Origin of the sequence: Bradyrhizobium sp. RDI18 (assembly GCF_043203335.1) — a bacterium.
Classification (GTDB): Bacteria; Pseudomonadota; Alphaproteobacteria; order Rhizobiales; family Xanthobacteraceae; genus Bradyrhizobium; species Bradyrhizobium retamae.
On sequence record NZ_JBICRN010000008.1, the window covers coordinates 846767 to 1747906 of the forward strand.

General features: G+C 62.3%; 804 protein-coding genes, 10 tRNA genes, 117 pseudogenes and 2 riboswitches (2 of these 933 only partly in view). Of the genes and pseudogenes, 363 read left to right on the plus strand and 568 right to left on the minus strand.

Annotated elements, in window-relative coordinates; translation table 11 throughout:
• A protein-coding gene (locus ACFXS9_RS12840) for a DMT family transporter (RefSeq protein ID WP_392689347.1) crosses the window boundary here: on the plus strand, positions 1-789 show its 3' portion. 72 nt of this gene lie to the left of the window's left edge; only the last 789 of its 861 coding nucleotides appear in the window; the start codon falls outside the window, past its left edge; its stop codon occupies positions 787-789.
• 126 nt (positions 790-915) lie between these two features.
• On the opposite strand, the gene ACFXS9_RS12845 is transcribed toward ACFXS9_RS12840, so the two are convergent.
• Complete coding sequence (locus ACFXS9_RS12845; protein ID WP_392689349.1) at positions 916-2544, minus strand: GMC family oxidoreductase; 1629 nt, start codon at positions 2542-2544, stop codon at positions 916-918.
• Between the two features lie 253 nt (positions 2545-2797).
• Here ACFXS9_RS12845 and ACFXS9_RS12850 point away from each other — a divergent pair, with 253 nt between their 5' ends.
• The 7 genes from ACFXS9_RS12850 to ACFXS9_RS12880 all read left to right on the plus strand — a co-directional run bounded on the left by ACFXS9_RS12850 (position 2798) and on the right by ACFXS9_RS12880 (position 10141).
• On the plus strand, positions 2798-4279 hold the full coding sequence (locus ACFXS9_RS12850; RefSeq protein WP_392689351.1) for an aldehyde dehydrogenase: 1482 nt from the start codon (positions 2798-2800) through the stop codon (positions 4277-4279).
• A gap of 128 nt (positions 4280-4407) precedes the next feature.
• Complete coding sequence (locus ACFXS9_RS12855; protein ID WP_392689353.1) at positions 4408-5112, plus strand: haloacid dehalogenase type II; 705 nt, start codon at positions 4408-4410, stop codon at positions 5110-5112.
• Positions 5099-6328: a CaiB/BaiF CoA transferase family protein gene (locus ACFXS9_RS12860; protein WP_392689355.1), complete on the plus strand. Its 1230-nt coding sequence runs from the start codon at positions 5099-5101 to the stop codon at positions 6326-6328. The genes ACFXS9_RS12855 and ACFXS9_RS12860 overlap by 14 nt, the downstream gene beginning before the upstream one ends.
• A gap of 15 nt (positions 6329-6343) precedes the next feature.
• Positions 6344-6760, plus strand: coding sequence for a PaaI family thioesterase (locus ACFXS9_RS12865; protein ID WP_392689356.1), 417 nt, complete (start codon positions 6344-6346; stop codon positions 6758-6760).
• 60 nt (positions 6761-6820) lie between these two features.
• Positions 6821-7909 (plus strand): zinc-binding dehydrogenase, encoded by a 1089-nt coding sequence (locus ACFXS9_RS12870; protein ID WP_392689358.1) that lies wholly within the window; start codon positions 6821-6823, stop codon positions 7907-7909.
• 199 nt (positions 7910-8108) lie between these two features.
• Positions 8109-8906, plus strand: coding sequence for a LamB/YcsF family protein (locus ACFXS9_RS12875; protein ID WP_392689360.1), 798 nt, complete (start codon positions 8109-8111; stop codon positions 8904-8906).
• The gene (locus ACFXS9_RS12880) at positions 8903-10141 is read left to right on the plus strand and encodes a diaminopropionate ammonia-lyase (RefSeq protein WP_392689362.1); all 1239 of its coding nucleotides are present in this window, start codon (positions 8903-8905) and stop codon (positions 10139-10141) included. The genes ACFXS9_RS12875 and ACFXS9_RS12880 overlap by 4 nt, the downstream gene beginning before the upstream one ends.
• Here ACFXS9_RS12880 and ACFXS9_RS12885 read toward each other — a convergent pair.
• The gene (locus ACFXS9_RS12885) at positions 10125-10847 is read right to left on the minus strand and encodes an alpha/beta fold hydrolase (RefSeq protein ID WP_392689364.1); all 723 of its coding nucleotides are present in this window, start codon (positions 10845-10847) and stop codon (positions 10125-10127) included. The genes ACFXS9_RS12880 and ACFXS9_RS12885 overlap by 17 nt on opposite strands.
• A 126-nt stretch (positions 10848-10973) precedes the next feature.
• Between ACFXS9_RS12885 and ACFXS9_RS12890 the strand changes: the two genes are divergently transcribed.
• Together ACFXS9_RS12890 and ACFXS9_RS12895 are read left to right on the plus strand one after the other, a co-directional pair.
• On the plus strand, positions 10974-11186 hold the full coding sequence (locus tag ACFXS9_RS12890) for a hypothetical protein (protein WP_392689366.1): 213 nt from the start codon (positions 10974-10976) through the stop codon (positions 11184-11186).
• Between the two features lie 150 nt (positions 11187-11336).
• Positions 11337-12314, plus strand: a complete 978-nt coding sequence (locus ACFXS9_RS12895) for a Bug family tripartite tricarboxylate transporter substrate binding protein (protein WP_392689368.1) — start codon at positions 11337-11339, stop codon at positions 12312-12314.
• 116 nt (positions 12315-12430) lie between these two features.
• Here the strand turns inward: ACFXS9_RS12895 and ACFXS9_RS12900 are convergent, their stop codons facing one another.
• Complete coding sequence (locus tag ACFXS9_RS12900) at positions 12431-13066, minus strand: 2-hydroxychromene-2-carboxylate isomerase (protein ID WP_392689370.1); 636 nt, start codon at positions 13064-13066, stop codon at positions 12431-12433.
• Positions 13067-13083: 17 nt separating this feature from the next.
• Complete coding sequence (locus ACFXS9_RS12905) at positions 13084-13803, minus strand: glutathione S-transferase family protein (protein WP_392689372.1); 720 nt, start codon at positions 13801-13803, stop codon at positions 13084-13086.
• A gap of 231 nt (positions 13804-14034) precedes the next feature.
• Here ACFXS9_RS12905 and ACFXS9_RS12910 point away from each other — a divergent pair, with 231 nt between their 5' ends.
• Positions 14035-15261: a CaiB/BaiF CoA transferase family protein gene (locus tag ACFXS9_RS12910; RefSeq protein ID WP_392689374.1), complete on the plus strand. Its 1227-nt coding sequence runs from the start codon at positions 14035-14037 to the stop codon at positions 15259-15261.
• Here the strand turns inward: ACFXS9_RS12910 and ACFXS9_RS12915 are convergent.
• Positions 15258-16220 (minus strand): LysR substrate-binding domain-containing protein, encoded by a 963-nt coding sequence (locus tag ACFXS9_RS12915; protein WP_392689376.1) that lies wholly within the window; start codon positions 16218-16220, stop codon positions 15258-15260. The genes ACFXS9_RS12910 and ACFXS9_RS12915 overlap by 4 nt on opposite strands.
• A 118-nt stretch (positions 16221-16338) precedes the next feature.
• Between ACFXS9_RS12915 and ACFXS9_RS12920 the strand changes: the two genes are divergently transcribed.
• The 5 genes from ACFXS9_RS12920 to ACFXS9_RS12940 all read left to right on the plus strand — a co-directional run bounded on the left by ACFXS9_RS12920 (position 16339) and on the right by ACFXS9_RS12940 (position 21456).
• Positions 16339-17613 carry a CaiB/BaiF CoA transferase family protein gene (locus ACFXS9_RS12920; protein WP_392689378.1) on the plus strand — a complete coding sequence of 425 codons (1275 nt, stop codon included), beginning with the start codon at positions 16339-16341 and terminating at the stop codon, positions 17611-17613.
• Positions 17614-17786: 173 nt separating this feature from the next.
• Complete coding sequence (locus tag ACFXS9_RS12925) at positions 17787-18740, plus strand: tripartite tricarboxylate transporter substrate-binding protein (RefSeq protein WP_392699758.1); 954 nt, start codon at positions 17787-17789, stop codon at positions 18738-18740.
• Positions 18741-18857: 117 nt separating this feature from the next.
• A complete protein-coding gene (locus ACFXS9_RS12930) occupies positions 18858-19727 on the plus strand; it encodes a thiamine pyrophosphate-binding protein (protein ID WP_392689380.1) in 870 nt (289 codons plus the stop codon).
• A 230-nt stretch (positions 19728-19957) separates the two neighbouring features.
• Positions 19958-20497, plus strand: a complete 540-nt coding sequence (locus ACFXS9_RS12935; protein ID WP_392689382.1) for a thiamine pyrophosphate-dependent enzyme — start codon at positions 19958-19960, stop codon at positions 20495-20497.
• Positions 20498-20532: 35 nt separating this feature from the next.
• Positions 20533-21456: a glutathione S-transferase family protein gene (locus tag ACFXS9_RS12940; protein ID WP_392689384.1), complete on the plus strand. Its 924-nt coding sequence runs from the start codon at positions 20533-20535 to the stop codon at positions 21454-21456.
• 146 nt (positions 21457-21602) lie between these two features.
• Here ACFXS9_RS12940 and ACFXS9_RS12945 read toward each other — a convergent pair whose 3' ends face one another.
• Positions 21603-22532 carry a 3'-5' exonuclease gene (locus ACFXS9_RS12945; protein ID WP_392689386.1) on the minus strand — a complete coding sequence of 310 codons (930 nt, stop codon included), beginning with the start codon at positions 22530-22532 and terminating at the stop codon, positions 21603-21605.
• Between the two features lie 223 nt (positions 22533-22755).
• On the opposite strand from ACFXS9_RS12945, the gene ACFXS9_RS12950 reads away from it, so the two are divergent.
• The 3 genes from ACFXS9_RS12950 (at position 22756) to ACFXS9_RS12960 (ending at position 24532) form a co-directional block, all read left to right on the plus strand.
• Positions 22756-23688 carry a Ku protein gene (locus ACFXS9_RS12950; protein WP_392689388.1) on the plus strand — a complete coding sequence of 311 codons (933 nt, stop codon included), beginning with the start codon at positions 22756-22758 and terminating at the stop codon, positions 23686-23688.
• A 15-nt stretch (positions 23689-23703) separates the two neighbouring features.
• The gene (locus ACFXS9_RS12955; RefSeq protein ID WP_392689390.1) at positions 23704-23907 is read left to right on the plus strand and encodes a hypothetical protein; all 204 of its coding nucleotides are present in this window, start codon (positions 23704-23706) and stop codon (positions 23905-23907) included.
• Between the two features lie 238 nt (positions 23908-24145).
• Positions 24146-24532, plus strand: a complete 387-nt coding sequence (locus ACFXS9_RS12960) for a hypothetical protein (RefSeq protein WP_392689392.1) — start codon at positions 24146-24148, stop codon at positions 24530-24532.
• Positions 24533-24596: 64 nt separating this feature from the next.
• Here the strand turns inward: ACFXS9_RS12960 and ACFXS9_RS12965 are convergent.
• The 4 genes and pseudogenes from ACFXS9_RS12965 to ACFXS9_RS12980 form a co-directional block, all read right to left on the minus strand.
• Positions 24597-24829: pseudogene (locus ACFXS9_RS12965) on the minus strand (hypothetical protein).
• A 127-nt stretch (positions 24830-24956) separates the two neighbouring features.
• Positions 24957-25685, minus strand: a complete 729-nt coding sequence (locus ACFXS9_RS12970; RefSeq protein ID WP_392689394.1) for an SOS response-associated peptidase — start codon at positions 25683-25685, stop codon at positions 24957-24959.
• Positions 25686-25688: 3 nt separating this feature from the next.
• A pseudogene (locus ACFXS9_RS12975) lies at positions 25689-26137 on the minus strand (hypothetical protein).
• Between the two features lie 31 nt (positions 26138-26168).
• A pseudogene (locus ACFXS9_RS12980) lies at positions 26169-26557 on the minus strand (hypothetical protein).
• Between the two features lie 258 nt (positions 26558-26815).
• Here ACFXS9_RS12980 and ACFXS9_RS12985 point away from each other — a divergent pair.
• Positions 26816-27283: a metallophosphoesterase family protein gene (locus ACFXS9_RS12985; protein ID WP_392689396.1), complete on the plus strand. Its 468-nt coding sequence runs from the start codon at positions 26816-26818 to the stop codon at positions 27281-27283.
• A 73-nt stretch (positions 27284-27356) separates the two neighbouring features.
• Here the strand turns inward: ACFXS9_RS12985 and dinB are convergent, their stop codons facing one another.
• From dinB to ACFXS9_RS13000, 3 genes are all read right to left on the minus strand, one after another.
• Entirely contained in the window at positions 27357-28466 is a 1110-nt protein-coding gene (dinB, locus tag ACFXS9_RS12990) for a DNA polymerase IV (RefSeq protein WP_392689398.1), read from the minus strand.
• Between the two features lie 80 nt (positions 28467-28546).
• Positions 28547-30706 (minus strand): exonuclease domain-containing protein, encoded by a 2160-nt coding sequence (locus tag ACFXS9_RS12995; protein ID WP_392689400.1) that lies wholly within the window; start codon positions 30704-30706, stop codon positions 28547-28549.
• A gap of 329 nt (positions 30707-31035) precedes the next feature.
• A complete protein-coding gene (locus ACFXS9_RS13000) occupies positions 31036-31461 on the minus strand; it encodes a DUF1810 domain-containing protein (RefSeq protein WP_392689403.1) in 426 nt (141 codons plus the stop codon).
• 97 nt (positions 31462-31558) lie between these two features.
• Between ACFXS9_RS13000 and ACFXS9_RS13005 the strand changes: the two genes are divergently transcribed.
• Positions 31559-31747 (plus strand): hypothetical protein, encoded by a 189-nt coding sequence (locus tag ACFXS9_RS13005; protein ID WP_392689405.1) that lies wholly within the window; start codon positions 31559-31561, stop codon positions 31745-31747.
• 14 nt (positions 31748-31761) lie between these two features.
• Here ACFXS9_RS13005 and ACFXS9_RS13010 read toward each other — a convergent pair.
• The 7 genes and pseudogenes from ACFXS9_RS13010 to ACFXS9_RS13040 form a co-directional block, all read right to left on the minus strand.
• Positions 31762-31866, minus strand: a pseudogene (locus ACFXS9_RS13010) (DNA polymerase IV); the annotation flags it as partial.
• A gap of 62 nt (positions 31867-31928) precedes the next feature.
• Positions 31929-33473, minus strand: a pseudogene (locus tag ACFXS9_RS13015) (DNA-3-methyladenine glycosylase); the annotation flags it as partial.
• Between the two features lie 245 nt (positions 33474-33718).
• The gene (locus ACFXS9_RS13020; protein ID WP_392689407.1) at positions 33719-34777 is read right to left on the minus strand and encodes a CBASS cGAMP-activated phospholipase; all 1059 of its coding nucleotides are present in this window, start codon (positions 34775-34777) and stop codon (positions 33719-33721) included.
• Complete coding sequence (locus ACFXS9_RS13025; RefSeq protein WP_392689409.1) at positions 34774-35274, minus strand: Mov34/MPN/PAD-1 family protein; 501 nt, start codon at positions 35272-35274, stop codon at positions 34774-34776. The genes ACFXS9_RS13020 and ACFXS9_RS13025 overlap by 4 nt, the downstream gene beginning before the upstream one ends.
• Positions 35271-37055 carry a ThiF family adenylyltransferase gene (locus ACFXS9_RS13030; RefSeq protein ID WP_392689411.1) on the minus strand — a complete coding sequence of 595 codons (1785 nt, stop codon included), beginning with the start codon at positions 37053-37055 and terminating at the stop codon, positions 35271-35273. The genes ACFXS9_RS13025 and ACFXS9_RS13030 overlap by 4 nt, the downstream gene beginning before the upstream one ends.
• Positions 37048-38265 carry a nucleotidyltransferase gene (locus tag ACFXS9_RS13035; protein WP_392689413.1) on the minus strand — a complete coding sequence of 406 codons (1218 nt, stop codon included), beginning with the start codon at positions 38263-38265 and terminating at the stop codon, positions 37048-37050. The genes ACFXS9_RS13030 and ACFXS9_RS13035 overlap by 8 nt, the downstream gene beginning before the upstream one ends.
• A gap of 15 nt (positions 38266-38280) precedes the next feature.
• On the minus strand, positions 38281-39504 hold the full coding sequence (locus ACFXS9_RS13040; protein ID WP_392689415.1) for an SAVED domain-containing protein: 1224 nt from the start codon (positions 39502-39504) through the stop codon (positions 38281-38283).
• Between the two features lie 971 nt (positions 39505-40475).
• Here ACFXS9_RS13040 and ACFXS9_RS13045 point away from each other — a divergent pair.
• Positions 40476-41372 carry a tyrosine-type recombinase/integrase gene (locus ACFXS9_RS13045; RefSeq protein ID WP_392689417.1) on the plus strand — a complete coding sequence of 299 codons (897 nt, stop codon included), beginning with the start codon at positions 40476-40478 and terminating at the stop codon, positions 41370-41372.
• A 101-nt stretch (positions 41373-41473) separates the two neighbouring features.
• Here the strand turns inward: ACFXS9_RS13045 and ACFXS9_RS13050 are convergent, their stop codons facing one another.
• Complete coding sequence (locus tag ACFXS9_RS13050) at positions 41474-41758, minus strand: DNA-processing protein DprA (protein WP_392689419.1); 285 nt, start codon at positions 41756-41758, stop codon at positions 41474-41476.
• A 418-nt stretch (positions 41759-42176) separates the two neighbouring features.
• Between ACFXS9_RS13050 and ACFXS9_RS13055 the strand changes: the two genes are divergently transcribed.
• Genes ACFXS9_RS13055 through ACFXS9_RS13065 form a run of 3 tightly spaced genes read left to right on the plus strand, consistent with a single transcriptional unit; the run spans position 42177 to position 46794 of the window.
• On the plus strand, positions 42177-43196 hold the full coding sequence (locus ACFXS9_RS13055; protein WP_392689421.1) for a TRAP transporter substrate-binding protein: 1020 nt from the start codon (positions 42177-42179) through the stop codon (positions 43194-43196).
• 19 nt (positions 43197-43215) lie between these two features.
• Positions 43216-45114 (plus strand): TRAP transporter large permease subunit, encoded by a 1899-nt coding sequence (locus ACFXS9_RS13060; protein WP_392689423.1) that lies wholly within the window; start codon positions 43216-43218, stop codon positions 45112-45114.
• Between the two features lie 30 nt (positions 45115-45144).
• On the plus strand, positions 45145-46794 hold the full coding sequence (locus tag ACFXS9_RS13065; RefSeq protein WP_392689425.1) for an acyl-CoA synthetase: 1650 nt from the start codon (positions 45145-45147) through the stop codon (positions 46792-46794).
• Between the two features lie 3 nt (positions 46795-46797).
• Here the strand turns inward: ACFXS9_RS13065 and ACFXS9_RS13070 are convergent, their stop codons facing one another.
• The 7 genes and pseudogenes from ACFXS9_RS13070 to ACFXS9_RS13100 form a co-directional block, all read right to left on the minus strand.
• On the minus strand, positions 46798-47430 hold the full coding sequence (locus ACFXS9_RS13070; protein ID WP_392689427.1) for an antibiotic biosynthesis monooxygenase family protein: 633 nt from the start codon (positions 47428-47430) through the stop codon (positions 46798-46800).
• A gap of 43 nt (positions 47431-47473) precedes the next feature.
• Positions 47474-48280: an MBL fold metallo-hydrolase gene (locus tag ACFXS9_RS13075; RefSeq protein ID WP_392689429.1), complete on the minus strand. Its 807-nt coding sequence runs from the start codon at positions 48278-48280 to the stop codon at positions 47474-47476.
• Positions 48277-49068: a TatD family hydrolase gene (locus ACFXS9_RS13080; protein WP_392689431.1), complete on the minus strand. Its 792-nt coding sequence runs from the start codon at positions 49066-49068 to the stop codon at positions 48277-48279. Before ACFXS9_RS13080 ends, ACFXS9_RS13075 begins: the two co-directional genes overlap by 4 nt.
• A 14-nt stretch (positions 49069-49082) precedes the next feature.
• A complete protein-coding gene (gene metG, locus ACFXS9_RS13085) occupies positions 49083-51014 on the minus strand; it encodes a methionine--tRNA ligase (protein WP_392689433.1) in 1932 nt (643 codons plus the stop codon).
• 51 nt (positions 51015-51065) lie between these two features.
• Positions 51066-52107, minus strand: a pseudogene (locus tag ACFXS9_RS13090) (DNA polymerase III subunit delta').
• Positions 52104-52790 (minus strand): dTMP kinase, encoded by a 687-nt coding sequence (tmk, locus tag ACFXS9_RS13095; protein WP_392689435.1) that lies wholly within the window; start codon positions 52788-52790, stop codon positions 52104-52106. The pseudogene ACFXS9_RS13090 and the gene tmk overlap by 4 nt, the downstream one beginning before the upstream one ends.
• Positions 52791-52792: 2 nt before the next feature.
• Positions 52793-53987 (minus strand): annotated as a pseudogene (locus tag ACFXS9_RS13100) (D-alanyl-D-alanine carboxypeptidase family protein).
• 231 nt (positions 53988-54218) lie between these two features.
• Here ACFXS9_RS13100 and ACFXS9_RS13105 point away from each other — a divergent pair.
• Positions 54219-55167, plus strand: a pseudogene (locus ACFXS9_RS13105) (alpha/beta fold hydrolase).
• Positions 55168-55256: 89 nt separating this feature from the next.
• Here the strand turns inward: ACFXS9_RS13105 and ACFXS9_RS13110 are convergent.
• Positions 55257-56180, minus strand: a complete 924-nt coding sequence (locus ACFXS9_RS13110; RefSeq protein ID WP_392689437.1) for a septal ring lytic transglycosylase RlpA family protein — start codon at positions 56178-56180, stop codon at positions 55257-55259.
• A 1023-nt stretch (positions 56181-57203) separates the two neighbouring features.
• On the opposite strand from ACFXS9_RS13110, the gene ACFXS9_RS13115 reads away from it, so the two are divergent.
• Positions 57204-57293 (plus strand) — tRNA-Ser (locus ACFXS9_RS13115).
• 125 nt (positions 57294-57418) lie between these two features.
• Here the strand turns inward: ACFXS9_RS13115 and ACFXS9_RS13120 are convergent.
• The 6 genes from ACFXS9_RS13120 to ACFXS9_RS13145 form a co-directional block, all read right to left on the minus strand.
• Entirely contained in the window at positions 57419-60112 is a 2694-nt protein-coding gene (locus ACFXS9_RS13120; protein ID WP_392689439.1) for a bifunctional acetate--CoA ligase family protein/GNAT family N-acetyltransferase, read from the minus strand.
• Between the two features lie 98 nt (positions 60113-60210).
• Positions 60211-60579 (minus strand): hypothetical protein, encoded by a 369-nt coding sequence (locus ACFXS9_RS13125; protein ID WP_392689441.1) that lies wholly within the window; start codon positions 60577-60579, stop codon positions 60211-60213.
• Positions 60580-60791: 212 nt separating this feature from the next.
• Positions 60792-61688, minus strand: coding sequence for a CHAD domain-containing protein (locus tag ACFXS9_RS13130; protein ID WP_392689443.1), 897 nt, complete (start codon positions 61686-61688; stop codon positions 60792-60794).
• 2 nt (positions 61689-61690) lie between these two features.
• Positions 61691-63262, minus strand: a complete 1572-nt coding sequence (locus ACFXS9_RS13135; protein ID WP_392689445.1) for an AAA family ATPase — start codon at positions 63260-63262, stop codon at positions 61691-61693.
• Positions 63259-64245 carry a zinc-dependent alcohol dehydrogenase family protein gene (locus ACFXS9_RS13140; RefSeq protein WP_392689447.1) on the minus strand — a complete coding sequence of 329 codons (987 nt, stop codon included), beginning with the start codon at positions 64243-64245 and terminating at the stop codon, positions 63259-63261. Before ACFXS9_RS13140 ends, ACFXS9_RS13135 begins: the two co-directional genes overlap by 4 nt.
• Positions 64246-64561: 316 nt before the next feature.
• Positions 64562-65824 carry an aminotransferase class III-fold pyridoxal phosphate-dependent enzyme gene (locus tag ACFXS9_RS13145; RefSeq protein WP_392689449.1) on the minus strand — a complete coding sequence of 421 codons (1263 nt, stop codon included), beginning with the start codon at positions 65822-65824 and terminating at the stop codon, positions 64562-64564.
• Between the two features lie 246 nt (positions 65825-66070).
• Here ACFXS9_RS13145 and ACFXS9_RS13150 point away from each other — a divergent pair.
• Together ACFXS9_RS13150 and ACFXS9_RS13155 are read left to right on the plus strand one after the other, a co-directional pair.
• A pseudogene (locus tag ACFXS9_RS13150) lies at positions 66071-66707 on the plus strand (DsbA family protein).
• Between the two features lie 85 nt (positions 66708-66792).
• Complete coding sequence (locus tag ACFXS9_RS13155; protein WP_392689451.1) at positions 66793-67761, plus strand: Bug family tripartite tricarboxylate transporter substrate binding protein; 969 nt, start codon at positions 66793-66795, stop codon at positions 67759-67761.
• A 5-nt stretch (positions 67762-67766) separates the two neighbouring features.
• On the opposite strand, the gene ACFXS9_RS13160 is transcribed toward ACFXS9_RS13155, so the two are convergent.
• Positions 67767-68057 (minus strand): PilZ domain-containing protein, encoded by a 291-nt coding sequence (locus tag ACFXS9_RS13160; protein WP_392689453.1) that lies wholly within the window; start codon positions 68055-68057, stop codon positions 67767-67769.
• Between the two features lie 305 nt (positions 68058-68362).
• On the opposite strand from ACFXS9_RS13160, the gene ACFXS9_RS13165 reads away from it, so the two are divergent.
• Both ACFXS9_RS13165 and ACFXS9_RS13170 read left to right on the plus strand, forming a co-directional pair.
• The gene (locus ACFXS9_RS13165; RefSeq protein ID WP_392689455.1) at positions 68363-69559 is read left to right on the plus strand and encodes an acyl-CoA dehydrogenase family protein; all 1197 of its coding nucleotides are present in this window, start codon (positions 68363-68365) and stop codon (positions 69557-69559) included.
• Positions 69560-69750: 191 nt separating this feature from the next.
• On the plus strand, positions 69751-69972 hold the full coding sequence (locus ACFXS9_RS13170; RefSeq protein WP_392689457.1) for a VOC family protein: 222 nt from the start codon (positions 69751-69753) through the stop codon (positions 69970-69972).
• A 239-nt stretch (positions 69973-70211) separates the two neighbouring features.
• Here ACFXS9_RS13170 and ACFXS9_RS13175 read toward each other — a convergent pair whose 3' ends face one another.
• Complete coding sequence (locus ACFXS9_RS13175; protein ID WP_392689459.1) at positions 70212-70997, minus strand: Spy/CpxP family protein refolding chaperone; 786 nt, start codon at positions 70995-70997, stop codon at positions 70212-70214.
• Between the two features lie 457 nt (positions 70998-71454).
• Here ACFXS9_RS13175 and ACFXS9_RS13180 point away from each other — a divergent pair, with 457 nt between their 5' ends.
• The 9 genes from ACFXS9_RS13180 (at position 71455) to ACFXS9_RS13220 (ending at position 80573) form a co-directional block, all read left to right on the plus strand.
• On the plus strand, positions 71455-72795 hold the full coding sequence (locus ACFXS9_RS13180; RefSeq protein WP_392689461.1) for an ABC transporter substrate-binding protein: 1341 nt from the start codon (positions 71455-71457) through the stop codon (positions 72793-72795).
• Between the two features lie 113 nt (positions 72796-72908).
• Positions 72909-73844, plus strand: a complete 936-nt coding sequence (locus ACFXS9_RS13185) for a carbohydrate ABC transporter permease (RefSeq protein ID WP_392689463.1) — start codon at positions 72909-72911, stop codon at positions 73842-73844.
• On the plus strand, positions 73844-74755 hold the full coding sequence (locus ACFXS9_RS13190) for a carbohydrate ABC transporter permease (RefSeq protein WP_392689465.1): 912 nt from the start codon (positions 73844-73846) through the stop codon (positions 74753-74755). Before ACFXS9_RS13185 ends, ACFXS9_RS13190 begins: the two co-directional genes overlap by 1 nt.
• Before the next feature lie 4 nt (positions 74756-74759).
• On the plus strand, positions 74760-75860 hold the full coding sequence (locus ACFXS9_RS13195) for a sn-glycerol-3-phosphate ABC transporter ATP-binding protein UgpC (RefSeq protein ID WP_334362712.1): 1101 nt from the start codon (positions 74760-74762) through the stop codon (positions 75858-75860).
• 30 nt (positions 75861-75890) lie between these two features.
• The gene (locus tag ACFXS9_RS13200) at positions 75891-76880 is read left to right on the plus strand and encodes a hydroxyacid dehydrogenase (RefSeq protein ID WP_392689468.1); all 990 of its coding nucleotides are present in this window, start codon (positions 75891-75893) and stop codon (positions 76878-76880) included.
• Between the two features lie 71 nt (positions 76881-76951).
• Positions 76952-78376 (plus strand): amidase, encoded by a 1425-nt coding sequence (locus ACFXS9_RS13205; RefSeq protein WP_392689470.1) that lies wholly within the window; start codon positions 76952-76954, stop codon positions 78374-78376.
• Positions 78377-78492: 116 nt separating this feature from the next.
• The gene (locus tag ACFXS9_RS13210) at positions 78493-78918 is read left to right on the plus strand and encodes a hypothetical protein (protein ID WP_392689472.1); all 426 of its coding nucleotides are present in this window, start codon (positions 78493-78495) and stop codon (positions 78916-78918) included.
• Positions 78919-79227: 309 nt separating this feature from the next.
• On the plus strand, positions 79228-80079 hold the full coding sequence (locus tag ACFXS9_RS13215) for a DUF2147 domain-containing protein (protein ID WP_392689474.1): 852 nt from the start codon (positions 79228-79230) through the stop codon (positions 80077-80079).
• Positions 80080-80219: 140 nt separating this feature from the next.
• Complete coding sequence (locus tag ACFXS9_RS13220) at positions 80220-80573, plus strand: hypothetical protein (protein WP_392689476.1); 354 nt, start codon at positions 80220-80222, stop codon at positions 80571-80573.
• A gap of 12 nt (positions 80574-80585) precedes the next feature.
• Here ACFXS9_RS13220 and ACFXS9_RS13225 read toward each other — a convergent pair whose 3' ends face one another.
• Positions 80586-80990, minus strand: coding sequence for a cupin domain-containing protein (locus ACFXS9_RS13225; protein ID WP_057845510.1), 405 nt, complete (start codon positions 80988-80990; stop codon positions 80586-80588).
• Positions 80991-81013: 23 nt separating this feature from the next.
• Positions 81014-81712: a ribonuclease activity regulator RraA gene (locus ACFXS9_RS13230; protein ID WP_392689478.1), complete on the minus strand. Its 699-nt coding sequence runs from the start codon at positions 81710-81712 to the stop codon at positions 81014-81016.
• 226 nt (positions 81713-81938) lie between these two features.
• On the opposite strand from ACFXS9_RS13230, the gene pxpB reads away from it, so the two are divergent.
• The 3 genes from pxpB to ACFXS9_RS13245 are packed head-to-tail and all read left to right on the plus strand — an operon-like array spanning position 81939 to position 84527.
• A complete protein-coding gene (pxpB, locus tag ACFXS9_RS13235) occupies positions 81939-82670 on the plus strand; it encodes a 5-oxoprolinase subunit PxpB (protein ID WP_392689480.1) in 732 nt (243 codons plus the stop codon).
• Entirely contained in the window at positions 82667-83722 is a 1056-nt protein-coding gene (locus tag ACFXS9_RS13240) for a biotin-dependent carboxyltransferase family protein (RefSeq protein WP_392689482.1), read from the plus strand. Before pxpB ends, ACFXS9_RS13240 begins: the two co-directional genes overlap by 4 nt.
• Before the next feature lie 34 nt (positions 83723-83756).
• Positions 83757-84527, plus strand: coding sequence for a LamB/YcsF family protein (locus ACFXS9_RS13245; RefSeq protein ID WP_392689484.1), 771 nt, complete (start codon positions 83757-83759; stop codon positions 84525-84527).
• 2 nt (positions 84528-84529) lie between these two features.
• Here the strand turns inward: ACFXS9_RS13245 and ACFXS9_RS13250 are convergent, their stop codons facing one another.
• The 5 genes and pseudogenes from ACFXS9_RS13250 to ACFXS9_RS13270 all read right to left on the minus strand — a co-directional run bounded on the left by ACFXS9_RS13250 (position 84530) and on the right by ACFXS9_RS13270 (position 90361).
• On the minus strand, positions 84530-84682 hold the full coding sequence (locus ACFXS9_RS13250) for a hypothetical protein (protein WP_392689486.1): 153 nt from the start codon (positions 84680-84682) through the stop codon (positions 84530-84532).
• A gap of 180 nt (positions 84683-84862) precedes the next feature.
• Positions 84863-86458 carry a sulfite reductase subunit alpha gene (locus tag ACFXS9_RS13255; protein ID WP_392689488.1) on the minus strand — a complete coding sequence of 532 codons (1596 nt, stop codon included), beginning with the start codon at positions 86456-86458 and terminating at the stop codon, positions 84863-84865.
• Positions 86455-88255 (minus strand): annotated as a pseudogene (locus tag ACFXS9_RS13260) (NirA family protein). The gene ACFXS9_RS13255 and the pseudogene ACFXS9_RS13260 overlap by 4 nt, the downstream one beginning before the upstream one ends.
• A 352-nt stretch (positions 88256-88607) precedes the next feature.
• Positions 88608-89774, minus strand: a complete 1167-nt coding sequence (locus ACFXS9_RS13265; protein ID WP_392689490.1) for a CmpA/NrtA family ABC transporter substrate-binding protein — start codon at positions 89772-89774, stop codon at positions 88608-88610.
• Positions 89771-90361, minus strand: coding sequence for an ANTAR domain-containing response regulator (locus ACFXS9_RS13270; RefSeq protein WP_028346026.1), 591 nt, complete (start codon positions 90359-90361; stop codon positions 89771-89773). Before ACFXS9_RS13270 ends, ACFXS9_RS13265 begins: the two co-directional genes overlap by 4 nt.
• A 112-nt stretch (positions 90362-90473) precedes the next feature.
• Between ACFXS9_RS13270 and rimO the strand changes: the two genes are divergently transcribed.
• On the plus strand, positions 90474-91799 hold the full coding sequence (rimO, locus tag ACFXS9_RS13275; RefSeq protein WP_392689493.1) for a 30S ribosomal protein S12 methylthiotransferase RimO: 1326 nt from the start codon (positions 90474-90476) through the stop codon (positions 91797-91799).
• Between the two features lie 244 nt (positions 91800-92043).
• Positions 92044-93240, plus strand: coding sequence for an acetylornithine transaminase (locus ACFXS9_RS13280; RefSeq protein WP_392689495.1), 1197 nt, complete (start codon positions 92044-92046; stop codon positions 93238-93240).
• Between the two features lie 136 nt (positions 93241-93376).
• On the opposite strand, the gene ACFXS9_RS13285 is transcribed toward ACFXS9_RS13280, so the two are convergent.
• The 3 genes from ACFXS9_RS13285 to pcsA all read right to left on the minus strand — a co-directional run bounded on the left by ACFXS9_RS13285 (position 93377) and on the right by pcsA (position 95896).
• The gene (locus ACFXS9_RS13285; RefSeq protein WP_392689497.1) at positions 93377-94351 is read right to left on the minus strand and encodes a quinone oxidoreductase family protein; all 975 of its coding nucleotides are present in this window, start codon (positions 94349-94351) and stop codon (positions 93377-93379) included.
• A 73-nt stretch (positions 94352-94424) separates the two neighbouring features.
• Complete coding sequence (locus ACFXS9_RS13290) at positions 94425-95165, minus strand: TerC family protein (protein ID WP_392689499.1); 741 nt, start codon at positions 95163-95165, stop codon at positions 94425-94427.
• Positions 95162-95896: a phosphatidylcholine synthase gene (gene pcsA, locus ACFXS9_RS13295; protein WP_392689501.1), complete on the minus strand. Its 735-nt coding sequence runs from the start codon at positions 95894-95896 to the stop codon at positions 95162-95164. Before pcsA ends, ACFXS9_RS13290 begins: the two co-directional genes overlap by 4 nt.
• A gap of 135 nt (positions 95897-96031) precedes the next feature.
• Between pcsA and ACFXS9_RS13300 the strand changes: the two genes are divergently transcribed.
• Positions 96032-97222 (plus strand): UbiH/UbiF family hydroxylase, encoded by a 1191-nt coding sequence (locus tag ACFXS9_RS13300; protein ID WP_392689503.1) that lies wholly within the window; start codon positions 96032-96034, stop codon positions 97220-97222.
• A gap of 87 nt (positions 97223-97309) precedes the next feature.
• Here the strand turns inward: ACFXS9_RS13300 and ACFXS9_RS13305 are convergent, their stop codons facing one another.
• Complete coding sequence (locus ACFXS9_RS13305; protein WP_392689505.1) at positions 97310-98263, minus strand: AEC family transporter; 954 nt, start codon at positions 98261-98263, stop codon at positions 97310-97312.
• A gap of 124 nt (positions 98264-98387) precedes the next feature.
• Here ACFXS9_RS13305 and hspQ point away from each other — a divergent pair, with 124 nt between their 5' ends.
• A complete protein-coding gene (hspQ, locus tag ACFXS9_RS13310) occupies positions 98388-98720 on the plus strand; it encodes a heat shock protein HspQ (protein WP_057845496.1) in 333 nt (110 codons plus the stop codon).
• A 69-nt stretch (positions 98721-98789) separates the two neighbouring features.
• On the opposite strand, the gene ACFXS9_RS13315 is transcribed toward hspQ, so the two are convergent.
• Positions 98790-99605, minus strand: coding sequence for an invasion associated locus B family protein (locus tag ACFXS9_RS13315; protein ID WP_392689507.1), 816 nt, complete (start codon positions 99603-99605; stop codon positions 98790-98792).
• A gap of 261 nt (positions 99606-99866) precedes the next feature.
• Between ACFXS9_RS13315 and ACFXS9_RS13320 the strand changes: the two are divergent.
• The 3 genes and pseudogenes from ACFXS9_RS13320 (at position 99867) to ACFXS9_RS13330 (ending at position 104596) form a co-directional block, all read left to right on the plus strand.
• Positions 99867-101691, plus strand: a pseudogene (locus tag ACFXS9_RS13320) (extracellular solute-binding protein).
• A 45-nt stretch (positions 101692-101736) separates the two neighbouring features.
• On the plus strand, positions 101737-103242 hold the full coding sequence (locus ACFXS9_RS13325; protein ID WP_392689509.1) for an AMP-binding protein: 1506 nt from the start codon (positions 101737-101739) through the stop codon (positions 103240-103242).
• Between the two features lie 94 nt (positions 103243-103336).
• On the plus strand, positions 103337-104596 hold the full coding sequence (locus ACFXS9_RS13330; RefSeq protein ID WP_392689511.1) for a GGDEF domain-containing protein: 1260 nt from the start codon (positions 103337-103339) through the stop codon (positions 104594-104596).
• Between the two features lie 46 nt (positions 104597-104642).
• On the opposite strand, the gene mfd is transcribed toward ACFXS9_RS13330, so the two are convergent.
• Both mfd and ACFXS9_RS13340 read right to left on the minus strand, forming a co-directional pair.
• Entirely contained in the window at positions 104643-108158 is a 3516-nt protein-coding gene (gene mfd / locus ACFXS9_RS13335; RefSeq protein WP_392689513.1) for a transcription-repair coupling factor, read from the minus strand.
• Positions 108155-108445, minus strand: a complete 291-nt coding sequence (locus ACFXS9_RS13340; protein ID WP_392689515.1) for a succinate dehydrogenase assembly factor 2 — start codon at positions 108443-108445, stop codon at positions 108155-108157. Before ACFXS9_RS13340 ends, mfd begins: the two co-directional genes overlap by 4 nt.
• Before the next feature lie 277 nt (positions 108446-108722).
• Here ACFXS9_RS13340 and recG point away from each other — a divergent pair, with 277 nt between their 5' ends.
• Entirely contained in the window at positions 108723-110831 is a 2109-nt protein-coding gene (gene recG, locus ACFXS9_RS13345; protein WP_392689517.1) for an ATP-dependent DNA helicase RecG, read from the plus strand.
• Here the strand turns inward: recG and ACFXS9_RS13350 are convergent.
• The 3 genes from ACFXS9_RS13350 to glmS all read right to left on the minus strand — a co-directional run bounded on the left by ACFXS9_RS13350 (position 110783) and on the right by glmS (position 114480).
• Complete coding sequence (locus ACFXS9_RS13350; RefSeq protein WP_392689519.1) at positions 110783-111763, minus strand: dihydrodipicolinate synthase family protein; 981 nt, start codon at positions 111761-111763, stop codon at positions 110783-110785. The two genes, recG and ACFXS9_RS13350, sit on opposite strands and share 49 nt — an antisense overlap.
• A 15-nt stretch (positions 111764-111778) precedes the next feature.
• Positions 111779-112564: a DUF502 domain-containing protein gene (locus ACFXS9_RS13355; protein WP_392689521.1), complete on the minus strand. Its 786-nt coding sequence runs from the start codon at positions 112562-112564 to the stop codon at positions 111779-111781.
• Between the two features lie 89 nt (positions 112565-112653).
• Positions 112654-114480 (minus strand): glutamine--fructose-6-phosphate transaminase (isomerizing), encoded by a 1827-nt coding sequence (gene glmS / locus ACFXS9_RS13360; protein WP_392689523.1) that lies wholly within the window; start codon positions 114478-114480, stop codon positions 112654-112656.
• Between the two features lie 901 nt (positions 114481-115381).
• On the opposite strand from glmS, the gene ACFXS9_RS13365 reads away from it, so the two are divergent.
• From ACFXS9_RS13365 to ACFXS9_RS13380, 4 genes and pseudogenes are all read left to right on the plus strand, one after another.
• The gene (locus ACFXS9_RS13365; RefSeq protein ID WP_392689525.1) at positions 115382-115591 is read left to right on the plus strand and encodes a hypothetical protein; all 210 of its coding nucleotides are present in this window, start codon (positions 115382-115384) and stop codon (positions 115589-115591) included.
• 778 nt (positions 115592-116369) lie between these two features.
• The gene (locus ACFXS9_RS13370; RefSeq protein ID WP_392689527.1) at positions 116370-116540 is read left to right on the plus strand and encodes a hypothetical protein; all 171 of its coding nucleotides are present in this window, start codon (positions 116370-116372) and stop codon (positions 116538-116540) included.
• Positions 116530-117387 (plus strand): annotated as a pseudogene (locus ACFXS9_RS13375) (recombinase family protein); the annotation flags it as partial. The gene ACFXS9_RS13370 and the pseudogene ACFXS9_RS13375, both read left to right, overlap by 11 nt.
• Positions 117388-117602: 215 nt before the next feature.
• The gene (locus ACFXS9_RS13380) at positions 117603-118604 is read left to right on the plus strand and encodes a hypothetical protein (RefSeq protein ID WP_392700330.1); all 1002 of its coding nucleotides are present in this window, start codon (positions 117603-117605) and stop codon (positions 118602-118604) included.
• Here the strand turns inward: ACFXS9_RS13380 and ACFXS9_RS13385 are convergent.
• On the minus strand, positions 118574-119404 hold the full coding sequence (locus ACFXS9_RS13385) for an IS3 family transposase (protein ID WP_392689529.1): 831 nt from the start codon (positions 119402-119404) through the stop codon (positions 118574-118576). The genes ACFXS9_RS13380 and ACFXS9_RS13385 overlap by 31 nt on opposite strands.
• On the minus strand, positions 119298-119801 hold the full coding sequence (locus ACFXS9_RS13390) for a transposase (protein ID WP_392689531.1): 504 nt from the start codon (positions 119799-119801) through the stop codon (positions 119298-119300). Before ACFXS9_RS13390 ends, ACFXS9_RS13385 begins: the two co-directional genes overlap by 107 nt.
• 293 nt (positions 119802-120094) lie before the next feature.
• Here ACFXS9_RS13390 and ACFXS9_RS13395 point away from each other — a divergent pair, with 293 nt between their 5' ends.
• Positions 120095-120286 carry a hypothetical protein gene (locus ACFXS9_RS13395; protein ID WP_392689533.1) on the plus strand — a complete coding sequence of 64 codons (192 nt, stop codon included), beginning with the start codon at positions 120095-120097 and terminating at the stop codon, positions 120284-120286.
• 132 nt (positions 120287-120418) lie between these two features.
• On the opposite strand, the gene ACFXS9_RS13400 is transcribed toward ACFXS9_RS13395, so the two are convergent.
• From ACFXS9_RS13400 to glmU, 3 genes are all read right to left on the minus strand, one after another.
• Positions 120419-120691: a hypothetical protein gene (locus ACFXS9_RS13400; protein ID WP_392689535.1), complete on the minus strand. Its 273-nt coding sequence runs from the start codon at positions 120689-120691 to the stop codon at positions 120419-120421.
• Positions 120692-121707: 1016 nt separating this feature from the next.
• Positions 121708-121857, minus strand: a complete 150-nt coding sequence (locus ACFXS9_RS13405) for a hypothetical protein (RefSeq protein ID WP_197427475.1) — start codon at positions 121855-121857, stop codon at positions 121708-121710.
• Between the two features lie 505 nt (positions 121858-122362).
• The gene (gene glmU, locus ACFXS9_RS13410; protein ID WP_392689537.1) at positions 122363-123721 is read right to left on the minus strand and encodes a bifunctional UDP-N-acetylglucosamine diphosphorylase/glucosamine-1-phosphate N-acetyltransferase GlmU; all 1359 of its coding nucleotides are present in this window, start codon (positions 123719-123721) and stop codon (positions 122363-122365) included.
• A gap of 164 nt (positions 123722-123885) precedes the next feature.
• Here glmU and ACFXS9_RS13415 point away from each other — a divergent pair, with 164 nt between their 5' ends.
• Positions 123886-125217 carry a hypothetical protein gene (locus ACFXS9_RS13415; protein WP_392689539.1) on the plus strand — a complete coding sequence of 444 codons (1332 nt, stop codon included), beginning with the start codon at positions 123886-123888 and terminating at the stop codon, positions 125215-125217.
• A 97-nt stretch (positions 125218-125314) separates the two neighbouring features.
• Positions 125315-125695 (plus strand): hypothetical protein, encoded by a 381-nt coding sequence (locus tag ACFXS9_RS13420; RefSeq protein WP_057846199.1) that lies wholly within the window; start codon positions 125315-125317, stop codon positions 125693-125695.
• On the opposite strand, the gene ACFXS9_RS13425 is transcribed toward ACFXS9_RS13420, so the two are convergent.
• Complete coding sequence (locus tag ACFXS9_RS13425; protein WP_392689541.1) at positions 125655-127280, minus strand: beta-(1-6) glucans synthase; 1626 nt, start codon at positions 127278-127280, stop codon at positions 125655-125657. The genes ACFXS9_RS13420 and ACFXS9_RS13425 overlap by 41 nt on opposite strands.
• A 249-nt stretch (positions 127281-127529) precedes the next feature.
• On the opposite strand from ACFXS9_RS13425, the gene ACFXS9_RS13430 reads away from it, so the two are divergent.
• The 6 genes from ACFXS9_RS13430 to ACFXS9_RS13455 all read left to right on the plus strand — a co-directional run bounded on the left by ACFXS9_RS13430 (position 127530) and on the right by ACFXS9_RS13455 (position 133927).
• Entirely contained in the window at positions 127530-128099 is a 570-nt protein-coding gene (locus ACFXS9_RS13430) for a beta-1-3, beta-1-6-glucan biosynthesis protein (RefSeq protein WP_392689543.1), read from the plus strand.
• Between the two features lie 215 nt (positions 128100-128314).
• Complete coding sequence (locus tag ACFXS9_RS13435) at positions 128315-130993, plus strand: glycosyltransferase (RefSeq protein WP_392689545.1); 2679 nt, start codon at positions 128315-128317, stop codon at positions 130991-130993.
• A gap of 147 nt (positions 130994-131140) precedes the next feature.
• Positions 131141-131216 (plus strand) — tRNA-Lys (locus tag ACFXS9_RS13440).
• A gap of 242 nt (positions 131217-131458) precedes the next feature.
• Positions 131459-131935, plus strand: a complete 477-nt coding sequence (locus ACFXS9_RS13445; RefSeq protein WP_392689547.1) for a hypothetical protein — start codon at positions 131459-131461, stop codon at positions 131933-131935.
• 815 nt (positions 131936-132750) lie between these two features.
• Positions 132751-133104, plus strand: coding sequence for a hypothetical protein (locus ACFXS9_RS13450; RefSeq protein ID WP_392689549.1), 354 nt, complete (start codon positions 132751-132753; stop codon positions 133102-133104).
• Between the two features lie 232 nt (positions 133105-133336).
• Positions 133337-133927 carry a hypothetical protein gene (locus ACFXS9_RS13455; RefSeq protein ID WP_392689551.1) on the plus strand — a complete coding sequence of 197 codons (591 nt, stop codon included), beginning with the start codon at positions 133337-133339 and terminating at the stop codon, positions 133925-133927.
• A gap of 41 nt (positions 133928-133968) precedes the next feature.
• Here ACFXS9_RS13455 and ACFXS9_RS13460 read toward each other — a convergent pair whose 3' ends face one another.
• Together ACFXS9_RS13460 and ACFXS9_RS13465 are read right to left on the minus strand one after the other, a co-directional pair.
• Positions 133969-134130, minus strand: a complete 162-nt coding sequence (locus tag ACFXS9_RS13460; RefSeq protein ID WP_392689553.1) for a hypothetical protein — start codon at positions 134128-134130, stop codon at positions 133969-133971.
• Between the two features lie 65 nt (positions 134131-134195).
• Positions 134196-134483: a hypothetical protein gene (locus ACFXS9_RS13465; RefSeq protein ID WP_392689555.1), complete on the minus strand. Its 288-nt coding sequence runs from the start codon at positions 134481-134483 to the stop codon at positions 134196-134198.
• Between the two features lie 156 nt (positions 134484-134639).
• Between ACFXS9_RS13465 and ACFXS9_RS13470 the strand changes: the two genes are divergently transcribed.
• Together ACFXS9_RS13470 and ACFXS9_RS13475 are read left to right on the plus strand one after the other, a co-directional pair.
• Positions 134640-135272 carry a hypothetical protein gene (locus ACFXS9_RS13470; RefSeq protein WP_392689557.1) on the plus strand — a complete coding sequence of 211 codons (633 nt, stop codon included), beginning with the start codon at positions 134640-134642 and terminating at the stop codon, positions 135270-135272.
• A 108-nt stretch (positions 135273-135380) separates the two neighbouring features.
• On the plus strand, positions 135381-135671 hold the full coding sequence (locus ACFXS9_RS13475; protein WP_392689559.1) for a hypothetical protein: 291 nt from the start codon (positions 135381-135383) through the stop codon (positions 135669-135671).
• A gap of 397 nt (positions 135672-136068) precedes the next feature.
• Here ACFXS9_RS13475 and ACFXS9_RS13480 read toward each other — a convergent pair whose 3' ends face one another.
• Together ACFXS9_RS13480 and ACFXS9_RS13485 are read right to left on the minus strand one after the other, a co-directional pair.
• Positions 136069-136851, minus strand: a complete 783-nt coding sequence (locus ACFXS9_RS13480) for a hypothetical protein (RefSeq protein ID WP_392689561.1) — start codon at positions 136849-136851, stop codon at positions 136069-136071.
• Positions 136852-136881: 30 nt separating this feature from the next.
• Positions 136882-137211 carry a hypothetical protein gene (locus ACFXS9_RS13485; protein WP_392689563.1) on the minus strand — a complete coding sequence of 110 codons (330 nt, stop codon included), beginning with the start codon at positions 137209-137211 and terminating at the stop codon, positions 136882-136884.
• A 465-nt stretch (positions 137212-137676) separates the two neighbouring features.
• On the opposite strand from ACFXS9_RS13485, the gene ACFXS9_RS13490 reads away from it, so the two are divergent.
• Entirely contained in the window at positions 137677-138657 is a 981-nt protein-coding gene (locus tag ACFXS9_RS13490) for a hypothetical protein (RefSeq protein ID WP_392699760.1), read from the plus strand.
• 18 nt (positions 138658-138675) lie between these two features.
• On the opposite strand, the pseudogene ACFXS9_RS13495 reads toward ACFXS9_RS13490, so the two are convergent.
• Positions 138676-139218: pseudogene (locus ACFXS9_RS13495) on the minus strand (sce7726 family protein); the annotation flags it as partial.
• 418 nt (positions 139219-139636) lie between these two features.
• Positions 139637-139807 carry a hypothetical protein gene (locus ACFXS9_RS13500; protein ID WP_392689564.1) on the minus strand — a complete coding sequence of 57 codons (171 nt, stop codon included), beginning with the start codon at positions 139805-139807 and terminating at the stop codon, positions 139637-139639.
• Between the two features lie 88 nt (positions 139808-139895).
• On the opposite strand from ACFXS9_RS13500, the gene ACFXS9_RS13505 reads away from it, so the two are divergent.
• From ACFXS9_RS13505 to ACFXS9_RS13515, 3 genes and pseudogenes are all read left to right on the plus strand, one after another.
• Positions 139896-140933, plus strand: coding sequence for a hypothetical protein (locus ACFXS9_RS13505; RefSeq protein ID WP_392689566.1), 1038 nt, complete (start codon positions 139896-139898; stop codon positions 140931-140933).
• 76 nt (positions 140934-141009) lie between these two features.
• Positions 141010-141462 (plus strand): deaminase, encoded by a 453-nt coding sequence (locus tag ACFXS9_RS13510; protein ID WP_392689568.1) that lies wholly within the window; start codon positions 141010-141012, stop codon positions 141460-141462.
• 53 nt (positions 141463-141515) lie between these two features.
• Positions 141516-141674 (plus strand): annotated as a pseudogene (locus ACFXS9_RS13515) (SOS response-associated peptidase); the annotation flags it as partial.
• Between the two features lie 223 nt (positions 141675-141897).
• On the opposite strand, the gene ACFXS9_RS13520 reads toward ACFXS9_RS13515, so the two are convergent.
• From ACFXS9_RS13520 to napE, 6 genes are read right to left on the minus strand one after another with little or no spacing between them, the layout of a single operon-like run.
• Positions 141898-142593 (minus strand): cytochrome c3 family protein, encoded by a 696-nt coding sequence (locus tag ACFXS9_RS13520; RefSeq protein WP_392689570.1) that lies wholly within the window; start codon positions 142591-142593, stop codon positions 141898-141900.
• A 9-nt stretch (positions 142594-142602) separates the two neighbouring features.
• Positions 142603-143100, minus strand: a complete 498-nt coding sequence (locus tag ACFXS9_RS13525; RefSeq protein ID WP_392689571.1) for a nitrate reductase cytochrome c-type subunit — start codon at positions 143098-143100, stop codon at positions 142603-142605.
• On the minus strand, positions 143073-145568 hold the full coding sequence (gene napA, locus ACFXS9_RS13530; RefSeq protein WP_392689572.1) for a periplasmic nitrate reductase subunit alpha: 2496 nt from the start codon (positions 145566-145568) through the stop codon (positions 143073-143075). Before napA ends, ACFXS9_RS13525 begins: the two co-directional genes overlap by 28 nt.
• Positions 145569-145571: 3 nt before the next feature.
• Positions 145572-145823 carry a chaperone NapD gene (locus tag ACFXS9_RS13535; protein WP_392689573.1) on the minus strand — a complete coding sequence of 84 codons (252 nt, stop codon included), beginning with the start codon at positions 145821-145823 and terminating at the stop codon, positions 145572-145574.
• Positions 145820-146101, minus strand: coding sequence for a 4Fe-4S dicluster domain-containing protein (locus ACFXS9_RS13540; protein ID WP_392689575.1), 282 nt, complete (start codon positions 146099-146101; stop codon positions 145820-145822). Before ACFXS9_RS13540 ends, ACFXS9_RS13535 begins: the two co-directional genes overlap by 4 nt.
• A gap of 7 nt (positions 146102-146108) precedes the next feature.
• Positions 146109-146297: a periplasmic nitrate reductase, NapE protein gene (gene napE, locus ACFXS9_RS13545; protein ID WP_392689577.1), complete on the minus strand. Its 189-nt coding sequence runs from the start codon at positions 146295-146297 to the stop codon at positions 146109-146111.
• Positions 146298-146969: 672 nt separating this feature from the next.
• On the opposite strand from napE, the gene ACFXS9_RS13550 reads away from it, so the two are divergent.
• Positions 146970-147656, plus strand: a complete 687-nt coding sequence (locus tag ACFXS9_RS13550; protein WP_392689579.1) for a Crp/Fnr family transcriptional regulator — start codon at positions 146970-146972, stop codon at positions 147654-147656.
• A gap of 307 nt (positions 147657-147963) precedes the next feature.
• Here ACFXS9_RS13550 and ACFXS9_RS13555 read toward each other — a convergent pair whose 3' ends face one another.
• On the minus strand, positions 147964-148665 hold the full coding sequence (locus ACFXS9_RS13555; RefSeq protein WP_392689581.1) for a Crp/Fnr family transcriptional regulator: 702 nt from the start codon (positions 148663-148665) through the stop codon (positions 147964-147966).
• 372 nt (positions 148666-149037) lie between these two features.
• On the opposite strand from ACFXS9_RS13555, the pseudogene ACFXS9_RS13560 reads away from it, so the two are divergent.
• The 7 genes and pseudogenes from ACFXS9_RS13560 to ccoG (ACFXS9_RS13590) form a co-directional block, all read left to right on the plus strand.
• Positions 149038-149106: pseudogene (locus tag ACFXS9_RS13560) on the plus strand (pseudoazurin); the annotation flags it as partial.
• Positions 149107-149468: 362 nt separating this feature from the next.
• Complete coding sequence (locus tag ACFXS9_RS13565; protein WP_392689583.1) at positions 149469-149666, plus strand: hypothetical protein; 198 nt, start codon at positions 149469-149471, stop codon at positions 149664-149666.
• Positions 149667-149813: 147 nt separating this feature from the next.
• Entirely contained in the window at positions 149814-150992 is a 1179-nt protein-coding gene (locus ACFXS9_RS13570) for an NnrS family protein (protein ID WP_392689585.1), read from the plus strand.
• A 37-nt stretch (positions 150993-151029) separates the two neighbouring features.
• Positions 151030-152337: a hypothetical protein gene (locus ACFXS9_RS13575; RefSeq protein WP_392689587.1), complete on the plus strand. Its 1308-nt coding sequence runs from the start codon at positions 151030-151032 to the stop codon at positions 152335-152337.
• 21 nt (positions 152338-152358) lie between these two features.
• The gene (locus tag ACFXS9_RS13580; protein ID WP_392689589.1) at positions 152359-152862 is read left to right on the plus strand and encodes a DUF2249 domain-containing protein; all 504 of its coding nucleotides are present in this window, start codon (positions 152359-152361) and stop codon (positions 152860-152862) included.
• A complete protein-coding gene (locus ACFXS9_RS13585) occupies positions 152859-153167 on the plus strand; it encodes a metal-sulfur cluster assembly factor (protein ID WP_392689591.1) in 309 nt (102 codons plus the stop codon). Before ACFXS9_RS13580 ends, ACFXS9_RS13585 begins: the two co-directional genes overlap by 4 nt.
• Positions 153168-153192: 25 nt before the next feature.
• The gene (gene ccoG, locus ACFXS9_RS13590) at positions 153193-154620 is read left to right on the plus strand and encodes a cytochrome c oxidase accessory protein CcoG (RefSeq protein ID WP_392689593.1); all 1428 of its coding nucleotides are present in this window, start codon (positions 153193-153195) and stop codon (positions 154618-154620) included.
• 1122 nt (positions 154621-155742) lie between these two features.
• Here the strand turns inward: ccoG (ACFXS9_RS13590) and ACFXS9_RS13595 are convergent.
• Together ACFXS9_RS13595 and ACFXS9_RS13600 are read right to left on the minus strand one after the other, a co-directional pair.
• A complete protein-coding gene (locus tag ACFXS9_RS13595) occupies positions 155743-156960 on the minus strand; it encodes a transporter substrate-binding domain-containing protein (protein ID WP_392689595.1) in 1218 nt (405 codons plus the stop codon).
• A gap of 344 nt (positions 156961-157304) precedes the next feature.
• Entirely contained in the window at positions 157305-158087 is a 783-nt protein-coding gene (locus ACFXS9_RS13600; RefSeq protein ID WP_392689597.1) for a DUF2189 domain-containing protein, read from the minus strand.
• Positions 158088-158116: 29 nt separating this feature from the next.
• Between ACFXS9_RS13600 and ACFXS9_RS13605 the strand changes: the two genes are divergently transcribed.
• The 5 genes and pseudogenes from ACFXS9_RS13605 to ACFXS9_RS13625 all read left to right on the plus strand — a co-directional run bounded on the left by ACFXS9_RS13605 (position 158117) and on the right by ACFXS9_RS13625 (position 162212).
• Positions 158117-158362 carry a hypothetical protein gene (locus ACFXS9_RS13605; RefSeq protein WP_392689599.1) on the plus strand — a complete coding sequence of 82 codons (246 nt, stop codon included), beginning with the start codon at positions 158117-158119 and terminating at the stop codon, positions 158360-158362.
• A 195-nt stretch (positions 158363-158557) separates the two neighbouring features.
• Positions 158558-159140: pseudogene (locus ACFXS9_RS13610) on the plus strand (adenylate kinase).
• A 34-nt stretch (positions 159141-159174) separates the two neighbouring features.
• Positions 159175-159438 (plus strand): hypothetical protein, encoded by a 264-nt coding sequence (locus tag ACFXS9_RS13615; RefSeq protein WP_392689601.1) that lies wholly within the window; start codon positions 159175-159177, stop codon positions 159436-159438.
• A gap of 635 nt (positions 159439-160073) precedes the next feature.
• Positions 160074-161427: pseudogene (hemN, locus tag ACFXS9_RS13620) on the plus strand (oxygen-independent coproporphyrinogen III oxidase).
• A gap of 68 nt (positions 161428-161495) precedes the next feature.
• On the plus strand, positions 161496-162212 hold the full coding sequence (locus tag ACFXS9_RS13625) for a DUF6544 family protein (RefSeq protein ID WP_392689603.1): 717 nt from the start codon (positions 161496-161498) through the stop codon (positions 162210-162212).
• 70 nt (positions 162213-162282) lie between these two features.
• Here the strand turns inward: ACFXS9_RS13625 and ACFXS9_RS13630 are convergent, their stop codons facing one another.
• From ACFXS9_RS13630 to ACFXS9_RS13645, 4 genes are all read right to left on the minus strand, one after another.
• Positions 162283-162495 (minus strand): hypothetical protein, encoded by a 213-nt coding sequence (locus ACFXS9_RS13630; protein ID WP_392689605.1) that lies wholly within the window; start codon positions 162493-162495, stop codon positions 162283-162285.
• Positions 162496-162805: 310 nt separating this feature from the next.
• A complete protein-coding gene (gene adh / locus ACFXS9_RS13635; protein ID WP_392689607.1) occupies positions 162806-164326 on the minus strand; it encodes an aldehyde dehydrogenase in 1521 nt (506 codons plus the stop codon).
• A gap of 207 nt (positions 164327-164533) precedes the next feature.
• Complete coding sequence (locus ACFXS9_RS13640; protein WP_392699762.1) at positions 164534-165499, minus strand: GAF domain-containing protein; 966 nt, start codon at positions 165497-165499, stop codon at positions 164534-164536.
• A 681-nt stretch (positions 165500-166180) separates the two neighbouring features.
• Entirely contained in the window at positions 166181-167047 is an 867-nt protein-coding gene (locus tag ACFXS9_RS13645; protein WP_392689609.1) for a ferritin family protein, read from the minus strand.
• Positions 167048-167294: 247 nt separating this feature from the next.
• Between ACFXS9_RS13645 and ACFXS9_RS13650 the strand changes: the two are divergent.
• The 8 genes and pseudogenes from ACFXS9_RS13650 to ACFXS9_RS13685 form a co-directional block, all read left to right on the plus strand.
• Positions 167295-169595 (plus strand): annotated as a pseudogene (locus ACFXS9_RS13650) (4Fe-4S binding protein); the annotation flags it as partial.
• Positions 169596-169658: 63 nt separating this feature from the next.
• A pseudogene (gene nosZ, locus ACFXS9_RS13655) lies at positions 169659-171609 on the plus strand (TAT-dependent nitrous-oxide reductase).
• Between the two features lie 14 nt (positions 171610-171623).
• Complete coding sequence (locus ACFXS9_RS13660) at positions 171624-172985, plus strand: nitrous oxide reductase family maturation protein NosD (protein ID WP_392689611.1); 1362 nt, start codon at positions 171624-171626, stop codon at positions 172983-172985.
• Positions 172982-173882 (plus strand): annotated as a pseudogene (locus tag ACFXS9_RS13665) (ABC transporter ATP-binding protein). The gene ACFXS9_RS13660 and the pseudogene ACFXS9_RS13665 overlap by 4 nt, the downstream one beginning before the upstream one ends.
• Positions 173879-174707: pseudogene (locus tag ACFXS9_RS13670) on the plus strand (ABC transporter permease subunit). The pseudogenes ACFXS9_RS13665 and ACFXS9_RS13670 overlap by 4 nt, the downstream one beginning before the upstream one ends.
• Entirely contained in the window at positions 174704-175252 is a 549-nt protein-coding gene (locus ACFXS9_RS13675; protein ID WP_392689613.1) for a nitrous oxide reductase accessory protein NosL, read from the plus strand. The pseudogene ACFXS9_RS13670 and the gene ACFXS9_RS13675 overlap by 4 nt, the downstream one beginning before the upstream one ends.
• An 11-nt stretch (positions 175253-175263) precedes the next feature.
• Positions 175264-176262, plus strand: a complete 999-nt coding sequence (locus ACFXS9_RS13680; protein ID WP_392689615.1) for an FAD:protein FMN transferase — start codon at positions 175264-175266, stop codon at positions 176260-176262.
• Between the two features lie 88 nt (positions 176263-176350).
• Positions 176351-176733: pseudogene (locus tag ACFXS9_RS13685) on the plus strand (c-type cytochrome).
• A gap of 163 nt (positions 176734-176896) precedes the next feature.
• On the opposite strand, the gene ACFXS9_RS13690 reads toward ACFXS9_RS13685, so the two are convergent.
• From ACFXS9_RS13690 to ACFXS9_RS13750, 13 genes and pseudogenes are all read right to left on the minus strand, one after another.
• Positions 176897-177193, minus strand: a complete 297-nt coding sequence (locus tag ACFXS9_RS13690) for a DUF2249 domain-containing protein (RefSeq protein ID WP_392689617.1) — start codon at positions 177191-177193, stop codon at positions 176897-176899.
• A 64-nt stretch (positions 177194-177257) separates the two neighbouring features.
• Positions 177258-178094 (minus strand): copper chaperone PCu(A)C, encoded by an 837-nt coding sequence (locus ACFXS9_RS13695; protein ID WP_392689618.1) that lies wholly within the window; start codon positions 178092-178094, stop codon positions 177258-177260.
• A gap of 83 nt (positions 178095-178177) precedes the next feature.
• A complete protein-coding gene (locus tag ACFXS9_RS13700) occupies positions 178178-178396 on the minus strand; it encodes a hypothetical protein (protein WP_392689620.1) in 219 nt (72 codons plus the stop codon).
• Between the two features lie 200 nt (positions 178397-178596).
• Positions 178597-178761 (minus strand): cbb3-type cytochrome oxidase assembly protein CcoS, encoded by a 165-nt coding sequence (gene ccoS, locus ACFXS9_RS13705; RefSeq protein WP_392689622.1) that lies wholly within the window; start codon positions 178759-178761, stop codon positions 178597-178599.
• Positions 178761-180953 (minus strand): heavy metal translocating P-type ATPase, encoded by a 2193-nt coding sequence (locus tag ACFXS9_RS13710; RefSeq protein WP_392699764.1) that lies wholly within the window; start codon positions 180951-180953, stop codon positions 178761-178763. The genes ccoS (ACFXS9_RS13705) and ACFXS9_RS13710 overlap by 1 nt, the downstream gene beginning before the upstream one ends.
• 66 nt (positions 180954-181019) lie before the next feature.
• Positions 181020-181517 carry a FixH family protein gene (locus ACFXS9_RS13715; protein WP_392689624.1) on the minus strand — a complete coding sequence of 166 codons (498 nt, stop codon included), beginning with the start codon at positions 181515-181517 and terminating at the stop codon, positions 181020-181022.
• 20 nt (positions 181518-181537) lie between these two features.
• Positions 181538-183001: a cytochrome c oxidase accessory protein CcoG gene (ccoG, locus tag ACFXS9_RS13720; RefSeq protein WP_392689626.1), complete on the minus strand. Its 1464-nt coding sequence runs from the start codon at positions 182999-183001 to the stop codon at positions 181538-181540.
• A 98-nt stretch (positions 183002-183099) separates the two neighbouring features.
• Positions 183100-183971 (minus strand): annotated as a pseudogene (ccoP, locus tag ACFXS9_RS13725) (cytochrome-c oxidase, cbb3-type subunit III).
• 7 nt (positions 183972-183978) lie between these two features.
• On the minus strand, positions 183979-184143 hold the full coding sequence (locus ACFXS9_RS13730; RefSeq protein ID WP_392689628.1) for a cbb3-type cytochrome c oxidase subunit 3: 165 nt from the start codon (positions 184141-184143) through the stop codon (positions 183979-183981).
• Between the two features lie 12 nt (positions 184144-184155).
• Positions 184156-184890: a cytochrome-c oxidase, cbb3-type subunit II gene (ccoO, locus tag ACFXS9_RS13735; protein ID WP_392689630.1), complete on the minus strand. Its 735-nt coding sequence runs from the start codon at positions 184888-184890 to the stop codon at positions 184156-184158.
• A gap of 11 nt (positions 184891-184901) precedes the next feature.
• Complete coding sequence (gene ccoN / locus ACFXS9_RS13740) at positions 184902-186524, minus strand: cytochrome-c oxidase, cbb3-type subunit I (RefSeq protein ID WP_392699766.1); 1623 nt, start codon at positions 186522-186524, stop codon at positions 184902-184904.
• A 453-nt stretch (positions 186525-186977) separates the two neighbouring features.
• Positions 186978-187118, minus strand: a complete 141-nt coding sequence (locus ACFXS9_RS13745; protein WP_392689632.1) for a hypothetical protein — start codon at positions 187116-187118, stop codon at positions 186978-186980.
• Between the two features lie 92 nt (positions 187119-187210).
• Positions 187211-187930 carry a Crp/Fnr family transcriptional regulator gene (locus tag ACFXS9_RS13750; RefSeq protein WP_392689633.1) on the minus strand — a complete coding sequence of 240 codons (720 nt, stop codon included), beginning with the start codon at positions 187928-187930 and terminating at the stop codon, positions 187211-187213.
• A 197-nt stretch (positions 187931-188127) separates the two neighbouring features.
• Here ACFXS9_RS13750 and ACFXS9_RS13755 point away from each other — a divergent pair, with 197 nt between their 5' ends.
• Positions 188128-188445 (plus strand): c-type cytochrome, encoded by a 318-nt coding sequence (locus tag ACFXS9_RS13755; protein WP_392689635.1) that lies wholly within the window; start codon positions 188128-188130, stop codon positions 188443-188445.
• 68 nt (positions 188446-188513) lie between these two features.
• Here ACFXS9_RS13755 and ACFXS9_RS13760 read toward each other — a convergent pair.
• From ACFXS9_RS13760 to ACFXS9_RS13770, 3 genes and pseudogenes are all read right to left on the minus strand, one after another.
• Positions 188514-188763: pseudogene (locus ACFXS9_RS13760) on the minus strand (hypothetical protein); the annotation flags it as partial.
• A 31-nt stretch (positions 188764-188794) separates the two neighbouring features.
• The gene (locus ACFXS9_RS13765) at positions 188795-189214 is read right to left on the minus strand and encodes an HPP family protein (protein WP_392689637.1); all 420 of its coding nucleotides are present in this window, start codon (positions 189212-189214) and stop codon (positions 188795-188797) included.
• Between the two features lie 27 nt (positions 189215-189241).
• Positions 189242-190069, minus strand: a complete 828-nt coding sequence (locus ACFXS9_RS13770; protein ID WP_392699768.1) for a universal stress protein — start codon at positions 190067-190069, stop codon at positions 189242-189244.
• Between the two features lie 276 nt (positions 190070-190345).
• On the opposite strand from ACFXS9_RS13770, the gene fixL reads away from it, so the two are divergent.
• From fixL to ACFXS9_RS13810, 8 genes and pseudogenes are all read left to right on the plus strand, one after another.
• Positions 190346-191881: a sensor protein FixL gene (fixL, locus tag ACFXS9_RS13775; RefSeq protein WP_392689639.1), complete on the plus strand. Its 1536-nt coding sequence runs from the start codon at positions 190346-190348 to the stop codon at positions 191879-191881.
• On the plus strand, positions 191865-192482 hold the full coding sequence (gene fixJ, locus ACFXS9_RS13780; protein ID WP_392699770.1) for a response regulator FixJ: 618 nt from the start codon (positions 191865-191867) through the stop codon (positions 192480-192482). The genes fixL and fixJ overlap by 17 nt, the downstream gene beginning before the upstream one ends.
• 43 nt (positions 192483-192525) lie before the next feature.
• Positions 192526-192963, plus strand: coding sequence for a response regulator transcription factor (locus ACFXS9_RS13785; RefSeq protein ID WP_392689641.1), 438 nt, complete (start codon positions 192526-192528; stop codon positions 192961-192963).
• 121 nt (positions 192964-193084) lie between these two features.
• Positions 193085-193789 carry a helix-turn-helix domain-containing protein gene (locus ACFXS9_RS13790; protein WP_392689643.1) on the plus strand — a complete coding sequence of 235 codons (705 nt, stop codon included), beginning with the start codon at positions 193085-193087 and terminating at the stop codon, positions 193787-193789.
• Between the two features lie 35 nt (positions 193790-193824).
• Complete coding sequence (locus ACFXS9_RS13795) at positions 193825-194085, plus strand: hypothetical protein (protein ID WP_392689645.1); 261 nt, start codon at positions 193825-193827, stop codon at positions 194083-194085.
• A 124-nt stretch (positions 194086-194209) separates the two neighbouring features.
• A complete protein-coding gene (locus ACFXS9_RS13800; RefSeq protein WP_392689646.1) occupies positions 194210-194758 on the plus strand; it encodes a LysE family translocator in 549 nt (182 codons plus the stop codon).
• Between the two features lie 240 nt (positions 194759-194998).
• Positions 194999-195247: pseudogene (locus tag ACFXS9_RS13805) on the plus strand (helix-turn-helix domain-containing protein); the annotation flags it as partial.
• A gap of 41 nt (positions 195248-195288) precedes the next feature.
• Entirely contained in the window at positions 195289-195888 is a 600-nt protein-coding gene (locus ACFXS9_RS13810; protein WP_392689648.1) for a hypothetical protein, read from the plus strand.
• A 1006-nt stretch (positions 195889-196894) separates the two neighbouring features.
• Positions 196895-196999, minus strand: a riboswitch (SAM-I-IV-variant riboswitch).
• A 911-nt stretch (positions 197000-197910) separates the two neighbouring features.
• On the opposite strand, the gene ACFXS9_RS13815 is transcribed toward ACFXS9_RS13810, so the two are convergent.
• Both ACFXS9_RS13815 and ACFXS9_RS13820 read right to left on the minus strand, forming a co-directional pair.
• Positions 197911-199371: a hypothetical protein gene (locus ACFXS9_RS13815; protein WP_392689650.1), complete on the minus strand. Its 1461-nt coding sequence runs from the start codon at positions 199369-199371 to the stop codon at positions 197911-197913.
• 138 nt (positions 199372-199509) lie between these two features.
• The gene (locus tag ACFXS9_RS13820) at positions 199510-199881 is read right to left on the minus strand and encodes a hypothetical protein (RefSeq protein ID WP_392689652.1); all 372 of its coding nucleotides are present in this window, start codon (positions 199879-199881) and stop codon (positions 199510-199512) included.
• A 115-nt stretch (positions 199882-199996) separates the two neighbouring features.
• Between ACFXS9_RS13820 and ACFXS9_RS13825 the strand changes: the two genes are divergently transcribed.
• The gene (locus ACFXS9_RS13825; RefSeq protein ID WP_392689654.1) at positions 199997-200734 is read left to right on the plus strand and encodes a hypothetical protein; all 738 of its coding nucleotides are present in this window, start codon (positions 199997-199999) and stop codon (positions 200732-200734) included.
• A gap of 227 nt (positions 200735-200961) precedes the next feature.
• Positions 200962-201012, plus strand: a pseudogene (locus ACFXS9_RS13830) (hypothetical protein); the annotation flags it as partial.
• 4 nt (positions 201013-201016) lie between these two features.
• On the opposite strand, the gene ACFXS9_RS13835 reads toward ACFXS9_RS13830, so the two are convergent.
• Positions 201017-202381: a tyrosine-type recombinase/integrase gene (locus tag ACFXS9_RS13835; protein WP_392689656.1), complete on the minus strand. Its 1365-nt coding sequence runs from the start codon at positions 202379-202381 to the stop codon at positions 201017-201019.
• Positions 202382-202694: 313 nt separating this feature from the next.
• Here ACFXS9_RS13835 and ACFXS9_RS13840 point away from each other — a divergent pair, with 313 nt between their 5' ends.
• Positions 202695-202949: a hypothetical protein gene (locus tag ACFXS9_RS13840; protein ID WP_392689658.1), complete on the plus strand. Its 255-nt coding sequence runs from the start codon at positions 202695-202697 to the stop codon at positions 202947-202949.
• 56 nt (positions 202950-203005) lie between these two features.
• The gene (locus ACFXS9_RS13845) at positions 203006-203320 is read left to right on the plus strand and encodes a hypothetical protein (RefSeq protein WP_392689660.1); all 315 of its coding nucleotides are present in this window, start codon (positions 203006-203008) and stop codon (positions 203318-203320) included.
• Positions 203321-203474: 154 nt separating this feature from the next.
• Here ACFXS9_RS13845 and ACFXS9_RS13850 read toward each other — a convergent pair whose 3' ends face one another.
• Positions 203475-203663, minus strand: a complete 189-nt coding sequence (locus tag ACFXS9_RS13850) for a hypothetical protein (protein ID WP_392689662.1) — start codon at positions 203661-203663, stop codon at positions 203475-203477.
• 580 nt (positions 203664-204243) lie between these two features.
• Positions 204244-205266: a hypothetical protein gene (locus ACFXS9_RS13855; RefSeq protein ID WP_392689664.1), complete on the minus strand. Its 1023-nt coding sequence runs from the start codon at positions 205264-205266 to the stop codon at positions 204244-204246.
• A 319-nt stretch (positions 205267-205585) separates the two neighbouring features.
• On the opposite strand from ACFXS9_RS13855, the gene ACFXS9_RS13860 reads away from it, so the two are divergent.
• From ACFXS9_RS13860 to ACFXS9_RS13870, 3 genes are all read left to right on the plus strand, one after another.
• Complete coding sequence (locus ACFXS9_RS13860; protein ID WP_392689666.1) at positions 205586-205840, plus strand: hypothetical protein; 255 nt, start codon at positions 205586-205588, stop codon at positions 205838-205840.
• 1764 nt (positions 205841-207604) lie between these two features.
• Entirely contained in the window at positions 207605-207856 is a 252-nt protein-coding gene (locus ACFXS9_RS13865) for a hypothetical protein (RefSeq protein WP_392689668.1), read from the plus strand.
• Between the two features lie 137 nt (positions 207857-207993).
• Positions 207994-208188 carry a hypothetical protein gene (locus ACFXS9_RS13870; protein ID WP_392689669.1) on the plus strand — a complete coding sequence of 65 codons (195 nt, stop codon included), beginning with the start codon at positions 207994-207996 and terminating at the stop codon, positions 208186-208188.
• Here ACFXS9_RS13870 and ACFXS9_RS13875 read toward each other — a convergent pair whose 3' ends face one another.
• Complete coding sequence (locus ACFXS9_RS13875; RefSeq protein ID WP_392689670.1) at positions 208189-208356, minus strand: hypothetical protein; 168 nt, start codon at positions 208354-208356, stop codon at positions 208189-208191.
• Positions 208357-208818: 462 nt separating this feature from the next.
• Here ACFXS9_RS13875 and ACFXS9_RS13880 point away from each other — a divergent pair, with 462 nt between their 5' ends.
• Positions 208819-209052 carry a hypothetical protein gene (locus tag ACFXS9_RS13880; protein WP_275185195.1) on the plus strand — a complete coding sequence of 78 codons (234 nt, stop codon included), beginning with the start codon at positions 208819-208821 and terminating at the stop codon, positions 209050-209052.
• Positions 209053-210374: 1322 nt separating this feature from the next.
• Here ACFXS9_RS13880 and ACFXS9_RS13885 read toward each other — a convergent pair.
• Positions 210375-210590, minus strand: coding sequence for a hypothetical protein (locus ACFXS9_RS13885; RefSeq protein WP_392689671.1), 216 nt, complete (start codon positions 210588-210590; stop codon positions 210375-210377).
• Between the two features lie 244 nt (positions 210591-210834).
• Between ACFXS9_RS13885 and ACFXS9_RS13890 the strand changes: the two genes are divergently transcribed.
• The 3 genes from ACFXS9_RS13890 (at position 210835) to ACFXS9_RS13900 (ending at position 212911) form a co-directional block, all read left to right on the plus strand.
• Entirely contained in the window at positions 210835-211056 is a 222-nt protein-coding gene (locus ACFXS9_RS13890) for a hypothetical protein (protein ID WP_392689673.1), read from the plus strand.
• Positions 211057-211800: 744 nt separating this feature from the next.
• Positions 211801-212043, plus strand: coding sequence for a PilZ domain-containing protein (locus tag ACFXS9_RS13895; RefSeq protein WP_057845334.1), 243 nt, complete (start codon positions 211801-211803; stop codon positions 212041-212043).
• Positions 212044-212623: 580 nt separating this feature from the next.
• A complete protein-coding gene (locus ACFXS9_RS13900) occupies positions 212624-212911 on the plus strand; it encodes a hypothetical protein (protein WP_392689675.1) in 288 nt (95 codons plus the stop codon).
• A gap of 721 nt (positions 212912-213632) precedes the next feature.
• Here the strand turns inward: ACFXS9_RS13900 and ACFXS9_RS13905 are convergent.
• The 3 genes from ACFXS9_RS13905 to ACFXS9_RS13915 form a co-directional block, all read right to left on the minus strand.
• A complete protein-coding gene (locus ACFXS9_RS13905; protein ID WP_392689677.1) occupies positions 213633-214082 on the minus strand; it encodes a response regulator in 450 nt (149 codons plus the stop codon).
• Between the two features lie 29 nt (positions 214083-214111).
• Positions 214112-215965: a PAS domain S-box protein gene (locus ACFXS9_RS13910; RefSeq protein ID WP_392689679.1), complete on the minus strand. Its 1854-nt coding sequence runs from the start codon at positions 215963-215965 to the stop codon at positions 214112-214114.
• 201 nt (positions 215966-216166) lie between these two features.
• Positions 216167-216559 carry a hypothetical protein gene (locus tag ACFXS9_RS13915; protein ID WP_392689681.1) on the minus strand — a complete coding sequence of 131 codons (393 nt, stop codon included), beginning with the start codon at positions 216557-216559 and terminating at the stop codon, positions 216167-216169.
• 167 nt (positions 216560-216726) lie between these two features.
• Between ACFXS9_RS13915 and ACFXS9_RS13920 the strand changes: the two genes are divergently transcribed.
• From ACFXS9_RS13920 to ACFXS9_RS13935, 4 genes are all read left to right on the plus strand, one after another.
• Positions 216727-216975 carry a hypothetical protein gene (locus ACFXS9_RS13920; RefSeq protein WP_392689683.1) on the plus strand — a complete coding sequence of 83 codons (249 nt, stop codon included), beginning with the start codon at positions 216727-216729 and terminating at the stop codon, positions 216973-216975.
• Between the two features lie 141 nt (positions 216976-217116).
• Positions 217117-217716: a formyltransferase family protein gene (locus ACFXS9_RS13925; RefSeq protein WP_392689684.1), complete on the plus strand. Its 600-nt coding sequence runs from the start codon at positions 217117-217119 to the stop codon at positions 217714-217716.
• A gap of 202 nt (positions 217717-217918) precedes the next feature.
• On the plus strand, positions 217919-218272 hold the full coding sequence (locus ACFXS9_RS13930) for a hypothetical protein (RefSeq protein ID WP_392689686.1): 354 nt from the start codon (positions 217919-217921) through the stop codon (positions 218270-218272).
• Between the two features lie 76 nt (positions 218273-218348).
• Positions 218349-218798: a hypothetical protein gene (locus ACFXS9_RS13935; RefSeq protein WP_392699772.1), complete on the plus strand. Its 450-nt coding sequence runs from the start codon at positions 218349-218351 to the stop codon at positions 218796-218798.
• Between the two features lie 70 nt (positions 218799-218868).
• On the opposite strand, the gene ACFXS9_RS13940 is transcribed toward ACFXS9_RS13935, so the two are convergent.
• Positions 218869-219072, minus strand: coding sequence for a hypothetical protein (locus ACFXS9_RS13940; protein WP_065747310.1), 204 nt, complete (start codon positions 219070-219072; stop codon positions 218869-218871).
• Between the two features lie 77 nt (positions 219073-219149).
• Positions 219150-219548 (minus strand): RidA family protein, encoded by a 399-nt coding sequence (locus ACFXS9_RS13945; protein WP_392689689.1) that lies wholly within the window; start codon positions 219546-219548, stop codon positions 219150-219152.
• A 159-nt stretch (positions 219549-219707) separates the two neighbouring features.
• On the opposite strand from ACFXS9_RS13945, the gene ACFXS9_RS13950 reads away from it, so the two are divergent.
• Together ACFXS9_RS13950 and ACFXS9_RS13955 are read left to right on the plus strand one after the other, a co-directional pair.
• The gene (locus ACFXS9_RS13950) at positions 219708-220586 is read left to right on the plus strand and encodes a DMT family transporter (RefSeq protein ID WP_392689691.1); all 879 of its coding nucleotides are present in this window, start codon (positions 219708-219710) and stop codon (positions 220584-220586) included.
• 174 nt (positions 220587-220760) lie between these two features.
• Positions 220761-222188, plus strand: coding sequence for a caspase family protein (locus ACFXS9_RS13955; RefSeq protein ID WP_392689693.1), 1428 nt, complete (start codon positions 220761-220763; stop codon positions 222186-222188).
• Positions 222189-222278: 90 nt separating this feature from the next.
• Here the strand turns inward: ACFXS9_RS13955 and ACFXS9_RS13960 are convergent, their stop codons facing one another.
• Positions 222279-222518 carry a BrnA antitoxin family protein gene (locus ACFXS9_RS13960; protein ID WP_392689695.1) on the minus strand — a complete coding sequence of 80 codons (240 nt, stop codon included), beginning with the start codon at positions 222516-222518 and terminating at the stop codon, positions 222279-222281.
• Positions 222519-222520: 2 nt separating this feature from the next.
• Positions 222521-223498 carry a cysteine synthase A gene (gene cysK / locus ACFXS9_RS13965; RefSeq protein ID WP_334362792.1) on the minus strand — a complete coding sequence of 326 codons (978 nt, stop codon included), beginning with the start codon at positions 223496-223498 and terminating at the stop codon, positions 222521-222523.
• Between the two features lie 233 nt (positions 223499-223731).
• On the opposite strand from cysK, the gene ACFXS9_RS13970 reads away from it, so the two are divergent.
• Positions 223732-223947 (plus strand): hypothetical protein, encoded by a 216-nt coding sequence (locus ACFXS9_RS13970; protein WP_247508911.1) that lies wholly within the window; start codon positions 223732-223734, stop codon positions 223945-223947.
• A gap of 6 nt (positions 223948-223953) precedes the next feature.
• Here ACFXS9_RS13970 and tgt read toward each other — a convergent pair whose 3' ends face one another.
• Positions 223954-225087, minus strand: a complete 1134-nt coding sequence (gene tgt, locus ACFXS9_RS13975; RefSeq protein ID WP_392689698.1) for a tRNA guanosine(34) transglycosylase Tgt — start codon at positions 225085-225087, stop codon at positions 223954-223956.
• 261 nt (positions 225088-225348) lie between these two features.
• Between tgt and ACFXS9_RS13980 the strand changes: the two genes are divergently transcribed.
• The 4 genes and pseudogenes from ACFXS9_RS13980 to ACFXS9_RS13995 all read left to right on the plus strand — a co-directional run bounded on the left by ACFXS9_RS13980 (position 225349) and on the right by ACFXS9_RS13995 (position 229518).
• Complete coding sequence (locus ACFXS9_RS13980; RefSeq protein WP_392689700.1) at positions 225349-226473, plus strand: patatin-like phospholipase family protein; 1125 nt, start codon at positions 225349-225351, stop codon at positions 226471-226473.
• Between the two features lie 137 nt (positions 226474-226610).
• Positions 226611-227362, plus strand: a pseudogene (locus ACFXS9_RS13985) (TetR/AcrR family transcriptional regulator).
• A 319-nt stretch (positions 227363-227681) separates the two neighbouring features.
• Entirely contained in the window at positions 227682-228242 is a 561-nt protein-coding gene (locus ACFXS9_RS13990) for a PepSY domain-containing protein (RefSeq protein ID WP_392689702.1), read from the plus strand.
• A gap of 250 nt (positions 228243-228492) precedes the next feature.
• Positions 228493-229518, plus strand: coding sequence for an aspartate-semialdehyde dehydrogenase (locus ACFXS9_RS13995; protein WP_392689704.1), 1026 nt, complete (start codon positions 228493-228495; stop codon positions 229516-229518).
• A gap of 257 nt (positions 229519-229775) precedes the next feature.
• Here the strand turns inward: ACFXS9_RS13995 and ACFXS9_RS14000 are convergent, their stop codons facing one another.
• A complete protein-coding gene (locus ACFXS9_RS14000; protein WP_392689706.1) occupies positions 229776-231374 on the minus strand; it encodes an adenylate/guanylate cyclase domain-containing protein in 1599 nt (532 codons plus the stop codon).
• A gap of 496 nt (positions 231375-231870) precedes the next feature.
• On the opposite strand from ACFXS9_RS14000, the gene ACFXS9_RS14005 reads away from it, so the two are divergent.
• Positions 231871-232296 (plus strand): SgcJ/EcaC family oxidoreductase, encoded by a 426-nt coding sequence (locus tag ACFXS9_RS14005; RefSeq protein WP_392699773.1) that lies wholly within the window; start codon positions 231871-231873, stop codon positions 232294-232296.
• Positions 232297-232403: 107 nt separating this feature from the next.
• Here the strand turns inward: ACFXS9_RS14005 and ACFXS9_RS14010 are convergent, their stop codons facing one another.
• The 6 genes from ACFXS9_RS14010 to coaD all read right to left on the minus strand — a co-directional run bounded on the left by ACFXS9_RS14010 (position 232404) and on the right by coaD (position 237182).
• Complete coding sequence (locus tag ACFXS9_RS14010) at positions 232404-233714, minus strand: PQQ-dependent sugar dehydrogenase (protein WP_392689708.1); 1311 nt, start codon at positions 233712-233714, stop codon at positions 232404-232406.
• Between the two features lie 293 nt (positions 233715-234007).
• Complete coding sequence (gene queA, locus ACFXS9_RS14015) at positions 234008-235084, minus strand: tRNA preQ1(34) S-adenosylmethionine ribosyltransferase-isomerase QueA (protein ID WP_392689710.1); 1077 nt, start codon at positions 235082-235084, stop codon at positions 234008-234010.
• Positions 235085-235213: 129 nt separating this feature from the next.
• On the minus strand, positions 235214-235678 hold the full coding sequence (locus ACFXS9_RS14020; RefSeq protein WP_334375257.1) for a peptidylprolyl isomerase: 465 nt from the start codon (positions 235676-235678) through the stop codon (positions 235214-235216).
• On the minus strand, positions 235654-236094 hold the full coding sequence (locus ACFXS9_RS14025) for a hypothetical protein (protein ID WP_392689712.1): 441 nt from the start codon (positions 236092-236094) through the stop codon (positions 235654-235656). Before ACFXS9_RS14025 ends, ACFXS9_RS14020 begins: the two co-directional genes overlap by 25 nt.
• Positions 236095-236098: 4 nt before the next feature.
• A complete protein-coding gene (locus ACFXS9_RS14030) occupies positions 236099-236641 on the minus strand; it encodes a peptidylprolyl isomerase (protein WP_392689714.1) in 543 nt (180 codons plus the stop codon).
• Between the two features lie 43 nt (positions 236642-236684).
• Positions 236685-237182 (minus strand): pantetheine-phosphate adenylyltransferase, encoded by a 498-nt coding sequence (coaD, locus tag ACFXS9_RS14035; protein WP_392689716.1) that lies wholly within the window; start codon positions 237180-237182, stop codon positions 236685-236687.
• Positions 237183-237453: 271 nt separating this feature from the next.
• On the opposite strand from coaD, the gene ACFXS9_RS14040 reads away from it, so the two are divergent.
• Positions 237454-237711, plus strand: coding sequence for a hypothetical protein (locus tag ACFXS9_RS14040; RefSeq protein ID WP_392689719.1), 258 nt, complete (start codon positions 237454-237456; stop codon positions 237709-237711).
• 208 nt (positions 237712-237919) lie between these two features.
• Entirely contained in the window at positions 237920-239257 is a 1338-nt protein-coding gene (pcaB, locus tag ACFXS9_RS14045; protein WP_392699775.1) for a 3-carboxy-cis,cis-muconate cycloisomerase, read from the plus strand.
• A gap of 576 nt (positions 239258-239833) precedes the next feature.
• Here pcaB and ACFXS9_RS14050 read toward each other — a convergent pair.
• Both ACFXS9_RS14050 and ACFXS9_RS14055 read right to left on the minus strand, forming a co-directional pair.
• The gene (locus ACFXS9_RS14050) at positions 239834-240550 is read right to left on the minus strand and encodes a DUF2182 domain-containing protein (RefSeq protein WP_392689721.1); all 717 of its coding nucleotides are present in this window, start codon (positions 240548-240550) and stop codon (positions 239834-239836) included.
• Between the two features lie 37 nt (positions 240551-240587).
• Positions 240588-241289 (minus strand): DUF1326 domain-containing protein, encoded by a 702-nt coding sequence (locus ACFXS9_RS14055; protein WP_392689723.1) that lies wholly within the window; start codon positions 241287-241289, stop codon positions 240588-240590.
• A 749-nt stretch (positions 241290-242038) separates the two neighbouring features.
• Here ACFXS9_RS14055 and ACFXS9_RS14060 point away from each other — a divergent pair.
• The gene (locus ACFXS9_RS14060) at positions 242039-242527 is read left to right on the plus strand and encodes a septal ring lytic transglycosylase RlpA family protein (RefSeq protein WP_392699777.1); all 489 of its coding nucleotides are present in this window, start codon (positions 242039-242041) and stop codon (positions 242525-242527) included.
• 214 nt (positions 242528-242741) lie between these two features.
• Here the strand turns inward: ACFXS9_RS14060 and ACFXS9_RS14065 are convergent, their stop codons facing one another.
• The 4 genes and pseudogenes from ACFXS9_RS14065 to ACFXS9_RS14080 all read right to left on the minus strand — a co-directional run bounded on the left by ACFXS9_RS14065 (position 242742) and on the right by ACFXS9_RS14080 (position 247585).
• Entirely contained in the window at positions 242742-243251 is a 510-nt protein-coding gene (locus ACFXS9_RS14065) for a hypothetical protein (RefSeq protein ID WP_392689725.1), read from the minus strand.
• Positions 243252-243504: 253 nt separating this feature from the next.
• Positions 243505-246231 (minus strand): DNA gyrase subunit A, encoded by a 2727-nt coding sequence (gene gyrA / locus ACFXS9_RS14070; RefSeq protein WP_392689727.1) that lies wholly within the window; start codon positions 246229-246231, stop codon positions 243505-243507.
• 203 nt (positions 246232-246434) lie between these two features.
• On the minus strand, positions 246435-246833 hold the full coding sequence (locus tag ACFXS9_RS14075) for a DUF2306 domain-containing protein (protein WP_392689729.1): 399 nt from the start codon (positions 246831-246833) through the stop codon (positions 246435-246437).
• Between the two features lie 262 nt (positions 246834-247095).
• Positions 247096-247585: pseudogene (locus ACFXS9_RS14080) on the minus strand (single-stranded DNA-binding protein).
• A 507-nt stretch (positions 247586-248092) separates the two neighbouring features.
• Here ACFXS9_RS14080 and ACFXS9_RS14085 point away from each other — a divergent pair.
• Positions 248093-248868 (plus strand): annotated as a pseudogene (locus tag ACFXS9_RS14085) (outer membrane protein).
• 18 nt (positions 248869-248886) lie between these two features.
• Here ACFXS9_RS14085 and ACFXS9_RS14090 read toward each other — a convergent pair.
• Positions 248887-249081, minus strand: coding sequence for a hypothetical protein (locus ACFXS9_RS14090; protein ID WP_392689731.1), 195 nt, complete (start codon positions 249079-249081; stop codon positions 248887-248889).
• A gap of 89 nt (positions 249082-249170) precedes the next feature.
• Here ACFXS9_RS14090 and ACFXS9_RS14095 point away from each other — a divergent pair, with 89 nt between their 5' ends.
• The gene (locus ACFXS9_RS14095) at positions 249171-249827 is read left to right on the plus strand and encodes an outer membrane protein (RefSeq protein WP_392689733.1); all 657 of its coding nucleotides are present in this window, start codon (positions 249171-249173) and stop codon (positions 249825-249827) included.
• A gap of 265 nt (positions 249828-250092) precedes the next feature.
• Positions 250093-253070, plus strand: a pseudogene (uvrA, locus tag ACFXS9_RS14100) (excinuclease ABC subunit UvrA).
• Positions 253071-253174: 104 nt separating this feature from the next.
• On the opposite strand, the gene ACFXS9_RS14105 reads toward uvrA, so the two are convergent.
• Entirely contained in the window at positions 253175-253501 is a 327-nt protein-coding gene (locus ACFXS9_RS14105) for a PRC-barrel domain-containing protein (protein WP_392689735.1), read from the minus strand.
• A gap of 210 nt (positions 253502-253711) precedes the next feature.
• A pseudogene (locus ACFXS9_RS14110) lies at positions 253712-254194 on the minus strand (AAA family ATPase); the annotation flags it as partial.
• A 151-nt stretch (positions 254195-254345) separates the two neighbouring features.
• Here ACFXS9_RS14110 and ACFXS9_RS14115 point away from each other — a divergent pair.
• Together ACFXS9_RS14115 and ACFXS9_RS14120 are read left to right on the plus strand one after the other, a co-directional pair.
• Positions 254346-254684 carry a hypothetical protein gene (locus ACFXS9_RS14115; RefSeq protein ID WP_392689737.1) on the plus strand — a complete coding sequence of 113 codons (339 nt, stop codon included), beginning with the start codon at positions 254346-254348 and terminating at the stop codon, positions 254682-254684.
• Between the two features lie 885 nt (positions 254685-255569).
• Positions 255570-255776 carry an outer membrane protein gene (locus ACFXS9_RS14120; RefSeq protein ID WP_392699779.1) on the plus strand — a complete coding sequence of 69 codons (207 nt, stop codon included), beginning with the start codon at positions 255570-255572 and terminating at the stop codon, positions 255774-255776.
• A 154-nt stretch (positions 255777-255930) separates the two neighbouring features.
• Here the strand turns inward: ACFXS9_RS14120 and ACFXS9_RS14125 are convergent.
• The 3 genes and pseudogenes from ACFXS9_RS14125 to ACFXS9_RS14135 form a co-directional block, all read right to left on the minus strand.
• Positions 255931-256787, minus strand: a pseudogene (locus ACFXS9_RS14125) (PCC domain-containing protein).
• An 88-nt stretch (positions 256788-256875) separates the two neighbouring features.
• Positions 256876-258476, minus strand: a pseudogene (locus ACFXS9_RS14130) (acyl-CoA synthetase); the annotation flags it as partial.
• A 344-nt stretch (positions 258477-258820) separates the two neighbouring features.
• Positions 258821-259222 carry an SPW repeat protein gene (locus ACFXS9_RS14135; RefSeq protein WP_028345938.1) on the minus strand — a complete coding sequence of 134 codons (402 nt, stop codon included), beginning with the start codon at positions 259220-259222 and terminating at the stop codon, positions 258821-258823.
• A 378-nt stretch (positions 259223-259600) separates the two neighbouring features.
• Here ACFXS9_RS14135 and ACFXS9_RS14140 point away from each other — a divergent pair.
• Positions 259601-259872: pseudogene (locus tag ACFXS9_RS14140) on the plus strand (GNAT family N-acetyltransferase).
• 63 nt (positions 259873-259935) lie between these two features.
• Here ACFXS9_RS14140 and ACFXS9_RS14145 read toward each other — a convergent pair.
• Positions 259936-260727, minus strand: a complete 792-nt coding sequence (locus ACFXS9_RS14145) for a fumarylacetoacetate hydrolase family protein (RefSeq protein WP_392689740.1) — start codon at positions 260725-260727, stop codon at positions 259936-259938.
• Between the two features lie 157 nt (positions 260728-260884).
• Entirely contained in the window at positions 260885-261262 is a 378-nt protein-coding gene (locus ACFXS9_RS14150; protein ID WP_392689742.1) for a DUF3597 domain-containing protein, read from the minus strand.
• A gap of 295 nt (positions 261263-261557) precedes the next feature.
• Here ACFXS9_RS14150 and ACFXS9_RS14155 point away from each other — a divergent pair, with 295 nt between their 5' ends.
• The 5 genes from ACFXS9_RS14155 to ACFXS9_RS14175 all read left to right on the plus strand — a co-directional run bounded on the left by ACFXS9_RS14155 (position 261558) and on the right by ACFXS9_RS14175 (position 266813).
• Positions 261558-262469, plus strand: a complete 912-nt coding sequence (locus ACFXS9_RS14155; RefSeq protein WP_392689744.1) for a DUF2189 domain-containing protein — start codon at positions 261558-261560, stop codon at positions 262467-262469.
• Between the two features lie 210 nt (positions 262470-262679).
• A complete protein-coding gene (locus tag ACFXS9_RS14160) occupies positions 262680-263492 on the plus strand; it encodes a lytic transglycosylase domain-containing protein (protein ID WP_392689746.1) in 813 nt (270 codons plus the stop codon).
• A 494-nt stretch (positions 263493-263986) separates the two neighbouring features.
• Positions 263987-264139 (plus strand): DUF1127 domain-containing protein, encoded by a 153-nt coding sequence (locus ACFXS9_RS14165; RefSeq protein WP_074278622.1) that lies wholly within the window; start codon positions 263987-263989, stop codon positions 264137-264139.
• A gap of 132 nt (positions 264140-264271) precedes the next feature.
• Complete coding sequence (gene trmFO, locus ACFXS9_RS14170; protein ID WP_392689748.1) at positions 264272-265705, plus strand: methylenetetrahydrofolate--tRNA-(uracil(54)-C(5))-methyltransferase (FADH(2)-oxidizing) TrmFO; 1434 nt, start codon at positions 264272-264274, stop codon at positions 265703-265705.
• Between the two features lie 4 nt (positions 265706-265709).
• Positions 265710-266813 carry a serine/threonine protein kinase gene (locus ACFXS9_RS14175; RefSeq protein ID WP_392689750.1) on the plus strand — a complete coding sequence of 368 codons (1104 nt, stop codon included), beginning with the start codon at positions 265710-265712 and terminating at the stop codon, positions 266811-266813.
• Between the two features lie 178 nt (positions 266814-266991).
• Here the strand turns inward: ACFXS9_RS14175 and ACFXS9_RS14180 are convergent, their stop codons facing one another.
• The 5 genes and pseudogenes from ACFXS9_RS14180 to yajC all read right to left on the minus strand — a co-directional run bounded on the left by ACFXS9_RS14180 (position 266992) and on the right by yajC (position 271335).
• Positions 266992-267855 carry a phytoene/squalene synthase family protein gene (locus ACFXS9_RS14180; protein ID WP_392689752.1) on the minus strand — a complete coding sequence of 288 codons (864 nt, stop codon included), beginning with the start codon at positions 267853-267855 and terminating at the stop codon, positions 266992-266994.
• On the minus strand, positions 267852-268247 hold the full coding sequence (locus ACFXS9_RS14185) for an Mth938-like domain-containing protein (RefSeq protein WP_392689753.1): 396 nt from the start codon (positions 268245-268247) through the stop codon (positions 267852-267854). Before ACFXS9_RS14185 ends, ACFXS9_RS14180 begins: the two co-directional genes overlap by 4 nt.
• Positions 268248-268314: 67 nt before the next feature.
• The gene (gene secF, locus ACFXS9_RS14190; RefSeq protein WP_392689755.1) at positions 268315-269316 is read right to left on the minus strand and encodes a protein translocase subunit SecF; all 1002 of its coding nucleotides are present in this window, start codon (positions 269314-269316) and stop codon (positions 268315-268317) included.
• 10 nt (positions 269317-269326) lie between these two features.
• Positions 269327-270924: pseudogene (gene secD / locus ACFXS9_RS14195) on the minus strand (protein translocase subunit SecD).
• Between the two features lie 48 nt (positions 270925-270972).
• Positions 270973-271335 (minus strand): preprotein translocase subunit YajC, encoded by a 363-nt coding sequence (gene yajC / locus ACFXS9_RS14200; protein ID WP_028345926.1) that lies wholly within the window; start codon positions 271333-271335, stop codon positions 270973-270975.
• A 194-nt stretch (positions 271336-271529) separates the two neighbouring features.
• Between yajC and ACFXS9_RS14205 the strand changes: the two genes are divergently transcribed.
• The gene (locus tag ACFXS9_RS14205) at positions 271530-272516 is read left to right on the plus strand and encodes an ATP-binding protein (RefSeq protein WP_392689758.1); all 987 of its coding nucleotides are present in this window, start codon (positions 271530-271532) and stop codon (positions 272514-272516) included.
• Positions 272517-272653: 137 nt separating this feature from the next.
• On the opposite strand, the gene ACFXS9_RS14210 is transcribed toward ACFXS9_RS14205, so the two are convergent.
• Together ACFXS9_RS14210 and ACFXS9_RS14215 are read right to left on the minus strand one after the other, a co-directional pair.
• On the minus strand, positions 272654-274024 hold the full coding sequence (locus tag ACFXS9_RS14210; RefSeq protein WP_392689760.1) for a peptidoglycan DD-metalloendopeptidase family protein: 1371 nt from the start codon (positions 274022-274024) through the stop codon (positions 272654-272656).
• Positions 274025-274133: 109 nt separating this feature from the next.
• Positions 274134-274778 (minus strand): protein-L-isoaspartate(D-aspartate) O-methyltransferase, encoded by a 645-nt coding sequence (locus tag ACFXS9_RS14215; RefSeq protein ID WP_392689762.1) that lies wholly within the window; start codon positions 274776-274778, stop codon positions 274134-274136.
• A 258-nt stretch (positions 274779-275036) separates the two neighbouring features.
• On the opposite strand from ACFXS9_RS14215, the gene ACFXS9_RS14220 reads away from it, so the two are divergent.
• Positions 275037-275414 (plus strand): response regulator, encoded by a 378-nt coding sequence (locus ACFXS9_RS14220; RefSeq protein ID WP_028345922.1) that lies wholly within the window; start codon positions 275037-275039, stop codon positions 275412-275414.
• A gap of 34 nt (positions 275415-275448) precedes the next feature.
• Here the strand turns inward: ACFXS9_RS14220 and surE are convergent, their stop codons facing one another.
• From surE to ACFXS9_RS14290, 14 genes and pseudogenes are all read right to left on the minus strand, one after another.
• On the minus strand, positions 275449-276216 hold the full coding sequence (gene surE / locus ACFXS9_RS14225; RefSeq protein WP_392689764.1) for a 5'/3'-nucleotidase SurE: 768 nt from the start codon (positions 276214-276216) through the stop codon (positions 275449-275451).
• A gap of 96 nt (positions 276217-276312) precedes the next feature.
• Positions 276313-276699: a hypothetical protein gene (locus ACFXS9_RS14230; protein ID WP_392689766.1), complete on the minus strand. Its 387-nt coding sequence runs from the start codon at positions 276697-276699 to the stop codon at positions 276313-276315.
• An 11-nt stretch (positions 276700-276710) separates the two neighbouring features.
• A pseudogene (gene serS, locus ACFXS9_RS14235) lies at positions 276711-278041 on the minus strand (serine--tRNA ligase).
• A 177-nt stretch (positions 278042-278218) separates the two neighbouring features.
• Positions 278219-279040 (minus strand): twin-arginine translocase subunit TatC, encoded by an 822-nt coding sequence (gene tatC, locus ACFXS9_RS14240; RefSeq protein ID WP_392689768.1) that lies wholly within the window; start codon positions 279038-279040, stop codon positions 278219-278221.
• Positions 279037-279552, minus strand: a complete 516-nt coding sequence (tatB, locus tag ACFXS9_RS14245; RefSeq protein WP_392689770.1) for a Sec-independent protein translocase protein TatB — start codon at positions 279550-279552, stop codon at positions 279037-279039. Before tatB ends, tatC begins: the two co-directional genes overlap by 4 nt.
• A 121-nt stretch (positions 279553-279673) precedes the next feature.
• Positions 279674-279913 (minus strand): twin-arginine translocase TatA/TatE family subunit, encoded by a 240-nt coding sequence (locus ACFXS9_RS14250; RefSeq protein WP_028345916.1) that lies wholly within the window; start codon positions 279911-279913, stop codon positions 279674-279676.
• Positions 279914-280081: 168 nt separating this feature from the next.
• Positions 280082-280812, minus strand: a pseudogene (gene scpB / locus ACFXS9_RS14255) (SMC-Scp complex subunit ScpB).
• An 18-nt stretch (positions 280813-280830) separates the two neighbouring features.
• Positions 280831-281657, minus strand: a pseudogene (locus ACFXS9_RS14260) (segregation and condensation protein A).
• Positions 281654-282676 carry a beta-N-acetylhexosaminidase gene (nagZ, locus tag ACFXS9_RS14265; RefSeq protein ID WP_392689772.1) on the minus strand — a complete coding sequence of 341 codons (1023 nt, stop codon included), beginning with the start codon at positions 282674-282676 and terminating at the stop codon, positions 281654-281656. The pseudogene ACFXS9_RS14260 and the gene nagZ overlap by 4 nt, the downstream one beginning before the upstream one ends.
• Before the next feature lie 46 nt (positions 282677-282722).
• On the minus strand, positions 282723-283013 hold the full coding sequence (locus ACFXS9_RS14270; protein ID WP_392689774.1) for an SPOR domain-containing protein: 291 nt from the start codon (positions 283011-283013) through the stop codon (positions 282723-282725).
• Between the two features lie 85 nt (positions 283014-283098).
• Entirely contained in the window at positions 283099-283275 is a 177-nt protein-coding gene (locus tag ACFXS9_RS14275) for a hypothetical protein (protein ID WP_392689776.1), read from the minus strand.
• Positions 283272-284204 (minus strand): hypothetical protein, encoded by a 933-nt coding sequence (locus ACFXS9_RS14280; RefSeq protein ID WP_392689777.1) that lies wholly within the window; start codon positions 284202-284204, stop codon positions 283272-283274. The genes ACFXS9_RS14275 and ACFXS9_RS14280 overlap by 4 nt, the downstream gene beginning before the upstream one ends.
• A gap of 119 nt (positions 284205-284323) precedes the next feature.
• A pseudogene (argS, locus tag ACFXS9_RS14285) lies at positions 284324-286118 on the minus strand (arginine--tRNA ligase).
• 9 nt (positions 286119-286127) lie between these two features.
• On the minus strand, positions 286128-287336 hold the full coding sequence (locus ACFXS9_RS14290; protein ID WP_392689779.1) for a deoxyguanosinetriphosphate triphosphohydrolase: 1209 nt from the start codon (positions 287334-287336) through the stop codon (positions 286128-286130).
• A 104-nt stretch (positions 287337-287440) separates the two neighbouring features.
• On the opposite strand from ACFXS9_RS14290, the gene erpA reads away from it, so the two are divergent.
• Positions 287441-287770, plus strand: a complete 330-nt coding sequence (gene erpA / locus ACFXS9_RS14295; RefSeq protein WP_057843108.1) for an iron-sulfur cluster insertion protein ErpA — start codon at positions 287441-287443, stop codon at positions 287768-287770.
• 172 nt (positions 287771-287942) lie between these two features.
• Here the strand turns inward: erpA and ACFXS9_RS14300 are convergent, their stop codons facing one another.
• Positions 287943-288848, minus strand: a complete 906-nt coding sequence (locus ACFXS9_RS14300) for a LysR substrate-binding domain-containing protein (RefSeq protein ID WP_392689781.1) — start codon at positions 288846-288848, stop codon at positions 287943-287945.
• Positions 288849-289079: 231 nt separating this feature from the next.
• Between ACFXS9_RS14300 and ACFXS9_RS14305 the strand changes: the two genes are divergently transcribed.
• The 4 genes and pseudogenes from ACFXS9_RS14305 to ACFXS9_RS14320 all read left to right on the plus strand — a co-directional run bounded on the left by ACFXS9_RS14305 (position 289080) and on the right by ACFXS9_RS14320 (position 294188).
• The gene (locus tag ACFXS9_RS14305; RefSeq protein ID WP_392689783.1) at positions 289080-290153 is read left to right on the plus strand and encodes a tartrate dehydrogenase; all 1074 of its coding nucleotides are present in this window, start codon (positions 289080-289082) and stop codon (positions 290151-290153) included.
• Between the two features lie 78 nt (positions 290154-290231).
• Complete coding sequence (locus ACFXS9_RS14310) at positions 290232-291200, plus strand: tripartite tricarboxylate transporter substrate binding protein BugD (protein ID WP_392689785.1); 969 nt, start codon at positions 290232-290234, stop codon at positions 291198-291200.
• 359 nt (positions 291201-291559) lie between these two features.
• Complete coding sequence (gene thrS / locus ACFXS9_RS14315) at positions 291560-292771, plus strand: threonine--tRNA ligase (protein WP_392689786.1); 1212 nt, start codon at positions 291560-291562, stop codon at positions 292769-292771.
• Positions 292772-293457: 686 nt separating this feature from the next.
• Positions 293458-294188: pseudogene (locus ACFXS9_RS14320) on the plus strand (Spy/CpxP family protein refolding chaperone).
• A 103-nt stretch (positions 294189-294291) separates the two neighbouring features.
• Here ACFXS9_RS14320 and ACFXS9_RS14325 read toward each other — a convergent pair.
• From ACFXS9_RS14325 to ACFXS9_RS14335, 3 genes and pseudogenes are all read right to left on the minus strand, one after another.
• Positions 294292-295110, minus strand: coding sequence for an amidohydrolase family protein (locus ACFXS9_RS14325; protein ID WP_392689788.1), 819 nt, complete (start codon positions 295108-295110; stop codon positions 294292-294294).
• A 32-nt stretch (positions 295111-295142) separates the two neighbouring features.
• The gene (locus ACFXS9_RS14330; protein WP_392689790.1) at positions 295143-298271 is read right to left on the minus strand and encodes an efflux RND transporter permease subunit; all 3129 of its coding nucleotides are present in this window, start codon (positions 298269-298271) and stop codon (positions 295143-295145) included.
• Positions 298272-298274: 3 nt separating this feature from the next.
• Positions 298275-299404: pseudogene (locus tag ACFXS9_RS14335) on the minus strand (efflux RND transporter periplasmic adaptor subunit).
• Between the two features lie 157 nt (positions 299405-299561).
• On the opposite strand from ACFXS9_RS14335, the gene xth reads away from it, so the two are divergent.
• Entirely contained in the window at positions 299562-300353 is a 792-nt protein-coding gene (gene xth, locus ACFXS9_RS14340) for an exodeoxyribonuclease III (RefSeq protein WP_392689792.1), read from the plus strand.
• Positions 300354-300386: 33 nt separating this feature from the next.
• The gene (locus tag ACFXS9_RS14345; RefSeq protein ID WP_392689794.1) at positions 300387-300848 is read left to right on the plus strand and encodes a GNAT family N-acetyltransferase; all 462 of its coding nucleotides are present in this window, start codon (positions 300387-300389) and stop codon (positions 300846-300848) included.
• Between the two features lie 101 nt (positions 300849-300949).
• Here ACFXS9_RS14345 and ACFXS9_RS14350 read toward each other — a convergent pair whose 3' ends face one another.
• Together ACFXS9_RS14350 and ilvD are read right to left on the minus strand one after the other, a co-directional pair.
• A complete protein-coding gene (locus tag ACFXS9_RS14350; RefSeq protein ID WP_392689796.1) occupies positions 300950-301801 on the minus strand; it encodes a tetratricopeptide repeat protein in 852 nt (283 codons plus the stop codon).
• A pseudogene (gene ilvD / locus ACFXS9_RS14355) lies at positions 301788-303509 on the minus strand (dihydroxy-acid dehydratase). The gene ACFXS9_RS14350 and the pseudogene ilvD overlap by 14 nt, the downstream one beginning before the upstream one ends.
• 86 nt (positions 303510-303595) lie before the next feature.
• Here ilvD and ACFXS9_RS14360 point away from each other — a divergent pair.
• From ACFXS9_RS14360 to ACFXS9_RS14370, 3 genes are all read left to right on the plus strand, one after another.
• Positions 303596-304033, plus strand: coding sequence for a hypothetical protein (locus ACFXS9_RS14360; protein WP_392689798.1), 438 nt, complete (start codon positions 303596-303598; stop codon positions 304031-304033).
• A gap of 333 nt (positions 304034-304366) precedes the next feature.
• A complete protein-coding gene (locus tag ACFXS9_RS14365; RefSeq protein ID WP_392689800.1) occupies positions 304367-305323 on the plus strand; it encodes a calcium-binding protein in 957 nt (318 codons plus the stop codon).
• Between the two features lie 566 nt (positions 305324-305889).
• The gene (locus ACFXS9_RS14370; protein ID WP_392699781.1) at positions 305890-307179 is read left to right on the plus strand and encodes a hemolysin family protein; all 1290 of its coding nucleotides are present in this window, start codon (positions 305890-305892) and stop codon (positions 307177-307179) included.
• A 192-nt stretch (positions 307180-307371) separates the two neighbouring features.
• Here ACFXS9_RS14370 and ACFXS9_RS14375 read toward each other — a convergent pair whose 3' ends face one another.
• The 17 genes and pseudogenes from ACFXS9_RS14375 to eno form a co-directional block, all read right to left on the minus strand.
• Positions 307372-308634 carry a YeeE/YedE family protein gene (locus ACFXS9_RS14375; RefSeq protein ID WP_392689802.1) on the minus strand — a complete coding sequence of 421 codons (1263 nt, stop codon included), beginning with the start codon at positions 308632-308634 and terminating at the stop codon, positions 307372-307374.
• A complete protein-coding gene (locus tag ACFXS9_RS14380; RefSeq protein ID WP_392689804.1) occupies positions 308624-309550 on the minus strand; it encodes a sulfurtransferase in 927 nt (308 codons plus the stop codon). Before ACFXS9_RS14380 ends, ACFXS9_RS14375 begins: the two co-directional genes overlap by 11 nt.
• Before the next feature lie 384 nt (positions 309551-309934).
• On the minus strand, positions 309935-310186 hold the full coding sequence (locus tag ACFXS9_RS14385; RefSeq protein WP_392689806.1) for a hypothetical protein: 252 nt from the start codon (positions 310184-310186) through the stop codon (positions 309935-309937).
• 104 nt (positions 310187-310290) lie between these two features.
• On the minus strand, positions 310291-311601 hold the full coding sequence (locus tag ACFXS9_RS14390) for a hemolysin family protein (RefSeq protein WP_392699783.1): 1311 nt from the start codon (positions 311599-311601) through the stop codon (positions 310291-310293).
• Positions 311602-311955: 354 nt separating this feature from the next.
• A complete protein-coding gene (locus ACFXS9_RS14395; protein ID WP_392689808.1) occupies positions 311956-312120 on the minus strand; it encodes a hypothetical protein in 165 nt (54 codons plus the stop codon).
• A gap of 103 nt (positions 312121-312223) precedes the next feature.
• The gene (locus ACFXS9_RS14400; protein WP_392689810.1) at positions 312224-313192 is read right to left on the minus strand and encodes a tripartite tricarboxylate transporter substrate binding protein BugD; all 969 of its coding nucleotides are present in this window, start codon (positions 313190-313192) and stop codon (positions 312224-312226) included.
• 33 nt (positions 313193-313225) lie between these two features.
• Entirely contained in the window at positions 313226-314467 is a 1242-nt protein-coding gene (locus tag ACFXS9_RS14405) for a threonine synthase (RefSeq protein ID WP_392689812.1), read from the minus strand.
• 125 nt (positions 314468-314592) lie between these two features.
• Positions 314593-316011 carry a dihydrolipoyl dehydrogenase gene (gene lpdA / locus ACFXS9_RS14410; protein ID WP_392689814.1) on the minus strand — a complete coding sequence of 473 codons (1419 nt, stop codon included), beginning with the start codon at positions 316009-316011 and terminating at the stop codon, positions 314593-314595.
• 76 nt (positions 316012-316087) lie between these two features.
• A complete protein-coding gene (locus tag ACFXS9_RS14415) occupies positions 316088-316633 on the minus strand; it encodes a PH domain-containing protein (protein WP_392689815.1) in 546 nt (181 codons plus the stop codon).
• Between the two features lie 68 nt (positions 316634-316701).
• Positions 316702-318043 (minus strand): annotated as a pseudogene (locus tag ACFXS9_RS14420) (pyruvate dehydrogenase complex dihydrolipoamide acetyltransferase).
• A gap of 2 nt (positions 318044-318045) precedes the next feature.
• Complete coding sequence (locus ACFXS9_RS14425) at positions 318046-318351, minus strand: DUF5076 domain-containing protein (RefSeq protein ID WP_028345892.1); 306 nt, start codon at positions 318349-318351, stop codon at positions 318046-318048.
• A 4-nt stretch (positions 318352-318355) separates the two neighbouring features.
• Entirely contained in the window at positions 318356-319756 is a 1401-nt protein-coding gene (locus ACFXS9_RS14430; protein WP_392689817.1) for a pyruvate dehydrogenase complex E1 component subunit beta, read from the minus strand.
• A 103-nt stretch (positions 319757-319859) separates the two neighbouring features.
• Positions 319860-320879: a pyruvate dehydrogenase (acetyl-transferring) E1 component subunit alpha gene (pdhA, locus tag ACFXS9_RS14435; RefSeq protein WP_392699785.1), complete on the minus strand. Its 1020-nt coding sequence runs from the start codon at positions 320877-320879 to the stop codon at positions 319860-319862.
• A 219-nt stretch (positions 320880-321098) separates the two neighbouring features.
• Positions 321099-321416, minus strand: coding sequence for a septum formation initiator family protein (locus tag ACFXS9_RS14440; RefSeq protein WP_057843085.1), 318 nt, complete (start codon positions 321414-321416; stop codon positions 321099-321101).
• An 81-nt stretch (positions 321417-321497) separates the two neighbouring features.
• Positions 321498-322055, minus strand: a complete 558-nt coding sequence (locus ACFXS9_RS14445; RefSeq protein WP_392689819.1) for an NADPH-dependent FMN reductase — start codon at positions 322053-322055, stop codon at positions 321498-321500.
• 150 nt (positions 322056-322205) lie between these two features.
• Positions 322206-323342 (minus strand): zinc-binding dehydrogenase, encoded by a 1137-nt coding sequence (locus ACFXS9_RS14450; RefSeq protein WP_392689821.1) that lies wholly within the window; start codon positions 323340-323342, stop codon positions 322206-322208.
• A 46-nt stretch (positions 323343-323388) separates the two neighbouring features.
• Positions 323389-324672, minus strand: a complete 1284-nt coding sequence (eno, locus tag ACFXS9_RS14455; RefSeq protein WP_392689823.1) for a phosphopyruvate hydratase — start codon at positions 324670-324672, stop codon at positions 323389-323391.
• 176 nt (positions 324673-324848) lie between these two features.
• Between eno and ACFXS9_RS14460 the strand changes: the two genes are divergently transcribed.
• From ACFXS9_RS14460 to ACFXS9_RS14480, 5 genes are all read left to right on the plus strand, one after another.
• Positions 324849-325835 (plus strand): lyase, encoded by a 987-nt coding sequence (locus tag ACFXS9_RS14460; RefSeq protein ID WP_392689825.1) that lies wholly within the window; start codon positions 324849-324851, stop codon positions 325833-325835.
• Complete coding sequence (locus ACFXS9_RS14465) at positions 325832-326206, plus strand: c-type cytochrome (protein WP_392689827.1); 375 nt, start codon at positions 325832-325834, stop codon at positions 326204-326206. The genes ACFXS9_RS14460 and ACFXS9_RS14465 overlap by 4 nt, the downstream gene beginning before the upstream one ends.
• Before the next feature lie 56 nt (positions 326207-326262).
• The gene (gene queF, locus ACFXS9_RS14470; protein WP_392689828.1) at positions 326263-326727 is read left to right on the plus strand and encodes a preQ(1) synthase; all 465 of its coding nucleotides are present in this window, start codon (positions 326263-326265) and stop codon (positions 326725-326727) included.
• A gap of 245 nt (positions 326728-326972) precedes the next feature.
• Entirely contained in the window at positions 326973-327911 is a 939-nt protein-coding gene (locus tag ACFXS9_RS14475) for an adenylate/guanylate cyclase domain-containing protein (RefSeq protein WP_392689830.1), read from the plus strand.
• 62 nt (positions 327912-327973) lie between these two features.
• On the plus strand, positions 327974-328858 hold the full coding sequence (locus tag ACFXS9_RS14480) for a hypothetical protein (RefSeq protein WP_392699787.1): 885 nt from the start codon (positions 327974-327976) through the stop codon (positions 328856-328858).
• Positions 328859-328863: 5 nt separating this feature from the next.
• Here the strand turns inward: ACFXS9_RS14480 and ACFXS9_RS14485 are convergent, their stop codons facing one another.
• The 8 genes from ACFXS9_RS14485 to secG form a co-directional block, all read right to left on the minus strand.
• Entirely contained in the window at positions 328864-329352 is a 489-nt protein-coding gene (locus tag ACFXS9_RS14485) for a YHS domain-containing (seleno)protein (RefSeq protein ID WP_392689832.1), read from the minus strand.
• A 105-nt stretch (positions 329353-329457) separates the two neighbouring features.
• Positions 329458-330408 (minus strand): ABC transporter substrate-binding protein, encoded by a 951-nt coding sequence (locus ACFXS9_RS14490; RefSeq protein ID WP_392699789.1) that lies wholly within the window; start codon positions 330406-330408, stop codon positions 329458-329460.
• 134 nt (positions 330409-330542) lie between these two features.
• Positions 330543-332309 (minus strand): adenylate/guanylate cyclase domain-containing protein, encoded by a 1767-nt coding sequence (locus ACFXS9_RS14495; RefSeq protein WP_392689834.1) that lies wholly within the window; start codon positions 332307-332309, stop codon positions 330543-330545.
• Positions 332310-332548: 239 nt separating this feature from the next.
• Entirely contained in the window at positions 332549-333724 is a 1176-nt protein-coding gene (locus ACFXS9_RS14500; protein ID WP_392699791.1) for an MFS transporter, read from the minus strand.
• Between the two features lie 14 nt (positions 333725-333738).
• Complete coding sequence (gene kdsA, locus ACFXS9_RS14505) at positions 333739-334605, minus strand: 3-deoxy-8-phosphooctulonate synthase (protein ID WP_392689836.1); 867 nt, start codon at positions 334603-334605, stop codon at positions 333739-333741.
• A 78-nt stretch (positions 334606-334683) separates the two neighbouring features.
• Positions 334684-335010, minus strand: coding sequence for an NIPSNAP family protein (locus ACFXS9_RS14510; protein WP_392689838.1), 327 nt, complete (start codon positions 335008-335010; stop codon positions 334684-334686).
• Positions 335011-335192: 182 nt separating this feature from the next.
• A complete protein-coding gene (locus ACFXS9_RS14515; RefSeq protein WP_065747222.1) occupies positions 335193-336824 on the minus strand; it encodes a CTP synthase in 1632 nt (543 codons plus the stop codon).
• A 167-nt stretch (positions 336825-336991) separates the two neighbouring features.
• Positions 336992-337369 carry a preprotein translocase subunit SecG gene (secG, locus tag ACFXS9_RS14520; protein ID WP_334382096.1) on the minus strand — a complete coding sequence of 126 codons (378 nt, stop codon included), beginning with the start codon at positions 337367-337369 and terminating at the stop codon, positions 336992-336994.
• A gap of 227 nt (positions 337370-337596) precedes the next feature.
• On the opposite strand from secG, the gene ACFXS9_RS14525 reads away from it, so the two are divergent.
• Genes ACFXS9_RS14525 through ACFXS9_RS14535 form a run of 3 tightly spaced genes read left to right on the plus strand, consistent with a single transcriptional unit; the run spans position 337597 to position 339092 of the window.
• Positions 337597-338163 carry a helix-turn-helix domain-containing protein gene (locus ACFXS9_RS14525; protein WP_392689841.1) on the plus strand — a complete coding sequence of 189 codons (567 nt, stop codon included), beginning with the start codon at positions 337597-337599 and terminating at the stop codon, positions 338161-338163.
• Between the two features lie 5 nt (positions 338164-338168).
• Entirely contained in the window at positions 338169-338525 is a 357-nt protein-coding gene (locus ACFXS9_RS14530) for a hypothetical protein (RefSeq protein WP_392689843.1), read from the plus strand.
• A 21-nt stretch (positions 338526-338546) separates the two neighbouring features.
• On the plus strand, positions 338547-339092 hold the full coding sequence (locus ACFXS9_RS14535) for a GNAT family N-acetyltransferase (protein WP_392699792.1): 546 nt from the start codon (positions 338547-338549) through the stop codon (positions 339090-339092).
• Between the two features lie 47 nt (positions 339093-339139).
• On the opposite strand, the gene tpiA is transcribed toward ACFXS9_RS14535, so the two are convergent.
• A complete protein-coding gene (tpiA, locus tag ACFXS9_RS14540) occupies positions 339140-339892 on the minus strand; it encodes a triose-phosphate isomerase (RefSeq protein WP_392689845.1) in 753 nt (250 codons plus the stop codon).
• Between the two features lie 250 nt (positions 339893-340142).
• On the opposite strand from tpiA, the gene ACFXS9_RS14545 reads away from it, so the two are divergent.
• The 5 genes and pseudogenes from ACFXS9_RS14545 to ACFXS9_RS14565 all read left to right on the plus strand — a co-directional run bounded on the left by ACFXS9_RS14545 (position 340143) and on the right by ACFXS9_RS14565 (position 347490).
• Positions 340143-342044 (plus strand): SurA N-terminal domain-containing protein, encoded by a 1902-nt coding sequence (locus ACFXS9_RS14545; RefSeq protein ID WP_392689847.1) that lies wholly within the window; start codon positions 340143-340145, stop codon positions 342042-342044.
• Between the two features lie 154 nt (positions 342045-342198).
• A complete protein-coding gene (gene trpD, locus ACFXS9_RS14550; protein WP_392689849.1) occupies positions 342199-343212 on the plus strand; it encodes an anthranilate phosphoribosyltransferase in 1014 nt (337 codons plus the stop codon).
• A gap of 17 nt (positions 343213-343229) precedes the next feature.
• Entirely contained in the window at positions 343230-344051 is an 822-nt protein-coding gene (trpC, locus tag ACFXS9_RS14555; protein WP_392689851.1) for an indole-3-glycerol phosphate synthase TrpC, read from the plus strand.
• Positions 344052-344054: 3 nt separating this feature from the next.
• A complete protein-coding gene (gene moaC / locus ACFXS9_RS14560; RefSeq protein ID WP_392689853.1) occupies positions 344055-344558 on the plus strand; it encodes a cyclic pyranopterin monophosphate synthase MoaC in 504 nt (167 codons plus the stop codon).
• Between the two features lie 198 nt (positions 344559-344756).
• A pseudogene (locus ACFXS9_RS14565) lies at positions 344757-347490 on the plus strand (EAL domain-containing protein).
• Positions 347491-348901: 1411 nt separating this feature from the next.
• On the opposite strand, the gene ACFXS9_RS14570 reads toward ACFXS9_RS14565, so the two are convergent.
• On the minus strand, positions 348902-349993 hold the full coding sequence (locus ACFXS9_RS14570; RefSeq protein WP_392689854.1) for a hypothetical protein: 1092 nt from the start codon (positions 349991-349993) through the stop codon (positions 348902-348904).
• A gap of 112 nt (positions 349994-350105) precedes the next feature.
• On the opposite strand from ACFXS9_RS14570, the gene ACFXS9_RS14575 reads away from it, so the two are divergent.
• The 3 genes and pseudogenes from ACFXS9_RS14575 (at position 350106) to ACFXS9_RS14585 (ending at position 352005) form a co-directional block, all read left to right on the plus strand.
• Complete coding sequence (locus ACFXS9_RS14575; protein ID WP_392689856.1) at positions 350106-350795, plus strand: DUF4336 domain-containing protein; 690 nt, start codon at positions 350106-350108, stop codon at positions 350793-350795.
• Positions 350796-351170: 375 nt separating this feature from the next.
• Positions 351171-351626 (plus strand): annotated as a pseudogene (locus ACFXS9_RS14580) (Bug family tripartite tricarboxylate transporter substrate binding protein); the annotation flags it as partial.
• A gap of 19 nt (positions 351627-351645) precedes the next feature.
• Positions 351646-352005, plus strand: a complete 360-nt coding sequence (locus ACFXS9_RS14585) for a Bug family tripartite tricarboxylate transporter substrate binding protein (protein ID WP_392689858.1) — start codon at positions 351646-351648, stop codon at positions 352003-352005.
• Between the two features lie 25 nt (positions 352006-352030).
• Here the strand turns inward: ACFXS9_RS14585 and ACFXS9_RS14590 are convergent.
• Together ACFXS9_RS14590 and ACFXS9_RS14595 are read right to left on the minus strand one after the other, a co-directional pair.
• Positions 352031-353363: pseudogene (locus ACFXS9_RS14590) on the minus strand (S41 family peptidase).
• 151 nt (positions 353364-353514) lie between these two features.
• Complete coding sequence (locus ACFXS9_RS14595) at positions 353515-353862, minus strand: hypothetical protein (RefSeq protein WP_392689860.1); 348 nt, start codon at positions 353860-353862, stop codon at positions 353515-353517.
• Between the two features lie 141 nt (positions 353863-354003).
• Here ACFXS9_RS14595 and ACFXS9_RS14600 point away from each other — a divergent pair, with 141 nt between their 5' ends.
• From ACFXS9_RS14600 to ACFXS9_RS14615, 4 genes and pseudogenes are all read left to right on the plus strand, one after another.
• On the plus strand, positions 354004-354630 hold the full coding sequence (locus ACFXS9_RS14600; protein WP_392689862.1) for an HAD family hydrolase: 627 nt from the start codon (positions 354004-354006) through the stop codon (positions 354628-354630).
• A gap of 28 nt (positions 354631-354658) precedes the next feature.
• Positions 354659-355869: pseudogene (gene glp / locus ACFXS9_RS14605) on the plus strand (gephyrin-like molybdotransferase Glp).
• 208 nt (positions 355870-356077) lie between these two features.
• Positions 356078-356779 carry a transcriptional repressor LexA gene (lexA, locus tag ACFXS9_RS14610; protein WP_057843135.1) on the plus strand — a complete coding sequence of 234 codons (702 nt, stop codon included), beginning with the start codon at positions 356078-356080 and terminating at the stop codon, positions 356777-356779.
• Positions 356780-357006: 227 nt separating this feature from the next.
• On the plus strand, positions 357007-357429 hold the full coding sequence (locus tag ACFXS9_RS14615) for a hypothetical protein (RefSeq protein WP_392689865.1): 423 nt from the start codon (positions 357007-357009) through the stop codon (positions 357427-357429).
• Positions 357430-357750: 321 nt separating this feature from the next.
• Here ACFXS9_RS14615 and ACFXS9_RS14620 read toward each other — a convergent pair.
• Positions 357751-360047, minus strand: a pseudogene (locus ACFXS9_RS14620) (ComEC/Rec2 family competence protein).
• A 583-nt stretch (positions 360048-360630) separates the two neighbouring features.
• Between ACFXS9_RS14620 and ACFXS9_RS14625 the strand changes: the two are divergent.
• On the plus strand, positions 360631-360813 hold the full coding sequence (locus tag ACFXS9_RS14625) for a hypothetical protein (protein WP_247512866.1): 183 nt from the start codon (positions 360631-360633) through the stop codon (positions 360811-360813).
• A 114-nt stretch (positions 360814-360927) separates the two neighbouring features.
• A pseudogene (gene glnA, locus ACFXS9_RS14630) lies at positions 360928-362357 on the plus strand (type I glutamate--ammonia ligase).
• A 41-nt stretch (positions 362358-362398) separates the two neighbouring features.
• Here glnA (ACFXS9_RS14630) and ACFXS9_RS14635 read toward each other — a convergent pair.
• Together ACFXS9_RS14635 and ACFXS9_RS14640 are read right to left on the minus strand one after the other, a co-directional pair.
• Positions 362399-362803, minus strand: coding sequence for a YybH family protein (locus ACFXS9_RS14635; protein WP_392689867.1), 405 nt, complete (start codon positions 362801-362803; stop codon positions 362399-362401).
• 9 nt (positions 362804-362812) lie between these two features.
• The gene (locus tag ACFXS9_RS14640) at positions 362813-364495 is read right to left on the minus strand and encodes a glutamine--tRNA ligase/YqeY domain fusion protein (RefSeq protein WP_392689869.1); all 1683 of its coding nucleotides are present in this window, start codon (positions 364493-364495) and stop codon (positions 362813-362815) included.
• A gap of 140 nt (positions 364496-364635) precedes the next feature.
• Here ACFXS9_RS14640 and gltX point away from each other — a divergent pair.
• Together gltX and gltA are read left to right on the plus strand one after the other, a co-directional pair.
• Positions 364636-366059, plus strand: a pseudogene (gene gltX / locus ACFXS9_RS14645) (glutamate--tRNA ligase).
• Positions 366060-366219: 160 nt separating this feature from the next.
• Positions 366220-367524, plus strand: a complete 1305-nt coding sequence (gene gltA, locus ACFXS9_RS14650) for a citrate synthase (RefSeq protein WP_028345845.1) — start codon at positions 366220-366222, stop codon at positions 367522-367524.
• 149 nt (positions 367525-367673) lie between these two features.
• Here gltA and lpxB read toward each other — a convergent pair whose 3' ends face one another.
• The 17 genes and pseudogenes from lpxB to ACFXS9_RS14735 all read right to left on the minus strand — a co-directional run bounded on the left by lpxB (position 367674) and on the right by ACFXS9_RS14735 (position 386702).
• Positions 367674-368837: a lipid-A-disaccharide synthase gene (gene lpxB, locus ACFXS9_RS14655; RefSeq protein WP_392699794.1), complete on the minus strand. Its 1164-nt coding sequence runs from the start codon at positions 368835-368837 to the stop codon at positions 367674-367676.
• A gap of 23 nt (positions 368838-368860) precedes the next feature.
• Positions 368861-369718 carry an LpxI family protein gene (locus tag ACFXS9_RS14660; protein ID WP_392689872.1) on the minus strand — a complete coding sequence of 286 codons (858 nt, stop codon included), beginning with the start codon at positions 369716-369718 and terminating at the stop codon, positions 368861-368863.
• 19 nt (positions 369719-369737) lie between these two features.
• The gene (gene lpxA, locus ACFXS9_RS14665) at positions 369738-370541 is read right to left on the minus strand and encodes an acyl-ACP--UDP-N-acetylglucosamine O-acyltransferase (protein WP_392689874.1); all 804 of its coding nucleotides are present in this window, start codon (positions 370539-370541) and stop codon (positions 369738-369740) included.
• A 170-nt stretch (positions 370542-370711) separates the two neighbouring features.
• Positions 370712-371065 carry a hypothetical protein gene (locus ACFXS9_RS14670; protein WP_392689876.1) on the minus strand — a complete coding sequence of 118 codons (354 nt, stop codon included), beginning with the start codon at positions 371063-371065 and terminating at the stop codon, positions 370712-370714.
• A 255-nt stretch (positions 371066-371320) separates the two neighbouring features.
• Positions 371321-371956 (minus strand): histidine phosphatase family protein, encoded by a 636-nt coding sequence (locus tag ACFXS9_RS14675; protein WP_392689878.1) that lies wholly within the window; start codon positions 371954-371956, stop codon positions 371321-371323.
• Between the two features lie 146 nt (positions 371957-372102).
• Positions 372103-372561, minus strand: a complete 459-nt coding sequence (fabZ, locus tag ACFXS9_RS14680) for a 3-hydroxyacyl-ACP dehydratase FabZ (RefSeq protein WP_392689880.1) — start codon at positions 372559-372561, stop codon at positions 372103-372105.
• A pseudogene (gene lpxD, locus ACFXS9_RS14685) lies at positions 372561-373627 on the minus strand (UDP-3-O-(3-hydroxymyristoyl)glucosamine N-acyltransferase). Before lpxD (ACFXS9_RS14685) ends, fabZ begins: the two are co-directional and overlap by 1 nt.
• A gap of 127 nt (positions 373628-373754) precedes the next feature.
• Positions 373755-376320 (minus strand): annotated as a pseudogene (gene bamA, locus ACFXS9_RS14690) (outer membrane protein assembly factor BamA).
• A 171-nt stretch (positions 376321-376491) separates the two neighbouring features.
• Positions 376492-377666: pseudogene (rseP, locus tag ACFXS9_RS14695) on the minus strand (RIP metalloprotease RseP).
• A gap of 43 nt (positions 377667-377709) precedes the next feature.
• Positions 377710-378931 (minus strand): annotated as a pseudogene (gene dxr / locus ACFXS9_RS14700) (1-deoxy-D-xylulose-5-phosphate reductoisomerase).
• Positions 378932-378935: 4 nt separating this feature from the next.
• Positions 378936-379784: a phosphatidate cytidylyltransferase gene (locus tag ACFXS9_RS14705; RefSeq protein WP_392689882.1), complete on the minus strand. Its 849-nt coding sequence runs from the start codon at positions 379782-379784 to the stop codon at positions 378936-378938.
• Positions 379781-380536 carry an isoprenyl transferase gene (locus ACFXS9_RS14710; protein WP_392689884.1) on the minus strand — a complete coding sequence of 252 codons (756 nt, stop codon included), beginning with the start codon at positions 380534-380536 and terminating at the stop codon, positions 379781-379783. The genes ACFXS9_RS14705 and ACFXS9_RS14710 overlap by 4 nt, the downstream gene beginning before the upstream one ends.
• Positions 380537-380578: 42 nt before the next feature.
• Complete coding sequence (frr, locus tag ACFXS9_RS14715; protein WP_057843034.1) at positions 380579-381142, minus strand: ribosome recycling factor; 564 nt, start codon at positions 381140-381142, stop codon at positions 380579-380581.
• A gap of 70 nt (positions 381143-381212) precedes the next feature.
• Positions 381213-381928, minus strand: a pseudogene (gene pyrH, locus ACFXS9_RS14720) (UMP kinase).
• A 70-nt stretch (positions 381929-381998) separates the two neighbouring features.
• Positions 381999-382924: pseudogene (gene tsf / locus ACFXS9_RS14725) on the minus strand (translation elongation factor Ts).
• Positions 382925-383057: 133 nt separating this feature from the next.
• Positions 383058-384056: pseudogene (locus tag ACFXS9_RS14730) on the minus strand (30S ribosomal protein S2).
• A 222-nt stretch (positions 384057-384278) separates the two neighbouring features.
• Positions 384279-386702, minus strand: coding sequence for a caspase family protein (locus ACFXS9_RS14735; protein WP_392689886.1), 2424 nt, complete (start codon positions 386700-386702; stop codon positions 384279-384281).
• A gap of 374 nt (positions 386703-387076) precedes the next feature.
• Here ACFXS9_RS14735 and ACFXS9_RS14740 point away from each other — a divergent pair.
• Both ACFXS9_RS14740 and ACFXS9_RS14745 read left to right on the plus strand, forming a co-directional pair.
• Positions 387077-387142 (plus strand): annotated as a pseudogene (locus ACFXS9_RS14740) (hypothetical protein); the annotation flags it as partial.
• 118 nt (positions 387143-387260) lie between these two features.
• Positions 387261-387335: pseudogene (locus ACFXS9_RS14745) on the plus strand (hypothetical protein); the annotation flags it as partial.
• 176 nt (positions 387336-387511) lie between these two features.
• Here the strand turns inward: ACFXS9_RS14745 and ACFXS9_RS14750 are convergent.
• The 3 genes and pseudogenes from ACFXS9_RS14750 to ACFXS9_RS14760 all read right to left on the minus strand — a co-directional run bounded on the left by ACFXS9_RS14750 (position 387512) and on the right by ACFXS9_RS14760 (position 393089).
• The gene (locus ACFXS9_RS14750; protein ID WP_392689888.1) at positions 387512-387931 is read right to left on the minus strand and encodes a CBS domain-containing protein; all 420 of its coding nucleotides are present in this window, start codon (positions 387929-387931) and stop codon (positions 387512-387514) included.
• A 432-nt stretch (positions 387932-388363) separates the two neighbouring features.
• Positions 388364-391897, minus strand: a pseudogene (gene dnaE, locus ACFXS9_RS14755) (DNA polymerase III subunit alpha).
• A 448-nt stretch (positions 391898-392345) separates the two neighbouring features.
• Positions 392346-393089 carry an outer membrane protein gene (locus ACFXS9_RS14760; RefSeq protein ID WP_392689890.1) on the minus strand — a complete coding sequence of 248 codons (744 nt, stop codon included), beginning with the start codon at positions 393087-393089 and terminating at the stop codon, positions 392346-392348.
• Between the two features lie 300 nt (positions 393090-393389).
• Here ACFXS9_RS14760 and ACFXS9_RS14765 point away from each other — a divergent pair, with 300 nt between their 5' ends.
• The 3 genes from ACFXS9_RS14765 (at position 393390) to ACFXS9_RS14775 (ending at position 394465) form a co-directional block, all read left to right on the plus strand.
• Positions 393390-393683, plus strand: coding sequence for a DUF3551 domain-containing protein (locus ACFXS9_RS14765; protein WP_392689891.1), 294 nt, complete (start codon positions 393390-393392; stop codon positions 393681-393683).
• Between the two features lie 151 nt (positions 393684-393834).
• Positions 393835-394104, plus strand: a complete 270-nt coding sequence (locus ACFXS9_RS14770; RefSeq protein WP_392689893.1) for a DUF3551 domain-containing protein — start codon at positions 393835-393837, stop codon at positions 394102-394104.
• A 106-nt stretch (positions 394105-394210) separates the two neighbouring features.
• Complete coding sequence (locus tag ACFXS9_RS14775; protein WP_392689895.1) at positions 394211-394465, plus strand: DUF3551 domain-containing protein; 255 nt, start codon at positions 394211-394213, stop codon at positions 394463-394465.
• A gap of 6 nt (positions 394466-394471) precedes the next feature.
• On the opposite strand, the gene ACFXS9_RS14780 is transcribed toward ACFXS9_RS14775, so the two are convergent.
• The 8 genes and pseudogenes from ACFXS9_RS14780 to ACFXS9_RS14815 all read right to left on the minus strand — a co-directional run bounded on the left by ACFXS9_RS14780 (position 394472) and on the right by ACFXS9_RS14815 (position 403295).
• A complete protein-coding gene (locus ACFXS9_RS14780) occupies positions 394472-395170 on the minus strand; it encodes an ABC transporter ATP-binding protein (protein ID WP_392689897.1) in 699 nt (232 codons plus the stop codon).
• 7 nt (positions 395171-395177) lie between these two features.
• Positions 395178-396459, minus strand: a pseudogene (locus tag ACFXS9_RS14785) (lipoprotein-releasing ABC transporter permease subunit).
• Positions 396460-396528: 69 nt separating this feature from the next.
• Positions 396529-397848, minus strand: coding sequence for a proline--tRNA ligase (gene proS, locus ACFXS9_RS14790; protein ID WP_392689899.1), 1320 nt, complete (start codon positions 397846-397848; stop codon positions 396529-396531).
• Positions 397849-398076: 228 nt separating this feature from the next.
• A complete protein-coding gene (locus tag ACFXS9_RS14795; protein ID WP_392689901.1) occupies positions 398077-398583 on the minus strand; it encodes a copper chaperone PCu(A)C in 507 nt (168 codons plus the stop codon).
• Positions 398584-398695: 112 nt separating this feature from the next.
• Positions 398696-399202, minus strand: coding sequence for a TlpA family protein disulfide reductase (locus tag ACFXS9_RS14800; protein WP_392689903.1), 507 nt, complete (start codon positions 399200-399202; stop codon positions 398696-398698).
• A complete protein-coding gene (locus ACFXS9_RS14805) occupies positions 399199-400413 on the minus strand; it encodes a sialidase family protein (protein WP_392689905.1) in 1215 nt (404 codons plus the stop codon). Before ACFXS9_RS14805 ends, ACFXS9_RS14800 begins: the two co-directional genes overlap by 4 nt.
• 29 nt (positions 400414-400442) lie before the next feature.
• Entirely contained in the window at positions 400443-402830 is a 2388-nt protein-coding gene (locus tag ACFXS9_RS14810; RefSeq protein WP_392689907.1) for a TonB-dependent receptor family protein, read from the minus strand.
• 93 nt (positions 402831-402923) lie between these two features.
• Positions 402924-403295 carry a DUF2946 domain-containing protein gene (locus ACFXS9_RS14815; RefSeq protein ID WP_392689909.1) on the minus strand — a complete coding sequence of 124 codons (372 nt, stop codon included), beginning with the start codon at positions 403293-403295 and terminating at the stop codon, positions 402924-402926.
• A gap of 479 nt (positions 403296-403774) precedes the next feature.
• Here ACFXS9_RS14815 and ACFXS9_RS14820 point away from each other — a divergent pair, with 479 nt between their 5' ends.
• The 4 genes and pseudogenes from ACFXS9_RS14820 (at position 403775) to ACFXS9_RS14835 (ending at position 407905) form a co-directional block, all read left to right on the plus strand.
• Positions 403775-404176 (plus strand): globin, encoded by a 402-nt coding sequence (locus ACFXS9_RS14820; protein ID WP_392689911.1) that lies wholly within the window; start codon positions 403775-403777, stop codon positions 404174-404176.
• A 153-nt stretch (positions 404177-404329) separates the two neighbouring features.
• Positions 404330-405349, plus strand: coding sequence for a sugar ABC transporter substrate-binding protein (locus ACFXS9_RS14825; RefSeq protein WP_392689913.1), 1020 nt, complete (start codon positions 404330-404332; stop codon positions 405347-405349).
• A 6-nt stretch (positions 405350-405355) separates the two neighbouring features.
• Positions 405356-406857 (plus strand): annotated as a pseudogene (locus ACFXS9_RS14830) (sugar ABC transporter ATP-binding protein).
• 10 nt (positions 406858-406867) lie between these two features.
• Complete coding sequence (locus tag ACFXS9_RS14835; RefSeq protein WP_392689915.1) at positions 406868-407905, plus strand: ABC transporter permease; 1038 nt, start codon at positions 406868-406870, stop codon at positions 407903-407905.
• 117 nt (positions 407906-408022) lie between these two features.
• Here ACFXS9_RS14835 and ACFXS9_RS14840 read toward each other — a convergent pair whose 3' ends face one another.
• The 28 genes and pseudogenes from ACFXS9_RS14840 to ACFXS9_RS14975 form a co-directional block, all read right to left on the minus strand.
• Positions 408023-408643 carry an Isoquinoline 1-oxidoreductase subunit gene (locus ACFXS9_RS14840; RefSeq protein ID WP_392689917.1) on the minus strand — a complete coding sequence of 207 codons (621 nt, stop codon included), beginning with the start codon at positions 408641-408643 and terminating at the stop codon, positions 408023-408025.
• Positions 408640-410637: a molybdopterin cofactor-binding domain-containing protein gene (locus ACFXS9_RS14845; protein ID WP_392689919.1), complete on the minus strand. Its 1998-nt coding sequence runs from the start codon at positions 410635-410637 to the stop codon at positions 408640-408642. Before ACFXS9_RS14845 ends, ACFXS9_RS14840 begins: the two co-directional genes overlap by 4 nt.
• 43 nt (positions 410638-410680) lie before the next feature.
• On the minus strand, positions 410681-410821 hold the full coding sequence (locus ACFXS9_RS14850; protein ID WP_392689920.1) for a hypothetical protein: 141 nt from the start codon (positions 410819-410821) through the stop codon (positions 410681-410683).
• Between the two features lie 3 nt (positions 410822-410824).
• Positions 410825-411286, minus strand: a complete 462-nt coding sequence (locus ACFXS9_RS14855; RefSeq protein ID WP_275186306.1) for a (2Fe-2S)-binding protein — start codon at positions 411284-411286, stop codon at positions 410825-410827.
• A gap of 761 nt (positions 411287-412047) precedes the next feature.
• Positions 412048-412530, minus strand: a complete 483-nt coding sequence (locus ACFXS9_RS14860; RefSeq protein ID WP_392689922.1) for a hypothetical protein — start codon at positions 412528-412530, stop codon at positions 412048-412050.
• 239 nt (positions 412531-412769) lie between these two features.
• Positions 412770-414076: pseudogene (mtnK, locus tag ACFXS9_RS14865) on the minus strand (S-methyl-5-thioribose kinase).
• A gap of 139 nt (positions 414077-414215) precedes the next feature.
• Positions 414216-414824 carry a class I SAM-dependent methyltransferase gene (locus ACFXS9_RS14870; RefSeq protein WP_392689924.1) on the minus strand — a complete coding sequence of 203 codons (609 nt, stop codon included), beginning with the start codon at positions 414822-414824 and terminating at the stop codon, positions 414216-414218.
• Between the two features lie 21 nt (positions 414825-414845).
• Entirely contained in the window at positions 414846-415133 is a 288-nt protein-coding gene (locus ACFXS9_RS14875) for a DUF1467 family protein (protein ID WP_392689926.1), read from the minus strand.
• A 6-nt stretch (positions 415134-415139) separates the two neighbouring features.
• Positions 415140-415544: a methylmalonyl-CoA epimerase gene (gene mce, locus ACFXS9_RS14880; protein ID WP_392689928.1), complete on the minus strand. Its 405-nt coding sequence runs from the start codon at positions 415542-415544 to the stop codon at positions 415140-415142.
• Between the two features lie 67 nt (positions 415545-415611).
• Positions 415612-417282 carry a ribonuclease J gene (locus ACFXS9_RS14885; protein WP_392689930.1) on the minus strand — a complete coding sequence of 557 codons (1671 nt, stop codon included), beginning with the start codon at positions 417280-417282 and terminating at the stop codon, positions 415612-415614.
• On the minus strand, positions 417282-418094 hold the full coding sequence (locus ACFXS9_RS14890; protein WP_392689932.1) for a biotin--[acetyl-CoA-carboxylase] ligase: 813 nt from the start codon (positions 418092-418094) through the stop codon (positions 417282-417284). Before ACFXS9_RS14890 ends, ACFXS9_RS14885 begins: the two co-directional genes overlap by 1 nt.
• Before the next feature lie 60 nt (positions 418095-418154).
• Complete coding sequence (gene nuoN / locus ACFXS9_RS14895; protein WP_392689934.1) at positions 418155-419594, minus strand: NADH-quinone oxidoreductase subunit NuoN; 1440 nt, start codon at positions 419592-419594, stop codon at positions 418155-418157.
• Positions 419595-419604: 10 nt separating this feature from the next.
• The gene (locus ACFXS9_RS14900) at positions 419605-421113 is read right to left on the minus strand and encodes an NADH-quinone oxidoreductase subunit M (protein WP_392689936.1); all 1509 of its coding nucleotides are present in this window, start codon (positions 421111-421113) and stop codon (positions 419605-419607) included.
• Complete coding sequence (nuoL, locus tag ACFXS9_RS14905; RefSeq protein WP_392689938.1) at positions 421113-423185, minus strand: NADH-quinone oxidoreductase subunit L; 2073 nt, start codon at positions 423183-423185, stop codon at positions 421113-421115. The genes ACFXS9_RS14900 and nuoL overlap by 1 nt, the downstream gene beginning before the upstream one ends.
• Before the next feature lie 7 nt (positions 423186-423192).
• Positions 423193-423501 carry an NADH-quinone oxidoreductase subunit NuoK gene (nuoK, locus tag ACFXS9_RS14910; RefSeq protein WP_028345789.1) on the minus strand — a complete coding sequence of 103 codons (309 nt, stop codon included), beginning with the start codon at positions 423499-423501 and terminating at the stop codon, positions 423193-423195.
• Positions 423498-424136, minus strand: a complete 639-nt coding sequence (locus ACFXS9_RS14915) for an NADH-quinone oxidoreductase subunit J (protein WP_392689940.1) — start codon at positions 424134-424136, stop codon at positions 423498-423500. The genes nuoK and ACFXS9_RS14915 overlap by 4 nt, the downstream gene beginning before the upstream one ends.
• Positions 424137-424145: 9 nt before the next feature.
• Positions 424146-424640, minus strand: coding sequence for an NADH-quinone oxidoreductase subunit NuoI (gene nuoI, locus ACFXS9_RS14920; RefSeq protein ID WP_028345787.1), 495 nt, complete (start codon positions 424638-424640; stop codon positions 424146-424148).
• 7 nt (positions 424641-424647) lie between these two features.
• Positions 424648-425718, minus strand: coding sequence for an NADH-quinone oxidoreductase subunit NuoH (gene nuoH / locus ACFXS9_RS14925; protein WP_057844286.1), 1071 nt, complete (start codon positions 425716-425718; stop codon positions 424648-424650).
• Positions 425719-425728: 10 nt separating this feature from the next.
• A pseudogene (gene nuoG / locus ACFXS9_RS14930) lies at positions 425729-427809 on the minus strand (NADH-quinone oxidoreductase subunit NuoG).
• A gap of 7 nt (positions 427810-427816) precedes the next feature.
• Positions 427817-428305 carry a hypothetical protein gene (locus ACFXS9_RS14935; RefSeq protein ID WP_392689943.1) on the minus strand — a complete coding sequence of 163 codons (489 nt, stop codon included), beginning with the start codon at positions 428303-428305 and terminating at the stop codon, positions 427817-427819.
• A 5-nt stretch (positions 428306-428310) separates the two neighbouring features.
• The gene (nuoF, locus tag ACFXS9_RS14940; RefSeq protein ID WP_392689945.1) at positions 428311-429636 is read right to left on the minus strand and encodes an NADH-quinone oxidoreductase subunit NuoF; all 1326 of its coding nucleotides are present in this window, start codon (positions 429634-429636) and stop codon (positions 428311-428313) included.
• Positions 429637-429754: 118 nt separating this feature from the next.
• Positions 429755-430367 (minus strand): annotated as a pseudogene (gene nuoE / locus ACFXS9_RS14945) (NADH-quinone oxidoreductase subunit NuoE).
• Positions 430368-430378: 11 nt separating this feature from the next.
• On the minus strand, positions 430379-431338 hold the full coding sequence (locus ACFXS9_RS14950) for an FkbM family methyltransferase (RefSeq protein WP_392699796.1): 960 nt from the start codon (positions 431336-431338) through the stop codon (positions 430379-430381).
• Positions 431338-432528 carry an NADH-quinone oxidoreductase subunit D gene (locus ACFXS9_RS14955; RefSeq protein WP_392689947.1) on the minus strand — a complete coding sequence of 397 codons (1191 nt, stop codon included), beginning with the start codon at positions 432526-432528 and terminating at the stop codon, positions 431338-431340. The genes ACFXS9_RS14950 and ACFXS9_RS14955 overlap by 1 nt, the downstream gene beginning before the upstream one ends.
• 2 nt (positions 432529-432530) lie before the next feature.
• Positions 432531-433142, minus strand: a complete 612-nt coding sequence (locus ACFXS9_RS14960) for an NADH-quinone oxidoreductase subunit C (protein WP_392689949.1) — start codon at positions 433140-433142, stop codon at positions 432531-432533.
• An 11-nt stretch (positions 433143-433153) separates the two neighbouring features.
• Entirely contained in the window at positions 433154-433744 is a 591-nt protein-coding gene (locus ACFXS9_RS14965; protein WP_392689951.1) for a NuoB/complex I 20 kDa subunit family protein, read from the minus strand.
• Complete coding sequence (locus tag ACFXS9_RS14970; protein WP_028345777.1) at positions 433735-434100, minus strand: NADH-quinone oxidoreductase subunit A; 366 nt, start codon at positions 434098-434100, stop codon at positions 433735-433737. Before ACFXS9_RS14970 ends, ACFXS9_RS14965 begins: the two co-directional genes overlap by 10 nt.
• Before the next feature lie 198 nt (positions 434101-434298).
• On the minus strand, positions 434299-434814 hold the full coding sequence (locus tag ACFXS9_RS14975) for a MarR family winged helix-turn-helix transcriptional regulator (RefSeq protein ID WP_392689953.1): 516 nt from the start codon (positions 434812-434814) through the stop codon (positions 434299-434301).
• Positions 434815-435082: 268 nt separating this feature from the next.
• Between ACFXS9_RS14975 and ACFXS9_RS14980 the strand changes: the two are divergent.
• A pseudogene (locus tag ACFXS9_RS14980) lies at positions 435083-435515 on the plus strand (MFS transporter); the annotation flags it as partial.
• Between the two features lie 251 nt (positions 435516-435766).
• The gene (locus tag ACFXS9_RS14985) at positions 435767-435961 is read left to right on the plus strand and encodes a hypothetical protein (RefSeq protein WP_028345774.1); all 195 of its coding nucleotides are present in this window, start codon (positions 435767-435769) and stop codon (positions 435959-435961) included.
• A 95-nt stretch (positions 435962-436056) separates the two neighbouring features.
• On the opposite strand, the gene ACFXS9_RS14990 is transcribed toward ACFXS9_RS14985, so the two are convergent.
• A tRNA-Asp gene (locus ACFXS9_RS14990) sits at positions 436057-436133 on the minus strand.
• A gap of 321 nt (positions 436134-436454) precedes the next feature.
• Between ACFXS9_RS14990 and ACFXS9_RS14995 the strand changes: the two genes are divergently transcribed.
• Complete coding sequence (locus tag ACFXS9_RS14995) at positions 436455-436754, plus strand: HU family DNA-binding protein (protein ID WP_057844275.1); 300 nt, start codon at positions 436455-436457, stop codon at positions 436752-436754.
• A 106-nt stretch (positions 436755-436860) separates the two neighbouring features.
• Positions 436861-438117, plus strand: a complete 1257-nt coding sequence (pepT, locus tag ACFXS9_RS15000) for a peptidase T (RefSeq protein ID WP_392689956.1) — start codon at positions 436861-436863, stop codon at positions 438115-438117.
• Between the two features lie 117 nt (positions 438118-438234).
• Here pepT and ACFXS9_RS15005 read toward each other — a convergent pair whose 3' ends face one another.
• Complete coding sequence (locus ACFXS9_RS15005) at positions 438235-439095, minus strand: class I SAM-dependent methyltransferase (protein ID WP_392689958.1); 861 nt, start codon at positions 439093-439095, stop codon at positions 438235-438237.
• 864 nt (positions 439096-439959) lie between these two features.
• Here ACFXS9_RS15005 and ACFXS9_RS15010 point away from each other — a divergent pair.
• Positions 439960-440613 carry a hypothetical protein gene (locus tag ACFXS9_RS15010; protein ID WP_392689960.1) on the plus strand — a complete coding sequence of 218 codons (654 nt, stop codon included), beginning with the start codon at positions 439960-439962 and terminating at the stop codon, positions 440611-440613.
• Between the two features lie 135 nt (positions 440614-440748).
• Here the strand turns inward: ACFXS9_RS15010 and ACFXS9_RS15015 are convergent.
• The 11 genes and pseudogenes from ACFXS9_RS15015 to ACFXS9_RS15065 form a co-directional block, all read right to left on the minus strand.
• Positions 440749-440823, minus strand: a tRNA-Val gene (locus ACFXS9_RS15015).
• A 65-nt stretch (positions 440824-440888) separates the two neighbouring features.
• Positions 440889-441290 carry a GFA family protein gene (locus ACFXS9_RS15020; protein ID WP_392689961.1) on the minus strand — a complete coding sequence of 134 codons (402 nt, stop codon included), beginning with the start codon at positions 441288-441290 and terminating at the stop codon, positions 440889-440891.
• Between the two features lie 123 nt (positions 441291-441413).
• Positions 441414-442085 carry a S16 family serine protease gene (locus ACFXS9_RS15025; RefSeq protein ID WP_392689963.1) on the minus strand — a complete coding sequence of 224 codons (672 nt, stop codon included), beginning with the start codon at positions 442083-442085 and terminating at the stop codon, positions 441414-441416.
• The gene (locus ACFXS9_RS15030; protein ID WP_392689965.1) at positions 441992-442282 is read right to left on the minus strand and encodes a hypothetical protein; all 291 of its coding nucleotides are present in this window, start codon (positions 442280-442282) and stop codon (positions 441992-441994) included. Before ACFXS9_RS15030 ends, ACFXS9_RS15025 begins: the two co-directional genes overlap by 94 nt.
• Positions 442194-443261: an AAA family ATPase gene (locus ACFXS9_RS15035; protein WP_392699798.1), complete on the minus strand. Its 1068-nt coding sequence runs from the start codon at positions 443259-443261 to the stop codon at positions 442194-442196. Before ACFXS9_RS15035 ends, ACFXS9_RS15030 begins: the two co-directional genes overlap by 89 nt.
• 15 nt (positions 443262-443276) lie before the next feature.
• A pseudogene (locus ACFXS9_RS15040) lies at positions 443277-443591 on the minus strand (endopeptidase La); the annotation flags it as partial.
• 64 nt (positions 443592-443655) lie between these two features.
• A pseudogene (locus ACFXS9_RS15045) lies at positions 443656-444009 on the minus strand (LON peptidase substrate-binding domain-containing protein); the annotation flags it as partial.
• A gap of 150 nt (positions 444010-444159) precedes the next feature.
• Positions 444160-445491, minus strand: a pseudogene (clpX, locus tag ACFXS9_RS15050) (ATP-dependent Clp protease ATP-binding subunit ClpX).
• A gap of 376 nt (positions 445492-445867) precedes the next feature.
• Positions 445868-446503 (minus strand): ATP-dependent Clp protease proteolytic subunit, encoded by a 636-nt coding sequence (locus ACFXS9_RS15055; protein ID WP_057844270.1) that lies wholly within the window; start codon positions 446501-446503, stop codon positions 445868-445870.
• 274 nt (positions 446504-446777) lie between these two features.
• Positions 446778-448142, minus strand: coding sequence for a trigger factor (gene tig / locus ACFXS9_RS15060; protein ID WP_392689968.1), 1365 nt, complete (start codon positions 448140-448142; stop codon positions 446778-446780).
• Positions 448143-448312: 170 nt separating this feature from the next.
• Positions 448313-448397 (minus strand) — tRNA-Leu (locus ACFXS9_RS15065).
• Positions 448398-448534: 137 nt separating this feature from the next.
• Between ACFXS9_RS15065 and ACFXS9_RS15070 the strand changes: the two genes are divergently transcribed.
• Positions 448535-449866 carry a multicopper oxidase family protein gene (locus tag ACFXS9_RS15070; protein ID WP_392689970.1) on the plus strand — a complete coding sequence of 444 codons (1332 nt, stop codon included), beginning with the start codon at positions 448535-448537 and terminating at the stop codon, positions 449864-449866.
• Positions 449867-449876: 10 nt separating this feature from the next.
• The gene (locus ACFXS9_RS15075) at positions 449877-450962 is read left to right on the plus strand and encodes an enolase C-terminal domain-like protein (protein ID WP_392689972.1); all 1086 of its coding nucleotides are present in this window, start codon (positions 449877-449879) and stop codon (positions 450960-450962) included.
• A gap of 9 nt (positions 450963-450971) precedes the next feature.
• Here ACFXS9_RS15075 and ACFXS9_RS15080 read toward each other — a convergent pair whose 3' ends face one another.
• The 5 genes and pseudogenes from ACFXS9_RS15080 to ACFXS9_RS15100 form a co-directional block, all read right to left on the minus strand.
• Complete coding sequence (locus ACFXS9_RS15080; protein WP_392689974.1) at positions 450972-451382, minus strand: GNAT family N-acetyltransferase; 411 nt, start codon at positions 451380-451382, stop codon at positions 450972-450974.
• A gap of 26 nt (positions 451383-451408) precedes the next feature.
• Positions 451409-451699, minus strand: a complete 291-nt coding sequence (locus ACFXS9_RS15085; protein WP_392689975.1) for an addiction module antidote protein — start codon at positions 451697-451699, stop codon at positions 451409-451411.
• Position 451700: 1 nt separating this feature from the next.
• Entirely contained in the window at positions 451701-451997 is a 297-nt protein-coding gene (locus ACFXS9_RS15090; protein ID WP_392689977.1) for a type II toxin-antitoxin system RelE/ParE family toxin, read from the minus strand.
• Positions 451998-452039: 42 nt separating this feature from the next.
• Positions 452040-453538: pseudogene (locus tag ACFXS9_RS15095) on the minus strand (NAD(P)H-hydrate dehydratase).
• A 115-nt stretch (positions 453539-453653) separates the two neighbouring features.
• Positions 453654-453830, minus strand: a complete 177-nt coding sequence (locus ACFXS9_RS15100; RefSeq protein WP_392689978.1) for a hypothetical protein — start codon at positions 453828-453830, stop codon at positions 453654-453656.
• A gap of 119 nt (positions 453831-453949) precedes the next feature.
• Between ACFXS9_RS15100 and ACFXS9_RS15105 the strand changes: the two genes are divergently transcribed.
• The 4 genes from ACFXS9_RS15105 (at position 453950) to ACFXS9_RS15120 (ending at position 457597) form a co-directional block, all read left to right on the plus strand.
• On the plus strand, positions 453950-454288 hold the full coding sequence (locus tag ACFXS9_RS15105; protein ID WP_027537227.1) for a P-II family nitrogen regulator: 339 nt from the start codon (positions 453950-453952) through the stop codon (positions 454286-454288).
• 137 nt (positions 454289-454425) lie between these two features.
• Positions 454426-455835, plus strand: a complete 1410-nt coding sequence (gene glnA / locus ACFXS9_RS15110) for a type I glutamate--ammonia ligase (RefSeq protein WP_028345760.1) — start codon at positions 454426-454428, stop codon at positions 455833-455835.
• Positions 455836-456083: 248 nt separating this feature from the next.
• On the plus strand, positions 456084-456617 hold the full coding sequence (locus tag ACFXS9_RS15115; RefSeq protein WP_392689981.1) for a DUF992 domain-containing protein: 534 nt from the start codon (positions 456084-456086) through the stop codon (positions 456615-456617).
• Between the two features lie 263 nt (positions 456618-456880).
• The gene (locus tag ACFXS9_RS15120) at positions 456881-457597 is read left to right on the plus strand and encodes a hypothetical protein (RefSeq protein ID WP_392689983.1); all 717 of its coding nucleotides are present in this window, start codon (positions 456881-456883) and stop codon (positions 457595-457597) included.
• Between the two features lie 1063 nt (positions 457598-458660).
• On the opposite strand, the gene ACFXS9_RS15125 is transcribed toward ACFXS9_RS15120, so the two are convergent.
• The 4 genes from ACFXS9_RS15125 to ACFXS9_RS15140 all read right to left on the minus strand — a co-directional run bounded on the left by ACFXS9_RS15125 (position 458661) and on the right by ACFXS9_RS15140 (position 463525).
• Positions 458661-459701: an IS110 family transposase gene (locus ACFXS9_RS15125; protein WP_392689985.1), complete on the minus strand. Its 1041-nt coding sequence runs from the start codon at positions 459699-459701 to the stop codon at positions 458661-458663.
• Between the two features lie 218 nt (positions 459702-459919).
• Entirely contained in the window at positions 459920-461818 is a 1899-nt protein-coding gene (locus ACFXS9_RS15130) for a PAS domain S-box protein (protein ID WP_392689987.1), read from the minus strand.
• A gap of 117 nt (positions 461819-461935) precedes the next feature.
• A complete protein-coding gene (locus ACFXS9_RS15135) occupies positions 461936-462706 on the minus strand; it encodes a gamma-glutamyl-gamma-aminobutyrate hydrolase family protein (RefSeq protein WP_392689989.1) in 771 nt (256 codons plus the stop codon).
• Between the two features lie 123 nt (positions 462707-462829).
• Complete coding sequence (locus ACFXS9_RS15140; RefSeq protein ID WP_392689991.1) at positions 462830-463525, minus strand: hypothetical protein; 696 nt, start codon at positions 463523-463525, stop codon at positions 462830-462832.
• 146 nt (positions 463526-463671) lie between these two features.
• Between ACFXS9_RS15140 and ACFXS9_RS15145 the strand changes: the two genes are divergently transcribed.
• Entirely contained in the window at positions 463672-464808 is a 1137-nt protein-coding gene (locus tag ACFXS9_RS15145) for an AI-2E family transporter (protein ID WP_392689992.1), read from the plus strand.
• A 6-nt stretch (positions 464809-464814) separates the two neighbouring features.
• On the opposite strand, the gene ACFXS9_RS15150 is transcribed toward ACFXS9_RS15145, so the two are convergent.
• Positions 464815-465117 (minus strand): antibiotic biosynthesis monooxygenase family protein, encoded by a 303-nt coding sequence (locus ACFXS9_RS15150; RefSeq protein ID WP_392689994.1) that lies wholly within the window; start codon positions 465115-465117, stop codon positions 464815-464817.
• Positions 465118-465332: 215 nt separating this feature from the next.
• Between ACFXS9_RS15150 and ACFXS9_RS15155 the strand changes: the two genes are divergently transcribed.
• Complete coding sequence (locus ACFXS9_RS15155) at positions 465333-467486, plus strand: carboxypeptidase regulatory-like domain-containing protein (RefSeq protein WP_392689996.1); 2154 nt, start codon at positions 465333-465335, stop codon at positions 467484-467486.
• Positions 467487-467496: 10 nt separating this feature from the next.
• On the opposite strand, the gene ACFXS9_RS15160 is transcribed toward ACFXS9_RS15155, so the two are convergent.
• The 5 genes from ACFXS9_RS15160 to ACFXS9_RS15180 form a co-directional block, all read right to left on the minus strand.
• The gene (locus ACFXS9_RS15160) at positions 467497-467733 is read right to left on the minus strand and encodes a hypothetical protein (RefSeq protein WP_392689998.1); all 237 of its coding nucleotides are present in this window, start codon (positions 467731-467733) and stop codon (positions 467497-467499) included.
• Between the two features lie 117 nt (positions 467734-467850).
• Positions 467851-469068 carry a GGDEF domain-containing protein gene (locus tag ACFXS9_RS15165; protein WP_392690000.1) on the minus strand — a complete coding sequence of 406 codons (1218 nt, stop codon included), beginning with the start codon at positions 469066-469068 and terminating at the stop codon, positions 467851-467853.
• 237 nt (positions 469069-469305) lie between these two features.
• Positions 469306-469782, minus strand: a complete 477-nt coding sequence (gene rpsI, locus ACFXS9_RS15170) for a 30S ribosomal protein S9 (protein WP_057844259.1) — start codon at positions 469780-469782, stop codon at positions 469306-469308.
• A 1-nt stretch (position 469783) separates the two neighbouring features.
• Positions 469784-470248, minus strand: coding sequence for a 50S ribosomal protein L13 (gene rplM / locus ACFXS9_RS15175; protein ID WP_057839142.1), 465 nt, complete (start codon positions 470246-470248; stop codon positions 469784-469786).
• A gap of 154 nt (positions 470249-470402) precedes the next feature.
• On the minus strand, positions 470403-470831 hold the full coding sequence (locus ACFXS9_RS15180) for a PaaI family thioesterase (protein WP_057849436.1): 429 nt from the start codon (positions 470829-470831) through the stop codon (positions 470403-470405).
• Positions 470832-470918: 87 nt separating this feature from the next.
• On the opposite strand from ACFXS9_RS15180, the gene ACFXS9_RS15185 reads away from it, so the two are divergent.
• The 8 genes and pseudogenes from ACFXS9_RS15185 to nadC all read left to right on the plus strand — a co-directional run bounded on the left by ACFXS9_RS15185 (position 470919) and on the right by nadC (position 478992).
• Positions 470919-471743 (plus strand): enoyl-CoA hydratase, encoded by an 825-nt coding sequence (locus ACFXS9_RS15185; protein WP_392690003.1) that lies wholly within the window; start codon positions 470919-470921, stop codon positions 471741-471743.
• Between the two features lie 152 nt (positions 471744-471895).
• Positions 471896-472480: a CoA-binding protein gene (locus ACFXS9_RS15190; RefSeq protein WP_392690005.1), complete on the plus strand. Its 585-nt coding sequence runs from the start codon at positions 471896-471898 to the stop codon at positions 472478-472480.
• A 153-nt stretch (positions 472481-472633) separates the two neighbouring features.
• Positions 472634-473914 (plus strand): O-acetylhomoserine aminocarboxypropyltransferase, encoded by a 1281-nt coding sequence (locus ACFXS9_RS15195; protein ID WP_392690007.1) that lies wholly within the window; start codon positions 472634-472636, stop codon positions 473912-473914.
• A 208-nt stretch (positions 473915-474122) separates the two neighbouring features.
• Positions 474123-474548, plus strand: a complete 426-nt coding sequence (locus ACFXS9_RS15200; RefSeq protein ID WP_392690009.1) for a hypothetical protein — start codon at positions 474123-474125, stop codon at positions 474546-474548.
• A 32-nt stretch (positions 474549-474580) separates the two neighbouring features.
• Positions 474581-475537 carry a hypothetical protein gene (locus ACFXS9_RS15205; protein ID WP_392690011.1) on the plus strand — a complete coding sequence of 319 codons (957 nt, stop codon included), beginning with the start codon at positions 474581-474583 and terminating at the stop codon, positions 475535-475537.
• Positions 475538-475591: 54 nt separating this feature from the next.
• The gene (gene nadA, locus ACFXS9_RS15210) at positions 475592-476578 is read left to right on the plus strand and encodes a quinolinate synthase NadA (RefSeq protein ID WP_392690013.1); all 987 of its coding nucleotides are present in this window, start codon (positions 475592-475594) and stop codon (positions 476576-476578) included.
• Positions 476575-478126, plus strand: a pseudogene (locus tag ACFXS9_RS15215) (L-aspartate oxidase). Before nadA ends, ACFXS9_RS15215 begins: the two are co-directional and overlap by 4 nt.
• The gene (gene nadC / locus ACFXS9_RS15220) at positions 478123-478992 is read left to right on the plus strand and encodes a carboxylating nicotinate-nucleotide diphosphorylase (RefSeq protein ID WP_392690015.1); all 870 of its coding nucleotides are present in this window, start codon (positions 478123-478125) and stop codon (positions 478990-478992) included. The pseudogene ACFXS9_RS15215 and the gene nadC overlap by 4 nt, the downstream one beginning before the upstream one ends.
• Before the next feature lie 10 nt (positions 478993-479002).
• Here the strand turns inward: nadC and ACFXS9_RS15225 are convergent.
• Positions 479003-479815, minus strand: a pseudogene (locus tag ACFXS9_RS15225) (FTR1 family protein); the annotation flags it as partial.
• Between the two features lie 150 nt (positions 479816-479965).
• Positions 479966-481057: a COX15/CtaA family protein gene (locus ACFXS9_RS15230; protein ID WP_392690017.1), complete on the minus strand. Its 1092-nt coding sequence runs from the start codon at positions 481055-481057 to the stop codon at positions 479966-479968.
• Positions 481058-481175: 118 nt separating this feature from the next.
• Here ACFXS9_RS15230 and ACFXS9_RS15235 point away from each other — a divergent pair, with 118 nt between their 5' ends.
• On the plus strand, positions 481176-481388 hold the full coding sequence (locus ACFXS9_RS15235; protein ID WP_057844248.1) for a DUF2842 domain-containing protein: 213 nt from the start codon (positions 481176-481178) through the stop codon (positions 481386-481388).
• An 86-nt stretch (positions 481389-481474) separates the two neighbouring features.
• Here the strand turns inward: ACFXS9_RS15235 and ACFXS9_RS15240 are convergent, their stop codons facing one another.
• Positions 481475-482527: a polysaccharide deacetylase family protein gene (locus ACFXS9_RS15240; RefSeq protein WP_392690019.1), complete on the minus strand. Its 1053-nt coding sequence runs from the start codon at positions 482525-482527 to the stop codon at positions 481475-481477.
• Positions 482528-482657: 130 nt separating this feature from the next.
• Here ACFXS9_RS15240 and ACFXS9_RS15245 point away from each other — a divergent pair, with 130 nt between their 5' ends.
• The gene (locus tag ACFXS9_RS15245) at positions 482658-483848 is read left to right on the plus strand and encodes a GNAT family N-acetyltransferase (protein ID WP_392690021.1); all 1191 of its coding nucleotides are present in this window, start codon (positions 482658-482660) and stop codon (positions 483846-483848) included.
• 106 nt (positions 483849-483954) lie between these two features.
• Here the strand turns inward: ACFXS9_RS15245 and ACFXS9_RS15250 are convergent, their stop codons facing one another.
• A complete protein-coding gene (locus ACFXS9_RS15250) occupies positions 483955-486225 on the minus strand; it encodes a GumC family protein (RefSeq protein ID WP_392690023.1) in 2271 nt (756 codons plus the stop codon).
• Between the two features lie 283 nt (positions 486226-486508).
• On the opposite strand from ACFXS9_RS15250, the pseudogene ACFXS9_RS15255 reads away from it, so the two are divergent.
• From ACFXS9_RS15255 to ACFXS9_RS15265, 3 genes and pseudogenes are all read left to right on the plus strand, one after another.
• Positions 486509-487643, plus strand: a pseudogene (locus tag ACFXS9_RS15255) (glycosyltransferase family 4 protein).
• 116 nt (positions 487644-487759) lie between these two features.
• A complete protein-coding gene (locus ACFXS9_RS15260) occupies positions 487760-489298 on the plus strand; it encodes an undecaprenyl-phosphate glucose phosphotransferase (protein ID WP_392690025.1) in 1539 nt (512 codons plus the stop codon).
• A 57-nt stretch (positions 489299-489355) separates the two neighbouring features.
• Positions 489356-490651 carry an O-antigen ligase family protein gene (locus tag ACFXS9_RS15265; protein ID WP_392690027.1) on the plus strand — a complete coding sequence of 432 codons (1296 nt, stop codon included), beginning with the start codon at positions 489356-489358 and terminating at the stop codon, positions 490649-490651.
• Here the strand turns inward: ACFXS9_RS15265 and ACFXS9_RS15270 are convergent.
• From ACFXS9_RS15270 to ACFXS9_RS15280, 3 genes are all read right to left on the minus strand, one after another.
• Positions 490635-491813, minus strand: a complete 1179-nt coding sequence (locus ACFXS9_RS15270; RefSeq protein WP_392690028.1) for a saccharopine dehydrogenase family protein — start codon at positions 491811-491813, stop codon at positions 490635-490637. The genes ACFXS9_RS15265 and ACFXS9_RS15270 overlap by 17 nt on opposite strands.
• A 163-nt stretch (positions 491814-491976) precedes the next feature.
• Positions 491977-492762, minus strand: coding sequence for a DUF169 domain-containing protein (locus ACFXS9_RS15275; RefSeq protein ID WP_392690029.1), 786 nt, complete (start codon positions 492760-492762; stop codon positions 491977-491979).
• Between the two features lie 72 nt (positions 492763-492834).
• The gene (locus tag ACFXS9_RS15280) at positions 492835-493635 is read right to left on the minus strand and encodes a YdcF family protein (RefSeq protein WP_392690030.1); all 801 of its coding nucleotides are present in this window, start codon (positions 493633-493635) and stop codon (positions 492835-492837) included.
• A 66-nt stretch (positions 493636-493701) separates the two neighbouring features.
• On the opposite strand from ACFXS9_RS15280, the gene ACFXS9_RS15285 reads away from it, so the two are divergent.
• The gene (locus ACFXS9_RS15285) at positions 493702-494643 is read left to right on the plus strand and encodes an acetamidase/formamidase family protein (RefSeq protein ID WP_392690031.1); all 942 of its coding nucleotides are present in this window, start codon (positions 493702-493704) and stop codon (positions 494641-494643) included.
• Here the strand turns inward: ACFXS9_RS15285 and ACFXS9_RS15290 are convergent.
• Positions 494607-495038, minus strand: a complete 432-nt coding sequence (locus ACFXS9_RS15290; RefSeq protein WP_392690033.1) for a GrlR family regulatory protein — start codon at positions 495036-495038, stop codon at positions 494607-494609. The genes ACFXS9_RS15285 and ACFXS9_RS15290 overlap by 37 nt on opposite strands.
• Positions 495039-495298: 260 nt before the next feature.
• Between ACFXS9_RS15290 and ACFXS9_RS15295 the strand changes: the two genes are divergently transcribed.
• Positions 495299-495499, plus strand: a complete 201-nt coding sequence (locus tag ACFXS9_RS15295) for a hypothetical protein (RefSeq protein ID WP_057845825.1) — start codon at positions 495299-495301, stop codon at positions 495497-495499.
• A gap of 43 nt (positions 495500-495542) precedes the next feature.
• Positions 495543-496013 (plus strand): GcrA family cell cycle regulator, encoded by a 471-nt coding sequence (locus ACFXS9_RS15300; RefSeq protein WP_392690036.1) that lies wholly within the window; start codon positions 495543-495545, stop codon positions 496011-496013.
• Positions 496014-496087: 74 nt separating this feature from the next.
• Here ACFXS9_RS15300 and ACFXS9_RS15305 read toward each other — a convergent pair whose 3' ends face one another.
• The 4 genes from ACFXS9_RS15305 to ACFXS9_RS15320 form a co-directional block, all read right to left on the minus strand.
• The gene (locus ACFXS9_RS15305) at positions 496088-497056 is read right to left on the minus strand and encodes an SDR family NAD(P)-dependent oxidoreductase (RefSeq protein WP_392690038.1); all 969 of its coding nucleotides are present in this window, start codon (positions 497054-497056) and stop codon (positions 496088-496090) included.
• Between the two features lie 152 nt (positions 497057-497208).
• A complete protein-coding gene (locus ACFXS9_RS15310) occupies positions 497209-498114 on the minus strand; it encodes a dihydrodipicolinate synthase family protein (protein WP_392690040.1) in 906 nt (301 codons plus the stop codon).
• Between the two features lie 316 nt (positions 498115-498430).
• Positions 498431-499072 carry a hypothetical protein gene (locus ACFXS9_RS15315; protein WP_392690042.1) on the minus strand — a complete coding sequence of 214 codons (642 nt, stop codon included), beginning with the start codon at positions 499070-499072 and terminating at the stop codon, positions 498431-498433.
• Positions 499073-499113: 41 nt separating this feature from the next.
• On the minus strand, positions 499114-499695 hold the full coding sequence (locus ACFXS9_RS15320) for a hypothetical protein (protein ID WP_392690044.1): 582 nt from the start codon (positions 499693-499695) through the stop codon (positions 499114-499116).
• A gap of 289 nt (positions 499696-499984) precedes the next feature.
• On the opposite strand from ACFXS9_RS15320, the gene ACFXS9_RS15325 reads away from it, so the two are divergent.
• Complete coding sequence (locus tag ACFXS9_RS15325; RefSeq protein ID WP_256441605.1) at positions 499985-500113, plus strand: hypothetical protein; 129 nt, start codon at positions 499985-499987, stop codon at positions 500111-500113.
• Between the two features lie 32 nt (positions 500114-500145).
• On the opposite strand, the gene ACFXS9_RS15330 is transcribed toward ACFXS9_RS15325, so the two are convergent.
• The 7 genes and pseudogenes from ACFXS9_RS15330 to ACFXS9_RS15360 form a co-directional block, all read right to left on the minus strand.
• Positions 500146-500223 (minus strand) — tRNA-Pro (locus ACFXS9_RS15330).
• A gap of 90 nt (positions 500224-500313) precedes the next feature.
• Positions 500314-500868, minus strand: coding sequence for a MerR family transcriptional regulator (locus tag ACFXS9_RS15335; RefSeq protein ID WP_392690046.1), 555 nt, complete (start codon positions 500866-500868; stop codon positions 500314-500316).
• 95 nt (positions 500869-500963) lie between these two features.
• A complete protein-coding gene (locus ACFXS9_RS15340) occupies positions 500964-501293 on the minus strand; it encodes an integration host factor subunit alpha (protein ID WP_057845762.1) in 330 nt (109 codons plus the stop codon).
• Between the two features lie 131 nt (positions 501294-501424).
• Entirely contained in the window at positions 501425-502402 is a 978-nt protein-coding gene (locus ACFXS9_RS15345; RefSeq protein ID WP_392690048.1) for a beta-ketoacyl-ACP synthase III, read from the minus strand.
• Positions 502399-503445 carry a phosphate acyltransferase PlsX gene (gene plsX, locus ACFXS9_RS15350; protein ID WP_213286519.1) on the minus strand — a complete coding sequence of 349 codons (1047 nt, stop codon included), beginning with the start codon at positions 503443-503445 and terminating at the stop codon, positions 502399-502401. Before plsX ends, ACFXS9_RS15345 begins: the two co-directional genes overlap by 4 nt.
• Before the next feature lie 300 nt (positions 503446-503745).
• Positions 503746-504330, minus strand: coding sequence for a YceD family protein (locus ACFXS9_RS15355; protein WP_392690050.1), 585 nt, complete (start codon positions 504328-504330; stop codon positions 503746-503748).
• A 25-nt stretch (positions 504331-504355) separates the two neighbouring features.
• Positions 504356-504877, minus strand: a pseudogene (locus tag ACFXS9_RS15360) (ubiquinol-cytochrome C chaperone family protein); the annotation flags it as partial.
• Between the two features lie 116 nt (positions 504878-504993).
• On the opposite strand from ACFXS9_RS15360, the gene ACFXS9_RS15365 reads away from it, so the two are divergent.
• Positions 504994-505470, plus strand: a complete 477-nt coding sequence (locus tag ACFXS9_RS15365; protein ID WP_392690052.1) for an outer membrane protein assembly factor BamE — start codon at positions 504994-504996, stop codon at positions 505468-505470.
• 244 nt (positions 505471-505714) lie between these two features.
• Positions 505715-506689 carry a Bug family tripartite tricarboxylate transporter substrate binding protein gene (locus tag ACFXS9_RS15370; protein WP_392699800.1) on the plus strand — a complete coding sequence of 325 codons (975 nt, stop codon included), beginning with the start codon at positions 505715-505717 and terminating at the stop codon, positions 506687-506689.
• Between the two features lie 100 nt (positions 506690-506789).
• Here ACFXS9_RS15370 and ACFXS9_RS15375 read toward each other — a convergent pair whose 3' ends face one another.
• Positions 506790-507227: a cupin domain-containing protein gene (locus ACFXS9_RS15375; RefSeq protein ID WP_392699802.1), complete on the minus strand. Its 438-nt coding sequence runs from the start codon at positions 507225-507227 to the stop codon at positions 506790-506792.
• Between the two features lie 649 nt (positions 507228-507876).
• On the opposite strand from ACFXS9_RS15375, the gene ACFXS9_RS15380 reads away from it, so the two are divergent.
• Positions 507877-508890: a hypothetical protein gene (locus ACFXS9_RS15380; RefSeq protein WP_392690054.1), complete on the plus strand. Its 1014-nt coding sequence runs from the start codon at positions 507877-507879 to the stop codon at positions 508888-508890.
• A 52-nt stretch (positions 508891-508942) separates the two neighbouring features.
• Here the strand turns inward: ACFXS9_RS15380 and ACFXS9_RS15385 are convergent, their stop codons facing one another.
• The 17 genes and pseudogenes from ACFXS9_RS15385 to ACFXS9_RS15465 form a co-directional block, all read right to left on the minus strand.
• Positions 508943-511063 carry a sodium-translocating pyrophosphatase gene (locus ACFXS9_RS15385; RefSeq protein ID WP_392690056.1) on the minus strand — a complete coding sequence of 707 codons (2121 nt, stop codon included), beginning with the start codon at positions 511061-511063 and terminating at the stop codon, positions 508943-508945.
• A 327-nt stretch (positions 511064-511390) separates the two neighbouring features.
• Positions 511391-511600 carry a cold-shock protein gene (locus ACFXS9_RS15390; RefSeq protein ID WP_028345703.1) on the minus strand — a complete coding sequence of 70 codons (210 nt, stop codon included), beginning with the start codon at positions 511598-511600 and terminating at the stop codon, positions 511391-511393.
• A 206-nt stretch (positions 511601-511806) separates the two neighbouring features.
• Positions 511807-512799, minus strand: a complete 993-nt coding sequence (gene thiL / locus ACFXS9_RS15395; RefSeq protein WP_392690058.1) for a thiamine-phosphate kinase — start codon at positions 512797-512799, stop codon at positions 511807-511809.
• Positions 512792-513283 carry a transcription antitermination factor NusB gene (gene nusB, locus ACFXS9_RS15400; protein ID WP_392690060.1) on the minus strand — a complete coding sequence of 164 codons (492 nt, stop codon included), beginning with the start codon at positions 513281-513283 and terminating at the stop codon, positions 512792-512794. Before nusB ends, thiL begins: the two co-directional genes overlap by 8 nt.
• 2 nt (positions 513284-513285) lie before the next feature.
• A complete protein-coding gene (ribH, locus tag ACFXS9_RS15405) occupies positions 513286-513777 on the minus strand; it encodes a 6,7-dimethyl-8-ribityllumazine synthase (RefSeq protein WP_213255539.1) in 492 nt (163 codons plus the stop codon).
• 86 nt (positions 513778-513863) lie between these two features.
• A complete protein-coding gene (locus ACFXS9_RS15410) occupies positions 513864-514472 on the minus strand; it encodes a riboflavin synthase (RefSeq protein WP_392690062.1) in 609 nt (202 codons plus the stop codon).
• Positions 514472-515623, minus strand: a complete 1152-nt coding sequence (ribD, locus tag ACFXS9_RS15415; protein WP_392690064.1) for a bifunctional diaminohydroxyphosphoribosylaminopyrimidine deaminase/5-amino-6-(5-phosphoribosylamino)uracil reductase RibD — start codon at positions 515621-515623, stop codon at positions 514472-514474. Before ribD ends, ACFXS9_RS15410 begins: the two co-directional genes overlap by 1 nt.
• Entirely contained in the window at positions 515620-516102 is a 483-nt protein-coding gene (gene nrdR / locus ACFXS9_RS15420; RefSeq protein ID WP_028345697.1) for a transcriptional regulator NrdR, read from the minus strand. Before nrdR ends, ribD begins: the two co-directional genes overlap by 4 nt.
• Positions 516103-516113: 11 nt before the next feature.
• Positions 516114-517423: pseudogene (gene glyA / locus ACFXS9_RS15425) on the minus strand (serine hydroxymethyltransferase).
• Positions 517424-517738: 315 nt separating this feature from the next.
• Positions 517739-518374 (minus strand): glutathione S-transferase family protein, encoded by a 636-nt coding sequence (locus tag ACFXS9_RS15430; RefSeq protein WP_392690066.1) that lies wholly within the window; start codon positions 518372-518374, stop codon positions 517739-517741.
• A gap of 1114 nt (positions 518375-519488) precedes the next feature.
• A complete protein-coding gene (locus ACFXS9_RS15435) occupies positions 519489-520079 on the minus strand; it encodes a histidine phosphatase family protein (protein ID WP_392690068.1) in 591 nt (196 codons plus the stop codon).
• 15 nt (positions 520080-520094) lie between these two features.
• On the minus strand, positions 520095-520583 hold the full coding sequence (locus ACFXS9_RS15440; protein ID WP_392690070.1) for a hypothetical protein: 489 nt from the start codon (positions 520581-520583) through the stop codon (positions 520095-520097).
• Positions 520584-520587: 4 nt separating this feature from the next.
• Positions 520588-520944 (minus strand): DUF6152 family protein, encoded by a 357-nt coding sequence (locus ACFXS9_RS15445; protein ID WP_065747060.1) that lies wholly within the window; start codon positions 520942-520944, stop codon positions 520588-520590.
• A 118-nt stretch (positions 520945-521062) separates the two neighbouring features.
• Positions 521063-521284 (minus strand): hypothetical protein, encoded by a 222-nt coding sequence (locus ACFXS9_RS15450; RefSeq protein ID WP_065729053.1) that lies wholly within the window; start codon positions 521282-521284, stop codon positions 521063-521065.
• Between the two features lie 32 nt (positions 521285-521316).
• Positions 521317-521541 (minus strand): hypothetical protein, encoded by a 225-nt coding sequence (locus ACFXS9_RS15455; RefSeq protein ID WP_392690072.1) that lies wholly within the window; start codon positions 521539-521541, stop codon positions 521317-521319.
• A 279-nt stretch (positions 521542-521820) separates the two neighbouring features.
• Positions 521821-522336 (minus strand): transcriptional regulator LdtR, encoded by a 516-nt coding sequence (ldtR, locus tag ACFXS9_RS15460; protein ID WP_028345688.1) that lies wholly within the window; start codon positions 522334-522336, stop codon positions 521821-521823.
• Between the two features lie 468 nt (positions 522337-522804).
• A pseudogene (locus ACFXS9_RS15465) lies at positions 522805-523276 on the minus strand (DUF6163 family protein).
• Between the two features lie 211 nt (positions 523277-523487).
• On the opposite strand from ACFXS9_RS15465, the gene hemB reads away from it, so the two are divergent.
• From hemB to ACFXS9_RS15480, 3 genes and pseudogenes are all read left to right on the plus strand, one after another.
• Positions 523488-524549, plus strand: a complete 1062-nt coding sequence (hemB, locus tag ACFXS9_RS15470; RefSeq protein ID WP_392690075.1) for a porphobilinogen synthase — start codon at positions 523488-523490, stop codon at positions 524547-524549.
• 243 nt (positions 524550-524792) lie between these two features.
• Positions 524793-525362 carry an RDD family protein gene (locus ACFXS9_RS15475; RefSeq protein ID WP_392690077.1) on the plus strand — a complete coding sequence of 190 codons (570 nt, stop codon included), beginning with the start codon at positions 524793-524795 and terminating at the stop codon, positions 525360-525362.
• Positions 525363-525545: 183 nt separating this feature from the next.
• Positions 525546-526323: pseudogene (locus ACFXS9_RS15480) on the plus strand (arginyltransferase).
• A gap of 64 nt (positions 526324-526387) precedes the next feature.
• Here the strand turns inward: ACFXS9_RS15480 and ACFXS9_RS15485 are convergent.
• Positions 526388-527775: pseudogene (locus ACFXS9_RS15485) on the minus strand (Nramp family divalent metal transporter).
• A 258-nt stretch (positions 527776-528033) separates the two neighbouring features.
• Between ACFXS9_RS15485 and ACFXS9_RS15490 the strand changes: the two are divergent.
• The 3 genes and pseudogenes from ACFXS9_RS15490 to ACFXS9_RS15500 all read left to right on the plus strand — a co-directional run bounded on the left by ACFXS9_RS15490 (position 528034) and on the right by ACFXS9_RS15500 (position 532978).
• A complete protein-coding gene (locus ACFXS9_RS15490) occupies positions 528034-530064 on the plus strand; it encodes a peroxidase family protein (RefSeq protein WP_392690079.1) in 2031 nt (676 codons plus the stop codon).
• A 180-nt stretch (positions 530065-530244) separates the two neighbouring features.
• Positions 530245-531488, plus strand: a pseudogene (locus ACFXS9_RS15495) (MFS transporter).
• Positions 531489-531763: 275 nt separating this feature from the next.
• Positions 531764-532978 (plus strand): multidrug effflux MFS transporter, encoded by a 1215-nt coding sequence (locus ACFXS9_RS15500; RefSeq protein WP_392690081.1) that lies wholly within the window; start codon positions 531764-531766, stop codon positions 532976-532978.
• On the opposite strand, the gene ACFXS9_RS15505 is transcribed toward ACFXS9_RS15500, so the two are convergent.
• From ACFXS9_RS15505 to ACFXS9_RS15520, 4 genes are all read right to left on the minus strand, one after another.
• On the minus strand, positions 532975-534234 hold the full coding sequence (locus ACFXS9_RS15505; RefSeq protein WP_392690083.1) for an adenylate/guanylate cyclase domain-containing protein: 1260 nt from the start codon (positions 534232-534234) through the stop codon (positions 532975-532977). The two genes, ACFXS9_RS15500 and ACFXS9_RS15505, sit on opposite strands and share 4 nt — an antisense overlap.
• 174 nt (positions 534235-534408) lie before the next feature.
• On the minus strand, positions 534409-534816 hold the full coding sequence (gene arsC / locus ACFXS9_RS15510) for an arsenate reductase (glutaredoxin) (RefSeq protein WP_392690085.1): 408 nt from the start codon (positions 534814-534816) through the stop codon (positions 534409-534411).
• Positions 534813-535511, minus strand: coding sequence for an aquaporin (locus tag ACFXS9_RS15515; protein WP_392690090.1), 699 nt, complete (start codon positions 535509-535511; stop codon positions 534813-534815). Before ACFXS9_RS15515 ends, arsC begins: the two co-directional genes overlap by 4 nt.
• 61 nt (positions 535512-535572) lie before the next feature.
• On the minus strand, positions 535573-535935 hold the full coding sequence (locus tag ACFXS9_RS15520) for an ArsR/SmtB family transcription factor (protein WP_392690092.1): 363 nt from the start codon (positions 535933-535935) through the stop codon (positions 535573-535575).
• Between the two features lie 125 nt (positions 535936-536060).
• On the opposite strand from ACFXS9_RS15520, the gene ACFXS9_RS15525 reads away from it, so the two are divergent.
• The 3 genes and pseudogenes from ACFXS9_RS15525 (at position 536061) to ACFXS9_RS15535 (ending at position 539110) form a co-directional block, all read left to right on the plus strand.
• Positions 536061-536402 (plus strand): ArsR/SmtB family transcription factor, encoded by a 342-nt coding sequence (locus ACFXS9_RS15525; RefSeq protein ID WP_392690094.1) that lies wholly within the window; start codon positions 536061-536063, stop codon positions 536400-536402.
• 56 nt (positions 536403-536458) lie between these two features.
• Positions 536459-537829: an NAD(P)-binding domain-containing protein gene (locus ACFXS9_RS15530; RefSeq protein WP_392690096.1), complete on the plus strand. Its 1371-nt coding sequence runs from the start codon at positions 536459-536461 to the stop codon at positions 537827-537829.
• A 116-nt stretch (positions 537830-537945) separates the two neighbouring features.
• A pseudogene (locus tag ACFXS9_RS15535) lies at positions 537946-539110 on the plus strand (MFS transporter).
• 2 nt (positions 539111-539112) lie between these two features.
• On the opposite strand, the gene ACFXS9_RS15540 reads toward ACFXS9_RS15535, so the two are convergent.
• A complete protein-coding gene (locus tag ACFXS9_RS15540) occupies positions 539113-539991 on the minus strand; it encodes a DMT family transporter (protein ID WP_392690098.1) in 879 nt (292 codons plus the stop codon).
• 265 nt (positions 539992-540256) lie between these two features.
• Here ACFXS9_RS15540 and ACFXS9_RS15545 point away from each other — a divergent pair, with 265 nt between their 5' ends.
• Complete coding sequence (locus ACFXS9_RS15545; RefSeq protein ID WP_392690100.1) at positions 540257-540988, plus strand: sulfite exporter TauE/SafE family protein; 732 nt, start codon at positions 540257-540259, stop codon at positions 540986-540988.
• A complete protein-coding gene (locus ACFXS9_RS15550) occupies positions 540985-541368 on the plus strand; it encodes a hypothetical protein (protein ID WP_392690102.1) in 384 nt (127 codons plus the stop codon). Before ACFXS9_RS15545 ends, ACFXS9_RS15550 begins: the two co-directional genes overlap by 4 nt.
• An 87-nt stretch (positions 541369-541455) precedes the next feature.
• Here ACFXS9_RS15550 and ACFXS9_RS15555 read toward each other — a convergent pair whose 3' ends face one another.
• The gene (locus ACFXS9_RS15555; RefSeq protein WP_392690104.1) at positions 541456-542685 is read right to left on the minus strand and encodes an MFS transporter; all 1230 of its coding nucleotides are present in this window, start codon (positions 542683-542685) and stop codon (positions 541456-541458) included.
• Positions 542686-542980: 295 nt separating this feature from the next.
• Between ACFXS9_RS15555 and ACFXS9_RS15560 the strand changes: the two are divergent.
• Together ACFXS9_RS15560 and chrA are read left to right on the plus strand one after the other, a co-directional pair.
• A pseudogene (locus ACFXS9_RS15560) lies at positions 542981-543798 on the plus strand (chromate resistance protein ChrB domain-containing protein).
• Between the two features lie 11 nt (positions 543799-543809).
• Positions 543810-545200: pseudogene (gene chrA, locus ACFXS9_RS15565) on the plus strand (chromate efflux transporter).
• Positions 545201-545214: 14 nt separating this feature from the next.
• Here chrA and ACFXS9_RS15570 read toward each other — a convergent pair.
• The 6 genes and pseudogenes from ACFXS9_RS15570 to ACFXS9_RS15595 form a co-directional block, all read right to left on the minus strand.
• Positions 545215-546156, minus strand: a complete 942-nt coding sequence (locus tag ACFXS9_RS15570; RefSeq protein ID WP_392690106.1) for a cation diffusion facilitator family transporter — start codon at positions 546154-546156, stop codon at positions 545215-545217.
• 129 nt (positions 546157-546285) lie between these two features.
• On the minus strand, positions 546286-547242 hold the full coding sequence (locus ACFXS9_RS15575) for a hypothetical protein (protein WP_392690108.1): 957 nt from the start codon (positions 547240-547242) through the stop codon (positions 546286-546288).
• Between the two features lie 123 nt (positions 547243-547365).
• Positions 547366-549622 (minus strand): annotated as a pseudogene (parC, locus tag ACFXS9_RS15580) (DNA topoisomerase IV subunit A).
• 194 nt (positions 549623-549816) lie between these two features.
• Positions 549817-550569, minus strand: coding sequence for a DNA repair protein RecO (recO, locus tag ACFXS9_RS15585; RefSeq protein WP_392690110.1), 753 nt, complete (start codon positions 550567-550569; stop codon positions 549817-549819).
• Positions 550570-550689: 120 nt separating this feature from the next.
• The gene (locus ACFXS9_RS15590; RefSeq protein ID WP_392687302.1) at positions 550690-551133 is read right to left on the minus strand and encodes a group II intron maturase-specific domain-containing protein; all 444 of its coding nucleotides are present in this window, start codon (positions 551131-551133) and stop codon (positions 550690-550692) included.
• Positions 551134-551502: pseudogene (locus ACFXS9_RS15595) on the minus strand (reverse transcriptase domain-containing protein); the annotation flags it as partial.
• Between the two features lie 523 nt (positions 551503-552025).
• Between ACFXS9_RS15595 and ACFXS9_RS15600 the strand changes: the two are divergent.
• From ACFXS9_RS15600 to ACFXS9_RS15635, 8 genes and pseudogenes are all read left to right on the plus strand, one after another.
• Positions 552026-552367, plus strand: a complete 342-nt coding sequence (locus ACFXS9_RS15600) for a recombinase family protein (RefSeq protein ID WP_392690112.1) — start codon at positions 552026-552028, stop codon at positions 552365-552367.
• A gap of 83 nt (positions 552368-552450) precedes the next feature.
• Positions 552451-552801 (plus strand): annotated as a pseudogene (locus tag ACFXS9_RS15605) (recombinase family protein); the annotation flags it as partial.
• 193 nt (positions 552802-552994) lie between these two features.
• Entirely contained in the window at positions 552995-553501 is a 507-nt protein-coding gene (locus ACFXS9_RS15610; protein ID WP_392690114.1) for a zinc ribbon domain-containing protein, read from the plus strand.
• On the plus strand, positions 553407-554252 hold the full coding sequence (locus ACFXS9_RS15615; protein ID WP_392690116.1) for a helix-turn-helix domain-containing protein: 846 nt from the start codon (positions 553407-553409) through the stop codon (positions 554250-554252). Before ACFXS9_RS15610 ends, ACFXS9_RS15615 begins: the two co-directional genes overlap by 95 nt.
• A 239-nt stretch (positions 554253-554491) precedes the next feature.
• On the plus strand, positions 554492-554758 hold the full coding sequence (locus tag ACFXS9_RS15620) for a DUF5372 family protein (RefSeq protein ID WP_392690118.1): 267 nt from the start codon (positions 554492-554494) through the stop codon (positions 554756-554758).
• Positions 554759-554817: 59 nt separating this feature from the next.
• Complete coding sequence (locus ACFXS9_RS15625; protein ID WP_376960332.1) at positions 554818-555156, plus strand: DUF6788 family protein; 339 nt, start codon at positions 554818-554820, stop codon at positions 555154-555156.
• Complete coding sequence (locus tag ACFXS9_RS15630; RefSeq protein ID WP_392690120.1) at positions 555157-556818, plus strand: recombinase family protein; 1662 nt, start codon at positions 555157-555159, stop codon at positions 556816-556818.
• Complete coding sequence (locus ACFXS9_RS15635; RefSeq protein WP_392690122.1) at positions 556803-557150, plus strand: hypothetical protein; 348 nt, start codon at positions 556803-556805, stop codon at positions 557148-557150. Before ACFXS9_RS15630 ends, ACFXS9_RS15635 begins: the two co-directional genes overlap by 16 nt.
• Before the next feature lie 190 nt (positions 557151-557340).
• Here ACFXS9_RS15635 and ACFXS9_RS15640 read toward each other — a convergent pair whose 3' ends face one another.
• The 9 genes and pseudogenes from ACFXS9_RS15640 to rpoZ form a co-directional block, all read right to left on the minus strand.
• Positions 557341-557730: a hypothetical protein gene (locus ACFXS9_RS15640; protein WP_392690124.1), complete on the minus strand. Its 390-nt coding sequence runs from the start codon at positions 557728-557730 to the stop codon at positions 557341-557343.
• A gap of 538 nt (positions 557731-558268) precedes the next feature.
• Complete coding sequence (locus tag ACFXS9_RS15645; protein WP_392690126.1) at positions 558269-558649, minus strand: hypothetical protein; 381 nt, start codon at positions 558647-558649, stop codon at positions 558269-558271.
• A gap of 146 nt (positions 558650-558795) precedes the next feature.
• The gene (gene era / locus ACFXS9_RS15650; RefSeq protein WP_392690128.1) at positions 558796-559722 is read right to left on the minus strand and encodes a GTPase Era; all 927 of its coding nucleotides are present in this window, start codon (positions 559720-559722) and stop codon (positions 558796-558798) included.
• Positions 559712-560524 carry a ribonuclease III gene (gene rnc / locus ACFXS9_RS15655; protein WP_392690130.1) on the minus strand — a complete coding sequence of 271 codons (813 nt, stop codon included), beginning with the start codon at positions 560522-560524 and terminating at the stop codon, positions 559712-559714. The genes era and rnc overlap by 11 nt, the downstream gene beginning before the upstream one ends.
• Complete coding sequence (gene lepB, locus ACFXS9_RS15660) at positions 560521-561279, minus strand: signal peptidase I (protein ID WP_392690132.1); 759 nt, start codon at positions 561277-561279, stop codon at positions 560521-560523. The genes rnc and lepB overlap by 4 nt, the downstream gene beginning before the upstream one ends.
• A gap of 282 nt (positions 561280-561561) precedes the next feature.
• Positions 561562-561982: pseudogene (gene acpS, locus ACFXS9_RS15665) on the minus strand (holo-ACP synthase).
• Positions 561979-562743: a pyridoxine 5'-phosphate synthase gene (locus ACFXS9_RS15670; RefSeq protein WP_392690134.1), complete on the minus strand. Its 765-nt coding sequence runs from the start codon at positions 562741-562743 to the stop codon at positions 561979-561981. Before ACFXS9_RS15670 ends, acpS begins: the two are co-directional and overlap by 4 nt.
• Positions 562744-562900: 157 nt before the next feature.
• A complete protein-coding gene (locus ACFXS9_RS15675; RefSeq protein ID WP_392690136.1) occupies positions 562901-565192 on the minus strand; it encodes a RelA/SpoT family protein in 2292 nt (763 codons plus the stop codon).
• A gap of 304 nt (positions 565193-565496) precedes the next feature.
• On the minus strand, positions 565497-565889 hold the full coding sequence (gene rpoZ, locus ACFXS9_RS15680) for a DNA-directed RNA polymerase subunit omega (protein ID WP_024512695.1): 393 nt from the start codon (positions 565887-565889) through the stop codon (positions 565497-565499).
• Between the two features lie 355 nt (positions 565890-566244).
• On the opposite strand from rpoZ, the gene ACFXS9_RS15685 reads away from it, so the two are divergent.
• On the plus strand, positions 566245-566874 hold the full coding sequence (locus ACFXS9_RS15685; RefSeq protein WP_028345653.1) for an NYN domain-containing protein: 630 nt from the start codon (positions 566245-566247) through the stop codon (positions 566872-566874).
• 145 nt (positions 566875-567019) lie between these two features.
• Complete coding sequence (locus ACFXS9_RS15690; protein WP_392690139.1) at positions 567020-567673, plus strand: uracil-DNA glycosylase; 654 nt, start codon at positions 567020-567022, stop codon at positions 567671-567673.
• A 2-nt stretch (positions 567674-567675) separates the two neighbouring features.
• Here ACFXS9_RS15690 and ACFXS9_RS15695 read toward each other — a convergent pair whose 3' ends face one another.
• The 4 genes from ACFXS9_RS15695 to dapA all read right to left on the minus strand — a co-directional run bounded on the left by ACFXS9_RS15695 (position 567676) and on the right by dapA (position 570190).
• On the minus strand, positions 567676-568251 hold the full coding sequence (locus tag ACFXS9_RS15695) for a peroxiredoxin (protein WP_392690141.1): 576 nt from the start codon (positions 568249-568251) through the stop codon (positions 567676-567678).
• A gap of 117 nt (positions 568252-568368) precedes the next feature.
• Entirely contained in the window at positions 568369-568842 is a 474-nt protein-coding gene (gene smpB / locus ACFXS9_RS15700) for an SsrA-binding protein SmpB (protein ID WP_392690143.1), read from the minus strand.
• A 1-nt stretch (position 568843) separates the two neighbouring features.
• Positions 568844-569257, minus strand: a complete 414-nt coding sequence (gene mscL, locus ACFXS9_RS15705) for a large conductance mechanosensitive channel protein MscL (RefSeq protein ID WP_392690145.1) — start codon at positions 569255-569257, stop codon at positions 568844-568846.
• A gap of 42 nt (positions 569258-569299) precedes the next feature.
• Positions 569300-570190, minus strand: a complete 891-nt coding sequence (dapA, locus tag ACFXS9_RS15710) for a 4-hydroxy-tetrahydrodipicolinate synthase (RefSeq protein ID WP_065747019.1) — start codon at positions 570188-570190, stop codon at positions 569300-569302.
• Between the two features lie 288 nt (positions 570191-570478).
• Here dapA and ACFXS9_RS15715 point away from each other — a divergent pair, with 288 nt between their 5' ends.
• On the plus strand, positions 570479-572707 hold the full coding sequence (locus ACFXS9_RS15715; RefSeq protein ID WP_392690147.1) for a lytic transglycosylase domain-containing protein: 2229 nt from the start codon (positions 570479-570481) through the stop codon (positions 572705-572707).
• Between the two features lie 158 nt (positions 572708-572865).
• On the opposite strand, the pseudogene ACFXS9_RS15720 reads toward ACFXS9_RS15715, so the two are convergent.
• Positions 572866-574456: pseudogene (locus tag ACFXS9_RS15720) on the minus strand (porin).
• 844 nt (positions 574457-575300) lie between these two features.
• On the opposite strand from ACFXS9_RS15720, the gene ACFXS9_RS15725 reads away from it, so the two are divergent.
• Positions 575301-575394, plus strand: a tRNA-Ser gene (locus ACFXS9_RS15725).
• Between the two features lie 152 nt (positions 575395-575546).
• Entirely contained in the window at positions 575547-576506 is a 960-nt protein-coding gene (locus ACFXS9_RS15730; protein ID WP_392690149.1) for a YecA family protein, read from the plus strand.
• Between the two features lie 18 nt (positions 576507-576524).
• On the opposite strand, the gene ACFXS9_RS15735 is transcribed toward ACFXS9_RS15730, so the two are convergent.
• The 6 genes from ACFXS9_RS15735 to gatC form a co-directional block, all read right to left on the minus strand.
• Positions 576525-576791: a hypothetical protein gene (locus ACFXS9_RS15735; RefSeq protein WP_392690151.1), complete on the minus strand. Its 267-nt coding sequence runs from the start codon at positions 576789-576791 to the stop codon at positions 576525-576527.
• A 1569-nt stretch (positions 576792-578360) separates the two neighbouring features.
• Positions 578361-579845: an Asp-tRNA(Asn)/Glu-tRNA(Gln) amidotransferase subunit GatB gene (gene gatB / locus ACFXS9_RS15740; protein ID WP_392690153.1), complete on the minus strand. Its 1485-nt coding sequence runs from the start codon at positions 579843-579845 to the stop codon at positions 578361-578363.
• A complete protein-coding gene (locus tag ACFXS9_RS15745) occupies positions 579842-580135 on the minus strand; it encodes a hypothetical protein (RefSeq protein WP_334363133.1) in 294 nt (97 codons plus the stop codon). The genes gatB and ACFXS9_RS15745 overlap by 4 nt, the downstream gene beginning before the upstream one ends.
• Before the next feature lies 1 nt (position 580136).
• The gene (gene gatA, locus ACFXS9_RS15750) at positions 580137-581612 is read right to left on the minus strand and encodes an Asp-tRNA(Asn)/Glu-tRNA(Gln) amidotransferase subunit GatA (protein WP_392690155.1); all 1476 of its coding nucleotides are present in this window, start codon (positions 581610-581612) and stop codon (positions 580137-580139) included.
• Positions 581609-581824: a hypothetical protein gene (locus ACFXS9_RS15755; protein ID WP_057850177.1), complete on the minus strand. Its 216-nt coding sequence runs from the start codon at positions 581822-581824 to the stop codon at positions 581609-581611. The genes gatA and ACFXS9_RS15755 overlap by 4 nt, the downstream gene beginning before the upstream one ends.
• Before the next feature lie 30 nt (positions 581825-581854).
• Positions 581855-582142 (minus strand): Asp-tRNA(Asn)/Glu-tRNA(Gln) amidotransferase subunit GatC, encoded by a 288-nt coding sequence (gene gatC, locus ACFXS9_RS15760; protein WP_392690157.1) that lies wholly within the window; start codon positions 582140-582142, stop codon positions 581855-581857.
• Positions 582143-582518: 376 nt separating this feature from the next.
• Here gatC and ACFXS9_RS15765 point away from each other — a divergent pair, with 376 nt between their 5' ends.
• Positions 582519-582698: a hypothetical protein gene (locus tag ACFXS9_RS15765; protein ID WP_213252013.1), complete on the plus strand. Its 180-nt coding sequence runs from the start codon at positions 582519-582521 to the stop codon at positions 582696-582698.
• A gap of 14 nt (positions 582699-582712) precedes the next feature.
• Here the strand turns inward: ACFXS9_RS15765 and ACFXS9_RS15770 are convergent.
• Positions 582713-583788, minus strand: a pseudogene (locus ACFXS9_RS15770) (NAD(P)H-dependent flavin oxidoreductase).
• Positions 583789-583827: 39 nt separating this feature from the next.
• Positions 583828-584802, minus strand: coding sequence for an NAD(P)H-dependent flavin oxidoreductase (locus ACFXS9_RS15775; RefSeq protein ID WP_392690159.1), 975 nt, complete (start codon positions 584800-584802; stop codon positions 583828-583830).
• Positions 584803-584905: 103 nt separating this feature from the next.
• Here ACFXS9_RS15775 and ACFXS9_RS15780 point away from each other — a divergent pair, with 103 nt between their 5' ends.
• Positions 584906-585787 (plus strand): LysR substrate-binding domain-containing protein, encoded by an 882-nt coding sequence (locus ACFXS9_RS15780; protein ID WP_392690161.1) that lies wholly within the window; start codon positions 584906-584908, stop codon positions 585785-585787.
• On the opposite strand, the gene ACFXS9_RS15785 is transcribed toward ACFXS9_RS15780, so the two are convergent.
• A complete protein-coding gene (locus tag ACFXS9_RS15785; RefSeq protein WP_392690163.1) occupies positions 585774-585989 on the minus strand; it encodes a hypothetical protein in 216 nt (71 codons plus the stop codon). The two genes, ACFXS9_RS15780 and ACFXS9_RS15785, sit on opposite strands and share 14 nt — an antisense overlap.
• Before the next feature lie 200 nt (positions 585990-586189).
• On the opposite strand from ACFXS9_RS15785, the gene ACFXS9_RS15790 reads away from it, so the two are divergent.
• From ACFXS9_RS15790 to ACFXS9_RS15800, 3 genes are all read left to right on the plus strand, one after another.
• Complete coding sequence (locus tag ACFXS9_RS15790; protein WP_392690165.1) at positions 586190-587125, plus strand: cyclase family protein; 936 nt, start codon at positions 586190-586192, stop codon at positions 587123-587125.
• A 91-nt stretch (positions 587126-587216) separates the two neighbouring features.
• Positions 587217-587699 (plus strand): Holliday junction resolvase RuvX, encoded by a 483-nt coding sequence (gene ruvX / locus ACFXS9_RS15795; RefSeq protein WP_028345629.1) that lies wholly within the window; start codon positions 587217-587219, stop codon positions 587697-587699.
• Positions 587699-588622, plus strand: a complete 924-nt coding sequence (locus ACFXS9_RS15800) for an AEC family transporter (RefSeq protein WP_392690166.1) — start codon at positions 587699-587701, stop codon at positions 588620-588622. Before ruvX ends, ACFXS9_RS15800 begins: the two co-directional genes overlap by 1 nt.
• A 28-nt stretch (positions 588623-588650) precedes the next feature.
• Here the strand turns inward: ACFXS9_RS15800 and ACFXS9_RS15805 are convergent, their stop codons facing one another.
• The 3 genes from ACFXS9_RS15805 to ACFXS9_RS15815 all read right to left on the minus strand — a co-directional run bounded on the left by ACFXS9_RS15805 (position 588651) and on the right by ACFXS9_RS15815 (position 591951).
• Positions 588651-589388 carry a CPBP family intramembrane glutamic endopeptidase gene (locus tag ACFXS9_RS15805; protein WP_392690168.1) on the minus strand — a complete coding sequence of 246 codons (738 nt, stop codon included), beginning with the start codon at positions 589386-589388 and terminating at the stop codon, positions 588651-588653.
• Between the two features lie 150 nt (positions 589389-589538).
• Entirely contained in the window at positions 589539-591182 is a 1644-nt protein-coding gene (locus tag ACFXS9_RS15810) for an acyl-CoA dehydrogenase family protein (RefSeq protein WP_392690170.1), read from the minus strand.
• A 22-nt stretch (positions 591183-591204) separates the two neighbouring features.
• Positions 591205-591951, minus strand: coding sequence for a M15 family metallopeptidase (locus ACFXS9_RS15815; RefSeq protein ID WP_392690172.1), 747 nt, complete (start codon positions 591949-591951; stop codon positions 591205-591207).
• Between the two features lie 241 nt (positions 591952-592192).
• Here ACFXS9_RS15815 and ACFXS9_RS15820 point away from each other — a divergent pair, with 241 nt between their 5' ends.
• The 3 genes from ACFXS9_RS15820 to plsY are packed head-to-tail and all read left to right on the plus strand — an operon-like array spanning position 592193 to position 595079.
• Positions 592193-593146 (plus strand): aspartate carbamoyltransferase catalytic subunit, encoded by a 954-nt coding sequence (locus ACFXS9_RS15820; RefSeq protein WP_392690174.1) that lies wholly within the window; start codon positions 592193-592195, stop codon positions 593144-593146.
• A 4-nt stretch (positions 593147-593150) separates the two neighbouring features.
• Positions 593151-594452 carry a dihydroorotase gene (locus tag ACFXS9_RS15825; RefSeq protein ID WP_392690176.1) on the plus strand — a complete coding sequence of 434 codons (1302 nt, stop codon included), beginning with the start codon at positions 593151-593153 and terminating at the stop codon, positions 594450-594452.
• Between the two features lie 33 nt (positions 594453-594485).
• Positions 594486-595079, plus strand: a complete 594-nt coding sequence (plsY, locus tag ACFXS9_RS15830; protein WP_057845685.1) for a glycerol-3-phosphate 1-O-acyltransferase PlsY — start codon at positions 594486-594488, stop codon at positions 595077-595079.
• A 16-nt stretch (positions 595080-595095) separates the two neighbouring features.
• Here the strand turns inward: plsY and ACFXS9_RS15835 are convergent, their stop codons facing one another.
• Positions 595096-596337 carry an amidase gene (locus tag ACFXS9_RS15835; protein WP_392690178.1) on the minus strand — a complete coding sequence of 414 codons (1242 nt, stop codon included), beginning with the start codon at positions 596335-596337 and terminating at the stop codon, positions 595096-595098.
• Between the two features lie 83 nt (positions 596338-596420).
• On the opposite strand from ACFXS9_RS15835, the gene ACFXS9_RS15840 reads away from it, so the two are divergent.
• Complete coding sequence (locus ACFXS9_RS15840; protein WP_392690180.1) at positions 596421-596630, plus strand: GDCCVxC domain-containing (seleno)protein; 210 nt, start codon at positions 596421-596423, stop codon at positions 596628-596630.
• Between the two features lie 67 nt (positions 596631-596697).
• On the plus strand, positions 596698-597813 hold the full coding sequence (gene dprA / locus ACFXS9_RS15845; RefSeq protein WP_392690182.1) for a DNA-processing protein DprA: 1116 nt from the start codon (positions 596698-596700) through the stop codon (positions 597811-597813).
• On the opposite strand, the gene ACFXS9_RS15850 is transcribed toward dprA, so the two are convergent.
• A complete protein-coding gene (locus ACFXS9_RS15850) occupies positions 597810-598211 on the minus strand; it encodes a winged helix-turn-helix transcriptional regulator (protein WP_392690184.1) in 402 nt (133 codons plus the stop codon). The genes dprA and ACFXS9_RS15850 overlap by 4 nt on opposite strands.
• A gap of 97 nt (positions 598212-598308) precedes the next feature.
• On the opposite strand from ACFXS9_RS15850, the gene ACFXS9_RS15855 reads away from it, so the two are divergent.
• Positions 598309-598917 carry an FMN-dependent NADH-azoreductase gene (locus tag ACFXS9_RS15855; protein ID WP_392690186.1) on the plus strand — a complete coding sequence of 203 codons (609 nt, stop codon included), beginning with the start codon at positions 598309-598311 and terminating at the stop codon, positions 598915-598917.
• A 48-nt stretch (positions 598918-598965) separates the two neighbouring features.
• Here the strand turns inward: ACFXS9_RS15855 and ACFXS9_RS15860 are convergent, their stop codons facing one another.
• A complete protein-coding gene (locus ACFXS9_RS15860) occupies positions 598966-599106 on the minus strand; it encodes a hypothetical protein (RefSeq protein ID WP_176721964.1) in 141 nt (46 codons plus the stop codon).
• 174 nt (positions 599107-599280) lie between these two features.
• Positions 599281-600054: an SDR family oxidoreductase gene (locus tag ACFXS9_RS15865; protein WP_392690187.1), complete on the minus strand. Its 774-nt coding sequence runs from the start codon at positions 600052-600054 to the stop codon at positions 599281-599283.
• Between the two features lie 112 nt (positions 600055-600166).
• Between ACFXS9_RS15865 and ACFXS9_RS15870 the strand changes: the two genes are divergently transcribed.
• Positions 600167-600643 (plus strand): winged helix-turn-helix transcriptional regulator, encoded by a 477-nt coding sequence (locus ACFXS9_RS15870; protein WP_392690189.1) that lies wholly within the window; start codon positions 600167-600169, stop codon positions 600641-600643.
• Between the two features lie 14 nt (positions 600644-600657).
• On the opposite strand, the gene ACFXS9_RS15875 is transcribed toward ACFXS9_RS15870, so the two are convergent.
• Positions 600658-600912, minus strand: coding sequence for a hypothetical protein (locus tag ACFXS9_RS15875; protein WP_392690191.1), 255 nt, complete (start codon positions 600910-600912; stop codon positions 600658-600660).
• A gap of 229 nt (positions 600913-601141) precedes the next feature.
• Between ACFXS9_RS15875 and topA the strand changes: the two are divergent.
• From topA to rpmG, 6 genes and pseudogenes are all read left to right on the plus strand, one after another.
• Positions 601142-603903, plus strand: a pseudogene (gene topA, locus ACFXS9_RS15880) (type I DNA topoisomerase).
• A pseudogene (rnr, locus tag ACFXS9_RS15885) lies at positions 603904-606248 on the plus strand (ribonuclease R).
• Positions 606236-606673, plus strand: coding sequence for a DUF983 domain-containing protein (locus ACFXS9_RS15890; RefSeq protein WP_392690193.1), 438 nt, complete (start codon positions 606236-606238; stop codon positions 606671-606673). Before rnr ends, ACFXS9_RS15890 begins: the two are co-directional and overlap by 13 nt.
• Before the next feature lie 38 nt (positions 606674-606711).
• A complete protein-coding gene (locus tag ACFXS9_RS15895) occupies positions 606712-607494 on the plus strand; it encodes an NUDIX hydrolase (protein WP_392690195.1) in 783 nt (260 codons plus the stop codon).
• Between the two features lie 163 nt (positions 607495-607657).
• The gene (locus ACFXS9_RS15900) at positions 607658-608983 is read left to right on the plus strand and encodes an LLM class flavin-dependent oxidoreductase (protein ID WP_392690197.1); all 1326 of its coding nucleotides are present in this window, start codon (positions 607658-607660) and stop codon (positions 608981-608983) included.
• Positions 608984-609108: 125 nt separating this feature from the next.
• Entirely contained in the window at positions 609109-609276 is a 168-nt protein-coding gene (gene rpmG, locus ACFXS9_RS15905) for a 50S ribosomal protein L33 (protein WP_159011529.1), read from the plus strand.
• A gap of 205 nt (positions 609277-609481) precedes the next feature.
• On the opposite strand, the gene ACFXS9_RS15910 is transcribed toward rpmG, so the two are convergent.
• Positions 609482-610714, minus strand: coding sequence for an MFS transporter (locus tag ACFXS9_RS15910; RefSeq protein WP_392690199.1), 1233 nt, complete (start codon positions 610712-610714; stop codon positions 609482-609484).
• Positions 610715-610847: 133 nt separating this feature from the next.
• On the opposite strand from ACFXS9_RS15910, the pseudogene ACFXS9_RS15915 reads away from it, so the two are divergent.
• Positions 610848-611466, plus strand: a pseudogene (locus ACFXS9_RS15915) (TetR/AcrR family transcriptional regulator).
• Positions 611467-611644: 178 nt separating this feature from the next.
• Entirely contained in the window at positions 611645-612862 is a 1218-nt protein-coding gene (locus ACFXS9_RS15920; RefSeq protein ID WP_392690201.1) for a serine hydrolase domain-containing protein, read from the plus strand.
• Positions 612863-612903: 41 nt separating this feature from the next.
• Here ACFXS9_RS15920 and ACFXS9_RS15925 read toward each other — a convergent pair whose 3' ends face one another.
• Both ACFXS9_RS15925 and ACFXS9_RS15930 read right to left on the minus strand, forming a co-directional pair.
• Positions 612904-614277, minus strand: coding sequence for a PleD family two-component system response regulator (locus tag ACFXS9_RS15925; RefSeq protein WP_334374901.1), 1374 nt, complete (start codon positions 614275-614277; stop codon positions 612904-612906).
• A 12-nt stretch (positions 614278-614289) separates the two neighbouring features.
• Complete coding sequence (locus ACFXS9_RS15930; RefSeq protein ID WP_027538546.1) at positions 614290-614655, minus strand: response regulator; 366 nt, start codon at positions 614653-614655, stop codon at positions 614290-614292.
• A 228-nt stretch (positions 614656-614883) separates the two neighbouring features.
• Between ACFXS9_RS15930 and ACFXS9_RS15935 the strand changes: the two genes are divergently transcribed.
• Both ACFXS9_RS15935 and ACFXS9_RS15940 read left to right on the plus strand, forming a co-directional pair.
• On the plus strand, positions 614884-615183 hold the full coding sequence (locus tag ACFXS9_RS15935; protein ID WP_028345605.1) for a DUF3572 domain-containing protein: 300 nt from the start codon (positions 614884-614886) through the stop codon (positions 615181-615183).
• Positions 615180-616487, plus strand: coding sequence for a DNA polymerase IV (locus tag ACFXS9_RS15940; protein WP_392690205.1), 1308 nt, complete (start codon positions 615180-615182; stop codon positions 616485-616487). Before ACFXS9_RS15935 ends, ACFXS9_RS15940 begins: the two co-directional genes overlap by 4 nt.
• Before the next feature lie 154 nt (positions 616488-616641).
• Here ACFXS9_RS15940 and ACFXS9_RS15945 read toward each other — a convergent pair whose 3' ends face one another.
• Positions 616642-617043 carry a RidA family protein gene (locus ACFXS9_RS15945; protein ID WP_213286426.1) on the minus strand — a complete coding sequence of 134 codons (402 nt, stop codon included), beginning with the start codon at positions 617041-617043 and terminating at the stop codon, positions 616642-616644.
• A 294-nt stretch (positions 617044-617337) separates the two neighbouring features.
• On the opposite strand from ACFXS9_RS15945, the gene ACFXS9_RS15950 reads away from it, so the two are divergent.
• Positions 617338-617685, plus strand: a complete 348-nt coding sequence (locus ACFXS9_RS15950; protein WP_392690207.1) for a hypothetical protein — start codon at positions 617338-617340, stop codon at positions 617683-617685.
• Between the two features lie 134 nt (positions 617686-617819).
• On the opposite strand, the gene ACFXS9_RS15955 is transcribed toward ACFXS9_RS15950, so the two are convergent.
• The 5 genes from ACFXS9_RS15955 to ACFXS9_RS15975 form a co-directional block, all read right to left on the minus strand.
• The gene (locus tag ACFXS9_RS15955; RefSeq protein WP_392690209.1) at positions 617820-618113 is read right to left on the minus strand and encodes a GYD domain-containing protein; all 294 of its coding nucleotides are present in this window, start codon (positions 618111-618113) and stop codon (positions 617820-617822) included.
• A 101-nt stretch (positions 618114-618214) separates the two neighbouring features.
• Positions 618215-619315, minus strand: coding sequence for a dihydrolipoamide acetyltransferase family protein (locus ACFXS9_RS15960; protein WP_392690211.1), 1101 nt, complete (start codon positions 619313-619315; stop codon positions 618215-618217).
• Between the two features lie 19 nt (positions 619316-619334).
• Positions 619335-620315, minus strand: a complete 981-nt coding sequence (locus tag ACFXS9_RS15965) for an alpha-ketoacid dehydrogenase subunit beta (RefSeq protein ID WP_392690213.1) — start codon at positions 620313-620315, stop codon at positions 619335-619337.
• A complete protein-coding gene (pdhA, locus tag ACFXS9_RS15970; protein ID WP_392699804.1) occupies positions 620308-621393 on the minus strand; it encodes a pyruvate dehydrogenase (acetyl-transferring) E1 component subunit alpha in 1086 nt (361 codons plus the stop codon). Before pdhA (ACFXS9_RS15970) ends, ACFXS9_RS15965 begins: the two co-directional genes overlap by 8 nt.
• Before the next feature lie 468 nt (positions 621394-621861).
• Positions 621862-622728 carry a cell envelope integrity EipB family protein gene (locus ACFXS9_RS15975; protein ID WP_392690215.1) on the minus strand — a complete coding sequence of 289 codons (867 nt, stop codon included), beginning with the start codon at positions 622726-622728 and terminating at the stop codon, positions 621862-621864.
• A 254-nt stretch (positions 622729-622982) separates the two neighbouring features.
• Here ACFXS9_RS15975 and ACFXS9_RS15980 point away from each other — a divergent pair, with 254 nt between their 5' ends.
• The 4 genes from ACFXS9_RS15980 (at position 622983) to ACFXS9_RS15995 (ending at position 626040) form a co-directional block, all read left to right on the plus strand.
• Positions 622983-623450: a RidA family protein gene (locus tag ACFXS9_RS15980; RefSeq protein WP_213286420.1), complete on the plus strand. Its 468-nt coding sequence runs from the start codon at positions 622983-622985 to the stop codon at positions 623448-623450.
• 16 nt (positions 623451-623466) lie between these two features.
• The gene (locus ACFXS9_RS15985) at positions 623467-624219 is read left to right on the plus strand and encodes a glycerophosphodiester phosphodiesterase family protein (RefSeq protein WP_392690217.1); all 753 of its coding nucleotides are present in this window, start codon (positions 623467-623469) and stop codon (positions 624217-624219) included.
• 107 nt (positions 624220-624326) lie between these two features.
• Positions 624327-625565 carry a GNAT family N-acetyltransferase gene (locus ACFXS9_RS15990; RefSeq protein ID WP_392690219.1) on the plus strand — a complete coding sequence of 413 codons (1239 nt, stop codon included), beginning with the start codon at positions 624327-624329 and terminating at the stop codon, positions 625563-625565.
• Between the two features lie 52 nt (positions 625566-625617).
• The gene (locus ACFXS9_RS15995; protein WP_392690221.1) at positions 625618-626040 is read left to right on the plus strand and encodes an HIT domain-containing protein; all 423 of its coding nucleotides are present in this window, start codon (positions 625618-625620) and stop codon (positions 626038-626040) included.
• Positions 626041-626146: 106 nt separating this feature from the next.
• Here the strand turns inward: ACFXS9_RS15995 and tsaA are convergent, their stop codons facing one another.
• The 4 genes and pseudogenes from tsaA to ACFXS9_RS16015 all read right to left on the minus strand — a co-directional run bounded on the left by tsaA (position 626147) and on the right by ACFXS9_RS16015 (position 628963).
• Positions 626147-626638, minus strand: a complete 492-nt coding sequence (gene tsaA, locus ACFXS9_RS16000) for a tRNA (N6-threonylcarbamoyladenosine(37)-N6)-methyltransferase TrmO (RefSeq protein ID WP_392690223.1) — start codon at positions 626636-626638, stop codon at positions 626147-626149.
• A gap of 82 nt (positions 626639-626720) precedes the next feature.
• Positions 626721-627065, minus strand: a complete 345-nt coding sequence (locus ACFXS9_RS16005; protein ID WP_392690225.1) for an AzlD domain-containing protein — start codon at positions 627063-627065, stop codon at positions 626721-626723.
• Positions 627062-627805, minus strand: a complete 744-nt coding sequence (locus ACFXS9_RS16010) for an AzlC family ABC transporter permease (RefSeq protein WP_392690227.1) — start codon at positions 627803-627805, stop codon at positions 627062-627064. Before ACFXS9_RS16010 ends, ACFXS9_RS16005 begins: the two co-directional genes overlap by 4 nt.
• 206 nt (positions 627806-628011) lie before the next feature.
• Positions 628012-628963, minus strand: a pseudogene (locus tag ACFXS9_RS16015) (transglycosylase SLT domain-containing protein).
• Positions 628964-629200: 237 nt separating this feature from the next.
• Here ACFXS9_RS16015 and ACFXS9_RS16020 point away from each other — a divergent pair.
• The gene (locus ACFXS9_RS16020; RefSeq protein ID WP_392690229.1) at positions 629201-629557 is read left to right on the plus strand and encodes a PilZ domain-containing protein; all 357 of its coding nucleotides are present in this window, start codon (positions 629201-629203) and stop codon (positions 629555-629557) included.
• A gap of 81 nt (positions 629558-629638) precedes the next feature.
• On the opposite strand, the pseudogene clpA reads toward ACFXS9_RS16020, so the two are convergent.
• From clpA to ACFXS9_RS16035, 3 genes and pseudogenes are all read right to left on the minus strand, one after another.
• Positions 629639-632040, minus strand: a pseudogene (gene clpA, locus ACFXS9_RS16025) (ATP-dependent Clp protease ATP-binding subunit ClpA).
• 265 nt (positions 632041-632305) lie between these two features.
• The gene (clpS, locus tag ACFXS9_RS16030) at positions 632306-632638 is read right to left on the minus strand and encodes an ATP-dependent Clp protease adapter ClpS (protein WP_392690231.1); all 333 of its coding nucleotides are present in this window, start codon (positions 632636-632638) and stop codon (positions 632306-632308) included.
• 597 nt (positions 632639-633235) lie between these two features.
• A complete protein-coding gene (locus ACFXS9_RS16035) occupies positions 633236-633574 on the minus strand; it encodes a phasin family protein (protein WP_213286571.1) in 339 nt (112 codons plus the stop codon).
• A gap of 399 nt (positions 633575-633973) precedes the next feature.
• Here ACFXS9_RS16035 and ACFXS9_RS16040 point away from each other — a divergent pair, with 399 nt between their 5' ends.
• Positions 633974-635815 (plus strand): serine hydrolase, encoded by a 1842-nt coding sequence (locus ACFXS9_RS16040; RefSeq protein ID WP_392690233.1) that lies wholly within the window; start codon positions 633974-633976, stop codon positions 635813-635815.
• Between the two features lie 255 nt (positions 635816-636070).
• Here ACFXS9_RS16040 and ACFXS9_RS16045 read toward each other — a convergent pair.
• The 5 genes and pseudogenes from ACFXS9_RS16045 to ACFXS9_RS16065 form a co-directional block, all read right to left on the minus strand.
• Positions 636071-636796, minus strand: a pseudogene (locus ACFXS9_RS16045) (DnaJ domain-containing protein).
• Positions 636797-636880: 84 nt separating this feature from the next.
• Positions 636881-637645, minus strand: coding sequence for a VWA domain-containing protein (locus ACFXS9_RS16050; RefSeq protein ID WP_392690235.1), 765 nt, complete (start codon positions 637643-637645; stop codon positions 636881-636883).
• Positions 637646-637749: 104 nt separating this feature from the next.
• Positions 637750-638650, minus strand: a pseudogene (locus ACFXS9_RS16055) (alpha/beta fold hydrolase).
• Between the two features lie 317 nt (positions 638651-638967).
• A pseudogene (locus ACFXS9_RS16060) lies at positions 638968-639524 on the minus strand (transcriptional regulator); the annotation flags it as partial.
• 112 nt (positions 639525-639636) lie between these two features.
• On the minus strand, positions 639637-640572 hold the full coding sequence (locus ACFXS9_RS16065; protein ID WP_213286404.1) for a division plane positioning ATPase MipZ: 936 nt from the start codon (positions 640570-640572) through the stop codon (positions 639637-639639).
• A gap of 323 nt (positions 640573-640895) precedes the next feature.
• Here ACFXS9_RS16065 and panC point away from each other — a divergent pair, with 323 nt between their 5' ends.
• Entirely contained in the window at positions 640896-641747 is an 852-nt protein-coding gene (gene panC / locus ACFXS9_RS16070) for a pantoate--beta-alanine ligase (RefSeq protein ID WP_392690237.1), read from the plus strand.
• A 19-nt stretch (positions 641748-641766) separates the two neighbouring features.
• Here the strand turns inward: panC and ACFXS9_RS16075 are convergent.
• The 4 genes and pseudogenes from ACFXS9_RS16075 to ACFXS9_RS16090 all read right to left on the minus strand — a co-directional run bounded on the left by ACFXS9_RS16075 (position 641767) and on the right by ACFXS9_RS16090 (position 644537).
• A pseudogene (locus ACFXS9_RS16075) lies at positions 641767-642206 on the minus strand (DUF1489 family protein).
• Between the two features lie 56 nt (positions 642207-642262).
• Positions 642263-643237: a hypothetical protein gene (locus tag ACFXS9_RS16080; protein WP_392690239.1), complete on the minus strand. Its 975-nt coding sequence runs from the start codon at positions 643235-643237 to the stop codon at positions 642263-642265.
• A gap of 151 nt (positions 643238-643388) precedes the next feature.
• On the minus strand, positions 643389-643592 hold the full coding sequence (locus tag ACFXS9_RS16085) for a hypothetical protein (RefSeq protein WP_108517906.1): 204 nt from the start codon (positions 643590-643592) through the stop codon (positions 643389-643391).
• Between the two features lie 288 nt (positions 643593-643880).
• A complete protein-coding gene (locus ACFXS9_RS16090; RefSeq protein WP_392690241.1) occupies positions 643881-644537 on the minus strand; it encodes a glutathione S-transferase family protein in 657 nt (218 codons plus the stop codon).
• A 102-nt stretch (positions 644538-644639) separates the two neighbouring features.
• Here ACFXS9_RS16090 and ACFXS9_RS16095 point away from each other — a divergent pair, with 102 nt between their 5' ends.
• Positions 644640-645317, plus strand: coding sequence for a DUF599 domain-containing protein (locus ACFXS9_RS16095; RefSeq protein WP_392690243.1), 678 nt, complete (start codon positions 644640-644642; stop codon positions 645315-645317).
• A 247-nt stretch (positions 645318-645564) separates the two neighbouring features.
• Positions 645565-646383: a phytanoyl-CoA dioxygenase family protein gene (locus tag ACFXS9_RS16100; RefSeq protein ID WP_392690245.1), complete on the plus strand. Its 819-nt coding sequence runs from the start codon at positions 645565-645567 to the stop codon at positions 646381-646383.
• A 52-nt stretch (positions 646384-646435) separates the two neighbouring features.
• Here ACFXS9_RS16100 and ACFXS9_RS16105 read toward each other — a convergent pair whose 3' ends face one another.
• The 4 genes and pseudogenes from ACFXS9_RS16105 to mgtE form a co-directional block, all read right to left on the minus strand.
• The gene (locus ACFXS9_RS16105; RefSeq protein WP_392690247.1) at positions 646436-647287 is read right to left on the minus strand and encodes a hypothetical protein; all 852 of its coding nucleotides are present in this window, start codon (positions 647285-647287) and stop codon (positions 646436-646438) included.
• A gap of 60 nt (positions 647288-647347) precedes the next feature.
• On the minus strand, positions 647348-648166 hold the full coding sequence (locus tag ACFXS9_RS16110) for an aldo/keto reductase (RefSeq protein ID WP_392690249.1): 819 nt from the start codon (positions 648164-648166) through the stop codon (positions 647348-647350).
• 112 nt (positions 648167-648278) lie between these two features.
• Positions 648279-648659, minus strand: a complete 381-nt coding sequence (locus tag ACFXS9_RS16115; RefSeq protein ID WP_392699806.1) for a helix-turn-helix domain-containing protein — start codon at positions 648657-648659, stop codon at positions 648279-648281.
• Between the two features lie 141 nt (positions 648660-648800).
• A pseudogene (gene mgtE, locus ACFXS9_RS16120) lies at positions 648801-650235 on the minus strand (magnesium transporter).
• 106 nt (positions 650236-650341) lie between these two features.
• Between mgtE and ACFXS9_RS16125 the strand changes: the two are divergent.
• Entirely contained in the window at positions 650342-651136 is a 795-nt protein-coding gene (locus tag ACFXS9_RS16125; RefSeq protein WP_392699808.1) for a polysaccharide deacetylase family protein, read from the plus strand.
• A 184-nt stretch (positions 651137-651320) separates the two neighbouring features.
• The gene (locus ACFXS9_RS16130; RefSeq protein WP_392690251.1) at positions 651321-652607 is read left to right on the plus strand and encodes a polysaccharide deacetylase family protein; all 1287 of its coding nucleotides are present in this window, start codon (positions 651321-651323) and stop codon (positions 652605-652607) included.
• A 61-nt stretch (positions 652608-652668) separates the two neighbouring features.
• Here the strand turns inward: ACFXS9_RS16130 and ACFXS9_RS16135 are convergent, their stop codons facing one another.
• Together ACFXS9_RS16135 and ACFXS9_RS16140 are read right to left on the minus strand one after the other, a co-directional pair.
• Entirely contained in the window at positions 652669-653043 is a 375-nt protein-coding gene (locus tag ACFXS9_RS16135; RefSeq protein ID WP_392690253.1) for a hypothetical protein, read from the minus strand.
• 468 nt (positions 653044-653511) lie between these two features.
• The gene (locus tag ACFXS9_RS16140; protein ID WP_392690255.1) at positions 653512-653937 is read right to left on the minus strand and encodes a hypothetical protein; all 426 of its coding nucleotides are present in this window, start codon (positions 653935-653937) and stop codon (positions 653512-653514) included.
• Between the two features lie 775 nt (positions 653938-654712).
• On the opposite strand from ACFXS9_RS16140, the gene ACFXS9_RS16145 reads away from it, so the two are divergent.
• From ACFXS9_RS16145 to ACFXS9_RS16165, 5 genes are all read left to right on the plus strand, one after another.
• On the plus strand, positions 654713-655024 hold the full coding sequence (locus ACFXS9_RS16145; protein WP_392690257.1) for a hypothetical protein: 312 nt from the start codon (positions 654713-654715) through the stop codon (positions 655022-655024).
• 356 nt (positions 655025-655380) lie between these two features.
• Positions 655381-655629 (plus strand): hypothetical protein, encoded by a 249-nt coding sequence (locus tag ACFXS9_RS16150; RefSeq protein ID WP_392690259.1) that lies wholly within the window; start codon positions 655381-655383, stop codon positions 655627-655629.
• A 1-nt stretch (position 655630) separates the two neighbouring features.
• Positions 655631-656197: a type II toxin-antitoxin system VapC family toxin gene (locus ACFXS9_RS16155; protein ID WP_392690261.1), complete on the plus strand. Its 567-nt coding sequence runs from the start codon at positions 655631-655633 to the stop codon at positions 656195-656197.
• A gap of 378 nt (positions 656198-656575) precedes the next feature.
• Complete coding sequence (locus ACFXS9_RS16160; RefSeq protein ID WP_392690263.1) at positions 656576-657724, plus strand: Acg family FMN-binding oxidoreductase; 1149 nt, start codon at positions 656576-656578, stop codon at positions 657722-657724.
• 32 nt (positions 657725-657756) lie between these two features.
• Positions 657757-658266, plus strand: coding sequence for a MarR family winged helix-turn-helix transcriptional regulator (locus tag ACFXS9_RS16165; RefSeq protein WP_392690265.1), 510 nt, complete (start codon positions 657757-657759; stop codon positions 658264-658266).
• Between the two features lie 207 nt (positions 658267-658473).
• Here ACFXS9_RS16165 and ACFXS9_RS16170 read toward each other — a convergent pair.
• Together ACFXS9_RS16170 and ACFXS9_RS16175 are read right to left on the minus strand one after the other, a co-directional pair.
• Positions 658474-658558, minus strand: a tRNA-Leu gene (locus ACFXS9_RS16170).
• A gap of 97 nt (positions 658559-658655) precedes the next feature.
• Positions 658656-658898: a FliM/FliN family flagellar motor switch protein gene (locus ACFXS9_RS16175; protein ID WP_392690267.1), complete on the minus strand. Its 243-nt coding sequence runs from the start codon at positions 658896-658898 to the stop codon at positions 658656-658658.
• 62 nt (positions 658899-658960) lie between these two features.
• Here ACFXS9_RS16175 and lipB point away from each other — a divergent pair, with 62 nt between their 5' ends.
• Together lipB and ACFXS9_RS16185 are read left to right on the plus strand one after the other, a co-directional pair.
• Positions 658961-659689, plus strand: a complete 729-nt coding sequence (gene lipB, locus ACFXS9_RS16180; RefSeq protein WP_392690269.1) for a lipoyl(octanoyl) transferase LipB — start codon at positions 658961-658963, stop codon at positions 659687-659689.
• A gap of 103 nt (positions 659690-659792) precedes the next feature.
• Positions 659793-660092, plus strand: a complete 300-nt coding sequence (locus ACFXS9_RS16185) for a hypothetical protein (protein ID WP_392690271.1) — start codon at positions 659793-659795, stop codon at positions 660090-660092.
• 42 nt (positions 660093-660134) lie between these two features.
• Here the strand turns inward: ACFXS9_RS16185 and ACFXS9_RS16190 are convergent, their stop codons facing one another.
• Positions 660135-661007, minus strand: coding sequence for a LysR family transcriptional regulator (locus tag ACFXS9_RS16190; RefSeq protein ID WP_392690273.1), 873 nt, complete (start codon positions 661005-661007; stop codon positions 660135-660137).
• Positions 661008-661101: 94 nt separating this feature from the next.
• Here ACFXS9_RS16190 and ACFXS9_RS16195 point away from each other — a divergent pair, with 94 nt between their 5' ends.
• A complete protein-coding gene (locus tag ACFXS9_RS16195) occupies positions 661102-661521 on the plus strand; it encodes a tautomerase family protein (RefSeq protein ID WP_392690275.1) in 420 nt (139 codons plus the stop codon).
• Positions 661522-661573: 52 nt separating this feature from the next.
• Here the strand turns inward: ACFXS9_RS16195 and ACFXS9_RS16200 are convergent, their stop codons facing one another.
• Positions 661574-662002: a 4-oxalocrotonate tautomerase family protein gene (locus ACFXS9_RS16200; protein WP_392690277.1), complete on the minus strand. Its 429-nt coding sequence runs from the start codon at positions 662000-662002 to the stop codon at positions 661574-661576.
• A 102-nt stretch (positions 662003-662104) separates the two neighbouring features.
• Here ACFXS9_RS16200 and ACFXS9_RS16205 point away from each other — a divergent pair, with 102 nt between their 5' ends.
• Positions 662105-662974 (plus strand): LysR family transcriptional regulator, encoded by an 870-nt coding sequence (locus ACFXS9_RS16205; RefSeq protein WP_392690279.1) that lies wholly within the window; start codon positions 662105-662107, stop codon positions 662972-662974.
• A gap of 82 nt (positions 662975-663056) precedes the next feature.
• On the plus strand, positions 663057-664574 hold the full coding sequence (locus ACFXS9_RS16210; protein ID WP_392690281.1) for an ATP-binding protein: 1518 nt from the start codon (positions 663057-663059) through the stop codon (positions 664572-664574).
• 27 nt (positions 664575-664601) lie between these two features.
• Here ACFXS9_RS16210 and ACFXS9_RS16215 read toward each other — a convergent pair.
• From ACFXS9_RS16215 to ACFXS9_RS16225, 3 genes and pseudogenes are all read right to left on the minus strand, one after another.
• Positions 664602-666037 (minus strand): annotated as a pseudogene (locus ACFXS9_RS16215) (TIGR01777 family oxidoreductase).
• Positions 666034-666699, minus strand: coding sequence for a DUF4166 domain-containing protein (locus tag ACFXS9_RS16220; protein ID WP_392690283.1), 666 nt, complete (start codon positions 666697-666699; stop codon positions 666034-666036). Before ACFXS9_RS16220 ends, ACFXS9_RS16215 begins: the two are co-directional and overlap by 4 nt.
• A gap of 27 nt (positions 666700-666726) precedes the next feature.
• Positions 666727-667284 carry a GbsR/MarR family transcriptional regulator gene (locus ACFXS9_RS16225; protein ID WP_392690285.1) on the minus strand — a complete coding sequence of 186 codons (558 nt, stop codon included), beginning with the start codon at positions 667282-667284 and terminating at the stop codon, positions 666727-666729.
• A 229-nt stretch (positions 667285-667513) separates the two neighbouring features.
• Between ACFXS9_RS16225 and ACFXS9_RS16230 the strand changes: the two genes are divergently transcribed.
• Positions 667514-669661 (plus strand): diguanylate cyclase domain-containing protein, encoded by a 2148-nt coding sequence (locus ACFXS9_RS16230; protein ID WP_392690287.1) that lies wholly within the window; start codon positions 667514-667516, stop codon positions 669659-669661.
• On the opposite strand, the gene ACFXS9_RS16235 is transcribed toward ACFXS9_RS16230, so the two are convergent.
• From ACFXS9_RS16235 to ACFXS9_RS16255, 5 genes are all read right to left on the minus strand, one after another.
• Positions 669549-669986 carry a nuclear transport factor 2 family protein gene (locus ACFXS9_RS16235; RefSeq protein WP_392690289.1) on the minus strand — a complete coding sequence of 146 codons (438 nt, stop codon included), beginning with the start codon at positions 669984-669986 and terminating at the stop codon, positions 669549-669551. The two genes, ACFXS9_RS16230 and ACFXS9_RS16235, sit on opposite strands and share 113 nt — an antisense overlap.
• A gap of 66 nt (positions 669987-670052) precedes the next feature.
• Positions 670053-670352 carry an acylphosphatase gene (locus ACFXS9_RS16240; RefSeq protein ID WP_392690291.1) on the minus strand — a complete coding sequence of 100 codons (300 nt, stop codon included), beginning with the start codon at positions 670350-670352 and terminating at the stop codon, positions 670053-670055.
• The gene (locus ACFXS9_RS16245; protein WP_392690293.1) at positions 670349-671218 is read right to left on the minus strand and encodes an oxaloacetate decarboxylase; all 870 of its coding nucleotides are present in this window, start codon (positions 671216-671218) and stop codon (positions 670349-670351) included. Before ACFXS9_RS16245 ends, ACFXS9_RS16240 begins: the two co-directional genes overlap by 4 nt.
• 138 nt (positions 671219-671356) lie before the next feature.
• Positions 671357-673372 (minus strand): acetyl-CoA carboxylase biotin carboxylase subunit, encoded by a 2016-nt coding sequence (locus tag ACFXS9_RS16250; protein ID WP_392690295.1) that lies wholly within the window; start codon positions 673370-673372, stop codon positions 671357-671359.
• Positions 673373-673509: 137 nt separating this feature from the next.
• Complete coding sequence (locus ACFXS9_RS16255) at positions 673510-673719, minus strand: hypothetical protein (RefSeq protein ID WP_392690297.1); 210 nt, start codon at positions 673717-673719, stop codon at positions 673510-673512.
• 201 nt (positions 673720-673920) lie between these two features.
• On the opposite strand from ACFXS9_RS16255, the gene ACFXS9_RS16260 reads away from it, so the two are divergent.
• Both ACFXS9_RS16260 and ACFXS9_RS16265 read left to right on the plus strand, forming a co-directional pair.
• Positions 673921-674685 carry a thermonuclease family protein gene (locus ACFXS9_RS16260; RefSeq protein WP_392690299.1) on the plus strand — a complete coding sequence of 255 codons (765 nt, stop codon included), beginning with the start codon at positions 673921-673923 and terminating at the stop codon, positions 674683-674685.
• A gap of 56 nt (positions 674686-674741) precedes the next feature.
• On the plus strand, positions 674742-677195 hold the full coding sequence (locus tag ACFXS9_RS16265) for a PAS domain S-box protein (RefSeq protein WP_392690301.1): 2454 nt from the start codon (positions 674742-674744) through the stop codon (positions 677193-677195).
• Between the two features lie 12 nt (positions 677196-677207).
• Here ACFXS9_RS16265 and ACFXS9_RS16270 read toward each other — a convergent pair whose 3' ends face one another.
• The 6 genes and pseudogenes from ACFXS9_RS16270 to ACFXS9_RS16295 form a co-directional block, all read right to left on the minus strand.
• Positions 677208-679868: an EAL domain-containing protein gene (locus ACFXS9_RS16270; RefSeq protein WP_392699810.1), complete on the minus strand. Its 2661-nt coding sequence runs from the start codon at positions 679866-679868 to the stop codon at positions 677208-677210.
• Between the two features lie 153 nt (positions 679869-680021).
• Positions 680022-680534, minus strand: a complete 513-nt coding sequence (locus tag ACFXS9_RS16275) for a hypothetical protein (RefSeq protein WP_392690303.1) — start codon at positions 680532-680534, stop codon at positions 680022-680024.
• A 253-nt stretch (positions 680535-680787) separates the two neighbouring features.
• Positions 680788-681280: pseudogene (locus ACFXS9_RS16280) on the minus strand (ferritin-like domain-containing protein).
• 74 nt (positions 681281-681354) lie between these two features.
• On the minus strand, positions 681355-681807 hold the full coding sequence (locus ACFXS9_RS16285; protein WP_392690304.1) for a PPC domain-containing DNA-binding protein: 453 nt from the start codon (positions 681805-681807) through the stop codon (positions 681355-681357).
• Positions 681808-682300: 493 nt separating this feature from the next.
• Positions 682301-682516 carry a helix-turn-helix domain-containing protein gene (locus ACFXS9_RS16290; RefSeq protein ID WP_392690306.1) on the minus strand — a complete coding sequence of 72 codons (216 nt, stop codon included), beginning with the start codon at positions 682514-682516 and terminating at the stop codon, positions 682301-682303.
• Complete coding sequence (locus ACFXS9_RS16295) at positions 682453-683016, minus strand: Crp/Fnr family transcriptional regulator (protein ID WP_392690308.1); 564 nt, start codon at positions 683014-683016, stop codon at positions 682453-682455. The genes ACFXS9_RS16290 and ACFXS9_RS16295 overlap by 64 nt, the downstream gene beginning before the upstream one ends.
• A 477-nt stretch (positions 683017-683493) precedes the next feature.
• Here ACFXS9_RS16295 and ACFXS9_RS16300 point away from each other — a divergent pair, with 477 nt between their 5' ends.
• Positions 683494-683832 (plus strand): hypothetical protein, encoded by a 339-nt coding sequence (locus ACFXS9_RS16300; protein WP_392690310.1) that lies wholly within the window; start codon positions 683494-683496, stop codon positions 683830-683832.
• Positions 683833-683899: 67 nt separating this feature from the next.
• Here the strand turns inward: ACFXS9_RS16300 and ACFXS9_RS16305 are convergent, their stop codons facing one another.
• Entirely contained in the window at positions 683900-684178 is a 279-nt protein-coding gene (locus ACFXS9_RS16305; protein ID WP_392690312.1) for a hypothetical protein, read from the minus strand.
• Positions 684179-684514: 336 nt separating this feature from the next.
• On the opposite strand from ACFXS9_RS16305, the gene amrS reads away from it, so the two are divergent.
• The 3 genes from amrS (at position 684515) to ACFXS9_RS16320 (ending at position 687008) form a co-directional block, all read left to right on the plus strand.
• Complete coding sequence (gene amrS / locus ACFXS9_RS16310; protein ID WP_392690314.1) at positions 684515-685615, plus strand: AmmeMemoRadiSam system radical SAM enzyme; 1101 nt, start codon at positions 684515-684517, stop codon at positions 685613-685615.
• A 71-nt stretch (positions 685616-685686) separates the two neighbouring features.
• Positions 685687-686043: an Mth938-like domain-containing protein gene (locus tag ACFXS9_RS16315; RefSeq protein ID WP_392690316.1), complete on the plus strand. Its 357-nt coding sequence runs from the start codon at positions 685687-685689 to the stop codon at positions 686041-686043.
• A gap of 5 nt (positions 686044-686048) precedes the next feature.
• On the plus strand, positions 686049-687008 hold the full coding sequence (locus tag ACFXS9_RS16320) for a C13 family peptidase (protein WP_392699812.1): 960 nt from the start codon (positions 686049-686051) through the stop codon (positions 687006-687008).
• A 98-nt stretch (positions 687009-687106) separates the two neighbouring features.
• Here the strand turns inward: ACFXS9_RS16320 and ACFXS9_RS16325 are convergent, their stop codons facing one another.
• Positions 687107-687346 (minus strand): hypothetical protein, encoded by a 240-nt coding sequence (locus ACFXS9_RS16325; protein WP_392690318.1) that lies wholly within the window; start codon positions 687344-687346, stop codon positions 687107-687109.
• A gap of 1095 nt (positions 687347-688441) precedes the next feature.
• Entirely contained in the window at positions 688442-689011 is a 570-nt protein-coding gene (locus ACFXS9_RS16330; protein WP_392690320.1) for a hypothetical protein, read from the minus strand.
• 449 nt (positions 689012-689460) lie between these two features.
• Here ACFXS9_RS16330 and ACFXS9_RS16335 point away from each other — a divergent pair, with 449 nt between their 5' ends.
• The gene (locus tag ACFXS9_RS16335; protein ID WP_213245355.1) at positions 689461-690120 is read left to right on the plus strand and encodes a peroxiredoxin; all 660 of its coding nucleotides are present in this window, start codon (positions 689461-689463) and stop codon (positions 690118-690120) included.
• A 178-nt stretch (positions 690121-690298) separates the two neighbouring features.
• Here the strand turns inward: ACFXS9_RS16335 and ACFXS9_RS16340 are convergent, their stop codons facing one another.
• The 3 genes from ACFXS9_RS16340 to ACFXS9_RS16350 all read right to left on the minus strand — a co-directional run bounded on the left by ACFXS9_RS16340 (position 690299) and on the right by ACFXS9_RS16350 (position 693647).
• Positions 690299-692035, minus strand: a complete 1737-nt coding sequence (locus tag ACFXS9_RS16340) for a methyl-accepting chemotaxis protein (RefSeq protein ID WP_392690322.1) — start codon at positions 692033-692035, stop codon at positions 690299-690301.
• A gap of 132 nt (positions 692036-692167) precedes the next feature.
• Positions 692168-693043, minus strand: a complete 876-nt coding sequence (locus tag ACFXS9_RS16345; protein ID WP_392690324.1) for a DMT family transporter — start codon at positions 693041-693043, stop codon at positions 692168-692170.
• Between the two features lie 157 nt (positions 693044-693200).
• Positions 693201-693647, minus strand: a complete 447-nt coding sequence (locus ACFXS9_RS16350; protein WP_065746042.1) for a hypothetical protein — start codon at positions 693645-693647, stop codon at positions 693201-693203.
• 332 nt (positions 693648-693979) lie between these two features.
• Between ACFXS9_RS16350 and ACFXS9_RS16355 the strand changes: the two genes are divergently transcribed.
• The 3 genes from ACFXS9_RS16355 to ACFXS9_RS16365 all read left to right on the plus strand — a co-directional run bounded on the left by ACFXS9_RS16355 (position 693980) and on the right by ACFXS9_RS16365 (position 695968).
• The gene (locus ACFXS9_RS16355) at positions 693980-694237 is read left to right on the plus strand and encodes a hypothetical protein (protein ID WP_392690326.1); all 258 of its coding nucleotides are present in this window, start codon (positions 693980-693982) and stop codon (positions 694235-694237) included.
• Positions 694238-694285: 48 nt separating this feature from the next.
• Positions 694286-694362, plus strand: a tRNA-Arg gene (locus ACFXS9_RS16360).
• 229 nt (positions 694363-694591) lie between these two features.
• Positions 694592-695968, plus strand: coding sequence for a tyrosine-type recombinase/integrase (locus ACFXS9_RS16365; RefSeq protein WP_392690328.1), 1377 nt, complete (start codon positions 694592-694594; stop codon positions 695966-695968).
• On the opposite strand, the pseudogene ACFXS9_RS16370 reads toward ACFXS9_RS16365, so the two are convergent.
• Positions 695935-696075, minus strand: a pseudogene (locus ACFXS9_RS16370) (DNA-binding protein); the annotation flags it as partial. The gene ACFXS9_RS16365 and the pseudogene ACFXS9_RS16370 sit on opposite strands and share 34 nt — an antisense overlap.
• Positions 696076-696497: 422 nt before the next feature.
• Positions 696498-698615 (minus strand): DUF3363 domain-containing protein, encoded by a 2118-nt coding sequence (locus ACFXS9_RS16375; RefSeq protein ID WP_392690330.1) that lies wholly within the window; start codon positions 698613-698615, stop codon positions 696498-696500.
• A 389-nt stretch (positions 698616-699004) separates the two neighbouring features.
• On the opposite strand from ACFXS9_RS16375, the pseudogene ACFXS9_RS16380 reads away from it, so the two are divergent.
• From ACFXS9_RS16380 to ACFXS9_RS16390, 3 genes and pseudogenes are all read left to right on the plus strand, one after another.
• A pseudogene (locus ACFXS9_RS16380) lies at positions 699005-699058 on the plus strand (hypothetical protein); the annotation flags it as partial.
• Positions 699059-699145: 87 nt separating this feature from the next.
• Positions 699146-699727 carry a transposase gene (locus ACFXS9_RS16385; protein ID WP_392690332.1) on the plus strand — a complete coding sequence of 194 codons (582 nt, stop codon included), beginning with the start codon at positions 699146-699148 and terminating at the stop codon, positions 699725-699727.
• 62 nt (positions 699728-699789) lie between these two features.
• Complete coding sequence (locus ACFXS9_RS16390) at positions 699790-699963, plus strand: hypothetical protein (RefSeq protein ID WP_392690334.1); 174 nt, start codon at positions 699790-699792, stop codon at positions 699961-699963.
• 556 nt (positions 699964-700519) lie between these two features.
• Here ACFXS9_RS16390 and ACFXS9_RS16395 read toward each other — a convergent pair.
• The 3 genes from ACFXS9_RS16395 to ACFXS9_RS16405 form a co-directional block, all read right to left on the minus strand.
• The gene (locus tag ACFXS9_RS16395; RefSeq protein WP_392690336.1) at positions 700520-700678 is read right to left on the minus strand and encodes a hypothetical protein; all 159 of its coding nucleotides are present in this window, start codon (positions 700676-700678) and stop codon (positions 700520-700522) included.
• Between the two features lie 419 nt (positions 700679-701097).
• Complete coding sequence (locus ACFXS9_RS16400; RefSeq protein WP_392690338.1) at positions 701098-701244, minus strand: hypothetical protein; 147 nt, start codon at positions 701242-701244, stop codon at positions 701098-701100.
• A complete protein-coding gene (locus tag ACFXS9_RS16405) occupies positions 701244-701588 on the minus strand; it encodes a hypothetical protein (protein ID WP_392690340.1) in 345 nt (114 codons plus the stop codon). The genes ACFXS9_RS16400 and ACFXS9_RS16405 overlap by 1 nt, the downstream gene beginning before the upstream one ends.
• 182 nt (positions 701589-701770) lie before the next feature.
• Between ACFXS9_RS16405 and ACFXS9_RS16410 the strand changes: the two genes are divergently transcribed.
• The 4 genes from ACFXS9_RS16410 to ACFXS9_RS16425 all read left to right on the plus strand — a co-directional run bounded on the left by ACFXS9_RS16410 (position 701771) and on the right by ACFXS9_RS16425 (position 704612).
• A complete protein-coding gene (locus tag ACFXS9_RS16410; RefSeq protein WP_392690342.1) occupies positions 701771-701974 on the plus strand; it encodes a hypothetical protein in 204 nt (67 codons plus the stop codon).
• A gap of 105 nt (positions 701975-702079) precedes the next feature.
• Positions 702080-702271, plus strand: a complete 192-nt coding sequence (locus ACFXS9_RS16415) for a hypothetical protein (RefSeq protein ID WP_334362505.1) — start codon at positions 702080-702082, stop codon at positions 702269-702271.
• Positions 702272-702317: 46 nt separating this feature from the next.
• Positions 702318-702566, plus strand: coding sequence for a DUF3551 domain-containing protein (locus tag ACFXS9_RS16420; protein WP_334366936.1), 249 nt, complete (start codon positions 702318-702320; stop codon positions 702564-702566).
• 1851 nt (positions 702567-704417) lie between these two features.
• Positions 704418-704612: a hypothetical protein gene (locus ACFXS9_RS16425; RefSeq protein WP_392690344.1), complete on the plus strand. Its 195-nt coding sequence runs from the start codon at positions 704418-704420 to the stop codon at positions 704610-704612.
• A 605-nt stretch (positions 704613-705217) separates the two neighbouring features.
• Here ACFXS9_RS16425 and ACFXS9_RS16430 read toward each other — a convergent pair.
• The 17 genes and pseudogenes from ACFXS9_RS16430 to ACFXS9_RS16510 form a co-directional block, all read right to left on the minus strand.
• A complete protein-coding gene (locus tag ACFXS9_RS16430; RefSeq protein ID WP_392690346.1) occupies positions 705218-705697 on the minus strand; it encodes a hypothetical protein in 480 nt (159 codons plus the stop codon).
• 381 nt (positions 705698-706078) lie between these two features.
• Positions 706079-706246: a hypothetical protein gene (locus ACFXS9_RS16435; RefSeq protein ID WP_392690348.1), complete on the minus strand. Its 168-nt coding sequence runs from the start codon at positions 706244-706246 to the stop codon at positions 706079-706081.
• Positions 706247-706547: 301 nt separating this feature from the next.
• Positions 706548-706721 carry a cbb3-type cytochrome oxidase assembly protein CcoS gene (ccoS, locus tag ACFXS9_RS16440; protein WP_392690350.1) on the minus strand — a complete coding sequence of 58 codons (174 nt, stop codon included), beginning with the start codon at positions 706719-706721 and terminating at the stop codon, positions 706548-706550.
• Complete coding sequence (locus tag ACFXS9_RS16445; protein ID WP_392690352.1) at positions 706718-708985, minus strand: heavy metal translocating P-type ATPase; 2268 nt, start codon at positions 708983-708985, stop codon at positions 706718-706720. The genes ccoS (ACFXS9_RS16440) and ACFXS9_RS16445 overlap by 4 nt, the downstream gene beginning before the upstream one ends.
• A 25-nt stretch (positions 708986-709010) precedes the next feature.
• Complete coding sequence (locus ACFXS9_RS16450) at positions 709011-709802, minus strand: DUF2189 domain-containing protein (RefSeq protein WP_392699814.1); 792 nt, start codon at positions 709800-709802, stop codon at positions 709011-709013.
• A 234-nt stretch (positions 709803-710036) separates the two neighbouring features.
• Positions 710037-710917 (minus strand): annotated as a pseudogene (ccoP, locus tag ACFXS9_RS16455) (cytochrome-c oxidase, cbb3-type subunit III).
• Complete coding sequence (locus tag ACFXS9_RS16460; protein ID WP_392690353.1) at positions 710908-711087, minus strand: cbb3-type cytochrome oxidase subunit 3; 180 nt, start codon at positions 711085-711087, stop codon at positions 710908-710910. Before ACFXS9_RS16460 ends, ccoP (ACFXS9_RS16455) begins: the two are co-directional and overlap by 10 nt.
• Before the next feature lie 2 nt (positions 711088-711089).
• On the minus strand, positions 711090-711821 hold the full coding sequence (gene ccoO / locus ACFXS9_RS16465; RefSeq protein WP_392690355.1) for a cytochrome-c oxidase, cbb3-type subunit II: 732 nt from the start codon (positions 711819-711821) through the stop codon (positions 711090-711092).
• Between the two features lie 6 nt (positions 711822-711827).
• Positions 711828-713486, minus strand: a complete 1659-nt coding sequence (gene ccoN / locus ACFXS9_RS16470) for a cytochrome-c oxidase, cbb3-type subunit I (protein ID WP_392690357.1) — start codon at positions 713484-713486, stop codon at positions 711828-711830.
• 341 nt (positions 713487-713827) lie between these two features.
• Complete coding sequence (locus ACFXS9_RS16475; RefSeq protein WP_392699816.1) at positions 713828-715531, minus strand: SulP family inorganic anion transporter; 1704 nt, start codon at positions 715529-715531, stop codon at positions 713828-713830.
• A 26-nt stretch (positions 715532-715557) separates the two neighbouring features.
• On the minus strand, positions 715558-715989 hold the full coding sequence (locus ACFXS9_RS16480; RefSeq protein ID WP_392690359.1) for a hypothetical protein: 432 nt from the start codon (positions 715987-715989) through the stop codon (positions 715558-715560).
• 22 nt (positions 715990-716011) lie between these two features.
• Positions 716012-716896, minus strand: coding sequence for a DUF2950 domain-containing protein (locus ACFXS9_RS16485; protein WP_392690361.1), 885 nt, complete (start codon positions 716894-716896; stop codon positions 716012-716014).
• A 53-nt stretch (positions 716897-716949) separates the two neighbouring features.
• Positions 716950-718569 carry a DUF3300 domain-containing protein gene (locus ACFXS9_RS16490; RefSeq protein ID WP_392690363.1) on the minus strand — a complete coding sequence of 540 codons (1620 nt, stop codon included), beginning with the start codon at positions 718567-718569 and terminating at the stop codon, positions 716950-716952.
• 123 nt (positions 718570-718692) lie between these two features.
• Entirely contained in the window at positions 718693-720003 is a 1311-nt protein-coding gene (locus ACFXS9_RS16495) for a TAXI family TRAP transporter solute-binding subunit (protein ID WP_392699818.1), read from the minus strand.
• A 40-nt stretch (positions 720004-720043) separates the two neighbouring features.
• Entirely contained in the window at positions 720044-721276 is a 1233-nt protein-coding gene (locus ACFXS9_RS16500; protein WP_392690365.1) for an HlyD family secretion protein, read from the minus strand.
• Positions 721269-721727, minus strand: a complete 459-nt coding sequence (locus ACFXS9_RS16505; protein WP_392690367.1) for a hypothetical protein — start codon at positions 721725-721727, stop codon at positions 721269-721271. The genes ACFXS9_RS16500 and ACFXS9_RS16505 overlap by 8 nt, the downstream gene beginning before the upstream one ends.
• Before the next feature lie 52 nt (positions 721728-721779).
• The gene (locus ACFXS9_RS16510) at positions 721780-722070 is read right to left on the minus strand and encodes a hypothetical protein (RefSeq protein WP_392690369.1); all 291 of its coding nucleotides are present in this window, start codon (positions 722068-722070) and stop codon (positions 721780-721782) included.
• A 15-nt stretch (positions 722071-722085) separates the two neighbouring features.
• Between ACFXS9_RS16510 and ACFXS9_RS16515 the strand changes: the two genes are divergently transcribed.
• Both ACFXS9_RS16515 and ppk2 (ACFXS9_RS16520) read left to right on the plus strand, forming a co-directional pair.
• Positions 722086-722541, plus strand: coding sequence for a hypothetical protein (locus ACFXS9_RS16515; protein WP_392690370.1), 456 nt, complete (start codon positions 722086-722088; stop codon positions 722539-722541).
• A 32-nt stretch (positions 722542-722573) separates the two neighbouring features.
• Positions 722574-723386 (plus strand): polyphosphate kinase 2, encoded by an 813-nt coding sequence (ppk2, locus tag ACFXS9_RS16520; protein ID WP_392690372.1) that lies wholly within the window; start codon positions 722574-722576, stop codon positions 723384-723386.
• A 95-nt stretch (positions 723387-723481) separates the two neighbouring features.
• Here the strand turns inward: ppk2 (ACFXS9_RS16520) and ACFXS9_RS16525 are convergent, their stop codons facing one another.
• Positions 723482-723922 (minus strand): hypothetical protein, encoded by a 441-nt coding sequence (locus ACFXS9_RS16525; protein WP_057855736.1) that lies wholly within the window; start codon positions 723920-723922, stop codon positions 723482-723484.
• Positions 723923-724158: 236 nt separating this feature from the next.
• Here ACFXS9_RS16525 and ACFXS9_RS16530 point away from each other — a divergent pair, with 236 nt between their 5' ends.
• Positions 724159-725046 carry an alpha/beta hydrolase family protein gene (locus ACFXS9_RS16530; protein ID WP_392690374.1) on the plus strand — a complete coding sequence of 296 codons (888 nt, stop codon included), beginning with the start codon at positions 724159-724161 and terminating at the stop codon, positions 725044-725046.
• A gap of 32 nt (positions 725047-725078) precedes the next feature.
• Positions 725079-725708: an invasion associated locus B family protein gene (locus ACFXS9_RS16535; protein ID WP_392690376.1), complete on the plus strand. Its 630-nt coding sequence runs from the start codon at positions 725079-725081 to the stop codon at positions 725706-725708.
• A 27-nt stretch (positions 725709-725735) separates the two neighbouring features.
• Here the strand turns inward: ACFXS9_RS16535 and ACFXS9_RS16540 are convergent, their stop codons facing one another.
• The 3 genes from ACFXS9_RS16540 to ACFXS9_RS16550 all read right to left on the minus strand — a co-directional run bounded on the left by ACFXS9_RS16540 (position 725736) and on the right by ACFXS9_RS16550 (position 728828).
• Entirely contained in the window at positions 725736-726110 is a 375-nt protein-coding gene (locus ACFXS9_RS16540; RefSeq protein ID WP_392690378.1) for a response regulator transcription factor, read from the minus strand.
• Between the two features lie 192 nt (positions 726111-726302).
• Positions 726303-726941, minus strand: a complete 639-nt coding sequence (locus ACFXS9_RS16545) for a response regulator transcription factor (RefSeq protein WP_392690380.1) — start codon at positions 726939-726941, stop codon at positions 726303-726305.
• Positions 726942-726950: 9 nt separating this feature from the next.
• Positions 726951-728828 (minus strand): ABC transporter substrate binding protein, encoded by a 1878-nt coding sequence (locus ACFXS9_RS16550; protein ID WP_392690382.1) that lies wholly within the window; start codon positions 728826-728828, stop codon positions 726951-726953.
• Between the two features lie 279 nt (positions 728829-729107).
• Here ACFXS9_RS16550 and ACFXS9_RS16555 point away from each other — a divergent pair, with 279 nt between their 5' ends.
• The 7 genes and pseudogenes from ACFXS9_RS16555 to ACFXS9_RS16585 all read left to right on the plus strand — a co-directional run bounded on the left by ACFXS9_RS16555 (position 729108) and on the right by ACFXS9_RS16585 (position 734045).
• Positions 729108-729779: a helix-turn-helix domain-containing protein gene (locus ACFXS9_RS16555; protein ID WP_392690384.1), complete on the plus strand. Its 672-nt coding sequence runs from the start codon at positions 729108-729110 to the stop codon at positions 729777-729779.
• Between the two features lie 647 nt (positions 729780-730426).
• Complete coding sequence (locus tag ACFXS9_RS16560; RefSeq protein WP_057855695.1) at positions 730427-731074, plus strand: CoA transferase subunit A; 648 nt, start codon at positions 730427-730429, stop codon at positions 731072-731074.
• Between the two features lie 3 nt (positions 731075-731077).
• The gene (locus ACFXS9_RS16565) at positions 731078-731728 is read left to right on the plus strand and encodes a 3-oxoacid CoA-transferase subunit B (RefSeq protein ID WP_392690386.1); all 651 of its coding nucleotides are present in this window, start codon (positions 731078-731080) and stop codon (positions 731726-731728) included.
• 28 nt (positions 731729-731756) lie between these two features.
• Positions 731757-732214, plus strand: a pseudogene (locus ACFXS9_RS16570) (MaoC family dehydratase).
• Positions 732215-732252: 38 nt separating this feature from the next.
• Positions 732253-732543, plus strand: coding sequence for a hypothetical protein (locus tag ACFXS9_RS16575; RefSeq protein WP_392690388.1), 291 nt, complete (start codon positions 732253-732255; stop codon positions 732541-732543).
• Positions 732544-732796: 253 nt separating this feature from the next.
• On the plus strand, positions 732797-733549 hold the full coding sequence (locus ACFXS9_RS16580; protein ID WP_392690390.1) for an outer membrane protein: 753 nt from the start codon (positions 732797-732799) through the stop codon (positions 733547-733549).
• Positions 733550-733871: 322 nt separating this feature from the next.
• Positions 733872-734045 carry a hypothetical protein gene (locus ACFXS9_RS16585; protein WP_392690392.1) on the plus strand — a complete coding sequence of 58 codons (174 nt, stop codon included), beginning with the start codon at positions 733872-733874 and terminating at the stop codon, positions 734043-734045.
• A 114-nt stretch (positions 734046-734159) separates the two neighbouring features.
• Here the strand turns inward: ACFXS9_RS16585 and ACFXS9_RS16590 are convergent, their stop codons facing one another.
• The 9 genes from ACFXS9_RS16590 to ACFXS9_RS16630 form a co-directional block, all read right to left on the minus strand.
• Positions 734160-734606, minus strand: a complete 447-nt coding sequence (locus ACFXS9_RS16590) for a hypothetical protein (RefSeq protein WP_392690394.1) — start codon at positions 734604-734606, stop codon at positions 734160-734162.
• A gap of 107 nt (positions 734607-734713) precedes the next feature.
• Positions 734714-735502, minus strand: coding sequence for a 3-hydroxybutyrate dehydrogenase (locus tag ACFXS9_RS16595; protein WP_392690396.1), 789 nt, complete (start codon positions 735500-735502; stop codon positions 734714-734716).
• Positions 735503-735805: 303 nt separating this feature from the next.
• Positions 735806-736042, minus strand: coding sequence for a hypothetical protein (locus ACFXS9_RS16600; protein ID WP_392690398.1), 237 nt, complete (start codon positions 736040-736042; stop codon positions 735806-735808).
• Between the two features lie 244 nt (positions 736043-736286).
• The gene (locus tag ACFXS9_RS16605) at positions 736287-736742 is read right to left on the minus strand and encodes a potassium channel family protein (protein ID WP_392690400.1); all 456 of its coding nucleotides are present in this window, start codon (positions 736740-736742) and stop codon (positions 736287-736289) included.
• Positions 736743-736823: 81 nt separating this feature from the next.
• Positions 736824-737615: an enoyl-ACP reductase FabI gene (gene fabI, locus ACFXS9_RS16610; RefSeq protein ID WP_392690402.1), complete on the minus strand. Its 792-nt coding sequence runs from the start codon at positions 737613-737615 to the stop codon at positions 736824-736826.
• Positions 737612-738829, minus strand: coding sequence for an acetate/propionate family kinase (locus tag ACFXS9_RS16615; protein ID WP_392690404.1), 1218 nt, complete (start codon positions 738827-738829; stop codon positions 737612-737614). The genes fabI and ACFXS9_RS16615 overlap by 4 nt, the downstream gene beginning before the upstream one ends.
• Positions 738830-738834: 5 nt before the next feature.
• On the minus strand, positions 738835-739806 hold the full coding sequence (locus ACFXS9_RS16620; RefSeq protein ID WP_392690406.1) for a phosphate acetyltransferase: 972 nt from the start codon (positions 739804-739806) through the stop codon (positions 738835-738837).
• A 29-nt stretch (positions 739807-739835) separates the two neighbouring features.
• Positions 739836-742025, minus strand: coding sequence for a DUF3141 domain-containing protein (locus ACFXS9_RS16625; RefSeq protein WP_392690408.1), 2190 nt, complete (start codon positions 742023-742025; stop codon positions 739836-739838).
• 124 nt (positions 742026-742149) lie between these two features.
• On the minus strand, positions 742150-743229 hold the full coding sequence (locus tag ACFXS9_RS16630) for an AI-2E family transporter (RefSeq protein WP_392690410.1): 1080 nt from the start codon (positions 743227-743229) through the stop codon (positions 742150-742152).
• 227 nt (positions 743230-743456) lie between these two features.
• Between ACFXS9_RS16630 and ACFXS9_RS16635 the strand changes: the two genes are divergently transcribed.
• Positions 743457-743978, plus strand: a complete 522-nt coding sequence (locus ACFXS9_RS16635; RefSeq protein WP_392690412.1) for a GNAT family N-acetyltransferase — start codon at positions 743457-743459, stop codon at positions 743976-743978.
• Positions 743979-744010: 32 nt separating this feature from the next.
• On the opposite strand, the gene ACFXS9_RS16640 is transcribed toward ACFXS9_RS16635, so the two are convergent.
• Positions 744011-744289: a hypothetical protein gene (locus ACFXS9_RS16640; RefSeq protein WP_392690414.1), complete on the minus strand. Its 279-nt coding sequence runs from the start codon at positions 744287-744289 to the stop codon at positions 744011-744013.
• 228 nt (positions 744290-744517) lie between these two features.
• Positions 744518-744793: a hypothetical protein gene (locus ACFXS9_RS16645; protein ID WP_392690416.1), complete on the minus strand. Its 276-nt coding sequence runs from the start codon at positions 744791-744793 to the stop codon at positions 744518-744520.
• 158 nt (positions 744794-744951) lie between these two features.
• On the opposite strand from ACFXS9_RS16645, the gene ACFXS9_RS16650 reads away from it, so the two are divergent.
• Together ACFXS9_RS16650 and ACFXS9_RS16655 are read left to right on the plus strand one after the other, a co-directional pair.
• On the plus strand, positions 744952-745308 hold the full coding sequence (locus ACFXS9_RS16650) for a hypothetical protein (RefSeq protein WP_392690418.1): 357 nt from the start codon (positions 744952-744954) through the stop codon (positions 745306-745308).
• A gap of 554 nt (positions 745309-745862) precedes the next feature.
• A complete protein-coding gene (locus ACFXS9_RS16655) occupies positions 745863-746348 on the plus strand; it encodes a hypothetical protein (protein ID WP_392690420.1) in 486 nt (161 codons plus the stop codon).
• 372 nt (positions 746349-746720) lie between these two features.
• On the opposite strand, the gene cax is transcribed toward ACFXS9_RS16655, so the two are convergent.
• The 7 genes from cax to lpxD (ACFXS9_RS16690) form a co-directional block, all read right to left on the minus strand.
• The gene (gene cax, locus ACFXS9_RS16660) at positions 746721-747869 is read right to left on the minus strand and encodes a calcium/proton exchanger (protein WP_392690422.1); all 1149 of its coding nucleotides are present in this window, start codon (positions 747867-747869) and stop codon (positions 746721-746723) included.
• Positions 747870-748095: 226 nt separating this feature from the next.
• A complete protein-coding gene (locus ACFXS9_RS16665) occupies positions 748096-748494 on the minus strand; it encodes a hypothetical protein (protein ID WP_392690424.1) in 399 nt (132 codons plus the stop codon).
• Between the two features lie 461 nt (positions 748495-748955).
• On the minus strand, positions 748956-750005 hold the full coding sequence (locus ACFXS9_RS16670; protein WP_392690426.1) for a formate/nitrite transporter family protein: 1050 nt from the start codon (positions 750003-750005) through the stop codon (positions 748956-748958).
• Positions 750006-750019: 14 nt separating this feature from the next.
• Positions 750020-750217: a hypothetical protein gene (locus ACFXS9_RS16675; RefSeq protein WP_392690428.1), complete on the minus strand. Its 198-nt coding sequence runs from the start codon at positions 750215-750217 to the stop codon at positions 750020-750022.
• A gap of 163 nt (positions 750218-750380) precedes the next feature.
• Positions 750381-752030 carry a B12-binding domain-containing radical SAM protein gene (locus ACFXS9_RS16680; RefSeq protein WP_392690430.1) on the minus strand — a complete coding sequence of 550 codons (1650 nt, stop codon included), beginning with the start codon at positions 752028-752030 and terminating at the stop codon, positions 750381-750383.
• A gap of 162 nt (positions 752031-752192) precedes the next feature.
• Positions 752193-753431 carry a class I SAM-dependent methyltransferase gene (locus tag ACFXS9_RS16685; RefSeq protein ID WP_392690432.1) on the minus strand — a complete coding sequence of 413 codons (1239 nt, stop codon included), beginning with the start codon at positions 753429-753431 and terminating at the stop codon, positions 752193-752195.
• Positions 753432-753751: 320 nt separating this feature from the next.
• Positions 753752-754762: a UDP-3-O-(3-hydroxymyristoyl)glucosamine N-acyltransferase gene (gene lpxD / locus ACFXS9_RS16690; protein ID WP_392699819.1), complete on the minus strand. Its 1011-nt coding sequence runs from the start codon at positions 754760-754762 to the stop codon at positions 753752-753754.
• Positions 754763-755847: 1085 nt separating this feature from the next.
• Here lpxD (ACFXS9_RS16690) and ACFXS9_RS16695 point away from each other — a divergent pair.
• The gene (locus ACFXS9_RS16695; protein ID WP_392690433.1) at positions 755848-756603 is read left to right on the plus strand and encodes a F0F1 ATP synthase subunit A; all 756 of its coding nucleotides are present in this window, start codon (positions 755848-755850) and stop codon (positions 756601-756603) included.
• A 379-nt stretch (positions 756604-756982) separates the two neighbouring features.
• Here the strand turns inward: ACFXS9_RS16695 and ACFXS9_RS16700 are convergent, their stop codons facing one another.
• Complete coding sequence (locus ACFXS9_RS16700) at positions 756983-757498, minus strand: Spy/CpxP family protein refolding chaperone (protein ID WP_057849538.1); 516 nt, start codon at positions 757496-757498, stop codon at positions 756983-756985.
• Between the two features lie 468 nt (positions 757499-757966).
• Here ACFXS9_RS16700 and ACFXS9_RS16705 point away from each other — a divergent pair, with 468 nt between their 5' ends.
• Entirely contained in the window at positions 757967-758410 is a 444-nt protein-coding gene (locus ACFXS9_RS16705) for a hypothetical protein (protein ID WP_057849547.1), read from the plus strand.
• A gap of 100 nt (positions 758411-758510) precedes the next feature.
• On the opposite strand, the pseudogene ppk2 (ACFXS9_RS16710) reads toward ACFXS9_RS16705, so the two are convergent.
• The 4 genes and pseudogenes from ppk2 (ACFXS9_RS16710) to ACFXS9_RS16725 form a co-directional block, all read right to left on the minus strand.
• Positions 758511-759236: pseudogene (ppk2, locus tag ACFXS9_RS16710) on the minus strand (polyphosphate kinase 2); the annotation flags it as partial.
• 979 nt (positions 759237-760215) lie between these two features.
• The gene (locus tag ACFXS9_RS16715; RefSeq protein ID WP_392690436.1) at positions 760216-760560 is read right to left on the minus strand and encodes a putative addiction module antidote protein; all 345 of its coding nucleotides are present in this window, start codon (positions 760558-760560) and stop codon (positions 760216-760218) included.
• 71 nt (positions 760561-760631) lie between these two features.
• Positions 760632-761390 carry an outer membrane protein gene (locus tag ACFXS9_RS16720; protein WP_392690438.1) on the minus strand — a complete coding sequence of 253 codons (759 nt, stop codon included), beginning with the start codon at positions 761388-761390 and terminating at the stop codon, positions 760632-760634.
• 408 nt (positions 761391-761798) lie between these two features.
• The gene (locus tag ACFXS9_RS16725; protein ID WP_392690439.1) at positions 761799-762305 is read right to left on the minus strand and encodes a hypothetical protein; all 507 of its coding nucleotides are present in this window, start codon (positions 762303-762305) and stop codon (positions 761799-761801) included.
• A gap of 1355 nt (positions 762306-763660) precedes the next feature.
• Between ACFXS9_RS16725 and ACFXS9_RS16730 the strand changes: the two genes are divergently transcribed.
• The gene (locus tag ACFXS9_RS16730) at positions 763661-765226 is read left to right on the plus strand and encodes an MASE4 domain-containing protein (protein ID WP_392690440.1); all 1566 of its coding nucleotides are present in this window, start codon (positions 763661-763663) and stop codon (positions 765224-765226) included.
• 23 nt (positions 765227-765249) lie between these two features.
• Here ACFXS9_RS16730 and ACFXS9_RS16735 read toward each other — a convergent pair whose 3' ends face one another.
• From ACFXS9_RS16735 to ACFXS9_RS16745, 3 genes are all read right to left on the minus strand, one after another.
• Positions 765250-765564, minus strand: a complete 315-nt coding sequence (locus ACFXS9_RS16735) for a response regulator transcription factor (protein WP_392699821.1) — start codon at positions 765562-765564, stop codon at positions 765250-765252.
• A 1156-nt stretch (positions 765565-766720) separates the two neighbouring features.
• Entirely contained in the window at positions 766721-767170 is a 450-nt protein-coding gene (locus ACFXS9_RS16740) for a hypothetical protein (RefSeq protein ID WP_392690441.1), read from the minus strand.
• 159 nt (positions 767171-767329) lie between these two features.
• Positions 767330-767429: riboswitch (SAM-I-IV-variant riboswitch) on the minus strand.
• Between the two features lie 381 nt (positions 767430-767810).
• Positions 767811-768443: a recombinase family protein gene (locus ACFXS9_RS16745; protein WP_392690442.1), complete on the minus strand. Its 633-nt coding sequence runs from the start codon at positions 768441-768443 to the stop codon at positions 767811-767813.
• Positions 768444-768853: 410 nt separating this feature from the next.
• Here ACFXS9_RS16745 and ACFXS9_RS16750 point away from each other — a divergent pair, with 410 nt between their 5' ends.
• Positions 768854-769045, plus strand: a complete 192-nt coding sequence (locus tag ACFXS9_RS16750) for a hypothetical protein (protein ID WP_057855715.1) — start codon at positions 768854-768856, stop codon at positions 769043-769045.
• Positions 769046-769668: 623 nt separating this feature from the next.
• Here the strand turns inward: ACFXS9_RS16750 and ACFXS9_RS16755 are convergent.
• From ACFXS9_RS16755 to ACFXS9_RS16765, 3 genes are all read right to left on the minus strand, one after another.
• A complete protein-coding gene (locus ACFXS9_RS16755) occupies positions 769669-770418 on the minus strand; it encodes an SDR family oxidoreductase (RefSeq protein WP_392690444.1) in 750 nt (249 codons plus the stop codon).
• Positions 770419-770605: 187 nt separating this feature from the next.
• On the minus strand, positions 770606-771091 hold the full coding sequence (locus tag ACFXS9_RS16760; protein ID WP_392690446.1) for an SRPBCC family protein: 486 nt from the start codon (positions 771089-771091) through the stop codon (positions 770606-770608).
• Positions 771088-771405, minus strand: coding sequence for an ArsR/SmtB family transcription factor (locus tag ACFXS9_RS16765; RefSeq protein WP_392690448.1), 318 nt, complete (start codon positions 771403-771405; stop codon positions 771088-771090). Before ACFXS9_RS16765 ends, ACFXS9_RS16760 begins: the two co-directional genes overlap by 4 nt.
• Before the next feature lie 171 nt (positions 771406-771576).
• Here ACFXS9_RS16765 and ACFXS9_RS16770 point away from each other — a divergent pair, with 171 nt between their 5' ends.
• On the plus strand, positions 771577-771816 hold the full coding sequence (locus ACFXS9_RS16770) for a type II toxin-antitoxin system Phd/YefM family antitoxin (RefSeq protein ID WP_392690450.1): 240 nt from the start codon (positions 771577-771579) through the stop codon (positions 771814-771816).
• A 247-nt stretch (positions 771817-772063) separates the two neighbouring features.
• On the plus strand, positions 772064-772807 hold the full coding sequence (locus tag ACFXS9_RS16775) for a sulfite exporter TauE/SafE family protein (protein ID WP_392690452.1): 744 nt from the start codon (positions 772064-772066) through the stop codon (positions 772805-772807).
• A 500-nt stretch (positions 772808-773307) separates the two neighbouring features.
• Here the strand turns inward: ACFXS9_RS16775 and ACFXS9_RS16780 are convergent, their stop codons facing one another.
• From ACFXS9_RS16780 to ACFXS9_RS16790, 3 genes are all read right to left on the minus strand, one after another.
• On the minus strand, positions 773308-773652 hold the full coding sequence (locus tag ACFXS9_RS16780; RefSeq protein WP_028345464.1) for a hypothetical protein: 345 nt from the start codon (positions 773650-773652) through the stop codon (positions 773308-773310).
• Between the two features lie 305 nt (positions 773653-773957).
• Positions 773958-774914 carry an alpha/beta hydrolase gene (locus ACFXS9_RS16785; RefSeq protein WP_392690454.1) on the minus strand — a complete coding sequence of 319 codons (957 nt, stop codon included), beginning with the start codon at positions 774912-774914 and terminating at the stop codon, positions 773958-773960.
• A 539-nt stretch (positions 774915-775453) separates the two neighbouring features.
• On the minus strand, positions 775454-775699 hold the full coding sequence (locus ACFXS9_RS16790) for a hypothetical protein (RefSeq protein WP_392690456.1): 246 nt from the start codon (positions 775697-775699) through the stop codon (positions 775454-775456).
• A gap of 266 nt (positions 775700-775965) precedes the next feature.
• Between ACFXS9_RS16790 and ACFXS9_RS16795 the strand changes: the two genes are divergently transcribed.
• Positions 775966-776346, plus strand: a complete 381-nt coding sequence (locus tag ACFXS9_RS16795) for a hypothetical protein (RefSeq protein WP_392690458.1) — start codon at positions 775966-775968, stop codon at positions 776344-776346.
• A 13-nt stretch (positions 776347-776359) separates the two neighbouring features.
• Here ACFXS9_RS16795 and ACFXS9_RS16800 read toward each other — a convergent pair whose 3' ends face one another.
• On the minus strand, positions 776360-776836 hold the full coding sequence (locus ACFXS9_RS16800; protein ID WP_392690460.1) for a hypothetical protein: 477 nt from the start codon (positions 776834-776836) through the stop codon (positions 776360-776362).
• A gap of 155 nt (positions 776837-776991) precedes the next feature.
• Positions 776992-777582 (minus strand): hypothetical protein, encoded by a 591-nt coding sequence (locus ACFXS9_RS16805; RefSeq protein ID WP_392690462.1) that lies wholly within the window; start codon positions 777580-777582, stop codon positions 776992-776994.
• A 255-nt stretch (positions 777583-777837) separates the two neighbouring features.
• Between ACFXS9_RS16805 and ACFXS9_RS16810 the strand changes: the two genes are divergently transcribed.
• Complete coding sequence (locus ACFXS9_RS16810; protein ID WP_392690464.1) at positions 777838-778221, plus strand: VOC family protein; 384 nt, start codon at positions 777838-777840, stop codon at positions 778219-778221.
• A 149-nt stretch (positions 778222-778370) separates the two neighbouring features.
• Here the strand turns inward: ACFXS9_RS16810 and ACFXS9_RS16815 are convergent, their stop codons facing one another.
• Entirely contained in the window at positions 778371-778820 is a 450-nt protein-coding gene (locus tag ACFXS9_RS16815) for a hypothetical protein (RefSeq protein ID WP_392699823.1), read from the minus strand.
• A 234-nt stretch (positions 778821-779054) separates the two neighbouring features.
• Between ACFXS9_RS16815 and ACFXS9_RS16820 the strand changes: the two genes are divergently transcribed.
• The gene (locus ACFXS9_RS16820; RefSeq protein ID WP_057843675.1) at positions 779055-779405 is read left to right on the plus strand and encodes a GrlR family regulatory protein; all 351 of its coding nucleotides are present in this window, start codon (positions 779055-779057) and stop codon (positions 779403-779405) included.
• A 15-nt stretch (positions 779406-779420) separates the two neighbouring features.
• On the opposite strand, the gene ACFXS9_RS16825 is transcribed toward ACFXS9_RS16820, so the two are convergent.
• Both ACFXS9_RS16825 and ACFXS9_RS16830 read right to left on the minus strand, forming a co-directional pair.
• On the minus strand, positions 779421-782099 hold the full coding sequence (locus ACFXS9_RS16825; RefSeq protein ID WP_392690465.1) for a PAS domain S-box protein: 2679 nt from the start codon (positions 782097-782099) through the stop codon (positions 779421-779423).
• A gap of 122 nt (positions 782100-782221) precedes the next feature.
• Positions 782222-783022, minus strand: coding sequence for a helix-turn-helix domain-containing protein (locus ACFXS9_RS16830; RefSeq protein ID WP_392690467.1), 801 nt, complete (start codon positions 783020-783022; stop codon positions 782222-782224).
• A 44-nt stretch (positions 783023-783066) separates the two neighbouring features.
• On the opposite strand from ACFXS9_RS16830, the gene ACFXS9_RS16835 reads away from it, so the two are divergent.
• Positions 783067-783489, plus strand: a complete 423-nt coding sequence (locus tag ACFXS9_RS16835) for a nuclear transport factor 2 family protein (RefSeq protein ID WP_392690469.1) — start codon at positions 783067-783069, stop codon at positions 783487-783489.
• A gap of 94 nt (positions 783490-783583) precedes the next feature.
• Here ACFXS9_RS16835 and ACFXS9_RS16840 read toward each other — a convergent pair whose 3' ends face one another.
• The 10 genes from ACFXS9_RS16840 to ACFXS9_RS16885 all read right to left on the minus strand — a co-directional run bounded on the left by ACFXS9_RS16840 (position 783584) and on the right by ACFXS9_RS16885 (position 796303).
• Positions 783584-784384, minus strand: coding sequence for an NUDIX hydrolase (locus ACFXS9_RS16840; RefSeq protein WP_392690471.1), 801 nt, complete (start codon positions 784382-784384; stop codon positions 783584-783586).
• Positions 784385-784388: 4 nt separating this feature from the next.
• Positions 784389-785345, minus strand: coding sequence for a dihydrodipicolinate synthase family protein (locus ACFXS9_RS16845; protein WP_392690473.1), 957 nt, complete (start codon positions 785343-785345; stop codon positions 784389-784391).
• Positions 785346-785474: 129 nt separating this feature from the next.
• A complete protein-coding gene (locus ACFXS9_RS16850) occupies positions 785475-786353 on the minus strand; it encodes an SDR family oxidoreductase (protein ID WP_213245393.1) in 879 nt (292 codons plus the stop codon).
• 116 nt (positions 786354-786469) lie between these two features.
• Positions 786470-787330, minus strand: coding sequence for a MaoC/PaaZ C-terminal domain-containing protein (locus tag ACFXS9_RS16855; RefSeq protein WP_392690475.1), 861 nt, complete (start codon positions 787328-787330; stop codon positions 786470-786472).
• Between the two features lie 197 nt (positions 787331-787527).
• Complete coding sequence (locus ACFXS9_RS16860; RefSeq protein WP_392690477.1) at positions 787528-787917, minus strand: Zn-ribbon domain-containing OB-fold protein; 390 nt, start codon at positions 787915-787917, stop codon at positions 787528-787530.
• Positions 787917-789065, minus strand: coding sequence for a thiolase domain-containing protein (locus tag ACFXS9_RS16865; protein ID WP_392690479.1), 1149 nt, complete (start codon positions 789063-789065; stop codon positions 787917-787919). The genes ACFXS9_RS16860 and ACFXS9_RS16865 overlap by 1 nt, the downstream gene beginning before the upstream one ends.
• A gap of 863 nt (positions 789066-789928) precedes the next feature.
• On the minus strand, positions 789929-790255 hold the full coding sequence (locus ACFXS9_RS16870) for a GcrA family cell cycle regulator (RefSeq protein WP_392690481.1): 327 nt from the start codon (positions 790253-790255) through the stop codon (positions 789929-789931).
• 118 nt (positions 790256-790373) lie between these two features.
• A complete protein-coding gene (locus tag ACFXS9_RS16875; protein WP_392690483.1) occupies positions 790374-791357 on the minus strand; it encodes a CorA family divalent cation transporter in 984 nt (327 codons plus the stop codon).
• Between the two features lie 174 nt (positions 791358-791531).
• A complete protein-coding gene (locus tag ACFXS9_RS16880; protein WP_392690485.1) occupies positions 791532-792491 on the minus strand; it encodes a pyridoxal-phosphate dependent enzyme in 960 nt (319 codons plus the stop codon).
• 305 nt (positions 792492-792796) lie between these two features.
• On the minus strand, positions 792797-796303 hold the full coding sequence (locus tag ACFXS9_RS16885) for an indolepyruvate ferredoxin oxidoreductase family protein (RefSeq protein WP_392690487.1): 3507 nt from the start codon (positions 796301-796303) through the stop codon (positions 792797-792799).
• A 279-nt stretch (positions 796304-796582) separates the two neighbouring features.
• Here ACFXS9_RS16885 and ACFXS9_RS16890 point away from each other — a divergent pair, with 279 nt between their 5' ends.
• Together ACFXS9_RS16890 and ACFXS9_RS16895 are read left to right on the plus strand one after the other, a co-directional pair.
• A complete protein-coding gene (locus ACFXS9_RS16890; RefSeq protein ID WP_392690489.1) occupies positions 796583-797803 on the plus strand; it encodes a c-type cytochrome in 1221 nt (406 codons plus the stop codon).
• A 163-nt stretch (positions 797804-797966) separates the two neighbouring features.
• Positions 797967-798377 (plus strand): hypothetical protein, encoded by a 411-nt coding sequence (locus ACFXS9_RS16895; RefSeq protein WP_392690491.1) that lies wholly within the window; start codon positions 797967-797969, stop codon positions 798375-798377.
• 68 nt (positions 798378-798445) lie between these two features.
• On the opposite strand, the gene ACFXS9_RS16900 is transcribed toward ACFXS9_RS16895, so the two are convergent.
• Together ACFXS9_RS16900 and ACFXS9_RS16905 are read right to left on the minus strand one after the other, a co-directional pair.
• The gene (locus tag ACFXS9_RS16900) at positions 798446-799258 is read right to left on the minus strand and encodes an oxaloacetate decarboxylase (RefSeq protein ID WP_392690493.1); all 813 of its coding nucleotides are present in this window, start codon (positions 799256-799258) and stop codon (positions 798446-798448) included.
• A gap of 66 nt (positions 799259-799324) precedes the next feature.
• A pseudogene (locus ACFXS9_RS16905) lies at positions 799325-799634 on the minus strand (NIPSNAP family protein).
• Between the two features lie 163 nt (positions 799635-799797).
• On the opposite strand from ACFXS9_RS16905, the gene ACFXS9_RS16910 reads away from it, so the two are divergent.
• The 3 genes from ACFXS9_RS16910 (at position 799798) to ACFXS9_RS16920 (ending at position 801996) form a co-directional block, all read left to right on the plus strand.
• Positions 799798-800502 carry a metalloregulator ArsR/SmtB family transcription factor gene (locus tag ACFXS9_RS16910; protein ID WP_334363305.1) on the plus strand — a complete coding sequence of 235 codons (705 nt, stop codon included), beginning with the start codon at positions 799798-799800 and terminating at the stop codon, positions 800500-800502.
• A gap of 133 nt (positions 800503-800635) precedes the next feature.
• Positions 800636-801658 carry an alpha/beta fold hydrolase gene (locus ACFXS9_RS16915; RefSeq protein WP_392690495.1) on the plus strand — a complete coding sequence of 341 codons (1023 nt, stop codon included), beginning with the start codon at positions 800636-800638 and terminating at the stop codon, positions 801656-801658.
• A gap of 83 nt (positions 801659-801741) precedes the next feature.
• The gene (locus ACFXS9_RS16920; protein WP_392690497.1) at positions 801742-801996 is read left to right on the plus strand and encodes a GCG_CRPN prefix-to-repeats domain-containing protein; all 255 of its coding nucleotides are present in this window, start codon (positions 801742-801744) and stop codon (positions 801994-801996) included.
• A gap of 65 nt (positions 801997-802061) precedes the next feature.
• On the opposite strand, the gene ACFXS9_RS16925 is transcribed toward ACFXS9_RS16920, so the two are convergent.
• Together ACFXS9_RS16925 and ACFXS9_RS16930 are read right to left on the minus strand one after the other, a co-directional pair.
• The gene (locus ACFXS9_RS16925) at positions 802062-802397 is read right to left on the minus strand and encodes a twin-arginine translocation (Tat) (protein ID WP_392699825.1); all 336 of its coding nucleotides are present in this window, start codon (positions 802395-802397) and stop codon (positions 802062-802064) included.
• 219 nt (positions 802398-802616) lie between these two features.
• On the minus strand, positions 802617-802931 hold the full coding sequence (locus ACFXS9_RS16930; RefSeq protein WP_392690499.1) for a hypothetical protein: 315 nt from the start codon (positions 802929-802931) through the stop codon (positions 802617-802619).
• A gap of 194 nt (positions 802932-803125) precedes the next feature.
• Here ACFXS9_RS16930 and ACFXS9_RS16935 point away from each other — a divergent pair, with 194 nt between their 5' ends.
• Positions 803126-804373 carry a glycerophosphodiester phosphodiesterase family protein gene (locus tag ACFXS9_RS16935; protein WP_392690500.1) on the plus strand — a complete coding sequence of 416 codons (1248 nt, stop codon included), beginning with the start codon at positions 803126-803128 and terminating at the stop codon, positions 804371-804373.
• A 116-nt stretch (positions 804374-804489) separates the two neighbouring features.
• Here the strand turns inward: ACFXS9_RS16935 and ACFXS9_RS16940 are convergent, their stop codons facing one another.
• Positions 804490-805479: a Bug family tripartite tricarboxylate transporter substrate binding protein gene (locus tag ACFXS9_RS16940; RefSeq protein ID WP_392690502.1), complete on the minus strand. Its 990-nt coding sequence runs from the start codon at positions 805477-805479 to the stop codon at positions 804490-804492.
• A gap of 264 nt (positions 805480-805743) precedes the next feature.
• Here ACFXS9_RS16940 and ACFXS9_RS16945 point away from each other — a divergent pair, with 264 nt between their 5' ends.
• Complete coding sequence (locus ACFXS9_RS16945; RefSeq protein WP_392690504.1) at positions 805744-806001, plus strand: hypothetical protein; 258 nt, start codon at positions 805744-805746, stop codon at positions 805999-806001.
• On the plus strand, positions 805940-806572 hold the full coding sequence (locus ACFXS9_RS16950) for a ThuA domain-containing protein (RefSeq protein WP_392699827.1): 633 nt from the start codon (positions 805940-805942) through the stop codon (positions 806570-806572). The genes ACFXS9_RS16945 and ACFXS9_RS16950 overlap by 62 nt, the downstream gene beginning before the upstream one ends.
• A gap of 68 nt (positions 806573-806640) precedes the next feature.
• On the opposite strand, the pseudogene ACFXS9_RS16955 reads toward ACFXS9_RS16950, so the two are convergent.
• From ACFXS9_RS16955 to ACFXS9_RS16995, 9 genes and pseudogenes are all read right to left on the minus strand, one after another.
• Positions 806641-807229: pseudogene (locus ACFXS9_RS16955) on the minus strand (GNAT family N-acetyltransferase).
• A 38-nt stretch (positions 807230-807267) separates the two neighbouring features.
• On the minus strand, positions 807268-807987 hold the full coding sequence (locus ACFXS9_RS16960) for a DUF899 family protein (protein ID WP_392690506.1): 720 nt from the start codon (positions 807985-807987) through the stop codon (positions 807268-807270).
• A gap of 146 nt (positions 807988-808133) precedes the next feature.
• Positions 808134-809354: a sensor histidine kinase gene (locus tag ACFXS9_RS16965; protein WP_392690508.1), complete on the minus strand. Its 1221-nt coding sequence runs from the start codon at positions 809352-809354 to the stop codon at positions 808134-808136.
• Positions 809355-809653: 299 nt separating this feature from the next.
• Positions 809654-810374: pseudogene (locus ACFXS9_RS16970) on the minus strand (response regulator).
• A gap of 958 nt (positions 810375-811332) precedes the next feature.
• Complete coding sequence (locus ACFXS9_RS16975; protein WP_392699829.1) at positions 811333-812880, minus strand: FAD-binding oxidoreductase; 1548 nt, start codon at positions 812878-812880, stop codon at positions 811333-811335.
• A gap of 108 nt (positions 812881-812988) precedes the next feature.
• Positions 812989-813798, minus strand: a pseudogene (locus ACFXS9_RS16980) (protein-L-isoaspartate(D-aspartate) O-methyltransferase); the annotation flags it as partial.
• A 76-nt stretch (positions 813799-813874) separates the two neighbouring features.
• The gene (locus ACFXS9_RS16985; protein ID WP_392690510.1) at positions 813875-814693 is read right to left on the minus strand and encodes a hypothetical protein; all 819 of its coding nucleotides are present in this window, start codon (positions 814691-814693) and stop codon (positions 813875-813877) included.
• A 221-nt stretch (positions 814694-814914) separates the two neighbouring features.
• On the minus strand, positions 814915-816162 hold the full coding sequence (gene ftsZ, locus ACFXS9_RS16990) for a cell division protein FtsZ (protein ID WP_392690511.1): 1248 nt from the start codon (positions 816160-816162) through the stop codon (positions 814915-814917).
• Between the two features lie 48 nt (positions 816163-816210).
• Entirely contained in the window at positions 816211-816591 is a 381-nt protein-coding gene (locus ACFXS9_RS16995) for a hypothetical protein (RefSeq protein ID WP_392690513.1), read from the minus strand.
• Positions 816592-817041: 450 nt separating this feature from the next.
• On the opposite strand from ACFXS9_RS16995, the gene ACFXS9_RS17000 reads away from it, so the two are divergent.
• From ACFXS9_RS17000 to ACFXS9_RS17015, 4 genes are all read left to right on the plus strand, one after another.
• A complete protein-coding gene (locus ACFXS9_RS17000; protein WP_392690515.1) occupies positions 817042-817167 on the plus strand; it encodes a hypothetical protein in 126 nt (41 codons plus the stop codon).
• Positions 817168-817274: 107 nt separating this feature from the next.
• On the plus strand, positions 817275-817625 hold the full coding sequence (locus ACFXS9_RS17005; protein ID WP_392690517.1) for a cupin domain-containing protein: 351 nt from the start codon (positions 817275-817277) through the stop codon (positions 817623-817625).
• Positions 817626-817795: 170 nt separating this feature from the next.
• Complete coding sequence (locus ACFXS9_RS17010; RefSeq protein WP_392690518.1) at positions 817796-818257, plus strand: VOC family protein; 462 nt, start codon at positions 817796-817798, stop codon at positions 818255-818257.
• Between the two features lie 212 nt (positions 818258-818469).
• The gene (locus ACFXS9_RS17015; protein ID WP_392690520.1) at positions 818470-819057 is read left to right on the plus strand and encodes a hypothetical protein; all 588 of its coding nucleotides are present in this window, start codon (positions 818470-818472) and stop codon (positions 819055-819057) included.
• 134 nt (positions 819058-819191) lie between these two features.
• On the opposite strand, the gene ACFXS9_RS17020 is transcribed toward ACFXS9_RS17015, so the two are convergent.
• Positions 819192-820724 (minus strand): acyl-CoA carboxylase subunit beta, encoded by a 1533-nt coding sequence (locus ACFXS9_RS17020; protein ID WP_392690522.1) that lies wholly within the window; start codon positions 820722-820724, stop codon positions 819192-819194.
• A gap of 133 nt (positions 820725-820857) precedes the next feature.
• Between ACFXS9_RS17020 and ACFXS9_RS17025 the strand changes: the two are divergent.
• Positions 820858-821264: pseudogene (locus ACFXS9_RS17025) on the plus strand (DUF4260 domain-containing protein).
• A gap of 22 nt (positions 821265-821286) precedes the next feature.
• On the opposite strand, the gene ACFXS9_RS17030 reads toward ACFXS9_RS17025, so the two are convergent.
• On the minus strand, positions 821287-822660 hold the full coding sequence (locus ACFXS9_RS17030; RefSeq protein WP_392690524.1) for a serine hydrolase: 1374 nt from the start codon (positions 822658-822660) through the stop codon (positions 821287-821289).
• Between the two features lie 155 nt (positions 822661-822815).
• Here ACFXS9_RS17030 and ACFXS9_RS17035 point away from each other — a divergent pair, with 155 nt between their 5' ends.
• Positions 822816-823349 carry a hypothetical protein gene (locus ACFXS9_RS17035; protein WP_392690526.1) on the plus strand — a complete coding sequence of 178 codons (534 nt, stop codon included), beginning with the start codon at positions 822816-822818 and terminating at the stop codon, positions 823347-823349.
• Positions 823350-823356: 7 nt separating this feature from the next.
• On the opposite strand, the gene ACFXS9_RS17040 is transcribed toward ACFXS9_RS17035, so the two are convergent.
• The 6 genes and pseudogenes from ACFXS9_RS17040 to ACFXS9_RS17065 form a co-directional block, all read right to left on the minus strand.
• Complete coding sequence (locus ACFXS9_RS17040; RefSeq protein WP_392690528.1) at positions 823357-824175, minus strand: penicillin-binding transpeptidase domain-containing protein; 819 nt, start codon at positions 824173-824175, stop codon at positions 823357-823359.
• A 132-nt stretch (positions 824176-824307) separates the two neighbouring features.
• Complete coding sequence (locus tag ACFXS9_RS17045) at positions 824308-824574, minus strand: EscU/YscU/HrcU family type III secretion system export apparatus switch protein (protein ID WP_028349018.1); 267 nt, start codon at positions 824572-824574, stop codon at positions 824308-824310.
• Positions 824571-826156 (minus strand): annotated as a pseudogene (locus tag ACFXS9_RS17050) (flagellar hook-length control protein FliK). The gene ACFXS9_RS17045 and the pseudogene ACFXS9_RS17050 overlap by 4 nt, the downstream one beginning before the upstream one ends.
• A gap of 71 nt (positions 826157-826227) precedes the next feature.
• Positions 826228-827000: pseudogene (locus tag ACFXS9_RS17055) on the minus strand (ATP12 family chaperone protein).
• A gap of 212 nt (positions 827001-827212) precedes the next feature.
• Positions 827213-828352, minus strand: a complete 1140-nt coding sequence (locus ACFXS9_RS17060; RefSeq protein WP_392690530.1) for an amidohydrolase family protein — start codon at positions 828350-828352, stop codon at positions 827213-827215.
• A 200-nt stretch (positions 828353-828552) separates the two neighbouring features.
• The gene (locus tag ACFXS9_RS17065) at positions 828553-829746 is read right to left on the minus strand and encodes an RluA family pseudouridine synthase (protein ID WP_392690532.1); all 1194 of its coding nucleotides are present in this window, start codon (positions 829744-829746) and stop codon (positions 828553-828555) included.
• A gap of 132 nt (positions 829747-829878) precedes the next feature.
• On the opposite strand from ACFXS9_RS17065, the gene ACFXS9_RS17070 reads away from it, so the two are divergent.
• The 5 genes from ACFXS9_RS17070 to ACFXS9_RS17090 all read left to right on the plus strand — a co-directional run bounded on the left by ACFXS9_RS17070 (position 829879) and on the right by ACFXS9_RS17090 (position 832773).
• Positions 829879-830814: an alpha/beta hydrolase gene (locus tag ACFXS9_RS17070; RefSeq protein ID WP_392690534.1), complete on the plus strand. Its 936-nt coding sequence runs from the start codon at positions 829879-829881 to the stop codon at positions 830812-830814.
• Positions 830815-830943: 129 nt separating this feature from the next.
• Positions 830944-831405 (plus strand): hypothetical protein, encoded by a 462-nt coding sequence (locus tag ACFXS9_RS17075; protein ID WP_392690536.1) that lies wholly within the window; start codon positions 830944-830946, stop codon positions 831403-831405.
• Complete coding sequence (locus ACFXS9_RS17080; RefSeq protein ID WP_392690538.1) at positions 831402-832082, plus strand: winged helix-turn-helix transcriptional regulator; 681 nt, start codon at positions 831402-831404, stop codon at positions 832080-832082. Before ACFXS9_RS17075 ends, ACFXS9_RS17080 begins: the two co-directional genes overlap by 4 nt.
• A gap of 11 nt (positions 832083-832093) precedes the next feature.
• Positions 832094-832489: a TfoX/Sxy family protein gene (locus ACFXS9_RS17085; RefSeq protein ID WP_392690540.1), complete on the plus strand. Its 396-nt coding sequence runs from the start codon at positions 832094-832096 to the stop codon at positions 832487-832489.
• Complete coding sequence (locus ACFXS9_RS17090; RefSeq protein WP_392690542.1) at positions 832486-832773, plus strand: hypothetical protein; 288 nt, start codon at positions 832486-832488, stop codon at positions 832771-832773. The genes ACFXS9_RS17085 and ACFXS9_RS17090 overlap by 4 nt, the downstream gene beginning before the upstream one ends.
• An 18-nt stretch (positions 832774-832791) precedes the next feature.
• Here the strand turns inward: ACFXS9_RS17090 and ACFXS9_RS17095 are convergent, their stop codons facing one another.
• The 4 genes from ACFXS9_RS17095 to ACFXS9_RS17110 form a co-directional block, all read right to left on the minus strand.
• Entirely contained in the window at positions 832792-833505 is a 714-nt protein-coding gene (locus tag ACFXS9_RS17095; protein WP_392690544.1) for a tetratricopeptide repeat protein, read from the minus strand.
• Complete coding sequence (locus tag ACFXS9_RS17100; RefSeq protein WP_334414743.1) at positions 833502-834839, minus strand: replication-associated recombination protein A; 1338 nt, start codon at positions 834837-834839, stop codon at positions 833502-833504. Before ACFXS9_RS17100 ends, ACFXS9_RS17095 begins: the two co-directional genes overlap by 4 nt.
• Complete coding sequence (locus ACFXS9_RS17105; RefSeq protein ID WP_392690546.1) at positions 834836-836233, minus strand: DegQ family serine endoprotease; 1398 nt, start codon at positions 836231-836233, stop codon at positions 834836-834838. The genes ACFXS9_RS17100 and ACFXS9_RS17105 overlap by 4 nt, the downstream gene beginning before the upstream one ends.
• Positions 836234-836314: 81 nt before the next feature.
• A complete protein-coding gene (locus tag ACFXS9_RS17110; RefSeq protein WP_392690548.1) occupies positions 836315-836692 on the minus strand; it encodes a winged helix-turn-helix transcriptional regulator in 378 nt (125 codons plus the stop codon).
• A gap of 129 nt (positions 836693-836821) precedes the next feature.
• Between ACFXS9_RS17110 and ACFXS9_RS17115 the strand changes: the two genes are divergently transcribed.
• The 6 genes from ACFXS9_RS17115 (at position 836822) to ACFXS9_RS17140 (ending at position 841013) form a co-directional block, all read left to right on the plus strand.
• Positions 836822-837835 (plus strand): zinc-binding alcohol dehydrogenase family protein, encoded by a 1014-nt coding sequence (locus ACFXS9_RS17115; protein ID WP_392690550.1) that lies wholly within the window; start codon positions 836822-836824, stop codon positions 837833-837835.
• Between the two features lie 127 nt (positions 837836-837962).
• The gene (locus ACFXS9_RS17120) at positions 837963-838811 is read left to right on the plus strand and encodes a Bug family tripartite tricarboxylate transporter substrate binding protein (protein ID WP_392690552.1); all 849 of its coding nucleotides are present in this window, start codon (positions 837963-837965) and stop codon (positions 838809-838811) included.
• Complete coding sequence (locus ACFXS9_RS17125; RefSeq protein ID WP_392690554.1) at positions 838808-838939, plus strand: hypothetical protein; 132 nt, start codon at positions 838808-838810, stop codon at positions 838937-838939. The genes ACFXS9_RS17120 and ACFXS9_RS17125 overlap by 4 nt, the downstream gene beginning before the upstream one ends.
• A gap of 7 nt (positions 838940-838946) precedes the next feature.
• The gene (locus ACFXS9_RS17130; RefSeq protein ID WP_392690556.1) at positions 838947-839540 is read left to right on the plus strand and encodes an amidase; all 594 of its coding nucleotides are present in this window, start codon (positions 838947-838949) and stop codon (positions 839538-839540) included.
• Positions 839537-840439, plus strand: a complete 903-nt coding sequence (locus ACFXS9_RS17135; protein ID WP_392690558.1) for an amidase family protein — start codon at positions 839537-839539, stop codon at positions 840437-840439. The genes ACFXS9_RS17130 and ACFXS9_RS17135 overlap by 4 nt, the downstream gene beginning before the upstream one ends.
• Before the next feature lie 193 nt (positions 840440-840632).
• Positions 840633-841013 carry a hypothetical protein gene (locus ACFXS9_RS17140; protein WP_392690560.1) on the plus strand — a complete coding sequence of 127 codons (381 nt, stop codon included), beginning with the start codon at positions 840633-840635 and terminating at the stop codon, positions 841011-841013.
• Positions 841014-841078: 65 nt separating this feature from the next.
• On the opposite strand, the gene ACFXS9_RS17145 is transcribed toward ACFXS9_RS17140, so the two are convergent.
• The 34 genes and pseudogenes from ACFXS9_RS17145 to rpsL all read right to left on the minus strand — a co-directional run bounded on the left by ACFXS9_RS17145 (position 841079) and on the right by rpsL (position 861447).
• Complete coding sequence (locus ACFXS9_RS17145) at positions 841079-841429, minus strand: DUF1236 domain-containing protein (protein ID WP_392690562.1); 351 nt, start codon at positions 841427-841429, stop codon at positions 841079-841081.
• A gap of 96 nt (positions 841430-841525) precedes the next feature.
• Positions 841526-841822, minus strand: coding sequence for a DUF1330 domain-containing protein (locus tag ACFXS9_RS17150; protein ID WP_392699831.1), 297 nt, complete (start codon positions 841820-841822; stop codon positions 841526-841528).
• 28 nt (positions 841823-841850) lie between these two features.
• Positions 841851-842309, minus strand: coding sequence for a transcription elongation factor GreA (gene greA / locus ACFXS9_RS17155; RefSeq protein ID WP_334374600.1), 459 nt, complete (start codon positions 842307-842309; stop codon positions 841851-841853).
• Positions 842310-842436: 127 nt separating this feature from the next.
• Positions 842437-842853: a 50S ribosomal protein L17 gene (gene rplQ / locus ACFXS9_RS17160; RefSeq protein WP_028349036.1), complete on the minus strand. Its 417-nt coding sequence runs from the start codon at positions 842851-842853 to the stop codon at positions 842437-842439.
• A gap of 148 nt (positions 842854-843001) precedes the next feature.
• Positions 843002-844042: a DNA-directed RNA polymerase subunit alpha gene (locus ACFXS9_RS17165; RefSeq protein WP_176722005.1), complete on the minus strand. Its 1041-nt coding sequence runs from the start codon at positions 844040-844042 to the stop codon at positions 843002-843004.
• 110 nt (positions 844043-844152) lie between these two features.
• Positions 844153-844542, minus strand: coding sequence for a 30S ribosomal protein S11 (gene rpsK, locus ACFXS9_RS17170; RefSeq protein WP_006021048.1), 390 nt, complete (start codon positions 844540-844542; stop codon positions 844153-844155).
• Positions 844543-844670: 128 nt separating this feature from the next.
• Positions 844671-845039, minus strand: coding sequence for a 30S ribosomal protein S13 (rpsM, locus tag ACFXS9_RS17175; RefSeq protein WP_028349038.1), 369 nt, complete (start codon positions 845037-845039; stop codon positions 844671-844673).
• Between the two features lie 184 nt (positions 845040-845223).
• Positions 845224-846078, minus strand: coding sequence for an adenylate kinase (locus tag ACFXS9_RS17180; RefSeq protein WP_392690567.1), 855 nt, complete (start codon positions 846076-846078; stop codon positions 845224-845226).
• A gap of 71 nt (positions 846079-846149) precedes the next feature.
• Entirely contained in the window at positions 846150-847481 is a 1332-nt protein-coding gene (gene secY, locus ACFXS9_RS17185; RefSeq protein ID WP_334363355.1) for a preprotein translocase subunit SecY, read from the minus strand.
• Between the two features lie 135 nt (positions 847482-847616).
• On the minus strand, positions 847617-848102 hold the full coding sequence (gene rplO, locus ACFXS9_RS17190) for a 50S ribosomal protein L15 (RefSeq protein WP_057843590.1): 486 nt from the start codon (positions 848100-848102) through the stop codon (positions 847617-847619).
• Between the two features lie 16 nt (positions 848103-848118).
• Positions 848119-848313: a 50S ribosomal protein L30 gene (gene rpmD / locus ACFXS9_RS17195; RefSeq protein ID WP_028349042.1), complete on the minus strand. Its 195-nt coding sequence runs from the start codon at positions 848311-848313 to the stop codon at positions 848119-848121.
• 37 nt (positions 848314-848350) lie between these two features.
• Complete coding sequence (rpsE, locus tag ACFXS9_RS17200; protein ID WP_028349043.1) at positions 848351-848926, minus strand: 30S ribosomal protein S5; 576 nt, start codon at positions 848924-848926, stop codon at positions 848351-848353.
• A 62-nt stretch (positions 848927-848988) separates the two neighbouring features.
• Complete coding sequence (gene rplR / locus ACFXS9_RS17205; RefSeq protein ID WP_065728824.1) at positions 848989-849348, minus strand: 50S ribosomal protein L18; 360 nt, start codon at positions 849346-849348, stop codon at positions 848989-848991.
• A gap of 11 nt (positions 849349-849359) precedes the next feature.
• Complete coding sequence (gene rplF, locus ACFXS9_RS17210) at positions 849360-849893, minus strand: 50S ribosomal protein L6 (RefSeq protein WP_392690571.1); 534 nt, start codon at positions 849891-849893, stop codon at positions 849360-849362.
• A gap of 16 nt (positions 849894-849909) precedes the next feature.
• Positions 849910-850308, minus strand: coding sequence for a 30S ribosomal protein S8 (gene rpsH / locus ACFXS9_RS17215; protein WP_057843587.1), 399 nt, complete (start codon positions 850306-850308; stop codon positions 849910-849912).
• A 14-nt stretch (positions 850309-850322) separates the two neighbouring features.
• On the minus strand, positions 850323-850628 hold the full coding sequence (gene rpsN / locus ACFXS9_RS17220) for a 30S ribosomal protein S14 (protein ID WP_028349047.1): 306 nt from the start codon (positions 850626-850628) through the stop codon (positions 850323-850325).
• A 43-nt stretch (positions 850629-850671) separates the two neighbouring features.
• A complete protein-coding gene (rplE, locus tag ACFXS9_RS17225; RefSeq protein ID WP_392690574.1) occupies positions 850672-851229 on the minus strand; it encodes a 50S ribosomal protein L5 in 558 nt (185 codons plus the stop codon).
• Positions 851222-851536, minus strand: coding sequence for a 50S ribosomal protein L24 (gene rplX / locus ACFXS9_RS17230; RefSeq protein ID WP_392690576.1), 315 nt, complete (start codon positions 851534-851536; stop codon positions 851222-851224). Before rplX ends, rplE begins: the two co-directional genes overlap by 8 nt.
• A complete protein-coding gene (gene rplN / locus ACFXS9_RS17235) occupies positions 851536-851904 on the minus strand; it encodes a 50S ribosomal protein L14 (protein ID WP_011473865.1) in 369 nt (122 codons plus the stop codon). Before rplN ends, rplX begins: the two co-directional genes overlap by 1 nt.
• An 84-nt stretch (positions 851905-851988) precedes the next feature.
• Positions 851989-852237 carry a 30S ribosomal protein S17 gene (rpsQ, locus tag ACFXS9_RS17240; protein ID WP_028349050.1) on the minus strand — a complete coding sequence of 83 codons (249 nt, stop codon included), beginning with the start codon at positions 852235-852237 and terminating at the stop codon, positions 851989-851991.
• 11 nt (positions 852238-852248) lie between these two features.
• Complete coding sequence (rpmC, locus tag ACFXS9_RS17245; RefSeq protein ID WP_028349051.1) at positions 852249-852455, minus strand: 50S ribosomal protein L29; 207 nt, start codon at positions 852453-852455, stop codon at positions 852249-852251.
• 5 nt (positions 852456-852460) lie between these two features.
• Positions 852461-852874 carry a 50S ribosomal protein L16 gene (gene rplP, locus ACFXS9_RS17250; protein WP_057843582.1) on the minus strand — a complete coding sequence of 138 codons (414 nt, stop codon included), beginning with the start codon at positions 852872-852874 and terminating at the stop codon, positions 852461-852463.
• Positions 852875-852904: 30 nt separating this feature from the next.
• Positions 852905-853609, minus strand: coding sequence for a 30S ribosomal protein S3 (gene rpsC / locus ACFXS9_RS17255; protein WP_057843581.1), 705 nt, complete (start codon positions 853607-853609; stop codon positions 852905-852907).
• A 19-nt stretch (positions 853610-853628) separates the two neighbouring features.
• A complete protein-coding gene (rplV, locus tag ACFXS9_RS17260; RefSeq protein ID WP_028349054.1) occupies positions 853629-854015 on the minus strand; it encodes a 50S ribosomal protein L22 in 387 nt (128 codons plus the stop codon).
• A 10-nt stretch (positions 854016-854025) separates the two neighbouring features.
• Positions 854026-854302, minus strand: a pseudogene (gene rpsS, locus ACFXS9_RS17265) (30S ribosomal protein S19).
• 12 nt (positions 854303-854314) lie between these two features.
• The gene (gene rplB, locus ACFXS9_RS17270; RefSeq protein ID WP_028349055.1) at positions 854315-855148 is read right to left on the minus strand and encodes a 50S ribosomal protein L2; all 834 of its coding nucleotides are present in this window, start codon (positions 855146-855148) and stop codon (positions 854315-854317) included.
• 12 nt (positions 855149-855160) lie between these two features.
• Positions 855161-855460: a 50S ribosomal protein L23 gene (locus ACFXS9_RS17275; RefSeq protein ID WP_028349056.1), complete on the minus strand. Its 300-nt coding sequence runs from the start codon at positions 855458-855460 to the stop codon at positions 855161-855163.
• A complete protein-coding gene (gene rplD / locus ACFXS9_RS17280; RefSeq protein ID WP_392690581.1) occupies positions 855457-856077 on the minus strand; it encodes a 50S ribosomal protein L4 in 621 nt (206 codons plus the stop codon). The genes ACFXS9_RS17275 and rplD overlap by 4 nt, the downstream gene beginning before the upstream one ends.
• A 1-nt stretch (position 856078) precedes the next feature.
• Positions 856079-856801, minus strand: coding sequence for a 50S ribosomal protein L3 (gene rplC, locus ACFXS9_RS17285; protein WP_392690583.1), 723 nt, complete (start codon positions 856799-856801; stop codon positions 856079-856081).
• A 52-nt stretch (positions 856802-856853) separates the two neighbouring features.
• Positions 856854-857162 carry a 30S ribosomal protein S10 gene (gene rpsJ, locus ACFXS9_RS17290; RefSeq protein WP_002712302.1) on the minus strand — a complete coding sequence of 103 codons (309 nt, stop codon included), beginning with the start codon at positions 857160-857162 and terminating at the stop codon, positions 856854-856856.
• A 93-nt stretch (positions 857163-857255) separates the two neighbouring features.
• Positions 857256-858446 carry an elongation factor Tu gene (gene tuf, locus ACFXS9_RS17295; RefSeq protein ID WP_161855313.1) on the minus strand — a complete coding sequence of 397 codons (1191 nt, stop codon included), beginning with the start codon at positions 858444-858446 and terminating at the stop codon, positions 857256-857258.
• Positions 858447-858486: 40 nt separating this feature from the next.
• Positions 858487-860559 (minus strand): elongation factor G, encoded by a 2073-nt coding sequence (gene fusA, locus ACFXS9_RS17300; RefSeq protein ID WP_392690594.1) that lies wholly within the window; start codon positions 860557-860559, stop codon positions 858487-858489.
• Positions 860560-860588: 29 nt separating this feature from the next.
• Positions 860589-861060: pseudogene (gene rpsG / locus ACFXS9_RS17305) on the minus strand (30S ribosomal protein S7).
• Positions 861061-861075: 15 nt separating this feature from the next.
• Positions 861076-861447 (minus strand): 30S ribosomal protein S12, encoded by a 372-nt coding sequence (gene rpsL / locus ACFXS9_RS17310; RefSeq protein ID WP_057849132.1) that lies wholly within the window; start codon positions 861445-861447, stop codon positions 861076-861078.
• A gap of 681 nt (positions 861448-862128) precedes the next feature.
• On the opposite strand from rpsL, the pseudogene ACFXS9_RS17315 reads away from it, so the two are divergent.
• A pseudogene (locus ACFXS9_RS17315) lies at positions 862129-862344 on the plus strand (FAD-dependent monooxygenase); the annotation flags it as partial.
• Positions 862345-862385: 41 nt separating this feature from the next.
• On the opposite strand, the gene ACFXS9_RS17320 reads toward ACFXS9_RS17315, so the two are convergent.
• From ACFXS9_RS17320 to rplJ, 7 genes and pseudogenes are all read right to left on the minus strand, one after another.
• Entirely contained in the window at positions 862386-864182 is a 1797-nt protein-coding gene (locus ACFXS9_RS17320) for an ABC transporter ATP-binding protein (RefSeq protein ID WP_392690596.1), read from the minus strand.
• A 391-nt stretch (positions 864183-864573) separates the two neighbouring features.
• The gene (locus ACFXS9_RS17325) at positions 864574-866628 is read right to left on the minus strand and encodes an FAD-dependent oxidoreductase (RefSeq protein WP_392690598.1); all 2055 of its coding nucleotides are present in this window, start codon (positions 866626-866628) and stop codon (positions 864574-864576) included.
• Positions 866629-866877: 249 nt separating this feature from the next.
• Positions 866878-867975 (minus strand): helix-turn-helix transcriptional regulator, encoded by a 1098-nt coding sequence (locus ACFXS9_RS17330; protein ID WP_392690600.1) that lies wholly within the window; start codon positions 867973-867975, stop codon positions 866878-866880.
• A 148-nt stretch (positions 867976-868123) separates the two neighbouring features.
• The gene (rpoC, locus tag ACFXS9_RS17335) at positions 868124-872323 is read right to left on the minus strand and encodes a DNA-directed RNA polymerase subunit beta' (RefSeq protein WP_392690602.1); all 4200 of its coding nucleotides are present in this window, start codon (positions 872321-872323) and stop codon (positions 868124-868126) included.
• 154 nt (positions 872324-872477) lie between these two features.
• Positions 872478-876595: pseudogene (gene rpoB, locus ACFXS9_RS17340) on the minus strand (DNA-directed RNA polymerase subunit beta).
• Positions 876596-877073: 478 nt separating this feature from the next.
• The gene (gene rplL, locus ACFXS9_RS17345) at positions 877074-877451 is read right to left on the minus strand and encodes a 50S ribosomal protein L7/L12 (protein WP_065748157.1); all 378 of its coding nucleotides are present in this window, start codon (positions 877449-877451) and stop codon (positions 877074-877076) included.
• A 50-nt stretch (positions 877452-877501) separates the two neighbouring features.
• On the minus strand, positions 877502-878020 hold the full coding sequence (gene rplJ, locus ACFXS9_RS17350) for a 50S ribosomal protein L10 (RefSeq protein WP_057843567.1): 519 nt from the start codon (positions 878018-878020) through the stop codon (positions 877502-877504).
• Positions 878021-878419: 399 nt separating this feature from the next.
• On the opposite strand from rplJ, the gene ACFXS9_RS17355 reads away from it, so the two are divergent.
• From ACFXS9_RS17355 to ACFXS9_RS17365, 3 genes are read left to right on the plus strand one after another with little or no spacing between them, the layout of a single operon-like run.
• Positions 878420-879025, plus strand: coding sequence for a hypothetical protein (locus ACFXS9_RS17355; RefSeq protein ID WP_392690604.1), 606 nt, complete (start codon positions 878420-878422; stop codon positions 879023-879025).
• A complete protein-coding gene (locus ACFXS9_RS17360; protein ID WP_392690606.1) occupies positions 879018-879563 on the plus strand; it encodes a hypothetical protein in 546 nt (181 codons plus the stop codon). Before ACFXS9_RS17355 ends, ACFXS9_RS17360 begins: the two co-directional genes overlap by 8 nt.
• Positions 879541-880428 (plus strand): sigma-70 family RNA polymerase sigma factor, encoded by an 888-nt coding sequence (locus tag ACFXS9_RS17365; protein ID WP_392690608.1) that lies wholly within the window; start codon positions 879541-879543, stop codon positions 880426-880428. The genes ACFXS9_RS17360 and ACFXS9_RS17365 overlap by 23 nt, the downstream gene beginning before the upstream one ends.
• Before the next feature lie 5 nt (positions 880429-880433).
• Here the strand turns inward: ACFXS9_RS17365 and ACFXS9_RS17370 are convergent, their stop codons facing one another.
• The 5 genes and pseudogenes from ACFXS9_RS17370 to secE form a co-directional block, all read right to left on the minus strand.
• The gene (locus ACFXS9_RS17370; protein WP_392690610.1) at positions 880434-881387 is read right to left on the minus strand and encodes a 2-hydroxyacid dehydrogenase; all 954 of its coding nucleotides are present in this window, start codon (positions 881385-881387) and stop codon (positions 880434-880436) included.
• Between the two features lie 121 nt (positions 881388-881508).
• On the minus strand, positions 881509-882201 hold the full coding sequence (gene rplA, locus ACFXS9_RS17375; RefSeq protein ID WP_057843562.1) for a 50S ribosomal protein L1: 693 nt from the start codon (positions 882199-882201) through the stop codon (positions 881509-881511).
• Between the two features lie 6 nt (positions 882202-882207).
• Positions 882208-882636, minus strand: coding sequence for a 50S ribosomal protein L11 (gene rplK, locus ACFXS9_RS17380; protein WP_028349072.1), 429 nt, complete (start codon positions 882634-882636; stop codon positions 882208-882210).
• Positions 882637-882801: 165 nt separating this feature from the next.
• A pseudogene (gene nusG / locus ACFXS9_RS17385) lies at positions 882802-883333 on the minus strand (transcription termination/antitermination protein NusG).
• A 20-nt stretch (positions 883334-883353) separates the two neighbouring features.
• Entirely contained in the window at positions 883354-883545 is a 192-nt protein-coding gene (secE, locus tag ACFXS9_RS17390; protein ID WP_028349074.1) for a preprotein translocase subunit SecE, read from the minus strand.
• Between the two features lie 370 nt (positions 883546-883915).
• Here secE and ACFXS9_RS17395 point away from each other — a divergent pair, with 370 nt between their 5' ends.
• Positions 883916-884101 carry a hypothetical protein gene (locus ACFXS9_RS17395; RefSeq protein ID WP_213286265.1) on the plus strand — a complete coding sequence of 62 codons (186 nt, stop codon included), beginning with the start codon at positions 883916-883918 and terminating at the stop codon, positions 884099-884101.
• 395 nt (positions 884102-884496) lie between these two features.
• Positions 884497-884670, plus strand: coding sequence for a hypothetical protein (locus ACFXS9_RS17400; protein WP_392690613.1), 174 nt, complete (start codon positions 884497-884499; stop codon positions 884668-884670).
• Between the two features lie 497 nt (positions 884671-885167).
• Here ACFXS9_RS17400 and ACFXS9_RS17405 read toward each other — a convergent pair whose 3' ends face one another.
• The 4 genes from ACFXS9_RS17405 to ACFXS9_RS17420 all read right to left on the minus strand — a co-directional run bounded on the left by ACFXS9_RS17405 (position 885168) and on the right by ACFXS9_RS17420 (position 887513).
• Complete coding sequence (locus ACFXS9_RS17405; RefSeq protein WP_392690615.1) at positions 885168-885386, minus strand: hypothetical protein; 219 nt, start codon at positions 885384-885386, stop codon at positions 885168-885170.
• A gap of 391 nt (positions 885387-885777) precedes the next feature.
• On the minus strand, positions 885778-886377 hold the full coding sequence (locus ACFXS9_RS17410) for a hypothetical protein (RefSeq protein ID WP_392690617.1): 600 nt from the start codon (positions 886375-886377) through the stop codon (positions 885778-885780).
• 367 nt (positions 886378-886744) lie between these two features.
• Positions 886745-886975 carry a hypothetical protein gene (locus tag ACFXS9_RS17415; RefSeq protein ID WP_392690619.1) on the minus strand — a complete coding sequence of 77 codons (231 nt, stop codon included), beginning with the start codon at positions 886973-886975 and terminating at the stop codon, positions 886745-886747.
• 462 nt (positions 886976-887437) lie between these two features.
• Positions 887438-887513 (minus strand) — tRNA-Trp (locus tag ACFXS9_RS17420).
• Between the two features lie 148 nt (positions 887514-887661).
• Here ACFXS9_RS17420 and ACFXS9_RS17425 point away from each other — a divergent pair.
• Entirely contained in the window at positions 887662-888885 is a 1224-nt protein-coding gene (locus tag ACFXS9_RS17425) for a serine hydrolase domain-containing protein (protein WP_392690621.1), read from the plus strand.
• 143 nt (positions 888886-889028) lie between these two features.
• On the opposite strand, the gene ACFXS9_RS17430 is transcribed toward ACFXS9_RS17425, so the two are convergent.
• Entirely contained in the window at positions 889029-889796 is a 768-nt protein-coding gene (locus tag ACFXS9_RS17430) for an SDR family NAD(P)-dependent oxidoreductase (RefSeq protein WP_392690623.1), read from the minus strand.
• 90 nt (positions 889797-889886) lie between these two features.
• On the minus strand, positions 889887-890597 hold the full coding sequence (locus ACFXS9_RS17435; protein ID WP_392690625.1) for a histidine phosphatase family protein: 711 nt from the start codon (positions 890595-890597) through the stop codon (positions 889887-889889).
• A gap of 138 nt (positions 890598-890735) precedes the next feature.
• Here ACFXS9_RS17435 and ACFXS9_RS17440 point away from each other — a divergent pair, with 138 nt between their 5' ends.
• Positions 890736-891521, plus strand: a complete 786-nt coding sequence (locus ACFXS9_RS17440) for an SDR family NAD(P)-dependent oxidoreductase (RefSeq protein ID WP_392690627.1) — start codon at positions 890736-890738, stop codon at positions 891519-891521.
• 17 nt (positions 891522-891538) lie between these two features.
• Here the strand turns inward: ACFXS9_RS17440 and ACFXS9_RS17445 are convergent, their stop codons facing one another.
• The 3 genes from ACFXS9_RS17445 to ACFXS9_RS17455 are packed head-to-tail and all read right to left on the minus strand — an operon-like array spanning position 891539 to position 894804.
• Positions 891539-892450 (minus strand): DMT family transporter, encoded by a 912-nt coding sequence (locus ACFXS9_RS17445; RefSeq protein WP_392690629.1) that lies wholly within the window; start codon positions 892448-892450, stop codon positions 891539-891541.
• Positions 892451-892455: 5 nt separating this feature from the next.
• Positions 892456-893514 (minus strand): phosphotransferase family protein, encoded by a 1059-nt coding sequence (locus tag ACFXS9_RS17450; protein WP_392690631.1) that lies wholly within the window; start codon positions 893512-893514, stop codon positions 892456-892458.
• A 57-nt stretch (positions 893515-893571) separates the two neighbouring features.
• On the minus strand, positions 893572-894804 hold the full coding sequence (locus tag ACFXS9_RS17455; protein ID WP_392690633.1) for an acyl-CoA dehydrogenase family protein: 1233 nt from the start codon (positions 894802-894804) through the stop codon (positions 893572-893574).
• Between the two features lie 203 nt (positions 894805-895007).
• On the opposite strand from ACFXS9_RS17455, the gene ACFXS9_RS17460 reads away from it, so the two are divergent.
• On the plus strand, positions 895008-895700 hold the full coding sequence (locus ACFXS9_RS17460; protein WP_392690635.1) for a TetR/AcrR family transcriptional regulator: 693 nt from the start codon (positions 895008-895010) through the stop codon (positions 895698-895700).
• Positions 895701-896506: 806 nt separating this feature from the next.
• On the opposite strand, the gene ACFXS9_RS17465 is transcribed toward ACFXS9_RS17460, so the two are convergent.
• The 3 genes from ACFXS9_RS17465 to ACFXS9_RS17475 form a co-directional block, all read right to left on the minus strand.
• Positions 896507-896680 carry a transposase gene (locus ACFXS9_RS17465; RefSeq protein WP_392690637.1) on the minus strand — a complete coding sequence of 58 codons (174 nt, stop codon included), beginning with the start codon at positions 896678-896680 and terminating at the stop codon, positions 896507-896509.
• Positions 896667-897497, minus strand: a complete 831-nt coding sequence (locus ACFXS9_RS17470; protein WP_392690639.1) for a hypothetical protein — start codon at positions 897495-897497, stop codon at positions 896667-896669. Before ACFXS9_RS17470 ends, ACFXS9_RS17465 begins: the two co-directional genes overlap by 14 nt.
• Positions 897498-898340: 843 nt before the next feature.
• On the minus strand, positions 898341-899300 hold the full coding sequence (locus tag ACFXS9_RS17475) for a Bug family tripartite tricarboxylate transporter substrate binding protein (RefSeq protein WP_392690641.1): 960 nt from the start codon (positions 899298-899300) through the stop codon (positions 898341-898343).
• Positions 899301-899423: 123 nt separating this feature from the next.
• Between ACFXS9_RS17475 and ACFXS9_RS17480 the strand changes: the two genes are divergently transcribed.
• Positions 899424-900383: a LysR family transcriptional regulator gene (locus tag ACFXS9_RS17480; protein WP_392690643.1), complete on the plus strand. Its 960-nt coding sequence runs from the start codon at positions 899424-899426 to the stop codon at positions 900381-900383.
• 60 nt (positions 900384-900443) lie between these two features.
• The gene (locus tag ACFXS9_RS17485) at positions 900444-900770 is read left to right on the plus strand and encodes an antibiotic biosynthesis monooxygenase family protein (protein ID WP_392690645.1); all 327 of its coding nucleotides are present in this window, start codon (positions 900444-900446) and stop codon (positions 900768-900770) included.
• Positions 900771-900885: 115 nt separating this feature from the next.
• On the opposite strand, the gene ACFXS9_RS17490 is transcribed toward ACFXS9_RS17485, so the two are convergent.
• Positions 900886-901140, minus strand: partial view of an alpha/beta hydrolase family protein gene (locus ACFXS9_RS17490; RefSeq protein ID WP_392690647.1) — the 3' end only. The gene runs 954 nt beyond the window's last position; 255 of the gene's 1209 nt are visible here — the last part of the coding sequence; its start codon lies off the right edge, out of view — the gene reads right to left on this strand; the stop codon is at positions 900886-900888.

A 901140-nucleotide genomic window follows, 5' to 3' on the forward strand; every position in this document is an offset into this window, starting at 1 on the left:
GTGGGCGTTATGGAGTTTCCGCCTCTCTTTTTCCTCGCACTGCGCTTCCTCGCCATCGCGCTGCTCCTTATTCCATTCGTCAAAAGGCCCACACGTCAACAGTTCGGCCCTATCGTAGCTATTTCGGGTTTCCTTGGAGGACTAAACTTCGGGCTCCTCTATGTTGGCCTTGGGCTCGGCTCGGGAAGCATGTCGGCCATCGCGTATCAACTCGCCACGCCCTTCACCGTCCTGTTAGCTTGGCCCCTGCTCGCGGAGAGGCCGTCTCTAACTACGTCCGCCGGCGTAGTGCTTGCATTCGTCGGCGTGGTCGTGTTGGCAGCGGGCCCTGGCCTGTCTGCGAATGCGCTTCCGCTCCTGCTTGTGGTCGGGGCAGCCTTCGCGTTCGCGGTGTCCAACGTCCTGACGAAGCGTTACGGCCCTTTCAGCCCTTTGATGTTGATGGGGTGGTCGTCGCTGCTCACGGTGCCACAGGTCATGCTAATGTCGTTACTGCTTGAATATGGACAAGTGGCGAGCCTTATCACAGCGGATGAACGCGGTTGGCTGGCACTCGCCTATACAATTTTCATCGGAGGAATTGTTGGGTATGGCCTTTGGTTCTGGCTGATCGGCCATTGCTCCATGAACCGTGTCGCACCATTCGGCTTGCTGCTTCCGGTATTCGCCATGATTTCGAGCGTGTTGTTCCTTGGCGATCGTTTGACCCCAAAGTTGATTGTTGGTGGACTGCTCGCGCTCTCCGGCGTCGCCATTACACAAGTGAGACCGAGCGCTCGATCAATATGAACTCGGAAGCCGCGTCATGCGACTTCCAGGTTTGGCCCATCCTTGTTGCGCCTCCGCAAGAGTGGTCGCTATCGGAGCGAAGCAGGCATGTCCGAAACCAATGAGCACGCGCAGACACCTCCATCGTTACGCTCGACCTTCCTTGGCGTCCTGCTTGATCATGTCGGCGGCCTTTTCGGCGATCATTATCACCGGAGCGTTGGTGTTTCCGGATACGATCAGAGGCATAATCGAGGCGTCGATTACCCGCAGCCCTTGGATTCCGTGGACGCGCAGTCTGTCATCAACCACGGCCATTGCATCCGAGCCCATCTTCGCCGTGCCGACGGGGTGATGGATCGTGCCGCCCTTGCGACGGGCGAAATCCAGCAGTTCGTCATCGGCCCGGGCGTTCCCGCCTGGATCGATCTCTTCGGCGATGTAACGGGCGAGAGACGGGGCCTCCGTGATCCGACGGGCGATCTTCATCCCTTCCACCAGGCAGTTGCGATCGGCCTCCTTGCTCAGGAAATTCGGGCGGATCGCCGGCGCCGCGAACGGATCGTTCGATTTGATATGAATTGTCCCGCGGCTTTCCGGTCTGAGGGGAGTGGGCCCGATGGTCAGCCCCGGTTCACGATCCAGGATCCGCTTGACCGGATCTTTGAAGCTGGCGTGCGCGATCGTGTACTGGATGTCAGGAGTTTCCAATTCCGGTCGGGATCTGACGTTGCCGTTCACGATGCCGGCCGACGTGGTCAGGACGCCCCGACGGGTCAAGGCATATCTGAAAATCTCCTTGAGCAGAGGAAGTCCGTGCGACCGCTCGTTCAGGGTCCGGGTCCCGACGACGCGCCACACCATCCGGATGATGTAGTGGTCCTGGAAGTTTTCGCCAACGCCGGGCAGCGCGTGTAGAACGTCGATGCCATGCCCCTGAAGGACGTCCGGTCTGCCGATGCCAGAGAGCTCGAGCAATTGCGGTGACTGGACCGCTCCCGCGCAGAGAATGACCTCGCGTCGCGCTTTGACGACGGCGTATGACGACTCCTTCCGATAGGCCACGCCGCTGGCACGCTTTCCATCGAGCATGATTTTGGTCGTGTGCGCATTAGTCTCGACGCGGACGTTCGGTCGCTTCATGGCCGGCTCGAGAAATGCTCGCTTGGTGGACCACCGGACGCCGTTCTTCTGTGTAAGCTGGAAGTAGGCGAAGCCGTCCTGCTTTCCGCACGTGTAGTCCGGATTGCGCGGGTAGCCGCATTCGCCGGCGGCCGCGATCAACGCATCGGTGATCTCCGCGAACTCGTACTGATCGCGCACATTGAGCGGACCGTTTTTCCCGCGCCAGGCGGCGGGGTCGCCCTCCCAGTTCTCCGACTTGCGGAAGTAAGGCAGCACGTCGTCCCAGGACCAACCTCGATTGCCGAGCTGGGCCCAGCCGTCGTAGTCGCGAGACTCGCCCCGGACGTAGAGCATCGCGTTGAGTGAACTCGTCCCGCCCAGGACTTTGCCGCGCGGGATTGGGAAGGGACGGTGATAGGTGTAGGCCTCGGGCTCGGTTTGGAACCGCCAGTTCACACCCGGCATGTCGATCGTCTTCACGTAGCCGACGGGCACGTGGATCAGGAGGTTTCGATCCGGACCGCCGGCCTCGACCACAAGGACCGAGACGGACAGATCCTCGCTCAGACGCGAGGCGACCGTACAGCCCGCCGAGCCGGCGCCGATCACGATGTAGTCGAATTCTGGGGCGGACTGCCCGGATCGATCCATCTGCCTACCTTTGCGTTCCCTCCGACCGATTGGCGGCCAGACCGCGAGGATGTCCAATTCGTTTCGCCAATTGGATCATTGGCTTGGTCGATAAGGCACCGGTAAGCGTGAGGGCGCCGCACATCATTCCGATGAATAGCGCCATACCAAACTTCAGTTGGCGCAACGGACGCAGACTCCCGCAAAATTCCCGCCCAAACGCCGCGCGTCGCGGGACGACGGCCTTGGGCGAGTTTTTCAGGAGGAAGAGCGAGTGCGACGTATCGAAAACCTCATCGGCGGGAAGAAGATCGCGGCGGCGTCCGGCAAGTGGATGCCGAGCCTGGATCCTTATCGCAACGAGAACTGGTGCGAGATTCCCGATAGCGGCCCGCAGGACGTTGATGCCGCCGTCGCCGCCGCGAAGACGGCTTTCCGTTCTCCCGGCTGGGCAGGGCTTTCGGCGACGGCTCGCGGTGCGCTGCTCCGGAAGGTCGGCGACCTGATCGCGGCGAATGCCGAGCGTCTGGCGGAACTGGAAGTCCGTGACAACGGCAAGCTGATCAACGAGATGCTTGTCCAGCTCAAGACCATTCCCCAGTGGTTCAACTACTACGGCGGCCTGGCCGACAAAGTCGAGGGCGGCGTCCTGCCGATCGACAAGCCCGACCACTTCGTGTTCACGACTTGGGAGCCGCTCGGCGTGGTGGCGGCCATCACCGCTTGGAATTCGCCACTGCTGCTCCTGACGTGGAAGCTCGCACCGGGCCTGGCCGCCGGCAATACGTTCGTCGTCAAACCGTCCGAATATGCGAGCGCATCGACCATTGCCTTCGCGGAACTGTTCGAAGAGGCGGGTTTCCCGGCGGGAGTCGTGAACGTCGTCTGCGGCACGGGACAGCATGTAGGCGCCCCTCTGGTCGCTCATCCCGACGTTGCCAAGATCGCGTTCACCGGTTCGGATGCCGCCGGCAAAGCCATCAACAAGGCGGCCGCGGGCGACTTGAAGCGCGTGACGCTGGAGCTCGGCGGCAAGTCGCCGAACATCGTGTTCGAAGATGCCGACCTGGAGGCGGCCGCAGCGGGCGTTGCGTCGGGTATCTTCGCGGCCGCCGGGCAGACCTGCATCGCCGGCTCGCGGTTGCTGCTGCAGCGTTCCATCTACGACACCTTTCTGGCGAAGGTCAGGGCCATGGCCGAGGGCGTGAAGGTTGGAGATCCGCTAGATCCCGAAACCCAGATGGGACCCCTCGCGAACCTTCCTCACTACGACAAGGTGATGACCTGCATCGCTGACGCCAAGAAGGAGGGAGCCGTCGTCGCCTTCGGCGGCAATGCCATGAAGCACCCGACCGGAGGGTTGTTCGTCGAGCCGACGATCTTCCGCGATGTCGACAACGCCTCTCAGCTCGCGCAGCGCGAGATCTTCGGCCCGGTGCTGGCCGTCATCCCGTTCAATGATGAGGCGGACGCGCTCCGGATCGCCAATAACTCGAAATATGGCCTCGCAGCGGGCGTTTGGACCAAGGACATGGGACGCGCATTCCGGATGTCCAAGGGACTTCAGTCCGGAACCGTCTGGGTGAATACCTACCGCGCCCTCAGCTTCATGGCGCCGTTCGGCGGTGTGAAGGACAGCGGCCTCGGTCGCGAGAGCGGTCAGGAGATGATCAAGAGTTACATGCAGCCGAAGACCGTTTGGCTCAATAACTCCGCCGAACGCCCACAGAATCCTTTCATCATGCGATTGACCTGAGAAGCGGGAATCCTTCGCGACGATATTCACGTTGCGAATGTGCGCAGAAGAACAATCCATTTCGAAAATGGCGCTGGACGCGGTCAAATCCGGATCATCCATTCCGCCAACGAGCAAGGGAAGAAGCAATGACCGACATCCAGAAACTGAAGGACACCGTGAGGGTCTGCATGTTCGACCAGTACGGCACGGTTGTCGACATGCAGGGTGGCCTCGTCAAGATCGCGACGCCGTTCCTGAAGGAGAAGGGCTGGACCGGCAATCCGAACTCCTTCGTCACCTGGTGGCGCCGCACCCACTTCGAGAACTCGATGATCGACGCGCTGCTCCACCGCGAGCACACGCCGTATCGCGAGATCGGCCACCGCGCGGTCTCGCAGGTCATGGACCGGTCGGGCATCAAGTACACGAACGACGAGGTGAAGTACCTGGTCGGCGAGATCGAGAAGCTCGAATGCTTCCCGGAGGTGCCGGCGGCGCTGGCGAAGCTGCAGACCAAATATAAGCTAGTTGTGCTCTCCAACGGCGATCGCGACATGCTCGAGTCGGCCAAGAAGTATCACAAGATCCCCTTCGACAAGGTGATCTCCGTCGCCGAGGCGAACTCCTTCAAGCCGCACGTCGCGACCTACACGAAGGCGGCCGAGATTCTAGGCCTCAAGCTCGATCAGATTCTATTCGTCGCCAACCACGCATTCGACGTCATCGGGGCGAAGTCGGCCGGCATGCGCACGGCGATGATCAACCGGCGTAACCGGCCGTTCGAAGAGACCCCGCACAAGCCCGATATCACGGTTGAGACGATGAAGGATCTGGCGGATGCGATCGTCTAGTACGGAAGCTCTCTCCGGCATCAAGGTCCTGGACCTTTGCCGCGTCGTCTCCGGTCCCTTCGCTACGATGCATCTCGGCGATCTCGGGGCGGACGTCGTGAAGATCGAAGATCCCCGTGTCGGCGACGAGAGTCGCCGCTACGGTCCTCCGTTCGTCAACGGGGAGAGTTCGTACTTCCTGTCGGTCAACCGCAACAAGAGAAGTTGCGCGATCGATCTGAAGTCGCCGGCTGGGCGGGACGCGGTGATTGCGCTCGCAAAGGCCGCCGACGTCGTGATCGACAACTTCAGGCCCGGGACGCTCGACAAGTGGGGCCTGTCCTACGCGGCGTTGAGCGCTGGCAATCCTCAGCTCATCCAGTGCAGCATCTCTGGCTTCGGACGGACCGGTCCGGATGCGAGCCGGCCCGGTTACGACCTGATCCTGCAGGGCGAGTCGGGCGTCATGGACATCACGGGCGATCCGGACGGTCCTCCCATGAAGGTCGGTACGTCCATCGCCGACCTGGTCACCGGCCTCTACGCGTCGCAGGCGGTGCTTGCCGGGCTTATGAAGCGGGAGAGGAGCGGCGTCGGCGGACGCGTCGACGTCTCCATGCTGGATGCCATGGCCTCGCTGCTGACTTTCAATGCCGGCATGTACTTCGCGTCGGGTGAGAGCCCCAAGCGTCGGGGCAACGTACATCCCACTATCAGTCCGTACGAAACCTTCGAAGCGAGCGACGGTTGGTTCAATCTCGGCGTCGCCAACGACAAGTTCTGGTCGCTGTTCTGCGAAGCCATCGCGCGCAAGGACCTGGAAGGCGATACCCGGTTTGATACCGCGCCCAAGCGCGCGGCCAACCGCGCAGTGCTCGCGGAGATTCTGCGTCCCATATTCAAGACCCAGCCGCGCGACCGATGGCTCGAGCTCTTGAGTGACGCCGGCATTCCGTGCGGTGCCATCAGAACGGTCGGGGAGGTGTGCGAAGCGCCACAACTCGTCCAGCGCGACATGGTTCAGACCGTGACGCACAGGGTCGCCGGCGAAGTCAAATTCGTCGCTCGACCGCTGCGCTTCGACGAGCTGCCTCCCGCTCCCTCCACGCCGCCGCCGACTCTCGGCGAGCACACCGTCGAGGTGTTCGAGAACTGGCTCGGGTGGACGAGGAAAGAAGTGTTAGACTTCGCCTCCAAGGGCGCGTTCGGCGAGTCCGCGCTGAAGCAGTCAGCGTAGTAGGGAGCACGACGGATGGAAGAGGCGCAGGTTCGGGAGCTTATCGACGCGGCCATAGGCGATGGCCGCCATGAGTTCGGATCGTTCTTCCTGTCGCGTTTCTTCGGCATGACGGTCTCTTACGAAGACGATGCCTGCATCGTCTCACTCGACGTGAGGCCCTACATGTTCAACCCGCAAGGGTCGCTTCACGGCGGCGTGCTGGCCACCGCTCTCGATATCTCGATGGGACATCTCATCAAGCATCAGTTCGGCGCCGGTGCGACGCTCGAGATGAAGGTTCAGTATTTCGCACCGATCCGCAGCGGGAATGTCGTCTGCCGCGCCAACTTCCTCAAGAAAGGACGCAAGACGTTCTTTTTGCAATCGTCGGCGCAGGATTCATCCGGAGAAGCGATTGCCCACGCTACATCGACGTGGAGGCTCTTGTGATCCAACCCTCGCCCCTTGTAGGACCAAACGAGTCGCAGCGAAACGCCAGTGCGCCAACGAATGGAGCTCGGTAACAAGCGGCCAGCCACGGTAGAGGTTCAAGTGAAAGCGGTCTATTTTCTCGGAGATAGAAAACTCGAGGTGCGAGATGTGCCGGATCCGAATCCAGGACCGGGTGAAGTCATCCTCGAGATTAAGGCTTCCGGGATGTGCGGAAGTGACCTGAAATACTATCGCGCAGCAGACGGAGCGGATTCCATCGGTCTGGGTAAGAAGTCAGACAAACCCATCATCGCCGGCCACGAACCGTGCGGCGTCGTGGCCGCGGTCGGGAAAGGCGTGTGGGGCCCGCTGGCAAAGGTCGGCATGCGCGTCATGAACCATCATTACGCCGGATGCGGCTGCTGCCATCAATGCCGAGGCGGGTGGACGCAGATGTGCGACGAGGGGTCGGTCACGTTTGGCGCCAACGGAGATGGTGCCCACGCGAAGTTCATGAAAGTGCCGGCGGATTCTTTGGTCGGGCTTCCGGACGATCTCTCGTTCAAATCGGGTGCGGCGATCTCCTGCGGCACGGGCACGGCTTGGGGTGGATTGGACCGACTTGGGCTTCGCGGCAGCGAGACGATCGCGATATTCGGCCAAGGCCCGGTCGGCCTGAGCGGAACGCAACTTGCCACAGCCATGGGGGCCCGGGTGATAGCGCTCGACATCGATCCCGGTCGCCTGCAGCGGGCCAAGGAGTTCGGAGCCCACGATCTCGTCGACGCGAAGTCCGACGACGTCGTCGGCGCGATCCGCGAGCTGACGGGTGGACGCGGCGCCGATTGCACTATGGATTGCACTGGCTCGCCCACTGCCCGAACTGCTGCGGTCAAGTCCGCCCGCAAGTGGGGCCGAGTCGTCTTCCTTGGGGAGGGCGGCGACGTGACCATCGATGTCAGTAACGACATGAACCGGAAGCAGCTTTCGGTATTCGGTAGCTGGACCTTCAGCAAGAACGGCCAGGCCGATTGCGCTCGTTTCGTGTCCGAGCGCAAGCTCGATGTCGACGGTCTATTCACTCATTCATGGCCACTCGAAGAGGCCGTGGAAGCCTACCGGCTGTTCGATACGCAGACGGCGGGCAAAGGACTGCTCATTCCTTGAGCGAGTTCGATTCCACCTGCCGGCCTCGCGCACGGTCGTCATTCCGAGGGCGTCACATCGCATGTTCAGGCACGCCCCCGGGCCGTTCACCGCCGCCGTCCTCTCGTTCTTGGACGACGAACAGTTCGAATATTGATCTGGATGTCTGCAAGATGCACAAGTTCGGTCGTCGCACCGTCTTCTAGATGAGGATTGAAGCATGCAGCCTACGATCGATCTGAATTCGGATATGGGTGAAGGCTACGGTGTGTATCGCGCCGGCGACGACGAGGCGCTTCTCGACGTGGTAACCTCAGCCAACGTCGCGTGCGGTTTTCACGCGGGCGATCCCGAAATCATGGCCCGTACCTTCGAGACGGCCAGGGAGCGCGGCGTCAACGTCGGCGCCCATCCGGGCTTTCCGGATCTTTGGGGCTTTGGACGACGGGCGATGCCCTTCTCGCCCGCCGAGATCGAGCGCCTGGTCGCCTACCAGATAGGGGCCGCGCAGGCGCTGTCCGCCTATGCCGGAAACCCGATCACGTACGTCAAGGCGCATGGTGCTCTCGGCAATTTGACGGAGCCGAGGGAGGACATCGCGACCGCGGTCTGTCGCGCGGTGAAGGCGGTTGACCGAAACCTGATCTGCATGTCGTTCAGCGGTGGCACCTTGCTCCGCGTCGCACAAGACATGGGTCTGCAGACGTGCGCCGAGATCTTCGCGGACCGGGGCTACACGGACGAGGGGCGTCTAGTTCCTCGCGGCCAGCCCGGTGCGATGATTCACGACCCGGAAGCCGCTGCGGCGAGAGCCCTTCGCATGGTCCAAAGCGGTGCGGTCGAGTCGATCTCCGGAAAGCAGGTCAAGCTGCCGATTGAGACCATTTGCATTCATGGAGATTCTCCAGAGGCGGTCGCCACGGCCAGGCTGGTTCGGCAGACTCTCGAGGGCGCGGAGATCAGGATAGCGAGCTTCGTGCCGGCGGGCTCGAGACGACAACAACCGGAGAAGATATGACTACCGACTACGCGCATTGCCGCAACGCGAAACGATTGACGCCGTCCGCCGAAGAGAAAGCGGCCGAATGCGCGCGCAATCTTGGCGACTGGTCGGGCGCGGTGGAGGAAATCCGCGGCTGGCCTGAGTACGCGCCTCAGCCGCTGCATACCTTGGACCAGACAGCGTCGGCGTTGGGTATAGGAAAGCTGTTCTACAAGGACGAGAGCCAGCGCTTTGGGCGCGAGCTCGGCAGCTTCAAGGCCTTGGGCGCACCCTATACGGTCGCGTCGCTGCTGCGCGACGAAGTGGCCCGCGTCATCGGTGAGCGCCCGACGACGGCGGAACTGCGGAGCGGAAAGTACCGCCGCATCACCGAGCGCGTCACCGTGTGCGTTGCAACCGACGGCAACCAGGGACGCGGCCTCGCATACGGCGCACGCGAATTCGGCTGCCGCTGCGTCATCTACATCCACGGTCACGTCAGCGCGGGGCGGAAGGAGGCGATCGAGAGGTTTGGCGCCATCGTGATCCGCATCGACGGCGAATACGAAGCGTCGGTCGCTCGCGCCCGTGAAGACGCGCGGATGAATGGTTGGCATTTCGTCAGCAGCACGTCGTGGGACGAGTTCAAATCGCCGCTGCCGCGCTACGTGATGAACGCCTACATGGTCATGGTGGAAGAGGCGCTCGCCCAGATTCCGGACGTCGACAAAATCACGCACGTGTTCGCGCAGGGCGGCGTCGGGAGCATCGCGGCGGCGATCTATCTCGGCTTCCAGCGGCGCTGCAAGACGCTGCCGCGCCTGGTGATGATCGAGCCGGTCGAAGCGGACTGCCTCTATCAGTCCGCGGCGAACGGGACGCCGACGCCTTCGTCCGGGTCGCTGCGGACGATCTGCGCCGGTCTGGCCTGCCGAGAAGTCTCGCCGGCCGCGTGGACCCTCCTGAAATGGCTCTGTAGCGACTTCGTCCGAATTCCGGACACTTGGGTGGTCGACGCGATGAAGGCCTTGGCCGGCGGGGGCGGCGACATTCCTATCGTATGCGGCGAGTCGGCAGCGGGCGGCATGGCGGTCGTCCTGAAGGCTGCAACGGATCCGGAGCTGCGAAAATCACTGGGTCTCGATGCCACTAGCCAGATCGTGCTGTTCGGCCTCGAAGGTGCCACCGATCCGAAGATCTACGAACGGCTCGTCGGTACGGCGCCGGATGCGGTGTTCGACCAGCAGGCGCGGGTCAAGATCCCGGCGTGACCGGGTTGGCCTTAGCTTGCAGGTCTAATTGGTTCAGCCATGACCTGACAACCTTCGCCAATGGGGCCGGCTGTTCCATCGGGATCATGTGACCGGTGTGCGGAATGATCTCCAAAGCGGAATGCGCGATGCCCGCGTGAAGCTCGCGTGCCTCGTCGAGGCTCCGGAGCTTGTCGTCTTCGCCGGCGACTATCAGCGTCGGGCATCGGATCTCGCTCAATCGGTCGGCATCGCCATGTCGATCGAGATTGGACTGGCGTCGAAAGGCCTCGAGCCCCAGCCGGCGGCCCATGGCTTGCAGCCGGCCGATCAGTTCGTCGTCTGTGTTGCGGTCCGGGTGAACGGACGGCCGCAGCGATGGCCGGCTCAAGCCGTTGAACGGATCGGCGGCGAGCTTCGCGGCGGCGGCCCTCCGCTGCGCTTGCGCGGGCGTGTCGGCGCGCGATGAGGTCGCGACGAGCACCAGAGCGCTGACCGCGTCCGGAGCCAGTCTCGCTGCTTCGCGGGCGACGTAGCCGCCAAGCGAAAAGCCAACGAGAATAAAGCGGTCGGGAGCATCTGCGATTAGCCGCTGCGCCATCGATCGGATGCTGTCGTCCCGAGCGAGGTCGGCATGCAGGATTGGGCCGAAATCCCCCATTTCCGGCTCAAAGGGGATCCACATTTCCTTGTCCAGCATGAACCCCGGGACCAGAACGAGCGCCATCGGTTACTCCTCTAGGCCGCCGGACCGTGCTTAGCTGACAGCGCGATGACCGGTCGGAAGTGCGGATTGTCCTCCGTCCGGAGCCACTCGAAGGCGACCATTCCCGGAGGCGATGAAGAGCGAGATATGGGGCAACTATCCGGCCATGGCAAAACCGAACGGGGCGGAGACCTGCTGGATCGCGCCATCCTCGACGAGGGGCGCCGCGTAATCAAGCAGCCGGAGGGCGCTGCTACACGACTGGTGAACAAGTGTCCTGTTCCCCTGCAGCGCAGCGATCCGCTCGGGCCGAGCCGGTCCATTCGCGGGACGGCGGCGGGTAACGGCCGCGCAACTTGATCGCGGGCGGGTCTTCGACGTGCATCATTACGCTGAATAGCTCTATTCTCAGGATCGATTGGACCTCTAATTGCAGGGGTGCACAGTTCTCGCCAACGCGACGATTTCGTCTGAAATCGATTTCGACATAGGTCTAGGCGAGGAAATATCGTGCGATCTTCTTTCAAGGTAACGGCCTGCGCCGTTTCTGCTCTCTTTTGGCTTTCCGCAGTACAGCTCGCAAACGCGGTGGAATGGCCTGCTAAAATCGTCAAGATCATAGTCCCGTATGGGCCTGGCGGCGGTGTCGACAGCTTCGCCAGACCGATCGCATCGACCCTCAGCGACCAGCTTCCGAAAAGAATTATTATCGAGAATCGTGCTGGAGCAGGGGGAACGGTTGGTGTGCTCGCAGCCGCGAAATCTCCAGCGGACGGCACGGTTCTCTTGGCAGGTGGCGTGCATCAGCCGATGTCCGAGGCCGTGTATCCGGGACGAGGTTATCGAATTGAAAAGGACTTCGTGCCCATTGCCATCACGGCTGTCGTTCCGAATGTTCTCGTTGTTCCGGCCGAGTCTCGGTTCAACACGGTTGCCGACATCATCAAGGAAGCGAAGGCTAATCCGGGAAAGCTCAGCTACTGCTCGTCCGGCAACGGTACGTCTCAGCACATCATAGGCGAGATGTTCAAGCGCCGAGCGGGCTTAGACATTCTTCATGTGCCTTACCGAGGGACTGCGCCGGCGCTCACGGATCTCATTGCAGGCGTCTGCGACATGATGTTTGACGGGATGGGCACTTCCGCTCCTCAGATCGAAGGCAAGAAACTCAAGGCCATCGCTCTCATCTCAGACAAACGGTCGGCGCGGTTTCCGAACATCCCTGCTTTCGTCGAGGCCGGAGGGCCGCAGCTCGATGCTTCGATCTGGTACGCAATGTGGGCGCCCGTGAGCACCCCACCTGATCTCGTCTCGAAGATCAGGGGGATCGTGAAGGGATCGTTGACGAGTCCGGCCGTTGCTCGCGCTTGGGATATCCAAGGAGCCGAAATTCCGAACGTGAAGGACGAAGACATAGTGAGCTTTGTCGAGCGGGAAACGGCCGAGTGGACGAAGACCGTGACCGAACTTGGGATCAAGGTCGACTAAGTCGCAAGGCATGCTACCTTCGCAACGTCCAGCTCGGCGGCGCCTGGTCATGCTGACACAACCGAGCGGACAAATTAGAAGGGGAGGATAAGACCTCCCCAGCCTGACGCACGGGGCTATCCGGCCACAGTTGTTGACGACCGCCGTACCCTCGGCGGACTGGGGGAGGTCAGTTCATCGTCAATGAACTCCATGCGATCCTTGCCCCAGAACATCTCTTCGCCCACGAAGAAGGTCGGGACGCCGAACACGCCGCGTTCTAGGCCGCGATCGGTCTCGGCGATGAGCTCGTCTCGGATCTCGTCGCTCTCGACCAGCCTTTCGAACTCCGCCTGATCCACGCCGAGTTCGGCGGCGATCGGCTTCAGTCCGGCGAGCTCGCCGACCGATGCGTCGTCGTGCTCCCAGTAGGCGGCGAAGATCCTCTCCATGTATTCCCATTCCTTGCCGAACCGGCGCATCGCGAGCGCGCCGCGCAGAGCAGGGCTGGTCTTAATCGGGAACTTCTTCGGCATCTGGAACGGAAGGTTGTACTTCTTCGCCCAGCGCATCAGATCGATCTTCCGCGAACGCAGCTTGACCTTGGGCTCTTCCATCAGGACGTAGTTCTGCTTCCGGAAGACGTAGCCGAGATTGAAGGGGTGCGGCACTACGGTCGCGCCGTGCTTCTTCGCGATGGGCTTAATCAGATGCAGGGCGAAATAGCTGTTGGTGCTGCCCAGATCCCAATAGAACTCGATGGTCTTCGCCACGACTTGTCTCCGTTTGGTTATGACGAACTGCCGTCCGAAGGACGGCCAAATTGCTTGTTTCCGAAAAGGTTGTCCCAGGCGGCGCCGGCAGGCGGCTTCCTGTTCTTCTCGAAACGCTCCTTCAAGACGGCCAGGCCGCGCCGCACGGCGGGGCGCTCGCGGACCGCGCTGTACCAGCGCTGGATCGACGGATAGTCGTCGAGGTTCTGACCCTGAAACTTGTGCGACCGTAGCCACGGGTAGGTCGCCATGTCCGCGATGGAATACTCTCCCGCGAGAAACTCGCTCTCGGAAAGGCGGCGTTCCAGCACGCGGTAGAGGCGTTCCGCCTCCGACGTGAAACGGTCGATTGCGTAGGGAATCTTCTCCTTGGAGTATTCCCGGAAATGATGGGCTTGTCCGAGCGCGGGCGCCATGCTCGCCGCCTGGAACGCAAGCCACTGGGTCACCTGATAGCGTGGTCCCATGTCGGAGGGCATGAAGCGAAAGCCAGCCTTCTCCGCTAGGTACATCATGATGGCGGCCGACTCGAAGAGGGCGTACGGCTGACTTTCCGGGCCGTCTGGATCGATGATCGCCGGGATCTTGTTGTTCGGGCTTACCCGCAGGAAGCTCTTGTCGAACTGCTCTCCCTTGCCAATGTGGACGGCTTCGACCTCATAGGGCAGTCCGAGTTCCTCGAGCAGGATCGAGATCTTGTAGCCGTTCGGGGTCGGCCAGAAGTACAGCTTGATCAATCGAACCTCCCGCCATCCGTTATTGGTTGAGACGTTAGGCGGCAGCATTTGTGCCGTCCAAGACTATGAATGACATCATTCAGTCGTGAAACGACTTGTCCCTACAAGTCGTGCGGCGTCTCAATCGAGTTGCTGTCCATATTGGACCAGACCGCGGCCCCAAAATATTCGTAGGCCTCCACAACACACGAACGGGAGCGCCAAGAGATGACGACGAGCGGTACCTTGCCCATGCTGTCCGGCCTCAAGGTGATCGACATCACCCAGTTCGTCGCCGGCCCGACCGCTTCGCGCGTTCTGGCCGAGTTGGGGGCCGACGTCGTTAAGGTCGAATTGGCCCCCTACGGCGACCGGTCACGCGTGCAGGGTGTGAAGGCGAAGGACGCGCCCGAGAACGCGGCGCCCCACAGCACCTATTACTTCCAGCACAATCATTCGAAGCGGGGCATCGCGCTGGACTTCAAGAACGAGCGCGCTAGGGAAATCCTCAAGGGCATGATCGCGAAGGCCGACGTGCTAGTCGAAAATTTCAGCCCGGGCGTGATGGCGCGGGCCGGCATGTCGTACGAAGATCTGAAGAAGCTCAATCCCCGCCTGGTGATGTGTTCGATCTCCTTCGCCGGTCAGACGGGCGACCTCAGCGGCAAGCCCGGCTACGACTACATTGGCCAGGCCTATGCAGGCGTAACCGGCATGATCGGGGAAGCGGACGGCAGCCCCGCGATGGTTACGATGGCCATCGGCGACGTCTCGACCGGCGTGTCGGCCGCCTTGGCGATCGTCACCGCGCTCTTCCACAGGGAGCGCACCGGCGAGGGCCAGCTCGTCGAATCCACCTTGCTGGACACCTATTTCCACATGCACGAAGCGAGCATTCCCCGCGTGTCCAAGCTCGGAAAAGGATACGTCCAGAAGCGGACCGGCTCCCAGCATCCGGACGGCGGTCCGACCGGTATCTTCAAGTGCGGCGACAGTCAGTACATCACCCTGATGTCGCTGTCCCATCAGTGGCCGCAGTTGGTACAGGCCCTGGAGATGCCCGAACTGCTCAACGACGCCCGGTTCGCGAGTGCGAGCGCCAGGCGAAAGAACAACGAGCTGCTCAAGGAAATCCTCGAAGGGTGGCTGGCTTCTGTCGGCTCCCGCGAGGAGTGCCTGAAGCGCCTCGAGCAGCATCGGATCCCGGTGGCTCCAGTGCTCGACCTGAACGACGTCATCGAGCTTGATCATCTGAAGCAGCGCAACACCGTGCGCACGGCGGTGGATCCGATGCTCGGCGAGTTCAAGGTGCCGGGGATGCCGGTCCGCTTTTCGGAATGGGAGGGCCCGTCGCGCCTTTCGGCGGCGCGGCTCGGAGAGCACAACGCCGACGTCCTGCGCGAATACGGGCTGTCTGAAGAAGAGATCTCCGACCTCCACAACAAGAAAGTTTTCGTGCGAGACCGCTCGCTCGCCTAACGGGTTTTTCGCGCCCGCTTCTTCCTTTCCGGCCCGTCGGCCGGCTCCGCAGCTGTCGAAGCTTTGGGCTTGAGCCGCGATGCCTGCTGAAACAGGTGCCGCACTAGAGACGAACGGTCGTCCCATCGCTTGGCGAGCCAGACGGCAGTCTGAGCCTTCGGCTCGCGCAGGGGGACGAACTTCAGGCCGTCCAGCGGAAGCCGCTTGAGGGATTCAGGCAGGATCGAGATGCCCATCCCGGCGGCGACCAGACCCATCATCGTGGGCGTCGCGTTCGCCGCCTGAGCGACGTTAGGCGCGAAGCCGGAGTCCCGGCAAAGATCGACTATCTTCTGGTATAGCCCGCTACCGATCGAACTGGCATAGAGCACCATGGGCTCATCAGCGAGGTCGGCCACGGAGAGGTCATCCTGCCTGGCGGCCAACGGATGGTCCGTCCGCATGACGACCATCAGCTTCTCCCGAGAGATCTCCACGGACTGGATCGACTCCGGCTTCGGCTGTAGCGGCCGGACGAAGCCGAGGTCGAGACGTCCGTCGAGGATCGCGTCGACCTGCTGGTAGGTCGGCATCTCCTCGAGGATCAGATCGACGTCTGGATGCTCGGCGCGGAAGTCGAAGACGAGCTTTTGAAATCCTTCCACGAATGGGGCTGATCCGAAGAATCCGACCTTCAGTTCGCCTACCTGTCCGCGATGAATCCGCTCGGCGCGTATCGCCGCCGCATCGACTCTTTCGAGCACCTCCTGAGCTTCCTTCAGAAAGTTTTCTCCTGCGCTCGTCAGTTCTACGCGCCGGTTCGAACGTTCGAACAGCCGAGCGCCGATCTCCCGCTCCAGCGCGAGGATCTGCTGACTTAGCGGGGGTTGCGAGATGCCGAGCCTGTTTGCGGCTTTGCCGAAATGCAGGTCCTCGGCGACCGCCACGAAATAACGCAAGTGCCGCAATTCGATATTCATATCGACAGAGTATCAGACAAATCGGTCGTGAGACATATCGAACGTGACCTATTGTGTATTGGACGCAGGATACCCCCTCGCGAATGTAGACGGAGGGAGTTTCGACCAAGGGTGATCCGTGATTTCGGAAACAACGCCTTCCATCGCGTCCGCAGACCGAAAGCCGCCGATCCTTCGGGGCGTCCGCGTCCTCGATCTCAGCCGCTTTCTGTCCGGCCCGCAGGCGACACTATTTCTCGCTGGTATGGGCGCCGAAGTAATCAAGATCGACGAGCCGAAAGGAGGAGACCCGACGTTCACGGCACCTCCGTATTTCGGCCCTCGCGGCGTCGCCTTCGAGCGCAGAACATCGGAAGATCTAGGCATCGCGTATCTCAAACGGACGCGCGGCAAGAAATCGATCAGCCTCGATTTGAAGAAGCCAGAGGGGCACGAACTTCTGCTCAAGCTCGTCCGTGAAGCTGACGTGCTCGTCGAGAACTTCAAGGTCGGCGTCACGGCCAGACTGAAGATCGACTACGACAGCCTGCGCGCCGTCAATCCGAGGCTGATCTATTGCTCGATTACCGGCTACGGAGCGACGGGACCCGAGCGGCACCGCAAGGCCTTCGACTTGATGGTCCAGGCGGCGACCGGAATGATGAGCATTACGGGAGACCCAGCCGGACAACCGAGCAAGACGGGTGCGTCGTTGTCCGACGGAATCGCGGGAACGTTCGCGATGGCCGGCATTCTCGGTGCGCTCTACCAGAGACACGAAACCGGCGTGGGCCAATTCATCGACGTCTCGATGGCCGACTGCTTGCTTTCGCTCATCTTCGACGAGCCTTTCGAGTGCTATGGCGATCTCGGATTGGCTCACCGTCAAGGCAATCGGATCGCTAGATTCTCTCCGTTCAATACCTATCGCGCGGCCGATGGTGCGGTAGCGATCGGCGCAGGAACGACGACGGACTGGACGAAGCTTCTGGAGATCATGGGACGACAAGATCTCTTGAAGTCCGCCGAGTTCATGAATCCGGGCTGGCGCATAGAAAATAACGATCAGGTCGATGCCGTCGTCGGTCAATGGGCGGAGTGCATGCCCGTCGACGAGATCATCAGCCGTTTGGACGAAGCGGATATCACTTGCGGACCGATCCGGACGATCGACGATGTCGTCAGTTGGGACCAACTGCGGGCCCGCGACATGCTCCAACCTGTACGCAATCCGCATCTGCCGTCGGCCGCCGGCCCGCTTGCTGCGGGCTTTCCGCTGAAATTCAGTGAAGCCGACGCCGTTCATGATCCTCGCGTTCCGATGCCACGCGAGCACAACACCGAAATCTACGAAGGTCTTCTCCGGCTCTCAAAGCAGGAGGTCGCTGGTCTTAGCAAGACTGGGATTGTCTAACGCACGTTCAAGAACTCTAAGAAAAGCAAACCGCACAGGAAACGCACATCGTGATCTCGATATCGGAGAGCAAGGACTTCGGCTCAAAAGCGGCTCGCAATTCGTTGCAGCGCGCACCTACTGGGTTGTTCGCGCGCCTCAGGTCAATGGCCTGGTGGGGCAGGGCAACGCGAATGCTTATCTGCTCGCTCCTACCATTATCCTTCGCCGTCGGGCATGCTACCGCTCAACCATATCCAAGTCGTCCAATTACGATGATCGTTCCCTATGCTGCCGGTGGACCAACGGATACCGTGGCGCGGGTTGTTGCCGATGCAATGGGACGCGATCTGGGCCAGCGCATGATCGTTGAAAACGTGGCCGGAGCAGGTGGCACCATCGGGTCCTTGAGGGCCGCCAAATCGGAGCCGAACGGATACACGCTCATCCTCAATCACATCGGAATGGCGACAGCGCCGACCCTTTATCCCGGGTCGGTAGATCCGCTTACGTCTTTCGAATACATCGGGCTAGTCGCGGACGTGCCGATGACTATCGTGGCCCGACGGTCATTTCAGCCGAATACTCTGAAGGAATTGATCGACTACACCGCCAAGCAGGGAAGCAAGATCACCTATGCGCATGCGGGAGCCGGAACGGCATCACACATCTGCGGGGTCCTCTTCGCGTCTGAGACTAGGGCGCAACCGGTCACCGTTCCTTATAAGGGTACAGGACCCGCCATGATTGACCTGCTCGGTGAGCAAGTCGATTTCATGTGCGATCAGACGACCAACACGACGAACCAGATAAAATCTGGCGAAATCAAAGCGTATGCCGTCACGACAGCCCAGCGGATACCGGCGCTTGCCGACATCCCTTCTGTAAAGGAGGCGGGTCTTGGAAACTTGGAACTGTCAATTTGGCACGGGATTTACGCCCCAAAGGGAACACCTGTCGAACTGACGCGCAAGCTGACGTCGGCTCTGCAGGTCGCGCTCAAGGACGAAGCCGTCTTGGACCGCTTCAATCAACTCAGTGCGATTGTAGTTTCAAATGAAGAGGCGAGCGCGGCAGGATTAAAGGCAAAGCTCGAGGCCGAAATCGCGAGATGGAAGAAGGTTCTCGCTTCAGAGAGCCCTAAGTAATTGCTCTTGGGCTTGCTCCGTTGCGATGCTCCAAAGCATCGTGCTGGGCGGGGAGTTATTAATGGACGGAACAGGCGGCTTTTGCGAAAAACCCGGGTGATTTGGAGATCGACCGGCATGAAGACTAAGTTGCGCGGCGCGGACGTTGTCGCAGAGTCATTGGAACGATTGGGGTGCAGCAGGATCTTCACGCTGTCCGGCAACCACATCATGTCCATCTTCGATGCTGTCCTCGACACGAAGATCCAGTTGACCCACGTGCGGCACGAAGCAGCCGCGGTGCATATGGCTGACGGGTGGGGCCGGATCACCGGCGACCCAGGCGTGGCGATGGTGACCGGCGGTCCGGGCCACGTAAACGCGTTGGGAGCGTTGTTCGCGGCCCAAGCGGCGGAATCGCCAGTGGTGCTTCTTTCGGGGCACGCGGCGACGTGGGAGCTGGGGCGAGGCGGTTTCCAGGAAATTAGACAGGCGGACATGGCAAAGCCAGTGACCAAAGCGTCATGGACGGCAAAGTCGACCGCTACACTCGGAAAGGACATCGGCGAAGCGCTTCGGTTGGCCCAGGAAGGGCGCCCCGGACCCGTCCATGTCAGTTTACCGTCTGACCTCCTCGACGAAACAGTCAGTCTGGATGAAGTTGTTTGGCCAGATGTCTCTGGCGCGATTGGCGGAAGAGATATCGAAGCGGAGGCCGCGGATAAGATACTCTCTGCGATCGCGTCGTCCGAGCGGCCGATCATCTTTGCACCGCCCGCGCTCTCGAGCGTAGATGGACGTTCGCTTCTCAAGGAATTGGAACTTGCGACCAACGCACCGGCGGTCATCCTTGAAAGCCCGCGCGGGGCTGCCGACGCAACTCTGGGCGCGTTCGCGGATCTCGTTCAGTCGGTCGATCTTTCGTGCTTTTGGGTAAAGCGCTGGACTTCACCACCCGATGGGCCGCAGCGCCGCACTACCGACCGGACGTCCGACTTGTCGTCCTAGATCCAGATGCGGCTATGGTCGGACGCGCAATGAATGAGGTCGGTGCTCGCGTTCTGGTGGGGTGCGTAGCGGACACGAAGGTTGCAGCCCGGACGCTGATCGCGCGTGCTTCCAGTTCGCCCCGGCGAAATCCAGATTGGCTCACACAAGCCCGGTCGGCGTTGGACGACAGACCTGCGGAATGGGCCACCGTCTCCTCGTCTACCGAGGGACGACTTCATCCAGCCGAAATGCTGCGCGTGCTGCGACCCTATATAGATCGCGACAAAGACGCGGTGCTGGTCTCCGACGGCGGCGAGGTTGGACAGTGGGCACAGAGCATTCTTCCATGTACACGTCGAATGGTGAACGGCGTATCGGGTGCGATCGGAAGCTCACTCTCTTTGGCAATTGCCGCTCGGTACGCAGAGCGAAAGGCGCCGATCTTTGCTGTCCTCGGTGATGGCAGTCTCGGTTTCCATCTTTCTGAGTTCGAGACAGCGATTCGATGCCGCTTACCGTTCGTGGCCGTTGTCGGAAACGACGGTTGTTGGAACGCGGAAAGCCAAATTCAGTTGAGATCGTACGGCGCGAACCGCATGCACAACATGGATTTGCTTCCAGCCCGATACGACCTTGTCGTCGAGGCGCTCGGCGGGCACGGTGAACTCGTCGAACGTGCCGGCGATCTCCCCGGCGCGATCGACCGCGCGCTTGCGAGCGGGAAACCGGCTCTCATCAACGTCATGACGGAAAGTATTGCAGCTCCCACGATACGGCTTACAATTTGATCGCTTGACGCGCGGAGCGGCAAAGTAGGGAATTTATGGCCGAGCTGATTTTGCACCACTACGACTTCTCGAACTATTCCGAAAAGGTTCGCGTCGCGCTGGGCTACAAGTCACTGGATTGGTCGAGCGTGATCGTACCGCCTGTGACGCCGAAGCCGGACCTCACGGCGCTGACTGGTGGATATCGTCGCGCGCCTGTTCTACAGATCGGTGCGGACATCTATTGCGATACCCGCCTGATCTTGAGGGAGCTGGAGAGGCGGCATCCACTACCGAGTCTATACTCTCCTGGACAACACGGCTTCGCCAATGCCGTCGCGGCGTGGGCGGAAGGCCCGCTCTTTCGTTCGGTGATGCTGTACGCGTGGGGCACCAACCACGACCTAATGCCGCCGGAACTTTTCGAAGATCGAGCGCGGATGAGGGGCTTGCCCGTGCCTAGCGTGAAGTCTGTCGAGCGTGTGGCCGCGCGCTCCGCTCCGTTGGTCCGGACACAGATGTCCCTCATCGAGGATATGCTGGCAGACGGTCGCCCATGGATATGCGGGCCGAACGTGACAGTGGCTGATCTCGCCATCTTTCACGCGATGTGGTTTCTCACAGACCGAAGCTCACGCCTGGCTCATGAGTTCAACCGCTTCGAGCTGCTCCGACAATGGATGTCGCGTGTGAAGGGTTTCGGCCACGGGCGGCCGCGGTCCATGAGCGCCGGCGAGGCGCTCGAAATAGCGCGTGCTTCATTGCCTTCAGACCCGCGGACTTCGCTGCGGCAGCCAGAGGATCCAAAGCTCGGAAGCCGTGTCGAAGTTCGGGCTGCCGATTATGCGCGGGACGCAATCGTCGGAACCCTTACGTTCGTCGACGACGACGAACTGGCAGTAGGGATCCACAACGACCGGGTAGGGGATGTCGTCGTCCACTTCCCGCGCATCGGCTTCGAGCTGAGAGAGGAACGTTAGGCCGAGTCGTATCTCGCCGTTGTCAGCGATCTTCAGCGTGCCGTCCGGCCGCGCTGTGGGCTCAAGGAATCAACGATCAGTATCGGAAGTGACGCGCGGGCGCGGCAAGGCCCGCTAGGTCGCGGGCTCCGGCGCCGGCCGACCGTTCAGGCCCGGACGGAAAAGCGGGTGAAAGCGGTCAATGTCTGAAGCCGGGGTTCGACGTCTCGAAGATAGATCTCGGTCTTGAGGAACGCGATCTCATCCGCCAGCGCGCTCTCCTCGACGTCGGCGTACCAAGACCGGGGTCGGCCGTCGCTTCCGTCCGACCAACGGTAGCCGCGACGCTTCAAAGCGTCTTTCAGATCGAATGGCGATTGCTCCGCCCACACCCTCATCGTCTTTTTCCGCGCTTGCTCAAGCAGCATGGCGAGCGCCGGCGCACCCGTCGCCGGTAGGTCTAGCGCCAGTATCTCGAGCAGCGCGTGGCAATCGTCGACGGCCCTGTGGGCCTGGTGGAAGAAGCCGGCACCGTGCAGCAGATAGCCGAGGCGCGAGCCCTCGAAGCCGTGCTGGCGCCATTGAACCTCGGTCGCAGAACACCCCCAAGCCTTCCGTTCAAAAATCGGCCAGTACCGTTCCGCGAACTTCCGGTCGAATCCGCTGTTGTGCGCGATGATGATCACCGCATCGTCGACGAACGCGCTGACAGCCGCCTCGTCGATTCTGTGACCGGCCACCAGGTCGTCGGTGATGCCGGTGAGCGCGGTGATCTCGACCGGGATCGGGATCGATGGCTCGTTGAAGGCGGAGAACGTGTCCCTGACGCCGGCGATCCGGCCGTCCGGCAGATAATCGAACTTGACCATCCCCAGCTCGATGATCTCGTCCTTGCTGTGATTGAGACCGGTCGTCTCGGTGTCAAGCAGGATCCCGATCTTGGTTGTCTGCCCGTTGGTCATGGCGAACTCGGTTCGCGGCACCAGGCGCCGCAGGACCCGATAGTCCGCCGACCGTCCCAGCGCCTCCGCCATCGCCGCCAGATCCGCCGCGTCCTGAATAATCTCGTCTCGGTAAGGTTGGGGCGATGCGGTCATGCCGGGTCACAATACCGGCCGGGACCGGCAACGAGGTACTGGGAAAACGAGCGATTCACGGCCTTTTCGAGGAATTTCGTTCGATCCGGTCGTGCTCCGGTCAGACGCCGCTGTGGGGGCGGCGGCCGGGCCAACTTTTTGCGGCCCGGCGCCCGGCGCCTGTCGGAACCGAGGGGCGACGTTCGTCTTGAATCCGCATCAACCGTTTCGGAGTTCCGCGTACATGGCCCCACGCGCCAATTGGAAAGGCTTCCTTCGGCTGTCCCTCGTCACCTGTCCGGTGGCGCTATACCCGGCGACGTCCGAGTCAGAGAAGATCAGCTTCAACCAGATGAACCGAGCGACTGGCCATCGGATCAAGTATCTGAAGGTCGACGCGGACACGGGCGAGGAGGTTGCCAACGAGGACATCGTCAAGGGCTACAAGGTCGACACGGACACTTTCATAGCGGTCACCAAGGAAGAGCTCGAGAACGTCGCCCTGGAATCCACCCGGACGATCGAGATCGATGAGTTCATCGACCGCAGCGAGATCGATCCGCGGTACCTCATCCGCCCCTACTATCTGCGTCCGGACGGCAAGGTGGGCCACGACGCCTTTGCCGTAATCCGCGAGACCATCCGCGAGATGAACAAGGTCGCAATCGGACGCGTCGTGCTGACGAACCGCGAGCACATCATCGCGCTGGAGCCCTTGGACAAGGGCCTGATGGGCACGCTGCTGCGCTATCCGTACGAGGTCCGTGACCCGGCCGAATACTTCGACGAGATCCAGGATGTGAAGGTCACGAAGGACATGCTGGACCTGGCCCGGCACATCGTCGATCAGAAGTCCGGCAACTTCGAGCCCGACAAGTTCGAGGACCAGTACGAAACCGCTCTGGTCGATCTCATCAACCAGAAGCGGGCCGGCAAGCCGATCGTGCCGAAGGAACGCCCCCGCGGCGAGAACGTCGTCGATCTGATGGAAGCGCTGCGCCGCAGTGTCGGCGGCGCGAAGTCCACGGAGGCAGCTTCTGCGCCGAAGAAGCCCGCGAAAAAGGTGAAGAAGGCCTCCGCCGGTCAGAAGGAGATGCTGATGCCGATCGCGGGCAAGAAACAGGCGAAGGAAACGGCGGCGAAGAAGCCCACAGCCAGGCAGCGGAAGTCAGCCTGAGAACAGGAAAGCCGTATGGATATGAAAGAAGCTTCGGCGATGACGGAGGCCTCCGGACTGGTCAGCGAGCAAGGCTCCGATGGGCGACCGATCGAGTCCGCTTCGCAGGACTTCGCGATCCGCTGCGCCGAGCGGCTGCGCAAGGTAACCATTGAGGCGCCGCTGCAGTCGCTATTCGTCGCTTTCCTGCTCGGCATCTGGGTCGCGCGACGGGGCTAGGAGATCCGCGAGCCGGCGCGCGCCATGGCCAGAAAGCTCAAGACCTTTCAGACCTCGCTCGGCTTCTACGATCTCGCGATCGCGGCGCCGTCGATGAAGGCGGCGCTAGAGGCTTGGGGTGCCGGCAGCAACCTTTTCCACCAGGGCGCCGAAGAGACCGACGATCCCGATGTGGTCGCCGCGACCACGTCGAAACCCGGAGTGGTGCTCAAGCGGCCGGCGGGATCGAACGGCCGCTTTGCCGAACACGCTGACCTACCTGATCTGGAGGACGAAGCAAGCGGGCGGAAGAAGACCCGTCGTCCTGAGCCCAAGAGGCACTCCCCCCAAGATCAGCGACAAGGATGCACGCAAGGCCGCTGTCGAGTTCGAGCGCGAGCGGAAGCGGCGGGACGCCGAGCGTCGTAGGGAGGAGGAGGCGAGGGAGAAGGAGCGGGCCAAGCGCGCGAAGCTGGTCGCGAAGGCGCAGACGACGCTGGACGCGGCGCAGCGGGAGCACGACGAACGGTCGGAGGCCCTCCACGCCGAACGGGCCGCGATCGAAAAGCGGATCCAGGCCGAAGACGAGCGGTGGGAGAAAGAAAGGGAAAGGCTGTCGGCCTCGCTGCACCGCGCTCGGGACTAACGCATCCGCGTCTGGCGCCAAGACTCGTCTCGGCGCAAAAGCGATTTGCTGGTGGATGAGCGACCTAGCCTTCGTCCGGCGGACACTCCGGGCAGGTGTCGCCGATCGAATCCAGGACATCGTGAATCTCCTCCATGGCTTTTTCCGCGGAGATGCCGGCCGGCGGGGCATGCCGGGTGAGATCTGCACCCAGCCGTGCTCCTCGCATTCCCGGATGGCGCCGGCCTCGTTCAACACCGAGATGGCCCAGCCGCGCAGCGTGCGGATAGTTGGTCGCTTTTCCTTCGTCATCAGCATCGGGATCACTCCTGCCAAGACGAATCCTTCCGACCGCGGGCGCGTTCCCGGCGGTTAGCACGGGTCAGGGATTCCGAAATGCCGAGGCTCCGGCTAGTCCACATGTTCCATCGAGCTGCGCGGAGTCCTATGTGGCCGGCGCCGGGTCTTCCTTCTCGCCGGTCGCGACGATCTGCAGCGCACCGTCCGGAAGCGGCCGCTGCAGCGCCTTGGCCTCTTCCCAGGGGGCGCGCATCCAGACGTCGTACTCTTCGGCCGTTGTCAGGACCACCGGCATCGCCTTCGGATGGACGCGAGCCACTTCAGCGTTCGGCTCCGTCGTGAGAAACGCGTAGATGTCGGCGGTGATTTCGCCCTCCTTTGCCTTGCGCACCGACGTCCAGTTCGTCCACAGACCGGCGAAGGCGACCAGTGGCCGGTCTTCGTCGGTCGCGAACCAGACCGGCACTTTCTTGCCGTCGATGGTGTCGTATTCGGAGAACGACGTGACCGGCACCAGGCAGCGGTGCTCAGGACCCAACCATCGTTTCCAGTGCGCACTGGAGACATTGCGGATATTGGTGGTTCCGGAATCCGGCTCCACCCGGAGCAGCTCCTTGAAGTCGACGGTCTTGCCTTTGGCCTGCAGCTTTTCCGCCCGCTTCTTCGTCGCGTCCATCAGCGCGCGCTGCGAGCTCGGCATGCCCCATCGCGCCATCGCGATCTCGCGTCCGTCCGCAGCATTGCGGACGATCGGCGCCGGATAGTCGGGAAAGATGTCCGGCATCGACGGGAGGTTGCCGACGCGGCTGTTGAGCGCGCCGAATAAGCGCCGGATCGCGTCGACGTTCTTCGTCATCGAGTAGAGATTGCACACAGGTCAAGTCTCCGGAGCGGCCTGATGAGGTCGGGACGTCAGTTGCAGGAGCGTGGCGGGCGGCCGGCGTCCGGCCTTAGCACATTGCTGCAGCGAAGCCGGTTCGCTAGGTCATGGACGGCAGTCGTCGGCGGATGGCGAAGCGCGGCGAGATCTACCTCTCGCTTCGTCCTGCAGCGCGAGCATTCGATCTGGAGCCAACGGTGGCCCCCGTTCACGGCCTGGTCGACCGTCGGCGAAGGATCGATTGGGCCACCGTCGGCCCACATCTTCTCGTTCCATGACTCGCAGAGCAGCGTGTCGGCTTGGCGAATCAGCGCCTCGCCTTTGGCCCGGGCATCGGCCGCCTGTCCGGCGAGCATCGTCGTCATCGCGCGGGCCTTGCCCAACTCTTTGGCGAGGGCCTTTCGATCTCCTCCGGAGAGGGGCGTGGGGTGGTAGCGAGGAGCCATCCGAGCCTAGCGTGGCGTGCCGCTTGGCGCGCTATTCGAACGACGGCCAGCAACCGTCTTCCTCATGCCGTCCGGTGCGCTGCGTACAGGTGTTTTCTAGTAGTTTTTGACCGACGTCCTTCCAGACGGCGAGGGGGCTGTACAGGCGGACGGCGTCGGCCTTCTGAATCTCAACGATCCTGGCGCAGCGGCTGCAGGAGACCCGCAGCACGTGGCGGCCGATCTCGGACAGCCTGCATTCCTGGACCAGTCTTGCGGCGCGAAGGTCCCTGAAGAGCGCTTGCCAGTATGCGGGGGCAAGTCGTCAGCGGGACCGACGGGGGGCGTCGGCGGGGCGTTTTCGCCGGCGCCAGGCGCGTCGGCCAGCTTCTGGATCTGTTTCATGGTCGGAAAGCGCCAACTAGCGGGTCGATAGGTCATGAATTTGAGTATAGAACATAACAAGAACAAGTCGAGTCTGCCCATCCAAAAATGCGTCTGTGGGGAGGGGAGGAGTTCGGAGCGGCAATCCGAGTGCCGAGTATGGATGAGGCCGCCGCGAAGCCATCGGCGGGGGTCCGGAGAAAGTCGGCTTAGGTGGACTTATGTCCGGGGGATCGGTGGTGCTTCGGGAAAACGCGAATTTCCCAGATCGACTTGCTGTGGCTCAAGCGTGATAGGATACTGGGGGACGCTTCGATGACCTTCACGATCGGCATCATCTCGGATACGCACGGCCTGCTTAGGCCGGAGGCTCTTCGCATGCTGGCTCATGTCGATCACATCATTCACGGCGGCGACATCGGCGATCCCGAGATCATTACCGCGCTGCGGAGAATTGCCCCCGTCACGGCGATCAGAGGGAACGTGGACACGGGCGAGTGGGCTACCGGCTTTCCCGAAACCGAGTTCGTGCAGCTCGCGGGACGTCTGATCTACGTTCTGCATGACCTGCACACCCTGCAGATCGATCCTGCAGCTAAGGGTATCGATGTCATTGTTTCCGGGCACTCCCACGTGCCGAAGATCAACACCGAAAACGGCTTACTCTACGTGAATCCCGGCAGTGCCGGGCGCCAGCGCTTCAATCTGCCGATCACTCTAGCAAGCCTCGAAGTCACGCCGGACGGATTGAACCCGATCATCCACGACCTTGAAGTCGGATAGGCCGGGCGCGGCACAGCCAGGCGTGAAATTCCGTCGTCTCGCGCCGAAGTGCACGCCGCATCCATGTGCTGCGTCAGATGGGCAGATCGAGCTGAGGTACGGCTTCGTCGTTACCCTGCGTTTGCAGCGAGGACATTGACACGCCCAGCAGGCGGACCGACTTCGGGAAAGGCATGTCGGCTTGCAGCAGAGCGACCGCCAAGCTCTCCAAGTCGTCCCGGCTCGACACGACCGTCGGGACTGAGCGGCTCCGCGTGATGATCTCAAAATCGAAGAATTTGATCTTGAGCGTCACGGTCCGACCCCGGTTGCCGGTGCTCTCACAGTGGCGCCAAACCTTGTCGATCAGCGGCCGGAGCTCGGCGGCCATAACGTCGAAAGTCGTGAGGTCGGCCGAGAACGTGTTCTCCGCGCCGATGGACTTGCGAATACGATTGGCGCGGACGGGACGGTCGTCGACCCCGCGCGAAATCCAGTAGTAGAAGGCGCCCGACTTGCCGAGATTGGCGTTCATGAACTCCAGCGTCTGATTGCGAATGTCCATTCCGGTGAAAATGCCGAGGCCGTTCATCTTCGCGCTCGTGGCCGGACCGATGCCGTGGAATTTGCCGACCGGCAACGCTTCGACGAAGCTCGGTCCCATCTCCGGAGAGATGACGTATTGCCCGTTTGGCTTGCGGTGATCGGAGGCCAGCTTAGCCAGGAATTTGTTGTAGCTGATCCCCGCAGAAGCGTTGAGGCCGGTCTCGGCCTTGATCTTGTCGCGGATCCGCAGCGCGACGTCGCGGGCGAGGGGAATGCCTTGCAGGTTCTCGGTCACGTCGAGATAGGCTTCGTCCAGCGACAGCGGCTCGATGATGAGGGTGTGCTCGGCGAAGATCTCGCGGATTTGCCGGCTGATGGCCTTGTAGATTTCGAAACGCGGCTTCACGAAGATCAGGTCTGGACACAGCCGTTTCGCAGTAACCGAAGGCATCGCAGACCGCACGCCGAACTTCCGGGCTTCGTAGCTCGCAGCGGCGACGACGCCGCGCTGCTCAGAGCCGCCGACCGCGACGGGTCTGCCGCGCAGGTCCGGATTGTCCCGCTGCTCGACCGACGCGTAGAAGGCGTCCATGTCGATGTGGATGATCTTGCGCTGCGCCGAGCCGCCGGCGTTTTGCTCTAGATCTGATGGGTTCATGCGGCGATGCTAAAGCAGACCATGTCGCAAGTCTAAGGCTACGGCCCCGATCCGTTATCTCGACCGAGACCAAAAGTCAGCTAGGCAGCCTCCGCACTCGGCGGCACTTCCTCGCCGCGCTTCTGGTTTATCAGGTTCAGCAAATGCGCCGAGGCTCGCGCATCGCATAGAGCACGATGATGATTTTCGAGCTCGATTCCATAGATCTCGCAGAGTGCTTCGAGTCCGTATGACTTATGCCCCGGATACCGTCGGCGCATCCCTGCGCACGTGCAGAGCTTCGGAAACCGGAAGCGTCGCTCCAATCGCTCGAATTCATAGGCAATGAAGCCGTAATCGAAGTTGACGTTATGGGCGACGAAGATGCCGTCGGCCATGAACTGCATGAAGCTGTCGGCCACTTCAGAGAACAGGGGCGCGTTGCGCACCATCTCGTTCGTGATGCCGGTTAGTTGAACGATCTTCGCGGGGATCGAACGCTGCGGGTTGAGCAGACTGTGCCACTCGTCGACGACGCGATGGTTCCGAACCTTTACCGCGCCGATTTCGGTGACGCGGTCGCCGTTCGACCAGGCGCCAGTCGTCTCGATGTCGACCACGACGTAGTCCTGCTCGATGTCGAAACGATAATCCACCCGGCCGATTTCGGCGAGGATCCCGGCAGCGCCGAATTGACGCAAACGGGTCAACTGGTTGCGCCGGATGACGTCGCCTTCCGCCTTGATTTCCATGAAGGAAACCTTGCCGTCACGGACCACCATGAGATCGGGGAAACCATCTCTCATGCCACGAAAATCGTCGCACATCGCGCGAAGGATCCGGGCGATGGCGCCCGGATCGGTTCCATCGAACAGGGCGCGCAGCGCCTCGACCTGCACGTGATCCCAGGCGAAGATCCCGTTGGGGTGGCCCCATCGCGCCGCGACGGTGCGCAGGATGGACGGAAAGCCATTTCCGAGGGCGATGGCTTCCAACTTTTCGTCGATCGTCGAGGCGAAGAGCCGATGGAAGCTGCGGTCCTTCAGACAGTGCGGCACCCAGTCGAAGCCGCTCGGCATCTGCGTGCTTTCGAAGAGTTCATCCCAGAACAGCAGACCGAACAGCGTGTGCCACAGCACGTTCTCCGTGTAGTACACCTTGGCGCCATCGCGGCGCAGCACGCCGCAGACGCCCGCTTCGGGGTTGCCGCGATGGGTATCATCGACCGTGATCACGCGTCCGGAGCGAAGCAATTCGGTGTAGAGCCCGGTGCGGCGTCCTCCGAACTTACGAGTGTAGAAATCGGTGGCGAAGAGATGCTCGCCGTCGCTGGCCGGATCGTCGATCATCCGCTTCAGCAGTTCTTCGGCTCCGACGCGGTCGCCGTCGCTGTAGAGCAAACGCACCAGGCGCTCGTTGCAGTCCGGCGAGGAACCCGTTCGATAAAGCTGCAGGGCGAGGGCGCTCTCGGCGGCCTTCTCGAAATATAGTCCCGTCCGATGCGCCGCCTGGCTGCGGAGATCGGCTGCATATTCGGTTCCGCAGACAGGTCCGTCGAGTACGTCGACGGCAGCCTGCCGGTAGATTGCCTCCGATCCGACCTCGAGGCGATCGAGAACCTGGCTGTAATGGAAGGAGGCAAGCGCCTCTTCGCCGTCGGTGAACCGAGCGCTGAACGACGTCTCGCGGTTGGTACGGAGAATCCCTATGTCGCGCAGCGCGAAATTCTTCAGGTCGACCTCGGTCTTGCCGAAGTAGAGATACAGCAGAAATTCAATAGGCCGCGTTCCGTCGAGCGCGATGAACTTGTGAGCGCCGCAGTGCTGGGCGGCTACGGAGAAGGGGACCTGATTGAGATAATAGTCGACGAACTTGGGCTTCGACCACGACTTGCGGACATCTCCTCGTCCGGCCGCCTGCGCGCCGGTGACCAAGACATCCTTGGGAAGGCAGGCGACAAACGCCGCATAGTCGGCTTCGCCCAGACTGCGAGCGTGACCGGCGGCCATCAAATCGGAGGCCGCGCGCTGGACGTCCGCGATTTCGGGGTAGTTGAACAGCGATCGATTGAAGATCGCACCCCGTCGGTTGACCATCCGGATCAGCAGGCATCGGGCATCCCTGGAAAGTGCCTCGAAGCGCGCGATGAAGGCATGGTGCTCCGCGGTGAGGATCGGCCCGTACGTCCGCTGCACAAACCCAAGCATCTCGACGAAGTGGTCGAGATAATAATAGACGGGCAATACCGGCAGCTCGGCCACGCGCACCTTTCCGCGACGAGATTCGACTCGTTCTACTTTTGTTCGATGGCTACTTGAGAAGTCAATAGGTGGAGGGCGCTTTCTGCGTAGGTATTCGTCATTGGCCTAAGGAACCCGCCGCGTGTTCGTCGACTTGATCGGGGCCGCCGGAATAACCCGGAGCAGAAAGCGAGAGGACGGGCGACGCAAAAGCACAGGTGGATTTCGGCCAACGGTCGGCAACCGCCGCTAAGAATTTCGATCGTGCTAACGTGGTGTATCTGACGTCGATGACTTCCCGCCGAGACCAGTCGACGTAGGAAAGCACGCGAGTTCTGGAGCCAGAGGACTTAGACGCTTCTCAGGATCGACAAGGTCGCCGGGTCCTTGCCGTCCGGGTAGAAGGCCGCGATGGCGTCACTGAAGGTCGCCTCCGTCGAGACTGCGTCGAACAGTGTCATGCTCGATCGAAACTTCATGTCGTCCGGCGATCCGAGAATATCGGTGATCGACTTGTCCCTGGCCGCCACGACGAGCCGGGTGCATTCGACTAGGCGCGGTCCCAGGACGTCGTGTTGCAGATATGCAGCGGCTTCCGCGCGAGAGCCGATAGCGAAGCGCTGCGCCATCGCGCTGAAGCCAAGACCAGCGATTTGCGGGAAGACGAACCACATCCAATGTGACGTCTTACGGCCGCGGCGTAGTTCTTCGACGACCCGCCGGTAGACCAATTCTTGGGCGTCCACGAAGCGCTGGAGGTCGAACGGATCGCTCACGCGTTATCCCTTCCATTTTGGCCGTGACCGGCTTGTCCGACCCGACGGACTCAACGTAACCACGCGAACGGAAATCCACCAAGGACGGCGACAAATAATGCCAGGGCGAAATATCGAACTGCCAAAGACCGGTTACGCGATCGAAATAGACGGTATTCTGAAATCCCAGTTCGCCACGAAGAAAGGCGCCGAGGATGGCACCGTCGAACTGAAGCGCCGCTTTCCGAAGGTTCGCATTCGCATCTACGACGCCATCCAGCAGACGAGGTTCGATCCGCCGGTTTAGTCGGGGAGTTCCAAGTTTATCAGTGGCTGCAGTTCGACTGCCATTGCGTCGAAATCGGTGAGGTCGCTTGACAAGGTGTTTTCGGCGCCGACCGATTTCCGGATCCGGTTCGCGCGGACCTCGGGACCGGCTGGGTCAGGCAGCGGATGCCGCCGCCGCCGCGCAGGACGGCATTGATGCGGAGCATCCTGATCTCGCGTCCCGGAAACAGCGCGGCGAGTTCACATCGGGCATCCTGGTCGCCAGCCGGCGCGCCGAAGCCGGCGGTGATCAGCGAACGGCGGGTGACGAAGAAGTTGAGGTAGGTGGCGGCGAAGCCGGCGGGCTCGCCGGCCAGGGCGCCGGCGTCGGGCGGCGCGAAGCGGCGGAGCGCGGAAATCCTGCCGTCCGCGACCGCGCGCTCGAGGGCGGCGATGTCGCGTTCGCGCCTGCGCCGGCCGCGTCCGCGGGGAGCCGGCTCGACGAGCAGGGTGCCGTCGGGCGCGAAGGCGAGACAGCCGTCCGGATGGCCAGAGGTGATCGGTTCGTCGCGGTCGCCGTCGAGCCAGATCGTCGTGCGCATGCCGAGAGAGGCGAAGTCCGCCGAGAGGCGATCCTCGGAAAGGTGCGGATTGCGGGCGAGCAAGCAGCTGCGGGTCGCGATCGCGACGCCGCGGCCGTCCGGAAGGAAGGCGCCGCCCTCGCTGACGAAGGGGACTCCGACCACGGGCACGCCGAAGTCGAAGGTGCGCGCCAGGCGGTCGCCGGGGCGCGCCGGGCGCGAGCCGTCCCAGCCGTTGAAGTTGAGGTCGATCGCGACGGTCCCGGCGCCGCGGCGTGCGAAGACCGGGGCGATGTCGCGCATCCAGACGTCGTCGACCGGTGCCGGCACGATCTCGATTTCGGCGCCGGCGAAGCGGCCGCGCGCGGCGCCGACCAGGTCCGGCGGCGTCAGCAGCGTCACCGGCTCGTCGTCGGCGATGGTCCTGATCACGGTCTCGAGCTCGCGCTCCACGCGGTCGCGGTCGCTCCCCCATTCGCGGTGGACCGCCCAGGCCATGACGACCCGGGCGTGCGGCTCGAAATCGGCCGGAATGCGGACCGCAGCCTCCGGCATCAGGCGGCGGCCTTCGTCGGCTGCGGCCACGAGGGGATTGCGCCACTTCCAGCGCCAGGGAAGGTGGGCGTCCCTGGTGATGTTGAGGCGCGTCCTGATTTCGATGTCCGTGATCGGCTCGACGGGGCGATAGAGGCGGAACGGCTTGTCGAAGAGCCAGGCTCCGTCGAGCGCCATGGTGATGTCGAGCGCCTCACCCACGTTGCCCGGACCGCTTGCGATCCGCTTCTCGTAGCCTCTGGCGCGGTCGCGGATCAGGCGGTCCGCCTCGGGGTCGACGCTGCGGCGGGTGGCCATGACGTCGAGACCTAAGAGCGGGATCCCGGCGCGGACCAGTAGGGAGCTCGCTCGGCCCCTAGGTCCGCAGACCAGGTCGAGCGCCAGCATCCCGGCGCGGTGGTAGGGGTGGACGTAGGCGTGGCCATGGGAAAGGCGCTGCGTGGGATGGTTATGGCAGGCGCCCTCGTCCTGGTCGTAGGCTTCGAGGTCCGGCAGTCCGATGGCAACGTCGCCACCCCGGTAGTCCATGGCGATCACGGATCCGATCAGAAGCGGCCCCACCTCGTAGGAGGGGGCGGCCAGGAGATCCGGCTCGAGGGGGACGTAAGGCTTTCCGAAAAGCTCGATCATCTGAAATCCTCCAAAAAATCGACGTCGGCGACATGCCGGCACCACGGAGGAAGCCTACGCGAGATTCCGCTTCAAGTAAAATAATCTTTATATTTCAATAAGTTACTATATATCTATATTTGAGGCCTCCCGTTGCGCGCGACCTTTTGCCCCTGTTGTTGCCGCGCCGCTGGCGTAGGCGCTGTCCCGGACCACGCCTTCCAGGCCCACCTTGCAAGCATGTCACGACGTGACGCCAGCGCCGCTCAGGTCGCCGGGAACGACACGGCTTCGTAGGGATGAGCGGGGGATCCCAGGAACGCCGCCGCGAGCGCGTCTCCGTGTTCGGCGACCGCCTTGCGGGCCGCCGGAACAAGCTCGTCCCGGGACCTGCGGAAGTCGTCCAGCATGATGGACTTCGGATTCGAGGGCGGATCGATGCGTCTGACCGATGGCGGACCGAGCAGCAGCCGCGCCTGGTTGGTCGCGGCCAGCGACTGCAGGCGCATGGCAGCGAAAATCAGGTTATACCAGGTCAGCTTCCCGCCGAGGACCGACTGCAAGCGGGAGACGACGTACGGATCGTCGCCACAGCCGAGCGTCAGCACGTCGATCTGATCCCACTCCAGGTCGAAGCAGATCATTGCTTCGATCACCGCCAACATGACTGGATTGTTGGCCCAGACGCCGCCGTCGACGAGCGTGTAGCCGTTGTGCTCGAAAGGCCGGAAGTAGGTCGGCGCCGCGGCCGTCGCCAACGCCACTTTGACCATGGGTTCGAGTCGATCGAACTTGTAGTCGCGATGGTGAGGCGTCTTGAAAACGAAGACCTCGCTGTGCTTGCCCTCGAAGGCTGGAATGCAGAGCCGCACCGTGGAATCGCCTAATAGTTTGCTGCCGAGCGCGGCCGTCAGAAGGGACTCCAACGGTCCGCGTTCGTAGTTGTATAGGACGCAGTTGCGCGCCCCCGTCCACCACCACCGAGCGCGCGCCCAAGGGGCGTCCGACGGCTGCGGGAACACCTCGGGACCACGTATCAGGTAGAGCTCGGCCATCTCGGTCGCGGTCAGGCCAGCTCCTAGACCCAGTGCGAGGATGCCTCCGGTCGACGTGCCTGCAACCAGATCGAAATGGTTGGCGATCGACGCGCCGGCGAGATAGCCCTGCTCGAGCTCGGCAAGAACAGTTGCCGGGAACAGTCCCTTGATGCCGCCGCCGTCTATCGACAGAATCCTGAAGCGTTGTTCCTTTGGCCAAGGTTGTTTGATTCGTCGATCAGGATTGGCCAAAGTCGACCGCGGTTTTCCTCTCACGTTCAAGGTCATGCAATTTCCTCGGTCGCTGACGCCGCGCCGACGGATAATCGAAGGGCATGAACGTTCGAAGCATCGCAGACGGAGACGAACAGACCGTCGGGAGTGGGAGCGCGCCCGACGATTACCATCACGAAGCCGTTCAGCGCATGTTGCGAGCGTCGCACGCAATCGGAGATGTTGCGGCTATCGACGATCGAAGGGGACGGGATATCCTCGGGATGGGTGTGCCAGCATCCGATGAAGTGGAGACCGCGGCGGAACATCCCGTCGATCTCGCGCTGCTCGGCCCGCTCGTCGGGCCAGTAGGAGTAGCGCCCCCGACGGTCGGTTCGACGCGGCCCGGTGATAGCGCAGACGTCGATCGTCGGCAGCGTCAGACGCGAAAACAACAGGCCCCCGGCCTCGCGATGCCAGAAGCGCATCTGCCGATGTCGGTCGAAGTGAGCGAGGACGGCGTCGTCGAACGAGAGCCGCTGTCCCGAATACCCGATGTCGAACGAAGTCACGCCGCGAGAATCCTCGCCTTGCGGCCCCAGCGTCGTTCGATGATCGTGGAGCCGTCGAGCGCATTCGGCGCGACGGCACGCAGTTCATCGCTCCACGTACCGCCGACGGCTTCCACCGCTGCGCGCCTGGCGAGCCAGATCCGATGTGTTCCGGACCGAATTTGTCCGAGAAGAACGTCCAGAGCGGCCTGCGCGACCATGGAGGTGACGAAGCCAAGTTCCACCGGACCATAAGGATCGAATGCCGCTCCGCATGCCGGTTCGTACCTGCGCGGATCCTGCGCCCATCTCGCGGCGACCAGATGCGGCGTGCCGTAGGCGTCGAGACCCGCACGAAGACTATCGCCGGGGGCGGAGATCGCGATCGCGTGGCCGGCAGCCGCGTGCGGCTCGGTCCAGCCGTAGACGATGGGCATGCGACGTCCCTGAACCGCGTGCCACTCGTCGAGGAGGGATTCCGCCGGCCAGTCGCCCGTGACCGAAACTATCAGGTCGACCTCGGCGAGGGGATCGTCGGCGCGCAACAGCAATTCCTGCACTTCAGCGACATGATGGATCACCTCGAGGTGGGGTAGGGCCGCTCGGATCTGGCGCGCAAGCGCCGGTGCCTTCGGATCGTCGATGGATTCCACGCCAAGGGAATGCCTGCCGATGTTGGCGCTTTTCAGCACCTGCTTGTCGACGAGGACGAGCTTTCCTACCCCGGCTCGGGCGAGCGCGTGCGCGACCGGCGCTCCGACCGATCCGCAGCCGAGCACGGCGACGGTGGCGCCTCGCAGCTTGGGGACGCGTGCGTCGCTGTCGCGGCCGTGGATCCAGGCCGCATCGATGCGCTCGACCGAGTGTCGGTCGCACTGCTCGCCGCCGAAAAGGCGGGCTCTTACCACGTGTTCCGGCACGGCCGAAGGGCGGAAGCCGGCGGAAAGAGGGTCGCGTCCCCGGACCACGGCGGGACGGTTCACGACCGCGGTCGCGAGGGCGGGACCGGCTTCGGCGAGAGCGCCGAACAGAACGAAGGTACGGGCAAGCGCCTCGCGCGCGAGTTCGTCGAGCAGATCGGCGCTGCCCCCGCGCTCGGCCAGTGCGTAGACGTCCTTGGCGGACGACGGGTAATCCGGGGGTATCGGCACTCGATCGAGCCAGACGAACGCGCCGGCGCGGGACTTGATTTTCGAGGCGGTCACCTTCGGGGCGGCATTGCGCAGCCAGGCGACGAGATGGTCGTCGCTCTCGGCGACGACGGTCTGGCTCGCGCCCTCCCAAACGCGGACCCGACGCGAAGGCGGACCGGGATCGAGTAGCGACAGCACGGTGCGATCGCCGCCCCGTTCCGCATGATGCCAGTAGGTTAGGAATTCGGTACGGAAGTCGCCGTCCAGTTCGCCGCGGATCGCGGCTCCGACCATTGTGAATGCCTCGCTTAGCAACGAGGCCACGCCATCGTACGGATCGTCCACCGACATCGTGGTCGTACCGGGAAAAAGGCAGAGGACGCCGTCCCTCTCGACGTGAGGCCAAGTCAGAAACGGTGGCCGATCGACGAGCGCGATGCGAGCCGGTGTCGACGGGAAACCAGCGGTCACGATCACGTCGAGGCGGCGGAGCCCGCCGGGAAAATCTGCGGCGAAGCGCCAACCCTTCTCGGCGGCGCGTCCGCGGTAGGCTGCGAGCTCTCTCCGGTCGAGCCTGCGCGGCTGCAGGCCGATCTCCTCCCATCGCGCCTCGACGACGGCGACGGCCGCGTCGAAGCGCTCGACGAGAGGATGGCTCGCCTCAGGCATTTCGGCGATCTCCTTCGATGCGGGGTGGCGCGCGCCGCGCTTCGGCTTCGCTGCGGACGAGGCCGGCCGTCAGCACCGCTGGAGCGCCGAGACGGGCAGCGGACCGCTTGCGCACACGGTCGGCGACGCCCCGGCCGACCGACTTGGCAAGAGTCTCGGTGATGAGCTGCTTGTTCGAGAGCTCGGCGGCGTAGGCGAAGTCGTGCCGGGCCTGTTCGAGCCACTCGAAGAAGGCCGCCGCCCGCTCCGGATGTTTGCGCCATTTGTCCGCGAAATTTTCGCTCGGATCGCTCGGGTTGGCCACCACGTAGTTGCCGTCGAGCGTCTGACCGATGAACCGCTCCATGCCGTTTAGGATGGCGAACAGCGCTTCGGAAATTTTCGCCTCGCCGTTATAGGCGTGAGCCGCGAGCGTGGTAAGGATGATCGAGATCGGCCGTTCGTCGGAGCGCAGGACGAACATGATGTCCCGATGCCGCTTGAGGATCATGACTGCCGATTGCAGCGGAGTACGCACGGCGTAAAACGGGATCGGCTCGGTGCCGGCGCGCACGCCTTTGCGGATGAGCTCCCGTTTGCGCTCCTCGAAGATTACCTCCATGCGGCTGAGGAACCACTTGAGGTATCCGCGCGGATTCGATCGCGGCCAGTCGGCGGACACGATCCGGTACGCGTGATGGTCAATATCGGTGATCGCGATCGCGGTGTCGGCAAACCTGTCATCGAACCCGTGCGCCTTAAGAAGGGCACGCTGCTCGGCGGCGTTCAGCAGCCCCGGAGTCACGTCCATGTGGAATTGAGCGCCGTCCGCGTATTCGAGCCGCCAGCAGCGCCGATGCTCGACGACCGGTTTGTTCATCTTGTGCTCTCGGGCGTAGACGACCATCTCGTCCCCGAGTAATTTCTTGAGGTTCTGCTGCGTCGTCTGCGATTTGTCCAACTTGCGGAATTCGCAGACCGCGTCGACGTCGTAGTCCTCGGCATCGCTGGTCGGCGGGATCACCGTACCGAGACCGAACGATCCCTGGACGTGCACTTGCGGGTCGTACTGGCGGATGCTCGAGGTCGGTCTGTTGAGAAATTCGCCCAAAGATTTGTAGCTGCGTTCGGCCTTTTCGTAGGTGCTTTCCGGAATCGCGAGCGAATCCGCGAGGTCCTCGAGCGTTTCTTCGGCTTCGGGGGTGACGCTGGGGCGCACGTGGACGTTCATGTCGGTCTCCGTGAATCAATGGGCGTGTTCGAGTCGATGGCCGAGGGCGAAGCCGCCCAGCTTCCAATTTTGGTCGTAGATCGCGAGGGAGGGATGTGCCTTCGGCTGCCACGATCGACCCGCTTCGACGGCGATCGACACGGGGACGGCAGGGAAGACGTTCACCGTCGTCCCCTCGCCGTGGGCGAGCTTGATGTCATCGAGCGTCTTGCGGAAGAGCTTGGCGAAGGCAGCGATGTCCTCTGGACGACGCACGATGTCGTTGTGCGCGCCGGCGGCGGAGATCGACCAGATCGACGCGTCAGGACCGAGAACCTTCACCACGCGCTCGTCCACCACGGGGGCGCTGATCTCGAGCTTCAGGGCGACGGGGCCGTTCGTCTGCGCCGGACGCTGCAGGTCGTAGCGGACGGCAGGCGAGGAGGGATCCCACTTCCAGCCCTTGGGATCGCGCAGCAACTGCCGGACGTCGGCGGTGGAGATGTCGGAGATCAGCCGGCCGAGTTCGAACAACAGCGGAATCGGGGCGAGGCCGAAGACGGCGAGACGCTTGATCTCCTGGCGCTCCATGCGGCCGCGGACCTTTTCGTTAAAGACGGTCTGCAGATTCTTCACGTGCGTCGGCCAATAGGCGGGATCGTCGTCGCGGAGCTCGAGGGTGACGAGGTCGAGGTCGATCCAGCCGTCGTCGAGCGGGTAGCGCTCGGGGATCATCGACCATTTTACCGTGCCCTTTTCGACGGGCGACTCGTTCGCGCCGATCTTCGCGGCGTACCGGATGACGTGGCTGCCGAGATCCTCGTCGATGCCGCCGACGATGCGGATGCGGGTCTCATGGCGCGATTTCATCTCGCCGAGGACGTCGACGGAATGCGCGTCGATCATTTCGCGATCGATGACGCGGTGGTGCTCGTCGCAGACGAGCATCAGGTTGTCCGGATCGTGGGCGAGCTTGGGCGAAAGGATCGGATCGCCGCGCGGCCCTTCCGGTGAATCCCCCACGACGTGCGCGATGTAGGATTTGTTGGCGTTGCGGGCACCTGAGATCTGCTCTCCGATCAGCAGCTTGTTGCAGCCTGCGTACTGGCACCGACCTGCGGCTCGGCCCCACACTATGTTCTGGATCTTGGGCGGGATGGCTTTGCGGGTTGGCTTTTTGTTCGTCGCCGGCGCGCCGCGCGGCCCGGTGCGGCTCGGCTCCGGCGGCTGGTTTTCCTCGACCTCTGCAACCTCGCTCATGACGTACATCCCGAGCGATTCACGACTCGTTCGTCGCGCCATTTTCGCGGCGAGCCGAAGCGCGCCGCGATCTGGAGTTGATCGCGGGCGAGGGGGCCATTGCCGGGCTCCCCGCGAAGGCGCTTGCCTATATCGAGAGAATCGAGCTTCCTGCGCCGCGTGGTTGCGACGACCTCGCTTGGTCGCGTCGTAGTGTCTATGCAGACCAGCGCCGTCATCAGACGGGCGAAGTGCGCGGGCGCCTCCGTCCGTCAAGTTGACGGATCGGCGGCAGCGCGCAGCAGCATCGCGCGATGGAATGTTCGAGGTCCCCATGTTCAGCCCCATTTGCGCCCGCGTTTTGACGGCTTGAGCGCCTTATTCCTTTAAGATGGTATTAGCCGGCTGTCTTTTCAATATGTTGATACCGTCCATCTTTTGACTACTAGATATTGACAATACGCGAATCATGCGGGCCGCTTTTGACGTTTCTACGCTGAGTAGTTGTTGCGGCTCTGAGCAATCAGATTTCGATCGAGAGAAAGGCAGTAAGAGCCTGCAGCATCTTTAATTTTCTAGCAGCAGGGCGGAGGCGGACTGCTCAGGAATCGAACCGGTGGTCATCATCGGCCAGGTCGACGCCGAACTAACGTCGGAGTCCCGAAAACGACCTCGAGGATCGCGAAGTCTGGATCTTATGGAAGGCCATTCGAGGTGTTCAGGATCAGCGGCGCGAGCCAGGTACGTTCCAGAGCGGACAGAGTTTGGGCGAGGCCAGCAGACTCGGGCGATCCACCGAGTATACCCCAAGATGGGCGACAGCTGCCTGGCGTCGCTCTCTTAGGTGTCCTGTGCTAACCTATCTGCGTCCTCGAACAGCAACATCGCCACCTGATCATCGCGACCATATTTCTCCAGGCCGTGCTGGAGAAGTAGGCGACCGCGGATAAGGGACGCAATTCCGCTGCAACAAAATGGACCGAAACCAACGATTGGGCGAGCTCTGGCTTGAAGTGCTCGCAGCCGAGCGAGGCGTCGCCGATGGAACCGTGAAGGCCTACGTCGGAGATCTCGACTGCTATTTACGATTTCTAGGGCGACGCGGGCTTTGCATCGTCGACGTGCGCCAGCAGGTCCTCGAAGACTATTTCGGCTATCTCAACGAGCGTGAGTATGCCGACAAGACCATCGAAGGTCGGCGCACCGTCATCCGGGCCTTGCACCGCTTCCTTGTGACTGAGGGCCTCGCCTCCGAAGATCCAACCACCCAGCTTGCCCCTATGCGCCGGCGGCGACGCATTCCCACGGCACTGTCGGTCGAAGAAGTGGGGCGGCTCCTAGACACGGCACATCAGGCGGCGAACTGCGCATCCGGGGGGCTGTATAAGCGGGCGAGTTACGCGCGCAGGGCCGCATTGCTGGAAACGCTCTACGCGTCGGGAATGCGAATCAGCGAGGCCGTCCGCCTTCCTGCCCAGGCGGCACTCACCAAGTTCGCGCATCTGTTAATTAGGGATAGGGACGACAAGGAGCGCATCGTACCGCTGCATAAGACCGCGCTCGAAGCAATCGGCCTTTGGCGGCGGCTGGCCAATGAATACGGTACGAGTTCCGGCACCTGGCTCTTCCACTCAGTTCGCGACGGAAAAAAGCATCTGACATCGCGAGCGGCAGAATTCGAAGTCAAGGAGGCCGCCATCGTCGCGGGCCTGAACAGGCCCGATCTCGTCACACCACGTGTTCTTCGGCACGCGTTCGCCACACACATGCTTGCCAACGGAGCCGACATGCGCGTGGTGCAGACGCTCTTGGGGCATGCCGATCTCGAGACCACCGAGATCTACACCCATGTCCAGACTGTAACGCAGGGATCGGGCTTTAAAATCTGAAGGGGGAATCGCCGGATGAGCGGGAGCAGGGCACGGTTGAGTGCGCGACGAAGCCCCGCGCCGCAGCAGTCAACATTTGATGGGGGCGACACCTTGTAAGCCTAGAAACCGGCGGAAATCGCCATTGGCTTCGCGCCGTCATCCGACCTGATCACCGCATGCAAGCCATGCGGATCGCTCCTGCGGCGACCTCGACAATCGAGGCGGACCGCCAACGTCCCGGAGGTGTCGGAAGCCTCGATGATGACGGTCGCATCGCTGATGGCAGCCATCACCCGATTCCGCACCGGAAAGTTCGAACGAAAAACTCGGTCACGCGCTCTGAAGGGAGAGAGCAGCAATGGTGCGCGTAGATTTGTTGCTGAAGCGCCGCGTGGCAGCTTCATCCGATAAGACGAAAGTAAGCTGGACTCGACCGGGATAGCAAGGCCGCGGAATATACCGGGCGACCTTCATTCGGACTTGTCGGGGAGCGGGCCGGCATCGACCTCACCGAGCAGTCAAGGCGAACGACAGCGGGGTCGCCGATACAAAGTAGACTCAAATAGAGCTCGAATGACTCAGATCGAACCGTAAACGACACGAGGCGTCAGTGCCGGATGCGCGAAATTCGCATAAGGTATATTATGGAATATTAATATCTACAACATGACAGTCCTGATCTGCTGCGTCCCGGCCATACCTATTGCCGACGCTTGCTGACGCTGCAATAAGCGCGCGAGCGCGGCGATCGCTGACGATCCCCGTGGATCGCAGGTCCGTGTCTCGGACCTCAAGAACAATAACTCTCAAGGGAGAACTGGAATGAGCTTTTCACGACGCACGCTTCTCAAGGCATCTGCTGCGTCAGCGGTTTTGGGTGGCATCGGCGCACCGTTAGTGGCGCGAGCCCAGACCGCCGAATTTACCTACAAATACGCCAATAATCTTCCGGACGGCCATCCCATGAACGCCCGCGCCAAGGAAATGGCCGCGGCGATCAAGGCCGAGACCAACGGCCGGTTCGATCTGCAGATTTTCCCGAACAACCAGCTCGGTTCCGATACGGACATGCTGAGCCAGATCAGGTCGGGCGGCGTCGAGTTTTTCACGCTCTCGGGACTCATTTTGGCGACGCTGGTGCCGGCGGCGTCCATCAGCGGCATCGGCTTCGCATTCCCGGATTACGACACGGTCTGGAAGGCCATGGACGGGGGCTTGGGGGCTTATGTCCGCGGCGAGATCACCAAGGCGAACCTCGTGGTGATGGATAAGATCTGGGATAACGGCTTCCGCCAGACCACATCCTCGACCAAGGCCATTAGCGGCCCGGAGGATCTCAAGGGCTTCAAGATCCGGGTGCCGGTGTCGCCGCTCTGGACCTCGATGTTCAAGGCGTTCGATGCAGCGCCCGCCTCGATCAATTTCAGCGAGGTTTATTCGGCGCTACAGACCAAGATCGTCGAGGGCCAGGAAAACCCGTTGGCGATCATCTCGACCGCCAAACTATACGAAGTGCAGAAGTTCTGCTCGCTGACGAATCATATGTGGGACGGCTTCTGGTTCCTGGCGAACCGCCGCGCCTGGGAAAAGCTGCCGGAGGATGTCAGGACGATCGTCGCCAAGAATATCAATGCGGCGGCCATCAAGGAGCGCGAGGACGTCGCCAAGCTGAACGCCGGGCTGCAGCAGGAACTGGCCGGCAAGGGCCTCACGTTCAACCAGCCCAACGTGACGCCGTTCCGCGACAAGCTGCGCTCGGCCGGCTTCTACGCGGAATGGAAAGGTAAATACGGCGACCAGGCCTGGGAGCTGCTCGAGAAATCCGTGGGCAAGCTGTCCTAAGCGCATGTGAGGGGCCGTCGTGGCTCATGCCGAACTGAGTGAAGTGGTTGGCGGTGAGGTGGCTCAGCCCCCTCGCCGCCGTTCGTTGCTGGCGTCGATCGAGCACACCCTGGGAATGCTGGTCGAGCTTCCCGCAGCGCTGCTGGTCGTCGCCGAAATCGTCATCCTGTTTGCCGGCGTGGTGGCGCGCTACGCGCTGCACCGGCCGCTGATCTGGTCTGACGAACTGGCCTCAATCCTGTTCCTGTGGCTCGCCATGCTCGGCGCCGCGGTTGCGTTCCGACGCGCCGAGCATATGCGGATGACGGCGGTCGTCGCCAACGCGAAGCCCGCGATGCGCGCCTATCTCGATCTGGTGGCGACAGCCGCCGCCCTGGCGTTTCTTATCCTGATCGCCTGGCCGGCTTATGAATACGCCTACGAGGAAAGCTACATCACCACGCCTGCATTGCAGATCCTCAATAGTTGGCGTGCCGCGGCGCTGCCGGTCGGCATTGCCCTGATGGCACTGTTTGCTTTCCTGCGTCTGGCCCGTGTCGGCAACATTCGCACGGTGCTGGGCGCGATCCTGTCGGTTGCACTTGTCATCGCGATATTCTGGCTGCTCAGGGGCTCGCTCAAGCCGCTCGGCAACCTCAATCTGATCATCTTCTTTGTCGGCGTGGCCGGCTTCTGCGTGTTTGCCGGCGTACCGATCGCGTTCGGCTTTGGCTTGGCGACCTACGGTTATCTGGCGCTGACCACGGGCACGCCGCTGATGGTGCTGGTCGGGCGCATGGACGAAGGCATGAGCCACCTCATCCTCTTGTCGGTGCCGCTGTTCGTGTTCCTGGGCCTGCTGATCGAAATGACCGGCATGGCGCGCGCCATGGTGGCGTTCCTGGCGAGCTTGCTCGGCCATGTCCGCGGCGGGCTGCATTACGTGCTGGTCGGCGCGATGTATCTGGTGTCGGGCATCTCCGGCTCCAAGGCCGCTGACATGGCCGCCGTGGCGCCGGTGCTGTTTCCCGAGATGAAGGCGCGCGGCGCCAAGCCGGGCGATCTGGTCGCCCTCCTCTCCGCTACGGGCGCGCAGACCGAGACTATTCCGCCGAGCCTCGTGCTGATCACCATCGGCTCGGTCACCGGCGTCTCGATCGCCGCGCTGTTCACCGGCGGCCTGTTGCCGGGCCTGGTGCTGGCAATCACGCTGTCGGCGCTGGTGTGGTGGCGTTACCGGAACGAGGATCTGCGGCACGTCACGCGGGCCAGCGTCACCGAGATCGTCCGCGCGTTTGCCATCGCCCTGCCCGCGATCGCGCTGCCGTTCGTGATCCGCTACGCGGTGGTCGAAGGCATTGCGACCGCAACCGAGGTTTCCACCATCGGCATCGTATATGCCTTTGTCGTCGGCTACCTGATTTACGGCCTCTTGATCTACCGCAATTTCGACTGGCGGCGGATCGTGCCAATGTTGGTCGAGACCGCGTGCCTGTCGGGCGCGATCTTGCTGATCATCGGCTGCGCTACCGGCATGGCCTGGGGCCTCACGCAGTCCGGCTTTTCGCGGACGCTGGCGGCCGCCATGACCGGCCTGCCCGGTGGCTCGGCGACGTTCATCGCCGTCTCGATCGTGGCCTTCGTGATCCTGGGCAGCGTGCTTGAGGGGATTCCTGCGATCGTGCTGTTCGGGCCGTTATTGTTTCCGATCGCCCGTGCGGTCGGCGTCCACGAGGTCCATTACGCGATGATCGTTATTCTCGCGATGGGTATCGGGCTATTCGCGCCGCCCTTCGGAGTGGGCTATTATGCGGCCTGCGCCATCGGACGCGTCGATCCGGCCGAGGGTATCCGGCCGATCTGGGGTTACCTGCTGGCGCTGATGGTCGGCCTGATTATCGTGGCGATCTTCCCGTGGATTTCCATCGGGTTCCTGTAAGGTCAAACCTTTGTAGATGGGACACAGCCAATGAGCGCAGCCCAGAGCCAGTATTCGATCGGATTGGACAAGACGCCGGCGAACTACGTACCGCTGACGCCGCTGAGTTTCCTCGCCCGCAGCGCCGCCGTTTATCCCGATCACGTCAGCACGGTCTATGAAGGCCGCAGCTTTACCTGGGCCGAGACCTATGCGCGCTGCCGACGCTTTGCGTCGTGGCTCGCCGCGCGGGGTATTGGCATCGGCGACACGGTTGCGGCAATGTTGCCCAACGTTCCCGCGATGAACGAAGTGCATTTCGCCGTGCCGATGGCGGGTGCGGTGCTGAATGCGCTGAACATACGGCTCGACGCGCCCTCGATTGCCTTCCAGCTCGACCATGGCGGCGCAAAAATCATCCTGGTCGATCCTGAATTTGCCGGCGTGATTGCGGAAGCGCTGACGCTGATGAATGGGCCAAAGCCCTTCGTCGTCGATGTCGATGATGTGGCGTTTGCAGGCGGCAAGCGGATTGGTGAGATCGAGTACGAGGCGGCGGTCGCGGCGGGCGATCCGGCCTTCATCGCAAGGCTTCCCGGCGATGAATGGGACGCGATTGCGCTCAGCTATACCTCGGGCACAACGGGAAACCCGAAAGGCGTCGTTACTCATCACCGCGGCGCTTATCTCAATGCTGTCAGCAATATTCTGGCCGGCAATCTCGGCCAGCATCCCGTGTATCTCTGGACGCTGCCGATGTTTCATTGCAACGGCTGGTGCTTCCCGTGGACGGTCGCGGCCGCTGCCGGTATCAATGTCTGCCTGCGCAAGGTCGATCCGGCAAAAATCTTCGAGCTGATCGCGAAGCACGGCGTCACCCACATGTGCGGTGCACCGATCGTCTACAACACGCTGATCAACGCGCCCGGTGCGCCCAAGGGTGACAAGGCTCGCCGCGTGGTCGGGTTGATCGCGGGCGCCGCACCTCCGGTTGCCGTGCTCGAGGGTGCCGAGAGCATCGGCATCAAGCTGACGCACGTCTATGGCCTGACCGAAGTCTACGGCCCCGCCTCCGTCTGCGCTGAGCAGCCGGGCTGGGACGAACTGCCAGCCGACCAGCGCGCGCAGCTCAAGCGCCGGCAGGGCGTGCCCTACCCGCTGGAGGAAGCCGTCACCGTGCTCGACCCGCAGACTATGCAGGAAGTGCCGCGCGATGGCGAAACCATCGGCGAGGTCATGTTCCGCGGCAATATCGTGATGAAGGGCTATCTGAAGAACGAGAAGGCGACGCAGGAAGCCTTCGCCGGTGGCTGGTTTCACACCGGCGATCTCGGCGTGCTCGACGAGCATGGCTACGTCATCATCAAGGACCGTTCCAAGGACATCATCATATCAGGCGGCGAGAACATCTCCTCCGTCGAGGTCGAGGACGTCCTCTACAAGCACCCGGCCGTGCTGTTTGCCGCCGTGGTTGCCAAACCCGACCCGAAATGGGGCGAAGTGCCCTGCGCTTTCGTCGAACTGAAGGAAGGCGCCAAGGCGACGGAGGCCGAGATCATCGCCTTCTGCCGCAGCCATATGTCCGGCTTCAAGACCCTGAAGGCCGTGGTGTTCGGCCCGATCCCGAAGACCTCCACCGGCAAGATTCAAAAATTCATGCTGCGCAATCAGGTGGAATCGGCGAAGGCGATATCGGCGTGACCGTTATTGCGAGCGAAGCGTGACGGGCGGATAGTACTGCGGCGCTTCGGTCCGCTCGTACATTCCGTAATCGCGCATGACCTCGAAAACGCGGAAATACTCGGTTGTCGGATCGGCAAACAGCCGGGCGCCGAATTCGATGCCGGCTTGATCGTCTGGTAGATCGATCAAATGCGCGAAGTGCCCGTCACGATAGACGCTCTTGAACGCGTCGCGGCGCCATCCAGTCTCTGCCGGAAGCGTGGCGTTCTTCGATTCAGCCGCCAGCACATAAGTCGGCTTGCGCCTTGCGGGATCGTTGTAGGGCGTGCGCCGCTCGGGCTGCCAGATCGGCTGGCCGGACTTTGCTTCGTGGATCACCTGGGCGACCCGGATGCGATAGTCCGAAAAGACCTTCTCGCGGCCGATCGTCTGGACGTCGTGATGGTGAGCATGGGCTCGCCACGCCGTCAGGGCCCCCTCGTCCTGCCATATCTGATACGACAGCAGCAGGTTCTCTCGCGTCAAACTCCTGAAGCGATCTATGAAGAGACAACCGCCCATCGCTTCCAACTCGGGCTTTAGCGAGGCCGCAAGATCGAGATAATGATCCCGATGCCCGGGCCTTGTCTGGACTTCAAAGAACAGACCAATCATCGACGTCCCTCCGCGTCCGGCGCGCAGACTTGCCGCGGCAGACTCAGCCCGCGCTGTTCAGCGTCAGCCGCAAGCCATCATAGGCCGGGATCACGCCCGGCGGCAGGCTCTGGCGCAATACCTCGTAGTCGAGGTCGGAATGCATGTTGGTGATGACAGCCTGCTTCGGCTTGAAGCGCTCGATCCAGGACAGCGCGTCGTTGACGCTGAAATGGCTGGGATGCCCGGCATAGCGCAGCCCGTCGATGATCCAGAGATCGAGGTTTCGCAACGCAGGCCAGCTCTCTTCGGGAATGTCGTGGAGATCGGGCGTGTAGGCGGCGTTGCCGATGCGGAAGCCGAGCGCGGGAATTCTGCCGTGGTGAACCAGGAAAGCGGAAAGCTTCACCGGCCCGCCCTTCCCTTCGGTCTCATGACTCTCGCCGGCTTCGATCGCGTGGCGCGTCAGGATCGGCGGATAGTCGCTGCCCTCCGGCGAGATGAAGCAATAGGAGAACCGCGCCATGATGTCTTTGGCGGTCGACTGGTTGAAGTAGACGGGAATGCGGCGGCGCTGGTGCAGCACGACCGAACGCAGATCGTCGATGCCATGGGTCTGGTCGGCGTGCTCATGGGTCAAAAACACTGCGTCGATGTGATCGACCTCCGCATCGATCAACTGCTCGCGCAGATCGGGCGAGGTGTCGATCACGATCCGCGTGGTGCCGTGGGCACCCGTCCGCTCGACCAGCAGCGAGCAACGGCGGCGGCGGTTCTTGGGATTGTTGGGATCGCAGGCGCCCCAGCCGAGCGCCGGGCGGGGCACACCGGCGGAAGAACCACAGCCGAGGATCGTCAGCGTCAGCATCATGCCGCAACCTTCGGCGCCGGCACTTTGGAGAACAGGCGGAAGAAGTTTTCGGTCGTCTGCCGCGAAATCTCTTCCAGAGAGACGCCGCGCGTTTCCGCCAGCACTTTGGCGACTTCGACCACGTAAGACGGCTCGTTGCGCTTGCCGCGAAATTTGCCGGGCGCCAGATAGGGCGAGTCGGTTTCGACCATGATCCGGTCGGCCGGGAGTTCGGCGGCGAGCTCGCGCAAGGCTTCCGACTTCTTGAACGTCAAAATGCCCGTGAACGAGATCGACAGGCCCAACGCAATTGCCTTCATCGCCAGCTCGCGTCCGCCGGTGTAGCAATGCAGCACCGCCCGGAACGCTCCCTTTGCCACTTCGTCTTCGAGAATACGGCCGCAATCCTCGTCGGCTTCGCGGGTGTGAATGACCAGCGGCAGGCCCGTGGCGCGCGCGGCCGCGATATGTGCGCGAAAGCCGCGCTCCTGCGCCTCGCGGGAGCCGTGCTCATAAAAATAATCAAGCCCCGCCTCCCCCAACGCCACGATCTTCGGATGCTTCGTCAGCTCGATCAGCTCACTGGCCGGAATGCCGTCTTCTTCATCGGCCTGATGCGGATGAGTGCCGACCGAGCAATAGACGTTGGGGAACCGCTCGGCGATCGCGAGCAGTCCGCCGAGTCGCTTCACCCGGGTCGAAATCGTGACGATACGACCGATCCCGGCGGCCTCGGCGCGCGCAACGATGGCGTCGAGATCCTCGGCAAAATCCGGGAAGTCGAGATGGCAGTGGCTGTCGACGAGCATGGCTTGCAAACGGCTCAATCCACCTTTGGTTCGACGTAGCGCGGAAATACGCCGACCGGCGGCGGCAGCGTCGTTCCCGGCTTAATCCGCGTGGCAAGCGCCGCGAAATCGCGCGCTTGCTTCTCGTTGGGAATGCCGAGGCTATCCAGCAGCTTGGCCGACGCATCCGGCATCACCGGCTGCGTCAGAATCGCGACCTGACGCACCACCTCCGCCGTCACGTACAGCACGGTTTTCTGTCTGTCAGGATCGGTCTTGGCCAGCGCCCAGGGTGCCTCGCCCGCGAAATAGCGGTTGGCCTCTGCCACCACGGCCCACACCGCGTTCAGCCATTGATGGATCTGTTGGGTCGCCATCGCGGTGCGCGAGGTTTCCAGCATGGCGTCGGCCTGCGCCAGGATCGCCTTGTCGTTATCGGTGAACTCACCGGGCTCCGGCAGCACGCCGCCAAGCTGCTTTGCGATCATCGACAGCGAGCGTTGCGCCAGATTGCCGAGATCGTTGGCGAGGTCGGCGTTGATGCGCGCCACGATGGCTTCATGGCTGTAATTGCCGTCCTGTCCGAACGGCACTTCGCGCAGGAAGAAATAGCGCATCTGGTCGACGCCATACTGGTCGGCCAGATTGAAGGGATCGACGACGTTGCCGACCGATTTTGACATCTTCTCGCCCCTGCTGAACAGGAAGCCGTGCGCGTAAACCCGCTTCTGCACGGGAATGCCGGCTGACATCAGGAACGCCGGCCAGTACACCGCGTGGAAGCGAATAATGTCTTTGCCGATGACGTGGACGTCCGCCGGCCAGTAGCGCCAATTCGGATCGTTTTCGTCGGGAAAGCCTACGCCTGTGATGTAGTTGGTCAGCGCATCGACCCAGACATACATCACATGCTCGGGATCGTTCGGCACCTTGACGCCCCAGTCGAACGTCGTGCGCGAAATCGACAGATCCTTCAGACCGCTCTTTACGAAACTGATGACCTCGTTGCGGCGTGAATCCGGGCCGACGAAATCCGGTTGGCTTTCGTAGAGCTGCAGCAAGCGGTCCTGATAGGCGGATAGCTTGAAGAAGTAGCTTTTCTCCTCGACCCACTCGACCGGCGAACCCTGCGGGCCACGGCGCACATTGTCCTCGCCGAGGACGGTTTCCTCCTCGGCGTAATAGGCTTCGTCGCGCACCGAATACCAGCCGGAATAGGTATCGATATAGATATCGCCATTCTGCTGCATCCGGTCCCAGACCACCTGAACCGAGCGGTGATGGTCAGGCTCCGTGGTGCGGATGAAGCGGTCGAACGAGACGTTGAGGCGCTCGTCCATCTCCTTGAACCGGCCGGCATTGCGCGCGGCCAGCTCAGCGACGCCCATTCCCTCGGCTTCAGCGGTTTGCACCATCTTGAGGCCGTGCTCGTCGGTGCCGGTGAGGAAAAAGACGTCCTTGCCGTTGAGCCGCTGAAACCGCGCGAGCGCATCGGTCGCAATCGCCTCATAGGCGTGGCCGATATGCGGAAGGCCGTTCGGATAGGCGATCGCGGTCGTGATGAAGTAGGTGTCGCGTTCGGCGGCCGCTGCCGGCCTGGCGACGGGAGCCGGCTTTGCGCGTGGCGCGGTGGGCTTCGGACTTTCTGCCACGGGCACCGCTTGAACGGCAGGGCTCGCTTCCCGCGGTGTTACCGCACGCTTCTTCGACGGAGTTTTCGTAACGGATTTCTTCGCCGACTTTTTGACAGCTTTCTTGGTCGACTTCTTCGCCGCTTTCTTCGAAGCCTTCCTTGCGGCCTTCTTCGAAGCCTTGCCCGCCTTCTTCACGACGCGCTTGCTCTTCGTCGCACTTTTCCTGGCTGCACGCTTTTTCGCCGCCGCCTTCTTGCTGGCGCTAGCGGGCGGCGATTTGCGAACCTTCTTCGCCTTGCGCTTTTTCGAAGCTTTCCTTGCAGCCGTCGCCACCACGAATTCCTTTATTGCTCATAGATTGTCGGGATTGATATCCGGCGGAGGTTACCGCGTCGCGTCCGCGAGCATCCCGAACACCGAGAAAACCAGCGGTTTTCGCTCCAAATTATACGCTTTCGGTGTCGCGCGCGGCGCGGATGATCTTTTCCCATACCTCCGCCAGCCGTGCAAGGCGGGGCAGATCTGCATTGGCGTCGCCAGCGCGCAGCTTTTCGCCGATCCAGCGATCGATGCCGTCGATGAAAGCAGCCAGCGCCACCCGGTCGCTGGTGCCCAGCGCATCGCCAAGCGCATGCAGCTCGCGCGGATCGACCTGCGGCAGCGTCGCCAGCAGTGCCGCGGTCCGCTGCTGCAGCTTCAGCGCGTCGCCGCCGAGCAGCGTCAGTGCGCGGGACACGCTCCCCTCCGAGGCATCGGCAGCTTCCGATAACGCGGGATCATCGGGTGCGATGTCGGCGGCTCGCGCAGCCGCGCGCACGACGTCGCTAGTCGCGAGCGGCCGCAGCGGCAGCTTGCGGCAGCGGGACAGGATCGTGGGCAGGGCCCGCGCTGGCGAATGGCTGACGAGCAGAAACAGCGATCGGTGCGGCGGCTCCTCGAGAATCTTGAGCAGCGCGTTGGCGGCGTTTGGATTGAGCTCGTCTACGGTGTCGACAATACATATGCGCCAGCCGTCGACCGCCGCGGTCGAGCCAAAAAACGAAATCGTCTCCCGCGTCTCATCCACGGTGATGACTGTCCGCATCACACCGCGATCGTTGAGGCCTCGCTCCAGCACCAACAGGCCACCATGGGCGCCGGCGGTGATCTGACGCGCGACCGGACCGTGAGGGTCGAGGGCCAGCGTTTCGGCGCGCTGCACCGAAGGTAGCAATGGATTGGGATTGGCAAGCACGAAGCGGGCCATGCGGTAGGCCAGCGTCGCCTTGCCGATGCCCTGCGGGCCGCCGATCAGCCAGGCATGCGGAATGCGGCCGCTGCGATAGGCGTTCAGCAAGGCCATCTCCGCCTCGCGGTGACCGAACAGATCGGCCGTTTCGCGAGGATGTGTGACCGCCTTCGCCTGGTCGACCTTCCGCGCGCTCATGCCGTTCCCGCCGGGCTCGGGACCGCAAACACATGGGCGCGCAACGCCGTCCAGACGCGGGCAGCAACCGTGTCGGTATCGGCATTGGCGTCGATCAGCACGCAGCGCTGCGGGTCTTCGGCGGCGATTTGCCTGTAGGCATTGCGCAGGTCCTGATGGAATTTCAGGTCTTCCGACTCGAACCGGTCAGGTACGCCGCTGCCGCGGCGAGCGGCCGCGCGCTGCAAACCAACTTCAACCGGGATGTCCAGAATGATGGTGAGGTCCGGCTTCAAATCACCGATGGTGACGCGCTGCATGGCGTTGAGCACGAGCGGAGAGACCTGCCCCAGGCTGCCCTGGTAGGCGCGGGTGGAATCCGAGAAGCGGTCGCACAGCACCCATGTTCCCTGGCTAAGGGCGGGCTGGATGACGGTGCGAACGTGATCGTCGCGGGCTGCCGCAAACAGCAACGTCTCGGCGTCCGGCCCGAGCAGCTTGCCCATTCCCGACAGCACGAGATGCCGCATGATTTCGGCGCCCGGCGAGCCGCCCGGCTCGCGGGTGACGATGGTACGCAGCTTTGCCGCGGCAAGGCGCTCGGCGAGTTTCTTGATCTGCGTGGACTTGCCCGAGCCCTCGCCGCCTTCAAACGTAATGAACTTCCCGCGTCCGGAAGGCCGCTGCAGCGTTGCCTGGGTCATGCTCAGAGCTTCTCTGCGCTCGCGCGGAACATGCCGATCACGAGCTCGCTGACCCCGTCGATTGCGCGACGCACGGTCGAACCGGTGCCGATCGCTTCAGCGGCATAGACCGGTGCCTCCACGGCGATATTGGCGCCGCGCCAAACCTTGACGACGCCGACCGGCTGGCCGGATTGGATCGGCGCCTGGACCGGGCCCTTGTAAACGATGCGCGCGATCAATTTCTCATTGCCGCTCTTCGGCACCATCACCTTGATCGGCTCGGGGCTGGCAAGCTTCACCGAGCGGCTTTCGCCGCCAAACACCTTGGCGTAGCCGACCTGCTGGTTGGCCGCGAACAGCGTGCGCGTCTCGAAATTGCGAAAACCCCATTCCAGCATCTTCTTGGCCTCCGAGGCACGATCGTCGGGATCATCTAGTCCGTTGATCGCGACAATCAGCCTCGTGTCGTTCTGCACGGCCGAGCCGACCATGCCGTAGCCGCCCTCCTTGGTGTAGCCGGTCTTCAACCCGTCGGCACCATTTAGCGTGTTCAGCAGTGGATTGCGGTTCTGTTGCCGAATCTTGTTCCAGGTGAATTCTCTCTCCGAACAATTTGTACGTGTCGGGATAGGCCAGGATCAGGTGGCGGGCGAGTTTGGCCAGTTCGCGAACCGTCATCTTGTTGGCAGGGTCCGGCAGCCCGCTGGAGTTTCCGAAGGTCGATTTCGTCAGGCCGAGTTCGCGCGCCCGTTTGGTCATGAAGTCGGCGGCAAAAATCCGCTCGTTGCCGGCCATGCCTTCGGCAAGCGCAATGCAGGAATCGTTGCCGCTCTGGATGATCGCGCCCTTCAGCAGGTCGTCCACCGATACCTTGCTGTTGAGAATGGCAAACATGGTCGAGCCGCCGGCCGGCGCGCCGCCCTTGCGCCAGGCGTTCTCGCTGATCCGATATTCGTCTGTCGGTTTGACCTTGCCCTGCTTGATGGCATCGAACACCACCTCGACCGTCATCAGCTTCATCATGCTGGACGGCGCCCGCAGTTCGTCGGCGTTCTTCTCGAACAGCACGCTGCCGCTGGAAGCCTCGACCAGGATCGCGGTCGGCGCATCGCCGTCAAAGCCGCCGTCGTCCTTCTTCGCAGCGCCCTGTACGCTGTTGTTGGCGGCATACACGATGCCGCCCCAGCCGACCGAGAGCGCGAAGACGGCGGCCATCAGGCGGCGCCACGGGATGATGGCCGCCGTGTCGGATTTGCGGAAAACGGAAGTCTCTGCTGCCATCGGCGATGTCCTGAATCCGTGCGTTGTAACAGTTGGAAGTATCGCAAACAACACAGGTTTTTGGACTTGTGGCCGTGTCGATCTGATTGCGGTGCCGAACGAAGAAACGTATCGTTGCGATGCTGCAATTTCCGGACAGGATACGAAAAACAGGGCGGAAACGCGATGCCAACCTCACGCACTATTTCCGTCAACGGGCTCGACTTCTTTGTCTTCGAACAGGGCCAGGGGCCGCTGGTGCTGCTCTGCCATGGCTGGCCCGAGTTATCCTACTCCTGGCGGCACCAGGTCGGAGCCATCGCGGAGGCCGGATTCCATGTCGTAGCCCCCGACATGCGCGGGTTCGGCCGGACCAGCGTGCCGGAGGACGTCGGCGCCTACACCATCTTCCACAATGTCGGCGACATGGTCGCGCTGGTGGCGGCGCTTGGTGAAAAGCAGGCCGTCATTGTCGGCCATGACTGGGTGCGCCGGTCGCCTGGCACGCGGCGATGTTCCGGCCCGATATCTTTACCAAGGTGGCGGGCCTCAGTGTTCCTCCCCTTCCCGCGGACGCGGCCTGCCGCTGGAGACCTTGCGAAACAACGGCATCACCAATTTCTATTGGCAGTATTTTCAGGCGCCGGGCGTGGCAGAGGCCGAATTCGAGCGCGATGTCGCAGCGACCATGCAGATCGTGCTGGCCGGGCGCGGGTTCTCCGATCCGGCGGCCCACCAATTTGTTCAGGAGGGCAAGGGATTTCTCGCCGGCGCCGATCCGCATCGGCCATTACCAAGCTGGCTGACCGAGGCCGACCTAGCCTATTTCACGGCCGTCTATCAAGAGTCCGGCTTTCGCGGCGGACTGAATTGGTATCGCAATATCGACCGCAATTGGGAACTGACCGCACCCTGGCAGGGCGCGCAAATCTACCAGCCGTCGCTGTTCATCGCGGGATCGAACGATGGCGTCATCACCGGGCTGATCGGCGCCAAGCTGGTCAACGAGATGGAGCGGGTGCTGCCGAACTTGCGGCAAAAGCTCATCCTCGACGGGGCCGGTCACTGGATTCAGCAGGAGCGGCCTGATGAGGTCAACACCGCCCTGATCGGCTTCCTGAAGGAGTTGCTATAGGAGTAGCTATTTTTTGACCCGTTTTCTTGACGCGAACCGGGTGCCACCCACGGATCAAGTCCAAGGGCATGCTTCGCCTGAAACACTATCTAGTACAGCCCTCGCCCGCTGAGGACCTCGCTCGGACCACGTGGATCGACCGGCAGGTAAGCCTGGCGCGGTGCTACATAGCTGGCCTCGTTCTCGTAGGACACGGCGCGCGGATTTTCCGTGGCACGGCCACGCGTGCGACTGGAAGCCGACATTTCCGAGGTCGCGTTGATCGATGCGTGGTCCGCTGAGGTATTGCCGAGGCTATAGGGTCGCCCCTCCGGCATTGGCACCTCACCCCGGATTCGGCCGGCGGACGACGGCATCTCGGGAACAAACGGACGGGCCGAAGCGACCCGAACCGTGGCCGGGGACGGCGCGGGTTCGCCGGTCCGCAGCGTCGCCAGGAGCTGGCGGTCGTCGGAACCTTCAAGCGGGGCCCGGCCGACATATTCAACGCGGACCTTGGCGACGCCATTTGCTTTGAAATCAAGCAGTTCCGCCGCCTTGTTCGAGACGTCGATAAGGCGGTTGCCGTGATAAGGGCCACGGTCGTTGACCCGGACGATCAGCGACTTGCCGTTCCGGGTATTGGTGACGCGGGCGTAGCTCGGGATCGGCAGCGTCGGATGGGCGGCCGTCAGCGAGGTCATGTCGAAAACCTCGCCATTGGCGGTCAGCCGGCCGTGGAAATCGTCGCCATACCAGGAAGCCATTCCCTCGGCGCGATAGTTCGGATCCTCTTCCGGCACATAGACCCGGCCTGCGACGGTGTAGGGCTTGCCGATACGGTAAGTTCCCCCGCCCTTCGGTACGGGCTCTCCGAACGCCACCACGCGAGGGCTGGAGGAGACGCCGTATTTGGGATCGATCCGCCTGGCGAATTTGTCCGACGAGGCGCAATTGGCAAGGACAAGGCATGTTGCCAGGGCAACAGTACCACGAGCTGCCAGAACGATCGTTGTTGGCCGTCGAATCCCCATAACCCCAACTACCATTTCCAGCGGCCGACCGCCTATGTCGAAGCGTTGCGGCCTTACCCCACGATGCGGCCCACCTCCGCATCACATGATGAAGATATCGCAACCCGAACACGGCGGAAATGGGGTCTGGTCCCGCGTGGTGAATGAATGGTTGCTTCGCGCTCCTTGAACTATGGGCGCAACGCTTCGATTCACTGTGTATGCGCCCTTCGTCATCGCCTTCCTGTGCCGCTTTCAGACAATCTGTTGCACCAAATCATCACTCACGACCGATATGCGATTCCAGCCCGTGAATCTTTTTGACTGTGCAACGATGCAGTCGTTTTGTGCGTTGCAGGGGCGCAAAGGATTTGTGCGATGATCGAGACAGTAACAGCGTTGATGGGCCTGGTGAGCGCAGGCATTTTCCTTGCCCATGCGTTTGAAGGCTATCGTTCCAGAGCGTGAGTTTTGACGGCCGGCGGCGGTAGCCGCCCGGGCTTCAGCGATAAATGGCTCGGTAGTTCCGATCGGGGATTCGGAAAAGGTCTAATGAGTTCGGACGAGCATCGGATGTGGTAGGTGTCTCATGCGCAACCACGACATCGTCTCCAACGGATTTCTTGCGCTGGCGACTGCCAGCTTCGTGCTGCTGTGCTCCAGCCTGCTGGCCGTTGCGTTCGGTTAAACAGCAGGTAGCCGAACAAATTGCGGCGTCCCGGCCAGAATTAGCAAGCGCCGCTCTAGGCCGACGCCGCCCCTCCCGCGTTTTTGCCCGGAGCATGTGACGTGCTCGATACAGCGTGTGTGAGTTGCGGGAGCGGAGGCATCGACCGCGCCCCGTTCCTCGACGTTGTCTCCACGATGCGGAGCGTGGCTTGCGCCCGCCGGTCGATTTGCGGAGTGCATTGATAATGCCGTCGGACGACTGTCGGTCTTGCCCTACCGCACGACGGCGTCTTCCTGGCTTGGGCTCCCCAAAATCCGATTTCTTCTCTTGTGTTTTCACCTTCGCATCGGCTAAGCGCTTGATCGTAAAGGCAAGGAAGGGTGGCCGAGTGGTTTAAGGCACCGGTCTTGAAAACCGGCGTGCCTGCAAGGGTACCGTGGGTTCGAATCCCACCCCTTCCGCCAATTTTAAGCAAAATCAATCCTTACCTTCAGTTTTGGCATTTGGTTTTGGCAATTTCGTTCGCTGGGCGTTCATCATCTCAGCTTCCTCGGTTCGGACCAGATGGACAACTCCTGAAAGACCACATCTAGAGCGCCAGCCTGACGTTGCAGATATCGTGCTCCTGGGGGTCCGACTTCACCTCGAAGCCGAGGCTGCGGCACATCGCCAGCATCACCGTGTTTTCGGTCAGCACGTCGCCGGAAATCGCCTTCAATCCTTCGGACTTTGCATACTCGATGATCATCTGCATCAGGGTCCAGCCGAGCCCCCTGCCCTTGAGATCGGATCGGAGCAGGATCGCGTATTCGCCGCTCTCATAGATCGAGTCCGAATGGATCCTGACCACCCCGACCAGTTCTTTGGTCGTCTCGTCGAAGGCGACAAAGGCCATCGCCCGGGCGTAGTCGAGCTGGGTCAGGCGGGCGATGAATTCATGGGAAAATTCCTTCATCGGTGCAAAGAACCGGAGCCGCAGATCCTGCATCGTAACGTGTTTCAGCATCTCGTGGATCGCCGGCTCGTCCTCAGGCCGGATCGGACGGACGAACACGCGCCAGCCGTCCTTGACCTCGATGTGACGCTGCCATTGCGAGGGATAAGGCCGCACGGCGAAATTCGCCGGGCCCGAGCCACGAAACTTTCGTTCCACGCGCCCGATTACAACTCGCGCATCGACCGCCAGCGCGCCCGCCTCATCCGCCAACAGCGGATTGATGTCGAGCCCACGGATATCCGGAATGTCGGCGGCCATCTGCGCCAACTTGACAAGAACCATTGCGACTGCGTCCTGCTTCACCGCCGGCACGTCGCGATAGGCGCGCAACAGCCGCGAGACACGGGTACGTTCGATCAGGCTGCGCGCCAGTTGCAGGTCGAGCGGCGGCAGCGCCAGCGCCTTGTCATTGATAATCTCGACTGCCGTTCCGCCACGGCCGAACACGACGACAGTGCCAAACGTCGGATCGTCGGCGAGGCCGAGAATAAGCTCGCGCGCCTTCGCCCGCACCACCATCGCCTGCACCATCACGCCCGATATGCGCGCCTCCGGCCGAAGCGATCTTGCCCGCGCGAGAATTTCGCTGGTCGCCTTGCGCACCGCATCGGCGCTGGTGAGATTGAGCACCACGCCGCCGACATCGGATTTGTGGACGATGTCGCGCGACATGATCTTGAGCACGACGGTCGCCCCCCGCGCAAAGATCGCATTCGCATGCGTAACCGCCTCTTCGGCATCGGCGGCGGCAAAGGTAGGCACGGCCGCGATATCGTAGGCGTCAAGGAGCCGCTTGACCTCGATCGGATCGAGCCATGAACGGCCGTCGGCCAGCGCCGCAGCAACGATCTGCCGCGCTGCATTGATATCGGGGGCGAATTCGCTCGGCATAGCGGGCGGAACCTGCGCCAGCGCCTCCACCACCTCGCGATGGCGGACCAGGTGCATGAAGCCGCGAACGGCGTCGTCTTCGGTCGGATGGTTCGGAATGCCGGCCCCGCTCAAGAGATCGCCGATCGACGGCTCCGCGCCGACCCAGGCCGCGAGAACGGGCTTCGGCGTCATGCGCTGCCCGGCGCGATATTTCTGCACCACGCCGGTCACGGCCATGGCGATTTCGTCGGCGCGCGCAATCGCCGTCTGCACGTTCATGACCAGCACGGCGTCGTTTTCGGGATCGGCCAGTAACGCTTCGAGCGCTGCGGCATAGCGCGCGGGATCGGCATCGCCGACGATATCGACCGGGTTCGATTTCGACCATGTCGGCGGCAAAACAGCGTCCAGCTTCTCGCGGATCGCCGACGAGAGAGCCGCAGGAATACCGCCGAGTTCGACCAGCCGGTCAATCGCCAGCACGCCGATGCCGCCGCCATTGGTCAGAATCGCAAGCCGCTTTCCGGGCGGCGATTTGACCCGCCCGAGCGTCTCGGCGCAGTCGAACAATTCGCGCAGATCCGATACGCGCAGGATACCGGCGCGCTGGAACGCCGCGTCATAGACGGCATCAGTCCCTGCCAGCGCTCCGGTATGGGTTGCAGCGGCCCGCGCGCCTTGCGCCATGCGGCCTGACTTGACTACCACAACCGGCTTTATTCTGGCGGCGGCGCGTGCGGCCGACATGAACTTGCGGGCATCCTTGATCGCCTCGATGTACAGCAGGATGGCGTGGGTCTTTTCATCCAGCGCGAAGTAATCGAGCAGATCGGCGATATCGACATCGAGCTGGTCACCGATTGAAACAATGCCGGAAAAGCCGACGGCCCGCTGTGCCGCCCAATCCACCATGCCGGCAGCAATGGCGCCGGACTGTGAGATGAGCGCCAAATGGCCCGCGGCCGGCATATGTGCGGAAAAGCTCGCATTGAGACTGACGCCCGGCATCATGATGCCAAGGCAATTCGGGCCGATCAGCCGCATGCCGTATTTTTGTGCGGCCCGCTCTGTTGCCTCCGCCAGCGAGCCCGGACCGTGGCCGAGTCCAGCACTGACAATGACGGCACCGGCCGCGCCGCGCTGACCCGCCTCATCTATCAGGCCGGCGATGGTATGGGCGGGCGCCGTGAGGACAACGAGCTCCGGCGCAAAAGACAATTTTGCGATGCTGTCTGCGGCCGCGACGCCGTCGATCTCGTGATAGCGCAGATTGACGAGGCCGAATTCACCCTTGAACTGGGCGCTGCGAATATTGTTGAGAATGGCACGGCCTACCGAGCCGTGGCGGGGGCTAGCCCCAACCAGCGCGACCGAATGCGGCGAAAGCAAATTTTTCAGACGATAGGTGGACATCGTTCTCCAGTACCGGCAGGTCGCAGCCTACTCGGAGCGGCAAGACGGTAACTTACCGCCGTCGGCAGGGGCGATTTCCGGTGCATGCCACTGGCCAATCAGCTCAAGGAGCGCCCACTGATCAAGTTCGACGTGGCCGCGATCATCCGCTCGGCGTGCCTGAACAGCCGTTCGGAGTCGCGGCGGAAGAAGTCGAGCTGATGCTGGCCGCATTCCTGGCACATCGTCCTGACGTCCCGTACCGAATGCGCGCTAGCCATCTTCGCGACGAACTCAGTGTACAAGTGCATCTCGGTCTGCGTTCGCTCCAGCATCTCGTCGCTGAGAAACAACAGTTCCTCGAACATTATCTTCTGCGCACCAAGCATGAACTCCAGCACGCCCTTGTTTAGCTTGGTGGCTTCCGCTTCTGCGTTTGCGGCTGCTGGAAAGGAACCGGAAGCAGCCCGCTCAGACAGCTCTGACATGACAATCTCCGATTTCTGAATTTCCACCGAAAGCGATACTGACCGGCTTCGGACCGAACAGTTAGGTGCATCAAACTGGCGTTATTGCGACCGCAGTTACCGCGACTCGGAGATGAGACAAGGAACTCACGGAGACGAAAGGTCGCATCCCCGCCCGCATGGATCAGTGCGACCAACTGCGCACGACAATGGGAGCACTGCGAACGATGGCGTCAGCGGGCTCGGGCGTGTTTCAGCTCACGATAGGACCCGATGGCGGCGCCGAGCAGCTCGTCCCTTCGATGGCGATAGCCCGGCGGGCGTACCTTACTCCGCTTACCGTTTTCGGCCTGCGGCGATCGGCCGGCAAGTTCGGCGAAACGCTTGAGATCGCGGAGGTCGCCCAGTGCGCGTTGCATTCGCTTTGCCGGCCGATGGAGGTGATGCAATTCGCCGCGGCTGTGCAGCGCGACGGTTTCCGTGAGCGCTTCCAGCATGTAGCGGAAGCGTTTGACCCTGATCCGCAGCCGGTGACGGCGCGATTCACCCAGCGCCTTCAGGTGACGTCCCTTGCGGATCAACCGTTCGTGCCAACGATTGAGTTCGCGGGCGCAATAGACTTGCAGAGCCTCCGCCTCCTTATTCCGCTTGCACCGCGCCAGCCACCCTCCCTGTCTGCTCCAGTCAGCGATTGCCGAGATCAGGCGGCGCGTCCGAACGGTGCGCAGGCAACGAACCAGGCGGCGGTGATCCCGCGTCTGGCACTGATCGACTTGCTTGATGTTGTGTTCCGCCCAACCGCGGTAACGCTTGCGGCGCGCATATTCGACGAGAACGTCGCTGTCGCGTGCGGCGCCGAGCGAACCATTCAACCAGGCGATTTCCTTTTTCAGGCGCAGCCATTCCGCATCGACCACGATCGGTGCGAAGAACGCCACCGCGGCGCGCAACCGTGTAATCGCGACGCGGATCTGGTGCACCGCCTCGGCATCGCCGGCGCATGCGCTGCTGTGCTGGGCCTTGATAGAAGCGATGCAGTCGAGTGCGATCGTCTGGAATGCGGTTGCACAGTCGAGACCCACCGCAGCGGTGTTGTGCAGGTTGGATGTACTGGTTGGGCGACCGCGCATCGTCAAGGCTCGTCCGGCACCAAAGGCAGGACCGCCCGGGCGTTGCGCAGCGACTGTTCCGGCGTCCCAGAGGCATCGATCATATGCCATTGTACCGCGCCGAGCGCGAAAGTCTCCTGCTTCAGGGCGACACTTCGTGTCGCATCGGACGCATCATCCCTGCGCTGCTCGATCCGCGCCAGCCGCGTCGCGAGATCGGTCGTCAGAAAAAGGCCGACGAACCGCGCATTGTGCGTGGCCGCGAGATTCTCGATTTCCTTCCGTTCTGCCTCCTGCAGATAGGCGGCATCGAGCACTACCGAGCAGCCCTGGGCGAGCACACTCAGCGCAGCGCTCGAAAGCGCGCCATATACTCGGCCCGTCGTTTCGGATCGATAGGCGGACTCCGGCAGAGCGGTAGTTTCGCTGATATCGAACAGGCGCTTGCGGATGACATCCGAGCGCACGATGAGCGCGCCGGGTGGAGGCTCGATCAGGCCTGCGAGTCCGCGAGCCAGCACCGATTTTCCCGTCCCCGACAACCCGCCGATTGCCACCAGTGTCGGCGGCTTGGGCGCAATGAGGCGTCCGGCCAGGTCGAAGTAGCGTTTGGCCTCCTGCCACACTGCATCGCTCTCTCCGGCATGTTCGCTCTTCACGAACAGCACGTGCGCGCGGATCGCCGCCCGCATCGACAAGAACAGCGGCAGCAGGCGCAGCCCGTCGAAGTCTTCATCCGCGGCTGCGGTAACGTAGCGATTGAACACTGCGTTTGCCGCTGCCGCCTGATTGAAGTGGATCAGATCCATCAGCGTAAACGCGAGATCGTAGAGAATGTCCGTCGTGGCAATGACGGGATCGAATTCGATGGCATCGAACAGCAGCGGCCGGCCGTCGACCAACGTAATATTCGCAAGATGCAGGTCGCCATGGCAACGGCGAACGAATCCTTGCTTGGCGCGCTGTCTGAGCAGCGGCTGCAATGTCGTTGCAGAGGCGCGGCTGGCGGCATCGAGTTGACCGATCGCAACGGAATCAAGTCCGTGCACGGTTTCAAACTTTGCGGTATTGCGGTCTATAATGGGTAGAACGGAGGCAAGCCAGCTTTCGCCGTCGTGGCGCGCTGCCCTGTCGTGGGATCGCAGAACCGCATCGGCCACGGCCGTCGCAAGCGACGGATCGATCGTCTTCGATGCAGCGATACGGTCGAGCGACTGCTTCTCATCGAATCGTGTCATTTCGACCGCCCATTCGACCACGGTGCCCGAGCCGCCGATTTCGAGGGCGCCATCGGAATTGCGCGTGATGGGAACAACACGCCGATAGAGCTCGGGAGCGTTGCCGGCGTTGACCCTCAGTTCCTCCTCGCAGGCATTCTTGCGCTTCTCCAATGTCGAATAATCGAGGAACGGCAAGCGCACGGCACGCTTGATCTTCAATGCCCGGTCAGCTCCGAGAAAAACCATGGAGGCGTGGGTATCGATCCGCTTGCCGCCCCCGGCCGCACCGAAACTGGAGCCATCGAGGAAATCGAGCACGTGCTGCTGATTGTCAGCGTCGGCTGCGGCAGCATCTGGGGGTGGTCGCATAGTCATGGCTGCAGCACAGCGGCGCCCGTGATCTGCCCGGCGCGCAGCCTCGAGAGGACTTCATTCGCTTCCTGCAACGGAAATACGCTGGTGTGCGTCTTGATGCCAGCTTGCGCCGCGACCTTGAAAAACTCGATCCCGTCGCCGCGCGTCAGGTTGGCAACCGAAAGCAGCCGCCGCTCCTCCCAGAGCATGCGATAAGGGAAGGAGGGAATGTCCGACATGTGAATGCCGGCGCAGACCACGCGCCCGCCTTTGCGCACAGCTTGCAATGCCAGCGGCACCAGGGAGCCGACCGGCGCGTAGATGATAGCTGCGTCGAGCGGCACCGGGGGCTTCTCCTCCGACCCGCCGGCCCAAGCTGCGCCGAGCGATAGTGCAAGGCGCTGTGCCACGACGTCGCCCGCACGCGTGAACGCGTAGACCGATCGCCCCTGCCAGCGAGCCACCTGCGCGATGATGTGGCCGGCTGCACCAAAGCCGAAAATGCCGAGATGTTCTCCATCGCCCGCCATCACCAGCGAGCGCCAGCCGATCAGGCCCGCGCACAGCAAAGGAGCGACAGCGACGTCGTCGTCGGCGTCGCCGAGTGGAAAGCAATAGCGCGCGTCCGCGACGAGATGCGTGGCAAATCCGCCGTCTCGCGTGTAGCCGGTGAAGAGCGGGCGGTCGCAAAGGTTTTCGCGGCCGCTCCGGCAATAGGGACAGTCGCCGCAGGTATGACCGAGCCAGGGAACGCCGACCCTTTCGCCGATCCTTAGAGACGTCACACCGGGACCAAGAGCTCCCACCCGACCGACCACCTCGTGGCCGGGAACGATTGGATAGGCAATATCGGGCAGTTCTCCATCGACGACGTGCAGGTCGGTCCGGCATACGCCGCAGGCGCCAACCCTGACACGCACTTCGCCGGGCCCAGGCACTGGGTCATCCTCGCGCGGCTCAAACCGCAGTGGCGCGCCGGGCGTTTGCAGGACCATGGCGTGCATTTCGTCCGCTATCCTCACGCAAGCCTGTGCGGTCTATCCGCGACGAGCGGGTCATGCCTGACCCATCAATCGAACCCGCCCGAACTTTCCCTAACATGGCTACGTCGGCAGCACAGTGCCAGCCACGGCGTTCTGCCATTTCTTGAGCGCATGGAACAGGAGATCGCCAAATGCGCGCCCACTCATCAAAATGCGCGCCCATTCATAAAGACCCGCTCCGTCATCACGATCGGACCGGAGTCCACCGTCCTCCTAGCGGCCAATACCTCATCATCATGTCAGCGAATCGGTCGCAAAGATTTGCCTGCGAATCCACCTATCGATTGGACCTCGCCTCCAATTCTCGCACGGCCTTGAAGCCGTGCGAAGCCGCCTGCAGCGCCTCGTCGATATCGGATGCGCGATGTGCCGAGGATAGGAACATGTTGTGCTGGGGATGAAAGAACGCGCCGTGGCGGAGAGCGACCGAACAGAACACCCTAGCCTTGCGTACTTCCGGGTCAGCCTCGAACAGCATCAGCGGCATTTGCGGCGGGCCGCTTTGGCGGATCGCGATGCCGTGCTCGTTCGCCAACGATGCCAATCCCTCGCGCAGCCTCATGCCCATCGCACGAATATGCTCGGGCACATCCGTCTCACGCGCGATCCGCAGCGTCGTTCGCGCTGCCGCCATCGCCACCGTGCCGCACCAGAACGACCCGGTAACGAACACCTTGGTGGCGGCTTCGCGGAAGCGGTCGTTGCCGGTAACGGCGGCCAGCGCGTAGCCGTTGGCGATCGCCTTGCTCCAGGCGCACAGGTCCGGACGCACGCCGAACGCTTCCCAGCTCCCGCTGGTATCGAGACGCAGGCCGGCCCGTATTTCGTCGATGATCAAAGCGGCGTCGGTCGCGTTGCATGCCGCACGCGCGGCTGCGGCGAATTCCTTCGTCGGCAGTTCGAGATCACGCCCCATGTCGTGGCGGAAAGCCGTCACCAGAACCGCAGCGAGATCCTTGCCCGCTTCCTCGACCGCCGCTCGCAGGCTCTGCACATCATTGTACTCGAAGTGCACCAGATGCGCGCGATCCTCGGCGGTCACGCCGGCAACGCTCGGCGAGCACCATGGCAGCGCGCCGTGATAGCTGCCGCGCGCGACGAGCACCTTGCGGCGTCCGGTGCCGGCACGGGCGATCGTCACGCAGCACGTGGTCGCATCGCTGCCGTTCTTCTGAAACATCGCCCAATCGGCATGCGGCAGCATGGCGACGAGATCCTCGGCTAGCTCCACCATGACTTCGCCCGGGCCGTTCAAGCAGTCGCCTTTGGCGGCCTGCTCCTCAGCCGCCGCCTGAACTTCGGGATGCCGGTGGCCAAGCAGGATGGGCCCCCAACTGCACATGAAGTCGATGTATTCGCGCCCGTCGACGTCGCGCACGCGGCAGCCCTCCGCGGAGGCAAAGAACTGCGGATAGCCTTCCGGGAGCCGCGCGGCATTCAGGTGGCCCCACATGCCGCCGGGAACGACCCGCTTGGCCCGCGCCCGCAACATGGCATCCGCTGTCTGCGTTTCGCTCAACAGCGCCGTGTGCTGGGTCATGACGTTCTCTTGTTGTAATTAGCTGAGCAGAACGAGGCCCGGCCGCGTGGCGGGGCGGCGCAGGTGTCACGCTTGCATCAAATCATCGGTCATGACAGGCGACAACATCCCTTTGCACGGCGCGGCCGCAAATGGCGACGGTTCCCGGTGCACAATCAATCTGATCGGGTGGCTTTTGGCTCGCTAAGCCAATAAAAGACGCACTTCCGTCGCACAGTCGCTTGCCAAGTTCGGTTCGGAGCCACGTTGAACGACTATCGTCCCATCGCCGTCGTCGCGCTCGTTGTATTCGCGTCGCTCGCCTTCGCGGGCTCCGCGACGGCGCAAAGCGCGATTGCCGCTAACGTCGCCAAACCGGGATCCCTCCCCGAAATCGCCATTGGGTCTGCGAAGGCGCCGGTGACCATCACCGAATATTCCTCGATGAGCTGCCCGCATTGCGCAGCGTTCAGCCAGAATGTACTTCCGATGCTGCGTTCGAAATATATCGACGCCGGCAAGGTACGCTTCGTGTTTCGCGAATTTCCGCTCGACATCAAAGCTGCCGCAGCCTCGATACTGGCGCGCTGCGCCGGCAAGGGCGATTCCTGAAAAATACCTCAGTGCCGTCGAGACCCTGTTCAAACTGCAGGAACGCCTGATGGCGCAGACCAAGGATACGCTGATCTATGTCGGCAAACTGCATGGAATGAGCGAGCAGGAAGTCGAGACCTGCGAGAAAGATCAGGCGCAATTCGACAAGCTTACCGCCGACCAACAATACGCTTATAGCGAGTTGAAGGTTACCTCGACGCCGACTTTCTTCCTCAACGGCGAGCGGCTGCAAGGCTCGATGTCGTTCGAGGAGCTGGAAGAACGGCTCAAGCCGCTGCTGAAGAAGTAACGCGCGCCGGCCGTCGCAATAACCCCTTGTCCGGCGTCGCGGCCTCGCCGATGATGGCCCCAACAAACATATTGGGGAGAGCGCCATGGCCACGGCTTTGCGGGTCTTGTTGGCAACCGCGTGGTTGCTGTCCGGCGTCCTGGCGTCCTCGGCGCAGAACTATCCAAGCAAGCCGGTGCGCGTTGTGGTCGGTTTCCCGGCGGGCGGACCGACAGATGCCATCGCCCGCATCGTGGCGCAGAAGCTCACCGACCATCTCGGCCAGCAGTTCTTTGTCGAGAACATCGGCGGCGCCGGTGGCAACACCGCAGCCGGCCAGGTCGCGCGCGTGATGCCGGACGGCTACACCATCATGGTGGTCAGCACCGGATTCGTCGTCAACCCCAGCCTCTACGCCAAGGTGCCATACGATCCGATCAAGGATTTCGCGCCGGTGACGCTGGTCGCGGTTTCGCCGAATGTCGTCGTGGTCAACCCGCAGGTGCCGGCCAAAACGTTGCCGGAACTGGTGCAACTCGTCAGGGACAATCCCGGCAAATACAGCTTTGCCGGCCCCGGCGTCGGATCGACGCCGCATCTGGGTGGCGAGCTGTTCCGGCTGGCTTTCAAGCTTGACCTCGTCCACGTCCCGTTCACGGGCGCTGCCCCGGCCATTCAGGCGACCATCGGGGGGCACACGCCGATCGCGTTTACCGCGCTGCCGCCTGCCCTTTCGGCGGTGCAGAGCGGACAATTGCGCGCGCTTGGCGTGGCTTCGACCGAACGGGCAGCAGGCCTGCCTGACGTACCGACCTTCGCCGACCAGGGCATCAAGGATCAGGAGGCCGACACACTCACCGGGATCGTCGCCCCCGCAGGGACGCCGAAAGAAATCGTCGATCTGCTTCATCGCGAGATCGCCAGGATTGTCGCACAGCCGGACGTGACGCAACGCCTCACGACGCTCGGCTTCAAGGCGATCGCGAATACGCCAGATCAGTTCGGCGCGCGCATCAAGCTGGAGATGGACAAGTGGGGCAAGGTGGTACGCGATGCGAAGCTGCGGATCGAGTAATGTGCTTAGACCGTCCCGTTCGACGTCGGCCGATCCGTAGCCGCGTCCACCATCCTGATGAAGGTCAAGCCGATACGATTCTTCTGGATCCATGCTACCCGGCATTCGTGCACGATCGATGGATCCTTTGCCATCACCAGGCGAAAGCGCGGCGGGACGAAGGCCGGATTGTCGACATCGATCGCGGCGCCCTCGCGTGAGATGTTGCGGACTACGCAGCGCATCACGGAGCCACCCGACGAAACATAGGCAGGCTCCTCGATCTCCGTTCGCGGAAATTTTCGTCGCTCTTCCATCCCGTCTGTCCCATCCCGGATCAATTCCGGCTAAATCGGAAGGCTAACGCAAAATCCTAAACAAGTCGGACGCGTGCGCCGAAGCGTTTGCCAGAAGGTCGGAACAGCCGTGGCCAACCCACGGGCGAAATCGTTTCACCAGCCGATGCGATCGTCAGGGCGCCCATTGTGCAGAGCGGCACGAAATTGCCAATCGGTTGCGCAGATGTGCTCCGCGTCGCTATGGACTTGCCGATCGCGGCAATCGCGCGATAGCCTTATCCACTGGTACTGGTACGCGAACGCGACGAACCGGCAGGCTGGCCTTGAATACACCGATCGCAAACTCTGCTGATCTTGCGGGCGATCAGGCCGTGATCGCCCGGGCCGAGGCCATACGGTCTGATGTCGCAGCCGCTTCCGACGACATCGAGGCCGCGCGGCGGCTACCGCCCACACTGCTCGACAAGCTGCACGACGCGCAACTGTTCCGTCTGTTGCTGCCCCGCTCGACCAACGGGATCGAAACCGATCCCGTGACTTTCTTCCACGTCATCGAAACCATTGCCAAGGCCGATGCTTCCACCGCCTGGTGTCTCAGCCAGGCTGGCGGTTGCGCGATGTCGGCGGCCTATCTCGACCTGCCGGTGGCGCAGGCGATCTTTGGCGATCCGCGCGCCGTACTAGCGTGGGGACCCGGGCCCAGGGTTCGCGCGGTCGAATGCGACGGCGGCTACCGGGTGACCGGCGTCTGGTCCTTTGCATCCGGCGGCCGGCATGCGACCTGGCTCGGCGCGCACTGCCCGATCTATGCGGCCGACGGTTCGCCCAGATACGACGCCAATGGAGCCCCGCTCGAGCGCACCATGCTGGTACGCTCCGAAGACGTCGAGTGGACCGACATCTGGAACACCGTGGGCCTGCGCGGTACCGCCAGCGACCAGTTCGCGCTCAACGACTTCTTCGTGCGCGCCGACCATTCGATCACGCGTGAGTTCGACCGGGAATGCCGCGAGCGCGGCCCGCTCTACCGCATGAGCAACCACACCTGTTATCAGGTCGGCTTTGCCGGTGTCGCCTGCGGCATCGCCCGCACTGCCCTCGACAACTTCGTTGATACGATGCGCAACAAGGTGCCGCGTGGCGCGAGGATCTCCTTGCGGGATAATGCCGTGGTCCAGTGCAACCTCGCCCAGGCGGAAGTCAATCTTCGCGCCGCGCGAGGCTACGTGCTGCAATCGATGGCCGATACCTGGAAGGATCTCACCGCGGGCGCCACCATCACGGTCGCGCAGCGAATGAACATGCGCATGGCCTCGACCCATGCCATCCACAAGGCGCGCGAGGCGGTCGACTTCGCCTACAACGCCGCCGGCGCCACCGCGATCTTCGAAAACCATCCGCTGGAGCGGCGGTTCCGCGACATCCATACCGTGACCCAGCAATTGCAGGGCCAGCTCAGGCATTTTGAAACCGTCGGCGCCTGGATGATGGGCGTCGATACGGACCTTAGCTTTGTTTAGGGAGAGCGACCATGGGACTTGGCGGACTGCAGCATTACACATCGAGCCCGCCGATCTCGAGCGCACCAAGGATTTCTATTGCGATGTGCTCGGGCTGGAAAACGGCGATCGCCGCCGCTCGATTTCCCCGGCTATTGGCTCTATTCCGGCGGCACGGCCACGGTGCATCTTGATGGGCACGCGCAAGCCGCGTGAGGGCATCGTCGTTCGCGGCACCGAGAAGAAGTATGAAAATACCGGCCGGCTTGGACCATATCGCCTTTGCCGCCACCGATGTCGACGGCATGCGCAAGCGCCTGCAGTCGAAAGGCGTCAAATTTCGCGAGAGCGTCGTGCCGCGCACCGGCGACATCCAGTTCTTTCTCTACGATCCCGACGGCGTCGGCGTGGAGCTGAACTTTCCGAAAACCTGAGGCCTCGCTCCTGCCGTCCGGATGTCCACGTGATGTTGGGGTGCAACACCGTCCCTCAAACAGTGAAGTTCCCGACAACGCCGCAAGTCAGCCATCAGTAAGGCGCGAGTCCGTCAGGGTTTCATCATCATTGCAATGAGATTGGGAGGGGCCGCGCCGCTGCGGCAGAATAGCCGGGTGCCGTGCCTTTCAACCTACCCCAGGGCACACGTACCCGGCTGTTCGTCCGGCAGAGCCGGCTAGTCGAGCCCGCGCTCGTGGCTCAAATTGACCATTTCCTGAATGAAGATCGCCTTTTGCTTATCGTTCAGGGTGGCAAATAGCGGCTCGGCGGCATCGGCCACGTTGCGCTGATCGACGGCGCGATCATTGAGAAATTGAGCCTCGTTGCGCATCTGCTCGATGATGTCGTCGGGAGGATCGCGTTTGGCGCGCGCAACGCGCAGATTGAGCCGGTCGGCGCCGTTATGACCGAGATAGTGCATCGCACTGTTGAACGCGGCCCAATGCTTCTCCTGCTCGGGCGTGAGATTTAGCTCCTTCTTGATCCGCTCGATGTTGGCGTCGCTGTTGGCGACGATCTGTTCGGCCGTCAGTTGCGGCGCGCCGGTCTGGGTGAGGACGGCCGGCTGCTGCGGTTGTTGCTGCTTTGCGGTCTTCGTCGCTTTGGACCCCTTCGAAGGCTTCGCGGTATCACCTTGCTTGGAAGCTTCGCCTTGCTTGGGAGCCTCGCCTTGTTTGGAATCCTTCGCCGCCGGTGCCTGTCCGCCCTTGTTGTTATTGTTGCCCCCGGTCAGGACGCCGGTGACACCGGTGACCACGCCGACGACGCCGCCGATCGCGCCGCCCAGCACGCCACCGACCGGGCCGGCAGCCTTGTTACCTTCGCGCGCCCCTTGTTGTACGCCCTGCACCAGCCCTTGCGCGTTCGCGGTCGCACATGTGCCAAGCACCAGCACGACTATGGCGCCAAGTACAAAACACCAGCGCGACGGTGTCGGCGCAAGCTGCTGAGGACGTGTCATTGTCGGGTCTCCATGGTCCGATCGAGAAACTTGCCACGCGCAATCGCCAAGGCGCGCGAGAATCCTCTTTGCCTAAACTATCGTCTCCGCCCCAAACTCGTCCACCGCTGCGCCGGACGGTTCCCCGGCAGGAAACAGCTTCCGGGCAAAGGCGTTACATGCGCGTTCGATCGACCGCGGCGCAATTGCACACCCGCTCGAGCGTAAAGTGTGCGGCGCAATATTGCCGCGTCAATTATTGACGATGTCGAGGACACGACATCATTGCTCCCGCGGCCCGGAATTTCCACGCAACGTTAGTTCAATGACGGCCGCCGCTGTGTTTTCTCGACAGATGCAAACAATTCTGGTCTGATCCGATTACAAAATCTCCGCTGGCGGCCGCTTCGATGCGACTCCCCACCAGACGGAGAAGAATAATAAGAAGCAAAATCTGGCTCAGCAAAGAGGAAACGCTATGTCTCGCAGGAAGCTTTCTCGCCGACAATTCGTTGCTGCGACAGCGCTATCATCCGCAGCGCTCATCACCGCGCCCTATGTGCGCGGCGCCCACGCCGCCGGTAAGCTATCGATCGGTTTCTGGGACCACTGGGTTCCCGGCGCCAACAAGGCCTCGACAGATATCGTCAACGCCTGGGCGGAGAAGGAGAAGGTCGAGGTTCAGATCGACTACATCCCGAGCCAGGGCAACAAGAACCTGCTCACCATCGCAGCCGAAGCACAGGCGAAATCCGGCCACGATATTCTCGCGATGCCGACCTGGTGGCCGCATGCGCAGGCCGAGCTGCTGGAACCCATGAACGACGTCATGGAAGGCCTCATCAAGCAGAACGGCGAACCCAACGGTACCGTGAAATATCTCGGCCAGTCCAAGGGCAAATGGCTCGCGGTGCCCGCGAGCGTCGGCAGCCAGATCAAGGGGCCCTGTTCCCGCATCGACCTGATGAAGAAGCATGCCGGCATCGACGTGCAGGCATTGTATCCTGCCGGTGCCGCGCCGAAGGCCGACAGCTGGACCCTGGACACCTTCCTCAAGGCCGCCGAGGCCTGCCAGAAAGGCGGCGTTCCGTTCGGCATCGGACTTGGCGAGACCAGCGACAACGTCGATACGGCCGGCGCAATCTTCCAGTCGTTCGGTGCGGCCCTCGTCGATGAGAAGGGTAACGTCACGGTGAAGACCGACGCGGTGCGCCAGGCACTGGAATTCTACAAGAAACTGATCTCCTTCCTGCCGCCGGACGCCGGCGCCTGGGACGACTCCTCCAACAACAAATGGCTGGTCTCCGGCAGGGGCGCCATGGTCATGAACCCGCCAAGCGCCTGGGCGGTCGCCAAGCGCGACGCACCGCAGGTGGCCGAGCAGTGCTGGACCCACGGCTTCCCGGCCGGTCCGAAGGGCCGCTACGCGCCTTACCTCTCCTATTTCTGGGGCACCTGGTCGTTCTCCAAGAACAAGGAAGCGGCCAAGAGCGTGCTCAGGGCGCTTTCGCAAGCGGATGCGATCGAGAAGATGTGTGTGGCGAGCGGCGGCTACGACCTGCCCTGCTACGAAAAGCTCACCACGCTGAAGGTCTGGCAGGAGGAAGGGCCGCCGAAGGGCACGCTCTACCACTACCCGAATCCGCACAACCACCAGACTCTTTCGATCGCCGCCGCGCCCGCCCCGCCGAAGATCGCGCAGCAGATCTACACGCAGGCGACCCTGACCAAGATGTGCCTGCGTTATCACCAGGGCGAAGCGATGGAAAAGGTGCTCGCCTGGGCCGAAGGCGAGTGCGAAGGCTTCATGCGGAGCTGACGGACGGGGACACCCTGGCGGCCTGCGTGATCGCAGGCCGCCATTTCCCTATCCGCCTTCAATCGTAGGCCCGGCAAAAGCCGACAGAAACGTATCAGGGATGAAAGCACACCATGGCTGACGTCGCATTGCAGCCGAACCGGGGCGCCGCACAAGCCGCGCGCAAGCGCTCCAGCCTGCACAAAATGCTCAGGCGCAAATCGACAGTGGCGTTCCTGATGACGCTGCCGCTGATCCTCCTGATCGCGACTCTCGTGATCTATCCGGCATTCTACGCGCTGCACCTGGCGACCTTGAACAAGTCGATGCAGCGCTTCGTCGCGCTCAGCAATTTCGAATTCCTGTTCAGGCGCGAGACGTTCTGGCTCGTCGTCAAGCAGTCCTGCATCTTCGCGATCACGGCCGTCATCTTCAAGGCGCTGCTGGGCTTTATCATTGCGCATTTCGTTCACAACATTCCGGCCAAGGGCCAGCGCAAATGGCGCGGCATGCTGCTGGTGCCGTGGGTGATTCCGCCGGCGATGAGCACGCTCGCTTGGCTGTGGCTGTTCGATCCCTCCTACAGCGCTTTCAACTACACGCTCTCGTTCTTCGGAATCGGGCCGATCCCATGGACCGGCGATGCCATGTGGGCGCGCTTCTCGGTCATTCTCGTCAACATCTGGGTCGGCGCGCCGTTCTTCATGATCATGTATCTGGCGGCGCTGAAATCCGTGCCGGAACAGCTTTACGAGGCCGCTGCCATCGACGGCGCCAATTGGTGGCAACGCATCTGGTACGTCACGCTGCCGATGATGCGAAACATCATCGCGATTACGACGCTGTTCTCGCTGATCGTGACGTTCGCCAATTTTGACATCGTACGCATCCTGACCGCGGGCGGCCCGCTCGATCACACCCATATCTTCGCGACGTGGGCGTTCCGCATCGGAATCGAGGGCAGCGATATACCGCTGGGCGCCAGCGTCTCCCTCTTCATGGTGCCGATCCTGGCGATCGCAGCGATTTTCATCCTGCGCGACATCAACAAACGCGGGAACGAAGCCTGATGACCACGGTAACAATCGACAAGGCCGCGCCGACCCGCAAGGTCAAGTACGGCAGCATGAGCCGCGACCGGGCCTGGGCGCTGCGCTGGTCGTATTTCTTTCTGGTGATCTTCGCGATCTTCTCACTGACGCCGCCGATCTACATGCTCATCACGTCATTGAAGAGCAGCGCGGAGATTTCGGCGGCGACCAATCCGTGGTGGGTGTTCCACCCAACGCTCGAGAACTATGTCGGTCTGCTGACCTCGAACCAGTTTCTGCGCTTCTTCTGGAACTCGGCGATCGTCTCCATCTTCGTCGTCACCATCACCATGCTGATATCGGTGCCGGCGGCTTTCGCCCTGGCGCGAATGCGGTTCTGGGGTTCGGCAACGCTCGCGACGGGCGTGTTCCTGACCTATCTCATTCCCGAGACACTGCTCTTCATTCCGCTTTTCAAGATGTTCGCGGTGATCGGCGACTGGACCGGCATCCAGCTCATCAACAGATGGTACGTGCTGCTGATTCTCTATCCGACGCTCACGGTGCCGTTCTGCACGTGGATCATGATTGGCTACTTCGCGTCGATCCCGAAGGAGCTGGATGAAGCGGCCGTGATCGACGGCGCCTCATGGATCCAGACGCTGACGCGGATATTCATTCCGGTTGCCTTTCCCGGCATCATCGCGGCGACCATCTTTGCCTTCACTGTCTCCTGGGCGCAATTCCTCTATCCGCTGGTGTTCACGACGTCGACCGATCAACTTGTGATGCCGGTTGGGATCATCACCACGCTGATCAAGGGTGACGTGTTCAACTGGGGGCAGATCATGACCGGCGCCCTGCTCGGCGCAGCGCCGCCGCTCATCATCTACGCATTCCTGATGGACTATTACATTGCCGGCCTGACCGCCGGTGCGACAAAGGGTTGATCTCATGGCTGACGTGACGCTGCGTAAGGTTGTGAAGCGCTATGACGAGGTCGAGGCGGTGCGCGGCATCGACCTCGACATTGCGGACCATGAGTTCGTGGTGCTGGTCGGACCATCGGGCTGCGGAAAGTCGACAACGCTGCGGATGATCGCCGGCCTGGAAGATATCTCCGACGGCGACATCATGATCGGCGGCGACATCGTCAACGACGTGCCGCCGAAGGATCGCGATATCGCGATGGTGTTTCAGAACTACGCGCTCTACCCGCACATGACGGTTGCGGAGAACATGTCGTTCGGATTGCGGCTGAAGCGCTACCCGAAGGCCGAGATCAAGAGCCGTATCGACGAGGCCGCGCGCATGCTCGACATCGTCGAGCTGGTCGACCGCAAGCCGAAGCAATTGTCCGGCGGTCAGCGCCAGCGCGTCGCCATGGGCCGCGCCATCGTGCGTAACCCAAAGGTGTTTCTGTTCGACGAGCCGTTGTCCAACCTCGACGCCAAGCTGCGCGTGCAGATGCGGATCGAGATCAAGAAGGTGCACCAGAAGGTTCGCACCACGACGGTCTACGTGACCCACGACCAGGTGGAGGCCATGACGCTGGCCGACCGAGTGGTGGTGATGAACCATGGCCGGATCGAGCAGATCGGCACGCCGAACGAGCTCTATCACAAGCCGGCGACGAAATTCGTCGCCAGCTTCATCGGTTCGCCGGCGATGAATTTCATCCCGTGCCGGTTGGAGGATCTCGCCGGCAAGTTGCACATCCGGTTGACCGACCGGATCGCCTTCCCGCTGCCGCCGGCCCGCGCCGCCCGATATCAGGGCATTCCGCGCACCGACAAATTGCTGCTGGGGCTGCGGCCCGAGCATATCACCGAGGCTCGGCCGCATCTTGCACCCGGCGTGGAGGCCTTCGACACCGTGCTCGACGTCACCGAGCCGATGGGAATGGAAACGCTGATTTATTTTACGCTGGAAGGCTCGCAGGTCTGCGGCCGGGTCAATCCCAATGCCGGCGCGCAGGACGGCGCGCCCCTCCGATTGGCTGTGGACCTCAACAATATGCACCTGCTAAACGAGGTGACCGGCGTCGTCCTTTGACGGCGCAATTGCGTGATCTAAGGGCAGGAAATGACTACCAACAAGAAGAAAATCTTCATTACGGAATCGATGTCGCAGCAGGGAAGAGCGCTGCTTCACGCGCGAGACGACATCGAACTCGTCGAATTTCCCAACATGATTTCGCAGAAGGATTTCGAAGCCAAGCTGAAGGAGCATGCGCCGGTGCACGGTGTCGCCCTTGGCGCCACCCGCTTCGGCGAGCCCGAGTTGGAAGCCTCGAAAGACATGCTGGTGGTGACGCGGATCGGTGTCGGATTCGACGCCGTCGACGTCCCCGCGCTGAGCCGCCGCAAGGTGCCGCTGATGGTGGCGGGCACCGCCAATTCGCCATCGGTTGCCGAACACGCGCTGTTCATGATGCTCACGCTCGCCAAGCGCGCAACGGAAATGCATTCGCTGGTCAGGGACGACAAATGGGCTGATAGGCTCGGGATGCTGCCCTACGACCTGTTCGGCAAGACCGTCCTGATCGTCGGTTTCGGGCGCATCGGCACGCGCACGGCCAAGCGCTGCCTCGCGATGGAAATGAACGTCCTGGTTTTCGACCCCTATAAGCACCCCGCCGACATCAAGGCCGCCGGTTGCGAACCGATCGCCGACCTCAACGCGGCACTGCCGCGCGCCGACTTCGTCAGCATCCATTGCCCCAAGAACCCGGAGACGGTCGGCATGTTCAATGCCGACAGGCTGAACCGAATGCAGCCGTCAGCCTATCTGATCAACACGGCGCGCGGCGGAATCGTCGACGAGGCCGCGCTGCACGACGCGCTGGTGTCCGGCAAGCTTGCCGGCGCGGGCCTCGACGTTTTCGAGCAGGAGCCGCCGCCGGCCGGTCAGCCGTTACTCGCCCTGCCGAACGTCATCATGGCGCCGCATGTCGCCGGCGTCACGGTGGAAGCCGTGGACCGGATGAGCGAGCAGACCGCCCGCAACATTCTGAGCGTATTGGACGGCGATCCCTTGCGCCAGAACGTGATTAATCAGGAAGTGCTCGGCTAAGATCGTCCGCAGTAAATGGCCCCAGGGATGGCCGGTCTATCGGCCGGCCGGCCGGCAAGCGAGGTGTGTGCATGGCCTTCAAGGAATACGGCGATTACGACGCGGTCGGCCTTGCCGAACTGGTTCGGAAGAAGGAGGTCTCGGCCAAGGAATTGCTCGACGAGGCCATCGCTCGCACGGCAAAGGTCGATCCGCAGATCAACGCGGTGGTCGTCAAGCATTACGAGTATGCCGAGCGTCAGATCGAACACGGCCTGCCCGACGGTCCCTTTACCGGCGTGCCATTTCTGCTGAAGGACCTCGACCTCCTGGAAGGCACGCGCACGACCTCAGGCGCCACGGTCCTGAAGGATTTCGTGGCTGACCATACCGGGACGCTGGCGCGGCGTTTCCTCGAAACCGGCGTATCCATCTTCGGCAAGAGCTCCAGTCCCGAATTCGGCTTGATGCCGACGACGGAGTCGCGCCTGTTCGGGCCGACCCGCAATCCCTGGAATCTGGAGCATTCTTCCGGCGGATCGTCCGGCGGCGCCGCGGCGGCGGTTGCCGCTCGCATCCTGCCCGTCGCGCACGCCAGCGATGGCGGCGGCTCGATCCGCATCCCCGCCTCCGCTTCCGGCGTGTTCGGCCTGAAGCCGACCCGGGCGCGCAATCCGCTCGGTCCTGATCGCGGCGAAGGCTGGGCCGGATTTTCCTGCGGCCATGTCGTGAGCATCAGCGTGCGCGATAGCGCGGTGATGATGGACGCGATCCACGGTCCGGAGCCGTCGAGCCCCTATGTCGCGCCGCCGCCGGAGCGGCCGTTTTCGCAGGAAGTCGGCCGCGACCCAGGCAAGCTCCGTATCTCGTTCACCGATAAATCGCCGTATGGCGATGCCATCGATCCGGAAATCGCGGCAGCCGTGCGTGAGATCGCAAGCCTTCTGGCGGGGCTCGGCCATCACGTCGAGGAACGGGCGCCGGCGCTTGCCGCCGATCCAGCCGCGGTCATGACCACCATCGTCGGCGGAAACACCGCACTGACGGTTCGTTTGATCGAGCAGCGGCTCGGGCGAGAGATGACGGATAATGATCTCGAGATATTGACGCTGGCGCATTCGCGCAACGCAACGAGGACCTCGGCGACCGACTATGTGGCGGCCCAGCTCGCCGCCTTCCAGATTTCCCGCTCACTGGCGACCTTCTTCGAGAGCTGCGACGTCTTCCTGTGCCCGACGTTATGCGCGCCGCCGCTGCGCATCGGCGAACTCAACACCATGTCAAACGACCTGTCGCACATTGCTCCGATCCTGCGCCGCTACATGCCCGGCACCTCCATGTTCAACATGTCCGGGCAGCCGGCGATGTCGGTGCCACTGACCTGGAGCAAGGCCGCATTGCCGCTTGGCATGATGTTTTCGGCCAGGTTCGGCGACGAGGCCACTCTGTTCCGGCTAGCCGGCCAGCTCGAACAGGTCCGGCCCTGGAAGAACAAATTACCGCCAGTGCGCGCTTAACTACGCCCCAAAAAGCCACGGATTGACAAAGCCTGGCTTTATTCGGAAGCAAGGAAAGGGCCGTGGGCGGCGACGGATACTGATTCCGCAAACGGGCTCGATCCGGAGGCTGAATCGTGACCCAAAGCGACCCGACCGACAACGCCCTGGCGACCATCGCCAGCATCCTTGACCCGCCGGCAAGCCGTCGCGAACCCGAAAACCCCGCGGCTGCGGAGCGGATGCCCGTGGCCCCTCCGCCCATCCCCACGCCGCCTCCGCCCATCGAGGCTCATGGTTACTGCAAGTTCGGACCCGGTCCGATGATCGCGATCCGTTTCAAATGGACGGTCCGCCTCGACAATGGCGAGTATTATGTCGACGAGACCATCGGAGAGAATTCCACGCCGATCGTCACCGGGCCGATGTCGAGAGAATCCGCGATCCAGATGGTGGACGATCGCGAAAGCGACGCGCGCCGACGCTTCGAGCAATTCAAGAGCGAGATGACCGGGCGTAACACCGCGGCGAATCTGGCCCGCAAGGACAACGGCGAGGCGTAACTTCCGCTATTGTTGACGGCTATCTCGGCGGCCCCAGGAAATCCTTCTTGGCCAGATCGACACCGGCATGGCGCAGGATGAGTATCATCTAATTAATGCCGCTCGGCTCGATTGATTCTCGGTTGGACGAACGTGTTTTCTGAGGAAATTGACCGTCCATTGGGCGCAATTTAGACTGCCGCGGTCGAATTGAACCAAAGCGGCTAGTACACGACTTATAGTTTGAAAGTGATCTGGATCACGTTGAGTGAAGCTGCCGCTGCGTAGTAGCTGCGGGAATCCGGATTCCCTGTTCAGGAGGTCGTTATAATGAAGAAGTGCCTCGCTATCGCCGCGCTCTTGCTGGCTGGCACCGTCACCGCTGCACAGGCGCAGTACACTTTCGAGTATGGTGGCCGCACCATTACGATCGATCCCGATCGCGGCACCGTTTCTATTCCCGGCGTCTACGACAATACCGGCAAGAAGACCAAACGTGCGCGTGGCGAGGAAGGCGATCTTGATCGTCCGACCAGGAAGGCTCCGCCGCAGGCAAAGACTTCCCCGCAGGCCGCACCCGAGACTGCGCCAGCGCCGGCCGCGCCGGCACCAGCGGAGCAAGCGGCTGCCCCTGCGACTGCGCCGGCACCTGCTGCCCCTGCTCCGGCCGCTCCCGCAGCGGCAACGGCAGCGCCGTCGAGCACGACGGCACCCGTTGCACCGGCTGACGCCGTCGCGCCTGCGGCGGCAGCGCCCGCTGCTCCCCCAGTGCAACAGAACGCCGCGCCGGCAGTCCCGCCAGCAGCTCCCGTTGCCGCGCCGGCGCCACCGCCACCGCAACAGAAACAGGCCGCGGCTCCGGCAGCTTCGGAGGCGCCGCCTGCGAACTCACCGCTCGGCGTTTGGCTGACCGAGGAGAAGGAAGGCAAGGTGCGGATCGAACCGTGCGGCCCCAATCTCTGCGGCTACTCCGTCGACAAGAAGTCGAACCAGAACGGCGAGCAGGTCCTAATCAACATGAAGCCCGGCAAGGATAAGTGGAGCGGCCGGATTTTCGATCCGAACACCGGCAGCACCTACGATTCGACGATCGCGCTCAAGGGCACCGACAGTCTGCGCGTTCAGGGCTGCGCCTTCGGCGGCATGTTCTGCGGCGGCCAGACCTGGACCCGCGTCAACTGACTAGCAGGCGCTGCTGCGTATTCGACCGAAACCCCGCCTCTGCGCGGGGCTTCTTCATGGATATTGACGCGTGATGGCAATCACAGTCGTCATGGAACCGCTGTGAGATCGTGATCGGGTCCAAATCAAAGGGGCTCGTCATGGTAAAGTCTCGGAAATCCGTGGTCGCCGTTTCGCTGCTTGCTGCACTGGGCTTTGCGACGCCATCTGCAGCAGCAACATTCGACGGCGACTGGAATGTGCAGATCGCTTCGTCGAACGCCGCCTGCAGCAGCGTCGCCTCGGTCTCGATCGGAATCAACAATGGTCAGATCGCCTCGCACAACGCGGCTATCACGGCCTCCGGCCGCGTAGCGGAGGCCGGCGCCATCCGCGTGACCCTTGCGAGCGGTATGAAGCGCGCGGTCGGCTCCGGCGTTCTCACAGGCACGTCAGGATCGGGCACATGGCGCGCGGCCCTGTGCTCCGGCACCTGGACCGCGCAGCGGATGTGAAGCGGCAGGAACTCAGCCGACCTTCTCGGAATATTCCGCGTCGGTCACGTGCTCCATCCAGGTCACGTAGCTACCGTCGAGCGCTTCCTGCATGGCGATGTGGGTCATCGCGTTGGTCGGCGAAGCGCCATGCCAGTGCTTCTCGCCGGGCGGAATCCAGACGACATCACCGGGACGAATTTCCCTGATCGGCCCGCCTTTGGCCTGCACCCGTCCGACCCCCGAGATGACGTAGAGCGTCTGACCCAGCGGATGCGTATGCCACGCCGTGCGCGCGCCGGGTTCAAAGGAGACGCGCGTCGAGGCCAGCCGTGCCGGCGCCTCGGTCTGGATGATCGGATCCTGCAGCACCGTGCCGGTGAAATATTCGGTCGGCGCCCGGCGCGTCGGCCGGGAGCCCGCGAGATGGATTTCCATGGGGTTGCCTCTGCCTGTTGAAGTTATGTCTTCGTCGCGGCGTAGCGCGCCTTGGTCTCGGCGTTCATCGGATAGAGGCCGGGCAATGCCGCGCCGTTGTTCACCTCGTTGACGATCCAGGCTTCCATTCGTTCCTGCTCCGGCCCTTCGGCCAGCACGTGGTCGAGCAGGGCGTGCGGGATCAGGACGGCGCCGTCCTGGTCGGCGACGACGATGTCGTTCGGGAACACCGCGACTCCGCCGCAGCCGATCGGCTCGCCCCAGCCCACGAAGGTAAGCCCCGCCACGGAAGGCGGCGCGGCGAAGCCGTCGCACCAGACCGGGAGATTGGTGCCGAGCACGCCTTCGACATCGCGCACCACACCATCGGTGATCAACGCCGCAACCCCGCGCTTGACCATGCGGGCACAGAGGATGTCACCGAAGATGCCGGCATCGGAGACGCCCATGGCATCGACCACGGCGATGCAGCCTTTCGGCATGGCTTCAATCGCGGTGCGGGTCGAAATCGGCGAGGACCAGGATTCTGGTGTGGCGAGATCTTCGCGCGCGGGCACGAAGCGCAGCGTGAAGGCCGGACCGACCAACCGCGGCTGCCCCGGCCGCAGCGGCTTGGTGCCGCGCATCCAGACGTTTCGCAGGCCCTTCTTGAGCAGCACGGTGGTGATGGTGGCGGTCGAGACGCCGGACAGGGTTGCGATGGCTTCGGGGGACAGGGACATCTGGAATGCAGGCTCCGGAGGATAGTTGAAAGGTTGCGCATCTTGCGAAGCGCAGACATCGCGTCAAGGGTCGGTGGGAAGAAGCGCGATCATAACATCTTATCGTCGGACTGCAGATTAATTTATTGAACTTACTGGCGGATTTCGCGCGATGCGAATTCCACCCGCGGCCAAAACACGCTAGAGGTTGAGGCTGGCACGAGAGCTGCGAGATAAGTTAGAGGCCATGGCCGCAACGTTACCCCCGCCCCGCCTGTTGCCGAGCGGCGACAGCGCCATCACGGTGGAATTCAGCCGCAACATCGACGATGCCGCCAACCGGCGGGTGCTGGCGCTCGACCGCGCGCTGGCTGCTGAGCCGATCGCAGGCGTCACCGAGACGGTGCCGACCTATCGTTCGCTGCTGGTCCATTACGATCCGGTCCAGATCGATTTCGGCAGGCTTGGTGAAAGGATTCTCGCGCTCGCGCAGCTCCCGGTACCGGCGACGACAAAAACCCGGCGCTGGCGCATTCCGGTCGTTTATGGCGGCGAGCACGGCATCGACCTCGAGGACGTCGCAAAAACCCTCAACACGACGCCTGAGGAGATCGTGGCGCGGCACGTCGCCGGCGACTACCGGGTCGCGATGATCGGCTTTACGCCCGGCTGGTCCTATCTCAGCGGACTTGCGGATTCTCTCCATATGCCGCGGCGGCAAAATCCACGTTTGCTGACGCCGGCCGGCACCATCTCGATCGGCGGGGTGCAGACCGGCGTGCAATGCCTCGCCGGCCCGAGCGGTTGGCACCTTCTGGGACGAACGGCCGTTCGCACCTACCAGCTTCACCGCGACCCGATTTTTTTGCTGGAGCCTGGCGACAACGTCACCTTCACGCCCGTCGATGCCAAGACGTTTGCGGAACAGGATCGCGCCGCCGAAGCCGGCGAATTCATTGCCGAGCAGATCGCCTCATGAGCAAGCTCGTCGTTGCATCGATCGGCCCGGCGAGTTCGGTACAGGACGGCGGACGTCCCGGCGCCCAGCGCTACGGCCTGGTGCCGAGTGGCGCAATGGATCGGCTGGCGCTGGCGGCCGCCAACACGCTGGTTGGCAATGAGCCGTTCACGGCAGCCGTCGAAGTCGGCCCATTCGGGGCGAAATTTACCGCGCGCGCCGGCGCGGTGCGCGTCGCGCTGACGGGAGCCCCGCGCAATGCCGATATCGCCGGCCGCGCCGTGGCATCGGATACATCCGCAACCATCGCCGATGGCGAGACGCTGACGCTTGGCTTTGCCCGCGGCGGCGCGTTCAGCTATCTCGCGATTGAAGGCGGCATTTCCGGCGAGCCGATGTTCGGCAGCCTGGCCGTCAATGCCCGCGCAGGCCTTGGCAGCCCCTATCCTCGCCCACTGCAGGCCGGCGACGAGCTACCGGCGAAGGCCGCAAGCGGCGCGGCGGAACGGCGGATCGAATTGCCGGCGGCAACCGACGCGCCGATCCGCATAGTCTGGGGTCCACAGGACGATGAATTCACCGATGAGACCAAAAAGCTGTTTGTCGACAGCGAGTGGAAGATATCGGCGACCAGCGACCGCATGGGCTACCGGCTTGAAGGCCCCACCCTCAAGCACCTCCACGGCCATAACATCGTCTCCGACGGCACCGTCGACGGCAGCCTGCAGGTGCCTGGTAACGGCCAGCCGATCGTGCTGATGCCGGATCGCGGCACCAGCGGCGGCTATCCCAAAATCGCAACGGTGATTTCGGCCGACCTCGGGCGATTGGCACAGATCCCCGCCGGGCGCGCCTTTCGCTTTCGCGCCGTCAGCATGGCGGAAGCCCAGGCCGAAGCGCGCAAATTTGCGGAACTGTTGCGCACCCTGCCCGAGCGTCTGCGCGCAATCGAGAGCGTTGATCTCAACATCGACGCGCTGCACGATGCCAATGTCGCAGGGCACGCCGTCAGCGCGGTCGATGCAGGAACCTGGCACGCAGTATCTCTGGCCGACGTAGCCGGCCCGGACTGACCACCAATCCACTCACGAGAAGCGGACGGACAACATGACAACCATCGACCTCAATTGCGATCTCGGCGAAGGATTTGGCGCGTGGGAAATGGGCAATGACGCCGCGATGATCGAGCTTGCGACGTCGGTGAACGTCGCCTGCGGCTTTCATGCCGGCGATCCCGACATCATGCGCCGCACCGTCGAACTGGCGAAAGCGCGCGGCGTCTCGGTCGGCGCGCACTCTGGATATCGCGACCTGCACGGCTTCGGTCGGCGGCCGATCCCGGGCCTCAAGTCTTCGGAGATCGAGAACCTCATCGCCTACCAGATCGGCGCGCTGCAGGCGATTGCGACCGCGGCCGGTTACAAGGTTACCCACGTCAAGGCGCATGGCGCGCTCTCCAACGTCGCCTGCGAGGACGACACGACCGCAAAAGCCATCGCCAACGGCATCAAGGCGGTCGATCCCAATCTGATTTTCGTGGTGCTCGCTAATTCCAAGCTGGTGCAGGCGGGAGAAGCCGCCAATTTGCCGATGGTGCACGAGGTGTTTGCCGACCGCGCCTATGAAGACAACGGCTCACTGGTGTCACGCAAGAAGCCCGGCGCCGTGCTGCACGATGCGAAACAAATCGCCGATCGCGTGGTGCGGATGGTGCAGGACGGCGCGGTGGTGTCGGTCACCGGCAAGGTGATCAAGATGCGCACCGACACCGTGTGCATTCATGGCGACACGCCGGGTGCAGTCGACATCGCACGCGGCGTTCGTCAGGCGTTGAAGGATGCGGGGATTACGGTCGCGCCGTTCAAGACGGCGCGTTGATCTCAGAACGGATGGACCGACGGCGTGCCGAACACGATGGCGGCAATGAGCGCGAACGCGCTGTAGAGCGCGGCGGTGTGAAAGCCGGTGCCGGAACGGCGGGACACCGAGCGTGCATAAAGGTGCAGGCGGGCTTCCGCCGATAGTTCGCGCATGGTCGATCTCCAACGCAGCATGGAGTGCATATGGAATATCGATCGCGTCCGGATGCAAGATATCCGCAGAAATAGCGATGGGGGCGCTCCGGCGCGCTCCATTTCGAGGGGAAATTTCCCTTCTTTCCGACCAGAGCGAGAATTTTATTCGGGCCGATTTGAGTGGGGTTGGAGCCCGGATTAGTAAACGTCCTGCTGGAACCGGCCCTTTTTCTTGAGTTCCCCGACGAAGCTGACGGCCTCGTCGGTGGTTCGGGCGCCGAATTGGGCGGCGATGTCGACCAGCGCGCGCTCGACGTCCTTGGCCATCCGCTTGGCATCGCCGCAGATGTAGACATGGGCGCCTTCGGCAAGCCAGGTCCATACCTCGCGGCCAACCTCGCGCATGCGGTCCTGTACGTAAAATTTCTTGTTGCCATCGCGCGACCACGCCAGCGACAACCGCGTCAGGAGACCCGAGGTCTTCATCGCATTGAGTTCGTCGGCATAGAAGAAATCGCAATCGCTGCGCTGATGGCCGAAGAACAGCCAGTTCTTGCCGGGGGCGCCGGTGGCGCGGCGATCGAGCAGGAAGGCGCGGAACGGCGCGATACCCGTCCCAGGGCCGACCATGATGATTGGGGTCTTCGGGTCTTGCGGCAGCGCGAAGCCATGGGCCTTCTGTACGTAGACCTTGACCTCGTCGCCGGGACTGATGCGCTCGGCAAGGAACGTCGAGGCCAGTCCCAAACGACGACGCTTGTTGACCACATAACGCACGCAGTCGACCGTCAGCGACAGCTTTCCGGGCGTCGCATTGTGCGACGACGAGATCGAGTAAAGCCGCGGCTGTAATGGCTCCAGCGCTTCGACAAAGGCCTCGGGATGCGGACGGATGCGGGAGAATTTCTGCAATACCGCCATGACGTCGAGCGTCACCGCGTCGCCATCGGGATCTTCGCCCTGCGCCAGCGCGCGAGCTTTCTCGCGTAGCGCGCCGCCGGTCAGATACGAGATCAACTCGAACAGTGAATCCGGCGCAGGCGACAGTGAGACGTCGTCGCGCAATACTTCACGCAACGTCTTTCCCCTCACCTCCGTTGTATGCGATGCGCCCAGAAGTGCGATGATCTGGTCGACGAGGCCGATGTCGTTGCGCGCAAAGATGCCGAACGAATCACCCACGACATAGTCGAGGCCACATCCGGAGAGATCGAACTCGATATGCCAGGTCTCCTTCTCCGAGCCCTCGCCGTTGAGCAGTCGCCGCGACAGGAATTTTGCGTTTGCGGGATTGTCGCGCGAGCGGCCGGGCTCGCCTGGAGCCGTCGGCGCAACCGCAGCCGCCGCTGCCGCAGGCGCCGATGACGGTGCCTTGTCGATCTCCTCATAAAGCGACTTCAGCATCCGCGCGGTTTCCTTGCCGCCGGGGACGCAGAGGTTGAGCCGCGCTTCGCTCTTGTTCGCGATCACTTCCGAATAGTTGTGGCAGTCATAGCCGCATTGGCCGCAATCCTGCTGCGCCATTGCCGCCATCATCCGCCGCCGCAACGGCCGGCCCTCGGCAAGCTTCATGCGATCGGCGATCGGCATGGTCTGGTCGTGCCACGGCGCTTCGCCGTCATCGCCATCGCCGGCCGCGCCCTGCATGACTTCAGCGCCTTGCTCGGCCGACAACGGCGTCGCATCGGACAGGAGCCCGGCGAAGAACCCGTTCAGCCAGGAGCGCTGCGCTTCGGAGAATGGCGCGTTCGAGGGAATGATCTCGACCTTGGGTGGGGGCGTGATCTGATTCATGAGGACACCTGAGCGTCAGTGACTTGGGCATCGGCCAGCTTGCGCAGCGTCTCGCCGTCATGGCGGCGCGCAAAGGTCAGGAACGTCTCATCGGGTGACGCGCGATGCGTAAGATAGGCCTTCAGCAATTTCTCGACCGTCCTCGGCGCATCCTCGGCCTTGACGTCGCGATAGACCTCCTGCCCGACATCGGCGTCGGGTCCGAAGCCGCCGCCGGTGAAGAGATGATAGCCCTCGACGGGATCGGCATCTTCGCCAACATCCACTTTCGCGGCGATCAGCCCGATATCGCTGATGTAGTGCTGCGCGCAGGAATGATGGCAGCCGGTGACGTGGATGTTGACCGGCGTCTCGATGTTGACGCGTGGCTCACACCAGTCGCCGATTTCGGCGGCATGGCGCTTGGTATCCGCCGCCGCAAACCGGCAGCCGGCATTGCCGGTGCAGGCGATCAGCCCGGCGCGGATTTGCGACGCCTCGACCGCAAGCCCGATCGCCTTGATCGCAGCGACCGCAAGCTCGACGTTCTCGTCGCGCACGCCCGGAATCAGCAGGTTCTGCCACACCGTCAGGCGGATATCGCCGTCGCCAAGATCCTGCGCGATTTTGGCTAGCCCTCGCATCTGCTCGCAGGTGACCTTGCCGAGCGGCAGCGACACGCCGATCCAGTTCAGCCCCTCCTGCTTCTGCCTGTGCACGCCGATATGCGCCGTGCGATCCGAAGCCGGCCGCGGCGCGAGCGCTTCCGACGGCACGCGGGTGAAGGGCTTGCCGAGCCGCTCCTCGACCAGCGCGTGGAATTTTTCGTGCCCCATCCCATCGAGCACATATTTCAGCCGCGCCTTGTTGCGGTTGGTGCGATCGCCGAGTTCGATGAAGATGCGCACGATGGCATCCGCCACCCTGGTGGCATCGGCCGGCTTCACAATGATATCGCTATACTTGGCAAAATCCTTGTGACCCGTGATGCCGCCGATCCCTAAGCGAAACCAGATGCCGGGCTCGGCGCCAAAGCCGTCCTTCACCTCGACCGCGGTGAACGCGATGTCGTTGGTGTCTTCCAGCGCGGCGATCTTGCCGGCGCCGTCGAAGGCGACATTGAACTTGCGCGGCAAGCCATACAGCGAGCGATCGTTGAGGATGTGGTAGTGCCACTCGCGGGCATATTCGCGGGTGTCGATCAGTTCCTGCGGGTCGATCCCCGCCGTCGGCGTGCCCGTGACGTTGCGGATGTTGTCCGCGCCGGTGCCGCGCGAACACAGGCCCAGATCCTGGATGCCCTCGATCAAAGCCACCGCATGCTTGGGCGGAATTTCGCGCACCTGCAAGTTAGCCCGCGTGGTGACGTGGCAGAACGGCCCGCACAGCCGCTCGGCGAGATCGGCAAGGCCCGAAAACTGCCAGTGCTTCAGGATGCCGTTCAGGAATCCTGAGGCGGCACATGTAGGAATCCTGCGCCGGCGCGACGTAGAACAGGCCGTAATAGCGCCAGCGGAAATTATCTGCGGGGTTCGGCGGCGCGTTGTCGAGCGCCTGCTGCTTCAGCCGGGGATAGGCATCGAACGGATGCTCCTCGCGCTTGAACTTCTCCGGATCGGCAAGCTTCTTGCCGGCGGCGATCACCTTGTCCTGCGCCTTGATGTGCGCAGCATCCGGCCCGATCGGTTCGGCATTCGCCTTGCCCGCGCTGCCGCCAATGCCGCGCCCGACCCGGCTGATCTGCAAGCCTGCGGTAAAGCCTTCGAGGTAGCGCTTCTGCTCGTCGGTAAAGTCGACTGTGATCGGTTCGATTTTCATGCGCGACGAAGCTCCTGCGGCCACGGTTGGTGGCGTCAACGAATGGGATGGGCCGCCCAGGAGAATCGGCCAGGCGTGGTGCCGGGCTGTGATTCTGGGTATGCGGTCCGACCAGCTTCGTTGCTGCGGAAATCCATCTTGGACGTAGGTCAGCAGGCATCTGCGACGAGCCGACCGCACTGCACCATACAAGTTGCGTGCCAGATGCAATCGCGACGAATATCTCGAAATTTCAGTCTGTTCCGACGAGGAACTCGAAACTATGAAGCGCGCTTCATAGTTGCTTTCTGAGCATTCTGCCTAGGAACTAGGCGGCCTATACAATTGCCCAATATTTCTTCAATCGACTGGCTTAGGGCTTCCAATGCCCGATCTTGAAAGCCGCCAGATGTCCGGCGATGTCCGCGGGGTCGAATGCGGGGCCGGCAAAGGCGCCGATGGCACCAGGCGCGTCGGGAGCCGCCCCCGGACGTCCCATGGCGGCGTCGTAGAGTTCGGGCCTGAAGACCGCCATGGCGGTCTTCAGCGCATCGGGCCGCATCTGTGTCTGTCCCCAGCGTACCATCTGGGCGTAAAGCCAGGCGGCCTGCGCCGGATCGGGCCGGCCCGCCCCTTCGCGCCCGACCAGCAGATAGCGGCCGCTCTCGCGCCGCTGGCCGTCCGGTGAAATCTTCAGTCGGCCGTCGAGGGTGCGTTGGATCACCTCGGCGCCGACGCCGAGCCGGTCGGGCCGCGCCAGGACATCGGCGGTCTCGGCGCGGTTTCCGGGCTCCTCGATGTATTCGGCGGCATGGGCAGCCGCCCGGATCAGCGCAGCCAGCGCGTTCGGATTCTTTTCCGACCAGCTTTGCCTGACCGCGAGAACCTTTTCGGCCGCGCGCACCAGAATATCAGAGACGAAATGCAGGATGTGGCCGACGCCGAGATCGACCGCGACCGAGTTCCAGGGCGCGCCGACGCAGAACGCATCGACATGGCCATTGGCGAGGCTGTCCACCATGTAGGGCGGCGGCAGCACCACGAGGCGAACATCCTCATCGGGATCGACCCCGCCCGCCGCCATCCAGAACCGGAGCTGGTAGTTATGGGTGGAGAACGGAAACGTCATGCCGAACGTCAGCGGTTCCGCGCCGCTCTTGCGCCTGGCGGCAACGACGCGGGCGAGCGCCAGTGCCGTGGCCATGGGATCGAGCGGGTCGCCGTCGATCTCGCTCATGATCGCGGCGTGCAGCGCCGGCGATACAGTGATCGCGTTGCCATTGAGGCCGAGATTGAATGGCGCAACGATCGGCACCTTGACGTGGCCCAAGCCCAGGCTCGAGGCGATCGCCACCGGTGCCAGCAGATGCGCCGCGTCGAACATGCCGATATTGAGCTTGTCGCGGACGTTGGACCACGACACTTCACGCACCAGCGTGACGTCGAGCCCTTCGGCGGCCGTAAAGCCCTTGTCGACGGCGATGATCAGCGCGGCCGCGTCGACCAGGGGAATGAAGCCGATATGCAGCGGTGTCGTCATTTCAGCAGCTCCGACGCGGTCAGGATCGACTGCGCGATCTCGCCGATTTTCTTCTTCTCGCGCATCGCGGTGGAGCGCATCAGCACATAGGCCTCCTCTTCGGTGAGGCCCTTCACCTTCATCAGGATTCCCTTGGCGCGGTCGATCACCTTGCGCTCCTCGAGCGCCGACTTGGTGCGGTCGAGTTCGTCCTGCAGCTTGGAGAAGGCGTTGAAGCGGGAAATGCAGAGGTCGAGGATCGGCTTGATCCGTTCTTTCTTCAGGCCGTCGACGATGTAGGCGGAAACGCCGGCATCGACGGAGGCCTGGATCGAGGCCGCATCGCTCTGGTCGACGAACATCGCGATCGGCCGCCGAACCGCGCGGCTGACCTGGAACATCTGTTCCAGCACGTCGCGGCTGGGGTTTTCCAGGTCGATCAGGATGACGTCCGGATCGAGCGCATAGATTCGCGCCAGCAGGCTCTGCATTTCACTGATATGCACAACGCCGGTAAAGCCCGCCTCCCGCAACCCCTCTTCCAGGATTGCGGCCCGGATCGGACTTTCGTCGACAATGACGATTTTCGGCGACGACTCAGCGCTCATCGATCAACTCATGCCCCGGCCGGTCATCCATAGCACGTCAGAAGCTGGCGCAAAGCCTTGTAATTATGGGCAATTAGGACTAGCTCGTGCCGATCAATCAGGCAGATGAAATATGCAACAGGCCGCTGCGCCCAAAGTCAGCTTTGTTTCCCTTGGGTGCCCCAAAGCGCTGGTGGATTCCGAGCGCATTATCACCCGTCTGCGCGCCGAAGGCTATGAGCTGGCGCGCAAGCATGACGGCGCCGACATCGTGATCGTCAACACCTGCGGCTTCCTCGACAGCGCCAAGCAGGAATCGCTTGGCGCCATCGGCGAGGCGATGGCGGAGAACGGCAAGGTCATCGTCACCGGCTGCATGGGCGCGGAACCCGAGCAGATCGAGGCCGCCTATCCGGGCGTGCTCTCGATATCGGGCCCACAGCAATATGAAAGCGTGCTGGAGGCCGTGCACCGGGCTCTGCCGCCGGTCCATAACCCGCACCTCGATCTGGTACCGCCGCAGGGCGTCAAGCTGACGCCGCGCCATTACGCTTACTTGAAGATTTCCGAAGGCTGCAACAACCGCTGCAGCTTTTGCATCATCCCAAAACTGCGCGGCGACCTGGTGTCGCGTCCGGCCAATGACGTGCTGCGCGAGGCGGAGCGGCTAGTCAAAGCCGGCGTCAAGGAATTGCTCGTCATCTCGCAGGACACGTCGGCCTATGGCGTCGACGTGAAGTATTCCGAAAGCCCCTGGAAGGACCGCCAGGTCCGCGCCAAATTTTTCGACCTCGCCAAGGAACTCGGCGATCTCGGCGCCTGGGTACGGCTGCAATATGTCTACCCCTACCCGCATGTCGACGAAGTCATCGGCCTGATGACCGAAGGCAAGATCCTGCCCTATCTCGATATTCCCTTTCAGCATGCGAGCCCGGACGTCCTCAAAGCCATGAAGCGTCCCGCCGCGCAGGAAAAGACGCTGGCGCGGATCAAGAAGTGGCGCGAAGACTGTCCTGAACTCACGCTGCGCTCGACCTTCATCGTCGGCTTCCCCGGCGAGACCGATTCCGATTTTGCCTATTTGCTCGACTGGCTGGAAGAAGCCGAGATCGATCGTCTCGGCTGCTTCAAATACGAGCCGGTCGCGGGCGCCGCCTCCAACGCGATCGGCAATGCCGTGCCCGACGAGATCAAGCAGGAGCGCTGGAACGCGCTGATGGCGCGGCAGCAGAAAATCTCCGCGCGCCGCCTCAAGCGCAAGGTCGGCACGAGGCAGCAGATCATCGTGGACGAGGTCGGACCGACGGTCGCAAAGGGCCGTTCAAAGGCGGACGCGCCGCAGATCGACGGCGCGGTCTATCTCTCCAGCCGCCGCCCACTGAAGGTCGGCGAAATCGTCACCGCGAAGATCAAGCGGTCGGATCAGTATGACCTGCACGGCAGCGTCGCGGGGTTCTGAACACCGGACGCGGCTTGACATGGCGCACCGTTCGGCTGTATGGGCCATCGCCATGAAACTGAACCGGACCAACCGCCGCGCCTGCCTGCGTCGTCGCTCTGTCGACGATGATGGGTCGCGCCGTGTCCGACGACAACGCTGATTAGCTAGTTTCAGCCAAGTTTTCGAGAAGGCCGCACCCTAAAAAGTGCGGCCTTCTTGCGTTTCGGCCTGCCCCCTTCCCCAAACCCCTGAGGAGATCGACATGACCCATGCTGCCCATCCGTTCGACGCGCTGATGAACATCACCGCCCGCCCGCAGGCCGTGTTCGTTCGCGGCGAGGGCGCATACCTCTGGGATGACGCCGGCAAGCGCTACCTCGATTTCATGCAGGGTTGGGCCGTCAACTGCCTCGGCCATTCGCCGCCCGTCGTCGCCGAGGCGCTTGCCGCGCAGGCAAAACTGCTGCTGACGCCAAGCCCCGCCTTCTACAACGGCCCCAGCCTGAAGCTCGCGCAAGCACTTCGCGAGAAGAGCTGCTTCGATCAGGTCTTCTTCGCTAATTCGGGCGCGGAGGCCAATGAAGGCGCCATCAAGCTCGCGCGGAAATACGGCACCAAACACAAGAACGGCGCCTTCGAAATCATCACCTTCGAAGGCGGATTTCACGGCCGCACGCTCGCAACCATGTCGGCATCGGGCAAGAAGGCGTTCGAGCCGCTGTTCGAGCCGAAAGTGTCAGGCTTCCGCAAGGCCAAGCTCAACGATCTCGATTCGGTGGAGGCGCTGATATCGGACAATACGGTCGCCGTGATGCTGGAGCCGATCCAGGGCGAAGCCGGTGTCTGGCCTGCAACCGATCAATTCCTGAAGGAATTGCGCGCGCTGACGAAAGAGCATGGCCTGCTGCTCATCGTCGACGAGATCCAGACCGGCATGGGCCGAACCGGAAAACTCTTCCACTACGAGCATGCCGGCATCGAGCCCGACATCATGACGCTCGGCAAGGGCATCGGCGGCGGTGTGCCGCTGGCAGCCCTGCTCGCGACCGAGCATGCTTCCCGCTTCGAGCATGGCGACCAGGGCGGCACGTTCAACGGCAATCCGTTGATGTGCGCTGCGGGGCTTGCGGTGCTTGAGGAGGTTTCGAAGCCGGAATTTCTGAAAGCGGCTGCGGATGCCGGCCTGTTTTTGGAAAGCGAGCTGCAGAAACTGTCCGCGCGTCACGGGCTCGGCGAGGTGCGCGGCCGGGGGCTGTTGCTGGCGCTGGACCTCAAACTGCCGATCGGCGCGTCGATCGTAGCGGAAGCGTTCGCGGACGGCGTCCTCATCAACTCGCCGCAGCCCGATGCGCTCCGCTTCATGCCGGCGCTCAACGTCACGCGCGAGGAGATATCGCTGATGATCGATTGCCTTGATGCGATTTTGGTCAAGGCAGGGGCTGCGCGGCGGGTGGCGTAACCTCAATCGTCATTTGCGAGCCAACCGGTCGACGCAAAGCGCCGCCGGATGACAGGCTCCGCGAAGCAATCCATCTCAGCGCAAGCGGAGGTATGGATTGCTTCGTCGCTTTGCTCCTCGCAATGACGGTGGAGACTTACGGCCTTAAGATCGCCGCCCCCGTCGTCGCCCGGCTCTCGAGCTCGGTATGTGCCTTCGCCGCGTCCTTCAACGCGTAGGCATGGTTGATCGGCACGTGGAGCTTGCCGTTGATGACGGCAGCAAACAGCGTGTCGGCGCCTTCGAGCAGGTCCTTGCGGGTGCTGACATAGTCATTGAGCTTGGGCCGGGTGGCAAAGAGCGAGCCGTGATTGTTGAGCTCGGCAAGCGGGAATGGCGGCACCGGGCCGGAGGCGTTGCCGAAGCTCACGAACAGACCGCGGGGCCGCAGGCACGACAGCGAGCCCGGGAAGGTGGTCTTGCCGACCCCGTCATAGACGACGTCGCAGAGCTCGTTGCGGCTGATCTGCTTGACGCGCGCCACGAAGTCTTCCTCGTTGTAAAGGATGACGTGGTCGCAGCCATTGGAGAGCGCGAGATCGGCCTTCGCCTTGGAGCCCACGGTGCCGATCACATGTGCACCTAACGCCTTCGCCCATTGGCAGGCCAACAGACCGATGCCGCCCGCGGCGGCATGGATCAGCACGCGATGGCCAGGCTCGACCTTGAAGGTCTTGTGCAGGAGGTACCAGACGGTCAACCCCTTGAGCATCAGGACCGCGCCCTGCTCGTAGGTGATGTGGTCGGGCAGCTTGACCAGCTTGTCCGCCGGGATCACGCGCTCGCCGGCATAGCCGCCGAGCGTAAAATAATAGGCGACGCGATCGCCGGGATGAAAATTAGTGACGCCCGGGCCGACGGCTATGACCTCGCCGGCGGCCTCGTTGCCCGCGATGAACGGCAGCCCCGGCGCCTTGTAGAGGCCGGTGCGGAAATAGACGTCAATGAAGTTCAACCCGACGGCATGCTGACGGATGCGAACCTCACCCGGTCCCGGCGCCGGCACCTCCACATCTTCATACACCAGGGCTTCCGGACCCCCTACCTTGTGCACGCGCACAGCCTTGGTCATGACAGTCTCTCCCTCGGTATTTCCTGGAACGCCCAACCTGAAAGGCGAAACGAAAGCCATCGCCGGGCGGATGTCAACTCACCTGTCGGCTTCTGGCGGCCTTCTTGCGATTACGCCTGGCGAGCACATTGAACATTTCGACCGCGGCCGCGAACAACATGGCAAAATAGATGTAGCCGCGCGGGATATGGAATTGGAATCCGTCCGCCACCAGCGCCACGCCGATCAGCACCAGGAATGCCAATGCCAGCATCTTGGTGGTCGGGTGATTGGCCACGAACCGGGCCACCGGACCCGACGAGACGTACATGACGACGCATGCGATCACGACGGCGGCGATCATGATCTCCAGATCCTGCGCCATACCGATCGCGGTGATGATCGAGTCCAGGGAGAACACGATGTCGATGATGATAATTTGCACGATCACCCAGAAGAATGCGCTGGCCCTGGGTTCGGCATCGACCTCACCATCGTTCGCCTCGACCTCGCCATGAATTTCATGCGTCGCCTTCGCGATCAGGAAGGCTCCGCCGGCAATCAGGATGATGTCCCGCCAGGACAGTTCGACATTTCTTATCGTGATGACGGGCTCCGTCAGCCCGATCAGCCACACCAGCAGGGTGAGCAGTACGATGCGGAATACCAACGCCAGCAGCAAGCCGATTTGACGCGCGCGTTTGGCCTGCGCCGGCGGGATGCGCGAGACTAGCACGGAGATGAAAATGACGTTGTCGATGCCGAGCACGATTTCCAGCGCCGTCAATGTCAACAGCGCCGCCCAGGCTTCCGGGCTAGTCAATAATTCCATCATGCCTTGAACGACTTGATTTGCCGGATCACGGCGTCACTTCCTATTACGTAAGCCGCAATGGCGCACAGCGCCGCGACGACTGGAGCGCCCACGTTGAAATCGCAGATGAGCGTATAGATCGCCAGCACGGCTCCAATGGCCATCAGCCACAGGGTCAGCCAGCGTAGCCGCACCACCCGGATCGGATGCAGCACATGAAACGGGGCAAATGTGAGCGCGATCAGGATTGCAATTCCGAGAGTCGAGAGTACCGGCGGCAGGTGCAGCAAGAACAAATAAAACGCCGCCGCGTTCCACAGCGCCGGAAAGCCGCGAAAGTGATTGTCGGACGCCTTCATGCGCCGGTCCGCGAAATAGAGCGCGCCGGAAACCATAATGCCGATCCCGAGCAGCGGCGCCGCCACCGGCAGCAGCAGCCCGCTCGCGGTGATGGCATAGGCTGGAACGAAGACGTAGGTCACGAAATCGACGACGAGATCGAGCACGTCGCCCGACCAGTTCGGCTGCAGCCGCACGACATCCAGCTTTCGCGCCAGCGGCCCGTCGATGGCATCGATGATCAGGGCGACGCCAAGCCAGCCGAACATATTGGCCCAATGTTCGCGGACGGCCTCGAGCATCGCCAGCAGCGCGATGCCCGCGCCCAGTGCCGTGAAAATGTGTACGGCGAACGCGGCGGTCCGCATTCGGCTGGTAGTGGGGGCGGAATCTGGCTCTGTGGTCTGGTCCATCGCTCCGTCAGTGCTATCAGGAATCGGCCCGATTTGCATATCGGCGCTTTGCGGCGTTCCGCCGCGCGATTGGGCGGAAACATTTCGGCCGGTTGATGGCTTGAAAATGCCGGGCCGAGCGTCAATTGTCCCGATATGAATGACGCATCTCAAGTTTATGACGCTGCCGTGATCGGCGGCGGGCCAGCGGGCCTGACCGCAGCCGTCGCGCTGGCCGCTACCGGCGCGAGAACCGCCCTGCTCGCCCGCCGCGCCCCCTATGCCGACAACCGCACCACGGCGTTGTTGGGCGCTTCCACCGAGTTGCTCGAACGTCTCGAGGTCTGGCCGCGCTGCCGCGACAAAGCGGCCGCCTTGCGTATCATGCGGCTCGTCGACGACACCGACCGGCTGATCCGCGCGCCCGAGGTGCGGTTTTCCTCGGACGAGATCGGTCTCGAACAGTTCGGCTACAACATCGACAACCGATCGTTAATGGTTGCCCTTGAAGAGCGCGCCGCCGAACTTTCCAATTTGACTCGATTTGACGATGAGGCCGCCGCGATCGACCCGCAGGACGCGATCGTCGCCATCCGTACCGGCAAGGGCGAGCAGCTTTTCGCGCGGCTCGTGATCGGCGCAGACGGGCGGCAATCACCGTCCCGCGAGGCGGCCGGCATCAAGACCAGCCGTCGCGACCTTCATCAGTCGGCGCTGACCTTCAACATCTCCCATTCTCGACCGCACCACGGCATCTCCACCGAATTTCACACCGCGCAAGGTCCATGCGTATTCGTGCCCCTGCCCGGCAACCGCTGCAGTGTGGTGTGGGTTTCGGAAACCAGAGAAGCGGAGCGGCTGATCTCGCTTGGCGACGAGGAATTGTCGGAAGCCACGGAAAGACAGTCGCACTCCATTCTCGGCCGCGTCCAGGTGGAAGCCGGGTGCAACCTGTTTCCGCTGACGATCGAGCGTCCCGAGCAATTCGCCAGCCATCGCGTCGCGCTGGTCGGTGAATCCGCCCACGTCGTGCCGCCGATCGGCGCCCAAGGCCTCAACATGGGATTGCGCGATGCGGCCGATATCGCCGATATCGCCGGCAATGCGATCTCGCTCGGCGAGGATCCGGGGTCGCCGGCCGTGCTGGCGCGCTATCAATCCGCGCGCCGTGCCGACGTCGCAAGCCGCCTGATCGCGATCGATGTCGCCAACCGTTCATTGCTTAGCGATTTCCTGCCCATGCAATCGCTGCGCGCGGCCGGCATGCACCTGCTCGGCTCGTTCGGACCGCTGCGGCGGCTTGCGATGCGCGAGGGGCTGGCGCCGACCTGGAAGCGCGTAAGCTAGCTCCGGACGCCAGCGTGAGGGCTGCGACTTGGCCCAACTCTACTTTGCATGGGGTTGTTTTCGCGATTTTGTATCTCCGCGCCACACTTACGGAAACACCAGCCGCCCGCTCTGGATGAACCACATCACGCTGGTCAGCGTGACCACGGACGCGAAGGTCCCGATCAGGACGGCCACTGACGCCGGCTCGATCCAGGTACTGTTCTGCCGGGCGATCACGAACACATTCAGCGCCGGCGGCAGCGCGGCCATCAGGACGGCGGTCGCGGCCCAGGGCTGCGCGAACGGACCGAAAAGCAGCATCAGCCCGAACACGATGAGCGGATGGATCAGGAGCTTGATCACGATCACGCCGGGCACTTCCCAGGGCACGCGATCGAACGGGCGCAGCGCCACGGTAACGCCCAGCACGAACAGCGCCGTCGGTGCTGCCGCGTTCTGGAGAAACAGCAAGGTCCTGTCGACGGCGACCGGCACTTGAATGTGCAACGCCGCGACAAGCGCTCCCGCGGCGGCTGACATGATCAGCGGGTTGAGCACGATCTGCCGGGCGGCGATGCCAATGGCGTACAGGAGCGACGGATGCTTGCGATCGCTCAGCGCCATCAACAGCGGCACGATCGTGAACAGGAAAATGCTGTCGCAGCAGAAGATCAACGCGGTCGGCGCCGCCGCCTTGGCTCCGAGCACCGCCAGCGCCAGCCCGGGGCCCATATAGCCGATATTGCCGTAAGCGCCGGCAAGGCCCGCCATCGTCGCCTTGCGCAGCGACAGTTCGCCGATGATGCGGCCTGCCACCATGGCAAGCACGAAGGCGCTCACGGTCGCCAGCGTGGTCGCGATCAGAAACGGCGGGTTGTTCAGTTCGGAGAATGGCGTCTCCGACATGATGCGGAATAGCAAGGCCGGCAGCGAGACGTAGAGCAGAAAGAAGTTCATCCAGGCGAGGCCCGATTCCGGCAGCCCCCTGGTCTTGCCGCAGGCAAAGCCGATGAAGATCAGACCAAAATAGGGAAGCGCGAGGTTGAGGACGTCGACCATCTCGTAAAGCGTCTTTTCGTCAGTGATTCTGGGGAGATGGCGCTGGATATGGCCACCACGCGTAAAGGTTAATTCGTCCTATTGCCCCTAGCATCGGCCACAATCATGGTCTATTCGACGGGACATGATCAAAGCGCGCACCGCCAAGTTTCAGATCGGGCAGATCGTCCGCCACCGGGTGTTTTCATTCCGTGGCGTGATTTTCGATATCGATCCGGAATTCAACAATACCGAGGAATGGTGGTTGTCGATCCCAGAGGAGGTTCGGCCTGCCAAGGATCAGCCGTTCTATCACCTGCTCGCGGAAAACTCGGAGTCCGAATACGTCGCCTACGTCTCCGAGCAAAATCTGCTGCCGGACGATTCCGGTGAGCCGATCCGGCACTCGCAGGTGGCCGAGATCTTTGTGAAGGACAAGTCCGGCGGCTACCGCCCGCGCAACCCGTCGCTCAACTAGCATCCTTCTTCCGGCAACGAAAAAGGCGCCCTGATCGGGCGCCTTTTGTTTTGTCGAATGCCGCGGCTGTTACTTCGCCGCCGGATTTGCAGTGGCGCCCGGCTGGGTGCCCTCCAGCTTCTTGCGCTGCTCCTCAGCACGCTTCTGCAGCTCTTCCTGCAGTTTCTTCTGGTTTTCCTCGAACTGCTTCGGATCGGTCGGCGGACCGTCAAAGGCCTTGGCGAATTCACCGGCGAGCGGCAGCGGCAGCGTCAGCGGCGCGCCGTTGGAATTGATCGCCTGAACAACCAGATTCTGGCCCTTCTTCAAGTTGGCGATCAGTTCGGGGGTTGCTTCGTAGTCCGACATGCAGCCGTTCTGGAAGCAGATCACATAGGGGCCCTGCTGCGGCGGATTGTTATCAACGATGATCCGGGTTCCGTGCACGAGCTGCATGCCAAGCGGCAGGGTCACGCGCAGGAGCTTCTTCGGCTCGCCTTCCGGCTCGATGATGACGGCGGCGATGACGGGTTGGCCCGACTCGATGCGGCCGTCCTTGCCGGTGAAGCAAACCTGCTTGGCGCCCGCTTCCTGACCCTTGAGGCAGAACTTGGTCCAAGGCGCGTAGATTAGCTGGACCTGCTGCTCCTGGGGCGGGGCGGCGCCGGGAGCGCCAGCCGGAGGGGCTTGGGCCGCGGGAGCGCCGGCGGGACCCTTCGGAGCAGCCTTCGGAGGCGCTTTCGGAGCGGCAGGCGCCGGGGCGGCCTTCGGGGCCCCGGGCGCTGGCGTGGGCTGCTGAGCTTGCGCGCCCGACGCGATCAATGTTGCCGACAATGCCGAGGCCGCCAACAGGGCCAAGACCTGCCCACGCGGCCGAATCGACGCGGCGAAGATACGGAAATTCATTGCGGAAAACCCTTTCTGAACCGGAGCGCCCGAAACCGCTACAGGCACCGACACCAAGCCGCGCTGGGGCGGCTGTCTCGTTGGCAATTGAGGCGGTTACGTGACAGGCGTTCCCGCGGTCATCAACTGCCCGCCTTCAATACAGCGGCAGACGAAAAGATCAATGCCGACAAGCATCTTTGGCGTTCCCCGCAGGCCGAGGCCGAAGCCTATGGTAAAGCTTTCTTCGTGCGCATTTTCGGATCAGATACCTGCCCGCCTATGACCCGCTTCGGTCGTATCCGCCTGCGTGTGCTCGCGGGCATTGCCCTGGCGCTGGCTGTGACGCCGCTCGCGCCAGTCCACGAAACCAGAGCGGCCGAAAGCCACGCGCTGGCGATGCACGGCGCGCCTGCCCTTCCCGCCGGTTTCACGCATATGCCCTACGCCAATCCCGAGGCGCCGAAGGGTGGACGGCTGGTCTGGGGCGCCTTGGGAACCTTCGACAGCCTCAACCCCATGATCGTCCGAGGCCTCGCGGTTCAACAGATCAGGGGCTTTGTGGTCGAGTCTCATGGCGCGCGGCAACGATGAGGCTTTCACGCTCTATGGCTTGCTGGCCAAAACCGTCGAGACCGACGACGCACGCAGCTACGTCTCGTTCCATCTCGACCCGAGGGCGCGCTTCGCCGACGGCAAGCCGGTCACGGCAGAGGACGTCCTGTTTTCGTGGGCCCTGCTGCGCGACAAGGGGCGCCCCAATCACCGCCAGTATTATTCCAAAGTCGTAAAGGCCGAAGCACCCGATCCGCTCACCGTGCGGTTCGATTTCGGCGGCGGCAACGACCGTGAGCTCCCGCTGATCCTCGGGCTGATGCCCGTCTTGCCGAAGCATGCGGTCGATCCGGCAATGTTCGAGGAAACCACGATGACCGGACCGGTCGGTTCCGGCCCCTATCGCGTCACCGCCGTTAAGCCCGGCGCCAGCGTCACGCTGACCCGCAATCCCGACTATTGGGGCCGCGACCTGCCGGTGAATCGGGGATTGTGGAACTTCGACGAGATCAGGATCGACTTCTACCGCGAATCCAACGGCCAGTTCGAGGCATTCAAGCGTAGCCTCTATGACTTTCGCGCCGAGCACGAGCCGCTGCGCTGGCATGAAGGTTACGATTTTCCGGCCGCCCGCAACGGCGAAGTGATCCGCGATACCATCAAGACCGGAATGCCGCAGCCCTCGGAATTCCTGGTGTTCAACACGCGGCGTCCGGTGTTTTCAGACATCCGCGTGCGGCAGGCCCTGACGCTGCTGTTCGATTTCGAGTGGATCAACCGCAATTACTTTTTCGGACTCTATGCGCGTGCGGCGGGCTTCTTCGCAGGGTCCGAACTATCCGCCTACGCCCGCCCGGCCGACGAGCGCGAGCGCGAACTCTTGAAGCCGTTCGCCGCACGGATCCGGCCGGATATTCTCGATGGCACGTACCGCCTGCCCGTCACCGACGGATCGGGCCGCGATCGAACAACGTTGCGCAGCGCGCTCAAATTGCTGTCGGAAGCCGGCTACGATCTCGATGGGGCCGTGCTGCGGCAGCGTTCGTCCAGGACGCCGCTCACCTTCGAAATCCTGGTGACGACGCGCGACCAGGAGCGGATTGCGCTTTCCTATCAGCGCGACCTCAAGCGCGCCGGCATCGAGGCCAGCGTCCGCGCGGTCGACCCCGTGCAGTTCGACCAGCGCCGGCTGGGGTACGAGTTCGATATGCTGCAGAACCGCTGGGACCAGTCGCTATCCCCCGGCAACGAGCAGTCCTTCTACTGGGGCAGCCAGGCCGCCGACATTCCCGGCACCCGGAATTACATGGGGGCCAAGGAGCCCGCGATCGATGCCATGATCGCTGCCCTGCTCGAGGCGCGCGAACGTCCGCCTTTCATCTCCGCGGTGCGGGCCCTCGATCGAGTCCTGATGTCGGGCTTCTACGCAATTCCGGTGTTTAACGTGCAGGAGCAATGGATTGCGCGGTGGAATCGGATAGAACAACCTACAGCGACCGCGTTGACGGGCTATCTGCCGGAAACCTGGTGGCAGAAGCCGGAAATGAAGTGAACTCGCCAAGCGATCCAACCTCCGTGACAGAGCCGAAGTAACGCCGTGACCCAGCCCACCGCTTCGCCAACGCTCGATACGTTGTTCAAACGGAACCTGGCACGGCAGCCGGACGCGCTGGCGCTGGTCGATCCCCCCAACAAGCAGCGCATCACCGGCCAGCCGCCGAAGCGTCTTACCTTCGCGCAGGCCGACCGCATGATCTCGTCGCTGGCCGCGCACTTCATCGAATCCGGCTTGCCGTCCAATTCCGTGATCGCGGTTCAATTGCCGAACACCATCGAATTCGCGCTTACCGTGCTCGCCGCCTTCCGCGCCGGCCTCGTCGTCGCGGTGCTGCCGCTGCTCTGGCGGCAGTCGGAATTGACCATGGCGCTCAACCGCACCGCCGCGCGGGCGATCGTGACCTCGGGCAGGGTCGATGGCGTGATCTACTCGGATATCGCCATGAACGCTGCCGCCGAAGCGTTCTCGATCCGCCATGTCTGCGGCTTCGGCGGCGAACTGCCCGAAGGCATGGCCTCGCTCGACAACGCCATCTTCCGGGAATCTCCGACCACGCGCGCCGTGGTCCAGGACGGCCGCAAGGCGGCGCTGATTTCCTTCGATGTCACCTCCGACGGCTTCCGGCCGGTCCCGCGCGCCCATCTCGGCCTGATTGCGGGCGGCCTTGCCATGTCCCTCGAAAGCGACGTGCCGCAGGGCGCAACGATCCTATCGGCCTTCTCGCCGATGTCATTTGCCGGCCTCGCCTCATCGCTGGCGATCTGGCTGCTGTCGGGCGGAACACTGGTGTTGCACCATCCTTTCGACGACGAGGTGCTGGAACAGCAGATCATCGAGCAGGCCTGCGACACGCTGATCGCACCTGCCCAACTGGCGCTGCGGCTGGACGAACTGGACCTCGGCGCGCGGATGTCGAGCCTGCGCAATGTCATCGGCCTATGGCGGACCCCGGAGCAGGTCGGCTCCAGCGCGTGCTGGGTCGCGCAACAGGCGACGCTGACGGATGTCTATCTATTCGGCGAGGCCGGATTGTTCGGCGCGCGCCGGATCGCGGAGGACGGCTCGCCGGCCCCGATCAAGCCGGGCCTCCACGGTGCGCCGCGCGATCTGCCGGGATCGTCGATCGCGGGCGAGATATTGCTGACCCCGCGCGGCACGTTGGGGCTGCGCGGGCCGATGGTGCCGGTCGCGGCCTATGCGCCGCCTCCACCGCCGAGCGATTCCCTGATCGCGGCGCCGCCACGCGATTACGTCGATACGGATTACGCGGCGCGGCTCGACCGCGTGACTGGCGCGGTCAATATCACCGCGCCGCCGTCCGGCGTGATGGCTGTCGGCGGCTACCGATTCCTGGCGCAGGACCTCCAGGAGTGGGCGCGCCGGCTCGGTCAGGGCGCGCTGCTGACCGCGCTGCCGGACCGCCTCAGCGGCCACCGGCTTGCCGGCCGTGCGCTCGACAATGCCCGCGCCCGAGACGCGCTGACAGAACTCGGACTTAACCCGTTGATGGTGGAAGCATTTCGGGATCGGAGCAACGCCGCCTGAGAGGCCGCTGGCGGGCGCCCGTTGACGCCGCATTAAGCGCGGCAAACTAGGATCGTGGCATCCTATTGCCCCGCCTGATCCGAGTTCTCAGCAGATGTCCCAGCAAGGTCCGATCCTCGTCGTATCGACCGCGAAACGGCCTTCCTTTGCCGCTACGCTCGATGTCGCGAGCCTGTTTCCGGTGGTCGAGAGCGGGTGGACGGATGCGGCGCGCGCGGTCGAGCAGGTGCAACCGGCGGCCGTGCTGGCCGAAACCTCCGGCACCAATGCAGCCGGACTGGCGGAGCTGGCCATGCGGGTCGCGGCGCGACAGCCCTATCTGCCGCTGATCGCGATCGACCCGCAGAACCCTGTTCCGGACAACGTCATTCCCTTTTTTCAGAGCCAAGTCTTTCAGAGCCAAGTCCCAAACGCCCAGCAAGGCGGCTCCGACCGGCTGGCCGCCCGCCTGCGTGCCGCGCTGCGCGTGCGGTCATTGCATGCGACCGTGATGCGCCGGCTGGTGCCGGCAACGCCGATGGCGTTGTCGCATATCGATCCGGCGCGCGACGCTACCGTGCTGCTGATCGGCCGCGGTGGTGCCTATCCGGCGCTGTCGGTCTCGCTTGGCGAGCGCACCGGCGTGGTCGGCGCGCTTTCGATCGAGGCGGCAGCGAAGCATCTCAACGTCAGGGACATCGACGGCATCGTGCTCGGCGAAGGATTCAGCCTGCGCGTGGTCGATGCCTTCCTCACCGTGCTGACCGAAGACGCCCGTTTCCGCAATCTTCCCGTCGTCGTGGCGGCGGGCGATCTGGCGCCGGCCTATGATTTGCCAAACCTCGAGATCGTCTCCGGCGACGCCGTCCAGGTGGCAGCGGTTGGGCTGCCGCTGATCCGCCAGCACGCCTTCGAAGCGCATCTGAGCCGCACGCTGAAGGCCATCGACGCCGACGGCCTGATCGACGCGCGGACCGGTCTGCTCACCCCGGAAGCCTTCGAGCGCGACTTTGCCAGCGCCATCTACCAGACCCAGCAACGCGGCGGCGGATTGTCGGTGGCGCGCTTTGCGTTCGATCTCGGACACCCCCGCGCGCAATTCGACGGCGCGCGGATCATCAGCCGCCTGATGCGGCAAATGGATTTCGGCACCGCCCAGGATGACGGCTCGGTTGTCGTGGTGTTTGCCGAGGCCGACCTGAAGTCGGCTCACGCCATCGCGCGGCGGCTGTCGAGTGTGATGCGCCATACCAGCCATGGCCAGCGCGACGCACGGTCGGAGCCAACCGTGACGGTCGCAACGCTGCTGCCGAACGATTCCGCGAAATCGCTGCGGTCACGGCTGCAGGAAGACGCGCAACGGGCAGCGTCGTAGGGGCGGCAAAGGCGCGCTTCGCGCCGTGCGCACCACGCCGAATCTCCTACGCCGCCTTCTTGCTCTCCGCGAGACTGGCGAGCTGCCGCAAGATCTCGGTCGTACCCATCAACCGCTCTTCCGGCGTCTTCCATTGCTGCAGGAACACCACCTTCATATCCGGCCGCACCTTCGCGGCCTGGCCGTGCTGACGGATAAAGGCGACGAGGCGATCCGGCTGGGCAAAGCTGTTGTCGCGGAACGAGATCACGGCGCCCTTCGGACCGGCGTCGACTTTCTCGACATTGGCGCGGCGGCAGTAGGCCTTGATGGCCGCGACCTTTAAGAGATAGCGGACTTCGTCCGGCAGCACGCCGAAACGGTCGCGCATCTCGGCGGCAAAATTGTCGATCTCCTCGTCGGTATCGAGATCGGCGAGCCGACGGTACAACGACAGCCGCACCGAAAGATCGTCGACGTAATCCTCGGGGATTAGCACCGGCATGCCGATTGTGATCTGCGGCGACCAGCGGTCTGCGGCGGGCTCGGCCACGCCGGCCTTGAGGTTGAGGATCGCCTCCTCCAGCATCGATTGATAGAGCTCGAATCCGACTTCCTTGATGTGACCGGATTGTTCTTCGCCGAGCAGATTGCCGGCGCCGCGGATGTCGAGGTCGTGAGATGCGAGCTGAAAGCCCGCGCCCAGCGTTTCCAGCGACTGCAGCACTTTCAGCCGCCGCTCGGCTTGTGCGGTGATCTTCTGCGCCGGCAGCGTGAACAGCGCGTAAGCGCGCAGCTTCGAGCGCCCCACCCGCCCGCGCAACTGATAGAGCTGCGCCAGCCCAAACATGTCGGCGCGGTGCACGATCAGCGTATTGGCGTTCGGAATGTCGAGGCCGGACTCGATGATGGTGGTCGAAAGCAGGATGTCGTATTTGCCGTCGTAGAAGGCCGATATGATGTCCTCGATCACGGTCGGCGGCATCTGGCCATGCGCAACCGCGACCTTCATCTCCGGCACGTTCTTGTCGAGGAAGTCCTTGACGCCGGCCAGGTCCTCGATCCGCGGCACCACGTAGAACGCCTGCCCGCCGCGGTAGCGTTCGCGCAGCAGCGCCTCGCGGATCATCAGGGGATCGTGCGGCGCCACGAAGGTGCGCACCGCGAGGCGATCGACCGGGGGCGAGGCGATAATCGAAAGATCGCGCACGCCGGTCAGCGCAAGCTGCAGCGTCCGCGGGATTGGCGTCGCGCTGAGAGTCAAGACATGCACCTGCGCCCGCAACTGCTTGAGCTTTTCCTTGTGGCTGACGCCAAAGTGCTGCTCCTCGTCGACAATCAAAAGGCCCAGATCGCGGAACTTGATCGACTTGCCGAGCAGCGCATGGGTGCCGACCACGATGTCGACATTGCCTTCGGCAAGCCCCTTCTTGACCTGCGTCAGCTCCTTGGCCGGGATCAGGCGGGAGGCCTGCGCGACGTTGACTGGAAAACCTCTGAAGCGTTCGGCAAAATTCTTGCTGTGCTGGCGGGCAAGCAGCGTGGTCGGCACGACGACGGCGACCTGCTTGCCTTCGAGCGCGACCGCGAACGCCGCGCGCAACGCCACCTCCGTCTTTCCGAAGCCGACGTCGCCGCAGATCAGCCGGTCCATGGGACGGCCGGTTTCAAGGTCTTTCAGCGTGGATGTGATGGCGCCAAGCTGATCCTCGGTCTCCTCATAGGGGAAGCGCGCACAGAATTCGTCATAGACATGCGGCTGCACCGGCATTTTCGGCGCTTCGTGCAGTTGCCGCTCGGCTGCGATCTTGATCAGTTCGCCGGCGATCTCCCGGATCCGGTTCTTCAGCTTGGCCTTGCGCGCCTGCCAACCGCCGCCACCCAGCCGGTCCAATTCGACATTGGCGTGATCGGAGCCGTAGCGCGACAGCAACTCGATATTCTCGACCGGCAGGAACAGCTTTGTTTCGGCGGCATAATGCAGTTCGAGACAGTCATGCGGCGCGCCGCCCACCTCGATCGTCTGCAAGCCGACAAAGCGCCCGATGCCGTGCTCGACATGCACCACGAGATCGCCGGTCGAAAGGCTCGTGACTTCCGAAATGAAATTGTCGAGCTTGCGGCTTGATTTGCGCTGGCGCACCAGGCGGTCGCCGAGGATGTCCTGCTCGCTGATGACGGCGAATTCGTCGATCTCGAAACCGCTCTCCATGCCGACCACCGCCAGCATGGCCTCGTTGCGCGGCGTCGCCTGCACTGTACGCCAGGCGTTGACGGTGGTGATATTGGCGAGCTTGTGGTCCCGCAGCATGCTGCCCATGCGGTCGCGCGAGCCTTCGCTCCACAGCGCGATCACCACCTTCTTGCGCTGCGCCTGCAATGCCAGCACATGCGCCACGACGGCTTCGAACACGTTGACGGAAGTGTCGGCCCGCTCGGGCGTGAAATTGCGGCCCTGCCGCGCGCCGGCGTCGAACAAATCGCCAGTGCCCTCAGGCACGGCAAACGGCGTCAGCCGCGCCACCGCGGCGTCGCTCAGCCGCGTCGTCCATTCCGCTTCCGTCAGATAGAGCCGATCCGGAGGTAACGGCTTGTAGATCGCACCCGATCCGGGATGCTCCAGCGCCTCGCGCCTGGCCTCGTAATAGTCCGCGATCTGCTTGAAGCGTTCGCGTGCGGCGTCCTCGCCTTGCGGTTCGATCGCGATCGGCGCACCGTCGAGATAATCGAACAGCGTATCCATCCGCTCCTGGAACAGCGGCAGCCAGTGCTCCATGCCAGGATGGCGGCGGCCCTCACTGACGGCCTCATAGAGCGGATCGTCGCGCTCGGGCGCGCCGAAGGCTGCGACATAGCCCATGCGAAAGCGGCGGATGGTTTCGGTGACGAGCTGGAATTCCGAGATCGGCACCAGATCGAGCGCGCGCATGTCGAGTAGCGTGCGCTGAGTTTCCGCATCGAAGGTGCGGATCGATTCGAGGGAGTCGCCAAAGAAGTCGAACCGCACCGGCTGGTCGAGCCCGGCCGGAAACAGATCGAGGATGCCGCCGCGCACGGCGTACTCGCCGGGCTCGCGCACGGTCGAGGAGCGATTGTAGCCATTGTGCTCCAGCCAGGCGACGATCGAATCCATCGGTACGACATGGCCGGGCGCGACCGACAGCGCCTGTGCGGCTACCACCTCGCGCGCGGGCACGCGCTGCACGATGGCGTTGACGGTCGTCAGCACGATCAGCGGTTTGTTGCTGCCCTGCAGGCGCGATAGCCGCGCCAGCGTCGTCAGCCGCTGCGCCAGGATGCCGCCATGCGGTGATACCCGGTCATAGGGCTGGCAGTCCCAGGCCGGAAACTGCATCACGGGCAAGTCAGGGGCGAAGAATTCCAGCGCCCGCGCCAGTTGCTGCATCCGCGGACCATCGCGGCAGACCACGGCAAGGCTGACCGCCGGCGGTTTCGGCTTGGCCGCGACCGCGCGCGCGAGGTCGGAGACGACGAGCCCCTCCGCGCCCTCGGCGACATTGGCAAACGTCAGTGCGCGGCCGGGTGCCAGCAGCGCGGCGGGCGATTTGACGGGTGCCTTCATGCGTGGTGATCCACGGCGCGAAACGCCTTGATACGGTCGAACAGCGCGGTCGCATATTCCGGATCGAGTGGCTTGTCGCCGATCAGCGCGGCATAGAGGTCGGGATCAGGCACTTCGATCAGGCGTTCCAGCTCGGTCAACTCGTCATCGCGCATGCCCGATATCTCGGCATCCGCAAAGCGCCCGAGGATGAGGTCCATCTCACGGGTGCCGCGATGCCAGCAGCGAAATAAAAGCCGCTTGCGGCGGTCATCGAGGCCACCGCTCGATCGTGTCGTACCCGTCATTTTCCCTGGTCCCATCCGAACGCCAAAAGCCCGGACGTGCCGGGCCGGCTTGATATAGCGGTCGAGATGACGAATGTCAGCCCCAACAGTTCCGTGAATTACCACTACGGCGTCATTGCCGGGCTTGACCCGGCAATCCATCATCTTTTGAAGAGTGATGGATGCGCGGGTCCCGTCTCCGCCAAGGCTTCGCCGGATCACGAGCGCGCCCGGCCACCGAAGCCTTGGCGAAGGCAGCAAGCCCGCGCATGCCGCGCTATGTGCGACGAGAGACCTGATGCGCCCCACCCTGCTCAATCCCTTGTTTGCGCCGGTCACGAGCCTGCCTGGCGTCGGGCCGAAACAGGACAAGCTGTTGCGCTATCTGCTCGACCGCGATGAGACCCCGCGGCTGGTCGATCTCTTGCTGCACCTGCCGGCCAGCGTGATTGACCGCCGCGCGCGGCCGAAAATCCGCGAGGCGGTACCGGGAACCGTGGTGACATTGGAAGTCACCATCGACCGCCACCGGCCGCCCCCGCCGCGCAATGCCCGCGCGCCCTACCTCGTTTATGCCTCTGACGATACCGGCGACGTGGTGCTGACGTTTTTCCGCGCCAAGCCCGGCTATGTCGAAAAGCTGCTGCCGGTCGGCGAGAAGCGCTACGTTTCCGGCACGCTGCAGATGTATGACGGCATCCCGCAGATCGTGCATCCCGACCGCGTCGTCGACGAAGCCGGATTTGCAAAACTCAGCGGTATCGACCCGGTCTATCCTCTCACTGAAGGTCTCGCGCTGGGTTCGCTGCGCCGGGCGATCGCGCAGGCGCTGCAGAAGTTGCCGGAACTGCCCGAATGGATCAGCCCGGAAGTGATCCGCCGCTGCAACTTTCCGCCGATCCGCCAGGCGCTCACCCGCGTGCATGTGCCGGTCGAACTCACGGACATTTTGCCTGACGGCCCGTTCTGGTCACGGCTCGCCTTCGACGAGCTGCTCGCCGGCCAACTGGCACTGGCGCTGGTTCGCGCGCAATTGCGGCGTCCGGCCGGCGACCGCAACGCCGGCGACGGTCACCTGCGCCACAAGATCATCGATGCGCTGCCCTACGCGCTCACCGGCTCGCAGCGCGCGGCGGTCGCCGCCATCACCGAGGATTTGCTCCAGCCGGTGCGGATGTTGCGGCTGCTGCAGGGCGACGTCGGGTCCGGCAAGACGGTGGTGGCGCTGCTCGCCGCGGCTGCCGTCACCGAGGCCGGCAAGCAGGCCGCGCTGATGGCGCCGACCGAAATCCTCGCGCGCCAGCATATCAAGACGATCGCGCCGCTGGCCGAGCGCGCAGGTCTTCGTGTGGCGATCCTGACCGGCCGCGAAAAGGGCAAGGAGCGGCGTGAAATTCTTTCGCAGCTCGAAGCTGGCGAAATCGACTTTCTGGTCGGCACCCACGCGCTGATCCAGGACGACGTGATCTTCAAGGCGCTGGCGCTGGCGGTGGTCGACGAGCAGCATCGCTTCGGCGTGCGCGAACGGCTCGCGCTCACCAACAAGGGCGAGGCCGTCGACGTGCTGGTCTTGAGCGCAACGCCGATCCCCCGCACGCTGGTACTCACCTATTTCGGCGACATGGACGTCTCCGAGTTGCGGGAAAAACCGGCTGGCCGCCAGCCGATCGACACCCGCGCCGTTCCGGCCAGCCGCCTCGATGAAGTCGTCGATGCCGTCGGCCGCGCGCTGAAATCCGGCAAGCTGGTCTACTGGATCTGTCCGCTGGTCGAGGAATCCGAGGCCGAGGGCACCGAACATCTCACCAACGCCACCGAGCGTTTCGAGCGGCTGCAGAAGCGTTTTGGCGACCGCGTCGGGCTGGTGCATGGGCAGATGAAGGGCCCGGATAAGGATCGTGTGATGGCACAGTTTGCCGCTCACGAGATCGGGCTCCTGGTCGCCACCACTGTGGTCGAGGTCGGCGTCGACGTCCCCGCCGCGACCATCATGGTGATCGAAAACGCCGAACGCTTCGGGCTCGCGCAATTGCACCAACTCCGCGGGCGGATCGGCCGCGGGTCGGAGTCCTCGACCTGCCTGTTGCTCTACAAGGAGCCGCTCGGTGAGATGTCGGCGGCGCGGCTGAAGGTGATCCGGGAAACCACCGACGGCTTCAGGATTGCGGAGGAGGATCTCAAACTGCGCGGCGAAGGCGACGTGCTCGGCATCCGCCAGAGCGGCCTGCCCGGCTATCGCATCGCCCGCTCCGACGTGCACGGCCAGCTCATCACGCAGGCGCGCGACGAAGCGCTGCGCATCATGAAGGACAATCCGAAACTCAAGGGCGAGCGCGGCGAAGCGCTGCGCTGTCTGCTCTATCTGTATGAGCGCGATGAAGCGGTGCCGCTGATCGGCGCGGGATAGTTCGCGACCGTGGCAATGCGAAGCCGGTAGTGCTCGGCGCCCTCGACGATCTTGTCGAGCAGCGCATCCAGAGCCCAGAATTTCTCGCGGATATCGAAGGTAACGGCGCGGCTGTCGGTGCAGGAGAACGTGCCGAGGCGCTGGTGATAGAGCTTGGCAAGCTTCGGGTAGCCCATCGGTTCGGCCATCGCCGACAGCGCGAGGTAGACAGAAAGCTCGTCCGCCAGCGCCGGATGATAAGCATGCTCGGTCATCAGCCACTTGTAGAGATCGGGATGAAAGTTCGTGAATACGCCGGTAAACCCGCGTGAGCCGGCTTTCATTGCCTCAAAGGCAATCGCCGCATTGGCATTGACGATGGAAAGCGGCGTGCCCCTGGTCAGCGTCACGCGGCGCTTCACCGTTGCGAGGTCGCAGGACACGTCCTTGAGGATGACGAAGCGGCCGGTGTTGGCGCAGAACGTCAGTTCGTCGTCGGTGAGCAGACGGCGATAGGGCGCCGGGCATTCGTACAGACCAAGGGGAATTTGCTTCGGCAGCCGATCGAGCAGCCAGGTCAGGTCATCGATGAACTTGCTGCCGCCTTCCTGCTTGGCGTCGAGCCGGTTGGTGACGAGCACCATGCCGTCGACACCGGTCGCGGCAATCGCGGTCAGCTCGGCAAGTTGGTCGTCCAGGCTTTCGCTGATGTGACCGGACGCGATCACCGGAACATGGCCGGCTGCGGCTTTCTTGACGAAAGCGGCGAGCGCAACCCGTTCGTCGAGAGTGAGAAACTGCATTTCGCTGGACTGGCAGACCGCAAACAGCGCGTCCGAACCATTGTCGATGTACCATTCCACCAGCCGGCCGAGGCCGGGATAGTCGATGTGGCCGCTTTCGGTAAACGGCGTGATCATCACGGGAATGATGCCTTCGATCTTCTTCATCATGATGTCGGCGCCGCCCTACTCCACCTTCACCTTTGCGGGAGCCGGCTTCATCCCGGCCGCCGAATTGGCCACGCGCGCCGCGTTCGCCATGCCGGCCAGCGCGCCGTTGCGCTTCTGCGGATCGGAGCCGGGCTGCACCACGCCGGCCGACATGATCAGCGTCGCGGCGTCCTCGGTCGTCATGTCGACTTCGATGATCTTGCTCTTCGGGACGTAGAAAAAGAATCCCGTGGTCGGGTTCGGCGCGCAGGGCAGGAACACCGAGATGTGCTCTTCCTGGCCGGGAAGCTGGCTCGCCACGTTCGCACTCGGCGACTGCGAGATCAAAACGATCGACCACATGCCCGGCGAGGGAAATTCAACCAGGCCGACCTTGCGAAAGCTCGACCCCTTGCCCGAGAACAGCGTCTCGAACACCTGCTTCAGGCCGCGATAGATCGCGCGCACCACGGGCATGCGGCCGAGCAGCCGCTCGCCGAGATCGACCAGCGTCCGCCCGATCAAATTGGCGGTGAGGAAACCGAGCAGCGTCAGCGCGATCACCGCGACGATCAGTCCCGACCCCGGCAAGCCGAACGGCAGATAGGTTTCGGGACGGTAAACCGTCGGCACGAACGGGCGAACCAGATTGTCGACCCAGTTCACGAACCACCAGGTCAAATAGAGCGTGATCGCGACCGGCCCTGCGACAACCAGTCCGGTCAGAAAATAGTTCCGGAAACGGGCCATCAGCCCGGGAGGGTGCGCGTCCGGCAGGGGTTCCTCCGGGGACACGGTCGGGGGCAGTTCTTCGGGCTTCATCGTGGTTCCAGGTCGGAGCAGCCGGCTTAGTCCAGCTAAGCCATCCTAGCAGGTTTTTGAAGACCCAGCGTGACAGTCGATTTACTTGACTATTCGACGGTTACCGATTTGGCGAGATTTCGTGGCTGATCCACGTCGGTGCCCATCACCACGGCGGTGTGATAGGCCAGGAGCTGCACCGGGACGGCATAGACCATCGGGGTGAATGCCGACGCCATGTCGGGCAGCACGATCGTGACCAAGGAATCGACGGTTGCCTCCGCCGCCCCCTTGGCATCGGTCATCAGAATGATGTTGCCGCCGCGGGCCGCGACTTCCTGCATGTTGGAGACCGTCTTCTCGAACACCCGGTCGAACGGCGCGATCACCACCACCGGCATGTTCTCGTCGATCAGCGCGATCGGCCCGTGCTTGAGTTCGCCGGCGGCATAGCCCTCGGCGTGGATGTAGGAAATTTCCTTCAGCTTGAGCGCGCCTTCCAGCGCCATCGGGTAGCTGGTGCCGCGGCCGAGATAGAGCACGTCCTTCGATTTCGAGATATCGCGCGCCAGCTTTTCGATCTGCGGTTCCAACGTCAGCGCCGCCGCCATCAGCCGCGGAATCTCGACGAGGCCGTGGACGAGCTTGGTCTCGTCTTCGTCAGACAATTCGCCGCGCGCCTTGCCGGCCGCAACCGCGAGCGAGGCCAGCACCATCAACTGGCAGGTGAAGGCCTTGGTCGAGGCGACGCCGATCTCGGGACCGGCCAGCGTCTGCAGCACCGTTTCGCTTTCGCGCGCGATCGTCGAGGTTGGCACGTTCACCACCGACAGGGTGTGAACGCCCTCGGCCTTGGCGTAGCGCAGCGCGGCCAGCGTGTCGGCGGTCTCTCCGGATTGCGAAATGAAGATCGCGAGATCGCCCTTGCGCAAGGGCGCCTCGCGGTAGCGGAATTCGGAGGCGATATCGATTTCGACCGGAATGCGCGCCAGCCGTTCGAACCAGTATTTGGCGACATAGCCGGCATAGTTCGCAGTGCCGCAGGCCGTGATCGAAATGCGCTGGATGTCCTTGAAGTCGAACGGCAGCTTGACCGGGAGCATTACGCGCTCGCTCGCCATGTCGACGTAGCGCGCCATCGTGTGCCCGACGACTTCCGGCTGCTCGTGGATTTCCTTGGCCATGAAGTGGCGATAGTTCGCCTTGTCGACCAGCGAGGTCGAGGCGCTGTGCTTGACGGCATCGCGGTGCACGATCGCGTTGTTCTTATCGTAGACGGTCGCACCCTTGCGCGTCAGCACCACCCAGTCGCCGTCTTCGAGATAGCTGATCGTATCGGTGAACGGCCCGAGCGCGATCGCATCCGACCCCAGATACATTTCGCCGTCGCCGTGACCGATCGCCAGCGGCGGGCCGTTGCGGGCGCCGATCATCAGATCGTCGTCGCCGGCGAAGATGAAGCCGAGCGCGAATGCGCCGCGCAGTTCCGACAGCGCCGCCCTCACCGCCTCGACCGGCTTGATGCCCTTCTGCAGCAGGCTATCGACCAGATGCAGAACGATTTCGGTGTCGGTTTCGGTCTTGAAGACCGCGCCCTTCTTCTCCAGCGCTTCGCGCAGCTCGCGAAAGTTCTCGATGATGCCGTTGTGAACGACGGCGACGCGATCGGTGGCGTGCGGGTGCGCATTGTTCTCGGTCGGCTTGCCGTGCGTTGCCCAGCGGGTATGCCCGATTCCGGTGTGCCCCTTCAGCGGTTCCGCATCCAGCCGCTTCTCGAGGTTCTTCAGCTTGCCCTCGGCGCGGCGGCGCTCAAGGTGATCGCCTTCCAGCGTGGCGACGCCTGCGGAATCATAGCCGCGATATTCAAGGCGTTTGAGTGAGTCTACCAGAAGCTCCGCGACCGGAGCTTTCCCAAGAATGCCGACAATGCCGCACATGCGGTTCAATTTCCCCAAATCGACGAATGCGTCGCAACCCGCTAGTCTCTTAACGGCTATGCCGGGCCGACAGATACTCAATAATTGTTGCGTATTGCGACAGTCTTAAGCGGAAAGCTTAACGGCCGCCACCCGCGATTACCCTGTCACATCCGCCTGGCCGACGGAATATGAGTCCGCGATCTCGCGGCATGAGCTGCCCGAGGCTTGGCCTTGGTTCCCCCCGAGAAGGAGGGAGCAGGGAATGCCGGGTGCTTGCTGCACCCGCGGTCTCGTGTGCAATAAGCGCTAAGAGATGCGCACACGAGCATACAGGTACAGCCGAGGCACTCCGGCATTCCCTGCGCAATGGCTTTACGGCTTACTTCGTGCTCTTCCCGGCGACGAATTCCTCTTGTCACCGTCACCAGCGGATTGAGATTTGTCTAAGCCCGGTTGGGCCGACGCGTCTCCGCTGGCTTAACATCAGCCACGGATGCCAGAACCACACGACTTCGCCGTACGCAGCGCCCTCAACCGCCACTCCGATCGGCGAGATGCCGACTGAGGTTCTGGCGAAGGCCTTGAAACGCCGGTCGTCTGCGTAAACGTAAGATCACTCACGGGAGAACCCGCCCTGCGACCACGATCGCGCCCGACGCCGCTGCGTCCACCGCATCCAACCCCGCGTCCGTGACGATCGCGATACGCCCTCTTACCGGGGTGGACGGGCGAAGTGATAGCGGTGATTTGGCCTGCGGCGGAAGCGGTTTATTTCTTCGGATACGACTGGACTGCTAGCATCAGGTTGATCTGGTTCAACAAATCGCGATGAACGCGCAGCGCAAATCAGCTAGCTCCCCCAGCGACAAAGACAGTTAAATGCACTGTCACCGCAATTGCTGCGTTATAGATCGGCCTAATGCTTCGGCAGTTCGTGCTGCGTGGTTGTCTCACTGTCGCCTACCGGACTAGCGTCGAGAGCATTCTTGGCATCGCAAAGCGCTTCTGGGACCTCATGCCTGTCAGGCGAGATCAGAAGCTGTTTCCGCATCTCGGCGAGGCGGGCACGGCAGTATTCGCGGTACAGGAGATCGAATATGGCGGGCATGATCTAACCTCGTTTGTTTGATCTGCACCAATTCCAAGCTATCATTTTTCTTGGGGCCCAAGATGTGAACTAGATCACAGCCTGTCCCTCCTGAGCTTTCTCCGCCCCAGTGATGAACCTTGACAGAAACTCGCGAACCTAGCTGCGGTTCAACACCCACATGACGCCAACCTCAGGCGACGAGACAATTAGCAATCGCGCCGTAGTCTCAAGAGTTAAATGCACTGGACTGCACCCCTGGAATGAGACACGATAATTTCTGTGACAGTGCGGTTGCCATGATGCGTTATCGTGCTTTGTTTTGCGCGAACGCGGTTTCGAACTCAAGCGGTGATTGGTATCCGAGCGCCGAGTGCAGCCGATCTTTGTTGTACAACGAGGTTTGAGAACGCCCACAGGACCGTTCTTCGCGAGGTTCTTTATCGATATCATCCTTGGTTTGGTTGCCGAGTTTGCGTTCATGGGGCCGTCGACAAGGCTGGCGATGTCGCCTTCCGCTGCACGCTGGATGGATCGCAAGCAGATCGTTGGCTGGAGGTTCCAGCATGGATGTTCGACCGGACGGCATGCCCTGAGGCGGAGCTTTTGGCAGCTCGGCCATTTGTCAGCATAACCGCACTTGCAGCGCTTTCTGCGCTTCTCGATCTGGCGTTGATGGATCGAGCGCCATCAGCTGCCCTGCTTTCTAGCGCATCCAGAGCCTCTCACGACCAGAATCGGGGAGCGACTCATGTCACGCGAGACGGCAATGCCAGGGAGCGGATACCGACACAATCGACAACCGCGGTCGCAGCCGCAGATGGATCTGTTCGGGAGCGGCCTGTCGAACGGCGCCCTCGGCGCGCCAGCATGGTCGGAACTGCCGGCGGAAGCGCGGGCGGCGCTGACCAGTCTGATGACGCAGTTGATTCTCGGCCATGCTGCGACGACAGCGACGCCGCGCGCGAAGGAGGTCGGCCATGATCTCTGACAAGATCAGGCCTCATCATCTCGAGCGCAAGGCGATTCTTTACGTGCGTCAGTCCTCGGCGCATCAGGTGTTGCACAATCGCGAGAGCAGCGCGTTGCAATACGCCATGCGGGACCGGCTGACGGCGCTCGGGTGGTCAGAGATCGACGTGATTGATGATGATCTCGGTCGTTCGGCCGCCGGCGGGGTCCAACGCGCCGGCTTCGAGCGGATGGTAGCGGAGGTTTGCCTCGGTAAGGTTGGTGCGGTTTGCGCCCGCGAGGTCTCGCGCTTCGCTCGCAACAGCCGAGATTGGCAGCAACTCATCGAGATGTGCCGCGTGGTCGATACCGTTCTGGTCGATCAGGAGACCATCTATGCGCCAAGGCACGGCAACGATCGCCTGTTGCTCGGGCTCAAGGGCAGCCTCAACGAGTACGAACTGGATCTGTTGCGCCAGCGCTCGCTCTCGGCCCGCTACGAGAAGGCGCGCCGGGGCGAGTTGGTGGTGGCGGCGCCGGTCGGGTTCGTGAAGTCCGGCGACCATTATGAGAAAGATCCGGATCGGCGGGTCCAGGAAGCGATCAAGCTGGTGTTCGACAAGGTCGAGGAACTGGGCAGCGCGCGACAGGCGCTCTGCTGGCTCCACGAGTACAATCTCGATCTGCCGGTAAAGCAGACCAATGGCGACACGGCCTGGCGGCGACCAAGCTACTCCGCCATCCACCGGATCATTGAGAACCCGGTCTACGGCGGCGCCTATGCCTATGGTAAGACGGCTGTCGCGACGGGATACGGTGCCGAGGGCGTGAGCGTGAAGATCCGCCGCAAGGCGCGGAACGAATGGTTGGCGCTGAAGCCCAACACCCACGATGGGTACGTGAGCTGGGAGAGGTTCGAGGCAATCCGCACCATGGTCAGCAACAACGTTCCCACCAGTCGGTATCACGGCGCGCCCAAGCATGGTGACGCGCTGCTGGCCGGTCTGATCCGCTGCAGGCGCTGCGGTCGCAAGCTCACACTCCGGTACTCCGGCATGAAGCGCCATATTCCGCGCTACGCTGCAGCTGCAGCCGCGCCTGGATGGACAATGGCGGCCCTCATTGCATCGGCTTCGGCGGACTGCGCGTTGATGATGCCATCGAGGAAGCACTGCTCGGCGTCGTCGGTCCGGGCGCTATCGCCGCGGCGACCGCTGCCGCCAAGGAAGCCAGGGAACGGCGCGATCAGGTGCGCGATGCTCTCAGTCGCGACCTCGAAGCGGCGCGCTATGCCGTCGACCGGGCCTTCCGGCAATACGATGCCGCTGATCCCGCGAACCGGCTGGTGGCGGGCGAGCTTGAAGCGCGCTGGAACAGGGCGCTCGCCCACGTGGCGGAGGTCGAGGGCAAGATCGCCATGCATGATGCGGCGATGCCCGCCCCCATTGCCGATCCAGCTTCGCTTGGCGTTCTGGCCTCGAACCTCAAAACGGTCTGGGATGCGCCGACGACGGATGCGCGCCTCAAGAAGCGGATTGCGCGCACCGTCATCCATGAGGTCGTGGCCGATATCGACGATGCGGCCTCCGAGATCGTCCTCATCGTCCACTGGGTCGGCGGCGTTCACAGCGAGATACGCCTGCCCAAGCGCCGGCGCGGGCAGCGCAACAGCACCTCCGCCAACATCGTCGAAGCTGTGCGCCAACTGGTGCTGATCGCCAGCGACGATCTGATCGCCGGCCTGCTCAACCGCAACAGCCTCAAGACCGGTAACGGCAATCGCTGGACGCGCGAGCGTGTCACCTCGATGCGCTCGAACTATCGCATCCCGGTGTTCAAGCCCGCCGAGGACGGGATCGAGCCCTGGCTAAACCTCAGCAACGCGGCAAAGCTCCTCAAGATTGCGCCCAAGACGCTCCGGCTCGCCGCCGAAGCCGGCGAAATCGCAGCCATCCATCCGCTATCGGACGGCCCGTGGATTTTTGCTCGCGCCTTGCTGATAACAGCTGCCGCTCAATCTATCGCCGAACGAGCGCGACAGAACCCAAGATACCCCACGGGATCACATCCCAATCAGCAAAGTCTCTTCTCTTCAACAACATAGACAGATGGGTGTTCTGATGCGCGGTTGTAGACCTCTGCGATGAAGCCATTGATGCGACGGCGGGCGTCTCTGATGTCAGCGAAGGCCCTGCCGTTGATCTCCTCCATCTTCAGCGTCTTCATGAAGCTTTCGGCCTTGGCGTTGTCGAAGGGATTGCCCGGCCTGCTCATGCTGATGGTGATGTCGTATTCAGCGAGCCTCTGGCGATAGGCGATGGAGGCGTATTGCACGCCGCGATCGGAGTGATGGATCAGGCTGCCGGATTGCGGCTTTCGGGCTTCGAGGGCTGTGTCCAGCGCGGCGATGGCGAGCGAGGCATCGAGCGTGTTCTCCAAAGCCCAGCCGACGGCTTTGCGCGAGAAGGCGTCGAGAATGACGGCAAGATAGACGAAGGCTCTGGCGAGATGCACATAGGTGATGTCGGCGACCCAGATCTGATCCGGCGCCGACGGCACGAGGCCGCGCACCAGATTGGGCACGATGAGAAAGGCCGAAGGCCTCTCAGCAGGTGGCTTCAGGAACGGTGCCTTGCGCTGGGCCAGGAGATTGTCCTCGCGCATAAGCCGCTGTATTTTCTTGCCATTCACCACCATGCCCTGCCGCCTGAGGGTCGCTGTCACCCGCCGATAGCCATAGAAGCGGTGCTTGAGACAGATTCGCTGGATCATATCGCGCAACTCGCACTCACCGGCTTCATCGTCGCGTCCGGCAAGGTGCCGGTAATAGGTCGCGCGCGGCAGGCCTGCGAGCCTGCACAGGTGCTGCACATCGGCGTGCGACCCGGCGGCCTCGAGCGTCATGGCTTCGATGACTTCGATGATGCGGATGCGGGTTTGCCTTGCGTTGCCGGCCGCTCCATTGCGCGCAAGGCTTTTCGAAAAAATCGATATCCATCTGCTGGCGGCCCACCAGCCGTTCAAGCTCGGCGATGCGCGCGTTCGCCCGGGCGAGTGCAGAGCGCTTGTTTGCCTCCGGCTGCAACGGCTTGAGCTTGCGGGGACCAGGCTTCGGCCCGCGCTTGCGGTTCAGCCCCTCAGGCCCATGGGCCTTCCACGCCTTGATCCAGTCATGCAGGAGCTTGCGCGATATCCCAAGCTCGCGGGCCACAGGCAGAACGCCTTCGCCACCTTCCGCACGCTTGATCGCCTTCAATTTGTACGCCGTCGGATACTGACGGTTCTTTGCGCTTGCTGCCACAGGTCATCCTCAAAATGAGCCTGTCATAGAAATTATCGTGTCTCATTCCAGGGGTGCAGTCCAGCACTGTCACCGTACTTCCCAACTACATCGCCGGCCTGCCGGAGACGAGGCAGAACCAGCCGGAATGGCAAGCGGTCATGGAAGCGCTGATTCTCGTGGCGGAAAATGGCGGGACCGACGATGTTTGCACGGATCGGCGTGATGAAAGCATTGAACCGGGGCCACGTTCGGGAGTTTAACCTATCTCGCAAGGACCCTCACTGGGGACGCCACAAGGTGGCGCGAGATCGATGAAAACGGTCTGGATTTACGTCGATACAAAGAAACAGGTCGGCGACCGTGACCATCTCAAGGTGTTTGCAAACTCGGACCTTGCCGATGAGTGGTTCGTGGTGAACGATCCGGAAGGCGCCGTCTTTGAGTACGAGGTCATAGGCGTTGCAGATGACGAAACCGGGTCGGGACGTCAACGGCATCGCTAGGACAGAGGCCGACCACCACATGAAACGCCTGGCGTGCGGGCAGTGGTTCTATATGCGCGATCTTGGGCAAGTGGTCGAGCACATCCACGATCGGGCCAGCGGGCCAGTTTCAAGAGATAAGGTGCTAGGTCCTCAGCGGTGAAGTTTTCGACCAGCTCGTCCGCTTCTGGGAAAAGCGATTGAAACGTTTCCATTTGAGACGAACTGCAAAAGCAGATCGATGCCGGCTTGATCGAACGAACCGACAACCAAGGCGAATTTCTCTGCACCAGTGCCGGGCCGCAGGCGCGCATAAGAACCGATGGACGCCTTCTTACCGATCGAAGTCTGCACGATCACGCGTCGATCGACGTCCCCGGGATCATCCTCCGCGATCCCGGCAGCAAGAGCTGGGACGTCTCCCAAAACAAACCCCTCCCCTGATCCATCCTCCCGGCCAACGCGCCCTGAAGGCCCTGTGCCGGGCGTCAAACAAAAGAACGATCCCAGCGCTAAGGGGGCAGTGGGCTGGGATCGTTCAGGTCGGAGCTGCCCCGGCGGTGGGCACCCGACTATTCAAAGAATTCTGTCGTCTCAAAAGTTCCGATTCAGGGAAAGCTGAACAGCCGTTAATGGAACCGGAACGAAAGTCCTCATCGCGGAATTGTTAATGTGAGACCGTCGCCCGCCGTCAATGAACGGCGCATGTCGCGGATAGCCAAAGGTCTTCTGACCCGCTGTTCAAGAGCAAGCGCTCGCGCAAGATAGCCAAAGGCGACGGTCTCCGTCTTATCTGCAAGCAGGAAGAAGGCCCTCGATATTACTGTCGGGCGTCGTTGGGTCGTGCGCGCTGGAGAACTGTTATGCGAAAGACTGTTGAGCGAAACACTGTTGAGATTGACTCCCGACACAGTCGCGCGATCGTTCAAAAGATTGGCGAAAGACTACGAGCGTCGATAAAGGAAGATCGAGAGATACCCGCGAACTTCAAAATGCAAATCGATCGACTCCGGGAATTAGAAGACGAAACGAAGCTCAAAGGTTAAGTCACGTCCGTTCTGGTCGGCTCCTCTCTCACCACTCCTCTCTGAGCACGACTACGCACTGTGCGGCGCGGATATCGCGGGCGGCTTCCAGCTCTGGGTCTAGAAAGCAAAATGGCCGCAGATTGCTCAGCGGCCCACCGGATATGAAAATCGCCTGCAATAAAATCCTCTAGCTCCGGTGCGACCTCGCTCTCTGCCGGTATGCAAGGTACGCCGGTCCCGCAACGGTGCGAGGGTTCGGTTCCAACGGGACGTAAAGTGCGCGCCCGTACTCTTCCGGATAGACGATCCTGAAATCCGTATCAGAATAGGCGCATTGCAGCGGCGCGGTATTCAGTTCACCTAGTATTTGCGTAGCGCCCGGCAGTCCGAAATGGCTGCCGGGCTTTTACATGACTACCTGTCAGGCTTCTCCAGGGCCGCTTCCAATTCTGTGACGATGTCGTGCAGGAGCCCAATTGCAAGCGGGTCCGTGACTTCACGCTCCATCACGCGGAAGCGCATCACCCGCTCTTGAAGCTCACGCTGTTCCCTGTCGTCGTCCATGACGCGCTCCGCGTTTAAAGCATGACGCCGAGCGAGACCGATGGTTGCAGGAACTTGAATGAATATTCATCAAGGTTAACGCGTTCCTAGAGCCTTTTCGGTTCTGATTGAATCAGAACGGAGCTCTAGTCTTTTGTTTTGACGCGTTTTCTTCAGCCGACGCCAGCCGGGTTGCAGGTCAAATACCGAACGAGTGCCTCATCTGCCTCAACATCGATGTGGCGGCATCAGTATACCGACCATTGGTGAGATACTGATCTACCTGCGACGCACCAAGCAGCATCAAGGCTGCCATTACAAAGCCTTTGAACATAGTGGGCCTCTCCAAAGGAAGGAGACCGCCAACCGGGCTGGTCGAGTTAGAGTCTTTCGGAATTCGCTGTCGCCGATCGCGACCTATCCGCAATGGCGGAATGCTGGCACCAATTGGTAGCCAAATTGCTAAATCGTGTAGCTAAATCGTGCTGCGATGGCGTTGAAGCGGAGGGCCTAACACGCGCTCCGCTTAACCTTCTTTCGGCTTCTTCGCCCGCAACTTCATCTCGCGGTAGCGCGCTGCTCCGCCCTCGCGGTTGCTCTGCGGGCTGCGTTCCACGGCCATCGCATCGTCGGGCACGTCCTTGGTGATGACCGAGCCCGAGCCGATATAGGCGCCGTTTCCGATTTTCACCGGCGCCACCAGCGAGGAGTTGGTGCCGACAAACGCGCCCTCGCCGATCAGCGTCTTGTGCTTGAAGAAGCCGTCATAGTTGCAGGTGATGGTGCCGGCCCCGAGGTTGGAATTGGCGCCGACATGGGCATCGCCGACATAGGAGAGGTGGTTGACCTTGACGCCGGCCTCCAGCGTCGCGGCCTTGGTCTCGACGAAGTTGCCGATCCGAACGCCATCGCCGAGCGAGGTGCCCGGGCGCAGGCGCGCATAGGGACCGATGGAGGCCTTCTTGCCGATCGAGGTCTGCACGATGTGCGAGAACGAATGGATCACCGCGCCGTCGGCGATGGTGACGCCGGGGCCGATCACGACAAATGGCTCGATGGTCACGTCGTTGCCGAATGTCGTGTCGGCGGCGAGATAGACCGTTTCCGGCGCTATCAGCGTTACGCCGGCATCGAGCGCCGCCTGGCGCAGCCGCGCCTGCATCACCGCTTCGGCCTCCGCAAGCTGCGCCTTGTTGTTGATGCCGCGCACTTCGTCCTCGCTGGTTTCGATCACGACGGCCTCCAATCCGATTTCCCTGACGATGGCGACGGCATCGACCAGATAATACTCACCCTTGCTGTTGGCATTGCCGATCCGGTCGAGGATTTCCAGCGCGCGGGCGCCCTCGAACGCCATCACGCCGGCATTGCACAGCGTGACCTTGCGCTCTTCATCTGTCGCGTCAGCATGTTCGCGGATCGCCATCAGCCGATCGCCCTGAAGCAGCAACCGGCCGTAACCGGTCGGATCGGCGGCGCGGAAGCCGAGCACCGCAAGCGCCGCGCCTTTCTGCAGCGGCGCGCGCAGCCGGGCGAAGGTCTCAGCCGAAATCAGCGGCGTATCGCCGAACGCCACCAGTAGATCGTCGGCGCCGCGCGCGATCGCCTCGCGGGCGGCAAGCACAGCATGCGCGGTGCCGAGACGCTCGGCCTGAACGAAGGTCGCAGCATCCGCGCGAACGCGCTTGACCTCCTCAGCGATCGCCTTGTGGTCCGGCCCGATCACGACCGCGAGCGAAGCGCCCGCGCCGTGCGGGGCCGCATCCAGCACATGCGCCAGCAGCGACTGGCCGGCGACCTGGTGCAGCACCTTCGGCAGCGAGGATCGCATGCGCGTGCCCTCACCGGCCGCAAGCACGACTGTCAGGCTGGATCGAGCGGTCATTCTGGTCCTCAGGCGAACAGGGTTGCGAGGGCCGTCTTTAATTGTTTTCCCCCGGAGATCAAACCGATTCGCCGCCCCGAAAACGTCCGGATTCAAGTGAGCGGCGCTTTTCCTGTTAATGTTTGCCCTGTGATTCGGCAGGCCTTGAGGAGGGCCAGGGGCGTTTGGCCAAGAAATCCGACCATCTCGCAGACTTCGAGGCGGATGACAGCGGCGGTGTGCTGAGCAACCTGTTCGCCGACGAAGATGAACTCGACCGCCGCGCGCTGTGGCGGATCGGGTCCTGGGGCGTCGGCGCCACGGCTGCGGTGATTCTGGCCGTGATGGCCAACCAGTCATCCCTTGGATTGAAGCGCGAACAGGTCGCCGCCGCTGACATCACCAGGCAGGCGCAGCAAATTCAGCTCGTGGCCAGGGAAACTCAGAAGGAAACCCAGAACGAGGCGCGGCGGCTCGCCGCCGCCATCGATACGCTGAACGGCGATCGCGACCGGCTGTATTCCCGCGTCACCAGCCTGGAACAGGGGCTCGAATCGGTCACCGGGGCCATCGCCCGCCAGGGTTCCGCGCAGGCTTCGCCGCCTGTTGCCAATGCGGAACCGCAAGCCGTCCAGAAGCCGGCATCGCCAAGCGTCGCGCCCGTAGCGACCGCCCCGGCCGCAGCGCCGGTCGCTGACAAGCCCGCTGCTACCGCCGAGGCAGGCCCGGCTATGGTTTCGCCTGCGACAAAGGCCGACGCAGCCAAAACAGAGAGCGCCAAGCCGGAAACGGCCAAAGCTGAGACGGCAAAGGCTGAGATGGCAAGGGCTGAGATGGCAAAGGCCGACTCCGGTACGCTGGAGCCCGCCAAGCCGGAGTCCGCGAAACCCTCGCCCGCCACGCCACTAGTGGCCGCGCTGTCGATGATGGCTCCACCCGACCCCGCCGCCGGCAAACTGATCGAACTGGGCAAAGGGCCGAACCCGGTGATCGCAAGCCCGATCCCGGATGTGGTCGCGTCGGCGCCGGCCGATGCGGAGGCGGATGAAGCCGCCGCGCCAAAAGTATCGCTGCAGCGGACCGAGTTCGGGATCGATCTCGGCAGCGCCAATTCAGTGAACGGCCTGCGCGCGTTGTGGCGCGGGCTGCTGAAATCGAGATCGAATGCGCCGCTGACGGCACTGCGCCCGATCATCGTCGTGAAGGAAGGCACCAACGGCCTTGGCATGCAGCTTCGCCTCGTCGCCGGTCCGCTGAACGATGCCGGCGCCGCCGCCAGGATCTGCGCCATTCTTGCCGAAAACAGCCGTCCTTGCGAGACCGCGATCTTCGATGGCCAGCGGCTGTCGTTGAACGATCCGCCGCCCACTGCCGCCAAGCCGGGCCCGCGCCGGCGCGCCATCGCCAAGCAGTCGGCGGCGACAGTCGTTGAGGAGGTGGCGAAGAAGCCGGAGCCGCCGCCGGAGCCAACGCAGACGACATTTTCGTCCATCTTCGGCAGGAAAAATTCACAATAAGCTTTTTGAGTACAGGACGTTACGACAGAATTCTGACTTACGTTCTCACTGTGGGTGAACGCTTGTCCCGGCCGCCAATCCCGACCATATTGCGCCGATGAAAAAATCCCCGTTCCGGCTCACGCCCTATCAAGTCCAATTCCTGCTGGTGGTCGGCTTCGTCTCCGTCGGCTACGCGCTCTATCTGCGCTACCTCACGGTCGAGTTCTCGACTGTCGCGCTCGCCTGCGACGCCGGCCTGCAAACCATGCAGTGCAAGTCGCGGACGCTCGCCACCTACCTGTTCAAGAATTCGGTATTCGGCATCACCGCGCTGATCATTGCGACGCTTCACGTCATGCGGCCGTCGATCGTGCTGCTGACCGGCGGCCTGATCGCGGCGGGATTCGGGATCGTGCTCTACAACATCGCGCTGTCTGGAATTGCGATCGGCCTGCTCATTTTGGGATTTGCACGGCCCGCGCCCGCCACAGCGTGAGCGCCAGCAAGAGATAGATCGCGCACGTCCACATCGACTGCCAGTTCTGATTGCCTTCATTGAAGCCGGTGAAGAGCGCGGCCACGACCAGCAAACCGGCAAAGGCGGATTCAGCAATCGGGCGAACGCCCTCTTTCGGCCGGTTGAGCAGCATCAGCGCCGCGAACGGCACCACCGCCATGGTCAGCGAAGCGAACGGAAAATCGCGGTAGCGCGGATCGAACGTAAAGCCGAGCGCGGTTTCCGCCGCGATCAGCGTGGTGACGACAAGCGCAAGTCCCAGCAACGCCGACAGCACCGACTTGGTCCGGCCCTCGCGCGGCCCAAGCAGTTCGAGGAAGGTCGGCAGCGACCGCCCCGACATCACGGCGTTCGCACACAGCATCGGCGAGGCAATGGCGGCTGCCAGCAGCGCGCCCCATTGCAGCCAGCCGCCTGCCCCGTAGCTCTCGTAAAACATCTTGTCCGCGGCAACCCCGAGCAGCATGCCGGCGGTCGTCGCCGATGTCCCGACCGCGATCCAGGCGGCCAGCCCGGGCTTCCACGGCCGCCGCCGCAGCGTCAGCCAGCCCGCGAGGAAGACGAAGGCGCTCAGCGCCATCCCGCCTCCCATCTGCAGTTTCCAGAACGGATAATTGCTGATCGGCTCTCCAGGCGGATATTTCACCGCCCGCTGCGCGTCATTGATCATGCCCCAATAGCCGCCGACGGTGCCTTCGAGCTGACGCTTCCACGGCTGGTCGTAGGCCTCGATCAGGTTGACCCGAAATTTTTCGCGCTTGGCGAGATCGAGGATTTCGGACACCACGCGCGCCTGGTTGGTGCGCGACGGCAGCGCGCCTTCGCGCATCCTTCCCGCGCTCGGCCAGCCGGTTTCGCCGATCAGGATTTCCTTAGCTGGAAATGCCACCGCCATCCGCTTGCGGATATCGTCGACATGGCCGGCGGCGTGCTTCGCGCGCACCGGCATGTCTTCCCAATACGGCAGGATATGGATCGTGACGAAGTCGACCGCGTCGTAGATTTCGCGGTTGCGCAGCCAGAACTCCCAGACGTCGGCATAAGTGACGGGCACGGTGACCCGCGACTTGACCGAGCGGATGTGGGCCGCGAGATCCGATGTCGTCATCTCGCCGCGCAGCAGCACCTCGTTGCCGACCACGAGCGCCGTAATGACGTCGGGATGTTCCTTGGTCAGTTCGACCGCAACCGAAATCTGGGCAAGATTCTTGATCCGGTTGCTCGAAAGCCAGATCCCCTGGATCACCTTCAGCCCGACCTTGGCGGCCAGCGCCGGAACCTGATCGAGCCCATTCTCGATCGAATAGGTCCGCACGCAGTCGGTTATCTTGGCGAGTTGCGCCAGGTCCTCCGCGATCTGTTCGGGAAGGATCTGCGTGGTCGGTATCAGGGGTGTCTGCGCGCCGCGGAACGGCGCGTAGGAGACGCATTGCAGCTTGGCAGTGGGGTCGATCGGCGCGCGCGGAAGCGTGATCGGCGTGGCGAGCCACCACCAAAGAGCCGCGATCATACCTAGCGATGAAAGGAGAAGCGCCAGCGGCGTGCGAAGAGAAATCGGTTCCATCCTCCGGGCGGGGACCGTCGATTACCCGTTCATCGGCGTCCTGCCAAGATGCACGATCGCCCTATTCTGCCTCCGCCTTGCGGCAGTTTTACCAGCGCCTATGATAAAGTTGTGACTTTGCTGGACAAAATCTGAAATACCCGTCATGTGAATCGCCGGATGTTTCCGCCGCATTGGGGACCTATTTGGGCGGCAACAAGCCAGAACACCACACCAGCCGCTCGCGGCAGGAAATTGATCGGGGAATGTATGCGTCGACGGGTGCTTGATCCAAGAGTTGCGGTTTTGAGGCGCTTCGCCGCTGCCGGCCTGGCCCTCCTGATCGGATCGGGCGGGGCGTTTGCCCAGAGCGGCAGCCCGACCCCGCAGGATCAAGGCAAGGCGCCGGCCAATGCCGCCGACGCCAACAGGGACAACCAGCGCAAGGTCGACGAATTCGTCGAGGCGGCCCAGGCAATCAACGGCCCGGCCGGAAATCCCGAATGCGTCTGGCTCGGCCGTCGGGTGGTTCGGCTGATGTGGCGCGACGACCTGGATACCGCGTTCCGGCACCTCGATCTCTATGACCGGTTTGGCTGCCCCGGCGGGCATGTCCAGGCCACCTTCCGCTGCCTGACCCGCTTTGGCGGACAGATCGATCCCAAGGTGGCGGAAACCCTCGACAGCCGCATCCACGTCTGCTGGATCAATCCGGGCGCCCAGCCACAGGCTGCCGCAGCGGCCAACCCGGCGCCTGCGACCGCCGGCAATGCGACGCCTGCGCCGGCCGCTTCGCCCTCGCCGGCCCCCAGCGCCGCGCCTAGCCCGCAGGCGAAATAGACGTCCGGCATTCAGGATACGTTCAGCGGAACGATCCTATTTACCCGGCGTTTGGATTGGTCACGCCCTTAAGGCGCCGTCCTTAAAAAAGTCATGGCGTCATACCAGTTGTGAAAACGCAGGGCAGGACTATCCTTATGATGCCGCCGTGTCGGTCGAACCTAGGGGACAGGTTCGCTTCCCATAAATTGCAGCCCCGTATGGTTTAGCCCCCGATGCGCGCTGTCGTCGCCGTTCTGCTGTTTGTAACCGCAGCTCACGCCGGGCTGTGGGGCCTCTTCCAGGAAAAGCAACCGGCGCCCGATTTCAGGGGCATTTTGCCGAGCGTCTCCTATGCGCCGTTCGAGGGTTCGGCGCATCCCGACGTCGACAATATTCCGCAGATCGAAAAGATCCGCGCCGACCTGAAGAAGCTCTCGACGATCACGCGCGCGATTCGTCTCTACTCCTCGACCGGTGGCGTCGAACTGGTGCCGCCGATCGCGGCCGAATTCGGCCTGAAGGTCACCGTCGGCGCCTGGATCGACAAGAATTCCGATCGCAACAAGCGCGAGATCGAGGCGGCGATCAACCTCGCCAAGCGCAACAGCAACGTCAACGGAATCGTCGTCGGCAACGAAACCATTTTCCGCGGCGAGCAGAAGATCGACGACCTGGTCGAGATGATCAAGCAGGTCAAGAAATCCGTCAACGTCCCCGTGACGACCGGTGAGATCTGGAACATCTGGCGCGACAATCCGGAACTGGCGTCCTCTGTCGATTTCATCGCCGCGCACGTGCTGCCCTATTGGGAGAACTTCACCGACAAGCAAGCCGTCGATCAGGCGGTGGCGATGTTCCAGCTACTGCGCGATCAGTTTCCCGGCAAACGGATCGTGATTGCCGAGTTCGGCTGGCCGAGCGCCGGATACAATTTGAGGAACGCCGAGCCCGGCCCGTTCGAACAGGCCTCGGTGCTGCGCAATTTCGTCACCCGCGCGGAAGCCATCGGCATCGACTACAACATCGTCGAGGCGATCGATCAGCCCTGGAAATTCTTCGAAGGCGGCGTCGGCCCCTATTGGGGCATCCTCGATGCCAATCGCGAACCGAAGTTCGCGTGGACCGGCCCGATCGTGAACGAGAATTACTGGAAGCTCGCCGCGATCGCGCTGCTGATGGGCATCCTGATGTCGCTGCCGATCCTGCGGCTCGAGCAGCCGACAATCATGCAGGCACTGCTGCTTTCAGCGGCAGCGAACGGCGTCGGCGCCTGGGTTTCCACCGTGTTCGCCTACTGGGCCGGGCATTATTTCGTGTTCGGCTCGGCGTTTGCGCTGACGCTTGGCCTGATCCTGCTGGTTCCGCTGATCCTGATCGCGATGGCGCGCATCGACGAAATCGCGGCGATTGCCTTCGGCCGCGGTCCGCGCCGGCTGATCACCAAGAGCGCGCCGTTAGCGCCCGCCACCATCGGCGAGAACGTCGCCTTCCCGAAGGTCTCGATTCACATCCCCGCCTATTTCGAACCGGTCGAGATGCTGAAGCAGACGCTGGATGCGGTGTCGCGGCTCGATTACCCGAATTTCGAATGCGTCTGCATCATCAACAACACGCCCGATCCGGAATTCTGGCGGCCGATCCAGGACCACTGCCGCGCACTCGGCGAACGCTTCAAGTTCATCAACGCCGAGAAGGTGCAGGGCTTCAAGGCCGGTGCGCTCCGCATCGCCATGGAGCGCACCGCGGCGGATGCCGAGATCATCGGCATCATCGATGCCGACTACGTCGTGCACCCGGACTGGCTGAAGGATCTCGTGCCGGTGTTCGCCGACCCGCGCGTCGGCCTGGTGCAGGCGCCGCAGGAGCATCGCGACGGCGACCGCTCGCTGATGCACTACATCATGAACGGCGAATATGCCGGGTTCTTCGACATCGGCATGGTCCAGCGCAACGAGTTCAACTCCATCATCGTGCACGGCACGATGTGCCTGATCCGCCGCTCCGCGATGGACATGGCCGGTGGCTGGTCCAGCGACACCATCTGCGAGGACACCGATCTCGGCCTGACCATCCAGCAGCAAGGCTGGCTGACGCACTACACCAACGTCCGCTATGGCGAGGGCCTCCTGCCCGACACCTATGAGGCGTTCAAGAAGCAGCGTCACCGCTGGGCCTATGGCGGCTTCCAGATCGTCAAGAAGCACTGGCGGCGCTTCCTGCCCGGCGCGAGCCGGCTGACGCCGGACCAGCGCCGCGAATTTTCGCTCGGCTGGCTGAACTGGCTCGGCGCCGAAAGCCTGGGCGTCGTCGTGGCGATCCTCAACCTGATCTGGGTGCCGATCGTGGCGTTTGCCGACATTGCCATCCCCGACAAGATCCTGACGCTGCCGATCATCGCCTCCTTCGCCGTCTCGCTGATCCATTTCGTCGCGCTCTACCGCTTGCGGGTGAAGATCAAGGCCGGCCAGATGCTGGGCGCCATGATCGCGGCGATGAGCGTGCAGTGGACGGTGTCGCGCGCGGTGGCCCAAGGCCTGATCACCGAGCACCTCGCCTTCGCCCGGACCTCCAAGGGCGGTCTGTCGCGGATGTCGATCGAGTTCCAGGCATTCTGGGAAGCCGTGATCGGCGTGCTGCTCTTGATCGGCGCCGCCGTCCTGGTCGTCACCAACGGCTACAAGGAAGTGCGCGAGATCTATATCTTCGCGGGCGTGCTGGTGCTGCAAAGCCTGCCGTTCCTCGCGGCGGTTGCAATCGCAGTGCTGGAAAACTCCCGTATCAATTCCTTCGCTTTCTGGCGTAACAGCGCGGTGCGGACGGCGGAACTGATCGGGCTGCGCCCGGTCACCCTGCCGACGGTCAACACCCAGTCCCAGCCGGTCGCCTCCGAGATTCGCCGGGAGGTCAACTAACCACCGTGGATCGATTGGCGGCGGCCGGTTGAAGAACCCGAACTAACCTTTGGCTACCTAAAGAGAATTGAGATCAAACGAACCACGAATTTGCCGCGGGGTTGCTATTGACCCGCAGGGGCCCGCCCCCTACACAGCGCGGCGAGTGAGCGCGTAGCTCAGGCGGTAGAGCACGTGACTTTTAATCATGGGGTCGAGGGTTCGAGTCCCTCCGCGCTCACCAAAAGCTCCAAGCAGATCAGCAAGTTGCGGGCGGCGCCAAGCGCAGTCGAGATTGTTGTACGCTTCGTGCAACGCTCGTGCAACAGCATGTAGCACCTGTGTAGCCGCAGACTGCAGTCGTGCGGCGGCCGTCGTGCGCGACCTCTCGCGCGCGCCTCACCGTCCACCACCATCCTGACATGCAACGACCCCGGCGCCGCGCCAACGGCAACCGGGGTCAAACTACGAAAGGTCTCAGAGCAAATGACAGATACTCCCGCCCAAATCGCTTCGCAAGAGCAGCTTGACGACGACGACTATTTCATTGCCTGCCCTGCACAACAGGAAGTGCTGCTCCGCTTCAACCCCGGTGGGGAGCTTGAGATCAGGCAGCAAGACGCCCTCGGTAACGACAGCGCCGTCTACGTCGGTGAGGATAACGTCCGAAGCTTCCTCGGCTGCATCATCAGCCGGTACCGCAAAGAGCATGGCAAGCACGCCGCAGCCGATCTGGCGAGCTATCTCTGCGACGTTGCCGGCGTTCCCTCGACCAGGGACCTGGACTACGGTGAGCCGTTGATCGCAACCGAGCCGCCGCCGGCCGCAAGCCGGTCGAAGAACGCGGAGCGCCAGCGCCGTTACAGGGAACGCAAGCGTAACGCCTCGGCCGATGACCAAAACGGCGAGCGTAACAGCGGCCGTAACGCGGCGCCGCTTCAGCCCGAGCTTCTCAGCAGCTGATCCACACGCGCGGCCGTATGGTCTCGCGCCGGTGCTCAGGTGCTCGGAGGTCCCGCCTGATCCCACCCCGCGACAGACCAGGCCCGGCCGCGACAGTAGCGGCGGTCTTGTCCCGATCTTGCCCCGCCGCCGGCCTCTCGCCGAAGCCGCCATGAACGATCGCAGCGCGCCGGCCGCTCTAAACCGGGCAACACTGCGGGCTCTTGCTCTGTCAACGCAACACAGAAGTGCGCACGGCGGAGATTCCGGCCCCGGCTGCCGATCACGATAGGCGCCGATATACCGAGGCTGCTCGACAGAGCGTCCCCCGCATTGATGGGTTTAGCCCCATCAGGGAGGCCGATTGGCACCCGTAAGGTGCGCCCGGGCAAAGCAGTTGGAAATCGTGGCCCTCAGACCGTGTCCCCGCCCATTTCGGGAGGGGAGGGCTACGGAAAGGAAAGTATTGCCTTCATGAAAGGGCGCGGCGACGCGCGCTTGAAGGTAACGGCACCGACTTGGCGCGTTCGCTGAGGTGGCTGCGGCCACCGAGGGCAAGCGGTTGCGCCGCTCTGTGATCTCGCGGTGCGACAGCTGCGGTGCGGATCATGCGGCCACCGGGAGGCCTTCGCCCCGGAATCGATCATTGCGGCACGGCGCCGCGCACATGCGGCGAAGCGGCGATCAGCGCGGTGTGTCCGGCGCCCGGTAGATCGGCGGCATCCTGCTCATGGTCGGCCCTGGCGCTCCGTACTCTCACGCGGTTGACCGACTCGAGTCTCTGCCACAAGAGCTGCGACCTATGCTCGAATCGTAAGCCGTGGAGGTATGAGACTATGAGGTTTATTCCGAGATTGAGCGCACTGGTGTTCGGCGCGTCTGTTCTCTCTTCTCTCGCCGGGCCTTCGGCGAAAGCAGGTGATCTGTACAAAGGAATCATCAAAGGCGATGCTGTAATCGGATGCGATCGAGAGTCATTTGATCGAAGCATTAACTTCGCCGTTTCTGGAGACAACACCGCATACGCCCGCTTGATGAACAGAGGCTTGGCTACAGGGTCGTGCATCAAGTTTCGCAATGGGCAGACCGTCTTCATCGAAGATCGAACATTTACAGGCGCAAGGTGTATTCGCCCCGAGGGGAGCGCGGAAAAATGTGTGTGGATCGTGAAAGAAGAAATGGAACAGTAGCAGCCGACGGGATAACAGAAAACGGTCCCCCGCCCGCTCCCTAGCCGCACTGGAGAGCGGGCTTTTTCATTTTGGCGCGTTATAGCCACCGAGGCGGCATTTCTGGTGGCCAAGCGGCGGAGCATTTCCCCCGAGGAAGCCCTAAAGCTTCTGCAGGAAGCGGAACCGGACCTTTGAGCGCGCTCCTAGACAAGCTGATGCGCCACAATAGCTTTTCCGTAGTTCCCCCGGATTGATCGAGCGCGCTGGCAGTGCGATTGAGGCGGCAATGATTACACATGTCACGCCCTCACTGGTGCAGCCAGGGTACTACTACCTGAAAAAGGGACATCGCGACTGGCTTCGGCTTGTCCTCTCGCGGCATGGCGACACTTGCCGCTATGCCGACATCACCGGCTACGGTCCGGAGATTTGGACCTCGACATTAAACCGATGGGCGAGCCTGGGCTTCACCGAAGAGGAAGCGCGCCAACGTTTTCCTGAAGAGTGTGCCAAGATCGACAAAGTGATCGGCGCCCCGATCACTGCACCTGACGCGGCGAGCGGAATGATGTTGAACTATGAAGCATCAGGCATATTAGGAAACTTCCCTAATTTGGAGCTACCGGTCGGCGGCATGACCGACAACCAGCGCGCGGAAATTTCCGCTGCGGTCTTCGCACGGTTCCCAGAACTTCAAGTCGTCAAGCTCGAACCGGAGGGGATGGGCCGAGCCATGGCGAATTTCGAATGGAATTTTCAAAAGATCGTCCGCGCGATGGACCTCTACAAGTGCACACCCGCCGAAGCCGTCGCGCACCTCGATCGGCTGCAGGCTTGGTGACACCCCGGTTAGACAACCGGGTCGCCCACCAACCCGGTTGCCTAGAACCCCGGCTCCGCTTCCTGCAGAAGCTTTAGAGCTTCCTCGCCGGTAATCTTGAGACCATCGGCCAGGTTTTGGATCGCGCCCTCCCGAAGCTCCCGATCCCGCTTTACCTCCGGGTCCTCGGCTTCCGCCTCCGGTCTTGCCTGAATCTGATCCACCGCTAGTTTCTCCCGCTGGCGCGAACTGGACCATATCGCACCACGGCAAGAAGCACGCAGCTGCATCAGGGCCTATGCCCGCGACGCTGCTTGTCGGCCATGGCCTTCTTATAGGCCGCATTGAAAATCCGGATCGGATAGTCCGATCGCTTCAAGCCATTGCGCCAGCGCGAGACCTGCTGCTGGCTGATCCGCGTCTCTTCCTCGGCCATGTCGCGGGATAGAGGTGAACGCAGGTCTGCGTTGACCTTGCTGTTAGCCCTTTGCCTCACCCCGACATTGGCATTCCACCAGTCGACAAAGTCGCGCTGCCACTGCACCATGAGGTTAGCGGCTTCCATGCCGGCTTGCATCCGGATTTGACCGGAGTACCGCTCCTTCTCGAGACCATGATATTTCGGCGGCCAGCGCGATCTTGCGCAGTGGCGCTGCTCGACTTGGGAACAGGCTGAGCGGCAATACGCCGAAGCCGTCGCCTTGGTGCGCGGCGATGACATCAAGGCCGTCAAATGAGAACCATCATCGTCCTCGCCCTGATCCTGCTCGCGACCCCGGCGAGCGCTCGGTACGCATTCCAATGCAGCGATACCGCACTGATCGACATCGCGGTCGCCAACCCGATCGATCCCGAAGATCGCATCGTTGACGCCGCCTTTAATAAATGCATCGCGGAGTGGGAGACGGAAGCCAAGGCGGCTTTAGCTCACCCAGAGTTTTCGACCAGCTCTGGCATGCCCAGCACATCGACGCTCAGCGATGTCATGAGCTATGCGCGCGAGCACTACAGGCGCGTGGCCAATGTCAAGGTGATCGAGATGGCGCGCACCACGACCGATGTGAGCGCGCTAAGATACCGCTTTTTTCCCGGAAACCCGGACGAATGCAGCGACGCTGCGCTAGTCGAGTTCGCCGTTGCTAACCCGATGGAGCCCGCCGAGCGGATCGCCGCTCTCACGTTCGAGAAGTGCATCGAGAAATGGCGGGAGGAAGCCGAGGAGATAATCAAAGCGGATTATTCTAGGCCGATGCGCAACATACTTCCCACGGCGGATGCTTGGGTAAGCTTTGAGCGCGACCGCTTTAGGCGCGAGGGCATCGCCAAGGTGATCGAGGCCCGCGCTGGCGCAAGAAGACCGAAATGATCGTCCTGCACTCGCCCGGGTCGCGCGCCCGACCCGGTTGTTAGAAGCCCTAAAGCAGGCTCACTAAACGATAGAACTTATTTTCTTTGATTCAGGAATGGGCCGACCGTGTCGAATAACCCATCATCAAAAAATGTGCTCCCTGGCCCGGATCAGTTGATCGCGCAGGCCCGCCAACGCCGCGCCGAGGCCCTGGCCAACAATCTGCCGCCGCCGCGATCGGCGCAGGCCGTACCTTCAAAGGAGCCGAGCCAGGAACAAGAATCTCTGGATCGCCTTGTTCGGGAGCAGCAGCGCACCAATTTGCTTCTTGCGATACAGCCGCTTCTACTGCGTCCTGTTCGAACGATCATGGGACTGTTCCTGCTCTGGATCATTATCAAGGCTATTCTGGGCTGATTCGCCCGAACTGTGCCGCCGATCTTGCGCGCGCTGCCGAGCGCGAACGATCACACAGCGCCTGAAATCGGGAAAGTTCCCGCTCGCCACGCCAACCAAGTTCCCGCTTCCGCGAGGAATCTGAATATCCGTTAATCGGACCGGGAACAGAACTCCTCATCGTTTGCTTGGTGTGCGAGACCGTCGCCCCGCCGTTTCACGACGGCGCTTGTCGCGGATAGTCAAAGGTCTGCTGGACCTGCTGTTCGCACGCGATAGCCCAAATCGGCGGTCTCGATCTTCGTCCTGGTGCGAGGTGCGGCAACGCGTCTGGTTAATTGGCGCCTTCGCGAGACTGGAGCCATACCGTCATGCGAAACAGCGTTGATATCGACTCCATGCATAGCCGCGCGATCGTTCAGAAAATCGGCGAAAGACTACGGGAGCGGTTGAAGGAAGATCGAGAGTTGCCAACGAACATCGGAAAGCAACTCGACCGGCTCCGCGAACTGGACGATCCGTCACAGCCAACCCCGGGTACCGCCGCGTAGTATCGATGACGCGCTCTCGTGTTACCTACCCGGGCCTTCGCGTTCGGAAAGCGCAGCTTGCATAGCGTGGTGTAACCGCCGCCGCGCTCATAGCGGTGATGCGCTTCGTCGATGACATAAGTGCCGTCGACGTCCTCGCGTGCGCCGCTGATCGTAAGCACCATGCCGGCGCGCGCCTGCGGCTCGCCGTTGATCATCACCCCGCCGACGCCGCCGGTCGCGTTGACGAAGTTTTCCGCGCCGTCGTTGGCCTGCCCGGCGACCTTCGCGTTCGGCGCCGGAAACGGCAGCGAGGTGATCGCGCTGCCCTCGCCGAAGTTCTTCAGCGTCTTGTCCCAAAGCCCCTTTGCGATGTTGTAGTGATCTTGCTCGGAGCCGCCCCAGCTGGTGCGGGCGATGTACGGCCTGACGCGCCACTCGATCAGGTTTTTGCCCCACACCGCTTCGATGCCGCCGGACAGGTCCGGCGCTTCGCGGAAGTACGCGGTCTTGCCGGCAACCTTGAAATAGCCGCCGAGTTCTTCGGCAAGGCGTTCGCCAAAATGCCGCAAACTTTCGCCCGACATCTGCCAATAGTCCCGCGCCACGTTGGCAAATGACGGCCGATCTCGATCGAACAAGCCGGACGCTTCTGTGGCTTCCTGCAGCACCTTCAGCAGCGGAATCTTTTCGCCCTCCTGCTAGCCAGCCGGGCGCACCTTCGCCCAAATCTTCTGCATCGGCGACTTGCCTTCGTCGCGCGGCACGCCCATCGCGTCGATCCACAGCCGCCGGCCGCCGGTGCCGCGCGAGAAGCCGCTTTCCACGATCCAAATCCAGCCATCGAAGGAATAGAAGTAGCTCTCGCTGTGCCAGCCGATCAGCACCGAGACCCGTGAGAACCGGCCGGCGATCGGAATCCGCAAGCGGCCGTCGCGGTCGTCAAGCTCGATATGGCATTGGTCCATTCCAAGCGCGTCGATCGCGGCGACCGAAAGCAAATGCGGATCGAAGCGGCTGGTGACGTCCACACCATTGTCAGGATCGCGCAGCGGACACGCCGGCGGGTCGACTCGCGTTTGTTATGCTAAGGGTCGGTATCGATGTAGCTCATACCGTGCAACGTAATGCTGCGCGCGAAGTTGCGTCAACGTGGCGATGACAAAACCCGTTGGTTTCCGACGCCTTTGCTGAGATCACTGGGAAGCTGCACGACGTTGGACTCGGTGTCACGTGACATCGACTCTTGTTGCGCGACTTCTGCACCCGTTCGCGCGGACCGGCCCTTCGCCCTTTAGGTCTTGCGGCCAACGAAAATTTCGGCCGACGATCCGCCGTCGACATGGTGGCCGGGCGAGCGGTGAAGGTATTTGAACGACAGGTGTGAATAACAAGGATAGACGGGAACACGCATTGCGCAATTTGAGCGGTAGTAACAACTTCGAATCACAATTTCAGAACGATTCGAGGTTCAAATGCCTTTTATTTACCGACCGATGCTTAAGACCAAGTCTGGCGAGGCTGCCGCGCTGCTCCAGCTTCCAACGAATCAAAGAGACCGGATTGCGCCTGTCTTCCATGTTGGCGAACGGCCCCCGGCAACTTTCGTGAGTCGTATGGCCACAGCTTGGTCGGGGCGCAGGTGCTTCCTAGACGGTGCCTTCAACTACAACGTCACCGGCGGTTCAGGCGACTTCGACAGAATGTTTCGAAGCCTCGGTGCGGCTGGCGTCCCAGTCGTCCCCGTGATCGAGGTGGGCGCCGTCGCTGGGTACAATCGGGCGGCTATAGCTCATGTTGGACGGTCCGGAGCTGGCCCGGGACTGATGCTGAAGTGCACGCCAAGCCAGCTTCCGGGAGCCGCTGCCTACGCGCAGCAGCTCAACCAAGCTCCGACCAACATCGACCTTTTGATCGACGCCGGCCACATCGCGGAATTTGATCCCGTATCGTTCGCTGGTTATGTGGGCCACATCTTGCAAGCAAGTGTACCGGGCACGCCGTGGCGGTCAGTGACGCTGGCAAGCTCGTCTGCGCCAAAAGACTTCGGTCAGCTCGGCCCCGGCACAACCGTAGTGCCTCGAAATGATTGGCTCTGTTGGCGCAACCTTCCTCAAGGTGGCGCGCCTATCGATTTCGCCGACTTCGGAATATCTCACCGAGACCTGACCGAACCGCCGGGCATGGCAATGGCAGGCGCGACGGTCAGCGTCAGGTACGCCATCGACGACAACTGGGTCATGATCAAGGGTCGTCGGACCACCGGAGCCTCCGGCTTGCCAATGGGCGATCAGTATCGCGGTCACGCTAGAACTTTAGTCAGACGCGCTGACTTCGGCGGCCTGCCCGGCTGCTGGGCCGATCAGCGCATCACAACAATCGCAAATAACCCAGGGACCAGCGCTGGCGGACGACCGCAGTGGGTTGAGATCAACGCCAATCGACACTTCGCTCTGATCGTGGACAGACTTCCGTGACCAGTTGGTACGTTGCTTCAGTGCTTCGCGAACTTCCAGCCTCACAAGGTCAGCCGGAAGTTCAGAAGCAATTCGTTGACAGAGTTTGTCAGCCGAAGCGCTGCGATAGCCTTTTGCGAGGGAATAACGATCCAGGACAACAATTGCTTCTTGACGCCAAAGTAATCTAGCCACCTGGAAGGGGTCGACGCCTGGATTTGGTGAAGCCTGACGACTTCCGCGAAGGAAGACGTGCTGATCCGGCCCCGAGTCGGCAACCAACATTCCCCACCATAGCGGGATCAGCTTCGCTGATTTATCGGCGTGGCGTTCCGCAACCACCAGCGTGACGCGGTCAAAAACCTGATTGTAGAGAAGTTGCTGAGCAGGCAATCGAGCAAGGGTGTCGCGAGCGCTCTTTATCTCGTAACCACAAAGTTCGCCGTTGATTACCGCAACATCCACGCGAACGCTGCCGGACCAGATGCCCATCTCCTCGACGACGCGTGTTCGATGGTCATTAAGATGCTGTCGAGTGAGTTCCCGGCGAAGGGCTTTTCGCACGTCGAAATCTCTCATCATTCAGCTCTCTAGATGCTGCCCCTAACCGCGTGCGAAGTAGCGCAGTTAGAGCGAGTCTACAACGAGATGGATTAACTAGAGCTTTTCGCCTGCTTTGCCGTGACGGACTGCCGTGCGCTCGGCTGATGATTACAGCAAACCTTGCTGCGGCCCGCAACACTCCCCACCGACCGGCGGGGCCGCTGAAGCCGGAGAGCCGCTGCCTAGTCTCGGTGAACGGCTCCGGAGCGGAGACCCAAGAAGTGAGAATGTCGTCGGGTTCGCCTGGAACGGATTCGGCCGCTGTTCGCCTTCGCCTGGCATTTGGACCAGTTCAAGGTCGACCGGGAGACCAAGTCCAAGCCGATCCGGCCTGGCCTTGTCTACGATTCCTGACGAAGTCACCGAGCGCGGTCTTCGCGCCGATCAGCGTTGTAAATCAGGCTGTTTTCTTGACAGCCCGGTCGCGCTGTTCGCCAGCCGCAACAAAGTTCTGGGTCTTTTTGTCGTCAACCACAAATTGAGCATTAACTCGACTCGCCATCACCCTGATGGCAGATGTAAGTTGTTCCAGTTCCCCTGGGGATCGGTCTTTTACTTCGGCGGCCATTTTGAAATCCTTCGCCTTTGACCAGAATCGTTTCCCGACAGTTTCCGTCCTAGCACGCTAGGCAGCTTTCGTTAAGGGTGTGTAAACCATGACCGCCTCGAAAGACCAACCTTCTTCGTTGGATTATCCAGAGCTTGTAGTAGCCATTGCGGGGCCGATCGGCGTCGATATGGATCAAATAACCCAGAGCATTAAGGCTGCATTTGATACCTTGGGGTACGAAAGCTCCCTCATCAAGCTCACAACAGAAATAGCGCGCTACAAAATCACGGATGAGGACTCATTGGCAGAAATCGCCAAATGGTCCGGCCCTGAAGATACCTATCACGTTTACATGCGCAAGATGAGCGAAGCTAATGCCTTGCGGAAGCAATATGGCAATCCGGACATTCTTTCGCGCATAGCAATTGACGCCATACGTGCTGATCGCAAGACGGGAACCGGCGCCCTGGATAAGGTCAGGGCCAAGCACGTCTACATCATTCGACAATTAAAACGACCTGAGGAGGTAACGTTACTTCGGAAGGTCTATGGCAAGCAGTTCATTCTGGCCTCGGCTTACGCCCCAGAACAGGAGCGGAAAGAGCAGCTTTGCCGTCGCTTAAGAGGTGAGCTTTCCACGGCAACGACCCCCGCCGAGATAGGATTTTACGCCGAACAGCTGATCGAGAGAGACGCTGCGGAAGATCAAGAGGCTTTGGGGCAACAGCTAAGCGAAACTTTTCATCTTGCTGACGTCTTTATTGACGGCTTGAGCAAAGCAAAGATGGACGACAAGCTTGAGCGATTCACTGCCGCGCTGTTCGGACGAAATGACATAGCTCCTTCTAAAGACGAGTACGGCATGTATGCCGCCAAGTCGGCGTCCCTTCGGTCCTCAGATTTGTCACGGCAGGTCGGGGCTGCCTTGTTCACTGACGATGGCGAATTAATCACGCAAGGCTGTAATGAAGTTCCGAAAGCTCACGGTGGAACGTACTGGGACCTGGAACTGCCAGATCATCGCGATATCAAGAAAGGATCTCGATCCAAACGATCGGCACAAGAAAGAGATAGTGCGGGACCTCGTGGAGCGACTAAGAAAGAAGAACTATCTGAGCAAAGAAATACTGGAAATTGGAAATGATGCAGCAATCGTAGATCACCTGATTAGCAAGCAAGAGGAGCCGCTTCCCAACGGGCCGCTTGTTGGCTCCCGCATAATGGATCTCACTGAGTACGGGAGGGTGGTTCATGCGGAAATGCTGGCCGTTTGCGATGCTGCCCGCTTGGGGCGAAGCATCAAGGGAGCGACCCTCTACTGCACTACGTTTCCTTGTCACAACTGTACGAAGCATATCTTGGCAAGCGGGGTTAAACGCGTTGTCTACATGGAGCCTTATCCGAAAAGCCGTGCCAAAGACCTCCATCCCGATGAGATCGAGATAGAAGCCGAGGCACCTGATAAAGTTTCGTTTGTTCCATTTATGGGGATTTCTCCATTCCGCTATCGAGACCTCTTCCAGAAAGGGAAGCGAAAAAAGGCCGACGGCAAAGCGCGTGACTGGTATCTCAAAGATGAGATGCGTCCAATGGTGGACATGGTAGTTCCCTCCTATACAGAAAATGAAACTTGGGCGTTAGCCGACCTCTTGGGCGCTTTTAGAGCCGGATAATTCACCCGCGCTGCCCCCTGACGCTCATGGTGGCCTGTAGAGCGCTGAGCAAAATGTGCCATCTCTATTCGATCACAACGAACCAAGAAGCGATCCGCGCCCTCTTTCGCGTGATCAATCGCTACATTGGCAACCTGCCGCCGATGCCGGCCGTGTTTCCGGACTATCCGGCGCCGGTCGTCCGCAACACCGGCGACGGACGCGAAATGACGATGCGTTAGGGCATGCCGCCCCTCCATAATTGCAGGATGACAATGACGACGTTTTTCGGACGATAGGAGATTTGGGGCGACCACCGCGATCCTCGCCACAAGGTCTTCCATCGGCACGGAAGGCTCGTATGCCCAGCTCTCACGGCTTGATAGGCGACGTCGTGCGTCTAGGTACTGGTCACGCCGGATCATTTCGCGAGCGTCCAAGCCAGATGGCCGACGCTCAGCGAGATTCGGAAGCGGTCGACGCCAGATAGCGACCTAGCGCGCCGCGGGATTCTTCCATGAGGCTGTGCCGATCCCTCTGCTCGGGAGGCGCGCGCCACCCCGGCTCAATGCCGGTCATGTCCGGCAATTCATGGGCGATTCCCTTGTGGCAATCGATGCAGGTTTTTTCGCGGGTAACGAGAAATTTGGCGTGGATTTCGGCCGCGCGTCTGGTCTGCTTGGTGAAATCCATCGCCGCCGACGAATGGCAATTGCGGCACTCCAGTGAATCATTGGCCTTCAGCCTCGCCCACTCATGCTTGGCGAGCTCAAGCCGCATGTCCTGAAACTTCTGCCTGGTATCGATCGTGCCGAAGATATGGCCCCAGACTTCTTTCGAGGCCTGCATCTTGCGAGCGATCTTGTCGGTCCAGTCGTGTGGGACGTGGCAGTCGGGGCAACTCGCGCGGACCCCGGAACGGTTCGTGAAGTGGGGTGTATGCTGCAATTCCTCGAAAACGTTGGCGCGCATTTCGTGACAGGAGGTGCAGAACTTCTCGGTGTTGGTTGCCTCCAGCACGGTGTTGAAACCGCCCCAGAACAGCACGCCGCAGACGAAGCCGCCGAGCGCGAGAAAGCCCAGGCTCAAATGCGCGCTGGGGCGGCTCGCAATCTGCCAGAACCAGACCAGGAGTGACTTGAGCCGCTGCATCGAACGTTCTCACTTCTTCTCGGAGCCGACGAGAAGCATGTCCTTGAACGTGCTTGGGACGAGCGGCTGCGCGTCCGTCTGCTGGACGTGGCAGGCGGTGCAGAAATATCGCCGGGGCGTCACGTCGGCGAGAACCTGGCCGTTGCGGTCCATAAAGTGGGTGACGCTGATCATCGGCGCACCGGAGCCTTCTGTGAACTGTCGCCGGTGACAATCGAGGCAACGATTGGTCTTGAGCGTGAGCTGATAGTTATCGATGGAATGCGGAATGACCGGCGGCTGCTCCGGATAGTTGCGCATCAGCCGCTTGTCATCGATGACCGGCCGCGCCAGCGCGGGCGCCGGCACATCTTCCATCGGCGAAGCAGCGCCGGTCACGCGCGGCACGATCTGGGGTGCGTTCTGGGCGTAGATCGCGCCGCCGACAAACACCAGCATGCCGCCGAGCAGAGCACCCGCCAACGGACCGCGCAATTTCTTCAGGCCGGAATGATCTTGACCGCGCATTTCTTGAAGTCCGTCTGCTTGGAAATGGGATCGGTTGCGTCCAGCGTTACCTTGTTGATCAGTTGGCTGGCATCGAACCATGGAACGAAGACGACGCCGCGCGGCATCCGGTTGCGCCCCTTGGTATCGACCCGGCTTCTGATTTCGCCACGCCGGGAGACCACCCGGACCTCCGCGCCCTCATTGATGCCTCGCGCGCGCGCGTCCTCCGCATGCATATAGACCCTGGCGCCGGGATAGGCCTTGTAGAGCTCCGGCACCCGCATGGTCATGGAGCCCGAGTGCCAATGCTCGAGTACGCGGCCGGTGACCAACCAGACATCGTATTCCTTGTCGGGAGATTCTGCCGGCGGTTCGTAGGGGACGGCAATGATCCTCGCCCTGCCGTCCTTGTTGCCGTAGAAGTCAACGCCCCTGCCCGGCTTGACGTAGGGATCAAGACCTTCCCGATAGCGCCACTTGGTTTCCTTGCCGTCGACGACGGGCCACCGCAAGCCTCGCACCTCGTGAAGAGTGTCGAACGCCGCCAGATCGTGGCCATGGCCGCGACCGAATTCGGCGTATTCCTCGAATAGACCTTTCTGAACGTAGAATCCGAACGCCTTGGCCTCGCGGTTTTCGTACTCGGCGGGAATTTCAGTGGCTGCGAACTTGTCCACCTTGCCGTTCTTGAACAATACGTCGAAGAGCGTCTTGCCGCGGTAGTTGGGATTCTCCGCCAGGATCTGCGCCGGCCACACCTCGTCGGTGGTGAAGCGTTTCGAAAACTCCATCATCTGCCAGAGGTCGGACCGTGCCTCTCCCGGAGCGTTGACAAGTTGCCGCCAAACGTGCGTGCGGCGCTCCGCGTTGCCGTAGGCGCCTTCCTTTTCGACCCACATCGCGGCGGGAAGAACGAGATCGGCGGCCATCGCGGTGACGGTCGGATACGCGTCGGAGACGACGATGAAGTTGTCCGGATTCCGGTAGCCCGGGTAGGTCTCGCGGGAGTTGTTCGGCGCGGCCTGAAGGTTGTTGTTCACCTGAACCCAGTAAAAGTTCAGCTTGCCGTCGCGAAGCATCCGATCCTGTTCGACCGCGTGGTAACCCGGCTTTTCCGGAATGATGCCGTGCGGGATGCGCCAAATTTCCTCGGTGTGCTTGCGGTGCTCCGGGTTGGTAACGACCATGTCGGCGGGCAGACGATGCGCGAAGGTGCCGACCTCGCGCGCCGTGCCACAGGCGGATGGTTGCCCCGTCAGCGAGAATGGCGAATTACCGGGCTCGGAGATCTTCCCGGTCAGCAAGTGCAGATTATACAGGAGCTGATTGGCCCATACGCCGCGAACGTGCTGGTTGAAGCCCATCGTCCAGAGCGACATCACCTTGCGCTTTGGATCGGCATAGAGTTCGGCGAGCTCCTGCAGGAAGCCGCGTTCTACTCCGGTAAGCTCCGATACCTTGTCGAGCGTGTAATCCTTCACAAACGCTGCATACGCGTCAAAATCGATCGGCTGTGTCGCGCCGGCCGTCGCCGCGCCTTTGGCTTTCATCTCCAGCGGATGGTCCGCGCGCAACCCGTAGCCGATATCGACCGTGCCCTTCACGAAGGTGGTGTGCTTCTTGACGAAATCCTGGTTGACCCGCCCGGTCGAGATGATGTGGTTCGCGATATAGTTCAGGATCGCTAGATCCGTGCCCGGCTTGAACACGATTGGGATGTCGGCGAGATCGGAGCTCCGGTGGGTGAAGGTGGAGAGCACCGCGACCTTGACATGCGGATGGCTCAATCGCCGGTCGGTGAGACGCGTCCACAGGATCGGATGCATCTCGGCCATGTTGGAGCCCCACAGCACGAACGCATCCGCCGCTTCGAAATCGTCGTAGCAGCCCATCGGCTCGTCCATGCCGAAGGTGCGCATGAAGGCGACCGCCGCCGATGCCATGCAGTGACGGGCATTCGGATCCAGGTTGTTGGAGCGAAAGCCCGCCCGCATCAGCTTGGTGGCGGCGTAGCCTTCGTAGACCGTCCATTGCCCCGAACCGAACATGCCGAGTGCGGTCGGGCCCTTTTCCTTGAGAGCCGCCTTGGCACGGGCGGCCATCACCTCAAAGGCCTCGTCCCATGTCACCGGCGTCAGTTCGCCGTTCTTGTCGAAGGCGCCCCCTTTCTTGCGCAGGAGCGGCGTCGTCAGGCGGTCGCCGCCATACATGATCTTGGAAAGGAAATAACCTTTGATGCAATTGAGCCCGCGATTGACCTCGGCGAGCGTATCGCCGTGGGTCGCAACGACCTTGCCTTCCTTCACGCCCACCATGACCCCGCAACCGGTGCCGCAGAAGCGGCACGGCGCCTTCGACCATTTGATCTCCAGCGATCCGATTCCGCCTGCCACCGGCTGCGCATTCGCCGGGATCGTCATGCCGGCGGCTGCTGCAGCAACGGCAGCGGCCTGGGCTTTCAATAATTCGCGTCGCGAGAGTGGCATGTTCTAGTCTCCGATCTCGACCTGCTCGAACACCATGTTGGCGGACAGGACGCCCTGCCAGGTTGCTATTTCGGCGAGGCGTGCTCCGAGAAGGCCGCTCTCGGCCGCTTCCATGACGATGACGATCTTCGAAGCATCGACGTGATGAACTTCGATGTCGGGTCGCGTCGCGAGCGTGCGCAAGACCTCCTCCCGGCGATCGGGCAGCACGGACACCACCGCGCTCGAAATGTGGATGGTCGCTTCTTCCGTCATGACGGCGCTCCGCCGCGAGCCGCGCCCAGAATGATGGCGTCGCCCGGACAAGCGCTGACGCATTCGCCGCAGCCGGTGCAGCCGGCCTCATTGACGCTGGCCTGGGGCGGCAGTCCAATTCGGGGGCGGAAACGAATGGCGGCTTCCGGACAGGCATCGCCGCAGGAGCGGCACACGATGCCTGCTTCGGCAAGGCAACCGTCGCCGATTATGGCTACCGGCCTGGAGAGGAGTTGACCGCGAAACAGCTCCCGGCGGGAGGGTCCCTGGGTTTCCATGGCGACCTCATGCCCCCGGAGGGCCGGGTGGACCCAGGATCAACTGGGACATCCAGACCAGAAAACCGTAACCGCCGACCACGCCAACGGCGACCACCGGCCAGATGAAGGCAGCGATGACGGCGAATACAATCAATTCCGCACGTCGGCCGGGCCTACTGTCCGGTTCCGCGTCATTCTTACCTGTGTCGAGCATAAAATGACCTACCGCCCTCGGAACCACAACAATTCTTAAGCCTGCCGCACGTTCCCGCATGTCTGCAGACAGTCGTCGGGCAGAACGCGCGGCGACTCGTCGAGATCGCGCACCGCGCGGATCGGCAGCGTAGCGGGGTCTCAAAACCCTTCATTGATCTGGGTCAAACAAAGAGAGGAAAACACTCAAGTTATTTGATCATTTTGCGTCATTGCTCCCCGGAGCTAAGCCCCGGCGCGTCCGAAATGCGTCGTTGTTGTTTTATGGCGCCCATCCGAATCAAGGAATCGGGGCTGTTTCTTCAGCCGTCAGCGTCTGGCTCGGTGAGCCGCCGATCATCGGCAGGCTCTGGTGGCATGGCCAGGAAACGCTCGGCCAGTGTTTCACAGCCGGAAGATACCGATCTCTGGGCGATTCCGGGATTGTGCAGTGCGATTGTGGACGGCGAAGCACCGGAGCAGTCCTTCAAATCAGAACCTGGGCAAATCAGAACAACCCGCCAATTTTTATCCTCTGTTGTTCGACGGAGTTGCGGCGCTCTTTGTCCCAGGACAACGAAGCGTGCGGACATTTCATGCATCTAGGCATGAGACAATTGGAACGATGTTAGCAATGCATAGAATGAATTCGCCCGCCCTATTGGCCGCCTCGCCGCGCAGCTCTGCCTGAGTGATGTTGGCAGGAGAGTTAGCTATTCTGAAGCGTTCGCTTTTCTTTCGCGGCGTTTACCCATCACGCATCGAAGCCATGGCTGGAGAGGCCGCGCGCTTAACCTTCCCCCGCAAGGCGGAACTTGTTCGGCAGGGCGACGCCTCGACCTACCTGATGTTCATCCTGGACGGTGCCGTCAAACTACGTTCATTAAAGGCCAACGGGGCGCAGACCATGCGCGGCTTTGCAAGTGTTGGCGACGTTGTCGCCTGCGCGTCCGTCTTTCGCAATCGTCCCTATTCGGAGTCCGCGATTGCTATTGAACCGACCGTGGTGTTGCGTTGGTCCACCACCTACGTGCTCGAAACATTCCGCGAAGTGCCCGATTTGATACTCAACGCTTTTGCGGTGGTTGGCGATCATTCCGATGAGCTCGTTCAGCGAATAGAAGATATTGTCCAAGGAAGCGTCGAGCAGCGGTTGTCCCGTATTCTCATCCGATTCTCGAAGCGGGACGGCGGCAACCGCAGCGATGTCTACATGACGCGGCGCGACCTTGCCGATTTCTGCGGCACGACACTCTTCACGGTGAGCCGCATATTGCAGCGTTGGGAACGTGCCGGCATTGTACGCAGCACCCGCGAACGCGTTACCGTCTTGCAAGCCGACCAGATGCAGCGTCTGATCCATCAGCAAAGTGTCGTGTAGGTCGGATCAAAGTTGGCAATGAGGCCACGGCTTGCCGAGCGCCATCACTCTTTAAGAGGCCGAGATTTGCTAACTAATCCCCGCGTCGAGATCATAAGCCGTTGCTGAGCTTGCGCGCCACCTTTTCGATCATCTTGTGAAATGGCCGTTGCTCGTCATCGACAACAAGCATTGGATGAGTTGCCGCAGACATCGCGGCACATATGAAAAAGCCGCGGCGGATTGGTATTTATCTCCGTCAATCTTCACGCATGGAATCCTGACTCGCGCACGCGGCCTGCGCATTCCTGGCAAGCGCCGCTCGCCACTATTCCTTGCCGTGCCCTTCGGCGATCCTGAACAGCTTATGCGGTTCGCGCAGCACGATGCGTTGTCGTCCACCTTCGACCAGGCCCTGCTGCTCCCATGCGCTGAGAATCCTGCTGACCGTATGCAACGTCGTTCCGATCATCTCAGCAACGTCCTGCCGGCTGATCGGAAAGTCGATCTCAACGCCGGTGTCGACCTTCCTTCCCGCCTGCTTGGCAAGGCGGAGCAGCGCATGCGCCACACGCTGCTCGACCTGCTCGCTCGACATCTCCATGACGCGGGCCTGCGTATCCTGCAGGCGACTGCCGACGGTCTGCAGCGCGCTCGCGGCGAGACTCGGAAATTTGACGGTCAGGCGATGCCAGGAAGACGATGGCCAGGCGAGCGCGATGCTGTCGACGGCAGCGACGGCGGTCGCCGGATAGTGCGTTAGGCTCATGGCCTGCGCCACGCCGAACAGCTCGCCGGCGGACACATATCGGACCACGGACTGCTGCCCCTGCGGCGTGGTCTTTTCGACGCGAAGATGCCCATGCAGCAGGAGGAAGAAGCGATCAGCTTGTGCGCCCTGGTCGAAGACCGCTGTCCCCTTCGGGTATCGGATCGAACGCGACTCGCGCAGCAGTTCGTCCTGCTCGCCGGGCGTAAGCCCAGCGAACATTGGCAGTTTCGCGACCAGCGACCGGTCGACTGCAGCCATCGATATCCTCGTTCCAATGCGCCGCGCACCGTATCCGCGGCCGAAGCAGGCCTCAACGGCTCGCTACGTTCTTAAGCCAGGATTCCGCGCGGAGATTGCGCTGGATCAATCTCCTTAGGTCGCGGCGGGATATCTGATGCAAGCGAAGCCCGGAAGACCCCTGGCTCAAGGTTCCAGGAGACGAAAAACATGGCAAAGACTGCGATGTTGTTTGCTGCCGCAGCGCTTTTGATCCCGACCGGGGACGCCCGGGCCGCGGAGGTCGAAGTCAAGCTCTTGAACGAGGGACCGACGGCGCCGCGATGGTCTTCGAGCCCGCTTTCGTGAAGATCGCGCCGGGTGATATCGTGAAGTTCGTGCCCACCGACAAGGATCACGCCCTTCGTCGGCAAGAACGGTGAGGACCTCGCCGTCAAGTTCGAGCAGGAGGGCGTCTACGGCGTGAAGTGCCTTCCTCACTACGGCATATGCATGGTCGTGATGGTCGGTGCCCCGGCCGACGTCAATCAGGCCAAGACGGTCCCGCATGTCGGCAAGATCGCGTCCAGGTGACGGGTTCCTGACGCCAGCTTCTCCAGTGAGTCGGATGAACGAGCACCCTTCGTTTGTCCGGACGTTTTATCCGATGCCGGACTTGCGCCGGCACGGGAATCGCAAGGCCTCGGTGCTGGCCACACGGACGCGGCCGAGTTCGAGATTGCAATCGTCCAGAGCAAGCGCGATCGAAGTCAGCCATCGCGCGGGACAGCACGGCACTTGATGTTCTGCTGCGAGGGACAGGACCGCATTGATTGGCGCGATTAATGGCGCGCCGGGTCTTCGGCCGAGCAGCAGGAGCAGCACGTCGATTTGCTCTCGGGCAAAACCGTGGTTTCGGTTCCATCCTCGATCCGGCGGAGAAGATCGCTGGTGATGGTTTCGAGAAGCTTCCGCTCAATGTTACTTTCGCCCTGGCCCCGTCCGCGCAGTCTCTCGAAAATCCGCATCGCATCCTCCGTTGATGACAGATTCGAGAATGCCGATCGAACACTGCGCGATCTTTGTCGAAGATCAAACGCCCAGGCAAACGATAGTGCAATTTGTGCCTCGACAAAGAGCCGCCAGTTGCGACCGCCTACGATCAGGGCCGCTGAAAGAGGAAGAGAGCCATGGCAACGATGCAGAAATTGAGGGCCTACCGGGGACCGGCGCTGTTCTCGCACGGCTTCCGGCCGTTCTTCCTCTTCGGTGCGATCTACGCCGGCGCGATGGTTCCGCTCTGGCTCGCGGTGTTCGCTGGCGACGTCCGGCTTCCGACCGCGTTTGCGCCGCGGGACTGGCATGTCCATGAAATGCTGTTCGGCTACGTGGGCGCCGTGATCGCAGGCTTTCTTCTGACGGCGGTTCCGAACTGGACAGGCCGTCTTCCCATCCAGGGCGCGCCGCTCGCGACCCTGTTCGCCACTTGGCTCGCAGGAAGATTAGCTGCGACGTTCTCCAGTTTCATCGGATGGCAAATCGCGCTTGCGATCGATGCCGCTTTTCTGCTGCTTCTCGCAGCCGCCGCCGCCCGCGAGATCGTCGCCGGACGCAAGTGGAACAATCTGAAGGTGGTGGGCATCATCTCGCTGCTCGCGGTCGCAAACATTGCATTTCATGTCGAGGCGCATCTCAAGGGCATCGCGGAGTATTCGTCCCGCGCCGGCGTCGCGCTGGTCGTCACGCTGGTCTGCGTCATCGGGGGACGGATCGTTCCGAGTTTCACGCGCAACTGGCTCGCGCGTCGTGGACCGGGTCGGCTGCCGGTTCCCTTCGACCGCTTCGATGCAACCGCAATGGTCGCCGGTGCCGGCGCCATGATCGCATGGACCTTGAACCCTTTGGGTCTTTTCGCTGCGGGCGCCCTCGGCATAGCCGGAGTTCTCCACCTCGTCCGCCTCGCTCGCTGGGCCGGGCATCGGACTGTGTCGGACCGTCTCGTCCTGATCCTCCATGTCGCCTACGCGTTCGTGCCGGTCGGCTTCTTTCTTGCGGCGCTCTCTTCGATTGATATCGTCGCTCCGAGCGCCGGAATCCACGCTTGGACCGGCGGCGCAATCGGTTCGATGACGATAGCGGTAATGACGCGCGCCTCGCTTGGCCATACGGGACAGGCGCTTTCGGCTTCCATCGCGACTCAAGTCGTCTATGCCTCGATCGTCGTCGCCGCGCTGGCGCGGGTATGCGCGGCTCTCGACCCTGTCTATTCGATCCCGCTGCTGATGATCGCAGGCATCGCGTGGGCCGGGGCATTTGTGGGCTTTGCGCTCGCCTATGCTCCGCTCCTGTGCAGCGCACGCAAGTTCTGAGGCCAGGATGATCGGCGCCAGCATATCAAGGTGGACGATGAGCTATTTCGCGACGGCGGTCGCTTGGCTGTTCGTTGCGCTGGTGCTCATGGTCGCTGGCGTCGGCTTTCCTGCGGCCGATCTTGCATCGCCCGACACGCTCGTCCTTGTGCACGTTGTCTGCATCGGCTGGCTGAGCGTGGCTATGTGCGGCGCGCTGCTGCAGTTCGTGCCCGTTCTCGTCGCAAAGCCGTTGTTTTCGGAGAAGTGGGCTTTGCCCGCACTGGCCCTTTTGGGAACCGGTCTCGCCTCGTTGCTTGCGGGTTTTCTTGGCTTGGGAGGCCGTTTGCCGGCTTGGCTCTGGCTTCTTCCAGTCGGGGCGGTTCTGCTGGTCGCGGGATTCGGCCTCATCGTGGTCGATCTCGGGTTGACGGCCTGGCATCGACCGGCGGGGCCCGCGCGCTTCGTCCTGGTCGGGTTGGCCTCGCTTTGTGCCACCGTCGCCTTCGGCGCGGCGTTCGCCTTCGCCCACGCGGGATGGGCAGGATCGGTCGGGGCATCGATGCTCGCTTCCGGTGTCCCGTTGCACGCGATCGCCGGCCTTGGTGGCTGGCTCACGTTGACGGCCATGGGCGTGAGCTACCGCTTGCTGTCCATGTTCATGCTCGCGCCTGATGTCGACGACCGGAAGAGCCGCATGACCTTGGCGGCCGGCTCGCTCGCGATCGCTCTTCCGGTGGTCGGCGGAATCCTTGCGATCGGGCTCTCTTCCGGATTGAACGTCGTGTTGTCGATCGCCGCCATTCTCGGTTTGGCGACCGCCGCTCTGTACGGGCGCGACGTGGTCGGGATATTCCGCGGCCGCAAGCGGCGGCAGCTTGAGCTCAATATGCGGATGGCGACGCTGTCGTTCGCGAGCCTGGCTGCGACGGGGCTCATGGGCACGGCGCTCGTCGCGACCGAGACGTTCACCGCGCATCTCGGCGCTTTCGTGTTCCTCGGCGTCTTCGGTTGGTTGTCGGGTCTGGTCCTCGCCAAGCTGTACAAGATCGTAGCGTTCCTGACCTGGCTCGAGACCTATGGTCCTGTGATGGGACGGACCGCCACTCCCCGCGTTCAGGATCTTGTCGCGGAGGGGCAGGCGTCGAAGTGGTTCTTCACCTACTACGCCGCCGTCTGGTTCGGAACGCTGATGCTGCTGGCCGGCAAATCTTCGGCGTTCCGGGCGGCCGCAGCGGTGATGACCATCGGAATTGTCGGCATCGTCCGGGAAGTGATCCGGACGCGGCGGCTTGCCTACGTCGCGAGCCCGCTGCGCCTCACGGGAGGCGCATGCGCGCCCCATCTGCTGTTCGCGAAAAGCTAACGAATCGAAGAAAGGAAAAACATGACCGAATACATCGATGTCGACGTCCGTCCGATCCTACGTGCAGGCGGGGAGCCGTTCTCGGTCATCATGTCCGCGCTCGAAAGCCTCAAGCCTGCGCAGGGGCTCCGCCTCTACGCCACCTTCAAGCCGATCCCGCTGTTCGCCGTCATGGCCGATAAAGGGTTCGTGCATTCCGAGCAGCCCCTCGATGCCGGCGAGTGGGAAGTTCTGTTTACGCCCGCGGCGACGAAGCAAGCGACGGTTTCTTCCGCCGCCGCCGCGGTCGATGATTGGCCCGAGCCTGCCGTCAAGCTCGACAATCGCGACCTCGATCCTCCCGAGCCGATGGTCCGGATCCTCGCTGCCGCCGAGAAGCTGGGGCCCGGCGAGACCCTTTCCGCACTGCTGCGCCGCGAGCCCGTCTTCCTGTTCCCGCAACTCGAGAAGCGCGGCTTCCGCTGGCTCGGTGGCTTCACGCCCGACGGTTCGACCTACGAATTGACCGTCCGGGCCCCGGCATGACGGACGAACTCGTCGACCTGATCCGGGACGCGCTCCGCGTGGTCATCGATCCGGAGCTCGGTCTCAACATCGTCGACCTCGGATTCGTGTACGGCGTATCGGTCGAGGATGGCGCGGTATGGATCGTCATGACGGCAACGACACCCGGCTGTCCGGCCGCCGGGTTTCTCAGGGAAGGCGTGTCCAACAGCGCCCTTCGGGTGCCGGGCGTGAAGTCGGTCGATGTCACGATGACGTTCGAGCCGCCATGGACGCCCGATCTGATGACGCCGGACGCGAGAGAGGAACTCGGCTTCCAGAATTGAAGCCTCTTACAAATCGGCAGGGAGAATGGCGCTAACCATCGAAATCGACCACGCAAAGTCACGGGCAAAGACGGGCGGCGGAAACCCGTCGCCCGTCGTACCGCAATCCGTCCGGGGACGGATCCGGCGCCTCAAGTGGGCAATTCTGATTTTGACGCTGGCCGTCTACTACGTCGTTCCATTTCTCCGATGGGACCGCGGGCCAAACGCTCCCAACCAAGCCGTCCTTCTGGATTTTGAAAATGGAAGGTTCTACGCCTTCTTCGTCGAGATCTGGCCGCAGGATCTGTATCTCGTCACTGGTCTCCTCGTTCTTGCCTCGGCCATCCTGATCCTGACGAACGCGATCGGTGGAAGACTTTGGTGCGGCTTCGCCTGTCCGCAGACGGTGTGGACAGACCTGTTCCTCCTCGTCGAGCGGCTTATCGAGGGTGATCGCCGCCAGCGCCTCAAGAATATCGGAGCGCGGCTGACGTTGCGGCGGGCGGCGCAGATTGGAGCGAAGCACGCCGCCTGGCTGTTCATCGCTTTCGCTACCGGCGGGACGCTCGTCTTCTACTTCACCGACGCCCCTGCCCTCGTTGACGCGCTCGCCCATGGTGAAGCGTCCGTGACGGCACTGAGCTGGATCGGAGTATTCGCAGGCACCACCTACGGACTGGCGGGCTTCGCGCGCGAGCAGGTCTGCACGTTCATGTGCCCGTGGCCGCGATTGCAGGGCGCGATCTGGGACCCCGAAGCCTTCACGGTCAATTACCGGGATTATCGCGGCGAGGAGCGGAGGTCGGCCAAGAAGGCGGCCGAGCTTCGCGCCAGGGGAGAGTCGTCGGGAGATTGCGTGGACTGCGGGCTCTGCGTATCCGTCTGTCCGATCGGGATTGATATTCGCGAGGGGCCGAACTTTGCCTGCATCAACTGCGGTCTGTGCGTCGACGCCTGCGACGGAGTCATGACGAAGCTGCAGCGGCCACGCGGACTGATCGACTATGAAAGCTGGAACAACATCGAGCGTGGCCGCCGTGGCGAGGCCCGCGTCTCCCGCATCGTGCGGCCGAAGACGATCGCGTTGACGGCGACCTGTCTAGCGCTGGCTGCCGCCCTCGTCGTATCGTTCGCGTTGAGAACCAGTGGTGCGATGTCCGTGCAGCACGACCGCGATCCGCTGTCCGTCCGACTTTCCGACGGTTCCGTCAGAAACGCCTATACCGTCAAGCTGCTGAACAAGTCGATGTCTCCGCAGCGCTATACGCTCGGCGTCGAGGGTCTCGATGCGACGATGACTATTGTCGGAAGCGAGCCCGGTGGGTCAATCACGGTCCCGGCGGACGGATCGGAGACGCTGCGCGTCACCCTGACGATGGTCGATCCCAGAGACACCGACGTCATCTTCGTGGCGAAGGAAGTCGCCGGCGGCGCCGCTCTTTCGGTTCGCGACCGATTCATCGATCGCTGAGAGGCGGTCTCCAAGGCGGTGGCCGCGATCAGCCACGGGTAGCGGAGTTCCAATCCGTAGATTCCCGGAATCCAATGCTCGCGCCAATTGTGCTTAAAAAGGGGCATTTCCGGGCAGGGCATTTCAGCAGCGATTGATATTTTTCAAGTTGGCCGCAGCGCTACGTTGGCTGCGGCCTTTTGATTCAAACGTTTCCGCGCGAGCGATTGGTCGTCACATGCGAGCCCACCAAAGTGAGCGTCTAATCCCGTCGCCAAACTGATGAATTCAGGCGCTGGAGAGTCGCGTTGAATTCCGCACAGGACTGACGACGGCTGCGGCCTGGCTAATCCCTTCAATTTGTTCCAAGACCAAGCCTGTTGTTAACAGAACGCACTTGCACCAACGTTCGTTCTCGGACCATTCGACCGGAACGATTCCGTGCGTTTTGCGTGATGTCTATGGGCTGAACAGATTGCGCGAGGAAGTGCCGTGCAGGTCAGATCCGTCAACTCACCATCCGACACCGTAATGGCCGACGTCTGTCTCGGCTTGACCGTGACCGGCTTGTACACCCTCGTTGGGATGGGATCGTTCTCGCTTTCATGTGAAGCGCCCAAGCGCCAGCCCCCGTGGCCAGTGAAGCGTTGCCGATTGATCACCGTTCCTTCGGAGGGAACGAATGCCGGCAAGCCGCGTAGAACTGCTGGCGACGTGTCGCCCTGAAGCGACCCCGGTTCCATTCATCAATCCGAACTTCTTGCCGGGGTCGCGCTCACCCCGACCTCTTGGTTGATCTCCGCGCGAAGCGCCTTACTTGCGGGCCCCAGTCCCCGCCGACTAGCCGCAACCATCCACGTTGGGGACCGCCTCATTCTTATGCATATGGAACAGAAACATTCGATCCGCCCAAGTGTTGGAAAATCAGGATCCTCAGCGGAATTAACGGATGCGGCCGTCCATCGACATCGACTACATGCATAGCCACGCGATCGTCCAAGAGATCGGTGAGCGACTCCGTTCGATCTTGATAGAGGAACAAGAATTGCCTACGGATATCCGCGCGCAGATTGACCGCCTCCGAACAGGAAGACGCCGCGAGTTAGAGCGCGGACTGCGCCAAAATTGGGTCGCAACGGTCACTTAGGGAGATCGTGCATTTCCGAGCGCTTGGAATAGCGTCTGTCGCCACCAATCGCTTTCGATCTGATCGAGCACGGCGAGATCGAGCATGGGCCGCAACGTGCTGCCTTTCGGCAGCACGATCGCATAACTCTCGCTGCTGAAGCTGGTGTCGATAATACGAACCGAGGCGGAGAAGTCTTTCCGAGCGACCCAGGTCAGGAGCGGCTTATCATGGACGAAGGCATCGATCGTGCCACGGCTCAATGCAGATAGGCCGCTTTGAAGGTCTGGAAACGCTCGAAAGGAAAGCTGCTGACGAGTGAGGTAGTCGGTCGTCGCAGAGTTAGCGACGGCGCCGACGCGCACGGATCGCAGGTCGTTGAAACCGTGAACGGCACCTTCGAGCCCTCGGCGCGTGAGCGTGGAGGTGATGCCTGCGGTGAACACGGCTATGGCGATAACGGAAGCGATCATCCACCCGGTTGCGACGATCCGCCCTGGAAGCGTTGCTGGCGCATTCTGGGCGGCGCCTGCCTGTGTCATGGCAATGGTCGACCACCAAAAGCTGGAGCCGAGCCCCTTGGCTCCCCCGCCGAAATGTTCCGTTTTCCGGCGTTCCAACAGCCAAATAAGGAAGCCGACCACCATCGCAAAACAAAGCAGTACCGTGACAGCCTGGAAAAAGCCGAAGGAAAGAAGCGCCCTTCCGATCGATCGCCAGGCGCTTTCGTTGATCGGCACCGCAATCCCGAGTCCGGTGTTGTAGAAGGGTTGGGTGAAATCGACGCTGCGTGCGCGGCCAGCGGTCACGGTTACCGCTGCGACACCGGCGTCGAGGCTGCCCTTCGCGACATCATCCAGCAGATCCTGCACGTTCTGGGTCTCGACCAGACGAAAGCGCAGCTGCGCTCCCGCAGCGATCTTTCTCCAGAGTTCGATGCTGATACCGCCCCAGCTCCCATCCGGCTGTTTCATCGCGAAGGGCGGGGCCTCCTTGGTCGCTACAACCAATTCTCTGTCAGGGATTGTGCCTTGCGCTTGAACCGCGCTGCAGCCGAATGCAAGCATCACCAGCGACAGAAGACATAGCAAGACCAGTGGACATGACGACATCGAGAGCTCGCCTTGTGAGGCCCGATCTCGCCGCTCCAAACGGCTAACGGATTCGTGGGCGAAATCCCGCCCGTGATATGCGCCGTGGTGCGGGACTGCCGGAGGTTGCCCGAACGAACTCATTGCTGACCTCAATTACGTATCGAGATCGGTCGACCGAAGCATTGCTATTTGGCAGCATTTCGTCTGCTTGGGGGACGTCGACCAGGTCAGCGCGATGCGGAACCGACGCGCCGGAACGAGGCCAAGCATTCGAGAAGCGGTGGCGCAGTGACGATCGGCTCCAACGTTCGCTCAACCCGCCCGCTCATGCAATAGCCGACCCGCGCAGCGGATGCTGGCGGCGCTGAAGCAGATGGGATCGGGTCGTATGGGTAAGCTCGTCATCCCGGGGGCGCGCGAACCCGGAATCTCTTCCCTACAATCTCGGGGGTCTGCGGGCTTCGCCCGGATCTCCGGAATGACGGCTAGGAAAGCGCGTCAGACGCGACGATGCGCCGATACAGGTGCCAGGTCGCGTGGCCGAGCACCGGCAGCGTCACCAGAAGTCCGAGGAAGTACGGCAGCGCGGAGACGATCAGCAAGACGGCAATGACGACGGCCCATCCGATCATCGGGATAGGACTGGTCACCACCGCGCGCACGCTGGTGACCATCGCGGTGACGAAATCGACGTCGCGGTCGAGCAGCAGCGGGAACGACACGACCGTTAGCGAAAACAGGATCAGCGACAGCGCCGCGCCGACGGCGTTGCCGATGGCAAGAAACAGCACGCCCTCGTTGGTCGTGAGCGCCATCGTAATAAATTCCCGGAGATTGGAAAATGAGGCCTTGAGCCCGATCAACAATGCTAACAGGAATCCCACCTGAGACATCCAGATCACGAAGAAAAACACAGTGACCAGGGCCATCCAGCCGATCTCGCCGCGTGACTTCACCGTGGACCAGATGCCGCGCATGGAAATTGGCTGCCCGGCCTCGCGCCGGCGGCTCACTTCGTAAAGGCCGATCGCGACAAACGGCCCGAGCAGCGCAAATCCAGCTGCGAGCGGATAGGCCAGATAGATCATGTCGAATGCTGTCAGGCTGAGCAGGATCACCATGCCGCCCCCGGCATAGAGCGCGCCGAAGGCCAGCCCATAAAGCGGCACGGCCTGAAAATCGCGCAAGCCCTGGCCCAGCGCCTCGGCAATGTCAGCGGATGTGATGCGGCGCACCACCGGATCGATCTTGCCAGACACGGACGTCATCGGCGCCCCCTCCCGATTTGCTTTCTTGAATGATGCAGGTCATCGATGACAGCGTATTGATCTGCGTCAATCTTTTTGGTGTCTCCACTCGCACGAGGTGTGCTCCCTCGCCCGCTCTTGCGATCGTCGATGCGGCCTGGGGCAAATTCGTTGGACGCACAGAAGAAACGATTGGTATCGCAATGCTCTCATTCGATCACTTCTTCGGGCCCGCACCGCGTCGTTCGTCAGGTCACGTCGACGACCTTTTTGATTTCGCTCAATGCGGCGTTTAGCGAGGGCCATAACATTACCAACATCAGAGAGTGCCGACCGCTCGACGGGGGCGGCTCAGGCGTTCGCAGGAGCCCCATCGAATTTCGTTCGGGGCTCCACTAAGCCGGACCAGTTCAGCGCCGGGCCATGATGGTCAATTCGACGGCCTTTTGAACCAAAGAAGGTCAGTAATCACGATCGAAGGAGACAGTACGATGAGGATCGTTCTATTGGGACCGCCTGGATCCGGGGAAAGGAACTCAGGCGATACGATTGGCTCAGCGGTTGGCCATTCCGCAGTTGTCCACCGGCGATATGCTGCGCGCCGCCGTATCGGCAGGAACTCCGATCGGGAAGAAAGCCAAGGCTGTGATGGAACGCGGCGAGCTCGTTCCAGACGAGCTTGTGATTGCCGTAGTCGCTGCGCGTATTTTTCGGCCTGATGCCAGGAAGGGATTCATACTCGACGGATTTCCCCGCACCATCGCCCAGGCCGTTGCGCTCGATGACATTCTGTTGACGAATGGGCTCAATCTCGACTGCGTGGTTGAGTTGAAGGTGGATGAAGAAGTCCTGTTGGGTCGCATTCTCAATCGAGCCAAAGAAGCCACGACTAACGGACTGACTGTAAGAGCGGACGACACGGAAGGCGCATTGAGAATCCGCCTGGATGAATACCACCGGCAGACTGCACCGCTCGCCGACTACTATCAAGCGAAGGGAATTCTCAAGAGCATTGACGGCCTACAACCAGTGAATAACGTGGCGACTTCGCTCTTCGAAGCTCTCGCCGCGTGAATGCGACAAATTCGCGTAGGAACGGGAGGCTCTGATGTCTGTAGACACCTGCGCCGACAATCTACAGTCGGCCGTGCGGCATGCGCTGTTGACGACGCGGGCCACGGCGGTTTGCCCTTTCCATCCGGAGGTGACTATCCGCATCGGTGACGACGCCGCCGAGACCCATGCCTTTTATCGTGCCAGAAACCTCGTCAAGAGCGACGGCACAGGGTGGGATCATACGGTCCTGATGGCAGAGATTGCGCGACAGCTTGCCGATGCCGCTGACCGCGTGTGCCCCCAATGTGTGAGCTAGTCCCATATCTGGGACGCGATTAACGGCGAGCAACCGTCCGCTCCTGAAGCGGCACCTCCGGGACTCTACGTAGGGAATTGCCCTTAAGGCATGGAGCGAAATTGCCGAGTTTGTTTGTTGTATTTACCGATGGGCCATCCACAGGAGATGGCTCACATGCATACCAAATCCTTACTGACGGTAGGTCGCCCGCTTCCCTCAGGCATGCGGTCCAGTAATCTCTGGAGTTTGATCATGGCAATTTGCGGCGACGCTAATGCCATTCCTCCCTGTCCTGCTCCCGGCCATGAATATAAGAAAGCTATGCCATGGCTTCACCGCGAAACCCAATTTGCCTGCGAGTGCTTAGGTGATCTCGTTACGCTCGAGAAGGCAAAGCTGCGGGACGATATTTGGAAGCCTCGATAGGCCTTGACCGCAGTGCTCGACGGCGCGCGATCTCGCGTGGCCTGTCGGTGCGTCGGAGGTGGCAGGAAACGACGGCTAGTCTCTGTTTTCTCGGTGCGGGTAATCGAACGAACTTCATCTCTCGCAGGGGTCGGCCATCCGTCATCGCTCTCGAGGTTGAGATGGCGCAAGGTTCTAACCGCCAGGCGTCGCTATCCTCGGTCCCGGTCCATGCAAAGGATGAGAATATGCGGGCGGAACTTGCGACGTGCTATGGTCAGGAACGCCTGCCGCGTTACACCAGCTATCCCACTGCCCCGCATTTCTCGCCGGCTGTCAACGACAATACATACCGCAACTGGCTTGAATCCCTCAGCCCGCGCCAGTCGGCGTCGCTCTATCTGCACGTCCCATTCTGTCGCTCCATGTGCTGGTACTGTGGCTGCCACACATCCGTCACCCGACGGAACGAGCCGATCGCGGCGTACGCGGCGGCGCTTCGCTGCGAAGCTCAATTGGTGGCAGACGCCGTTCGGCATCGCGCACGCGTGACGCATATTCACTTCGGCGGCGGAACTCCTACGATCATGTCGCCTGAACTTTTCCTGGATTTGATTGGTGCGCTGCGGCACTCCTACTTCGTCGTCCCGGAGGCCGAAATCGCTGTGGAGATTGACCCCCGTACCTTGAGCGAGCCGATGACGCAGGCGTTGGGCTATTGCGGTGTCACTCGGGCCAGTCTCGGCGTTCAGAGCTTCGATCCAAAGGTGCAGCGCGCGATCAATCGCGTTCAAAGCTTCGAACAGACGGCGACCGCTGCGTGCCGGCTCCGCCAGGTGGGCGTTCGCGGCCTCAATTTCGATCTGATCTACGGGCTTCCGCATCAGACGGTCGAGATCGTGTCTGTCGACCGTGGCCCGCTGCGTCGAGTTGCGCCCCGATCGTTTCTCCGTCTTCGGATATGCTCACGTCCCCTCGTTCAAGAAGCATCAGCGCAAAATCGATGAGGCCGTCCTTCCCGACAGCCTGGAGCGCCATTTGCAGTCCGAAGCTATCGCCAATGCGCTCGAATCCGCCGGCTATGTCCGCATCGGATTGGATCACTTCGCCTTGCCGAGTGACGGCATGGTGCTCGCGCAGCGCGAGGGACGGCTGAAAAGGAATTTTCAGGGCTACACCGACGATGGCAGCGACGTCCTCGTCGGCCTCGGCGCCAGCGCGATAGGAAGCCTGCCGCAAGGCTTCGTCCAGAACGCCGTCTCGACGCGCGACTATCTGCAACGCATGGCGGACGGCCGCTTGGCCACGATGAAGGGTTACTCATTCACCGAGGACGACAGGTTTCGCGCCGACATCATCGAGCGGATCATGTGCGATTTCGCCGTCGACCTTCGTCGCGTATCGCGCAGCCACGGCCGAAATCCTGAAGCTGCCGTGGTTGACCGGGATCGGTTCGGGCGACTGCTGGATGACGGTGTGGTCAGCATGGAGAGTGACGTTCTGAAGGTAAACCAGGAGACAAGGTTTCTGGTGCGCAGCGTGGCGTCGACCTTCGACGCACACCTGGCACGTACCCCTGGTGCGCACAGTCGAGCCGTTTGAGGCCCAAGCGTTTTTCACACAAGCCGTCCGCCAGGCGCCTTGACGCACCCGGTTCAGGGGAGCCGAGCGTGAAGACCATCCCTGGAGACGTCTGGGATATGAAGGTAACCATGTCGGATACGATTCTCCCGGCGGAGGTCGCCGCCCTTGCAAGTCGGCTCGGCGCTGACGGCAAGCCCGACAGGGTGCACCTCACCCAATACGGGACGATGACGGAAGGGCCGGGCAAGCCCTGGATGCGGTTCTCGGCCACCGATACAATCGAGCTTGCGACCACCGCGTTCGACTGGCGCGCACGGACGGGTCCACTGTCGTGTCTCACGATCGTCGACCAACTGTCCCAGCGCAGTGCCCGTTCCGAACTTCGGCTATTCGGAATATTTCCGCTGGCCCGGAGTCCGTTCGACGAAGCCGCCCTTCGGAAAGGCCAGGTGATACGGTACCTGGCGGAAATCCCTTGGGCGCCCGACGTGATCGTTCGCAACACGTCACTCCAGTGGACCGTTCGCACGCGTGGAGTCAGCGTGCACCAATCCTCACCGTTTGGCCGCTTCAACGTCGATCTCGACCTCGACGCCGAGGGTCGGATCGGCGGGGTGTCCGCCATGGATCGGCCCCGCCTGGAGGACGGTCGCTTCGTCGAGCGGGCATGGCGCGGCCGTTTTTCGGACTACCGGCTGCATTGCTCCCGATGGATCCCGTTCAAGGGTGAAGTCAGCTGGGCGATCGACGGAGGCTTCACGACGGTCTGGCGCGCCGACTTGGCCGCGTGGCAGCTCACTTGAGCACGGCCTGCGAGTACAAGTCGTGAAATGTTTCCGTCACACAATGACGGCTCAACCTTACCAGATGGGCTCAGTCCGCAGTCGGCAGGTGGCGCATCGTAAATTCGATCTGACCGTCGGGGAGTTGTCGCCAATTCTCGACGATGGATATGAATCCGCCCCGCGGAAGCTGATTGATGATCTCGCGCGCCTTGCTGCGTGCTGCGCTAGTCGGCAATCTGAATGTTTGTGGCAGGCGGATACCGGACATACGTTCAGCCAAGTCGCCAGGGCGTGGGAGCATTCACATCTACTTTGCGACAAACGTCAAATGCAGCGAGCATTGTGCGTGAGACATTCGGTTCGCGAGAGCTACCCGCAGGTGCTCGGCACCTTCTTCGAGGTCGTCTCGATTCTAGTGCATTTGCAACGACCCACATTGCGCGACATCAAATTCGAAAGAAGAGACATTCCGGCGTCCAGATATTTCGCACTCGCCTCCCTCTCCAAGGCTCCGGCGTCGCCTTCCTACATGACGCGCCTCTCGTGGCAGACGAAGGCTGGACGCGGGCGGAAGCTGGCTTCGCTTCCACCCCGCGCCGCCTATATCGGCGTCAGAAGAAGCCGAGCTTCTTCGCGCTATAGCTGACCAGAAGATTCTTGGTCTGCTGGTAGTGGTCGAGCATCATCTTGTGAGTCTCGCGGCCGATGCCCGACTGCTTGTAGCCCCCGAACGCCGCGTGGGCCGGATAGGCGTGGTAGCAGTTGGTCCAGACCCGCCCGGCCTGGATCGCGCGCCCGAACCGGTAGCAGCGATTGGCATCGCGGCTCCAGACGCCCGCGCCAAGGCCGTACAGTGTGTCGTTGGCGATCGCCAGCGCCTCCTCATCGGTCTTGAAGGTCGTCACCGACACCACGGGACCGAAGATCTCTTCCTGGAAGATCCGCATCTTGTTGTTGCCGTGGAAGACGGTCGGCTGGATGTAGAACCCGCCCGCCAGATCGCCGCCAAGGTCGGCACGGGCACCACCCGTCAGCAATTGGGCGCCTTCCCGCTTGCCGATGTCGATATAGGAAAGAATTTTCTCCATTTGCTCGCTCGAGGCCTGAGCACCGATCATGGTCGCGGGACTGCGCGGGTCGCCCTGCTTGATGGCGGCAACACGATCCAACGCGCGCGCCATGAAGCGCTCGTAGATCGATTCATGGACCAGCGCCCGGCTCGGACAGGTGCAGACCTCGCCTTGGTTCAGCGCGAACATGACAAAGCCTTCGATCGCCTTGTCGAAGAAATCGTCGTCTTCGGCGGTGACATCCTGGAAAAAGATGTTCGGCGATTTGCCGCCCAGTTCGAGCGTGACCGGAATCAGGTTCTGGCTGGCGTACTGCATGATCAGCCGCCCCGTCGAGGTCTCGCCGGTAAAGGCGATCTTGGAAATACGCGGGCTCGACGCCAGCGGCTTGCCGGCCTCGAGACCAAAGCCATTGACGATGTTCAGTACGCCGGGCGGCAGAAGATCGCCGACTAGGTCGATCCACACCATGATCGAGGCCGGCGTCTGTTCCGCCGGCTTCAGCACGACGCAATTGCCGGCCGCCAGGGCGGGCGCCATTTTCCAGCACGCCATCAGCAACGGGAAGTTCCAGGGAATGATCTGGCCGACGACGCCGAGCGGTTCGTGGAAGTGATACGCGACGGTGTCCTGATCGATTTCGGCGAGGCTGCCCTCCTGGCCGCGTACGACGCCGGCGAAATAGCGGAAGTGGTCGATCGCCAGCGGCAGGTCGGCGGCTCGAGTCTCGCGGATCGGCTTGCCGTTGTCCCAGGTCTCGGCCACTGCCAACTTTTTCAAGGTTGGCCTCCATTCGATCGGCGATGCGGTTGAGGATGATAGCGCGTTCGACGACGCTGTGGTGCGGCCCCAGGCGTCCTTGGCCGCATGCGCCGCGTCGAGTGCAGCCTCGACGTCTGCCGCGTCGGAGCGCGCGATCTTGCAGACCACCTGGCCGGTCACCGGCGAGGCGTTGTCGAAATATTTGCCTGACCGGGGCGCGGTCCATTTTCCGCCGATGAAATTGTCATAGCGCTCGGCAAAGGGATTGTTCGAGGTCGCGAGGAATTCCGGCTTGTTCATGATTCACTCCCGCTGTTTGCTGTTGCCTTGGTTGCTGAACATCGCGGTGCTTGCCCTGCGATGTCGTGAAAAGCATGTGGGAAGAGGCGAAAAATGTCAGCGGGGTGGCTTCCGATGCCCTCACCAACCTGTCGCAGATTTGCGACACTCAAGGCGCGGGACCACCGCGTTTCATTCCGGAGGACGGTCGTGGGAGTAAACGGCCAGTCAGTGCGGCTTGAGGTCGAAGCGCTTCAGCTTTCGATGCAGGGTGGCGCGGCTGACGCCAAGCGCCTTTGCCGCCGCCGAGACATTGCCTTGCGCGCGCGTGAGCGCCCGCTGTAGTACCGCGCGCTGCGCATCACCGAGTTCCTCCTGGCGCCCTTCCAGACCGCAGAGCAGGTCCGTAGCCGGAACCGGCCGCAGCGCGCGATCGGGCGCGAGGCCCAACGCCAGCCGTGCCGAACGCGTCGCGCCGATGACGAGGTCGTCGCCGTCGATCGCCAGCAATCCGCCGCCATGCACCTCCGTCGACGGCGTCAGCATGATCCGCGCCTTGGCGAAGGCGGCGCGGAACAGTTCTGCCTCGGTTCGCCGCGCCGCTTCACCGGCCGCCAGCGCGATCAAACTGGCGAATGCATCGGTATGGTCGGCGCGGCAGGAGGAAACGTCGAGCACACCGACAAGCGTTGCATGCTCGTCGTAGATCGGAACCGCCGTGCAACTCAGTAGCGTGTTGCGGGTGAAGAAATGCTGATCGCGGGCTATGGTCAGCCCGCGCTGTTCGACCAGACAGGTGCCAATGCCGTTGGTGCCCTCGTGCTCCTCGCTCCATAGCGAGCCGGTCCACAGCCCCCATGACTCGAATGTAGCATCGTCGGCGGGAGCACCGCGACGGTCGATCGGCACGCCGTCGCGACCGGCCAGCAGGACGCAGCAGCCGACGGCGCCTACGGCCTGATAAAGCCGATCCATCGCGGGCTGCGCTGCGCGAATTAGCGGCCCACCTCTTCCGGTCTTCTGCCGCAGCTCTGGTTCCGTTAGCCGAAGCGGCGGCCGGGCGCCCGAAGGATCGAGCCGGTGCAATCGGGAAGAGCGTCGCCAGGAGGCAACCAACGCGGATTTTGCGGCCTGGCCGGAGCCGATCGCGGCTTCGACGCGCGCCGCATGATACTCGCGCGGATGTTCCCTCATCCCTCTCATGTCGTCCTCCGCTACAAAGGTTATGGTCATCCAGCGTAGCGAATTTGATCTAGGTCAAACATTGGACTTTGGGATCCGCATGCAAACATCCGAAAGCTGCTATCGACCGGCGATTGCCGGCACTTATCGGAAGGACGCCGTTGCTTGTCTCGACGGCGCTTCGAAGACGAACCGGCTGACGTTCGCACATTCCGGGCAGTGGTAAACATGCCGCTCGTACCCGTCTTCGCCGTCGGGGCGGTGCGGCTGGACCTGCATCAGACGCATGGTGCGGCCGGCACAGTTCGGGCATTGCCGATGATCGAAATCCAAAGGCATGACGACGCTTTCCTTCCTCCATCAGGTGCCACGGAGTCCATGTTCGAAAAGGAGCCAGCCCGCAATTTAGCGGCGGGACCATTTTCAAGTTTCAGCAGACCTGGAAATGTAACCGAGCCGGTTCAGGTGCAGTGTTGGACCCGACATACCGGTCATTGGTTTCCTCGCCGCGACGCTTCTTGCTTAAGGCTCACGATGGGCAGGAGATGCTCCGCCTTCTTTGTCGTGGCGCAAACTACGAGACGCTTTTCGTGGATGGTGCCAGAGCAGGCGCGGAAAATTTTGCGCCTGACCTGCAACGGCCGCCTCAGGTCGGGCACCGACGCCCCTTCGGTCGGCGTCGGCAGAAGCTGCTCACGTCAACGCCCGCAGCCAGGCCAGGCGGGCGATCGCGCGCTCTGCAAGCTGCTGCAGGGATTCAAGACGGCCGGGCTCTTCCGACCTCTCAGCGCCATCCAGATAGGCATCGGCCAGAGCCTCGGCGACGGCTTGCGCATCGCGTTGTTCAAGGCCGGCAGGAAATTGTCCAAATCCTGCGGCGAGCGCCGACATTTCTACCGTCTCCCGATGGAGCTCGCGCGCTCGATTGACGGATTCACCTTCGACACGACGTTCCAGACCGGCCAGGTGGATTGCCAGACAACGTTCCAGCGCCGCGGCATCCACGATGCCGGCGTTGGCCTGCTGGCCTGCGCGCGTTCTGTCGTGCTCGCTGTGATACGCGCGCCGCCGCTCCTTTCGCAAGATAGCGACATGCCCCAATTCCTCCCGCGCCATTGCTTCGGCGGCCTTCTTGATCTCAGGGTCTTCAGCAAATCCAGCTATGTAGGACCAGAATGCGAAAGCGCGCTCCTCATTGCGCACCGCCATTGAGAGCGCGCGGTAGGGCGTCATCAGCCGAGAGGTCGCAATTTCCGCCGCGGTCTCGCTGTCGAATGTTTCGGGCGCTTCCCAGCGCACCATGGCGGGATCGGGGTCCTTGCCGAGACGGGATTGCGACCAGCGCGCCACACTATCGACGTGCTCGCGCTCTGCGGCCGCGAGCTCGGCGAAAACCGTGGCCAGATCGAGCTTTTCCTGGCGCTGCATTTCAGCGGCAAGGCCGGTGTATCTGTCCGCCGCTTCCTGTTCCATCGCGTTCGCAAGAGCGAATAGCTCGCCGAGGGATTGAAGAGTTCCCGCGGGTTCGGATTTCAGGAGCGACGTTCGCAACAGTGGCATGATCCACCTGCATGGTTCCTGGACGTTGATCCACCTTGTGCGGATAACTTGAGTCCAACCGCGTGGGACTTGTTTGCGCTGGCGCAAACTCAACCGACTTTGTTCGGACTAGACAGGTCACCTGATCGGGAGTCAATTTCGATCGACTAACTGTCTAGTTGGAGCTGTCAGCAGCGACATCCCGACATCTTCAAGACTCGATGGAATAGTCGTCCCTCGGGGCGGGCCATTCCACTTTGAGGTTTCCATGGCCCGGAGTCCTTTCGCCGCTTCCGAACGACGTGCAGCCGGCCTGAATCTGGCTGCCGTTCTCTCGCTATGCGTGTTGCTATGGACGCAGGCGGCGTTGGCCGCCGGTGGTCTCGCTTCGTATCTGCCAAAGGTTGCCCCGGCCGATTTCTTTCCCGGGGCCGATCGCTTCGGTCCGCCACAGGGCGATCCTCCCATCATTCCCGTCTACCGCGGCGACCAGATGCAGGGTTTCGTCTATCTGAATTCGGACTTCGCCAACGCGACCGGCTATTCCGGCAAGCCAATCCAGCTTGTGGTCGGCATCGATCCGAAGGGCGTGCTGACGGGACTGAGACTCGTCGAGCACAAGGAACCGATCGTTCTGGTCGGCATTCCAGAGAAGCGCATTCTGGAAGCTGTCAATAAATTGATCGGCGTCGATATGGATCGCGTCGCACGCGGAACTGTACCCGCCCCGCAAGTCGATATCGTCAGCGGGGCAACGGTGACCGTATTGGTGATGGGCGACAGCGTTGTCCGCTCCGCGACGAAGCTGATCCGGAGCGGTCGGCTCAGCAACCAGGGCAGTGCAGCGGCCAGCGTGGCGCCGCAAGCGTCGAAAACCATCGATCCGGCGAAAAGCGAGATCCGCGACTGGGAGAGTCTCGTCGGTGACGGCTCCGTCCGGAGACTGCTCGTTTCGGTGGCGGACGTAAACAAGGCTTTCGAAAAGACCGGCAATGCGGCTGCGATGGCGCATCCGGAGGAAGGCGATCCGGACGACACCTTCATCGACCTCTACGTCGCCGACGTGGCGGTGCCGACCATCGGCCGCAGTCTGCTCGGGGACGAAGGCTACAACCGTCTGGCCGGTCGGCTGAAACCCGGGCAGCAGGCGCTGGTCGTCGCCGGATCCGGCCGTTACTCTTTCAAGGGAGCCGCCTACGTCCGGGGCGGGATATTCGACCGCATCGAGTTGGTCCAGGAGACCAACAGTGTCCGCTTCCGCGACCGCGATCACACGCGGCTTGGAAGTGTTCTCGCCGAGGGCGCCCCCGATTTTCCGGAAGTCGCGCTGTTCACCGTGCCGCCCGAGTTCACGCTCGATCCGACCGAGCCATGGACGCTGCAACTGCTGGTGCAGCGCGTTGTCGGTGCCCGGGATAAGGCGTGGGTTACGTTCGATCTCGGCTATACGCTTCCGGACTCCTACCTGAAGCGTGAGGCGGCACCGGCGGTGCAGCAAGCGGCGCCAGCGCCGTCAGCGCAAGCTTCCGCCACCACCAAGAGTCCGGCCGCACCGGCCGTTCCGGCGGCGGGCGACAGCGGCATGCCCGCCAGTGGAGAAGACGAGCCGCTGTGGATGAAAATCTGGCGCGGCGACACCGTCAAGATCGGTATTGCGGTCGCCGCACTGGGCGCCCTCACACTGATCTTCTTTTTCCAGAATTTCCTGGTGCGTCGCCCGACCATGTACACTTGGGTCCGTCGAGGCTATCTGCTGTTCATCCTCGTTTGGCTGGGCTGGTACGCGAACGCGCAGCTTTCCGTGGTCAACGTTCTAACCTTCGTCAACTCGTTGCTGACAGGTTTCAGTTGGGAATACTTCCTGTCCGCTCCGCTGATTTTCCTGCTCTGGGCATCGATCGCGGCGGGGCTCTTGTTCTGGGGACGCGGTCCGTTCTGCGGCTGGCTCTGTCCGTTCGGTGCCCTGCAGGAATTGCTCAACAACGTCGCGCAAGCGCTCAAGGTCCCGCAATACCGAGTGCCCTGGGGCCTTCACGAACGGCTGTGGCCGATCAAATACATCATTTTCCTCGGCTTGTTCGGCATGTCGCTCTACTCGACCGCGTTCGCCGAGCAACTCGCCGAGGTCGAGCCGTTCAAGACTTCGATCATCTTGAAATTCGCGCGCGAATGGCCGTTCGTCGTCTACGCCCTGACGCTGCTCGCGGCGGGGTTGTTCGTCGAGCGCTTCTTCTGCCGCTACATGTGCCCGCTCGGCGCGGCGCTGGCAATTCCCGGCCGCATCCGGATGTTCGAGTGGCTGCGGCGCTGGCCGGAATGCGGCTCGCCCTGTCAGCGCTGCGCCAACGAGTGTCCGGTCCAGGCGATCCATCCGGAGGGGCACATCAACGTCAACGAGTGCATCTACTGCATGCACTGCCAGGAGCTCTACTTCGACGATCACCGCTGCCCGCACATGATCCAGGTGCGGTTGAAGCGCGAGAAGCGGATGGCCATGTCGTCGCCTTCGATGCGCCCGGGCGGCAAAGGTCCCAACACGGTCATCACCGCCGGGGGAAACCCATCGGCACGTCACCGGTCGATACCATCACTCCACCTGCAACCTGAAGACCGAAAGCCGAGGAGGCATATCATGAGCGACAACGAGAACGGAAAAGGCGTCAGCCGACGCACCTTGCTTGGAACGACTGCAGCTGCCGCGGGCGTAGGTCTCGCCGGCGGCGTTGCGCTCAACACTGATGGCGTGATCACGACCGCTGACGCGCAAACCAAGACAGCGCCGGCAAAGGCGCCCGCCGCAAGGCCAGCGGTCGTGCAGAAGGCCGAAGTACACCCGGGCGAGCTCGACGAATACTATGTCTTCTTCTCAAGCGGCCAGTCCGGCGAGATGCGCATCATCGGTCTTCCGTCGATGCGCGAGTTGATGCGCGTTCCGGTATTCAACCGCTGCAGCGCCACCGGGTGGGGCCAGACCAACGAAAGCCTGAAGGTTCTAACCGAAGGAATGACGCCGGCGACCCGCGAGTTTGTCAAGAACCGCGGCGGCACCTACATGAACGGCGACCTGCATCACCCGCATATTTCGTTTACGGACGGCACCTACGACGGCCGCTACGCCTTCATGAACGACAAGGCCAACAGCCGCGTGGCGCGGGTGAGGCTTGACGTCATGAAGTGCGACAAGATCATCGAAATACCGAACCAGCATACGGTTCACGGCCTGCGGCTGCAGAAATATCCGCGCACCGGTTATGTGTTCGCCAACGGCGAGGATGGGGGTGCCCTTGCCCAACGACGGCAAGATTCTTGACGACGCCAAACAGTATCGTTCGATCTTCAGCGCGATCGACGGCGATACCATGAAGGTTGCCTGGCAGGTGATCGTCAGCGGCAATCTGGACAATGTCGATGCCGACTACCAGGGCAAGTACGCTTTCGCCACCTGTTACAATTCGGAAGAAGGCGTCACGCTCGCCGAAATGACTGCCAACGAGCAGGACTGGGTCACTATCTTCAACATCAAGCGCATCGAAGAAGCGGTGAAGAAGGGCGACTTCAAGGAAATGAACGGCGTGCCGGTGATCGATGGCCGCAAGGGCTCGCCCTATACACGCTATGTCCCGGTCTCCAATAGCCCGCACGGCATCAACACCGCACCGGACGGCATCCATGTCGTGGCGAATGGAAAGCTCGCGCCGACCTGCACGGTGATCGACGTGCGACTGGTGGATCAGTTGTTCGATGACAAGATCAAGCCGCGCGATGTCGTTGTGGCCGAGCCCGAACTCGGTCTCGGACCGTTGCACACCGCCTATGACGGCAAGGGCAATGCCTACACGACGCTGTTCCTCGACAGCCAGGTCTGCAAGTGGAACATCGATATCGCAAAGCGAGCCTTCAAGGGCGAAAAGGTCGATCCGATCGTTCAGAAGCTCGACGTGCACTATCAGCCCGGCCACAACCATTCGTCGATGGGACAGACCAAGGAGGCGGACGGAAAGTGGCTAATCTCGCTCAACAAGTTCTCCAAGGACCGGTTCCTCAATGTCGGCCCGCTAAAACCTGAGAACGATCAGTTGATCGATATTTCCGGCGACAAGATGAAACTGGTCCATGATGGCCCCAGTTTTGCGGAACCACATGACGCAACGATCGTTCACCGCTCCAAGATCAATCCGATCTCGATCTGGGATCGCGCCGATCCGTTCTTTGCCGACGCGGTCAAGCAGGCCAAGGCCGATGGTATCGATCTCATGGGCGACTCCAAGGTCGTCCGCGACGGCAACAACGTGCGGGTCTACATGACGTCTACCGCGCCGGCATTCGGCCTGGAGCAGTTCCAGGTTAAGCAGGGTGATCAGGTCACCGTCTACGTCACCAATATCGACGCGGTGGAAGATCTGACGCACGGCTTCTGCATCGTGAACTACGGCGTGGCTATGGAAGTCGCGCCGATGGCGACGGCGTCTGTGTCGTTCTCAGCCGATAAGGCCGGCGTCTACTGGTATTATTGCTCCTGGTTCTGTCATGCCATGCACATGGAAATGAAGGGCCGCATGTTCGTCGAACCAAAGTCGGTTTGAGACGGAAACGACAAGTGCATTGCTTCTTGCGCATCATCCCGGCGGCGCTCTTCGCCGCCGGAATCCCGGGCTTCGCGGTTGCGGAGACGCTGAAGGCTGCGCCGGAGCAGCCGCTGCAAGCTATGCTGGACCGGGCGCAGGACGGCGACATCATCGAGCTCGCGCCTGGCGAATACAGGGGCGCAATCAGGATCGAACGGCGCCTGGTGCTGACCGGACGGCCGGGCGCGGTACTCAACGGCGGGGGCGCAGGAAGCGTCGTCAGGGTGACCGCGCCCGACGTCACGATCCGCGACCTGACCATCCAGGGTTCGGGCCACGATCTGCAGGCGATGGATTCGGGCGTGTTTTTGGAAAAGACCGCCCAACGCGCGCTGGTCGAAAACAATCGTTTCGAAGGCAACCTGTTTGGAATCTACGTGCACGGCGCGACCGGTTCGCGCGTGCTTCGCAATCTCATCGAAGGCGTGCGCGGCGGACGCCGCAACGAGGCCGGCAATGGTGTCTCGCTGTGGAATGCACCTGACGTTACCGTGGCTGAGAATACTTTCCGGTACGGGCGCGATGGCATCTTCACGATTACCAGCCGCAAGGACCGCTTCATCGACAACCACTTCGAACAGGTCCGATTTGCGGTGCATTACATGTACACCAACGACAGCGAAGTGAGCGGCAACGTGTCGGTCGGCAATCACGTCGGCTACGCCATCATGTATTCGAACCGGCTCGTCATCCGTAACAACATCTCGGATCGCGACCGCGACTACGGGCTGCTGTTCAACTACGCCAATTATGCGGAAATCGACGGCAATTGGGTGGTCGGCGGCTCGCTCGATAACATTGCAAGCAGCCGAGACGAAGGTCCGGACGAAGAGCGCGGCATGGTTCCGGAGCCAAGGCCCGCGCAGGACGTCCGCAGCGGACCGGGGAAATGCGTCTTCATTTACAACACCAACCACAACAAATTCCGCAATAATTGGTTCGAGCGCTGCGGCATCGGTGTGCATTTCACCGCCGGCTCCGAGGGCAACGAGATCACGGGCAACGCCTTTGTCGGAAACCGCAACCAGGTAAAGTATGTCGGCACGCGCGATCTCGATTGGTCGAAGGGCGGCCGCGGCAATTACTGGAGCGACAACCCGGCGTTCGATCTCAATGGCGACGGCATCGCCGATACCGCCTATCGCCCCAACGATCTGGTCGATCGGGTGTTATGGACCGCGCCGTCGGCAAAGGTTCTGATCAACAGTCCGGCGGTGCAAGTGCTGCGCTGGGCGCAGGCGCAGTTTCCCGCGCTCTATCCCGGGGGCGTCGTCGATACCCGTCCCTTGATCGCGCCGCCGCCGAAACCGTCAGCCAGCCGGAGCCTGCGATGACCGTCACCGTCGCCGTGAACGGCGTGGAGAAGAGCTACGGCGCGATAAAGGCGCTGCGTAACGTCTCGTTCGACCTTGCTCCAGGACGCCTCAGCGCCCTCGTCGGCCACAACGGCGCCGGCAAGACCACGCTGATCAAACTGATGCTTGGCCTCATTCACGCCGACCGTGGCGCGGTCCGCGTCCTGAACGAGGATCCGGCGGCGGGCGAGTTCTCCGCACGCCGCCTGCTCGGCTATCTGCCCGAGAATGTCGCGTTCAATGCCGCCCTCACCGGCCGCGAAACGCTGGCATTCTACGCGCGGTTGAAGCAGATCAAGCCTGCGTCGGCGTGTCCCTTGCTCGACCGCGTCGGCCTGATGGCTGCTGCCGATCGCAAGGTCGGGACCTATTCCAAGGGCATGCGCCAGCGCTTGGGCCTGGCTCAGGCGCTGCTCGGCCGGCCGCGCGTGCTGCTGCTGGACGAGCCGACCACCGGCCTCGACCCGGCGCTCCGCCAGACCTTCTACGAAATCCTGAACGAGCTTCGCGACGACGGCGCCACCGTCCTGATCTCCTCGCATGCGCTCAACGAGCTCGAGGATCGCGCCGAGCATGTCTTGATCATGAACCGCGGCCTTCTGGTCGCACAGGGCACGCTGGCGGACTTGCGCTCGATCTCGCGACTGCCGATCCGGGTCTCGCTCGACCTCGCGCCCGGCGCCAGCGTCCCTTCGGCGTGCATGAACGGGGCGAGCGTCGCGAGCCCACGGCCGCATCATGCTAGTGCCCGACGAGGCAAGCAAGATGGAGTTGTTGCGCGTCGCGGCCGGCCATCCCTCCGTCACCAATATCGAGATTGAGGCACCGACCCTCGACGATCTCTATGCCCATTTTCTTCGGGAGAATGTCGCGTGAGGAACGTCGTCATCATTGCGGCTAAGGAAATCAAGGAAGGGTTGCGCAACCGCTGGGTCGTGGCGACCACGCTGCTGCTGGCGGCGCTTTCACTGTCGCTGACATTCCTGGGAAGCGCACCGACCGGCAATGTCGGAGCCGGCGCGCTCGATGTCGTGGTCGTCAGCCTGTCCAGCCTCACGATCTTTCTGTTGCCGCTGATCGCTCTTCTAATCTCGCACGATGCAGTCGTGGGCGAGATGGAGCGCGGCACCATGATCCTGCTGCTGAGCTATCCCGTGGGCCGTTATCAAGTCATCCTCGGCAAGTTCTGCGGGCATGTGCTGATCCTCGCCTTCGCTACCATAATTGGTTACGGCGCGGCGGCCGCAGCTCTCGCCATCACTGGCGCGTCGGTGCTGGCGGCGAGCTGGTACGCTTTCGCCTCCATGCTCGGCACCTCGATCATGCTCGGGGCCGTATTCGTGGCGATCGGGTATCTGATCAGCAGCCTGGTGCGCGATCGCGGCACGGCGGCAGGCGCTTGCGTGGGAATCTGGCTACTAATGGTGCTCATCTTCGACATGGCGCTACTCAGGAATCCTGGTGGTCGACCAAGGCCAGATCGTCACCGCACCCGTTCTCGAAGGACTTCTATTTCTCAATCCGACCGACCTCTACCGGATGGCCAATCTCACGGGGTTCAACGTCAGCCAATTCTCGGGCATGGCCGGGCTTGCCGGCACCGCGAGCACTGGTGTCGGCGCGCTGATGCTCGGACTGACCGTCTGGATCGTGGCGCCGCTCGGGCTTGCGACCGCATTCTTTGCGCGGAGGGAATTATGACCTTGCGAATCCTCGCCGCCATTATCGCCACCGTCTTGTTGACCGGATGCAATCAGGACGCGGCCAATTCGGTTCCCCCACCGCCGGTCGCGCTCACCAGCGACGCCATGGGCGTGTTCTGCGGCATGAACTTGCTCGAACATCCCGGACCGAAAGGCCAGATCATCACCACGGGCAGGATCGACCCGTTCTGGTTCACCTCCGTACGCGACACCGTGGCATTTACGCTGATGCCCGACCAACCCCGCGACATCAAGGCGATCTACGTGTCGGACATGGCGCGAGCGCCAAGCTGGGAGGACCCGGGAGCGGCGAATTGGATCGACGCACGCGAGGCGTTCTTTGTGATCGAGAGCCGTAAGCGGGGCGGCATGGGGACTGCCGAGGCCGTGCCATTCGGAAATCGGGAGGCCGCCGATGCCTTTGCAGCCACCAACGGCGGAAAAGTCGTTACTTTGGCGCAAATTCCCAGCGCCTACGTGCTGGGTAGCGACGCCCCCGGCGAGCGCACGGAAAACGACAGCGCGAACCTGCGAACGCATTGAGAGGATCGCCGATGTCAAACGCAAATCTCACGCGCCGGCGAATGATAGCAATCGTTGCGGCCGCGGCCGGTTCGGCGCTTCTCGGCGATGGTCGCCCCGCTCGCGCGAGCGTTCCCGTGCGCTGGAACGGATCGGCGCTCGGCGCCCAGGTATCGATCGAGATCTTTCACTCGGACCGATCGGAAGCCGACAGATTGGTGCGGCTTTGTCTACAGAACGTCCGGCGCATCGAACAGCAGTTCAGCCTGTACCGGACCGATTCGGCGATCTGCACGCTCAACCGAACCGGCGTTCTAGCCGCCCCCGACGCCGACATGGTGTCGCTGCTAAAAACCGCGCTGTTCTTTTCCGAACTGACTGACGGGGCGTTCGATCCGACCGTCCAGCCGCTATGGCAGCTCTATGCCGAGCATTTCTCGTCCGATCAGCCCGATCCGGAAGGGCCATCCCAGCAGATGCTCGCCGAAGCGTTGGCGAAGGTGGGTCGCGGTGGCCTGCTTGTGAGCGCAGACCGTATCGCCCTCAGCCGGCGCAACGCCGGAATTACGCTAAATGGCATCGCCCAGGGATACGCGACCGACCGCGTGGTGGACACGCTGCGCGCGGCCGGGCTATCGACGACGCTCGTCAACATGGGCGAGATACGCGCCATCGGGGTGAGGCCCGATGGCGCGCCATGGCGCGTCGGGCTTGCCGATCCGGACGAGCCTAGGGCGGTCACAGAAACTGTCGATCTTGTCGATCGCGCGGTCGCAACCTCGGCCGGGGCCGGTTTCCGCTTCGATTCCGGCGGACGGTTCACGCATCTGTTCGATCCCGCAACGGGATGCAGTCCCGCTTTGTACCGCACGATCAGCGTCATTGCGCCGACAGCCACGGAAGCCGATGCGCTTTCGACGGCGTTCAGCCTCATGCCGGCTTCGCGTATCAGGGAAATTGCTGGCCTTCGGTCCGGCGTGCAGGCTCGGCTGGTCACGGTCGGCGGGGATCCGCTTGTCTATGGAGCCTGACTCGGATCTTTCCAGCGAACAGGAACCGTTAGTCGAGGGTCAAAACGGAGGGTCCGCACGGAATGCGGACCCAGAAGAGGAGAATGGGATGCGAGGATTTGTATTCGTGGCGCTGTTGGCGGTTGTGTGCTCGGGTGAAGTCAGGGCCCAAGACGCTGCCGCCGGCGAAAAGGTTTTCACAGTGTGCAAGGCCTGCCACCAGATCGGCGAGACCGCGAAGAACGGCGTTGGACCCCTTCTTAACGGTATCATAGGCCGCAAAGCGGGCAGCGTGCCCGGCTACTCCTATACGGCCGCCAACAAGGATTCCGGCATCACCTGGGATGAGCCGACCTTCCGCGAGTACATCAAGGATCCTAAAGCCAAGATTCCGGCACGAAAATGATCTATGCCGGATTGAAGGACGAGCAGAGGACCAATGATCTGATCGCGTTCCTCAAACAGTTCGACGCTGACGGAAAGAAGAAGTAGCTCGCGTCAGCTTTCCAACTGGCTTGCAGTCTCGGGAGTGGCCAACCTCCCGCGGCATCGGCCCATTCCCGCACTGAACGAGGGCAACCGGCGGACGTTTGAGCCGCTGGTTTGCGCCGCTGCTTTGAGAGGGTCTGCTCGCGGCACGTCCGGCGTCCCTAAACTAGCCATCGCTTGCGTCGGCTTCGCCAACCGACGCCTCGCCGACGGCGATACGACGCACGCGTAGCCTCCAGACGTCAGGCCCTTCTTCCAGGTAGCTCCAGCGGCACGCCGCACCGTAGCGCAGCTCCATCTGGTGCTGGAGCGGCCGGGGCCGATGGTCGGCGATAAGCTGCAGCGATTGCCCGATGGCGAGCGCCTCGAACAATTTCATGATGATCGAATGCCGGAATCGGGGTTCGATCTGCCGGACGTCAAGCGTCCGCTCGTCTGTGCCGGAATGGGTCGGGGTCGACATCCGTTGTCACTCCAGCGGCTTACGTCGGGTGCCCCGCTTCGCGGCGGTCCGGCCTCGCGTTTGGTCACTCGATCAGGATCGGGGCGGCGATGTCGATCCTTCCGGATCCGACGGTCTGGACGCTGAGCGCAAGCGACCATTTTCCCGCAGCGGTCGCCGACATGCGAACCTTCCAGGTATCGGACGAGATACGATCGGCTGGCGCCGCGACCGGCGCGATTTCCTTGTCGGGACTGGAAAGAGTTACCGTGAGCGCCTGCGCGACCAGAGGTTTTTCGTCGGCATCTTCCAGTTGGATGGTCAGTTCGACTGGACCGGATTTCCCTGGTGAAACCGTGACGTTCGCCATCAACTCGGTCCCGCAGATGTGGGTGAAGAAGCTTTCGGACGCGCGTTCTTGCGTAAGGACCGGGTGTACCGCGGGTCTGGTCGACGCAAGGAGGAGTCGAGGGCCTTTCGCGCCCACGGTTCCGACATCGAAGATCGCATCGACCTTGCCTGCATGCTCGAAAAACAACGAAACGGGCACTTGCTGACCTTCGCTCAAGGGCGAAGTGAGACCGATGAACATGATGTGTGTCCCGCCGGGCTCAAGGGTCATGGTCTCGCCCGGCGCCACCCGCAGTCCGTCGTCGACGGTCCGCATCATCATGATGCCGTCCTGCATGATCGTCTCATGGATTTCCACCTTGCGAGCGGCCTCGCTGAGGGCCGACAGCAGTCTGTCCGACGTGTTGCCGAGGTTGTCGATCGTCAGGTAGCCGCCGGCGACTTGGGCGCCTTTTGGCGTCGCCCGGCTCCAGGCGTGCCGCACGGTCAGGTCGGCCGCTTGAGCTGTCACTGCGCACAACGATGCGAGCATTATCCCGAGGAATGCCGCCTTGATCTTGCTCGTCTCCATGATGGGCGTCCTTCGAAAATGATCCGCGACGGGATCGACTTCGGCAATCTGGCGGTCTGGCGCCTTATCGACGTTGCGGCAGCTCAAATATCGGAGCGGATCCGGGCTGCCTCGGTATTCTTTTCAGCGATCGACGAACCGGTCGCGAACCGAAAGCGCGTCGCCACGGCGAATTCCTTCGCCGCGAAGATGACTTCGGTATCCTTGGGCTCGACCATCGTCAGGGTGACGCCCGGCGTCTCCGATCCGTCCGCCGGGACGACCCTACCCCTCGGCCGTCGAAATTCCGGCGGTTGATCCATGTCAATGCGAACATCGTGAAGCAGATGGATTGTAAACCCACATGATGCCCGACAAAGATGTCTCGCATCGTTATTCGGCGATCTCGCCGTTTTCTCCTAAGACTGCCCCGCCATCGCCGGTTGTACCAACTGAGCGTAGCGGGGCACTTTTATTTTGTTGGCTATGGCGAATGGCTACCTGGAATTCCCTGCGGCGGCATTTACGGAGCGGGCTTGTCGGAAGCAGGCTCGTCATCGGCAATCGCCCGCCAACCTGCCCCGTCGAGGTCGTCGTACTGACCGTTCTTGAGCGACCAGAGAAATCCCATCAGCCCGATGAGACCGAGCGTCAGCGCCAGCGGCACGAGAAATACCAGGACTTCCATCAGCCGAACTCTCTTGCGCCGCGATGCGCGCGCAGCGCATTCAAGATTACCAGCAACGACGAACCCGACATGGCCGCGGCCGCGACCAGCGGCGTTGCCAGCCCTGCAATCGCAAGCGGCACGGCAAAGAGATTGTAGCCCGCAGCCAGCCACAGATTCTGTCGCATCAGCAGCAGTGCCTTGCGGGAAAATCCGATGGCGGCGACGACGGGCGCGAGGCGGTCGCCGAGGAACACCAGATCGGCGGTTGCCTGGCTCAGATGAGTTGCGCTAACCGGCGACATCGAGACGTGCGCCGCGGCCAGCGCCGGCGCGTCGTTCATGCCATCGCCCACCATGAGAACCTTGGCGCCCTGCCGCTTTAGTTCATCGATACGCGCAATCTTATCGGCCGGCGTGACGCCCGCGCGCCAGTCGTGAATTCCAAGCGACTGCGCCGCGTGGCGTACGGCGGGCTCACGATCCCCGGACAATATCTCGACCGCGATGCCGACCTTGAGGAGAGCAGCAATTGCGCCGGCAGCGTCGGGGCGCAGACGCTGACGTACCGCGAACGCATGCCGCGTCTCGCCGTGACGGAAGGCGACGACGGAGGCCTCGGGATCCCGGCACAGGATCTCGTTGGCGATCTGGTCCGCGCCGCAAAACGACGGCCTGCCGAGTCGGACTTCCTGCCCTTTGACGAAACCGCGCACGCCCTGGCCCGCCACCTCTTCGATCGCGGACAACGGCGTCCGGGTCCCGGCCGCCCGCGCCACCGCGGCAGCGACCGGATGATGGCTGGCCAGCGCAAGCCGCCCGGCGAGTTCAAACACCTCTTGCGGAACATCAGCGGCATTCGTGACGTCGAGCTCCGGCAAAGTGAGCGTTCCCGTCTTGTCGAACACGACGCGGTCAACGACGGCCAGCCGCTCGATCGCGTCGCCCGAATTAAGCAGCACGCCGGTCCGGAACATGGCGCCGGATACCACGGTCTGCACCGCCGGTATCGCCAGCCCCAGCGCACACGGACAGGTGATGATGAGAACCGCTATCGCGGTGACGATGGCATCGTGCCAGCCTGCGCCGAACGCCGCCCAGCCCAGCATGGTCAGGAGTGCCGTCGCATGCACGACGGGGGCATAGAGCCGTGACGTCCGGTCGGCGAGTTGCACGTATCGGGAGCGCGCCTGCACGGCGTTGTCGAGCAGCCTGCTGATCTCCGCCAATAGCGTACCTTCGGAAGCCGCCGCCACCCGCACCCGCAGCGCGCCGGAAAGATTGAGCGTTCCTGCATAGATGGCGGTGCCCTGCTCCGCTTTCACCGGCAAGGTTTCGCCGGTGATCAGGCTCTGGTCGATCTTGGACTGTCCCTCGATCACGGAGCCGTCAACGGCAGATCGCTCGCCCGGACGCAGAAGGACGATGTCGCCGGCCCGCACCGCGGCAATGGGCACGACGCTAATTTCGTCGGCACCGACGAACTTCGTCGCCGTTTCCGCTTTCAACGCCGCCAGGTTTCCGGCGACGGCGCGCGTCTTGCGGCGCATGCTCTGGTCGAGGTAACGGCCGGCCAGCAGGAAGGCGAGCAACATCAGCGCCGCGTCGAAATAGGCGTGTTCGGCGTGGTGTATCGTTTCCGCTACCGACATCGCGAGCGCCAGCACGATGCCGATGCTGATTGGCACATCCATATTGGTGCTGCGCGCTGTCAAGGCGCGTAAAGCGGACCTGAAGAACGGCTGCCCCGAATAGGCCACCGCGGGCAGAGCGATCAGCGCCGAGAGCCAGTGGAAGAAATCGCGCTGTTCCGGAATCATGTCGCTGACGTTGCCGGACCACACCGGGATCGACAGCATCATCACGTTCATCGCACCAAAGACGGCGACGCCGAGGCAGCGCAACAGGAAGCTCGCCTGCTCCGTCTCGACCGCTTCGGCGCGAACCGGCTCGAACGGATAGGCCTTATAGCCGAGCTCGGCCAGCCGGTCGATAAACGCGCCGGGTCGAGCGCGCCCCTCCTTCCATTCCAGCGCCACACGGCGGTCGGTGAGGTTGACCCGCGCCAGGGTCACGTCGGGAAGGGCGGAAAGGCCGCGCTCGATCTTCGACATGCAGCCGGCGCAACTGACGCCCTCTACCGCCAGATCGATATGCGACAACCCAGATCCGAGATGCCGGACGTAATGTGAAAAATCTCGCGTCGCCTGCATGATCTGGCCTCTGGGTTTGGGCATGATCTTTTCGGAAAACCGGTTTCCACTTTGCCGGATCATGCTCTAGTTCAACAACACGCGGTTCTTGGACAGAAACAGCCGTTGTCCTGCCGCGACGCCTTCGAGCACCAGATCCCACTGGCCTGGCGCGATCGTCTCCGCGCTTCCGCGATAGATGCCGATGCCCACTTCGGCGAGCGTGACCTGCTGATCGGCGCGGCGATCGGTCGGCCGCTCGAACCGGCCCTGAAAGGTCAGCCCGGACATCGGCCGGCCGAAATTGTCGCGTGCCTCGACCCGCAGCGTCGCCCCGCCCTGCCCGCTGCGCTCGACATGGGCATCGACCTTCCAGTTGCGCGCGCTCTGGTCACGGGCGGTAGCGATCTCATTCGCATAGGCAAGGCTCGCGCTATAGGCGCTGTCGACCTCGGTGCCCGGCAGAGTCTGGATCGCAAGCCGCACCATGACGATGTTGACCCCGATCACGACGCCGAAGAACGCCACCATCGCGAAAAGGACCATGCGCCCGGTAATGGGTCTTGGCGTCTGCGCTCTGCTCATCTGCACACTCCTCAGAGATGTCATGGCGACACGAAATGATCGGTGGCGGTGGTCACTTCGCCGAGCCCGATATCGGTGACACGGAAATGCACCGGAATGGATTTGCCGGGATTGTTTTCCGCACGGGCCGTTACCAGCAGCCGCAGCTCGGTGGTCGCGTCGCGCGCCAGGACGATCATGGGCCGGTCCTGCGTCACGGAATCGGCACCGACGACATGGAGCGTGGCGTTGACCGGGCCATCCATGTCGATCGCGATCACGCGATCGAAGCCGCGCTTGTTCAAGAGGCGGACAGTGTAGGCGTTGCGAATAGAACCGTCGGAGAGCTTCACCGCGACCGGATTGCGGTCATGCAGCACGTTGATGTCGAGCAGCGAGCGCGTCAGCAGCGCATAAAGCATGATGGCGCCGACCGCGGCGATCAACGCGGCATAGGTGATGGTGCGCGGGCGCACGATGCGGTAGATCGGCGGCTTACCTTCCTGGCGCCGGTGAATATTGATATCGTTGTCGTAGCCGATCAGCCTGGTTTCCCGGCCAATCTTGGTCATTACCGTGTCGCAGGCATCGATGCAGAGGCCGCACTGGATGCAGTCGAGTTGCGGTCCGTTGCGGATGTCGATACCGGTCGGGCACACCGCGACGCACTGATAGCAATCGATGCAATCGCCGACCGGCTGGCCTAGAGCGCGCAGCTCGTTCGCCTTTTTCAGCGACGTGCGAGTCTCGCCGCGATCGTACTTATAGGTGACGTTGAGCGCCCATTCGTCGGTGAGCGCGGCCTGAATACGCGGCCACGGGCACATATAGACACAGACCTGCTCGCGCATGAAGCCGGCGAAGACGTAGGTCGTCGCCGTCAGGATGCCGATCCAGACATAGGCAATCATCGGTGCCTGGAACGTGAGGAGCTGCCACACCAGCGTCGGGGCATCGGTGAAATAGAGAACCCATGCGCCGCCGGTCCACCATGCGATCATCAGCCAGATCGAATGCTTCAGTGCGATTTCACCAACGCGCCGGAGTGTGATCGCGCCCTTGGCCGCGTCCTTGCGCATGCGCTCGCGCCGGTCACCCTCGATCATCCGCTCGACAGCGTAGAACAGATCGGTCCAGACCGTCTGCGGGCAGAGATAGCCGCACCAGATGCGGCCGCCGACCGCGTTCATCAGGAAGAGCGTCAACGCCGCAATGATCAACAGACCAGTGAAATAATAGACTTCCTGCGGCCATAGCTCGATTAAGAAGAAATAGAAGCGGCTGTTCGGCAGATCGACCAGCACCGCCTGGTCCGGCGCACCCAAACCGCGATTCCACCGCACGAACGGCAGCAGGTAATAGATCCCGAGGCAGAACGCCATCAGGCCCCATTTGGTGCGACGGAAGGTTCCGGAAACGCTCTGCGGATAGACCTGCTTCCGGGGCGCATAGAGCGGCCCGTCCTCGTCAAGCTGCAGTTCCGTTGGGTTCACAGTCTTGTTCATCGCTCGGTCGATCGCGTGTCAGGAGTTCACTGTAGACCCTGCTCCGAGACCGCGTTTGATCCACCTCAAACAAGACCGTGACTCGCCCCACCCGGCGGCTACTTGCCTCCGCCGAGCGAGTGGACATAAACCGTCAGCGCCTTGATCGTGGAGGGGTCGAGCCGGCCGACCCAGGCGGGCATGACCCGGCGCGGCCGTTGCTGATGGTCTCGACCAGCGACGCCTCGTCCGAACCGTAGAGCCATATCTTGTCGGTGAGATCAGGCGCACCGAGTTCCTGGTTACCCTTGCCCTTGTCGCCATGGCACGACGTGCAGTTATCGGCAAAGATCTTGGCACCGGCGGACGCGTCGTAGCCGGAGCTCGTCGGCAGGCCCGACAGCGACCGAATGTAATTGGCGACGCTCACGATGTCGTCCTTCTTAGGTACTCCGTCCTTGCCGAAGGCCAGCATTGCGCCCTCGTGAGCCTTCGGATGCCCGGAACGGGCGCCGAACTGGATCGTCTGCATGATCTGGTCGAGGCTGCCACCCCACAGCCATTCGTCATCGTTCAGGTTGGGATAACCCTTGGAGCCGGCGCCACCGCTGCCGTGGCATGGCGCGCAATTATCGGCGAATACCGTCTTGCCGCGGGCGCGGGCCAGCGCGAGCAAGGCCGGATCCTTCTCAATCTCCGCCAGCGGCGCGGCGCCGAGCGCCACCATCTTGTCGCCGCGGATCTTCTCCAGATTGGCAAGCTCGGTGGCCACCTCCGCGCGGGTCGAGTAGTTCCATATCCCGGTTGTATGGCTCCACAGCAACGGCCACGCCGGATACACGATCCAGTAGCCGATCGCCCAGAGAATGGTCGCGTAGAAGGTGATCACCCACCAGCGCGGCAGCGGCGTGTTGAGCTCCTTGATACCGTCCCACTCGTGGCCGGTGGTCGACTTGCCGGAAACATGATCGATATCGCTGTGTTCGGTCATGATCGCCTTACTCCTCGCGCAAAGGCATTTTGGCCGCTTCGTCGAAGACGGCCCGGTTACGCGGCCAAAGGGCGTAGGAGACGATAGCGATAAAGATTCCGACGAACACCGGCGTCCAGAACGACGTGACGAAGTCCGACGCGATATTGTGGACAGTGAGAATTGCTTTCATCGTTCTGCCTTCTCAGCGAAGATTTGCTTTTTCGTTGTAGAGTTTGAAGTCGACCAGCGTCCCGAGCATCTGCAGGTACGCGACCAGCGCATCCATTTCCGTCGGCGCCCCCGGCTTGCCGTCGAAGTTGCGCGCAGCCGCCTTCGGATAGCGTTTGGTGAACGCATCCACGCCGGCGTTATCAGGATCGGCCTGCGCCTTGAGGTCGGCGACGGCATTGGCGACCTGGTCGTCCGAATAGGGCACGCCGACACTGCGGTTGGTGCGCAGATGGGCCGCGACGCCCGCCTCATCGACTTCGGTCCGGGACAGGAAGGCATAGCCAGGCATGACGGACTGCGGCACGATCGCCCGCGGATTGGCGAGATGCGTTGCATGCCATTCATCGGAGTATTTGCCGCCGACACGCGCGAGATCGGGACCGGTACGCTTGGATCCCCACTGGAAGGGATGGTCGTACATGCTTTCGGCCGCGAGCGAGTAATGGCCGTAACGCTCGACTTCGTCCCGCAACGGCCGGACCATCTGCGAATGGCAGAGATAGCAGCCCTCGCGGACATAGACGTTGCGCCCGGCAAGCTCGAGCGGCGTGTACGGCCTGACGCCGTCGACCTTCTCGATCGTACTCTTGAGATAGAACAGCGGGGTGATCTCGACGAGACCGCCGATGGCGATCACGACGAGAATTCCCGCGATCAGGACGATCGAGTTCTTTTCGAAGATTTGGTGCCGTGTCCAGAAAGACATTTGAGCGCTCCTCATTCCGCCGGCTGAAGAGCCAGGGACGACTGCACTTCCGCTTCGCCGACGCGGACCGTCATCCAGAGATTGTAGGCCATTATCAATGCCCCGATCAGGAACAGCGCACCGCCCGCGGCGCGGATGATGTAGAAGGGATGCATCGCTTCCACGGATCCGATAAAGGAATATTCGAGGAAACCAAGCGAGGTGTAGGCGCGCCACATCAGGCCCTGCAGGATTCCCGACACCCACATCGCCGAGATGTAGAGCACGATGCCGATGGTCGCGACCCAGAAGTGCCAGTTGACCAGCTTCAGGCTGTAGAGCCCCTTGCGATCCCACAGCCAGGGAATCAGGCAGTACAGCGCGCCGAACGAAACGAATCCGACCCAGCCCAGCGCGCCTGCATGAACATGGCCGATGGTCCAGTCCGTGTAGTGGCTGAGCGAGTTCACGACCTTGATCGACATCAGCGGGCCTTCGAACGTGGCCATGCCGTAGAAGGCGACCGACACGACGAGCATGCGCAGCACGGGATCGGTGCGAAGCTTGTCCCAGGCACCCGATAGCGTCATCAATCCGTTGATCATGCCGCCCCAGGAGGGCATCCACAGCATGATGGAAAACGTCATGCCGAGCGTCTGCGCCCAATCCGGCAGCGCGGTGTAGTGCAGATGATGCGGACCGGCCCAGATGTAGAGAAAGATGATCGCCCAAAAATGGATGATCGACAGCCGGTACGAATAGACGGGCCGCTCCGCGCGCTTGGGAATGAAGTAGTACATGATGGCGAGGAAGCCGGCGGTCAGGAAGAAGCCGACCGCGTTATGCCCGTACCACCACTGGAACATGGCATCCTGGACGCCGCCCCATGCGATGTAGGATTTCGAGCCGAACACCGACACGGGGAGTGCCGGATTGTTGCCTAGATGAAGTACGGCGATGGTGACGATGAAGGCCAGATAGAACCAGTTGGCGACGAAGATGTGTGGCTCTTTGCGCTTGATGATGGTCACCAGGAAAACCAGCAGATAGACCACCCAGACGATGGTCAACCACAGGTCCGCGTACCACTCCGGCTCGGCATATTCCTTAGATTGGGTCACGCCGAGCAGATAGCCGGTGCCTGCGATCAGGATGAAGAAATTGTAGCCGATGACGACGAACCAGGGCGCGAGATCGCCGGCCAGGCGCGTGCGGCATGTCTTCTGTACGACGTACAACGAGGTCGCGATCAGCACGTTGCCGCCGAAGGCAAAGATCACGGCCGACGTATGCAGCGGCCGCAGTCGGCCAAAGCTGGTCCAGGGCAGGTCGAAATTAAGCGCGGGCCAGGCGAGCTGTGCGGCGATCAACAGCCCGACCGCAAATCCGGCGATACCCCAGAATACCGACATGGCCGCCGAGAACTTGATCGGGCCCATGTTGTAATTGGGCCGGCCGTTGACTTCCTGCGGTGGCAGCGATGCCGGGCGCTCGTAATACCGGTTCAATATCGCGAATACCGCCCACAGACTGACGGCGCATGCCAGCGAAGCGTGGAAGGCGAAGGCGGTATCCAGCGCCTTGGCTGCGCCAAACAGGCACAGAAGTGCGGATATTGAAAAGACCAGCACCAGACCGGCCTCGCCGTGAGTCATCGATTTTGCGGTTTGAGATTGGATCATGGGCGGGCTTCTCTTCTGTAAATGCCAGCTTCAATGATCACAGCTTCGCAATCGCCGATTTGATCGAAGTCAAACTTCGGTCGTTGGGGAGCGATCCGAACCGGACCTGGAGCGGGGCGTTCAGCAACAGCAGGGGCCAATCGGCAGGAGGGCCTGAGTTTCCGCGACAGCGCCCTCTTGTTCGGCGAACTCTCGGCTGTTCGTGCCGTTCGACTCAGCCGGACACTTGAACCTGGAAACGATGGCCCGCGCCCAGCGCGCAATCGCGCTGCCGGGAAGTGATTTTCCTGTACTGGTGGACATGGTCGTCAAAGGGAGACCTCGCAGGATCGGCGGCGCGGATGTCAGCAGCGGACTTGGCAGCCGATGTCGTTCACGGCGGTACTTTCATCCTGTAAACGATCCCGCCCGGGGGAACGCCCGATATCAGAACGCCCGTCGTTTGACGGTGGAATGCTGGGCCAATTGTTTCGGACGGGTCTGCATGTCCCCCCAGATCAGAACCGCGCCAAAGACCACGAACATCGCGACGACGCAGACGGCAACAAGCAACGAATCTGTTGGCATTGGGCTGATCTCCTGTGATGTGAGGAAGCATGCCCGTGCGCCTTCATTCGGACTTTGACCTAAGTCAATTTGATCGCGGTTGCGCCGGAATTTCACGCCGCAGCCATGGCTGCCGCACGCGTGGAATCCAGCAGCCGGACGCCGCCGGCGACGATGATGAGCATCTTTTCGCGTTCGAAACGCGTCAGCGTCCGGCTTACGGTTTCGATCGTCAGTCCGAGATAATCCGCAATATCCTGCCGGCTCATGGGCAGCGCGATGGTTTGCCGTTCGTCACCGATATGGGCCAGTCGCTCACGCCAGCCGACGAGGAAGGACGCGACTTTCTCCTCCGCGGTGCGCCGGCCCAACAGCAGCATCTGCTCCTGTGCCAGCATGAGTTCACGGGATGCGAATTCGTTAATCCGGATCAGAAAGTGCGGCCTCTGTCCAATGAAATGGGCAAATGCTTCCCTGGAGAGCCGGCACACCGAAACGGAATCGATCGCATCCGCCGAATAGCAGTAGCGATCGGACGGTGCTGTGCCGAGAAAATCGCCCGGCAACGCAAAGCCGATGACCTGACGTCGCCCGTCCGGCAGCAATTTATACAGGCGCGCCACGCCCGCGGTCAGGCTATGGACGGAACGGGCGGCCTGGCCTGCGGTGAAAAGCGCCTCATTGGGAGTGAGTTGAACATGACGGGCGAACCGCTCGAACTCCGCCAGATCGTTTTGGTCGAGCGCGCCGCAGATGCTCAGCGATCGGACGGCACAGGCCGAGCAGCGGCCAAAATTTGCGCGATTTGGATTCGGAGAGACGGTTCGTATCATTGCCACTGCCCGTTCGAGCGCCGGATTGGCCGCCACATCTCCCGGCCATGGCAGACTGCTCAGGGCTCTCGGAGATATAATTCATTCTAGCGAATCCAGCACCGCCTGATTGACGCAGATCAAATTCGCTGACGATTAAACCTGCATTGTGCGATTTGGGACCGGGAAACCCGCAGTCCCATGGAGTCGATGCTGCAATGATCGGACGCATTCTGGCGCCGCTGGCGCTTACGCTCATCACATTGACACCTGCAGCGGCGACCTCGCCTCAAGAGCAGCGCGGCAAGACCTTTGCGCTGAACAATTGCGCCAAGTGTCATTCGATCGACAACGTTTCGCCAAGCCCGCTCAAGATCGCGCCGCCGTTCCGGACGCTGCACAAGCGTTACCCGATCGAGACTCTTGCAGAGGCGCTGGCTGAAGGTATCTCGACCGGCCATCCCACCATGCCCGCCTTCCAGCTCGATCCGGACCAGATTGGCGACCTGCTGGCTTATCTGAAGAGCCTCGAATAGGCGCAGCTTCCGACGCGCGGCACGAGGTCAACGCGCCGGTTATCTCTTGAGCCGGCGCTGCGCCCAAGCAGGCGAGCGACGACCTCGTGGGAAAACTCCTTCATCGGCGCGAAGAACCGCAGCCGTAGATCCTGCATGTTGACATGCCTCAACATCTCATGGATCAGCGGTTCGTCTTCGGGCTGGATCGGGCGAACGAATACGCGCCAGCCGTTCTTGACCTCGATGTGGTTCGATCAGGCCGCGCGCTAGTTGCAGGTCGAGCGGCGGAAGCGCCAGCGCCTTGTCGTTGATGATCTCGACCGCCGTCCCGCCACGTCAGGTCCGATGCGCTCACAAAAGCTTACGCTTACGCGCGCTCTGTCAGCGTCCGCATGATATCTCCGCGCGAAATGATCCCCACCAGCCGCTGTTCGGCATCCAGCACGGGGACGCTCTTCATCCGGTGATCCACCATCAATTGCAATACACGCGTCAGCTTCGTTGCCGGATCGACATAGATGAATTCCGGCGTCATGACTTCGGCAACCGTCCGGGACAACAATTCGTCATAGGCCGGAACCATGCGGCCAGGGTTGAACGCAAAGCATTTCAGAAAGTCGAAATTGCTGACGACGCCGACAATGTCTTCGCCTTCTCGGACCGGATAGTAGTTGAAATCATCCTCGTCAAACATTTTCTGCAGCTCGCGCATGGTGGTGTCGCGAGCTACTGTTTTCACCGTTCGCGTCATGTGCTGCCCGGCAGTGGCTTCAAGAAATTTATGCACGGAGGCTCCTCGTCATCGAAAACTTTCTCAGCGGGACAAGAACGCGCAACGGCGCGATTCAGTTGCAAGGTGTCGCGTCACGCCACTGAGCATCCACTCGCGGAGGCGCGAGTGCCCGTAGGCACCGGCGATCACCACGCCGGCTCCGACGTTGGCCGCGATCTTGTCGAGCTGTTCGCTGACCCCGGCGGGCTTTTCGGGAACGGTTGTGTGGGCCGCGATCCCGTGGCTGCGCAGCCAGGCTGCCACGTCGGCAACCCGCGACACCGCGTCGGCACGACGGGTATTCTCTTCGGGAATTTCCGCAATCGTGACTTCTTTTGCCGCGGCCAGGATGGGCAGCGCGTCGAACACCGCCCGGCGTGCTTCCCGCACCTCCTTCCACGCGACCAGAACGCTTCTCAAATCGAGCCACTGCACCTCAGGCGGCACGATGATGAGCGGACGGCCGGCCTGCATCAGTAGATCGCTCGGATCCGCAGCCACGCTGGGATCCACCATGGTCTCGGGTCGCGCGCCAACCACGATGATATCGGCGGCCCTCGCCTGCTGCAGCATGTAAGGAACCGGCAGCGCCCGGGCGGAGCGCCACTCCACCGACGCCGCGCGCTTCTCGACCGAAGCGCGAAATTCCGCCCCGAGTTCCGACAACCGCCTCCGGATGGCGCCAGCCTCCTCCTCGAGGAGCTTCTGCGCAAAGTCGCCTTCGGCGAAATACATCGGCGGTCTGAGGTCCGAGGCGGCAACGCCGATAACGCGTGCCCCGAATCGTTCAGCGAGATCTCCCGCCACCCTGAGGCAGGCGTCGTTGGGCCGGTCCAGCGCCAGACCGACCATGACAGTCTTGTAGTTCATCACCTGCTCCACGCCTGTGGGCGAAAATGCCGTATGAGCGTCCTGCCCACGAAGCTGCATCCTAAAGACCCGTTTGCGGATCGAAACTGACCTAGATCAAGGACCTTCAGGTGTTGCTGACGCTGCACCGGCAAAAGCGAGGCGCCCTGACCAGCTCACGACAATTTCTTTCTATTTCAATGAGATAGATGCTAGTAGTGATTTCGTTCCGTTTCCTTTCCACCGGCTCGATTGGATGCGATATCTGGCACGCAAGAAGGCACTCGAAAGCGAAGCATGATTGACGTCGACCGACCGTTTCGGAATCAGGATCCGCTCGATGATAATGTGCGCAGCGGCGCCGAGGGATCGGGCGTCGGCACTTGGGGTCTGGAATTTTCAACCCGGAAATTGGACTGGTCCAGCGCCACACGAAAGCTCTTCGGCGTCGCGCCGGATACCGCTGTGGATTACGAATTTTTCCTTTCCCTGCTGGACCCAAAGGATCGCGACCGCACCGTAAAGGCCGTGCAGCAGTCGATCGATACCGGGTGCAACTTCGACGTTGAATACCGGGTGCACTCGAATGAGGGCCGCTGGGTGCGCGCGCTCGGCGCTATCGTCAATGGTCCCGGAGCCGGTCCTACACGGCTCAGCGGCGTCATGATCGACATCGATCGTGAGAAGCGCCTCGAAGATGCCGTCAGGACCCGCGAAAGACACTTCCGCTCGATCCTCGATACGATCCCGGATGCGATGATCGTGATCGACGAGCACGGCATCATGCAGTTCTTTAGCAGCGCCGCCGAACGCCAATTCGGCTACACCGAATCGGAGGCGATCGGGAAAAATATCAGCGAGCTGATGCCGGAGCCGGATCGCAGCCGCCATGACGGCTACCTCGCCCGCTACCTAAAGACAGGTGAACGACATATCATCGGCATCGGCCGCATCGTCACCGGGATGCGCAAGGACGGCACCACATTTCCGATGCATCTCACCATCGGTGAGATGCGGTCCGGCGGAAATCCCTACTTTACCGGCTTCGTCCGCGATCTTACCGAACATCAGCAGACTCAGGCACGATTGCAGGAACTGCAATCCGAACTCGTTCACGTCTCCCGCCTCAGCGCGATGGGCGAAATGGCTTCCGCGCTCGCTCACGAACTCAATCAACCGCTTTCGGCGATCAGCAACTACATGAAGGGATCGCGCCGCCTGCTGGCTGGCAGCACCGACGCCAACGCTTCCAAGATCGAAGCGGCGCTTGATCGCGCCGCGCAGCAGGCGATCCGCGCCGGCGACATCATCAGACGATTGCGCAACTTCGTCGCGCGCGACGCTTCCGAGAAGCGCGTCGAAAGCGTTTCGAAAATGGTCGAAGAAGCCGGCGCGCTGGGACTTACCGGCGCCCGCGAACAGGGAGTGTTCCTCCGCTTCAACCTGGATCCATCGTGCGACCTAGTGCTTGCCGACCGGGTCCAGATTCAGCAGGTCTTGGTCAACCTGTTCCGCAATGCATTAGAAGCGATGGCCGCTTCGAAGCACCGCGAGCTGATTGCCTCGAACACCAGGATCGCTGATGATATGATTGAAATAGCGGTTTCGGACACTGGATCCGGCTTCGCCGGCGATGCCCTCGCGAACTTGTTTCAGCCATTTTTCACCACGAAGGAAGCCGGCATGGGCGTAGGCCTTTCGATCAGCCGCACCATCATCGAAACCCATGGCGGCCGGATGTGGGCCGAAACAAACAAGTCGGGTGGCGCGACGTTCCGCTTCACGCTGCCGGCTGCGCCTGGCAAGGATCTGGCCGATGTCGCAGAGCGGTAAAGTCTACGTCATCGATGACGATCCGGCGATGCGCGACTCGCTGGATTTCCTGCTGGAATCTGCCGGTTTCTACGTGCGTCTTTTCGACTCCGCCCAGAATTTTCTGAACGAGCTTGCAAAGCTGGAGCCCGGCTGCGTTGTGACGGATGTTCGCATGCCGGGCGTTGATGGCATGGAGCTGCTGCGTCAGTTGAATTCGGGCTCGCGAAAGCTTCCTGTCATCGTCATGACCGGTCATGGCGACGTGCCTCTCGCCGTCGAAGCGATGAAGCTCGGGGCGCTCGACTTCCTCGAAAAGCCGTTCGAGGACGACCGCTTGATCGGTATGATTGAGACCGCCCTCTCGGGAAGCGAAAACGGCTTGAAAGGTGATGCGCTGTCGGCCGATATGGCCGCCCGCGTCGCCTCCCTAACCCAGAGGGAACGCCAGGTGATGCAGGGGCTGGTGACCGGGCAATCGAACAAGACGATCGCCAGGGAATACAATATCAGCCCCCGCACGGTGGAGGTCTACCGGGCGAACGTCATGACCAAGATGCAGGCCGGTAACCTTTCTGAGTTGGTCCGGTTTGCGATCCGGGCGGGGGTTGTCGGAGATTGAGCCAAGTCAATTCCGGGAGGCGTAAACCGGCTATCTTGCTGGGATGATCGACACCCGAAATAGCCCCAACAGTGAAATCTGGACCGGCTCTGCGCCCAGGAAATCGATGATTTACGTCGTTGACGATGATTACGACGTCCGTACATCGCTGCGATTTCTGCTGGAAACGGAGGGATTCGATGTCCGCACATTCCGCAGCGGGACCGCGTTGCTCGGCTCTTCAACCCGGCACCGCGCGGATTGCCTTGTCGTGGACTACAAGATGGCGGAAATCGACGGTTTGGAACTGGCCCACCGGCTAAGGGGCTTGGATGTCGCAACGCCGATCGTTCTGATCACAGGGTATCCGGACGAAAACATTTCGGCCAAGGCCAGTTCGGCCGGGGTACGCCAAGTGCTTTTAAAGCCTAATCTGGAGGGAAATCTGGTCGAATGCGTTCGAAACGCGATCGATGCGCGCCGCTCTGCAAACCAGCCCTGACGTTCGACCCACCGGTCTCCGTAAAACCCCGTAGGGGAATGCCCTTAGGATATCGACCGAAATATCCGGGAATAAAAATCTCCATTAGCACAGAGCCATCCCGCATCGAGGAGATGGCAAAATGCTCACCCAGACGATCACGACCACGGCAGTCCCGGCAGCCAAGGTTTTCCCGGCTCCGCGTACCCCGACTGCCTCGACCACCGACCAGTTCAGCGTGATTGCCAGTTGTGCGGGTGTGATCGCCACCGAATTTTCCTACCGAAAGGACGAGGAAATTTATGGCGAGGGCGAGCCTTCCGAATACGTCTATCAGGTGATCCGCGGTGCAGTTCGCACCTACAAGCTTCTCAACGACGGGCGGCGTCAGATCCGCGCTTTCCATCTGCCTGGCGACGTCTTCGGCCTCGAGCCCGGTTTGGCTCATCGCCTGACGGCCGAAGCAATCACCGATACCACCGTTCGCCTTGTGAAGCGCCGCAGCCTCGAAGCGGCTGCCGGATCGAATGTCCAGGTGGCCCATAATCTCTGGACCATGACCGCATGCGATCTCCGCCACGCCGAAGATCATATGCTGCTTCTCGGCCGCAAGACCGCAACGGAGAAGGTTGCCACCTTCCTGCTGGAAATGGACCGTCGGCTCGCTAAGGCCGGCATGATGGCCCTTCCGATGAGCCGCCGCGACATCGGCGATTATCTCGGTCTGACGCTCGAAACCGTGTCGCGGACACTTTCACAGCTCAACGACCAGGGCATCCTGGTATTCTCGAGTGCCCGTCAAATCGTGCTGCGCAATCGCCAGCGGCTGGCCGACATGGACGCTTGAGCTCCGACGGCTGGCCGGAAAGATGGGAGTGCAAGATGAACAACTATCGCGTCTCTTTCTACAAGGATCTCTTGAACTCGGACGGCCATAGCTTCAAGTGCCTCCAGCGCCAGGTCGACATTCAGTCGGACGGCCCGTCCGAAGCGCTGGTGCTGGCGGAACGGCTGGTCGACAACGAGCGCCTGAACGCAGACTGCGTCGAGGTGATGCACCTGGCCGGCGGCCAGCATGAATTCGAACATCCATCGAGCCATTCGCTCGCGCCCAGCAAGCCTGCTTGGAATCGCGTCGCGTGAAGAACTCACTGCGATATGGATCGAATGCTTGAGCTTGCGGCCGGCGGTTGGACGCCGCTTAATTCACCGCTCCTCGCATTCGTTCTGACATCGTTCTTCATCGAAATGACGCCAGGGCCGAACAATGGCGTATCTGGCCGTGCTCGGTGCCAGCCGTGGCCGCCTTGCCGGATTCTCCGCCGTGCTCGGCGTTACTCTCGGGCTGGCGCTTCTGGGTATCGCGGTCGGCCTCGGCGGCGGATCGCTGGTGCTGAACAATCGCGTCGTCTTTGAAAGCCTTCGCTGGGCGGACGCGCTTTATCTATGCTGGCTCGCGTTTGACAGTTGCAGGGAAGCCAGGCAACCGATCGAGACCGGGCAGCTCGATCAATTTCACCTCGTTCATTTCCGTCGCGGGCTAATTACCAATCTTCTGAACCCGAAGGCAGCGTTGTTCTTCATTGCCGTGCTTCCTGAATTTATCCAGCGCCCGGTGCCTTCGACACGCGAACTGGCCATTCTGGTTTCGATCTATGTCGGGTCGCCACGTTCGTGCATGGGCTTTATCGTGGCGCTGGCAAGCAGGCTGCAGACGTTATTCGCCGCACCACAACGGCGCGAAATGGCGGGCAACATCTTCGCTATCCTACTTATCGCGATCGCGGCCTGGCTTTTCGCGAGCGGCGGCCGTTAAACGAAAGGTTCAATCAGATGGTTAGGACCGGCGCGGCGACCAGAACGCGGAGCGGTCGATAATGGCGGATTGACACCGACGTGGGATCACCTTTTGGCGATCCACATAGCGCCGAACAAGCCGGGCTTTTTGTTCCAGAACAAAGAAAAAGCGGAGAACCCATGCTGAGATGCATGTTGCGCAAAAGGCAACGGCCGCACTGCATCGCGCCGGCCAAGTCCTTCCATATGGGTTGCCGACATGATCAAGGAACGAGACTCTGACAGCGTCTTTCTGGAGGGGCTTGGTCAACGCATCCGCACCGTGCGGAACCTCCACGGCATGTCACGAAAAGTACTGGCTCGGGTCTCGGGCATCTCCGAGCGCTACATCGCGCTACTTGAAAGCGGCAAGGGCAACGTTTCGATCGTGCTGTTGCGCAGAATATCGAACGCGATGGGCACGCAATTGGGGGATATGATTCCGACCGGAGAACCGCATCCGCGATGGCACGATGCCAAAATAGACGCGCTCCCGCGCGTGGGGACGCGTTGATCGTCACTACCGCTCCTTTCTTCCTGACCAAGGACGCCGACGACAATCTCACGAAGCAATGGGACTTCACCGGCATTTGCCGCGAGAAAATGGACGCGCCTACGTTCATCCTGTTTGATCCATCGCAAAGACGCGATACGCCCACACGATCATGCTGGGCCGGTTTCAGCCACGTTACGGAGCGCGCCATGGTAGCCCAGATCAAAGCCAAACCAATCCTGGAAAGCGCGATCAGTCTATTCAGTGATTGGCTCAAGCACCGTCAGGAAATGCGTGAGCTTCGCGACATGAACAGTAACGATTTCGCACGAATTGCGCGGGACCTTTGCGTAAGCCCCGCCGAACTCGATGCCGTTGTCCGCCAGGGACCGCACGCCAGCGATGAATTGCCGCGGCTGCTGAAATCCCTCGATATCGACGAGGCGACCTTGGCGAGCACGCAGCCTGTCCTGCAGCGCGATATGGTGCGCGTCTGCGCGGCATGCCAGCAAAAAGCCCGGTGCAACCATGATCTCGACGCCGGCACGCTGACCCAAAACTATGAGGAATACTGCCCCAATGCGCTGGCGATCGACGAACTGGGAGAGAGGCCGTGATGCCATTCGTCAGTTTGGGCCGGCGATCAACCGGCCAAGACTATTGAGAAGCCAAGAAAGGTGTAGCGACGGCCGTACTGCATGGATCCATCGTCGCACATCCTCGCCAGGCTGCCGCAATGTTCGCTGCGTAGACGAGTTACGTAGGATGCGGTCAATCGGTATCCGACATGCGTCGCTCGACTCGTCGCTGCCAGCGTGATGATCCCGGCGCGTTCCGCAATCCAAACGCAGACATCGCATTCAGCGAGAAGCCCAGCAGCACAAGGCAAATCGAACCCGCACGATCAGCCTCGGTGGCGACCAAACTCCGCATCAAACTAATGACGCGATGTGCCAATAGCTGACATTTTGTCCCATCTCCTACTTCGACACCCTGTGCCGGGTCGGCGTCAGCGTGCTGACGGTGCGGCCTCTGAGATCGAGGACGTCACGCCAGCCTGGCTTTCGAGGACCAAATGGATGTACGAAGGGCTTGGCCAAGCGCGGGCAGAAGTTGAAGCGAAAGATACGTGGGTAGCGTATCGATCCCAAGACCGGCGAGGTGATCTCATCTTGAGCAGCCGGCATCGCGCGAATTGACCCGGAGGGCATCGGGCAAAGCGACCCCATCAGGGACCCAGCCGACTTCCCCCGTTGGCCATTTCGCCCATCGCCAACCGGTGTAAGGGCTGACCAGCCAAGCACCAGGGCGACAGTCTTCAAGCCGATGGCGTGCACCGTGCACGTCGATCATCGCCTTTGATCCGCGCGGTCGGTTCTCGCGCAAGGGTGGAAGCGAAAAAAGCACAGCGGGGATTGGGACGTCATCAACCGACGGCAGACGCTCTTTGGCCGGGCCATGCCGTCCGTCCATCCATTCGACATGGGGACGGGCAAATTCGGGGACCTCTGACCAGGGCACCCCCGCCGAAGTAACATCGCTCGAAGCTTGTCCGACGTCGCTTGGGTCTCTTGTAGACATAAAAATTCCCTCCATCGGGTTATCCGAGAGGGCTGACGATCGCGCGACCCGTTTCGTTGCCGAATGGCCGCATCCCCTTGCGGGAACCACCTTGCCCGGGAAGGCAGGTTGGCGAGAGCGTCAGCCGCCCTCCTCTGGATGCTCCTATCCGTATAGCAGGCTCGAAGGTCTTCATCTAGTGCTGGAGTTGCGAAGCCTCTTTTGAAGCCAGCAGCATATGCAATTCGCGCCAGCCCGGGCGAACCTGGGCAGCGGCGTAGCGGATGCCCGCAACGCCGCCGCCGCTAGAGGATGCGCGCGGCCAGCTTGCCCCGCAGAGCACCACCACTACGTTGGACGCGATCCGGCCATCGCATTCGTCGGCACGTCTGCGAACTCGCTTCTCGCGAATGAAGGTGTGTTTTGGTTACCGGGAGCATCCAACGCTCGTTGGGTCCTTCCCGGGCCGGGCAGACCCCGCGGTGCGCGCCGCTCCCGATATTCAAGTATATTCCGTAAAATGTAGTACATGCTTGCCTCGCATCCCGAGGGATATAAATGCCTGCAAATGCGAGACTTTTGACTCCGTGGGGTGAGATTGAGGTTGCTCCAAACTTGGGCCTTCGATCCTCAATTCAGCACGGACTTCAGAATGTCGGCGAGATGAGCGCCGCCGAGATCGCGGACTGGGCTTATTGGAATCGTCACCCAAGGCGAACACGACTGGGTGCTCGTTGGCGCGCCGGAGCAAGCGCGCGGTCGGCGACACGACGCGCGATAGCGGCACTTCGGAAAGCGGGCGTTGTTGCAATTGCAGGCAAACGCGGTCGTGAGTGCGTCTACTGCAGCTGCGCCTGATTCCAATTCCGCTGCTAAAGCCTGGCGGATCGGCTGAAGATTACACGCGAGGAAGCCCTGACGCTGCTACAGGAAGTAGAGCCGGGCTTCTAGTGGGCATCCAGCCCGATAGCCTCCCTCGCTCGATCAGCCATGTTGCCGCGCGGCAACCTCCTTTCAGTGAGTTGCACGTTGGAAGGCAGCATCCGGTCCAGAACCGGTAGGAGGAGCGCCAATGTTCCTCACCAAGGACGATTTTGTTGTCGGCGGAGCCTTATTTTTGGAGCCCGCTTGTGCCGCTCACGGATCACCTTACCTTTGAACCGAGCGTAGCGATCGATCTGATCGAGATAGTCGCGCCGACTATCGAAAAGAGGATCTTCAAACTCGACGCCCTCGGCTGGTGACGGCCATTCAAAGGCGTCTGGATCTGGCTCGTTGAGGTCCCGAAGCTCATCCTCCATCGCTTTCGAGAGGGCCTCCATGCGCTCGATCAACTGGTCCTCTCTTGCATCGATCAGTTCGCGCAGTTCGTCGAGCCTCTCCTCGACTTCCTCTTCAAGCGCTCGCCGCTCTTCTTCGATCGCCGCAATCTCGTCGGCGTGGCGCCCTCGTACCTCCGCCTCGACGCGTTCTATCTCCTGCCGAATTTCGTTCCGTGTTGCCGCCATTTCGGAGTCGAGATCGGAGTCATAGAACCGCTCTATGTTCTCGACTAGGATGCGCCGGATCACGCCCGGATGAAGTGCTTCGAGCGCGTCTAACTCGGTCGCGCCCTCGCCATAGCGAGCCTCGAACTTTGCCCCGCGCCTCTCGGTTGCCTTGAGTGGCGTCCGGGGAAGCCTGAACTCGACGCACTGCTGGTGCGTCAAGGCGATCGGCTCCAATTGGATATCTAGGTCGTCCTGCTGAATGAGGTATTCGATTTTCCTTGCGACGGCGACAGGCATACTTTGACCGGCCGGGTCGAAATCGGAGAGGTAGAGAATCCGGACTGGCCGCTTACCGCGCCGGGCGCGAACGACCAAGTGCTCGACTGCGGTCAGCGACATCTCACCAGCCCCAGTGATGACATTGCAGTCATACTGCCGTCCGAGCGGGAAAAGAACATCATCCAGCGTCGTCTTCTCAGCCCAGATCTCAAGATGATAGGGTTGGCCTATGTTCGGCGGAGAAAATTCCAAGGAGGGCATGGAGAAGCTGGGACCTTCATAGCTGTATAATCCACCGCGTGAGGTCACCGCGCCGCCGCCGACCCAGATCCGCGTCTCGTAATCGTCCTCTTCGTCCTCGCGCACGATTAAAGCGTCGGGGCTGCGATGGTCGAGGAATGAGAGTGCCGGAAGCATGTCGAGATATCGCGCATCACGCGCCCCGCGTACGAGCGTAGACCAGCATCTATCCGTGTTCTCATAAGGGGTGCCGTCGACCATGATGACCGGCTCGGCCTGGCTGACGAGAGCGTAGTGGATTCTCCTAAGATGCGCGCCAACCTTGAAGCCAAGGCTCTGATAGAGATCGACAAACCACCTCGCAGTCTCAAGTCGCGATGGCCGCGACGCCATCCATGGATCGGCGGTGCCAGCCAAGGCATGGACATCCTCCATAGGCCGATTTACGTCGTGCGCCAGCGCGATAAGGTCGTCGTAACCCGACGGTGTGGTTCTTCTGTTGTCGGGAATGCTAGCGTCACCGGCGTCCATTATCGATCTTCCCTTCAGAATACGTATCTGGTGCCGGGGGATCGGGTGACGCGATGACAGCAGGTGGCACCATTTGGCCTATAGAGTCCAAGTGGACTGCATAAATGGGACTCTATTGGAAAATGACGTCATATGCTGTCATCGTGTCACCCCTTGGCCCACCAACGGCCATTTTTGTCGCGCCTTTGCTGCCAGCCCAGCGACGTCATGACAGCTGCGATGCGACGTTGATCGGCTGTGCCGATCCGGTTGGTCGTAAAGCCGAGTGCGCTCGGCAGTCGACGCCCCGATCTGCGCAAGCTTTTTTACCCGCGGCCGCTCAGAACGTGCCGGATCGCGGCCGAAGCACCTCTTCTCGGCTTCATCGAGCGCGTTGTCGACCAGCTCTTTCAGAAGGACGAGCGACCACTGTTCGGCCGGGTGTCCGGTCTGCTTTTCCAGCTCGTTGACAGAGCAGAACTCAGTAAGCTGGCCGGTCGCGAAGACCTTGCGGTGCAGGCGGTTGCTCATCGCTTTCCTTTCTGAAGCCCAGCGCCTGGTACGACGCGCAGCGCATGTGTCGTTTGACACAATACCGCACTTCTGCCATTGTGTCGAGTGACACAGCGGAGAGCAAGAAGGCCCGATGTCCCGACTTACCCTGCAAGATGTCCTCACCGCGACGGCGACGCCGTTTCCAAAGTTCCAATCGCTGCGCCGTCGCAATCAAATTGGCCTCGCCTTTGGGCGCAGTGTCGCCGCTGCCTCGCTATCTTATGTCGCGGCCGACTGCGTCGGCTTGATGCTTGTCGACGTGCTTGCGCAATCGTATCCGAATGCATTCGCGGCGACATTGACACGGGTCCATTTCGACGGCTGGGGCTACACCCTTGCCGAGGCCGAAGCGCATCCCGACCACGATGCCAGTTTTTGCGTCGTCGACCTTGAGCGCGAGAGCGACGGCCAGAAAGCGCACTTTGTCGCCGGTGCCGCCGACCTTGTGAACCCGCAAGCGCTGGCCGCCGAACTGCTGGAATCGACGCCGGGCGCGCGGGGCTATGTCGCGGTTCGGGTTAACTGCATCAACATCAGCCGCTTGGTCCGCTTCATCCGCAAGACGGCAGCGGCGAATGGCATCGATCTGTCCGCGGCGTTCCTGCCGCCGCCCGACAGCCACGCCTACCGCGATCTGATGCGGCCCTACGTGGAATTGCGCGATCAAGCCATCATTGAGGTCAAGAACCGCAAGAAGCGCGAGGCGGTCGCTGCCAAGATCGGCGAGAAGGCCCGCTCCGCGTTCGAGGCACTCATGCGCGAGGGGCCCTCCCATCTCCGCCAACGAGGCCGAGCTCGGCGTCCGGCGGCGACAGGGAGAGCGTGGTGATCAGGCCGGTGCGGGGCTGGTGAAGTCAAGTAGAGGTTAGTGAAGGTATCGTCATGGTTGATGAACACAACCGGAAAGAATTGACATCTTATATCCGCAAGGTACGGGCCGCCCTCCTCGCGGAGTCGGAAGAGCCGCCGGCCAAGCGCGAGCCTGCCCCGCGCGTGCGCAAGGTGGTGGCGGATGACGAGCGGCTGACGGTCCAGGAGGCGGCGGACTATCTGGGCATGTCCAAGAGCACGCTGGACAAGCTGCGGGTCAAAGGCGGCGGCCCGGTCTTCATCAAGAGAGGCCGGTCGGTTCGCTACCGACGCGCCGCTCTTGATGCTTGGGACGAAGCGAACGAGCGCACTTCAACGGCTGACACTGGCGCGCCGACTCAGCGCCTGGCTGCGCCTGGCCTGATCCCGGAAACTGCACCACGTTTGGAGGTGTCGGTTGCACGAGTTGTTCGACATAGGCCGCGAGCTTTTCGATCGCGTCGGCTTTTTCGTCGCGGTACGCCCACTTATTATAGACGCCGCGCATGCCGGGCTGCACATGGCCCAACAGCCGATCGGCGACCTCAGCCGATACGCCCGCCGGAATCATGAACGTGTTCGCGGTGCGGCGCAGATCGTGCGGCGTGAAGTTGGCGATCGGTCCCCTCCCCTCGCTCTTGCGCAGTTCATTGATCTTCTTGATCAGCCTCGGCTTGAACTTCGAAAAGCCCGACAGCGGCACCTCGCCGCCGGTGGTCGAGAAGAGGTAATCGCCCCGGTTGCCGCGCGCTGGCAAATGCGGCTTCAGCGCTGGTGTCAGTGGGATGACGTGGTCGAGCTTGATCTTGTAGCGCGCGGCCGGGATCGTCCAGTTCTCTTGACCCCGGTCGAATTCGCTCAGGTGCATGTCCGAGACCTCGCTACGGCGGCAGGCGCTCAGAAACAGCGTGCGCCAGAAGTAGCCTTGCACGCCTTCCAGTTTGAAGGTCGCCCGCCAGAAATCGCGAAACTCTTCGACATCCAGCACACGTTCGCGCTTCTTTTCCTTGGCGCCGCGCCTCTTGCTCGGAATCGGGTTGGTGACGAACTTCTCATCGCCATCGCGCCACCATTCCAGTGCCGTCTTGAAGTGCGAGCGTACCCGGTTGGCCATGGTGCCGCCGGTCTTTTTGCCCTTGGTCTGCTCTTTGACGCTGTCCTTGACGGCATCCAGCATGCCGACGACCTGCGTCAGCGTGAGGTCATAGATCACCACACTGCCGATCTTGGGCCGGACGTACCGGTCAAACATGCTCTCGATTTCATCGGCGCTTCGAAGGTTCCCGTGGTCCGGATCGCGCGCGTATTTCTCCAGCCACTGGTCAAGCACATGGTCGACCGTGTTGGTCGAGCGGGCCGCCTCGACCTGCTGCTCGGCCGCCGGGTCGCGGTCCTGCGCCACCAGACCGGCGTACTTCTTGGCCTCCTTCCGGGCTTCCTCGACCGTCACCGAGCCGTGAAGGCCCAGCGCCAGCCAAGGCCGCCTGCCGCCCTTGGAATACTGAAACCCGAAGGTCACCTTGCCGCTGGGCAGGCGGCGCGCGATGAAGCCCTTGATCTCGGTGTCGCTGATGAACTCACCCTTTTCCAGGGCGTCGACCGAGCGCTTCGTAATCCTGTCTTTCAAGCTTGTCCCCCAAATTTGCCGTGCAACGCTCATGCAACACTTGGACGGCAAAATGGCGTTGCACGGTACAACACCATGCAACAACAGGCTATGCAGCTAATGCCTGTAGTTCAAGGCGTTTTTGAAAAAAATGAAGGATTAGAGCACGTTACATTTGACCCCTTGCTAGAACTTTTAATCATGGGGTCGAGGGTTCGAGTCCCTCCGCGCTCACCAATGAAATCAAACAGTTACTGTTCTTCTCGAGTTTATTTTTATCTGGCGGGGGCACACTCGGGGCACAATCGCCAGCGGCTGCACCTGCAGGCCCGCTTTGCTTGTTTTCAAACTGCGTTATCATCAGGACATGACCCTTGCTGACGTCCTCAACGATACAGACACGATAGGCGCCATTGTTCTCGAGTACGTCCAGGCGTGTCGCGGCGACAAGCGCGCCAAGGCGGACTATATCGCCAGCCTGTCACCGGATGACCGCGAAGCCCTCAGGGGCTTCGAGCTCGTAAATCCCGACTGGCGGCTTTTCCGTGATCTGTCCGAATCGGCTCAGCCCGACCGCCTCGCGGCCTAAGCTGTACCGCTAGCCGATTGGACCGGCCTGATCCGTTTTCGATGAGCACTAGGCCAATGTTTTCTAAGGTCTCGCTTGCCGCGTTCGTGCTGATTTTGGTGCTTGCTGGCAACATTGGCAGCAAAGCGGACGACCCACTACCGCAACTGAGGAAAAACTACGAAGATTGCGTCTACCGCGCAGTTCGTTCGCAAGCTGAAAAATTAAGGTCTACGGGCGGCACCTCTGAAACGATCGAGCTGGCATTCGAAGCTTGTCAAAGCGAAGAACGAGAAATCGTAGAGCACCTAAATGCCATCCGCATGGCGCCAGCTACGGTTGATAAGGCCTTACGGGCCTTCAAACTGAGGCTGCAGAAGACGGTTCGATAAGAGAGATCGGGCGAGAGATTGCAAAAGCTCTAGATAATATTGAGCGCCTTAGGGACGACCGCTCTCTGATTGCTAAAGATAGATCGCTGAGCGGGTTCGTATGGAAAAGGGGCCCGCCAGCGTGAACCGGCGGGCCGGGACTGTCAGAGCCAGATCAGGCGCATTCGTTGCCCCCGATCCTGACGACGGTTGCGGGCTTCTTCTCAGGCTCGCCATCCCAAAAGCCGGGCAGCGTGACAAGCCTCCTTACAGCGTCGAGGATCGCAAGCGCGTCGCCTCTGCTCTCGGGGAGTTCCCCGGCAAGCTGGATTGCGTGGCGTCGGTGCCAAGGCTGTTCCTTCATGCCGACACCGCAAGCTTGGGCAGGATCTCAATCAGATTGTTAATCAGGAAGTATTGCCAAGTTCGGTTGCCCTTCAACTCTTCACAGCAGATATCTTCGGGCCAGCGGCCTTGTGTCCGCGATGGATGGCAGCAAGGTTTGCCGGTTCGGAACGTGTGCCCGGCCACATCCCAGCCATCTCCGCCTTGTGGCCCATATTACCGATGGAGTCGGCAATCCATGATGTGCATACCGCGTTGAATCGACCCGCTAGCGGCCCCGGCAATACGCAACGCACCGGGGCCGCCGCACAGAGGCCCCCGGGGGGCTTTGGGGGCATTGCCCGGGGGAACGTTCAAAATAGTCCGCCATCGGACCGTCGTCTGTACGGCCGCCGACAAAGGACAGGCCCGCTAGCCTGAACCGGCGGGGCTTCCAGCGCATCAAGACCCGCTTTGTGCTCGCCCAATCTTTCCGAAGGATGCGCCTTAGCGTCTTGTCCGCGGAGCCCGCCAAGCCGAAACAGCCTCTCACATGACGGAATGGCTGACAGACCCCGCGCAGATCTCGGCTCAGGCCACCAAGGAAGTGCGGAACTACCTCAAAGCGGACGCATTCCCAAGTTTGCCGAGGTCTTTTGATTAGGCCGCACACCCACGTCGTTTCGCAAAATGGTGGGTCGGCGCGTTTGTTGTGGCCGTCGTGAGGGCATCGCTATGGTTGGTCCGAACAGCCAACAGGTGAGCCAGTCGTTTGTCGACAAGCGCGATAACGCCAAGGTCCGAAAGTGCTGGCAGCCGTAGCCCCCGCGCGGTTCGTGCTCAACGCGAACTGGTTCACTCGGTTTAATTGCTGATTTGCTGGTCTCCGTGGCCACGTCCGGTTGCACTGCGGTCTGGGCGGGCTTCACGACGGCGTCGCTGTTTGCCCTGGCAAGCAAGGAGACACCGGACTTCTCTTCCACAGCGGCAGGTTTCTGTTCCGTGGCGCGCCGCGCCTTCGCGAGTTCGGTTGCCAGCGCCTCGGCCCGGTCTTGCTCCTGCTGCAGAGACTGACGCAGGTCCGCCGTCGCGCTGTCCACCGCCTGCTTGAGCCGCTCCACCTCGTTGATCTTATGCTCCGACAGCAGCGTCTCGACGTCCCCTAATAGCATGTCGACGTCCCGCCGCCGGTTCACCAGTTCGGTTTCCAGCGCCTTGGCCCAGTCGTGCTCGTGCTGCAGAGACTGACGCAGGTCCGCCGTCGCGCTATCGACCGCCCGCTTGAACTGCGCCGCCTCGTCGTCCTTCGGCAATGGGATCTGTTGCGCCATGACCGGCGGGCCCAATATCTTCTGCTGACTAGCGTATCGTGCCACATAGGCGATTACTTCAGCGTGGAAATACACGCCGATGAGCGGCGCCGCGACCAGGATTGCGGCAATTGAAAAGAAAGAAAAGAAGCCACGACGGCGCGCTCGAGCTGCCGACGTCGACGCGTCGGAGAGGCCGCTGGGCGGACCGTCCCCTTGCTGAAGATAATTTTTTCGCCGGCATTGGATACCAATGCGACGGCGTTGTCTTGCTCGGCTCGCCGGCTTCTCCGATCCATTGACCGGCCTCAGGCGACCAGTGAGCGTTCCCATCCCTCGGTGCGGTCTCAATCTTTTGGCGCATGAAACCACGCCTATTCTGACGGGTTATCGGGCCATTTCTTCACTTCACCACTAGCTTATTCCTGCCCGTGGCGGGCATCAAGTTACGCTTTTCGTTCAGGTACCGAAGCTCGCTAAGGCCGCGCCGCCCTGTTGGATAACAATTGAGGACCTGCGGGCTTTTCTGATGTACCAACGCCGGCCCTGCCATATGTGGCCTAGTCAGATTATCACGACCGAGAAGGAATAGACTTGTGGGTTCGGTGTTGTGTTGGCGTAACCGGCGTTCCGTGGGCGTAAGAGGTGCAACATGGAACAGCCACTTGAAGCACGTATGCACGGCCTTCTTCAAATCTCGACCGATCTCCACAACCGCGTTGCCGAAATTCAGAAACTCAGGGAGATGGTACGATCAGCGGAGGCCGCAGGGCCCGGCCAAGAGCCGAACCCATCCAGCAATCGTCGCGCCGATGAGCTGTCCGCATTTCGCGAACTGATGCAGGATGCCCCGGCTATTCCATTCCCTCAAGCTCGCGAACATCCCATAGCGAAACCGCCAGGATGATGAGCGATGGCGTCCACGCGAGCATGGCTCCAAATGCTATGGCTTGCAAAGTGGTCATGGATCGTTCCCCAAATTCCAACCCGCGACCATTGGAGTTGACAGCTTAAATCTTGACTTGTCGATGCCGATATCAAGGCATTTATGCGATGCGAACAGTTTTCCACCAGGCACGACTCCCCTGCTGATGGCGTGCGCTGCAGCGGGAACAGATGATTACTCTCGGAGAGATGCGTGGGGTCCGGCTTGTTCGGCGTCGTGGTGTTCTGCAGTGACTTACCATTGCAGCCACTCCACTCGCCTGCCCGCTGCCCGCCGACCGCCGGCCGGATCGGCTCTCGGACCCTGAGCCGCAGTTCGTGTGCAAGGCATGCTCCAAGCGCGGCGGCCGACACGCGGCCGGATTTTCAAGTAGGCCAGGTAATGGGCCTGCGGTAACCCCTAGCGTTAACGCGGTTTAGCGGCAGGTTCCCGCGAATCGTCCAGCGCTGTTGTCCTGGGAAAGGATGGCAATGATTTAGGAACTTCTCATCGCGAATGAGGGTATCTTTCGACCAATGGGAGCAAGGTGCGTGGGAGGGACTGATGAGGGCGATAGTCCAAATTCCAAGCTACTACCTGTATCAATTGGACGTAGATAACGCTGATCTAGTCCGAAAATTTGCGGAGCTCGCTACTCTGCGGGAGCTAGTTCGACAGAAAGAGGCAGCCCTGCACGCGACGCGAGCATCGCGAAAAAAGTCGATACCAACTAAGGCCGGGGATCATCCTTCCCACCCTCGCTATCGGACCGCTGGTTGAGCTGACGCAATCGATCTTCCAGCAGATTCTTCTGAGCGACTAATTTCTCACGAAGGACTGACTGCATCAATTGGTGCAGTTAGAACAGTTCATCGATTGACATTGACTTCCACCGAAGATTCAGCACGCCGCGACCTGTTTGGCCGGCGCCGCCGAAGAACGCGATTTCGTCATGCAGCCCGGATTGCCGTGATCCAAGCGCTGAAGCGAAACGACCCGCCGCCACTGCTAGATCTGGGCAAGCAATTCCACTGGGGCAAGCGCAAGCCGAAGAGAGACCAAAGACCGTTTTTGTCTACGTCAACATAAGCAAGCAGGTCGGCGACGCTGAGCACATCAAGGTGTTCGCCAATGTAGATGCCCCGGAAAAATGGTTTGAGGAGAACGGCCCAGAAGGCGTAGCGTTCGAGTATGAGGTTTTGGAGTGAACCGCATCGGCCGCAGGACGCCTACGCCATGCTCGTGATCCGGGGCTGGCGATCGGCTGGCAGGTGCTCTGGGGCTGAAGGTGCAAGACGCCGCCAACTAAAATACGGCCCCAGCGGGGCTTGGGGGCTGCTGGGGCCGTAAGGGATATGCGTCTACTGTGCAGAGAAACAAACTGGCCTCAGCACATCCCCTTGATAGCAGATGGCAGATTACCTCGAACTTACTCTCTAGAGGTCTACTAGGATCTTCCGAGGTATCCAAAAGGCGTACTCGCCCTGAATAGCGCGGCCATCACGTCCGCCAGCGTGAACCGGCGGGCCGAAAAAATAATTTTCGGAGGAATGCGCTCGATGGGCGTTCACGGTGTCTCGGCGATCTGCACGAGATCAAGCATTGGATCTCGTAGGCAAGTTTCCTGTCTATCTCAGCGTCGAATTAGATGCGGGATTAAATGGCAATTAAATGTTATTTGACTCTGCCGAATTTTCAATGATGGTGTGGCGCAGGTCTCACTTTCTCACGACAAAGGAGACTTCTATGGGCAATTCAGAGAACGAGGCCCAAGCCGATCGGCGGAAATTCCTGGCAGCCTGCGGAAAATTCGCAGCAGTCACCCCGCCAGCGATTACGTTATTGTTGTCGACAACCTTGACCTCAGAGGCGATCGCGACGTCTGGTGCCAGGGGAAACAACGGGGTCGGCAACGGCACTGATCCGCAGCCCCCGGGAAATCCGCCAATCAACGATGGTTCGGGAACAGGCCCAGGAAACCCCGGCAATAAGCCTTAATTGATACATGGAACCTCAGCCGAGGGCGAAGAGCATACTACTGCCCCGAAGGCTGCCGCGACTAACTCGCCAAAGTTCGCGAGGGCTGCCTGATGGGTCCTGTAGGGCATGGGTGTCAAAACGACCGAGGATTAAAAATGGGCCAATTTATTTCATCGGAGCAGCGTCTCTCGCAGATAGACCTCGATCTTTCCCTCCGCATGGCCGAACTTCAAAAGCTCAGAGAAGCGGTGCATATTGCAGAGGCGCTGCAAGCGTCAACTGCGCAAAAGCGTGCCCGACCTTCGCCGAGCGACACCGCTTCGTACACCGAATCTCGATTGGCGGTTTAGTTAGGTCGGCGGCTTCACACGTCGAGTGGGCTTAGCGCTTGCTGCGTCACTCGGCCGCTGGTTGAGCTGACGCAATCGATCCTCCAGCAGCTTCTTCTTGGCGGTCAGTTTTTCACGAAGAACTGACTGCATCAGTTGGTGAAGCTCGAACAGTTCTTCAATCGACATTGACTCCCACTCACTAGGCATGACGCGTCTCCGCGATCACGAAAGCAATTGATTGTTGCTAACGATATCGAAACTTCAGAGATATGGGAGAGAGGCTCAGTCGCAACGCACGGAAGGTATTAAATTAGGATCTACGGTTCGAAAACCTGACCGCGCGCCCTAAGTTGGCAAACGTGAAGAAAACCCGCGCGGGGATCGCGCCGGGCCATCGGAGTATTCCCATTCCAATCAGCCGGACAGCGTAGTGGGTACCCGTCTGGCGCTCCCAAATATGCGGGAAAATCTGGCAATGTCTCTGCCGAATAATCAACAGAGCGGTGAAGATGAGGGCGGACAACGAAACTAGTTCCGCCGCTTGTACGCTCGGGGTGGAAGGCGCCAAATGATCGCCTAGGAACCACTGGGTTGCCCCCCAAGTTTCTACCACGTGTCAACTTATTTGACTTTGCACAGGGGCGTTTGATGAAGGAGCTCTCTGCGCTCGAGTTGGCCATAGCGTCAAGCCTGATGGCCGGCGCCATGCAAGCGGCAATGCTTCAGTCGATGGTCCGCAATAATCTCATTACCGCCGAGGAAGGCCATGAGATCTACGAGCAGGCACTTTTGATGCTTGAGACTAACCAGACCATGACTTCCTCGCCAGACGTGTTCGAGGCCGCTCGCGAACTGATCGAGCAACATCTTCGGAGTCCGTAGGCCAAAAACCTGCCGAGACGCAACGCAATTGGGCGCATCCTGACCAGGACTGCGGCTAACCGACATGCAACTATCAGCGCTCCGCATTCGCCGTGCTCAATGGTGCGTGCGCCCTTCGCGTCTCAGGCATCCGCGCCACTTCATACGATGCCACGCTCCGTTTGCTGGTAGCTATCTAAATTCCTGTTTGGCGACATTACCGCATCCAGCGCGCGCGATGCGACGGATGGGGGAACTACTCAAGCAGTTCGATAGTCGCGGAGATCACATGAAGAAGGGAGGGCCCCTCCCTTCCCTGCCGCAGAAAGAGATCGCGGAGAACGTCGGGATTTCCGAGCATCAGCAGGTGCAAGCCGTTCAATAGCGAACGTTTCGGAAAATTCGAAACCCGTCTGTTCTACGGAGGGCCTTAGCAAATCCGTCTTCCTGCTACGGTGCTTCTAAGCAGTTTACCTCGGCACACATGAAATCATCGGTAACTTATCACCGTTCACGTTTACGGCGCTGGAGGTTCTACGCTCTCCCGGAACACAGCCTCATTAGTTTGCATTATCGTTCTGTTTTCATTGTTTGTGAGGTTGGTCATGCGTCTCCTGAGGCATGCCAGAGGCGACACTCGCCGAAAACCACGCGAGCCGAGCACGCCGCACCGCCGCCCGGCTGCATTACCAACTCCTGTCACCAAGCACCTTCCCCTTCGTCGGACCGCCCTGCTCGGCCTTTAGACGGTCTCGCTCCGCGCAGAAGCCTTCGATCTTCCAACATCCTCGTCAGCAGCAGCTCAGCCGCCGCTGTAGCGATGCCGCGCGTTGAAGCTGGAGGATTTCCTTTCGCTGCCTTCCGAGCTGGACGCGCATGTGCTCGATTTCTGCCGAAGGCGGAGTATTCGGCTCCGGAATGGCAGGCGGCGATGGAGGCGCTAGTCCTCGTTGCGGAGACCTGCGGCCCAACAATGCTGGCCAGGATCGGCGTCATGTGGGCGTTGAACCGTCATGTCGAAGGATCTTTCAATCCCGATCTCAAGATGCATCATTGGGGCAAGCGCAAGCTGAAGAGAGACCAATGACCGGCGCCACAATATCGGAACCGGCCAGTACCAAAGCATGAAGGACCCGGAACTGACCGTCCAAGAGAGCGTTGAGAAAAACTGGCAATCTCTCTCTCGTAGGAGAGGGAGCGAAGCGGCCCCGGCGACAACCCCCGATTGCCCGGCCGGGGCCGTTTCGTTTGTCCACCCCGAACAATGCAGGCACGAAAGAGCCGCCGCTGGGGCTATCCTGGCGGCGGCTCCACACCGCGCTGGCCGAACTATAAGCTCTGGATTACCGATACGCGTCGTCTTTGCCGTTCGGGCTGCCGTCGCCACCCTTATTGCCGTAGCCATTATTGCCAGAGGCGGCGATTGCATCGAAGGTCAGAGAAGTTGACAGCAGTAGCGTTATTGCCGGCGGCGTTACCACGGCAAATCTGCCGGCCGACTTTAGGAAATTACGGCGATCGTCAATCTCTTGTTGTTCGCGATCGTCATTCATAGCCATCCCCTTTTCCTTACTGCTACATCACCGCGCCGCCGGTTTTCGACGCAAATCAATTCCATCGGTTCCATTGTTTCAATGCAGCGCGGTTGCATCGGCGTCACCCTACTTCGGGAACAATAGGCAATAGGCACTTCTCAGCACGACTGCGGTAGTCTTTTTTGAGGCGCTTTGTCAGCTATCGCACAGACTCCAGAGAGCCATTCGATAACATCGACTGTCACCGCTAGGTGGCACGGAGGCTGTGATGAGGGCGACACTCCAAACGGCAAGCGACCGCTTGCATCAATTAAAAAACGATAACATCGATCTCGACCGAAAATTTGCGGAGCTTGCAAATCTGCGGGAGTTGGTTCGGCAAAAAGAGGCAGCTCTTCGGGCGGAGCGAGCGTATAGCGAAAGACCAGCGAATCAATTGCCAACCAAGCGCGCCGATCCTTCCGCCATAGCTATCGGGCGGCTGAGTTGAGCTGACGCAATAGATCTTCTAGCGCTGCCTTTTTGGCGATCAGTTTTTCACGGAGAACTGACTGCATCTGTTGGTGCAGTTCGAACAGTGCTTCGATCGACATTGACTCCCTAGTCAGTCCGCATGACGCGTCCCGGCGATCATGAAAGCATTTGAACTATTGCTCCCTTTAAGAAGCTTCAGAGATCAAAGTATTCCCATTTTCAAACAACCAGACGGCGTAGTAGCACCCGTCTGGCGCTCCCACATAGCGGGAACATCTGGCAATATCTGTAAACAGCGCGGTGAAGATGAGGGGCAATCGGAACTAGTTCCGCCGCTTGTACAGTCGGGTGTCCGTTCGTTACCTGCGCTCTCCACGATCGAGGTGGCCGTGATCTGTAGTGCTTGCAGGAGCCTTTCAGCGACTGACGGCCCTGCGCACGACGTTGCCGGACGACATGCGCAGAGCCGCGCCACGCCAGGGAACTCCCCAGAGGGCGCTCCCCAAAATGGCTTGTTCAGGCTGATTTCGATTCTTGGCAGAATTGGGCACGATGCCGCGGCATTGCACAATCACCTTGGAGAGATGCGCAGATCGGGCGGCTGCGGTGTCGTCGTGTTCTGCGGCGATTATCCACTGTCGCCCATTCGACCGTCTTCGACGCCGATCGCTGACACGATCTGCCTGAAAACGGGCTCCATCTTTGCAACGCTTTAAGAATTGAGTGCTACCAAGGCAGTATTTCAAAGCGGATTATTGCGATGGTGGAAACTCGGATTGCTCCACGTGTTCGCGTGATGAAGCCTGCCAAGATCGACTACGGCGGCGACAAGTATCCTTGCACCGTTCGTGACATATCCAGCACGGGCGCGGCGCTGGACTTTTCCGAGCTGATCCGCATTCCCAATGAGTTCACATTGATCTTACCGGATGACAAGCTAAGGCTCCCTTGTCGCGTTGTGTGGCGCAAGGAGTACAGACTTGGCGTGGTCTTCGACCTGTAGCTCGATGCAGCCGTTCGGGCTCCCGATGTCCGGCTGCTCTACCAGGCCGCCCCGATGGGCATCCGCCTGAAGCAGTTAAGACGCCCTTCGCCTTCGGGCTAACAATTCGAAGCGGACAAGAATAACCGTGCAAGCGGCCAGCGCGGTCAAAGCCATCAAGAGAACCGTCGTGAGCATGGCAAATCTCCAGCCCGATGATTCGCAATTTCTTAAACTCTGAACTATTTCAACCAAATACTTAAGAAGAAGTTAACGCTCGCCTTCTGTTGGGCCGTTGCTCAGCTCGGGGATCCGGGTTGAGCCTCCCCGGGAGCACCTGTTCGATCCATACGAAGGTCAGATCGACTTCAGCCGCGGTCGAAGTCCTTGGGACGATCGCGCCGCTCAAAGCTGCACTCACAAACAGAGAGACCGCCCTTCGGGCGGTCATTTTGTTTCTGGCAAGCTCCTTGCTCTCCACACAGCATTGCCACGTATCACCGTCCACGATGTGCCATTGCGGAGCAAACAAATGAACCAGCCCCAATTCGAGACAGCGGATCTACGACGTCTTGCTCGTGTTCAGGCTAAGGGACAGGCCATGGCAGAGCGCAAGCGGCTCGCAACGGATGACGTGCTTAGGCAGAGGCGTCAACAAACTGAAGCAATGCTGGTCGATATCAAGAACGCCCTCCGCTTACTTGATCAAAGCATTGAGGCCGAACTACAGAAAAGTCCGACGAGAGATCCTCATCACTTTGCATTTCCGATGGCGGCAAGAGCTTTGACCGCGCGCCGCGAAAATCTCAAATCGACGATTACGTTGCTTTTGCTTGAGCTCACCGAGAGCGATCACAAACGTGTCGATGGCGGCTGCACACGTCCGTAATGGCGGGCCTTTTAGAGAGAGGACATCGCGGTCGGTAAGGTTGACTGGTTAGGTTAAACTGCAAGTTCGATTGCCGCCTGCTGCGGCGACGCCTAATGATCAGCCACCGGACAATTCCCCCAAGCGTCCGGGCCCACACCGGCAAGCCGTCAGGCGACCATGCTCCGCCTGGCGGCTTTGTCTTGCTGGCCGAACGTCCTCCTTTTCCATCTAGCTCCGCTGTTCCTCGCCAAACGTCACGATTGCTACCGCTACCTGAAACAAACGGCTGCGTACCTGGTTATTAAGAAAAACACAGGGACGCCACCGTGCAATCTCATCTGGAACCGGTCACACGACGGCGTCCTCCTGCAATCGGTAAGCGGGAGGCCGAACAATGATCGAGCTGTCAGCAGGGATCCTCGCGCTGATTAGCGTGGGGATCTTCGCCGCTCACGCGCTGGATGCCTACCGCACCGACTAGCGCACGAGCGGAGAAACAAAATGTCGCCTGAGGTGCCACGGCGCCTCAGGCGCATTTGTCAGACGTCTGCTGCCGCCTGTAAATCTCCTGTCCGACGGAGGTTCCTTGGCCGCCGCACGGATGAGCCACGAGCGCAGCTTTAGACACTCCTAGCTGCTGAGACTTGAAGACCACCCACGACCCACGGTCGATCCATCTTCTCTGCAATTGCTTGAGCCGAAAAGTTCCATAGCCCTGATTGGACTGCCGACGCATCCGCTACGGCCGGCCCAACTGCGCGACAGCCTCGACGACCACCGATACCAGCGACGCCATGGTGTACGGCTTCGGCAGCCAGCCGAGCGGAGCGTAGGGCTCGGCGCGCCCGCGCGTATGCACATCGTCGTGCGCAGTTGCAAAGATGCAGCGAATGGCGAAGTCCTGATAGAGTTGCCGTGCGGCGTCGATACCGTCGCGGGTGCTGGCCAGGCGAATATCCATCACGGCGAGCGTCGGTTGGGTCTCGCTGGCGAGCGCGACCGCTTCCTCGGCGGTCGTGGCCGGACCGACAACTTCAAAGCCGGCAGCCGTCAGCGCGACTTCGGATTGCATGGCGATCAGGAAATCATCCTCGACGACAAGAACCCGCAGCGGGCCCTGCTTCCCTTCCATGCGCCGGGTCTCTTCAGCAGGTGGCGACGAATTCCGGTCCGGATCGGATGGCACCACAATATGCCCTGCGTTCTGATGGGGCGTCGTCATCGATCACCGGCCCAGCCCTTGGCAGCAGGAAAATCGAGGCACGCCCGCGAAGGGCGTTTCGTGACGCGAAGCGTTCCATGGAGCTGGCGCGCGAGGCCGAGTACGAGCCGGAGCCCGGACGAGGTCTTGCGCACTGCCTCCAGGTCGAACCCCTCGCCGTCGTCCTCGACGCAGAGCGCCAGCCGTCCGTGGTGGCTGGTCAGGCTGACGCGAACGGCCTGCCTCGCATAGTCCCTGATCCCGTGCTTCACGGCGTTTGTCAGCAGCTCGTTCAATATCAATGCCAGCGGCATCGCTATGTCGTTGGAAAGCGCGCCGCGCGCCGCGCCACACTCAATTCGTGCATCCGGCGGCAGCAACTGCCGAATGGTTTGACAAACCGCCGGCAGAAATTCCTCCGCAGCGAAGCCGGTGGCATCGCCTCGTCCGTACAGCACACGCTGCGCCGCCGCCATGGCCGCGATCCGTCCGCTGGCTTCTTTCAGGACTTTGCGCGCCTCCTCGCTGGGTGCGGTCCTTGCCGCGGAGAAAAGCAGCGACTGCAGCATCTGCATGTTGTTCTTGGTGCGATGATTGAGCTCATCGAGCAAAAGCCGTTGCTGGGTTTCCGCTTGCCGTCGCTCGCTGATATCAACCAGCATGTTGATGGCGCCGGTGATCTGGCCGGAAGTGTCCCGCAGCGGCGTCGGGAACGGAATGAACGGCACCCGCGTCCCGTCCGGCCGTTCTGCAACTGCTTCGGCGCCGCGCACGGCGCGTCCTTCCTTCAGCGCGACCGCCATCGGGCACTGGTCGTGCGGAAGCGGCGTGCCGTCGGGGTTGAACAGCTTCCATGTGACACACCATTCGTCGCTGCCGAGCGCCGGCGTCCGCCCCGAGAACTCGACTGCCGCCGGATTGAAATACGTAATTTTCCCTTGCGCGTCGGTCGTGTAGACCGCGGCGGGAATCGCTGCGAGCAATTCCGAAAGACGCTGCTCGCTCTCCCGCAGCTTGCGTTCGGCTTGCTTGCGATCGGTGATGTCGCGGGCGATCTTCGACGCGCCGACGATGGTTCCCGCGCGGTCGCGCACGGGCGAGACGGTCAGTGAGATGTCCACAAGGCTCCCGTCCTTCCGCCTGCGAACCGTTTCGTAATGGTGGATGCGCTCGCCTCGCCGTATGCGCGCGAGAATCCCGGGCTCCTCGTTTTCGCGTCCTGGCGGAAAAAGAATCGTCACGGGCTCGCCGAGGACCTCGCCGGCGGTATAGCCGAACAGCCGCTCGGCGCCTGAATTCCAGGTCCTGATGATGCCGTCGAGATCCTTGCTGATGATCGCGTCGTCGGAGGATTCCACGATCGACGCGAGTTGCTGCGCACGGTCTTCGGCGGTGCACCGCGCCTGTTCGGCTTGCTTGCGGGCGCTGATGTCATGCTGAGCACGCACCGCGTAGAGGAAATTTCCCGACGCATCGCAAACGCTCGAGGACGTGACCTCCGCCCACACGTATGATCCGTCCTTGCGCGCGAGACGCGTTTCGATGGTGTAGCGATCGATTTCGCCCGCGATCTGTCGTCTGAACTGCGCGAGATCCTGCGCGACGTCCTGTGGCGAGGTCTCGTCAAAGATGGAGCGGCCGAGCAAGTCGGCCGCTTCCCGTTCCACCAGATCGCAGGCCTTCTGGTTGACGCGCAACATCCGTCCAGCCTCATCGATCTCGACGATGCCGACGCCGACATGTTCGTAGGTGACAGCCAGCCGGTCTTCGTGTGCCGGCCGCCATTCATCGCGAGGCAGATGAGGCACGTCCAGGAACGCGGACCGGCCAGGCTGGGAGAAAGTCTTGGCCGTCCATCGCTGGATGTTCATTCCCGCCATCCCTGCCGAAGGGCAATTTGCGTTGCGCGATACTCGGTGTCGGCACATGCAGGGACCAGCACGCACGACCGCCGAGCGCTTGACCTTGGACAAATCCGGCAAGAGAAAATTTGTTCCTAGCTGTGGCCGGGCGCTGAAATGTCGGTTTTCCGGCGCGCTTCGTTTCACGCAGGATGGATCGCAATTTGATCGCTAGCACCCACGGCAGATCCCGGTGAACGAACTCACCTCGGGCCGCCCCCGCGGGCGAACCGGCGACTTACGTGGGGCCTTGCGCGCACTGACGATCCGCTGCGAGGCGCTTGGATATGGCGGCGTCACGACGCGTGCGCGCGGCGCCTCGACTGAGCCGTAGGAGACGGCCGGCGGCGGGGGGTTGGGGCGGAGCGGTGGCACGTTCGCGGCATTGCCGATGCCGCTGGGATCGGAGAGCGCCCTCGGGTTGGCCGGTCCGAACGGCACGCCCGATATCGGCGCATTGCCAGCGCCAGCCGAGCCGGCTGGCGGCGTCAGTTGTGCGAATGCCTTTACGGGAACGATCAGGCTGAGCGCCACGAAGAGAACAAGCGCCGAATTGCGGGACATCTAGGTCTCTCCGGGAGGCTCCCACTCAACGAATATGTAGGACGCGCGTTCCCCAGCTTCCAGGCGAGCCCATTTCCATGCTGCCCGCCCTGTTACGGAGCGGAGTAGGCGTCGGCGGGAGAATCAGTCCTAATCAAGGCGCGATCACGTTTTGAGATTCCGGCGGCATGAACCAGCCCGAAGTGCTCGATTCCGATATCCGCGCCCTGCAGCAATGGCTGCGCGCTGCATGGCAGCAGCTCGGCGATCCCGCCCTCACCGCCTTCGCCCGGCGCGAGCTTCGCAACCAGATGAAGCAGTGCAGCGCCGACTTGCGGGCGTGCCTGCAAAGGGTGGCTGATGAACAACAGCCCGAGCCGGTCCGATCACCGGCCTCGCCCTATTCCAGGCCAGAACTGCGGATCCTGTCATGGTGACGGAACAGGATTAGGCCTGCCGCTCCGCCGTGCTCGGCCGACCCGCCCTGTTGATAACCCGCGAGCCGGTTGGCGAGCGTCGAAACAGGCCGGCATCGTGTGCTATCGGCATATCGGCCCGATTAACGACGGACAGAGCACATGCGGATTACCCTGGTCGGTTCCCGCCATTTTGGCGTGACGACATTCAATACCCTACGCCAACATGGGGTCGATATCGTTCGCGTCGTCGTTCACGACGGCGAGGACCGGCTTGCCGCCGCGGCGCGGGTCGCCGGGATTGACGTCGTGGTGCAGGCCGATCCGAAGCGCGTGATCGCCTCCGAAATCGCACCAGCGACCGACCTGATCGTCACTGCACACAGCCATGCCCGCGTCACCAGGGAGGCGCTGGCCACATCCAAACTCGGCGGCATTGGCTATCACCCCTCGCTGCTGCCTCGGCATCGCGGCATCGCCGCAGTCGAATGGACCATCAAGGAAGGCGATCCGATCACTGGCGGTACCATCTACCATCTCGCCGACCGGATGGATGCCGGCGCGATCGCCGTGCAGGAATGGGTGTTCGTCAAAAAAGGAGAAACCGCCCGAGAGCTCTGGGAGCGCGCGCTGGCGCCGCTCGGCCAGAAACTGTTGGCAGACGTCATTTACCACGCCAAAGCCCACGGCAGCCTGCCGGCCACGCCCCAGGATGAGGAATTTGCCACCAAGGCACCAAGCCTGACCGACGCCAAGCATTGATCTCTACCATAGTACCGCCAAATCCCATAATCCGCCGCACTCGTGACGAAACTGCGAATTTTTCCGTTCCTCCGCCGGAACCAGATTCACCTTGATGTGTTTGAGATCGCGGGAACATTCCTCAGTGCTGCGACGCACCCAAGTTTGGACACATTGTGGCCAGATAAGGCGCGCCATCACACACATCGCAAGGAATTGATTCATGCGCGCCAACCGCATCCGCAACCTGCTTTTTGTTTCGTTTCTCGCCTCCGCAGCGACGCTAGCGGCCGGTCCCGCCTCCGCCCAGAACCCGTATGACGGTCTTTGGCAGGTCACGGTTGTCACAAAAACGGGCAGTTGCGATGCGCAGACTACGTCGACCGTGAATGTCACCGGCGGCAAGATTTCGGGCGGTCCGGTTTCCGGCAGCGTCGGTAGCGGGGGACTTGTGCGAGTCTCGATCAATGGTGCATATGCGAACGGTCAACTCAGTGGCAACTCCGGATCGGGGAAATGGAATGGGGCTTCAGCTGGTGTCGCATGTAGCGGTCGATGGGAAGCGTCCCGTCAGTAAGGCAAGCCAGACATTTGAATCTTCTGAATCTTCTGCCAAAGCGCGGCGGCTGACATTCGCAGCCGTCGCTTTTTTTATGACGGCCGTTTTAATGACGGCTTTGGCCACCACCACCCCGAGCCACGCTCAGTCCAGTACGTTCGCCGGCATGGCCGGCACATGGTCCGGTCCCGGCACGGTGACGCTGGATGACGGTTCGAGCGAGCGGATCCGCTGCCGCTCCATCTACAAGGTGATCGGGGCCAGCATGGAAATGGCCCTCACCTGCGCCAGCGACGCCTACAGGTTCAACCTGCAAGCGGCGGTGGTCTCAGCCGGAGGCGAAGTCAGTGGCACCTGGAGCGAAACCAGCCGGAACATCGGCGGAACCATCCAGGGCCGCGGGGCTGGCGGCAGTTTCCAGGTGATCGCCCAGGCGGCCGGATTCGCCGCCAACATCTCGCTGAAGACCACCGGCAACAAGCAGCAGATCGCCCTGAGGGCCGACAGCGTGTTCCGCGCTGCCAATATCTCGCTGTCGAAGTAGACCAATCCCGCCCGCCACCCGTCATCGCCCGCGAAAGCGGGCGATGACGGGTGTGGATCTCGTTCAACCCTTAACTCGTCTTCGGTTTCTCGAGCTTCGCCGCGGTCTCCTTGATCGTTTTGGCGATCAGCAAAGCCTGCTCCTTGTTGAACGCAAAATCCTGCACGCCGCGGTGCGTGGTCAGCGACAGCACCATGATGTCGGGCTGGTGCTCGGGCCAGCCGGTTGCGAAGGCGGTCACGAAGTCTGCAGAGGTCGATCGAGTAGTGGTCATTGGCTCACGGTATCCTTTTGTCTTTGCCGGCGCGCCTGATGAAACGGACAGCGCCGTCCGGTGGTTGTGATGTCCGGTTACGCCTTGGGCACGAAGGCGGTGACTTCGATTTCGACCTTGGCCCTGACATCGACCAACCCGTCGATGTAGAGCAGCGTCGACGGCGGGAAATTGCGCCCGAGTGTTTCCTTCCAGGCCGCACTGATGCCGGGACCTGCGGCCTCGTATTCGCTGCGGCTGGTCAGGTACCAGGTCAGGCGCACGATGTGCTCGGGGCCGGCGCCTGCTTCGCCAAGCAGCTTGACGATACGCTTCAGCGCCGTGCCGACCTGCGCGGCCATGTCGGGAGCATAGTCGCCCTTCTCATCGCCTCCGGTCTGGCCGGCCAACACGATCCATTTGCCTGAAGCGTCGACCTCGACACCATGCGAGAAGCCGCGGGGTTTCGACCATTCGGCCGGTTGCAAGATGCGCATGCGTAAGTCCTCCTTGAGACCGCCGCTCTTAGCACTGAACCGGCAACCGCTCCCACAGCGAAATTGCAAAGGCGTGCATCGCTGCCCCCGCGCATTTGCGCGTTGCAAATTGTGGCGCGCTCGCCGATACCGGCCTGCCCTCAACTGATCTCCCCTCGAATGGACCGCACACAATCCAAAACCCTGGCCGCGCTGTGGATGGCCGGCTGGCTGACCCTGATGCTGATCATCGCGATCGCCGGGCGCGAGGCGGCGCGAGAGATCAACGTGTTCCAGCTCATGGAGATGCGCTCGATCCTCGGCTTTCTGATGCTGTACCCGCTGATCCGTGCCAAGGGCGGATTTGCCATGATGAAGACGGCGCGGCTGCCGCAGCACGTTGCGCGCAACCTCATTCACTACGGCGCGCAGCTCGGCTGGTTCTTTGCGCTCACGCTGATCCCGATCGGTCAGGTGGTGGCGATCGAATTCACCATGCCGATCTGGACCGCGATCCTGGCCGCTACGTTTCTGGGCGAGCGCATGACACCCTGGAAGATCGCTGCGATCGTGCTCGGAATCGTCGGCGTCTTTGTGATCGTTCGCCCCGCTGCCAGCGAGATCAATCCGGGGCAGTTGATCGCGCTGGCGGCCGCGGTCGGGTTCGGCGTTTCGGTAGCGATGGTGAAGTCGCTCACCCGGACCGAGCAGACGCTCTCGATCATGTTCTGGATGCTGGTGATACAGTCGGCGGCCGGTCTCTTCCCCGCGCTCTACGTCTGGACCTGGCCGCCAGCCCATCTCTGGGGCTGGGTGGTTGTGATCGCGTTTTGCGGCACGTTTTCCCACTACTGCATGGCGCGCGCGATGCTGCACGCGGATGCCACTGTGGTGATCCCGATGGATTTTCTGCGGGTTCCGTTGAGCGCCGCTGCGGGCTGGCTGATCTATTCGGAACGGCTGGATGCATTCACCGTGTTCGGCGCGGCGCTGATCCTCACCGGCAATCTGCTGAACCTGAAACCGAATCCTTCGCCGCCTGCGCGCGTGCAAGGTTGAAGTTTATTTCCGGGGCTGTGATCTAGATCACGCTACGGCGCGTGTCGTGACGGTAACGGATGGCTCCGGATTTGGCCGTTCGGCTGCTTTTTTGTGGTGCGAAGCGGGCGATATTTGTAATGTCCAGCCAGCGTTACAGCCAAAGCCTTTGTTGATTCTGCAGGGGGATTTCATATGCGTTACCCAACGCTCATTTTGTCCGTCATATGCACGGTCTTTGCGGCCGGAACCGCTCAAGCCGAAAAGCGCGTCGCTTTCGTCGTCGGCAACGGCACCTACAAGAACGTTGCTCCGCTTCCGAATCCCTCAGTTGACGCAAAGGCGATGGCCGCCGCGCTGCGTAATGTCGGATTCGAGGTGGTCGAGGGGTCCAACCTCACGCGCGACAAGATGACCGAACGTCTGCTCGACTTCGGCAAGAAGGCGCAAGGCGCCGACGTCGCGCTGTTCTTCTATGCCGGCCATGGCATTGCCATCTCCGGCACCAACTATCTGTTGCCGATCGACGCCGACATCAAATCCGAAATGGACGTCAAGCTTGGCGCCGCGATCAATATCGACCTCACCCTCGAGCAGACCATGGGCGATGCCAAGGTCAAGCTCGTGTTCCTCGACGCCTGCCGTGACAACCCGTTCGCAGCCAAGATCAAGTCGAACTCCGCCACCCGCAGCGTCAACGTGCAGACCGGCCTCGCCGAAATGAAGTCCGGCGAAGGCACGCTGATCGCGTTTGCGACCGGCCCGGGCCAGACCGCACTCGACGGCCAGGAAGGCGGCAACAGCCCGTTCACGCGCGCCCTGCTCGCCAACCTCACCCAGCCCGGCGTCGAGATCCAGCAGGCGATGACCAAGGTCCGCGCCCAGGTCAACGAGGAGACCAGCAAGGGTCAGCTCCCCTGGGGTCACACCAACCTGATCGGTGCGGTCTACCTGAACGGCGCGCCCGCGCCCGGCGCCGTGGCGGCTGCAGCGCCGGCGTCGGGTCCAAAGCCGGGCTCCGACGTCGAACTGGAGTTCTGGCGCTCGATCAAGGATTCCAACAAGCCGGAAGAGTTCAACGCCTATCTGACCAGCTATCCCAACGGTCAGTTCCGGTCGCTGGCGCTGTCGCGGATTGCGTCGCTCGAGAGCGGAGCAAAGGATGCAACCCGCAACCTGAGCACGGGAATCGATCCCGCGACCTTCAAGGACGAAGCAAACCAGACCACCGAGGATCAGATCGGCCTCGATAAAGGCCAGCGCCGCGACGTGCAGCGCCGCCTGAACGGGCTCGGTTTCGATACCAAGGTCACCGGCCAGTTCGACGCCCCGACCCGCGCCGTGATCACGCGCTGGCAGGCGGCGCGCGGCTATCCGAAGAGCGGCTACCTCAACAAGCTGCAGCACAAGGCGCTGCTGACGGAGATCGTGGCGGCCGCACCGACTGCGAGTTCCGATGAGGAGCGTCCCGCTCCCAAGCGCCGCGCCCCCAGCACCGTTCAGGCGCAGCCTCAACCGCAGCCGCAGCAGCCCCCGCCGCAGCGCCAGTACAGCAACCCCGGCCCCGATCCAGCCGGTGCCGGACGCTTCATCGGCGGTGTCGTCGGCGGCATGCTGCGCTAATGGCGAGCGACCCATCTGCCAAAAAAGGCCCGGGATCATCCCGGGCCTTTTTCATTCTGCAGGTCGCAAATCAACGAGCCTAAGAGCGTTCTATTTGCCTGCAGCCTTTCGCAGCGCCTCGTTGATGCGATCCTGCCAACCCGGACCACCCTCCTGAAACCATTCCAGCACATCCTGATCGATCCGCAGCGTGACCTGCTCGCGCACGCCGGGAACGACGGCTTGTTTGGCCGGTGCTTGCGCCACCTTCGCGGTGGCGCGCTTGAATGCGGCCTCGGCTTCGGTGCGTGCATCGTTCAGGGTTCTCGGCCGCCGCGGCTGGTCCGCCATCGCTAAATTCCTTCAAACAAGGCCGTCGACAAATATCGTTCGGAGAATGACGGCACGACAGCCAGAATGGTCTTGCCGTCGCTCTCGGGACGCTTGCCGATCGCAAGCGCCGCCGCGATCGCAGCGCCCGAGGAGATGCCGCCGGGAATGCCCTCCATGCGCGCCAGCGCACGCGAGATTTCGATCGCAGTCGGGCCGTTGACCCGGACGATCTCATCGATCACAGAACGATCCAGAATGTCCGGAATGAAGCCGGCGCCGATGCCCTGGATCTTGTGCGGCGTATGCTGGCCGCCGCCCAGCACCGGGCTTTCCTCCGGCTCGACGGCAACGATCCGCAAAGACGGCTTGCGCGGTTTCAGCACCTGTCCGACGCCGGTGATGGTGCCCCCGGTGCCGACGCCGGCAACGAAGAAATCGATGTTGCCGCCGGTGTCGTTCCAGATCTCTTCCGCCGTGGTGCGGCGATGAATTTCGGGGTTGGCGAGGTTCTTGAACTGCTGCGGCATCACGGCGTTGGGCGTGCTGCGCACCAGTTCCTCGGCGGTTGCGATTGAGCCCTTCATGCCCTGCGCGGCAGGCGTCAGGATGATCTCGGCGCCAAGGAACGCCAGCATCTTGCGTCGCTCGATCGACATCGATTCCGGCATCACAAGCTTCAGCCGGTAGCCGCGTGAAGCCGCGACGAACGCCAGCGCGATGCCGGTATTGCCTGAGGTCGGCTCGATCAGCACGGTGTCGGCGTTGATCACGCCGGCCTTTTCCATCGCGATCACCATCGCCGCGCCAATGCGGTCTTTGACGCTCGCGGCAGGATTGAAATATTCCAGCTTGGCCAGGATGGTCGCGCTAACACCATGTGCCTCCGGCAATTTGCGCAAGCGAACGATTGGCGTGTCACCGATCGCATCGACGATGGAGTCGAAGACCCGTCCCCGCCCCGGACGTTGCACTGCACTCGCGGCTGACGATGCATCCATCTCGACACTCCCAAAGCGATCATGTGCGGGGAAAAGGCGCTCTCCTACTTAGGAGGCGGCCACATCGATGCGCAAGCCGGAATTGCCGGAACGAAGAATTCGCTGCATTGCAAAACAAGAACGTCACTAAATATCGCGAAATGAACGCATTTGTGTTGCCACATCGTCAAAGATTTTGGTGTATACTTTCGTAGTGGGCTGAGCCAGAAGGTTCAGATCGCTTGGAGGTCACGATGCCAGCTTTTGCTGAAGTCCGGTCGACCGTGCCGCTTGGACCAGATCCGCGTGGATGTGATCTGCCGACGTGCCCTGTGTGTGCTGACACCATGGTGGCCGCGGAAGCGTCAGCCTACCTCAACGACAACGTGATCAGCTATCTCTGGACCTGTGATACCTGCGGTTACGGTTTCGTGACCAAGCATTCGGTCAAGCGGTTCGCCTGTAATTGACTTAAGCTATCTCGGAGCTATGTCACCGCGCGCCCAACCGGCGCGCGTTTGGTTTTGGAACGTCTCGAACGTTCCGCTAGCGATCGCGTCGCGCATGCCCCGCATCAGATGCTGGTAATAGGCCACGTTGATTTCCGACAGCAGCATCGCGCCAAGCGTCTCTCCTGACCTGACCAGATGATGCAAATAGGCGCGCGAGATGTTGCGCGCCGAAGGCCACTCGCTCTCCTCGTCGAGCGGCCGCGGATCGTCGGCATGGCGGGCGTTACGCAGATTGATCTGGCCGAAGCGGGTGAACGCCATGCCGTGACGACCGTTGCGGGTCGGCAGCACGCAGTCGAACATGTCGATGCCGCGCGCCACCGCCTCCAGCAAATCCTCGGGCGTGCCGACGCCCATCAAGTAGCGCGGACGGTCCACAGGAAGCGCCGGCGCGGTTTCCTCGATCATCGACAGCATCACCGCCTGCGGCTCGCCGACCGCAAGTCCGCCGATCGCGTAGCCATGGAAGCCGATCTCGACCAGCCCGCGCGCATTGATATGGCGCATCTCGGGAATGTCACCGCCCTGCACGATGCCGAACAGCATGTAGCCATCAGGCGCGCTCTCGAACGCGCGCTTGCTGCGCTCGGCCCAGCGTAGCGACAGCCGCATCGCGCGTTCGATGTCGTCGCGCGAGGCCGGCAGCCGCACGCACTCGTCCATCTGCATCGCGATGTCGGCGCCGAGCAGCCGCTGCACCTCGATCGAACGCTCCGGCGACAGCTCGACCTTGGTGCCGTCGATATGTGAGCGAAACGTCACGGCCTTTTCGCTCACCTTGCGCAGGTCCGACAGCGACATCACCTGGAAGCCGCCGGAATCCGTCAGCATCGGCCCGTTCCAGCCGGTGAAGGCCTGCAGGCCGCCGAGATCAGCGATCCGCTCGGCGCCCGGCCGCAGCATCAGATGGTAGGTGTTGCCGAGCACGATATCGGCGCCCGCATCGCGCACGTCGCGCCAATGCATGCCCTTCATCGCCCCCGCCGTGCCGACCGGCATGAAGGCCGGCGTTTGCACCACGCCATGGGGCGTCGTCAGGCGGCCGGTACGGGCTGCGCCATTGGTGGCGAGCAATTCGAAATGATTGGGAAGATTCATGGCGCTGCTTATTGCGTGCCGGGAACGGCCAATCAACCGCCCAGTGTGTGTTCCGAGCAGCCCGTGCCCCACGCCGGACACAATTGAGCGACCCGCCCCTCGTCACTGGCTTGTTAAATAAAACGATACCGTATAGTTTTATAAACAAGGGACGCTGCTGGCGATGAGGCCGGCGGCGGTAATAGCGTGTACGGTGACTGACGGCGAATGCCCTCCCCCTCTTTCCCGACTGAATCACTCCTCTCCGACCGGTGGATCAGGATGGCAGGCTCACGCCTGCTCAGGTCAGCCGTCCTGCTGTGCAGCCTCGCGGCTGCCGCCTGCACGTCCCTGCCGCGGACTTCCTACACCGCCGCGGATGCCTCCAGCTCCCGCGTGCTCGATATCGACGGCCTGCGGCGCTACACCGACGAACCCGTCACAAAATTCCGTTTCGAGAAAGACGACCTCTCCTCAACCAAGACCTATCTCGCGCTCTCCGGCGGCGGCGCCGATGGCGCCTATGGCGTGGGCGTCTTGAACGGCTGGACCGCAGCCGGCACCCGCCCGACCTTCTCGGTCGTCTCTGGCGTAAGCACCGGCGGCCTGATTGCGCCTTTCGCGTTTCTCGGGTCCGAGTACGACGACACGTTGAAGGAGGTCTACACCAGCGGCATAGCAGAGAGCCTGCTCGCTGATCCCAGCATCATTCGCGTGCTGTTCGGATCCGGCCTGTTCGGCAATAAGCGACTGCGCGAGCTGGTGGCCCGCTATGTCGGGCCGGAGGTCCTCGCCGCCGTTGCGCGCGAAAATGCCAAGGGCCGAAAACTGCTCGTGGTGACGACCGATCTCGACACCCAACGCACGGTCGTTTGGGACATGGGGAAAATCGCAGCGGTCGGTTCGCCCGAGGCGCTGCGCCTGTTTCGCGACGTGATGGCGGCCTCCGCCAGCATTCCCCTGGTCTTCCCGCCGATCCTGATCGAAGCCGAGGGCCAGGGCCGGCGCTTTGAGGAGATGCATGTCGACGGCGGCGTGACTGCTCCGGTCCTGACGCTGCCGGACGCCCTGCTCTTCCAGGGACGTCTGCCCGGAAACAGCCGGATGAACATCTACATCCTCGTCAACAAGAAGCTCGAACGAACTTTTGAACTCGTGTCCAACAGCACGATCGATGTCGCCTCACGCAGCCTGTCGTCGATCACCCAGTCCCAGACGCGCTCGGTCATCTTCTCGACCTACGATTTCGCCAAGCGCAATCGGTGGGGCTTCCATCTGTCCTATATTGAGCGCGACTATCCCGCGTCGCCCTCGGAGGGATTCGACACCGCCTATATGCGCGCCCTTTATCGGTACGGCTATGAGAAGGCTTCATCGGGCCGCGCCTGGACCTCGACGCTTCCGTGAGCCGCTTTGCGAGCGGAACGACGTCCTGCCGGGACCGTCGACGATATGGCCAATTCGGCCAGATTCGCGATGACGCCCCTGTTACTGCGCGTTATAGAGCAATGACCGATATCACGACCGCGCAGGAATCGATGGGCATGGGATTGACTGCGACCAAGGCCAGACCGGCAAGACGAGACATCCCGAAGTCGCGCGGCGGCCGGCCGACAAAAAGCGCCGCCATCGAGCGCGATCAGCGGCTGATCGAAGTTGCCACCCGCCTTTTTTGGACCGGGGCTACGACGCAACCTCGCTTGATGCGGTTGCGGAAGCAGCCCGGGTCAGCAAGCCCACCGTCTACTCGCGCTACGGAGACAAGCGCGGGCTGTTTGCAGAGGTGCTGAGGCGCGAGATTGACCGTTGGCTTGCGCCGCTTGCTGAAGCGGCGGAGGTGCAGCTCACGCGTTCCTCGGACATTTCGGTCGAGCAGCGCCTGATAGAAGTCGGGCGCGAGATGCTGATGTTCACCTGCGGGCCCGATGCCGTCGCGTTCAGCCGCATGATGACGGCGCAGGCCATCAACTTTCCCGACATTGCCAAACTTGGCAAGGAAGAGGGCTGGTTGAAGGCCGTTTCCACGACCGCGCGCTTCTTTGATCATTTGGTCGCACAGGGCGCTATGGACGTCGAGGATACCGGCATCGCGGCTGAGGTCTTTCTCGATGTGGTCGTCGGTCACACCCACCGCATGGCGACGTTCGGAACGCCGCTGGAGATGAAGTCCGCCGAAAAACGCATGCGCTCGGCGATCAGGCTGTTCCTGGCCGGTGCGCTTGGGCCATCGAGCCGCGTTCAGTCCGCCCCCAAGGGAACCACTAAGGGAACCACTCGGCGCCGCCCTTCCCGCTGACAATTCCGTGAGAACGGCGTTTCACGTGCGTTACCCCATGGCGGCATCGTTGACCAAAACAAAACGATACGGTATGGTTTTATTATAAGCGAGTGCGGGCGTCCGCTTTCACTGGTCCCAGCGGGGGCTCGCACCGCTTCGATCGCCGCAAGCGGCGGTACCTTTGCGGCGTTCCGCGGCCGGCCCGAATACCTCCAAAGGGTCGGCCGCGCTTTCTTCGAGGCGATCCGGCCAACCGCCGGCCGAGACAGGCTCATCGATGGAGACTGCAACAATGCATGCGCCGAGACCTTGGAGACAGTTGCTTGCAGCCATCCTTGTGGCGTTCATCCTGCCGGCCCCGGTCTATGCCATCGCGTCGTCGACCGGCGAGCCAGCCTCGCTCCGCAACGAGGCCGGCGATGGCGCAGCGTCCGACCAGCAGGCGGTCAGCCGCGAGCTCGAGCTCTTCCGCGGGTCGGCGGTCTCGCTGAGCCAGGCGATGGCGATTGCCGAAGCCCTGCATGCCGGCGCGACGACCGCCGATGTCAGCTTCGACGGCGCGCCGGATTCACCGGTCTACCGCGTCAAGACCCTTCACAACGACCGCATCTGGCATCACGCCATCGACGCGACGACTGGCAAGATCGTCGGCGGCGAAGCCGCCCTGCCCCTGAAGGAGTTCGATGCCGAGGCCCGCACCAACCTCGTTGCACTCAAGACGATCCGGCAGCGCCTGGCAGATGCCGTCCGCGTGGCCGAGCACGCGGCGTCGGGCAAGGCCATCAGCGGCGGCCTGATCCGCGAACGCGGCCGGCTGAATTTCGCAATCGTCGTCATGAGTGGCAACGACCTGAAAGCGGTGATCCTCGAGCCTCCCGGCGCCGCAAGGCGGCGATGACGGGCTCGTCTGCCCCCGTTGCAGCCCGGATGGGGCGAAAAGCCGTTGACGGGAGCCCCAAGCTGCCGCATAAGTCCGCGCCATGACGACTTCGACCAAAGCGACCACGAAAACCAAAGCACCCTCCGGGGCTCGGGAGCCGTGCGCGCGTAGTCGAACGATCGCATTATCCGAACCGAAGCCCCGCCTGAAAAGGACCGGGGCTTTTTTATTGCCTGCAAGCCATGATGCTCAACCAGAGGATAGACCCGTGAGCCACGAACCCGTTGTAGCCATTGCCGGCGTGACCGGCGCGGTCGGCGCCGAATTCATCGCCACCATGGATAGGCGCGCTTTTCCGGTCGGCAAGCTCAAGGCGCTGGCGAGCGCCCGCTCGGCCGGCAAGACCATCGATTTCCGCGGCGAGAAGATCGTCATCGAGGAGCTCACCGAGAAGTCGTTCGAGGGCGTCGACATCGCGCTGTTCTCGGCGGGCAGCGGCATCTCACGCAAGTTCGCGCCTGGTGCCGTGAAGGCCGGCGCGGTCGTGGTCGACAATTCCTCGGCGTTCCGGATGGATCCGAACGTGCCGCTGGTCATCCCGGAGATCAACGCGGGCCGCATCCGCGACCACAAGGGCATCATCGCCAACCCGAACTGTTCGGCGATTACCGCGCTGGTGCCGCTGTGGCCGATCCACCGCCACAACCGCATCAAGCGCATGATCGTCTCGACCTACCAGGCGGCAAGCGGCGCAGGCGCGGCCGCCATGGAAGAGCTCGTGGAGTCGACCCGCGCCTATCTCGACGGCCGGCCGTTCGCGCCCAAGGTGATCCCGCTCCCCTACGCCTTCAACGTCTTCAGCCACAACACGGCAATCGATCCCGAGACCGGTTACAACGATGAAGAGACCAAGGTGATCAAGGAGACCCGCAAGATCTTCGAGGATGACCAGATCGCCATTGGCGTCACCTGCGTGCGCGTGCCGGTGCTGCGCGCCCATTGCGAGGCGATCACCTTTGAATGCGAAAAGCCGATCACCGAGGATGAAGTGCGCGCGATCCTGTCGAAGGCGCCGGGCGTCAGAATCGTCGACGACCGGGCAAAGAACTATTTCCCGATGCCGATCGATGCGTCCGGCCAGGACGACGTTCTCGTCGGTCGCATCCGCAAGGATCTCAGCGACGCCTCCGGCCACTCGATCTCGATGTTCGTGTCGGCCGATCAGCTCCTGAAGGGTGCGGCGCTGAACGCGATCCAGATTGCGGAGCTGTTGCCGGAACGCGCGCTGGCGTGATGTTAGAGATCGCAGGGTGGGCAAAGGCGCGCAAGCGCCGTGCCCACCATTTCGTCACCAGCGGAAGAAGACTTTCAGCACAACAATTGCTGACGCATGCACCGCAGCAAAAAGGGGTCTGTTCGATCACCTCGTCGATGCCCGCTAGCACGGTTCATTCGGGCAACCCCGCTTTCCGAAGACCCTCGATCAACAGCTTCGCGTTTGATTGTCCGCCCCGAGCGATTATCGCCGATATTGTAAAGGCGGGGTCGATCTCAAGCACGCGCCGCCGCCTCGTGCGCCTCAGCGGCACGTCCGAGATGGGCGAAGGCGGACGCGAGGCAGCGGTAAGTTGCTACATAGTGGTTCTGACGAAGGGCTTTCTTCCCTACGACTATCGCCTCGTCAAAGCGACGCAGCTCAATAAGGGCCAGCCCAATGCCAGTAAGCGTCATGTATATCAGCGGGTCTACCGGGCTCATGCGAACGGCACGTTCAAAGCTCCGGATCGCTTCCTCCTGCAGCCCCGCAATTCTATAGACATGGCCTCTGCTGTTCCATGTGATCCATGAATTTGGGTTGAGCGCGACCGCCCGGTCAGCCATTTCGATCTCGCCTTCACCATCGCCGACCATGAACGCCAAGACTACGGCAACCATTGACAAAACGTCTGGATCGTCATCGTCGAGGCTCAATGCCAAACGAGACAGCCGAATTGCTTCCTTGCGTTCGAATTGCGGATCGGCGGCATAGCCCGCAACGACTTTGTTCGTGTGACAGAGAGCTGCCAGAGCCGCGACCAAGCCAAACTGGGGGTCCAGCTCCAAGGCCCGATGAGTCAACCTTATCGCCTCGGCCAAACTCTCGCGGGTCAACGAATAGAACTGGTGCAGAGCTCGAAGAAAGAAATCATAGGCAATGAGGTTCTCCGGTCGTCGCCGCGTCGCCTTTGCAATCTCTGTGTGAAACAGTTTTGGTTGAACGGCTGAGACAACCGCTACGGTGACTTCGTCCTGAAGAGCGAAAACATCAGTCAGGTCGCGCTCGAACCTGTCCACCCAAATGTGTGCGCCTGTCACCGCATCAATCAACTGGCCTGTGATGCGAACTTTCCCCGCTGCTTTGCGGACGGACCCCTCAAGGACATAGCGGACGCCAAGCCTGCGTCCGACCTCTTTCACATCCACGGCTTTGCCTTTGAACGTAAAGCTCGAATTTCGTGCGATTACGAACAACCATTTGAACCGCGAGAGCGCGGTGATGATCTCCTCGACCATGCCGTCCGCAAAATATTGCTGCTCGGGGTCGCCGGACATGTTCTCGAACGGCAGCACGGCGATGGAGGGCTTGTCCGGGAGTGGCGGGGCCACACTTAGCCTATCGACCAGCATGCCGTGCGCTCCCGCGCGCACAGCAAAAGCGCGGACCGGCTTGGAGATGTTCTTGAGCTGCTGCTCGCCCCGATCCTCGAAGTCAACGTCCAGCTTACCCTCGACCTCGCTGTACACCTTTTCGGAAATCAGGATGCCGCCCGGATCGGCGATCCCTTCCAGTCGGACGGCAATGTTGATCCCGTCGCCGTAGAGGTCACCATCTTGCCCAACGATGACGTCACCAAGGTTGAGCCCGACGCGCAACGTCAGGGGACTGCTGCCAGAGGTGAGATGATCCTGTATCTCAATCGCGCATCTCGTGGCGGCTAAGGGGCTCGCGAACTCGGCCAGCGCGCCGTCACCCGTCGTCTTGATAAGTCGCCCTTCATGGCGGGAAAGGCTCGGCTCGATCAATTCCCGCTTCAGCCGTTCGAACTCGGCGTAGGTGGCTTCCTCAGCACGTTCCATAAGCGCGGAGTAACCAACCACGTCGACGGCCAAGATTGCCGCCAATCGTCTCTGAACCCGGTGCTCCGTCACAGTGCCCTCCGAACGACCAGGCAAGACACGTCGCTGGGACAAGAAGAAGCCTAGCACTTTGTTGTGGACCTGTGAGCGGTAATCACGGGAGGCCGTTGCCCAAGCGGCGTCCCGTGGCACGCCGGCAATAAGTATGCATTAACTCGTGAGGTCCAAATTGCGACCCAAAGGGAGCATCGACCTTTTTTGCTCTCTGGTAAGTCAACCGCTCTGACTTATGGTTCGCCGGTCGCGGATGATGTAGTTTCACTCGTGTGAGGTCACGAAACACCGTCAAGCCAGGTTGGGACAGTTCAAGTTCAATTTATGAGCCCAGGTGACATCGATTACCTGACGCCAAACCACGCAAGTCTAATCGCTCGCATTGCAAGAGGCCGTCTCATAGCTGGCCGTATTCGCAAGGGAGTGCGTCATGCGATCATTTACAAGAGCAGCTAGTGCAGCGCTTGCCCTGTGCATGGTGCTGCTATCATTTGGCTCCAGCGCTTTGGTCGAACCGAAAACGGAGGTAGCGGCAGCGGCCTCGGCATGGGGGCAAGCTATTGGCGGAGGCGATCCGGAAAAAGTCTTGACGCTCTATGCGGACGACGCCGTGCTCTGGGGCACGCTGTCGCCGACCGTGCGTTCCGATCGGGCGGCGCTACAAGATTATTTCGTGAACGCCTTCAAGGTTCTGCCCGGCCTGAAGGTCGCCTTCGGCGATCAATTGGTCCGCGTGTACGGGAACGCGGCGATCAACACTGGCTACTACACGTTCTCCTATGTCAGGGATGGCGAGGCGAAGACCTTGCCCGCGCGTTACAGTTTCACTTACGTCAAGAACGGCGAGCGTTGGCTGATCGTCGACCACCATTCCTCGGCCATGCCCTCAACACCGAAATAGCTCACCAGCTTTCAGTTGGTGATATCGGTAGGAACTCCGCTGCAGCCGGGTCGCGGCTCGTCTGGATTGATCCGGAGCCGCGGTCGCAGACCACGAGCCGAGCCGGCTCAGCCACCTCGATCGCCCGTCACGCGCCAGATGACGTTGCCGACATCGTCGGCCACCAGCAGCGAGCGGTCGGGCCCGAGCGTGACGCCGACCGGCCGGCCGTACGAGACCTTCTCATCGGCTGCGAGAAAGCCCGTCAGAATATCCCGCGGCGGGCCGGAGGGGCGGCCGTTCTCGAACGGCACGAAGACGACGGCGTAGCCGCTCAGCGTGCTGCGATTCCAGGAGCCGTGCTGGCCAATCACCATGCCATCCGGAAAGCCGGGAAGCGTGCCTGATGGCATCCAGCAGAGGCCGAGCGAGGCGGTGTGGCCACCGAGCGCATAGTCTGGCGTAATCGCCTTTGCGACCAAGGCTGGGTCCTGCGGCACGCGGTCGTCCACCATCTGTCCCCAGTAGCAATAGGGCCAGCCGTAGAAGCCGCCGTCGCGCACCGACGTCAGATAGTCCGGCGGTGTTTCGTCGCCGAGGCCGTCGCGCTCGTTGACGACGGTCCAGAGCACGCCGGTGTTTGGCTCCCAGGCGAGGCCCACGGGGTTGCGCAGGCCGCTGGCGAAGATACGGCTCGTGCCGTTAGCCAGATCGAGTTCATAGATCGCAGCGCGGCCCTGCTCGACCTCCATCCCGCTCTCGGCGATGTTGCTGAGCGAGCCGATGCCGGCGTAGAGCTTTTTTCCATCCGCGCTCGGCAGCAGGCTCCGCGTCCAATGCCCGCCGGGCTTGAACGTGACGAGTTTTCGTCCGTCGGCCGTGATGCGGTCCGCGCCAGCCACATAGGGAAAGGCAACCACGCCATCGGTGTTGCCGACGTAGAAGGTATCGCCCACCAGCGCCATGCCGAACGGCTGGCTCAATCCCTCCATGAAAATCCCGCGCCCCTCCGCAACGCCGTCGCCGTCGCGATCCCGCAACAAGGTGATACGGTCAGCGCTGACGCCCAGCGCTGCAGCACGCCGCATCGTCGCCTGCATCGCATAGTGGAATACGCTCCTGGGCGGTCCCGCAATCTGGGTCGCCTCGGCAATGAGCACGTCGCCATTGGGCAGCACGCTGATCCAGCGCGGATGGTCCAGGCCGGTCGCAAACGCGTTAACCTTGAGCCCGGGCGCGGCGGTTGGCTTCTGCCCGTCGCTCCACCCTTGCGCCGTCGGCATCTTGAGCGTCGGGATCGCGCCTTGCGGCTTCGCCTCCGGAATCGCCGGCGTGTTACCCCACGCCGGTGCAGGCGCGGATCCCTGCAGACGGCGCCACAGAAGCGCAACAGCGCCGATCAGCGCGACGATGCGCGCAAAGATGCCCGACATGTTCATGAAGTTCTCCACTTGACGGCGCGCACCCTATCCGACGCCAGGAAGTGTTGGAACCTTATCGTCGGCGCGCGAACTCGCTGGCACCTATGCGTTTTCGAGCGAAGGCGGCAGTGAGTACCAGGCAGCGCGCGGTGCCGATGCGTGGCGGGAGACGGTAGTATTACGATCTTGGCGACATCGGCCGAATCGCAGAAACACAATCTTGGCGCTTTATTGTCAGAGCGCTTCCTCCCTGAACTTTTGCCCGCCCAATTGGCGGGCCTCTTTTTCAAGCGAGGACGCCCGGCTTCGCCTCAATCCGGCGCGCGAAACAGCAGGCAGGCATCGCCGTAGGAATAGAACCGGTAGCCGGCCGCGATCGCATGCGCATAGGCGCGCTTCATCGTGTCCAGACCCGAGAACGCCGACACCAGCATGAACAGCGTCGAGCGCGGCAGGTGGAAATTGGTCATGAGGATATCGACCGCGCGAAAGCGATAGCCCGGCGTGATGAAGATCGAGGTCTCGCCATCGAACGGCTGAACGGTGCCGTCTTCGCGCGTGGCGCTCTCCAATAGCCGTAGCGATGTGGTGCCGACAGCTATGATGCGCCCGCCCCGGGCGCGCGCGGCATTCAACGCGGCAGCGGTATCAACGGAGATCGATCCCCATTCGGCATGCATCCTGTGCTCGGAGGTCTCCTCCACCTTCACGGGCAGGAAGGTCCCTGCCCCGACATGCAGCGTTATCCGATGCAATTCGACGCCGTGGCGGCGTAGCGCCGTCTCGAGCTCAGGCGTGAAATGCAGTCCCGCCGTCGGTGCCGCGACCGCCCCCTCATTTGCGGCGAACATGGTCTGATAGTCGGCGGCATCGCGATCGTCGGGCGTGCGTTTGGAGGCGATATAGGGCGGCAGCGGCGGCGTGCCGAGATCGGCGACGGCCTGGTCCAGCGCCGGACCGTGAAACGAAAACGACAGCGTGATCTCGCCCTCTTCGCCCTTGGCCTCGACCTCGGCGTCGAGATGGCCGAGCAGGCAGACCTTGCCTTCATTGCCGAAGCGAACGACGTCGCCGGGCGCGAGCTTCTTCGCCGGCTTGACCAGCGCGCGCCAGCGCGACCCGTCCAGCCGCTTGATCAACGTCGCCTCGATCTTCGGCTCGGTCTCGCGGCCGATGCGCCGGCCCTTGAGTTGGGCGGAAATTACCTTGGTGTCGTTGACGACGAGTTGGTCGCCAGGCTCCAGCCATTGCGGCAACTCGGCGACGGTGCGGTCGCGCAGCACGCCATCGGGCTGCACCACCAGCATCCGCGCAGCATCGCGCGGGCTCGCGGGCCGCAACGCGACGCTGGCGGCGGGGAGTTCGAAGTCGAAGAGATCGGTGCGCATGGCACAGGTACGCCTCACTTGGCGACATTCCGGGGCACGCGAAGCGTGAACCCCAGATGCGCAATTGCGCATCGGGGAATCTCGAGATTCCGGATTGCCGCGCGTTGCGCAGCCTCCGGAATGACGGGGTTACGCCGCGTCCAGCGCCATGTGCGCTTTGACGATCTTATCCGGGTTCTGCACCGGCTCGCCGCGCTTGATCTTGTCGACGTTCTCCATGCCCGACGTGACCTTGCCCCAGACCGTGTACTGGCCGTTGAGGAAGGAGGCGTCATCGAAGCAGATGAAGAACTGGCTGTCGCCGGAATCCGGATTCGCGGCGCGAGCCATCGAAACGGTGCCGCGCACATGCGGTTCCTTGTTGAACTCGGCCTTCAGCTTGTTGCCGGAACCGCCGGTGCCGGTGCCGTGCGGGCAGCCGGTCTGCGCCATGAAGCCCTCGATGACACGATGGAACACGATGCCGTCGTAAAATCCCTCACGCACCAGCTTCTTGATCTGAGCGACGTGGCCAGGTGCGAGGTCGGGACGCATTTCGATGGTGACGGGGCCCTGGGTGGTTTCAAGGATCAAAGTATTTTCTGTATCAGCCATGCTCGTTTCTCTTCCGGTTTGGGTGGACGTTTGCGGGTTCTGAAAGTGACCGCGAAAGGCCGGCCGGCGACCGCACCGCCCAGTCCCTCGGTAAATGGCAACGGCGTACAGCGTTGCAATGTTTCCATGACGGCAGTCCGGTACGCAATCCGGTCATTATCGCTGGGGTTTCCGGATTCATAGGTAATCCTGGGTTGACCGAGAATGGCGCCTTCGCGGTTGAAACTGACGACAACTGTGATGTCCATCGGGTTGGCGCGCGAATAAGGCGGCGGCTGCCAGCAGGAATACAGTTTGGCGAAGACGTCCTTGAGGGTATCAAGCTGCTGCGGCTGAGCCTTCGCATGCGCACCCGATGCGAGCCACACGAGAGCAGCGGCAAACCAGATGAATGGCTTGCTGCGGCCCGCCGTCATGGCCTCACTTGATGTCGGATGCGACTTGCACCTTCACCATCTTGTCGGGGTCGACGACCGGTTCGCCGCGCTTGATCTTGTCGACTACATCCATGCCCGACACCACTTCGCCGATCACGGTGTATTTGCCGTTCAGCGACGCGCCTTCGGCGAACATGATGAAGAATTGCGAATTCGCCGAGTTGGGATCGCTGGTTCGCGCCATGCCGACGATGCCGCGCTTATACGGCACGTTGGAGAACTCGGCCGGCAGGTTCGGATGTTTCGAGCCGCCGGTGCCGTTGAAATTCTTGCCGTCGCCGGTCTGCGCCATGAAGCCTTCGATCACGCGATGGAACGGCACGTTGTTGTAGTAGCCCTCGCGCGCGAGCAGCTTGATGCGTTCGGCATGCTGGGGCGCGATGTCGGTCCGCAGCTTGATCACGATACGGCCCTTGGTGGTGTCGATCACGATCGCATTCGCCTTGTCGAGATTGGCGGGCAGCGGCTGCGCGATCGCGGGGGCCACAACGAACAGCGCGGCGACGAGTGCGAGAATTCGGATCATGAAAGCTCCGGACATGTGAAACAGGACAGCGCGTACGAGCGCGTTAAGCCGCGAACTTGGCCTTCAGCCTCGCGGCAATCTGGGGCGGCACGAAGGCGGAGAAGTCGCCGCCCATGCCGGCGATCTGGCGAACCAGCGTGGCGGTGATCGGGCGGACCGCAGGCGACGCCGGGACGAACACGGTGTGCACCTCTGGCGCCATCACCTCGTTCATGCCGGCAAGCTGCATCTCGTAATCCATATCGGTTCCGTCGCGCAGGCCGCGAATCATGATGGTCGCGCCGACCTGCCGCGCCGCAGCTACGGTGAGATTGTCGTAGGTGGTGCAGTCGAAAGCGCAGCCGGCTTTTTGCGCAATCGGCTCACATACCGCCCGAACCATGTCGAGCCGCTCCTCGGTCGAAAACAGCGGCTTCTTGCCGGAATGGACGCCGATGGCGACAATCAGGCGGTCGCACAGCGTGACGGCGTGCCGCAGCACGTCCAGATGGCCGTTGGTGATGGGATCGAATGAACCGGGATAGAGCGCGATACGGGACATAAGTCCCTCCTACCCCGCCCCGGGCGGCCCGGCAAGCCGGGTCAGGTTCCCTTCAGGTCCGGCTTTTTGCTTCCAGTCGGCCAATGAACCAGTTTCGGGACCCGGCGGCTCGGGCGGGCCGGCAATGTTTCGTCCGCCACCTGCCGACGAAACAAAACTCGGTCCGGATGAAACCATTTTCCGCGCCCGCGAAGACGGCCGGAAACTTGCCCTGGCTACAAGTCCACTCAACGAAACGACGGGCCGCCAAGGCCCATGACAGGGGACCGTCATGATCAAGGCTTTTTCCGCCATCGCTGCTGCCGCGTTCATCGCTGCCGCGATGACCGTATTGCCCGGCTTTGCCCCTCAGGTTGAAGCCAGCGTGCCGCAGGTGCTTGCCAAGGGTGACCGCCTGGATATCCGCAACGTCGGCAAGGATTGCTCGCAGCAGGCCTGGCCGAATTTCGAAGCTTCCTGCCTCCGCGCCGCCGGCTCCAAGGCCGTGGTGAGGGAAGCCCGCCTGGTGACCGCCGACCGCACCCCGTAACGGCGTAGTTTTCGTTCCGCTTAACCTCCAAGGAACGCTCTCATGGCGAGTAGGGATGCCCCCCGCTCGCCATTGCGTTCTGGAGGCTTGGATTGCGCGAAATTCTCCTGCCTGCCTGAGCGCCCGAGCCGCGCTTGACGGATTTGTGCATATCAATCAGATGGCCGGACATATTAGCAAGGGAGGAAACAAGCGCGTGGCCAGCACGATGTTCGACAGCGCCCTCTATCGCGACGTTTTCTCGACGCCGGCCATGCGGGCGGTGTTTTCCGACGAGGCACAGCTCAAGGCCTATGTGCAGGCTGAAGTCGCGCTTGCCATTGCGCAAGGCGAGACCGGCGTGATTCCGCGCGAGGCGGCCGAGGCGATCGCGCGGCAGGCGCCGGCGATCGCGCTCGATATCGAGCAGTTGAAGCGCGACACCGAGAACGTCGGCTATCCCATCGTCGGCCTGGTCCGCCAGCTATCGGAGCGACTCGGCGAAGCTGGCCGCTATCTGCATTGGGGGGCGACCACCCAGGACATCATGGATACGGCGACTGTGCTGCAACTGCGCGAAGCGGTCGCGCTGATCGAAGCGCAGCTCGGCGAGGCCATGGCAACCCTTGCCAATCTCGCCCGCCTCCACCGCGATACGCCGATGGCCGGCCGAACCCATCTGCAGCAGGCGCTGCCGATCACGTTCGGGCACAAGGCAGCGATCTGGCTGTCGGCGTTGCAGCGCTCGGCCGATCGGCTCGAACAGGTCAAGCCTCGTGCCCTTCAGGCGCAGCTCGGCGGCGCCGCGGGAACGCTGGCTTCACTCGGCGATCGCGGACTGGATGTACGTGCCGCATATGCCCGCGTGCTCGGTCTGGTCGAACCCGACATCACCTGGCACGTCGCCCGCGACGGACTGGTCGAGATGGTGCAGACGCTGGCCGTGATCTGCGGCGCGCTCGGCAAGATCGGCTACGACGTCATGATTCTGATGGCGACCGAGATCGGCGAGGTGTTGGAGCCGTTCTCCTCGCATCGCGGCGCATCCTCGACCATGCCGCAGAAGCGCAACCCGATCTCCTCGGAAATTCTCCTGGCGAATGCAAAGGCGTCCCGCGACGCCGCTTCGCTGATGCTGGATGCCATGGTTCAGGATCTCGAGCGCGCCACCGGGCCCTGGCACTGCGAATGGCTGGCATTGCCCCAGGTCTGTTTGCTGACGGCCGGGTCGCTGGCGCAGGCGCAATTCATGCTGTCCGGCCTGATCGTCGATCCCCAGGCGATGAAGCGAAACCTTCATGCCACGCGCGGTCTGATCGTGGCCGAAGCGGTCATGATGGGACTCGCGCCCGCGCTTGGCCGTCAGTTGGCCCATGACGAGGTCTATGCCGCCTGCCACGATGCGTTCGACCGCGGCGACGCGCTGCTCGATGCCCTGCTGCGCCGCCCTGCCATCGCATCCGCTCTGCCGCGCGACCAACTCGCCGCCTTGTGCGAGCCGTCAAACTATCTCGGCACCGCCGGGACGATGGTGGACCGCGTGCTGGCGCGTCAAAGCCAACGATAAGCACGATCACACAAGCATCTGCGAGGGTCGATTCATGGCGACCCCGCTCTCTTGATCGCCGCGCAGTGACTTTTCGGCCTCGCTGGCGCGCTCTGCATGCCTCGGTCCCGCGCGCCCAGGCGAATTATCCGGATCGCCGATCAACGCCATCGTCCCCTTTGCCACCGACGGGCCGACCGATGCGATCGCGCGCATCTATGCCGAATTCCTCTCGCGCGATTTGTGCCGCTGATCCGTCAGGCGGGGCTGACTATCGAGTGATGGCTGCCCGCAGCCCGGATGAAGCGGAGCGAAATTGGAAACGGTATCGGAAGTGTCCCTGCTTGGACAACACGTCCGTTGTGCCCTCAAGAGCGGACGTCGCCAGGCCGCCCCGGCAGGTCCGTTTCGTGCCCACAAGCTGACGCCCGGCGCGTGAACGTGGCGCTCGTCTTCTTGTAAGAAATAGCTCGCAGACCGTCCCCTCAGGATATGAAAACTTACGGTGCAGCGATCTCCGCGATCCCTCCTGTAAGACAGGGGATTGAATGGAGCACCGCAATCCCCTGATGCTCGTCGCCAGCACCTGAGGCGGCTTTAGGGTGCGCCGACGCCAAACAACACGACCGCCGCTAAGCACAGCAATACACCGACCGCCCGGCTGAACCATTCCGCGCCCGGCGCCCATTTCTCTGCGATGACGTAGGCGGCGATCACCGCGATCCAAAGCAGATTCATGACGCCTGCGACGAACAGCAGCGCCATCAACACCCAGCAGCAGCCGACGCAAAAAGCGCCGTGACGTAAGCCCTCGCGCGTCGCGATTGTAGCGCTGGATGGATTGAGCACCGCACCCCATGGCGAACGGCAGCGGACGAGACAGGCGTGCTTCAATGGCGTGAACTGGAAAAGGCCAGCGATGGCCAGCACAGCGGCGCTCAACGGCACGCTCGCGCTCTCCATCATCGGTGAGACTAGGGCCGCCTCGAGCAGTGCCCAGTGCACGAGAGTCGCCGCGACGCTGAATCCGCCCCAGGCCACAAGATATCCCGTGATGAACCCGGCGGTTTGCGCGGAGCCGCCGAAGCGGATGAGGACCAGGATCACCGGCAGGACCGATGGCAGCATCATCGCCGCCATCATCACCGCCCACATCAGCAGCACGAGCCCGAGATCGGTCGCGTCCCAGTCCACCATCTGCGGCATGATCCACATGTCCATACCGACATCCATGTGGCGCATACCCCAATCCATGTAGACAAGGTACGTCCACGCCCCTCCGATAAAGAGCCCGAGCACGGCTCCTACCGGCAAGAGGCGCCAAATCTCCATTGAGAGTAGACGAGGAATCTCAGGCCGAGTTGAAGGCGAAAGGCGCATAGAATCCACTCTTGCCGCTGATCTCCCACTGAAGATCGAAGTCTTTGTACGCGGTATGCGTGGACTTCGCGATCACGTTTGGAAACGCTCTTCCTCGCAAGTTCTCGACACGGATCTCCTTGCCGTCCAGGCCCTCGATCGCAGTGATGTCGGCATCCCCGATTCCAGCAATCGCCATCTTCCACTGCCGTCCTTGGGCCTCGAATGTGATCGGCACGAACTTGACGCCGAGCACCTCAGCGACCGACCCGGCCTGCGCCGCAAACGCACCGCCCGGCTTGAAGGAGAAGATCGCGCTCAGTGCCTCGCGCTGCGCAGGGTTGGCGCGCTCGTCGATGTAGAACGCCCCCCGCCAATTGCCTCTCGCCATGTGACTTGGCGAGAAGTTCATTCTCACCACGTTCAATCCATCGAGCGTCACGTCGCCTTTCCGGCCGGATTCAAGATGGTAGCCGAAAAGGACCGTACACATGCCGGCGGTCGGGGCATTTCCCACGACACAGGGGCACATTGCCTCGCAATTGCAGGCTTCCATGTAGCGGCCTTTGACATTCCATGCGCTCTTCTCCTCCGCCGCTTGCGCAACTCGGACGGGGCGCAGCGCGCCGAGGACGGACGCAGCAGTAACGGAGCCAGCAATGTCGAGCAAACGGCGACGGGAGAATGTTGTCATCGTAACCTCCCCACGTACATCGATAAGAATAGTAAACGCCTCGCTGTTACCGGCGTCAGATGTTAGCTTGGTGATTGAGGCACTAGAGGTAATTATAGGCCTTCGGCCAATCCTTGGGTAGCGCCTTCGACCTAGCGGTTGAGGAGTTCGAACTCGCTTCGCTATCGGAGCAAGCGGCCGACCGGCAAGCCTCCAAGATTTTTTGTAGCTGCCTGAGACCGTTGCACTGCTTATGAGTAAAGGATACGCCCGGTCCGTCAATTTCGTGGCCAAGGTCCGCTTTGGGTCCATTTATCGGCAGCCAGAGAACGGCCTACACCGTCCGCTATTCCCTCGACAGCGGATGATCTTGCATAGGGTCGTCGCGTCCGGAAATGCCAACAGCGGATATCGCGCGCGCATTGAGGCCGGAATCAATGTGCAATTGATGGCCATCAAGGGTGACGCGCCTTGTCGTGATTGATCTAAATCTGCGCTTCCCTTTGTGAGTGCGATGGGGTGCATCGAGACCGCTGTCTCCATGGGATCACGAGCAACAAACTCTCAACTAGGCCATACCGACGAAATGGGCGCGCTTCTTGCTGCACTGCGCCTAACTATCGAACTATATGATAGCGGGAAACATCGGTACTCCTTCACCTTTGCGCCACGAGAATTTCCGCATGTGCAGGAACAGAGCCTCATGAGTTTGCATTGTTCATTTGTTTTTCTATTTGTTTGTGAGGCCGTTCATGCGTCTTCTTTTTGGAATGGTCGCGATCGCGACAGTCCCGGTCTGGTTGGGCGTACATGCAAATTCTGCTGCAGCACAGACCTTCAATGATAGATGGTCCATCGTTCCAAAGGCGCACGCAGAACCGGCTCCTGAGGCACCAGACCAGACTAGGCAAAATCCGCTAGAGCAACCTCCTACTGGAGAACCGACACGTCGTCCGGAAGATCGCTCAGCCCCTCGATCTTCCAACCGGGTGTTCTCCGGCAAAGCCTCTTACTATTCATACTCGAAAGGAAAAACAGCGAGTGGTTCCTCATTCAAGCGGGATTCACTGACCGCTGCCCACCGCAACCTGCCGTTCGGCACAAGCGTTCGTGTAACTGACCTTGCGAGCAGCAAGTCTGTAGTCGTTCGTATCACCGACCGGGGACCCTGGGTTCGCGGCCGCATCCTGGATCTTTTCACTCGGCGCTGCGCGCGGCTTGGGAATTACGGACCGCGGCGTTGCCCAGGTTCGCGCTGAGGTGCTTTAGCTTGTGTTCTGCTAGGGAAAATCTCGGAGCGGCCTTAACGCGCAAAACAGCGAGAGCGGCGAGAATCTCGGAAAGCACTCCCAATACAACTACCGCGGCACGAACCAGCTTATCGTTGCCCGTTCCACAATTGCAGATGGTAAAGCCGGTATGATCTGCAGTTTGTGCCAGTCGCGGCAGAGCCCGGCACGCCGCCAAACCGGTTCAATTCCGTGACTGGGCTACGGGGCCGGCGCCCTCGCGAGGGTTGGAGGCGACTTGAGGTAAAGCAAGGGTGAAGGCATCGACCAGCCGACGTCGCCAGGGTTGCGTTAGCATCGATAGCTTCCCTTCGAGCAGAGCTGCCCTTTCGCGGGCTCCCACGCTTTCCGTGCTGACTTTGAGTAGTTCGGCCAACAGCTTGTTCGTGCGTTCGCATTCTCTCTCAAAGTCGGCCCGATGGCCGCTGGCAATCACCTTCATCTCTGCCAGCTCGGTCTGCAGGGTCTCAATTCGTTGCTTTAGGGCGGTGACCACCTGGTGACCGGCCTGCGTTTGCGGCTGACGAGGTATTGGGGAATGGCTGAATTCGCTGAGATCGACCTGGACAAGCGTCTTGCCGTCGTTGGAGCGGGAGCGCGGCCATCGGTGCCGCTTCACCAGAGCGCGGGCAGCCTCTGGAGAAATCTTGAGCCGTTCGCCCAAATCGGCATACGTCAGCATCTCGACGGGCATGAGATCCGCTCCCGTTGGCCGGACGGTCACCACCCGGACACGGCAAATGTGTAGCAATCTATAGTTAATGCTTGGTTTACCGTAACGGGGAGCCCTGACACGGCGCGCCGGGGCCAGCGTCGGATTACGCACCTCGTCATTCCGCATGCGTGCGCAGCACGCAGGCCCGGAATCCGTCGCGCTGCACGCAAATGGCGGGATGGATTCCGGGCTCATCACATTCGGCGATGCCCCGGAATGGCGGCTGACGGTGCTAACCGCCGTTCCCGTTCACGCCGTTCTCGTCTTCCGAGATATGCTCGACCGACACGACGTGCTCGTCCTCGGCGGTATCGAACACGATGACGCCTTGCGTCGAGCGGCCGGCGATGCGGATGTCCTCGACCGGGCAGCGGATGAGCTGGCCCTTGTCGGTGACCAGCATGATCTGATCGCTATGCTCCACCGGGAACGACGCCACCAGCTTGCCGTTGCGGTTGTTGACGCTCATCGCGACGATACCTTTGCCGCCGCGGCCGGTAGTGCGGTACTCGTAGGACGAGGTGCGCTTGCCGTAGCCGTTGACGGAGACCGTCAGCACCACCTGCTCCTGCGCCGACATTTCGGCGTAGCGCTCCTGCGAGAGCTGGAGCGAACCTGAGGTCTCCTCGCCCTCGGCATCAACAGGCTCTTCCGCCGCGGTTTCTCCGGCCACCGCACGGCGCATCTTCAGGTAGGCCGACCGTTCGTCCGAGGTGGTCTCGACATGGCGCAGGATCGCCAGCGAGATCAACTTATCGCCTCCCGCCAGCGCAATGCCGCGCACGCCCATCGAGGTGCGCCCCGTGAAGACGCGCACGTCGCTGACCGGGAAGCGGATGCACTGCCCGCCGGCCGCCGTCAGCAGCACATCGTCGTGCTCGGTGCAGATCTGCACGTCGACGATCGATTCACCCTCCCCGAGCTTCATGGCGATGATGCCGGAGCGGCGGACATCGACGAAGTCGGACAGCTTGTTGCGGCGGACGGTGCCGCCGGTCGTGGCGAACATCACGTCGAGATTGGCCCAGGAGGATTCATCCTCCGGCAGCGGCATGATGGTGGTGATGCGCTCGCCCTGCTCCAGCGGCAGGATGTTGATCATTGCCTTGCCGCGGGCGTTCGGCGCCGCCATCGGCAGCCGCCAAACTTTTTCCTTGTAGACCTGGCCGCGCGAGGAGAAGAACAGCACCGGCGTATGCGTCGAAGCCACGAACAGCCGGGAGACGAAATCCTCGTCGCGGGTCTGCATGCCGGCGCGGCCCTTGCCGCCGCGGCGCTGGGCGCGATAGGTCGACAGCGGCACGCGCTTGACGTAGCCGGCGTGCGAGACCGTGACCACCATGTCCTCGCGCTGGATCAGGTCCTCGTCCTCGACCTCGCCTTCCTGCTCGACGATGACGGTTTTTCGCGGGGTGGCGAATTTGTCTTTCACCTCGGCCAGTTCGGTCTTGATGATCGCCTGCACGCGGGCACGCGAGCGCAGGATTTCGAGGTAGTCGGCGATTTCGACCGCGAGCTTGTCGAGCTCTTCGGAAATCTCCTCGCGGCCGAGCGCGGTCAGGCGCTGCAGGCGCAGATCGAGAATGGCCTTGGCCTGCTCGAGCGACAGTCGCGCAGTGCCGTCCGGCGCCATCCGGTGACGTGGGTCGTCGATCAGCGTGATCATTGCTTCGACGTCCTTGGCCGGCCAGTCGCGCGACATCAACGTATCCCGCGCCGTGTTCGGATCGGGCGAAGTTCTGATCACGCGAATGATCTCGTCGATATTCGCAACCGCAATCGCAAGACCGACCAGGATATGGGCGCGGTCGCGGGCCTTGCTGAGCAGGAATTTGGTCCGACGGGTGACCACCTGCTCGCGGAACGCGATGAACAGCGTCAGCAGATCCCTTAGGTTCATCGTCTGCGGGCGACCGTTATCCAGCGCCAACATATTGGCCGGGAAGTTCGATTGCAGCGGCGTGAAGCGATAGAGCTGATTCAGAACGACATCGGCCATCGCCTCGCGCTTCAACTCGACGACGACACGGAAGCCGTCGCGGTCGGATTCATCGCGCAGGTCGGCGACACCCTCGATCTTCTTTTCGCGCACCAGTTCGGCGATGCGCTCGACCATGGTGGCCTTGTTTATCTGATAGGGAATTTCAGTGATGATGATCGCTTCGCGATCCTTGCGGATGGTGTCGATCGTCACCTTGCCGCGCATCACGATCGACCCGCGGCCGAGGTGGTAGGCCGAGCGGATGCCTTGGCGTCCGAGGATGATGCCACCTGTCGGAAAATCCGGGCCGGGAATGATGTTGATGAGGTCGTCGATGCCGAGCGCAGGATTGTCGATCAACGCCACGCAGGCGTCGACGACTTCGCCCAGATTGTGCGGCGGGATGTTGGTTGCCATGCCGACGGCGATGCCGCCGGCACCGTTGACCAGCAGGTTCGGGAACCTCGCTGGCAGAACCGACGGCTCCTTCTCGGAATTGTCGTAGTTCGGCTGGAAATCGACAGTGTCCTTGTCGATATCGCCAAGAACTTCCAGTGCCGACCGGGTCAGACGGGCTTCGGTATAGCGATAGGCCGCGGGCGGATCGCCGTCGACCGAGCCGAAATTGCCCTGGCCGTCGATCAGCGGCACGCGCATGGAGAAATCCTGCGCCATCCGGACCATCGCGTCGTAAATCGACTGGTCGCCGTGCGGATGATATTTACCGATCACGTCACCGACGACGCGTGCGGATTTGACGTACTTCCTGTCCGGCGTATGCCCCTGCTCGTACATCGAATACAGAATGCGGCGATGCACGGGCTTCAGCCCGTCGCGCGCGTCCGGCAGCGCCCGCGCCACGATCACGCTCATGGCGTAATCGAGGTAGGAGCGTTTCATCTCGTCGAGAATGGAAACGGGGCGAATGTCGGAGTGCTCCGGCGGCTCGCCGGGCTTGTCGTCTTCGTTATCGGACAAAGGGGAATCCAGTCAGTTCTCAACTAAGAATCATATAGCGCATCGAGGGTCCGATAACCACCCCGAAGCTGTCAGGAGGAAGCTGTTTTTCCGCTCGTTTTTTCATAGACTTACCGGGATCGGAGACAGCTCGCCCGAGCCCTGCCGGAACCGGCATTTCAGGGCCGGAAGGCAGTGTCAAAAACGGTGTTCCCACGGTAGGCCTAACGGCCAAAAACCACCGCATGCATGATCCGTCCCGGCAGGAAGGTGAACAAGCCGGCGACGACGAGCGCTCCAAAGAAGATCGACACCATCGCTTTGCGGTGACCGCCGACATTGTGCCGGCGGGCATGCAGGACCGCGAGCGTCAGCATGATCGGCACAGAGATCGACAGCAGATGGATCGGGCTGAACAGCCCGAACATCCGGATCTCATGGATCCAGAGCGAACTGATCGCGACCGCAGCCATCAGCACGACCCAGATCCAGCCGATGGTCCGGTGCGGTAGGGTTCCCTTCGGTGCTGCGAATTGCACGATGCCAAGCGCAAACGCCGCCAGGGCTGCGAAGGCATGCAACAGGATCGCCCCGGGCGCCTCTAGCAGCGGTGCGAGGCTCATGGTGGGCGCTCCAGATCCGGTTGGCGTGCGAGGCTGGAGCAGTCTAAGTGAAATACCTCATGCGAATATTAATAACATGATGGCTGAGCGAGCCGACCGCACACTCGGATCGCAACGCGCTTGTAGACAGGTTTTCAGCCGAATGCAGCGGATTCCTGCGACGGCACATTAGCTGTAATGGCAGGAGCTGTAATGGCAGGCGTGACCGCCCCTCTCGCAAGCGAATTTCTTGCTAGCCAATGCGCCGGCCGTAGGCGCGGCTCTAGAACGGGATGTCGTCGTCCATATCGCTGTTGCGGCTGCCCGCCGCGACCGCCCGCCGCGGCGCGGAGCTAGCCGGACCGCTCGAGCCGAAATCACCGGAATCATCGGAGCCGAAGCTGCCGCCCCCGCCGCCGCTGCGGCCGTCGAGCATGGTCAGGTTCGAGTTAAATCCCTGCAGCACGACCTCGGTCGAGTATTTGTCGACCCCGCTCTGATCGGTCCATTTGCGCGTCTGCAACTGGCCTTCGATGTAAACCTTGGCGCCCTTCTTCAGATACTGTTCGGCGACCTTGCAGAGCCCCTCGTTGAAGATTACCACGCGGTGCCACTCGGTCTTTTTCCTTGCGCTCGCCGGTGCCTTTGTCGCGCCAGGTCTCCGATGTCGCGATGCTCAGATTGGCGATCGGTCGCCCGTCCTGTGTCCGCCGGATTTCAGGATCCTTGCCGAGATTGCCGACCAGAATCACCTTGTTCACGCTTCCCGCCATCGCCGCTCTCCACTCGATATCGCCGGCAAAAATCACTGGTCCGGCCGCTTCCGTGCTGGCCGTCTTCAATTCTTGACCTATCGCCTGTCCGTTTCCGCGTCCGCTTTCCGGACATCCGGACCCTATACACCGACAGACACCGCTGACTTGGCGATCCCTCGGCAAGTCGCCGGTTATCCACATATAGCATCGCCTACGTGCACGTTCCAGCTTTGTTCCGGATAACGCCCTATGTGCGGGTGCTGGCGGTTTTGCAATCTCTAGGCGAACCCCGGGAACCCACGGGGGAACCGAAAGAGGCGAAATGGAACCCGAAAGTTCCCGCCTCGGTTCCAATTATACCAGATAAATCATAAGCTTCGTTCCATAAACTTGGTCCGCGCCTGTTGCATCCGGGACACGCCATTTCCGGTCGAGTCGCGGTATAGAATTCTCCAGCGGCGCGGGCGCTCGCGTCACAACAACGCTTCAGGCCTAGCGGGAAGCGGACAAAACTGGGGATAGATCATGAAGAAGTATCTGTTAGCTACAGTTGCGCTCATTGCGTTCGCCGCACCTGCGGCGGCGGCCGACCTCGCTGCGCGCCCTTACACCAAGGCGCCGCCTGCTCCGGTCGCTGCCATATACGATTGGACCGGCTTCTACATCGGCGCCAACGGCGGCTGGGGTTCGGGCCGCAAGTGCTGGGATCTCACCGCCGATGCCCTGGGTCCTTTCGTTCCGCCCGTGGCCGAAGGCTGCCACGATGCGACTGGCGGCACGGCCGGTGGTCAACTCGGCTACCGCTGGCAGGCCGGCACCTGGGTGTTCGGCTTGGAAGGGCAAGGCAACTGGGCTGACTTCCAGGGCTCCAACACAAGTTTGGCCTTTCTCGCTCCCGTTGAGAATGAGTCGAGGATCAACGCGTTCGGACTGATCACCGGTCAGGTTGGCTATGCCTGGAACAACGTCCTGCTCTACGTAAAGGGCGGCGCTGCGGTGACCAGCGACAAGTACAGGGGTTCGATGTCGCGACCGGGCTGCTGATCGACAGCGCCAAGGAAACGCGTTGGGGCGGCGTCGTTGGTGCCGGTCTCGAAGTCGGCTTCGCCCCGAACTGGTCGGTTGGCGTCGAGTACAACCACCTGTTCATGGGTGACCGCGACGTCGACTTTGCTGCATCCGGCATCTTTGCTCCTCCGGCCGGCTCGTTCTCGAGGACTAGTAACATCAGCCAGGACGTCGATCTCGTCACGGTCCGCGTCAACTACCGCTGGGGCGGCCCTGTCATCGCGAGGTACTGATCGCAAGCCAGCGCGGGACTACGGAAAGGCCGGCTTCACGCCGGCCTTTTTGTTTGCGGTGATCGCCAAATACTGATCATCGCTTTCAACCAGCATTGAAAAGGCCGGCCTTGCGCCGGCCTTTTTGTTTGGTTGCAGACTGGCGCGACCGGCACCCGGAATGGTTGTACTTCTCATACTTTTGCCGCTGATGTGGTATTTCCGCGACAGCATTCTTCGGGAACTTCGCGCTATATCGCCAAGCAACCTCAAATTGACGGCTGAGGAAAGTTACGTTGGAAAGCCGCGAAAGGAAGAAGAAAGTGAAGAAGATTCTGCTGACCACCACTGGCCTGATCGCGCTTGGGATGGCGCCTGCGATCGCCGCCGATCTCGCTGCACGGCCCTATACCAAGGCGCCCGCCGCAGCGATTGCGATCAACAACTGGACCGGCTTTTACCTCGGCGCGATGGGCGGCTACGCGCAGGAAAACTCTTCGGCCCTAGGCCTGGGCGAGGTCAGCGGCGGCTTCGCCGGCGGTACGCTCGGCTACAACTGGCAGACCGGCAACCTCGTGCTCGGCGTCGAGGCCGATGCCGCCTGGGCAGATGTTGGCTTCACTGTGGGCAATCCGGCGCTTGCCGCGTTCGAGACCCGGATTCGCGACATGGGCACCGTTCGTGGCCGCATCGGCTACGCCTTCGACCAGGTCCTGATCTACGGCACCGGCGGCTATGCCTGGGCCGACAACCGTGTGACGCTGTCGGCGCTCGGCTTGAGCGCCTCGGACAGCAAGATTCACTCCGGCTGGACTCTCGGCGCTGGTATCGAAGTGATGTTCGCACCGAAATGGTCGGTCAAGGCCGAGTACCTCTATCGCAGCTTCGAGAGCCAGACCTACTTCGCGGGCGTCGCTCCTCTTGCGAGCGGAACGCTCGATCTCAACAGCGTTCAGGTCGGCGTGAACTATCACTTCTAAGTCTGTCTGCTGAAGCTACCAGCGCCTCCGTTCCGATAAATCCGGAACGGAGGCGCTTCTGTTTGCGGAGTTCCGAATTCGAGCTGCTGACTGCTGCTGCCAAGCGATGCTGGCGCAAACAATCCGTTGATGATTCGCGCGCGGCACTGGAAATTCCCCGCCGTTCTTCCTATGTTCCGACTTTCAATCAACGGCGCCTGATCCCGGTTCTTGCCCGGCGATGCGCGCCCAACGTGGTGCGTGCCTCGCGCCTGGAAATGCCGATATGGATGAAGTGCTAAGGGCGAAGCGCCAACAGAACGCCGGCTCCGCATCGCGTGCAATCACCATCCGCGGTGCGCGCGAGCACAATCTCAAGAATGTCGATCTCGAGATTCCCCGCGACAAGCTCGTGGTGTTCACCGGCCTCTCCGGCTCCGGCAAATCCTCGCTCGCCTTCGATACCATCTATGCCGAGGGCCAGCGCCGCTACGTCGAGTCGCTCTCCGCTTACGCGCGCCAGTTCCTGGAGATGATGCAGAAGCCGGACGTCGACCAGATCGACGGCTTATCTCCTGCGATCTCGATCGAGCAGAAGACCACGTCGAAGAATCCGCGCTCCACCGTCGGCACCGTCACCGAGATCTACGACTACATGCGCCTCCTATGGGCGCGCGTCGGCGTGCCCTACTCGCCGGCCACCGGATTGCCGATCGAAAGTCAGGTCGTCTCGCAGATGGTCGATCGCGTGCTGGCACTGCCCGAGGGCACCCGCCTCTATCTGCTGGCTCCCGTCGTGCGCGGCCGCAAGGGCGAGTACAAAAAGGAGCTAGCCGAATGGCTCAAGAAGGGCTTTCAGCGCGTCAAGATCGACGGAACGTTCTATGAGCTCTCCGACGCGCCGACGCTCGACAAGAAATTCCCGCACGACATTGATGTCGTCGTCGACCGCATCGTGGTGCGCGCCGACCTCGGCCAGCGCCTCGCGGAAAGCTTTGAGACCGCGCTGAAGCTCGCCGAAGGCCTCGCCGTCATCGAATATGCCGACGCCCCCGCGGGCGCGCCGGCCGAAGACAAGAAGAAAACCGCAAAGATCCACGACAAGAGCGGGCCGGAACGGATTCTGTTCTCGGAGAAATTCGCCTGCCCGGTCTCCGGCTTCACGATTCCCGAAATCGAGCCGCGGTTGTTCTCGTTCAACAATCCCTATGGCGCCTGTCCCGCCTGCGGCGGCCTTGGCATCGAGCAGCATATCGACGAGGACCTCGTCATTCCCGACAAGGATTTGACCTTGCGCAAGGGCGCAATCGCGCCCTGGGCCAAATCGTCCTCGCCCTATTACATCCAGACGCTGACCGCGCTCGGCAAGTTTTACAAGTTCACGCTCGACACCAAGTGGAAGGACCTGCCGAAGAAGACGCAAGGAGCCCTGCTGCACGGCTCCGGTGACGACGAGATAAAGTTCTCCTACGAGGATGGCGTCCGCTCCTACGACACCAAGAAACCGTTCGAGGGCGTCATCACCAACCTCGAGCGCCGCTACCGCGAGACCGAGAGCGAATGGGCGCGCGAGGAGCTGGCAAAGTATTTCTCCGACATCCCCTGCGAGGCCTGCAAGGGCCATCGGCTCAAGCCCGAGGCGCTCTGCGTCAAGATCGGCGGCAAGCATATCGGCGAGATCTCCGAACTGTCGGTGAAGCGCGCCGGCGAATGGTTCGAAAGCGTGCCGAAGGCGCTCAACGACCAGCAGAAGGAGATCGCCGCGCGCGTCTTGAAGGAGATCCGCGAGCGGCTGTCCTTCCTGCTCGACGTCGGCCTCAACTACCTCACGCTCTCCCGCTCCTCCGGCACGCTCTCCGGCGGCGAAAGCCAGCGCATCCGCCTCGCTTCGCAGATCGGCTCCGGGCTGACCGGCGTGCTCTATGTGCTGGACGAGCCCTCGATCGGCCTGCACCAGCGCGACAATGCGCGCCTGCTGGAAACGCTGAAGCGGCTGCGCGACCTCGGCAATACCGTGATCGTGGTCGAGCATGACGAGGACGCGATACGTCTTGCGGACTACGTGCTCGACATCGGCCCCGGCGCCGGCATGCATGGCGGCCACATCGTGGCGCAGGGCGCGCCCGCCGACATCATGCGGAATCCGAAATCGCTGACGGGCAAATACCTCACCGGCGAATTGTCAGTGCCGATCCCCGAGCGCCGGCCGCCGAACCACAGGCGAACCATCAAGGTCGTCAACGCCCGCGGCAACAATTTGAAGAACGTCTCGGCGGAAATTCCGTTGGGGCTATTCACCTGCGTCACCGGCGTTTCCGGCGGCGGCAAGTCCACGCTGCTGATCGACACGCTCTACCGTGCCATCGCGCGCAAACTCAACAACGCCAGCGAGGGCGCCGCCCCCCACGACCGCATCGAGGGGCTGGAGCATATCGACAAGATCATCGATATCGATCAGTCGCCGATCGGCCGCACTCCGCGCTCAATCCTGCGACCTATACCGGCGCCTTCACCCCGATCCGCGAATGGTTTGCCGGCCTGCCCGAAGCCAAGGCGCGCGGCTACGAGCCTGGCCGCTTCTCCTTCAACGTCAAGGGCGGCCGCTGCGAGGCCTGCCAGGGCGACGGCGTCATCAAGATCGAGATGCACTTTTTGCCCGACGTCTACGTCACCTGCGACACCTGCAAAGGTAAACGCTACAACCGCGAGACGTTAGAGGTCCTGTTCAAAGGCAAGTCGATCTCGGACGTGCTCGACATGACGGTGGAAGAAGCCGCCGAATTCTTCAAGGCGGTCCCGCGCGTGCGCGAAACCTTCAAGACGCTGCACCGCGTCGGCCTCGACTACATCCACGTCGGCCAGCAGGCGACGACACTGTCGGGCGGCGAAGCCCAGCGCGTCAAGCTGGCAAAGGAGCTGTCAAAACGCGCTACCGGCCGCACGCTCTACATCCTGGACGAGCCCACGACCGGCCTGCACTTCCACGACGTCGCAAAACTGCTCGAAGTGCTGCACGAGCTGGTCGCGCAAGGCAACACGGTCGTCGTGATCGAGCACAACCTCGAGGTCATCAAGACCGCCGACTGGGTCATCGACCTCGGCCCCGAAGGCGGCGACGGCGGCGGCGAAATCGTCGCCTGGGGCCCGCCGGAGGACATCGTCAAGGCGCCCCGGAGCTATACGGGGAAGTTTCTGGCGCCGGTGCTGAAGAAGGCGGATGGCAAGCCGAGGAAGAGTGCGGGAGCGAGTGAGGCGGCGGAGTAAGCCAGAGGCGGGGCCAACGGGTCGCGCGAATGCGCGCCCGATGATAAACTCCGCGTAATCCGCCGTTTCTTCCTCTCCACGAGCAGGTCACGCCGCCGGCGCCGCTACACCGACCAGTAGTGCGGATGCGGCTGTGAGCGGTCGCCCCAGTCGAAGGCGTCGTCATCGAGTTCGGACGGACCCACTCGCAGGTCTTCCATCGTCACGTCGGTCTGGTAGGCCTGACGCGCGGGATCAAATCGGAGTGCGTCCCACCGGATCGGACAATGATGGTGGCTGCCGAGCAGCCCGCCGGTTTTGATCACGGCGTAGGCAACCGTTCCGCTCACCTTGTCGAGCATTAGCCGCTCGATCGAGCCGAGCTTTGTGCCGTCGCGCCCGTACACGCTCACGCGCTCGACGCGATCACTGGGCACCAGGGTATGAGGCATGGCGTCCTCCCTGTTTTCCCTTGTTCGGCCGATATAATAGCACAAACGAGCCCGGCGTAGGTGATCCATCCTGCGACAAAGTCTGCAGTTACCGTACGATGGGTGGAGCGACTTGTCCGCCGTAGCCAACGGGCGAAGGCGGAAGCGATACCTATCAAAGTCGTCGTACGATGCAACATGGTGGTTTCGCTTGCGCTCTACCCACCCTCCTCACTCCTCGATCGCCGCCTGCACGAATCCGTCCGGATCATCGCAAAATTCGCGCAAGACCTTGTAGTGGTCGGTCTCGCGTACGCTCACCGGCTCCAGCCCATATTTCGTCAGCCGCAGCAGCGTCGCGTTCGGATACGCCATCAGGACAGGCGAATGCGTGGCCATGATGATCTGGCAATGGCCGATCTCGTCCATCCGCCGCATCAGTTTCAAAAACTCGATCTGCCGCGATGGCGAGAGCGCGGATTCCGGTTCGTCGAAGATGAAGATGCCCTGCCGCTGGCAGCGCTCTTCGAAGAAGCGCAGAAAGCCTTCACCGTGGGAGTGGGACAGGAAGTCCGGCGGAGGGCCTCCTCCCATTGGATATTTCTGGGCCATCTCGTCTAAGTATCGGGCAACCGAGAAAAAGCTTTCGGCGCGGAAAAACCAGCCATTGGTGATTTTGGGTAGCCAGCTCGCCCGCAACGCGTTGGACAATTGCGGTTGGCGATGCGCGACGGTTCGAGCCAGATGCGCTTGAGGTACGGCGCCGGCAGGTTGATCGGGCGGTTGCGGCTGTGAGCCATGCTCGGGGTCCCGGGGAAACAAAGTCGATTGTTAGAGTTATACAGCGAATGCCGTACAATCCTAGATGGCACTCCGCCCAATGCAAAGCGCCACCTACACCCTCTTCCGCAACGCCATCCTCCGCGAGCAACAGGTCGTTTGCCGTTATGATGGGCGCCTGCGCGAACTCTGCCCGCATATCATCGGCGCCAACAAAAGTGGCGAAGAGGTCGTGCTGGCCTGGCAGTTCGCCGGCGAAAGCTCGGGCCCGCTGCCGCAATGGCGCTGCCTGAAGCTGGCGAATGTCAGCAATGCCCATATGCGCAAGGGTCGCTGGCACGAGGGCCGCTCGCATCGCACGACGCAGACCTGCGTTAACGAGATCGATCTCGACATCAACGTTCACGTTCGAAAGCGGCGCTGACGCGAGGCCTGCCTGCCCGTATTCACGCTCCAAACCGTGTACCGCCATTGATGGGTATCGCTTCCGCTTATGCTCGTTGAGCTTCGGCGGACCAGTCGCTCCACCTATCTTACGAGGCGCGCGACTCTCTCTCTCGCAGATCGCGAACGCGTTTTACGCCACACGTCGCCGCACTGCTGTCGAAATAGCAACCTGTCCGCGCCAATGAGCGAACGCGCTTCGGTCCAATTTTTGCCGGCATACATGACGTATGGTTAACCTGCGAACGACGTTCTCACATCCGCGCGAACGTCGCTTGCAGACGGCTCTCTGGGGGCGCGTTCGCGCCCGCTTTCCGAAAACGATACGTCACCATGCCGGTGCAATCGGTCCGCTATGGGGCCTGCAGGGGGTTATACGAGTGTTCAACTTCAGGGGACAAAATATGAAACGACTACTTCTAGCTGGTGTGGCTCTTTCGGTCGCGACCGCGGCCTCGGCCGCCGACCTGCGGGCGCGGCCCTACGCCAAGGCGGCTCCCCCGGCGGCGGTGGTTGCGGCGTATAACTGGTCCGGCTTCTATATCGGTGCGATGGGCGGCTATGGCTGGGAGAGCGAGGGCGATGGCGGCGGCGGCTTCGGCGGCGGCACGATCGGCTACAACTGGCAGCTTCCCGGTAGCCAGTTCGTATTCGGTGTCGAAGTCGACGCCGCTGGTGCCAGCATCAAGGACAGCCTCACCGCAGACATCGGCGGGGGTGTCCTGGCCACGGAGGAACTCAAGATCAACTCGTTCGGCAGCGTGACCGGCCGCGCGGGCTTCGCATTGGATGCGGCCCTCATCTACGCCAAGGGCGGTTTTGCGTGGGCCAACAGAAAGGACTCCTTTCCATTCCAGCGCTCGGCGTGTCGCTTTCGGATAGCCAGTCTCACACCGGATACACCATCGGCGGCGGCCTCGAATATTTGTTCACGCCGAACTGGTCGGCCAAGGCCGAATACATGTTCACCAGCCTCGGCAGCGAGACCTACAATCTGGGCGGCGACGTGTTTGACTCCGGTACGGTCGATTTTCACACCATCAAAGTCGGCGTGAACTACCACTTCAGGTGAGCCGAGAACTGCAACTAATACGAACCGTCGTCACCCGCGAAGGCGGGTGACCAAGTCTTCCAGAGGCAGCGGTGTTTGGCCGATAGGCCGCGGCGTACTGGATACCCCGCATTCGCGGGGTATGACACCGCGTTTGTAACGAACAACGGACCGCTCACACCACCTCCAGCACCAACTCCATCGTCATCAGCACCGGATTGTCGCCGCGCATCAGCCGTCCCTCGGCAATGCCGCCGAGATAATCGACAAGCGCGACATCGACCTCCGCATGCGACGTGCCGTCAGCGCCGGGCGCGATCAGGCCGTCCCTGATCGCAAGCTCGGTTGCAAACGGCACCACGGTTCGGCCATCGGTGAAATGCGCGCCGATGGTGGAGCCGACGCCGCCGTGAATCCGCGCGCGCAGGATTCCGTGCTGCCGGCAGAAAGTCTCCAGCGCCGCAGCAAAATCCTGGTTCGGCCGCAGCCGCAGCGCAAAGGCGCGGCTCGTGGTCTCGGCGTCCGTGCTCGCGCACGCCACCGGCCCGAACAATTTGAAATTGGTCTCGGGATCGGGCTCGGCCACAAACATCGCGCCGTCGATGCCGAATGCTTCCACCGCGAACGATTCGGCGACGACGCTTTCCTCGGGAAGAATGTGGCCGCCGTGCAGTTGTCCGTCCGTCTCGGTCCACAGCCCGTGGCAATGGAAGAACGGCGCGCCGTCGCGCTCGCCGAGCGTCATCGCGCCGAGCTTCAGCGGCGTGATGCCGGCGGGCCGAAACGTATCGCTGTAGAACGCGGCATTCGCGCCGGTCTTCGACAGCGCTGGCATTACATAGGCAAACGGCCCGAGTGCCCCTCCCCGCATGCTCAACACGCCGCCGGAAAATCCGGCTTCGGCAAAGCCGCCGCGCGCGGCCTCGAGCAGCGGCAGGCCGGCTCGCAGCGTCAACGAAAACGCCCGTCCCCGCGCCTCCACCCATTGGATGCGCTCGGGCGCGGGCGGCCGGGCTGCGCGATGCTGCGCATCGGCTCAACTGCGTGTTTTCGAGACGCTGTCATTGGACGCGTTTTCCTCCCGCGAACCGGACGCCACTTCGCTCGAAAACGCTTTGGTCTCAAGCAGTCCCCTCGCCTCCAGCTCATCGCGAACCAGCCGCTTCGGAATCTTGCCGTAACCGGATTTCGGCAGCGCCTCCCAGAAGAAGAAGCGCTTCGGCATTTTGTAGCGCGGCACCTTGGGCGCCAGGAATGCGGCAAGCTCCGCTTCGCTCACGGCGCCAGCGCCCTCGCGCGCGACGCAGACGGCGACCCCTACCTCGCCCCAGAACGGGTCGGGCACGCCGAGCACGGCAACCTCGCCGATCGCGGGATGGGTGAGAATCTTCTCCTCGACTTCGCGCGGATAGATGTTGGAGCCACCGGAGATGTACATGTCCGAGGCGCGGCCGGTGATGTAGACGAATCCCCTCCTCGTCCATGTGGCCGAGATCGCCGGTACGAAACCAGCCGTCGCGAAACGCCTTCGCGTTGGCCTCGGGGTTGTCATAATAGCCGGCGAACACGGCGGGGCCGATCACGCAGATCTCGCCGGTCTCAAACGGCTTGAGCTCGCGCCCGTCGTCGCCCTGGATCGACACCTGCATGCCGGTGCGCTCGAAGCCGCAGGTACCGATGCGGGCCTGCGGGCCGTCCTCCGTGTCGTGCAGACTGGCCGGCATCACCGTGATGTTGCCAGTGACCTCGCCGAGGCCGAAATACTGCACGAGCACCTTGCCGAGCTTGTTCAGCGCGGCCTTCTGGTCCTCGCGATACATCGGCGCGCCGGCATAGATCACGAAGCGCAGCGAGGAATGATCATATTTGTCGACTGCCGGATGCTCGACCATCATCTTCAAAATCGTCGGCACGGTAAAGATGTTGCTGACGCGATGAGCCTCAATCAACCGGAACGCTTCGGCGATGTCGAACTTTTCCGACGGCAGCAGGATGGTCGGTACGCCGCGCGCCGCCTGCACGAGCTGGTGCACGCCGGCACCGTGCGACAGCGGCGCGACCACCAGCGAGGCATCCGTCTCCGTCGTGCCCGGCATCAAATCGGCGAGATGATTTGTCACCACAAAGGCCATTTGCCCATGGGTAAGAACCGCGGCCTTGGAGCGCCCGGTCGTGCCGGAGGTGAAGAAGAACCAGCAGGGATCGTCGTAGTCGACCGCTGCATTCTCGACCTTCGCGCCAGCATGCTCGCCGATCACGTCACTGACCGTCTTCTCGCCGAGGGCGCCCTCGCCGATCCTCCAGATGAATTCGAGCGCGGGATTGGCTGCCGCTGTGGCGTGGTCCGGGAAATCGCCATGGCACAAAAGCCTTCGCACCGGAGGCGCTGGCGAGATAGGCGACCTCGTCCGGCATCAGGCGGAAATTGGTCGGCACCCAGACTGCGCCGAGCCGAAAGGCCGCGAACATCGACCAGAACATCTCGTCGCAATTTTTGGAATGGACGAGGATGCGGTCGCCCTTGGCGATACCGCGCGCCGCGAGGCCTGCGGCCAGAGCCGACACGGCACCATCGATCTCGCGCCAGGTCCAGGATTTGTCGCCCCAAATGAAGCCAATGCGGTCGCCATGGCGGCGGGCATTCTGGGTCAGCATATGCGCCAGATTCATCACCCGGCGCGACATCCGCGCGAGACCGCCGCGCGGGGTAGGAATCGTCATCGTTTCAGTCACAGGGAATCAACCATCACGCTTCGGACAACAGACATAGAACATCTCATGACAACGATAGCAGAAAGGCCGGCGTCAGCTCAAATCCGCCGCCGCGGCTTACCGGCCGTGATAGTCCCCGCCAGCGGGGCCGACGCCACCATGATCCAGCCATGCGCTCGCGTCCATAAGCCCGCGCAAATGATTTTCGTCGGCTAATGGAAGATCGAGGACATCAAGGGTGCCGTCGACGGCAGCCCGTGGTCGGTCTGCACCCCGCTTATCGTCTCATTCAAGTATTAGAATTGAATCGAAAGCCCGTCAGCCATGTGTTGAGCCGACGGGCTCTCCAGAATTTACTGCGGATGATTGGCCAGTTCCTGATCGCTCAAGCGCCAGTCCTGCCAGAGCTGAAGTGCGCCCAGCAGGACGACGATTCCACCGAGGGCGACGTGCCAGGCCCGAAGCATGTCGTCACCGGCATAGCCGAATATGAAGGGCGAGGCGGCCAGCCAGAGGCCGAGCGCGATCTCCCCCACCTCTTCCCAGCGCTGCAGTGCGACATATTCGAGTTGGGCCAGACCGAAGACCAGCATGCCGATCACGAACGTATTGAGGATCATCGTGCTGCGTTCGGCGTCCATCACGTCGTGGCTGGAGAACGGAAACCACGGCGATACCACGATCAGCACGCCAAGCAGCATGCCTAACCAATCTTCCCACGTGCGATGCTTGCTGATGAAACCAAAGCCCGACATTGTAGACCTCCCCTTGAAAGAGGCATACGTCGGCGGCCGCGATCACAGCATTTCCGATATCGAACCCAGACCCGGCCGCATCAGCGGCGTATGTCATTCTAAAGACGTAGGAACCTCACCCCCGGTTGCAAGGCCTCGCCCGCAAAGTTCCTGTGCGATTGCGTCCTTATTGCACTGCACCGAGCCGCTACGCGCTCTGGCGCTGGCGCCAGCCGGCTCGTTGAGGTGGTCGGTTGCGACGATATCACCGCGGTGCCCAGCAATGCAGGGGTAAGGCTCAAGACAGCATATCAGCGAGGCAGTTGTCCGTTCGTCGCCGGTTTGCGCCGGCGGGTTCATGTCTCTAAATCAAGCAGTGAATCATCCGGGAATCGCTGCATGGCCGCCGTCCGCGACAACAAGGCTCAAAACCGCTTCGAACTCGATATCGATGGCGCCGTGGCATTTGCGAACTATCGCATCACGCCCGCGGCGGTCATCATCACCCATACAGAAACGCCGCGCGCCCTGCGCGGCCGCGGCATCGCTTCTGAGCTGGTCAGGGGCGCCCTCGAACTGATCCGCGCCGACGGACGCAAGGTCATCGCCGGCTGCGGCTTTGTCGTGGATTATCTGCGCAGAATCCGGAATTTGCCGATCTGACGGGGTGACGTGGCACACCAAACCACCGTCGTCCCTGCGAAACGCAGGGGCGACGGCGATAGGTGGCACTCTCACGTAATCCGGATCGACATATCCGGCAGGCCTTCGAGCTTGCACAGGATAACGTCGCCCTTCACGACGGGACCGACATTTTCCGGCGCGCCCGAATAGATGATGTCACCCGCTTTGAGCTCGAAAGCTTCCGAAAGCTTGGCGATTTGCTCCGCCACGTTCCAGATCATATTCCGCAGATCGGAGTTTTGCTTGACGGCGCCATTCACCGCCAGCGAGATCGCGCCCTTGGTAAAATGGCCGGTCTTCGCGGCTGGATGAATCGGCCCGAGCACCGCGGAGCGATCAAAGCTCTTGCCGATTTCCCATGGCTTCTTCTCGTCGCCCATCGCCCGCTGCAGATCGCGCCGCGTCATGTCGAGGCCTAACGCATAGCCGTAGACATGATCGAGCGCTTGCTCCATGGGGATTTTGGTGCCGCCCGATTTCAGCGCCGCCACCAACTCAACCTCGTAGTGATAGTTCTTGGTGAGCGACGGATACGGATGATCGCCAACCGTTCCGATGGCGACATTCTGGATCGCGTCGGTCGGCTTTTGAAAGAAGAACGGCGGCTCGCGATTGGGATCGGAGCCCATTTCGCGGGCATGCGCGGCATAGTTGCGCCCGATGCAATAGATCCGCCGCACCGGAAAAACATCGGTCTCGCCGACGATGGGTATGGTCGTCGTGCCAACCGGAAAAATCGATTTCGGGCCGGCCTGCGCTGCGGCCTTGCCCCCTTGTGCCGCTGTACCCGCCAGCGCCAGCGCGCCCGTGGCCAGAATGGTCCTGCGATCAACGTAGCTCAATGGCATCCTCCTTGTTTTACGAGTCTTCTTGTCCGCCTGCATCTACAGCGTTTTCTCCACGAAGTAGATACCGTTTCGCGTTTGCAGCGTTGCAATCGCACCAAAAAAGAAGGCCCGCGACGCCGCGGACCTTCGCATGTCAGGATCAAGCGAAGCGTCAGTGCTTGATATCAGGCGGCAGCTTGCCACCATTGGCGGCCAGCTTGGCCATGACCTGCTTGTGTAGCCAGATGTTCATGCTGGCGGAATCGTTGCTGTCTCCGGTGTAGCCGAGTTCTTTCGCAAGATCCTTGCGCGCGGCGAAGCTGGAATCGATGTCGAGCGCCTTCATCAGATCGACGATCGAGGTGCGCCACTCCAGCTTCTCGCCCTTGGCCTTCACTGCCTGGTCGAGGATCGGCGCGACGTCGACAGTCGCCGCAGGTGCAGCGGCCGCACCGGACGATCCGCCTTCCGCAGCCGCACCGCCGCCAGCCGGCGCGGCGTCTGCCTTGGTGCCGAATATCGCGCTCATGATTTTTCCGAAAATGCTCATCGTTCGCTCCCAATGAGTTGAGGATGGGGTGAGTCTTTGGAGGCACTGTTTTGACCGGCAGCACCACGCCGGGATCGCCTGCAAGTCTAACCACCCAGGCGGAGCTTGCCAACGAAACATTCACCTAAGCGTGAGTGCGTTTGTTGTTGGTTGAGAGTACCCTATCTCGACAGTTCGCGACACGGCCAGTTCCACCCTCTGTCTTCGCGTCTGGCCTGATCGTGATCGTTTTATGAAACGGCGCGTGTGCGTCTTTCGATTGGCGCGCAATGCGACCGCGAGGGAGACAGCGACCATGGCCACTTATCACGGCAATGTCACATCGATGGCGCAGCGCGCACCGGATGCCGCTGCCGCACCAGTCATCCGAACCATCAGTTTCGCCGAACTGGGCCGCGCGTTGCGGCGCGGCTGGGAAGATTTCAAGGCGGTGCCGAGCCACGCCATCCTCCTGTGTGTGATCTATCCCGTTCTCGGACTGGTGCTGGCACGCGTCGCTCTCGGCTATTCTGTCATACCGCTGTTGTTTCCGCTGGCCGCAGGCTTCGCCCTGATCGGCCCATTCGCGGCGCTTGGCCTCTACGAGATGAGCCGCCGTCGCGAACGCGGCGAACCGGCAACTGCCTGGGATGCGCTCGAGGTGCTGCGTTCGCCGTCGTTCGGCGCGATGCTCGGGTTCGGCGTGCTGCTGCTGGCACTTTTTGTGACCTGGGTGGCGACCGCGCAGGCGATCTACATCGCTGCGTTCGGCTATGCGGGAGTGACCGGCTTTTCCGATTTCGCGACGCGTGTGCTGACGACGCCACAAGGCTGGTGGCTAATCGTGGTTGGCTGCGGCGTCGGCTTCCTGTTTGCCCTCGTCGCGCTCTGCATCAGCGTGGTCTCGTTCCCGCTGATGCTGGACCGTCATGCCGGCGCTGGCGATGCGATGGTGACCTCGCTGCGCGCGGTCGCACACAACCCGGTGCCGATGGCTGCCTGGGGCTTGATCGTGGCGGTGCTGCTGGTCGCGGGAACGTTGCCGTTCTTCCTCGGCCTTGCCGTCGTCATCCCGCTGCTCGGGCACGCTACCTGGCATCTCTATCGGGAGACGATCGAGCCGGAACTCAACCCGCAGCCGCTTCCGCCCCGCCCGCACCGCGAACGCAAGCCTGCTGCCGATTTCCCGGCCAATCTGTTCCCCTGGCGGCGCAGGGATGACGATTAGGCCTGCACGGAACCTGATCGATCAAACCGCCGGTCGAATCCGACCCGGCGGTTTGATTGTTCACCTCTCGCTAACGATGAATTGAGCACGTTCAACGGAATAGCATTGCGCGCACCTACATAAGCCTTGTTTTGGCCGACCTTGCTTCGAACATTCGGCGTGGCTTCGACACAACGCCGAAGACGCATCGATCGTGGAGCGAACGGCACGATGATCTCTCGCCTTTCCCTGCGCGCCCTGACCTTGGGCGCGCTCCTACTAACCTCTACGGCCGCGCTCGCGGCGCCCTGCGGCACGGGCCCGTTCGAAACATGGCTGGAGGACTTCAAGAAGGAAGCGGCCTCCAAGGGAATATCGGCGTCCGCCATCCAGGCCGGCCTGACCGGCGTCACGTTCGATAAGAGTGTGCTGGCCCGCGACCAATCGCAAAAGGTCTTCAGCCAGAGTTTTGAGGAATTCTCCGGCCGCATGGTCCCGCCCCGGCTGACGCGTGGGTCCAACATGCTCAAGCAATACGGCTCGGTGCTCGGACGCATCGAACAGGCGTACGGCGTGCCCGGAGAAATATTGGTGGCGATCTGGGGCCTGGAAACCGATTTCGGCGTCAACATCGGAAAATACCCGACGCTGCGCGCGCTGGCGACGCTGGCTTATGATTGCCGCCGCGCTGACATGTTCAAGGCCGAGTTGATGGACGCACTACGCATCGTCGAGCGCGGTGATATCGCGCCGCAGGAAATGCGCGGCGCCTGGGCCGGCGAAATCGGCCAGACCCAGTTCATGCCGTCGTCCTACATCAAGTTCGCGGTCGACTTCGACGGCAACGGCCGCCGTGACCTCCTGCGCAGCCCGCCCGACGTGCTGGCCTCAACCGCCAACTTCCTCGCCAACCACGGTTGGCAGCGCGGCAAGGACTGGGAGCCCGGCGGCGCCAATTTCGCTGCGATCAAGGAGTGGAACAAGAGCGAGGTCTATGCAAAGACCATCGGCTATTTCGCGACACAGCTTTCGCGGGCGCCTTAACACGAACTCAGAGGGCTGGCCGTAGTGACCAGGCCTTGCAGGCCGGCCCATTCACCAAGGCTGCCACTGCGGCAGCCGCGTTGCGACTGCCCACCGTAATAATGAATTAATATTCAATTCATCAAGTAAACGGCATGCGATTCGCGCATAAGAAGATTCCAAAAGCGTCGGCATTTGCGGCACGTTTTGTCGCCCCTTGATAGCCTTCGAGCTGGTTCCGGCCTCCTTGGTCGCCAATTAAGGGTTACCTGACGATTACGAGAAACCCGCAAATCTACGGCATTACTTTACATGTTTGGCGCACGCCATCACGTGCTTCCGCCGGCCAATCCGCCACTATGTCGACTCGTTAAGCGGCCGTTACCGTCGTTATGCATTCCAGGATTAGCTGCATCGCAACATAAGAAGTTCTGCACTGCAAAAAACCGAGCTATATTCATTTCAACGATGAAGCCGTCCTCCAAAGGCTGAATCGTAACTGCAAGGAGACTACCATGTTGCTCTCGCTCATCCGCATGATCCAGGCGTTTCGGGATTATCAGCGCAATGTCAGCGAACTGTCCCAGCTTAGCGATCGGGAACTGGCCGATATCGGCCTTGATCGTTCGGACATTCCGCGCGTTGCCGCCGGAAACTACAACGGCTGATCATTGCTCAGCCGCCTGGATGAACGGATAACGCCCGCCCCGCTGCGGGCGTTGTCGTTTGCACGGGCCAGGCTTCGCTTGAAGCGCGCTTCGTAGGTGCGCCAGGCGCGAAAACGCGCTAACCCTGCGCGCATGATTTCCAACACTCTCAAAACCGACACCGTCCATGTGATCGGCGGCGGCCTTGCCGGCTCGGAAGCGGCCTGGCAGATCGCCAATGCAGGCGTTCGCGTCGTCCTGCACGAGATGCGCCCCTTGCGGATGACCGAGGCCCATCGCACCGAGGGCCTGGCCGAACTCGTCTGCTCCAACTCGTTCCGCTCGGACGACGCCGCCAACAACGCCGTCGGCCTGCTGCACGCCGAAATGCGCCGGCTGGGCTCGCTGATCATGCGCTCCGCCGACGCCAATCAGGTGCCGGCGGGCGGGGCGTTGGCGGTCGACCGCGACGGGTTTTCCGCCGCCGTCACCCGGGCCTTGCACGACCATCCCCTGATCGAGATCGACCGCTCGGAAATCGCCGGCCTGCCACCGGCCGAATGGGGCAACGTGATCGTCGCGACCGGCCCCCTCACCTCGGCGCCGCTGGCGGACGCCATTCGCGAACTGACCGATGAGAACGCGCTGGCGTTCTTCGATGCGATCGCGCCGATCGTGCACAAGGATTCCATCGATATGTCGGTGGCGTGGTTTCAGTCGCGCTACGACAAGGTCGGGCCCGGCGGCACCGGCGCCGATTACATCAACTGCCCGATGACAAAGGAGCAGTATGACGCCTTCGTCGCGGCGCTGCTGGCCGGCGACAAGGTGGATTTCAAGGACTGGGAAACTAACACGCCCTATTTCGATGGCTGCCTGCCGGTCGAGGTGATGGCCGAGCGCGGCCACGAGACGCTGCGGCACGGACCGATGAAGCCCGTCGGGCTGACCAATCCGCACAACCCCATGGTCAAGCCTTACGCCATCGTGCAACTGCGGCAGGACAACAAGCTCGGCACGCTCTACAACATCGTCGGCTTCCAGACCAAGCTTAACTACGGCGCGCAGCAGCGCGTGTTCCGTACCATTCCAGGGCTCGAGAACGCCGAATTCGCCCGGCTCGGCGGCCTGCACCGCAACACCTTCCTGAACTCGCCAAAGCTGCTGGATGGACAATTGCGGCTGCGCGCGCAGCCACGGCTGCGCTTTGCCGGCCAGATGACCGGCTGCGAGGGCTATGTGGAATCCGCGAGCATCGGCCTGATCGCAGGCCTCTATGCCGCGGCAAATGCGCGAGGACAGTCGCTCGAACCGCCGCCTGCGACGACGGCGCTGGGCTCGCTGCTCGGCCATATCACCGGCGGCCACATCGAAACGATCGAGGCCGGAACGCGCTCATTCCAGCCGATGAACATCAATTTCGGCCTGTTTCCGCCGCTTGCCAGCGTGCCGACCAAGAAGGCCGATGGCAGCAGGCTCCGCGGCAATGAGAAGACGGTCGCCAAGAAGCAGGCGCTCAGCGCACGCGCCTTGTCCGATCTCGATCGCTGGATCGCCGATCGTCTGCGCGTAGCGGCGGCGGCGTAATCCCATGGGCTTGCCGAAAGACGACGCCGCCACCCTGTCGGCGCGATGGATCGAAGGCGTGCTACTCAAGCGTGACGTGTTCTCGACCGTCGAACGCGGCCGGTTTCGCGAGGATAGCGGCGAGGTCGATGCCGTGCTGCGCCGGCTCGATCAGGTGCCGCTGTGGTCCTATCCGCTCGCCCAACGTCTGTTCGTACGCGAGCGCCGCGCCCTGGCGCTGGCGCGCGATCTCGACGTCGGCCCGAGACTGCTATGGGCCGGTCGGCAGGCACTGGTGCGCGGCTTCATCGACGGCGTTGCGCTACATCTGGCAAAGCCCCATGACGACATCGCCTATTTCCGTTCCGCCAAATCAGCTCTTCGCAAGCTGCACCGCGCCGGCATCTGCCATAACGATCTCGCCAAGGAGCAGAATTGGCTGGTGGGCCGCGACGGCCGCGCCTATGTGACCGATTTTCAACTGGCGGCCTGCTTCAAGACAAGAAGCCGCCTGTTCCGGATCGCGGCTTACGAAGATCTGCGGCATATGCTGAAGCACAAGCGCAGCTACGCGCCGGCGGCGCTGACGCCGATGGAGCGCAAGATTTTAGCGCGCAAATCCCTTGTCGCCAGTATCTGGCTCAAGACCGGCAAGAAGGTCTATCAGGCCATCACCCGCGGCCTGTTCAACTTCACCGATCGCGAAGGCGGCGGCCGCCGGCTGGTCAACGACGCGCCGGTGCTGAGCGCCCTGATCAGGAAAAATCCCGAGGTGCGCGATACCGCCATTGTCGCGTTCGCCGACCGCCGGACCGGCGTCGGCCTGTATGCCTTCGTCGAGGCTGACAAGGTCGCGCTGGAAAAGCAGTTGCGCAGCGAGCTTTCGTCGGCCAAAGGCGTCAAACCGCCGGAGCATATCCAGGTGGTACATGCCCTGCCCCGCGATGCCGCCGGCAAGCCGCGCACGGAGATCTTGCAGCTTGTGGCGATGAACCAGCTCGACCTGATCGAGCCGCTGATCACGAGCGATATCGACCGCGCGTTCCTGAAGGACATTCTGGAGAGCCGCAAGAATCTGCGCGACCGGTTCAATTTTGAGAGTAGCGAGTTGAATTCGCGGCCGAATTGATTCCCGCGTGTCCCGGGCGCGATGCAGCGCGCTTCGCGCTGCTTCGCAGAACCGGGACCCACCTGGCGGTGACGGATAGACCCCGGATCAGCAGCGCACCACGTCGCAAGCATAGCGCGTCGAAGACGCGCGTGAACGCGCTGTTGGCGCTGCGCAGCATCCGGGGAACGCCGGAAACCTACCCACCAAACTCCCGCGAGCGCGAGGCGCGCCAGAGCGTCCACAGCGTCCGGAGTCGTGACGTTGGATGCGGCACGAACGGATCGACGTCAGCCCGTGACATCCGCTCCAGATCGCGGCGAACCATCGCCAGCGGCAGGAATACCGGCCGCACTTGCGGCGGCACATGCGTCAGCAACTCGAAGGCCGTACGGAGATGTTTTTGCCCCTCTCCGATCAACTGATCGATCGCGGCACGCGCCTGCGGCGTCTGCTTGCCCGAAAAGACCTGCTCCATCCCGCTGCCATGTTGCTGCAGCAGTTGCAGCGGCACGAACAATTGCCGCCGCGCAGCATCGAGCGGCAGCGCTGCGATCACCTGCGCCATGCCCTGGGCGATACCCGCATGGCGGGAGAGATGGTCGATCGCCACCGACGGCTGTGCCGCAGTCCGCGCAGCCAACGAGAACAGCGCCGACGAGGTGTCGGTGACATAGCCTTCCAGCGCCGCCATCGACGGCATTGGATCATTGTAGAGATCGAATTGGTGCTCCTCGATCAGCCGCGACAGCGGCTCGATCGGCAGGCGGAATTCGCCGATGGTCTGCAGGAGTTCGGCTGCGACCGGGTTGCCTTCGACGCCGCCATGGCCGGCGCCTCCCAGCATGTCGGTCCACCATTGCAGCCGGATTTCGCCCGGCAACGGCTGACTGACCTGCTCGCGCACGCGCAAAATCTCGACGTTGAAGGCATAGATCGACAGCAGCGCGCGGCGCTGGACCTGAGGCAGGAACAGTGTCGAGGCATAGCGGACAAAGTCGTGCGTGCGCACCAGATCGGCGCAGAACGCAGCGGATTCTTTCGACGTTGCCGTGGCGCTCATGGCACCGCGATCAATGCCGCCGCGACACGCCGCCGCTCGCCCAGCATGATGTTGTAGGTGCGAATCGCCGGACCCGTCTGCATCGGGTCCAGCACCACCCTGACCGTCCGCAGCGCCTCGCGAAGGCCGCGCGGGGGCAGCCAGACTTCGGTGCCGGTGCCGACAATCAGCGTATCGATGGAATTGGCCACCTTGAACACGCGGTCCAGCGAATATTGATCGATCTCGGCGGGCTTTGTCACCGGCCAGGCCCAGATGCCGTCCGGCAGGCACAGCAGCGAGCCGCGATGCGACATGTCGGCGAAAGCGAAGCCGCCCTTGCCGTAGGCTTCGATCGGTGCCGGCCTCGGAAGATGCGGAGCGTCCGAGGAAGAGCTTGTTTGACTGGGCATGACCTTTTCCGAAAACCTGTTCCCACCCTCGGGGTCCAGCCCGAGGGCATGCTTTTCGGACTATGCGCTATTTCTTCGCAGGCTTATCCGGCGCCTCGCGGTGCTCGCCAACGCCGAGATAGATCAGGATCGGCGCAGCGATGAAGATCGAGGTGTAGGTGCCAACCAGCAGCGCGCCGAACACCATGACGGCCGTAAAGCTGTGGATCGCGTGACCGCCGAACAACAACAGCGCCAGCAACGCCAGCGTCACCGTGACGTGGGTGATGATCGAGCGCGACAGTGTCGAATTGATGGATTCGTTCAGGAGCTGCGGCATCGGCATTTTCTTGTAGCGCCGCAGCATTTCCCGGATGCGATCGTAGATCACGACCGTATCGTTCAGGGAGTAACCGAGAATCGTCAATAACGCGGCAATACTCGTGAGGTCGAAATCGACCTGCGAGATCGACATGAAGCCGATCGTCAGCACGATATCGTGGACGTTGGCGATCATGGCGCCGAGCGCGAACTGCCATTCGAACCGGAACCAGAGATAGATCAGGATTGAGAAAATCGCGAGCATCATGCCGAGCATGCCGTAAGCCAGCAATTCGCCGGAAACGCGCGGTCCCACCACTTCGACGCGGCGATACTCAACGGAATCGCCGAGCGCGCCGCGGACTTTCTGCACCGCAGCCTGCTGCGCGGCGTCGCCGCCGGGTTGCTCGGCTACCCGAATCAGCACGTCGGCCGGACCGCCGAATTGCTGCAACTGAATGTCGCCTAGGCCAAGATTGCTCAGCGACGCGCGCATCGCGCCGATATCGGCGGAACCGGACTTGGACTGCACTTCAAGCAGCGTGCCGCCCTTGAAGTCGATGCCGAAATTCAGCCCGTGGGTGAAAAACAGCACGATCGCGAGGATCGAAAGAGCCGCGGAGATTGGGAAGCTGATGCGACGAAAGCGCGTGAAATCGAAATGCGTGACGTCAGGGACGATGCGCAGCGGCGGCAACAGATCGAACACGGCGACCACGGTCAGCACGACGATCAGAACGCCCAGTGCAATGAGAATAGATTGAGTCACAGTGGGGTCCCTAGATCGGCACGGTCTTCGGCCGCTTCCAGCGCACCCAGCCAGCGACGATCAGGCTGGTGAGCGTAAACGCTGTGAAGACCGTGGTGATGATACCGATGCCGAGCGTGACGGCGAAGCCGCGAACCGGGCCGGTGCCGATGTAGAACAGCACCGCTGCGGCAATGAAGGTGGTGATATTGGAGTCCAAGATAGTCGCCAGCGCCCGCCTGAAGCCGGCGTCGATCGCCGAAATCGCATTGCGTCCGCCGCGCAGCTCCTCGCGGATGCGCTCATAGATCAGCACGTTGGAATCGACCGCGATGCCGACCGTCAGCACGACGCCGGCGATGCCGGGCAGCGTCAGCGTGGCGTTGAGTAGCGACAGGATGCCGAAGATCATCGCGACGTTGATGGCGACCGCTATGTTGGCGAACACACCGAACAGGCGGTAGGTCAGCAGCATGAATGCGATGACCATGATCGAGCCGACATAGGCGGCGAGCTTGCCCTTCTCGATCGAGTCCTGCCCGAGGCCGGGACCGACGGTGCGCTCCTCGATCACGGTCAGCGGCGCCGGCAGTGCGCCGGCACGCATTAGCAGCGCGAGTTCGTTGGCCGCCTGCACCGTGAAGCTGCCGGAAATCTGCCCCTGGCCGCCGGTGATCGGTTCGCGGATCACGGGTGCAGAAATCACCTTGTTGTCGAGGATGATGGCAAAGGGTTGCCCGACATTTTCCGACGTCGCCTGCGCGAATTTGCGCGAGCCCGAACTGTTGAACTTGAAGTTCACGATCGGCTCGTTGGTGCGCTGGTCGAAGCCCGGCTGCGCGTCTGTCAGGTCGCCGCCTGACACCAGCACCTGCCGCTTGATGACGTAGGGCACCTTGGGCGATTGCTCGCTCATCAGGACTTCCAGATCGGCCGGCACCCGCCCCGACTGGGCCTGATCCGGCGATACCGACGGATCGACCATGCGGAATTCCATCTTGGCGGTCTGGCCAAGGATGCGCTTCAGCTCGGTTGGATCCTGCAATCCCGGCACCTGAACCAGGATACGATCGGTGCCTTGCCGCTGGATCAAGGGTTCGACCGTGCCCAGTTCGTTGATACGGCGCTCGACGATCTGGATCGACTGTTCGATCGTTTGCCGTATGCGCTCGGTGATGGCGGCTTGCGGCACCGCGAGACGGATCAGGCCGCCACCGGCATCCGAGACTTCGAGGCTGCGCTGCCCGCTGGAGCCGAGCAGACCGCCGAGCGGTTGCGAAAGCTCGCGCAATTTGGTGAGGGCAGCCTGCTGGTCGGTCTCCTTGACGCGGACTTCGGCGGCGTCGCCGCGGACGGCAAGGCCGGTATAGCCGATCTTGGCGTCGCGCAGCACGCGGCGGACCTCGTCGCGCACCTGGTCGAGCTTTTCCTTCTTCACGTAATTGGCGTCGACTTCGAGCAGCAGGTACGAGCCGCCCTGCAGATCGAGGCCGAGCACGATGTGGCGCTGCGCCCACACCGGCCAGGTCTTCACCCGCTCCTGCGAAAAAAGTTCGGAACGGCGAACAGGCAGACGATCAGCGCGGTCAGAATGATCGCCAGCGCCTTCCACCGCGAGAAATACAACATCGAGTAGACCCGTCAGGAAAATGCGCCGCGGCAAGCGGCGCGGAAAACTCAGCTCGCGGACGTCTCGTCCTTGGCTTCACTCTTTTCCTTGGCCGGCTCGCCCTTGGCGCGAACGCCCGAAATCATCTGCCGCATCTGCCGCACGCGGACGCCGTCCGAAATCTCGAACTCGATCTGGTCGTCGTCCACCACCTTGGTCACCTTGCCGACCAGGCCGCCCGAGGTGACGACGGTGTCGCCGCGGCGGATGTTTTTGACCAGTTCCTGGTGATCCTTGATCTTCTTCTGCTGCGGTCGCAGAATCAGGAAGTACATGATCACGAAGATCAGTGCGAACGGCAGCAGCGACATCAACATGCTGTTGGCATCGCCACCGGCTGCAGCCTGGGCGTACGCAGGGGTAATCAGCATTCGAACAATCCTCGTGAGACGGAAAAGAACCGGCCATGCCTGGGCACAGCAGCTTGGGCACGTCGCCGGTCCGGGTAAATTTGCGCGGACTATAGCGGCGGCGGGCCCAATTGCAACGTTGGCCGCCCCCTCATTTAGGCCGCTTGCGAGAGCTTCCAAGGCCCGTTAAGGCTGCCCCGTCAGGAACTCGGGAAATGTCGAAAAAAGCCAAGAAAACTGCGGCTCAAACAGCGTCCCGCGCCGCCCCCAAGGCGGCCTCGCGAGGACATGGGAAAACCGCGACAAAAGGTCCGGCAAACAGGCTTAACGGCGCCACCGCCGAGCGGATCGCCATCGCGCTGGAAGCGATCGCCGGCCATCTCTCCGCGGCCTCGCCGGCGACGGGAGGCCCCGAGGCGTTCGGCTCGGCCGATGCCTTTGTCTGGCATCCGGAGGGGCGCCTTTCGCCGGTACCGCGCGTCAGCCGCGTCGACCTCGGCCTGCTCAAGGGCATCGACCGGATGCGCGACATCCTGATCGAAAATACCGAGCGCTTTGCCGACGGCCTGCCCGCCAACAACGCGCTGCTGTGGGGCGCGCGTGGCATGGGCAAGTCGTCGCTGGTGAAGGCAACCCATGCCAGCATCAATATCGACCGCAAGCCGGCCGACCGGCTCAAGCTCATCGAGATTCACCGCGAGGACATCGAGAGCCTGCCCGGCCTGATGGACCTCCTACGCAACTCCGATTTCCGCTTCATCGTGTTTTGCGACGACCTCTCCTTCGACGGCAATGACGCCTCCTACAAATCGCTGAAAGCTGTCCTGGAAGGCGGTATCGAAGGGCGCCCCGACAACGTCATCCTCTACGCGACCTCCAATCGGCGGCATCTCTTGGCGCGCGAGATGATCGAGAACGAGCGCTCGACCGCGATCAACCCGGGCGAAGCCGTCGAGGAGAAGGTGTCGCTATCGGACCGGTTTGGCCTGTGGCTCGGCTTCCACCGATGCAGCCAGGATGAGTACCTCGCCATGGTGCGCGGCTATTGCGGCCATTTCGGCATCAAGATCGCCGACGAAGAGCTGGAGCGCGAGGCGCTGGAATGGTCGACCACCCGCGGCTCCCGCTCGGGACGCGTCGCCTGGCAGTTCACGCAGGAATTGGCGGGAAGGCTCGGCGTGAGGCTGGCCGGGAAGTCATGAAGGACTGCGTTCCCCGGGCGCTGCGCAGCGCGTAGCGGTGCGCTGCAGAACCGAGGTCCAACTTCACGGCGCGCTCTGCGATAGGTCTCGGCTCTGCGGCGCAGCGTCCCGCTGCACCGCGTCCGGGACACGAAGCCTCACGCCCCGTTCAGGAATTGAAGCGGGTCAACCGGTGAAGATCCCTTGCGGATCTCGAAGTGGAGCTGCGGCGAGCCCACCTCGCCCGATTGACCCGATTTGGCAATGATCTGGCCGCGCTTGATCGTATCGCCGCGCTTCACCAGCAGTTCACTCGCATGGGCATATGCGGTGACGTAACCGTTGGAGTGCCGCACCAGAACCAGATTGCCGTAGCCCTTGAGCTCGTTGCCGGAATAGGCGACCACGCCATCTTCCGCGGCTTTCACCGGCGTTCCTTCCGGCACCGCCAGGTTGATGCCGTCATTCGACTTGCCGTTGGTCTTGGCGCCATAGGTCGTGATCACCTTGCCGCGTACCGGCCAGCGGAAGGTCGGCAGCGCGCCGGTGGCTTCGCTGGGCTTGATCGAGGCTTGCTCGACGACCGGCTTCTCTTCGGTGACGTTGGTGGTCGCCTGTGCCAGCCGCGCACTCTGCGGCGGACCGCCGGCGGCAGCCATCTTGGTGGCCGGTGCTGCAACCGCTGCGACCGGCTGGGCGGGAGCTGCGCCAACGGGCTGAGCCACTGGTGCTGCGGCGGCGGATTTCGAACCAGGCACGGTCAGCTTCATGCCCAGGCTGAGCTTGGCGGATTGATCGAGATTGTTGGCCTTGGCGAGTTCGCTGACCGAAACCTGATTGCGCCGGGCGATGCTCATCAGCGTATCGCCGCGATTGACGACATGAACGGTAGGTGCCGCCGCCGCGGCAACCGGCTTGCTGGCTGCAGGCGCGAGGGCCGGCGCGAGCGCTGCCGTCGCCGTCTGGCGCGGAATGATCAATTGCTGGCCGGGCGACAACACGCGCGGACCCTTATAGCCATTGGCCTGCAGGATCGCAGCGGCTGAAACGTTGTAGCGCTTGGCCAGAATGTCGAGCGTGTCGCTGGTGCCGACGATGATCGTAGTGCCGCCCGGCGCGGATGGGCGCGCAGCGGCCACCGAGCGCGGCGGCACCGTGGCGGTGGTCTCGATCGGCGGACGGGACGGCGGCGCATAGGACGAAACCCCGCGCCCTCCTCCCGACACGCCGCCCGAACTCGCGGGATAGGCTTGCGGTGCAACGACGGCGGGCGGCGGCAGGTCCTGGGACTGATACTGCGGGGTCGAGGCCTGCGGCCGGCCATATTGCGGCGGCTCGCGGCGTTCGACAGCGGGAGCGCGCACCGAACCGGTCGCTTCGGGCTGAGAAGCAAAGGGATTGGAGAACGAGCTATCGGAAAAGCGCGTCTGCATATCGGCGCTGCAGCCGGCAAAGCCGACCGACATCAGCGCCAGCACCGCGGCCTGCGGCACCCGACGCGAGCGAAGCAACTCGGCTACACGGGACATGGTTACTCACTCGTACGCAACAAAATACTGTTTTGAGTAAACACGTACCGAGTAAATAACCGCTTAACCCTTGGAATAAGATGTTGGCGGGAACCGCCAATCCGGGATTCTACAGTTCGCGCGCAATTCCGGGCAGGGCCGGGACGAAGCGGACATCGACCAATTCCTTGCGCTCAAAACCGCTATCCGTTCGGGTCACCCTGACCAGCGTCTGGCTGCCATGATGGGGCCCGACCGGCGCGATCAGGATGCCGCCCGGCAGCAGCCGCTCCTGCAGCTTTTCGGGGATCTGCTCCATCGCAGCCGTCACGATGATGCGGTCGAAGTCGCCGGCGCCGGGCGGAATCTGGAAACCGTCGCCCAACATCACTTCGATATTGAAATACCCAAGCGCTTCGAGCCGGTCGCGCGCGGTGTCCGCCAGCGTCCGGTAGCGCTCGATGGTCAGGACATGCGCGCATAGCCGCGACAGCACCGCGGCCTGGTAGCCGGAGCCGGTCCCGATCTCGAGTACCTTGTGGTGCTTCTGCAGTTGTAGCTGCTCGGTCATGTAGGCGACCACGAAGGGCTGGCTGATGGTCTGCCCGCAGGCGATGCCGAGCGCGCTGTCACGATAGGCATGGCCGCGATCGCCAGCCGCCACGAAAGCCTCGCGGGGCACCTCTTCCATGGTCCGCAGCACCGCCTGGTCGCTGATCCCCCGCCGCCGCAGAGTGAGCTGAAACATCATCTTTTCGAGCGGTTCTTGGGACATCGCGGTCTCGTGGCGGGAGTCTGCCGCCAATCCAATGCTTCGGCCTCGCCGAGATGTAATATAGCGTCCGCGCACTTAAGGAACGATTTCCTTAAAGATTGTAGTTCCTCGTCCGGAACTGGGGCCGCGCCCCGACGTTAGGGCCCGGGAAAAATCTTTCGCGAAGCGTCTTTACGCAGCACCTACACGCCCATACCGACATTGCACCCAGGTCCGTTTTTTGCGAACCTCGGTATTCGGAAGGGCAAGGAATCCATCATGGTAGCGACACGGCCGGCGGGCTGTTCAGTTTTCCTCGTTGAAGACGAGGTCATGATCCGCATGATGGTCGCTGACATGCTGGAAGAGTTGGGCCACAGCGTAGCCGCCGAGGCCGGCGAAATCGGTGAAGCGGTCAAGCTGGTGCAATCCACCGAATTCGATCTCGCCATTCTCGACGTCAACGTCAACGGCAAGGTGATCACGCCGGTGGCCGAACTGATCACCGCGCGCAACCGTCCGTTCATCTTTGCGACCGGCTACGGCTCCTCCGGCCTGCCGCAGGAATATCGCGACCGCCCCGCGCTGCAGAAGCCGTTCCAACTGGAAACGCTTGCCCAGGTGATCGCCACTACGTTGAAGAGCGCACCGGTTTAGACGGATGCTGCGCTGCGTCCGGGGCACGAGTCGCCTACCGCAGCGTCGCCGTCAGCTCTTCCGAGAACGCTTCATCGGTACGATCCAGCCGCAGCGGTGTGACCGAGACGTAGCGCGCTGCCAGCGCTGCGAGATCGGTGCCATCGGCCGGTGTATCCATCGCCGCGGCGCGTTCGAACCCGATCCAGTAATACGGATTGCCGCGGCCGTCGTGGCGCTTGTCGATTTTCAGGAAGCCGAGATTGCGCTTGCCCTGCCGCGTCACCCGAACGCCCTTGACCTGATCGGGCGTGCAGGCGGGAAAGTTGACGTTGATCACGGTATTTTTCGGCACCCCGGCATCGATCACCTTACGCAGGATGCCGGGGCCGAATTTCAGCGCGGTATCCCACAGCGGCGCGTGACGCGTCTCGATGGAAAATTCCTGGCTCAGCGCAAACGACGGGATGCCCAGGATCGTGCCCTCGAGCGCGCCCGCGATCGTGCCGGAATAGACGACGTCCTCGGCGACGTTGCGGCCCTTGTTGACGCCGGACAGCACGAGATCGGGCATCTTCTCGCCGAGGATGTGGCGCGAGCCCATGATCACGCAATCCGTCGGCGTGCCCCGCACCGCGAAATGGCGCGGACCGATTTCCCGTAAGCGCAAGGGATCGTTCAGCGACAGTGAATGCGAGACACCGGACTGATCCAGCTCCGGCGCCACGATCCAGACATCGTCGGACAGCGCGCGGGCGATCTCCTCGACGATCTTCAGACCCGGCGCATGAATGCCGTCGTCGTTGGTGCAGAGAATTCGCATCCGTCAAAATGCCTTCAGGTTCAGGTCGAGGTAGGCTTTTGCCTTTGGCTGTCGTCTTATCCGGCTATCGCGGCTGAGGCAAACCGGCCTATTCCCTCATGTTTTCTTCATCCAGACACGCCAGGGGCGGGCAAATCTGGCGCCGCCATCGATTTTCATCTGCAGCTCTGGCGATGCCTGTTGCGCCGATTCGGTGGGCAGAGAGGGCGCGCTCGCGTCCGCCGGTGTGGTCGAAGATGCCGCGACGGGCTCGATCGCCGGAAGCGCTGCAGCTACCGGCGCCCCCGCAACCGCCAGCCCCTTGTCGAAGTCGGCGGCGTTGAGCCACTCCTTGGCATGCATGCGTTCGATCAGATCGTCGTCCCACAGGCGGGCCACTTCGATATCGAAGGCGCCCATCAGCCGCTGGTCGATCAATTGCATCCCGTGGCCGGTGACAGCCCATTGCTTCCCGATCCAAAGGATGTCGCGATGCAATGCCATTTTGCTTTGCGCTATTTGTCCCGCTCGATGATCTTGAGCCCGCCCATATAGGACTGCAGCACCGCGGGCACCGCGATGGAGCCGTTTTCCTGCTGATAGGTTTCCATCACCGCGATCAGCGCGCGGCCGACCGCCGTGCCGGATCCGTTCAGCGTGTGCACGAAACGCGGCTTGCCATCGGGCCCACGCGCACGCGCATCCATGCGCCGCGCCTGGAAATCACCACAGACCGAGCAGCTCGAAATTTCGCGGTAAGCGCCGCCCTCGCCCTGCCCCGGCATCCAGACCTCGATGTCGTAGGTCTTCTGCGCGGAGAATCCCATGTCGCCGGAGCACAGCGTCATCACCCGGTAATGCAGGTCGAGCCGGCGCAGCACTTCCTCGGCGCAGGACAGCATGCGCTCGTGCTCGTCACGGCTGGTCTCCGGCGTCACGATCGAAACCAGTTCGACTTTTGTAAATTGATGCTGCCGGATCATGCCGCGGGTATCGCGCCCGGCGGCGCCCGCTTCGGCGCGGAAGCACGGCGTCAGCGCGGTCAGCCGCATCGGCAGTTCTTTTTCGTCGACGATGGATTCGCGGACGAGATTCGTGAGCGAGACTTCGGCGGTGGGGATGAGACCCAGACGTTCAGTTTTCAATCGCTCGTCCGGCGCTGCTAGCAGCTCCCCTTGATGGCCCAGAACTGGTCGTCCTCAAATTTCGGCAATTGGCCAGTGCCGAACATCACGTCGTTGCGCACCAATAGCGGCGGATTGACCTCGGTGTAACCGTGTTCGTTGGTGTGCAGATCGAGCATGAACTGGCCGATCGCGCGCTCAAGCCGCGCCAGGCCTTTCTTCAACACCACGAAGCGCGCGCCTGAGAGTTTCGCCGCCGCCTCAAAATCCATGTACCCGAGCGCGCCGCCGAGATCGTCATGCGGCTTTGTCGTGAAGGCGTAGTTGCGGATCTTGCCGTAGACATGGCGCTGCACATTGCCGTGCTCGTCTGCGCCTTCGGGCACATCGTCGAGCGGCAGGTTCGGAATCGCGGCAAGTTCTTTCGCCAGTTCCTCGTCCGCCGTCTTCGCCGCAAGCTCGAGCTCCGGCATTGTGGTCTTGAGCTCGGCGACCTCCGCCATCAGCTTGTTGGCGCGCGTGTCATCCTTGGCCTTCTTCGCCTCACCGATTTCCTTCGAAGCCGCGTTGCGCCGCGCCTGCGCCTGCTCGGACGCCAGGATCGCTGCCCGGCGCTTCTCGTCGATCGCCAGCAGCGAAGCCGACAACGGCGCCAGCCCGCGGCGCTTCAGTCCGGCGTCGAAGGCTTGCGGGTTGTCGCGGATCGATTTGATGTCGTGCATGGGTGGTCAATCCTGAATCGTGCCGAAAAAGGCGCGATCCCAGTACCACACTGGTCATCGTCAGCGAAAGCGGGTGATCCAGTATTCCAGAGCAGTGGCCATGAATCGAGAGGCCTCGGTGTACTGGATTCCCCGCTTTCGCGGGGAATGACGGCTCTCGGAGACGAGAATGGCGCCCTACTCGGCCGGATTAGCCTCTGGCGGCGGGCTTGCGGGCGGCGTCCCCGTGGACGCCCGCGCCGCGGCGGCCTTCTTTTCCACCATGCGGACAGCGACGATCGCACCCTCGTAGAGCGCCATCAGCGGGATCGCGAGCGAGGCCTGGCTGATGACGTCGGGCGGCGTCAGAACGGCCGCGATGACGAAGGCGATCACGATGAAATAGCGCCGCTTCTCGCGCAGCATCTGGGAAGTGACGATGCCGATCCGGCCGAGCAGCGTCAGGATGACCGGAAGCTGAAACGCGACGCCGAAGGCGAAGATCAAAGACATCATCAGCGACAGGTACTCGCCGACCTTGGGCAGCAACTGAATCTGCGCGCTCTCGTCGCCGCCCATCTGCTGCATGCCGAGCGAGAACCGCACCAGCATGGGCAGCACCACGAAATAGACCAGGAGCGAGCCGAGCACGAAGAAGAACGGAGTTGCGACCAGGTACGGCAGGAACGCGCCGCGTTCGTGCTTGTAGAGGCCGGGCGCCACGAATTTATAAATCTGCGTCGCCACGATCGGGAACGAGATGAAGGCGGCGCCGAACAGCGCGAGCTTCAATTGCGTGAGGAAATATTCCAGCAGCGCGGTGTAGATGAATTTCGAATTTTCGGCGCCCGCCACCCAGACGAAAGGCCAGACCAGCACGTTGTAGATCTGCTTGGCGAAGAAGAAGCAGAAGATGAACGCAATGCCAAAGCCGAGCAGCGCCTTGATCAGCCGCGAGCGCAGCTCGATCAAATGGTCCATCAACGGCGCCTTGCTGGCCTCGATGTCTTCGATGGTCATGACGCTTTGGCGTCCTTGAGAATGTCGGGCGCCGCCGGCGCGATATTCTGCGGCGCGGCCTGAACTTCACGCGTGATCGCCAGCGGCTCGGCGGCCGCCACATGCGCCTCGGCCTCGACGAAGGTTTCCGGTGTGGGCAGGGCTGGGGTAGTTGGCGTGACAGGCTCGCCGGTCGCGGAGGCAACTTGCGCATCCACCGGCTTGTCGGCAGGCTTGTCGATGTCCCCAATCTGCAGGGCGTCGTTGACGTCTTTTTGCAGCGAGGTCATGACGTTGACCGGCGAAAGGCCCGTAGCCACGTCCTTGACCTCGTCAAAGCTCTTCTTGAGGTCCGCCATTTCGGCCTCGCGCATGGCTTCCTGGAACTGGCCCTGGAATTCGGCGGCCATCTTGCGCGCCTTGCCCAACCATTGCCCGACCATGCGCAGCACACCGGGAAGCTCTTTCGGGCCGATGGCGATCAGCGCGACGACCGCGATGACGACCAGTTCACTCCACCCGATGTCGAACATGAATTCTTCCGCTCACGCGAGACGTCCGCGCCCCAATCCCTTTAGCAAAGATTTGGAGCCGCCCGCGTCTTTTCTCAACCGGCGTCTTTCCCCGGTGCCTGGTTCAAGATGTCTGGTTGGTTCAGACAGCCTTGCTGCCGACATCCGTCCGCGCTGTCGGCGCCGGCGTCGCATTGTGATCGATGGTCTTCACCGGTTCGGCGGGCTTTTCGGGCGCCTTCTCATCGTCCTGCATGCCCTTCTTGAAGGCCTTGATGCCATTTGCGACATCGCCCATCAGGTCAGAAATCTTGCCGCGGCCGAACAACAGCAGGACCACTGCGATCACGACGATCCAGTGCCAAATGCTAAGCGAACCCATCCTGCAACCCTCCAAAAGAGACGGCCGGCTTCCGGCCAAGCTTTGGCGGAAGGTAGGCTCCCAGGGTATCAAAAACAAGGACCCCTGCCGCGGCAAATCGCTGTCGCGGCTACGTATTATGGCTATTATTAACCCCGCCTCAGCCAATAAATCGGCGAGCCATTGGAACTAGCTTTCGCTGCCGCCTTCAGGCTCGGCGGCCGGAGCCAGCAGCAGTTCCAGGTTGTCGCCAGCATCCAGCGGATCCTCGTCCTCGCGCAGGGCCACGTCATCCGACGGCGTCGGAACGCTGAAGCCGGAAGGCAGCCGCGAATCCAGAAGCCCCGTCCCCTTCAGCTCTTCCAGGCCCGGCAGGTCGCTCAGCGCCTCCAGGCTGAACTGCGAAAGGAACGCTTCCGTTGTGCCGAACGTCAGCGGCCGCCCCGGCGTCTTGCGGCGGCCGCGGGGGCGAATCCAGCCGGTTTCGAGCAGCACATCCAGCGTTCCTTTGACGTGATCACGCCGCGGATCTCCTCGATCTCGGCGCGCGTCACGGGCTGGTGATAGGCGATGATCGCGAGTACCTCGATCGCCGCCCGCGACAGCCGCCGCGTCTCCGTGCTTTCGCGCGTCATCAGCCACGACAGGTCGCCCGCGGTGCGGAAGGTCCATTTGTTCGCGACGCGCACCAGATTGACGCCACGCGGCGCATATTCCGCCTGCAATTGCGACAGCGCCGCCTTGACGTCGACGCCGTCGGGCATGCGCTTGGCAAGCGTCGCCTGGTCGATCGGCTCCGCGGACGCAAACAGCAACGCTTCGAGCAGCCGCAATTCCTCGGGCCGCGCGGCCTGATCGGTATGTTGGTCGATGGGATGATCCTCGGCATCTTCCATGCGTTTTTCCGCCAGGCTTGCCATGGCTAGGTCTCCTTCCACTTACTCGACCGTCATATCCGGCGCAGGCATTGCGGCCTGCGGCGGACGCTTACGAAAATACAGCGGCGCGAACGCCTCTTTCTGGTTCAATTCCATCTCGCCTTCGCGCACCAGTTCGAGCGCCGCGGCAAAGCTCGACGCGAACACCGTTGCCCGCTGCGAGGGATCGACCACGTAGCTGAGCAGGTAATCGTCGAGACAGTTCCACTCCTCGGATTCGGCCATGCCGACCAGCCGCTCCAGCGAGGCGCGCGCTTCGGCCAGCGACCACACCGTGCGCTTGGCCAAATGCACCGTCGCCAGCACGCGCTGCTGGCGCTGCGTGGCATAGGCGGTGAGCAGGTCGAACAGCGTCGCCGTGAATTTGGGGTGCTTGATTTCGGCGATCGTGTCCGGATTGCCGCGAGGGAAGATATCGCGCTGGAACTGCGGCCGGTTCATCAACCGGTTGGCGGCTTCGCGGATGGCTTCGAGGCGGCGCAGCCGGTTGGCCAGCGCGGTGGCCATTTCCTCGGCGCTCGGCCCGTCGGGTGTGGCCGGTTCGGGCAGCAATAGCCGCGATTTCAGGAACGCCAGCCAGGCGGCCATCACGAGGTAATCAGCGGCGAGTTCGAGGCGATCTTTCGCGCCGCCTCGATGAAAGTCAGATACTGGTCAGCCAGCGCCAGGATCGAAATCTTGGCCAGATCGACCTTCTGCTGCCGAGCCAGCGTGAGCAGCAGGTCGAGCGGACCCTCATAGCCCTCGACGTCGACGACCAGCGCCGGCTCGCCTTCGGTGATTTCGGCGGGCCGTCCGGTTTCAAACGATAGAATCTCAGCCGTCATGCCGTTCCTACCCGATCCATCAACGCTTCAAGTTCAGCCCGCGCCGCCTGCCGGTCGAACGGCTCAGGCTGCGTTCGCGAGGCCAGCGCCCGTTTGGCCCGACTCAAGGCCTCGCCCGCCAGTTCCGGCGTCTCGCGCGCCACATCGCGCATCTCGTCGAGCTTGCCGTTGCAATGCAGGACGATGTCGCAGCCGGCGTTGAAGATGGCGCGGGTCCGATCCGAGATCGATCCCGCCAACGCATTCATCGACACGTCATCACTCATCAACAAACCCTGGAACCCAATTACGCCGCGAATCACCTCTCCGATGATTGTCGCAGAAGTCGTCGCCGGTTGGACGGGGTCTAACGCGCTAAACACAACATGCGCGGTCATGGCCATCGGAAGGTCCGCCAGCGGCTGAAAGGCGGCGAAATCGGTCCGTTCCAGCTCTTCCCGCGCTGTATCAACGGTTGGGAGCCGGAAATGGCTATCCGCATTTGCCCGGCCGTGGCCGGGAATGTGCTTCAGCACGGGCAGCACGCCGCCCTGTTCCAGCCCCTCTGCGACGGCGCGGGCGATCGCTGCGACCTTGCCCGGCTCGGTTCCATAGGCCCGGTTACCGATCACGGCGTCCGCGCCAGCCACCGGCACGTCCGCCAGAGGCAGGCAGTCGACGGTGATGCCGACGTCGATCAGGTCGACCGCAATCAGGCGCGAGCTCAAGCGCGCGGCTTGCAGGCCCGGCGCCGGGTCGATGTCGTAGAGCGCACCGAAGGTGGCGCCGGGTGGATAGACCGGCCAATGCGGCGGCCCTAGCCGGGCCACCCGCCCGCCTTCCTGGTCGATCAGGACCGGCGCATCCGCCTCGCCTACAAGACTCCGGAATTCGTCAACAAGCGCAGATATTTGATCCGGCGTCTCGACATTGCGTTTGAACAGAATCAAGCCCCATGGCCGTTCGCCACGGATGAATTCGCGCTCCGCGGCGCTCAGCTCCAGTCCCGATACGCCCGTGATGAATGCGCGGCTTGTCATAGGGGCCGATTAGGCCCTCACGGCCCCGGGGTCAAGGAAACCGCCGTTAATTCCTTTGGACGAAGCACTGCCCGCCGGCAGATTTCAGACTGCTGCAGACCTGCGCCGCCTCTTCGGAAGAGCCGAACGGGCCGGCGAACGCGCGGTAATAGACGCCCTTTTCGCCGAGATCGACGCGCTTCACGAGTGACGAGTGCGATCCCAGCACGCTCGGGAACTTGCTCTGCAGTGCCCGGTAGGAGGCCTGCGCGTCGGCTTCGTTCTTCTGCGAGGAGACCTGGACCAGGTAGCCTCCCGCGGTCGGGGCAGCCGGCTGGGTCGGATTGGTTGCCGCCATTCGAGTCGGCGCCGGAGCCGGATCAACCCCACCCTGCGGCGTGAGCGGCATCGGCGTATTGGCGCTGGCGTTCGCCGACGCGGGGTTACGCGCCGGCGGCTGGGCAGGAGCCGGCGGCGAAGCCTGCAGCGCTGCGAGTCGTCGGTGCCGGCCTCGGTGGCGGCGCGCTGGCCCCTGCCGGAATGCCGCCATTGTCGGCGGGGTCGCCCTTGACGGCGAGCGTCCTGATCCTGCGCGGCTCGTTGTTCATCGTACCGTTCACGCCGGTCTGCGGCGGCGGGCCGGACGGCGAAACGCTCGCGACCGGCGGCGGATTGCTATTCGATTCAGCGGCGGAAACACCACGCGCGGCGCGCCAGACCTTGCATTGACATCGACCGGCGTCTCTTCGCGCGACACCAGCTTCTCGCCGCCATCGCCCGGCAGCATGCGATCAGGAGCCTTGGCGGCACCCGCGTCGGACGGTGCCGGCATTACCTTGGTCGGGCTATTGTCGGCCCTGATGATCGGCGGCTCGCCCGAGCGAGGCGAACCGATGTAAGTGCGATAGCCAAAGGCAGCGCCCGTCCCGACCACAGCCAGCGCCAGCACCGCAGCGACCGTCATCAGGCCGCTCGAGCGCTTCTTCGGAGCGGGCTCCTCCTCCTCGTATTCGCCCTGGTACGCATAGGGATCGTCCGGATAGGCCGGATCGCGCTGATAGTCGTGCTCGCCATTTTCAAGCCGTCCATACAGCGCTTCGTCGTAGCGCGACGGGTCCTGCTGCGGCTCGTCGGCATCTTGCTGCGGAGCCTCGTAATAGTCCTGCGATTCCTGCGCGGGCGCCTGATGCTGGGCCGCGTAGCGGTGCAAGGGATGCACCGGCGCCGGCTGGTAGTCCGGCTCGTCGTCGTGAGCCTGATCCTGCGGCAAAGGCGATGGAAGTGGTGGCGGCGGGGTCTCCTGGCGCGTTTCCTGGCGCGCGCGCTGCATCCATGCCGGCGGGGCCGGAGGCGCATCGAGATCTTCCGGTGGATCATACCGCTGTGGACGCATATTCGCCCGCGACTGCAGCGGATGCGGTGCCGGTTTGGCGGCAGCCCCGTACGGGTCGTTCTGCCCGATCAGCCTTGCGAGTTCGGCAAGCGGATCGCTCTCGCCGCGATCCTGGTCGGCGGAGGGAAAATGTCGGTCCTGATATCGATCAGCCATCGTGATGATGCATCCCCTACGGGACAGCGCCCACCCGCCATGTCAAACAAACCATGACGAGCGTGGCCCCTGCCAGATACCCCCACGAACCCCCATTCGTGAAGGGCCTTCGCCCCTGCCTACCGCATCTCGGTCGGAGCGTGGACGCCGAGAACGGCTAAGCCCGATGCCAGAACCGAGACGACGCCCTGGACCATAGCCAGTCGCGCCCTCGTGATTTCTGCATCATTAGTTATAATGAAGCGTAAATAGGGCAAATCCCGCCCTTTCGTCCATAACGCGTGAAATTCACTGGCTAAATCATACAGATAAAAAGCGATTCGGTGCGGTTCATGTGCGACCGCCGCCGCCTCGACCATCCGGGGGATAGAGCGCCAGCCGCTTCAAAAAGGTCGAGCTCGGCCGGATCCGTCAGCCGCTCCACTGGGGAATCCCCCAAATAGGCCGTCCGGGCCGCGTCATCCTCGGGGAGGTCTGGAACGACCTCGCGGGCATTCTTGAAAATTGAGTGGCCGCGGGCGTGCCCGTACTGGACGTAGAAGACCGGATTGTCCTTCGATTGCTCGAGCACCTTGGCGAGGTCGAAATCGAGCACGGCGTCGTTCTTGCGGAACAGCATCATGAACCGCACCGCATCGGACCCGACCTCGTCGACCACTTCACGCAGCGTGACGAAATCGCCGGAGCGCTTCGACATCCGCACCGGCTCGCCGGCACGCAGCAGGCGAACAAGCTGCACCACCTTGACGTCGAGCGCCGCCTTGCCGTCGCTGACGCCCTTCACCGCCGCCTGCATGCGCTTGATGTAGCCGCCGTGGTCGGCGCCGAACACGTCGATCATGTCGAGGAAACCGCGGTCGACCTTGTTCTTGTGATAGGCGATGTCGGAAGCGAAGTAGGTGTAAGAGCCATCCGACTTGATCAGCGGACGATCGACGTCGTCGCCGTAGGCGGTGGCGCGGAACAGCGTCTGGATCCGGTCCTCGTAATCCTCGACCGGCTTGCCCTTCGGCGGCGGCAGGCGGCCCTCGTAGATGTCGCCCTTGGCGCGCAGGAAATCGATGGTCTCGGTAACCTTGTTGTTGCCGGTCTCGACCAACGACCGCTCCGAGAAGAACACCTCGTGCTTGATATTGAGCGCGGCGAGATCGCCCTTGATCATCTCCATCATCATGGCGATCGCCTTGGCGCGCACGATCGGCAGCCAGGCGGCTTCAGCCATCGCCTTCAGCTTGTCTCCGTGCTCGGCAGCGAGCGCCTGCCCGACCGGCACGAGATAGTCGCCGGGGTAAAGCCCTTCGGGATCTCGCCGATGACTTCGCCGAGCGCTTCCAGATAGCGCAGGTAGGCTGAGCGCGCGAGCACGTCGACCTGCGCGCCGGCGTCATTGATGTAATATTCGCGGGTGACGTCATAGCCGGCAAAATCCAGCAGGCCGCACAGCGCGTCGCCGAACACCGCGCCGCGGCAATGGCCGACATGCATCGGCCCGGTCGGGTTGGCGGAGACATACTCGACATTGACCTTTTCACCGCGGCCGATCGCGCTCTTGCCGTAGGACACGCCTTCGCGCAGCACGGTGCGCAATTCGTCGGCCCAGACTTGCGGCTTCAAGGTGAGATTGATGAAGCCAGGCCCGGCGACCTCGACGGCGGCAACCAGATCATCGGCGCGCAATTTTTCCGCGATCTTGTCGGCGAGTTCGCGCGGCTTTGCCTTGGCGTCCTTGGCCAGCACCATCGCGGCGTTGGTCGCCATGTCGCCATGGCTCGCATCGCGCGGCGGTTCGACCACAACGCGGGAGAAATCGATGCCGGCGGGCCATTGGCCCTCGGCTGCGAGCGCGGCGCAGACCGCCTGCACGCGCGCCAGCGCGTCGGCGAACAGATGTTGTGTAGCTGGCTTATCGGACATGGCCGCCGCCTAACGCAAATCCGGGGTCGAGTCAAAAAGCCGCTGGTGCTCCATCAGGGCGTAGCGGTCGGTCATCCCGGCGATGAAATTGCCAATCCGGCGCGCTCGTTCGCCGTCCGTGACGCGCTCGGTACCCTCCACCCATTCGGCCGGCAGGTCCCCCGGCGAACTCTGGTAGCGCTCGAACAGGTCGAACAGGATGCCTTCCGCCTCGCCCATCACCCGCATTACCCGGTGGTGGCGATACATGTGCTGTTTCAGGAACGCCTTGATGGCAGCCTCCTCTTCCGCAACGTCGGGCGGAAACGCGATCAGCGGCTGGTGATGGTGGCGGACATCATCGGCCGATTGCGGTTTCGCTTCTGCCAAGCGCCTGCCCGCCTCCGACATGACCGCCACGATCATGTAGGAAATCAGCTCACGTACCAGTTCCGCGCCGCGCCTGGCGTCGTCGAGGTTGGGATAGTGCCGGTCGATTTCGGCGATGATCGCTTCGGTGAGCGGCATCACCTTGAGGTCGTCGACGGCAAACAGGCCGGCGCGCAGGCCGTCGTCGATGTCGTGGGCATCATAGGCGATGTCGTCGGCAAACGCTGCGGCCTGCGCTTCCAGCGAGGCGTAGCTCCACAGCTCCAGATCGAATTTTTGATTGAAATCGGAGATGCCGATGGGGATGCCGCTGTCGCGGTAAGGCCCGGCCGGGGCCCCGTCCCGCCCGGTCAGCGGGCCGTTGTGCTTGACGATGCCCTCCAGCGACTCCCAGGTCAGGTTCAGCCCGTCGAACTCGGGATAGCGGTGCTCCAGCGAGGTCACGACCCGCAGCGCCTGCGCGTTGTGGTCGAAGCCGCCGTGATCCCTGAGGCATTTGTCGAGCGCCCGCTCGCCGGCATGGCCGAATGGGGGATGGCCGAGGTCATGGGCCAGCGCCAGCGTTTCGGTGAGATCCTCGTCGAGGCCGAGCTGGCGGGCCAGCGCGCGGGCGATCTGCGCCACTTCCAGCGAATGGGTCAGCCGGGTGCGGTAGTGGTCGCCCTCGTGGAACACGAAAACTTGTGTCTTGTGCTTTAGCCGGCGGAACGCGGTGGAATGGATCACCCGGTCGCAATCGCGCCGGAACGGGCTGCGGGTCCGGCTCGGCGGCTCCGCAAACAGCCGGCCGCGGCTCCGGTCAGGGTCGCAGCCATAAAGCGCGCGGGGGGCAGCCATTCCGACCGACACGGTTTTTTAGTCCTTATCCATTTGATTCCGCGAGATTGCGCACTTAACTATGTCTGACGCGCCATACCAAATGAATTGGGTATGACGGGGCCGGAGACCATGCAATGACCACTGCCATCACCGTCAGCGAGCGGGCTGCCCGCCGCATCGGCGAAATCCTTAAGAGCGAGGGCGACGGCGCCATGCTGCGCATTTCCGTCGAAGGCGGCGGCTGCTCCGGCTTCCAGTACAAGTTCGACGTCGACCGCGCCAAGGCCGAGGACGACCTCGTGATCGCGCGCGAGGGCGCGGTGGTGCTGGTCGATCCGGCCTCGGTACCGTTCCTCGCCGGCTCCGAAGTTGACTTCGTCGACGATCTGATCGGCGCGTCGTTCCGCGTGGTCAATCCGAATGCCACGGCGTCGTGCGGCTGCGGGACCAGTTTTTCGGTTTGAGAATTTTGGGGCGAATTCCTTTGCCCAATCCTAGTCGTCATACCCCGCGCATGCGGGGTATCCAGTACGCCGCGGCCTCTCGGCTCAATCGTTGACGTCTCTGGAATACTGGGTCGGTGCGCATGGCGATGGGTTTCGTTTCGCTCTACCAATCCTACAACAAACAAGCGCTCTACGCCTCGCGCGCGTAGCGCGGCAAATCGGCTTTCAGCATTTCCAGCATGTCATCGCGCACGGGATCGCGAGTGCCGCGGGTGAAGGCGGCTGCCAGCGGCAGCTTGTTCATGTCGGAGGCGGCAAGGCGGATGAAGCGGACACCGCGCGTCGCCATGCGCGAGGTCCAGCGCGGGACGATGGCGAGGCCGAGGCCGGTGGAGACCAGGTTGACGATGGTCTGCTTCTCGTCGGCGATCTGGGCGACGCGCGCCTCTAACCCCGCCTCGGCAAACAGTTTCATCGTGAGGTCATGGCTGTGCGGACGCGAGCGGCGTTCGGGCACGATCAACGGCTGGTTCTCGAGATCGGCAATGGTCACGCGCTTGCGCTGTGACAGCGGATGCCGGTCGGCGACCGCAACGACGGCGGTCTCGTGCAGCAGGAAGGCAAACTCCAGCCGCTTGTCGGGCCGCTCCGGCGGGCGCACGAAGGCGAGATCGAGCCGCCCGGACAACAGGCGCGGCAGCAGGCGGACCGTCTTGTCCTCGACCAGTTGCACGCTGACGTCGGGCCGGCGCTGCCGGAAGTCATGAAGCAGTTTTGGCAACAGCCCCGCGGCGGCGCTGTCGATGGCGCCGACGCGAATGATCGCCGCGCGCTTGCGGCCGCCGGTGCGAAACCGCCCTGCAAGCGCATCGGCCTGCGTCAACAGCGCCCGCGCCTCCTTGAGCAGCACGGCGCCATCATCTGTCAGCGCGACGCTTCGCGTCGTGCGCGTCATCAGCCGCGTGCCGAGGTCCTCTTCGAGCAGGCGGATGAAGCGACCGAGCGCCGACGGCAGCATGTCGAGCCGCTGCGCCGCCCGGCCAAAATGCAGTTCTTCGGCGGCAGCCACGAAGCAACGCAAGTGATGAAGGTCCATCGCTCCTCCCCGCCAGGATTATATCAATTTTTTGTATAAACGCGAGGCGGTTGTCCATCAACGGAAGCGGCCCCAGGATACCCTGAGAGCAAGGCCCCGCTGTACCCCGTCATTGCGAGCGCAGCGAAGCAATCCACAGCGCCGCAAGTGGAGAGGTGGATTGCTTCGTCGCTTCGCTCCTCGCAATGACGTGGATAGGACGCGGGCCTGGCCGTTTCCAAGGAGAGTTCGATGCGTGAATATTCAATCGCCGCCATTCCGGCCGACGGGATCGGCCCGGAAGTCATCGCCGCCGGCGTCACCGCGCTCGAAGGCCTCGCGAGGCGGCTTGGCGATGTGAAATTCAACGTCGAAACCTTCGATTGGGGCTCGGCCTATTACCGCAAGCACGGCGCCATGATGCCGGCTGACGGCCTCGCCACGCTGAAAAAATTCGACGCGATCTATTTCGGCGCGGTCGGCGCGCCCGACGTGCCCGATCACATCACGCTGTGGGGCCTGCGCCTGCCGATCTGCCAGGGGTTTGACCAATACGCCAACGTGCGCCCGACCCGGATCCTGCCCGGCATCACCTCGCCGCTTCGCCATGCCGAGGTGGGCGACCTCGACTGGGTGATCGTGCGTGAAAATTCCGAAGGCGAATATGCCGGCTGCGGCGGACGGGTGCATCGCGGCCTGCCGGAGGAAGTCGGCACGGAGGTCGCCGTCTTCACCCGCGTCGGGGTCCAGCGCATCATGCGCTATGCATTCCGCCTGGCGCAGTCGCGGCCGCGCAAGCTGCTCACGGTGGTGACAAAATCGAACGCGCAGCGGCATGGCATGGTGATGTGGGACGAGATCGCCGAGCAGGTCTCGAAAGAATTCCCAGACGTTACCTGGGACAAGATGCTGGTCGATGCGATGACGGTGCGGATGACGCTGAAACCGCAGAGCCTCGACACCATCGTCGCCACCAACCTTCACGCCGATATTCTGTCCGATCTCGCCGGTGCGCTCGCCGGCAGCCTCGGTGTGGCACCGACGGCGAACATCGATCCGGAGCGGCGCTTTCCCTCGATGTTCGAACCGATCCACGGCTCGGCATTCGACATCACCGGCAAGGGCATTGCCAACCCGGTCGCGAGTTTCTGGACGGCATCGCAGATGCTCGATCATCTCGGCGAGGCTGAAGCCTCGGCGCGGCTGATGCGTGCCGTGGAGAAGGTCACGGGCGCCGGCATCACGACGCCCGATGTCGGCGGCACCGCGACGACCAAGGATGTCACCGCGGCCGTTGTGGAGGCGATTCATAGCTCCAATGTGTGAGGCCCGCACGGCGAACCGGTCGTGCGGCAGGAGGCCTGCGTTAAAAGCCAAACAAAACAAATTGTCCGGGAGGCACGTATGAGGAAAACAGCCGTCGTCGCCGCAGCGTTCGCCATGCTCAGTTCGACCGCTTTGGCGCAGAACTATCCCAACAGGCCTATTACGTTGTTGGTCCCGTTCGCCGCCGGCGGCGCCACCGACACGGTCGCGCGGGTGACGGCGCAGTCGATGTCAAAGCTGCTTGGCCAGACGATCGTCATCGAGAACGCGACCGGTGCCGGCGGCACCATTGCGGCCACGCGCGCCTCACGCGCGGACGCGGACGGCTACACGCTCCTGATCCACCATATCGGCATCTCCACCGCCGCCACGCTGTATCGCAAGCTGCCTTACGACACCAAGACGGCATTCGCGCCGATCGGCCTTGTCACCAATGCACCGATGACGATCATCGGCCGGCCCGATCTGCCGCCGAACACCCTCGCCGAGCTCGTTACCTACATCAAGGCCAACGGCGACAAGATGACGTTCGGCAATGCCGGCCTTGGCGCCGCGTCGCACCTATGCGGCATGCTGTTCATGACGGCGGTCGGCAAGCAGGTCCTGACGGTGCCCTACAAGGGCAATGCGCCCGTGATGAACGATCTGATCGCCAAGCAGATCGACCTCTCTTGCGACCAGACCACCAACACCACGAGCCCGATCGCATCGAAGCTGGTCAAGGCCTACGCCATCACGACGAAGACACGGCTCGCATCCATGCCCGATCTGCCGGCCGCCGACGAAGCGGGCCTGAAGGGCTTTGAAGTCGGCGCATGGCACGGCATCTACGCGCCGAAGGGTACGCCCGACGAGATCGTTCAAAAACTGTCCAGGACGCTGCAAGAGGCGTTGCGCGATCCGGATTTGGTGAAACGGTTCAACGACATCAACACGGAACCTGTCCCGCAAAGCGAAGCGACGCCGGAAGCGCTGAAGGCGAAACTGATCAGCGAGGTCGATCGCTGGGCGCCGATCATCAAGGCGGCCGGTCAGTTTGCGGATTGAGCGCTAGCCGCCACGACGTTTGCCGATTTCAAGCGCGTTACTGAGAAGACCGGCATTCTGACCAAGGAGCCGCATCATCCGCCACAGGAGTATTGATGTCCCTGCGCATCATCCATTCCGCGACGCCAAGCGGCTGGCGTTGACGCCTGAGCGTTTTGCCGCCATATACAGAGCATGAATGAGCTTCTGTCAGCCGCATTGACCACCACGGCGACCGCTTACGGCGGATCGCCTGCTGGTTGCGCGCGCTAGAGACAAGCGTACTTCACCCAGGAAAGGCCCCGCCGGCGACGGACGGGGCCTTTTCTGGTTTTTGATGGTCCCCGTCCGCGCTTTTTCCCATCACAAGGGACACAGCCATGGACGATCTCGACCACAGAAATCTCGGCGTGAAGCTCAAGCTCTGGCACCTTCAGGAAGACGCGCCGGGCATGGTGTTCTGGCATCCGCGCGGCTACGCGGTCTACCGGGTGCTGGAGGACTATCTCCGGCGCAAGATGCGCCGAGCCGGCTATGCCGAGGTCCGGACGCCACAGCTTCTGCCAAAGGAGTTCTGGGGCCGCAGCGGCCATTGGGACAAGTTCGGCGAGCACATGTTCCGGGTCGACGACGGCGAGCTGGCGATGGCGCTGAAACCGATGTCGTGCCCGTGCCACGTGCAGATCTTCAACAAGGGGCTGCGCTCGTGGCGGGAGCTTCCGATCCGCTTTGCCGAGTTCGGCGCCTGCCACCGCAACGAGCCTTCCGGTTCGCTTCACGGCATCATGCGGACGCGCGCCTTCGAGCAGGACGACGCGCTTGTGTTCTGCCGCGAGCAGGACGTGGAGAGCGAAGTCGCGTGCTTCATCGCCCTGCTGGACGAGGTCTACCGGGAGCTCGGTTTTCCCGACTACGAGGTAGCGCTGGCGACGCGGCCGGCGGTGCGTGCTGGCGACGATGCGGTCTGGGACTGGTCGGAGGCGAAGCTCGGCGATGCCGCGCGGCAATGCGGCCTCGTGCCTCAGATCAACCCCGGCGAAGGTGCGTTCTACGGACCGAAGCTGGAATTCGCGCTGCGCGACCGGCTGGGACGATCCTGGCAGTGCGGCACCGTGCAGGTCGACGGCGTGCTGCCGCAGCGGCTCGAGGCGTCCTACGTCGCCCCCGACGGCAGCCGCGCGAGGCCCCTGATGATCCACCACGCCATCTTCGGATCTCTCGGCCGCATGATCGCGATCCTGCTCGAGCACCACGGCGGCGTGCTTCCCTTCTGGCTGTCGCCAGACCAGGTCGCGGTCGCGCCGATCTCGAAAGACCAGGCCGGATACGGCGCGGACGTTCTGGCGGCATTCGAGGATGCCGGAATCCGGGCCGTTGCCTATGACGGCGCCGATACCCTTTCGCGGCGCATCGTGGCGGCGCATGAAATGGCGGTGCCGGTGATGGCTATCGTCGGCGAGCGCGAAATGAGGGACGGCCGGGTGAGCCTGCGCGAGCGCGACGGCTCACAGGCCGACGTTCCGCTGGCCGAGGCGGTATCCCGCCTGCAGGCGAGGGCCCGGCCGTGCGCCCCTGTGGTTGAAGCCTTGTAGTCCGCGGACGCAAAGATGCACCAGATGGCTGTGCATGATTGCTTACGAGGAACTTTCGGTCATGTGCGGCGTCATAAGTGGCGCGGCCAAGGCTTGGCACGGGAGGTGCCATGTCGAAGTTCGGCGTTACAGTAATCGCTGTCGTACTGGTGACCGCGCTGTCGAGTGCCGCCGCTGCGAAAAGTCGCGGACATTTTGGTCTCGGCCCACTTGGCAGCCCCCTTGGCAGCGTGAAATCCGCGTTCGCCCGCGTGCTTGCGCCAGGGCTGTTTCATAGCCGCCCCAGGCATCACCGCCGGGTGCACGTCCGTCGGGCCAAAACCGCTCCCGTCGCTTTAAAAAGTGCTCCCGCCGCTTTACAAAGCGTCCCGTCCGCGACGAACCAGCCCTCCGGCGAGGAGGGGTTGGTTGTTGGCAGGCTATTCACTGACCCTGCGGCACGCAGGCAGATCGCCGCGACTGCCGCACTTGCTCACTGGCATGGTGACCGTAGCACTACAGATGGGTGGTGGTCGCATGGCCAGGGCGGATATGGCTGGGTTGGGCCGCTGTTCTGGCCGTTCGCCTACAATGATCTTTATGGTTATGCCATCTTCGGCGATGCCATGGGCTTCTGGGACTACGGCTACCCGGACATCCATGCCGGAATTTTTGGGCCTTACGGCAGTGACGAACTAGCGGCTTATATGGCACCGGTCTCTTCCGGCCAAAGAGAACGAAAGATCCCGCCGCTGCAGCAGCTTTGCGGTGATGCCGGCCACGAGATTACCAGTCTCGCCATTGATCAGATTCAGCGGGCGATTCAGCCGACCGAGGCGCAACGGGCCGCCCTGGACGAACTTGCCGACGCGTCGAACTCGGCCGCCCAGATCATTCAGGCATCTTGCCCAACGCAGCCCGCATCAACGGCGCCGGCCCGACTGGCCCTGATGCAGCAGCGCACTGCGGCACTTCTCACTGCGGTAATATCCCTGCAGCCGCAGTTCGAGGAACTTTATGATCTGCTGAATGACGAGCAGAAAACACGGCTCAACGCACTCGCTGATGATCAGCTCAAGACGGCGTCCGCAAACGGGACCTTGAAGGCGCCGGCCCAGGGCTGCGAAGCGTCCCTGCCAGCCGCGTTGCAATGGCCGGCTGGCGAGATCGAGGCCAGGCTACACCCGACCGATGCCCAACGCGACGCGCTTGAACGGCTGCAGCGTGCCAGCGCCAGAGCTGTCGAGATGCTGAGCTATGAATGTCAGCCGAAAGAAGCGATCACGCCCCCGCTCGCCTCGCCGCGGTGGATGGTCGGCTCGGTACCATGCAACAAGCCATCAATCTGGTGAGCGACGCGCTGGAAGACTTCTATACTACACTGAGTGATGAGCAGAAGTTTCAATTCGAGCTGATCGGATCAAAACGAGCGCCGTGATTGCCATGTATTCCGATCGGCGCGTTGGCTTTTGTGCGCCGCTCTCGGGGGACAAGCGGTTCGAACGCACCTAGGCCGAACATCCCATCTATGAGTACACGAGCTAGTGGCCAGGACCGAACAGCGCCCGCGCATTGCCATGGGCAATCTGCGCAGCGACCTTTGGCGGTAGCTGCGCGAGCCAGGCACGGTACTCCGCGATGATCTCGCCGTAGCTCTCCCAGCGCTGGTTGATCCAGGTGTCGGAGCCGAGCAGGAAGCGGTCGGGGTGGCGCTCGAACAGGGCGCGCCATTCGTCCGTCAGTTTTCCGCCGCCGCCAACGATGCCGCCGCGGTAGGACAACTCGCCCCACAATTTCGGATATTTCGACAGCATCTCGGCGACGCGGTCGGTCGAGAGCCCAAAGCCGGTATGGGCCCAGATGATGCGGGCGCGCGGATTGTGGCGCATCAGGATTTCGACGGCCACGTCATCGGCATGGGCGTGCAGATAGAGGTCGTGCTCGACCGCGAAATCGACGGTCTTCTTCACCCACTCGGTATCGGCCGCCTTGCCCGAGATGTGGAATTCGCCGATGCCGCGGTAATAGCCGCGTTTGAACTCGTCCTGTACGAGGTCGAAGATGAAGGGGTCGCCGAACCAGGTCTGGATGTCGGCGCGCACCCGATAGGGCCGGATGAACGGCACAATCCAAAGGCCCTGCGGCTTGGCATCCATGAGCGCATGCGTGCCGGTGTTCGGACGGCTGGTCGCGAGGATGCCGGTGACGCGGTGTTTTTTGAACAGCGCCAGCACCTCGTCGACGCCAAAATGAGGCTTTGGCTCCCAATTATAATGCAGATGGGCGTCGAAGATTTCGATCGGCTCGTCGGCGTTGGCGCGATCGATCGTGCCCGCCATCCATGCGAGCGCGATCAGCAAGACGATGAATCGCGATGCCCGCCCCAACGTCGTCATTCGGCGGCAACCACGTGCGGCCGCTCGCCCTCGCCCGCTTCCTGCAGTTGCGGTTCGAGCTTGCGCCGCAGGCGGCGGTCGATGCGGTCGAGATAAATGTAGATGACGGGCGTGATGTACAGCGTCAGCAGTTGTGACAGGCAAAGACCGCCGACCACGGCGACGCCGAGCGGCTGGCGCAGTTCGGCGCCGGCGCCGGCGCCGAGCGCGATCGGCAGCGTGCCGAAGATCGCGGCGAACGTCGTCATCATAATCGGACGGAAACGCAAGAGCGCCGCTTCCCGGATCGCGTGCTCGGCGCTTAAGCCCACGCGGCGACGCTCCAGCGCGAAATCGACCATCATGATGGCGTTCTTTTTGACGATGCCAACCAGCATCACGATGCCGATCATCGCAATCACGGACATTTCCATCCCGAACATCATCAGGGTCAGGATCGCGCCGATGCCGGCCGACGGCAGGCCCGAGATGATGGTGATCGGGTGGATAAAGCTCTCGTAGAGAATGCCGAGGATGACGAAGGCGGCGAACACGGCAGCGAGGATCAGGACGCCCTGCCCGCGCAGCGAATCCTGGAACACCTGCGCGGTGCCGGAGAATCCGGTGGCGATCGTCGCCGGAAGATTCGAAGCCTGCTCCAGCTTGGTGATCTCGTCGACCGCGTAACCCAGCGAATAGCCCGGCGCGAGGTTGAAGGAGATCGTCACCGCCGGCTGCTGCGCCTGGTGGTTGATCTGCAGCGGGCCGACGGTCGGAACCAGTTTTGCCACCGCTGACAGCGGGATGGTCTGGTTGTTCTGGGTCTTCATGTAGAGCTTGGACAGGTCGGACGGATCGATCCGGAACTGCGGCTGCACCTCCAGGATGATCTGGTAATCGTTCGACGGCATGTAGATGGTGCCGACCTGGCGCGAGCCATAGGCGTTGTAGAGCTGGTTGCGAACCTGATCGACGGTGACGCCGTAGACCGCGGCCTTCTCGCGGTCGATATCGACCGTCATCTGCGGGTTCTTGATGTAGAGGTCGGTGGTGACGTCGAGCAGGCCGGGCAGCTTCTCGATCTTCTCGCGCATTTCCGGCGCCAGCCGGTACAGCGAATCGGTGTCGCCGCTCTGCATCACGTATTGATACTGGCTCTTGGAAATCCGGCCGCCGATATTGAGGTTCTGGATCGGCTGGAAGAACGCCTGCATGCCCGGAACCTGCCGCGCATTGGCACGCAGCCGCCCGATGATGGTGTTGAGGTTGTCGCGCTCCTTTTTCGGCTTCAGGGCGATAAACAGGCGTCCATAATTCGCCGTCGGATTGGGGCCGCCCGAGCCGACGGTGGAGTTGATGTAGTCGATCGCCGGATCGGATCTCAGCACATCGACCAGCGCCTGCTGCCGCTCCTTCATGGCATCGAACGAGGTGTCGGTGGCGGCTTCGGTCACGCCGATCAGGAAGCCGGTGTCCTCCTGCGGGAAGAAGCCCTTCGGCACGATCATGTAGAGGTAGACGGTGCCGCCAAGCGTCGCCAGCGTCACCATCAGCATCAGGAATTTTCGGGCCAGCACCCAGTCGAGCGTCCATTCATAGGCGCGCAGCCAGGAATCGAACATCCTCTCGAAGATGCGGAGCACGATGTTCGGCCGCTTGGTCGCGTCATGCGCCCGCAGCACGCGCGCGCACAGCATCGGCGTCAACGTCAGCGAGACGAACCCCGATACCAGGATGGCGACCGAGACCGTGACCGCGAACTCGCGGAACACGCGGCCGACGATGCCGCCCATCAGCAGCACCGGAATGAACACGGCGATCAGCGAGAAAGTGATCGAAATGATGGTGAAGCCGATCTCGCGAGCGCCCTTCAGCGCCGCCTCGAACGGCCGCATGCCGTGCTCGATGTGGCGGACGATGTTCTCCAGCATGACGATGGCGTCGTCGACCACGAACCCGACCGAGAGCGTCAGCGCCAAGAGCGTCATGTTGTTGATGGAGTAGTCGAGCGCGTACATCACCGCGCAGGTGCCGAACAGCGAAATCGGCACCGCCAGCGCTGGAATGAAGGTCGCGGACGCCGAGCGCAGGAACAGGAAGATCACCAGGATCACCAGCCCGATCGCGATCAAAAGCGTCTCCTCGACGTCGGCCACCGCCTGGCGGATCGAGATCGAGCGGTCCATCAGTACGTTGATCGAGACCGATGGCGGGATCTGCGCCCGCAGCACCGGCAGTTTGGCCAGGATGGAGTCGACGACCGCCACCGTGTTGGCGTCCGGCTGCTTCTGGATGCCGAGCACGATGGAACGGTCGCCGTTCAGCCAGCTCGCGATCCGCTCGTTCTCGACGCTGTCGTAGATCCGCGCCACCTCGTCGAGCTTGACCGGGGAACCGTTGCGCCAAGCCACCACGATCTGGCGATAGTCCATCGCCTTATCCATCTGGCCCGAGGCCTGCAGCGCCACGTCCTGCTTCGGTCCGTTCAGCGTGCCGACCGGGGTCGAGGAATTGGCGGCCGAAACCGCACTACGGATGTCCTCGAGCGACAGCCCGCGCGCCGCGGCGGCCTCCGGGTCGGCCTGGACGCGGATGGCGAATTTCTGCGCGCCATAGACGCTGACCTGGGCGACGCCGGGTATCTGCGACAGGGTTTGGCCGATCGTGATCTCGCCATACTCGTTGACCGCCGACAGCGGCAGCGTCGACGAGCCAAGCACCACGAACAGCACCGGGAAATCGGCCGGATTCACTTTGCGGAAACTCGGCGGGATGATCATCTCGCGCGGCAACCGGCGCTGCGCGATCGTCAGCGCGGTCTGCACGTCGAGCGCGGCGGCATCGATGTTGCGGTTGAGGTCGAACTGGATGGTGATGGTGCTGGTGCCCTGCGACGAGTTCGACGACATCGACGAGATGCCGGCGATCGTCGAGAGCTGGCGCTCGATGACGCCCGCAACGGAGGACGCCATGGTATCCGCGCTCGCGCCCGGCAGGGTTGCGGTCACGGCGATGGTCGGGAAATCGACCCGCGGCAGCGCCGACACCGGCAACAGGCGAAAGCCGAATATCCCGAACGCGATGATCGACGCCGTGATCAGCGTCGTCATGACCGGCCGGCGGATGCAGAGTTCGGACAGGGTCATCGGCTACGCCCCCGCCTTTTTAACCCGCGGCTCGACCCGCGTTCCGTCAGACAGCAGCAATTGCCCGTCGACCACCACATTCTCGTCGCCGGCGAGTCCCTCGAAATCACGGACGAGCCCTGCGACGTCCGGTCGACCGTGACCGGCTGGACCTTGGCGATCCCGTCCTTGACCACGAAGACGAAATTGCCGCTCTGGCTGCGCTGCACGGCGACCGTCGGCACCACGATTGCGTCTTCGTTGCGGATGACGAGCTTGGTGGCGACCAGCGTGCCCGGCCAGAATGTCTCATTCTCGTTGGCCATAATGCCGCGCACGGTGACCATGCCGGTGGTCGCGTCCACGGTGTTCTCGACCATCGCGACCTTGCCGCTCTCTGAACGCTTATGGCCCGGGATCATCGCAGTGACGGTGGAGATCCCTTTCGCCATCGACTCCCGCAAATCGACCAGCACGCGCTGCGGTACCGCGAATGTCACATAGACCGGCGCCATCTGGTTGATGACCGCAAGCGGGGTGGTATCGGCGGGGCGCACGAAATTGCCGACCTTCACGTTGGCCGCGCTGATCCGGCCCGAGAAAGGCGCGCGGATCATGGTGTAGCTTTTCTGGACCTTCAGGTTGTCCAGCGCAGCCTGGTTGGCCTTGATGGTACCGGTCAGGATATCGGACTGTGTCCTGGCGTTGTCGACGTTGACCTGCGTGGTCGCGCCCTTGGCGACCAGATCGTTGAAGCGGCGGAGGTCACGCTGCGCGCCCTCGAGCTGCGCCTGGTCCCTGGCGAGCACGCCCTCGGCCTGTTCGATCTGGGCGTCGATCTGGCGGCTATCGAGCGTGAACAGCAAGTCGCCCTGGTTGACCTTGGCGCCGTCCTCGAAATGCACCGCGACGATGGTGGTTTCCAGCCGCGATTTCAGCGCCACGCTGGAGATCGGCGTCACCGTCCCATTGGCGTCGACATCGACCGGGACGGATTTACGCTCCGCCTTCGCCATTTCGACCGAAACCGTCCGCGGCCGCTGCGGGGCTTGAGCGCTGCTGCTGCCGCCCATCCATGAGGAGCGGGTAATGAAGCCGGCCGCGGTAGCAATGGCGATGGCGCCGGTAACAAGTATCAAGGTACGCTTTTTCATAATTTTCACGCTCGCCGGTCCCACAACGGACGGGACGGTTTACTCCTGCCCCTTGACGGCGATGTTTGCGCCTTATTCTTAAACGGTTATCACAGCCCGGCTGCACATGGTATGCCACTGCAGCAGAAATTGTGTAGTTACGATCCGGACAGAATTCATGCGTGTTGCAACCTGGAACGTCAATTCGATCCGGCAGCGGCTCGAGCCTCTCTTGGCGTGGCTGAAAGACTGCTCGCCGGACGTCGTCTGTCTGCAGGAAACCAAGTGCGTTGACGATGCGTTCCCGCGGCTGGAGATCGAGTCGCTCGGCTATAACGTCGTCACCCACGGCCAGAAGACCTTCAACGGTGTCGCCCTGCTGTCGAAACTGCCGTTCGACGAGACCAAATCGGGCCTGGCCGGCGACGACGAGGACGCCCATGCCAGATTCCTCGAAGGCGTGGTGACGCTGAAGACCGGCGTCATGCGGATCGCCTGCCTCTATCTGCCCAACGGAAACCCGCCGGACACGGACAAATATCCTTATAAACTCAAATGGATGTCGCGGCTTCTTGAGTACTCGAAAGAGCGGCTTAAGGCGGAAGAACCGCTGGTGCTCGCAGGCGACTTCAACGTCATTCCGGCTGCCGCCGACGTCTACAACCCCGCCGCCTGGGGTAACGACGCGCTGTTCCGCCCGCAAACCCGCGAGGCCTTCCAGTCCCTGCTCGGCCTCGGCCTGACCGATGCGCTGCGCGCGGTAACCGACGAACCGGGCCTCTACACCTTCTGGGACTATCAGGCGGGTGCCTGGCAGAAGAACTGGGGCCTTCGAATCGACCACCTTCTGCTGTCGCCGCAGGCCAGCGACCGCCTGACCGATGTCGGCGTCGACAGCTACGTCCGCGCCTGGGAGAAACCGTCCGACCACGTGCCGGTCTGGGCGGATTTCGATCTGGAGAAGGCTTGAGCGGGACAGGCGCGCCGAAGGTGGAGATTCGGGATGCGCTGCCCGAGGACTACCGCCGCTGCCTGCCATGTTCTCAGGGAATCGATATCCCGCCTGTGCATCGCCGATCACGGCAATGATCCGGTGATGTTGAATGCCTGGCTCGCCAACAAGACACCGGAAATGGTGGCCGCATGGGCGGCTCAGGAAGCAAACTCGCTCCTGCTCGCGGTCGAGGGCGATGCCGTCCTGGCAGTGGGGTCCGTCACCGATGCAGGCGAGATCACGCTAAACTATGTCACCCCCGAGGCGAGGTTTCGCGGCGTCAGCCGCGCCTTGCTGAGGGCGCTGGAAGCCAGAGCGGTGGAGCGAGGCAACAGCCGTTGCACCTTGACCAGCACCGCGACGGCGCATCGCTTCTATCGCTCGGCAGGGTACATCGACGAGGGCGAGCCGACCAAATTCGGCATGGCTGGCGGCTATCGAATGTCGAAGGAGATTGTCGCAGAGTTGTAGGGTGGGCAAAGCACAGCGTGCCCACCATTGTCATCCACGATCTCGGAGAGATGGTGGGCACGGCGCAAACGCGCCTTTGCCCACCCTACAAAAATCGACCGTCAATCCCGCTTGCCCTGCACCCAGTGCTCGAGCATCTGCAAGGCCGTGGCGCGGTCGTCGTCGGAGGCCTTGGCGAACGCGCGGTTGTAGCTTTCGCGGATCCAGGTCTCATCGGGCGCGGCGTTGTCACGCGCCAGCGTCAGCCACATCAATCCGCGGGCGGCCTGCCGCGGCAGCCGGTCGCCGTTGAACAGCATCTGGCCGAGCATGGCCTGCGCCTGATGCTGGCCCTTCTGGGCAGCCAGACCAAGCCAGCGCGCCCCATAGCGGAAATCGTCCCGCGAGGCGTCCGGGGTCTTCAGATAAAGCCGCGCCAGATCGTATTGCGCGTCGGCATTGCCGAAATAGGACGCGGCATAGGAGAACATCTCCCGAGCGCGTTCGGTATCCGCCTTGACCTTGGAATTCGGGATGCCGTTGAGGTAGTAGCGCCCTAGCGCCACGAAGGCGTTAGCCACGATCGCGGCCTGCGGCGCCGACGGGCTATCCTCGGCATGCTGGTTGGCGATACGGCTGAAATATTCAAACGCGCGCAGGTCATCCTGCACCACGCCATCGCCGTCGGCATACATCCGGCCGAGCTTCCACTGCGCGACGGGATGGCCACCCTCGGCGGCGTATTGCAGCGAAGTCAGCGAAGGCGCGTTAACCGCAGTCGCCGTGGCGGTAGCCGCCGCGGTCCCAGCCTTCTTCAGCGCCTGCGCCGTGACGGCTTGCGCTGCCGCGGGCTGGTTCATTACGGGGAGCGCGGCGTCCGGCTTTACCGGTGCGCCATCAAATGCGAATCCGGGAGCAGCCACTGGTGCGGCCCCCAACATCAACGCAAGAATGATACGCCTAGATGTCCGCATAACACTGTTTCTCGTGCGCACCGCCAGGATGGGTCACAGCCCCATCCACCGCCGGCCCAACCTGTTGGGCATATTTCCACAGCGCACCCGACGTATGGTTAGTCTGTCGAGGCAGCCATTTGGTTTTACGTTCGGCGAGTTCGGCGTCGGTCAATTTTACGTTAAGAGTGCCGGCCTCGGCGTCGATCTCGATAATGTCACCATTTTGCAACAGGGCGATCGGACCGCCCACGGCCGCCTCCGGCCCGACATGGCCGATGCAGAAGCCACGGGTGGCGCCAGAGAACCGGCCGTCGGTGATCAGGGCGACCTTGCCGCCCATCCCCTGCCCGGTCAGCGCCGCCGTGGTCGAGAGCATCTCCCGCATGCCGGGACCACCGCGCGGCCCCTCGTAGCGGATCACGATGACCTCGCCTTCCTTGTAGGTTTTCTTCTGGACCGACTCGAAGGCGTCTTCCTCGCGATCGAAGCAACGGGCAGGACCAGCAAATTTCAACTTCGACATGCCCGCGACCTTCACGATCGCGCCCTCCGGCGCGAGATTACCCTTCAACCCGACAACGCCTCCCGTGACGGTGATCGGGTTGTCGGCGGACCGCACCACATCCTGGTGCGGATTCCATTTCACGCTCTTGAGATTTTCGGCGATCGTACGGCCCGTGACGGTAATGCAATCTCCGTGCAGGTGGCCATTGTCGAGCAGCGTCTTCATCAGAAGCGGAATGCCGCCAACCTCGAACATGTCTTTGGCAACATAACGGCCCCCTGGCTTCAAATCCGCGACATAAGGAGTCTTTTGAAGATTTCGGCGACGTCGAATAAGTCAAATTTTATCCCACACTCATGCGCGATCGCCGGCAGGTGCAGCGCAGCATTGGTCGACCCGCCGGAGGCGGCAACCACGGCGGCGGCGTTTTCCAGCGAGCGGCGGGTGACGATGTCGCGCGGGCGGATGTTGGCTGCGATCAACTCAAGAATCTGCTCGCCGGCGGCGGCGCAAACGCGTCGCGAATCTCATACGGCGCCGGCGCGCCGGCCGAATAGGGCAACGCCAGGCCGATCGCCTCTGACACGGTAGCCATGGTGTTGGCGGTGAATTGCGCGCCGCACGCCCCCGCCGAGGGGCAAGCCACCCGCTCGAGTTCGTCGAGATCGGCATCCGACATATCACCGACCGAGTGTCGGCCTACGGCCTCGAACATGTCCTGCACCGTGACCTGCTGGCCACGGAAATTACCCGGCAGAATCGAGCCGCCATAGATGAAGATCGAGGGCACGTTGAGCCGGACCATCGCCATCATCATGCCCGGCAGCGACTTGTCGCAGCCGGCGAGCCCGACGAGGGCGTCATAGGAGTGGCCGCGGACGGTCAATTCGACCGAGTCGGCGATGCATTCCCTGGATGGCAGGGACGAGCGCATGCCGTCATGGCCCATGGCGATGCCATCGGTCACGGTGATGGTGCAGAATTCGCGCGGGTGCCGCCGGCGGCCGCGACGCCCTTCTTGACCGCCTGCGCCTGGCGCATCAGCGAGATATTGCAGGGTGCGGCTTCATTCCAGCAGGACGCGACGCCAACGAAAGGCTGGTGGATCTGCTGGGTGGTCAGCCCCATCGCGTAGAGGTAGGACCGATGAGGGGCACGTTCCGGCCCCTCCGTCACGTGACGGCTCGGCAACCTCTTCTTGATGTCGGTCTTGGCGTCCATCCGCGGAACCTGTTCTCCCAGCCATCTCCCTGTCGGTCTCGGGAGCAATTTCTCGTCGCCTTCGCCTACGCTGTGGCCAATCAGCTATGAAGGAAATGGTTTCATGGAGGGGTGTGGCCAAAAAGCGGCGCGAGCAAGAGGCAGGCGCGCCGGTTAACCAAATGTTCCCCTCCTGTTGCAGCCACGCAACAAACGTGGCCCGGCGGCAACCATTATTCAAGGTCCGCGGGAACCCATCGAAGAACTCGTTCCGGGAGACCAAGCTTTCCACCGATCACAACCTGAGGGCGATCGACGAATGGAAGTCCGACGCGAGAATCGCCCGACGCATCCAGACCGACCATTGGCGAGTGCCGCAACGGCGAATCGGACAGCGCAATCCGAACGACATCCACGGCGCCCTATCTTCGATTGCCGCCATTGCGCACACCGAAAGTTACACCCGTGCCATGCCTGGCGTTCGAAAGGGATCGCGTCATTTTTGTGCGCCGGCACTTTTTGCGCCAGTTTTCGTCACGCAATGATGCGGCCCGCGACATGCGAACCGTCGGCGCTTGTGGTTCATATGCGAGAGAGAACAACGCGGTACGTAGCTTGTCGCAGACGTTTTGATCGCTGGCTGGAATTGAGGCGCGCGCCAAAGGATCGGCGCACGAACGCCTTTCGCGTCACCATATTGCCCCTGCGCAGCGCAAATCCGCCGCGCACACGTCCAGCCACGGGCCCGTTTTGCTGTTTCTTCTTCGGTGCGGGCGAGAGATCCTGCCTCACGTCCTTCCCGCGCGCATCACGCGAGGCTTTCCCAAAGTCCGTGGTCGTTTCTAGTCCGTGAGGCCTCTGAGTAAGAGGTTCGACTAATGGCACGCTTCAATCTGAACAGATTCTTCGACGACGGCCGTCTCGATGATTTTTTAGCCAGGTTTACGGGTGGCACCGCCGACCACGATCATCTGAACGGCACGACGGGCAACAACGTCTTGTACTCCGGTGCCAAGGCGGACTCGGTCGCCGGCATGGCCGGTAACGACACGCTCAACGCCGGCTCCGGCGACGACAAGGTGTGGGGTGGCTCCGGCAACGACAATCTCTCGGGCGGCACCGGCGCCGATCTCCTGGTCGGCGGCTTCGGCGCTGACCGCATGGATGGCGGCTCCGGCAACGACGTGCTGCTCAGCCGGTCGGACGCAGGCGAAATGGTCGCAGCCCAGGACGGCACGACCCAGATCTTCGCGGAGGAGACCGCCGCGTTCACGGCGGTCAACGACACCCTCACCGGCGGCAGGGGCGCCGACACCTTCCGCTTCGAAGGCATGGTGAACGCCAAGGACGAGATCGTCGCCAAGCATGTCAACGACGACGGCACCATCGACTGGGTTGGCGTCACCGGCGAGAACAACGCCACGCATGATCACTGGGTCGACGGCTTCGGCAATGACGTGATCCGCGACTTCAATCGCGCCCAGGGCGACAAGATCGAAATCTCGGCGCACACCGCCGAGGTGCAGTCGATCCAGCACAAGGACAGCAACGGCGACGGCAGGAACGACTATAGCGTGATCACCGTCATCAGCCAGCAAGGCAATGCTGGCGCGCATGACGAGGATCTGCTCGGCACCATCACCGTCTACGGCAACCTGGTGAAGCAGAGCGACATCACCGTTACCCAAACCGTGTATGGCGCCTACGAGAAGGTCGGCGAACTCGGCGGCGCGCACTTCGATATCGAAGACGATGGCGTGCTGGCCGGTGGCGGCACCGACGGCGGCCACCACAACGAAATGACGGCGATGGCCAACATGGCAACCTACGCGTAAGGCGAAGGAGCTCAGGTCTCAAGTACCTGCAAGGGCCGGCCTTCCGGCCCTTGCATCTCCAGCGTCCGGTGTCGATTCAATCGTCACCGGGCGCAAGGCTGCATCGGCATCTCAGCAAGTAGCCGCATGAGTGCAGCGATGAAAGACCCCCAAGGGGGGTCCGCCTTCAGCTTCCGAGCGCATCTGTAATCGCTGACGGTGTCTGACGCGATCCAACGTGCCAAGATCAGCGCTTCAGGTCAGCGCGACTTCCCGGTGGTCGTCCCTGAGAGATCCCCGGCGGGCGGTGGGGTTTGATCTCGAGCCGTCGATCCCGGTATTCCGCTTGGTCCGGGATTACTGGGAACATGCGCGATGTTCTCCCATGCAAGGGCAGCAATCATCAGAATGATTGCTGCAGCGATAACGACAAAAGTTCGGAAGCTGATCAAGCCGCGATCTTGACTGTCCCGCATGCCGGCCTCCGGGAACTGGTTCCATTTGCGTGTCGATGGCAGGACACTACATACGTGCTGCGGCGATCGTGTGGTACCAATGCGGCCGCCCGCGCCACAGAAGGTAAAATAGTGTTATATCTAGACCTCGGGATCGTCACGGTCCTGATTGTTCTCAATGGCCTACTCGCAATGTCGGAGTTGGCGATTGTGTCGTCGCGTCCGGCGCGGCTGGCCGGCCTCGTCGAGAAGCGTGTTAAGGGGGCTCGCCGCGCCCTTGCGCTGGCATCTGATCCCGGGAAATTCCTGTCGACGGTTCAGATCGGCATTACCCTGATTGGCGTGTTGTCCGGCGCTTTCTCAGGCGCGACGTTAGGGCTGCGTCTTGCATCTTGGCTGATCGAGGCCGGCCTGTCGCCCGGCGTCGCAGAGCCGGCCGGAGTCGGCGTTGTCGTGGCTTTCATCACCTATGCGTCACTGATTGTCGGCGAGCTCGTTCCGAAGCAGATTGCGCTTCGTGATCCGGAAGCCGTAGCCGTGAAGGTGGCACCTGCGATGGTGTTGCTTGCCAAGGTGTCGCATCCGCTGGTGTGGCTCCTTGATCGATCCGGCAAGATATTGCTGTGGCTGTTGGGTCATCGAGAGGAAGCGGGCGATAGAGTCAGTGAGGATGAAATTCGATCGCTTGTCGCCGAGGCTGAGAATGCCGGAGTATTAGAGCCGGGCGAAAAGGAATGGATCGCCGGGGTGATGCGGCTCGGCGATCTGGCCGTGGGTGCGGTAATGACCCCACGTCACGAAGTGGACTCTATCAACTTAGCAGATAGTAATGGCCAAATCGTCGCCGGCCTTTTGGACAGCGAGCACTCCCGTCTTGTTGTCTTTGATGGCGATAGCGAAGGTGCCGTAGGCGTCGTGAATGCCAAAAACTTGCTTGACGTCTACTTGACGGATAAGACGCCGAAGTTTCGAGATTTGGTGCGCGAAGCACCAATAATACCAGAAACCCTCGATGCGCGAGATGTAGTTACGATCTTGCGCGATGCGCCGGTGCACGTGGGGCTAGTGCACGACGAATATGGCGTTTTCCAAGGTGTCGTGACGAGTGCCGATATCCTTGAAGCGATTGTCGGCTCTTTTAGTACGAATGACGGGCCCGCCGAGCCTGCCGCCGTAAAGCGCGACGACGGCTCCTATTTGATCTCCGGTTGGATGTCCGCGATCGAAGCCGCACATTTGCTCGGAATTACGCTTCCTATATCGCGGCCTTATCAGACGTTTGCCGGTTTTCTGCTTCAGGAGTTCGGCAAAATCCCAAACGTGGGTGATAGTATCGAAGATGAGGGATGGCGATTTGAGATTGCCGATCTGGACGGCAGGCGCATAGACAAGGTGTTGGCAAGCCGACTTGAAGCCGCATGAATGTCGACCGGCGCAAGATGATTCCGCTGTGCTGGCCGAGGCATCGAGCGTACCGAAACACCGACTGACGCGGAAGCCATCTTTCCAAGCTGAAACGTCAAAACGCGTAAGGCAAACGCAGTCCAGCACTCAAACCACTTCCTGACAATTACTTGCAAGGGCCGGCCGCCGCCGGCCCTTGCACTCCGACTTTCAACCTAGCGCCCCGATGCGGCGCCCCACGAGCAGTGTGGCGGCGATGCCTGTGAACACCGCCACCGCGAAGACCCAGCCTGAGAGCGCTCCGGCCATGATGCCGGAAAGCAACGTGCCGATCGTGCAGCCAAGGCCCGTCATGGCGCCCCAGCCAAGCAGAATGCCGCCGATCATGCCGCGGCTGGCCTGACCGGCGGTCGGCCGCTCCGGTTTGAATTGGCCGGATACGAATGCGGCGGCAAAGGAAGCGACAACGAGCGCTGCGATGAACGCGCCGTTGTTGGAAACGAGACCGTCGCGAATGACGGTGACACAGCCCCGCAGCGTATCAAGTCCCTCAAGCCTGCCGGGCGAGAGACCTGTCACCAAGGCGATCTGACGCGCGCGGCCGCCAATCTCTGCGGTGACGCCCAGCGGCGCGACGCGCAGATACGCCACCATGCCGATGACGCCAACGATCGCTCCGCCGATCCAGGCTGGCCAGCGATGGATCAGTATCTTACGCCAGGGCGTATCGTCTACTGGCTGAGAGCGTTGCTGGCCGCCGCGCGACAGCCAGAGCGCGACGAGAGCGAGCATGATCAGGCTCGCCACCAGCGTGCCGGCATAGCCGACCCAGTGCGGCAGCCACACCATGGGCGCGCCAACGATCTGGGTCAGGTAGAGCGTATTCCAGCTCATGAATCCGAGAATGAAGCCAATCACCGTGCCGATCAGCGCGAAAGGCGCGGTCGGCGATCCCTCGCCGAGGCGATAGAGATGCGCGCTGACACAGGAGCCTGATATCGCCATACCTGCACCGAATGCGAGGCCGGCAACCGGCAGGACGAGGCTCACCGGGCCTATGAAGGCGTCCGGCGGCAGCCGGCCGCTGGACGGATCGGGCAGCCACGCCCCGAACACGATGGCATAGCCGACGATGCCGACCGCGAGCGCCACGAGGATTCCGAACAGGCCGCGCGGATCGCCACTGTCGAACCAGTCGCGAAAATTGCAGAAGAAGCAGAAGCGCGAGCGTTGCAGGACAATGCCGAAGGCTGCGCCCAAGAGAAGCGAGAGCGAAAGACCTGGCTGGCGGTTCAGGTGGAGCACGTAAGCCAGCGCCGCCAGCGCCACCAGAAGCGCAGCCGAGACCAGCAAGCGCACGAGTGAGGGCACAAATGCGAACGACGCCGGGGAGCCCGGCGCCGTTGCGGTCTGCGGCGCATCGATGCGATGCGCGTAAGCCTTGTCCTGCGATGTCAGCGCTTCACTTGCCACCCCAGACGGTCCCTGCCACGTTGACGACGGGCAAGCCAACCGTGTTTCCGTATTCGGTCCACGAGCCGTCATAGTTGCGCACATCATAGCCCAGAATCTGCGAGAGCACGAACCAGGTGTGGCTGGAGCGTTCGCCAATGCGGCAGTAGACGATGATCGGCTTCGAATCATCGATGCCCGCTGCTGCATAAAGCTTCTTCAATTCGTCAGCCGACTTGATCGTGCCATCCTCGTTCACGGCGCGGACCCAGGGAACGTTGATCGCACCCGGGACGTGGCCGGCGCGCACCGCCAGCTCCTGCGAACCCGGAGGAGCGAACACCTTGCCGGAATATTCGTCCGGCGAGCGGATGTCGACGATGGTCGCATTGGTCTTCTTCGACACCGCGTCGTTCACGTCGGACAGCCGCGCGCGCAGCTTGCTGTTGGGCTCGCCGATGGAAACCTGGCTCGGCGCTACCGAGGCCACACGGCTGTCGAAGGGACGCTTGTCAGCCTCCCATTTCTTCCGGCCGCCATCGAGCAGCTTTACGTTATCGAAGCCATAGCTTTTGAAAATCCATGCGCCCCAGGCGGCAAACCAGTTGTTGTTATCGCCGTAGAGGACGACGGTCGTATCCTTGTCGATGCCGAGCTTGCGGACGAGGTCCTGAAATTTCTCCTTCGTGGCGATGTCGCGACGGACCGTGTCAACCAGATCCGTGTGCCAGACAACGTTCTGCGCATTGGGGATATGGCCGCGTTCGAACAGGCCCGGTTCAACGCTCACCTCGACGACACGCACCTTGGGATCGCTAAGGCTCTTCTCCAGCCATTCACCGTTGACGAGTGGGCCTTTCGGCGTTTGTGCAAGCGTCGGGCCTGCAAGGCCGATGACGGTGAGTGTCACCGCAGTGAATAGTGATGCTAGTTTCATGGGAGGCTCCTGATAATGGAGTTAAAGCGTTCCGTGCAAATGGATCGTCAGTATGATCGCGGCCAGACTATCCTGACGGCGAAAAGCGCCACTGCAGCGGAGGCCAGTCAATAGCTGCATTCCGGGCAGACAATGAAATTCCATGCATCTCCAACAGACGGAAAGAATTGAGGCACCACCTGCGTCAAAACGCAAATGACTATCTCGGCTGTGGCAACAAGTCGCGCTGGAGCGGCTGCCCAGCGTTCAGTGACGACAGAACAAGCGGCAAAGGCCATGCAGCCTCACCGGGGGAGCGGCGGATGAAGTTAGACGGCCGCCGGTTACACGCCCCACATACGTAAGCCATCGTGACACATCATGAGCAAGCGCGCAGCGGTCGGGCTATTCCACCTTCACATTGGCTGCCTTGATCATCGGCCACCATTTTGCGATCTCGGCCTTTTGCCAGGCGCCGAGCGCTTCGGGTGCGAGCTTGTCCTTTGGCGGCATTTGCAAGCCGAGATTTTCGAGCTGCTTGCGCACCGCCGGATCGCCCAACGCCTCGACCGTCGCCGCATTCAGCTTTCCGATCACGTCCTTCGGCATGTCCTTGGGCACCCAGAGTGCCGGACCACAGCGTGGGAAGCCCGGCAACCCGCCTCGTCAACGGTCGGAATATCGGCAGCCGATTCCATGCGCTTGTTGTCGGTGATGGCGCAGGCACGGATGTTACCTACAATTGCCTAGTCTAGGGTGGATCAGAATCTCGATGCAAGAATCTTGCTAATCCGCGGACCGTCCATATCAACGATCCGGAATCGCCATCCCTCCCAAGCGAACTGGTCGTCAACGGCGGGTATTCTGCCGAGTAGAGCAATCGCAAATCCTGCAAGCGTGTGAAAGTCGCCTTCCGGCTTGCGACCGATCTTGAGGCGAATCAGAACTTCGTCCGCTGCCACTTTGCCATCTAAGAGGAACGTGCCGTCCTGTTGCTCAACCACCGCAGGGTCCTCACCGACATCTGGCAGATCGCCCGCAATTGCCTCAAGGAGGTCGGTCCGCGTCACGATGCCCTGAAGCGTTCCATATTCGTCGACGATCACGCCGACCCGAGCGGGCTGCGCCTTGAACCTCTCGATAGCGTGAAGCACGGGAGTCGATTCGGGGAGAACCAAAGGCTGCTGAATTGCGGCGAAGGGATCGAGTGGTTCGCCATCGAGAGCCTGATCAAGCAGATCTTGCTTGCGTATGACGCCGACGATCTCATCAAGGCTACCACGGCTCACGATGACGTGCTCGTGGCAGCACTCTCGCACGGCACGCAGGACTTCGTCCCGGCTGTCGTTAGCATCAGTCCAGTCGATATCCGTCCGCGGGGTCATGATGTCGCTCACCTCGCGACTGGTGATGTTGATGATCCGCTCGACGACATTGCGCTGCGCGCGCGCGAGCAAGCCCGCTTCCTCGGTTTCGGCTACCAGGAGCTTTATTTCCTCAGGGGAGTGGATGGTTTCCTGTTCGCTCGCCGGTCTCAACCCGGCCAAGCGGAGAACGCTGTTGCCCAGCCCGTTCAAGCACACGATGGCCGGCTTGAACAGGAATCCGAACAGCACGAGCGGTCGCACGATCAGGAGCGCGGTTATCTCTGTCCGCTGCAGCGCGAGGCTCTTGGGTGCAAGTTCGCCAAGCACGATGTGAAGCATCGTAAGAATGACGAATGCAATCGCGATGGCAATCGCGTGAGCGCCAAACGTCGAGCCTGATCCAAGAGGCCCAACCAATAGTGGCTCGATCAGGTGCGCCAGGGCCGGCTCGCCGATCCAGCCCAGCGCCAGCGAGGAAATCGTGATGCCAAGCTGGCACGCCGCAAGATTGTAGTCGAGCCGGGTAATGGCCCGTTGCAGCGCCCGAGCATTCATGCGGCCGCCGGCGACCAACTGGCCTACCCGGCTTCGGCGTATCGCAACGAGGGAAAATTCGGACGCAACGAAGAAGCCATTAGCAACGACGAGTACGATGATCGAGAGGATTCCAAGTATGTTGACCAAACTGCCATCGTCCGTGGGCATAGTCACCTCCCGTGGGCGTCGACCGTTCCCGTCCGTTCGACGCTGATCCATTCTGTGTGATGTGCCGCCCCCCGCAAGACTCGTGCATGCATTGATGCAACGAGGCAGGTTTTGCTGCTCGTCGATCTCAGGGAATGTGTACTTGGAGGTTTGTCGCTCATGACCGACACCGACTAAATGGCGCGCGACCGCGACTAATGATTCTGGCATTTGGTCAGTCGCGACGAAGGGAGCAACGGGCCGTAGTCCCAGCCGGTAGCCCGTTCGAAATAGAGCATCCGATCAATGGACGGCCTGGCCGCTGCAGTCCGAAGAGATCGGACAAATCAGCGCATTTACCAACCCATCTTCACGCTATTTCTTTCCGGGCGCGACCGGCGCGAGGTCAGAATCGCTAGTCACTTCTTTAACCCCGCCCAATTCGCCGCCGGAAAGAAAGAATACTGCGGCAGCCACCGCGATGATTCCGCCGAGAATGAGTCCGATTGTGCCCTTGGATCGGTTGTCATTGTCAGCCATTGTGCGCTCCGTGTACGTATAGGAACGTTAACGTCCGCGCTATCCGTAGGGTTCCCCGCCCCAGTGCTTGAAGATCCGTCCGCGCGCATCCGGAGGGAGCTAGCTAATCCACCTTCACGTTGGCGGCCTTGATCATCGGCCACCATTTTGCGATCTCGGCCTTTTGCCAGGCGCCGAGTGCATCGGGCGTGAGCTTGTCCTTCGGCGGCATTTGCAGGCCGAGGTTTTCAAGCTGCTTGCGCACCGCCGGATCGTTCAACGCCTCCACCGTCGCCGCATTCAGCTTGGCGATGATGTCCTTCGGCGTATCCTTGGGCACCCAGAGGCCGGACCACAGCGTCATGTGGAAGCCGGGCAGCCCCGCCTCGTCCACGGTCGGGATGTCGGAGGCGGATTCCACGCGCTTGCTGTCGGTGATGGCATAGGCGCGGATGTTGCCGGCACGCACCTGCCCGATCGAATTGGACGTCTGGTCGACGATCATGTCGATCTGGCCGGCGACGAGATCGTTCATCGCGGGGCCGGTGCCGCGATACGGCACATATTGCAGCTTGATGCCGGTAACGTTCTCGAAATAGACCCCGGCGATATGGCTGCCGGAGCCGGCGCCGGCCGTGCCCGCGGTCGCCGGCGTCGGCTGCGCCTTCAGCCACGCCACAAATTCCTTCAGCGAGGTTGCGGGCACCGCCTTCTTGCTGACGATGATCATCGGATTGCTCGGCAGCAGCGCGACCGGTTCGAGGTCGGTTGTGAGGTCGTAGCCGAGCTTGTAGATCGCGCCATTGGCGACGTGGGTACCGAGGTGGCCGAAGCTGATCGTGTAACCGTCAGGCGGCGAACGCACCGCGCGGCCGACGCCGACCGAACCGGCCGCTCCCGTCACGTTCTCGACCAGCACCTGCTCGCCGAGCGTGACCTTCATGCGCTCGGCCAGAATGCGCGCCATCGCATCCGACGGACCGCCGGCGGAGAACGGTACGATGATGGTGACGGGACGCGAGGGAAAGTTTTGCGCTGCCGCAACACCACCGAACGCCAACACTGCAATCGCGGCCAGAACGATCTTTCGCATCTCATGCTCCCATCGCATTCCGCCGCATGACGGTCAGAGCTTGGCGTAGTCGATCGGCTGGTGGCGATCGAGCGTGCGCGTGACCGGCGGCAGCGGATATTTAAGCCCTGTCGCGCAATTGAACAGCATGACGCGATCGTTTTTGGTCACGCGGCCGTCGGCAAGGCTTTGCTGATAGGCAGCATACGTCGCCGCCCCTTCCGGACACAACAGCAGGCCCTCCTCGCGCGCCACTTCGTTGAGCGCAGCAGAAATCTTCTCGTCCGGGACCGCGATCGCAAATCCCTTGCTCTCGCGAACCGCGCGCAGGATCAGAAAATCTCCGACCGCTTGCGGCACGCGGATGCCTGACGCGATGGTATGGGCATCTTCCCAGCGGGGGGCGTGCTCGGTGCCGTTCTCGAAGGCGCGCACCATCGGCGCGCAGCCGGACGCCTGTACCGCGACCATCCGCGGCCGCTTCGCGCCGATGAAGCCGATGGCTTCCAGTTCGGCAAACGCCTTCCACATCCCGATCAGGCCGGTGCCGCCGCCGGTCGGGTAGAAGATCACGTCGGGCATCTCCCAGCCGAGCTGTTCGGCGAGCTCAAGGCCCATCGTCTTCTTGCCTTCGATCCGGTAAGGCTCCTTCAGCGTCGAGGTGTCGAACCAGCCCGCTTTTGCCTTCCCCTCGCCGACGATCTTGCCGCAATCGTCGATCAGGCCGTTGACGCGATAGACGGTGGCGCCCTGCAGCCCGATCTCGCTGACGTTCACCTCCGGCGTGTCGGCGGGGCAGAAGATCGTCGTCTTGATGCCGCAGGACGTCGCGTAGGCCGCGAGCGCCGCGCCCGCATTGCCGTTGGTCGGCATCGCCATGTGCTTGATACCGAGCGCCTTGCCCATCGACACCGCCATGACAAGGCCGCGGGCCTTGAACGAGCCGGTCGGCAAGCGGCCCTCGTCCTTCACGATGATCTCGCCGCCGCCGAGTTTTTTCGCAAGCTTCGGCAGCCGGATCAGCGGCGTCGTCACTTCGCCGAGGCTGACGATGTCCGTGACCTTACGCACCGGCAGCAGCTCGCGATAGCGCCACATGTCAGCCGGACGCTGCGCGAGGGCTTCCTTGGTCAGCGCCTTCTTCACGCCAGCGAGGTCGTAGCGCACCAGTAGCGGCTTGCCGGCCTTGGAGAGGTTGTGGATCTGGTCGGCCTCGTACCGATCGCCTTCCATCGCGCATTCGAGATGGGTCACAAACGTCGGGCGTTCGATGGTCAGATTGTCGTTGTCTTTCACAACTGTTCTTTCTGGTTTGCTTGTCATTGCCGGGGTTAGACCCGGCAATCCATCTTCTTCGCAAGACTCTTGTGAAGCGCGATGGATGCGCGGGTCAAGCCCGCGCATGACGGTTAGGGACTAGGCTAGATATTCAGCACGCGGCCGTAGGCATCCAACACGGCCTCCTTCATCATCTCGGACAGCGTCGGATGCGGGAATACGGTGTGCATCAACTCCTCCTCCGTAGTCTCCAGGTTCATGGCGACCACGTAACCCTGGATCAACTCGGTCACCTCCGCGCCGATCATGTGAGCGCCGAGCAATTGCCCCGTCTTCTTGTCGAAGATCACCTTGACGAGGCCCTGGTCCTCGCCGAGCGCGATTGCCTTGCCGTTGCCGACGAACGGGAAACGGCCGACGCGGATTTCGCGGCCGCCCTCTTTCGCCTTCGCCTCGGTCAGCCCCACGGAAGCAATCTGCGGGTGGCAATAGGTGCAGCCGGGAATGAGGTTCTTGTCCGTGGCGTGCGGATGCAGGCCCTTGATGGCCTCGATACAGACCACGCCTTCGTGCTCGGCCTTGTGGGCGAGCATCGGGGGACCTGCGACGTCGCCAATGGCATAGATGCCGGGGACATTGGTCTTGCCGTAGCCGTCGATCACGACGACGCCGCGGTCTGTCTTGACGCCGAGCTTTTCGAGGCCGAGACCTTCGACATTGCCGACCACGCCGACCGCCGAGATCACCCGCTCGAACTCAACCGTCTGCGGCTTCTTACCGTCGTCGATGGTGGCAACCACGCTGTCGGCCTTCTTCTCGAGCTTCGTGACTTTGGTGTTTGAGAGAATCTTGATGCCCTGCTTCTCGAACCGCTTGCGCGCGAGACCGGCGATCTCGGCGTCCTCGACCGGGAGGATCTGCGGCAGCACCTCGACCACAGTGACGTCGGCACCCATGGTGTGGAAGAACGAGGCGAACTCAATGCCAATCGCGCCCGAGCCAACCACCAGCAGCGATTTCGGCATCCGCTCCGGGACCATCGCCTCGAAATAGGTCCAGACCAGTTTCTTGTCGGGCTCAAGCCCCGGCAGCACGCGCGGCCGGGCGCCGGTCGCGAGAATGATATGCTTGGCCTGATAGGCGCCCTCACCCAGCGCACCCTTCGGCGCCTCGACGGCGGATTTTTTCACTGTGACCTTGCCCGGCGCATCGATCGACGCCTCGCCCCAGATCACCGTCACCTTGTTCTTCTTCATCAGGAAGCCGACGCCGTCATTCAGCCGCTTCGAAACGCCGCGCGAGCGTTGCACCACCGCCTTCGGATCGAACGATATTTTTTCCGCGGAGAGGCCGTAATCCTTGGCGTGCTGCATGTAATGGAAGATTTCGGCTGATCGCAGAAGCGCCTTGGTCGGGATGCAGCCCCAGTTCAGGCAGATGCCGCCGAGATAAGATTTCTCGATGATCGCAGTCTTGAAGCCGAGCTGGGCTGCGCGGATCGCGGTGACGTAGCCACCGGGGCCGGAGCCGATGATGATGACGTCGAAGGATGTGTCGGCCATGTTGGTCGGTCTCTGCCTGGATCGTTAGAATACATCGTTTGGTGGGAGGTCTGGCGCAGGGCGTCTCGGCTTTGTTCTAATCGCTCTTCGCGTCAACCAGCTTCCGGATTGTCTCAAAGGCTTGGTCGGGATCGGAGATATCGCGCACAATGACGCCGCTCGCCGAAACATTACCGAAACCCAGCGCCATGAACGGATCTGAATTTCGTGTCGACCCGGTCGCAAGGGTTGCGAGGTAAATTGACCCAAGATCGTAGCTGCGCTGAAGGATGCCCTTGCGCAAGGTGGTCTCCTTTACGTCGCGAAACTTGATCACCTTCTTGTTGATGGTGAGAAAACCTTCATCGAATTCGAGCCGGTCGGAATAGAAGCGGTATTCAGTCCGACTGTAATTCAGCTTCTTGCCGATATAGGCAACGACCGGAATAGCAAAGAATGCAACCGCGCCTATGGCGTAGGACGCATCCCTCGTATTCGAAAAAATGCCGATCGCCGCGCCCATGCCAGCGAAGAAGACGCCGCACCACACCGTGAAAAAAAGCTGCAACGGAAGCTGGGTCAACAGCGTAATCCAGCCGATGAACACCGGCTTGACCGACAGTTTGACTTCGCCTGGCGACATCGGCTTTCCCTTGGTCCTGAAGTCGGCGGATTTCGCCCGATGCAAAAAGATTGGTGTCTGCAGCTCCCTCACACCATCATCATGACGGGGTTTTCGATCAACTGCTTGAAGGCGCCGATCAGCTCGGCGCCGAGCGCGCCGTCGATCGCCCGGTGATCGCAGGAGAGCGTCACGCTCATCATCTGCGCGATCTCGATCTTGCCGGCGCGCACCACGGGACGCTCCTCGCTGGTGCCGACCGCAAGGATCGTCGCGTGCGGCGGATTGATCACGGCGGTGAAGTGGTTGATGCCGTACATGCCGAGGTTGGATACCGCCGTGGTGCCGCCCTGGTATTCTTCCGGCTTCAGCTTGCGCGCCCGCGCGCGCGCGGCAAAGTCTTTCATTTCGGACGAAATCGTGGAGAGTGTCTTGGTCTCGGCTTTCCGGATGATCGGCGTGATCAGGCCGCCGGGCATCGCCACGGCCACGCCGATGTCGGAATGCTTGTGCTTGAGCATGCCGCCTTCGGTCCAGCTCACGTTGCAGTTCGGAATCTTTTTGCAGAGCGATCGCCATCGCCTTGATGACGAAGTCGTTGACCGAGAGCTTGTAGAGCGGCTTCTTTTCTTTGTCCTTGGGGGCTGCGGCGTTGATCTCCTCACGCGCGACCAGGAGCTTGCCGATGTCGCAGTCCATCGTCAGATAGAAATGGGGCACGGTCTGCACCGAAGCGGTGAGCCGTTGCGCAATGGTACGGCGCATGCCGTCATGCGGCACGATCTCGTAAGTGCCTTCCTCGAACAGCGCCAAAATCTGCTTGTCGGGCATCGACGGCGCGATGCTCGGACCCGCCGCAGGTGCGGCGGCCGGGGCTTTCAGGCCCTTGCCGGATTTCGCATCCTCGACGTCGCGGGCGACGACGCGGCCATGCGGGCCCGAGCCGTTGATGCGCGAAAGATCAATGCCCGCATCCTTGGCCAGACGGCGCGCGAGCGGCGACGAGAAGATGCGGCCTTGGCCGTTGCCCTTGGCAGGCGCCGCCGCCTGAGGGGCAGGCGCGGGAGTGGGAGCAGGTGTCGGTGCCGGAGCAGCCGCGGCAGCAGGCTTCGGCGCTTCTTTGGGCGCCTCCTTGGGCGCTTCGGCAGCCTTCGGCGCGGGCGTGGCGCCTGCCGCCTTCACGTCCTCGCCGTCGCCGGCCAACACTGCGATCACGTCGTTGACGGGGACGTCCTGCGTACCCTCCGGCACCAGAATCTTGGCAATCGTGCCCTCGTCGACCGCCTCGACTTCCATCGTCGCCTTGTCGGTCTCGATCTCGGCGATCACGTCGCCGGACTTGACCTTGTCGCCCTCTTTCTTGAGCCACTTGGCAAGGTTGCCCTTTTCCATCGTGGGCGACAGCGCGGGCATCAAAATGTTGATCGGCATCGTCAGTGACCCTGTTGCGACCGGGGCGTGGTGGAGCCCATGTCGGTCGGCCGGTTGATTTCGGCTTCGAACATCTCGACGATGCGCGCAAGCGCCTCGTCCTCGGTGTAGCCGCTCTCGCGCGCATAGGCGCGGGCGGCGTGGCGGGCGATATCGACCAGCAAGAGGCCCCACATGTCAGGCTCCTCGAAGGCGCGCTGGAACGCGATCGAGAGCCCACCATCCACGACGAAGGCGCGCAGGACTTCAACGGCGTCCTCGCGGCCGATCACGTCGGGCGGCAGCGGTTGTTCGTTAGGACCGGCCATGGGCTTACCGATAAGAAACGGCTTTGGCGGCCGCGACCACTTCGGCCACGGAAGGCAATGCGAGCTTTTCGAGGTTCGCGGCATAAGGCATCGGCACATCCTTGCCGGATACGCGCGCGACCGGCGCATCGAGATAGTCGAAGGCGTGCTCCATGATGCGGGCGGCAATCTCGGCGCCGACGCCGGACTGCTGCCAGCCCTCTTCCACCGTCACCGCGCGGCCGGTCTTCTTTACCGAGTTGATGATCGTCTCGGTGTCCATCGGGCGCAGCGTGCGCAGGTCGATCACCTCGGCCTCGATGCCTTCCTTCGCGAGTTCGTCGGCGGCCTTCAGCGCGTAGGTCATGCCATTCGACCACGAAATCAGCGTTACGTCCTTGCCCGAGCGAACGATACGCGCCTTGCCGATCGGGATCATGTAGTCGTCGAGTTTTGGCACCTCGCCAGTGTGGCCGTACAAGACTTCGTTTTCGAGGAAGATGACGGGGTTGGGATCGCGGATCGCGGCCTTGAGCAGCCCCTTGTAGTCGGCCGCCGAGAACGGCGCGATCACCTTCAGCCCGGGAATTTGCGAGTACCAGGCCGAGTAGTCCTGGCTGTGCTGGGCGGCGACGCGGGCGGCGGCGCCGTTCGGGCCGCGGAATACGATCGAGCAGCCCATCTGGCCGCCCGACATGTACAGCGTCTTGGCCGCGGAGTTAATGATCTGGTCGATCGCCTGCATGGCGAAGTTGAACGTCATGAATTCGACGACCGGCTTCAGCCCCGACATCGCAGCGCCGACGCCGACGCCGGCAAAACCATGCTCGGTAATCGGGGTATCGATCACGCGCCGCGCGCCGAATTCCTGCAAGAGCCCCTGGGTCACCTTGTAGGCGCCCTGATACTCCGCGACCTCTTCGCCCATGATGAACACGTCGGGGTCGCGCCGCATCTCTTCCGCCATCGCATCTCGCAGCGCCTCGCGAATGGTCTGCGTGATCATCTCGGTGCCGGCGGGGACTTCCGGATCGGGCTCGGCGACCGCGGCCGGCGGCGCGGCAGGTGCCTTCTCGGCCTTGGGCTGCGGCGCTTCCGCTTTGGCTTCGGCGGGGGGCGCGGATTCCGCGGCCTTGGCCGCTGGCGCCGGCGCGCTGGCCTTGCCGAGATCGGCGGCGCTCTCGCCGTCGGCCAGAATGGTCGCGATCGGCGTGTTGACGGCGACGTCGGCGGTGCCTTCCGGGATCAATATCTTGCCGAGCGTGCCCTCATCGGTCGCCTCGACTTCCATCGTCGCCTTGTCGGTCTCGATCTCGGCGATGACATCGCCCGACTTGATCGTCTCGCCTTCCTTCTTCAGCCACTTCGCAAGGTTGCCCTTCTCCATGGTGGGCGACAGCGCAGGCATCAGCACTTGAATGGGCATATCGGCTCCCGAAAATCACTCGTCAGTTGGTTCTGCGCTCGTTTGATCTGCAGGTCGCGAGAGCAGCAAACCAGGTCCCACGTTTTACGAACTATGCGTTGAATTACCTGTAGACGTCGGTCCAGAGCTCGGACGGATCGGGCTCAGGGTCGCGCTGGGCGAAATCGGCGGATGCGTTGACGATCTCGCGAACCTCGGCGTCGATCGCCTTCAACTCCTGCTCGCTGACCTTGGCGGCCAGCAGGCGGTTGCGCACCTGCTCGATCGGGTCCTGGTCGGTGCGGATCTTCTCGACCTCTTCGCGCGTCCGGTACTTCGCCGGGTCCGACATCGAGTGGCCGCGGTAGCGGTAGGTTTGCATCTCCAGGATGAACGGCCCCTTGCTGGCGCGGCACCAGGCCACCGCCTCGTCGCCGGCGGCCTTCACGGCGCGGACGTCCATGCCGTCGACCTGCTGGCCCGGAATGTTGAAGGAGGCGCCGCGCTTGGAAAAATCGGTCAGTGCCGAGGAGCGCGTCACCGACGTGCCCATGGCATAGCGGTTGTTCTCGATCACGTAGATCACCGGGAGCTTCCACAGCTCCGCCATATTGAAGCTTTCGTAGACCTGGCCCTGATTGGACGCGCCGTCGCCGAAATAGGCGACGCTGACGAAATCATTGCCGCGATAACGGTTGGCGAAAGCAAGGCCCGTTCCGAGCGAGACCTGGGCGCCGACGATGCCGTGGCCGCCGAAGAAATTCTTTTCCATGCTGAACATGTGCATGGAGCCGCCCTTGCCCTTGGAATAGCCGCCACGGCGGCCGGTGAGCTCGGCCATCACGCCGTTGGCGGACATCCCGCAGGCCAACATGTGGCCGTGGTCCCGGTATCCGGTTATGACCTGATCGCCCTTCTTCAGGGCCATCTGCATCCCAACCACCACGGCCTCCTGGCCGATATAGAGATGGCAGAAGCCGCCGATCGCACCCATGCCGTAGAGCTGGCCGGCCTTTTCTTCGAAGCGGCGGATCAGGAGCATATCCCGCAGCGCGGCCAGTTCCTGCGCCTTGGTGAATTCCGGTGGGGACCCGTCTGCCTTCTCCTGCCCTGATCTCTTTCGCGACGCTTTTCTTGGGTGCAGCCATGGCAATTCCGGGTGAAAGAGAGACGGATCAGCCCTCTCTATCCCAACTCAAACCGCCGTGAAAGGATTGCGTGCGCTGGAGAAAATAATGCTATGCCGCAGTGCAATGTGGGCTGCGACATTTTCGAAATTGATTTCGCGATTTTTTGAAATTTGCGGACTGACACGCCGGCATCGTCTCCCATGACGGCCGTGTTCGTGACATCGGTTGGAAAATCAGTTCGGCTTGACGATCCGGATCAGATCGCGCGGATTGGCGTAGTCGAGCTGGAAGCGCGCGCGCTCATCCAGCATGTCGGGATCGACCCGGTCGGACCGCAGCAGCGATACCCGCTGCTCGCCCTCTGCCCGCTCCCGCTTCAGCCGCGCCAATTCCGAAGTCAGCGCAATGATTTCCTGATCGAGTTCCTGGCGTGCGTTCAAGCCATATTTGCCGGTGTAAGCGTTGACGCCGAAATAGCCGACCATCATCGCCGCCACCGTATAGAGGGCGAGTCCGGTCAGGATGGATTTCAATCGGGTGCGGGAGACCATGCCGCCAAGATGCGACGGCTGGGTTAATGGAATGCTAAGGCGGCGAGCACGAATGTCACCGCCGTCATTGCAATGACGTCCTTACCCGTTCTGCTTCTCGATGAACGCCGCAAACGCGTCGATGTATTGCTGCAGCACCTTCTGCACCGCTTCCTTCACGAGTTCGCCCTTCTCGTTAAAAGCGTCGCCGATGCCGTTGAGGTAGATTTCGGGCTGGCCGAGGATCGGACCGGAAATGCCCGGCAGGATGTTCTGCAAATGCTTGGCGGCGCTGACGCCACCGAGCGCGCCGGGCGAGTTGCTGACGATGCCGGTCGGCTTGCCGAGAAACGCGCTCTTGCCATAGGGGCGCGACCCGACGTCGATCGCGTTCTTCAGGACGCCTGGGATCGAGCGGTTGTATTCGGGCGTCACGAACAGCACGCCGTTCGACCTCTGCAACTTTTCGCGAAACGCCAGCCAGTCAGCCGGCGGCGCCGCTTCCAAATCCTGGTTGAAGAAGGAAATTTCATGCAGCGTGGTCACATCGAGCTTGAGCGAAGCCGGCGCCAGTTTGGCGAGCGCATTGGCGACCTTGAGCGAAAAGCTCTCCTTGCGGAGAGAGCCGACGATCGTGACGATGGTGTAGTAGGTGGCCATTGATTTCCCCGTTACAGCAAAAGCGCCTGCGCTCCCTTACGCCAGATCGGCAGAAAGATGCAAGTGCATTAACTTACTTTTACGACTGCCCCGGCATGCAAAAACAGGCCGCCTGGAAGGCAGCCTGTTCGCGGCGATAGAAGCGCGCGCTCACCCCTTGTTCGGATTGATCAGGAATTTCTCGCCGGTGGAGCGCTTGTTGTAGACGGCGATGTTGGAAAGCTGCAGCGTCTCCTGCAGCGACACTACCTGCGTGTAGTGGCTGGCAAAGGTGGTCTTGAGCTCGGACGCGACACGCTGGCGCAGCCGGCCGATTTCGGCGGGGCCGATCTTCTGCAGGAACGGCGTCAAGAGCCAGCCGCCGACGCCCCAGGTCAGGCCGAATGTACGGCTGAGCTCGGTCGGACGGTTATCGAGGCTGCCGTAGATATAGACCTGCTTGTACACGTTCGAGCCGTAGCGGCTGAATTCCTTGGCGGTCTTGTTGGCCGCGATTTCCATGCAAGTGAGGATTTGGCTCGCCAGCTTGCCGCCGCCGATCGCATCGAACGCAATGGTGGCGCCGGTTTCCACCAGCGCGTTGGTGAGATCGTCCATGAACGTGTCTGCGGTGGAATCGACGACATATTTGGCGCCGATCTTGTGCAGGATGTCGGCCTGCTCCTTGCTGCGCACGATATTGACGAGGCCGATGCCGTCCTTGATGCAGATCTTGTTGAGCATCTGCCCGAGATTGGAGGCGGCCGCGGTGTGCACCAGCGCCTTGTGGTTCTCGCGCCGCATCGTCTCGGTCATCCCGAGCGCGGTCAAGGGATTGACGAACCATGATGCGCCGTCGGCCGGCGTGGTGCCTGACGGCAGCTCCATGACGTCCCTGACCTTGATGGTGCGATACTGCGTGTACATCGCGCCGCCGATCATCGAGACGGCCTTGCCCATCAGCGCTTTCGCGGCGTCCGAAGATCCGGTCCTGATCACCACGCCGGCACCTTCATTGCCGACGGGGAGCGACTGGTCGAGCCGCGCCGCCATCATCCGCATCGCCGATTCCGGCATCTTCGCGGTGATGACAGGCGCGTCCGCGCTGCCGGATTCCTTGGCGGTCGACATGTCGGCCGGACCGATCAAGAGCCCGAGATCGGAGGGATTGATCGGGGTCGCCTCGACACGGACCACGACTTCGTCGTCGGCCGGCTCGGGCGTCGGGACATCGACCAGCGACAGTTCGAGTTCGCCGCTCTTCTTGAGCAGCGAACGCAGTTGAAGCCCGCTCTTGCCGTCGCTCATCGCCATCCTCCCCCTGGTGTCCGTCCTATCTGGTTGCGCCGATGCGTTATGCCAAGGCCTTCAGCGCCGATTTGCCGGCATATTTCGCCTGATTGCCGAGTTGCTGCTCGATACGCAGGAGCTGGTTGTACTTGGCGGTGCGATCGGAGCGCGCCAATGATCCGGTTTTGATCTGGCCGCAATTGGTGGCGACCGCGAGATCGGCGATGGTGGAATCTTCCGTCTCGCCGGAACGGTGCGACATCACGGAAGTGTAGCCGTATTTGTGCGCCAGTTCGACGGCGGCGAGCGTCTCGGTCAGCGTGCCGATCTGGTTGACCTTGATCAGGATCGAATTGGCGCGGCCGTTCTTGATGCCGTCGGCAAGGCGGGTGACGTTGGTGACGAACAGGTCGTCGCCGACGAGCTGGCACTTCTTGCCGATCAGGTCGGTCAGTTCCTTCCAGCCGTCCATGTCATCCTCTGACATGCCGTCCTCGATCGTGACGATCGGATAACGCGAGACGAGATCGGCGAGATATTTTGCCTGCTCGGAACGCGAGCGGGTCTTGTTCTCGCCGCCGTAGACGTAACTGCCGTCCTTGAAGAACTCGGTGGCCGCGCAGTCGAGGCCGAGCATCACGTCGCCGCCTGCCTTGTAGCCGGCCATGCCGATCGCGCTCACCACGAAATCGAGGGCTGCGTCCGCCGACGGCAGGTTCGGCGCAAAGCCGCCCTCGTCACCGACATTGGTGTTGTGGCCGGCCTTCTTCAGTTCGCTGCGCAGCGTGTGGAAGATTTCCGAGCCGCAGCGCAGCGCCTCGGCGAAGCTCGCGGCGCCCACGGGAAGGATCATGAACTCCTGGAAGTCGATCGGGTTGTCGGCATGCACGCCGCCGTTGATGATGTTCATCATCGGCACCGGCAGCGTCCGCGCCGAGGTGCCGCCGACGTAGCGATAGAGCGGCATGTCGAAGGATTCGGCCGCTGCCTTGGCGCAGGCCAGCGAGACGCCGAGAATGGCGTTGGCGCCGAGCCGGCTCTTGTTCGGCGTACCGTCGAGATCGATCATGATCTGGTCGATGTGGACCTGATCCTCGACGGCCTGATCGCTCAGCGCCTCGAAGATTTCGCCGTTGACGGCTTCCACCGCCTTTTGCACGCCCTTGCCGAGATAGCGCTGCTTGTCGCCGTCTCGCAGCTCGACCGCCTCATGGGCGCCGGTGGAGGCGCCGGAGGGAACAGCCGCGCGGCCGATCGAGCCGTCTTCCAGCGCCACATCGACTTCAACGGTGGGATTGCCACGGCTATCGAGAATTTCACGGCCAATGATGTCGACGATGGCGGTCATGTCTGCACTTTCCTAAAGTGGTGGGTGGCGATTTGGGGGGCGTCTTACACGGCGCGCAAGCAAATGTGAACGCTTTGGCTGGGCCTTTTCCGGACGATGGAGCTGGGTCAGGAATAAACTGCCCCAAGGTTGATATCAGCGTCCAAACCTTCACATTGATAGACCGGGGTAACGCAATGAATCGCCGCCAGTTTCTTGGAACCGCCGCTGCCGGATTCCTTGCCGCGCCCACTCTCCTGCGCCACGCGAACGCACAGGAAGGCCCGTTCCGCGTCAAGTATTATCCGGTCGCATCCGGTATGGGCTCGCGTGACACGACTCCGGCCCCCGATGGCTCGATCTGGTTCTGCGGCCAGCGCAACGGCACGCTCGGCCGGCTTGATCCACGCGACGGATCCTACAAGCTAATCGACCTTGGCAAGGGCGCCGCGCCCCATGGTGTCATCATCGGTCCAGATGGCGCGCCCTGGATTACCGAAGGCGGACAGAACGCAATCGCGCGCGTCGACCCCATTGATCACAAGGTGACGCTGTTCCGCCTGCCCGAAAAGGAGGCCTACGCCAACCTCAACACCGGCGTATTCGACAGTGGCGGCATCTACTGGTTCACCGGCCAATCCGGCATTTATGGCCGGCTCGATCCGAAATCGGGCGACATGACCGTGTTCAAATCACCGCGCGGCCGCGGCACCTATGGCATGACCGTCACGCCGAAGGGCGACATCTGGTACGCCTCGCTCGCCGGCAACCACATCGCAAAGATCGATCCGGCGACTGGCAATGCGACTGTGGTCGAGCCACCCACACCCAAGCAGGGCGCGCGGCGCGTATGGTCGGATTCGAAGGGCCGGATCTGGGTCAGCGAATGGAATAGCGGCAATGTATCGGTCCACGATCCTGCCGACGGCTCCTGGAAGGCGTGGAAGCTGCCGGGCAGCAATCCCCGCGCCTATGCGGTCTATGTCGACGACAAGGACAAGGTCTGGCTCACCGATTTCGGCGCCAACGCGATCGTGCGCTTCGATCCGGTGACGGAGAAATTCAACGCATTTCCCAGCGATCAGCCGGGCGCGAATGTGCGCCAGCTCGACGGCCGGCCCGGCGAAACCTGGGGCGGCGAATCCGGCAATGACCGCTTGGTCGTGATACAAACGGTCGCGTGAAGTCATTCGCTGCGCTGCTGCTGTTGCCTTTCCTCCTAACCGCGCCCGCCATCGCGGAAGAAAACGGCGTGCGGGCGTTCGCGCCCTGCCGCGCCTGCCACAGCCTTGATCCCGCGGAGCGCGGCCTGCCCGGCCCAAACCTTGCAGGGCTGATCGGGCGCACGGTAGCTGACGATGCCGAGTTCGATTACTCGCCGGCGCTGCGCAAGGCACGCGACGAAGGATTGCGCTGGGATGCGAAGCGCCTCGAAGCCTTCCTTGCCGATCCCGCCGCGATGTTTCCGGGATTGTGGATGTCGATGCGCGGGATCGAGGACGCCATCGAACGGCAGGCGCTGGTTCGGTTTCTTGGCGACCCAGCCTCGCGCTGACGGTTGACGATGACCCCCGCAGCGTTCATGTCAGCGCTCGCAACAGGACGATCATAATGGCCAAGAAATCATTGCCCACATCATTGCAGCTCGGCCGTGCCGTGGAATGGCCTGATAGCCCTGAAAAGGCGCAGCTCGACCGTGTGCCCAATCCGCAAGCGGGCACCAATTATCTGGTTCGCTTCACCGCACCGGAATTCACCTCTATCTGCCCCGTGACGGGCCAGCCGGATTTCGCGCATCTCGTGATCGACTATGTGCCGGGACAATGGCTGCTGGAATCCAAATCGCTAAAGCTCTACGTCGCGAGCTTTCGCAATCACGGCGCCTTCCACGAGGATTGCACGGTCATGATCGGCAAGCGGATCGCGGCCGAGATCAAGCCGAAATTCTTACGCATCGGCGGCTACTGGTATCCGCGCGGCGGCATCCCGATCGACGTGTTCTGGCAGACGGGCAAGCTACCCAAGGACGTGTGGGTGCCCGATCAGGGCGTCGCGCCCTATCGCGGGCGCGGCTAGGCACGAGCTAGGGTGCGTACCCATAAATCGAGATTGATTGATGTACTTACTCGACGTCCGCTATGCCCATGATAGCGACCAAATTCCGCGTCGCAGCGAAAAACGCTCATCATCCGCGCTCCTTATGCCCTATATTGACCGGATCCTTAGCTATTGGCACGCCTCTGCGGCTATTTGCTGCCGCCGCGCGGGACCGAATAGAGCTAAGGTGACGGACTATTCAAGGTTGGTAGGGAATCTCGACTGTGTCTACGGGCCCTATCGAGCGTCACCTCGCTGCGATCGTCGCCGCCGACGTGGTGGGCTACTCGCGTCTGATGGGCGCGAACGAGAGAGGCACATTGGCGGCGTTGAAAGCACATCGCCTGGCGCTGATCGATCCGCTTATTGCCGCTCATAAGGGACACATTGTTAAGACCACCGGGGATGGCTTATTGCTTTCGTTCCCGTCGATTGTGGAAGCAGTCTCCTGTGCCGTGGCGATGCAGAGTGGAATGGCACGGCGCAACACGAACATTGCTGCCGACGTCCGCATCGAATTTCGCATCGGAGTCAACCTCGGAGACGTTATTGTCGAGAAAGGCGACGTATTCGGCGATGGAGTCAACATCGCGGCAAGGCTGGAGCAGATTGCGCCGCCGGGCGGCATCTGCCTGTCCGAAGATGCGTACCGACAAGTACGGGGTAAACTCGAAATTCCCATCACGGACGCCGGGGAGCAGAAACTCAAGAACATTTCCAACCCTATCAAGGTCTATCGCATCGAGCCTTCAGTGGCTGCAGCGGTCGAACCGGCCGCGCCGCTCGCTCTGTCGAGACGACGATCATCGGTGTGGACATGGGCGGGCGTGGCGATAACGGCCACGATCGCTTTAGCGGCGATCACATGGTTCAGTTTGCCGCGCGCGCCACCCGATGTATCGCAAGGCGCCGCGCCGGCAAAGCCCATCGCCTCCAGCGCGATCCCGGTCATTGCTGTGCTGCCCTTTGCCAATCAAACCGGCGACGAAGGCAAGGACTATTTCGCCGACGGTGTAACCGAGGAAGTCATCAGCGCTCTCGGTCGTTTCAACACGCTGCGGGTGATCGGACGAAATGCCGTGTTGCCCTATAAGAAGCGGCCGGCCACACGTGAAGAGATCGTTTCCGAGCTGGGCGCGAACTATCTGGTTGGGGGAGTGTAAGGCACTCGGGTACACGCGTGCGTATCGCTGCGGAATTGACCGAACCACGAGTTGGCACAGTGATGTGGACCGATCATTTCGACGGCCAGCTTACCGATATTTTCGAGTTTCAGGACACGATCGCCCGTCGGATCGCGGGCACCCTTGCGGCCAATGTTACGCTCATCGAAAGCCGACGGCAGCTCGATCACCCGCGGCCCAATCCGACGGCCTTCGATCTGGTTTTGCGTGCGCGGGCGATCGGCCAAGGAGGTTCGCGAGCCACGAACCGCCAGTTTCGCGAGCTGATCACGAAGGCGATAGAGTTGGACCCAAATTATGCTGCGGCACGGGCCCTGCTGGCAGAAGCGCTCTACTCGATGGCAATTCTGGGCTGGACGGAATTTCCCGATCAGGAACTCGCGCGGGGCGCGGCAGAAGCACGCAAAGCGATCGCGCTGGGACCCAACGAGCCCGACGGATACCGTGCACTCGGACATATACTTCTTGCGCGCACCGAATACGATCAAGCAAAGGACGCGGTGAAGCGGGCAATTGAAATCAACCCGAGCGACGCCAACGCGCTGGCAATATGGGGGTCGGTGCAGTCCTCCTCGGGCGACATCGGCGGAGCGACCGAAGCCCTCCAGCTCGCGCTCAAGCTCGATCCCATGCTCGAACCGAGGTTCGTGTTCGATCTGGCGGTCGCCTATTATCTCGAGCATCGCCACGAGGACGCGCTGCGCATCGCCGAGCGCGGCCTTGCGCGTTACTCCGATTTTCCCATGTTCAATGTCCCGGCTGCTGCAGCCGCTGCCCAACTCGGCCGCAAGGAGCAGGCCGCGCGTTATGTCGAGGCGCTCCGCCGCCGCGTACCGTTTCTCGATTTGGAGAAGTTAGGCTCGCGCTTCAAAGACCCTTCACATTCCGAATATCTGCGGGAAGGAATGAAGGCGGCCGGGTTATAGGCCCGCTATTGCGATTGGCTCGCGCCACGCATGTAATCCGGCAGTGGCGGAGCCGGCAATCCTGAAACCTTCGGCCAGTTCTCGTCGGCTCGGCCTTTCATGCCCGCATCCTTGCTCATCAGACTGGGACCGATCGGTCTTCCGAACAGATAGAGGCGGCCATCGACCACGAGCCACCATTCCGGATTCCCGTATACCTTCTCGCCTTTCGCCACTGAAGCAGCGCACCAGTTGTTGTATTGCGGCAGATAGCGATCGGGATCGGCCTTGAACAGCGCGAGATGTTGGGCGGATGCAAATCGGTAGACCGCCCCGTCCCACTCGTACTGATATTGCGGATCGCCCACCATCGGACGTTCGTCAGTGAAATACGCCACCGGGTCATAGCCTTTAAGGGCAATACGGGGCTCGCCAGCCTGCGCAACTGCGTTCCACCCGAGAAAAATCGCCGCGGCAAGGGCTGCCAGCATCAGAGATTGTCTGAGAAGCTTCATAGCTGCTCCCCTTCCCTGTGCCTAAATTCTAGCACATGGCTGAAACCCAGACTAGCCTTTTTCACGCTCGGCCTCTGACGTGACCTCGCAGCGGGAACAGACCTCTCACTCAATCACCTCATCAGCGCCGCTGACGAATGAAGGCGAGAACTCCCGCCCCAATAACTTCGCCGCCTTCATGTTGATGACGAATTCCACCTTGGTGACGAGTTGTACCGGAAGATCGGAGGGCTTCTCGCCCTTCAGGATCCGCCCAGCATACATGCCCGCGCGTCGATGCGATTGCGCAAAGTCTCCCCCATAGCTCATCAAGCCGCCTGCCATGGGGAAGTCCCGGGACTGAGTAATTGCCGGCACGCGATATTCCATTGCGAGTTCGGCCAGCCGTCTGCTGCGGAATGCAAAATAGGGGTCCGACGTAAAGACCAGGCCGCCCGCTTCCTCGGCCGCGCCAGAGAAAATCGGTTCGAATTCCTTCTCGGTACTTGCATTCACCACCTGCAGAAGGATCCCCAAGGTTTCGGCGGCCGAGCGCAGCTTCTGCAATTGTGAATTGGCGGTTGGGCTCGTAGGATTGGCGACCACCGTCAGTTTTGCCGCGACTGGCAGCACTTCATGCATCAGCTCAAGCCGTTTTGGCGACACGTCGACGCTCAGGCTCGAAACCCCAGTGATATTGCCGCCCGGCCGCGACAGGCTGTCCACGACACCTAACTGAACGGGGTCACCACCCATCTCAAAGACGATTGCATTGTTGTAGGCAGCAGCTTTCACAGCGAGTGCCAACTGCGCGCCGCCGGGCGCGACGACAATGTCGACATTGCGCGCAACGAGGTTGGCAGCCAGGGCAGGCAATCGGGTGTACTGCCCCTGGGCCCACTGATAGTCGATGGCGACATTGCGGCCTTCGACAAAGCCAGCTTCACGAAGTCCTTCATGGAAAGCTTTCAGCCGGCTGGCAAACAGCTCGGGAGATTCCGCGCAGAGATAGCCGATGACCGGCATCGTTGCCTTCTGCGCATGTAGCGGGGTTGTCCAAGCTGCGGCGCCCGCCATCAACGCAAGCAAGTCTCGTCGCCTGACGCATCTGCCGGACGTCATTGCGTTGAACTTGGCGCTCGTCATGCTTTCACCGATTGGCTGTGTTTCGGCCGCCGCCCCCAGCATATCCCGTGAAGTTGACCCAGTCCCTAACGGATTACGCCAGACCCCTGCGGCTTGATGTCGGCCACGGTGTCGAAGGAAATTCCGAATACCGGAATAGCTTCGTCAAATCCCTTGATTTGGCGGTCGCCAAGTCGCTCCAGGGGACGCTTGCCCCTAACGCGTTCGGCGACTTCAGCGTCTATCAGGATTTCCCGGTCTGCCGCCGATGCGCATAGGCGTGCCGCCAGGTTCACCACACTGCCGATGGCGGTGTAATCGAACCGGTCCGCGTATCCGATCCGTCCAACGGTCGCTGCCCCGCTGGCAAGACCGATCCCGAAGCCAACCTGGTAGCCTCGGGATCGCCAGCCGGCGATGAGCCCTTGCACGCTCTTCTGCATCTCAACAGCGAGATCGACAGCCCTTAATGCCGGCTCTTCGACGGGAACGGGAGCATTCACCAGAACCATGAGGCCGTCCCCAGAGAAACTGATGAGTGTCGCCGCAAATTGCGTGATGGCTCTGCCGAGGCACGCATAGTACTCCGACAACACGCTCATGACTTGCTCTGGCGCAAGTGTCGCAGAAAATGCGGTGAAGCCTCGCAAGTCGCAGAATATGACGACAACTTCCGCGTGGCGGCCGTCCAATACACTGTCGTCGCCTGCTCGATCGACGAGGTCGGCGACCTGCGGCGCGAGGAATCGCTTCAGCTTCGCTATGCGTTCCTGATGCTGCTGCGCGAGCTCAAGCTCGGCAGCCATCTTGTTGAAGCTGTTTGCCAGGCGCTGAAACTCGTCTCCGGTCTCGATGGAAATGCGGTGATCGAAAGAGCCGGCCCCGATTTTCTCAGTCCCTTCCTCCAGAACCCTTATCGGTTCGGTCATCCGGTGCGCCAATGCGTAGGCAAGCAGCGCGGCAAATATCGTACCCGCGGCGAGAAACATCGCGGTCCGCCATAAGGCTGCATAGATGGGCGCGTAGGCTTCAGACAGCGGCTGTTCGACTATTACTGTCCAATCGGGGCCCGCAACGGGAGCAGCGACGGCGGCAATCTCACGGCCTTCCGCATCTCGGCTCGTCGCAAAGCCTGCCCCCGCCGGGCCGATTGCGTCGCGTATGATGCGGAACGGCTTGGAGGTCGCTTCTTCCGCCCCACGGAGGACAAGACTGATGTCGGGATGCGCAATGAGCCGACCCGGTCGGTCCAGGACGAAGGCAAAGCCACTCTTTCCCACTTTTATCGCTGAAATCACATCCCAGATCAGCTTGAGATTGACCTCTGCGACAACCGCGCCGACCGATGGGCGATTGCCAACCACCGCAACCGTCAAATGTGGTTCAGAGCCTCGATGGTAGCTTACATCGCTGAACCAGGCTTGTGCCGAGCGGGCGCCAACTACCGCAGGATCAGCGGATCGGTCCGCGCGGCTTTCAATTCGATTGAGCCCGATCCGTGAGACATAGAGGCGTTCCAGGCCCTTGTGATCGATGAGCGCCAGACCGACGATGGCAGGAGCTTGTCGAAGCAAGCGCAACGCCTCGGTCCGCCGGCGTTCGTCTGGCTCGTCGCTCCAGGGAACCTGGACAAGCCAGCCGAGCTGGTTTGTGATGTCGAAGATGAAGTCATGGATTTCGGCGGCGGCCGACGTTGCGTGAACGCCGAGCAACTGATCGAGCCTTTCTCGTTGGTCGCGATAGCCGAACCAGGCTTCGACAACACCGTTCACCACGAGCGGAATCGCGACGGCCATGAACAGCACGAGCAAATACTTCTGGAAAAGGCCACGAAAACGTTCTCGGACAATCATCGCTGGTACCAGTACAAAAGAAAGTCAAAAACTCCATTGCTTCGGCGGTCCACCGGCAATCTTTATCACAGACTCCCGAGCATACAGCCGCTCCGAAAGATATGGCGGCAAGCGACTATTTTCTTACATTTTAAGGTCGAAATCCCGGCCTGCGTCGACATCCGGACCGGTTACGACAAGAAGGCAATGTCACGGCGGTCTGTCTTATCGAGCGCATCATCGGATTGTTTATACCCGGGCTACGTCACCCCCGCATCCGCCGGCCGCGTCTGGCGCAGCAGGTTGGCACAGACAAAGCCTAGCGCGATCATCACCGCCGCCGCCGCGAGCAGGGTCGGGACCTTGCCGGCATGCTGGATCCCGAAGCCATAGGCGACCGGGCCGACGGTCTGCCCCATGAAGAAAAAGAACGCGTGCAACGACAGTGCTGTCGCGCGCGCCTCCGCCGACAATTCGCTGGCAAATACCTGCAGGCTGCCGTGGATCATGTAGAAACCCCAGCCCATGAAGATCAGGCTGAGCGTTTGCAACTTCCATTCCGGACCCATCGCCACTGCCATGAGCTGGACACCGACCAGCGCGCCTCCTCCGATCATCATCCCGTTGACACCGATCTTCGGCAGAAGCCGCGACACTGTCATGGTGTAGAAGAGGCCACCGACCGCAAAGCCCGCGATAACGACGCCCGCGATCGACAGCGAGGTTTGTCCGAGGTCGAACAAGAAAGAGGCAATGAACGGAAACAAGCCGAGCACGCAGCAGCCCTCGATAAAGACGGCCGCGTAGCAGATGCGCGCGTTCGGGTTGGTGAAAATCGTGCGATAGCCCTGTTTGAGGACTGACAGGCTGGTCCGGGGCGGATGTGTCAGCGCCGCGCCGCGGAATCCGATCGCAACCACGATCGAGGCCAGCACGACGATTCCACCAAGCACAGCCAGCACGCCGCGCCAGCCGAGGAAATCGCCGATCAGGCCGGACACCGTAGCGCCCAGAAGATTGCCGGTCATGGCGCCAGCCAGCGTACGCCCGATCGCGACCTGACGCTTCTCGGCACCAACGAGATCGCTGGTCAGCCCCAGCGCGATCGGAAACACGCCGCCCGAACCGATGCCGGCCAGAATTCGGCTCGCAAACAATAGCGGGAACGAGGTCGCCATCGCGCCGAGAATGTTGGCGAAGCCGAGCAATGCCAGGCAGACGATCATCAACCTCGCCTTGCCGAAAATGTCAGCGAATGCGCCGAGCACCGGCTGGATGATGGCAAAGGTGAAGGCGAAGGCGGCGGCGAAACTCGCGGCTGTGGCGATGCTGACCGAAAAATCCTCGGCCACATGCGGCAACACCGGATCGAGCGCGCGGGCAGACAGGGCTGCCGAAAAGGTCGCGAGCGCAATGATATTGAGCGCCGGCGGCATGCCGCTGGCGGCGGTCACGACGGGGCGTTCTTGGCCAGCGCGTCAAAACCCATCAGCGTCTTCACCAAGGCTTCGAACTCGCGTAGCGGAACCATATTGGGTCCATCCGACGGCGCGCGGTCCGGATCAGGATGGGTCTCGATGAACACACCGGCGACGCCGACGGCGACCGCGGCGCGCGCCAGCACCGGAACGAATTCGCGCTGGCCGCCGGATGAGGTGCCCTTCCCGCCCGGTTGCTGCACCGAATGGGTGGCGTCGAAAATGACAGGCGCACCCGTCGTCTGCGCCATGATCGGCAGCGCACGCATGTCGGAGACCAGCGTATTGTAACCGAACGACGCGCCGCGCTCCGTGACCAGCACATTGGGATTGCCGCCGCCGGTGATCTTGGTGACGACGTTGGTCATTTCCCACGGCGCGAGAAACTGCCCCTTCTTGACGTTGACGACCTTCCCGGTCGCGGCCGCCGCAAGCAGCAGATCGGTCTGCCGGCACAGGAAGGCCGGGATCTGCAGCACATCGACTGCCTGTGCTGCCTCGGCGCATTGGGCGGTCTCGTGCACGTCGGTCAGCACGGGCAAATCGAGCGAGGAGCGTATCTCGGCGAAGATCGGCAAGGCCTGCGCCAAGCCAATTCCGCGCGCGGCCGAGCCCGAGGTTCGGTTGGCCTTGTCGAAGGAGGTTTTGTAGACGAGGCCAATGCCGAGGCGGCCTGCAATCTCTTTCAGCGCGCTTGCTACTTCGAGGGCGTGCGCCCGGCTTTCAAGCTGGCACGGCCCGGCAATGATCGAAATCGGCAGGCTATTGCCGAAGTTGACCGAACCGACCGAGACGACCGGGGCTGCATCGAGTTTCGCGTTCAAGGGATTTTCCTTCATAACTGGCGCGGACCATGCCGGTCCGCGCTTTCAGGATCAACCCCGTTTACCCCCTGAATATCAGGGTTGCGCCGCCAGCTATTTTACCGCGGAGAACGCGGTCGGCACCAGCAACTGGCTGACGATGTTGTCGATGATCTGGCCGTCTTCTTCACTCTTGGCGCGGCCGGCGATCCAGTCGGGATCGCTCTGGAATGCGGTCCATTTCTTCTCGCGCTCGGCAAGCGAGTCCCAGGCGATGAAGTAGGTCAGTTCCTGATTGGAGGTGCCGATCAGCGTGGTGTAGAAGCCGGCCTGCTTGATGCCGTGCTTGTCCCACAGCCTCAGCGTCAGCGTATCAAAACGCTTCATGAGCGCCGGCAGGCGGCCGGGCAGACAGCGATAGACGCGCATTTCCATGATCATCGGCTTTGCTCCCAAGGATTGTTGTTCTTAAGGAGCGGTTTGTCGCAACAATTGACGCGCTCGTCAAAGGCGGAGCAGTAGGGTGGTCAAAGCGAAGCGTGCCCACCATCTCACAGCTCATATTTGGATAGAATGGTGGGCACGGCGCTTCGCACCTTTGCCCACCCTACAATTCCGTAGCTCTACACCAGCCGGCTCTGCACCACCGCCGCCTGAATGAACGACGCAAACAGCGGATGCGGCTCAAACGGGCGCGATTTCAGCTCGGGGTGGAATTGCACGCCGATGAACCAGGGATGGTCCTCGTATTCGACAATCTCCGGCAGCACGCCGTCGGGCGAAAGGCCTGAGAAGCGCAGGCCGTGTTGTTCGAGGCGGTCCTTGTAGGCCGTGTTGACCTCGTAGCGGTGGCGGTGGCGTTCGGAAATCTCGGTGGCGCCGCCATAGACGGCCGAGACGCGGCTGCCGCGCTTGAGCGTTGCGGGGTAAGCGCCAAGCCGCATGGTGCCGCCGAGGTCGCCCGACTGCGAGCGCTTTTCCAACTCGTTGCCACGCAGCCATTCCGTCATCAGGCCGACCAGCGGCTCCTTGGTCGGGCCGAACTCGGTGGAGTTGGCTTCCTCGATGCCGACGAGATTGCGGGCGGCTTCGATCACCGCCATCTGCATGCCGAAGCAGATGCCGAAATACGGGACGTCGCGAACACGGGCGAACTGCGCCGCCCGGATCTTGCCCTCGGCACCGCGCTGACCGAAACCGCCGGGCACCAGAATGCCGTTGACATGTTCGAGGAACGGCGCGGGATCTTCATTCTCGAACACCTCGCTCTCGATCCAGTCGAGATTGACCTTCACCTTGTTGGCGATGCCGCCGTGGGAGAGCGCCTCGATCAACGATTTGTAGGCGTCCTTCATGCCTGTATACTTGCCGACAATGGCAATCGTCACGGCGCCTTCCGGGTTACGCACGCGCTCGTTGATGACGTTCCAGCTTTGCAGCGCCGGCGGAATTTTTGGCGTGATGCCGAAGGCGGCCAACACCTCGTCGTCGAGACCTGCGGCGTGATAGGCCTCAGGGACGGCATAGATATTGTCGACGTCCCTCGCCTCGATGACAGCACTTTCGCGCACGTTACAGAACAGGCCGAGCTTGCGCCGCTCTTCCTTCGGGATTTCACGGTCGGTGCGGCAGAGCAGGATATCGGGCTGGATGCCGATCGAGCGCAGCTCCTTCACGGAGTGCTGCGTCGGTTTTGTCTTCAGCTCGCCGGCGCTCGGAATGTAGGGCAGCAACGTCAAATGAATGTAGACGGCGTGATCGCGCGGCAGCTCGTTCTTGAGCTGACGGATCGCCTCGAAGAACGGCAAGCCCTCGATGTCGCCGACGGTGCCGCCGATCTCGACCAGCACGAAGTCGTACTCATCATTGCCGGAGAGAACGAATTCCTTGATCGCGTTGGTGACGTGCGGGACGACCTGAATCGTCGCGCCGAGATAATCGCCGCGGCGTTCCTTGGTGATGATGTCCTGGTAGATGCGCCCGGTGGTGATGTTGTCGGCCTTGGTGGCCGGACGCCCGGTGAAGCGCTCGTAATGGCCGAGATCGAGATCAGTCTCGGCGCCGTCATCGGTTACGAACACTTCGCCGTGCTGATACGGCGACATCGTTCCTGGATCGAGGTTGAGATAGGGGTCGAGTTTGCGGAGACGGACCTTGTACCCGCGAGCCTGCAGCAGGGCACCAAGTGCCGCCGAAGCCAGACCCTTTCCGAGCGAAGAAACCACGCCGCCGGTGATGAATATGTACCGCGCCATGGGATTCTACCTTTAAGGCCACAGCCCTGATTCTCCAAAACGAATCGCATGCACGGGCAAACATTTTGCCGGGCTGTGGGTGATGTGAATTTTAAAGCGATTTCAGAGCATTAATGGGAAGTTCTGATGCCGGACGGTAGAGGGCCGCCCTGCATAGCCACCCTGCTTTATTGCGAACGCGGCGCCTGCGGACCCGACTGGCCCTGCTGCTCATCCACCTTCTTAAGCGTATCGAGCACGCCGCCGGAGGTCGGCGGAGCGACCGGCGTTGCGCCACCCGGCTGCGACTGCGTCGTCGGTGTGCCGAGGATCGACGCGGGCTTGCGATCAACGCCCGCGAGCCAGGCCAGCGTCATGCTGGTCACGAAGAAAAGGCCCGCCAGGACTGCCGTGGTGCGCGTCAGCAGGTTGGCGGTGCCGCGGCTCGACATGAAGCCGGCGCCGCCGCCCATGCCGAGCCCGCCGCCTTCGGATTTCTGCAGCAGCACGGCGCCGATCAGCACGGCGACGATCATGAGGTGAACGACGATAATGACGGTCTGCATCTCAAAACCTTCCGTCACAAGCGAAGAGCGCCGGGCTTCGGCTGCACCAAGAGCTTGCGGGTTTTCCTGAAGTTGCGCGGTGTTACACGATCGGACGGGGCATTGTCACCCCCAACCGCCGCCGTGGAGATAATTGCCGCAGGCGCCACGGCAAGGCTGCCCATGCTTCCCGCCCGATGCTCGCATCCGGGACTTGAGATCACGACAATTTCTCCTATAATGGACAAATGGATACTTTAGTAGACGACCTCAGCGCCCGGCTCGCCCGCCGCCTGCGGCTCGAGCGCGACAGCCGCGGCTGGTCGCTGGCCGACCTCGCCGAACGCTCCGGCGTATCAAAAGCCACCATCAGCAAGATCGAGCGCGCCGAGGTCAGCCCGACCGCGGTGGTGCTGGTTCGGCTCGCCAGCGCCTTCGATCTCACCCTCGCCGGCCTGATGCTGCGCGCCGAAGGCCAAGGCGGGCGTCTTTCGCGCGCCGCCGAGCAGCCGGTGTGGCGCGATCCCGAGACCGGCTATTTACGCCGGCAGGTGTTCAACCGGCCCGATCACCCCATCGAAATCATCAAGGTCGAGATGCCAGCGAAGCAGCGCGTGACGCTGCCCGCGTCGTCCTACGCCCACATCCGCCAGGTCCTCTGGGTGTTGTCGGGCGCGCTCGTGCTCATCGATGGCGGCGAACGCCACGAACTCGGGGCCGGCGACTGCCTTGGATTCGGCCCGCCGGCGGAAGTGACGTTCGCTAACGAGACGATCGCGCCCTGCACCTATGTCGTGGCGCTTGCCCGGAGCTGACGCCGATGCTGGAGACCGCCTGCAAGAACGCCGCGACCCAGCCTGAAAGTACCGACGACCCGATTTCGGTCGGCCACAATGGCGGGCCGCCGCTCGAGGAGGAGCACCGGCCTGAATGGGGCGACGGCGGCATCGGCAATTACTTCTACTGGAAGGCGGCGCACCGCGCGGCCTGGCACAACCCCTCGCCCGGCATTGTCGCGTTCCGCATCCGGAAAGCCGAGCGGCTGGGCCTCACCTACGAAGAATACACGCTCGAGATTCTCGAACGCGGCCGTCACCCCCAGATCGAGGATGTCGAACGGATAGCAGAGATCAAGCGGGCGCGCTCGCGGCGCGCCGCCGTCAATCCTCGAAGCTGAACCTTGCGGAAATTCATCCCGATGTCGGACATCCTGATCAAAGCCTTGAACCCGTCGCCCGAAATTTGCGCGATGCTCGGTGATTTGCTGATCGAAACCGTGGCGAACGGCGGCTCGGTCAGTTTCATGCATCCCCTGTCACAGAAGGCGGCCGAGGCGTTTTGGTCGAACTCGCTTAGCGCTGCAGGCCGCGGCGAGGGGATCATCCTTGGCGCCTTTGACGGGGACAGGCTGATCGGGACGGTCACGCTGTTGCTCGATCTTCCGCCGAACCAGCCGCATCGCGCCGAGATCGCGAAGATGATGACGCGCGTCAGTCACCGCCATCGCGGCGTCGCCACCGCGCTGCTGCGCGAGGCCGAGCGGCTGGCGATCGCGCGCGGGCGCTGGTTGTTGGTGCTCGACACCGCCGAGGACGAAGGAGCGGCCGGACTATATGAACGGATGGGATTCAAGCTAACCGGGGTCATTCCGGACTACGCGTTCAAACCCCATGGCGGGCTGACGGGCACGCTGATCTACTGGAAGCGGTTGCAGGAAGGCGTGCCGCCTGAGACTTTTGAATAGACGCGTTTTCTTGACGCGAACGGGTCCCCACTTCGCTTGAAAACGCTCTAACACGCCTCCGCAATCGCCAGAAAATCCACTGCCTTCAGGCTGGCGCCACCGACCAGTGCGCCGTTCACATCGGCAACCGCCATCAGTTCGGCCGCGTTCGAGGGCTTGACCGATCCGCCATAGAGAATCCGGATCTTGCTGCCTTCCGCCTTAAATCGGCTGACGAGAACATCGCGGATAAAGCGATGAACTTGTTCGACATCTTTTGGTGTCGGCGTCAGACCGGTGCCGATCGCCCAGACCGGCTCATAGGCCACCACCAGATTGCCTGATGTCGCGCCGTCCGGCAACGAACCGGCGAGTTGCCCGCCGCAGACATCCAGCGTCTGGCCGGCATCGCGTTGCTTCTGGGTCTCGCCGATGCAGACGATGGCCACCAGGCCCGCCCGCCAAGCCGCTTCCGCCTTCTGCCGAACCAACGCGTCGGTCTCGCCGTGATCGGCACGCCGCTCCGAATGCCCGACGATGATGGCGCTGGCGCCGGCGTCCGCCAGCATCTCCGCCGAGAGATCGCCGGTATGGGCGCCCGAGGCCTTGGCATGGCAATCCTGGGCTCCGACGGCGAGTTTTGAACCGAGCGCCCTATCGGCAAAGCCGCCGATGAGAGTGACCGGAGGGCAGACCAGCAGGTCGGCCTTGCCGGCCAACGCACCGGCGCCGGCGATCATTGCCTCGAATTCACCTAAGGCGGATTTCAGGCCGTTCATTTTCCAGTTGCCGGCGATCAGCGGCCGGATGGCATCGGTCATGTCGATTGTCCCGCAAATGTCAGCGTTCTAGATGCGCTAGCAGAGCCACGCCGCCAGTTCCAGATACCCGTCGGGCGATCCCGGGCCATTAACCGCTTCAAATAGCCCCCATGGGCGAGGTTGCGAGGGGGCGCGGCCACTTTATGATGCGTTTTCAACTCGGTGACGCCTTGTTGCGGAATTCGGTCCCGGATCGAATTCCCTTGGGCACGACCCGGTTCCCCCTCTCCTTTAAAGACAAGTTGGACCCATGCTTCGAGGAATTCGGAAAGCCTCATCAAACTGGCTCGGCAAGGTTGTCATGGCCGTCGTGATGGGCGTTTTGATTGTCAGTTTCGCGGTTTGGGGCATTGCCGACATCTTCAAGGGATTTGGCCAGTCGTCGCTCGCCACGATTGGCAAGACCGAAATTTCGACGGAGCAATTCCGCCAGATCTACACGGAAAAGCTGCAGCAGCTTGGCCGCAGTTTCGGCCGTCCGCTGACCCCTGAACAGGCCCGCGCCTTCGGGCTCGATCGGCAGGTGCTGCAACAGACCATCGCCGAAGCCGCACTGGATGAGGAAGCTCGGCGCATGGGGCTCGCCCAGTCGCAGGACGAAGCCATGCGGCAGATCTACAGCGACCCGAATTTTGCGGGATTGGGCGGCAAATTCGATCCCGCTCGCTTTCAGGCCACGATCCGGCAGTTCGGCTACACCGAGCAGCGCTATCTCGCCGAACGGCGGCGGGTTGGGCTGCGGCGCCAGATCGCCGGCACCGTATCGGCCGGGGCGGAGCCGCCGAAGGTCCTGATCGAGGCGCTCGCCCGCTTCCAGAACGAGCAGCGCTCGATCGAATACGTCAGGCTCGACGCGGCGCAGGCCGGCACGATCGATCCACCTTCGCCCGAAGCGCTGGCCGCCTATTTCGAGGACCGCAAAACCCAGTTCCGCGCACCCGAGTATCGCAAACTGTCCTTTGTCATGATCAGCCCCGAAGAGATCGGCAAATGGACCGAGGTCTCCGACGAGGATGCGAAGAAGGTCTTCGAGCAGCGCCGCGACCAGCTCGGGACGCCGGAAAAGCGCGAAGTGTCGCAGATGTTTTTTCCGAACGAAGGCGAAGCGCAGGCCGCGCGCAGCCGCATCACATCGGGAACATCGTTCGACGACGTCGCCAAGGAGCGCAACCTCAATCTGGCCGACGTCGATCTCGGCATGATCGCAAAGAACGCGATCATCGATCCGGCGATTGCCGATGCGGCGTTCTCGCTGCAGTCAGGCGAAGTCAGCCAGCCGGTGCAGGGCCGGTTCGGCGTGGCGCTGGTCAAGGTCGGCAAGATCGAGCCGGGCGTGACGCCGACCTATGAAAGCGTCGCAGCGCAGGTGAAGAAGGAAATCGCGACCGAACGCGCGCGCGCCAAGGTCAACGAAATCCAGAACAAGATGGAAGACGAACGCAGCGGCGGCGCCAATGTGGTCGAGGCTTCGCAGAAGCTCGGCCTCACCCCCATCACGATCGAGGCCGTCGACCGCTCCGGCCGCACGCCTGACGGCCAGCCGGTGGCGAATATTCCGCGCGGCCTCGACGTGGTTTCGCAGGCCTTCAACAGCGATATTGGCGTCGACAACGAACCGATCCAGTTTGCCGGCGGCTATGTCTGGTACGACGTGCTCGGCATTACGCCCTCGCGCGAGCGCCCGCTCGACGAGGTGCGCAGCCAGGTCGAGGCAAAATGGCGCGAAGACCAGATTTCGAGCAAGTTGCGCGCGAAGGCAACCGAGATGGTGCAGAAAGTCGAGCAAGGCGGCTCGCTCGCCGCCGAAGCGGCTGCGGCCGGAGTAAAGGTCGAGACTGCGACCGGTTTCCGCCGCGACGCCTCGCTTTCAGGTGTGCCCTCCGCCGCCATCACGGCCGCATTCCGGACGCCCAAGGACGGCGTCACGCAGACGCCGGGCACCGGTGGCAGCGAGTGGATCGTGTTGCGCGTCACCGACGTGACGGTGCCGCCGGTCGACATGGCCTCCGATGAGCTGAAGAAGTTGAAGGAAACGTTGCAGCGCGGCCTGACCGACGAACAGGTCGCGCAATACGTGACCAAGATCGAATCCGAGATCGGCACCTCCATCAACGCGGCCGCCTTCGCACAGGTGACGGGCGCGAACAATTGAGCATAATAACTCACCTCATCCTGAGGAGCGGCCACCTGGCCGCTCCTCGAAGGATGAGAGCCGGCCTCATGGTTCTCCGAGCGATGCGAAGCATCGTCCGAGACGGCGCAAGAGCGCCTCCTCACCATGAGGTCTCGATTTTGAAAGCCAAACGATGGACGACCTCAAATCTATCATCGGAAAAGTCGCCACCGGCGCGACGCTGTCGCGTGACGAGGCAGCCTCCGCTTTCGATGCCATGATGGCCGGCGAGGCCACGCCCTCGCAGATGGGCGGGCTGTTGATGGCGCTCAGGGTTCGCGGCGAGACCGTCGACGAGATCACCGGCGCGGTGGCGGCGATGCGCGGCAAGATGCTGCGGGTCAAGGCGCCTGCGGACGCGGTCGACGTGGTCGGCACCGGCGGCGACGGCTCCGGTTCGGTCAACGTCTCGACCTGCGCGGCCTTCATCGTCGCAGGAGCCGGCGTGCCCGTCGCCAAGCATGGCAACCGCGCGCTGTCGTCGCGTTCGGGGGCTGCCGACGTGCTGGCCTCCCTCGGCGTCAAGATCGACCTCACGCCCGACCAGGTCGGCCGCTGTGTGCAGGAGGCCGGCATCGGCTTCATGTTCGCGCCCGCGCATCACCCCGCGATGAAGAATGTCGGCCCGACCCGCGTCGAGCTCGCCACCCGAACGATCTTCAATCTGCTCGGGCCGCTCTCCAATCCGGCCGGCGTCAAGCGCCAGATGGTCGGCGTGTTCTCCAGGCACTGGGTGCAGCCACTGGCGCAGGTCTTGAAAAATCTCGGCTCTGAATCCGTCTGGGTCGTCCACGGTTCCGACGGGCTCGATGAAATCACACTCACCGGCCCGAGTTTTGTCGCCAGCCTCGACAACGGAAAGATCACCACCTTCGAGGTGACGCCGGAGGACGCGGGCCTCACCTGCTGCAACGTCGACGCGCTCAAGGGCGGCGATGCGGACGCCAACGCGCTGGCGCTGCAAGGCGTGCTCAACGGCAAGCCCAGCCCCTATCGCGACGTCGCGCTGTTGAACGCCGCGGCGGCGCTGATCGTGGCCGGCCGTGCCAAGGACCTGAAGGAAGGGGTCGCGATCGGCGCGAAATCGCTCGACAGCGGTGCGGCGGCGGCACGGCTGAAGCACCTGATCGCGGTCTCACGCGGCTGATTTGAGGGGCGCCAGAAATGTCCGATATCCTGAGCAAGATCGAGACTTACAAGCGCGAAGAGATCGCTGCGGCCAAGCGGGCGCACCCGCTTGCCGAGGTCGAGGCCCGCGCCAAGGCGGCCCAGCCACCACGCGGCTTCGTCCGCGCCATTCGCGAAAAACTCGCCCGTGGCGACTACGCGCTGATCGCCGAGGTGAAGAAGGCCTCGCCGTCCAAGGGGCTGATCCGCGCTGATTTCGATCCGCCGGCGCTGGCCAAGGCTTACGAGGCCGGCGGCGCGGCGTGCCTATCGGTACTGACGGACGCGCCCTCGTTCGAGGGCCATCTCGATTTCATGGTGGCGGCGCGCGCGGCAACCAATCTGCCGGTGCTGCGCAAGGACTTCCTGTTCGACACCTATCAGGTGGTGGAAGCCCGCGCCCATGGCGCGGACTGCATCCTGATCATCATGGCTGCGCTCGACGATGCCGCCGCCAGGGACATCGAGGACGCGGCGATTGCGCTTGGCATCGACGTACTGATCGAAATCCACGACCGCACCGAGCTCGACCGCGCGCTAAAACTTCGTTCGCCGATGATCGGCGTCAACAACCGTAACTTACGGACCTTCGAGACGACGCTTGCGACCAGCGAGGCGCTGGCGCCGCTTATCCCGCGTGACCGCCTGATGGTCGGCGAAAGCGGTATCTTTACGCCTGATGATCTCGCTCGCCTCGAGCGCGTCGGCATGTCGACCTTCCTAGTCGGCGAGAGCCTGATGCGGCAGGCCGATGTGACCGCGGCAACCCGCGCATTGCTGGCGCGTTCCGATACGGCCCGCGCGACCGGGACCGGCTAGCAGATGGCGCGGAAGGCTTCCAAGGGCGGCGCCGCCCTCACCCATATCGATGCCGCCGGCGAAGCGCGGATGGTCGACGTCTCCGCGAAGGCAGCGACCGAGCGCACCGCCATCGCCGAGGGGCGTGTCGTCATGGCCAAGGCGACGCTCGATCTGATCGTCTCCGGCAATGCCAAGAAGGGCGACGTATTGGGCACGGCCCGCATCGCCGGCATCATGGCGGCAAAGCGCACATCGGAATTGATCCCGCTGTGCCATCCGCTGGCGCTGTCCAAGGTGACGCTCGACATCACGCCTGACAAAAAACTTCCGGGCTGCATCGTCCGCGCTACCGTCAAGGTCACCGGCCCGACGGGCGTTGAGATGGAAGCGCTGACGGCGGTGTCGGTCGCGTGCCTGACGATCTACGACATGATCAAGGCGGTCGAGCGCGGCGTTCGCATCGAAGGCATCCATCTCGTCGAGAAGAGGGGCGGCAAGTCCGGCCATTATCGCGCGGAGCGGTGAGCCCGGCGACGGTGGCGTCGCCCTCGTCACGCGCGAGGATCCCCCTGTGGTTGTCACAGCCCACACTCGCCACCGAGCTAACCATTCATTAACCAGGCTTCCTAACGTCAACTCCATCTCGGCGCGGTATCGAATCTATGGCCGGGTTTGGGAGAACGCCGCTTCCGGCAGTTCATGTCCCGGCCGCGATCGCGTTCCATGGTTTCAACCGGCACCAAATCATTGAGGATCGCGTTCGCCCTTCGCGGCGGCCCGATCCGCTGGTTGATCCTGGGCGGCACGCTTTTGATCGCCACCATCGCGATCGGCGCGACCATCATGGCCGGCAATTTCCGCGAGCGCGCGCTGCGCAATAGCGAACGTGAGCTGGAAAACACCGTGCTGCTGCTCGCCCGCCATTTCGACCAGCAGCTCGAAGATTTTCAGGTCGTTCAGAAGGACCTGATCGCGTTCATGCGCTCCAGCGGCATCGCGACCGTCGAAAACTACAAGCGCCGGATGTCCGGCCATGACATCCATCTCATCCTGAAATCCAAGATCGACGCGCTGTCCTATGTCGGCGGCGTCAACGTCTTCGACGCCGACGGCAATTTGATCAACGCATCGGCCGCCTGGCCGCCGCCATCTGTCAACTCGGCGGACCGCGCGTTCTTCAGGACCTTCAAGTCCGATCCCCGGTCGCCGGGAATGCTGCTCGAGCCGGTCCATAGCCGCATCACCGGCGCCTGGACCACGGTGATCGCACGCAGGGTCACCGGGCCAAAGGGAGAATTCCTTGGCGTCATCGGCCGCGGCATCGAACCCGCCAGTTTCGAAAAGTTCTTCGCAACCGTCGCGCTCGGACCGGGCGCCTCGATCGCCATGCATCACAGCGACGGCACGCTGCTGGCGCGCTACCCACATGTGCCGGAGCTGATCGGCAAGAACTTCAGGAACGGTCCGGCCCTCCAGCGGCAGGCGTTCGAGCGGTCCCACGGCACCTCGCGCCTCACCAGCCCGATCGACGGCGAAGACCGGCTGATCGCGTCACGCGCGCTGACAAATTTTCCGCTTCTGATTGTCGCATCGACGACGACATCGGCCGCGTTGGCCGACTGGCGCGAGCAGATCGCAAGCCTGATTACGATCGCCGGCCTTTCCGTGCTGGCGATCGCCGCCCTGCTGTTTCTCGTCGTCCGCAAGCTTTCGCATCAGCACCGCGCGTCGAAGCAGCGGCTGACACTGGAAAAGCAGCGGCTCGATACCGCCGTCAACAACATGACGCAGGGCCTCTTGCTGTTCGATTCGAAGCAGCATCTCGTGATCTGCAACGATCGCTATCGCGAGATGTACGGCCTGTCGGCCGACGTCGTGAAGCCGGGCTGCAGCTTCCGCGAGGTGATTGTCCATCGCAAAGAAACCGGCTCGTTCGTCGGCGACATCGATCACTACGTCGAGATGGTGTTGCGCGACATCGCGCACCGCAACGTCATGGTTATCTCGACGCCGGACGGACGCTCGATCCAGGTCGTCAACGAGCCGGTCGCCGACGGCGGATGGCTGGCGACCCATGAAGACATCACCGAGCGCCGGCGCGCCGAGGAGCGCATCACCCACCTCGCCCATTACGACGCGCTGACCGACCTGCCGAACCGCACCCTGTTCCACGAACGGCTCAAGCGCGAATTGTCCCACGCCGGGCCGGATAAGCAACTGGCGGTGCTCTATATCGACATCGACGAATTCAAGAGCGTCAACGATTCGCTCGGCCACATGATCGGCGACGAACTCCTGAAATCGGTCGCGGCCAGCCTCGCCGCCTGCACGCGGAGATCCGATTTCGTCGCCCGGCTCGGCGGCGACGAATTCGCCATCGTGCAGACCGGGATCGATGATATCGACGACGTGATGAAGCTCGTCAGCCGCATCTTCGAGGCGATCCGCATCCCCTATCAATGCCTCGGCCATCAGGTGACCACCGATGCCAGCATCGGCATTGCGCTCGCGCCGCAAGACGGCTCCGATATCGACCAGATCCTGAAGAACGCGGATCTGGCGATGTACGCCGCCAAGGCCGCCGGCCGCCGCACCTATCGCTTCTTCGAACCGGACATGGAAGCCGAGGTCCGCGCCCGCCGCAGCCTGGAAATGGACCTACGCCAGGCGCTCGTCGACGGTGGCTTCGAGGTCTATTACCAGCCATGTCTGAGCCTGCAGACCAACGCCATAACCGGCTGCGAGGCGCTGGTGCGCTGGCGCCATCCGCAGCGCGGCATGATTTCGCCCGCCGAGTTCGTGCCGCTCGCGGAGGACACCGGCCTGATCAATCAGCTCGGCGAATGGGTGCTGACCACAGCCTGCAAGGAGGCCGCGACCTGGCCCGGCAATGTCAGGCTCGCGGTCAACGTCTCGCCGATTCAATTCAGGAGCGGCACGCTGGCGCCTGAAGGTGATGGCGGCGCTCTCCGCATCGGGCCTCGCGGCGAGCCGGCTGGAGCTCGAGATCACCGAAGCCGTGCTGATCCGAGATGACGAGGCCGCGCTCGCCGTTCTGCACGACCTCCGCGCCATCGGGGTTCGCATCGCGCTCGACGATTTCGGCACCGGCTATTCCTCGTTGAGCTATCTGCAGCGCTTCCCGTTCGACAAGATCAAGATCGACCGCTGCTTCATATCAGACATCGCCGAGCCGGAAGGCTCGTCCTGCATCGTGCAGGCGGTAGTCAACATCGCCGCCGAACGCCACATGACGACGACGGCCGAAGGCGTCGAGACCGAACAGCAGCGGCAATTGCTGCGCGAACTCGGCTGTTCGGAAATGCAGGGCTATTTGTTCAGCGCGCCGAAGCCGGCGGCGGAGATCAGGCCGATGCTGGCAAAATACCAGCCGCGCCCCGAAGCAGCGCGCCCGGTCCACCCGCGCAAGCGCAAGGATGAGGCGCGTTCGGCGTAGACTCGTTTACTTGTCACCGTCATTGCGAGCGAAGCGAAGCAATCCATCTCTCCACCGGTGCGTAAAGGAGAGTTGCTTCGCTTCGCTCCTCGCAATGACGTGGTGAAGACCCGTTAGCGGCGGGAATCTCTTGCGGCCTGTGCTCTCTTATTCGCCTGTGACACCCGCCCAATTGTTGACCGCGGGAGTTTGATGCTCCGTCGGCGACTCGGAATCGCCTTCATGCCTTCATGGGAAGTTGGCTCATTTGTCGGGCGGGAGAATTGCTGTGCTCTACGAAGAGAAAGCGCTCGCCGAGCCGCTTCTCCCAGCTCCCTCCTCGCCTCAAATTTTTGAAGGCGTGCGAGCTCCTTGTTGACCCGCTTCAGGGCAGCCACGAAAACCTGCTTACGATGGAGAGAATGCTCGGCAGTCCCCGAAACGCTTTGGCCCCGCGGCTGGGCGGTACCTTTGCTGATCCGACGCCGCTGGAAGGCGAGCGTACGCTCCCTGTCCCGGAGTTTCCTGAGCGATGATTTCAGGCTTTCAAGTGTCGCGCGATCCGCGTCACCAATTTCGGGATGATGAGAGGTCTGTATGAGCGCTTTCTCATCGTGATTCAGGATGCTCAGCTCGAACTTGCAGGGTGCAGACATATGACACCTCATACATGCAATTTTTTTTGCCTTGCCGTCGCTGCGCCAATCAACTTTGCCAATCATATCCACGGTGCGTTTCCGGGGCTCTCACGATAGCTTGAAGAACTACGGTGACAGTGCTGGACTGCACCCCTGGAATGAGACGCAAATTCTGTGACAGGCTCATTTGGAGAATGACCTGTGGCGGCAAGTAGCCCGCATGAGCGCAGCGATATCCGGGACTAGCCATCCCCGGATGTCGCTTCGCTCATCCGGGCTACGCTTGCTAACGCGGACTATCAGGCGCAGTCCCCTGCGCGCCACTCGTGCCAGCGCCCGAACCCGTCGTTTGGCTGCTCGGATTGGGTTGTCCCGGCGGATGTGCGGAAGCACCGGGCGTTTCCTGTTCGCTGACAAGCCCGGATTGTCCGGAGTCGCGGGTCTTGATTCCTTATCCGCTTCCTCCTGCATCTGTTTGTCGGTTTGCATCTCCTGCTGGCGAGGCGTCGTCGACTGCTGAGCCAGCACCCGCATGGTGAGCGCGGTTCCAAAAGCGACCGTCATCGCGAGAATTGAGGTTCGCATGAGCTATCCTCCTAGTGTTCTCCTCCGCACAACGCGCGAGAGAGGGATCGTTTCCCGGTCGAATTGTGAAGGGAAAGGGCGTAGGAAGACCGCGGTCACTCGCGTCAGCGCAGCAACATGTAGGAACAGCCAAACCCGGATGTCGCGGAGCCTGTCGTCGGGCGCGCATTCGCGCGACCCGTTGGCTCATTCGGGCTACGCTGCGACGTCTAGAGTCGCGCCTTCTGTGCAAGTGGAATCCGAAACGTCCTGAAGCCTTCTATATCGGGAAACCACTCGGCGGCTTGGCGCGACGCCAATGTCAGGACCGCGGCCGGGACTTCGCCGCTGATCAGGCGGTCGATCGCCCCTCGCTGTCCTTCGCTGAACTGGACTTCCGCGGCCCCTGCCGCCATGAAGGCAGCGCTGACACGTCCGCTGGAAGCGGACTGCTTCTCCTCGATCGCGATGTTCTTGTTGTTCAGGTCGGATAGCGAATTGATCTCCGGACGTGCCAGCACAAGCACGACCAGATCCGGATCGTCTGGCGCTACGGATGCCGCTTTGTCGGTATCGCTCACGTCGGCGGGTACTGCTTCCGGATTGTCCGATTTGTTGGCCGCTTCCCGCCCCGTTCCGATCGCCGTGACGAGATCGGCCATTCCCGTCGCCTCCACAAGCTGCTGCTGTATGGTTCGAGAGGCCGGAGCGGGAGCACCGGCGACCGCAACAGGCAACGCAGTCGCCTCCTGCGTGGCAGGCGGCGGCAGGGCGACCTCGGATTTGACCTCCGACTTCACCTCCGACTTGGGAGTCTCCGCAGGCTGCGACGCAGCGACGGCGGCTGCCTTACTGGGCTCGGGGCTATCAGGGATTTCCAATTTGCGCTCCGGCGGCTGGCCAGCCGCGACGGCCTTTTCGCGAACCACTGGCGCCTTGACCGCCGGAATGTTCTTCCCGGCTGCTGCGAGCGCGGGAGCGGCGGCCTTTTTGGCGGTTGGCGGCCTCGTATTGGAGGTCGCCTTGCTGCCGCGCGGCGCGGCGCGGGAAACGGGTGCGCCCTGCCTCGCTACGCGTGCGGGACTGGCGTGTTCTGGTCTTGCGGTTTCGGCCTCAGCCGGCACCGCGATATCAGTCTCGCGAACCGCGCGGTGCCGGGCAGACAATGCCTGATCAGACCAGGCCATGTAGGACTGGCACGCGCGATTGCACGGCAGCCCGTCGATATAAACGAGGCCAGGTGAATCCAGCGGATTGGCTTGCAGGGCTCCACCCGAACAAAGGGACAAGATCAGGGTCAGCAAAATCCGTTGTTTCGACATGACTACTCCATTTGAACGCGCATGGTGTCCGACCCAAGCTACGCTTGGATGGAGATGAGGTTTCAAAAGAAGAGGTCTTGATCCGGACCGCAGCAATTGCGTTAGATCGGCTATGTTGAAGGAATTCGGCCGACAGATCTGGACTGCGGATGGACCCGATGTAGCAGTGGCCGGATTTCATTACCCCACTCGGATGGCTATAATCGGTCTACCAGACGACGGCCTCTTCATCTGGTCGCCGATACATCTCACGGATGGCCTGCGCGCAGAAGTGGATGCTATCGGTCAAGTACGGCACATTGTTGCTCCCAATTCACTTCATCACTTGTTTCTTCAAGAGTGGAAGCGCGCCTACCCCGCCGCCAAAGTCTACGCCCCGCCGGGATTGCGAAGGAAACGAGCGGACATAATATTTGACGCTGACCTGGGAAGTGCGCCCAGCGCGGATTGGATCGAGGAGATCGATCAGGTCCTGATGCACGGCAACCTGATCACTACCGAGGTCGTATTCTTTCACGTCAAGAGCGCGACCGTGCTCTTTACCGACCTGATCCAGCAGATCCCTGCCGACCGGATCCCCGGCTGGCGAGCCATCGTAGCGAAACTGGATCTCATGACAGGACCCGAGCCGTCGGTGCCGCGTAAGTTTCGCATCGCCTTTGCCAACCGCCGCGCTGCGCGGGACTCTCTGCAACGCATTCTCGCTTGGCCCGCCGAAAAGGTGCTGATGGCCCACGGAACACCAATAGAAGGGAATGCCCGGGCATACCTGCGCCGTGCCTTTGGCTGGTTGATCGCGTGATTCGGCACGTAGCCCGGATGGAGCGAAGCGCAATCCGGGGATTCCCCGTCTGTTGGTGGCCGCCCCGGATTTCGCTTCGCTCCATCCGGGCTACAACGCTCGCTGTCACCAAAACAATCCAGCCATGGATTAACCGTCCGGAACGCCATAACATAAGATGTGTTCTTGACTTGGGCGTGTCGCCGTCGCCTGCAAGAGGGTCATCGCATGGATGAATTGTCGCGTCGCAATTTGGTGACGGTCGCCGCGATCACCATGGCATCGACCGTTGCGTTCGCAGGCGCCTCGCTTATGTCGACCGCCCGTGCTGCTGACTTTCCGACGCGCTCCATCACGCTGGTCGTGCCGTACCCAGCCGGCGGCGGCGTCGATGCGATGGCGCGCGTGGTGGCGCAAAAGCTGTCGGACGCTTTCCGCCAGACCGTGACCGTCGACAACCGCGGCGGTGGCGGGGGCACCATCGGCACGCGCGCGGTCGCGCGCGCCGCGCCGGACGGCTACACGCTGCTGCTCGGCCACACCGGGACGCTGTCGATCAACCCAAGCCTCTACACGAGGCTCGGCATGGATCCGCGCAAGGATTTCGCGCCGATCGGCCTCGTCGCCTCGATGCCGGTGGCCCTGCTCGCCCATCCGTCGTTTCCCGCGAAGACGGTCGCCGAATTGATCGCGGTTGCGCGGAAGGCGCCGGGCACGCTCAATATCGGCACGTCGCCCGTCGGCACCGGCGGTTACATGTGCGCCGAACTGTTCAAGGCCGAGGCCGGGATCGATATCGCGGTCATCCCCTACAAGGGCACGGCGCCGGTCATGAACGATCTGCTCGGCGGCCACGTGCCGGTCGTTCGGCGTGCTGCCGCCGGCACTGGGCAATATCGCGGCCGGCCAACTGCGGGCCATCGCCGTCACCAGCAAGACGCGCTTCTCGCTATTGCCCGATGTGCCGACTTTCGACGAGTCGGGACTGCCCGGCTTCGAAGCCGTGTTGCATTACGGGCTGCTTGCGCCGCACGGCACGCCACCTGAGATCATAGACATCCTCAGCGCCGAGTTGCGCAAACTCGGCAACGATTTGGAGGTGCAGAAACGCATTCGTCTCGAAGGCGGCGATCCCCTCAGCTCGACGCCGGCCGAGTATGCCGACGACATCGATCGGGAAGAAAAGAAGTGGAGCAAGCTCGTCCATCAGCTCGGGCTGAAGGTGGAATAGCCGGCCTCTAGGCTGAAAGCGACCGCTAGTTCGGCACCGCCCGCTTCGCCGCCGTCGCCGCGTTCGCATTCACCGTGCCGCCGCGCAGCAGGTTGAACGCGGCGTTGAGCGCCTTGTCGTCCTTTTCGTTCGGCGGGACGTAGGCTTGCGAGCCGGTCTGCTCGGCGCCCTCGGCGGCGAGGTGGCCGCGCATCGAGGCTTCGCCCTTCAGTTCGGCGCGGCCCTTGAGTTCGTCCGGCACATCCTGCAGCACCTCGACGTCAGGCGCGATGCCCTGGGCCTGGATCGAGCGGCCCGAGGGCGTGAAGTAGCGCGCAGTGGTCAGCGCCAGCGCGCCGTTGCCCTGCCCAAGCGGGATGATGGTCTGCACCGAGCCCTTGCCGAAGGTGCGCGTGCCGATCAGCGTGGCGCGCTTGTGGTCGCGCAGCGCGCCGGCCACGATCTCGGACGCCGAAGCCGAGCCGCCGTTGATCAGCACGACCAGCGGCTTGCCCTTGGTGATGTCGCCGCCACGCGCGGTGAAGCGCTGGGTTTCCTCCGAAGTGCGGCCGCGCGTCGAGACCACCTCGCCCCGGTTCATGAAGGTGCTCGACACCGACACCGCCTGGTCGAGCAACCCGCCGGGATTGTTGCGGAGGTCGACGACATAGCCCGCGAGTTTTTCCGGCGGAATTTCCTTCGAGATGCTGGCGATCGCTTTCTTCAAGCCGTCGGTGGTCTGCTCGTTGAAACGGGTGATCCTGATGTAACCGATGTCGCCGGGTCGGTCTTGAAGCGGACCGGCCGCACCCGGATAATCTCGCGCACGATGGCGACGTCGATCGGCGCGGCGGCCCCTTGCGCACGACCTTGAGGCGGATCTTGCTGTTGGCGGGACCCTTCATCCGGCCTACCGCTTGTTCGAGGGTCATGCCCTGGATCACCTCGTCGTCGATCTGGGTGATCACGTCGCCCGACAGCATGCCGGCCTTGGCCGCGGGCGTATCGTCGATCGGCGTGACCACTTTGACGAGGCCTTCTTCCATCGTCACCTCGATGCCGAGCCCGCCGAACTCGCCATGGGTGGTCTCCTGCATGTCGCTCCAGCCCTTCTCATTCATGTATCTTGAATGAGGATCGAGCGCCGAGATCATGCCGTTGATGGCGCCTTCCATCAGCTTGGAATCGTCGGGCTTCTCGACGTAGCTGGTCTTGATCCGCTCGAACACGTTGCCGAACAGATTGAGCTGGGTGTAGGTGTCGGAACGGGCCGCAGCCTTTGCCGCCGCCACCAGATGCGCGCCTTGAGGTCCGATCACGAGGGCGGTCAGACAGGCACCCGTCACCGTGCCGAGAAGAAAGGCAAAATTCCTTCGCATCGTGGAGCGTCCCTCTATCTCTACGGACGCCCCTCATCCCCGTGAATCGGCGCCCCTGTCCCGGCCCCGCCAACTCACAATGGCTTTTTGGTCGGATCAAGGCACGCCGACCCGGAGCAATACGGTCGCTTTCAGAGTGTGAATGAAATCATCACGTTAGACAGGGAGTCGTCATGCCCGGGCTTGCCGGCATCTTTCTACTTTGCCGCGCCTTCGGCGGATTTGGCCTTTGACTTCGCTGCCGGCGCCTTGGCCGCCGCTTTCGGCGGTGCGCTGTCGCCGCGCATCGTCCCCCAAGGATCGAACTCTTCTGCTCGGGGATGTTGCCGAGCGATCTCCGGTAGGCCCGCTCGGCTTCCTTTTCCGCCGCTTTTTCCGAGGGTGTCTTGTCCTTGTCGGTCTCGCCATATGCGGGAGGACGGGCTTGTTGGCCCCAGGCGGGGCCGGCCAACAATGCGATCACGGCGACGGCGCCCAGGATTCTGCCAACGGTTTGCATGCGACTACTCCCTGAAATTGGCCCCAAGAAACTGGCCCGAAGCCTTAGCACAGCCTGCGTACGGGCTTAAGCGCGGATTGGGATGCGACGCAAATCGCCGTGGCCGTTGCCGAGGCCGGTCCGGTTTTGTAAACGACTGCCATGAATTCGCCGCCAGCGCTCCATTCCGTCGATGCCTTGCTGTTCGACCTCGGCCGTGTCGTGCTCGACATCAGTTTCGATCAGGTAATGACGTGCTGGGCAGGGCATGCCGGCTGCGCGCCTGCCGACCTCGCCGGACGCTTTGTGGTGGACGACAGTTTCAAGCACCACGAGACCGGCCGGATCGACGATGCGGCGTTCTTTGCGAGCCTGCGCCAGTCGCTCGGCATCGGCATCACCGACGCGCAGTTCCTGGAAGGCTGGAACGCGATCTTCACCGGCGAGATGCCCGGAATTTCGCCGCTGCTGGCGCGTGCAGCAAAACGCTTGCCGCTCTATGCTTTTTCCAACACCAATCCGGCCCATGTCACGCATTTTTCGCAGGCCTATGCGGATGTGCTCGGCCATTTCCGCCAGATATTCCTGTCCTCCAGCATCGGTTTGCGCAAACCCGACGCCGAAGCCTATGATCATGTGGTAAGAGCGATCGGCGTGCCGGCGTCGCGGATCCTGTTCTTCGACGACTCGGCTGCCAATATCGAAGGTGCCCGGGCGCGCGGCCTTTCTGCCATCCACGTGACATCGACGGATGACGTGGCGAGGGCACTGACCGCACTTGGAATTTAAGCACTTGGAATTTGAGGGAGGTCTGCCCGTGGCGTTGATGCCGGTTGCCGATGCATTGTCTGCCATCCTTGCGGGCGCCGATCCCCTGCCCGAAGAATTGGTGGCGCTCGATGACGCGCATCACCGCATTCTCGCACGCGACGTCGCAGCAAAGCGGACGCAGCCGCCGCAGGCGATGTCGGCGATGGACGGCTATGCGGTGCGCGCGGCTGACGCCGCCGATGTCAGCGCACGGCTGAAGGTGATCGGCGAGGTCGCCGCCGGCCGCCCGTTCGAGCGGAAGGTCGGCAAAGGCGAAGCGGTGCGGATCTTTACCGGCGGCGTGATCCCCGATGGCGCCGACGCTGTCATCATCCAGGAAGACACTGGCGTCGACGGCGATCATATCACCATCACGGAAGCAGCCGTTCCGGGGCGGCATATCCGCGCCGCGGGCGTTGATTTCCGCGAAGGCGACGTCCTCCTCAAACGCGGGCGCCGCCTCACCGACCGCGACCTCTCGCTCGCCGCCGGCATGAACTACCCGGAGCTTGCGGTGCACCGCCGCCCGAAGGTTGCGATGCTGGCGACCGGTGACGAACTGGTGATGCCGGGTGCAACCCCCAGCCCCGGCCAGATCGTCTATTCCAACGGCTACAGCTTGCGGGCGCTGGCGCGGGCCGAGGGGGCAGAAATCATCGACCTCGGGATCGCCGCCGACACCGTTGCCGCGACCACGGAAGGCATCCGCCGTGCCCGCAAGGCCGACGCGGACATCCTGATCACCCTGGGCGGCGCTTCGGTCGGCGACCACGACCTCGTCAAGCGGTCGCTGGAGGCCGAGGGCGTCGCCATGGCGTTCTGGCGGATCGCGATGCGGCCGGGCAAGCCGATGATGCATGGCAGGCTGGAGGCGATGCGGGTGATCGGCTTGCCCGGCAATCCCGTCTCCTCCTATGTCTGCGGCTTCCTGTTTCTGGTGCCGCTGATTCGCGCTCTATCGGGCCGCGATACCATCCATCACCCGCGCGAAAACGCCCTGCTCGGCCGCGATCTCGCCGCCAACGACCAGCGCGAAGACTATCTTCGCGCCAGCCTCGAAGCGCGCGACGACGGCACGCTGGTTGCCGTGCCGGTGAACCATCAGGACTCGTCGCTATCAGGAATCTCGCTGCGGCACGTGCACTTGTGATACGTCCGCCGTTCGCGCCGGCTGCCGCAAAGGGATCGCGTTGCGAGCTGCTCCGGCTGCCGGAATGACGCCGGAACGGCGCTCCAACAGCGCCTTGGTGCCGGAACCGCAATGCGTTCACCTGAAATTAAGTGGTTGCGGAACACATATCGAACATATAGTGTCCGTTCATGATTTGTTTCGACTGCTAGTGTCCTTGATTGAGAGTTTGGGGACTCCACGATCTGGGCTCTGAAGATTCGGAACGAGACGAAGCCAACCGGGGGATTGCTCGCGATGCTTACGCGCAAACAGTATGAACTTCTGCGTTTCATCAATGAACGGCTGAAAGAGGCCGGCGTGCCGCCCTCCTTCGACGAGATGAAGGACGCGCTCGATCTGCGCTCCAAATCTGGAATCCACCGCCTCATCACCGCACTGGAGGAGCGGGGCTTCATCCGCCGCCTGCCCAACCGCGCCCGCGCCATCGAAGTCATCAAGCTGCCCGAGCTCGCAGCCGCCGCCAACAGCCGCCGCGGCTTCACGCCGAGCGTCATCGAGGGTACGCTCGGCAAACGCACGGTGAGCGCGCCGGCCGCCGAGGACGACGGCAATCGGCCGGTCGCCGTGCCTGTCATGGGCCGGATCGCCGCCGGTACGCCGATCGAGGCGCTGCAGACCCGCAGCCACACCATCAGCGTACCGCCTGATATGCTCGGCTCCGGCGAACATTACGCGCTCGAAGTGCGCGGCGATTCCATGGTGGACGCCGGCATTCTCGACGGTGACATGGCGCTGATCCAACGCAACGAGACCGCCGACACCGGCGATATCGTCGTGGCGCTGATCGACGAGGAGGAAGCGACGCTAAAGCGCTTCCGCCGCCGCGGCGCCTCGATCGCGCTCGAGCCCGCCAACACTGCCTATGAAGTCCGCATCCTGCCACCGAACCGGGTCCGGATTCAGGGCAAGCTGATCGGGCTCTACCGCAAATACTGACCCGTTATGCCGTCCGGGCCGTGACGGAAAAGAGCCCCGGCCCGCGGCCGGGGTTTTTTGTTGTGCGTTTGGAACCAACGAGCGTTAGCGCGTTTGTGAATGTGGCGCATTGCGCCAGTCGCAGAATTGCCCAGAAACGAGAGAAGGCTCTGCGCCATGTCCACTCTGATAGAGGCCTGTGCCTCTTCTAGACACAGGTCAGCTATCTCAAACGAGGGAGCCATCCGATGTGTGACTATAGCCTGCATGCTGTGGCTACGCGGCCTGCCGTGGTCGGCGAAACGCTGATCACCACGACGTTCCGCGGTACATCGACCCGCGGCTTTGCGTCGGAACGCGAGCCTGCAGTGGCGGTCTGCATGCTTCCCGGCACCGAACTGGCGTTCGCTGAGGACGTCAAATACGACAACCGGTGGATCTGGACTCGAACCACCGACTGGCGGGTCGGCAAGTTCAATCAAATCGACCCCCATATTTCCGACCGTCACCATGACGCGATCGAATTTCCCGACGGAAGCCATGTGCTGGTGACGCAGCTTTGCGAAGGCCAGCGCGCGACCGTGCTGCAATTGCCGGTGGTCCAGACCGGCGGCGAACGCGCCCCGAAGGTAACGGAAGCGCCTCCGGCCGAATCGATCGTGACCGGATAAACGCCCACGCTCATATGATCCGCCGGTCCAGGCCGGCGGATCATGGGGGTACATTTTTCAGAACGCGGCACCGCAGGGGGCAGTCGGTGGTCAACAAGGTAACGTGGCAAAAGGCCGGGCGCGTCACTGAGCCCGGGCGGTACATGTTCAGGTACGGCTGGCTCACCATCACGGCCGAAGATCTCGCAATCTGGCAGCAATTCCCCGACGCGTCGTTCACGCTGGTCGCTCTGCCGTCGGCGCCCGACGCGCCCGAGGAATTCCATCTCGGCGCGTTCGAAATTCCAGCCAAACCCACGGTCGACGAGCACTGACGCCCGTCTACTCCTCCGCCTGAAGGTCTGCCTCAGCCGGCGTGGCATCGACGCTGCGCGGTGGCACGACGCGCGGCGCAAGCACGGTGGTGTCGGCCGCGCTCTCGTCAGCCGTAGCCGGCGACCATGGGCGGTCGATCCCCTCGGCTTGACTGCCTCGACGACAAATCCCTCGCGGCTACGCCGCAGCGCCATGGCACCCTGGCGCCGCAACCGTTCGGAATCGATAATCGAAGCCGCGCATGATGCGGGCGCCTGCCGCAGCGTCACAATGATTGCCGCGCGCTCGCAATCGTCCGAAAATGCCTCGGGCCTGAGCGCCTGCGCGACCAGGCCGCCGCCGACGGATTGCACCACGCAGCCAAGATCGTCGCATGAGACGCCTGACGTGAGCGAGGCGTCAGCCGCGGTTCGCGCGTCCGCATCCGCCGCCAGCCACTCCTTCAGGAGGAAGACGTCGCGAGACCCCTTGGCCGCGTGCATCAAATGCAGCCGGCCATCCTGGCCGCGCACCCCGACATTGCGTCCGTCGGCGGAAATCAGGATATCGGGCTGCGGCACCCTCGCCGCCCACAGCGCCGCTGACAGTACCAGCGCCGCACCCGACCACCGCAGCGGCGTGCGCAACAGGCCGAGCAGGACAATGCCGAGGCTCGCCGCAATCAGCGGGCCGATGCCGAACGCCGGCACCCGGCCGACCGCGCCGGGTAACGCCGCGACCCATTGCGTCACCGCAATCATCCAGTCGATACCTACGCCCATGATCGCCCAGAACAGCCGATCGAAGCCGAACGGCATCGCGGCGAGGCCGAGCAAACCCGCCGGCATCACCAGCGCGGAGACCACCGGCATCGCCGCGAGGTTGGCCAGCACGCCGTAAGGCGTGACCCGGTGAAAGTGAAAGGCGGCGTAAGGCATGGTCGCAAGCCCCGCTACCAGTGAGGCCAGCAACAGCATGGTGACTTCGCGGCCGCCCCACAGCGCCACGCGCGCCGTTGCGGTATGATCCGCCGTCGCGAACAGGCGCGGCATGCCGATCTGCACCAGCGCCACCAGCCCCAACGTCGCCGCAAACGACATCTGGAAACTCGGATGTACCAGCGCTTCCGGCGCGACCGTGAGCACGATCAGGGCGGCGACCGCGAGCGTGCGAAACGTGATCGCGCGGCGGTCGACAATGACGGCGATCAGCACCACGGCAGTCATGAAGAACGATCTCTGCGTCGCGACCTCGGCGCCCGACAGCAGCAAATAGAACGCAGCGGCAACGAGGGCCGCCGCCGCCGACCACTTCTTGATGGGCTGGCCGACCGTGAGCACGGGAAACAGCGCCAACAGCGCCCGGACCGCGAAAAACACGACGCCGGCGACAACGGCCATGTGGTAGCCGGAGATCGACAGCACATGGCCGAGACCGGAGATGAACATCGCGTCGTTCACCGGTGGCGAGATCGCATCGCGCCGCCCGGTCAACAGAGCGGTCGCAATCGCGCGCTTGTCGCCTTCCAGTGTGGTCCTGATCCGCGCATCGATCGTATCGCGCAGGCCTTGCATCACGGCCGAATAGCGCAGGCGGAGCCCGCCACCCGCGGCTGGCGGCTCGGTGGTCTTGATAGCGCCCATCACGAAACCCGAGGCCCCGATGCCGGCGAAAAACATGTCGCGGCTGAAATCGTAACTGCCCGGCCGCACCGGCGAAAGCGGCGGCAATAGCCGCGCCTTCAATTCAACGAAGCTGCCGACCGGCGGGGCCGTACCCTTCCTTACCGAGAGCCGTACGCGCTCCAGCTTCGTCGTTCCGCGCGCGCTTTCCATGGTGACGACGCGAAGGACAAAACGGTCGGTGCGCTCGCGAATGTCGCGCGTCTCGACAAAACCCGTCAGCGACACCGAAAACATCGGCCGCGCCAGCACGCCATGCGCGATCCGCGCGGTCTTCCAGGTCGCTATCGCGAAGCCCGCGGCGACCGCCGCGATCATCACCGCAGCGGGAAAGAATTTCTGCCGCCGCAACAGCACCGCCACCGCGCACAGCGCGATCGCCACAATGGCAGCCACCGACAGCACCGGCTCATGATCGGCGGCGAAGTAAAACGCAATGCCGGTACCGAATGCGACCGGCACCCAGGGCAGCAACCGGCCGGCACCCGCTTCGGCGCGTGCCCATGTACGCAGGGTCTCGATCAGGGGCGGCCAGAACGCGGGACGCGACGGCAAAATGCCGCCGACCGGCGCCGCAGCGCGCGGCGGCCAGGTGCCGGCATAGCCCCGTTTTCGGCCCGACGTGTCGCCCTGCTCCGCCACCGAGCCCTACACCTTACGATCTCGTGGAGACCGCAAGACTACCGGACGCTGTATTCAGCCCGCTAGCGGAACGGAAGCAGAAACCTGAAGAAATGCACGCCGGCTGGGGTTACAATCGAACGCTATGGATTGAACCGGAATCAGGACAAAGAAGCGACATGAAGCTTGCGGCCAGCCTTTTATCTGCGGTGATCTTGATCACCTCTCACGCCAATGCCGCCACTCCGGAGCAATGTCGCTTCATCGAGGCGAGGGCCGCGCGCGAAGCCTGCTATCAGCGCCAGGAGATCGCACGTGCTGCCCGGCAAAAAGGCGAACGAGGCCCGGCAGGCCGAGCAGCAAAAGCCCTACGAGCCCATGACGGCGGAGGACGCCCAGCTCGCAAAGTCCCTGCGCAGTATTTGCCGGGGTTGCTAGGCGGCCGGCGCCACGTTCCAATCCCGCCAGCTCACCGCCCGGAAACCGCTCTTGCAAGTGCGCCGCAGCAGGATGCACACTGTGCGCGCATGACCAGGTGTCAACGTCTACGGCTCTCAGCTCGACTGGAATTCACAGTTGCGCTCAACAAGAGGAGCATGACCCCATGCGAGAAACCGAAATCCACGACTATGCACGGCAGTTGCTGGAAGCGCATGGCCCCAAGGCCATCGCGGAAGCGGCCCAGAACGCCATCGAACTCGAGGCAAAAGGCGAGGCCGAACTGGCCAGAACCTGGCGGCATATCGAAGACGCGATGAAGCTCATGCGCGGGCCGCACCAAAGCTGAGGCTGCCGGCGCGGCAACGCAGAACGTGGTCCAAGACCCGTCGCAAGCCGCTTCGCCACGGCTGAATCGCGGCACGACCTCCACGATGCGCCTCTCCATGACAGGAGTGAAGCCATGTTTCCGAAGTGTGCGACAGCCGAAGACCTCGTGAAAGCGATCAGCGACGAGAAGGTGCAGATGATCGATCTGCGCTTCACCGACTTGCCTGGGGTATGGCAGCATTTTTCCATCCCGCCGGGTGCGGCGAGTGTCGACGCTCTCAGCGAAGGCATTGGATTCGACGGCTCATCCATCCGCGGCTTCCAGGAAATCCAGGAAAGCGACATGCTGGTCGTGCCGGACCCGACCACGGCCTTCCTCGACCCGTATTCCCCTTCATCGACCCTGGTCCTGATCTGCAACATCCGCGACCCCGTGACCGGTCAACCCTATAGCCGTGACGCCCGTTACATCGCCCAGAAAGCCGAAACCAACCTGAAAGGCACCGGCCACGCCGATACGAGTTACTTCGGCCCAGAGGCGGAGTTCTTCGTGTTCAACGACGTGCGCTACGGACAGGGGATCAACTACGCCTTCCACGAAATCGATTCCAGCGAAGGCAGTTGGAATACGGGCAAGGAGGAAGCGCCAAATCTGGGCCACAAGCCGCGCCCCAAGGAGGGATATTTTCCCGTTCCCCCGACCGACAGCATGCAGGCTCTCCGCACCGACATGGTGCTGACGATGGAACAGCTCGGCATCCAGATCGAAGCCCATCACCATGAAGTCGCGACCGGCGGCCAGAACGAGATCGACATGCGCTTCACTACACTCACCCGCATGGCCGACAATCTGATGATCTATAAATACGTGGTGAAGAACACCGCCCGCGAGCACGGCATGACCGCAACGTTCATGCCGAAGCCGCTGTTCGAGGACAACGCCTCGGGGATGCACGTTCACCAGTCCCTGTGGAAGGGCGAGACCAATCTGTTCTACGACAAGGGCGACTATGCCGAGTTGAGCCAGCTCGGCCGCTACTACATCGGCGGTCTGTTGACCCACGCCTGGGCGCTGTGCGCGCTTTGTGCCCCCACCACGAACTCCTATCGGCGCCTGGTGCCAGGCTATGAAGCTCCGATCAATCTGGTCTATTCCCAGCGCAACCGATCAGCCTGCTGCCGGATTCCGATGTATTCGCCGAACCCGCGGGCAAAGCGGGTCGAGTTTCGCTCGCCGGATCCCTCCTGCAATCCCTATCTGGCCTTTGCCGCGATGCTGATGGCCGGTCTTGACGGCATCACCAGCCGGATCGATCCGGGCAGCCCGATCGACAAGAACCTGTATGACCTGCCGCCTGCCGAGGCAAAGGACGTGAGATCGACACCGGGATCGCTGGATCAGGCGCTTGACGCGCTCGAGCGCGATCACGCCTTCCTGTCCGCGGCGATGTGTTCACGGCCGACGTGGTCGAGACCTGGCTCGACTACAAGCGGAAGAAAGAGGTCGATCCGATCCGGCTGCGCCCACATCCATACGAGTTCCATTTGTATTACGATATCTAGAACGGGATGACGCAGGGACCGCGTCCTGACGCGCAACCGGCCTACGGCTCAATCAGCGGTGTCTTCGACGAGACATGATGGCTGACTATCTTCCATTCGCCGTCTTCGCGAACGATCACCCAGGTAATTTTCACCACCAGCGGCTCGGCACCCATCTCGATGGTAAAGGTCGCGGTGCCCGCGACGTTGATCAGGTCGATAGCCGCTTGCGCCGTCCTGACATCGGTGAATTGAACGGATGGCGACTGCCAGCGCGGCAGCCCTTCGAAATAGGCCTTAACGCCGTCATTGCCGCGATAGAAGTTCGGGTTCGAGCCGAAGAAGAACGCGTTCTTCGAATAAAGCGACGCGAGAGCCTTGGCATCCAGCCCGCTGAAAGCCTTCGTCCATTTTCCCATGATGCCGGCGACGATATCTTCGGTCGCAATCCGTTCGGATGACGCCATCGATTGACCTCACCCCTTCCCGCCGACTTCCTTGGCAAACGTGTCGCGCAGGCCGATGGTGCGGTTGAACACCGGCTTGCCCGGCGCGGAATCCTTGTCGCGCACGAAATAGCCCTGCCGCTCGAACTGCATCACCTCGCCCGAATTGTCTGATGCGACCGACGGCTCGACCCGCGCCTCGGGCAGCACTTCCAGCGATTCCGGATTGAGATCCGCGGCGAAATTCGCGGCACTCGGGTTTGGGTTCGAGAAGAGCTGATTGTAGACGCGGATTTCCGCCGGTACCGAATCCTTGGCCGACAGCCAGTGCATGGTGGCCTTGACCTTGCGGCCGTCAGGGGCGTTGCCGCCCTTGGTCGCGGGATCGTAGGTACAGCGCAGTTCGACCACTTCGCCGGCGTCGTTCTTGATGACGCCGGTGCATTTGATGAAATAGGCATAGCGGAGCCGCACTTCGTTGCCCGGCGAGAGGCGGAAGAACTTTTTCGGCGGGTTCTCCATGAAATCGTCGCGCTCGATATAGAGCTCGCGGCCAAACGAAATTTTTCGCGTACCCAACGACGGATCGTCGGGATGGTTGACGGCCTCGAGCTCTTCCGTTTGCCCTTCCGGATAATTCTCGATCACGACTTTCAGCGGCCGCAGTACGGCCATCCGCCGCTGCGCCGTCTTGTTGAGGTGCTCGCGAATGCAAAATTCCAGCATGCCGACATCGACCACGCTGTTGGCTTTCGCGACCCCGATACGCTTGACGAATTCGCGCACCGCCGCCGGCGGCACGCCGCGGCGCTTCAACCCGGCAATCGTCGGCATGCGCGGATCGTCCCAGCCGGAGACGTGACCATCGCGGACGAGCTGTGTCAGTACGCGCTTCGACAGCAGCGTATAGGTCAGGTTGAGGCGGGCGAATTCATACTGGCGCGGCTTTGACGGCACCGGCAGCTTGTCCAGCAGCCACTCATAGAGCGGGCGGTGGTCCTCGAATTCCAGCGTGCAGATCGAATGCGTGATGCCTTCGATGGCGTCCGACTGGCCGTGGGCATAATCGTAGCTCGGATAGATCGACCATTTGGTGCCGGTGCGCGGATGCTCGGCATGGAGGATGCGGTAGAGCACGGGGTCGCGCAGGTTGATGTTGCCGGCCGCCATGTCGATCTTGGCGCGCAGCACGCGGCTGCCGTTCGGAAACTCGCCGGCCTTCATGCGTCGGAAGAGGTCGAGGTTTTCCTCCACCGTGCGGTCACGAAACGGCGAGTTCTTGCCGGGTTCCGTCAGCGTGCCGCGGTTGATACGGATTTCCTCCTGCGACTGGTCGTCGACATAAGCATGGCCCGCCTTGATCAGGCCCTCCGCCCAGTCATACAGACGATCGAAATAGTCGGAGGCGTAATAGAGGTCGGTTCCCCAGTCGTAGCCGAGCCAATGCACGTCGGCCTGGATGGAATCGATATATTCCTGCTCTTCCTTGGTCGGGTTGGTGTCGTCGAAGCGCAGATGACACTTGCCTCCGAACTCCTGCGCGATGCCGAAATTGAGGGCAATCGACTTGGCATGGCCGATATGCAGATAGCCGTTCGGCTCCGGCGGAAATCGGGTCACGATCCGGCTGTGCTTGTCGGAAGAGAGATCGGCCTGGACGATGTCGCGGATGAAATCGCGCCCCGCCTCTGCCGTTACCGGTTCTGTGGTCATCCTGAGTTCCTGTTAGGGATTGGCGAACCTTCTGCCAAATTCGCCTCTGTGAGCCAAGCCCACTTTGCCACCGGCCCGGGCTTTAGTTATGCATCGTTCCTGCTATACACCACCGCCGTTCACCGCTCACGTGCTTGGTAATGACCGATTCCGTCGTCACACGCTTCGCCCCTTCGCCCACCGGCTTCCTCCATATCGGAGGCGCCCGGACCGCGCTGTTCAACTGGCTCTATGCCAAGAAGCGCGGCGGCAAGATGCTGCTGCGGATTGAGGACACCGACCGTGAGCGCTCCACGGAAGCCGCCATTGCCGCGATCCTGGATGGGCTGAAATGGCTCGAGCTCGATTGGGATGGCGACGTTATCCATCAGTTCAGCCGCGCCGCCCGTCATCGCGAAGTGGCCGAGCAACTGCTCGCCAGCGGCAAGGCGTACCGTTGCTACGCCACCGCGGAGGAGCTGACCGCGATGCGCGAGAAGGCGCGCGCGGAGGGCCGCACCCGCCTCTATGACGGGATGTGGCGGGATCGTGATCCGGGAGAAGCGCCCACCGGCATGAAGCCGACCATTCGCCTGAAGGCCCCGCAGACCGGCGAGACCGTGATCGAGGACCAGGTGCAGGGCCGCGTGGTCTGGCAGAACGAAAACCTCGACGATCTCGTGCTGCTGCGTGGCGACGGCAATCCGACCTACATGCTGGCTGTCGTCGTCGACGACCATGACATGGGTGTGACCCATGTCATCCGCGGCGATGATCATCTGATCAACGCCGCGCGCCGAAACAGATCTACGACGCGCTTGCATGGGACATCCCGAACATGTCGCATATCCCGCTGATCCACGGGCCCGATGGTTCAAAACTGTCGAAGCGCCATGGCGCGCTCGGTGTCGATGCCTACCGCGCCCTGGGATATCTGCCGGCGGCGCTGCGCAACTATCTCGTCCGGCTCGGCTGGAGCCACGGCGACCAGGAAATCTTCTCGACGCAGGAAATGATCGACGCCTTCGATCTTCCGGCCATTGGGCGCTCTGCCGCGCGGTTCGATTTTGCCAAGCTGGAGAATCTCAACGGCCACTACATCCGCCAGGCCGATGACCGCGAACTGGCTAAGCAGTTCGAGAGCGTGCTCGATTACGTTCCCGAAGGCGCCGACCTCAAGGCGAAGCTCAATGACACCACCCGCGCGCAGTTGCTGCGGGCGATGCCGAGCCTGAAGGAGCGCGCCAAGACGCTGATCGAGCTGATCTCGGGCGCCTACTTCATCTTCGCCGACCGCCCGCTCCAGATCGACGCGAAGGCCGCTGCGCTGCTAACGCCGGAGACCAGGGCGCTGATCGGCCAGCTCCTGAGAGCGCTGGAAACCGTCACCGACTGGCGCGCCGAGACGACAGAAGCCGCCATGCGGAATTTCGCAGAGCAGAACAATCTCAAGCTCGGCGCCGTCGCCCAGCCACTCCGGGTGGCGCTGACGGGACGCACGACTTCGCCGGGCATTTTCGATGTTTTGGCGGTACTTGGGCGGGACGAATGCCTGGCCCGTCTTGGCGATCAAGCGGCCGGCTGAGCCCCTACCAATAGGGGGCTGCGGCCATCTTGCAGTGCACAGGGCAATAAGCTACGCCTTTGGCGCCGCTTCTAGACAGTCCGGCCTCCCTTGCTGCTGCCTTACGAATGGCACCAAGGTCGGCCCGGTTTTTCGTAACGATTTCATCGGGGACTTCACGATGGACGCAAAATCCAGCAACAAGACTGCAACGCTCACGGTAGGCAATAAGACCTACGATTTCCCGATCCTCAGCGGCACGGTGGGGCCAGATGTCATCGACATCGCGAAGCTCTACGCCCAGGCCGGGATGTTCACCTACGACCCCGGTTTCACCTCCACCGGTAGCTGCCAGTCGAAGATCACCTATATCGACGGCGATGCCGGCGTGCTGGAATACCGCGGCTACCCCATCGAGCAGCTCGCCGAGAAGGGCGACTTCCTGGAGACCTGCTACCTCCTGCTGTACGGGGAACTTCCGACCGCCGCCCAGAAGCAGGATTTCGACTACCGCGTGATCCATCACACCATGGTTCACGAGCAGATGGCCCGCTTCTTCCAGGGTTTTCGCCGTGACGCCCATCCGATGGCGATCATGGTCGCCGCCGTCGGCGCGCTGGCTGCGTTCTATCACGACTCGACTGACATCAACGATCCGAAGCAGCGCATGATCGCTTCCATGCGCATGATCGCGAAGGTGCCGACGCTGGCCGCGATGGCCTACAAATACACCGTCGGCCAGCCCTTCATGTATCCGAAGAACTCGCTCTCCTTTGCCGAGAACTTCCTGCACATGTGCTTCGCGGTGCCATGCGAGGACTACAAGATCAACCCGGTGCTGGCTGACGCGCTCGACAAGATCTTCATCCTGCACGCCGACCATGAACAGAACGCCTCGACCTCGACGGTGCGCATCGCCGGCTCGTCCGGCGCCAACCCGTTCGCCTGCATCGCCGCCGGCATCGCCTGCCTGTGGGGCCCGGCGCATGGCGGCGCCAACGAAGCGGCGCTGGCGATGCTCGCGGAGATTGGTTCGGTCGACAAGATTCCGGAATTCATCGCGAAGGTGAAGGACAAGAACTCAGAAGTCCGCCTGATGGGCTTCGGTCACCGCGTCTACAAGAATTACGACCCGCGCGCCAAGATCATGCAGAAGATGTGTCACGCCGTGCTGGCCGAGACCGGCCATGGCGACGACCCGATGCTGAAGGTGGCGCTGGAATTGGAAAAGATCGCGCTCAACGATCAGTACTTCATCGACCGCAAGCTCTACCCGAACGTCGACTTCTATTCAGGCATCACGCTGAAGGCGATGGGCTTCCCGACCTCGATGTTCACCGTGCTGTTCGCGGTCGCCCGCACCGTCGGCTGGATCAGCCAGTGGAGCGAGATGATCGAGGACCCGCAGCAGAAGATCGGCCGTCCGCGCCAGCTCTATACCGGCGTCGCCCGCCGCGACTACGTGGCGATGGACAAGCGGAAGTAAGCGACGTCGCTCACGACAATTCGGAAAGCCGGATGCGATCATCGCGTCCGGCTTTTGTTTGACGCGTAGGATGGGTGGAGCGCAGCGATACCCATCGCCAGTGTATGCCGGATCGATGGGTATCGCTTCGCTCCACCCATCCTACAATCCTACCCCCGCCGCGCCTGCCACATCGTCTCCAATACGATATCGGCGGCACGCACGCTGGGCGGCTGGTTGCCGGTCGACATGATGCCGTCGATCTTGCCGAAGGCCTCGAGTTGCTTTCGACGCAGCTCGCTGTCGCCCAACGCCTCGCGCAGCGCGGCTGCGAGTTTCTCCGGCGTGCAATTCTCCTGCAGGAATTCCGGCACGACATTCTCGCCGATCACGAGGTTGGCCAAAATCACCGAGTTCACCTTGATCGCCCGCCGCAGGATCCAGGCTTCCACAGCGCCGGTCCGGTAGGCCGTCACCATCGGCACGCCAGCCAATGCCAGCTCCAACGTCACGGTGCCGGATTTGGCGAGCGCTGCGTGCGCGATCCTGAATGCCGCCCGCTTCTCCTGCTCGCCGATGACGACCTGGGGCTGCACCGGCCAGCCCTTCACCGCGTCTACGACCGCCTCCTGCAGGTGCGGCATGGTCGGCAGCACCAGTTCGAACGGCGTGCCCTGCTCCTGCAGCAGTCCCACCGCCTGGCCGAATACCGCCATGTGGTGACGAATTTCGCTGCGGCGGCTTCCCGGCAGCACCAACAGCACCGGCGGCGATTCCGCCCGCCGCCTGGTCTCGTCGGCATTCGGCCGCAGCGAGGCCAGTTGCTCGGTCAGGGGGTGACCGACATAGGTGCAGGGAGGGCCGTGCAGCCTGCGATAGGCCTCCGGCTCAAACGGCAGCAGCGCCAGCACGTGATCGACGTATTTGCACATCGCCCGCGCCCGGCCGGGTCGCCACGCCCATACCGAGGGCGACACATAATCGACGATCGGAATCTTGGGATCCTTGGCGCGCACACGCCTGGCGACGCGATGGGTAAAGTCGGGGCTGTCGATGATGACGAGAACGTCCGGCGACGCCTCCGTCACCACGATAGCCGTTTCCTTGATCAGCCCGAGGATCTTCGGCAATTCCTTGACGACTGCGGCCAGCCCGATGATCGAGAGTTCTTCAATCGGAAACAGCGACTCCAGGCCTTCGCGCGCCATGGCGCGGCCGCCGACGCCCTCGAACTGTACCGCATCGCCAAGGCGCTGGCGCAGCACCTTCATCAAGCTGGCGCCGAGGCGATCGCCGGATTCCTCCGTCGCGATCAGAAATATCCTCCGCTCCATCCCGGCGGTTGCGCGAGGCGGCGTCACGCGGGCAAGCCCTGGATGAACAGGCCGGCGCTATCGGCGGCCTCGATCATGGCTTGCGAGTCCGCGGCAATCGTATGGCCGGCGATCACGGCAATGCCGGCGAGCCCGGCGCTAGCTGCGCCTTCGATGGTTCTTGCGCCCACGGCCGGCAGGTCGAAGCGCAAATCCTGCCCGCTCTTCGGCGCCTTCACCAGCACGCCGCGGCCGGATTTGGCGCGAATGCGCCCCGCCTCGCGCAGCCTCGCCACTCGCGCCAGAAGCCCATCGGTGCCCTCGATATCCTCGACCGCGACCACATGGCCGTCGATCACGACCACGGCCTGCCCTATGTCGAACGGACCGAGCGCGCCGAGGACCTCCCGCCCCTTGGCAATATCGGCGGCGGCGGCGGCATCCGGCATGGCACGGGCAATTTGCCCCTCTGGCATCAGCACGTCGGGGGCGACATCCCTGATACCGACCATCCGGAAACCGTCCTGCTCGAGGATGCGGCCGATCCCCGACAACAGGTGGTCGTCACCGCCGCGAAACGCCGCCCAGACGCGGCCGATCACGCGGATCGTTCCCCAGTCCAGCCTGATTTCCGACAGCGCAGGCCGCAGCAGCGTACCGATGAAGATCAGGTCGCGGCAGCCCTCGCTGCGGAACAGCTTGGTCGCGCGGCCGAGTTGTCCGACCGAGATCCAGTGATGACGGAAGCGGCCGACACGATCCGGATCGCAGGCGCCGCGCAGCGCGAACAGCACTGGCGCGATCCCGCGCTGGCTAAGCGACTCCGCCACCGCGAACGGCATCGCACCGCCGCCTGCGATGACGCCGACCGGCGATGAAATATCGGAAGCCGCTGAGATCATGGCTGCGGCGATCCTGTCATCAAGGCTTGTTGCCGTCGCCGGTAGGAAGGCAGAGCGGACGAAGTTTACCGTTGCCGATGAAGGCGAGGATTTCGGCGATCGCCGGATCCTCTCCAGCCATCGGCTGCACCGCATTCAGCCGCTCGGCAAAAACACCGGGCCCGTGAAACAGCTTCTGGTAGAACGAGCGCACCTTGGCGAGCCGCTCCCTGGTGAACTTGCGGCGCTTCATGCCGATGATGTTCAGCCCTTCGAGAGTGGCATATTGTCCATTGGCGAGCCCGAACGGAATGATGTCGCCGCGGACGCCGCAGACGCCACCGACCATCACCTGCGGCCCGATCCGCGTGAACTGATGCACGGCCGAGAGCCCGCCGATGTAGACGAAATCGCCGATCTCGCAATGACCGCCCAGCGTCGCAGACGTCGCGAAGATAACATCGCTCCCCACGACGCAATCGTGGCCGACATGGCTGTTGTTCATGAAGTAACCGCGTGCGCCCACCCGCGTGAGGCCGCCGCCCTTCTTCGTTCCGGTATTCATCGTTACGCCTTCGCGGATGGTGCATCCCTCGCCGACCTCGAGCCGGGTCGGTTCACCGCGATAGCTGAGGTCCTGTGGCGGGCCTCCCAATGCAGAAAACGGGTAAATGACACAGCTATCGGCGATGGTCGTATGCCCCGCCACGTTCACATGCGCGATCAACTTGCAGTTCGCGCCGATGACGACGTTCGGCCCGACGATGCAATAGGGACCGATTGTTGTCCCCTCGCCGATCACAGCGCCATCCTCAACCCGCGCGGTTGGATCGATCGTACCCATCAAGCAGCCCAGCCCATCGATTGCGCGCGAATATCTCGCGTTTTCCGGTGGTTAGCGCGGCATTTCAATGCTGTCTAGTGACGTATGATTACGTCATGTGTCGGGCGCGCAACGCCTGCAAGATTCCGTCCGCTGCCGTCCGATTTCCCGAAGGCCGAGACAAGCCGTCGCTATGTCATGCTGCCGGGCAGGAAGCAGCGGATCGAAATCCCGAGCGAGTCTTTCATCGGCCACACCATGGTTCGGCCGGCGCGATTGGGCTCGGTAATCACCGCATCGTCGGGGACATCGATCCATTGGCCCTCGAGCCGCACGCGGTAATGACCGTCCTTGGATTCCCAATCGACATCGGCGACAGCAGAGCCATCAGCGTCGGAGCAACATGGCCCCTTTCCGCTCCTGAGGCTGTCGAACCACGACTTGAGCGGGGATTTGGCGTAGCGACCGTCATCGCGGGCTACGGCATGTCCGCCGAGAACAATAGCTGCGCCTAGCAGTGCAACACCGACCCAGAGAGACTTCATGCGGCCATCCGCCAACAGATTCCCCACGGCATCTATAAAGCTGCTGGGCCGGCTGAAGTTCCTTCAACATGTCACAATTAGGCTGGACCGATCACCCAAAAGTTGATGCACGGCCGAACGGTGTCCCTCTAGAGCGCTGTCCGGTGAAAGCCTGCCCCCGGACTTGATCCGGGCAGACATCGGTTCGCGTCAAGAAAACGCGTCAAAACAAGAATCTAAAGCCCGGTTCTGATTCAATCAGAAGCGAAAAAGGCTCTAGCTGCCGGTCTGAGCAATCCATTCGCCAGGTTGTACGCGCGCGACCAGGACGGCCGGGCCCGAGCCACCGGTCTTGTAGACGAGCGCCTCGCCCTCGCGGATATCGCCAAACTCCTTTCCGAAGGCATCGGCGACGTTGGTCTTGTGTGTCACCACCACATTATTGACGCCGGCTTTCAGAGGCGCATTGACGAGATCGCGGATGGCGCGCCCAATTTTGGCGTTCTTGCCGTCGGGGTTCGCCATCGCCGACGCACTGCCGGCGCCGCTGTCGGTCAGGGCGTCGACGGGAGAGACGTCCTTGCCGCTGAGCAGCTTGCCGGTCTCGACCGCGCGGTTTAGCTGGCTAGTGTAGACCTCGCCGATCGGTATGCCGAGTTTCGCGAGCGCAGCCCCAAGTTCGCGCGCAAGCGTGCGGCCTTTCTCGCTCAGTTGGCGCTGTGCACTCATATCGTCGAATTTGAAGGGGTAGATGTCCTTCTGGCTATCGTCGGTGGCGCCGTGTCGAAACACGATGACGTAGCCGCCACCCTTGAGGGACGCGACAAGACCGTTGAGATCTGCCGCGTAACCTTGCGACGGCATCAGCAGAAAAATGACCAAACACGAAATGATGGACGCAAACTTGTTCAAGGACGCCTCCGTTAAAAAACGTGGACCCAAGCCGGATCTAATCAGCAAATCTCGTCAATCGACCTCGCAAATGGGCTTCCACTACCAAGGATTGTACCAAGGCATCAGGAAGACGTCAGTTGTGTGACGGGCAAATTCAATCCGGCTCAATCCGTCAGCATCGCGCCGACGTCGGCTTCCGCAACCACGGCACCATTTACCTTGGCGTCGCCGTGAAACCACCACATCGCTTTGCGGCGGCCGATCGAGCGCATGTGGTACTCGATGGTGTCGCCGGGCATCACCGGCTTGCGGAATTTGCACTTGTCGATGGTGAGGAAATAAACCGCGCGCGGCTTTTCGGTGCCCTCGACCGACTTGATGCCGATCACGCCGGCGGTCTGCGCCATGGCCTCGATCATCATCACGCCGGGATAGACCGGACGTTCGGGGAAATGGCCGAGAAACGGCGGCTCGTTGAAGGTAACGTTCTTGATGCCGATGCCGCTGTAGTCGGTCCGGATCTTGATCACCCGATCGATCAGCAGCATTGGATAACGGTGCGGGAGCGTCTTGAGGATCTCGTTGATATCCACGAGTTCAAACCTGACCTGTGCCTCCTCCATCACTCGCGCCCTTCGCCTTTCGGATCGACGGCGCCACCCTGCGCCAGCCGCTCCACTGCAATAATCTCCTTGAACCACTGCCTGGTCGGCTTTGCAAAGAAACCGCCCCAGCGGCCGTTGGGCGGAATGTCGTCCTTGACCCCGCTCATCGCCGTCACCTGGGCGCCATCGCCGATCTTGAGGTGGTTGTTGATGCCCACCTTCGCCCCCAGCGCGACGTTGTCACCGATCGTCAGGCTGCCCGCGAGCCCGATCTGGGCCGCGAGCAGGCAGTGCCTGCCGATGGTCACATTGTGGCCGATCTGGACCTGATTGTCGATTTTGGTGCCCTCGCCGATCACCGTATCCCGCAGGCTGCCGCGGTCGATGGTGGTGCCGGCGCCGATCTCGACATCGTTCTGGATCAGGACGCGGCCGGTCTGGGGCACCTTCAGATGGCCCTCGGGGCCGAAGAAAATGAAGCCATAACCGTCCTGGCCGATGCTGCAGGCGGGGTGGATCAGCACGTTGTTGCCGATCAGGGCGAACTGGATCGCGCTGCGCGCACCTACATTGCAGTCGCGGCCGATTTTGACGTCGGCGCCGATCACCGCGCCGGCACCGATTACGGTGCCAGTGCCGATCTCGACCCGCGGGCCGATCACCGCGAGCGGATCGACGATGACGCCATCCTCGAGATGGGCGGACGGGTCGATGATCGCCGATGGCGCGATGCCGTCATTGTCGAACCAGGATTGCGGGCGGAGCGCATCGGCGTGCCACTCGCGCGCCAGCTTCACGAAGGCGCGGAACGGCTGGGCCGCCCGCAGCACCGCCACATGGGCGGGCACCTGGGCCTCGAAACGCGGGCTGACCAGGCAAGCGCCGGCTTTGGTCGCCTTGAGCTGATCGGCGTATTTGAGATTATCGAAGAACGCCAGATGCATCGGACCGGCTTCGTCGAGCGAAGCGAGGCCCTGATCACGTCACCGTCCCGCGCAGGGTCGACCAATATCGCTCCCGTCAACGCGGCCAGCTCGGCCAGCGTTGAGGAAGGAGGTTGCTTGAAGAATATCGGCTGCGCCATTTCACCCGTCGCAGTCCGGCCGCTATTCACACCAGAGAGCCGGCTTCGAAGACGCGAAGCCGAACCCTCCCCTTATTCCTTGGTGTTCTCGTCACGCGGACCTTAGTCCATTTCGCTTCAAGACACCTCAGAACGATGTGCCACCGCCAAACTTGAATTCCTGCACGCGGTCAAACTGGCCCTTCGTAAGCGGAACCGCATAGTCGAAGCGGAGCGGACCGAAGGGCGAGGCCCAGATCAAGCCGACACCCACCGAGGTGCGAACGACGTTGCCGTTGTCGTACTGCAATCCCAAACAAGTTCCAGGATTAGCCACAGTCGTCGCCGTCGCCTGCGTCGGCGGGACGCAGCCGGGCACATTGACCTCGCCCGTTGCCGCCCACGACGTCGGTCCCTTGTAGTCGAACAGTCCGCCGGCGTCGGCATAGACCGAGCCCTTGAGCCCGACTTCCTTCGGCAGGAACCAGAACGGCATCTGCAATTCGAACGACGCGCCCCAGTACTTGGTGCCGCCGAGCGCGTCACGCGTGCCGAACGGGTTCAAATCGCGCGGACCAATACCATTCGGCGCAAAACCGCGCACCAGGTTCGGGCCCATCTGGAAGTGATCCAGCATGCGCAGTTCGCTGCCCCCGAACTGGTTGAGAATACCACCCTGGAGATGGATCAGGCCGACGATATCGGCGACCAGCGGGGTGTAGTACTTCGCGTCGATTGCCGACTTGATGTAGCTCACGTCGCCGCCGACACCGGCGAAGTCCTGTTTCCAGTCGATCAGCAAGCCGTCGGTCGGGTTCTTGTTGTTGTCCAGCGTGTTGTAGTTCAGCGAATAACCGACCGACGAGGTCAACGTCTTGCCGCTTTGCAGCTCCCTGCGGACCGGCAGCGAGGCTTCGCCGTCGAAGTAGCACCACAGGCCCTGGCCGGAGACGTCAGTGGCGGTTTGGCCTCCCTCCGTGATCGATCCGCCCGCGGGAACGCCGTTGAGCTGCGCATATGCCGGCGATGGGTTGAACGCGAGCAACGAGTTCGCCGAGTTGTTGTTACAGTTCGCGAGCGCGTTCGGCAGTGAGATTTCCTGCTGGTAGATCGAGTAGCGCAACTGAAGCGCGAGATCTTCGCGCAGGGTGAAGCCGAGCCGCGGGCTGAAGCCCAGCGTCTTGGTGCCGTACGCGATGTAGCTGTTGGCGAGCTGTTCACGATAGAACAGGTCGAGGCCAAGCGCGACGCGGTAGTCAAACAGATAGGGATCGACGAACGACAGCGAGCCGCCGCGCGCGTACTGGCCGTAGGTCACGGCAGCCTTCGCATACAGGCCGCGGCCGAGGAAGTTGCGCTCGGAGATGCTGACTTCGGCCAGCGCGCCGTCCGTGGTCGAATAGCCGCCCGACACCGAGAAGTCGCCGGTCGATTTCTCTTCGAGATCGACGATCAGGATCACACGATCGGTCGACGAGCCGGGCTCGGTCAGATCTTCACGCTCTTGAAGAAGTCGAGGTTCTTCAGCCGGCGCTCGGCGCGATCGACCAGGGCGCGGTTGTAGGCATCGCCTTCGGACAGGTCGAACTCGCGGCGGATCACGTAGTCGCGGGTACGGGTGTTGCCGCGGACGTTGATGCGCTCGATATAGGTTCGCGGGCCTTCGTCGACGGCGAACACGATCGAAACGGTGTGCTGCTCGAAATTGCGATCGCCGCGCGGACGCACTACCGCAAAGGCGTAGCCGCGCCGCGAAGCCTCGATCTGCATTTCCTCGACGGATTTCTCCAGCGCCTCGGCATTGTAGACCGAGCCGACGCTGACGCGCGAGAAGCCGCGCATCGAGTTGGCATCGAGGGTCGGGATGGAGGTCTGGAAATCGACGGAGGCGACGCGATATTGCTGCCCCTCGTCGATCTTGAAGGTGACGAGGAAGCCCTTCTTGTCGGGGTCATACTCGGTCAGCGCGGCGACCACCTGCACGTCGGCGTAACCGTTCTTGAGGTAGAAGCGACAAATCAGATCGCGGTCGGCCTCGACCCGGTCGGGATCGTAGACGTCGGCACCGCCGAGGAAGCTCAGAAGGTTCGATTCGCGCGTCTTGATGACGTCCTTCAGACGATAGGACGAATACGCGACGTTGCCGATAAACTCGATCGACTTGACGCCGGTTTTGGTGCCTTCGGTGATCGTGAAGATCAGGTCGACGCGGTTGTTCGGCTGCTCGATGATTTCCGGGGTGACGCGCACGTCATAGCGGCCGGAGCGCCGGTAGATTTCGGCGATGCGCTGGGCGTCCGACTGGACCATCGGACGCGAGAAAGTACCGCGCGGCTTGGACTGGATTTCAGCCGAAAGCTGTTCGTCCTTGACCTTCTTGTTACCTTCGAAGGCGATGCGCCCGATCACGGCGTTTTCGACGACCGTCACGACCAGCCGGCCGCCGACCTGGTTGATTCGCACGTCTTGGAACAGGCCGGTCTCGATCAGCGCCTTCAGACCATCGTCGATCTGGGCCTGCCCGAGGCGGCCGCCGGGGCCTGGCTTGAAATAGGAGCGGATGGTCTCGACCTCGACACGCCGGTTCCCCTCAACGACGATCGACGCCGCGGTCTGGGCCGCAGCCGGCACAGACACCAACGCGCCCCCCATCGGCGCGGCCACCATGATCAGAGCGGCCAGCAGACCCCCCGCACTCGCATTCCCAACATCATGCGCAACGCGCCCTCGTCAGTGCACTGCCGGCTCGTACCCCTACGAACCGGCAGAATCCCAAAGTTGCATTGCTTGTAGCCAATTTCGACAGGGGGGCAAACCAGACATCGCGATGCGATTCAATTTCATTCCAAGACGTTGCCAAAGGGCAACGTCATAAAAAGCCGCGTCTACGATCTCCCGAACAGCCCCTTCAGCCAGGGCACCTGATGGAAGTCATTATAGAAGGCGAAGACCATCAGCATCAGGACCAAAACCAGCCCGACTCGGAACCCGTATTCCTGGGATTTTTCCGACAATGGACGCCCGCGGAGCACCTCGGCCGTGTAGAACATAAGGTGACCGCCATCGAGCAAGGGCACCGGGAACAAATTCAATAGCCCGATCGAAATCGACAGCACCGCCGCCAGATGCAGCAGCGGAATGATTCCCAAGGTAGCCACCTGCCCCGAAATCTGCGCGATCAGATCGGCCCGCCGATCTGGTCCGCGCTCGCCCGGCCGGTAAAAATGTTCCCGATATAGGCGAGCGTCTGCTCGATGACGAACCAGGTTTCCTTGATTCCGAGCCAGAATGCGGTCGCCGGATCGACCTTCTCGGTGGTCACCTCGCCCGGCGAGGTCGCACAGGTAATGCCGAGAATTCCGAGCCGCTGGGTATTTCCGAACGGATCCTTCACCTCGCGCAGTTCCGGCGTGCCCTTCAATTCAAGCGTGGAATCACCCCGCTTGACGGTGAACGTCATGGTCTCGCCGGCGCGAACGCTCACGAAGCGCTGCATGTCGGAGAAGCTGCCGATCTTCTTGCCGTCGATGGCGGTGACGACATCGCCGACCTGAAAGCCCGCCCGCTCGGCGGCGCTGCTTGCTTCGATCTTGTCGACGCGTGCCGTCGTGCTCGGCTTGCCGAAGAAAGTGAAGAGACAGGTGAAAATGACGATCGCCAGAATGAAATTCGCGATCGGACCGGCGGCCACGATGGCTGCGCGCGCGCCGACTTTCTTGTGATGGAAGCTGCCTGCGCGCTCTTCCTCGCTCATGCGGGCGAGCGATTCGGCCGATGCGGGCGTCGAGGCCTCCGATTCGTCGCCGAAGAACTTTACGTAGCCGCCGAGCGGGATCGCGGAGATCTTCCAGCGCGTGCCGTGACGGTCGTTGAAGCCGGCAAGTTCCGGCCCGAACCCGAGCGAGAACGTCAACACCTTCACGCCCGCCCAGCGGGCGACCAGGAAGTGGCCGAGTTCATGAAAGAACACGACGATGGTCAGAACGAACAAAAAGGGAATGATGTAGCCGATGAGCCCGTGGCCCAACGTACTGAAACTGCTTAGAAAAAACTCTGACATCAGGTTCCCCTCGACAAGAGCCGATGGCTCCGTCCCCAACCCTCTAGGATGCCTTTAAGGCAATTTGAGGCAATAGGGAGGCGGCTCGATTTCGCGCGTTATGGTCAACCGAGATCGCGTCGTCCGCCGAGCTCAAAGGCGCAAGGTTCCCGGCACAAGATCAATCGTTGATGGTGGCTTCGACGAGGCGCGCGATCGATCGAATTTGATCTTTCCGGCGATGAACGCCGCCACCGCCACCTCGTTGGCGGCGTTGAATACCGTGGTCGCGCCACGTCCTGTACGTAACGCCTCGTAGGCCAGCCGCAAGCCCGGGAACCGCTCGAAGTCCGGCGCCTCGAACGTGAGCTGGCCGATTTTTGCGAGGTCCAGCCTGGCCGACGGGCCAACGATCCGATCGGGCCATCAAGGCAGTGCGCGATCGGGATGCGCATGTCGGGCGCACCGAGCTGCGCAACCACAGAGCGATCGGAGAATTCGACCATGCCGTGGATGATCGACTGCGGATGCACGAGGACGTCGATCTCGTCAGCCGAAAGCGCGAACAGATAGGAGGCTTCGATGACTTCGAGACCCTTGTTCATCATCGAGGCCGAATCAATGGTGATCTTCTGGCCCATGCTCCAGTTCGGATGCTTCAAGGCCTGCTCAAGCGTCGCCTGCTCGATGTCGGCCGGCGCCCAAGTGCGGAACGGGCCACCGGATGCGGTGATGATCACGCGCACCAATTCCTCGCGATTGCCGGAAGAGAGCGCCTGAAACAGCGCGTTGTGTTCGGAATCCGCCGGGAGGATGCAGGCGCCGGCCTTCGCCGCGCGCTGCATGAAGAAATCGCCGGCACACACCAGGCATTCCTTGTTCGCCAATGCGACGGCGGCGCCGCGGTCGACCGCAGCGAGCGCGGGCTTCAGCCCGGCCGCGCCGCTCACCGCCGCCATCACCCAGTCGGCGGGACGCGCCGCGGCCTCGATGATCGCGCTTTCGCCGGCGCCGCATTCGATGTTCGTGCCTGCCAGCGCATCCTTCAGTTCGCCAAGGCGCGCGGGGTCGGCGATCGCCGCAGATCGTACGCCGAATTCCTTCGCCAGCCTGGCCAGCGCTTCGACATTGGAATTCGCGGTCAGCGCCTCGACCTGATAGCGGTCGCGCGCACCGCGCAGCAGATCCATGGTGCTGTCGCCGATGGAACCGGTGGCGCCCAGCACCGTGACGGTGCGCGCATCCGACCAAGCGGCCTTGTTGTTACGCAACGGAACTGCGCTCATCGTTTCACCAAACCATAAGACCGCGACCGACGCCATCGGCGCCGCCCCGCAGAAAGCCGAAAAGTGCCGCCACGACAACGGCTGCGACAAACCCATCCAGACGATCCATTAGTCCGCCATGGCCGGGGATGATGTGACTTGAGTCCTTTACGCCAAAACGGCGCTTCACGGCGGATTCGAAGAGGTCGCCGAGCTGCGAAACGACCGAAAGGGCCGCCGAAAGCACCAGCAGCGGCCCCACTTTGCCGAGACCAAAGGCGGCAAATCCGCCTGCCACGGCCAGACTGGCAGCAAAACCGCCGACGGCGCCGGCCCAGGTCTTTTTCGGGCTGACGCGCGGCCACAGTTTCGGCCCGCCAATACCGCGGCCCGCGAAATAGCCGCCACTATCGGTCACCCACACAATCAGCAGCACGAACATCAGGGCGGCAAAACCCTTCGTGGAATCCAGACGCACCAGCACCGAGGCAATCTCGGCCGCCGCCGCGTACAGAAATCCGGCCGCCGCCCAGTTTCGCCGCTCCGGCGCGATCGACACAACAGCGACAAGGCCGATGCCGAGCACGATCAGGGCGGCATCGAGCCGGCCGATCGCAAAGCAAATCCCGCCGAGCGCAAGCGCGGCCACGCCCGGGGCAATCACACGTGTTGCCCCGGCGAGGCCCACGATCGCGAGCCATTCGACGAACAGGCCGACGGCCGCCAGCGTCACCAGTGCGGCCCACAGCCAGCCGCCCGCATAGGCGATGGCGACCGCAAGCGGGATCAGCACCGCGGCGGCGGCGATACGCATCACGAGGTTGCGTGAGTCGGGCGCGCTTGCTGCCGCCGGCGAGGGCTCGGGGTCGGTCACGATCCGGTTTTCGCAACCAGACCGCCGAAACGGCGTTCCCGTCTGGCATATTCGGCAATGGCGCTTTCGAGCGCGGCCTTGTCGAAATCGGGCCAGTGGATCGGCACGAACACAAGTTCGCTATAGGCCGCCTGCCACATCAGGAAGTTCGACAGCCGCTGTTCGCCGCTGGTGCGGATGATCAGGTCGGGATCGGGAATGTCAGGTGCATCGAGATAGCGGCCGAGCGTATCAGCATCGATCGAGGCGGGATCGCGCTTGCCCTCCGCGACTTCACGCGCCAGCCGTTGGGCAGCGCCGGCAATTTCCTGGCGCGATCCGTAATTGAACGCGACCACGAGATGGAGCTTGGTATTGGCTCTCGTCAGTTCCTCGGCCTCGTTCAAGAGCGTGCAGATATCGGGCTCCAGCCCCTCTCGTTCGCCGATCACGCGCACGCGCACGCCGTCGCGGTGCAGCGTCGCCAGATCGTTGCGGATGAAGCGGCGGAGCAATCCGAAGAGATCGCCGATTTCGGTCGCCGGCCGCGACCAGTTTTCGGAGCTGAACGAAAAGATCGTCAGATAGAGCACGCCGAGTTCATGGGCAGCGCGAACGACGCGGCGCAGCGCCTCGACGCCGCGGCGGTGGCCTTCGGCGCGCGGCAAGCCGCGCGCTGCCGCCCAGCGCCCGTTTCCGTCCATGATGATCGCCACATGCAACGGGACGGAGCGATCCGGTCCTTCCGTGGCGGGGGCGGCGGCGTTCGGCATTATCTGAATTCCAGGGCCAGTCTCAACTCGTGGACGTTGCCATCAAACGGTGAGGATTTCCTTTTCCTTCGCCGCCAGCAACTGATCGATTTCCGCAATCGTTCCGTCGGTCGCCTTCTGCACCTCGTTGGCGAGCCGCTCCTGATCGTCTTCGGAAATCTCGTGATTCTTCTCGAGCTTCTTGACGATATCCAGGCCGTCGCGGCGGACGTGGCGAACGGCAACCTTGGCGGCCTCGGCGTATTTATGCGCGACCTTCACCAGTTCCTTGCGCCGTTCCTCGTTAAGCTCGGGAATCCGCAGGCGCAGCACTTGTCCTTCGGTCGCGGGCGAGAGGCCGAGATTGGAATCGACGATCGCCTTCTCCACGGCCTTCACCATCGACTTGTCCCACACCTGGACGGAAAGCAGCCGCGGCTCGGGCACGCTGACGGTGGCGAGCTGGTTGAGCGGCATGTGCGAGCCGTAGGCCTCGACCTGCACCGGCTCCAGCATGGACGCCGCCGCGCGGCCGGTCCGCAAGCCACCGAGCTCGTGCTTGAGCGCATGTGTGGCGCCTTGCATGCGGCGCTTCAATTCGTTGATGTCAAAACCGGGCGTGGGCATAACGCTCTCCCCTCCTTGGAAACCAGCCGCTGGCGTCTTGAAGCCGCGGTTCGAAACTGCAACCGGCATATCAGCCGGCAACCACCGTGCCGTGGCCGGTCCCGCGCAGGATCGCGCCGATCGAACCCGGCTCGGCGATCGAGAATACGATGATAGGCAGTGACGTCTCGCGGGCAAGCGCGAATGCAGTCGCGTCCATCACCTTGTAGTCGCCGGCGATCGCCTGCGAATGCGTCAGCCGATCAAAACGCTTGGCGGACGGGTCCTTTTTGGGGTCGGCGCTGTAAACGCCGTCGACATTGGTGGCTTTGAGCACCGCCTGCGCCCCGATCTCGGCCGCCCGCAACACCGCCGTGGTATCGGTGGTGAAGAATGGATTGCCGGTTCCACCGCCGAGCAGGACGATTCGTCCATCCGCGAGATATTTGTGCGCTGCACTGCGGGTGAACAGCTCGGAAATCTCGGGCATCACAAAAGCCGACAGGGTCCGCGCCGGCGCTCCTTGCGCTCGATGGCGGCTTCCAGCGCCAGGCAGTTCATCATGGTGGCGAGCATGCCCATGGTGTCGCCGGTCGGGCGCGAAACGCCGCGCGAGGACACTTCCACGCCGCGAACGATGTTGCCGCCGCCGATCACGACCGCCACCTCGACGCCGAGCTTGTGGGCCGCGATCAGGTCGTCGGCGATGCGGTCAACGGTTGGCTGGTCGATACCGAAGAAATGGCTACCTGCGAGATACTCGCCCGAGAGCTTGATCACGACGCGACGATAGACCGGCTCAGCCATTGCTTACGCTTCCCTCTCCCGCGCAGGCGACTTCCGGCGCATTTGCGCCGGAAGACTGTGACCGCAGCGGTTACTTCTTGCCGCTGGCCGCCGCGACTTCGGCTGCGAAATCGGATTCCTGCTTCTCGACTCCTCGCCGAGCATATATCGCACAAAGCCGGCAATCTTCACAGGCGCGCCGATCTTGCCTTCGGCTTCCTTCAGAGCTTGCGCGACCGACTTGCCCTTTTCGTCGTGGATGAACGCCTGCTCCAACAGACAGACTTCCTTGTAATAGGTCTTCAGACCGGACTCGACGATCTTCTCGATCACGTTTTCCGGCTTGCCCTGCTGGCGATACTTGTCGGCCAGCACGTCCTTTTCGCGCTTCACGATCTCGGGGTCGAGGCCGGACGGATCCAGCGCCTGCGGATTGGTCGCGGCCACATGCATCGCAAGCTGACGTCCGAGATGCGCGAGTTCATCGGTCTTGCCGGTGGATTCAAGCGCGATCAGCACGCCCATCTTGCCGGCGCCATCGATCACGGCGCCATGGATGTAGCTCGACACCACGCCCTTGCCGACCTCGAGCGAGGCAGCACGGCGCAGCGTCATGTTCTCGCCGATGGTGGCGATCGCGTCCGAAATCGCGGTTTCGACGGTGACGCTGCCGACCTTCGCCGCCTTGATCTTCTCGACGTCGGCGCCGACGTCGAGCGCGACCTGCGCGATCATCTTGACGAGGCCCTGGAACTGCTCATTGCGGGCGACGAAATCGGTCTCGGAATTGACTTCGACCACGACGCCCTTGGTGCCCGACGTCACCGCACCGATCAGGCCTTCGGCCGCGACCCGGCCGGCCTTCTTGGCGGCCTTCGAGAGGCCCTTCTTGCGCAGCCAATCCTGGGCGCCCTGCATGTCGCCTGCGGTTTCGGTGAGCGCTGCCTTGCAGTCCATCATGCCCGCGCCAGTCGACTCGCGCAGTTCCTTGACCATTGCCGCAGTGATCGTTGCCATCGTCGAATATCCTTCTTGCCTGTGAGCTGCGGGCGCGGCGCGCGCTTTGCGCCATGCCGTCGTCAGCTACAGGGAATGCCGTATCTGGGGAGCAGGACCGGTGGCCGGAAGACCCGGCCACGCGGCGAACCAATTATTCCGCTTCCGCGGTCAGCGTCTTGGCCTGGGCGACCCAGGCATCGGCGCGGCTCGGAAGACCAACCTCTTCACCGATCTTGTGCGCAGTGTCGTGGTCGAGTTCGGCAAGCTGCCAGTAATGGAAGATGCCGAGGTCGTTGAGCTTCTTCTCGATCGTACCCGACACGCCAGTGAGCTTCTTGAGGTTGTCGGCAGTGCCGCGCGGACCGGCCAGTCCCTGGAAGCCGGTCGGCTGGGGCGCTGCCGGAACTTCCTCGCGAACCGGCTGAACGGCGGCGCCGATATCGATTCAGGAATCGCCCTGCGCGCGCGAAATGCCGTCGATGGCGGCGCGGGCAATCAGGTCGCAATACAGCGAAATGGCGCGGCCGGCATCGTCATTCCCCGGCACCACGAAGGTGATGCCCTTGGGGTCCGAGTTGGTATCGACGATCGCGGCAACAGGAATGTTGAGCCGCTGCGCTTCCTGGATCGCGATGTCTTCCTTGTTGGTGTCGATCACGAAGATCATGTCAGGAAGACCGCCCATGTCCTTGATACCGCCGAGCGAGCGGTCGAGCTTGTCGCGCTCGCGCTGCAGCGTCAGCCGCTCCTTCTTGGTGTAGGAGTTGGCCTCGCCCGACGACAGCACCTCATCGAGGTGACGCAGGCGCTTGATCGATCCCGAAATCGTCTTCCAGTTGGTCAGCGTGCCGCCGAGCCAGCGCGAATTGACGAAATACTGCGCCGAGCGCTTGGCCGCCTCGGCAACGCCGTCCTGCGCCTGGCGCTTGGTGCCGACGAACAGGATGCGGCCGCCCTTGGCAACCGTGTCGGAAACCGCCTGCAGCGCGCGATGCAGCATCGGCACGGTCTGGGCGAGATCGATGATGTGGATGTTGTTGCGGGCACCGAAAATGTAATCCGCCATCTTCGGATTCCAGCGGTGCGATTGGTGGCCAAAGTGGACGCCAGCTTCCAAGAGCTGACGCATGGAAAAATCGGGTAGCGCCATAGTCATAGTTCTCCGGTTGGTTCCTCCGGAAACGTGTGAGCAAACGAGCCTGACTGGCCCGGTTGCCACCGGACGGCCTTTGAGAGCCATGTTTCCGTGTGAGATGGCGCGCTATATAGCCGGATTCCAGCCGGAAGCAAGGAAATACGGCCGTTTTTTCGGTCTTCCAGATCAGCGATTTAGGGCCGCTCCGGCCAGACCCGGGATCTGGCCGGCTAACGATCAGCATCGGCCCGGCAGGCACCCCCTGCCCGCGGCCGCCGGAGCCGGCGCCGCACGCGGTGCAGCCATCGGCGGTGGTGCGGCCATACGCGCGGGTGCCGGGGGTGGTGCGGCCATCCTCGGTGGAGGCGGTGGCGGCGCGGCCATCCGCGGCGGCGGCGGTGGGGGTGCGGCCATGCGCGGCGGTGGGGCCGGCGGCGCAGCCATCCTGGGTGGAGGCGACGGCGCGGCCATCCGCGGCGGCGGGGCCGGCGGCGCAGCCATCCTGGGTGGAGGCGACGGCGCGGCCATCCGCGGCGGCGGCGATGGCGGCGCGGCCATCCTGGGCGGGGGCGATGCCGGAGCTACTCGCGCTGCTGGCGGTGATGGGGGCCTTGCCACATTCACGGCAGACGGTGGTGGGCCACGCCGCAGCTCAGGTTGCAATTGAGGTTTTGGCGCAATCGCCGCAGCCGGCCTTGATGGCGCGGCGGCACTGGGTGGCGGCGTTACCGCGGGCTGCCGGCCTGCCGGAGCCGCAGGAGCCGTCGCGCCGATGGCCGGCTGCGCACCGACAGCGCCGGGTGCGGTGGGCGCCGCTGTTCCCGGGCGCAACGCACCCGGCGCTGGCCTTGCGTTCGGATTGACGGCGGCACTTGGGGGCGTGGGTGGCGCGCCCCTGGCGCCCGGAACCGGCAGGGCGTTTGTCCTCGGCACGGGCTGTGTCGACGGCAGCGCGGCTGGTGCGTTCGCCGGCTGCACCGCGCCCGGCCGTCCGGTCTGCCCGGCCGGAGCGCCGGGCAGACCGGTCCTCACGGCAGGATTGATCGTGGCGCTTGGCGGCACCGGCGCTTTGCCCTGCTGGATCAAGGTGGCCCGTTGGGCCACGGCAGGCGGCAGCGTCGGTGTGGCGCCACCAACCTGGGCCGGCGCAACCCTCGCTGCCGGGGAGCCGGGACGTCCCCTGTCGCCAAGTCCCGCCGCAGGCAAAGCGAGCTGCGGCGGCCTGTTGATGACGTTGTTGATCACGGTCCGGTTGTGGATGTTGGCAAAGATGATGTTGTTCGGCGGCGGCGCGACATAGCGCGGCGGCCTCACATAGACCGGTATCGGCACAAAGATCGGCTGCGGCAGGATGAACAGCCCGATCGGCGGCGGTGGCGGCTCCAGCACCACGAAATCATCCGGCGGCGGCGGCAGGTAGTAGACCGGCGCCGGTGGTGGCGGCACGAAGTCGAACTCGGGATCGCTGAAGGCCAGCACCGGACGATCGACATAGATGAACTCTTCCGGCGGCGGCGGCGGCACGTCGTAGTCGATAACGTCAAATGTCGGCGGCGGTTCGAGCGGCGCGGTGAGAATGGCAAGGCGGCGGCGCGCATCGGCAGCATGAGGCCCGCGCGGGTAACGTTGCAGATACGACCAATAGGCGTTCGGGGTGTCGGCGCGGTAGGTGCGGCGCCAGGTGATCGCTTCGCGCCGCGCCGCCACGATCGCCCTCACTCGCTTTGCCATGGGATCGTCGGGATAGGCAGCGAGAAAATCCTCATAGGCCGGCAGCGTGTCGCGCTCCAGCGCCGCGGCATAGGCTTCCTGCACGCCGAGATCGCGGATCGGCTTGTTGCGGATGGCGGCGACCTGATCCGGCGGCGGCGCGGCGGGCGCATCCGGTGCGCGCTCGAAGAACGTAAAGGCCGCATCGACCTTCTGGCTGTCCCAGGGCACTTGCGCGCCCTTGCTGGCTTCGTTGACGCGAAGCCGTAGGCGATTGAAGACCTCCGGCAGCGGCAATCCACCGGTCCGGATCATCTCGGCCAGCGATTGGGCGTAGATGCCGTATGGTCCCTGCTCGGCAGGCGCTACCGTTCCGGGCGCCGCGTTGAACGCGATCAGCATATGCGGATCCGCCTCGACCAGAGCGAGACCGCTTGCGATCTGTCCCTCGACGAACGGCTGCTGCCGCGCCGCGTCCAGCACGACGATTCCGGCCTTCAACGGTAGCGAAGCGAGTTGGCGGATGTAGTCGCCGGTCCGCAACGCCTCGGTCGGAACGTCGGTATCCCGGTTGATCGCGGAATCGACCGGCACGAAATAGTTGTCGCCGGCCAATTGCAGCCCGTAACCGGCCAGATAGACCATCGCGACCGTGTCCGGCCCAGAGCTTTCGGCCTTCTGGATGAAGTCGCGGAAACTCTTGCGCAGCGTGTCGCCATCGAGGTCGCGGGCGCCGATCACGTCGAATCCCGCCGCCTGCAAGGTTTGGGCGATCAGGCCGGCATCGTTGGCCGCGGTTGCCAGCGGCGATTTCGCATAGGCGGCATTGCCGACCACCAGCGCGATGCGCTTTTCCTGCTGTTGCGCAACAGCGGAGCTCAAATGACCGGCCAGACCGGACATCGCGACGAGACACACCGAGAGGATCGAAAAACTTCTTGCTACCCGCATGGGATCCCACCCTGTCTCCGCCCGCGCTGTATGAGACGCGCGTTAAGCTGAACCTTTCTTGAACAAATGCGCTCTCAGCAAGGCATGGTGCAAGTCAAATCGAGCCCTGGATGCCCGCTCCTCCCGGTTCCGGCACGGAGATTCGCATTGTCGCGGCCGCCCGGCGGGCGTATCCTTTCACCCAAATCGTGTTCGCCCGCATCGTGAGGCGACTGCGCGAGTTCCTCCCGGTGTGCGGAATGCCCATGCAATGGAGGAAATCGTCATGACCGTCGCCCCAACCCTGCAAAAAATACCTGGATCAAAGCGTCACCTACGACGTGATCCCTCATGCCCCCACGAAGTCATCGACGCGCACAGCAGAAGCCTGCCACGTGCCGGGCGATGCGCTGGCCAAGGCCGTCGTGCTGCGCCGTGACGGCGGCTACATGATGGCCGTTCTTCCGGCCTCCCATCACCTGCATCTGTCGACCCTGAAAAGTCAGCTCGGCCACAAGGTCGACCTGGCGAGCGAAAAAAGAGATCGCGGAGCTGTTTGTCGACTGCGACATTGGAGCGATCCCGCCGGTTGGCGAGTGCTATGGGCTCGACGTCATCGTCGACGACAGCATCGACCCGCGACGGGATATCTACATGGAGGCCGGCGATCACGCGACGCTGATCCGCATGGACGGCGAGCAATTCGCGCGGCTCAACGCCAAGGCCTGGCGCGGCCACTTCAGCACGCACGATTGAGGCCGCTCGATCATGCCGGCGCCCGCGTCGATTTCGACGCGGGCTGTACTCGTTAGCGCGAGGGCTGCCGCGCGTCAGTGATGGGCGGAAACGCTCTTCACGCATCCGGCCAGCAAATCATTGGGCGCCGAACGGCTGACGTCGCCCAGGCTGATCATGCCGACCATTCGCTTGCTCTTGTTGATCACCGGCAGCCTGCGGACCTGCAGCGTCTCCATGTGATGGACGGCCTTGGCAAGGTCATCGTCCTCGCGGCAGCAATGGATGCCTTCGGTCATCACGTCGCGCGCCTGCGCACGGCTGAGGTCGAACTTGCCGTTCGCAAGCCCTTTGCAGACGATGTCGCGATCGGTGACCATCCCGACGAGGTGGTCGTCCTCTCCGATCGGAATGCAGCCGATGTCATGTTCTCGCATCAGCTTCGCGATTTCGGTGATAGGCGTATCGGGGTTGACCCAGTCGACGCCCTTGTGCATCGCGTCTTTGACTTTCATGGCGGACCTCCGTAACTGCGATTTCAGGTAATACTCCCGTGATGCAGCACAGTTCCCCCTCAATTCGATTATATGACGGTTCGGGTAGGTCGGCATCGAAAAAGGCAATGACAACTTCTTGAATTCGCGAAACGCATCGTTGCGCGGGTTGAAGTGCCCCCGCGCAACGCCGTCGCCCAACTCAGAAGGATGTCAGAAGAAGCCGAGCTTCTTCGGGCTGTAGCTGACCAAGAGGTTTGGTCCAGACGCGGCCCGCCTGGATGGCGTGGCCGCCAAGGAAGCCTGGGGCCGCGCCAGCGTCGCCGAACGCGAGGGCGACCTTGATTATCTCGCGTCAAGCTGCAGGGGCCGCGGCCAGCACCGCGATGATGCTGATACAGATTGGCCAGCACATCGTCTCAGCCAAGCGCTATCCGCGCCGCTCCGGCCCGCCTACAGCGTCTGCACGTCCACCACGCCCGCGACCGCCTTGATCGCACCGGCGATCTGCGGCGAGACCTTGAAGCGGCCCGGCAGCTTCATCTCCACCTCGGTCTGCAGATCGAGCATGATGACGAGCGAAACGTCGCCATCGGCGCCGCCCGATGGCGCTGGCGCGGGCTTCGCCGGCAGGCCCTTGGCCGAACCGTTTTGCGCCGATGCTTCCGGCATGTTGAGCCGTCGCGCAATCGAATCCAGCGGTTTGGTGTCGCGAACGAAAATCCGCAGGCCCTTCTGGGTTTTGGCCGCGGCGTCATCCAGCGGCTCGGCATGCAGCACCCGCGCGCGCACGTCTTCGCCCTGCAGCTCGGCGCCGAGCTGCAGCAATACGGCCGCTCCCGGCTCCAGCACGTCGCGGTATTGCGCCAGGCCTTCGGAAAACAGCACGGCCTCGAAATGTCCGGTCGGGTCGGACAGCCCCATGATGCCCATCTTGTTGCCGGTCTTGGTGCGGCGCTCCATGCGCGACACCACGGTGGCCGCAACCCCTGCCCGCGGTCGCGCCGGTCTTCACGGCACGCGAGAATTCCGCCCAGGACTGCACCCGCAGCCGCTTCAACACGGTGGCGTAGTCGTCGAGCGGATGACCGGACAGGAAGAAGCCGACGGCATCGTATTCGCGGCGGAGTTTTTCGGCCGGCAACCAGGGCTCGATCTGCGGCAGCATGATGGTCGGCGCGTCGGCAGCATTGCCGAACATGTCGTTCTGACCGATCGTTGCCGCCTCGTGGCTGCGCTGACAGGCGGCGAGTATCGCGTCCGCCCCGGCAAAGACACGGGCGCGGTTCGACTCGAGCGTGTCGAATGCGCCGGCCGCGGCGAGGCTTTCGATGATGCGCTTGTTGATCGCGCGCGGATTGACGCGGGCGGCGAAGTCCGCAAGCGACGTGAAGGCGCCCTTCTTGCGCTCCTCCACGATCTGCTCGACCGCCTGCAGGCCGACGCCCTTCAGCGCCGCCAACGCGTAGTAGATGGTTTTCTCGCCGACCTCGAAGGTGGCGCCCGAACGGTTGATGTTCGGTGCCTCGACCTTGATGCCGAGCCGCTGCGCCTCGGCGCGAAATTCCGAGAGCTTGTCGGTGTTGTTGAGTTCGAGCGTCATCGACGCCGCCAGAAACTCCACCGGGTAATGCGCCTTCATGTAGGCGGTGTGGTAGGACACCAGCGCGTAAGCCGCGGCGTGGCTTTTGTTGAAGCCGTAGTCGGCGAATTTGGCGAGCAGTTCGAAGATCGTGTCCGCCTGCCCCTTCGGCACGCCGTTCTTGACGGCGCCGGCGACGAAGATCGCGCGCTGCTTCTCCATCTCGGCGCGGATCTTCTTGCCCATCGCCCGGCGCAAGAGGTCGGCGTCGCCGAGGGAATAGCCGGCCATCACCTGCGCGATCTGCATCACCTGTTCCTGATAGATGATGACGCCGAACGTCTCTTTCAGGATCGGCTCCAGGATCGGATGCAGGTATTCCGGCTCCTCGTCGCCGTGCTTGCGCGCGCAATAGGTCGGGATGTTGGCCATCGGACCCGGGCGATAGAGCGCCACCAGCGCGATGATGTCCTCGAAACGGTCGGGGCGCATGTCGATCAGCGCGCGCCGCATGCCCTGGCTTTCCACCTGGAACACGCCGACCACATCGCCGCGCGCCAGCATCTGGTAACTCGGCGCATCGTCGATCGGCAGCGTCGCCAGGTCGACATGGATGTTGCGCTGTTTGAGCAGTTTTACCGCGACGTCGAGCACAGTCAGCGTCTTCAGGCCGAGGAAGTCGAACTTCACGAGCCCGGCCGGCTCGACCCATTTCATGTTGAACTGGGTCACCGGCATGTCGGATTTGGGATCGCGATAGAGCGGCACCAGTTCGCTTAGAGGCCGGTCGCCGATCACGATGCCGGCGGCGTGGGTCGAGGCGTGGCGCGTCAGTCCTTCGAGGCGCTGGGCGATGTCAAAGGCGCGCGCGACCACCGGGTCCTCGTCGCGAAACGCCTGCAGCTTGGGTTCACCCTCGATCGCCTGCGCCAGCGTCACCGGCGCGGCGGGATTTTGCGGCACCAGTTTAGTGAGCTTGTCGACCTGGCCGTAGGGCATCTGCAGCACGCGGCCGACGTCGCGCAGCACGCCGCGCGCCTGCAACGTTCCGAAGGTGATGATCTGCGCCACCTGATCGCGGCCATAGCGCTGCTGCACGTAGTCGATCACCTCGCCGCGGCGGTCCTGGCAGAAGTCGATGTCGAAGTCCGGCATCGAGACGCGTTCGGGGTTGAGGAAGCGCTCGAACAGTAGCCCAAAGCGAATGGGATCGAGGTCGGTGATGGTGAGCGCGTACGCGACCAGCGAGCCGGCGCCGGAGCCGCGGCCCGGACCGACCGGAATATCGTGGGCCTTGGCCCATTTGATGAAGTCCGAGACGATCAGAAAGTAGCCCGCATAGTTCATGCGGTTGATGACGTCGATCTCGAAGGCGAGACGCTTCTGGTATTCCTCTTCCGTCGCGCCGGGCGACAGGCCATGAACCTGGAGACGCCGTGCGAGCCCCGCCTCGGCCTGACGCTTCAGCCCGCGGCTTCTTCGGTTGCCGCGTCGGAGCCAGATCGGCGCCGACGGTGAAACGCGGCAGGATCGGTTTTCTCGTCTTCGGGCGAAACGAGCAGCGTTCGGCGATCTCGATCGTGGAGGCCAGCGCTTCCGGAATGTCGGCAAACAGCACCGCCATTTCGGCGCGGGTCTTGAAGCGGTGATCGGGGGTGAGCTGCTCGCGGTCGGTCTCGGCGATCAGCTTGCCGCCGGCGATGCACAACAACGCATCATGGGCTTCATAGTCGTCGTTCGACGCGAAATATGGCTCGTTGGTCGCGACCAGCGGCAGGCCCTTGGCGTAAGCGAGATCGATCAGGCCGGCCTCGACGCGACGCTCCTTGTCGATGCCATGGCGCTGCAATTCGACATAGAGGCGATCGCCGAACAGGCCCGCCAGCCGGTCGATACCGCGCGGCTGCAAGCGCTGTGTGATCGGCGTTGAGCGCCAGCGAAATCGGGCCGTCAGGGCCGCCGGTCAGCGCGATCAAATCCTCGGCATCGCCTTCCAGCCATTCGAGCTTGATGTGCGGGGATTGATGGACCGGCGTTTCCAAAAACGCCCGCGAGTTCAGCCGCATCAGGCTGCGGTAACCGCGCTCGCGCGCCGCCAGCAAGACGATTCGCGACGGCGTGGCGGCAAGCGAATTACGGGCGTTGGGATCCTGGTCGCCGAAATCGACGGCTAGCTCGCAACCGACGATCGGCTGGATGCCGTAGCCCGCCATCTTGTCGGAGAATTCCAGCGCTCCGAACATGTTGTCGGTGTCGGTCAGCGCCAGCGCCGGCTGGCGGTCGGCTTTCGCCAGTTCGCCGAGTTTGGCGATCTTGATGGAGCCCTTCAGCAGCGAATAGGCCGAATGAACGTGGAGATGAACGAGATCCGGCACTGGACATGGTCGCTTAACGGGCTCTCGCATCAAGGTGGGGAGCGATCATCGGCCGCTGGGTGCGCGCCGACTCGCTGCCGCAATGGTGATACCTTGGCCGGACGGAGTCCACGCGGAACGCCGCTTGCGCGCCCGCCATCCGGCTTTTCCCCAGCCCACCCCGCAAGCCGAATCAGGTCGGCCCTCCGCCGCGCCTCAAAGCTGCGGAATCACCTGCGCCCACACCGCGATCATCCCGACAAACAGCGTAATCGACGCCAGCGCTGCCGCCTCTTCCACGAACATCCGCAACATGGTCCGAACTCCCACGGTCAAAGAACATATGAGGAACATTGTTCCTTTTTTGTTCTCGGAGTCAAGTCCGTCTCACGGCGCGTCTTGCGACAATTCCGGCTTGGTTAACTGGCCAGCCGCCCACAACAAAAAAGCCCCGGGACAGCGCCCCGGGGCTTCGATGTTGGTCGCAGGTCGCGTGCGATCAGTACCTCGCGACGCCCGGAGCGCCGAACTTGTAGTTCAGGCGGGCGGTGACGAGATCAACGTCCTGACTGATACGGTCGGTGCCGACGAAGCCGCCGCCCGGCGCGGTGAAGGTGTAGGTACGATCCTGCATGAACAGGTGATTGTACTCGACGCCAATCGACCAGTTCGGCGCGAAGGCGTATTCGAGGCCGGCGCCGATCGTGCCGCCCCAGCGGGTGTCGTCGCCGGTGACGCCAATGGTCGCGCCTGCAAGGTTGGAGATGCGGTACTCGTTCGAGGTCACAGCAGCACCGCCCTTGACGTAGAGCAGGACGTTGTTGACGGCATAACCAACCTGACCGGTGAACAGGCCGAACGCATCGACGTTCGTGTGGTTACGAGTAGCGAACACCTGGCTCAAGTTGCTGCCCGAGAAGTCGGCCCAGTTGCCCTGGGCTTCAACGCCGAACACCCAGGTGCCAGCCTGCCAGCGATAGCCGACCTGACCACCGACCGTTCCGCCAGTCGCATCATGGGAGCCCTCGGGGCCGACGAGACCAGAAGGCGGAACCGAATCCCACTCGTTGCGGCTCGAACCCCAGCCGCCGTTCGCACCGATGTAAAAACCGGTCCAATCATACACAGCCGCGACCATCGGGGGCGCCTTGGTATAAGGGCGCGCAGCGAGATCAGCAGCAACAGCCGGCGCAGCCGCGCCGAGCGCGATCAGACTGGCCGTAACAAGCAAAACCTTCTTCATTCTTTATTCCCGTTCCTTTTTGACAGCCCCCAAGGCCGCGGCATGCTCATAGCATCGTCTGCTCGAATTGCTGTAACCTCGCTGCAACAACGCACATCAAACGGCCTCAGTGTGAACGTAAGTTAATGTTGTCTTGCAGGCGTTTTTTGAAACATTGCGCCGGAGCTCGCCGCACAAAATTCACATTTTAGTTTTGCGGCGGTATTACAAGGCGGATTGGCTTGACGGAATTGCAGAGCTGCGGCTTGTGTCGATCAGAATGGAACGCGAAGTGCCGATGCGCCGTGAGGGAGATTCGAAATGCGTAGAACGATTCTGGCCGTGCTGACCGCGATCGGATTGGCAGCTATCGGTGCTGCGCCTGCCGAAGCGGTCGGCACTCGATATCCGTTCTGCCTTCAGGGAGACGAATATCCGGCGCTGAGCTACTGCACGTTCACGAGCTACGAGCAGTGCCAGGCGACTGCATCGGGACGCTTCCTCACCTGCATCGCCAATCCTTTTTATGTTGGCGAGAGCGAACCGCCGCCCTCCAACTATCGCCCGCTGCCCGGCCGCGCGCTGCCGCCCGCTCACGGTTACGGCAGGTACTAAGCAGCGGCCTATCGCCGCCGAGACATTCCGCACACGCGAGCCTCCGGACGCCCGCACCTACAGCGCGTGAACGTGATTTGACGCCGGACTGCGTCGAATGTCTGCTGGCCGTCAGCACTTGCGGACCGATGCAGTTCTCAAGGAGATTCTGATGCGTATTCTGGCTTTGGCAATTTTGGCAGTCGGAGCGGCCTCGGCAGCGGCACCGGCGCAGGCACAGACTTACGATCCGCGCTATCCGGTTTGCCTGCATGTTTATAACAGGGGGATCAACTACTACGAATGTGCCTATACCTCCCTGCCTCAATGCAACATGTCGGCGTCGGGCCGCTCGGCGCAATGCGAGATCAATCCGTATTTCGCACATGCATCTCAAGAACCGTCGGCACGCCGCTATAAGCGCTACCGCAACGGGTACTGAGCGCGTGCTCTTGTAGCGCGCGAACGTGATTTGACGCCGGAGCGCGTCGAATGTCTGCTGGCCGTCTGCACATACGGACCGATCGCACGTCTCAAGGGAGATTCTGATGCGCATACCGGTTTTGGCGATCCTCGCGATTGCAATGATCTCCGCTTCGGCGCCGGCTCGGGCGCAGACCTACGGTTCCGACTATCCGGTCTGCCTGCGTGTCTACGGCCCGGCCACCTACTATGAGTGCCGTTATACGTCGCTGCCGCAATGTAATCTGTCTGCCTCGGGGCGCGCGGCACAATGCGTGCTCAATCCCTACGCATCGAACGCCTATCAGGATCGGCCGGTGCGCAAGCGCGGCGTTTACTGAACGCCGCTACTCCATTTCGACGACCCGGCCGTCGACCAGCGACACCCGCCGGTCCATCCGTCCGGCCAACTCCATGTTGTGGGTGGCGATCAGCATCGCGACCTGCGTCGCCTTCACGAGTTGCATCAGCGCCTTGAAGACGTGATCGGCGGTATGCGGATCGAGATTTCCGGTCGGCTCGTCGGCGAGTAGCGCCCGGGGCGCGTTGGCGACCGCGCGCGCGATGGCGACGCGCTGCTGCTCGCCGCCGGACAGTTCGGCCGGTCGGTGCGAAATGCGATCGCCGAGGCCGAGATAGGCCAAAATCTCCTGCGAGCGCTTGATCGTCTCGGAGCGTTTGAGGCCGCGGATCATCTGCGGCAGCATGACGTTTTCGAGCGCGGTGAATTCCGGCAACAGCCGGTGCGATTGATAGACGAAGCCGATGTCGGAGCGCCGGATCTGGGTACGGTCGATATCTGATAGTTGCGAGGTCGGCGTGCCCGCGACATAGACCTCACCATCGTCAGGGCTTTCGAGCAGGCCCGCGATGTGCAGCAGCGTCGACTTGCCCGACCCCGACGGCGCCACCAGCGCCACCGACTGTCCCGCCCACAGCGCAAGCCTGGCGCCGTTGAGGATGGTCAGCGTCGCCTCGCCCTGTCGGTACTCGCGTTTTATCTCGTGGAGATAGATAACGGGTACATCTTCCGCCTCCTCGGCCATCGCGCCCTCACTCATAACGGAGCGCGTCGACGGGATCGAGGCGCGCGGCGCGCCAGGACGGATAGAGTGTCGCCAGGAACGACAGCGTCAGCGCCATGATCACCACCGCAGTGGTCTCGCCGAAATCGATCTCGGCCGGCAGCCGGGAGAGGAAATAGAGTTCCGGCGAGAACAATTCGGTGTTGGTCATCCAGGACAGGAACTGCCGGATCGATTCGATATTCAGGCAGATCAGCATGCCGACGAAAAAATCCGGTCAGCGTGCCGACCACACCGATCGCAGCGCCCGTGATCAGGAATATCCGCATGATCGAGCCCTGCGAGGCGCCCATGGTGCGCAGGATGGCGATGTCCTGGCCCTTGTCCTTGACCAGCATGATCAGGCCCGAAACGATGTTGAGCGCAGCAACCAGCACGATCATGGTCAGGATCAAAAACATCACGTTGCGTTCGACCTGAAGCGCATTGAAGAAGGTCGAGTTGCGCTGCCGCCAGTCGACCAGGAACACCGGCCGCCCGGCTGCCTCCGTCACGCTTTTGCGGAACGCGTCGATTCGATCGGGATTGGCGGTGAAGACCTCGATCGCAGTCACGTCGTCCTTGCGATTGAAATAGGCCTGCGATTCCGGCAGCGGCATGAACACGAAGCTTGCATCGTATTCCGACATGCCGATCTCGAACACGGCCGCCACCTTGTAGGGTTTTATGCGCGGCGTCGTGCCCATCGGGGTCACCGCGCCCTTGGGCGCAACCAGCGTGATGGTGTCGCCGGCATGCAGCGACAATTGATCGGCGAGCCGGCGTCCGATGATGACGCCCTGCCCCTCATCAAACCCCTCCATCGTGCCTTGCTTGATGTTCTTGGCGATCGAGGTGAGGTTGTTCAGGTCCGCAGAGCGCATGCCGCGTACCAGCACACCGGCAGCATTAAAGGCCGAGGACGCCAGCGCCTGGCCGTCCACGACCGGCGCGGCAAGGCGGATGCCGTCGACCTGGCTGACGCGCTCGGCGACGTCCTTCCAGTCGGTCAGCGGCGATTCCAGCGGCTGCACCAACAGATGACCGTTGAGGCCGAGGATCTTGTCCAGCAGTTCCTTGCGAAAACCGTTCATCACGGCCATCACGATGATCAGCGTGGCGACGCCGAGCATGATGCCGAGGAACGAAAAGCCGGCGATGACGGAAATGAAGCCTTCCTTGCGACGTGCCCGCAGGTAACGCCCAGACAGCAGCCATTCGAAGGGCGCAAAAGGCGGAGTTCGGGCTGTCTCGTTCATGGTCTCATCCATTACTCGATAATCCCATGATTCGGGCCAAATGTGGCCGTATTGGCCAACATATCAGCCGCGGTGGATATCTTATCCCGCGATCTTCGCCACCACTTCCGCCGGACTGAGATTCTCACGCGAGCCGTCGCTGCGCCGCTTGATCTCGAGCTTGCCCTCGGCGAGGCCCTTCGGCCCGACCAGAATCTGCCAGGGGATGCCGATCAGGTCGGCGGCCGCGAATTTCGCGCCGGCGCGCTGGTCGGTATCGTCATAGAGCACGTCGACGCCCTTGGCCTGAAGCTCGCGATAAAGCTTCTCGCAGGCGCCATCGACGGCTGCGTCCCCCTGCTTCAGGTTCAAAATCACAGCCCTGAACGGCGCCACCGCCTCCGGCCATTTGATGCCGGCATCGTCGTGGCATGCCTCGATGATGGCGCCGACCAGCCGCGAGACCCCGACGCCGTAGGAACCGCCATGGATCGGCACGTCGACGCCGTCGGGGCCGGCGACCAGCGCCTTCATCGCATCGGAATATTTGGTGCCGAAGTAGAAAATCTGACCGACCTCGATGCCGCGCGTGTTGACGCGCTTGTCGGCAGGCACCTCGTGCTCGTAACGAGCGGCATCGTGGACGTCCTCGGTTGCGGCATAGACCGACGTCCATTGCTTGATGATCGGAGTGAGATCGCCGTCGTAATCGACGTCGTCGGGCGGGATCGGCAGGTTCAGCACGTCGCTGTTGCAGAACACGCCGGACTCGCCGGTTTCCGCGAGCACGATGAATTCATGGCTGAGATCGCCACCGATCGGCCCGGTCTCGGCGCGCATCGGGATTGCCTTCAATCCCATCCGCGCGAAGGTGCGCAGGTAAGCGACGAACATCCGGTTGTAGGAACGGCGCGCCGCCGCCTCGTCGATATCGAAGGAGTACGCATCCTTCATCAGGAACTCGCGGCCGCGCATCACGCCGAAACGCGGGCGCTGCTCGTCACGGAACTTCCACTGGATGTGATAGAGATTGAGCGGCAGGTTTCTGTAGGATTTGACGTAGGCGCGAAAGATCTCGGTGATCATTTCCTCATTGGTCGGCCCATACAGCAATTCGCGCTTGTGGCGGTCGCTGATGCGCAGCATCTCCGGGCCGTAGGCGTCGTAGCGTCCGCTCTCGCGCCAGAGGTCGGCGAGCTGCAGCGTCGGCATCAACAGTTCCAGGGCGCCGGCGCGGTCCTGTTCCTCGCGGACGATCTGCTCGATCTTCTTCAGCACCCGAAAGCCGAGCGGCAGCCAGGCGTAAATGCCTGCAGCCTCCTGCCGCATCATGCCTGCGCGCAGCATCAGCCGATGCGAGACGATCTCCGCCTCTTTCGGATTCTCTTTCAGGATGGGTAGAAAAAACCGCGACAACCGCATGGGACAACTCGAGGAATCAGTGGGCTACCGGAAGAGGTGCAGTGAAACCGGATCGGCTGCGAAAACACAAGGCCGGAAGCCGCGAAAAAGCCGCTGAAAACGCCGATTTGTAGGTCGTTTTGGCAGGGTTTCGTAGGATGGGTGGAGCGAAGCGATACCCATCGCCTTCGCGGCTGCAGGCATTGATGGGTATCGCTTCGCTCCACCCATCCTACAATTGCTCGCCGCCTATTTCTTCATCCCGGAATGATCGTGCTTCATTTCACCGGCGGATGGCCCCTTCGCACCGACGCCCTGCACGTCGAGCGACAACGTCACCTTTCCCGCCTTCTCGAATTCGAGGGTGACCGGCACCTTGTCGCCCTGCTTGAAGGGCTGCCTGAGATCCATCAGCATCAGATGATAGCCGCCCGGCGCGAGCTTGACGGTCTTGCCCGGCTCGATCGGCAGGCCCTTGTCGAGCGGCCGCATCGTCATGACGCCGTTGTTCATCGCCATCTCGTGAATTTCGACCTTGCCGATGTTATCGCCTGAGCCGCCAACGAGCTTGTCCGGCGCACTGCCCTTGTTTTCGACGGTGAGATAGCCGCCGGCGATTTTTGCGCCGCTCGGCGTAGCGCGGCTCCAGGCTTGCTTGATGACGAGGTCTCCGGCCTTGACTTCCTGAGCATGCGCGGGCGTACCCAGGAGAGCAAACAGGGTGGCGAAGGCGAACAATGGCAAGACAGGTTTCATCGGATGTCTTTCGATTTATGAAGTATGGCCGACACACAATGGACGGCCGATGGCCGCCGTTGCATTAACGTGAGAATGCAACGTTCATGTTCACAATAGCGGGATTGCGTCCTTATTTCTTCGCGGCCTTTTGCTGAACCAACCATTTTTCGAGGTCCGGTATTTCCGCCGAACCCTCGATCGTGGTCACGGTTCCATCCTGCCCGATCAGGAGCGTGCGCGGGATATCCCCCTGCCAGGCGGGATCGATCTCGAACCGGAGGCGTTCGACGAAGCCGTCGTTGAAAATCCAGTTCTCCGCCGATCCCAGCCCGGCCTTCTCCAGCATCGCGCGCGTTGCGCGGTCCAGATTCGGAACAAGGTCGGCGCTGACCATCACGACGTCGATCTCGGAATGGTCCTTCATGAATTGTCCGAGCAGCGGCAATTCGACCTTGCAAGGACCGCAGGTGACGCCCCAGAAATGCACCAGCGTCGGGCGCCCGGCATGCGAACGCAGCACGTCCTGCCAGCTTCCCCGCACGAACGGCTTGAGCGTGAGCTCGGACGGCGTCTCGGCGCTGGGCGCGGCGCCCAGACAGGCAACGAGGAACATGACGGCGAGCAGGAGGCGTTTCATGATCCGTCTCCGATCGGTAGAAAGCGATATCCGTCGGCTTTGGTCATCCACGAAAGGTAGACCTTCTGTCCGTCACTGACCAGCAACGGGTGGTCGGATGTATCCGTCGTCGTAGCGATCGCGACCGGCGTTGACCAGCTCTTGCCCTCATCATGCGAGACAATCGCGTTGACCGCGGTCTTCTCGCCGTCGAACTCCTTCCAGACCATGGTGGTGCCACGCGGGCCGGCAAGAACGTAGGGCCGCGTGGGATTGCGGTCGGAACGGCCGAGCGGAAGCGGATCGGAAAACGTACGTCCCTCGTCTTGCGATCGGGCATAGAACAGCCCCTTGCGCACCTTGCCGCTGGTGTACCAGGTCGCGTGGTAAGTGCCGGCGGGCGAGATCGAAAGACTTGGCCCATGATGCGGGCACGCGGCAATCTGCCAGTCGTCACGGCTGACGCGGCGAACCTCGCCCGGCGTCGCCGGGTCGGCGAACGTCATGATCGCGTGATCGCGCACACCGCCGTCGAAGATGTTCCTGAACACCACCACGGGACGGCCGGCGCCTGCGAACGCCAGGCCGAGCCGGCAACATTCGCAGGTGTTGTCGGCTGCGAGGTGCGTCTCGGAATAGGTCGCGCCGCCGTCCTTCGATGATGCGAAGAACAGCCCTGCCCCCTCATATTTCCTGCCCTCCTCACGCGCAGGCACCCGATTGCGCTTGTCGATCCAGGCCGCAAACACCGAACCGTCAGCATCGAGGCCGAGTGCGACAAAGCGCTGGCTCTCGTTGCTTGGGGTAATCGGCCGCAGCTCGGCAAAGCTCTGGCCGCCATCGGTCGACCTCGTGGTCAGCACCTGGCCATTGAACGCCTTGTCCCGGAAGCGCGAAAACGCCAGCGCAATGCCGCCGTTCTTGTCGATGACGATCTGCGGACGCGCATCCGGACCCCAATCGAGGTTGAGCTTTTCTTTTGTCACCTGAACCGACGTCGAAAAGCTGCGCCCCTGATCCTTCGAACTCGCGACCGATATCTGGCCTCCGGCCATCCAGGCGAGCCACAGCGTTCCATCCGGGGTGAAGGCTGGCATGACCTTCGACGCGCAGCGCAAGGCGGCCTCCTCGCACGCCGCTTCCGAGGCATGCTGATGATGGCTCATTTGCGCTTGCGCTGCACTTTGGCAGAGCGAGAAGGCGAGCATCGCGAGCAGGCTCATTCGCAGCATGGCTTTACTCCTCTTGAAGTGTTGTCCGATCATTTGAACGCCAGCTTCATGCCGGCGATGAACGCGCGCGGGGAGCCGGCGTAGATCGAGCCGGTGGTGCTGAGACCTTGAACGCCGGCCGTGACCGTGTTTCCGATATTATTCGCGGAAGCCACATAGGTCCGGTCGAACACGTTCCTGACTTCGACATACATGCTCAACGACTTGAAATAGTCGGACACGAGATCCGTGTTGTAGTGCACATTGAGATTGACCAGTTCGTAGCCGGGCGCCTTCTGCAGATTGGCATTGTCCATGTAGAACGAGTCCTTCCACTGCACCTCGACAAACGCTCCGAGGCCGGCAAGCGGCCCCCACATCTGCTCATAGCCAAGCCGCGCCGTCAGTTCGTGCGGCGAGATGCCGGGAATCTTATTGCCGGCGCGGTTGAAGCTGAAGACCGTCCCGCCTGCGCCTTGGCTTCTGATGTCTTCCGTATATTCGGTGTAGTACTGATCGAGATAGGTATAGGCCGCAGTGAATCGCCAGCCGGGATAGAACTTCCAGTCGGCGGCTAGCTCCACGCCGCGGTGTTCTGATCTCGGCGCGTTGAATGTGTAACTGACGCCGGCTGTGCGTGTCGCCTGGCTCACCAGTTCGTTGCGGAAGAACTCGTAGAAGCCGGTCGCACTGAACTTGAGCACGCTGTTTGGCGTCCAGTCGAAGCCCAGATCGTAACCAAGATTCTTTTGCGTCTGGAGCTGCGTGTTATTGCCGGGTGTACCGTCCGAAAGCACGAACAGGTTATTGACCTGCGGCGTGCCGTATCCAGTGGCGACACGCGCGCGGAAAAGCCACTCGGGATTCAACTTATAAAGCAGCGCCAGTTCGGGTGCGGTGTTCTGGAATTGCCGGTCGGCGGTCGTCGGCGTGATCGTCGGGTTCGGGACCGGCGATGTCCCATAATTGTAGGCGGTATTGATGCCCTTCAGGTGCGTGGTTTCCCATCCGATGCCGGCGATGGCGGTCAGTTGCGGCGTCAGCTTCAATTCCTCGCGTGCGCGAATGCCGTAGTTGGTGGTGTCGCTCCAGGTATTGCTTTGCAGAAGACCGAGCCTCGCATTGCCTCCCGGCATGACGTGGCGTGAGTCGCTTGACGCCGTCAGCGTGTTGTAGAACGCGCCGAAATAGGTGGTGGACTCCAAACCGAAAATTTCACCACGCTTTGTGATGTCGCTCATGTAGTTGTACGACGGGAAATCGCCAATCGCGCTGGTAGCGCCGGTCGGCTGGCTGATGTTGCGGTCGTCGAACACGAACTGGTTGCGCCAGGTCGTCGTATTGTCGAAATCGTGCTCCCACCGGCCGCCGACGATGGTCCGGCGATCATTGCGACCGAGGCCTGCCTGCAGCGCCGTTTCCCGATCGGTTCCTGCCGCGGTGTTGAAGCCGTTATTGTTCAGCAGGACCGTTGCACACCCACGTGCGACTGCGGCGGCTCCGCCCGTCGCGCAGCCTTGCTGGAACGGATTTTGGTAGAACTGGTCGAGCGTGTACCGGAGCGGAAGGCGAGTATCGAGATTGTTGTTGATGAACTTGACCGTGAAGCGGTCGTCGGGCGTCGCCTGCAGTGTGCCTAAGAAATTCACCGTCTGGGTATTGAACCAGCTATTCTGGATAAACCCGTCGCCGCGCGCGTCGCTGGCGAACAGCGAATACTCGAAATTGCCGACCTGCTTGCCTGCGGCGAGATAGTTATTGAGATAGCCGAAGCTGCCGCCATCGACGCCGTATTCGACCCCATCGATGGTGCGGCCCGGGCGGGTGCGGAAGTTGAGCGCGCCGCCGGTGGCATAGTTGCCAAAGAGCGCTGACGACGGTCCTCGAATGACATCGATCGCGCCATAGGCCTTGGGATCGATCAGGTCGCTGCGGGAAAGCCCGTCCGGCTGCGTGACCGGAAAGCCGTCGTCAAAGATCACGAGGTTGCGGATGGCGAAGCCGTTTCGAGCATTGGAGCCGCGGATCGAAATGCCGATATCGCGCGGCCCGTTGCCCTGCTTCACCGAGATACCCGGGCTCTCGCGCAGCACGTCGGCCACCGAGAACGACGGCCGGTTATCGAACTGGCTGCGATCGATGGTCGTCTCGGTCTGGCCGTTCGGCGCCTGGTAAAGCAGCGCGCGCGCCACGCTCGGGGTAATGCCCGCGGTTAGCGACGCTGAAGGCGCGGGGTTGGCCGAAGGCGGCCTCGCCTGCGTCCGGGCGGACGCGCGAATGGCCGGCTTTCGGGCCGCAGGTCTGCCAGTCGCGGCGCGCGGGGCTTCGACGGTCACCGCCGGCAACGCCGTCTGGGCGGTCGCGTTCGACGGCGTGAGGGATAGCGCACTGCCAAGCACAAGCAGGCTCGCGCTTCCCAAAACACGATGGGGGTACATAAGACATTCCTGACGCCAGCGCTTTGGCTGGCTTGCTCAACTGAACGAACTGGCACGGCCGCGGCCGCACCATTTGACGAAGGTCAAGTGAGGTCAGGAAATGGAGGGAGGCGCGCGCGCCTGCGCGTGGCTGCCGGCGCGAGCGTTTGTCAGCCGGAACGCAAAATCGACCCAGGCCACCCGCTCGGCAATCCGATCGATGTCGATCGCCACTGTCTCCGGCGCGTCGACCGGCGCTCCGGTCTGTAGCACGCTGCAAACCGAACAGCATCCGTCGTGGGCGCGGTGGCCGGTCTGGTCGGCCTGCCCGGCACCGGGGGCGCTATTGCCATGGCAGATGATGGCGCCAGCGAGCGGATCGGAAGCCGCCATGCTCGCCGCCCAGCATGCGCCGATCGGTGCAAAAATCTGCACCACCAGAGCAATCAGGACGATTGGCAGGAAATTCTTCAGCCGCCGGCGCATCGCAAACCCATCCGCTTCAGACCTTAATCACCCCTGGAGTCCGAAGTCGAGATGAGGTTCCCGGAATTATGTTGCAGCTTCATGGAGAGATGCTGGCGAAAAGCGATGCGCTTTGCATCATTTAGAGGGCGCCTTACCCCAATACCAAGCCTCGGGCGTATTGCAGCTAAATCCACAACCGCCAGTAGTAAATTCCCAATCATTTCGCAGAGTGCTGGAATTTTGAACAAACGTTGCCGAAAATGGTGACAAGACGAAAAAGATGGTCTACCAATTCGGGCTCAGGCTGGCCGAGAGGCAAAGCTTGGTGGTCCAAGTCTCGGGAGGAGCCCTGACGCGCACAAGCAGCGTCGCCTCGACAATCAAGAGCAAATCTCACTTTTCGAGGAAATTAAGGGTCGACACAATTTTTGAGCAGGGCTTGGTGCCCTGCTCTTTTTTTTCGAGACGATCTTTTTTCAAGACGATCGCAAACGACAATGACGGCATCGTCAAATCCCATCGAGCGAAGTTTTGAACTGGCCGCCGCGCGCTGCGAAGATCTGACGCCGCTGGTCTATCGACGCCTGTTCGAGACCCATCCCGAAGCGCGGACGATGTTTCGGACTGAGGGCAGCGAGCTCGTCAAGGGCTCGATGCTGGCGATGACAATCGAGGCCATCCTGGATTTTGCCGGCGAACGCGCCGGTCATTTCCGCCTGATCACGTCGGAGGTTTACTCGCACGATTCCTACGGCACGCCGCGCGAATTGTTCGTCGCATTCTTCGGCATCATTGCGCAGACACTGCGCGAGGTCGTCGGGACGGACTGGTCTGACGACATCGATGCGGCGTGGCAAAAATTGCTCGGTGATATCAAAAGTCTCGTTGCAGCGCAGTGAAGCGACGAGCACCAAAGTCTCCCGACGTTCATTGAGACAGACGATCAAGTCAGCCGGTGGCGCAAACGCGCCGAGTGTGAAAGACTGCCTCGATCCGCGGTGCGTGCAATCGACGCCGACGGCGATAACAAATGACAAGCGAGGGAGCAAACGATGTCCGGGACAGACAAATCCGTAACGACCAGGCGCGACCTTCTTCAGGCCGCGGGCGCGGCTGGCGCAGCCACCGCCCTGCTCGGGGGACTGGGTATTAATCCAGCGCTGGCGGCAGCCGCACGTTCAGAGAAACCGTTGAAGGCTGCGTTCTCCAATGCAGGCCTGCAGGCGACCTGGTGCGCCCAGGGCAAGCAGGCGGCGGAATGGTGGGGCAAGCTGTTCAACGTCGAAGTCACCTGGTTCGACGGCCAGCTCGACGCGGTCAAGCAGCGCGCGGCGATCGACAACATGGCGTCGCAAAAATGGGATTTCGTCGCCATCCAGGCGTTCGGCATCGGCACGCTGACCCAGCCCGTGCAAAAGATGATCGATGCCGGCATTCCCGTGATCGACATGGACACGCTGATCGCCCCGCTCGATCAGATCAAGGTTCATTCGTTCCTGGCGCCCGACAATGAATTCATGGGCGCTTCGGTGACCCAGGCGCTGTGCAACGCCATGGGCGGCAAGGGCAAGATCATCATGACGCAGGGCGCGCTCGGCCATACCGGCGCGCAGGGCCGCGCCAAGGGCTTTAACACGGTGGTGAAGCAATTCCCCAATATCGAGGTGCTGGACACCCAGCCCGCGGATTGGGACGTCTCGAAGACGGCGCGGCTGTGGGAGACCTATCTGACAAAGTATCCGCAGATAGATGCTGCCTTCTTCCACAATGACGACATGGCGCTGGCCGCCTACAACATCATGAAGGCGCGCAACCGCACCAACATCCTGATCGGCGGCGTCGACGCCATGCCGCCGGCGATCCAGGCGGTGAGCGAAGGCCGCATGTTCGCGACCGTCCGCAATCCCTCCTGCCGCATCCATGGTGGCGCCATCGTTGCCGGCGTCGCTGCGGTAACCGCGGGCGAGAAGAGCGGACAGGGTATTCCAAAGCACGTCATCACCGACGGCCCGGTCGTAACAAAGGCCAATGCCGCCGGCATGCAATGGATGGAGGACCATTTCCTGATCTGAGTCAGCATGCCCGTGGGACTCAAGCCCATCCTCGAACTGCAGAGATCACGAAGGCCTTCGGCGGCGTCGAAGCCCTTCGTGGTGTCGATTTTGCGCTTTCTCCCGGCGAGATCCACGGTCTCGTTGGCGAGAACGGCGCCGGCAAAAGCACGTTGATGAAGATCATCGCCGGCGTGCATGCCGATTTTTCCGGCCGCTTCATCCTGGACGGCCGGGAGACCCGCTTCCGCTCGGTGCGCGACGCGCATGCGGCCGGCATCGCGATGGTTCACCAGGAGCTCAGCGTCGCGCCCGATCTGTCAGTGGCCGAGAACGTGTTTCTCGGCAACCAGCCGACCAACCGCTTTGGCTTCGTGCAATGGCGGCGCATGGCGCGCGAGGCTGGCGAGCAACTCAAACGTTTCGGCATCGACGTCGATCCGATGTCGCGGCTCGGCGACCTCCCGATCGGCCTGCAGCAACTGATCGAGATCGCCCGTGTGCTGTTCTCGGGGGCCCGCATCATCATTCTCGACGAGCCGACCTCGGCGCTGTCGCCGCCGGAAGTGGAGCGCCTGTTCGCGACCCTGAAGCGGCTGCGGGATGAAGGCACCAGCATCGTCTTCATCTCGCATTTCATCGAAGATATCCTGCGCGTCTCCGACGTCGTAACGGTGTTCCGCAACGGCAGGAAGGTCGCCGAGACCAGGGCCGCCGACACCAACAAGCCCGCGTTGATCGAGGCCATGATCGGCCATGGCCGCGAGGCGCTGGAAGAGACCTACACGCATGACATCATGCTGCCGCCGCCCGCCGAGAAGCCGGTGGTGCTGAACGCGAGCGGGCTGTCGCTCGCCCGCAGCCTGCGCGACGTTTCGTTCGACGTCCGCGCCGGCGAAGTGCTGGGCATCTACGGCTTTATGGGATGCGGGCAGCTCGAACTGGCACGGATCCTGTTCGGCAAGCTCAAACCCGACCAGGGCTCGCTGGCGATCGCCGGCAAACAAAAAGCCTTCCGCAGCACGGCCGGCGCACGCCGCGCCGGCATCGCCTTCGTGCCCGAGAGCCGGCGCGACATGCTGTTCCACCAGGAGCCGGTCTACAAGAACATCTCGATCAGCGTCCTCGACCGCATTTCATCCCTGCTGCTCAAGCCGTCGCGCGAACGCAAGATCGCCGCGCGCCAGGTCGACCAGTTGCGGATCCGGCCCGCCGCGGTCGAACTCGATCTCGGCATGCTCTCGGGCGGCAATCAGCAGAAGGTCGCGCTGGCGAAGTGGTTGAGCTATCCGCCGCGGCTACTCGTGCTGTGCGAACCGACCCGCGGCATGGATGTCGGCGCCAAGGACGACGTCATCCACATCGTCAGGGATTTGCGCGCCAAGGGGCTCGCCGTCATCGTGCTCTCCACCGAGCCGGAGACGGTGCTGTCGCTCGCCGACCGCATCATCGTGCTTAAGCGCGGCGCGGTGGTGCGGGAATTTTCCAACGAACGGATCAGCAAGGACCGCCTGCTCGAAGCGGCGTGAGGAGACCGACATGACTTCAGGTGAAAGCGTGACAGTCCCCGCTTCCGATCGCAAACGCCCGCACCGGCTTGCCGTGATGCTGCGCTCCCAGATGCGCAATATCGCGCCGTTCCTGACGCTGATCTGCCTGTTCGGCTTCTTCGCCGCCGCCAGCCCGTCGTTTGCGACGCTCGACAATCTCGGCAACATTCTGACCCAGATTTCGGTCACCGGCATCATCGCCGTCGGCCTCACCTTCGTGATCCTGTGCGCCGAAATCGACCTCTCGATCGCCGCGATCGCCAACGTCACCGGCATTGCGGTCGCCTATTTCACGCTGCAGGAATCCTACGTCAACATTGCCAACGTGCCGATGCCCGGATGGGCCGCGATCCTCTTGGCGCTGGCGCTTTGCGCCCTGCTCGGCCTCGTCAATGCCTTCGGCCTGACGGTGATCGGCATCCCCTCCTTCATCATGACGCTGGCGATGATGCAGATCGCCGCCGGCATCTCGGCCCTGTTGGTGCGCGGGCAGATCGCCTACAAGGTCCCTCCGCTGGTCACGACCTTGGGATCGACATCGATCGGCGGCATTCCCTGGATCGTGATCGTGGCGGCGTTGATGCTGCTCGGCGGCCATCTGGTGCTGACCTACACCCGCTTCGGCCGCTACGTCTACATGGTCGGCGGAAACCGCGAGGCGGCGGAATATTCCGGGCTCAACGTCAAGCTCATCCTCGGCAGCGTCATGGTGATCTCGGCGGTCTGCGCCGGCATCGGCGGCATGCTCGGCGTCGCCCATTTCGGCAGCGCGCAGCAGAACGAGTTCGACACTTATCTTCTTGATTCGATCGCCGCCGTCGTGGTCGGTGGCACCAGTCTCTTTGGCGGCCGCGGCGGCATAGGCAACACCATCGTCGGCCTGTTCGTGCTCGGGGTGCTCAACAACGGGCTCGACCACGTCAACATCGACAGCTTCCTGAAGATTTTAATCCGCGGCCTGATCCTGCTGGCCGCGCTGGTGATCAACGTCTATGCGCAACGATTGCGGGAGCGGACGGCGGACTAGCACACGCTCGCTAAATCGGTCCTTGGGAGAGTCGCCCTGCAGCGGCCGATGCGAAACGCGTTTGATGCAGCCAAGACCCGCACATTCCTGAGGGCATACGGCGTTAACACCCCGGCCTCATGACGGCGGGCAATGCGCGCCAGTATCAGCCCAGGCCCGCAGCAAGGCGCCGAACGCGGCCTGCGTGCCTGGCGCTGGTTCGCGGCCCGGACCGGGCGACCAGCCCCAGCCCACGAGCGTGTCCTCCGCCATGTGGTGAAGAAGCGCGGCCATGTCCTTGCCGCCGTTGCGGTTCGGATCCTTGATCTGCGCGCAGATCTCGCCAAGCGTGCGCCCCTCCCAAGCCATCGAGGCCGGGGCGAGGTGCCACTGCGGATGGCCGGGCACGCGGGCGGCATCGAAATTCGCGGCGTGGTGGCAGGTATTGCAGGTCATGCCGGGCACGCCGTGCCCGTCGGCCCCGCGCACCACGAGCGGCTGATGCGGCCGCATCGCGTCGCTCTGCAACGGCCGCTCGGTCGCCGGGTGGCAGTTTACGCAACGCGGGTGCTGCAGCACCTTGCCGGCCTCTTCGAACAGCGCGATCGAACGCGCCTGTTGATCGGCGATGTTCTGGAAGCTCGGGACGGGGCGTAAGTCCTTCGCAGTCGGCTGTCGGGTGGTCTGCGCTACCGCGGCCGCGACGAGAACCGTCACGGCGGCCACCCCCGCCGCGAGGAAAGCTTGTGCGCGCATCATGCGACCGCCCTCACCAGTGGCAGGCGGCGCGGCCGCCCGAGGCCGAGCCGTGCCATTGCGTTGGCGACAGAGGGCCCGATCGGCGGCACGCCCGGCTCGCCGACGCCCGTCGGCTTCTCGGACGAGTTGACGACGCGCACCTCGACCTGAGGCATCTCGTGGATGCGCAGCACGCGGTAGGTGTCGAAATTCGCCGGCACTGGCCGGCCCTCGTCGAGAGCCACCTCGCCGTAGAGTGCCGCACCGACACCGAAACCGATGCCCCCTTCCATCTGCGCGCGGATCACGTCCGGATTGACCGGCACGCCGCAATCGACGGCGCACCAGACCTTATGCACGCGCGGGCCGTCGTCGCCGGCCGAGACCTCGGCGATCTGGGCGACGTAGCTGTCGAAGCTCTTCACTACCGCGACGCCGCGGGCGCGGCCATTGACCGGGCCGGGCCCGGACCATTGCGCGAGTTCGGCCACGGCGCGCAGCACGCCAGCCTCGCGCGGCGCCTTGCCCATCATGGCGAGCCGGCCCGCCACCGGATCCTGCTCTGTCGCCTGCAGGAGTTCGTCGACGAAGCATTCGACCGCATATCCGGTGTGCGTATGGCCGACGGAGCGCCACCACAGGACCGGCACGCCAACATCTGTCGTGTGCAGATCGCAGCGGAAATCGGCGATATCGTAGGGAATTTCCTTCGCGCCCTCGACCGACGTGGCGTCGATGCCGCCCTTTGCCATCACGGCCTCGAAGGGCGAGCCCTTCAAGATCGATTGGCTGACGACGGTGTCGGTCCAGGCGACGATCTTGCCATCACGGAGGCCGCCGCGCATGCGGTGCACGATGAGCGGACGGTAATAGCCGCCGCGGATGTCATCCTCGCGCGTCCAGACGAGCTTCACCGGCCGGCCAGGGCCGATCGCCTTCGCCACCTCGGCCAATTCCGCTGCCAGATGACTCGTTTGCTGCGCCCGGCGCCCGAAACTGCCGCCGGCGAGCATCGTTTCCAATTCCACCTGCTCCGGCTTGAGCCCAAGCACCGTGGCGATCGCCTGGTGATCGAGCGTCTGCAACTGGCTGCCGAAGCGGGCATGCGCGCGCTGTCCGTCCCAGCGCAGGAAGCCGTCGAGCGGCTCCATGGGAGCGTGCGCGAGATAGGGGAAAACGTATTCGGCTTCGATGATTCTCTCGGCGCGCGCGAGCGTCGTGATCGCGTCCCCGTGGGCACCGGCAATGCGGCCAGGCCGGCGCGCCACCGCGCGGTATTCCTCGATGAGCTGGTCGCTGCCGCGCTTCTCGGCGGCCGACTCGTCCCAACTGATGCGCAATTGTTCGCGCCCCTTGATCGCCGGCCAGGTGCCGTTGGCGTAGACGGCCACGCCGGTCGGCACCTGCTTGACATCGACCACGCCCTGGACCGCGCGTGCCGCGCTTGCATCGAAGGACGCGACCCGGGCGCCGAACCGCGGCGGGTGCGCCACGACGACGGTGAGCATTCCGGGTTCGCGCACGTCGATCGTGAACTGCGCCGTTCCGTTGGATTTCGCGGCACTGTCAAGCTTCTTGACCGAGCCGTCGTCGCGGCCGATCAACCGGAAGACGGACGGGTCCTTGAGCGGCGGGTCGGCCGGGACCGGCTGGCGTGCGGCTGCCTCGGCGAACTGCCCAAAGCGGCCCTCGCGACCGGTCCCGGTATGGCGTAGCACGCCGCGCTCAACCGTGATCTCGCGCGCCGGCACGCCCCAGCTTTGCGCCGCGGCGGCGATCAGCATGGCGCGCGCAGTCGCGCCCGCCTTGCGCATCTGATCGTACGAATTGGCGATCGCGGTGGAGCCGCCCGTGCCCTGCACGCCGAAGGCCAAATTCTTGTAGAAGTCGGTGTTGGAGGGCGCGTGCTCGGCCCGCACCTTCGACCAGTCGGCGTCGAGCTCCTCGGCGACAAGGGTTGCGAGACCGGTGAAGGGACCCTGGCCGAACTCGATATGCTTGATCAGTACGGTCACCGTATCGTCCGCGCCGATGCGAATGAAGGCGTTGGGCGCGAAATCAGCGCCGCCGGCGGCGCGACGGAAGGCGTGCGCCGCGCCCGATTGCGCGCGCCTTCTCGGGCAGATAAAGGCCGATGACGAGGCCGGCGGCGCCCTTGAGCATCGCGCGGCGTGAAAGCGCAACGTCGTGTGTCGTCATGGCTCAGCCCTCCAGCGCGCGGGCGGCGTCGTGGATCGCGGCGCGGATACGGACGTAGGTGGCGCAGCGGCAGACGTTGCCGTTCATCGCGAGATCGATGTCGCGGTCGCTCGGTTTCTTGACCTGCTTGAGGAGCGCGACGGCGCTCATCACCTGGCCTGACTGGCAGTAGCCGCATTGCGGCACGTCGCGCGCGATCCAGGCTTGCTGTACCGCCTCGGCCTCCCGCCCGGAGACGCCCTCGATGGTGGTCACCTCGCGGGTGCCGAGCGCCGAGATCGGCAGGGTACAGGAGCGCATTGGCTTGCCATCCACGAACACGGTGCAGGCGCCGCATTGTGCGACACCACAGCCGAACTTCGTGCCGGCCAGGCCGAGCGCATCACGCAGGACCCAGAGGAGCGGCGCGTCATTATCGACATCGACGCTCTGCATGGTACCGTTGACTTTGATCGCGAGCGCCATTGCTGCCTCCCGGTTTGCTGAGCACTGATTGATGCAGACGGCGGCCTATGCGCCGCCCCGCGGGCATCGAATAACTACGCTGCCTCCTGACCGGTTCCCGGGCTTCGAACACGATTCGCCGGTGAGCAGCATGTCCGATGTAATCGCAGCTTCGGGAAGCATCGCGTTACGCGATGCCTCGGGCCACGATGACAATCAGGGATGGCTCTGCCTGGACTAGTCCCTATAATCTGCAAGGACTTATAAGGTGGTGCAATAAATGCCGCGAGGCAGCTTCGACGACCTCATCGCCGTCGCCCGGGAACAATGCTTTACAACCCGCCGCACGTCTTCCGGTGACAGCCTCCTGCCCGTGACATTGGGTTGCTGAGCATGTGCGAATGACGATGCCATCAAGAACACTGATACTATTGTGGTGCGGAGAAATTTCACGTCGAACTCGATTCATGGGGTTTCTATCGCTCGCCTGTATTCCGTGGCGCAGGCGCGGCTGGGCGGAGCGATGAGCGCGAATTTCCCGATAGGTGCGGCGCACAACTGGCTTCAACACGCAGGCTGTCAGACCCGACGTTGGTCCGTGCGCTTGTTATAGGCAGCGCCGAGCCATCCGATTAGGCGGTAGAATGCGCATGGAGCTATTAGAGCGGCTGATTAATCGTTTCAACGACATTCAGCCGCCGGCCCCTGTAACGAAGCTAGCTAGGCGCGCTAGCACCATCGTCGGTACCTGGATGGCTCGGGCTTTACTTCCCGGCTTTAGTTTACTTCCCGGCTTTAGCTTCGATCAGGGCTGGAGCTGCGATCTTATCCTTCATTTCCTCGCAGATCTTGCGTACCTCCGCCGTCACCAACGAGCAGCTCTCAATTTGAAGGAAGACGCGTTTGGCTTCCGCGCGGTAGCGTGCTGCGGTTTCCTTCAGTTCTTCGGTCACTGCGAGCGCCTCGCGGCTCATGGCCTCGCACTGCCTGGCCTGCTCGATGAGCTCAACGCCCAGCGCCTCGATGTCCTTCGCGGCGGCTTCATATTCGCGCACGACAGCTTCCGCTGACAACTTGCCGATCTCCGTAGCGCCGTCGCTATGCTCCACATAGTCTGGCATCCCCAAATCCGGAGCGCGTACGGAAGGCGGCGCGTAGTCGGTCGGCTGGGGTTCGCGAACTGACGGCAGTTTGCGAAACTCTTGTTCGATCTCGCGCTCAAGATCGATCGTATCTAAAATCGGCGGTTTTGTTGAACGTGCCATGGCAGCGCTCCCTAAATGAAAAAGAAATCTTTCGAAATGCGGCTTAGACGGTTAGCTCTCCCGTTGAGGGGAGCAACCGAATTGCTTGGGTAAGCTTGTTATTTAACCTTGATGTCCGCGCTGGCGGTTAATTCTGGAACTATCGAAGCTAAGGTCAACCCGACGGCAAGAACCAGATACCGGACTCCCAGTATCTGGTTAAGCGGACATTGCCCCTCCATGCGCCGGCGAGACCGCTCTCACCTGGCGAAATCCGGCTGCCAATCGCGGACCTCCCGGGCTGCCTTGGTCACGGCACCGATGGTCGGGAACGATGCCACGTCCACCATCATGGCGCGTGCCAGCCGCAGGCTGCGTGCCTCTGAAATCGCCCGCCGCTTCGGGTCTTCGATCAGTTCGAAATCGATGTTGTGCGCCAGCCCCAGAATGCGGCGAATGATTTTTGCGGCCGCGAATCCGATCGTGTCCTCAAACAGCAGCGTCATATAGGCCTGCCGCTCGTCCTCCAGCCGTGCGGCGCCGGCCTCGCCTTCGAACAGCGTCCGCGGATAGGCATCGCCTGCGGCTTGCGTTCGCCACAGCTCCAGGAGCTTGCTGGCGAATTCGCTCCAGACGTTCTCGATCGCTTCCAGCACCCACGTCTCGAACCCGCGGCGCTCGCCGGGCGAACGCTCGTGACCGGCGGACGCGAGATAGGCCATCAGCAGATTGGCGATGACGGCGCCGATATCGAAGCCCATTGGTCCGTAGAAGGCGAATTCGGGATCGATCACCTTCGTCTCGCTTTCCGTCACCATGATCGATCCGGTGTGAAGGTCGCCGTGGATCAGGGCTTCCGGCGCGTTCAGGAATTTCAGTTTCAGCCGCGAAATCGCGACGTGGAGGTCGAGGTCTTCGCGAAAAGCCGCCGCGGTCGCATCGAGCCAAGGCCGAGTCCAGCGGTTCTGCTCGGCCACGCGGTAGGGATCGGTGAAGATCAGGTCCTCGGTGATCTTGCAGAGCGCATGGTTGCCGACGAACGCGGCGACTCCTCCTTCTTCTCGGCGGCTGATACCGCGAGGTCGGACGAAAGAAACAGCGTCCGCGCCAGAAACGTCGTGATGTCCTCAACGAACCGCGGATAGGTAGTGCCGGCCACCAGCCCCTTGCGCATAATGATGTGCGGCTCGAGCAGCTCCATGACGACAAGCGCGAGCGCCTCCTTGTGATGCAGCACATCAGGCACGAGACCGGGCGCCAGCCGGGCCTGATGCGTCAGCGCCAGGTATTCGTAGTGCGACCGCGATAGCGGCAGCGGCCAGCTCTCGCCGACAAGCCGCACGTAAGGCAGCGCCTGCTTGACGGCGACGCCGCCTGCCGTCCCCTTGACGATGAAGACGAGATTGAGGTTGCCGTCGCCGACCTCGCCGATGGACCACGAGGCCGGGGCGCCGCCAAGACGGGCCGCGACCTCGGGAATTTCTGCGAGGTAACTCCGCAGATCGGCTTCATGCAGGATTCGATATTCGTCCTGCCGCGGATTAGCCAACGATCGACGTGAACTCATGCCGGTCTCCCCCCATGCCGGCGCGGGAGTTGCGGTTCACTCCCATTTCAGGAATTTGAGCCGGTCTTTCTTTAACGGATCATAGCCACAAGGTGCGGTCGGCGGCCAGCGTCTCTCACCTCCCAGCTTGCCCAGCGTCTCAAATGCTCTGCGCGAGCCAGATGGTATGGCCGCCGCAGTCGGGGTCCTCCACGACATGCGACACCACGCGAAACCCGTTCCGGTCGAGCAATGAACGATATTCGGCCGGATCAAGGCTCGCATGATACAGCGGCTCGTCGCCAAAATTCCCGATCGCCTCGCCATGCGCGGAGCCGCTTGTGAACAACAGTGCCGCGCTCGCCGCGGCGTGCTCCCGAAACACCGGAAACATCCGGCGTTGGTCGTTGTGGCAGAGGTGAAAGAAACTGTCCCACGCAAGGATGCCGGAGAACTGCCGCCGCAAGGCAAGTGTGCGCATATCGGCAACGATCCATTCCTGCTTGGGAAAATGCTTACGGCAGACGTCGATCATCGCCGGGGAGGAATCCACGCCAACGACGGGATGACCAAGCCCGATCAGATACGCGGCCATCGGCTCGGCGGATCCGCACCCGAGATCGAGAATCGGGCCGGCAGGCGACAGCAGCGCCCGGAAACGATCAAGCCAGGGCTTTTCAAACAGGCCGGTGCGCGCGCGGCTCTGGATCCAATCCTGGGCCTTGCGCTGGTACAGGTCGATGATCCCTACGGCTTCTTCCGACGCCATCTCTCCCGCCAGATCGAAGCGTTAGAACGGCAGCCCCATCAGTTTCGACAGCCGCTCGATATTCAGATAGCCCTGGTGATAGGCCCACATCCCGATGCCGAAGATCACGCCCGAAACAATCGTGGTCCACATCAGCTTCCAGCCCATCCGCGCCATGACCGGCGCACCGGGATCGGTGCCAGGAGTAACTTGGCCCGCGCCCTCGCCGTCCTCGTGCTGGCTGCGGACGCCGAACGGCAGCGTCGTGAACAGCACGACCCACCACAGCACGAAGTAGATCGCAAGCGCGGTGGAGATGCTGTAAGCCATCAGTATTCAAGCCTGTTCGATTTCGACGAGCGCGCCGGAGAAATCCTTCGGGTGGAAAAACAGCACCGGCTTGCCGTGCGCGCCGATCTTCGGCTCGCCGTCGCCGAGCACGCGCGCGCCCTCGCTGATCAGTCTATCGCGCGCGGCGATGATGTCGGGCACGTCATAGCAGATGTGGTGAATGCCGCCGTCGGCATTGCGCTCGACGAATTTGGCGATCGGCGAGGCATCGCCAAGCGGCTGGATGAACTCGATCTTGGTGTTGGGCAGGGTCACGAACACGGTGATGACGCCATGCTCCGGCAGCGGCACCGCGCCGGAAATTTCCGCGCCGAACGCGCTGCCATAGATCTTGGCGGCCTTTTCCGCGTCCTTGACTGCGATCGCGACGTGATTGAGCCGGCCCAGCATGATTACTCCACTCCCTGCCTCTAGCGCTCCCGGCGAGGACCAGTGTCCGCCCGAAAGATCTTTTACCTCAAACCGTTAGAACGTGAACGAGGCAAATCGGCTTCTTACCCCAATTCTCGGCAATGACCGCCCGCACCGCGCGCCGCACCGATTCCGCCGTGGCGTCCGCGTCACGGCGCCGCGCCCGCGGCAGGCCTTCAACCGTAGAGACCACCAAATCGAATACGATCTCGTCGATGAGCTCGCCGGCGGTATTCTTCTCGGGGATGCCGACGAGATCAACCTCGGGATCGTCGGCCAACTCGCCCTTGTCGGTCATGGCAATCGCCACGAAGGCGCAACCGGCAAACCCCATCCGGCGCCGTTCGACCACAGCGCGGGATTTGGAGTCCTCCAGGATCGCGCCGTCCTTGTAGAGCCGCCCCGACGGCAATTCGTCGATGATGCCGGGATCACCGGGCCCGAGCTTGACCAGATCGCCATTACGGCAGGTCATTACCTTCGGCACGCCCGCCGCGCGGGCGAGCTTCGCGTGCTCCGACAGATGCAGCGCCTCACCATGGACGGGGATCAGTATCTGCGGGCGCACCCATGAGATCATGTCGCGCAGCTCGTCACGGCGCGGATGGCCGGAGACGTGGACGAGATCGTTCCGGTCGGTGATGACCTCGATGCCCTGAACGATCAACCCGTTGATGATGGAGGCGACCGCCTTCTCGTTGCCGGGAATGGTGCGCGAGGAAAAGATCACGCTGTCGCCTTTGTTCAGCGTCACCTGCGGGTGGTCGTTGTTGGCGATGCGGGCCAGCGCGGCGCGCGGCTCGCCCTGGCTACCGGTGCACAGCGCCAGCACCTTGTCCGGCGGGAAATGGCCGTAATAGTCGGCGCCGCGAAAATTCTGCACGCCATCGAGATAGCCGGTCTCGCGGGCGACCTGCACCACGCGCTCCATGGCGCGGCCGACCACGACCACCTCGCGGTCGGCGGCCTTGGCAGCGTCTGCCACCGCTTTCACCCGCGCGACGTTGGAAGCAAAGGTGGTGACGGCGACCCGGCCCTTGGCCGCGCCGACCAGCTTCTTGATGGTGGCCGCGACCTCGGTTTCCGAGGGCGAGCGTCCGTCCCGCACCGCATTGGTGGAATCGCCGACCAGCGCCAGCACGCCCTCATCGCCAAGCTCGCGCAGGCGGCGCTCGTCGGTCGGCAGACCGATGATCGGGGTCGGATCGATCTTCCAGTCGCCGGTATGGAGGACGGTGCCGACGGAAGTGTGGATCGCCAGCGCATGCGATTCAGGAATCGAATGCGCGACCGGAATGAACTCGACGGTGAACGGCCCAACCTCGATGCGGCCGCCCGACGGCACCACTGTCACTGGGATTTTCGGCGGGTTGCGCTCGGCGGCGCATTTGGCCTCGAACAGCGCAGCGCTGAATTTGGTCGCATAGACCTTGCATTGCAGCTTCGGCCAGAGGTCTATAATGGCGCCGAAATGGTCCTCATGGGCGTGCGTCAGCACCAGGCCCATCAGGTTGTTGCGCTCTTTCTCCAGGAAGCGAATATCGGGCATGATCAGGTCGATGCCCGGCAGATGCTCCTCGTCGCCGAAGGAGACGCCGAGATCGACCGCGAGCCAGGACCGCTGATGGCGGTTGCCGAGCCCGTAGATCGACAGGTTCATGCCGATCTCGCCGACACCGCCAAGCGGCGCAAAGGTCAGTTCATCCGGCCGCGCCATCAGGCTGCCCCCACCGACGCCGCCGCGCCAAAATAGACCTCGCCCGCCGCGACGGCGGCGCGCTTGCCATCGGCGTTGCGAACGATCAGGCAGCCGCTCTCGTCGATGGTGTCGAACGCGCCTTCGACGGTCGCGGTTCCCGTGTTGATCGCGACCCGCTCGCCGAGACCGAAGGCACGCTCCAGCCAGGCTTTCCGAATTTCGGCAAAGCCGCGGCCGTTGTCCCAGATGCCGCGAAACTCAACCCAGGCGTCCGACAGCGCCGTGAAAAGCTCCTCCGCGCCGACATGGACGCCGAGCGCGGCAAGCGAGGTCGCCGGCGTCGGCGTGCCCTCGGGCGCGGCAATGACATTGGTGCCGATGCCGACCACCACGGCGAGACGGCTGCCCGCCACGGCTTCAGCCTCCAGCAGGATCCCGGCGAGCTTCTGCCGCTCCGCCAGCACGTCGTTCGGCCATTTGAGGGCGAACTTCAGTGAGTCCGCGCCGGCCCGGCGCATATTGGCCTCGATGCTGAGTTTCTGCAGCGCGCTTTCCAGCGAAAGCCCGGCGGCAAAGCCAAGCGTCGCCGCCACGGCCGGCGACACATCCATGACTTCCAGAATGCTGCTGGCGAGGTTGCCGCGCGGCGCGCTCCAGGCGCGCTGCCGGCGGCCGCGCCCCGCGGTCTGCTCCGTTGTCACGAACCACATCGGCCCAATTTCGCCGTTACGGGCGCGCGCCATGGCTTCGGCGTTGGTCGAACCGATCTGGTCGAAGGCGGCGAGACGGTAGCCCGCCGATGTGGCTTTGGGACCGAGCGAGAAAGTCATTTCCAGTTTCTGCGCATGATCTTCTCCGAAACCCGGGGCCACCTTTCGGGGATCATGCGTCTAAAACAGCGATTTCGCCGCGGCCGTGGCGACGCTGACCAGCGGCCCCGGATAGACGAAGAAGAAGATGTTGAAGATACCTGCAACCGCCAGCACCGTGCGCAGCTCGATGCGCATCGGTTCGACCTGGCCGGCCGGCTCGTCGAAATACATCAGCTTGATGATGGTGAGATAGTAGAACGCGCCCACCACGCTGGTCAGAACGCCGATGACGGCGAGCGTAAACAGGCCCGCCTTGATCGCGGCCACGAACACGTACCATTTGGCAAAGAAGCCCGCGAGCGGCGGAATGCCGGCCAGCGAGAACAGCAGCATGGCAAAGAAGAACGCCAGCATCGGATTGGTGCGCGACAGGCCTGCGAAATCGCTGATCTGCTCGACCGCCTGCCCGTTGCGCTTCATGGTCAGGATGACGGCGAAGGAGCCCAGCGTCATCGCGACATAGATCGCGATGTAGACCAGCACGCCCTGCGCGCCCTCCACTGTGCCCGAGGCAAGCCCGACCAGCGCAAACCCCATATGGCCGATCGACGAATAGGCCATCAGGCGCTTGATGTTCTTCTGCCCGATCGCGGCGAACGAACCCAGCGCCATCGAGGCAATCGCGACGAACACGAGGATCTGCTGCCATTGCGGCACGATGCCGGGGAAAGCGGTCAGCGTCACGCGGGTGAAAACCGCAAGGGCTGCGACCTTCGGCGCCGATGCAAAGAACGCCGTGACCGGCGTCGGCGCACCCTCATAGACGTCAGGCGTCCACATATGGAACGGCACGGCGGATACCTTGAAGCAGAGCCCGGCCAGCAGGAACACGAGGCCGAACACGATGCCCACGCTGCCGGTCTTCACCGCTGCCGCAATGCCGGCAAAATCGACTGTGCCGGTGAAACCGTAGATCAGCGAAGCGCCATAGAGCAGCATGCCCGAGGACAGTGCGCCGAGCACGAAATACTTCAGCCCGGCTTCGGTCGACTTGGCGTTGTCGCGGTTGGAGGCGGCGACCACATAGAGCGCGAGCGACATCAGCTCGAGCCCGAGATAGAGCATGATCAGGTCGGCGGCCGAGATCAGCACCATCATGCCGAGCGTGGAGAGCAGCACCAGGATCGAATATTCGAAAATGCGCCGGGACGGATCGGACAGAAACTCCGTCGACAGGATCAGCGTCACCGCTGAGCCGATGATCGCAAGGATCTTCAAGAAGCGGGCAAAATCGTCGACGATGAAGCTGCCGCCGAAGGTCGTGAGCTTGCCGGCGGGCAACATCAGCTCCAGCGCGCCGGTGACGACCAGCAGCACGACCGCGAGGCCGGTGACGATTTTCGTTGTCTCCCCGCCGCCGCGGTACGCGCCGAGCATCAACAGCGCCATGGCGCCGACGGCGAGCACCAGCTCCGGCAATACCGGTAGCAACTGATAACCTGCACTCGAAAAGCTCATGGCGAAGGCCTTACTGGATCAGCGCGGCTGCCTTCACGGCAGTCACGGCGGCGTTGTAGTTGTTGACGAGTTGCTGAACCGAGGCCGCCGACATGTCGAGCACCGGCTTCGGATAGACGCCGAACAGGATGGTCAACGCCACCAGCGGGAACAGCGTCAGGCTTTCGCGGGGCGTCAGGTCCTTGATGCTGGCGAGCGACGGCTTGGTCAGCGCGCCGAACACGACCTTGCGATAGAGCCACAGCGCATAGCCCGCCGACAGGATGACGCCGAGGGTGGCAAAGGTCGCGGTCGGGATCGAGACCTTGAAGGTGCCGAGCAGCGTCATGAACTCGCCGACGAAACCGCTCGTGCCGGGCAGCCCGACATTGGCCATGGTGAACACCATGAACACCAGTGCGTAGAGCGGCATCCGGTTGACGAGACCGCCATAGGCCACGATCTCGCGGGTATGCATGCGGTCGTAGACGATGCCGACGCACAGGAACAGCGCGCCGGAGACGATGCCGTGCGACACCATCTGGAACACGCCGCCGGCCACGCCTTGCGTGGTCGCGGCGAAGATGCCCATGGTGACGAAGCCCATATGGGCCACCGACGAATAGGCGATCAGCTTCTTGATGTCTTCCTGCATCAACGCCACCAGCGAGGTGTAGACGATGGCGATCACCGACAGCGAGAAGATCAGCGGCGCAAAATCATGCGACGCCAGGGGGAACATCGGCAGCGAGAAGCGCAGGAAGCCGTAGCCGCCCATCTTCAACAGGATCGCGGCCAGGATCACCGAGCCTGCCGTCGGCGCCTCGACGTGCGCGTCGGGCAACCAGGTGTGCACCGGCCACATCGGCATCTTCACCGCAAACGAGGCAAAGAACGCCAGCCACGCCCAGGTCTGCAAGCTACGCGGCACGGCGGTTTGCATCAGGGTCGGGATGTCGGTGGTGCCGGCATTCCAGTACAGCGCCATGATCGCGAGCAGCATCAGGACCGAGCCGAGCAGCGTGTAGAGGAAGAACTTGAACGACGCGTAGACCCGGCGCGGACCGCCCCAGACGCCGATGATCAGGAACATCGGGATGAGGCCGCCTTCGAAGAACAGATAGAACAGCACGAGGTCGAGCGCCGAAAATGTGCCGACCATCAGCGTTTCCAGGAACAGGAACGCCATCATGTATTCGCGCACGCGATTGGTGACGGACTTCCAACTCGCAATGATGCAGAGCGGCATCAGCGCCGTGGTCAGAATCACGAACGGCAGCGAGATGCCATCGACCCCCATGTGATAGCTGATGCCGCTGGCGAGCCAGTTCGCTTTTTCGACGAACTGGAAGTCCGCACTTGCGGCATCGAAGCGCCAGACCAGAATCAGCGACACCGCGAAGGTGACCAGCGTGGTCCACAGCGCGATCCAGCGCGCGTTCCGCTGCGCGGCTTCGTCGTCGCCACGGCTGAGATAGATCACCAGCGCGCCGAGCACCGGCAGGAAGGTGACGACGGAAAGAATCGGCCAGGTTGTCATTACTGGCCTCCCAAGCCGAACATGAACCAGGTGATCAGCCCCGCGACACCGATCAGCATCACAAAAGCATAGTGATAGAGGTAGCCGGTCTGGATCTTCACTACATTGCGGGTAACGTCGAGCACGCGCGCCGAGACACCATCCGGGCCGAAGCCGTCGATGACGAAACCGTCGCCCTTCTTCCACAGGAAGCGGCCGAGCCACTTCGCCGGGCGAACGAAGATGATTTCATAGAGCTCGTCGAAGTACCATTTGTTGAGCAGGAAATGGTAGAGCATCTGGTGCTGGTTGGCGAGTTCGACCGGCAGATATGGCCGGCGGATGTAGAAGACGTAAGCGATATAAAGGCCAATCCCCATCATGACGGTCGGCAGATAGACGATGGTCTTCGGAATGTGGTGCATCTCGTCGATGATGTTCGGATGCATCTTCAGCGACTCGCGGAAGAATTCCCCCACGCCGTGGCCGGCGAATACCTCGTAGAACGGGAAGCCGGCGAGGATCGAGCCTGCGGCGAGAATCCCGATCGGGACCAGCATCCACATCGGCGATTCATGCGCCGCTTCGTAATGATGCTGGTCGTGCGGCTCGCCGTGGAACGTTTTGAAGATCAAGCGCCACGAATAGAACGAGGTCAGGCCGGCCGCGACCACCGTCATCGCGAAGCCGTAGTACCCGAACGGGTTGTGCGCCACATAAGCCGACTCGATGATCGCGTCCTTGGAGAAATAGCCCGCCGTCAGCGGGAAGCCGGTCAGCGCCAGCGTGCCGATCACCATCACTGCATAGGTGTAGGGGATCTTGCGCCACAGCCCGCCCATGTTGCGGATGTCCTGCTCGTGGTGCATCGCGTAGATCACCGAGCCCGAGCCTAAAAACAACAGCGCCTTGAAGAAGGCGTGGGTGAACAGGTGATACATGCCGACCGAATAGGCTCCGGCTCCCATCGCCACGAACATGTAGCCGAGTTGCGAACAGGTCGAATAGGCGACGATGCGTTTGATGTCGTTCTGGACGAGGCCGACGGTCGCGGCAAAAAACGCGGTGGTGGCGCCGAAGAACATCACCACGGCCTGCGCGTTGGGCGCCAGCTCGAACAGCGGCGACAGCCGCGCCACCATGAATACGCCCGCCGTCACCATGGTCGCGGCGTGGATCAGCGCCGAGACCGGGGTCGGACCTTCCATCGCGTCCGGCAGCCAGGTGTGCAGCAGGAACTGGGCTGACTTGCCCATCGCGCCCATGAACAGCAGCAGGCAGATCAGCGTCAGCGCATCGGCGTGCCAGCCGAAGAAGTCGATGGTCTTGCCCGAGAGCCCCTGCGCGCCGGCAAAGATGGTCTCGAAATCCGCGGTATTCAGCAGCATGAAGACGGCGAAGATGCCGAGCGCAAAGCCGAAATCGCCGACACGGTTGACCACGAAGGCCTTGATCGCCGCCGCATTCGCCGACGGCTTTTGGTACCAGAAGCCGATCAGGAGGTAGCTCGCCAGACCGACGCCCTCCCAGCCGAAGAAGAGCTGAACGAGGTTATCCGCGGTCACCAGCATCAGCATCGCGAAGGTGAACAGCGAGAGATAGGCGAAGAAGCGCGGCCGGTGCGGATCCTCGTCCATGTAGCCGATGGAATAGAGGTGCACGAGCGAGGAGACGGTGTTGACCACCACCAGCATCACGGCGGTCAGCGTGTCGACGCGCAGCGCCCACGACACCTGCAGATCGCCGGAATTGATCCAGGGAAACAGCGCGATCCGCGCGTCATGGTGCATGAAGCCGACATCGACCAGCACCACCCAGGACAGTGCAGCGGATACGAATAGAAGTCCCGTCGTGATCAGTTCGGCCGCCCGCGAGCCCTGAGCCGGCGGCTCGGAGACGTGATGATCGTCGTGACCATGATCGTCATGGGCCTCCGCGGCGTGCGCGTGATCGCCGTGGCCGTGGTCGTGATGGCCGTGGTCGTGATGCTTGACCTCATCGCCGCTCGGATTGCGCGCATGCGCCCCGAAAATCGCGATCAGGCCGGCCAGAATGGCGCCCAGCAGCGGCAGAAAGACGATTGCCTGAACCATAGCTGCTTTAGCCCTTCATCAGATTGACGTCTTCAACCGCGATCGAACCGCGGTTGCGGAAATAGACCACCAGCACCGCGAGACCGATCGCAGCCTCAGCCGCCGCGACCGTCAGCACCAAGAGCGCGAACACCTGGCCGACGATGTCGCCGAGGAAGGTCGAGAACGCCACCAGGTTGATGTTGACGGCGAGCAGGATCAGCTCGATCGACATCAAAATGACGATGATGTTCTTGCGGTTCAGGAAGATGCCGAGGATCCCGATCGTGAACAGGGTGGCGGCGACCGCGAGATAGTGGCCCAGACCGATCGTCATTTCACCCACTCCACCGCGTCCGTATCCTGCAGCCCCTGCCCCGACGCCACCTTGCGGACGGCCATCGCGAGCTCCGGCGTCCGCGCGTTCTGCACGTTGATGTCCTGCCGCTTGACCTTCGCCTTGTGGCGCAGCGTCAGCACGATGGCGCCGATCATCGCGACCAGAAGCACCATGCCGGCGATCTGGAAGTAATGGATGTACTTCGTATAGAGCACCAGTCCGAGCGCCTCGGTGTTGCTGACATTGGCCGGAATCGCCGCCGTGATCGATTTCGCCGTGTCGGGGTTCATGACCCAGCCGCCGGCAACCAGTAGCAGCTCGGCGAGGAAGATGCCGCCGATCACCAGACCGATCGGCAGATATTCGATGAAGCCCTCGCGCAGCTCAGTGAAGTCGACATCGAGCATCATGATCACGAACAGGAACAGCACCGCGACCGCGCCGACATAGACCACGATCAGCATCATGCCGAGGAATTCGGCGCCCATCAGCACAAACAGGCCGGACGCATTGACGAAGGCCAGGATCAGATACAGCACCGAGTGCACGGGATTGCGCGACACAATTACCATCACGGCCGAGGCCACGCAGACGCCGGCGAAGAGATAGAAGAACAGTGCGGGAAGGATCATATCCTCACCTCACCGGTACGGCGCGTCGAGTTCGATGGCTTTCGCAATCTCGCGCTCCCAGCGGTCGCCATTGGCGAGCAGTTTCGCCTTGTCATAGTAGAGTTCCTCGCGGGTCTCGGTCGCGAATTCGAAATTCGGTCCCTCGACGATGGCATCGACCGGACAGGCTTCCTGGCACAGGCCGCAATAGATGCATTTCACCATGTCGATGTCGTAGCGCACGGTGCGGCGGGTGCCGTCGTTGCGGCGCGGCCCGGCCTCGATCGTGATCGCCTGCGCCGGGCAGATCGCCTCGCACAGCTTGCAGGCGATACAGCGCTCTTCGCCGTTCGGATAGCGGCGCAGCGCATGCTCACCGCGGAAGCGCGGCGAGATCGGGTTCTTCTCGAACGGATAGTTGATCGTCGGCTTCGGCTTGAAGAAATAGCGCATGGCGAGAAAGAACGCCGATACGAATTCGCTCAAGAGAAGCGCACGAGCTGTTGCGTTGACGTTGACACTCATGATGGCCTCACTTCGGCGCAATGCCGGCGAATTGCAGCACCCCGGCCACAATCACCACCATCGCCAGCGACAGCGGCAAAAACACCTTCCAGCCGAGCCGCATCAGTTGATCGTAGCGGTAGCGCGGCACGATCGCCTTCGCCATCGCGAACAGGAAGAACATGAAGAACAGTTTCAGCGCGAACCACACCACACCCGGGATCCAGGTGAACGGCGGCAGCGCCACCGGCGGCAGCCAGCCCCCGAGGAACATGATCGTCGCCAGCGCGCACATCGTGGTGATCGCGACATATTCGCCGAGCATGAACAACAGATACGGCGTCGAGCCGTATTCGACCATGAAGCCGGCGACCAGTTCGGACTCGGCTTCCACCAGATCGAACGGCGGACGGTTGGTCTCGGCCAGCGCCGAGACGTAGAACACCACGAACATCGGGAACAGCGGCCACACGTACCAGTTCAGGATGGTGAGCTGCGGCAGCCCGATCAGGCTGGCGAAACCGCGGGCATTCTGCGCTTCCACCACCGCCGAAAGGTTGAGCGAGCCGGCGCACAACAAAACCGTGATGATGACGAAGCCGATCGAGACTTCGTAGGAGACCATCTGCGCCGCGGAGCGAAGCGCCGCCAGGAACGGGTATTTCGAGTTCGACGACCAGCCGGCCATGATGATGCCGTAGATCGACAGCGACGAGATCGCGAAGATGTAGAGCACGCCGACGTTGATATTGGCGATCACCCAGCCGGCATCCATCGGAATGACGGCCCAGGCGGCCAGCGCCAGCACGCAGGACACCAGCGGCGCCAGCAGGAACACACCCTTGTTGGAGCCGGACGGGATGATCGGCTCCTTCAGCACGAACTTCAAGAGGTCCGCGAAGGATTGCAGCAGGCCCCAGGGACCCACCACGTTGGGGCCGCGGCGGATTTGCACCGCCGCCCAGATCTTGCGGTCGGCGAGCAGGATGTAGGCGATCGCGATCAGCAGCACGACGAGCAGCAACAGGCTCTGCGCGACCATGATGATCAGCGGCCAGAGAAAGCCGGTCCAGAACGAGCTTGCGAAGAATTCAGCCATCAGATCACGCTCACTCCGCTGCCGTCAGCATTTTCCCGGACGCCAGCCGGGAACATTCCGCCATTACCGCCGAGGCCCGCGCGATGGGGTTGGTCAAATAGAAATCCTCGACCGAACTCTTGAACGGGGTCTTGTCGACCTTGCCGCCCTTCTTGCCTGCGAGCGCCTTGACGTCACTGGCCTTGCCGGGCTCGATCTGGTCGATCCGCATCAGATGCGGGAAGGCTTTGAACAGCGCCTGGCGCAGCGCCTGCAGCGAGTCATAGGGTAGCTTCTTGCCGAGCACATCCGACAGCGCGCGGATTATCGCCCAGTCCTCGCGCGCCTCTCCGGGCGGAAACGCCGCGCGGCTGGCGATCTGTGCCCTGCCCTCGGTGTTGACGTAGAGGCCGGACTTTTCGGTATAGGCCGCGCCCGGCAGGATGACGTCGGCGCGGTGCGCGCCGCGGTCGCCATGGGTGCCGATATAGACCACGAACGTGCCGTCCGGCACCTTCACTTCATCCGCCCCCAACAGGAACACCACGTCGAGCGTGCCGAATGTCGTCATCTGCGCCAGGTTGAGGCCACCTGCGCCTGCCGCAAAGCCGATATCGAGCGCGCCCGCGCGCGCGAGGCGGTATCCTGCAAAACGGCAAAGCCGTTCCAGCCGTCCTTGAGCGCGCCCGTGCCTGCCGCGACCTTGGCCGCCAGCGAAAGCACCGCCGCCCCGTCATGGCGCGCCAGCGCACCGGCGCCGACCAGCACGATCGGGTTCTTGGCGCCCTTCAGCACCTCGACGAAGGAATGCTTGCCGCTGGCGAGTTCGCCAAGCGTATCCGTGCCCGCGCCGAGATAGTCGTAGTCGTAGGTCAGATCGGCCTTGGCGCCGACGAGAGCGACCTTGAGCTGACCCGTGCGCCAGCGCTTGCGGATCCGCGCGTTGAGGACGGCTGCTTCCTTGCGCGGGTTGGAGCCGATGATCAGGAGCGCGTCGGCCTGCTCGATGCCCACAATAGTCGGATTGAAGATGTAGGTTGCCCGTCCCGCCTTGGGGTCGAAGGCGTCGCCGCCCTGCACCGCCAGATTGCTGCAGCCGTATCGGCCCAACAGATCCTTGAACGCAAACATCTCCTCGACCGCGGCGAGGTCACCGGCGATGGCTCCCATCCGCTTGCCGTCGCTCATCCTGACCTTGGCAGCGACCGCCGCGAAGGCCTCCTGCCACGACGCGGCGCGAAGCTTGCCGTTCTCGCGGACATAGGGGCGGTCGAGCCGCTGCGTACGCAGGCCGTCGACCACGTGACGAGTCTTGTCGGAAATCCATTCCTCGTTCACCGCCTCGTTGATGCGCGGCAGGATCCGCATCACCTCGCGGCCACGGGTATCGACACGGATCGCGGAACCGACGCCATCCATGACGTCCACCGACTGCGTCTTGCCGAGCTCCCACGGACGCGCGGCAAAAGCATACGGCTTCGAGGTCAGCGCGCCCACGGGACAGATATCGACGAGGTTGCCCTGCAGCTCGGAAGTCAGCGCCTGCTCCAGATAGGTCGTGATCTCCATGTCCTCACCGCGCCCGGTCGCGCCCATTTCCGGCGTGCCGCAGACTTCGGCGGAGAAGCGGACACAGCGCGTGCACTGGATGCAGCGGTTCATCGAGGTCTTGACCAGCGCGCCCAGATATTTGTCCTCGACCGCGCGCTTGTTCTCGGCAAAGCGCGAGGTGTCGACGCCATAGCCCATCGCCTGGTCCTGCAGATCGCACTCGCCGCCCTGGTCGCAGATCGGGCAATCCAGCGGGTGATTGATCAGCAAAAACTCCATCACGCCTTCGCGTGCCTTCCTGACCATCGGCGAACGCGTGGAAATTTCCGGCGGCTCGCCCTTGGGCCCGGGCCGGCAATCGCGCACGCCCCAGGCGCAGCTTGCGACCGGCTTCGGGCCGCCCTTGATCTCGACGAGGCACATCCGGCAATTGCCGGCGATCGACAGCCGCTCGTGGTAGCAGAAGCGCGGGATTTCGGCGCCCGCGGCCTCACACGCCTGCAGCAGCGTGTACTCTGCGGGCACATCGATCTCTTTGCCGTCGATGATGAGTTTGGTCATTGCTGTCTCAAGTCTTTCCCAGCTTGCAGTCTGGCGGTGTAACGCTGGCGGTCTTCATCGCCGCCGTGATCCATCGCTGGGTCTCGGCGCCATAGGTAGCGAGATAGGACGGCTGCGCCGCGTTCTTTTCGCACAGGAACGGCAGATGCGGCTTCAGATCGTAATCGCAGGACGCCAGCCACTCGCGCTTTCCCGCGAACGCGCCGATCGCTTCCTCGCAGGCGTAGAGGAAATACGTCACGAAACTCTCGTACTGGACCTGCTCGTCGCCGGCGGCCGCCTTGATCTTCTCGTAGTCCGGCTGCGCGAATTTCGGATTCTTGAACGCCAGATCGGTGTAGCCCAGAAACGCCTGCCGCGCGCTCGTCGCGCGGTTGTTGGTGCGGATTTCGTTGATCTGGAACAGGATCGCAACAAAGCCGAGCAGCGCCACGGCCGCCTGCGCCATCTGCGCCAGCGTCCCATATCTCTGCCACCAGGAGCTCGGTTGCGACATCGGCATCACTCCGCCGCGACCAGGTTCTCGGGATCGCGCACGCCGGCATCGTCGATGTCGGCCTTATGCGAATACTGGTCGATGCGCGCCTCGATCTCGTGCCGAAAATGCGCGATCAGGCCCTGGATCGGCCATGCGGCAGCGTCGCCGAGCGCGCAAATGGTATGGCCTTCGACCTGCTTGGTCACTTCCAGGAGCATGTCGATCTCGCGCTTGTGGGCGCGGCCTTCGGCCATGCGCGTCAAGACGCGCCACATCCAGCCCGTGCCTTCGCGGCATGGCGTGCACTGGCCGCAGCTCTCGTGCTTGTAGAAATAGGAGATGCGCGCGATCGCCCGGATCAGATCGGTCGACTTGTCCATCACGATCACGGCGGCGGTGCCGAGGCCGGAGCGCAGCTTGCTAAGAGAGTCGAAATCCATCGGCGTATCGATGATCTGTTCGGCCGGCACCATGCGCACCGACGAGCCGCCCGGGATCACGGCTTTCAGATTGTCCCAGCCGCCGCGAATGCCGCCGCAATGCCGCTCGATCAGCTCACGGAACGGAATTCCCATCTCCTCTTCGACGTTGCAGGGCCGCTCGACATGACCGGAGACGCAGAACAGCTTTGTGCCGACATTGTTGGGCCGGCCGATGGCCGCGAACCACGCCGCCCCGCGCCTGAGGATGTCGGGCGCAACTGCGATGGACTCGACGTTGTTGACGGTGGTCGGGCAGCCATAGAGACCGACATTGGCCGGGAATGGCGGCTTCAGCCGCGGCTGGCCCTTCTTGCCCTCCAGGCTTTCCAGTAGCGCCGTCTCTTCGCCGCAGATATAGGCGCCGGCGCCATGCGCGACATAGACGTCGAACGGCCAGCCGTTGACGTTGTCCTTGCCGACCAGTTTTGCGTCATAGGCCTGGTCGATCGCGGCCTGCAGGCGCTCCCGCTCGCGGATGAATTCGCCGCGCACATAGATGTAGCAGGCATGCGCGCCCATCGCGTAGCTCGCCAGCAGGCAGCCCTCGACCAGGAGATGCGGATCGTGCCGCATGATCTCGCGGTCCTTGCAGGTGCCGGGCTCGGATTCGTCGGCGTTGACTACGAGATAGCTCGGCCGGCCGTCGGTCGATTCCTTCGGCATGAACGACCATTTCAGGCCGGTCGGAAAGCCCGCTCCGCCGCGCCCCCGCAGGCCGGAGGCCTTCATCTCGTTGATGATCCAGTCGCGGCCCTTGTCGATAATCGCCTTGGTGCCGTCCCATGCGCCGCGGCGGCGCGCACCCTCCAGCCCCCAATCGTGGAGGCCATAAAGGTTCTTGAAGATGCGATCCTTGTCGTCGAGCATGACTTGAAGCTTCCTCAGATCAGCGATTGGACTGCGCGCAGGCGAGCCCCGGCACAGCGTGACTTTTCCATCACGCGGCCCTTCTCCGGCTGGTTTACGGACAATGTAGCGTCACGCCTCATGTGGATTCCTTCAGCGTCGTCGGCCCGCCCACAGGCGCCGAGAACTGACGGTCGATCTGCGGTCCGGGCTTCGGCGGATTGCCCGAGGCAAAGCCGTCCAGCACCTTGCCGAAACTTTCCTTGGTCAGGTCCTCGTAGGTGTCCTTCCAGATCTGCACCATCGGCGCGTTCACGCAGGCGCCCAGGCACTCGACCTCTTCCCAACTGAAATTGCCGTCCTTCGACAGATGGAAGGGCTCGTGATGGATGCGGCTCTGGCACACCTCGATCAGGTCGCCGGCGCCACGCAGCCGGCACGGCGTGGTGCCGCACACCTGCACATGGGCCTTCTTGCCGACCGGCTGCAACTGGAACATGGTGTAGAAGGTCGCCACTTCCAGCACGCGGATGTAGGGCATGTCGAGCAGGTCGGCGACCACGCGGATCGCGGCCTCCGAAACCCATCCGTCATGCTGCTCCTGCGCGCGCCACAGGATCGCGATCACAGCGGAGGCCTGACGACCCGGCGGATACTTTGCGATCTGCGCCCTGGCCCAGGCGAGATTCTTCATCCGTGAACGTGAAGCTCGCGGGCTGCAATTCCTTCGGAGCGAGGCGGCGGACGGACATCGTTCAGTCTCTCATTGCACGCGGCGCGCGGCCTTCGCATTGAGCGCATCGATCCGGGCGAGCCAGAATGCGCTTGCGGTGCCGAACACGTTGTAGCCGACATGGGTTGAAACCTTGATCCGATCCAGAATCGAAAGGTCGGTCACGGTTTCGAGGCGATGGCTGCGCGGATCGTAGACGATCAGCTTCAGCGGGGTCTCTTCGAGGATGTAACGCGATACGGTATGCTTGGGATCGTTGCCGTGCTCCTCGCACAGCAAGACACTGTCGATCTGCATCAACCGCGCGCCACCCTTCATGGCCTCGATCTCGACGCCCTCGACGTCGAGCTTGATCAGGTATTTTCCATCCGAGGCGACCTTGCCGTCATCGAGCAGATTGTCGAGCGCGATGACCGGCACTTCCTCGCCATCCGACTGGTCGCCAGCGATGCTGAAGGCCTCATGCTTGGTGCCTGATATCCGCGCGGTACCGCGCGCAGCACCGATCGCGCACTTCATCGTCTCGAAGCGATTGCCGTTGATGCGAGCGTTGTTGGCCAGCTTCGGAAAATTCTGCCCCGACGGCTCGATCGCGATCGCCTTGTGCGAGCCGAACGGCTTGCTCGACACCAGGACCGACCAGTAGCCGTAATTGGCGCCGCAATCGAGCAGCGTGTAGTCGACATCGGCGGAGTCCTTGAACAGCAGCTCCAGCTCGTCCTCGTAGCTATAGGTGCGGTTGAGCAGCTTGCTCCAGTAGCCGTCGCCATAGGGAAATTCGAAGATGGCGTCGGGATTGAGTTTGATCTGGATGCCGCGCTCGGGCAGCGTGGTGCGCAACAGATTGGCGCAGAGATTGTAGCCGCGGTGCGAAAAATTCGACGCCACCTTCGACCCTAGTGCCAGCGCCACGGCAGCCAAACGCTCCCACGCGTTCGCACCCTCGAGTACGCCCGAGGCCCGGTCAAACTGGATGGGCGCCTGCGCCATCACCGATCGACCTCTCCGAACACGATGTCGAGCGAGCCGAGAATGGCCGAGACGTCGGCGAGCAGATGGCCGCGGCAGATGAAATCCATCGCCTGCAGATGGGCAAAGCCCGGCGCGCGGATCTTGCACTTGTAAGGTTTGTTGGTGCCGTCAGAGACCAGGTAGACGCCGAACTCACCTTTCGGCGCCTCGACCGCGGCATAGACCTCGCCGGCCGGCACATGCACCCCTTCGGTGTAGAGCTTGAAGTGGTGGATCAGCGCTTCCATCGAGCGCTTCATCTCGCCGCGCCGCGGTGGTGCGATCTTGTTGTCCTCGACCACGACAGGCCCCTGCCCGTCCGGCGAGTTCAGCTTCGCGATGCACTGCCTCATGATGCGGACCGACTGGCGCATCTCTTCCATGCGGATCAGGTAGCGATCGTAACAGTCGCCGTTCTTGCCGATCGGAACGTCGAAATCCATCTCGGCATAGCACTCGTAAGGCTGCGCCTTGCGCAGGTCCCAGGCGGCGCCTGAGCCGCGCACCATCACGCCCGAAAAGCCCCACTCCCAGGCCTGCTGCAGCGACACCACGCCGATATCGACGTTGCGCTGCTTGAAGATGCGGTTGCCGGTCAGCAGCGTGTCGAGGTCGGCGACGACCTGCAGGAACGGATCGCACCAGGCATCGATATCGTCGACCAATTTCTGCGGCAGATCCTGGTGCACGCCGCCGACGCGGAAATAGGCCGCATGCATGCGCGAGCCGGAGGCACGCTCGTAAAATTGCATCAGCTTTTCGCGCTCTTCAAAACCCCACAGCGGCGGGGTCAGCGCGCCGACGTCCATCGCCTGCGTGGTGACGTTGAGCAGGTGCGACAGGATACGGCCAATCTCGCAGTAGAGGACGCGGATCAGTTGGCCGCGGCGCGGCACCGTGATGCCGAGCAGCTTTTCCGCCGCGAGGCAGAAGGCGTGCTCCTGGTTCATCGGCGCGACGTAATCGAGCCGGTCGAAATACGGGATCGCCTGCAAGTAGGTCTTGTGCTCGATCAGCTTCTCGGTGCCGCGGTGAAGCAGCCCGATATGCGGATCGACGCGCTCCACGACTTCACCGTCCAGTTCAAGGACAAGACGAAGCACGCCATGGGCCGCGGGATGCTGCGGCCCGAAATTGATCGTGAAATTGCGGAGATTCTGTTCGTTCATGGTCAGGCCTTCGGCTCAGCCTTCTCATCGCCGGGTAGCGGATAGTCCGCGCCTTCCCATGGCGAGAGGAAATCGAATTTGCGGAATTCCTGGTTGAGACGGACCGGCTCATAAAGCACCCGCTTCTCCTGGTCGTCGTAGCGGACCTCGACGAATCCGGTGAGCGGAAAGTCCTTGCGCAGCGGATGGCCGTCGAAGCCGTAGTCCGTCAGCAGTCGCCGCATGTCGGGGTGGCCAGTGAAGATCACGCCGTAGAGGTCGTAGGTCTCGCGCTCGAACCAGTCGGCACCGGGAAACACGTCGATGATCGACGGCACCTGCGTGGTCTCGTCGGCTTCCGCTCGCAGGCGAATGCGCTCGTTCAGCGTCGGCGACAACAAATGATAGACCACGTCGAAGCGCTTCTCGCGGCTGGGATAGTCGACCGCGGTGACGTCGGTGAAGTTGACGAAGCGCAGCGCGGGATCGTCGCGCAGGTACTTGACGACCTCGACGATCTTGCTCGCCTCGACCGTGACGGTGAGCTGGTTGAACGCAACCGCATGGGCAGTGGCCGCGCCCGGAAGCGCGCTAACAATCGTCTGCCCAAGGGTATCGAGCTTGCCGTCGTCCATTACCTAAAACCTTAGCGTTCGATGGTCCCGATGCGCCGGATCTTCTTCTGCAACAGCAATATGCCGTAGAGCAGCGCCTCCGCCGTGGGCGGGCATCCGGGCACGTAGATGTCGATCGGCACGATGCGGTCGCAGCCGCGCACCACCGAGTACGAGTAATGATAGTAGCCGCCGCCATTGGCGCACGACCCCATCGAGATCACGTAGCGCGGCTCGGGCATCTGGTCGTAGACCTTGCGCAGCGCCGGCGCCATCTTGTTGGTCAGCGTACCCGCCACGATCATCACGTCGGATTGGCGCGGCGAGGCGCGCGGCGCAAAGCCGAAGCGCTCGACGTCGTAGCGCGGCATCGACACCTGCATCATCTCGACCGCGCAGCACGCGAGGCCGAACGTCATCCACATCAGCGAGCCCGTGCGCGCCCAGGTGATCAGATCATCCGCGGCGGCAACGAAGAAGCCCTTGTCCGAGAGCTCGTGATTGACCTCGAGGAAGAACGGGTCATTGTGCCCGACCGGCTTGCCGGTCGAGGGATCGAGAATGCCCTTCGGCGCCTGCGCGATATCAGGCGAAGAGCCTAAAGCTGTCGGGCTCAATCCCATTCGAGCGCGCCTTTCTTCCACTCATAAGCAAAGCCGACCGTGAGGACGGCGAGAAACACCATCATGGACCAGAAGCCGGTGGCCCCTAACTTGCCGAACGCAACCGCCCACGGGAACAGGAACGCCACTTCCAGGTCGAAGATGATGAAGAGGATCGCGACCAGGTAGAAGCGAACGTCGAACTTCATGCGGGCGTCGTCGAATGCGTTGAATCCGCATTCATAGGCGGAGAGCTTTTCCGGGTCCGGCTGCTGGAACGCGACCAGGAACGGGGCGATCAGGAGCGCCAGACCGATCAGGCTCGCCACCCCGATAAACACGACAAGTGGCAGGTAATCTTGCAGGATGCCGTTCATCGGCGGTGCCTTTGCTGCGGATTTGACCGCAGATTCGTTGATTGGAATTATTCTTGGCTTAGCGCAGCGCAACAGAGGGCGCAAGACAAGCCGGTTTCACGTCTCCGTCCGTCCTTGATGCGCCGGCAGAACCCGAAAAAGTGTTGCGTTCCTGCCTCGCCCGACCAACGCGGGCCGGGCCGCATGGTGCCCAAATTCTCACTTCAAATCCTTCTCGTCGGCGAGCATTTGGGCGGCCGTGTCGGTCAGGCGATCGATCTGGTCGAACAGCACCGCCAGCTCTTCCTTGCCGAGCTGTTCCAGCAGGCGCCGGTTACGCTCCTGCGCCCCTGCCACAATTGCATCATGGGCGGCCAGCCCCGCCTTGGTCAGGCAAACCAGCGTCTCGCGGTTGTCCCGCGGGTTGACCGCCTTGGCGACCAGCTTGCGCGCGACCAGTTCCGCCAGCGCCCGGCTGATCTGGCCCTTGTCCATGCCGACCGCCTCCGCAAGCCGGATAACGCTCATCGGCGGCCGCCGCCCCAGCGAGGCCACCAGGCCGAACTCCACTGAGGACAATCCCGCCAGCCTCTTGTAGCGCAGGATCGCGCCGCGCTTGAGCAGATTGGCCAGCACCATCAGCCGCGACGACATCATCGCGGTGATCGGCGCCAACTCCGCGACATCGGCGGCCGCAGGCGATGCCGCGGCCTGCTTTTCCGGCTTTCGGCTCATTTGCAACCTCTGCCAACAAAGCGCGCCGGTGCCAAGGACCATCGAGAACGATCATCAGATAAGCCCATCGAATGGGGTCATCGAGTAGTTCTATCGCGGCGGATGCTGAGCGATCAGCTCGAAGCGATCGCCGCCGGCCGCGATCCGATCGGGCATCTCCTTCGATTCAACCGCGCCACCGGTCGAGTTCGAGGCGGGCAATTTCATTCGTGAGGCGTGAAGTGGAAGCCACCGCAAGGCCTCGCTCCGGCGATATTACGTGCTCGCGCTGGTCGCGCTGGTCAGCCGCCGAGATGACCGCTGGAAATTATGGGCGCCCGCGATCACGTCGGGGCTTGCGGGCCCGGTGTTTGCGCTGTGCATGCTGACGCCTGACTTCACCACCATGGTCGCGGCGCTGGCGCTGACCTCATTCCTGGTCGGCTTCCATCTCGGGCCGATCTTTGCGGTGGCGCAGACCGTCGCCAGGTCGAGCATGCGGGCGCTGGCGTCGGCGATCGTGCTGCTGACCGCGACCTGCTTTGGCCAGGGCGTCGGCCCGCTCGCCGTCGGCATGCTCAACGACGCCTTGAAGGTCGATTTCGGCGCGGAGGCCGTGCGGTATTCGCTGCTGTCGGCCGCGATCACGACCACGTTGGGCGCCCTGTTGTTCATCTGGGCGGCCCGGTCGATCTCGCGGCGATATCCAACGGGCGAGCTGATCCGAACTGGTCGCCGTCGGCTCTTCCCTTTGTTTTTATTGCTGTTTCGATCCCGGTGCGGCTCCGGTGTGAGCCGAGCTGGACCCGGCACGCAGCCTGTATGTGACCTACATCACGGATACTCGGGCAAAAAAACGGCCAAAAACCAGCCGAATGAAACCATTTTGCCGAAACCGCGAAACGATCCTGAAACAGACAGGGCGTACGTCTCTTCCCAACACAGGACGCCAAAGGCGTCCGGGAGGCATCACATGAACCACTCCTTTCACTCGGCGGATCGCAGTACCCACCTGAAGATCGTGGTTGTCGCATTGGTGGCCGGTATCGCGGTTGCGGCTTTCGGCATCTCGGCTCGGACCGGTTCTGAGTACAGCCAAACTGCCCAGGTCGTAAAAGCGGGTAAGCCGGTGGTCGTCACCAGCTCGAACACCTCGACGGTCCGTTAAGCGATATAGATATCGTTGGAATAAAAACGGCCGCCCTCGGGCGGCCTTTTTTGTTTGCGGCAGCCTCGGTGATCAACGTCAAGCCATCAAGAAAATGGCGCGAGAGACGGGACTCGAACCCGCGGCCTCCGCCGTGACAGGGCGGCGCTCTAACCAACTGAGCTACTCCCGCGGATGCCGTAATCAGATCCTGATCCGCGCAGAACCGAGGGCATAAAGGCCCGCTCCCGCTTAGTCAAGGACGTTGCGAATCCCCGCGCCAGACGGGCGCTTCTGCGATTGTGATGCAGAAAACGGCCTGTTTTCAGGTAAAACAGCGCCGGCAGCGATTATCCGAATCGTTTAAGGCCTGCTACGTCTGGGTTTCTTGAAATCCTCTCCGCTCCGGCTGTACCGGAACCGGGGTTTCAAGTCACCACGAACGCATTTTCCCAGCGCGGACCGGCATCGACGAACGCGCTCAAAGCCATTCAACCAACGAGGAGGGCCAGACATGGCGAAGAAAGCGGCGGCTCCAGCCACCATCACACTGAAGCATCTGGCAGCAGCTCTCGCCGAGGAACATGACCTGTCGAAAAAGGCCGCCGAGGCGATCCTGACCGACATGGTCGGCAAGATCACAAAACACCTGAAAAAGGGCGAGCGGATCAGGATCGTTGGTCTCGGCATCCTCCAGGTCCGCAAGCGCGCCGCCCGCACCGGGCGCAACCCCGCCACCGGCGAGCCGATCCAGATCAAGGCCAGCAAGAAGGTCGCGTTCCGCGCAGCCAAGGAACTGAAGGAAGCGGTCTGACCAACGCCTTTCCTCTGATGGCAACAGAAGCGCCATTCCGGCGGGGACCCGGAATGGCGCTTTTCTGTTATAGAGCGCTTTCCTTGCTCAACTTTTCCGGATCGTCATGCCGCGTTCGCACCTCGCCTTCACCCACGACGTCACCGAGCGCCTCCTGCGCTATGTCGTGATTGATACCCAGTCCGATCCGGCCTCGCCGACCTGCCCGTCCACCGAGAACCAGAAGAATTTGGGCCGCCTGCTGGCGTCGGAGCTGCAGGCGATGGGGCTCACCGACGCCCATCTCGACGAGCACGGCTATGTCTACGCGACAATCCCGGCCACCACCGAGAAGAAGGTCCCGGTAATCTGCTTCTGCTCGCATATGGACACTTCCCCGGACTGCACCGGCGTCAACGTCAAGCCGCAGATCGTGAAGGACTATCGCGGCGGCGACATCGTGCTGCCGGCTGATCCCACCCAGGTGATCCGCTTTGCCGACCATCCTGCGCTCGCCGGCCAGATCGGCCACGACATCATCACGACCGACGGCACCACGCTGCTCGGCGCCGACAACAAGGCGGGCCTTGCCGAGATCATGGATGCGGCGCGGTTCCTGATTCAAAACCCGCACATCAAGCACGGCACCATCAAGATCCTGTTCACGCCGGATGAAGAGATCGGCCGCGGCGTCGACGAGGTCGACCTGAAAACGCTCGGCGCCGACTTCGCCTATACGATGGACGGCGAAAGCGCCGGGCATATCGAGGACGAAACCTTTTCAGCCGACGGCGCCACCATCACCATCGAAGGCGTCTCGACACATCCCGGTTTTGCCAAGGGCAAGATGGAGCACGCCATCAAGATCGCGGCGGCCATCATCGACCGCCTGCCAAAGGATACCTGCTCGCCCGAGACGACTGAAGGCAAAGAAGGTTTTCTGCACCCGATCGGCATTTCGGGCGCGCTGGAGAAAGCCACCATCGGCTTCATCGTGCGCGATTTCACCGACGAGGGCCTGCAGCAAAAGGAAGCCCTGCTCGAAGGCATCGTCAAAGACGTGATGAAGGATTATCCGCGCTCGACCTACCGGATGGAGGTCAAGCCGCAATACCGCAACATGAAACAGGTGATCGACCGCCACCCCGAGACGGTCGAGTACGCCATCGAGGCGATCAAGCGCGCCGGGCTGACACCGGTGCGAAGCTCGATCCGCGGCGGCACCGATGGCTCGCGCCTGTCCTTCATGGGCCTGCCCTGCCCCAACATTTTTGCCGGCGAACACGCCTTTCATTCACGGCTGGAATGGGTCAGCCGTCAAGATATGGAGAAGGCGGCGGAGACCATCGTGCATCTGGCGATGATCTGGGAAGAGAGGGCGTAGCGAGTCCGCGCACCGCTCTCTTCCGTCAATCCATCCCATCGGCAAATGCGGAGACATGGATTGCTTCGTCGCTTCGCTCCTCGCAATGACGGGGAGAGAGCTTTGCGCGGACGCCAACTAAGACGCCCTTGCGGTCACAATCCAGACCGACGCCGGCAGCAGCACCGCGTCGCCCTTCGCGAACGGCGTGAGCGCTTCGCGAATGGAAGCGGCGACGGCAGCGCGAGCTTCTTCCGGCTGGCCGTCCAGCGCACGGCTGACCGGACCGATCTCCAGCGAACCCTGCACTGCGCCGTCGAGGCCGCGGCCGATCGCTGCATCCAGCATCAGCGGACACGCTTCCATCTCGACGCCGGTAAAGCCGGCCGCGTCCAGGATACGGCGCACACGCGCCTCCGAGGCAAACGCAAACGGCCCGGGGTCTTCCGGCCCAAGCTGCGGCAGCTTTGGCACGTGCTTGTAGGCGGCCGCAAGCGGCGCCATGAAGAACGGATTTTCGCGCGGCTCGCGCCAGCAGGCGAACGCCAACCGGCCCGATGGCTTCAGCGCCCTGCGCATGTTCGAGAAAGACAGCGCCGGATCGGCAAAGAACATCACGCCGAACCGCGAGGCCAGGACATCGAAGCCGGCAGGCTCGAACGGATAGACGGTGGCGTCGGCAAGGATGAAATCGATCGGCAGATCCTTCGGTGCAGCCTGCCGCGCCCGCTCCAGCATCGGGCCGGATACGTCGATGCCGAGCACATGGCCCGATGGCGCGACCTTTTGCGCGAACGCAATCGCGGTGGCACCACTGCCGCAACCGATATCGATGACGCGGTCGCCTGGCTTCAACCTGGCCCGGTCGACGACAAGGTCGGCGACCGGCTTGAGCAGCACGTCCTGCGCCGCCTGCCGCTCCGCCCAGCGCTGTCCGGCCGGACCGTTCCAGTAGGCGACCTGGTCAGCGTTTTGTTCGTGGCTTGCCGGTGTGTCCATTTGCGCGCTCCTTTTTCAGTTTCGAACGTCCGTCGCACCTGTGCCAGGCCGTTGCCGTATCATTGCCGTGATGCCGCATAGTTTGTTCATGTACGCCGAAATTTACAGTCATAACTACACTTTCGTGCATTTCCTTCGGAACGATATCCCGCCTTTCGCGTGATCTATTGCCGCAAGGCAACTGACCGGCACTAGCACCTGGAGGGATCAAGATGAATGGGATGCGCAAATATGCGTTCGGCGCCGCGGCCGCGGCCGCTCTTTTTATCATTCCGATTTCGGCCTTTTCTCAATCCATTGAGATTGGACCGGGAGGCGTCCGAGTAGATCGAGGAGGTGGGCGCTGCGAACAATTGAGGCTTGCCTGCGAAAACAAGGACGCGCTGGGAGAGCGGGGCGAAGGAAATTGCCGCAGATATCGGGAGGCCTGCGGGCGACCAGTTCGCAGGGATGTGTGCGCCGAATTGAGATATGCTTGCCTCAACAAGGATGAGTTGGGTGAACGCGGCGAAGGAAATTGCCGTCGGTATCGCCAGACTTGTAGGGGGCAACTGTAGAGGCCGCTCGCGGGGTGGTCCGGCATCGCTCGGCACCGCCCCGTGCTGCACCTGTTAGCGTTTAGATTGCTGGTAATGGCGTCCTCCATTACGCATCGTGATCGGAAGCTCGGTTCGATGTCGATCAGGTCCGTGGTCGCTCAGCGAGCTTCGATGCTAGCCTGCGCCCTGGAGGCGCTAACGCCGAATTAATCTCATAGGCCTATTATTTCAGGCAGTTCTAGTTGGGTGTCGCGTAAGGGAGCCGTCGCGAGGGACGATCCAGCGACGGCTCCTTTTTCATTTCACTCATTTGAGGTTAGTACACGTGACCACGGCATCGGAAACGCAGAGCCAAACCGAACAACCCGAATCCACCGCACCGAGCAAGCAATCGAGCCGGAAATCGGTCTTGGCGCTAGCGGTGTTCGCTCTTGGAATAAACAGTGCGGCGGCCGTCTATACGCTGCCTCCGGATTTTACCCTGCCGGATATCAGCCGTTTGGCCGAACTGCTTCCACATCAGAAAGCTTCCGATCCGATGGCAGATCCGGCTGTTGCCGCATTGAAGGATATTCAGTCGGCTCAGCAGCAACACGTTGTCGCGCTGCAAGAGAACAATATCCTGTTGCAGCAAAACACAGCTCTTCTTCAGCAGGATTCAATTGCGCTTGCTTCTCTGAGACAAAGCGTCGTGGATGAGCAAGTCAGTGTGAAGAAAATATCCGCTCAGATAGCGGATGAACATGAAGACGTGAAGAAGATATCTGCTCAGCTTTCCAAGCTTATGGCGAAGGTCGACTCGCTGCAAAATGCAATAAAGCCGGAAATAACTTCCTCCATTTCAGCAAGGCACGCTCAAAACCGGCTATCCCGAGTAGTGCGCAAGAAGATGGCTCGGCAGCCTCAATCTGTGGGGCCAGTTTCGGTTGGAGGAGCGCCCCTAATTCTCCCGGCTACCACGACAACCCCACAAGGTTGAATGAGAAGAGCGTAAGGCCGGTCCGCCTTCGCTCTTCAAGCTCGGCGCGACGGCCTTCGCCCCTGCGGAGAGCAAACGTTGCGTCACTGCTGCGAAGGCTGGCATGCCGAGCCGAAGCCCCGCAGGGGCGAAGGCTGGTAGGCGGCGAGATTCGAACTCCCGACCCTCTCGGTGTAAACGAGATGCTCTAACCAGCTGAGCTAGCCGCCCGTAAGCCGCCTGTTTAGCCTCTCGACCCCCTTTGGTGCAAGGTGGGATATCCGCGCTTGGTTGCACTAGTCGCCCGGCCGCCCCGGCAACGCCCCAATCTCGTGGATCCACGGCGCGGCGGAGCGGCACCAGATTTGGCGCACTGGCTTGAGCTGATCGCGCTGGCGGATGCTGCCCCAGCGGATGCCCCAATCGTCCGGCCCGCCGTCTCCGCTGGTGAACAATGGCGAGCCGCAGACTTCGCAAAAATGCTGAAAGCGCGTCCGGCCGTTGTCGCCCTTCTTCGGATAGACCTTCGCCGGCGCGCCGGTTATGCGGACCTGCTCGGCCGAACAGATCACCGTCACCCGGTACGGCGAGCCCGTCAGGTTCTGGCAATCGGTGCAGTGACAGATCGACACTTTTTCAGGGTCGATATCGGCCCGATAGGTCACCCGCCCGCAATGGCATTGCCCGTCGATTTCCATCCCTCATCAACGCCGTCCGCCGGGCCGAGGTTCAAGCCGAGGTCCCATCCGCACAAACAAAAACGGCGCCCGAAGGCGCCGTTTTATCATTTCAGTTCGATGAGCAGTGGTGACTGATCAAGCTCAGTGGGCCGTCAGGCCACCGGCCGCTTCGTCCGAGGCGTCCTGCTTGACCGGCACCTTGGTGTCCTCTTCCCAGACGATCGGCACTGGGGCGCGCACCAGCGCCTTGGCGACGACGTCATCGAGCCGAGCAACCGGGACGATGTCCATACCGCCCTTGATCGCATCGGAAATCTCCGTGAGATCCTTGGCGTTGTCCTCGGGGATCAGCACCGTCTTGATGCCGCCGCGGGCGGCCGCAAGCAGCTTCTCCTTCAGGCCACCGATCGGCAGCACGCGACCACGCAGCGTGATTTCTCCGGTCATCGCGACATCGTGCCGGACCGGAATGCCGGTCATGACCGAGATGATCGCGGTGGCCATCGCGACACCCGCCGACGGTCCGTCCTTCGGGGTTGCGCCCTCCGGCACGTGGACGTGGATGTCGCGCTTGTCGAACAGCGGCGGTTCGACGCCGTAGTTGATCGCCCGCGAGCGGACGTAGGACGCCGCTGCCGAGATCGACTCCTTCATCACGTCGCGCAGATTGCCCGTGACCGTCATCTTGCCCTTGCCGGGCATCATGACGCCTTCGATCGTCAAGAGCTCGCCGCCGACATCGGTCCAGGCCAGACCCGTGACGATACCGACCTGCGGCTCGCTCTCGATCTCGCCGAAGCGGTATTTCGGCACGCCGAGGAAGTCTTCGAAGTCTTCTCGGTGACCTTGACCGACTTCTTCTTGGAGATCATCAGCTCCTTCACCGCCTTGCGGGCGAGTGTGGAGAGCTCACGCTCCAGGTTACGCACGCCCGCTTCGCGGGTGTAGCGGCGGATCATCAACAGCAGAGCATCGTCGTCGATCGACCATTCCCTTGGAATCGAGGCCATGCTTGGAGATGGCGTTCGGGATCAGGTGCTTGCGCGCGATCTCGACCTTCTCGTTCTCGGTGTAGCCGGCGATCCGGATGATCTCCATGCGGTCCATCAGCGGCCCCGGAATATTGAGCGTATTCGCGGTCGTGATGAACATGACGTTCGACAGATCGTAATCGACCTCCAGATAGTGGTCGTTGAAGGTCGAGTTCTGCTCGGGGTCGAGGACCTCGAGCAGCGCCGACGACGGATCGCCGCGGAAATCGGCGCCCATCTTGTCGATCTCGTCCAACAGGAACAGCGGATTCGAGGTCTTGGCCTTGCGCATCGACTGGATGATCTTGCCGGGCATCGAGCCGATATAGGTGCGGCGGTGACCGCGGATTTCGGCCTCGTCACGCACGCCGCCGAGCGAGACGCGCACGAACTCACGGCCGGTCGCCTTCGCGATCGACTTGCCGAGCGAAGTCTTGCCGACGCCGGGAGGCCCGACCAGACACAGGATCGGTCCGGTCAGCTTGTTGGCGCGCGACTGCACGGCGAGATACTCGACGATGCGGTCCTTGACCTTCTCGAGCCCGTAATGGTCGGGTCCAGCACGGCCTGGGCCTGCTCGAGATCCTTCTTGACCTTGGACTTCTTGTTCCACGGAATCGACAACAGCCAGTCGAGATAGTTGCGCACGACGGTAGCTTCCGCGGACATCGGCGACATCTGGCGCAGCTTCTTCAACTCGTGCTGCGCCTTCTCCCGCGCTTCCTTGGAAAGCTTGGTCTTGGCAATCTTCTCTTCCAGATCGGCCAGCTCGTCGCGACCTTCGTCGATCGCCGAGCTCCTTCTGGATCGCCTTCATCTGCTCGTTCAGGTAATACTCGCGCTGGGTCTTCTCCATCTGGCGCTTGACGCGCGAGCGGATGCGCTTCTCGACCTGCAGCACCGAGATTTCGCTTTCCATCAGGCCCAGCACCTTCTCCAGGCGCTGCGTGACGGACAACGTCTCCAGGATGTCCTGGCGATCGGCGATCTTGACGGCGAGATGCTGCGCGACCTGATCGCTGAGCTTGGCGAAGTCCTCGATCTGGCCTGAACCACGCCCACGACTTCGGCGGAGATCTTCTTGTTCAGCTTCACATAGCTTTCGAAGTCGGACACGACCGAGCGCGCCAGAGCCTCGGCTTCGACCGAGTTGGCGTCGGTATCGGCGAGCGCGATCGCGGTCGCCTCGTAATATTCGGTGCGGTCGGAATACTTTTGCACACGCGCGCGCATTGCCCTCGACCAGCACCTTCACGGTGCCGTCGGGAAGTTTCAGGAGCTGCAGCACCGCTGGCGAGCGTACCGACTTCGTAGATGGAATCCGGGCTCGGATCGTCGTCGGACGCGTTCTTCTGCGTCGCGAGCAGGATCAGCGCGTCGTTCTTCATCACCTCTTCGAGCGCGCGGATCGATTTCTCGCGGCCGACGAACAGCGGCACGATCATGTGCGGAAATACGACGATGTCGCGGAGCGGCAGCACCGGATACGAATGGCTTTTCCGCCGAGAACGATGGTTGGCCGGGTTTTTGGAGTCGTCATGGCCTATTCCTTCTGTTTTGCCCCCTTGCACGCAGTCCGCATCGCTTGCGCAACCGCCACAAGGTGCTGGGAGTTCCGGGCCGGTCGGCCGCCCCTTTCGCTGCCGCCGTCTCACCGGATGATCTTTGCGACGAATCTCGAACGTGATTTCCGCCACCATAGGCATTAGGTGGCTATCGGGATATACGGGGGTGTCAAGTCACGGAAAATGACCGCAAATTGCGGATCAGACGCGCGAACAAACGCGCCACAGCGGCCGCCGAAAGGCTCGGCAGCCGCGCTATTGTAGTGCTGAGTTCTGGGCAGCGCGACGGTATCAGGCGCTGGCGCTGCTCTCGACGGCCCGGTCCGAACGGTCCGCATAAATGTAGAGCGGAGGGGCAGTTCGCCCCTCGACAACTTCGCGCGAGATCACAACCTCTTCGACACCTTCGAGGCCCGGCAGATCGAACATCGTCTCGAGCAGGATGCTTTCGAGGATCGAACGCAACCCGCGCGCGCCGGTCTTGCGTTCGATCGCCTTGCGGGCGACCGCGCTCAAGCGCCTCGTCGGCGAAGGTGAGTTCGATGTTCTCCATTTCGAACAGCCGCTGGTATTGTTTCACCAGCGCGTTCTTCGGATCGGTCAGGATCTTCTTCAACGAGGTCTCGTCGAGATCCTCCAGCGTCGCGACCACCGGCAGGCGGCCGACGAATTCGGGGATCAGGCCGTACTTCAGCAAGTCTTCCGGCTCGACATGGCGGAAGATTTCGCCGGTGCGGCGGTCTTCGGGCGCCAGCACCTGGGCGGCGAAACCGATCGAGGTCGAACGACCGCGTGCGGAGATGATCTTCTCAAGGCCTGAGAACGCGCCGCCGCAGATGAACAGGATGTTGGTGGTGTCGACCTGCAGGAACTCCTGCTGCGGGTGCTTGCGGCCGCCCTGTGGAGGCACGGAGGCGACCGTGCCTTCCATGATCTTCAACAGCGCCTGCTGCACGCCCTCACCCGACACGTCGCGGGTGATCGACGGGTTGTCGGACTTGCGGCTGATCTTGTCGATTTCGTCGATATAGACGATGCCGCGCTGCGCGCGCTCGACATTATAGTCGGCGGACTGCAACAGCTTCAGGATGATGTTCTCGACGTCCTCGCCGACGTAGCCGGCTTCGGTCAGCGTCGTCGCATCCGCCATGGTGAACGGCACATCGAGAATCCGCGCAAGCGTCTGCGCGAGCAGCGTCTTGCCCGAACCGGTCGGACCGATCAGCAGAATGTTCGACTTCGCGAGTTCAACGTCGTTGTGCTTGGTCTGGTGATTGAGGCGCTTGTAGTGGTTGTGAACGGCAACCGAGAGCACCTTCTTGGCATGGCTCTGACCGATCACGTAATCGTCGAGCACCTTGCAGATTTCCTTCGGCGTCGGGATGCCGTCGCGCGACTTCACCAGCGAGGACTTGTTCTCCTCACGAATGATGTCCATGCAGAGTTCAACGCATTCGTCGCAGATGAATACGGTGGGACCCGCGATGAGTTTGCGGACTTCGTGCTGGCTCTTTCCACAGAACGAGCAATACAGCGTGTTCTTGAGTCGCTCGTGCCAACCTTGTACTCATTCCTGTCTCCGTCCGCCGTTCGATCCGTTACCCGATCGACCCATTCCGGCACTGTCACCGGACCTGAAGGTAAATAGAGCAAATTCCGTACCAAAAAAGACCCTAACTCAATTACGCACCGTGCGAATCACGGCGTCTCGATTCCCCCGCGATCTTAACCCAATCCACACAGCCAACCATGCTGGCACCCGACTATCAAGAATTCGCTAATCGGGCTCGGAATTGCTACCCGTGACAATACCGTGATTTGTGGCGTTGGCACGGGGAGAAGTTGACGAAATCGACCGAGCGTTGCGGTATTGCCACGTCGCAAAACCGGCACGAAAGCGGAACTTTCGGCCTACGCGGGGGCATAGGCGCGGCTTTCGGCCATATTTGCCGATTCAACCAACCGTTAAGGTCAACGCGGGGTGTCGCGATCCGTATCCTTACGGGACCCTCACCGGCGTCACTTCTTCGGGGCGCTTGTCGATCACCTTGTCGACGATCCCGAAGTCGTGGGCCATATCGGCGGTCAGGAATTTGTCGCGCTCCAGCGCGTCCTCGATCGCCTTGTAGGTCTGGCCGGTGTGCTTCACGTAGATCTCGTTGAGGCGCTTCTTGAGATTCAGGATCTCTTGCGCGTGCAGCATGATGTCGGTGGCCTGGCCCTGGAAGCCGCCGGACGGCTGATGCACCATGATGCGCGAATTGGGCAGCGAGAAGCGCATGTCCTTTTCACCAGCCGCGAGCAACAGCGAACCCATCGAGGCCGCCTGCCCGGTGCACAGCGTCGACACCGGCGGACGGATGAACTGCATGGTGTCGTAAATAGCAAGCCCCGATGTCACCACGCCGCCGGGCGAGTTGATGTACATCGAGATTTCCTTCTTCGGATTCTCCGCCTCGAGGAACAGAAGCTGTGCGACGACGAGCGTCGACATGCCGTCTTCGACCGGACCGGTCAGGAAGATGATGCGCTCCTTCAGAAGCCGCGAGAAAATGTCGTAGGCGCGTTCGCCGCGGTTGGTCTGCTCGACCACCATCGGAACGAGGTTCATGTAGGTTTCAACGGGATCGCGCATGAATCACCCAAGGGTTCGGATAGAGAATAAGCGGGAACGAACATCCATCAGCAAGACAGGCATGACTGCCGCGCGCGGACGAACGTCCCGTGATGCAGGACTTCAGCTCAGCTCACAGATAACAGATATGAGCCAATTTCCTGGCGACAAGGCCGGGCAATTGCGGAGCCGAATGAGAGAAGTTCAAACTGATTCGCAGCCGATCTCATAGCGACGGGTGCCGTCGCCCCGCCGCTATCGCCGTTCATCATTAATGCCGGCCTGACCAAATCGATCAGGCTGCACTCTTCTCGTCGGCCTCGTCGTCCTTGAACAGGTCCTCGCGCGACACCTTCTTTTCGGTCACGTTGGCGAGTTCGAGGATGAAATCGACCACCTTGTCTTCATAAATCGGCGCACGAAGCTGGGCCAGCGCATTGGCATTGTTGCGATAGTAGTCCCAGACCTCCTTCTCGCGGCCGGGCATCGATCGCGCCCGCTCGATCACTGCGCGGCTGACTTCGTCATCGGTCACGGTGATCTTGTTCTTCTCGCCGATCTCCGACAGCACGAGGCCGAGCCGGACGCGGCGGTCGGCGATCTTCTTGTACTCTTCCTTGGCCGCCTCTTCGGTGGTGTTTTCGTCGGCAAAGGTCTTGCCGGAGGATTCCATCTCGGCCTTGATCGAGTTCCACATCAGGTTGAACTCTTCCTCGATCAACGACGGCGGCGCTTCGAATTTGTGGCTGTCGTCGAGCCGGTCGAGCAGCGCCCGCTTGACGCGCTGACGTGTCGCACCGGCAAACTCGGCGACCAGCCGCTCGCGCGCCGCCTCCTTCAGCTTGTCGAGCAGATCGAGTCCGAGCGTTTTTGCAAACTCGTCGTTGATCTCAGTCTCGCCCGGGGCTTCGATCAGGGTTGCCGTGGTCTCGAACTCGGCCGCCTGGCCGGCGAGCTTCTCGCTGGCGTAATTCTTCGGGAACGACACTTTCAGCGTGCGGGTCTCACCGGCCCCGATGCCGACGAGCTGTTCCTCAAAACCCGGAATGAACTGTCCGGTGCCGATCACGACCTGGATGCCCTCGCCGGTGCCGCCGTCGAACGGGGTGCCGTTAATGCTGCCCTTGAAGCTGATGGTGACGCGATCGCCGGTTTCAGCCTTGGCGCCCTCGGCCTTCGCGGCATAGGGACGGTTCTGGTCGGCGATGCGCTTGATCGCCTCGTCGACCTCGGCGTCGGTCACTTCGACCACCGGTTTCTCCACCGAGAAGGTCTTGAAATCGGCGAGTTGGATCGTCGGCACCACCTCGATCGCCACCGTGTAGGTCAGGTCGCTCTTGCCGGCGAGCAGTTCCTCGACCTCTTTCTGCTCAGTCGGCAACGTGATCTTGGGCTCGGTCGCAAGGCGGAAACCGCGGTCGGTGAAGATCTGCGTGTTAGTGTCGCGGATGGTCTGGTCGATGGTCTCGGCCATCACCGAGCGGCCATACACCTTCTTCAGATGGCTCACCGGCACCTTGCCGGGACGGAAGCCGTTGAGCTTCACCTTGTCCTTGAGGTCGACCAGCTTGGCATCGGCCTTGGCATCGAGATCCGATGCGGGAACGCTGACCTTGAACTCGTGTTTCAATCCCTCGGCGAGGGTTTCGGTGACCTGCATGGTGTCAATCTTCTTCCGCTTGCGCCGGGCCAAACGGCCGCGGCAGTGTCTAATCTTGTTCAACGCGCAAGCCTTGCAGCCCTGCGCCGGTGGTTCGGCTGACCTTGGCTCCCCCATAGGGGGAAGCAAGCCCTCCAGTATTCGTCATGCAAACGCTTGGATAGAGCGCTTGGTGCGGGCGGAGGGACTCGAACCCCCACAACTTTCGTCACTGGAACCTAAATCCAGCGCGTCTACCAGTTCCGCCACGCCCGCGTGAAAAGCATCCATACCCGGCCGCGATGCCGCGGGCGGCGGGCTTATAACATGAGCCTACACCTCCGCAGCAAAAAAATGGCCCTTTTTGACAGCCCCGGGGCAAGGCGTCACAGCTAGGACAGGCACATCAGAAAATGGTCCATATCGGTCCGATGGCAAGCCCCAAATCAACGCTAGATCGACGCGAGCTGCTGGCCGGGCTGGGCGCCGCCGCGCTGGCCCCGATATGGCCGGTTTCCGGCGCAGCCCAGGCGCGTCCCCCACTGACGTTACAGGCCAAACCGGAGACCCTCGCACTCCGGCCGGGCGGTACGGCCGCGCCGGTCTGGTCGCTGCAAGGACCCGACCTCACCTTCAAGCGTGGCGAGACGGCCGAGATCGGCTTTGCCAATGAGCTGCCGGTGCCGGTCGTCCTCAACTGGCGCGGTATGGACGGCGTTCCGGCTCACGCCCCCTCACGGCGCGCGCAGCCCTCGCAAGCGGTGGCGAGGCCACCTTGCAGCTTCCCCTGCGCCACGCCGGGACCTTCCTCTGCGAATCCGGGGCTGCTTGGCGATCAACAGGCACAACCAGCGCGGGCACGGCCGTTGATCGTTCGCGAAACCGAGCCGGTCGCTGTCGACCGCGACGAGGTGCTCCTGATCGAGGACTGGCGGGCAAGGCCCGATGGAACAGCGATCGCGCCGGGAATCGATCCGAAGGACACCGCGTCCCTACAAACGATTAACGGCCGGACTTCGCTCGAACTCTCAGGTCGCACCAACGAACGGATCAGGCTCCGCATCATCAGCGGATGCCAACGCTCGGTTGTTGCTATCAAACTGGATGGGCTCGACGTCCGGGTCATGGCCATCGACAGCCAGCCATCGGAGCCGTTCCAGGCCCGCAATGGCGCGCTGGTACTGGCGCCGGGCGGGCGGGTCGATGCCTTCATCGATTTGACCGCTTCGGCAGGCACGACCAACGCGATCCTGCTGCATGATGGCAAGGAAGCCCGCCCGATCGGCAAGCTTGTCGTCTCCAGCGAACCGCCGGTCCGCGCGGCCCCGCTGCCACCCGCCCCGCCGCTGCCCTCCAACGGCCTGCCCGAGCGGCTCGACCTCAAGGGGGCGATCCGGATCGATGTTGTGCTGGGCGGCGGACCTTCCGGCGACTGGATGACGCCAGCCAATTTTGCCGAGAGTGCCCCGCCCGCCTTCCGCGCCAGGAAAGGCCGCACCGTGGTGCTGGCGCTGATCAACCGCGCCGCGGTCGCCACCGTTTTCCACCTCCACGGCCATCATTTCCGGCTGCTGGACCGGCTCGACGATGGCTGGAAGCCGTACTGGCTGGATACGCTGGCGATCGAGCCCGGTCAGACCCAACGCATCGCCTTTGCCGCCGAACATGCCGGCCGCTGGCTGATCGAATCCGTCAACACCGACTGGGCGGCACCACGACTGGTGCGATGGTACGCTGTCGAATGAGGAGCAAGCCATGAGCAAGCCGGTTCCCGCCATCCGCAGCGTCAAGGCGCGACCGCTCGTCGTGCCGCTCGCGCGCCCCGTGAAGAACGCCTTTGGCGTGATCGACGTGGGTCCGTTGGTCCTGATCGATGTCGAGACCGATCGAGGCGTTACCGGCCACTCCTACATTTTTGCCTACAGCGAGCTGACTCTGAAGCCACTGGTGCACCTGATCGAGGAGATCGGGCGCGAGTTGGTTGGCAAGCCGGTGGCGCCCTTCGACTTGATGAAGACGATGGACGCAAAATTCCGCCTGCTCGGCTGGCAGGGCCTGGTCGGCATGGCGGTGTCGGGCCTCGACATGGCCTATTGGGACGCGCTCGGCCAGATAGCGGGCAAGCCGGTGGTTGAACTGCTCGGCGGTTCGCCAAAGCCGATCCGGGCCTATGACAGCTATGGCGTGGTCGATCCGGTGGCGGACGAAAAGGCGCTGCGCCGCTCGCTGGAGCAGGGGTTTCGCGGCATCAAGATCAAGGGCGGTGACGGCGATGCCGCCAATGACGAGCGCGTCGTCAAGGGCGTGCGCGCCCTCATCGGCCCCGACATCGCGCTGATGATCGACTTCAACCAGTCGCTCGATCCCGCGGAAGCCACGCGCCGTATCGGTCGGCTCGCGCCCTACGATTTGCACTGGATCGAAGAACCTGTGCCGCAGGAAAACCTCTCGGGACACGCCAAGGTCCGCGAGACTTCGCCGACGCCGATTCAGGCTGGCGAGAACTGGTGGTTCCCGCGCGGCTTTGCCGAGGCGATCGCGCTAGGCGCCAGCGATTTCATCATGCCCGATCTGATGAAGTGCGGCGGAGTCAGCGGCTGGCTGCAGGTCGCCGCCCAAGCCGAAGCCGCCAACATCCCGATGTCGAGCCATCTGTTCGCCGAAGCCAGCGCCCATATGCTCGCGGTGACGCCGACCGCGCACTGGCTCGAATTTTTGGATTTCGCCAGCGTGATCCTCGCCCATCCCGCCGAGATCGTCGACGGCACGGTCACCGCGCGTGGACCGGGGCTGGGGCTGGAGTGGGACGAGACGGCGGTGGCGAAATACCTCGTCGGATAGCGCGTCGCCTTACGGGCGCGTCCAGAGATAGCGCGCGTCCGGCTCCTTCCCTTCATTGCGTGCACCGTCGGTTTCCTCAACGAGCGCGAAGCCCTGCCCCTCGTAAAAGCGTCGCGCTCCCGGATTTCGCTGAAACGTCCAAAGCTGGAGGCAATCGAACGCGCGCTTTGCGATCTGCAGCAACTCGCTGCCGACGCCGCGTCGTTGTGCTTCCGGCAGCACATACAACTGATCAATCCACCCGCTTCGGAAGGCGATGATGGCTGCCAGCGCACCGCCCTCGAAAGCCCCGTGTACCTGACACCCCGTGAACACGCGATCTCGGTAGAACCATCGGTCTTCATCGGGCGTATGTAGTCCGGCGAGCCACGGAAGGGCGTTATCGAACGCGGCGCGATGCACCCGCGCGGCTTCATCCATGTCATATAGCTGCAGCCGCCGCGTCTTCACTGGATGTGGGGCTTTGCCGTGAGTTCGATTCCAAGCGCCTTCATCACGGCAATCGTCGTCTTCAAGGTCGGATTGCCGTTGGCACTGAACGAGCGATAGAGCTGCTCGCGTGAAAGTCCGGTTTCATTGGCGATCTGTGTCATCCCCTTAGCACGAGCAACAACGCCGAGGGCATGCGCGATATAACCTGCATCTTCCGTCTTGAAGGCTTCCTCCATAAATACGGCAATCGCCTCGTCGGACAGCAGATCCTCAGCCGGATCGTAGGTTGTTAGCTTCTCGCCCATCTCATTCACTCCATGCCTTGGCAAGATGCTTCGCCGTTTTGATGTCCTTCGCCTGCGTGCTCTTGTCGCCCCCGCAAAGCAGCACGATGATCGTGTCTCCCCGTTTCTGAAAATAGACACGGTAGCCGGGACCGTAGTGGATCCGCAGCTCGCTGACGCCTTCGCCAACCGGCTCAGCGTCACCTGCGTGCCCTTGAGCCAGCCGATCCAGTCGAGAAGCGATCACCGCACGAGCCCGATGATCCTTGAGCCGCAGGCGCCACTTTCGAAACGTCTCTGTTTGCTTCAGCTCAAGCACATGTAGTTTATAAACTACGAACTTTCAAAAATCAAGCGACCCTCAATACTCAATCCCGAACTCGTCATAGACCCGGCGGAACACCGCGGGCAGCACTTCCGAAAGGTCTTCCGCGATCAGGCCTGGCCCCGCCTCGCCCGCGGCTTCGCCGTGCATCCAGACGCCGATGCAGGCGGCTTCATAGGCCGGCACGCCTTGCGCCAGCAGTCCCGCGATCATGCCGGCCAACACATCGCCGGCCCCCGCCGTCGCGAGCCAGGGCGGCGCGTTGGAGGCAATGCTGGCACGCCCGTCCGGCGAAACCACCACCGTGTCCGGTCCCTTCAGCAACACCACCGCGCTGGAGCGCTGGGCGGCGTCGCGCACCCGCTCCAGCTTCGACCGGCCGGGGTGCTTGTTGCTGATATCGCTGAACAGGCGCGGAAACTCGCCCTCATGCGGGGTGAGAATGACCTGAGGGTCCTCGCTGGCCTTGATCGCTTCAAACAGCCGCTCCGGCGCTTCGGCAAAACTCGTCAGCGCATCGGCGTCGAGCACGAGGCCGCGTTTCGTCGAGAGCGCGGTGTGAACGAAATCGCGCGTGCGGGCGCCGATGCCGGCGCCCGGCCCGATCACGATGGAATTGAGCCGTCTGTCGCCCACGAGGTCGGCGAATTCGATCACGGTATCGACGGGACGCACCATGACTGCCGTCAGCGCCGCGGCATTCACGGCGAGCGCATCGCGCGGCGAGGCCACCGTGACGAGGCCAGCCCCTGCCCGCAGCGCGCCACGGGCCGCCAGCCGCGCCGCACCCGTCGACGCCAGCTCCCCCGACAGCGCGACGGCGTGGCCGCGGGCATATTTGTGGCCGTCGATAGAAGGCACCGGAAAGGATTTTCGCCAGCTCTGCGGAACGTTCTCGAACGTCTGCGGCCGGATCTCCTCGAGCACATGCACATCGATGCCGATCTCGGCGACGCGGACGCGGCCGCAATGCTTGCGCCCGGGCATCAACAGATGCGCCGGCTTGCGGCGGAAGAAGGTCACGGTTTCGGCGGCGTTGATTGCTGCACCCATCACCGCGCCCGTGGTGCCGTTGATGCCGCTGGGCAGGTCGACGGCCAGCACCGGCGCGCCATTGGCGTTGATCGCCTCGATCATCTCGAGCGGATCGCCCTTGACCGGACGATTGAGACCTGCGCCGAACAGCGCGTCGATGATCAAGGCCGGCTTGCCGATCGCCTGTGGGTTGAACGGCAGCACCGGATATTTCCAGCCGCGCGCGGCGAGCGCGGCATCCCCTGCAGGCTGTCGCGCTCGCACAACAGGATGACGGAAACCTCGCGCCCGCGGGCGGCGAGTTCGGCGGCCGCCACAAAGCCGTCGCCGCCATTGTTGCCGCGGCCGGCGACCACGACGATCGGGCCCTCCTCGACGAGATCCATCGCGACCTCCGCCACGGCCTGGCCGGCGCTCATCATCAACGCGAAGCCGGGCGTTCCGCCGGCGATCGTCAGCCGGTCGGCCCGCTCCATCTCGGTCGTGGTCAAGACTTCCATGCCGAATCCTCGATCCATCCGCCTTTTCTGAAGGCATATCCCCGTCGCGCCCGTGGCTCGCCTCGCCCCGCCCGCACACAAAATGATCGATTTGCCTATTTTGTAAGCTTCGCTATCATGCGAGCCGCCGGCGGACCTCTCTCACTTGCCTGTTAAAAGTCTGATAACGTTCCGAAATCAGCCGCATTAACAACTTGGCATAGACCCTGCTTTTGAGGAAGCCTGTTGAAAAGCCGAGCTCAGGATCGTCGCAGTCAGCGGCAATTATGAGCAGCTCCGGCTTTGCAATCATGAGCAGTTCCGGCTTTGCCGGATGCAAGGATCAAACCAGACGGCGCCCGGTAAGTTCACCAGGCTGCGACATCGAAACTATCTGCACGCTGCAATTTGGAAATGCCCGGGAGGCGCTCAGTGAAGAAGATTGAAGCCATCATCAAGCCATTCAAGCTCGACGAGGTGAAAGAGGCGCTTCAGGAAGTCGGACTGCAGGGTATCACGGTCACCGAGGCCAAGGGGTTCGGCCGGCAGAAGGGACACGCCGAGCTCTATCGCGGTGCGGAATACATCGTGGACTTCCTGCCCAAGGTGAAAATCGAGATCGTGATTTCGGATGAGCTGGTCGAGAAGGCGATCGACGCGATCCGCCGCGCCGCCCAGACCGGGCGCATCGGCGACGGCAAGATCTTCGTCTCCAATATCGAGGAAGCGATCCGGATCAGAACCGGAGAATCCGGGCTGGACGCTATCTGAGCCGGGTGCTATCCGAAAGTTTGCGACTGAAAAACAAGAAAAGGGCTGCTTCCGCGGCCTGATTTCGTTCGCGATGCCTCGATCGTCTGCGAAATGTCGCGCTCCGGAAACCGTCCCGTAAGCCAAAAGGGGTATTCATGAAGACCGCTAAAGACGTCCTGAAATCGATCAAGGACAACGACGTAAAATACGTCGATCTGCGCTTCACCGATCCGCGCGGCAAGTGGCAGCACGTGACCTTCGACGTCAGCATGATCGAAGAGGACACCTTTGCCGAAGGCCAGATGTTCGACGGCTCCTCGATCGCCGGCTGGAAGGCGATCAACGAATCCGACATGTGCCTGATGCCTGATCCGGTGACCGCGACGATCGACCCGTTCTTCGCCGAGACCACCATGGTCATCGTCTGCGATGTGCTGGAGCCGACCACGGGCGAGCCCTACAACCGCGACCCCCGCGGCATCGCCAAAAAAGCCGAGGCGATGGTGAAATCGTCGGGTGTCGGCGACACCGTGTTCTTCGGCCCCGAGGCCGAATTCTTCGTGTTCGACGACGTGCGCTATCAGACCACCCCCTACAACACCGGCTTCAAGCTCGATTCCTCGGAACTGCCGATCAATTCGGACACCGAGTATGAAGGCGGCAATCTCGGCCACCGCATCCGCACCAAGGCCGGCTACTTCCCGGTCCCGCCCCAGGACTCGGTGCAGGACATGCGCTCGGAAATGCTCGGCGCGATGGCCAAGATGGGCGTCAAGGTCGAGAAGCATCACCACGAAGTCGCTTCCGCCCAGCACGAGCTCGGCATGAAGTTCGACACCATGACGCTGATGGCCGACCAGATGCAGATCTACAAGTACTGCATCCACCAGGTCGCCCACATCTACGGCAAGACCGCCACCTTCATGCCGAAGCCGGTCTACGGCGACAACGGTTCGGGCATGCACTGCCACCAGTCGATCTGGAAGGACGGCAAGCCGGTGTTCGCCGGCAACAAATACGCCGACCTCTCGGAGACCTGCCTCCACTACATCGGCGGCATCATCAAGCACGCTAAGGCGATCAACGCCTTCACCAACCCGTCGACCAACTCTTACAAACGCCTGGTCCCGGGCTATGAAGCCCCCGTGCTGCTCGCCTACTCCGCGCGCAACCGCTCGGCCTCCTGCCGTATCCCGTATACGGCGAACCCGAAGGCCAAGCGCGTCGAAGTCCGCTTCCCCGACCCGATGGCCAACCCCTATCTCGGCTTCGCCGCGATGCTGATGGCCGGCCTCGACGGCATCAAGAACAAGATCGATCCGGGTCCGGCGATGGACAAGGACCTCTACGATCTTCCGAAGGAAGAGCTGAAGCAGATCCCGACCGTGTGCGGCTCCTTGCGCGAGGCACTGGAAAACCTCGACAAGGACCGCGCCTTCCTCAAGAACGGCGGCGTGTTCGACGACGACTTCATCGACAGCTTCATCGAGCTGAAGATGACCGAAGTAGAGCGCTTCGAAATGACCCCGCATCCGGTCGAGTTCGAGATGTATTATTCGCAGTGATCTAGCGCGGCGTTCGCGCCGCCAGTATCACCGTCCGACAATGCGAAAGGCGCTCCTCGCGGGGCGCCTTTTGTTTTTGCGAAGGAAAGTCAGGCATTTGGCTGCCTCGTTCGTGTGCTCATACGGCCAACCGCCGCCGCGAATTCTGGCCCGCAAGCGCTCCAAGGCCGTCATACGAGCGGGAACCTCGCAATGTCGCCGCGCGTTGAGGGGGGTCCATCAGAATGCGTCGAAGGAGGACGCCGCCCATGAACAAAGCAACCCTGAATAGAACAACCTTGAATAGTCTCGCGACCACATGCGTTGCCCTGGGGCTCGCCCTTGCCGCGGCTCCGGCCACGGCTCAGGACACCGGGCGGACGAGGGTCGGCACGCTCACCTGCAACATAGCGCCCGGTGTCGGCCTCGTCGTCGGGGGGCAGCGGCAACTGAGCTGTATCTATGCGTCATCGAGAGGCAGGGGGCGCGAGGCTTATGAGGGCACAGTCAGCACGCTTGGCCTCGACATCGGCGCCACCACCGGCGGCCAGTTGGCCTGGACGATTTTTGCGCCGACCACGCTGCGCCGGGCGGCATTGGCGGGAACCTATACGGGTGCGACCGCCGGCGGCACGGTCGGCGCCGGAGCGAGTGCCAACGTCCTGGTTGGAGGCTCGGACCGCACGGTCATGATGCAGCCGCTATCCGTGCAGGGGCAGACAGGCGTGAACATTGCGGCAGGCGTATCCACAATGGAGCTGCGGCCGGCGGCCGCTGCGCCTGCGCGCCGCGCGCCCCAGTGACGACATCATCGCTGGCGAACTAGTCGGCGGCTCGCCGCCTGGATCATTGCCACAAGATGCGAAAGGCGCCCGCATTCGGGCGCCTTTTGTTTTGGTGGCGGCCACTTCCGCTCATGCTCAAAGCAATCCGGGTTCCAGCGATCTTGCGGTTCCCGAATCCCAGTGAAATCAAGACTTCTCCCAAATCGTGGCGGTCATTGTCGCTTTTGGACCTCGCTGGCGGGGTACTCGTGGGCGAGAACAATAAGAGGCGGCATCCCCCAATGGCGACAAAAGACGGTTTCCAGCCGGATCGTTCTCCTATCTTTCTCTCCGAACCTGCCGAAGAAATCGGGCAGCCGGATATCGGGAAGGTTTGGGAAAGAGCGGTTATCTCGTCGCGAATCCTGAAGGCGAGTATTTGGGCCGCAACGGCGACAGCGATCGGTATCGCGTTCCTATCGGTGGCAGATCCAGTCGCGCTCGTTGAGAACGTCACGGCTGCGTGGGTCGAAAAACCGGCGCTTCAGCCTGACGCCGGTCCGTCGGCGCCGGCAATTCAATCGATCGCCGGCACTCAGGATTTGCCGACGACGACAAGCGACGCGCCGGCGCGCGACGAAGTTGCTGCAGCTTCTGAACCTGCCGATCAGAATCAAACCGCGATCGGTCAGCCGCCAGCCGAAGCCTTGTTGAAGGAATTCGAAGCCTGGGCGGCCAAGGAAGATTCACGGGCACAGGTCGTGCCCGTACAGCCCGCGCAAGCTGCCCCGGTGCAGGTTGCGCAAGATGCCCCAGTTCAGGCAAAGCCAACGAAAAAACATCGACGGGCCCGGTCCGAGCGCAATGCGCGAGCAGAGATCCGAACCCAGCGAAATCATCGAGCAAGAGTCCGGGAAGAGCAAAATGCACGGGTCGAGGTACCGGACGCCCGAGCACAGGAGCAGTCAGTGCAAAATGCCCAGACACCGTCGCTCCTGCAAAGCTTGGGTTTGCGTTAATACAGCGTCACCGCAATCGCGCTTCGCCAAGGCCTCCGATGCAGCAAGCGTAGCCCGGGTGAGCGCAGCGACACCCGGGCCACGTCGAAAGGATACCCGCATATCGCGGAGCCTGTCATCGGGCGCGCATTCGCGCGACCCGTTGGCTCTTGCGGGCCTACTTGCTTTACTGATTTGCCTGCCGTGCAAGCGCGATCTTGTGCCGGGGCCGCGACAAATTAACACGACGGGCAAATCACTTCTGATTTTCCGAAATCATGTCAAGCACAGGAATCAAAAATATTCCGCTTCACGCGAGAGGCAAATCAGCCGCATAACTCCGCCCGTCTCACCCATTGAGGGGCGCTCGCGATCGTCACGAACGTGCGGTGAGATGCGGTGGACGCGGAATGCGCAAGACGTAGGCGCAGGAAGCGTACGGCGAAGTCGTGTGGTTCTGGCGCCGCGGTGCTGGCGTTAAGTTCTTGGGAAGAAGCTTCTCAGGGGCGACGGAGGCAAGAAAGCCGTTCTCCGGGAAGAGCACGAAGTAAGCCGTAAAGCCATTGCGCAGGGAAGGCCGGGATGCTCCCGCTGTACCTGTATGCTCGTGTGCGCGTTCTTTATGCGCAACTGCACACGAGACCGCGGGTGCAGCCAGCACCCGGTCTTCTCTGCGCCCTCTCTGAATGAGAGGGCGGGAAGTGAAGAGCAAACCTCGGGCATCACATGCCGCGAGAATGCGAGCGTACGTCCTCACGCTGTTTGACAGTTGAATCAGAATCCATCCTCACGTCGTCCCTGCGCACGCAGGGACCCATATGTGGACGGCCCCCGTGGCACAAGAGCTTTTTGAGTGAGATCGGATCGCTTGCATCCATATGTCCGGCCTGTGAGTGCGGTTGTGTTGACCGCTGGCCAAGATGGGTTGCGCGATGCGAGTTCCAAACAACCTAGCGGCCTGTTGGCGGCCAATGGGTCCCACGGATTGTCTCGCATCGTTGCTCGATCGATCGCTCCATCTGCTCTTGCAGCTTCCGGGTCGGTCGGCGGACGAGCCGCCGGCCGGCCAACCTGTTTGACCTGTTTAAGCGGCGACTGCCGCCGTGGCATTGATCCGCGCCGCGTCGTACGCCTCCCCCGTGACCATCAGCTTCCAGGCGATGCGGGCCACCTTGTTGGCGAGCGCTACGGCCGCAAGCTTCGGCGGCTTGCGCTGGATCAATGCCAGCAGCCAGCGCGAGTGATGGCCGCGGCCACGCCTGGCCTGCTGGATCACCGCGGTCGCCCCGATCACCAGCAGGCGACGAAGGTCCTCATCGCCGGCCCGGGTGATCTTGCCGAGCCTGGTCTTGCCGGCGGTGGAATGGTCCTTGGGCGTGAGGCCGAGCCAGGCCGCAAAGTGACGACCGGAGCGGAACGCGCGCGGATCTGGTGTCTTCATCACCAGCGCCGTCGCCACGATCGGGCCGACCGAAGGGATCTTTGCCAGCCGGCGGCCCATGGCATCGCCACGGTGCCAGGCCATCAGCTTGGCCTCGATCGCCTCCAGCTCGCCCTCGAGCCTGGTGCATTCGCGGCCCAGCACCGTAAACAGCTCGCGCGCCATCGCGGGAAGCGTCTCGTCCTGGGCAATCTGCGCCAACAACGGCTCGATCTTGTCCAACCCCTTGGGCGCAATCAGGCCATACTCCGCCGCATGGCCGCGGATCGTATTGGTCAACTGGGTGCGCCGGGCGATCAATCCATCGCGGATTCCTGTCAGCATTAATGCAGCCTGCTGCTCGGCGCTCTTTACCGGCACAAACCGCATGCTCGGCCGGCTCATCGCCTCACACAGGCCCTCCGCATCCCGCCAGTCATTCTTGTTCCGCGTCACATAGGGCTTCACCAATTGCGGAGCCATCAGCTTCACCTCATGGCCAAGCTTGCGAAGCTCCCGCGCCCAATATTGCGAAGCCCCGCAGGCCTCCATCCCGATCACGGTCGGCGGCAATTTGGCAAAGAACTCCAGCACCTGCTTGCGCGAAAGTTTCTTGCGCAACACCACCTGCTCCGCCGCATCAACTCCATGCAGCACAAAAATATACTTCGACGTATCCATTCCAATGCGGCTAATCTGCTTCACGGACGGCTCCCTTGTCTGAGATTTGCAACAACCTCATTCTGGCACACTGATGCCGTAGGGGGCCGTCCACACCATCAACCACCGATACCGATTGTTAACGGCCTGGCGTCTCCCGTCACGCCTTATCGATGGATCACGCGGTATGGGTCCCTGCGTGCGCAGGGACGACGCGAATGATTAGGCACCGCACGATGCTACGACACCAGCGCGACGCCGACCTAGCTCCGCTTCAGCGGATTCTCCTTCAAAAACTGCTCAAGATCTCCCTGCACCGAATATGGCAGCGGGATCGGGTCGCCCATGTGGTCGATCGCGCGGTCGAGGCAGAGGCGCAGCATGCGCGCCAATTCGGCCTTGCGATACGGCTTGGCGAGCAACAGCACGCCCTCGCCGAGGCGCTCGCTCGAACCAAATGCATCGAAGGTGTGGCCGGACGTATAGAGCACCCGGAGCGGCCGGCGCAGCTTGGCGACCTCTTCTGCAAGCTGCCGGCCGTTCATTGCGCCGGGCATCACTATGTCGGTGAACAGCAGATCGAATGCCACACCGGATTTGACCAGCTCGAGCGCCTGCGCCGCGCTGGCGGCGGCAATGACCGTGTAGCCGAGGCTTTCAAGCCGGCCGACGACATGCGCCCGCACCACGTCGTCATCCTCCACACAGAGGATGGTTTGCGTTCCGCCGCGCAATTCGACGTCCGCCTTCGGCGGTGCGGCAGGCCCGTCCAAGGGCTCGGTATCGGCCTTCTCGGTATCGGCTGTGGGCAGAAGCATGCGGAAACAGGCGCCCTTGCCCTCCTCGCTCTCGACCACGACGCTGCCGCCGGATTGCTTTGCAAATCCGAACACCATGCTCAGTCCAAGTCCCGTGCCCACGCCGAACTGCTTGGTCGAAAAGAACGGCTCGAAAATCCTGTCGCGGATCGCGGGTGGAATGCCGGCGCCGGTATCGATCACCTCGATCACGACATAGGCGCCCACGCCGAGCCCACCCATGTCGGCGTCATGCTCCCCGCGCATGAGATTTCCCGTCCTGAACAGCAGCCTGCCGCCATCGGGCATGGCGTCACGGGCGTTGATCGCGAGATTGACGAGGGCGGAGGAGAGCTGGCTCCCGTCGACAAAAGCCGGCCAGACTTGATCGCTCAATGCCGTTTCGATTTGAATCTGTCGTCCGAGCGTCGGCGCCAGCAGTTGCACCACTTCCTCGACCAGCGCGTTGACGTCGGTCTCGCGCGGGCGCAGCGGCTGTTTGCGGGCAAAGGCCAAGAGGTTGGCCGTGAGCTGGGATGCGCGATCGGCGGCATCGCCGATCATCCGAGCGATCGAGGCGAGCGCCGGATCATGCTTGACGCCGTCGGCGAGGATTTCGATCGTGCCCGTGATCACGGTCAGCACGTTGTTGAAGTCGTGGGCGATGCCGCCGGTCAGTTGTCCGACCAATTCCATCTTCTGCGCCTGGAACAACTGTTCCTCCGCGGCGCGCTTGGCGTTGATGTCCCTGACGAAGGCGTTGATGACGTAACCCTCGCCGCGGTGCAGTGCTGTGAGCGATACTTCGGCGAAGAATTCGCGGCCGTCCTTGTGCAGCAGCGGCGTTTCGTATCGCCCGCCAACGGGGCTGGCTGCCGCCTCGCTCAGGAAGCGATCGACCCATTGCCGATGCACGGCGCGCTGCGATTCCGGAAACACCAGTTCGTCCACGCTCCTGCCGACGGCCTCAGTGCGCGTCCATCCCATCAGGGCCTCGGCTTGTGGACTCCAGCCGAGGATGACGCAGCGCTCATCGGTCTGGACGAAAGCGTCGAGCGAACCCTCGATAATGGCTTGCGCCATGTCGCTGTCGATCAGCGTCTGGTCAGCGCGTCCCTCCTCTGCTCCGTTGCGTCCATCCGCAAGGCCAGCGACATCGGAAAGCCCGTGCCAAAGCCTCGCTGCAGCAAGAATCGTAAACAGGCCGGTGATTGCAGCGCTCGCCAGCGCGGCGCCGATGATGATCGCCAGCGGCCCCAGCGAGGGGGCACGCGTCGCCAGGATATAGGTAACTACGCTCACGACGCAGGACGTCACGAGGACCAGCAAGATCATCGCCGGCGCGAGACGTCCAGGTTGCGTCATGGCGGCTTTACCCGTGCAGAGATGATGGGTGACTTAGCCGACTTCCCGGAGCCGATCCCATCTTTTCGGCCCCGTAGGATTACGGATGAGGTCGCTCCGGGACGCGCGTCTGCCCGGTCAGCTCGCCCGCTCGTGCGCCTTGAGCGCCGCCCCGAACGCCTCGAACAGCTTGCGATTGATCGGGTTGCGCTGCGGGTCATACTCGGCATGCCACTGCACGCCGAGCGCAAAGCTCGGGGCGTCCGCGATCCGGATCGCTTCGATGGTGCCGTCCTCGGCAATGCCTTCGATGACGACGCGCCTCCCCGGTTCAAGGATGCCCTGCCCGTGCAGCGAATTCACCCGGATGGTTTCGCAGCCGAGCAGGCTTGCAAAGGTGCCGCCGGGCGTGAGGTGGACGTCGTGGCGGTCGGCGAACACGACCGTGGGATCGGGATGAATCTCGCCGTTCTCCAGGCGCGGCATGCGGTGGTTGATGCGACCGGGGATCTCGCGGATTTCCGGGTGCAGCGAGCCGCCGAAGGCGACGTTCATTTCCTGCAGGCCGCGACAGATGCCGAAGATCGGCACGCCGCGGGCAACGCAGGCCTCTGTCAGCGCCAGCGCGACGTCGTCGCGGTGGATGTCGTAGGGCTCGTGCCTCTCATGCGGCTCGGTCTTGAAGCGGGTCGGATGGACATTGGCCCGCGCGCCAGTCAGCACGATGCCATCGACGACGTCGAGCAGCGCGCCGATGTCGGTAATCTCGGGCGACCCGGCAAACATCAGCGGCAGTGCCCCCGCCACGTCGGTGACTGCGCGCAAATTGCGCTCTCCGACCATCTGGGTCTGAAAACGATTTTCGACGCGATAGGCGTTCCCGATCACACCGACCACGGGCCGTCTCATCGCCAATTTTCCGCTGTCATCGTCCTGTGCAAGGACCTTCTAGGTTGGGCCGCCATTGCAGGCGATAATGCCCGCGAGCCGGCGGCGGATCAATATCCGGCAGCGGCCTGCGGGCCTGCCCTGCTATTTTCGCGTGAACGCCTCGCGGGCGTCGATGCCGTCGGCCCCAGGCAAACCGGCCGTCCGGAGCGCCGCGGCAGCCGAATTGGCGGCATCACCCAGCCATGGCAGTTTCGCCTGAATTCCACGCGTGACCGGCTCGCCCAGCGCGCCGCCGAAATCGACCGGCCAATATCCGTTCGGCACCACCTCAGCCGATATCCCCTGAAGGCGATAGCCGCTGCCGAGCACCGCCTCGGCGTCGTCGGGTGCTACCCGCCGCGCGGTGCCGGGGGTGGCTGGATCGGTAAAGGTCACGAGCACCGGGATCAGCGCGTCTTTTACCGGCACGACGCCGGTCAACCGGCTCATCTCGTTAAACGAGACCCGCTTGCCGGCCGCCGCCGTATAGGCGCGCAGAGCCACGTAGTTCACGTCGTCGAGGACGAGGTTGTTGTCGACATGCGCAAGCAGCGCGACAAGGTTTTTGCCTTGCCCGAGTTCGACGAAAATGGCGTCGCCGACGGTCCGGGTCTGACCGCGGCGGGTGTAGCTGCGATCGGGATGAACGGCCACCACGCCGGATGCCGATCTGCGCCCCTGCGGCGTCTCGACGTCGACCGACAGACGATACTTGTGGGCGGGACGGTTGATTCTGATCTGGTCGCCGACCACCAGCGCCGCCAACAGCGCAATCGGGCCGAACCATTTGAAATTCATCTCATCCTCGCCGGCGCCATAGCGGATTCGTCTACCGCTTGGCATACCGGACGTGGCAGCGTCAAACCGGCGCGTGCGCTGCCGCTTGATCCCGGCGGCGTTTTTGGCGAAAGACTGCAGACGACATTCTGCGAGAAGGAATCAACGTGACAGGTCCGGCTGACAATCGCCTTCATGCCCGCAACGATCTGGCGTGGGCGATATCGGTCGGCGGCATCAGCGTGGTGCTGTTCGCCGCGCTGCTGGTGTTCACCTGGCACTTTGCCGCGACGCTGTTCCTGATATTTACCGGCATGCTGCTCGGTGTCGCGCTCAACGCCATGACCAACCTGCTTGGACGCGTGGTGCGGCTGCCGCATGCGCTGCGCCTGACGATGGTCTGTCTGGTGGTCGCGGGCATGCTGTCGGGCATCGTCTTCCTCGGCGGCACTACGATCGCCCAGCAGACGACGGCGTTGAGCAACACGCTCAAATCGCAGCTCGTCAACGTCAAAGGCTTCCTGGAGCGGAACGGCATCGACACCAGCTTTTTCGATTTCGGCACCCTGTCGTCGACGTCGGATGATGGCACGCCGGCGCCCGCCGCGACGCCGACGCCGCACACGCTTCCCAGCGCCGGCACGATTGCGGCCAGCGGCGGCGCCATCTTCAGCCAGAGCCTGAAACTGATCCTGGGCACCGCCAGCGCCGTCGGAAACTTCTTCATCGTGCTGTTTTTGGGCATTGCCTTCGCGACCCAACCGAGCGTCTACCGCAATGGCCTGCTGTTCATGGCGCCGGTGAAGCATCGCGTGCGCGCGGTTGCGATCGTCGACCGGATCGGCGAGACGCTGGAGCGCTGGCTGATCGCGCAGATCATCACCATGGTGGCGGTATTCCTGGTAACCTGGATCGGGCTGTCGATCATCGGCATCCAGAGCTCGTTCATCCTGGGCATCCAGGCAGGCCTGCTCGCCTTCATCCCGACCGTCGGTGCCATTCTCGGCGGGCTGATCGTAGTGCTGGCAAGTCTCGCGTCGGGATGGGTCGCGGGCCTCTCCGCCTTCATCCTGTTCCTCGGCGTGCACGCGCTGGAAAGCTACGTGCTGACGCCGATCATTCAGCGGCAGGCGCTGGATATTCCGCCTGCGACGCTGTTTGCGTTCCAGATCCTGCTCGGCGTCGTCTTCGGCATTTGGGGCTTGGCGCTTGCGCTGCCGCTGATGGCGATCGCCAAGGTGATGATCGATCATTTCAAGGCGGAAGCGGCGCCGCCGGCCGCCGCCATCACGACGGCGGCCTGAACGGTGTCAGTCCGCCGTGGTCAGCACCGTCTCGGTATGCTCGACCTCGGGCGGCGAAGCAAAGTACGGCCCGACCAGCGCGCGCCAGGCGGTGAAATCATCCGAGCCGCGAAAGTCCACGGTGTGGTTTTCCAGCGTCTCCCACTTCGCCACCAGCCGATATCGCTGCGGCTTCTCGATCGATTTGTGCAGTTCAAACCCCTTGCCGCCTTTGGCGCGCAGGAACAGCGGACGCGCCTTGGCGACGGCCGCTTCAAAATCCTTCTCGGTGCCCGGCTTGACGTCGATTTGTGCGATTTCGGTGATCATTGGGTTACGCCCTCTCGTGAGAATTGGCGTGTCTAACCCAGCCGCCTCAAAAGCAAAAGGCGGATGCATGGACGTTGTTGCGATGCACGGTAGTCGTTGATGCCGCAAGCGTGAGGAAACCGCGCGCGGGACATGCTCCCGCCGCAACCCTGGTCTGGTGTAGGCTTGCGCCGACAACGAGCGACAACAAGCTCACGGTCCCGAGGAGAAAAACAATGAATCTCGGTCGGATCCTGTTCTCCTTCACCCTGGCTGCGGCGGCAAGTGGATTGAGCTTGATGGCGGCGCCATCGCATGCGCAGCAGCCAGCGGCAGTCGCCATCGACAATGACGATATCGGCGGCGTGGTGCGCGGACCGAACGGGCCGGAGGCCGGCGTCTGGGTCATCGCGGAGACCACCGAACTGCCGACCAAATTCGCCAAGATCGTCGTCACCGACGACCAGGGCCGTTACGTGATCCCGGACCTGCCGCCGAACGTCAACTACGCGATCTGGGTTCGCGGCTATGGCCTTGTGGATTCACCCAGGCTGCGCGCCAAGCCCGGCCAACAGGTCAATCTCACGGCGGTCCCGGCGCCGAACGAGGCAGCCGCCGCTCATTATTACTCGGCGATCTACTGGTACACGATGATGAAGATTCCGCCTGCAAAAGATTTCGGCGGCTCCACCGAGATCCCGAAGGAGATCACCCAGGACATCTGGCGCCAGCGGATGAACAATGTCGACTGCATCGGCTGTCATCAGCTTGGCCAGGAATCCACGCGCACGATCCCGGGCGGGTTCGGCGAATTCAAATCGCACGAGGAAGCCTGGATGCGCCGCGTCGCCTCGGGACAGGCCGGGGAATTGATGGTGAACCGGCTCGCCGGTCAGCTCGGCGGCGTGCCGTTCAAGTATTTCGGCGAATGGACCGAGCGGGTCGCCAAGGGCGAACTGCCGAAAGCCAAACCGCCGCGGCCGGCCGGCATCGAGCGCAACGTCGTCATCTCGTCCTGGGAATGGGCGACCGAGAAGCACTTCGTCCACGATCTGATTTCGTCAGACCGCCGCTACCCGACGGTCAACGCCTACGGCCCGCTGTTCGGCGCGAATGAGTACTCGTCCGACGACATGCCGATTCTTGATCCGAAGACACACAAGGTGACGTTCTCGAAGATTCTGGTCGCTGATCCCAATGCGCCGGAGTCGTTCGGGCCGCCGCTCCATGGCACGGCCGTGCTCAATCCGGTCAGCCCCTCGGCCTATTGGGGTGAAGAGAAGATCTGGAGTCAGCGGGCCAACAATCACAACAGCATGTTCGACAAGAAGGGTCGCCTGTGGCTCGCGGCAGCGGTGCGCGGCATCGAAAATCCGGCTTACTGCCGCAAAGGATCTGACCATCCGTCGGCCAAGGCCTTCCCGCTCGAACGCTCGGGGCGGCAAGTTTCGGTGTTGGATCCCAAGACCCAGAAGTACAGCTTCATCGATACCTGCTTCGGCACCCATCATCCGCAATTCGGCTACGATGCCGACGATACGCTGTGGCTCTCGGGAAGCGGTCCCGTCGCCGGATGGGTGAACACCAAGCTATGGGACGAGACCGGCGATGCCGTCAAAGCGCAGGGCTGGGCGCCATTCGTGCTCGACACCAACGGCAACGGCAAGGTCGACGAATATACCGACCCAGGCAAGCCGGCAGAAGCCGGCAAGGATATGCGGATCGCGGGCTCTGGCCCCTACGCGGTGATGCCGCATCCGACCGACGGCTCGGTCTGGTACACCGTCAACGTGTTCGTCGGTCCACCCGGCTTCATGCGGTTCGATCCCAAGACCAAGCTCTCGGAATTTTACGCGATTCCGAAGGAAGGCATCGGCGTTCGCGGCGGCGACATCGACAAGAACGGCGTGCTCTGGGGCTCGGGCTCGAACGGCAGCCTGATCCGCTTCGATCGCAGCAAGTGCAAGGCGCCGCTGAACGGGCCGGGCGCGACCGGCAACCACTGCCCGGAAGGCTTCGCCTACGTCAAATATCCGGGCCCCGGCTTCGAAGGGTTCGAGAACTCCAGCGCCGAGGCGAGCTATTACACCTGGGTCGATCACCACAACACGGCCGGGCTCGGCGAGAACATCCCGATCTCCACCGCCAACCTCAACGACGGCTTCGTCGCCTTCAAGGACGGGCAGATGGTGATGCTGCGCATCCCCTATCCCCTCGGCTTTTTTGCCAAGGGCCTCGACGGACGCATTGACGACCCAAACGCAGGCTGGAAAGGCCGTGGTCTCTGGAGCTCCAGCGGTGACCGCACACCCTGGTTGATGGAGGGCGGCAAGGGCTCAAAGCCGCGGGCGGTGCATATTCAGGTACGGCCCGACCCATTGGCGAAGTGAGGAGTAGCGGCTAGCCGAATAGCAGCGCCGTGCCGGCGACCATCAGTGCAAAGCCGATGAACAGGATGGCAGGCCAGCGCATTCTGCGCTGAACGTAACGCCCCTGCGCACGGCGCTCGGTGATGAGCGCCATCTCGAATTCTTCCGAGGTCGAGAACATGCAGCCAAACCCGCCGCGGGCGGAGGCTGCGGCCGCTTCGAGCGACATCAGGGCAGCCTGTGAGTTCCGTCTGCGGGGTGAATCCATACGCAGATGATATGGATGGAATGGTAAACGGGAGGTTACCGCGGGACTACCCCATGGAGAGCGATCCAAACCTGTTGGATCAATCTCCCGAGATACCGCCTTGTTTGCGCAGGACGTTCAAGTCGTCGCCGGCACCTGGTGTTGCGCAGCCGCGCGCCCGGCGGTCTTGCGCCGCCAGTTCTCGAGCGACAGCGGCAGCTCCTCCGCCGCCTCGACCCGGTTACGGCCGCCGCGCTTGGCCTGATAGAGCGCGGTATCGGCTGCCGCCAGCAACACTTCGAGTTCCGTCCCCGCCGGCCCGCCGGCGACACCGATGCTGACGGTGGTGTCGACCGGCCCCTCCTCGCAGACGATGTTGGATGCCTCGAACGCCTCGCGCACGCGCTCGGCCACGATCACGCCCTCTTCCAGCGGACACGCCAACAATGCCGCGAACTCCTCGCCGCCGATGCGCCCCGACAGATCGCTGATGCGCAAATTGCTGACCACGACAGTGGAGAACAATTTGAGAATCTCGTCGCCCGCGGGATGGCCGAAGCGGTCGTTGATGCTCTTGAAATGGTCGATGTCGAAAATCATCACCGTCACCGGCCGCCCCGCGGCGGCCTCGCGTTCGATCACGCAGTTGCAGGCTTCCGAAAAGCCGCGGCGGTTCAGCATTCCGCTCAAGGGATCGACCGAGGCCGCGGTCTTGTGCACCGTCACGGCGCGGTCGGACACCAGCATGAAGATCACGAACACGGTGCCGATCGCATACAAGATCAGTTCGACCGAGAATGCCGTCACCCAGATGCTGCTGACAAATGTCTCGTCATGCGGGCGCAGCAGGCTGCCGAGCAGGATCGGCAACGCCAGCACGCAACCATGCATAACGGGTACGGCAATGGTCGGCCAGCGGCTTTGCATGGTCCGCCGTCGCTCACTCCACAATTCGGAAGCCGTCAGTCCCGCATAGATCGCGACGATCACCGCACCGACGATCAGCCGCATGGCGGGATTCAAGGACGGCACCGCCAGCACCACGCCGACCCAGACGACCGCGCCCAGCAAAAGCCCTGTTAGATTGGGCTTGCGGCCATGGAATACGCGCGCGGCATTCCAGACCATGCCGCAGGCCGCGAAGCCGACCGCATGCAGCGCGAGCAATAGCGGCTCGCCGAGTTTGGCGCCGCCAATGGTCCAGATCGCCACCGAGGCCGCACCCAGCAGATAGGCCGTTCCCCACCACTTCAAAGCCGGGATGTTTTCCTGCTTGCCGAACAGCACCAGCATGGCCCCGAGCATACCTGCGACCATCGTGGAAAATAAATATAGCGTGGAAGTATCGAACGACATGGGCTCACCCGAACGCGCGTGATGCTACTTGTTCGGCGCACACTGAAAATGCAATTTCGCGCCATCGCGTCAGGAGACACTAGGAGGGCCGTGTTCCAATTTCGTTTGTGCAGGTAAGCAAGTTTTCACGAAAATCCGTGGTAACCCATCACTAAATGGTAAGCAAAAAGGGCGCCGATCGGCGCCCTTTTGTCGTTCGGTGAATGCAGCAATCCGCTGCAAATTTTAGCGAAGCAATTAGCGCTTCGAGAACTGGAACGACTTGCGCGCTTTGGCCCGGCCGTACTTCTTGCGCTCCACGGTGCGGGAGTCGCGGGTCAGGAAGCCGCCCTTCTTCAGAACGCCGCGCAGATCGGGCTCGAAGTTGGTCAGCGCCTTCGAAATGCCGTGACGCACGGCACCCGCCTGGCCCGACAGACCACCGCCGGCGACCGTGCAGATGACGTCGTACTGGCCGGCACGCGCGGCCGCGACCAGCGGCTGCTGGATCAGCATGCGCAGCACCGGACGGGCGAAGTAAGTCTCGACTTCGCGGGTGTTGACCGTGATCTTGCCGGCGCCCGGCTTGATCCAGACGCGGGCGACCGCATCCTTGCGCTTGCCGGTGGCGTAGGCGCGGCCGTATTTGTCGACCTTCTTGACGTACTTCGGCGCTTCCGGAGCGGCCGTCTTCAACGACGCCAACTGGTCGAGCGACTGCATGGTATCCGACATCTTATGCGGCCCTCATGTTCTTGCGGTTCATCGAAGCGATATCAACCTTCTCGGGCTGCTGGGCTTCATGCGGATGTTCGGCGCCGGGGTAGACGCGCAGATTGCCCATCTGCACGCGTCCGAGCGGACCGCGCGGGATCATGCGCTCGATGGCCTTTTCGACCACGCGCTCGGGGAAACGGCCCTCGAGGATCGACTTCGCGGTGCGCTCCTTGATGCCGCCGATGAAGCCGGTGTGCTTGTAGTAGACCTTGTTGTCGCGCTTGCGACCGGTCAGCACCACATGCGCCGCGTTGATGATGATGACGTTGTCGCCGCAATCGACATGCGGGGTATAGGTGGGCAGATGTTTGCCGCGCAGGCGCATAGCGACGAGGGTGGCGAGACGGCCGACCACCAGACCTTTGGCGTCGATCAAGACCCACTTCTTCGTCACCTCGGCGGGCTTTGCCGAATAGGTTTTCATGTGAGGAAATCCGTGAAAATGGAAATCGGCGCCAGATGCGCCGAACTGGCGGGTTTCTAGAGAACGGCACGTTGTCAGTCAACGCCAATGTTCGCAAATTACATCAACAAAAACAGTCGCTTAAAAATATGGTGCGATATTACCTTTCAAAAGCCTATGTGTTTGGAATGGAATAGGTCGCCGTCACATGGGCGATCGGATCGGGCGACGAGCCTGACAGCAGGTTGACCTCGCCAACCGCCAGCCGCTTGCCGAGTTTCAGCAGGCGCGCGGCGGCCAGCACGTCCTGTCCTGGCAGGCCCTTGCGCAGGAAATTGATGTTGAGATTGGTCGTTACCGCCAATCCCACCGGGCCGATCGCCGAGAGCAGCACTACATACATTGCGAAATCGGCCATCGCCATCAGGGTCGGCCCCGACACGGTGCCGCCTGGACGCAGCATGCGCTCGTCGTAGCGCCGCCGCAGCAGGCAGGTCTCGCCGTCGGCGCTCTCGATCGTGATATCGCCGTCGCTGAAGGCTTGCGGAAATTCCTCGCGGAGGAACTTCTCCAGCTCAGCCACGCTCATTTTCGCTGCCGCCATGCGACCCCTGCCCCTCGATTAAGGCTGCCTGTTACATTACGTTGTCATCAAAGCCAAAATGAAAATCTTGGAGTGGAAACCTCAGAGATGCCCGCCCAAACCGCTCGCGCGCCCACGCCGCAACCTCCGATCCTGCTGCAGGAAAATGTCGGCAGCATCCGGGTGCTCACGCTCAACCGACCGGCGGCGCGCAACAGCCTGTCGGAGGGGCTGATCGCCGAGTTGCACGGCGCGCTGAAGGAAATCCACGACGACAACAGCGTCCGCGCCGTCGTCATCGCAGCCAACGGCCCGGCGTTCTCCGCGGGCCACGACATGAAGGAATTGACTGCACGCCGCAGCGATGCCGATCGCGGCCGCGCCTATTTCGGGCAGATCATGAACGCCTGCAGCGCGATGATGCAGGCTGTCGTGCACCTGCCGAAGCCGGTCGTCGCCGCCGTGCAGGGCATCGCGACCGCCGCTGGCTGCCAATTGGTGGCGAGCTGCGATCTCGCGGTCGCCTCCGAGGCGGCAGGCTTCGCGACCCCCGGCGTCGATATCGGCCTGTTCTGCTCGACCCCCATGGTGGCGCTGTCGCGCAACGTCCCGCGCAAGCAGGCGATGGAGATGCTGCTCACAGGTGAACCGATCTCGGCGACGACGGCGAAGAATATAGGCCTGATCAACCGCGTCGTTGCCGCCGGCACCGAGCGCGATGCGGCGATCGCGCTGGCGCAGAAAGTCGCCCTCAAATCCGCCTATACCGTCAAGCTCGGCAAGGAGGCGTTCTATCGCCAGGCCGAAATGAGCCTCGCCGAGGCCTATCGCTACACGGCCGAAGTGATGACCGAGAACATGATGGCGCGTGACGCCGAGGAAGGCATCGGCGCGTTCATCGAGAAGCGTGAGCCGAAGTGGCAGGATAAGTGACGACGCACAGCGTCGTCATTCCGGGGCGGTGCGCAGCATCGAACTACGGTGCGCAATTGCGCACCTGAGAATCTCGAGGTTCCCCGGTGCGCAATTGCGCACCTGAGGTCTGGTGCTAGCGCACCATCCCGGAACGACGAACTGGAAAACAAATGAACCACGACGCATACGACGACAATTACATCCGCAGCATCCTCAACTCCGTGAAATCGATCGCGATGGTCGGTGCCTCGCCGGTCAATGTGCGGCCGAGCTACTTCGTGTTCAAATACCTGGCGCAGCGTGGCTACGACATGATTCCGGTCAACCCCGGTCATGTCGGCAAAAACCTGCTCGGCAAGCCTTTTGTCGCCTCGCTGTCTGATATCGGTCGTGCCGTCGACATGATCGACATCTTCCGCAGCTCCAGCCACATCATGCCTGTCGTCGACGAGGCCCTGACATTGTCGCCGTTGCCAAAAGTGATCTGGATGCAGCTCGGCGCGCGCGACGACGCGGCTGCCGCAAAAGCCGAAGCCGCTGGCATCAAGGTGGTCATGAACCGCTGCCCGAAGATCGAGTATGGTCGGCTGTCGTCGGAGATTTCATGGATGGGCGTCAATTCGCGCACGCTGAGCTCGAAGCGCGCGCCGATCCCGACGCAGGGCATGCGGCTGTCGCTGAACCGGATGAGCGTCGGCGGCGGCGCAACGGCAGCATCGGATCGCGCCGCAAAGAACAAGAGCGAGCCGACGTGAAGCGATGAGAAACAATTATTCCGAAGACGCGGCCTGACGAAGCAGGCCCGTTTCCAAATCACCGCATGTGAACACCTCGCCTTGACGGCGGACGCGGCTGCGATCAGCATCACCCACGCATTTCAAGCAAGCCAGAGAACAGGACGAAGAAGAATGACCGACCGTCTCCCGGGATTTTCGACCCTTGCCGTGCATGCCGGCGCGCAGCCCGATCCCACCACCGGCGCGCGGGTGACGCCGATCTATCAAACCACGTCCTTCGTATTCAATGATGCCGACCATGCCGCCTCGCTGTTCGGGCTGCAGGCGTTCGGCAACATCTACACCCGCATCGGCAATCCCACGACTGCCGTGCTGGAAGAGCGCATTGCGGCGCTGGAAGGCGGCACCGCAGCGCTTGCTGTTGCCTCGGGACACGCGGCGCAAGTCGTCGTGCTGCAGCAATTGCTGATGCCGGGCGACGAATTCATCGCCGCGCGAAAACTCTATGGCGGCTCGATCAACCAGTTCACGCATGCGTTCAAGAGCTTTGGCTGGAACGTGGCGTGGGCCGACCCCGACGATATCGGCAGTTTCGAGCGCGCGGTGACGCCGCGCACCAAGGCGATCTTCATCGAGTCGATCGCCAACCCCGCCGGCAGCATCACCGACATCGAAGCGATCGCGGAAGTGGCCCGCAAGGCCGGCGTGCCGCTGATCGTCGACAACACGCTGGCAACGCCGTATTTGATCCGCCCGATCGATCACGGCGCCGACATCGTCGTGCACTCGCTGACGAAATTCTTGGGCGGCCATGGCAATTCGCTCGGCGGCATTATCGTCGATGCCGGTACCTTCGACTGGTCGAAGGACAACAAATATCCGATGCTCAACGAGCCGCGGCCGGAATATCACGGCATCAGGATCCAGGAGACGTTCGGCAATTTCGCCTTCGCGATCGCCTGCCGCGTGCTGGGCCTGCGAGATCTCGGCCCGGCGCTGTCGCCGTTCAACGCCTTCATGATCCTGACCGGCATCGAGACGCTGCCGCTGCGCATGCAGAGGCATTGCGAGAACGCCAAAGCGGTCGCGGAATTTCTGGCCGGCCATTCCGCGGTGGCGTCGGTGAACTATGCGGGCCTCGCCAGCGACAGGTACAACAAGCTCGCGCGCAAATACGCGCCGAAGGGCGCCGGTGCCGTATTCACCTTCAGCCTGCGGGGCGGCTACGACGCAGGCGTCAGCCTAGTGTCGAACCTGAAATTGTTCTCGCATCTGGCCAATGTCGGCGACACCCGCTCGCTGGTGATTCACCCGGCCTCGACCACACACAGCCAGCTCGACGACGACGCCAAGGTGAGAAGCGGCGCCGGGCCTGATGTCGTGCGCCTGTCGATCGGCATCGAAGACAAGGAAGATTTGATCGCGGATCTGGAGCAGGCGCTGAGCGCGTGATGGCCCTCCGTCGTCATTGCGAGGAGCGATAGCGACGAAGCAATCCATTCTATCCCCGAGTGAGAAGATGGATTGCTTCGCTGCGCTCGCAATGACGGGGCGGGCAGTCGCCGGTCGTCGACCCCAGCCCGCTATCACAAGTCTCTCATTAACGGTCATTCCGGCATAAAGTGACAGTGATCCGCCCCCGAGTGATTCGGAGCCAACCATGCTGCGCTGGACGATGTCATTGCTGATTGCGACGTTCGTGATCGGAACCGCTGTCGCCGCCGACGGCCCCGCCGCGACCAAGCGCGCCGCGGTTCGAGCCGCCAGCAATTTGCCGCTGGGCCTACCTCGGGCGCATTACAGTTACCGAACCACGGTCGCCCCCGCCGCACCACTGTACGTGCGGCGCGGCCGCCAACTGGTGGTCGTCGCGGAAGACGAGCCCGAAGTGCTGATCAAGCCGGTGGGAGTGATGCCCTACGTGCCGCTGGTCAGGGGCACGCCATTGCTGCCAGGGTCGTCGACGCTTCCAGGATATTACGGAACGAGCCATTCCTACAGCTATGACGGCCCTTATTATGGCGGCTCCTATACACCCTACTGGGCTCGCCTGCCCTATGCCTGCGGCGTGTACGGATATTGCTAACAGCGCATCAGCGACGGAGACGGACAACAGAGGTGGCAGGGGCATCGACAAAAAGCAGGGCAGCCGGTTCTGCCAACGCGGTCACGGCGGATCTGGTCGCCGTCCTCGTCGCCGTCACCGAGGGCGAGCCCAAGATCATGACCATCGCCAACGACGGCGCGCTGCCGAGCGGCCCGTTCGAATTCGCGCACCGTTCGCTGCAGACGGGATTGCGGGCTTGGGTCGAGGCACAGACCGGCCATCCGCTCGGCTATGTCGAGCAGCTCTACACGTTCGCCGATCGTGGGCGCGCCGGAGATGCCAAGTCACCGCATTCGATCTCGATCAGCTATCTGGGCCTGACTCGCGAAGACAAGGTCGGCCAGGGTTTTGAGGCGCACTGGTCCGGCTGGTACGAGTATTTTCCATGGGAGGATCGCCGGGCCGGTCTTCCAGCTTCGCTGGCCAAGACATTGGCGTCGCGGCTGCGGGCGTGGGCGAAATCCGCTGAGACCACCGGCCTGCAGCGCCAACGCTGGCAGCGCGCCGCCATCACGTTTGGCCTCGACGATCGCGAATGGAACGAGGAACTGGTGCTGCAGCGCTATGAGCTGCTCTATGAAGCCGGCTTGATCCCGGAAGCCGTGCGTGACGGCGCTGCCGCCACGACCGTCATCCCGGGTAAGCCAATGACCGGAGATCATCGCCGCATTCTTGCCACCGGGATCGCGCGCCTGCGCGCCAAGATCAAATACCGCCCCGTGGTGTTCGAACTGATGCCGGCGGAATTCACCCTGCTGCAACTGCAACGCAGCGTTGAGGCGCTTGCAGGCCGGCTGGTGCACAAACAGAATTTTCGGCGCCTGATCGAGCAGCAGCAACTCGTTGAGGAAACTGGCGCAATCGCCGCCGACACCGTCGGCCGCCCCGCCAAATTGTTCAGGTTCCGCCACGGCGTGCTGGCCGAACGGGCAATCGCCGGAACCAAACTTCCCTTATCGCGCACTTGACTTCGATTATGCTCAGGATAAGTATAAGCCAACATATACTCACGGAGAGTATAAATGGCCAACCTCAGCTCCTCAGTGCTCGCGCGCACCGCGCCGCTTTACGATCGGGTCAAACGGGTCATCCCGCCGCCTGAATGGGCCGTCTTTGCCGAGGACGTCGACGCGATCCTGGCGCTCAAGCGCGAGCGCAATGCCGTCGTCCTGGCGCATAACTATCAGACACCTGAAATCTTCCACGGTGTCGCCGACATCGTCGGCGACAGCCTGCTGCTGGCGCGCGAAGCCACCAAGGTCAACGCCGACATCATCGTGCTGGCCGGCGTGCACTTCATGGCCGAGACGGCCAAGCTGTTGAATCCGGAAAAGACCGTGCTGATCCCCGACCTCGCAGCCGGCTGTTCGCTGGCGGATTCCATCACCGCGGAGGATGTCCGGCTGATGCGTCAGCGCTATCCCGGCGTTCCCGTCGTCACCTATGTCAACACCTCGGTCGCTGTGAAGGCCGAATCCGACATCTGCTGCACCTCCGGCAACGCTCTCAAGGTCGTGGAGTCGCTGGGCGTGGAGCGGGTGATCATGCTGCCGGATGAGTATCTCGCCCAGAACATCGCCGCGCAGACGGATGTGAAGATCATCGCATGGAAAGGCCATTGCGAGGTGCACGAGTTGTTCACGGCGTCCGACGTCCGGCAACTGCGCGAAAATCACCCCGATGTGACCATCCTGGCGCATCCGGAGTGCCCGCCAGAAGTGGTGGCGGAAGCCGATTTCTCCGGCTCGACGGCCGCGATGTCGGAATACGTCGGCAAGCAGCGGCCGCCTCGCGTCGTGCTGCTGACGGAATGCTCTATGAGCGACAACGTCGCGGTGCTCCATCCTGAAGTGGAGTTCGTCCGGCCCTGCAATCTCTGTCCGCACATGAAGCGGATCACGCTGAAGAACATCCGCCATGCGCTGGAAACCGGCCGGCATGAGGTAACGATCGATCCTGCGATCGCTGCGCCCGCCCGTCGTGCGGTGGAAAGGATGCTGGCGCAATGAGCACGGAGATTTCAGCGCTTAACCACCGTCCCGTCATCATCGGCGGCGGCGCTGCCGGATTGATGACGGCGCTTCAATTGGCGCCCGAGCCGGTCGTGTTGCTGTCGAAGGCACCGCTCGGCGCGGAAGCCTCGAGCCTGTGGGCGCAAGGCGGATTGGCCGCAGCGATGGGCGACGATGACGACCCTGCCCTGCACCTAGCCGACACGATCGCCGCTGGCGCCGGCCTGTGCGACGAAGCCGTCGCTCACCGGATCGTTCAGGCGGCGCCTGCCGCTGTCGAGCATCTCGCACGGCTTGGCGTTGCCTTCGATCGTAGGCCCGATGGCGGCTGGCTGCTTGGCCTCGAAGCCGCCCACGGCCGCAACCGGATCGTGCACGCCACCGGCGACGGCACGGGCCGCGAGATCATGCGCGCGCTGATTGCAGCGGTACGCCGCTGTCCGTCGGTCACGCTGCTGGAGGGCGTCGAGGCGCGCAACCTGATCGTCGACGATAACGCCATCAGGGGCGTGCTCGCGGTGAACGCGCAGGGATCGCTGGTGATCGACACGACCCGGGTCGTGCTGGCGACGGGTGGCATTGGCGGCCTGTTTCTCGACAGTACCAACCCCGCCGGCTGTTACGGCCAAGGCCTTGCCTTGGCGGCACGCGCAGGGCGCGGCTCGCCGATCTCGAATTCATCCAGTTTCACCCGACCGCCTTCGACGGGCCGTCGCGCCCGATGCCGCTGGTGACCGAGGCCGTGCGCGGCGACGGCGCCGTCCTGATCGACGATACCGGGCAGCGCTTCATGGCGGATCAGCCAGGTGCCGAACTCGCGCCCCGCGACATCGTCGCGCGCGCGGTCTGGCGCCGCCGCGCGGAAGGGCATCGCGTTTTCCTCGACGCGCGCAAACATCCGGGAGCGGAATTTGCAAAGCGCTATCCCGTCATCTCCGCCTTCTGCAAAATGGCCGGGATCGATCCCGCGGCCGATCCGATTCCGGTGAGGCCGGCGGTGCACTACCACATGGGCGGAATCGCCGTTGATAGCGAAGGCCGCAGCAGCGTGGACGGCCTCTGGGCCTGCGGCGAGGTCAGCCGAACCGGGCTGCATGGCGCCAACCGGCTCGCCAGCAATTCGCTGATGGAAGCCATCGTCTGTGCGCAATGGGTTGCAGAGAGCGTCACCGGCGCGAGCCACGGCCCGCTGAAAGCGCGCGTGGCCAACGCACCTGCCCCCGCGTCGGATCCTCGGCCATACGGCCGATCCTGTCGCAAGGCCTCGGCGTACTCCGCGACCGGCACGGCATCGAGCGCGCGATCCGCAACCTCCATCCGCTCGCCAACGGCAGAAGTGCGGCAGCCGATCCCGCCCTGGTGGGATTGATGATCGCGGTCGCCGCCTGGCGGCGCGAGGAAAGCCGCGGCGGGCATTTTCGCACCGACTTCCCCGATGTCCTGCCTTCGGCCGTATCTTCATCCACCTCGCTTGCGGACGCCCTCGACGCCATCAGCGACATTGCTGAAACCGGATCTCTGTTTGCCGGGAGTGCCCAGCCGTGACACTAACTCCGCTTCTGCCTGTCGTGTACGAGCCGCTGGTTCGAACCGCCCTGCTCGAAGACTTAGGCCGCGCCGGCGACATCACGGCAGATGCGATCGTTCCGGCGGACAAGCGCGCCTCGCTGGTGCTGCGCGCGCGCCAGCCCGGCGTGGTGGCCGGGCTCGACATCGCTCGCTGTGCATTTCAGCTCGTCAATCCGGCCATCCAACTCGAAGCGGAGCGTCCCGACGGCAGCGTGGTGGCGCCGGGAGACGTGATCGCCGCGATCGAGGGGCCGGCACGCGGACTATTGACCGGCGAACGGACGGCGCTGAATTTTCTCTGCCACCTCAGCGGCGTCGCGACCGCAACGGCCTCACTGGTATCGGCCGCACAAGGCACCAAGGCGCGCATCGTCTGTACCCGCAAGACGACGCCCGGGCTGCGCGCACTGGAGAAATACGCGGTTCGCGCCGGCGGCGGCAGCAATCACCGTTTTGGCCTCGACGACGCCATTCTGATCAAAGACAACCATATCGCACTGGCCGGCGATATCAGGACCGCGATCGGGCGAGCAAAGGCGCATGCCGGTCACCTCGTCAAGGTCGAGGTCGAGGTAGACACTCTGTCGCAACTCGAACAGGCCCTTGCGATCGGCGTGGATGCCGTCCTGCTCGACAACATGACGGTCGAGGACCTGCGGCAGGCGGTGACGATGACCGGCGGTCGGGCGATCACCGAAGCCTCCGGCCGCATTACGGCCGAGACGGCAAAAGCGATCGCCGCGACCGGTGTCGACCTGATTTCGGCTGGCTGGCTGACCCACAGCTCCGCCGCGCTCGACATCGGCCTCGACTATCTCGGACTCAATCGGCAGGCGGCGTAGCTTTGGCGGATCACTCGGCCGCGCGCATTGCCTTGTCCTCGCGCATCAGACGGTTGTTGCGCTGGACCACCGAATAGCTCGCCAGCGCAAACAGGATCACCAGGCCCTGGATCGACAGCGCTTCCATGGAAGGATTCAGGCCGATCGCAGTCAGAAACGCCGAGCCCTTCACCTCCGTGACCGTGATGATCGCCTGTTCCTGGAACTCCTGCACCGCTTCGCCGATGAACTTGATCGCCATCACGAACAGGAACGCCGAGGTGACGATGAACAGCGGCCGCAGCGGAAGCTTTCGCGCAATCAGGTTGATGAAATAGAACAACACGGCGAGGCCCACCGTCGCCACCGCAAGGCCGGCGAACAGGCCCGCGCTCCAGCCGCCCTCGGTCTTCGCCAGCGCATGGATGAACAGCACGGTCTCGGCGCCCTCCCGGAACACCGCGAAGAAAGCCAGTGCGCCGACCGCCCACACCGTGTCCTGCGACAGCGCGCGGTCGACCTTATGCGAGAGATAATCCTGCCAGCCGCGCGGGTCCTGCTTCACCATCAGCCAGCCGCTGACATAGAGCATCAGGGCGGCGGCGACGAGAATGATGACGCCCTCGAGGATATCGCTGTGGTCGCCGGAGTTCAGTACCGCAAACAGCCAGGCGGCGACGAAGCTGGCGCCGACCGCGGCGAGCGCGCCGCCGTACAGTGCCTGAACGCGGTGGGCGGCACCGGCCTTGGTCAGGTAGCCCGCGAGTGCCGCGATAACCAGCATGGCTTCGAGCCCCTCGCGGAGCAGGATGACAGCGGCCTGGATGAAAGCTGACGACATGAAACTGAACCTTTGTTTTGGCTCGTTTTATCGTCCAAACGATTCAAGTAAAGCGGTCGCACGCCACCCAAATGCATCAAGGCCTTTGCATAGCAAGAAACCCCTGCAAATCGGGCACTTCCGACAATGACAGCAGATTAGAATTGCTCAATTTCAGCCGGGCTGCCCGAGCGGCATCGCCAGCTTCTGCCGGTCGCGCTCGGTGCGCCGCGCAACCAGACGCTCTGTCTGCAAAACCGCCAGCGTCAGGACCACGATCGCAACGGCCTGATGCGCCAGCGCGAGATCGATCGGCACCTGATGCAGCAGCGTCAGAATGCCGAGCCCGGCCTGCAGCGTGATCGCCGCCACCAGAGACCAGGCGCCGCCGACCACGGCAACACCGGCCCGTGACCTCACGCTATCGACCGCATGAAGGACCGCCAGCGCCAGCAGTGCGTAGGCGGTCATGCGGTGTTCGAACTGCACAGTGAGCGTGTTGTCGAACAGGTTGCGCCACCACGGCTCCTCGAAGAACAGCCGCGCCGCTGATGGAATGAATGCGCCGTCAATCTCGGGCCAGGTGTTGTACACCCGGCCTGCGCGCAGGCCCGCGACCAGCGCGCCGAAATAGAGCTGTAAGAAGGTCAATCCCAGCAAGGCCACGGCGGTTATCTTCAGTCGTGGCGACGCCGCAGGTTGCGGACGCGCACGCATCCGCCGCAGTGTCCAGATGATCGACGCAAAAATGATCAGAGCGAGCACCAGATGCGTCGCCAGCCGATATTGAGATACCTCGGTCCGCTGGGACAGGCCGGAGGCGACCATCCACCAGCCGACCGCCCCCTGCAGCGCTCCGAGGCCGAAGATCAGCCACAACCGCTTTTTCAATTCAGCGCTGAACGCGCCACGCCACAGAAAGTACAGGAACGGCAGCAGGTAGACCGCGCCAATCACGCGCCCGAGCAGGCGATGGCTCCATTCCCACCAGAAGATGGTCTTGAACTCGGCAAGGCTCATGCCGGCGTTGAGTTCGCGGTATTGCGGGATGGCCTTGTAGCCCTCGAACGCCTGCGCCCATTGCGCCTCGTTGAGCGGCGGCAGCGTGCCGGTAACCGGCTTCCACTCCACGATCGACAATCCGGATTCCGTCAGGCGCGTGGCGCCGCCGACCAGCACCATGACCGCAATCAGCACGGCAACCACGATCAGCCACCACCGGACGGCGCCGGCATGTGGGGCCTGCTGTGTGGAACTAGCGGTCATAAAACCCGTCTTGAAATCCGCCTTGGCTCGCCTCGAAGGCGCGCTTGATTGAATTGGCGCGCCCCTTATAGTCCGCCCCTTCCCGCGCGCAACCCGCCACGAGCCCGATATATCCGTCATGACGATACGCACCCGCAAATTCTTCGGAACCCTCGCTTTGCTGGTGCTGGTCGTGGTGTGGTCGCTGTTGGGCATGACCATCGCCCAGACGCCGTGGCTGGCCAGTTCAGGCCTGCTGCAGGCGATCTTCTATGTCGTGGCAGGGCTTGGATGGGTGCTGCCGGCGATGCCGATCGTGAGCTGGATGTCGCGGCCCGATCGCGCCGCTTAGAGGATTCTTGTTTTGACGCGTTTTCTTCACGCGAACCGGTATCCACCCCGGATCAAGTCCGGGGCAGGCTTTCGCTTGAAAGCGCTCTAAACCCAATTGTCCCGGGTCGGCCTGATCGCGGGAAACATCATCCCTGACAGCAACACCCGCATCGTGCGCAGCGAACCCTGCCGTCCGTCCCAGGCGATCCGCGGCAATTCATGCAGATTCGTGTATCCTTTGGCCTCGACGACGCCTGGAATCGTCGATACCGCGCTGGCGAAACCTGCCTCCTGCGCCATCACGACATGCTCCCTGCGCCAGGATTGCCGGTCGCCGTACGGATAGGCGAAATGGCTGACGGGCTGGCGCAAGGCGGTCTCCGCAACCGCCTTCCCCATCGTCATTTCGCGCTGCGCGTCCGTCCCTTTCAGGTTGGACAGTGCGGAATAGTTCACCGTTGCGCTGCCGATCGTCACCAGCGGATCGGCGGCGAGCTTGGCCAGATCGTCCCAATCCATCGAGGCAGCGCGCGACAGCGCCGCGAGATCGACGGAGTAGCGCGTGCAGAGGTCGTGGATCGCGAACGAAAGATCCGGCGGCGGCTGCGTCCGCATCCAGTTCGCCAGAAATTCGAACGTGTCATGCTTCTCGGACGTGCTGCCCGTTGCGAAATGCCGCTCCTTGCGGTCGATCACCAGGCTGATGCGATCCTCGCGCGCGATCATCTCTTCCAGCGCGAGCCACCAGGCCTCGCCGAGCCCATCCGGAAACGCGGTGGGCAGGTAGACGGTGAAGGGCACGCCGTGCTTCGATAACACCGGATAGGCCTGCGTGATGACATCCTTACAGCCGCCGTCGAACGTCAGGCAGGCAAACCGGTTGGCCCTTGGCAGCGTGACCGCCCGCCGGCACACCTCATCCATCGTGATCAGGTCGAAGTTCCAGCGCTTCAGCGCACGGATCGTCCGGTCGAGAAATTCCGGCGTGATTTCACGCCACCGGTTGGGCTGAAACGGCCGGGGATCGCGCGGACGCACGCGCTCGAACCGCAAAATGACGCCGGCGCCACCACTCTGCCGCTGCTTCAGCCTGAAGTAGCCGCTGAAATAGGCGAGCTCCATCCAGGCCCGCCGCAAAATTCCGAAATCCGACGCCAACGTACCGCCCTCAGCATGCGGTCGCGCTGCCCCCGCCGCGCCCGCATCGTATTACCCTTTGTTGACATTTCCCTGCGAAGGTCGGCCAAAGCCGAAATTGTAAACAAATTCATATAACACGGGCTCTGCGATGACCATGGCTGCCGCGATCGAAGACCGGACGGCGGATGCAGATGGGTGGTCGAAGGCGAGCCGCATCGCCGGCATCGACATCGTTCACGACCTCGCCGCGGCCGAAGGCGTCTGGCGCAACATGGAAGGTGCGCAGACCTTCTTCACGCCGTATCAGCGGTTCGACTTCCTCAGTTCCTGGCAGCGGCAGGTCGGCGCGCGCGAAGGCCTCGTTCCCTTCATCGTGATTGCCTACGACGCGGAACGCCGTCCGCTGGCGCTGCTTCCGCTCGCGCTCAGGCACGCTTATGGCGCGCGCTGCGCCAGTTTCATGGGCGGCAAGCATTCCACCTTCAACATGGCGCTGTTCGATCGCGATTTCGCCGCAAGCGCAACGCAAGCCGATCTCGACGGCCTGATATCGGCGATATCGCAGCGGTCCGAAGCCGACGTCCTCGCGCTGCACCAGCAACCGGTTCGCTGGCGCGATCTACCCAACCCGTTCGCCTTGCTGCCGCATCAACCGTCGGCCAATGATTGCCCGCTATTGGCGATCGAGCCGGGCGCTGCGCCCGCCGCGCTGATCAGCAACTCGTTCCGGCGCCGCCTCAAGGGCAAGGAACGCAAGCTGCAGTCCCTGCCCGGTTATCGTAGTCATATTGCGTCATCAGCGGCCGAGATCACCCGGCTGCTCGACTGGTTCTTCCGCGTCAAGCCGCTGCGGATGGCCGAGCAGAAGCTGCCGAATGTGTTCGCCGATCCCGGCATCGAGGAATTCGTCCGCAGCGCCTGCACCGCGCCGCTCGCCGGCGGCAGGCATGCCATCGATATCCACACGCTGGAATGCGACGAGGAAGTGATCGCGATTTTTGCCGGCGTCGCCGACGGGCATCGGTTCTCGATGATGTTCAACACCTACACGATGTCGGCGAATTCAAAGTACAGCCCGGGCCTGATCCTGATGCGCGACATCATCGACCACTATGCCGCACAGGGTTACCGCGCGCTCGACCTCGGAATCGGATCGGACGACTACAAGCGGCTGTTCTGCAAGAGTGACGAGCTGATCTTCGATAGCTTCATCCCGCTCAGCCAGCGCGGCAAGCTTGCCGCCAGCGTCATGTCGGGCCTCAACCGCACCAAGCGGCTGGTGAAGCACAATCCGGCGCTGCTGGAGATGGCGCAAAAACTGCGCAGCGCGTTTGGCTAGATTATCGGCGTAGGGTGGGCCAAGGCGCATTTGCGCCGTGCCCACCATTTCACGGCGTCCTCTTGAATGGTGGGCACGCTTCGCTTTGCCTACCCTACGAATTCGTTCAAGCCGCCACCACGCGCGGAGCGGCTTCGACGGCGTCCGACGACTCACACGATTTGCTCAGCATCGTCACCTCAAGGAAGCCGACCGCCTTGAGCTGATCGCACATCAGCGCGCGCGCATCCTGCGCCATCGACGCTTCGGGCACCACGACCGCACGCGCCTGCGACGTCAGCAATTCGGCCGGCAGATCCGAGGCGGTGCCGGCATCCAGCAGCACATGATCGTAGACCCGCAGCAACGCGTCGATTGCAAGCGTCAGGCGCGGTGATTGAAGCTGCGCACGGTCGAAGCCGGGGCGTCCGGCGCTGACGAGATGAACGCGCGATAGCCGATCCTTGGTGATGATCTGCGCAAACGAGGCTTCGCCCTGCATCAGTTCGGCAAGCCCCGGTGCTACCGGGTCGACCGACGCCGCCGTCATCGTCGGCGAGGACGCCACGAGATCGACCACCACGACCTTTGCCTGCTGCGCCATCAGCCGCGCCAGCGTGAGTGCGGTCAGCGTGATGCTCTCGCTCGATGCGGTGCCGAGCACGGCCACCTTGCGCGCCGCAGCGGCTACGCTAACCAGCTCATCAGCCAGTTGCTCGATCTCGCTGTCCCCTGCAACAGTATCCATGTGAGGGGCGTCGGCCTGCGGCTCAGTAAAGGTTGGCTCTGAAACGTGATCCCCGTCAGCGAGGTTTACCACAGGAAGCTCGGGCGCGATCGCCGGCGCACGCACCGGTTCCAGTGCAGAACCCAGGACGATTTCGGGTGCGATTTCACGCATAACTTCCGGCGAAGCCGCACCGAGTGCCCGAGGCGCGGTCATGCGTAGCAATTCGCCGGTCGCGATCGCGCCGGAAGTGAGCAGCAGGGTCGCCAGCGTCGCGATCAAGACGATCGGCAGCTTCTTCGGATAGGCCGGGGTGTTGGAGACAGTAGCGCGGGAGATGATGCGACCATCGGCCGGCGCTGCCTCGATATTCTCGCGGGTGTTCGCCTCGCGATACTTGGCGAGATAGGATTCCAAGAGGTCCCGCTGCGCCTTGGCCTCGCGCTCGAGCGCGCGGAGCTGCACATCCTGGCCGTTGGTCGAAGAAGCCTGCTTTTTCAACTGATCGAGGCTCGCCGTCAGGCCTTCGACCCGGCCGCCGGCGATGCGGGCATCGTTCTCCAGCGAGCGGGACACCTTGCCCGCCTCCTCACGCAACTGCCGATCGAGATCGGCAAGCTGGGCCTTCAATTCCTTGATGCGGGGATGACCACCGAGCAGCGTCGAGGATTGCTCGGCGAGCTGCGCGCGCAGCGTCACACGCTGCTCGGAAAGCCGGCGTACCAGTTCGGAGTTGAGCACCTCGGAAGCCTCGATCGGCTTGCCGCTCTGAAGCATCTCCTTGATCAGCCGCGCCTTGGATTCGGCGTCCGACTTCAGCGCGCGGGCGTTGTTCAACTGCGTGTTGATCTCGCCCATCTGCTGGTTGGACAGCGTGGTGTTGTTGGTGCCCACGAACAGGCTCGACTTGGAGCGGAAATCCTCGACCCGCGATTCGGCCTCGGCCACGCGCTTGCGCAAGTGGTCTATCTCACCCGAGAGCCACTGGCTGGCAGACTTCGCTTGCTGTTGCCGCGCGTCCTGCTGCAGCACCAGATAGCCTTCCGCGATCGAGTTGGCGACGCGCGCGGCCAGCTCGGGATCGCGCGACTGGAATTCAATGACAATGACCCGCGACTTGTCGACCGCATAGGCCGTGAAGCGCTCATAATAGGCTTCCAGCACGCGCTCTTCCGGCGTCAACGAAAACGGATCGCGCCCGATGCCGACCAGCGCCAGCAGCGACTTCAGCGGCGACAACCCCTGCAGCACCGGATCGAATTCGGGACGCTCGGCAAGCTTGTTCTTTTTGATGATCTCGCGGGCCAGATCGCGCGATTGCACCAACTGCACCTGGCTAGTGACGGCCTCGGCGTCGAGCGCACTGCGCTCCTCGTTGCGCTCGCCGTTCGGCCGCAGGAAAACGTTCTCGCGCCCGTCGACCAGGATGCGCGCTTCCGACTTGTAGCGCGGCGTGATCATGTTGACCGCGGCCAGCGACAGCACCAGCGCCAGCACTGTCGGAACGATGATCCAACTCCGCCTGCGCATCAACGCCTGACCAAGCGCACGCAGATCGAGATCGCCGGAATCGGATGCGGCGACGGGCTTCGGCGCCGAAGCCACCGGCCGTGCCATCGCCCGCTGCACCACCGGCTTGTCCCTGCCTGCACGCCAGAACGCCAAACGCATCGCACACTCCCGCGGACGCAACTACCGGTCCACTCGATCGGGGCGATTACACTTCATTATGGTTGCTGCTGGGTTAATTTGCCTCGTCTGCGGGCCCGAGCAGCACCTCGCGCGCGTGGTCATTTTTTGTTAACCATCACCCCCCTTAATCGCGGAATACTTTCCAGGATACCTGTAATGCGCGGCGTGCTCGCCCCTATTCCATATCTGATTGCTGCGCTGACGCTTGCGGGCTGCCTGGCCCGGACCGCGCAGGTTCCGGTCGCATCTGAAGGCGGTCTCGATGCCTGTCGTTGACGGTCAGTCGCTTCGGATTCTGCACGCAACGCGCGCGCCGGTCGGCGGCATCTTCCGCCACATCCTCGATCTCGCCAACGGCCAGGTCGATCTCGGCCATCACGTCGGCATCATCGCCGATAGCCTCACCGGCGGCGAACGCGCCGAGCAGGCGCTGGCGGAAATCGCCCCGCGCCTCAAGCTCGGCGTTCACCGCACCGCCATTCGCCGCGAGCCGCTGCCGTCCGATCTTCTGGTGTGGGCCCGGTTCCAGCGTATGATCCGCCAATTGAAGCCGGACGTGCTGCACGGTCACGGCGCCAAGGCCGGCGCCTTCATGCGCCTAAGGACCGCTTCTCGCGACAGGATCAGGGTCTACACCCCACACGGCGGCTCGCTGCACTATCCGCTGTCGACGCTGAAGGGCAACATCTATGCCCGTGTCGAACGCGCGCTGATGAACGATACCGACCTGTTCCTGTTCGAAAGCGCGTTTGCTCGCGACACCTACCAGCGCACCATCGGCACGCCGAAGGGACTGGTGCGATGCGTGTTCAACGGTGTCACCGCCGGTGAATTCGACCCCGTCGTCAAGGCGGAGGACGCCACCGACCTGATCTATGTCGGCGAGTTCCGACACATCAAGGGCGCCGACCTTCTGATCGATGCGGTAGCGCGGCTGCGGGTCGACGGCCGTCCGGTGACGCTCACGCTCGCAGGCGACGGCGAGGAAAGCGAAGGCCTCAAAGCCCAGGTCGCGCGGCTCGGCCTCGGTGAGGCCGTGCGCTTCATCGGTCACGTCAAGGCGCGTTACGGCTTCTCCAAGGGCTCGCTGCTGCTGGTTCCCTCCCGCGGAGACTCAATGCCCTACGTCGTGATCGAGGCGGCTGCTGCCGGCATTCCGATGGTCGCCGCCAATGTCGGCGGCATCCCCGAAATTTTCGGCCCGCATGGCGATGCCTTGTTCGCGCCGAGCAACGCAGCCGCCATGGCCGGTGCTATCGAAGCCGCGCTGAAGGATCCGGCCGCGACGAAGGAGCGAGCCGGATCGCTGCGCGAACAGAATCTCCCAGCATTTTTCGCAGAAGGCGATGGTCGAGGGCGTTGTTGCCGGCTACCGCGAGGCGTTTGCCAATCGTTAACCGAAAATTACCAGCGTAACTGTTTCTTCCGATTTGTCCCGTAAGCCCGTGGGTGTGGGGAATTCCGCACCGGTGGGCACGTTGCTGTGTGCCCGCTCAAGAACGGACGTGGACCAGTGGAATCGATTAACGCACGCTCGATGCTCGATGCCGCGGCGACGGCCAGCGCCGATCGTCCGCCGATCGAACGGCGCCGCCGGCTGTCTCCGGCAGCGCTCGCCGTCACCCATCAGAAAGTTGGTCGCGCCTATTCGCCGATCGTGATCGCAGGCGTGGTTCGCGTGATCGATTTCGCGATGTTGAGCGCGATCGGCACTGCGCTCTATTTTGGTTACGTCGTGCCTCTAAGCGGCTTTTCCTGGGAATTTCTCGCGGCGATTTTCGGCGTGGCGGCAACGGCCGTGATCTGCTTCCAGGCCGCCGATATCTACCAGGTGCAGTTATTCCGTGGCCTGCTTCGCCAGATGACGCGGATGATTTCGTCCTGGGCATTCGTGTTCCTGCTGTTCATCGGCGCATCCTTCATCGTGAAGCTCGGCAGCGAGATTTCGCGGCTGTGGCTTGCGGCGTTTTTCGTGAGCGGCCTCGCGGCGCTGGTCACGGAGCGCGTGTTCCTACGCTCGCTGGTGCGCCGCTGGGCCCGCCAGGGCCGGCTCGATCGCCGCACCATCATCGTGGGCGCCGACCAGAACGGCGAGGAACTCGTCCAAGCGCTCAAGACGCAGGATGATTCCGACATCCATGTGCTCGGCGTGTTCGACGACCGCAACGACGACCGCGCGATGGACACCTGCGCCGGCAGTCCCAAGCTCGGCAAGGTCGACGACATCGTCGAGTTTGCGCGCCGCACCCGTATCGACCTCGTGCTGTTCGCACTGCCGATTTCGGCCGAGACGCGCATTCTCGATATGTTGAAGAAGCTGTGGGTGCTTCCGGTCGATATCCGCCTTTCGGCCCATACCAACAAGCTGCGCTTCCGTCCCCGCTCCTATTCCTATCTGGGCGAGGTGCCTACCCTCGACGTGTTCGAGGCGCCGATCACCGACTGGGATCTCGTGATGAAGTGGCTGTTCGACCACGTCGTCGGCTTCGTGATCCTGCTGCTGGCGCTACCGGTGATGGGGCTGGTCGCGCTCGCGGTGAAGCTCGACAGCCCGGGGCCGATACTGTTCCGCCAGAAGCGTTTCGGCTTCAACAATGAGCGCGTCGACGTCTTCAAGTTTCGCTCGATGTACCACCATCAGGCCGATCCGACCGCCTCCAAGGTCGTGACCAGGAATGACCCGCGCGTCACCCGCGTCGGGCGCTTCATCCGCAAGACCAGCCTCGACGAACTGCCGCAGCTCTTTAATGTCGTGTTCAAGAGCAATTTGTCGCTGGTCGGGCCGCGCCCGCACGCCGTGCAGGGCAAGTTGCAAAGCCGCCTGTTCGACGAAGCCGTCGACGGCTATTTCGCGCGCCACCGCGTCAAGCCAGGGATTACCGGCTGGGCGCAAATCAACGGCTGGCGCGGCGAAGTCGATACCGACGAGAAGATCCAGAAGCGCGTCGAGTTCGATCTGTACTACATCGAGAACTGGTCGGTGCTGTTCGATCTCTACATCCTGCTCAAGACGCCGATCGCGCTGATGACCAAGAGCGAGAACGCGTATTGAAGGATCGCCAGCCGGAAGCAGCGGTTCGATTGTTCTGTTGAGTTGCGTGAGTATGTAATGGCGTATGCGGCGACAGCCGGGGAATCGCTCCCATCGATAACGGCCGCGCCCGGCGTGCTCGCGCTGCAGCGAGCGCTGGTTTGGCTGGTGGGTGCATCCATCGCCATCGTCTTCATCGAGCCGAGCCCCTATGAGCTGGCGACGCTTGCGGCCTCGGTGATCTTCTTCGCAACGGGCGCGCGGATGCGGCTGGTGTTCATGCCGCTACTGTTGCTCTTGTTCCTGCTCAACCTCGGCTACAGCATCAGTGCGGTCGCCGTAATGGATCGGCCCAATGTGCCGAGCTGGATTGCGACTTCCTGGTATATGGCGATCACGGTCATCTTCTTCGCGATGGTGATTTCCGAGGATACCGCGGCGCGGCTCGACATGCTCCGGCGCGGCCTCATCGTCGGCGCGATGATTGCGGCGCTCGCCGGCATCGCGGGTTACTTCAATCTCGTCCCCGGCGGGCGCGACCTGCTGACGCTGTATGACCGCGCCCGCGGCACCTTCAAGGACCCGAACGTGTTTGGCGCGTTCCTGGTCCTGCCGGCGCTGCTCGTGCTGCAAAGCGTGGTCACGGACAAATTCGGCAAGGCGTTCCGCAGCGCGATCGTGTTTGGCATCATATCGTTGGGGATTCTCCTGGCGTTCTCACGCGCTGCGTGGGGCATGCTTATCATCACCTCGGGCTTCGTCCTGGCATTGATGGTGCTGACCAGCCGCTCGCAGTCGCAGCGCTCGCGCATCATCGTGATGGCGCTCGTTACCGTAGTGCTGGCCGCCGCCCTGGTCGCGGTGCTGCTGTCCTTCGATTCGATTGCGCAGCTGTTCAAGGAGCGCGCCAGCCTGGACCAGAGCTACGACGAAGGCCGCTTCGGCCGGTTCGGCCGGCACATCCTCGGCGCAGAAATGGCGTTGGGCCTGCCATTCGGCATCGGTCCGCTACAGTTCACCCGCTACTTCCCGGAAGACACCCACAATTCGTACCTGAACGCGTTCATGTCGGGCGGTTGGCTCTCCGGCGTCTGCTATCCGGCACTGGTCTTCGTCACGGTTCTGACGGGCTTCCGCTATGTCTTCGTGCGCGCGCCCTGGCAGCCGGCCTATCTGGCAATCTTCGCAGCCTTCCTCGGCACGGTCGGCGAGAGCTTCATCATCGATACCGACCACTGGCGGCACTTCTGGATGATGCTGGGAACGATGTGGGGCATGTTCGTCGCCGCCGAACGCTGGAAGGCGGGCAGCGATCCGCGCTCATCGTGCCGACGACCCATGCGACTACAATCCGAGGCTATTGCTCCACCGTGAACGTCAACCCAGCGTGATCAACCAATCGCTTGATCAGCTTGTGCTGCATCGCTGCGCCCGGCGTCCAGATGCCGGCCGGCACATCGGGCGTATCGCGCAGCAGGCAGATCGCGCATTCGGAGATCATCTTCGAGGTCGAACCGTAGCCGGGATCGCGATCGCCTTTCACGACCGCACGGGCCTGACGGCCATCAGGTGCAATTGCAACGAACAGCAGATCGTAAAGACCGTTCTCGCGTTCTTCCTTCGACGGCCCCTCGCCGGGCTTCGGTCCACCGGAGTTCATTTTCTCCGCCGTGTTGGCGGTAGCGATGCGCTTGGCGAGAGCTTCACCCTGCTCGCCCGAGCCTGTCAGCATCATCTCGTCGTAAACGAAATCCTTGCCGTAGGGAAAGCCGAGGAGAAAATTGGAGCGGTGAACGTTGCGGGTGTTGATGTTTGCCATCACGAACGGTGCGGTCCAGGAATCGAGTTCCTGATCGAACACCGGCCGATTTCCGGGTGGCTGCTTCGGTCCCTCGAAGCTGGGCGTCAGCGCGAATGGATTCCTCAACAGCGCCACGAGGCTGGGATCATTCGCAGCCGCCGAGAACAGCGCCCGCATGCTTGCGGCGGTACCGCCGGAAAACGTGCCGCGCATCTCGCGGACCCGGCCTTTGACGCGATTGGCCGGCGCGCCGAACAGCTTTTTGGCTTCCTCCTGCGCACAGAACACGCCGAGTTCGAACGGCAGTGAGTCATATCCGCAAGAGAACACGATTCTTGCGCCGGTCGATTTGGCGGCTGCTTCGTGCGCGTCAATCATCCTGCGCATCCAGATCGGCTCGCCACAGAGATCGAAATAGTCCGTGCCCGATGAGACGCAGGCGGCAAGCAGTTCGGATCCGTAAAGCAAATAAGGTCCGACGGTCGAAATCACCGACTTTGTCTGCCCGACCATGTCTTTCAACGACGCGGGATCGCTGGCATCGGCCACGATCAGCGGCGTATCGGCCGGCGCGCCGATCGCGTCGCGGACCGAAGCAAGCTTGTCTTTGCTGCGGCCCGCCATCGCCCATTTCAGATTGGCGTCGCCCTTGTAATGCGCCGCGAGATATTCGGCGACGAGCTGGCCGGTGAAGCCGGTGGCGCCATAGACGACGATGTCGAATTTCGAAGGCATAGCTGGGATTTCCTACAGAAACGAATTTGGCCCCTTTTGTCATTGCGAGCGAAGCGAAGCAATCCAGAAATCGGGCCATAGCGGAAGGCTGGATTGCTTCCGCCTTCGCTCTTCGAGCTACGGCGGACAAGTCGTCGCCTCGCTCCTCGCAATGACGGCTGGGCTATTTCTTCGGATAGGACACGCCCATCGCGGCGCGGACATCAGCTTGGATCCCATAAGGCGCGATCGGATAGCGCAGGCCGTTCTTGGCGAGCTGCTTCATGCCAACGATGGCCTTGGCAAGATGCTCCGGCCTGAGCGCGATCAGCATCTCCTCATCAGGCACGCCGCCGTAACGCCGTTCCGCAAAGCACGGTAGCGACAGGCTCGGCTCGCCGGTCTTCAGCGCCCTGCCCCAGGAATCGGCGCAGGCGGTCTCGCCGACCACGCCCCATTCGAATTTCCTGTAGCCAGTATATTGCAGGCCGTTGATCAGAATGATCATCTGACCGGGCGTGGCGTAGACCAGACAAATATCCGGCGGATTGAGCCGCCCGCTGGTGAGCGGGCTCACCGCCATCGCCTGGTACCGGCCGAAAGGCACAACGTCGAGCGCTTCCTGACGCTTGCGTGCATCTTCGGCGGTGCCATGCCAGACGCCGACGTAGTTTTCCCCCGCGAGCCACTTCTCGTCCTGCGGCGCAAGCCCGATCACCGCACGGCATTGCGCGCCGACCAGATCGTCGCCGGTGATGCCGACGGTCCAGCCGAGCCGCGAAGCCATGCTGACGATCTGATCGGTGGTATGCACCGCCGAGGGACGCCGGATTTTTGGAATTGCCGTCATCTCCTCGACGCTGGCAAACATCTTGATACCGATCACGGTCGTCTTCAGCCGTAGCAGGCTGTTCAGGTCGGCCACCATGCCGGCCAAATCGAACGCTTCCGGCGGCGTCTGCTGTTGCATGGCGTCAACTCCCAAATCGGCGCGCTTAGCCGGCGCCTGTCCTTCGATTGTAGCCCGGCTTGCTGCCCGCTGCTACTTTGCCGGACCCGGCAACAACTCGTCGATCTTGCCGGTGGCGCGGTAAGCGATCAGGCCCACCCATTCGCGCACTGCCACGTCGGTCCGTCCCAGCCCATCGATCGCGACATTGGTGAAGTCAAATACATCGTCACGTCCGCCGACCCGCCAGTCGACGGGATAAGGTTCGACTGCAAATCCCGCCTTCCGGAACAGGCCGATCGATCGCGGCATATGAAAGGCCGAGGTTACCAACAGCCAACGCTCGCCTTCCTTGGGCGCAAGCAAGGTTTTGGAGAACTCGGCGTTCTCCTGCGTGTTGCGGGAACCCCGTTCCATGATCAGCCGCGACTTGTCGATGCCAAGGCTTTCGAAGATGGCGCCAGCGAAATCGGCTTCCCTGGCGTCGTTCGAAATCAATCTCGCGCTGCCGCCCGAGAAAACAATGCGAGCCTTCGGGTAACGGTGCGCCAGCGCGGCAGCCGCGATCAGGCGGTCGGGCGAGCTGCGCACCACCGGCGTGCCGTGCGCGACGGAAAGATCGGCTTCGATCGATGCGCCGAGCACGATGATGCCATCAGGTGTGCCGCGCGTCCCGTCCCATGGCGGAAAGCGCTGCTCCAGCGGATAGAGCAGCAGGTTCCCGAGCGGCGACAGTCCGCAAATGACGAGCAGCAACACGGCCGCGATCACCAACTTGCGGCCGAGCGATGCAAAGCGGGTGAACATCAGGACGGCGCCGACGAAGCCTACGCCGATCAGCAGATCCGTCGGCAACAGTAGAAAGCCGAGCGTCTTGGAGAGGACAAAAAACAAGGGAAGCCTCTGATAATGTCTGGTACAGCGTCATACGACGCCATTGCAGCAACCAAAAGCCTCCGCATGCCCCATCATCACCTGCATTCCAGCCCCGAAACCTGCCACTGGGGCTTCTTCGAAGCCAAATTGAAGCCCGTCCTGACCATCGCCAGCGGCGACGAAGTCACCATCGATACCGTGACCGGCGGCCCGGACGTGGTGCCTGATCGCAGCAAGTTTCACATACCTCCCGAGCTTGCCGAGATACACGCGCGAAGCGAGCGGATGCTGCCGGGCCATATTCTCACCGGCCCGGTCGCCGTGGGAGGGGCCGAGCCAGGCGACGTGCTGGAGGTCGATATTCTCGACGTCCAGCTCCGGCAGGATTGGGGCTACAATCTGATCCGTCCGCTGGCGGGGACGCTGCCCGACGATTTTCACGAAGCGCGGATCCTGAACATTCCGCTCGACCGCGAGCGGATGGTGGGACGGATGCCGTGGGGGCTCGATCTGCCGCTTAAGCCATTTTTCGGCGTGATGGGCGTGGCGCCGCCGCCCGCCTGGGGCCGCATCACCTCGCTGATCCCGCGCGCGATGGGCGGCAATCTCGACAACAAGGAGTTGGGCGCCGGCGCCAAGCTGTATCTGCCGGTGTTCGTGCCGGGCGCGCTGTTCTCCTGCGGCGACGGCCACGGCGTGCAGGGCGATGGTGAAGTCTGCGTCACCGCGATCGAGACCGCGCTACAGGGCCGCTTCCGTCTGACGCTGCGCAAGGACCTGCAGCTCGCCTATCCCCGCGCGGAAACGCCTGACCATTACATGACAATGGCGATGGACCCCGATCTCGATCAATGCGTAGTACGGGCGCTGCGCGACATGATCGTGCTACTAGGCGAGAAGCGCAATCTGTCGCGCGAGGATGCCTACACGCTCTGCAGCCTCGCCGCCGATTTGCGCGTGACGCAAACGGTGAACGGCTCCAAGGGCATTCACTGCATGATCGCGAAGGCGGTCGTGCACGGCTGATCGGACGACCTGCGCCTCTTCAAAGGAGAGCGCAGCTTCAGCCGCGCGTAGAACAATACGCTGGTCTTTCCGACCAACGCGGTCCCCTGCACTTGCGCGCCATCGGCGGCGTACGACCCGCTGAAGCCGCAAGTGACTTCTCGCCCGCCGAACAGTGGCAGCGCGCCAACCGATTTCGTGTGCTCGTTGGTGATCAGTTCACCGCGCCACTTGCCGCGATCTGCGGTGTAAGAGCCCGTGTAATAGAAATACGAGTCACCGCCGGCGATCTTGCCGTCGCGCAGCACAATCACGCCGTGCGCGCGGCCATGGCCGCCGTCCGTCATCTCGATATGAATGGTGTAGAGACCGTTCGTTACCGTCATTGCGCCCTTGCCGCCGTCCCAGGGCATCATCGGCATTCCCTGCAGCGCGAAGCAATGGGGAAATGGCCCACACGGCTGGATCGTTTCGCCGCGCCTGTAACCGCCGTTAAGACTGCCGCGCGCCGCAAGTCACGAGCGTTTTGGTTAATCCACAAACCCGACTTCGGCTTTTAATATGTTTTTTCAAATGGATAGAGAGCTATCCACAAGGCGTTTGACTCATGTGTGTAAAACTAAATAGAGTCGAAATAGTAACTTTTCAGTACAGCATTTAAAAGTTAGCGTTCCCCATGGCTACAGAAAAAGCCGAAACCGACCGCGTTCCCGTGACCTTGGCGCTCTCGACCATCGCTTATATGGAAAGATTGGTGAGACAGGGCACCCACGGCACAAGTGTTCCCGGCGTTGCGAGGACCCTGATCGAGGAAGGCATTCGGCTCGCCATCAAGGATGGGCTGCTTGCAATCCGCGACAATGGCAAGACGTCCTGACGGGAGCAACGCGGCGGTTTTCACAGAATGTGGAACCGAGAAAATGCTTACGAATGTACCGACCTGGACCACCGATCGCGTCGAACTCCTGAAAAGCCATTTTGAAGCCGGCCTCACCTGCCGCGAGATCGCGGCCAGCATCGGCGTCAGCCGTAACGCCGTGATCGGCAAACTCTCGCGCCTGCAATTGACGCGCGGCCCCGCCCCCGCCGAACCTCGTCCGACCAAAGTTGCCAGGGAGCGTTCGCGGAAATCCATTCCCCGATTGCAATATCAAATACTGCAGGCCGTTTACGAAAACACGCAGCCGCTGCAAGAAGAGCCAATCGCCAGCAACCAGCGCTGCTCGCTGCTCGAACTCAGCAACGAGCGGTGCCGCTGGCCGATCAGCACGCCAGGCGCAGAGGACTTCTGCTTTTGCGGCAATACGCCGGTGGAGGGCATGCCCTATTGCTCGGGCCACACCCGCCTCGCCTACCGCCCGGGTTCGCGTCAGCGCGTCTCGCGCGCGTGAGCGGCGTCAGTTGCCGTGACGACGCGCCCAGAATGCAGAGCTTCGGTTCTGATTCCATCAGAACCGATCGTCCGCTACCCGAGCCGCCAGCCGACCTCTTCCGTAAAGCTCTTGTAGAACTCCGGCGTGTAGGCCTTCTCCGGGGCCTGCCGCACCCGCTCGTCGAGCTTGTGCGCATCGTCGCCGACGAGAATCCGCCAGCGCTCGGCCTTGACGCCGTCGAGGATGATTTTTGCCGCAGCCGCCGCCGTGGTCGGCGCCTCCTCACGGAAGGTGCGGGCGCGGTCGAGTGCAATCTTCTGGATGTCGTCATCCGACATCGGCTCGGTGTCGATGCCCATGCCCTTCAGGCGCTGCCGTGTCGCCAAAATTTCGTTCGGGCTGAGTTCATCGGATTCCGATCCGCTCTGGATCTTGCGCGAATTGGCAACGATCGAGGTGCCGATATGCCCGGGCATCACGACAGAGCATTTGATGTGCGGGGCATTGAGCCGCAGGTCCGTCATCAAGGCTTCGGTAAAGCCTTTCACCGCGAATTTGGCGGCGCTGTAGGCGGTATGCGGCACGCCCGGGCCGACCGACGCCCAGAAGCCGTTGACACTCGATGTGTTGATAATGTGGGCCTCGTCGGCCTTCATCATAAGCGGCAGAAAGGTACGGACACCGAGATAGACACCGCCCCAGCAGATGTTGAAGGTGCGCTCCCATTGCTCGCGCGTGTTGGTGAACAGGCTGCCACCACCGCCGATGCCGGCATTGTTGAACAACAGATGGATCTTGTCGGTTGCCTGCTGTTCGATCAGCTCGTCACGGAAGCGCTGCAGATGCGCCTCGATCGAAACGTCGGCGACGTGGGTGGTGACGCGCAGGCCCTGCGGCAGCCTTTCCTCCTCGCACAGCCGCTTGGTCTCGGCCATCGCTTCCGGCGAGACGTCGCACATCGCGACATTGCAGCCTTCGGCCACGAGCTGACGTGCGAGCTCGCGGCCCATGCCCGTGCCGCCCCCGGTGATGACGGCAAACTTTCCGGCAAAATCCTTCATTGAGACGCTTACCTCGGTTTTCAATTTTTGAGTTGGGGCCCTCATGACATGGAGCCCGTGCGGAACGACAGTAACAGGTGGGAGCTGCCGGTAAAGCGGTCCGCGAGACGGGCGGCTCGATTGTCTTACAGGGCGTTTTCGCGCAGCGGAATTTACTCTGCCGCCTCGCGCGAGCCGCCGAGCGCGCCCAATCCCTTCAGCGCCTTCCGGATCGCGACCTGCTGCGCGGGCGATGCTTCCGGCATCGGCGCGCGAGAGAATGTCGTCGGTAGCCCCTGCACCGACTGCGCATAGCGCGTGCATGCCGGCAGATTGTCCGAGACGATCGCGTTCCACAGCGTCAGCAGTTTCTTGTGCAGCTCGAGCGCGCGAGTGTGGTTGCCTGCCTTGACCACATTCCAGAGTTCAACGGAAGCATGCGGCGCGGCGCTCAGGATCGCCGCGATCGAACCATGCGCGCCGAGCGTATAGGACGGATACATCAGCGCATCGACCGCGCTGTAGATCAATTTGTCCGGCGCCATCATCATGAGGTCGGCAAACAGTTTCAGATCACCCGCGCTCTGCTTGACGCCGACGACGAGCGGCACCTCGTTCATGATCCGCGTCAGCAGCGCTGGCGACAGATAGGACCAGGGCACGACGTTGTAGATGATGATCGGCATACCGGTTTCGTCGGCCATGCGGCGGAAATGGTCGACCATCGCCTGCTCGTCCGGCTTGAACAAATAATGCACCGGCGTCACTTGAAGCGCTGCGACATCCATGTCGCACACCAGTCTGCCGCGCCGGATCGCATCGCGGGTGGAATCGACGATGATGCCGGCGATCACCGGCGCGCGCCCTTTCGCGGCCTCCACCGTCGCTGCCACCAGATCACGATATTCCTCGTGATCGAGCGTATGCCCCTCCCCGGTCGAACCGCCGGCCGCCATGCCATGGCTGCCGGCCGCGATCAGCCAGTCGACCTGGGGAGCAACGAGTTTGAAATCGATCTCGCCGTCCTTTCGGAACGGCGTCGTCATCGGCGGTATCACGCCGGTGGGGCGTGTTTTCATGGCCTGCCCTCGCTGTTTCCATCCGGTACGTGCGGGCGTATCCCCCGCTTTCGCAAACCAAGCCTACCGAAGGTCGGAGCGGCGATCCAGTTGCGGAATCGACACGGCAGAGTAGCGGAAACGCCGCGTCCGCACTTGCGCGTGGTCTCGACCCGCGGGCACCACATGCCGCGTTCCCGGCGGTCGGCCGGCTGAGGCAAGCCTATCGAATGTCGAAGCGGGGCTTCCAACGTCAGCGCTGACGGTCAGATCGGCGATAACGCATTGCGAGCCGATGCAGGGCGCACTTCACGCATTTCGAGCTGGTCGTCTCGGGTCAGCGCTTGCAGATGTCGCGGGTTGCTTGCTCGCCGCGCATGACCTGCATTATTTCGGCCGAGGCAAAACTGCCGAAATCGCCGCCCACAAGCGTACCGTAGCGACGGTGGTTCTTGAGCATGAGCAATAAGCGATCGCTGACATTTTCGATGTCCCGTGCGTCGCTGGCTGATATCGCCGGCTTGCCCGCGGAAGCGCTGGTCTGCTTCGCGTAGGCAAAGAACTTTGTGGTGGCCTCTACTGCCGCTGCGCGGTTATCAGGATCGCAGAGTTCGCGATCATCCAGCGCGTAAATGCAGCTCGCCAATTGTCCCCATGTGTTGGCCAGATTAAGCGTCCGGTTTTCGGACCAGCGGTCTGACTTGCCAAGCATAGAGGAAACGTTTGCCTGCATACTGCCGGCCTTCAGGACGAAGTACGCCGCGCTCGGCTCCATCTTGTTGGCGTCCGGGCCGAGGTCCATCACTTTGAAGATACAGCTTCGCACCACCGGCGCGGTTTCCGGCCGGCCGATACAACTGGTGTCGGCGAACAACGAAACACTGGGCCCGACCGAGACGAAACTTGACATCGCACTCGTTACTTTCGGAGCCCAGATCCACCCGCCGACCACGAGGAAGCCTCCGACGAAGGCCAGCATGAGGGTGAGAACCTGACGGATCAATTTTCAAGCTCCCGCTGCTAAGCCCTGGGGCAGTTGTCGGTCGCGCCCTTGTAGCGATCGAGCATCGGCTTTATTGGCGCCGGGACGGTCCAGCCGAAATCAGCGGTGATCAGGCGGCCATTGCTGGTGTCCTGCATCAAGGCCGCGTTGATCGCGCGATTGCGTGGACTGTCCCAGAGGTCTCTGACCGTCGACATTTCGGATCTGCCATATCGCTTGGCGGTATTCATCATCTCATCGAATTTCGCAAAATAGCGACCGATGTAATCGACGATGTAGGCGCGATTGTCCCGCTCGCAGATCGCGTTCGGGTGCGTGACGAGATAGCAGTTCAGCGCCGCCGTCATCTCTTTCGCCCGGTTTAGGTCGCGCCAGTCGACGCGATGATCCTTGGTCGAAAGCTTCGGGAGCTGCCCGTCCCCTTCGAGATGTTCAAGCGCGGGGTAACACGCCTCGCGTATCTTGGCCGCTTTCCACTCGCCCATGCGTTCGCCGCCCGGCAGGTAATCCCCGGAATGGCCCAGGACAAAATAGTTGATCAGGTTCACACCCAGAAATATGCCGCCTAGAGCAACGGCTGCACGCGTCAAGAAATTCATGACCTCACGCACCTGCAGAGGTTGCAATCGGCTCTATATAGCGGCGTCCGGATGTGCCGAGAAGGTTGGTGCCGGTTAGATCTGCCGGTTGGGTTAAGCCGGACTTACTTTCCGCGAAGTTGCCGGCATGCCCAGGACGCCGGGCGTCTCCGGCCTGTTGGGAATGCAGGTATCGAGCTTGGTCATGAAAGCTACAGATATTTCGCGGCCCGCGTAGCTTGAACCTTGAGCCCGCGGCAGCGACTTACATACGGGAGGCAGTATCAATAAAAATGAACAGGAGGCCGCCATGACCCAGTGGCGCGATACTATGGTCGATCGACCGGAAACCGATGGTGCGGCCTATTTGACCGGCTGGACAGTCAGCGGAATAGCCGTGTTAGGAACTATTGTTGCCGTCTGGGTTCTCGGCATCTAGCAGCGATCAAAATCGCCACCCGTGAAAGAAAATGGTCGGAGCGAAAGGATTTGAACCTTCGACCCCTAGTCTCCCAGACTAGTGCGCTAACCGGGCTGCGCCACGCTCCGATGCCGTTCCATTAGCTTTGATCAGGGCCCGGCGCAAGGCAGGAGAGCGGCCTCATTGCGGCCGGTAGACCGCCAGTTCCGCCAGGCAGCTCAGCCGTCCTTCAGCGCGTTGTCCAGCAATTGCTTGCAGGCGATCAGGTCCTGCAGCACCCGCTCCAGGCGCTCGCGGTCCGCGTCCGACGGGCCCGGCTTGGCCCTCGCAAACGGCAGCAAAATGCCGTCGTCGTCGGTGTCGACAAAGCGGTAGTCGATTTCCTTCTCTTCGGTCTCGAAGTCCTCGTCGTCGGCTGCGACGGTCGGAATCTCGCCCTCATCGGGCTCTTGCAGGCTGAGGCCGATCGCTTCCTCGACGGCGCCGAAGGTGACCGCCGAGGTCTGGTCGGCGAGGCCCTGCACCGATTTGATGCCGTGCTCTTTGAGGATCCGCTGCACGCCGCGGATCGTATAGCCCTCGCCGTACAGCAGACGGCGGATGCCCTTCAGCAGATCAACATCGTCGGGGCGGTAGTACCGCCGCCCGCCGCTTCGCTTCATCGGCTTGATCTGGGCGAACCGCGTCTCCCAGAACCGCAGCACATGCTGGGGAATGTCGAGCTCTTCAGCGACTTCGCTGATGGTGCGGAACGCATCCGGCGCCTTGTCCAAGTGCCAGCTCCTCTCAACTTATCTCGTTGGTGAAGACGCGGTACTCGCCTTGCTACGCAGCCGTGCTACTCGATCTCGCTAGTCGGTCTTGCTTTTTAGTCAGTCTTGCTTTCGCCGTTGCCGGGCGCGTGACCGTTGATCCGCTGCTTAAGGATCGCCGATGGCTTGAACACCATCACGCGACGCGGCGAGATCGGCACTTCAGTACCGGTCTTCGGATTACGTCCGATACGCTGACCCTTCTTGCGCACCATGAAGGAGCCGAACGACGACAGCTTCACTGTCTCGCCCTTCTCCAGGCAATCGGTAATTTCTTTCAGAACGAGCTCAACAAATGCTGAAGATTCCGTCCGCGACAGGCCCACCTTCTGGTAGACCGCCTCGCACAAATCGACACGTGTGACTGTTTTTCCGGTCCCGGTCATCGCCTGCCCCGCACTCTCGGCGAACAATTTATTCCCTGAAATTATGAGGTTAGCACGCAATGGTCAACAGCGACCATCATGCAGAAGCATGGAACCGCACTACAATTTTAGACAGTACTTTTGTGGTGCGTCTACCAGCGCACCAGCGCGGAACCCCAGGTGAAGCCGCCGCCCATGGCTTCGAACAGCACGAGATCGCCTTTCTTCACCCGCCCGTCCTTGACGGCGACGCCGAGCGCCAGCGGGATCGACGCAGCCGACGTATTGCCGTGCAAATCGACGGTCAGCACCACCTTCTGCGGCGCAATATGAAGCTTATGCGCCGAAGCATCGATGATCTGCTTGTTGGCCTGATGCGGGATGAACCAGTCGATGTCCTCGGCCGTCTTCCCGGTCGCATTGAAGGCGTCCACGATGACGTCCGTGATCATGCCGACCGCGTGCTTGAACACTTCGCGGCCCTCCATCCGGAGATGGCCGACGGTCTGCGTCGTGGACGGGCCGCCGTCCACGAAGAGCTTCGACTGGTGCCGGCCGTCCGAGCGCAGATGGGTCGTGAGCACGCCGCGATCGGACGGCAAACCCGGCTGGTCCTGCGCCTCCAGCACGACCGCACCGGCGCCGTCGCCGAACAGCACGCAGGTCCCGCGGTCGTTCCAATCGAGAATGCGCGAAAACGTCTCCGCACCGATCACCAGCGCGCGCTTGTAGGCGCCGGAGCGCAGGAAATTGTCGGCGGTGGCGAGCGCGAAGACGAAGCCGGAGCACACCGCCTGCAGATCGAAGGCGGCGCCATGATGGATGCCGAGCCCGTTCTGGACTGCAACCGCGGTGGCCGGAAAGGTGTTGTCCGGCGTCGAGGTCGCGAGCACGATCAGATCGATCGCCTGCGCGTCGAGACCGGCATGTTCCAGCGCCGCGCGCGCGGCGTTGATCGCCAGGTGCGAGGTGAACTCGCCTTCGGCCGCGATGTGGCGTTCCCGAATGCCGGTACGCTGCACGATCCACTCGTCCGAAGTATCGATCTGGGCCGCCAGTTCGGCATTGGTCAGCACCTTCTGCGGCAGGTAAGAGCCGCAGCCCAGCACCACCGAACGTTTCGCAGTCACGAGACAGCCTCCTGCGCGGTCGGTGCCAGCGCACTGCCGTCGCTATTTATCATCTGATTGATCTTGGTGAGGAGATCGCAGCGGACCATCTCATAGCCAACATCGACTGCGTAGGCAAAGCCTTCGGCGCTGATTCCGCCATGGCTTTTGACGACCACGCCCTTCAAGCCGAGCAAAACGCCGCCATTGGATTTATTCGGGTCGAGCTTGTCCCGCAGCGCCTTGAACGCGCTGCGGGCGAACAGGTAACCGATCCGAGAAAACCAGCTTGAAGCCATGGCATTGCGCAGAAAATCTGCCATTTGGCGCGCGGTTCCCTCCGCGGCCTTCAACGCGATGTTGCCGCTAAAACCTTCCGACACGATCACGTCAGCCGCGCCCGCGCCGATCCCGTCGCCTTCGACGAAGCCGATATAATTGAGCTGCGACGCGCGCAGCAGCTCGGCGGCCTCGCGGATCTCCTCATGGCCCTTGATCTCCTCGACCCCGATGTTGAGGAGGCCGACAGTCGGCCGTTCCCGGTTCAACAGCACGCTCGCCATTGCACTGCCCATCACCGCCAGTGCCACGAGATGGTGCGCGTCGCCGCCGATCGTGGCGCCAAGATCGAGCACGACGGAATCGCCGCGCGCCGTCGGCCACACGCCGGCAATGGCCGGACGATCGATCCCTTGCATGGTGTGCAGATGGAAACGCGCCATCGCCATCAGCGCGCCGGTATTGCCCGCGGAGACCGCGACGTCGGCCTCCTTTCTCTTCACCGCATCGATCGCAAGCCACATCGACGACGTCTTGCGGCCGCGACGCAGCGCCTGGCTCGGCTTGTCGTGCATGCTCACGGTGACGTCGGTGTGGATCACGCGCGACGCCTTTTGCAGCGCCGGGTACTTGGCGAGTTGTTCGTCGATCTGCTTGCTGTCGCCGTAGAGCAGGAATTCGCTGTCGGGATGCCGCTTCAAAGAAATTGCGGCGCCGGGAATGACGACCGATGCGCCGACATCGCCACCCATGGCGTCAAGCGCGATGCGAACCTTTTGCGGCATGAACGTCCCGGAAACCTGATCTCTTGCGGCCCTCGTAGAGCCCGGCCGCGCACTGGAATGGCACCGCTACGCGGCGCCTGGCGAAACGCAACCCGCGCCCCCCGCCGGGCCGCGACAATAGCGTGTCCCCGCCCCGACACAACCTCTTGACCACGCTCTTTTGGCGAAAGGGAAGCTGTGTGGCCCGAAATCACGGATGGCAGATATTTCTATACAATTCAATATCTTACGGGGTATTTTTGGCGTGATTTCAGAATTACCTTACCCTACGGCAGCTTCGCCGGCCATTTTAACTCCCGCCTACTTGCCCTTGGGCTTCCTGGCCCGCGGCTTTTTCGGCGCTGCCTTCAACGCCTTGAGCGCCGCGAATGGGTGATCCTCGGGATCGGCGGCTTCAACCATCGGCTCAAATACGGCGCCGGGTTTGCGCGGATATGGATCGACCGCGAGATACAATGCATCGGTGGCGACCCTGCCGAAATCGATTATGCCGTTCTCGATCGGCTCGGGCGGATCGGGCGTTTCCTCGTCGGTTTCTTCAGCGTCATCGACCAGCGCGGCCATCTGCGGGATCTGCTCCGGCGGAGCGAATATCAGGTCGATCGGCTCGTCGATCTCGTTCTCGATCTCTTCCAGCGTCACCACGCAGGTCTGCCCGATCCGCGCCCGCACATGGCCGGCCACATGGAAGCGGCCGCCGCTCTTCGGCGTCACGTCGAAGGAAGCCTGCGCCGATAGCACCTCGCGCAAGCCGCCCGTATCGGCCATGGCTTTGCGGATGGCCTGATCAGCCTCGATGTCGCGATGCAGGCCCGTCTCGGGGATCTGCGCCACCGCAACGGGAACACGCCACGGATCGGGCTTCTCTGTGCCAGTCTTGCTCATTGCTGCGCGCCTGCTTTCTCCGGCGAGGAAACCTGCCCCGGCCGCTCGCCAGCGTCGCCTCGTCGAGGCTGTCGAGGCCCGCCATTGCCGCCTCGGCGTAGGCGGCCAGCAGTCGGGCCTTTTCGATGTTCTCGCCGTTCAGGATATTCTTGCACATCGCCTGCGCCAGTGCCTCGCGGCCCTCGGTCAGCGCAAGGTCATAGGCCGCAGTCCGGCCATAGAAGGCTTCGCCGAAGGCCTGCATGCGCTTCGGCACCGTGAGGTCTCCGACCCCCATCTCGCGCAGATTATCGTCCATATCGTTGCAAAAATGGTCGAATAGCCCCTGCGATAGCGTCGCGCCGCCCGCCACCGACTTCAGTCGCCGCAGGACCAGCCACAAGTGCAGGAGAAGCAGGTCAAAACGGCCGTTAACCGTGTCCGGAACCCCAAAGTCCCGATAAAACAACGGTTCTCGCGCCTGCGTCACGATCATGCCATAGATGGCCTCGATGGTGCCGCGCAGCGGCGTCCGGGGTTTCCTGAAGTGATTGAACGGCCAAAGCATTGTGGGTTCCGCAAGCGAGCCCTCCCGGGCCGCGTGTGTTGCAATCCAGCGTGCTGCCCGGTACGTCAACGCACCGCGCGATGCAAGAGGACGGGCGAATTCCTGAGATGACTGAAATGAGCCACCTGAGCGCCCGCGTGTCCTCGCCGCGCCGCCTGACCGCGCGCCGGCGCGGTTTTCGCGCCGCCGCAGCCGTTGCACTGGTCTGTGCCGCGCTCGCCGGATGCACCGGCGAGCAGTTCCAGAAGGGCTACATCCTGCCACCCAACGCGCTGGAGCAGATCCCGATCGGCGCCAGCCAGGACCAGGTGCTGATCGTGATGGGAACGCCATCGACGGTCGCGACCTTGAACGGCGAGGTGTTTTATTACATCTCGCAGCGCTCCGAGCGCAAAGTCGCTTTCATGAACCAGCAGGTCGTGGACCAGCGCGTGATCGCGATCTATTTCGACAAGAACCGCCAGGTGACGCGGCTTGCCAACTACGGATTGCAGGACGGCAAGATCTTCGACTTTATCAGCCGCACCACGCCGACGTCCGGCCAGGAACTCAGCTATCTGACTCCGCTGTTCAAGCTACTCAGCTTTAACTAGCGCTCAATCTGTTCTGCTTGAATCAGAACCAAGCTCCGCACTTTTGTTTTTGCGTTGTCGTTAGGCAAACCGCATCCACTTCGCTCGAAAACGTCATGGCGACTTCGCCTGTTCCGCGAGGCGGAAAACCTGTGCCAAGTCGCCCGCTTGCCCTGCATGCGCGCGTTGCCTAGGCTCGCAGCCAATCAATAATGATTCAGCAGGGAGTTAACTTGTGACGATTAGAACTTTTTCTCGCCGCCGTGTGTTGACCGGAGCCGCGGGTATTTCCGCTGCGGCGATCTTGCCGCGCGCGAGTTACGGCTCCGACTGGCGCCCCACCGAGACCGTGCGTCTCATCGTGCCAGCGGCGGCCGGCGGCAGCACCGACGTGATGGGACGGCTGTTGGCCGCACATCTGCAGACCGCCTGGGGCCAGTCCGCGGTCGTGGAAAACCGCTCCGGCGGCGGCGGCACCATCGGCACCGCCGAAGTCGTGCGGGGCAAGGCGGACGGCCATGTGATCCTGGTCGGTAATCCCGGTCCGAATGCGATTGCCTACAGCATCTTCCGCAACATGACCTACAAGGCCGACCAGTTGCAGCCGGTCAGCAACATGATCCGGATTCCGAACATCGTGTCGGCGCATCCGTCGACCGGCATCAAGTCGATCGGAGAATTGATCGCCTACATCAAGGCCAACCCGGACAAGCTCACCTATGCCTCCTCAGGCGTAGGCCAGAGCCCTCACCTCACCGGCGCCTGGTTCCTGCAGCTCACCGGATTGAAGATGGTGCACGTGCCGTTCCGCGGCGCAGGCCCCGCGCTGCAGGCGGCGCTGGCCGGCGATATCCAGATCCTGTTCGACAATCTCTACCCGACGCTGCCGCAGACCGAGGAAGGCAAGCTCACCGCGCTCGCCGTCACCACGCCCGAGCGCAGCGCACTCGCCCCGAACGTTCCGACCATGCGCGAAAGCGCGCCGGAGCTTTCGAAGTTCGACGTCTCCTCCTGGTTCGGCATCTTCCTGCCGAAGGCCACGCCCGCTCCCGCCGTTGAAGCGCTCAACAAGGAGATCAAGGCGATGCTGGCGCGGGATGACGTCAAGAAGACGATCGGGAAGATGGGCGCGACCGCCGACTGGGGAACGCCACAACAGTTTTCCGATTTCGTGCAGGCCGAGACCGCGAAGTTCGGCGAGATCATCAAGCGCGAAGGCCTGCAGATGGACGCGGGCTGAGCGCCAGACGTCTCATCAAATCAAAACCCCGCGGCTCGCACCGCGGGGTTTTTTGATCGCTTCCCGCCGCTCAGTGCGCGCCAGGATCGCCAGCAGCCACTCACGGCACCCGCTCGTCCATCTCCGGCCGCATCACCACGCTCTCCCGCGCAGTCGCCTCGCTGCGCGATCCCACGAAAACCGACGGCGTGGCGGCGCGATTGACCGCAACGTGCAGGACGCCCGCGGGAATGTAGACGTAGTCACCAGGGTGCACCTTTTCACAGTGCTGTAGCTGGTCGCCGGTCCAGATCTCCAGCTCGTCCCCGCTCATCATGTAGAGCGCCGTCTCGTGATGCTCGTGGACGTGGGCTTTGGTGCGTCGGCCGGCCGGCAGCGTAATGATGCCGAGCCAGATCATTTTCGAGCCGACAGTCTCCGCGCTGATCCCCGGCTGATAGTCAGAACCCTGCTCGGCGCGGTAGCCGGCACTTCCCTTCACGACGAACCCCTTCCCGCCAGCTCCCGAGTCCACGCCGTGCCGTTCCCGTACGATCATGTTGCTCATGTCATCTCTCCGGTTCGGGTTGCTTTGCCCAACATGCGCAGGATCACTTGTCAGGAGGGCCGGAGTCTCAAAGATTGGTCCGAAAAGTTCCAAATTCTTCCAAAGCTCGGTAAGCTCGCCGCATGCCCCATGAGCACGTCACGTTTGGCCCGTTCATGCTTGATCTGGATCGCGGAATGCTCTCGCGGGACGGCCGGCCCATCGCGGTCGGCCAAAAGGGCCTCTTGCTGCTACGGGCTTTCCTGGAGTCACCCGGTAGAATCCTCGACAAAGCAAGCCTGATGGACGTCGCCTGGCCCGGCCTGACCGTGGAGGAAAGCAACTCTCTGTCCAGATCGCGGCGCTACGCAAGCTTCTCGGCACCGCCCATGACGGCGCTGAATGGATCACCACCATTCCGCGTGTCGGCTACCGGTTCGCCGGGCCGATCGCTTCCAGGGCAGCGACCGTCACACCGGAGCATACCGAAAATACACAGTCGCGCCCCTCTATCGCGGTTCTGCCTTTCGGTATCATTGGCGAAGCTGACAAGGAGTATCTCGCCGATGGGCTGACCGAAGATATTATCACGACGCTGTCCCGGTTTCGCTGGTTCCGAGTCATCGGGCGAAGTTCTGCCTTTACCTTCAAGGGCAAACAGATGGACGCGCTGCAAGCCGCTCGCGAGCTTGGCGCGCGTTACGTACTGCAGGGAAGCGTTCGCCAGTCCGCGCTGCGGCTGCGCATTGCGGCGCAATTCGTCGACGCGAGCGATGGTAGCAACGTATGGGCAGAGCGCTACGATCTCGAGATGGCCGATGTCTTTGCGATCCAGGACGAGATCGCCGAGCGGGTGGCGGGTGCGATCGAGCCCGAGCTTCTCAAAACCGAATCCCATCTTGCGGCGATGCGGCATACCGGCAACATGACCGCCTGGGACCTCGTGCGTCAGGGAATGTGGCATTTCCACAAGGTCACCCGCGAGGGCCATCTGGCAGCGCGGACGCTATTCCGACGCGCCTGCGCGATCGATCCGGATCTGTCCGAATCACACATCTGGCTTGGGCGCGTCAGCGCCGGGATAGTTGCTTACGGCTGGAGCGACGCTCCCGACGCGGACAGCAAGGAGGGTGCGGATGCCGCAGCGCATGCGATAACCCTCGATCCGAGAGACCCCTACGCACACTATGCCTTCGCTATCGCGAATGCTTACAACAATGCACCGCGCGTAGCCGTATCGGCAGCCGAAAAAGCGATCGCATTGAGCTCAAGCTTCGCGTTGGGGCATCTGGTTCTCGGCTTGGCCCGCCTGTTCGCTGGACTGGCACGGGAGGCAATCGAGCCGCTTGAACATGGCTTGGCGCTAAATCCGAACGATCCGCAGAACCTCGCTTGGTACAATCTGCTTGCCCATGCTCAGCTACTCGCCGGAGACGCCGAGCGCGCACTTGCGACCGCCAACAAAGCGCTCGCTATTCGGCCGACGTTCCGTCCGACGTTTGAAACGCTCACATGCTGCCATATCGCGCTTGGCAACATGGACGCAGCACGCCAATGCGCAAGCCGCATGAACGAGTTGGGAGAGCCTCAGAGTCATTTCCTCGCGCCGCTAAAGGAACTGCATCCAGAATGGGACGAGCAGATATCGCAGATGCTCGATCGGGCTCGGGCATGAAAAACCCCGCGGCTCGCACCGCGGGGTTTTCGTTTTGATCAGCCTCGCCGGCTCAGTGCGCCAGGATCGCCAGCAGCAGCAGCGCCACGATGTTGGTGATCTTGATCATCGGGTTGACCGCGGGACCCGCCGTATCCTTGTAGGGATCGCCGACGGTGTCACCGGTCACAGCGGCCTTGTGGGCGTCCGAGCCCTTGCCGCCGAAATGGCCATCCTCGATGTACTTCTTGGCGTTGTCCCAGGCGCCGCCGCCTGAGGTCATCGAGATCGCGACGAACAGGCCGGTCACGATCACGCCGAGCAGCATGGCGCCGACGGCGGAGAACGCCGCCGACTTGCCGGCCGCGCCGCCGCCCGCGATCGCGTAGATCGCGAAGTAGACGAAGATCGGCGACAGCACCGGGAGCAGCGACGGAATGATCATTTCCTTGATCGCAGCCTTGGTCAGCAGGTCGACCGCCTTGCCGTAGTCCGGCTTGTCGGTGCCCTGCATGATGCCGGGCTTTTCGCGGAACTGGCGCCGCACTTCCTCGACGATCGCGCCGGCAGCGCGACCGACCGCGGTCATGCCCATCGCGCCGAACAGATACGGCAGCAGGCCACCGAACAGCAAACCGACCACCACGTAGGGATTGTTGAGCGAGAAGTCGGGCAGCACACCCTGGAAGTACGGATGCTTCGCAGAATTGGCGATGAAGAACTTGAGGTCCTCATTGTAGGCTGCGAACAGCACCAGCGCGCCGAGACCGGCCGAGCCGATCGCGTAGCCCTTGGTGACCGCCTTGGTGGTGTTGCCGACCGCATCCAGCGCGTCGGTCGACTTGCGGACCTCCTTCGGAAGGCCCGCCATTTCGGCAATGCCGCCGGCGTTGTCGGTAACCGGACCGAAGGCGTCGAGCGCCACGATCATGCCGGCCAGCGCCAGCATCGTGGTGGTCGCAATCGCGATGCCGAACAGGCCGGCAAGGCTGTAGGTGATGAGAATGCCGGCGATGATGACGATGGCGGGCATCGCGGTCGCTTCCATCGAGATTGCCAGACCCTGGATCACGTTGGTGCCATGGCCCGTGACCGAGGACGAGGCGATCGACTTCACCGGGCGATAATCGGTACCGGTGTAGTATTCGGTGATCCAGATGATCAGGCCGGTGACGGCGAGGCCGACGATGCCGCACTGGAATAGCGCCATGCCGGTGTACTTCACGCCCGCCAGTTCGCCGAAGCCGATCAGCCAGTGGATGACGGCCGCAACGCCGAGCAGCGACAGGACGCCGGTCGCGATCAGGCCCTTGTACAGCGCGCCCATGATGGACTGGCTGGCGCCGAGCTTGACGAAGAAGGTACCGATGATCGAGGTGATGATGCAGACGCCGCCGATGGCGAGCGGCAGGGTCATCATCGGCACCAGCAGCGGCGAGGTCGCGAAGAAGATCGCGGCCAGCACCATGGTGGCGACCGCGGTCACCGCATAGGTCTCGAACAGGTCGGCCGCCATGCCGGCGCAGTCGCCGACGTTGTCGCCGACGTTGTCGGCGATGGTCGCCGGGTTGCGCGGATCGTCCTCGGGAATGCCGGCTTCGACCTTGCCGACGAGGTCGCCACCGACGTCAGCACCCTTGGTGAAGATGCCGCCGCCGAGACGGGCGAAGATCGAGATCAGCGAGGCGCCGAAGCCGAGCGCTACCAGCGCGTCGACGACGACGCGATCGTTGGCCTTCAGCCCCATGAACTGGGTGAGATAGGCGAAGTAGATGGTAACGCCGAGCAACGCGAGACCGGCCACCAGAAGGCCGGTGATCGCACCCGCCTTGAAGGCCAGTTCGAGCCCGCCGGCCAGCGAAGTGGTCGCCGCCTGCGCGGTGCGCACATTGGCGCGAACCGAGACGTTCATGCCGATGAAGCCGGCAGCGCCCGACAGCACCGCGCCGACCAGGAAGCCGATCGCAACCAACATGCCGAGGAAGTAGGCCAGCAGCGCGAAGATCACGACGCCGACCATGGCGATCGTCATGTATTGGCGGCGCAGATAGGCCTGCGCGCCTTCGGCGACAGCCGCCGCGATTTCCTGCATGCGCGGATTGCCGGCGTCCGATTTCAGAACGGAAGACGTGGCCCAGATGGCGTAGACAATCGAAAGCGCTCCGCAGAGCACAATCACCCACAATGCTGTCATTGAATTTGCCTCAGTTTTTTGTTCGTTCCACCCCCGCGCCGTCACCGCGGGTAGCGGCGGACGCATAAAAAGGAGGCCTTCCCTGCCCAGAAGGGCGGCCTCAAATCGGGCGGGACCATGCCAAAATCGTCCCTCCGGCGCAATGTCACGGAGGGCGAAAACCGTCGATTTTTGAAAGGAGTCACCCGGAATCCGTCCAGCCAACTGGAGCCCGGGGGCAACGGGTATTCGGCCCGGCCAAAATACAAGAGCCCGCTCAACCCCGGGAGGGATCGAGCGGGCTCACGAGCCATTCCAGTACATCCGTGAAACGACCGTTTCGAGGCCTTAGACCAGCGACAGGTTTTCCGCGCTTACCTTGCCCCGCATCTTGTCGGTCTTGAGTTCGAACTGAACCTTCTGACCTTCGGCCAGCCCGCCAAGGCCGGCGCGCTCGACGGCGGAGATGTGCACGAACACATCCTTGCTGCCATCGCTCGGCTCAATGAAACCGAAACCCTTTTGACCGTTGAACCACTTCACTGTTCCCGTAGCCATTTTCTCTTCTCCAAAGCACATAGGCTTTTCATTCCGCGCGGCGATCGCACGGATCCAAATCCAATCTCGACGATGTCTCTGGAAAGAAGCCCCGTGGGGCGCGTTCAAAAAGGCACGGCGGTAATCGAATGCGCTACAACCTATAGGTTTTCAGCGAAATTGCAATGGCCGGAAGGAAATAAAGCCGACGGCATGATGCGACGCCTTCAGAAATGGCTGTAGGATAGCCGTTCCAGCGCGATTTCCTTGCCCTCTTTGTCGACGAACTTCGGAACTGAACTCCCCGCGACGATCGTTCCAATGGAACTAAGCGCAACCCCTGCGCGCTGCGCGGCAGCTTCGAATGCTTCAACACGCTCTTCGGTGATCGTGCAGAGGATTTCGTAATCGTCGCCACCAGCGATCAATGTCTCCAGTCCGACAATGCCGCGCGACACCAAACCCCGCGCTGCGCCGGACAACGGCATCTGCGCCAGATCGACCACGGCGGACACGCCCGACGCGCCGCAGAGCTTTGTCAGGTCGCCGGCCAACCCATCCGAGACATCCATCGAAGCACTGGCGTATTCGCGAACGATCTCGGCCATCGCCACGCGCGGCTGCGGGACGCGATAGCGCCCGACCAGCATCTCCCGCGCGGCTGTATCGGCGGCGGCATGCATCTTCCCGCCGCGGAGGATAGCCAGCCCCAGCCCGGCGTCTCCGATCGTGCCCGTGACCATCACGCGCTCGCCGGGTTTGGCGCCGCTGCGATGGACCACTTTGCCCGGCGGCACGCGGCCGAATGCAGTCACCGAAACCATCAGCGGCCCCGGCGTCGACACCGTATCGCCGCCGAGCAGCGGACATGCGAACTGCTTGATGTCCTCGCCCAGCGCCGCCGCGAACGGTTGTAGCCAGCCCTCATCCACGCTGCGAAGGGCCAGCGTCAGCACAAAGCCGGCCGGCGTCGCGCCCTTCGCGGCGAGATCGCTGAGGTTCACCCGCAGCGCCTTGCGTGCGACCGCATCGGGCGGATCATCGGGCAGGAAATGCACGCCCTCAACGATCGCATCCGTCGTCACCACGAGGTCATCGCCGGACGGCTTCAGCGCCGCAGCGTCGTCGTCGAGACGGAAGGCACCGGGATCAGTCGCAAGCGGCCGGAAATAGCGCGCGATCAGCCGGTCCTCGCCGGACACTGGTTTGCCGCTAGCCACGCGTGAACTCGTCGGCGCGGAACTGGCGCGCGATCTGGTCGAGCACGGCGTTGACCATGCCGGTCTCGTCCTTTTCGACGAAGGCATGCGCGACATCGACATATTCTGAGACGACCACGCGGCCCGGCACGTCCTTGCGATGCTCGAGCTCGTAGGAGCCAGCGCGCAGCACCGCGCGCAAGATCGCGTCGATCCGCTTCAAGGGCCAACCCTTCTGCAGCGCGTCGTCGATCAGAGGATCGAGCCTCGCCTGATCGCGGACCACGCCCGACACCACGTCGCGGAAGAACGCGGCTTCCGCCGGCAGGTATCTCTCGCCCTCGACCTCGTTGCCGAGCCAGTGGCTTTCAAACTCGGCGAAAATATCATTGATTCCGGCGCCTGCGATGTCCATCTGGTACAGCGCCTGCACGGCGGCGAGCCGCGCCGCGCCACGGCGGTTGGCTTTCTTGTCGGGAGTCTTGGCGGGCTTCTTCTCTGCCATCGTCAGGCCTTTGCCAGCCGGCGTTTGATCCGCAGCATCGCCAGCGCCGCGCGCGCGGCGTCGCCGCCCTTGTTCAACTCGCTGGCGCGCGCCCTCGCCCAGGCCTGCGCCTCGGTATTAACGGTAATGATGCCGTTGCCGAGCGGCACCTTTCGCGCGACCGCAAGGTCCATCAGGGCGCGGGAGGATTCGATCGAGACGATCTCGAAATGGATGGTGTCGCCGCGCACCACACAGCCGAGCGCAATCGCCGCGTCATAGGGCTTGCCGTTCCGGTCGGCGGCATCGAGCGCGATGGCAATGGCAGCCGGAATCTCCAGCGCGCCGGGCACGGTGATGACGTCGTGCGTCACGCCGGCGGCCTTCAGCTCGGCGACGGCACCTTCCAGCAGCGCATCCTGGATGTCGTCATAAAACCGCGCCTCCACGATGAGCGCGCGCGCGCCTGTGATGTCGGTCTGGTCTTTCAGCGGTGCGCGCCGTGCGTCTGCCATTGTTCAATCCATCTCCACGTGTTGGCAATTTGCAGCGGTGTAAATTGTCAACATCCGCGCGGTTTTAGTCGCGCTCTGTTACCCTGTCACTTCATTTCCGAGAGCCGCGCCGCGTAGCGGGCCATCAGGTCGACCTCGATATTGACCTCGCTGCCTGCTGCCCAGCCGCCAAGCGTGGTGACGCTGAGCGTGTGCGGGATGATCAACACCGAAAATGCGACATCCTCGACCGTATTCACGGTCAGCGACACGCCATCCAGCGTCACCGAACCTTTGGCCGCGATGAAACGCGCCAGCTCTCGCGTGGTGCGCAGTTCGAACCGCGCCATATCGGGCAGATCGTCGCGCCTGACGATGGTGGCGATGCCGTCGGCATGGCCGGCGACGATATGACCGCCGAGTTCGTCGCCGATCTTCAGCGCACGCTCGAGATTGAGCTTTGTTCCCTTGGCCCAATGCTTGGCCGTGGTCATGCCGAGCGTTTCCGCGGCGGCATCGACGTCGAACCAGGTCTTGCCGCCTTCGACGCCGGAAGCGACTACCGTCAGGCAGACGCCGTTGCAGGCAATCGAGGCCCCGTCGGTGATGGTCTTCTGGTCGTAGCGGCAGGCGATCCGCATGCGATGCAACTGCCCCTGCGCCGTTGGCGTCAAGGCGACGATTTCTCCGATGTCGGTGACAATTCCGGTGAACATTAAGCGCGCTCGTAAATAGTCAGGGTGTCTTTGCCGAGCGCTTCGCTAGCACGTACGCTGAACGCGGGCGACCCGGTGATTGCCGACAGCGGCAATGCGTCCAGCGCGGGAATGCCGTCAGCGCCGACTTTATCAGGACCGCGCAACAGCCAGATTTCATCGACCAAGCCGCTCGCGACGAAGGACGACGCCACCCGCGATCCGCCTTCGACCATCAGCCTTGTGATGCCCTTGTCGGACAGCGCGTGAAGCACCGCCGATAGATCCAGCCACGGCGGCTGCGCGGTAGCCGCAACGCGTATCACCTGCGCGCCGGCCGCACCGAGTTTCACGGCGGCCGGCGCCTCGGCAAAATCTGAGGTCATCACCCAGAGCGGCGTCTGCCGCGCGGACTGAACCGGCTTACTTGTGCCAGGAATGCGCAGCGCGCGATCCAGCACCACCCGCACCGGCGACCGTGCTTCCATGCCGGGCAGGCGGCAGGTCAGCAGCGGATCGTCCGCCAGCACGGTGCCGATGCCAACCAGGATGGCGTCGCATTGCGCGCGCAACAGATGTACCCGCGTTCTCGCGGCCTCGCCCGTAATCGCAACGGGCTTGTGGCCGGAGGCAGCGATCTTGTCGTCAGCGGAGACGGCGAGTTTCAGGATCACATGCGGGCGCTTGTCGCGGACGCGGCGGAAATGCCCGGCGTGATCGCGCGCGGCTTCCTGAGCACCGAGCCCGACATCGACTGATATCCCGGCCGCGCGGAGTTTTGCATGTCCCTGCCCGGCCACCTCCGGATTGGGATCCTCGATCGCCGACACCACGCGCGCAATGCCGGAGGCGATCACGGCGTCGACGCAAGGCGGCGACTTGCCGAAGTGCGAACAGGGCTCCAGCGTCACATACAGCGTCGCGCCCCGCGCCGCCTCGCCGGCACGCCTTAAGGCTTCCGGCTCGGCATGCGGTCGCCCGCCCGGTTGCGTCCAGCCGCGCCCGATGATGACGCCATCCTTCACGACGACTGCCCCGACGGCCGGGTTGGACCAGGTGCGCCCCAGCCCGCGCCGGCCGAGCGACAGCGCAAGCTGCATGAAGCGCTGATCAGCCGCTTTGGACTCGCTGATCTTCTGTCCGTACTGGTCTTCCAGGATGCGGAAGATCATTTGCGCAACGTGGCGATCCGCGCTTCGTCCTCGCCCGAGAGCTCGCCGAGCACGGTCTCAAAATCCTTGGCCTCGCGGAAATTGCGATAGACGGAGGCGAAGCGCACATAGGCGACGTCGTCGAGCTGGCGCAGATGCTCCATCACGATCTCGCCGATCGCTTCCGAGGAAACCTCCGCCTCGCCGCCGCTCTCGAGTTCGCGCACGATCGCCGAAACCATCTTCTCGACCCGCTCAGGGTCGACCGGGCGCTTGCGCAGACTGATCTGCAGCGAGCGGACCAGCTTGTCGCGGTCGAACGGCACCCGGCGCCCGTTGCGCTTGATGACCGTCAGTTCGCGCAACTGCACCCGCTCAAAGGTGGTGAAGCGGAAATTGCAGGCGATGCATACCCGCCGCCGCCGGATCACGGCCGAATCCTCGGTCGGCCGCGAATCCTTCACCTGTGTATCGAGACTGTTGCAGCTCGGGCAGCGCATCCAGGGGACCTTTACTGATAGATCGGGAAGCGGTCGGTGAGCGCCTTCACGCGTTCCTTGATCGCGGCTTCCACCAGCGGCGCCTTGCCGTCTTCCGACTGCGCCAGCGCATTGAGCACCTCGGCGATCATGCCGCCGACCTGCTTGAATTCGGCAACGCCGAACCCGCGCGTGGTCGCTGCCGGCGTGCCGAGACGCAGGCCGGACGTGACGAACGGCTTTTCGGGATCGAAGGGAATGCCGTTTTTATTGCAGGTGATGGCGGCGCGCACCAGCGCCTTCTCCGAGACGTTGCCCTTCAACCCCTTCGGCCGCAGGTCGACCAGCATCAGATGGTTGTCGGTACCGCCGGAGACGATGTCGAGGCCGTGGCCGCGCAGCGTTTCCGCCAGCGCCTTGGCGTTCTCGACCACGTTCTTGGCGTAGACCTTGAAGTCCGGACGCAGCGCCTCTGCGAACGCCACCGCCTTGGCGGCGATGACATGCATCAGCGGACCGCCCTGCAGGCCCGGGAAGATCGCCGAATTCAGCTTCTTGGCGATCGCTTCGTCGTTGCACAGGATCAGGCCGCCGCGCGGCCGCGCAGCGATTTATGCGTCGTCGTCGTCGTGACGTGGGCATGCGGCACCGGCGAGGCATGGACGCCGCCAGCGACGAGGCCGGCGAAATGCGCCATGTCGACGAGGAGATAGGCGCCGACGCTGTCAGCGATCTCGCGGAAGCGCTTGAAGTCCCACGCGCGCGAATAGGCGGAGCCGCCGGCGATGATCAGCTTGGGGCGGACTTGCTCGGCCTGCTTGGCCACCTCGTCCATGTCGATGATCTGGTCGTCGCGCCGCACCGTGTAGTGCGAGGCCTTGAACCACTTGCCGGACATGTTGACCGGCGAGCCGTGGGTGAGATGGCCGCCGGCAGCGAGGTCGAGGCCCATGAACGTGTCGCCGGGCTGCATCAGCGCCAGAAACGCCGCCTGGTTCATCTGGCTGCCGGAGTTCGGCTGCACATTGGCGAACCCTGCGCCGAACAGCTTCTTGGCGCGCTCGATCGCCAGCGTCTCGGCGACGTCGACCCATTCGCAGCCGCCATAATAACGCGCGCCCGGATAGCCTTCCGCGTACTTGTTGGTCATCACCGAACCCTGCGCTTCCAGCACGGCCCGGCTGACGATGTTTTCCGAAGCGATCAGCTCGATCTCATGCCGCTGACGGCCGAGTTCGCCCTTGATCGCGGCAGCGATTTCCGGGTCGGCCTCGGCGAGCGTGGCCGTGAAGAACGAGTCGGGCGCGGAGGCGGTCTTGGCGCTGGTGGGCGAGGAGGTCATTGGGCGAAATATCTCCACCGCCGCAGGCCCTTAGGGGCGAAGCGGGCGGGTCTGGTGTGGCGGTCGAAAGAAACGCCTGCGAGATACCACATCGGCCGGAATTGGCCAAGCACTTGCGGTACAGGGCTGGTATTTATGCAAGATATGGTGGGAATGAAGGGCGCCCCCGTGTCCCGGACGCGGTGCAGCGCCTCTTGGCGGTGCACCGCAGGGCCGGGACCCAAGTTCCGCCCAGACGCGCCGGAAAGCGAGGTCCCGGGTCTGCAGGGTACCATTCGCTCCGCTCATGCTGCGCCGCCCCCGGGACACGAGCTCTCACGCAAACCGGTATGGCCCGCCCTTGGCGACCGAGCGCTGGAACGCCGGACGGGCGTGCATGCGCTCCAGCCAGGCGGCCAGGTTCCGATATGGCCCGAGCTTGTCGAACACTTTTGCCAGCTCGCCGACAAAACTCATCTGGATGTCGGCGCCGGTCAGCGACGCCCCGACGAAGAACTCCCGCCCGTTCAGCGCGCGGTCGATATAGCCGAGGTGGTTCGCCAGTTCGTTGTCGATGCGCGGATGCAGCGGCGCACCTGCCTCCTTCAGCCGGCCGACATAGAGGTTCAGCATCAACGGCAACATCGCCGAGCCTTCGGAATAGTGCAGCCACTCGTTGTAGGCCTCGTAGTCCGCGCCATCGGGCGCCGGCATCATCGCGGGCTTGTCTTTTCCCTGGCCGTAGCGGCGGATGATGTAATCGACGACGGCGCCGGATTCGGCGATGGTCATCTCGCCGTCAGTGATGACGGGTGATTTGCCGAGTGGATGAACCTCTTTCAACTCCGGCGGCGCCAGCCGCGTCTCGGCGTTGCGCTGATAACGCTTCAGCTCATAGGGCGTGTCGAGCTCCTCCAGCAGCCACAAAATTCGCTGCGAGCGGGAGTCGTTGAGATGATGAACCGTGAGCATGGGGCTTCCTCTAGTCTTGTTAGAGCGTGGCGGTTCACTTGCGACTGTCATTGCGAGCGCAGCGAAAGCAATCCTTCGCTCTGCGCGCAGGGTGGCAATGGATTGCTTCGCTGCGCTCGCAATGACGTGGAGATCGCGATGCGATACTCGACTGTCATCCCCGCGAAGTCGGGATCCAGTACGCCGCGGCTTCTCGGTTCTATCACTGGCGTCTCTGGAATACTGGATCGTCCGCCTTCGCGGACGACGACAGTTGAACACGACTTCGCGATCTCGCGACGCATTGCGCCCGAGGTTTGCCCTCAACTTCCCGCCCTCTCAGATAGAGGGCGCAGGGAAGACCGGGTGCGCGCCGCACCCGCGGTCTCGTGTGCAATTGCGCATAGCAAAAGCGCACACGAGCATACAGGTACAGCGGGAGCATCCCGGCCTTCCCTGCGCAATGGCTTTACGGCTTACTTCGTGCTCTTCCCGGAGAACGGCTCTTTTGCCTCCGTCGCCCTCGAGAAGCTTCGCTTCTTAAGGGCTTAACGCCAGCACCGCGGCGCCAGAACCACACGACTTCGCCGTACGCTTCCTGCGCCTACGTCTTGCGCATTCCGCGTCCATCGCATCTCACCGCACGTTCGTGACGATCGCGACCCGCCCCTCAATTGGGTGAGACGCACGGTATATGTGACTGATTTGGTCTACGACGAAAGCGGATAATTTTTGCGGGACCGGCTGGACACAACATCTAGCTGATTTGCCTGTTGGGCAGCGCGAGAGCTTTGCCGGGCACAGCGTGAACCGGATCACATGCCGCCGTTTCGACTGAGCTTATAACCGTCCGGGGCTGACGGATGGATTTCCAACATGGAAAGCTCACTCCCACCGAAAGAGCGTCAGGCCAATTCGCGACGCTGGCTGATAACGGCCTTCCTGATCTACGGTACGATGGTCGGCGGTCTTCTGGGATTTTTGTGATTTTCCCGAATGCCGCCAACGAAACAGAAGCCGAAAACGCTCGCACTGCAACGGCAACGAAACCGATGCGATACGAAGGCGTGATCGCCAACTGGAACCGCTATCGCACAAAGGACGCGCGGGCGGACGCACGGTAATTCGAATTGGCTCAATCGAGAACCAGGCGGCCGGCAGGCTCAGCGCGATCGCTTCCGCCTTTGACGACGACGATTTCGCCGCTGGCCGGCGAGACGCCGGTGAGCGCCGAAATATTCGCGCCGTGCGTCACAATGAGGAGGTTTCCGCGCGACGCCCATTTGGCGATGCGCTCACGGGCGCCCGCCGTTAGCGTCTCTCGTTGATCGCGCAGCACCACGACATTACCGAATGTCGCAACGGTCTCGACCGGCCCCAAGTTCAGCAATTTGGCGGTGTCGATGCATCGGCACCACGGCGAGCTCAGGATCGTTTCAAACGCAATCCCTTCCCGCTTGAGCCGCGCACCGATTTTCTCGGCGTCCGCCCGCCCCTTGGCGCTCAGGTTGCGCTGGGTGGCACAATCTTCAACGCGGAAACCGGGCGGATCGCCGAAGCCCCCCGGCGCATCGGTATGCCGCATCAGCGCGACGTGCCCCCCGGCGCGCAACGCCTTCCAGGCATTGGCGGCTTCGTCGGCGGTGGCGATCTCCGCCGAACTGAACAAACCGACGAGGAGCGCTAAGATGGCAAGACGAATGCAGGAAAGCCGAAGGCAGGACATGGCAAACCGGCCTTGCTAAAAATACGCAATCAGGCGTCCCGCGCAGATAACGCCGAGCCACAGCAGGATCGATAGCAGTGCAGTCACCTTGGCTGCGCCGGACGCCTTGTCGCCCCAGCGTTCAACATAGCGCCATGGAACGGCATGCGCGATCACGATGTTGATCAGCGCCGCACCGATCAGAAGCAGCTTGATCTGGAACGCGGGATTTTTCACGACATGCGAAGCATCGGCGCTGAACAGCAAAAAGCCCATGCTGATCGCGAGTAGAAAGCCTGCACGCGACACCGGCAACAGCAATTGCGCCATCGGTTGAATGGCAATCGCACGCCCGAGCCCCAGCAGCCTCAAGTCGAGCGCCAGGATCGATCCGACCAGGATGACGAAGCCGATGATGTGCAGAATCTCGACCGCAGGATAAAGCGCCGGCGAAGAGCGCATCACATGACCAAGCGCACTTTCCTGCAGGGCCAGGAATATCGATGCGGCCGGCTCGTGTTCCACTGCCCTACCGCAACTCGATACGCTTGCCGTCGAGCACGATATATTCGATCCGCGCCTCGTCCGGCTTGCTGGTGTGCGGATAGCCGAACACGGTGCAGGTCTTGCCGGGCGCGATCAGCTCGCGCGTTGCGCCACGCGCCTGCATGCGCGACGGCGGCGCCAGGACGAAGTGCCAGTGCTTGCCGTCGACCTCCATCTCGATCCCGCAATGCGGATTCTCGAAGGTCGATTTCAGGATCTTGCCGGTGACGGTGAACGATTTCGACGTATCGTAGCCGCCCCAGCCGTGATGTGCGATGGCGGAAGCCGGCACAAGGCCAGCCGCCAGCGACAGAAACAAACGACGCGTGAGTGAGGTCATGGCGAGCCTCCGTCGATCAAAGACGCAAATCTATGGCGGCGCGCGCGAGGCAGCAAGCCTTGCTTCGGAGGCGCCGGGTCTGCGCTCGCGTCAAGCCGCGGCGGCAAGGCGTCTTTCGTTACAATCCCGTATACCCCGCCTTCACTGGATCGTTGCTGCCATCGAGCTGGCGTAGATAGGTGAGCCCGCACACCGTCAGCCGGTGCGGATCCTTCTCGCCCGCCTCGACCAGCGTGGTGAGGTAGGCCGTGACCTTGGCGCGCGCCTCGTCGCTGGCAGCGGCGCTGCAGTTCAGAAGCAGGTCATAGGTCTGCATGATCCGTTCGATCGCGGCTTCCATGGATTCTCCTGAGTTGCGTGAGCGGGTGACCGTCAGGCCAATGCGCGTGCTTCGAACGTGGCGATCGCCCTATTGGCGAGCCTGAGCGTGTTGAATTCGCCGCGCCGGAACATCTTCACGATGATTGCGAGCAATCGCTCGTCGGTAACCAGGGTATCGGCAATGGCGCCGCTCTTGCGAAGGTAGTTTGAGGCGATCGCGTAAGCATCGCCCACCACCTCAAAATTCATGACCTGAATTCCGCGCTCGACCAGCATGCCCTCACCTGTTTTTGTGGCCGGGCCGATAATTCGCAGGCGCGAAGATGGTTCCATCGCGAGAACAAGATGGTTCCAATACAGGAAATCGCAATTTCTCTTTAGGAAACAGCGATAGCCGCCCGGAAATGCGGAGGATTTTCTCTCAAAAACAAAGCGCACCGGAGCCGGAAGACCGGCGCCGATGCGCTTTTTGGGCAGGCTTACTGCCGTGCCAGTTCATTTGTCCGCTTGTTGGCGGCCGGTCTTCTAGGTGGCCGGCTTGGCGCTTGCGAATTCTCAGAGCCGATACAGGATCTGGTCGGTCCAGAACCGCTCGAGGCGGTGCAGCGACTTGTTCAGCGTAGCGAACTCTTCATTCGAGATGCCGCCGACCTGCTCCACCGTCTTGACGTGCTTCTGGTAGAGCGCATCGACGATCTTGCGGATTTCCTGGCCCTGCGCGGTGAGGCGAATGCGGACCGAGCGACGATCGACGCGCGAGCGCTGATGATCGAGGAAGCCGAGCTCGACGAGCTTCTTGAGGTTATAGGAGACGTTGGAGCCGAGGTAATAGCCGCGCGTACGCAGCTCGCCCGCGGTCAGCTCCTTGTCGCCGATGTTATAGAGCAGCAATGCCTGCACCGAATTGATGTCGGCACGGCCGCGGCGATCGAATTCGTCCTTGATGACGTCGAGCAGCCGGCGGTGCAGCCGCTCGACCAAAGTCAACGCTTCCAGATAGAGCGGCTGCACCGGAGTTTGACCGGCAGAGCGTTCAGCGGTTTCCACCGCCGTTGCAACGGCTTTGATCATGACACTTCCCCTGTCGTCGTTTTTCGACTTATTTCGACGAAACTTCTGTCTCGCCTGATAGCTTCAACTTAAGGGGGCGGTTTGAAGATCCGCTTAAATAAGACAATAAAGAGATCATGAATTTAACAGAGTGAATTGTGGATTAAGCCCCATGGATCAAGGCTTTTTGCAACATTTCATTGACGCTGGAAGCCCCCTGTTCACGCTTCGTCTGCAAGCCTTGTCGCATTCGGAAACAGGTGCGTCTGAAATCGAAACGCTCGCGTAAGATGTGTGGTGGAACCCTTTACGGCCCTTAACGGTGACCAAATCGTTACAGGAAAACTTTTTGAAAATTGTACGGGATCGCGTCGCGGATTCTGCACGCGGATGGATTATGGCGGAAAACTGACAGAGTTGAAGGATGCTGCCGCGCTGCTCCCTCGCCCCGCTCTTCGCGGTGAGAGGGAGCGCATCAGCGCAAGCCCCCTACGGCGGGCGCTCGCGCGCGGCCATCCAGGCGAGCGCGAGATAGGCGGCCAGCATCACGGCTTCCAGCCCGACCACCGTCAGGCTGCCGCCGTAGATGCCTGGAAACATCAGCTCGATCACCGCCATCGACACCACCGTGGTGAGCCACACCACGGCGCCCCAAGGCGTCGCGAGCCACAGGCCGACGGCGCCGACGAGTTCGATGACGGCGAAATAGACGGTCGCGGTCTGCCAGGCCATCGACTGGTTTTCGAACGCCTCTTCCTCGCCGCCGATGAAGCCCGTGACCTGCGCCCAGTGGTACAGGCCCTTCATGATCGACACGACCGCCATGATGCGCAGGAACAGCACCAGCCGACGCGTCCACATTGTCGTCGGGCTCGATCCGCTCCGACGACATCGCCGCCATGGACATCGCATTGTCCCTGGCATTGTCCCGCCCCTGATCGCGCGCCGAAACGTCAGACATGGAAGCCGACCCGGAAGCTGATCTCGGGGCTGACCTCGCAACCGGGGCGCAATGCGTGCTGGAATCTCCTCATGGCCTGATGTCTTGGCCCGGCGGGACGGTAAAATCAATTGCTGATGAGATAGATCAAGGCTCGGTGACGGGGCAGCGGCAAGGTGCTAGAATTGGAACAAATCAAAACCTTCCCTCCGCCTCAAGGAGTACCGTTCACATGGCGATCAAGTTCGGGCGTCCGATCGAAATGCGCGACGCGCCGCCGCGGCAGACCGCCCTCGCCTCCACCCCGCTCGACCTTGCCATCCGTCCCCGCCGCAACCGCAAGGCGGAATGGGCGCGGCGGCTGGTGCGCGAAAACGTGCTGACCACGGACGATTTGATCTGGCCGATGTTCGTGGTCGACGGCCACAACACGCGCACGCCGGTGGCCTCGATGCCCGGCGTCGACCGCCTCACCGTCGATCAGGCGGTGCGCGACGCCGAGCGCGCGGCAAAACTGAACATCCCCTGCATCGCGCTGTTTCCCTATACCGAGCCGTCGCTCCGCGACGAGCACGGCTCCGAGGCGCTGAACCCGAACAATCTGGTCTGCCAGTCGGTGCGCGCGATCAAGAAGGAATTCCCCGAGATCGGCGTGCTGTGCGACGTCGCGCTCGATCCCTTCACCAGCCACGGCCATGACGGGCTGATCGAGGACGGCAGGATACTGAACGACGAGACGGTGGCGGTGCTGGTGAAACAGGCGCTGGTGCAGGCGGAAGCCGGCTGCGACGTCATCGCGCCATCAGACATGATGGACGGCCGCGTCGGCGCGATTCGCGCGGCGCTGGACGAGGCAGGATTTCTCGACGTGCAGATCATGTCCTATGCGGCGAAATACGCCTCCGCCTTCTACGGCCCGTTCCGCGACGCCATCGGCTCCGCCAAAACGCTGACCGGCGACAAGCGCACTTACCAGATGGACAGCGCCAATTCCGACGAAGCCCTGCGTGAGGTCGAGCTCGACATCGCCGAAGGCGCCGACATGGTGATGGTGAAGCCCGGCATGCCCTATCTCGACATCGTGCGGCGCGTGAAAGACACGTTTGCGATGCCGACCCTTGTCTACCAGGTATCCGGCGAATACGCGATGATCGCCGGAGCCGCGGCCAATGGCTGGATCGACGGCGACCGCGCGATGATGGAAAGCCTGCTCGGCTTCAAGCGCGCCGGCGCGGACGGGATCTTGACCTACTTTGCGCCGAAGGCCGCGGAGAAGTTGAAGGCGGAGCGCTAAGCCCCCGTCGTCCCTGCGAACGCAGGGACCCATACGCTGCGGCCTATCGATAGGATGATGGGGCTGATTGCCTTTGCTGTCATGTACGGCTGTGGTTGTGGGTCCCTGCGTTCGCAGGGACGACGTAATCATTGTCCCCAAGCCACCCGACAACATTGCGCGCTGTTAATGGTCGCAGGCCCTTGGCGAGCGCGCGGCCGGTTCCCATGTGTCGTCAGGGAATATCGGCCTGGAGGACGGACCATGTCTTATAGCGGCTCTGGCAATACTGGCGGCGGCGCTCAAAATGCTGGCGGCTGGCGGAATGACGGTGGCGTGCCGCCGCATGCGTTCGACCCCTATTCGCAGCCGGAACTGTTTCGCGGCGTGCTGACACGGCGGGTATTTGCGTTCCTGATCGACCTCGTCGTGCTGTCGGTGCCCGTCATCCTCGGCTACATCTTCATTGCCGTGTTCGGCTTGATCACGCTGGGGCTCGGCTGGATGCTGTTCTGGCTGGCGTGGCCTGCCACCATCGTGTGGGCGATCGTCTATTACGGGACTTCGATCGGCGGCCCGCATTCGGCGACGCTCGGCATGCGCGCGATGGATCTGGAGCTGCGCACCTGGTACGGCGAGCCGGGCTATTTCGTGCTCGGTGCCTGCCACGCCGTGCTGTACTGGGTCTCGATCTCATTCCTGACGCCGCTGGTGCTGCTGGTCGGCCTGTTCAACAGCCGCCGCCGGCTGCTGCACGACATCATCCTGGGAACCGTGATCATCAACAGTTCGGTTCGTACCCAGGTGGTTCCTTCGGCACGCAGCAGCTATTGAGCGAGCAGCAAACTATTTGACCGTCCGCCTTCGGGGCGCGATGTTAGAGCCGGTCGGGCCCAAGATGAAATCGGGGGCCGGGCCGGCGCTTTTTCGTTCCGATGCGTTTTCTTAACGGGAACCGGTGTTTACTGCGTTGGAAAGCGCTATGGTTGATTTGTTTCGGAGGCGTGACGACCCGACGTGACCCAACACTCGCGTGATACCCCCGCAATTCTACCTGACGGCGCCCTCGCCCTGCCCCTATCTGCCGGGCCGGCACGAGCGCAAGGTGTTCACGCATCTGGTCGGCGACAAGGCCGGCGACCTCAACGACCTCCTGACCCATGGCGGTTTCCGCCGCAGCCAGTCGATCGCTTACCGCCCGGCCTGCGACCAGTGCCGGGCCTGCGTCTCCGTGCGCGTCATCGCCAACGAATTCCGCCCCTCGCGCAACTTCAAGAAGGTCTTGGCGCGCAACGCCGACGTGGTCGGCGAACAGCGCAGCGCGGTGCCGACGTCGGAGCAATACTCCGTGTTCCGCGCCTACCTCGACAGGCGCCACCGCCACGGTGGCATGGCCGACATGACCGTACTCGACTACGCGATGATGGTGGAAGACAGCCATGTCGAGACCCGCATCATCGAATACCGCAAGCGCGGCGTCGACACCGGTATCACCGGCCGCGGCGAGGAGCTGGTCGCGGTGGCGCTGACGGATGTGCTCAGCGACGGGCTATCGATGGTGTACTCGTTTTTCGAGCCGTCGCAGCACAGCCGCTCGCTCGGCACCTTCATGATCCTCGACCACATCACCCGCGCGCGCCGGCTCGGGCTGCCTTACGTCTATCTCGGCTATTGGATCGAGGGCTCCAAGAAGATGGACTACAAGGGCCGCTTCCTGCCGCAGCAGCGACTGGCGCCGTCAGGCTGGCTGCGGGTGGAGGCGACGGGCGAAATGCTGTCCGAGCCGCAGGATTGAAACGAGCGAATAGTGAGTAGCGAATGGAATATCGCTTCCCTATTCCCTGCTCGCTATTCGCGCCTCAGCCGAAAAACGCCTCGAACAACAGCTTCACGTTCAGCGCCACGATGATTCCGGCGACGATCCACGCCACGACAGCGACTGCGCGCGGGATGACGAACTTGCCCATCTTGCGGCGGTCGGAAACGAACTTCACCAGCGGGATCACCGCGAACGGCAATTGCATGGACAGCACGACCTGGCTGAACACGAGGAGCTGGCCGGTGCCGCGCTCGCCATAGAGCGCGGTGACGATCACGACCGGAACGATGGCGATGCCGCGGGTGACGAGCCGCCGCGCCCAGTTCGGCAGCCGCAGGTTCAAAAGCCTTCCATCACGATCTGGCCGGCCAGCGTTGCGGTGACGGTCGAGTTCAGGCCGGAGGCGAGCAGCGCCACTGCAAACAGGGTCGAGGCAATGCCGAGTCCGAGCAGCGGCGACAGCAGTTCGTACGCCTGACCGATCTCAGCGACCTCGGTGCGGCCGGTGGCGTGGAAGGTGGAGGCGGCGACGATCAGGATCGCGGCGTTGATGAACAGCGCCAGCATCAAGGCGATGGTCGAATCCGTGGTCGCCCATCTGATCGCCTCGCGGCGGCCCTTGTCGTTGCGCTCATAGGCGCGGGTCTGCACGATCGAGGAGTGCAGATAGAGATTATGCGGCATCACGGTGGCGCCGATGATGCCGATGGCGATGTAGAGCATCTCCGGGTTGGTGACGATCTCGGGCGACGGCGTAAAGCCCTTCAGCACCGCTGCGATCGGCGGCGCGGCAGCCGCAATCTGGATGGTGAAGCAAATTGCGATCACGATCAAAAGCGAGATGACGAAGGCTTCGAGGAAGCGAAAACCCTTGTTCATCAGGAGGAGCAGCAGGAAGGCGTCGAGCGCCGTGATCAGAGCGCCCCAGATCAGGGGAATGCCGAACAGCAGGTTGAGCGCGATCGCGGTGCCGATCACCTCGGCAAGATCGCAGGCAATGATTGCCGCTTCGCAGACCACCCAGAGCAGGAAGTTCACGGGCCGCGAGAAGCTGGCGCGGCAGGCCTGCGCCAGGTCGCGGTCGGTGACGATGCCGAGCCGCGCGGCCAGCGCCTGCAACAGGATCGCCATCAGGTTCGACAGCAGGATGACCGCGAGCAGCGTGTAGCCGAACTTCGACCCGCCCGCGAGGTCGGTGGCCCAGTTGCCGGGGTCCATGTAACCGACTGAAACCAGATAGCCGGGGCCAAGGAAGGCCAGCAGCCGGCGCGACCAATGCCCGCCAAAGGGCACCAGGATCGTGGAATTGACCTCGGGCAAGCTCCGCCGGGCGTCGGCGGCGGCGTCAGCGCGCCAACCGGAGGCGGTCGTATCGGCCATCAGCAAACCCTTGGCTTCCGGGCCCAAATCGGGCGTGCGCGCGTCCATTCCAACAAGATGGCCGATCTTCGTTCTTATTGCAACTCACTTGCAACTGCATCTGGTGATCACGAAAATGATACCGCCGACGTCATGGTCGATCAGCAGCACGGCCATTCGCGGCGGGTCTTTTTCTGGAGTCCTTTCTCTCCTGTCAGTTGTCGGGAAGCGCGCGGCTGCGGGCGGCCCGCATTTCCTTATTGCAAATGCCTCTCATTCGTGACCCAATTGCAACTAATTCGCAATTGCAACTGAGGGAGCATCCGTATGCGTCAGTTCAGGCGGACTTGGGAAGCACACCAAGACAGAAACGATGATTTTCACTTCGGCGATTTTCTCGGCCATTTTCATGTGCCGCACCGACCGCACGGCTCGCATGGCCCGGGTGAGCACCATGGCCCACATGGCCCCCACGGCTCGCCGTGCTACCCGGATCCGAAGCCGGTAAAACTCGAGTACCGCAGCTTCGACGGTTCGCAGAACAATCAATCGGATTCCACCCTCAACGCTGCCGGCACTGAATTCGCGCGTATCGGCGAAGCGCATTTTGCCGACGGCATTTCCGTTCCGCTTGGCGGCAACAATCCCCGCACCATCAGCAATCTTGTGGTCGGCGCGGGCGACCCTGACGTTGCAAACCCGGAAGGCGTATCCGCTTTCATGTACGCCTGGGGTCAATTCATCGATCATGACATGACGCTGACCCGGACGGATGGCGTCAACGATATCAGCGTCGCGGTCCCCGCGGGCGATCCCGTGCTCCCCGCCGGCACCATCATTCCGATCACCCGCGCGATCATCGATCCCACGACCGGTGCGGGCACGTCCAATCCAGCGATGGCGCTCAATTCCAATACCGCCTGGCTGGACGCCTCGATGGTCTATGGATCGAGCGCCGCGACTGCCGCCAGCCTGCGCACCGCCGACGGTCACATGATAACGTCGCAGGGCAACAATCTGCCGATCGACAACGGCATGGTCGTGGCCGGCGACGTTCGCGCCGCAGAAAATCCGGCGCTCACCGCACTGCACACGCTGTTCGTGCGCGAACACAACTACTGGGTTGACAGACTGCACGCCGAGCATCCGAACTGGAGCGGCGACCAACTCTACAATCACGCGCGCGCTATCGTGACGGCGGAAATCGCCAACATCACCTATTCGGAATTCCTGCCCAACCTCCTCGGCAAGAATGCGCTGACGCCCTACGATGGCTATGACCCCAACGTCGATCCCCACCTGACGCTGGAATTCGTCGCCGCGGCGTTTCGCTTCGGGCATTCGATCGTATCGGGCGAAACCGAAGGCCTTGCGGAAAACGGCGAAGTCATCGCCGGCTCCGAGGAAGACCTGAAGGATGTATTTTTCCAGGCGGCGGCAAACTTCATTGACGATGGCGGCGCCGATGGACAATTGCGCCACCTGGCCGCCGATCCGTCACAGGCGCTCGACGCGCGTATCGTCGACGACCTGCGTAACTTCCTTTTCGATCCACCGGTGTCTCTCGATCTCGCCGCGATCAACATCCAGCGCGCGCGCGACCTTGGCCTCGGCACGCTCAACCAGACCCGTGAGGCACTCGGCCTCGAGCCCTACACGGATTTCAGCCAGATCACGAGCGACCCGGAGACGCTGGCCGGACTGAAAGCGGCTTACGGCAATGTCAACAACGTCGGCCTGTGGACCGGCGGCTTGTCGGAAAATCATGTCGCTGGCGCGCTTGTCGGCGAAACCTTTCAGGCCATCATTACGATGCAGTTCGAGGCGTTGCGCGACGGTGACCGGTTCTGGTTCGAGAATCAGGGATTCGATTCCAAGACGTTGTCCGAGATCAAAGGCACGACGCTGGCTGATATCATTCTGCGCAATACCGACACCAAGCATATCCAGGACGATGTCTTCGTCACCTATGCGCGCCACACCGGCCTTGCCGGCGGCGTGGAGTCCGAGGACCCCGAAGCCCGCCAGATCGTTATCGGCTCCGATGGCAACGACACGCTGATCGGCGGTCCGCAGGGCGATTATCTGTTCGCCGGAACCGGCAAGCAGACGATGACGGGGAATGACGGCGCGGACCGCTTCGTGTTTGATTTCGGATCCACCAAAGCTGAGATCACCGACTTCGATCCGGGCGTCGACATGCTGGTGTTTGAGAATGCCGGCCGTCTGGACTTTCGCGACGTGAGGATCTCGGGCAGCCACGGGAACACGGTGGTTCAAGTCGGCGACGACCGGATCGAACTGACCGACGTGCGGCCTCATGAACTCACGAAGCACGACTTCCTGTTCGACGTTTGACGCGAATTCTTCCGCAGGAAGAACGTGCCGGATAATGCCCTGGCCATAACGGAAGATGAATCGCCTCCACACGTTCGCGTGTGGAGGTTTTTTCGTGCGCAAAGCTTGTCGGGAAACGGGTGGGTTCGATCGTCCTGCAGTCAGACAATGAGGACAGATCAGATCTCAGGGAATTTCGCCATGTCCGCCCCCGACACGCCTCGCCTGCCCGCAACCTTCAACCGTCTGGCCTGGTCGAACCTCGCCGCGCAATCGGCCGAGCAGATCGCGCTGGCCGCAGCGCCCATCGTTGCGGTGCTGCTGCTTGGTGTTGGCGAAGGCCAGACCGGATTGTTGCAGACCGCGCTGACGCTGCCCTTCATCCTGTTTGCGATTCCCGCCGGTCTCCTTGCCGACCGCATCTCGCGGCGCTGGGTGATGGCGGCCTCCGAAGCGCTGCGGGCGGCCGCGCTTGCGGCGACGCTGCTGCTGATCTGGCTCGGCGCAATCACGCTGCCGCTGCTCTCGCTACTCGGCTTCGTCGCCGTATGCGGCACCGTGGCCTACAGCGTCGCCGCGCCCGCTTTGGTGCCATCGCTGGTCAATTCGGAGCAATTGCCCGCCGCAAACGCGCGCATCGAACTGGCGCGCACGGTCGCGTTCGCCAGTGGCCCCGCGCTCGGCGGCGTGCTGGTCGGATGGGTCGGGGCCGCGCCTGCCTTCGGCTTTGCCGCTGCATTGTCGGTGATGGCCGTCGTGTTGCTGTCGGGCATCTATGAACCGGCACGCGCCCCTGCCCCGCGCCGCCATCCCTTGCAGGAGATCAGGAAGGCGCCGCGTTCGTGTTGCATCACGCGCTGCTGCGGCCCGTGTTCATCACGCAGTTCATCTTCAATACGGCGTCGTTCCTGCTGCTGGCCGTGTTCGTGCCCTACGCCGTTCGCCATCTCGGCCTATCGGCCACCGGCGTCGGCGTAACGCTTGGCATGTACGGCGTCGGCATGGTGGCCGGCGCGCTCGCGGCCACACGGGTGATGCAGCGGCTGGCCTTCGGCACCGTGATCGGGCTCGGCCCGGTGACCGGTTTCGTCGCCGCCGCCGTGATGGCGCTGACGACGATCGTGCCGACGCCCTGGCTCGCCGGGCTGAGCTTCTTCCTGCTCGGCGCAGGTCCCATACTCTGGGTGATCTCGACCACGACGCTGCGGCAATCGGTGACGCCGCCCTCGCTGCTCGGGCGCGTATCCGCCATCAATATCATGAGCTACGGCGCCCGCCCGCTCGGCTCGGCGCTGGGGGCCATCGTCGGCGGGCTCTACGGCGCGGAAGCCTGCCTCTATCTGGCAGCCGCGATCTTCGCGGCGCAAGCGCTGGTGATCCTGCTGTCGCCGGTGGTCTCGCTGGCACGGCAGCCGGACATGGTGGGCGAGCCGGCGGGGTGCTAGCCGTCTGGCCGAAACCGTCATTTGCGAGGAGCAAAGCAACGACCCTTCTCCGCTTGCTGCGCGAGCTTCGCAGGGCCGGGAGTCCGCCGAAGCGCTTTGACGCGAAGGCGGAAGCAACCCATTCTTTCTTTTCGCGGCACGATGGATTGCTTCGCTGCGCCTCGCAATGACGGACAAACAGATGCTTTTGTTCCAAAATGTCCTTGGAGCCCATTGGTGCTTTCCCATCCCGCTTTATATGATATACGTAATCTCATACAGAAGCGGGAACCCTCATGGCCGACCAGACTGCAGCAATCGACACCGGCCCTCGTTCGGAAGCTTCTTCCACTGTCCTGCAGATTGCTGTCCTGGCAGGCCTCGCCGCCACGGGAACACTCGCCACCAACATCCTGCTACCGTCGCTGCCGCAGATAGCGGCGTCGCTCAACGTCACGAGCGCGGCGGTCACCGCAGCGATCACGGTCTTCCTCGCGGTGTTCGCGATCGGCCAGCTCGTGGTCGGGCCGATCTCGGACCGCTATGGCCGCCGTTGGCCGGTCTTGGCCGGATTTGCAATCTTCTTCGCCGGCAGCGTCTGGTGCGGCCTCGCCAATGATTTGCCAAGCCTGCTGATTGGCCGTGTCATCCAGGCGGCCGGCGCCTGCGCCACCTCGGTGCTGTCCCGCGCCATTGCCCGCGACCTGTTTTCCGGTCCCGCCCTGGGCCGCGCGATGGCGCTGATCATGATCGCAATGGCGGCAGCGCCGGGCTTTTCGCCGCTGCTCGGTGGTGCGCTCGACCACACGTTCGGCTGGCGCTCCGAATTCGCATTCCTCGCGGCTTTCGCCGGGCTCGGCGCCCTCACCTACGGCATGGTGTTTGGCGAGACCCACCTCGCAACACGCACCCAGCTCGATCCGCAGGCGATCGCAAAGACCTACCTCGACCTGCTCCGCGACCGCCGCTTCGTGGTGCCGGCGGCAACCGTCAGCCTGATCCTGGGCGCGCTGTTCTCGATTTTCTCGGCGGCGCCGCGCGTCCTGATCGAAGCGATGCATTTTACGCCGATTCAACTCGGCCTGTTCTTTGCGGGCACGGTGCTGATCGTGTTCGCCGCCGGCATGCTCGCGACCCGGCTGGCGCCACGTTATGGGCTCGATCGTTCGATCCGGGGCGGACTGTTCGCCGCCGCGGCCGGCAGCCTCGCGATGCTGCTGGTCTCGCTATACGCCCCCTCCTTCCTGCCGTTTCTTGCGGCCATGAGCGTATTCCTGCTCGGTATGGGCATCGTCAGCCCGTTAGGCACGGCGCAGGCGCTGTCCCCGTTCGGCGACAAAGCGGGCGCGGCATCAGCGCTCATCGGCTTCTCGCAGATGATGACGGCCGCAATCGGCGTCTGGCTCGCGGCGACGATTTCCCACGATGCGCTGTTCGCGCTTGGCGTCGTGCTGGTGGTGTTTTCGTTGGTGGCCGTGGCGCTTTACACACGGCGAGCGAGACCAAATTAGGAGGCCAGATACCGCTCGTACTTCCCCGCGACCACCTCGTCCCCGGCAATGTCCGGATCGAGCGTGTAAAGATCCTGCGCGCGGCCGATGCCGCGCAGTGCGTAGCGGCCGGTGGAGACCAGGTAGTTTCGCCCCGCGGCATCGAGACCTCCGCGGAACGCCGACGACATCAGCAATTCGCGGTCGACCGAGCGGCACATCGAGGCGATGCGGCTGACCTCGTTGACGGCAGGCCCCACCACCGTGAAGTCGAGCCGGTCGTCGCTGCCGATATTGCCGTAAAAGACCTCGCCGACATGCAGGCCGACATGGGCTGACGTGACCGGCCGGTTCTCGGCCGTGCGGCGGGCGTTCAGCGTTCTCATGTTGCGGCGGAAGCGATGTTCGGCGCCCAGCGCGGCGCGGTTTGCCTTCGCCATGTTCTCATGGGTGAACATCGCCAGCACGCCGTCGCCGATCAGCTTCAGCACCTCGCCGCCGGCGTCGTGAATGGCGTCGATCGAGGCCTGCGCATAATCGTTGAGGAACGGGATGATCTCGCCGGGGTCGATGCTCTCGCTGATCGCCGTCGAGCCGCGCAGGTCCGAGAACCACAGCACCGTGTTGATCCGCTCGGTGACGCCGCGCGTGATGCGGCCGCGCAGCACCTGCTCGGCGGTGTCGCGACCGAGATAGACCCGGCCCAGCGTCTTGGTGATGTCAGCCTGCGCCGCGGATTTGATCGCCAGCCCCAGCACCGGCACGAGGTCGCGGAGCGCCGCGAGCCCCTGCGCGCCAAACCCCTCGTCGCGCCGTGTCACCCAATAGGAATAGACGCAGTCCATTTGTCCCATGGTGCCGGCCTCGCCGAACTGGTGCACATAGGCGACCAGATGCTTGTGGCCTTTCTCGGCGAGCTCGCCCATGAATTTGAAGTTGTGGGACGTGCGATTTGCGAGGTCGAGCGGCAGCTCTTCATGGCCGTTTTGGAGCATGTAGTAGAAGATCGAACTGCGCCATGCCTCCGCGGCTTCGCCCTCGTTGGTCGAGCCATACTCGAACACGTCACTTTCGTTGGTCTCGGCGTCGTTCCAGCGAAAGCCGCGGCCCTCGAAAATCGGGTGCAGCGTGTCGATGAAGACCATGCCGCGCGACAGGCCAAGCCCCTCGGCACAGCAGCGTTCGCAGAAACCGCGGATCAGGTCGTTCTGAGGCAGGCCGGTGAGGCCCTGGCCGACCAGCCAGTTCATCAGGCGCAGACGGGGCGTGAGTTCCATGCTTGCTATTATGCCGCGCAATCGTGACGTGTGGAAGTGTGGCGGCTTGCGTTCCCCGGATGCTGCGCAGCGCGCCGCGTTAGCGGCACGGTGCGCTGCTAATCCGGGGTTAGGCATAGGTCCCGGTTCTGCGGCGCGTCACTGCGTGCCGCACCGCGTCCGGGACACGCCTGCTCATGGCTTGGTGCGTATGACCGCCTCGCCCTCTTCCTTGATGAAGGACTGCACGGGATTATCGAGCAAATCGAGCACCAGCTCCGATGGCCGGCACAGCCGGACGCCCTTTGGCGTCGCCACGATCGGCCGGTTGATCAGGATCGGATGTTTCAGCATGAGATCGATCAGCTCGTCGTCGCTCCATTTCGGGTCGGCCAGGCCAAGCTCGGCATAGGGCGTGCCTTTTTCGCGCAGCAGCTCGCGCGGCGAAATTCCGAGCGCGGCAATCAGTTCGACCAACCGGCCGCGGCTCGGCGGCGTCTTCAGGTACTCGATCACCGCGGGCTCTTCGCCGCTCTGCCGGATCATCGCGAGCGTGTTGCGCGAGGTGCCGCAGGCGGGATTGTGGTAGATCGTGACGTTCATGGTTGCGCCTCTTTCAACACTGCGTGCGCCTTGTCGCTTTCACGAAGCAGCCAGCCCATGAAGACCAACGCGATGATGGCGCCGCAGGTTTCCGCCGCGATGAAGCCCGGAAGATCTGTGGGGCGAATGCCCGAAAACGTGTTGGTCAGCGAGCGCGCAATGGCGACGGCGGGATTGGCGAACGACGTCGACGCCGTGAACCAGTAGGCCGCCGTGATGTAGAGGCCGACCAGCCACGGCACCGCGGCGCGGTTGAACTTGATACCGGCGAGGATAGTCGCAACCAGGCCGAATGCGGCAACGGCTTCGGCGAGCCATTGCGCGCCGCCGGTCCGCATTTTCAGCGAGGCATCGAGCAGCGGCAGCGCGAACATCGCATGCGCCAGCATGGTTCCGGCAATCCCACCCGCGATTTGCGCAGCGACGTAGAGCAGCGCCTCGCGCGGCGTCAGCTCGCGCCTGAGCGCAAAAACCAACGACACCGCCGGATTGAAATGGGCCCCGGAAATGGGACCGAGAATGGTGATGAGGACGACCAGGATGGCACCGGTTGGCAACGTATTGCCGAGCAACGCGAGTGCGACGTCCTTGGTCAAAGTCTCGGCCATGATCCCGGAGCCGACTACGGTAGCGACCAACAATGCGGTTCCGAGCGCTTCGGCAGCGAGCCGGCGGGGCAGATCGAATTCGGACATCAGCTCACCTTCTCATGGCCGCTGTTTTCCGGTGCACAGGAAGAGTACATTGTAGATGCGTTCAGACATGCGCTTTCCTCCTCGGCTTCGGGGTGCAGCAAGGCGTGAGGTCTTCGATCAATGGACCGCAGATTTCGGGCCGCCCGTCGCAACAATCCCTGAGCATGAACAGCACGACGCACTGAAAGGCCTTCAGATCGGCGCGGTAAACGATCGAGCGGCTGAAGCGGCGCGCTGTCACCAGCCCCGCACGCGACAAGATCGCCAGATGCGACGACATGGTGTTTTGCGGCACGGCGAGCGCCTTGGCGATGTCACCTGCAGGCAATCCCTCCGGCTCGTGTTTCGCCAATAGCCGAAACACGTCGAGCCGGGTCGATTGCGCCAGCGCGGCCAGCGCCAAAATGGCCTGTTCAGATTCCATATATCCAGACTTATCGATATATCGGGGCGTGTCAACTTTTACTGTTGCCACTGTAGGCGGCCCGCTATTTCGATAATTCTGGAAATACCGTTGACGAGCCATGATATCCGTGTGATCGTGCAGTCATGAAACTCAATGACGCCGCCGCCCATCTGGAAGCGCTGGGCAATCCGACCCGGCTCAAGATCTATCGTGCGCTGATCCGCGCCGGCGGCGCCGGACTTGCCGTCGGCCGCCTGCAGGAGAAACTGAAAATCGCGCCCTCGACCCTCTCCCACCATATCAAGGCGCTGGTGGTGGTCGGCCTCGTCACCCAGGTGCGCGATGCGACCACGCTGATCTGCCACGCCAACTACGAGGTGATGCGGGAGCTGGTGGGTTTTTTGGTCGCCGAATGCTGCACGGAAAGCGCCGAAACCGCCGACGCCAAGATCAAAGCCGAGACCAATGCCAAGACCGCGGCTTAGCGCGTTGCGCTTTTTCGAAGCGTATTTCGATATTTCTAGTTTTATGGGAGAATACCATGAGTGAAACCAGGACTGTCGCGATCATCGGAGCCGGGCCGGTCGGCCTTGCCGCCGCCGCCCATGTGCTGGAGCGCGGGCTGCAGCCGATCGTGCTGGAGGTCGGCGACAAGGTCGGGCACGCCATGCGGCAGTGGGGCCACGTGCAACTGTTCTCACCCTGGGAATACAATGTCGACAAGGCGGCGGCGCGGCTGCTGGCGGCAACGGGATGGAATTCTCCCGAACCGGATCAGTATCCGACCGGCATGGAGATGGTGGAGCGCTATCTCGAACCGCTCGCGACCCACTCGGCGCTCAGGCCTCATATCCAGACCTCGAGCCGCGTCACCGCGATCAGCCGGGCCGGCTTTGACAAGATGAAGACCAAGGGCCGCGAAAAGGCGCCCTTCGAAATTCGCTACCAGAACGGACAAGGTCCGAAAGTCGTCAAGGCCGACGCGATCATCGACGCCTCAGGCACCTGGCATTCGCCGAACCCTGCAGGCGCCAACGGCCTGTCCGCCATCGGCGAGGCTGATACCTCCGACAAGATCGCCTATGGGATGCCCGACGTCTTGGGCAATGAACGCGCGCGCTATGCCGGCAAGACCGTCGCGGTGCTGGGCGCGGGACATTCGGCGATCGGCACGCTGATCGATCTGGCGAAGCTTGCGGACCAGGCGCCGGGCACCCGGCCGATCTGGCTGCTGCGCGGCAGCGATCCGGCCAAGGCTTTCGGCGGCGGCGCGAACGACAAGCTTGTGGCTCGCGGTGAACTGGGCGCGGCCTTTGCCGCGCTGGTGACTGCAGGCCGCATCAAGGTCGAAAGCCAATTTCGCGTTTCGCATCTCGTAGCCGACGGCCCGCGCCTCGTCGTCGGCGCCCTGTCCGCCTGCAGCGCCCGGCAGGCCGTGGTCGATGAACTGATCGTCGCGACGGGTTTCCGCCCCGATCTCGATTTCGTGCGCGAGTTGCGCATCCGGCTCGATCCTGCGATCGAATGTCCGGTTGCGCTGGCGCCGCTGATCGATCCGAACGAGCATAGCTGCGGCACGGTGCGGCCGCACGGCGCCCGCGAACTGGCGCAGGACGAGCCGGGCTTCTATTTCGCCGGCATGAAAGCTTACGGCCGCGCGCCGACCTTCCTGATGCTCACCGGGTACGAACAGGTGCGCTCGATAGCGGCCGACATCGCCGGCGACCGAGCTGCCGCAGAGCGGGTCGAACTGGTGCTGCCCGAGACCGGCGTCTGCAGCCGCTCGCTTGCACCTGCTGCCAGCAATTGCTGTGGCGGCCCCGCAATATCGGATGTTGACGCATGTTGCGTCGCGGATGAAAAAGCAAAGCAACAAGGCAAATCGGGATGTGGTTGCGCGTCCTCGGCATGAGGAGTGGATAGAATTTCGCTGGAAGGCCGATCCGTCATCGTTGCGATGTGCGTGGGACCGCTCGGCATCCTGCTCGGGCCGTTCGCGCTGCTGTGGTCAAGAAAAGAAACGATCCAGTGAACCAGCTTCCCATCATTCTCGCCCTCGGCACGACACAGACCCTGGCCTGGGCTTCGAGCTACTACCTGCCGGCGATCCTCGCTGACCCCATCGCGCGCGATCTCGGCATATCCTCGACCTGGATATTTACCGCTTTCTCCGCCTCGCTAGTGATTTCGGCCCTGATAGGCCCGCGTGTCGGACGGCAGATCGACTTGGTCGGCGGCCGCTCGGTGCTGTCGCTATCCAATCTGGTGCTGGCGGCCGGGCTGGCGCTGCTCGGCTTCACTTCATCCATCCCTATGCTCGTCATCGCCTGGCTGCTGCTCGGCGTCGGCATGGGCGCGGGCCTCTATGATGCCGCCTTCGCCGCGCTCGGCCGCATCTATGGTGATGCCGCACGCCGTTCGATCACCGGCATCACCCTGCTCGCCGGCTTTGCCTCGACCGTAGGATGGCCGCTGTCCGCATGGGGGCTGGAGACCATCGGCTGGCGCAACACCTGCTTTGCCTGGGCGGCCGCGCACATTCTGATCGGGCTGCCGCTCAACCTCCTGATGTTGCCGGCCGTGAAAGGCGCGAAGGCGGCGGTGGCGGCAGCCGTCAAGCCCCATATCCCGATCGACCGCACCATGATCGTGCTCGCCTTCGTGTTCGCAGCCGCCTGGACCGTCACCGGCGCGATGGCGGCGCATCTGCCGCGCATTATGGAAGCGGCCGGCGCGACCACGGCGCAGGCGGTGTTCGCCGGCGCGCTGATCGGCCCCGGCGCAGGTGGCCGCACGGATCTTCGAGGCGGGCTTTCTCAGCCGCTACCATCCACTGGTCTCGACCAGGCTTGCCTGCATCACCCACCCGATCGGCGCCGCCATCCTCGGCCTGGCCGGCGGCGGAGCGGCCAGCGTGTTCGCGCTGTTCCACGGCTCCGGCAACGGCATCCTGACCATTGCGCGCGGTACGCTGCCGCTCGCGATCTTCGGCCCGGAGAATTACGGCTATCGCCTCGGCATCCTCGGCGCACCGGCGCGGATGGCACAGGCCGCAGCCCCGCTGCTGTTCGGCCTATTGATCGAGGTCATGGGGGCGCGGGTGCTGATCGTATCGTCGGTACTCAGCATCTCGGCGCTGCTGGCGCTGTTCCTGCTGCGCAAGGGATCGCCGAAGCTGCCAGTTGAGACGTGAGCCTACGGCTTCCCGGTCTCCGACGTCGCGATCCATATGCCCGCAAACACGGCGATCAGCCCGACAATGAGGTTGAGCGTGATCGGCTCGCCGACGAGCTGGGTGGCAAGCAGCCCGGCGGCAACCGGGTTGACGGTCATGGTGTTGGCCACACGCGTCGGCGACGCCCGCTCCAACGCCAGCACCCACAGAATGAAGGCGAGCGCCCCGCCAGCGACGCCGAGATAGAGCCCCGCGATCCATTGCGGCGTTCCGAACTGGCCGAGTGATGCGACGCTGCCGGTCAACGATCCGACCAGGATCAGCGCCGCCGCGCCGGTGCCCATGCCCACGGTGAGGAAACCGAGCGCGCTGGACCGCTGGATGAACGGCCGGGACCAGACATTGTAGAACGCCATGCACAGCACCGCGCCAGTCATGATCAGTTCGCCACGCCACGCGCCCGCCGGCGCGGCCGACAATCCCGTTGCGAGTGCGGCGGCGACACCGAGCACCGCGATGCCGACCCCGATCGACTTCCGTTTCGTCAGCGGCTCGATGCCGAGCAGAGCACCGACCACCATGGTGTGCAGCGGCAACGTCGCCAGCGCGAGCGAGGCGCGCGCCGCGGTCGTGAACGTCATGGCAATATTGTAGAGAACGAAAAACACGCCGAAGAAGCAGAAGCCGAGGGCGGCGACGGCGGGCCAGTCCGCGCGCTTCGGCCATCGCGCCTTCATCAGCAGCGCCGCCGGCAGCACGCAGCAGAAGCCGATCCCCCATCGCAGGATCGCAAGCGTGATCGGATCTGTGTTGCCGGCAAGATAGCGCGTGATCGCCGCGGCGCTGCCGCCGAGGCTGCTCGAAACCAGCGCGATTGCGACCCCGATCCATTCACCCAATGTCGCCCCCTGTCGCCGCCTCTATCGCGCGGATCATATGGTGCGGGAAATCGCGCACGCGAGGCGCGATGGCGCTCGGATCGATCTTTCTGTCTTAGGCCGCGCGATCTGCATACAAATGGCGGCAATTGTCAGCAGCAAATGCCGATCTGTCGTCTTGCGCGCGAGGCCACGACGGGCCTAGCCTGCAACCGGGGAAATCGCAGCCTCCCCGTTAAATGGCGATCCCATTCAAGCGCTGCTCGCTTTTGTACGGAGCGGGCACATGGATGGAACGACGCTCGAACTGCCGCTGTTTTTTCTCGCGACCTTCGTCGGCGCGCTGGTCGCAGGTCTCTCCGGCTTCGCCTTCGGCCTCGTCGTCTCCGCGATCTGGCTCTACATCCTCACTCCGCTGCAAACGGCGACGCTGATCATCGCGTTCGGGCTGCTCGTGCAGGGCTATTCGGTGTGGAAGCTGCGCAGCGCGCTCAACTGGCGAAGGCTCTGGCCCTTCATGGCGGGTGCTGCGCTCGGTGTTCCCGTCGGCGTCGGCGTCCTGACCTGGGCCAACCCTGCCCATGTGCGCGCGGGCGTCGGCGCCTTCCTGGTGCTCTACAGCCTCTACGCGCTGCTGCGACCGGCTGTCCCTGCGGTGGAAGCAGGCGGCGCTGTGGCCGACGCCGCCGTCGGTTTCCTCAACGGGGTGCTCGGCGGTATCACCGGGCTTGCCGGAATTTTGGTGACGATCTGGTGCGGCCTGCGCGGCTGGCCCAAGGACGTGCAACGCACGGTGTTTCAGCCGGTAGCGGTTGCGATCTTCGCCATGAGCGCCCTGTGGATCGGCGCCAAAGGCGCTATCACGCAGGACACGATCAAGTTGTTCCTGATCGGACTGCCGGCCTTGTTCGCCGGCATGTGGATTGGGTTGAAACTATTCGGGCGACTCGACGAGGCTTCATTCCGGAAGGTTGTGCTCGTGCTGCTGCTGGTCTCGGGAGCGGTGCTGATGATTTGATCCGCGAATTATCGCGTCAATCCGTTCCTAAATTTCAATCAATTGCGTCGAACCGGCATAGCTTACCGTCAAGAAGTTTTTGTCATGAGAAGCTCACCGGAACCCCGGTTTCCGGTGGTTTCGAGGCTCCGGCAGGTTGGAGCCTGCAGGCTCTGGAAGTGGCTATGAAGGAAGCGATCCGCTTACGCGAATTGGAAGCCGAGTGCCGTCAACGCGCGCTGAACGAACCCGACAAGAAATGGTATTGGCTGGCGCAAGCCGCCAAATACCAGGTGCAGGCAAGCCAGAAGCTGGCCTATCACTCGGAAGGGGCAACACGCCCGAAACGCCGGAGATCAAGCTGGCGCAATGGTCGCATGTCCGGGATGAGCGGCGCGTGATGGACCCCCTGCCCGACGGGCGGCGATCGCCCTGGTAGTCCCGCGAACCGCGTTGACGCGCCGGTCGCCGCATCGCGTGAAAGCGCGTCACCTTCCCTGCTCCTCGGGCGGCTTGATATGGCGGAAAGAGAACAGCAAAGCGAGGTCGTAGGCGATCTTGAGCGTGCCGCAAACCACCAGCGGCAACCCCGTAAACGACGTCATCAAGAGCGCGCCCGAGATCGCCGGGCTGACGGCAGATGCGAGGCTGCGCGGCACGGCGGTGACGCTGGCGGCGGCGGGCCGTTCGGCCGGCGTCACCACGGCCATGACATAGGAGGTGCGGGTCGGCACGTCCATCTGCGACAGCGCAGAGCGCAACAGCAGCAAGCCGAGCGCGACGTAAAGGTTCGGCGCAAATGCTGCCAGGATCAGGAAGATGCTGGAGGGGATATGCGTGAACACCATGGTGTTGACGAGCCCGATCCGCTTGGCGATCCAGGCGGCCACTGGATAGGAAAAGGCGCTGAGCGTGCTCGACCAGAAGAAAAATACGCCGGCTGCGGACAATGACAGATCGAAGCGCTCGAACAGCCAGAGCACCAGAAGGGACTGCGCGACGAAACCGCCAGCAAATGAATCGATGCTGAACAGCGCCGCAAGCTTGTAGACCGTGCCGCGCGAAGGCCCGAGCGGCGCCTGTGGCGCCCGCTCCTCGCCGCGCTGATGCGGAACGTAGCGATAGAGCGCCGCGCAGGCGATGCCCAGCGCGGCATAGGCGTAGAACATCAGACGGAATGCGGCGAGTTGCGTGCTGCCGCCGGCGACGAGGAGATCGGGCAGCGAGGCCGCAAGCGAACCCGCAGCGGTGCAGAGCGCGCCGATCAGGCTGTAGCGCGCGAACACCTGGGTGCGGCGCTCATCGGTGACACTGTGCGCCAGCACCGCATGCTCGAGCGGCACCAGCACGCCGAGATCGCCGCCGGAAGCATTGATGGTGCCGATGAATGCGACCAGCGCAATCAGCACAAAATGCTCGACGGCGGGAAAGGCGACGCCGGTGGCGGCCATCAGGCTGGCGCCCGCGATCAGCAGCGGCCGGAGGTCATGGCGCGGCGCGATCCAGCCCGTGATCAGTGTCAATAGCGCCGTGCCAAGCAGCGAGGCCGTCGCGACGATGCCGACCGCGGCGGCATCGTAACCCAGCGCCGTCATGTAGGCCGGCAAAATGATGATGGCAAAGCCGTCGCCGAAACCGCGCAGCCCGCGTGCGACATAGAGCAGCCGGATCAGTGCGCTGGCGGCGGAGGGTTTTGGTTCGGTCACGATATCGGTCATCCCAGCATCCATGCGCCATCCTCGACGTAATCGAGTGTGCGCAGAGCTTGGACGGCGGACCGTCTGACGGGGAGCCTGCTTCGTCCCCGGTGGGGCAAATTAGGACCGAAACCGGCATGGCGCAAGCGCCTCTCGTAGGATGGGTGTCGCTTCGCTCCTCCATCCTACGCACCGCTGACAACCATTGACAGCCGAACTGGGCCGCGCTTAATTCCGCGCATGGGGATGTTGCGATCTCCCCACGAGGCGACATGCCCAAGTATCGCGTCCCGTTTCTTTTGACGAGGGCGCTGCCATGTCATCCTACACCACGATATCTCCAGACAAACTTTCGAAATTGATCGGCACGGCGAACACGCCTGCCCTGATCGACGTTCGTACCGACGAGGATTTCGCCGCCGATCAGCGGCTGATTCCGGCGCCGTCAGGCGCAACCACGAGGACGCCGCCGATTGGGGTGAGGAGTTTTCCGGCCGCTCGGCGATCGTCGTCTGCCTGCGCGGCCAGAAACTGGCGCAAGGCACCGCAGCCTGGCTGCGCCATCTCCATGTCGCGGCCGAAGCGCTGGAAGGCGGGTTCGAAGGCTGGAAGGCCGCAAAACTGCCGCTGGTGCCGGCGGCAAAGCTCCCAGCACGCGACGCACAGGGCCGCACCGTCTGGGTCACGCGCGCGCGGCCGAAGATCGACCGCATCGCTTGCCCGTGGCTGATCCGCAGGTTCGTCGATCCCAACGCGGTATTCCTCTTCGTCACGCCACCGGAAGTTCTTGCAGTCGGCGAGCGTTTCAATGCCGCGCCGTTCGACGTCGAGAACGTGTTCTGGAGCCATCGCGGCGAGCTCTGCACGTTCGACGTCATGATCGAGGAATTCGGGCTCGCGACGCCGCCCTTGCTGCGGCTGGCGGCGATGGTTCGCGGCGCCGACACCGGGCGGCTCGACCTGTCGCCGGAAGCGCCGGGACTGCTAGCCGCCTCGCTCGGCCTGTCGCGGATGTTCGATGACGATCTCGAGCAATTGGAGGCCGGCATGACGCTGTACGACGCGTTCTACCGATGGTGCCGGGACGCAACTGGCGAGACCCACAATTGGCCGACCAACAAGGCGAAATCGTAATGGGCGCGACGATGAACAAAGTGGCCGAAGCCGATGCCAGCCGGGAAGTTGGTCACGGCATCAGCTTCGGTGAAGCCTTTCGCGTCTGGCTGCGGGTCGCCGTGCTCAGTTTCGGCGGCCCGGCCGGGCAGATCGCGGTGATGCACCGCATCCTGGTCGAGGAAAAGAACTGGATCTCCGAAGGCCGGTTTCTGCATGCGCTGAACTATTGCATGCTGCTGCCGGGCCCGGAGGCGCAGCAGCTTGCGACGTATATCGGCTGGCTGCTGCACCGGACGGCCGGCGGCATCATGGCGGGCGGGCTATTCATCCTGCCCGGCATCATCGCCATCATGGGCTTGAGCTACATCTATGCGGCCTACGGCAATGTCGGCTTCATCGAGGCGCTGTTCTTCGGGCTGAAGGCTGCAGTGCTGGCGATCGTGGTCCATGCGGTCGTCCGGGTCGGCAAGCGGTCCCTACGCAACCGCGTGATGATCGCGCTCGCGGCGATCGCATTTGTCGCGATCTTCTTTTTCAACGTTCCCTTCCCGGTCATCATCATCGCGGCCGGCGTGATCGGCTATTTCGGCGCGCGCAGCGGCAGGCCGGAGTTTGCCGCCATCGAACACGGTGGCGGCGGCAAGCAGTCGGCGGCGGTCGACAGCCTGCTCGGCGAGGAACTGCCCGACCATGTCCGCCCCAGCGTGGCGCGCGCGCTACGCGTAAGCTCTATATGGTTGTTGCTGTGGGTAGTGCCGGTCGCGGCGCTGCTGATCGGGCTTGGACAGGCCAATGTGTTCAGCCAGATCGCGCTGTTCTTTTCCAAGATGGCGATGGTGACGTTCGGCGGCGCCTATGCGGTGCTGGCCTATGTCGCCCAGCAGGCGGTCGAGCATTATCACTGGCTACAGCCACGCGAGATGCTGGATGGCCTCGGCATGGCCGAGACCACGCCGGGGCCCTTGATCATGGTGCTGCAGTTCGTCGGCTTCATGGCCGCCTATCGCGACCCCGGCACGCTGTCGCCGATGCTGGCCGCGACGCTGGGCGGATTGTTGGCGACCTGGGTCACCTTCATCCCCTGCTTCCTCTGGATCTTTCTCGGCGCGCCCTACATCGAGACGCTGCGCGGCAACAAGGGCTCGCGGGCGCGCTCTCTGCGATCACCGCTGCCGTGGTCGGCGTGATCCTCAACCTCTCGATCTGGTTCGGGTTGCACACGCTGTTCCGGCAGACCACGCCGGTACGTTCGTTCGGGCTGTCGTTCGACATGCCGGTATGGGGAAGTCTCGATATCGCAGCTTTCGTGCTGGCGGCCGCCGCGGCGACGGCGATCTTCCGACTTAACGTCGGGATGTTGTGGGTGCTGGCCGGATCGTGCGTGGCGGGCGTGGCGCTAAGGTTTGCGGGATTGGCGTAGCGCAGCCACCCATCCTACACATCCCTACACCCGATCGGCCGGCCCAGTCTGCAGACGGCGGCATCGACCTCGATCTGCAACGTGGAATGATGGATGTTGAAACGGTGCGACAGCTCCTCGCACACCTGATGCAGGAAAGCATCATCGCTGCCGCCGGGGCGCACCAGATGCGCCGTCAACGCGGTTTCGTTGGTGCTCATGGCCCAGACGTGGAGGTCGTGTACCTCAACGACGCCGTCCAGCCCGCCGAGGTAATCCTTCACATCGGAGAGCTCGATGCTGCGCGGCACGCCGTCGAGCGCAAGATTGACGCTGTCGCGGGCCAGACCCCATCCGCTCCAGAACACCACAGCCGCAATGACAAGGCTGATCGCGGGATCAAGCCACAGCCAGCCGGTCAGCATGATGATGCCGGCGGCGACCACCACCCCGAGCGAAACGCCCGCATCAGCCGCCATGTGCAGATAGGCACCGCGAATGTTGAGATCGCCGTGGCGGCCGCGCATGAACAGAAGCGCGGTAAAACCATTGATGGCGACGCCGAGCGCGGCGACCAGGACAACGGTCCAGCCTGCAACCGGCGCCGGCGCAAACAGCCGGTTGACCGCCTCGACGACAATGCCGCCGACGGCGACGAGCAGCAGGCCGGCATTGAAGAGGGCCGCCAGGATTGAAGCCCGACGATAACCGTAGGTGTGCCGCTGGGTCGGCTGCTTCTGCGCCAGCCATGCGGCGCCCCACGCCAGCAGCAGCGCGATCACGTCGGAGAAATTGTGAACAGCGTCAGAGATCAGCGCCAGCGAATTGGCGGCGTAGCCGAAGATCAGCTCCGCAATGACGAACGCAGTGTTGAGCGTAGCGCCGATGGCGAACGCCCAGCCAAAATTATCCGGCGCATGGCTGTGGCCGGCGTGACCGTGTGCGTGAGAATGATCGTGGTGGTGAGCATGCGCCATTTCGCCTCGTCCGTTCGACGGCGATTTATATAGCTCGCGGAATTGCGAATACTATTACAGCGGAGCAACTTGAATTTGCTAGCAGCAGGTCGCAGTCGCATCGAACCTCAATTGACATCGGTCGAGCACCTATTTCGTCAGCTTCTCAAACCAAACCGTATCCCAAATCACCTTGAAGTTTGTGAATAGCCAGTCGTCCCACCGTGACGGAGACGGATCAATCGCTCGGACGGTTGATTCAAATTGAGCGGCACGTCTAAAAGCATCAGAGACAACGTTCGAAATATCTTCAACGGTATGATCCTCAAGGAGTTCTCCGTAATCCCACCACCGCCAACCGCCCGCGTGAGCTCCAAAATTGTTGCGCAGAAGATTTGCATGGTCCGCGACGTCCGCTGCAGCGCCGGAGATGCCAAGTAGATTGAGAACTTCTGAACGTGACGGTCTCTTCGCATGGCGGCAACGGACTTGCACGAGATGAACAATTGACTCCAGCACGCAGTCAAAGGCAACCACCGCTTCCAGTTCAAATCCCTTTTGGACTAATTCCTGTCCTCTCAAGAAATGAAAAGCGGCTTGGTGTAGGAAGGGGTCAAGCATGTTAGACGTAAGCCATGCCGACGTTGACGCATTGGGTTCGAGCAGAGCCTTCTTCGTACCCCACTTATCGAGTGCTTCTCGCTTGGCCGCTTCGAGGATGGATTGGTCAGATCCGGGCTTTAGCACTGGCCCATATCTTTGAAGCATCCCTTCGGTTCCGAATGGGTGAAGAACTCTGCTGTGCTCCTCCCAAACTGCCATGAGAATTGCGACGATACTTGAACGATTAATGTGCTGTCGGGCGTAATGAAGTAGCCAAGACAACACTTGATAGACTTCTTCATCATCAAGAATCTTTCGCCAGCCAAATCCCCAACCTGGAACAACGCAAGTTATTGCCAAGCAGCTAGCGCAAGGGAATGCGTGAAATGTCTGACTCGTCGCAGAAAACGATAATCCTGAGCTGTCGCCCAATGCGACGGTAAGGACTTCACGCCAATCCGAACGTTTTGACAGTTCAGCAGCAACATCTTCGACGCCCGACAAAAGCTTCGACCTGGACGCTTTGGGAAAGTCGGTGGAGTCAGCCCACCGAGCCAGTAGCATTTTCGCATTTGTAAGGTGCTGAACAGTCGGCACACGAGCACCAGTTCGATAAAGAGTTACCGGCTACTCCACGCCGCGCAAAAACTTGTTCGACTTCGGCAGGCCGTGCGCGAGGCGGCCGGCGTCGGCGCGGTTGCCGCGCCAGTCGGCCAGTTCCTTGGCGCTCATGCTCTGCTCGCGGCCGGCCGAATCCTTCCAGGTCAGCCCCGCCTTGAACTCGAACACCGCGACGTCTGACAGCTTGGCGCTGGAATATTTCTGCAGGCGCACGCCGCGGCCGCGCGCCATCTCCGGCACCTGGTCGAGCGGGAACAGCACCATCTTGTGGTTGGTGCCGATCGCAGCAACGGTGTCACCTTGCACGGTTGCGATCGCGCAGGCCTCGTTTGGCATGGTGACGTTGAGCACCTGCTTGCCCTTGCGGGTATTGCTGACGCAATCCTCTTCCTTTACGACAAAACCCTGCCCCTCGCTGCTCGCGATCAGGAACTTTCGCTCGCCCTTGTTAACGAACAGCGAGACGATCGCGGCGTCCTGCTCGAGGTCGATGAACATGCGGATCGGCTCGCCATGGCCGCGTCCGCCGGGAAGCTTCGCCACGTCGAGCGAATAGAATTTGCCGTTGGTGGCGAAGAGCAGCAGTTTTGACGTGGTCTCGGCGAAGAAGGCGTGGTCGAGCTTGTCGTCGGTCTTGAAGGCAAGGCCCGAGATATCCTCGACATGGCCCTTCAGTGTACGCACCCAGCCCCTCTCGGAGATCACGATCGTCACCGGCTCGCGTTCCACAAAGGCTTCCTCGATCGCGGCGAGATCATGCTCGGGCGCGTCGGCGAATTGCGTGCGGCGCTTGCCGAGCGGCGTCTTCGGCCCAAAGATGTCGCGCACCTTCCGGACCTGTTCGCCGACCTTGGACCATTGCTCGGCTTCGGACCCGAGCAGCGACTTGATGCCCTTCAATTCGTTGCGAAGGTTCTTGTCCTCAGTACGGATCTCGAATTCCTCGAGCTTGCGCAAGGAGCGCAGCCGCATGTTGAGGATCGCATCGGCCTGAACTTCCGACAGTTTGAACGCCTTGATCAGCGCCGGCTTCGGCTCGTCCTCGGTGCGGATGATCTTGATCACCTTGTCGATGTTCAGATAGGCGATCAGGTAGCCGCCGAGTATTTCGAGCCGGTTCTCGATCTGGGTCTTGCGATAGTTGGAGCGGCGCACCAGCACGTCGCGCAGATGGTCGAGCCATTCGCGCAGGCACTCGGCGAGCCCCACCACCTTGGGGATCTTGCCCTTGATCAGCACATTGAGGTTCAGCGAAATCTTGCTCTCGAGCTCGGTGAGCCGGAACAGCGATTCCATCATCAGCGCGGGATCGACCGCGCGGGATTTCGGCTCGATCACAAGACGAACGTCTTCCGCCGACTCGTCCCTGACGTCGCTGACCAGCGGCAGCTTCTTCTCGTTCAAAAAGTTCGGCGATCTTCTCGACCAGCCGGGACTTCTGCACCAGCCACGGAATCTCGGTGATGACCACGACCCAGGTGCCGCGCGCGCCCTCTTCCTGGACCCACTTGGCGCGGGTGCGGAACGAGCCGCGCCCCGTCATGTAGGCTTCGGTAATACTTTCCTTGGAATCGACGATGATGCCGCCGGTCGGGAAGTCCGGGCCCTTGACCCATTTCATCAGCGTCTTCGACTTCGCCTCAGGCTTGTCGATCAGGTGCAGCGCCGCGTCGCAGAGCTCGGCGACATTGTGCGGCGGGATCGAGGTGGCCATGCCGACCGCAATGCCCTGTGCGCCGTTGGCGAGCAGGTTCGGGAAGCCACCGGGCAGAACGACCGGTTCCTTGCTCTGGCCGTCGTAATTGGCGCGGAACTCGACGCCGTCCTCGTCGATGCCGTCGAGCAGGAGCCGCGCGACCTCGGTCATGCGCGCTTCGGTGTAGCGGTAGGCGGCCGGGTTATCGCCGTCGATATTGCCGAAATTGCCCTGGCCGTCGACCAGCGGGTAGCGCGAGGCGAAATCCTGGGCGAGACGCACCATGGCGTCGTAGATCGCCTGGTCGCCATGCGGATGGAACGAGCCCATCACGTCGCCGACGATCTTTGCCGATTTCTTGAACGGGGTACCGGGGTCGAGCCTGAGCAGGCGCATGCCGTAGAGGATGCGCCGGTGCACCGGCTTCAGCCCGTCGCGGGCGTCCGGCAAGGCGCGATGCATGATGGTCGAGAGCGCGTAGGCGAGATAGCGCTCTTCCAGCGCATCGCGCAGCATGACCTCGTGGATTTCGGCCGGTTCTTCCGGCGGTAGCTGTCGTTTTCCCATGGGGAGGGGTTAGACTCTGCTGATAAATCCGGCAAGACGTATGCCGAATGCAATTTTCTGACGTCGCGCCTGCGAACGCAGGGGCCCATAACCACAGGTGTTTGTTGGAAAAATGACTCGACAGCCCGGCACCAACGACCGCCGCGGCGTATGGGTCCCTGCGTTCGCGGGGACGACGGGTTACGGCAGCGGGTTCAGGCCGACGAACTGATTCGCGCCTGATGCCGCGTCACCGCGTTGATGAACCCGTCCCTCGCGTCGGAATGGCCCTGCCCGCGCGGCTCCAGCACGTGGCGGAGCAGGAACAGGCCGGTCAGGCGAAAACCGTCCTGCAGGTCCTGGTCCGACCAACTGTTCGCCCCGCCCTCGCCTTCGCGCAGGAAGGCCGGCAGCCGCAGCAGGCGATCCCGATAGGGCTCGCCGGCCTCCCGCGAGACGGCGCCGCCGGATTTCGGCGAGACGTAGATCAGGTCGGAGGTCGCGCCGGTCGCGGCGCAGTTTTCCAGATCGAGGCCGAAGCCGAGCTCGGCGAGCATCGCGAGCTCGAACCGGATCAGGTGCGCCGCCGCGCCGCCGGCGTCGTCGAAGTCGTCCAGCGTGCGGTCGAGCATCTCGTAAATGTCCTCATGCGGGTCACGTTCCGGCAACAGCCGCGCCAGCGCGGCCAGATGAGTGACGCCATAGACCGCATGCGAGGACGCCAGCAGCGTTGCTGCGCGCAGCCGCGTGCCCTCGATGGCGTAGGTACCGAGATGTTCGTCGAGCCGCGCCCGCCACACGGCGGTGACGCTGTTGCCGGGCTGCAGCAGCGGCCGCATCCGCGAGGAGGCACCGCCGCGCACCAGGCCGAGATGTCGGCCATGCCCGCGGGTCAAGAGCTCGACGATGGCGGAGGATTCGCCATGCCGCCGTACGCCCAGCACGATGCCTTCGTCGGTCCATTCCATGGGCGGGAGTTTACAGGATTTCGGGGCCTGTAGGGTGGGCAAATCGGGATAGGGGGAGTCTCGCGACTCCTCCCTCCCACACCACCGTACGTACGGGTCCGTATACGGCGGTTCGATGGATTATGCGGACCTCGACGCCGCGACGGAAGTGAGACCGAGTGAACCGAGGAAGTGAGTTGGCAATGCGATGGTGAGCGCGGGACTCGCTGCCAGCCGCCAAGGGCCATGTGGGCTGCCGGCGGTTTGAGCCGCCCGATCCCGGCCGACGCCGCAGCGTCGCAGCTCTGCAAAGCGAGCGGGTCCACGCTTCCACTGCTTCCAGGCGATGGCGCGCAACCGCCGCCTGATCCATTCGTCAAGTGCGCGCAATACCGACGGGGTTTGGCAGAAGCCGAAGTAGCCACGCCAGCCGACAAGGTAAACGGATAATTCCTTGGCGACTTGCGCGAGGCTTCGTCCGCCTGTGCGCCGCGTCAATTCCCGAACTCTGGCCTTGAAGCGGGCGATCGCCTGCGGTGCGATGCGCCGTCGTGGCCCCGGCCCGCTTGTAAAGCTAAAGCCCAGGAACTTGCGGACGCTCGGTTTGGCGACCGCGCTCTTGGCCTTGTTGACCTTGAGCTTGAGGCGCTTTTCCAGGAACTTCTCGATGCCCGCCAGCACCCGTTCACCCGCCTTTTGACTGCGCACATAGATGTTGCAGTCGTCGGCGTAGCGCACGAAGCGGTGACCGCGCTTCTCAAGCTTCTTGTCCAGCACATCTAGCATCAGGTTCGACAACAACGGCGAGAGCGGGCCGCCCTGCGGCGTGCCCTCTTCTGTCGGACTGACCAACCCGCCCTCCATCACACCCGCATTCAGGAAGGCGCGGGTGAGCTTCAGAACGCGCTTGTCAGCAACCCGCTTGGCGACGAGCCCCATTAGGATGTCGTGGTTGACCCGGTCGAAAGACTACTCGACAGACTACCCACCACCGCGCTCATCATCTCGACGACTATCCCGATCAGGTAACCATCGTTCGGTCGCGCCATCCCTTTGAGGGATCTGCGCTTAATGTGCTTGGCTGGTGTCATCGACGCGGCGAACTTCATCTGACGCTTGTACTGCCCGATGGTACCCGTGCCCTTGTACCGGCCGCGTGGACAGATCTGCCTATCGCACAACATTTACCGCGTGCAAGCCCGCAATGCGCTCGAGCGGCATTCCTGGCTTCCCACGCCGAGCTGCTGCACGCCCGGACGATCGTCGACGCTTTGCTGCGGCAATTGGATGGCGCGCATACTGTCCTGCCACCGGAATCGGAGGACAGCCATGCAGCAGCTAAGCTTTCTCGACCCACCACCTCAGCGCGGGGCCGTACCTGTATGGGAGGCCCTCGATAGAGAGCAGCGCGCACATCTCGTGCTGCGACTCGCCCGACTAATCGCCCGAGCAATCGCCACTGCCGGAGATCACAACGATGAACGAACTGAGCAAGATTACCGCTGAGCACCTACGCCGATGCGCAATCGTCTACGTGCGTCAGTCCAGTACGACGCAGGTCGAGCATAATCGCGAGTCCACTGCCCGTCAGTACGAGTTAGCCGAACGCGCCGCGCGGCTTGGTTGGCGACGCGATCAGGTGAAGGTCATCGATGAGGACCTCGGTATTTCCGGTTCCGGCCTTTCCGAGCGCACCGGTTTCGCGCGTATGACCGCGGAGGTCGGCCTCGGCCAGGTGGGCATCGTGCTCGGCTTGAAGTCTCGCGACTGGCGCGCAATAATGCTGATTGGTACCGTCTGCTCGATCTATGTGGCCTGACCCACACGCTCATCGGTGATGGAGATGGGATTTATCATCCGGGCTTGTTCAATGACCGCCTGGTGCTCGGGCTCAAAGGTACGATGTCAGAGGCAGAGCTGCATGTGCTGCGTGCGCGGCTGCTCGGTGGCATCCGCAACAAGGCCGCACGCGGAGAACTGCACCGCGGGCTGCCGGTGGGTCTGGTACGGGGCGACGCCGACGGGGAGGTGCTGTTGCATCCTGACGAGTCGGTGCAAGCCGCGATCCATGCTGTCTTCGACCGCTTTGCCGAATTCGGCTCGGCACGACGCGTGTGGCTGTGGTTCCGCTCGCAAGGCCTGCGCTTTCCGCTGCACTCCAACAGCCTTGTCGATCTCCGCTGGGTCGCCCCCACTTACACAAAGATCCACCAGGTCCTCACCAACCCGTTCTATGCCGGCGTTTATGTGTATGGCCGCACCCAGCAGACATGCTATCTCGATGCGGGCGGTCGAATCGAAAGCGCATCAGACAACGCGACCGCGAGCAGTGGCCGGTGTTCATTCGTGACCATCATGCCGGATACATCGATTGGAATACCTTCGAGGCGAACCAGAAGCGCCTGGCGCAGAACATCCGTCCTCGACCGCACCAGAGCGGGGTGCCGTGAGAGAAGGCGCAGCACTCCTGCAAGGCCTCGCCGTATGCGGACACTGCGGTCGGCGCCTGGCCGTACACTACAGCGGCCGGTTCTCGGCGCCCGGATATCACTGCGCCGGCAAGAACATCGTCAACGGCCGGGGCGAGTACTGCCTCAACATCGGCGGTGTGCAGATCGATGCGGCTGTCGCCGAAGCGTTCCTTGCGGCTCTCGCGCCCGCAGGCCTGGAAGCCTCGCTCCAGGCGATCGAGCAATTCGACGCCGATCGCGAGACGACTCTCGCGCAGTTCCGTCGCGACGTCGAGCGTGCGCGCTACAACGCGCAGCGCGCCGAGCGACGCTATCGCGCAGTGGACCCGGAGAATAGAACTCGTCGCGCGTGGACTCGAAGCAGAATGGGAAAGCGCTCTGCTGGAATTGAAGACTGCCGAATCCGAACTCTCGGACCGCGAACATGCCCGACCGCGCTCGCTTACGCACGAAGAACGCGACGCTATCCTTGCACTCGGTAAAGACCTCAAGCGTATCTGGTTCGCTCCCACGACGAGCGATCGCGATCGCAAGGAGTTGCTCCGCACGCTGCTCGACGATGTCACCTTGAGAGTCGAGCGCGATAAATACAACGCTCACCTGACGCTGCGTTGGCGCGGCGGTCTCTTCAGTGAAGTTAATGTCCCATTGCCGCACTCGCATCCATCGCCGATCCGCACCGCCGACGATACGATCGATCTGCTGCGGCGACTGGCTGCACATTATCCCGACACCAAGATCGCCGGCATCCTCAATCGCCAAGGCCGTACAACGGCCACAGGACTGTCGTTTACGGCAAATCGTGTGTCGAGCCTGCGGACGCACTGGGAGATCCCGTGCTTCCAGCCGAAACAGCAAGTGCAGGACGGCGAGTGCATGACGATCGAGAAAGCAGCACGCGCTCTCGGGATCGCACCCTCTACTTTGCATCGCTGCCTCAACGATGGCTTCATTGCCGGAGAGCAGATCACACCTGGCGCGCCTTGGCGCATCCGTATCAATGACGAGTTGCGGTCGCGCTTTGTGGAGAGCGCGCCCGAAGGTTACGTGAAGATGTTCAAGGCCATGAATCTACTCGGCGTCTCGCGGCAAACCATCTTGCAACGTGTAAAGCGCGGCGAGCTTAAGGCCGTTCACGTCTATCGCGGACGGGCAAAAGGCATACGAATTCAGGTACCTGCAGTTGCTCCGGACCTCTTCGACCCTCTCAAAAAAACTGAAGGTGTAGTATGACGCAACATCCAAGAACTTCTCCAGGTCGATGTCCACGACGACGGCGTGCCCTGACGCGATATACGCCTGCGCCCGTTCCACCGCCTGATGCGCCGAGCGACCCGGCCGGAAGCCGAAGCTCGCATCGGAGAACGTTCCGTCCCAGTCCGCCTGCAGCACCTGCATCACCGCCTGCTGGATGAAGCGGTCGAGCACCGTGGGCACGGTTGCGTCGAACTGCACTTCAGCCCCGTCAGGATTTGGGTTCGGCTGAGATAACCCATCCCTTCCATGTACTTCGTGGTCAGCGATTTGCTGTCCTCAAGGTCAGAGAGGTCTCTGGCGTAGAGACTTTGAGCCTGCGCCACGCCGAGATCGGATCGCTTGCTGTCCCACGCGACTGGACGGACTGGGCGCTTCCAGGTGCTCGGAGCGAGCCTATCAATGGCCAGCAGCCGTTGCTCATTGACGCCCTTGGTCTGCTTGCGCTTGCCGAATTCGCCTCTTCGTTGAAGCACAAGAAATGAGGCTTGACCAATGACTCAGCTTCTGAATCACTCGGACATCAATTCGATTCGGTCCGCAAATGAAGAAGCCTTCTTCCGCGGCCCTGCGAAAGCGCCGCCATCAGCTCTTGCGTGCCCTGCCGCCGATCGAGCAGATTGTGCGCGGGTCGCTCATCGAGACCTACAAGCGCTGCGGCCGACCCAGCTGCCACTGCGTCGACGGACCGGGACACGGCCCCAAGCGTTACCTGTCCACAATCGCTCGAACCGGCGAACGCCCGCGGCTCGGCTATGTGCCGAATGGCGCGTATCCTCAGGTGGCCGAGTTTCTCGCCAACTACCGCAAGCTCCAGGAGATGCTCAACGAGATTTGCGCGATCAATGCCGAGCTTCTGCGTCGCCGCGAAAGTCTCGATTAGATGGATCCGGCGGTCGCAGCCCTCGACTTTGCCGAGGCGGGCGCCATCATCGCCAACATGATCGACTCCTATCTCGCTGCAGGCGCTCCGCCGCCCGATGTGGAAGGACCCGATCATGATCAATCCCAAGATTGCCGATCATCATCTCGCGCGGCAGGCCTGCATCTACATCCGTCAGTCGACGATGGGGCAAGTCCGCTTCAATCAAGAGAGCACAGAGCGCCAGTACAACTTGGCGGACCAAGCGAGGTCGCTCGGGTGGACCCGGAGCAGATCCGGATCCTCGACCGGGATCTCGGTCACTCCGGCGAGCAGGCGACCAATCGCGACGACTTCAAGACGCTGGTCAGCGATGTGGCAATGGGCCAAGTCGGCGCGATCTTCTCTCTGGAAGCCTCGCGCCTGGCCCGCTCGAACAAGGATTGGCATCGCTTGCTGGAGCTGTGCGCGGTGACACGCACATTGGTGTTCGACGGCGATGGCTGCTACGATCCGGCGGACTTCAACGACAGCCTTGTGCTTGGCATGAAGGGTACGTTTGCTCAGGCAGAGCTGCACATCATTCGCGCGCGCCTCCACGGAGGCAAACTCAACAAGGCGCAGAAAGGTGAATTGCACTTCCCTCTGCCGGTCGGTTTGGTATTCGACGGCGATAGGATCACCCTCGACCCCGATCAGGAAGTGCAAGGCGCGGTTCGAACAGTCTTCGAACTATTTGAACAAGAGAGCAGCGCCTACGGCGTAGTTAAACGGTTCAATGAACTCGGCCTTGTCTTTCCACGCCGAGCCTATGGCGGCGTCTGGGACGGCAAGCTGATCTGGGGACGACTTACGCATTCACGCGTGCTCGGTGTCCTTGCCAATCCATCTTACGCCGGCACTTACGTGTTTGGCCGATATCAATCTTGCAAGCAGGTTGGCCCTACCGGTGAGATTCAAACTCAGTTGCGCCGCATGCCACAAGATGAGTGGCGTGTTGTCATTCCCGATCACCATGCTGGTTATATTACCTGGGATCGATTCCTTACCAACCGCGAACACTTGGCGGCGAACAGGACCAATAGCGAAGTTATCGCCGGACCCGCTCGAGAGGGACTTTGTTTGCTGCAAGGTTTATTGCTTTGTGGCGCTTGCGGACGGCGTCTAAATGTGCGCTACGCCGGCAATGGCGGTCTTTACCCGATCTATGAATGCAATTGGAGGCGTCGGGAGGCACTGGCGCCGCAGCACTGCATGTCTCTGCCATCAAAACCGCTTGATCACGCCATTGCAGAGCGCCTGTTGACCGCCGTCACGCCACTGACGGTTGAACTGGCGTTGCAAGCGCTGACAAGCTTGGAGGAGCGCGATAGGTCAATTGCTGCGCAATGGCAACGAAGGATAGACCGGGCCCGTTATGATTGCGACTTGGCAGAACGGCGCTATGAAGAAGCAGACCCCAGCAATCGGTTGGTTGCCAGTACGCTCGAGAAGCGCTGGAACGATGCAATGGAACGGCTTCTCGAGCTCGAGACTGAATTGGCCAATTTTGAGCGCCAGAACCTGCGTAGCATCACAACCGAACAGAGGCAGCAAATACTGCAGCTTGGCAGGGACTTCCCCGACTGTGGAAGGCTTCAAGCACTTCAGCTCGTGACCGCAAGCGCATGCTCCGCCTGTTGATACGCGACATCACCGTAGCTAAGGGTCCAGAACCCAAACTGCTGCGATTGCAAATTCGCTGGCAAGGTGGGGCTACTGAGACAATTGAGGTCCGGCAGCGGCCGAACCGCCCCGAAGCAGTTCGTTATCCCGATGAGTTCGTTGCCAAAATCCGCGCGCTGGCGGAACTACATGATGATCATGAAATCGTCGCGCAACTCAAAAGCAATGGCCAGACAAGCTCGACCGGCAGGCCGTTCACCGTCAGCATGATCTCGATGGATCCGCTACAAGCATCGTATCACTGGCCCATCTCTTCCCGCCGGAACGTTGAACGTCAGCCAGGTTTGTGAGAGATTTGGCGTCAGCCTGTGGGTCGTCCATTACTGGATCGAACGTGGTATAGTCTCGGCGCTGCAACGCAAGCCGAATGCGCCATATGCAATCACCATCGACGATTACGTCGACCGGCGTCTCCGAAAATGGGTTGCGACTTCAAGCCATCTTGACCCACCATCCCCAACGCAAACTGTATGAGGTGTATTATGCCCGGCGCGTCGGGATGCCGAGCAGCCTAACGCCACCCGATGCCTTTGGTATCTCGACCCGCCGCACCGGTTGCGGCTGGTAGGTGCCGTCAAGCAGCTTGGCTCGGATCGTGGGCCAGTGCTCCTTCAGGTAGGCCGGCAGATCGTCGACGGTCATCCCGTCAATGCCCGCCGCACCCTTGTTGCGCTTCACTTGCGCCAACGCTTTCCTCAAGTTCTCACGCTCGATCACTGCTTCCATCGACGGTCCCGCGACCGCCGGGCGTTCGAGGCTGGCTCTCGCCGTGCTGGTTTCAATCCCTTGGGAGGGGGCGCTTCGGGCTTCACCCGTCGCGTCGCGGCCCAAGTCCAGTGTTTGCTGTGGCTTCTGCTGCATGGCCTGCACGAGATTGCCGCTCTACTGACCTCTTCCACCGTTCGGGCCTTCAGCGGCGCGCTGCCGCCCACTACGCCCTCTGCTGACTTCTGCGCTGCGCTCAGATCGCCTTGCGACGACCTCAGTCCCGTTGCCGGGACACAACGCAGACCTCCCGAGGTAAGACCGACCGCCTTCGCCGCACGCCCGCCGGATCTACCACCCCGACCCTTGATGACTGAGGACTTCGCGATTGGCTGCTCGCTCGTCCGGCCGGGCAGGCCTCATTATCCGGTATTTTGTCCATCGAGCCGCGGCTTTGCTCCACGCTTTCTTCGGACCCCCACCTCGCGGTGATGCCCTTGCGTTTCGCTAATCCTTCGCCGTCATCAGGCTGGATAGAGGACTTCCACCTCCAAGCTGTCGTTCATACTCGGCACACAGCCAACGGGTCGCGCGAAATGCGCGCCTGATGACAGGCTCCGCGTGCCCACCATTCACGACGAGCCACTGGATAGATGGTGGGCACGGCGCCGAGCGCCTTTGCCCACCCTACCGCAGCCCTGCATCACTCGTTGAACCACCCCACCGCGTCGCCGGTGAACGAAAAATACAGCCCCGCTGCAGTCAGCGCGCAGGAGATCACTTCGATGCCGCTGTCAAACTGAATGCCCTTCTCGCCAATCATTTGCGCGAGCGAAATCACCGACAGCACCAAGACCGCGACGAGCACCCAGCGTGGCCAGTTCTTGCGGTGCTCGGCGGCGAGCCGGACGAGATAGACCAACAGCAGAATCAGGCCGGCCGCCATCAGCGTTCCGGTGCCGATCATCTGCTCCGTCATCTTCGGGGTCGGCGTGCGATCCTGGAACGCCACCGACACCGCATCCAGCGTCAGCGACAGATACAGCAAAACCTCAAACCACAGCACGTTTCTCGGTAGGGTCATCGGGCTCGTTCTTGGTAATTGGTGGGTCATGTTCCTAGCCCCGTCATTGTCTGCGACAAACGCAAAAGCGTTTGCGCAAGGGAGCAAAGCGACGACTTGTCCGCCGAAGCTCAACGAGCGAAGGCGGAAGCAATGACGCGCCCTCACTATTCCTTGGGGAATTCCAGCCCCATTTCCCGGTAGCGGTCGGGGTCGTCGCCCCAGTTCTCCCGCACCTTGACGAACAGGAACAGGTGCACGGGCACGCCGACAATTTCGGCGAGCTCCTTCCGCGACTCCGCGCCGATCGACTTGATGGTGGCGCCGCCCTTGCCGAGCACGATCTTGCGCTGGCTCTCGCGCTCGACAAAGATCGTCTGTTCGATCCGGACCGACTTGTCCTTGCGCTCGGTCCAGCTATCGGTCTCAACGGTCGATTGATACGGCAGTTCCTGGTGGAGCTGGCGGTAGATCTTTTCCCGAGTGATTTCCGCCGCCAGATGCCGCAGCGGAGCATCCGACATCTGGTCCTCGGGATAATGAAATGGACCCGGCGGCACGCTCTTCGCGAGCGTCTTGCGCAGGTCGGCGACACCGTCGCCCGACAGTGCCGAGATCATGAAGGTGTGCTCGAACTTCATCCGCTCATTGGCGGCCTGCGCCAGCGCCAGCAGTTTTTCGCGCGGGATCAGGTCAATCTTGTTCAGCACCAGGATTTTCGGGTGCGCAACCGTCGCAAGCTTGTGCAGGATCGCGTCGTCCTCCTCATCGATTCCGGCCTTGGCGTCGAGCAGCACGCAGACCAGGTCGGCATCGTGGGCCCCGCTCCAGGCGGTCGACACCATGGCCCGGTCCAGCCGCCGCTTCGGCAGGAAAATGCCGGGCGTGTCGACCAGAATGATCTGCGCATTGTCCTCGATCACGATACCGCGGATCAGCGCGCGCGTCGTCTGCACCTTGCGCGAGACGATGGTGACCTTGGAGCCGACCAGCGCATTGACAAGGGTGGATTTGCCGACGTTGGGGGCGCCGATCAGCGCGACGAAACCGCAGCGGGTCTCGGCAGGCGCGCCGGGTGCGGGTTCAACTGTCATTGCTGCCGACACCTTCGCGTTCGATCATCACGGAGGCTGCGACCTTCTCGGCTGCGCGCTTGGAGCCGCCGACGCCTTCGGCGGGCGCCAGTCCCGGCAAGTCGACAGCGACGCGGAATTGGGGGTCGTGATGCGGCCCGGTGCGCTCGATCTCGCGATAGACCGGCGTCGGCAAGCCCTTGCTCTGGGCCCATTCCTGCAGCACCGTCTTGGGATCGCGCAGCGGCCGGCGCGGTTTGCGCATCCGCTCCAGCCAGTTGCGCTCGACGAATTGCGACGCCGCCGCATAGCCGCCGTCGAGATAGATCGCCCCGATCACCGCCTCGCAGATATCGCCGAGAACGGATTTGCGCAGGCGCGCGCCCGCCCCGGCACCCACTGCGCCGAGCTTGATGTCATCGAGCAGCCCCAGCGACTTGGCGACGTCGGCGCAGCTTTCCTTGCGCACGAGGTCGGCGAGACGTTTGGACAATTCGCCTTCGTCCGCCCTCGGATAGGCGCGATACAGCATGTCGGAGATAATCAACCCGAGCACGTGGTCGCCGAGGAATTCCAGCCGCTGATAACTGTCGGCGCGATGTCGGGTCGCGGGCTTCAAGGCCGAGACATGGGTAAAGGCGGTCGTCAGCAGCGTCGGATCGGAAAATTTGTAGCCGATGCGCGCCTCGATCGCCGCAGCCGCAGCCTTCGCGCCGGCCTTGCCGCGCTTCTTCTTCGGCGCAGCTTCGCGGGGCGCATCCGCCTGCTGGCCCGGCTCGCCGGAGGCCGATGTGTCAGGAATGATCGCTGTCTCGTCGTTCATCGCACAATTGTGAATAGGCGATTCCAGCGCACGGCGGTCGGCCAGCGCCAGAACATCCAGGCGTGTTCGCCCTCGGCAATGGAGAAGAAGATCATCTGCGCCCGGCCGACGATGTTTTCGAACGGCACGTAGCCCACCGCCGACAGCACGCGGCTATCGGTGGAGTTGTCGCGGTTGTCGCCCATCATGAAGAAGTGGCCGGCGGGCACGGTATAGACGTTGGTGTTGTCGTAGAAACCGTTGTCGACGCAATCGAGCGATTCATAGCTGACGCCGTTCGGCAGCGTTTCCTTCCAGCGCTTGACGCGCGCGGTAGCGTCGGAGCCGCAGGGGTCCTCGCCGATGAAGTCGGAGAGCCGCTCGCGCTTGACCGGCTTGTCGTTGATGTGGAGCAGCCCTTCGCGCATCTGGATGCGGTCGCCCGGCAAGCCGATCACGCGCTTGATGTAATCGGTGGAGTCGTCCTTCGGCAGGCGGAACACGACGATGTCGCCGCGGTTCGGCTCCGAGCCGAAGATGCGGCCCGAGAACAGTGGCGGCGACAATGGAATGGAATAGTGGCTGTAGCCGTAGGAATATTTCGAGACGAACAGGTAATCGCCGACCAGAAGCGTCGCCTTCATCGATCCCGAGGGGATGTTGAACGGCTGGAACAGGAAGGTGCGGATCACGAGCGCGATCAGAAGAGCATGGATGACGACGCGGATGGTTTCACCCAAGCCGCTTTCAGATTTTGTGCCGGATGTCACGCTCATCGCTTTCCCAATTCCCGCGGGCCCAGCCCGCACGGTGGCAGAACGTTTTCCGCACGCGAATCGCCAAATACGTTCGCGTCAGGAAAATGGTCTAGATAACTGATGTTGAGAGCCAATTCCGACGGTAACCGGAACAGGCCCTGGCTCGAACAGGTCGTTGGCGGCGTTTTTAGACGGTTGTTCGTGGGCGCGCAATCAAGCGCCTTGTCAAAACTTTATAATCCATTGATATCTCAATGATTTTTAGTTTTCCCGCTTCCCCGGCGCAAACGCCTGCGCGGCTCATGACTTGCCGGGTGCGACCGCCGAAATTATGACGAAGGCCTGCGCCAGCGGCCAGTCGTCGGTGATCGACAGATCGATTCTGCGCCTCGAAGCCCTCCGGCGTCAGCGCTTCGAGCCGGGCCAGCGCGCCGCCGGTGAGTTTCATGGTCGGCCGTCCTCCCGGCATGTTCACCACCCCCATGTCCCGCCACCAGACGCCACGCCGGATGCCGGTGCCGAGCGCCTTGGAACAGGCCTCCTTGGCTGCGAACCGCTTGGCATAGGTCGCGACCACCATTTTTTCGCTGTTGGCGCGGCGCGCCGCCTTGGCGCGCTCGGTGTCGGTGAAGATGCGGTCAAGGAAGCGGTCGCCATGGCGCTCGATCACCTTGGCAACCCGTGTGATGTCGATCAGGTCGGAACCGATGCCGATGATCATGGCCGGCCCGCGACTTTCTGGCGGCCACGGTCCATTGCGGAGCGCATCTGCCGCACAGTCTCGCCAAGGCCGACGAACAGGGCCTCCCCCATCATGAAATAGCCGATGTTGAGCTCGGCGATCTCGGGTAGCGCTGAAATCGTCTCGGCGGTCTGGTAGTCGAGGCCGTGGCCGGCATGGACCTCCAGCCCCGCCGCGCGCGCCAAGGCGGCGCCCTCGACGATTCGCCGCCATTCCGCCTCGGCCTTGTCAGCGTGGCCGTCGACCACGGCGTCGCACCAGCCGCCGGTGTGGATCTCGATCACGGGCGCGCGCAACTTTGCCGCCATATCGATCTGCGGCGGGTCGGCGGCGATAAACAGCGACACCCGGATGCCGGCATCGTTGAGCCGCGCGATGAACGGGGCCAGCACGTTGTGCTGGCCGACCACGTCCAATCCGCCCTCGGTGGTGAGTTCTTCGCGGCGCTCCGGTACCAGGCATACGGCGTGGGGTTTTGTCGCGAGCGAAATTCGCAGCATGTCTTCCGTTGCCGCCATCTCGAAATTCAGCGGTTTTGATATTTCGGCCTTCAGCCGGGCCATGTCGCTGTCGCGGATGTGGCGGCGGTCCTCACGCAGATGCGCGGTGATGCCGTCGGCGCCAGCCTCAATCGCGAGCAGCGCGGCGCGCACCGGATCCGGCCGATCGCCGCGCCGCGCGTTGCGCAAGGTGGCGACGTGGTCGACATTGACGCCGAGGCGGAGCGGGGGAACGGGCATGACCGGACTCACAGGCAAGCTTACGGGCGACTTCGATAGCACAGAACGTCATGCGCGGGCGTGACCCGCGCATCCATCTACTTGAGAAGGATGGATTGCCGGGTCGCTTAGTGCAAGAGACGCGCTTCGCGCTTTTGCCCTGCAATGACGATATCGCCTACCCATTGACGCGCTCGACCTTGGCGACGACGGCCTTGGCACGCAATTGAGCGATAATTGCACTGAGATGCTTGAGGTCATAGACCTCGAGATCGATGGTCAGCTCGGTGAAATCGGGCGAGCGGCGCGACATGCTGATATTGTCGATATTGCCGTCGTGCTCGGCGATCACGGTGGCGACCTGTGCGAGGCTGCCGGGCTCGTTGACGTTGTGCACCAGGATCCGCGCCGGGAAACGCTGCGGCATGGCTTCATCGATATCCCAGCGCACGTCGAGCCAGCGCTCCGGCTCCTCCTCGAAATCCTTCAGCGCCGGCGACTGGATCGGATAGATCGTGATCCCCTCGCCCGGCGTGACGATGCCGACGATGCGGTCGCCCGGAACCGCGCCGCCGTTCGGCGCAAATTTCACCGGCAAATCCGAATTGATGCCGCGCACCGGGATTACGGAGGTGCTGCGCGCCGGTTGCGGCGGCGACTTCAGCTTCAATTTCACCGCGAGGCTCTTCTTGGCCCCGTATTTCACCAACCGCTCTTCCTTGTAGTCTGGGTACATCGCGCGGGCGACGTCGGAGGCCTTCAGCTCACCACGTCCGACAGAGGCCATCACGTCCTCGATCGAGGCGCGCGCCAGGCGCGGCAATGCACCCTTCAGCTTGTCGTCGGCGTATTCGATCTTGGCGCGGGCAAACAGGCGGTCGACGATGCGCCGGCCAAGTCCCGCATATTGATCACGCACCGCGGTACGCGTGGCGCGGCGGATCGCGGCGCGGGCCTTGCCGGTGACCGCAAGCGATTCCCATGCCGAGGGCGGCGCCGACTGCGCCTGCGAGGTCAAAACCTCGACCTCGTCGCCGTTCTGCAATTCGGACGACAGCGGCGAGAACTTGCCGTTGATCTTGCAGCCGACCGCCGAGTTGCCGACATCGGTATGCACGGCATAGGCGAAGTCGATCACATTGGCTTGCCGCGGCAGCGCGATCAGTTTGCCCTTCGGAGTGAAGCAGAACACCTGGTCGTGGAACAATTCGAGCTTGGTGTGCTCCAGAAACTCTTCCGGATTTGCGCTTTCGGAGAGGATGCCGACGGTGTGGCGCAGCCAGGCAAAGGCGTTGGATCTGTGCTTGAGCCGCTCGGTCGGCGAGCCCATGCCTTCCTTGTAGAAGGCGTGCGCGGCAATGCCGAATTCGGCGATCTGGTTCATTTCCTCGGTGCGGATCTGCAGCTCGACGCGCTGGTTGCCGGGTCCGATCACGGTGGTGTGCAGCGAGCGATAGTCGTTCTGCTTCGGCGTCGAGATGTAGTCCTTGAAGCGCCCCGGCACCACCGGCCAGGTGGTGTGCACCACGCCAAGCGCGCGGTAGCAAGACTCGGCGTCGCTCAGAATAATGCGGAAGCCGTAGATGTCGGACAGTTGCTCGAAGCCGACCGACTTGCGCTCCATTTTGGTCCAGATCGAGAACGGTTGCTTGCGGCGGCCATAGACGCGCGCAGTGATCCCGTTCTTCTGCAGGTTCTTGGAGAGCTGGCTTTCGATCTCGCCGATCAAGTTGCGGTTGCGGTCGGCAAGCGCGTCGAGCCGCTGCTTCACCACCGCATAGGCTTCGGGATCGAGCACGTGGAAGGATAGATCTTCCAGTTCCTCGCGCATCTCATGCATACCCATGCGGCCGGCGAGCGGCGCATAGATGTCCAGCGTCTCCTCGGCAATGCGGCGGCGCGAGGCGTGCGGCACGAATTCCAGCGTACGCATGTTATGCAAGCGATCGGCGAGCTTGATCAGGAGCACGCGGACGTCGTCGGCGATCGCCAGCAAGAGCTTGCGCAGGTTCTCGGCCTGCTTGGCTTCGCGCGAGACCAGCTCCAGCCGCTTCAGCTTGGTGAGCCCTTCGACCAGCGCGCCGATCTCGTGACCGAAGATATTGTCGATCTCGGCGCGCGTCGCCTCGGTATCCTCGATGGTGTCGTGCAGCAGTGCGGCGACGATGGTGGCGTCGTCGAGCTTGAGGTTGGTCAGGATCGCCGCGACCTCGAGCGGATGCGAGAAATAGGGATCGCCGGACGCGCGCGTCTGCGTGCCATGCGCCTTCATGGCGTAGACATAGGCGCGATTGAGCAGGTCTTCGTTGGTATCCGGATTATACGTGCGGACGCGCTCGACCAGATCGTATTGCCGCATCATGCGCGAGCGCGGCGATTTCGGCTTCTCCGCCACGGCCGATCCCGGCGCAGCCGCGACCTGGCCGGTCGCGGCCTGCATTTGCCAGGAGCTGCGGCGCCAATACGCCATCACATCACTACCTTCTTCCACCACACGCGGACGGGTCCCGCCGTTACGTATCTCGTTTACGTATCTAATGCGTTTTCGAACGGCGATACACGCCGCGCGGGCCGCGATACGGTTCAATTTCGCTTGGGCCTGCGGCCATCCAACGCCCAACCCCATGGCCTGTCGGCCCGGCAAGTCAGCCGTTTTCGGCCGCGCCGGCCAAGGACGCATTGTAACCGCAAAAATGTCAACAAAAGCAAAGGCCCGGACTGACGTCCGGGCCTTTGGCAGATCGGGAGTTCGGGACGGACCGGAAGGTTCCGGATTACTCGTCCTCTTCGGGCTGCTCTTCCGGCGGTGCCAGGCCTTCCAGCCCCTTGAGGAGTTCTTCCTCGGTCATCCGCTCGACCGCAACCTCGGTGTCGTCGGCATCCACGCTGGCACCGGCCGAGCCGATCAAAGGCACGGTATCGGGCTCAGGCTCGTCGACCTCGACGAACTTCTGCAGGGAATGAACCAGTTCCTCGCGGAGGTCTTCCGGGGAAATAGTGGAATCGGCGATTTCCCGCAGTGAAACGACCGGGTTTTTATCGTTATCGCGATCAACCGTCAGTTGCGATCCGGACGAAATCATACGGGCGCGATGCGCCGCCAGCAGCACCAGGTCGAACCGGTTGTCGACCTTGTCAATGCAATCTTCCACGGTGACGCGCGCCATAGACTGTCGCTCCGTTTAAATGGGGCCAAATATGTCGGTTATGGGCGCTAGTTATAGTGGCAGGGCGCCTTTCGCAAGACCAAATTTGTGATTTGCCTTCCTAATGGGCTCTGATACGCCAACTCTGGGGCCAGAAGGGCCGGAGCGTCCAGACGCGGCAGGGTTGCCGTACAGGACAAGTAAATCTCTTCATTGCATGTCAAAAGTATAGGTTTTTCGCCCTCGCCTCACCATAATTGCAGTGGTGACTGTCGTGGGGCAACGATTCACCGAACTTTAGGCAACAGAACTGGAAAGTGCGCGCGGTCGTTGGCCGCTGCGCTAGAAGAGCTAACAACAACGTGAGAACCATTTGATGTCACCAGCTTCCAACAAGATTGCGCTCTTCATCGATGGCGCCAACCTCTACGCAACGGCCAAGACGCTCGGCTTCGACATCGATTACAAGCGCCTTCTCAAGGAATTTCAGAGCCGAGGAACGCTGTTGCGTGCGTTTTACTACACGGCAATCATCGAGGATCAGGAATACTCCTCGATCCGTCCATTGATCGACTGGCTCGACTACAACGGCTACACCGTCGTCACCAAGGCAACAAAGGAATTCATCGACGCATCCGGCCGCCGCAAGGTGAAAGGCAATATGGATATCGAACTCGCCGTCGATGCCATGGAACTCGCCGAGCATGTCGATCAGATCGTGTTGTTTTCGGGCGATGGCGATTTCCGCTCGCTGGTGGAAGCGGTGCAGCGCCGCGGCGTTCGCGTTACGGTCGTGTCGACCATTTCGAGCCAGCCGCCGATGATCGCCGACGAACTGCGCCGCCAGGCCGACGTCTTCACCGATCTTGTCGAACTGCAATCAAAGCTGGGCCGCGATCCCTCCGAGCGCCCTGCCCCGCGCGAGCCACGTCACCACTCGCCGCAATTCCTGCAGCGCGCGACCACCGTGGCGCCACGGGCCGGCGACGACGATTTCGACGATTGAGCATGAGCCAGTACACTGCTAGAGCCTCGGTTCTGATTGAAAACAGAACCGGGGCTTTTTGTTTTGGCGCGCGCATCTGAGGCGAACCGGTATCGACGCCGCATCAGGCCCGTGACTGGATTTCGCTCGAAAATGCTTTGGACTGATGGCTAATCTCCCCGCCCCTGCGGCTGCCGAACCCGACCGCGACTGCCCGCTCTGCCCGAGGCTCGCCGAATTTCGCGCGCAGGCGCGTGCCCGGGAGCCGGGCTGGCACAACTCGCCGGTCGCTTCGTTCGGCGATGCCTCCGCGCAACTGTTGATTGTCGGGCTGGCGCCGGGCCTGCAGGGAGCCAACCGGACCGGACGCCCGTTCACCGGCGACTACGCCGGCGATCTGCTGTATGCGACCCTGCTGGAATACGGCTTTGCGAAGGGCGTCTACCAGGCGCGACCGGACGACGGACTGAAGCTCGTCAACTGCCGGATCAGCAACGCGGTGCGCTGCGTGCCGCCGCAAAACAAGCCGCTCCCGGTCGAGATCAGCACCTGCCGGCAATTTCTGGCGACGACAATTGCGACCATGCCCAAACTGCGCGCGATCGTGCTGCTCGGCCGCATTGCACATGACTCGACCCTGAAGGCGCTCGGCCTGCGCAATGGCGCCGCCCCCTTTGCGCACGGCGCTGTGCATAAAGCCGGCGCGGTCAGGCTCTACGACAGCTATCACTGCTCCCGCTACAACACCAACACCGGGGTGCTGACGCCGAAAATGTTTCGCGAGGTATTTGCGAAAGTGCGGAAGGATTTGGAGTCGTGATTCTACCGCGGATTTTCCTTCAGCCATGCCAACACGTCGGCAGCGTTCCGGTCGGGCGGGAAAACTGGATAGAACACGTGGGTAATGCTCCCATCGTCGACGATCAGCGCCAGCCGCTTGATCAACGTCAGTCCCGCCACTTCCATGGTCGGCAAGTTCAGTGCGCGGGTGAGCTTGAGCTTTTCATCCGACAGAACCGGAAACGGCAAATGCAGCCGTGACGCCATCTCGGTCTGGTAGACGTTATCCTGGGTCGATAGGCCGAACACCTGCCTGGTGCCGGCCGCTTTCAATTCCGCAAACAGATCGCGGAACGAGCAGGTTTGCGGCGTGCAGCCGCGCGCGCCAGGGATCATGTCCCAGTCGTCGACCAGGCTGATCTTGCCCGGCGACCCGGTGCGGGGATAGGCGAACACCACGGTGCGGCCGGGAAGCGCCGAGAGCGTCACCGAATTATCGTCGGTGGCCAGCAGCGTGACCGGCGGAATCGCCGTGCCGACGAGATGCGCCGCCGCGCCGTCGTCGACCGGCGGAGGGATCTTGCTCCAGTCGACTTCATGCAGATTTTTCTGGTTCATCTCAGGCTCCACTTCCCTCGTAGGATGGGTAGTGCGCAGCGAAACCCATCGCAACCGTCGTCGATTGGAGTTCTATGTTGATGGGTATCGCTTCGCTCCACCCATCCCTACGATGCTTCATCCTCTCGCCCGCATCAGGCGACCTTTTTCCCGGCCCCAGTCGCGCTTCTTTTCGCTCTCGCGCTTGTCGTGCAGCTTCTTGCCCTTGGCGATCGCCAGCAACAGCTTGGCGCGGCCGCGCTCGTTGAAATAGAGTTTTAGCGGAATCAGCGTCATGCCTTCGCGATCGACTGCGCCCATCAGCTTGTTGATCTGCTTTCGGTGCAACAGCAATTTGCGCGGCCGTTTCGGCTCGTGGTTGAAGCGGTTGGCCTGCAGATATTCCGGAATATTGGCGTTGATCAACCAGATCTCGCCGCCCTTGGAATCCGCATAGGACTCCGCAATTGTGGTCTTGCCATTGCGGATCGACTTTACTTCGGTGCCGGTCAGCGCGATGCCGGCCTCCACCGTGTCCTCGATTGCATAATTGAACCGGGCCTTACGGTTTTCGGCGACGACCTTGATTGGGCGCTCTTTTTTTTCGGCCACGTTAGCCCTTCTTGAGGAGATCGCGGATCTCGATCAGCAGTTCTTCCTGTCGGGTCAGCTTCGGCGGCGCTGGCGCAGCTTCGTCCTTGCGCTTCAGTTTGTTCATCGCGCGAATAACGATGAACAGCACGAAGGCGATGATGAGGAAATTGAGCGTCAGCGTAAGGAAATTGCCCCAAGCCAGTACGGCGCCTTGCTTTTTGGCGTCCGCCAGGTTGCTGGCGTTTACCGCCTTCGACAGTGGCGTGAAATAGTTGGAGAAATCAAGACCGCCGGTGATCGCGCCGATCACCGGCATGATGACGTCGCCGACCAGCGAGGTCACGATGGCGCCGAAGGCCGCACCGATGATGACGCCAACCGCGAGGTCGACGACGTTACCCTTCATCGCGAATTCGCGGAATTCCTTCAGCATGCTGGCTTCCCCTCTTCGTTCTTCAGGCGAAGCGGAACCGCCCTAGTTGATCAGGCCGGCATGGACCATGGCGCTGCGCACGGCGACCCGCGTGGGCTCGGATACCGGCACCATCGGCAGCCGCAGCTTCTCGTCGATCTTGCCGAGCAGCGAGAGCGCGTATTTCACCGGCGCCGGATTGCTTTCGATGAAGAGGTTGTTGTGCAGCGGCATCAGCTTGTCGTGCAGCTTGAGCGCGGTGGCATGATCGCCCTTCTGCCATGCCGCGTGGAATTCCGAGCACAACCGCGGCGCGACGTTCGACGTGACCGAGATGCAGCCATGGCCGCCATGCGCCATGTAGCCGAGGATGGTGGCGTCCTCGCCCGACAATTGGTTGAAGTCCTCGCCCATCGCCGCGCGCTGCTGCGATACCCGCACCATGCTGGCGGTCGCATCCTTCACGCCGGCGATGTTCTTCAGCGCGAACAGCCGCGTCATGGTCTCGACCGACATGTCGATCACGGAACGGCCGGGAATGTTGTAGATGATGATCGGAATGCCGATGGCATCGTTGATCGCCTTGAAGTGCTGGTACATACCTTCCTGGGTGGGCTTGTTGTAGTACGGCGTCACCACGAGCACGGCATCTGCTCCTGCCTTTTCCGCATGCTCGGCAAGCTCGACCGCTTCCTTGGTCGAGTTGGAGCCCGCGCCGGCAATCACCGGCACCTTGCCCTTGGCCTCGTCGATGCACCATTCGACCACGCGCTTGTGCTCGTCATGGCTCAGCGTCGGACTTTCACCGGTCGTGCCGACCGGGACCAGGCCGTGGGTACCTTCGGCGATCTGCCAGTTCACCAAGCCGCGGAAAGCGGCCTCGTCGACCGAGCCGTTCTTGAATGGCGTGACCAAGGCGGTAAACGACCCCCGGAATTTTGTCTTGGCTGCCATGGACTTCCTCCAAACGCTTAAGAAACGGCACGACCGAAACTGGATTTCAATTCATATCGGGTCTGGCGACCAGACGAAAGGCCGTGCATCAGGCGCTAGCGCCTTGTTCCGACGCTCATTCCTGCCGCGGTCCAATATCTGCCATCCTCGAACGCCGATAGCCGCGATTTTGCCGTGGTGATGGCGCAAACAGGTCCATCGCGACGTTTTTAGCATTTTGTCCACATATTCAATCAAAATAGACCAAGGCTGGAGCGATTGAATGATTCGCCGCCGCAGAGGAAAGCCGTGATCCCTTCCGCCCGCGCCGCCGCGTTGCGATCGACCGCACTGGCCACAAGCCTGGCGCTGGCGGTCGGACTGACTTCCTTCCCTCTGGAAACCTGGGCCAAGTCAAAAGTTCCCCTGCCGAAGCCGCGACCGATTGCCCGCAACGTCGTTCCCAAGTCCACGCCGACAGCGAATACCGGCACCCCGGCTGCACCGACCGCGCCGGCGCATGCAGCACCGGCCCCGCCGCCGCCTGTTCTGGCGCCTGCGACCCGCCAGCATGCTGTCGCGCCGCCTCCGCGCAGACACGCCCCAGCCGCAGTGGCCGCGACCTCCTCGACGTCTCAGGCCGACAAGGACGCGCTGGAGAACATCATCGAATTGGTGCGCAAGCAGAAGCCCGGCGATGCAACGCAGGTGCAAGCGTCGATCTCGGATCCGGTCGCCCGCAAGCTCGCGGAATGGGTGATCCTGCGCAGCGATAACAACAACGCCTCGGTCGAGCGCTACCGTGCGTTTATTTCAGCCAATCCGAGTTGGCCGTCGCAGACTTTCCTGCGCCGGCGCATCGAGGCCGCGCTGTGGGACGACCGCCGCGACGATTCGACCGTCTGGTCGTGGTTCGAGAACGAATCGCCGATCTCGGGCAAGGGCAAGTTCGCGCTGGCGAAGGCGATGCTCGCACGCGGCGACCGCGCCAATGCCGAACGGCTGGTCCGCGAGGCCTGGCGTCACGACGGCATGTCGGAAGACACCGAGAACGCCGCGCTCGACATGTTCGGCGCGCTGCTGACGGCGGGCGACCACAAGGCGCGGATGGAGTCGCTGCTTTACGGCACCGAGCAGGAGACCGGCGGCATGCGCGCCGCGAAACGGCTCGGCTCAGGCCATGTCGCGCTTGCGAAAGCGCGGATCGCGGCCAACAAAAAGTCTTCCAACCTCAGGGCGCTGCTTGAGGCGGTGCCGCGCGAATTGCACGGCGAAACCGGCTACATCTTCGCGAAAATCCAGCTACTTCGCCGCGAAGAGAAGTTCAATGAGGCCGTGCAGCTCATGCTGAGCGCGCCGAAAGACCCGAATCGCCTGCACAATCTCAACGAATGGTGGATCGAGCGGCGCTTGCTGGCGCGCAAGATGCTTGATGTCGGCGAGCATCGCACCGCGTATCTCATCGCGCGGGATGCAGCGCTGCCGACGCGCGACATCTACAAGACCGAGCAGGAATTCACCGCTGGCTGGATTGCGCTGCGGTTCCTGAAAGATCCTGCGGTCGCAGCCCAGCACTTCGCGCGCATCGGCGTCGGCAGCGTAAACCCGACTGCATTGGCGCGCGCCGGCTATTGGCAAGGCCGTGCCGCGGAAGCGGCGGGCCGCGCGCAAGAGGCCCGCGCGGCCTATGGGCGCGCGGCCGAACAATCAACCAGCTATTATGGTCAGCTCGCCCGCGCCAAGCTTGGCCTGCCGCAGCTTCAGTTGAACGGCGTCCCGAGCACCCGCGGCCGCGGCGTCGAGCGATTCGAGATCGTTCGCGCGGTGCAGTTGCTATATGACCTCGACGAGCGCGAACTCGCGATAACGATTCTCGCCGACATGGGCGAGAACGGCGATCCCGAAGCCCTGGTGGGTCTCGGCGAACTCACCTCGCGCTACCGCGACGCCCGCGGCATGCTGCTGCTCGGCAAGGCCGCGCTCAATCGCGGCCTGCCGTTCGATGTCTACGCCTATCCCGTCACCGGCATTCCGTCGTTCAAGCAGATCGGACCCGAGGTCGAGCCCAGCGTCATCTATTCGATCGCGCGGCAGGAAAGCGCCTTCAATCCGGCCGTGGTCTCGCCGGCCCAGGCCTACGGGCTGATGCAGGTAACGCCGGACGCCGGTCGCTATGTCTGCAAGCGGGCCGGCGTCAGCTTCGATCTTCAGCGGATGAAGACGGACTCCGTCTACAACGCCATGCCTGGCGCCGCCGAGCTCGGCGGGCTGCTCGAGGACTACCGCGGCTCCTACATCCTGACCTTCGCGGGCTACAATGCCGGTCGCGGCAGTGTGAAGAAATGGATCGAGCGTTACGGTGACCCCCGCGATCCCAAGGTCGACGCGGTCGATTGGGTCGAGCAGATCCCGTTCTCCGAGACGCGGAACTACGTGCAGCGGATTATGGAGAATCTGCAGGTCTATCGCGCGCGATTCGGCGGCGGGACCAAGCTTCAAATTGAAGCCGACCTGCACCGCGGCGCCAGCGTCGAATAGCGGCTTTCGAGCGAGTGGCGAATAGCGAATGGCGAGTGGACCCTCACTCTGCCAATCCTCCCTATTCGCCACTCCCTATTCGCCATTCGCCAACTCGCAATGAAAAACCCCCGGCAGTTGCCTGCCGGGGTTCTCCTAGTGTTTCAAGTCTTTCGGGATCAGAAGTTACGCTGAGCGCGAACGTTCAGGAAGACGGTGCTCTGGTCCCTGAACTCGTACACGGCGGTCGGCTTCGGAGCCGCCGGCGTCAGAATGGCAGAGCCCGTGAACTTCTGGTCGAGGAAGAACGCGCCGACTTCAGCCGAGAACGTCAGGTTCCTGACGGGAGTCCAGCGGGTGACCACACCAACCTGAGCAAAGTTGAAGTCGGGGTTGCAGCTATAGTCTGCAGACACGACCTTGCCGAAGTTGAAACTCGCGCAGAACTGACCCTTGGCGGTGAGGATGTCCAGAGCGTCGCCGCCGTAGCGCACCGAACCGTAGCTGCCCCAGAGGCTGGTCGACCAGAAGGGATCCCAGTTGTGGTTGAACGCACCACGGATACCCCATGCATCCACCAGCTTGATGTCGCCGGTAAGACCGCCGGTAATAAACCCGGGCAGGAAAACCCCATCAGCCGTTTGGCCGAAGCCGATGCTCTGGTAACCGCCCGCAAGGCCGGTTGAACCGAACATCGCGAAGTTCGGCGACGTACCGCTCGTGGCGACCACGGCCTTCGTCATACCCTTGGAGTAGGTGGCATCGATCTTGAAGTCGTCGCCCGGACCGGTCGGGAGGTTCTTGATCTGCAAGGCTGCCATCACCGCACCGCCCCACTTGTCTTCGGGGTGACCGGAGATTTCCGACAGATTGTTCGGAGTGCCGCCAACGTTGAGGATGTTGTAGGAAGCGTTCACGAGATGCGCAGCACCGAAATCTGGAACAGACCCCAGGCCTGATCGACGCGGATGTTGCCGACGATGTCAGGAGCATGCGTTCCGCCGTAGGCGTTAGCACCAGCGGCCGTGGCTTGGACGGCACCCAATGCAAACCCTGCGGGTGTGGCGGCCACGCCGAGGTTCAGCAGGGAGGTACGGCCGTACTGGGTCGGATCATCGAGGCCGATGGTGGCCGACACGCCGTTTCCGAACTGAGCGGTGTACTGGATGTTGTTGACGCCGGTGACGTAGTCGGGGCCACCCATCAAGAACGAGTTGTTGTTGCCCGGATAGCCATTCCAGGGCGTCGCAAAGCCGACACCGACTTACCGAAGGTGAAGCCGGCGAACTGCAGGAAGATCTGGTCGACTGCTACGTAGCCGCCACCCGCGGTGTTGAGCGCGTTTGAAGCACCGCCCGGGAACGCGGCAAGTGCGCTCGGGTTGCCCGTGCCGAAGTTGTTGAACTGGAAGTTACCCTGGCCGAAGGTGCGGACAACACCGTATTCGGTGGCGGTACGGGTATCAACCGTGAGCGCCAAACGAGAACGGCTAGCGAAGTAATCGCGGTAGCGGTTACCCTGACCGAGATCGCCGCTCCAGGCCGGACCACCGTAGACGTTGCCGTTGAACGTGGTGTCAATGCGCAGGTAACCACCGATCTTCATGCAGCTGTCGGTGCCCGGGATATAATAGAAACCCGCACCATAAAGGGAGCAGATCCTCACGTACTCGACCGCTTTGGCCTTGACGGGAAGATCGGCCGCCTGTGCTCCGCTCATGGCGACCAGACCCGCCGCTGAGCCGAGAATAAGGCTCTTAACCATCTTCATGCTAAACCTCCAAGTTGCTCTGTAGGGAAGGTTCCGGATCCGCTGGGTGAGACACCCTAAGGTTGGTTCCCTTGTCCCCTGAAACCCGCTTAGTCGCTTCGCGCCTTCGGACACTCCCGCATGAACGCGAGGGACTTAAGCGAACCACCTAAAACGGGACGACCTCGGGATGCCCCCTCCGTCGCCCGATCACAATTACCGAGGACTTCTGCACAAGCAACAAAGGAACCGCTTCGAGCGGCCCGACTCAGCCCCTTTTCCGAAGGGTGTTGCACAAATAACACGTGTTTGTGATCGAAGTTTTTCCGCAAGCCTTTGTTTCCAATAGATATTTTTGATTAGTTCTATTTGACACGTGAATTGTTACGTGGGCAGCGCAGCAAGCGGTTGTGCCCCGAACGATGTCATCGCGTCGGATCGAATGGCGAGATTCGCCGAATCCGCAGCGAACAAACACGCGCAAGAAAAGGCGACGCGCGGGCAGCCGGTTAGGGTGCGAGTCATGACAAATATAGAGTATGCCGCCCCGCCATGGTCAGTTTCGGCCGGCGGCTCGCAGGGAACCAGCTCACGAGGAACTGCAAAAAGCCCCGGGATCGAAATGCATTTGCTTCGGGCGAAGATGACGCTTCATATAAGCGCCTGCTCCCAGGCCCCTTAGTTGGGCTACATCCCGGCGCCGAATCGAATGCGAAGCCTTGAAAAAGAAAGCGGTGTGACCCGCTCCGCGGGATGCGGGATCGACCCGGAAGGGACGCCTGCGGCACACCGCCACCAAATAGCCCCGGCGTAACCTGAATCTGCCGCTTGCGGCTCGCGCTCGCGTCGGGCATATCCGCCTCATGGAGCTGTGGCCGAGTGGCTGAAGGCGGCGGTTTGCTAAACCGTTATAGGGTTGTAAAGCCCTATCGAGGGTTCGAATCCCTCCGGCTCCGCCATCCCTCATCTCCAGCCCGGAGACGTCCGTAGCAGGTCTTGCCTGACGTCGCGCACCCCATCGTCGCGCCATTTGCGATGATGCTGGATCGTCTCTTGCCGTTGCGAGCGCATCCGATCAGCATCGGATTTACCACACGCAGTGGAGCACAGCATGAAAAAGGAAGAACTCGAAGCAATCCTCGGCGATGGCGAGAATACGCCTGATCTCGGCCCGATCGAAGACCACCTTCACGCCATCGCAACGGAAGCAGATCTTCCTGATTTCTCCATCGCGGTTTGTACGGCGAGGATCGAAGAAGCCGCGCCGAAATTGCGCGCCGTCCTCAAGAGGGCTGCGCATGGCGAGGCCTTGTCAGACGATGAAAGCCTGCTGCTGTTCCGCGGGCTTCATATCCTGGGCAGGGCTCGCGACCGCGAATCTTGCCAGCCGCTCCTGCGCCTGCTGCGCCGGCCCTTCGATGAGGTCGACGATCTCATCCGTGATACCGTCAGTGAAAGCCTGGCCAATATTGTCACTTGCGTGTTCGATGATGATAGCGACGCCCTGTTCGCTCTGATCATCGAGCGCTCAATCGACGGATCCATCCGTGAAGCGTTGTTCGGTGCGGCGACTTTCCTCGCATGGGAGCGCCGCATCCAGCGCGATCGGTTTCGGGACCTGCTTGTTCGGTTCTATGAAGAGCGCTCGGCCGAAGACGGCGATCAGGCCTGGGCAGGCTGGCTGCGGGCGATCGCCCTGCTTGGCCTGCGCGATCTGGTACCGCTGGTTGACAAGGTCTTTCGCGAAGACCGTATCCCCGAGTGGATCGATCGCTCTCAGTTCGATGAGGATCTTGCCGACGCCGAAAGCGCGCCCGACGACATCGATCGGTTCACGCAGATCAATCTGGGATACATCGAGGACGTGTTGGTATCGCTGGATTGGGCGCGCGGGTCCGAAGACGACGTGTTCGAAGCGGGCGATGAGAAATCGCTCTGGCCCGGATTCGCGTACCCCAGCGAGCCGATCAGGAATCCCTGGCGTAACGTCGGCCGTAACGATCCATGTCCCTGCGGGAGCGGCAAGAAGTTCAAGAAGTGCTGCCTTGCCGCAGGAGGGCCGCCGGCCTGACGCCGGCTGCACCTGGCGTTAGTGCGCAATCATCCACGCACGCGCCTCGCGCTGTGCGGTGGCGATTTCGGCATCCGACATCATGGCGGCAACCTCGCGGCGCATGGAGATTGCATCCGCGCGTCCCTTCAGCGCGGCGAGATTGAACCATTTGTGGGCCGCGACGAGATTGACCACGCCGGAACGGCCGCTCGCCCAGTAAAGGCCGCGCTCGAACAGCACGTCCGGAACTGCGGTCGCCTCCACCGGAATTGCGGTGTCGAGATCGATCTGCCCCTGAAACATCTGTAACTCCCCTTTTTATCGTTGCCGCCCTCCCCGAGCGCGGCCCCTGTCCATTGCTGACATCCCCGGCGCGCGATCAGCAAAAGTGGAAACCGGTTTTGCGTCCGATCGCGCGCCCTTTGTTAGAAGAGCGCCTGATCTGATCGCCAAACCGCCTGCACTTTGGCGGATCATGCGTGTGCCGTTTTCCGGTCTGTTGTTGGGATGATCATGGCCGAACAAATTTGAAGGGCAGTTTAAGGTTCGCGATGAACGGGGTGTAAACGCGCACCTTGCGCCGTTGAATACGAAATCGCAGAAGTATCTGCGGCACAGGGAGAAGTGGCCAATCGTGAAGGTCGGTTTACCCTGCGGTTTTGCAGAACGATAACCATTGCGACCAATGTCGGTGTCATCGTCATCGTCACCGTCACCCCGATCGGAAGTGTTGACGGTTCCGGGCGTCGCGCAACTCTGCGGGCGTGCAAGAGTTCAAGGCGTGCCTGCCACCGAAACGCGCCTGGACCGGCGCGGCAGGCGGAACCGAACCGTCTGCGGCTTTGGACGATGAAGTGAATTTGGAAAGCTTCAGTGCCGGACGCCTGATGCGCGGCTGTCGGAGCGCTCCGGCGAGAGCGGGCGTTCCGGGGGCGAGTACGCCCCAAGGGAACGAGGGCGTCGGCGAACACGTCAGGACCAGATTTCAAGCCGGGCTTTTGGCCCCGGTGAAATTGCGAGCAGTTAAGGATGCCCGCACCGAACGAAGAAAACCTGTTTCTTCTGCCGGACCGGTTTGAAAGAGCAAGCTCTTCCGAAATACGATCCAGCCGTTTGACCTGATGTCTCGCCGACACCCTCTTTCGTCGACCAGAGCCTTCAGCGTTTCGTCTTGGGGCTCGGGTGACGTGCCGGCATCGAGCCGCCGGCAATTTTCAAAGAAGCGAACTTACTTCTTCTTCTTGGCGACCTTGCGGGTCTTCTTCGCAGTCTTCTTCACTGCGCTCTTCGCTTTCTTCGCCTTCTTAGCTTTCTTGGCCATGTTGCCCTCCTAATGTAGTGAGATGGCTTAGTCGCTGCGTGCACTCGGGAATCGAGATGCACTACATCCCGAATACACCAACACATTCAAAAAAACAGCGTCCCGCTTAAGGAAGTGTTGACGCGGCAATGTGAGAGCGCGCGCGGCGCTGCAGTCGACGACGCAGCGACATGCTCGCGCGTCGATGCAAAAAGTGCCGCAACGACCGACATCAACGTTTGTCAAGATTGCAAGAATCGCCTGTGCCGCAGCGCTTTCTTGAATTCGCGCAAACCACGTTCGATGCGCACTCGATGTCGTCGCGACTCACTGATGCCGCGGAAACGTCATGTGCGCGGACTCTGAGTCGCAAATTTTGGCAATAAAAAATTTTCGTGGGCAGAGGGTTGGCGTCTCATCGCCGCTCGCCAAAACCGAACTTTTTGCGAATCGCGAAACACCGATTCGCAACTGCGCTATCGGGCGCTCGGGTGAAGTTCAGATCGCGATGGACGATCGAAACACGCTCGCGCGCATCAATCAACGACGGAGTCGTCCCGTTACGGGACGCCTCAGATGCCGAGCTTCGTCTTCAAGAGATCGTTGACTGCTTGCGGATTGGCCTTTCCGCCGGACTGCTTCATCACCTGGCCGACGAACCAGCCGGCGAGCTGCGGCTTGGCCTTCGCCTGCGCGACCTTGTCCGGATTGGCGGCGATGATGTCGTCGACGACCTTCTCGATCGCGCCCAAGTCAGTGACCTGCTTCATGCCGCGCGCCTCGACCAGCTCGCGCGGGTCGCCGCCTTCGGTCCAGACGATCTCGAACAGGTCTTTTGCGATCTTGCCCGAGATCGTGCCCTCGCCGATCAGGCCGACGATCGCGGCCAACCGCGCCGCCGACACCGGCGACGCCGTAATGCCATGGCCTTCCTTGTTGAGACGTCCGAACAGCTCGTTGATCACCCAATTGGCGGCGAGCTTGCCGTCGCGCGCCTTGTCCGCAAGTCCATCCAGCACGGTCTCATAGAAGACTGCGCTCTCACGCTCGGCCACCAGCACGCCGGCATCGTAGGGCGACAGGCCGAGGCTCTCGATGAAGCGCGCCTTCTTCTGGTCCGGCAATTCCGGCAGCTCCGCCTTGAGCTCATCGACATAGCTTTGCGTGAACTCGAGCGGCAGCAGGTCGGGATCGGGGAAATAGCGATAGTCGTGCGCCTCTTCCTTGGAGCGCATCGATCGCGTCTCGCCCTTGTTGGGGTCGAACAGGCGCGTCTCCTGGTCGATCGTGCCGCCATCCTCAATGATCTCGATCTGACGCCGGGCCTCGTACTCGATCGCCTGGCCGATGAAGTTGATCGAGTTCATGTTCTTGATTTCGCAGCGGGTGCCGAGCGGCCCGCCGGGCTTGCGCACGGAAACGTTCACATCGGCGCGCAACGAGCCCTTCTCCATGTCGCCGTCGCAGGTGCCGAGATAGCGCAGGATCGATCGCAGCTTGGTCACATAGGCCTTGGCCTGCTCGGCGTCGCGGATGTCGGGCTTGGAGACAATTTCCATCAGCGCCACGCCGCAGCGGTTGAGGTCGACATAGGACATGGTCGGCGACTGATCGTGCAGCAACTTGCCGGCGTCCTGCTCCAGATGCAGCCGTTCGATGCCGATGGTGGCGGTTCTGCCGCCGTCGAGTTCGACCACGATCTCGCCCTCGCCCACCACGGGCGACTTGTACTGGCTGATCTGATAGCCCTGCGGCGAGTCCGGATAGAAATAGTTTTTTCGGTCGAACACCGAACGCAGGTTGATCTGCGCATTGAGGCCGAGTCCAGTCCTGACAGCCTGCCTGACGCATTCCGCGTTGATCACAGGCAGCATGCCCGGCATCGCGGCATCGACCAGCGACACATGGCTGTTGGGCTCGCCGCCGAATTCGGTCGAAGCGCCGGAGAACAGTTTTGACTTCGAGGTGACCTGGGCATGCACCTCCATCCCAATCACGACTTCCCAGTCGCCGGTCTGGCCCTTGATCAATTTTCCCGGTTTGACTGACACGGTCATGCTTTTCCACCTCCGAGCAGCGCGGACACGATCCGCTCCCATTCGGCTTCCAGAGAATCCTTTGCCACCGGCTGGCCGGCCTGGCGATACCAGTAGCCGGCGTTGCCGAGATCGCCTTCGACCCGGTGCAGATAGGCGTGCACCCAGGCGGCGTTCGCATCGCTCTCGTCCTGAACGATCTTGTGCGCCCGGTCCCAGTCGCCCTTGGCAGCCCACCACAACGCGGCCAGCGGCGGCTCGAGGCCCGGCGCGGGCGCTGCATCCGTCAGGCTGGCGCGAAAATCCGGCATGTCACCACCAGCGCGGCGGCGTAAAGCGGCCGGCCGCCTGCTCCACGACCTCGCCGAGCGAGAACAGCGTCTCCTCATCGAACGGACGGCCAATCAACTGCAGGCCAAGCGGCAGTCCCAGCGCATCCTTGCCGGCCGGCACGGCGATACCCGGCAGCCCCGCCATGTTCACCGTCACCGTAAAGATGTCGTTGAGATACATTTCGACCGGATCGGCGCCGCCTTTTTCGCCGACGCCGAAGGCGGCAGAGGGCGTCGCGGGCGTCAGGATCGCGCTGATGCCTTTTGCAAAACAGTCCTCAAAATCCTTCTTGATCAGAGTGCGGACCTTTTGCGCGCGCAGATAATAGGCATCGTAATAGCCGGCCGAGAGCACGTAAGTGCCGATCATGACGCGGCGGCGCACTTCATCGCCAAACCCTTCCGCGCGGGTGTTCTCGTACAACTCGCCTATGCTGCGGCCCGGCACGCGCAGGCCATAGCGAACGCCGTCGTAGCGCGCGAGGTTCGACGAGGCTTCGGCCGGCGCCACAATGTAATAGGCCGGCAGCGCGTATTTGGTGTGCGGCAGCGACACCTCGACCAGTTCGGCGCCAGCCGCTTTCAGCCATGCCGCGCCTTCGGTCCAGAGCTTTTCGATCTCCGCCGGCATGCCGTCGAGGCGATACTCTTTCGGGATACCGATCTTCATGCCCTTCACCGACTTGCCGACGGCGGCTTCGTAGTCGGGCACGCCGATGTCGACCGAGGTCGTGTCCTTCGGGTCGTGGCCCGCCATCGAGCGCATCAGGATCGCGGAATCGCGCACCGTGCGCGCGATCGGACCGGCCTGGTCGAGCGAGGATGCGAACGCCACGATGCCCCAACGCGAGCAGCGGCCGTAGGTCGGCTTGACGCCGACGGTTGCGGTGAAGGCGGCGGGCTGGCGGATTGAACCGCCGGTGTCGGTCGCAGTCGCGCCCATGCAGAGCAGCGCTGCCACCGCGGATGCCGATCCGCCGGACGAGCCGCCCGGCACCAGCGTGGTGTTGGAACCCTCGCGCCGCCACGGATTGACCACCGGGCCGAAGCACGAGGTCTCGTTCGATGAGCCCATCGCGAATTCGTCATTGTTGAGCTTGCCGAGCATCACGGCGCCGTCGCGCCAGAGCTGCGAGGTCACGGTCGATTCATACGGCGGCACGAAGTTGCCGAGGATTTTCGAGCACGCGGTGGTGCGGACATCCTTCGTTGCGAACAGGTCCTTGATGCCGAGCGGAATGCCGGCAAGCGGCCCGCCCTCGCCCTTGGCAATCTTCGCATCGACCGTACGCGCCATGGCACGCGCCTGGTCGGGCGTTTCCAGCACGAAGGCATTGAGCGAACGCGCAGCTTCAATCGCGGCGAGATGCGCGTCCGTCAGTTCAAGCGAGGTGAAAGACTTGCTCGCGAGGCCCTCGCGGGCCTCCGCGATCGTCAGAGATGTCAGGTCGGTCATTTATTGATCGGGCTGCAGAAGAACGGAGAAAGCGTCTTGTCGTTGGCAGGGCTGTTCGATTCCTGGGCGCGCGCCTTGTCGGCTGCCTCGAGCTGATCGAGCACGGCATCCATCGCCTTGTCAGGATCGGCGGCCTTGCCCTGCCGCTCCATCGCGTCGAGATAGTTCATGTAGGCCTGATAAGCCTTTTCATCGTCGCAGAGCAGACACATCGGACTTCCGATCTCAAAACAGAGTAGATGTTATTCCACCACCTTTGGCACCAGGAAGAAATGGTTTTGCGTCTCCGGCGCATTCCTGATGATGTCGTCGGGAATCTCGCCGTCAATGACCACATCCTGCCGCTTCTTCATTTCCATCGGGGTCACCGAGGTCATCGGCTCGACGCCGTCGATGTTCACTTCCGAAAGCTGCTCCACGAAAGCCAGCATGGTGTTCAGCTCGCCCTGCAGATGGGGAACCTCGGCCTCGGTGACCGCAATCCGCGCAAGATGCGCGATGCGGCGAACGGTGGCGGCATCAACGGACATAAATATAGGCCTCAAACGGGGAATTCGCACCCGCCGTATAGCAGAGGCCCCTTTGCGCCGCAACCGCGGGAACAGGCGGCCGCAGGCGCATTCGGTCGCCCTTGCCCTGATGGACAAGATTTTGTGTGCGAAGCCCAGATTTCTTGCGCAAAAGCGCCCCGACGCAACCATTTTTATCGATTGACGTAGTCGTCCTGAAACAGTCGGGGGATGAAAGTCGCGGCCGGAACATCGGGAGGCCGTGTGATGTCGACCATCGAAAATGACCGCGCCGGATCGGAAAGCTGGGATCCGGCCCTCTGGTCCATCGGGACCGTTCTCGGTGTCGCGATCATCTACCTCGCCTGCTTAACCTGACCCAAACGGGAGGAGAGCCATGTCCCAGGCTAAAATCTCCCAGGCTAAAATCCTGCGGGAGAAGGCGGAAATGTTCGAACGCCGTGCCGAAAATGCGACCGACCCCATCTCCAGGCAGCATTACAAGGAGATGGCCGCACATTACCGGTCGCTGGCCGCGGAGCATCTGGACGTCAGGCGCGACGAACCCGCACATTGAGCGGCGAATAGGTCTTATCCGCTTAGCGCACTGAACCGCGCCAGCGCAGCGCCTGCGAGCGAACGGGTCAATTCCGCCGCCGGCATATCGCGGCCCATCCGCACCGCCTGCCCGGCCCACAGATTGGTGAAATCGACCTTGCCGAGCTTTTCGGCCGCCGCCCTGAGCGGCCCAAGCGCGGTTGCGGCGTGCGGGTATGCGGGCGCGTCCGGCGAGATCGGTCCGACCTCGCGCATGACACGGTTGGCGACGCCACGCGCAGGACGGCCGGTCATGACATTGGTGATGACGGTGGAATCATCATGCGACTGGGCCAGCGCCGTGCGAGCCGGTCCGATCACCTTGGATCCGGGCAGCGCAGATAGGCGCTGCCGATCTGCACGCCGGATGCGCCGAGTGCGAACGCCGCCGCAATGCCGCGCCCGTCGGCGATGCCGCCGGCCGCGATAACAGGCACTTTCACTGCGTCGACCACCTGCGGCACCAGCGCAAACGTGCCGGGCTGCTGGGCGATATTGTCGGTCAGGAACATGCCGCGATGGCCGCCGGCTTCGGCGCCTTGCGCGATGATGACGTCGGCGCCGTTCTCCTCAAGCCAGATCGCTTCCTTCACGATGGTTGCCGAGGACATCACGAGGCAGCCCGCCGCCTTGACGCGCTTGACCAGCGCCGGATCCGGCAGGCCGAAGTGGAAGCTGACGATTTCCGGTTTCAGTTCTTCCACCACCGCACACATGGCTTCATCGAACGGCGCACGGTTGGCGGCGCTGATGGGCGTGGCAGGATCGATACCCAATTCCTTGTAATAAGAGCCAAGCCGCGCCTTCCAACCGGCCTCGCGCGCAGGATCGGCATCGACCGGCTTGTGACAGAAGAAGTTCATGTTGACCGGCGCGGTGATGCGCTGGCGGATGATGTTGACCTGCTCACGCGCTTTCTCGGCCGAGATCATCCCGCAGGGCAGCGAGCCGAGCGCCCCGCCCTGCGCCGCCGCGATCACCAGCTCGGCGTCCATGACGCCGGCCATCGGCGCCAGCACGATCGGAAATTCGGTCTTGAAGAGGTCGATGATCCGGCGGTCTGGCCACATGGTTGTGCTCGCTTTGAATGAATTGAACGTCGGTGCGGGTCAGGCGGCGACGGAATTCCGCCGCCCGCCCAATATCTGCTCGGCCTCGGTAACGATCCTGTCAACGATCTCGCCGGCCGGCGGGATATCATGAATCAGCCCGACGGCTTCGCCCGCGATGACGGCAGCGATATCGAAATTGCCCGCCGCTCTCGCCGCCGCATATTCGGCGGCCACCGCTTTGATATTCTGCATCAGTTCGACCTCGCGTCCCATCCAGCGCCGCGCATGATCGTTGATCAGGCAGCGGCCGGTAAACGGCGCCGGCCAGACATTGTTGCGCGAGAGATCGAAAATGATGCCGCGGACGCTGTTGCCGCTGGTTGCGGCGCAGATGCGCCGCTTGGCTTCGTCCGCGCCGTCGCATTCCTGGCTGGCATAAAAGCGGGTGCCGAGCAGCACGCCGGAAGCGCCCAGCATCATCATCGCCGCAAGCCCGCGGCCGTCGCCTATCCCGCCTGCTGCTGCGACTGGCACCCGGCCGGCCGCCAGATCAACAATCGCCGGCACAATGTCGATCGTGCTGCGCGAGGCGCCATGGCCGCCGGCTTCCGTTCCCTGCGCGATCAGAATGTCGGCGCCTGCATCGAGCGCCTGTCGCGCCATGTCCTCGTCCTGAACCTGGCAGATCAACAACGCGCCCGATGATTTGACGCGCGGTGCGAAATGTGTGGGATCGCCGAACGAGAGCATGATGGCGCGTGGACCGGCTTCAAGCGCGACATCCAGTAGCGCCGGCTGCTTGGCAAGGCTCCAGGTGATGAAGCCGATGCCGAAGGGATCGGATAGATCGGCAAGCTTGGCCGTCTCCTGCTCGAGCCACGCCCGGTCGCCATAGCCGCCGCCGAGAATGCCGAACCCTCCGGCAGCACTAACCGCGGAGGTGAGACGCGCGCCCGCAATCACATCCATCGGCGCCGACAGGATCGGATGCTGGATGCCCAGACGGGCGGTCAACGGCGTGGAGATCGGCATGTCCATTCCCTGCGAACTGGACAGGCAATCTAGGCCGAACTATCATTCTCCAAAAATGAATACTATAGAATTCTACCATCTCTAGAAAGAAACGGAGCTCGCCATGGAGCTGAGCGATCTCGTCACCTTCCAGGCCGTGGCCCGGCTCGGCGGCATCACCCGCGCTGCCGACGAGCTCAACACCGTGCAATCCAACGTCACCCAGCGCGTGAAGGCGCTGGAGGCCGAGATCGGCACCGCGTTGTTCGAACGGCACAGCCGCGGCATGACGCTGACCGGCGCCGGCCGCCGCCTGCTTCCCTATGCCGACCGGATGGCGGCGCTGTCGCGCGAGGCGGTGTTGGCCGCGCGCGACGACGGCGAGCCGAAGGGGCCGCTTTCGATTGGCTCGATGGAAACGACGGCCGCGGTACGCTTGCCCTCTTTGCTCGCCGAATTCCATCGCCGCTTCCCCGCTGTTCAATTGAGCCTACAGACCTCGACAACGGCTGACCTCGTGGCCGGCGTGCTCAACGGCAAATTTGACGGCGCATTCGTTGCCGGTCCGATCGAGCATGCCGAACTCGACGCGACGCTCGCCTTCCGCGAAGAGCTGGTGCTCGTCACGGCACGGCGCTGGCAGAGCCTCAGTGCTTTACGCGCAGGCACGCCCGGCTCGGGTCCGACCGCCCTGGTCTTCCGCATCGGCTGCACCTACCGGCAGCGGCTCGAACAGGTGTTTTCGGAATTCGGCTGGCCGTCGGCCACGCGCTTCGAGCTCGGTACGCTCGACGGTATGATCGGCTGCGTCGCTGCCGATATGGGCGTAACGATGCTGCCGCGCGCCGTGGTCGGGCGGAACGAAACCGTCAACGTCCACACGCTGAACCCGGCGCAGGCACGCGTCGAGACGCTTTTCATCACCCGCCGCACGGCCCATCAATATAGCGCCCTGCAGGGCTTTGCCGCCTGCCTGGAAAATAACGGCGAGGTCATCGCCGCCTGACACTCCAGCGCCGCAGCGCGACGCCGGCCCAGATCGCTTCGACCAGCCCGAACGGCCAGGCGCCCTGCAGAAATCCGTACACCGAGCCGAGCCCGCATGCGCCTGCAAAGGCAAGGATGAACCAGTGGCTGCGGTCCTCCAGCGCGTAGGCCACGAGCATCGCGGTCACCGCGAACAGGCCGAACAGGCTTAGCGCATCCACTGAACTGCCCCACGCGTTCCGTTGCGCGAAAATTCCGCTGCCTCAATTCTGCAACAAGTCGAATTGCGGCACAGCACTCGCGGCCCTCCCATCGCAACGCACGCATCGGCTCGAAAAATTTCTAGCCGCTGCGCACCGCTACGTTAGTATGAGCCGCTAGTTACCAAAAACCATAACGTCAACTTCTGGGAGGAACTGCAATGCGCAACGCATTCGTGTTGTGCTGTTCTGTTGCCCTGTTGGGTACGGTCGGAACGGCAAGCGCTCAAGACTGGACGAAATCGAAATGGGGACCGAACGACGAGATCGGCGCCGCCAATTACCTGACTCCCGAACTCGTCGTGAAAGCGGCGGGTTTGGTCAAGACCGGCAAGACCTACGCGCTCGGCATTCCAGTCGACTCCAAGACTCCCGCCTACCCACCGCGGGCCTTCAAAGTCACGATCGTGCAGCCCGGCCAGGCCGGCATTCCCGGCCTGGGGCCGAGCAAGACCACCTATAACGACGACATCATCGAGGGCTGGGTCGGTGTCGGCAGCCAGCTCGACGGCCTCGGCCACATCGGCGTCGAGCATGTCTATTACAACGGCAACAAGCTCGCCGATTTCGCCGACCCCACCGGGCTGAAGAAGCTCGGTGTCGAAAAGATCCCGCCGATGGTCACGCGCGGCGTGCTGCTCGACATGGCGGCCCATTACGGCACCGACGTGGTCAAGGAAGGCACCGCCTTCAACACCAAGGAAATCGAGGAAGTCGCCAAGAAGCAGGGTGTAGAGATCCGCCAAGGCGACGTCGTCCTTTTGCATACCGGCTGGGCCAGCCTGATCGGCAAGGATGACAAGCGCTTCAACTCGGGCGAGCCTGGCCTGGGTGTTGAAGGCGCGAAATACCTGACCGGCAAGGGCGTCGTCGCCGTCGGCGCGGACACCTGGGGCGTCGAGGTGATTCCGTTCGAGAGCAAGAATGTGTTCGAGGTGCACCAGATCCTGATAGCGATGAACGGCACCTACATCATGGAAGTGCTGAATACAGCGGACCTCGCCAGGGACAAGGCGTATGAGTTCCTGTTCGTGCTCGGCCAGCCGCGCTTCAAGGGCGGCGTGCAGAGCATGATCAACCCGGTCGCGATCCGATAGGACCCTATCGACGGTCGGCGTGGCGTTCTCGCATGGATGCCACGCCGCGATCGGCTTTGCGTGCGCGCCGCGACGCGTGTTAAGCGGGGCGATGCCCGCCCCCATCCTCCCCTTGATCGACGCCGTCACCCATTGGCCCGAGCGCGGCGCCCTGATCGGCCTCGATCTCGGCACCAAGACCATCGGTGTCGCTGTATCCGATCCCGATCGCCGGCTGGCGACAGGTGTCGAGACCATCCAGCGCAAGGCCTTCAAGGCCGACGCGGCGCGGCTGCTCGCGATATCAGGCGAGCGCAACGCGGTCGGCTTCGTGCTTGGGCTGCCCATCAACATGGACGGCAGCGAGGGGCCGCGCGCGCAATCGACCCGCGCCTTTGCCCGCAATTTCTCCAATCTCACCGGGCTTGCCATTGCCTTGTGGGACGAGCGGCTCTCGACCGCGGCGGTCGAGCGTGAGCTGATCGGCATGGACGTTTCTCGCGCCCGCCGCGCCGAGGTGATAGACGAGCACGCCGCGATCTTCATCCTGCAGGGCGCGCTGGACCGGCTCAAGAAGCTGCGCGGGGATCGCTGATGGCGGTGGTGATCTCGGCGCTGCTGCCGGTGTTTCTGCTGATCGTGCTCGGCTTCATCCTCAAGCGCAGCCTGATGCGGCTGGACACGCAATGGCACGGGCTGGAGAGGCTGACCTATTACGTCCTGTTCCCGACGCTACTGATCCAGACGCTGGTGAAGGCCGATCTGTCCAGCGTTCCGGTGGCCGGGGTCGGCGGCGCGCTGATGCTCTCGGCGCTAGTGATGTCGCTCTTGTGCCTGGCGCTGCGGCCCCTCTTCTCCCGCTGGAACATCGATGGCCCGGCCTTCACCTCGATCTTCCAGGGCGCAACGCGCTGGCAGACTTTTGTCGCGCTCGCCATCTCTAGCAATCTCTTTGGCCACACCGGGCTGGCGCTGGCCTCCGTCGCCATGGTCGCGATCATTCCGCTTGTGAATGTGTTCAGCGTGTCGGTGCTGGCTCACTACGCTACGCCGGAAAAGCAGTCGCTCCGCGCGATCGTGATGACAGTGCTGACGAATCCTTTGATCTGGGCCTGCGCGATCGGGCTTGCGGTGAATGTCACGCATCTGCCGCTGCCACAGGTCTGGCACGACGTCGCCGAGGCGCTCGGCCGCTCCTCCCTCGGCATCGGACTGCTCGTCACCGGCGCGGGCCTGCAGCTTGCAGGTATGTTCCGTCCGAGCCTAGCCGCTTCGATCGCGGTGTTCTTCAAGCTGATCCTGATGCCGGTTCTTGGCGTCGCGCTGGCGCTGTGGTTCGGCATATCGGGCTCAAGCCTGGTGATCGTTGCTGTCTGCTCGGCCGTGCCCACCTCGTCTTCCGCCTATGTGCTGGCGCGGCAAATGGGCGGCGACGCGCCTCTATTGGCGCAGATCATCACGCTGCAGACGATATTGGCGGCGATCACGATGCCGATCGCGATCGCGCTGGTGGCATAGCCGTCATTGCAATGACGGGGAAAGAGCCTTACCCCTGCCCCGCCAGCCAGAAAGTCTGGATGGTCGCCGCCAGATTGTTGATGCCGTGCAGCGCGATGGTCAGCCAGGTCGAATTGGTGCGGTAGCGCAGATAGCCCAGCAGCAGGCCGATCGAAAACACCTCGCCGAAAAAGAACCAGTCGTATTGCAGATGCAGCGAAGTCCACGCCAGCGAGGACAGGAAGATGGCCCCGGCGACGCCGAGCCGCGACTCCGACCAGCCGCGGTAGAGAAACCCGCGCACGAAGATCTCCTCCCACATCGGCGCAGCGACGGCAAACGCGATCACCAATAGCCACAGCGCGCCGTCGGCTTGCGCTGTCTTCAGAACCTCGCCCATGAAGCCCGGCGTCACCTCGCGCCCGAGCGCGCGCGACAGCAGGTCCCAGCCGCCGACGAGAATGACCAGCGCAGCGAGGCCGATGAAGAAATTGCGCCATGAGGGCCAGCGCAGCGCCAGATAATCGGCAAAGGGAATGCGCGTCGGTCGGATTGCAATCCACGTCGCCAGCAGCACGGCGGGCAATCCCAGGATGACCGAAAGCGAGATCGTCAGGCCGCCGCCGATGGCACGGATCGCCTCAGCGATGTCGAACGATCCGCCCTGCCGCAGCACAAAATAGATGATGACCGAGAGTTGGCCGAGGAACACCGCGGCAAAGATGAACAGGCCCCACAGCGTCGTGCCCCAGAATTTCCAGGCGCATGGCGGCCGCTGATCTGGCATCGCTGGCGGTACGGCAGCGGGACTTGCGGTGGTGAGGAGTCCATCAAGTGACTTTCATAGCCGGAGGATTATCTTCGTCATGCCCGGGCTTGCCGCTGAAGCTTCAGCGAAGGCGGAAAACCCAGCCACGACGGTGAGACGCATTCATGCTCACGGCAGCGCGCGCTCCAGAAGGCCGCGGACATAGCCACTATCCAGATCGACCGCGCCATACATGCCGGCGTGGTTGCCGGCAAGACGCGTGGCTGCGAACAACTCGGCATGCCGCGGCGACACGGCATTGAGCGCCGCAGCAGCCGCCAGCAGCGCCAGCTTTTCGACCGCCAGCCGCGCCACACGCTCGCTGTCCGGCCGGTGGAACGCCTTGCCGATGAACGCGGTTGCTTCGCCCGCGCCCGGCAATCCGAGCGTCTCGCCGGTCAGTTCATGCACGATGCCGGAGGCCGCTTCCGGCTCGCGCGACAGCGCGCGCAGCACGTCGAGGCACATCACATTGCCGGAGCCTTCCCAGATCGCATTGACCGGCGACTCCCGGTAGTGCCGCGCCAGAATGCCCTCCTCCACGTAGCCGTTGCCGCCGAGGCACTCCATCGCCTCATAGAGAAAGCCCGGCGCGCTCTTGCAGACCCAGTATTTGATGGCGGGCGTCAGCAGCCGCATATAGGCGGCTTCCTTGGCGTCAAGGGGAGCGCGATCGAACGAACGGCATAGCCGCATCACCAGCGCGACGGTGGCCTCGACATGCAGCGCCATGTCCGACAGCACCGCCTGCATCAGCGGCTGGTCGGCGAGGTGTTTCTGGAACACGCTGCGGTGCCGCGCGTGGTGCAGCGCGTGCGCCAGCCCCGATCGCATCAGGCCGGCGGAAGCAATCGCGCAATCCTGCCGCGTCAACTGCACCATCTGGATGATGGTGCGGATGCCCTTGCCCTCGGCGCCGACGCGCTCGGCGTAGGCGCTGTGAAACTCAACTTCCGAGGAGGCGTTCGAGCGGTTGCCGAGCTTGTCTTTCAGCCGCTGGAACCGGATCGCGTTGACCGAGCCGTCCGGGGCAAAGCGCGGCATGAAGAAGCAGGTCAAGCCATCCTTGGCCTGCGCCAGCACCAGAAAAGCGTCGCACATCGGCGCCGACATGAACCATTTGTGTCCGGTGATACGGTAGACGTCACCGTCACGCTCCGCCCGTGTCATGTTGGAGCGGACGTCGGTGCCACCCTGCTTCTCGGTCATGCCCATGCCGAGCGTCATGCCGCGTTTTGTCGGCCACGGCGCAAAGCTCGGGTCATAGGAGCGCGTCGCGACGACCGGCATCACCTTCGCCAACAGGTCAGGCTGTTCCGCAAGCGCCGCCACCGACGCGCGCGTCATGGTGATCGGGCAGAGATGCCCGGTCTCGACTTGTGCTGCCATGTAGAATTTTGCCGCGCGCACCACTTCGGACGCACCGCCGGCCGGTTTGCCGTCGGCGGTCCAGGTCGAATTGTGCACGCCGGCATGCGCACTATGCGCCATCAGTTCGTGATAGGCGGGGTGAAACTCGACTTCGTCGCGGCGATTACCGCGTGAATCGAAGGCACGCAGCTTGGGCGTATTCTCGTTGGCAATGCGGCCGCGCTCCGCCATTGCCGCAGAACCCCAATGCTTGCCGAAGTCAGACAGCTCCCCCTCTGCCGCAGCGCCGCCATTGGCGGCGACTGCATCAAGCAGCGGCCGGTCGGCCACGTATAGATCGACATCCCAAAATGGCGGCGACTGGTTGAAGACCTCGTGGGTCGAAAATGTTGCCTGGCTCATGGCTGATCCTGGAACGGTTAAATCACTTCCGCGGCGTGATCGGGAAATCATAGGCCTGCCCGCCCGCGCCCGGCAGCGAAAAGTGCCACCACTCCTTCGAATAGTTTACAAATCCTCGCTGCGCCATCACCTGAACCAGCTTCTCGCGCCAGCGGCGTTGCGCAACGGTGATGGATTTCGCCGCCCTGTGCGACTTGGCGTCGGAACAATCGTAGCCGGTGCCCATGTCGACGCTGCCTTCCGGCGCGCGCAGGTTCACGTGGGCGATGCAGTCGGCATAATCCTTGGCGGGATCGAAGGTTGCCGAATTGTCGGCCTTCAGATCAGCCAATGTGAGATCGAGCGCCGCACCGGTCGAATGCCCGGAACGTTTAGCAATATAGCCCAGGCGAAACAGGTCGGCCTTGCTTAACGATGGATTGTAGCGCTTCTGCGCCGGTGTTTCGCGGCCATCGCGCGACCACGCCACCAAGTCGGCCACCGCGCGCACCGGGCGGTAGCAATCGAACATCTTTAGCGACAGGTTCTGCAGCGCGAGTTCTTCCTGAACGCTCTTCAAGCGCATGCCGACCTCGCGCTTCACCACGCATTCGGCAGCCTGATAGCCCCGCAGTGGACGGCCGACAAAATTGTTCGAGCCGGCGTAACGGATATCCTGGATGATGGTCGGATCGATGTCGCGCAGATAAACGAAACCGGCAGGCAGTTTTGGCGCCTGCGCGGCGGCGCTAGCGATGCAACCCGCCGCGAACATCGCCGCGAGTGTCATCCGCCTTCCCGCACCCCTGCCGACGATCACGCCAGCGCTCACATGATCCGCATGCATTGAGTGAAATGCCGCACGTTTTCCCCCATGTACCGCGTGCCAATCCCGGCCATTCTAGTGGAATCCCCAGGCGCGGAACACTGGGAGACCCATTTACCCTGTCGCGGAAGCGCTAGTGGATAAGTCGGCACCTCGGATTTGAAGCTTGCCCTGCATGGCATCTCTGCCTATAGCTCTCGTTTTAATGATCCCTGCATCGAAATCGACCTTCGTCCTCGGGCACCGGCACTTGCTGGGAATCGAGGGGCTTTCCGCTGCCGACATTACCGGCCTGCTCGACCTTTCCGAGGAATATGTCGAGCTCAACCGCCAGGTGGACAAAAAGCGCACCTCCTTGCGCGGTCGCACCCAGGTGAACCTGTTTTTCGAGGCGTCCACCCGAACCCAATCCTCGTTCGAACTGGCGGGAAAACGGCTTGGCGCCGACGTCATGAACATGTCGGTGTCCTCGTCCTCGATCCGCAAGGGCGAGACGCTGATGGACACCGCGGTGACGCTCAACGCCATGCACCCGGATATCCTGGTGGTGCGGCACCACGCCTCCGGCGCGGTGGAACTTCTGGCGCGCAAGGTTGACGGTTCCGTGATCAATGCCGGCGACGGCGCGCACGAACATCCGACCCAGGCGCTGCTGGACGCGCTGACCATCCGCCGGAATAAAGGCCGGCTGGAAGGCCTCGTGATCGCGATCTGCGGCGACGTCATGCATTCCCGCGTAGCGCGCTCCAATATCCTCCTGCTCAACACCATGGGCGCGCGCGTCCGCGTCGTCGCCCCCTCCACGCTGCTGCCGCGCGGTATCGAACGGATGGGCGTCGAGGTCGCGCGCGACATGCGCGAAGGCCTCAACGGCGCCGACATCGTGATGATGCTGCGGCTGCAGCGCGAGCGCATGAACGGCTCCTTCGTGCCGTCGTCGGGCGAATACTTCCACTATTTCGGCCTCGACCAGAAAAAGCTCGCTTACGCCAAGCCGGACGCGCTGGTAATGCATCCGGGCCCGATGAACCGCGGCGTCGAGATCGACTCGATCGTGGCCGACGGCGCGCAATCGCTGATCCGTGAACAGGTGGAAATGGGAGTGGCAGTGCGCATGGCGGTGCTTGAAGCGCTCGCCCGCAACCTGCCGAACGCGTGAGATCATGCTGACCGACCGACGCCCGATCCTGCTCGCCAATGCCCGCGTCGTCGATCCCTCCCGGGATTTCGACGGCCTCGGGGACGTTCTGATTGCCGATGGCACGATCCGGGATTCAAGGCGCGGCATCGGCGCCGCCGGCGTGCCCGAAGGTACCGACATCGTCAATTGCGCCGGCAAGATCGTCGCTCCCGGGCTGATCGACATGCGCGCCTTTGTCGGCGAACCCGGCGCCAGCCACCGCGAAACCTTTGCCTCTGCAAGCCAGGCGGCGGCTGCCGGCGGCATCACCACGATCATCTGCCAGCCGGACACTTCGCCCGTCATCGACAATTCGGCCACCGTCGACTTCGTGCTGCGCCGCGCCCGCGACACCGCCATCGTCAACATCCACCCGATGGCCGCCCTGACCAAGGGGCTGGGCGGCGTGGAGATGACCGAGATCGGCCTCTTGAAGGCCGCTGGCGCGGTCGCTTTTACCGATGGCGACAAGAGCGTTACCAACGCGCAGGTAATGCGCCGGGCCCTGACCTATGCGCGGGATTTCGACGCGCTGATCGTGCACCACACCGAGGACCCTGATCTCGTCGGCGAAGGCGTGATGAACGAGGGCGAGTTCGCCGCCCGGCTTGGGCTCGCCGGCATTCCCAACGCCGCCGAGGCGGTGATGCTCGAACGCGACATGCGTCTGGTGGCGCTGACCGGCGGGCGCTATCACGCGGCCTCGCTGTCGTCGATCGAGTCGCTGGAAATCCTCAAGCGCGCGCGCGACGCCGGCCTCGACGTCAGTGCTTCCGTATCGATCAACCACGTCACGCTGAACGAAAACGACATCGGCCCCTACCGCACCTTCCTGAAGCTTTCGCCGCCGCTACGCACCGAGGAGGACCGCCTCGCCCTCGTCGCAGCGGTCGCCTCCGGCCTGGTCGATGTCGTGATGTCCGATCACAATCCGCAGGACGTCGAGGTGAAGCGGCTGCCGTTCGCGGAAGCGGCTTCCGGCGCGGTCGGGCTGCAGACCATGCTGCCGGCGGCGCTGCGGCTGATCCACAACGGCGAGATGGATTTCAAGACGCTGATCCGGGCGATGTCGACCCGCCCTGCGGAGCTTCTCGGCCTGCCCGGCGGCTCGCTGCGGGCTGGTTCCCCGGCCGACGTGATCGTCATCGACCCCGATACGCCCTGGGTGCTCGATCCCGCCGACCTCAAATCGCAGTGCAAGAACACGCCGTTCGACGAAGCCCGCTTCTCGGGGCGCGTCGTGCGTACTATCGTGGGCGGGCGGACAGTTTATGAACACGTCTGATTCGTCCTAACCAGCCCGCGTGGAGTAACGGCGATGTCACCTGAAGTATGGCTGCCGTTGGCATTCGTTCTCGGCTATCTGCTGGGCTCGATTCCCTTCGGGGTGGTGCTGACCACAGTCGCGGGCACGCAGGACCTGCGCTCGATCGGCTCCGGCAACATCGGTGCCACCAACGTATTGCGCACGGGGCGCAAGGGCCTCGCCGCTGCGACGCTGATCGGCGATATGCTCAAGGGCACCGTTGCGGTGATGATCGCAGGCTATTTCGGCGGCGCCGATGCGGCCATGTTGGCCGCGCTCGGCGCATTCCTCGGTCACCTCTTCCCGGTCTGGCTCAAATTCAACGGCGGCAAAGGCGTCGCCACCTATATTGGCGTGCTGATCGGCCTGTTCTGGCCGGGGGCCGTGATGTTCTGCCTGATCTGGTTGGCCACCGCCCTCACCACGCGCTATTCGTCGCTGTCGGCGCTGGTTGCCGCCTTCGTCACCCCGCTATTCCTGTGGTGGTTCGGCCACCCCGCGCTGGCGTCGCTGTTCGTCGTGCTGACATTGCTGCTTTTCTGGAAGCACAGCGAAAACATCAAGCGGCTGCAGGCCGGGACTGAAGGACGGATCGGCGCGAGGTAGGATTCCCGGTTACGGTTCATTTCCGGGCAAGCGCACTTTCCACAAACCGCGCCGCTGCCAGTGCTCGAGCATCAGCGCCGTATCTTGCAATCACCTGCACGCCCACGGGCAAATTGACTTCCGCCACAATGGCCGGAACGTTGACGCAGGGTACGCCCATCAGCGTCCATAGCCGATTGTAACGGGCGTCGCCGGTCGAAGCCAAACCCCGCGGGGCAGCACCGGGTGCCGACAAGGTCAGCAGCACATCGACCTCATCGAACACTTTTTCCAACGCTTGTCTGGCGCGGTTCGCTTTTCCAATCGCCGCGTCATAGGCGGCGGGTATTGTGTCCCTGCTCTCGTCCAGCTTGGCCCGCAACAGCGGCGCCATCGCGTCGTAACGTTCACGGTATTCCCAGGCGAGCGCCCGATGCGCCTCGAATTCCTGCACGACCGGCTGCGCAGCCCATGCGTCGGCAAAAATCTGGGGCAGGTTCAGCGCACGCACGGACGCGCCAGCTTTCTCCACCGCCCGCGTCGCAATCCGCAACGCCGCCCCGCCCGACGCTTCCGGTGCACCGGCGAAATTCTGGGTCACGAGGCCGATGCGTGGTGTTGAAATCGTCGGCGGAAGAAGTAATTCGGGCCGGTCGGTCATTGCGGATAGCCCGCGCGCGACATCATCGACACCAGCCGCGAACAGCCCGACCGTATCGAGCGTCCATGAGTAGCATTTGACGCCGACCGTCGGCAGCAAGCGGTATGACGGCTTAATCGCGGCGACACCACAAAACGAGGCTGGCCGGATCACCGAACCGCCGGTCTGCGTCCCCAGCGCCAGCGGAATCATGCCGGCCGCGACCGCGGCGGCCGAGCCCGACGACGATCCGCCGGGTGTATGGCCCTTGTTGTGCGGATTGAGCGTCGGCGTCGGATCTATGGAGGCGAATGCCGTCGTCGTGGTCTTGCCGATGATGCTTGCGCCCGCCTGCTTCAGCATCATCACGACGGCAGCGTCGGCGCGCGGTCGATATCCCCGGTAGATCGGCGAGCCCATTTCGGTCGGAAACTCCGCCGTATCCATGATGTCCTTGATGCCCACCGCAATGCCGCGCAGCGGTCCGGTGCTTGCCGCGCGCGCATTTTCGGTACGGCAGACGAAAGCGCCAATGGTCTTGTCCTGTGCGGTGATCGCTTCCAGCGACTGCGCGATGGCGTTGTCGGGTGAAAGTTCGCCAGCATCGATGCGGCGCTGAAGGTCGGCGACCGAGATCATGGGCGTGTTCCCGCGGCTTTTGATCGTGGCGGCTGGATGGAATATGATTGATCCGCCGCTGTCAAAATTGTCCGTGAGTCCTGATGCAGCTTGAATCCATCCTGACCTGTCCGCGCTGCAGCCATCAATCCGATGAGCAAATGCCAACGGACGCCTGCCAGTTTTTGTATGTCTGTAAAGGCTGCGGCGAGACGCTGAAACCGCTGGCGGGCGACTGCTGCGTGTTCTGCTCGTACGGCTCCGTGCCGTGTCCTCCCGTTCAGGAAAGCGGCAAAGGTGCCTGCTGCCGCTAACAAGCTCAGGACGTTTTTACGTCAAACAGGTTGATCGCAATCTCAGGTTGGGCAAAGCTGTGTCCGCATGCATGACCGGACGCCACAAGCCCTTCACCTCACCGACGCCGAGCGGATCGCCCGGCTGCGCCTGATCCGCAGCGACAATGTCGGCCCGCGCACCTTCAACTCGCTCATCAGTCATTTTGGCAATGCTCGCGCGGCGCTGGAGCGACTGCCCGATCTGGCGCGGCGTGGTGGCGCTGCGCGTTCGGGGCGCATCTGCACCGAGGAGCAAGCGCGGGCCGAGATCGCGGCGGCGAGCACCATCGGCGTTTCGCTGGTGGCGCCGGGCGAAGCCGCCTACCCGCCGCGGCTGGCGACGCTCGACGATCCGCCGCCGCTACTCGGCGTGCGCGGTGCGCCCGACGCGCTGATGCGGCCGATGATCGCGATCGTCGGCTCGCGCAACGCTTCCGGCGCCGGGTTGAAATTCGCCGGCCAATTGGCGCGCGATCTCGGCGACGCCGGCTTCGTTGTCATCTCCGGGCTGGCGCGCGGCATCGATCAGGCCGCGCATCACGCGACGGTCGAAAGCGGCACGGTCGCGGCGCTGGCCGGCGGCCACGACCGCATATATCCGCCGGAGCATCAAGATTTGCTGGCGATCTTGCTCAAACAAGGCGGAGCGATTTCCGAAATGCCGCTGGGCCACGTGCCACGCGCCCGCGACTTTCCACGCCGCAACCGCCTGATCTCGGGCGCCTCGCTCGGCGTCGTCGTGATCGAGGCCGCGCATCGGTCGGGATCGCTGATCACGGCGCGGATGGCTGCCGAACAGGGCCGCGAAGTGTTCGCAGTGCCCGGCTCACCGCTCGATCCGCGCGCCGCCGGCACCAACGATCTGATCAAGCAGGGCGCGGCGCTGGTCACCGAAGCGAACGACGTCATCAACGCCATTCAGCCGATCCTCGAACGGCCGATCATGCTCGCGGCGCGCGAGGACGACGAGCCGCTCGACTTCGACACCGATCCAGGCGAACGCGAGCGCATCGTTGCGCTGCTGGGACCAAGCCCGGTCAGCCTCGACGATCTGATCCGGATGTCGGGCCTCTCGCCCACCATCGTCCGTACCGTACTGCTCGAACTCGAACTGGCGGGCCGCCTGGAGCGTCATGGTGGCGGGCTGGTGTCGCTGATTTAGTTCTTCTCGCTGCGTGCGTCGAACTTCATCCGCGCGCGTTGAATCTCTGGCTGATGCTCGATCGCCCAGGTGCCGAGAGCTTTCACCGGCTTGGATAAGCCACGTCCCAGATCGGTCAATTCGTAGTCGACACGCGGCGGAATGGTTGGAAACACCGTTCGCGTCACAAGACCATCGCGTTCCAATCCCCGCAGCGTCAGCGTCAGCATGCGCTGCGAGATGCCGCCGATCATGCGCTTGATCTCGTTGAAGCGCTTCGGGCCATCGCCAAGCATCATGATCACGAACACGCTCCATTTATCACCGACCCGCGCCAGCACGGATGCGGCGCCGCGGCAGTCACTGTCGAGGTGGGGACCGGCTGGCAGGGCAGGCACTTTTTTGTGCTCGGGTCTCATGAATGTGCTCGGGTGTAAAAAATGTGCGTTCTTGCAGGACCTTACGACAGTCACTCATATAGCGCCAGTTACAAACGTATACCAAGGGTGACCCCTCATGAAACTTCTGCATCTCGATTCCAGCGTTCTCGGCCCCCACTCCGTCAGCCGCCAGGTTTCTGCCGCCGTCGTCGACCGCCTGCATCAATCTACCCCCGGCCTCGAAGTCAGCTACCGTGATCTCACGCTGACCCCGCTGGCGCACCTCACCGGCTCACACCTCGCTGCCGGCCAGGGAGCGGCCCCCGAAGCTGCGTTGCGGGAGGACATCGCCGCCGGTCAGGCCGTCCTGGAAGAGTTTCTGGCCGCCGACATCGTCGTGATCGGCGCACCCATGTACAATTTCACGATCCCGAGCCAGCTCAAGGCCTGGATCGACCGTATCCTGGTCGCGGGGAAGACCTTCAAATACGATGCCCAAGGTGCCCAGGGGCTGGCCGGCAACAAGCGCGTCATCGTCGCGATCTCGCGCGGTGGCTATTACGGCCCGGGCACGCCGGCCGCGCTCGGCGAACATCTCGAAACCTATTTGCGCTGGGTATTCGGCTTCATCGGCATCGGGAATCCCGAATTCATTTCCGCCGATGGCATTCAGGTCGGCCCGGAGCACCGCGAAAAAGCAGTGGCCGGCGCGCTGCGGGCCGCGAGCGACCTGCACGCAGCGTAGTTGGAGCCAGAGCGGTTGCCGCCGCCAGGCGCGACGGCAGCCGCTCGATCAGAAGACGCCGTTGATGCGTAGGATAACGACGACCAGCGAGATCAGCAGACCTACCCCGGAAAACAGGGCGACTGAAACAAGTTGAGCGGTATCCGAACTTTGCGACGCCGACGAGGAGATGCCAGCGGTTTTCGGCATGACGGCTCTCCGGTTCTTTGATTGGCAAGAACGCCTGCCTCAAAATGTCCTGCAGTTACACCCCGGGTTCAATGCGCGTTCTGGCTCCGCGCCAATCCGCCGCAGGGCCGCCGGAGCCTGCCAGCACGACGGAGATTAGACCGCTGACCGGGCCTGGATCGTGCCGGGACCTGCTTACCCCCGATAGATTGGCGCTCCGCTCGGAGAGGCCGTGGCGCCGCCGTCGACGAACAACTCCTGGCCCTGCACATGGGCGGAATCGTCGGAAGCGAGGAACAGGACCGTCTTGGAAATATGCTCGGGTTCGCCGATCCGGCCGAGCGGCGTCGACAACGCGATGCGCTTTTCAAACGCCTTTTCGGCTTCCGGCGTGGCGATCGCCGCACCCCAGATCGGGGTGCGGATCGCGCCGGGCGCCACCACGTTGACGCGGATGCCACGCGGCGACAATTCCGACGCCATGATCCGCGCCATCGCGCGCACGCCGGCCTTGGCCGCGCCATAGGCCGAATAGCCGGGGATTCCGAGCACCGAGATCACCGAGCCGTTGAGAATGATCGAGGCGTTGTCGTTGAGATGCGGCAGCGCCGATTGCACGGTGAAGAACACGCCGGTCAGGTTGGTGCTGATGACCTTCTCGAACGCCTCGAGGGTTGAGTCACCAAGCGGCGTGCCACCGGCGATCCCGGCATTGGCGAACAGGATGTCATATTTGCCGAACTTTTCGGCCCCCTTCCCGATCGCGGCTTCGGTCGCCGCGATGTCGGTGGCGTCAGCCGCGAGCGCCAGCGCGTTTGGGCCCAATTCCTTCGCAGCGGAATCGAGCGTCGCCTGATTTCGCCCGGTTATGACGACCCGGGCACCTTCGGCCACAAACAGTTTTGCGGTCGCAAGCCCGATGCCGCTGTTGCCCCCTGTGATCAGCGCCGTCTTGTTCGCGAGCCTCATGACACGTCCCCGATGGTTGCATTATTAAACTAGATTGATTAGCTAGAGCATCTAGTTTAATATTGCAACCACACAAAGCCGTGATCGGTCTCAAACCCGATCGGAGACTGAAATGGTGAAACGAACCAGCTTTGAGCACGACGATTGCCCGATCGCGCGCTCGCTGGATGCGATCGGCGACTGGTGGTCGATGCTGATCATTCGCGAGGCGCTGTTTGGCATCAGCCGCTTCGGCGAATTCCAGAAGAGACTGGGGCTCGCCAAAAACATCCTTACGGTGCGGCTGCGCGCGCTGGTCGATCAGGGCATTCTGAAAACCGCCCCCGCTTCCGACGGCAGCGCCTATCAGGAATATCTGCTGACGCTGAAAGGCCGTGGCGTCTTCCCCATCCTGGTCGCCCTGCGGCAATGGAGCGAGGAATTTGACGAGCGGCCGGAAGAGATCAGCACCATCCTGGTCGACAAGGAAACCGGCCAGCCGGCTCGCAAGCTCGAACTCTATTCGCAGGATCGGCGGCTCTTGGGCGCGGGCGATACTGCGCTGAAGCCGCGGCCGGCAGCGAAGCCGCGCAAGCGGGCGACCGCGTAACGCAGCCGCGCGGCTTAAGACAGCTTACGCTTGCTCCGGGTGCGCAGGCGCTCTTCCGCCTCGAGCTGCGCCATGCCGAGCAAATGGCTGAGCACCTCGAGCCGGTGGCGCTTCGCCAGCTTGACCAGTTCGGCAACGTTCTCTGCGATAAAGGCCACGGCCTCGTCGGGGCCGCCCTCCTCACCTCGCTCAGTGTTACGTTCGTCGGGTGGCGAGCCCCTCTTCTTGCCCGAAGCTTTCCGCTTCCGGCCGCCTGCAGCCTTGCTCAAAAAACTTGCATCCAATTGAATACAGTATTGCCCAGAAATAACCCCTTTAGAGGCGCAACTCTAGGGCGCATTTCGCAACTCCTCAGACATAAGTGGACGGCGAAAGGTTCCCTGGCGGCATTTGCCGATTTGACAGGGGCCGCCTCACCACCCATGTTCGGGTCCAATCGGTGGGCCGCGAGTCTCGCGGAACCCGCCTTTATCTTTTCCCGTAAGCCATTGGAATGACATGAATATCGTCATCGTGGAGTCGCCGGCGAAAGCCAAGACGATCAATAAGTATTTGGGCGCCTCCTACGAGGTTCTGGCCTCGTTCGGCCATGTCCGCGACCTCCCTGCCAAGAACGGTTCCGTCGATCCGGACGCCAATTTTCAGATGATTTGGGAGGTCGATCCCAAGGCGGCCGGCCGGCTCAACGACATCGCCAAGGCCTTGAAGGGCGCCAGCCGACTGATTCTCGCAACCGACCCTGATCGCGAGGGCGAAGCGATCTCCTGGCACGTGCTGGAGGTGATGAAAGAGAAACGCGCGCTGAAGGATCAGAAGATCGAGCGCGTGGTGTTCAATGCCATCACCAAGCAGGCGGTGACCGATGCCATGAAGGCGCCGCGCCAAATCGACGGCGCGCTGGTCGACGCCTATATGGCGCGCCGCGCGCTGGACTATCTGGTCGGCTTCACGCTCTCCCCCGTGCTCTGGCGCAAGCTGCCGGGCGCGCGCTCGGCCGGCCGCGTGCAGTCGGTCGCGCTGCGGCTGGTCTGCGACCGCGAACTCGAAATCGAAAAATTCGTCCCGCGCGAATACTGGTCGCTTGTCGCGACCCTGACCACGCCGCGCGGCGACAGCTTTGAGGCGCGCCTCGTCGGCGCCGACGGCAAGAAGATCCAGCGGCTCGACATCGGCTCCGGCGCCGAAGCCGAAGATCTCAAGAAGGCTATTGAAGCCGCGAACTTCACAGTTTCGACCGTCGAAGCAAAGCCCGCGCGCCGCAATCCGCAGGCTCCCTTCACCACCTCGACGCTGCAGCAGGAAGCCAGCCGCAAGCTCGGCTTTGCGCCGGCGCACACCATGCGGATCGCGCAGCGCCTCTACGAAGGCATCGACATCGGCGGCGAGACCACCGGCCTCATCACCTATATGCGAACCGACGGCGTGCAGATCGACGGCTCGGCGATCACCCAAGCCCGCAAAGTGATCGGCGAGGATTACGGCAACGCCTATGTGCCGGATGCGCCGCGGCAGTACCAGACCAAGGCCAAGAACGCGCAGGAAGCGCACGAAGCGATCCGCCCGACCGATCTGTCGCGCCGGCCCGCCGAGATGCGCCGCCGCCTCGATCCCGATCAGGCCAAGCTTTATGAACTGATCTGGATCCGCACCATTGCGAGCCAGATGGAATCGGCCGAACTCGAACGCACCACCGTGGACATCGCGGCGAAGGCCGGCTCCCGCGTGTTGGAGCTGCGCGCCTCGGGCCAGGTCATCAAGTTCGACGGTTTCCTCGCGCTCTATCAGGAAGGCCGCGACGACGAGGAAGACGAAGATTCCGCCGCCTCCCCGCCATGAGCGAAGGCGAAGCCTTGAAGCGGCAGGCGCTTGCCGTCACCCAGCATTTCACCGAGCCGCCGCCGCGCTTCTCGGAAGCCTCGCTGGTAAAGCGGATGGAAGAGCTCGGCATCGGCCGTCCTTCGACCTACGCCTCGATCCTCCAGGTCCTGAAAGATCGCGGTTACGTCAAGCTGGAGAAGAAGCGGCTGCACGGCGAGGACAAGGGCCGCGTCGTGGTCGCCTTCCTCGAAAACTTCTTCTCTCGCTATGTGGAGTATGACTTCACCGCCGCGCTGGAAGAACAGCTCGACCGCATCTCCAACAACGAGATTTCCTGGCAGCAGGTGCTGCAGGATTTCTGGACCGGCTTCATCGGCGCGGTCAACGACATCAAAGATCTGCGTGTCGCCGAGGTGCTGGATGCGCTCGACGACATGCTGGGTCCGCACATCTATCCGCCACGCGCCGATGGCGGCGACATCAGGCAGTGCCCGACCTGCGGTACCGGGCGGCTCAATCTGAAGGCCGGCAAGTTCGGCGCCTTCGTCGGCTGCTCGAACTATCCGGAATGCCGCTATACCCGTCCGCTGGCCGCCGACTCTGAGGCGAGCGCCGACCGTGTTCTCGGCAAGGATCCTGAAACCGACCTCGACGTCACGGTGAAGGCCGGCCGCTTCGGCCCCTACATCCAGCTCGGCGAGCAGAAGGACTATCCCGAGGGCGAAAAGCCCAAGCGCGCCGGCATCCCGAAGAACATGTCGCCCGGCGACATGGAGCTCGATCTGGCGCTGAAGCTGCTGTCGCTGCCACGTGAGATCGGCAAGCATCCGGAAACCGGCCAGCCGATCACTGCCGGCATCGGCCGCTTCGGCCCGTTTGTGCGTCACGAGAAGACCTATGCGAGTCTTGAAGCCGGCGACGAGGTGTTCGACATCGGCCTCAATCGCGCGGTGACCCTGATCGCGGAGAAGATTGCAAAAGGCCCGAGCGGCCGCCGCTTCGGCGCCGATCCCGGCAAGCCGCTCGGCGAGCATTCGAGCCTTGGCGGCGTCGCCGTCAAGAACGGCCGCTACGGCGCCTATGTCACCGCAGGCGGCGTCAATGCCACGATCCCGAGCGACAAGACGCCGGACACAATCACGCTGGCCGAAGCCATCGCGCTGATCGACGAACGCGCCGCCAAGGGCGGCGGCAAGCCGAAACGCGGCGCCAAGAAGGCCGCACCGAAGAAGGCCGCCGCCAAGACGGCCAGCAAGGCTGCCGATCCCGATGCGCCGAAGCCCGCCAAGAAGGCGCCGGCGAAGAAGCCGGCCGCGAAGCCGAAATCGGAGGCCGTGAGCAAGGCGCGCGCGCCGGTCGCCTCCGCCGCCAAGACATCGGCGGCGAAGCCCACTGCACCCAAGACGCCCGCGAAAAAGCGCGCGGGCAAGGCGCGAGGATAAGTGAAGAGAAAACACGACCATGGCTTTCCGGCCCGGGACGCCATCGTCGCCTTTATTCGTGCCCATCCGGGCAAGGTCGGCACCCGTGAGATAGCCCGCGAGTTCGGCCTGAAGAACGCCGACCGCGCCGAACTGAAGCGCATCCTGCGCGAGCTCGCCGACGAAGGCGCCATCGCCAAGCGCGGCCGGAAGATCCACGAGACGGCGCTCCTGCCCCCGACCGTGATCGCCGACATCACCGGCCGCGACACCGACGGCGAACTGCTCGCCGCTCCCACTGAATGGGACACAGAACAGAGCGGCCCCGCGCCGAAGATCCGCATCCACGTCCCGCGCCGTTTGCAACCCGGCACGGCGGCGGGTGTCGGCGACCGAGCCTTGTTGCGGATCGAGAAGGCCGATGATAGCGAAGGCGCCCCCTATCGCGGGCGCGTCATCAAGATCATCGACCAGGCCCGCGCGCGCGCGTGCTCGGTATCTTCCGCAAATTGCCTGGCGGCGGCGGCCTGCTCGTTCCCGTCGACAAGAAGCAGGCCGGGCGCGAATTGAACATCGCGCCATCGGACACCGCAGGCGCCGAGGATGGCGACCTCATTAGCGTCGATCTGGTGCGCTCGCGCGGCTATGGCCTCGCCTCCGGCAAGGTGAAGGAGCGGCTCGGCTCGTTGTCCAGCGAAAAGGCGATCAGCCTGATCGCGATCCACGCCCACGAAATCCCGCAAGCGTTTTCACCATCCGCCTTGCGCGAGGCCGAGGCCGCGCTGCCTGCTGACTTGAAAGGCCGCGAGGACTGGCGCGATTTGCCGCTGGTGACCATCGATCCGCCTGATGCGAAGGACCATGACGACGCGGTTCACGCTGCGCCCGATTCCGATCCGAAAAACAAGGGCGGCTATATCGTCCATGTCGCGATTGCCGACGTCGCCTTCTACGTGCGGCCGGGCTCGGCGCTAGACCGCGAAGCGGTGACGCGCGGCAACTCGGTGTATTTTCCGGACCGCGTGGTGCCGATGCTGCCCGAGCGCATCTCCAACGATCTCTGCTCGCTGGTGCCGGGCGAAGCGCGTGGCGCGCTCGCGGTTCGGCTGGTCATCGGCCCCGACGGCCGCAAACGCTCGCACAGCTTTCATCGCGTGCTGATGCGCTCGGCCGCGAAACTGCACTACGCGCAGGCGCAGGCCGCAATCGACGGGCGGCCCGACGATACCACTGGCCCGCTGCTGGAGCCGATCCTGACGCCGCTCTACGCGGCCTATGCGCAGGTTAAGCTCGCGCGCGACGAGCGCGATCCGCTCGACCTCGATCTGCCCGAGCGAAAGATCCTGCTCAAGCCCGACGGAACGGTCGATCGCGTCATCGTGCCCGAACGTCTCGACGCGCACCGGCTGATCGAGGAATTCATGATCCTCGCCAACGTCGCCGCGGCCGAAATGCTTGAAAAGAAGGCTCTGCCGCTTATCTATCGGGTGCATGACGAACCGACCTTGGAGAAGGTTCATAATCTCCAGGAATTCCTGAAGACGCTGGACCTGCCGTTTGCGAAGACCGGCGCGCTACGACCCTCGCTGTTCAATCGGGTGCTGGGCCAGGTCCGCGGCGAGGATTACGAGCCGCTGGTCAACGAGGTGGTGCTGCGCTCGCAGGCACAGGCGGAATATTCGGCGGAAAATTACGGCCATTTCGGCCTCAACCTGCGTCGCTACGCGCATTTCACCTCGCCGATCAGGCGATACGCCGATCTGATCGTGCATCGCGCGCTGATCCGCGCGCTCGGTCTCGGCGAAGGCGCGTTGCCGGAGAGCGAGACGCTTGAGACACTGAGCGAGATCGCGGCGCAGATCTCGCTGACCGAGCGCCGCGCGATGAAGGCCGAACGCGAAACCGCCGACCGGCTGATCGCGCATTTCCTCGCCGACCGTATCGGCGCGACGTTTCAAGGCCGTATCTCGGGCGTTACGCGCGCCGGGCTGTTCGTGAAGTTATCGGATACCGGCGCCGACGGGCTGATCCCGATCCGCACGCTCGGCACCGAGTACTACAATTATGACGAGGCGCGTCACGCGCTCGTCGGCTCACGCAGCGGTGCCATGCACCGGTTGGGTGACGTTGTCGACGTGCGTCTGGTAGAAGCTGCACCGGTAGCCGGCGCGTTGCGGTTCGAGCTGTTGTCGGAAGGCCAGGTCGTTCCGCGCGGCAGAAAACGTGACGGCTCGAAGGCATCGGCAAAGTCATCGAAATCGCATCCGGGCCGCAGCCCGCGCGACAAGGTTCGCAAGCCTCACAAGGGCAGGTCGGGCAAAGCCAAGCCCGGCAAATCGAAGAAAGGCAAGTCATGGAAACGGTGAACGCCGCGACGACATGGACCCGGGACACCGTGCAGGCCGAGAAGCGCGACCTCTGGACCGCGATGAAGCGCGGCTTCCGTTGCCGCTGTCCGCGTTGCGGCGAAGGCAAGATGTTTCGCGCTTTCCTGAAGACTGCCGATAATTGCTCGAATTGCGGACTCGATTTTACTCCGCACCGCGCCGACGACCTGCCGGCCTACCTCGTCATCGTCATCGTCGGCCACATCGTGGTGCCGGCGGCGCTGTGGATCGAAACCAACTACTCGCCCGCGGTGTGGCTGCAACTGGCGATGTATCTGCCGGCGACGCTGGTCTCCTCGCTTGCGCTGTTGCAGCCAATCAAGGGCGCGGTGGTCGGCATTCAATGGGCGCTGCGCATGCACGGCTTTGACGAAAATGCCCCTAGCGACATCCCGCCGGTCTAGCTAAACCGGGGCCACAAGAGCACAAAAACGGGGATGGAATGAGCGAAGTCGCGACTGCAGTACAAGAAGGAAAAGAAGCCGATCACCATCCTTATTTCCGGCCCAAGGATGCAGCGACGCTGATCCTGATCGACCGCTCCGGTGACAAACCGAAAGTTCTGGTTGGCAAGCGCCACGACAAGGTGGTGTTCATGCCGGGCAAATATGTTTTCCCGGGCGGACGTGTCGACAAGTCGGACAACCGCATCCCCGTGGCCGCACCGATTTCCCCAGAGCTCGAGGCCAACCTCCTCAAGGGCAGTCCGAAGATCGCACCATCGCGGGCGCGCGCGTTGGCGGTTGCCGCGATCCGCGAGGCCTGCGAGGAAACCGGCCTCTGCCTCGGATGCAAGGTCGACAAGCCCGTCAAGCTCGACGGCGCGTGGAAACCGTTTGCGGAAGCAGGCCTCTTGCCCGATCCATCCGGCCTGTTCCTGATCGCGCGCGCCATCACCCCGCCTGGTCGCGTCCGCCGTTTTGATACGCGCTTCTTCACGGCCGACGCGTCAGCCATCGCCCATCGCGTCGAAGGGGTGATCCATGCCGATGCCGAACTGGTGGAGCTGGTGTGGGTCGAGATCGGCTCGCAGCCGCTCGCCGACGCGCACGCCATGACCAAGAACGTGCTCGCCGAACTCGACCGTCGGCTAGCCACCGGCCCGCTGCGTCACGACGCGCCGGTGCCGTTCTTTCATTTCTACGGCGGCAAGATGCAGAAGGACGTGCTGGGGGCGTATGGCCCTGCTTTCTCTGCGCCATTCCGGGGCATCGCGGAGCGATAAACCCGAAATCTCGAGATTCCGGGTCTGCGCTACGCGCATCCCGGAATGACAGTCGTGTTGAGACTCCGCGCAAAAACAAAATATTCTTCTGCGTGTCTCCAATGGCGCCACCGCCGCCCATGCCTATCTCTTTCCCAACAATAACAGCTACGGAAACGGGGCAATGGCACAGCGGCAACTCAAGCTCGGCGCGTTCATGCGGCCGGTCTCCATCCACACCGGCGCGTGGCGCTATCCCGGCGCATGGCCCGATGCCAACTTCAATTTCCCGCGTATCAAGCAACTGATCCAGAAGCTCGAAGCCGGCAAGTTCGACGCGTTCTTCATGGCCGATCATCTGGCCGTGCTGAACATGCCGATCAATGCGCTCAAGCGCAGTCACACGGTGACTTCGTTCGAGCCGTTCACGCTGTTGTCGGCGCTATCAGTGGTGACGGAACATATCGGCCTGATCGCGACGGGATCGACGACCTTCGACGAGCCCTATCACGTCGCCCGGCGCTTCGCCTCGCTCGATCACATCTCAGGTGGCCGCGCCGGGTGGAATATCGTCACCACCTCCAATCCGGACGCAGCGCTCAATTTCGGGCTCGACGACCATATGGAGCACGCCGAGCGCTACAAGCGGGCGCGCGAGTTCTACGACGTGGTGACGGGTCTGTGGGATTCCTTTGCCGATGACGCCTTCGTGCGCGACGTCGAACAAGGCCTCTATTTCGATCCCGCCAAAATGCATGTGCTCAATCACAAGGGCAAATATCTCTCGGTGCGCGGGCCGCTCAACATTGCCCGCCCCGTGCAGGGCTGGCCGCTGATCGTGCAGGCCGGCGCGTCGGAAGACGGCAAGCAACTCGCCGCAGAAACGGCGGAAGCCGTGTTCACCGGCGGCGGCAGCCTTGCCGACGGGCAGAAGCTTTATGCCGACATCAAGGGCCGCATGGAGAAGATCGACCGTAACCCCGAGCATCTGAAGATCCTGCCCGGCGCCTTCGTCGTGGTCGGCGACAGCGTCGAGGAAGCCAAGGAGAAAAGGGCCAAGCTCGACAGCATGGTGCATTACGACAGCGCCATCGCTTCGCTCTCGGTGCAGCTCGGCATCGACGCCTCCGGCTTCGATCCTGACGGCCAGTTGCCGCCAATCCCCGAGACCAACGCCAGCAAGAGCGGCCGCCAGCGCCTCGTCGATGCCGCCGCGCGCGACAAGCTCACGGTGCGCCAGCTCGCCCAGCGCGTCGGCGGCTATGGCGGGCTGTCCTTTGTCGGCACGCCGCAAACCATCGCCGACCAGATGGAGGAGTGGCTGATGAGCCGCGGCAGCGACGGCTTCAACATCATGTTTCCGTTCCTGCCCGCGGGGCTCGACGACTTCGTCGACAAGGTGGTGCCGGAACTGCAGAAGCGCGGGATCTTCCGGAAAGAGTACGAGGGCAAGACGCTGCGCGAGAATTTGGGGCTGCCAAGGCCGAAAAACCGGTTCTTTGAGGGTTAATCACCCCGATTTATGCCGGTTTTTGCCCCGAAAACCTTGACTTTGGGCGATCAGAAGCTAGGTTGCGCGGCAAATGCAGGCCGGTTTGGCCGGCGCCTGACACCCCCTGTTTTGAGGTTCTGAACATGGCCAAAGCGGTCACCATCAAGGTCAAGCTCGTTTCCTCGGCGGATACCGGCTTCTATTACGTCGCCAAGAAGAATTCGCGCACCATGACCGACAAGCTGGTCAAGAAGAAGTACGATCCGGTCGCGCGCAAGCACGTCGAGTTCAAGGAATCGAAGATCAAGTAAGCGAGCCAATCGCTGACGGTTTTGAACGGGGCCTTGCGGCCCCGTTTTGATTCCTGGCTATCCGTGTCCCGGACGCGGTGCAGCGCTTCTTCAGCGGTGCACCGCAGAGCCGGGGCCCACGGTAGCCGCGGATGGACCCCGGATCAGCGGCGCACCACGCCGCAAGAGCGGCCTGCTGCGCAGCATCCGGGGAAGGCGGCGCGGCCTACGCCGCTTGCATCTGCGGCGGTCCGCTCGGCCGGATCAGCGCGAACGCGACCTGGACAATGCCGCCGGCCAGGCCAAGCGCGACGCCGATCCGCCACGCCATGGTGTAGGAGCCGAGCGCGTCGTACAGCACGCCGCCCCCGAACGCGCCGAGGAAGCTGCCGACCTGGTGGCTCATGAAGGCGAGCCCCTGGATCATCGCCTGCCATTTCAGGCCGAACATTTCCGCCACCGCGCCCGCGACCAGCGGGCCGACGCCCATCCACAGGAAACCCATGATGGCACCGAACAGCAGCGTGGTTGCCGGCGTCGGCGGCAGCGTGAAATACCAGGCGAGCGCGATCGAGCGGAAGATGTAGATGCCGCCGAGCAGCGCCAACTTGTTCCAGCGCTGGCCGGCCCAGCCGAAGAAGATGCTGCCGAGCACGTTGAAGCCGCCGATCATGCCGAGCGTCTGCGCGCTCAGCATCGGGTCCATGCCACAGATCGCCAGATAGGACGGCAGGTGCGTGGTGAGAAAGACGAGTTGCATGCCGCAGACGAAATAGGCGCCGGTCATCACCACGAAAGACGCGTTGGCGAACGCCATCTTCGTTGCAGCGGTCGCTGACGCATCGTCGATCTCGTCTTCTGTCGGCTTGGGCAGCGGGATTTTGTCCACTCTGCCCGCATACCAGGCCGCGGGAATCATCAGGAGCGACAGCACCACAAATCCGACCAGCCCCATTCGCCAGCCGTAACCTTCATTGAGCATCTGTCCGATCGGAGCCGACAATAGCGCGCCGAGCGAGCCGGCGCCCGACACCAGGCCGAGCACTGTCGAGCGCACCGACGCAGGAACGGCACGGGCCGCAACCGACATCGCAATCGCCGCCGCGGTGCATGCCAGCGACGTGCCAATCAACACGCCTCCGCCGATCATGACGGCGAGAACGCCGTTCGCAGCCGCCATCAAGGCAAGGCCGGCGACATAGAGCAGCGCGCCGACCACCATGATGGCGCGAAAGCCGTAGCGCACCGTCAGGGCGCCAGCGAGCGGCTGCAAAAATCCCCAAGCGAGGTTTTGCACCGCGATCGCCAGCGTGAAATCGGAGATCGATATTCTGATATCCTGCGTCAGCGGCTGCATGAAAATGCCGAGCGACTGCCGCAGCCCCATGCTCAGCGTCAGCATGATGGATGCACCGATCAGGATGGGTAGCGTCGGACGCAGGATTTGCAGCAGGGCCATTGTTTTTATTCTCCCTAAGGGGCGCGATCCGAACGCCGCGTTCTGCAATTGGCATCTGAAATAGGTACACAGACCTGTGTACCTGAGCTATAAGGGGCGCTGCTGTCAAGCAAACGGTGACCCACGCATTCGCATGGCTACCCTGCCCGCCAAACCGGTGATGAAGGAACGGATTCTGGAAACCGCGGATAGGCTGTTCTATCTGCAGGGAATTCGCGCGGTCGGCGTCGACACCATCGCGGCCGAAATCGGCATCAGCAAACGCACGCTCTACAATCATTTCCCGTCCAAGGACGCGCTGATCTCGGCCTATCTGGCGCGGCGCTTCGTGGCGCCGCGGCCATCAGACAAGTCGCCGGTCGAGCAAATTCTCGGCACGTTCGATTCTGCTGGAGCGGCGCTTTTCGGCGAAAGACTTTCGTGGCTGTCCCTTCGTCAACGCGGTGGCCGAACTCGGCGAGGATCAGTCGGTCCGAAAGGTTGCGGTCGAGTTCAAGGAAAGCCGCCGCCGCTGGTTTCGCGGCCTGCTGGTACAACTCGGCATCCGCCAAGCGGACGCACTGGCGACGCAGCTCGCTTTGCTCGTCGACGGCTCGATCGCCCAGGATCTCGTCCGCAACGACCCCGCGATAGCGCGCGCGGCAAAGGAAGCCGCAACGGTGCTGCTCAGGAATGCGGGGGTGAAGATTGGTACGCGTGCTCCTGTGCTGAAGCATACGGCAAAGAAACGGCAGTCAAGGTCGGCAACTTGAATCGCTCCCAACCGTCGTCCCTGCGAACGCAGCGACCCATACGCCGCGGCCTTTCAATAAGGCGATGTGGCGGTTACCTTCTTCCTGCAAAAGACGCCGGTGGTTATGGGTCCCTGCGTTCGCAGGGACGACATCAATATAGAACCGCGCCAAACTAACGAAGGTAAAGGGAGCGACAATGGAAGACCTGAAAGTGACCGCAAACGGTTACGACTTCGAACCGGCACGCGCGGCCATGCAGCGCTATGTCGACAACAACCTGCTGTCAGGCATTTCCTGGGCGGTCATGGTCGGGCGCGACCTCGTCGACGTGAATTGCGTCGGCTGGGCCGACAAGGAAGCGCAAACGTCGCTCCGCACCGATCACATCTTCCGCGTCTTCTCCAACACCAAGCTGATCACCTCCTGCGCCGTGCTCTTGCTGTTCGAGGAAGGTAAACTCAAGCTCGACGACGCAATCGAAAAATTCATTCCGCAGCTCGGAAATCGCAAGGTGCTGCGGCCCGGCGCCAGCTCGCTTGACGATACCGAGCCTGCGAAGAGCTCGATCACCATCCGTCAGTTGCTCAGCCACAGCTCCGGCCTGAGCTACGGCTTCTTCGATCCTGGTACGGCCATGTACAAGGCGCTTAACGAGCGCGGTGTCCATAATCCCATGACGACGCTGGCAGACATGGTGGACGTGCTGGCCGGCCTGCCGCTGATCTATCAGCCGGGCACGTCGTGGGAATATTCGCTGGCCACCGACGTGCTGGGGCGGCTGATCGAAGTCATCAGCGGCCAGCGTTTCGACAAGTTCATCCAGGCGCGCATTCTCGGCCCGTTCGGCATGGTCGATACCGGCTTCGTCGTGCCGGAAAAGGATCGGGGACGGCTCGTCGCCTATTACGCCGGTGCGGACCTGATGGAGCCGATGAAGCCGGGATTGACCCGAACCGACAACGCGCCCTTCCCCGGCGCTTATCTGCGCTCGATCGCAAGACTGAGCGGCGGCGGCGGCCTGGTTTCAACCCTGCCCGACATGGTCGCGCTGATCCGAAGCCTGCTGCCCGGCGGGCCGACCCTGCTCAAGCCCGAGACGATTGCGCTGATGCTGACCAACCAATTGCCCGAGGGCCAGTGGATCCGCTTTGCCACGATGGGAGAGCAGCCCGGCAAGGCCTTTACCCTGGCCGGCGGATTGATCCTGGCGCCTTCGGCGTTTGATCATCCGGATGCCACCGGCGAACTCTACTGGGGCGGCGTCGCCGGCACCCAATGGTGGATCTCGCCGAAGCGCAACATGGCCGGCGTGATGATGGCCCAGCGCCAGATGGCGTTCGTGCATCCGTTCTCGTTCGAGTTCAAGCGGCTGGCGTATGAGGCGGTGAAGCAGAATGCCAAGGTTGTTGCTTGACACGACAACCTATGGGTCCCTGCGTTCGCAGGGACGACAGCTCAGGCCGCCGCTGATACCACCCGGTTCCGTCCGTCGTGCTTGGCGCGATAGAGCGCGGTGTCGGCGCGCTTGAGCACGTCGGCGACCGGCTCGCCCTTGTGGTCCAGCGTCGCCAGGCCGATCGAGATCGTGACGTCGATCCGCTTGGTGCCCTTGTTGACCGCAAAGGTTTCGCTGGCGATCGAGCGGCGCAGACGCTCGGCGACCATGCCGGCGACGGTCAGGTCGGTTTCCGGCATCACGATGACGAATTCCTCGCCGCCATAGCGGCAGGCCAGATCGATGCCGCGGATCGACTTGCGGATGCGTACGGCGAACTCGCGCAGCACGTCGTCGCCGGCGTCGTGGCCGTAGGTGTCGTTGATGGATTTGAAGAAGTCGATGTCGAGGATCATCAGCGCAAGCGGCTTGCCGCGGCTCGAAGCCTGCTCGACGAGCGTCGAGAGATGGCTTTCCATGTAGCGGCGGTTGTGCAGCCCGGTCAGCGCGTCGGTGATCGCCATTTCGATCGAGTTCTGCACGTTGTCGCGCAGGTGGTCGGTGTAGCGTCGCTTGCGGATCTGGGTGCGCGCCCGCGCCAGCAGTTCGTTCTTGTCGACGGGGCGCAGGAGATAGTCATTGACGCCGATTTCGAGCCCGCGCAGCAGCCGCGCATTATTGTCAGCGTCGGAGATGGCGAGAATGGGCAACTGGCGGGTGCGCTCCAGCGAGCGCGCCTGGCTGCACAGCCGCAGGCCGTCGTAGTTCTCCAGGCTGAGAGAGACGATCAGCAAATCGTAATTGCCGTCAGCGGCGTGAAACAGCGCTTCCGCCGGATTGATTTCGACGTCGACGGTGTGCTCGGCGGCAAGGATCGGCGCCAGCCGCTCGTAGGACGACGGCCGGTCGTCGACAAGCAGGATCCGTCCGCCGACGCCCTTGTCGGCGATCGCGCTGCGCTCGGGCGCTTCCATGCCGATCTCGAGCGAGGTGATGGCGCGCATGCGCAGCTCATCGGTCATCATCTTCAGCCGCGTCAGTGACCGAACGCGCGCGATCAGAACGATGTCGGATACCGGCTTGGTGAGAAAATCGTCGGCCCCGGCTTCCAGCCCGCGGACGCGATCGGACGGGCTGTCGAGCGCGGTGACGATCACGACGGGAATGAAATGGGTGGCGGGGTTGGATTTCAGCCGGCGACAGACCTCGAAACCGTCCATGTCCGGCATCATGACATCGAGCAGGATGATGTCGCATTCGGAGCGCGAGCAGAGGTCGAGCGCCTCGGCGCCGTTGGAAGCGGTCAGCACGTCGAAATATTCGGCCGACAGCCGGGCTTCCAGCAGCTTGACGTTCGCAGGAACGTCATCGACGACGAGGATACGCGCAGACATTGAAACTCACCCCTACCCGATAAAACGCCGTACGGTTTCAATAAATTTGCCGACGGAAATTGGTTTGGACAGATACGCCTCGCAGCCGCCTTCGCGGATGCGCTCTTCATCGCCCTTCATCGCAAACGCGGTGACGGCCACCACCGGAATGGCGCGCAACTCCGGATCGTCCTTGATCCAGCGCGTCACTTCGAGGCCCGACACCTGCGGAAGCTGGATATCCATCAGGATCAGATCAGGGCGCAGCTTGCGGACGAGATCGAGCGCCTCGAAACCATTGCTGGTGCCGGAGGTTTGATAGCCATGCGCTTCCAACAGATCGCGAAAGAGCTTCATATTGAGCTCGTTGTCCTCCACGATCAGGACGGTTTTCGCCATCCCGTCCCTCCCTCATCCCAGGAAACAAGTCCGGCCTTTCGGCACGTCTTGCACCGACGCCGCCCCCTGTCGAAAACTGAATTCAAACTAGCGCCAGATTCGCTCTAAGCCGTTAAATCGATGCGCCAACTTTTACGAAGCGGTCCGATTGTTGAACACACTCCGCAGACTCGGGCATGATGGTTCCCAAATTAGAGACCATAAGTTAACGGAAAGGCAAACGATCTATTGAAAAAGCCTGTTCACAACCCTCGCGAAGTGGCTGAAATCGTTGCGGTTCAGGCGCTGAGTTTTATTGCCGGCGATCCTGAGAGGCTAGGCTTGTTCCTGGCTGAAACCGGCATCGGTCCGGAGACACTGCGCACCGCCGCGGCCGACCCGCAATTTCTGGCCTCGGTGCTGGATTTTGTGATGCGGGACGACGCCACCGTGAAGGCATTTGCGAGCGCCTCGCAACTACACCCGACCAACATCGCCGCCGCCCGCCAAGTGCTCGGCGATCCGCATTGGGAGCGCGACGTGCCGTGAGCGCGCAGGCGCCGCCAGCCTTAGATGATCCGCACGCGTTCTGCCGGGATTGCCTCGGCGACCTCGATATCAAGGCAAGGCGATGCAATGAATGCGGTTCCCCGCGCCTGGTGCGCCACCACGCCCTGCCCTCGCTGACGCTGGCGCATATCGATTGCGACGCGTTCTATGCCACAGTGGAGAAGCGCGACAATCCGGAACTTGCCGACAAGCCCGTGATCATCGGTGGCGGCAAGCGCGGCGTGGTGTCGGCTGCCTGTTATGTCTCGCGGACCTATGGCGTGCGCTCGGCGATGCCGATGTTTAAAGCGCTGGCGCTCTGCCCCCAGGCAGCCGTGATCCCGCCAAACATGGCCAAATATGTCCGCGTCGGCCGCGAGGTGCGGCAGGCCATGCAGACGCTGACGCCGCTGGTGGAACCGCTCTCGATCGACGAGGCGTTTCTCGATCTTTCCGGCACGCAGCGCGTTCACGGCATGATCCCGGCAAAAGTGTTGGCGCGCTTTGCCCGCGAGGTCGAGCGCGACATCGGCATCACCGTTTCCGTTGGCCTGTCCTGCAACAAGTTTTTGGCCAAGATCGCTTCCGATCTCGACAAGCCGCGCGGCTTTGCCGCCCTCGACCAGATTGAGGCCCGCGAGATGCTCGCCGACAAGCCGGTCGGCTTCATCTATGGCGTCGGTCCCGCGACCCAGGAAAAGCTGCTGCAGCGGGGGTTTCGGGTCATTGCGGACCTGCAGCGCGCCGACGAGATCGAGCTGATGAAGCAGTTCGGCGGCGAAGGCCGCCGGCTGTGGCGGCTGGCTCGCGGCATCGACGACCGCAGCGTGGTCCCCGACCGCGGCGCCAAGACGATATCGAGCGAAACCACGTTCGAAAACGACATCCGCGATTTCGCCACGCTGGAACGGCTGTTGTGGCGGCTGTCGGAAAAGGTGTCGTCCCGGCTGAAGAACGGCAATCTTGCCGGCTCCACCATCACGCTGAAGCTGAAGACCGCCGATTTCAGGCAGCGCACCCGCTCGCAATCGATTCAGGCGCCGACCCAGCTCGCCGCGAAGATCTTTGCGGTGTCGCGCGAAATGCTGGCCAGGGAGATCGACGGCACCGCCTTCCGCCTGATGGGCACGGGCGTCAGCGCGCTGCGCGAGGGATCGCGGGCCGATGATATCGACATGCTCGACCGCCGCTCCGCCCATGCCGAGCGCGCGATGGATGACTTGCGGAAAAAGTTCGGCAATGCCGCCGTGATCCGGGGCATTGCGTATCAGGGGCCGGCGAAGGAAGAGGATGAGGAGGAGTAGACGGTTCCCTCGCCGTTATTGCGAGCCACCCGGTCGGCGCGAAGCGCCGCCGGATGACAGGCTCCGCGAAGCAATCCATAGCCCCGCAAGCCGAAAGATGGATTGCTTCGTCGCTTCGCTCCTCGCAATGACGGAGTGAGAAGGCGCAGAGACGTCAATCGACGACCGCCACCGCCTCAATCTCGATCAACCATTCAGGCGCCGCGAGCGCCGTTACACCGACGAGCGTGCTCGCCGGCGGCTCCATGCCTTCAAAGAAAACCGAGCGCGCCTTGCCGATGATCGGACGGAGCTCCGGTCTATAGCCGACGACGAAAGTGGTGATCTTCACGATGTCAGCGTAACTCGCACCAGCGGCTTTCAGCGCCAGGCCGATATTCTGCATCACCTGCGTCGTCTGCGCGGCTATGTCACCCTCGCCGACCACCCGCCCCTCCTCGTCAGTGGACACCTGTCCCGCGATATAAATCGTGCGGGCGCCCGAAGCGGCGACGACGTGGGAGTAAGCCGGATTGTGGTGAAGGCCGCTTGGCCGAAGTTTTTCGAGCTTGCTCATGTTTGCGCCTCCCTGACGTGCATGGTTCGGCCGAAGCGTATCCGGGTCCGGTGCTCTCGACCAGACTGGTTGTCACAGGATACGCAGCACGCGTCCCAAGGTCTGACCCGAGGACGAGCCCCCTTGATTGCGGGGCTTGGATCCCTGACGCCAATTTTGCCCACCCTCAAGGAAAATACCCAACTAAGCGGCCTTGAACCGGCAAGAAATGATCAAATTTCTATCAAGTCTCCAACTTGTAGGGGCCCGTAGGTCGGGATGCGTCCACGAAACCCTACGCGGAAGGAGCGGAACATGGCCTTTTTAAAACGGGAGTTACATCGGCAGGTCAAAGGCCCGGAAATCACGGAGTTGGATTTTTGGAACCTGGTCTTCGACACCGACACCAAACGCTTGTACGTCGAACATGAATGGAGCTACCTGGATTCGCGTATCCGCGGCGTGGCGGACTATCGAACGGACGTAATGGACATCGCGGAGTATCTGACGCAGGGCGGTCAAACCGCTGGTCACCGAGAACTCTGGCGGTTGCTGCGAGCGATGTTCAAGGAACAGTTCGAACCTGAGGAGTATGACCGCCAAGCGGCACTTTCGGAGCAGCATCCTGCTCAGGAAGTCGAGCGGAAGTCGCCAAGTCCCTGACGCAGATCGTGATGAGAGCCTCGCCATCGTCACCCGTGCGGCGATTTTCCGAGCGCACAACAGGCCCATTCCTCATGGCATGACGGCAAAGCCAGCCCTCGGCTTCAGAAGACGGTCGACTTGCGCAGCGGTTGTCAGAGCATCTTGCCGACCACCTTGGTCATGTCCTCCACCGAGAAGGCTCGCAACGACTCGGTGCGAACATTGCCCAAGGCGCCGAGGCTCAAGCTAAGCGTCATGACGGAAAATTCATCCGGCGCATCGAGGATTGTCACAATGTCGTAGCGTCCCTGCGTCCAGAATAGCTCCTTTACGGTAATTCCGAAGGTCTCGGCCATTTTCCTGAAAGCCTCTGCCCGCTTCGGCGAATCCTTCGCGCTCCGGATTCCCTGATCGGTGAAGTTGGCAAGCACGACATACGTTACCATCCTGGCTCTCCCTGGTTGTAGGGTTCAACCGAACCTCCTGGCCGATCGCTCGTGGCCATCCATAGATCAGCGCTATTGGATACCCCTGCGCACAGACTGTCTCACGAAAACTGCTCAAGATCCGCTTTGAGCGCTACCAGGAAGCGAGCGGCTTCGCCGCCTGTCACGACGCGATGGTCGAAGGTGAGCGACAATGGCAACACGCGCCTCACCGCCGGCTGGCCTCGATAGGCAACCACCCCTTGGGTAATCCGGCCGGCGCCTATGATCGCCACTTGCGGTGGTACCACGATCAAGCTGGCGAAGCGGCCTCCGATCATTCCGAAGTTTGATAGCGTAATCGTCGCTCCGCGCAGTTCTCCCGGAGGTATCGAGCGCGCGACGGCGTCCGCCCGCATCCGGTCAAGCCCGGCTCGCAGGTCCGATACGTCCCGCTCGGCGACATTGCGCAACACCGGAACGATAAGACCACCCCCGGTATCGACGGCGATGCCGAGATCGATACGGTCGATCCGACGCCGTTCACCGGCGTCGGAATTGTACCAAGCATTGAGCGAAGGCTCCGTCTTGCAGGCGACCGCGATCGCGCGCACCAGTCGGATTGTCACGTCCTCGCCGGTTCGCCAATCGTCGATATCGGCCTCGTCGGTGACGCTGGCCGGAACGATCTCGGCATGAGCCGCTGTCATGCGCTGAGCCATCGCACGCCGCAAACCGCGCAGGGGTTCGGCAGGTCCGGTATGGGACAAGCCCTTGGCAGCCCTTTCCACATCCGCACGCGTGATGGTGCCGCCGGGTCCTGTGGCTTCGACCAGATCGAGGTCGACATCGAGCTTGCGGGCGAGCGCGCGCACCGCCGGAAACACCTGGGCTTTCTGTCCAGCCGCTGGCCCGAAGGGCGCCGCTGCTGCCGGCGGCGGCTCGCCGCCGCCAAGTTCGCCGACAATGGTGCCGGTGTCTTGCTCGGGGCCTTCGGCAAACTCGACAAGCGGCGCGCCTACCTTCACCACATCTCCCTTGGCGCCAAACAGGTGCAGGATGCGTCCGCTCGAGGGTGACGGCACCTCGACGACGGCTTTGTCGGTCTCGACCGAAACCAGTGGCTGATCGGTAACGACGTGATCGCCTTCGTTGACATACCAGTTCACGATCTCGGCCTCTTCGAGGCCCTCTCCGAGATCCGGCAATACGAACTGGCGCATGGGATAAACCCGCTGGCAATCAACTGAATTGGCACGCTTTACGCGCGGCCGTGACGATACGATCAACCGACGGCATCATGTGTTGCTCGAGCCGCGCCATCGGAACGATCGTGTCGTAGCCGGTGACGCGGGCCACGGGCGCGAGCAGAGAGGTCAGAGCGCGCTCGGCAATCAGCGCCGCGATCTCGGCTCCGAATCCGCCGGTGCGTGTCGCCTCGTGCACGATGACACAACGCCCGGTTTTTGCGACCGAACCGAGCACCGTGGCTTCATCGTAAGGCTTGAGCGTGGCGAGATCGATGACCTCGGCGGCGATGCCGTCGGCAGCCAGCGCGTCGGCCGCCGCCATGGTTTCCTTCAGCATCGCGCCCCAGCTAATCAGCGTGACGTCGCGGCCTTCCCGCAGGACAAAGGCGACATCCAGCGGCAAAGCCTCACCGTTATCTTCCACCTCGCCTTTCGCCGCGCGGTAGATGCGGGTCGGCTCCAGAAATACCACCGGATCGGGATCGCGGATCGCGGCGAGCAGCAGTCCGTAGGCGCGCTCCGGCGACGAGGGAATGACGACGCGCAAACCCGGGATATGGGCGAGCATCGACTCGGTGCTTTCGGAATGGTGTTCCGGCGCGCGAATGCCGGCACCATGCGGCGTACGCAGAACCATTGGGCAAGTTAGCCGTCCCTGCGTGCGGTTGCGGATTCGGGAGGCGTGGTTCGCCAGTTGATCGATACAGGGATACAGAAACCCCATGAACTGGATCTCGCCGACGGGCTTCAACCCCTGCGCCGCCATGCCGACACAGAGCCCGCTGATCAGGAGTTCGGCAAGCGGCGTATCGAGGACGCGCTCCGGGCCGAAGCGCGTTTGCAGGCCAACGGTTGCGCGGAAGACGCCGCCGTTGATGCCGACATCTTCGCCAAGCACGACGACATCAGGGTCATCCTCCATCGCGCGGGCGAGCGCCAGATTGACGGCCTCGACCAACGTCACCTCAGGCATCGCCCTCTCCCGCGAGTTGGCGGCGCTGCGCGGCGTACGTCTCGGGCAGCTCGGCATAGAGATGATCGAACATGGTTTCGGGTCGGCGCGGCTCCGTTGCCAGGTAGCGCTCAACCGCCGCCTCGACGCGCTCATGGCACTCCGCCGCGAGCTGTTCCTCGTCCGCCTTGCTCCACATTTTTTGACTGACGAGATAGCTCCTCAGGCGCGTAATCGGCTCTTCTTTCCAACGGGCCTGGACTTCGTCAGCCGAACGATAGCGTAACGCGTCATCGGAGGTCGTATGATCGCCGAGCCGGTAGGTGACCGCCTCGATGAAACGCGGGCCCCGGCCCTCACGGGCGGCGGCAATGGCGTCTTCGGCCGCGGCGCGCATCGCCACAACATCGCTGCCGTCCACCTGCTCGCCGATGAAGCCGGCGGCGACGGCTTTCTGCGCCAGCGTTTCGCAACCGGTCTGTAGTCGTAACGGGACGGAAATAGCCCATTGATTGTTGGTGGCGACGAACACGACCGGCAATTTGTGCACGCCGGCAAAATTCATCGCCTCGTAGACATCACCCTTCGAAGTGGCGCCATCGCCGAACATGCATACGGCGACGCGCGGCTGCTTGCGAAGCTTGAAGGCATAGGCAACGCCGGCGGCATGCGGCGCCTGCGATCCCACGGGAACGCAAAACGGGAAATCCTCGACCGGTCCGGAGAATTGATTGCCCCGCTCGTCCCCTCCCCAGAACAGCAGGATCTCCTCCAGCTTGACGCCACGCCAGATCAGCGCGCCATTGTCGCGATAGGAGGGCAACAGGACGTCCTCTGCGCGCATCGCGCTGGCTATCCCGACCGACACCGCCTCTTGGCCGAGCGAAACGGCGTACGTCCCGAGCCGGCCGGTGCGCTGCAATGCGACAGCCTTTCGGTCAAAGTTGCGGAGCAGCAGCATCGCTCGATAGAGCGCAGTGAGGAGGTTGGCATCGGAGGCGAATGCAGGGAGCGGCCGGTTAATCGAGCCGTCTGGCGCGAGGTAATTGCGGTGGCGCACCTCAAAGCGCGCGATGACGGGAAGTCCTCCGTCTGACATTTTTTTGCTGGCCACGTCCTCGCTCCCAGAGCGATTCTGCATCCCACAATTCGTAATTGGTGCTGGGCCGGAACAATACAAGATGGGCTCACCCATCTTGTATGGTCTTGTATGGTCGTTGCTGCACCGCGCTCGCGAGGCGGCCTTTACCACCGTGGAAACGACACCGCGTCAGTGGTATATCAAGCCATGGCAAATGGTCAGGTTGTCCTCGTAACAACTGAACCGTTGGGAGGCGGTGCACCCGTTCGCTCGGTCTACTATGTGGCTGAACGGGATCCGGCAAAGGCCGAGGCAATCATCGCAGCAATGATGGCCCCGAATGAAAGGGTCGAGGCCTGGGGGCCACTTCCGGCGGCGGCTGTCCAGGCGCTCGGATTGAAGCCCGGCGATTTCACGCGCGGGTGATATCAAGCAACAGTGTGAGACGCCGCGCGATCGCCGGGCGCGACCGTTTTCAGGATGCCGTCACTTGCAGGGTTTGGAATCCCTGACGTCGAACCGGCCCATGGCGCCGGCAATCACGAAATCGTTGTAATCGAGCATCAGCGCGCGGGAGACGCCGTTCTCAAACAGCTCGAACGACATGGCGTAAACCGGCGTCTGCTCGCCGTCTTTCGCCTTGGCGTCGCGGTCGTAATAGCTCACGGTCACGGGCCAGCGGGTCAGCGCCTTCATCTGGTCGTTCACGGTCGACGGATCGGGCGATGCAATGCTTTGGGTGCCCGGGATCGGTTTCCCGATCACCGACAGCGTGTTGTAGACTTTTTCGCCATTATCCGAGCCGTCATAGACCATCAGCTCCAGCACCGACTTGCCCGCCCGCGCGGCGGCGATGATGTGCTGGATCTGCTCGGTCGGGAACACGACCTTGCCGTCGAGCTCGAACGTCTTCGCAACCGGCTGTTTCAGCTTGACCGTGATGCGGTCGCCGACCCGTTCCGCCACGCCGTCGATCGGCGCGGAGTCGGTATCGTTCATGCGGGTGTCGATCTTGAAGCGATAGCTCTTGCCGGCGGCATCTTCCCAGGAATGCGAGCGAAGATCGCTCAGCGTCAGCCTGCCCTCGCCGCTGTCGAGTTCGGACACCTGGCGGAATTCGGAGGTGTAGCCCTCGCAGGCGCTGCCTGAAAAATTGTAGAGAATGCGCCCGCGCGCACCCGATATCGCATTGGATCCGCGCGACTTGACCAGCTTCAATTCATACAGCGCCTGGTGGGCGAGAAATGGCCCGCTGGCGCCAGCCAGCGCCGGACCGCTTGTGAAGCCTGAGAGCAAAGTGGCGGCAGCCGAAAATACCAAAGCACGAACCGGAATCGGGAACGAGCTAGCCATGTTCTATTTTTTCCTCGAGGGAGATTCGACTACATTAGTGACGGGTCCATTGCGCCGCAACTAGGGCGGCGCCACGAAAAACGCAAGAATTCGAGGCCGGGGCGCGCCGTTTTTTGGCATTTTCGGGCACGATCCGCTTCGATCGCCATGCGGACGGAAGCTCCACCGTCGCTTGCAAGACAAAGCGCGATGCGCGAAACAATGCGCCCCTGACCGCAGGTCAGGAACAGTCACATCAAGCGGGGATGCAAAACATGGCGGGTACGGTCGAACAGAAGCTGGCGGCACAAGGTATCGTCGTGAACGAGCCGCGCACCCCCATGGCGAACTATGTCGGATTCGTGCGCTCGGGAAACCTGCTGTTCGTCTCGGGCCAGGTCTGCGCCGACGCCGAAGGCAAGCTGATCGCCAAGGGCAAGCTCGGGGCCGGCGTCACGATCGAACAGGGATACGCCGCGGCGCAGGGCTGCGGCATCAACCTGCTGGCCCAGGTCAAGGCGGCGCTCGGCGATCTCGACAAGGTCGTGCGCGTGGTCAGGCTCGGCGGCTTCATCAATTCCGCGCCTGATTTTCTCGACGGGCCCAAGGTGCTCAACGGCGCCTCCGACCTGATGGTCACGGCATTTGGCGACAAGGGCCGGCACGCCCGCACCACGGTCGGCGTCGCTTCGCTGCCCTCGGATGCCGCCGTCGAGGTCGACGCGATCTTCGAAGTGTCCTGAAGCGGAGCAGGCTCTCGTGCGCGCGCCGGACTGGCTGACGGCAAGGCCGGTCGCTCATCGCGGCCTGCATGATATTTCGCGTGGCATCGTCGAAAACATGCCGGCGGCCGCGCAGGCCGCCGTCGGCGGCAATTTCGCCATCGAATGCGATATCCAGCTTTCGTCCGACGGCGAGGCGATGGTCCATCACGACAATGCGCTCGGCCGCCTCACCGACGGTTCGGGCGCGTTGCTCGGTATGACCGCGGCCGAACTCAAGGCCGTCAATTTCAAGGATACGCCAGAACGGATGATGACGCTCGGCGATCTCTGCGCGCTGGTCGCCGGCCGCGTGCCGCTGGTGATCGAGGTGAAAAGCCATTTCGACGGCGATCGCCGGCTGGTGAAACGGATGGCAAAGGTTCTCGCTTCTTATGACGGCCCGGCGGTCGGGATGTCCTTCGATCCGGATCAGGTGGTGGCGCTGCGGGAACTGATCCCTGGCCGCGCCCGCGGCATCGTAGCCGAACACGACTATACCGCCGAGGAGTGGCCGGAAGCGTCAGCGGAACAGCGCCGCGGCATGACGCATCTGCGCCACGCTTTTCGCACCCGGCCGCATTTCGTCGCCTATTGGGTGAATGAGCTGCCCGCGGCCGCGCCCTGGATCGCCCGCAACGTTTTAGGCCTGCCGTTGTTGGCCTGGACCGTGCGCACACCGGAGCAGCGTGCGCAGGCGGCGCGCTACGCCGACCAGATGATCTTCGAGGGGTTCCTGCCGGGAACCTGATCTGTCAGCGCCACCTTGAACTCGCCTGCCCGATGCACGATCTTTGCAGGGCGTTGGTCGCCATGCGCGCTGGCTGATCGCATGATGGGACCGGTTTGAATTTCTAGATGGCATCATCCGAAATCACCCTCGAGGCCGTCCCCTCCGCCAGCGACATCAAAGCTGCGGATTGGGACGCCTGCGCCAATCCGGCGGGCGACCCGAACGGCCTCGAAAACCTGGACACGCTGGCTGCGCGGAACGGCTCCTGCGCCGCTGCAAAGCCGGCCTATAACCCCTTTGTTTCTCATGCCTTTTTTGTAGCCGCGGAGGCTTCTGGCTCGGCCTGCGCCCGCACGGGCTGGGGCCCTCGGCATCTGCTGGCACGGCTCGACGGCGAGATCGTCGGCGTCGTGCCCTGCTATCTGAAAGCCCATTCGCAAGGCGAATATGTCTTCGACCGCGGCTGGGCGGATGCCTATGAGCGCGCCGGCGGTCGTTATTATCCCAAACTGCAGGTCTCGGTGCCGTTTACGCCTGCCACCGGCCCCAGACTTCTGATCCGCGACGGCGTCGACCGCAAACAGATCGGTTCGGCGCTGGCGCGCGGGCTAATGGCGCTGTGCAACGCGACCAACGCCTCCTCCGTGCATGTGACCTTTGCCCGCGAGGCTGAAGCGAAGTTGTTGGGTCAGCATGGCTTCCTGCAACGCAACGACCAGCAGTTTCACTGGCACAACGAGGGCTACGGTAGTTTTGACGATTTCCTGAACTCGCTGAATTCGCGCCACCGCAAAGCGATCAAGCGCGAGCGACGCGAGGCGGTCGCCGCCGGCGTCACGATCCACCGCTTGACCGGAGCCGATATCACCGAGGACGCGTGGGATGCGTTCTTCGCGTTCTATATGGAGACCGGCTCGCGCAAATGGGGCCGACCCTATCTGACGCGAAAATTCTTCTCGCTGATCGGCGAGAGCATGAGCCGCGACGTGCTCCTGGTGATGGCCAAGCGCAACGGCCGCTGGATTGCGGGTGCCATCAATTTCATCGGGTCGGACACGCTGTTCGGCCGCAATTGGGGCGCGGTCGAGCATCACCCGTTCTTGCATTTCGAGGTCTGCTACTATCAGGCGATCGATTTTGCGATCGAGCGCGGCCTGAAGGTCGTGGAGGCCGGCGCGCAGGGCGAGCACAAGCTGGCCCGCGGTTACCTGCCGCAAACCACCTATTCCGCGCATTTCATCGCCGATCCCGATTTGCGCCGCGCGATTGCCGACTATCTGAAGCGCGAGCGCGCCTATGTGGCCGAGGTCGGACGGGAACTGACCGAGGCCGGCCCGTTCCGCAAGGCCGCCGACGAGACTTGACCGGTTGAGCTGGCGACGTGAGATTTGAGATCAACCTTGAGGGAAGAAGCCCATGCCCGCCTACGACGCCAATAACCCTTTCGCAAAAATCCTGCGCGGCGAGTTTCCCTGCCACAAGGTTTATGAGGACGACCATGTGCTGGCCTTCCTCGACATCATGCCGCGTTCGCCCGGCCACACGCTGGTGATCCCAAAAGTCCCCGCCCGCAACATCCTCGACATCACGCCCGACGATTACGCCCATGTCGCGCGCGCCGCCCACAAAATCGCCGCAGCAGCTATGAAAGCCTTCAACGCCGACGGCGTTACTGTGCAGCAATTCAACGAGCCCGCCGGCGGCCAGGTCGTGTTTCATTTGCACATGCACGTGATGCCGCGCCACGATGGCGTGGCGCTGCTGCCGCCCGCCAGCCGCAAGGAAGACGTGAAAGTGCTGGAGGACAACGCGACCAAGCTGATGGCGGCGCTGGGGTAGCCGGGCGGTCTCACCCCGTCATTGCGAGCGCAGCGAAGCAATCCATCTCACAGCGAAAAGAAAGAATGGATTGCTTCGCTGCGCTCGCAATGACGGGAAGAAGCAATCACTCGGTCTCTATATCCCCGCCCTTCGGCTGCGCCAGCGGCGAGAACTCGCAGCGGTCCGGCTTGACGTCGAGCAGCGGCGTCTCGTCGAGGCAGTCGAGGCCGCGCACCAGGATTGTGTTGCCTTCGACGCCGACGAACTTCACGATCGAGGTGCCGATCGGATTGGGCCGTACCGGTGAGCGCAGCGAGAAGGTGCCGCGGGTCTTCCGGTTGTTCTTCGGGCTCTGCAGCACGAGATCGCGGCGCGAGTGATGCAGCCAATAGATCACTTCGAGATTTTCATAGAAGTCGACGCCCTTGATGGCAGGTACCCACGGCTCGAAAATCTCGAGCCGGCAGACCGGGCCGTCGTGGCGGCCCTGCCGCGGTGTCTCAAGCCGCGATTTCCAGGGCGTGCGGATGCGGCCGATGAAGACCAGCCCGGCATCGCGGGCCGGCGGCATGTCGACGGTAACTTCGCCCTCGCGGAGTTTGGTGTCCTGAACCATTGCCTAATCCAGTGAGATGGGCACCGCTCGCGTGCAACTTTTCTTGTCGGAGCGAGACAGTACCGGATTATGGGCCCTGCAATCAACCGAGCCACCATTTGCCGGCCAGAAGGATGATCTCGCCCGAGACCACGCCGGCAAAGATCGAGCGTCGCGTCTGCATGAACACCGCAAAGCCTGCGGCTACTGCGCCATAGCGCAGCCAGTCCGGCACGCCGGCCAGCGCGCCCGGCGGCTGCACCAGGATCTGCGCGATGACGCCGGCGAGAATCGCGGTCGCCACCGCCCTCACCCACACCAGGACTTCCGAGCCCTCGTCGACGCCGGCGCCGAACCACAGCCCGGCCATCCGCCAGATCTCGTTGGGCAGGAAGCCTGCAAGCACGAGCACCAACAGCGCGTGCGGGCTGCCGAAAAATTCGCTCATGCGCGCGCCCTCTCCCGCCACCAGTGCACGCCGTAGGCAATGCTGCCGGCGGTGACGCCGCTGATCAGGATGTCGACGCCGGTATGCAGCATCGACACCAGCGGAAACAACGAAAGCCCCAGCACCAGCGCCAGCACATCCGATATCTGTTTGCAGTTGCGCGCCGTCGACAGCAGGAACGCCAGCGGCGTCAGCAGCAGGATCGCCGCCGCAAACAGCGGCGGCAGCTTGGCGGCAAGTACGTAGCCAAGCGTAGTCGCGATCATGCATACAGTGACAAGTCCGCAGCCGAGGCCATGCGTGAACGCAATCCGCCGCTCGCGTGGTACCTTTGGCAGCAGCCGATAGCATTCGACCCAAAGCGTGACGGCGATGAAATGCGTCGCCAGCACGAGGTGGCGGCGCCTGGTCTTGGGTGTCTTCATCAGGGGCAACACCGATACCACCATCGGAAACAGCCGGATCGCGCTCACCGTCACCGCAATCGCCGCCTGAACCGCGGTCGCCCCCGAGCCGAGCGTCGAGATCAGGATGATCTGCGCCGGACCAGCCCAGACCAGCAGCGTGCTGCCGAGCACCCAGCCGAGGCTGAAATGGCTATCATGGGCCAGCGCGCCGATGCCGAGATAGGTCGCAAACAGCACCAGCGTGAGCACGGTGGATGCGACCGAACTCACGCCCCATGCGAAGGCGCGAAAGGGGCTTTTCCATTGGGGAGAGTCGGGTGGAGGCAGCGCCACGGATGACCAGATGGAGGTTTGAGTCGTGACGGGCATAGGGCTGGCGAATGCGGCCTGCGTCAAGCAAGCGCGGCTCAGGGCGGCTATGCAATCAATGGCAATTGCACTGTCATTCCGGGGCGATGCGAAGCATCGAACTATGGTGCGCAATTGCGCACCTGAGATCTAGTCCTCCGGACCATCCCGGAATGACGGAGCAAGTGACCTCACCCAGCCACGCCCCTGTTCCTTAGCACAAAGCACGCCCCGCCGGCCTTGCGGATGCGGTTGCAGAGGTCGTCGGCCTCGCCGCGGCTGTCGGCGCCGAAGCGCACCTGGTAGAACGTCGCCGGGCCGCGGCTGCGCAGGCGCGAGGCGAGAATGCTGGGGTCGCGATTGCCGATCACGCTCGAAAGGCGCGAGACCGCGCGCCCATACATCGCAAGCGCCTTGTCGCGTGAAAAGCCGGCGGCGAGCTGCACGCCCCACAACTTCGCGGCGGCGAGCTTCACGCGCTGCTCCAGCCCGGCGATAAAGGGATTGGGAACCTGCTTCAAAAGCGCCATCAATTCGCGGCAGCTCGATGTCGGGATCTCGTTCGGGCTGCTTGCCGCCCTTTCCCGCCGCGGCCCACTCCTCCACCGTCGAACCAGTGATGGCGACGACGTAGTTGCGGGTCTCCTGCGGCATCCCGCCAGTACCGGCCAGCCATTCCTGCACCCGCCGCGGTCCGGCATTGTAGGCTGCCGCCGCGAGCCCGAGATTGCCGAATTGATTGCGCAACTCGTCAAGAAACTCGGCCGACTTCGGCAGCGCCTGCACGGGATTGAAGGGATCGAGCAGGCCGCGCTCGTTCGCCGTTCCCGGCATGAATTGCGCAATGCCCTGCGCCCGCGCGCCGCTGCGCGTCACCGGCCCCACCGCATCGGACTGAAAGCGGCTCTCCTGCCAGATCACGCGCGCGAAGAACTCCAGCGGCAGGTCCGACGCCCTCGCCGCCGACTCGATCATCAGGCACATCGCCTCGCGCGCCTCGCTCTCGCGCGCGGTGGCCGGCTTTTGGCTAGCTGTCGCGCTCGACCGGGTAGCCTCACCCGCGTCCTCCGCGAAGGCGTTCGCAACTGAGGACAAAAGCCACAGCGTGCACCATAGGGCGCGAAGAAATCGACCTCTTTGCATGGCAGTTCGCAATCCGGGAATGCGTATTGCGGTGGAAACGTTGGTCAAACGATCATGGCTTGCAGGCGGATCCGCCACCTCTCCGCTGCGCGCCGCCTTTTTTGCGTTGCAATTGCTCCGAAATCCCCGCCATCGGAACCGCCGTTAATTTACGTTAACGCCGCATTTTGCGGCGGCCGGACTTTTACGGGCAACAAAGCGGGGTAAAAGTCTCCTCACTTTTTTGGGAGACTTCCAATGCAGGACCGGCGCGAGAGCGTGCGCGACAAGGTGATGTATGGCGGCGTCGCCGAGATCGGCGAATGCGGCGCGACGCGCGAATGCATCGTCCGCAATATCTCCGATCACGGCGCGACCATCGAATTCAGCAATGACGTGCAGTTGCCGAAAGAGCAGCTCTCGCTGCGCATCGCGCGTAAGGGTCGCTCCTTCCTCGCCAGGGTCATCTGGTGGCGCGACAATTTCGTCGGTGTCGCATTCCATGGGCAAAGCCCGGCCGAGCCGGTCTCCGACCTCGAGGAGCGGCTGCGCAGAAGCGAGATCAAGAAGCGGCAGCTCCAGCGCCGGATCGACGAGTTGCTCAGCGAGCGCTGAAGCTGCAAGATGCCAAAAGAAAAGGCCGGCTGTCGCCGGCCTTTTTGCATTCTCTCGTCGCGTCGCTCGGTCGAACCGCGATCACACCTTGACCAGCGGACCCTTCGAGGCTGGACCCTTGGAGCCGCCGCCCCCGTTGGGACCGCCCGGCTTCGGCTTGCGCTTGCGCGCTCCCGGCAGCTTCTCCGGCTTCGGCGTGACCGGGCCCTCGACGAACTCGAAGCCGATCTTGTCCTTGTCCTCGGCGTCCTTGACCAGCACGACGCGCACATGGCCGCCGCCCTTGAGCTGACCGAACAGCACCTCGTCTGCCAATGGCTTCTTGATGTGCTCCTGGATCACGCGCGCCATTGGCCGCGCGCCCATCTGCTCGTCATAGCCATGCTCGATCAGCCAGGCCTTGGCGGGCTCGGACAGCTCGATGGTGACGTCGCGATCGGCAAGCTGCGCCTCGAGCTGCAGCACGAACTTCTCGACCACCATGCCGATCACGTCGGCGTTGAGATGGGCGAACGAGACGATCGCGTCCAGCCGGTTGCGGAATTCGGGGCGAACTGCCGGTTGATCGCCTCGTGGTCGTCGCCTTCCCGCTTGTTGCGCGTGAAGCCGAAGGCCTGCCGCGCGAGGTCGGCGGCGCCCGCGTTGGTGGTCATGATCAGGATCACGTTGCGGAAATTGACCTGCTTGCCGTTGTGGTCGGTGAGCCGGCCGTGGTCCATGATCTGCAGCAGCACATTGTATAGATCCGGATGCGCCTTCTCGATTTCGTCGAGCAGCACCACGCAATGCGGATGCTGGTCCACGCCATCGGTCAGAAGGCCGCCCTGGTCGAAGCCGACATAGCCGGGAGGCGCGCCGATCAGGCGCGACACCGTGTGCCGCTCCATGTATTCAGACATGTCGAAGCGCAACAATTCAACGCCGAGCGAGGCCGCGAGCTGTTTTGCGACTTCGGTCTTGCCGACGCCGGTCGGACCGGAGAACAGGTATGAACCGATCGGCTTCTCCGGCTCGCGCAGGCCGGCGCGCGCCAGCTTGATCGAGGCGGATAGCGACTCGATCGCCTTGTCCTGGCCGAACACCACGCGCTTCAGCGTCTGCTCGAGATGCTTCAGCACCTCGGCATCGTTCTTTGACACGCTCTTGGGCGGAATCCGCGCCATGGTCGCGATCGTGGTCTCGATTTCCTTGATGCCGATCGTCTTCTTGCGCCGGTTCTCGGCGACCAGCATCTGCGCCGCGCCCGACTCGTCGATCACGTCGATCGCCTTGTCCGGCAGCTTGCGGTCGTGGATGTAGCGCGACGACAATTGCACCGCCGCCTCGATCGCCTCATTGGTATATTTCAGCCGGTGATAATCCTCGAAATAGGGCTTCAACCCCTTCAGGATCGCAATCGCGTCTTCCACCGTCGGCTCGTTGACGTCGATCTTCTGGAACCGGCGCACTAGTGCGCGATCCTTCTCGAAATGTTGACGGTATTCCTTGTAGGTCGTCGAACCCATGCAGCGGATCGTGCCGGAAGCCAGCGCCGGCTTCAGCAGGTTGGATGCGTCCATCGCGCCGCCGGAAGTGGCGCCCGCGCCGATCACGGTGTGAATTTCATCGATGAACAGGATGGCGTTGGGATGCGCTTCCAGTTCCTTCAAAACCTGCTTCAGCCGCTCCTCGAAATCGCCGCGGTAGCGGGTGCCGGCGAGCAGCGTGCCCATGTCGAGCGAGAACACGGTGGCAGCGGCCAGCACTTCCGGCACTTCGGAATCGACGATGCGCTTGGCCAGCCCTTCCGCAATCGCGGTCTTGCCGACGCCGGCCTCGCCCACGAACAGCGGATTGTTCTTCTGCCGACGGCACAGCACCTGGATAGCACGGTTGATCTCGGCATTGCGCCCGATCACCGGATCGATCTTGCCGTCCCGCGCCTTCTTGTTCAGGTTGACGCAATAGGTTTCGAGCGCTTCGCCCTTCTTCTTGGCGTCCTCGTTGCCCTTGGTCTCGGTCTCCTCGTCGACGCCGCGCACCGGGCGCGCTTCGGAGACGCCGGGCCGCTTGGCGATGCCATGGCTGATGTAGTTGACCGCATCGTACCGCGTCATGTCCTGCTCCTGCAGGAAATAGGCGGCGTGGCTTTCGCGCTCCGCGAAAATCGCGATCAGCACGTTGGCGCCGGTGACTTCCTCGCGCCCTGAGGACTGGACGTGTATCACCGCGCGTTGAATCACGCGCTGGAAACCGGCCGTCGGCTTGGCGTCGTCGGCGCCGTCAGTCACCAGATTTTCGAATTCGGTCTCGAGATAATTGACGAGGCTGGTGCGCAGCTTGTCGAGATCGACGCTGCAGGCGCGCATCACCGCAGCCGCATCCGAGTCATCGATCAGCGACAGCAGCAGATGTTCGAGCGTCGCATATTGATGATGGCGCTCGTTTGCAATCGCCAATGCACGATGCAGGGATTGTTCAAGGCTTTGGGAAAAAGTTGGCATTCGCGTCCTCTATGGCCCCCGGTCATCATGATCGCCATTACCCGGTGAGGCAACAACAACCTTCGTCATCCCCTGTCATATAGTTACACACGATCGTGGCGAAAGACCGGTTCCGCAAGCGTGGTTTTCCTCTAAATTCGCGGCACCGCGGCGGCGTCACGCGACCTCTCCCCGAAAAAACTGCCGGGAATACGGTCGGCGTCCATCAACACCGATCAATGCAATCCCGTTCCTTATTTCCGGCCGGATCGCGAGCCACGCGCGACTATTTTTTTTCCATCACACATTGCAGTGGGTGCTGGTGCTTGCGCGCAAAATCCATCACCTGCGTGACCTTGGTCTCGGCAATCTCGTAGGTGAACACGCCGCACTCACCGATCCCGTGGTGATGGACATGGAGCATGATCTTGGTGGCCGCTTCGGCGTCCTTCTGGAAGAACTTCTCCAGCACATGAACGACGAACTCCATCGGCGTGTAGTCGTCGTTCAGAATAAGCACGCGATAGAGGTTCGGACGCTTGGTCTTCGTCTTGACCTTGGTGATGACCGATGTTGATGGTCCGCCGGTTCCGGCGTTGCGGTTCTCGTCATTGCTCATTCGGAGAGCAGAAGATGACCTTGCCGGCACGGACGGACAAGCTTTGAAGGTTGGCTGCAACATGGCTCAGGCGTTCGAAATTCCAAAAGGGATGACCGGAGAGCGCATCCGGGCCCGCACGCGATCGGCTCTGACGTGAGCCACCGCCTGGTGCCCAGTAACGCTTTATTCCAGATCGCCGCTCCCGGTCCGACCCGTTGGCCGGATCAGCACCTGGAATATGGGTCCGCCGCCGGATGGCCGCAAGCGCATTGATGTTGCCCTGCCACGTCCCGCGACCGGCCCGATTCCCGGCTCGGCTATCCGGAGCAAGGTTAATCGTTTCTGCCGGATTTGACAAAGGACGGCGACGGCCCGTTTAGCGCCGTTGAGCATACCGGGGTCTTTTGGCGACCGGCCTGGCGGTGCACGGGCCTTTGACCCTTTTTTCGGAACCGGTCTAACCAAGTCGGTCACGATCGGGCCTGGCTGTTCAATTCGATTGGACAGTCGCTGGCCAAGCTGCGCGTCGCGAAGTAGCGGCCTCCATCGAGGCGGAAAGAAAAAAGCCCGGCCGCTACGGCCGGGCTTTTGTTTTTCGAAGTATGGACCCGCGAATTAGTGCGCGGCCGGCGTGAACTTCGCGACCAGGCCTTCGTAGGGCTTGTAGGCCTGCTTGGCGAGGTCGGTGTAGAGGCCGGCAATCTTCTGCGACTCCGCGACAAATGTTTCGTAGGAAGAACGCGCAAATTCGGTCTGGGCTTCGAGCGCCTTGTCCAGCGACTTCACGCCGGAGAGCTTTTCGACAAACGACTTGGTGTCTTCGAACGATTTCTTGGCGTAATCGCCGTAAGCGGTGGCGATCGCCTGAACGCCGCTCTGCACGTTGGTTGCGGAAACGGCAACCGATTCGAGATGCTCTTTGCCGTAGTTCTGAATGTCTTCAATTTTGACCATCATGGAGTCCTTTCCCAGACTAAGCGTTCCTATTGCCGGGAGGTCCCGGCTCCCTGACCACCACGCCTCTATATGTGCACCGCACAATAAAGTCAAGAAATATTGTGCGACGCACAAATACGGCCAATTGACGGAAAACCCCGGGGTCTTACGCAACGGTTAATTAATCTTTTGGCAACTCGCTCCGCCTAACCTGATTCTGGACTTGTTCGCCTTCCGACAGACAGCCTGAAAGCTGTTTGTGAACAGCATCTTAGCTAGAAAAGCGACTTGATCGGCCACTCCAGCCTCGCGTCATGGCCGGACCGGCGCTTCGAACGGGGAACCATCAGCGGTTTAGCGGGCACAATTTTGCCTCACGAGCCGGTGATCAAGACAGAAATTGGGACGGGGAAGTAAATGCTTCGTACAACCTTGGCTTCCTCGCGCGCATTGCGGGTGTGCGCCCTCGGACTCTTTACCTTCACCACGGCAATACTGATCTCGAGCGAGAGCGCCGAAGCGCGCCGCTCCAAGCACCGCCGCCACCATCACGTCGCGCGCGAAAGCTACAGCCCGCAATTCTCCTCCATCATCGTCGACGGCAATTCAGGCGCGGTGCTCGCCTCCAACAATCCCGACGGTATCCGGCGCCCGGCGTCGCTGACCAAGATCATGACGCTCTATCTGCTGTTCGAGCGCCTGGAATCCAGCAAGATGAAGCTCGACACCGAAATGGAAGTCTCCGAGCACGCCTCCGAGCAGGCGCCGACCAAGCTCGGCCTGCGTCCGGGCCAGACCCTCAAGGTCGAGGATGCCATCAAGGGTCTTGTGACGCGTTCCGCCAATGACGCCGCCGTTGTGGTCGCCGAGGCGATTGCCGGCGATGAAGCCGAATTCGCCAGGCTGATGACGCGCAAGGCGCGCGCGCTCGGCATGAGCAAAACCACCTATCGCAACGCCTCCGGCCTGCCCAACGACGAGCAACTGACCACCGCGCGCGATCAGGCGACCCTCGGCCGCGCCATCCAGGATCGCTTCCCGCGCTACTACCGCTACTTCGCGACCACGGTGTTCAATTATCGGGGACAGTCGATCCGCAATCACAATCGCCTGCTCGGCAATGTCGAAGGCGTCGATGGCATCAAGACCGGCTACACCCGCGCGTCAGGCTTCAACCTCGTAAGCTCGATGCGCCGCGGCAACCGCCACCTGATCGGCGTGGTGCTGGGCGGCCGCAGCGGCGGTTCGCGCGATGCCACCATGCGCAACCTGCTGGCCGAAAACCTCGAGAAGGGCGCGACCAAGCGTACCGTCGTTGCAATCACCGAGCGCAATCCCGCCGACGGCACCGTCGATGTCGCCGCAGCCGAGACCGTAGCACGTCCGGCCGAAACGGCTCAGTCCGGCGGCGCCGCCGCCGAACCCGGGCTCGCCGCCATGCCGGCCACCCGCTCGATCGCGCCGGCCAAGCCGTCTCTGATGGCGGCGGCTGCCGCTGCCCTGCCCGCGCCGCCCACCAAGGTCGAACAGAACAAGTTCGAACAGCAAGCCAGGCCTGAACCCGCACCATTGACCAACGGCGTCATCCAGGCCCAGGCGATATCAGCCATCCCCGGCTCGGCTGAGCCGATGAAGCCGGTCAAGGTCAAGACGGTTCAGGTCAAGGCAGGACCGATGAAGCTCGCTTCAGCCGGCCCCTCGCAGCCCGCGGCGCCGCCGATCACCAACACCATTCCGGCCCGCCCTGAAATCGCCGAGACCTCCAGCGCCGTCGTCGCAAAGGCCGCGGAGACCAAGACCGAAGCCGCCAGGGTCGCGATGCCACCGCAGCCGGCCAATCACGGTACCGGACAGGGCGTGCTCGGCGTGTTGCCCGCTTCCAGCCTGACACAGATCCCCCCGCAAGCCCCGCACGCGCAAGCGCTGGCCTATGCCGATCCGGCACCCCACGCCCAGCCGCCTGCCGTCCAGCAGAACAGCGCCGTCAAGCCGGCCGCGCCGGCGGTGGTCCGCACCGGCTGGATCATTCAGGTTGGTGCGCTCGAAAGCGAAAGCGAGGCCAAGCAGCGGATCGATCTCGCCCGCGCCAAGGCCAGCGCGCTGCTCGGCAAGGCCGATCCGTTCACCGAACCGGTGGTCGCCAAGGACAACCGCACGCTCTACCGGGCCCGCTTCGCCGGCCTCGAGCGCGATCAGGCCGAAGCGGTCTGCAAGACCCTCAAGCGCGCCGACATTTCCTGCATCACCGTTCGCAACTGATCCGGACGTTTCTTTGAGTTTGGCAAGGCCGGCGCCGCAAGCGCCGGCTTTGTTGTTTTCCAAACACAGTCGCGACGGCTCTTGCGAGATCACGCCCAAGGCGGCCCGCGAAAACTTCTCGTCAAGAATTTCCGGTTAGGTTTCCCTGCAATGAACGATCGACCACGCCGGACAACGGCGGGCGATATGGGGCGTCAGTCAGAGAACGGCATGGAAGCAACTCGCGGTTTGTAGCGTCGGTGGCGTGAGCCGGAGTTAGCTGGAATGCGTGCGAAGAAGAGTATCCTTGGCCTCGTTTACGCGGGCAGCGAGGTACGTCGAGCCCCCTGGTCGGGATGCAGTTTCTTCATCAGGGCGCGGTGCGCCCGGCTGATGTCGTCACGCCCCGCCCCAGGCTGCAGGCCAAGGATCTGATAGGCTTCCTCGTCCGTCATTTTTCCGCTCGCCGCCGTGCGGCGCTGCCGCCCTGCCGCATCGCCTTGCGCGTTCTGACGCCAAGCGGGAAACCGGCGGTCAAGATAGCTTTCAAGTAAGGCGACGCTCTCGGCGTCGAAGGCCGGTATCATCGCGATCAATTGCGGCAGGTCGAACTCGCCGAGCGAACGCCCGGCATTCGGCCCGTCCACGATCCGCCCCGACAGCTCGCCGCTGTCGTGATCGAGACTCATGTCGAGAAACTGCGAGCGGACGCGCGAGGCCTGCCCCGACGAACGCTGCGCGCCGCCGAAGATCCCGCCGATATTGCTGAAGCCGCCCGGCCCGAACGGCGACCAGCCGAGCAGGCCGGCGCCGAAGATGCCGAGCGGAATTGCCACCGCAAGCTCGCCGCGCAGCCCGGTGAAAGCTGCGACCGCCAGCGCCACCACGCCGCCCACGATCTTGATCGCGCGCGCGAGCACGACCGGGTTGGCTGCACGGAAACATCTGCAGCAGCAAGTACAGAAGGACAACGGCGACGACGCCGGCAATCAGGGTTGCCATGGCTCTAATATAGCGGCACTGGCGCCGAAAAGCATGACGCTCGGCACCTTCTCGCGCCCGGTGATCTGGCAGCCAAAGTCGTAATCACTTCATCTGGCCGATCAGTGCGGCCGCGCCGCTTGTGGTCTTCGACAGCCGCAGCAGCGCTTCGCGCCCGCCGGCGGCGTAGGCTGCGGCGGCGCGCAGCAGCTCGCGCAACTGCGCCGCGGCACCGGGGTCGAACCTGCACCATGCCCCGCCGGTGAGCCGCGCAATCTCCCGGAACGCCTGCTCGGCAGTCGGGTCGTGGCCTTCCTGGAACATGAACACGGGCACCTTGAGCAGGCCGAGCTCGCCGGCCTTGGCGCAGAGGTCGTCGACGGATTCCTCCATGGCATCGCCGACAAACACCATGGCGCGCACGCCGGACGCCACCGCCTCGCGGCGCGCTTCCGACAGCACCTTGCCGATCTGGGTGTTGCCGCCCTGGCAACCGATCTTGCTCATCAACCTTGCCAGTTGCGCGGAATCGGAGATCCAGCCCGTGGCGCGGCATTCGTTGAAGCCGCGGTAGTAGACCAGCCTGATATCGAGGCTGCCGAGCGAAGCCGCCTCGCGAAACATGTCGGCCTGCAGCGCGCAGGCCATATCCCAAGTCGGCTGCCGGCTCATGGTGGCGTCGAGCGCAAACACCAGCCTTCCCCTGGCGTCCGGGCGGTGCGGGGACATCGCGCGCGCTTTCGCCACGAAGGCCGCTATGTCTTCCGACGCCGACGGCTTGGCCTCCGGCAACGGACCGCCTTTACGTGTCTCGGCCTTTGCCGAAGCAACATCGCCTGCCGATTTTGGCTTGATAGGTTCACCGGCCATGAGCGCTCGCGAGTATCTAGCAAGCTCTATGTGGGACGGTGCGCGGCGCCGGTCAATGCGCCGGACGGTGGTGCAGCCGCAAACGCACGGTAGCGGTCAATTACCTAGTTCGTGACGGGCTTGTTCTTCGGCGCGGGATTGCTGGCCAGCGGAACGGACAGCGGCACCGGTCCCGGGCTGCTGGTGAGAACGTCCGGTATCTTGGTCGGCACGGGCTTCAACGCGCCACTCTTGTCGGACTCGTCAAGGAACCTGTCGAGCATCGACTGGATCGAGGATTTGGCTGCGTCAGGGCCGGTGTCGCGCATATCGTTGTGCTGGAAGCCGGTGTTCACGACGGTGATGCCCGCCTGCTCGCACTGCTCGTCGTCGGGCACGACGCCGGGGTCTGCCTTGAAATGGGTGTCCTGGGAGCGGAACGACAGGATCTTGAACTTGCCGTCGGTCAGGAACGGCACGCGCAAATTGTCCAGTGTCACGACTTTCTTGATGTCGTCGGGATACTGCTTGGCGAAATACATCGAGATGTCGCCACCCATCGAATGGCCGACCATGGTCACCTTGTCATAGTCGGCATTGGGCTGGAGCTTCTTCATTTCGTGGACAGCGAAATGGATGTTGGCGACGCCGCGCTGAATCTGCGGCAGACGGCCGACATAAGGTTCACCGATCTTGGTCACCATCGGTGGATCGGTCGGTAGATCGTGCTGCGGGCTTATCGCAAGATAGCCGCGCCAGGCGAACACGGTCGACAGGAATGAATACTCGGTGTTCTTGACGGTGTTGCCGTGATTGAGGATCGCAACCGGCAGCTTGATCAAGCCGGCATTGGCCTGCATTTCCTTGTCGCGGCGGACGGCAATATGCACCGCGACCAAGCGGTTGTCGCGGACGGGGATCATGAAACGCGATGGTCTCGTGCCGGATCGCCCACTTGTTCGCGGTGAAAAACGCGACAGCGACCAGCACGGAGAGTGAAAGCAGAACTAGAATTCCACGTTTCATATTTGTCTTCGTCCTCGGCCCGCTAGGGGCTCAACCCTGTTTGAGACTCTTTCGGTCCCTTGTTGATGATATATGTCACGATGGCGTGACATAAAGGCCAAATGTTGTGTATTGACCGCCTGATCATTGTGCGGTGCATCCATTCATTGTGCAGCCGCTCAGTTCCACAAATTTAGCCTCCTTTTTACTTACGACGCCTCCTTTCAAGCTTCGGTTCGAGCATCCGATAAAAGTCTAATAAAAACGGCGTAGTGCGGGACCGGTTCCCGGGAACCCGGTGCATCACGGTGCGTCAATACCAGCGACAGAGGATTCTTTTAAGCCGTCGTGTAGATGACGAGCTTCAAGGCCGGGTCGTCATTGGCCTGGAAACTCGCATACTCCAGTTTGAGCCGCCCCTTTTTGGGATGGATCAAGGATTTCCGTCCTGCCGCGATGCCGCTGACGTCATGGGCCTCCCACCAGCCAATGAATTCCGGACAGCCTTCGCGAAGGCGCGCTAGCAGGTCGCGAAAGGCTAGATCGCCGGCCCACAGGTCATGCGTCGCCCTGAACTGGGCAACCATGCGCCGGGCCTCATCCGCCCATGACCACCGAACAGCCGCCTCGTCGCGGGATTGGTCAGTACCGAGAGCAGGCTGTTGCGGTCGGCTTCTGCAAGCCGGCTGAACGCAAAGATTTCGTCGGCGGCCGCATTCCACGCGAGGACGTCCCAGCGCCGGCCGGTGACATAGGCCGGCAGATTGAGCTGCTCGACCGTGCGGCGGACGGCAGGCGGAACGGTCTCGCGGACAAAGGCGCGCCGGTCGGCATTTTGCGTCAGCTCTCTCAGATGCCGGTGTTCGGCCCTGGTCAGCCGCAGTGCGTGCGCCAGCGTTCAGTCTCGACCGCGCCAGCGAGGCGGTCGCGCATGCCGCCGCACACAGTGGTCCGTTCAAAATGACGGTCATCCAGCCGCGATAGGCTGAGCCGGCTGCCGATGGAGATCAGGCGCTGATGATGTCGCCGATGATGTCGTGGACTTCGAGCGGCTTGTCGACTTGGGTGAACCATTCGGCGCGGTTGGCGGCGCGGCGGCGGCCGCGCTCGTCGAGCGGCAGCTTGAGCTGGCGCAACAGGCTGGTCACTTCCTCGCGCGCGGTGACATGGCCCATGCTGGGCCGGGTGCCGAGGGTAGCCTCGTCGATGTTGTCCAGGGCCGTCAGTCCGCGCGGGAAGAATTCGCGGTAGACCACCCGCTCGGCGAATCCATCGATGGAACGGAAGCCGAGCCGCAGCGAAAGGTCCTTCAGGCTGTCGGCGACGAGCTGCTTGTTGCGCGATCCGATCATCGACAGGCGGTTGCGCACCACGATCCAGTCGGTGGTGGCGCCGTCGAGCTGGCGGCGCTTGCGCCTGGTGTCGCGCACCATCTCCGCATAATGGCTCTCGCCGGTTACCGTGTAGGTTGCAGGATCGACGGTGCCGAGCACGTCGAAATCGAGGAAGCTGTCGTTGATCGGGGTCACCAGCGTGTCGGCCATCGAATGCGCCAGCCGCATCAGGTAGGAGTCCGAACCGGGCGTATCGATGACGATGAAGTCGAAAGCGCGCTCGACGGTGCCGACCGCCGCCGCGAACTGCTGGAACTCGGAGTTTTCATTGTCGGCGATCTGCATCGTCTCGCCGAGCTTGATGCAGTAGTGCACGGGGATTTCGAGATCGAGACCGGTGCGGCGGGCCCACGCGCTCCGGTTGGCGATGTAGCGGGTAAAACTCTGCTGGCGGCAGTCGAGGTCGATGGTGGCGACGCGCTGCCCGGCCTTCAGCAGGGCAACAGCGATATGCAGGGCGGTGGTGGATTTTCCGGAACCACCCTTCTCGTTGCCGAGCACGACGACATGCGCCGAACCAAATTGACCCTGACTCGCCTGAAGCAACATGATTCAACCCCCGCTCGATATCTTCAAATCACAGCGCGGCTGCGGTCAAGTGAAATGCGTGACGACGCATTCAATTCGCTCGCGGTGTGTCTTAATCATGAATCCGATGGTGCGGATTTCGTTCCGTTGCAGCGATCTGCTCGCAGCCTTTTCGACAAGCGAGGGCGCACACATCTAGCTTTCGCGTTGAGCTGCCGCAGGCTTGCCATTCCCGAGTCACCTTGGCGGCAAAGCTCTGGCCTTATAAGGTCGGCGCGCCCGCCGAAAGTATCGGGGCCACCGGCCCCCTCACCCCGTCACAAGCTGCAAGAGATCGAGGCCAGATGTCGCGAAGTCCCATGGTCGTCCGTACCGTTCCCGCTTTGCGCCGCGCCGTCGAGGCCTTGCGCGCCCGCAAGGCCGCCGTCGCGCTGGTGCCGACCATGGGTGCGCTTCATGACGGACACATGTCGCTGGTCCGGCTCGCCAAGCGCCGCGCACAGAAAGTCGTCGTCTCGATCTTCGTTAACCCGACGCAGTTCGCGCCGACGGAGGATTTCGGCTCATACCCGCGCACCTGGAAGGCCGACCTCGCCAAACTCACCGCCGAGAAGGTCGACCTGGTCTGGAATCCGGACGTCAAGGCGATGTACCCGGACGGCTTCGCCACAAGGATCGTGCCCGAAGGTCCGGCTACCGCCGGGCTCGAGGATCGTTTCCGGCCGCATTTCTTCGGCGGTGTCGCCACCGTGGTCGGCAAGCTGTTCACGCAGGTCCGGCCGGACGTCGCGATCTTCGGCGAGAAGGACTTTCAGCAACTGCGGGTGGTGACGCAGATGGCCACCGATCTCGACCTCGGCGTCAAGGTGATCGGCTCGCGCACCGTGCGCGAACGCGACGGGCTGGCGATGTCCTCGCGCAACGTCTACCTCTCGGCCGAGGAACGGCAGGCGGCACCGACGCTCCATCGCGCCATGAAGGAAAGCGCAAAACGGCTGAAGGCCGGCGAGGATTTCGAGGCCGCAATGGCGGCCGGCCGCGAACTGATCACCGCCGCCGGGTTCGCGCTGGACTATTTCGAGGCCCGTCACGCCGGGACGCTGGCGCCGATCGCATCGATCAAGGAGGGACCGGTGCGGATCCTGGTCGCGGCGAAGCTCGGCACGACGCGATTGATCGATAACATCGGGGTTTAGGACGTAGCCGCAGCCCCGGTCAGAGCAGTCCCAGATCGCGCAATTCGCGCCGCATCGGTTCCGGCATCGCGGCAACGCCGGCAGCGGCGGATTTGGTGAGGTCCGGGGGTGCTGCGTCCTCGGTCAAATAGCGCCAGCCCTGGAACGGGCGCATCGGCCGCGGCGAGACTGCAAACACCTTGGGCTGCATCACCAGGCGGCACCGCCCGATACCGTCCTTGTCGCGGAAGGGTTCGATCGCGATGATTTTTTCGCGGGCGGCGATTTCACCCTTGATGACCCAGTAGAGCGAGCCGCCGGCGAGGATCTCGCCGTCGCGCTTCGGCGTCATCCGCGTGATGTGAACATGACGAAGCGGCAGGCCTTTTTCTTGGCGGTTGCCATGCGTTCGGCAACCCACCCTTTGAGTTCTTTGACCGACTCGCAGCCAACGGCGAGCTTGATGAGATGAAGCGGCATGATCCCGCCGATGTAGCGGCCCAGGCACGCTTTGAAAAGATCACTCCTTGTGGAGATCACTGCTCGTTTTCGGCAGCCCCCGACGCCGACGGCGCGAGCTGGACCGGCGCCGCAGTGGACGGCCGCTTCGGCGGCGCCGGCGGCGGCTTCTTGGCAGCCGCGAGTGCGGGCGAAGGCGCGGGTGACGGCGGTGTCGCCGCGGCCGGTCGCGGCGCGGCTGGCGATGCCGGCGCAGCAGTGGCCGGTGGCGACGGCTTCGCCGGCGGCTCGGGCGTCATGATGCTGACCGGCGGAGTAGAGGCCGAGGTCGGGAATTCGGCATTGGTCGGCTTTCCCGTCGGCTGGGACGGCGGTAGCGCCGCCATCATGCCGGCGGCAGTCTGCGGCGGCGCGTTCCACGACGCCGCGTGGCGCATGACCAGACTTTCGTAGACACGGTCTTCCATGTTGGCCGCGACCTGGCGCGTGTCGGTCAGCGAGCGGAACGCGCGGCAGGCCGCCGGCGTACAGCGGTCGCGCACGGTCAGCACATAGGCCATCAACCCGTAACGGTCGCGCTCGACGGCGCGACGCAGCGCCAGCAAATCGGAGCCAGCCCCGTTATTCGCGGTGGCGACATCGCCCAGCGAGGTCAACAGCGTGATCTGCGAGGCGGCGTAGGCGACCGCCGCCGCCACCGACTCGGCCGAACCGAACAGTGCCTTCTCGCATGCGGCGAGGACGGCATCACCGGCGAGTTCGTCGATACAGGAAAGCTGCGGCAATGCGGCGGTGGCCGTCGGAACCGGCCGCGCTTCGGTCGGCTGAACCGCGTTTGCCGTGCCTAACCCGCGGAAGGTCACGGCTCCCGCGACGCCAATCGCAAGCACCGTGACGAGCGCCAGCACGCCGTTGGCCACGGATCTCTCCGAGCGCAGCAGCGTGATCAGAACGACCAGCCCGACAAAGCCGGCCGTGGCCAGCGTCAGGTACAAAGGAAGGTTCGGCGAGCGCCAGATCTGATCCAGCGAAGCAGCCCAGGCCCAGTTCATGCGCAGTGTCCCTCAACGCAGCATCAAACGCGATCGAAAGGCGAATGCGTCTTTATCGCATTCGCTTTTCGGCAGAATGGTTCTGCGAACGGGGCCTTTTGACGGCGCTTTGAACGGAACTCCGTCAGCCGGCTGCTTGCGCACAACTGTTTCAGGAAATCGCGAGCTGGCTTTCCTTGGCGACCCGTTCGAAAGCTTCGGTCGAGCTTTTGATGCGATACTGACAGTCGTCGCCATCAGTCGGCAGCAGCCGGATCACCTCATAGGTGCCGCTGGCGGCCGGACGGGCCACGTTGCTGGCAGTAAAATAGACAGTCTCTCCAACGGAGTACTTATGCTTCAACGCCCTCTCCATTACGCAAGAACGCCGGCCGCGCTCACGGTCCCGCTAGCTTTCGGCCGACTTGAGAACCCTGCGGCAACCTAGCACAGGCCATCGCCCAAAAGCCAGCGGCATCGAGGCATGGCAAATGCGCAAATTCTGCATGTTTTTCAGGGCGATAAACGCCAATCCCAGGGGTTCCCAGTCATCCGCCTGCCCGGCATCGAAGCCGTCTTTCCCAAAATCGGACAGTCCGGCGGCAGATTGATCGAGGGCCGCAAGCCGCGGGCGGAGCCGCAGGACCCCCGGCTCGCTCCGTCGTCAGACCGTCTCGAACCGATCGATGACAAGCGTTTCGGCAAGGCCGGCGCGGGTCCATTCCTGGAATGCCGGCAACGACATCATCGCATCGAAATAGTGCCTCGCCTCGCCCTCCACTTCGATCGCATAGGTGCGGAAGCGATGCACCACCGGCGCAAACATCGCGTCTGCCCCGCCGAACGCACCGAACAGGAACGGTCCATCCTTGCCGTAACGGCGATGACAATCGGACCAGATCTCCTGAATGCGCGCCACATTGGCGCGTGCATCGTCCGATAGATCGACGGCACTGATCGGGCGGTGCAGGTTCATGCCGCATTCGTTGCGCAGCGGCATGAATCCCGAATGCATTTCCGCCGAAATCGAACGCGCATGCGCCCGGCGGGCGCGGTCTTCCGGCCACAGCTTCGCGTGCGGGTATTTCTCGGCGAGATACTCGATGATTGCGAGCGAATCCCACACCGTGACATCGCCATCGATCAGCGTCGGCACCTTGCCCGAATCCGAAAAGCTCAGGATCCGGTCCTTGTCCGCCTTGTCGTTGGTGTAGAGCGGGATGAATACCTCCTCAAAGGGGATGTCATTGGCGCGCAGCGCCAGCCATGGCCGCATCGACCATGACGAATAGTTCTTGTTGCCGATGACCAGTTTCAACATTTGCGGGGAAATCCTGTTGGGACCGGCATCTTGCCATAGTGCACGACACCCGTCCAACCTGTACATCACCATCGCGCAAGCCATCATCGGGGATGCCGCCACATGGGCGCCTATTGGGTCGATATCGCCGCCGTCGCCTTCTTCGTCGTCGAGTGGCTGGCCTATGGCTTCACGCTCGAACACACGGCTTACGGCCGCGACAGCCTTTCGGCGCGCATGAATGCCTACCGCGAGGTCTGGGTGCGCAACATGCTCGATCGCGAGGCGCGCATGGTCGACATGCAGATCATGGCCTCGCTGCAAAATGGCACCGCGTTCTTCGCCTCCACCAGCCTGATCGCGATCGGCGGCGCGCTGGCGCTGCTGCGGGCGACCACCGACGCCCTGGCCGTGCTTCGCGAGCTGCCGGTCGATCTCACCCCCTCGCCGGCGCTGTGGGAGATCAAATGCGTCGGGCTGATCCTGATCTTCATCTACGCCTTCTTCAAATTCGCCTGGTCATACCGTCTGTTCAACTATGTCGCGATCCTGCTCGGCGCGATGCCGCCCTCGTCGCAGCGCGACACGGCGGAAGCAGAAGCCCATGTCATGCGCACGACACGCCTGTTCGAGGCGGCGGGGCGGCATTTCAACCGCGGCCAGCGCGCGTTCTTCTTCGCGCTCGGCTATCTCGGCTGGTTCGTCAGCCCCTGGGTGTTGCTGATCACGACCGCACTCGTCGTGATCGTGACCTGGCGGCGGCAGTTCGCCTCGAACGCCTGGCGGGCGATGGGGACCTGACGGGCCGGTGGCTTCCATTGATGCCTCAATACGCCTGTGCTATTTCTCCGGCCACCATGATGGTGATCCGCATCTTCAATATCGCTTCGGCCTTTTTCCTCAGCCGCTAACGGCTTGCCCGCGCCAGCGGGCGGAAACGAGCGCGTCCGTGCCGCTTTCGGCGCCAGCGCGATTCAAAGGACCGAATGAGCCGCCCCATTCTCGCTGCGCGCGATGATGCTGGCTGGCCAAGCGATATGAGGATTTCATGCCTTCCAATACAATTCGACACCTGCGCGCCCTCAGCGACGCACAACTGAATCAGTTTGTTCAAGACGGGTTTGTCCGACTGGACAACGCTTTCCCCGAGCAGCTTGCCGCGGAAGGTCGCGCCATTCTCTGGAGCGACACCGGATGCGATCCCTTCGACAAGAAGACCTGGACGCGGCCGGTGATCCGGCTCGGCTATTACGGACAGGAGCCGTTTCGGAAAGCGGTGAACACGCCGGTGCTCCACGCAGCCTTCGATCAACTCGTCGGAAGCGGCCGCTGGTGGCCGCGCGCGGACCTCGGCAGTTTTCCGGTGCGCTTCCCGCATGCCGAGGATCCCGGCGATACCGGCTGGCACGTCGACCTCAGCTTCCCCGGCCCGTCGGACGAACCAAACGAGCGCAACGATTTCGCCTCGTGGCGAGTCAACGTGACGTCGCGTGGCCGCGCGCTGCTGATGCTCTTCCTGTTTTCCGATATTGGCGAACTGGATGCGCCGACCCGTATCCGGATGGGCTCGCACCTCGATATGGCGCGACTGCTTGAACCTGCGGGCGAAGCCGGCATGTCGCACCTGATGCTCGCCGACGTGGCGGCCGAGCGTCCGGAAGCGCTTGCCGTCGGAAGGGCCGGCACGGTCTATCTATGTCATCCCTTCCTGATCCACGCCGCGCAACCGCATCGCGGTTCGAGGCCACGCTTTATGGCGCAGCCGCCCCTGCATCCGGCCGAACCTATCCGGCTTGAACGCGAGGACGGCGAATATTCGCCGGTCGAAACGGCAATCCGGCGCGCGCTGCAGGAAAACCCGGACTGAAGCGATGCCGCCCGGGTTGGGACCCCGAACCGGGCGGCATTCGCGAAAGTTGCTAGCCGCTCGTAAAATCCTGCGGCGTAAAGCTGAGGTCGAGCACCTTCCATTCGCCGTAGCGGTCTACCGGCAGCATGGCATAGGGCTGGCAGGCCGAAAGGGCGCGGACGGCGCCCTGCATCAGCAATGGTCCCTTCATGGAGGCGCTGGCCTCGATCAGGATCGGTTCCGCGGCGAGCCTGCCGTCCGGCGTCATCAGGACACGCAGCTTGACCTTGACGTCGTCGGTGCCCGACAGCGAGGCCGGCAGTTTCGAGCAGGTCTTGAGGTGCCGCCGGAATTCCGTGATCAGCGTGCTCGAGATGTCGGCGGCTTCGGTCGCCAGCCCATCGAAATTGTCGTCGTCCTTGTTGTGAGCTTGCGTCGGTGCCTGCGGCTGCAGCGAGATATCGGGCGGCAAGCCCAGCAGCACGTGGTACTTGATCGAGAGATCGGGCTCAGGCGGCGCGTACGCTGGCGCCGCCGGTTGCGATGGTGGCTGTGCCACCGGCTGCGGCGGGGCGGCGCGCGGCGCGGCAAGCGCAGCCTGTTTCTGCGGTGGCGGCTGTAGCTGCCCTGATGGCGGAGGTGGACTGGCAGCGGCAGGCGTTTCCAGTAGCGAGAAATCAGGCTGCGGAATTGGCGCCGGTTCTGCCCTGGTCTCAGCGGCTTGCTGTTCGGCCGGCTTTGGCTGCTCGGGAATTGGCTGCTCAGGAATTTCTTGCGGCGTAACGATCTCGACCGGGACCTGCTCGGCGGTCACCGAGCCGAACGGATGCACCTCCGAAAACAACAGGAACAGCGTCAGCAGCGACACATGTGCGACTGCCGACGCCGTGATCTCAGCAGGTATGATCCGCCGCAGCTCCATCGTACCGAAATGAGGTTCGTCTCTTACGGTCGCCAGAATAGCGTTCGGCGGTGCGGCTCCTCAATCCCATTTCGGCGCGAAGCCGAAATCCGTGAGCCGGCCGCCGGCGCTGCCCATGGCGGAGATCTCCTGCATGTCCTCGTCCGACAGCTCGAAATCGAAGATCTCGATGTTCTCCGAGAGCCGTTCGAGTTTCGAGGTGCGTGGAATCGCCGCCACGCCCTGCTGCACCAGCCAGCGCAGGCAGATTTGCGCCGCCGTCTTGCGATAGCGGTCACCAATCCGCTGCATCGCGCGATCGCTTTTGATGCGCCCCTTGGCGACCGGGCTATAGGCCACCAGCGCCATGCCGTGACGTGCGCAAGCCTCCGTCACCTTGGTCTGGTCGAGATAGGGATGGTACTCGACCTGGTCGCAGACCAGCGGTTCCGGGCATGCCGCCACCGCCTCCTCGATCAAGGCCACGGTGAAATTGGATATGCCGATGTGGCGGGCGAGGCCCTGCTGCCTGACCCGTGCCAGCGCGCCCAGCGTCTCCACCAGCGGCACCTGCGGGTTCGGCCAGTGCAGCAGCAACAGATCGACCTCGGTCAGGCGCAGCCGCACCAGGCTTTCCTTGGCGGAACGTTCCAGATCGTGGGGCGCGAAATGCGAGGGCCAGACCTTGGTGGTGAGAAAAACCTGATCGCGCTTCACGCCCGCAGCCCGTAGCCCCTCGCCGACCTCGCGTTCATTGTCATACGCCTGTGCGGTGTCGATGTGACGATAGCCGAGCCGCAATGCCTGCTCGACGATCCGCGCGCAGGTGCGTCCACGCAATTCCCAAGTACCCAGCCCGATCGCCGGGATTTTTGCGCCATTGGCTTCGACAAATAGCATGGTTGTATCCGCGGACCGTTCTCATTATGGGCTGCGGAAACAGCCGTGCCAACAGATTGCGCTTCGAGCGGAGCGAATTCCGGTACGCGTGAAGAAACGCGCCAAATGAGCGCTAGGCCGGCGACGGTTCCGTGGCCAGCGCGGCGAATACGGTTTCCGGCGAATGGGCGATCACCGCGAGTAGCGCCCGCGCCGGCCCCCGCGGCACGCGCTTGCCCTGCTCCCAATTCCGGATGGTTTCGACGGGCACGCCGAGCCGTGCCGCGAATTCGGTCTGAGTCAGGCAGGCGCGACGACGAAGGTCGCGCACGGCAGGAAGCGCGGGGGTTTCGCCCGGCGCTGCATCAGGCATGACGGTCGCGGTTGAAGGCGGCTCCGGCGGGAGCCCGGGCATCGCCAGCGCGAGCCCGGGCATTGTCGGCACGAGCGGAAACTCCTGCCCGTCACGCAGTTCGACGATCCGCCCGTCCGCTTTCAGCCGCAACCGCTGCATGTTGACCTCGTGGGCCAACATCATCGGCGAAGCGCCTTAAGGCCCGATTAACGATAAATGAGACCTCGTCTTGAAGCGTTTTCTTCACGCGAGCGGAATCCGCCCCGGATCAAGTCCGGGGCAGGCTTTGAAAACGCTATGCTACTTCAGCCCGAACCACAGCGTGGCGATGCCGAGAAACGAGAAGAAGCCGACCACGTCGGTGATCGTCGTGACGAAAGTTCCCGACGCCACCGCCGGGTCGGCGCGCACCGGTCCAGCACCATCGGGATCAGGATGCCGCCGAGCGCGCCGGCCACCAGGTTGCAGATGATGGCGAGGCCGATCACGACGCCCAGACCGGGAATCTTGAACCATGCCACCGCCGCGACGCCCGTGATGACGGCAAACGCGAGACCGTTGACGAGGCCAACCATCGCCTCGCGCATGACGACCCGGAAGGCGTTGTTGGAACCGAGTTCGCGGGTCGCCAGCGCCCGCACCGCCACCGTCATGGTCTGGGTCGCGGCATTGCCGCCCTGGCTCGCCACGATCGGCGCGAGCACGGCGAGCGCCACCATCTTCTCGAGCTGGCCCTCGAACAGGCCGAGCACGGAGGACGCCAGAAACGCCGTCGCCAGATTGACCAGGAGCCAATTGAATCGGCCGCGCGCGATGGTCCAGACATTGTCGGACAATTCTTCGTCGCTGGTGACGCCGCCGAGCGCCTTCAGGTCTTCATCAGCCTCTTCCTCGATGACGTCGACGACGTCGTCGATGGTGATGACGCCGACCAGCCGGTTGGTGGTGTCGACGACGGGGCCGCAACCAGATTATACTTTCCGAACATCCGCGCGACCTCTTCCTGGTCGTCGAGCACGGAGACGCGACGGCGGTCTTCCTCGATCAGGTCGACAAGCGGCACCGGGCGGCGTGCCCGCAACAGCGTGTCGAGCGAAACCGCGCCCTGCCAGTGCTGTTCGGAATCGACCGCGTAGATCTCGTAGAAGCGGTCAGGCAGATCGGGCGTGTCGCGCATGTAGTCGATCGCCTGCCCCACCGTCCAATCCGGCGGCACCGCGATAAACTCGGTCTGCATCCGGCGGCCGGCGGAATTTTCCGGATAGAGCAGTACGCGCTCGATCGCGACGCGTTCGGGCGGCGGCAACTTTTCGAGGATCTCTTCCTGGTCCTCCTCGTCGAGGCCCTGGAGCAACTGGACGGCGTCGTCGGACTCCAGTTCGCGAACGCCCTCGGCAACCGTCTCCGGCTCGAGCTCCTCGAGGATCTCCTCGCGGACGGCGTCGTCGACCTCGTTGAGCGCCGAGAAGTCGAAATCGGTGCCCGTGATCTCGACGAGGGTGACGCGGTCCTCGGCCTCGAGGGCCGCGATCAAATCGCCGAGGTCGGCCTCGTGTAGTTCCGCCACCACCTCGCACAACAACGGCCGGTCAGCAGCATGGATCGCGCGCGTAATCTCCTCGACAAACTCGCGGCGGAGCTGCCCCTCCTCGTTCCGCATCAAGAGATGGTCGAGCACCGATCCCTGGCCCGGTCGCGCTTCGGCGGCTTGGGCAACGTCGATATTCTCGGCCATGCCGCGCCTCGCCGGTTTGACAGAATGAGCGAACTCGTCTGAGCTACGCTTGACGCATTACCCAATCGGCTGCGCCATGCGCAATGCCAAATATTACCGGCGGCAAATGACCCGGAAATTCGGCGCGGCGCTGTGCTCGGCGGTCGCGACATTGATGACCTTGGCTGCGGCGGCGACGGCTGCCGAATGTCCCCGCAAGGACGGGCTCGGCACCTCACGCGTTCTCGCGGTGGATGCCGCTACCTACCCGCGCGTGGGCCTCAAGAGCTTTCCACAGACGCTTCCGCTGGAAGACCGCGAAGTGGTGCTGACCTTCGACGACGGACCGTGGCAGCCGACGGACCAGAAGATACTGGCGGCACTGGCGCAGGAATGCGTGCGCGCCACCTTCTTCCTGCTCGGAAAGCGCGCCTCCGAACATCCCGAACTGGTGCGAAGAATGGCCGCCCAGGGCCATACCATCGCGCACCACACCTGGACCCACCACAATCTCAAATACATGAAGCCGGAGGCTGCCATCGGCGAGATCGACAAGGGCATCGCGGCGATAGAAACGGCGCTGCACGGCACGGCCACCACGGCCCCAACCACGCCGTTCTTTCGCTTCCCCTATTTTGAAATGACGCCCGCCACGCTGGAGACCTTGCAAAGGCGCGGCATCGCCGTGTTCGGCGCCGATCTCTGGGCCAGCGACTGGACTCCGATGACGCCGGCGCAGCAATTGAAACTGCTCACCGACCGGCTGCAAATTGCCCGCAAGGGCATCATCCTGCTGCACGATCCGAAAGCGCAGACCGCTTCGATGCTGCCGGCCTTTCTGCGCTACCTCCGCGACAATCACTACCGCGTGGTCCACCTCGTCCCGGCAGATGCCAAAACCGTGTCCGGCAAGGCACATTAGAGCCAAAATCGGCATGAAGTTCAGTCGATTAAAGCACGATTCATCGCGTCTCGTGTAAGCATGGCCCGCCTGAAAGATTGAACCTTGGTGCTGGTCGTCGGAACCAAGGGTTGGAATAAAGCCGGTGTTCAATGATTGTTAGCGTATTCGAAGGCCCCGAACGCGGCCATGGGCCGCTTTGTGCATGGGAGCGCTGGCCTGCCTCACCGTACAAACAGCCTCCGCCGCCGAGTGCCCGGGTCATCCCGACGCCATCGGCACATCACGCACCATCGTGGTCGATCCGCGCGCCTATCCAATCATCGGCACCATGCAATACCGCAAGACGCTGCCACTCGAAGACCGTGAGGTGGTGCTGACTTTCGACGACGGACCGCTGCCGAAATACAGCGACCAGATTCTCGATATTCTCGCCGCCCATTGCGCGAAGGCGACCTTCTTCCTGGTCGGGAGCCAGGCCAACGCCAGTCCGGAAGGCGTGCGCAAGGTGCGCGATGCCGGCCACACTGTCGCCACCCACACCCAGAATCATCCGGCCGGCATGGATCGCCTGCCGTTCGAACGCTCCAAACAGGAGATCGAGCAAGGTATCGCGTCGGTGACCGCGGCACTCGGCGACGGTACGGCGCTGGCGCCGTTCCTGCGCATTCCTGGCCTGCGCCGCACCGACGAAATCGAGGAATTTGCCGCGTCCAAGGGGCTTCAGCTCTGGAGCGCCGATTTTCCGGCCGACGACTGGCGCGACGTCTCCGCCAATCGCGTCTATGAGCTCGCTATGCAGCGGCTGGAGCGAAAGGGGAAAGGCATCCTGCTGCTGCACGACATTCAGCCACGCACGGTCACGGCGCTGCCGAGAATCCTGAGCGAACTGAAGGCACGCGGCTATCGCATCGTCCATGTGGTGCCGGCGACGCCGGAGCGGCCGGCGACGCCGACCGAGCCGCAGCAATGGCAGTTGCGTCCGCCGTCGGAAGTGGTGGCGAGTTCGCGCTGGCCGAAGGTCTCGAAATTCGCTGCTGCCGGCCCCGCCGTGCTCCCCGTTCCTGGGTTGTCTGATCTCGACTGGCACACGGCCGATCTTGGTGCGCACGCCCCGCGACGCGGGCGCGGTGTGCCGCCGGCAACGCCGTGGCCGCGCCAGACGAGTTTGCCGCCGGCCGGCACGCTGGCCGCGCTGCCGATTCCGGCGGAGAGTATTTTCAAGATCCCGGAATCGACGCGCGTAGCCATGCTGGCCTTGTCCGCGCGGCGAACGACGTCGATTGCGCAAGTTCGGTCAACGGAAGTCTCCTCGGCAAGCCTCGCCGGGAAATCCCGTCGCCACGACCGCGCAGCAACCGCTCAGCCGCCGACATCAGCCGGACAGACCGTGCAGGCGCCGGAGGGCGCCAGCGGGACCGCGCCGAAGCCGGCGGCACAAGCCAAGCGGAATGCGCGGTCGGTTCGCGTTGCGGGCTTGAAAAAGCGCTGACCGGCCGCGGTCCCGCCCGATTCGTTTTCCTGACGCTGGCCGCCGCTCGGCCGCTTTCGGCTCAACTGGCCACGATCTTGGCAATGCAGAGCAGGATCACGATGGCGAGAAACAGCAGGTCGATATAGGCCTTGATCTCGCCGGCTTGGCGGAGCCCGCTGACTTCGGCGATCACGTGCTTGCGCGTAGACGTCGAATTCGGCCCCTCGCCCAGCGCCGCCACCAAACGGCGGGCCTCCAGTTCCAGCCGTTCGATGCGCTGGAAGAAGTGGAACGAGCGCAGCGCGGACGCCGCATGCATGCCGGCATAAACCAGCACGAGAACCGCGACGACCACGCGATGCTGGTACTTTTCGAGGAAATTCAAAGCAAAATAGACCAGCGCCAGGAACACGAAGTTGGAGAGGAATCGATAGGCGTAGCTCAGAAACAGCATGAAGATGCTCCGGGTGGTCTTGGTAGTCTCGAACGTCTTGGAAGCGCCGAACCGCGGCGAAGCCGACGGGAATCAGCAGCCGGCCGGCCCATTCAGTTTACGCGAACGGTGCGACGGCAGGGACATCAACCCGCGCCCCGTCCCACAGGAATTGCGGCGGCGTGTCATTGCGGACACGCACCTGCCTCACCGGCACCGATTGTGCAGGGCCAAACCTGCAACTTTTGGTCTGAGCACAGACCCGCCGATCAGGCGTGCGGCCGCGCAGCACCGACGCCGTGCGATCGCCACCGCCGGATACCGCAAAGGAGACCCGCCATTTGCGGCGGGTACAAGTTTAGGGAGGAGACTTCAAAATAAGCTGATTCGTGGCACCAGCCGTGTGCCGCAATTCACACACGCTATTCAAAAACAGGTCTTCGCGTCGGGACGACAAAGCTGATCGAAGTTCCGGATAGCTCAACGCGGCTATGGCTTGCCTTCGATCATCTTGAGTTTGACGGTTTCACAGGTCTTCCGAACGTGCTCGGTAAAGATCGAGCATTCCTCGATGCGCTTGAAGATCTTCTTGGCTTCCTCACGATACGAGGCTGCGGTATCGCGCATAAAAGCAATGGCATTATGCACTTCGGCGGTCATTGCCTCGCATCTCTTCGCCGCACTGATCAGCTCTGCTCCCATGGCTTCGATTTCCTTGGCGGCGGCTTCATAGTCACGCACCACGGCCTCGGCTGTGAGCGCACCGACGCGGGTGACGCCCTCTTCATGCTCGACGTAGTCCGGCATCGGCCCCGATGGAGCCGCCCTGATCGCAGGAAGACTCCCTACGACATCTTCCTCAAGCTTGGCTAAATCCAGCGGCGCAGTTTTGTGAAGTCGTTCGATACTCGCCATCGGTCATTCTCCATCACTCGATGAAAAACCCCAGCGCATGAGCATGGCGACCGATTCGTGGCGAAATCCCGCATGGAAGAAAGCAACGAAAAGGCAGACGTGTGAATGCGAGCACCGTGGGATAGTGCCGGGTCGCTTCTGTTCATCCGAAGCGCGTTAACCATGCCGGCGCATCGAGCTGCACGTGGCCTACGCTTAATGCGCATTTAACAGTTTTGCATCATTCATTGAGGATCAGCGCAAACTCCTTCAAGCCGCAAGAATTGCGGGCAGCACTCAACCTCTTCAGGAGGATCGATTGAGGACGCTCCTTATTTGCGCGCTGGCTGTCGCCTTGGTCGGTTGCAGCAGCCAACAACCAACACAGCCATCCTGCGTTGGCCTGAACCCGTTAGCCTGCCTGACCGCGGTTCATGTGCCGATCGAACCTGAGTCGTATGAGAGCGATTCTGCCGCAACGAAACCGGTGTCCGCCGTCGCCTTGCGCGGTGACAGGCCGCCCCGAACTCACGCGGACCACGCGGTCCGTCGAACACCCAAGCCAATCAAGGTCGCGGCGAAAGCTGCCATTCCCGTTCCGGTTCCTTCTCCGCAAGCGAACCAGCAGACGACGGGCAATGCCGTTGCTTCCCAAGCGCCTCCAGCAAGCGCCACCGACCCGCATCCAACGACTGACGTTCCGCCGACCCGAACGACAGAAGTGCAGGTGGCGGCCGCATCTGCCGTCGCGGAGCGAATGTCGGTCCCGACATTGGATGCATCGCTGGACGCTCTCGTGGCCGTCCTCGTGGCAGGTACCGACGTCAAGTCGGTCTCCGAGCTGACCGGTAAGACAATTGCGATCGACGATAGATATTCGGAGTCGTCGATCAGCCGCGTCAGGACCGCGATGGCGGCAGCGGGTGCGCCCGACGTCCAACTGAGCAAAGGTCAAACCACGGCGATCAGCCGGCTGGTTGGCAAAGAAGTTCCGGCCGCGGTCGTCGGGTTAGTCTCAACCAGAGCCGCGGACAGCTTTCCTGCGATAGCGCGATACAAGACGTTCCAAATTCCGCTCAAACCTCGATCGAGCCCGGCCGAGCCGTGACGGGTTTGCCCCTTGCACCCGTAACAGGATGCGGGCCGCGGAGCCATTTTTCAGGTGGTCCGCTCGGAGGGCGGTCGCATCACCGATACACGGAGCTGCCGCGATGCAGCGCGGCCGGGCATGAGTTTGCTGCACCCTTCCCTCCAGGCTCCCTTGGCAGACGCCTTGAAGCTGGGGCGGCAAAGCGCTATGTTAGACAAAATCCATTTTTGTCTAACGAACGGCCAAATTCCATGGCAAAGGCACCGGCGAACAAGCCTACACTGCTCCGGGCGAAACGGAGGAGAGCTGCATCCAAGGGCAGCTCGGTACTGATAAAGACCTCTAAGCGTGAGCTTGCGACCAGCGGGCTTGTCGTGAGCAAGGCCCGATTTGAAGCGGTCATGCTGGCGGCGGAACAATCTGGCCTTCTGAGCGAAAAAGGCAGCCGCATCGGTGGCCGGGTGAGTCCGGCCTTGGTCCGGCAGGCCAAGCGCCAGACGGGCATAGAGACGGATACCGACTTGATCGAGTTTGCGTTGGCGACGGTCGCACTTGAGGACAATTTCGCAGAGGCGTTCAAGGAGTCTCGGGGCAAGGTCCCAACGTTGAAGCTCGGTTTCTAAGGTGGCGGAATTCGACTTTGACGCGGCGCGACGTTGGGCGCGGTTCGATCCGGAAAACACGCTGGCACGGCGCAGCGATGATGAACTTCCATTCGTCAGCGCCAGCCTGATCGCCGGACAGGGACTACTGCTCGATACCTGCGTCTATATCGATCAAATGCAAGATCGTTCGCCTCAGGTCCTGGACGACCTGATCGCGCAGCGACAAGTCAACCATTCGACTGCCGCGATCCAGGAGTTGATGCACACGGTCGGCGTGCTGAATCCATCCGACGCGCGAACCGCCTCTGTCGTCGATGTGATCGGGAAGCAGATCAAAGCGATGCCGCCACATCGGATATTTGCGCCGGACATAGAGGTGCTGGGACGAGCCGCGCTGCTATCGGGGATCCTCTGCCGCCTCCAACGATATGAAAAGGACGGCAAGTTGCGCGCGCTTCAGGACAGCGTGCTCTTCCTGCAGGCGCAAAAGCTCGGCCTCGTTGTCCTGACTGCAAATGTTGGCGACTATGATATTCTACTCCAGCTCATACCAACCGGACGCGTGCTGTTCTATCGTTCGAAATGACCCCCATTGATGTTTGAAAAAGATTTTGACGACATTTCTCTTGCCGACCTCCAAGCCCTGGTTGAGGCCAGAATCCCCGAAGGCCGTCGCTTAGAGTTCAAGTCAGGCTTTGGTGAATGAAAGTACGAGCCCGCCCACCTCTACGATGGGCTACGCTACTGGGCAACGTCCGGGCGTCTGACGGTCTCGGCATGCTACTGCATCAGCGTGCGCGGCTTCTCGCTCGGTTCGGAAAACGGCCCACGGTCTCTGCGGGGCGCCAGTCAAGGTGGACCTCACGCGGGCTTGATCAGAAATCGCGCTCGCGGAAGCGTTTGTCACTTGAATTGGTTTGGTGTCGAACTAAAATAGTATGACATCAAACCAAAGGGACGCGCGATGAACCCGTCACGACGAAACCTGCTCATTTCGGCCGCCGGCGCCGGCCTTGCGCTGCTGGGCGTGGGTGCTGCGTTCGCGGCGACCCGGACGCCGCACCGAGCGTTCGCGCCGTGGCAGGTGTCCCCGGCGGACGACGTGCGCCTGCATGCCTTCCGCCACGCGATCCTCGCGCCAAACCCGCACAACCGTCAGCCCTGGCTGATCACGCTGGTCGGCAAAGATGAAGCGCTGATCCATTGCGATCTCGAGCGGCGTCTGCCGGTTACAGATCCGTTCGACCGGCAGATCACGATCGGCTTCGGCTGCTTCCTCGAGCTCGCTCGCATCGCTGCCGCTGAGCGTGGCGTCAGTCTCGCGATCGGGGAATTCCCCGAGGGGATGCCTGAAGCATCCGGACGATTGGACGGCCGGCCGATTGCGCATCTGAAATTTGTGGGCGAAGCGCAGGCGGACCCCCTGTTCAGTGCCATTACGATCCGGCGCTCGGTGAAGGAGCCGTTCGACACCAGCCGGCCGGTGCCGTCTGCGGCCATCGAGGCTCTGGCGGCGTTCGGCTCGGCCCGCGCCCGCGTCGGCGGGACGGACGACATGGCGCTGGTGCAAGACCTGCGCGCGCTCACATGGACCGCGTGGATGGTGGAGGCGAATACGCACGCGGCGTTCAAGGAGAGTGTCGATCTGATGCGCATCGGCAAAGCCGAGATCGAGGCAAATCCTGACGGCATTGCGCTCGGCGGCCCTTTGCTTGAAGCGATGGCGCTCATGGGCCTTCTGTCGCGCGAGCAGATGCTGAATCCTGCGAGCGCTGCGTTTCGCGCCGGGATCGACAAGTATCGTCCGATCATCGCCACCGCGATGGGCTATGGCTGGATTGTCAGCCGCGCGAATGCGCGAACCGATCAGCTCGAGGCCGGCCGTGTCTATGTTCGCATGAATTTGCACGCGGCGCGTGCCGGGCTGTCGATGCATCCAGTCAGCCAGGCGCTGCAGGAATTCCCGGAGATGGCGAAGGTGCGTGAGGAAGTCAGCCGCCGGTTGTCGCTTGCCGACGGCGAGACGCTGCAGATGCTAGCGCGGCTGGGTTACGCTGCGCCGGTGACGCCATCGGCACGTTGGCCGCTCGAAGGCCGGATCAGAACCGTCTGACAATTCCAACGCGGCCGAATCGGATAACCCGTGTGCGGGAGATCGATCACGCTGAAAGGCCCGACATGCCCACACGCGACAGATTGCCTGCGAACGATCCCCTCGCGTTCCGGGTGATGAACGAGATCGGCATCATCAGCCAGCTTGGCGCGACGCTGTTCGAGCGGGTCATGCCGGACGGCATGACCCTGGCGCAGTTTACGGTGCTCAATCGTTTCGTGCAGATCGAGGGGGCGAGCAGCCCGCTCGAACTGGCGCGCGCCTTCCAGGTCACGAAGGGCACCATGTCGTCCACTTTGCAACGGCTCGAGGCTCACGGCTGGATCATGGTGCGTCCCGACCCCGCCGACGGCCGAGCCAAGCGTGTCACGATCACCGCCAGCGGACGGCGCGCCCGTGCCGAGGCGCTCCAGGCGCTTGAGCCTGTGACCGCTGAACTTGAAACAGTGTTCGGCGGGCGGCTCGACGACGCGCTACCGTTCCTCGCCGAACTGCGCGCTTATCTCGATCGGCGCCGCGACGAGCCAGATCGCGAGGCTTAGACATACTGGACGGAATAGGGCTTCGTCCGCGGGAATCACCAACCGCAGGACGTTGTTTCCGAACAGGAGTTACGGTGGCATTGGCGCGCCGATCGCTACCGTTTCTGATCCTGGCTCTCCTGATCGGCTGCGCGCAGCCGGAGCAAAACTGCCGCATCCGCGAACCATCGAAAAAGGCCCAATGATTTCAGTGCCAACGTGGATTTGTGGTGCGCTCGGAGGGACTCGAACCCCCACGATGTTACTCACTGCCACCTCAAGGCAGCGCGTCTACCAATTCCGCCACGAGCGCTTGGGATACCGGCTGGAAGGATTGCAGCCCGCCGGATCAACGGCTGCGATGTAACAAATCAGGGATGGAGGGACAAGGAAGTTTTGCGCTCCGATAGCTACCTGACATCAGGGGATTTCGGCAGCATTTGCTTGACTTCGACCGCGATGCGGTTGCGATCGACCAGCACCACGCCGGTGGCAATGGGCAAGTTATTGGCGAGGATCTTGACCTCGTCCGCCTCGGTGGCGTCCAGTTCGATGATGGCGCCGCGGGAAAGCCGCATCACCTGGTGGATGGGCATGGTGGTGGTGCCGAGCACCACCATGAGATCGACGCTGACTTTATCGAGGGTGGCCACTTCTGAACCGCCAAAGGGACTAAATTGGTGTGGTTCCCACCTGAACACGTTATGGTTAGCCAATGGTTAATGACCGCCAAAGCCTTGATTTGACGACCTTCGCGCAAGCCCAAGGCGGCGGCGGGGTCGAATGGCGGATTTCGGCGGAACCGGTCCCCTATCCCGAAGCTGTGGCTGCAATGGAGGCCCGCGCGGCCGAGATCGCCGAGCGGAAGGCGACCGAACTGGTCTGGCTCCTGGAGCACCCCCCGCTCTATACCTCCGGCACCAGCGGCAGGCAGGACGACCTGCTCGAGCAGCGCTTCCCGCTGTTTACCACCGGCCGCGGCGGACAGCTCACCTATCACGGTCCCGGCCAGCGGGTGGCCTATGTGATGCTCGACCTCAAGCGGCGCCGGCCGGACGTGCGCGCCTATGTTGCCGGCCTCGAAGAATGGATCATCCGCACGCTCGATGCCTTCAACGTGCGCGGCGAGCGCCGCGAGGATCGTGTCGGCGTCTGGGTCAGGCGGCCGGACAAGGGGGTGGGTCACGAAGACAAGATCGCCGCGATCGGCGTGCGGTTGCGGCGCTGGGTGTCGTTCCACGGCATCGCCATCAATGTCGAGCCGGAGCTTTCGCATTTTTCCGCTATCGTCCCCTGCGGCGTTGCCGATCCGCGTTACGGGGTGACCTCACTCGTGGACCTCGGCCTGCCCGTGGCGATGGAAGACGTCGACATCGCGCTCCGGCGGGCGTTCCAGGAAGTGTTCGGAACGACCATGGCAGACCTGCCCGCGGCAACGGCCTGACTGTCGATCGGATCCCGCTTCCATCGCCGCTTTCCCTTGAGGTCTTCCGCCACGGCGAGTGCGGCCACATATCAGAGGCAGGCGGTGAACAGCGGAGGTCGCGATGATGTCGCACAGGCTTCCCTTCGAGAACCGATGGACCAACAGCACGCACGCCTGGGAATGGAATTGCGCACTTGACCGACTGGGCGTGGCGAACGTGCGCGCCATGTTCGCGGATCACGAACTGCATCATCCGACCAGGCTTGGCGTCACGATGAACATTCCCGCCGGTTTCGTTCGCGACTGGCTGTCATTCCATGATCGCCGCGCGGCGCGGCAACAACTGCTTTGGCGAGCCACCGTGATTGCGCTCGCGCTTGTGGCGGCAACCGCGGCCGTGCTGGATGTGCTGATCGTGTGAGCGGAGAGCCGCGCGTACGCGCGGAAGCGGCTGTCCAACCCGTCAAATGCTCGCCTTGAGGAAATCAACGAAAGCCCGAACCCGCGGGATGCTTTGCCGCCCCGGCAGGATCAGAGCCGTGATCGGTTGCGGATCGGGATCATGGCAGTGCGACAGCACCGGCACCAGCCTGCCGTCCTTCACGGCCGCCTCCCCCAAAAAGTCGCCAAACCGCGCGAGACCGGCGCCGGCCAGCGCGAGGTCGAGAAGGAAATCGGCGCTGTCCGAGCGGATCGATCCTTTCACCGGCACCATGATCCGCTTGCCTTGCTCGAACATCGGCCATTGCGCGAGGCGCGAGAAGCCGCTGAGCTGCAGGCAATTGTGCCGCATGAGATCGGCGGCTTGTTCGGGGATGCCATGGCGCTCCAGATATCGTGGGCTGCCGGCGATGATGCGTCTGACTTCACCGAGGCGAGCCGCGATCAGGTCGCTGTCGCCGAGCGGCCCGACCCGGATCGTGACATCGACCTGGTCGGCGATCGGATCGATGCGATGATCGCTCACCGAAAGATCGACCGCGATCTCCGGAAACTGGTCCATGAACTGCGGCAGCAGTCGCGCAAGCCGGTGTCTTGCGAACAGATGGCCGCGCGGACGTCCATGGACGGAGGCGACATCGGCTTCGGCGGCCTCGACCGCAGCCAAGATACTTCTCGCGTGAACCAGGAACGTTTCGCCCTCCTGCGTCAGCACCAGCCGCCGCGTCGTCCGATGCAGCAGTTTGGCCCCGATGCGGCGCTCCAGTCTCGTCACGATCCGGGAGACGCCCGAGGCGGTCAGTTCGATTTCGGCGCCCACGGCCGCAAAACTCCCAAGATCGACCGTTCGGACGAAAACCGCGAGGTCCGACATCGGGTGCATCAGCATATTCATGATTTTTTGGTATGAGTGTTTCGCAAAATCGGGAATTTATCCCCATTCTTAGCACGAATAGGACGAAGCTCCCAACAATTTGGAGGTCGTCCCCATGCCGCTCGCCCGCATCGCCGTTCCGGCCCATCTTGAGCCGGCCAGAATTCGCGCCCTTGCCGACGCCGTGCACGAGGGTCTCGTCGAGACCTGCGGCGTGCCGCCCGACGATCGGTTTCAGCTCGTTTCGACCTACGCACGCGAAATGATGTTCATTGACCCGACGTTCCCGAATGTCGCGCGCACACCGGATGCGTCGATCATCGAGATTTTGTTTCTCGCAGGGCGTACGGTCGATCAGAAGAAAAACCTGTTTCGGCTGATCGTGGATCGGGCCGTCGGCGCCGGATTTTCCGCAGACGACATTATGATCGCGCTCTCCGAGAATACGCCGGTGGACTGGTCACTCGGACGCGGACTCGCATACGGCAATCACCACGCGCCGATGGCAACCAGCCCTACGTCCGCCGCCCCTTAGCAGCAAGCCGTGCAGACAGCGCCGCAAGCGCCGTCCGCACATCAGGCGATCTTCACGCGGCGGCTTTCCGCGGCGCGACTTCGAGTTGGCCGGCGATGTAGCGGCGCTCCTGGGTGAGGCCGCCGAAGCCGTAAGCATCGCCCTTCACTTCATCGACATGGGCGTAGCTCTCCTCGTGCAACGGCCCGAGCAGTTCGCCCATGCGCTGGAATAGCGCGGCGAGATAGGCCGCCTTCTCGTCCTTGGTGTTGGTGCCCTCGCTGACGTGAACGTCGAGCCAGAAGCTGGCGAGGCTCTGCTCGGCGAGCGACTTGCCGCCGGCGAACCAGTCGGCGGCATCGACCGACTTCACGATGACGGCAGTGACCTTCGGATCCTTGCGCAGGATTCGCGCGGTGAGATCGCTGACAGCGAACGCAATCTCGGCCTTCAGCGACGGCGCCTTGCGCACGCTGGAATAGGTGACGGTGATGAGCGGCATGGTCGTTCTCCTTGAGTTGGCGCGCTGGCATTGCGCTGCCCTCTAGCTAGACCCGTGGCCATCATTTTGGTATCTTATCTTTACTCATATCAATGATAAGCGATGTTGATGATGCCCGTGAGCACGCTGGATATCGATACAGTGCAGGCGTTCCTGCTGGTCGCCGAACTGCAAGGTTTTACCCGCGCCGCCGAAGCGCTTGGCACGACGCAGGCCGCCGTCAGCATGAAGCTGCAGCGGCTGGAGAGCGTCGTGGGCCGGCGGCTGGTCGAGCGCTCGCCGCGCACCGTCGCGCTGACCGCCGAGGGCGCTGCGTTCCTGCCCCACGCCCGCGCGCTGATCGAGGCGCATGACCGTGCGCTGTCGGGCGACAAGCCCACGCGTCCGCAATTGTCGCTCGGGATCTCCGATCACGCCGCAGGCCCCGAACTGGTGCCGTTGCTCGAACGGCTGCATGCGGTGTCGTCGCAACTGGCGCTTTCCGTGACCATCGGCTTCTCGCGCCAGATACTCGACGCCTATGATGCCGGCGAATTCGATGCCGTGGTGGTCCGCCAGGAAGGCAGCCGCCGCGGCGGCGAGAAGCTGGCTGAAGACGGCTTCGGCTGGTTTGCCGCCAAAAGTCTGGCCTGGCGCCGCGGCGAGACGCTGCCGCTGGCGATGCTGGCGCCGCCCTGCGGCATACGCGCGCTTGCCGTCCGTGCCCTCGACAAGGCCGGCATCGCGTGGAGCGAGAGCTTTGTCGGCGGCGGTGTCACCGCCGTGGCCGCCGCGGCATTGGCCGGCCTCGCGGTGGCGCCACTGGCCCACCGGATCGCGCCACCGGGCCTGGTCGATATCGGGCCGGCTGAAGGACTGCCGCGGCTCGCTTCCTCGAAGGTGATGCTGCACTCGAAGGTCGGCGACCCAACCAAGCTCGCAGCGCTGCGGACGCTGGCGGCGACGTTCAGAAGCGTGGCCGCAGCGCGGTAACCCACCATTTCGTTAAAAAGCCTAATGGCCGTGGAACCAATCGGCAGGACAAGCGTTTGCGCCAGTTAAATGGGCAAGCCGGATGTTCAAAAAGGATCAGCATCAGCAAAGGGATCTATTCGAAAGCGAACGCAATTTCCGACTCCTGGTTGAAGGCGTTTCCGACTACGCGCTTTACATGCTGGATCCGACCGGCGTGGTGACAAGCTGGAACATCGGCGGCCAGCGGATCAAGGGTTACGCCCCCGCCGAAATCATCGGACAGCATTTTTCCTGCTTTTATACCGACGTCGACCGCGCGAATGGCAAGCCGCTTCGCGCCTTGCGCATTGCCTGCGAACAGGGCCGCTACGAGGAGGATGGCTGGCGCGTTCGGAAGGACGGCACGTTCTTCTGGGCCAGCGTCGTCATCGATCCGATTTACGAGGACGGCAAGCTCGTCGGCTTCGCCAAGATCACCCGGGACATTACCGAACGCCGCGAAGCCCAGCTCGAGCTCGAACGGATGCACCAGCAGCTCGCGGAATCGCAGAAGCTCGATGCGCTCGGCCAACTGACCGGCGGTGTGGCGCACGATTTCAATAATCTTCTCATGATCGTCAGCGGCAGTCTTCACACGTTGAAGAAAGCGGTGGGCAACGATCCCAGGTGCCTGCGGGCGCTATCGGCGATCGAAGGAGCGACCAAACGCGGCGCTTCCCTCACCAGCCAGTTGCTGACATTCGCGCGGCGGCAGAGCGTCAATCCGCAGGTCGTCGACATCGCCGAACGGATCGATGCGATGCGCGAGGTGCTCGACAGCGGCGTCGGCAGCGCGGTGAGCTTGCAGCTCGACGTCGACCCGGGCGTCTGGCCGGTGATGGTCGACGTCACCGAGTTCGAGACGGCGCTGGTCAACCTCGTCATCAACGCGCGCGACGCCATGACCGGCGGCGGCGTCATCACGATATCGGCGCACAACGACACACCAGGTGAGGCCGAGACAGAATATGTCGCGATCTCGGTGGAAGATACCGGCACCGGCATCGCGCCCGATGTGCTCGGCAAGATCTTCGATCCCTTCTTCACCACCAAGCCGATCGGCAAGGGCACGGGTCTCGGACTATCGCAGGTTCACGGCTTCGCCCATCAGGCCGGCGGAACGGTCAAGGTGGCGAGCGAGCTCGGCAAGGGCACGAAGATCACGATCCTGCTGCCGCGAAAGGAGCCCGCTGATGCTGACGGGGACGTCGACGCGGTCGAAACCGGCGGAAGCGGCACCGTGCTGCTGGTGGAGGACAATCCTGATGTCGCAGCCGTCAGCACCGGGCTGCTCGAACAGCTCGGCTACACTGTGCGCAGGGTAGCGAGCGCCGAAGCCGCGTTGCGCGAAATCGAACTCGACGGAATAGACCTCGTCTTCTCCGACATCGTGATGCCCGGCAAAATGGACGGCCTCGGTCTGGCGCGCCACTTGAAGGCCGTCAGACCCGGACTGCCGATCCTCCTGACCAGCGGCTATAGCGATTCCGCGCGGAACGTGCGCGGCGACTTTCCGATTCTGCGCAAGCCCTACGAAATCCACGAGCTCAGCCAGGCGATCGCGAAACTGCCGCGGTGATTGCTGGCTGGTGGGCCACTGCCCTCCTCACAGGATCGCCTCGAAGGCGCTGCGCAGCGTTTCGTGCCGGAACACAAAACCGTTCCTGAGCGCCTTGTTCGGCAACACGCGCTGGCCGCCCAGCAGCAATTCATTGGCGAAATCGCCGCCGATACGGCGCAACAGCCCGCCGGGGATGCGGAACATCGCAGGCCGGCGCAGGCGTCGGCCAAGCTCCTCGGTGAATTTCAGATTGGTGACGGGGATCGGCGCCGTCGCGTTGACCGGTCCTGATATCTCGGGGCGCGCGATCACATGGGCGATCAGGCGGATCAGGTCGTCGCGCTCGATCCACGACATCCACTGCCGGCCCGAACCGAGCGGCCCGCCGAGGCCGAACTCGAACGGCGTAAGCATTCGCGTGATGAAGCCGCCGTCGGTGCCGATCACGAGGCCGATGCGCAAATAGACCACCCGCACGCCGTGCTCTTCCGCTGGACGCGCTGCCTTCTCCCAGGCGTCGCAGAGTTCATGGCTGAAGCAGGCATGCGATTTGGCCGATTCCGTCAGCACCTGGTCCTGCCAGAGCCCGTACCAGCCGATCGCCGAGCCTGAGACCAGCACCGCCGGCTTGCGCTCGAGCCGCGCGATCAGGCGGATGACATCGCCGGTCATGTTGATGCGGAATCCAGGATTTTGCGGCGCTTGGCTTCGGTCCACAGCCCGTTGCCGATCGGCTCGCCCGCGAGATTGACGATCGCATCGATACGGGTGTCGGCCGGAAGTTGATCGAGGCTCGTGATCAGCGTGATCGGCGGCGGCAGCATGTCGGCCTTTGCAGGGTTGCGCACCAGCGCAATCACGTGATGCCCTGCCCCACTCAGGCCTGCCACCAGGCGGCTGCCGATGAAGCCGGTCGCACCGGTGACCAGCACCGTCTGCCGGTCGGGCAGTTTTTCGACCAGGCTTGCCGCCGGCGCACTCGTCATTCGCGAAAGGCGCTTTGACGCGGTGAAATCGCGCAGCCCGCACAAGGCGGCGCCGACGGCCGCAGCCGCCGCGATCAGGCTTAGCCATCCTGTGTAAGCCGATTTGACGCCGGTCGGCTGCCCCGCCCAACCGATCAGGACCGGCAGCAGCAGCACCAGAATGGCGCCGTAATTGATCGCGAGCAGCGTGTGATTGATGCGTTCGCTGGCCGGCAATTTCCGGCTCATGTCCTCCTCGACGAAATCCATCAGCGTGATGACGATTTCCGCAACCAGCACCACGATGATCAGCATGGCGAAGACGCCGTGCACTTCCAGCCAGCCCAGCACCAGGAACAAGAGTGCGTAGAGCATGTTGCGCAACGCATGAAGCTGCAACTCATAGCGCTGCGATGGTCGCCATGCGAGCCGCTCGGTCAGCTCATGGTGGTAGAATGTGTCGAACACGCCCATCACGACCTGAATGGCGATCAGGATCCAAAGCAACGACGTCATGATGCGGCCTCCATGAACACGGCGGACTGACGAATGAGCCTGCCAAGGCGGGGGTGGACGATCTTGAGCGTGAAGCGGAACGTGCCGCCGCCGAGGTCGGAATGGGTCACGGTGAGATCGCCGGGCGTGAGCCAGGGCGGCAGCGGCAACCGCAACGGCCCGATCTGCATGGAATAGCCGACGCTGCGAAACACCAGGGCCTCGTGCTCGACCGCAATGCGCAACGCCATGCTGACGCCGTAGCCGACATATTCTTCCAGCCCGGTAGGCCCGGCGAACCGTTTCGCCGAGTGAATGACTTGCGGAAAGCCGTTGCTGCGCGCGCAGATCCGGGTCCAGATCTGGCCGCTGCTCGCCGCATCTTCGGTCACCATCACGGCCATCGAGACGCCGGTCTCAGTGCATAGCGGAAACGGCCCGCCGATCACGCGCGCGAGCTGCGCCAGCCACCAGCCGGCGCGGCTGAAACTCGCCTCCTCCACCGTGCCGACATAGACGACGGTTTCGCCATCGGCGAAGCGCTTTGAAAATCGCCGCCAGATCGCCAACGGCAGTCGGCCCCATTCCTCGTCGGGCAACAGATCGTGAAAGCGATGGTCGTCGAGCAGGATGGTGTTCGAGGCAGGCGTTGCGGGAAGCCTTGGTACTCTTGTGGACACCATCACACGCTCCTGCTCTGCCCCTCTGCCCTATTTGGCTTTCCCCGCCGGCAAGAAGCTGACGATCTTCTCGCCAAGCTTGATCAGCGCGACCAGCCGCGGCCGGGGCACGTTGAGCATCTGCGTGTACCAGCGGTCGACCAGCTCGGTGAAAGCCAGCATTTCCTTCAGCCGCTTGGCCGCGACCGGGCTGATGGTCGGATCGTCAGCGGCGTCGGAAACGCAGGCGCGCAGCGCATCGATGGCCGGATCGATCTCGCGCTCCTTGCGGCGGGCGGCGATCCGCGCCGCCACTTCCCAGATGTCGGTTTCCGCCTCGAAATGATCGCGCCGGTCGCCGAGGATCGGCACCCGCCGGATCAGATTCCAGGCCAGCAGCTCCTTGATGGAATTGGACACGTTGGACCGCGCCATGCCGAGCGTCTCGGCGATATCGTCCGCGGTCATCGGCGCCTCGGCGAGATACAGCAGACCGTGGATCTGGCTGACCGAGCGGTTGACGCCCCACTCGTCCCCCATATCACCCCAGTGCAGGATGAACCGCTCGGCCACGGCAGGGAGTTTCTTTTTGTCGGTCTTTTCTGTCATGACAGAAATATCTGACGTTACTGTGCGGCTGTCAAGGCCTCTTGCGGTTTGGAGGACCTGATCCGCGCGCCGAGCTTCCCGTGGGTCGGCGCGCGTTCCTGAAATGGAACTTGGGTTCGTAACTCCGTGTTTTCCCGGCCAACCCGTTAACCGCCCAGTACCGGTCGCGTCTTGAGACTCCGCTCGCACGCTGCCAGCAACGAGGTCTGGCGCGGCATCAAGGCACGGAATGCCCCATCGAAATCCCCCAGATCCCGGCGGGCCGCTGCGGCGGGTGACATCGACGTCCCTGGTCATCGCCTTTGCGCTGGTCATGACCGCCTGCATCCTCGGCGTCATGGCCTGGAAGGTGCTCGACGCCAAGAAGGCGGCGCTGGCGAGCGGCCGCTCCGAGATCCAGAACCTCGCGCATTCGCTTTCCGAGCATGCCTCGCACACCACCCAAGCGGTCGATATCGCGATGGGCGGGATGGTCGACTTGCTGAAATACAGGGATCCCATTCCGGACCGGTTCAACAGATACCTCGCTGAAACGGCGAAAACGCTGCCCCAATTGCGGAGCATCGGCGTCACAGATGCCAAGGGCAACTGGACTTATTCGTCATTGGCGGAGACACCGCGCTATACCATCTCGGATCTCAGCTATTTCGCCTACCATCGTGACAAACCAGACAACACGCTTCGGATCAGCGAACTGATGCAATCCGGTGTGGACGATCGATCCTCCATGATCGTTCTTTCGAAGCGCATCACCAAGCTCGACGGCAGCTTTGGCGGGGTCGTCGCAGCAGCGATCGACAATGATTACCTCAATAACTTTTACCGGACATTCCAGCTCGGCCCCGACGGCGGCATCAGCCTGATACGGAATGATGGTGCGCTCCTGATGCGCTGGCCGCAGTCGGACAAGAGCACGGATCTCTCCAAGACCGACCTGTTCAGAAAGCATCTCAAGCAAAGCTCTGTCGGATACTACAAGATCATCTCGCCGTTCGATGGCATCGTGAAGCACCTCGGCTATGAGGTGACGCCGCACTACCCGATGGTGGTCACGGTGGCCATATCGGAAGACTGGCTGCTTTCCGAATGGTGGAAGGGCTTGCGAACCGACGCCATCGTCGCCGGCGTGCTGCTATGCATGATCCTTATGCTGGCGGCGTTGGTTGCCCTGCAGTTCCGCTTCCGCAGCAAGACGGAGCGCGCGCTGCGCGAGCGCGAGGCGCATTATCGCCTGCTGGCCAACAACATCGCCGATATCATCATCCTCATCGATGCCAACAGCCTGCTTCGCTATGTTTCCCGATCGGCCGAGCCGGTGCTGGGCTTGCGTCCAAAGGACCTGCTCGGCAAGTCATGCTTGGACCTGGTCCACCCGGACGACAGGGAGAGCGTCAAAGCGGCTACCATCCGGATCGACGGCGCCGATAGCGTCAGCACGGTCGTGTTTCGGCACTATCGGGGCGACGGGACGCTGGCGTGGGTGGAAAGCAAGTTCAAGATGGCCTCCGCAACCAGCGACCCGGCGCGGACGGAATTCCTCTGCGTCATCCGCGATGTCACCGAACGCAAGCGGATGGAAGATGAGTTGACCCAGCTCAACCGCCGCCTCACCCAGCTTGCCGCGACCGACGGGCTGACCGGGCTCACCAACCGCCGCACCTTCGATGGCTTCCTACGGCGCGAATACGAGGCCTGCGAAGAGATTTCGGTGCTGCTGTTCGATATCGACAATTTCAAGGGCTACAACGACACCTACGGGCATCAGGCCGGCGACCGTTGCCTGCAGGCGGTTGCAAAAGCCATCGGCAATGCGACCGACAACACGTCAGGCCTGTCCGCGCGCTATGGCGGCGAGGAATTCGCCGTCGTGCTGCCGAACAGCTCGGAAGACGATGCAATGAGGGTGGCCGAAGCCATCCGGCTGACGGTTCGGGCGCTCGGCATTCCGAACACGGCCTCGAGCCGAGGCTACATCACCATCAGCGCAGGCGTTGCCGCAAAAACCCGTTCGACAATCGACGAGGCCGCGCTGGTGGGAGAAGCCGACACCGCCCTCTACGAGGCAAAGCGCCTCGGCCGCAATCGCAGCATTGTGTATTCCACAGTCGACTTGCAATATGTCGACAGCGCCTCCCCTCCAGCACGACGGCGAATTCGCGCCGGGCGAACGGACGCATTAGCTAGGGCGCGCAGGTGCTATCTAGCTGTGCAAAAGCAGCTCGCTGAATATCCGCTTTGCTGGACGCGAAAAGCCAACGCCGCACCTACTCCACGATTTTCCAATAAGAGTCCTTGCGGATCACCTTCCCGTTGCGAAATGTGTAGAAGTCACAACCTCGGACCTCCTTTCTCGTGCCCTCGCGGGTGGTGCCTGTGAGTGTCCATTTTGAGATGCCGGTCTCGGCAGTCAGATCCACAAAATGCTCATCTTTGCCGTAGTGGACGTCAGGCAGGCCTTCGAAGCGTGTTGCCAGCGCTTCCCGTACGTTCCGTTTGCCCTCGAAACGAGCCCCCCAAGGCTGGCTTCCCCGCGGCATCTCCAGCACGCAATCGTCAGAAAAGAACGCCATGATGCGATCAAGATCGTGCGCGTTGAAGGCATCACATAGGTCCGTCAGCGTCGATCGAATGTCCATCGCCCGTCTCCGCCCAGTCGGATGGTTGATATTTGCTCTGCGCGTTCGATCTTCCGAATAGGCCATTGGCGGACTGGGTCGGTCAAGGTCGGAGGCTCCGCGAATGGGCCCTGGTTCAAACCGGCACCGACGCTATATCGTCGGCAGCACCGAGAACCGCTCCCCTGCCCGCCGGAGCTTCAGCATCTCGGGATTGCCGGCGTCGTCCTGTACCGCCTCGACCCACGCCGACGACGGTCCTCGCCGGCAAGCCGAGATCATTGCTGTCACCGGCTCCGCGGGACCTGCGAACACCGCCTCGACACGGCCGTCCCTGCGGTTGCGTACCCAGCCTTCGAGATCGCGCGCCCGTGCCGTGTCGTCGACCCAGGCGCGATAGCCGACGCCCTGCACCCGGCCGCTTATCGTGACATGACGAATTGCATCGCTCATTTATTCTTCAACCCGAGAAATGCGCCGGCGCGCGCCTTTATCTCGGCATCGCGCATGGCCCGGCTGGTCAACTCGGCAGACGCAAGGCCGTTCAAATTTTTCGGCGAGGTTCCCTCACGCAATGCCTTCAGCGTCTGATAGACGGCCTGCGTTGCGGCGGCGAATGGCGCGTGGCCCTGCAGCGCGATCCGCACGCGCTGACCGGCGAGATAATCCAGCGCCGTCATGTCCTCGGGCGCACCACCGAGCACGATCGGCAATCTCGTCGCGGCGGAAATCGTTTCCAGTTCGCCCCGGCTCTTGATGCCCGTGAAGAACAGCGCATCGACGCCGGTGGCCTCATACGCCCTCGCACGTTCAATGGCGTCGTCAAGGCCGGTGACGGACACGGCGCCGGTGCGGCCCATGATGACCAGCGAGGGGTCGCTGCGGCCATCAAGCGCGGCCTTCATCTTGCCGACGCCCTCCTCGAGCGGAATCAATTGCGTTCCGGCCTGCCCGAACACTGGCGGCAGGAGCGTATCCTCGATCGTGAGGCCAGCGGCGCCGGCAGCCTCGAGTTCCTGCACGGTACGGCGAACATTGAGCGCATTGCCGTAGCCGTGGTCGGCGTCGACCAATACCGGCAGTGTCGAGGCACGCGACATCCGCCGCATCTGCTCGGCCAGCTCCGTCAGTGTGATCAGCGCAATATCGGGATCGCCGAGAACGGCCAGCGAGGCCACCGAGCCGCCGAACATGCCGAGCTCGAAGCCGAGGTCTTCCGCAATGCGGATCGAGGTCGCGTCATAGACTGATCCTGGCCGGACGCAGGCGGGGCCGGCGATAATGGAACGCAATCTCTCTCGGCGCTGACGAAAAGCCATGGTGCCCTCAGTTCTATCTACCGTCATTGCGAGCCACCCGGTCGGCGCGAAGCGCCGACGGATGACAGGCTCCGCGAAGCAATCCATCGTGCAGCGAAAGGAAGTGTGGATTGTCGCAGGCAATGACGGGGGTTGCGTCTATGCAAACTCCAAAATCAACGCGTCCACCGCGAGTGTCGCGCCGGCCGCGGCATGGATCTTCTTCACGGTGCCGTCGCGTTCGGCGCGCAGCACGTTCTGCATCTTCATCGCCTCGACCACGGCCAATGTCTCGCCGGACTTGACCTCCTGCCCTTCGGCGACCGCAATCGACACCACGAGCCCGGGCATCGGGCACAACAGCTTCTTGCCGGTGTCGGCGGCTGAATTCACCGGCATCAGCCGCGCGGCGGCAGCCTCGCTTTCAGTGAAGACGTTGACTGCAACTTCAAAGCCCTGATGCGCGAGGCGGAAGCCGTTCGGGATCGCGCGCACCTGCATCGCGACCAAGTGGCCGTCGATGGTGCCGTGCCAGACCGGCTCGCCCGGCGTCCAGGCCGAGATCAGGTTGTGCGGATTGCCGGGCAGACCGTCGGCGCCGATGAAACGCACCGCGATGCCATCAGCCTCCCGCGCCACATCGAGCGCGATTTCGTCGCGCTCCAGCCAGACCGCGCGGCGGCGTTCGCGTTGCACCAGCCGGTCGGTCAACTGACCTGAAATCTGCCGCTTGCGCTCGCCGAGCACGTGATCGATCGCAGCTCCCACGGCGGCCAGCCGCCGCGCGATCTCGCCTTCCGGCGGACGCGCGGAAAAGCCCTTCGGAAATTCCTCCGCGATAAAGCCGGTGGAAAGCTTGCCTTCGCGCCAGCGCGGATGGTTCATCAACGCTGACAGGAACGGAATGTTGTGCCTGATGCCGTCGACGTAGAACGCGTCGAGCGCCGTGGCCTGTGCCTCGATGGCGGCGGCTCGCGACGGCGCGTGCGTCACGAGCTTGGCAATCATCGGATCGTAATGGATCGAGATCTCGCCGCCTTCCTGCACGCCGGTGTCGTTGCGGATGGTGACGCCGTCCTGGCTCGCTTCCGCCGGCGGCCGGTACTTCACCAGCCGGCCAATGGACGGCAGGAAGTTTCGGAACGGGTCTTCGGCATAGACGCGCGATTCCACGGCCCAGCCGGTCAGCGTGACGTCCTTCTGCGCGATGGAAAGCTTCTCGCCGGCCGCGACCCTGATCATCTGCTCGACCAGGTCGATTCCGGTGACGAGTTCGGTGACGGGATGCTCGACCTGCAGACGGGTGTTCATCTCCAGGAAGTAGAAGCTCTTGTCCTGGCCGGCGACGAATTCGACGGTGCCGGCGGAATCATAGTGCACAGCCTTTGCCAGTGCCACCGCCTGCTCGCCCATCTTGCGGCGGGTGGTTTCGTCGAGCAGCGGCGACGGTGCTTCCTCGATGACCTTCTGGTTACGGCGCTGGATCGAACATTCGCGCTCGCCAAGATGGATTACATTGCCATGCTTGTCGCCGAGCACCTGTATTTCGATGTGGCGGGGATCGACGATGAACTTTTCGATGAAGACGCGGTCGTCGCCGAAAGAGGATTTCGCTTCCGCCTTGGCGAGATTGAAGCCCTCGGCGACTTCCTTCTTCGAATGCGCGATCCGCATGCCCTTGCCGCCGCCGCCGGCGGAGGCCTTGATCATCACGGGATAGCCGATCTCGTCGGCGATCTTCACCGCGTGCTTTTCGTCCTCGATCACACCGAGATGGCCCGGCACGGTCGAGACTTTTGCCTTCGCGGCGGCCTTCTTGGATTCGATCTTGTCGCCCATCGCGGCAATGGCGCCGGGATTGGGGCCGATGAAGACGATGCCGGCCTTGGCGAGCTCGCGCGGAAACGCCTCGCGCTCGGAAAGAAAGCCATAACCGGGATGCACCGCCTCTGCGCCGGTCTTGCGGCAGGCATCGATAATCCGGTCGATCAACAGATAGCTCTCAGCCGCCGCCGGCGGGCCGATCAGCACGGCCTTATCCGCCATTTCGACGTGGAGCGCATCGCGGTCCGCTTCGGAATACACCGCGACCGTCTCGATCCCCATACGGCGCGCAGTCTTGATGACCCGGCAGGCGATCTCGCCGCGATTTGCGATCAGAATTCTCTTGAACATGTTCTTCTTGCTTGAGCTTTGGGCGGGATCCTCCCCCGCAATGAGACATGCGGGACGCGGGTAACACACCCGTCGTACAGCAAAAATCGATGGAGGCAACGGTCTCGTACCGGCTTCGCGGGGCCGCCGGCGGTAATTCAGCCGGAATAGGAGTTGAAGCGGCCCCGCGCATAGGCGTGGGATACCGCTTTCATCAGCTCGCCGACCTCGGATTCCAGATATTCGTTGGCCACGATCAACGCGCGGATCGTCGCCCTCATATCCCCACCACAGGCAGAAATCGCCTGATCTACAGCGGCTTCCAGCTCGCCGTTCTCTTCGGACTTCGGCTGTGAAGAGGACGACATGGCAATATTCCGTGTTGAGCGAGGGGTCCTATGTTCTTATTTTGTTCTTGTGAAGTCAATGGCCGTCGTCTGGTCGCAACTGCGCTCCCGGCTTTCCCCAACCTGTTTTGCTTGCGCCATTAGCGCCGGCATCTTGGTTCAATCACGTCAGCTTATGCTAGAAGGCGCTCGCGGGTGTGGAATTGATTTGAAATGAATCAGATGCGGTCACGAATTTTTCTGGTTGCGGCGTTCCTGTCGATCGTCCTTCCAGCCAGCCAGAGCTTGGCTGCCACTGCCACCATCCGCGATGGCAGCACGCTTCAGCTTGGCAATGTCACCTACCGCCTCGACGGCATCGAGGCGCCCACCGTTGATCAACTCTGCATCGATCAGAATGCCGATAGCTGGACCTGCGGGATCGAGGCGCGCGATCAACTGACCAAGCTGATCGGCGGCAAACAGGTTCGCTGCGACGATCTGGGTCCCGATCCCTCGTTCAAGAAACGGCGCATCGGCGTATGCAAGATCGAAGGTGACACGACCAGTCTCAGCCAGCTCCTTGTCCGCAACGGCTTTGCATTGAATGTCGAAGTCTCCGCCAGCGGTCGCTTTCAGGTGGACGAAGCCCGCGCCAAGGACGACCGCCAGGGTCTCTGGAAAGGCTGCTTCGTCGCGCCACACGAGTTCCGCACCGGCAACAAAGATGGGCCCCTGCTCGGCGCCGCGTGCCGCGCCGATCGTGACCGCGAAATCCGCGAGGCGCTGTTCCCCGAGGATCTCGTCATGCCGGCGAGCTGCAACATCAAGGGCAAGTACGCGGTGCGCGCGCGCGTCACCGGGAACCTTGGCATCTACCATCTGCAGGCATGCCGCTCCTATCCGGGACTGACCAAGCCGGATCGCTGGTTCTGTTCCGAGGAAGATGCGCAGGCCGCCGGGTTCCGCAGGGCCTATAACTGCCGGTCAACCACCAAGAGCAAATGAGGCTGGCTAACGCGCCGGCTCTTGTGTGAAAGTGCCGCCAGAGGTTGCCGGCACGCATGACACCTTCCGACACGACGAACCTCCTGCCTGAAGCTGCCGCCGCCGAGCGCTTGCGGCAATATCTGCAGGAAATCGCAAGCGAGCGCGACAGAGCCCATCGTGCTTTGCAGGAGCGCGAAGCGGAGCTGGCGCGTATCCAGCGCATCGCCGGCGTCGGCGGTCTCGAAATCGATTTCCGTGACGGCGTCAAGAACCGCCGCTCCCCCGAATATCTTATCGTTCACGGGCTGCCGCCCGAGGCGGCCAACGAGACCTATGAGGAATGGGTCAGTCGAATCCATCCCGAGGATCGCGAGCGAACGGTCCAGCACTTGTTCGGCGTATTGAAAAGCCAGAGCGAGGATTATTCGGCCGAATACCGCATCGTGCGGCCGAACGACGGCGCGGTCCGCTGGATCCGCGTCGTCGCCAAGATCGAGCGCGAGGCCGACGGCCGCGCGCTGCGCCTCGTCGGCGCCGATTGCGACGTCACCGATCAGATGCTGGCGCAGGCAACCTTGCGCGAAAGCGAGGAGCGCTTCCGCCTGATCGCCAACAGCGCGCCGGTGCCGATCTGGGTCACCAAGCTCGATCGCACGCGTTCCTTCGCCAACCAGGCCTATGTCGATTTCCTCGGACTGCCGTTCGAGGAAGCTATCGTGTTCGACTGGCGCAAAAGGCTGCATCCGGACGACGCGGCGCGCGTTGTCCAGGAATCCGTCGCAGGCGAAGCATCGCTCAAGCCGTTCGTGCTGGAGGCCCGCTACCAGCGCGCCGACGGCGAATGGCGGTGGCTACGCTCGGAATCCCAACCGCGCTGGGATCCGACCGGCAAGCACATCGGCTTCATCGGCGTTGCCCACGACGTCACCTCGGCCAAGCAGGCCGAGCACGATCTGCGCCGGCTGAACGAAATTCTCGAACTGCAAATCGCCGAGCGGACGGCGCAGCTCGAATCCAGCGAAGCCCAGATGCGGGCGATCTTCGAGACCAGCCATCAATATCAGGCGCTGCTCAACCAAAACGGCGAGGTTCTCTATGCCAACAGCACGGCGTTGGCCGGCATCCGCGCCGACGCCGGCGCGGTGGTCGGCCAGCCGTTCTGGGAAACGCCATGGTTTGCCGCGACCCCCGGCATGCGCGACGCCGTCCGCGACGTCTTCATCACGGTCATGCAGGGCGAAGAGGCCAAGATTGAAATGCTGCTGCACCTGCCGATCGGCGACCGCTATTTCGATTTCGCGATGCGCCCGCTGCACGACCGGCACGGCACCGTCATCGGGGCTGTGCCGGAGGCCATCGACGTCACCGAGCGCCGCCAGGGCGAGGAAGCGCTGCGCCAGTCGCAGAAAATGGAAGCGGTCGGACAGTTGACCGGCGGCGTGGCGCACGATTTCAACAATCTGCTGACCATCATCCGCTCCGCGACCGATTTCCTGCGCCGCCGCGAGTTGCCGGAGGAGCGGCGCCGGCGCTACATCGACGCAATCGCCGAGACCGTGGAGCGCGCCTCCAAGCTGACCGGACAATTGCTGGCGTTCGCCCGCAGGCAGCCGCTCAAGCCGCAGGTATTCAACGTCGGCACCCAGGTCGAGTCCGTCGCGCAATTGATCCGTCCCCTCGTCGGTGCCCGGATCAGGATCGACGTCGAAATCGCCGATCTCAATTGCTTCGCAATCGCCGACGTCGCGCAATTCGAAACCGCGCTGATGAATCTTGCCGTCAACAGCCGCGATGCCATGGACAGCGAGGGGCGGCTGATCATTCAGGTTCGCAAGGTGAATGCGATTCCACCGCTGCGTGCCCAGCCCGCCCGCAGCGGCGACTTCGTCGCCATCACCGTGACCGACACCGGCTGCGGCATTGCCCCTGCCCTGCTCGAGACGATCTTCGAGCCGTTCTTCACCACCAAGGAAGTCGGCAAGGGCACCGGCCTCGGGCTGAGCCAGGCGTTCGGTTTTGCCAAGCAATCCGACGGCGATATCGCAGTTGCAAGTGAGCCAGGCCGGGGCGCGACGTTTACGATCTACCTGCCGCAGGCCGCGATGCCGGCCGATACGAGCGAAGCCGCCGCGACCGCCAGCGAGCCCGCTGCCCGCGGCCGCGGCTACTGCGTCCTCGTGGTCGAGGACAATGACGACGTCGGCCAGTTCTCCACCGAACTGTTGGAAGATCTCGGCTACACCGTGCGCCGTGTCGCCAGCGCGGACGCCGCGCTCGCAATCCTGGCCGAGGACGAGTTTTCCGCCGACCTGGTGTTTTCCGACGTCATCATGCCCGGGAGGAACGGCGTCGAGCTCGCCGGCATCGTGCGCGAACGCTATCCCGGCCTGCCCGTGGTCCTGACCAGCGGCTACAGCAACGTGCTGGCGGAAAGCGCCCACCGCGGCTTCGAGCTGATCCAGAAACCCTATTCGGTGGAACTGCTGTCGCGAATTCTCAGGAAGGCGATTTCCGAGGCGCGCCGCTAGGGCATAAACGCCTCACGCCGCAGCCTCGACGCCGGCCTCCCCCGATGCCAAGAGGGCGCGGATTTCCTGCGCAGGGCGCGCGGCGCTGAACAGATAGCCCTGCATCTGCGTGCATCCGAGACTCTGCACCGTCTCGCGCTGCTGCAACGTCTCGACGCCTTCGGCAGTCGTGATCATGCTGCGGTCGGCGGCGATGCTGACCACCGCGCGGATGATCGAGGCCGACGAGGAATTGCGCGTCACTTCCTTGACGAAGGAGCGGTCGATCTTGATCTTGTCGAACGGGAAGCGCTGCAGATATTGCAGCGAGGAATAGCCGGTGCCGAAATCGTCGAGCGCGATGTGAATGCCGAGCGCGCGGAGCTGATTCAGCGCCACGAGCGCGGCGTCGTCGTCGGCCATCAGGACGGCTTCTGTGATCTCCAGCTCCAGCCGGCGCGGATTGAGTCCGGTCTCGGCAAGGACAGCCGCGACTTTCACCGACAGCGTTTCCGACCGGAACTGGATCGGCGAGACGTTGACGGCGATGCGGATATGGGCCGGCCAGGTTACGGCTTCGGCACAGGCGGTGCGCAACACCCATTGCCCGATCTCCTCGATCAGGCCGGTCTCCTCGGCGACCGGCACGAAGTCGGCGGGCGAGATCATGCCGCGCACCGGATGCCGCCAGCGCAATAACGCCTCGCAGCCGGTCACGCCGTCGCCGCGCAGATCGACCTGCGGCTGATAGTGCAGTTCGAACCCGCCCTGCACCAGCGCCACGCGCAAATCCGCCTCCAGCTCGCGGCGGCGATTGGCCTGCTGCTCCATCTCCGGATCGAAGAAGCGATAGGTCCTGCGGCCGGCGGCCTTCGCAGCATACATCGCGAGATCGGCGTTCTTCAGGAGATCGAAGAGGTCCGAGCCGTCGCGCGGGGCAATCGCGATGCCGATGCTGGCATCGCTGGAAAGCTGATGGCCATGGCAGTCGAACGAGGTACGCAGCGCCTGATAGATCCGCGCGACCAGCGCGTGAACGTCCTCAGCGCTCTCAATGCCGTGCTGAAGGATAGCGAATTCGTCCCCGCCGAGGCGGGCGATGAAATCCTCAGGGCCGACCGACTGGCGCAACCGCTCCGCCACACCCTTCAGGAACTCGTCGCCGATCAGATGTCCTAGCGTGTCGTTGATGCGTTTGAACTCGTCGATGTCGATATAGAGGATCGCGAACTCGCGTCCCTCGGTTTCCAGCAGCAGTCCCTCCGCGTGGCGCTGGAACAGGGTCCGGTTCGGCAGATTGGTCAGCGCGTCGTAATGGGCGAGATGTTCGATCCTGGCCTGATTGCGCCGCCCTTCGGTGACGTCTTCCAGCGTCGCGGCCCAGCCGCCGTCCGCCGAGCGCTTGAAGATCAGCCGGATCGTGCGCCCATCCGGCGTCGAGGTCACGGTGTCCTGAACCAGGCTGCCGTTGGGATCGAGGAAGCGGTCGCAATAGGCGTCGACGTCGCCGAGAAAGGAGCCGCGTTCCTGACGGTGCCGGATCAGGTCGCGCAGATGACAGCCGGGTTTGACGACTTCCGGCGAGAGCCCGAACATATCGATATAGCGCCTGTTGCAGATCACGAGCCGGCCCGAGGAATCGAACAGCAGCAGGCCCTGCGTCATGTTGTTGATGGCGGTGTCGAGATGCTGGCTCTTCTCCGAAAGCTTGCGCTGCGCGGCGGCATGCTGGCGGCGGAGCTGGCGCACGATCAGGAAGACCATGCCGATCACGACGATGATCGCCAGCGCCGCCGCGAAAAATTGCAGCCTCGTCTGCGCCCGCCAGTCGGCCAACGCAGCCTCCGTTCGGGTGGTCGCCACGATCAGGATCGGGAAGTGCATGAGCGACTTGACCGCGCCGACCTTGTCTTCCGCCAGCCTCGCGGTGGTGAAGCGCCCGGATGCATTGCCATCTACCGCCAGCGCGCGCTGAAAGGCTTCGCTTCCGGCGACATTGAAGCCGATCAGGCTGTCGTCCTTCGGATAGCGGGCGATGATGGTGCCGTTGCGGTGAATCATCGAGATCGCGGTATCGCTATTGAGCTCCAGCGATCCGACAAAGGCCTCGAAATGCGAAGGTTCGACGCCGCGGCTGGCAAATCCGATGATCTCGCCATTACGGCCGACGATCTTGCGCGCAAATAGCGTGGTCCAGTTCTTCGTCACCTTGCTGACGACCGGCTCGACGATCACATCGGGGGTCGGTTTTCCCGACGTGAACTCCTTGAAGTACTGACGGTCCGCGATGCTGAGATCGGGGACCGGCCACATCTCGGAGGAATTGATCAGCCATCCCTTGACGTTCCACAGGTTCAGCGCGCCGACATGGGGCAGTGCCGAAAGCTTGCTGCGCAGCATCTCATGCGCGCTCAAGGTCGACATTCTCTGCTCGAACTCATCCGACGTATCGACCCCGTCGGCCCGCATGCCGGATACGACGTCCTCATGCACATGCTGGAGATCGTTCAGTTGCTGGTCGAAATGCCGCGACAGCAAGAGCGCGCTGTTGTTGAGTTCGCGCTCGGCGACTTCCAGCGCGCGCTCGCGGTATTGCATGGCGAAATAGCCGGTGCCGAGCATGATCGCGATCACGAGCCCCGCGGCACTCAGGATCAGCCACTGGATCGCGCCCAGCCTGATCCGCCACGGCATGCCGCGACCGAACAGCGGCTGGCTCTCCGCGATGACGTCGTCCGATGGATTATTCAGCATTTTCGCTGCCCCCAACAGACGCGTGTTGTAGGGACCACAAGCCAAGGGGGCGTTAGCAAAATGAGTTATCGGGAAGTTAAAGCGGCCGCGGAATCAGGCGGATTCCGCCATCTCGTCTTCCTTGAGACTGCACTCGATCAGCGCCCCGTCGATCGTGAATTTCGAAAACAGCGAGCCCGGCGTCGACGCCTGCAGCGCCGCAAAGAACTGCGAGTCTCCGGGACTGCGCAGGAAAAATCGGATGTGGCTCGCCGACATCGTATCCCTCGACAGCCATACGATGCCCGAGAACAGCGCCACCATCGTCTGGGCGTACTGGCCGGCATCGGCGATGCCGAGTTCGTAAACCGGCGACACCACGATAAAGCGCGCGCGGAGGATGGGATCCGGAAATTTGCTCATCATCAGGCGGCTGACCTGGCAGGCCGCATGGATGCGCTCGCCGTCGGACAGGCAGTACAGGCTGGGGTGATCGCCTTCCCTGGTCAACCCGTCATAGGCCGCATAGCTTCCCGTCGAAAACGTCGAAAAGTCCTCGCCGACGCTTTCGGCGTCCTTCTTCCACTGGCCCTTGATCGACCGCCAGGACCTGTCCGGCTCTTTCATCGGCAGAAGGCGCATGACTAACCAGAGGTTAATGCAGAAACTGATGTCGGTATTGTACGGGCTGCGGCTAAACGTTTGCTTACGCTGGCGCCCCGCGCACAAACAATCTGTTCGACCCGCGAAACGACTACTTCGGCGCGCGTTTTGCTGCCGTGTTTCCCTACGGTCTCGAACTCGAGCCCCGCAATCCCATGACCAGAGTTGGCGGGGCTTCCTCAATTTGAGCAGCTATGATGCAGTAGAACGAGCGGCTCTATGCCGCGGCCTCGTAATTGACCTCGGTCTCCGCGATCTTGGTCAGGGTTTCGTCTGTCTTCTTCTCTTCGGCGAGCGTCTGATCGATCAGCTTCACGGCTTGCGGATTGTTGAGCTTTTTGTGCCCAGGCTTTCAGGGTGCCGTAACGAGAAATCTCGTAATGCTCGACCGACTGGGCGGCGGCCAACAGGCCGGCATCGAGCGCGGGCGTGTGGGCATACTGCTCCATGATGTCTTTGCCTTCATCGATGATGCCCTCGATCGCTTCGCACTTCTTGCCGCGCGCTGGCTTGCCGAGAAGCTCGAATATCTCTTCCAGCCTTTCGACGTGCGCCTCAGTCTCTTCGTGGTGCTTTTCGAAGGCGGCTCGCAGATTGTCCGAGGTGGCGGCCTTGGCCATTTTCGGCAGCGCCTTCAGGATCTGCTTCTCGGCGTAGTATATGTCCTTCAGCGTATCCAGGAACAATTCATTCAGGTCCTTGTCAGCCATGGCGTCCTCCATTGATGGGTGCGCTGACAACATGGGGCCGAATGGAATGGTTCCTAAGGCGTTCGTCGGAGGCGCTACCCGCCCCCGGCGGCAAGATCGATCAGGGCAATGCCGAGGTCGGGCCTCTTTTTGCGTCGAAGCGCTGCCGGCGCTTCGGTCAAGATCACTTCGAGCGTCGGCCTGACGGTTGCTGCCAGCAGATGGCCGCCGCGCGTCGAGCCGTCGGCAAGGCCGAGCACCACGTGAACATGCAGGCTGGGCTTGCCGTCGTCGCCGGCGGCCACGTCGCCGATCGCGCTGAGGACTTCGCACTGCTCGTCGACCTCGATCTTCCGGTAGTTCTTCGCGGCGACGTCGAACCAGCCGACCGTCGCCCGTTCGAAGGCGCCGATCGCGGTCAGCGAGGCCGCGGAAATTCCGGATTCGGCAGCGAACCGGGTGAGTGCGGCAAACGCCTCCTCGCCCGTGTCCAGAATGACGACGTGAACCTGCGCCTCGTCGTCGGCGCCGATACGTTTGCTCTTCATGGCGACCTCGGCCTGTGCGTCAACTGTCCCAGTCAATTGGCTCCACAGAGCATCGTTCCCGAAGAACCGAATCCGGCGCCTTTGGCCCGAGGCGAGCCGGCGCTGGAACTGCTGTTCCGCCCAAAGTCGACCAGATGCTGACCGAGGCAACCGAAGCCCTCGGAAGATATCGAGCCGATTATGTCGGCAACTGGATAGACCTGAGATCGGGCCCCGCGCAAATTTTTCTCATGCCCAGGCCCGACCCGGAACTGCTTCCCCCTCCGTCTCCGCGCTGTCCAACCTGCGCAACGAGAATGATCGCTATTGCCGTCTCCATTGGTTCGAACGGGCTGGAGCATCGCACGTTCGAATGCAGAACATGCCGTCATTCGGAGATGAAAACGTTTGACGCTGATCCGATCCAGCCAGCCTGCGAGGCTATGACCAGAAGCGCGTCATCGCCTGACTAGATTGGGTATTGGCGACGAACGATCTGGCAAACGGATGCAATTCAATCCTTCGGAGGCTCGCGATCAGGGCCGCCATTAAGGCTGCGCCCCAGCAACCGATCGTAATTGTTGCGAACCGTCTCATAGCACTCGCAGGCGCTTTCCCGCAGCGCTTCTACGTCGGTGATCTCGATCTTGCCTCGCCGGTATCGGATCATTCCTGCAGCTTGCAGCGTATGCGCGACCGGGGAAACGGTGGTTCGCCGGACACCCAGCATCTCCGCAAGAAACTCCTGCGTAAAGGGAGCGTATCGCTTCCCGACAGGTCGCGCGCACGCAGCAGCCAGCGGCACAGCCGCGCCGTCAGATCGTGGAGGATGTTGCAGGCGGCAGACTGCTGCGCCTGGCCATAAACCGTCTGCTCGTGACTGATGATCATCGAAAGCATGCCCGGGTGGTCGAGTGCCACGCGCTTGAATGCGTCGGGCTCACACACCGCCCCATGTCCGCCGATTTGAACGATCGCGCGATTCAGGGCCAGCTTGCCGTCCAAAGCCGCCGAAGCGCCGACGGCACCATCGCGGCCAACCATGGCGGCTTCAACGGTTTCTCCGCCCTCAAGCAGCACCACGAGCGAAATCACCGCATCGAATGGAAAGTAGACCCCGCTAATCTTCTCCCCGGCTTCATGCAGGATCTTGGTGTGCTCCAGCGCGATCGGCCTGAGGTGAGGCCGCAATAGCTCGAGGTCCGGCGGGGCGAAGGACGACAGCAGCAAATTGCTCGAAAAAGACTGCATGAGAACTCCCGGATTGGCGGGAGCACTTTGCGTCTCTCAGTCACGCGGCTGCCGGAGGGTGCCGTTGATATCGGACGCTATCCTTTTCCCCCGGAACGGCGTCTGTCCGTCACCCGACATTGCAAGTCGCTCCATGCTGAACCGCAAGGAGCCAATGCGATCGTTGCACGCTGGAGAAAGGCCCCGGCGCAGTCGGCGCGCCGGGGATAATTGAGGATTGTCGTCTCCGGGATCGGCCGGCTCATGACCGCGAGCATTGATGGATTTCAGTGCGCGAAAAATGCCCGACTACCCGGCTGCGAGACCATGGTGCGTTTTGCTGATTGAGCGCCTTGTTGAGCGCCTTGGCAAAACTGGAACTGAAACCTCACATCCGTTTGAAGCTAATCGATCACGATATCGGAACGGTCGCAGGCGCCCCCGGTTGGCCCACTGTTGGTACAAGGGAGGCAACTCATGAACTTGAAGCTCCTAGCCGCAGCGGCGGTTCTTTCGACTGCGGTCGCAGCGCCGGCACTGGCGCAGGATGCTCACGGACGGTCGGATGCCATCCGTAAACCGCAGACTCAGGACCGGATCTATCATCGTCACAGCGGGTTCTGGCCAGGTGAAATAGCCGCCGGCGTGGTTGGCGGCGCGATCGGCACGGCCGGCGCGATTGCGACGGCGCCGTTCCGAAACGACGTCTACGCCTACAATTATGGCTACGGGCCGCGCTACTACAATAGCGGCTTCGTCTGTCAACCCGGAACGACATTCATCGGTGGAGATGGCCGACGCCATATCTGTCAGTAGCTAACAACGGGCATTGAGGAAGAGGCGGTCCAACACCGCCTCTTCTCCTGTTTAGCGATTGCTTCATTTAGCGGTTGCCTGAAGTCTTCTTTCCAGGCGGATCGCCGCCGCGGTCCACCCGGCTCACGCGCTGGGCGCGCTCCTTGTCCTTGGGTTGCTCCTGTCCCCGTTGATCACGGACGATGCCCTGATCGTCGCTGCCGTTGGACGAACCGGGATCAGCCGGTTCGGGCTCTGTCGCCTGCCGATGTTGCTCCTTACCTTCCCGGACCAGCAGTTCATCGCCGAGCATTTGCCCGATGATCTGTTTGGTTTGAGCCTCGACCTTCTCATGAAACTTGCTCATGGCGGGCCTCCTTCCATCAAAGAACGGCGTCAGGGCTCCGATGTTTCTTCCGAGAGGTCCAAACCTTTGCCCGGCTGCTGCTGCGATCATGTAGGGCCCTGCTGACCGGTTCCATACAATGTTGGACCCTGATCGGACATTAATTCGTCTAAGGTTGTCGCAGGCCCCGCAAAGTGGTCAGCGGGCTTACCATCTCCGCCGATCAGGAATAAGATGAGCCGACGTCCACGGGCGTTCGTGCCCTTAGGCAGGCCCGACCCAATATCGTGGCCACTCTCCGTCATGCCCGTTGGCAACCAAACTGAGATCTGCCCAGCGATCCACACGACGAATTCCATGACCGAACCCGAGCGTTTGGAAGGTGTTCCTGGCCGCTACTGGCACCGGCTTGAAGACGGGCGTATCCAGTGCGATATCTGCCCGCGCTATTGCAGGCTTAACGAAGGCCAGCGCGGCCTGTGCTTCGTGCGTGGCCGGCAGGACGATCGGATCTTGCTCACGACGTACGGCCGCTCCTCGGGATTCTGTGTCGATCCAATAGAGAAGAAGCCACTGAACCACTATCTGCCCGGCACTCCCGTGTTGTCGTTCGGTACCGCAGGGTGCAACCTGACCTGCAAATTCTGCCAGAACTGGGACATCTCCAAGGCGCGAGAACTCGACCGGCTCCAGGACGCGGCCTCGCCGGAAGATATTGTCGAGGCCGCGATTGCCACGGGCTCGCGTTCCATCGCCTACACCTACAATGACCCCGTCATCTTCCTCGAATATGCCGTGGATGTTGCAAGGGTGGCGCGCCGGCGCGGGATCAAGAACGTGGCGGTCACAGCGGGCTACGTTGACGCGGCGGCGCGGGAGGAGCTTTACACCTTCATGGACGCCGCCAATGTCGACCTCAAGGCGTTCACCGAGTCGTTCTACAAGCGGCTGTGCACCGGCCATCTCGGCGCCGTCCTCGAAACGCTCGAGTATCTGAAGAACAAGACGAAGGTCTGGTTCGAGATCACAACGCTGCTGATCCCGGGTCACAATGACAGCCCGGAGGAGGTGAAAAAGCTGAGCGAATGGGTGATGACAAGGCTAGGACCCGACGTGCCGTTGCATTTCACCGCCTTCCACCCTGACTACAAGATGCTGGATCTGCACCGTACGCCGGCCTCCACGCTAACGACGGCTCGTGATATCGCGCGCAAGGTCGGGCTGCATTTCGTCTACACCGGCAATGTCCATGACGAGAGCGGCCAAAGCACGTACTGCCCGGGCTGCAGTGAGCGGATCATCGGCCGAGATTGGCATGACATCACCACTTGGCGGCTCTCAGGGAACGGCCGTTGCGGTATTTGCTCCACCGCAATCCCTGGCTTGTTCGAGGCGCACCCGGGCAACTGGGGGCAGCGGCGCGCCCTGATCCGGATCGGCAGACTGGAACGCTCGTGAATGAGGATGATAGCGACGTCGAGGCGCCTCGCTGCTGCGTGTTGGAGCGGGAGCCTGATTAGGAGGTCACGATGAAGATTGACAGCACCATCTTTGGCGCGATTACGATTGACGGAAAGACGTATCAGCACGACGTGGTCGTTCGTCTTTCCGGCGAAGTTGTGAAGCGGAAAAAGAAGCTATCAAAGAAGCTGTATGGCACCTCGCACGTGCTTTCAAAAGACGAGGCAAAGTTTCTCTTCGAGAAGGGGTGCGATCAGATCGTCATTGGCTCGGGCCAGATGGGCAACGTGCACCTGTCACCAGAAGCTGAAGCCTATTTCGAAAGAAAGGGCTGCGAGGTCGTGTTGAAGCCGACACCCGAGGCAATCCGGATGTTCAACCGGTCGCGGACAAAGAGGATCGGACTCTTTCACGTGACCTGTTGAAAGAAATGCCTGGTGAAGCTGTGTATCCACGTTGGATCCGCCGGATCGGCGCGCCGCTCATCGCTCTTGTTTTGACCATTGCGCCGTCGGTTTCGACGGTGCACGCCGTTGAGGATGCGCGCAAGGTGAGCGTGGTGTCCTTCGGACTCTTCGGCGATCAGGGCGTGTTTAGAAGCGAGGCCACCGGCGCAGCACGGGTCGTCGCGGACCGTTTCGGGGGCGCTGCGATCAACGTGCAATACAATTCGAAGAAAAGCGGAGGTGCAACGATTGAAGGCCTGGCCATGTCCTTGCAAGCGGCGGCCAACGGGATGGACGCCAACAACGACATTCTGTTTCTGATTCTCACCTCGCACGGCTCCCGCGCAGGCCTTGCAGTCAAAGCGGGGCGGCTTACGCAAATGCTCACGCCGTCTAATCTCGCCTACATGCTGACGCGGACCGGCATCCGATATAAGGTGGTGGTCATCTCGGCCTGCTATTCCGGGGTCTTCATCCCTCGTCTCGCTAACCCCGATACGCTGGTAATCACCGCGGCCGACGCCGACCATCCATCGTTCGGCTGCCGTGACAAAGCCAAATGGACCTATTTCGGCAACGCGTTTTTCAATATAGCACTCCGGCAAGCCAAGAGCCTGAAGGACGCCTTTGTTGTTGCGCGCTCGCTCGTCAAAAAGCGAGAAGTGCGCGAGCGCTTCGAGCCTTCAGATCCCCCTAATGGCAGGCGGCGAAAACGTGCAGCCGTTGCTGATTTCGCGTCCTTGAGCGACCGGTCACTTTCCGACGCCTGCGGGAAAGCTAAACAGAAGGCCGGGGAAATAACTCCGCCGCATGTATCTGACTATCCGATGAGCCAATGGCCCTTGTGGATGTCGAATTTCACCAGACCTTCGTCGCGCATCTTCAGAAGCAGCGATTGGCAGGCTTCCTCATTGGGAAGATTGGCACGCCGCATGAGTTGGTAGGCCTTGAGCGGCTTTTCGCGGAGCGCATTCAGGATATTCTCGCGATCTTTCAGCATGACTGGTCCTGTAATCCAAAATTGGCGTTGATAATGAACTGCTCAGGCCGCCATGACGAGTTTGACCTGGCCGTCTTCTAGACTTCCGGCCGCGAGCGCGTCGCGCGCCATCTTTTCGATAACAGGCCAATTTGCGAGAAGAAATTTTTGCGCCAGAGCCTTGGTCGGCAGCTCGGTTTGCAGAACGCAGCGCTGCCGCGCAGTTCCGTTCGCGATCTGAAAAGACACCGCTTGCGGCCCCTCGATGATCTCTTGTTCGGTGGGCTTGGCAGCTATCCGCATCCGCTATTCCTTTTTTGAGCGTCCGATTAGGTCAGGCTGTCGGGATCGACATTAGCCACCGCGCCTGGTGGTTCTTGGCTATTGCGAATGAGCGGCGGCTAGCTAGGACTGATCGTCCTCGGCCCCCGGGGCGCGTTTCGGCTTGTGATCCGCGATTGGCTGCGTATTGCGCACCGCCGCGGCCAGCATCAGGCGCAACTCTTCCTTCGTCATCGGTGGTTGCCGCGTGGTTGACGATTTCCATTGTGCCATTGCGCTTATATGGGGTGCCCTAGCGAGAGTTAAAGCCCCATGACTCGCTGAATCCGCGGACGATGCATTTCGGCATACTTGCCGCATCACACGACTCCTGCCCTCATTCTTGAAAATTTAAACAGTCACACATCGCAGCGAGTGCCCGGCGGGCAAATCACTTCTGATTTTCCGAAATCGCGTCAAGCCCCCCAAGCAAAAATATTCCGCTTAACACGAGGGGCAAATCAGTCGCATAACTCCGCCCATCTCACGGCAGATGAGGGGCGTTGGCCATCGTCACGAACGCGCGGTGAGATGCGATGGACGCAAGAGGTGCGATAGACGTACGCGCCGGACGCGTACGGTGAAGTCGTGTGGTTCGGGCGCCGCGGTGCTGGCGCTAAGTTTCACGGGTTATCTCGTGGAGCGACGGAGGCAAGAAAGCCGTTCTCCGGGAAGAGCACGAAGTAAGCCGTAAAGCCATTGCGCAGGGAAGGCCGGAGTGTTTCCGCTGTACCTGTATGCTCGTGTGCGCGTTCTTATGCGCAAATTGCACACGAGACCTCGGGTGCAGCCAGCACCCGGTCTTCCCTGCGTCCTCTGATTGGAGAGGGCGAAACAAGATGCAAACCTCGGGCAAAACATGTCGCGAGATCGCGAGTTCATATCCACGTCATTGCGAGCGTAGCGAAGCAATCCATCTCTCCCCGAGTTGAGGCATGGATTGCTTCGCTACGCTCGCAACGACGCGGAGGGGCCGCAGCGTCCCGATTGCTCCGTCCCTCGGGAGCATTGCGAGAAACCCCAAACAAAAACGGCGGGAATGACCCCGCCGTGTTGAACCGATATCGCCGAATGAACCTACAGCAGCCCCATATCCAGCATGCCCGGCAGTTGCGCGAGCGGCAGCGCGGCGGCGCCGACCAGGGTGGCGACCAGCGCGGCAAGGCGATGATTGCTGTGGCGCTTGCCGCGCATCTGGCTGGCGATCCATTCCAGCACCTTGGTATCGATGTTGGCGGCCTTTACCGGCGCCCAGCTCTCGATCGGCGTATCCGGCGACAGCGCCACCGTGCGCGGCGGCACCGGCAGGCCGGACTCGGAAGCAGCATGGTGGGCGACCGCCTTGGCCAGCAAATCGTCGAAACGTCCGTCGTCGGTGCGTTCCGCAGCCGCATCGCTGATTTCGAACAACGCTTCGATTTCGGCGCGGCTCACCGGCTCATGCTCAATGGCGCTCACGGTGAGGATGCGTGCGCACCAGGCGGCGTCGTCGGCATCGAGTGCGCGGGAGAAATGGATACGACCCTTGGTCGTCGGGCCCTCGCCGGTGATCACACCGTCGCGCACGATGGTGAGCGCATGAGCGGCGGTCTTGCGGCAGGATGGTTGGAGGGATATTTCAGCAGGCACGGCGGTCGCGGCAGACATGGTTGCACTTCTCAATTTCAATTCCAGTCCAGCATTTCCATACGGGCCATGAACGAGCGGTTAACAATTCGAAACCCGCATTCCCTGATTTTTACATGGTTGCCAATTGGTCGCTGTGAGGTCGGTCACGGTTCAGACCAATGCATTCCCGGGTGCAAAAACGGCCCGGCGTGATGCGGGCGATAAAAGGCAATATCGGGGCAGCGACGGCAAAAAAGTGGAACGGTTGTGAAAACAAAAGGATGGCTCCCAAATCTAGCTACCGCCATCGAATGCAGGCCCGCCGGTTCTTTTCGTCGCAGAGGCGCGGACCAAAAGAAGATGCTAGGAGTTCCGGGCTCGCGGAGAAGGATCTCACATTTTGCGCTAACCGGTTCACTTAACCGCTTCAGACTCCTATAATCCTTAAGGCAAATTTCCCTGTAACTTGAACGACATGAGGTAAAGCCATGGCACTTCCGATAGGCGCTGTCGCCCCCGATTTCGAAGCCGAAACCACTGAGGGCAAAATTAAATTCCACGACTGGATCGGAAATAGCTGGGCGATGCTGTTCTCGCACCCCAAGGATTTCACCCCGGTCTGCACCACCGAGCTCGGCTTGCTCGCCAAGCTGAAACCGGAATTCGACAAGCGCGGCGTCAAGCTGATTGGCCTGAGCGTCGATCCTGTCGACCGCCATGCCAAATGGTCGGAGGACATCAAGGAGACGCAGGGTGCTGCGCCGAACTATCCGATGATCGGCGATACCGACTACAACGTCTCCAAGCTTTACGAGATGCTGCCGGCTTCGACCTCGGGCGATCCCCTCACCCGCACGCCTGCGGACAACCAGACCGTCCGCAACGCGATCGTGATCGGCCCCGACAAGAAGATCAAGCTGACGATCGTCTATCCGATGACCACCGGCCGCAACTTCCAGGAGATCCTGCGCGCGATCGACTCGCTGCAGCTGACCGCAAAGCATCGCGTCGCGACGCCGGCCGACTGGAAACAGGGCGAAGACGTCATCATCGCGGGCTCCGTCAGCGACGACGAGGCGAAGACGATCTATCCGGCCGGCTGGAAGGCGCCGAAGCCCTATATCCGGATCGTGCCGCAGCCGAAGTGACCGCGCAGCGGTCATCCCGGAACGGTCCGAAGGACCATATCCGGGATCTCGAGATTCTCTGGTGCGCAATTGCGCACCAGAGTCCGGTGCTAACGCACCATCCCGGAATGACAAACTAAGTTTTCGGCACCGGCTTCCGGTTTCGCGGGCGGCGTGATGCGCCGCCGTGACTGCCTCGTCAGGCGGCGCGGACGCGGTCGAGGAATTTTTCCACCTCGGCCTTCAGGTGCAGGCTCTCGCTCGACAGATTCTGCGCAGAGGCAAACATCCGGCTCGAGGTCTCGCCGGTTTCGTCGGCGCCCTGCGCGGCGTTGCGGATGTTGGCGGCAACATCGGCCGTGCCGCTCGCCGCCGCGCGCACGCTCTGCGCGATGTTCTGGGTCGCGCCGCGCTGCTGCTCGACCGCCGCCGAGATCGAGGTGGCGATATCGCTGATGCGCTCGATGGTCTGGCCGATGGCCTTGATCGCGCTGACCGACTCTTCGGTCGCAAGCTGCATGCTGCCGATCTGGCTGGATATCTCTTCCGTCGCCTTGGCCGTCTGACCGGCGAGGCTCTTGACCTCCTGCGCTACCACGGCAAAGCCGCGGCCGGCATCGCCTGCCCGCGCGGCCTCGATGGTGGCGTTAAGCGCCAAAAGGTTGGTCTGCTCGGCGATCGAGGTGATCAGCTTCACCACGTCGCCGATCCGGGCGCCGGCTTCCGACAATTCGTTGATGCGCTGGTCGGTGGCAGCGGCCTGCTTGACGGCGTCGGCCGCGATGCCGTTCGATTCCTGGACCCGGCGGGTGATTTCCGCGATCGAGCTGGAGAGCTCGTCGGAGGCGGCCGCCGCGGTGCGGACATGCTCGGAGGCGGTCTCAGAAGCGCCGGCCGACTTGCCGGACAGGCTTGCGGTAGTCCGCGCGGTGTCGGTGAGCTGCCGCGCGACACGCTCGAATTCGCTGGAGGAGCTCAGCACCTTGTCGAGGATGCCGCCAACGCCGGTCTGGAACTCGTCGACGAAGCCGCGCAATTCCGACTTGCGCTGCTCGGCAGCGGCCGCGGCAGCCGCGGTCTGCTCGTCGCGCAAGCGCCGGCGTTCGACCGAATTGTTCTTGAACACCGCAAGCGTACGCGCAATCTCGCCGATCTCGTCCGTCCGGTCGTCGCAGTCAATTTCGACGTCGGCGTTGCCGTTGGCGATTGCGGTAAGCGAGGCCGTGACCGACGTCAGCGGCTTGGTCACCCGGCGCACGAGCAGCAAGGTCAGGAGCATCACCAGAAGCGCCGCGACGCCGGCTGCGATCGCCATGTTCTGAATGGCATGCGACAGCATGCTCTCGTAGTGAGCCATGGGAATGCCGACATACAGCAGCCCGATCACCTTGCCGGCCGGATTCATGATCGGGTAGTAGGCGGTCATGAACGTCTTGCCAAACAGCGTCGCCGGGCCGCGGTAGGCCTCTCCACGGCGCACCACCGCCTGCCCGGGGTGATCGGCCGCGAGCTGGGTGCCAACGGCGCGGTCGCCGTTCTCCTTCTTCACATTGGTGGTGCGGCGGACGAACTGGTTGCTGGCGTCGTCATAGACGAAAAGCGTCGCGTTGCCGCCGGCATAGCCCACCGCGCGATCGACGATCGCATGGTCCTTGAACTCGGGCATCTTCGGAATTTCGGCCCGGGCGACCGCCCCGTCCTTGAGCGTGATCTTGGCGTCGCTGTAGGTCTCGGCAAATGCCAGACCCAGCGTGCGCAGGTTGACCTCGATGTCCCGCAGCGCCCGGTCGCCGAATTCGGAGGTCAGCGACCAATGGGCCGCCCCGACCACCAGCGCGGTATTCACCGCGATCAGCAGGATCGCACAGATGACAGCCTTGGTACCGAGGCGCAGCTTGAGCGCCGGCAGGAACTTTCCAGTGGATTGCGTGGTCATGACGAGAAATTCCCCCAAAATCGCACCCAATCTGACCCGTTTTGCTTACGATCGCCTTAATGGGCACAACCCAGGGAAAATACTGATATCCTTCATGAAATTTATACGTGCAGGAAGGCCAAATACTCTACTTCAAACTGAGCGACGGTTGACCACCAGCACGGCCGCCGCGCAGGCGGCCATGCCGGCGATCGAGACCGCGTCGAGCCGTTCGCCGAACAGCACATAGGCCATCAGCGACGTCACCGCGGGCACCAGATAGAACAGGCTCGCTACCGACGTCGCGGCCGAGCGCCGGATCAGCCAATAGAGCAGCCCGATCGATCCGATCGACAGCACAACCGCAAGCCAGGCCAGCGCCAGGATGAACTCGGTGGTCCAATGCACCACATTGGTCTCGAACAGCCATGCGCCGAGACCGAACAAGATCGTAACCGCGAGGTATTGCACGAGATTGCCCGACCGCCAGTCGATCGCACTGCAGTAGCGGCGCTGGTACAGCGTGCCGAGCGTGATGCTGACCAGCGAGACGGCCGAGGCGATCCATCCCCAGCCCGCCTCTCCGCCCATCGGCCTGTCGTGCAGGATCAGCACGACGCCGGCGAGCCCGAGCAGCAATCCGCTCCATTGCAGCGGCGTCACGCGCTCGCCGAGCCAGCGGCTCGCAAGCGTCGAGGTGAGGATCGGCTGCAGGCCCGGAATCAAAGCCGAGAGCCCCGCCGGGATCGAGTGCGCAATCGCGATCGCCGTGCCGCCGAGATAGATGCCGTGCACCAGAATGCCGGCGACGGCGCTGTGCGCCACGCCGATGCGATCCGGCCAGCGCGGCCGCGCGACTACGACGATGATCGCCATCAGTCCCACCACGAACGCCATGCGGATCGCGAGATAGGTCAGCGGCTCGGCGCTGTTGAGCACATATTTGGTGCCGATGAAGCCCGTGCTCCAGAGCACGACGAAGATCGCGGGTGCCGCGCGCGCGGCAATTTTTTCGAGGTCGCCGGTCATTTGCCGCCCCTGTTGCCCGATCACATGTTATGCGGCAAGCTTGGTCACGCGGGACCGCCGGCGCGACTTCAGATATCGAAGAACGAATTGTAGGGCGCAGCGACCTTATCGCGGCATAGTCACGTTCTAGGGGCTTGCGAGATTGGTAAGGGAGCGATCACCACTCTTCCGGACAGGGATCGACGATCCTCCAGAGTTCGCGGCCGTTCTTGATCTTCTTCATCTCGGTGGTGAGCCCGCCGTTGCGGCGGATCCAGTCCTTCACCGTTTCCGGATAATAGGACATCAGGTCCGACGTCCCTTCGGCACTCGTGACCTTGATGCCGAAAGTGAAGGCCTTGTCGTAATAGGCCTGGTGGAAACCAACGCTCGCCTTCGGCGTGACGCAGATCTTGTTCATCGGCACGATGCCGAACACCAGCGTGCAGGCCGAGTTGCAGATGCCGTCGATGATGACGCGCTCCTTGCGGTCGCGGATGCGCTTGTACTTGGCCTTGTACTCCTCGACATAACCGCCGTGGTCGCGCGTGATATGCAGGTCGGCGCGCGCCGGGCTCGCGACCAGGACCGAGAGAGACAGCAAGGCAAGAGACGTGATGCGCATGGGTCGATCGGGAACCGGATAGCCTTTGTTAGACGCGGATGGGTCGGCCCTTGAAGTCAGACCGGACAGAACTCTGGCCGGACTGTGTTGGGAATTCGTTAAGCATCCCTTGAGGCCAAAAATGGGCGCGTTAGGATGGCTTTCCGCAGCATTTCTGCCCGATTCTCCTAGAATGGGACGTTGGATCAGCCAAAATGGCAGGGATTACGGGGCTTCGATCAGATCGCAGCTTGGGCTTCTATCTTCTTGTTTTGACGTACTTTCTTCGCACGAATTTCTGCCCGTTCAGATCGAGATCACTACAGTTTCAGTGGGACTTCCGGAGAATCGAAATGACCAAAGCAAAGTTTTTCCTCGCCGCCGCCCTCCTCTCTACCGCGGCCCTCGCCCCAAACCTGGCGGAGGCCCGCCACAATCGGCACCACTTGCGCAATTGGGGTCTGCCCTACCCGATCAGCTTCCTGCACAATTACGGGCCCGGCCCACAGCCCGGCACCTTCGCCTATTACGACGGCCCCTCCACGATCCACTGCCGTCAAGGCGCGGCCGCCTATATCGGCCAGGACCGCCGGCGGCATCCCTGCTACTAACCCGCGCTACTGGCTCTATTAGGCCAAGTCTGATACGAGCCACCGCAGGCGCTCGTAGCTCAGCTGGATAGAGCATCGGATTTCGATTCCGAGGGTCGGGAGTTCAGATCTCTCCGAGCGCGCCAGTCCCACTTTCACAACCTTTCATCCACCATCGCCCGCCGTCACCAAACGGGCCTACAAGACATTCAGAAAGAAGACTTTTCTTTATCGCTGGAGGTCGCCGGCCGTCGCCGGTCGTCGTCGGCCAACCTCCGGCAGACTGCCCCTTTAACTGTCCCTCGATCTGAGTTAGAATCTCCCATGCATCTGAAAACGCGGTCCCCTCGCGAGGGGCGGGAGTTCGAATTCCCCATGCAGCTCAGAACCGAAAAGCCGGAGATCACCGCAAAGAATTATCTTTCCGTTGGCGCCGGCGAATATCCTTGTGGCAACAATCTTTATCTGATCGTCACGCCAAGTGGCGGCCGTCGCTGGGCTTTCCGCTACCAGCGCAACGGCGTCGTAAAAAAGATGGGTCTCGGCTCGGCCAAGGCGGCTGGCCTTAAGCCCTCCGAGGCCAAGGACAAGGCGATTGACGCCTTGCGACTTCTCGCCAAGGGCACTGATCCACGAGAGCATCGTAACGACGAGAAACGCCGCGCCCAAGGATCGCGCCTGTTCGGCGAGTTCTCCGAGGAATGGCGGCAGACCTATGAGGCCGGGCTGAAACACAAGGCTGCGCGCAACAAGCTCAAGCGCATCGTGCAGGTTATTTGCAAGCCGCTGCACAAGCTGCGGCTCGAGGAGATCGAGACCGAGCACATCATTGCCGTTCTGCGCAAGGTCTGGCATCAGCGCGAGATCTCGCGCGACACGCGTCAGCGGATCAAGAAGATTCTGGACGCCGCTATAGCGCTGAACCTGCGACCGAAACACAACCCGGCCGATTGGGACAGCCGACTGAAACCGATCATGCCGAAGCAGAGGAAGCGGGGCTCTGTACGTGGCGGCCACAAGGCCATGGACTACCACGATCTGCCCGCGTTTATGCAAAAGCTCGCCGCCAATTCCGATCAAAGCGCCCGGGCGCTTGAGGTCGCCATCCTCACATTCGCGCGAACTATCGAGGTGCAGAACATGCGCTGGTCGCAGCTCGATCTCGAAAGCGGTGTTTGGGATTTGGGCACCCTTGATACCAAGAACGAACGGCCCAAGCGCACGCCACTGCCCCGGCAAACGTTGGCCTATCTGCGCGAGGCCTATGAGGGGCGCGTTAGTGATGCGTTCGTGTTCCCCGGTCGCAGCCTGGCCAAGCCGATCTCCAACATGACGATGCTCAAGCATTTGAAGCAGATTACTGGGGACGAGACCCTGACGGTGCACGGCTTCCGCACCACGTTCCGGACCTGGGCGCAGGAGGAAACCGACTTCGAGGAGGAGATCGTCGAACATTGCCTGCACCACATCACGGGCGATGACGCCGAAAAAGGCCTACAAGCGCGGCGAGGCACTAAGAAAGCGGCGCATCGTGATGCAGGCATTCGCCGACTTTGCGACGCGGCCACCGAACAACAAGGTGACGCCGATGAGGGCCGCCTGAGCGTTCGTGCTGTCCATTTGGACCGGGCGGTACGTCATCATCGCTCATCGGGCAGGTTTTCCAAGAAGGATGCCAGATCGGTGCGCGTGATTATGGTGCGTGTACCGTACTTGCGAATCCGCAAGCGCCCTTCCTTGATCGCTTTGTAAATTGACGTCTGGCCGAGTGAGGAAAGTGCCGCAGCCTCCGGGACAGTCAGGCCGAGCTTTTCCATGGTAGGTCGGAGCATAGACGATTCGCGTTTTGCCATTCTCATGGGTCTCGCTTCACTAGGTCATAGTGCCGTGCTCTCCTGTGACTTCCCACGGCGCAACATGACCTTCGTCGAGGACATGCGGACCCGGTTGCTAGGGGCGAAGCGAGTGCTCGGCCACATCCGAAATTCGGTCGTCGCAATTTCGGACGCGATTTCGTGCAATTTGGCTGAAGGGATGTTCAGGCTTAGCGTAGTTTCAATCGTCCCCCTGACGCCAGCGGACGCTCTGATTGCCCGTGTCGGGCAAAGGAAGCGTTCCGCTTCCCATCAAGTCTTAGGTGCTTGGCAAGCCCCTGCCGGATCGGCGACAGCCGGTCAAGGCCGCGAGCCGCGAAGCGGGGGCGCGAAACGCGCCAGCCTTGACGGGATGACGCCGATCCGGCCTGCTTGGACTCAAGCAGTTCGGGGGCTTCCACTTCGGCTCACAGCCCCAACCCGCGCTTTCTGCCGAAGCTCCATTCAATATCGCCGCCACTACGCATGAGGCCGGAGATGTGTTGCCCAACGTGCCTGTCGAGCACGGGCTGCCAGGGCACGAGGCTGAAGCCGAGACCGCCATCGCCGTTCAGGGTTTCGAGCATGGCGAACCGGCCGCTGGATAGACGGGTGGAGCCGACGAGCTCACCGGTCACATGAGTGCCCGGAACGACGCGCCGCCATGGCAATCCGCGTTCGGCGGCAAGCGCCTTGCCGCTTCGCTCGATATCGGCGGCCTCAAGCCGCTGGATCAGATCCTTTGGTGCCCAGACGCGACCGTCGCCGAGCTCTTTGACGTGACCCATATTCGCGAGCGCCTGCTTGCGCTTCTCCAGCGCCGCCCTCACCTCCTCGCCGAACCCCTCGCTGGCGAGCGCGACGCGCTGACGGGACACCAGGTCGCGATCGAGCCAGGTCGCACCGTCATGGCCGATTTGCTGATCGAGGCCGGTGGAAGACAGAACGCTTATGCGGATGTTCGCGCGGTCCCGCGCCAGATCGTAGGCTTGGCCGCGCTCGGGGAGATCGGCAGGGACGCGCCAGTGATCGGCGTCGATCCGCTCGGCATGGCCGGCCCGGCGCAGCGCCTCCAGGCGGCGGACATGGGAGCGAACGAAGGCCTCGGGGTCGCCGCCGAGGCGGTCGATGGCAGTTCTCGCCCGCTCCAGATGCTCGGACGGACGGTAGACGCCTCCTTCTGCAATATCCATGACGTTGTGGTCTGCGGCGCGAGGCCCGGGAGGGGCGGAGCCGGCCGCGACGATCATGCCTCGGCCGACCTGCTCGGCGTGAGCGGCATCCATCTCAATATGATGCACGCGCCCGTCTACCCCGTCGATCAGCAGCCGGACCCGGTCGCCCATCTCGTCGCCCCCGAGCCCCTTGTCCAGCACCCGGCCGACGATGCGTTCGGCCGCATTCTCGCGGTGCAGGACGTAGCGCGCGGGGTGCCGATCCCCCGCCAGGCCCTCTCGCTCCAGCGCCCGGTGCATGGTCTTGATGATGTCGCCGCGCTCGCCAAGCTCGCGCAGCGCCGGCTCGGCTTTGGGCGATACGATCCATTGCCCAGTCTCGACCTCGGTCGCCAACCCCATGCGCTCAAGCTTGCGCGCCCGCTCAATCAGCAGGGCGCGGTTCTGGCGGAGTGTCTCTCGCAGGTCCCGGTCGGGACGCAGGTCGGCGGGCTCCTTCCCTTCCTGCTCGGCGATCAACATCCGGTCGAGCCGGGTGAAGCGATCGGCATCCACCTCCCGCTCAAGCTGCTTTGTCACTTCAAGTTCGGTCTGCCGCCCCAGTTCTCGGGTAACGATTTCGCTGGCGCGCTCGCGAATCCCGTAGGCGATATAGTCGCCGGCGATGTTGAGGGTCTTCCCCTCCTCGGTGACGCTGCGGACGATGATGTGGGTGTGGGGATGGCCGGTGTTGTGGTGGTCGACCGCGATCCAGTCGAGTTTCGTCCCAAGGTCGGCTTCGATCTGCTTCATCAGATCGCGGGTGGTCTCGCGCGGGTCGGCGAGCTCCACGCCGTCCTCGGCCGAGACGATGAAGCGGAACTGATGGCGATCCTCGCGACCCCGATCGAGGAACGCGCGGCCATCCTCGACGTCGCGCTCGGCCGAATAGACCTGGCCCCTCTCGCCATCCCTCGTTACGCCGTCCCGTTCGAGGTAGTGCAGGTGCGCGTCCACCGCCTTGGCGCTGACGAACTGCCGCCCACGGGCGGCTCCACGCTGCGGGTTGAGCTTCACCACGCGAGCCTTCACCGCCACCCGCCGTGCCCGCGTGCGCCGGCCGCTCCCGTCGCGGTTCCACGCGCTCCGATCCTTCAGCTCCAGCGCCGTTGCAGCGCCCCGGCCGCGAGCATTGAACCGGCCGCTTCCCTTTCTGGTCCGGCTTAGCCGATCGGGATTGCCGCCCGCCCGGCGGATGGCCTGATGGACCTCACCGAGGAAGCTGACCCGTCGTCGGCGCATCCCGCCGATCCGGCGGGCGCTCGTCCCCGCACCATTGCGATCACGGACCTTGCCGGGACGGATGCGGAAGTCTTCTTCGTCATGTGCCATGAGACGACGATTGGAAGTCGAAACACTTCGCGCAAGAACCGAATGCGCCAATCGCGGAGGAGCGCAGAAACACTTGTGCCAGCGTAAGCACGTCGGTCTCGCGCATCCCGCACATTGCAAGCGACCTCGCCAAGACCGTTGGAAACAAAGAAGAAAGTATCGGAAGCGCCCCCGCCTCACCTCACCGGCTCAAACCGAGCCGCGCAAAAGCAATGTGCAGACAAAAACTTAGGAACGAAGTTCCGGCAGCGAGGAATCTCGCTTTATCTTGCCTTCCTTTCTGAGAGTGCGTTCCCGCTCCATTTCGGGTTCTCTGCTGCATTGGAGAATCTCCGGAGGGTCCAAAACATTTCCAGAACAAAGCCAGACGCGAGTGGTGGTCGATTCACATCGAGGCCTGGCGGCGCAGCGGCGTTTCGCGTGCCGCGTATTGCCGTCGGCATCGATTGGACGAGGGAACGTTCGCGCGCTGGCTCAACGCGCTCACTGGCGAGGAGGCAGCACGCAAGCTTACGGAATATCAGACGGAATTGCGCCGCGAGAAGCGTCGCGAGGAGCGAGAAAAAGGACTGAAACGACGCCAGCGGCGGCGCTTTAGCGTGAGCACCAACACGCAATCGAGAGCAGTTCAGGCGTTCTGGGCTATGCACGTCGAGGCGACGAACTGGAGCGGAATGGGCGTGCGCGAATACGCTGCTGCGCTGTCTCTGTCGCCCTATGCGCTCCGCAAATGGCGTGACCGGTTGGACGACGGCGAGATTGAAATCGACTGGCGCGCGCATCTTCACCCCTCCGCTCGCCCCGTCGTTGGCACTAGTGCTAAGGAATCGGCCTCCGAAAGCCACTTGACAGGAGCAGCAAATGACGCTGCGCAAACACCAGCGACGCCCGTCCGGCGCTTCTTCAGCGATGAACAGAAGCTTGCGATCGTAATGGAAACCGAGCAGCCGGGTACGACGGTCTCCAGCGTTGCCCGCAAGCACGGCATCGTTACCGGGCTGTTGTTCCGGCTGGCGGGTGGAGTTCGGCGTAGCGCAAAAGAAACGTGCAAGACTCGCTTCCGTCGCGCTGGCGGACGACGCAGTAGCCACGCGCTTTCTGCAACCGCTTGACGGATGGAACTGGTTCCACACAAGTTCGTTCATCTCGCTTTAGCTGCTGCGGAGGCGAAAGAATGACCGATGAACAGCTAGCGCTTCAGGCCGTTAGTGATGCCCAACGCATACTTGAAGAATATCTAGAGCCCATACGGCGAAATAATGAGCGGGTCATCCTCGATAAGTTGGTCGAAGTATTAGAACGCCCCGAGCTTCTTGTTGCCGTTACTCGGATGCAAGGCGGACGTTAACGGCCGGCGGATTTTGCTCGCCGGCTTCGCTAACTCTGGCGAGCACGAGCCAGTCCTCAGCAAGCTTCAACCACGCATCTCCATCGATCGGGTCCCGTGCTCCTGCGGCCCGATCCTTGCAATCCTGAGCCTCTCTACGAAACCGGTCTACCCTGTCCCACATGGTGGAGTTACGCGCCAACTGGCCTAGCGTTACCCCAGTCAACCCCGCATCGGATGGACTATTCCCGAAGTTACAGGCGGGCCCGACGAAACCGTTTTCCGAACATGTTGAAAACGTCCTGTAACAAACCCGGCCTATAGTGGCACCGTACAAATACGGTGCTAGCAGGGGGCGCGCGGCACGATGATTGCTTGCCGAGCTACCATTATTTGAAACCAAAATTTGTCTTGTAGGCAGGGAGTATTTCAGATGGGACGGTCTTTCCACGATTTCGAGCAGCGTCTTTTGCAGACCACGGCCGATCTTCTCAATCGAAGGACGGAAAATCAGAAGCTCAAAGAATCGATACGAGCGGCAGAAGCGTCCAAGCGAGGCCGCATTGTCCGAAGGTCATCAATACCCTGGCAGGGCAGGATTCACCGTCTGGATTAGTTTTGACTGCTGATTGAGTTGTTTCAGCCGACGTTCGAGCTCGATCTTTTTAGCCGTCAGCTTCGCGCTGAGCACATCGTGCATCTGTTCGCGCAGCGCGAACAGATCATCGATCGTCATTGATTCCCACTCGCTCTGCATGACTCGCCCCCACGATCATGAGATGTAACGACTCATCACTGTACAGGCGGATGATGGGAACGCTAGCCGGATTCTGCAAAGGACTCTTGGCGGAATTGGACGCTCAATTGCAACGTCAACCCACGGGCAGAAAGAAGCGGTCTCGGTCTGGGTCGCTCGCTTGCCTGCCGAGGCCGCTCCGGTCTCCCCAGTCATGTCCCGAGGAACGGCTCTAGAGTTCAACAGGTCCGCATGACGAGGTAAAGCCCGCCGGCGTGAACCGGCGGGCTCCTGTCACGATCCTGCCTCGCGGCATCACGCGCCGCTATCAATCTTTGCTGCGTGCTTCGCGATCAGCCAGTTGACACCTTCGAGACTGTCAATGTGGGTCGAGAAACGGCAGGCGTTCGCGGTCTTGACTAGCCGAGGGATGAACCACCGAGCGGGGCGATGGCGAACGTCGCGAAGATGTGCTCTCGCGCTGCCCGCTGACGCACCTCGGCAAGGGCGTTGATCCAGGGGGAGTTGTCAGCCTTCTCGTCGTACCATTTGAGCGGCTCTGGCATCACCAGCTCCGGCCGCCCAGCACGCGCCCTTTCGTCGGCCCGCCCTGCTCTTTCTTCAGCCGGTCCCGCTCGGCGCACAGCCCTTCGATCTTCGCGAGCATCCTCGTTAGCAATAACTCGGCCGACGCAGTCGAGATGCCGGCGCGTTGAAGCAGCAGTATCTCCTTACGCTGCCTTCCGACGTGGGCGCGCATGTGCTCGATTTCGGAACGCACGTGCCTAGTCCCATAGCGCTCCCTCAATACCCTCTGGATCGTTCGAACGAGCCCCTCGGCGCGGCGGTCAAGCTGGTCGTAGAGCCGGAGCCGCCTGAACAGGGTCTCGATTTCACGATCGGTCGTCATTTGGCGATAGTACAAAACAAGAACAAGATGACAAGCCGCTACCGATAGTCTTGGATAAGATGGAACACCCAAGATCATTGCCCGAGTAGATTTTATTGCCTTGGTCCGCCTCGTTTGAGGATCCAATACCGCTTCCCGATGGTCGGCGGCTCCTCACGTTGAAGGATGCCGCTACCTACATCATGAATCTGCCGAAGGCGGAGCACTCAGCGCCGGAATGGCAGGCGGCGATGGAGGCGCGAATCTTGGTTGCGGAGAGCGGCGGGCCGACGATGCTGGCCCGTATCGGCGTCATGCGGGCGTTAAATCGTCACGTCGAGCGGGTCTTCAACGCCGATCGCAAAAGTCATCACTGGAGCAGGCGCAAACTGAAGAGAGACCAATGACCGTCTTTGTCTACATCGACACCAGCAAGCAGGTTGGCGATCCCGAGCACATCAAGGTGTTCGCCACAGGCTGCTGCTTTCCAATTCCAACTAGCGGAGAGCGAAATGGCTGAAAGGATCGATGTTGAGGTTACCGGCAAATCGCAGTTTGAAGTCGCCCACGAAATGGCGAGGTTCATTCTCATCAATATGGAAGGGCGTCAGGTGAAAAGCATAAAGCGGCATGAGTTCTTGCATTTGGTAGCTGACTGCATCGAGGCCTTGCGGGGCATCAAGGTCAAGGAGATTATCAGCTAAAGAGTGAGGCTGGCACTCCTTGGGCTGAATGCAGAAGGAGGCTCTGATGCGCATTCTGGCCTTGGCGATTTTGACGATCGGGATGGTCTCTCCGGCGACTGCCCAGATGTACGATCCGGCTTATCCGGTTTGCCTGCGCCTGTACGACCGGACCATCTATTACGAATGCAGCTACACGTCGCTGCCCCAATGCAACGCGTCGGCATCGGGCCGATCGGCACAGTGCGTCATCAATCCATATTTCGCGAGTTCGCAAGAGCCCGCGGGCTATCGGCGGCATCGCCGGGTCTACTAAAGTGAACCGCATTGGCCGCAGGACCGCTTATGCGATGCTGGTGACTTTGGTGCGGGCGATCGTCTGGCAAATCCTAGGATCGCTTTAGGAACCATCGCCAGGGGGATGTGATTGAATCGCGCTTAGTTAAGGCGCGTTCCATGAATACCCCGGATCAAGACATCGTACTGCGGGCTATGGAGGATGCCAGGCGCATCCTCGGGGAATACATCGCACCTGGCCCGCGCGGACGCCACGGCAACGGTGCACCGGCTAAGGTGCCACGCCAAGGGAGTCCCAGCCCGGTCCGGCCGGTCCCGGAGGTCCGTGCAGGGTCCTGGGGTTCTTGAAGTGGCCCCCCCGCCTTGTCCATCTCCCCGCTTGGGACTTCACCCGAGTAGCCCGGCCTTCCTGCCCCGAACACGAGCGCCCCGGCGCCGGCACATCGATGCCGTCCAGGATCGCCAGCGAGGGCGGGAGAGCGACACAACGTGACCCCCACTGCCTCATCAGGTCCGGGCGTCAGGTAGGCGGCCCGGCGCGCGACGCTTCCGGACGACACACGCCGGGCCTTGCCACCGCCGGTCACCCCCGGAATGGCTAATTCAGAGCGCGCCTAGGCGGCCGCGATGCCGGCGGGCCTAATCGCCTTCGCACGGCGCATGCCCGCTTACTTGATTTCGGCTTCGGTGCCTTGGTTCGGCACGACTACCAAACGGCCGCCGTCGCTTAATTCGATTATGGTGGCCCTACTGGCTGGAGCGGTGCTTCGGAGTACCTAAAGCCAGGAGTAACAGTGGGCGTTTCGTAATTTGGTTGTTGGCCGTTGGTGTAGACAGTTGTGAAATTCGCCGAAGCTCGGCCCAGTGTCGCGGTGTAGTTTATATCGACTGAGGTGTTCACGCCGGCGACGCCATTGTGAAAGCGCAAGAGCGTGTCCAAGCCGAAGTAGTTGTAGGAAGTTTGGGCAGTGACTTCGGGGATAGCTGACTGAATAGCGGCCAGACTCAGGCCGAATGAATGGCCTGTTACTTCGCCGGGGTACAACAGATCTGTTGGACCATAGATTCTAAGACCTACCCTCACCGTAGCGGGACCGGGACCGGGCAAGTTGTTATTTCCGATTACAGCCGAAACCTGCAGCAGCAATGGGTTGAATGGCACGGTGCCGACGTTCGCGATTCCGCCGCCTTGGTAATGATCTCCTCCGTTGGGGGCAATACGGAATTGTGATCCATCCTGGCTGGAAAGATGAGGGCAAATTGTACGGTGTTGCCCCACGGCAAGAGATTCCGCACCAGCCAGTACAGCCGTGTCAAATAAACGGAACCGAAGAAATTCCTGAGATGCCAGCGCTTTAGCATGGCCGCACCTTTTTCGGGGCCGCGATCTTACCGGACCGCAAAAGTTAGCTTTAACCCTGTCATTCGGCAATTCCGCTGCGCGCGCGAGCGCTGATCCTCGTTGCGGAGAAAGGCGGCCCGACTATGTCAACACTAGCAAGCAAATCGGCGACGCCGAGCATATCAAGGTGTTCGCCAATGTGGACGCTGCAGAAAAGTGGTTCGAGGAGAACGACCCTGAAGGCGTCGCCTTTGAAGATGAGATCCTGGAGTGAAAACGGCCCGTAAGACTCCGGGTGCGGCTCTCAAATTAGACGAATCCTGTTGAAGCCGCCGTCGCCCCTCTTCACAATGAACTATGAGTAATAGTTAGTGAGGGGTTTTTAAAATGCCTTCTCTTCAGCCACGTACTGACGCCTACTCCACCCTGTCCACAAATCTTCTGACTGAACATGTCCCGCCATGTGTAACAAAGCGGGCAGACCTATAACCTGCAAAGTTCTGAGTGCGTTGGTAGGAGGATTAAAAGATGGATCAGTTTATTTCAAGGGAGCAGCGTCTCTCGCAGATAGACCTCGATCTTTCCCACCGCATGGCCAAACTTCAAGGGCTCAGAGAAGCGGTGCATATTGCAGAGGCGCTGCAAGCGTCAACCGCGCAAAGGCGTCCCCGACCTTCACCGAGCGACACCGCTTCGTACACCGAATCTCGATTGGCGGTTTAGCTAGGTCGACGGCTTCACCCGTCGAGCGGGCTTCGCGCTTGCTGCATCGCTCCGCGGCTGGTTGAGCTGATGAAATCGATCTTCTAGCGCTGCCCTTTTGGCGAGCAGTTTTTCGCGGAGAACTGACTGCATCTGTTGGTGCAGTTCGAACAGTTCCTCAATCGACATTTGCTCCCACTCATTCCGCATGGACGCACCCCGGCGATCATGAAACCATTTGAATTATCGCTCACGAAGAAACTTCAGAGATATGGGAGAGAGGCTCAGCCTCAATGCGCTGAAGAAAATTAAATGAGGACGGCGGACGATCCTGACCGCGTAGCCCGTCATAAGAGCCTGTCTATCGTGAATAAAAATGGCCCCAGCGCGGGGTCCGCGCCGATACAAGTATTCCCATTTTCAAACAGCCAGACAGGGTAGTGGGTACCCGTCTGGCGCACCGATACAAGCGGGAAAAGGTGGCAATGTCTGCCCAATAGGTACAGAACGCGAGAAGATCCGTGGAGCCCTCTCAGCCTTGCGTCGGCCCCCTTCTACTGGTTGTGATAATACTACGCTGGCCGACACGACAATGGACGTCGCGGTCAGACCAAAACCCCCGACAACTAGGCGTTGATAGTGCCCTTAGATATTTTTTTCTTGAGCGCTTCGCAGACCGCGCGCACTTCGGATGTCGTTAGCGAACACTCCTCGATCTGCAAGAAGTAGCGCTTGCCTTCCTCGCGATAGCTTGCCGCCAACGCCTTGATCTCGCTGACCGTCGCATGAACGCCAGCAACCGTGGCCTCGCACTTCTTGGCAGCCTCTGTCAGTTCGGCACCGAGCGCTTCGATCTCCTTTACGGCCGCATCGTATTCGCGAACGACCGCTTCGGCGGATAGTCTGCCGACCTGATTGACGCCCTCCTTGTGCTCGACGTAGTCGGGCAGCGGGCCTTTCGGAAGCGGATGGTCGTCTTTCGGAATAATATGGATTGAAGGTAATGCGCGATTGTTAGTTTGGATGATGTCTCCAATATCGCGTTCAATGTTGTCAAACTTCGATGCGAGCAGTTCGTCAGTAAAACTCATTTTACAACGCTCCAAACTGTTGCGGGGCTATCGAGCGCCGTAACGGTCAAGCAAAATGTTCCGGTTGTCCACAGCTAAGTCGGTGGAGCTATGTATCGTGGTCGACGTTGGAACCGTCGCTCCCTTCATCGTACGCGCGCTCATCGGAGCGAGGTTCCAGGGCACATTGCGCCCAGGTATTTTCGGTCGACACGCGCGTCGGCATGCGCCAGCAGGCCGTTGGTGCGTCTGGGGAAGTTCGGGGGGTAGGCCTCCCGGCGCTTAACGCTAAATCGGTTAACCGTCACACCGAACGCCGCATCGGGCGGGCCGCTCACGTGGTCGCGCTGCTCGCCTTGCAGCTGTTCGAGCCGCTGCACCTGCAGCCAGTGGCCGTTGTCGTATCCGACATGGAAACTATCTATTGCAGGCCCTGAACAAGGTTGTGCTCGCGGCGTCCATCGTCGAGGTCGCGGCCCCCTGGACGGCGATATTGAGCGTACGCAACTGAACGAAAATGAGCAGCGCGGCCAGCAGGCCGATCATCAGCATGACCCAGGTGGTCAGGTTAAGACGGAAACTCATGGTGCATCCGACTGCCGGCCGTTGCTCTCTCGACAGACCGCAACTCTTAAGTTCATTGCACAACCCTCAATAGGGCGGCGTGCAATAGTGTACCTCCAATAGCGGTCATCCACGAGCACGGTCGAAACGTCCGTTTCGTGGTGCCAAAAAACGGTCATCAAGGACAATGTCTCAACTGGACCCACCGCCTCGTCGGCGCCACCAGGCGCAAATACCTGATCAGGTGCGGCATCCACGCTCTCCGACAGCCTTGTTCAGTTAAGCCAGATATCTGTGGTTTTGCTGTGCATAGCCGCCGGCATCAGCGACCCGGCTGGGTAGTCCGGATGGGAGCGTCTGTTTCTTCATGGAGAATGCGTTCGGCAGCCCCGTCAAGATCGTCGTACTGCCCGGTCTTGAGCGACCACATGAACGCTGCGAGAGCCGTGAGGCCGAGACCTAATGCAATCGGTATCAGATAAAAGTAATCCTTCATTCGGCGGCCTCCAGAATGGCTGCCGCCGAAATGGTGTTCGGGGCAGCACTGGCTGGGCTCCCTTCCACGCCCTTCAAGCGAAGCGCGTTGGCAACCACTAGAATTGATGATCCCGACATCGCGACGGCGGCAATCAGCGGCGTCACAAGGCCCATGATTGCGATCGGCACCGCCACGACGTTGTAGGCAACCGCGAGCGCCAGGTTTTGCCGAATCAAACGTCTAGCCTCGCGCGCGACGGACACCGCGAGAGGTACTGCGAGCAGGCTTTGTCGCAGGAAGACAAAGTCCGCCGCGCAACGTCCGACGTCCGAAGCAGAGGCTGGGGCCATGGACGCATGGGCAGCGCCGACCGCCGGCGTGTCGTTAAGTCCGTCTCCGACCATAAGAACCTTATGACCAGCCGCAGTGAGCGACTTGATGCGTGCAACCTTCTCGTTGGGCGTCACCCCGCTGCGATATGGAACGCCAAGCGCGGCGGCAACAAGTCCGACCGGTCCCTTGCGGTCGCCAGAAACGATCTCCACTCGAAAGCCGCTTTGCTGCAGCTTTGCGACGGTAACAGCCGCGTCCGTCCGCAGTTTGTCTTCAAAGCAGAACCCCGTCATCCACTGGCCATTCTGTGTCAGAGCAACCGACGCAGTTCCGACAATCGATTCCGGACTGGCGAGCGCCCACGACGGTTTCCCCAACCGATAGACTGTCGCGCCTGCTTTCGCCTGCAAGCCGAAGCCCGCCTGTTCGGTAATATCGTCGAACACGACTCGCGACGGCGTAAGGCCAGCGGCAGCTTCGACGAGCGCCTGTGAATAGGGGTGCCGGGAATGCAAGGCAAGAGCGGCTGCGAGTTTCAAAGACGCGCTATCAATGTGTTCCGCCGAGACCAGGCGCGGCGCGGCCGACGTCAGCGTTCCCGTCTTGTCAAATATGACCGCGTCAATCTCTGCGAGGCGCTCAATCGAGGAACCGTCCTTGACCATGATGCCATTCTTGAACAGCCGTTGCGCGGCTATCACCTGCACGATCGGTACCGCAAGTCCGAGCGCGCAAGGGCACGTGATGATGAGAACAGCGATGGCGATGGTGATGGCGTTGTGCAGATCGCCGGTTGCGACCATCCAACCGATGAACGTAAGAAATGCCGCGACGTGCACGACTGGCGCGTAGAGCGCCGCTGCGCGGTCAGCGATACGCCGATAGCCGGATCGACCTTGCTCGGCCGCTTCCATCATCCGGATCATTTCAGCGAGGAATGAATTGCTGGCTTTCGCCATCACGACAAGCGTTAGCGGACCGGTGAGATTCAGCGTACCCGCGCGCACGGTCGATCCCACAGTCGCACGCAGCGGCACGCTCTCACCGGAGACCAGCGAAACGTCAAGCTCGGAATCACCCTTGCTCACGATCGCATCAACGGGCACACGTTCACCGGCGCCAAGCGCAACACTCATGCCGGGCACGATCTCCTCGACAGGAAGATAAGCCTGCGTGCCATCCGCCTGCATCACGAAAGCACCTCGTGCCGCGAGCCGGACCAGGCTTCTGACGGCCTGCCGGGCCCGTTCCCGCATCATGTAATCAAGCGTGCGCCCGATCAGCAAAAAGAACAGCAGCGAGATTGCGGCGTCGAAATAGGCGTGCGGACCGTGTTGCACCGTCTCGTAGACGCTCATTCCGAAGGCGAGCAGCACACCTAGCGAGATCGGAACGTCCATGTTGGTCCGTCCGTGCCTGAGGGCTCGCCAACCCGACCGAAAAAATATCCGACCGGAATAAGCCAGCGCAGGCAGCGCGATTATCATGGACAACCAGTGGAAGAGGTCTCGGGTTTCGGCTTCAGCGCCTGACCAGATCGACACCGAAAGTAACATGACATTGCTTGAGGCAAAGCCCGCGACGGCAAGCGCCCGTATCAATTCGGACAGCGCGCCGTCGTCCTTGTCGGACTCAACGTCGAACAGATGAGCCTCGAAGCCCGCCCGCTTCAAAGTCTCGACAAACGGCGGCGGGCCGCCGTTTGATTGCCACCTGACCGTCACGCGTTTGGCCGAAAGGTTGGCCCGCGCGCTTTCGACGCCCACAAGCCCGGCGAGCGCCTTCTCGATCGTCCGGACGCATGCGCCACAATGAATCGTCGGCACGGCGAGGTCGGTCTGGCGAATGCCATCAGCTACGATGCGACTCGCGAGCAAGACCTCTTCGTCGCTTGCGCACGCAGCTGGCAGCATCGCCGTCAATTCTGCTCCCGAACCGCAACAACCCATCGGAGAGAACTCCAAATGCCTCGCGCTAGGACTCAGGTCGCATCGTCCGGTATGCGTGCCAGCTTCCATGTCCCAGCACCGGGAAAATTACGATCATGCCCAGCAGTCCGGTCGCGATGCCGATAACGATCAGCACTAGCATGATTGCCGCCCAGGTCAACATGACCGGCAGATTGTGCCAAACCAACGCCATGCTGGTGCTCATGGCGGTCAAAGCGTCCGTGCGCTCTGTTAGCAGCATCGGGATGGAGAAGGCGCTGATGGCAAATGCAAACGCCGCAAACAGGCCCCCGACGGCGCTGCCGATCAGCAACAACGCCCAGCCGATCTCTGTCGTGAACAGCATGGGGATGATGCGGTCGGGGCCGGGAAAAGGCCGCAGGCCAAAAAACAGCGCATACAGGATGACAGCGGCGCGCATCCACAACAGCGTCAGCAGAAAGAGCAGCACGCCTGCGAATAGAACCTGGCCGCCAGACTCCGGCCTGACGTAGACCATCTGCCACAAGTTGACCGATCTGCCTTCTGCGATGCGCCGGCTCTTTTCGTACAGTCCGATTCCGATGATTGGACCAACGACCATGAAACCGGCAAACGCCGGAAGCAGGATGTAGTCCCAGCGAAGCGCGAATAGGCCAACGACAGTGACGACGGAGACCAGAAACACGAGGAGCCCGTAACTAATGCTGGTTGCCGGATCGATTGTGAAGTCGCGCCAGCCGGCCGAGAGCCAATCAAAAGCGGCTGCGGGAGCGACGTTTCGCTTCCAGGACCGCGCGCGCGGCAGAGGTGGAACAACAGCCGGAATCGGCGTCATCATTGATCTCCCTGCTATCTCATCGCGGTGTACATGACGACCTTGCCGCGCTGAACTTTCCATCCTTCGCAGAGCCCTCGCCCTGGCGCACATGCGCGACGCATTCCGGTTGCGACACGATTGCCACATAGACGAGGTGCGAATTGGCGATCAGTACCAGTAACAGCCCGGCGCCAATCGCGACCCAAAGAACGGCCTTTGTTCTGACATGCCTCGTCGCTGCGCCGGTCGCGCTCATCGTTCCCTCCGGCGGAGGTCGAACAGATAGAGCACAAGAATTTTGCGGTCGAGCGGTGAGAGTCTTCCATCCCAACTTGGCATGCGGCCCTGCCGGCCGCCCCCACAGTCTCGTAGATCGACTCGGGGTCGCCGCCGTAGATCCAGGATCGGTCCGTCAGGTCCGGTCCACCGAGATCGGTTTTGCCCTTGGCGTCGTCGCCATGGCAGGTGACGCAGTTGGCGGCGAAAACGGCCTTGCCGGCCTCGATTTTCGCCGCGGGCACATCTTTCGCGACAGCGGGGTCGGAAAGGCTGCGCACGTAAGTCACGACGTCGTCGATCTCGCCCTTTTTGAGCATCTGATCGCGCCCGAATGCCATCATTTGCGATGTCCGGCTTTGCGGATGGGCCGAATTGATGCCGACGCGGATCGTTTCGGCGATGCTTTCGGGATCGCCGCCCCAAAGCCATGACGCCGTCGTCAGACTCGGGAAGCCCTTGCCGCCCTGTGCGTTCGATCCATGACATGGCGCACAGTTGTCACCGAACAGCGTCCGACCGGTCTGCCGCACGTTTTCCATCAAACGGGGGTCGGCCTGGATTTCCTTGAAGCTCTCAGCCTCAATGCGTTTGGACCAGGCGCCGCGTTCAAGTGCAGCCTGTGCCAGGCTTTCGCTGACGGTGGTGCGCTGATCGATGCCGAGCAGGCCCTTCGTATAGGTTACCCCGAGCGGCCATGCTGGCATCAGCACCCAGTAAACGACGGAGAACAAGACCGTTACAATCAGGAAGAAATAGACGGGCCGGGGTACCGGCGAATTCAATTCCTTGATGCCGTTCCATTCGTGACCGGTGGTCATATAGCCGGTATGGGGGTCGCGTTCGCCTACCGCCATGGCTGATCCCTGTACGGCTTGTCCTCGTGCTCGAGAATCGATTGCGCCGCTTCGTCGAACTGCTTCTTGTTCGACGGCCAGTACGCATAGGCGACGATGATGATCGAAAGCCCGATCAGATAGAACAGACCGAATGACTTCGAGAACCAGACCACAAAATCATTGTCCATGATCAACCTCCCGCCGCGGCAACCGGCTTGTGCGCAGCGTCAGTCAGCTTGCCGAGAATTTGCAGGTACGCGACCAAGGCATCGAGTTCGGTCAGTTCGCCCGGCTTGCCGTCGAAGGCACGCACATTGGTCGCCGCACCGTAACGCTTGGTAACCCCTTCGGCGTAGGGTGTATCGGGCGCCGCCTGTCCGTAGGCATCGGACATCGCGTTGGCAATCATGTCATCGGTGTAGGGCACGCCAACTTTGCGAAGCGCCGCCAGATGAACGCCGAGGTCGTCATGGCGCAGTTCAGTGCGACCGAGCCACGAATAATGCGGCATCACTGATTCCGGGACGACGTCCCGAGGGTTGTTGAGGTGCCGCACATGCCATTCGTCCGAATACTTGTTGCCCATGCGCGCAAGGTCGGGCCCGGTCCGCTTCGATCCCCACAGCATGGGATGATCGTATTTGGATTCAACGGCGAGCGAATAAGGGCCGTAGCGTTCCACTTCGTCGCGTAACGTCCGGACCATCTGCGAATGGCAGGCGTAGCAGCCTTCCCGGATGTAGATATTGCGGCCTGCGATCTCGAGCGGCGTGTAAACGCGCATGCCCGGGGCGTCCTCGACGGTCTGGTGGATCGTGAACAACGGTATGATCTCCACCGCCCCGCCGATGCTGGCAACGCCGATGATGGCGAGCAGAAAGCCGATGGTCTTGCGCTCAAGACGGTAATGCAGGTTGAACATGCCGGGTCACTCCGCCGGTTGAGGCGCGGAAAGGCCTGCGAGCGCGGGAACGGGATGATCGGCAACCCGTTCGTCGGCCGGCTGATCGGCCGTCCGTATCGTCATCCAGATGTTGTAGCATGCGACCAATGCGCCGATCAGGAACAGCAGGCCGCCGATAGCGCGCGCGACATAATAGGGATGCATCGCAACCAGGCTGTCGACAAAGGAATAAGCAAGCGTTCCGCTTTCATTGTAGGTCCGCCACATCAGCCCCTGAATGATGCCAGAATTCCACATCGCGAAAACGTAGACCACCGTTCCGGCAAGTGAGAGCCAGAAGTGCACTTCCACCAACCTGCCCGAATACATCCGCTCGCGCTTCCAAAGCCACGGCACCGATGCATAGATCGCGCCGAAAGTAATCATTGCGACCCAGCCGAGCGCACCAACGTGCACGTGGCCGACGGTCCAGTCGGTATAGTGCGACAGCGAGTTGACGGAGCGAATGGCCATGAACGAGCCTTCGAACGTGACCAGGCCGTAGAACGCGGCCGCGGCCATCATGAAGCGCAGGGTCGCGTCGTCGCGCACCTTGTGCCAGGCGCCATTCAGCGTCAGCAGCGCGTTGCCGGCCGATGCCCATGAAGGAACCAGCAGCATGACCGAAAACGTCATGCCGAGCGTCTGGACCCAATGCGGAAGCGCGGTGTAGTGCAGGTGATGCGAACCCGCCCACATGTACATGAAAGTGATGCCCCAGAAGCTGATGATCGACAGCCGATAGGAGAAGATCGGGCGGCCGGCACGCACCGGAAGGTAGTAGTACATCATGCCGAGGAAGCCGGCGGTCAGGAAGAACGCGACCGCATTATGCCCGTACCACCACTGCGTCATCGCATCCTGGACGCCGGAAAATGCCGAATAGCTCTTGGCCTGACCGATTGAAACCGGGACGGCGAGGTTGTTGACGATGTGGAGAATCGCCACGACCAGGATGAAGGCCATGTAGTACCAGTTCGACACGTAGATATGCGGCTCCTTCCGGCGAGCCAGTGTGCGCAGATAGATGATGAAATAGGTCACCCACACGATCACCAGCCAAACGTCGGCATACCATTCCGGTTCGGCGTACTCCTTCGACTGCGTGATGCCCATCAGGTAGCCGGTTGCCGCGATGACGCAGAACAGGTTGTAGCCAAGCAGCACGAACCACGGACTCAATTGGTCCGGCAGGCGCGCACGCGAGGTTCGTTGCAGCACATAGAAGGACGTAGCGATCAGCGCATTGCCGCCGAAGCCGAAGATCACGCCGGAGGTATGCACCGGACGGAGGCGGCCGAAGCTCGACCAAGCCGCGTCGAATGTCAGGTTCGGATTAACAAGCTGCCATGCAATCCAATCACCGACAAAAAGCCCCGCGACGACCCACACCATCGCGAGGATTATCCCCATTCGGCTGGGATCATCGAAATAGCGGTCGAGCCGGCTGTCGTCGGGCTCGGGTGCGTAGTAGCTGGAAATGACACCGAACGTGCCGGCGATGCCGGCAAGCAGCACGATGGCGCCATGGATGCCTAGTGGGTCGCCGTGCCCGACAGCCCCCATCGCGAGCCCACATAAGGAAATCGCGAGTAGAATGATCAGCGCAAGCTGCCGTTCGTTCCTTGTGAGCTGGGCGACCATCCTGGAGCTCCAAACGAAAGGGGATGCCAGCAGTTTTTTACAAAGCCCTGAAGTGCCGCTTGACAGCTATTTCACAACGAAACTGCAAATTTTCCCAACGCTTCCGGTTCACGCGATGTCACCAGCAGGTCACCTCTGCCGCTTCCACTCTTGATCTAAATCAAGTGTCAACGCGCTTCGCTGCGGCGCACTCAGTACAGCGACGCCTCGACAAGCGACAGGCAATACCGGTCACTTCGGGCCGACGCTGAACGACGCCGAAATACTTGTTCTTCTCTGAGTGACATTGCAGATGGCCACCCCGATCGATCAGAGCGGATAGTCCGGTCCCCCGAAATCTCTCAGGGCCGCTGGGGATCGGCGCGGAGCACTGTCTCAATTGTCGTTGTTCGATCAAGTCTGCCAACTTTGGATTCGACGCCGTCGGCTCGCAACAATTCGCGCACGGCCCCATGGGCCCCGATGATACGCAGTCCGATTTTGTGCCCGACCAGTTCACCATGGAGCCTGTGCAGCATCTGCGCTCCCGCGAGGTCCATGTATGGCGAAGCGGAAAGATCACAGACAATCAGACGGAGCGTGTGCGGGTCCGCTTGCCCGAGACGGGTCAAGACCGCTTCCATAACTACGTCGGCATTGACGTAGATCAGCGAAGCTTCGGGACGAAAAACGACCACGCCGGGCAGCGGCTCATTCTCGGGGTGGCGCTCCAGGTCGGAAAAGTTGTTGGTACCGGGAATACGGCCCAGGAAGGCGACGTGCGGACGCGACACCCGGGCGAGCAGCAATAGTATTGAAGCTAGTGCAGCAAGCAGGATGCCCTGGAGTATCCCAAGGAGCAGGACGGCCCCGAGCGCGATCGCCGCTGCGTAGAAGTCTAGCCGGCTCAAACGCCACATGCGGAGCAGTGCCGGGAAGTCCAGCAAGCCATACACCGCGGTCAACACCACGGCCGCCAGCACCGCCTTTGGAAGATTTTCCAACAAGCCAGTCAGAAAGAGCAGGCAAAGCGCGAGCGTGATCGAGGCAAAGACCAGCGCCAGCGGTGTGCGCGCACCCGCCTTATCGTTCACCGCCGACTGCGAAAGCCCGCCGGCCACGGGATAGCCATGCCCCATTGCGGCTGCGAGATTGGCCGCGCCGAGGCCGAGAAGCTCTTGCCTTGGATCGAGGACGTAGCCGTGCTTCGCAGCGAAGGTGCGAGCAGCCGAAACGCTTTCGATGTAGGCCAGCAACAGGCAACCGGCGGCCAACGGAACAATTCCCTCGACATCGCGCAACCTCAAAGCTGGACCGCCCAGGGTCGGCAGACCGGCCGGGACTTCTCCCGTCGTCGGCACCCCGAGCGCGGGAAGTCCGAGTATCGTGGCAGCCACAATCGCCAGCGCGACGACCCCGAGCGCGACGGGCTTTCCCGGCACCAAGCGCTCGCCGAGCACAATTAGTCCGACCGCTATAATACCAACCAGGAGAACAATGTATTGCACTTGGCCGATCTGCGCGGAGAATACCCATGCCCGTTCAAAAAAGTTGTGCCCCCCACCTGCAACGCCGAACAGACTTGGCAGCTGGGTCATCGCGATGGTTAGGCCCGCGCCAGCCTTGAAGCCTACAAGGACACTGTCGCTGATCAACTTCACCAGCGTGCTCAACCGAAACAACCAGGCGATCACGCAAAGGGCCGCGACCGTGAAGCCCGCGAGGCTGGCAATCTGGAAGTAGCGCTGCGCGTCGCCATCAGCCATTGCCCCCACCGTCCCGGCAATCATGAGTGAAATGGCGGAAGTTGGTCCGATCGCAAGCTGGCGCGAAGATCCGAGCAAGGCGTATCCCAAACCACCAAGCATATAACCATAGACGCCAACTTGCGGGGGTAGACCCGCGAGTCCCGCGTAGGCCAGGGACACCGGAATTCCGTAGGCAGCCAGAGTTACTCCAGCGACGATGTCGCTGAGTAGCCAGGATGGCTGGTATTCAGCCAACCAACGGGACGGCGGGAATCGCCAAAGCCAAATTCCCGCTTTCGGACGTCTTGGCAGACCCATCATGCGGCACTCGGCCATGCGCAGGCTTACTGAAGCGAAATTCTAATGCCACTCCGATTAGCCGCAAATTCCAGGCCCATCGTGAGGCCCTGCAGCGAGATGGTCACGCCCTTTGCATTCGTCATTTGGACCCCGCCAGCGCCGCCGACCAATGCGCCGCTGCCGCCCACGGCGTCATAGGTACCGGCAAAATCCTTCACTTCGCGTAGCCCGGAAACGTGCCCCGTGAGTCGCATCGCTGAGGCGCCGGCCGTAATGCCCAGACTTAAGCCCGAAACCCGGAAAGGATAGTCGCGACCGCGGTATGTCAAAACCCCGCGTCCTCTACCCGCACCGACGATCAGGCCCGCCTTCGCGAACACGACGCTAACTTGACCTATCGCTTGCGCTTGCGATGGTGTCGGCGATCCAGCAACGAACAGGACCAGCATCGCAAGCCCCGCAGAATATTTGCCCATCGCACTCGCGCTCCCGAATTCGTCAACGACCCGGTACTTCGACCTTTTTCCAGGTCTGGTCGGGATCGAACCACATCATGCGACTGACAAGCCTCATCGTGTAGTCACCCAAATCTTTCTGGTAGACAGTGCCGGAATGATTCACGAGGAAGGTCATTACGCCTGAGTTGCCGTACTCCGCAGGATAGGCGAGAAGCGCATATCCCCCGATCATCTTGCCCTTGACGACGTAGTTCAGCGTGCCACCGGGGGCGTTCGGCCCTTGCTGCGTCAGGATCCGATAATAGTAGCCGTGATACGGCGTGCGCCCTTCCCCGGCCTTGTATCCTTCGGCCGAGGCCTGTGCGACGAATTCGCCGAGCGGACTTGCATCGTCATCAGATGTGGGCCAGTAAAGACCGTCTTTCTTGCCGGACGAACTGACGATGCGCTGCGCATAAACGCCGGCACCGACCCCGGTGCGATCCTTTTCCGCATACTCGTTCTGCGCATCGACATAAGCGAGGCAGGTCTGAATCGCGTCCAGTTCGTTGCGTCCAATACGCCGGTACAGGATTTCAAGCCTGCCAGCAGCCGTATCGAATTTCCAGCCGGCCTTCTGGCGGGTAAGCGGAATCGGGAACGGGAAGTCATCGGCTCCGATGACCAGAAAAGCCTTGTCGCCGTCGATGATCACATTGTGCTTGGCGTCGTAAGTCCCTACGAACCGTTCTCGCGCTTCGCGATCCGCCACTTCATCTCCGGAGAACATGATGTCCTCCCCATCCCGGCCGAGCACCTTGCGGATATCTCTCGTGGTTCCCGATTTGATGGCAGTGGCAAGGGCTGTCGCACCATCCTCCGGTGTCTTGAAGACCTGCTGAGCATTGGCGAACGACATCGCGAGCAGCAGAATGACGGCTGCCATGGCAACGGCGGCGTACGTCCGACAGCCTAGTGTCAACCGAAGAATTGTCATCGTCACATCCTCGCGCGTGCGGGGATCCGCGCCCCGACTGCGAGCCAATCCTTGTAGGTAAGGAACTTGATCCCAAGCCTGTCGTAGTGAACCCGGAGATAACCATCGCCGCCGCGCATCACCGCGCCCGGCATGACCGCTTGCACTTCCTGCGCCATGACCCCGACATAGGCCTTTTCGTTGCCGAGATAGCTGAAGCGGTAATAGCCGAGGCCGTTGTCCAGATGCCCGAGCAGCACGACGTCGTGTTTCAGCGCGATATCGGAGCGCCGGCCGCCACCGCCGCCGCGACCTCCACCGCCGCCAAACCCTCCGCCGCCGCGTCCGCCGCCGGCAAACGCTGCACCGCCGCCTCCACCGCGGAAGCCGCCGCCAGCCATGCTTGCGCGTGACACACCGGCGCTGGCAAAACTTGCTTGGCCACGGGCAGAATGCGCATTTGCCGCCCTCCCCGACGATACGTTCCTGATAGCCGTATCCCGCCCGCCCTTGTTGCCGGGGCCGGTAGCGCGGCTGCGGTCGGCAGTCTTGGCGCGATCACCTCCTTTGGCACCATCACCTGCCTTAGCCCGATCACCGGCCTTGGCGCGGTCACCTCCCTTGGCACGATCACTGGCTGCGCGGTCACCAGCCCCCGACCGATCGGCGCCTGCGCGATCGCCGGCACGATCACCCGCACCGGGACGATCCTTTCCGGCGTCGAGCACCTTCTGGCCATCGCGGCCGCGGTAATCCATCCGATCGGCGGCACCGGCCCGCAGGTTGTTGTTGCCGAATTTCTGCTGAACGCCGGCATTGCTATATCGGACGCCTTGACGGTGCGCCGGATTGTGCTGCCAGCTATTTCCGATGTTGGTCGCCCTGTTGTAGTGATTGACGTAGAGGTTGCGGTTACCCCAGTTGAAGCCGCCGCCCCAGTAATTGCCCCAGCGTCCGATCGCCCAGCCGGCGCCAAACGCCAGCCCTGCGGCAATCACGCCGGCGCCGATATAGGATGGATAGCCGAAATAATACGGCGGATATTCCGCATAGGGCCAGTCACCATAAACAGTCGCGGGATCGTAGTAGGGAACGTAGACCGTATCGGCTTGGGCTTGCTCGATGACGATCACCTCCTTGTTCTCCTGTTGCTGAACGCTGACTTTCTGCTGCTTGTTGGTGACGAGCTTGTTGCGCGCGTGCGCCTTTGCGCGCAGCCGCTGTATCGCATCCATCACGTCGGGCTGCTGCGCCAACACGGCATCACCGAGATTCTTGGTCCAGTCGATCTTGTCGCTCATCATCGCGAGAACATCGGGCGTGCCGGCCAACGCCTTGACGCTGTCATCCCATGCCTGCTTGTCGACCGCCGTCTTGAGCGCATCGCCTTTCAGGTTCTTGTTGGCCTTCACCCAGCGGTCGGCCTGCACAGCCTCCAGGGGATAGGTCGAAGCCGCCAGCACATTGGCGAGCAACTCATCGGGGTAAAGCGCGATTGGCGCGACCAGCGCATCGAGCTGCTCGGGTTTCAGCAAGGTCTGCTCAGGCTCCGGCGATTTGATATCGGTGGCCTGCGCCGCCGCCATGCCCGGAATAGCGATCATGATCGCTAATGCCAGCAGAACTTTCCCGCAACGCAACATAGTTGTGTCTCCATTGCCGATCGGGACAAGCCAACGACCGAAACGGCACCGCACCTTTGATCAGGATCAAAGCTCTGGGTTCGACGCGAACGGCGTGGGTCGATTGGGGGCGGCTGCGCTTGATTAAGCCATCGCCTTGCCGCCGGACCGCGCGGCCAGCAGCGTCCGGCGATCATGAACGAGGCTCTGAAGGCGGTGCGCAGCCACGTTTAGGGTGGTGACATCAAGCGCGTTTTCGTCCCCGGCCGCTGCCTTCACGCGCTGCATCTGGAGGACCTTGTCGATCTCACGCTCGATCTCAGACAGCTCCGACTCGCCATCCGCCGTTCTTATGCGGCGACCGAGGGCATAGAGTGAATCCAGCGCTTGTTCGCTCTTTCGGGGTTCGCCTTCGCGAAGAAACTTCCACGCCGCCGCACCCACCGAGACCAGTGCGCCGAATATCATCGGGGCCAGAAAGATGGCGTTTCCCCATTGATCCAGAAAGCTCTCCTGTGTGCCGTTGTAGAAGGCGGCAGCACCGGGATGGACCGGAAGATACGCATCCGATTCGGTGCTCGGCGCGGTGATCTGCGCGAGCATCGGCAGTTCGCCGAGCAGGTCCCTGCGCGCCTTCATCAACGCTTCGGCCAATGCGCCGGCCTGATCATTGTCGAGCTGCTTGCCGGCTACCACGTAGAACGAAACCCTGAGCGTGGTCAGATCGTCGCTAGGAACTGGCGGCGAACCCCGCAGCGTTCCTTTCGGAACATCGAAGCTTTCGTAAGCGCGGTGTTTCTCCGCAATGGCACCGGCCGCATCGATAGGGATAAGGACCGGCGCCGTCTTGGGGTTCTGCAGAAAGAAGCCACGCAGCAGTGCCAGGTATTTCTCAGCTAGCGGAACGACGATCAGGAGTGCGCGCACCTCTTTGGCTTCGAGCGCGCGCCGCGTCTCCGCCGGCGCGAGGTTGCGGAATGACACATTGGCGCGGCCAAGATTGTACTCCTCCGTGAGGGCGCTGACGATCTTCTGGTTCATCTCGCCGCCGACCACGCCGACGGTGACGCGCTTCAAGCCGGCGATGTCTGTTATCGAGGATCCCGGGGGTACAACGAGCAATACGACGGCGCGTGCAAGGACAATAATGGCCTGCGCCTGCGACAGGTCGCCGACATCGCCGCGCACGACGGCAAGATCGGCCTTGTTCGACGAAAACATGTCGGCCGCCTCCAGCGCGCTCGTCGTTTCCAACAATTTGAGACGCACCGGCGCATTCGCGGCAGTGAGCCGGCTCGCCAGAGCCGACATCAATTTCGTGGCCTCCCCGTCGAGCGATCCGACGGCGACGGTCAGCGTCGTTGGATGAATATACCAGCGGTAAGCGAACAGAGACGCCCCCGTCACCAGAACGAAAACGCCTGCGACAAGGACCATCCGAAGCCACGACGGCATTCTGACCGATTCCATATGGCCTCACTGTTCGCGGCATCTGTCAGTGGCCGCTCAGCACCAGAGTCTTGATCGGTAGCAGCAGAGCCTGGATCCGCAGCAACATGGCGTGAACAAGCCCGACGGCATCGATCGCATGCAATCCGAAGCTCTTCGCCGTGCTGAGCTTGCCGGAAGAAATCAGCTCGTGATTGCTGGTGTAGGCGTTGACGATGCAGCTGCTTCCCGCCGTCACGCCCTCGAGTCCACCCTTGTAGAGCGGCTCCAGAAACACGAGGATCGTCCCCGGCCTTAGGACATTCTGCGCTTCGATGAGTTGCTCTCCGCCGCGAAACTGACCTGCCGCGATATAGTCCTGAACGCCAGTGACGACCATCGGGATGACGGTCCATGGCTTGGAGATACACGCCGCTTCGGCCACCATGCCGACCTTCATGACCTGGGCCTCAATCTGCCCGAAGCCGGCCTGCAGGGAACGTTGCCCGGCTCCCTCCGGGATCAGGATTCCGGCAGGTCGCATCAGCGGATTGACGACGTCTCCGACGCGAAGGAAGAACTGCTCCACACGCCCGGCTACGCCGGCGCGAATAAACGTCTTGTCATAATCGACCTGCGCCTGCGCCAGCGCGGCCTCCGCACTCGCCCTCTCGGCAGGCAGAACGGTCGAGACGCGCAACTCGGCGGATTGTTTTGAAGCGTTGGCGCCGTCGAGCGATCCCTGGCGTCCGTCGACCATGACCTGCAGCTTTTCGATGTCGCGCTGCGGCACGATCCCGGGGTTGCGCCGTTGCAACTCGCGCTTCACCTGCAACTCATCCTGAGCCTGCTGAACGGAACTCTTCGCCTCCTGGATCTGGGCTTCTGTTTTCAACACTTCCACTTGTGCTCCAACCAGCGCCGCGTCGACTTCGGCGATCTTCCGCCGGGCGGTCTCCAGCGCCGCCTCCTGCTTGGAGCTATCCAGCCTGAAGATCACGGCGTCCTTGGCGACGGGAGCGCTGTAATCGAGACGGACCTCGGCGACACGCCCGGAGGTTTCCGGGACGATCGGTACTGTCCGGAAAAACAGGGTCGCGGTGTTGCTCGACGGGTGGAAGTAGAAGATCAGTGTGATGAGTGATATTGTGAGCATCAGGCAGGCGACGATGCCCCACCTCAGTTCGAACCAGACCGAAAAGAACGTAATCTCCTTGCCGAGACGCTTGCCTTGCACGAAGCGACGGTACAGGTAGTCCGGCAGTATCGTGAGCATGGAGCAGAGCATCAGCTCAAGCATGGCGGTGCACCTCCTTCTTCGGCGCGCGCGGTTTCGGCTCTTCGGTCACCGCGAGGGTTGGCGCGTGGCCGGCCTCACCAGACTCCTCAGCGACAACGTCGCTTGACGGACCACCGGCGATTTTCTCAACCGAACCTGCGATGCTTCGCAGTGGCGTGCCGAAGTCCGGAAGGTCGATCAGTGCAAGCAACAGAGCTGCGATCCAGAACAGGTGCACATGCGTGAAGAGCGCCAGGAGCCCAAGGACCGCAACAATCTCGAACTGCAGCTTCTGCGATTTGTGAGCCATCCGTTCGGGCAGTGAGTGCAATTGCAGATAGAAGTTGCCGACCGCGAGGATGGCGACGATCAGGAAGACGCCCATCACCACCATCAAAACGTCCGTTTGTCCGGGCGCCGTGATGAAGGCGGGCAAATGGTGCGGACCTAGTGGATGAAGCTGATCGCTCAAATGTTCCTCCACGTCTCAGGACAAAATAGGCGCCGGAACGCGGCGGCCTCCTTTAACTCCCGCCAATATTGGCCGGCAGCCGCGGCGGACCTTTGATATGAATCAACCCGCCTCGGTGCTCGGCACGCTCATCAACGGCCTCGATGCCCGGAAACATCCGCGAAATTTTGTTCGGCTCGAGCATCTTGAGGCTGAACTGGACGTTGGAAAGCATGATGTCGGTCGCACGGCCCGCGATGATGTTCACGGTGATTGAAATCGCGCGGCGTCGCAAATGCTTGATTTGGATCAAAGGAACGTTCTCGCCGCAGACGTTAGCTATCGGCTCAGGCGCGACGGTCATAGAGGAGGATCAGCCATGCCCGAAAAAATCGACGATCTGCTGCCGACGGCAAAAGAAATCCAGAAGCAAGCCGCTCTCCTGGAGGCCGAAAAGGCCGAACAATATGCCCGCCGGGCGGCAGCGGCCGAATCTGAAAAGCGCAAGCTGATCGAAAAACTGAGCAAGCCGTCGGGCCTGACCGAAGACGAGAAGATCAAGCTTGCCTCGACCGTCATCCAGCGCGCGGTACGAAATGGGCTGACCGAAGTTCAAGTCTATAGGTTCCCCCACACCCTGTGCACCGACAACGGCCGCGCCATCAATCAGCAGGAGAAGGGCTGGGAAAAGACGCTTACCGGAATAGCGCAGGAAATCTTTCAGCTCTGGTCCGACCACCTGAAGCCGCGTGGCTATCGTATCCGATATCAGATCATCGATTTTCCGGGAGGCATTCCGGGTGACATCGGCATTGTGATCGCCTGGGGCGAATGATTGCCTTTCTGCTGCACGAAACGAGTCATGCCATGTCTAAAGACCAGGCGGTTTCGTCGAAATTGAAGCGGAAGGATTACGAGAAGGAGCTGCGGAAGCTTCAGGTCCAGTTATGCCATTTGCAGGAATGGGTGAAGGAAAAGAAACTCAGGGTCATCATCCTGTTCGAAGGCAGGGATGCCGCCGGCAAGGGCGGCACGATCAAGGCGATCACCGAGAAAGTCAGCCCGCGCGTGTTCCGCGTCGTCGCACTCCCCGCGCCTTCGGACCGCGAGAAGTCGCAGATGTTCATGCAGCGCTACATGCAGCATTTTCCTGCCGGCGGCGAAATCGTCATCTTCGATCGCAGCTGGTACAACCGCGCCGGCGTCGAATATGTCATGGGCTTCTGCACGGAAGACGAACACGACCGCTTCCTGTCTCTCTGCCCGCAAATCGAGCAATATGTGGTGGACGGCGGCATCATCCTGATCAAGATCTGGCTTGAGGTGGGAATGGATGAGCAAGAGCGACGCTTCCGGGCCAGACTCGATGATCCGCTCCGGCAATGGAAATTGAGCCCGATGGATATCGAATCCTATCGCCAATGGTATGCATATTCGCGCGCACGCGACTTGATGCTCAAGGAGACGAACTCGAAACATGCGCCATGGCTGATCATTCGCTCCGATGACAAACGGCGCGCGCGGCTGAACTGCATCGCGCATCTGTTAACGGCCATTCCATACAAGCGAGTGAACCGCGACAAGATCACACTGCCGAAACGTTCCGACAAAGGCCGCTATAACGATCAGCAGAGCTTGCGCGACATGAAACTCGTCAAACTCGTCGCCGAGCAATACTAGGCGAGCAATACCAGGATCGAGTTGCAGCACAATCGTCGAACGCATCACACCGGGCCGCGGCTGGGGAGCGTTCGACGCGCCCCCCGACGGCGCAATCATTTCATGGCGACGGTGACCCCGCCCATGGCTGCCGACAATTCCACGCCAACCTTTGGACCGCTGAGCTGCAGGATGACGCCCTTGGCATTCCGCAACTGCACGCTGCCAGCCCCCGCCGCAAGCGCGCCACCGGCGCCGACCACGGCGTATGTCCCGGCAATGTCACCGGGACTCCTCAGGTTCAATGCCCTGCCCACCAGCTTGGTGGTCGATGCGCCAACGGTGAAGCCGAGGCTGGCCCCTGAAACTGTGAACGGATAGTTTTTGCCTCGGAAGGTCAGCACACCCTCACCACCTCCGACGCCCACGATAAACCCACCTTTGGTGAACACAACGCTCACCCGCCCTACTTCCGCCAGCGCCGATGTCGCAACGGCCGCAGAAGTCAGCAATCCAAACAGGGCTACCACAACTGATCGTCTGCGATGCAACATCATCATTATTCACTCCTGGAGGGGTTGAGCCCGGGCCCACTGTGGCCTGGAGCTGACATTGCCGGCTGGCTAGTGCTCCTGACGGTCCTCGGCTCCGTCATCGTAAGATGCGCCTATGCCAGATGAGGCCGCTACCGGCGTACTCCGTTGATCCAGATCAATGTCGCCAGCTTCCGTCAGGAAAGGCTTTCGCTATCCGACGATCACCGCCAGCGTCGGCACAACACAGGATGCACGGCATGCTTCGATATCTGCTGCGCGTTCTCGTCGTATACACAGTGGCTCTCCTGTTACCAGCTGTAGCTGTCTTCGCTGATGATCGGCCCGCAGATCAGACCATCCAGGAGGAAGTGTGGGCGATCCCAGTCACGCTGCCCACGATCGCGTATGTGGTTCGGCCCGTTGGGAAGGGTCCGTTCCCGCTCGTGGTCATGAACCACGGTGTTTCGATGAACCAGAGAGAGCGCGGCTTCTTTCCGCTCGTTGAGTTCAGAGACGCGGCGATGTGGTTCGCCCGGCGGGGCTATATGGTCGTTGCACCCACCGGCTCCGGATATGGCGCAGCCGCACTCGATAACCCGGAACGCGGCTTGTACTCCCTGTTCTTTTCAAAGATCGGAAGTTGTGACAATCCGAACTTCCGCGATGCCGGACGTGCGGTGGCCCTGATCGACAAATGGATCATCGAATACATGACCGATCAGAAACTGATAGTACCCGACAATGTCATCGTCGTCGGCCAATCGGCGGGCGGCTGGGCCGCTATCGCGCTGTCGAGCGAGAATCTCCCGGGGGTGCGCGCCATCGTAGCATTCGCTGCCGGCCGCGGCGGACGCGTCGGCGGCAAGCCCCGCAACAATTGCGCGCCGGACAGACTGGTCGCGGCGACTGGTGAGTTCGGGCGCACCGCTCGCACTCCGATGCTGTGGATCTATATCGAGAACGATATGTTCTTCGGCCCGGAATTATCCAGGCGAATGCACGAGGCCTACACCGGGGCGGGTGGAAACGCCGAATATCACCTGCTCCCTCCGTTCGGCAATGAGGGACATTTTCTGGTCAGTTCGCCCGACAGCCTTCCGCTGTGGACGCCGCTAGTCGGGGCGTTCCTGGACAAGCACAGATGAGGCTGACGCCGGTAGAACGATGGAGGCCAGCGATGACAAGACAGCGGTCCCGCCAATGCTACGACCAATTCAGCCTGGTGACTGCGCTGTCAGTACTGACGCTGTTGGATTTCAGCACTGGGACTGTACCCGCACAACAGGCGGCGAAGCCTGACGGCAGCCCGGCAAGCGAGAAGCGGACTGGCCAGGAGTTCGCTTTGCGGGGCCAGCGTGCGGCGCGCGACATCAAGTATTCGGATTGGCGGAAGTTCTGCTTCAAGACTCCCGGGACGAACATGGTGTGCCGAACATCGATCAGCGGTACATTTGAGACGGGCCAGTCCGCGGTTCGCATCGACTTGATCGAACGCGAGGGCGACAAGACGGCACGGCTGCAAATGTTCCTTCCCGTCGGGCTCTACCTGCAGGCTGGGGTAAAGATCACGATCGACCAGGGAACTGCCTACCGGTTTCCGTATGTCTGGTGCCTCACCAACACCTGCATCGCCGCCGATCTGGCCGATCCCAAATTGATCAAGGAGATGGAGACGGGCCAGAAGCTTCAGCTCGAGGTCGTGGATTCCAGCGTCTTGGCGGTGACGACGGCATTGCCGGTCAACCAGTTCGCTGCGGTTCGGCAGGGAACTCCGACGCAGACGTTCGAACAAAACATCGACGAATGACGCGTAAGGTTTACGACCGCAAACAACCTACGCTGCCCTGGCCGCTACCTTATCGATCGGCTCGATCAGCGACTTCGCCCGGAATGGCTTTGTAAGATAAGCAATGCAGCCGGATTCGATAGCGGCCATACGGACGGCGGGACAATCATTGGCGGTGATGTAAATAACTGGCAGAGAAATGCCTGCCGCCCTGAGACGATGCCGCAGGTCGATTCCAGATTCGTTATTCAGATCGATGTCGAGAACCACACAACACGCCGACTCGAAATCGCCGTGGTTCTGGAACTCCTCGGCAGACGAAAACACAATGCTGTCGTAACCGTGTTCGCGTAGCAGCCGCTTTAACCCCTTGAGTGTTCCAAGGTCATCATCGACCACAAAGACGACGTTCCGATTTCCCAAAACCGCTATCCTTGGTCTGTCCACCGCGCCCTGAACGTCTTTCCAAGAGACGATCTGAAACCTATCGGCCTCCGCCGAAGCTGATCAGGTCGTGGGTCGTTCGACTCTCCACGCTATTTTGGTAAGTCCTGAATCCCGCATTTTCTATTGTCCCATGGGACAATGCGAACGCAAAATCCTGTTGATGAACCCTCAATTCGTCTGTCCGGTACCCGACGGTGAGCTCAAAATTCCGGCCCGCTCTGCAAGGGAGACCAGTTCGGCGAGGGACTGTACCTGTAGCTTCTCCATCACCCGGTGGCGATGGGCCTTGATCGTACGCTCGGTCGCGCCCAATGCGTTGGCAACTTGCTTGTTGGTCTTCCCGCGAATCACGAGTTCGAAGACCTCGCGCTCGCGCGGCGTCAACTTCGCAATAAGAGCGCGCACGATCTCAAGCTGATTTCTCTGGCCACGCATCAACTGATGATGAGCCAGGGCGCGCTCAACTGCAGCAAGAAGCTCTTCCGACGATACCGGCTTGGTAAGAACATCTTCGGCGCCTGCCTTGATTGCCCGAACCGTGGTCTGGACATCCGCATAGCCGGTAAGAAACACGATCGGCAAGATCGAGCCGATTTCGCTCAGACGCCCCTGCAGCTCCGGCCCGCTCAATCCGGGTATCCGCACGTCAAGCAGAATGACGCCCAATTCGCTCTCGTTCGGCAGGCGATCGAGCAAATCCTGGGCCGACGGATAGGTCGCGACCTCGTAACCGGCCTTCTTCAACCGACGTTCGATAGCCGTCCGAAACGAAGCATCGTCATCAACAATATGCACAAGCCCCGGCAACAGATCCCCCTACGATAAAGCTAGCGGCAGAGACAAGCGAAACACCGCGCCACCTTCGCTTTGATTTTCCGCCCAGATGCGCCCCTTGTGCGCCTGTACGATGGTGCGCGAGATCGATAGGCCAATTCCCATTCCTTGCTTTTTGGTGGTGAAGAAAGGATCAAAGACTTCATTCAATTGGTCGTCCGGAATCCCCGGACCGGAATCCAAGATCGAAACTACTGCGGACGACCCACCATTCACTTCGGTCCGCCCAATTACGGCTCGCCCGTTCGGCATAGCGGCCATTGCATCCATGCTGTTTACGATCAGGTTCATGATAACCTGCTGAAGCTGAACCTGATCACCCTTCACCTGAAGCGGTTTCCCCGAGGGCTCGAAGTATAGTGCAATGTTTCGCGCCGACGCCTGAACCGACAAAAATTCGAATACCTTGCGCACGGTATCGTTGAGGTCGATGACCTTGTCCTCAAACGGCACCCTTCTCAGCAGGCTGCGCAAGCGATGGATGACCTCGCTGGCGCGAATATCATCTCGCCTGATGTCGGCAAGAATTTCCTTGACCTCGCTCAAGTTTGGCGACGGAGAGTTCAGTATGAGTTCTGCCGTCTCGGTATTGGTCAGAATTGCACCGAGCGGTTGATTAAGCTCGTGCGCGATCGTAGACGACAGTTCCCCGGCTGTCGCCTGACGGTGCGCATGGGCCAGCTCGGTAAGGCTATTCCGCGATTTGCGCTCGGCATTGGCTCGTCTGTGCCGCTCGTGCAGCAGAATCGAAATCAACCCGGCCTGTATCAACAGCACGGCCGCGACAGAGAGCGTCTGCCAGCGGTACTTCGCCCACATACTCGGTTCGCGAAAACGAATTTCACTTCCGGAAGGCAGGTTGGACTCGCTGACCCCCCATCGCTCCATCTGCAGCCAGTTGAAGATCGGCTTCGCCGCATGGGATATCGCTACGGGAATACTCGACGCCGGTTCTCCGTGCAAAATCCGCAGCGCCCGCTTTGCGGCGTCAGCGCCAATCAAACGGGGAACGATGACAGGACCGCCAATGCTGCCCAGTGCGACAAGCGGCTCCGCCGCAACAATAATCGGTCGATTCGCTTTCTCCGCGACCAGTTCAAACGCTTTGGCGGGCGAAAGGTAGATGCCCTCGCCATCGGAATACATTGCGGAATAGATGATGGCGCTGCGCGCGGGAAGAGCTCCTACCCTCTTCCGCACTTCCGCCATCGTCGCGCCGACGAGATCGATGACATTCAGCCCTGCGGTGGCCTTGGGCACCTCAAGGCCCCAACTGCTGAATATATTCTGGCGATCCCAATGATCGCCAACAAAGACGACGGTTTCGAGATCAGGCACCACCGCTCGCGCAACGCCGATTGAATCGGCAAGTCGCGTCCTTAGAATGCTGCCCGTTACGTCGTTCGGCAATTTCAGCCGGGCGTGGTCGACCTCATCGACCATCCCAAACACGATGGGAATTCCCGGCCATAGTTCATCCCTCCAGCGCAGCACAAGCTCCAGGGCCCCGGAGCCCATCGTGACGATAACGCCGATATCCTTATCTCGATATTTCTCGCTGAAGTGACGGCGCAGACTTTCGTGATAGGCATCGCCGTCAAAACGGCTGAGATCGAGACTTTCTGAGAAAATCGTGGTGTGAGCGCTGGTATCGGCGTCGATCCTGGCGCGAAGCCCAGAGAATATCTGAAGGAAAAAAACTCCCGTGGATTGGGATTGGTCCAGAACAAGTATCGATCGCGACCGCCCGTCTTGCGCCGTCACCGGGAGCGAGGTGAGGACGAGAGCTACGCAAATCGACAACGCACTGATCCGCGCAATCATCGCATCAGAACCGAAGTTAGGCTCGATGAAGCCCATCCCCATCTTCGCCGAAACGAAAAATGAAAACCTGAGAAAAATGAAAACCTGAGATGGTCGCCGGGGCGTCGACTACATCTCCGAAAAATATCCTGTTGATTTATCAGGCCCCTGTCCTTCCGGACATTGTCCCTGAGGACAATGACCCTCGATACAATAGCCTACCCTGCCCGGCATGGTTTAACAACTTCCCGGGAGCTACCAGCCATGCACTTTTAAGGTCCTTGGCAACGCGGGCCCCAAGGGATGCAGACAAATTGTCTCAAACAGGGGGAGACTATGTTTGTCAACAGCAACGCCCATCCCGGCAGCCATCCGAAGGCTCTGGGACAACTCGGTGAGTTGTCGCGAGCACGCGTAATCCTCAGCGAATTCAAGTACAACAAGGGCACCGAGATATTCGGAGAGGCGGAGCCTGCCGAATATATCTACCAGGTCGCGGACGGGGCGGTTCGCACCCACAAGCTCCTCTCCGACGGCCGTCGCCAGATCGGCGCCTTCCATCTGGCGGGAGACATTTTTGGGCTGGAGAACGGTGCAACCCACCGGTTTACCGCGGAAGCGATCGTCGATACGACAGTACGACTGATGAAACGGTGCAGCCTGGAGCACGTTGCGGAAACCGACGCGCTGGTGGCGCTCGATCTCCTGAATATGACGACGAGCAACCTCCGGCATGCCGAGGACCATATGTTGCTCCTGGGGCGCAAGACGTCCCTTGAGCGCGTCGCCGCATTCCTGCTCGAGATGGACTGCCGCCTGACGGCCGCCGGCGTGATGGCCCTTCCGATGTCTCGCCGCGATATCGCCGACTATCTCGGCCTAACGCTCGAAACGGTATCCCGGGCGCTGTCACATCTTCACGGCATGGGTATTCTCGGCTTTCTCGGCCAGACTCAGCGGCAAATCGTGCTGCTGGACCGCATGCGATTGGCGGAGCTGGACCTTTAGCGTGGAGCTAGATCGCTACTTCACTTCCGGAAAGACCGCCGAACCACGCGCCAAAGCATCCGGCGTAGAGACGGCGGTTCAAGATTCATCGAATGCCCAATGCCCGGCACCGTGATTAGACGGCAATCGGGCACGGCTGCTGCCAAAGTCCTGAGATCCGCAGGAGCAATCCGGCCTTCTCGCCCAAAGCACCAGATCCGGATGACCGTTCTCGACCATGCACCCCTCCGGTTTGGGATGCGGTCGTAGAGCCTGGAGCTCGCCGAGCCCTCCCGAAATCGCGACAACGTTTGACGCGAGATTTCCCGGAACGAAGAGAGATACTGCAGCCGTCGCCATGACCGCGCGTGCTGGTGCCGGGTTGTTTTTCGCTACCGCGCGGAAGATCTAACTCGAAAGCGGCTGCATGATGCAGGCGCAAATCCTCTTCCTGAAGAGCAGAGCGCACCGGCGCGGCTGTCGAAAGCCGCCATGCGGAGGTCCGCAGACTGTGGGACTAGATGCACGCCGGCATTGGCTTAGATCACAGCCAAGCCCGATGGGCGGCGATCCCGAGGACCAAGCGGAGACCTTGATACAGATCAAAGCCTCATCTTAGGCGCGCTTCAGCTTCAATAGTGAGCATCCCAGCAATTATCGGAGCTCCTATGAAAGCCGTCTCTGTGGAAGAAGCGGTCGCCAGGATCCCCAACGGCGCAACCGTGATGGTCGGTGGGTTCATGGGGGTGGGAACGCCCGAGCGTTTGCTAGACGAACTGGTCAGGCAACGGAAATCTGAGCTCTCCATCATCAGCAATGACGCCGCGGTCCCCGGCAAAGGCGTCGGGAAACTGTTCGACGCGGCGCTGGTCTCGACGCTTACTACGAGCCACATCGGACTCAATCCGAACGTACAAAAACAGATGATGGCCAACCAAGTCGCCGTCAACCTGGTGCCGCAGGGCACGTTCGTCGAACGTATCCGCGCCGGCGGCTGCGGCTTGGGAGGCGTCCTGACGCCGACAGGCGTCGGGACCATCGTTGAAGAAGGCAAGCGCCGGATCGACATCGACGGCAAGAACTTCCTGCTTGAAACGGCGCTTCGCTCGGACTTCGCGCTGATCCATGCATTCCTGGCGGATTACCTCGGCAACCTCGCCTACGCCCTGACCGCGCGCAACTTCAATCCCGTCATGGCAATGGCGGCCGACACCGTCATCGTCACCGCGGAGCACATCGTCCCCGTCGGCGTCATTGCGCCCGACCATGTCATAACGCCCGCGCCGCTCGTCGACTACCTGATCGCCAACGGGTGACCCATGGACGCTCAATCGATCATCGCGCGACGGGTTGCACGCGAACTTCGCGCGGGTAACCTCGTCAATCTCGGCATCGGAATTCCGACGCTGGTCGCGAACTTCGTTCCGTCCGATCTCAAGGTATTTTTTCAATCGGAGAACGGATTGATCGGCACGGGACCAATGCCGGAGCAAGGCATGGCCCACCCCCTGCTCACCGATGCCGGCGGACGGCCGATCAGCGCCCTGCCCGGCGCATGCGTCTTCGACAGCGCGATGTCGTTCGGATTGATCCGCGGTGGTCACGTGGACATAACGGTCCTCGGCGGCCTTCAGGTCGACGCCGAAGGACACCTCGCGAACTGGATGATCCCCGGCAAGATGGTGCCAGGCATGGGCGGCGCGATGGACCTGGTGTCCGGAGCAAAGCGCGTCATCGTCGCCATGCAGCACGCCGCCAAAGGGAAATCCAAAATCGTGCAGAAATGCGCCCTGCCGCTCACCTCTTCCCGGCCGGTCGACCTGGTTGTCACCGACATGGCGGTGATCGGCTTCACCGGCGGAAGGATAACACTTCAAGAGACCGCACCGGGCGTCACCGTCGCCGAGGTCATGGCGGTAACGGAAGCGGATTTGTTCATTCCAGCCAACGTTCCGGAAATGAAAATCTGATCGACAAATGCAGGCACGAGGACCTGACATGCGCATCTTCAGCGACTTCAGCGAGTTCAAGGCAGCGGTCGGCACCGAGATCGGCGCCAGCGATTGGATTGAAATAACTCAGGAACGCATCAACCTTTTTGCGCAGGCGACCTGCGACGAGCAATGGATCCACGTCGATCAGGAGCGGGCGAAGAAAGAACTTCCGGGTGGCCTCACCATTGCCCACGGGCTTTTGTCCCTCAGCCTGGCGCCGATGTTCATTCGTTCCGTGATGGGCCTCAAAGGACTGCGCAACACGTTGAACTATGGCGCGGACCGGATCCGTTATCTCTCCCCGTCCCGGCCGGCTCACGGATCAGGGGCCGCACCAGCATCGCGGAAGTGGAGGATATCCCGCCCGATGGCTTGAGGGTCAACTATCACATGGTGATCGAGATCGAAGGCGGCCAGCGCCCTGCCTGCGTCGCCGAGCTGATCGCGCTGCATTACCGCTGATCGTGTTGCCGGGCTGGCAGACCCATCGGAAGCATCGGATGAAGAAGCACACCTGGTATGTGACCTTCGAGATCCCATGGAAAGGCACAGCGGTCCGAAGCCGGCGCTCTCGGTCGACCCAAACGTTTGAAAACGAAATGGAAGCCAAGAACTTTGCACGTGCCCGATCTGACGAGGGATTGGTCGTGACCGCCGGAACAATCATTCCGCATTTGCCGAGACGCGCGATCCCATCGGGAAACATTCTGTTTTGGCTTGAAGAAGGACAGGAACAAGATATCGGGGACGCGGCGGAGGACCCCGACGGACCATCCGGGAAGACCGAATAGAGCCAGCAAGGACGCAAAACTCTCGCCACCTCCAGCTCCCGCCATATGCACGATAATCAACAAAGCGATGAGCCGCGTCGGAATAGAAGCGGGCGCTTGCCAGCCAGTTCACCAATTGCGCTTGAGTGTTGCCATTTTGGCACGGGATCTTACGCCTAAAGTACGTAGGATTCACGTTGCAAGTTGGAATCAATGCAACGCAACACCGTTGGTGGGGACAGCATTTTAAGCCGACGGAAATGGAGAGGAACAGATGAAGAGTTTTTTGCTGGCTACCGTTGGTCTAGTATTGATCGGCATCGCCGCCCCCGCATCCGCCGCAGATATGGCCGTCAAGGCACCGCCACCCGCCCCGCTTCCGGTGATCTACAACTGGAGCGGCTTCTACATCGGCGGCAATGGCGGTTGGGGCCAGAGCCGCAACTGTTGGGATTTCGTTGATGTGGCCGGCGTAGTCTTCGCTGAAGGTTGTCGCGAGCGCTCTGGGGGTCTCATCGGTGGCCAGATAGGCTATCGTTGGCAAGCCAATCAGTGGGTGTTTGGCCTGGAAGCTCAGGGCGATTGGGCGGATCTCACCAACGAGCGCGTCAGTCTGATCAATCCTCTGTTCTCCACTCGCACCTCGACCGATGCTATCGGCCTCTTCACCGGCCAGATCGGTTACGCCTGGAACGCGGCGCTGCTATATGTAAAGGGCGGCGCGGCAGTGACGAGCAACGAATTTAGCATCCTGAGCACGATTACCGGCGCTGAACTGGCCTCGGCTAGCGCGACCCGCTGGGGCGGGGTCGTGGGTGTTGGATTTGAGTACGGCTTCGCACCGAACTGGTCGTTCGGTATCGAATACGACCACCTGTTCATGGGCGATGCCAATAATTCGTTCTCGGTCGTCAACCCGATCGTTGCCGGTGCCCTCAACCGGATCAGCCAGGATGTCGATATGGTCACCTTGCGCATCAACTACCGCTTCGGCGGTTTCGGTGCGCCCGTCGCGGCCCGCTACTGATCAAGCGCGTATCTCCAGCGAGCAAAGCCTTAGCCCCGGCACAGTGCCGGGGCTTTTTTATTGAAGGCGAATTCTGGGTGATGCCGCTGTTTGGGCGAGAACTATAAAGAGCAGTCATCGTCGCTTGACTTAGATCAATGCGCGGGACGCATCAACGAGCGTCCTAGCACTGAAATTTGCAAGCCAACGGGTTTCAGCTCTTAAAGAACGTGTCCCGCAGGCGCTTTTGCTCGCCGTAAGCGGTCGGTGGAGAGGAGTTTTCAGGCGACAGGTTTGCGCTCCGCCGTCATTCAGCCACCAACAAATCGGTGAGGAGGATATTGTGACCCACGTTCTAATCATCGTCAGTTGGCTTGGCGTTGCAAACGGCGCCGTGATTTCGACCCAAGAATTTACTAGCGCAGAGCGATGCGACGCGGCCCGGCTGGCACTCGTGGAGTACGCGAAGGCCCGAAGCTCCGACGAGACGATCAGGCCGATCTGCATCCAGAAGTGAAAGGGAGTGGTCGCCATAGTCGCGACCGAAGCTGCCCAAGTCGGAGTTGGTGTCGAGATGAACTGCCAGCATCGTTTGTGGCTGGCTTGCCACCCTGCAAAAATTGCGGATGCTTCACCAGAAGGTGTTACCAAACCAGCCAAACTGCGGCTGCCGCGCGACGAGGACCGAACGCGGCGGCACGTGCCGCTTCACGATTTTGCGTGGCCGTTGGGGCTTCAGTTCTCGCCTTCCTGGGTCGGATGGTTGTAGCCGCTTCGCATTGGATGGCTGCATCAACGCAAATGCTTCGCGTTCCCGCTCCTTTACAGAAACGTCGGTGACCGGCGCAGGACTGGCGACGCGGTCTTCCGCAATCGTGGCCTGCGCGGGAACGGTCGTCGGAAGGGTGGTATCGAAGACGATGCGCTCCGGCCATTTCCGATCCGAATGAATGCGGATGATGGGTGAATTGACGTGCGCACTCTCCCTGATCGCCAGTCTGGTCAGACATGCATCCAGAATGAACACCAGAGTGAGCAATACTCCACCGACATAAAGGAAATATCGCGACAGCGGCATGCGCTGTACTCCCGCGACTCGGGTGAACGATCCGACGCTTCGTCTTGAGGTCCGCACGCAAATCAACGTCTTGGAATTAGCTGCGAGTACTTTAGACGGATGGCGACTTACTTAGCTGTCCAACCGCCGTCGATCGTATAGTTCGCGCCGGTGATCTGCGCCGCGTGGTCGCTGCACAGAAATAACGCCATCGCCGCCACCTGCTCCGAGGTTACAAACTCTTTGGTCGGCTGCGCCTCTAGCAGCACATCCGTGATGACCTGCTCCTTGGTCAGGTTGCGCGCTTTCATAGTCTCCGGAATCTGGCGCTCGACCAGTGGCGTCCAGACATACCCGGGGCTGATACAGTTGCAGGTGATCTTGTACGTCGCGAGCTCCAACGCCACGGTCTTGGTGAGGCCAGCGATACCGTGCTTGGCCGAGACATAGGCCGACTTGAATGGCGAGGCCACCAAAGAATGTGCGGAAGCTGTGTTGATGATGCGGCCCCAACCGCGCTCCTTCATGGCGGGAACCACGGCGCGGATACTGTAAAACGCCGACGACAGGTTGATCGCAATGATCGCCTCCCATTTCTCCGGCGGAAATTCCTCGATCGTAGAGACGAACTGGATGCCGGCATTGTTGACGAGGATATCGACCGAGCCGAAGGTCTTCTCGCCGAGCACGACCATCTCAGCGATTTCGGCAGGCTTGCTCATGTCGGCAGGCGAATACGCCGCCTTGACCTTGAAATCGGTCTCGATGCCCGAGCGTTCCTTTTCGATATCGGCAGGCGCGCCAAATCCGTTGATGACAACATTGGCGCCTGCGCTCGCGAACGCACGAGCAATTGCGAGCCCGATGCCGCTGGTCGATCCGGTCACGATCGCGGATTTGCCCGTCAACGCATCCATTTCACTTGCTCCTGTTTGCGGGCCATGGATTTAGTCAAACGGATGCAGCGGCATTTTTAGAAGTGCCAATGCCGAACTTATGGTCCGTTCGTGAATCGCACGACGACGTTCAACAAACATCAAGGACCACGGTCGAGGTGGCGAATACGCCTTGCAAGTCGTGGTAGATCCGTGAACATAGTTGCTCTCCACGCCCGCTTCGCGTTGATCTCGGGCAGGATCCTGTCTCGGCACAATGTCCTCTTCGCCACAATGTCGAGCAATCCACGACGGAAGGGTTGCTACTGCCGCAAGAAAGCCCTATCAGCGCCGTCCGACGCGATTCACCGGACCTCCACGGTTCATCGGCGTCCCAGGCCGTACCGCCTCTCGCGCCGCAGCTCGCGCAACCGGGCGCGGGCGCAGCACGACGCCTGGTCTTACAATGCAACCTGCGGGATAGTCGACATACTGGCAGTATACGACGGCGCTGGCCGGCTCTGTCGTTGCGGTCATGAAGCCGACAACCAGCAAGGCTGATAATGTGATCGAGAGTTTCATTTTGTTCTCCCTATGTCAGAGCCTCCAGAAGATCCCGAACCTTCGGCACCTCGATACAGCCCTCTCAAGGTCCATCCGGAGCGCGACCTGGAGGCTGACCACGGCCGCCACTGCCGGATTGATACAGATCAAGGCCGCGCTCATTCACTTCCGTGGGCTATCCTGAGCGAACCCGGGTCTGCACGGCGCATAGCATGAAGGACGCCAGGGGCGTCGGCCGTCATGTAGTTGGCGTACCTCAACACTACTTGGGCCATCCGCGCTTCTTTCGATCTCCCTCTTCGCCGCCCGCCAGCAACGTCGTTCGCAATACCTCAAAGATCACGGCCGTCGACCAGCCGAACAACAGGACACCATTCATCGCGGTCATCGGCCCGAGCAGATGCCAACGCTTGACGGGGGTTACGTCGCCGTACCCGAGGGTCGTATAGTTTACAAACGCGAAGTACATCAGGTCCGTGCCTTCGGGCGCGACGTCGACCGCCGCGTAAGTCAATGTCCAGACCAGCACCTCGGCAAGGTGGGCGATCATCAGGACGGTCACGGCGGCAATCATGATCGCAATCAATCGAACCGTTTGATATGCCGTTGCCAACTCATCCGCGAGGCGCGCTACCCTTATAACGGTCACCATTACCAGAGCATGGATCGCAATGTTGCACCCGCTTGCGGCTGCACCCACGAGAAACTGACGCAACATAAGCAGACCTCCGGAGATGGACCGCCTGGCCGGGGCCGGCAGTCTTGGCGCCGGGGAATGGTCGAGCTTTGACTCAACGCCTCAATCGATGATGTGATATCCACCGTCGATATACATGACGCCGCCAGTGATCAGCTTCGCGCCGTCGAGCGCCAGGAATGCCGTCGCCGCGCCGACATCGTCGATGCTCACGAGACTCCGTGTCGGCGCGGTGGTTTGTGCTTTGTCCATCAGCTCGTCGAACTCGGGAATTCCAGAAGCTGCGCGTGTTGCCAGCGGTCCCGGTGAAATCGCGTGCACCCGGATTCCCTTGGGACCAAGTTCTGCGGCGATATAGCGAACGGCAGCTTCCAGACCTGCCTTGGCAACGCCCATGACGTTGTAGTTCTTCACCACCATCTGGCTGCCGTAGTACGTCATGGTGAACAGCGTGCCGCCGTTCTTCATCAGCGGCTCCGCCAGATGCGCCATCCGCATGAACGACCAGCAGGAAACATCCATCGTCTTGAGAAAGCCGTCGCGCTCGACATCGACGACGCGCCCGTGCAGCGCTTCCTTCGGAGAGAAGGCAATCGAGTGAAGCAGAAAATCGAGCTGCCCCCACTCCTTCGCGATCCGTTCGAATACCTGTTCGGTCTGCCCTTCGGTATTCACATCGAGCGGCATGAAGATTGGCGCCTCGAGTTCCTTCGCCAGCGGCTCGACGTGTTTTTTGGCCCGTTCGTTCAGGTAAGTGACCGCAAGCTCCGCGCCCAAGGCCCGAAACGCCTTGGCGCACCCCCATGCGATCGATTGATCGTTGGCGATGCCGACGATCAGTCCTTTTCGTCCCTTGAGCGCGACCCTGGTCTCTGGAAATACGGGAATTGTCATGACGCTCTCTCGCGTTTCAGACTGGAGGATGAGTTCCGATTCCACAGCAGCGACAATGTGTGCTGTGCAATCATGAGCTCTTCATCGGTCGGCACGACGTAAACGGGAATGCGGCTGTCGGTGCGCGAGATCCGCGGCGCGTGACGGGCATTCTCGATCGGATCAAGCGACACGCCGAGCCATTCGAGCCGCTCTGCGATCCTGGCGCGAATGCCGACGGAATTTTCGCCGATGCCTGCGGTAAATACAAAGGCATCAAGCCCTTGCAAAGCAGCCGCCAGCATTCCGGCATGGAGCCCAACTCTGTACACAAAGTAGTCAACGGCAAACGCTGCGTGGGGATCAGTGCTGTTCTGAAGCTCCCGCATATCGTTGCTGACGCCGGAAAGTCCCTTCAGCCCGCATTCGCGGTACAGAACATCCTGCACCTCGGCGGACGACATGCCTTTTTCGGTCATCAGGTATAGAACGACTCCGGGATCGATCTGGCCGGTGCGCGTTCCCATCGGAAGCCCATCGAGCGCGGTGAAGCCCATCGTGCTCTCCACGCTCCGTCCGCCGTGTATGGCGCACATGGAGGCGCCGCTTCCGAGATGCGCCACGATGACTCGCGCCCGGGCAATTTCCGGTGCAACGTTCGGCAGCGTCTTTGCGATGTACTCATAGGAAAGGCCATGAAATCCGTAACGGCGGACTCCCTCCTCGTGCAGCCGGCGGGGTATGGCGTAGTGGTCCGCGACCTCGTCGTGGTCACGGTGAAAGGCCGTGTCGAAACAGGCGACCTGGGGCAGAGCAGGAAATTTGGCAAGCAGGATTCGGATCGGCGCCAGATTGTGGGGCTGATGCAACGGCGCAAGTGCCGTCAACCGCTCAAGACGTGCGACGACGCCATGGTCGATCAGCACAGGGCGATCATAATCGGGACCGCCATGGACGACGCGATGGCCCACCGCGAGCGGGCGCAATTGATGTTCATCCCGCAGCCAGGCGCTTGCGAGCATCAAGGCTGTCGGAACGTCCGGTACAGCCTCGATCGGATAGCATCGATCCGCCAACGTTTCGCCTGCCGCGCCGGTAGCGCGCAGCCGGGGACGGCTGCCGATGCCGTCCATCTGGCCCTTGATCTGCCGGCGCAGCCCACCGTTTCCATCTACGGCAAACACCTGGAACTTAACGCTTGAGGAGCCGCCATTGACGACGAGGATAGTATCCATGGCCGTCACGCTGCGGCTGTCTGGGCGCGGCGGCGCCGCCCGTCGGCGTAGAGCGTCGCAACGGCGCAGGAAGCCATTCGAGACCTCGGGGAATCCGCCCGCGACGTCAACACAATCGGAACACGGGCGCCCAGCACGATGCCGGCACCGTCCGCCTTGGCGAAGTAAGCCAGGTTCTTGGCCAGCATGTTGCCTGCCTCAAGGTCCGGCACCACAAGGATCTGGGCCCGTCCCGCCACTTCCGACTTGATACTCTTGATCCGTGCCGCTTCCCGGTCGATCGCATTGTCGAAGGCAAGCGGCCCATCGAGCAGCCCGCCCGTGATCTGCCCGCGGTCCGCCATCTTGCAAAGCGCGGCAGCCTCGATGGTTGACGGAATCTTCGATGTGACGGTTTCGACCGCCGACAAGATGGCGACCCGGGGCGATGTACCAAAACCTGCCTGCGTGTAGAGATCGATCGCGTTCTGCACGATGTCGCGCTTGCCATCGAGATCCGGAAAGATGTTGATCGCGGCATCGGTGACGAAGATGGTTTCGCTGTAGGCCGGAACATCCATCACGAAGACGTGGCTGATTCGCCGTTCCGTACGCAGTCCACCTGCCTTTGCGGTCACGCTTCGCATAATTTCGTCGGTGTGCAGGCTGCCTTTCATCAACATCTCGCCCTTGGCCGCGTGAATCAACTCGACGGCCTTTGCCGCGGCAGCCTCGCTGTGAGGCGCATCGACCAGTTCAAATGCGCTGATGTCGATACCGTGCTTGAACGCGACCGCCCTGATCTTCGCCGATGGCCCGACAAGTACGGGCTTGATGATGCCCGCCTCAGCGGCATCGGTTGCGCCGCGCAACGAGCTTTCGTCGCATGGATGCACAACGATGGTTGTCGCCGGCGGGATCGCTTTGGCCGCTGCAATGAGACGATCGTATTTCGCGCCGGGTCTCGCTTCGCCCGCTTCGATGGATGCAATGCCCATATCCAACTCTCCGATCTAATCGCCACCGCTTATGACGCCTTCGCCCGCGATTTTCCGGCGAGACCAAACAGTTCAGTCACGCGATCGAACCGCTTGGCTGCCTCGCCGGATATTTCCGCACTCGCGGACAGCACGCTGCGGATTGCCTCCAGGCCGGCACGCCGCTCGCCTTCGTCAGGCGGAAGTAATTTGGGTATGGCGGCAAGGCTTGCCGCCGGCTCGAGCAGCAATATGAAGAATTGCTCGCGCACGATCTTCTTGAACTGCGCAAGCGTCAGACGCGAGCCTGCATCGTTGGCGCGAGCCCGCCGCAATGCCTCCAAGCTCCGCTCGTCGACCATCCCCCGCGAACTTCCGACATAGAGCAGGCCGCGAATGACGCCTTCCCTGAGACCGCCGCTGCCGACCTGCGATCTGAGCTCGGCGATGCGCGCCTCCAGGCGCTCGCGATGTTCCGACGACATCTGCGGCTTTGGCGAAACGTCGGCATCCGGCGTGATGCCGACGGCGGCTTGCAGCACCGGCGATCCGTAGATGCCGAGAAAGACCGCTTCACTCAGCGCTTCCTGCGTGTCGCGCCATTTATCGAGCACATCGACGATGTTCTTCGAGACCGTCTCCTGAAACTTGACGAACGGATTATCCTCTGCCGCCGGCTTACGCTGCTCGCGAATGTTGTCAGCAGCTCTCGCGACGCCCTTCATGACGACATTATCGCCTCCAAAGGCCTCGTAAGAGACGCGTAGAGGATGCCACTGGCGCATCAACTCCGCCATTTGGGGAGTAACTGCCGCACGGACCCACGGCCGCACGAACTTCCGGTAATTCGAGAGATTGATTTCGGATACACGTGCGGCTGTCGCAAACCGCCGTTCATCTTCGGCCGAGTTGCCGCCCATGGCCCTGATATCGTCCAGCGTGCGCCGTTCGCACCGCATGATCCACTTTCCAATCGCGAGATCGGGATTGGCCGTGTCGGCGGATTTAGCTTCGAAGGTCGCCTCGTAAAGCCCGGGCGGCAGCACATCAATCAGGTCGATGTTGCTTGAGAATTCGCTGTGCTCCTTCTTGGCGACGCCGCCGGAGACAAAGATACCGAGATGCCCGACCGTCTCGTGAACGGTGTAAACGATGGTCTGCCCATACGCCCGGATCTCGTCGACATCGTGGTAGAGATCGAGAATCCAGCCGAGCGCCTGCTGCGGCGGCGTGATGTTGTCACCCTTTGAACAGAACACGACAATAGGCGAGGATATCTTTCGCAGGTCAACCGTCTGGCCGTCGGACGTCTTGATGCGTCCCGCAGCGAGATTATTGCCGACAAACAGCTCATCGACGATGAACTGGATCTCCTCGGCATTCAAATTGACATGGCCGCCCCACCAGCGCTCGAACTCGAGATAACGATCGGCCTCGGTGTCGACTTTCGAATAGACGTTGTACTGCTTGGTCCAGAGCGTATTCGAGGGATTCATGTTCTCGAAGTTCTGCACCAGCCACGCCCCGTCGAACTTGCCGCCGCCGAGATCGCTCGTTAGCGCGGTCAGCCAGCTTCCGCCTAATAGGCCGCCCGAGTAGCGCATCGGATTCTTGCCGCGGACGCCGGCCCAGTAGGACAACGGCGCGCCGGCGATGATCAGCGGGCCAAACAACTCCGGCCGCAGGGAGGCAAGGATCATGACCGCCCAGCCCGCTTGGCAGTTGCCGATCACGCACGGCTTGCCGTCGGCTTCCGGATGCAGAGCGATCACTTTCTCGATAAAGACAGCCTCGGCTCTCGCGATATCCTCGATGGTTTGGCCAGGCATCGGTTCGGGCAGGAAACCGATGAAGTAGCAGGGATGGCCGGCTTTCATCGCCACGCCGATCTCGCTATCAGCCTTGAAGCCGCCGATTCCCGGACCGTGACCCGCACGTGGATCGACCACGACAAACGGACGGCGCTTGGTATCAATCTCGACCCCGCGCGGGGCAGCCACCCGCACGAGGCCGTAATTGACTGGCCGCCGAAGCCCTCTGCCGTCGACGATCAATTCGACTTCATAGTTGAGGACGTGAGGCGCCGTTTCAGCCATGTGTTCGCGGTACTGCAGTCCGCGCTCGCGCATGACATCGAGGAACAGAACACTGCGCTGCCCGGTATCGACCAGATATTCGAGACCGGATGCAAAGAGCCCTGGAAGGGTCTCGCCGGAGAAGGCCAGCTTGTCGATAGACATGCTCAAATCTCTCACTACTTGCAGCCCTGCATCAGGATTGCGCTCGGGTGGTCGGGACCATTGACATAGGTCAAGGGGAGAGCTCTTGTTTGACGCCGCCGTCACATCGGAATGCGCGCAACTGTCAGGCGTCGGCGGTCACTTTTTCCATGCTGCGCTCGGCGACGGTTGCGGCGGCGTCCGTCCGCTCTTCGCGGATCCATGCCATCGTCAGTTCCCAGGTCACCGCCAGGATGATGGGTCCGACAAACAGCCCAAGGATGCCATGGGCCAGCATCCCGCCCAGAACACCGACGAAGATGACAAGCATGGGCGTATTCAGCCCGCGCCCCATCAGTATCGGTTTCAAGACATTATCGGCCAGCCCCACGATCAAGAGGTAGATCGTTAGCGGAAGAGCTAGGCCAAAGTCCTTGGTAGCCCAGATCCATATGATGACGGGAATAAGGATGATTGCCGATCCGATCTGCAGGATCGCAAGAACCAGCACAAGGAAAGCCAATAGGCCCGCATGAGGCACGCCTGCGAGCTTCAATCCGATACCGGCCAGCAGTGATTGAAGGACAGCAACGCCGATAACGCCCTGCGCAATCGTGCGTATCGTCAGTCCGGCGAGCGCCACGAAATCCTGGCTACGCTGGGTAACCAGACGCGCCTGAATCCTTTTTATACCCCCCACGAGGCCTGGACCGTAGTGGAACAGGAAGCCCGCCAGCACCACCGAGGCGACGAACTTGAGCGTCCCCAAGCCCGCGCTGCCGGCAAAGGCAAGTACCGGACCAGCCAATGGCTTGAGGTGCGGAGCGACCTCCTTGAGTGCGACCCTCAGGTTTGTCGAGGCATGATCCCAGAGTTCGTAAAGCTGGGCGCCGACGACCGGCCACGCCTTGACGCCTTCAGGCGGTGACGGAACGACCACGGCACCGGCGCCAAGCTGCCGAGCAAAGTCCTGCAAGCCGTCGACCACCCCGTAGCCAAGCCATGTCACCGGTCCAATGACGATCGCGAGACTGATGACCGTGATGATCGCGGCCGCCAGCTTCGGCCGATCGCCGAGCCGAACCGATAACCAGTTGTACGGCGGGTACAGAGCCACGGTCAGAACCATGCTCCAGACGAGTATGGGGATGAAGGGGCGAACAAGAACGAACGACCAGTAGACGAGGAAGGCGAGCAGACCCAGGCGGAGCGCCAGTTGGATCATCTCTCCTCCGGATATCGTCTGTCGAATTACCCTCTGGGCCATCGTTTCGACCTCGTCGACGCGCGCAACAGCCCAACCGCGGACCGAATGCTGGCCGATAGGACTTCACCTGACATTCAGAACCTATCGGCGCTCGCCCAAGCTCGCGCTTGATCCAGATCAAACAGCAGCACCCAAAGGTCGCTCTGGCTGGTCAAGTGCACTGTCAGCGCCGGGGAGCTTCTGTGATGCCTGAAGCCGCCAAGTATTCGGTCCGCGAGCATCTTCGCGACGACCGTCCAATCACGATCCGTGCGCTGCGTCCTGAAGACAGGGCCGGGATGCTCGCGGCGATCGGGCGGACCAGCATGCAATCGCTGCAGCGGCGCTTCTTCGCGCCAAAGAAGGGCTTTTCCGAGCAGGAAATGGCCTTCTTCCTCAACATCGACTTCGAATCCCACGTCGCCATCGTCGCGGAAATCTCCGAAGATGGTCGCCCGGTCATCGCCGGTGGCGGACGCTATATCGTGGTCCAGCCAGGCCAGGCGGAGGTCGCTTTCGTCGTGGTGGACGCCTATCAGGGCCAGGGTATCGGAACGATCTTGATGCGGCATCTCGCCGTCCTGGCGCGCAACGCCGGCCTCAAGGAATTGGTCGCGGAAGTGTTACCCGAGAACACGGCCATGCTGAAACTGTTCAAAAAGTTCGGCTTCCGGACCGACGCGAAAGGATCGCCTCAGGTGGTGCACCTGACGCTGCAGCTACCTTGAACACCGAGGATCCCGGCGGAACTCGCTCGGCGCTACCGCAGCCCCAGCAGCGAGCGGCGATAGCCGTTGCTACGGGCTTCCTCCCGGCACACAAAACTTCCAGTAAAGCCGCGGCCATACCGTCGTTGCCGCTTCGCGTAATAGATTCCCTTGCCGAGATCGAGCCAGACGACCACGTCGGCAGGGCAATGTCGTTGCGCCTGCGATTCATAACGGAACGGCGTCAGCGGATTCGCAGAGGCGCCGGCCGCACCATAAGCAATGATCGAAGCGGTTATCACGCCCGTCGCCCACAGCCGGAAACTTCGCATCGACAAACTGCCCGCTTTCAGCCGACGAAATGATCGCAGCAGCTCAATCGAAAAACAACTGCCTTTTGTCCGCCGCACAGGCCGACGGCGCGGGACAGCGTCAGAAGACGTCCCGCGCCGCCTGATTGTCATGACAAGCGACCGCGCGCGGCTTCGCAAGCTAATCTGCCGGTAATCAGGCGGCCTCCGCCCAACCAAACGAAATCTTGCCGCGCCCAACGTTACGGCTCAGCGACAGACGTATGAGCCGTTTACCAGCACGCGCACGCAGGCAGTGCCTGCAGCCGCTGCACCTACGGCCGCTCCGCCGACCACCGCGCGCCGGGTTGTTCGTCGTGCAACGCCAGCGACGCTCATTGGAGTCGCGGGCCGCCCTACCCTTGCCTCCGCGCTTTCAATCGACAGCGAAGGACCACCGCTTGGTGACCACGCTACTGAGCCCAAAGCTCCAAGCGTAAATACCGCGGTAGCCAGGAACGCTCGCTTGATGGTGATTTTTTGCATATCGATCTCCTCTGCTGAGGGGACCACCGCAACGCCATCCGTATTTCGCGTGCTTGATCTAGGTCAATAAGATCCCCTGTCCTAATGCCGGCGATCATAAGGCGCCAGGCCCGCGTCCAGGATAGTCCTTCGGACATTGCCCTCAAGGACAATGTCCCTTGATGCAATTGAAGATGAACGTCGTTGATAGGATAAGTCGAATGTCGGGGTTATTGCCTGTCGCGCTTCTGGCGGGCGCCTTGGGAAATGCAAGCGAGCGCCACCAGTTCAGACTTTCGAAAAATGTATCGAAACGAGTCCGCTCGAGGCTGAACATGTCCGACGACTCTTGTCAAAATGGCGACGTGTCCGAAGTACGGAACGAGATACGCGAGTCCTGCGAGCCTAGCAGCGGGGGCAAGGGCTTGCTCGTTCCGCTTTATGCCGGAGCAACGCCCCGACGCGACGGCACGGCCCAGCGCGTGATGGACGCACTGCTGCGCGAATGCTTGAAACGCGAGGCGCAGATGCCTTGAGCAGCGGGTGAGCTGACCGCATCGATTGCTCATGAAATCACTCAGCCGCTTCCCGCATTTGTGTGGCCTGCTACATCGATCGGGACACGCTGAGACGCTGACCCTGCGATCCCGATTAGGCCAGGATCAAGAAGACTCGGGGCAACTGCTCCCGCAAACTCGTCGTAATGCGGAGCGGATTTCTCCCTCGGCGGCACATCGGCTTCTCTCTTTGGACAGTCGGGACCAGCTCTCCGCCTCGGCTATCCAAAAGATTCGGTTTGCCGGTTCACGCTTCGCGAGCTGTCTGCACAACGTGGCACGCAAGTCAAACTCCAACTGATCAGTCATTGGCGCCCCCTGCCTGAGGGAGAAACTTTTGTCAGGTGTTTACGACAAACGTCCTGCCCGCAATATTGTCCCAATGGTCAATGTCCCCAAGGGCAATGGACGCTGATTGGGCGGCACACACCCGAAGTGATCAGTTCCAATCCCGTTGATCTGAGTCAAGACCAGGCGCTCCGAAACGCAACGACATGCATCGCTACCGTGATCCATGCACAACGGAGAAGGCTATGAAACAGAGCACGAGAAACATTGCTCTCGCAACTTCTGCATTTGCGTTCGCGGCGTTGTTTTCGTTTGGCTGGTCTGAGAAGAGCGGCCTCTCGCTATCGATCGAGAATGCTGAAGCACGGGTCGGTCGACCGCTTACTCCTGTAAGCGTTGCCGGCGTCGCGCGCCGGCAGAACAGGCGCGCTGCAATCGGCACTGCGGCAGCCGTCGGCACCGCTGCAGCGGTCGGTGCCGGTGCCGGATACTACGCGGGCAGTCCTTACTACAGCGATACGGTTCGGGGTGCCCGCGCGGCCTATACCGGCGGCTACGCCGCTACCGGCCCGATAGCCACACGACCTCACTACGCAGTGACTGCCTACTACGCGGGTGGGCCCTGGTACGGCTATAGCGGGTGGGACGACTATGCAACCCGCAACGCGATCAGGTGCAAGCCCGGTACCATGGTCAAGTTTGAGGACGACCTGATGCACGTCTGCCAATGAGCTTCTGAGATCCAACCGGGGCGGCTCGGGCTGCCTCGGAACGTTCGTTGAACATCTAAGGGAGAACGACAATGCTCAGATTGATAGCTGTGGCTGGCTTCGCCTTGTCGCTTGCAACATCGGCACAAGGCATGACACCGGCGCCGCCTCCTCAGGTAGAAGACGTGGTGACGCAAATCGCCGTCGGCTGCGGGCCAGGCAGGACACGGGTCAATGGCGTATGCGTGGCACGGACTACCGTCCGTCAGACTCGCCGAGCCGTCCGCAGGTGTGTGCGATGGCAGGCTGGCGTCTGCGCCTCGTACGAGTGAACGTACTGAAGCGAAGGCGAGTGTGCGGGCGTAGCGTCGGCGAAATCAGCCTGCCAACCAACTAGGCTTCAGGCACACCAACATGCGTGATCGTGATCGATGTATGTTTGCTTTCGCCTTGTGTCCGGGGTGGCAACAGGTAAAGCGTCATCGCAAAGATCAGGTACACCATCAGTACGAGCACGCCGACAAACCACGCCGAGCGGCCACTATTGGTCACCAGCGACGCGGTCATGGTCGCGATAAGCATCATGACCACCGCGCCCGGCCAGAATTGCAGGCTCATCGGCTCCGGCCCGATGACGTAGCTTAGCAACACCAATACCGGTGCCACGAAAAGCGCGATCTGGGATGCACTCCCCAGCGCGATGCCTACGCTCAGGTCCAGCCGGTCCTTGCGTGCACCGGAAAAGGCCGAGGCCATTTCGGCAGCACCGCCCACCAGCGCAACGACGATGAAGCCGACAAAGGCCGGCGTCATTCCAAACGTCAGCGCAGCATGCTGCACCGACTCGACGAAAATCTCGCTCACCAGCGCAACTAATACGGTGACGCCCGCCAGCGTGGCAAGCGCCAGCCCCATCGGCCAGGGCGCTTCGGCAGAGTCGGCGTGGCCGGCCCCGCCAAACAATTCGCGATGAGTCCTCAGCGAGAACAGCAAGCCCAGGCCGTAGGCAACGATAAGCAGCACGGACAAGCCTATGCTCAATTTTTCGGTAAACTCCGATCCGGCCGCAGAATCGGCTTCTGAAGCCGCCGAAGGGATCAATATCCCGATCGTCGCCAGGAATAGCAGGCTAGCCTGCAGCCGGGCGCTGCCCCTGTCATATTCCTGCACATGGTGCCTCAGCCCGCCGAGCAGAAACGACATGCCGAGCATGAACAACGTGTTGGTGACGATCGCCCCTGCGATCGATGCCTTCACAAGCGTATATTGCCCCGCGTGCAGCGCAGTCAGTGCAATAACCAGTTCCGTCAGGTTTCCGAGCGTCGCGTTGAGCAAGCCCCCCACGGTGTCGCCCGTCTTGGCTGCCACGGATTCCGTGGCGTGACTTAGCAGGCCGGCGAGCGGCACGATTGCCAGGACCGACAGCACGAAGAGCAGCGTATGCGCGCCCGCATTAACACTTTGCACGACAAACAGCACGGGCACGAAGGCCAGCAACCATAGCAGCGGGTTGTGCCGGACTTCCTTCAGTAATGGATGCATGAGCACCTTCCGACCCGATAGACGGCGCTGCCCTCATAAGTGCTCGCCGTCATAAAACCGCGTACGCGCATCGCTCGGGGGCTGCCGGCCGTTCAGAGCTGGGACAAACCGAAGCCGAGCCGGCAGCCGTCGTGCAGTCGTCAAGACGCCGAGCGCGCGGTTGGTCAAGTGCCCGAGACCGGCAGGCATCAGGCCCTTACCGCCAAGCTCACCCGCATTCGCGCGCTCAATACGGATATTGACGCGGGCAGACCCAAGCGCCGTATTCGTTCTGATAACAGCCGCGGTTGTATCCGCCATAATAGCCGTAGGCTCCTGCTGCCACGGCGCCGGCCGCCGCACCGTACGCGGCTCCGCGATAGACGCCTCTGCGAACCGCCGTGCGCGCTACCGGGCGACCGGGTATCGGACGATATCCATAACCGCGCCCCGCAACCCCATATCCCCGGCCGGCAACGCCGACACGACCAGCATGAACCGCGCCGCCACGGAAATGAGCGGCGCCTCCGTGAAAGCCTCCACCACGATAGCCGCCGCCACCCCGACGCGCGGATGCGTCATCCGGGATGAGGCTGGCGCCGACTAGAACGACTGCTGCGAGAGCAGCGAGAGCATAACGAAACATGGCTGTTCCTCCTGTTGGTAGGGTGTCGCGCATTTGAACTCCAAAGATGCCCGCAGCCCGTTGTAATCAGCACCCGACGACAGCCTTCAACGCTCATTGGATCGGGGCTTGACCTAGATCAATGGTCGAGTCCCTGCGCTTTCGCGCGCTATTTTTTTCGGCGTATCCGAAAACGCGCTTTCGATGACGTCGCCGATCGGCTGCCAAGTGCGACCATCAAACTGTATCAACCGCATTTGCTTGATCGGCTGGAAATTCTCCGGATCGGTGTGATCTTGATCCCGGGCAGCAGAATAGAGGTCTTGACACGCCGATCCGCTCGTTCGTCACGCCAAGTGGTTTCTTAAGGTACAGCCGCTAAATGCATGCGGGGTATCGTTCGCCTGCTTTAAGGTTGTGAAGGCCTGGCGCCGGGCCGTGGCTTCGGCGGTCCTTGCTACCTCTTGACCATTCACCTTCAACTACCCTTCGCCCCATGGAGCGACATTGATTTCAAACCTGTCCTTTCCGAGGACTGTAAAAAATTGCTGAACGGTGTCCCCCTTGCCCACGGGCATTTCCTTTTCGGCTCCCAGTCGGTGCTCCGCAGCGACATAGTCATCATCCTTGGTTCTCGTGTTTGTCGAACTCTTGTGCCGACCTACTTCCCGCCGAGGCGCTCCTTGCCGAAGGCCGCGCGGTAGATCGCCCAGTAGACGATGCCGACCATGCCGGCGCCGCCCACGATGTTGCCGATCGTGACCGGAACGAGGTTGTGGAGAATTCCAGCAACCGTGATCGCCGAGCCGTCGACCCCCCTCTGGAGCATGCCCCGTCTGGATCAGCAGCCATGCCAGCGGTAGAAAGTACATGTTGGCGACGCAGTGCTCGAAGCCGGCCGCGATGAAGGCCGAGACGGGCAGCACCACCGCGACGATCTTGTCGGTCACCGTTCTTCCCCCATAGGCGAGCCAGACGGCCGCGCACACCAGTACGTTGCAGAGGGTGCCCTTGACGAACAGCGTCATCACATCGGGCGGGATCTTTCCAGCGGCCGTATTCAGCACCGACAGTCCAACGCGCCCATCGTTCATGTCGAGGTGATGGGAGAGGAAGACCAAGACGACGAGGCCGAGCGCGCCAGCGAGGTTGCCCAAATAGACCACGGTCCAGTTGCGCAGCATCGTCGCGGTGGAGACCCTTCCGCTCGCCCAAGCCATCACGATCAGGTTGTTGCCGGTGAACAGTTCGGCGCCGCCGACCAGGACGAGCACCAGTCCGAGCGTAAACGCCAGCCCGCCGAGCACGCGCGTCGCGGCGAAGCCGAGCCCGGGATCGGAGGCGACGATGGTGTAATAGAGCGCGCCGAAGCCGACGCCGCCGCCGGCAACAACCGCCAGCATCAGGGAGGCCGCAACCGGCAGATCCGCCTTCTTGACGCCTACCTTCTCGACGGCCTCCTTGATCTCCGCCGGGCTGTAGGCCTGCAGATTGAAGATGGGGGGCTGCGGTGCGGAGGCTCGGTCCGACATGTCGCCCCTGCCCCCTATTGCGCGCCGCCGACCGCCAGCAGGCCGACGATCCGCACGGCGATCACCTTTACGAGCGTCATCGACGGGAAGATCATGGCGTAGCCGATGTCTGGACGCTCGGTCGGCGCCATCTTGGTCGAATAAACCAGGATGGCCGGATTTCCTGTCGCGCCGGAGGCGACGCCGACGAGATCGTCGTACGGAATCTTCATCACAAAGTGCCATGCCGGGAGAGCCTCCATTCGGCGAAGACATCAGGCAAAAGATTCAAGTTGCCAAAGTTGGCTTGAACTACAAGTTTGACTGGGGCTGGCCCCTCGCCGGAAGATATTGATCGAGCGGATGTCCGCTTCTGCATCTTTAGGAGTTCACGGACTAAACTTGCTCATTCCTCGGGTTATTACTGCCCGTGGCCTTTACCGGACGAGCACAAGCAGACGACTCCGTGACCCTCACCGGATGCCTACCGTCCAACTCGGCAATGCGGCGGTCAATCTCACCGATCACGCGCTTCGAGAACGGCCCGAGGTGCAGGTACAGCGCCATCAGCATCACGATGTAACGCAGCGCGCCTGGATTGGTCTTAGCGACCTCGACGAAGGTCTTCCAGAACGGCTCGCGAACCTCCGGTAGGATCCGCATGATCTTGTGTAGGCTGTCGATGCCGCCAAGCCTCTTGCGCATGTCGCCATCTGGCAGGTCGCGGCGGCGGTCGGAGCGGTCGAGCATGACGGCAAGCCGTGACAGCCGTCCCGCGTATGCCGTCGGGCAAAAAACGTGCTCGAGCACTGCCTTGTAATCCACAAGGATGTCACGAAGCGGACGCTTGGTGTCGAAATTGCATCCGAGCGTACATTGGTCGCCCGCCTGCTCGACATTCATGAGGTCATGGCCGTTGTGCAGGCGGCCTTCCTTGGCTAGCCGCCGCGTCAGCTGTGTACCAGGCAGCGCATAGAGTAGTCCAACCATGCAGACTGGAATGTTCGTCTCCTCGATGAAGTCGATCATCGCCTGTCCCATCGAAACTTTCTCGGTATCGAACCCGACGATGAAGCCGGCGGTGATGAACATGCCGTAGCCGTAAATCTTGTGGACGCACTCCGCGATGTTGCGCCTGGTGTTCTGCTTCTTCCTCATCTGCACGAGCGCCTCTGGATCCGGGCTCTCGATGCCGACGAAAATCGCGAAGAAATTTGTGTCCTTCATCGCCTGCAACAGATCATCGTCGTCCGCGATATTGATCGAGGCTTCGGTCGAGAACTCGAACGGATAGTCGCGCTCTTCCAGCCAAGCTTTGAGCCGCGGCAGTAGCGTGCGAAGGTTTTTCTTGTTGCCGATGAAATTGTCGTCGACGAAATCGACATGCCCACGATAACCGTGATCGTAGAGCGCTTGCAGCTCGGCGAGAACCTGATCGTTGGTCTTGGTGCGCGGCACACGACCGTACAGCTCGATAATATCGCAGAACTCGCAGGTGAATGGGCAGCCACGCGAATATTGCACGCCGATGAAGAGATAGTGATCGAACTTGATCAGATCGTAGCGGGGCATCGGGCTTAGCGTGACGTCGATCTTGAATTTCTCGGCGATGAACACGCCCTTGCGCTCGCCTCTTTCCCAGGCGGCGATGAAGTGCTGGATGACTTGCTCGGCCTCGCCGATCACCTGGAAGTCCGCGTCCGCGTAAAGATGCGGGCTGGAGGACACGTCAGGTCCACCGACGCATACTGGCTTGCCGTGCAGATGGGCGAGATCGATCAGGTAGATGAAATCAGGCTGCTGGTTGAGCATACCGCCGATCATCACGAGATCGGCCCAGTCGAGGTCCGCGTCCGTCAAAGGTTCGGTGTTACGGTTGACGAGACGGATGTCCCAATGCTTCGGCAGCATGGCGGCGACCGTGATCAGGCCGAGTGGCGCGGCCGGATACTTCGCGCCGACCAGTTCGCAGGCTTCCGTATAGTTCCAGAACGAGTTCGGAATGAACTTCGGATAGACCATTAGGACACGGCAGAGAATTGTCATGTGCCTCCCCGTAGGTTTTGGGGGAGGGTGTCACGCAGTTTGTCGGGACTCAAGGGGTCGGTTCTTCCGAAAAGTTCCATTGCAGGAAGTGATCGGCCGACCTATTCAATCACCTCGACGCGTGTCAGCAAGGTCGGTGGAATGTCGAGTCGGCGTCGTCCTTCAGCCGGCCGTCTGCCCGCGCGCCCAGGCTGCCCGCTCGAAGTCGATCATGAAATCGCGCGTGATCGGCACCGCATCACGTTTGGTCGACAGCAGAATTTGAAACACCATGTGAGAGCCATGCAGGAATTCGAGTTCGACGGCGGCAAGATAGAATTCCCACATCCGGCAGAACCGCTCGTCGTAGATCGCAGCAGCCCGGGCTCTATTTTTGGCGAAGCGCTCGCGCCAGTGTTTCACCGTGTAGTAATAATGCAATCGCAGCACTTCCATGTCGTTGCACCACAGACCGCAGCGCTCCGTGGCAGCGAAGGTCTCGGATAGCGCCGGCACATAGGCGCCAGGAAAGATGTACTTGCGGATGAAGGGGCCGGTGGTGCCGGGCTGCGACATCCGGCCGATGCAATGGATGAAGGCATAGCCGTCAGGCGCCAGGAGCTCGCGGATTTTCAGGAAATATTCATCAAAATGACCGATGCCGACATGCTCCATCATGCCGACCGAAACCACTCGGTCGAACTGGCCGGTGAGTTGGCGATAGTCCAACTCGCGAAACGAGACGCGATTGGAGACGCCGGCGGCCTCGGCATGATCGCGTGCGGCCCTGATCTGCTCGGGCGAAACATTAACCGCGGTGACGTGGGCGCCTGTTTCGCGCGCCAGATGAATGGCGAAGCCGCCCCAGCCCGAGCCAATCTCGGCGACCGTCATGCCGGGCTTTAATTGCAGCTTGCTGGTGGCGTGAATCAGCTTATTGCGCTGCGCCTGTTCGAGCGTTTCATGTTCGGGGTCTCGAAAATATGCGCAGGAATATTGCATCTGATCGTCAAGGAACAGGCGGTAAAGCTCGGTCGAGATGTCGTCGTGGTGGCGCGCATGAGCGGCGGCAAGCCCGATCGGATTGGCCTGTTGCCAGCGGCGCAGTCCGCGCCACACCCGCCGCATCAGCTTCTGTGAGCCGTACGCATAAAGCCCGGCACGGTTGACCGAGAACAGCAGCAGAAAATCATGGATTGCGGCACCGTCCTCCAGCGTCAGACTGCCGTCCATATAGGCTTCGGCGGCGTATAGCTCTGGATTGATGAACAGCGTGGTGTAGAGCTTGCGATCGTGGAGGTGGATGGCGACGTCGGGCCCGGGCAGGTGTTCGCCGAAGACATGGATCTTGCCTTCGGCGTCGCGGACTCGCAGAGTGCCCTGGCGGATGAAGCGTCGAAGCAGATTGGACAACAAACGCACGTGGCAGTCCTCCGTGGTCGCTGCAAGTCTCTGTAGCAATGCATCCGAAAGAGGTCATGGGCGCCCGACGACGCAGCGCTGAACGATCTCACGGAATCGAATTTTGCACCATCAAGGTACGTTTCGGGTCCTCATCGGAACTTGAGTTCAGCAATAGTATTGCAAAAGCATCTTTTTGCGTCACTGAAGACATTGCAACACTATCCCCGAAGATCGGACATGCGGGTATCCGCGGGCGTGTTCGCGTGGTGCTAACAACGGAAAGTCGCGAGCGGATATTCTCATGTACTTTGTAGACCGCTCATGCGGTACAAGCCGTGTTATCCTTCTCCCTTTGCCATCTTCTTGAGCGTGGCAATTTGCCGGAAGAAGTCTCTTTTTGGCTGAGCAGGGCTGCCAAGCACTTTAGCGCCTGGATCCACATCCGAAATAATGCCCGCCTGCGCTCCGATCTCCGCGCCTTGACCGATCCGAAGATGCCCGGCCATACCCGCCTGCCCCCCGACGCGAACGAAATCCTCTAATATGGTTGAACCCGAAATACCGACCTGTGCGACGATGACACAACACCGGCCGAGGATAACATTGTGGCCGATCTGGACGAGGTTATCGAGACGGGAGCCGGCACCGATCACCGTGTCTCGCAATGATCCTCGATCAATCGTGGTGTTCGCACCCACTTCGACATCGTCTTCAAGAATAACTCTCCCAAGCTGGGGAACAGAGAGAAATCCTTCTACGGTAGAGGCAAACCCAAATCCTTCCTGTCCGATCCGAGCGCCGGGATAGACATAAACCCGTGCTCCCAAAAGCGCATGGCTTAGGCTTGCATGTGCGCCAATCCGGCAGTCCCGACCGACAATCACGCCGCTGCCGATAACCGCGCAAGGACCAATCCGACATCCAGGTCCTATCTCTGCTCCGGCCTCAATCACGGACAGCGGCCCGACCTCCGCAGACGGATCGACGCGCGCCCCCTCTGCGACAATTGCGGACGGATGGATGCCGGGAGAAACTGGAGGCACAGGATAGAAGAGTGCAGCAACACGCGCCCATGCTGCGTAGGGTTCGGTGGTCCGGATCGCCACTGTCCCAGCAGGTACTCGCGCTGCCATATCAGGATGCACAATCACAGCACCGGCCGATGTCTGATCGAGTGCCGACGCATAACGTCGATTATCCAGAAAACTCACTTCATTCGAGCCAGCCGTTTGCAAGGGGGCCACACCTTCGAGGGGCAGTTCGAGTTCATCCGCAACCCCGCGTGCCGTACTCGCAACAACTGCAAGCGAATATGGCCCACTTCGGCGAAAGAACCTTGCGTTGCCCAAAGTTGCTTCAACCATCCGCGTTTCCCTGCTAGCGAACCGGTTCAGCTAGGGTTACCCTTTTTGACTGGTGCAACGGAGCGATCGGCGCGTTGATACAGATCAAATGCGTCAGCCCCTTATCGGGCGCAACGTGCGCGCCGCCGAGGGGCGGTTCGCCTGCCGCGCCCCGCCACCTCTAGCAGGGCCCCGCCTTCGTATGAACTCCGCATCTACAAACGAGATGTCCGCGCCGCGGCGCTATGACGTCGCGGGCTTCCTCCTTGCCGGCGGTAATCGCCGGTTATCCATCTCGATCGATGCCAGCTAGGCTGGCGGCGTGACGGGTCAGCGCCTGCCTACCCGATCCACCGAGCCGACACAGTTCATCGGCGTTCCAGGCCGTACTCCTCTCGCGTCACCGGAGCGGCCACAGCACGACGCCGGGCCTCACGATGCAATTGGCGGGGTAATCAATTGGCCATGCACCATGGCGCTCGCTTTTATCGGCGCTTGTGGTCAGGAACCCGGCCATAAACAGGGTCGTCCCTAACGCGATGCATAGCTTCGTGTCTTCTCTCCTTCAGGAAACATAATTGATCCTGCGCACGCGAATATCGACGCGATCCAACGAATACGAGGCGGAGGGAACTTGCGGCCATATGAGGTCGTGTCAGTTGGTTTGGATATGTCCGAGTCGGGTCACTCGCGTCGGTTTGGCCGGTACCGCCGACTTCCGCTCTACCCCCTATAAACAGACATCGTTGCCGTGCGTCGGCATGTCTCAAATGGGCCAAATAACCGACTCATGCGCCGCAACAAGCAGCATCTCATCTCGTCAACTGTCGGCAGTCGTGCGGTCCCTTAGAGCAACTCGAAAAATCTCGAATCTTTGCGTTTCCAATTGGAAACGGGTCAGGATTGCTGAACAATCTCGAATTTGCCCCAACTCGAGGTGTGAGACAGGCCCTGAGAAAATGAACCTCTACCAGAAGGCCAAGGGCGCTTATGGGAGCGGGTCCAATTGACCTAAATCAACACGGCATGTGAATTGATTTAACTGTTGGTGAGAGTTTGGAGATGCCGGTCTAGTGGAGAAGGAGCCGCGCATGACACTCGACCCGATCCACCAGTTCGAAATCAAAAACTTCTTCAAGATCGGCCAGATCGGCGATCACGCCATCTACTTCACCAATTCCTCAGCTTACATGCTGCTCACTGTAGCGGTAATTTGCTTACTGACTATTCGCGGCATGAAAGGCCGACAACTTGTTCCCGGCCGCCACCAGTCGATGGCCGAGTTAAGCTACGTGTTCGTGGCCAGCATGATCCGGTCCACCGCCGGCGAGGATGGCATGAAGTTCTTCCCGCTGGTGTACTCGCTGTTCATGTTTATTCTGGTCTCGAACGTGATCAGCATCATTCCCTACACTTTCACTGTCTCAAGCCACATCATTGTCACGGCCGCATTCGCGCTGCTCGTGTTCTTCACGGTGCTGGTCTACGGCTTCTACAAAAATGGGCTAAAATTTTTCAAGATTTTCGTACCGCCGGGCATTCCGATCTACATACTGCCACTGGTCGTCGCGATCGAGATCATCTCCTTCCTGTCGCGACCGCTGTCGCACAGCGTGCGTCTGTTCGCCAACATGCTGGCGGGCCATATCACGCTGAAGGTGTTCGCGGGCTTCATCGCACTGCTCGGTACCTCGCTTGGCGCGATTGGCTGGATCGCTGGCGTGGTGCCGCTGGCATTGACCGTTGCGCTGACCGCACTTGAGCTGCTGGTCGCGTTCCTGCAGGCCTACGTATTTGCGATCCTGACCTGCATCTATCTCAACGACGCTCTTCATGGGGGACACTAGCGGGCTCGGAGGGCAAGGAGTCGGCCCAAGCAACATCGCGATGACGAAAGCATATCGCACGTTCTTGTCTCCGCCGGTTAAGTCGGACGATACATGAAAACGCTGGACGGCACTCTATATAGGCGCGCCCTAGACTGCTCCAGGCCGCAGAGCGCCCATACCTGCGTAGTTTCTCGCGCAGGTGGCCCGAGTCGGTTGCGGATCAAACCTCGGTAGTCGCCGGGTCCTGCCGCGAAGTCCGCTTTGCCTTGCGGACAGACGTTGAAAACCCCGGGGATGTCAGCCTCTTGATCAAAAGCGGACATCGCCCAGGCTTAAAGTCAATTAGCCACATATGCTCCGACCATTATGCGGCAGGCACAGATCGACCTACTTTGCTTCAGTCCTCGTCCTCAGACTGCGCACGACGCCGTTCTACGGATTCACTCATATCGTGGAGTACAAAGAGCGCGAGGGCCGCCATGTGCCGCCTCTGTTCGGGACTGAACGTTTGATAGAGTGGCTGCCACGCCTCGGCGAGCTTATCCAAATCGGCTGATCGTTGAGCCAATGTTTCCGAGCGCCGATGCAAAAACGCAATGGGGTCACGATTGCGCATGACCTCGAAACGGCTTTCGTCGGCCCGTCTACCCACTGTTTCTTGGATTTTTGCAACACGGGCTTTCCGATCCTCCGCCCTGGCACGAATAGCGCTCTCTACAGCCGGCCAGTATTTTTCCTGCTCAGGTGTTAGCTGCAACGCAGCCTTTACCAGGTCAATGCGCAAGTCCATCAGTGAATTCCGGTCCGCTACATTTAACCGTTCCGGAGTCGCAGGAGAAGGCGTTTGCGCGTGGGCAATCGGCGATGCAGTAAGGAAGAGTGCAGTTGCTCCGACCACTACTATTTTCATCATCGGCGATCTCCTAGGTAGGTTGCCCCCAGGCACCCGCAAAAAAATGGCCACGCACCGCAGGTCGCGTTGATTCAAATCAAAGGTACCAGAGAAGTTTTTTTGCGCAGGCCAGACCTATCGACATGTCCGCATTTGCGCCGCTATTCGGGGCAAGCGGACATCAACTCCCGCCTAGTGCCGCGCTGAACTAGGGCCCATTGGGCCTGCGTCATTAAGGCAGGCCTTTTCCTTACGGCACAAGCCGGACAAGCGCCCGAGGTCGGGTAGGGTTCCAAACTTCGTGCACGCCGCAGGTGCAGGGGCGCAATTCGAGCGGGCGGTGGCCATGCTGCACGCTGCACTCGTTCGCGCAACTCCTCAGAAAAAGTCCAAGCCTGAAAAGCTGTCAGTCCTTTGACCTAGATCAACCGCATGACCGAGGCTATCCCAAGCCTGTGGTGGTCTCTCCCAACAGCGATGGAGGAGAACATGCGCACCCTCAGAATGGCATTCGTAGGCGGATTCGCCGGAGCCTTGATGGCCAGCAACATGGCGACGCTCCAGGCGGCTCCTTTGCCGACCAATGTGGCAACCATGAAATCAATGGTTGGCGACAGTGCGATCCAGGTCCGCTGGGGCGGCTGGCGGGGCGGCGGCTGGGGACACAGGGGTTTCGGAGGCTGGGGCTATCGAGGTCGGGGTTGGGGAGCGGGCGCGTTTGCTGGTGCCCTAATCGGTGGCGCGATCGCGAGCAGCGCATATGGCTATTATGGGGGCGGCCCGTATTACGGCGGCTATTACCCCGTCGGCCCGTATTACGGCGGCTACAGCTACTATCCGGTCGACTATAGTTGGGAAGCAATCCAGGAACCCGGGACCGCTAGCTTCTACCGACCTTACGGATACGGCGGACGGCCTTGGGGCTATTGGTAAGCGGGAATTCTGACGGCGTCCCGGCACTGCTGATTTTCACGAGAATGGTGGCTCGGATTGTCGCATATGGATTCCTGACGCAGTAAAACCGCCCGCGGCATTAGTAGTGGCTGGGGATCACCTGGCCTGCGCTCAGGCCCTCCGTAGCATCCTTGGGCCGCCGCTGCGCCTTGGGGATCTTGGGAAGTTCTATGTCGATCTTCTTATAAGGGATGCTGTCGAGCAGATGCCGGATCAGGTTTAGCCGAGCGCGGCGCTTGTTGTCAGCCGGCACGATGTGCCATGGCGCCCATGACGTGTGGGTGGCCTCGATCATGCGCTGGTAGGCCATCGTGTAATCCCACCAGCGCCGCACCGATTCAGTGTCCATCGGACTCAGCTTCCAGTGTCTCATCGGGTCTTTGATCCTGGCCTCGAAACGGCGCCGCTGCTCGTCCTGGCTGACATCGAGAAAGTACTTGCGCAGGATGATACCGTTGTTGACGATCATCTCCCGCTCGACCACAGGGACCATCGTTAGGAACCGCTCGTACTCCTCGTCGGTGCAAAAGCCCATCACTCGCTCAACCCCGGCCCGGTTGTACCATGAGCGGTCGAAGAGGACGACCTCGCCCGCCGCCGGGAATTGCGCGATGTAGCGCTGGATGAAAACTTGGGACTTCTCGCGGTCGGAGGGGGCGGGCAGTGCCACGTGGCGGTAGACGCGCGGGCTGGTGCGTGCGGTGATCCGGCTGATCACGCCGCCCTTGCCCGCCGTGTCCCGGCCTTCGAAGACCACAATGACGCGTTCTCCCTTCTCTTTGACCCAAGTTTGCAGGCGGCTTAGAGTTGGGCACCGCGTCATTCGCTTGCTTCGGAACTGCAGCCCAGTGATTTTCTCACGCCAGATACTCAATAAGTGCAGCTACGCGGGCTCGGCATCAGATCGTGGCCTTGTCGTCAGCAACTCAAGCAGCCAGTTCTGAGTCCTTGCCGCGAGGCGATACCTAGGCCGGTCAGGCCGCGCTTGCTCGATCAAGCGAAGAAAGCGGGCGGTGAAGCTGGGGAACTTCACCGCCCTTCCCTTCCGACGGAGGGGGCGTATTCCATCGAAAGGTAACCGGAGGGAGCGAGCCTTGGGGCCCGCGCGGCCCTCCGACCGAAGCCTGCTCGCTCGTGGTGACGCCCAGCGGGAAAATCCTAATGGACCGAATGGGCGATGAGCGCACAGGCGAAGCCCACGACTAAGACGCCCGAAGCTATGACGGAGACCAGGTCAATTGACCAAGGGTGGCCGCCTCCGCCGATCAAATCGAAGTGTCGGGCGTGGCATTCGTCGCGATATGAATGAAGACGCATGGCAACTGCACTCCTCATGCGCAGTGGCACCATCGGCCTCATATGACCGGCCGCAAGGCGGGACATTGATCCACATCAAGCGTCCCGGTCCTGCGCGTCTGAAAGAATTCTTTCTCCGCCGATTTTCCCCTCCCCGGCTAGGTCGTCCGAGCGACACGCCCTTCGCAACCAACAATGATCCCAAAAAATTCGGTGAGATTAATTGTGCAACTTCGGGTGGATGCCATGCACTTTAGCCAATGGTGTCACATACGCGGCTGCTCAATGATCGTACGCGGCAATAGAGCCGACTGGAACTTGCGTGCGTGTGGGAATTGTTCAAGCTGGTCGCAACTGCGTTTCTGATTTCAATTGTCATTGATGCCGCCGTTTTCTCAATCTGGTGGTGGTTCATAAAGTGAGGTTGCTTCGACCTGTCCTATGACATCCGGCCGAACCTACCGGGAAGCGGTGCGTTGCCGTTCGCATCACCGTCCAGGCTCTCGGCAATTCGCAATTGGTTTCAAGCGCGCTGTTCCTGCGCCCCGGCGCACCGTGACATGCAATCGGAAGCCCATTGCGTCGAGAACATTCAAAACAGTCGTGAAGTTTGGTTTTTTTGGATCGCCCGCAAACGCACGATGAATGCTCGGCCTCGCAAGCCCAGATTTCTGCGCAAGTTCAGAGATATTGTACAGATGGGTGGCGGTACCAATGGCGTGACAAATTTCGGCGATATCCGCCTTTGCGAGGGCTCGATTTATGCAATCGGCAGCGGCTTGCCTTTGGTTCGATTGTGGGCGGGTCGCGGGCCTGACGGATTTTCCAGCCATCGTAACCTCCAACAAAATAGGCCGGCATTTCTGCCGACCTACTTTACTGGAACAGACGTAATAGGACGAGGTCAGTATCTCGCTGCGACCGGTGCGCCGTAACCGCCGAAGCGGTAGTTGATGCGCAAGGTAACCATATCCACGTCCTGGCTGATCCGGTTGAGCGCACCGGCAACAATCGGATTGACGACCGAGAACGAATTATTGGCGTCGCCCATGAACAGGTGGTCGTATTCAACACCGAACGACCAGTTCGGTGCAAAGCCGTACTCAAATCCGATACCCACAACGCCACCCCAACGGGTCGCACTAGCCGAGGCCAGTTCAGCGCCGGTAATCGTGCTAAGAATGCTAAATTCGTTGCGCGTAACCGCCGCGCCGCCCTTTACGTAAAACAGCGCTGCGTTCCAGGCGTAGCCGATCTGGCCGGTAAAGAGGCCGATAGCATCGGTCGAGGTGCGAGTGGAGAACAGAGGATTGATAAGGCTGACGCGCTCGTTGGTGAGATCCGCCCAATCGCCCTGCGCTTCCAGGCCAAACACCCAGGTGCCGGCTTGCCAACGATAGCCTATCTGGCCGCCGACGAGGCCCCCGGACCGCTCGCGGCAGCCGTCACCGAAGACTACGCCAGCCACATCAACGAAATCCCAACAGTTGCGGCTCTGGCCCCAGCCACCGTTGGCGCCGATGTAGAAGCCGGTCCAGTCGTAAATCGGAGCCACCACCGGCGCGGGTGGCCGTGCCTTGACAGCCATATCAGCAGCCGACGCGGGGGCGGCCATGCCCAACAAGGCTAGTGATCCAATGGTAGCCAACAAAAGTTTTTTCATCGCAATTTCTCCATCCCCATCGCCTTGTCGCGACCGCCAAGTTGAATCGAACTTCCGAATTGCAACTGGAAGTTGCATGATTCTCCCGGAAAATCCGTGCCTTGAAGGCAACACTCCGTTTTTGAAATATGGCAAACCCGCGTCAGAATGATGGATGGGCACCTCTGCGCACAACGGCCCAAGGCCTTAGGGCGGGCGCACTTAAGTAGAAGCACGTCATAAAGAATGCTTAGCCTGACAGTTTTGGGCGAGGTAGACCACTTTTCTCAGTCGCTTGGCATTCGGTCTCGTCGGCTCAATATAGGAAGCCGCGCCGATGCGCGTCTGCTTGGCCGTGAATACAGATCTTGCGGAGAAGGTGTTCAGCGCCTAGGCGCGAGGAGCGCGAATGACCCATACCGGCGGTACTTAATTTTCGGGGGCTTCCCGAAATGGGCTTCCGGGCTTCGACGTCTTGCTTCTAAAGGTGCGGTCAATCGCCATTTGGCGAGCGCTAGGAGAGCAATCCCTCAGCTTCGTCAGCGCGTCGGTGACGGTCCGGCCCAATTGCCCAATCGCTTCATCAGTGAGGATCGATCTCGCGCTTCCGAGCCGGTCGACGCTGACATTCAGGACGGTCAGTGCCTCCTTGAGTCGCGCCAACTCGGGTTGAAGGGCCGAGCGTTCTCCTGCCTTGATCTCTTGAAGGGTGTTGCCGAGCGTCCTGACTTCCGCCGTCAGGTTTCGGATATTCGCCAGCACGTCTTTCTGCGGCAAGTCGACTTTCGACAGCACGGCCTCAGTCATCGTTGCAACGACGTTCTCGGCAAAATGGTTGATGCGCGCAATCGCGACGAGCACAACAATCGCGGCGACGATCACCAGGATCGCCGTCGCATTGATCAGCGCCAGCAGCAGCTGTCCAGGAGTCTCCACAGCCGCGCGGAAATCCCATTGCCATCGGGCTTGGCCATGATTGCCTCCTGTCGTTTCTGGTGCCGGGCTCGTCCTTATCCGCTCGGCGGGGCGGTGGCCGCGACCACACCGACGCGCTGCTTTGCGCAGGCTCTTTGATTTAAATCAATGCAGGCACTTTGGAATTGCATCCGCATAAGCATTCACCAGCCTCCGTGGAGTTTTGACCATGAGTGAACCTCAATCGGAAGCGATCTCCCGTCGAAGGGCTCTTTCTCTTTTCGGAAAAACTGCTGCCTTTCCCGTCCTAGCATCCACTGCCGCACTGACGGTTTCGGATGCTGAGGCTCAGACTGCTGGCATGGAGCGCCGTCAGGAGCGGCGTTCAGGACGGCACGAGCGACGTGACGAGCGGCGCACAGGGCGCACAGATCGACGCGAGGAGCGGCGCACGGGTACAACTACCGGCACAGGTACAGGTCCAGCTACCGGCACACCTAAGTAATTCCACTGCTCGGCGAACTCGCTAATCGAACCCGCTACGCAGCCACCGCCCCAACTGAAACGGCGGACGTCGCCGCTCGCCCTTTTGCGCTGTGAAACTTCCTGTAAATGAGGCCTGCTTATCACCGGGACTTTCCCGTTTCGCATCGACGATGAACCCTCCGGCATGTCCGGCACGTCGTTGGGATTACCGGGACCGGTTTCGGTTGCAGCTTGGGCAAGGCGCACCGGCTCCGCCGCAGATGCAGGCGCGATCACCAAGGAACGGACGATCCGGGTGGCTTTCACAAACCCACCGCCCGTTGTCGCACCTAGCGCAGAACTTTCATGGCTTCACCTCGAACGACAGCTCGGTGAAAACGGAACGGCGTGCCGCTTCGCCTCATGCTAGTTCGGCACGATGTTCACCGAGCCAGCAGCGCCGCAGACCAAACAGGCCAGAGTCCAGCAGACCTGAGTCCATGGACGATGTTGGGGCAGACTGTCCAACCTGACATCGGTCCTGCGACTGCAACCGTGGCACTGGATGTTGCAGGTGACGTGGCCGGATGCGATCCAGTCGGCGGGGTTGCCGGCGGGGAAATGCCAGACCAGCGATTGTATCGTCGTCGTTGCATAAGGGCATGAGAGCGCCACGCGATCTGGTTGGCAAATTATCAATCTATTGGGGATGGGGGCCGCCGAAAAACACGGTGTCTCGCGGCTGTGGACAGCTCTCGATTACAGAAAGGTGCGGCGCAACACAATCCACCGCCACAAAATGACAAACTATAATGCAGGCTGGCCGCCGCAGATGCGGCCCGGTGGACTCTTTCCACTCATTGCCGATATTCTCATATGTCGAGAGTCGAGCGGACGTCTTGGTGTTAACAATGATTTCGGAGCACCATGCAGCCACTACCCTGCTAACCGATCTGCCGCCGACAAGGCGTCAAACGCGGACGGCAATCGCCGTTGTGTTGGTAGCATTGGTCGCTTTTGCGGTAGTGGCCCCGTTTTCAGGCAAGCAGGCGGCGGTGCTCAATGCATTCTTTCCCTCACTCGACGCGATTGTTTTAATCACTGACCTTATTACCGCCGTTCTATTGTACGCCCAGTTTTCAGTTTCCCGTTCGCGCTCGCTCCTAGTATTGGCAAGCGGTTATTTGTTCACGGCATTGATCGTCATCCCTCATGCCCTCACGTTTTCGGGCGCTTTCTCCCCGACTGGACTCTTCGCTGCTGGCCTGCAGACCGGATCATGGCTTTTCATCTTCTGGCACATCGGCTTCGCGGCGGCCTTGTTGGGCTACGCAATGTCCAAGGACATGGAGCACAGGCTCGCTGCCGAAAGCGATGTTGTGCGAGAAATCAGCTGGAGCGCGGTTGCCGTAGTTGCGTTGGTGAGCGGAATTACATGGCTAACTACAGGAGGCGAGGCGCTGCTACCGCCCATCATTCTAGATGCATCCCGGATGAGTCCCTTCGTGATTTATCCAATCTGGTTCACCATCCTGATCACCGCTGCGGGACTTGTCATTCTGGTGTTCCGCCGACGTTCGGTGCTCGATCTTTGGCTCATTGTGGTGGCGGCAGTGTTCATTGGGGAACTAGCCTTCAGCGGCCTGCTACCGACCGTTCGGTTTAGTGTTGGCTTTTACGCGGGACGCGTGTTTTCGCTCATTACCTCGAGTATCGTCCTGATCGTGCTGCTTGCACAAACGACATTACTTTACGTTCATCTAGCTCGGTCGAACGCTCTGCTGCAGCGCGAGCGACACAACAAGCTCATGAGCATGGAAGCAATGGCCGCCTCGATCTCACACGAGTTAAATCAGCCGATAGGAGCAGCTCTACTGAACAGTGAGGCAGCGCTGATGTACCTTAAGTCAACGCCGCCAGAAATTGACGACTCCACGGAAGCGATTGAGAGCATTGTCGAGAGCTCCATGCAGGCCAAGGCAATCCTCAACAACCTTCGCACCCTGTTCGGAAAAGCGAAGCTGACCAAGGAACGTGTCGATCTAAACAGCCTCGGTCTTGAGGTGCTGAAAACGCTAAAACCGGAATTGCGAGGCCGTCTCAATATCAAAACTGAGTTGGCAAGCGAGTTGCCGCCCGTTCTCGGTCACAAAGGTCAGTTGCAAGAGGTTGTTGCGAACTTAATACACAATGCGGTCGACGCAATGGCCTCAGAAGTTGCGCCTCGGGAACTGATTGTGCGGACAGAACGAGAAGCCAACAACAGGGTCGCAATCGCCGTCGAAGATACAGGCCCAGGTATCAGTCCGCAGAATACTGAAACTATCTTCGATGCCTTCGTTACGACGAAACCGACTGGTATGGGTTTGGGACTCGCCATTAGCAAGATGATTGTCGAGCGTCACGAGGGTGCATTGTCTGTTTCGAGCGCGATCCCGCACGGAGCCGTCTTCAGGGTAACATTGCCGGCGGCATAGCGGCGACTAAGGCGTGACAGCCCTCACAGTGCGTTAGAGCATGTCCCCAGCGGGTGCCCCGCAACCTTCTTAAGCGGCTCAATCAGCTCGTGCGTTGAGAATGGCTTAGTTAGAAACGCGACGCATCCAGAGTCCAGTGCAGCCTTGCGAACTGCGGAGCTTTCGTTCCCGGTCATGTGAATAACCGGCACGGAAACCCCGTCGGCTTTGAGACGATGCCTCAGTTCGATACCCGATCCGTCGTTCAGGTTAATGTCGAGGATGAGGCAAGCCTCCTTCTCAAAATCGGTGTGGTTCGCGAAGTCCGATGCTGATGGTGCGTTCTTCGCTCGGTGTATCCTTCATCGCGCCAAGTCAACAGGACAAACAGGCTTACCGTTCTTAGAAGGACGCCAAGCGGAGCAAATTGGTCGATTGATATAGATCAATAGTACAGACCTGAAGAGCATGGTGAACCATAACCGTGGAGGTCCTATGAAGAAATTCAGAGCAAAGAATGCGGTTTTGGCTGCCGTATTCGCGTGTGGAACGATGGGAACGATAGAGTTACCAACGGAAGGAAATCTTTCGTATCGTCTCATCCATTCAGGCGTCGCGATTTCGACATCCACGGCCGTCACCAATGGAGCAATTGGACCTGTCCGTCGTGCTCCCTGCGCGCTCATCCGGTATTATGTCGCTAAATACACTGCCGCCGCTGCTGAGGCGTGGGCTCGAAGTAAGGGCGCGACTGAGGCAGAAATTCAGACCGCTCGGCGATGCATCAAGTTCCAGCCGACAGTGCTTTTTGGCTAACCCGTCCAGCGGCTGGACCGTCACGCGAGGAGTGCTCTGTATTTCGTCGAGCCAGTGGAATTACTTACCTGTGCCGGTAGTTGTACCTGTACCCGTGCCGGTAGTTGTACCTGTGCGCCGCTCCTCACGTCGCTCTGTGCGGCCCGTGCGAAGGCTGAGAGGCGATGGCAGTGCCCTAAGCACCGGATCATTGTCGCGCAACGCGCCAGCCGCGATCTCGAGAAGCTAGCTGTCGGTCAACTCCTCGAGGGGCTTGTCGCCGTACTCGACGGTTTGAGCAGCGCGCCCCTCGAGCCGGTCGATAACCTCGCGCGCGGTGGGTAGGTCGCCCTGTACAAAAAAGCTGTTTCACGTCGAAATTTTTCCCCTCCGTGGGTGTCCGTAACGTCCCTACCTGCTTCTTGATCCTTAGCGTCAGTCACTTGGCCATCTCAGCGTCGCCTGAGAGTCAGGGGAGCAGCATCCCTGTTGAGAGCCCGCGTTGAGGGATCTTCGGCTATCGCTCGATCCCCTTTTGCTCAAGCGCTTTTCTCTTTTGCCTTTTCCTTTGCTCGATGACCCACAACCACGCAAAACCAATGGCGAAGACCACCATGACGATCAAAATGGCATACTCTATCATTGGAGTGCCCTGAGCTAATGTTCACCGATCAAGATTGCGGTTCGCTGTCTCATTCGGGCCTTGATCCACATCAAGAACTACTCGCCTTCCACGATCTTGACCGGCAGCTTGAGAGCAATCAGCCGCGCCTGCAGAAGGGACAGCGAAAGCATGTCCTTCGCATTGACGTAATGGGTGTTGTCGCCGGGATGGGACCCTACATTGAATTCGAGGAGCGGTCCGCGCCCAGAGGCGCGCTCCGGGCCGAGATCAATTGTTTTCAGCAGGTGATAAGCCCTCGCGAGCGGTCCGCCTGTGATGTCAAACCAATCCTCCCAGTAGCGCCTTTGGACCGGCTTGTCGAAATCCCCCGGTTCAATGCAGTGAGAGGAACAGATCTTCTCCACCTCATTGTCGGTCCGATGCGGAATGCCCTCGCGGATAAAGAATTGACGCCAGGTCGGCGGGGGTGGCGCGAACCTCCACGGGCCAAGCGTAAGTTGATAGCCCTCGCCGGGAATCTCATGCCAATACATGGTGTCGACCACCTGCGAAGGTGACGCCAACAGAGGCTGACTCGTCCGGTGAATGAAGGAACGGGCATCCCTTACGAACGCCGTCGTCAGGACAGCACCGGCACCGATTAGAAATCCACGTCGAGATTGCAGCATAAACAATCCTCCAGAATGGCACACGCATCTGGAGGACTGGCGACCTACTGTTGCCCATGCGGGCCACATCGTCGTGCCACCGTTGCCGGTCTAAGGCTGGTTGGCGGAGCCGTCAGGCCCTCTCAGGATGTAAGGCATCGCTACCATAGGCACTCGTAGTGTCAACGTGAGGAACAGAACAGTGGCAAAACGGTTCTCAAACCGAAAATTTTTCCCTCCGCGGGATGGTAGCGCAAATGAATGCTTTGCTTCACTTCCAACGGCTTTCAGGCGGGCTCGGAACGACCGCGGAGCCAGAGTTCGCCTGAGGCGAATACACCACTGCCCGTACCGATAATACGAAAACCGGGGTGGGTTTTGGGGAATGGCGGATTTGCCGGGGGTATTTGTTCAAATAAGCATGCTTCTCTCGGAAATTTTCCCCTCCGGTGGGCCGAGCCAAGGTACCTGGACGCGCTTTTCCAGATTCAATGCACATCGAGAAACTGTTCACGCCAGCGAAAACAACCAACTAGGTTCATGCCTTGAGGCCGAGGCGGTCGAGTAAGCGCGCAACCGTCATCGGCTGCCATCGACCTCCTCGCGATGTCTCGACACCTTGCTCGTTGAGCGCGGCGGCGATCCTCCGGGTCGACAGGTGTTTGATCGGCTCGACGATATCGCGCAACGACTCGGCGTGCTGGTCGGCGGCCTGCCTGTTCGTTGCGGCAGCAGTCGGGCTACCGAGCTTAACACCTCTGGCTTTCGCTGCCGCTGCTTTTGTTCTAGCCGAGATCATGCGACGTTCCTGCTCTGCAAGAGCTGCGTAGATGTGCAAGAGGAAGGGGGCGGCCCCTGGCAGCTCAGCCACGACAAACGGCACCTTGCGCGACATCAGGCCGGAGATGAAATGCACGTCACGCGACAGCCGGTCGAGCTTAGCGACGACGATCGAGCATTTTAGCTTGCGAGCCGCCTCCAGCGCGGCGGCGAGTTGCGGGCATCGATCAAGCGCGTCCGCTCCCTTGCCCGTCTCCACCTCGACGAACTCGGCGGTGATCTCGACCCCCTCGACATCGGCAAAGCGCGCGCAGGCGGCACGCTGCGCCTCAATGCCGAGACCAGAACGCCCTTGCTTTAGGGTTGAAACCCTGAGGTAAGAAACCGCCATGAGAATAAAGTCCCATTATCGTCACAGGTAATAGCACGTAATTGCAGGATCAAAAAACCTTCGCTGCGCAGCGCGGACGGTGCGATCGTGTTCTGCTGGCGAACCCCACGGTTTGTCTGGTGGCCACCCCGGTCCGTCGTTCTCTCCGTGGACGGGTAGCAAGCGGGCTGGGGTCGCGCCACAAACCGACAACCCACACTGTCCCATAGGACAATATCACCAGACAAATTAGTGAGTACGATTGCGGAGCCGGTCAGCTCATAGGTCAGAGGTCCGCTTCCCGATCGTTCAGTTAGTCCGTCATCGCCGGCTCATTCAGCGCGATATCGTCGTACTAAATCCGGCGGGTCTAGCTGAACAAGACTCTCAAGCTTGCATTTAAGCGCCCGCGTGGTGCAGAGGAGGATACGATGGCCGAAATAAATAAACTCTCCGTCGGTAAGGTCCTCGAGAAGCTGCGCCGCAATGACGCGCCGAAAAAATCGAAGATGATGCGGCTTGAAGAGGAAGCTGAAAAGATGGACGAAGAGATACAGCGCTTGAGAGCGGCAACACGACGGCTCAAGTCTGGACCGCGAGCTGGCACTACGGGGCGCGATTGAGATTTCCTAACACTTGCGGCGGCAGAGACGCTGGCCGCTCCAATATTGCCGCCCGACCACGGCAATTTCGCGCCCGGAAATCCTTCTACGAGAGCCAATTGACAACAATCGAATTGGCGTTTGCCGATGTCCGCTCACCGCCGTTCCCTCCGGGCGTAAACGCTGGGTACGTACATCACACAGCCAGCAGCAAGCAATCAGCGGGGCTGTATTTGTGACTCTGGGGGAAACGCTTATTCGAAAGACCACAGCTCGTAATTGGCTTGGCAGAGCCCCACGCCGAACTCTTCAGATCGAAGCCAACGCATGCGCCATGGCTGATGGGACATTCGGCCGAGAGGCCGCCTGGAGTTAGCGGTCGGAGAGTGACCTCCAGGCCAGGCAATCGGAATACGTGCAAATCGAGTATAGAATTTGAGCTGGTTACCCAGTTGCCCTTGAGTGAAATCCAGAGGCGCCGCTCCTTCTTGCCCCTCGACTTGTCCCTCGGACGAAATTGCAACGAAAACCTCTTGATATCTTAATACTTTAGTACGAGAGTTAGAATCTCTCCGAGCGCGCCACTTCTCTGGAAATGCGAACGCCAGCGGTCGCCGATTCCATACTCGATGCGGCGATCCTTTCTATGGAGTAGCCGGCGATCTCTGATCGGGCTTGAGTTTCTCGAACAGAGCGCTCCAACTCTCCCGCCGCGGGCCCTTGCCCCACACGATTTCGAACGTCACCCGCGAGGCGCTGGGATGCTGCATCGCTTCGACAAACGCCTCCGCGACATCGGTGCGGGCAATCCGGTGGCGAGGCGCCAGCGCGAGGGCGTCCTGACCCACAATGACGGCGTGCTCGCCGCCGGGGCGGTCGAGAAGGAAGCCCACGCGTATGATCGTATAGTCCAGGCCGCTGGCACGAACTTCTTCCTCGACGCGCCGGCGCCAGACGAGCGTGTTCCTCTTGAGGAGGTTGAGCAGGGCGCCTGCCAGGGAGGGCGTCGCGATGCCAATCGAGTTGAGATAGACGAAGCGGCCCGCAAGCCCGGCTTGCCGTGCAGCGGCGAGCGTATCCACCACGCCCTGATAATCGGTCGCCTTCACGAGACTTTCAGGCGCGTAACGTCCGCTCGGCGCGCCTGCCGTGAAGATGATGTGGTCAACCTTTGCGACCGCCGGGGCAAGCGTGTCCGCCTTGGTGAGGTCCCCGGCGATCACCTCAAAGGAGGCGCCGAGTTCGGCTGCGGCTCTCGCCGGATCGCGCGCCAGCACCCGAACATGGAAGCCCCGCTCATGCAGCAGGCGCGCGATCAGGAGCCCGGTGCCTTTTGTGCCGCCGATGACCAGGACGCGGCTTTTGCCGTCTCGCTCATCGGGCCTCCGGTTCAAGCGCTCTCCGCCGCGACGCGCGTGGCCAGGAAGAAATGGAACGCCACAGTGAGCAACGAGACGATCGCAGCGTAGTATGGCATGGCAAATCCTATGCTGAACCAGCCTGACCAGCTCGGCCCGGCGACCACTCGCGGTCTTCGGGCCGATTCACGGTCCCTGCTCCGAGCCGGTTGGCATGCCGCCGTCAGGCCTTGCGGGCCAACAGGTCGGCATACCGCTTGAGGTACAGCGGCCAACCCTGATCGCCGGCAACTCCGTCGCGCTCGCTCTCCCAGCCTTTGCCGTGGCGCTCCAGATTCCGGTGCTCGATCTCGACGCGGGTGCGGTCAGCCGTCTCGGCGGTGAAGCGCACTTCCCACTCGCTGGTCCTGTCCGGATCGGTCTCGATCTGCCATTGCGGGCTGATGTCCCAGCTCAGGAGCACCCGGTCGGGCGGCTCGTAGGCCAGCACGCGCGCCCAGCGGCACTCGCTGCCGTCGACACCACGATCATAGAGGTAGCCGCCGACCCGAGGCTCGAACACCGTCTCGGCAATCGGGACAGCGAGCATGTTGTGCTCAGGCGGTTTGAAACTGCCGAAGTCCTCGGTGAAGACCTTGAATGCACGCTCGATCGGCGCCTCGACCACGACGGACTGCTTCACGGACGCAACTGATATGTCAGCGTTCATTGTGACTCCTCTGGTGGTTGCTCGACGGCGACCTTGTAGGCCGCCAGCGTTTTGCTCCAGAACCGGTCGAGCCAAGCACGCATCTGGCCAAGCCCGTGTGGATCGATGTGGTAGACATTGCTCGCACCCTTCGGCTCGGAACGAACCAGGCGCGCTTCGCGCAGCACCTTGAGGTGCTGGGAAACAGCCGACTGCGAGACCGAAACCTGCCGGGTAATCTCCGCGACTGAGCGCGGGTGCTCTGCGATTAGCTCGAATATCGCGCGGCGGGTCGGGTCGCCAAGGGAGGCCAACTGGGCGCTATTAACAGTCATAACTTATGATTAGTACAAACTGATGATATTGTCAATCGGAGCGGCTCGCAGCGTGCGGGGCGCGACGCGGCAGCGTTCGGCGGTTCGAATTGAGGGTTTAATGGAGTTCGACCGGCACTACGGGTTTCCTTGATCTCATCCGCGACGGCTCGCACAATTCGGAAATCCGGAGTGAAGGAAGTTCCGCTATCCGAGATCAAGGATGATCTGTCTCGCTTTCTTCGAGAAGCTGAGACGCAGGAGATCGTCATCACGCGCCATGGCAAGCCTGCAGGCGTGCTGATCGGCTTCGAGTCGGAAGAGGACTGGTTCGAGTACCGTCTCGAACATGACCCCGCGCTTCCTTCGTCGCATCGAACAGGCGCGAAACAGCCTGCGCGCGGGACGTGGCACCAGGCTCGAGGACATTGAAACCGAATAGCGGCATGTGCACGCTTCCCGTCGGAGCGCGCGCAAAGGTCGGCAAGTTGTCGGATGGGATAGCGTGGACTCGCGCACGACATCATCGCGCCACGGCGAAGCAATAGTGCCCATCTTCATCGGCCGTGGCGCGCCACGCCGAAGCAGACTGGATCACCACCACGACTGGAGCACCTGTTCGATATAACATGTCTAAAGCACGTGACCACGTGCCACCCAGGCTGGGGATTGCCAATCGATGGACGTTCAGTTTCTCATTCTGATCGCGATCGGCTTTGTCGCGCAAATGGTCGACGGGGCCCTTGGCATGGCGTTCGGAGTGATCGCAAGCTCAAGCCTGATTGCCACGGGGGCTTCTCCCGCCATTGCCAGTGCAGCCATTCATGCCGCGGAAGTCGTCACCACCGCGATTTCGGGCGTTTCGCATGTCTGGAACAAGAACATTGACTGGAGATTATTCTTCAAGGTGACGATCGCCGGCGTCTGCGGCGGTGTCTTCGGCGCTTATGTGCTGACCGGTATTCCCGAAACCATCGTCAAGCCTGTTGTCACAGTTTATCTGAGCGCCATGTCAGTGCTGATCCTCGCACGCGTGGCCGGATGGAAGCTGGATCAGTGGCGGCCGCCGACACCACTCGTGGGCGCTGGCGGCGGCTTTCTGGACGCCATCGGGGGCGGCGGCTGGGGACCGCTGGTCGTCGCGACGCTGGTTGCCGCCGGCGACAATCCACGTCGCACGGTGGGTTCGGCGAATGTGGCCGAATTCTTTGTCACTCTGAGCGTTTCAGCCGCCTTTCTGACGAAGCTGGATTTCGCGCTCTATGGCCAGCTCGCGCTCGGACTTATCATCGGCGGCGCGCTGGCTGCACCCCTTGCCGGCTATCTCTTGCGCATCCTGTCACCGCGCGTCACGTTGATCTTGGTTGGCATAGTCCTTGCGGCACTCAGCCTCGTGAACTTGGCAGGCCTTTTCTTGCAGTGACCAGGATGGCCGCGCCTCAATCGGCCGCGGCGCGCCACCTCGAGCCTGACGGGCACGCCGAGCCCCTCATAGCCAAACCTCGAAGACAAGCGACATTCCGCGATCAGGAACAAATCCAGATGATCGCGACCGCAATCGGGATACCCAAACCAAGTGCGCCGAAAATCGCCGGGACGAAATCGGACAGCAGGCGTACGCCAGATGATGACATGACGTTGCTCCTTGGAGCCCCGCGAGCCTCTGCTCGCCCCCAAGATGAACGGTCAATCGCGCCCTCGAACTACGGTCCGTGGCGACCCTTTATGGGCGGCAATGTTGGGGCGTTATGGTTAACAAGAGGTTAATCCAGATAAGCAGGCGCGAGTGCTGCACAGCTCGTTTCGATTGAAGTTCCGAAACGCGCGTCATGCCGTCATCATCGGCCGAGCCTCCCGGTTCGGCCCGCCCGCCTTCAAGGAATGGCGCTAGGCGCCATTCCTCTTCAGCGGCGCAGGCGCCGATCAGAACGAGCAGCCATAGGCCGTGAGCGATGCCTTCGTCGCGTCCAGGGTCTGCTTACAGGTCGCTTCCATGGTCGCCTTGGTCGATGGGTTCTTGGCCATGTCGACCCACGCCTTGCGCGTCTGGTCGATCTGCGTCTTGTACATCGCGCGCTGTGCCTCGGGGACCTTGGAGACGACGCAGGCGTCATACTTGGTCAGGAAGTCGTCGCAGGAGGCGATGCCCGTGCTCTGCGCATGAGCCGTAGTGACGCCCGCGAGCAAGGCGACGCCCGCCGCGAGTGATAGCACCTGTCGATGGTTCGCGCGCGAACCTGCCGCGGCCTTGGATGTTGCTTGACGCATGATTTTTATTCCTCTGTAACAACTGAACAATCTGATCGCCGGCAAACGCCCGCTGTCGCCCAGATCTCCCCCGATCGACTCGCAAAGCATCGCGCGCCGACAACCGGTCGGCGTTGCGGACGTTGAGCAATCAAGCGTTGAGCAGTTCGAGGCGAGACCGGGCACCACCGTGCCGGCCACGAATAATTGTTCCGTCAATTTGGCGAGATTATGGGTGACGACACCGTGACGTTGTGATGGCCGCTTGCCGGCGATGGACGGGCGCCATCATGTTGCCGTGCGACGCCGTTGCGCCGAAAGCGAGCTCACGCGGCCGAGGTATCGATCGAGCGGCGTATCACCTTCCGTACCTCGGCATTGGATAGAAACAGATCGTGGTTGATGATGCCCCAGCCTGAATCGGACGCATCGATGACGCGCACGCCGAGCTGCTCGATAGTGGCCTTCTCGGCGGCGCCGACCCGCGTCATCCCGCCGGCCAATCGTCCCGACAACGCAAGCGCGCGATCGTTCGTCGAGGCGACGACGGTAATCTTGCGGGTGAGTGGTCCGATGTTCTGTGTCGCCGAAGTGAACACATCCATATCGATGTCCGGTGAGGCGAATACCACGGCCCCGATCTTGCCGGCAACGCCGTCGCCATATCGCGCATAGAGCTGACGCAGCCCTTCGAGGGTCAGCATGGTCCCCATGCTGTGCGCGACGATGTGAACGCGGCCGACGCTCGGGGCGGTGGCGAGGGAATGCAGCACGCGCTCGAAGGCGTCGCGGGAGTACATCGCACTGTCGCGGTCATAGGCATAGTCGAACAGTCCGGCCTTGGACGGCCAGGAGAAGACCATTGTCTGGCCGCGGAATCGAACGCCATCAGCGAGGTGCGCGGCATCGAGCGCCGCCGTCTCGAACGTCTGTTTGAAACCGTGCACGTAGATCAGCACGTCCGAGCCGCCGCTGGTTTGCCCGAGAAGATCACCGACCTCTCCCGATACCGGCTCGACCGTATCGAGACGCCAATCGCCTAGTCCGGCTGCGGCGAGCGAGAAACGATTCTCGTTGGGCGGCACCAGCTTTGCCCGTGCCACGATCATCTTCGAAGCCCGCTCCGGCCCGAACCACGGTTTCGCTCGCCCGCCGCTCACCGGCTTGCGCGTGGTTGCGACCAGCAATGTCGGCTCCACCGAGAGCGACGAAGCGTCGTAACGCGCGCCCGTCGCGCCAAGGCTGGCGCATCCGCCGAGCGCAAGTGCGCTGGCCGAAGACACAATTCCGCGCAGGAACGCGCGGCGCGACCTAGAAGTCTCGTTTTGCTGCAAATGTCGGATGATCACGTAGGACCTTTGGGAACATTGCCCCGTAGCACCGCCCCGCACGTCTCCTGAATTAGGATGGCGAGAAAAGGGCGGGCCGATCGCTGACACGGTTTGTTTTGGATGGTTCCGGTTCCGTCGCGATCCTGTGATCGCGAGCCGGCGCGACGAAACCATTCTGCTCCGCCGCGAAGCGCTCCGGAAACAAAGAGCCGCTAGGGTCCCACCATCAAACAAGGGGTTAGATCATGTTGGTATCGGTCCTCAACCTCATCTACCGCGAGTTTCTCAAGCGTGCCCTTCCCGGCATGACACTACAGGGAGGAAGGCTATGACCGAGGTCGTGACGGCATTCCTCGTCTTCGTCAGCATCGGCATATTCCTGGCCCACGCATTTGACGCCTATCGCCTGCGCTAGATCTGCGCCTGACCCCCACTGATGCGATTGCTCGCGAAGTCAGGCGACGTTCTCAACGACGCAAGGCGTGCGCTCTTCAACGGGCCCCATCCTTTTCGGCGATGGCCACGTTGCGGTCGGGGAATTTTCCGAATAGTTCCGCCGGCTGGCCGAAATTCGTGGCGAGGACATCCTTGGGATTTGCCGCGATCCATTGCGACCGTTCCATGGTCTCGTAGATGGCCGCATTGAATCCGATCAGGATGCGCGCAGGTCCGCTGCCGACATTCTCGATCGAATGGCCACAGCGTTGCGCAATGTAGCCGACGTAGCCCTTCTGCAATAGCTCGGTTCGGTAGCGGCCGCCTTGCCATGGACGACGCCAATGCAGCGTCCGCAGCGCACCGGCAACGGACGTCGCGGCCCCGCTGCCCCCTTCCAGACCGTCGCAGGCTCAATTGAATGGCTATTAAATCAACGGGTTAGACAGACGCTCGGGGATGATGCTAGAGAACGCAGGCGCCCAGCGGGATTTTCGATTCCGCGGGTCGGGAGTTGTGGTTCTCCCAGCGGCGCTGGTTCAGCTTACGGCTATTCGGACATTTCGATATGAGAAAGATCATCCTGACGCTGGCGATCCTGTATCCGGCGGCGGCGCTGGCTCAGGGAACGAGTACCCCGGCCGCCCCGGCCAATCCTCCCACCATCGGCGGCAAACCGCTGGTTGTGGTCGGGTCGAAGAACCCGACAGCGGGCAAGAAAGAAAAAGAAAAACCTTTGTCGGTCGCCCAAAAGTTGCAGGCTTGCCAGGACATCGACGACGCGACCAAGGAACGCCTGGATTGCTACGACGCCATTTATGCGCCACAGCCCAAAGCAAAGGCGCCGGCGGCGAAGGGCGTCAATGACTGCCGGTTCGTCAAGGAGGAAGACGAACGGTTGACCTGCTACAATGGTTTTGCGGACAAGATTCCGAAGCTACCGCGCTAATCAAGCGGGGCGCTTACCAGGTGTTCCAGCTCGGGCCACCGAAGAAGCCAAATTGTGACTGCTGCGCAACCCGCATTTGCGGCGGCTGCGCGAACTGCATCGGCGGTGCCGGGCGGCTTCTTACCACCTTGCGCTTGCGCTGGATCGGCGGCTCCGGCTTCTTCGCCTCCGCCGGGACGTACTGGGCAAACGTCTCCCGCGCACGGGCCTGAGCGGCGGTGTCGGCCGAGGCAGGGGCTGCGGCGGGGGTCACGGACGGCGCAACGGCTTGGGCGGTCATGGACGATGCCGGAACAATGGTCGGAAGGCTAGTGTCAAAGACCACCCGCTCCGGCAGCTTCTGGTCGGAACGAATGCGCACCACGGCCTTGTCGACCGAAGAAACGCCCTGGCTGGCCACGACCGCCTGTTGTGGAACAAACGCATCGATCGCCACCAACAGCGCGAGCAGCACTCCGCCGACAAACAGGAAATAACGCGCCACGGGCATTGGTCTTGCTCCCTCCGCGCGAACGGCGCGGTTTAATCGCCCAACGGGCCATATAGCGTTTAGTTCCTGCACAACTTGCAAGGTTCAAAGGCGCAGATCACATTTCGGAGATGAGTCGCACTTCGGAGATGAAAGGTGAGTTCGGCCGCACAGGGTTAAACGCGGCTGGCCGTCACCAGTGAACATTTCGCCTTATTCGCGTTGACGTTGACGAACCCAACCAGCATGCCGGCGTATCGTTTCCGGCTCTTCATGTTCACGGTATCGGGAATGATCCGCCTGCGGGCAGTCAGATGGCTGCCGTCCCGGCGGATGAAATTGCAGGCGATCTCGATATCCCTCACCGCGTAGGCATTGGTATTGCGAAGCGTGAAGGTCACCAGCGCTTTCGAGCCAAGCCCGCCCCTTCGCCATGACTGCGAGACGATTTTCAGGCCGTCGAGCGGCGACGTGGCAGGGGCAACCGTCTCTGGCGGCGCGATGTCGAGAGGCACCGCGGCGCCAACCGCCTGGTTGGGATCGGTGGAAGCTGACGACCCCGGGCTCGGCATGGTCGCCTGAGTCGCGGCCGAATCATCCGTGCCTTGCGTGACAACGGCAACTTCAGACGGCGTCGCCGCTGACCGGCTTTCGGCATCGCTCGCTTGCGGGAGCATCAACCATACGACGCATCCAACGATAGCGATGGCCGGCAGCACGGCAAGCCGTGCTTCGAATTTTTCGAACGACCACCCGGCGATTCTCATACCGTCGCCCTCACCCGGCAGCGTCGGCGATTGCCGTGCCGCGCATGAAAAAAGCCATACGGATCCCGCCGCCCGTCAACAATCATCCAGCGCAGAAATGGTTTCATGCCACCTCGACAATATTGCGGCGGCGGTGCAAGGCTTGCAAGATAAGGCCTGCAGGATAGAGCTGTGGATTGACCGGCGGCTTCATCGGTCGCCGCGTCGCAACCGACCTTTAGCGCCGCAACAACGATAGTGGGGAGACCGATCGAGATGCCGACCGTTACCTGGGACCATGTGCATTTGCGCAGCCCCGATCCCGAAGCGACTGCCGCCTGGCTGGAAGACATTCTGGGCGGCGAGATCGTCCGTGCTCCAGGGCGGATCGACGTCAAACTCGGCGGCGCCAACGTGTTCATCGCACCCGTTGCCGCCAGCGACGGCGTCAACCCGCCGCCGGTAACGCCCTATCAGGGGCTCGACCATTTCGGCCTGACGGTGAAAGACATCGACGCGGTCGCCGCCGAGATCAAGGCCAAGGGCGTCGAGTTCACCAAGGAACCGACCACCATACGTCCTGGCGTTCGCATCTGCTTCATCCGTGGGCCGCAGGGCATCTCGATCGAACTGCTCGAACGCGACAAGAAGTATACATGAGCACCGTTTGATCCTCATGGTGATGAGGAGCGGCACGCGCGTCTCCGGACGATGCTGCGCATCGCCGGGCGAACCATGAGGCCAAAGGCGGGCCAACATCCTTCGTGACGCCGCTGGCGCGGCTCCTCAGGATGAGGACTGAGACTCGCTCACGTCATCGATCCCGGCATGAAGCAGCGAATGCTCAATCCCTGATAGCCGCGGATCGGCCAGACCATGGTTCGCCCTACCCGGTTCGGCTCGGTGATGACGGCATCTTCAGGCACGTCGTGCCACTCGCCGTCGATGCGAACGCGGTAGTGCCCGCCTCTTGATTCCCAATCCACGTCGCTGACGGCGCTGCCGTCTGCGTCGGAACAGCACGGTCCCTTTCCGCTCCTTAGGCTGTCGAACCACTGCTTCAGCGGTGAGTTGGCATAACGGCCGTCAGGATCGCGGGCTTCGCCGGGAGCGGATGCCAGCGGCAACATCAACAACACGCTGCCGATGATCAGCGGCTCTCTCCAGCGGCCCACACGATGGCGGGCCGTAGTTTCACGGAAGTCTTTTTCTGTGTGTCGGCGCGCAACGTGGCCGCCGGAATTGATCCAGTTGGTCACCTGTTTCTCTGCTCCTGCACCCACCGGCCGGTGCCGAAGAGCACTATGCATTTCACGGGCCAACTTGATTCGGTTTACCGCCCGTCACTCTCACGTCACGCCGGGGCGGTACGCTCTGGGTTTGCTTCCTGTACGGGAATCGGCAGGTAACCTGACGCGTTGACGCTATAGGCCACGCTTTGGCATAAATGATAACCAGCTTCCGTGGGCGCGGACGCCGGCATCTGGGACGCCATGAAGAACGGGCTCTATTCGATCCACGTCACCCTGCTGGATGGGCGCACCGGCAAGGGCAGCGGCGTTATTCTGTTCCGGGACGGCCAGATTCTCGGCGGCGACGCCTATCTGTTTTATACCGGCAGCTACACCGTGAAGGGCGATACCTTCAAGGGCGAGGTCCTGGTGCAGCGTCACACCACCCCGCGCGACAACGACAATCCGCTGTTCGGCGGCCCCGCCCCGGTCGGCATTGGTGTATCCGGAACCTTCACCGACACCCGCGGCAGCATGAATGGAACCGCGCTGGTCGGCAAAGCGAGCCAGATCTTCGGCGCCACATTGCACAAATTGGCGGATATCAACTAACGGCCGGGCGCGCGCCTATTCCGCCGCCTGCTCCAGCGGCGCCGTGCGCGGCAGGATCATTTGGATGCGCGTGCCGCCGCCCGGCGCGGAATCGAGGTCGAGCCGGCCGCCGAGCCGGGTCGTCACGATGCTGTAGACGATGTGCAGGCCGAGGCCAGTGCCGCCCTGATCGCGCCGCGTGGTGAAGAACGGATCGAAGGCGCGGCGGCGGACATCGAGGCTCATGCCGATGCCGTTATCTGAAAAGATGATCTCGACATTGTCCTTGCCGGACTCCCGCACCTGGATATCGACCGTTCCCGGCTTGCCGTCCGGGAAGGCGTGCGCCACCGAATTGAGGAACAGGTTGGTAAGCACCTGTCCGTACGGCCCGGGATAGCTGTTCATCATCAGGTTGGGCTGGCACTCGACGTTGAGCGTCAGATTGTGCTTGCGCAGGCCGGGCCGCAACGACATCACCACCTGCTCGGTGAGATCGCCGAGATCGAAGGTGCGCTGGTCCGAATAATTGCGATCGGCGGCCACCTGCTTGAACGACTGGATCAACTCGGCGGCGCGGTTGAGATTGGCGACGAGCTGCGACGACGCCGAGCGGCTGGTATCGAGAAAATCGTTCAGGCTGGAACGCCGCAACTCGCCGCGGGCGACCTCTGCTGCAAAGTTCGACGTCTTTCGCTCCAGCGCGGATGCCACCGTCAGGCTGATGCCGACGGGATTGTTGACCTCGTGGGCTACGCCGGCCACCAGCCGTCCCAACGCGGCGAGCTTTTCCGCCTCGATCAGCGAATTCTGCGTCTCACGCAGGTTCCGTAGTGCTCCCTCTGCCGCATCCTTGGCCTTGCGCATCTCGGATTCGACGCGCTTGCGCTCCCCGATGTCGAGCGCAACCGTCACGATGTTCTCGATCTCGCCGGCCGCATCCAGGATCGGCAGCTTGTTGACCAGCCATTGCCGCATATGGCCGGACGCGTCCTTGTATTCTTCCTCGTAGAAGCCGAGTTCCTTGCCGACCGCCAGCACCCGCTTGTCGGGCTCGTCGGTCTTTTCCGCGCCGTAGCGCGACATCAACTCGGCGGTGGTGCGACCGATCGCATCCCCCGGCTCGACCCCGAAAATGCCGGCCATATAGCGGTTCATCAGGACGTAGCGGAGCTGCTTATCCTTGACGTTGATGACCGCAGGCACGGTGTCGATCACCATTTGCAGCAGGCGGCGACCTTCGGCGATCGCATCCTCGGCCCGCTTCTGGTCGGTGATGTCGCGCACCGTTCCTTCGTAGCGGACGATCTCCCCCGCTTCGTTGCGCACCGCGCTGGCGCTGTCGGAGAGCCAGAGCACCGCGTCAGTGCGGGTGCGAACCTGGTATTCATATTCGCGGATCATGCCGTCGCGTTGCATCAGCCGCGCGTATTCCGCCCGCGCTTCGGGTTGAACGTAAACGGTATCCGCGATGTCGCCGATGCCGTTGATCAGATCCTGCGGCGTGGCATAGCCCATCATCCGCGCCAGCGCTGGGTTGGCGTTCAGCAGCGCGCCGCCGGGCGTCGTGACGTAAATTCCATCAACCGAGGACTCGAACAGCTTGCGGTAACTTTCCTCCGCAAGCCGCTGTTCGGCGAGCGCACGCACAGCCGCCTCGCGTGCAGTGTCGGCATCGACCAGCGTTCGCCGGAATACTTCGGCCGCGCGGGCGATGTCGCCGATCTCGTTGTCCACGTCGGTCGCCGGGATCGAGGCGTTCTTCTCGCCGCCGGCTACCGCGCGGATCGAGCCTGCGATCGCGGCAAGCGGACGCACGGTGCGCCGAACCACCAGCAGCGACGCAAACAGTCCGATCAGGACGCCGGCGGTGCCGAGAACGATGCTCTGCCATTTCGCCTCCGTCAGGGTCCTCGCAAATTCGCGCGAGAGGACGCGCCCCCGCCGCTCGCTGACGTCGCGCAACAATTCGGTGACGCGCTGGATCAGGCGGCCCTCCGCACCGAGCACTTCCCTGTCTATGTCGGATATCTGCCGTTCGCGGATCGATATGTTGACGATCGCCAGCGCATAATCGTCGACGATCGCGCGCAGCTTTGAGTCCGCGATCGTCATCGAGCGCATGCTTTCCGCAGCCTGTTCAGCCGCCGAAGGGTTATGCGCCAGCAACGCCGAAGCGATCCGGCTCTGGGTCTGAGCCAGGGCCATCGCAAGGTGGGGATCGGATGCCTCGGCGATCGCCGTATCGAATTGCTCGCGCAAGGGCGGCAACGCGACGATCATCTCGGCGCGGCGGTTGATCAGCGCGGAAATCCGCTCGATGCCGGTGCGGTAGGTCGCCAGGCGCTCGGTGACGCCGTCAATCATGTCCTGCTGCTCTGGCGCGAGCTCCAGCCGCGTCTTCTTCAGGATCTCGCCGAGCGCGTTGGCGGCTTCGCCAACCTGGAGCGACTGGTTGCCGCGATCAGTGACGAAATCCCGCGCCGCCAGCCGCAATTCGTTCATGCGGCGGTCGATATCCTCGGCCAGGTCGCCGACGCTCTGCAGCCGCTGCAACTCGGCAAAGGTCGAATCGATGTGGCGGATGGCGATGACGCTGGCGGTCGAGGTGATGATGATCACCGCCAGCACCAGCATGAAACTGCCGAATGTCAGTTGGCCGATCGAAAGCGAGAACGATCGTGGCGGCGAATTCGGCGGCGTTTCAGCGGTCATGTGGGTCGGGGCCGGGCTCCAATCGGGCGCAATATACGATGTATTTCGGGCCGTAGGGAACATGCCGGCGGGTGGTTAATAGCCGGATATATGAGCTACGCGGCCGAACGGTTGGCCGGGGGTCAGTCCGCCCCCGCTTGCAGGGCCTTAGCTAGGTCCGACGGCATCATGCCGAACATCTCGCGAAATGCGCTGGAAAAGTGTGACGAGCTGGCGAATCCGACGGCATGGGCGGCCTCCGTCAGGGATGCGCCCTCGCCACAGGCGCGAACGGCCGCCCCCATCCGATTCCAGATGCGGTAGCGCCGCAGCGGTACCCCCGTTTCCGCCTTGAACAGATGAAGAAACCGGGACGGCGAAAGGCCGGCGCGGGCCGCCAGCGTGGTCAGCCGGTGGGCAAGGTGTGGCTCGTCCCGCATATGTCGCAGCGCTGCGGCAATCCGCGTTGTGGCCCGCTTGTGCGTCCCCACGCCCAGCAGTTCACCGAGCGAGGCGCAGCCCTCCCGTCGGCCGATGCGGTCCTCGGCCAGCCTCGTCATTAGTTCGATTACGGCGGCCTCCTCCCTCAGGTCGAACGCCCCACGCAGCGTCGGATTTGTCATACGAGCGATCAGCGCGCGGAGGTCGCGCCCTAGCGGATCGACGTAGAGGAACGCCATCCGCCCCCGTTCGATGCGCAGATGATGGAGGCTGTTGGGCAGGATCAGCACGCTGCGGGCCACGTGATACCGCGTCATGTGATCCGCGGGATCGTCGGCGACCTCCAGCGGTCCATCGAGCGCCACGGCAAGGACGGCGGTCGCATTCCGGTGCGGCGTCAAGCCGAGAGCCGGGCCCAGATACAGCACGCGAGCACCCCATCCGATCAGTTTCGCTGCTGCCATTGCGCCAATAGCCAGTTTCTGAAAGCCCGCCAGGTCCAACCGGTCTAGTCTCGGAGATGTCGGAGGTCAGCGAGATGAGGACAATGGCAAATAATCGATCTGGAATCGAGAACCAAGCAGCAATCGAGCACACGCGGCAGGCCGTCGGCCGCTATGCTAAGGCATGGCTCGCAGGCGACCGCGCTGCGCTCGCCGCCTGCTATCACGACGACTTCACGCTGCACTATTTCGGCCGCAACCCGCTCGCCGGCGACCACTCGGGCAAGGCCGCCGCGCTCGGTCTCCTGGCCGAGGTCACGAGGCGCACTAATCGCAAGCTGCTCGCGATTGTCGACATTATGGCCGGTCCCGAACGCGGCGCGCTGCTCGTCCGCGAGCGTTTTGAGCGCGACGGCAAGACGGCCGAAGTGGAGCGCCTGCTGGCGTACGCGGTGCGCGACGGACTACTGGGGGAATGCTGGGTCTACGACCAGGACCAGGCGCTGGTTGACACCTTCCTCACATGAGCCTGTTCGGGCGGCCCCGACGATCACGCAGATGCCCGCCATCGCAAACTACCGCGCGGGCACGCGAAAATACTTCGTTATGTGTCGAACTGTGTCAGCCGACCGAGCCGACCTCGAACACGTCGCCGTCATAGCCGGCTTCGAGCGGGATGCGAAGCTGGCGGCCGCCATTGTTCCTGGTCATCACCGGCGTCACGGTGACGACCGATTTGCCTCTGGAGTCGTCGAGCGCAGCTTTCACGCTGGCCTGCCTGCCGAGCTTGATCAGGTTGCGGGTGGTCGGGAACGGCAGCTTGAAGCGCCCGCTCTCGCCGCCCTCCAGCGCCTCGCGCGGCGACACCCAGATCGAGTCGGTGGATTCCCTGCCGTCATGGGCGCCGACCTGTTCCGGTGGCGCGGCGGCAAGGAAGAACCAGGTGTCGAACCGCTTCGGCATGCCCTCCGGCGTGATCCAGTGCGCATAAGGAACGAGTTCGTCGAGCGCCAGCACCATGCCGTTGTCGGCCAGTACCTGGGGGAAGCTGATCTTGCTGTCGCAGAGGTCGGCGCGATGCGCGGCCTCGATCTCGCTGGCGCGCTTGGCATCCACCAGCGCCGTCGCCCCCTTCGGCCGCGCCAGCAGGATGCCGCTTTCCTCAAACGTTTCGCGGATCGCGGCAATCCGGAAGCTCAAGGTCGCCTCATCAAACCCCTCGCCGCCCGAATAGAGTTCGGGCCGCGCGATGATCTCCTTGTCGCCCTTGTCGACACTGCCGCCGGGAAATACCAGCGCGCCGGAATTGAAGTCGATCTCATAATGGCGGACCATCATGAAGACCTCGATTTCCTTACGCTCCGCGCTGTCACGCAGCAGCAGGATCGTGGATGCAGGACGCGGGGCGACGACTTCGGCCATATGACTAGCCCGCAGCGCTGGATTGCGGTTGCAGGTTGGCGCGACGGTCGACGCGCGCCACCCGCGACAGCAGATAATCTACTTCGGCCTTTGCCGTCGCCGTAATCGTCGCGCCGGGCTTGCGCTGCGCGCTGGAGGAGATGATGCCGCGCTTCTGCAGGACGTATTTGCGCACCGACAGGCCCGCGCCAGGCTGCTGCTCGTAACGGATCAGCGGCAGATGCGCGTCGAACAGATCGTGAGCGGCGTCGCGCTTGCCGGCTTTCGACAGCTTCACGACGTCGATCAACAGTTCCGGGAAAGCGTAGCCGGTCATGGCGCCGTCGGCGCCGCGCTCCATTTCGAAGTCGAGGAACAGTCCGCCATTGCCGACCAGGATCGACAGCGGCCGCAGCGAGCCGTCCTTCTGGAAATTACGGAGCGTGGAGATCTTCTCCAGGCCCGGCCAGTCCTCGTGCTTGAGCATCACGCAGGACGGCGAATCCATCACGATCTTGCGGATCACGGCGGGGGTGAAGACGACGTTGAGCGTCAGCGGATAGTCCTGCAGCACCCAGGGGATGTCGTCGCCGATCGCTTCCTGCGCCTGCTTGAAATAGCCCGTGATCTGGTCGTCGGTGCGCAGATGCGGCGGCGGCGCGATCATCACGCCGGCGGCGCCGGCGTCCATCGACGCCTTCGCCAGAGAGCGCATCGAGGCGAAGCCCGGCGCCGAGACGCCGACGATGATCTGCATGTTTTTGGCGCGCTTGACGAAGCGGATCGCCACCTGCTCGGCTTCATCAGCATCGAGCTTCGGCGCCTCACCCAAAATGCCGAGCACAGTGACGCCGTCGCAGCCGACTTCGGCGTAGAAGTCGGTCAGCCGGTCGATGGATTTCTCGTCGATGCGACCGTCATCATGGAACGGCGTCGGCGCGATTGCGAAGGTGCCGGCGGCCTGGGCGGTGAGTTTTGTCATTTATACAGTCCATCCTCTTTCGTCATTCCGGGATGGTGCGTAAGCACCAGACCCGGAATCTCGAGGTTCCACAATGCGCAATTGCGCATTGGGGTTCGCGCGTCGCGCGCCCCGGAACGACGGGTAACATCAAAACCTTCGTGCGCCCATCTTGATCTGCTCCTCGGAGAAGAAGATCTCCTTGGCGTGGGTCACGATGTCCTCGGCCTTCCAGCCCGTGAACGGGGGCTTCCAGCCTTCCATTTCCATCATCCGCATCTCGCGCACCCCGCGCGGGCCGGAGACGCCGAGCACCTTGCCGGTCTGGTCGCCCGACAAATCGCTGACCATGTATAGCACGGCCGGCGCGATGCCGTCCGGGCCGAGCGCGGCGCCCGGGTTCTCTTTATAGCGCGGCAGATCTGCGGTCATGCGGGTCAACGCTCCCGGGGCCAGCGTCCAGACCCGGATGTTGTACTTGCGACCCTCGATCGCCAGCACGTTCGACAGTCCCCAGATACCGCCCTTGGCGGCGCCATAGTTGGTCTGGCCGAAATTGCCGATCAGGCCCGAGGTCGAGGAGGTGTTGACGATGACGCCGCCGCCGTTCTCGCGCATCCATTTGAACACCGGCTGGGTGCAGCAGAAGGTGCCTTTGAGGTGCACCCTGATCACCTTGTCCCAATTGGCCTCCTTGGCCTTGGCGAAGGTTTCGTCGAGCAGGATGCCGGCATTGTTCACCAGGATATCGGCGCGGCCGAAATTCTTGATGGCGTCGTCGAACACCGATTGCCCGCCGGCCATGGTCGAGATGTCGGCGCCATTGGCAACGGCACGGCCGCCCTCTTCCTTGATGGCGTTGACGACCTTCTGCGCCATGGAGACGTCGGCGCCGGAGCCGTCGCGGGGACCGCCGAGGTCGTTGACCACGACCGCTGCGCCCTCGCGCGCGAACAGTTTGGCATAGGCCTCACCGAGCCCGCCGCCTGCACCGGTGATGATGGCTACCTTGCCGTCGAGCAATCCCATGGTGTTTTCTCCCGTCTTGTTTTGCCGCCGTCATTCCGGGATGGTCCGAAGGACCAGACCCAGAATCTCGAGATTCCGGGTTCGATGCTGTGCATCGCCCCGGAGTGACGGGAATATCACCCCAGCACCGTCTTGCCGCTCTTGATCACCGTGACGCCGCGCGCCTTCACCTTGGCTTCAAACGAAACGATGTTGCCGTCCTTCCACATCTCCATCGTTACGGTCTCGCCGGGATAGACCGGCGAGGAAAAGCGCGCGACGTGCTGCTTGAAGGCGGACGGATCGTAATCGGCGTAGGTCTGCAGCACCCCCCGGCAGGTGATGCCGTAGGTGCACATACCGTGCAGGATCGGCCGCGGAAAACCGGCCTTCTTCGCAAACTCGGGATCTGAGTGCAGCGGATTGCGGTCGCCGCAGAGGCGGTAGACCAGCGCCTGGTCCGGCCGCGTCGTGATATCGACGATCTTGTCGGGCGCGCGGTTCGGAACCTTGTGCGGCTCGGGCTGGCCCTCGGATGGGCCGCCAAAGCCGCCGTCGCCACGGGCGAAACGCGAGGCGACGAGCGTCGCCAGCTTCTCGCCGTTCTCATCCTTCAACACGGTCTGGTGCCGGATGACCGCGCCCTTGCCCTTGCCCTTGTCGAAGACGTCGAGCACGGTCGAGTCGGCCGTGATCTTGGCCGCGCTCGGCAGCGGCTTGTGGAAGGTGATGTCGCGCTCGCCGTCGACCACCATGACACGGTTGAGGTTCATTTCGCCGGGGCTTGAGCCCCAGGCCGCCACCGAGGCGAAGGTCGGCACGACCTTGAGCGGACGCGGCGTCAGCGTGCCCTCGTTGACAAAGGCGAGTTCGTTCTCATCCATCGGATCGGCGCCCATGCCGATGCCGTAGGCGTAGAGCATTACCTCGCGATCGGTATAGGCGTATTTCTGGCCAAGATTTTTCAGGGCCATGAGCTGTTCGTAGTTGATCGGCATGTTTGAATTTTCTCCCCAATCGTTCTTCTGCGGCGCCCATTGCTGCGCCCTCTCCCCTTGTGGGAGAGGGCTACGCCAGCAGCGCCTCAAACTCTTTTGGGTGAGGGGGTTGGCTCCGCGGACACATCTCCCTCGCGGAGAGCACCCCTCATCCGGCGCTTCGCGCCACCTTCTCCCACAAGGGGAGAAGGTACTTACTAGGCCGCGGTGAAGAACGGCAGTGGGGCGCCGTCGGTTGGCTTCCACACCAGCTTCACCTTCAGACCGATCTTGATCTTCGCCAGATCGCAGTCGACGATGTTGGTCTGCAGCGACGGTCCTTCCTTCAGCGTCACATAGGCGATCGCATACGGACCGGTCGGCGATTTGCGCATCAGGCTGTAGGTGTAGACCGTCGCCTCACCGGAAGCTTCCTCCCACACCGTCTTGTCCGAAAAACAGAACGGGCAGATCGAGCGTGGGAAGTAGTGCGCCTCGCCGCAAGCGGTGCAGCGCTTGATCATGAACTTGCCGGCCTTGGCGGCTTCCCAGAACGGCGCGGTCTCGGGGTTGGTCGCCGGCGCCGGATATTTCTTGCTATCTGCCATCACACGCGCTCCAGAATGCAGGTTGAGGCGGCGTGACGCACGCCGAGAAGGCCGCCGGTGCCATGGGCGACTGCGAGGTCGCAATTCTTGACCTGCACCATCGGATGCGCTTCGCCGCGCAATTGGCGGACGGCCTCGAGAATTTTCGTCATGCCGCCGCGGTTGACCGGGTGATTGCTGCAGAGGCCGCCGCCGTCGGTGTTGAACGGCAGCTTGCCGACGCCCGAAATGAGATTGCCGTCGGCGACGAACTTGCCGCCCTCGCCTTTCTTGCAGAAGCCGAGGTCTTCGAGCTGCATCAGCACCGTGATGGTGAAGCTGTCGTAGATCGAGGCGTACTTGATATCCTTTGGCGTCACGCCCGCTTCCTCGAACGCGCGCGGGCCGGACCAGACGCCGGCGGAATACGTAAGATCGAGATCCTTGCCGCCGCGCGGACCCTTCATCGCCTCGCCATGACCGATCAAGCGCACCAGCGGCTTCTTCAGGCTTTTGGCGATTTCCGGCGTGGTCACGATCATCGCGCCGCCGCCATCGGTGACGACGCAGCAATCCATACGATGCAGCGGGTCCGAGATCATCGGCGAGTTGACGACGTCCTCGACGGTGACAACCTCCTTCAGCATCGCGTGCGGATTGTACTGGGCGTGGTGGGAGGCCGCGACCTTGATCCAGGCGAGCTGCTCGCTGGTGGTGCCGTAGTCGTGCATATGGCGCATGGCACACATGCCATAGGCATTGTGGGTGGTGGCGCCATAGGCCGCCTCGAAATCAGCCTCCGCGCCCGCTGCGCGCGGCGGCATCGGGCCGGTGCGCGGCTTGCCGGCGAGCGTGACCAGCGCGATCGAGCATTTGCCCGCGGCAATCGCCTCAGCCGCGTGGCCGAGATGGATCAAATAGGAACAGCCGCCGGTCTCGGTGGAATCGACGTGGCGCACCTTCAATCCGAGGTAATCGACCATCGGCCAGGCGCCGCCGGGAGCGTCGCCGGCGCAGAAATAGCCGTCGATATCGGCTTTGGTGAGCCCGGCATCCTCGATCGCGCCCTTGGCGACCTCGGCGTGCAACTGTGCCGTTGATTTATCGGGTGCGTGCCGGGTGGGATGCTCGTAGATCCCGGCAATGTAGGCTTTGCCTTTGATGGTCAAATCGTTCTCCGTTGGCGTTTCTTCTTTCCGAAAGTTTTTCTGGCCTGTCGCCGCCCCCTTGGCAAGCGCGGAAATATTCCGCCGGGCGAGAGCGTAGCGACTAGACTCAAGTCGGGATGATTATCGGCGAAAATCTTATCAGGCCGGAACGCGCGCCCCGCCGTTCGGCTTCACGTTTCACAGCGCCGCGTTCTCGCGGCGCGACGCGCCCGAGTTGTACCTGATCGCTTGCCCCCTCCTTGTCGAGAGGGCGCAGGGAAGACCGGGTGCTGGCTGGCACCCGCGGTCTCGTGTGCAGGCAATGCGCAAAGATACGCACACGAGCATACAGGTATCAGCCGAAACAACCGGCCTTCCCTGCGCAGTGGTTTTACGGCTTATGCCGTGCTCTCCTTGGAGACGAATTCCTCTTGCCTCCATCGCCGGCGGATTGAAGGTATTTGGAAACCCGGTCGGGTCTCGCAAAACCTCCGCCGGCTTGACACCAGCCACGGGTGCCAGGACCACACGGTTTTGCCGTACGCGAAATGCGCCACTCGTCCTGCGCTGATTAATTGCTCACAGCCCGAAGGCCGCCCTGCAATGCCTCGCGCGCGCGAGCGCCCTCGCGTCCACCGCTCCCCGCACTCCACGTATCGTGACGACGCGTACGCCCCTCTTCGATGAGGCGGGATGGCGCGAAGATGGAGCTGATTTGGGGGTAATGAGAAGCGATATATTTTCGCCACGCGATCTGGACGACCCAAATCACGTTGAATCGGCAGGTGAAATTCGTGTTTTGGCGCAGCGGGCTTGGGGGCGGTACTGGATGCATGCGGCACGATCGGCGCCGGTTGATTTGCTGACGGGCCAATCAGCAAGCGTCAGCCGGTATTCCTGACCGCATCAACCAGCATCGCGTAAAGCTGGCGCTTGGTGAATTCCTTGGGCTGCGTTGCCGCCGGCTTGCGCGGGGACACCACCTTGTCCGCCGGGCGGGCACAGGCCAACTGCGCCACCTTTCGCTTCGGCACCGATACGATCCTGGGGTTCGCGGTTGGCGGCTTACGACCGCGCTTCTGGCCCATGCGCTGCAGCTTGGCGCTCACGGCATTGCGGCTAAGGCCTAGCCGAGTTGCGATCTGGCCGGCGCTGTGGCCATCGGCCCAGAGCTTTTTGAGCAGTGCTACGTCTTTCGCATCCCAACCCATGAGGATGATTATACATCGACTGCGAGCGGCAGGCTAGTCGTTGCTCACGTTGATCGAGCGAGGAGTTAGTCTCGTCGTTAATACCGATGCAGCGCAGCGCGCAAGCGGAGCGATCGGCCTAAAGGGCCTTGGTCCGCCTGAGCAGCCACCAGGTCAGTGCTCCCGCGGCGATCACCAGCAGAAGCGCGTACCAGGTGCCGCCGTCGCCGGTCTGGAATGGCATGTCCTTGGTGTTCATGCCGAAGAAGCCGGTGACCAGCGTCGAGGGCAGCATGCAAGCAGTCAGGACCGACAGCGTGAACAGGCGGCGGTTGGTGATCGCCGTCATGCGGCCGGCAATCTCGTCCTGCAGCAGCCGCGCGCGCTCGTAGATCGCGCTGAACTCGTAGTCGAGCGCGTCGAACTTCTGCGCAAGCTTGCGCATCGCCGACAGCAGAGTCTCGGATTCGACGTCCTCGCGCGCCTCCATGCGATGAAACAGCGCACGGATCTGCGAGAGCTGCCGCCGCGTGCGGATCGCCTGCAGGCGCACGCGGCCGAGCCGCAATCGCTCATCGTCGATCTCGTCGTGCAGTACATGATTCTCGACGATGTCGAGTTCGTCACCGAGGCCTGCCGAATAGCGTCCGATCACATCGGCGAACTGGTCGACGATCGCATCGAACAGCGACACCGGGCTGGGAAACTTGCGGCCGCCATCGATGGCTCGCCGTGTCAGCTCGATCGCGCGCAGCGGCTTGCGCCGGGCGGTGATCATCAGCTTCGACGAGATCGCAAAGTGCACCCGCAGGAGATCGTCGCCCTCCTGCATGAACTCCTGATGCAGGTCAGGCAAAACGCCGGCGATCTCTTCGTCGAATATATCGAGGCGGATATGCTCGTCGGCATCGAGCAGGGTCTCGCGCGCGACATCGGACAGTGCAGCACTCCTGGCGAGCCAGTCGTGGCAGCGACGGTTGGACAGGTTGAAATGCAGCCACAGCCAGCCGTGCGGATCGGCGAGTTCCGCATCGAGGTTGGCGACATCGAGCTTCGTCGCGGAGCCGTCGCCCGCGAAGCGATAGGCGGAGATGATGCCAATGTCGGCGAGGGCCTGGTCCATCCGCTAACCCGTTGCTGGTGTGAAGCAGGCAATGCGTCAACGCAGTGGCAAGCTGATGGCGACTACACCCCATCGAAGCTATGGAGACAAGGTTTTGATTCCATAGGCAGTTCGCTGGCCCGCGCGGTTGCCAATTTCCTGAAGTCGCATCGCAGCTCTACGGGTGGAACCAAGTCAAGCGGATAGTGCCGCGATCGGTGTGACTGTTTTCTCAGCAGCGGCCCGCCATTCCCGAATCTTTTCCAGTGTCGCCGTCGCCCCACCGCACACCACGACCAAGGGAGATTTGATGCCATCCAGTGCCCGGCGCCGCTGCTGGCTGTAGACGACAGCTAAAGACGCACCACAGGCCGGCTCTACGAGCACACGGTGGTCGTGCAGGAATTGCTCGCAGGCGTCGAGTGCCTCAAGGTCAGAAACGACGGCGCTGCGCACGTCGCGGCTGCGGGCGAGCTTGAAGGCATGTTCGGCAACTTTGTTGGCACCAAGCGACGTGGCCACCGATGTAATCGCCGGGATGGGGATGTTCTCGCCAGCCGCCAGTGCTCTCGCGAGGCAATCGGCACCTTCCGTTTCCACCGCGAGAATTGGCAGATCCGCGAGATTGTTTCGCTGCAGTCCTTCGGCGACGCCGGAAAGCAGGCCGCCGCCGCCGACGGACAGGATGACCCCATCAAACTCAGCTCCCGACCGGACCACTTCGTCGATCAGGGTCGCATGACCGCTCCACAGCAACGGATCGTCAAACGGATGAAGGAAGGCTGTCGTCTCGTCGAGGAGCGATTGCGCCAGTTCGTTCGCTTCCGCCCAGACCGTGCCATGCACGATGACCGTCGCGCCCTCCTGCTCCAACAGATTTTTCGCATGGAGCGGCGTCGACTGAGGGACCACTACCGTCACGGGAATGTCGAGAACGCGACCGGCATAGGCAACGGCAAGCCCGGCATTGCCACCGGATGAAGAGACAAAACGGGTTTTGCCTTGACGCTTATATTCCTCGCAGGCGGCCCCGACACCACGCAGTTTGAAGGACCCGGAAGGTTGAAGCGCATCGAATTTTAGCCAGATACCCCTGTCGGCAAGGACGCTAAGCTTGCGGGACACGATGAGCGGTGTATCGAGATGGAGGGCCATAATCAGGTTCTTTCACGCATACGTTGTCGGATTCTCTTACTACAAGAACAACAATCAGCCGCGGAGCGGCGCCTCGAAGGATCAATGGCACCAGCTGGCCCTTCGGTCCGAGACGCCGCTCACGCGGCTCCTCACCATGAGGGTTTAGTGTGAGCTAACTCGCACGACGTCGCGACTCTCGTGCCCCGGACGCAGCGCAGCGCTTAAGCGGTGCGCTGCTGAGCCGGGGCCCATGCGGCGAGATGGGTCCCGGGCTCTGCGGAGCAGCGCTTGGGCGCTGCGCCGCGTCCGGGACACGGCCAGATTTACTCCGCCGCCAATTGCCTTGGCGCAGGCGGCGGGCTGGCGAGGTCGGCGGTGAGTTGGGCGTGGCGCGCTTTGGCGTCGTGCACCGCCTTCTCCTTGATCGGGCCGTAACCGCGGATGCGGTCGGGCAGCGCGAGAATTTCGACCGCGGTGTCGTGGGTGAGCGGCGACAACAGGCCGAGCACGGTTTCGACATCCTTCTCGTAGGCTGCGATCAGGTCGCGCTCGAGCTTGCGGTCGGGACTGTAGCCGAAGACGTCGAGCGGCGTGCCGCGCAGGAAGCGCAGCCTTGCCAATGTTCGGAACACCGGCATCATCCAAGCGCCGAAGGCGCGCTTCTTCGGGCGGCCGAGCGCATCGAGGCCACCGCCGAGGATCGGCGGCGCCAGATTGAAATTGAACTTGAACTCGCCTTCGAACTGGTCGCGGAGCTGTTTCTCGAAGCGGCCATCGGTGAACAGCCGCGCGACTTCGTATTCGTCCTTGTAGGCGAGCAGTTTGGCGTAGTTGATCGCGACCGCCCGCGGCAAGGCCTCGCCATAGCCGCCGTCGGTGGCGGCGTCACGGACTCGCTTCACGAGGCTGCGATAGCGCTCGGCGAGCGCGGCATTTTGATAGTCGGCGAGGTGCGCGCTGCGATGGACAATGATCTCGTCCAGCGTCATTGCATCCAGCGTCTTCGGCGCGACGACCTCATCCTGGCCCTTCATCATCGCCTCAAGCCGCGCCGGATCGGCGGCAGCCAAACGGCCGAGCTGGAAGGCCTGCGTGTTCATCTTGATCGAAACGCCGTTGACCTCGATCGCCTGCAGTATAGCCTTTGCCGACAGCGGCAGCAGGCCCTTCTGATAGGCATAGCCCAGCATCATGATGTTGGTGGCAATGGAGTCGCCAAGCAGCGCTTCGGCCGGTTTGGTAAAATCGTAGAACGACGAATCCTTGCGCAGCTCGGTCTCCAGCACGTGGTTGACCTTGCGGCTCTGGAAATTGAAATCGCGGTTGAGGATGAAGTCGGCAGTCGGGATCACGTGGGTATTGATGACGCCAACGGTACGGCTGGCTTCACAAAGCGTGATGGTATCCTTGGCAGCGGCGACCACCTCGTCGGCAGCCATCACGAGATCGGCGGTACCGGTGACGATCCGCGAACAGGTGACGTCGGCGGTGTGCTCGGAAAGCCGGACGTGGCTCAGCACCGCCCCGCCCTTTTGCGCCAGGCCGGACATGTCGAGGATCATGCTGGCCTTGCCCTCGATATGGGCAGCCATGCCGAGCAGCGCGCCGATCGTCAAGACGCCGGTGCCGCCGACGCCGCCGACCGCGATGTTGTAGGGCCGCTCCAGCGACGGGAATGAGGCCGGCTCCGGCAGATCGCCGATGTCGCCAACACCTGTACCATCAAGGCTTGCCGGCGCGCGGCGGCGCGGCTTGCCACCGTCGATGGTGACGAAGGACGGGCAAAAGCCCTTGAGACAGGAATAATCCTTGTTGCAGGTCGACTGGTTGATGGTGCGCTTGCGGCCCATCTCGGTTTCCAGCGGCTCGACAGAGATGCAGTTCGACTGCACCGAGCAATCGCCGCAGCCTTCGCACACGGCCGGATTGATCATGACGCGGCGCGCCGGGTCTTCCATCAGGCCGCGCTTGCGGCGGCGGCGCTTTTCCGCGGCGCAGGTCTGCACGAACACGATCGCCGACGTGCCCTTCAGCGTCCGGCAGGTCTTCATGACGTCCTGAAGCTCGTCGCGATGCGCGGTCTTGACGCCGGGCGCGATCTCGGACGCAGGATAGGCGTCGGGGTTTTCCGAGACGAGGTAGATGTTGCGGATGCCTTCCGAATGGAGCTGGAAGGTGATCTGCTGCGGCGATAATTCGCCGTCGACATGCTGACCGCCGGTCATCGCGGTCGCGTCGTTATAGAGGATCTTGTAGGTGATGTTGGCGCCCGAGGCGATCGCCTGACGGATCGCAAGGCTGCCGGAGTGGAAGTAGGTGCCGTCGCCGAGATTGGCGAACACGTGCTCTTCCTTGGTGAAGGGTGCGACGCCGACCCACGGCACGCCCTCGCCTCCCATATGGGTGTAGGTCTCGGTGTTGCGGTCCATCCACAGCGCCATGAAGTGACAGCCGATGCCGGCAAAGGCGCGGCTGCCTTCCGGTACCTTGGTCGAGGTGTTGTGCGGACAGCCCGAGCAGAAATACGGCGTGCGGGTGACCGGTGCCACCGCCTGCATCTGGGTCGCCTGTCGGCCATTGAACCAGTCGGCCTTGGCGCGCAGCATCGCGGCGATTTCGGGATTGAGATTAAGTCGAAGAAGCCGCTCGGTTAGCGAGCTCGCCAGCGACGCAACGGAAAGCTCGGCGGCAAAGGTGAGAAAACGTTTGTCGTGGTCGTCCATCTTGCCGACGATGCGCGGGCGGACGTCGTCGCGCCAGTTGAACAGCTCCTGCTTGACCTGGTTCTCGACGATCTCGCGGCGCTCTTCGACGATGAAGATTTCCTCGAGGCCGATGGCGAAGTTGCGGACACCTTCGGGCTCCAGCGGCCAGGGCATGCCGATCTTGTAAAGCCGCAAGCCGATCTTGGCTGCGACCTCCTCGGTGATCCCGAGCTCGCGCAGCGCCTGACGGATGTCCTCGTAGCTCTTGCCGGATGCCATGATGCCATAGCGGGCATTCGGCGAATCCATGGTGATGCGGTTGATCTTGTTGGCGCGCGCAAACGCGATCGCGGCATAGCCCTTGTAGTCCTGCAGGCGCAGGTCCTGCGCATAGCGGTCGTCGGGCCAGCGCAGGTTGAGGCCGCCCGGCGGCATCTCGAAATCGGTCGGGATCGCGAACGGCGTCATCTCGTCGGTGAGGTCGATCTCGGCGGTGGTTTCCACCGTCTCGGTGATCACCTTCATGCCGACCCAGCAGCCGGAGTAGCGCGACATCGCGATACCCAGAAGGCCCATCTCGATCATTTCATGGATGCTGGAGGGATAGAGATACGGCATCAGCGCGGAGATGAAGGCGTGGTCGGACTGATGCGGAACGGTTGAGGATTTGGCGCCGTGATCATCGCCGGCGAGACACAGCACGCCGCCATGTTTAGCCGAGCCGGCCGTGTTGCCGTGGCGGAAGACGTCGCCGCAGCGGTCGACGCCGGGGCCTTTGCCGTACCAGATGCCGACCACGCCGTCGTACTTGGCGCCGGGCGAGAGATTGAGCTGCTGCGAGCCCCAGATCGCGGTGGCCGCGAGATCCTCGTTCACGCCGGGCTGGAACTTGATGTTGTACTGTTCGAGATGTTTGCGGGCGGCGAAGAGCTGCTGGTCGTAACCGCCCAAGGGGGAGCCGCGGTAACCGGAGATGAAGCCCGCGGTGTTGAGCCCTGCGGCGCGGTCGCGGCGAATTTGCGCCATCGGCAGGCGGACCAGCGCCTGGATGCCGGTCAGGAAGATGTGGCCGGAGCCTTGGGTGTACTTTTGATCGAGACTGATCGGACCCTGGTTAATTCCCATTGCAGCCCTCTTTGGCGGTAAGCCTTGATCGTGACGACGCTTTTTTAGCTAAGCATCTGAGCTCGTTAGAACCAGTCTATGTCGGTTTTTCCGGGCCGCGCACCACAAATCTCGGCAAGAAGGCCGCGCCTTCAAACTTCGCAACTTCGTGCCGGGAAAATCGGCGCGGCATTTCGGTTTGTGTCGTCCGGAAGCCCCGGCGCGAAATGGCATGGCGCCCCCGCTGTGTGCGCTTTCGCGCTATAACGCTCCGGAAGGTCAATCGGTGCAGGGACGACCATGCGGGCGATTCTCGCGGCACTGCTTTTGTGCACTGCGTTCATAGCCGGCGAAGGCCATGCCCAGCCCAAGGGCGAACCGGCGATGGCCGAGGACATCGCGCGCGGCAAGGCGCTGACGGACGCCGGCGACTGCGCAAGCTGCCACACCGCCGATCCTGCAAAGCCGTTCGCCGGGGGCAAGCGGATCGACACGCCGTTCGGCGGCATCTACGCGCCCAACCTGACGCCGGATCGCGAAACCGGACTCGGCGCGTGGAGCGATGACGATTTCTACCGCGCGCTCCGCTTCGGCGTGGCGCGAGATGGATCGCGGTATTACCCGGCCTTCCCCTATCCGAATTTTACGAAATTGACGCGGCAGGACATTTTGGCAATCCGCGCCTATCTGGCGACGCTGACACCGGTCGCGAACGCACCGCGTGCGCCGGAGCTGCGCTGGCCGTTCAACTACCGTTTCGTCATGCGCGGCTGGAACTGGCTGTTCTTCAAGCCCGGCATCCTGATGCCGGACCAGGCCAAGAGCGCGGAATGGAATCGCGGCCGCTATCTGGTCGAAGGCATCGCCCATTGCGGCGCCTGCCATACGCCGAAGAACTTTTTCGGCGCAGACAAGCGTGGCCATGCTTACGGCGGCGGGCGGGTCGCGGGCATGTTCGCGCCGCGGCTCGACGGCGCGACGCGCAGCGGCCTGAAATCCTGGAGCGTAGACGACATCGCCGAATATCTGCAGAGCGGCCGCAACGGCAGAAGCCACGCCGGCGAGCTGATGTCGGAGGTCGTGATCAACTCGACTTCGAAGATGAGCGATGCGGATGTCCGCGCGATCGCGGTTTACCTGAAGGATCTGCCGGCGGGCGCGCCGGAGCCGAAGGTCACACCGCCTCCAGCCGCACGAATGGCCGCGGGCGAAAAGCTCTACCGGAGCGCCTGCATCGCCTGCCATGAGGCCGATGGATCGGGTGCGCCGCGGATCTATCCACCACTGCCCGGCAACGCCAATTTGCAATCGGCCGATCCCTCCTCTGCGCTGCGCGTCATTCTCGACGGCGCCGAGAGCGTGACGACGCCGCGCGCACCCAACAAGGGATCGATGCCGGGCTATGCCGCCAAGATGACCGACCAGCAGATCGCCGACGTGACGAACTATATCCGCAATGCCTGGGGCAATGCGGCTCCGCTGGTGACGGCGGCGGAAGTCGCGAACGCGCGGCGTCAATGAGCGCACGCTGCGCTGCATCCGGGGAACGCCACCGTCAACGCGCGCACGTGAGCGGATCACGGGTTCCAACATTACGGACTTGCAACATTGGCGCGGAACATCCGCGCAGGCCAGCCATTATCCCTGCGCTTGACTTCGGGATGCCTAACGGAGGAACCCATTCATGGCACACCAACCCGATCCGAACGATCCTTACCGCGCCGGCCTGAGCGATGAAGAAGTCCGCCGTCAGGCCCGCTTCAACAGTCTCGACAATGAGCTGCAGCCCGATCCCGCGCTGTCCGAAGGTCCGCCGAGTGGCGCCAAGGTCGCGATGTTCGCCGTTGCCATCGCGCTCGTACTCGGCGCGCTGTTCTATGGCCTGAACAACACCACGGTGCAGCAGGCCGGTACCTCGTCGACCAACACCGCGCAGCAGACGCAGCCGGCCAACCCGTCGGCGCCTCCGGGCATGCGTGACGTAACGCCGCGCAGCAACACCGATCCTGGCACGACCACCGGCGCCGCGACCAATCGCCCGACGCCGCCGTCGCAGAACCCGACCGGCACCGAGGTCGATCGCTCCAAGCAGTAGGGTGGACATACACTAACAAAGCAGCGGGCTTAACGTCCGCTGCTTTTCTTTGCACCTCGCTTGCGCGGCTAACTGAACATCTTGTTGATCTCGCCGCCGGGATAGCCGTTGGCGAACTCGCCGAAGGTGCCCTTCTCCGCCATCTCCTTTGACGCCTTCATGAAGCCAGCCCAGGCCATCCGCGCCAGCGAAGCGCCGACGCTGATGCGGCGCACGCCGAGATCGGAGGCCGCCTGCAGCGACGGGCCGGCCGCGCCGACCAGGAGGTTGACCGGCTTTGGGTGCACCGCTTTCACGACTGCCGAAATCTCTTCCGGCGACGCGATGCCGGGCGCATAGAGGCAATCGGCGCCGGCTTCGGCATAGGCGGTGAGCCGGTCGATCACGAGCTTCAAATCCTTCTGCCCCCGCAGGAACGCCTCGCAGCGGCCGGTGAGCAGCACGCCGCTATTGTCGGCATCGATCGCCTGGCGCGCCGCCTTGATGCGATCGACCGCCAACGCTCGATCAAACAGCGGCTTTGCGTTGTCGCCGGTAAAATCCTCGATCGACAGACCGGCCACGCCGGTCGTGACGGCGCGCGCGACATTGGCGCCGACCTTGTCCGGCTCGTGCGCAAAGCCGTCCTCGAAATCGGCGTTGACGGGGATATCGACCGCCGCGCAGATCGCGGCGAGATGGGCGCAGACGTCGTCGACGGTGACGTGGTTGTCGGCCTTGCCCAGCGTCCAGGCAAAACCGGCGCTGGTGGACGCCAGCGCCTTGAAGCCGAGATGCTGCAACGCCTTCGCGCTGCCGACGTCAAACGGGTTGGGGATGATGAAGCATCCGCTCTCGTGCAACTTCCTGAATGCGGCGCGTTTGTCAGCAGATGTCAGCATGGGTCGCTCCCCTCGGTTTGTTGGCGCCGCCTACATAGTAACGTTGCGTCTGCTCCGCCAGACGTCTCACGCCACGACCTCGCGCAGAAACGTCCGCTCCTCCGCGAGGATGAACTTGTTCTCCTCGGCGAAATCAAAGTTGGCCTTGCCTTCGCTGTCTCGCCCGCAGCCGCATCCGGTAGCTTTCATAAGATGCGAGGCTGTCGAACGAGATCAGCGCGAAGGCGATGTTGTTGGTGCCCTCGTACGGCATCCAGTAGCCGATCAGGTCGCCGCCGCATCTCGGAATAATGGTGAGCCAATTTTTGGAATACTCTTCGAACAAGGCACGCTTGAACGGGTCGAGCTGGTAACGGATGAAGACGGTGATGGTCATGGTGTATCTCCAGTTGTTGTCGCCGTCATTGCGAGGAGCGAAAGCGACGAAGCAATCCATTCCTCCGCGTGTGGCGCGATGGATTGCTTCGCTTCGCTCGCAATGACGTTCGAGGCGAGACTACCCGCTTGCTCTACCGCGATGCTTCGGCTATCATCGAACTATGAAAGCAGGTCCTGATATCGCCATGGTCGCCTCCCTGGTCGGCGATCCCGCACGCGCCAACATGCTGACCGCGCTGATGGACGGCCGCGCGCTGACCGCGAGCGAGCTGGCACACCAGGCCGGCATCACGCCGCAGACCGCGAGTTCGCATCTTTCCAAGCTCGAGACCGGCGGCCTGATCGAGCCGGAGAAGCAGGGCCGTCATCGCTATTACCGCCTCACCGGCCCCGATGTTGCGGGCGTGCTCGAAGGGCTGGCGGGCCTTGCCGAGCGCGCCGGGCACACGCGCGTGCGCACCGGGCCGAAGGAGCCGGCGCTGCGCCGCGCCCGGATCTGCTACGATCATCTGGCCGGCGATCTCGGCGTGCAGATGCTCGACAGCATGCGAAAGCAAAAGCTGGTCCGGCAAACCAAACAGGCGATCGAACTCACCGGCGAGGGCAAGCGCTTCATCGCCGAGGCGCTGCAGATCGACGCAGATATGCTCGCCCACCCGCGCCGGCCCGTGTGCAAAGCCTGTCTCGACTGGAGCGAACGGCGGCACCATCTCGCCGGCACGCTGGGAGCTGCGGTGATGAACCGCTTCACCGAATTGAACTGGGCGGCGCGCGATCCCGCACCCGGCAGCCGCGTCGTGAATTTCACGCGCACCGGCGAAAAGCGGTTCGCGGCGCTGTTTGGGAGCAGCGAAGCTCATTCGTGATGACGCTTGCGCACCTCCTCACCACCATGAGGGTTAATCAACTCGCGCTCTCGCCAAAACGTGAAATGCAAGGTCTTTACAGTGCGCGAGGTCGGCATCAATACGCCCCTGTCTCGAGGACAGGAGTTTTGCAATGCGACGGATGTGCATCGGTGCTGTAGCAGTCGCCTTCTCCGCGATGCCGTTATTGGCTGCGGCCGCGGCGGAAGCCGAACGACCGGCCACACGCGAACCCTACGGCATTGCGCTCGAAGGTTTTGCCTATCCCTACCCCGTCCATCTGCTGCCGCTGGTCAACGACGGCGAGCAGGTGCGGATGGCCTATATGGACATAGCTCCCGCGCAGCCCAACGGACGCAGCGTGGTGCTGCTGCACGGCCGTAATTTTCCATCGAGCTACTGGGCGCCGGTCATCAAGACCTTGAGCGATGCCGGTTACCGCGTGGTCGTGCCGGACCAGATCGGCTTTGGAAAGTCATCGAAGCCGCAAGGCGATTTGCATTTCGATGCGCTGGCGCGCAACACGATCGCGCTGCTCGACCACTTGCAAATCGCCAAGGCCGACATCGTGGGCCATTCGCTCGGCAGCATGCTCGGGGTTCGGATCGCACGCGCCTACCCCGGCCGGATCGCGCATCTGGTACTGACCGCTCCGATCGGCCTGGAGGATTACCGGCTCTATGTCCCGCCGACGCCGACCGAAAAGATTTTGGAGAACGAAGATAAACTCACAGCGGACGCCTATCGCAAACAGCTCGAAACCAACTACGCCCTCAAACTGCGGCCCGAACAGGTGACACCCTTCATCGATGCGCGCTTCAACATCAAGGGCAGCGCCGAATATTCGCGCTGGCTGCGCGCGTTCGTCAGTTCCGCACAGATGATCTATCGCGAGCCTGTCGTGCACGAGATCCCGCTGATCACGCAGCCGACGCTGTTCGTGATGGGCGCCGACGATCATAATGCGCCGGGAAAAGCGAATGCGCCGGAGGCGCTGCGCCCGAAGATGGGACAGAACGCCGAGCTGGCCAAAGCGCTAGCCGGCAGGATGGCGAAGGGCCGAGCCGAGGTGATCCCTAACACGGGACATCTGGTCTTTCTCGAGGCGCCGGGCAAATATAACGAACTGGTGCTCGGATTCCTGGCCGCGCCATAGCATCCGCGAACATTCATGTTCCATTCAGGTCTCGGGACTAAGTTCCGCTCCGTGCCGCCTCGCGGCCAAGAACGGGAGAAAACATGAAGTACCTTTTCGCAGCAGTTTTGGCCCTGGGCACCGTTGCCAGCTTTGGCGCGGCAGAAGCCGCGCAAGGATGCGGCCCCGGCTGGGCTCGCGGCCCCTATGGCCGCTGCCAGCCCATACGCCGGGCCGTTGTGGTTCGTCCAGCCCCGGTCGTCGTGGTGCGGCCTCCAGCTCGGACCGTCGTGGTGCGGCCTGGCCGCGTGTGCCCCTACGGCACCGTGTGGCGCTACGGACGCTGCCGCGCTTACTGATATTTCCAAATCACAAAAGCCCCGCTCGCGCGGGGCTTTTTTATTTCTTCTCTAAACAACGACGCTTACCAGTAGTAACGGCGACGGCGCCAGTAGCGGCGGCGCCAGCGACGGCGGCGATGCCAGCCCCAGTGCCTGCGGCGCCAACGGCGGCGGCGCCAGCCCCAATGCCTTCGGCCCCAACCGCGACGTCGGCCGCGGCCCCATCGTACTTCTTCAGGCGCGAGGCGATCAACTTCTTTGCCTGACGTGACAGCGGGTTGAGCATCCTTGTTGGCGGGCAGCTTCGCGTCATCGGCGAGCGGTGCCGGCATCAGCGGCGCGGCCTCCGCGCTCGCTGCGAGCGCGACACCGCCCGCGACAAATCCAAAGGCGAGCTTCAGAAAGTGGCGGCGTTCCATCACATCCCTTCCTCCGTTTGCTGTGTGCAAGAAAGAGAGCTTCACGGCGCCGAGATGAACGCGCGCTGAATTGAGTGTTCAGCTTTGCTGCGAACGGAGTCGATCGAGAATTATTTTCGCGCGCTGTTGTTTGCAGCGGAACTTTTGTCGTCTTTGCGGTATTTCTGCGTCGCGCGCATGTGTGACGACGCCTCTACGACGGACACGTCGCCTCGCGTCTTACGCCACGCGCTCCTCGGCAAGCACCAGCACCTCGCGAGTCCGCGTCACGTCGGGCCAGTCGCGGTTGAAGTCTGCGACCAGCCGCTTCAGCTCTGGCCCCTCGATCGCGCGATCGAGCGCAGCCTTGTCCGTGAACTGGTACATCGCCTCGTGCAGCGACGGATCGGTCGCGCTCCAGTAACGCCATGCCTTCGACGCGCCGAACGATTTCATCGCGTCCGGCAGATGCTCTCGCGAGTACCAGGTGTCGAAGGCCGCTCGCTTGGCCGGATCGGTCACAGTGGCGCGGACGACGAAAAAGGCTGCGGGCATTTTCATTCTCCCTGCTTCGGCTCTTGTAGGGTGGGCAAAGGCGCGCAGCGCCGTGCCCACCATTTCATTCAGCATTGTTGGAGGGAATGGTGGGCACGCTGCGCTTTGCCCACCCTACATACCTTTCAACACGCAACTGTCACATGCTCTGTGATATCAAGACTGCGCGCAATACGTTATCCGAGGTGCCACCCATGTCCGTCCGCCATCGCTCCGCCCTCCTGTCAGCGCTCTGGCTGTTGACCGCGATCCTTCCCGCCGCGGCCGAGGACATCCCGCTGCCCCGCGAGCCACAGATTGGCCCGCGGCCGTTCTATCTCGTCGACAAGATGAAAGACGGGCCGCTGAAACAACAACTCAGCCAGTGCACCGGGCCGTTTCGCAAGACCGATTTTTCCATCGGCCACCGCGGCGCCGCGCTGGAATTTCCCGAGCATACCAGGGAGTCCTATATTGCCGCCGCCCGGATGGGCGCCGGCATCATCGAATGCGACGTGACGTTTACGAAAGACCGCCAGCTCGTGTGCCGCCATTCGCAGTGCGACCTGCACACCACCACCAACATTCTGACCGTGCCGGAGCTTGCCGCAAAATGCACGCAAGCCTTCAGCCCAGCCGATTCCGCGACCGGCAAGAAAGCCTCCGCAAAGTGCTGCACGTCAGACATCACGCTCACCGAATTCCGGCGGCTGCGCGCGAAGATGGATGGTTTCAATCCGGACGCGAAGACGCCTGAGGAATATCAGAACGGCACGCCGCGCTGGCGCACCGACCTCTACGCCAATTCCGGCACGCTGATGACGCATGACGAGAGCATCGCGCTGATCAAAAGTCTCGGCGCCAAGTTCACGCCCGAGCTCAAGGCGCCCGAGGTGCCGATGCCGTTTGACGGCGATTACACGCAGGAGAAATACGCATCGCAGATGCTGGACGCCTACAAGAAGGCCGGCATTCCGCCGAGCGATGTGTTTGCGCAAAGCTTTAATCTCGCCGACGTGCTCTACTGGGTGAAGACCGAACCGGAATTCGCGAAACAGGCGGTCTATCTTGAAGAGCGCTACGAAAAGCAGGGTCTCGATCCCAACAAGCCGGAGACGTGGAAGCCGTCGATGGCGGAGTTGAAGTTGCAAGGTGTCGCGATCCTCGGCCCGCCGATCTGGACCATGCTGACGCTGAACGACAGACAAGAAATCGTGCCGTCCGAATACGCCAAGGCCGCCAAGGCCGCCGGCCTCGGCCTGATCGGCTGGTCGCTGGAACGCGACGGCCCGCTCAACAAGGGCGGCGGCTTCTATCACAAGTCGATCAGGAGCGCGATCGACCGCGACGGCGATACGCTGACGGTGCTCGATATATTGGCCAAGCAGGTCGGCATCCGCGGCATGTTTTCGGACTGGCCGGCGACGACGACGTTCTATGCGAGTTGTACGGGGATGAAGTGAGTCTTGTAGCGTTGTAGGGTGGGCAAAGCGAAGCGTGCCCACCATCATCTGCGGAGTGCCGATGGTGGGCACGGCGCGATGCGCCTTTGCCCACCCCTACGCGCTACATCTAATCGCTACGCCGGCTCCAGGCCGAGGGCCTGCGCGGTCTCGATCCAGGTCGGCAATTCGCGCTGATACAGAGCATTGCTTTCCTTGAAGCCAAGCGCCGGCTCGAGCACGAACGTGGCGAGAACTTCCTTCACTTTCGGATCGTTGTTGGCGGCCACGCAGAGTTCCGAAAGCCGATCGACGATCGGTTGCGGCGTCGCCTTCGGCAATGCCCAGCCGGTGAAGCCGCTCACGGTGAAGAACTTCGATGTCGCGCCTTGTTCGGGAAGGGTCTTGACGTTCGGGATCGCAGCTACCTTTTTCGAATGCACCGCGAACACCACGCCGTGGTTGCCTTGCAGGACGGGTTGAGCGGCCGTGTAGCTGCCCATCGCGACGTCAAGCGTGCCGTCCATCAGACCCGTCCACATCGGCGCTTCGCCCCGGTAGTGGATCGGTTCTATCTTGAGGCCGTACTGCTTGTTGAGTTCATTAATCGTCATGTGCGGGGCCGAGCCCGCGCTATAGGTGCCGAAATTCACCTGGCCCTTCTTGCGTGCGAACGCGACGAAATCGTCCAGCGTTTTGACGCCGGACGCCAGGCTCGCGACCAGCAGCAGTCCGGCGCCCGGGATGATGCTGACGAGCGTCAGGTCTCTGTCCATGTCGTAGCCGGGGTTCTTCATCATGACCCGGTTCATCACATAGGTCGTCGAAATCGAGCACAGGATGGTGTGGCCATCGGGCGCGGCGCGTGCGACTTCCGCCGCGCCGATCGAGCCTGAGGCGCCCGCCTTGTTTTCGATGACGACGGTCTGCCCCACCTGCCTGGAGATGAAATCGCCGAAGGCGCGCGCGAGCAGATCCGTCTGCCCGCCCGCCGGGTAGCTGCAGACCATGCGGATATTCCGCGACGGCCACCCGGCTTGCGCGGAGGCGCCACGCACGAGGAAAGGCGTTGCGGCGGCGGCCGCACCGGCGGCGATGAAGTGACGGCGGCTGATTTTCACTGGCATATTCGCTCCCTTATTTTCAACGAGCGTACCGCATCGTCCCGCCCCTGCCATAGGCGAAAGGCGGGACAGATTGGCGCACATCAGATTCGAGCTTTCGCGGATGGCCAACCGAATCATGGCATTCGCAACCGGCATTTTCCGAGACACGAAAATACCGACGGCGGCAGCCCGCCAAATCTCTCGATCGCCTATCGGGACCCCAAAGAGCCGAAGGCATGAACTGCACGTGGCGTTGCATAGGACGGCAGAGAGTAGCGATGGCCCATGGCCAGCGCCGGGCCGATCTGTGCTAAGCTTCTTTCGATACATTGCTGGCTGGGTTTAGCGGAGGGGATTGTGCGGCGACGCGATTTCATCGCGCTCCTCGGCGGCGCGGCGGCCATCCGACCGCTAAGCGCGCATGCGCAAGCCGCGCGCGAGCGCGTCCTCTATTTCACGCACTCGGCCGGCTACCGGCATGATGTCATACCGCTTTCCGAGGCAATCCTGGCCCAGCTTGGAAGCGATCTCGGGCGCCTTTGAAATCACCGCAACGGAAGATACGTCCGAATTATCCGCCGCTAACCTCGGACGCTACGCCGCGGTGGCGTTCTACACGTCAGGAGAACTGCCAATGAGCGAGGCGCAAAAGGCAGCTCTTCTCAATTTTGTGCGCTCGGGCCGCGGATTCCTCGGTGTTCATTCGGCGACGGACACATTCTACGCCTGGCCGGATTATCTCGACCTCGTCGGCGGCTACTTCAATGGTCATCCCTGGCATCAGACCGTCACCATCGACGTGGTTGATCCGCGCGATCCTCTGGTAGCTTTCCTCGGGAAATCGCTGCAGGTCGAGGACGAGATCTACCAAATCAGCGACTTCGACCATCGTCGATCACGCGTGCTCATGCGCCTCGACCCAAGCTCGGTGGACCTTGGCAAGGCCGGCGTGCATCAACGATTCTATGGTTGGCCTCTCGCATGGACGCGGTTCTACGGCGAGGGACGCGTGTTCTATACGGCACTAGGCCACGAGCCGTCAGTTTGGCGGGACGCCCGCTTCCAGCGATTCCTCACCAACGCTATCCTCTGGTCAATGCGAAGGTCGCCCTAGAACCTCAGGAATAAGCGCAGGTGCGTTATTCCTGAGATGCACGGTGATAGCGCGAGCACGTCGAGCATTCAGGATGCGGGCCGCAGCATCGGCGTCACCACTGGCGAAGAGCCGCTTTGGATTCTGCCGGTGATCTTGAAGCCGTGGCGTTCATAGAGCGAAATGTTACGCGGGTTCGAGCTTTCGAGGTAGGCCGCGATGCCCTCCTCGTCGCATCGTCGAAGCGCATGTTTCATCAGCAACGAGCCAAGCCCCTGCCCGATCCATTTCGGATCGGCGGCGATAAGAGGCAGATACCAATGCGGCTCATGCGGATGATGTTCGGCCATTCCTTTCATGATGGCCCCGATATCCCCGGCGATCTCCGGGCGCAGGGACTCCTCCATGATTGCGTTCATTTCTGCTTCGTCCGGTTCGACACCCGGCGGCAGCCATAAGGCGGCAGCGCGTGCCCCTTCGGTGATGTAGGCTGTACCATGCTCGAAAGCACGGCCGCCGAAGGCATTGACCATCCGAGGCATTGTTCTGGAGGTATACGGACGGATCGGGCCAAGCAAAACGCGCCATCGGGTCGGCCGCAAAGCCCAGCACAATGGTGCTGATCGCGTTTGCCCGGTCGTTCGCGCCTGCGGATATGACTTCCGGCACCGCCGACATCGTGTCGCTCCCTCGGTCACTCACCGTCGATCCAAGGGTCAATCGTACTTTACCTTGGGGAAAAAGTCTCCACGCCCTTCGGGGGTCATATCGAGCAGCCCCCACAAGGGGTCGACCAGATCCCCGGCGCGATGATGTTGATTGGGTTCAGTTGGTGCGAAGCTCATCTCTGAACCCCAAAAGTGACGAATTGCTCCGCCACTCTTCTTGAACACGTTGAAGATCGTTTCGTCCCAGTTCTCGCCGTCCGGAACGCGATGCTGTGCGCGCACGCCCTTGGGAAACTTCGACGTGTCACCAAAATAATCCGCGTCGTAGCTATTGCCCGCCGTAGACACAAACGACAGATGGTCCCAGCCGCGCTCGTGAGCCCACGCGGCCAGACGTGCGATTGGGGATTTCGCGACAATGTAAAGTGCAGCGCGCTGGCCGATGTGTCTTGCCGCACCGTCGAGCCCATCAAGCAGGTGCGTGCAGCCGGGACATGGCAGCTCCCGCTCGGGTCCATACATGAAGCTGTACAGAATGAGCGTGTCATGCGGACCGAACAGCTCGGACATCCTGACCTTCTCAGGCGCTGCATTCTTGCCGATCCGCTCGAATACATAGTCTTCCGGTACTTTGCCGCCGAGCGGCAATGCGCGGCGCTTGGCTGCCACAGCTTCAATGTGGGTACGAAGCCCGATCTCGTCGTCTAGAAGCGCGTTTCTGGCAACACGGTACTCGGCAGTTTCGTTCGGGTAGCGGAGATGCTCCATGGCTTCCCTCCGGATTGAAGGTCTGCGAACCCAGAAACAAACTCATCCACGAGTAGCGAGTTCCCTATCGCACCCGCTTGCCGCACCACACCAACGCGCTGCACAAATTTGACCTTCGAAGTCAGTTATCTTTGCGTCACCTCTGATCAATGAGTGGCAGCCGTTGGCGTGGCCACCGACGAAGGCCCTGCGTTTTCGAGAGCGCTGGCAACGTCCCTCGCTCCTGCGACCGGGCGGCTGACGGGAGGCGGCGGCCCGCCGTCCAGCGCTGGCAGGCTAATGGTCGCCTGTAGCCCCTTCTGCTTGTTGGTCAAGACGATATCGCCGCCGTGGTGGCGGACAATAGTCCGGGCAATGGAAAGGCCGAGACCCACGCCTCCCGTTTCGCGGTTCCGCGAATTCTCAATCCGGAAAAACGGCGTAAAAACCTGCTCTTTGGCACTGTCTGGAATACCGGGGCCGTCGTCCGAGACGGTGATTTCGACACTATCGGCTTGCCTTTCCACGCTGACGCGCGCTCGCTCGCCATACCGGATGGCATTTTCGACCAGGTTGCGGCACGCGCGGCGCAGCGCGTCTGGCCGGCAGCTATAGCTGATCTTCTGCCCTTCAGAAAAGGAGATGTCATAACCGAGTTCAGCGAGATCATCGCAGAGACTTTCCACAAGAGCCGAGAGGTCCACGGTCCGCGTGCTTTCTGCGGTTGCATCTTCGCGAGCGAATGCGAGCGTCGCCTCCGTCATCGTCTGGATCTCGGAAATGGTGGAGAGCATTTTCTCGCGGACGTCCCCGTCGGGCACGAATTCCGCGCGCAAGCGGAGCGAGGTCAGAGGTGTGCGCAGATCATGGCCGATGGCGGCCAGCATTCTGGTGCGGTCGTCGACGAAGCGGTGCAGGCGCTCTTGCATGCGATTGAATGCCTCGGCGGTACGCCGGATATCGTCGGGGCCGGTTTCCGGCAGCGGTACGATCTCCTGACCGCGGCCGAAGGCTTCGGCCGCTACGGCGAGCCGGCGCAATGGTTGCGCGATGCCGCGTGCGGCGAATACGGCAATGATCGACAACGACAACGCAGAGAGGCCGAGCGCCAAGGTGGATTTGGAGGTCCAGAAGCCATCTTGCGCGGGCTTGGCAAATGCAGTGTTCAGCCATGCTCCGTTAGCCAACTGGACGGCCAATCCCATGCCGGTGGCATCATCGAGATAAAGAAATTTCGCTGGTCGGGACAGCGGCCAAGCTTCCGGCCTTAGGTCGACCCATTGCGAGGAAGCGCCGCTACTGCTGGCGGTGTTTCGGGCGAAATCCGGTCTCACCTCGGCGGGCACGCTGTGGCCGGCAAAGGACATGCGCGGCAATGGCTGCGCCAAGCGCTCCCATGCCTCCTCTCGCCACGCGGAGGCATCCTTCAGTCCGTTGGTCGATATCCAATATCTCGCTGAACTGGTGTTGCTGGCATTAAGGATATCGGTCTGCAGCGACGGAGGCGTCGCCTCCAAAACCCGGGCGAGCGAGGCGCTCCGGCTGAATATCTCGCCCTTGGCGGCCTTCCGAATCGCCTGCCCGTGCTCATCCCAGGAAATGAAGAACACGATGGCTTGCGACAGCACTAAAGACAGCAGCGTGAAACAGATGAAACGGGCCGCAAGACTACGCTTCCACAAGCCCATCATGGCTGCTCGACCTGCGCGGCGAGGCTGTATCCTCCGCCCCAGTGAGTCTTGATCAAGGCTGGTACTTTCGGGTCGGCCTCTATTTTCTTCCGTAAGCGGCTGACCTGATTGTCGATGCTCCGGTCAAACGGATCGGCATCCCGGCCGACCGTCAGGTCGAGAAGCTGATTGCGGCTGAGCACCAGGCCGGGATGGTCAAGAAATGCACACAACAGGCGGAATTCCGCCGTGCTGAGCGGCACAGCAACGCCGTCGTCGCCCGTCAATTCGCGCCGGTTGACGTCAAAGGTCCATCGATCAAAGCGCACAACCTTGGTCGCTAGCCGGCCCTTTTGCGGCGGAAGACTTTGGACTCGTCGAAGCACTGCTTTGATGCGGGCGAGGAGTTCGCGGGGATTGAATGGCTTGCTCACATAGTCATCGGCACCGACTTCCAGGCCGACGATCTCGATCGGTCTCCTCAGCCATCGCAGTCAACAGGATAACGGGAAGGTCCGTGGTGCTGCGCAGATGGCGGCAGAGGGACAGTCCGTCCTCACCCGGCATCATGACGTCAAGAACCACCAGGTCCAGAGCACTTCGTTCGAGCAAGCGGCGGAGTGCAACAGCGCTCTCCGCAAGACTGATGCGGTAGCCATGCTGCATCAAGTATTTGCCGACCAGATCGCGAATATCGCGATGATCATCCACGACGGCGATGTGAGGTGCCGAGTCCATCTAGTTTGCTCCGTCCCGGATCATACTGAAGTCCCGCACCCAACCCATCGAAAAAGTGTAACAGAATGTATCGGCCGCGTATGATCGACCGAAATCAAATGGTTGTGGCTGGCTTCACTGATAGCGTCGCGGCATCGGATCGGGATCGCAGGATCCCGATGCCGATGCCGGCCGATCCGAGCGGGAACCGGCCTCAGGTGCATGATTCCCCGATCTGGCTGAAACAATCTAGGCGCAAGCTGTCGCAGAACGTTGTCCCGCCGAGCCATCTTTGTCGCAAATTGTCGCATACCGGCATGCCTGTTCAGGCTTGATGCAACTTAAGAAGCCGTATTGAGAGCAAGGTCATTTCAACAGCGGATGACGGCAGTGGCCATCAACCCTGGCCGCAACTGTCGCGAACTATGCAATGCAGTATTCCTGAGACAGATCGCGACAATTTCCGGCAGCGGTCGGCAAAGTTCTGCGACATCCGGACTTCATCGTGCGCACGCTCAACGAAGCAGGAGCGTTACATGTACGATGCGATGCACGCCGTTTCCCGCGGGGCCGTGCCGGAAATCTCGAAAGGCTCATCGGCCGAGGGCGATGAAGACCACACTACACCGAAGGGACTGCTTCTTCGTAGAGCCGCAGTGCGTATAGGTTGGCTGCTCGTCTTCGTGTTGCGGAATACCTCGGCCTCGACCACCCCCTTGATTTGATGTACTGCGGAGATCGTGCGGCTGTTTCGCGCCTCGTGACGGAGGACGACTGTTTGACGTCCGAGCCGAATCCCAGGTTCGTGTGCCGAGTGCACGACTTTACTTCTTGCGGGCCATGTCTTCGTGTCAGTCACGAAAGCTCATCCTCTGGGCCGATCAGCCTGACTGCCGTCGCATGCAAACGAGATGACATCTTGCCCGAACGGGTTTGAAGTCGCGATGCGCCGCTTCGCCGGTTGGCGCGTCGATCAGCCTTAGGGGTCGATGAGCACTCCAGGGTTGAGCATGCCTTGCGGATCGAGCTCTCTTTTTGCGGCCCGAAACGCGGTCGCGAAAAGCTCCGGGCGCTGACGATCGTACCAGGGACGGTGATCACGGCCAACAGCGTGGTGATGCGTGATCGTCCCGCCCGCTTCAATCAGCGCATCGCTGGCCGCATTCTTGATCGCCTGCCACTGCTCCAGCAGAGCACCGTGGCGGCCGAGTGCATGGAAAGAAAAATATGGCGCGGGCCCGTCAGGATAGACATGGGTGAAGCGGCATGTGACCTCGCCTTTTACGCCAGTCGTCTCGAGAATCGCCCGCTCCGTTGCCGCCTTCACTTTGTCGTGGAAGCTTTCGAACCGATCCCAGGTGATAGCGGTCTCGAAGGTGTCGTTGATGATGCCGGCCGGGGTCAGAAACTCGCGCGCATAGGGCATGCGAATGAATGCGTTGCGCCAGATTCCTGCTGCGCCTTCGAGATGTGCTTCGCCAGCCTTTGCCGCCTCCGGTATCCCGCCGTGGTCGGTGCAGCATTCGAGCGCGCGTGCCATCCAGGCATCCGGCGAATGGTCGCCCGATTCAAAGCCGAGCACCATAATCGCGACGCTGCCGTCGGCAGCCCCGGTGTTGAATGCCTCTTGCGCATCAAGGATGCGGCAGTTCGATGGATAGAGACCGGCCTGTGCGATCGTGCGCAGCGCGCGGGCCGCACCGAAGAACGAGTGAAAGCGAACCGATGCGCCAGAACGGAATTTCGGGCGTGGCTGCAATCGCATCCAGGCGCGCGAAATCACCCCGAGCGTTCCTTCGGAACCTATGAACATGCGGTCGGGGCTCGGTCCGGCACCCGATCCGGGCAGGCGACGCGTTTCCATGATGCCGCGCGGCGTCACAACGCGCAGGCTTTCAACGAAATCGTCGATGTGCGTGTAGAGACTGGCGAAATGACCGCCGGATCGCGTCGCGATCCAGCCGCCAAGGGTTGAATACTCGAAACTCTGCGGAAAATGACGCAACGTGACGCCATATGGCTTAAGCTGGTTCTCCAGAGATGGACCAAAGGCACCACCTTCGATCAATGCGGCGCGCGATATCTGATCCACCTCGACGACCTTGCCGAGATTGCGTAAGTCCAGTGTGACGGCTGCTTTATATCTGATACCGTCAACACGCGGCTCGACACCGCCGCAGACGCTCGACCCGCCCCCGAACGGCGTAAGCGAGGCGCTGACACCACCGGCCCAGTCCATGACAGCGGCAATCTCTGCTTCGTTCCTGGGATAGGCGACCACGTCGGGCGCGTTATCGTAGTCGCCGAGCATGGCTCGCACGTAGTCTGGATAGGATTTGCCGTAGGCGTGCGCGGCGCGGTCGTATCGGTCGCTCGTGCAAAAAGCGGCAAGTGAGGCCGGTGGCACCACGCGCGGCGCGCGCAATGTCAGGTCCTCGAGGCGCGGGACAACTTTTGTCTCGAACGCATCGCGTGCAAATTTTTCGCGGTAACGGCCGAGCACAAAGGCCCGCTCCTCGGCAGTCATGCCTTCGTCTTCGCGGCCCCAGCCGTAATGTTTTAACCTTGCACTGCTCACGGCCTCCTCCCTGCTTTTTTCATCTGAGCCGCACCGGCTCTTAATCTTTGAACGCGTAAAGGGCACAAAGCGCACGAGGGCAACGGCCCGCGCCGTCGTCTTGTCGGGAGCGACTTTCTCGACGACCGTGAGTTGCTGACTGGTATAGGCGGATCCCACCGGCATGACGAGACGGCCACCCACTTTAAGCTGCTCGATCAGCGGCGGCGGCACCTCGCCAAGTGCCGCGGTGACGACGATGCCGTCAAATGGACCGCATTCGGGCCAGCCAGCATAACCATCGCCCGCCCTGACGCTCACATTGTCATACGCGAGCTCTTTGAGTGTTTTCGCGGCGGTGTCGGCCAATGACTGGACGATCTCGATGGTGCAGACCTTCCGTGCCAGATGCGCAAGGACGGCGGCCTGATAGCCCGACCCCGTACCGACCTCGAGCACGACATGATCCGGCGTGACCCCGGCCAACTCTGTCATCAAGGCCACGATGAACGGCTGCGATATGGTCTGGCCGTGGCCGATCGAGGCAGGCCTGTCCGCGTATGCGATGGAGCAGGACCGCTCAGGAATGAACAGATGGCGTTTCGTTCGCCCCATGGCCTCGAGAACTCTCTCGGAGAGGCCCTGTTGTCCCAAAACAGTGGCGTGGGAACGACGAGCGTAGGCTCTGATAGATTCAACCATGGCCGCGCGTTCGCGGTCGCATTGTACTTCCTGTGCCGCCGCCTCCCGTGCAACGACAACCATGGACAGAACGAGCAGCAGCAAGATCTTCATGATCATGCGGCCATCCAATCGAAGGCTCCGTCCGTTATCTAGGATCGAAATCCAAGTAGAACAAGTTGTCGAGTGCTCGGGCAGAGTGAACATACTCTGCCCAAGTTCCAACTGTGGTTTGTCCCCTCTGCCGGCAGGAGGACAAGCCTTCGGCCAGCGCCGGCGAAAACTATTGTTGTCCGGGCTGCAACTGCACCGGTGCTCGCGCTTGCACTCTGGTTGGTGTCGGCGGAGGCGTCGACACGGGCTTGCGCGAAGAGCCGGCAATTGGCGGTGGCGGATTGGCTGGTGTCGTCGCTGATGCTTTGGGCCGCGGCTGTTGCGCGGAGGCGTTCGCGATCACGCGCGCCATTTGCTCCTGGTTTGCCTTGAGCTGCTGGGCGGTGCTGGCATTTTCGCGGACCAATTCTTCCTGGCCAGCCTTGAGCTGTTCGACCTCCTGCTGCACGTTGGCGAGATCACGCGCCATCGTTTGGAGCAATTGTGTCACCTCGGGAGAGACCGGAGCAGCGACTGCGTCTTGCGGTGCGGTCTGGGCCGGGGGCTGCAATTGCGAAACTGCGGCGTCCGCCGCAGCTACCTGAACCATAGGCTCGCTGTGCTGGGCGGCGAGCTTCGGTGTTTCCGATGGCAACGACGAAGCCGGAGCAAGCTGCGGTACCCACGGGGCGATCATCAGCCTCGCCGCCTCGCCATAAGATTGCGAAGCGAAAGCAGCGATACAGATTCCCGCTGTCAACAGCAGACCGACAAAGCCGCGCAGCGCCGGTCTGCCGCGCGATGGCTGAGGAAGCCCGTTAACGGGCTTTTTCTCCAGCCTGGCAATCTGTTCATTGACAAGCGCGAGCTGTTCGTCCGCGCGGGCGATCTTTTCATAAGCATGCGCGAGCCGTTCATCGGCGCGCGCGACCAGTTCGATGTCTTGCGTGGACAGTCCCGGATTGACATCGCGTGGATCGGTTTGCCTGGTATTTACCGCGGTATCCATGAGCGCCTCCTGCCCGGTTTGCGATCACCTGAATGAACGGTCGTCGAACTTTGGACACTTCCTACCGCCGTTTTGACCAAAGCAAGGCTGGAGGATGGAAAGTATAGGACCGATTTTGGGCATTAGACCTTCAGGTACCGCCCGGGTGCCTCGACGATGGACCTGTTGAAGTCGCACCGCGGCGGTCTACCACCTCCAGGCGAGTTGACCCTTATGACGGGTCAGTTGGCCTTGCCGCCCAGGAAGGCCGGGATATCCAGAACCTTTTCCTCGATCGGATTGCGTGCGGGAGAAGCGCGACCGTAGGGATCGAGGCGCTGCGGTGCCGCATGCCGCGCCGGTTCCGCGATCGGCGGCCGTGCTTCGAAGTGGCGAGGCGGCGGGATCAGCGAGGGCGGGCTGGCGAATTGCGGCGGCGATATGCCACGCTCGGCGATGCGACGGCGGTCGTTGCTCAGCCTGCCGGCAAGGTCTGTGAGCAGGCCTTCCGCGGCTTGCGTCTGGCCTGTCGCGTCGAGATTATCGATGCCGGTGGCCACGACCGAGACGCGGACGATGCCTTCGAGGCTGGCATCGAAGGTCGCGCCGACGATGATGTTGGCGTCCGGATCGGCCTCGTCGCGGATGCGGGTGGCGGCTTCGTCGACCTCGAATAGCGTCAGGTCGCGGCCGCCTGTGATGGAAACGATGAGGCCACTGGCGCGCTTGATCGAGGGATTCTCGATCAACGGGTTGGAAATCGCAGCTACCGCAGCGTTGAGCACGCGCTTGCCGCCGGAAGCTTCGCCCCTGCCCATCATCGCTTTGCCCTTCTCGCGCATGACCGAGAGCACGTCGGCGAAATCGAGATTGATCAGGCCTTCCTTGACGATGAGATCGCTGATGCAGGCCACGCCCGAATAAAGCACCTGGTCGGCCATCGCGAAGGCATCGGCAAAGGAGGTCTTCTCGTTGGCCACCCGGAACAGGTTCTGGTTCGGAATGATCAGGAGGGTATCCACCGCCTTCAAGAGTTCCGCAATGCCGGCTTCGGCATAGCGCATGCGGCGCTGGCCCTCGAACTGGAACGGCTTGGTGACGACGCCGATGGTGAGAATGCCAAGTTCACGCGCGGTCTTGGCGATGACCGGCGCAGCTCCGGTGCCGGTGCCGCCGCCCATGCCGGCGGTGATGAACACCATGTGCGCGCCGGTCAGATGATCGCGGATCTCGTCTATGGCCTCTTCCGCCGCCGCGCGTCCGATATCGGGCTGGGCGCCGGCGCCAAGGCCTCCGGTTACCTGCGTGCCCATCTGGATGACGCGCCTGGCCTTCGAACTGGTGAGCGCCTGGGCGTCGGTATTGGCGACGATGAATTCGACGCCTTCAAGCCCGGCGTCGATCATGTTGTTGACGGCATTGCCGCCGGCACCGCCCACCCCGAACACGATAATGCGCGCCCTCAACTCGCGAATATCGGTGCCACTCATTTTTGCCCCACGGTTGCTCCGCCAAACCGCGGAATAGGAAGAGATTTGTTACCCGCCAGCAGCCTTGCGGTCTGCTTCCACCAAGCTCGCAGCCAGATGCCCCACCCGGCGCGCAGAATGTCCGTGATTCTCGTTCGAACTGCTAGTTCGGAGAGCGGCCCGAAGAGCCGCCACCTCCCCCTCAAGCCGCGCCGTCGCCTCCCTGGCGGCGGTGGTCTCGGCAGTCGCCTGCAGCAGCTCAGCGATCAGGTGATCGGCGCGCTGGCGTTCGTGCTCGAAATCTGCGCGATGATCGGCTGCCCTGGCCTCCAACTGCGCGACCTCGGCCTGCAGCGTTGCGATGAGCGCCCTCAACTGAGCGGCCTCGCCCGCCCGGTGACCGCCCGGTGGGTGTGGCGTATGCCTGACTTCAGCGAGATCAACGCTCACCAGGGCCTTCCCATCCTCGGAAAGCGAGCGCGGCAACCCGAGCCGCCTGGCAAGCGAGCGGGCGGCCGCTGCCGAGATGTTCAGGCGGGCGCCCAGGGCTGCATAGGTCAGATCTCAACGGACATCGGCTGTTCTCCCCGAACGAACCGCGCTGGAATCGTCTGATGATGACCGGATAGTCCCCCTAAGTTAGGGGCCTTATGGTTAACAGACAGTTAATGGAGGGCCAGGTACCGGTTTGAGCGTGCCGCGGCCACCCACCTTGCTCGGCGGAGGTGATGAATCCCACCGGGATTGGGATGTGCAAGCTGTGCGAGATCAACGGGTTGCGGTATATTCCGCCCATCGCGGCTGAGGCGCGATAGAGATGGATGACGAACAGCTTGCTGACCTGCACCGATTCTGGCCGACTACCACCGAAGGCTTGCCAAGGAAGCAGTCCTCGACGTCGTGCAACAATATCACTCCGACCTTGCGCAACGGCTCGCCGACGAGGCCGCGCTGATCCCAAGACGAACGGCGATCGCGCAACGGCTGCGCGAAGGGGAGCAGCGCATAAGGGACGACAAGGAGTAAACAACGGCAGTTGGACCTCCCCTGACGGTTTCGCGAACGGCAGAGCAAGACTATCATTTGCGCGGCATCACCAGGCGATGGGGGCGGATGATCCGAAGGAGGCCGTCATGAACCAGCCGCAGCCCATCAAGGACGCCAGTCACCTTTACGAAGTCGAACGTCGTGCGGAGCACGCCGCCCGCCCCGGCTTTCGCATCATGGAGTTGCAGCTCTCTGCAACCCAGAAGGTGCCGTGGCACACCCACACCAAGGTCTCCGATACGTTTTACGTTCTGGAAGGCCAGATGAGGCTGTTCCTGCAGGACCCGAAAGAGGAAGTGAGTTTGAGGCCCGGCGAAGTCTATGTCGTCAGGCCCACGCGACCGCATCTGGTGACCAACGCTGGCACGAAGTCGCTCACCTTCCTGGTTCTGCAAGGGGTCGGCGAATATGATTTTGTTCCTCTCTTGCCGGGTTAGCTTCGCCGGCCAGGGGAACTTGGCAGCCGACACACATTGACGCGACCACCAGTGCGCGGACCGCAGCCGCCACACTTTGCTCAAAGACCGGATCGACAATCGCCAGCAAAACAATAAGCGGGCTGAGCCGTCCTGCATGGATCAAATCCATCAAACCAGAGGAGACATCCATGGCAACACAGGTAAAGCCGGTTCCAAAGGGATTTCACACCGTGACGCCTTATCTCGTCGTCGATGGGGCCGAGAAGGTCATTCGCTTCATGAAAGAGGCCTTCGGAGCCGAACCGGTCTTCGAGCCGATGATGCGGCCCGACGGCAAGGTCATGCATGCGGAGTTCAAAATCGGAGATTCCATCGTGATGATTTCCGACTCCTCGGAGCGTGCACAAGCGACATCCACCATGCTGTATCTTTACGTACCCAACGTCGATGCCGTTTATCAGAAGGCGCTCAAGGCCGGCGCGACATCGTTGATGGAGCCCGCGGATCAATTTTATGGCGACCGCAGCGGCAGCGTGAAGGACGCGGCCGGCAATAGCTGGCACATCGGCACTCACATCGAGGACGTATCGCCGACCGAACTCAAGAAGCGCGCGACGGAGTTCATGAAGCAGCAGCACAAGGCGGCGTAGGCGAAACGCGTGAGCTTCATTGGCGGATTAGCGCTCGCGTAACTCGCGAACGTGCGGCCCGCAGTCGCGGCGGGTTAGGCGAAAGCGGCTCCAGCCCCGCGGGCAGCATTATTGGCCGGGGGGTTGAGTCTAGGAGGAGATGCGCTGCGGCAGGCGGCAGCGCCTCTAATTCGGCTGGATCGCTGCGCCGGCATGCTGGACAATAGAGCCCAATGTCCAGGTGGCTCAAAAACCTTCTGTTCGGGATATGGGGTCTTCTGCTCGTCCCGCTGATCGCGCCTGCCCTAAAAAGATGGTTGGAGGAAAACATCTTCTCCGATCCTGAGGGGATGGCCTCGGCGGCCTTTCGTAACGCGATCGCCACGCCCGTTTTCAGTAACTTCCTGGCACTGGGCCAACAGCCTTGGTTCAAACTTGCGCTGGTCTTCCTGACCGGAATTGTCGTTGGCGTCTCACTGGAATGGCTGAACCGGAGGTCGGACGGGAAGAAAGCCTCCGAGCTACGAAGCCTCGGCTGGAAGTTTCGCAGTCTTTCAGAGAGCATCAAGACTCGGACCGCGTCCTCGAGATGGCCGGACAGTGTGCCCGATCTCAAGCCTGCACTGCAGTCTGTACTGAGCTCAGCCAGGAAATTCGAGCTGTGGGTCCCGAACGAGCACGTGTACCAGTTGCCGGATGCGTCATTCCTTTGTGAATACCTCAGATGCGTCGGCCGGCTTTTGGAGGATGGCGATTTTAGCGAAGCCAGGAGGGAAGCGCTCTCCTGGAGGCCATTTCTCGACAACGGGGCGCTGTCCTGAGCGCGCAATCAATCGCCCGCCATGCGTCACAGCGAGCTTCGTAGGTTAGCATAGATAGCGTGACCCACCGAAGTCTCAATGCGCGGTTGGTTCGGCCGGTGGGTTACGCTTCGCTAACCCACCCTACGAACCTGTCACAACGGCAAATTGTCGTGCTTCTTCGCCGGCATCTCGACCTTCTTGTCCTTCAACATCGCCAGCGCCCTTGCGATCCGCTTCCTCGTCGAATGCGGCATGATGACGTCGTCGATGTAGCCGCGCTCGGCGGCGATGAAGGGGGATAGGAAGCGGTCTTCGTATTCCTTGGTGCGCTTGGCGATCGCTTCGGGATCGTTCATGTCGGCGCGGAAGATGATTTCGACGGCGCCCTTGGCGCCCATCACCGCGATCTGCGCGGTCGGCCAGGCGTAGTTCATGTCTGCGCCGATTTCTTTGGACGCCATCACGTCGAAGGCGCCGCCATAGGCTTTGCGGGTGATGACGGTGACGAGCGGCACCGTGCATTGCGAGTACGCAAACAGCAGTTTTGCGCCGTGCTTGATCAGGCCGCCATACTCTTGAGCAGTGCCCGGCAGGAAGCCCGGCACGTCGACAAACGTCACAATCGGGATGTTGAAGGCGTCGCAGAAGCGGACGAAGCGCGCGGCTTTCCGCGAGGCGTCAGAGTCGAGCACGCCCGCCAGCACCATCGGCTGGTTGGCGACGAAGCCGACCGTGCGGCCGGCGATGCGGCCGAAGCCGGTGACGATGTTTTTTGCGAACGCTTCCGAGATTTCGAAAAAGTCGCCCTCGTCCACCACCTTGAGGATCAACTCCTTCATGTCGTAGGGCTTGTTCGGATTGTCCGGGATCAGCGTATCCAGCGACATGTCCACGCGGCCGATGTCGTCAAAGCTCGGCCATTCCGGCACGCCGTCGGTGTTGTTGGACGGCAGGAAGTCGATCAGCCGGCGCATCTGCAACAGCGTCTCGACGTCGTTCTCGAACGCGCCATCGGCGATCGAGGAGCGCGTCGCGTGCACCGAGGCGCCGCCGAGTTCTTCCGCCGTCACCACCTCGTTGGTGACGGTCTTCACCACGTCGGGGCCGGTGACGAACATATAGCTGGTGTTCTTCACCATGAAGATGAAATCGGTCATCGCCGGCGAATAGACGTCGCCGCCGGCGCAGGGGCCCATGATGACCGAGATCTGCGGGATCACGCCCGATGCGATCACGTTGCGGCGGAACACGTAGGAATAGCCCGCGAGTGCGGCGACGCCCTCCTGGATGCGCGCGCCGCCGGCGTCATAGAGGCCGATGATCGGCGCCCTCGCCTTCATCGCCATGTCCTGCAGCTTTGTGATTTTCAGCGCGTGGGTCTCGGACAGCGAACCGCCGAACACGGTAAAGTCCTTGGCGAACACAAAGGTCTTGCGGCCGTTGACGGTGCCCCAGCCGGTGACGACGCCGTCGCCCGGCACCTTTGTTTTCTCCATGCCGAATTCGGTCGAGCGGTGCTCGACGAACATGTCGAATTCCTCGAACGAGCCCTTGTCGAGCAGAAGCTCGATGCGCTCACGGGCGGTCAATTTTCCGCGAGCGTGCTGCGCCTCGATGCGCTTTTCGCCGCCGCCGAGCTTGGCGCCGGCGCGCCGTCCTTCGAGGGTGTCCAGGATATCCTTCATGCTGCTTCCGCCCGCCTTTTGAGTAACGATTTGAAGGCCTTCTAGCACGGCCTTTTCGGAAGCGGAAACACCCCAGCCTCTGGTACCGCCGGCCCACGGCCCCTATATGCGCATCCTGACTATGGGGACCGGAATGACCGATACCGCAAGCGCCGACACCTCGGGCGCCGTTACAGGGGTGTGCGAACGGTGCTGCGGCTCGAGGGGTTAGCGCTCTTTATCGGTATGACGCTGCTTTACTATATCTGGGACGGATCGTGGTGGGTCTACGCCCTGCTGTTCTTCGTGCCGGACCTCAGCTTTGCCGCCTATCTGGGAGGATCGCGAACCGGGGCCTTCATCTACAACGCCGCACACAGCTACCTCGCGCCGATGGCGATCATGACGACCGGATTTGCCACCGCCGCGCCGCTCACGCTCTCGATTGCCATGATCTGGCTGGCCCATATCGGCCTCGACCGCGCGCTGGGCTACGGGCTGAAATACGCCACCGGTTTTGGCTTCACCCATCTGGGGCGGATCGGGAAGCCTTCGAATTGACATTGGCTGCATTTGGATGACGCTAAGGCAGGCGCCTGCCCGGCAGGTCCTTGCCGTTCTGATGCAGGACCAGCGACGGCGCCACGCCGCCTTCGGACCGTGCGAAGCTGACCTGGGCGTCGACGACGCGATAGAAAAATTCGGTCTCGCTCTCGGCGTAAACCTCGACCTCGGGCTGTGCCGTCGCCTGGATGAACAGCCGCGCGCCATCGGCGCGCACCGTCAGCGCGAAGGTCGGAGTTAGCTCGTAACGTCCGGCATAGGCCGCAAGCACGGCCGGATCGACCGCCACCTCATGGCGAATTTTTGCGAGCGGGTATGCCGCGTTGATGAGATGCGTGCCGAGCGCGATATTTGGGTTATAATCGGCCGCATTGGAGAGCACGATGCAGTTTCGCCGGGTCCTGGTCGAGTAGCCGATGAAGGTTGCATAACCGCCGGTGCCGCCACTCTTCCAAATCAATTCATCGCCGAACCGCGACGAAATGAACCAACCCAGTGCCACCTCACGCTCTTCCATCATTGGACGCCGCTCGGAAAGCGTCATCTTCAGCGCGGCGGCAACCGGCCCTTCAACGGGATTCATGCAGATCCGCAAGAATTTCATCAGATCGTTCGCCGTCGAACGGAACGCGCCGGCGCCGGCGAGCACTGAAAAATCCCAATTCGCGACGGGTGTCAGCGCGGCGCTGTGGCCACGCGCCAGACGTTGCCGCATCGAATTCGAAAGCGTGATGCGCGTATCCTCCATGCCGAGCGGCGTGCAAATCCGCGACATCACCAACTCCTCGTAGCTCTTGCCGGCGCGCCGTTCGAGGATGTGGCCGAGCAGGCCGAAACCGAGATTGGCGTATTCGTAGTGCTTGCCCGGCTTGTGGCCGAGCTTGTGGTTTGAGAGAAAGTCATAGAGCCGCTCGGAGGTGTAGTCGATATAGGGATTGCCCCAATCCTTCGGCGCGAAATTCGACGGCATCCGCGGCAGGCCCGACGTGTAGGTCGCAAGGTCCATCAGCGTGATCGGCGCCCCCTCGAAATCGGGCATCCTGACGCTGGCAGGCAGATATTTCGCCGCGGGGTCATCAGGTGCGAGCTCGCCGCGCAGCACCATGTCGGCAAACACCAGCGCGGTGAACACCTTGGTGATGGAGCCGATCTCGAACACGGTGTCGCCATCGAGCGGGCGATTGTCGGGGGAGCCGGATTGACCATGCGCCGTGATGCTGTGCCGGTCCCCGTCGAGGAAGGCGGCAACGAGGCCGATCGTTTCACGCCCGACATCCACCCTCTCCTTGAGGATGGCGGCAACATCCTGCCCCGGTGGCATCTGGGCCCAACCCCAATCTGGCCAAAGCGAAAACGCCAAGCCTCCTAACAGCACCGAGCGACGATGCGGCATGCGCGAGCCCCCTGGTAGTCATGGCAAGCTAGTACAACTTGCTCCGGCGCACCAGTCGATCGGGCGCAAACGCCAATGCATTGTCCGGATATCGGAGAGGCATCCTGCAATCTCGGGCACGGAACCTCGCCGCACACTGTGCCGGTGGAGGAACCGTGAACCCGTTGGGGGCGTTGATTGCCAAACCGAAGGAGGCCATCAAGATGTCTGGATATAATTTTGCGCGAACGGCGTTAGTGGCCACATCGTTATGCCTGACCGGCAGTGCGCTGGCCGCACCCGCCTCGCCCTTCGCCGCCATGGCGGGTACATGGTCAGGCGGCGGCGTACTCAGCACCAGTGACGGACAACGCGAGCAATTGCGCTGCCGCGCGTCGTACGACGTTGCCGGAAGCGGCGAGCAGCTTCAGCTCAACCTGAGGTGCGCCAGCCAGAGTTACAATTTCGATCTCGCAAGCGAGGTCCAATACCGTGGCGGCGCGATTTCGGGCTCATGGAGCGAAGCGAGCCGCAACGCTTCCGGAACGCTTACCGGGCGCGCCGCCGGCGATCGTGTCGAGGCTGCAGCGAGGGGCGACAACTTTTCGGCCCACCTGTCGCTGACGACCCGTGGCGGCAAGCAGACAGTGTCGATCCAGCCGCAGGGCACCAACGTCACGGCGGTCTCGCTGGCGCTGAACCGGCGTTAGCTGCCGGTTAAATCGCGACGATATCGGCGAGGCATTGCTGCACGACCGTCATGCGCGCGGCGATATGGCTTTGCTCCTTGCAGTCCATGTTCATGGCGAACACCGTCTGCTGGCTGCCCTTCTCGGCCCAGCCGACCATCCAGCCCAAGGATGGCTTGCTCGCTTCCGCGCCCAGCAGGCCGCTCTTGGCGCGGATGGTGGCGTCGCCGACCTTCGTCACGGGGAGGATGTCGCGCGTCAATTCCTGGCTGCGCTTGGAGACCGGCAGCACGTCGCGCCGCAGCCGGTCGACGAAATCGATCTGCTGCACCGGGTCGATGCGCAGATTGCCGGTCAGCCAGAACTGGTCGATGCCGCCGCCGATGTCGCGGTTGCCATAGTCCAACAGGTCGACATATTTCTGCATGCGCTCCGGCCCGATGCGGCGCGCGATCTCTTGATACACTGGCACCACGGAGGCCGCGATCGCCGAACGCAGCGTATGATCCTTGTTCCAGGGCTCGATGCTGCGCGTCACGCCGTCCCACTTGAAGACGTCCCTGTCGGGATCCTCGACCACGCCGGTCTCCAGCGCGATGATCGAATTCGCAATCTTGAAGGTCGAGGCCGGCAGCCTGCCCTCGCCCGAGCGCACCTTGTCGCTGGCGATGATCAGGTAATCGTCCACCTTGTAGCCAACGAAGGTGCCGGTCGTGCCGAGATCGAAAAACCGCTTGGCCAGATCCTCGCGAAACTCGCTCCGCTGGTAGGAGACATTGGCAAGGCCGCGCGCGGGCAACAGAGTGGTCGCGGCAAGGAGGCCGAGCGCATGACGACGATTGATCACGAGGATATCCAAGCTGGTTGAGGAATGCCGACGATGCGGATGGCATCGTGGAAAAACTATGACAGGCGGGCCTTTAGTTGCCCTGTGTTCCCAGCGCAAGCCGACATCCGCTCGCGCGAAAAAACACCGCAGTCACCGTATTCGCCCCGACAGCCGCAGCACGAAGATCAGCACTTCGGCGACGGCCTTGTAGAGCTCCGGCGGAATCTCGTCGCCGATTTCGACATGGGACAAGGCGCCCGCCAGCACCTCGTTCTCCTCGATCGGGATGTCATGTTCCCGGGCGAGCTCGATGATCTTGGCACCGATGACGCCCTTGCCCTTCGCCACGACCCGCGGCGCGCCGGTCTTGTCGTAATGCAGCGCGACCGCAAGCTTGCTTCTGGTTTCGACGCTCATAGCGCGCGATCCAGAAAATGACCGGCACGGGCGGCGGGCGCGGCCTGCGGCGGCGCGCCGTCGCGGATCACGATGTCGCCGGGCTGCAATTCGGCCCGGCTGAGCGCCTCGCTCAGTTGCGACGTCCCGGCGCGCAGTTGCTCTGCAGTCGCCGGCCGCTCCGCCCAGATCCGCACTGAAGTCTTGTCACCGGTCAGCGATATCAGCGCGTGAACCGGACCGGCCGGCTCGACGTCGAGGGAAAATCGCGCGCGCCACACCCGCTTGACCGCCTCGACGGCCTCGCTGCCGCCATCGCGGGAAATCTCGAACTGCGCCATCGCAGTGCCCTGCGGCGTCACGAAGGGAATTTCGAAATTCCAGCGTGGCGCCGTGACGTCGGCTTTCGGCCCCGCATCGATGCGATCAGGCAAGGAGGCGACCTGCAGCAGCGTCTGCCGCGCGATAGCGGCGTCGGTATCATCGAGCAGATGATGTGCGGTCGCCTCGAGCGGCGCATGCGGCGCGATGGTGGGCGAAGCAATTGGCTGTGCGGCCGGCAGTCCGCCGCGGATGGGCGGCGGCGGCGTGTTGGTGTGGAAGGTGACGTCGCCGCCCCGAATGTCTTTCGGCGTGGCTGTGGCACTCCTGATTGGAACGCCGAGTTCCTGCAGCGCTTCCTGCAGCAGCTTCAGCGTAGCGCCGGCATCAGGCGGGGCGGCCAGCGGGCTTCGGGCGGCATGGACCGGCAGCGCGAGATTTTCGGCTGCAAGCAATCGTGCCTGCGGCAGCAGGATTTCCGGCAGATCGACGTTGGGCGACAAGGACGGCGCAAGGCTCGCGGCGGCCGGTGATGGCGCAGCTTGTTGCGCTCCGGCCAGCGTCGCCGGTAGCGCGGTCGTCGAATTGACGCCGAGCGCCGACTGCAACGTCTGACGCAGCACGATCAGCGCGGCCTTGAGATCGGGTACGCCGCTTGGTGGGACTGAGCCCGACGCCAGCGACGCTTCGAGGAAGATTCCGGACTTCTGGAATGCCGTCTTGATGTCGGCGCCGTCGAGATTCTGATCGAGACTGGTCTGTTGCGCCAGCACCAGCCGATAGCCGCTTGCAATTTCGGCGGCAGATTGCTGGACGAAATCGCCGCGCCCAGATTGGCAAACAGCGGCGCCAGGCTGTCCTGTTCGGTCGCCGCGGCTTGGGCGGCGGCGGAGACGGCCGCGCGCTCCAGCGGCGTCAGCACGTTCTTCGCCGACACGATGGCCGGTCGATTGACGGCCGCATCGGCCAGCGCATCTGATGACAAGGTGACGGCGTCGGCGGATGCCCCGGCGGCATCACTGCCCTGCCCGACCACGGCCAGGCGGATGCCATCCTTGGTCTGCGACACCGCAAGCTGCAGGTTCTGGCCTTGCTGCAGCGGAATTTCCGTGGCCACGTCGATCGAGAGGCTGGCGATCGCAATCCGCACGAGATCGGCGGACAGCACTTTCAGAACCTGGGCGTTGACCACGCTGCCGGGCTGCAGCACCAGTTCGGGCGCCACGCTGCCAGCTTCTTGGGCTGATAGCACCGGGAGAACGGGATTGATGGAAATCGCCATAGTGTGAGGTCTCGGCCAAGCCCGAAGCCTACCCCGCCGCCGTAAACCTCTCCTTAACCGGCAGCAGGCGCTCAGGCCTTCAGGGCGCCCAGAATGGTCACCGCGGCCCGGAAATCGACCAGCCGGGCAGCCCGGCGAGCCGCCACCTCCTCGTCCACGCCCCATTTCTCGGCGTTCCAGTCATCATCGACATGGGCGGCCGCCCAACCTGGTCGGAATCGAGGGCCCCGCGCAGCAGCGCCAACGCCAGTAGCGCGGAGCCTGTCAACGTCGTCACCACATGCAGCGCCGCCACGGCCCAAGGGTCGGCCGGAAACACGCTACGGGCGGCCTTGATCGCCTGCTCCGGCTGGGTCACATGCACGATCCCCTCGGACAGGATGAAATGAGCCCCGAGCTCGTTCGCGGCCCATGACAGCACCGGATCCCAATGCGCGGCTTCCCGGGCGACCAGCGCCTCGGGATGGCCGGCACGATAGAACAGCAAGTCGGAGCCGAGGTATTTTGCGACATCGTCGGCCACAGCATCGACGCGATCGGCGACCTCGGCGACAGAATTGGCGAAGCGCGTCAGCGGCATGGTCAGGGGATCGATAGTCTCGCCCTGCGCATTCCATTCGGCGGCGATGTGCTCGGCAATGCCGCTGGCCGGCGCTACGACCTGGCGGCCGGAAGGCGTGCGGATCGGCTTGCCATCCAACGTCACCGCAAACCCGCCATCGGCCGGCGCGACGCCGGCTTCCTTGTAGATGCGCTTGCGCTGGGGCGCACGCGTAGCGCGGCGCACCGCTTCCGTCGGATCGAGCGGAGACTGTCCGGCAACTTCATCGAATAGTTCACGCATGCGGCTTCCAGCAGGTCGGTGATAATCCAGTCCCAACAATACGATGCCGGTGGATGCAAATAAAGGCGATGAGGAGGTTAGGCCAGCAAGCTGCGATGCTGGTTCTGCCGGCTGAAGTCGGGTTCCACTCGCCGGAATCGCCCATTTCGCCAGCCGGCGTCATTCCGGGGGCGGCGTAGTGCGAGCCCGGAAATGACGAAGGCCTGGTCAGCTCACTTCTGATAGATCACCTTTCCCGCCCGGATCGTGTAGGCGACCTTGGCGAGATTGGTGACGTCGGCGAGCGGGTCGCCGTCAAGCACCACGAGATCGGCGTCGAATCCCTTCTCGACCCGCCCTTTCTTCGCCGCCTTGAAATATTGCGCCGGATTGGTCGTCAGCGACGCCATGATCTGGCGCGCGGACAGCGCGCGATGCATCAGCTCGTATTCGAGCGTGGTATCGTAATAGGTGGTGAAGCCGACATCGGTGCCGAACAGGACTGGACCGCCATTGTCGGAGAACGCCTTGACTTGAGCGACGGTCGTTGCGACGAGGCGCGCAGCGATATCGGGCGCAACGGGAAGCTTTGCAAACAGCGACAGCGTCGGAACCAGGGCAATGCGCTGCTGCTTGAATCGCGCGAGCTGCTCGGGCGAATAGAGCGGCTCGCCGGGCACCGTGTGCGCCATGATATCGACGCCAGCCGCGATGACGGCGTCGACGCCCGCCATGTTTTGCGGATGGGCAAACACCGGCTTGCCCGCAGCATGCGCGACATCAACGGCTGCCTTGGCGATGCCGGGGTCCATGTTCACGACCGGCTTGCCGGTGCCCTTGAAGGAGCCGGTGAACAGTTTCACGCCGTCGAGACCGAAGCCCATAAAGGTACTTGCCCATTGCGCGGCCTCCTCGGGCGTCGAAGCCATGGGTAGTTTCATCTCAGCCGGGAGATAGGCGGGATGGCCGTCCCTGGGAAAGATGCTGCCAGCCGTATAAATATCCGGGCCCGGCACCTCGCCGGAGTTAACCCGGCGGCGCAGCGCGAGCGTATCTCTTCCGTCCGAACCGATATCCCAGATGGTCGTAAAACCCCAGCGCGTCAGCATCTCGCGCATATGCTCTACCAATGGCGCGGCGGGAACGGAGCCCGCATTCCTCCATACGGCTTGCGTGAAATGGACATGGCTGTTCCAGAAACCGGCGACCACGATCTTGCCGGTGCAATCGATGACGCGCGCATCGGAGGGAATTTGCACCTCGCTGCGGGTTCCGACCGCGGCGATGGCGCCATTGGCGGTGAGAATCACGGCGTCGGCAAGCGGCGCAGCGTCGGGCGAAGCGTAGACACTGCCGCCGACGAGCGCGAGCATCTGCGCACGGGCAGAACCAGGTGCGCCGTACGCTCCTATCACAGCGAAAAAGCAAAACGCGAGCCGGACCAGATTTCCGTTCATGCGCGATCCCCCTGCACCTGACGGCCTGATGTCAGGACCGTCCGGATCGCACAATATCAAATCAGCGCGTTTTTGCGTTTGACAGTTATTGCGCCAGCCGGTGCGTTGCGTGCCTGCTACTCTTCCGGTGCGTTCTCGATCGGATCGAACCGGTCGTGCTCCAGCCCGAGCAGATTCCAGGATTGCAGCATGTGCGGCGGCAGCGGCGCGCTGACGTCGATCACGCCGCCGCGCGGATGCGGGATCACGAGCCGCCGCGCCAGAAGATGGAGCCGATTCTGCAGGCCACCCGGCAGATCCCAGTTCTCCTTGTTGAAATATTTGGGATCGCCGACAATGGCGTGATCGATATGCGCCATGTGGGCGCGCAACTGGTGGGTTCGCCCGGTGACCGGCTTCAGCGACACCCAGGCGAGTTTCTGCGCCGAGGTCTCGACCACCGCGTAATACGTCACCGCGTGGCTCGCGCCCTCGTCGCCATGTTTTGCGACCCGCATGATGCTGTCCTCCTCGCTCTCCTCCTTGGCGAGATAGGTCGAGATGCGGCCCTGCTTCGGCTTCGGCACGCCCGCCACCAGCGCCCAGTAAATCTTGCGCGCGGAGCGGTGGCGGAACGAGCCGGTCAGTGCGGTGGCGGCAAAGCGCGTTTTGGCGACCAGCAGACAGCCCGACGTCTCCCTGTCGAGCCGATGGACCAGCCGCGGCTTCTGCCCCTTGGCGTCGCGCATCACCTCCAGCATCTGGTCGACATTGCGCGTGATGCCGGAGCCGCCTTGCACCGCCAGCCCCGCCGGCTTGTTCAGCACCACGACGTCGGCGTCTTCGTAAAGCGTCATCTCCTTCAGGGCCTGCAGCGTCTTGGTCGCGGCTTCCGAGAGCGGACCCGTTCCCTTCGGCGCATCGAGTCGCAGCGGCGGAATGCGAACGGTCTGGCCCTCTTCGAGCCGGTCCTTGCTGTCGGCGCGCTTGCCGTTGACGCGCAGCTCGCCCTTCCGGACGATGCGCTGGATGTGGGAGAACGACAGGCCGGGAAAGCGCGCCTCGAGGAAGCGGTCGACGCGCATGTTGTTTTCGTCCGCCGTGACGACGACGGTTTGAACTTTCGTCGGCAGCGGTAGCTCGGCTGCGACCTTTTCCGGCTCGGGCGCAACGGGCTTCGCTGCACGCGGCGGCGAAGCCGAAAGCCGCGCCCCTGGCTTTCCGCCCGGGCGATGTGCCGGCGGCCGCTCGGCTGACGAGCCCCGATAGGGCCGCGCGCCCTTCGGGCGATCGCCCGCCGGGCGGAGAGGTCTCTTGACGCGTCGGCTCATGATGGCTGCGGCTCCGAAAGTTGAGCGGTTGAGTAGCGCAAAAGCAGCGAATCGTCACGGCGAATTCAGTACAAATCAGGCGCCTGATCGGCCATGTTAGGCCAAACAACCAAGAAACGTGGGGCAGGCCGGATGAAATTATCAAGATCGGCTTTGGCCGTTCTGGCGGCAATGATCGCAAGCACGGCGTGGGCACAGATGCCGGAAGATCTGGCCTGGAAGCTCCTGGAACTCGGCCGCGTCATCGACCCACCCAAGACGGTGGAGCTCTACGCGCCGCTGCAGGAAAAAGAGCCGTATCAGGGCGTCAAGATCGACCGGGACGTTAAATACGGTCCTGCCGATCGCAACCTGCTCGATATCTTCGCACCGGATAACGTGACATCAGCCCGGCCGGTGCTGATCTTTGTCCATGGCGGCGCCTTCGTCGGCGGCAACAAGCGGACCACACCGACCAGCCCATTCTACGACAACATCATGCTATGGGCGGCAAGGAACGGCTTCGTCGGCGTCAACGTAACCTATCGGCTCGCGCCGCTGGCACCCTGGCCGGCGGGCACCGAGGATATCGCCACCGCGGTCAAGTGGATCGCCGACAAGGTCGGCGAGCGTGGCGGCAATCCGGCGCGCATCTACCTGATGGGACATTCCGCCGGCGCGGTACACATCGCAAACTATGTCGCGCATCCCAAATTCCACAAGGTGAAGGGTGGCGGCCTGGCCGGCGCGATCATGCTCTCGGGAGTTTACGACCTGACCGCGACACCGCTCGCCGATACCGGGCGCGCCTACTTCGGCGCCGATCCCACGCGCTACGCCGAACGATCCTCGCTGTCCGGTTTGGCAACAACGGATATCCCGCTGATGATGGCCGCCGCCGAACTGGACCCGGAAGGCTTCGTGCTGCAATTCGATCTCGCGAAAGATGCAAGCTGCAAACGCGCCGCCGGATGCGCACGCACTTTCCTCCTGCCGCAGCACAGCCACATGTCGGAGGTGTATTCGATCAACACCGCCGACACCCGGCTGACCGATCAGATCCTGGACTTCGTGAGGACAGGGAAATAGCGACAGAGTTCAGGGGCATTGCGGCCTCGCGCCCGGAACGCCGCACGGCGACGCTGCCGCCCCACGACTATTTGACTCCAGATTTTATAGCATGTACTATAAAAAATGTAGTACGGTGGAGCTGTTCCGATGCCAGCAGCATCTTACGTTGCCCGTCCAGCCGGCGCCCGCGGCTTTTGGCTTGGCTTTGCCGCCTACCTGCTTCCCTCGTTTCCGATCGCCTATATCTGGCGCCTCGTCCTGTTCGAGCAGAATTACCACGCGCTCCAGATCTACCGCGACGAGCCGGTAATCGCGTTCGGACTGGGTTCGATGATCATCCAGGGCGCGATGTTCTCGTGGCTGTTCCCGCGCGTATTTGCACAACGTAGCGGCTCGTTTCTGAAGAACGGGCTGCTGTACGGTCTTGGCGCAGGCCTGCTGTCGTGGTCGTTCACCACGCTCGCGGTCGCAGCCAAGAATGTGATGGTTTCCGTGCCGGACTACGTGCTGCTCGAAACCGCGTTCACGATCCTGCAATTCGCAGTCGTGGGGCCGTTGATCGCCCTCGCCTACCGATATGATGCGGAGGAAACAAGCTCGAAGGCATGAGCAATCTTCACTATCCGCAATTCTGCGCACTCGCCCGCGCGGCGGAGATCATCGGCGAGCGTTGGACTCTCCTGATCATCCGCGAGCTTCTTCTTGGGCCGAAGCGATTTGGCGATCTCCTGGATCATCTTGACGGCATGAGCCCCACCTTGCTGACAACGCGCCTCACCGCCCTGATCGAGTGCAACGTCGTACGGCGAACCGCCTTGCCGCCGCCGGCCAATGCGCAGGTATACGAATTGACCGAGATCGGCCGGGAAGTTCAGCCCGCGATCCGGGAGTTGATCCGCTGGGGCGGCCGCTTCCTGTTCCCACCGGTGCCCGGCGACACGTTCGAGCCGGATTGGGTGCTGCTGGGCCTGGATGCCATTGCGAAGCGTTCACCCGTGCCGGAAATCAGGATCGGCCTTACGGTCACCCATGGCAAGAAATCGGCAGGCTTCACCGTCGCGGGCGGCGGCTTCGGGACGGCGATTGAGAGGGGCATCACCGATTGCAAGGGGACGCTGGAAGCTCCGTTCGACGCGGTGCTCCAGATTGTCGGAACGAGCGTGTCCCTGCAGGACGCGATCGATGCGAAGCGCGCCAGCGTGAGCGGCTCGATGGCCCTCGTCCGCAAGCTTCCCCTTCTGTTCGACCTGGCGGAACGCCGGCGCATAACGCCCGCTGCAATCTGACGGAGGGGCCGGTGGCCTGGACGAAATCACCACAGTCGCTGATCGACCTGTTCGACAAGTCGGTTCCGCCAGGCGCAAATATCTCCCGCCGCAAGATGTTCGGCTACCCGGCGGCCTTTGCCAACGGAAATCTGTTTATTGGGCTGCACCAGAACGATTTCGTCATGCGGCTCTCGGAGCAGGATCGCGCCCGGTTTAGCGCCGAATTTGGCGAACGGATCTTCGAGCCGATGAAGGGCCGGCCGATGCGTGAATATGTTCGGTTGCCAGAGGAGCTACTGGCCGACGCGGACAAGCGCGCATCCTGGATCGATCTTTCGCTGCACTATGCCGAGGCAATCGCGCCGAAGGCGACGTCTCCAAAGAAAAAGCAATTGCCCCGATCGATGAAAAGGAGTCGAGTATGAAGAAATTCGTGCTGTTGCACTACGGGTTTGTGAAACCTACCCCGGAAATCATGGCCGCCTGGGGCAAATGGTTCGAGGCAACCAAGCCGCATACCGTGGACATGGGCGGCTTCGGCAATGGTCGCGAAATCTCGAAAGGCGGAACGAAGGACCTTCCGCTCGGACCCGACTCCATCACCGGCTTCACAATCGTCAACGCGGCAAGTCTCGACGACGCCGAGAAGATGGCGCAAGGCAACCCTTTCATTTCGAGCATTCGAGTCTACGAAGTAAGGTCGGGCTGACGCGGAAGACCACCGGCGCTACTTGCACTGCGCAGCGTTTCTCACCGCGGTCAGGTCGGCACCGGAGTTGTTGGACGGACGCTTCCTGGCGGCTTCATCCGCTGCCGCGCAGGCAGCCGCGTCACCGTTCTGGAAGCGCGCGATGGCGAGATTGGTCCAGGCGTCGCCGAAATCCGGCGCATCCTTGACCGCCTGCTCCAGCATCGGCTGCGCATCGCGCGGGCGTTTTGCGATCAGCAACATGCGGCCATAGTCGGCCCTGAGCGCCTTCACCGGATTGGGCTGTTTGAGCGCGATCCTGAACAGCTCATCGGCGGCATCGAGATCATTGAAGCGAAATTGCGCGACCACCGCGAGGCCGTGATAGACGGCGCTCTGCTCCGGCGAAATGAGAAACGCCTGGTTAAACCGTAACGCGGCCTCACGTATCTTGCCGGTATTCACGGCCCTCCAACCACGCAGGGTTATTTCGTCGAAGGCTTTTTCGCGAGAGCCTGTCGCCCCGATGATGGCGCTTACAAACTTCTCGTCCGCGGCCTTCTCTTCCGAATTCTTGACTGCAAATCCGAAAAACGGCTGCTCGTTGGTCGGCGCTGTATAGCTTCGCTTCATCACCTGCACGCCTGGCGCCACCTCGACGCTGTCAGCCGCGGCAGCAAGCGGCGACGCCAGCATCACCACACATGCGACGGCCCGAATGGCCTGCCTCAGAAAGTTCTCAAAACTGTTCATTCGCGCTTGTCCCGTTCCTTACGCAGCTTGGCCCAGTAGTCCAGCCGCTTGCGAATCTCGCGCTCGAAGCCGCGATCGGGTGGATCGTAAAACGTCTGCCGCCCCAGAGCTTCCGGAAAGTAGTCCTGCCCGGAGAACGCGTCCGGCGCGTCGTGATCGTATTCGTAGCCGGAGCCGTAGCCTTCCGACTTCATCAATTTTGTCGGCGAATTGAGAATATGTTTTGGCGGCAGCAGCGAGCCGCCCTCTTTCGCCGTGCGCGTCGCCGCGCCGAAGGCCTTGTAGGCGGCATTCGATTTCGGCGCGGTGGCGAGATAGATCACGGCCTGCGCAATCGCGAGTTCGCCCTCAGGAGACCCAAGAAAATCGAAGGCGTCCTTGGCAGCATTGCAGATCACCAGCGCCTGCGGATCGGCAAGGCCGATATCCTCCACCGCCATGCGCACGACGCGCCGCGCCAGGAATAGCGGGTCCTCGCCGGCGTCCAGCATGCGCGCGAGGTAATACAGCGCGGCGTCGGGGTCCGAGCCGCGCACGGACTTATGCAGGGCCGAGATCAGGTTGTAATGGCCATCAGCCGACTTGTCGTAGATCGGCGCGCGGCGTTGCAGGATCTCCTGCAACTGGGCGGCGTTGAAGATTTCGTCCCTGCGCGCGGCGCGCCAGACCTCTTCGACCAATGTCAGCGCCGCACGGCCGTCGCCGTCGGCCATCCGCACCAGCACGGCGCGCGCCTCGGCATCGAGCGGCAATTTTCGTCCCTCGACCCTCTCGGCATGCGCAAAGAGCTTTTCGATCGCGGCAGCATCGAGCGAATGAAACACCAGCACGCGCGCGCGCGACAACAGCGCGGCGTTGAGCTCGAATGACGGGTTTTCCGTGGTGGCGCCGACCAGCACCACGGTGCCGTCTTCCATGACAGGTAGAAAGGAATCCTGCTGCGCGCGGTTGAAGCGATGCACCTCGTCGACGAACAACAGCGTGCCCTTGCCCATTTCGCGACGGGCGCGCGCGGCGTCGAAGACCTTCTTCAAATCGGCGACGCCGGAAAACACTGCCGAAATCTGCTCGAAATGCAGTTCAGTGGCATCCGCCAGCAGCCGCGCCACCGTGGTCTTGCCGGTGCCCGGCGGTCCCCAGAACACCAGCGAGCCGAGCGTGCGCGTCTCCAGCATCCGCGTCAGCGCGCCATCGGGACCGAGAATGTGATCCTGTCCGACGACATCGGCAAGCGAGCGCGGGCGCAGCCGGTCGGGAAGCGGACGCGGCGCATCCTCCTCCATCCCTGCCGCGGCAAAGAGATTGGTCGCCTCACGGGGTTTCTTCGGGCTCATCCGCCGAGCGTCACGTTGATCTGCTGGCCGCCGCGCACCACGACGATGCGCCAGAGCCTGGACGAGGTTTTCGAAGCCTTGTCGAGGTCGCTGGTCTTGCCGATTTTCTGATTGTTGACCGCAAGGATGATGTCGCCTTTCTGGAAGCCGACGCTTGCGGCAGTACCACCATCGGCGAGATCGATCACGACGACGCCCTCGGCCTGGGAATCCAGATGCAGCTCGTCGGCAACCGCCGGCGAAATATTGGCGACCTTGGCGCCCTGGAACGGCGAGCGCGCAGTGAGCACGATTTCATCGCGGTTGGTGTCGGGGGCGGTCTCCAGCGGCACCGTGACCTTGACGGTCTTTCCGCCACGCTGCACGTCGATCTGTGCGGCGCCCCCGAGTTGCCTTGTGGCGAAGCGGTAATCGAACGCGTTGGGTTCGTCGATTGGCTGCCCTTCGATGGCGACGATCAGATCAGACGGCTTCAGACCGGCGCGTGCGGCCGGACTGTTTGGTGTGACATTGGCGACCAGGGCGCCGTTCGGCAGTTTCAGCCCCAGCGTCTCGGCAATTTCAGGCGTCACCGCCTGCAGTTTCGCACCCAGCCACGGCCGCTTGACGGCCTTGCCGCCGCTCTTGGCGGAGGCCACGACCACGCGCACCATGTTTGTGGGGATCGCAAAGCCGATGCCCTGCGAGCCGCCGGAGCGCGAGAAGATTGCGGTGTTGATGCCGACCAGCTTGCCGGTCATGTCGACCAGCGCGCCGCCGGAATTGCCGGGATTGATCGCGGCATCGGTCTGGATGAAGAACTGGTAATCGGTCACGCCGACCTTGGTGCGGGCCAGCGCCGAGACGATGCCGTGGGTCACGGTCTGGCCGACGCCGAAAGGATTGCCGATCGCGAGCACGACGTCGCCGACCAGCAATTCATCGGAATTGGCAAAGTCCAGCGTCGCAAATTTCTCTCGTCCGTCCTTCACGCGCAGCACGGCCAGATCCGTGCGGCTGTCCTTCAGCACGATCTCGGCCTCGAACTCGCGCTTGTCGGCGAGCGAAATCTTGACCTGATCGGCGCCCTCGATGACGTGGTTGTTGGTGACCACGAGCCCCGAGGCATCGACCATCACGCCCGATCCCAGCGAGCGCTGCATCTGTTCGGGCTGCATTCCAGGCACGCCGAAGAAGCGGCGGAAGATCGGGTCATCCAGCAGCGGGTTGCGATTCTGTATCGTCTTGGCGGCATAGACGTTCACGACTGCCGGCTGCGCGCGCTGCACGATCGGCGCGTACGACAACCGCAACTCGGCGCCCGAGGTTGGCACGCGCCGATCCTGCGCCAGCGCCGGCGTTGCAACCACTGCGGAAACCAGCAGCAAGGCGAAAGAGCGGATCGTCAACGTCATGCAAGAATCCCAAAATTGATGGCCCCAGATATAGATGCGAGGCAGCAACGAGAGAAGATAAGGCGGTACACATACTGCCGGTCAGGCCGCGCGATCGGGCACTTTCGCGGTGTCGGAGGCCGGCGCATAGGATAGCCTTTCCTGATGGCCCTCGCCCCATGCCCTGAGCGTCTCGATCACCGGCCGCAGGCTCTCGCCGATCTCCGACAGCGAGTATTCGACCCGCGGCGGCACCTCGGCATAGACCTTGCGGATCACGAGCTTATCGTCCTCGAGCGCGCGAAGCTGCTTGGTCAGCATGCGCTGGGTAATCCCCGGCATCCGCCGCCGCAACTCCCCGAAGCGCTGGGTGCCGGCCTGCAGGTGAAACAGGATCACGCCTTTCCACTTGCCATCGATCAAATCGAGCGTCGCTTCAACTGCGCAGCCCGGCCGACGGGCAAAATTCCGCCGTTTCATGAGTTTTTCCTGGAGTTTCCCCAATAGTATCCAAACAGGGACTAGTTCCCCAAATTTACAGTACTTGCCAAGCGGATGCTAGAGCGACAGTTAGGCAATCAATCTGTCAAACACGGAGGAGGCACGGACATGAAGGCCGTCGGATACAAAAAATCGCTCCCCATCGAGGACGCGAATGCGCTGATTGATTTTGAGGCCGCCAAGCCGGAACCGACGGGCCGCGACATCCGCGTCGCCGTCAAGGCGATCTCGGCCAACCCGGTCGATTACAAGGTCCGCAAGCGCGCCGCACCGCCCGAGGGCGAAACGAAAATCCTGGGCTACGACGCAGCCGGCATCGTCGATGCCGTCGGCCCGGACGTGACGCTGTTCAAGGCAGGTGACGAAGTGTTTTACGCGGGCTCGATCCTGCGCCAGGGGACGAACGCGGAATTTCACCTGGTCGACGAGCGGATCGTCGGCCGCAAGCCGAAATCGCTGTCGTTCGCGCAGGCCGCGGCACTGCCGCTGACCTCGATCACCGCCTGGGAATTGCTGTTCGATCGGCTCGGCGCCGCGCCGGGCAAGAGCCTAGATCCGCGCACGTTGCTGATCACCGGCGGCGCCGGCGGCGTCGGCTCGATCCTGACCCAGCTCGCGCGCCGCCTCACCGGGTTGACGGTGGTCGCTACCGCCACGCGTCCGGAGTCGCAAAAATGGTGCCGCGATCTCGGCGCGCATGCGGTGATCGATCATGCCCAGCCGATGAAGGAGCAGATCGAAAAGTTGAAAGTGCCGCCGGTCGCGCTGGTCGCGAGCCTCACCTTCACCGACCAGCACTACAAGGCGATCGCGGATTTCATCGCGCCGCAAGGCAAGTTCGGCCTGATCGACGATCCCCCGGAATTCACCGTCTCCGCCTTCAAGGGCAAGGCGGTTTCGATCCACTGGGAATCGATGTTCACGCGCTCGTCATTCCAGACGTCTGACATGATCGCCCAGCACCACCTCCTGAACGACGTCTCCGACCTCCTCGACAAGGGCGTGCTGCGCACCACGCTGGACCAGACTTTTGGCACCATCAACGCGGCCAATCTGAAGCGCGCGCATGCGCTGCTAGAGAGCGGCAAGTCGCGCGGCAAGATCGTGCTGGAGGGCTGGTAGCGGCCCAACAACGGGGTTGATCTGGAGGTCGATTCAAGGGAGCCTGTTCTATCGATCCGGGATGGCTGTCGCCGAAAGCCCCGGCGCGAATTGCCGGGGAACACGGGAGACAGGAGACCTGTTCGACATGATACGAATGTTTCTGGCGGCCGCGCTGGCGTCGTCCTGCGTGGTGGGCTGCGCGTCGATCGCAACGGCACAAGGCAGTTACCCCGAAAAATCGCTGCAGTTGATTGTGCCCTATCCAGCGGGCGGAGCTGGCGACGTCGTCGGGCGCATCATTGCCGGCGAGCTCGAGACGCGTCTGGGCAAGCCCGTGATCGTGCTCAATCGCCCCGGTGGCGGCACGACGATCGCCGCCAAAGAGGTCGCCAAGGCGGCACCCGACGGTTACACCCTGCTCACCAGTTCGAATTCGACCTTCACCCTGCAGCACGCCGTGAAGGAGAACGTGCCGTACGATAGCGGCAGGGATTTCGAGCCGATCGCCCAGACCGGTACCCTGACCATGGTGCTGGTCACGCATCGCGACAGCCCGATCAAGGACGTTGCGGCGCTTGTCGCGGCGGCGAAGGCCAATCCCGACAAGCTGTCGCTGGCGTCCTTCGGCGTAGCCACCATTTCGCATTTCGCCGGCGAACTGTTCAAGTCGAGCGCCGGCATCAAGATGCTGCACCTGCCCTACAAGGGCAGTGCGCCGGCGATGAACGACCTGATCGGCAAGCACATCGAGTACCACGTGGACACCGTGATCGCGATCAGGCCGCAACTCGAAGCCGGCACGGTTCGCCCGCTGGCGGTGTTCTCCGCCAAGCGCTCGCCGTTCCTTCCCGACGTTCCGACTCTCGCCGAACTCGGTTATCCCAATATCGACCTCGTCTCCTGGGGTACCGTGGTCGCGCCCAAGGAATCCCTCCGGCCATACGCGACCGGCTGGCCTCGGCGCTGGAAGAGGCGATCGCAAGTCCTTCGGTGATCGAACGCCTTAAGAAGGTCGGGTACGAAGCCGGCTTCAAGCGCTATCCGGACTGGCCGGGTTTCATCGCCAAGGAAACGGCCGAGATGAAGGAACTGGCCCGCAAGGGCGGCATCAAGGAAGAGTAATGCCGACATGACCGAGCCGTGCGATCTGCCCGCGGTGAAGGCCCGGGCGCTGATCGGCGAACGCAAGCTTTCGCCGGTCGAACTCATGGACAGTTGCATCCGCCGCATCGAGGAAATCGATCCGGCCGTCAATGCGATCATCGCGCGCTCGTTCGATACGGCGCGCGCGGCTGCGCGGGAAAGCGAGGCTGCCGTGATGCGCGGCGATGCGCTCGGGCCGCTGCACGGGCTCCCGCTCGGGGTCAAGGATCTGATCGACGCCAAGGGGCTGCCGACGAGTTTTGGCAGCATGCTGTTCGCGGACAATATCGCGGCCGAGGATGAGGCGATCGTCGCGATGCTCAAGCGCGCCGGCGCCATCGTCATCGGCAAGACCAACGTCCCCGAATGGGGCGCGGGCGGCAACACCCGCAATGCGCTTCATGGCGCCACCGGCAATCCCTTCGATCCCGAGCGCTCAGCCGCCGGCTCGTCCGGCGGATCGGCGGTAGCGCTTGCAACCGGCATGGTGCCGCTGGCGACCGGTTCGGACACCGGCGGCTCGGTCAGGAACCCCGCCGCCTTTTGCGGTGTCGTCGGATTCCGCCCCTCCCCGGGTTGATCGCCAGCAACAGCCGCAACATGGCCTGGCTGCAGATCTCGCAACTCGGGCCGATGGCGAGAAACGTATCGGACGCGTGCCTGATGCTTTCCTGCATGCTCGATCGCGACGCGCGCGATCCGTTGTCGGCCATCCTTCACGCCGGCGGAACGCCCGTGCGCGAGACCTATCGCGATCCGCCACGGACCGATCTCGCCAGCTTGCGCATCGCGGCGACCTGCGATTTCGGGTTTGCGCCGACGGAACGCGTCATCGCCGAGACGTTCAAAACGAAGCTCGCGACATTCGGATCGGCATTCCGCCGCGTCGCATGGACCCATCCTGATTGCAGCCATGCCGACGAGGTGTTCCGGATCTTGCGCGCCGTCGCATTTTTGGGCCGGCACCGAGAGCTTGCCGAAAAATATCCGGACAAGGTGGGTCCCAATGTCAGCGACAACGTGGCCGAGGGGCTCGGCTATTCCGCCCTCGACGTGGCGCGCGCGCTCTCGCTGCAGACCGCGCTTTATCGGAGCTGGCAGACATTTTTCGGCGAGCATGATTTTGTCATTGCGCCGACGGTCACGATCAGCCCGCGGCCGTGGTCGGAGCTCTACCCCGCCAACATCGATGGCACGCCGACCAAAAGCTATTTCCACTGGCTGGCGCTGGCCTATGCCGTGACCAATGCCGGACACCCGGCGGTGGCGATACCGGCCGGCCGCGACGGCACCGGATTGCCGTTCGGCATTCAGATCATCGGCCCGCGAGGCGGCGACCTCGCGACGCTTTCAGTGGCCCGCGAGATCGAGGCGCTGCTTGAGGCCAATCTGGAGACGGCCCGTCCCGTCCCTGACCTCGCCTGGCTGCGCCGACAGCCTCCGATTTCCAGCCGGCCAGGTTTTCTGGATTTCGACTGATCCGGCTCCATTCGAAGCCGTCACCTGAACGCTCGTTCATCAAAGTTAAATCTGACGCCAGAGCGGTCTGGAGGCCGGCACTTGGGCAACGAACTTCACTCGAATGTGTTTAGTAAGTGTCTGTTTTTGCGAAAGAGCGAACTTCGCTCGAATGTAAAGTATTGGGCGTCTGAATTACGGAAAGGAGTAATCCATGAGGAAAGCACCTTTGGCCTTGGCCGCAGCGGCGGTCTTGGGCTTGACCGCGGTAACGGCGCCGTCGCCGGCAGAGGCCCACTGGCGCGGTGGGGGATTTTTCCCGGCCGTGGCTGGCGGACTGATCGCGGGCGCGGTGATCGGCGGACTGGCTTCGAGCGCCTACGCCTATGGTCCGGGTTACGGATATTATGGCGGCTACCCGTATTACGGTGGGTATTACGGCGGTTATGCGCCGGCCTACTATGGCGGCTATTACAGCGAGCCTTATTATCCCGTTGTTCGGTACCGTCGTGTGGTTCGCCCGGCGTTCGCCTACTATGGCGGTCCGCGATTCTATGGTCCGCGGTATTACGGCGGCTACTGGCGTCGCTGGTGATCAGCAAAATGAAAAAGGGCCGCCAGACATGGCGGCCCTTTTTTGCATGGAGCGACGAGAACACCTCAGTCGATCTCATGCACCACCGTACGCGTGGCAGGGTCGACCAGCATCACGCGATTGTCCGAGTAGACATAGCGATACTTGGTCACCGACGGGCCCCAATCCGAAGGCACTGCCTCGAGTTCGACCTCGGTCGGCACCCTGGCACCCACCACGATCTTTTCCCGTGTTTCCACCGGACGGAGCTTGCGCTCAGTCACGTAGCTCTTGATCTTCGTGCGATATTCCGGCTCGATCCGAATCGTGGCGCCCGCAGTTCCGGTGGTCGTGTCGGGAGTGATGACCGTGGTTTGGGCGTTGGCCATGGTCGCAACCAGCGACGCTGCCGCCGCCAAAGTAAGCAGCTTCTTCATCGGGGTCCTCCTCAAGCCGCATCAGCGCGGCATCAGGAAAAACGGTTTCTGCGCGCCCTTGTTCCGCCTGAACGACCGCTTCCACATCGTTGCTGGCTAAACCGGCGCGACGCCCTGGACGAAAATCAGACGACGATCCAGCGCGGTCTGCCGCAGCTTGAGTGCCTCGTCGTATTCCGGCGAGACGTACCACTCGCGCAAACGTTCCATTGTCGGAAATTCCACGACGATGATGGTTTTCGGTGGCGGGCTACCCTCGATCAAACTTGCAGGGCCGCCGCGCACGAGGTAGCGGCCGCCATACTTTGCAATCGTCTTGGCCGCGATGCTGCGATAGCTCTCGAAGTCGGCGGCATCGCGCATCTCGACTTCGGAAATAGCGTAGGCTGACATCATTCACCTCGCGCGCGGTGTCTGCGCATCACCGGATTTCGACGATCTCCGCTTCGCCTCCGGCGATGGCGACGACGTCGCCGACACCCTTGCCGAACAGCGCGCGCGCCAGCGGTGAGCCGTGCGAGATCGTGCCGTGCGCAGGTTCGGCCTCGTCTTCGCCGACGATCCGGAACGTCTGTCGCCGGTCGTCCTCGCGCACGATGGTGACGGTGTGACCGAAGCGCACGACGGAATTGTCTGATGGCTCGGGGGCCACCCTTGCCGTGGCGCGGCGAGCATTCCAATAGCGGAAGTCACGGCGAGCGCTGGCCAGCGCCGCGCGATCGCCGGCGGATTGCGCCGCAGCCTGGGCCGCCTCGGCCGCAGCCAATGCCTGCTCGATCCGGCTGAGACCTTCAGCCGTCACGTCATTCGGAAGATCGGAGATTGGCCGGTCAGGCAGACCTTCGACGTCCTCTGTGTCCTTGACGAACGCCCTACTCATGGATGTCAAACGTTTGGCGGCCCGAGACGTTCCTGTGAAGTCACGCGCCGGCCGCGGGCGCGGGCGCGCCGGGCAACAAAAAAGCGGCGCTTTTGGCGCCGCTTTTGAAACCTTCGATTTGGAAGAGTTACGCCGCTTCGGCGGACTTCTCCTCCACCGGACCAGAATCCTGGCCCTTGGCGTCGACGTCGCGGTCGACGAATTCGATCACGGCCATCGGGGCGTTGTCGCCGTAGCGGAAACCGGCCTTGATGATGCGGGTATAGCCGCCCTGGCGGTCCTTGTAGCGAGGCGCCAGCGTGTCGAACAGCTTCTTGACCTGATCGACGTCGCGCATCTCGGAGATCGCCTGGCGGCGCATGGCCAGCCCACCCTTCTTGCCGAGGGTAACGAGCTTCTCGACGATCGGGCGCAGTTCCTTGGCCTTCGGCAGCGTGGTGACGATCTGCTCGTGCTTGATCAGCGCGGCGCACATGTTGGCGAACATCGCGCGGCGATGCTCGGCGGTGCGGTTGAGCTTACGATGAACCTTGCCGTGACGCATTGATGTATTCCTTGATTTGTCTTCGTCGCGACGGTTCGTCGGACTTGTTGCTCAGGTGGGCTGCCTGCGTTCGCCCCAGTGTGGCGAGTAGCGAATAGCAAATAGCGAATAGTTTCTCCCCTATTCGCTGTTCGCCACTCCTATTCGCTCAGTAGTGATCCTCGAAGCGCTTGGCGAGTTCGTCGATGTTCTCCGGCGGCCAGCCCGGCACTTCCATGCCGAGATGCAGACCCATCTGGGCCAGCACTTCCTTGATCTCGTTCAGCGACTTGCGGCCGAAGTTCGGGGTGCGGAGCATTTCCGCCTCCGACTTCTGCACGAGATCGCCGATATAGACGATGTTGTCGTTCTTCAGGCAGTTTGCCGAACGCACGGACAGCTCGAGCTCGTCGACCTTCTTGAGGAACGCCGGGTTGAAGGCGAGATCGGGGATGATCTCCTGCGCGACTTCCTTGCGCGGCTCTTCGAAGTTCACGAACACGTTGAGCTGATCCTGCAGGATGCGCGCGGCATAGGCCACCGCGTCCTCCGGCGAGATCGCGCCGTTGGTCTCGATCGTCATGGTCAGCTTGTCGTAGTCGAGGATCTGGCCCTCGCGGGTGTTCTCGACCTTGTAGGAGACCTTGCGCACGGGCGAGAACAGGCTGTCGACCGGGATCAGGCCGATCGGCGCATCCTCGGGCCGGTTGCGCTCGGCGGCGACGTAGCCCTTGCCGGCGGCGACCGTGAACTCCATGCGGATTTCAGCGCCCTCGTCCAGCGTGCAGATCTGCAGCTCGGGATTGAGCACTACGATGTCGCCGACGGTCTGGATGTCACCGGCGGTGACGACGCCCGGACCCGACTTCTTCACGACCATGCGCTTGGGGCCTTCGCCCTGCATCTTGATCGAGATGTCCTTGATGTTGAGCACGATGTCGGTGACGTCCTCGCGAACGCCCGCGATCGAGGAGAACTCGTGCAGCACGCCGTCGATGTGCACCGACTGCACGGCGGCGCCCTGCAGCGACGACAACAGGATGCGGCGCAGCGCGTTACCGAGCGTCTGGCCGAAACCGCGCTCGAGCGGCTCGGCGACGACGGTCGCAAACCGGGTCGCATCGCCGCCCGGCGTTACCTGCAGCTTGTTCGGTCGAATAAGTTCTTGCCAATTTTTCTGGATCGTCACTTTGTCACCCCTTCGGGTCAATAGACCGGCCAGTCGATCCGCCTTCAGATCACTGGCGTTGGAGATCGCGGATCAGTCCGCGGAAAATTCCAAAAGCAATCGCGAGCGGCACAACCGCCCGCGACCAGATATCAAACGCGCCGGCGCTTGCGCGGACGGCAACCATTGTGCGGGATCGTCGTCACGTCGCGGATAGACGTGACGGTGAAGCCCGCGGCCTGCAGCGCGCGAAGCGCCGATTCGCGGCCCGAACCGGGGCCGGCAACTTCCACTTCCAGCGTGCGCATGCCGTGTTCCTGCGCCTTCTTGGAAACGTCTTCAGCCGCGACCTGCGCGGCGTAGGGGGTCGACTTGCGCGAGCCCTTGAAACCCATCGTGCCGGCCGAGGACCAGGCAATGGTATTGCCCTGCGCGTCGGTGATGGTGATGGTCGTGTTGTTGAAGGACGAATTCACGTGCGCGATGCCGGAGGCGATGTTCTTGCGTTCGCGACGGCGGACGCGGGTGGCTTCCTTGCCCATTACCTTAAAACCTTCCTGTGATCTCAAACGCCGCCGTACTGCCAGCGGCTACACCTAAAAACGCGAGTGGCTGATAGCGAGCAGCGAATAGATTTCTGTTCGCCATTCCCTATTCGCAATTTGCCGAATTACTTCTTCTTGCCGGCGATCGATTTGGCCGGGCCCTTGCGCGTGCGCGCATTGGTGTGGGTGCGTTGACCGCGCACCGGAAGGCCGCGGCGATGACGCAGGCCGCGATAGCAGCCGAGGTCCATCAGACGCTTGATGTTGATGCCGGTCTCGCGGCGAAGGTCGCCTTCGACGAGATAGTCGCGGTCGATGACTTCGCGGATCTGCAGGACTTCCTGGTCGCTCAACTGGCTGACGCGACGATCAGCCGGGATCTTGACCTTCTCCATGATCTCGGACGCGTTCTTCTGGCCGATGCCATGGATGTACTGGAGCGCGATCAGAACGCGCTTGTTGGTCGGGATATTCACGCCGGCAATACGGGCCACGGACTTCTCTCCTGTCGCCGATCCCTCATGGATCGGGCTATGTTCTTGCTAACTCGGGCAGGTGTCCGCAAACGCGAACACGACGCCCTCCCCTCATCTCTTTCGGGGCCCGGCATCGTCAAAAAACTATCCGACTTGGATGCGGGGCTTATTAAAGGATTCAACTCGGTTTCGTCAACCGCCTCTATCGCTTAGCTCGCTTTTTCGTGACTTTTTTGGCCGCTTTCCGGACGGTCTTTTGGGCGCTTGCGCCCCCTCGCCCTCTGGCCGCCGAAACGGCCTTCCGAGCAGCCTTCTTGTTGCCAGCCGTTTTGGCCCCTCTGGAGGCCGATTTGGCGGCCTTACGCGCCGTTTTGACGGCCTTCTTGGAGGTTTTGGCGACCTTTTTGGCTGCCGGCCTGGCGGTCTTCCGTGCCTTGGCCTTCCGGGCCGTCGCCACCTTGGGTTCCAGCGCGCCGACAGCGGAGAGGATCCGGTTAACCTCCCGGGTTACCTGCTCGATGGTCATCATCCCGTCGACCGTCGCGAGCTTCCGCCGCTCGGAATAGTAGTGAATCAGCGGCTCGGTCTGCGACCGGTAGGCAGCGAGCCGTTTGGCCAGCACTTCCGGCGTGTCGTCAACACGCACCTCCTCGCCGCGCGCCAGCATCTCGGCGACGCGGGTTTCGACGCGCTGTAGCAGCGCGCTCTCATTGACGCGCAGTTCGACCACCGCGTCGAGCCTGAGATGCTTTTTCTTTAAGAGCTCATCCAGCGCCTCAGCCTGCGGCACCGTGCGCGGGAACCCATCGAGGACGAAGCCTTTGGCCGCGTCCGGTTGATCGATCCTGTCAGAAATGATTCCGACTACGACGTCATCAGGCACAAGCTGGCCGTTTGCCATGAGGTCCTTGGCCTTCAACCCGACCGGCGTCTCGGCGGCCACAGCCGCGCGCAGCATCTCGCCGGTCGAGAGCTGCACAATCCCATAGCGCTGCACCAGCCGCTGTGCCTGGGTACCCTTCCCCGACCCCGGCGGTCCCAAAAGGATCAATCTCATGACTAATCGCCCCCCGGCTTGGTGAGCGAAACACCGCACACCTTGTATTGAATTTCAGAGCGCTCCGCTGGTTAGCGGCGACGGCCCCTCAGTTTGGATTTCCGGATCAGCCCCTCATACTGATGGGCCAACAGATAACCCTGCACCTGCGCCACCGTATCCATGGTCACGCTGACGACGATCAGAAGCGAGGTTCCGCCGAAATAGAACGGCACCGAGGCATAGGAAATCAGGATTTCGGGAATCAGGCACACGATCGCCAGATAGATCGCGCCCAGCACCGTGATGCGCGACAGCACGTAATCGATATATTCGGCGGTGCGCTCGCCCGGGCGGATGCCGGGAATGAAGCCGCCGTGCTTCTTCAGATTGTCGGCGGTCTCGGTCGGGTTGAACACGATCGCGGTGTAGAAGAAGGCGAAGAACACGATCAGCGCCAGATAGAGGAACAGAAACAGCGGACGGCCATGGCTGAGCTGGGTGTTGAGCCACTGGAACCATTCCGGCCCCTTGCCGGCGTTGAAGTTCGCAACCGTCGCCGGCAGCAGCAACAGCGACGAGGCGAAGATCGGCGGAATGACGCCCGAGGTATTGAGCTTGAGCGGCAGATGCGAGGACTGCCCCTCGAACATCTTGTTGCCGACCTGGCGCTTCGGATATTGGATCAGAAGCCTGCGCTGTGCGCGCTCCATGAACACGATGAAGGCGATCACGGCGACCGCCATCACGATCACGATCAGGATCAAGCCGGTCGAGAGCGCGCCCTGGCGTCCCAGTTCGAGCATGTTGGCGAGCGCCGAAGGCAACTCGGCAACGATGCCGGCCAGAATAATCAGCGAAATGCCGTTACCGATGCCGCGCGAGGTAATCTGCTCGCCGAGCCACATCAGGAACATGGTGCCGCCGGTCAGCGTGATCGTGGTGGAAATCAGGAAGAACATTCCGGGCTCGCTGACCACGTTGCCGGCGCCCTGAAGTCCGATCGCGATGCCGTAGGCCTGAAACGTGGCCAGGATCACCGTGAGGTAGCGGGTATACTGGTTCAGGGTCTTGCGGCCCGCCTCGCCTTCCTTCTTCAAGGCTTCGAGCTTGGGCGATACCGTCGTCAGAAGCTGAATGATGATCGATGCCGAGATGTACGGCATGATGTTCAGCGCGAAGATCGCCATGCGGTTGATGCCGCCGCCAGCGAACATGTTGAACATGCCGAGAATGCCGCCGGCCTGCGACTTGAACACCTGCTCCCAGGCCGCGGGATCGATGCCGGGCAGCGGGATATAGGTACCGAGCCGATAAACAAGCAGCGCACCCAGCGTAAACCAGATGCGCTTCTTCAGTTCGTCGGCTTTGGCCAAAGCGCCGAAATTGAGGTTTGCCGCAAGTTGTTCTGCTGCTGAGACCATGTTCAGGCTTTCTCCCGCCGCCTCCCAGGCCGACGCCCCTTCCCGGGCAATCGGTAGACGCCGGACATTATTTGGTGCGCGGCTTCGATAAGTCCACTGGTCTATGCCCGCGATCAGGCGGGCATGACGCAGATGTTACGCCGCCTCGCCTTCCTTCTTGGCCGGGGCCAGGATCTTCACCGTGCCGCCGGCCTTCTCGACCGCCGCAACCGCGGACTTCGAGGCGCCGTGCACCTCGATCGCGAGCTTGGACTTGAGTTCGCCGCGACCGAGCAGCCGCAGGCCGTCCTTGGCACGGCGGATCACGCCGGCCTTCACCAGCGATTCAACCGTGACGGTTTCCTTGGTGTCGACCAGCTTGGCGTCGATCGCCTCCTGCAGCCGGTCGAGATTGATCTCGGCAAAGTCGAGCCGGAAGATGTTGTTGAAGCCGCGCTTCGGCAGGCGCCGATGCAGCGGCATCTGGCCGCCCTCGAAGCCCTTGATGCGCACGCCCGAACGCGCGGTCTGGCCCTTGCCGCCGCGGCCCGAAGTCTTGCCCTTGCCGGAACCGATGCCACGGCCGACGCGCATGCGCTTCTTGCGCGAGCCGGCGTTGTCGGCGATATCGCTGAGCTTCATCGCCCTGTCTCCTTGCTTACTTCTCGCCGACGATGCGGACGAGATGTTGAACCTTGCTGATCATGCCGCGAACTTCAGGGGTGTCCTGCAGCTCGGCAACCCGGCCGATCTTGTTGAGCTTGAGGCCGATCAGCGTCGAACGCTGCGAGTGGTGGCGGCGGATCGCGCTGCCGGTCTGCTCGACCTTGATCGTCTTTGCGGCCTTGGCCATCGTCTTAACTCCAAAGAGCGCTTGAAATTCGCGCCGGTTACTCAGCCACCACTTCGGCGTCGCCGCCGACGCGGCGCGATTGCAGCGTGGACACCTTGATGTTGCGGCGTGCCGCAACCGAACGCGGCGAATCCTGATGCTTCAGCGCGTCGAAGGTCGCGCGAACCATGTTGTAGGGATTCGACGAGCCGATCGACTTCGCCACCACGTCCTGGATGCCGAGCGTCTCGAACACCGCGCGCATCGGGCCGCCGGCGATGATGCCGGTACCGGCCGGAGCGGCGCGCAGGTAGACGCGGCCGGCGCCGTGACGGCCGGCGATGTCGTGATGCAGCGTGCGGCCTTCGCGCAGCGCCACGCGCGTCAGATTGCGCTTGGCCGACTCGGTCGCCTTGCGGATCGCCTCGGGCACCTCGCGCGCCTTGCCGTGGCCGAAACCGACCCGGCCCTTCTGGTCGCCGATTACGACCAGCGCCGCAAAGCCGAAGCGCTTGCCGCCCTTGACGACCTTCGCCACGCGATTGATGTGGACGAGCTTGTCGACGAACTCGCTGTCGCGCTCCTCGCGATCCCTGCTCCGTTCGCGTCCGCCGCGTTCGCGTTCACCTGCCATGGTGTTTTCCAATCTTTAGGGGAAGAAAGCCCCTGTCCTCGTAATTATCCAAAACCGTTTCGTTAGAAGCTCAGTCCGCTTTCGCGGGCGGCGTCCGCGAGCGCCTTGACGCGCCCGTGGTAGAGATAGCTGCCGCGATCGAACACCACTTCCTTGACGCCGTTCTTCACGGCGCGTTCCGCCAGCAGCTTGCCGACGGCCTTGGCCGCATCGATGTTGGCGCCGGTGTTGCCGGCCTCGCGCATGGTCTTTTCCAGCGACGAGGCGGAAGCCAGCGTCTCGCCCTTCAGGTCGTCGATGACCTGGGCGTAGATGTGCTTCGACGAACGGAACACCGACAGACGCGGGCGTCCATTGGCGGACCGGCGCAGCGAGTTGCGCACTCGCTGCTTGCGCCGGGCATTCGTGACCTTGAGTGACATGACCGGCTCCGTTACTTCTTCTTGCCTTCCTTGCGGAAGATGAATTCATTGGCGTACTTCACGCCCTTGCCCTTGTAGGGCTCCGGCGGACGGTAGGCGCGGATCTCGGCGGCGACCTGACCGACGCGCTGGGAATCGGTGCCCGAAATCGTGATCTCGGTCGGCTTCGGCACCGCGATGGTGATGCCTTCCGGGATCGCATAGACCACGTCGTGGCTGTAGCCGAGCGCGAGCTGCAGGTTCTTGCCCTGCATCGCGGCGCGATAGCCGACGCCGGTGATCTCGAGCTTCTTCTCAAAGCCCTTGGTGACGCCCTCGACCAGGTTCGCCACCTGCGCGCGCGCAGTGCCATACATGGCCTGCGCACGGTTGGTCTTGAACTTCGGCGCGACCTTGACCTCGCCCTGCTCGAACTTCACCTCGACGTCGTCATGCACGACGAACTGAAGCTGGCCCTTCGGCCCCTTCACCTTGACGGTCTGTCCCTCGACGGTCGCCGTCACACCGGACGGGATCGCCACAGGCCGTTTGCCAACACGTGACATGGCTAAAAATCCTTCCTCAGAACACCGTGAAGAGAACTTCGCCGCCCACATTCGCGTCTCGCGCGGCGTGGTCGGCCATGATTCCCTTCGGCGTCGACAACACCGAAATGCCGAGACCGTTGTTCACGCGCGGCAGGTTCCTCACCGAGGCGTAAACCCGGCGGCCCGGCTTCGAGACCCGCTCGATCTCGCGAATGACGGGCTCGCCGTCGAAATACTTCAACTCGATCTCGAGTTCGCTGCGGCCCGAGGCATGCTCCACGCTGGCATAGCCGCGGATATAGCCCTCGGCCTTCAGCACTTCGAGCACGCTGGCGCGCATCTTCGAGCCCGGGGTCGAGACCTTGGACTTCGAACGCATCTGCGCGTTGCGGATGCGGGTGATGAGATCGGAGATCGGATCGTGCGTTGACATCGTGACGACCCTCCTTACCAGCTCGACTTCACGAGCCCGGGAACCAGGCCCTTGGAGCCGAGTTCACGCAGCGCGATGCGGGAAAGCTTGTTCTTGCGGTAGTTCGAGCGCGGGCGGCCGGTCAGTTCGCAACGGTTGCGGATCCGCGTGGTCGACGAGTTGCGCGGCATCTGGGCGAGCTTCAGCGTCGCCGCAAACCGCTCTTCCATCGGCTTGGTCTTGTCGGCGATGATCGCCTTCAGCTTCGCACGCTGCGGGGCGGCGTTCTTGGCCATCCGCTTGCGCCGGTTGTTCTTCTCGATCGAACTCTTTTTTGCCATGCTTGGCTCCTGGGTTTCCGCGTTTGAGAGGCTTAGCTGCGTCTCACTGCCGGAACGGGAAATTGAATGCGGTCAACAAGGCGCGCGCCTCGTCGTCGGTCTTCGCCGTGGTGCAGACCGTGATGTCCATGCCGCGGGCTTCCGAAACCTTGTCGAAATCGATTTCGGGGAAAATGATGTGCTCCTTGAGGCCGAGCGAGTAGTTGCCGCGGCCGTCGAAGCTCTTCGGGTTGAGGCCACGGAAGTCGCGCACGCGCGGCAACGCCACGTTCACCAGGCGATCGATGAACTCGTACATCCGCGCTTTGCGCAGCGTGACCTTGCAGCCGATCGGCTGGTTCTCGCGCAGCTTGAAGGTCGCAATCGCCATCCGCGAATAGGTCACGATCGCCTTCTGGCCGGCGATCTGCGTCAGTTCGGCAGCCGCGGTCTCGGCCTTCTTGCGGTCGTTGACGGCATCGCCGACGCCCATGTTGAGCACGACCTTGTCCAGCCGCGGCACCTGCATGACGTTGGCATAGCCGAACTGTTCGGTCAGCTTGCCGCGAATGCTCTTGTCATACTCCGCGCGCAGGCGCGGCACGTAAGCGGTATCAGCCATCGATCTCTGCTCCCGAGCTCTTGGCAACGCGTACCTTCTTGCCATCAGCCTGAATCTTGAAGCCCACGCGGGTCGGCTTTCCGTCCTTGCCGACATAGGCGAGGTTGGACAGGTGGATCGGCGACTCCTTGGAGATGATGCCGCCTTCCTGGTTCTGGGTCTGCTTCTGGTGACGCTTCACCATGTTGACGCCGCGCACCAGCGCCTTGTTCTCGGCGGGGCGGACCTCGAATACTTCGCCGGTGCGACCCTTGTCGCGACCGGTCATAACCATGACCTTGTCACCTTTCCGGATCTTGGCAGCCATCACAGCACCTCCGGCGCAAGCGAGATGATTTTCATGTGGTTCTTGGCGCGAAGCTCGCGCGGCACCGGCCCGAAGATACGGGTGCCGACCGGCTCCGACTGGTTGTTGATCAAGACGGCGGCGTTGCGGTCGAAGCGGATGACCGAACCGTCGGCGCGGCGGATGTCCTTGCGGACCCGCACCACGACGGCCTTCATCACGTCGCCCTTCTTCACCTTGCCGCGCGGAATCGCTTCCTTGATCGACACGACGATAACGTCGCCCACGGTGGCATAGCGGCGCTTGGAGCCCCCCAGCACCTTGATGCACATGACACGGCGTGCGCCTGAATTGTCGGCCACGTCGAGGTTGGTCTGCATCTGAATCATTGATGCACCTCGTCCTCTTTCTGATGCGCTCGAATTAGCGCCTAAAATTTTCCCGATTACTCATCCGGCCAGGCCGAACAGATCTCAGGCGGTTTTCTTCTGTTCGCCCCGGACCACGGTCCAGCGCTTCAACTTCGAGATCGGCTTGCTCTCCTCGATCCACACCATGTCGCCCGGCTTGAACTCGCCGTTCTCGTCGTGCGCGTGGTAGTTCTTGGAGCGGCGGATCGTCTTCTTGTAGATCGGATGGGTGAAGCGGCGATCGACGCGCACCACCACCGTCTTGGCTTGCTTGTCGCTCACGACCACGCCCTGAAGGGTACGTTTCGGCATAATACGGCCTCTTACTTCTTCTTCGCGCGAACCTGCGCGGCGATGGTCTTGATGCGGGCGATATCGCGGCGGGCTTCGCGCAGCCGCGAGGTGTTTTCCAACTGCCCGGTGGCGCGCTGGAAACGCAGGTTGAAGCGTTCCTTCTTCAGATTGAGGACGGCATCCTCCCTCTGGTCGTCGCTCATCGCGCGGATGTCTTCAACTTTCATCGGGGCCATGAATGTTACTCCGCAATGCGCGCGACGAAGCGCGTCTTGATCGGCAGCTTGGCGGCGGCGAGCGTGAGCGCTTCCTTCGCGGTCTGCACGTTGACGCCGTCGATCTCGAAAATCACCCGGCCGGGCTTGACCCGCGCCACCCACAGTTCCGGCGTACCCTTGCCGGAACCCATGCGGACTTCGGCGGGCTTCTTCGACACCGGCACGTCCGGGAACACGCGGATCCAGACGCGGCCGGCGCGCTTCATGTGGCGGGTCAGCGCGCGGCGCGCGGCTTCGATCTGGCGGGCAGTGACGCGCTCGGGCGCCATCGCCTTCAGGCCGAACTGGCCGAACGACAACGTCGCACCCGAAGTCGCAACGCCGTGGATACGGCCCTTATGCGCCTTCCGGAACTTCGTTTTCTTTGGTTGCATCATGGCTTTGAGCCCTCAAACCTTCCTAATGTCTCACGCTGCGGCGGTGTCGCGGCGCGGACGCGCGGTATCGCCTTCGGCCATCTTCTTGTCCTGGGCCATCGGATCGTGCTCGAGGATCTCGCCCTTGAAGATCCAGACCTTGACGCCGCAGGTGCCGAACGTGGTGAACGCCGTCGCCACGCCGTAATCGACGTCGGCGCGCAGCGTGTGCAGCGGCACGCGGCCCTCACGATACCACTCCATGCGCGCGATTTCGGCGCCGCCGAGACGGCCCGAGCAGTTGATGCGGATGCCTTCGGCGCCAAGACGCATCGCCGATTGCACCGCCCGCTTCATGGCGCGGCGGAAAGCGACGCGGCGCTCGAGCTGCTGCGCGATCGATTCGGCAACCAGGGTGGCGTCGAGTTCGGGTTTGCGGATTTCGACGATGTTGATGACGACGTCGGAAGCCGTGATGTCGGCAACCCGCTTGCGCAGCTTGTCGATGTCGGCGCCCTTCTTGCCGATCACGACGCCCGGACGCGCCGAGTGGATCGTCACGCGGCACTTCTTGTGCGGACGCTCGATCACGATGCGGGCGACAGCCGCCTGCTTGAGCTCCTTGTGCAGGATCTCGCGGATCTTGACGTCTTCATGCAACAGCTTGCCGTACTCGTTCTTGCCGGCGAACCAACGCGAATCCCACGTGCGGTTGATGCCGAGACGCAGTCCGATTGGATTGATCTTTTGACCCATCGTTTTCTCCCGCGCCGCTTTAAGCGCTTGCCTCGGCCTCGACCTGACGAACCACGATGGTCAGGTGCGAGAACGGTTTATAGATACGGCCCGAACGGCCACGGCCGCGGGGCGAAAAACGCTTCATGACGATGCCGTTGCCGACGTGGGCCTCGGCGACGACGAGATCGTCGACTTCGAGGTCATGGTTGTTCTCGGCGTTCGCGATCGCCGATTCCAGGCACTTCTTGACGTCGACCGCGATCCGCTTGCGCGAGAACTGCAGGTCGGCGAGCGCAGCAGATGCCTTCCGGCCGCGGATCAACTGCGCGACAAGATTGAGCTTCTGCGGGCTGACGCGCAGCATCCGGGCGACTGCCTTGGCCTCGTTGTCCGCGAGGCTACGTTCGCGCTTTGGTTTGCTCATCGTCTATTCCTCAAGCCTTCTTGGCTTTCTTGTCGCCAGAGTGGCCATGGAAGGTACGGGTCGGCGAGAACTCGCCGAACTTGTGACCCACCATTTCCTCGTTGACCGAGACCGGCACGTGCTTCTGGCCGTTGTAGACGCCGAACACCAGGCCGACGAACTGCGGCAGGATGGTCGAGCGGCGGCTCCAGATCTTGATGACGTCGTGACGGCCGGACGCGCGCGCAGCATCTGCCTTCTTGAGCAGAGGCTTCGACGAACGGGCCTTTCCAGACTGAACGAACCATGTCCGGCGTTCCTTACTTCTTCCGCTTGTGGCGGCTTAGGAGGATGAATCGATTGGTCGACTTATTCGAACGGGTCTTCTTGCCCTTGGTCGGCTTGCCCCACGGCGTGACCGGGTGGCGGCCGCCCGAGGTGCGGCCTTCGCCGCCGCCGTGCGGATGGTCGATCGGGTTCATGACGACGCCGCGGTTATGCGGACGCCAGCCCAGCCAGCGGGTGCGGCCGGCCTTGCCGATCGAAATGTTCATGTGATCGGGGTTCGACACCGCACCGATGGTGCCGCGGCAACGGCCGTGCACCAGGCGCTGTTCGCCCGAGTTCAGGCGCAGAATGACGTATTCCTGGTCGCGGCCGACGATCTGGGCGTAGGTGCCGGCGGAACGGGCGATCTGGCCGCCCTTCCCGATCTTCATCTCGATGTTGTGGACGATGGTGCCGACCGGCATGTTGCCGAGCGGCATGACGTTGCCGGGCTTCACGTCGACATAGTTACCGGCAACCACCGTGTCGCCCACGGCCAGCCGCTGCGGCGCCAGGATGTAGGCCTGCTCGCCGTCCTGATACTTGATCAGCGCGATGAACGCGGTGCGGTTCGGATCATATTCCAGGCGCTCGACGACGGCGGGAACGTCGACCTTGTTCCGCTTGAAGTCCACCAGGCGATAGGCCTTCTTGTGGCCGCCGCCGCGGAAACGCACGGTGATGCGGCCGGTGTTGTTGCGGCCGCCATTGCCGAGCTTGCCCTCGGTCAGCGCCTTCACCGGCTTGCCCTTGTAGAGCGCCGAACGGTCGACCATCACCAGTTGGCGCTGGCCCGGCGTCGTCGGATTGTATGTTTTCAATGCCATCGCTGTGTCGCCTTATAGTCCGGTGGTGACGTCGATGCGGTGGCCCTCTTCGAGGGTCACGACAGCCCGCTTGACGTCCGACTGCGAACCGAAATTGCCGCGGAACACCTTGGTCTTGCCCTTGCGGACCAGGGTGTTCACGCTCTTCACCTTGACGTCGAACAGCTTCTCGACGGCTTCCTTGATTTGCGGCTTGGTCGCCTTGCTGGCGACCTTGAACACGACCTTGTTGTGCTCGGACGCCACCGTCGCCTTTTCGGTGACGACGGGAGCCACGATCACGTCGTAATGGCGCGGATCGATATTCTTCATTTGAAGCGCGCCTCCAGCGCATCGACTGCCGCCTTCGTCAGCACGAGCTTCTGACGGCGCAGAATGTCGTAGACGTTGATGCCCTGGATCGGCAGCACGTCGATGTTCGGAATGTTGCGGGCCGCGGTCGCGAAACCGTTGTTGAGCTCGGCACCGTCGATGATCAGCGCGTTGGTGAGCCCAAGGTCGTTGAAATGGCCGACCAGCGCCTTGGTCTTGGCTTCCTTGACCTGCGCACTGTCGATCACGATCAGGCCGCCATCCTTGGCCTTCGCCGACAGCGCATGCTTGAGCGCAAGCGCCCGCACCTTCTTCGGCAGGTCGGTCGCGTGGGAGCGAACCACCGGACCGAACGCACGGCCACCGCCGCGGAACTGCGGCACGCGGGCCGAGCCGTGACGGGCGCCGCCGGTGCCCTTCTGCTTGTACATCTTCTTGCCGGTGCGCCAGATTTCGGCGCGCCCCTTCGCCTTGTGCGTGCCGGCCTGGCGCTTGTTGAGCTGCCATTGCACGCAACGCTGGATGATGTCGGCGCGTGGCTCGAGACCGAAGATCGCGTCCGAGAGCTGGACCGATCCGGCTTCCTTACCTTCAAGCGTCGTGACTTTCAGTTCCATCTCACGCGCCCTCCTGCTCGGCCGGCGCAGCAGCAGCCTGCTCACCGCCAGCAACCTTAAACTTGCCGGGCTTCGGAGCTTCCTTCGGCAACGGCTTCTTCACGGCGTCGCGCACCGAGATCCAGCCGCCCTTGGAGCCGGGAACGGCACCCTCGACCAGAATCAGACCGCGCTCGACGTCGGTCTGCACCACACGCAAATTAAGCGTGGTGATGCGATCGACACCCATGTGACCGGGCATCTTCTTGTTCTTGAAGGTCTTGCCGGGATCCTGGCGTCCGCCGGTCGAACCGATCGAACGGTGCGAAACCGACACACCGTGGGTGGCGCGCAGGCCGCCGAAATTCCAGCGCTTCATGCCGCCGGCAAAGCCCTTACCAACCGAGGTGCCGGTGACGTCGACGAACTGGCCGACCACGAAATGGTCCGCCTGGATCTCGGCGCCAACCGGAATCAGCGCGTCTTCCGAGACGCGAAATTCGGCGACTTTTCGCTTGGGCTCGACCTTGGCCGCGGCAAACTGGCCGCGCTCCGCCTTGGGCAGATACACGGTCTTGCGGGTACCTGCACCGAGCTGCAGCGCGACGTAACCGTTCTTTTCGGTCGTGCGGTGGCCCAGCACCTGGCAATTGCCCAGCTTCAGCACGGTCACAGGGATATGTTCGCCGGCCTCCGTAAAGACCCGCGTCATCCCAACCTTTTGTGCGATCACTCCGGAGCGCATCGGCGTGCTTCCTGTTCTTTCTGTCCGCTAAAGTCGGACGAGCTAAAAAATCTTAGAGCTTGATCTCGACGTCGACACCGGCGGCCAGATCGAGCTTCATCAAAGCGTCGACGGTCTGCGGGGTCGGATCGACAATGTCGAGAAGGCGCTTGTGGGTACGCATCTCGAATTGCTCGCGGCTCTTCTTGTCGACGTGTGGCGAACGGTTGACGGTGAACTTCTCGATGCGGGTGGGCAGCGGAATGGGTCCGCGAACCTGGGCACCGGTACGTTTCGCCGTGTTCACGATCTCGCGGGTCGACGTATCGAGGATTCGATGGTCGAACGCCTTGAGACGGATGCGAATATTTTGGCCGTTCATTGCCGTTTGTCTTTCTTTGTCGCGTAGGGCGAGTGGTGAGCGGCGAATAGCGAATGGAGCTGGTCCACTCGCTACTCGCCATTCCCTATTCGCTTATTCGATGATGGCGGCGACGACGCCGGCGCCGACGGTGCGGCCGCCTTCGCGGATCGCGAAGCGCAGCTTTTCTTCCATCGCGATCGGCACGATCAGGTGCACTTCCATCGCGATGTTGTCGCCCGGCATCACCATCTCGGTGCCTTCGGGCAGGTGCACGACGCCGGTCACGTCGGTGGTGCGGAAGTAGAACTGGGGCCGGTAGTTGGTGAAGAACGGGGTGTGACGACCGCCCTCTTCCTTGGTCAGGATGTAGGCCTCAGCCTTGAACTTGGTGTGCGGCTTGACCGAACCCGGCTTCGCCAGCACCTGGCCACGCTCGACTTCCTCGCGCTTGGTGCCGCGGAGCAGCGCGCCGATGTTGTCGCCGGCCTGGCCCTGATCGAGCAGCTTGCGGAACATTTCGACGCCCGTGACGATGGTCTTCTGGGTGTCGCGCAGGCCGACGATTTCGATTTCCTCGCCGACCTTGATGATGCCGCGCTCGACACGGCCGGTGACGACGGTGCCGCGGCCCGAGATCGAGAACACGTCTTCCACCGGCATCAGGAACGGCTGGTCGACCGGACGCTCCGGCTGCGGAATGTATTCGTCGACATTGCGCATCAGCTCGAGGATGGCGTCGTGGCCGAGCTTCTTGTCCTTGTCTTCGAGGGCGGCGAGCGCCGAGCCCTTGATGATCGGGATCTTGTCGCCCGGGAATTCATACTTCGAGAGCAGTTCGCGAACTTCGAGCTCGACGAGCTCGAGCAGCTCCGGATCGTCGACCATGTCGCACTTGTTCAGGAACACGACGAGCGCGGGAACGCCGACCTGACGGGCAAGCAGGATGTGCTCGCGGGTCTGCGGCATCGGGCCGTCGGCGGCCGACACGACGAGGATCGCACCGTCCATCTGGGCGGCGCCGGTGATCATGTTCTTCACATAGTCGGCGTGGCCGGGGCAGTCGACGTGGGCGTAGTGGCGGTTCTTCGTCTCATATTCGACGTGAGCGGTCGAGATGGTGATGCCGCGCGCCTTCTCTTCCGGCGCCTTGTCGATCTGGTCGTACGCCGTGAACGTCGCACCGCCGGTTTCAGCCAGCACCTTGGTGATCGCTGCGGTCAGCGATGTCTTGCCATGGTCGACGTGACCGATGGTTCCGATGTTGCAGTGCGGTTTAGTACGTTCAAACTTTGCTTTGGCCATTTGACTCTCCGTTCAGTCGTTAGCTTGCAACCAACGACAATCAGGCAAACTTCTTCTGGACTTCTGCCGACACGTTCGCCGGCGCTTCAGCGTAGTGATCGAATTGCATCGTGAAGGTCGCGCGTCCCTGGCTCATCGAGCGCAGGTTATTCACGTACCCGAACATGTTCATGAGCGGCACCATCGCGTTGATGACGTTGGCGTTGCCCCGCATGTCCTGGCCCTGGATCTGGCCGCGCCGAGAATTCAGGTCGCCGATGACCGAACCGGTATAGTCTTCCGGGGTCACCACTTCGACCTTCATGATCGGCTCGAGCAGAACAGACTTGCCCTTCTGCAGCGCTTCGCGGAACGCCGCGCGCGATGCGATTTCGAAGGCCAGCGCCGACGAGTCGACGTCGTGGTACTTGCCGTCGACGAGCTGAACCTTGACGTCGACCACCGGGAAGCCGGCGACCACGCCCGAGCCCATCACGCTGTTGAGGCCCTTTTCGACGCCGGGGATGTATTCCTTCGGCACCGCGCCGCCGACGATCTTGGACTCGAACTCGTAGCCCTTGCCGGGCTCGTTCGGCTCCACGATGATCGACACTTCGGCGAACTGACCGGTACCGCCGGTCTGCTTCTTGTGCGTGTACTTGACTTCAGCGCGCTTGGTGACGCGCTCGCGGAACGCCACCTGCGGCGCGCCGATGTTGGCATCGACCTTGTAGGTGCGCTTGAGGATGTCGACCTTGATGTCGAGATGGAGTTCGCCCATTCCCTTCAAGATGGTCTGGCCGGACTCCTGGTCGGTCGACACGCGGAACGACGGATCTTCGGCAGCGAGCTTCGCCAGCGCGACGCCGAGCTTTTCCTGGTCGGCCTTCGACTTCGGCTCGATCGCGATTTCGATCACCGGCTCCGGGAATTCCATCTTTTCCAGAATCACCGGCTTGTCGGGATCGCACAGCGTGTCACCGGTGCGCGCTTCCTTCAGGCCAGCCAGCGCGACGATGTCGCCGGCATAGGCTTCCTTGATGTCTTCGCGGTTGTTCGCATGCATCAACAGCATGCGGCCGATGCGCTCTTTCTTCTCGCGGGTCGAATTGATGACCCCGGTGCCCGACTGCAGGATGCCCGAATAGATGCGGCAGAAGGTGATGGTGCCGACGAACGGGTCGTCCATGATCTTGAACGCGAGCAGAGCCAGCGGCTCCTTGTCGTCGGCCTTGCGCACCACTTCATTGCCGTCATCGTCGGTACCCTTGATCGCGGGCACGTCGATCGGCGACGGCAGGTAGTCGACGACGGCGTCGAGCAGCGGCTGCACACCCTTGTTCTTGAACGCCGAGCCGCACAGCACCGGATAGAACGCGCCGGTCAGCACGGCCTTGCGGATCAGGCGCTTCAGCGTCGCCTCGTCCGGCTCCTTGCCGTCGAGGTAAGCCGCCATGGCGTCGTCGTCGAGTTCGACGGCGGCTTCGATCATCTTCTCGCGGTATTCCTTGGCCTGATCGACGAGGTCGGCCGGGATGTCGACGTAGTCGAACTTCGCGCCGAGCGATTCATCGTTCCAGATGATGCCCTTCATGACGACGAGGTCGACGAGGCCCTTGAAGTTGTTCTCGGCGCCGATCGGAAGCTGGATCGCGATCGGCTTGGCGCCGAGGCGGTCAACGATGTCGGCGAGGCACTTGAAGAAGTCGGCGCCGGTCTTGTCCATCTTGTTGGCGAAGACGATGCGCGGAACCTTGTACTTGTCGCCCTGGCGCCAGACGGTTTCGGTCTGCGGTTCGACGCCCTGGTTGGAATCGAGCACGCATACCGCGCCGTCGAGCACGCGCAGCGAACGCTCGACTTCAATGGTGAAGTCGACGTGGCCGGGGGTATCGATGATGTTCAGCCGCTTGCCGTTCCAGAACGCGGTGGTCGCAGCCGAGGTGATCGTGATGCCACGCTCCTGCTCCTGCTCCATCCAGTCCATCGTCGCGGCACCTTCGTGCACTTCGCCGATCTTGTGGCTCTTGCCGGTGTAATAGAGGATGCGCTCGGTGGTCGTGGTCTTACCGGCATCGATATGCGCCATAATACCGAAGTTACGGTAGTTCTCGATGGCATGAACGCGGGGCATGGGCTGTTCCTTAAATCCGTTCTTCGCCGTTACCAGCGATAATGCGAGAAGGCACGGTTGGCTTCCGCCATCCGGTGCACGTCTTCACGCTTCTTGACGGCGTTCCCCCGGTTGTTCGACGCGTCGAGCAGCTCGGCCGAGAGCCGCTCCGTCATCGTCTTTTTCATTGCGATCGCGCGCCGCCGTGATGATCCAGCGAATACCCAGCGCCTGACGGCGAACCGAGCGCACTTCGACCGGCACCTGATAGGTGGCGCCACCGACGCGGCGCGAGCGCACTTCGATGGTCGGCATGACGTTTTCCAGCGCCTGCTCGAAAACCGGCAGCGGGCCCTGCTTGGTCTTGGTTTCGATCATGGCGAGCGCGCCATAGACGATGCTCTCGGCGGCAGACTTCTTGCCGTCGTACATGATCGAGTTCATGAACTTCGTGATGATGACGTTCCCGAACTTCGGATCCGGGTTCACTTCACGCTTTTCAGCAGAATGGCGACGAGACATCGATTCTGTTCCTGATTACTTCGGACGCTTCGCGCCGTACTTCGAACGACGCTGCTTACGGTTCTTGACGCCCTGGGTATCGAGGACGCCGCGGAGGATGTGGTAACGCACGCCGGGCAAGTCCTTGACGCGGCCGCCGCGGATCATGACCACCGAGTGCTCCTGAAGGTTATGCCCCTCACCCGGGATGTAGCCGATCACTTCGAAGCCGTTGGTCAGGCGCACCTTGGCGACCTTACGAAGCGCCGAGTTCGGCTTCTTCGGGGTCGTGGTGTAGACGCGCGTGCAAACGCCGCGCTTCTGCGGCGACTGCTGCAGCGCCGGCACCTTCTTGCGCGACTTCTGTACTGTACGCGGTTTTGCGATCAGTTGGTTGATCGTCGGCATGTCAGCCTTCACCCTTTAGTTCACGCGAAAACCTGGAATGGCTTTCGTAAATTCTTCTCGGAACTAGCCGTTCCGTTCGGCTCGCCTCACGCGAAAAAAAACATTCGCGCAAAACGAAATCGCGCCAACCACCCATCGCTGAGCGGAAAGCGCTTCGACGCCACAGAGGATCGCGAATTAAGGCCGATCAGCGCTCGCTGTCCGGCCCGCTACCGAGATCATGCACCCGAGTTCACTCTCAAGAGGACGTGCTCAAGAGAACTAAAATCGTCCTGGCATTGCCTAGCTATATGATCGACAGCGTTTGAGCGGCATTCGTCGAGGTTGGTGCCCGTCCAGTACCTTTAGGAATTGCCCATAAGGATTTGAAAGGGTGATCCGTTCCGACGCTGGCGTAGCTCACCGCCTGTCGTTAAGTGGCCGTCTTCTATAAGCGGTGGATAGCTAAGTCAAGCAAAACGAGAACGCTGGAAACGCCTATGGCGTCTGTGGATTCGGCGTTTGCCGCGAAATCGGAAAAGCCGAAATGGCGATGCCCTGCCCTCTTCGGAGTGGATCGAGTCGCTTATTTTTACCCGGGTAAATACAGCCAGAGATACAATTTTCTCGTTCCAGTTTTCCCGGCCAAGCCCTTAATGCATTTCCGGGCGCAAAACTGGCGCAACAAGGCCGGAATTCTTCGTGAAACACACCGATATTGCGATCATCGGCGGCCGCCCTCGCCGGTTCGGCCGCGGCCGCCATGCTCGGGCGCGCGGGGCATCAGGTCTTCCCGTTCGACTTCCGCGTCGGAAAAATCAACGGCGACGAGCAGTTCGGCCGCTTCTACCAGACCGGAATCGCCGATTCGGTGCTGCGCTCGGCCACCACGGCGAAAACTGGATCACGCGATTCGGCTACCCGGGCGCGTGAGTCTGCGAACGGTCAACCCGCCCTGCTCACTCCTCGTCGTCCTCATCATCGTCGTCGTCTTCGTTGTCGACGTCGGCCTGGGCGGCGGCGTTATACGGCGTGTGGCCCTGGTCGTCCCAGAGCTTGCGATAGACGCCGTTGGCCGCGAGCAACTCCGCATGCGAGCCGCGCTCAATCGCCTTGCCGCCTGAAATCACGATGATCTCGTCCATCTCGACCACCGACGTCAGGCGGTGGGTCGACCAGACCATGGTGCGCCCTTCCGCCACCTTCATCAGCGTGCGGTTGATCGCGGCTTCCGTGGTCTGGTCGAGCGCCGAGGTCGCTTCATCGAGCAGCAGCAGCGAGGGATTGCGGATGATGGCGCGCGCGATCGCGATGCGCTGGCGCTGGCCGCCGGATAGCGTGTCGCCGCGTTCGCCGACCGGCGTATCGTATTTCTGCGGCAGGCTCATGATGTAGCGGTGAATCTCGGCCTTGCGCGCGGCTTCCTCGACCTCCTTGTCGGTGGCGCCTTCCTTGCCAAGCCGGATGTTCTCGCGGATCGACATGTTGAACAGCATGTTGTCCTGGAACACGACGGCCATGCTTCCGCGCAGCGACTCGCGGGTCACGCGGCGGATATCGACGCCGTCGATCGCCACCCGTCCCTCGTCCGGCGTGTATAGACGCAGGATCAGGTTGAGCAGCGTGCTCTTGCCCGACCCGCTCGGCCCCACGATCGCGATGCGCTTGCCGACATCGAGCTTGAGGCTGAAATTGTCGAGCACCGGCGTCTCGCTGCCTTCGTAGGCAAAGGTGACGCGGTCGAAGGTGATGTCGTTGGTGATCGGCGGCAAATCCGGCGCGCCCGGCCGGTCGGCGCCGCGGGTCGGCTCATCCAGCAGTTCCTGCATGTGCCGCACCGCCGCGGCTGACTGGATCGACACCGGGATGAAATGCATCAAATGGGCGATGTTGTAGGACACCTCCCAGAACGCGCTCTCGAAGGTGACGAAGGTGCCGATGGTGATTTGGCCCTTGGTGGCGAGATAGGCGCCGATTGCCAGCACCACGAGATGCAGCAGCAGCACCGAAATGGTGACGGTGCGCTCCACCATGGTCGACAGGAACACGGCGGACGCCGTCTTGATGCGCACATCCTGGTTGCGCATGGTGAACCAGCCGAGCGTGCGGCGCTGCAGGCTGAACGCCTTGATCACGGCCTGCGCAGCCACGTTTTCCTGCACCGTGCCGAGCAGTGCCGCTTCATTGAGCTTCTGCTCGTAATTCGCCTGCACCGCCTTCGGCGTCAGGATTCGCGGCCCGATCAGCGTGATCGGGAATACCAGGAGGGCGACCGCCGCGAGTTGCCAGTTCAAAAACAGCATCAGGATGATGCCGGCGACCAGTTCCAGGAACGGCAAAGCGGCGCTGTTGGCGAACGTCTTGACCGAGCCCTCAAAGGCCGCGAGGTCGATCGAGAAGCGCGAGAGGATTTCGCCGCGCTTGGTACGGGCAAAATACGACGCCGGCAGGTTCTGGACGTGCTCGAACAGCCGCGTCCGCACATCGGCAATGACGCACGCTGCCAGCCGCGCATCCCAGCGCTCGTACCAGACCGCGATGATCGAGGTGATGATACCGGCGACCGCGAGCACGCCGAGAATCTTGTAGAGCGCCTGAAAATCCTCTTCACCCAGCGCATCGTCGATCAGGAATTTCAGGCTCAGCGGCATGATGACGTTGAACAGTGTCTCGACGAGAACGCCGAAGGTCACGAAGACGAGCAGCTTCCTGTAATTGCCCAGATACGGCTTGACGAAGCCGTAGATGGTCGCCATCGCGCCGGCGGCTTCCTTGGCGGTGAAAACGACGAGGTCCTCGTCATCATCATCGTCGTCGAGCTCGATCTCGTCCTCTTCGTCGTCCTTGTCAGCGCCGGGGGGATGCCGGCCGCCTTACCAGCGGCACCGGGCGCAGCGGCAGCCCCGGCCGCGAGCTTCTTGGCAAGCTCGGGATCGTCGGCCGGCGCGGGATTCTGATCATCCGAGGACGGAGGCTTGGGCGCCATGAAACCAACCGATGCTGCACGGCCGGCATGACCGCAAATCGAACGCGGCAGCGGCGGGCGCTACCGCAACGATTCTATGCGATCGGGATCAATTCGGCAAACATTGGCGTGACCGGCTCTGCTTCAGCCGAGCGGTCACGCTCAATACAACCAGTCGGTGCTCAATCGTCCGATCCGACCTTGTCAAAAAACGAATAGCGCAGGCTGTCCGCGTCGGCATACCACTGCCCCGGCCCCTTGTTGGCAGCCAGCGTCGCTGCCCATACCGCATCGGTGCAGTCGCGCCGGTGCATCGAGAGGTCGAATCCGTTGCCGAAGAATAATTCAGACCATTCCCACCAGGTGCCGAGCTTCTTCACCCCGCGCAACAGATCGTAACGGTCGATCAGTGCAGGGGCCATGTCCGACGTCACCGACCCGAACACCAGGCCGGTCTTCACGACGCGGTTCAGTTCGCGCACCGCCCGCGGGACCTGCTTTTCGGCGACATGACACAGACTGGTCTCGAACACGAAATCGAACTCGTCGTCCTTGAACGGCATGTCGACGATCGAGCCGAGCTTGTTGAACTTCTTCAGCGCCTTCGGCGTCTTGGCGTGGATCGCCCGGTTGTTCTCGATACCCCAGGCATCGATGCCGCGCTCGCGCAGCGCGCCGACCAACTCCCCGCTGACGGAGCCGGCGACCAGGAGCTTGTAACCCTTGGCCCTGCTCCAGACGATCTTGATCAGTTCCGTCAGATAGGCCGGATCGGTAAACTGGCTCCAGACTTCGCTGTAGGGGCCCAGCCCACGGTAATTCTCGAAATAGCTGCGGTCGATCTTGTCGAGCGATACCTCGCCCTGTTGCGCGCGCGCGCGGCGCAACCGCATCATCTCGGTCAGAATGATGTCGGTGGCGGCGTCGGAGGAATCGAGCAGCCCGTTCAGCGTCGAATCGAAAAGATAGTCGCCGACCACGACGATTCCCGGATGCTGCTTCGGCTCCGGGCGATGGTTGGTCATGACGTCGCGCACCGGCAGGCCGCCGGGCAGCGCGTTCACCGACGATAGCCAGCGGTGAATCTTGCCTTCCAGAAAATGATCGCGGGCGTTGCCGAACGAAGCCGGCAGCGACTTGATGGCGGCATCGATCAGTTCCTGGTCGCTGAGATTGGCAAATGCCAGCGCGTCCGAGCCCGCGATCAGCCAGTTCAGCACGCCGTGCCGGCCGACGTCATGGCGAGCGCCCTCGTTGTAGACGCAGCAGCCGCCGAACGCTTCCGACATGAACCAGGCGCCCGGAATCTTCTCGCCCCAGAACGGTTCGTCGAACAGGATCGAGACCCGCAAGTAATGCGCCGGACGGTCGAAATAGGCGACGTGCTTGACCATCGACTTGCGCAATTCCTCGCCGTCCCAGCCCATGGTGGCGAGCCAGGAATGCGGCAGACACATCAAGACCAGATCGAAATCCCGTGTCTCGGGCCCCTTCCCGTTCATCATGTTGAGCTGATAGCGGCCGGCAGCGGTTTTTCCGACCTTGAGCACGCGGTGATTGAGCTGGATGTCAGCGTCGACTTCCGAGCGCAGGCATTCGATCAACTGCTCATTGCCGTTCTGGATCGAGTACAGGCTGATATAGCCGTCGATATCCATCACGAAGTTCTTCAGCGCATTCAGGCCATTGGTGTTGTGGGCCTCGGTTGCGATATCCGAGCGCGCCATCACCTTGAAGAAGCGTTTGGCCGTGGGATCGTCGACTTCCTTGTCGAGCACTTCCTCGCAGGTCATGTAGGCCCAGGGATGCTCGTTGTCGTGGGCGCCGACGCCCTCGTAATATTCGATCGGCGACACCAGGTCGGCGCAGCGCTTGCGGAACGCCTCGATCGCAGCCGCGGTCTTCTCGCCATACTTGCGGCGCATGCCGGGCACGTCGTTGAGCAGCACGCCGTCGAGGTGCACCTGCTCGGCGTCCATCGGTATGGTCTGCAATCCGAAATGCTGGATCAGTTCCCGTAAGGGATCCGGGCCGGTCATCGAGTAATCGTAGATTTCGGCGACGCCCGCCTCATACATCGCCGGCGCGGAATCGAATTTGCGCGAGACGATCTTGCCCCCGACCCGGTCGGACGCCTCGTAAATCGTGACACGGCACAGATCGCCAAGCTTTTTCTTCAGGTACCAGGCGCTCATCAAGCCGCCTGGGCCGCCCCCTACAATCGCAAGATCCAACATGTCTTTTCCGTCGCCCTCCGGCTCCCCATGCTTTTAGTAAAAGCAGCCGGTCTAAACCGCTAGCAAAAGCCCTTTTCACCCTGAAGGGAAGATGAACAAAGCAGGCCCTCGCAACGCAGCAATGAAAGAAAGCAGCAAGAAGGCCGGCTTGCGCCGACCCTTTGTCTTCGCACCGTATTCTTGCGGGTGCGCTATTCTGGCAGCAGCACGGTCGGCCGTTTCGAGTCCAGTGCTGCACGGCGCGGTTGTCTATCCGCCACGGAACGCCTTGCCGGCGAGCAGGCTGACAAGCTCCTGCTGGCGTGACAGGCCGGTCTTCGATAGCACGGCCTTGAGCTGGCTGCGCACCGTCTCCCGATTGACGCCGGTTGCGTCCGCAAGTGCATCGATGGTGACAGCCTGGCCGATGCCCCGCGCCACGCGTGCCTCCGCCGGCGTCAGGTCGAACAAGCCTTGCAGGACTTCCGCCGTCGGCACCACGGCGCGGTCGACCGGCGTCACCACCAATAGCGCGGTGGCCTGGGTGAAGATATCGCGCGCATCACCGCGTACGGGGATGACATGCAATACCATCGGCACGCGGTCTGCCGTCGCAGCGATCGGTATCGATTTGACGGTCCGACCATCCGCAAGAGACCGCGGACCGAGCGCTTCCGCAAGCAGCGCGTCCGCCGTGACATCCTTCATCGTGACGCGCTCGATACGGTCCTGGAACAGCGAAGGGACCAGCGCTTCGAACAAACCGTTTGCGGCGAATACCCGGCCGCCCCCGCGCAACACCGCGCCCGGCAGGCCAAGCACCTGCAACGCGTCAGCCTGCGCACGGGCGCGCTCGAAGCCGATGCGGTTTGCCGCAAGCGAAGCCCGGGCCAGATGCGGACGCAATCCATCCAGCAAGACGACGACTTCGCGCGGTACCGGGCCATGATCCTGATGCCGCGGCATCACGATCGCGATTGAATCGCCGCTCGGCATCGGAATGATCGTCCCGGCGCGATAGCCAAGGCCGTGCTTGCGGTAAAAGTTGCAATAGACGTCGTTGGTCGCAATCTCCTCCTCCGAGAGGAGGTCATAGTCAGTGACGAAGCCTGCATGATTGAGGGCGATGGCGCGCGGTAGATTTGGATCGCGTTCGCTCCATCCCTCTCCCAAGAACACCGGCATGAGCTGGTCATATTCGACAGAATTGACCGCACTCGTGTAGCCGTCGCGCACGCCGAACAGAAAGCCGCCGTTGCCGCCAATCGCTGCGCTGAGTTCGCCGAGCACAGCCGGCCAAAGCGACGGAATGAGCCCCGCTTCGTAAATGCGGTCGATCAGGGGTTCAAAATGAGCCGAATCGCTCATGGGGAATTGCAAAACATTACCGTCATGGCAGGAGGCCATTTCCTGACTTGATAGCAGCGGTCACCCATCCGGGTGAAGCAATATCCTCGTTCGCAAAAAGAAAAAGCCGGCTTCGCAGCCGGCTTTCCTGTTGATTAGCGTGGAACCCTTACTCCGCTGGCGGCAGCGCCAGCGGTTCGGCTTCCGGAGCGGTCGGCACGATGGCCGACTGCTTCTCGCGTTCGTCCAGGATCAGCTTGTCGCGTTTGACGGCGACTTCGCGGATCTTGGCCATTGAGGCGCCGGTGCCCGCCGGGATCAGCCGGCCGACAATGACGTTTTCCTTGAGGCCTTCCAGCGGATCCACCTTGCCGTTGACGGCGGCTTCGGTGAGCACGCGGGTGGTCTCCTGGAACGAGGCCGCCGAGAAGAACGAGCGGGTCTGCAGGCTCGCCTTGGTGATGCCGAGCAGAACCGGCGTTCCCGTGGCGGGCTTCTTGCCCTCTTCCTTGGCCTTCAGGTTGAGCGCGTCGAACTCGATCTTGTCGACCTGTTCGCCCGAGATCATGTCGGTGTCGCCCTGGTCGGTGACCTCGACCTTCTGCAGCATCTGACGGACAATCACTTCGATGTGCTTGTCGTTGATGAGCACGCCCTGCAGCCGGTAGACCTCCTGGATTTCGTTGACCAGATAGGCAGCGAGTTCCTCGATGCCCTTGATCGCCAGGATGTCGTGCGGCGCCGGATTGCCTTCGACGATGAAATCGCCCTTTTCGACGATGTCGCCGTCCTGCAGATGGATGTGCTTGCCCTTCGGGATCAGGTACTCGCGCGGCTCCTCGGTCTTGTCCATCGGCTCGATCGAGATGCGGCGCTTGTTCTTGTAGTCGCGGCCGAAACGGATCGTGCCGGCGATTTCCGCGATGATCGCCGCGTCCTTCGGCTTGCGGGCCTCGAACAGTTCGGCCACCCGCGGCAGACCGCCGGTGATGTCGCGGGTCTTGGCGCTTTCGGTCGAGATACGCGCCAGGATGTCACCGGCCTTGACCTTCGCGCCGGTATCCACCGACAGGATGGCGTCCACCGACAGCATGTAGCGGGCATCGCCGCCACGCGCGAGCTTGAGCACCTTGCCGTCCTTGCCCTTGACCACGATGGCCGGACGCAGGTCGGCACCACCGCGCGACGCACGCCAATCGATGACGACGCGCTTGGCGATACCGGTGGATTCGTCGAGCGTTTCCGAGATCGACTGACCCTCGACGAGGTCCTCGAACCCGATGGTGCCCTCGACTTCGGTGAGAACCGGACGGGTGTACGGATCCCACTCCGCGATGCGCTGGCCGCGCTTGACCATGTCGCCCTCGTCGACGTGCATGCGCGCGCCGTACTGAATGCGGTGGGTCGCACGCTCGGTTCCGTCGGCATCGACGATCGCAACGACCATGTTGCGAACCATCGCGATCAAGTGACCTTCGCTGTTTCGGGCGATGGACTTGTTCTTGATGGTGACCTTGCCCTCGAAGTTCGATTCGACGAACGACTGCTCGTTGATCTGCGCCGCGCCGCCGATGTGGAACGTGCGCATCGTGAGCTGCGTGCCGGGTTCACCGATCGACTGGGCGGCGATGACGCCGACCGCCTCGCCGTGGTTGACCGGCGTGCCGCGGGCCAGATCGCGGCCGTAGCACTTGCCGCAGATGCCGTTGACGAGTTCGCAGGTCAGCGCCGAGCGGATCTTCACTTCCTGGATGCCGGCCTGCTGGATGGCGTCGACATGCGTCTCCTCCATCAGCGTGCCGCGCTTGACCACGACCTTGTTGGTCGCGGGATCGCGCAGATCCTCGCCCGCGGTGCGGCCGAGAATACGCGAGGCCAGCGAAGCGACCACCGTGCCGGCATCGACGATGGCGCGCATCTTGATGCCGAGCTTGGTGCCGCAATCGTCCTGCGTGATGATGCAGTCCTGCGCGACGTCGACCAGGCGGCGGGTCAGGTAACCGGAGTTCGCGGTCTTCAACGCGGTGTCCGCGAGACCCTTGCGGGCGCCGTGGGTCGAGTTGAAGTATTCGAGCACCGACAGACCTTCCTTGAAGTTGGAAATGATCGGCGTCTCGATGATCTCACCCGACGGCTTCGCCATCAGGCCGCGCATACCGGCGAGCTGACGCATCTGGGCCGGCGAACCGCGCGCGCCCGAATGCGCCATCATGTAGATCGAGTTGATGTCGGCGTCGGCGCCCTTCGGCGTCTTCTTGGTCGAGGAGATTTCCTTCATCATCTCCTTGGCGATTTCTTCGGTCGCCTTCGACCAGGCGTCGACCACCTTGTTGTACTTCTCGCCATGGGTGATCAGGCCGTCGTTGTACTGCTGCTCGAAATCCTTCGCCAGCGTACGCGTGGTGTCGACGATCTTCCACTTGCTGTGCGGCACCACCATGTCGTCCTTGCCGAACGAGATGCCGGCCTTGAACGCATTGTAGAAGCCGAGCGCCATGATGCGGTCGCAGAAGATCACGGTCTCCTTCTGACCGCAGTGGCGGTAGACCTGGTCGATCACGCCGGAGATTTCGCGCTTGGTCATCAGCTTGTTGATGATCTCGTACGAAATCCGCGGGTTCTTCGGCAGCACGTTGCCGAGCATGACGCGGCCCGCGGTGGTCTCGATCCAGCGCTTGGTTGCCTTGCCGCTCTCGTCGGTGCCCTCCCACCGGTACTTGATCTTGGTGTGGAGGTGGATGACCTTCGAATGCAGGGCGTGCTCGAGCTCGGCCATGTCGCCGAAGATCTTGCCCTCGCCGGGCAGGCCTTCACGCATGATCGAGAGATAATAGAGGCCGAGCACGATGTCCTGCGACGGCACGATGATCGGCTGACCGTTCGCCGGATGCAGGATGTTGTTGGTCGACATCATCAGGACGCGCGCTTCCAACTGCGCTTCCAGCGACAGCGGAACGTGCACGGCCATCTGGTCGCCGTCGAAGTCGGCGTTGAACGCCGCGCAAACCAGCGGATGGAGCTGGATCGCCTTGCCTTCGATCAACACCGGCTCGAACGCCTGGATGCCGAGGCGGTGCAGCGTCGGCGCGCGGTTGAGCAGCACCGGATGCTCGCGGATCACCTCGTCGAGGATATCCCAGACCTCGGGACGCTCCTTTTCGACCAGCTTCTTCGCCTGCTTCACGGTGGTGGACAGGCCCTTGGCGTCGAGCCGCGAATAGATGAACGGCTTGAACAGTTCGAGCGCCATCTTCTTCGGCAGGCCGCACTGATGCAGCCGCAGTTCGGGACCGACCACGATCACCGAACGGCCCGAATAGTCGACGCGCTTGCCGAGCAGGTTCTGCCGGAAACGGCCCTGCTTGCCCTTGAGCATGTCGGCCAGCGACTTCAGCGGGCGCTTGTTGGCGCCGGTGATGACGCGGCCGCGGCGGCCGTTGTCGAACAGCGCGTCGACGGCCTCCTGCAACATGCGCTTTTCATTGCGGATGATGATGTCGGGCGCGCGCAGCTCCATCAGCCGCTTCAAGCGGTTGTTGCGGTTGATGACGCGGCGATAGAGGTCGTTGAGGTCCGAGGTCGCGAAGCGGCCGCCGTCGAGCGGCACCAGCGGACGCAGGTCCGGCGGGATCACCGGCACCACGGTCAGGATCATCCACTCCGGCTTGTTGCCGGAATAGCGGAACGCTTCGACGATCTTCAGCCGCTTGGCGAGCTTCTTGTGCTTGATGTCGGATTCGGTCTCCTGCATCTCCGCGCGCAGGGACTGCTCGAGCTTTTCGAGCTCGAGACCCTTCAACAGCTCGCGAATCGCTTCCGCACCGATCATGGCGGTGAACGAATCCTGGCCGTATTCGTCCTGCGCCTTCAGGTACTCGTCTTCCGACAAGAGCTGACGGTCCTTGAGCGCGGTCAGGCCGGGCTCCAGCACGACGTAGTATTCGAAGTACAGGATCCGTTCGAGATCCTTCAGCGTCATGTCGAGCAGAAGGCCGATGCGCGACGGCAGCGACTTCAGGAACCAGATGTGGGCAACAGGTGCCGCCAGTTCGATATGGCCCATGCGCTCGCGCCGGACGCGCGACAGCGTCACTTCGACCGAGCACTTTTCGCAGATGATGCCCTTGTACTTCATGCGCTTGTACTTGCCGCACAAGCACTCGTAATCCTTGATCGGCCCGAAGATGCGGGCGCAGAACAGGCCGTCGCGCTCCGGCTTGAAGGTCCGGTAGTTGATGGTCTCCGGCTTTTTGATCTCGCCGTAGGACCAGGACAGAATCTTCTCCGGGGACGCAATCGAGATCCGGATCTGGTCGAAGACCTGGGCCGGGGTCGTCGGATTGAAGAGATTCATAATTTCTTGGTTCATCGTCTTCTCCTCGCGTGCCGGTCGTCACCGGCAGCAAATTCGAAACTCTTATTTGGTGCGCGCCCCACTCAACGTCCGAGAGGAGCGCGAATGCCCTGCCCTTTTGCGCGAGGGGCTAGCCTCGCGCTTTGGGCCGGACATGGAATCTCAAGCGTTACTCAGCCGCCTCGGACGTCGGCGCCGGTCCCATCTTGGAATTGTGCAGGTCGACGTTGAGGCCGAGCGAGCGCATTTCCTTGACCAGCACGTTGAACGATTCCGGAATACCTGCCTCGAACGTGTCGTCGCCGCGCACGATCGCCTCGTACACCTTGGTACGGCCGGCGACGTCGTCCGACTTCACGGTCAGCATTTCCTGCAGCGTGTAGGCCGCGCCGTAGGCTTCCAGCGCCCACACCTCCATTTCGCCGAAACGCTGGCCGCCGAACTGCGCCTTGCCGCCCAGCGGCTGCTGGGTGACGAGCGAATACGGACCGATCGAACGCGCGTGGATCTTGTCGTCGACCAGATGGTGCAGTTTGAGCATGTAGATGTAGCCTACCGTCACCTTGCGATCGAACGCGTCGCCGGTGCGGCCGTCATAGACGGTCGACTGGCCGGAGGCGTCGAAGCCCGCGAGCTTCAGCATCTCCTCGATGTCGGCTTCCTTGGCGCCGTCGAACACCGGCGTCGCGATCGGCACGCCGTGGCTCAGATTGCGGCCCAGCTCCATCAGCTCGTTGTCGTTCAGCGTCTTGATGGTTTCATCGTCGCCATAGATCTTCTTCAGGGTCTCGCGCAGCGGCTTGAGATCCTGCTTCTGATAATAGCCGTCGATGGTCTGCCCGATGCGCTTGCCGAGGCCGGCGCAGGCCCAACCGAGATGCGTCTCCAGAATCTGGCCGACGTTCATGCGCGAGGGCACGCCGAGCGGATTGAGCACGATGTCGGCATGGGTGCCGTCCTCGAGGAACGGCATGTCCTCGATCGGAACGATCTTGGACACCACGCCCTTGTTGCCGTGGCGGCCGGCCATCTTGTCGCCGGGCTGGATCTTGCGCTTCACCGCGACGAAGACCTTGACCATCTTCATCACGCCGGGCGGCAACTCGTCGCCACGCTGCAGCTTTTCGACCTTGTCGAGGAAGCGCTGTTCAAGGCCCTTCTTCGATTCGTCGTACTGCTTCCGCATCGCCTCGATTTCGGCCATCAGCTTGTCGTTCGGTGACGCGAACATCCACCACTGCGACTTCGGATACTCCTCGAGCACGGCGCGCGTGATCTTGGTGTCCTTCTTGAAGCCCTTCGGACCCGCGATGCCCTGGCGGTTTTCCAGCAGCTCGGCAAGGCGGCCGTAGACGTTACGGTCAAGGATCGCCTGCTCGTCGTCGCGGTCCTTGGCCAGACGCTCGATCTCTTCCCGCTCGATCGCCAGCGCGCGCTCGTCCTTGTCGACGCCGTGGCGGTTGAACACACGCACTTCCACGATCGTGCCCTGCACGCCCGGAGGCACGCGCAGCGAGGTGTCGCGGACGTCGGAAGCCTTTTCACCGAAGATGGCGCGCAAAAGCTTTTCTTCCGGCGTCATCGGGCTTTCGCCCTTCGGCGTGATCTTGCCGACCAGGATGTCGCCGGCGCGGACTTCGGCGCCGATATAGACGATGCCGGCTTCATCGAGGTTTTTCAGCGCTTCTTCCGAGACGTTCGGAATGTCGCGGGTGATTTCCTCAGGTCCGAGCTTGGTGTCGCGGGCCATCACCTCGAACTCCTCGATGTGGATCGAGGTGAAGACGTCGTCCTTCACGATCCGCTCGGAGAGCAGGATCGAGTCTTCGAAGTTGTAGCCATTCCACGGCATGAACGCGACCAGCACGTTACGGCCGAGCGCGAGCTCGCCGAGGTCGGTCGAGGGACCGTCGGCGATGATGTCGCCCTTCTTGACGATGTCGCCGACCTTCACCAGCGGACGCTGGTTGATGCAGGTCGACTGGTTGGAGCGCTGGTACTTCATCAGCCGGTAGATATCGACGCCCGACTTGGTCGGATCGAGATCTTCGGTGGCGCGGATCACGACGCGGGTGGCGTCGATCTGGTCGATCACGCCGGAACGGCGGGCGGCGATCGCGGCACCGGAGTCACGGGCCACCACGCCTTCCATGCCCGTACCGACGAACGGCGCTTCGGCGCGAACCAGCGGCACCGCCTGGCGCTGCATGTTCGAGCCCATCAGCGCGCGGTTGGCGTCGTCGTTCTCGAGGAACGGGATCAGCGCCGCGGCAACAGAGACGAGTTGCTTCGGCGACACGTCCATATAGTCGACCTTGTCCGGCGTGATCGGCAGCACTTCGCCGGCGTGACGGCAGACGATCAAGTCTTCGGTGAAACGGCCCTTGGCATCGAGCGGCACGTTGGCCTGCGCCACGCGATAACGGCCCTCCTCCATCGCCGAGAGGTACACGACCTCGTCGGTGACGCGGCCGTCCTTCACCTTGCGGTAAGGCGTTTCGACGAAGCCGTACTTGTTGACGCGCGCGAACGTCGCCAGCGAGTTGATCAGGCCGATGTTCGGACCTTCCGGCGTCTCGATCGGGCAGATGCGGCCGTAATGCGTCGGATGCACGTCGCGCACCTCGAAGCCGGCGCGCTCGCGGGTCAGACCGCCCGGTCCAAGCGCCGAGAGGCGGCGCTTGTGGGTGATCTCCGACAGCGGGTTGGTCTGGTCCATGAACTGCGAGAGCTGCGACGAGCCGAAGAACTCGCGCACCGCGGCAGCCGCCGGCTTGGCGTTGATCAGGTCCTGCGGCATCACGGTGTCGATGTCGACGCTGGACATGCGCTCCTTGATCGCGCGCTCCATGCGCAGGAGGCCGATGCGGTACTGGTTCTCCATCAGTTCGCCGACCGAGCGCACACGGCGGTTGCCGAGATGGTCGATGTCGTCGATCTCGCCCTTGCCGTCGCGCAGGTCGACCAGCGTCTTGATGACGGCCAGGATGTCTTCCTTGCGCAGCGTGCGGTGGGTGTCAGGCGCATCGAGTTCGAGGCGCATGTTCATCTTGACGCGGCCGACCGCGGAGAGGTCATAACGCTCGGCGTCGAAGAACAGCGACTGGAACATGGTCTGGGCCGAATCGATCGTCGGCGGCTCGCCCGGACGCATCACGCGGTAGATGTCGAACAGCGCGTCTTCACGCGTCATGTTCTTGTCGGCATGCAGCGTGTTGCGGATGTAGGCACCGACATTGACGTGGTCGATGTCGAGCAGCGGCAGTTCCTTGTAGCCCTGCTCGTTCAATGCCTTCAGCGACTTCTCGGTGAGCTCCTCGCCGGCCTCGGCGTAGATTTCACCGGTCTTCGGGTTGACGAGATCCTCGGCGAGATAGTTGCCGATCAGCTCTTCATCCGACAGGCGCAGGGCTTTCAGGCCCTTTTCCTGCAACTGGCGCGCCGCGCGCACGGTCAGCTTCTTGCCGGCCTCGAGCACCACCTTGCCGGTGTCGGCGTCGATCAGGTCGTTGATGGTCGAGTAGCCGCGGAAACGGGCGGCGTCGAACGGCACGCGCCAGCCGTCCTTGGCGCGCTTGAAATTGATCTTCTTGTAGAAGGTGGACAGAATCGTCTCGCCGTCGAGACCGAGCGCGTACATCAGCGAGGTCACGGGGATCTTGCGGCGGCGGTCGATGCGCGCGAACACGATGTCCTTGGCGTCGAACTCGATGTCGAGCCAGGAACCGCGATACGGAATCACGCGCGCGGCAAACAACAGCTTGCCGGACGAATGGGTCTTGCCCTTGTCGTGGTCGAAGAACACGCCGGGCGACCGGTGCATCTGCGAGACGATGACGCGCTCGGTGCCGTTGACGACGAAGGTGCCGTTCATGGTCATGAGCGGGATGTCGCCCATGTAGACGTCCTGCTCCTTGATGTCCTTGACCGACTTGGCGCCGGTTTCCTCGTCGATATCGAACACGATCAGGCGCAGCGTCACCTTCAGCGGCGCAGCATAGGTCATGCCGCGCTGGCGGCACTCGTCGACGTCGTATTTCGGCGGCTCGAATTCGTAGCGGACGAACTCCAGCATCGAGGTGCCGGAGAAATCGAGATCGGGAACACCGAGCGGAACACCGCCTGCAGGCCCTCGTCCAGCCGGCCGCCCGGAGGTTCATCGACCATCAGGAATTGGTCATAGGATGCCTTCTGAACCTCGATCAGGTTCGGCATCTCGGCGACTTCCTTGATGTGTCCGAAGAACTTGCGGACCCGTTTGCGACCGGTGAATGTCTGCTGCGCCATCGTGGCCTCTCATTTTCGTCGCCTTACGAACCTTCCGAAGCGCGACTGCCATCGCCCCCGGGTTGAATTGTCAGATCGCTCAAAAGGAACAAAGCCCACTTTCAGGAATTAAATCCTGAACCCGCACTTTAGACCTTCAAAACGCAAAACGACGCGCGGGCGCATGACTGCACCCGCCCGTCATAACTGGTGGTTTCACGGACTGAAAAAGCCCGAAATCTGACTGTCTCCCAACGCGTTACGCCGAGGACCCTGCCGTCCCCGCCGCCTTACCGCGCTTTCCTGCTGCCGACCCGATATGGGGCGGCAATCGTGGAGATTCGAGGGGTAACCCCGCGAATCCCCACACTTTTTTGTGTACGCCGTGCTCCGGGCTGCCCCACAGCACAAACTTTGCAAGCTCCGGCCATCCACGCCGCTGGCAGGAGATCCCGGGTCGCGCTTACGCTCGCCCGGGATTTCGCTGAAGTAACTCGCGTTACTTCAGCTCAACCTTGGCGCCAGCCTTTTCGAGCTGGGCCTTGAGCTTGTCGGCCTCTTCCTTGTTCACGCCTTCCTTGACCGGCTTGGGCGCGCCTTCGACGAGGTCCTTGGCTTCCTTGAGGCCCAGGCCGGTGATGGCGCGGACTTCCTTGATGACTTCGATCTTCTTCTCGCCGGCGGAAGCGAGAACGACGGTGAAGTCGGTCTTTTCTTCAGCCGGAGCAGCAGCGGCGCCGCCACCCGCGGGACCGGCAACCGCCACGGCGGCAGCGGCGGAAACGCCCCACTTTTCTTCGAGGAGCTTCGCGAGCTCGGCAGCTTCGAGCACCGTGAGGCTCGAGAGGTCGTCGACGATTTTCTGTAGGTCAGCCATTGATTAGTTCCTTAAAGGTTTGGTTCGAACCAGATTTGATTTGCGAAGGGTCAGGCCGCTTCACTCTTTGAGGCATAGGCCTGGACGACGCGCGCGAGCTTGGCCGCGGGCGCGGTGGAAAGCTGCGCAATCTTGGTCGCCGGCGCCACCAGGAGGCCGACAAGCTTGCCGCGCAGTTCGTCCAGCGACGGCAAGGAGGCAAGTGCCTTCACGCCGTTCACGTCCAGGACGGTTTTACCCATCGAGCCGCCGAGAATGACGAACTGCTCGTTCGTCTTGGCGAACTCCATGGCAACCTTCGGCGCCGCTACCGGATCGTTTGAAGTCGCGATCACGGTCGGTCCCTTCAAAAGGGAGCCAATGGCAACGACGTCCGTGCCTTCAAGAGCAATTTTGGCGAGACGGTTCTTCGAGACCTTCACCGACGCGCCCGCCTGCTTCATCTGCGTGCGCAGCTTCTGCATCTGGGCCACGGTGAGGCCGGAATAATGGGCGACGACTGCGACGCTCGTGGTCTTGAAGACCTCGTTCAGCGCCTCAACCGCGTCCTTTTTTGCCGCTCTTTCCACAGCAAGCTCTCTCCGGTTGGCGGCCTTCGCTTAAGAGCGAGACCGCCGGGTTGCACCCATCGTCTCGCCCAAAACCTGACCTCTAGACACCAGTCTCAAGGACACGCCGGGCAGACGACATTTGAAAAGCCTGCCCTCCCGAACCAGATGGCGCGGGGTGTCGAGGTTCGAACCAAATCGGCTATGGCGCCACGCAAGGCGACGCTCAAGCGAAATTCGGTCTTCACCCGTCTATGCAGGCTATAAGATTAAGCCGTTGAGGAACTTGCGTTTCTTCGCGGGCGCCTGCAGTCTCGGACAGGATCGGGGCCATTCGGCAAGCCGAAGGACCCCTGCCGCATTCCACGAAACGATGAGTTTCGTTCCTTTCGAGCAATCCATGCGGATGTCCTGAAAGGAATGATCTCCTACCGTAACGGGTTTTCGGAATGCGCGCACAGACGTGCCAGCTACGGCCAGCACGCCTGGAAGCCGTTGTTTAACGAGTCTCGCCCGGTTTGCCAAGGGCAAAATTCACACCAGTTCAAGGACCGGCCGGACAACAATTTTCGTTCCGAATCTCGAAATTTCTTTGACGGTTCCGTCACACCGGTGACGCCCGCCTCGTCTTGGCCGCAGGAGCTTCTCATGCGGCGTCAATTGGCAGCCATTCTTGCGATACCCACGGTTCTGAACGGGCTGGCCATGCTTATGGCCGGACCGCTCTGGTACGAAACCGTGCCCGGCGTGCCGGACACCGGCCCGTTCAACCCACATTTCGTTCAGGACATCGGGGCCGCGTTCCTCGTGGCCGGTCTGGCGCTGGCCGTGCGGGCATGGCGCCCGCGTTATTGGCCGGCAGCCGTGGCAGGCGCCGGCTTCCTCGCCGCGCACGGTCTGATCCATCTGGTGCTGATCATTAGCGGGCACGCCCATCACGCCGCGTTCGATCTTCTTGCCGTGGTCCTGCCCTCCGCACTCGCCCTCTATTCCGCCTTCCCCAACCAAGGAGAACAACATGCGTAGTTGGATCGCCCGCCGCAGTTTGCGTGCATTCGCCAAACGCTATGGTTACGACGTCAGCTATCTCGAAATGATGCTGAACGAATCGCCCGCTGCCCTCTTCAAGTTCGCGCCCCTCATGAAGGCGGCCGCCCACCGCGAGGTGGTCCCGGCCGATGCCAGCTTCGCCGCCAAGATCGTCGGCGCGCTGGCGGAGGATTGCGGCCCCTGCACGCAACTGGTCGTCGACATGGCGCTGGAAGCGGGCATAGCCAAGGACCAGATCGAAGCGGTGCTTCGCCGCGATCCGCGCGCGATGAATGACGCGACCATGCTCGGGTTCCGCTTTGCCGATGCCGTGGTGCGCCGCTCGACCGATGACGACGAATTTCGCGACGCCGTCACGGCCCAATGGGGCCCCAAAGGTGTAATAGACCTGACGATGGCGCTGCAGTTCGGCCGCATGTTTCCGATGGTGAAGGCAGGTCTCGGCTATGCCAAGGAGTGTCGTCGCGTCTCGGTGAACGGGCACGATGTCGATGTCGTCAAACAGGCCGCATGACCACGACCCGCTGGCGCCCCATCGCGGGCGCCTGCTCGGGCTCGCCTATCGCATGCTCGGCAGCCGCAGCGACGCCGAAGACGTCGTACAGGACGCCTATTTCCGCTTTGCCGGCGCCCGGGATGTCCGCAACGCGGAAGCGTTTCTCGTCACCGTCGTGACCCGGCTTTGTCTCGATCGCCTGAAGAGCGCGAAGGCGCAGCGGGAGATCTATATCGGGCCCTGGCTTCCGGAGCCCGTGTGCGACGCGGAAAGCCTGTCGGCCGAAGCCGCCACCGAACTGGCTGACGATCTATCGTTCGCCCTGTTGCTGGCGCTGGACCGGCTTTCTCCGATGGAGCGCGCGGCCTTCCTGCTGCACGACGTGTTCGACACGCCGTTTTCCGAAATCGCCGCGATGCTCGACCATAGCGAGGCCGCCTGCCGGCAACTGGCGTCGCGGGCCCGCCGAGCGGTGCGCGACAACCGCCCGCCGCCGGCGCGCGCGCCGGACAACCACGCCCGCCTGTTGCAGGCATTCAGCGAAGCAGTTGCCAGCGGCAATGTTGCCCAACTCGCCGCACTCTTGCGCGAGGATGCCGTGGCGCTGACCGACGGCGGCGGCCGCAAGACCGCGGCCCGCAATCCGATCATCGGGGCGGAAAAGATCGCGCGCTTCTTCATCGGCCTCGCCGTCAAGAACCCCGGCCACGATATTCGCATCGAGCCCGCCATGATCAACGGCGCCGTCGGCACCCTGTTCTATCTGGACGGCGAACTCGACCACACCATGAGCATGGCGATCGATGGCGAGAAGATCGCCGCGATCTACATCGTCCGCAATCCCGACAAGCTGCGGCACCTGCCCGCTGCCGGGATGCACTGAAGCCGTCAGCCTGGAGGCACCGCGTAAGGCAGCGGCTTGCCAGCGAAGAACGCGTCGAGATTGGCAAGCACGCAGTTCTGCATCGCCACATGCGACTCCAGCGTATGGCCGCCGATGTGCGGAGAGAGCACGACGTTGGGCAGCGCCGTCAGGGCGTCCGGCGCATGCGGCTCCTTCGCGTAGACGTCGAGGCCGGCACCGGCGATCGTCTGATCGGTCAGCGCCGCAATCAGCGCCGGCTGGTCGATCACCGAGCCGCGCGAAATATTGACGACGTAACCATCCTTGCCGAGCTTGCGCAGAATATTTGCATCGACAACGTGATGGGTATCGGCGCCCGCCCGCACCGCGATCATCAGGACACTGCACCATTCGGCCAGCGCATCCAGGCTCGGAAAATACCGATACGGCACATCGTGCTGCCGGCGGCTGAAATAGCCGACCTCGGTCTCGAACGCGGCGACGCGCGCCGCAATCTTGCGGCCGATCTCCCCCATGCCGTAGACGCCGATCCTGCGGCCGAGCATGCCCGCCTGCGGTCGCATCATCGGCGACGGCTTTGCGGCCGCCCAACTGCCGCCTCGCACATAGTCGTCGGCCACCAGTAACCGCCGCGTGGCCGCCAGCATCAGCGTAACAGCGATATCCGCGACTGACGCCGCATTGGCGCCGGGGCTGTGACCGACAGCAATATTGCGCTTCGCCGCCGCCGCCAGATCGACGCCGTCATAGCCGGTGCCGTAGCAGATAATGGCGCCCAGTTTCGGCATCATGTCCATCGCGTCGTCACGAAGCGGCGTGCCGCCTGCCGTGATCAGCGCTCTGATGTCTGCGAGTTGCTCGGCCGAGAACACCTCGTTCGGCGCCTTGCCGGCAGCGTTCAGCAGTTCAAAGCGTTCGCCAAACCGCTCCATCTGGGCTTTCGGGAAACGCGAATAGATCAGGACTTTCTCGGGCATTGTTCTTCCTTCTTGCCAAGTCCGACGGGGCGACGATCGATTACGCAAAAGCGACATCAAACGCAAAGGGCGGAATCGGTCGCCCGATTCCGCCCCTGCAATTCACTTAAACTGCCACGAACTAGCCGAGCAGCGTGCCCGGCTCGACCTTGACGCCCGGGCCCATGGTGGAGGAGACCGCCACGCGCTGGATATAGGTGCCCTTGGCGCCGGCCGGCTTTGCCTTCGCCACCGCATCCGCAAGTGCCTTGACGTTCTGCACCAGCTTTTCCTCGGAGAACGACGCCTTGCCGACACCGGCCTGAACGATGCCGGCCTTCTCGACGCGGAATTCGACCGAGCCGCCCTTGGCGCCCTTCACGGCTGACGTGACGTCCATCGTCACGGTGCCGATCTTCGGGTTCGGCATCATGCCGCGCGGGCCGAGCACCTTACCGAGGCGGCCAACCAACGGCATCATGTCGGGAGTTGCGATGCAACGGTCGAAGTCGATCGTGCCGCCCTGGACCTTCTCGACCAGGTCTTCGGCGCCGACGACGTCAGCACCGGCAGCCTTGGCTTCGTCCGCTTTGGCGCCACGGGCGAACACGCCGACGCGCAGCGTGCGGCCGGTGCCGTTCGGCAGGTTGACGACGCCACGAACCATCTGGTCGGCGTGGCGCGGATCGACGCCGAGATTGATCGCGATCTCGATCGTCTCGTCGAACTTCGACGTGGCGCGTTCCTTGACCATCTTGATGGCATCCGCGAGCGGATAGAGCTTCTCGCGGTCGATGCCCTCGCGGACCTTCTTCAAACGTTTTCCGATTGCCATGGTCCGTTACCCCGCAACTTCCAGACCCATCGAACGGGCGGAGCCCTCGACCATCTTCATGGCCGATTCGACTGAGTCGCAATTGAGATCCTTCATCTTCTTCTCGGCGATCTCGCGCACCTGCGCGCGTGTCACCTGGCCCGCCTTGTCGCGGCCCGGAGCTTTCGAACCGGACTGGATCTTGGCAGCCTGCTTGAGGAAGTAGGACATCGGCGGCGTCTTCATCTCGAAGGTGAAGGAACGGTCCGCATAGATGGTGATGATCACCGGGATCGGGGTGTTCTTTTCTTCCTTCTGCGTCTGCGCGTTGAACGCCTTGCAGAATTCCATGATGTTGAGGCCGCGCTGACCAAGCGCGGGACCGATCGGGGGCGACGGATTGGCCGCACCCGCCGGCACCTGAAGCTTCAGGTATCCGGTCACTTTCTTTGCCATTTACAGCTCCTCATGTTGCTCCGGACAATCCGGAAGCTTCACAGGACCGTGGTGCGGTTCGCATGACGGCTGGCGACCGTCAGTCCCCTTCCACGGCATTACGGAAGCGTTGCCGCTTCCTCTTCTCGTCATGCCCGGGCCTGCCTCGGGAATGACGACGTCGGATCAGACCTTTTCGACCTGACCGAATTCCAGTTCGACGGGCGTGGCGCGGCCGAAGATCGAAACCGCGACCTTCACGCGCGAACGCGCCTCGTCAATTTCCTCGACCACGCCGGAGAACGACGCGAACGGACCATCGGCCACGCGGACGTTCTCGCCGATTTCAAACGACACCGTGGCCTTCGGCCGCTCAACACCTTCCTGCACCTGCTGCAGGATGTGCATCGCCTCGGATCTCGGAAATCGGCATCGGCTTGTTTTCTGCGCCGAGGAAGCCCGTCACCTTGGGCGTGTTCTTGATGAGATGGAACGCCTCGTCGGTCAGTTTCATCTTCACCAGCACGTAGCCCGGGAAGAACTTGCGCTCGGCGTCGATCTTGCGGCCGCGGCGCACCTCGGTGACTTTTTCGGTCGGCACCAGCACTTGGTCGAACAGTTCCTCGAGGCCGCGCTGCTTCGCCTGCTCGCGGATCGATTCCGCCACCTTCTTCTCGAAGTTCGAATAGGCGTGAACGATATACCAGCGCTTGTCCATCGTAAGGGTTCCGGTGCTCATCATTGGACGCCCAGCAGGAAGGTGACGACGTAGCGGATGATCAAATCCGACAAGAAGAAAAAGATCGAAGCCAAGGCAACCATGACGAACACCATGATCGTGGTGATCGTCGTCTCGCGGCGCGTCGGCCAGGTGACCTTGGCGGTCTCCGAGCGCACTTCCTGCAGGAATTTGAACGGGCTGAAAGCCATCGTTGGTTACCGCGTCCTTCGTGAGACGATTTGTGATCTAAAGCGAATCCGAACAGCCCTCTAGTGCCCAGCCCTCTCTCGAAGGATGAGCCGCCAAGCGGGCTCGATTGTTCGGGGGAATTCAAAGCCGCGCCGGATATCCGCATCTCAACGGGCCGGCAGCAGGTGGCGGGTATCTACTGCCGGCCGGGCAAAAGGTCAAGGTACGGGGTGCCGCGCCCCCCTTGTCGGCTGGCTGGTGGCCGACCGACCGGGGCGGAGCCATTGGTTAACCGCCGGTACCGGGTCGGCTCAAATGCACACCAGGCCGCCATCCTGATTTTAAAAGCTCTTCGATATCCTGTTTGCTCCACTGGGGAGTGAGACGGCCATGGCACTGTTGGGCCAAGATTACGAAAGACCTTCGGGCGAGACCGCGTGGACCATTCTCGACGCGGCACACGACCTCGGCGACACCGTTACCGTCGATGCCTGCCGGCGGGTGATCGACGCCGACCTGCGCGGCGACACGCCGGCGACCTCGGACATGGCGGTCCTCTCCGCGTTCTTCGGCTAATTGCCGGGCAGCGCCAGGAAATCACCGCGGATCGATCCACGAAGGATCGCCGGCCTGTCGAAAATCAGCGTAAGTATTTGATTTAGCTGGCAGGAGTGGCAGGGCTCGAACCTGCGACCCCCGGTTTTGGAGTTCGGCAACCGCCGTCTGCTAGCGTCCCGTTCAATCCATAACAGCACTGATTTATCTGACTTTTCCCTGGTTCCGGTACCATGCCTTCCCGCCCCATCCTGCGGAGTTGGGTAGCAAAATGGTAGCAGCTTGGTGCCACGGTGGTGCCTTGTTCTCAGCGCGTGGCCGATTTTGCCCGGTACGTGGCGACCTGCAATTGGGCAAATGGAACCGGTTCCACGAAAGTTCGTTCATCCCGCCTTTGCTGCTGCGGAGGCGAAAGAATGACCGATGAACAGCTAGCGCTTCAGGCCGTTAGTGATGCCCAACGCATACTTGAAGAATATCTAGAGCCCATGCCGCGAAATAATGAGCGGGTCATCCTCGATAAGTTGGTCGAAGTATTAGAACGCCCCGAGCTTCTTGTTGCCGTTACTCGGATGCAAGGCGGACGTTAACGGCCGGCGGATTTTGCTCGCCGGCTTCGCTAACTCTGGCGAGCACGAGCCAGTCCTCAGCAAGCTTCAACCACGCATCTCCATCGATCGGGTCCCGTGCTCCTGCGGCCCGATCCTTGCAATCCTGAGCCTCTCTACGAAACCGGTCTACCCTGTCCCACATGGTGGAGTTACGCGCCAACTGGCCTAGCGTTACCCCAGTCAACCCCGCATCGGATGGACTATTCCCGAAGTTACAGGCGGGCCTGACGAAACCGTTTTCCGAACATGTTGAAAACGTCCTGTAACAAACCCGGCCTATAGTGGCACCGTACAAATACGGTGCTAGCAGGGGGCGCGCGGCACGATGATTGCTTGCCGAGCTACCATTATTTGAAACCAAAATTTGTCTTGTAGGCAGGGAGTATTTCAGATGGGACGGTCTTTCCACGATTTCGAGCAGCGTCTTTTGCAGACCACGGCCGATCTTCTCAATCGAAGGACGGAAAATCAGAAGCTCAAAGAATCGATACGAGCGGCAGAAGCGTCCAAGCGAGGCCGCATTGTCCGAAGGTCATCAATACCCTGGCAGGGCAGGATTCACCGTCTGGATTAGTTTTGACTGCTGATTGAGTTGTTTCAGCCGACGTTCGAGCTCGATCTTTTTTAGCCGTCAGCTTCGCGCTGAGCACATCGTGCATCTGTTCGCGCAGCGCGAACAGATCATCGGTCGTCATTGATTCCCACTCGCTCTGCATGACTCGCCCCCACGATCATGAGATGTAACGACTCACGATTGTATCTGGCGCGCGTCGATTTCCATAGAGGCCCGACGCACGGAATTGGGCAAAGTGTGACCGGCTATTCCATCCCGTCGAGCTCGCGGACGTCCCACAGCGACGCCGCCAGGATGATGAGCGATGGCGTCCAAGTCAGCATGGCACCGAATGCAACGGCTTCCTGAGTTGTCATAAGTCACCGTGACGGCCTCGCTCTAGTCAAGGTTATCTTGATTTGGGGCGATTGTGTGCGCGTGCGCTGCAATTTGCTCCCGTAGGACTACGGATGATTCAAGCGTTATTGGGCCGGGCTTTGGCAAGTTCGTTTGATTGTGCGTTCTCCAGGAAGTCAAACGCCGCCGCCCGGACGGCTGGCGGCGTATTTTTCGATCTCTGCATTCCAATGAAGGGCGACGTTCTTCGCTCCCGCAAACTGATTGTTGATCAGAAACGTGCCCACGTCCCGGAGGTAACCGGCAAAGTGCTCGCCATCGTCGCTTAGCTGCATGACCTCTGGCGGTGGAGCGGGTAACCCGGCGCCACGCGCCCGATTTAGTAAGGCTTGCAGGTCTGGCATGCGGTCACTTATGCACGTCGGCCATCGTTGGTTAATCTGCCCAGCGCGCTCAACAATGAAGTCTGAGAATTCCCTCAGATCGTATCCCAGCAGTGCAAGCTCCGCTTCCCTTTCGGCGCTTCTGCTGCGAAATAACGCATCAACCCACAAGCCGATCGCCAATCCGATCAGGAAAGTCAAAGCTGGATAGAAGAACCAGTGATCCGTGACTGCAACAGCTTTGGCGAGCGCCCACTGGAGACCCTTTGTAGGGTCGTCGAGATACCCGGTTCGGTCCCCCCACTTTTCAATGGCTTTGGCAATCAATGTACCGACGCCGAGAGACCCGACGATCCATAGGCTTGCCTTCCTTGCCGCAGATCGCCAATTCATGGGACACTCCGCTGCACCGAAGTTAGCTGAACGTCGATAAGTGGCAAGTCAGCCCGAACTGGCGGGCCTTGGTGCGCTCGAAGTCGCTGTTCGCCCAAAAGCGCCGTCGCCTGGTGCCCATAAAAAAAGCCCGGCGCTAAGCCCGGGCCCCCTGATGGCCCCCGCGCGCTGCGAGAACGGCGCGGCTGGAGCAAAGTTTGCGCTTCCATTCGCGTCGATTGTCAGCGTCGCTAGGTGGATGGCAGGCCGCTTCGACAGGACGATAGAATGGCCGGGAACGCCCCTGTTGTCGCGGCGGAAACCGCAACCAGCGACAGCGGCGTGGCACCAGCGCGCTAGCGAGGGTGAAAACGCTCGCCCCAACCAGTCAGGTTGGCAGCGCCGGCTCTGTCTCGGCAAGCTTCAAGCTGGCCGCCTCGGGCACATACGACATCGTCCTCACCAGCATTTTTAGCTCGTAGACCTCCGATGCAAGCTTGTCTGTTCGGTGTTGCATGAGTCTAAGCTGTCGGAACTGAAGGGCCACCAGAATGAATGTGCCGGCGAGCAGCAAATCGGCGATGGGATCATCGAATAGCCAAAGGATACCCTGCAACATTGTGCGGCTCCCAAAGTGGCTTAAAACTTGAATTTAGCCGCCTGATTTTTACGGGTCCACCATCGCCAGATTGTTCGCCATCATTGACACACCGGCGCGCGATCGAAGCCAGTACGCTCAAGGAAAAAGCCCGGCGCTAAGGCCGGGCTTTGGCAGTCGTGCGCTGGGCTCGCCGTCTAGACGTTGTCTCTGACGTTGGCCGCATCGCTTGTCTTCTGCTGCTCCCAATTCTTATAGAAACGCCCCTTGAGGTCTTCCAGCAGTTCCTGACTATGGTTCACGGCGAACAAAAAGTTGGTCGTCAATGTCCGCCACATCATTACACGAAGCGAAAGCGCCTGAAGCAGGCCGACGAGAGGCTTTCCAGCACCATCACAGGATTAGTACTGGAACGATTCGGTAGCAAAGCGGTAGCAACGCCTGTCGGTGCCGCAATGAAGCCCGTCTAAGTCATTGATATTATGGCAGGAGTGGCAGGGCTCGAACCTGCGACCCCCGGTTTTGGAGACCGGTGCTCTACCAATTGAGCTACACTCCTGCAGGGAACCGCCGCATGCGCCGGTTCGTGCCGTTTCAAGCATAGGGCATGCCCCGATTGCAAGGGCGAAGCAGCTTACCGCCCTATCCAAAGCACGCCTTCTGCGCCAGACTTGGTCACCATAACAACAAGCGCAACGGGAGAGACCATGAACGCGCAGACCGCCGCCCGGCAGACGTCCGCCCCCCAGACCCCTTCGCTTCCGCAGGCCAAGCCGGAAACCATCGGCCTCTCGGGCGTCCGCCTGCAGCGGATGTCGGACGCTTTCAAGCGGGAGGTGGACAAGGGAACCCTGCCCGGCGCCACCGTGATGGTGGCCCGGCGCGGCCAGATCGGCTGGTTCGATGCGATCGGCCGCCAGAGCCCGGCCGCCAGCGCTCCGATGGCGCATGACAGCATCTTCCGCATCTTCTCGATGACCAAGCCGATCGTCTCGGTCGGCATCATGATGCTGGTCGAGGACGGCCACTTCATCCTTGGCGATCCCGTCGCCAAATTCATTCCGGAGTTTGCCGATCAGAAGGTCGGCATCGAAAACAACGGCAAGCTCGAGCTGGTGCCGGCGAAGCGGCAGATGACGGTTCAGGACCTGCTGCGGCATACGTCCGGCCTGACCTACGACCACACCGGCAACGGCCTCGTCCAGCAGCTCTACCAGCAGTCGCGGCTGCGCAGTCGCAAGATCACCAACGCCGAGCACGCGACCATGATCGCCGGCATGCCGCTGATCTGCCAGCCCGGCGCGGAATGGAACTACAGCCGCTCGACCGACGTCCTGGGCCGCATCATCGAAGTCGTCTCCGGCAAGTCGCTCGGCGCGTTCCTGACCGAACGCATCCTGGCGCCGCTGCAGATGGCTGAGACCGCTTTCCATACCTCGGAAGCGAACGCCGGCCGCCTCGCCGAACCGTTCGCGAATGATCCATGGAATGGCGACAAGGTGCAGCTCTTCAACATGCTGGAGAAGCCCGCGATGGAATCCGGCGGCGGCGGGCTGCTCTCGACCACCATGGACTATGCGCGGTTCTGCCAGATGCTGCTTAACGGCGGCGCGCTCGACGGCAACAGGATCATCGGCCGCAAGACGCTGGAGCTGATGGCGTCGGATCATCTCGCCCCAGGCGTAAAGGTGGACTCGCCGCTGATGCCGCCCGGTCATGGTTTTGGCCTAGGCTTCGCGGTTCGCACTCACAAAGGCATCGCGCCGTTCCCGGGATCGCTCGGCCAGTTTTTCTGGAGCGGCATGGCCGGCACGTTCTTCTTCATCGATCCCGCGGAAGACCTGTTCACGGTCTTCATGATGCAGGGCCCCGGCCAGCGCGAATACATCCGCAACATGCTGCGGGATCTGGTCTACGCGGCGGTAGAGTGATTTCTCGTGCCCCGGACGCGACGCAGCGCGAAGCGGTGCGCTGCAGAGCCGGGGCCCACGCGCCGCTGACAGCCAGTATGGGTCCCGGCTCTGCGGAGCAGCGCTTTCGCGCTGCACCGCATCCGGGACACGAGTTCACGCAATCAACTGATCGTCGCGCCGCCGTCGATCACGATGGTCTGCCCCGTCATGAAGTCGCCGGCCTTCGACCCCATCAGCACCGCAGCGCCCGCGATCTCGTCCGGCACGCCGATGCGCAAGAGCGGCGAGCGCGCGGTGGAAGCCTTCAGCGTCTCCGGATTGTCCCACAGCGCCTTGGCGAAATCGGTCTTGATCAGGCCGGGCGCGATGCAGTTCACGCGGATATTGTGCTTGCCGTATTCGCAGGCCAGATTGCGCGCGAGTTGCATGTCGGCCGCCTTCGAGATCGCGTAGGCGCCGAGCACAGTCGAGCCCTTCAACCCGCCGATCGAGGACACGATCACGATCGAGCCGTCCTTGCGCTCGATCATCTGCGGCACCACCATGTTGATCAGCCAATTGTTGGCGACGATGTTGTTGTCCAGGATCTTGCGGAACTGTTCATCGGAGATGCCGCCGAGCGGGCCGTAATAGGGATTGGACGCGGCGTTGCAGACCAGCACGTCGATCTTGCCGAAGGCGCGATTGGACTCGTCGACGAGGTTTTGCAGGTTTTCCTTGCTGGAAATGTTCGCGGCGATCGCGACCGCTGTCGCCTTGCCGAACTTGTCGTTGATTTCCTTGGTGACCTGGTCGCAAACATCCTGTTTGCGCGAGGAGATCACGACCTTCGCGCCGTGCTCGGCCATCCGCTCGGCGATGGCACGGCCGATGCCGCGCGTCGAGCCGGTGATGACGGCGACTTTTCCGGTCATATCGAACAAGCTCATGTCTCTCTCCCCGATGTTGGTCCAGCGCGATGCCGGCTTCGTCTTCAATTCGAACTAAGCAGCCTTTGCGGCCGTCGACAACTTAAGGCGTCAACCGAGCTTGGTCGACGGCGGCTCGACCTCCGGCCCGGCCGGCTGGTGCATGGCTTGGTGCGAAGCGTCCGCGATCCATGGCTGCTGGTTGACCATCGGCAGCCGCCAACGGCTGTGACTGGCGCTGGAGAGGTGATCGAGCCGCGTCACCGAGCAATTGTCGATATCGAAGGCCATGCCCTTATCGGGATGGCCGCCGAGTGCATGACCGATGGCGGCTCTGATCGTGCCGCCATGGGCGACGACGATCACGTCCCTGCCCGCCTGTTCGGCATTGATGCGCTCGATAGCACCGCTGACGCGGTTGTAGAGGTCCATAAAACTCTCACCACCGGGCGGGACCTCGTCGATTTCCGCAAACCAGTGACTGCCGAGCGGACGGCTGGCGAGGAACGCTGCACGATCGAGGCCCTGCCACTCACCGAGATGCTGCTCGGCGAATGCGTTCACATGCGGCATCTCCGAAGGCTTCGGAAAGCCCGCGGCCCAGATCGCGTGCGCGGTCTGGTGCGTGCGCTTCAGATTGCTTGCATACCAGATTGCGTTGCGCGGCAGGATTTTTCCGACCGCCTCGAATACGATGCGATCGCTGCAGTCGCAGCCGAGATCCTTCTGCCCGTAAATGCAGCCGTTATCTTCGCGAACCGGCGCGTGGCGGATCCACCACCATCGCGTCGTGACTGTCGTCGACTTGCCTGGATTGGACATCGCAACGCCCCTTCAATACTGTTCGTTGTCGCTGTACGTCAGAGCACGCATCGTCTCAAGTGACTTGGCGTTTGAAATCTTGTTTGAATTCCGCAACGCGGCACACGCCGACACGCATAACACTACAGGGAGAAGCTCATGGGCCGCCTCGAAGGCAAATCCGTCATCATCACAGGTGCAGGCAGCGGCATCGGGCGCGCGGCGTCGGTGCTGTTCTCCAGGGAAGGCGCGAAGCTCGTGATCGTCGACCGCACCGACGGCGTGAAGGAGACCGCCAAGCTCGTCAGCGATGGCGGCGGCACCGTCGAGGCTGTCATGGCGGATGCCGGTTCGGAAGCCGATGTGAAGGCGTTCATCGACAAGGCGGTTTCGAAGTACGGCCGGCTCGATGCGATCTGGGCCAATGCCGGCGTCAGCGGCGGACTGGTGCCGCTGGCCGAGCAGACCGTCGAACATTGGCAGGAAGTTTTGCGCATCAATCTGATCGGGCCATTTCTCGCGATCAAGCATTCGATGCCGCACATGATCCGGCAAAAATCCGGCTCGATCGTGTGCACCGCCTCCGTCGCGGGTCTGAAGGCCGGCGCCAGCGGACATCCCTATGGCGCGAGCAAGGCCGGCGTCATCAGCCTGGTGCAGACCACGGCTTATTCGCTGTCCGGCACCGGCGTGCGCATCAACGCGGTCTGCCCCGGCCTGATCGAGACCGGCATGACCAAGCCGGTATTCGACCGCGCCAAGGAGCGCGGCACCTCCGACAAGATCGGCCAGCTCAATCCCCTGAAGCGCGCCGGCCAGCCGCACGAGCTCGCCGCGATGGGCCTGTTCCTCGCCAGCGACGAGGCTTCCTACGTCAACGGCCAGGCGATCCCGGTCGACGGCGGCCTCACCGCCTCGATGCCGTATACCGGCAAGCCGATCTGATCGCCACGGCTTCATCATCACAACCCGTCCGGCGGCAGGCCCGATGACTCTGCCGCCAGCGCGCGGTGGCGGATGCGCTCGCGGTAGAAGGCGTAGAGGCCTGACAACACGATGATCGAGGCGCCCAGCACCATCATCGCGTCGGGCACGTCGCCGAACAAGACGTAGCCGAGCAGCATCGCCCATAGCAGCGCGGAATAGCGGAACGGCGCCACCGCCGAGATGTCGCCCGAGCGCAGCGCCGAGATGATGCATTGATAGCCGATCAGCAGCAGCACCGCGGCCAGCGCCTGCAGGCCAAGGGCGCTCGCCGATGGCGGCGTCCAGCCGCCGAGCGGAACGAGGATAGCGCCGCCGGCCGCCGTCACCGTGACGGTCGTCAGCAAGGTGATGAACAGCGAGGGAATCTTCGCTGGGATTTTTCGGGTAGCGAGGTCGCGCAGCGCGCAGAACGCGACCGACACCAGCGCGAACAGCGAGTACTCGCTGAAGCCCGCCAACCCCGGCCGCACGATGATGAGCACGCCGATGAAGCCTGCGACAATTGCCGACCAGCGCCGCCAGCCGACAGGCTCGCCGAAGATGACCGCGGCGCCGAGCGTGATCGCAAGCGGCAGCGCCTGGAAGATCGCCGAGGTGTTGGCGAGCGGCAGATGCACGAGCGCCGCCATGAACGAGATCGTGCCGCCGATCTCACCCAACACCCTGAGCGCCACCGGTTTGAGCATCAGCGTGCGCAGCGGACGCAGCGCGCCCTGATAGTACGCGAACGCCGCGACCAGCAAAATCGCAAACAGCCCGCGCACCAGCATCACCTGGCCGAAGTTCATCTCTGACGACACCGCCTTGGTGATGGAGTCGTTCATGGTGAACGCCGCCATGGACACCGCCATCAGCAGGCTGCCGCGGATATTCGGAGAGAGTGCCAATTCCGTTAGGTCGCGCCGGCCTTCTGAGCATATTCCCAGGAGGACTTCGACAGCGGCACCGTGCGCGCCGCCGACTCCAGCGCCTTGGCGTTGGCGGCGGTGCCGTCGCGGATCCGGCCGGCGATACCCTGCGTGATGCCGGCGAGGCGGAACATGTTGTAGGCGAAGTACCAGTTGAGATCGGGCACTTCCATGCCGGTGACGTTGCAGTAGATCTGCGCCGCCTCCTCCACGCTCGGAATGTTCAGCGCCTTGAGATCGGCTTTTTCCAAGCCCGGCATGGTCCACTGCATCAACAGATAGGTGAAGTCGGCCATGGGATCGCCGAGCGTCGACAGCTCCCAGTCCAGCACCGCCTGCACCCGCGGTTCCGTCGCGTGGAAAATCATGTTGTCGAGGCGGTAGTCGCCGTGGACGATCGAGACGCGCTTCTGTTCAGGTACAGTTCGCGGCAGCCATTCGGCCACCTTTTCGAATTCCGGAATGTGCTGGGTTTCCGAGGCGCGGTATTGCTTGGTCCAGCGGTCGATCTGGCGCGCGAAATAATTGCCCGGCTTGCCGAAATCGCCGAGCCCGATCTGCTCCGGATTGAAGACATGGAGCTTCGCCAGCGTCTCGATCTTGCTGGTGAATATCTTGCGCCTGTTGTCCGGCGTCTGGCTCGGCAGTGTCGGGTCCCAAAATACCCGGCCGTCTTCCATCGACATGATGTAGAAGGTGGCCCCGATCACGGCGTCGTCGGTGCACAGCGCGTAGGCCTTCGCGACCGGAAAGCCCTGCTTGCCGAGCGCTGCAATGACGCGGAACTCGCGGTCGACCGCATGCGCCGACGGCAGCAATTTGCCGAACGGCTTTCGGCGCATCACGTAGGATCGGGCCGGTGTTTCGAGCTTGTAGGTCGGGTTGGACTGGCCGCCCTTGAACTGCAGGACCTTTAGCGGCCCCTGGTAGCCCTCGACATGCTCGCGCATCCAGCCGTCGAGGCTCGCCTCGTTGATGCGATGGCGCTCCTCGACTTCCTTGGTGCCCGAGAACTCTTCGTCTTTCCTGACGCCGTCCGCCACGATGACGCTCCCTTGGATTCTTCTTGGACTTTGGGGAGCGCCATCGATGGCCTCCCGTTAGTGCGTAGCGTTTGCATACTTCCGAAGTTCAAGTCTGGCAATGGCGCGGTTATGCACCTCGTCCGGGCCGTCCGCCAGCCGCAGCGTGCGCACATGCGCGTAGTCCACCGCCAGTCCGGCGTCATCAGAGACGCCGCCGCCGCCGAACGCCTGGATCGCGTTGTCGATGATCTTCAACGCCATGTTCGGCGCCGCCACCTTGATCATGGCGATCTCGAGTTGCGCGGTCTTGTTTCCGACCTTGTCCATCATGTCGGCGGCCTTGAGGCACAGCAAGCGGTTCATCTCGATATCGATGCGGGCTTCCGCGATGCGCTGTTCCCAGACCGAATGCTCGATAATCTTTTTGCCGAACGCAGTGCGCGACGACAGCCGACGCACCATCTTCTCCAGCGCCTCCTCGGCCTTGCCGATCGTGCGCATGCAGTGATGGATGCGGCCCGGACCGAGACGGCCCTGCGCGATCTCAAAGCCCCTGCCCTCGCCGAGCAGGATGTTCTCCTTGGGAACGCGGACATTCTCCAAGAGCACCTGGGCGTGGCCGTGCGGCGCATCGTCAAAGCCGAACACCGGCAACATTTTTTCCACCTTGATGCCGGGCGTGTCGAGCGGAACGATAATCTGCGACTGCTGCTGGTGGCGCGCCGCGTTCGGGTCGGTCTTGCCCATCAGGATCGCGACCTTGCAGCGAGGATCGCCGACGCCGGACGACCACCATTTGCGGCCGTTGATGACGTAATGATCGCCGTCCTTCTCGATGCGGGTTTCGATGTTGGTGGCATCCGACGATGCCACCGCTGGCTCGGTCATCAGGAAGGCGGAACGGATTTCGCCGTCCATCAGCGGACGCAGCCATTTGCGCTTCTGCTCCTTGGTGGCATAGCGCATGAACACTTCCATGTTGCCGGTATCGGGCGCGGAGCAATTGAAGACTTCGGAGGCCCAACTGATGCGGCCCATCTCCTCGGAGAGCGGCGCGTATTCCAGATTGGTCAATCCCGCGCCACGGAATTCATCATCCTCATGCGAGGACGGCGGCATGAACATGTTCCAGAGGCCTTCAGCGCGCGCCTTCTTCTTCAGATCTTCCAGGATCGGAATCACCTTCCAGCGCTCGCCCGCCGAATCCTGTTGCTTATAGATCGGCACCGCGGGGCGGACATGGGTGTTCATGAACGCGCGGACGCGGTTCAGCCATTCCTTTTGCTTGTCTGACATATCGAAATTCATGGGACGCTCCTCGGCTCTCGGCTTCTGAAATCGTTTGGCCGCACTGTCTGCCCGCCGCTCGCGGCCGGCAAGCCGTTTTGTGACCTGACAGTCCGGTCGGCTGGAGATGCGACACGTTCATAAACGTTATTGACATTTCCAACCCTTCAAACGATAGTTTCATACAACTGTTTGAATTGCAACTCCCCAAACGGGGCCCAGATATGTCGAGCGATCGGACCCGGTCTGCCATCCTTGCCGCCGCGGAAAAGCTTTACGCCGATCGCGGCTTCAGCGACGTGACGCTGCGCGACATCGTCGCGGAAGCGAACGTCAATCTCGCTGCGGTGAATTATCACTTCGGTTCCAAGGACGAATTGATCGCGGAGCTGTTCGTCACCCGCAGCCTTGCTACCAACCGCGAGCGTCTCAACGAGTTGAAACTTGCGGAGGAACAAGGCGGCGGCCGCGCGCCGATTGACGCCATTTTGCACGCGCTGGTAGGCCCTCCCCTGCGCGGCTGCCTCGGCCCGGACCGCGAGGGTTCGACCGCGGCGCGCTTCATGATCCGCGCATCCATTGAATCGGTGCCGCCAATCCGCCGCATCAAGAACCGCGAAGTCGATCATCTGCGGAAATTCATCGCCGCGATGCGCCGCTCGCTGCCTGGCCGCGACAACGCCGAGCTCTATTGGGGCCTGCACTTCGCGCTGGCGATGTCGCATCACACCATCCGGGAAAAAGAGCGGCTGACGAAATTGTCGGAAGGACAATGCGACCTCAACGACGTCGATGCCATCGTTGACCGCGTGGTCGCGGTCTCGGTGATGGCGCTGACCGGCGGCGAGATGCCGGCGAAGAAGGCACCGGTTCGATCGGCGATGCCGCATGGAAGGCTGACCCGGCAAGATTTGTGAGCTTCTGGTAGTCTATGAGCGAAGCATAAGAATGAATTGCATGGCTTCGCTCGCAATGACGTAGAAGTAGCGACACCCACCACTGTCATCCCCCGCGAAGGCGGGGGATCCAGTACGCCGCGGCTTCTCAGTTCAATCACTGCTGTCTCTGGAATACTTGTATGGGCCTGGTCAATGGTCGTCGTTGCTAGGTCATTGCGTTGATCTCCGAGGGAGGCCGACATCTCCGCGGGCCGACCTCAAGACGGGCTGTCCGCCTTGGCGCAGCGACCGTCAAGGGTGGCCGGAGGCCATCGCGTAGCGACGCAGCCCTTGACGGTCGCGAGCTTGGCGGCAGGCTTGAGGTCGGCCCGCGGAGATGGCGATGGCGAGATGAGGACGACTTCCGAGGCGAGCCCGCCTTGGACGCGATATCGCGTCGCAGACTTGTATTCGGTTGATCGATCGGGATCAGAACCATGATGCATGCATGCGCATCGGGGCGAGCTCCGGGGCGGCGGGTCCATTCTGGGTCGCGGCGCAAAGGCCATGTATTCCTGCGGATCATCGCCACCTCGGATGCCGTTGGCAGACCGCAAGCCGGGCTGCCAAACCGTCAGTGGTGTGGGGTTAAGGGAAGCTGCACGGTCAGGTGCCGACGGGACGCAACTTGATGTCCTCCGTCACCTGACCGGTGGTCACCAGCCGCCACAGGGCGATGAGTAGCTTACGCGCTAGTGCCACGATCATGGTCTTGCGCGTGGTGCGTCGGCCATCGGCGGTGCGCTCACGGAACCAGTTGGCGAGCCGGCTGCCCTTCTGAAAGATCAGCGCCAGGCCAGTTGGATCATCCCCCGGCGAACCCGGCCGTTGCCGGCGCGGGCCAGTCCCTTCTCGCGCCGGCGCTGACCGCTCTCGTCCGGCGCGCCGGTCAGCCCGGCATAGCGCGCGACAGCTCTGCGATCGCGCAGATTGCGCGACAGAATCTCATTCACCAGCATGTCGGCGGTCTCGATGGCAATGCCCAGAACCCTTGCGATCAGACGAACCATCGCATGGGGTCCTTGAGATGTGGCCGGCGCAGCGGTGAGGCGCTGCAGCCGTGCGCTTTCGATGGCGCGGATCTGGTCGCGCACCAGGCATAGCCGCTCCAGATCGCGGCGCAGTTCCGCCCCTGGCATTGTCCGGCAGCGGCGTTCCTTCCGCGGTACGCTGTGTCTCCAGTTGCTGCGCCGCCTTGCGAAGCCTCGGATTGAACCCGCCGATGCCGAACAAGGCGAGGACGGCTTTGACCCGGTTGACGATCCGCGTCTGCTCGCTCACCAGGCTCTCCCGCTCGCGGCCCGGTCGTCGAGCGTCTTCTTCCGCCATGGTCGGGATCGTGGCCATGCTGCAATGGCGCTTCTCACCACGCAGCCAACCCAGCAGCGAACGCATCAGCAGTTCCGTGTCGATCCGATCGCTTTTGACACGCCGGTGCTCGCGAGACACCGCGATGCTCGCAGGATGGATGACATAAGCTTCGATGGCGCGGGCCTGCAGCCAGCGGGCCAGCCAGAATCCATCCCGTCCAGCCTCATAGGCGCAGACGATCTGCTTGATCGCACGTCCCGCCTTGTGCGCTTCCTCGCACCAGCGCTGCAGCAGCTTCAGCAGAGCGTTCGCGTCTGCATCAAGCTTCTTCAGCGGCCGGCGTGTGACACCGGGGATCATAGCTGCAACCAGCCACTTCGACTGGCTCATCTCGATAACTGCAACGAGTGTGTTATCCTGCTCGAAGGCGGTGAGGGACCTGCTGACGTCAAACGGTTGCGACATGGGGTGCTCCATTGCGTGACCACGGCGCCCGAGGTGTCGATACCCTCGCCGCCGCTGACCCTGCCGCCACCCCCTCATAGCATCTGGATCACCCGCCTTCGCGGGTGACGACAATTGAGTGTGCGATCGCGATCTCGCGACATGTTTTGCCCGAGCTTTGCATCTTCTTTGCCCGCCCTCTTTGTCAGAGGGCGCAGGGAAGACCGGGTGCGCGCCGCACCCGCGGTCTCGTGTGCAAAGTGCGCAAAGAAAAACGCACACGAGCATACAGGTACAGCGGGAGCATCCCGGCCTTCCCTGCGCAATGGCTTTACGGCTTACTTCGTGCTCTTCCCGGAGAACGGCTCTTTTGCCTCCGTCGCCGACGGGATAATTCCCGCCGACTTAACGCCAGCACCGCGGCGCCCGAACCACACGACTTCACCGTACGCCTCCGGCGCGTACGTCTATCGCGCCATCAGCGTCCATCGCATCTCACCGCACGTCAGTGACGATGGCCAACGCCCCTCATCCGCCGTGAGACGGGCGGAGTTATGCGACTGATTTGGGTGAGAACGAAAGCAGAATATTTTTGTTTCCGGAGCTTGACACGATTTCTGAAAATCAGAAGTGATTTGCCCGTCGTGCCAATTGGTCGCAGCCGAGCATTGAAAGTTTCGCTTGGGCGCGCAGCAAATCAGCTCGCAGTTTGTAGTGTGGGCAAGGCGAAAGCGTGCCCACCGTCAAGCAGCGCGCTCAACGATAAGATGGCGGGCACGTCGCTAACGCTCCTTTGCCCGCACTAAGCGCCTCCTCACCATGAGGGTTGAATTTGTTACACGACGGCCGCAATTGGCCCGTGAGTTATTCGGGTCTGAAGCCGGATGCCTTCACCACCGGTCCCCATAGTTCGGAGTCGGATTTCTGAATCCTTGAAAATTCCTCAGGTGAAGTGCCGGTGGGTTGAACGCCCAAGGCTGTCAGGCGCTTGCCGAACTCTGGCGTGCCTACCGCGTGGCGCACGGCCCGGTTCAATTGCGTGATCAGCTCGGCCGGTGTTGCGGCAGGAGCGTAGATACCATACCAGCCCTCGCCGCGAATGCCGTAGCCGCCTTCGGTAAACGTCGGCACTTCCGGCAGCACCGGTGATCGCGCCCGGCCCGACGTCGCAAGAACGCGGATACGTCCGGCCTTGTGGGCCTCGACGAGGTCCTGCGTCGAGGTGAAGAACAGCGGCAGGTGACCGCCGATCAGGTCGGTGATGGCTTGCGGATTGCCTTTGTAGGCGACGTGACGGAGTTCGAGATTGGCTTGGCGCGCAAAGAGCACCGCAAAGAAGTGCGGCAACGATCCCGCGGCCGGCGTTCCATAAGCCGCCTGATCGGGATGACTCTTCAACCAGTCAACCAATTCCTTTAGGTTCTTGGCGGGCACGTTCGCGCCCACCGCGACGCCAAGGTCGAAGGTCCCAACCTGCGAGATCGGTTGAAAGTCCCGGGCCGGATCATAGGCCAAATTGTCGTAGACGTGCGGGAAGAGCACCATCGGCGCGATCGGCGTGAACAGCAGGACCGTACCGTCAGCCGGCGCACCCTTCACCGACTGGATGCCGAGGCGTCCCGCCGCGCCAGGTCTGCTCTCGACGATGACGGTCCGATTGAGCTGCACGCGCATCGACTCCGCGATCATCCGCAAAGCCGTATCGCCGACACCGCCGGCCGGAAACGGCAACACAATCCGGATCGGGGATTCGCCCGTCTGGGCCCCGGCATGATCCGCCATCAGGCCAAGCATCATTGCCAATGCAACTCGGATCATGCGCATGGACGCCCTCGCTACTGGCAGATGGTCGTTATGATCTTGACCACCCGACCCTGTGCCTTGATGATCCATAAAGGAAGTCTTGTTTTCTTTATATGGCGATAAAATCCATTGATGGAGGCGTACATGGACCGAAGCCCTGCTCTCGACGGACGCATCAAGCTTCGCGATCTTCGTGTGCTTCAGACCGCGGCCCAAACCGGCAGCATGGCCAAAGCGGCGGCTCATCTGGCCATAACCCAGCCCGCCGTTTCCTATGCGATTTCAGAGCTGGAGCATGCCGTGGGCGTGCCGCTGCTCGAGCGTTCGTCGCAGGGCGTCACACCGACGGTCTATGGACGGGCCCTGCTGGAGCGCAGCGCCATCGTGTTCAACGAGTTGCGGCACGGCATCAGCGAGATTGCGTCGCTCGCCGACCCCGAGGTCGGCGAATTGCGAATCGGCACGACCCCACCGATGTCGGCGGTCGCCTCGGCAGTGTTCAACCGCCTGGTGCCGCGCTATCCGCGAATGCGGTTTGATCTGACCGTGGGCCCGACTGACGTGCTGCTCCGCCAGTTGCGCCAGCGCGATGTGGAGATCGTCATCAGCCGGCTCGCGTCGATGGCCGGCAACGATGATCTAAGCGTCGAGACGTTGTTTCACGACGAACTGGTGGTCCTCTGCAGCAAGCAAAGCAAGTGGGCCCGGCGCCGCAACGTTTCCCTGGCCGAACTCGTCGGCGAGCCGTGGGTGCTCCCTCCCCCAACAGGCTTCCTCACCGGAATCATGCGCGGCGAATTCGAAGCGCAAGGCCTGGCGTTTCCCCGTGCGACAGTGACCACGTCGTGCACGTATTCGCTGAGCGTGCTGGTGGGCAACGGCAATTTCCTCGGCATTCATCCCCGGGCAATGTTGACGACACCGAACGAACATCCGCTACTAACCGGCGTCGACGTGCGGCTGCCGACCACACGCGGCGCGATCGGCCTGATCGCGCTGAAGGATCGCTCGCTCAGTCCGGTGGCGAAACTATTCGCGCAGTCGGTCGCGCCGGTTATGCAGGACATCCAGCCGATGCGGGCATCGCGCGTGGCGCGGAATTGATGGGGGAACGCCGCGGCCGGCAATGTCGTTGTAGTCGGGCTGACGACAAAGGAGTTGCCGATGCCAACCCAGCCGACGATTGCCCGCATCTGGCGAGGCCGCACGCGGCCTGAAATCGCCGACGATTATGAAGCTTACATTCGAGCGGAAGGAATCCCGCCGTTGGAGAAAACGGCGCTCGGCGTCCAACTATTCCGGGAAGACCGCGAAAAGGAGAGCTGGTTTACGACAATTTCCTACTGGAGCGATCTAAAGTCGATGACCGCTTTCACCAAGGGCGAGCCGACCAAGGTTCACCATCTTGACCGTGATCCAGAGTTTCTGATCGAGCTGCCGGAGTTCATCCAGATCCATCGGATCCTGATCAACCGTCAGGGCCTGCGCTAACTTTACCCAGCCGCGCATGCTTTGGCTCCGGCTCCAGCGACGCGCGCGTGTGAGGCTGGCGGCAAGGCCGCCACGCGGCCTCTAGTCTAGTGTCGCGCCGGTGCAGCGAGCGATTTCAAATAGCTGTCAAGCGGTCCCGACCAGAGGTTCGAACGCCGAAACACAAAGTGCCCCTGGCCAGCCGGCGCTTCGAACTCCAGGAATTTTCCCCGGCCGCCGGCTTTCTCGAAAGCTGCGAAATTATTCCGGCTGTGGGTGAGCGAATAAAACGTGTCGTGTTGACCGTAGAGCCAGATCGTTGGCCGCGCGTAGGCGGCGCCCGTTCGAAAAGCGAATGGTTCACGGTGCTCGCGACAAAGCAACTTTCGCG

Bases quoted from the DNA above. Each gene is read 5' to 3' on its own strand.
- rplO (WP_057843590.1), bottom strand. From the start codon at position 848,102: ATGAAGCTCAGCGATATCGCCGACAACGCCGGCTCGCGCAAGAAGCGC.
- ACFXS9_RS17065 (WP_392690532.1), bottom strand. From the start codon at position 829,746: ATGAGCCGACGCGTCAAGAGACCTCTCCGCCCGGCGGGCGATCGCCCG.
- ACFXS9_RS15950 (WP_392690207.1), top strand. From the start codon at position 617,338: ATGGCCTTTTTAAAACGGGAGTTACATCGGCAGGTCAAAGGCCCGGAA.
- ACFXS9_RS15960 (WP_392690211.1), bottom strand. From the start codon at position 619,315: ATGCGCCAGTTCGTATTGCCGGATCTCGGAGAGGGCCTCGAAGAGGCC.
- ppk2 (WP_392690372.1), top strand. From the start codon at position 722,574: ATGTCTAAAGACCAGGCGGTTTCGTCGAAATTGAAGCGGAAGGATTAC.
- ACFXS9_RS16555 (WP_392690384.1), top strand. From the start codon at position 729,108: ATGTTTGTCAACAGCAACGCCCATCCCGGCAGCCATCCGAAGGCTCTG.
- ACFXS9_RS13340 (WP_392689515.1), bottom strand. From the start codon at position 108,445: ATGACGGGTACGACACGATCGAGCGGTGGCCTCGATGACCGCCGCAAG.
- ftsZ (WP_392690511.1), bottom strand. From the start codon at position 816,162: ATGAGTGGCACCGATATTCGCGAGTTGAGGGCGCGCATTATCGTGTTC.
- rplV (WP_028349054.1), bottom strand. From the start codon at position 854,015: ATGAGCAAACCAAAGCGCGAACGTAGCCTCGCGGACAACGAGGCCAAG.
- ACFXS9_RS13700 (WP_392689620.1), bottom strand. From the start codon at position 178,396: ATGGATCAACCGCCGGAATTTCGACGGCCGAGGGGTAGGGTCGTCCCG.
- ACFXS9_RS16085 (WP_108517906.1), bottom strand. From the start codon at position 643,592: ATGGAGAGGGCGTTGAAGCATAAGTACTCCGTTGGAGAGACTGTCTAT.
- ACFXS9_RS14105 (WP_392689735.1), bottom strand. From the start codon at position 253,501: ATGCCTCATACCCTGGTGCCCAGTGATCGCGTCGAGCGCGTGAGCGTG.
- ACFXS9_RS16050 (WP_392690235.1), bottom strand. From the start codon at position 637,645: ATGGCCGGTGAACCTATCAAGCCAAAATCGGCAGGCGATGTTGCTTCG.
- ACFXS9_RS14055 (WP_392689723.1), bottom strand. From the start codon at position 241,289: ATGACAACATTCTCCCGTCGCCGTTTGCTCGACATTGCTGGCTCCGTT.
- ACFXS9_RS13205 (WP_392689470.1), top strand. From the start codon at position 76,952: ATGGCCTTCAAGGAATACGGCGATTACGACGCGGTCGGCCTTGCCGAA.
- ACFXS9_RS13405 (WP_197427475.1), bottom strand. From the start codon at position 121,857: ATGGACGACGACAGGGAACAGCGTGAGCTTCAAGAGCGGGTGATGCGC.
- lepB (WP_392690132.1), bottom strand. From the start codon at position 561,279: ATGAGCGTGACATCCGGCACAAAATCTGAAAGCGGCTTGGGTGAAACC.
- ribD (WP_392690064.1), bottom strand. From the start codon at position 515,623: ATGATCTTCCGCATCCTGGAAGACCAGTACGGACAGAAGATCAGCGAG.
- ACFXS9_RS13030 (WP_392689411.1), bottom strand. From the start codon at position 37,055: ATGCCTGAGGCGAGCCATCCTCTCGTCGAGCGCTTCGACGCGGCCGTC.
- tig (WP_392689968.1), bottom strand. From the start codon at position 448,142: ATGCAGGTCACCGAAACCCTCGCCGAGGGATTGAAACACGAGTTCAAG.
- ACFXS9_RS14350 (WP_392689796.1), bottom strand. From the start codon at position 301,801: ATGCGGACATCTAGGCGTATCATTCTTGCGTTGATGTTGGGGGCCGCA.
- ACFXS9_RS16745 (WP_392690442.1), bottom strand. From the start codon at position 768,443: ATGGCGGTTTCTTACCTCAGGGTTTCAACCCTAAAGCAAGGGCGTTCT.
- gatA (WP_392690155.1), bottom strand. From the start codon at position 581,612: ATGACCGACCTGACATCTCTGACGATCGCGGAGGCCCGCGAGGGCCTC.
- ACFXS9_RS14825 (WP_392689913.1), top strand. From the start codon at position 404,330: ATGTCCGGGACAGACAAATCCGTAACGACCAGGCGCGACCTTCTTCAG.
- ACFXS9_RS15375 (WP_392699802.1), bottom strand. From the start codon at position 507,227: ATGATCGTACGGGAACGGCACGGCGTGGACTCGGGAGCTGGCGGGAAG.
- ACFXS9_RS16410 (WP_392690342.1), top strand. From the start codon at position 701,771: ATGAATCTGCCGAAGGCGGAGCACTCAGCGCCGGAATGGCAGGCGGCG.
- ACFXS9_RS14440 (WP_057843085.1), bottom strand. From the start codon at position 321,416: ATGGTCTCCCGCACCCGATTGAAATCCATCCTGACCGGACTCGCCCTC.
- ACFXS9_RS13815 (WP_392689650.1), bottom strand. From the start codon at position 199,371: ATGGACGCCGGTGACGCTAGCATTCCCGACAACAGAAGAACCACACCG.
- ACFXS9_RS13315 (WP_392689507.1), bottom strand. From the start codon at position 99,605: ATGAATTTCCGTATCTTCGCCGCGTCGATTCGGCCGCGTGGGCAGGTC.
- ACFXS9_RS17400 (WP_392690613.1), top strand. From the start codon at position 884,497: ATGACCGATGAACAGCTAGCGCTTCAGGCCGTTAGTGATGCCCAACGC.
- ACFXS9_RS15625 (WP_376960332.1), top strand. From the start codon at position 554,818: ATGAAGAAGCCTTCTTCCGCGGCCCTGCGAAAGCGCCGCCATCAGCTC.
- ruvX (WP_028345629.1), top strand. From the start codon at position 587,217: ATGCCCGCCCCCATCCTCCCCTTGATCGACGCCGTCACCCATTGGCCC.
- ACFXS9_RS15930 (WP_027538546.1), bottom strand. From the start codon at position 614,655: ATGGCGAAAACCGTCCTGATCGTGGAGGACAACGAGCTCAATATGAAG.
- ACFXS9_RS14005 (WP_392699773.1), top strand. From the start codon at position 231,871: ATGGTGCTGCTATCATTTGGCTCCAGCGCTTTGGTCGAACCGAAAACG.
- ACFXS9_RS17425 (WP_392690621.1), top strand. From the start codon at position 887,662: ATGAACGCGCAGACCGCCGCCCGGCAGACGTCCGCCCCCCAGACCCCT.
- rplF (WP_392690571.1), bottom strand. From the start codon at position 849,893: ATGTCACGTGTTGGCAAACGGCCTGTGGCGATCCCGTCCGGTGTGACG.
- ACFXS9_RS16140 (WP_392690255.1), bottom strand. From the start codon at position 653,937: ATGGCGAGTATCGAACGACTTCACAAAACTGCGCCGCTGGATTTAGCC.
- ACFXS9_RS13595 (WP_392689595.1), bottom strand. From the start codon at position 156,960: ATGAGTTCGTTCGGGCAACCTCCGGCAGTCCCGCACCACGGCGCATAT.
- ACFXS9_RS16945 (WP_392690504.1), top strand. From the start codon at position 805,744: ATGGCCAGCGCCGGGCCGATCTGTGCTAAGCTTCTTTCGATACATTGC.
- ACFXS9_RS14030 (WP_392689714.1), bottom strand. From the start codon at position 236,641: ATGATCCGAATTCTCGCACTCGTCGCCGCGCTGTTCGTTGTGGCCCCC.
- ACFXS9_RS15075 (WP_392689972.1), top strand. From the start codon at position 449,877: ATGAGCAAGCCGGTTCCCGCCATCCGCAGCGTCAAGGCGCGACCGCTC.
- ACFXS9_RS14615 (WP_392689865.1), top strand. From the start codon at position 357,007: ATGTGTGACTATAGCCTGCATGCTGTGGCTACGCGGCCTGCCGTGGTC.
- ACFXS9_RS16245 (WP_392690293.1), bottom strand. From the start codon at position 671,218: ATGGCTTTTCGTCAGCGCCGAGAGAGATTGCGTTCCATTATCGCCGGC.
- ACFXS9_RS16935 (WP_392690500.1), top strand. From the start codon at position 803,126: ATGTCCGTCCGCCATCGCTCCGCCCTCCTGTCAGCGCTCTGGCTGTTG.
- ACFXS9_RS16580 (WP_392690390.1), top strand. From the start codon at position 732,797: ATGAAGAGTTTTTTGCTGGCTACCGTTGGTCTAGTATTGATCGGCATC.
- ACFXS9_RS12945 (WP_392689386.1), bottom strand. From the start codon at position 22,532: ATGACCGCATCGCCCCAACCTTACCGAGACGAGATTATTCAGGACGCG.
- ACFXS9_RS12935 (WP_392689382.1), top strand. From the start codon at position 19,958: ATGCTGCGCGTGCTGCGACCCTATATAGATCGCGACAAAGACGCGGTG.
- lipB (WP_392690269.1), top strand. From the start codon at position 658,961: ATGGTTAATGACCGCCAAAGCCTTGATTTGACGACCTTCGCGCAAGCC.
- ACFXS9_RS13240 (WP_392689482.1), top strand. From the start codon at position 82,667: ATGAGCAAGCTCGTCGTTGCATCGATCGGCCCGGCGAGTTCGGTACAG.
- ACFXS9_RS16135 (WP_392690253.1), bottom strand. From the start codon at position 653,043: ATGCTGTTTCTGAGCTACGCCTATCGATTCCTCTCCAACTTCGTGTTC.
- ACFXS9_RS13120 (WP_392689439.1), bottom strand. From the start codon at position 60,112: ATGTCCACCTATCGTCTGAAAAATTTGCTTTCGCCGCATTCGGTCGCG.
- ACFXS9_RS16550 (WP_392690382.1), bottom strand. From the start codon at position 728,828: ATGGGCTTCATCGAGCCTAACTTCGGTTCTGATGCGATGATTGCGCGG.
- ACFXS9_RS14115 (WP_392689737.1), top strand. From the start codon at position 254,346: ATGGCACTCCGCCCAATGCAAAGCGCCACCTACACCCTCTTCCGCAAC.
- ACFXS9_RS12930 (WP_392689380.1), top strand. From the start codon at position 18,858: ATGAAGACTAAGTTGCGCGGCGCGGACGTTGTCGCAGAGTCATTGGAA.
- ACFXS9_RS14155 (WP_392689744.1), top strand. From the start codon at position 261,558: ATGGCCACTTATCACGGCAATGTCACATCGATGGCGCAGCGCGCACCG.
- ACFXS9_RS15100 (WP_392689978.1), bottom strand. From the start codon at position 453,830: ATGATTGCAAAGCCGGAGCTGCTCATAATTGCCGCTGACTGCGACGAT.
- ACFXS9_RS14205 (WP_392689758.1), top strand. From the start codon at position 271,530: ATGTCGAAAAAAGCCAAGAAAACTGCGGCTCAAACAGCGTCCCGCGCC.
- ACFXS9_RS15820 (WP_392690174.1), top strand. From the start codon at position 592,193: ATGATCCCTGCATCGAAATCGACCTTCGTCCTCGGGCACCGGCACTTG.
- pepT (WP_392689956.1), top strand. From the start codon at position 436,861: ATGCCGCGTTCGCACCTCGCCTTCACCCACGACGTCACCGAGCGCCTC.
- lpxA (WP_392689874.1), bottom strand. From the start codon at position 370,541: ATGGGTACGATCGATCCAACCGCGCGGGTTGAGGATGGCGCTGTGATC.
- ACFXS9_RS15975 (WP_392690215.1), bottom strand. From the start codon at position 622,728: ATGGCTAGCTCGTTCCCGATTCCGGTTCGTGCTTTGGTATTTTCGGCT.
- ACFXS9_RS13770 (WP_392699768.1), bottom strand. From the start codon at position 190,069: ATGAACTACAAGACTGTCATGGTCGGTCTGGCGCTGGACCGGCCCAAC.
- ACFXS9_RS14735 (WP_392689886.1), bottom strand. From the start codon at position 386,702: ATGCGGGTAGCAAGAAGTTTTTCGATCCTCTCGGTGTGTCTCGTCGCG.
- queF (WP_392689828.1), top strand. From the start codon at position 326,263: ATGGCCAAGAAATCATTGCCCACATCATTGCAGCTCGGCCGTGCCGTG.
- ACFXS9_RS13190 (WP_392689465.1), top strand. From the start codon at position 73,844: ATGACCACGGTAACAATCGACAAGGCCGCGCCGACCCGCAAGGTCAAG.
- ACFXS9_RS13175 (WP_392689459.1), bottom strand. From the start codon at position 70,997: ATGACACGTCCTCAGCAGCTTGCGCCGACACCGTCGCGCTGGTGTTTT.
- ACFXS9_RS16565 (WP_392690386.1), top strand. From the start codon at position 731,078: ATGGACGCTCAATCGATCATCGCGCGACGGGTTGCACGCGAACTTCGC.
- rpmC (WP_028349051.1), bottom strand. From the start codon at position 852,455: ATGGCCCCGATGAAAGTTGAAGACATCCGCGCGATGAGCGACGACCAG.
- ACFXS9_RS15840 (WP_392690180.1), top strand. From the start codon at position 596,421: ATGCAGCTTGAATCCATCCTGACCTGTCCGCGCTGCAGCCATCAATCC.
- ACFXS9_RS17070 (WP_392690534.1), top strand. From the start codon at position 829,879: ATGAAATTATCAAGATCGGCTTTGGCCGTTCTGGCGGCAATGATCGCA.
- ACFXS9_RS15945 (WP_213286426.1), bottom strand. From the start codon at position 617,043: ATGAGCAAGCTCGAAAAACTTCGGCCAAGCGGCCTTCACCACAATCCG.
- ACFXS9_RS13970 (WP_247508911.1), top strand. From the start codon at position 223,732: ATGCCAGCTTTTGCTGAAGTCCGGTCGACCGTGCCGCTTGGACCAGAT.
- ACFXS9_RS13110 (WP_392689437.1), bottom strand. From the start codon at position 56,180: ATGGGGATTCGACGGCCAACAACGATCGTTCTGGCAGCTCGTGGTACT.
- ACFXS9_RS15190 (WP_392690005.1), top strand. From the start codon at position 471,896: ATGAACCACGACGCATACGACGACAATTACATCCGCAGCATCCTCAAC.
- ACFXS9_RS16115 (WP_392699806.1), bottom strand. From the start codon at position 648,659: ATGCAGCGGTTGCGGCTGAAAGCGGACGGGCGGATCGTCGAACTGCGT.
- nadA (WP_392690013.1), top strand. From the start codon at position 475,592: ATGGCCAACCTCAGCTCCTCAGTGCTCGCGCGCACCGCGCCGCTTTAC.
- ACFXS9_RS15200 (WP_392690009.1), top strand. From the start codon at position 474,123: ATGCTGCGCTGGACGATGTCATTGCTGATTGCGACGTTCGTGATCGGA.
- tsaA (WP_392690223.1), bottom strand. From the start codon at position 626,638: ATGGTTCAGGACACCAAACTCCGCGAGGGCGAAGTTACCGTCGACATG.
- ribH (WP_213255539.1), bottom strand. From the start codon at position 513,777: ATGGCAGACGCACGGCGCGCACCGCTGAAAGACCAGACCGACATCACA.
- ACFXS9_RS16860 (WP_392690477.1), bottom strand. From the start codon at position 787,917: ATGGCAGATAGCAAGAAATATCCGGCGCCGGCGACCAACCCCGAGACC.
- ACFXS9_RS17470 (WP_392690639.1), bottom strand. From the start codon at position 897,497: ATGTCGCAACCGTTTGACGTCAGCAGGTCCCTCACCGCCTTCGAGCAG.
- ACFXS9_RS14885 (WP_392689930.1), bottom strand. From the start codon at position 417,282: ATGGCGCGGCCGGATGAACTGACCTTTGCGCCGCTTGGCGGTGTCGGC.
- ACFXS9_RS13125 (WP_392689441.1), bottom strand. From the start codon at position 60,579: ATGTCAGAGCTGTCTGAGCGGGCTGCTTCCGGTTCCTTTCCAGCAGCC.
- ACFXS9_RS15850 (WP_392690184.1), bottom strand. From the start codon at position 598,211: ATGAGACCCGAGCACAAAAAAGTGCCTGCCCTGCCAGCCGGTCCCCAC.
- ACFXS9_RS13910 (WP_392689679.1), bottom strand. From the start codon at position 215,965: ATGAACATCCAGCGATGGACGGCCAAGACTTTCTCCCAGCCTGGCCGG.
- rplR (WP_065728824.1), bottom strand. From the start codon at position 849,348: ATGTCACTCAAGGTCACGAATGCCCGGCGCAAGCAGCGAGTGCGCAAC.
- ACFXS9_RS16240 (WP_392690291.1), bottom strand. From the start codon at position 670,352: ATGAGCGATGCAATTCGTCATGTCACGATAAGCGGCCGGGTGCAGGGC.
- ACFXS9_RS13565 (WP_392689583.1), top strand. From the start codon at position 149,469: ATGGCGCGCCGGGTCTTCGGCCGAGCAGCAGGAGCAGCACGTCGATTT.
- tpiA (WP_392689845.1), bottom strand. From the start codon at position 339,892: ATGACCGATGCCATCCGGCCGCTGATCGCCGGCAACTGGAAAATGAAC.
- amrS (WP_392690314.1), top strand. From the start codon at position 684,515: ATGACCGAACCCGAGCGTTTGGAAGGTGTTCCTGGCCGCTACTGGCAC.
- ACFXS9_RS16305 (WP_392690312.1), bottom strand. From the start codon at position 684,178: ATGAGCAAGTTTCATGAGAAGGTCGAGGCTCAAACCAAACAGATCATC.
- pcaB (WP_392699775.1), top strand. From the start codon at position 237,920: ATGTTCGACAGCGCCCTCTATCGCGACGTTTTCTCGACGCCGGCCATG.
- ACFXS9_RS14670 (WP_392689876.1), bottom strand. From the start codon at position 371,065: ATGAAGTCTCTCTGGGTCGGTGTTGCACTGCTAGGCGCAGCTATTGTT.
- fabZ (WP_392689880.1), bottom strand. From the start codon at position 372,561: ATGGAGGAGGCACAGGTCAGGTTTGAACTCGTGGATATCAACGAGATC.
- ACFXS9_RS14230 (WP_392689766.1), bottom strand. From the start codon at position 276,699: ATGGCATTGCATCGCGACATCCTTTGGATCGGGAAGCAATGGGCTGTC.
- ACFXS9_RS13520 (WP_392689570.1), bottom strand. From the start codon at position 142,593: ATGCAGCGGCTCAAGTCACTCCTGGTCTGGTTCTGGCAGATTGCGAGC.
- rpsI (WP_057844259.1), bottom strand. From the start codon at position 469,782: ATGTCGGATACCATGCAGTCGCTCGACCAGTTGGCGTCGTTGAAGACG.
- ACFXS9_RS16850 (WP_213245393.1), bottom strand. From the start codon at position 786,353: ATGGGATTGCTCGACGGCAAGGTAGCCATCATCACCGGTGCAGGCGGC.
- ACFXS9_RS13930 (WP_392689686.1), top strand. From the start codon at position 217,919: ATGCGCGCCAACCGCATCCGCAACCTGCTTTTTGTTTCGTTTCTCGCC.
- ACFXS9_RS15390 (WP_028345703.1), bottom strand. From the start codon at position 511,600: ATGGCTACGGGAACAGTGAAGTGGTTCAACGGTCAAAAGGGTTTCGGT.
- ACFXS9_RS17010 (WP_392690518.1), top strand. From the start codon at position 817,796: ATGGCAACACAGGTAAAGCCGGTTCCAAAGGGATTTCACACCGTGACG.
- ACFXS9_RS14595 (WP_392689860.1), bottom strand. From the start codon at position 353,862: ATGCAAACCGTTGGCAGAATCCTGGGCGCCGTCGCCGTGATCGCATTG.
- ACFXS9_RS13885 (WP_392689671.1), bottom strand. From the start codon at position 210,590: ATGGCTATGAATGACGATCGCGAACAACAAGAGATTGACGATCGCCGT.
- ACFXS9_RS15020 (WP_392689961.1), bottom strand. From the start codon at position 441,290: ATGGAAATCGACGGGCAATGCCATTGCGGGCGGGTGACCTATCGGGCC.
- ACFXS9_RS15490 (WP_392690079.1), top strand. From the start codon at position 528,034: ATGCGTCAGTTCAGGCGGACTTGGGAAGCACACCAAGACAGAAACGAT.
- ACFXS9_RS15250 (WP_392690023.1), bottom strand. From the start codon at position 486,225: ATGCGTTTGGCGTTCTGGCGTGCAGGCAGGGACAAGCCGGTGGTGCAG.
- ACFXS9_RS13435 (WP_392689545.1), top strand. From the start codon at position 128,315: ATGCGCGCTGTCGTCGCCGTTCTGCTGTTTGTAACCGCAGCTCACGCC.
- ACFXS9_RS14380 (WP_392689804.1), bottom strand. From the start codon at position 309,550: ATGAAACTAGCATCACTATTCACTGCGGTGACACTCACCGTCATCGGC.
- ACFXS9_RS16800 (WP_392690460.1), bottom strand. From the start codon at position 776,836: ATGCCCGTGGCGCGTTATTTCCTGTTTGTCGGCGGAGTGCTGCTCGCG.
- ACFXS9_RS13135 (WP_392689445.1), bottom strand. From the start codon at position 63,262: ATGACTATGCGACCACCCCCAGATGCTGCCGCAGCCGACGCTGACAAT.
- fusA (WP_392690594.1), bottom strand. From the start codon at position 860,559: ATGCCCCGCGTTCATGCCATCGAGAACTACCGTAACTTCGGTATTATG.
- nuoN (WP_392689934.1), bottom strand. From the start codon at position 419,594: ATGAGCTTTTCGAGTGCAGGTTATCAGTTGCTACCGGTATTGCCGGAG.
- ACFXS9_RS16220 (WP_392690283.1), bottom strand. From the start codon at position 666,699: ATGGTGTCCACAAGAGTACCAAGGCTTCCCGCAACGCCTGCCTCGAAC.
- tgt (WP_392689698.1), bottom strand. From the start codon at position 225,087: ATGAATCTTCCCAATCATTTCGAATTGCTCGCCACCAATGGCGCAGCC.
- ACFXS9_RS15115 (WP_392689981.1), top strand. From the start codon at position 456,084: ATGAACAAAGCAACCCTGAATAGAACAACCTTGAATAGTCTCGCGACC.
- ACFXS9_RS12845 (WP_392689349.1), bottom strand. From the start codon at position 2,544: ATGGATCGATCCGGGCAGTCCGCCCCAGAATTCGACTACATCGTGATC.
- ccoN (WP_392699766.1), bottom strand. From the start codon at position 186,524: ATGACTCACGGCGAGGCCGGTCTGGTGCTGGTCTTTTCAATATCCGCA.
- ccoG (WP_392689593.1), top strand. From the start codon at position 153,193: ATGGCGCTAACCATCGAAATCGACCACGCAAAGTCACGGGCAAAGACG.
- fixL (WP_392689639.1), top strand. From the start codon at position 190,346: ATGATTGACGTCGACCGACCGTTTCGGAATCAGGATCCGCTCGATGAT.
- ACFXS9_RS17370 (WP_392690610.1), bottom strand. From the start codon at position 881,387: ATGCCCGAGAAAGTCCTGATCTATTCGCGTTTCCCGAAAGCCCAGATG.
- ACFXS9_RS14835 (WP_392689915.1), top strand. From the start codon at position 406,868: ATGACTTCAGGTGAAAGCGTGACAGTCCCCGCTTCCGATCGCAAACGC.
- era (WP_392690128.1), bottom strand. From the start codon at position 559,722: ATGACAGTTGAACCCGCACCCGGCGCGCCTGCCGAGACCCGCTGCGGT.
- ACFXS9_RS16805 (WP_392690462.1), bottom strand. From the start codon at position 777,582: ATGAGAATCGCCGGGTGGTCGTTCGAAAAATTCGAAGCACGGCTTGCC.
- ACFXS9_RS15310 (WP_392690040.1), bottom strand. From the start codon at position 498,114: ATGAAAACACGCCCCACCGGCGTGATACCGCCGATGACGACGCCGTTC.
- kdsA (WP_392689836.1), bottom strand. From the start codon at position 334,605: ATGAAGGAAAATCCCTTGAACGCGAAACTCGATGCAGCCCCGGTCGTC.
- ACFXS9_RS14495 (WP_392689834.1), bottom strand. From the start codon at position 332,309: ATGATTGTCCGAGAACGTTTTCGTGGCCTTTTCCAGAAGTATTTGCTC.
- ACFXS9_RS13505 (WP_392689566.1), top strand. From the start codon at position 139,896: ATGACCGCCTCGAAAGACCAACCTTCTTCGTTGGATTATCCAGAGCTT.
- ACFXS9_RS16760 (WP_392690446.1), bottom strand. From the start codon at position 771,091: ATGAACGCTGACATATCAGTTGCGTCCGTGAAGCAGTCCGTCGTGGTC.
- ACFXS9_RS15150 (WP_392689994.1), bottom strand. From the start codon at position 465,117: ATGATCACCGAAATCGCACAAATCGACGTCAAGCCGGGCACCGAGAAG.
- ACFXS9_RS13230 (WP_392689478.1), bottom strand. From the start codon at position 81,712: ATGTCCCTGTCCCCCGAAGCCATCGCAACCCTGTCCGGCGTCTCGACC.
- ACFXS9_RS15995 (WP_392690221.1), top strand. From the start codon at position 625,618: ATGCCCGCCTACGACGCCAATAACCCTTTCGCAAAAATCCTGCGCGGC.
- ACFXS9_RS13980 (WP_392689700.1), top strand. From the start codon at position 225,349: ATGGCAGGCTCACGCCTGCTCAGGTCAGCCGTCCTGCTGTGCAGCCTC.
- ACFXS9_RS14535 (WP_392699792.1), top strand. From the start codon at position 338,547: ATGTCGGACATCCTGATCAAAGCCTTGAACCCGTCGCCCGAAATTTGC.
- ACFXS9_RS15300 (WP_392690036.1), top strand. From the start codon at position 495,543: ATGCTTACGAATGTACCGACCTGGACCACCGATCGCGTCGAACTCCTG.
- ACFXS9_RS15070 (WP_392689970.1), top strand. From the start codon at position 448,535: ATGGTCCATATCGGTCCGATGGCAAGCCCCAAATCAACGCTAGATCGA.
- ACFXS9_RS15765 (WP_213252013.1), top strand. From the start codon at position 582,519: ATGTCCCAGGCTAAAATCTCCCAGGCTAAAATCCTGCGGGAGAAGGCG.
- ACFXS9_RS14815 (WP_392689909.1), bottom strand. From the start codon at position 403,295: ATGCGCCGGCGGCTGAAGAATTTCCTGCCAATCGTCCTGATTGCTCTG.
- ACFXS9_RS13490 (WP_392699760.1), top strand. From the start codon at position 137,677: ATGCTTAAGACCAAGTCTGGCGAGGCTGCCGCGCTGCTCCAGCTTCCA.
- ACFXS9_RS12885 (WP_392689364.1), bottom strand. From the start codon at position 10,847: ATGGCGCTCGTTCTGGTCCCGGGGTTCATGCTGGACAAGGAAATGTGG.
- ACFXS9_RS15080 (WP_392689974.1), bottom strand. From the start codon at position 451,382: ATGGATGAAGCCGCGCGGGTGCATCGCGCCGCGTTCGATAACGCCCTT.
- ACFXS9_RS17115 (WP_392690550.1), top strand. From the start codon at position 836,822: ATGAAGGCCGTCGGATACAAAAAATCGCTCCCCATCGAGGACGCGAAT.
- ACFXS9_RS16335 (WP_213245355.1), top strand. From the start codon at position 689,461: ATGGCACTTCCGATAGGCGCTGTCGCCCCCGATTTCGAAGCCGAAACC.
- ACFXS9_RS15670 (WP_392690134.1), bottom strand. From the start codon at position 562,743: ATGCCCGTTCCCCCGCTCCGCCTCGGCGTCAATGTCGACCACGTCGCC.
- ACFXS9_RS16205 (WP_392690279.1), top strand. From the start codon at position 662,105: ATGTTGATGATGCCCGTGAGCACGCTGGATATCGATACAGTGCAGGCG.
- ACFXS9_RS16820 (WP_057843675.1), top strand. From the start codon at position 779,055: ATGAAGAACGGGCTCTATTCGATCCACGTCACCCTGCTGGATGGGCGC.
- napE (WP_392689577.1), bottom strand. From the start codon at position 146,297: ATGCTCGACACAGGTAAGAATGACGCGGAACCGGACAGTAGGCCCGGC.
- glnA (WP_028345760.1), top strand. From the start codon at position 454,426: ATGAAGACCGCTAAAGACGTCCTGAAATCGATCAAGGACAACGACGTA.
- ACFXS9_RS13585 (WP_392689591.1), top strand. From the start codon at position 152,859: ATGACGGACGAACTCGTCGACCTGATCCGGGACGCGCTCCGCGTGGTC.
- rplM (WP_057839142.1), bottom strand. From the start codon at position 470,248: ATGAAAACCTATTCGGCAAAGCCCGCCGAGGTGACGAAGAAGTGGGTC.
- ACFXS9_RS17090 (WP_392690542.1), top strand. From the start codon at position 832,486: ATGAAGAAATTCGTGCTGTTGCACTACGGGTTTGTGAAACCTACCCCG.
- ACFXS9_RS16575 (WP_392690388.1), top strand. From the start codon at position 732,253: ATGAAGAAGCACACCTGGTATGTGACCTTCGAGATCCCATGGAAAGGC.
- ACFXS9_RS13915 (WP_392689681.1), bottom strand. From the start codon at position 216,559: ATGTCCCGCAATTCGGCGCTTGTTCTCTTCGTGGCGCTCAGCCTGATC.
- ACFXS9_RS12915 (WP_392689376.1), bottom strand. From the start codon at position 16,220: ATGAATATCGAATTGCGGCACTTGCGTTATTTCGTGGCGGTCGCCGAG.
- ACFXS9_RS17325 (WP_392690598.1), bottom strand. From the start codon at position 866,628: ATGTTGGATCTTGCGATTGTAGGGGGCGGCCCAGGCGGCTTGATGAGC.
- ACFXS9_RS14780 (WP_392689897.1), bottom strand. From the start codon at position 395,170: ATGGCCGAGGAGGCGGAAGATGTACCCGTTATCTATCTCCACGAGATA.
- ACFXS9_RS13825 (WP_392689654.1), top strand. From the start codon at position 199,997: ATGTCCCGACTTACCCTGCAAGATGTCCTCACCGCGACGGCGACGCCG.
- ACFXS9_RS12985 (WP_392689396.1), top strand. From the start codon at position 26,816: ATGACCTTCACGATCGGCATCATCTCGGATACGCACGGCCTGCTTAGG.
- ACFXS9_RS17145 (WP_392690562.1), bottom strand. From the start codon at position 841,429: ATGAAGAAGCTGCTTACTTTGGCGGCGGCAGCGTCGCTGGTTGCGACC.
- ACFXS9_RS16300 (WP_392690310.1), top strand. From the start codon at position 683,494: ATGAACTTGAAGCTCCTAGCCGCAGCGGCGGTTCTTTCGACTGCGGTC.
- ACFXS9_RS15755 (WP_057850177.1), bottom strand. From the start codon at position 581,824: ATGTGTCTGCTCTGCGACGATGAAAAGGCTTATCAGGCCTACATGAAC.
- ACFXS9_RS13525 (WP_392689571.1), bottom strand. From the start codon at position 143,100: ATGCGCGGTCAAGATCATTCCGGCCTGAAGAAATTGCGCGGTCCGTTG.
- ACFXS9_RS15295 (WP_057845825.1), top strand. From the start codon at position 495,299: ATGGCTACAGAAAAAGCCGAAACCGACCGCGTTCCCGTGACCTTGGCG.
- coaD (WP_392689716.1), bottom strand. From the start codon at position 237,182: ATGTCCCGTATCGCGCTCTATCCCGGTTCATTCGATCCCATCACCAAC.
- plsY (WP_057845685.1), top strand. From the start codon at position 594,486: ATGTCACCTGAAGTATGGCTGCCGTTGGCATTCGTTCTCGGCTATCTG.
- ACFXS9_RS17435 (WP_392690625.1), bottom strand. From the start codon at position 890,597: ATGTCCAATCCAGGCAAGTCGACGACAGTCACGACGCGATGGTGGTGG.
- ACFXS9_RS14220 (WP_028345922.1), top strand. From the start codon at position 275,037: ATGGTAGCGACACGGCCGGCGGGCTGTTCAGTTTTCCTCGTTGAAGAC.
- ACFXS9_RS14390 (WP_392699783.1), bottom strand. From the start codon at position 311,601: ATGCCCACGGACGATGGCAGTTTGGTCAACATACTTGGAATCCTCTCG.
- ACFXS9_RS15340 (WP_057845762.1), bottom strand. From the start codon at position 501,293: ATGACCGGGACCGGAAAAACAGTCACACGTGTCGATTTGTGCGAGGCG.
- ACFXS9_RS15900 (WP_392690197.1), top strand. From the start codon at position 607,658: ATGGCACAGCGGCAACTCAAGCTCGGCGCGTTCATGCGGCCGGTCTCC.
- ACFXS9_RS17395 (WP_213286265.1), top strand. From the start codon at position 883,916: ATGGCACTGTTGGGCCAAGATTACGAAAGACCTTCGGGCGAGACCGCG.
- ACFXS9_RS14805 (WP_392689905.1), bottom strand. From the start codon at position 400,413: ATGCTGCGAATGAGCCTGCTCGCGATGCTCGCCTTCTCGCTCTGCCAA.
- ACFXS9_RS15790 (WP_392690165.1), top strand. From the start codon at position 586,190: ATGCGCAACGCATTCGTGTTGTGCTGTTCTGTTGCCCTGTTGGGTACG.
- ACFXS9_RS16630 (WP_392690410.1), bottom strand. From the start codon at position 743,229: ATGATCCAACTGGCGCTCCGCCTGGGTCTGCTCGCCTTCCTCGTCTAC.
- ACFXS9_RS13745 (WP_392689632.1), bottom strand. From the start codon at position 187,118: ATGCCAACAGATTCGTTGCTTGTTGCCGTCTGCGTCGTCGCGATGTTC.
- ACFXS9_RS15055 (WP_057844270.1), bottom strand. From the start codon at position 446,503: ATGCGCGATCCCGTTGAAACCTACATGAACCTCGTTCCGATGGTGGTC.
- ACFXS9_RS13960 (WP_392689695.1), bottom strand. From the start codon at position 222,518: ATGGCGGACCAGCCGCGGCGGCCGAGAACCCTGAACGATGCACGCACC.
- rimO (WP_392689493.1), top strand. From the start codon at position 90,474: ATGCAACAGGCCGCTGCGCCCAAAGTCAGCTTTGTTTCCCTTGGGTGC.
- ACFXS9_RS16925 (WP_392699825.1), bottom strand. From the start codon at position 802,397: ATGGAACGCCGCCACTTTCTGAAGCTCGCCTTTGGATTTGTCGCGGGC.
- nuoL (WP_392689938.1), bottom strand. From the start codon at position 423,185: ATGGTTCAGGCAATCGTCTTTCTGCCGCTGCTGGGCGCCATTCTGGCC.
- ACFXS9_RS13330 (WP_392689511.1), top strand. From the start codon at position 103,337: ATGTCCCAGCAAGGTCCGATCCTCGTCGTATCGACCGCGAAACGGCCT.
- ACFXS9_RS12925 (WP_392699758.1), top strand. From the start codon at position 17,787: ATGCTTATCTGCTCGCTCCTACCATTATCCTTCGCCGTCGGGCATGCT.
- ACFXS9_RS15630 (WP_392690120.1), top strand. From the start codon at position 555,157: ATGGATCCGGCGGTCGCAGCCCTCGACTTTGCCGAGGCGGGCGCCATC.
- ACFXS9_RS15235 (WP_057844248.1), top strand. From the start codon at position 481,176: ATGACGATACGCACCCGCAAATTCTTCGGAACCCTCGCTTTGCTGGTG.
- ACFXS9_RS14775 (WP_392689895.1), top strand. From the start codon at position 394,211: ATGCGCATACCGGTTTTGGCGATCCTCGCGATTGCAATGATCTCCGCT.
- ACFXS9_RS14430 (WP_392689817.1), bottom strand. From the start codon at position 319,756: ATGCCCATTCAAGTGCTGATGCCTGCGCTGTCGCCCACCATGGAGAAG.
- ACFXS9_RS14250 (WP_028345916.1), bottom strand. From the start codon at position 279,913: ATGGGTTCGCTTAGCATTTGGCACTGGATCGTCGTGATCGCAGTGGTC.
- lpdA (WP_392689814.1), bottom strand. From the start codon at position 316,011: ATGGCCGACACATCCTTCGACGTCATCATCATCGGCTCCGGCCCCGGT.
- ACFXS9_RS15245 (WP_392690021.1), top strand. From the start codon at position 482,658: ATGACCATGGCTGCCGCGATCGAAGACCGGACGGCGGATGCAGATGGG.
- ACFXS9_RS15925 (WP_334374901.1), bottom strand. From the start codon at position 614,277: ATGTCTGCGCGTATCCTCGTCGTCGATGACGTTCCTGCGAACGTCAAG.
- ACFXS9_RS15435 (WP_392690068.1), bottom strand. From the start codon at position 520,079: ATGTCCTGCCTTCGGCTTTCCTGCATTCGTCTTGCCATCTTAGCGCTC.
- mce (WP_392689928.1), bottom strand. From the start codon at position 415,544: ATGCTGGGCCGGCTCAATCACGTCGCGATCGCAGTCAAGGACGCGGAA.
- ACFXS9_RS14490 (WP_392699789.1), bottom strand. From the start codon at position 330,408: ATGGCGGGCGCCGCAGCTTGGACAACCCCGCTACATGCGCAGAAGGCA.
- ACFXS9_RS15805 (WP_392690168.1), bottom strand. From the start codon at position 589,388: ATGCCAGATCAGCGGCCGCCATGCGCCTGGAAATTCTGGGGCACGACG.
- trpD (WP_392689849.1), top strand. From the start codon at position 342,199: ATGGACGACCTCAAATCTATCATCGGAAAAGTCGCCACCGGCGCGACG.
- ACFXS9_RS17355 (WP_392690604.1), top strand. From the start codon at position 878,420: ATGATCTCCTACCGTAACGGGTTTTCGGAATGCGCGCACAGACGTGCC.
- ACFXS9_RS15835 (WP_392690178.1), bottom strand. From the start codon at position 596,337: ATGATCTCGGTCGCCGACCTTCAGCGCCGCATCGATGCTGGCGAACTT.
- ACFXS9_RS15955 (WP_392690209.1), bottom strand. From the start codon at position 618,113: ATGGTAACGTATGTCGTGCTTGCCAACTTCACCGATCAGGGAATCCGG.
- ACFXS9_RS16595 (WP_392690396.1), bottom strand. From the start codon at position 735,502: ATGGATGCGTTGACGGGCAAATCCGCGATCGTGACCGGATCGACCAGC.
- ACFXS9_RS16950 (WP_392699827.1), top strand. From the start codon at position 805,940: ATGTCATACCGCTTTCCGAGGCAATCCTGGCCCAGCTTGGAAGCGATC.
- ACFXS9_RS14310 (WP_392689785.1), top strand. From the start codon at position 290,232: ATGAGGAAAACAGCCGTCGTCGCCGCAGCGTTCGCCATGCTCAGTTCG.
- ACFXS9_RS14950 (WP_392699796.1), bottom strand. From the start codon at position 431,338: ATGGCGCAGGCGCCCATCCAGTTTGACCGGGCCTCGGGCGTACTCGAG.
- ACFXS9_RS15500 (WP_392690081.1), top strand. From the start codon at position 531,764: ATGGCCGACCAGACTGCAGCAATCGACACCGGCCCTCGTTCGGAAGCT.
- ACFXS9_RS13130 (WP_392689443.1), bottom strand. From the start codon at position 61,688: ATGCGCGGTCGCCCAACCAGTACATCCAACCTGCACAACACCGCTGCG.
- rnc (WP_392690130.1), bottom strand. From the start codon at position 560,524: ATGAACGACGAGACAGCGATCATTCCTGACACATCGGCCTCCGGCGAG.
- ACFXS9_RS13900 (WP_392689675.1), top strand. From the start codon at position 212,624: ATGGCAGAGCGCAAGCGGCTCGCAACGGATGACGTGCTTAGGCAGAGG.
- ACFXS9_RS16105 (WP_392690247.1), bottom strand. From the start codon at position 647,287: ATGGAGCTGCGGCGGATCATACCTGCTGAGATCACGGCGTCGGCAGTC.
- ACFXS9_RS17045 (WP_028349018.1), bottom strand. From the start codon at position 824,574: ATGAGCGTCGAAACCAGAAGCAAGCTTGCGGTCGCGCTGCATTACGAC.
- ACFXS9_RS15380 (WP_392690054.1), top strand. From the start codon at position 507,877: ATGGACGCGCTGCAAGCCGCTCGCGAGCTTGGCGCGCGTTACGTACTG.
- ACFXS9_RS13035 (WP_392689413.1), bottom strand. From the start codon at position 38,265: ATGAACGTCCACGTGCGCCCCAGCGTCACCCCCGAAGCCGAAGAAACG.
- ACFXS9_RS16535 (WP_392690376.1), top strand. From the start codon at position 725,079: ATGACAAGACAGCGGTCCCGCCAATGCTACGACCAATTCAGCCTGGTG.
- ACFXS9_RS14175 (WP_392689750.1), top strand. From the start codon at position 265,710: ATGGGCTTGCCGAAAGACGACGCCGCCACCCTGTCGGCGCGATGGATC.
- ACFXS9_RS14270 (WP_392689774.1), bottom strand. From the start codon at position 283,013: ATGGCGGCAACCAATCCGACCCAGCCGGCTGCCCCGACCGCGGGAGGC.
- ACFXS9_RS14820 (WP_392689911.1), top strand. From the start codon at position 403,775: ATGACGGCATCGTCAAATCCCATCGAGCGAAGTTTTGAACTGGCCGCC.
- ACFXS9_RS13250 (WP_392689486.1), bottom strand. From the start codon at position 84,682: ATGCGCGAACTATCGGCGGAAGCCCGCCTGCACCTTTATGCACGCTCG.
- rplK (WP_028349072.1), bottom strand. From the start codon at position 882,636: ATGGCAAAGAAAGTGACCGGATACCTGAAGCTTCAGGTGCCGGCGGGT.
- ACFXS9_RS15690 (WP_392690139.1), top strand. From the start codon at position 567,020: ATGGCTAATCTCCCCGCCCCTGCGGCTGCCGAACCCGACCGCGACTGC.
- ACFXS9_RS14485 (WP_392689832.1), bottom strand. From the start codon at position 329,352: ATGAAGCTTCTCAGACAATCTCTGATGCTGGCAGCCCTTGCCGCGGCG.
- ACFXS9_RS13680 (WP_392689615.1), top strand. From the start codon at position 175,264: ATGTCAAACGCAAATCTCACGCGCCGGCGAATGATAGCAATCGTTGCG.
- ACFXS9_RS13365 (WP_392689525.1), top strand. From the start codon at position 115,382: ATGCTTCGGCAGTTCGTGCTGCGTGGTTGTCTCACTGTCGCCTACCGG.
- ACFXS9_RS14660 (WP_392689872.1), bottom strand. From the start codon at position 369,718: ATGATCTCAGCGGCTTCCGATATTTCATCGCCGGTCGGCGTCATCGCA.
- ACFXS9_RS15315 (WP_392690042.1), bottom strand. From the start codon at position 499,072: ATGCTGGCCTTCGTCGGAGGCTTCCTCGTGGTCGGCGGGTGGATCTGG.
- ACFXS9_RS13450 (WP_392689549.1), top strand. From the start codon at position 132,751: ATGAGGTTTATTCCGAGATTGAGCGCACTGGTGTTCGGCGCGTCTGTT.
- ACFXS9_RS16960 (WP_392690506.1), bottom strand. From the start codon at position 807,987: ATGGAGCATCTCCGCTACCCGAACGAAACTGCCGAGTACCGTGTTGCC.
- frr (WP_057843034.1), bottom strand. From the start codon at position 381,142: ATGCCCACGCCCGGTTTTGACATCAACGAATTGAAGCGCCGCATGCAA.
- ACFXS9_RS13355 (WP_392689521.1), bottom strand. From the start codon at position 112,564: ATGAAGCCCGAAGAACTGCCCCCGACCGTGTCCCCGGAGGAACCCCTG.
- ACFXS9_RS14575 (WP_392689856.1), top strand. From the start codon at position 350,106: ATGTTGAAGGAATTCGGCCGACAGATCTGGACTGCGGATGGACCCGAT.
- ACFXS9_RS15265 (WP_392690027.1), top strand. From the start codon at position 489,356: ATGGCGTATGCGGCGACAGCCGGGGAATCGCTCCCATCGATAACGGCC.
- ACFXS9_RS15230 (WP_392690017.1), bottom strand. From the start codon at position 481,057: ATGACCGCTAGTTCCACACAGCAGGCCCCACATGCCGGCGCCGTCCGG.
- panC (WP_392690237.1), top strand. From the start codon at position 640,896: ATGTCGCGAAGTCCCATGGTCGTCCGTACCGTTCCCGCTTTGCGCCGC.
- ACFXS9_RS13500 (WP_392689564.1), bottom strand. From the start codon at position 139,807: ATGGCCGCCGAAGTAAAAGACCGATCCCCAGGGGAACTGGAACAACTT.
- ACFXS9_RS16635 (WP_392690412.1), top strand. From the start codon at position 743,457: ATGCCTGAAGCCGCCAAGTATTCGGTCCGCGAGCATCTTCGCGACGAC.
- ACFXS9_RS14860 (WP_392689922.1), bottom strand. From the start codon at position 412,530: ATGGCACGTTCAACAAAACCGCCGATTTTAGATACGATCGATCTTGAG.
- ACFXS9_RS17120 (WP_392690552.1), top strand. From the start codon at position 837,963: ATGATACGAATGTTTCTGGCGGCCGCGCTGGCGTCGTCCTGCGTGGTG.
- ACFXS9_RS14530 (WP_392689843.1), top strand. From the start codon at position 338,169: ATGCTGGAGACCGCCTGCAAGAACGCCGCGACCCAGCCTGAAAGTACC.
- ACFXS9_RS17015 (WP_392690520.1), top strand. From the start codon at position 818,470: ATGTCCAGGTGGCTCAAAAACCTTCTGTTCGGGATATGGGGTCTTCTG.
- ACFXS9_RS16880 (WP_392690485.1), bottom strand. From the start codon at position 792,491: ATGGCCCTCCATCTCGATACACCGCTCATCGTGTCCCGCAAGCTTAGC.
- ACFXS9_RS15365 (WP_392690052.1), top strand. From the start codon at position 504,994: ATGAGCCACCTGAGCGCCCGCGTGTCCTCGCCGCGCCGCCTGACCGCG.
- ACFXS9_RS15815 (WP_392690172.1), bottom strand. From the start codon at position 591,951: ATGACACTCGCGGCGATGTTCGCGGCGGGTTGCATCGCTAGCGCCGCC.
- ACFXS9_RS17075 (WP_392690536.1), top strand. From the start codon at position 830,944: ATGCCAGCAGCATCTTACGTTGCCCGTCCAGCCGGCGCCCGCGGCTTT.
- ACFXS9_RS15990 (WP_392690219.1), top strand. From the start codon at position 624,327: ATGGCATCATCCGAAATCACCCTCGAGGCCGTCCCCTCCGCCAGCGAC.
- tmk (WP_392689435.1), bottom strand. From the start codon at position 52,790: ATGACCCAGGCAACGCTGCAGCGGCCTTCCGGACGCGGGAAGTTCATT.
- ACFXS9_RS13540 (WP_392689575.1), bottom strand. From the start codon at position 146,101: ATGGAAACCCAGGGACCCTCCCGCCGGGAGCTGTTTCGCGGTCAACTC.
- ACFXS9_RS14750 (WP_392689888.1), bottom strand. From the start codon at position 387,931: ATGAAAGTCAAAGACGCGATGCACAAGGGCGTCGACTGGGTCAACCCC.
- ACFXS9_RS16890 (WP_392690489.1), top strand. From the start codon at position 796,583: ATGCGGGCGATTCTCGCGGCACTGCTTTTGTGCACTGCGTTCATAGCC.
- ACFXS9_RS13395 (WP_392689533.1), top strand. From the start codon at position 120,095: ATGAAAACGGTCTGGATTTACGTCGATACAAAGAAACAGGTCGGCGAC.
- ACFXS9_RS14870 (WP_392689924.1), bottom strand. From the start codon at position 414,824: ATGGCGTCGGAAGAAGCCGTAGGGATCATCGACCTGTACCAGCGCAAG.
- ACFXS9_RS14215 (WP_392689762.1), bottom strand. From the start codon at position 274,778: ATGTCCCAAGAACCGCTCGAAAAGATGATGTTTCAGCTCACTCTGCGG.
- ACFXS9_RS13715 (WP_392689624.1), bottom strand. From the start codon at position 181,517: ATGAGCAGAGCGCAGACGCCAAGACCCATTACCGGGCGCATGGTCCTT.
- ACFXS9_RS14975 (WP_392689953.1), bottom strand. From the start codon at position 434,814: ATGAGCCGAAAGCCGGAAAAGCAGGCCGCGGCATCGCCTGCGGCCGCC.
- ACFXS9_RS15185 (WP_392690003.1), top strand. From the start codon at position 470,919: ATGCCCGCCCAAACCGCTCGCGCGCCCACGCCGCAACCTCCGATCCTG.
- ACFXS9_RS14770 (WP_392689893.1), top strand. From the start codon at position 393,835: ATGCGTATTCTGGCTTTGGCAATTTTGGCAGTCGGAGCGGCCTCGGCA.
- ACFXS9_RS16260 (WP_392690299.1), top strand. From the start codon at position 673,921: ATGCGGTCACGAATTTTTCTGGTTGCGGCGTTCCTGTCGATCGTCCTT.
- adh (WP_392689607.1), bottom strand. From the start codon at position 164,326: ATGAACAAGCCGGAATTCCTCGCGACCTCGAACAATCCCTTTGCCGAG.
- ACFXS9_RS13285 (WP_392689497.1), bottom strand. From the start codon at position 94,351: ATGACCAAGGCTGTGCGCGTGCACAAGGTAGGGGGTCCGGAAGCCCTG.
- dprA (WP_392690182.1), top strand. From the start codon at position 596,698: ATGCATGACCGGACGCCACAAGCCCTTCACCTCACCGACGCCGAGCGG.
- ACFXS9_RS15555 (WP_392690104.1), bottom strand. From the start codon at position 542,685: ATGACCGATATCGTGACCGAACCAAAACCCTCCGCCGCCAGCGCACTG.
- ACFXS9_RS13575 (WP_392689587.1), top strand. From the start codon at position 151,030: ATGAGCTATTTCGCGACGGCGGTCGCTTGGCTGTTCGTTGCGCTGGTG.
- ACFXS9_RS14060 (WP_392699777.1), top strand. From the start codon at position 242,039: ATGGTCGCGATCGCGACAGTCCCGGTCTGGTTGGGCGTACATGCAAAT.
- ACFXS9_RS14160 (WP_392689746.1), top strand. From the start codon at position 262,680: ATGATCTCTCGCCTTTCCCTGCGCGCCCTGACCTTGGGCGCGCTCCTA.
- ACFXS9_RS16445 (WP_392690352.1), bottom strand. From the start codon at position 708,985: ATGGGTTGTTGCGGTTCGGGAGCAGAATTGACGGCGATGCTGCCAGCT.
- ACFXS9_RS14545 (WP_392689847.1), top strand. From the start codon at position 340,143: ATGCTTCGAGGAATTCGGAAAGCCTCATCAAACTGGCTCGGCAAGGTT.
- ACFXS9_RS17405 (WP_392690615.1), bottom strand. From the start codon at position 885,386: ATGACGACCGATGATCTGTTCGCGCTGCGCGAACAGATGCACGATGTG.
- pcsA (WP_392689501.1), bottom strand. From the start codon at position 95,896: ATGGACCAGACCACAGAGCCAGATTCCGCCCCCACTACCAGCCGAATG.
- ACFXS9_RS14065 (WP_392689725.1), bottom strand. From the start codon at position 243,251: ATGCCCGTCGAGATGCTGACGTATGCCGATTTGGGCGAACGGCTCAAG.
- ACFXS9_RS14400 (WP_392689810.1), bottom strand. From the start codon at position 313,192: ATGCGAAAGATCGTTCTGGCCGCGATTGCAGTGTTGGCGTTCGGTGGT.
- ACFXS9_RS13160 (WP_392689453.1), bottom strand. From the start codon at position 68,057: ATGGAAGAGCGACGAAAATTTCCGCGAACGGAGATCGAGGAGCCTGCC.
- ACFXS9_RS16480 (WP_392690359.1), bottom strand. From the start codon at position 715,989: ATGGGCAAATATTCTGCGGGGCTTGCGATGCTGGTCCTGTTCGTTGCT.
- ACFXS9_RS14935 (WP_392689943.1), bottom strand. From the start codon at position 428,305: ATGTCGCAACCGAGCTCCTGGTGGCAGAGATATGGGACGCTGGCGCAG.
- ACFXS9_RS16560 (WP_057855695.1), top strand. From the start codon at position 730,427: ATGAAAGCCGTCTCTGTGGAAGAAGCGGTCGCCAGGATCCCCAACGGC.
- ACFXS9_RS16870 (WP_392690481.1), bottom strand. From the start codon at position 790,255: ATGGGTTGGGATGCGAAAGACGTAGCACTGCTCAAAAAGCTCTGGGCC.
- ACFXS9_RS16275 (WP_392690303.1), bottom strand. From the start codon at position 680,534: ATGAAAGAGCCGGACAGGTCCTGGCGGTCGATCAAGGGCCAGTGGAAG.
- ACFXS9_RS15860 (WP_176721964.1), bottom strand. From the start codon at position 599,106: ATGCCGAAAACCGCTGGCATCTCCTCGTCGGCGTCGCAAAGTTCGGAT.
- ACFXS9_RS16315 (WP_392690316.1), top strand. From the start codon at position 685,687: ATGAAGATTGACAGCACCATCTTTGGCGCGATTACGATTGACGGAAAG.
- ACFXS9_RS14280 (WP_392689777.1), bottom strand. From the start codon at position 284,204: ATGGCTGATCGATATCAGGACCGACATTTTCCCTCCGCCGACCAGGAT.
- ACFXS9_RS14330 (WP_392689790.1), bottom strand. From the start codon at position 298,271: ATGACCCTGTCCGAACTCTGCATCCGCCGGCCGGTCATGACGACGCTG.
- ACFXS9_RS14875 (WP_392689926.1), bottom strand. From the start codon at position 415,133: ATGGCTTACAGCATCTCCACCGCGCTTGCGATCTACTTCGTGCTGTGG.
- ACFXS9_RS16235 (WP_392690289.1), bottom strand. From the start codon at position 669,986: ATGGCCTATTCGGAAGATCGAACGCGCAGAGCAAATATCAACCATCCG.
- ACFXS9_RS13300 (WP_392689503.1), top strand. From the start codon at position 96,032: ATGAATGACGCATCTCAAGTTTATGACGCTGCCGTGATCGGCGGCGGG.
- ACFXS9_RS14415 (WP_392689815.1), bottom strand. From the start codon at position 316,633: ATGTCGCCAGGCGAAGTCAAACTGTCGGTCAAGCCGGTGTTCATCGGC.
- ACFXS9_RS14450 (WP_392689821.1), bottom strand. From the start codon at position 323,342: ATGAGCGACGGCAAGAGCGGGCTTCAACTGCGTTCGCTGCTCAAGAAG.
- ACFXS9_RS13570 (WP_392689585.1), top strand. From the start codon at position 149,814: ATGGCAACGATGCAGAAATTGAGGGCCTACCGGGGACCGGCGCTGTTC.
- ACFXS9_RS13140 (WP_392689447.1), bottom strand. From the start codon at position 64,245: ATGCACGCCATGGTCCTGCAAACGCCCGGCGCGCCACTGCGGTTTGAG.
- ACFXS9_RS17005 (WP_392690517.1), top strand. From the start codon at position 817,275: ATGAACCAGCCGCAGCCCATCAAGGACGCCAGTCACCTTTACGAAGTC.
- ACFXS9_RS13950 (WP_392689691.1), top strand. From the start codon at position 219,708: ATGGACCGCACACAATCCAAAACCCTGGCCGCGCTGTGGATGGCCGGC.
- ACFXS9_RS16475 (WP_392699816.1), bottom strand. From the start codon at position 715,531: ATGGGTCTGCCAAGACGTCCGAAAGCGGGAATTTGGCTTTGGCGATTC.
- ACFXS9_RS13430 (WP_392689543.1), top strand. From the start codon at position 127,530: ATGCGTCGACGGGTGCTTGATCCAAGAGTTGCGGTTTTGAGGCGCTTC.
- ACFXS9_RS15520 (WP_392690092.1), bottom strand. From the start codon at position 535,935: ATGGAATCTGAACAGGCCATTTTGGCGCTGGCCGCGCTGGCGCAATCG.
- ldtR (WP_028345688.1), bottom strand. From the start codon at position 522,336: ATGATCAAAGCCGTTGCAACGGCGGTGGAAACCGCTGAACGCTCTGCC.
- ACFXS9_RS17430 (WP_392690623.1), bottom strand. From the start codon at position 889,796: ATGAGCTTGTTCGATATGACCGGAAAAGTCGCCGTCATCACCGGCTCG.
- ACFXS9_RS16390 (WP_392690334.1), top strand. From the start codon at position 699,790: ATGACCGATGAACAGCTAGCGCTTCAGGCCGTTAGTGATGCCCAACGC.
- ACFXS9_RS15730 (WP_392690149.1), top strand. From the start codon at position 575,547: ATGAAAAAGGAAGAACTCGAAGCAATCCTCGGCGATGGCGAGAATACG.
- ACFXS9_RS13370 (WP_392689527.1), top strand. From the start codon at position 116,370: ATGGATCTGTTCGGGAGCGGCCTGTCGAACGGCGCCCTCGGCGCGCCA.
- eno (WP_392689823.1), bottom strand. From the start codon at position 324,672: ATGACCGCCATCGTCGACATCATTGGCCGTGAAATTCTCGATAGCCGT.
- ACFXS9_RS14300 (WP_392689781.1), bottom strand. From the start codon at position 288,848: ATGGACCTTCATCACTTGCGTTGCTTCGTGGCTGCCGCCGAAGAACTG.
- ACFXS9_RS17180 (WP_392690567.1), bottom strand. From the start codon at position 846,078: ATGAGATTGATCCTTTTGGGACCGCCGGGGTCGGGGAAGGGTACCCAG.
- ACFXS9_RS15140 (WP_392689991.1), bottom strand. From the start codon at position 463,525: ATGAATTTCAAATGGTTCGGCCCGATTGCGCTGTTGGCGGCGCTGGTG.
- queA (WP_392689710.1), bottom strand. From the start codon at position 235,084: ATGCGCACCGATCTCTTCGACTTCGAACTCCCCGCCGCCAGCGTCGCG.
- ACFXS9_RS13850 (WP_392689662.1), bottom strand. From the start codon at position 203,663: ATGAAGGAACAGCCTTGGCACCGACGCCACGCAATCCAGCTTGCCGGG.
- ACFXS9_RS16795 (WP_392690458.1), top strand. From the start codon at position 775,966: ATGAGAAAGATCATCCTGACGCTGGCGATCCTGTATCCGGCGGCGGCG.
- ACFXS9_RS14010 (WP_392689708.1), bottom strand. From the start codon at position 233,714: ATGAACATGTCGGGCATCTTTGCGCGCATCGTCGCGCTGATCGGCGCT.
- ACFXS9_RS16320 (WP_392699812.1), top strand. From the start codon at position 686,049: ATGCCTGGTGAAGCTGTGTATCCACGTTGGATCCGCCGGATCGGCGCG.
- ACFXS9_RS15160 (WP_392689998.1), bottom strand. From the start codon at position 467,733: ATGGATTCACCCCGCAGACGGAACTCACAGGCTGCCCTGATGTCGCTC.
- ACFXS9_RS13600 (WP_392689597.1), bottom strand. From the start codon at position 158,087: ATGACGTCCGTGTCTGGCAAGATCGATCCGGTGGTGCGCCGCATCACA.
- ACFXS9_RS13265 (WP_392689490.1), bottom strand. From the start codon at position 89,774: ATGACGACACCGCTGCATATCGGCTTCATTCCCCTGGTCGACGCGGCC.
- ACFXS9_RS13245 (WP_392689484.1), top strand. From the start codon at position 83,757: ATGACAACCATCGACCTCAATTGCGATCTCGGCGAAGGATTTGGCGCG.
- ACFXS9_RS16780 (WP_028345464.1), bottom strand. From the start codon at position 773,652: ATGCGTCAAGCAACATCCAAGGCCGCGGCAGGTTCGCGCGCGAACCAT.
- mscL (WP_392690145.1), bottom strand. From the start codon at position 569,257: ATGCTGAAGGAATTCCGCGAATTCGCGATGAAGGGTAACGTCGTCGAC.
- ACFXS9_RS14075 (WP_392689729.1), bottom strand. From the start codon at position 246,833: ATGAGCCTCGCACCGCTGCTAGAGGCGCCCGGGGCGATCCTGTTGCAT.
- ACFXS9_RS13350 (WP_392689519.1), bottom strand. From the start codon at position 111,763: ATGATGAAGAAGATCGAAGGCATCATTCCCGTGATGATCACGCCGTTT.
- ACFXS9_RS17475 (WP_392690641.1), bottom strand. From the start codon at position 899,300: ATGCGCATGATCCGAGTTGCATTGGCAATGATGCTTGGCCTGATGGCG.
- rplX (WP_392690576.1), bottom strand. From the start codon at position 851,536: ATGGCTGCCAAGATCCGGAAAGGTGACAAGGTCATGGTTATGACCGGT.
- ACFXS9_RS13380 (WP_392700330.1), top strand. From the start codon at position 117,603: ATGGACAATGGCGGCCCTCATTGCATCGGCTTCGGCGGACTGCGCGTT.
- rplB (WP_028349055.1), bottom strand. From the start codon at position 855,148: ATGGCATTGAAAACATACAATCCGACGACGCCGGGCCAGCGCCAACTG.
- gltA (WP_028345845.1), top strand. From the start codon at position 366,220: ATGGACGCAAAATCCAGCAACAAGACTGCAACGCTCACGGTAGGCAAT.
- ACFXS9_RS13055 (WP_392689421.1), top strand. From the start codon at position 42,177: ATGAGCTTTTCACGACGCACGCTTCTCAAGGCATCTGCTGCGTCAGCG.
- ACFXS9_RS16730 (WP_392690440.1), top strand. From the start codon at position 763,661: ATGATTTCGGAGCACCATGCAGCCACTACCCTGCTAACCGATCTGCCG.
- ccoO (WP_392690355.1), bottom strand. From the start codon at position 711,821: ATGTTCAACCTGCATTACCGTCTTGAGCGCAAGACCATCGGCTTTCTG.
- ACFXS9_RS13040 (WP_392689415.1), bottom strand. From the start codon at position 39,504: ATGAGCGAGGTTGCAGAGGTCGAGGAAAACCAGCCGCCGGAGCCGAGC.
- ACFXS9_RS17030 (WP_392690524.1), bottom strand. From the start codon at position 822,660: ATGCCGCATCGTCGCTCGGTGCTGTTAGGAGGCTTGGCGTTTTCGCTT.
- ACFXS9_RS15780 (WP_392690161.1), top strand. From the start codon at position 584,906: ATGGAGCTGAGCGATCTCGTCACCTTCCAGGCCGTGGCCCGGCTCGGC.
- ACFXS9_RS13895 (WP_057845334.1), top strand. From the start codon at position 211,801: ATGGTGGAAACTCGGATTGCTCCACGTGTTCGCGTGATGAAGCCTGCC.
- ACFXS9_RS16160 (WP_392690263.1), top strand. From the start codon at position 656,576: ATGAACCCGTCACGACGAAACCTGCTCATTTCGGCCGCCGGCGCCGGC.
- ACFXS9_RS16210 (WP_392690281.1), top strand. From the start codon at position 663,057: ATGTTCAAAAAGGATCAGCATCAGCAAAGGGATCTATTCGAAAGCGAA.
- hspQ (WP_057845496.1), top strand. From the start codon at position 98,388: ATGATCAAAGCGCGCACCGCCAAGTTTCAGATCGGGCAGATCGTCCGC.
- ACFXS9_RS16590 (WP_392690394.1), bottom strand. From the start codon at position 734,606: ATGCCGCTGTCGCGATATTTCCTTTATGTCGGTGGAGTATTGCTCACT.
- ACFXS9_RS13385 (WP_392689529.1), bottom strand. From the start codon at position 119,404: ATGACGCTCGAGGCCGCCGGGTCGCACGCCGATGTGCAGCACCTGTGC.
- ACFXS9_RS16825 (WP_392690465.1), bottom strand. From the start codon at position 782,099: ATGACCGCTGAAACGCCGCCGAATTCGCCGCCACGATCGTTCTCGCTT.
- ACFXS9_RS13845 (WP_392689660.1), top strand. From the start codon at position 203,006: ATGTTTTCTAAGGTCTCGCTTGCCGCGTTCGTGCTGATTTTGGTGCTT.
- ACFXS9_RS15570 (WP_392690106.1), bottom strand. From the start codon at position 546,156: ATGGCGCATGCTCACCACCACGATCATTCTCACGCACACGGTCACGCC.
- ACFXS9_RS14985 (WP_028345774.1), top strand. From the start codon at position 435,767: ATGAACCACTCCTTTCACTCGGCGGATCGCAGTACCCACCTGAAGATC.
- ACFXS9_RS13920 (WP_392689683.1), top strand. From the start codon at position 216,727: ATGAACCAGCCCGAAGTGCTCGATTCCGATATCCGCGCCCTGCAGCAA.
- ACFXS9_RS16620 (WP_392690406.1), bottom strand. From the start codon at position 739,806: ATGGGCATTGCATCCATCGAAGCGGGCGAAGCGAGACCCGGCGCGAAA.
- trmFO (WP_392689748.1), top strand. From the start codon at position 264,272: ATGATTTCCAACACTCTCAAAACCGACACCGTCCATGTGATCGGCGGC.
- ACFXS9_RS13880 (WP_275185195.1), top strand. From the start codon at position 208,819: ATGAAGGAGCTCTCTGCGCTCGAGTTGGCCATAGCGTCAAGCCTGATG.
- ACFXS9_RS16530 (WP_392690374.1), top strand. From the start codon at position 724,159: ATGCTTCGATATCTGCTGCGCGTTCTCGTCGTATACACAGTGGCTCTC.
- ACFXS9_RS13195 (WP_334362712.1), top strand. From the start codon at position 74,760: ATGGCTGACGTGACGCTGCGTAAGGTTGTGAAGCGCTATGACGAGGTC.
- moaC (WP_392689853.1), top strand. From the start codon at position 344,055: ATGGCGCGGAAGGCTTCCAAGGGCGGCGCCGCCCTCACCCATATCGAT.
- pxpB (WP_392689480.1), top strand. From the start codon at position 81,939: ATGGCCGCAACGTTACCCCCGCCCCGCCTGTTGCCGAGCGGCGACAGC.
- ACFXS9_RS16840 (WP_392690471.1), bottom strand. From the start codon at position 784,384: ATGGCCGAAGTCGTCGCCCCGCGTCCTGCATCCACGATCCTGCTGCTG.
- ACFXS9_RS13615 (WP_392689601.1), top strand. From the start codon at position 159,175: ATGTCTGTAGACACCTGCGCCGACAATCTACAGTCGGCCGTGCGGCAT.
- ACFXS9_RS14090 (WP_392689731.1), bottom strand. From the start codon at position 249,081: ATGCTGTCGCGGAAATACCACATCAGCGGCAAAAGTATGAGAAGTACA.
- ACFXS9_RS15870 (WP_392690189.1), top strand. From the start codon at position 600,167: ATGGTGAAACGAACCAGCTTTGAGCACGACGATTGCCCGATCGCGCGC.
- fabI (WP_392690402.1), bottom strand. From the start codon at position 737,615: ATGACAATTCCCGTATTTCCAGAGACCAGGGTCGCGCTCAAGGGACGA.
- ACFXS9_RS16765 (WP_392690448.1), bottom strand. From the start codon at position 771,405: ATGACTGTTAATAGCGCCCAGTTGGCCTCCCTTGGCGACCCGACCCGC.
- ACFXS9_RS13605 (WP_392689599.1), top strand. From the start codon at position 158,117: ATGATGCAGGTCATCGATGACAGCGTATTGATCTGCGTCAATCTTTTT.
- ACFXS9_RS12880 (WP_392689362.1), top strand. From the start codon at position 8,903: ATGACTACCGACTACGCGCATTGCCGCAACGCGAAACGATTGACGCCG.
- recG (WP_392689517.1), top strand. From the start codon at position 108,723: ATGCGCCCCACCCTGCTCAATCCCTTGTTTGCGCCGGTCACGAGCCTG.
- proS (WP_392689899.1), bottom strand. From the start codon at position 397,848: ATGCGGTTGTCGCGGTTTTTTCTACCCATCCTGAAAGAGAATCCGAAA.
- ACFXS9_RS16930 (WP_392690499.1), bottom strand. From the start codon at position 802,931: ATGCCCGCAGCCTTTTTCGTCGTCCGCGCCACTGTGACCGATCCGGCC.
- ACFXS9_RS15505 (WP_392690083.1), bottom strand. From the start codon at position 534,234: ATGGAACTCACGCCCCGTCTGCGCCTGATGAACTGGCTGGTCGGCCAG.
- ACFXS9_RS15600 (WP_392690112.1), top strand. From the start codon at position 552,026: ATGAACGAACTGAGCAAGATTACCGCTGAGCACCTACGCCGATGCGCA.
- ACFXS9_RS14020 (WP_334375257.1), bottom strand. From the start codon at position 235,678: ATGGCTGATACAGAAAATACTTTGATCCTTGAAACCACCCAGGGCCCC.
- ACFXS9_RS17110 (WP_392690548.1), bottom strand. From the start codon at position 836,692: ATGAAACGGCGGAATTTTGCCCGTCGGCCGGGCTGCGCAGTTGAAGCG.
- ACFXS9_RS16125 (WP_392699808.1), top strand. From the start codon at position 650,342: ATGACCCGGAAATTCGGCGCGGCGCTGTGCTCGGCGGTCGCGACATTG.
- ACFXS9_RS16940 (WP_392690502.1), bottom strand. From the start codon at position 805,479: ATGCCAGTGAAAATCAGCCGCCGTCACTTCATCGCCGCCGGTGCGGCC.
- ACFXS9_RS13890 (WP_392689673.1), top strand. From the start codon at position 210,835: ATGAGGGCGACACTCCAAACGGCAAGCGACCGCTTGCATCAATTAAAA.
- ACFXS9_RS16645 (WP_392690416.1), bottom strand. From the start codon at position 744,793: ATGCAAAAAATCACCATCAAGCGAGCGTTCCTGGCTACCGCGGTATTT.
- recO (WP_392690110.1), bottom strand. From the start codon at position 550,569: ATGGAATGGACCGACGAAGGCATCGTGCTGGGCGTACGGCGGCATGGC.
- ACFXS9_RS13280 (WP_392689495.1), top strand. From the start codon at position 92,044: ATGACCCATGCTGCCCATCCGTTCGACGCGCTGATGAACATCACCGCC.
- ACFXS9_RS14360 (WP_392689798.1), top strand. From the start codon at position 303,596: ATGAAGGAAATGGTTTCATGGAGGGGTGTGGCCAAAAAGCGGCGCGAG.
- ACFXS9_RS17480 (WP_392690643.1), top strand. From the start codon at position 899,424: ATGGACCGAAGCCCTGCTCTCGACGGACGCATCAAGCTTCGCGATCTT.
- ACFXS9_RS13945 (WP_392689689.1), bottom strand. From the start codon at position 219,548: ATGCGCATCTTGCAACCGGCCGAATGGTCGAAACCCCGCGGCTTCTCG.
- plsX (WP_213286519.1), bottom strand. From the start codon at position 503,445: ATGCCGCAAAAGGTTCGCATCGCGCTTGACGCCATGGGTGGCGATGTC.
- ACFXS9_RS13445 (WP_392689547.1), top strand. From the start codon at position 131,459: ATGACAGATACTCCCGCCCAAATCGCTTCGCAAGAGCAGCTTGACGAC.
- ACFXS9_RS16290 (WP_392690306.1), bottom strand. From the start codon at position 682,516: ATGCTGGGTGTCCGGCGAACCACCGTTTCCCCGGTCGCGCATACGCTG.
- ACFXS9_RS14970 (WP_028345777.1), bottom strand. From the start codon at position 434,100: ATGAACGGCATCCTGCAAGATTACCTGCCACTTGTCGTGTTTATCGGG.
- ACFXS9_RS16510 (WP_392690369.1), bottom strand. From the start codon at position 722,070: ATGACCGTCGCGCCTGAGCCGATAGCTAACGTCTGCGGCGAGAACGTT.
- ACFXS9_RS15320 (WP_392690044.1), bottom strand. From the start codon at position 499,695: ATGAATTTCTTGACGCGTGCAGCCGTTGCTCTAGGCGGCATATTTCTG.
- ACFXS9_RS15695 (WP_392690141.1), bottom strand. From the start codon at position 568,251: ATGAACCAGAAAAATCTGCATGAAGTCGACTGGAGCAAGATCCCTCCG.
- ACFXS9_RS16670 (WP_392690426.1), bottom strand. From the start codon at position 750,005: ATGTCGGACCGAGCCTCCGCACCGCAGCCCCCCATCTTCAATCTGCAG.
- secG (WP_334382096.1), bottom strand. From the start codon at position 337,369: ATGCAGACCGTCATTATCGTCGTTCACCTCATGATCGTCGCCGTGCTG.
- ACFXS9_RS17060 (WP_392690530.1), bottom strand. From the start codon at position 828,352: ATGCTCGCGCTCGTCGGCGGCAGTGTCTACGCTTCGCCCGACGCTGCG.
- ACFXS9_RS15325 (WP_256441605.1), top strand. From the start codon at position 499,985: ATGACCCAGTGGCGCGATACTATGGTCGATCGACCGGAAACCGATGGT.
- ACFXS9_RS16040 (WP_392690233.1), top strand. From the start codon at position 633,974: ATGCTTCGTACAACCTTGGCTTCCTCGCGCGCATTGCGGGTGTGCGCC.
- ACFXS9_RS13925 (WP_392689684.1), top strand. From the start codon at position 217,117: ATGCGGATTACCCTGGTCGGTTCCCGCCATTTTGGCGTGACGACATTC.
- cax (WP_392690422.1), bottom strand. From the start codon at position 747,869: ATGCATCCATTACTGAAGGAAGTCCGGCACAACCCGCTGCTATGGTTG.
- ACFXS9_RS17455 (WP_392690633.1), bottom strand. From the start codon at position 894,804: ATGAATTTCGATATGTCAGACAAGCAAAAGGAATGGCTGAACCGCGTC.
- ACFXS9_RS13005 (WP_392689405.1), top strand. From the start codon at position 31,559: ATGCCAGGGCGAAATATCGAACTGCCAAAGACCGGTTACGCGATCGAA.
- ACFXS9_RS13750 (WP_392689633.1), bottom strand. From the start codon at position 187,930: ATGATACGAACCGTCTCTCCGAATCCAAATCGCGCAAATTTTGGCCGC.
- tatB (WP_392689770.1), bottom strand. From the start codon at position 279,552: ATGTTCGACATCGGGTGGAGTGAACTGGTCGTCATCGCGGTCGTCGCG.
- ACFXS9_RS13470 (WP_392689557.1), top strand. From the start codon at position 134,640: ATGAGAACCATCATCGTCCTCGCCCTGATCCTGCTCGCGACCCCGGCG.
- ACFXS9_RS13465 (WP_392689555.1), bottom strand. From the start codon at position 134,483: ATGCAAGCCGGCATGGAAGCCGCTAACCTCATGGTGCAGTGGCAGCGC.
- ACFXS9_RS16450 (WP_392699814.1), bottom strand. From the start codon at position 709,802: ATGACGCCGATTCCGGCTGTTGTTCCACCTCTGCCGCGCGCGCGGTCC.
- ACFXS9_RS14850 (WP_392689920.1), bottom strand. From the start codon at position 410,821: ATGACGACACACGACGTTGCGCTTTCACGCCGCGCGATGCTCAAGGGC.
- ACFXS9_RS14510 (WP_392689838.1), bottom strand. From the start codon at position 335,010: ATGATCATGGAAATGCGCGTCTATCGCTGTCTGCCCGGCCGCCTGCCG.
- ACFXS9_RS16615 (WP_392690404.1), bottom strand. From the start codon at position 738,829: ATGGATACTATCCTCGTCGTCAATGGCGGCTCCTCAAGCGTTAAGTTC.
- ACFXS9_RS16270 (WP_392699810.1), bottom strand. From the start codon at position 679,868: ATGCCGTGGCGGATCAGGCTGGGCGCGATCCAGTGGCTGATCCTGAGT.
- erpA (WP_057843108.1), top strand. From the start codon at position 287,441: ATGACCACTGCCATCACCGTCAGCGAGCGGGCTGCCCGCCGCATCGGC.
- ACFXS9_RS13675 (WP_392689613.1), top strand. From the start codon at position 174,704: ATGACCTTGCGAATCCTCGCCGCCATTATCGCCACCGTCTTGTTGACC.
- ACFXS9_RS13550 (WP_392689579.1), top strand. From the start codon at position 146,970: ATGTTGGCAGGAGAGTTAGCTATTCTGAAGCGTTCGCTTTTCTTTCGC.
- ACFXS9_RS13645 (WP_392689609.1), bottom strand. From the start codon at position 167,047: ATGCCACTGTTGCGAACGTCGCTCCTGAAATCCGAACCCGCGGGAACT.
- ACFXS9_RS17100 (WP_334414743.1), bottom strand. From the start codon at position 834,839: ATGAGCCCGAAGAAACCCCGTGAGGCGACCAATCTCTTTGCCGCGGCA.
- ACFXS9_RS15270 (WP_392690028.1), bottom strand. From the start codon at position 491,813: ATGCCTTCGAAATTCGACATCGTCGTCTATGGCGCCACCGGCTTCACC.
- ACFXS9_RS16640 (WP_392690414.1), bottom strand. From the start codon at position 744,289: ATGCGAAGTTTCCGGCTGTGGGCGACGGGCGTGATAACCGCTTCGATC.
- ACFXS9_RS15030 (WP_392689965.1), bottom strand. From the start codon at position 442,282: ATGGCCTCGATTCCAAGGGAATGGTCGATCGACGACGATGCTCTGCTG.
- ACFXS9_RS15130 (WP_392689987.1), bottom strand. From the start codon at position 461,818: ATGACGCAACCTGGACGTCTCGCGCCGGCGATGATCTTGCTGGTCCTC.
- ACFXS9_RS15410 (WP_392690062.1), bottom strand. From the start codon at position 514,472: ATGTTCACCGGAATTGTCACCGACATCGGAGAAATCGTCGCCTTGACG.
- ACFXS9_RS13690 (WP_392689617.1), bottom strand. From the start codon at position 177,193: ATGTCGACCCCGACCCATTCCGGCACAGACGAGCGGACGCTTGACGTC.
- ACFXS9_RS12940 (WP_392689384.1), top strand. From the start codon at position 20,533: ATGGCCGAGCTGATTTTGCACCACTACGACTTCTCGAACTATTCCGAA.
- ACFXS9_RS16845 (WP_392690473.1), bottom strand. From the start codon at position 785,345: ATGACAAAACTCACCGCCCAGGCCGCCGGCACCTTCGCAATCGCGCCG.
- napA (WP_392689572.1), bottom strand. From the start codon at position 145,568: ATGCCACTCTCGCGACGCGAATTATTGAAAGCCCAGGCCGCTGCCGTT.
- hemB (WP_392690075.1), top strand. From the start codon at position 523,488: ATGGCGATCAAGTTCGGGCGTCCGATCGAAATGCGCGACGCGCCGCCG.
- ACFXS9_RS14955 (WP_392689947.1), bottom strand. From the start codon at position 432,528: ATGAACGAACAGAATCTCCGCAATTTCACGATCAATTTCGGGCCGCAG.
- ACFXS9_RS14855 (WP_275186306.1), bottom strand. From the start codon at position 411,286: ATGGCGCTCGCGATCAAAGTCAACGGTACCATGCAGAGCGTCGATGTC.
- ACFXS9_RS16675 (WP_392690428.1), bottom strand. From the start codon at position 750,217: ATGAAGATTCCGTACGACGATCTCGTCGGCGTCGCCTCCGGCGCGACA.
- ACFXS9_RS15810 (WP_392690170.1), bottom strand. From the start codon at position 591,182: ATGAGCCAGGCAACATTTTCGACCCACGAGGTCTTCAACCAGTCGCCG.
- gatB (WP_392690153.1), bottom strand. From the start codon at position 579,845: ATGACCGTGTCAGTCAAACCGGGAAAATTGATCAAGGGCCAGACCGGC.
- ACFXS9_RS13695 (WP_392689618.1), bottom strand. From the start codon at position 178,094: ATGGAGACGAGCAAGATCAAGGCGGCATTCCTCGGGATAATGCTCGCA.
- nagZ (WP_392689772.1), bottom strand. From the start codon at position 282,676: ATGACAAGCCGCGCATTCATCACGGGCGTATCGGGACTGGAGCTGAGC.
- ACFXS9_RS16665 (WP_392690424.1), bottom strand. From the start codon at position 748,494: ATGTTTCGTTATGCTCTCGCTGCTCTCGCAGCAGTCGTTCTAGTCGGC.
- ACFXS9_RS15285 (WP_392690031.1), top strand. From the start codon at position 493,702: ATGCCCCATCATCACCTGCATTCCAGCCCCGAAACCTGCCACTGGGGC.
- ACFXS9_RS15635 (WP_392690122.1), top strand. From the start codon at position 556,803: ATGCTCCGCCTGTTGATACGCGACATCACCGTAGCTAAGGGTCCAGAA.
- lpxB (WP_392699794.1), bottom strand. From the start codon at position 368,837: ATGGAGCGGAGGATATTTCTGATCGCGACGGAGGAATCCGGCGATCGC.
- ACFXS9_RS13180 (WP_392689461.1), top strand. From the start codon at position 71,455: ATGTCTCGCAGGAAGCTTTCTCGCCGACAATTCGTTGCTGCGACAGCG.
- clpS (WP_392690231.1), bottom strand. From the start codon at position 632,638: ATGAGCAATGACGAGAACCGCAACGCCGGAACCGGCGGACCATCAACA.
- rplD (WP_392690581.1), bottom strand. From the start codon at position 856,077: ATGGAACTGAAAGTCACGACGCTTGAAGGTAAGGAAGCCGGATCGGTC.
- ACFXS9_RS13075 (WP_392689429.1), bottom strand. From the start codon at position 48,280: ATGATGCTGACGCTGACGATCCTCGGCTGTGGTTCTTCCGCCGGTGTG.
- ACFXS9_RS15475 (WP_392690077.1), top strand. From the start codon at position 524,793: ATGTCTTATAGCGGCTCTGGCAATACTGGCGGCGGCGCTCAAAATGCT.
- ACFXS9_RS13790 (WP_392689643.1), top strand. From the start codon at position 193,085: ATGCTCACCCAGACGATCACGACCACGGCAGTCCCGGCAGCCAAGGTT.
- xth (WP_392689792.1), top strand. From the start codon at position 299,562: ATGCGTGTTGCAACCTGGAACGTCAATTCGATCCGGCAGCGGCTCGAG.
- ACFXS9_RS16835 (WP_392690469.1), top strand. From the start codon at position 783,067: ATGGCAAATAATCGATCTGGAATCGAGAACCAAGCAGCAATCGAGCAC.
- ACFXS9_RS15525 (WP_392690094.1), top strand. From the start codon at position 536,061: ATGAAACTCAATGACGCCGCCGCCCATCTGGAAGCGCTGGGCAATCCG.
- ACFXS9_RS14210 (WP_392689760.1), bottom strand. From the start codon at position 274,024: ATGTCCCGTGTAGCCGAGTTGCTTCGCTCGCGTCGGGTGCCGCAGGCC.
- ACFXS9_RS16895 (WP_392690491.1), top strand. From the start codon at position 797,967: ATGGCACACCAACCCGATCCGAACGATCCTTACCGCGCCGGCCTGAGC.
- ACFXS9_RS14710 (WP_392689884.1), bottom strand. From the start codon at position 380,536: ATGCCGAACGCCGCCGCCCCCGCCACGGAAGGACCGGATCGCTCCGTC.
- ACFXS9_RS15685 (WP_028345653.1), top strand. From the start codon at position 566,245: ATGTCACCAGCTTCCAACAAGATTGCGCTCTTCATCGATGGCGCCAAC.
- ACFXS9_RS16255 (WP_392690297.1), bottom strand. From the start codon at position 673,719: ATGTCGTCCTCTTCACAGCCGAAGTCCGAAGAGAACGGCGAGCTGGAA.
- ACFXS9_RS14900 (WP_392689936.1), bottom strand. From the start codon at position 421,113: ATGACAACCTGGCCGATTCTTTCCGTCGTCACCTTCCTGCCGGTGCTC.
- ACFXS9_RS15180 (WP_057849436.1), bottom strand. From the start codon at position 470,831: ATGGCGGCAGCGAAAATGAGCGTGGCTGAGCTGGAGAAGTTCCTCCGC.
- rplA (WP_057843562.1), bottom strand. From the start codon at position 882,201: ATGGCAATCGGAAAACGTTTGAAGAAGGTCCGCGAGGGCATCGACCGC.
- rpsK (WP_006021048.1), bottom strand. From the start codon at position 844,542: ATGGGCAAGGAAGCCACCCGCGTCCGCCGTCGCGAACGCAAGAACATC.
- ACFXS9_RS13305 (WP_392689505.1), bottom strand. From the start codon at position 98,263: ATGGTCGACGTCCTCAACCTCGCGCTTCCCTATTTTGGTCTGATCTTC.
- ACFXS9_RS14640 (WP_392689869.1), bottom strand. From the start codon at position 364,495: ATGACCACAGAACCGGTAACGGCAGAGGCGGGGCGCGATTTCATCCGC.
- ACFXS9_RS14525 (WP_392689841.1), top strand. From the start codon at position 337,597: ATGGATACTTTAGTAGACGACCTCAGCGCCCGGCTCGCCCGCCGCCTG.
- ACFXS9_RS14965 (WP_392689951.1), bottom strand. From the start codon at position 433,744: ATGGGATTGAGCCCGACAGCTTTAGGCTCTTCGCCTGATATCGCGCAG.
- greA (WP_334374600.1), bottom strand. From the start codon at position 842,309: ATGAGTAGGGCGTTCGTCAAGGACACAGAGGACGTCGAAGGTCTGCCT.
- ACFXS9_RS14625 (WP_247512866.1), top strand. From the start codon at position 360,631: ATGCGAGAAACCGAAATCCACGACTATGCACGGCAGTTGCTGGAAGCG.
- ACFXS9_RS16325 (WP_392690318.1), bottom strand. From the start codon at position 687,346: ATGCGGATAGCTGCCAAGCCCACCGAACAAGAGATCATCGAGGGGCCG.
- ACFXS9_RS12910 (WP_392689374.1), top strand. From the start codon at position 14,035: ATGCTGTCCGGCCTCAAGGTGATCGACATCACCCAGTTCGTCGCCGGC.
- ACFXS9_RS15865 (WP_392690187.1), bottom strand. From the start codon at position 600,054: ATGAGGCTCGCGAACAAGACGGCGCTGATCACAGGGGGCAACAGCGGC.
- ccoO (WP_392689630.1), bottom strand. From the start codon at position 184,890: ATGTCTTTCTGGACACGGCACCAAATCTTCGAAAAGAACTCGATCGTC.
- nrdR (WP_028345697.1), bottom strand. From the start codon at position 516,102: ATGCGCTGCCCGAGCTGCAACAGTCTCGATACACAGGTGAAGGATTCG.
- ACFXS9_RS14600 (WP_392689862.1), top strand. From the start codon at position 354,004: ATGAATTCGCCGCCAGCGCTCCATTCCGTCGATGCCTTGCTGTTCGAC.
- ACFXS9_RS14915 (WP_392689940.1), bottom strand. From the start codon at position 424,136: ATGATCCTTCCCGCACTGTTCTTCTATCTCTTCGCCGGCGTCTGCGTG.
- ccoG (WP_392689626.1), bottom strand. From the start codon at position 183,001: ATGAACAAGACTGTGAACCCAACGGAACTGCAGCTTGACGAGGACGGG.
- ACFXS9_RS14760 (WP_392689890.1), bottom strand. From the start codon at position 393,089: ATGAAGAAGGTTTTGCTTGTTACGGCCAGTCTGATCGCGCTCGGCGCG.
- ACFXS9_RS16100 (WP_392690245.1), top strand. From the start codon at position 645,565: ATGCCTTCCAATACAATTCGACACCTGCGCGCCCTCAGCGACGCACAA.
- ACFXS9_RS16655 (WP_392690420.1), top strand. From the start codon at position 745,863: ATGAAACAGAGCACGAGAAACATTGCTCTCGCAACTTCTGCATTTGCG.
- nusB (WP_392690060.1), bottom strand. From the start codon at position 513,283: ATGGCAGAGAAGAAGCCCGCCAAGACTCCCGACAAGAAAGCCAACCGC.
- ACFXS9_RS16185 (WP_392690271.1), top strand. From the start codon at position 659,793: ATGATGTCGCACAGGCTTCCCTTCGAGAACCGATGGACCAACAGCACG.
- ACFXS9_RS12955 (WP_392689390.1), top strand. From the start codon at position 23,704: ATGGATATGAAAGAAGCTTCGGCGATGACGGAGGCCTCCGGACTGGTC.
- ACFXS9_RS16920 (WP_392690497.1), top strand. From the start codon at position 801,742: ATGAAGTACCTTTTCGCAGCAGTTTTGGCCCTGGGCACCGTTGCCAGC.
- ACFXS9_RS15195 (WP_392690007.1), top strand. From the start codon at position 472,634: ATGACCGACCGTCTCCCGGGATTTTCGACCCTTGCCGTGCATGCCGGC.
- ACFXS9_RS16200 (WP_392690277.1), bottom strand. From the start codon at position 662,002: ATGCCGCTCATCACCGTCACCTATTCCAGCGTGCGCAAGGCGCCGTCG.
- nuoH (WP_057844286.1), bottom strand. From the start codon at position 425,718: ATGGCTGAATTCTTCGCAAGCTCGTTCTGGACCGGCTTTCTCTGGCCG.
- ACFXS9_RS14135 (WP_028345938.1), bottom strand. From the start codon at position 259,222: ATGTCGGGCTTTGGTTTCATCAGCAAGCATCGCACGTGGGAAGATTGG.
- ACFXS9_RS13935 (WP_392699772.1), top strand. From the start codon at position 218,349: ATGACGGCCGTTTTAATGACGGCTTTGGCCACCACCACCCCGAGCCAC.
- ACFXS9_RS14515 (WP_065747222.1), bottom strand. From the start codon at position 336,824: ATGGCGCGGTACATATTCATCACCGGCGGCGTGGTTTCTTCGCTCGGA.
- ACFXS9_RS16715 (WP_392690436.1), bottom strand. From the start codon at position 760,560: ATGGCTGGAAAATCCGTCAGGCCCGCGACCCGCCCACAATCGAACCAA.
- ACFXS9_RS16915 (WP_392690495.1), top strand. From the start codon at position 800,636: ATGCGACGGATGTGCATCGGTGCTGTAGCAGTCGCCTTCTCCGCGATG.
- ACFXS9_RS13065 (WP_392689425.1), top strand. From the start codon at position 45,145: ATGAGCGCAGCCCAGAGCCAGTATTCGATCGGATTGGACAAGACGCCG.
- ACFXS9_RS15355 (WP_392690050.1), bottom strand. From the start codon at position 504,330: ATGAGCAAGACTGGCACAGAGAAGCCCGATCCGTGGCGTGTTCCCGTT.
- ACFXS9_RS16810 (WP_392690464.1), top strand. From the start codon at position 777,838: ATGCCGACCGTTACCTGGGACCATGTGCATTTGCGCAGCCCCGATCCC.
- ACFXS9_RS16365 (WP_392690328.1), top strand. From the start codon at position 694,592: ATGCAGCTCAGAACCGAAAAGCCGGAGATCACCGCAAAGAATTATCTT.
- ACFXS9_RS13050 (WP_392689419.1), bottom strand. From the start codon at position 41,758: ATGAAGCTGCCACGCGGCGCTTCAGCAACAAATCTACGCGCACCATTG.
- ACFXS9_RS15645 (WP_392690126.1), bottom strand. From the start codon at position 558,649: ATGACCCTACCGAGAAACGTGCTGTGGTTTGAGGTTTTGCTGTATCTG.
- ACFXS9_RS17320 (WP_392690596.1), bottom strand. From the start codon at position 864,182: ATGGCGACCATCTACGGCTTCGTCAAGCCGTATCTGGGCAATTACAGG.
- ACFXS9_RS16420 (WP_334366936.1), top strand. From the start codon at position 702,318: ATGCGCATTCTGGCCTTGGCGATTTTGACGATCGGGATGGTCTCTCCG.
- ACFXS9_RS16345 (WP_392690324.1), bottom strand. From the start codon at position 693,043: ATGACCGGCGACCTCGAAAAAATTGCCGCGCGCGCGGCACCCGCGATC.
- ACFXS9_RS14425 (WP_028345892.1), bottom strand. From the start codon at position 318,351: ATGGCCGGTCCTAACGAACAACCGCTGCCGCCCGACGTGATCGGCCGC.
- ACFXS9_RS15675 (WP_392690136.1), bottom strand. From the start codon at position 565,192: ATGGCGTATTGGCGCCGCAGCTCCTGGCAAATGCAGGCCGCGACCGGC.
- ACFXS9_RS15085 (WP_392689975.1), bottom strand. From the start codon at position 451,699: ATGGGCGAGAAGCTAACAACCTACGATCCGGCTGAGGATCTGCTGTCC.
- rpoC (WP_392690602.1), bottom strand. From the start codon at position 872,323: ATGAACCAAGAAATTATGAATCTCTTCAATCCGACGACCCCGGCCCAG.
- glmS (WP_392689523.1), bottom strand. From the start codon at position 114,480: ATGTGCGGCATTGTCGGCATTCTTGGGAAAGCTCCGGTCGCGGAGCTT.
- ACFXS9_RS16605 (WP_392690400.1), bottom strand. From the start codon at position 736,742: ATGTTGCGTCAGTTTCTCGTGGGTGCAGCCGCAAGCGGGTGCAACATT.
- ACFXS9_RS16910 (WP_334363305.1), top strand. From the start codon at position 799,798: ATGAAAGCAGGTCCTGATATCGCCATGGTCGCCTCCCTGGTCGGCGAT.
- ACFXS9_RS16490 (WP_392690363.1), bottom strand. From the start codon at position 718,569: ATGTTGCGTTGCGGGAAAGTTCTGCTGGCATTAGCGATCATGATCGCT.
- rpoZ (WP_024512695.1), bottom strand. From the start codon at position 565,889: ATGGCGCGCGTCACCGTGGAAGATTGCATTGACAAGGTCGACAACCGG.
- ACFXS9_RS15120 (WP_392689983.1), top strand. From the start codon at position 456,881: ATGGCGACAAAAGACGGTTTCCAGCCGGATCGTTCTCCTATCTTTCTC.
- ACFXS9_RS17330 (WP_392690600.1), bottom strand. From the start codon at position 867,975: ATGAGCGATTCGGCTCATTTTGAACCCCTGATCGACCGCATTTACGAA.
- ACFXS9_RS13955 (WP_392689693.1), top strand. From the start codon at position 220,761: ATGCGTTACCCAACGCTCATTTTGTCCGTCATATGCACGGTCTTTGCG.
- ACFXS9_RS15745 (WP_334363133.1), bottom strand. From the start codon at position 580,135: ATGCCGGATTTTCGCGCCAGCCTGACGGATGCAGCGCCCGCGCCGGGC.
- rpsN (WP_028349047.1), bottom strand. From the start codon at position 850,628: ATGGCAAAAAAGAGTTCGATCGAGAAGAACAACCGGCGCAAGCGGATG.
- ACFXS9_RS14500 (WP_392699791.1), bottom strand. From the start codon at position 333,724: ATGCCGCCGGCGCTCAATATCATTGCGCTCGCGACCTTTTCGGCAGCC.
- ACFXS9_RS13640 (WP_392699762.1), bottom strand. From the start codon at position 165,499: ATGAGGGAACATCCGCGCGAGTATCATGCGGCGCGCGTCGAAGCCGCG.
- ACFXS9_RS14570 (WP_392689854.1), bottom strand. From the start codon at position 349,993: ATGTCGAAACAACGGATTTTGCTGACCCTGATCTTGTCCCTTTGTTCG.
- ACFXS9_RS13425 (WP_392689541.1), bottom strand. From the start codon at position 127,280: ATGGAACCGATTTCTCTTCGCACGCCGCTGGCGCTTCTCCTTTCATCG.
- ACFXS9_RS16195 (WP_392690275.1), top strand. From the start codon at position 661,102: ATGCCGCTCGCCCGCATCGCCGTTCCGGCCCATCTTGAGCCGGCCAGA.
- nuoF (WP_392689945.1), bottom strand. From the start codon at position 429,636: ATGCTCGACGACAAGGATCGCATCTTCAAGAACCTTTATGGCCTCCAC.
- ACFXS9_RS17105 (WP_392690546.1), bottom strand. From the start codon at position 836,233: ATGACGTTGACGATCCGCTCTTTCGCCTTGCTGCTGGTTTCCGCAGTG.
- ACFXS9_RS13580 (WP_392689589.1), top strand. From the start codon at position 152,359: ATGACCGAATACATCGATGTCGACGTCCGTCCGATCCTACGTGCAGGC.
- ACFXS9_RS14995 (WP_057844275.1), top strand. From the start codon at position 436,455: ATGGCGAAGAAAGCGGCGGCTCCAGCCACCATCACACTGAAGCATCTG.
- ACFXS9_RS14960 (WP_392689949.1), bottom strand. From the start codon at position 433,142: ATGGACGACGGCAAGCTCGATACCCTTGGGCAGACGATTGTTAGCGCG.
- ACFXS9_RS15775 (WP_392690159.1), bottom strand. From the start codon at position 584,802: ATGCCGATCTCCACGCCGTTGACCGCCCGTCTGGGCATCCAGCATCCG.
- ACFXS9_RS13940 (WP_065747310.1), bottom strand. From the start codon at position 219,072: ATGACCACTACTCGATCGACCTCTGCAGACTTCGTGACCGCCTTCGCA.
- ACFXS9_RS16875 (WP_392690483.1), bottom strand. From the start codon at position 791,357: ATGGACCAGGCCCTCGCCGACATTGGCATCATCTCCGCCTATCGCTTC.
- ACFXS9_RS16900 (WP_392690493.1), bottom strand. From the start codon at position 799,258: ATGCTGACATCTGCTGACAAACGCGCCGCATTCAGGAAGTTGCACGAG.
- ACFXS9_RS17140 (WP_392690560.1), top strand. From the start codon at position 840,633: ATGAGGAAAGCACCTTTGGCCTTGGCCGCAGCGGCGGTCTTGGGCTTG.
- ACFXS9_RS15290 (WP_392690033.1), bottom strand. From the start codon at position 495,038: ATGATGCCCTGGGACGGCGGCAAGGGCGCAATGACGGTAACGAACGGT.
- ACFXS9_RS14150 (WP_392689742.1), bottom strand. From the start codon at position 261,262: ATGAGCATTTTCGGAAAAATCATGAGCGCGATATTCGGCACCAAGGCA.
- ACFXS9_RS12855 (WP_392689353.1), top strand. From the start codon at position 4,408: ATGACCGACATCCAGAAACTGAAGGACACCGTGAGGGTCTGCATGTTC.
- ACFXS9_RS16435 (WP_392690348.1), bottom strand. From the start codon at position 706,246: ATGAGTTTCCGTCTTAACCTGACCACCTGGGTCATGCTGATGATCGGC.
- ACFXS9_RS15515 (WP_392690090.1), bottom strand. From the start codon at position 535,511: ATGTCCGAATTCGATCTGCCCCGCCGGCTCGCTGCCGAAGCGCTCGGA.
- ACFXS9_RS14165 (WP_074278622.1), top strand. From the start codon at position 263,987: ATGTTGCTCTCGCTCATCCGCATGATCCAGGCGTTTCGGGATTATCAG.
- ACFXS9_RS13220 (WP_392689476.1), top strand. From the start codon at position 80,220: ATGGTAAAGTCTCGGAAATCCGTGGTCGCCGTTTCGCTGCTTGCTGCA.
- ACFXS9_RS16330 (WP_392690320.1), bottom strand. From the start codon at position 689,011: ATGTCTGCCGCGACCGCCGTGCCTGCTGAAATATCCCTCCAACCATCC.
- ACFXS9_RS13200 (WP_392689468.1), top strand. From the start codon at position 75,891: ATGACTACCAACAAGAAGAAAATCTTCATTACGGAATCGATGTCGCAG.
- rplN (WP_011473865.1), bottom strand. From the start codon at position 851,904: ATGATTCAGATGCAGACCAACCTCGACGTGGCCGACAATTCAGGCGCA.
- ACFXS9_RS15155 (WP_392689996.1), top strand. From the start codon at position 465,333: ATGAATCTCGGTCGGATCCTGTTCTCCTTCACCCTGGCTGCGGCGGCA.
- ACFXS9_RS13225 (WP_057845510.1), bottom strand. From the start codon at position 80,990: ATGGAAATCCATCTCGCGGGCTCCCGGCCGACGCGCCGGGCGCCGACC.
- ACFXS9_RS16415 (WP_334362505.1), top strand. From the start codon at position 702,080: ATGGCTGAAAGGATCGATGTTGAGGTTACCGGCAAATCGCAGTTTGAA.
- ACFXS9_RS13795 (WP_392689645.1), top strand. From the start codon at position 193,825: ATGAACAACTATCGCGTCTCTTTCTACAAGGATCTCTTGAACTCGGAC.
- ACFXS9_RS15455 (WP_392690072.1), bottom strand. From the start codon at position 521,541: ATGCTGGTCGAGCGCGGAATTCAGGTCATGAATTTTGAGGTGGTGGGC.
- ACFXS9_RS14040 (WP_392689719.1), top strand. From the start codon at position 237,454: ATGATCAAGGCTTTTTCCGCCATCGCTGCTGCCGCGTTCATCGCTGCC.
- ACFXS9_RS14345 (WP_392689794.1), top strand. From the start codon at position 300,387: ATGCGCTGCCCGAGGACTACCGCCGCTGCCTGCCATGTTCTCAGGGAA.
- rplE (WP_392690574.1), bottom strand. From the start codon at position 851,229: ATGGCTGATACCGCTTACGTGCCGCGCCTGCGCGCGGAGTATGACAAG.
- ACFXS9_RS13070 (WP_392689427.1), bottom strand. From the start codon at position 47,430: ATGATTGGTCTGTTCTTTGAAGTCCAGACAAGGCCCGGGCATCGGGAT.
- ACFXS9_RS13855 (WP_392689664.1), bottom strand. From the start codon at position 205,266: ATGGGAACGCTCACTGGTCGCCTGAGGCCGGTCAATGGATCGGAGAAG.
- ACFXS9_RS15825 (WP_392690176.1), top strand. From the start codon at position 593,151: ATGCTGACCGACCGACGCCCGATCCTGCTCGCCAATGCCCGCGTCGTC.
- ACFXS9_RS17095 (WP_392690544.1), bottom strand. From the start codon at position 833,505: ATGAACAGTTTTGAGAACTTTCTGAGGCAGGCCATTCGGGCCGTCGCA.
- mfd (WP_392689513.1), bottom strand. From the start codon at position 108,158: ATGAAGGCACCCGTCAAATCGCCCGCCGCGCTGCTGGCACCCGGCCGC.
- ACFXS9_RS16250 (WP_392690295.1), bottom strand. From the start codon at position 673,372: ATGTTCAAGAGAATTCTGATCGCAAATCGCGGCGAGATCGCCTGCCGG.
- ACFXS9_RS12875 (WP_392689360.1), top strand. From the start codon at position 8,109: ATGCAGCCTACGATCGATCTGAATTCGGATATGGGTGAAGGCTACGGT.
- ACFXS9_RS15275 (WP_392690029.1), bottom strand. From the start codon at position 492,762: ATGCAACAGCAGACGCCGCCGGAAGCGTTCGATTTGGCCGGCATGGTG.
- fixJ (WP_392699770.1), top strand. From the start codon at position 191,865: ATGTCGCAGAGCGGTAAAGTCTACGTCATCGATGACGATCCGGCGATG.
- ACFXS9_RS15895 (WP_392690195.1), top strand. From the start codon at position 606,712: ATGAGCGAAGTCGCGACTGCAGTACAAGAAGGAAAAGAAGCCGATCAC.
- yajC (WP_028345926.1), bottom strand. From the start codon at position 271,335: ATGCTGATTACCCCTGCGTACGCCCAGGCTGCAGCCGGTGGCGATGCC.
- ACFXS9_RS13290 (WP_392689499.1), bottom strand. From the start codon at position 95,165: ATGATGGAATTATTGACTAGCCCGGAAGCCTGGGCGGCGCTGTTGACA.
- ACFXS9_RS15920 (WP_392690201.1), top strand. From the start codon at position 611,645: ATGGAAGACCTGAAAGTGACCGCAAACGGTTACGACTTCGAACCGGCA.
- rpsQ (WP_028349050.1), bottom strand. From the start codon at position 852,237: ATGCCGAAACGTACCCTTCAGGGCGTGGTCGTGAGCGACAAGCAAGCC.
- ACFXS9_RS14025 (WP_392689712.1), bottom strand. From the start codon at position 236,094: ATGACGGCGGGCCGCAGCAAGCCATTCATCTGGTTTGCCGCTGCTCTC.
- ACFXS9_RS16080 (WP_392690239.1), bottom strand. From the start codon at position 643,237: ATGAACTGGGCCTGGGCTGCTTCGCTGGATCAGATCTGGCGCTCGCCG.
- ACFXS9_RS12950 (WP_392689388.1), top strand. From the start codon at position 22,756: ATGGCCCCACGCGCCAATTGGAAAGGCTTCCTTCGGCTGTCCCTCGTC.
- ACFXS9_RS16020 (WP_392690229.1), top strand. From the start codon at position 629,201: ATGCAGGACCGGCGCGAGAGCGTGCGCGACAAGGTGATGTATGGCGGC.
- ACFXS9_RS16285 (WP_392690304.1), bottom strand. From the start codon at position 681,807: ATGAAGAGCAAACGTATCGGCGCCGACGACGAGGCGCAGGTTCACGTC.
- trpC (WP_392689851.1), top strand. From the start codon at position 343,230: ATGTCCGATATCCTGAGCAAGATCGAGACTTACAAGCGCGAAGAGATC.
- ACFXS9_RS13755 (WP_392689635.1), top strand. From the start codon at position 188,128: ATGATCGGACGCATTCTGGCGCCGCTGGCGCTTACGCTCATCACATTG.
- ACFXS9_RS14365 (WP_392689800.1), top strand. From the start codon at position 304,367: ATGGCACGCTTCAATCTGAACAGATTCTTCGACGACGGCCGTCTCGAT.
- ACFXS9_RS13155 (WP_392689451.1), top strand. From the start codon at position 66,793: ATGGCCACGGCTTTGCGGGTCTTGTTGGCAACCGCGTGGTTGCTGTCC.
- ACFXS9_RS13535 (WP_392689573.1), bottom strand. From the start codon at position 145,823: ATGACGGAAGAAGCGACCATCCACATTTCGAGCGCGGTGGTGTCCGTG.
- ACFXS9_RS16265 (WP_392690301.1), top strand. From the start codon at position 674,742: ATGACACCTTCCGACACGACGAACCTCCTGCCTGAAGCTGCCGCCGCC.
- ACFXS9_RS16130 (WP_392690251.1), top strand. From the start codon at position 651,321: ATGGGAGCGCTGGCCTGCCTCACCGTACAAACAGCCTCCGCCGCCGAG.
- ACFXS9_RS14480 (WP_392699787.1), top strand. From the start codon at position 327,974: ATGTGGACCGATCATTTCGACGGCCAGCTTACCGATATTTTCGAGTTT.
- ACFXS9_RS12865 (WP_392689356.1), top strand. From the start codon at position 6,344: ATGGAAGAGGCGCAGGTTCGGGAGCTTATCGACGCGGCCATAGGCGAT.
- ACFXS9_RS15445 (WP_065747060.1), bottom strand. From the start codon at position 520,944: ATGACCTCACTCACGCGTCGTTTGTTTCTGTCGCTGGCGGCTGGCCTT.
- rpmD (WP_028349042.1), bottom strand. From the start codon at position 848,313: ATGGCCAAGGCCGCAAAGACGATCAAGGTCGAGCAGACCGGCAGCGCG.
- rpsE (WP_028349043.1), bottom strand. From the start codon at position 848,926: ATGGCAGGTGAACGCGAACGCGGCGGACGCGAACGGAGCAGGGATCGC.
- tuf (WP_161855313.1), bottom strand. From the start codon at position 858,446: ATGGCCAAAGCAAAGTTTGAACGTACTAAACCGCACTGCAACATCGGA.
- ACFXS9_RS16005 (WP_392690225.1), bottom strand. From the start codon at position 627,065: ATGAGCGAATTTTTCGGCAGCCCGCACGCGCTGTTGGTGCTCGTGCTT.
- ACFXS9_RS13215 (WP_392689474.1), top strand. From the start codon at position 79,228: ATGAAGAAGTGCCTCGCTATCGCCGCGCTCTTGCTGGCTGGCACCGTC.
- ACFXS9_RS13860 (WP_392689666.1), top strand. From the start codon at position 205,586: ATGGAACAGCCACTTGAAGCACGTATGCACGGCCTTCTTCAAATCTCG.
- ACFXS9_RS13555 (WP_392689581.1), bottom strand. From the start codon at position 148,665: ATGGCTGCAGTCGACCGGTCGCTGGTCGCGAAACTGCCAATGTTCGCT.
- ACFXS9_RS13870 (WP_392689669.1), top strand. From the start codon at position 207,994: ATGGGCCAATTTATTTCATCGGAGCAGCGTCTCTCGCAGATAGACCTC.
- ACFXS9_RS13785 (WP_392689641.1), top strand. From the start codon at position 192,526: ATGATCGACACCCGAAATAGCCCCAACAGTGAAATCTGGACCGGCTCT.
- ACFXS9_RS15530 (WP_392690096.1), top strand. From the start codon at position 536,459: ATGAGTGAAACCAGGACTGTCGCGATCATCGGAGCCGGGCCGGTCGGC.
- ACFXS9_RS13080 (WP_392689431.1), bottom strand. From the start codon at position 49,068: ATGCTCGTCGACAGCCACTGCCATCTCGACTTCCCGGATTTTGCCGAG.
- dinB (WP_392689398.1), bottom strand. From the start codon at position 28,466: ATGAACCCATCAGATCTAGAGCAAAACGCCGGCGGCTCGGCGCAGCGC.
- ACFXS9_RS14810 (WP_392689907.1), bottom strand. From the start codon at position 402,830: ATGTACCCCCATCGTGTTTTGGGAAGCGCGAGCCTGCTTGTGCTTGGC.
- ACFXS9_RS12860 (WP_392689355.1), top strand. From the start codon at position 5,099: ATGCGATCGTCTAGTACGGAAGCTCTCTCCGGCATCAAGGTCCTGGAC.
- rpsC (WP_057843581.1), bottom strand. From the start codon at position 853,609: ATGGGTCAAAAGATCAATCCAATCGGACTGCGTCTCGGCATCAACCGC.
- ACFXS9_RS16500 (WP_392690365.1), bottom strand. From the start codon at position 721,276: ATGCTTGAGCTGATGCTCTGCTCCATGCTCACGATACTGCCGGACTAC.
- ACFXS9_RS16515 (WP_392690370.1), top strand. From the start codon at position 722,086: ATGCCCGAAAAAATCGACGATCTGCTGCCGACGGCAAAAGAAATCCAG.
- ACFXS9_RS15800 (WP_392690166.1), top strand. From the start codon at position 587,699: ATGGCGGTGGTGATCTCGGCGCTGCTGCCGGTGTTTCTGCTGATCGTG.
- ACFXS9_RS13270 (WP_028346026.1), bottom strand. From the start codon at position 90,361: ATGAGCGCTGAGTCGTCGCCGAAAATCGTCATTGTCGACGAAAGTCCG.
- rplC (WP_392690583.1), bottom strand. From the start codon at position 856,801: ATGCGCTCCGGAGTGATCGCACAAAAGGTTGGGATGACGCGGGTCTTT.
- rpmG (WP_159011529.1), top strand. From the start codon at position 609,109: ATGGCCAAAGCGGTCACCATCAAGGTCAAGCTCGTTTCCTCGGCGGAT.
- rplL (WP_065748157.1), bottom strand. From the start codon at position 877,451: ATGGCTGACCTACAGAAAATCGTCGACGACCTCTCGAGCCTCACGGTG.
- ACFXS9_RS16095 (WP_392690243.1), top strand. From the start codon at position 644,640: ATGGGCGCCTATTGGGTCGATATCGCCGCCGTCGCCTTCTTCGTCGTC.
- ACFXS9_RS15965 (WP_392690213.1), bottom strand. From the start codon at position 620,315: ATGCCTGAGGTGACGTTGGTCGAGGCCGTCAATCTGGCGCTCGCCCGC.
- ACFXS9_RS16855 (WP_392690475.1), bottom strand. From the start codon at position 787,330: ATGCCGATCAACTACGAACAGCTCATGGCCCTGAAAAATCTTGGCCAG.
- ACFXS9_RS14765 (WP_392689891.1), top strand. From the start codon at position 393,390: ATGCGTAGAACGATTCTGGCCGTGCTGACCGCGATCGGATTGGCAGCT.
- ACFXS9_RS16775 (WP_392690452.1), top strand. From the start codon at position 772,064: ATGGACGTTCAGTTTCTCATTCTGATCGCGATCGGCTTTGTCGCGCAA.
- ACFXS9_RS16035 (WP_213286571.1), bottom strand. From the start codon at position 633,574: ATGGTCAAAATTGAAGACATTCAGAACTACGGCAAAGAGCATCTCGAA.
- ACFXS9_RS15005 (WP_392689958.1), bottom strand. From the start codon at position 439,095: ATGGACACACCGGCAAGCCACGAACAAAACGCTGACCAGGTCGCCTAC.
- ACFXS9_RS14185 (WP_392689753.1), bottom strand. From the start codon at position 268,247: ATGCCCAGTCAAACAAGCTCTTCCTCGGACGCTCCGCATCTTCCGAGG.
- ACFXS9_RS16975 (WP_392699829.1), bottom strand. From the start codon at position 812,880: ATGACTGCCGAGGAGCGGGCCTTTGTGCTCGGCCGTTACCGCGAAAAA.
- ACFXS9_RS14445 (WP_392689819.1), bottom strand. From the start codon at position 322,055: ATGGCCACCTACTACACCATCGTCACGATCGTCGGCTCTCTCCGCAAG.
- ACFXS9_RS13145 (WP_392689449.1), bottom strand. From the start codon at position 65,824: ATGACCCAGCACACGGCGCTGTTGAGCGAAACGCAGACAGCGGATGCC.
- ACFXS9_RS15980 (WP_213286420.1), top strand. From the start codon at position 622,983: ATGGCGGGTACGGTCGAACAGAAGCTGGCGGCACAAGGTATCGTCGTG.
- ACFXS9_RS16485 (WP_392690361.1), bottom strand. From the start codon at position 716,896: ATGGCAGCCGTCATTCTGCTGCTCGCGATGTCGTTCGCCAATGCTCAG.
- ACFXS9_RS16405 (WP_392690340.1), bottom strand. From the start codon at position 701,588: ATGACGACCGATCGTGAAATCGAGACCCTGTTCAGGCGGCTCCGGCTC.
- ccoS (WP_392689622.1), bottom strand. From the start codon at position 178,761: ATGGAAGTCCTGGTATTTCTCGTGCCGCTGGCGCTGACGCTCGGTCTC.
- rplP (WP_057843582.1), bottom strand. From the start codon at position 852,874: ATGATGCAACCAAAGAAAACGAAGTTCCGGAAGGCGCATAAGGGCCGT.
- rpsL (WP_057849132.1), bottom strand. From the start codon at position 861,447: ATGCCGACGATCAACCAACTGATCGCAAAACCGCGTACAGTACAGAAG.
- ACFXS9_RS13800 (WP_392689646.1), top strand. From the start codon at position 194,210: ATGGCGTATCTGGCCGTGCTCGGTGCCAGCCGTGGCCGCCTTGCCGGA.
- ACFXS9_RS16355 (WP_392690326.1), top strand. From the start codon at position 693,980: ATGACCAAAGCAAAGTTTTTCCTCGCCGCCGCCCTCCTCTCTACCGCG.
- ACFXS9_RS16695 (WP_392690433.1), top strand. From the start codon at position 755,848: ATGACACTCGACCCGATCCACCAGTTCGAAATCAAAAACTTCTTCAAG.
- ACFXS9_RS16885 (WP_392690487.1), bottom strand. From the start codon at position 796,303: ATGGGAATTAACCAGGGTCCGATCAGTCTCGATCAAAAGTACACCCAA.
- ACFXS9_RS17275 (WP_028349056.1), bottom strand. From the start codon at position 855,460: ATGAAGAATATCGATCCGCGCCATTACGACGTGATCGTGGCTCCCGTC.
- rpsH (WP_057843587.1), bottom strand. From the start codon at position 850,308: ATGTCAACGCACGATCCGATCTCCGATCTCATCACCCGCATCCGCAAC.
- ACFXS9_RS16460 (WP_392690353.1), bottom strand. From the start codon at position 711,087: ATGGACAATGATTTTGTGGTCTGGTTCTCGAAGTCATTCGGTCTGTTC.
- ACFXS9_RS15305 (WP_392690038.1), bottom strand. From the start codon at position 497,056: ATGAAGGATTTTGCCGGAAAGTTTGCCGTCATCACCGGGGGCGGCACG.
- ACFXS9_RS14635 (WP_392689867.1), bottom strand. From the start codon at position 362,803: ATGGCGTCATCCGAACGGATTGCGACCGAAGATATCGTCGCCGGCATC.
- ACFXS9_RS14305 (WP_392689783.1), top strand. From the start codon at position 289,080: ATGCGTGAATATTCAATCGCCGCCATTCCGGCCGACGGGATCGGCCCG.
- ACFXS9_RS16600 (WP_392690398.1), bottom strand. From the start codon at position 736,042: ATGAAACTCTCGATCACATTATCAGCCTTGCTGGTTGTCGGCTTCATG.
- ACFXS9_RS13185 (WP_392689463.1), top strand. From the start codon at position 72,909: ATGGCTGACGTCGCATTGCAGCCGAACCGGGGCGCCGCACAAGCCGCG.
- tatC (WP_392689768.1), bottom strand. From the start codon at position 279,040: ATGACCATCGAAGACATCGAGGCCAGCAAGGCGCCGTTGATGGACCAT.
- ACFXS9_RS15430 (WP_392690066.1), bottom strand. From the start codon at position 518,374: ATGCTCACGGTTCATCATCTCAACGACTCCCGCTCGCAGCGAATTTTG.
- dapA (WP_065747019.1), bottom strand. From the start codon at position 570,190: ATGGCAGCCAAGACAAAATTCCGGGGGTCGTTTACCGCCTTGGTCACG.
- ACFXS9_RS16090 (WP_392690241.1), bottom strand. From the start codon at position 644,537: ATGTTGAAACTGGTCATCGGCAACAAGAACTATTCGTCATGGTCGATG.
- ACFXS9_RS15545 (WP_392690100.1), top strand. From the start codon at position 540,257: ATGGATGGAACGACGCTCGAACTGCCGCTGTTTTTTCTCGCGACCTTC.
- ACFXS9_RS17130 (WP_392690556.1), top strand. From the start codon at position 838,947: ATGACCGAGCCGTGCGATCTGCCCGCGGTGAAGGCCCGGGCGCTGATC.
- nuoI (WP_028345787.1), bottom strand. From the start codon at position 424,640: ATGAGTGTCAACGTCAACGCAACAGCTCGTGCGCTTCTCTTGAGCGAA.
- surE (WP_392689764.1), bottom strand. From the start codon at position 276,216: ATGCGAATTCTCTGCACCAACGACGACGGCATTCATGCGCCGGGTCTG.
- ACFXS9_RS17460 (WP_392690635.1), top strand. From the start codon at position 895,008: ATGTCGAGCGATCGGACCCGGTCTGCCATCCTTGCCGCCGCGGAAAAG.
- ACFXS9_RS15385 (WP_392690056.1), bottom strand. From the start codon at position 511,063: ATGACAGCATTGTGGGTGATTGTGCTCTGCGGAGCGCTTTCGATTGTC.
- ACFXS9_RS13255 (WP_392689488.1), bottom strand. From the start codon at position 86,458: ATGAATCAGATCACGCCCCCACCCAAGGTCGAGATCATTCCCTCGAAC.
- ACFXS9_RS16525 (WP_057855736.1), bottom strand. From the start codon at position 723,922: ATGATGTTGCATCGCAGACGATCAGTTGTGGTAGCCCTGTTTGGATTG.
- lexA (WP_057843135.1), top strand. From the start codon at position 356,078: ATGCTTACGCGCAAACAGTATGAACTTCTGCGTTTCATCAATGAACGG.
- ACFXS9_RS14180 (WP_392689752.1), bottom strand. From the start codon at position 267,855: ATGAGCGCCACGGCAACGTCGAAAGAATCCGCTGCGTTCTGCGCCGAT.
- ACFXS9_RS16625 (WP_392690408.1), bottom strand. From the start codon at position 742,025: ATGTCTATCGACAAGCTGGCCTTCTCCGGCGAGACCCTTCCAGGGCTC.
- ACFXS9_RS13510 (WP_392689568.1), top strand. From the start codon at position 141,010: ATGGATCTCACTGAGTACGGGAGGGTGGTTCATGCGGAAATGCTGGCC.
- ACFXS9_RS15135 (WP_392689989.1), bottom strand. From the start codon at position 462,706: ATGAGACGGCCCGTGGTCGGTGTGATCGGGAACGCCTATCGCGTCGAA.
- ACFXS9_RS17410 (WP_392690617.1), bottom strand. From the start codon at position 886,377: ATGAATTGGCGATCTGCGGCAAGGAAGGCAAGCCTATGGATCGTCGGG.
- secE (WP_028349074.1), bottom strand. From the start codon at position 883,545: ATGGCTTTCAGCCCGTTCAAATTCCTGCAGGAAGTGCGCTCGGAGACC.
- pdhA (WP_392699804.1), bottom strand. From the start codon at position 621,393: ATGTCAGACGGAGGACTTCCCGTCATCGCGCGCTTTGAGGTGCGCCAC.
- ACFXS9_RS16425 (WP_392690344.1), top strand. From the start codon at position 704,418: ATGGATCAGTTTATTTCAAGGGAGCAGCGTCTCTCGCAGATAGACCTC.
- ACFXS9_RS16705 (WP_057849547.1), top strand. From the start codon at position 757,967: ATGCGCACCCTCAGAATGGCATTCGTAGGCGGATTCGCCGGAGCCTTG.
- secY (WP_334363355.1), bottom strand. From the start codon at position 847,481: ATGGTCTCAGCAGCAGAACAACTTGCGGCAAACCTCAATTTCGGCGCT.
- ACFXS9_RS16225 (WP_392690285.1), bottom strand. From the start codon at position 667,284: ATGACAGAAAAGACCGACAAAAAGAAACTCCCTGCCGTGGCCGAGCGG.
- ACFXS9_RS16680 (WP_392690430.1), bottom strand. From the start codon at position 752,030: ATGACAATTCTCTGCCGTGTCCTAATGGTCTATCCGAAGTTCATTCCG.
- gatC (WP_392690157.1), bottom strand. From the start codon at position 582,142: ATGTCCGTTGATGCCGCCACCGTTCGCCGCATCGCGCATCTTGCGCGG.
- ACFXS9_RS16340 (WP_392690322.1), bottom strand. From the start codon at position 692,035: ATGACCACGCAATCCACTGGAAAGTTCCTGCCGGCGCTCAAGCTGCGC.
- ACFXS9_RS17360 (WP_392690606.1), top strand. From the start codon at position 879,018: ATGCGTAGTTGGATCGCCCGCCGCAGTTTGCGTGCATTCGCCAAACGC.
- ACFXS9_RS16700 (WP_057849538.1), bottom strand. From the start codon at position 757,498: ATGATGAAAATAGTAGTGGTCGGAGCAACTGCACTCTTCCTTACTGCA.
- ACFXS9_RS14890 (WP_392689932.1), bottom strand. From the start codon at position 418,094: ATGACTTTCTCGCTCGGTCCCAAAGCCACATCGGCGGGCTACCGTCTC.
- ccoS (WP_392690350.1), bottom strand. From the start codon at position 706,721: ATGAAGGATTACTTTTATCTGATACCGATTGCATTAGGTCTCGGCCTC.
- ACFXS9_RS16395 (WP_392690336.1), bottom strand. From the start codon at position 700,678: ATGACGATCGATGATCTGTTCGCGCTGCGCGAACAGATGCACGATGTG.
- ACFXS9_RS16110 (WP_392690249.1), bottom strand. From the start codon at position 648,166: ATGCTATTTGTCGAAGCCAATGGCGCAAAAATCCCGGCGATCGGGCTG.
- glmU (WP_392689537.1), bottom strand. From the start codon at position 123,721: ATGACCGCTCGATCCAGCCTGACAGTCGTGCTTGCGGCCGGTGAGGGC.
- ACFXS9_RS17485 (WP_392690645.1), top strand. From the start codon at position 900,444: ATGCCAACCCAGCCGACGATTGCCCGCATCTGGCGAGGCCGCACGCGG.
- ACFXS9_RS14800 (WP_392689903.1), bottom strand. From the start codon at position 399,202: ATGAAACGCCTCCTGCTCGCCGTCATGTTCCTCGTTGCCTGTCTGGGC.
- ACFXS9_RS17080 (WP_392690538.1), top strand. From the start codon at position 831,402: ATGAGCAATCTTCACTATCCGCAATTCTGCGCACTCGCCCGCGCGGCG.
- ACFXS9_RS16375 (WP_392690330.1), bottom strand. From the start codon at position 698,615: ATGGCACATGACGAAGAAGACTTCCGCATCCGTCCCGGCAAGGTCCGT.
- ACFXS9_RS13020 (WP_392689407.1), bottom strand. From the start codon at position 34,777: ATGACCTTGAACGTGAGAGGAAAACCGCGGTCGACTTTGGCCAATCCT.
- ACFXS9_RS16400 (WP_392690338.1), bottom strand. From the start codon at position 701,244: ATGCCAGAGCCGCTCAAATGGTACGACGAGAAGGCTGACAACTCCCCC.
- ACFXS9_RS13420 (WP_057846199.1), top strand. From the start codon at position 125,315: ATGAAAAAATCCCCGTTCCGGCTCACGCCCTATCAAGTCCAATTCCTG.
- ACFXS9_RS14795 (WP_392689901.1), bottom strand. From the start codon at position 398,583: ATGAAACCTGTCTTGCCATTGTTCGCCTTCGCCACCCTGTTTGCTCTC.
- ACFXS9_RS17415 (WP_392690619.1), bottom strand. From the start codon at position 886,975: ATGTTGCAGGGTATCCTTTGGCTATTCGATGATCCCATCGCCGATTTG.
- rplQ (WP_028349036.1), bottom strand. From the start codon at position 842,853: ATGCGTCACGGCAAGGTTCATCGTAAGCTCAACCGCACCGCCGAGCAT.
- ACFXS9_RS16190 (WP_392690273.1), bottom strand. From the start codon at position 661,007: ATGAATATGCTGATGCACCCGATGTCGGACCTCGCGGTTTTCGTCCGA.
- ACFXS9_RS13865 (WP_392689668.1), top strand. From the start codon at position 207,605: ATGGGCAATTCAGAGAACGAGGCCCAAGCCGATCGGCGGAAATTCCTG.
- ACFXS9_RS15910 (WP_392690199.1), bottom strand. From the start codon at position 610,714: ATGGCCCTGCTGCAAATCCTGCGTCCGACGCTACCCATCCTGATCGGT.
- ACFXS9_RS17020 (WP_392690522.1), bottom strand. From the start codon at position 820,724: ATGAAGGATATCCTGGACACCCTCGAAGGACGGCGCGCCGGCGCCAAG.
- rpsJ (WP_002712302.1), bottom strand. From the start codon at position 857,162: ATGAACGGCCAAAATATTCGCATCCGTCTCAAGGCGTTCGACCATCGA.
- ACFXS9_RS13630 (WP_392689605.1), bottom strand. From the start codon at position 162,495: ATGCTCCCACGCCCTGGCGACTTGGCTGAACGTATGTCCGGTATCCGC.
- ACFXS9_RS12870 (WP_392689358.1), top strand. From the start codon at position 6,821: ATGGAGCTCGGTAACAAGCGGCCAGCCACGGTAGAGGTTCAAGTGAAA.
- ACFXS9_RS15855 (WP_392690186.1), top strand. From the start codon at position 598,309: ATGAAACTTCTGCATCTCGATTCCAGCGTTCTCGGCCCCCACTCCGTC.
- ACFXS9_RS14840 (WP_392689917.1), bottom strand. From the start codon at position 408,643: ATGATGCGCGCACAAGCTTTCCTCGCGGCGGGGGTGGCCGCCGTGACG.
- ACFXS9_RS17440 (WP_392690627.1), top strand. From the start codon at position 890,736: ATGGGCCGCCTCGAAGGCAAATCCGTCATCATCACAGGTGCAGGCAGC.
- ACFXS9_RS16350 (WP_065746042.1), bottom strand. From the start codon at position 693,647: ATGCGCATCACGTCTCTTGCCTTGCTGTCTCTCTCGGTCCTGGTCGCG.
- ACFXS9_RS16065 (WP_213286404.1), bottom strand. From the start codon at position 640,572: ATGTTGCTTCAGGCGAGTCAGGGTCAATTTGGTTCGGCGCATGTCGTC.
- ACFXS9_RS16720 (WP_392690438.1), bottom strand. From the start codon at position 761,390: ATGAAAAAACTTTTGTTGGCTACCATTGGATCACTAGCCTTGTTGGGC.
- nuoK (WP_028345789.1), bottom strand. From the start codon at position 423,501: ATGACGATCGGTCTGGGCCACTATCTCGCGGTCGCCGCCACCCTGTTC.
- ACFXS9_RS16750 (WP_057855715.1), top strand. From the start codon at position 768,854: ATGGCCGAAATAAATAAACTCTCCGTCGGTAAGGTCCTCGAGAAGCTG.
- ACFXS9_RS17465 (WP_392690637.1), bottom strand. From the start codon at position 896,680: ATGCTGGTGAATGAGATTCTGTCGCGCAATCTGCGCGATCGCAGAGCT.
- ACFXS9_RS16985 (WP_392690510.1), bottom strand. From the start codon at position 814,693: ATGGATACCGCGGTAAATACCAGGCAAACCGATCCACGCGATGTCAAT.
- ACFXS9_RS17365 (WP_392690608.1), top strand. From the start codon at position 879,541: ATGTCGTCAAACAGGCCGCATGACCACGACCCGCTGGCGCCCCATCGC.
- ACFXS9_RS13820 (WP_392689652.1), bottom strand. From the start codon at position 199,881: ATGAGCAACCGCCTGCACCGCAAGGTCTTCGCGACCGGCCAGCTTACT.
- ACFXS9_RS16495 (WP_392699818.1), bottom strand. From the start codon at position 720,003: ATGCCGTCGTGGCTTCGGATGGTCCTTGTCGCAGGCGTTTTCGTTCTG.
- ACFXS9_RS14395 (WP_392689808.1), bottom strand. From the start codon at position 312,120: ATGGCTGACAATGACAACCGATCCAAGGGCACAATCGGACTCATTCTC.
- ccoN (WP_392690357.1), bottom strand. From the start codon at position 713,486: ATGGTCGCCCAGCTCACAAGGAACGAACGGCAGCTTGCGCTGATCATT.
- ACFXS9_RS15165 (WP_392690000.1), bottom strand. From the start codon at position 469,068: ATGTCGTTCGATACTTCCACGCTATATTTATTTTCCACGATGGTCGCA.
- cysK (WP_334362792.1), bottom strand. From the start codon at position 223,498: ATGGATGCATCGTCAGCCGCGAGTGCAGTGCAACGTCCGGGGCGGGGA.
- ACFXS9_RS13730 (WP_392689628.1), bottom strand. From the start codon at position 184,143: ATGAAAGCAATTCTCACTGTCCACAATATCGCGTCGGACTTCGTCACG.
- ACFXS9_RS15735 (WP_392690151.1), bottom strand. From the start codon at position 576,791: ATGTTTCAGGGGCAGATCGATCTCGACACCGCAATTCCGGTGGAGGCG.
- thrS (WP_392689786.1), top strand. From the start codon at position 291,560: ATGGACGATCTCGACCACAGAAATCTCGGCGTGAAGCTCAAGCTCTGG.
- ACFXS9_RS13875 (WP_392689670.1), bottom strand. From the start codon at position 208,356: ATGTCGATTGAAGAACTGTTCGAGCTTCACCAACTGATGCAGTCAGTT.
- ACFXS9_RS15450 (WP_065729053.1), bottom strand. From the start codon at position 521,284: ATGGAAGCCGCGATCGAACGGATCATGCAGACCTATGACCTGCTTCTG.
- ACFXS9_RS16230 (WP_392690287.1), top strand. From the start codon at position 667,514: ATGCCCCATCGAAATCCCCCAGATCCCGGCGGGCCGCTGCGGCGGGTG.
- ACFXS9_RS13710 (WP_392699764.1), bottom strand. From the start codon at position 180,953: ATGCAGGCGACGCGAGATTTTTCACATTACGTCCGGCATCTCGGATCT.
- ACFXS9_RS17150 (WP_392699831.1), bottom strand. From the start codon at position 841,822: ATGTCAGCCTACGCTATTTCCGAAGTCGAGATGCGCGATGCCGCCGAC.
- ACFXS9_RS14460 (WP_392689825.1), top strand. From the start codon at position 324,849: ATGAATCGCCGCCAGTTTCTTGGAACCGCCGCTGCCGGATTCCTTGCC.
- ACFXS9_RS15890 (WP_392690193.1), top strand. From the start codon at position 606,236: ATGGAAACGGTGAACGCCGCGACGACATGGACCCGGGACACCGTGCAG.
- arsC (WP_392690085.1), bottom strand. From the start codon at position 534,816: ATGAACGTCACGATCTACCACAATCCCGCCTGCGGCACCTCGCGCAAC.
- ACFXS9_RS12890 (WP_392689366.1), top strand. From the start codon at position 10,974: ATGGGGCAACTATCCGGCCATGGCAAAACCGAACGGGGCGGAGACCTG.